Annotated in this window: 783 protein-coding genes, 13 tRNA genes, 1 other RNA gene and 2 pseudogenes (2 of these 799 only partly in view); 434 read left to right on the top strand and 365 right to left on the bottom strand. The window is 68.0% G+C overall.

From position 1 onward, the window contains the following. Both H8S61_RS04520 and H8S61_RS04515 read right to left on the bottom strand, forming a co-directional pair. Window positions 1-594: the 5' portion of a glycosyltransferase gene (locus H8S61_RS04520; protein ID WP_255466419.1), read on the bottom strand. The gene continues 642 nt to the left of window position 1, outside the view; the window shows 594 of its 1,236 coding nt (coding positions 1-594); the start codon lies at window positions 592-594; the stop codon falls past the left edge of the window. Between the two features lie 146 nt (window positions 595-740). Then, window positions 741-1,238, bottom strand: a complete 498-nt coding sequence (locus H8S61_RS04515) for a universal stress protein (protein WP_186938079.1) — start codon at window positions 1,236-1,238, stop codon at window positions 741-743. Between the two features lie 201 nt (window positions 1,239-1,439). Here H8S61_RS04515 and H8S61_RS04510 point away from each other — a divergent pair, with 201 nt between their 5' ends. The 16 genes from H8S61_RS04510 (at window position 1,440) to H8S61_RS04435 (ending at window position 18,654) form a co-directional block, all read left to right on the top strand. Next, window positions 1,440-3,074, top strand: a complete 1,635-nt coding sequence (locus tag H8S61_RS04510) for a cell wall-binding repeat-containing protein (protein ID WP_366457815.1) — start codon at window positions 1,440-1,442, stop codon at window positions 3,072-3,074. A gap of 31 nt (window positions 3,075-3,105) precedes the next feature. Further along, the gene (locus H8S61_RS04505) at window positions 3,106-4,626 is read left to right on the top strand and encodes a cell wall-binding repeat-containing protein (protein ID WP_255466464.1); all 1,521 of its coding nucleotides are present in this window, start codon (window positions 3,106-3,108) and stop codon (window positions 4,624-4,626) included. After that, window positions 4,623-6,167, top strand: coding sequence for a cell wall-binding repeat-containing protein (locus H8S61_RS04500; RefSeq protein WP_186938076.1), 1,545 nt, complete (start codon window positions 4,623-4,625; stop codon window positions 6,165-6,167). Before H8S61_RS04505 ends, H8S61_RS04500 begins: the two co-directional genes overlap by 4 nt. Before the next feature lie 82 nt (window positions 6,168-6,249). Further along, window positions 6,250-7,593: a glutamine synthetase family protein gene (locus H8S61_RS04495; RefSeq protein WP_015760888.1), complete on the top strand. Its 1,344-nt coding sequence runs from the start codon at window positions 6,250-6,252 to the stop codon at window positions 7,591-7,593. Between the two features lie 18 nt (window positions 7,594-7,611). Next, window positions 7,612-8,286, top strand: a complete 675-nt coding sequence (locus H8S61_RS04490) for a winged helix-turn-helix transcriptional regulator (protein WP_186938075.1) — start codon at window positions 7,612-7,614, stop codon at window positions 8,284-8,286. Between the two features lie 128 nt (window positions 8,287-8,414). Next, entirely contained in the window at window positions 8,415-11,042 is a 2,628-nt protein-coding gene (gene polA, locus H8S61_RS04485; protein WP_186938074.1) for a DNA polymerase I, read from the top strand. 268 nt (window positions 11,043-11,310) lie between these two features. Then, a complete protein-coding gene (gene rplU / locus H8S61_RS04480) occupies window positions 11,311-11,727 on the top strand; it encodes a 50S ribosomal protein L21 (protein ID WP_186938073.1) in 417 nt (138 codons plus the stop codon). A gap of 19 nt (window positions 11,728-11,746) precedes the next feature. Beyond that, window positions 11,747-11,998 carry a 50S ribosomal protein L27 gene (gene rpmA / locus H8S61_RS04475; protein WP_154334439.1) on the top strand — a complete coding sequence of 84 codons (252 nt, stop codon included), beginning with the start codon at window positions 11,747-11,749 and terminating at the stop codon, window positions 11,996-11,998. 151 nt (window positions 11,999-12,149) lie between these two features. Next, window positions 12,150-13,544, top strand: a complete 1,395-nt coding sequence (gene obgE / locus H8S61_RS04470; protein WP_186938072.1) for a GTPase ObgE — start codon at window positions 12,150-12,152, stop codon at window positions 13,542-13,544. Continuing rightward, window positions 13,544-14,698 (top strand): glutamate 5-kinase, encoded by a 1,155-nt coding sequence (proB, locus tag H8S61_RS04465; RefSeq protein ID WP_154334438.1) that lies wholly within the window; start codon window positions 13,544-13,546, stop codon window positions 14,696-14,698. The genes obgE and proB overlap by 1 nt, the downstream gene beginning before the upstream one ends. Window positions 14,699-14,707: 9 nt before the next feature. After that, on the top strand, window positions 14,708-15,985 hold the full coding sequence (locus tag H8S61_RS04460) for a glutamate-5-semialdehyde dehydrogenase (RefSeq protein ID WP_186938071.1): 1,278 nt from the start codon (window positions 14,708-14,710) through the stop codon (window positions 15,983-15,985). Further along, window positions 15,985-16,665, top strand: a complete 681-nt coding sequence (gene nadD, locus H8S61_RS04455; RefSeq protein WP_186938070.1) for a nicotinate-nucleotide adenylyltransferase — start codon at window positions 15,985-15,987, stop codon at window positions 16,663-16,665. The genes H8S61_RS04460 and nadD overlap by 1 nt, the downstream gene beginning before the upstream one ends. Further along, window positions 16,662-17,285 carry a bis(5'-nucleosyl)-tetraphosphatase (symmetrical) YqeK gene (yqeK, locus tag H8S61_RS04450; protein ID WP_186938069.1) on the top strand — a complete coding sequence of 208 codons (624 nt, stop codon included), beginning with the start codon at window positions 16,662-16,664 and terminating at the stop codon, window positions 17,283-17,285. Before nadD ends, yqeK begins: the two co-directional genes overlap by 4 nt. Continuing rightward, complete coding sequence (gene rsfS, locus H8S61_RS04445) at window positions 17,282-17,710, top strand: ribosome silencing factor (protein WP_160943328.1); 429 nt, start codon at window positions 17,282-17,284, stop codon at window positions 17,708-17,710. The genes yqeK and rsfS overlap by 4 nt, the downstream gene beginning before the upstream one ends. A gap of 319 nt (window positions 17,711-18,029) precedes the next feature. Further along, window positions 18,030-18,365, top strand: a complete 336-nt coding sequence (locus H8S61_RS04440; RefSeq protein ID WP_186938068.1) for a type II toxin-antitoxin system RelE/ParE family toxin — start codon at window positions 18,030-18,032, stop codon at window positions 18,363-18,365. Continuing rightward, window positions 18,349-18,654 (top strand): addiction module antidote protein, encoded by a 306-nt coding sequence (locus H8S61_RS04435; RefSeq protein WP_186938067.1) that lies wholly within the window; start codon window positions 18,349-18,351, stop codon window positions 18,652-18,654. Before H8S61_RS04440 ends, H8S61_RS04435 begins: the two co-directional genes overlap by 17 nt. On the opposite strand, the gene H8S61_RS04430 is transcribed toward H8S61_RS04435, so the two are convergent. Continuing rightward, window positions 18,638-19,906, bottom strand: a complete 1,269-nt coding sequence (locus tag H8S61_RS04430) for a chloride channel protein (protein WP_186938066.1) — start codon at window positions 19,904-19,906, stop codon at window positions 18,638-18,640. The two genes, H8S61_RS04435 and H8S61_RS04430, sit on opposite strands and share 17 nt — an antisense overlap. Window positions 19,907-19,915: 9 nt before the next feature. After that, a complete protein-coding gene (locus H8S61_RS04425; protein WP_186938065.1) occupies window positions 19,916-20,923 on the bottom strand; it encodes a P1 family peptidase in 1,008 nt (335 codons plus the stop codon). Between the two features lie 161 nt (window positions 20,924-21,084). Between H8S61_RS04425 and H8S61_RS04420 the strand changes: the two genes are divergently transcribed. The 22 genes from H8S61_RS04420 to H8S61_RS04315 all read left to right on the top strand — a co-directional run bounded on the left by H8S61_RS04420 (window position 21,085) and on the right by H8S61_RS04315 (window position 45,867). Further along, complete coding sequence (locus H8S61_RS04420; RefSeq protein ID WP_186938064.1) at window positions 21,085-23,688, top strand: AfsR/SARP family transcriptional regulator; 2,604 nt, start codon at window positions 21,085-21,087, stop codon at window positions 23,686-23,688. A gap of 89 nt (window positions 23,689-23,777) precedes the next feature. Beyond that, window positions 23,778-24,050: a BrnT family toxin gene (locus tag H8S61_RS04415; protein ID WP_255466417.1), complete on the top strand. Its 273-nt coding sequence runs from the start codon at window positions 23,778-23,780 to the stop codon at window positions 24,048-24,050. Further along, entirely contained in the window at window positions 24,025-24,282 is a 258-nt protein-coding gene (gene brnA / locus H8S61_RS04410) for a type II toxin-antitoxin system BrnA family antitoxin (protein ID WP_160943334.1), read from the top strand. The genes H8S61_RS04415 and brnA overlap by 26 nt, the downstream gene beginning before the upstream one ends. 186 nt (window positions 24,283-24,468) lie before the next feature. Beyond that, window positions 24,469-27,282, top strand: coding sequence for a preprotein translocase subunit SecA (gene secA / locus H8S61_RS04405; RefSeq protein ID WP_186938062.1), 2,814 nt, complete (start codon window positions 24,469-24,471; stop codon window positions 27,280-27,282). 6 nt (window positions 27,283-27,288) lie between these two features. Then, on the top strand, window positions 27,289-28,383 hold the full coding sequence (gene prfB / locus H8S61_RS04400) for a peptide chain release factor 2 (RefSeq protein WP_186938061.1): 1,095 nt from the start codon (window positions 27,289-27,291) through the stop codon (window positions 28,381-28,383). 158 nt (window positions 28,384-28,541) lie between these two features. Further along, a complete protein-coding gene (locus H8S61_RS04395) occupies window positions 28,542-29,381 on the top strand; it encodes a transketolase (protein WP_160943337.1) in 840 nt (279 codons plus the stop codon). Next, window positions 29,374-30,339, top strand: coding sequence for a transketolase family protein (locus H8S61_RS04390; RefSeq protein ID WP_160943338.1), 966 nt, complete (start codon window positions 29,374-29,376; stop codon window positions 30,337-30,339). Before H8S61_RS04395 ends, H8S61_RS04390 begins: the two co-directional genes overlap by 8 nt. 55 nt (window positions 30,340-30,394) lie before the next feature. After that, window positions 30,395-31,237: a cell division ATP-binding protein FtsE gene (ftsE, locus tag H8S61_RS04385; RefSeq protein ID WP_160943339.1), complete on the top strand. Its 843-nt coding sequence runs from the start codon at window positions 30,395-30,397 to the stop codon at window positions 31,235-31,237. Continuing rightward, on the top strand, window positions 31,230-32,135 hold the full coding sequence (gene ftsX, locus H8S61_RS04380; protein ID WP_160943340.1) for a permease-like cell division protein FtsX: 906 nt from the start codon (window positions 31,230-31,232) through the stop codon (window positions 32,133-32,135). The genes ftsE and ftsX overlap by 8 nt, the downstream gene beginning before the upstream one ends. A gap of 14 nt (window positions 32,136-32,149) precedes the next feature. Continuing rightward, a complete protein-coding gene (locus H8S61_RS04375) occupies window positions 32,150-33,427 on the top strand; it encodes a S41 family peptidase (protein WP_160943341.1) in 1,278 nt (425 codons plus the stop codon). Between the two features lie 2 nt (window positions 33,428-33,429). Continuing rightward, window positions 33,430-35,493, top strand: coding sequence for a ribonuclease R (gene rnr / locus H8S61_RS04370; protein WP_186938060.1), 2,064 nt, complete (start codon window positions 33,430-33,432; stop codon window positions 35,491-35,493). Window positions 35,494-35,504: 11 nt separating this feature from the next. Then, window positions 35,505-36,353 carry a DUF2238 domain-containing protein gene (locus H8S61_RS04365; RefSeq protein WP_186938059.1) on the top strand — a complete coding sequence of 283 codons (849 nt, stop codon included), beginning with the start codon at window positions 35,505-35,507 and terminating at the stop codon, window positions 36,351-36,353. Between the two features lie 64 nt (window positions 36,354-36,417). After that, entirely contained in the window at window positions 36,418-36,888 is a 471-nt protein-coding gene (locus tag H8S61_RS04360) for a MarR family winged helix-turn-helix transcriptional regulator (protein ID WP_154334422.1), read from the top strand. 210 nt (window positions 36,889-37,098) lie between these two features. Beyond that, window positions 37,099-37,317, top strand: coding sequence for an acyl carrier protein (locus H8S61_RS04355; RefSeq protein ID WP_154334421.1), 219 nt, complete (start codon window positions 37,099-37,101; stop codon window positions 37,315-37,317). Between the two features lie 85 nt (window positions 37,318-37,402). Continuing rightward, the gene (locus H8S61_RS04350; protein ID WP_186938058.1) at window positions 37,403-38,374 is read left to right on the top strand and encodes a nitronate monooxygenase; all 972 of its coding nucleotides are present in this window, start codon (window positions 37,403-37,405) and stop codon (window positions 38,372-38,374) included. A 12-nt stretch (window positions 38,375-38,386) separates the two neighbouring features. Continuing rightward, window positions 38,387-39,343 (top strand): ACP S-malonyltransferase, encoded by a 957-nt coding sequence (fabD, locus tag H8S61_RS04345; protein ID WP_186938057.1) that lies wholly within the window; start codon window positions 38,387-38,389, stop codon window positions 39,341-39,343. A 14-nt stretch (window positions 39,344-39,357) separates the two neighbouring features. Next, window positions 39,358-40,122 carry a 3-oxoacyl-[acyl-carrier-protein] reductase gene (fabG, locus tag H8S61_RS04340; RefSeq protein WP_154334419.1) on the top strand — a complete coding sequence of 255 codons (765 nt, stop codon included), beginning with the start codon at window positions 39,358-39,360 and terminating at the stop codon, window positions 40,120-40,122. After that, a complete protein-coding gene (gene fabF, locus H8S61_RS04335) occupies window positions 40,119-41,417 on the top strand; it encodes a beta-ketoacyl-ACP synthase II (protein WP_186938056.1) in 1,299 nt (432 codons plus the stop codon). Before fabG ends, fabF begins: the two co-directional genes overlap by 4 nt. A gap of 214 nt (window positions 41,418-41,631) precedes the next feature. Further along, complete coding sequence (fabZ, locus tag H8S61_RS04330; protein WP_186938055.1) at window positions 41,632-42,081, top strand: 3-hydroxyacyl-ACP dehydratase FabZ; 450 nt, start codon at window positions 41,632-41,634, stop codon at window positions 42,079-42,081. A 24-nt stretch (window positions 42,082-42,105) separates the two neighbouring features. Continuing rightward, complete coding sequence (locus tag H8S61_RS04325; protein ID WP_186938054.1) at window positions 42,106-44,640, top strand: acetyl-CoA carboxylase carboxyltransferase subunit alpha; 2,535 nt, start codon at window positions 42,106-42,108, stop codon at window positions 44,638-44,640. Window positions 44,641-44,791: 151 nt separating this feature from the next. Then, window positions 44,792-45,217 (top strand): hypothetical protein, encoded by a 426-nt coding sequence (locus H8S61_RS04320; RefSeq protein ID WP_186938053.1) that lies wholly within the window; start codon window positions 44,792-44,794, stop codon window positions 45,215-45,217. Beyond that, window positions 45,214-45,867, top strand: coding sequence for a TetR/AcrR family transcriptional regulator (locus tag H8S61_RS04315; RefSeq protein WP_160943349.1), 654 nt, complete (start codon window positions 45,214-45,216; stop codon window positions 45,865-45,867). The genes H8S61_RS04320 and H8S61_RS04315 overlap by 4 nt, the downstream gene beginning before the upstream one ends. Here H8S61_RS04315 and H8S61_RS04310 read toward each other — a convergent pair. Both H8S61_RS04310 and H8S61_RS04305 read right to left on the bottom strand, forming a co-directional pair. Next, window positions 45,864-47,054, bottom strand: a complete 1,191-nt coding sequence (locus tag H8S61_RS04310; RefSeq protein WP_186938052.1) for an aldo/keto reductase — start codon at window positions 47,052-47,054, stop codon at window positions 45,864-45,866. The two genes, H8S61_RS04315 and H8S61_RS04310, sit on opposite strands and share 4 nt — an antisense overlap. A gap of 9 nt (window positions 47,055-47,063) precedes the next feature. Beyond that, entirely contained in the window at window positions 47,064-50,336 is a 3,273-nt protein-coding gene (locus H8S61_RS04305) for a DEAD/DEAH box helicase (protein ID WP_186938051.1), read from the bottom strand. Window positions 50,337-50,526: 190 nt separating this feature from the next. On the opposite strand from H8S61_RS04305, the gene H8S61_RS04300 reads away from it, so the two are divergent. Together H8S61_RS04300 and H8S61_RS04295 are read left to right on the top strand one after the other, a co-directional pair. Next, on the top strand, window positions 50,527-51,756 hold the full coding sequence (locus H8S61_RS04300; protein ID WP_186938050.1) for an MFS transporter: 1,230 nt from the start codon (window positions 50,527-50,529) through the stop codon (window positions 51,754-51,756). A 70-nt stretch (window positions 51,757-51,826) separates the two neighbouring features. Beyond that, window positions 51,827-52,924: a GNAT family N-acetyltransferase gene (locus tag H8S61_RS04295; protein ID WP_186938049.1), complete on the top strand. Its 1,098-nt coding sequence runs from the start codon at window positions 51,827-51,829 to the stop codon at window positions 52,922-52,924. Here the strand turns inward: H8S61_RS04295 and H8S61_RS04290 are convergent. From H8S61_RS04290 to ade, 4 genes are all read right to left on the bottom strand, one after another. Beyond that, the gene (locus tag H8S61_RS04290; protein ID WP_366457799.1) at window positions 52,858-53,355 is read right to left on the bottom strand and encodes an NUDIX hydrolase; all 498 of its coding nucleotides are present in this window, start codon (window positions 53,353-53,355) and stop codon (window positions 52,858-52,860) included. The genes H8S61_RS04295 and H8S61_RS04290 overlap by 67 nt on opposite strands. Before the next feature lie 103 nt (window positions 53,356-53,458). Further along, the gene (locus H8S61_RS04285) at window positions 53,459-54,286 is read right to left on the bottom strand and encodes a DNA adenine methylase (RefSeq protein ID WP_186938048.1); all 828 of its coding nucleotides are present in this window, start codon (window positions 54,284-54,286) and stop codon (window positions 53,459-53,461) included. 3 nt (window positions 54,287-54,289) lie between these two features. Further along, window positions 54,290-56,596 carry a DGQHR domain-containing protein gene (locus tag H8S61_RS04280; protein WP_186938047.1) on the bottom strand — a complete coding sequence of 769 codons (2,307 nt, stop codon included), beginning with the start codon at window positions 56,594-56,596 and terminating at the stop codon, window positions 54,290-54,292. 115 nt (window positions 56,597-56,711) lie between these two features. Then, window positions 56,712-58,520 (bottom strand): adenine deaminase, encoded by a 1,809-nt coding sequence (gene ade, locus H8S61_RS04275; protein ID WP_186938046.1) that lies wholly within the window; start codon window positions 58,518-58,520, stop codon window positions 56,712-56,714. 206 nt (window positions 58,521-58,726) lie between these two features. Between ade and H8S61_RS04270 the strand changes: the two genes are divergently transcribed. Genes H8S61_RS04270 through H8S61_RS04255 form a run of 4 tightly spaced genes read left to right on the top strand, consistent with a single transcriptional unit; the run spans window position 58,727 to window position 60,675 of the window. After that, the gene (locus H8S61_RS04270) at window positions 58,727-59,182 is read left to right on the top strand and encodes a NanQ anomerase/TabA/YiaL family protein (protein WP_186938045.1); all 456 of its coding nucleotides are present in this window, start codon (window positions 58,727-58,729) and stop codon (window positions 59,180-59,182) included. Window positions 59,183-59,186: 4 nt separating this feature from the next. Next, window positions 59,187-59,561: a GIY-YIG nuclease family protein gene (locus H8S61_RS04265; RefSeq protein ID WP_186938044.1), complete on the top strand. Its 375-nt coding sequence runs from the start codon at window positions 59,187-59,189 to the stop codon at window positions 59,559-59,561. Next, on the top strand, window positions 59,558-60,079 hold the full coding sequence (locus H8S61_RS04260) for a P-loop NTPase family protein (protein ID WP_186938043.1): 522 nt from the start codon (window positions 59,558-59,560) through the stop codon (window positions 60,077-60,079). Before H8S61_RS04265 ends, H8S61_RS04260 begins: the two co-directional genes overlap by 4 nt. After that, window positions 60,076-60,675, top strand: a complete 600-nt coding sequence (locus H8S61_RS04255) for a hypothetical protein (RefSeq protein WP_255466416.1) — start codon at window positions 60,076-60,078, stop codon at window positions 60,673-60,675. The genes H8S61_RS04260 and H8S61_RS04255 overlap by 4 nt, the downstream gene beginning before the upstream one ends. Here H8S61_RS04255 and H8S61_RS04250 read toward each other — a convergent pair. Then, on the bottom strand, window positions 60,672-63,014 hold the full coding sequence (locus tag H8S61_RS04250; RefSeq protein ID WP_186938042.1) for a bifunctional alpha,alpha-trehalose-phosphate synthase (UDP-forming)/trehalose-phosphatase: 2,343 nt from the start codon (window positions 63,012-63,014) through the stop codon (window positions 60,672-60,674). The genes H8S61_RS04255 and H8S61_RS04250 overlap by 4 nt on opposite strands. A gap of 193 nt (window positions 63,015-63,207) precedes the next feature. Here H8S61_RS04250 and H8S61_RS04245 point away from each other — a divergent pair, with 193 nt between their 5' ends. From H8S61_RS04245 to H8S61_RS04230, 4 genes are all read left to right on the top strand, one after another. Continuing rightward, window positions 63,208-63,489 (top strand): hypothetical protein, encoded by a 282-nt coding sequence (locus H8S61_RS04245; protein WP_101722853.1) that lies wholly within the window; start codon window positions 63,208-63,210, stop codon window positions 63,487-63,489. Window positions 63,490-63,667: 178 nt separating this feature from the next. Then, on the top strand, window positions 63,668-64,816 hold the full coding sequence (locus H8S61_RS04240; protein WP_186938041.1) for a M42 family metallopeptidase: 1,149 nt from the start codon (window positions 63,668-63,670) through the stop codon (window positions 64,814-64,816). A 9-nt stretch (window positions 64,817-64,825) separates the two neighbouring features. Next, the gene (gene smpB / locus H8S61_RS04235) at window positions 64,826-65,293 is read left to right on the top strand and encodes an SsrA-binding protein SmpB (protein WP_186938040.1); all 468 of its coding nucleotides are present in this window, start codon (window positions 64,826-64,828) and stop codon (window positions 65,291-65,293) included. Between the two features lie 34 nt (window positions 65,294-65,327). Next, window positions 65,328-66,137, top strand: coding sequence for a hypothetical protein (locus H8S61_RS04230; protein ID WP_160943363.1), 810 nt, complete (start codon window positions 65,328-65,330; stop codon window positions 66,135-66,137). A gap of 75 nt (window positions 66,138-66,212) precedes the next feature. On the opposite strand, the gene H8S61_RS04225 is transcribed toward H8S61_RS04230, so the two are convergent. The 3 genes from H8S61_RS04225 to ssrA all read right to left on the bottom strand — a co-directional run bounded on the left by H8S61_RS04225 (window position 66,213) and on the right by ssrA (window position 70,006). After that, window positions 66,213-67,253: a sugar ABC transporter substrate-binding protein gene (locus tag H8S61_RS04225; RefSeq protein WP_186938039.1), complete on the bottom strand. Its 1,041-nt coding sequence runs from the start codon at window positions 67,251-67,253 to the stop codon at window positions 66,213-66,215. Next, complete coding sequence (locus tag H8S61_RS04220; protein WP_222617546.1) at window positions 67,250-69,469, bottom strand: bifunctional diguanylate cyclase/phosphodiesterase; 2,220 nt, start codon at window positions 69,467-69,469, stop codon at window positions 67,250-67,252. Before H8S61_RS04220 ends, H8S61_RS04225 begins: the two co-directional genes overlap by 4 nt. A 168-nt stretch (window positions 69,470-69,637) precedes the next feature. Continuing rightward, window positions 69,638-70,006, bottom strand: a transfer-messenger RNA (tmRNA) gene (ssrA, locus tag H8S61_RS04215). 280 nt (window positions 70,007-70,286) lie between these two features. Between ssrA and H8S61_RS04210 the strand changes: the two genes are divergently transcribed. Further along, on the top strand, window positions 70,287-71,945 hold the full coding sequence (locus H8S61_RS04210; protein ID WP_255466415.1) for a L,D-transpeptidase family protein: 1,659 nt from the start codon (window positions 70,287-70,289) through the stop codon (window positions 71,943-71,945). Window positions 71,946-72,050: 105 nt separating this feature from the next. Here H8S61_RS04210 and H8S61_RS04205 read toward each other — a convergent pair whose 3' ends face one another. Together H8S61_RS04205 and H8S61_RS04200 are read right to left on the bottom strand one after the other, a co-directional pair. Then, window positions 72,051-72,536 (bottom strand): aminoacyl-tRNA deacylase, encoded by a 486-nt coding sequence (locus H8S61_RS04205; protein WP_186938038.1) that lies wholly within the window; start codon window positions 72,534-72,536, stop codon window positions 72,051-72,053. 17 nt (window positions 72,537-72,553) lie between these two features. Further along, window positions 72,554-73,168 carry a flavodoxin family protein gene (locus H8S61_RS04200; RefSeq protein ID WP_186938037.1) on the bottom strand — a complete coding sequence of 205 codons (615 nt, stop codon included), beginning with the start codon at window positions 73,166-73,168 and terminating at the stop codon, window positions 72,554-72,556. Between the two features lie 110 nt (window positions 73,169-73,278). On the opposite strand from H8S61_RS04200, the gene murI reads away from it, so the two are divergent. The 3 genes from murI (at window position 73,279) to H8S61_RS04185 (ending at window position 74,960) form a co-directional block, all read left to right on the top strand. Then, a complete protein-coding gene (gene murI, locus H8S61_RS04195; RefSeq protein ID WP_160943368.1) occupies window positions 73,279-74,190 on the top strand; it encodes a glutamate racemase in 912 nt (303 codons plus the stop codon). A gap of 33 nt (window positions 74,191-74,223) precedes the next feature. Then, the gene (gene rdgB / locus H8S61_RS04190; RefSeq protein ID WP_186938036.1) at window positions 74,224-74,820 is read left to right on the top strand and encodes an RdgB/HAM1 family non-canonical purine NTP pyrophosphatase; all 597 of its coding nucleotides are present in this window, start codon (window positions 74,224-74,226) and stop codon (window positions 74,818-74,820) included. A gap of 63 nt (window positions 74,821-74,883) precedes the next feature. Continuing rightward, window positions 74,884-74,960: transfer RNA gene (locus H8S61_RS04185), tRNA-Pro, on the top strand. Window positions 74,961-75,110: 150 nt separating this feature from the next. On the opposite strand, the gene H8S61_RS04180 is transcribed toward H8S61_RS04185, so the two are convergent. Beyond that, entirely contained in the window at window positions 75,111-76,664 is a 1,554-nt protein-coding gene (locus H8S61_RS04180; RefSeq protein ID WP_186938035.1) for an FAD-dependent oxidoreductase, read from the bottom strand. Between the two features lie 243 nt (window positions 76,665-76,907). Further along, window positions 76,908-77,603, bottom strand: a complete 696-nt coding sequence (locus H8S61_RS04175) for a Crp/Fnr family transcriptional regulator (protein ID WP_255466414.1) — start codon at window positions 77,601-77,603, stop codon at window positions 76,908-76,910. A gap of 176 nt (window positions 77,604-77,779) precedes the next feature. Here H8S61_RS04175 and H8S61_RS04170 point away from each other — a divergent pair, with 176 nt between their 5' ends. From H8S61_RS04170 to H8S61_RS04155, 4 genes are all read left to right on the top strand, one after another. Next, entirely contained in the window at window positions 77,780-78,280 is a 501-nt protein-coding gene (locus H8S61_RS04170; protein ID WP_186938033.1) for a GNAT family N-acetyltransferase, read from the top strand. A 4-nt stretch (window positions 78,281-78,284) separates the two neighbouring features. Continuing rightward, complete coding sequence (locus H8S61_RS04165; protein WP_186938032.1) at window positions 78,285-79,013, top strand: MBL fold metallo-hydrolase; 729 nt, start codon at window positions 78,285-78,287, stop codon at window positions 79,011-79,013. Beyond that, window positions 79,006-79,566, top strand: coding sequence for a YdeI/OmpD-associated family protein (locus tag H8S61_RS04160; protein WP_186938031.1), 561 nt, complete (start codon window positions 79,006-79,008; stop codon window positions 79,564-79,566). Before H8S61_RS04165 ends, H8S61_RS04160 begins: the two co-directional genes overlap by 8 nt. A 120-nt stretch (window positions 79,567-79,686) precedes the next feature. Further along, window positions 79,687-80,250 (top strand): DUF4256 domain-containing protein, encoded by a 564-nt coding sequence (locus H8S61_RS04155; protein ID WP_186938030.1) that lies wholly within the window; start codon window positions 79,687-79,689, stop codon window positions 80,248-80,250. 7 nt (window positions 80,251-80,257) lie between these two features. On the opposite strand, the gene ligD is transcribed toward H8S61_RS04155, so the two are convergent. Continuing rightward, complete coding sequence (gene ligD / locus H8S61_RS04150) at window positions 80,258-82,717, bottom strand: DNA ligase D (RefSeq protein ID WP_186938029.1); 2,460 nt, start codon at window positions 82,715-82,717, stop codon at window positions 80,258-80,260. A gap of 76 nt (window positions 82,718-82,793) precedes the next feature. Here ligD and H8S61_RS04145 point away from each other — a divergent pair. Next, window positions 82,794-82,867: transfer RNA gene (locus H8S61_RS04145), tRNA-Gly, on the top strand. A 275-nt stretch (window positions 82,868-83,142) separates the two neighbouring features. Here H8S61_RS04145 and H8S61_RS04140 read toward each other — a convergent pair. Continuing rightward, the gene (locus tag H8S61_RS04140) at window positions 83,143-84,858 is read right to left on the bottom strand and encodes an FAD-binding protein (RefSeq protein WP_186938028.1); all 1,716 of its coding nucleotides are present in this window, start codon (window positions 84,856-84,858) and stop codon (window positions 83,143-83,145) included. A 247-nt stretch (window positions 84,859-85,105) separates the two neighbouring features. Here H8S61_RS04140 and H8S61_RS04135 point away from each other — a divergent pair, with 247 nt between their 5' ends. Continuing rightward, the gene (locus H8S61_RS04135) at window positions 85,106-86,005 is read left to right on the top strand and encodes a LysR family transcriptional regulator (RefSeq protein ID WP_160943377.1); all 900 of its coding nucleotides are present in this window, start codon (window positions 85,106-85,108) and stop codon (window positions 86,003-86,005) included. Window positions 86,006-86,072: 67 nt separating this feature from the next. Here the strand turns inward: H8S61_RS04135 and H8S61_RS04130 are convergent, their stop codons facing one another. Both H8S61_RS04130 and H8S61_RS04125 read right to left on the bottom strand, forming a co-directional pair. After that, window positions 86,073-86,315, bottom strand: coding sequence for a glutaredoxin family protein (locus H8S61_RS04130; RefSeq protein ID WP_160943378.1), 243 nt, complete (start codon window positions 86,313-86,315; stop codon window positions 86,073-86,075). Between the two features lie 286 nt (window positions 86,316-86,601). Next, window positions 86,602-86,677: transfer RNA gene (locus H8S61_RS04125), tRNA-Arg, on the bottom strand. A 540-nt stretch (window positions 86,678-87,217) separates the two neighbouring features. On the opposite strand from H8S61_RS04125, the gene arcA reads away from it, so the two are divergent. From arcA to H8S61_RS04100, 5 genes are all read left to right on the top strand, one after another. Further along, window positions 87,218-88,435 carry an arginine deiminase gene (gene arcA, locus H8S61_RS04120; RefSeq protein ID WP_154334385.1) on the top strand — a complete coding sequence of 406 codons (1,218 nt, stop codon included), beginning with the start codon at window positions 87,218-87,220 and terminating at the stop codon, window positions 88,433-88,435. 178 nt (window positions 88,436-88,613) lie between these two features. Next, window positions 88,614-89,609 carry an ornithine carbamoyltransferase gene (gene argF / locus H8S61_RS04115; RefSeq protein ID WP_160943379.1) on the top strand — a complete coding sequence of 332 codons (996 nt, stop codon included), beginning with the start codon at window positions 88,614-88,616 and terminating at the stop codon, window positions 89,607-89,609. 21 nt (window positions 89,610-89,630) lie between these two features. Beyond that, entirely contained in the window at window positions 89,631-90,584 is a 954-nt protein-coding gene (arcC, locus tag H8S61_RS04110) for a carbamate kinase (RefSeq protein WP_160943380.1), read from the top strand. Window positions 90,585-90,765: 181 nt separating this feature from the next. Then, the gene (locus tag H8S61_RS04105) at window positions 90,766-92,373 is read left to right on the top strand and encodes a YfcC family protein (RefSeq protein WP_160943381.1); all 1,608 of its coding nucleotides are present in this window, start codon (window positions 90,766-90,768) and stop codon (window positions 92,371-92,373) included. A gap of 196 nt (window positions 92,374-92,569) precedes the next feature. Then, window positions 92,570-104,101, top strand: a complete 11,532-nt coding sequence (locus H8S61_RS04100; protein ID WP_186938027.1) for a SpaA isopeptide-forming pilin-related protein — start codon at window positions 92,570-92,572, stop codon at window positions 104,099-104,101. A gap of 33 nt (window positions 104,102-104,134) precedes the next feature. Here H8S61_RS04100 and H8S61_RS04095 read toward each other — a convergent pair whose 3' ends face one another. Beyond that, complete coding sequence (locus H8S61_RS04095) at window positions 104,135-104,569, bottom strand: GNAT family N-acetyltransferase (protein ID WP_186938026.1); 435 nt, start codon at window positions 104,567-104,569, stop codon at window positions 104,135-104,137. 206 nt (window positions 104,570-104,775) lie between these two features. On the opposite strand from H8S61_RS04095, the gene argS reads away from it, so the two are divergent. Then, window positions 104,776-106,503: an arginine--tRNA ligase gene (gene argS, locus H8S61_RS04090; RefSeq protein ID WP_186938025.1), complete on the top strand. Its 1,728-nt coding sequence runs from the start codon at window positions 104,776-104,778 to the stop codon at window positions 106,501-106,503. 97 nt (window positions 106,504-106,600) lie between these two features. Here the strand turns inward: argS and H8S61_RS04085 are convergent, their stop codons facing one another. Together H8S61_RS04085 and H8S61_RS04080 are read right to left on the bottom strand one after the other, a co-directional pair. Next, window positions 106,601-108,613 (bottom strand): cation:proton antiporter, encoded by a 2,013-nt coding sequence (locus tag H8S61_RS04085; protein ID WP_186938024.1) that lies wholly within the window; start codon window positions 108,611-108,613, stop codon window positions 106,601-106,603. Between the two features lie 100 nt (window positions 108,614-108,713). After that, complete coding sequence (locus H8S61_RS04080; RefSeq protein ID WP_186938023.1) at window positions 108,714-109,250, bottom strand: DUF1836 domain-containing protein; 537 nt, start codon at window positions 109,248-109,250, stop codon at window positions 108,714-108,716. A gap of 167 nt (window positions 109,251-109,417) precedes the next feature. Here H8S61_RS04080 and H8S61_RS04075 point away from each other — a divergent pair, with 167 nt between their 5' ends. Beyond that, window positions 109,418-110,272, top strand: a complete 855-nt coding sequence (locus H8S61_RS04075; RefSeq protein ID WP_160943647.1) for a DegV family protein — start codon at window positions 109,418-109,420, stop codon at window positions 110,270-110,272. Between the two features lie 19 nt (window positions 110,273-110,291). On the opposite strand, the gene H8S61_RS04070 is transcribed toward H8S61_RS04075, so the two are convergent. Next, window positions 110,292-111,731 carry a sensor histidine kinase gene (locus H8S61_RS04070; protein ID WP_186938022.1) on the bottom strand — a complete coding sequence of 480 codons (1,440 nt, stop codon included), beginning with the start codon at window positions 111,729-111,731 and terminating at the stop codon, window positions 110,292-110,294. 3 nt (window positions 111,732-111,734) lie between these two features. Continuing rightward, complete coding sequence (locus H8S61_RS04065) at window positions 111,735-112,481, bottom strand: response regulator transcription factor (protein WP_186938021.1); 747 nt, start codon at window positions 112,479-112,481, stop codon at window positions 111,735-111,737. A 183-nt stretch (window positions 112,482-112,664) separates the two neighbouring features. Here H8S61_RS04065 and H8S61_RS04060 point away from each other — a divergent pair, with 183 nt between their 5' ends. Further along, window positions 112,665-113,495, top strand: a complete 831-nt coding sequence (locus tag H8S61_RS04060; protein ID WP_186938020.1) for an ABC transporter ATP-binding protein — start codon at window positions 112,665-112,667, stop codon at window positions 113,493-113,495. Further along, window positions 113,485-115,587, top strand: coding sequence for an ABC transporter permease (locus H8S61_RS04055; protein ID WP_186938019.1), 2,103 nt, complete (start codon window positions 113,485-113,487; stop codon window positions 115,585-115,587). The genes H8S61_RS04060 and H8S61_RS04055 overlap by 11 nt, the downstream gene beginning before the upstream one ends. A gap of 56 nt (window positions 115,588-115,643) precedes the next feature. Here the strand turns inward: H8S61_RS04055 and H8S61_RS04050 are convergent, their stop codons facing one another. From H8S61_RS04050 to H8S61_RS04035, 4 genes are all read right to left on the bottom strand, one after another. Beyond that, on the bottom strand, window positions 115,644-117,449 hold the full coding sequence (locus H8S61_RS04050; protein WP_186938018.1) for a hypothetical protein: 1,806 nt from the start codon (window positions 117,447-117,449) through the stop codon (window positions 115,644-115,646). Next, the gene (locus H8S61_RS04045; protein WP_186938017.1) at window positions 117,446-118,087 is read right to left on the bottom strand and encodes an RNA polymerase sigma factor; all 642 of its coding nucleotides are present in this window, start codon (window positions 118,085-118,087) and stop codon (window positions 117,446-117,448) included. The genes H8S61_RS04050 and H8S61_RS04045 overlap by 4 nt, the downstream gene beginning before the upstream one ends. A gap of 201 nt (window positions 118,088-118,288) precedes the next feature. After that, window positions 118,289-118,364: transfer RNA gene (locus H8S61_RS04040), tRNA-Lys, on the bottom strand. Window positions 118,365-118,470: 106 nt separating this feature from the next. Further along, window positions 118,471-118,547, bottom strand: a tRNA-His gene (locus H8S61_RS04035). A gap of 221 nt (window positions 118,548-118,768) precedes the next feature. Here H8S61_RS04035 and H8S61_RS04030 point away from each other — a divergent pair. Both H8S61_RS04030 and H8S61_RS04025 read left to right on the top strand, forming a co-directional pair. Next, window positions 118,769-120,382, top strand: a complete 1,614-nt coding sequence (locus tag H8S61_RS04030; protein ID WP_186938016.1) for an NYN domain-containing protein — start codon at window positions 118,769-118,771, stop codon at window positions 120,380-120,382. Window positions 120,383-120,536: 154 nt separating this feature from the next. Further along, on the top strand, window positions 120,537-121,112 hold the full coding sequence (locus H8S61_RS04025; protein ID WP_154332285.1) for a DUF4230 domain-containing protein: 576 nt from the start codon (window positions 120,537-120,539) through the stop codon (window positions 121,110-121,112). A gap of 101 nt (window positions 121,113-121,213) precedes the next feature. Here H8S61_RS04025 and sstT read toward each other — a convergent pair whose 3' ends face one another. The 4 genes from sstT to H8S61_RS04005 form a co-directional block, all read right to left on the bottom strand. After that, window positions 121,214-122,470 (bottom strand): serine/threonine transporter SstT, encoded by a 1,257-nt coding sequence (gene sstT, locus H8S61_RS04020; RefSeq protein WP_160943653.1) that lies wholly within the window; start codon window positions 122,468-122,470, stop codon window positions 121,214-121,216. Window positions 122,471-122,561: 91 nt separating this feature from the next. Next, window positions 122,562-122,646, bottom strand: a tRNA-Leu gene (locus H8S61_RS04015). A 115-nt stretch (window positions 122,647-122,761) separates the two neighbouring features. Then, window positions 122,762-123,124 (bottom strand): hypothetical protein, encoded by a 363-nt coding sequence (locus H8S61_RS04010; RefSeq protein ID WP_160943654.1) that lies wholly within the window; start codon window positions 123,122-123,124, stop codon window positions 122,762-122,764. A 164-nt stretch (window positions 123,125-123,288) separates the two neighbouring features. Continuing rightward, window positions 123,289-123,876, bottom strand: coding sequence for a DUF308 domain-containing protein (locus H8S61_RS04005; protein WP_186938015.1), 588 nt, complete (start codon window positions 123,874-123,876; stop codon window positions 123,289-123,291). Between the two features lie 281 nt (window positions 123,877-124,157). On the opposite strand from H8S61_RS04005, the gene tig reads away from it, so the two are divergent. The 8 genes from tig (at window position 124,158) to H8S61_RS03965 (ending at window position 133,484) form a co-directional block, all read left to right on the top strand. Then, entirely contained in the window at window positions 124,158-125,645 is a 1,488-nt protein-coding gene (gene tig, locus H8S61_RS04000; RefSeq protein ID WP_244977519.1) for a trigger factor, read from the top strand. Between the two features lie 163 nt (window positions 125,646-125,808). Continuing rightward, window positions 125,809-126,432 (top strand): ATP-dependent Clp protease proteolytic subunit, encoded by a 624-nt coding sequence (locus H8S61_RS03995; protein ID WP_009304212.1) that lies wholly within the window; start codon window positions 125,809-125,811, stop codon window positions 126,430-126,432. Window positions 126,433-126,449: 17 nt separating this feature from the next. Next, on the top strand, window positions 126,450-127,865 hold the full coding sequence (gene clpX, locus H8S61_RS03990; protein ID WP_186938014.1) for an ATP-dependent Clp protease ATP-binding subunit ClpX: 1,416 nt from the start codon (window positions 126,450-126,452) through the stop codon (window positions 127,863-127,865). Window positions 127,866-127,961: 96 nt separating this feature from the next. Continuing rightward, entirely contained in the window at window positions 127,962-130,643 is a 2,682-nt protein-coding gene (locus tag H8S61_RS03985; protein WP_186938013.1) for a valine--tRNA ligase, read from the top strand. A 2-nt stretch (window positions 130,644-130,645) separates the two neighbouring features. Next, window positions 130,646-131,545, top strand: coding sequence for a GGDEF domain-containing protein (locus H8S61_RS03980; RefSeq protein WP_186938012.1), 900 nt, complete (start codon window positions 130,646-130,648; stop codon window positions 131,543-131,545). Window positions 131,546-131,651: 106 nt separating this feature from the next. Then, complete coding sequence (locus H8S61_RS03975) at window positions 131,652-132,326, top strand: hypothetical protein (RefSeq protein WP_186938011.1); 675 nt, start codon at window positions 131,652-131,654, stop codon at window positions 132,324-132,326. Window positions 132,327-132,756: 430 nt separating this feature from the next. Beyond that, complete coding sequence (locus tag H8S61_RS03970; RefSeq protein ID WP_366457779.1) at window positions 132,757-133,143, top strand: type II toxin-antitoxin system RelE/ParE family toxin; 387 nt, start codon at window positions 132,757-132,759, stop codon at window positions 133,141-133,143. Then, entirely contained in the window at window positions 133,140-133,484 is a 345-nt protein-coding gene (locus H8S61_RS03965; protein ID WP_186938010.1) for a helix-turn-helix domain-containing protein, read from the top strand. The genes H8S61_RS03970 and H8S61_RS03965 overlap by 4 nt, the downstream gene beginning before the upstream one ends. Before the next feature lie 159 nt (window positions 133,485-133,643). Here the strand turns inward: H8S61_RS03965 and H8S61_RS03960 are convergent, their stop codons facing one another. Next, window positions 133,644-133,880 carry a helix-turn-helix domain-containing protein gene (locus H8S61_RS03960; RefSeq protein WP_154332275.1) on the bottom strand — a complete coding sequence of 79 codons (237 nt, stop codon included), beginning with the start codon at window positions 133,878-133,880 and terminating at the stop codon, window positions 133,644-133,646. Window positions 133,881-134,214: 334 nt separating this feature from the next. On the opposite strand from H8S61_RS03960, the gene loaP reads away from it, so the two are divergent. The 5 genes from loaP to H8S61_RS03935 all read left to right on the top strand — a co-directional run bounded on the left by loaP (window position 134,215) and on the right by H8S61_RS03935 (window position 138,905). After that, window positions 134,215-134,727 (top strand): antiterminator LoaP, encoded by a 513-nt coding sequence (loaP, locus tag H8S61_RS03955; protein ID WP_160942196.1) that lies wholly within the window; start codon window positions 134,215-134,217, stop codon window positions 134,725-134,727. A gap of 228 nt (window positions 134,728-134,955) precedes the next feature. Next, a complete protein-coding gene (locus H8S61_RS03950; RefSeq protein WP_186938009.1) occupies window positions 134,956-135,510 on the top strand; it encodes a zinc ribbon domain-containing protein in 555 nt (184 codons plus the stop codon). 141 nt (window positions 135,511-135,651) lie between these two features. Continuing rightward, window positions 135,652-137,565 carry a threonine--tRNA ligase gene (thrS, locus tag H8S61_RS03945; RefSeq protein ID WP_186938008.1) on the top strand — a complete coding sequence of 638 codons (1,914 nt, stop codon included), beginning with the start codon at window positions 135,652-135,654 and terminating at the stop codon, window positions 137,563-137,565. 489 nt (window positions 137,566-138,054) lie between these two features. Beyond that, window positions 138,055-138,372 (top strand): PadR family transcriptional regulator, encoded by a 318-nt coding sequence (locus tag H8S61_RS03940; protein WP_186938007.1) that lies wholly within the window; start codon window positions 138,055-138,057, stop codon window positions 138,370-138,372. Beyond that, the gene (locus tag H8S61_RS03935; protein ID WP_160942211.1) at window positions 138,369-138,905 is read left to right on the top strand and encodes a DUF2812 domain-containing protein; all 537 of its coding nucleotides are present in this window, start codon (window positions 138,369-138,371) and stop codon (window positions 138,903-138,905) included. Before H8S61_RS03940 ends, H8S61_RS03935 begins: the two co-directional genes overlap by 4 nt. 2 nt (window positions 138,906-138,907) lie before the next feature. On the opposite strand, the gene H8S61_RS03930 is transcribed toward H8S61_RS03935, so the two are convergent. Beyond that, the gene (locus H8S61_RS03930; protein WP_255466413.1) at window positions 138,908-139,714 is read right to left on the bottom strand and encodes a hypothetical protein; all 807 of its coding nucleotides are present in this window, start codon (window positions 139,712-139,714) and stop codon (window positions 138,908-138,910) included. Between the two features lie 168 nt (window positions 139,715-139,882). Between H8S61_RS03930 and H8S61_RS03925 the strand changes: the two genes are divergently transcribed. The 6 genes from H8S61_RS03925 (at window position 139,883) to panF (ending at window position 146,321) form a co-directional block, all read left to right on the top strand. Further along, window positions 139,883-140,467, top strand: a complete 585-nt coding sequence (locus tag H8S61_RS03925; RefSeq protein WP_186938006.1) for a response regulator transcription factor — start codon at window positions 139,883-139,885, stop codon at window positions 140,465-140,467. Between the two features lie 73 nt (window positions 140,468-140,540). Then, entirely contained in the window at window positions 140,541-141,959 is a 1,419-nt protein-coding gene (locus H8S61_RS03920) for a helix-turn-helix transcriptional regulator (protein ID WP_186938005.1), read from the top strand. Window positions 141,960-142,132: 173 nt separating this feature from the next. Next, window positions 142,133-144,127 carry an FAD-dependent oxidoreductase gene (locus tag H8S61_RS03915; protein ID WP_186938004.1) on the top strand — a complete coding sequence of 665 codons (1,995 nt, stop codon included), beginning with the start codon at window positions 142,133-142,135 and terminating at the stop codon, window positions 144,125-144,127. Between the two features lie 21 nt (window positions 144,128-144,148). Continuing rightward, a complete protein-coding gene (locus H8S61_RS03910; protein WP_160942216.1) occupies window positions 144,149-144,370 on the top strand; it encodes a 4Fe-4S binding protein in 222 nt (73 codons plus the stop codon). A gap of 144 nt (window positions 144,371-144,514) precedes the next feature. After that, window positions 144,515-144,790 (top strand): YhdT family protein, encoded by a 276-nt coding sequence (locus tag H8S61_RS03905; RefSeq protein WP_160942217.1) that lies wholly within the window; start codon window positions 144,515-144,517, stop codon window positions 144,788-144,790. After that, complete coding sequence (gene panF, locus H8S61_RS03900) at window positions 144,783-146,321, top strand: sodium/pantothenate symporter (RefSeq protein ID WP_186938003.1); 1,539 nt, start codon at window positions 144,783-144,785, stop codon at window positions 146,319-146,321. Before H8S61_RS03905 ends, panF begins: the two co-directional genes overlap by 8 nt. On the opposite strand, the gene H8S61_RS03895 is transcribed toward panF, so the two are convergent. Next, window positions 146,318-147,991, bottom strand: coding sequence for a cation:proton antiporter (locus H8S61_RS03895; protein ID WP_186938002.1), 1,674 nt, complete (start codon window positions 147,989-147,991; stop codon window positions 146,318-146,320). The two genes, panF and H8S61_RS03895, sit on opposite strands and share 4 nt — an antisense overlap. Window positions 147,992-148,126: 135 nt before the next feature. Between H8S61_RS03895 and H8S61_RS03890 the strand changes: the two genes are divergently transcribed. Together H8S61_RS03890 and H8S61_RS03885 are read left to right on the top strand one after the other, a co-directional pair. Continuing rightward, window positions 148,127-148,450, top strand: coding sequence for a heavy metal-binding domain-containing protein (locus H8S61_RS03890; RefSeq protein ID WP_154332258.1), 324 nt, complete (start codon window positions 148,127-148,129; stop codon window positions 148,448-148,450). Window positions 148,451-148,463: 13 nt separating this feature from the next. Further along, window positions 148,464-149,357 (top strand): ion transporter, encoded by an 894-nt coding sequence (locus H8S61_RS03885; protein ID WP_186938001.1) that lies wholly within the window; start codon window positions 148,464-148,466, stop codon window positions 149,355-149,357. Here the strand turns inward: H8S61_RS03885 and H8S61_RS03880 are convergent. Beyond that, window positions 149,303-151,246, bottom strand: coding sequence for a sensor domain-containing diguanylate cyclase (locus H8S61_RS03880; RefSeq protein WP_186938000.1), 1,944 nt, complete (start codon window positions 151,244-151,246; stop codon window positions 149,303-149,305). The genes H8S61_RS03885 and H8S61_RS03880 overlap by 55 nt on opposite strands. Before the next feature lie 107 nt (window positions 151,247-151,353). Then, the gene (locus tag H8S61_RS03875) at window positions 151,354-152,304 is read right to left on the bottom strand and encodes a patatin-like phospholipase family protein (RefSeq protein WP_160942222.1); all 951 of its coding nucleotides are present in this window, start codon (window positions 152,302-152,304) and stop codon (window positions 151,354-151,356) included. Between the two features lie 284 nt (window positions 152,305-152,588). On the opposite strand from H8S61_RS03875, the gene trxA reads away from it, so the two are divergent. Then, a complete protein-coding gene (trxA, locus tag H8S61_RS03870; protein ID WP_101722793.1) occupies window positions 152,589-152,897 on the top strand; it encodes a thioredoxin in 309 nt (102 codons plus the stop codon). 90 nt (window positions 152,898-152,987) lie between these two features. Here trxA and H8S61_RS03865 read toward each other — a convergent pair whose 3' ends face one another. Then, window positions 152,988-153,746: a MerR family transcriptional regulator gene (locus tag H8S61_RS03865; RefSeq protein WP_186937999.1), complete on the bottom strand. Its 759-nt coding sequence runs from the start codon at window positions 153,744-153,746 to the stop codon at window positions 152,988-152,990. Between the two features lie 133 nt (window positions 153,747-153,879). Here H8S61_RS03865 and H8S61_RS03860 point away from each other — a divergent pair, with 133 nt between their 5' ends. After that, window positions 153,880-155,223, top strand: coding sequence for an MATE family efflux transporter (locus tag H8S61_RS03860; RefSeq protein ID WP_160942224.1), 1,344 nt, complete (start codon window positions 153,880-153,882; stop codon window positions 155,221-155,223). A 36-nt stretch (window positions 155,224-155,259) separates the two neighbouring features. On the opposite strand, the gene msrA is transcribed toward H8S61_RS03860, so the two are convergent. Then, a complete protein-coding gene (gene msrA / locus H8S61_RS03855) occupies window positions 155,260-156,501 on the bottom strand; it encodes a peptide-methionine (S)-S-oxide reductase MsrA (protein WP_186937998.1) in 1,242 nt (413 codons plus the stop codon). Window positions 156,502-156,710: 209 nt separating this feature from the next. Here msrA and trxB point away from each other — a divergent pair, with 209 nt between their 5' ends. From trxB to H8S61_RS03835, 4 genes are all read left to right on the top strand, one after another. Beyond that, window positions 156,711-157,685 (top strand): thioredoxin-disulfide reductase, encoded by a 975-nt coding sequence (gene trxB, locus H8S61_RS03850; protein WP_160942226.1) that lies wholly within the window; start codon window positions 156,711-156,713, stop codon window positions 157,683-157,685. Between the two features lie 135 nt (window positions 157,686-157,820). After that, a complete protein-coding gene (gene prfA, locus H8S61_RS03845; protein WP_218958853.1) occupies window positions 157,821-158,894 on the top strand; it encodes a peptide chain release factor 1 in 1,074 nt (357 codons plus the stop codon). A 14-nt stretch (window positions 158,895-158,908) separates the two neighbouring features. Further along, window positions 158,909-159,904 carry a N5-glutamine methyltransferase family protein gene (locus tag H8S61_RS03840; RefSeq protein ID WP_186937997.1) on the top strand — a complete coding sequence of 332 codons (996 nt, stop codon included), beginning with the start codon at window positions 158,909-158,911 and terminating at the stop codon, window positions 159,902-159,904. 742 nt (window positions 159,905-160,646) lie between these two features. After that, window positions 160,647-161,480: a purine-nucleoside phosphorylase gene (locus tag H8S61_RS03835; RefSeq protein WP_186937996.1), complete on the top strand. Its 834-nt coding sequence runs from the start codon at window positions 160,647-160,649 to the stop codon at window positions 161,478-161,480. A 30-nt stretch (window positions 161,481-161,510) separates the two neighbouring features. Here the strand turns inward: H8S61_RS03835 and H8S61_RS03830 are convergent, their stop codons facing one another. Further along, the gene (locus tag H8S61_RS03830) at window positions 161,511-162,572 is read right to left on the bottom strand and encodes a PTS sugar transporter subunit IIC (protein ID WP_186937995.1); all 1,062 of its coding nucleotides are present in this window, start codon (window positions 162,570-162,572) and stop codon (window positions 161,511-161,513) included. Between the two features lie 252 nt (window positions 162,573-162,824). On the opposite strand from H8S61_RS03830, the gene H8S61_RS03825 reads away from it, so the two are divergent. Beyond that, window positions 162,825-163,628: an MBL fold metallo-hydrolase gene (locus H8S61_RS03825; RefSeq protein ID WP_186937994.1), complete on the top strand. Its 804-nt coding sequence runs from the start codon at window positions 162,825-162,827 to the stop codon at window positions 163,626-163,628. Between the two features lie 13 nt (window positions 163,629-163,641). Here the strand turns inward: H8S61_RS03825 and H8S61_RS03820 are convergent, their stop codons facing one another. Both H8S61_RS03820 and H8S61_RS03815 read right to left on the bottom strand, forming a co-directional pair. Then, entirely contained in the window at window positions 163,642-164,058 is a 417-nt protein-coding gene (locus H8S61_RS03820) for a hypothetical protein (RefSeq protein WP_160942231.1), read from the bottom strand. Next, entirely contained in the window at window positions 164,051-164,257 is a 207-nt protein-coding gene (locus H8S61_RS03815) for a helix-turn-helix transcriptional regulator (RefSeq protein ID WP_154332243.1), read from the bottom strand. Before H8S61_RS03815 ends, H8S61_RS03820 begins: the two co-directional genes overlap by 8 nt. A gap of 209 nt (window positions 164,258-164,466) precedes the next feature. On the opposite strand from H8S61_RS03815, the gene H8S61_RS03810 reads away from it, so the two are divergent. Together H8S61_RS03810 and H8S61_RS03805 are read left to right on the top strand one after the other, a co-directional pair. Continuing rightward, window positions 164,467-164,754, top strand: coding sequence for a type II toxin-antitoxin system Phd/YefM family antitoxin (locus tag H8S61_RS03810; RefSeq protein ID WP_186937993.1), 288 nt, complete (start codon window positions 164,467-164,469; stop codon window positions 164,752-164,754). Further along, window positions 164,742-165,080 (top strand): type II toxin-antitoxin system RelE/ParE family toxin, encoded by a 339-nt coding sequence (locus H8S61_RS03805; protein ID WP_186937992.1) that lies wholly within the window; start codon window positions 164,742-164,744, stop codon window positions 165,078-165,080. Before H8S61_RS03810 ends, H8S61_RS03805 begins: the two co-directional genes overlap by 13 nt. An 11-nt stretch (window positions 165,081-165,091) precedes the next feature. Here H8S61_RS03805 and H8S61_RS03800 read toward each other — a convergent pair whose 3' ends face one another. Continuing rightward, entirely contained in the window at window positions 165,092-166,003 is a 912-nt protein-coding gene (locus tag H8S61_RS03800) for a cysteine peptidase family C39 domain-containing protein (RefSeq protein WP_186937991.1), read from the bottom strand. A gap of 249 nt (window positions 166,004-166,252) precedes the next feature. Then, a complete protein-coding gene (locus H8S61_RS03795) occupies window positions 166,253-167,326 on the bottom strand; it encodes an endonuclease/exonuclease/phosphatase family protein (protein WP_255466411.1) in 1,074 nt (357 codons plus the stop codon). Between the two features lie 568 nt (window positions 167,327-167,894). Here H8S61_RS03795 and ilvD point away from each other — a divergent pair. The 11 genes from ilvD (at window position 167,895) to nrfD (H8S61_RS03740) (ending at window position 182,201) form a co-directional block, all read left to right on the top strand. Then, window positions 167,895-169,568, top strand: coding sequence for a dihydroxy-acid dehydratase (ilvD, locus tag H8S61_RS03790; RefSeq protein WP_186937990.1), 1,674 nt, complete (start codon window positions 167,895-167,897; stop codon window positions 169,566-169,568). Further along, complete coding sequence (gene ilvB, locus H8S61_RS03785; RefSeq protein ID WP_186937989.1) at window positions 169,565-171,475, top strand: biosynthetic-type acetolactate synthase large subunit; 1,911 nt, start codon at window positions 169,565-169,567, stop codon at window positions 171,473-171,475. Before ilvD ends, ilvB begins: the two co-directional genes overlap by 4 nt. Continuing rightward, a complete protein-coding gene (gene ilvN / locus H8S61_RS03780) occupies window positions 171,472-171,957 on the top strand; it encodes an acetolactate synthase small subunit (RefSeq protein ID WP_009304310.1) in 486 nt (161 codons plus the stop codon). The genes ilvB and ilvN overlap by 4 nt, the downstream gene beginning before the upstream one ends. A gap of 56 nt (window positions 171,958-172,013) precedes the next feature. Then, window positions 172,014-173,009, top strand: a complete 996-nt coding sequence (gene ilvC, locus H8S61_RS03775) for a ketol-acid reductoisomerase (protein ID WP_186937988.1) — start codon at window positions 172,014-172,016, stop codon at window positions 173,007-173,009. 277 nt (window positions 173,010-173,286) lie between these two features. Then, a complete protein-coding gene (gene serA, locus H8S61_RS03770; protein ID WP_186937987.1) occupies window positions 173,287-174,867 on the top strand; it encodes a phosphoglycerate dehydrogenase in 1,581 nt (526 codons plus the stop codon). 10 nt (window positions 174,868-174,877) lie between these two features. Further along, window positions 174,878-175,741 (top strand): NrfD/PsrC family molybdoenzyme membrane anchor subunit, encoded by an 864-nt coding sequence (gene nrfD, locus H8S61_RS03765; RefSeq protein WP_186937986.1) that lies wholly within the window; start codon window positions 174,878-174,880, stop codon window positions 175,739-175,741. Window positions 175,742-175,896: 155 nt separating this feature from the next. Continuing rightward, window positions 175,897-176,277 (top strand): GntR family transcriptional regulator, encoded by a 381-nt coding sequence (locus H8S61_RS03760; RefSeq protein ID WP_154332236.1) that lies wholly within the window; start codon window positions 175,897-175,899, stop codon window positions 176,275-176,277. A 9-nt stretch (window positions 176,278-176,286) separates the two neighbouring features. Beyond that, a complete protein-coding gene (locus H8S61_RS03755) occupies window positions 176,287-177,219 on the top strand; it encodes a slipin family protein (RefSeq protein WP_154332235.1) in 933 nt (310 codons plus the stop codon). Between the two features lie 696 nt (window positions 177,220-177,915). Continuing rightward, the gene (locus H8S61_RS03750; RefSeq protein ID WP_186937985.1) at window positions 177,916-180,318 is read left to right on the top strand and encodes a molybdopterin-dependent oxidoreductase; all 2,403 of its coding nucleotides are present in this window, start codon (window positions 177,916-177,918) and stop codon (window positions 180,316-180,318) included. A 10-nt stretch (window positions 180,319-180,328) separates the two neighbouring features. After that, window positions 180,329-180,949 (top strand): 4Fe-4S dicluster domain-containing protein, encoded by a 621-nt coding sequence (locus H8S61_RS03745; protein WP_186937984.1) that lies wholly within the window; start codon window positions 180,329-180,331, stop codon window positions 180,947-180,949. Window positions 180,950-180,959: 10 nt separating this feature from the next. Continuing rightward, the gene (gene nrfD / locus H8S61_RS03740; protein WP_186937983.1) at window positions 180,960-182,201 is read left to right on the top strand and encodes an NrfD/PsrC family molybdoenzyme membrane anchor subunit; all 1,242 of its coding nucleotides are present in this window, start codon (window positions 180,960-180,962) and stop codon (window positions 182,199-182,201) included. Window positions 182,202-182,324: 123 nt separating this feature from the next. On the opposite strand, the gene H8S61_RS03735 is transcribed toward nrfD (H8S61_RS03740), so the two are convergent. Continuing rightward, window positions 182,325-183,053, bottom strand: a complete 729-nt coding sequence (locus H8S61_RS03735) for an AAA family ATPase (RefSeq protein WP_186937982.1) — start codon at window positions 183,051-183,053, stop codon at window positions 182,325-182,327. Between the two features lie 535 nt (window positions 183,054-183,588). On the opposite strand from H8S61_RS03735, the gene H8S61_RS03730 reads away from it, so the two are divergent. The 5 genes from H8S61_RS03730 to H8S61_RS03715 all read left to right on the top strand — a co-directional run bounded on the left by H8S61_RS03730 (window position 183,589) and on the right by H8S61_RS03715 (window position 189,092). Continuing rightward, on the top strand, window positions 183,589-185,121 hold the full coding sequence (locus H8S61_RS03730; RefSeq protein ID WP_186937981.1) for a 2-isopropylmalate synthase: 1,533 nt from the start codon (window positions 183,589-183,591) through the stop codon (window positions 185,119-185,121). A gap of 617 nt (window positions 185,122-185,738) precedes the next feature. After that, on the top strand, window positions 185,739-186,620 hold the full coding sequence (locus tag H8S61_RS03725) for an enoyl-CoA hydratase/isomerase family protein (protein WP_154332226.1): 882 nt from the start codon (window positions 185,739-185,741) through the stop codon (window positions 186,618-186,620). 91 nt (window positions 186,621-186,711) lie between these two features. Further along, a complete protein-coding gene (locus H8S61_RS17370; RefSeq protein WP_255466410.1) occupies window positions 186,712-186,897 on the top strand; it encodes a hypothetical protein in 186 nt (61 codons plus the stop codon). Then, window positions 186,888-187,973 carry an MFS transporter gene (locus H8S61_RS03720; RefSeq protein ID WP_255466409.1) on the top strand — a complete coding sequence of 362 codons (1,086 nt, stop codon included), beginning with the start codon at window positions 186,888-186,890 and terminating at the stop codon, window positions 187,971-187,973. The genes H8S61_RS17370 and H8S61_RS03720 overlap by 10 nt, the downstream gene beginning before the upstream one ends. Window positions 187,974-188,150: 177 nt before the next feature. After that, on the top strand, window positions 188,151-189,092 hold the full coding sequence (locus H8S61_RS03715; protein ID WP_160942245.1) for a LysR family transcriptional regulator: 942 nt from the start codon (window positions 188,151-188,153) through the stop codon (window positions 189,090-189,092). A gap of 74 nt (window positions 189,093-189,166) precedes the next feature. Here H8S61_RS03715 and H8S61_RS03710 read toward each other — a convergent pair whose 3' ends face one another. Then, a complete protein-coding gene (locus H8S61_RS03710) occupies window positions 189,167-189,697 on the bottom strand; it encodes a hypothetical protein (protein ID WP_186937980.1) in 531 nt (176 codons plus the stop codon). Between the two features lie 111 nt (window positions 189,698-189,808). Further along, on the bottom strand, window positions 189,809-190,996 hold the full coding sequence (locus H8S61_RS03705) for an acyl-CoA dehydrogenase family protein (RefSeq protein WP_154332222.1): 1,188 nt from the start codon (window positions 190,994-190,996) through the stop codon (window positions 189,809-189,811). Window positions 190,997-191,378: 382 nt separating this feature from the next. Between H8S61_RS03705 and H8S61_RS03700 the strand changes: the two genes are divergently transcribed. From H8S61_RS03700 to H8S61_RS03685, 4 genes are all read left to right on the top strand, one after another. Continuing rightward, entirely contained in the window at window positions 191,379-192,575 is a 1,197-nt protein-coding gene (locus tag H8S61_RS03700) for an acyl-CoA dehydrogenase family protein (protein ID WP_186937979.1), read from the top strand. Between the two features lie 169 nt (window positions 192,576-192,744). Beyond that, window positions 192,745-193,701, top strand: coding sequence for a LysR family transcriptional regulator (locus tag H8S61_RS03695; protein WP_255466408.1), 957 nt, complete (start codon window positions 192,745-192,747; stop codon window positions 193,699-193,701). Between the two features lie 124 nt (window positions 193,702-193,825). Then, window positions 193,826-194,983, top strand: coding sequence for a CaiB/BaiF CoA transferase family protein (locus tag H8S61_RS03690; protein WP_186937978.1), 1,158 nt, complete (start codon window positions 193,826-193,828; stop codon window positions 194,981-194,983). Between the two features lie 107 nt (window positions 194,984-195,090). Further along, window positions 195,091-195,576 (top strand): PaaI family thioesterase, encoded by a 486-nt coding sequence (locus H8S61_RS03685; protein WP_186937977.1) that lies wholly within the window; start codon window positions 195,091-195,093, stop codon window positions 195,574-195,576. A 19-nt stretch (window positions 195,577-195,595) separates the two neighbouring features. Here H8S61_RS03685 and H8S61_RS03680 read toward each other — a convergent pair whose 3' ends face one another. Next, entirely contained in the window at window positions 195,596-196,249 is a 654-nt protein-coding gene (locus tag H8S61_RS03680; RefSeq protein ID WP_154332219.1) for a TetR/AcrR family transcriptional regulator C-terminal domain-containing protein, read from the bottom strand. A gap of 367 nt (window positions 196,250-196,616) precedes the next feature. Between H8S61_RS03680 and H8S61_RS03675 the strand changes: the two genes are divergently transcribed. After that, window positions 196,617-198,692, top strand: coding sequence for an oxidoreductase (locus H8S61_RS03675; RefSeq protein WP_186937976.1), 2,076 nt, complete (start codon window positions 196,617-196,619; stop codon window positions 198,690-198,692). Between the two features lie 118 nt (window positions 198,693-198,810). Beyond that, on the top strand, window positions 198,811-199,995 hold the full coding sequence (locus H8S61_RS03670) for an acyl-CoA dehydrogenase family protein (RefSeq protein ID WP_160942251.1): 1,185 nt from the start codon (window positions 198,811-198,813) through the stop codon (window positions 199,993-199,995). A gap of 190 nt (window positions 199,996-200,185) precedes the next feature. Here H8S61_RS03670 and H8S61_RS03665 read toward each other — a convergent pair whose 3' ends face one another. Beyond that, a complete protein-coding gene (locus H8S61_RS03665) occupies window positions 200,186-200,968 on the bottom strand; it encodes a phage tail protein (protein ID WP_186937975.1) in 783 nt (260 codons plus the stop codon). 329 nt (window positions 200,969-201,297) lie between these two features. On the opposite strand from H8S61_RS03665, the gene H8S61_RS03660 reads away from it, so the two are divergent. The 6 genes from H8S61_RS03660 to H8S61_RS03635 all read left to right on the top strand — a co-directional run bounded on the left by H8S61_RS03660 (window position 201,298) and on the right by H8S61_RS03635 (window position 208,077). Continuing rightward, a complete protein-coding gene (locus H8S61_RS03660) occupies window positions 201,298-202,437 on the top strand; it encodes an acyl-CoA dehydrogenase family protein (protein WP_160942253.1) in 1,140 nt (379 codons plus the stop codon). A 48-nt stretch (window positions 202,438-202,485) separates the two neighbouring features. After that, entirely contained in the window at window positions 202,486-203,274 is a 789-nt protein-coding gene (locus H8S61_RS03655) for an electron transfer flavoprotein subunit beta/FixA family protein (RefSeq protein WP_186937974.1), read from the top strand. 18 nt (window positions 203,275-203,292) lie between these two features. Continuing rightward, window positions 203,293-204,285 (top strand): electron transfer flavoprotein subunit alpha/FixB family protein, encoded by a 993-nt coding sequence (locus H8S61_RS03650; RefSeq protein WP_186937973.1) that lies wholly within the window; start codon window positions 203,293-203,295, stop codon window positions 204,283-204,285. 1 nt (window position 204,286) lies between these two features. Beyond that, the gene (locus H8S61_RS03645) at window positions 204,287-206,347 is read left to right on the top strand and encodes a heterodisulfide reductase-related iron-sulfur binding cluster (RefSeq protein ID WP_186937972.1); all 2,061 of its coding nucleotides are present in this window, start codon (window positions 204,287-204,289) and stop codon (window positions 206,345-206,347) included. 81 nt (window positions 206,348-206,428) lie between these two features. Further along, window positions 206,429-207,265: an NUDIX hydrolase gene (locus H8S61_RS03640; RefSeq protein ID WP_186937971.1), complete on the top strand. Its 837-nt coding sequence runs from the start codon at window positions 206,429-206,431 to the stop codon at window positions 207,263-207,265. Beyond that, the gene (locus H8S61_RS03635) at window positions 207,250-208,077 is read left to right on the top strand and encodes an MBL fold metallo-hydrolase (RefSeq protein WP_186937970.1); all 828 of its coding nucleotides are present in this window, start codon (window positions 207,250-207,252) and stop codon (window positions 208,075-208,077) included. The genes H8S61_RS03640 and H8S61_RS03635 overlap by 16 nt, the downstream gene beginning before the upstream one ends. A gap of 325 nt (window positions 208,078-208,402) precedes the next feature. Here H8S61_RS03635 and fadK read toward each other — a convergent pair whose 3' ends face one another. Continuing rightward, window positions 208,403-210,028, bottom strand: coding sequence for a medium-chain fatty-acid--CoA ligase (gene fadK / locus H8S61_RS03630; protein ID WP_186937969.1), 1,626 nt, complete (start codon window positions 210,026-210,028; stop codon window positions 208,403-208,405). A gap of 566 nt (window positions 210,029-210,594) precedes the next feature. On the opposite strand from fadK, the gene H8S61_RS03625 reads away from it, so the two are divergent. Then, complete coding sequence (locus H8S61_RS03625; protein WP_154332210.1) at window positions 210,595-211,473, top strand: enoyl-CoA hydratase/isomerase family protein; 879 nt, start codon at window positions 210,595-210,597, stop codon at window positions 211,471-211,473. Between the two features lie 102 nt (window positions 211,474-211,575). Further along, complete coding sequence (locus H8S61_RS03620; RefSeq protein ID WP_186937968.1) at window positions 211,576-212,190, top strand: flavodoxin family protein; 615 nt, start codon at window positions 211,576-211,578, stop codon at window positions 212,188-212,190. Between the two features lie 186 nt (window positions 212,191-212,376). Here H8S61_RS03620 and H8S61_RS03615 read toward each other — a convergent pair whose 3' ends face one another. Next, window positions 212,377-213,687, bottom strand: coding sequence for a CaiB/BaiF CoA transferase family protein (locus H8S61_RS03615; protein ID WP_160942260.1), 1,311 nt, complete (start codon window positions 213,685-213,687; stop codon window positions 212,377-212,379). A gap of 349 nt (window positions 213,688-214,036) precedes the next feature. On the opposite strand from H8S61_RS03615, the gene H8S61_RS03610 reads away from it, so the two are divergent. The 3 genes from H8S61_RS03610 (at window position 214,037) to H8S61_RS03600 (ending at window position 217,833) form a co-directional block, all read left to right on the top strand. Beyond that, window positions 214,037-215,185: an acyl-CoA dehydrogenase family protein gene (locus H8S61_RS03610; RefSeq protein ID WP_160942261.1), complete on the top strand. Its 1,149-nt coding sequence runs from the start codon at window positions 214,037-214,039 to the stop codon at window positions 215,183-215,185. 323 nt (window positions 215,186-215,508) lie between these two features. Beyond that, entirely contained in the window at window positions 215,509-216,774 is a 1,266-nt protein-coding gene (locus tag H8S61_RS03605) for an MFS transporter (RefSeq protein WP_235904753.1), read from the top strand. Between the two features lie 111 nt (window positions 216,775-216,885). Further along, complete coding sequence (locus H8S61_RS03600; RefSeq protein ID WP_186937967.1) at window positions 216,886-217,833, top strand: LysR family transcriptional regulator; 948 nt, start codon at window positions 216,886-216,888, stop codon at window positions 217,831-217,833. Here the strand turns inward: H8S61_RS03600 and H8S61_RS03595 are convergent. The 7 genes from H8S61_RS03595 to H8S61_RS03565 all read right to left on the bottom strand — a co-directional run bounded on the left by H8S61_RS03595 (window position 217,823) and on the right by H8S61_RS03565 (window position 224,020). Further along, window positions 217,823-218,410 (bottom strand): hypothetical protein, encoded by a 588-nt coding sequence (locus H8S61_RS03595; protein ID WP_160942263.1) that lies wholly within the window; start codon window positions 218,408-218,410, stop codon window positions 217,823-217,825. The two genes, H8S61_RS03600 and H8S61_RS03595, sit on opposite strands and share 11 nt — an antisense overlap. A 23-nt stretch (window positions 218,411-218,433) precedes the next feature. Then, window positions 218,434-219,360, bottom strand: a complete 927-nt coding sequence (locus H8S61_RS03590) for a LysR family transcriptional regulator (RefSeq protein WP_186937966.1) — start codon at window positions 219,358-219,360, stop codon at window positions 218,434-218,436. 147 nt (window positions 219,361-219,507) lie between these two features. Continuing rightward, window positions 219,508-219,804, bottom strand: coding sequence for a ferredoxin family protein (locus tag H8S61_RS03585; RefSeq protein WP_154332204.1), 297 nt, complete (start codon window positions 219,802-219,804; stop codon window positions 219,508-219,510). After that, window positions 219,801-221,096: an FAD-dependent oxidoreductase gene (locus H8S61_RS03580; protein ID WP_160942265.1), complete on the bottom strand. Its 1,296-nt coding sequence runs from the start codon at window positions 221,094-221,096 to the stop codon at window positions 219,801-219,803. The genes H8S61_RS03585 and H8S61_RS03580 overlap by 4 nt, the downstream gene beginning before the upstream one ends. Before the next feature lie 27 nt (window positions 221,097-221,123). Further along, window positions 221,124-222,014 carry an electron transfer flavoprotein subunit alpha/FixB family protein gene (locus tag H8S61_RS03575; RefSeq protein WP_160942266.1) on the bottom strand — a complete coding sequence of 297 codons (891 nt, stop codon included), beginning with the start codon at window positions 222,012-222,014 and terminating at the stop codon, window positions 221,124-221,126. A 27-nt stretch (window positions 222,015-222,041) separates the two neighbouring features. Continuing rightward, window positions 222,042-222,812 (bottom strand): adenine nucleotide alpha hydrolase family protein, encoded by a 771-nt coding sequence (locus H8S61_RS03570; protein WP_160942267.1) that lies wholly within the window; start codon window positions 222,810-222,812, stop codon window positions 222,042-222,044. Between the two features lie 53 nt (window positions 222,813-222,865). After that, window positions 222,866-224,020, bottom strand: coding sequence for an acyl-CoA dehydrogenase family protein (locus H8S61_RS03565; RefSeq protein WP_154332200.1), 1,155 nt, complete (start codon window positions 224,018-224,020; stop codon window positions 222,866-222,868). Window positions 224,021-224,516: 496 nt separating this feature from the next. Here H8S61_RS03565 and H8S61_RS03560 point away from each other — a divergent pair, with 496 nt between their 5' ends. The 7 genes from H8S61_RS03560 to H8S61_RS03530 all read left to right on the top strand — a co-directional run bounded on the left by H8S61_RS03560 (window position 224,517) and on the right by H8S61_RS03530 (window position 237,877). After that, on the top strand, window positions 224,517-225,725 hold the full coding sequence (locus H8S61_RS03560) for an acyl-CoA dehydrogenase family protein (protein WP_154332199.1): 1,209 nt from the start codon (window positions 224,517-224,519) through the stop codon (window positions 225,723-225,725). A gap of 275 nt (window positions 225,726-226,000) precedes the next feature. Continuing rightward, on the top strand, window positions 226,001-227,485 hold the full coding sequence (locus tag H8S61_RS03555; protein ID WP_160942269.1) for an aldehyde dehydrogenase family protein: 1,485 nt from the start codon (window positions 226,001-226,003) through the stop codon (window positions 227,483-227,485). 701 nt (window positions 227,486-228,186) lie between these two features. After that, on the top strand, window positions 228,187-229,902 hold the full coding sequence (locus H8S61_RS03550; protein ID WP_186937965.1) for a SpaH/EbpB family LPXTG-anchored major pilin: 1,716 nt from the start codon (window positions 228,187-228,189) through the stop codon (window positions 229,900-229,902). Window positions 229,903-229,976: 74 nt separating this feature from the next. Then, on the top strand, window positions 229,977-231,557 hold the full coding sequence (locus H8S61_RS03545) for a SpaH/EbpB family LPXTG-anchored major pilin (protein ID WP_186937964.1): 1,581 nt from the start codon (window positions 229,977-229,979) through the stop codon (window positions 231,555-231,557). 13 nt (window positions 231,558-231,570) lie between these two features. Beyond that, window positions 231,571-236,217, top strand: coding sequence for a SpaA isopeptide-forming pilin-related protein (locus H8S61_RS03540; RefSeq protein WP_186937963.1), 4,647 nt, complete (start codon window positions 231,571-231,573; stop codon window positions 236,215-236,217). Next, entirely contained in the window at window positions 236,214-237,059 is an 846-nt protein-coding gene (locus H8S61_RS03535; protein WP_222617545.1) for a class C sortase, read from the top strand. Before H8S61_RS03540 ends, H8S61_RS03535 begins: the two co-directional genes overlap by 4 nt. Then, entirely contained in the window at window positions 237,056-237,877 is an 822-nt protein-coding gene (locus H8S61_RS03530; protein ID WP_186937962.1) for a class C sortase, read from the top strand. The genes H8S61_RS03535 and H8S61_RS03530 overlap by 4 nt, the downstream gene beginning before the upstream one ends. Window positions 237,878-237,918: 41 nt before the next feature. Here H8S61_RS03530 and H8S61_RS03525 read toward each other — a convergent pair whose 3' ends face one another. Beyond that, a complete protein-coding gene (locus H8S61_RS03525) occupies window positions 237,919-239,382 on the bottom strand; it encodes a helix-turn-helix transcriptional regulator (protein ID WP_186937961.1) in 1,464 nt (487 codons plus the stop codon). Window positions 239,383-239,683: 301 nt separating this feature from the next. Here H8S61_RS03525 and H8S61_RS03520 point away from each other — a divergent pair, with 301 nt between their 5' ends. The 7 genes from H8S61_RS03520 (at window position 239,684) to H8S61_RS03490 (ending at window position 248,916) form a co-directional block, all read left to right on the top strand. After that, window positions 239,684-240,997, top strand: a complete 1,314-nt coding sequence (locus H8S61_RS03520; RefSeq protein ID WP_160942276.1) for an MFS transporter — start codon at window positions 239,684-239,686, stop codon at window positions 240,995-240,997. A 96-nt stretch (window positions 240,998-241,093) separates the two neighbouring features. Further along, window positions 241,094-242,089: an acetyl esterase gene (aes, locus tag H8S61_RS03515; protein ID WP_160942277.1), complete on the top strand. Its 996-nt coding sequence runs from the start codon at window positions 241,094-241,096 to the stop codon at window positions 242,087-242,089. A gap of 81 nt (window positions 242,090-242,170) precedes the next feature. Beyond that, complete coding sequence (caiA, locus tag H8S61_RS03510) at window positions 242,171-243,319, top strand: crotonobetainyl-CoA dehydrogenase (RefSeq protein ID WP_160942278.1); 1,149 nt, start codon at window positions 242,171-242,173, stop codon at window positions 243,317-243,319. A 78-nt stretch (window positions 243,320-243,397) separates the two neighbouring features. Then, a complete protein-coding gene (caiB, locus tag H8S61_RS03505) occupies window positions 243,398-244,609 on the top strand; it encodes an L-carnitine CoA-transferase (RefSeq protein ID WP_154332189.1) in 1,212 nt (403 codons plus the stop codon). Window positions 244,610-244,769: 160 nt separating this feature from the next. Further along, window positions 244,770-246,374 carry a crotonobetaine/carnitine-CoA ligase gene (caiC, locus tag H8S61_RS03500; RefSeq protein ID WP_366457841.1) on the top strand — a complete coding sequence of 535 codons (1,605 nt, stop codon included), beginning with the start codon at window positions 244,770-244,772 and terminating at the stop codon, window positions 246,372-246,374. 96 nt (window positions 246,375-246,470) lie between these two features. Continuing rightward, on the top strand, window positions 246,471-247,343 hold the full coding sequence (locus tag H8S61_RS03495) for a MaoC/PaaZ C-terminal domain-containing protein (RefSeq protein WP_186937959.1): 873 nt from the start codon (window positions 246,471-246,473) through the stop codon (window positions 247,341-247,343). A gap of 130 nt (window positions 247,344-247,473) precedes the next feature. Further along, complete coding sequence (locus H8S61_RS03490) at window positions 247,474-248,916, top strand: MFS transporter (protein ID WP_186937958.1); 1,443 nt, start codon at window positions 247,474-247,476, stop codon at window positions 248,914-248,916. 240 nt (window positions 248,917-249,156) lie between these two features. Here H8S61_RS03490 and H8S61_RS03485 read toward each other — a convergent pair whose 3' ends face one another. Both H8S61_RS03485 and H8S61_RS03480 read right to left on the bottom strand, forming a co-directional pair. Continuing rightward, window positions 249,157-250,152, bottom strand: a complete 996-nt coding sequence (locus H8S61_RS03485; RefSeq protein WP_186937957.1) for a putative endonuclease domain-containing protein — start codon at window positions 250,150-250,152, stop codon at window positions 249,157-249,159. Window positions 250,153-250,318: 166 nt separating this feature from the next. After that, window positions 250,319-250,777 carry a GNAT family N-acetyltransferase gene (locus H8S61_RS03480; protein ID WP_186937956.1) on the bottom strand — a complete coding sequence of 153 codons (459 nt, stop codon included), beginning with the start codon at window positions 250,775-250,777 and terminating at the stop codon, window positions 250,319-250,321. A 113-nt stretch (window positions 250,778-250,890) separates the two neighbouring features. Between H8S61_RS03480 and H8S61_RS03475 the strand changes: the two genes are divergently transcribed. Continuing rightward, entirely contained in the window at window positions 250,891-252,177 is a 1,287-nt protein-coding gene (locus tag H8S61_RS03475) for a hypothetical protein (RefSeq protein WP_186937955.1), read from the top strand. 122 nt (window positions 252,178-252,299) lie between these two features. On the opposite strand, the gene H8S61_RS03470 is transcribed toward H8S61_RS03475, so the two are convergent. Beyond that, window positions 252,300-253,085: an enoyl-CoA hydratase/isomerase family protein gene (locus H8S61_RS03470; RefSeq protein WP_154332180.1), complete on the bottom strand. Its 786-nt coding sequence runs from the start codon at window positions 253,083-253,085 to the stop codon at window positions 252,300-252,302. A 504-nt stretch (window positions 253,086-253,589) separates the two neighbouring features. On the opposite strand from H8S61_RS03470, the gene fixA reads away from it, so the two are divergent. The 6 genes from fixA (at window position 253,590) to H8S61_RS03440 (ending at window position 260,036) form a co-directional block, all read left to right on the top strand. Continuing rightward, window positions 253,590-254,348: a putative electron transfer flavoprotein FixA gene (gene fixA, locus H8S61_RS03465; protein WP_154332179.1), complete on the top strand. Its 759-nt coding sequence runs from the start codon at window positions 253,590-253,592 to the stop codon at window positions 254,346-254,348. 46 nt (window positions 254,349-254,394) lie between these two features. Continuing rightward, entirely contained in the window at window positions 254,395-255,276 is an 882-nt protein-coding gene (locus tag H8S61_RS03460; RefSeq protein WP_154332178.1) for an electron transfer flavoprotein subunit alpha/FixB family protein, read from the top strand. Window positions 255,277-255,524: 248 nt separating this feature from the next. Beyond that, complete coding sequence (locus H8S61_RS03455; protein ID WP_186937954.1) at window positions 255,525-256,820, top strand: FAD-dependent oxidoreductase; 1,296 nt, start codon at window positions 255,525-255,527, stop codon at window positions 256,818-256,820. Further along, on the top strand, window positions 256,817-257,116 hold the full coding sequence (locus H8S61_RS03450) for a ferredoxin family protein (RefSeq protein ID WP_160942287.1): 300 nt from the start codon (window positions 256,817-256,819) through the stop codon (window positions 257,114-257,116). Before H8S61_RS03455 ends, H8S61_RS03450 begins: the two co-directional genes overlap by 4 nt. Window positions 257,117-257,534: 418 nt before the next feature. Next, entirely contained in the window at window positions 257,535-258,023 is a 489-nt protein-coding gene (locus H8S61_RS03445) for a DUF1269 domain-containing protein (protein ID WP_160942288.1), read from the top strand. A gap of 303 nt (window positions 258,024-258,326) precedes the next feature. Continuing rightward, a complete protein-coding gene (locus tag H8S61_RS03440; RefSeq protein WP_186937953.1) occupies window positions 258,327-260,036 on the top strand; it encodes an FAD-dependent oxidoreductase in 1,710 nt (569 codons plus the stop codon). A gap of 10 nt (window positions 260,037-260,046) precedes the next feature. Here the strand turns inward: H8S61_RS03440 and H8S61_RS03435 are convergent, their stop codons facing one another. Then, window positions 260,047-260,997 carry a LysR family transcriptional regulator gene (locus H8S61_RS03435; RefSeq protein WP_186937952.1) on the bottom strand — a complete coding sequence of 317 codons (951 nt, stop codon included), beginning with the start codon at window positions 260,995-260,997 and terminating at the stop codon, window positions 260,047-260,049. Between the two features lie 176 nt (window positions 260,998-261,173). Between H8S61_RS03435 and H8S61_RS03430 the strand changes: the two genes are divergently transcribed. Both H8S61_RS03430 and H8S61_RS03425 read left to right on the top strand, forming a co-directional pair. Beyond that, the gene (locus H8S61_RS03430) at window positions 261,174-261,752 is read left to right on the top strand and encodes a helix-turn-helix domain-containing protein (RefSeq protein ID WP_160942291.1); all 579 of its coding nucleotides are present in this window, start codon (window positions 261,174-261,176) and stop codon (window positions 261,750-261,752) included. A gap of 10 nt (window positions 261,753-261,762) precedes the next feature. Further along, window positions 261,763-263,454 (top strand): AMP-binding protein, encoded by a 1,692-nt coding sequence (locus tag H8S61_RS03425; protein ID WP_186937951.1) that lies wholly within the window; start codon window positions 261,763-261,765, stop codon window positions 263,452-263,454. 146 nt (window positions 263,455-263,600) lie between these two features. Here H8S61_RS03425 and H8S61_RS03420 read toward each other — a convergent pair whose 3' ends face one another. After that, window positions 263,601-264,695, bottom strand: a complete 1,095-nt coding sequence (locus H8S61_RS03420) for a hypothetical protein (RefSeq protein ID WP_186937950.1) — start codon at window positions 264,693-264,695, stop codon at window positions 263,601-263,603. A 31-nt stretch (window positions 264,696-264,726) separates the two neighbouring features. Here H8S61_RS03420 and H8S61_RS03415 point away from each other — a divergent pair, with 31 nt between their 5' ends. The 9 genes from H8S61_RS03415 (at window position 264,727) to ribF (ending at window position 275,095) form a co-directional block, all read left to right on the top strand. Beyond that, window positions 264,727-266,574 (top strand): GHKL domain-containing protein, encoded by a 1,848-nt coding sequence (locus H8S61_RS03415; protein ID WP_186937949.1) that lies wholly within the window; start codon window positions 264,727-264,729, stop codon window positions 266,572-266,574. Window positions 266,575-266,803: 229 nt separating this feature from the next. After that, a complete protein-coding gene (gene rimP, locus H8S61_RS03410) occupies window positions 266,804-267,283 on the top strand; it encodes a ribosome maturation factor RimP (protein ID WP_160942294.1) in 480 nt (159 codons plus the stop codon). Between the two features lie 17 nt (window positions 267,284-267,300). Then, a complete protein-coding gene (gene nusA / locus H8S61_RS03405) occupies window positions 267,301-268,518 on the top strand; it encodes a transcription termination factor NusA (protein WP_160942295.1) in 1,218 nt (405 codons plus the stop codon). Window positions 268,519-268,548: 30 nt separating this feature from the next. Beyond that, a complete protein-coding gene (gene rnpM, locus H8S61_RS03400; protein WP_101722710.1) occupies window positions 268,549-268,830 on the top strand; it encodes an RNase P modulator RnpM in 282 nt (93 codons plus the stop codon). A gap of 17 nt (window positions 268,831-268,847) precedes the next feature. Then, window positions 268,848-271,610 (top strand): translation initiation factor IF-2, encoded by a 2,763-nt coding sequence (gene infB / locus H8S61_RS03395; protein WP_160942296.1) that lies wholly within the window; start codon window positions 268,848-268,850, stop codon window positions 271,608-271,610. Window positions 271,611-271,718: 108 nt separating this feature from the next. Then, the gene (gene rbfA, locus H8S61_RS03390) at window positions 271,719-272,156 is read left to right on the top strand and encodes a 30S ribosome-binding factor RbfA (RefSeq protein ID WP_160942297.1); all 438 of its coding nucleotides are present in this window, start codon (window positions 271,719-271,721) and stop codon (window positions 272,154-272,156) included. A gap of 8 nt (window positions 272,157-272,164) precedes the next feature. After that, window positions 272,165-273,178: a DHH family phosphoesterase gene (locus tag H8S61_RS03385; protein WP_186937948.1), complete on the top strand. Its 1,014-nt coding sequence runs from the start codon at window positions 272,165-272,167 to the stop codon at window positions 273,176-273,178. After that, window positions 273,166-274,188 (top strand): tRNA pseudouridine(55) synthase TruB, encoded by a 1,023-nt coding sequence (gene truB, locus H8S61_RS03380; RefSeq protein ID WP_160942299.1) that lies wholly within the window; start codon window positions 273,166-273,168, stop codon window positions 274,186-274,188. Before H8S61_RS03385 ends, truB begins: the two co-directional genes overlap by 13 nt. Then, window positions 274,172-275,095: a riboflavin biosynthesis protein RibF gene (gene ribF, locus H8S61_RS03375; protein ID WP_186937947.1), complete on the top strand. Its 924-nt coding sequence runs from the start codon at window positions 274,172-274,174 to the stop codon at window positions 275,093-275,095. The genes truB and ribF overlap by 17 nt, the downstream gene beginning before the upstream one ends. 237 nt (window positions 275,096-275,332) lie before the next feature. Here ribF and H8S61_RS03370 read toward each other — a convergent pair whose 3' ends face one another. Beyond that, window positions 275,333-277,411 (bottom strand): LTA synthase family protein, encoded by a 2,079-nt coding sequence (locus H8S61_RS03370; RefSeq protein ID WP_186937946.1) that lies wholly within the window; start codon window positions 277,409-277,411, stop codon window positions 275,333-275,335. A 297-nt stretch (window positions 277,412-277,708) separates the two neighbouring features. On the opposite strand from H8S61_RS03370, the gene H8S61_RS03365 reads away from it, so the two are divergent. The 4 genes from H8S61_RS03365 to H8S61_RS03350 all read left to right on the top strand — a co-directional run bounded on the left by H8S61_RS03365 (window position 277,709) and on the right by H8S61_RS03350 (window position 283,546). Beyond that, window positions 277,709-279,808 carry a sodium-translocating pyrophosphatase gene (locus H8S61_RS03365; RefSeq protein WP_186938147.1) on the top strand — a complete coding sequence of 700 codons (2,100 nt, stop codon included), beginning with the start codon at window positions 277,709-277,711 and terminating at the stop codon, window positions 279,806-279,808. Between the two features lie 91 nt (window positions 279,809-279,899). Beyond that, entirely contained in the window at window positions 279,900-280,559 is a 660-nt protein-coding gene (locus H8S61_RS03360; protein ID WP_222617544.1) for a GNAT family N-acetyltransferase, read from the top strand. A gap of 120 nt (window positions 280,560-280,679) precedes the next feature. Then, entirely contained in the window at window positions 280,680-282,239 is a 1,560-nt protein-coding gene (locus tag H8S61_RS03355) for a GGDEF domain-containing protein (protein ID WP_186937945.1), read from the top strand. Continuing rightward, window positions 282,236-283,546 (top strand): GGDEF domain-containing protein, encoded by a 1,311-nt coding sequence (locus H8S61_RS03350; protein ID WP_186937944.1) that lies wholly within the window; start codon window positions 282,236-282,238, stop codon window positions 283,544-283,546. The genes H8S61_RS03355 and H8S61_RS03350 overlap by 4 nt, the downstream gene beginning before the upstream one ends. Before the next feature lie 86 nt (window positions 283,547-283,632). Here the strand turns inward: H8S61_RS03350 and gdhA are convergent, their stop codons facing one another. Then, the gene (gene gdhA, locus H8S61_RS03345; protein WP_186937943.1) at window positions 283,633-284,964 is read right to left on the bottom strand and encodes an NADP-specific glutamate dehydrogenase; all 1,332 of its coding nucleotides are present in this window, start codon (window positions 284,962-284,964) and stop codon (window positions 283,633-283,635) included. Between the two features lie 460 nt (window positions 284,965-285,424). Here gdhA and H8S61_RS03340 point away from each other — a divergent pair, with 460 nt between their 5' ends. From H8S61_RS03340 to H8S61_RS03330, 3 genes are read left to right on the top strand one after another with little or no spacing between them, the layout of a single operon-like run. Then, window positions 285,425-286,780, top strand: a complete 1,356-nt coding sequence (locus tag H8S61_RS03340) for a DUF2130 domain-containing protein (protein ID WP_186937942.1) — start codon at window positions 285,425-285,427, stop codon at window positions 286,778-286,780. Next, window positions 286,770-288,527, top strand: a complete 1,758-nt coding sequence (locus H8S61_RS03335) for a hypothetical protein (RefSeq protein ID WP_186937941.1) — start codon at window positions 286,770-286,772, stop codon at window positions 288,525-288,527. The genes H8S61_RS03340 and H8S61_RS03335 overlap by 11 nt, the downstream gene beginning before the upstream one ends. Window positions 288,528-288,555: 28 nt before the next feature. Then, complete coding sequence (locus tag H8S61_RS03330) at window positions 288,556-289,359, top strand: hypothetical protein (RefSeq protein WP_186937940.1); 804 nt, start codon at window positions 288,556-288,558, stop codon at window positions 289,357-289,359. Between the two features lie 12 nt (window positions 289,360-289,371). Here H8S61_RS03330 and H8S61_RS03325 read toward each other — a convergent pair whose 3' ends face one another. Continuing rightward, window positions 289,372-289,866 carry a YaiI/YqxD family protein gene (locus tag H8S61_RS03325; protein ID WP_160942311.1) on the bottom strand — a complete coding sequence of 165 codons (495 nt, stop codon included), beginning with the start codon at window positions 289,864-289,866 and terminating at the stop codon, window positions 289,372-289,374. 182 nt (window positions 289,867-290,048) lie between these two features. Here H8S61_RS03325 and dltA point away from each other — a divergent pair, with 182 nt between their 5' ends. The 13 genes from dltA to H8S61_RS03260 all read left to right on the top strand — a co-directional run bounded on the left by dltA (window position 290,049) and on the right by H8S61_RS03260 (window position 306,267). Continuing rightward, window positions 290,049-291,596 carry a D-alanine--poly(phosphoribitol) ligase subunit DltA gene (gene dltA, locus H8S61_RS03320; RefSeq protein ID WP_186937939.1) on the top strand — a complete coding sequence of 516 codons (1,548 nt, stop codon included), beginning with the start codon at window positions 290,049-290,051 and terminating at the stop codon, window positions 291,594-291,596. Between the two features lie 16 nt (window positions 291,597-291,612). Further along, a complete protein-coding gene (gene dltB / locus H8S61_RS03315; protein ID WP_186937938.1) occupies window positions 291,613-292,785 on the top strand; it encodes a D-alanyl-lipoteichoic acid biosynthesis protein DltB in 1,173 nt (390 codons plus the stop codon). Further along, on the top strand, window positions 292,778-293,032 hold the full coding sequence (gene dltC / locus H8S61_RS03310) for a D-alanine--poly(phosphoribitol) ligase subunit DltC (RefSeq protein ID WP_087191596.1): 255 nt from the start codon (window positions 292,778-292,780) through the stop codon (window positions 293,030-293,032). The genes dltB and dltC overlap by 8 nt, the downstream gene beginning before the upstream one ends. A 6-nt stretch (window positions 293,033-293,038) precedes the next feature. Beyond that, complete coding sequence (dltD, locus tag H8S61_RS03305; protein WP_186937937.1) at window positions 293,039-294,319, top strand: D-alanyl-lipoteichoic acid biosynthesis protein DltD; 1,281 nt, start codon at window positions 293,039-293,041, stop codon at window positions 294,317-294,319. After that, complete coding sequence (locus tag H8S61_RS03300; RefSeq protein ID WP_154332157.1) at window positions 294,319-294,492, top strand: hypothetical protein; 174 nt, start codon at window positions 294,319-294,321, stop codon at window positions 294,490-294,492. The genes dltD and H8S61_RS03300 overlap by 1 nt, the downstream gene beginning before the upstream one ends. After that, window positions 294,492-296,084, top strand: coding sequence for a serine hydrolase domain-containing protein (locus H8S61_RS03295; RefSeq protein ID WP_186937936.1), 1,593 nt, complete (start codon window positions 294,492-294,494; stop codon window positions 296,082-296,084). The genes H8S61_RS03300 and H8S61_RS03295 overlap by 1 nt, the downstream gene beginning before the upstream one ends. A 66-nt stretch (window positions 296,085-296,150) precedes the next feature. Beyond that, on the top strand, window positions 296,151-297,095 hold the full coding sequence (locus H8S61_RS03290) for a LysO family transporter (RefSeq protein WP_186937935.1): 945 nt from the start codon (window positions 296,151-296,153) through the stop codon (window positions 297,093-297,095). 42 nt (window positions 297,096-297,137) lie between these two features. Then, entirely contained in the window at window positions 297,138-299,330 is a 2,193-nt protein-coding gene (locus H8S61_RS03285; RefSeq protein WP_186937934.1) for an ATP-dependent helicase, read from the top strand. Between the two features lie 603 nt (window positions 299,331-299,933). Beyond that, the gene (gene uvrC / locus H8S61_RS03280) at window positions 299,934-302,213 is read left to right on the top strand and encodes an excinuclease ABC subunit UvrC (protein WP_244977512.1); all 2,280 of its coding nucleotides are present in this window, start codon (window positions 299,934-299,936) and stop codon (window positions 302,211-302,213) included. A gap of 4 nt (window positions 302,214-302,217) precedes the next feature. Then, window positions 302,218-303,186: an RNase adapter RapZ gene (gene rapZ, locus H8S61_RS03275; RefSeq protein ID WP_160942318.1), complete on the top strand. Its 969-nt coding sequence runs from the start codon at window positions 302,218-302,220 to the stop codon at window positions 303,184-303,186. Between the two features lie 10 nt (window positions 303,187-303,196). Further along, window positions 303,197-304,321 (top strand): gluconeogenesis factor YvcK family protein, encoded by a 1,125-nt coding sequence (locus H8S61_RS03270; RefSeq protein ID WP_186937933.1) that lies wholly within the window; start codon window positions 303,197-303,199, stop codon window positions 304,319-304,321. Next, on the top strand, window positions 304,300-305,232 hold the full coding sequence (gene whiA, locus H8S61_RS03265; RefSeq protein ID WP_154332150.1) for a DNA-binding protein WhiA: 933 nt from the start codon (window positions 304,300-304,302) through the stop codon (window positions 305,230-305,232). The genes H8S61_RS03270 and whiA overlap by 22 nt, the downstream gene beginning before the upstream one ends. A gap of 111 nt (window positions 305,233-305,343) precedes the next feature. Further along, on the top strand, window positions 305,344-306,267 hold the full coding sequence (locus H8S61_RS03260; protein WP_186937932.1) for a LysR family transcriptional regulator: 924 nt from the start codon (window positions 305,344-305,346) through the stop codon (window positions 306,265-306,267). Window positions 306,268-306,287: 20 nt separating this feature from the next. Here H8S61_RS03260 and H8S61_RS03255 read toward each other — a convergent pair whose 3' ends face one another. The 6 genes from H8S61_RS03255 to H8S61_RS03230 all read right to left on the bottom strand — a co-directional run bounded on the left by H8S61_RS03255 (window position 306,288) and on the right by H8S61_RS03230 (window position 313,197). Next, on the bottom strand, window positions 306,288-307,193 hold the full coding sequence (locus H8S61_RS03255) for a 4Fe-4S binding protein (protein WP_186937931.1): 906 nt from the start codon (window positions 307,191-307,193) through the stop codon (window positions 306,288-306,290). Between the two features lie 7 nt (window positions 307,194-307,200). Then, window positions 307,201-307,857, bottom strand: a complete 657-nt coding sequence (locus H8S61_RS03250; protein WP_186937930.1) for a 4Fe-4S dicluster domain-containing protein — start codon at window positions 307,855-307,857, stop codon at window positions 307,201-307,203. Continuing rightward, a complete protein-coding gene (locus H8S61_RS03245; protein ID WP_186937929.1) occupies window positions 307,854-308,546 on the bottom strand; it encodes a TorD/DmsD family molecular chaperone in 693 nt (230 codons plus the stop codon). Before H8S61_RS03245 ends, H8S61_RS03250 begins: the two co-directional genes overlap by 4 nt. 62 nt (window positions 308,547-308,608) lie before the next feature. Then, complete coding sequence (locus H8S61_RS03240; protein WP_186937928.1) at window positions 308,609-309,481, bottom strand: DmsC/YnfH family molybdoenzyme membrane anchor subunit; 873 nt, start codon at window positions 309,479-309,481, stop codon at window positions 308,609-308,611. 3 nt (window positions 309,482-309,484) lie between these two features. Continuing rightward, the gene (locus H8S61_RS03235; RefSeq protein ID WP_186937927.1) at window positions 309,485-310,063 is read right to left on the bottom strand and encodes a 4Fe-4S dicluster domain-containing protein; all 579 of its coding nucleotides are present in this window, start codon (window positions 310,061-310,063) and stop codon (window positions 309,485-309,487) included. Continuing rightward, window positions 310,063-313,197 carry a molybdopterin-containing oxidoreductase family protein gene (locus H8S61_RS03230; RefSeq protein WP_186937926.1) on the bottom strand — a complete coding sequence of 1,045 codons (3,135 nt, stop codon included), beginning with the start codon at window positions 313,195-313,197 and terminating at the stop codon, window positions 310,063-310,065. The genes H8S61_RS03235 and H8S61_RS03230 overlap by 1 nt, the downstream gene beginning before the upstream one ends. Window positions 313,198-313,571: 374 nt before the next feature. On the opposite strand from H8S61_RS03230, the gene gap reads away from it, so the two are divergent. From gap to gpmI, 4 genes are all read left to right on the top strand, one after another. Then, window positions 313,572-314,573 (top strand): type I glyceraldehyde-3-phosphate dehydrogenase, encoded by a 1,002-nt coding sequence (gene gap, locus H8S61_RS03225; protein WP_154332148.1) that lies wholly within the window; start codon window positions 313,572-313,574, stop codon window positions 314,571-314,573. Window positions 314,574-314,635: 62 nt separating this feature from the next. Then, the gene (locus tag H8S61_RS03220; protein ID WP_186937925.1) at window positions 314,636-315,820 is read left to right on the top strand and encodes a phosphoglycerate kinase; all 1,185 of its coding nucleotides are present in this window, start codon (window positions 314,636-314,638) and stop codon (window positions 315,818-315,820) included. Window positions 315,821-315,834: 14 nt separating this feature from the next. Beyond that, entirely contained in the window at window positions 315,835-316,602 is a 768-nt protein-coding gene (tpiA, locus tag H8S61_RS03215) for a triose-phosphate isomerase (RefSeq protein ID WP_154332146.1), read from the top strand. Beyond that, complete coding sequence (gene gpmI / locus H8S61_RS03210; RefSeq protein WP_186937924.1) at window positions 316,602-318,182, top strand: 2,3-bisphosphoglycerate-independent phosphoglycerate mutase; 1,581 nt, start codon at window positions 316,602-316,604, stop codon at window positions 318,180-318,182. Before tpiA ends, gpmI begins: the two co-directional genes overlap by 1 nt. A 50-nt stretch (window positions 318,183-318,232) precedes the next feature. Here the strand turns inward: gpmI and H8S61_RS03205 are convergent, their stop codons facing one another. Together H8S61_RS03205 and H8S61_RS03200 are read right to left on the bottom strand one after the other, a co-directional pair. Then, entirely contained in the window at window positions 318,233-318,562 is a 330-nt protein-coding gene (locus H8S61_RS03205) for a branched-chain amino acid transporter permease (RefSeq protein WP_186937923.1), read from the bottom strand. Then, window positions 318,559-319,356 (bottom strand): AzlC family ABC transporter permease, encoded by a 798-nt coding sequence (locus H8S61_RS03200; RefSeq protein WP_186937922.1) that lies wholly within the window; start codon window positions 319,354-319,356, stop codon window positions 318,559-318,561. The genes H8S61_RS03205 and H8S61_RS03200 overlap by 4 nt, the downstream gene beginning before the upstream one ends. A 115-nt stretch (window positions 319,357-319,471) precedes the next feature. Here H8S61_RS03200 and H8S61_RS03195 point away from each other — a divergent pair, with 115 nt between their 5' ends. The 5 genes from H8S61_RS03195 (at window position 319,472) to H8S61_RS03175 (ending at window position 323,095) form a co-directional block, all read left to right on the top strand. After that, a complete protein-coding gene (locus tag H8S61_RS03195; RefSeq protein WP_160942323.1) occupies window positions 319,472-320,917 on the top strand; it encodes an aminotransferase-like domain-containing protein in 1,446 nt (481 codons plus the stop codon). Between the two features lie 69 nt (window positions 320,918-320,986). Beyond that, window positions 320,987-321,241, top strand: a complete 255-nt coding sequence (gene secG / locus H8S61_RS03190; RefSeq protein ID WP_160942324.1) for a preprotein translocase subunit SecG — start codon at window positions 320,987-320,989, stop codon at window positions 321,239-321,241. A gap of 68 nt (window positions 321,242-321,309) precedes the next feature. Next, window positions 321,310-321,397: transfer RNA gene (locus tag H8S61_RS03185), tRNA-Leu, on the top strand. 90 nt (window positions 321,398-321,487) lie between these two features. Beyond that, window positions 321,488-322,393 (top strand): cation diffusion facilitator family transporter, encoded by a 906-nt coding sequence (locus tag H8S61_RS03180; RefSeq protein WP_160942325.1) that lies wholly within the window; start codon window positions 321,488-321,490, stop codon window positions 322,391-322,393. A 9-nt stretch (window positions 322,394-322,402) separates the two neighbouring features. Then, window positions 322,403-323,095: an HAD family hydrolase gene (locus tag H8S61_RS03175; protein ID WP_186937921.1), complete on the top strand. Its 693-nt coding sequence runs from the start codon at window positions 322,403-322,405 to the stop codon at window positions 323,093-323,095. Window positions 323,096-323,159: 64 nt separating this feature from the next. Here H8S61_RS03175 and H8S61_RS03170 read toward each other — a convergent pair. From H8S61_RS03170 to H8S61_RS03160, 3 genes are all read right to left on the bottom strand, one after another. Further along, window positions 323,160-323,235, bottom strand: a tRNA-Gly gene (locus H8S61_RS03170). Between the two features lie 49 nt (window positions 323,236-323,284). Then, window positions 323,285-323,358 (bottom strand) — tRNA-Cys (locus tag H8S61_RS03165). 67 nt (window positions 323,359-323,425) lie between these two features. Further along, window positions 323,426-323,501: transfer RNA gene (locus H8S61_RS03160), tRNA-Gly, on the bottom strand. 162 nt (window positions 323,502-323,663) lie between these two features. Between H8S61_RS03160 and H8S61_RS03155 the strand changes: the two genes are divergently transcribed. Next, window positions 323,664-323,738: transfer RNA gene (locus tag H8S61_RS03155), tRNA-Val, on the top strand. Window positions 323,739-323,876: 138 nt separating this feature from the next. On the opposite strand, the gene H8S61_RS03150 is transcribed toward H8S61_RS03155, so the two are convergent. Further along, entirely contained in the window at window positions 323,877-324,029 is a 153-nt protein-coding gene (locus H8S61_RS03150) for an FmdB family zinc ribbon protein (protein ID WP_154332139.1), read from the bottom strand. A gap of 229 nt (window positions 324,030-324,258) precedes the next feature. Here H8S61_RS03150 and H8S61_RS03145 point away from each other — a divergent pair, with 229 nt between their 5' ends. Further along, window positions 324,259-325,350 (top strand): hypothetical protein, encoded by a 1,092-nt coding sequence (locus H8S61_RS03145; RefSeq protein ID WP_186937920.1) that lies wholly within the window; start codon window positions 324,259-324,261, stop codon window positions 325,348-325,350. Between the two features lie 3 nt (window positions 325,351-325,353). Here the strand turns inward: H8S61_RS03145 and H8S61_RS03140 are convergent, their stop codons facing one another. Next, window positions 325,354-326,778 carry a response regulator transcription factor gene (locus H8S61_RS03140; protein ID WP_160942328.1) on the bottom strand — a complete coding sequence of 475 codons (1,425 nt, stop codon included), beginning with the start codon at window positions 326,776-326,778 and terminating at the stop codon, window positions 325,354-325,356. Between the two features lie 299 nt (window positions 326,779-327,077). On the opposite strand from H8S61_RS03140, the gene H8S61_RS03135 reads away from it, so the two are divergent. The 14 genes from H8S61_RS03135 to H8S61_RS03070 all read left to right on the top strand — a co-directional run bounded on the left by H8S61_RS03135 (window position 327,078) and on the right by H8S61_RS03070 (window position 340,609). Next, complete coding sequence (locus H8S61_RS03135; protein WP_186937919.1) at window positions 327,078-329,081, top strand: FAD-binding protein; 2,004 nt, start codon at window positions 327,078-327,080, stop codon at window positions 329,079-329,081. A gap of 423 nt (window positions 329,082-329,504) precedes the next feature. After that, a complete protein-coding gene (locus H8S61_RS03130) occupies window positions 329,505-330,650 on the top strand; it encodes a hypothetical protein (RefSeq protein WP_160942330.1) in 1,146 nt (381 codons plus the stop codon). Then, on the top strand, window positions 330,650-331,012 hold the full coding sequence (locus H8S61_RS03125; RefSeq protein ID WP_186937918.1) for a hypothetical protein: 363 nt from the start codon (window positions 330,650-330,652) through the stop codon (window positions 331,010-331,012). The genes H8S61_RS03130 and H8S61_RS03125 overlap by 1 nt, the downstream gene beginning before the upstream one ends. A gap of 77 nt (window positions 331,013-331,089) precedes the next feature. After that, window positions 331,090-332,457, top strand: coding sequence for a M73 family metallopeptidase (locus H8S61_RS03120; RefSeq protein WP_186937917.1), 1,368 nt, complete (start codon window positions 331,090-331,092; stop codon window positions 332,455-332,457). A gap of 31 nt (window positions 332,458-332,488) precedes the next feature. Then, a complete protein-coding gene (locus H8S61_RS03115) occupies window positions 332,489-333,943 on the top strand; it encodes a TasA family protein (RefSeq protein ID WP_186937916.1) in 1,455 nt (484 codons plus the stop codon). A 117-nt stretch (window positions 333,944-334,060) separates the two neighbouring features. Further along, the gene (locus H8S61_RS03110) at window positions 334,061-334,777 is read left to right on the top strand and encodes a signal peptidase I (RefSeq protein WP_186937915.1); all 717 of its coding nucleotides are present in this window, start codon (window positions 334,061-334,063) and stop codon (window positions 334,775-334,777) included. Then, a complete protein-coding gene (locus tag H8S61_RS03105; protein WP_186937914.1) occupies window positions 334,774-335,037 on the top strand; it encodes a helix-turn-helix domain-containing protein in 264 nt (87 codons plus the stop codon). Before H8S61_RS03110 ends, H8S61_RS03105 begins: the two co-directional genes overlap by 4 nt. A gap of 203 nt (window positions 335,038-335,240) precedes the next feature. After that, window positions 335,241-335,438 (top strand): sulfur carrier protein ThiS, encoded by a 198-nt coding sequence (gene thiS / locus H8S61_RS03100; protein WP_186937913.1) that lies wholly within the window; start codon window positions 335,241-335,243, stop codon window positions 335,436-335,438. Further along, window positions 335,438-336,046 carry a sulfur carrier protein ThiS adenylyltransferase ThiF gene (thiF, locus tag H8S61_RS03095; RefSeq protein WP_186937912.1) on the top strand — a complete coding sequence of 203 codons (609 nt, stop codon included), beginning with the start codon at window positions 335,438-335,440 and terminating at the stop codon, window positions 336,044-336,046. The genes thiS and thiF overlap by 1 nt, the downstream gene beginning before the upstream one ends. Before the next feature lie 46 nt (window positions 336,047-336,092). Then, entirely contained in the window at window positions 336,093-336,866 is a 774-nt protein-coding gene (locus H8S61_RS03090; RefSeq protein WP_160942338.1) for a thiazole synthase, read from the top strand. A gap of 9 nt (window positions 336,867-336,875) precedes the next feature. Further along, window positions 336,876-338,093, top strand: coding sequence for a 2-iminoacetate synthase ThiH (thiH, locus tag H8S61_RS03085; protein ID WP_186937911.1), 1,218 nt, complete (start codon window positions 336,876-336,878; stop codon window positions 338,091-338,093). Next, window positions 338,080-338,667: a thiamine phosphate synthase gene (locus tag H8S61_RS03080; protein WP_186937910.1), complete on the top strand. Its 588-nt coding sequence runs from the start codon at window positions 338,080-338,082 to the stop codon at window positions 338,665-338,667. The genes thiH and H8S61_RS03080 overlap by 14 nt, the downstream gene beginning before the upstream one ends. A 47-nt stretch (window positions 338,668-338,714) precedes the next feature. Next, window positions 338,715-339,968: a GAF domain-containing sensor histidine kinase gene (locus tag H8S61_RS03075; protein ID WP_222617540.1), complete on the top strand. Its 1,254-nt coding sequence runs from the start codon at window positions 338,715-338,717 to the stop codon at window positions 339,966-339,968. After that, a complete protein-coding gene (locus H8S61_RS03070) occupies window positions 339,965-340,609 on the top strand; it encodes a response regulator transcription factor (RefSeq protein ID WP_154332123.1) in 645 nt (214 codons plus the stop codon). Before H8S61_RS03075 ends, H8S61_RS03070 begins: the two co-directional genes overlap by 4 nt. A gap of 65 nt (window positions 340,610-340,674) precedes the next feature. Here the strand turns inward: H8S61_RS03070 and H8S61_RS03065 are convergent, their stop codons facing one another. From H8S61_RS03065 to H8S61_RS03035, 7 genes are all read right to left on the bottom strand, one after another. After that, a complete protein-coding gene (locus H8S61_RS03065; protein WP_186937909.1) occupies window positions 340,675-341,568 on the bottom strand; it encodes a 4Fe-4S binding protein in 894 nt (297 codons plus the stop codon). After that, a complete protein-coding gene (locus tag H8S61_RS03060; protein ID WP_186937908.1) occupies window positions 341,565-341,822 on the bottom strand; it encodes a chaperone NapD in 258 nt (85 codons plus the stop codon). The genes H8S61_RS03065 and H8S61_RS03060 overlap by 4 nt, the downstream gene beginning before the upstream one ends. 119 nt (window positions 341,823-341,941) lie before the next feature. Continuing rightward, window positions 341,942-342,274: a hypothetical protein gene (locus tag H8S61_RS03055; protein ID WP_160942343.1), complete on the bottom strand. Its 333-nt coding sequence runs from the start codon at window positions 342,272-342,274 to the stop codon at window positions 341,942-341,944. 10 nt (window positions 342,275-342,284) lie between these two features. Continuing rightward, window positions 342,285-344,849 carry a molybdopterin-dependent oxidoreductase gene (locus H8S61_RS03050; RefSeq protein ID WP_160942344.1) on the bottom strand — a complete coding sequence of 855 codons (2,565 nt, stop codon included), beginning with the start codon at window positions 344,847-344,849 and terminating at the stop codon, window positions 342,285-342,287. Window positions 344,850-344,952: 103 nt separating this feature from the next. Next, the gene (locus tag H8S61_RS03045; protein WP_186937907.1) at window positions 344,953-345,573 is read right to left on the bottom strand and encodes a 4Fe-4S dicluster domain-containing protein; all 621 of its coding nucleotides are present in this window, start codon (window positions 345,571-345,573) and stop codon (window positions 344,953-344,955) included. Window positions 345,574-345,796: 223 nt separating this feature from the next. Beyond that, complete coding sequence (locus H8S61_RS03040; protein ID WP_186937906.1) at window positions 345,797-346,579, bottom strand: teichoic acid transporter; 783 nt, start codon at window positions 346,577-346,579, stop codon at window positions 345,797-345,799. A 136-nt stretch (window positions 346,580-346,715) separates the two neighbouring features. Continuing rightward, the gene (locus tag H8S61_RS03035; RefSeq protein WP_186937905.1) at window positions 346,716-347,009 is read right to left on the bottom strand and encodes a hypothetical protein; all 294 of its coding nucleotides are present in this window, start codon (window positions 347,007-347,009) and stop codon (window positions 346,716-346,718) included. Window positions 347,010-347,478: 469 nt separating this feature from the next. On the opposite strand from H8S61_RS03035, the gene H8S61_RS03030 reads away from it, so the two are divergent. Next, window positions 347,479-348,588, top strand: coding sequence for a TerC family protein (locus tag H8S61_RS03030; protein WP_160942347.1), 1,110 nt, complete (start codon window positions 347,479-347,481; stop codon window positions 348,586-348,588). Between the two features lie 84 nt (window positions 348,589-348,672). On the opposite strand, the gene H8S61_RS03025 is transcribed toward H8S61_RS03030, so the two are convergent. After that, window positions 348,673-349,584, bottom strand: coding sequence for a diacylglycerol/lipid kinase family protein (locus H8S61_RS03025; protein WP_160942351.1), 912 nt, complete (start codon window positions 349,582-349,584; stop codon window positions 348,673-348,675). A 75-nt stretch (window positions 349,585-349,659) separates the two neighbouring features. On the opposite strand from H8S61_RS03025, the gene rnd reads away from it, so the two are divergent. From rnd to H8S61_RS03000, 5 genes are all read left to right on the top strand, one after another. After that, on the top strand, window positions 349,660-350,805 hold the full coding sequence (rnd, locus tag H8S61_RS03020) for a ribonuclease D (protein WP_160942352.1): 1,146 nt from the start codon (window positions 349,660-349,662) through the stop codon (window positions 350,803-350,805). A gap of 153 nt (window positions 350,806-350,958) precedes the next feature. After that, window positions 350,959-351,630: a zinc metallopeptidase gene (locus H8S61_RS03015; protein ID WP_154332114.1), complete on the top strand. Its 672-nt coding sequence runs from the start codon at window positions 350,959-350,961 to the stop codon at window positions 351,628-351,630. Between the two features lie 9 nt (window positions 351,631-351,639). Continuing rightward, window positions 351,640-353,010 (top strand): exodeoxyribonuclease VII large subunit, encoded by a 1,371-nt coding sequence (xseA, locus tag H8S61_RS03010; protein ID WP_186937904.1) that lies wholly within the window; start codon window positions 351,640-351,642, stop codon window positions 353,008-353,010. Further along, a complete protein-coding gene (gene xseB / locus H8S61_RS03005; protein WP_160942355.1) occupies window positions 353,007-353,264 on the top strand; it encodes an exodeoxyribonuclease VII small subunit in 258 nt (85 codons plus the stop codon). The genes xseA and xseB overlap by 4 nt, the downstream gene beginning before the upstream one ends. A 46-nt stretch (window positions 353,265-353,310) precedes the next feature. Next, window positions 353,311-353,664: a histidine triad nucleotide-binding protein gene (locus tag H8S61_RS03000; protein ID WP_160942356.1), complete on the top strand. Its 354-nt coding sequence runs from the start codon at window positions 353,311-353,313 to the stop codon at window positions 353,662-353,664. A 97-nt stretch (window positions 353,665-353,761) separates the two neighbouring features. Here H8S61_RS03000 and H8S61_RS02995 read toward each other — a convergent pair whose 3' ends face one another. Beyond that, a complete protein-coding gene (locus tag H8S61_RS02995; protein WP_160942357.1) occupies window positions 353,762-354,640 on the bottom strand; it encodes a LysR family transcriptional regulator in 879 nt (292 codons plus the stop codon). A gap of 215 nt (window positions 354,641-354,855) precedes the next feature. On the opposite strand from H8S61_RS02995, the gene H8S61_RS02990 reads away from it, so the two are divergent. The 10 genes and pseudogenes from H8S61_RS02990 to H8S61_RS02945 all read left to right on the top strand — a co-directional run bounded on the left by H8S61_RS02990 (window position 354,856) and on the right by H8S61_RS02945 (window position 373,247). After that, the gene (locus H8S61_RS02990) at window positions 354,856-356,448 is read left to right on the top strand and encodes an FAD-dependent oxidoreductase (RefSeq protein ID WP_186937903.1); all 1,593 of its coding nucleotides are present in this window, start codon (window positions 354,856-354,858) and stop codon (window positions 356,446-356,448) included. Between the two features lie 169 nt (window positions 356,449-356,617). Beyond that, entirely contained in the window at window positions 356,618-357,832 is a 1,215-nt protein-coding gene (locus tag H8S61_RS02985) for an acetate/propionate family kinase (protein WP_160942359.1), read from the top strand. A gap of 184 nt (window positions 357,833-358,016) precedes the next feature. Beyond that, window positions 358,017-360,470 (top strand): cell wall-binding repeat-containing protein, encoded by a 2,454-nt coding sequence (locus H8S61_RS02980; RefSeq protein WP_186937902.1) that lies wholly within the window; start codon window positions 358,017-358,019, stop codon window positions 360,468-360,470. Window positions 360,471-360,678: 208 nt separating this feature from the next. Next, the gene (locus tag H8S61_RS02975; RefSeq protein ID WP_186937901.1) at window positions 360,679-363,609 is read left to right on the top strand and encodes a leucine-rich repeat protein; all 2,931 of its coding nucleotides are present in this window, start codon (window positions 360,679-360,681) and stop codon (window positions 363,607-363,609) included. Window positions 363,610-363,835: 226 nt separating this feature from the next. After that, window positions 363,836-364,120: pseudogene (gene tnpA / locus H8S61_RS02970) on the top strand (IS200/IS605 family transposase); the annotation flags it as partial. A gap of 18 nt (window positions 364,121-364,138) precedes the next feature. Then, the gene (locus H8S61_RS02965) at window positions 364,139-364,369 is read left to right on the top strand and encodes a transposase (protein ID WP_436231600.1); all 231 of its coding nucleotides are present in this window, start codon (window positions 364,139-364,141) and stop codon (window positions 364,367-364,369) included. A gap of 230 nt (window positions 364,370-364,599) precedes the next feature. After that, entirely contained in the window at window positions 364,600-364,800 is a 201-nt protein-coding gene (locus H8S61_RS02960) for a hypothetical protein (protein ID WP_186937900.1), read from the top strand. Window positions 364,801-365,702: 902 nt separating this feature from the next. Further along, window positions 365,703-369,212, top strand: a complete 3,510-nt coding sequence (locus H8S61_RS02955) for a cell wall-binding repeat-containing protein (protein WP_186937899.1) — start codon at window positions 365,703-365,705, stop codon at window positions 369,210-369,212. A 246-nt stretch (window positions 369,213-369,458) separates the two neighbouring features. Beyond that, entirely contained in the window at window positions 369,459-371,984 is a 2,526-nt protein-coding gene (locus H8S61_RS02950) for a cell wall-binding repeat-containing protein (protein ID WP_186937898.1), read from the top strand. Window positions 371,985-372,974: 990 nt separating this feature from the next. After that, the gene (locus H8S61_RS02945; protein ID WP_186937897.1) at window positions 372,975-373,247 is read left to right on the top strand and encodes a hypothetical protein; all 273 of its coding nucleotides are present in this window, start codon (window positions 372,975-372,977) and stop codon (window positions 373,245-373,247) included. A gap of 133 nt (window positions 373,248-373,380) precedes the next feature. Here the strand turns inward: H8S61_RS02945 and pta are convergent, their stop codons facing one another. Beyond that, a complete protein-coding gene (gene pta, locus H8S61_RS02940; protein ID WP_186937896.1) occupies window positions 373,381-374,379 on the bottom strand; it encodes a phosphate acetyltransferase in 999 nt (332 codons plus the stop codon). A gap of 155 nt (window positions 374,380-374,534) precedes the next feature. Here pta and glf point away from each other — a divergent pair, with 155 nt between their 5' ends. Together glf and H8S61_RS02930 are read left to right on the top strand one after the other, a co-directional pair. After that, window positions 374,535-375,749 carry a UDP-galactopyranose mutase gene (gene glf, locus H8S61_RS02935; RefSeq protein ID WP_186937895.1) on the top strand — a complete coding sequence of 405 codons (1,215 nt, stop codon included), beginning with the start codon at window positions 374,535-374,537 and terminating at the stop codon, window positions 375,747-375,749. Window positions 375,750-375,753: 4 nt separating this feature from the next. Next, window positions 375,754-376,776 (top strand): glycosyltransferase family 2 protein, encoded by a 1,023-nt coding sequence (locus tag H8S61_RS02930; RefSeq protein WP_160942361.1) that lies wholly within the window; start codon window positions 375,754-375,756, stop codon window positions 376,774-376,776. 71 nt (window positions 376,777-376,847) lie between these two features. Here H8S61_RS02930 and H8S61_RS02925 read toward each other — a convergent pair whose 3' ends face one another. After that, window positions 376,848-378,575, bottom strand: coding sequence for an OPT/YSL family transporter (locus tag H8S61_RS02925; protein ID WP_186937894.1), 1,728 nt, complete (start codon window positions 378,573-378,575; stop codon window positions 376,848-376,850). Between the two features lie 145 nt (window positions 378,576-378,720). On the opposite strand from H8S61_RS02925, the gene H8S61_RS02920 reads away from it, so the two are divergent. From H8S61_RS02920 to cydC (H8S61_RS02910), 3 genes are all read left to right on the top strand, one after another. Then, window positions 378,721-379,521, top strand: a complete 801-nt coding sequence (locus tag H8S61_RS02920) for a type III pantothenate kinase (RefSeq protein ID WP_154332105.1) — start codon at window positions 378,721-378,723, stop codon at window positions 379,519-379,521. Between the two features lie 956 nt (window positions 379,522-380,477). Beyond that, the gene (locus tag H8S61_RS02915) at window positions 380,478-380,933 is read left to right on the top strand and encodes a YbaN family protein (protein ID WP_160942371.1); all 456 of its coding nucleotides are present in this window, start codon (window positions 380,478-380,480) and stop codon (window positions 380,931-380,933) included. A gap of 3 nt (window positions 380,934-380,936) precedes the next feature. Then, window positions 380,937-384,416, top strand: coding sequence for a thiol reductant ABC exporter subunit CydC (gene cydC / locus H8S61_RS02910; protein ID WP_186937893.1), 3,480 nt, complete (start codon window positions 380,937-380,939; stop codon window positions 384,414-384,416). Here cydC (H8S61_RS02910) and yfcE read toward each other — a convergent pair. The 4 genes from yfcE to H8S61_RS02890 all read right to left on the bottom strand — a co-directional run bounded on the left by yfcE (window position 384,413) and on the right by H8S61_RS02890 (window position 388,727). Continuing rightward, window positions 384,413-384,946 carry a phosphodiesterase gene (gene yfcE / locus H8S61_RS02905; protein ID WP_186937892.1) on the bottom strand — a complete coding sequence of 178 codons (534 nt, stop codon included), beginning with the start codon at window positions 384,944-384,946 and terminating at the stop codon, window positions 384,413-384,415. The genes cydC (H8S61_RS02910) and yfcE overlap by 4 nt on opposite strands. A gap of 71 nt (window positions 384,947-385,017) precedes the next feature. After that, window positions 385,018-385,665, bottom strand: coding sequence for a TorD/DmsD family molecular chaperone (locus H8S61_RS02900; protein WP_186937891.1), 648 nt, complete (start codon window positions 385,663-385,665; stop codon window positions 385,018-385,020). Between the two features lie 113 nt (window positions 385,666-385,778). Then, entirely contained in the window at window positions 385,779-386,318 is a 540-nt protein-coding gene (locus tag H8S61_RS02895; RefSeq protein WP_186937890.1) for a 4Fe-4S dicluster domain-containing protein, read from the bottom strand. 3 nt (window positions 386,319-386,321) lie between these two features. Beyond that, window positions 386,322-388,727, bottom strand: a complete 2,406-nt coding sequence (locus tag H8S61_RS02890) for a molybdopterin-containing oxidoreductase family protein (RefSeq protein ID WP_186937889.1) — start codon at window positions 388,725-388,727, stop codon at window positions 386,322-386,324. 288 nt (window positions 388,728-389,015) lie between these two features. Between H8S61_RS02890 and H8S61_RS02885 the strand changes: the two genes are divergently transcribed. Next, complete coding sequence (locus H8S61_RS02885) at window positions 389,016-390,476, top strand: helix-turn-helix transcriptional regulator (RefSeq protein ID WP_186937888.1); 1,461 nt, start codon at window positions 389,016-389,018, stop codon at window positions 390,474-390,476. Here H8S61_RS02885 and H8S61_RS02880 read toward each other — a convergent pair. After that, on the bottom strand, window positions 390,455-391,681 hold the full coding sequence (locus tag H8S61_RS02880; RefSeq protein WP_186937887.1) for a deoxyguanosinetriphosphate triphosphohydrolase family protein: 1,227 nt from the start codon (window positions 391,679-391,681) through the stop codon (window positions 390,455-390,457). The two genes, H8S61_RS02885 and H8S61_RS02880, sit on opposite strands and share 22 nt — an antisense overlap. 232 nt (window positions 391,682-391,913) lie before the next feature. Continuing rightward, the gene (locus tag H8S61_RS02875; RefSeq protein WP_186937886.1) at window positions 391,914-393,083 is read right to left on the bottom strand and encodes a baeRF8 domain-containing protein; all 1,170 of its coding nucleotides are present in this window, start codon (window positions 393,081-393,083) and stop codon (window positions 391,914-391,916) included. Between the two features lie 211 nt (window positions 393,084-393,294). Between H8S61_RS02875 and H8S61_RS02870 the strand changes: the two genes are divergently transcribed. The 29 genes from H8S61_RS02870 (at window position 393,295) to H8S61_RS02730 (ending at window position 421,662) form a co-directional block, all read left to right on the top strand. Then, on the top strand, window positions 393,295-393,486 hold the full coding sequence (locus H8S61_RS02870) for a hypothetical protein (RefSeq protein ID WP_160942380.1): 192 nt from the start codon (window positions 393,295-393,297) through the stop codon (window positions 393,484-393,486). Window positions 393,487-393,495: 9 nt separating this feature from the next. Next, window positions 393,496-395,364 carry a DNA primase gene (gene dnaG, locus H8S61_RS02865; RefSeq protein WP_186937885.1) on the top strand — a complete coding sequence of 623 codons (1,869 nt, stop codon included), beginning with the start codon at window positions 393,496-393,498 and terminating at the stop codon, window positions 395,362-395,364. 71 nt (window positions 395,365-395,435) lie between these two features. After that, window positions 395,436-395,864, top strand: coding sequence for an NfeD family protein (locus H8S61_RS02860; protein WP_160942382.1), 429 nt, complete (start codon window positions 395,436-395,438; stop codon window positions 395,862-395,864). A gap of 1 nt (window position 395,865) precedes the next feature. Further along, on the top strand, window positions 395,866-396,810 hold the full coding sequence (locus H8S61_RS02855) for an SPFH domain-containing protein (RefSeq protein WP_154332091.1): 945 nt from the start codon (window positions 395,866-395,868) through the stop codon (window positions 396,808-396,810). 135 nt (window positions 396,811-396,945) lie between these two features. After that, window positions 396,946-397,497, top strand: a complete 552-nt coding sequence (gene def / locus H8S61_RS02850; RefSeq protein WP_160942383.1) for a peptide deformylase — start codon at window positions 396,946-396,948, stop codon at window positions 397,495-397,497. A 1-nt stretch (window position 397,498) separates the two neighbouring features. Then, window positions 397,499-398,455 (top strand): methionyl-tRNA formyltransferase, encoded by a 957-nt coding sequence (fmt, locus tag H8S61_RS02845; protein ID WP_186937884.1) that lies wholly within the window; start codon window positions 397,499-397,501, stop codon window positions 398,453-398,455. Beyond that, window positions 398,448-399,869 carry a transcription antitermination factor NusB gene (locus H8S61_RS02840; protein WP_186937883.1) on the top strand — a complete coding sequence of 474 codons (1,422 nt, stop codon included), beginning with the start codon at window positions 398,448-398,450 and terminating at the stop codon, window positions 399,867-399,869. The genes fmt and H8S61_RS02840 overlap by 8 nt, the downstream gene beginning before the upstream one ends. Before the next feature lie 43 nt (window positions 399,870-399,912). After that, window positions 399,913-401,238, top strand: a complete 1,326-nt coding sequence (locus tag H8S61_RS02835; protein WP_186937882.1) for a coproporphyrinogen III oxidase family protein — start codon at window positions 399,913-399,915, stop codon at window positions 401,236-401,238. 172 nt (window positions 401,239-401,410) lie between these two features. Continuing rightward, window positions 401,411-401,992: a helix-turn-helix domain-containing protein gene (locus H8S61_RS02830; RefSeq protein WP_160942387.1), complete on the top strand. Its 582-nt coding sequence runs from the start codon at window positions 401,411-401,413 to the stop codon at window positions 401,990-401,992. A 128-nt stretch (window positions 401,993-402,120) separates the two neighbouring features. Next, window positions 402,121-403,899: an AMP-binding protein gene (locus H8S61_RS02825; protein WP_186937881.1), complete on the top strand. Its 1,779-nt coding sequence runs from the start codon at window positions 402,121-402,123 to the stop codon at window positions 403,897-403,899. Next, on the top strand, window positions 403,899-404,663 hold the full coding sequence (locus H8S61_RS02820; protein WP_186937880.1) for a nucleotide-binding protein: 765 nt from the start codon (window positions 403,899-403,901) through the stop codon (window positions 404,661-404,663). Before H8S61_RS02825 ends, H8S61_RS02820 begins: the two co-directional genes overlap by 1 nt. Before the next feature lie 72 nt (window positions 404,664-404,735). Then, on the top strand, window positions 404,736-404,942 hold the full coding sequence (locus tag H8S61_RS02815) for a 4Fe-4S binding protein (protein WP_160942390.1): 207 nt from the start codon (window positions 404,736-404,738) through the stop codon (window positions 404,940-404,942). A gap of 3 nt (window positions 404,943-404,945) precedes the next feature. Further along, window positions 404,946-406,028 (top strand): 3-methyl-2-oxobutanoate dehydrogenase subunit VorB, encoded by a 1,083-nt coding sequence (locus H8S61_RS02810; RefSeq protein ID WP_186937879.1) that lies wholly within the window; start codon window positions 404,946-404,948, stop codon window positions 406,026-406,028. A 3-nt stretch (window positions 406,029-406,031) separates the two neighbouring features. Then, on the top strand, window positions 406,032-406,880 hold the full coding sequence (locus H8S61_RS02805; RefSeq protein ID WP_154332083.1) for a thiamine pyrophosphate-dependent enzyme: 849 nt from the start codon (window positions 406,032-406,034) through the stop codon (window positions 406,878-406,880). After that, entirely contained in the window at window positions 406,877-407,413 is a 537-nt protein-coding gene (locus H8S61_RS02800; RefSeq protein ID WP_154332082.1) for a 2-oxoacid:ferredoxin oxidoreductase subunit gamma family protein, read from the top strand. Before H8S61_RS02805 ends, H8S61_RS02800 begins: the two co-directional genes overlap by 4 nt. A gap of 9 nt (window positions 407,414-407,422) precedes the next feature. Then, complete coding sequence (locus tag H8S61_RS02795; protein WP_154332081.1) at window positions 407,423-407,974, top strand: helix-turn-helix domain-containing protein; 552 nt, start codon at window positions 407,423-407,425, stop codon at window positions 407,972-407,974. A gap of 12 nt (window positions 407,975-407,986) precedes the next feature. Further along, the gene (locus tag H8S61_RS02790; RefSeq protein WP_186937878.1) at window positions 407,987-409,660 is read left to right on the top strand and encodes an AMP-binding protein; all 1,674 of its coding nucleotides are present in this window, start codon (window positions 407,987-407,989) and stop codon (window positions 409,658-409,660) included. 189 nt (window positions 409,661-409,849) lie between these two features. Then, on the top strand, window positions 409,850-410,701 hold the full coding sequence (locus tag H8S61_RS02785; protein WP_186937877.1) for an aminoglycoside 6-adenylyltransferase: 852 nt from the start codon (window positions 409,850-409,852) through the stop codon (window positions 410,699-410,701). 53 nt (window positions 410,702-410,754) lie between these two features. Next, window positions 410,755-411,129, top strand: a complete 375-nt coding sequence (locus H8S61_RS02780; RefSeq protein WP_186937876.1) for a peptide chain release factor-like protein — start codon at window positions 410,755-410,757, stop codon at window positions 411,127-411,129. Between the two features lie 458 nt (window positions 411,130-411,587). Further along, the gene (locus H8S61_RS02775) at window positions 411,588-412,448 is read left to right on the top strand and encodes an aldo/keto reductase (RefSeq protein WP_186937875.1); all 861 of its coding nucleotides are present in this window, start codon (window positions 411,588-411,590) and stop codon (window positions 412,446-412,448) included. A gap of 173 nt (window positions 412,449-412,621) precedes the next feature. After that, the gene (locus H8S61_RS02770; RefSeq protein WP_186937874.1) at window positions 412,622-413,389 is read left to right on the top strand and encodes a DUF4190 domain-containing protein; all 768 of its coding nucleotides are present in this window, start codon (window positions 412,622-412,624) and stop codon (window positions 413,387-413,389) included. A 147-nt stretch (window positions 413,390-413,536) separates the two neighbouring features. Next, window positions 413,537-413,956, top strand: coding sequence for an XRE family transcriptional regulator (locus H8S61_RS02765; RefSeq protein WP_186937873.1), 420 nt, complete (start codon window positions 413,537-413,539; stop codon window positions 413,954-413,956). A 68-nt stretch (window positions 413,957-414,024) separates the two neighbouring features. Continuing rightward, window positions 414,025-415,317: a serine/threonine protein kinase gene (locus tag H8S61_RS02760; RefSeq protein WP_186937872.1), complete on the top strand. Its 1,293-nt coding sequence runs from the start codon at window positions 414,025-414,027 to the stop codon at window positions 415,315-415,317. A gap of 151 nt (window positions 415,318-415,468) precedes the next feature. Further along, a complete protein-coding gene (locus tag H8S61_RS02755; protein WP_160942399.1) occupies window positions 415,469-416,872 on the top strand; it encodes an APC family permease in 1,404 nt (467 codons plus the stop codon). A gap of 151 nt (window positions 416,873-417,023) precedes the next feature. Then, on the top strand, window positions 417,024-417,746 hold the full coding sequence (locus H8S61_RS02750; RefSeq protein WP_186937871.1) for a LytR/AlgR family response regulator transcription factor: 723 nt from the start codon (window positions 417,024-417,026) through the stop codon (window positions 417,744-417,746). Between the two features lie 121 nt (window positions 417,747-417,867). Continuing rightward, entirely contained in the window at window positions 417,868-419,070 is a 1,203-nt protein-coding gene (locus H8S61_RS02745) for a putative ABC transporter permease (protein ID WP_186937870.1), read from the top strand. Window positions 419,071-419,221: 151 nt separating this feature from the next. Beyond that, window positions 419,222-420,646 (top strand): AmmeMemoRadiSam system protein A, encoded by a 1,425-nt coding sequence (amrA, locus tag H8S61_RS02740; RefSeq protein WP_186937869.1) that lies wholly within the window; start codon window positions 419,222-419,224, stop codon window positions 420,644-420,646. Continuing rightward, window positions 420,639-421,481: an AmmeMemoRadiSam system radical SAM enzyme gene (amrS, locus tag H8S61_RS02735; RefSeq protein ID WP_186937868.1), complete on the top strand. Its 843-nt coding sequence runs from the start codon at window positions 420,639-420,641 to the stop codon at window positions 421,479-421,481. The genes amrA and amrS overlap by 8 nt, the downstream gene beginning before the upstream one ends. A gap of 84 nt (window positions 421,482-421,565) precedes the next feature. Beyond that, window positions 421,566-421,662: transfer RNA gene (locus H8S61_RS02730), tRNA-Sec, on the top strand. Between the two features lie 96 nt (window positions 421,663-421,758). Here the strand turns inward: H8S61_RS02730 and H8S61_RS02725 are convergent. Further along, window positions 421,759-422,691, bottom strand: a complete 933-nt coding sequence (locus tag H8S61_RS02725) for a LysR family transcriptional regulator (RefSeq protein WP_160942404.1) — start codon at window positions 422,689-422,691, stop codon at window positions 421,759-421,761. 454 nt (window positions 422,692-423,145) lie between these two features. On the opposite strand from H8S61_RS02725, the gene H8S61_RS02720 reads away from it, so the two are divergent. From H8S61_RS02720 to H8S61_RS02655, 14 genes are all read left to right on the top strand, one after another. Next, window positions 423,146-424,009 (top strand): respiratory nitrate reductase subunit gamma, encoded by an 864-nt coding sequence (locus H8S61_RS02720; protein WP_160942405.1) that lies wholly within the window; start codon window positions 423,146-423,148, stop codon window positions 424,007-424,009. Window positions 424,010-424,013: 4 nt separating this feature from the next. After that, on the top strand, window positions 424,014-425,630 hold the full coding sequence (locus H8S61_RS02715) for a (Fe-S)-binding protein (protein WP_222617537.1): 1,617 nt from the start codon (window positions 424,014-424,016) through the stop codon (window positions 425,628-425,630). A gap of 67 nt (window positions 425,631-425,697) precedes the next feature. Next, window positions 425,698-427,017 (top strand): glutamyl-tRNA reductase, encoded by a 1,320-nt coding sequence (hemA, locus tag H8S61_RS02710; RefSeq protein ID WP_186937867.1) that lies wholly within the window; start codon window positions 425,698-425,700, stop codon window positions 427,015-427,017. Next, a complete protein-coding gene (gene hemC, locus H8S61_RS02705) occupies window positions 427,014-427,946 on the top strand; it encodes a hydroxymethylbilane synthase (protein WP_160942407.1) in 933 nt (310 codons plus the stop codon). Before hemA ends, hemC begins: the two co-directional genes overlap by 4 nt. 17 nt (window positions 427,947-427,963) lie before the next feature. Continuing rightward, window positions 427,964-429,520 carry a uroporphyrinogen-III C-methyltransferase gene (cobA, locus tag H8S61_RS02700; RefSeq protein WP_186937866.1) on the top strand — a complete coding sequence of 519 codons (1,557 nt, stop codon included), beginning with the start codon at window positions 427,964-427,966 and terminating at the stop codon, window positions 429,518-429,520. Continuing rightward, a complete protein-coding gene (hemB, locus tag H8S61_RS02695; RefSeq protein WP_186937865.1) occupies window positions 429,517-430,494 on the top strand; it encodes a porphobilinogen synthase in 978 nt (325 codons plus the stop codon). The genes cobA and hemB overlap by 4 nt, the downstream gene beginning before the upstream one ends. 12 nt (window positions 430,495-430,506) lie before the next feature. Then, complete coding sequence (gene hemL, locus H8S61_RS02690) at window positions 430,507-431,811, top strand: glutamate-1-semialdehyde 2,1-aminomutase (RefSeq protein ID WP_255466404.1); 1,305 nt, start codon at window positions 430,507-430,509, stop codon at window positions 431,809-431,811. A gap of 335 nt (window positions 431,812-432,146) precedes the next feature. Further along, window positions 432,147-432,335 (top strand): 4Fe-4S binding protein, encoded by a 189-nt coding sequence (locus H8S61_RS02685; RefSeq protein ID WP_114546733.1) that lies wholly within the window; start codon window positions 432,147-432,149, stop codon window positions 432,333-432,335. A 40-nt stretch (window positions 432,336-432,375) separates the two neighbouring features. Then, the gene (gene dsrA, locus H8S61_RS02680) at window positions 432,376-433,596 is read left to right on the top strand and encodes a dissimilatory-type sulfite reductase subunit alpha (protein ID WP_154332066.1); all 1,221 of its coding nucleotides are present in this window, start codon (window positions 432,376-432,378) and stop codon (window positions 433,594-433,596) included. Between the two features lie 72 nt (window positions 433,597-433,668). Then, window positions 433,669-434,718, top strand: a complete 1,050-nt coding sequence (gene dsrB / locus H8S61_RS02675; protein WP_222617582.1) for a dissimilatory-type sulfite reductase subunit beta — start codon at window positions 433,669-433,671, stop codon at window positions 434,716-434,718. A 150-nt stretch (window positions 434,719-434,868) separates the two neighbouring features. Continuing rightward, window positions 434,869-436,230: a YeiH family protein gene (locus tag H8S61_RS02670; RefSeq protein ID WP_186937864.1), complete on the top strand. Its 1,362-nt coding sequence runs from the start codon at window positions 434,869-434,871 to the stop codon at window positions 436,228-436,230. A gap of 177 nt (window positions 436,231-436,407) precedes the next feature. Further along, complete coding sequence (locus H8S61_RS02665) at window positions 436,408-436,608, top strand: hypothetical protein (protein ID WP_154332064.1); 201 nt, start codon at window positions 436,408-436,410, stop codon at window positions 436,606-436,608. Window positions 436,609-436,693: 85 nt separating this feature from the next. Next, window positions 436,694-437,167: a hypothetical protein gene (locus H8S61_RS02660; protein ID WP_186937863.1), complete on the top strand. Its 474-nt coding sequence runs from the start codon at window positions 436,694-436,696 to the stop codon at window positions 437,165-437,167. A 59-nt stretch (window positions 437,168-437,226) separates the two neighbouring features. After that, on the top strand, window positions 437,227-438,102 hold the full coding sequence (locus H8S61_RS02655; protein ID WP_186937862.1) for a hypothetical protein: 876 nt from the start codon (window positions 437,227-437,229) through the stop codon (window positions 438,100-438,102). Window positions 438,103-438,122: 20 nt separating this feature from the next. On the opposite strand, the gene H8S61_RS02650 is transcribed toward H8S61_RS02655, so the two are convergent. Continuing rightward, a complete protein-coding gene (locus tag H8S61_RS02650) occupies window positions 438,123-438,749 on the bottom strand; it encodes a precorrin-2 dehydrogenase/sirohydrochlorin ferrochelatase family protein (RefSeq protein WP_160942413.1) in 627 nt (208 codons plus the stop codon). A 289-nt stretch (window positions 438,750-439,038) separates the two neighbouring features. Here H8S61_RS02650 and H8S61_RS02645 point away from each other — a divergent pair, with 289 nt between their 5' ends. The 9 genes from H8S61_RS02645 (at window position 439,039) to H8S61_RS02605 (ending at window position 446,831) form a co-directional block, all read left to right on the top strand. Further along, a complete protein-coding gene (locus tag H8S61_RS02645; RefSeq protein WP_154332060.1) occupies window positions 439,039-439,260 on the top strand; it encodes a hypothetical protein in 222 nt (73 codons plus the stop codon). A 102-nt stretch (window positions 439,261-439,362) separates the two neighbouring features. Further along, entirely contained in the window at window positions 439,363-439,866 is a 504-nt protein-coding gene (locus tag H8S61_RS02640; protein WP_186937861.1) for an RsbRD N-terminal domain-containing protein, read from the top strand. Further along, window positions 439,863-440,852, top strand: coding sequence for a sulfate reduction electron transfer complex DsrMKJOP subunit DsrM (dsrM, locus tag H8S61_RS02635; RefSeq protein ID WP_160942415.1), 990 nt, complete (start codon window positions 439,863-439,865; stop codon window positions 440,850-440,852). The genes H8S61_RS02640 and dsrM overlap by 4 nt, the downstream gene beginning before the upstream one ends. 6 nt (window positions 440,853-440,858) lie before the next feature. Next, window positions 440,859-442,523 (top strand): sulfate reduction electron transfer complex DsrMKJOP subunit DsrK, encoded by a 1,665-nt coding sequence (gene dsrK / locus H8S61_RS02630; protein ID WP_186937860.1) that lies wholly within the window; start codon window positions 440,859-440,861, stop codon window positions 442,521-442,523. Then, a complete protein-coding gene (gene dsrJ / locus H8S61_RS02625; RefSeq protein WP_160942417.1) occupies window positions 442,516-442,917 on the top strand; it encodes a sulfate reduction electron transfer complex DsrMKJOP subunit DsrJ in 402 nt (133 codons plus the stop codon). The genes dsrK and dsrJ overlap by 8 nt, the downstream gene beginning before the upstream one ends. 1 nt (window position 442,918) lies before the next feature. Further along, window positions 442,919-443,791 (top strand): sulfate reduction electron transfer complex DsrMKJOP subunit DsrO, encoded by an 873-nt coding sequence (dsrO, locus tag H8S61_RS02620; RefSeq protein WP_244977510.1) that lies wholly within the window; start codon window positions 442,919-442,921, stop codon window positions 443,789-443,791. Beyond that, the gene (gene dsrP, locus H8S61_RS02615) at window positions 443,784-444,986 is read left to right on the top strand and encodes a sulfate reduction electron transfer complex DsrMKJOP subunit DsrP (protein WP_160942418.1); all 1,203 of its coding nucleotides are present in this window, start codon (window positions 443,784-443,786) and stop codon (window positions 444,984-444,986) included. The genes dsrO and dsrP overlap by 8 nt, the downstream gene beginning before the upstream one ends. Before the next feature lie 76 nt (window positions 444,987-445,062). Beyond that, entirely contained in the window at window positions 445,063-445,377 is a 315-nt protein-coding gene (locus H8S61_RS02610) for a TusE/DsrC/DsvC family sulfur relay protein (RefSeq protein WP_154332054.1), read from the top strand. A gap of 68 nt (window positions 445,378-445,445) precedes the next feature. Continuing rightward, complete coding sequence (locus H8S61_RS02605) at window positions 445,446-446,831, top strand: cobyrinic acid a,c-diamide synthase CobB (RefSeq protein ID WP_186937859.1); 1,386 nt, start codon at window positions 445,446-445,448, stop codon at window positions 446,829-446,831. 53 nt (window positions 446,832-446,884) lie between these two features. Here H8S61_RS02605 and selB read toward each other — a convergent pair whose 3' ends face one another. From selB to H8S61_RS02585, 4 genes are all read right to left on the bottom strand, one after another. After that, window positions 446,885-448,822 (bottom strand): selenocysteine-specific translation elongation factor, encoded by a 1,938-nt coding sequence (gene selB, locus H8S61_RS02600; protein ID WP_186937858.1) that lies wholly within the window; start codon window positions 448,820-448,822, stop codon window positions 446,885-446,887. Next, window positions 448,819-450,297: an L-seryl-tRNA(Sec) selenium transferase gene (gene selA, locus H8S61_RS02595; protein ID WP_186937857.1), complete on the bottom strand. Its 1,479-nt coding sequence runs from the start codon at window positions 450,295-450,297 to the stop codon at window positions 448,819-448,821. Before selA ends, selB begins: the two co-directional genes overlap by 4 nt. Window positions 450,298-450,364: 67 nt before the next feature. Further along, window positions 450,365-450,733 (bottom strand): type II toxin-antitoxin system VapC family toxin, encoded by a 369-nt coding sequence (locus H8S61_RS02590; protein WP_160942422.1) that lies wholly within the window; start codon window positions 450,731-450,733, stop codon window positions 450,365-450,367. Between the two features lie 15 nt (window positions 450,734-450,748). Continuing rightward, window positions 450,749-451,033, bottom strand: coding sequence for a type II toxin-antitoxin system RelB/DinJ family antitoxin (locus H8S61_RS02585; protein WP_160942423.1), 285 nt, complete (start codon window positions 451,031-451,033; stop codon window positions 450,749-450,751). A 420-nt stretch (window positions 451,034-451,453) separates the two neighbouring features. Here H8S61_RS02585 and H8S61_RS02580 point away from each other — a divergent pair, with 420 nt between their 5' ends. The 24 genes from H8S61_RS02580 (at window position 451,454) to H8S61_RS02465 (ending at window position 475,318) form a co-directional block, all read left to right on the top strand. Continuing rightward, window positions 451,454-452,008: a 4Fe-4S dicluster domain-containing protein gene (locus H8S61_RS02580; RefSeq protein ID WP_186937856.1), complete on the top strand. Its 555-nt coding sequence runs from the start codon at window positions 451,454-451,456 to the stop codon at window positions 452,006-452,008. Window positions 452,009-452,026: 18 nt separating this feature from the next. Continuing rightward, window positions 452,027-454,249, top strand: a complete 2,223-nt coding sequence (gene fdhF, locus H8S61_RS02575) for a formate dehydrogenase subunit alpha (RefSeq protein ID WP_160942425.1) — start codon at window positions 452,027-452,029, stop codon at window positions 454,247-454,249. Between the two features lie 66 nt (window positions 454,250-454,315). Further along, on the top strand, window positions 454,316-454,906 hold the full coding sequence (locus H8S61_RS02570) for a 4Fe-4S dicluster domain-containing protein (RefSeq protein WP_186937855.1): 591 nt from the start codon (window positions 454,316-454,318) through the stop codon (window positions 454,904-454,906). Then, window positions 454,903-456,921, top strand: coding sequence for a hydrogenase 4 subunit B (gene hyfB, locus H8S61_RS02565; RefSeq protein ID WP_186937854.1), 2,019 nt, complete (start codon window positions 454,903-454,905; stop codon window positions 456,919-456,921). The genes H8S61_RS02570 and hyfB overlap by 4 nt, the downstream gene beginning before the upstream one ends. A 10-nt stretch (window positions 456,922-456,931) precedes the next feature. Further along, window positions 456,932-457,861 (top strand): respiratory chain complex I subunit 1 family protein, encoded by a 930-nt coding sequence (locus H8S61_RS02560; RefSeq protein WP_186937853.1) that lies wholly within the window; start codon window positions 456,932-456,934, stop codon window positions 457,859-457,861. A gap of 20 nt (window positions 457,862-457,881) precedes the next feature. After that, window positions 457,882-459,336, top strand: coding sequence for a hydrogenase 4 subunit D (locus H8S61_RS02555; RefSeq protein WP_160942429.1), 1,455 nt, complete (start codon window positions 457,882-457,884; stop codon window positions 459,334-459,336). Between the two features lie 10 nt (window positions 459,337-459,346). Further along, window positions 459,347-460,000 (top strand): hydrogenase 4 membrane subunit, encoded by a 654-nt coding sequence (gene hyfE, locus H8S61_RS02550; RefSeq protein ID WP_160942430.1) that lies wholly within the window; start codon window positions 459,347-459,349, stop codon window positions 459,998-460,000. A 9-nt stretch (window positions 460,001-460,009) separates the two neighbouring features. After that, window positions 460,010-461,584 carry a hydrogenase 4 subunit F gene (locus tag H8S61_RS02545; protein WP_160942431.1) on the top strand — a complete coding sequence of 525 codons (1,575 nt, stop codon included), beginning with the start codon at window positions 460,010-460,012 and terminating at the stop codon, window positions 461,582-461,584. Between the two features lie 9 nt (window positions 461,585-461,593). Then, on the top strand, window positions 461,594-463,324 hold the full coding sequence (locus tag H8S61_RS02540; protein WP_160942432.1) for a hydrogenase large subunit: 1,731 nt from the start codon (window positions 461,594-461,596) through the stop codon (window positions 463,322-463,324). 9 nt (window positions 463,325-463,333) lie between these two features. Beyond that, window positions 463,334-463,873 (top strand): formate hydrogenlyase complex iron-sulfur subunit, encoded by a 540-nt coding sequence (locus H8S61_RS02535; RefSeq protein ID WP_160942527.1) that lies wholly within the window; start codon window positions 463,334-463,336, stop codon window positions 463,871-463,873. Further along, window positions 463,870-464,661, top strand: a complete 792-nt coding sequence (locus tag H8S61_RS02530) for an NADH-quinone oxidoreductase subunit B family protein (RefSeq protein ID WP_186937852.1) — start codon at window positions 463,870-463,872, stop codon at window positions 464,659-464,661. Before H8S61_RS02535 ends, H8S61_RS02530 begins: the two co-directional genes overlap by 4 nt. Further along, window positions 464,631-465,155 carry a formate hydrogenlyase maturation HycH family protein gene (locus H8S61_RS02525; protein WP_218958848.1) on the top strand — a complete coding sequence of 175 codons (525 nt, stop codon included), beginning with the start codon at window positions 464,631-464,633 and terminating at the stop codon, window positions 465,153-465,155. Before H8S61_RS02530 ends, H8S61_RS02525 begins: the two co-directional genes overlap by 31 nt. Further along, window positions 465,152-465,613, top strand: coding sequence for a hydrogenase 3 maturation endopeptidase HyCI (locus H8S61_RS02520; protein WP_160942434.1), 462 nt, complete (start codon window positions 465,152-465,154; stop codon window positions 465,611-465,613). The genes H8S61_RS02525 and H8S61_RS02520 overlap by 4 nt, the downstream gene beginning before the upstream one ends. Before the next feature lie 68 nt (window positions 465,614-465,681). Beyond that, entirely contained in the window at window positions 465,682-466,515 is an 834-nt protein-coding gene (locus H8S61_RS02515) for a formate/nitrite transporter family protein (RefSeq protein WP_244977509.1), read from the top strand. Window positions 466,516-466,533: 18 nt separating this feature from the next. Continuing rightward, window positions 466,534-467,430 (top strand): formate dehydrogenase accessory sulfurtransferase FdhD, encoded by an 897-nt coding sequence (gene fdhD / locus H8S61_RS02510; protein ID WP_186937851.1) that lies wholly within the window; start codon window positions 466,534-466,536, stop codon window positions 467,428-467,430. 75 nt (window positions 467,431-467,505) lie between these two features. Further along, window positions 467,506-468,120, top strand: a complete 615-nt coding sequence (locus H8S61_RS02505; protein WP_186937850.1) for a carbonic anhydrase — start codon at window positions 467,506-467,508, stop codon at window positions 468,118-468,120. After that, window positions 468,120-469,337, top strand: a complete 1,218-nt coding sequence (locus H8S61_RS02500) for a chloride channel protein (RefSeq protein WP_186937849.1) — start codon at window positions 468,120-468,122, stop codon at window positions 469,335-469,337. The genes H8S61_RS02505 and H8S61_RS02500 overlap by 1 nt, the downstream gene beginning before the upstream one ends. A 227-nt stretch (window positions 469,338-469,564) precedes the next feature. After that, window positions 469,565-470,839 (top strand): double-cubane-cluster-containing anaerobic reductase, encoded by a 1,275-nt coding sequence (locus H8S61_RS02495; RefSeq protein WP_160942438.1) that lies wholly within the window; start codon window positions 469,565-469,567, stop codon window positions 470,837-470,839. A gap of 10 nt (window positions 470,840-470,849) precedes the next feature. Continuing rightward, entirely contained in the window at window positions 470,850-471,146 is a 297-nt protein-coding gene (locus H8S61_RS02490) for a putative Se/S carrier protein (protein WP_160942439.1), read from the top strand. A gap of 56 nt (window positions 471,147-471,202) precedes the next feature. Next, window positions 471,203-471,829, top strand: a complete 627-nt coding sequence (gene yedF, locus H8S61_RS02485; protein ID WP_186937848.1) for a sulfurtransferase-like selenium metabolism protein YedF — start codon at window positions 471,203-471,205, stop codon at window positions 471,827-471,829. Between the two features lie 35 nt (window positions 471,830-471,864). Then, window positions 471,865-473,007 (top strand): aminotransferase class V-fold PLP-dependent enzyme, encoded by a 1,143-nt coding sequence (locus H8S61_RS02480; protein WP_186937847.1) that lies wholly within the window; start codon window positions 471,865-471,867, stop codon window positions 473,005-473,007. Window positions 473,008-473,010: 3 nt separating this feature from the next. After that, window positions 473,011-473,250, top strand: coding sequence for a putative Se/S carrier protein (locus H8S61_RS02475; protein ID WP_186937846.1), 240 nt, complete (start codon window positions 473,011-473,013; stop codon window positions 473,248-473,250). Between the two features lie 153 nt (window positions 473,251-473,403). After that, the gene (locus H8S61_RS02470; protein WP_154332045.1) at window positions 473,404-474,174 is read left to right on the top strand and encodes an acyl-CoA dehydratase activase; all 771 of its coding nucleotides are present in this window, start codon (window positions 473,404-473,406) and stop codon (window positions 474,172-474,174) included. After that, window positions 474,164-475,318: a double-cubane-cluster-containing anaerobic reductase gene (locus H8S61_RS02465; RefSeq protein WP_186937845.1), complete on the top strand. Its 1,155-nt coding sequence runs from the start codon at window positions 474,164-474,166 to the stop codon at window positions 475,316-475,318. The genes H8S61_RS02470 and H8S61_RS02465 overlap by 11 nt, the downstream gene beginning before the upstream one ends. A 62-nt stretch (window positions 475,319-475,380) precedes the next feature. On the opposite strand, the gene selD is transcribed toward H8S61_RS02465, so the two are convergent. After that, window positions 475,381-476,439 carry a selenide, water dikinase SelD gene (gene selD / locus H8S61_RS02460; RefSeq protein ID WP_186937844.1) on the bottom strand — a complete coding sequence of 353 codons (1,059 nt, stop codon included), beginning with the start codon at window positions 476,437-476,439 and terminating at the stop codon, window positions 475,381-475,383. Window positions 476,440-476,897: 458 nt separating this feature from the next. Here selD and H8S61_RS02455 point away from each other — a divergent pair, with 458 nt between their 5' ends. The 5 genes from H8S61_RS02455 to H8S61_RS02435 all read left to right on the top strand — a co-directional run bounded on the left by H8S61_RS02455 (window position 476,898) and on the right by H8S61_RS02435 (window position 483,550). Further along, window positions 476,898-480,035, top strand: coding sequence for a molybdopterin-dependent oxidoreductase (locus H8S61_RS02455; protein WP_186937843.1), 3,138 nt, complete (start codon window positions 476,898-476,900; stop codon window positions 480,033-480,035). A gap of 12 nt (window positions 480,036-480,047) precedes the next feature. Further along, window positions 480,048-480,974, top strand: a complete 927-nt coding sequence (locus tag H8S61_RS02450; protein ID WP_160942448.1) for a 4Fe-4S dicluster domain-containing protein — start codon at window positions 480,048-480,050, stop codon at window positions 480,972-480,974. Then, the gene (locus H8S61_RS02445) at window positions 480,967-481,731 is read left to right on the top strand and encodes a cytochrome b/b6 domain-containing protein (protein WP_160942449.1); all 765 of its coding nucleotides are present in this window, start codon (window positions 480,967-480,969) and stop codon (window positions 481,729-481,731) included. The genes H8S61_RS02450 and H8S61_RS02445 overlap by 8 nt, the downstream gene beginning before the upstream one ends. Window positions 481,732-481,845: 114 nt before the next feature. After that, a complete protein-coding gene (locus H8S61_RS02440) occupies window positions 481,846-482,793 on the top strand; it encodes a formate dehydrogenase accessory protein FdhE (protein WP_186937842.1) in 948 nt (315 codons plus the stop codon). 4 nt (window positions 482,794-482,797) lie between these two features. After that, complete coding sequence (locus tag H8S61_RS02435) at window positions 482,798-483,550, top strand: formate dehydrogenase accessory sulfurtransferase FdhD (protein WP_160942451.1); 753 nt, start codon at window positions 482,798-482,800, stop codon at window positions 483,548-483,550. 20 nt (window positions 483,551-483,570) lie between these two features. On the opposite strand, the gene H8S61_RS02430 is transcribed toward H8S61_RS02435, so the two are convergent. Further along, window positions 483,571-484,446: a LysR family transcriptional regulator gene (locus H8S61_RS02430; RefSeq protein ID WP_160942452.1), complete on the bottom strand. Its 876-nt coding sequence runs from the start codon at window positions 484,444-484,446 to the stop codon at window positions 483,571-483,573. 94 nt (window positions 484,447-484,540) lie between these two features. Here H8S61_RS02430 and H8S61_RS02425 point away from each other — a divergent pair, with 94 nt between their 5' ends. From H8S61_RS02425 to H8S61_RS02395, 7 genes are all read left to right on the top strand, one after another. After that, on the top strand, window positions 484,541-485,464 hold the full coding sequence (locus tag H8S61_RS02425) for a DMT family transporter (RefSeq protein WP_222617578.1): 924 nt from the start codon (window positions 484,541-484,543) through the stop codon (window positions 485,462-485,464). Between the two features lie 493 nt (window positions 485,465-485,957). Further along, entirely contained in the window at window positions 485,958-486,926 is a 969-nt protein-coding gene (locus H8S61_RS02420) for a LysR family transcriptional regulator (protein ID WP_186937840.1), read from the top strand. Continuing rightward, window positions 486,923-487,123: a ferredoxin family protein gene (locus H8S61_RS02415; RefSeq protein WP_186937839.1), complete on the top strand. Its 201-nt coding sequence runs from the start codon at window positions 486,923-486,925 to the stop codon at window positions 487,121-487,123. Before H8S61_RS02420 ends, H8S61_RS02415 begins: the two co-directional genes overlap by 4 nt. A gap of 172 nt (window positions 487,124-487,295) precedes the next feature. Further along, entirely contained in the window at window positions 487,296-489,632 is a 2,337-nt protein-coding gene (locus H8S61_RS02410) for a molybdopterin-containing oxidoreductase family protein (RefSeq protein WP_186937838.1), read from the top strand. Between the two features lie 2 nt (window positions 489,633-489,634). Continuing rightward, a complete protein-coding gene (locus H8S61_RS02405) occupies window positions 489,635-490,243 on the top strand; it encodes a 4Fe-4S dicluster domain-containing protein (protein ID WP_186937837.1) in 609 nt (202 codons plus the stop codon). After that, on the top strand, window positions 490,219-491,061 hold the full coding sequence (locus tag H8S61_RS02400) for a DmsC/YnfH family molybdoenzyme membrane anchor subunit (protein ID WP_186937836.1): 843 nt from the start codon (window positions 490,219-490,221) through the stop codon (window positions 491,059-491,061). Before H8S61_RS02405 ends, H8S61_RS02400 begins: the two co-directional genes overlap by 25 nt. Window positions 491,062-491,126: 65 nt before the next feature. Then, window positions 491,127-492,419: an MFS transporter gene (locus tag H8S61_RS02395; RefSeq protein WP_186937835.1), complete on the top strand. Its 1,293-nt coding sequence runs from the start codon at window positions 491,127-491,129 to the stop codon at window positions 492,417-492,419. A gap of 108 nt (window positions 492,420-492,527) precedes the next feature. Here H8S61_RS02395 and H8S61_RS02390 read toward each other — a convergent pair whose 3' ends face one another. Both H8S61_RS02390 and H8S61_RS17355 read right to left on the bottom strand, forming a co-directional pair. Next, on the bottom strand, window positions 492,528-492,719 hold the full coding sequence (locus H8S61_RS02390) for a helix-turn-helix domain-containing protein (protein ID WP_255466402.1): 192 nt from the start codon (window positions 492,717-492,719) through the stop codon (window positions 492,528-492,530). 78 nt (window positions 492,720-492,797) lie between these two features. Continuing rightward, a complete protein-coding gene (locus H8S61_RS17355) occupies window positions 492,798-492,929 on the bottom strand; it encodes a hypothetical protein (protein ID WP_255466401.1) in 132 nt (43 codons plus the stop codon). Between the two features lie 59 nt (window positions 492,930-492,988). On the opposite strand from H8S61_RS17355, the gene H8S61_RS17675 reads away from it, so the two are divergent. Further along, window positions 492,989-493,804 carry a helix-turn-helix transcriptional regulator gene (locus tag H8S61_RS17675; RefSeq protein ID WP_186937834.1) on the top strand — a complete coding sequence of 272 codons (816 nt, stop codon included), beginning with the start codon at window positions 492,989-492,991 and terminating at the stop codon, window positions 493,802-493,804. A gap of 126 nt (window positions 493,805-493,930) precedes the next feature. Here H8S61_RS17675 and H8S61_RS02380 read toward each other — a convergent pair whose 3' ends face one another. From H8S61_RS02380 to H8S61_RS02365, 4 genes are all read right to left on the bottom strand, one after another. Then, window positions 493,931-495,358, bottom strand: a complete 1,428-nt coding sequence (locus H8S61_RS02380) for a purine-cytosine permease family protein (RefSeq protein ID WP_186937833.1) — start codon at window positions 495,356-495,358, stop codon at window positions 493,931-493,933. 21 nt (window positions 495,359-495,379) lie between these two features. Then, window positions 495,380-495,601 carry a hypothetical protein gene (locus tag H8S61_RS02375; RefSeq protein ID WP_186937832.1) on the bottom strand — a complete coding sequence of 74 codons (222 nt, stop codon included), beginning with the start codon at window positions 495,599-495,601 and terminating at the stop codon, window positions 495,380-495,382. Between the two features lie 97 nt (window positions 495,602-495,698). Beyond that, window positions 495,699-496,895 (bottom strand): agmatine deiminase family protein, encoded by a 1,197-nt coding sequence (locus tag H8S61_RS02370; RefSeq protein ID WP_186937831.1) that lies wholly within the window; start codon window positions 496,893-496,895, stop codon window positions 495,699-495,701. Window positions 496,896-496,977: 82 nt separating this feature from the next. Beyond that, complete coding sequence (locus tag H8S61_RS02365; RefSeq protein WP_186937830.1) at window positions 496,978-498,069, bottom strand: ornithine carbamoyltransferase; 1,092 nt, start codon at window positions 498,067-498,069, stop codon at window positions 496,978-496,980. A 257-nt stretch (window positions 498,070-498,326) separates the two neighbouring features. On the opposite strand from H8S61_RS02365, the gene H8S61_RS02360 reads away from it, so the two are divergent. Together H8S61_RS02360 and H8S61_RS02355 are read left to right on the top strand one after the other, a co-directional pair. Then, window positions 498,327-499,664 (top strand): Y-family DNA polymerase, encoded by a 1,338-nt coding sequence (locus H8S61_RS02360; protein WP_186937829.1) that lies wholly within the window; start codon window positions 498,327-498,329, stop codon window positions 499,662-499,664. Further along, complete coding sequence (locus H8S61_RS02355; RefSeq protein WP_186937828.1) at window positions 499,657-499,983, top strand: hypothetical protein; 327 nt, start codon at window positions 499,657-499,659, stop codon at window positions 499,981-499,983. Before H8S61_RS02360 ends, H8S61_RS02355 begins: the two co-directional genes overlap by 8 nt. Before the next feature lie 70 nt (window positions 499,984-500,053). On the opposite strand, the gene H8S61_RS02350 is transcribed toward H8S61_RS02355, so the two are convergent. The 3 genes from H8S61_RS02350 to H8S61_RS02340 all read right to left on the bottom strand — a co-directional run bounded on the left by H8S61_RS02350 (window position 500,054) and on the right by H8S61_RS02340 (window position 504,344). Then, the gene (locus H8S61_RS02350) at window positions 500,054-500,671 is read right to left on the bottom strand and encodes a GNAT family N-acetyltransferase (RefSeq protein WP_186937827.1); all 618 of its coding nucleotides are present in this window, start codon (window positions 500,669-500,671) and stop codon (window positions 500,054-500,056) included. Then, complete coding sequence (locus H8S61_RS02345) at window positions 500,668-503,184, bottom strand: excinuclease ABC subunit UvrA (RefSeq protein WP_186937826.1); 2,517 nt, start codon at window positions 503,182-503,184, stop codon at window positions 500,668-500,670. Before H8S61_RS02345 ends, H8S61_RS02350 begins: the two co-directional genes overlap by 4 nt. Before the next feature lie 125 nt (window positions 503,185-503,309). Next, on the bottom strand, window positions 503,310-504,344 hold the full coding sequence (locus H8S61_RS02340; protein ID WP_186937825.1) for a DUF3089 domain-containing protein: 1,035 nt from the start codon (window positions 504,342-504,344) through the stop codon (window positions 503,310-503,312). A gap of 224 nt (window positions 504,345-504,568) precedes the next feature. On the opposite strand from H8S61_RS02340, the gene H8S61_RS02335 reads away from it, so the two are divergent. Continuing rightward, the gene (locus H8S61_RS02335; RefSeq protein WP_436231597.1) at window positions 504,569-506,107 is read left to right on the top strand and encodes an aminotransferase class I/II-fold pyridoxal phosphate-dependent enzyme; all 1,539 of its coding nucleotides are present in this window, start codon (window positions 504,569-504,571) and stop codon (window positions 506,105-506,107) included. Window positions 506,108-506,374: 267 nt separating this feature from the next. Here the strand turns inward: H8S61_RS02335 and H8S61_RS02330 are convergent, their stop codons facing one another. The 3 genes from H8S61_RS02330 to H8S61_RS02300 all read right to left on the bottom strand — a co-directional run bounded on the left by H8S61_RS02330 (window position 506,375) and on the right by H8S61_RS02300 (window position 515,417). After that, the gene (locus H8S61_RS02330) at window positions 506,375-507,118 is read right to left on the bottom strand and encodes a hypothetical protein (RefSeq protein ID WP_255466400.1); all 744 of its coding nucleotides are present in this window, start codon (window positions 507,116-507,118) and stop codon (window positions 506,375-506,377) included. Window positions 507,119-507,514: 396 nt separating this feature from the next. After that, window positions 507,515-513,070 carry an EAL domain-containing protein gene (locus H8S61_RS17260; protein ID WP_222617535.1) on the bottom strand — a complete coding sequence of 1,852 codons (5,556 nt, stop codon included), beginning with the start codon at window positions 513,068-513,070 and terminating at the stop codon, window positions 507,515-507,517. A gap of 190 nt (window positions 513,071-513,260) precedes the next feature. Next, window positions 513,261-515,417, bottom strand: coding sequence for a Tex family protein (locus H8S61_RS02300; RefSeq protein ID WP_186937822.1), 2,157 nt, complete (start codon window positions 515,415-515,417; stop codon window positions 513,261-513,263). A gap of 376 nt (window positions 515,418-515,793) precedes the next feature. Here H8S61_RS02300 and H8S61_RS02295 point away from each other — a divergent pair, with 376 nt between their 5' ends. From H8S61_RS02295 to H8S61_RS02285, 3 genes are all read left to right on the top strand, one after another. Continuing rightward, window positions 515,794-516,135, top strand: a complete 342-nt coding sequence (locus tag H8S61_RS02295) for an arsenate reductase family protein (RefSeq protein WP_186937821.1) — start codon at window positions 515,794-515,796, stop codon at window positions 516,133-516,135. Window positions 516,136-516,199: 64 nt separating this feature from the next. After that, complete coding sequence (locus H8S61_RS02290; RefSeq protein ID WP_186937820.1) at window positions 516,200-517,876, top strand: SPM autocatalytic domain-containing protein; 1,677 nt, start codon at window positions 516,200-516,202, stop codon at window positions 517,874-517,876. Window positions 517,877-517,911: 35 nt separating this feature from the next. Then, on the top strand, window positions 517,912-519,867 hold the full coding sequence (locus H8S61_RS02285) for a fructose-1,6-bisphosphatase (RefSeq protein ID WP_186937819.1): 1,956 nt from the start codon (window positions 517,912-517,914) through the stop codon (window positions 519,865-519,867). Window positions 519,868-519,932: 65 nt separating this feature from the next. On the opposite strand, the gene H8S61_RS02280 is transcribed toward H8S61_RS02285, so the two are convergent. Together H8S61_RS02280 and H8S61_RS02275 are read right to left on the bottom strand one after the other, a co-directional pair. Then, complete coding sequence (locus H8S61_RS02280) at window positions 519,933-520,919, bottom strand: ArsR/SmtB family transcription factor (RefSeq protein WP_186937818.1); 987 nt, start codon at window positions 520,917-520,919, stop codon at window positions 519,933-519,935. Further along, window positions 520,891-522,642 (bottom strand): ABC transporter ATP-binding protein, encoded by a 1,752-nt coding sequence (locus H8S61_RS02275; protein WP_186937817.1) that lies wholly within the window; start codon window positions 522,640-522,642, stop codon window positions 520,891-520,893. The genes H8S61_RS02280 and H8S61_RS02275 overlap by 29 nt, the downstream gene beginning before the upstream one ends. A gap of 175 nt (window positions 522,643-522,817) precedes the next feature. On the opposite strand from H8S61_RS02275, the gene H8S61_RS02270 reads away from it, so the two are divergent. Together H8S61_RS02270 and H8S61_RS02265 are read left to right on the top strand one after the other, a co-directional pair. Beyond that, complete coding sequence (locus tag H8S61_RS02270; protein WP_186937816.1) at window positions 522,818-523,705, top strand: aldose 1-epimerase family protein; 888 nt, start codon at window positions 522,818-522,820, stop codon at window positions 523,703-523,705. 8 nt (window positions 523,706-523,713) lie between these two features. After that, window positions 523,714-524,295 carry a DNA-3-methyladenine glycosylase I gene (locus H8S61_RS02265; protein ID WP_186937815.1) on the top strand — a complete coding sequence of 194 codons (582 nt, stop codon included), beginning with the start codon at window positions 523,714-523,716 and terminating at the stop codon, window positions 524,293-524,295. 124 nt (window positions 524,296-524,419) lie between these two features. Here the strand turns inward: H8S61_RS02265 and H8S61_RS02260 are convergent, their stop codons facing one another. After that, entirely contained in the window at window positions 524,420-525,967 is a 1,548-nt protein-coding gene (locus H8S61_RS02260) for a flavocytochrome c (RefSeq protein ID WP_186937814.1), read from the bottom strand. 139 nt (window positions 525,968-526,106) lie between these two features. Continuing rightward, the gene (locus H8S61_RS17670; protein WP_186937813.1) at window positions 526,107-527,570 is read right to left on the bottom strand and encodes a helix-turn-helix transcriptional regulator; all 1,464 of its coding nucleotides are present in this window, start codon (window positions 527,568-527,570) and stop codon (window positions 526,107-526,109) included. Window positions 527,571-527,969: 399 nt separating this feature from the next. On the opposite strand from H8S61_RS17670, the gene H8S61_RS02250 reads away from it, so the two are divergent. From H8S61_RS02250 to H8S61_RS02240, 3 genes are all read left to right on the top strand, one after another. Then, on the top strand, window positions 527,970-529,091 hold the full coding sequence (locus H8S61_RS02250) for an ammonia-forming cytochrome c nitrite reductase subunit c552 (RefSeq protein ID WP_186937812.1): 1,122 nt from the start codon (window positions 527,970-527,972) through the stop codon (window positions 529,089-529,091). Between the two features lie 193 nt (window positions 529,092-529,284). Further along, the gene (locus tag H8S61_RS02245; RefSeq protein ID WP_186937811.1) at window positions 529,285-530,016 is read left to right on the top strand and encodes a response regulator transcription factor; all 732 of its coding nucleotides are present in this window, start codon (window positions 529,285-529,287) and stop codon (window positions 530,014-530,016) included. Between the two features lie 49 nt (window positions 530,017-530,065). Next, the gene (locus tag H8S61_RS02240; protein WP_186937810.1) at window positions 530,066-531,370 is read left to right on the top strand and encodes a sensor histidine kinase; all 1,305 of its coding nucleotides are present in this window, start codon (window positions 530,066-530,068) and stop codon (window positions 531,368-531,370) included. 135 nt (window positions 531,371-531,505) lie between these two features. On the opposite strand, the gene guaA is transcribed toward H8S61_RS02240, so the two are convergent. Both guaA and H8S61_RS02230 read right to left on the bottom strand, forming a co-directional pair. After that, entirely contained in the window at window positions 531,506-532,489 is a 984-nt protein-coding gene (gene guaA, locus H8S61_RS02235; RefSeq protein ID WP_186937809.1) for a glutamine-hydrolyzing GMP synthase, read from the bottom strand. Between the two features lie 96 nt (window positions 532,490-532,585). After that, window positions 532,586-532,981 carry a metallopeptidase family protein gene (locus H8S61_RS02230; RefSeq protein ID WP_186937808.1) on the bottom strand — a complete coding sequence of 132 codons (396 nt, stop codon included), beginning with the start codon at window positions 532,979-532,981 and terminating at the stop codon, window positions 532,586-532,588. Window positions 532,982-533,177: 196 nt separating this feature from the next. On the opposite strand from H8S61_RS02230, the gene H8S61_RS02225 reads away from it, so the two are divergent. Both H8S61_RS02225 and H8S61_RS02220 read left to right on the top strand, forming a co-directional pair. After that, entirely contained in the window at window positions 533,178-533,540 is a 363-nt protein-coding gene (locus H8S61_RS02225) for a PadR family transcriptional regulator (protein ID WP_160942493.1), read from the top strand. Then, window positions 533,527-534,516, top strand: coding sequence for a hypothetical protein (locus H8S61_RS02220; protein ID WP_186937807.1), 990 nt, complete (start codon window positions 533,527-533,529; stop codon window positions 534,514-534,516). Before H8S61_RS02225 ends, H8S61_RS02220 begins: the two co-directional genes overlap by 14 nt. A gap of 49 nt (window positions 534,517-534,565) precedes the next feature. Here the strand turns inward: H8S61_RS02220 and H8S61_RS02215 are convergent, their stop codons facing one another. Next, window positions 534,566-536,530: an FAD-dependent oxidoreductase gene (locus H8S61_RS02215; RefSeq protein WP_186937806.1), complete on the bottom strand. Its 1,965-nt coding sequence runs from the start codon at window positions 536,528-536,530 to the stop codon at window positions 534,566-534,568. Between the two features lie 246 nt (window positions 536,531-536,776). Here H8S61_RS02215 and H8S61_RS02210 point away from each other — a divergent pair, with 246 nt between their 5' ends. Continuing rightward, window positions 536,777-538,210 (top strand): helix-turn-helix transcriptional regulator, encoded by a 1,434-nt coding sequence (locus tag H8S61_RS02210; RefSeq protein ID WP_186937805.1) that lies wholly within the window; start codon window positions 536,777-536,779, stop codon window positions 538,208-538,210. Here H8S61_RS02210 and H8S61_RS02205 read toward each other — a convergent pair. From H8S61_RS02205 to H8S61_RS02150, 12 genes are all read right to left on the bottom strand, one after another. Next, window positions 538,207-541,110 carry an FtsX-like permease family protein gene (locus H8S61_RS02205; RefSeq protein WP_186937804.1) on the bottom strand — a complete coding sequence of 968 codons (2,904 nt, stop codon included), beginning with the start codon at window positions 541,108-541,110 and terminating at the stop codon, window positions 538,207-538,209. The two genes, H8S61_RS02210 and H8S61_RS02205, sit on opposite strands and share 4 nt — an antisense overlap. After that, a complete protein-coding gene (locus H8S61_RS02200) occupies window positions 541,110-541,790 on the bottom strand; it encodes an ABC transporter ATP-binding protein (RefSeq protein ID WP_186937803.1) in 681 nt (226 codons plus the stop codon). The genes H8S61_RS02205 and H8S61_RS02200 overlap by 1 nt, the downstream gene beginning before the upstream one ends. Window positions 541,791-541,943: 153 nt before the next feature. Continuing rightward, the gene (locus H8S61_RS02195; RefSeq protein ID WP_160942497.1) at window positions 541,944-542,948 is read right to left on the bottom strand and encodes a sensor histidine kinase; all 1,005 of its coding nucleotides are present in this window, start codon (window positions 542,946-542,948) and stop codon (window positions 541,944-541,946) included. Window position 542,949: 1 nt separating this feature from the next. Next, on the bottom strand, window positions 542,950-543,621 hold the full coding sequence (locus H8S61_RS02190; protein ID WP_186937802.1) for a response regulator transcription factor: 672 nt from the start codon (window positions 543,619-543,621) through the stop codon (window positions 542,950-542,952). Between the two features lie 67 nt (window positions 543,622-543,688). Continuing rightward, complete coding sequence (locus tag H8S61_RS02185) at window positions 543,689-543,904, bottom strand: helix-turn-helix domain-containing protein (RefSeq protein WP_186937801.1); 216 nt, start codon at window positions 543,902-543,904, stop codon at window positions 543,689-543,691. A 9-nt stretch (window positions 543,905-543,913) separates the two neighbouring features. Next, a complete protein-coding gene (locus tag H8S61_RS02180; protein ID WP_186937800.1) occupies window positions 543,914-544,396 on the bottom strand; it encodes a hypothetical protein in 483 nt (160 codons plus the stop codon). A 99-nt stretch (window positions 544,397-544,495) separates the two neighbouring features. Then, complete coding sequence (locus H8S61_RS02175; RefSeq protein ID WP_154331987.1) at window positions 544,496-544,741, bottom strand: VF530 family protein; 246 nt, start codon at window positions 544,739-544,741, stop codon at window positions 544,496-544,498. Between the two features lie 121 nt (window positions 544,742-544,862). Continuing rightward, the gene (locus H8S61_RS02170) at window positions 544,863-545,204 is read right to left on the bottom strand and encodes a hypothetical protein (protein ID WP_186937799.1); all 342 of its coding nucleotides are present in this window, start codon (window positions 545,202-545,204) and stop codon (window positions 544,863-544,865) included. 149 nt (window positions 545,205-545,353) lie between these two features. Then, the gene (locus tag H8S61_RS02165; protein ID WP_186937798.1) at window positions 545,354-545,764 is read right to left on the bottom strand and encodes a Tat pathway signal protein; all 411 of its coding nucleotides are present in this window, start codon (window positions 545,762-545,764) and stop codon (window positions 545,354-545,356) included. A gap of 506 nt (window positions 545,765-546,270) precedes the next feature. Next, window positions 546,271-548,193, bottom strand: coding sequence for a heavy metal translocating P-type ATPase (locus H8S61_RS02160; protein ID WP_186937797.1), 1,923 nt, complete (start codon window positions 548,191-548,193; stop codon window positions 546,271-546,273). A gap of 102 nt (window positions 548,194-548,295) precedes the next feature. Next, window positions 548,296-548,514 carry a cation transporter gene (locus H8S61_RS02155; RefSeq protein WP_160942504.1) on the bottom strand — a complete coding sequence of 73 codons (219 nt, stop codon included), beginning with the start codon at window positions 548,512-548,514 and terminating at the stop codon, window positions 548,296-548,298. A 60-nt stretch (window positions 548,515-548,574) separates the two neighbouring features. Beyond that, complete coding sequence (locus H8S61_RS02150; protein ID WP_160942505.1) at window positions 548,575-548,991, bottom strand: ArsR/SmtB family transcription factor; 417 nt, start codon at window positions 548,989-548,991, stop codon at window positions 548,575-548,577. Between the two features lie 181 nt (window positions 548,992-549,172). On the opposite strand from H8S61_RS02150, the gene H8S61_RS02145 reads away from it, so the two are divergent. The 3 genes from H8S61_RS02145 to H8S61_RS02135 all read left to right on the top strand — a co-directional run bounded on the left by H8S61_RS02145 (window position 549,173) and on the right by H8S61_RS02135 (window position 551,888). Then, on the top strand, window positions 549,173-549,826 hold the full coding sequence (locus H8S61_RS02145; protein ID WP_186937796.1) for an ATP-binding protein: 654 nt from the start codon (window positions 549,173-549,175) through the stop codon (window positions 549,824-549,826). 204 nt (window positions 549,827-550,030) lie between these two features. Continuing rightward, entirely contained in the window at window positions 550,031-550,945 is a 915-nt protein-coding gene (locus tag H8S61_RS02140; protein WP_186937795.1) for a helix-turn-helix transcriptional regulator, read from the top strand. Between the two features lies 1 nt (window position 550,946). Next, window positions 550,947-551,888, top strand: a complete 942-nt coding sequence (locus H8S61_RS02135) for a DMT family transporter (protein ID WP_186937794.1) — start codon at window positions 550,947-550,949, stop codon at window positions 551,886-551,888. 201 nt (window positions 551,889-552,089) lie between these two features. Here the strand turns inward: H8S61_RS02135 and H8S61_RS02130 are convergent, their stop codons facing one another. Next, a complete protein-coding gene (locus H8S61_RS02130; protein ID WP_186937793.1) occupies window positions 552,090-552,854 on the bottom strand; it encodes an SOS response-associated peptidase family protein in 765 nt (254 codons plus the stop codon). A 212-nt stretch (window positions 552,855-553,066) separates the two neighbouring features. On the opposite strand from H8S61_RS02130, the gene H8S61_RS02125 reads away from it, so the two are divergent. Together H8S61_RS02125 and H8S61_RS02120 are read left to right on the top strand one after the other, a co-directional pair. Next, on the top strand, window positions 553,067-553,393 hold the full coding sequence (locus H8S61_RS02125; RefSeq protein ID WP_160942510.1) for a metal-sensing transcriptional repressor: 327 nt from the start codon (window positions 553,067-553,069) through the stop codon (window positions 553,391-553,393). A 45-nt stretch (window positions 553,394-553,438) separates the two neighbouring features. Further along, window positions 553,439-556,012: a heavy metal translocating P-type ATPase gene (locus H8S61_RS02120; protein ID WP_186937792.1), complete on the top strand. Its 2,574-nt coding sequence runs from the start codon at window positions 553,439-553,441 to the stop codon at window positions 556,010-556,012. A gap of 41 nt (window positions 556,013-556,053) precedes the next feature. Here the strand turns inward: H8S61_RS02120 and H8S61_RS02115 are convergent, their stop codons facing one another. Beyond that, window positions 556,054-557,190, bottom strand: a complete 1,137-nt coding sequence (locus H8S61_RS02115; RefSeq protein WP_154331974.1) for a pyridoxal phosphate-dependent aminotransferase — start codon at window positions 557,188-557,190, stop codon at window positions 556,054-556,056. A gap of 103 nt (window positions 557,191-557,293) precedes the next feature. Between H8S61_RS02115 and dinB the strand changes: the two genes are divergently transcribed. After that, entirely contained in the window at window positions 557,294-558,622 is a 1,329-nt protein-coding gene (dinB, locus tag H8S61_RS02110) for a DNA polymerase IV (RefSeq protein WP_186937791.1), read from the top strand. 23 nt (window positions 558,623-558,645) lie between these two features. Continuing rightward, the gene (locus tag H8S61_RS02105) at window positions 558,646-559,401 is read left to right on the top strand and encodes a class I SAM-dependent methyltransferase (RefSeq protein ID WP_186937790.1); all 756 of its coding nucleotides are present in this window, start codon (window positions 558,646-558,648) and stop codon (window positions 559,399-559,401) included. 52 nt (window positions 559,402-559,453) lie between these two features. Here H8S61_RS02105 and H8S61_RS02100 read toward each other — a convergent pair whose 3' ends face one another. Next, on the bottom strand, window positions 559,454-560,386 hold the full coding sequence (locus H8S61_RS02100) for an amidohydrolase family protein (protein ID WP_186937789.1): 933 nt from the start codon (window positions 560,384-560,386) through the stop codon (window positions 559,454-559,456). A 48-nt stretch (window positions 560,387-560,434) separates the two neighbouring features. Beyond that, a complete protein-coding gene (locus tag H8S61_RS02095; protein ID WP_186937788.1) occupies window positions 560,435-561,688 on the bottom strand; it encodes an MFS transporter in 1,254 nt (417 codons plus the stop codon). Window positions 561,689-562,029: 341 nt separating this feature from the next. Here H8S61_RS02095 and H8S61_RS17615 point away from each other — a divergent pair, with 341 nt between their 5' ends. Then, window positions 562,030-563,451, top strand: coding sequence for a response regulator transcription factor (locus H8S61_RS17615; RefSeq protein WP_186937787.1), 1,422 nt, complete (start codon window positions 562,030-562,032; stop codon window positions 563,449-563,451). A 42-nt stretch (window positions 563,452-563,493) separates the two neighbouring features. On the opposite strand, the gene H8S61_RS02085 is transcribed toward H8S61_RS17615, so the two are convergent. Then, the gene (locus H8S61_RS02085) at window positions 563,494-564,372 is read right to left on the bottom strand and encodes a DegV family protein (RefSeq protein ID WP_186937786.1); all 879 of its coding nucleotides are present in this window, start codon (window positions 564,370-564,372) and stop codon (window positions 563,494-563,496) included. A 214-nt stretch (window positions 564,373-564,586) separates the two neighbouring features. On the opposite strand from H8S61_RS02085, the gene ileS reads away from it, so the two are divergent. Genes ileS through H8S61_RS02070 form a run of 3 tightly spaced genes read left to right on the top strand, consistent with a single transcriptional unit; the run spans window position 564,587 to window position 569,026 of the window. Next, a complete protein-coding gene (gene ileS / locus H8S61_RS02080) occupies window positions 564,587-567,436 on the top strand; it encodes an isoleucine--tRNA ligase (protein ID WP_186937785.1) in 2,850 nt (949 codons plus the stop codon). Between the two features lie 4 nt (window positions 567,437-567,440). Next, window positions 567,441-567,995 carry a signal peptidase II gene (lspA, locus tag H8S61_RS02075; RefSeq protein ID WP_244977505.1) on the top strand — a complete coding sequence of 185 codons (555 nt, stop codon included), beginning with the start codon at window positions 567,441-567,443 and terminating at the stop codon, window positions 567,993-567,995. Then, entirely contained in the window at window positions 567,992-569,026 is a 1,035-nt protein-coding gene (locus tag H8S61_RS02070) for an RluA family pseudouridine synthase (RefSeq protein ID WP_186937784.1), read from the top strand. The genes lspA and H8S61_RS02070 overlap by 4 nt, the downstream gene beginning before the upstream one ends. Before the next feature lie 210 nt (window positions 569,027-569,236). Here the strand turns inward: H8S61_RS02070 and H8S61_RS02065 are convergent, their stop codons facing one another. Then, a complete protein-coding gene (locus H8S61_RS02065; protein ID WP_186937783.1) occupies window positions 569,237-570,052 on the bottom strand; it encodes a putative ABC transporter permease in 816 nt (271 codons plus the stop codon). A gap of 127 nt (window positions 570,053-570,179) precedes the next feature. Here H8S61_RS02065 and hemH point away from each other — a divergent pair, with 127 nt between their 5' ends. After that, a complete protein-coding gene (hemH, locus tag H8S61_RS02060; protein WP_366457674.1) occupies window positions 570,180-571,178 on the top strand; it encodes a ferrochelatase in 999 nt (332 codons plus the stop codon). After that, on the top strand, window positions 571,171-572,391 hold the full coding sequence (gene coaBC, locus H8S61_RS02055) for a bifunctional phosphopantothenoylcysteine decarboxylase/phosphopantothenate--cysteine ligase CoaBC (RefSeq protein ID WP_186937781.1): 1,221 nt from the start codon (window positions 571,171-571,173) through the stop codon (window positions 572,389-572,391). The genes hemH and coaBC overlap by 8 nt, the downstream gene beginning before the upstream one ends. A 10-nt stretch (window positions 572,392-572,401) precedes the next feature. Here the strand turns inward: coaBC and H8S61_RS02050 are convergent, their stop codons facing one another. Beyond that, entirely contained in the window at window positions 572,402-572,971 is a 570-nt protein-coding gene (locus H8S61_RS02050) for a putative ABC transporter permease (protein WP_366457672.1), read from the bottom strand. 9 nt (window positions 572,972-572,980) lie between these two features. Further along, entirely contained in the window at window positions 572,981-574,075 is a 1,095-nt protein-coding gene (locus H8S61_RS02045) for a putative ABC transporter permease (protein ID WP_160942522.1), read from the bottom strand. A gap of 225 nt (window positions 574,076-574,300) precedes the next feature. Between H8S61_RS02045 and H8S61_RS02040 the strand changes: the two genes are divergently transcribed. Continuing rightward, window positions 574,301-574,377: transfer RNA gene (locus H8S61_RS02040), tRNA-Pro, on the top strand. 68 nt (window positions 574,378-574,445) lie between these two features. On the opposite strand, the gene H8S61_RS02035 is transcribed toward H8S61_RS02040, so the two are convergent. Next, the gene (locus H8S61_RS02035) at window positions 574,446-576,215 is read right to left on the bottom strand and encodes an FAD-dependent oxidoreductase (RefSeq protein WP_186937780.1); all 1,770 of its coding nucleotides are present in this window, start codon (window positions 576,213-576,215) and stop codon (window positions 574,446-574,448) included. Between the two features lie 248 nt (window positions 576,216-576,463). Between H8S61_RS02035 and H8S61_RS02030 the strand changes: the two genes are divergently transcribed. The 3 genes from H8S61_RS02030 to H8S61_RS02020 all read left to right on the top strand — a co-directional run bounded on the left by H8S61_RS02030 (window position 576,464) and on the right by H8S61_RS02020 (window position 579,903). Next, complete coding sequence (locus tag H8S61_RS02030) at window positions 576,464-577,882, top strand: helix-turn-helix transcriptional regulator (RefSeq protein ID WP_186937779.1); 1,419 nt, start codon at window positions 576,464-576,466, stop codon at window positions 577,880-577,882. A 304-nt stretch (window positions 577,883-578,186) separates the two neighbouring features. Beyond that, window positions 578,187-579,452, top strand: a complete 1,266-nt coding sequence (locus tag H8S61_RS02025; protein ID WP_186937778.1) for a RidA family protein — start codon at window positions 578,187-578,189, stop codon at window positions 579,450-579,452. Window positions 579,453-579,651: 199 nt separating this feature from the next. Continuing rightward, window positions 579,652-579,903, top strand: a complete 252-nt coding sequence (locus tag H8S61_RS02020; protein ID WP_154331965.1) for a GlsB/YeaQ/YmgE family stress response membrane protein — start codon at window positions 579,652-579,654, stop codon at window positions 579,901-579,903. Window positions 579,904-579,952: 49 nt separating this feature from the next. On the opposite strand, the gene H8S61_RS02015 is transcribed toward H8S61_RS02020, so the two are convergent. From H8S61_RS02015 to H8S61_RS02005, 3 genes are all read right to left on the bottom strand, one after another. Next, window positions 579,953-580,987, bottom strand: a complete 1,035-nt coding sequence (locus tag H8S61_RS02015) for a DUF4179 domain-containing protein (RefSeq protein ID WP_186937777.1) — start codon at window positions 580,985-580,987, stop codon at window positions 579,953-579,955. Beyond that, a complete protein-coding gene (locus H8S61_RS02010; protein ID WP_160941499.1) occupies window positions 580,977-581,468 on the bottom strand; it encodes an RNA polymerase sigma factor in 492 nt (163 codons plus the stop codon). The genes H8S61_RS02015 and H8S61_RS02010 overlap by 11 nt, the downstream gene beginning before the upstream one ends. 90 nt (window positions 581,469-581,558) lie before the next feature. Then, window positions 581,559-582,530, bottom strand: a complete 972-nt coding sequence (locus H8S61_RS02005; RefSeq protein WP_186937776.1) for a helix-turn-helix transcriptional regulator — start codon at window positions 582,528-582,530, stop codon at window positions 581,559-581,561. A 226-nt stretch (window positions 582,531-582,756) separates the two neighbouring features. Between H8S61_RS02005 and H8S61_RS02000 the strand changes: the two genes are divergently transcribed. Continuing rightward, window positions 582,757-584,343 carry a YfcC family protein gene (locus H8S61_RS02000; RefSeq protein ID WP_186937775.1) on the top strand — a complete coding sequence of 529 codons (1,587 nt, stop codon included), beginning with the start codon at window positions 582,757-582,759 and terminating at the stop codon, window positions 584,341-584,343. A 54-nt stretch (window positions 584,344-584,397) separates the two neighbouring features. Here the strand turns inward: H8S61_RS02000 and H8S61_RS01995 are convergent, their stop codons facing one another. Then, entirely contained in the window at window positions 584,398-587,007 is a 2,610-nt protein-coding gene (locus H8S61_RS01995) for an ABC transporter ATP-binding protein/permease (RefSeq protein ID WP_186937774.1), read from the bottom strand. A gap of 156 nt (window positions 587,008-587,163) precedes the next feature. Here H8S61_RS01995 and H8S61_RS01990 point away from each other — a divergent pair, with 156 nt between their 5' ends. The 23 genes from H8S61_RS01990 to H8S61_RS01885 all read left to right on the top strand — a co-directional run bounded on the left by H8S61_RS01990 (window position 587,164) and on the right by H8S61_RS01885 (window position 613,972). Then, the gene (locus H8S61_RS01990) at window positions 587,164-587,853 is read left to right on the top strand and encodes a response regulator transcription factor (RefSeq protein ID WP_160941502.1); all 690 of its coding nucleotides are present in this window, start codon (window positions 587,164-587,166) and stop codon (window positions 587,851-587,853) included. Beyond that, window positions 587,850-588,878, top strand: coding sequence for a HAMP domain-containing sensor histidine kinase (locus H8S61_RS01985; protein WP_186937773.1), 1,029 nt, complete (start codon window positions 587,850-587,852; stop codon window positions 588,876-588,878). The genes H8S61_RS01990 and H8S61_RS01985 overlap by 4 nt, the downstream gene beginning before the upstream one ends. A gap of 122 nt (window positions 588,879-589,000) precedes the next feature. Further along, window positions 589,001-590,008 (top strand): LysR family transcriptional regulator, encoded by a 1,008-nt coding sequence (locus H8S61_RS01980; RefSeq protein ID WP_186937772.1) that lies wholly within the window; start codon window positions 589,001-589,003, stop codon window positions 590,006-590,008. A 120-nt stretch (window positions 590,009-590,128) separates the two neighbouring features. Further along, window positions 590,129-591,730 (top strand): FAD-dependent oxidoreductase, encoded by a 1,602-nt coding sequence (locus H8S61_RS01975; protein ID WP_186937771.1) that lies wholly within the window; start codon window positions 590,129-590,131, stop codon window positions 591,728-591,730. 241 nt (window positions 591,731-591,971) lie between these two features. Continuing rightward, window positions 591,972-593,432, top strand: coding sequence for an MATE family efflux transporter (locus H8S61_RS01970; protein WP_186937770.1), 1,461 nt, complete (start codon window positions 591,972-591,974; stop codon window positions 593,430-593,432). Window positions 593,433-593,798: 366 nt separating this feature from the next. Next, window positions 593,799-595,628 (top strand): NADH-quinone oxidoreductase subunit 5 family protein, encoded by a 1,830-nt coding sequence (locus tag H8S61_RS01965; protein ID WP_366457667.1) that lies wholly within the window; start codon window positions 593,799-593,801, stop codon window positions 595,626-595,628. An 18-nt stretch (window positions 595,629-595,646) separates the two neighbouring features. Continuing rightward, window positions 595,647-596,516 (top strand): complex I subunit 1 family protein, encoded by an 870-nt coding sequence (locus H8S61_RS17330; RefSeq protein WP_160941508.1) that lies wholly within the window; start codon window positions 595,647-595,649, stop codon window positions 596,514-596,516. A 13-nt stretch (window positions 596,517-596,529) separates the two neighbouring features. Continuing rightward, entirely contained in the window at window positions 596,530-596,973 is a 444-nt protein-coding gene (locus H8S61_RS01960; protein WP_114546267.1) for an NADH-quinone oxidoreductase subunit B family protein, read from the top strand. 3 nt (window positions 596,974-596,976) lie between these two features. Next, window positions 596,977-597,705, top strand: coding sequence for an NADH-quinone oxidoreductase subunit C (locus H8S61_RS01955; RefSeq protein ID WP_154331959.1), 729 nt, complete (start codon window positions 596,977-596,979; stop codon window positions 597,703-597,705). Window position 597,706: 1 nt separating this feature from the next. Beyond that, window positions 597,707-598,795: a hydrogenase large subunit gene (locus tag H8S61_RS01950; RefSeq protein WP_186937769.1), complete on the top strand. Its 1,089-nt coding sequence runs from the start codon at window positions 597,707-597,709 to the stop codon at window positions 598,793-598,795. 7 nt (window positions 598,796-598,802) lie between these two features. Further along, window positions 598,803-599,159, top strand: coding sequence for a 4Fe-4S binding protein (locus H8S61_RS01945; RefSeq protein WP_154331957.1), 357 nt, complete (start codon window positions 598,803-598,805; stop codon window positions 599,157-599,159). A 513-nt stretch (window positions 599,160-599,672) separates the two neighbouring features. Next, the gene (locus H8S61_RS01940; RefSeq protein WP_186937768.1) at window positions 599,673-602,117 is read left to right on the top strand and encodes a molybdopterin-containing oxidoreductase family protein; all 2,445 of its coding nucleotides are present in this window, start codon (window positions 599,673-599,675) and stop codon (window positions 602,115-602,117) included. A 3-nt stretch (window positions 602,118-602,120) separates the two neighbouring features. Further along, entirely contained in the window at window positions 602,121-602,738 is a 618-nt protein-coding gene (locus tag H8S61_RS01935) for a 4Fe-4S dicluster domain-containing protein (protein ID WP_186937767.1), read from the top strand. Between the two features lie 72 nt (window positions 602,739-602,810). After that, window positions 602,811-603,476: a TorD/DmsD family molecular chaperone gene (locus H8S61_RS01930; protein WP_186937766.1), complete on the top strand. Its 666-nt coding sequence runs from the start codon at window positions 602,811-602,813 to the stop codon at window positions 603,474-603,476. 18 nt (window positions 603,477-603,494) lie between these two features. Beyond that, entirely contained in the window at window positions 603,495-605,219 is a 1,725-nt protein-coding gene (locus tag H8S61_RS01925) for an ATP-binding protein (protein WP_186937765.1), read from the top strand. Then, window positions 605,216-605,959 (top strand): response regulator transcription factor, encoded by a 744-nt coding sequence (locus H8S61_RS01920; protein WP_186937764.1) that lies wholly within the window; start codon window positions 605,216-605,218, stop codon window positions 605,957-605,959. The genes H8S61_RS01925 and H8S61_RS01920 overlap by 4 nt, the downstream gene beginning before the upstream one ends. Then, window positions 605,956-607,233: a radical SAM protein gene (locus tag H8S61_RS01915; RefSeq protein WP_186937763.1), complete on the top strand. Its 1,278-nt coding sequence runs from the start codon at window positions 605,956-605,958 to the stop codon at window positions 607,231-607,233. The genes H8S61_RS01920 and H8S61_RS01915 overlap by 4 nt, the downstream gene beginning before the upstream one ends. Before the next feature lie 168 nt (window positions 607,234-607,401). Next, a complete protein-coding gene (locus H8S61_RS01910) occupies window positions 607,402-608,055 on the top strand; it encodes a CDP-alcohol phosphatidyltransferase family protein (RefSeq protein ID WP_186937762.1) in 654 nt (217 codons plus the stop codon). A 3-nt stretch (window positions 608,056-608,058) separates the two neighbouring features. Beyond that, the gene (locus tag H8S61_RS01905; protein ID WP_186937761.1) at window positions 608,059-610,362 is read left to right on the top strand and encodes a VanW family protein; all 2,304 of its coding nucleotides are present in this window, start codon (window positions 608,059-608,061) and stop codon (window positions 610,360-610,362) included. A 15-nt stretch (window positions 610,363-610,377) separates the two neighbouring features. Beyond that, window positions 610,378-611,688, top strand: a complete 1,311-nt coding sequence (locus H8S61_RS01900; RefSeq protein WP_186938137.1) for a phenylacetate--CoA ligase family protein — start codon at window positions 610,378-610,380, stop codon at window positions 611,686-611,688. Continuing rightward, entirely contained in the window at window positions 611,685-612,113 is a 429-nt protein-coding gene (locus H8S61_RS01895; protein WP_154331954.1) for an ACT domain-containing protein, read from the top strand. The genes H8S61_RS01900 and H8S61_RS01895 overlap by 4 nt, the downstream gene beginning before the upstream one ends. Continuing rightward, window positions 612,106-613,509 carry a D-alanyl-D-alanine carboxypeptidase family protein gene (locus H8S61_RS01890; RefSeq protein WP_186937760.1) on the top strand — a complete coding sequence of 468 codons (1,404 nt, stop codon included), beginning with the start codon at window positions 612,106-612,108 and terminating at the stop codon, window positions 613,507-613,509. Before H8S61_RS01895 ends, H8S61_RS01890 begins: the two co-directional genes overlap by 8 nt. A gap of 25 nt (window positions 613,510-613,534) precedes the next feature. Continuing rightward, window positions 613,535-613,972: an FHA domain-containing protein gene (locus H8S61_RS01885; protein ID WP_154331952.1), complete on the top strand. Its 438-nt coding sequence runs from the start codon at window positions 613,535-613,537 to the stop codon at window positions 613,970-613,972. A 78-nt stretch (window positions 613,973-614,050) separates the two neighbouring features. Here the strand turns inward: H8S61_RS01885 and H8S61_RS01880 are convergent, their stop codons facing one another. Both H8S61_RS01880 and H8S61_RS01875 read right to left on the bottom strand, forming a co-directional pair. Further along, complete coding sequence (locus tag H8S61_RS01880) at window positions 614,051-615,952, bottom strand: extracellular solute-binding protein (RefSeq protein ID WP_186937759.1); 1,902 nt, start codon at window positions 615,950-615,952, stop codon at window positions 614,051-614,053. Further along, the gene (locus tag H8S61_RS01875) at window positions 615,949-618,234 is read right to left on the bottom strand and encodes a bifunctional diguanylate cyclase/phosphodiesterase (RefSeq protein WP_186937758.1); all 2,286 of its coding nucleotides are present in this window, start codon (window positions 618,232-618,234) and stop codon (window positions 615,949-615,951) included. The genes H8S61_RS01880 and H8S61_RS01875 overlap by 4 nt, the downstream gene beginning before the upstream one ends. Window positions 618,235-618,469: 235 nt before the next feature. On the opposite strand from H8S61_RS01875, the gene H8S61_RS01870 reads away from it, so the two are divergent. The 5 genes from H8S61_RS01870 to gluQRS are packed head-to-tail and all read left to right on the top strand — an operon-like array spanning window position 618,470 to window position 623,601. Beyond that, the gene (locus H8S61_RS01870) at window positions 618,470-620,233 is read left to right on the top strand and encodes a thiamine pyrophosphate-dependent enzyme (RefSeq protein ID WP_186937757.1); all 1,764 of its coding nucleotides are present in this window, start codon (window positions 618,470-618,472) and stop codon (window positions 620,231-620,233) included. Further along, window positions 620,230-620,841, top strand: coding sequence for an indolepyruvate oxidoreductase subunit beta (locus H8S61_RS01865; RefSeq protein WP_160941515.1), 612 nt, complete (start codon window positions 620,230-620,232; stop codon window positions 620,839-620,841). Before H8S61_RS01870 ends, H8S61_RS01865 begins: the two co-directional genes overlap by 4 nt. A 3-nt stretch (window positions 620,842-620,844) precedes the next feature. Further along, window positions 620,845-621,279 (top strand): ACT domain-containing protein, encoded by a 435-nt coding sequence (locus tag H8S61_RS01860; RefSeq protein WP_186937756.1) that lies wholly within the window; start codon window positions 620,845-620,847, stop codon window positions 621,277-621,279. A 14-nt stretch (window positions 621,280-621,293) separates the two neighbouring features. Beyond that, window positions 621,294-622,649: a phenylacetate--CoA ligase family protein gene (locus H8S61_RS01855; RefSeq protein ID WP_222617569.1), complete on the top strand. Its 1,356-nt coding sequence runs from the start codon at window positions 621,294-621,296 to the stop codon at window positions 622,647-622,649. A 10-nt stretch (window positions 622,650-622,659) separates the two neighbouring features. Further along, entirely contained in the window at window positions 622,660-623,601 is a 942-nt protein-coding gene (gene gluQRS / locus H8S61_RS01850; protein ID WP_186937754.1) for a tRNA glutamyl-Q(34) synthetase GluQRS, read from the top strand. A gap of 2 nt (window positions 623,602-623,603) precedes the next feature. On the opposite strand, the gene H8S61_RS01845 is transcribed toward gluQRS, so the two are convergent. After that, window positions 623,604-624,086: a hypothetical protein gene (locus tag H8S61_RS01845; RefSeq protein WP_186937753.1), complete on the bottom strand. Its 483-nt coding sequence runs from the start codon at window positions 624,084-624,086 to the stop codon at window positions 623,604-623,606. 455 nt (window positions 624,087-624,541) lie between these two features. Between H8S61_RS01845 and H8S61_RS01840 the strand changes: the two genes are divergently transcribed. The 6 genes from H8S61_RS01840 (at window position 624,542) to H8S61_RS01815 (ending at window position 631,798) form a co-directional block, all read left to right on the top strand. After that, a complete protein-coding gene (locus tag H8S61_RS01840; RefSeq protein ID WP_186937752.1) occupies window positions 624,542-625,219 on the top strand; it encodes a hypothetical protein in 678 nt (225 codons plus the stop codon). A 31-nt stretch (window positions 625,220-625,250) separates the two neighbouring features. Then, window positions 625,251-628,079: a molybdopterin-containing oxidoreductase family protein gene (locus tag H8S61_RS01835; RefSeq protein ID WP_186937751.1), complete on the top strand. Its 2,829-nt coding sequence runs from the start codon at window positions 625,251-625,253 to the stop codon at window positions 628,077-628,079. Beyond that, window positions 628,079-628,693, top strand: a complete 615-nt coding sequence (locus tag H8S61_RS01830; RefSeq protein WP_186937750.1) for a 4Fe-4S dicluster domain-containing protein — start codon at window positions 628,079-628,081, stop codon at window positions 628,691-628,693. Before H8S61_RS01835 ends, H8S61_RS01830 begins: the two co-directional genes overlap by 1 nt. 121 nt (window positions 628,694-628,814) lie before the next feature. Beyond that, window positions 628,815-629,510, top strand: coding sequence for a TorD/DmsD family molecular chaperone (locus H8S61_RS01825; protein ID WP_186937749.1), 696 nt, complete (start codon window positions 628,815-628,817; stop codon window positions 629,508-629,510). Beyond that, complete coding sequence (locus H8S61_RS01820; protein WP_186937748.1) at window positions 629,507-630,190, top strand: ferric reductase-like transmembrane domain-containing protein; 684 nt, start codon at window positions 629,507-629,509, stop codon at window positions 630,188-630,190. The genes H8S61_RS01825 and H8S61_RS01820 overlap by 4 nt, the downstream gene beginning before the upstream one ends. A 66-nt stretch (window positions 630,191-630,256) precedes the next feature. After that, window positions 630,257-631,798 carry a helix-turn-helix domain-containing protein gene (locus H8S61_RS01815; RefSeq protein ID WP_186937747.1) on the top strand — a complete coding sequence of 514 codons (1,542 nt, stop codon included), beginning with the start codon at window positions 630,257-630,259 and terminating at the stop codon, window positions 631,796-631,798. 15 nt (window positions 631,799-631,813) lie between these two features. Here H8S61_RS01815 and H8S61_RS01810 read toward each other — a convergent pair whose 3' ends face one another. The 4 genes from H8S61_RS01810 to H8S61_RS01795 form a co-directional block, all read right to left on the bottom strand. Then, a complete protein-coding gene (locus H8S61_RS01810; protein WP_186937746.1) occupies window positions 631,814-632,464 on the bottom strand; it encodes a VanZ family protein in 651 nt (216 codons plus the stop codon). Between the two features lie 140 nt (window positions 632,465-632,604). Beyond that, window positions 632,605-633,183 (bottom strand): TMEM175 family protein, encoded by a 579-nt coding sequence (locus H8S61_RS01805; RefSeq protein WP_186937745.1) that lies wholly within the window; start codon window positions 633,181-633,183, stop codon window positions 632,605-632,607. A gap of 122 nt (window positions 633,184-633,305) precedes the next feature. After that, window positions 633,306-633,743 carry a lipocalin gene (locus tag H8S61_RS01800; protein ID WP_160941527.1) on the bottom strand — a complete coding sequence of 146 codons (438 nt, stop codon included), beginning with the start codon at window positions 633,741-633,743 and terminating at the stop codon, window positions 633,306-633,308. An 11-nt stretch (window positions 633,744-633,754) separates the two neighbouring features. Beyond that, window positions 633,755-634,942 carry a MalY/PatB family protein gene (locus H8S61_RS01795; RefSeq protein ID WP_186937744.1) on the bottom strand — a complete coding sequence of 396 codons (1,188 nt, stop codon included), beginning with the start codon at window positions 634,940-634,942 and terminating at the stop codon, window positions 633,755-633,757. A gap of 397 nt (window positions 634,943-635,339) precedes the next feature. On the opposite strand from H8S61_RS01795, the gene H8S61_RS01790 reads away from it, so the two are divergent. From H8S61_RS01790 to H8S61_RS01775, 4 genes are all read left to right on the top strand, one after another. After that, window positions 635,340-635,846, top strand: a complete 507-nt coding sequence (locus tag H8S61_RS01790; RefSeq protein WP_186937743.1) for a MarR family winged helix-turn-helix transcriptional regulator — start codon at window positions 635,340-635,342, stop codon at window positions 635,844-635,846. Window positions 635,847-636,004: 158 nt separating this feature from the next. Further along, entirely contained in the window at window positions 636,005-637,183 is a 1,179-nt protein-coding gene (locus H8S61_RS01785; RefSeq protein ID WP_186937742.1) for an ArsA family ATPase, read from the top strand. Continuing rightward, the gene (locus tag H8S61_RS01780) at window positions 637,173-637,415 is read left to right on the top strand and encodes a hypothetical protein (RefSeq protein WP_186937741.1); all 243 of its coding nucleotides are present in this window, start codon (window positions 637,173-637,175) and stop codon (window positions 637,413-637,415) included. The genes H8S61_RS01785 and H8S61_RS01780 overlap by 11 nt, the downstream gene beginning before the upstream one ends. Before the next feature lie 17 nt (window positions 637,416-637,432). After that, entirely contained in the window at window positions 637,433-638,596 is a 1,164-nt protein-coding gene (locus tag H8S61_RS01775) for an ArsA family ATPase (protein ID WP_186937740.1), read from the top strand. Between the two features lie 18 nt (window positions 638,597-638,614). Here the strand turns inward: H8S61_RS01775 and H8S61_RS01770 are convergent, their stop codons facing one another. The 3 genes from H8S61_RS01770 to H8S61_RS01760 are packed head-to-tail and all read right to left on the bottom strand — an operon-like array spanning window position 638,615 to window position 641,214. Further along, on the bottom strand, window positions 638,615-639,091 hold the full coding sequence (locus tag H8S61_RS01770; RefSeq protein ID WP_186937739.1) for a hypothetical protein: 477 nt from the start codon (window positions 639,089-639,091) through the stop codon (window positions 638,615-638,617). 21 nt (window positions 639,092-639,112) lie between these two features. Then, window positions 639,113-640,045 (bottom strand): prenyltransferase, encoded by a 933-nt coding sequence (locus H8S61_RS01765; RefSeq protein WP_160941534.1) that lies wholly within the window; start codon window positions 640,043-640,045, stop codon window positions 639,113-639,115. Next, a complete protein-coding gene (locus H8S61_RS01760) occupies window positions 640,042-641,214 on the bottom strand; it encodes an Mbeg1-like protein (RefSeq protein WP_160941535.1) in 1,173 nt (390 codons plus the stop codon). Before H8S61_RS01760 ends, H8S61_RS01765 begins: the two co-directional genes overlap by 4 nt. Window positions 641,215-641,255: 41 nt before the next feature. On the opposite strand from H8S61_RS01760, the gene H8S61_RS01755 reads away from it, so the two are divergent. The 4 genes from H8S61_RS01755 (at window position 641,256) to H8S61_RS01740 (ending at window position 643,428) form a co-directional block, all read left to right on the top strand. Beyond that, a complete protein-coding gene (locus H8S61_RS01755) occupies window positions 641,256-641,705 on the top strand; it encodes an acyl-CoA thioesterase (protein WP_186937738.1) in 450 nt (149 codons plus the stop codon). Then, a complete protein-coding gene (locus H8S61_RS01750) occupies window positions 641,702-642,178 on the top strand; it encodes a low molecular weight protein-tyrosine-phosphatase (protein WP_160941537.1) in 477 nt (158 codons plus the stop codon). The genes H8S61_RS01755 and H8S61_RS01750 overlap by 4 nt, the downstream gene beginning before the upstream one ends. A 10-nt stretch (window positions 642,179-642,188) precedes the next feature. Then, window positions 642,189-642,740: a phosphatase PAP2 family protein gene (locus tag H8S61_RS01745; protein ID WP_186937737.1), complete on the top strand. Its 552-nt coding sequence runs from the start codon at window positions 642,189-642,191 to the stop codon at window positions 642,738-642,740. 67 nt (window positions 642,741-642,807) lie between these two features. Beyond that, the gene (locus tag H8S61_RS01740; RefSeq protein WP_186937736.1) at window positions 642,808-643,428 is read left to right on the top strand and encodes a hypothetical protein; all 621 of its coding nucleotides are present in this window, start codon (window positions 642,808-642,810) and stop codon (window positions 643,426-643,428) included. Here the strand turns inward: H8S61_RS01740 and ku are convergent. Continuing rightward, a complete protein-coding gene (gene ku, locus H8S61_RS01735) occupies window positions 643,425-644,252 on the bottom strand; it encodes a non-homologous end joining protein Ku (protein ID WP_186937735.1) in 828 nt (275 codons plus the stop codon). The two genes, H8S61_RS01740 and ku, sit on opposite strands and share 4 nt — an antisense overlap. A gap of 153 nt (window positions 644,253-644,405) precedes the next feature. On the opposite strand from ku, the gene H8S61_RS01730 reads away from it, so the two are divergent. Continuing rightward, window positions 644,406-646,493, top strand: coding sequence for a phage adsorption protein NrfB (locus H8S61_RS01730; protein WP_186937734.1), 2,088 nt, complete (start codon window positions 644,406-644,408; stop codon window positions 646,491-646,493). On the opposite strand, the gene wecB is transcribed toward H8S61_RS01730, so the two are convergent. From wecB to H8S61_RS01700, 6 genes are all read right to left on the bottom strand, one after another. Further along, window positions 646,490-647,611 (bottom strand): non-hydrolyzing UDP-N-acetylglucosamine 2-epimerase, encoded by a 1,122-nt coding sequence (gene wecB / locus H8S61_RS01725; protein WP_186937733.1) that lies wholly within the window; start codon window positions 647,609-647,611, stop codon window positions 646,490-646,492. The genes H8S61_RS01730 and wecB overlap by 4 nt on opposite strands. 425 nt (window positions 647,612-648,036) lie before the next feature. Beyond that, complete coding sequence (locus tag H8S61_RS01720) at window positions 648,037-648,603, bottom strand: hypothetical protein (protein ID WP_186937732.1); 567 nt, start codon at window positions 648,601-648,603, stop codon at window positions 648,037-648,039. Window positions 648,604-648,740: 137 nt separating this feature from the next. Further along, entirely contained in the window at window positions 648,741-649,637 is an 897-nt protein-coding gene (locus tag H8S61_RS01715; RefSeq protein WP_186937731.1) for a DUF5996 family protein, read from the bottom strand. Window positions 649,638-649,734: 97 nt separating this feature from the next. Beyond that, window positions 649,735-650,109: a DUF1048 domain-containing protein gene (locus tag H8S61_RS01710; RefSeq protein ID WP_186937730.1), complete on the bottom strand. Its 375-nt coding sequence runs from the start codon at window positions 650,107-650,109 to the stop codon at window positions 649,735-649,737. 1 nt (window position 650,110) lies between these two features. Then, entirely contained in the window at window positions 650,111-650,431 is a 321-nt protein-coding gene (locus tag H8S61_RS01705; protein ID WP_366457647.1) for a PadR family transcriptional regulator, read from the bottom strand. A 289-nt stretch (window positions 650,432-650,720) separates the two neighbouring features. Further along, window positions 650,721-651,227 (bottom strand): hypothetical protein, encoded by a 507-nt coding sequence (locus tag H8S61_RS01700; RefSeq protein WP_186937729.1) that lies wholly within the window; start codon window positions 651,225-651,227, stop codon window positions 650,721-650,723. Between the two features lie 43 nt (window positions 651,228-651,270). Here H8S61_RS01700 and H8S61_RS01695 point away from each other — a divergent pair, with 43 nt between their 5' ends. Then, on the top strand, window positions 651,271-651,885 hold the full coding sequence (locus H8S61_RS01695) for an acetate uptake transporter (protein ID WP_186937728.1): 615 nt from the start codon (window positions 651,271-651,273) through the stop codon (window positions 651,883-651,885). Window positions 651,886-652,041: 156 nt separating this feature from the next. Here the strand turns inward: H8S61_RS01695 and H8S61_RS01690 are convergent, their stop codons facing one another. The 6 genes from H8S61_RS01690 to H8S61_RS01665 all read right to left on the bottom strand — a co-directional run bounded on the left by H8S61_RS01690 (window position 652,042) and on the right by H8S61_RS01665 (window position 656,314). Then, complete coding sequence (locus H8S61_RS01690) at window positions 652,042-652,500, bottom strand: hypothetical protein (protein WP_235904739.1); 459 nt, start codon at window positions 652,498-652,500, stop codon at window positions 652,042-652,044. 160 nt (window positions 652,501-652,660) lie between these two features. Next, window positions 652,661-653,068: a MerR family transcriptional regulator gene (locus H8S61_RS01685; protein ID WP_186937727.1), complete on the bottom strand. Its 408-nt coding sequence runs from the start codon at window positions 653,066-653,068 to the stop codon at window positions 652,661-652,663. A 60-nt stretch (window positions 653,069-653,128) separates the two neighbouring features. After that, on the bottom strand, window positions 653,129-653,575 hold the full coding sequence (dut, locus tag H8S61_RS01680) for a dUTP diphosphatase (protein WP_186937726.1): 447 nt from the start codon (window positions 653,573-653,575) through the stop codon (window positions 653,129-653,131). A gap of 1 nt (window position 653,576) precedes the next feature. Further along, on the bottom strand, window positions 653,577-654,023 hold the full coding sequence (gene nrdR, locus H8S61_RS01675; RefSeq protein ID WP_009307018.1) for a transcriptional regulator NrdR: 447 nt from the start codon (window positions 654,021-654,023) through the stop codon (window positions 653,577-653,579). Between the two features lie 106 nt (window positions 654,024-654,129). Beyond that, window positions 654,130-655,644, bottom strand: coding sequence for an ATP-binding cassette domain-containing protein (locus H8S61_RS01670; RefSeq protein WP_186937725.1), 1,515 nt, complete (start codon window positions 655,642-655,644; stop codon window positions 654,130-654,132). A gap of 400 nt (window positions 655,645-656,044) precedes the next feature. After that, entirely contained in the window at window positions 656,045-656,314 is a 270-nt protein-coding gene (locus tag H8S61_RS01665; protein WP_244977711.1) for a hypothetical protein, read from the bottom strand. Window positions 656,315-656,456: 142 nt separating this feature from the next. On the opposite strand from H8S61_RS01665, the gene lexA reads away from it, so the two are divergent. Beyond that, a complete protein-coding gene (gene lexA, locus H8S61_RS01660) occupies window positions 656,457-657,095 on the top strand; it encodes a transcriptional repressor LexA (RefSeq protein WP_160941565.1) in 639 nt (212 codons plus the stop codon). Window positions 657,096-657,152: 57 nt separating this feature from the next. Here lexA and H8S61_RS01655 read toward each other — a convergent pair whose 3' ends face one another. The 22 genes from H8S61_RS01655 to H8S61_RS01550 all read right to left on the bottom strand — a co-directional run bounded on the left by H8S61_RS01655 (window position 657,153) and on the right by H8S61_RS01550 (window position 683,418). Then, window positions 657,153-657,704 carry a signal peptidase II gene (locus H8S61_RS01655; protein ID WP_186937724.1) on the bottom strand — a complete coding sequence of 184 codons (552 nt, stop codon included), beginning with the start codon at window positions 657,702-657,704 and terminating at the stop codon, window positions 657,153-657,155. Next, window positions 657,691-659,007, bottom strand: a complete 1,317-nt coding sequence (hflX, locus tag H8S61_RS01650; protein WP_186937723.1) for a GTPase HflX — start codon at window positions 659,005-659,007, stop codon at window positions 657,691-657,693. Before hflX ends, H8S61_RS01655 begins: the two co-directional genes overlap by 14 nt. A 198-nt stretch (window positions 659,008-659,205) precedes the next feature. Then, on the bottom strand, window positions 659,206-660,186 hold the full coding sequence (gene miaA / locus H8S61_RS01645; RefSeq protein WP_186937722.1) for a tRNA (adenosine(37)-N6)-dimethylallyltransferase MiaA: 981 nt from the start codon (window positions 660,184-660,186) through the stop codon (window positions 659,206-659,208). Further along, entirely contained in the window at window positions 660,167-661,546 is a 1,380-nt protein-coding gene (gene miaB, locus H8S61_RS01640; RefSeq protein ID WP_186937721.1) for a tRNA (N6-isopentenyl adenosine(37)-C2)-methylthiotransferase MiaB, read from the bottom strand. Before miaB ends, miaA begins: the two co-directional genes overlap by 20 nt. Window positions 661,547-661,556: 10 nt before the next feature. Beyond that, window positions 661,557-661,907: a stage V sporulation protein S gene (locus tag H8S61_RS01635; protein WP_160941569.1), complete on the bottom strand. Its 351-nt coding sequence runs from the start codon at window positions 661,905-661,907 to the stop codon at window positions 661,557-661,559. Between the two features lie 156 nt (window positions 661,908-662,063). Then, window positions 662,064-663,149: an ATP-binding protein gene (locus H8S61_RS01630; protein WP_154331910.1), complete on the bottom strand. Its 1,086-nt coding sequence runs from the start codon at window positions 663,147-663,149 to the stop codon at window positions 662,064-662,066. A 12-nt stretch (window positions 663,150-663,161) separates the two neighbouring features. Continuing rightward, a complete protein-coding gene (gene rny / locus H8S61_RS01625) occupies window positions 663,162-664,694 on the bottom strand; it encodes a ribonuclease Y (RefSeq protein ID WP_160941570.1) in 1,533 nt (510 codons plus the stop codon). A 255-nt stretch (window positions 664,695-664,949) separates the two neighbouring features. Further along, window positions 664,950-665,699, bottom strand: a complete 750-nt coding sequence (locus H8S61_RS01620) for a regulatory protein RecX (protein WP_186937720.1) — start codon at window positions 665,697-665,699, stop codon at window positions 664,950-664,952. Window position 665,700: 1 nt separating this feature from the next. After that, on the bottom strand, window positions 665,701-666,759 hold the full coding sequence (gene recA, locus H8S61_RS01615) for a recombinase RecA (RefSeq protein WP_160941572.1): 1,059 nt from the start codon (window positions 666,757-666,759) through the stop codon (window positions 665,701-665,703). Window positions 666,760-667,032: 273 nt separating this feature from the next. Beyond that, window positions 667,033-668,262 (bottom strand): CDP-diacylglycerol--glycerol-3-phosphate 3-phosphatidyltransferase, encoded by a 1,230-nt coding sequence (gene pgsA, locus H8S61_RS01610; RefSeq protein WP_186937719.1) that lies wholly within the window; start codon window positions 668,260-668,262, stop codon window positions 667,033-667,035. A gap of 5 nt (window positions 668,263-668,267) precedes the next feature. Beyond that, window positions 668,268-669,578 carry a 30S ribosomal protein S12 methylthiotransferase RimO gene (gene rimO, locus H8S61_RS01605; protein WP_186937718.1) on the bottom strand — a complete coding sequence of 437 codons (1,311 nt, stop codon included), beginning with the start codon at window positions 669,576-669,578 and terminating at the stop codon, window positions 668,268-668,270. A gap of 15 nt (window positions 669,579-669,593) precedes the next feature. Further along, the gene (locus H8S61_RS01600) at window positions 669,594-670,091 is read right to left on the bottom strand and encodes a YajQ family cyclic di-GMP-binding protein (RefSeq protein ID WP_154331904.1); all 498 of its coding nucleotides are present in this window, start codon (window positions 670,089-670,091) and stop codon (window positions 669,594-669,596) included. 143 nt (window positions 670,092-670,234) lie between these two features. After that, window positions 670,235-671,374: a helix-turn-helix domain-containing protein gene (locus H8S61_RS01595; protein ID WP_366457640.1), complete on the bottom strand. Its 1,140-nt coding sequence runs from the start codon at window positions 671,372-671,374 to the stop codon at window positions 670,235-670,237. 4 nt (window positions 671,375-671,378) lie between these two features. Then, window positions 671,379-673,910, bottom strand: coding sequence for an FtsK/SpoIIIE family DNA translocase (locus H8S61_RS01590; protein ID WP_186937717.1), 2,532 nt, complete (start codon window positions 673,908-673,910; stop codon window positions 671,379-671,381). Window positions 673,911-674,010: 100 nt separating this feature from the next. Beyond that, the gene (locus tag H8S61_RS01585; RefSeq protein ID WP_186937716.1) at window positions 674,011-675,966 is read right to left on the bottom strand and encodes a ribonuclease J; all 1,956 of its coding nucleotides are present in this window, start codon (window positions 675,964-675,966) and stop codon (window positions 674,011-674,013) included. A 213-nt stretch (window positions 675,967-676,179) separates the two neighbouring features. Next, window positions 676,180-677,076, bottom strand: a complete 897-nt coding sequence (gene dapA, locus H8S61_RS01580; RefSeq protein ID WP_154331902.1) for a 4-hydroxy-tetrahydrodipicolinate synthase — start codon at window positions 677,074-677,076, stop codon at window positions 676,180-676,182. A 101-nt stretch (window positions 677,077-677,177) separates the two neighbouring features. Beyond that, entirely contained in the window at window positions 677,178-677,945 is a 768-nt protein-coding gene (gene dapB, locus H8S61_RS01575; protein WP_186937715.1) for a 4-hydroxy-tetrahydrodipicolinate reductase, read from the bottom strand. 174 nt (window positions 677,946-678,119) lie between these two features. Further along, the gene (gene pnp / locus H8S61_RS01570) at window positions 678,120-680,357 is read right to left on the bottom strand and encodes a polyribonucleotide nucleotidyltransferase (RefSeq protein ID WP_114532759.1); all 2,238 of its coding nucleotides are present in this window, start codon (window positions 680,355-680,357) and stop codon (window positions 678,120-678,122) included. 154 nt (window positions 680,358-680,511) lie between these two features. Beyond that, window positions 680,512-680,799: a 30S ribosomal protein S15 gene (gene rpsO, locus H8S61_RS01565; protein ID WP_009307039.1), complete on the bottom strand. Its 288-nt coding sequence runs from the start codon at window positions 680,797-680,799 to the stop codon at window positions 680,512-680,514. A gap of 251 nt (window positions 680,800-681,050) precedes the next feature. After that, entirely contained in the window at window positions 681,051-681,503 is a 453-nt protein-coding gene (locus H8S61_RS01560) for a GNAT family N-acetyltransferase (RefSeq protein ID WP_160941577.1), read from the bottom strand. Window positions 681,504-681,552: 49 nt separating this feature from the next. Continuing rightward, a complete protein-coding gene (locus H8S61_RS01555) occupies window positions 681,553-682,707 on the bottom strand; it encodes a sensor histidine kinase (RefSeq protein ID WP_160941578.1) in 1,155 nt (384 codons plus the stop codon). A 12-nt stretch (window positions 682,708-682,719) separates the two neighbouring features. Continuing rightward, the gene (locus H8S61_RS01550; RefSeq protein ID WP_160941579.1) at window positions 682,720-683,418 is read right to left on the bottom strand and encodes a response regulator transcription factor; all 699 of its coding nucleotides are present in this window, start codon (window positions 683,416-683,418) and stop codon (window positions 682,720-682,722) included. 285 nt (window positions 683,419-683,703) lie between these two features. On the opposite strand from H8S61_RS01550, the gene H8S61_RS01545 reads away from it, so the two are divergent. After that, window positions 683,704-684,486 (top strand): C39 family peptidase, encoded by a 783-nt coding sequence (locus H8S61_RS01545; protein ID WP_186937714.1) that lies wholly within the window; start codon window positions 683,704-683,706, stop codon window positions 684,484-684,486. Here the strand turns inward: H8S61_RS01545 and H8S61_RS01540 are convergent. The 18 genes from H8S61_RS01540 to H8S61_RS01455 all read right to left on the bottom strand — a co-directional run bounded on the left by H8S61_RS01540 (window position 684,471) and on the right by H8S61_RS01455 (window position 701,613). Continuing rightward, window positions 684,471-684,722, bottom strand: a complete 252-nt coding sequence (locus tag H8S61_RS01540) for a TIGR03905 family TSCPD domain-containing protein (RefSeq protein ID WP_186937713.1) — start codon at window positions 684,720-684,722, stop codon at window positions 684,471-684,473. The genes H8S61_RS01545 and H8S61_RS01540 overlap by 16 nt on opposite strands. A gap of 50 nt (window positions 684,723-684,772) precedes the next feature. Next, complete coding sequence (gene recO, locus H8S61_RS01535) at window positions 684,773-685,549, bottom strand: DNA repair protein RecO (protein ID WP_186937712.1); 777 nt, start codon at window positions 685,547-685,549, stop codon at window positions 684,773-684,775. Between the two features lie 6 nt (window positions 685,550-685,555). Beyond that, window positions 685,556-687,109, bottom strand: coding sequence for a PASTA domain-containing protein (locus tag H8S61_RS01530; protein WP_186937711.1), 1,554 nt, complete (start codon window positions 687,107-687,109; stop codon window positions 685,556-685,558). A gap of 189 nt (window positions 687,110-687,298) precedes the next feature. Then, window positions 687,299-688,222, bottom strand: coding sequence for a GTPase Era (gene era, locus H8S61_RS01525; RefSeq protein WP_186937710.1), 924 nt, complete (start codon window positions 688,220-688,222; stop codon window positions 687,299-687,301). Between the two features lie 20 nt (window positions 688,223-688,242). After that, window positions 688,243-688,722: a diacylglycerol kinase family protein gene (locus H8S61_RS01520; RefSeq protein ID WP_186937709.1), complete on the bottom strand. Its 480-nt coding sequence runs from the start codon at window positions 688,720-688,722 to the stop codon at window positions 688,243-688,245. Window positions 688,723-688,745: 23 nt separating this feature from the next. Next, entirely contained in the window at window positions 688,746-689,207 is a 462-nt protein-coding gene (gene ybeY, locus H8S61_RS01515; RefSeq protein WP_154332305.1) for an rRNA maturation RNase YbeY, read from the bottom strand. 5 nt (window positions 689,208-689,212) lie between these two features. Continuing rightward, window positions 689,213-690,169, bottom strand: coding sequence for a PhoH family protein (locus H8S61_RS01510; protein WP_154331891.1), 957 nt, complete (start codon window positions 690,167-690,169; stop codon window positions 689,213-689,215). 101 nt (window positions 690,170-690,270) lie between these two features. Beyond that, window positions 690,271-691,398, bottom strand: coding sequence for a C39 family peptidase (locus H8S61_RS01505; protein WP_186937708.1), 1,128 nt, complete (start codon window positions 691,396-691,398; stop codon window positions 690,271-690,273). Between the two features lie 147 nt (window positions 691,399-691,545). Then, entirely contained in the window at window positions 691,546-692,877 is a 1,332-nt protein-coding gene (locus tag H8S61_RS01500; RefSeq protein WP_186937707.1) for a MiaB/RimO family radical SAM methylthiotransferase, read from the bottom strand. Next, window positions 692,874-693,671 carry an RsmE family RNA methyltransferase gene (locus tag H8S61_RS01495; RefSeq protein ID WP_186937706.1) on the bottom strand — a complete coding sequence of 266 codons (798 nt, stop codon included), beginning with the start codon at window positions 693,669-693,671 and terminating at the stop codon, window positions 692,874-692,876. Before H8S61_RS01495 ends, H8S61_RS01500 begins: the two co-directional genes overlap by 4 nt. Before the next feature lie 10 nt (window positions 693,672-693,681). Next, window positions 693,682-694,821, bottom strand: coding sequence for a molecular chaperone DnaJ (gene dnaJ, locus H8S61_RS01490; protein WP_154331887.1), 1,140 nt, complete (start codon window positions 694,819-694,821; stop codon window positions 693,682-693,684). Window positions 694,822-694,879: 58 nt separating this feature from the next. After that, window positions 694,880-695,944 carry a heat-inducible transcriptional repressor HrcA gene (gene hrcA / locus H8S61_RS01485; protein ID WP_222617533.1) on the bottom strand — a complete coding sequence of 355 codons (1,065 nt, stop codon included), beginning with the start codon at window positions 695,942-695,944 and terminating at the stop codon, window positions 694,880-694,882. A gap of 437 nt (window positions 695,945-696,381) precedes the next feature. Next, a complete protein-coding gene (hemW, locus tag H8S61_RS01480) occupies window positions 696,382-697,494 on the bottom strand; it encodes a radical SAM family heme chaperone HemW (protein WP_186937705.1) in 1,113 nt (370 codons plus the stop codon). A 14-nt stretch (window positions 697,495-697,508) separates the two neighbouring features. Next, window positions 697,509-698,498, bottom strand: a complete 990-nt coding sequence (dusB, locus tag H8S61_RS01475; RefSeq protein WP_186937704.1) for a tRNA dihydrouridine synthase DusB — start codon at window positions 698,496-698,498, stop codon at window positions 697,509-697,511. 9 nt (window positions 698,499-698,507) lie between these two features. After that, window positions 698,508-699,029, bottom strand: coding sequence for a nitroreductase family protein (locus tag H8S61_RS01470; protein WP_186937703.1), 522 nt, complete (start codon window positions 699,027-699,029; stop codon window positions 698,508-698,510). A 21-nt stretch (window positions 699,030-699,050) separates the two neighbouring features. Further along, entirely contained in the window at window positions 699,051-699,236 is a 186-nt protein-coding gene (locus tag H8S61_RS01465) for a hypothetical protein (RefSeq protein WP_186937702.1), read from the bottom strand. 18 nt (window positions 699,237-699,254) lie between these two features. Further along, window positions 699,255-701,060, bottom strand: coding sequence for a translation elongation factor 4 (gene lepA, locus H8S61_RS01460; RefSeq protein WP_160941596.1), 1,806 nt, complete (start codon window positions 701,058-701,060; stop codon window positions 699,255-699,257). 100 nt (window positions 701,061-701,160) lie between these two features. Beyond that, window positions 701,161-701,613, bottom strand: coding sequence for a hypothetical protein (locus tag H8S61_RS01455; RefSeq protein ID WP_186937701.1), 453 nt, complete (start codon window positions 701,611-701,613; stop codon window positions 701,161-701,163). A 376-nt stretch (window positions 701,614-701,989) separates the two neighbouring features. Here H8S61_RS01455 and rpsT point away from each other — a divergent pair, with 376 nt between their 5' ends. Further along, window positions 701,990-702,493: a 30S ribosomal protein S20 gene (gene rpsT, locus H8S61_RS01450; RefSeq protein WP_160941598.1), complete on the top strand. Its 504-nt coding sequence runs from the start codon at window positions 701,990-701,992 to the stop codon at window positions 702,491-702,493. Window positions 702,494-702,603: 110 nt separating this feature from the next. Here rpsT and H8S61_RS01445 read toward each other — a convergent pair whose 3' ends face one another. The 15 genes from H8S61_RS01445 to H8S61_RS01375 form a co-directional block, all read right to left on the bottom strand. Then, entirely contained in the window at window positions 702,604-704,142 is a 1,539-nt protein-coding gene (locus H8S61_RS01445; RefSeq protein WP_186937700.1) for an SAM-dependent methyltransferase, read from the bottom strand. Further along, entirely contained in the window at window positions 704,135-704,839 is a 705-nt protein-coding gene (locus H8S61_RS01440; RefSeq protein WP_222617532.1) for a hypothetical protein, read from the bottom strand. The genes H8S61_RS01445 and H8S61_RS01440 overlap by 8 nt, the downstream gene beginning before the upstream one ends. 19 nt (window positions 704,840-704,858) lie before the next feature. Further along, window positions 704,859-705,857, bottom strand: a complete 999-nt coding sequence (gene holA / locus H8S61_RS01435) for a DNA polymerase III subunit delta (RefSeq protein ID WP_186937699.1) — start codon at window positions 705,855-705,857, stop codon at window positions 704,859-704,861. 10 nt (window positions 705,858-705,867) lie between these two features. After that, on the bottom strand, window positions 705,868-708,225 hold the full coding sequence (locus H8S61_RS01430) for a DNA internalization-related competence protein ComEC/Rec2 (protein WP_186937698.1): 2,358 nt from the start codon (window positions 708,223-708,225) through the stop codon (window positions 705,868-705,870). Continuing rightward, a complete protein-coding gene (locus tag H8S61_RS01425; RefSeq protein ID WP_186937697.1) occupies window positions 708,213-708,890 on the bottom strand; it encodes a ComEA family DNA-binding protein in 678 nt (225 codons plus the stop codon). Before H8S61_RS01425 ends, H8S61_RS01430 begins: the two co-directional genes overlap by 13 nt. A gap of 697 nt (window positions 708,891-709,587) precedes the next feature. Then, window positions 709,588-710,805 carry a tRNA uracil 4-sulfurtransferase ThiI gene (gene thiI, locus H8S61_RS01420; RefSeq protein WP_186937696.1) on the bottom strand — a complete coding sequence of 406 codons (1,218 nt, stop codon included), beginning with the start codon at window positions 710,803-710,805 and terminating at the stop codon, window positions 709,588-709,590. A 99-nt stretch (window positions 710,806-710,904) separates the two neighbouring features. After that, window positions 710,905-711,165 (bottom strand): DNA-directed RNA polymerase subunit omega, encoded by a 261-nt coding sequence (locus tag H8S61_RS01415; RefSeq protein ID WP_101722567.1) that lies wholly within the window; start codon window positions 711,163-711,165, stop codon window positions 710,905-710,907. Between the two features lie 7 nt (window positions 711,166-711,172). After that, a complete protein-coding gene (gene gmk, locus H8S61_RS01410; protein ID WP_160941612.1) occupies window positions 711,173-711,745 on the bottom strand; it encodes a guanylate kinase in 573 nt (190 codons plus the stop codon). A gap of 8 nt (window positions 711,746-711,753) precedes the next feature. Next, complete coding sequence (mihF, locus tag H8S61_RS01405; protein ID WP_009307076.1) at window positions 711,754-712,062, bottom strand: integration host factor, actinobacterial type; 309 nt, start codon at window positions 712,060-712,062, stop codon at window positions 711,754-711,756. Window positions 712,063-712,256: 194 nt separating this feature from the next. Further along, window positions 712,257-712,982 carry an orotidine-5'-phosphate decarboxylase gene (pyrF, locus tag H8S61_RS01400; RefSeq protein ID WP_154331874.1) on the bottom strand — a complete coding sequence of 242 codons (726 nt, stop codon included), beginning with the start codon at window positions 712,980-712,982 and terminating at the stop codon, window positions 712,257-712,259. After that, window positions 712,976-713,929, bottom strand: a complete 954-nt coding sequence (locus tag H8S61_RS01395) for a dihydroorotate dehydrogenase (protein ID WP_186937695.1) — start codon at window positions 713,927-713,929, stop codon at window positions 712,976-712,978. Before H8S61_RS01395 ends, pyrF begins: the two co-directional genes overlap by 7 nt. Then, the gene (locus H8S61_RS01390) at window positions 713,930-714,736 is read right to left on the bottom strand and encodes a dihydroorotate dehydrogenase electron transfer subunit (RefSeq protein WP_186937694.1); all 807 of its coding nucleotides are present in this window, start codon (window positions 714,734-714,736) and stop codon (window positions 713,930-713,932) included. Window positions 714,737-714,917: 181 nt separating this feature from the next. After that, complete coding sequence (locus H8S61_RS01385; RefSeq protein ID WP_186937693.1) at window positions 714,918-715,565, bottom strand: phosphatase PAP2 family protein; 648 nt, start codon at window positions 715,563-715,565, stop codon at window positions 714,918-714,920. A gap of 144 nt (window positions 715,566-715,709) precedes the next feature. Further along, on the bottom strand, window positions 715,710-716,327 hold the full coding sequence (locus H8S61_RS01380; protein WP_186937692.1) for a helix-turn-helix domain-containing protein: 618 nt from the start codon (window positions 716,325-716,327) through the stop codon (window positions 715,710-715,712). Window positions 716,328-716,394: 67 nt separating this feature from the next. After that, window positions 716,395-717,255 carry a class I SAM-dependent methyltransferase gene (locus tag H8S61_RS01375; RefSeq protein WP_222617531.1) on the bottom strand — a complete coding sequence of 287 codons (861 nt, stop codon included), beginning with the start codon at window positions 717,253-717,255 and terminating at the stop codon, window positions 716,395-716,397. 104 nt (window positions 717,256-717,359) lie between these two features. Between H8S61_RS01375 and H8S61_RS01370 the strand changes: the two genes are divergently transcribed. The 4 genes from H8S61_RS01370 to H8S61_RS01355 all read left to right on the top strand — a co-directional run bounded on the left by H8S61_RS01370 (window position 717,360) and on the right by H8S61_RS01355 (window position 719,588). Beyond that, window positions 717,360-717,845 (top strand): UCP014422 family protein, encoded by a 486-nt coding sequence (locus H8S61_RS01370; RefSeq protein WP_186937691.1) that lies wholly within the window; start codon window positions 717,360-717,362, stop codon window positions 717,843-717,845. A gap of 9 nt (window positions 717,846-717,854) precedes the next feature. Next, window positions 717,855-718,496 (top strand): DUF3267 domain-containing protein, encoded by a 642-nt coding sequence (locus H8S61_RS01365; RefSeq protein ID WP_186937690.1) that lies wholly within the window; start codon window positions 717,855-717,857, stop codon window positions 718,494-718,496. A 243-nt stretch (window positions 718,497-718,739) separates the two neighbouring features. Further along, window positions 718,740-719,150, top strand: coding sequence for a VOC family protein (locus H8S61_RS01360; protein ID WP_186937689.1), 411 nt, complete (start codon window positions 718,740-718,742; stop codon window positions 719,148-719,150). Window positions 719,151-719,174: 24 nt separating this feature from the next. After that, window positions 719,175-719,588 (top strand): VOC family protein, encoded by a 414-nt coding sequence (locus H8S61_RS01355; RefSeq protein WP_186937688.1) that lies wholly within the window; start codon window positions 719,175-719,177, stop codon window positions 719,586-719,588. On the opposite strand, the gene H8S61_RS01350 is transcribed toward H8S61_RS01355, so the two are convergent. Further along, a complete protein-coding gene (locus tag H8S61_RS01350) occupies window positions 719,572-720,405 on the bottom strand; it encodes a GNAT family N-acetyltransferase (RefSeq protein WP_160941621.1) in 834 nt (277 codons plus the stop codon). The genes H8S61_RS01355 and H8S61_RS01350 overlap by 17 nt on opposite strands. Window positions 720,406-720,524: 119 nt before the next feature. On the opposite strand from H8S61_RS01350, the gene H8S61_RS01345 reads away from it, so the two are divergent. Beyond that, window positions 720,525-721,277 carry a flavodoxin family protein gene (locus H8S61_RS01345; RefSeq protein ID WP_186937687.1) on the top strand — a complete coding sequence of 251 codons (753 nt, stop codon included), beginning with the start codon at window positions 720,525-720,527 and terminating at the stop codon, window positions 721,275-721,277. Here H8S61_RS01345 and carB read toward each other — a convergent pair. The 7 genes from carB to H8S61_RS01310 all read right to left on the bottom strand — a co-directional run bounded on the left by carB (window position 721,228) and on the right by H8S61_RS01310 (window position 731,300). Continuing rightward, window positions 721,228-724,464 carry a carbamoyl-phosphate synthase large subunit gene (gene carB / locus H8S61_RS01340; protein ID WP_186937686.1) on the bottom strand — a complete coding sequence of 1,079 codons (3,237 nt, stop codon included), beginning with the start codon at window positions 724,462-724,464 and terminating at the stop codon, window positions 721,228-721,230. The two genes, H8S61_RS01345 and carB, sit on opposite strands and share 50 nt — an antisense overlap. Further along, the gene (carA, locus tag H8S61_RS01335; RefSeq protein ID WP_186937685.1) at window positions 724,457-725,809 is read right to left on the bottom strand and encodes a glutamine-hydrolyzing carbamoyl-phosphate synthase small subunit; all 1,353 of its coding nucleotides are present in this window, start codon (window positions 725,807-725,809) and stop codon (window positions 724,457-724,459) included. Before carA ends, carB begins: the two co-directional genes overlap by 8 nt. 245 nt (window positions 725,810-726,054) lie before the next feature. Beyond that, window positions 726,055-726,684 carry a molecular chaperone TorD family protein gene (locus H8S61_RS01330; RefSeq protein WP_186937684.1) on the bottom strand — a complete coding sequence of 210 codons (630 nt, stop codon included), beginning with the start codon at window positions 726,682-726,684 and terminating at the stop codon, window positions 726,055-726,057. An 18-nt stretch (window positions 726,685-726,702) separates the two neighbouring features. Further along, entirely contained in the window at window positions 726,703-727,563 is an 861-nt protein-coding gene (gene nrfD / locus H8S61_RS01325; protein ID WP_186937683.1) for an NrfD/PsrC family molybdoenzyme membrane anchor subunit, read from the bottom strand. After that, window positions 727,563-728,192, bottom strand: coding sequence for a 4Fe-4S dicluster domain-containing protein (locus H8S61_RS01320; protein ID WP_186937682.1), 630 nt, complete (start codon window positions 728,190-728,192; stop codon window positions 727,563-727,565). The genes nrfD (H8S61_RS01325) and H8S61_RS01320 overlap by 1 nt, the downstream gene beginning before the upstream one ends. A 15-nt stretch (window positions 728,193-728,207) precedes the next feature. Next, on the bottom strand, window positions 728,208-730,493 hold the full coding sequence (locus tag H8S61_RS01315; RefSeq protein WP_186937681.1) for a molybdopterin dinucleotide binding domain-containing protein: 2,286 nt from the start codon (window positions 730,491-730,493) through the stop codon (window positions 728,208-728,210). 30 nt (window positions 730,494-730,523) lie between these two features. After that, window positions 730,524-731,300, bottom strand: a complete 777-nt coding sequence (locus tag H8S61_RS01310; RefSeq protein WP_186937680.1) for a molybdopterin-binding domain-containing protein — start codon at window positions 731,298-731,300, stop codon at window positions 730,524-730,526. A gap of 236 nt (window positions 731,301-731,536) precedes the next feature. Here H8S61_RS01310 and H8S61_RS01305 point away from each other — a divergent pair, with 236 nt between their 5' ends. Continuing rightward, on the top strand, window positions 731,537-733,057 hold the full coding sequence (locus tag H8S61_RS01305) for a response regulator transcription factor (RefSeq protein WP_186937679.1): 1,521 nt from the start codon (window positions 731,537-731,539) through the stop codon (window positions 733,055-733,057). 22 nt (window positions 733,058-733,079) lie between these two features. On the opposite strand, the gene H8S61_RS01300 is transcribed toward H8S61_RS01305, so the two are convergent. Beyond that, complete coding sequence (locus H8S61_RS01300) at window positions 733,080-734,513, bottom strand: helix-turn-helix transcriptional regulator (protein WP_186937678.1); 1,434 nt, start codon at window positions 734,511-734,513, stop codon at window positions 733,080-733,082. 242 nt (window positions 734,514-734,755) lie between these two features. Between H8S61_RS01300 and H8S61_RS01295 the strand changes: the two genes are divergently transcribed. After that, complete coding sequence (locus tag H8S61_RS01295; RefSeq protein ID WP_186937677.1) at window positions 734,756-736,681, top strand: FAD-dependent oxidoreductase; 1,926 nt, start codon at window positions 734,756-734,758, stop codon at window positions 736,679-736,681. Window positions 736,682-736,744: 63 nt separating this feature from the next. Here the strand turns inward: H8S61_RS01295 and H8S61_RS17665 are convergent, their stop codons facing one another. Further along, window positions 736,745-738,217: a response regulator transcription factor gene (locus H8S61_RS17665; RefSeq protein WP_186937676.1), complete on the bottom strand. Its 1,473-nt coding sequence runs from the start codon at window positions 738,215-738,217 to the stop codon at window positions 736,745-736,747. Window positions 738,218-738,516: 299 nt separating this feature from the next. On the opposite strand from H8S61_RS17665, the gene H8S61_RS01285 reads away from it, so the two are divergent. Then, window positions 738,517-740,745: an oxidoreductase gene (locus H8S61_RS01285; protein ID WP_186937675.1), complete on the top strand. Its 2,229-nt coding sequence runs from the start codon at window positions 738,517-738,519 to the stop codon at window positions 740,743-740,745. Window positions 740,746-740,803: 58 nt separating this feature from the next. Here H8S61_RS01285 and H8S61_RS01280 read toward each other — a convergent pair whose 3' ends face one another. The 4 genes from H8S61_RS01280 to H8S61_RS01265 are packed head-to-tail and all read right to left on the bottom strand — an operon-like array spanning window position 740,804 to window position 746,057. Further along, on the bottom strand, window positions 740,804-741,430 hold the full coding sequence (locus tag H8S61_RS01280) for a molecular chaperone TorD family protein (protein WP_186937674.1): 627 nt from the start codon (window positions 741,428-741,430) through the stop codon (window positions 740,804-740,806). Between the two features lie 17 nt (window positions 741,431-741,447). Next, a complete protein-coding gene (gene nrfD / locus H8S61_RS01275; RefSeq protein ID WP_186937673.1) occupies window positions 741,448-742,308 on the bottom strand; it encodes an NrfD/PsrC family molybdoenzyme membrane anchor subunit in 861 nt (286 codons plus the stop codon). Beyond that, window positions 742,308-742,937: a 4Fe-4S dicluster domain-containing protein gene (locus H8S61_RS01270; protein ID WP_160941635.1), complete on the bottom strand. Its 630-nt coding sequence runs from the start codon at window positions 742,935-742,937 to the stop codon at window positions 742,308-742,310. Before H8S61_RS01270 ends, nrfD (H8S61_RS01275) begins: the two co-directional genes overlap by 1 nt. 12 nt (window positions 742,938-742,949) lie before the next feature. Then, window positions 742,950-746,057 carry a molybdopterin dinucleotide binding domain-containing protein gene (locus H8S61_RS01265; protein WP_186937672.1) on the bottom strand — a complete coding sequence of 1,036 codons (3,108 nt, stop codon included), beginning with the start codon at window positions 746,055-746,057 and terminating at the stop codon, window positions 742,950-742,952. Between the two features lie 235 nt (window positions 746,058-746,292). On the opposite strand from H8S61_RS01265, the gene H8S61_RS01260 reads away from it, so the two are divergent. Beyond that, a complete protein-coding gene (locus H8S61_RS01260) occupies window positions 746,293-747,834 on the top strand; it encodes a helix-turn-helix transcriptional regulator (protein WP_186937671.1) in 1,542 nt (513 codons plus the stop codon). Between the two features lie 258 nt (window positions 747,835-748,092). Continuing rightward, on the top strand, window positions 748,093-748,515 hold the full coding sequence (locus H8S61_RS01255; protein ID WP_160941642.1) for a C-GCAxxG-C-C family protein: 423 nt from the start codon (window positions 748,093-748,095) through the stop codon (window positions 748,513-748,515). Between the two features lie 60 nt (window positions 748,516-748,575). On the opposite strand, the gene H8S61_RS01250 is transcribed toward H8S61_RS01255, so the two are convergent. From H8S61_RS01250 to H8S61_RS01175, 16 genes are all read right to left on the bottom strand, one after another. Continuing rightward, window positions 748,576-749,868: a dihydroorotase gene (locus tag H8S61_RS01250; protein ID WP_154331852.1), complete on the bottom strand. Its 1,293-nt coding sequence runs from the start codon at window positions 749,866-749,868 to the stop codon at window positions 748,576-748,578. Beyond that, on the bottom strand, window positions 749,852-750,796 hold the full coding sequence (locus H8S61_RS01245; protein ID WP_087189704.1) for an aspartate carbamoyltransferase catalytic subunit: 945 nt from the start codon (window positions 750,794-750,796) through the stop codon (window positions 749,852-749,854). The genes H8S61_RS01250 and H8S61_RS01245 overlap by 17 nt, the downstream gene beginning before the upstream one ends. A gap of 3 nt (window positions 750,797-750,799) precedes the next feature. Next, window positions 750,800-751,387: a bifunctional pyr operon transcriptional regulator/uracil phosphoribosyltransferase PyrR gene (pyrR, locus tag H8S61_RS01240; RefSeq protein ID WP_154331851.1), complete on the bottom strand. Its 588-nt coding sequence runs from the start codon at window positions 751,385-751,387 to the stop codon at window positions 750,800-750,802. A gap of 487 nt (window positions 751,388-751,874) precedes the next feature. Beyond that, window positions 751,875-753,662 (bottom strand): ABC transporter ATP-binding protein, encoded by a 1,788-nt coding sequence (locus H8S61_RS01235; protein ID WP_186937670.1) that lies wholly within the window; start codon window positions 753,660-753,662, stop codon window positions 751,875-751,877. Between the two features lie 31 nt (window positions 753,663-753,693). Then, window positions 753,694-755,880 (bottom strand): YhgE/Pip domain-containing protein, encoded by a 2,187-nt coding sequence (locus H8S61_RS01230; RefSeq protein WP_186937669.1) that lies wholly within the window; start codon window positions 755,878-755,880, stop codon window positions 753,694-753,696. Continuing rightward, entirely contained in the window at window positions 755,873-758,506 is a 2,634-nt protein-coding gene (locus H8S61_RS01225; RefSeq protein ID WP_186937668.1) for a YhgE/Pip domain-containing protein, read from the bottom strand. Before H8S61_RS01225 ends, H8S61_RS01230 begins: the two co-directional genes overlap by 8 nt. A gap of 230 nt (window positions 758,507-758,736) precedes the next feature. Next, the gene (locus H8S61_RS01220) at window positions 758,737-759,939 is read right to left on the bottom strand and encodes an NADP-dependent isocitrate dehydrogenase (protein WP_186937667.1); all 1,203 of its coding nucleotides are present in this window, start codon (window positions 759,937-759,939) and stop codon (window positions 758,737-758,739) included. A 186-nt stretch (window positions 759,940-760,125) separates the two neighbouring features. Continuing rightward, a complete protein-coding gene (locus H8S61_RS01215) occupies window positions 760,126-761,073 on the bottom strand; it encodes an NAD-dependent epimerase/dehydratase family protein (protein ID WP_186937666.1) in 948 nt (315 codons plus the stop codon). A 275-nt stretch (window positions 761,074-761,348) separates the two neighbouring features. Next, window positions 761,349-762,206 (bottom strand): ATP-binding cassette domain-containing protein, encoded by an 858-nt coding sequence (locus tag H8S61_RS01210; RefSeq protein WP_154331845.1) that lies wholly within the window; start codon window positions 762,204-762,206, stop codon window positions 761,349-761,351. Between the two features lie 36 nt (window positions 762,207-762,242). Further along, complete coding sequence (locus tag H8S61_RS01205) at window positions 762,243-763,016, bottom strand: hypothetical protein (RefSeq protein ID WP_186937665.1); 774 nt, start codon at window positions 763,014-763,016, stop codon at window positions 762,243-762,245. Further along, a complete protein-coding gene (locus H8S61_RS01200; RefSeq protein ID WP_186937664.1) occupies window positions 763,013-763,687 on the bottom strand; it encodes a hypothetical protein in 675 nt (224 codons plus the stop codon). Before H8S61_RS01200 ends, H8S61_RS01205 begins: the two co-directional genes overlap by 4 nt. A gap of 17 nt (window positions 763,688-763,704) precedes the next feature. Next, window positions 763,705-764,508 (bottom strand): hypothetical protein, encoded by an 804-nt coding sequence (locus tag H8S61_RS01195; RefSeq protein WP_186937663.1) that lies wholly within the window; start codon window positions 764,506-764,508, stop codon window positions 763,705-763,707. After that, window positions 764,505-765,065, bottom strand: a complete 561-nt coding sequence (locus tag H8S61_RS01190) for an RNA polymerase sigma factor (protein WP_160941652.1) — start codon at window positions 765,063-765,065, stop codon at window positions 764,505-764,507. The genes H8S61_RS01195 and H8S61_RS01190 overlap by 4 nt, the downstream gene beginning before the upstream one ends. A 219-nt stretch (window positions 765,066-765,284) precedes the next feature. Further along, window positions 765,285-768,359 (bottom strand): mechanosensitive ion channel domain-containing protein, encoded by a 3,075-nt coding sequence (locus H8S61_RS01185; protein ID WP_160941653.1) that lies wholly within the window; start codon window positions 768,357-768,359, stop codon window positions 765,285-765,287. 10 nt (window positions 768,360-768,369) lie between these two features. Continuing rightward, entirely contained in the window at window positions 768,370-769,212 is an 843-nt protein-coding gene (locus H8S61_RS01180; protein WP_186937662.1) for a transporter substrate-binding domain-containing protein, read from the bottom strand. A 215-nt stretch (window positions 769,213-769,427) separates the two neighbouring features. Next, the gene (locus H8S61_RS01175) at window positions 769,428-772,049 is read right to left on the bottom strand and encodes a DEAD/DEAH box helicase (RefSeq protein ID WP_186937661.1); all 2,622 of its coding nucleotides are present in this window, start codon (window positions 772,047-772,049) and stop codon (window positions 769,428-769,430) included. A 461-nt stretch (window positions 772,050-772,510) separates the two neighbouring features. Here H8S61_RS01175 and H8S61_RS01170 point away from each other — a divergent pair, with 461 nt between their 5' ends. Next, window positions 772,511-773,629 carry a putative NPN-dependent ornithine cyclodeaminase gene (locus H8S61_RS01170; protein WP_186937660.1) on the top strand — a complete coding sequence of 373 codons (1,119 nt, stop codon included), beginning with the start codon at window positions 772,511-772,513 and terminating at the stop codon, window positions 773,627-773,629. 130 nt (window positions 773,630-773,759) lie between these two features. Then, the gene (locus H8S61_RS01165) at window positions 773,760-774,590 is read left to right on the top strand and encodes an SDR family oxidoreductase (RefSeq protein ID WP_186937659.1); all 831 of its coding nucleotides are present in this window, start codon (window positions 773,760-773,762) and stop codon (window positions 774,588-774,590) included. A 107-nt stretch (window positions 774,591-774,697) separates the two neighbouring features. Here the strand turns inward: H8S61_RS01165 and H8S61_RS01160 are convergent, their stop codons facing one another. From H8S61_RS01160 to H8S61_RS01150, 3 genes are all read right to left on the bottom strand, one after another. After that, on the bottom strand, window positions 774,698-776,260 hold the full coding sequence (locus H8S61_RS01160; RefSeq protein WP_186937658.1) for an FAD-dependent oxidoreductase: 1,563 nt from the start codon (window positions 776,258-776,260) through the stop codon (window positions 774,698-774,700). Between the two features lie 179 nt (window positions 776,261-776,439). Next, on the bottom strand, window positions 776,440-777,882 hold the full coding sequence (locus tag H8S61_RS01155) for a helix-turn-helix transcriptional regulator (protein ID WP_186937657.1): 1,443 nt from the start codon (window positions 777,880-777,882) through the stop codon (window positions 776,440-776,442). A gap of 88 nt (window positions 777,883-777,970) precedes the next feature. Continuing rightward, a complete protein-coding gene (locus tag H8S61_RS01150; protein ID WP_186937656.1) occupies window positions 777,971-779,425 on the bottom strand; it encodes a helix-turn-helix transcriptional regulator in 1,455 nt (484 codons plus the stop codon). Between the two features lie 259 nt (window positions 779,426-779,684). Between H8S61_RS01150 and H8S61_RS01145 the strand changes: the two genes are divergently transcribed. Next, window positions 779,685-781,193, top strand: a complete 1,509-nt coding sequence (locus H8S61_RS01145) for an FAD-dependent oxidoreductase (RefSeq protein WP_186937655.1) — start codon at window positions 779,685-779,687, stop codon at window positions 781,191-781,193. A 3-nt stretch (window positions 781,194-781,196) separates the two neighbouring features. Here the strand turns inward: H8S61_RS01145 and brnQ are convergent, their stop codons facing one another. From brnQ to H8S61_RS01130, 3 genes are all read right to left on the bottom strand, one after another. Beyond that, complete coding sequence (gene brnQ / locus H8S61_RS01140; protein ID WP_186937654.1) at window positions 781,197-782,552, bottom strand: branched-chain amino acid transport system II carrier protein; 1,356 nt, start codon at window positions 782,550-782,552, stop codon at window positions 781,197-781,199. Then, the gene (locus tag H8S61_RS01135; RefSeq protein ID WP_186937653.1) at window positions 782,545-783,333 is read right to left on the bottom strand and encodes a rhomboid family intramembrane serine protease; all 789 of its coding nucleotides are present in this window, start codon (window positions 783,331-783,333) and stop codon (window positions 782,545-782,547) included. The genes brnQ and H8S61_RS01135 overlap by 8 nt, the downstream gene beginning before the upstream one ends. A gap of 175 nt (window positions 783,334-783,508) precedes the next feature. Then, window positions 783,509-784,777: an ABC transporter permease gene (locus H8S61_RS01130; RefSeq protein ID WP_186937652.1), complete on the bottom strand. Its 1,269-nt coding sequence runs from the start codon at window positions 784,775-784,777 to the stop codon at window positions 783,509-783,511. A 140-nt stretch (window positions 784,778-784,917) separates the two neighbouring features. On the opposite strand from H8S61_RS01130, the gene H8S61_RS01125 reads away from it, so the two are divergent. Further along, the gene (locus tag H8S61_RS01125; protein WP_186937651.1) at window positions 784,918-785,559 is read left to right on the top strand and encodes a TetR/AcrR family transcriptional regulator; all 642 of its coding nucleotides are present in this window, start codon (window positions 784,918-784,920) and stop codon (window positions 785,557-785,559) included. 75 nt (window positions 785,560-785,634) lie between these two features. Here the strand turns inward: H8S61_RS01125 and thrH are convergent, their stop codons facing one another. Next, window positions 785,635-786,237: a bifunctional phosphoserine phosphatase/homoserine phosphotransferase ThrH gene (thrH, locus tag H8S61_RS01120; protein WP_186937650.1), complete on the bottom strand. Its 603-nt coding sequence runs from the start codon at window positions 786,235-786,237 to the stop codon at window positions 785,635-785,637. Between the two features lie 170 nt (window positions 786,238-786,407). Here thrH and H8S61_RS01115 point away from each other — a divergent pair, with 170 nt between their 5' ends. Then, window positions 786,408-786,851 (top strand): zinc ribbon domain-containing protein, encoded by a 444-nt coding sequence (locus tag H8S61_RS01115; protein WP_160941667.1) that lies wholly within the window; start codon window positions 786,408-786,410, stop codon window positions 786,849-786,851. A 59-nt stretch (window positions 786,852-786,910) separates the two neighbouring features. Here H8S61_RS01115 and ettA read toward each other — a convergent pair whose 3' ends face one another. The 13 genes from ettA to H8S61_RS01050 all read right to left on the bottom strand — a co-directional run bounded on the left by ettA (window position 786,911) and on the right by H8S61_RS01050 (window position 805,678). Next, on the bottom strand, window positions 786,911-788,590 hold the full coding sequence (gene ettA, locus H8S61_RS01110; RefSeq protein ID WP_160941668.1) for an energy-dependent translational throttle protein EttA: 1,680 nt from the start codon (window positions 788,588-788,590) through the stop codon (window positions 786,911-786,913). Between the two features lie 33 nt (window positions 788,591-788,623). Continuing rightward, on the bottom strand, window positions 788,624-789,682 hold the full coding sequence (locus H8S61_RS01105; protein ID WP_186937649.1) for a nucleoid-associated protein: 1,059 nt from the start codon (window positions 789,680-789,682) through the stop codon (window positions 788,624-788,626). 114 nt (window positions 789,683-789,796) lie between these two features. After that, a complete protein-coding gene (locus H8S61_RS01100; protein WP_186937648.1) occupies window positions 789,797-790,597 on the bottom strand; it encodes a ferric reductase-like transmembrane domain-containing protein in 801 nt (266 codons plus the stop codon). 21 nt (window positions 790,598-790,618) lie between these two features. Continuing rightward, window positions 790,619-791,095, bottom strand: coding sequence for a hypothetical protein (locus H8S61_RS01095; protein WP_186937647.1), 477 nt, complete (start codon window positions 791,093-791,095; stop codon window positions 790,619-790,621). Window positions 791,096-791,589: 494 nt separating this feature from the next. Further along, on the bottom strand, window positions 791,590-793,344 hold the full coding sequence (gene cydC / locus H8S61_RS01090; RefSeq protein WP_186937646.1) for a thiol reductant ABC exporter subunit CydC: 1,755 nt from the start codon (window positions 793,342-793,344) through the stop codon (window positions 791,590-791,592). Further along, window positions 793,341-795,068 (bottom strand): thiol reductant ABC exporter subunit CydD, encoded by a 1,728-nt coding sequence (cydD, locus tag H8S61_RS01085; protein ID WP_186937645.1) that lies wholly within the window; start codon window positions 795,066-795,068, stop codon window positions 793,341-793,343. Before cydD ends, cydC (H8S61_RS01090) begins: the two co-directional genes overlap by 4 nt. Before the next feature lie 575 nt (window positions 795,069-795,643). Continuing rightward, on the bottom strand, window positions 795,644-796,561 hold the full coding sequence (gene murB / locus H8S61_RS01080) for a UDP-N-acetylmuramate dehydrogenase (RefSeq protein WP_186937644.1): 918 nt from the start codon (window positions 796,559-796,561) through the stop codon (window positions 795,644-795,646). Window positions 796,562-796,649: 88 nt separating this feature from the next. Beyond that, window positions 796,650-798,653: a Na+/H+ antiporter gene (locus tag H8S61_RS01075; RefSeq protein ID WP_186937643.1), complete on the bottom strand. Its 2,004-nt coding sequence runs from the start codon at window positions 798,651-798,653 to the stop codon at window positions 796,650-796,652. A gap of 240 nt (window positions 798,654-798,893) precedes the next feature. Then, window positions 798,894-800,633, bottom strand: coding sequence for an ABC transporter ATP-binding protein (locus H8S61_RS01070; protein WP_186937642.1), 1,740 nt, complete (start codon window positions 800,631-800,633; stop codon window positions 798,894-798,896). After that, on the bottom strand, window positions 800,623-802,452 hold the full coding sequence (locus H8S61_RS01065) for an ABC transporter ATP-binding protein (protein ID WP_186937641.1): 1,830 nt from the start codon (window positions 802,450-802,452) through the stop codon (window positions 800,623-800,625). The genes H8S61_RS01070 and H8S61_RS01065 overlap by 11 nt, the downstream gene beginning before the upstream one ends. A gap of 176 nt (window positions 802,453-802,628) precedes the next feature. Beyond that, window positions 802,629-803,258 carry an MptD family putative ECF transporter S component gene (locus H8S61_RS01060; RefSeq protein ID WP_009304421.1) on the bottom strand — a complete coding sequence of 210 codons (630 nt, stop codon included), beginning with the start codon at window positions 803,256-803,258 and terminating at the stop codon, window positions 802,629-802,631. 39 nt (window positions 803,259-803,297) lie between these two features. After that, entirely contained in the window at window positions 803,298-804,848 is a 1,551-nt protein-coding gene (locus H8S61_RS17660; protein ID WP_186937640.1) for an ABC transporter ATP-binding protein, read from the bottom strand. Further along, window positions 804,845-805,678: an energy-coupling factor transporter transmembrane component T family protein gene (locus tag H8S61_RS01050; RefSeq protein WP_186937639.1), complete on the bottom strand. Its 834-nt coding sequence runs from the start codon at window positions 805,676-805,678 to the stop codon at window positions 804,845-804,847. Before H8S61_RS01050 ends, H8S61_RS17660 begins: the two co-directional genes overlap by 4 nt. A gap of 41 nt (window positions 805,679-805,719) precedes the next feature. Here H8S61_RS01050 and H8S61_RS01045 point away from each other — a divergent pair, with 41 nt between their 5' ends. Continuing rightward, a complete protein-coding gene (locus H8S61_RS01045; RefSeq protein WP_009304423.1) occupies window positions 805,720-806,883 on the top strand; it encodes a helix-turn-helix domain-containing protein in 1,164 nt (387 codons plus the stop codon). Here H8S61_RS01045 and H8S61_RS01040 read toward each other — a convergent pair. The 4 genes from H8S61_RS01040 to H8S61_RS01025 form a co-directional block, all read right to left on the bottom strand. Next, window positions 806,880-808,028, bottom strand: a complete 1,149-nt coding sequence (locus H8S61_RS01040) for a GGDEF domain-containing protein (protein WP_186937638.1) — start codon at window positions 808,026-808,028, stop codon at window positions 806,880-806,882. The genes H8S61_RS01045 and H8S61_RS01040 overlap by 4 nt on opposite strands. A 13-nt stretch (window positions 808,029-808,041) precedes the next feature. Next, entirely contained in the window at window positions 808,042-809,550 is a 1,509-nt protein-coding gene (locus H8S61_RS01035; RefSeq protein WP_186937637.1) for a helix-turn-helix transcriptional regulator, read from the bottom strand. Between the two features lie 175 nt (window positions 809,551-809,725). Beyond that, on the bottom strand, window positions 809,726-809,992 hold the full coding sequence (locus H8S61_RS01030) for a twin-arginine translocase TatA/TatE family subunit (RefSeq protein ID WP_186937636.1): 267 nt from the start codon (window positions 809,990-809,992) through the stop codon (window positions 809,726-809,728). A gap of 178 nt (window positions 809,993-810,170) precedes the next feature. Beyond that, on the bottom strand, window positions 810,171-811,574 hold the full coding sequence (locus H8S61_RS01025; protein WP_186937635.1) for an NAD(P)/FAD-dependent oxidoreductase: 1,404 nt from the start codon (window positions 811,572-811,574) through the stop codon (window positions 810,171-810,173). A gap of 594 nt (window positions 811,575-812,168) precedes the next feature. On the opposite strand from H8S61_RS01025, the gene H8S61_RS01020 reads away from it, so the two are divergent. After that, on the top strand, window positions 812,169-812,885 hold the full coding sequence (locus tag H8S61_RS01020; RefSeq protein ID WP_186937634.1) for a cysteine peptidase family C39 domain-containing protein: 717 nt from the start codon (window positions 812,169-812,171) through the stop codon (window positions 812,883-812,885). A 15-nt stretch (window positions 812,886-812,900) separates the two neighbouring features. Here the strand turns inward: H8S61_RS01020 and H8S61_RS01015 are convergent, their stop codons facing one another. The 7 genes from H8S61_RS01015 to H8S61_RS00985 form a co-directional block, all read right to left on the bottom strand. After that, entirely contained in the window at window positions 812,901-813,857 is a 957-nt protein-coding gene (locus tag H8S61_RS01015; protein WP_186937633.1) for a DUF1848 domain-containing protein, read from the bottom strand. Further along, window positions 813,854-814,771 (bottom strand): alcohol dehydrogenase, encoded by a 918-nt coding sequence (locus H8S61_RS01010; protein ID WP_186937632.1) that lies wholly within the window; start codon window positions 814,769-814,771, stop codon window positions 813,854-813,856. Before H8S61_RS01010 ends, H8S61_RS01015 begins: the two co-directional genes overlap by 4 nt. A 99-nt stretch (window positions 814,772-814,870) precedes the next feature. Beyond that, entirely contained in the window at window positions 814,871-815,401 is a 531-nt protein-coding gene (locus H8S61_RS01005) for a GNAT family N-acetyltransferase (protein ID WP_160941686.1), read from the bottom strand. An 80-nt stretch (window positions 815,402-815,481) separates the two neighbouring features. Further along, window positions 815,482-817,074: a GNAT family N-acetyltransferase gene (locus H8S61_RS01000; RefSeq protein ID WP_186937631.1), complete on the bottom strand. Its 1,593-nt coding sequence runs from the start codon at window positions 817,072-817,074 to the stop codon at window positions 815,482-815,484. A gap of 184 nt (window positions 817,075-817,258) precedes the next feature. Next, complete coding sequence (locus H8S61_RS00995) at window positions 817,259-818,797, bottom strand: GNAT family N-acetyltransferase (RefSeq protein WP_186937630.1); 1,539 nt, start codon at window positions 818,795-818,797, stop codon at window positions 817,259-817,261. 633 nt (window positions 818,798-819,430) lie between these two features. Continuing rightward, complete coding sequence (uvrA, locus tag H8S61_RS00990) at window positions 819,431-822,322, bottom strand: excinuclease ABC subunit UvrA (RefSeq protein WP_186937629.1); 2,892 nt, start codon at window positions 822,320-822,322, stop codon at window positions 819,431-819,433. Between the two features lie 174 nt (window positions 822,323-822,496). Next, entirely contained in the window at window positions 822,497-824,656 is a 2,160-nt protein-coding gene (locus H8S61_RS00985; RefSeq protein ID WP_186937628.1) for a PTS sugar transporter subunit IIC/EAL domain-containing protein, read from the bottom strand. A 215-nt stretch (window positions 824,657-824,871) separates the two neighbouring features. Between H8S61_RS00985 and H8S61_RS00980 the strand changes: the two genes are divergently transcribed. After that, complete coding sequence (locus tag H8S61_RS00980; protein ID WP_154333930.1) at window positions 824,872-825,222, top strand: nitrous oxide-stimulated promoter family protein; 351 nt, start codon at window positions 824,872-824,874, stop codon at window positions 825,220-825,222. Window positions 825,223-825,245: 23 nt separating this feature from the next. Here H8S61_RS00980 and H8S61_RS00975 read toward each other — a convergent pair whose 3' ends face one another. Then, window positions 825,246-825,935 carry a CpsD/CapB family tyrosine-protein kinase gene (locus tag H8S61_RS00975; RefSeq protein ID WP_186937627.1) on the bottom strand — a complete coding sequence of 230 codons (690 nt, stop codon included), beginning with the start codon at window positions 825,933-825,935 and terminating at the stop codon, window positions 825,246-825,248. A 173-nt stretch (window positions 825,936-826,108) separates the two neighbouring features. Here H8S61_RS00975 and H8S61_RS00970 point away from each other — a divergent pair, with 173 nt between their 5' ends. After that, entirely contained in the window at window positions 826,109-826,297 is a 189-nt protein-coding gene (locus H8S61_RS00970) for a helix-turn-helix domain-containing protein (RefSeq protein WP_412842367.1), read from the top strand. Window positions 826,298-826,541: 244 nt separating this feature from the next. On the opposite strand, the gene H8S61_RS00965 is transcribed toward H8S61_RS00970, so the two are convergent. The 20 genes from H8S61_RS00965 to mtnA all read right to left on the bottom strand — a co-directional run bounded on the left by H8S61_RS00965 (window position 826,542) and on the right by mtnA (window position 844,205). Beyond that, a complete protein-coding gene (locus H8S61_RS00965; RefSeq protein WP_186937626.1) occupies window positions 826,542-826,724 on the bottom strand; it encodes a hypothetical protein in 183 nt (60 codons plus the stop codon). Between the two features lie 53 nt (window positions 826,725-826,777). Continuing rightward, complete coding sequence (locus tag H8S61_RS00960) at window positions 826,778-828,970, bottom strand: FtsX-like permease family protein (protein WP_186937625.1); 2,193 nt, start codon at window positions 828,968-828,970, stop codon at window positions 826,778-826,780. Next, a complete protein-coding gene (locus H8S61_RS00955; protein ID WP_154333934.1) occupies window positions 828,960-829,799 on the bottom strand; it encodes an ABC transporter ATP-binding protein in 840 nt (279 codons plus the stop codon). The genes H8S61_RS00960 and H8S61_RS00955 overlap by 11 nt, the downstream gene beginning before the upstream one ends. A gap of 104 nt (window positions 829,800-829,903) precedes the next feature. After that, window positions 829,904-830,932 (bottom strand): sensor histidine kinase, encoded by a 1,029-nt coding sequence (locus H8S61_RS00950; RefSeq protein WP_186937624.1) that lies wholly within the window; start codon window positions 830,930-830,932, stop codon window positions 829,904-829,906. 37 nt (window positions 830,933-830,969) lie between these two features. Beyond that, the gene (locus tag H8S61_RS17655) at window positions 830,970-831,638 is read right to left on the bottom strand and encodes a response regulator transcription factor (RefSeq protein ID WP_160941695.1); all 669 of its coding nucleotides are present in this window, start codon (window positions 831,636-831,638) and stop codon (window positions 830,970-830,972) included. A gap of 120 nt (window positions 831,639-831,758) precedes the next feature. After that, entirely contained in the window at window positions 831,759-832,235 is a 477-nt protein-coding gene (locus tag H8S61_RS00940; RefSeq protein ID WP_160941696.1) for a hypothetical protein, read from the bottom strand. A 147-nt stretch (window positions 832,236-832,382) separates the two neighbouring features. Beyond that, the gene (locus H8S61_RS00935) at window positions 832,383-832,877 is read right to left on the bottom strand and encodes a hypothetical protein (protein WP_160941697.1); all 495 of its coding nucleotides are present in this window, start codon (window positions 832,875-832,877) and stop codon (window positions 832,383-832,385) included. Window positions 832,878-833,187: 310 nt separating this feature from the next. Next, window positions 833,188-834,159: a tyrosine recombinase XerC gene (locus H8S61_RS00930; RefSeq protein ID WP_160941698.1), complete on the bottom strand. Its 972-nt coding sequence runs from the start codon at window positions 834,157-834,159 to the stop codon at window positions 833,188-833,190. After that, window positions 834,156-835,553, bottom strand: coding sequence for a methylenetetrahydrofolate--tRNA-(uracil(54)-C(5))-methyltransferase (FADH(2)-oxidizing) TrmFO (gene trmFO, locus H8S61_RS00925; protein ID WP_186937623.1), 1,398 nt, complete (start codon window positions 835,551-835,553; stop codon window positions 834,156-834,158). Before trmFO ends, H8S61_RS00930 begins: the two co-directional genes overlap by 4 nt. A gap of 65 nt (window positions 835,554-835,618) precedes the next feature. Continuing rightward, window positions 835,619-835,912, bottom strand: a complete 294-nt coding sequence (locus tag H8S61_RS00920) for a DUF2442 domain-containing protein (protein ID WP_186937622.1) — start codon at window positions 835,910-835,912, stop codon at window positions 835,619-835,621. A 14-nt stretch (window positions 835,913-835,926) separates the two neighbouring features. Further along, the gene (locus H8S61_RS00915; RefSeq protein ID WP_186937621.1) at window positions 835,927-836,193 is read right to left on the bottom strand and encodes a DUF4160 domain-containing protein; all 267 of its coding nucleotides are present in this window, start codon (window positions 836,191-836,193) and stop codon (window positions 835,927-835,929) included. Window positions 836,194-836,209: 16 nt separating this feature from the next. Then, a complete protein-coding gene (gene dprA, locus H8S61_RS00910) occupies window positions 836,210-837,124 on the bottom strand; it encodes a DNA-processing protein DprA (protein ID WP_186937620.1) in 915 nt (304 codons plus the stop codon). Beyond that, the gene (locus H8S61_RS00905; RefSeq protein WP_186937619.1) at window positions 837,121-838,620 is read right to left on the bottom strand and encodes a YifB family Mg chelatase-like AAA ATPase; all 1,500 of its coding nucleotides are present in this window, start codon (window positions 838,618-838,620) and stop codon (window positions 837,121-837,123) included. The genes dprA and H8S61_RS00905 overlap by 4 nt, the downstream gene beginning before the upstream one ends. Next, window positions 838,620-839,165 carry a YraN family protein gene (locus H8S61_RS00900; protein ID WP_255466398.1) on the bottom strand — a complete coding sequence of 182 codons (546 nt, stop codon included), beginning with the start codon at window positions 839,163-839,165 and terminating at the stop codon, window positions 838,620-838,622. The genes H8S61_RS00905 and H8S61_RS00900 overlap by 1 nt, the downstream gene beginning before the upstream one ends. 306 nt (window positions 839,166-839,471) lie before the next feature. Continuing rightward, window positions 839,472-840,260, bottom strand: a complete 789-nt coding sequence (gene rnhB, locus H8S61_RS00895; protein ID WP_186937618.1) for a ribonuclease HII — start codon at window positions 840,258-840,260, stop codon at window positions 839,472-839,474. Window positions 840,261-840,399: 139 nt separating this feature from the next. After that, window positions 840,400-840,747 (bottom strand): 50S ribosomal protein L19, encoded by a 348-nt coding sequence (gene rplS, locus H8S61_RS00890; RefSeq protein ID WP_154333945.1) that lies wholly within the window; start codon window positions 840,745-840,747, stop codon window positions 840,400-840,402. 163 nt (window positions 840,748-840,910) lie between these two features. Then, window positions 840,911-841,243: an AzlD domain-containing protein gene (locus H8S61_RS00885; RefSeq protein ID WP_160941704.1), complete on the bottom strand. Its 333-nt coding sequence runs from the start codon at window positions 841,241-841,243 to the stop codon at window positions 840,911-840,913. After that, a complete protein-coding gene (locus tag H8S61_RS00880; protein WP_160941705.1) occupies window positions 841,243-841,929 on the bottom strand; it encodes an AzlC family ABC transporter permease in 687 nt (228 codons plus the stop codon). The genes H8S61_RS00885 and H8S61_RS00880 overlap by 1 nt, the downstream gene beginning before the upstream one ends. Before the next feature lie 115 nt (window positions 841,930-842,044). After that, window positions 842,045-843,088 (bottom strand): deoxyguanosinetriphosphate triphosphohydrolase, encoded by a 1,044-nt coding sequence (locus H8S61_RS00875; protein ID WP_154333951.1) that lies wholly within the window; start codon window positions 843,086-843,088, stop codon window positions 842,045-842,047. 52 nt (window positions 843,089-843,140) lie between these two features. Continuing rightward, window positions 843,141-844,205, bottom strand: coding sequence for an S-methyl-5-thioribose-1-phosphate isomerase (gene mtnA, locus H8S61_RS00870; protein WP_186937617.1), 1,065 nt, complete (start codon window positions 844,203-844,205; stop codon window positions 843,141-843,143). 484 nt (window positions 844,206-844,689) lie between these two features. Here mtnA and H8S61_RS00865 point away from each other — a divergent pair, with 484 nt between their 5' ends. From H8S61_RS00865 to H8S61_RS00855, 3 genes are all read left to right on the top strand, one after another. Next, window positions 844,690-847,380 (top strand): cation-translocating P-type ATPase, encoded by a 2,691-nt coding sequence (locus H8S61_RS00865; protein ID WP_186937616.1) that lies wholly within the window; start codon window positions 844,690-844,692, stop codon window positions 847,378-847,380. 148 nt (window positions 847,381-847,528) lie between these two features. After that, a complete protein-coding gene (locus tag H8S61_RS00860) occupies window positions 847,529-848,482 on the top strand; it encodes a MarR family winged helix-turn-helix transcriptional regulator (protein ID WP_244977708.1) in 954 nt (317 codons plus the stop codon). A gap of 138 nt (window positions 848,483-848,620) precedes the next feature. Continuing rightward, the gene (locus tag H8S61_RS00855; protein ID WP_186937615.1) at window positions 848,621-849,574 is read left to right on the top strand and encodes a Fic family protein; all 954 of its coding nucleotides are present in this window, start codon (window positions 848,621-848,623) and stop codon (window positions 849,572-849,574) included. A 47-nt stretch (window positions 849,575-849,621) separates the two neighbouring features. Here the strand turns inward: H8S61_RS00855 and H8S61_RS00850 are convergent, their stop codons facing one another. The 5 genes from H8S61_RS00850 to H8S61_RS00830 all read right to left on the bottom strand — a co-directional run bounded on the left by H8S61_RS00850 (window position 849,622) and on the right by H8S61_RS00830 (window position 854,687). Then, window positions 849,622-850,341 carry a hypothetical protein gene (locus H8S61_RS00850; RefSeq protein ID WP_186937614.1) on the bottom strand — a complete coding sequence of 240 codons (720 nt, stop codon included), beginning with the start codon at window positions 850,339-850,341 and terminating at the stop codon, window positions 849,622-849,624. 1 nt (window position 850,342) lies between these two features. Continuing rightward, the gene (locus tag H8S61_RS00845; RefSeq protein ID WP_186937613.1) at window positions 850,343-852,202 is read right to left on the bottom strand and encodes an FAD-dependent oxidoreductase; all 1,860 of its coding nucleotides are present in this window, start codon (window positions 852,200-852,202) and stop codon (window positions 850,343-850,345) included. Beyond that, window positions 852,199-852,696 (bottom strand): FMN-binding protein, encoded by a 498-nt coding sequence (locus H8S61_RS00840; protein ID WP_186937612.1) that lies wholly within the window; start codon window positions 852,694-852,696, stop codon window positions 852,199-852,201. Before H8S61_RS00840 ends, H8S61_RS00845 begins: the two co-directional genes overlap by 4 nt. Window positions 852,697-852,716: 20 nt before the next feature. After that, on the bottom strand, window positions 852,717-853,328 hold the full coding sequence (locus H8S61_RS00835; RefSeq protein WP_186937611.1) for a cytochrome c3 family protein: 612 nt from the start codon (window positions 853,326-853,328) through the stop codon (window positions 852,717-852,719). Window positions 853,329-853,724: 396 nt separating this feature from the next. Then, a complete protein-coding gene (locus tag H8S61_RS00830; RefSeq protein ID WP_186937610.1) occupies window positions 853,725-854,687 on the bottom strand; it encodes a hypothetical protein in 963 nt (320 codons plus the stop codon). Between the two features lie 575 nt (window positions 854,688-855,262). On the opposite strand from H8S61_RS00830, the gene H8S61_RS00825 reads away from it, so the two are divergent. From H8S61_RS00825 to H8S61_RS00815, 3 genes are all read left to right on the top strand, one after another. Further along, window positions 855,263-855,886, top strand: coding sequence for a TetR/AcrR family transcriptional regulator (locus H8S61_RS00825; RefSeq protein ID WP_186937609.1), 624 nt, complete (start codon window positions 855,263-855,265; stop codon window positions 855,884-855,886). Between the two features lie 109 nt (window positions 855,887-855,995). Further along, window positions 855,996-856,994 carry a DUF5692 family protein gene (locus H8S61_RS00820; RefSeq protein WP_160941715.1) on the top strand — a complete coding sequence of 333 codons (999 nt, stop codon included), beginning with the start codon at window positions 855,996-855,998 and terminating at the stop codon, window positions 856,992-856,994. A gap of 181 nt (window positions 856,995-857,175) precedes the next feature. Then, window positions 857,176-859,590, top strand: a complete 2,415-nt coding sequence (locus H8S61_RS00815) for a cation:proton antiporter domain-containing protein (RefSeq protein WP_255466397.1) — start codon at window positions 857,176-857,178, stop codon at window positions 859,588-859,590. Window positions 859,591-859,612: 22 nt separating this feature from the next. Here H8S61_RS00815 and H8S61_RS00810 read toward each other — a convergent pair whose 3' ends face one another. The 11 genes from H8S61_RS00810 to H8S61_RS00760 form a co-directional block, all read right to left on the bottom strand. Beyond that, entirely contained in the window at window positions 859,613-860,131 is a 519-nt protein-coding gene (locus H8S61_RS00810; RefSeq protein WP_186937608.1) for a rhodanese-like domain-containing protein, read from the bottom strand. Continuing rightward, complete coding sequence (locus tag H8S61_RS00805) at window positions 860,124-861,326, bottom strand: XdhC family protein (protein ID WP_186937607.1); 1,203 nt, start codon at window positions 861,324-861,326, stop codon at window positions 860,124-860,126. The genes H8S61_RS00810 and H8S61_RS00805 overlap by 8 nt, the downstream gene beginning before the upstream one ends. A 73-nt stretch (window positions 861,327-861,399) precedes the next feature. Beyond that, a complete protein-coding gene (locus H8S61_RS00800) occupies window positions 861,400-861,900 on the bottom strand; it encodes a hypothetical protein (protein WP_186937606.1) in 501 nt (166 codons plus the stop codon). Then, complete coding sequence (locus tag H8S61_RS00795; protein WP_186937605.1) at window positions 861,897-863,009, bottom strand: hypothetical protein; 1,113 nt, start codon at window positions 863,007-863,009, stop codon at window positions 861,897-861,899. Before H8S61_RS00795 ends, H8S61_RS00800 begins: the two co-directional genes overlap by 4 nt. A gap of 24 nt (window positions 863,010-863,033) precedes the next feature. Beyond that, window positions 863,034-863,972 carry an FAD binding domain-containing protein gene (locus tag H8S61_RS00790; RefSeq protein ID WP_186937604.1) on the bottom strand — a complete coding sequence of 313 codons (939 nt, stop codon included), beginning with the start codon at window positions 863,970-863,972 and terminating at the stop codon, window positions 863,034-863,036. Window positions 863,973-863,985: 13 nt separating this feature from the next. After that, entirely contained in the window at window positions 863,986-866,283 is a 2,298-nt protein-coding gene (locus H8S61_RS00785; protein WP_186937603.1) for a xanthine dehydrogenase family protein molybdopterin-binding subunit, read from the bottom strand. Next, a complete protein-coding gene (locus H8S61_RS00780; RefSeq protein WP_186937602.1) occupies window positions 866,283-867,020 on the bottom strand; it encodes a (2Fe-2S)-binding protein in 738 nt (245 codons plus the stop codon). Before H8S61_RS00780 ends, H8S61_RS00785 begins: the two co-directional genes overlap by 1 nt. A 218-nt stretch (window positions 867,021-867,238) precedes the next feature. Then, the gene (locus H8S61_RS00775) at window positions 867,239-869,848 is read right to left on the bottom strand and encodes a helix-turn-helix transcriptional regulator (protein WP_186937601.1); all 2,610 of its coding nucleotides are present in this window, start codon (window positions 869,846-869,848) and stop codon (window positions 867,239-867,241) included. A gap of 55 nt (window positions 869,849-869,903) precedes the next feature. After that, window positions 869,904-870,320: an iron-sulfur cluster assembly scaffold protein gene (locus H8S61_RS00770; protein WP_160941723.1), complete on the bottom strand. Its 417-nt coding sequence runs from the start codon at window positions 870,318-870,320 to the stop codon at window positions 869,904-869,906. Continuing rightward, a complete protein-coding gene (locus H8S61_RS00765) occupies window positions 870,317-871,567 on the bottom strand; it encodes an aminotransferase class V-fold PLP-dependent enzyme (protein ID WP_186937600.1) in 1,251 nt (416 codons plus the stop codon). The genes H8S61_RS00770 and H8S61_RS00765 overlap by 4 nt, the downstream gene beginning before the upstream one ends. Then, window positions 871,557-872,183 carry a nucleotidyltransferase family protein gene (locus H8S61_RS00760; RefSeq protein ID WP_186937599.1) on the bottom strand — a complete coding sequence of 209 codons (627 nt, stop codon included), beginning with the start codon at window positions 872,181-872,183 and terminating at the stop codon, window positions 871,557-871,559. Before H8S61_RS00760 ends, H8S61_RS00765 begins: the two co-directional genes overlap by 11 nt. Window positions 872,184-872,399: 216 nt before the next feature. Here H8S61_RS00760 and H8S61_RS17250 point away from each other — a divergent pair, with 216 nt between their 5' ends. Beyond that, window positions 872,400-873,149 carry a class I SAM-dependent methyltransferase gene (locus H8S61_RS17250; RefSeq protein ID WP_222617525.1) on the top strand — a complete coding sequence of 250 codons (750 nt, stop codon included), beginning with the start codon at window positions 872,400-872,402 and terminating at the stop codon, window positions 873,147-873,149. A gap of 24 nt (window positions 873,150-873,173) precedes the next feature. On the opposite strand, the gene H8S61_RS00750 is transcribed toward H8S61_RS17250, so the two are convergent. Both H8S61_RS00750 and H8S61_RS00745 read right to left on the bottom strand, forming a co-directional pair. Beyond that, entirely contained in the window at window positions 873,174-873,566 is a 393-nt protein-coding gene (locus tag H8S61_RS00750; protein ID WP_186937598.1) for a hypothetical protein, read from the bottom strand. A 457-nt stretch (window positions 873,567-874,023) separates the two neighbouring features. Then, complete coding sequence (locus H8S61_RS00745) at window positions 874,024-874,590, bottom strand: hypothetical protein (protein WP_186937597.1); 567 nt, start codon at window positions 874,588-874,590, stop codon at window positions 874,024-874,026. Between the two features lie 208 nt (window positions 874,591-874,798). On the opposite strand from H8S61_RS00745, the gene H8S61_RS00740 reads away from it, so the two are divergent. After that, the gene (locus H8S61_RS00740; protein WP_186937596.1) at window positions 874,799-876,637 is read left to right on the top strand and encodes an FAD-binding protein; all 1,839 of its coding nucleotides are present in this window, start codon (window positions 874,799-874,801) and stop codon (window positions 876,635-876,637) included. A 72-nt stretch (window positions 876,638-876,709) separates the two neighbouring features. Here the strand turns inward: H8S61_RS00740 and H8S61_RS00735 are convergent, their stop codons facing one another. The 19 genes from H8S61_RS00735 to rpsP all read right to left on the bottom strand — a co-directional run bounded on the left by H8S61_RS00735 (window position 876,710) and on the right by rpsP (window position 898,594). Further along, the gene (locus H8S61_RS00735; protein WP_186937595.1) at window positions 876,710-878,422 is read right to left on the bottom strand and encodes a hypothetical protein; all 1,713 of its coding nucleotides are present in this window, start codon (window positions 878,420-878,422) and stop codon (window positions 876,710-876,712) included. Between the two features lie 359 nt (window positions 878,423-878,781). Next, window positions 878,782-881,520 carry a pyruvate, phosphate dikinase gene (gene ppdK, locus H8S61_RS00730; protein ID WP_160941731.1) on the bottom strand — a complete coding sequence of 913 codons (2,739 nt, stop codon included), beginning with the start codon at window positions 881,518-881,520 and terminating at the stop codon, window positions 878,782-878,784. A gap of 53 nt (window positions 881,521-881,573) precedes the next feature. After that, on the bottom strand, window positions 881,574-882,464 hold the full coding sequence (locus H8S61_RS00725; RefSeq protein ID WP_154333974.1) for a pyruvate, water dikinase regulatory protein: 891 nt from the start codon (window positions 882,462-882,464) through the stop codon (window positions 881,574-881,576). A gap of 2 nt (window positions 882,465-882,466) precedes the next feature. Then, entirely contained in the window at window positions 882,467-884,557 is a 2,091-nt protein-coding gene (gene glyS, locus H8S61_RS00720) for a glycine--tRNA ligase subunit beta (RefSeq protein WP_186937594.1), read from the bottom strand. Then, on the bottom strand, window positions 884,550-885,551 hold the full coding sequence (locus tag H8S61_RS00715; RefSeq protein WP_160941733.1) for a glycine--tRNA ligase subunit alpha: 1,002 nt from the start codon (window positions 885,549-885,551) through the stop codon (window positions 884,550-884,552). The genes glyS and H8S61_RS00715 overlap by 8 nt, the downstream gene beginning before the upstream one ends. A 45-nt stretch (window positions 885,552-885,596) precedes the next feature. Next, the gene (gene lepB / locus H8S61_RS00710; RefSeq protein ID WP_154333976.1) at window positions 885,597-886,163 is read right to left on the bottom strand and encodes a signal peptidase I; all 567 of its coding nucleotides are present in this window, start codon (window positions 886,161-886,163) and stop codon (window positions 885,597-885,599) included. Between the two features lie 220 nt (window positions 886,164-886,383). Further along, entirely contained in the window at window positions 886,384-887,406 is a 1,023-nt protein-coding gene (locus tag H8S61_RS00705) for a 4Fe-4S binding protein (RefSeq protein WP_186937593.1), read from the bottom strand. 23 nt (window positions 887,407-887,429) lie between these two features. Further along, window positions 887,430-888,203, bottom strand: a complete 774-nt coding sequence (locus tag H8S61_RS00700) for a 4Fe-4S dicluster domain-containing protein (protein WP_186937592.1) — start codon at window positions 888,201-888,203, stop codon at window positions 887,430-887,432. Window positions 888,204-888,205: 2 nt separating this feature from the next. Beyond that, on the bottom strand, window positions 888,206-888,904 hold the full coding sequence (locus H8S61_RS00695) for a TorD/DmsD family molecular chaperone (RefSeq protein ID WP_186937591.1): 699 nt from the start codon (window positions 888,902-888,904) through the stop codon (window positions 888,206-888,208). A gap of 15 nt (window positions 888,905-888,919) precedes the next feature. Continuing rightward, window positions 888,920-889,633: a hypothetical protein gene (locus H8S61_RS00690; RefSeq protein ID WP_186937590.1), complete on the bottom strand. Its 714-nt coding sequence runs from the start codon at window positions 889,631-889,633 to the stop codon at window positions 888,920-888,922. An 18-nt stretch (window positions 889,634-889,651) separates the two neighbouring features. Beyond that, window positions 889,652-890,503, bottom strand: coding sequence for a DmsC/YnfH family molybdoenzyme membrane anchor subunit (locus H8S61_RS00685; RefSeq protein ID WP_186937589.1), 852 nt, complete (start codon window positions 890,501-890,503; stop codon window positions 889,652-889,654). Window positions 890,504-890,509: 6 nt separating this feature from the next. Further along, window positions 890,510-891,145, bottom strand: coding sequence for a 4Fe-4S dicluster domain-containing protein (locus H8S61_RS00680; protein WP_186937588.1), 636 nt, complete (start codon window positions 891,143-891,145; stop codon window positions 890,510-890,512). Between the two features lie 10 nt (window positions 891,146-891,155). Further along, window positions 891,156-894,494, bottom strand: coding sequence for a molybdopterin-containing oxidoreductase family protein (locus H8S61_RS00675; RefSeq protein ID WP_186937587.1), 3,339 nt, complete (start codon window positions 894,492-894,494; stop codon window positions 891,156-891,158). A gap of 205 nt (window positions 894,495-894,699) precedes the next feature. After that, on the bottom strand, window positions 894,700-896,142 hold the full coding sequence (locus tag H8S61_RS00670) for a helix-turn-helix domain-containing protein (protein WP_186937586.1): 1,443 nt from the start codon (window positions 896,140-896,142) through the stop codon (window positions 894,700-894,702). Between the two features lie 95 nt (window positions 896,143-896,237). Next, window positions 896,238-896,804 carry a signal peptidase I gene (gene lepB, locus H8S61_RS00665; RefSeq protein ID WP_186937585.1) on the bottom strand — a complete coding sequence of 189 codons (567 nt, stop codon included), beginning with the start codon at window positions 896,802-896,804 and terminating at the stop codon, window positions 896,238-896,240. Continuing rightward, entirely contained in the window at window positions 896,801-897,523 is a 723-nt protein-coding gene (gene trmD / locus H8S61_RS00660) for a tRNA (guanosine(37)-N1)-methyltransferase TrmD (RefSeq protein ID WP_160941743.1), read from the bottom strand. The genes lepB (H8S61_RS00665) and trmD overlap by 4 nt, the downstream gene beginning before the upstream one ends. Window positions 897,524-897,566: 43 nt before the next feature. Further along, on the bottom strand, window positions 897,567-897,983 hold the full coding sequence (locus H8S61_RS00655) for a ribosome maturation factor RimM (RefSeq protein ID WP_255466396.1): 417 nt from the start codon (window positions 897,981-897,983) through the stop codon (window positions 897,567-897,569). 105 nt (window positions 897,984-898,088) lie between these two features. Further along, window positions 898,089-898,343: a KH domain-containing protein gene (locus H8S61_RS00650; RefSeq protein ID WP_101722295.1), complete on the bottom strand. Its 255-nt coding sequence runs from the start codon at window positions 898,341-898,343 to the stop codon at window positions 898,089-898,091. A 5-nt stretch (window positions 898,344-898,348) separates the two neighbouring features. Next, window positions 898,349-898,594: a 30S ribosomal protein S16 gene (gene rpsP, locus H8S61_RS00645; RefSeq protein ID WP_009304490.1), complete on the bottom strand. Its 246-nt coding sequence runs from the start codon at window positions 898,592-898,594 to the stop codon at window positions 898,349-898,351. A 385-nt stretch (window positions 898,595-898,979) separates the two neighbouring features. Between rpsP and H8S61_RS00640 the strand changes: the two genes are divergently transcribed. Both H8S61_RS00640 and H8S61_RS00635 read left to right on the top strand, forming a co-directional pair. Further along, complete coding sequence (locus H8S61_RS00640; RefSeq protein ID WP_154333979.1) at window positions 898,980-899,303, top strand: DMT family transporter; 324 nt, start codon at window positions 898,980-898,982, stop codon at window positions 899,301-899,303. Between the two features lie 25 nt (window positions 899,304-899,328). Then, window positions 899,329-900,054, top strand: coding sequence for a B3/B4 domain-containing protein (locus H8S61_RS00635; RefSeq protein WP_186937582.1), 726 nt, complete (start codon window positions 899,329-899,331; stop codon window positions 900,052-900,054). Between the two features lie 26 nt (window positions 900,055-900,080). On the opposite strand, the gene H8S61_RS00630 is transcribed toward H8S61_RS00635, so the two are convergent. The 5 genes from H8S61_RS00630 to H8S61_RS00610 form a co-directional block, all read right to left on the bottom strand. After that, window positions 900,081-900,572, bottom strand: coding sequence for a GNAT family N-acetyltransferase (locus H8S61_RS00630; protein WP_186937581.1), 492 nt, complete (start codon window positions 900,570-900,572; stop codon window positions 900,081-900,083). Between the two features lie 58 nt (window positions 900,573-900,630). Next, the gene (locus H8S61_RS00625; RefSeq protein WP_186937579.1) at window positions 900,631-903,069 is read right to left on the bottom strand and encodes an ABC transporter permease; all 2,439 of its coding nucleotides are present in this window, start codon (window positions 903,067-903,069) and stop codon (window positions 900,631-900,633) included. Window positions 903,070-903,079: 10 nt separating this feature from the next. Continuing rightward, window positions 903,080-903,853: an ABC transporter ATP-binding protein gene (locus tag H8S61_RS00620; protein ID WP_186937577.1), complete on the bottom strand. Its 774-nt coding sequence runs from the start codon at window positions 903,851-903,853 to the stop codon at window positions 903,080-903,082. 63 nt (window positions 903,854-903,916) lie between these two features. After that, entirely contained in the window at window positions 903,917-905,089 is a 1,173-nt protein-coding gene (locus H8S61_RS00615; RefSeq protein ID WP_255466426.1) for a sensor histidine kinase, read from the bottom strand. Further along, window positions 905,089-905,784, bottom strand: a complete 696-nt coding sequence (locus H8S61_RS00610) for a response regulator transcription factor (RefSeq protein WP_160941751.1) — start codon at window positions 905,782-905,784, stop codon at window positions 905,089-905,091. Before H8S61_RS00610 ends, H8S61_RS00615 begins: the two co-directional genes overlap by 1 nt. 166 nt (window positions 905,785-905,950) lie before the next feature. Here H8S61_RS00610 and H8S61_RS00605 point away from each other — a divergent pair, with 166 nt between their 5' ends. The 5 genes from H8S61_RS00605 (at window position 905,951) to H8S61_RS00585 (ending at window position 910,570) form a co-directional block, all read left to right on the top strand. After that, a complete protein-coding gene (locus H8S61_RS00605; RefSeq protein WP_186937573.1) occupies window positions 905,951-906,622 on the top strand; it encodes a response regulator transcription factor in 672 nt (223 codons plus the stop codon). Further along, window positions 906,609-907,832 carry a sensor histidine kinase gene (locus H8S61_RS00600; RefSeq protein WP_186937571.1) on the top strand — a complete coding sequence of 408 codons (1,224 nt, stop codon included), beginning with the start codon at window positions 906,609-906,611 and terminating at the stop codon, window positions 907,830-907,832. The genes H8S61_RS00605 and H8S61_RS00600 overlap by 14 nt, the downstream gene beginning before the upstream one ends. A gap of 81 nt (window positions 907,833-907,913) precedes the next feature. After that, the gene (locus tag H8S61_RS00595; RefSeq protein ID WP_186937570.1) at window positions 907,914-909,389 is read left to right on the top strand and encodes an ABC transporter permease; all 1,476 of its coding nucleotides are present in this window, start codon (window positions 907,914-907,916) and stop codon (window positions 909,387-909,389) included. A gap of 12 nt (window positions 909,390-909,401) precedes the next feature. Then, window positions 909,402-910,094: an ABC transporter ATP-binding protein gene (locus tag H8S61_RS00590; RefSeq protein WP_186937568.1), complete on the top strand. Its 693-nt coding sequence runs from the start codon at window positions 909,402-909,404 to the stop codon at window positions 910,092-910,094. Continuing rightward, window positions 910,091-910,570 carry a hypothetical protein gene (locus H8S61_RS00585; protein WP_186937566.1) on the top strand — a complete coding sequence of 160 codons (480 nt, stop codon included), beginning with the start codon at window positions 910,091-910,093 and terminating at the stop codon, window positions 910,568-910,570. The genes H8S61_RS00590 and H8S61_RS00585 overlap by 4 nt, the downstream gene beginning before the upstream one ends. Before the next feature lie 50 nt (window positions 910,571-910,620). Here the strand turns inward: H8S61_RS00585 and H8S61_RS00580 are convergent. The 6 genes and pseudogenes from H8S61_RS00580 to H8S61_RS00555 all read right to left on the bottom strand — a co-directional run. Next, window positions 910,621-910,725: pseudogene (locus H8S61_RS00580) on the bottom strand (ClbS/DfsB family four-helix bundle protein); the annotation flags it as partial. A gap of 143 nt (window positions 910,726-910,868) precedes the next feature. Further along, complete coding sequence (gene ffh / locus H8S61_RS00575) at window positions 910,869-912,287, bottom strand: signal recognition particle protein (RefSeq protein WP_154333993.1); 1,419 nt, start codon at window positions 912,285-912,287, stop codon at window positions 910,869-910,871. 116 nt (window positions 912,288-912,403) lie between these two features. Then, window positions 912,404-913,390 (bottom strand): MBL fold metallo-hydrolase, encoded by a 987-nt coding sequence (locus tag H8S61_RS00570; RefSeq protein WP_186937564.1) that lies wholly within the window; start codon window positions 913,388-913,390, stop codon window positions 912,404-912,406. 1 nt (window position 913,391) lies between these two features. After that, complete coding sequence (gene ftsY, locus H8S61_RS00565; RefSeq protein WP_154334000.1) at window positions 913,392-914,312, bottom strand: signal recognition particle-docking protein FtsY; 921 nt, start codon at window positions 914,310-914,312, stop codon at window positions 913,392-913,394. A gap of 53 nt (window positions 914,313-914,365) precedes the next feature. After that, the gene (locus H8S61_RS00560; RefSeq protein WP_186937562.1) at window positions 914,366-914,917 is read right to left on the bottom strand and encodes a DUF2812 domain-containing protein; all 552 of its coding nucleotides are present in this window, start codon (window positions 914,915-914,917) and stop codon (window positions 914,366-914,368) included. Beyond that, window positions 914,910-915,260 (bottom strand): PadR family transcriptional regulator, encoded by a 351-nt coding sequence (locus H8S61_RS00555; protein WP_160941764.1) that lies wholly within the window; start codon window positions 915,258-915,260, stop codon window positions 914,910-914,912. The genes H8S61_RS00560 and H8S61_RS00555 overlap by 8 nt, the downstream gene beginning before the upstream one ends. 110 nt (window positions 915,261-915,370) lie before the next feature. Here H8S61_RS00555 and H8S61_RS00550 point away from each other — a divergent pair, with 110 nt between their 5' ends. Next, the gene (locus tag H8S61_RS00550; RefSeq protein ID WP_160941765.1) at window positions 915,371-915,721 is read left to right on the top strand and encodes a hypothetical protein; all 351 of its coding nucleotides are present in this window, start codon (window positions 915,371-915,373) and stop codon (window positions 915,719-915,721) included. Window positions 915,722-915,751: 30 nt separating this feature from the next. Here H8S61_RS00550 and smc read toward each other — a convergent pair whose 3' ends face one another. From smc to H8S61_RS00525, 5 genes are all read right to left on the bottom strand, one after another. Continuing rightward, entirely contained in the window at window positions 915,752-919,312 is a 3,561-nt protein-coding gene (smc, locus tag H8S61_RS00545) for a chromosome segregation protein SMC (protein WP_186937560.1), read from the bottom strand. A gap of 6 nt (window positions 919,313-919,318) precedes the next feature. Continuing rightward, entirely contained in the window at window positions 919,319-920,164 is an 846-nt protein-coding gene (gene rnc, locus H8S61_RS00540; RefSeq protein WP_154334005.1) for a ribonuclease III, read from the bottom strand. 73 nt (window positions 920,165-920,237) lie between these two features. Then, the gene (plsX, locus tag H8S61_RS00535) at window positions 920,238-921,257 is read right to left on the bottom strand and encodes a phosphate acyltransferase PlsX (protein ID WP_222617524.1); all 1,020 of its coding nucleotides are present in this window, start codon (window positions 921,255-921,257) and stop codon (window positions 920,238-920,240) included. Between the two features lie 185 nt (window positions 921,258-921,442). Beyond that, window positions 921,443-921,622 (bottom strand): 50S ribosomal protein L32, encoded by a 180-nt coding sequence (rpmF, locus tag H8S61_RS00530; protein WP_101722275.1) that lies wholly within the window; start codon window positions 921,620-921,622, stop codon window positions 921,443-921,445. Window positions 921,623-922,363: 741 nt separating this feature from the next. Next, window positions 922,364-922,746, bottom strand: partial view of an ABC transporter ATP-binding protein gene (locus H8S61_RS00525; RefSeq protein WP_244977705.1) — the 3' portion only. It continues 1,513 nt past the right edge of the window; the window shows 383 of its 1,896 coding nt (coding positions 1,514-1,896); its start codon lies beyond the right edge, outside the window — the gene reads right to left on this strand; it ends in the stop codon at window positions 922,364-922,366.

Genomic DNA, 922,746 nt, shown 5'->3' with positions numbered 1-922,746 from the left:
GGCGGCCAGGTCGTTGCCCACGTACACCGTGGCCTGGGGGTAGGGCTTCGCGCGGTCCTTCGCCGGGCGCGCCGCGTACTCGTCGGAGGTGCCGACGGCGCCCGCCAGCAGCTGGTAGACGCGCTTCGCGTCGCGCGAGAACGGGTAGAAGGCGACGTCGCTGACCACGGGCACGTCGACGACCATGCGCATGGCCTCGGGCCACAGGTCGTTGATGTCCGCCACGAAAGGGATGCCCTGCGCGTCGGCCGCTTCGGCGCACACGCGCGCGACGTCATTCGGCGGGATCTCCGCGTAGATGAGGTCGTACGCGCCGGCCGTTCGCTCGAAGTGCGCGCGCAGGTTCTTCGCCGCGACGCGATGGCTGCGGATGCGCGCGAGGTCGAGGTTCTTCGTGTAGCCGGGCTCGTCGATGAACACGACGCGGTAGGGAAGGCCCTGGTAGCAGGCCTTCGACGTGTCGCGATGCGCCTTGTCCCAATGCTGGAACGACGACGTGATGAGGTCGACTTCGAAGCCCTCGCGCGCGAGCAGCTCCGACAGGAAGCGGAAGCGCGTGTAACCCCGCGTCTCGTCGCCCAGTTTCACCCCCATCGTGACGACAGCCAGATGTTTGCGCGGGCGGGTATGATGTCGATTGGTTTCCATAGCCAGGTAGTATACCAACTTATCGGGTCGGCATGCGCGACGGCCCGCGCGAAAACGGACGCGGGCCGTCGGGATGCGGTTCGTATCCTTCGCTACTTCCCGTCCTCGTCCTTCTTCGCCACGAGGACGGGGATCTCCGCGGAGCGCAGGACGCCGTGGCTGACGCTGCCCAGCATGCCGCGCAGCACGCCGAGGCCGCGCGAGCCCATGACGATGAGGTCGCAGCCGTGCTCCTTCGCGAAGTCGTTGATCCCGTCGACGGGCGACGGCGCGTTGGCGGCCACGATGTCCACGTCGTTGGGCAGGCTGTCGAGCAGTCCGCCGATGGCCTGCTTCATGTCGTTCTCCTCGCGGTCGAGCGCCGCTTCGACGAGCTTCTTGTACAGGTCGGGCTGGATGACCAGCGGGGGAGCGCTCTCGTAGGGGTTGGCGTCGAGCCCGAGCGCGGGCGGGATGTCCGAGACGAATACCACGCTGACGACATGCAGCTTGATGGCGGGGTCCTCTTCCGCCAAGCCCTTGGCCAGCGTGAGCGCGTGCAGTGCGTGGTCGGACTTGTCGAACGGCACGAGGATGTTGGTGAACTTCATGGGATTCCTCCTGATCGTCGCTGATCAAACAGCTAAAGTATAGCACGCGCCACGCGGCGCGGCAGAGGGTCGGGGTTCTGGCGACGGACTGTCACCGTGGCTCGTTGCGCCGTTGATTCCGGTGGCGAATCACCCTGCTTTTCTTCGCTTGGAGTAGCCTGGAAGCCTTCGAGGCTATGCTACTATTGAACGAAGGAATTAATGGGGCGCGACGAGCGGGGGTGCTGTTTCATGCGCGTTGATCCAAGGCGCAGAAGAGGTGAGGCGCATGCGAAACCAAGGGATCGGTCTGCGGCGTTTGCGCTCGTGGCTGCCTGCTTGCGCAGTGTTGGGTTCGCGCTTTGCCTGACGGCTGCAGTGGCTCTCGTTTGCGTCGCGGCGCCCCCTCGGGCCCTCGCCCTCGGCACGTCCGAGTACGCGGGCGCCGACATGTTCGAGACCGCGGCCGCCGAGGCCCGCGCCGCCTACCCGGGCGGCTCGGCCAGCGCCATCCTCGTGGGGCCGGGCGACGCCTGGGTGGACGCGCTGTCCGCCGCGGGCCTCGCGGCCTCGAAGGGCCCCATCCTGTTCACCGAGCGCGGCCGCCTCTCCCCGGCGACCGCCCGGGCCCTCGCCGACCTCAAGGTGAGGAGCGTCGTGGTGGTGGGAGGCTCCGCCGCCGTGTCCGACGCGGTGGTCTCCCAGCTCTCGTCCAAGGGGGTCGCCCTCGAGGCGCGCCTGGGCGGCGCCGACTGCTACGGCACCCAGATGGAGGTGTACGGCTACGGGCTGGAGCGCGGGCTCTGGGACGCCTCGACGGCCATCGTCGCCACCGGCGGCCACTTCGGAGACGCCCTGTCCGCCTCCCCCGTGGCCTTCGCGAGGAAGGCCCCCATCTTCCTCGTGGAGCCGGGCGCCGGCCTGCGCGAGCCCCAGAAGCGGGCGCTGCTGGAGGGCGCCGAGCAGGGCCGGTTCTCCCGCGTGCTCGCCGTAGGGGGCCCCGCCGCCGTGTCCGACTTCGCCTACGGGTTCCTCGAGCTCGTCGCCGCGGCGTCCTCGCCGATGGGCGTCTGCGAGCGCGTCGCGGGCGCGGACCAGTACGCCACCTCGGCGGCCGTGGCGCGCTGGGCCGTCGACAACGGGGTGCTCTCCTGGGACGGCGCCGCGTTCGCGTCGGGCGCGCTGCCCTACGACGCGCTGGCCGGGTCGGTGCTGCAGGGGGCGTCGAGGTCGGTGATGCTGCTCGTGGGCGACGCTCCGTCGACTACCGTTGACGCTGTCGCCCGGCAAGCCGGTTCCGTTTCAGCCATACGGTACTTCGGAGGGGAGCGTGCGATCTCGAGTAGCATGCGTTCTTACGTGAGCTACTCAATGCGGCTCGGGTATGGTTTGCCTCTCGGCGGGTCCAGGCTGTCGAACGGTTCTTTCGTGTGGTGTAACGCGTCAGGGGTCGACAGGCAAGATGCCATCAATCGCGTGATGCGAACGGCGCACTCGTGTTTGGGCATACCGTACGTTTGGGACGGAATGTGGCCTGAAGATGGCGGGATGGATTGCTCGTCGTTCACGTGGTACGTCTACAAGCAACAGGGTATTGTTCTGGGCGAGGATACCTATCATCAAATCAGCAATGGGTATCGCGTTCCGTCTCTTTCCCAAGCGAAGCCGGGCGATCTCATTTTGATGTACTTCGATTCTCATCCGAATTTCAACCCGCTTCTTCCCGAGCACGTGGTGCTCTACGCGGGCAACGGCATGATCTACGAGGAGCCGGACTTCGGCATGAGCTGCCAGTACGTTCCTCTGTATTCGAAGCATGCGGGCAAGATTGAGATTCGTAGGATAATCAGCGATTAGGGAGCGTTGGAAGGAAGGCGCGGTGAGTGAAATGTTGGAAAGAAAGGGCTTCGTGCGCACGCTTGCGTTGAGGCTGTTCGCTGGGGGTGTTGCGGTCGCTTTGGCGGGGTGCTTGGTGCCGCTTCCTCGTGTGTATGCCGACGATCGGCCCGAGCAGCCCGGGGGTTCGACCGACGCTTCCGAACTTCCCAACGACCAAGACGGTGCCATGTCGCCTGACGGCACGGTCGATGGGGTGGAGAGTCCTTCCGTCGACCTCGACGAAAAGAAGGAATCCGAAGAGACTGGCGAGGAGCCGCCCGATGTTGCCCCGGATGATGCGATCGACTCGAATGAAGAGGATCGGGGAGATTCCGATGCGTGCCTAGACGAAGAAGCCTCCCCTGAAGATGCTCTGACGCTCGGCGAGGAATCGGATTCGGAGGTGGCCGAGGCCGACCCCGTTCAAAGCTACAGCGGCGCAACCATGTACGAAACGGCTGCGGCGGAAGCCAAGGCTGCGTATCCGAAAGGCTGCGACTCCGCTATCATCGTAGGGCCTGGTCAAGCGTGGATCGATGCGCTATCCGCAACGGGTCTTGCAGCTTCTAAAGGTCCTATCCTGTTCACCGAAAAAGATTCGTTCAATTCGGCAACCAAGAAAGCGCTCAAAGAACTCGGCGTGAAAAGCGTCGTCATCGTCGGAGGTGAGGCAGCTGTATCGGCGAAGGCGGCAAATGCTATCAAGAATTCCGGCATTGCGGTTGAAACCCGGCTTGGTGGCACCGATTGCTACGACACCCAAATGAAGATATACGAATACGGTCAATCTCGGGGACTTTGGGATCCTTCGATGGCCATCGTGGCCACTGCTAGCCATTTCGGCGATGCCTTGTCTGCTTCGCCGGTGGCGTTTGCCAAAAAAGCGCCCATTTTCCTGGTGGCGTCGGGTGAAGGGTTGGGCCGTAGCCAGCAGCAGGCGCTGGTGAAGGGCGCTCGAAGCGGAGGGTTCACTTCGGTCGCCATCGTAGGCGGGACGAGCGCCGTGTCGAGGCAGGCTGAAGGATTCATTTCGGGGATCTGCTATTGGAATGGAGGCTCGTATACGCGTCTCGCCGGAGCCACGCAGTACGAAACGAGTGCAGAGGTGGCGACGTGGGCGGCGACGAGCCAGGGCCTTTCTTGGGATAGTCTTGCATTCGCCACGGGCGCAGCGCCCTACGATGCCCTTGCGGGTTCGGTTCTGCAGGGTGGAAGCGGGTCGGTTCTGCTTCTGATCGACGGATCGAATACGGCGACATTGAACGCGGCAGCGCTACATAAAGGCTCTATCGGCCATGTGAGGTTTCTTGGGGGTACGGCGGCGTTGCCTCAGAATTTGAGAAACACGATCGTGTCGAAGTTGGGCATATCTACCGCACCTCGTCCAAAAGTCGCTTCTGAACTTGATGCCGAAGTGGATGAGGGGGCCGCTCAGCAAGAAGAGATGCCAGACGGTGCCGAAGAACCGAGCGACGAGGTTTCGGCCCAGGAGGACGAGGCGACGGGGATTGAGGGAGGCTTGACGGAATGATGCACGCGAATCGCCGTTTCCTCGACGGCTCAATTGTTCTGATCTCGCTCGTCGCAGTTTTGCTCTTGACCTGTTTCGCGGCGCCCCCTCGGGCCCTCGCCCTCGGCACGTCCGAGTACGCGGGCGCCGACATGTTCGAGACCGCGGCCGCCGAGGCCCGCGCCGCCTACCCGGGCGGCTCGGCCAGCGCCATCCTCGTGGGGCCGGGCGACGCCTGGGTGGACGCGCTGTCCGCCGCGGGCCTCGCGGCCTCGAAGGGCCCCATCCTGTTCACCGAGCGCGGCCGCCTCTCCCCGGCGACCGCCCGGGCCCTCGCCGACCTCAAGGTGAGGAGCGTCGTGGTGGTGGGAGGCTCCGCCGCCGTGTCCGACGCGGTGGTCTCCCAGCTCTCGTCCAAGGGGGTCGCCCTCGAGGCGCGCCTGGGCGGCGCCGACTGCTACGGCACCCAGATGGAGGTGTACGGCTACGGGCTGGAGCGCGGGCTCTGGGACGCCTCGACGGCCATCGTCGCCACCGGCGGCCACTTCGGAGACGCCCTGTCCGCCTCCCCCGTGGCCTTCGCGAGGAAGGCCCCCATCTTCCTCGTGGAGCCGGGCGCCGGCCTGCGCGAGCCCCAGAAGCGGGCGCTGCTGGAGGGCGCCGAGCAGGGCCGGTTCTCCCGCGTGCTCGCCGTAGGGGGCCCCGCCGCCGTGTCCGACTTCGCCTACGGGTTCCTCGAGCTCGTCGCCGCGGCGTCCTCGCCGATGGGCGTCTGCGAGCGCGTCGCGGGCGCGGACCAGTACGCCACCTCGGCGGCCGTGGCGCGCTGGGCCGTCGACAACGGGGTGCTCTCCTGGGACGGCGCCGCGTTCGCGTCGGGCGCGCTGCCCTACGACGCGCTGGCCGGGTCGGTGCTGCAGGGGGCGTCGAGGTCGGTGATGCTGCTCGTGGGCGACGCCTCCTCGCCGACGATCAAGCTTGTCGTAGACAAAAGAAACTCACTTTCGACCATCCGCTATTTCGGGGGGAAGAGCGCTTTACCGAGCAGCTTGCGCTCCTATATCGAACGTTCCGTGGAATTCGGGCGTATGCTGCCCATGGGGGCTACGCGCCTGTCCGACGGCAGCTATCTTTGGTGCAACTCGAGTGGCGTCGATCGGCAGGATGCGATCAACCGTGCAATGCGCATAGCTCGGTCGTGCCTTGGCATCCCTTATGTCTGGTTGGGCAAGTATCCCGAAGACGGCGGCATGGATTGCGCTTCGTTCACCTGGCATATCTATACGCGTAATCTTGGCATGGATATCGGGTTCGAGACGTACGATCAGATCAACGCAGGTTATCGGGTGGCATCGATCAACGATGCGAAACCAGGTGATCTTATACTGATGTATTTTGGCGGTTGGCCCAACTACAACCCGCTTCTTCCCGAGCACGTGGTGCTCTACGCGGGCAACGGCATGATCTACGAGGAGCCGGACTTCGGCATGAGCTGCCAGTACGTTCCTCTGTCTTCGAAGGGCTTTGGGAGGATGGAGGTTCGGCGCATTGTGAGCGACTAGATGCATGCGGTCGCGTCCCTCGCGAAACGCAACCGAAACACCGGCGAGTATAATGGTGGTTCGAGAGAGAAAGGACTGCCCGATGACCGTGACCCCCGAGCAAGACTTCGTGCTGAAAACCATCAAGAGCCGCGACGTCCATTTCGTCCGCTTCTGGTTCACCGACGTGCTGGGACGCATGAAGTCGTTCGCGGTCATCCCGAGCGAGCTCGAGGACGCGTTCGCCGATGGCATGGGCTTCGACGGCAGCTGCATCGAGGGGTTCTGCCGCACGCAGGAATCCGACATGCTGGCGTATCCGGACGCGTCCACGTTCCAGGTGCTGCCGTGGCGGCCCGAGTCCAACGCGGTCGCCCGCATGTTCTGCAACCTGCGCACGCCCGACGGGTCGCCCTTCGAGGGCGACCCGCGCCAGGTGCTCGCGCGCACGGCGGCGAAGGCCCAGGCGATGGGCTACGTGTTCAACATCGGCCCGGAGCTGGAGTTCTACTACTTCAAGGACGCCGAGGGCACCGAGGTGCTCGACCGCGGCGGCTACTTCGACCTCACGAGCCTCGACTACGCCTCCGACCTGCGCCGCGACACCGTGCTCACGCTGGAGAAGATGGGCATCCCCGTGGAGTACTCGCATCACGAGAACGGCCCGTCCCAGCACGAGATCGACCTGCGCTTCACCGACGCGCTGTCCATGGCCGACGCGGTGATGACGTACAAGCTGGTCGTCAAGGAGATCGCGATGAAGCACGGCGTGCACGCGTCGTTCATGCCCAAGCCCATGGCGGGCGAGCCGGGCAGCGGCATGCACGTGCACCAGAGCCTCTACGACCTCGACGGCAACAACGCCTTCTACGACCCGAACGACCCCCAGGGCTACCACCTGTCGAAGGTGGCCAAGCACTACCTGGCGGGCCTGCTCAAGTACGCGCCCGAGTTCTGCGCCATCACGAACCAGCACGTGAACTCGTACAAGCGCCTCATCGCCGGCGGCGAAGCGCCCATCTACCTGTCGTGGGCGCGCTCGAATCGCTCCACGCTCGTGCGCGTGCCGGGCTACCGCCCCACGAGCGAGGGCGCGTGCCGCCTCGAGCTGCGCAGCCCCGACCCCAGCGCGAACCCCTACCTCGCCTTCGCCGCCATGCTGGCCGCCGGCTTGGCGGGCATCGAGGAGGAGCTGGAGCTGCAGGAGCCCAACGAGGACCAGGACCTGTTCATGCTGTCGCGCCAGGACCTGCGCCAGCAGGGCATCGCCACGCTGCCCGAGAGCCTCGGCGAGGCGGTGGAGCTGTTCGCGGAGTCCGAGCTGATGCGCGCGACGCTCGGCGACCACATCCACTCCTACCTCGTGGCCGCGAAGCGCGCCGAATGGAACGACTACCAGGGGTACGTGTCGCAGTGGGAGCGCGACCGCTACCTCGCGGTGCTGTGACGTGCGAGAGGAGGGGCCATGCAGCGCAAGCAGGTGATATTCGTCGCGGACAGCCTCGACAACGCGCATAAGTTCCAGCAGGTGCTGTCGGGTTTGGACGTGGACGTGGCGGCGGGGTCGTCCGCCCAGTTCAAGAAGCTGCTTGGGCAGCATCCCGCCTGCGACCTCGTCGTGTACGAGGCGCGCGGCGGCGCGTCGGAGGACGTGGCCGGCATCGAGGCGCTGCTGCTCGAGGACAACGCGGCGTCGCTGCTCGTCATCGTGGGGGAGGACCAGCTCGTCCGCTTTCGGCTGCCCGTGCAGGTGAAGAGCGACTTCGTGATGCGCGGCGCATCGCCTGGGGAGTGCGCGGCCCGCATCCGCCAGCTGCTGTGGCCTGGCAACGAGGCCGCCACCTCGGACTGCCTCGCCGTGGAGAACATGACCGTGAACCTGGCCACCTACCAGGTGACGGTGGGCGGCGAGCCGCTCGACCTCACGTACCTCGAGTACGCGCTGCTGGCCTTCCTCGTCACGCACCCCTCGCGCACCTACTCGCGCGACGCGCTGCTGCGCCGGGTGTGGGGTTTCGACTACTACGGCGGCTCGCGCACGGTGGACGTGCACGTGCGGCGCATCCGGGCGAAGCTGGGCCCCGAGCTCGCCCAGCACCTGGAAACGGTGCGAGGCGTCGGCTACCTGTGGAGCGCGTAGCCGCGCGCGACGCGAAACCCTGGCGGGGCGGTAGGTGATTCTTTGTTTCTCCGACGGCGTCCGGCAGGGGCGCGACGGGTTGCTCTATACTGGTCGCTCGACACCCAAACCGACGGAGGACTCGCCCTATGCCGAAGAAGATCGCCGTCATCGACGGCAACTCGCTTATGCACCGCGCCTACCATGCGGTGCCCCAGACGATGAACGCTCCCGACGGGCGGCCCACCAACGCCGTGTTCGGCTTCGTGGCCATGCTGCTCAAGTTCATCGACATCGCGAATCCCGACGCGCTCATCTGCGCGTTCGATGCGGGTCGTCCGGCGTTCCGCATGGAGGCGCTCGAGCAGTACAAGGCGCAGCGCCCTCCCATGGACGACGACCTCAAGGTGCAGTTCCCCATCGTCGAGGAGCTGCTGGAGGCCATGAACGTGCCCGTGGTGCGCATCAAGGGCTGGGAGGGCGACGACGTGCTGGGCACCATCGCCGCGCGCGACGAGGAGCTGGGCTACGAGACGCTACTCGTGACGGGCGATAAGGACGCCTACCAGCTGGCAACCGACAAGACGCGCATCGTCACCACGAAGAAGGGCATCACCGACGTGGCCATCTACGGCCCGGCCGAGGTGCTCGAGCGCTACGGCGTGCGGCCCGACCAGTTCATCGACTTCCTCGGCCTCAAGGGCGACTCGTCCGACAACATCCCCGGCGTGCCCGGCATCGGCGACAAGACCGCCGCGAAGCTGCTGCAGACCTACGGCAACCTCGAGGGCATCTACGAGCACGTGGACGATCTCAAGGGCAAGCAGAAAGAGAAGATCGTCGACAACAAGGACATGGCGTATCTGAGCCGCGAGGTGGCCACCATCGTGCGCGACCTCGACTTCCCGCTCGACCTCGAAGCGTGCTCGTTCCCGTCGTTCGATTCCGACAAGGTGACCGAGGCGTTCAAGAGCGTGCAGTTCAACGCGCACCTCAGCCGCGTGCTCAAGCTCGTGGGCAAGGAGCTTGAGAAGAAGGCGGCCCCGCTCGTAGTGGAGCCGGTGGTTTCGGGGCCCGAGGCGCAGGCGCTCGTCGACGCGGCCATCGCGCGCGGCGAGACGGTGGGCGTGGCGTTCATCGAGCCCGAGCAGGTGTCGCTGTTCAACGCCGGCCTGCACGGCGCGGTGAACACGAGCGAAGGCACGGCGGTGTTCGAGGACGACGAGGGCCGCGAGGCGTTCGCGCGCATCGTGCGCGCCGGCTCGTTCGCCGCGCTCGACGTCAAGCGCGAGGTGCATCGCATCTATCCCGCCGATACGGCCGAGGCCGCGCTTGTGGAGGACGCCGAGCTCATGGGCATGCGCGCGTTCGACCTGGGGCTGGCCGGCTACGTGCTGAACTCGTCGGTGTCCGAGTACTCCTTCGACGCGCTGCTCGACGCCTACTACGGCGGCGTGCTGCCCGAGACGAAGGACGAGGCCGGCGCCGTGGCGGCCCAGGCCGCGGCGGCGCGCATGCTGGTGGGCCCGCTCACCGACGCGCTCGGGCGCGACGAGAGCAAGCGCGCCTACTTCGACATCGACCTGCCGCTCGTGGCGGTGCTCGCCATCGTCGAGCGCACGGGCGCCGCGGTGGATTGCGACCGCCTGGCCGAGCTGGGGGCCACGACGCAGGCCGAGCTCGACGAGCTGCGCGCGCGCATCATCGAGATCGCGGGGGAGGAGTTCAACCTCGACAGCCCCAAGCAGCTCGCGCACATCCTGTTCGAGGTGCTGGGCCTGCGCACGCTCAGGAAGAACCAGCGCGGCTACTCCACCGACGCCGCCGTGCTCAAGGAGCTGTCGAACGACCACGAGCTGCCGGCGCTCGTCCTGCGCTACCGCGAGCTGGCGAAGATCAAGTCCACCTACATCGACGCGCTGCCCCGCATGCGCGCCGACGACGGGCGCGTGCACACGAGCTTCAACGAGACGGTGACCACCACGGGGCGCCTGTCGTCGTCCGAGCCGAACCTGCAGAACATCCCCGTGCGCACCGAGTTCGGCCGCCAGATCCGCGAATGCTTCGTGCCGCTCGAGGAGGGCCATGCGTTCCTCTCGGCCGACTACTCGCAGATCGAGCTGCGCCTGCTCGCGCACCTGTCGAACGACGAGCACCTCGTGGCCGCGTTCTGCTCCGGTGCCGACTTCCACGCCGCCACGGCCAGCCGCGTGTTCGGCCTGCCGGTGGAAGAGGTGGGGCCCGGGCTGCGCAGCCGCGCGAAGGCCGTGAACTTCGGCATCGTGTACGGGCAGCAGGCGTTCGGCCTGTCGCAGAGCCTCGGCATCCCGTTCAGCGAGGCCAAGGAGATGATCGAGCGCTACTTCGAGGCGTATCCCGGCGTGCGATCCTACCTCGACGACGCGGTCGCGCAGGCGAAGGAGCAGGGCTTCGCCGAGACGATGTTCGGCCGCAAGCGCCACATCCCCGAGCTCAAGGCCGCGAACGCCACGCAGCGCGGCTTCGGCGAGCGCACGGCCATGAACCACCCCATGCAGGGCAGCGCCGCCGACATCATCAAGCTGGCCATGACCGAGGTGCAGCGTCGCATCATGGAGCGCGGCTTCGAGGCGAAGCTGCTGCTGCAGGTGCACGACGAGCTGGACTTCAGCGTGCCGGAAGGCGAGATCGAGGAGCTGTCGGCCATCGTGAAGGACGTCATGGAGCACATCGTGGAGCTCCGCGTCCCCCTCGACGTCGACGTCTCCTACGCCGCCAACTGGGCGGAGGCGCACTAAGGGCCCCGTCGGCCCCGTTCCCCCTCGGGGGGGGGTCGGCGCCGCAGCCGCCGCGCCGATTTTGTCGGACCTGTGATGTTCGAAAAAATCATACCACGCCGCCGCGTGTGGCTAAAGTATCTGCTATCATATAAACGTTGTGCTCTGTGGAGGCACAGCGTAGGAAGAGTGCGATGATACGCGTGGATCGTGCATAAGATCACATTGACTTGCTACGGTCACGCTGGTAAGCTATCGCCTTGCGTTTATTCATATCAAGGAGACACTCATGTACGCAATCGTAAAAACGGGCGGCAAGCAGTACAAGGTCGCACCCGGCGACAAGCTGAACATCGAAAAGCTTGACGCCGCCGTGGGCGACAAGGTCGAGCTCGAAGCCATCTGCGTCGTCGACGGCGCCAAGGTGGAGGCCGACCCCGCGAAGGCAGCCGCGACGAAGGTCACCGCCATCATCCTCGAGCAGTTCAAGGGTGAGAAGCAGCTGGTCTTCAAGTTCAAGAAGCGCAAGAACTACAAGAAGCTGCGCGGCCATCGCCAGCAGCTCACGCGCGTCCAGATCGAGTCCGTCGGCTCGGCCAAGGCTGACAAGCCGGCCGCCAAGAAGGCTGCGAAGAAGGACGAAGCTGAGAAGAAGCCGGTCGCCAAGAAGGCTGCCGAAAAGCCCGCGTCTGAAGACGCCGAGTAAAGCGTAAGGAGGGAACACCATGGCTCACAAGAAAGGTCTCGGTTCCAGCCGTAACGGCCGCGACTCCCACGCACAGCGTCTCGGCGTGAAGATGTTCGGCGGTCAGGCGGTCAAGACGGGCAACGTCATCGTCCGCCAGCGCGGTACGCACATCCATCCGGGCGAGAACGTCGGCCGCGGCAAGGACGACACGCTGTTCGCTCTGTGCGACGGCACGCTCGAGTTCACGAAGGGCGCCAAGCACAAGGTGCACGTGCGTCCCGAGGCGTAGGTTCCGCCTACCCACGACTGCGTAACGTTATCTGTTTTCGCATGCCCCCTGCTCGTCAGGGGGCATTTTTCATATACAATCCGGGTTGTCGTGTTTAAGCGAGCAACCCGTGCGCCCTCTCCGGGCGCGGATCGAAATAGAGGTACCACCCGTGTTCATCGACAAAGTACGCATCCATGTCAAAGGCGGCAACGGCGGAGCCGGCTGCATGTCGTTTCGCCGCGAGGCCCACGTGCCGAAGGGCGGTCCCGACGGCGGCGACGGCGGCCATGGCGGCAACGTCGTGGTCGAGGCCGACGCCAGCCTGTCGTCGCTCATCGAGTACCGCTTCAAGCACCATTTCAAGGCCGATCGCGGCACGCACGGCAAGGGCTCGCGCATGCACGGCGCCACCGGCGAGGACCTCGTGCTCAAGGTGCCGATGGGCACCGTCGTCCACGAGTACTTCGAGGACGACAAAGAAGTGGGCGAGCTCATCGCCGATCTCACGCACGACGGCGAGCGCGTCACCGTGGCCGAGGGCGGCATGGGCGGACGCGGCAACATCCACTTCGTGACGCCGACCCGGCGCGCGCCCGCGTTCGCCGAGCTGGGCGAGCCGTCGCAGGAGCGCTGGATCGAGCTGGAGATGAAGCTCATGGCCGACGCGGCCCTCGTGGGCATGCCGTCGGCGGGCAAGTCGTCGCTCATCGCGAAGATGAGCGCCGCGCGCCCGAAGATCGCCGACTACCCGTTCACCACGCTCGTGCCGAACCTCGGCGTGGCGCGCTCGGGCGACTACAGCTTCGTCGTGGCCGACATCCCCGGCCTCATCGAAGGCGCGCACGAGGGGCGCGGCCTGGGCCACGAGTTCCTGCGCCATATCGAGCGCACCGCGCTCATCGTGCATGTGGTCGACCTGACGGGCGACTACGAGGGCCGCGACCCGCTCGAGGACTACGACATCATCAACCGCGAGCTGGCGCTGTACGCCGACGACCTGGCGGCGCGCCCGCGCATCGTGGTGGCGAACAAGATGGACGTGCCGGGCGTGGAAGAGGTGGCCGACCGGCTGGCGGAGCGCGTGCGCGCGGACTCCGTCGCGGCTGCGGGCGGCGACGAGTTCGCCCCGAGCCCCGTCGACCCGAAGCTCTACCGCATCAGCGCGCTCACGGGCGAGGGCGTCGACGGCCTCAAGGCCGCCATCGCCGCGAAGGTGCACGAGCTGCGCGAGGCGCTGCGCGAGCAGGCGCAGGCCGACGTGCAGTACGAGCACGTGTGGGAGCACAAGCGCGAGGAGCGCGACAAGAAGTTCAAGGTCGTGCCGCTCGGCGGCGGGGTGTTCCGCGTGGAGGGCCCGCAGGTGGAGCGCATGGTGGTGCAAACCGACTGGGAGAACGAGGAGGCCATCGCGTTTTTGCAGCACCGCCTCAAGCGCCTCGGCGTGGAGAAGGCGCTCGAGAAGGCGGGCGCGGTGGACGGCGACGAGATCCGCATCGTCGGGCGCGCGTTCGAGTTCGAGTCGGCCCGCACGGCCGAGGACCTGTTCAAGGAGCTCGATCTGTAATGAAGCCGGCCGGTTGCGCGCACGTCGCCCCGCAGACGCTGGGCAAGCGCCTCGTCATCAAAATCGGGTCGTCCACGCTCACCACGTCGGAGAGCAAGATCGACTACGCCTACCTCGCGGAGGTGACCGACCAGATCGCGCGCGTGCGCGCCGCGGGGTGGCGCCCCGTCGTCGTCACCTCGGCCGCCATCGCCTGCGGCCTCGAGCAGCTGGGCATCGAGAAGCGCCCGCACGACATGCCCAGCTTGCAGGCGGCCGCCTCGGTGGGGCAGAGCGCGCTCTCGACGGCGTACGCCGAGGCGTTCGCGCGCCACGGCATCGTGACGTCCACGGTGCTGCTGACGCGCCGCGACACGGCCGACCGTCGCGCGTACCTGCACGCGCGCGACACGTTCGACCGCTTGCTCGAGCTGGGCGTGGTGCCCATCGTGAACGAGAACGACACCATCTCGGTCGAGCAGATCCGCTTCGGCGACAACGACACGCTGGCGGCGCTCGTGGCGTGCCTCGTGGAGGCCGACCTCATGGTGATCCTGTCGGACATCGACGGGCTCTACGACGCCAACCCCCATCACCATCCGGATGCCAAGCTCATCGGCCGCGTCGAGGCCATCGGCCCCGAGATCATGGCCGTGGCGGGCGAGGCGGGCACCACGGTGGGCTCGGGCGGCATGATCACGAAGATCAAGGCCGCGCGCGTGCTCATGGTGGCGGGCATCCCGCTCGTGGTGTGCGACGGCCATCGCGCCGAGGCCATCGTGGACGCGGCGGCGGGCGAGGACGTGGGCACGCTGTTCGTGGCCGCGAAGAAGCCCCACGAGATCACGCCGAAGAAGCTGTGGATCGCGCTGGGCGACGCGGCGCGCGGTGCGCTCGTGGTGGACGACGGCGCGAAGGCCGCCCTCATCGAGCGCGGCAGCTCGCTTCTGTCGGTGGGCGTGCGCGCGGTGGAAGGGCGCTTCGAGGCGAACGACATCGTCGACATCAAGGATGCGACGGGGCATCTGTTCGCGCGCGGGAAGGTGGCCTTCGCCAGCGACGAGGCCGCGCTGGCGATCGGGCGCACGCGCGCGGAGCTGCAGGCGAACCGCCTGCTGGCAAGCTTGGCCGACAAACCGCTCGTCCATCGCGACGAGCTCGTGGTATTCGAGTAAGGGGGAGCCATGGTTGAGGAAACGGTGCGGGAGCACGTGCGGCGCGTCGCCGAGGAGGCGCGCGCGGCGAGCGGGGCGCTCGCGCAGACGAGCGCCGAGGAACGCAACGGCGCGCTGGCCGCCATGGCCTCGGCGCTGCGCGCGCATGCGGGCGCCATCGTCGAGGCGAACGGCCTCGACATGGACGCGGCGCGCGCGGCGGGCACCAAGGAGAGCTTGCTCGACCGCCTCATGCTCGACGAGGGCCGCGTCGAGGGCATCGCGGCGGCGCTCGAGGACCTCGTCGCGCTGCCCGACCCGCTGGGCGCGGTGCAGCAGCGGCGCACGCTGCACAACGGCATCGAGCTCACGCGCGTGAGCGTGCCGCTCGGCGTGGTGGCCGTCGTGTACGAGGCGCGCCCGAACGTGACGGCCGACGCGGCCGGCATCTGCCTGAAGTCGGGCAACGCGGCGGTGCTGCGCGGAGGCAGCATGGCGGCGGCCTCGAACGAGATCATGGCGAAGGTGCTGCACGACGCGGCGGTGGAGGCGGGCATGCCCCGCGGCTGCATCGGCGCCGTCACGGTACCCGATCGCGCGGCGGCCGACGAGCTCATGCAGCTGCACGGGGTGGTGGACGTGCTCATCCCGCGCGGCGGCGCGGGGCTCATCCGCCACTGCGTGGAGGCGTCGAAGGTGCCGGTCATCGAGACGGGCACGGGCAACTGCCACGTGTACGTGCACGCGTCGGCCGACTTCGAGAAGGCGCGCGCCATCATCGTGAACGCGAAGTGCCGTCGTCTGGGCGTGTGCAACGCGGCCGAGACGCTGCTCGTGGACGAGGCGGCGGCCGAAGCCTTCCTGCCCGCGGCGCTCGCCGAGCTGGCGGAGCGCGGCGTGACGCTGCATGCCGACGAGCGCGCGGCGGCCGTCGCCGCGAAGCACGGCACGCCCACGGTGCCCGCCGACGAATCCGATTGGGAGACCGAGTACCTCGCGGCCGACCTGGCCGTGCGCGTGGTCGACGGCGTGGACGAGGCCATCGACCACGTGAACCGTTACTCCACGAAGCACTCCGAGGCCATCGTGGCCGAGGACGAGGGCGCCGTCGAGGCGTTCCTCGCGCGCGTCGACGCGGCCGCCGTGTACGCGAACGCGTCGACGGCGTTCACCGACGGGGCAGAGTTCGGCCTGGGTGCCGAGATCGGCATCTCCACCCAGAAGCTGCACGCGCGCGGCCCGTTCGCGCTCGACGCGCTCACGTCGTACAAGTACGTGCTGCGCGGCTCCGGGCAGGTGCGCGCGTAGTGGGACGGATCTGCGATCACTTCGACGACCTGGGGCGGGACGGGAGGCCGGCGCGTCTCGGCATCATGGGCGGCACGTTCGACCCCATCCATATCGGGCACCTCGCGTGCGCCGAGCAGGCGCGCGAGGCCTACGACCTCGACGGCGTGGTGTTCGTCCCCGCGGGCAACCCCGTGTTCAAGAAGGACCGCGTCGTCACGCCGGCGGCCGAGCGCCTGGAGATGTGCCGCATCGCCACGCGCAGCAATCCGGCGTTCGACGTGAGCGCCATCGAGATCGAGCGCGGCGGCGACACCTACACGGTGGACACGCTGCGCCAGCTGCGCGCGCACTACCCCGACAACGTGGAGCTGCGCTTCATCACGGGCGCCGACGCGGTGTACCACATCGTGCAGTGGCGCGAGAGCGCGGCCATCGCCGACCTCGCGCGCCTCATCGCGGTCACGCGCCCCGGCTACGTGCTGTCGGAGGAGCGGCGGGCGTTCATCGCCGAGCACGGCAACTTCGCCATCGATTACCTCGTGGTGACGGCCCTCGCCATATCGTCGAGCGACCTGCGCGAGCGGTTGGCGAGGGGGAAGTCGATCCGTTATTTGACGATGCAGGGCGTGCTCGACTATATTCAGGAGCGGGGCCTGTACGAGACGGGCCCGAGCGACGACGAAGGAGGCGTGCGATGAGCGAGGACGTGCTGTCGGAGGCGTTCTTCGACGCGCGCGAGCGCGATTTGGAGCAACGGCTCAAGCGCAAGCGTTTCGAGCACGCGCGCAGCGTGTCGGAGATGGCCGCGCTGCTGGCCGAGACGTACGGCGCCGACGTGCGCAAGGCGCGCTTGGCGGGCCTGCTGCACGATTGGGACAAGGAATACGACGACGACGCGATCCGGGCGCACGCCCGCGCGCTCGACGTGGACGTGGACCCGTACGTGCTGGAAACCATGCCGCGCCTGCTGCATGGGCCCACTGCGGCGGCCGAGCTCAAGCGCGCGCATCCCGACCTGCCCGACGACGTGATACAGTCCATCGCGCGGCACACCGCGGCGGCGGTGGGCATGAGCGACCTCGACATGATCATCTACATCGCCGACGCCATCGAGCCCGGCCGCGATTTCGACGGGCTCGACGAGCTGCGCTCCGCCATCAGCGAGGTGCCGCTCGAAGAGCTTTTCATGATGACGTTCAACCACATCCTGCTGACGCTCGTGGAGCGCCGGCGACGCCTGCACCCGGCAACGGTCGAGGTGTGGAACCATTACGTGGCCCGATCGCGCGAAGCGAAGGCCGAGAAAGGAACAGCGTGAGCACAACGACGAACGAGAAGACTTCCAGGGAATGCGCCCTCATCGCGGCCCGCGCGGCCGACGACAAGAAGGCCACCGACATCATGGTGCAGGAGGTGGGCGAGCTCATCGGCGTGACGGATTACTTCGTCATCGCCACGGCCTCCAACAACCGTCAGGTCGAGGCCATCATCGACGAGATCGAGGATGCGGTGCGCGTCCAGGCTCAGATGAAGCCGTTGCATCGCGAAGGCACGCAGGACGGCACGTGGTCGCTGCTCGACTACGGCAGCTTCGTCGTGCACGTCTTCCAGCCCGAGACCCGCGAGTACTACCGCCTCGAGGCGCTGTGGAACGACGCGCCCGTCATCGACCTGGCCGCCGAAGCCGGCCTCACCGACATCGAGTACTCCGACCGCATCGCCAAGCTCCTCGGCAAGGAGTAGCGCGTCGAGCATCCGGTTCAGCCCGCTCGCACGTCCTGCCATGCGCCGCCACCTACGTGGCGGCGTTTTTTTTTGGTCGCCGTCCCGCGTCGGGCCGACGCGAGATTCGCGTGAGAAGGGCGTCGGATCCACGTGGAATCGGCGCGAGAACGACGTTCGCTGCACGTGGAAACGACGTTGGAACCGCGCAAGACCCCGTGGAATCCGCGTCAGACTCCCATGATCGGGGCGTGAGCGCTTCGCTGCTATGCTTCGCCCTGCAGGACCCGCCGTGCCTTGACCGAGGCGCGAGTATCCTGTAAGATACAAAGGAGTGAGGATGGATGCGACGAACGTGACGGTGCTTGCCTTGCCGGTATTCACCCGTTGGCTGCGCAAGCTGGACGATCGCGCGGCTGCAACGCGTATCGCCATGCGCGTGCGGCGACTGCAGATGGGACGGTTCGGGGAGGTTCGCGATATCGGCGAAGGCGTCTTCGAATTGAAGGTGGATTGCGGTCCGGGATACCGCGTGTATGCGATGCGAAAGCGCGATGCTGTCGTGTTGCTGCTTTGCGGCGGCGACAAAGGCTCCCAAAAGCGGGATGTGAAAAAGGCGAAAAGCCTCGCAAAGCAGGCAAGAGATGGAGGATGGTCGTATGAAGAACCCCTTTAAAAGACCGCTCAAGTTGTCGGAGTTCTGCATTTCGGATTATCTGGACTCGGAGGAGGCCATCGCGGAATATCTGACGGCCGCTCTCGAAGAAAACGATCCCGAGTTCTTCAAGGTTGCGTTAGGGGACGTTTCTCGCGCTCGCGGCATGGCGCAGGTTGCCGAGCGTGCGGGGGTGGGGCGCGAGAGCCTGTACAAGTCGCTCTCGGCCGAAGGCAACCCCCGGTTCAGCACCGTCGTCGACGTCCTCGACGCGCTCGGGTTCAAGCTCGTCGTCACGCCGGGGTCGTAGGAGCCGGGCCCTTCTCGGCGCGCAGGGCCTTCGGCAGCGGGATGGCGGCGCCGAGGGCCGCGGCCGCCAACATGACCACGATGCCCTTCACGGGGAAGCACAGGAACAGCAGCAGCACGGTCATGAGCGGCTGGCGCATGACGCCGCCCACGAGCGCGGCCGTGCAGGCGCACAGGCAGAACACGGGGTCGGCTCCGGTGAGCAGGGCCATGCCGTAGCCGATGGAGATGCCGGCGAAGATGACGGGGAAGAAGTGGCCGCCCCGCCAGCCGAAGCGGATGCACAAAGGCGTGATGAGCACCTTGCCGAAACCCGTGGCCAACAGCGCGAACGCGGTCATCGTGGTCCAGACCTCGCCGAGTTGCTCGGCCTGCGTCTCGCCGGCGAACATCGTGAACGGCAGCGCGATGCCCAGCAGCGCCAACGCGAGCCCGGCGATGAGCGCCTTGGTCACGGGGCGCTCGCCCATGCGGTCGGACAGGCGCCCGAACAGGCCGTCGAACGCGCAGAACAGCCAGCCGCCCGCCGCGCCCACGAGCGCGAGCGGCACGAGCCACAGCAGCTCGGTCGTCCCCACGTGGATGTCGGTGAAGCGGGGCAGCGACAGGCCGCCGCCGAACAGCGCGCCCAAGCCGAGGAACGCGCCGAGCGCGCCCGCGATGGCGCACAGGTACACGACGATCTTCGACGACTTCGGCAGCGTGATGGTGGTTTGCGCGCCCTCGCTCTCGTCGCCGTCGTCGTACAGCGGCGCGGCGAACCCGAACAGGGGAGCGGTGAAGATGGCCGACAGCGCCGCCATCGTGCCGACCGACGTGAGCTGCTGGAAGTCCGACCCGAAGCGCTTCATGCGGTCGCCCACCCACGTGCAGATGCCCGCGACCGCGCCGGTGAGCCCCGCCTCGGGGCCGACGGATCCGCCGAAGAACAGGGGCAGCAGCGCGGCGACGGACATGACCCCCAGCTTGTCGTAGTCGTAGCGGCCGTCGCGCTTCACCTTCGCCATCACCTGGTTCAAATCCTCGGGATAGGAGCCGAACCGCTTGGCGAACAGCCCGATCACCAGGCCGCCTGCCAGACAGGCGATCAGCGGGAAGAAGGGGCCGAAGTGCGTGGGCAGCTTCTCCCAGATGAACGTGATGCCGAGGTTCATGGCGAACAGCAGCAGCCACACGAACGCGCCGGCGATGGCGCCCGTGACGATTACCGACACGACGAACAGCGCGCGGTTCGCGAGCTTCGCTCCCTCCATGCGGCGCCCCTAGCGCGCGACGACGTCGCGGGCGGCGGGCAGCCCGTAGGCGCCCTCGGCCTGCTCGACCGCGCGAACGATGGCGCCCTGCATCGCCTCGGTGGCCAGGATGGCGAACACGTCGTAGTCGGCGTCGACCTCGCCCGATGCGAACGTGAACACGGTGTCGCCGTCACCCGAGGTGTGAACGGGCTTGATGGCGCGCGCGTAGGCGTCGTGGACGGTCGAGGAGGCTTTCGTGGCCTGGGCCTTCGTCAGGCGCGCGTTCGTCAGCACGACGCCGATGGTCGTGTTGGCGCACGGGCCGGCGGCCGGATCGACCTCCCGGGCCGCAGCTGCGGCGGCCGCCTGCTGCGCGAGGACGCCGAACGCCTCGAGGGGGTCCATGACGCGCCCTTCGTCGTCGCGGCAGCCGGCGATCCAGGCGCCGTCCGCGTCGCGCACGTTGCCGAGAGCGTTCACCGCCACGATGGCGCAGGCCGCGAGCTCGCCCAGGCGCAGCCCGCAGACCCCGAGCCCCGCCTTCATGGCGCGCTCACCGCCCAGCAGCTTGCCCACCGAGGCGCCGCAGCCGGCTCCCACGTTGCCTTCGGCAAGCGGCTCCGCCGCATCGCGCTCGAAGGCCGCCTGCGCCGCCGCGCGCCCCATGGCGGCGTCGGGATGCGCGTTCTGCCCCACGAGCAGGTCGAACAGGCACGCGCCCACAACGATGGGCACGCGGGCGCTCTCTACGGGGAAGCCGATGCCGCGGGCGGCCAGCTCCTCCATCGCGCCGGTTGCGGCGGCCAGCCCGAAGGCGCTGCCGCCCGACAGCACCACGCCGTGCACGGCCTCGATCATGTTCTCGGGCTTGAGCAGGTCGGTCTCGCGCGTCGCGGGGCCGCCGCCGCGCACGTCGACGCCGCAGACGGCCCCTTCGGGCGCGATGACGACGGTGCAGCCGGTGCCCGCGCGGGCGTCCTCGGCGTGCGCGCAGCGAAACGCCGGCAGGTCGGCGAGCGAGGCGGGTTGCAGCATGATGGTCTCCCTTGCGTCGGATGGGGTCGTTCGTCCGGCCTATTGTACACCGCGCATCGCGCTGTGGGCGAACCGATGTCGGCTTGCAGGAGGAGGGTTACGGTGGTAGGGTGACTATCCCGCTCTCGCTACGCGCTCCCTCGAAGAAGGGAGTGAATCGCATGCCGGAATTCCTCAAGAAAGCGTCGTGCCGCGGACGTCGCCCGCTCCATCTCGCCTCGCGCCGCCAGATCCCCCGCCCCGACCTCATCGCGAAGCTGCTGCGCGAGCGGCACGTCGCGCGGTTCATCGTCGCGCCCGACGGGTTCGGCAAGACGGGCCTGGCGATGGAGTACGCCGACACCGTGTTCTCGTTCGAGCACGTGGTCTGGCTCGACGGCCGCAGCCCGTGCTTCCTGCGCGACCTCGACCGCGGCGTCATCGCCCGCACGCTGCTGGACGACGACGCGCAGCCGTTCCTCGTCGTCATCGACGACGTGCCCCCGCTCGACCCGGAGCGCGCGGAGCTGCTGTCGGACGAGCTCGACCTGCTGCTCGACCGCGACTGCGAGGTGATGGTCACCTGCATGCCGTCGCGCGACGCCTTCGCGCGCCATCGCGACCGCATCAAGCTCGCAGCTGCCGACCTGCTGCTCGCCGATGCGGAGCTCGACCTGCTCCGCACGCCGGGGGAGCGCTCGGCCGATCCGGCGCAGGCGATTCCGCGCGCCTGCCGCGTCGCGGGCCTCGTGTGGGGCTCGGAGGAGGAGCGCGCGGGGTTCCTGGTCAGCGCGCTGCGCGAGGAGCTTCCCGCCGACCTGCTGCTGCCGCTGTTCGTGATGGCGGCGCTCGAGCGGGGGACGCTCGAGGACGTCGCGGCGTTCGGCCCGTTCGGCGCCGATCAGGAGGGGCTGCTCGCCGAGCAGTACCCCTACCTCGGCATCGAGTCCCGGCGCGGGCGGTTCGAGGCCGCGCCGTTCGAGGCGGATGCGCTCGCGGACGCCTTCGCGCGCAAGCTGGGCGCGCTGGCCGATCGGTCGCTGTTCCCCGATGCGAGCACGCTCGTCGTGCGCCTGGGCGATGCGCTCGTGGCGCGCGGCGCGCACGAGCGCGCCTGCGACCTCGTGCGGCTGCTGGCGGCGCGCGGCCCACGCGCGACCTGGCTTGCGACGCACGGCCGCGCGCTGTTCGACGCCGCGTGCCTCGTGCCGGCCTGCGAGGTTCATCGGTCCCTGTCGGGGGAGACGGCGGGGAAGGGCGCGGTGCTCAGCGCCCACGAGGCGGTTCGCCGCGCGTTCTTGGGGGATCGCGCGGCGGCCTGCGCGGCCGCGCGCAAGGCGGTGCGCGACAAGGGGGCCGCCCCCGCCGCGCGGATGGCGGGCGCGCTCGTGCTCGCGCAGTGCGCGGAATCCGACGAGCGGCGGCGGGCCGACAAGCTCGCGACGGCGCTGCTGGCGGCGGCGGGCGTCACGCACGTCGCCGACGCGCATCGCGCGGCCGGATGCGCGAAGGCGGTGGAAGAGCAGGGGTGGCTGGCCTCGGGGTGCGTGCACGCGCAGCTCAGGCGGGCGAGCTGTCCCGAAGCCGCGCACGTGTGGCTCGACTGGTACGACCGCGGCGCGCGCGGCGGCTTCCTCAAGCAGTCCGCCGCCGAGGTGCTGCGCCAGGCGACGGTCGCGGGGCCCGAGGACGCCCGGTCGTCCGAACTCGACCGCCTCGGCGCCCTCGTGCGCAAGCGGGTGTCCCAGGCGAGCCGCGGCGCGCTCGGTCTCGGCGACGCCCTGGCCGGCATCGCCTACGAACGCGCCTGCGAGCAGGGCGTGCTCACCATCCCGGCCCTCGACGCCCAGGCGTCGCTCGCCGTGCGGCGGATGGAGATGACCTTGTTCTCCCAGCGCGCCGCCTGCGAGCGTCTCGAGCGGGAGCGCTTCGAGCGCGAGCGCGTCTTCGTCGCCACCCATCCCGACGCGTACCGCGACGAGGGCCGCGGGAAGCGCCTGTCGAAGCTGCCGAGCGCCGCGCCCGTGCTCACCGTCAACCTGTTCGGCGGCCTCGACGTGCTCATGGGCGACGAGCGCGTGGACCCCTCGCGCTTCAGCCGCCAGAAGGTGAAGACGCTGCTCGCCCTGCTCGTGCTTCACAACGGCCGCGAGTTCTCGCGCGACAAGCTGGTGGGACTCTTGTGGCCCGACGGCGAGCTCATGCCCGGGCGCAAGAACTTCTACGGCATCTGGGCCATGCTGCGCCGCGCCCTGTCCACGCCCTCGGGCGACTGCCCCTACCTCATCCGCCAGCAGCAGGGGCTGCGCCTCGACGCGAGCCTGCTGGCCAGCGACGTGGCCCAGCTTGAGGACGTGTGCCGCACGCTGTTGTTCGAGCGCCCGGGCTACGGCGGTTGGGCTCAAGTGTACTCGCAGGTGAACGACCGGTTCTCCGACGATCTGCTGCCCAGCGAGAACGGCAACGACGCCATCGCCTCCCTGCGCGTGGACTACCGCAACCGCCTCGTGGACGCGCTCGTGGCGGCCTCGACGCGCCTCGTGGCGGCGGGCGAGGTGCAGGAGGGGCTCTGGTTCGCCCGCGCCGCGCTCCAGCGCGACCGCTCGCGCGAGGATGCCTACACCTGCCTCATGCACGCCCAGCTGGCGTCGGGCCAACGCACGGCCGCCCTCGACACCTACTTCTCCTGCCGCCGCTTCCTGGCCGACGAGCTCGGCATCGACCCCTCGGTCGAAACGGTGCGCCTCTACCGCGGCATCATCGAAACCGAAACGGACTTCGAGTGACGAGCGGTGAACGGAATCGAGACGGTAGGGCGATAACGTTGCAGAAAGGGTATAGTATGGATATAATAACTATATCATTAGGTACTATATTGACGTTCGAGTATGATCCGGTGAAAAGCGCGGCGAACCTGGAAAAGCACGGCATCGACTTCGATGAGGCGCAGCGGCTTTGGGAAGGCGTCTATCTCAAAGCTCCCGCTCGCAAGAAAGGCGAGCGACGGTACGCGGTGGTCGGCGTGCTGCGCGGCGTGCATTGGACGGCGATCGCGACCGATCGGGGCGGCCGCATCCGCATCATCTCGGTCAGGCGCGCGACGGAGCAGGAGAGGATTCGCTATGAACAACGAAAAAATAACCTCTGAGAATCTCGAGGAGCTGTTCGACGAGGGTCGGGACGTTACCGAGTTCTTCGATTTCGACTCCGGTGCCGTCGTCGAAGGGAGAACGGAGACGAAGCGCGTCAACGTCGACATGCCGCTGTGGATGGTGGAGGCGCTCGACAAGGAGGCGAAGCGGGTGGGCATCGGGCGGCAGGCGGTCATCAAGATGTGGCTCGCCGAGCGCCTCGACGAGGAGGCGCGCCGCACCGCCTGAGCGCGCCGCGCGACGGGCCGGCGGCGCGCGGGCGCGTTTCCGGCCCGTCGCCTCGTGCACAAACCCCTTGCGTGCCCTGTGAATTTCCTTTGAGGTCAGGCACGATATGCTAGAGTAGCAAGTGCTGTATTCGAGTGAATAAGCGCGCATCGCCGCGCTGCAAGCCACGAAAAGGATGGCGCATACATGGCAGGATTTCTTTCCAAGCTCCTCACGCTTGGCGAGGGCAAGCAGCTCAAGACCTACGAAGCCACCGCAAGCAAGATCAACAGCCTCGAACCCGAGATGCAGGCACGCTCCGACGAGGAGCTGCGCGCTCTCACCGCCGCGTTCCGCGAGCGGGCCGCGGGCGGCGAGGACCTCAAGAGCCTCTTGCCCGAAGCCTTCGCCGCCGTGCGCGAGGCCTCGGTGCGCACGCTGGGCTTGCGTCACTTCGACGTCCAGCTCATCGGCGGCATGGCCTTGAACGACGGGCAGATCGCCGAGATGAAGACCGGCGAGGGCAAGACGCTCGTCTCCACGCTGGCCGGCTACCTGAACGCGCTGCCCGGGCACAACGTGCACGTGGTCACCGTCAACGACTACCTGGCGAAGCGCGACAGCGAGTGGATGGGCCAGGTGTACCGCTTCCTCGGCATGGACGTGGGCCTCATCCAGAACGGCATGCGCCCCGACAAGAAGATCCCCGCGTACAAAGCCGACGTCACGTACGGCACGAACTCGGAGTTCGGCTTCGACTACCTGCGCGACAACATGGTGACGCGCGCCGAGTCCCGCGTGCAGCGCGGCCATCACTTCGCCATCGTCGACGAGGTGGACTCCATCCTCATCGACGAGGCCCGCACGCCGCTCATCATCTCGGGCGCGGGCACGCAGGCGGCCGAGACGTACAACAAGTTCGCCCGCGTCATGGTGGGCCTCACGCCCGAGCTCGACTTCGACATGGACGAGGCGAAGAAGACCATCAACGCCACCGAGAGCGGCCTGGAGAAGATCGAGGCCATGCTCGGCATCGACGACATCTACGCCGACCCGTCCGGCCAGCTGCCGAACCACCTGCAGCAGGCTTTGAAGGCGCAGTTCCTGTTCCACCGCGACGTGGACTACGTCGTGGTGAACGGCGAGGTGAAGATCGTCGACGAGTTCACCGGCCGCATCATGGAAGGCCGCCGCTACTCCGAGGGCCTGCACCAGGCGCTCGAGGCGAAAGAGCGCGTGCTCGTGCGCGAGGAGAACCAGACGCTGGCCACCATCACGCTGCAGAACTACTTCCGCCTGTACGAGAAGCTCTCCGGCATGACCGGCACGGCCATGACCGAGGACGCCGAGTTCCGCGAGATCTACAAGCTGCCGGTCGTGGCCATCCCGCCGAACCGCCCGGTGGCGCGTAAGGACGAGGACGACCTCATCTACCGCACGGTGGAGGCGAAGTTCAACGCCGTGGCCGACGACGTGGCCGAGCGCAACAGGGCCGGCCAGCCCTGCCTCATCGGCACGGTGTCCATCGAGAGCTCCGAGAAGCTGTCGCGTTTGCTCGACAAGCGCGGCATCAAGCACGAGACCCTCAACGCGAAGAACCACGAGCGCGAGGCGCACATCATCGCGCAGGCCGGCCGCGTGGGCGCCGTCACCATCGCCACGAACATGGCAGGCCGCGGCACCGACATCCTCTTGGGCGGCAACCCCGACGTGCTGGCCGACGACGTGCTGCGCGAGCGCGGGTTCGACCCCGAGCTGCAGGAGGGCGACGAGGTGGAGGAGGGCCATGCGCCCGCTCCCTCCGCGGCCGATCGCGCCTCGGCGCTCGCCGAGGCGAAGCGCGTGTGCGGCGAGGAGCACGACCAGGTCATCGACGCCGGCGGCCTCACGGTCATCGGCACCGAGCGCCACGAGTCGCGCCGTATCGACAACCAGCTGCGCGGCCGCGCCGGCCGCCAGGGCGACCCCGGCGTGACGCAGTTCTACCTGTCGCTCGAAGACGACCTCATGCGCCTGTTCGGCGGCAACCGCATGGACTCCATCGCCCGCATGATGGAGAAGACCGACATGCCCGAGGACATGCCCATCCAGGCCGGCATGGTGTCGAAGGCCATCGAAGGCGCCCAGCGCCAGGTGGAGAGCATGCACTTCGCCGCCCGTAAGAACGTCCTCGAGTACGACGACGTCATGAACCTGCAGCGCGTCGCCATCTACAGCGAGCGCAACGCCATCCTCGACGGCAAGGACATGGACGAGCGCATCCCCGAGATCGTCAACGACGCGGTGGAGGCCGTCGTCGAGGAGAACTGCCCGGCCAAGGTGCCGAGCGACGACTGGGACGCCAAGGCCGTGGAGCTGTGGGCCGCGAACATGACGGGCCGCGACGACTTCAGCGTGGCCGAGGTCGATCACGACGACGACCCCGCGGTGCTGTCCGAAGCGCTGGAGGAGTATCTGGAGAACGTGTTCGCCGAAAAGTCCGAACAGCTGGGCGAGCCGGTGATGAAGATGCTGGAAGGCCAGGTCATGCTGCGCATGATCGACACGCGCTGGATGGCCCACCTCCAGGAGATGGACTACCTCAAGGCCGGCATCGGCCTGCGCGCGTTCGGCCAGCGCGACCCGCTCGTCGAGTACAAGAACGAGGCCTACAACGCGTTCCAGAGCCTGACCGCGGGCATGTACGAGGACTACCTGCGCACGCTCTTGCGCCTGCAGGTGGCCGTGAAGCAGGAGCAGCCGGCGCTGGTCGAGGAGAAGAGCCCGCTCGACGGCAAGGTGAGCTACTCGTCTCCCGAGCAGGCGCTCGAGCAGACGGGCGTCGGCGCCGCGCGCAAGCAGGCGGCCGCGTCGGCGGCGTCGCCGAGCGGCGCCCCGGCGACCCCGCCCAAGCCGGCGGCGGCGAAGCCCCAGACGTACACGAAGGACAAGGACGATCCCTTCGCCAACGTGGGACGCAACGACCCGTGCCCCTGCGGCTCGGGCCTCAAGTACAAGAAGTGCCACGGACGAGATCAATAAGGAATCATGGCTGACAGAGACGAAAAAGACTTGGAGCAGGTAGCGCAGCGCGTCGAGGCGGCGCACGGCTACCTGCACATCGAAGAGCGCGCGGTCGAGCTGGCGAAGCTCGACGAGGAGATCGCGCGTCCCGGCTTCTGGGACGACGCGACGCACGCGCAGAGCGTGTCGAAGCAGGCCAGCGTGCTGCGCGACACCATCGCCGAGTACCAGGACGCGGCCGCGCTGCTCGAGGACGCGCGCGCCGCGTTCGACCTCGCGTCCGAGGACGAGCTGTTCGCCGAGGAGGCCTCCGCGGCCCTCGACAAGCTCGACGGGCTGCTCGACGCGCTCGAGATCAACTCGTGGTTCTCGGAGCGCTTCGACGGCGGCGACGCCATCCTCACGGTGCATCCCGGCTCCGGCGGCCTCGAGGCCCAGGACTGGACCGACATGCTCTACCGCATGTACGTGCGCTACGCCGAGAAGAAGGACTGGAAGGTCACCGTGCTCGACGTGGTGCCCGGCGAGGGCATCGGGCTGGACAAGGCCACCATCCAGATCGAGGGCCGCAACGCCTTCGGCATGCTCAAGAGCGAGAACGGCGTGCACCGCCTCGTGCGCATCAGCCCCACCGACGACAAGAAGCGCCGCCACACCACGTTCGCGGGCGTGGAGGTGCTGCCGGTGCTGCCCGACGACATCGAGGTGGACCTCAACCCCGCCGACGTGCGCGTGGACGTGTACCGCTCGAGCGGCCCCGGCGGCCAGTGCGTCAACACCACCGACTCGGCCGTGCGCCTCACGCACATCCCCACGAACATCGTGGTGACGTGCCAGAACGAGAAATCCCAGCTGCAGAACAAGGAAGCGGCGTTCCGCGTGCTCAAGGCGAAGCTCTACGAGCGCGAGGAGCAGAAGCGCCAGGAAGAGCTGGCCGAGCTGCGCGGCGACCGCATGGACAACACGTTCGGCAGCCAGATCCGCAACTACGTGCTGTACCCCTACCAGATGGTGAAGGACGTACGCAGCGGCATCGAGACCGGCAACGTCGACGCCGTGCTGGGCGGGGAGTTGGACGAGTTCGTGATCGGCTACCACCGTTGGCGAGTTTCGCAATGACGGCCGCTTGAGGCGGCGCATCTTGCCTTTCAGAACCCGAGGGCTTTCGCACGCGGCCCACCAGGCCGCTTAGCTCAAACCCTCGGAACCTTCAAGGCAATCTGCACCACCTCAAGCGGCCTGCGGTTCACTTTATTGAAAGGGCGAAAGGAAACAGCATGACCGAACTTGAACGGCGGGCGAACGAGATGCGCTCCGACATCGTGCGCATGATCGCGGAAGCGGGCAGCGGGCATCCGGGCGGATCGCTGTCGAGCGCCGACATCCTCGCGGCGCTCTACTTCGGCGGCGTGCTTGAGCACGATCCCGCGCGTCCCGACTGGGACGAGCGCGACCGCTTCATCCTGGCGAAGGGCCATGCGGCTCCGGCGCTGTACGCGGTGCTCGCGAGCGCGGGGTACTTCCCGCGCGAGGAGCTGCTCACGCTGCGCAAGCTGGGCACGCGCCTGCAGGGCCACCCCGACTCGAGCCTCGTGCCCGGCGTCGAGGTGTCCACGGGCTCGCTCGGCCAGGGGCTGTCCGTCGCGGCGGGCGCCGCGGCCGGCCTCAAGCTTGACGGCAAGGAGCAGACCGTGTTCGCCCTGCTCGGCGACGGCGAATGCCAGGAGGGCCAGGTGTGGGAGGCCGCCATGTTCGCGGCGCACCGGGGCCTCGACAACCTCGTGGCCGTCGTGGACCGCAACTGCCTGCAGATCGACGGCAACACGGCCGACGTGTGCGACCCGGGCGACCTCGTGGCGAAGTTCCAGGCCTTCGGCTGGGAGGCGGGCGAGGTGGACGGCCACGACATCCCCGCGCTCGTGGAGGCGCTCGCGGCGGCGAAAGCGGCCCGCGACGGCAGGCCCCACGTGCTGATCGCGCGCACGGTGAAGGGCAAGGGCGTGTCGTTCATGGAGAATCAGGCGGGTTGGCACGGCAAGGCGCCGAACGCCGAGCAGACGAAGACCGCGCTGGCCGAGCTGGCGGCGCTGAGCGGAGAGGAGCCCAGCCGTGGTTAAGCTGGCAAACGAAACGGAGTCCCAGGTCAAGCGCGCCACGCGCGCCGCGTACGGCGTCACGCTGGCCGAGCTGGCGAACGAGGGCCTGCCCGTGGTGGCCGTGGACGCCGATCTGACGGGCTCCACCACCACGAAGAAGCTCGCCGACGCGGGCTTCGCCGACCGCCTGTTCAACTGCGGCATCGCCGAGCAGAACATGGTGGACGTGGCCGCCGGCCTCGCCGCGACCGGCCACATCGCCTACACCGGCTCGTTCGCCGTGTTCGGCACGGGCCGCGCCTACGACCAGATCCGCAACACCGTGTGCTACAGCAACCTCGACGTGAAGGTGGCTCCCACGCACGCCGGCATCTCCGTCGGCCCCGACGGCGGCAGCCACCAGATGCTCGAGGACGTCTCGCTCATGCGCGGGCTCCCGAACATGCGCGTGCTCGTGCCGGCCGACTACGCCGCCGCCCGCGCCGCCATCCGCCTCGCGGCGAGCACGCCGGGCCCCGTGTACGTGCGCATGGGCCGCGCGTCGGTGCCGGCCGTCTACGCCGACGGCGTGGAGCTCGAGCTCGGGCGCGCCTACGTGCTGCGCGAGGGCGCGGACGCCACCATCGTCGCCTGCGGCGTCGAGGTGGAGCAGGCGCTCAAGGCCGCCGAGGCGCTGGCCGCCGAGGGCATCGAGGCGGAGGTCATCGACGCGTTCAGCGTGAAGCCGCTCGACGAGGACACCGTCCTCGCGTCGGTGGGGAAGACGGGCCGCGCGGTGGTCGCCGAGGAGCACAGCGTGTACGGCGGCCTCGGGTCGGCCGTGGCCGAGGCGCTCGCGCGCACGAATCCGGCCCCGGTCGAGTTCGTGGGCATGCGCGATCAGTTCGGCAAATCGGGCGAGTTCGAGGAGCTGCTGGACTACTTCAACCTGGGGTCGAGGGCGATTGTCGAAGCTGTGAAGAAGGTTATGGCCCGATAGTGCTTCTGTTAGAATCTACCCGTCTCAGTACCCTACTATTCGAACGGAGCACTCTGTGACGAACGACATCAGCCAAGGGGTTCCTGCGCGTCCCGTGCGACGCAGCGGCGCCCACGCGGCGCCCGCGCGGCAGACCGCGTCGCAGCTTTCTGCGTCGCTGCCGGTGCTGGAAGTCGATGACATTCCCCAGCAAACAGGCACGCCGGTCATCACGTTCGACCACGTGACCAAGGTATATCCCGCCCAGCCCAACAAGCCGGCGCTCAACGACATATCGCTGCAGATCTACGCGGGCGAGTTCATCTTCCTCGTGGGCCATTCCGGTTCCGGCAAGTCCACGTTCATCCGCATGCTCATCCGCGAGGTGAAGCCCTCGCAGGGCCACATCTACGTCGCCGACGAGGATCTGACCACCATGCGCAACTGGCGCGTGCCCTACCTGCGCCGCAACATCGGCTGCGTGTTCCAGGACTTCAAGCTCCTGCCGAACAAGACCGTGTTCGAGAACGTCGCGTTCGCGCTCGAGGTCATCGGCAAGAGCCGCCACGTCATCAAGACGCAGGTGCCCGAGGTGCTGCGCCTCGTCGGCCTGCAGGACAAGCTCAACAAGCGCCCTGACCAGCTGTCCGGCGGCGAGCAGCAGCGCGTGTCCATCGCGCGCGCCATCGTGAACCGCCCGCCGCTGCTCGTGTGCGACGAGCCCACCGGCAACCTCGACCCGCAGACGTCCCGCGGCATCATGGACCTGCTCGAGCGCATCAACCGCACGGGCACCACGGTGCTCGTCGCGACGCACGACCGCGAGATGGTGGACAACATGCGCCGGCGCGTCATCGCGCTCGACCGCGGACACCTCACCCGCGACCAGGATCGGGGGGTGTACGGTTTCGATGTCTAGTTTCTTCTACTTTATCAAGGAGTCCGCCAAGGGCTTCACGCGCAACCTGTCGACGGCGTTGGGGTCCATCGTGACCATCTTCCTGTCGCTGCTCATCATCGGCGTGTTCCTCGTCGGCGGCTTCGTCATCGAGAAGCTCGTGTCGTCGGTGGAGAACGAGGTGTCCATCACGGCCTACGTGGCCGACGACGCCTCCGACGCCGACATCCAGACGGTTGAGAACTTCATCGAGGGGCTCGACGGCGTGGCGTCGGTGGGCTTCACGAGCAAGGAGCAGGCGCTCGAGAAGTTCCGCGAGACGTCGACGTCCGACATCATCGACACGCTCGACGGCCAGAACCCGTTGCCGCGCTCGATCGACGTGGAGCTGTCCGACCCGCAGCTGGTGGAGCAGGTGGCGTCCGCGATCCGCGGCAACACCACGTACCAGCAGATCATCGGGTACGATACGGTCGAGCAGTCGCTCAAGTACGGCCAGCAGACGGTCGATCGCCTGTTCACGCTCACGAACTACGTGCGCTACATCGGCATCGCGCTCGTGGCGCTGCTCATCTTCATCGCGATGGTGTTCATCAACAACACCATCCGCCTGGCCATCCTGGCGCGCCGCAAGGAGATCGCCATCATGCGCCTCGTGGGCGCGTCGAACGGCTTCATCCGCGGGCCCTTCCTCATGGAAGGCGCGCTGCACGCCATCATCGGCTCGCTTTTGGCGGTGGGCTGCCTGGAGCTTGTGCGCACGCTCGCGCTGCCGAAGCTGCAGAGCGCGCTCATGTTCCTCAACTTCGACCTGAGCCTGAACACTTTCCTGTTCATCTATGCCGTGCTCATCGGCGCGGGCCTGTTCATCGGCCTGCTCGGCTCGGCGTTCGCCATGCGCCGCTACCTCAAGGTCTAACGTGTTGAACGGTCATGGCCAAGCATACTGACACTTCGCAACTTGCGGCGTCCGCGCGTCGAGCGCGGGCCCGCAGCATGCGCCTCATCAAGGCGTGCATCGTCATCATCGTCGTGGGCGTCGCCTTCGTCGCGGGTTTCACCGCGCGAGGCGACGCTTCGCTGCTTGAATCGCTCGGCTTCACGTCGCTCGTGGTGGACGTCGACCGCAACCCGGGCTCCACGACGTCGGGCGACACCTACGACTCCCTCGGCGCGCGCGTGGAGGAGGTCGAGGGCATCATCGAGAACGACAGCCTCGACTCCTACGATCTGGGCATGGCCACGACCAACGTGCTGAACGCCCTGTCCGACACCACCGAGGACGATTACCTGCGCTACTACGACCCCGCGCGCTACGCGGCGCTGTTGCAGGACAGCGCCGAGCAATCGGCGGGCATCGGCGTGCTGTTCTCCGAGTACAAGGGCCGTGCCTACGCGGCCGACGTGTTCGAAGGCTCGGCCGCCCAGATGGCCGACGTGCGCAGCGGCGACTTCGTGGTGGCCATCGACGGCGATCGCGGGCACGAGTGGACCACGAACGAGGTGACCTCCGCGCTCAAGCGAGAGGAGGGCGACAGCGTCGTCATCACGTGGCGGCGCGCCGAGACCCTCGACGACGAGGGCGGCGAGGAGTTCACCACGACGCTCGTGTGCTCGAACTACGCGGTGAAGAACGTGGAGACCGAGCTTTCCGACACGGTGGGCTACATCAAGCTCAAGCAGATCACGCAGAACGCGGCCGACCTCGTGAAGAGCGCCGTGACCGATCTCGAGGCGCAGGGCGCCACGTCGTTCGTGCTCGACATCCGCGACAACCCCGGCGGCTTCCTCACGCAGTCGGTGGACACCGCCAGCCTGTTCGTGAAGAGCGGCACCATCGTGAAGATCCAGACGAAGGCGGAGGAGACGTCCAAGACCTCCTCGCGCCCCTACGTGACCGAGAAGCCCCTCGTCGTGCTCGTGAACGGCAAGACGGCCGCCTCGGCCGAGGTGCTGGCGGCGGCGCTGCAGGACAACCAGCGCGCCACGCTCGTGGGCTCGACGACGCTCGGCAAGGGGTCGGTGCAGGTGACGCGCGACCTGAGCTTCGGCGGCGCGCTGCGCTACACGGCGGCGTACTACAAGAGCCCGCTCGGCCACGACATCGACGGCGTGGGCGTCACGCCCGACGTGATGGTGGGCCTGGCCGACGGCGAGGACAACCAGAAGGCGCTCGCGATCGAAACCGCCCAGTCCCTCGTGAAGAGCTAGCCGTGGCGCGGACGCGTTCCCATACGCGCCGGCACCCTCGAAGCAATCCACGGGGCGTGCTCAGCGTGCGCGGAGGCGGTTTCGGCTTCGTGCAGACGGCCGAAGGGGAGTTCTTCGTACCGGAATCCAAGATGGCGGGCGCCTTCGACGGCGACCTCGTGGAGGTGGCGCCGCTGCCCGTCCAGGGCGGGCGCGCTAAGCAGCCGCACGAGCGCAAGGGCGACCTGCGCGCGGGCGAGAAGCCGGCGGCTCGCGTGCTGCGCGTCGTCGACCGCGCCCACGACACGCTCGTGGGACGCTACGAGGTGGCCGAGCCGTTCGGCGTGGTCGTGCCCGAGGACGTGCGCATCCCCTACGACATCTTCACGATGCGCGCCGACAATCCCGACATCGAAGACGGGTCGCTCGTGCGCGTGCGCATCACGACGTTCCCCTCGCGCTCCACGGCGGCCACGGGCGTGATCGAGGACGTGCTCGGGCGCGCCGACGACGAGCGCGCCGCGGTGGACGTGGTGATCGCCCGGCACAAGCTGGAAACCGCGTTCTCGGAGGGGGCGCTCGCCGAAGCGCGCGACGCCGTGCTCGACGAGGCCGGCGCGCTGGCGTCCGGGTACCGCGACCTGCGGGATCGCTTCACGTTCACCATCGACCCGGCCGACGCCCGCGATTTCGACGACGCGGTCAGCCTGGAGCCCGTGGAGGCCGATGCGGCCCCGGAGCAGGCGGCGCGGGAGCGGGGCACCGGCATCCGCATCGTGGACGAGCGCGGGTTCGGGGCGGCGACGTGGCGTCTCGGCGTGCACATCGCCGACGTGTCGCACTACGTGGGGTGGAACTCCTCGCTCGACCTCGACGCGCGCAGGCGCGCCACGAGCGTGTACCTCGTGGACCGCGTGATCCCCATGCTGCCCGACGAGCTGTCGGGCGATCTGTGCTCGCTCAAGCCCGACGAGGCGCGACGCACGATGACCGCCGATATGTACCTCGACGACCAGGCGCGTCTCGTGGCGTACGAGCTGTACCCGGCGATCATTCGCTCTCATGCGCGCCTGGCCTACGAAGAGGCGCAGGCGCTGCTCGACGAGCCCGCCGACGACGGGCTGTCGCGGCGGCTCGCGACGCTCTCGCGCCTGGCGAAGCGGCGGTTCGCCGCGCGCGAGAAGGCGGGCGGGCTCGACTTCGACTCGGTCGAGGCGCGCGTGCGCCTCGACGACGAAGGCCGCCCGACGGGCATCGACCTGCGCACGAAGACCGACGCCACCTCGCTCATCGAGGAGGCCATGATCCTCGCGAACGAGACGGTGGCCCTGCACCTGCGCGACGCGAAGTTCCCCAGCCTGTACCGCATCCACGAGCAGCCTTCGGCCGACAGTCTGGCGGCGCTCGTGCCGGTGTTCCAGGAGTTCGCGTGGTTCGGCGACATCGACCAGGCGGACTTCGTCGCGGGTGAGGCGCACGTCGTCCAGCGCGTGCTCGAGGCGAGCGCCGGCCGGCCCGAGGGCGAGCTCGTCTCGTCGCTCGTGCTGCGCTCGATGAAGCGCGCCGTGTACCGCCCCGCCTGCGCGCCGCACTACGGCCTGGCGAGCGATGCCTATACGCATTTCACGTCGCCCATCAGGCGCTATCCCGACCTCGTGGTGCACCGTATGCTCAAGGCCCTCATCGGCGGCCGTCCGGAGAAGTTCGACCAGGAGACATCGGCGCTCGCGTGGATCGCCGAGCACTCCTCCGACATGGAGCGGGTCGCGGAGAAGGCCGCGCGCGAGTCGCAGGAGCTCAAGATGATCGAGTACCTCGAGCAGTTCATAGGTCGTTCGTTCTCCGCGGTGGTGTCGGGCGTGGCGACGTACGGCGTGTACGTGCGCCTCGACAACACGGCCGAGGGGCTCGTCCCGTGCAAGAACCTCGGGAGCGAGTACTTCGCGCTCGACCCGGTGCAGCATCGCTTGACCGGGCAGGACACGGGCACGACGTACCGGCTGGGACAGCGGCTGCCCGTCGTGCTGACGGCGGCCGACCCGCGCGCGCGGCGCCTGGACTTCCGTCCCGCCCGCCCCGAGCGATAGCGGGCCGTGCGATGGGACGCGTGCGCGACGTCTTCGAGGCCATGGGCCGCGAGGTGCGCAAGAACAAGGGGTCGTTCGCCGTGTACGTGGTGCTGCGCCTTATCGTGATCGCCTGCGCCGCGGGGGCGCTCGCGTTCGGCAACTACGAGGCGTTCTTCCTGTGCCTGCTCACGCTCGTGCTGCTCTTCGTGCCGACGTTCGTCGAGGTGAACTTCAGCATCTCCATCCCCGAGACGCTCGAGGTGGTCATCGCCCTGTTCATCTTCGCCGCCGAGATACTGGGCGAGCTGTTCCACTTCTACACCATCTTCCCGTTCTGGGACACGCTGCTGCACACGTTCAACGGCTTTCTGGCGGCGGCCATCGGCCTCGCCCTCGTGTCCATCCTCAACCGCTCCGAGCGCATCGCGTTCTCGCTGTCGCCGTTCTTCTGCGTGGTGGTGGCGTTCTGCTTCTCCATGACCATCGGGGTGCTGTGGGAGTTCTTCGAGTTCGGCATGGACCAGGTGTTCGGGCTCGACATGCAGAAGGACAGCGTGGTGACGAGCATCTCGAGCACGCTGCTCGACCCGTCCGGCTCGCAGCGCCCGCAGCGCATCGACGGCATCGCGTCGGTGGAGGTGAACGGCCAGGAGCTGGGCGTGGGCGGGTACCTGGACATCGGCTTGGCCGACACGATGAGCGACCTGTTCGTGAACTTCGTCGGCGCGCTCGCGTTCTCCGTCATCGGGTACCGCTACCTCAAGAGCAAGGGGCAGGGCCGGTTCGTGCGGCGCTTCGTGCCCACGCCCGCCCCGCACGGCGACGCCGACGACGCCGAAGTCGCCGCTGCCGTTGCTGCCGACGGCAAGATACTTTGATTATCTAACTAATTGCGGTATGATGCGGGTGACGTGAAACGACGAGCGAGAAGGAGGGGAGAGGATGGACGGTTCCGCCACGGGCGCCGGCGCGGCGCGCAAGCGGCGCGAGGAGATCGACGACTTGCTGTCCGGCACGTTCAACTCCATCCTGCGCATCGAGGAGCAGTCGCTCGACAACCGCCTGACGCACGGCCTCACCATCACCGAGGTGCACACCATCGTGGCCATCGGCCTGCACGAGCGCAACCCCATGAACGTGGTGGCCGCGCGCCTGAACGTGACGCTGGCCACGCTGACCACGGCGGTGAGCAAGCTGGCGAACAAGGGGTTCGTGGAGCGCACGCGCGCCGAGGACGACCGGCGCAAGGTGCTCGTGTCGCTCACCAAGAAGGGCAAGCAGGTGCTGCGCGCGCACAACCTGTTCCACCACCAGATGATCGACGAGGCGCTGGCCGACCTCACCGAGGAGGAGGAGCGCGTGTTCGCCGGCGCGCTGTCCAAGGTGAAGGCGTTCTTCGACGCGCAGGCGTGAGGGGTGCGATGTTTCACGTGAAACATCGGTTCGCGCGAACGAATGTTTCACGTGAAACATTCGTGCCGGACCGCGGGCGTTGTGCTGGCGCGCAGAAATCGTGGAGGGCGCTTGGGAGCCCTTGCAATCGAAGGCCCGCCACCATACCATTACTCCCGTAGAAATACTTTGATTATCAAACTAAATTGCACGACGCGAAAGGAACTGGCCATGGCTACCATCGACACCGTGAAGGACGTCCTCGTGGAGAACCTCGATCTCGAGGCCGACAAGATCACCGAGGAGGCCACGCTCGAGTCGCTCGGCATCGACTCCCTCGACATGGTCGAGCTCATCTGCGACCTCGAGGAGAAGTGCGACATCGAGTTCGGCGAGCCCGAGGGCATCGAGACGGTGGGCCAGCTGGTCGCGCACATCGACTCGCTGTAACACGCGTTGACCGGGCCCCGTACGGGGCCCGTTTTGCCGAAGCCCGCGCGGCGGGCGCATGGGATACGTTTTGAGGAGCTGAGCCGTGAAAACGAGGATTACGGAACTGCTGGGCATCGAGGTGCCCGTCGTGCAGGGCGCGATGGCGCGCATCGCCGACGCGAGCCTGGCCGGCGCGGTGAGCGAGGCCGGCGGCCTCGGCATCATCGCGTGCGGCGGCGCACCGCTGGCGTGGGTGGAGGAGCAGGTGCGCATCGCCCGCTCGATGACCGACAAGCCCATCGGCGCGAACGTCATGCTCATGGATCCGAACGCGGGCGAGACGGCCGAGCTTCTGGCGAAGCTGCGCGTCGACGTCATCACGACGGGCGCGGGATCCCCTGCGAACTACATGCAGCTCTGGAAGGACGCCGGCATCAAGGTGGTGCCCGTGGTGGCGTCGAGCGCGCTGGCCGCGCGCATGGAGCGCCTCGGCGCCGACGCCGTGGTGGCCGAGGGTACCGAGGCCGGCGGCCACATCGGCGAGCTCACCACGATGGCGCTCATCCCCGCGGTATGCGACGCCGTGTCCATCCCCGTGATTGCCGCCGGCGGCATCGCCGACGGGCGCGGCATGGCCGCCGCCTTCGCGCTGGGCGCCGAGGGCGTGCAGGTGGGTACCCGCTTCCTCACGGTTGACGAGTGCACCATCGCCGACGCGTACAAGGACAAGGTCATCGCCGCCAAGGACGCCGACACCATCGTCACGGGCCGCGGCAGCGGGCATCCCGTGCGCTGCCTCAAGAACAAGTTCGCCCGCACCGTGCGCAAGCTCGAGGGCGACATGGCGGCCAACGGCGACGAGCTGGAGGCCCTGTACGCGGGCTCGCTCAAGCGCGCCGTCGACGGCGACGTGGACAACGGCACGATGATGGCGGGCCAGTCGGCGGCGCTCGTGCACGAGCGCGCGACGGCGGCCGAGGCGCTCGCCGCCCTGGTGGCCGAAGCCGAGGCGCTCGGATGCCGCGACTTGGCCGCGATGGCCGACGCGAACGCCCGCCGCGAGCGCGCGCAGTAGAGGGGACCGCCGATGATCGAGACGATCCCCGCGGGCGCGCCCGTCTTCCTGTTCTCGGGCCAGGGCTCGCAGAAGCCCGGCATGGGAGCCGACCTCATGGACGTGCCCGAGGTGCGCGCGACGTTCGCCTGCGCCTCCGAGGTGCTGGGCTTCGACGTGGCCGACCTCGTGCTCAACGCCGATGCCGCCGAGCTCAACGACACGCGCAACGCCCAGCCGGCGCTGTGCGTGCTGTCGGTGGCCGTCGCCCGCGCGCTCATGGCGCGCGGCGTGCAGCCTGCGGCGGTGCTGGGCTTCTCGCTCGGCCAGGTGAGCGCGCTCGCCGTGTCGGGCATGCTGACCGATGAGGCCGTGTTCGCGCTCGTGAAGGTGCGCTCCCAGCTCATGGCCGAGGCCGCCGCCGCGCATCCCGGCGCGATGAGCGCGCTGCTGAAGGCCGACGAGGACGGCGTGCGGGCGCTCTGCGAGCAGTGCGCCGAAGGCGACGTGCTCGTGCCGGCGAACTTCAACTGCCCGGGGCAGATCGTCATCGCGGGCACGCCGGCGGCCGTCGAGCGCGCCGAGGCGGTGTGGGCCGAGGCGGGGAAGCGCTCGTCGCGCCTGGCCACCTCGGGCGCGTTCCACAGCCCGCTCATGGCCTCGGCTGCCGAGGGGATGGCCGCCTACCTGGAGAGCGTCGAGTTCTCGGAGGCGCGCGTGCCGCTCGTCTGCAACGTCACGGCCCGCCCGCTGTCCGCCGCCGATGCGCGCGAGAACCTCGTGCGCCATCTCACGAGCCCCGTGCGCTTCGACGCGAGCGTGGCCGCGCTCGCGGCCGCCGGCGCCGACACGTTCGTCGAAGTGGGCTTCGGAGGCGTGCTGGCCAACCTCGTGAAGCGCATCGACAAGACCGCGACGCGCGCCTGCGTCCAGGACCGCGCGAGCTTCGACGCGCTCCTCGCCGCGCAGGCCGCGTCCGATTCCGAATAGGAGCCCTTTCTCCCATGACCAACGAAACCGAAAGCCCGCGCCGAAGCGCGGTCGTCACCGGCTCGAACCGCGGCATCGGCCGCGCCGTGGCCGAGGAGCTCGCGCGCGCGGGCTTCGACGTGTGCGTGAACTGCTCGAGCGAGCGCGGCCTCGACGAGGCCCGCGCATTCGCCGCCGCCCTCGAGGCCGACTGCGGCGTGCGCGCCATCGCGGTGGCCGCCAACGTGGCCGACGCCGCGGAAGCCGCCGCGCTCGTCGACGCCGCCCACGAGGCGTTCGGCCGCGTCGACGTGCTCGTGAACAACGCGGGCATCACGCGCGACGGCCTCGTGGCCCGCATGAAGGAAGAGGACTTCGACGCGGTGATCGACGTGAACCTCAAGGGCACGTTCAACTGCTGCAAGGCCGCAGCGCAGCGCATGATGAAGCAGCGCTACGGGCGCATCGTGAACCTGTCGAGCGTCGTGGGCGTGGCCGGCAACGCGGGCCAGGCGAACTACGCCGCCTCGAAGGCCGGCGTCATCGGCCTTACGAAGTCCCTCGCCCGCGAGCTTGCCGCGCGCAACATCACGGCGAACGCGGTGGCCCCGGGCTTCATCGCCACGGACATGACCGACGCGCTGTCGGAGAAGCAGCGCGAGGCCATCGTGGGCCGCATCGCCTCGAAGCGCCTCGGCGATCCCGAGGACGTGGCGAAGCTCGTGCGCTTCCTGGCGAGCGAGGAGGCCGGCTACATCACCGGACAGGTTATCTGCATCGACGGAGGTATGTCGCTATGAGCGAGAACAGCATGAGCACGGGCGCCACGCGCCGTGCGGACGGCACGCATCGCGTGGTCATCACCGGCATGGGCGCGGTGTCTCCGGCCGGCGTGGGCGTGGAGGCGCTGTGGGACGCGGTCATGGGCCGCGCGTGCTGCATCCGCCCCATCGAGCGCTTCGACACGACCGACTTCGACGTGCACATCGCCGCGGAAGTGCGCGATTTCGACGCCGCCGAGCACGGCATCTCGAAGAAGGAGGCGCGCCGGTTCGAGCGCTTCGTGCAGTACGCCATCGTCGCGTCCGACGAGGCGCTGGCGCAGTCGGGCCTCGACCTCGAGGCCGAGGACACCACGCGCATCGCGTGCGTGTTCGGCACGGGCATCGGCGGCATCGACGAGCTGCAGAGCGGCTTCTTCACGCTGGCCGAGAAGGGGCCGAAGCGCGTGAGCCCGCTGTTCATCCCCACGATGATCGGCAACATCGCGGCCGGCAACCTCTCCATCCGCTACGGCTTGCGCGGCGAGTGCCTGAACGTCGTGACCGCCTGCGCAACCGGCGCGCACTCCATCGGCGCGGCCGTGCGCGACATCCGCCACGGCTACATCGACGCGGCGCTGGCCGGCGGCTCGGAGGAGTCCGTGTCGCCCATCTGCCTGGCCGGGTTCTCGAACCTCGGCGCGCTGTCGAAGGCCGACGACCCCTCCCAGGCCTCGCTGCCGTTCGACGCGCGCCGCGCCGGCTTCGTGGCGGGCGAGGGCGCGGGCGCCGTGGTCGTCGAGTCGCTCGAGCACGCGCTCGGCCGCGGCGCGACGGTGCTCGCCGAGATCACGGGCTTCGGCTCCACCGGTGACGCCTACCATATGACGGCTCCCGAGCCCAGCGGCGAGGGCGTGGTGCGCGCCATGCGCCAGGCGCTCGAGGAGGGCGGCTTCTCGCCGGAGGACCTGGGGCATCTGAACGCCCACGGCACCGGCACGCCCGCCAACGACGCCACCGAGTCCAAGGCGCTGCTGGCGCTGTGCGGCGAGGAGGCCGGGCGCGCCGTGCCGGTCACGTCCGTGAAGGGCACGACGGGCCACACGCTGGGCGCCGCGGGCGCCATCGAGGCCATCGTTACGGCGCTGTCCGTGATGAACGACTGCGTGCCGCCCACGGCCGGCTTCTCCGAGGCCGACCCGGAGTGCCCGGTGAGCGTCGTCACGGAGGCGAAGACGGGGTACCCGCAGAAGGTGGCGCTGTCGAACTCGCTGGGCTTCGGCGGGCACAACGCGAGCTTGGCTCTGTCGCCGTTCAAGGTTCCGACGGCCTAACGGCCATCGGAGCGAACCGACGCTGCGGGCGGTCGCAGCACCCGATCTCGCGGCGAGGCCGAGAGCTCGCGTACCGCAGTACGCTTCGCCCTCGCCCTCCCCACGATCTCGGGCACCGCACCCGCCCTCGCTGACGTACTACGCCAACCTGCGCGGCCGTTATGCGCCCTGCGGGCGCATGGCGCGCGAAGCGCGCACCGTTGAAAGGAGAACCATGGACATCGAGTACCCCTGCGGCAAGGACGTCGTCGAAGCGGTGCTGCCGCATCGCGACCCGTTCTGCTGGGTGAGCCGCGTCGTGTCGTGCGAGCCGGGCGTCGAGGTGACCGCCGAGCTCGACGTCGATCCCGAGCTGGCGCTGTTCGCGGGCCATTTCCCCGGCCATCCTGTGCTACCGGGCGTCATCATCATGGAAGCGCTCGCGCAGGCGGCCTCGTTCTGCATCCTCGTGGAGCGCGGCGCCGAGGGGTCCATCGGCTTCCTCACCGGCATCGACGGCGCGAAGTTCCGCCGCCAGGTGGAGCCGGGCGAGACGCTTGTCCTCAAGGGGCGCATCGTGAAGTCCTCGTCGCGCCTGTGTGTGGCCGAGGTGGAGGCGAGCGTCGACGGGACGGTGTGCGCGTCGGCTACGCAGAAGTACGTGCTGGCGAAAGCGGAAGCGTAAGAGCAAGAGGCGAGAGGTCGTTCGATGAAGAGTGCCAAGCAGAACTACATCACCATCGGCTCCGACGGCACCGTGCTGCCGCAGGGCGCGCCGCGCCCCGCGGCGCCGGCGCCGGAGTCGGCCGACGTGGCCTACCGCCTCACGCGCATGGCCGAGGAGGCCGCCGCCGGGCTGTCCGTCGCGCCGAACGCGCACGATGCGGCCGATGCGGCCGACTACACCGCCGTGCCGCGCGGCCTGGCGACCGCCGCCCCGCGCTCGCAGGGCGTGGCCGACGACGCGGGCGGCTTGCCCGTCGCGCTCGTGATGGCGCGTCCGAAGACGGCGAAGCGCCTGCTGCAGGCCGTGTCCGACGCCGGGTTCGCCTCGTGCGCCGTGTACACGCAGGACCACCGCAACGACAGTCACCTCAAGCTGGCCCAGCGCACGGTCAGCCTGGGCGAGAAGTACTCCGACGCGCTGTTCTGCAACGGCCACGCCGTGCTGACGGCCGTCGACGCCTGCGGCGCTTCGGTGGTGCTGCTGTGCGACGAGGCGCTGCCGCTGGCCGAGGTGGACAGCTTCCTCGCGCGCACGGCGGCGCACGGTGTGCGGGTGTTCCGCCCGCTCAGCAACGATGCGCCGCTGCTGGGCTGGGTGCTGTGCACCACCGACAAGCCCGCCATCGACGGCGACTCGTGGCGCGCGTGCCCGCACTGCGGCCTCAAGTTCGACGGCCCCAGCCTGGCGGCCGGCCACTACGTGTGCCCCACCTGCGGCGGGTATCTGCGCATGTCCTCGAGCGAGCGCATCGACGACTTGCTGGATGCCGACAGCTTCGTGGAGTGGAACCGCTCCGTCCCCGAGACCGACCCGCTCGGGTTCCCCGGCTACGTGGGCAAGCTGGAGGCGCAGCGCGCGAAGACGGGCCTCGAAGAGGGCGTGCGCACCGGCGTCGGCCGCATCGCCGGCCTGCGCGTGGCCATCGGCATCATGGAGTCGCAGTTCTTCATGGGCTCGATGGGCTCGGTGGTGGGCGAGAAGGTGGCACGGCTCGTGGAGCGCGCGACCGACGAGCGCCTGCCCGTGGTGGTGTTCACCGCGTCGGGCGGCGCGCGCATGCAGGAGGGCCTCGTGTCGCTCATGCAGATGGCGAAGGTGTCGTGCGCGATCGAGCGCCACGCCGAGGCGAAGCTGCCCTACATCTCGGTGCTCACCGACCCCACGACGGGCGGCGTGACCGCGTCGTTCGCCATGCAGGGCGACGTGATCCTGGCCGAGCCGCGCGCGCTCATCGGCTTCGCGGGCCAGCGCGTCATCAAGGACACCATCAAGCAGGAGCTTCCCGAGGGCTTCCAGACGGCCGAGTTTGCGCTCGAGCACGGCCTGATCGACGCCATCGTGGAGCGCGACGAGCTGCGCAGCACGCTGGCGCACCTGCTGGCGCTGCACCTGGCCACGGCCGTGGCGTCGCGCGACTTGCACGAGCCGGGCGACCGCGACATCCTCGTCAGCTACGAGGCGGTGCGCGAGAACCTGGCCAGCGGCACCGACACGTACAACACGGTGACGTACGGCGATTTGACCGTGGGCGGCCTGCCGTTCGCCGGGGCCGCCGGATCGGCCTCGCGCAAACTGCGCGGGCGCATCGCCGCCGTCACCGAGCGCTTCGACCGTCGCGGATCCTCCATGCGCAAGCGCCTCGAGAAGGTGCTCAGCACGGGCGGCTTCGACGCGGAGGCCGGCGTGTCGCTGGAGGATGCGTCCGCCGCGGCGCGCGAGGCGAGCGCCCCCGCGTCGAACCGCGCGTGGGAGAGCGTGCAGCTGGCGCGCAACGTGCATCGCCCGACGGCGCTCGCCTACATCGACGCGTTCGTGGACGGCTTCATCGAGCTGCACGGCGACCGCATGTTCGGCGACGATGGCGCCATCGTGTGCGGCCTCGGCTGGATCGGCGGGCGCGCGGTGACGGTGATCGCCCAGGAGAAGGGCCGCGACCTGCGCGAGCGCATCGCCCGCAACTTCGGCTGCCCGCAGCCGGAGGGCTACCGCAAGTCCCTGCGCCTCATGCGCCAGGCCGAGAAGTTCGGCCGCCCCGTCGTGTGCCTCGTGGACACGCAGGGCGCGTTCTGCGGCATGGAAGCCGAGGAGCGCGGGCAGGGCAACGCCATCGCCGACAACCTGCTGGCGCTCGCCGGCCTGCGCGTGCCCGTGGTGAGCGTGCTGTTGGGCGAGGGCGGCTCGGGCGGCGCGCTGGCGCTGGCGCTGGCCGACCGCGTGGCCATGCAGGAGCACGCGGTGTACTCGGTGCTGTCGCCGGAGGGCTTCGCGTCCATTCTCTGGAAGGACCGCACGCGCGCTCCCGAGGCCGCCGCCGTCATGAAGATGAGCGCCGCGGAAGCGTGCGAGATGGGCATCGTGGACGCCGTGCTGTCCGAGGGCGCGGCCCCGGCGCACGAGAACCCCGAGCAGGCGGCCGAGGGCGTGCGCGCGTACGTGTGCGCCACCCTCGACGAGCTGTGCGGCGTGCCCGCGCACGAGCTGCTGCGCGCCCGCTACGAGCGCTTCGGCAAGTTCTAGGCCCGAGCCCTCGTCCCGCAGAAGCGCCCCGCCCTCCGGCGGGGCGCTTGTCGTTTGCGCGCCGCCGTCTCCCTCCCTTGCAAGGCTAACGATCATTAGCTATACTGGCTCCCATAAAGCTAACGATCGTTAACCGATAGGAGGGACCCTCATGCTCGATCGGCTTGCGCGCGGGTTCGCGCTGTTCGTGAACTGGTTCGATGGGGCGTGCGCGGTCGTGTGCGGCGGCCTCATGATGGTTCTGGGGCTGACGGGCGCCGACAACGCGTTCATGCCGCTGTCGGTGTACGACGGCTTCCCGCTGCACGACGTGTTCTTCACGAGCCATTTCTGGCCGGGGCTCGCGCTCGTCCTCGTGAACGGCGTGCCCAATCTCGTCGCGCTCGCGTTGCGGTTCCGCGGCAAGCGGGCGGCGTCGTACGCGGTGGGCATGGCGGCGGGCGGGCTGCTCGTCGCCTGGACGCTCGTCGAGACGGCGTTCATGCCCAATCCTGTTACGACCGTCTACCTGGTCATCGGCGCTCTGCAGCTGGCGGCGAGCTGGCGCGCCCGCCGCGCGGAAGGCGCGCGCCCGTGACGGCGCGGCGCAACACGAAGGAGGCGGTGGCGAAAGCGGCTCTGCGGCTGTTCGCCGAGCACGGGTACGACGGCGTGAGCATGCGCGACATCGCGGCGGCGGTGGACGTCAAGCCCGCCTCGCTGTACAAGCACTTCTCCGGCAAGCAGGCGCTGTTCGACGCCGTGGTCGAGCGCATGGACGCCGCCTACGAGCGCTTCGCGGCCTCGCTCGGCACGCCGTCGGGCGAGGCCCCTCAGCTGGCGGGCGCGTACGCCGCCCTGCCGATCGGGGCGATCGCGGACATGGCCGAGGCGCAGTTCCGCTATTGGACGCAGGACGAGGAGGCCGTGCTGTACCGGCGCTTGCTCACGCGGGAGCAGTACCGCGATGCCGCCATGGGCGCGCTCTACCGCGGCCGTTTCGCCGACGGCCCCATCGCGTACCAGGCCGCGCTGTTCGATGGCATGGTGCAGGCCGGGGCGTTCGCACCGGGCGACGGGCGGCTCATGGCGCTGGAGTTCTTCGCGCCGCTCATGACGCTCATGCAGATGCACGACGGCTGCGAGGACGACGCCGCCCGCGCCCGGGTGGCGTCCCTCGTGCGGGCGCACGTGGAGCGGTTCGGCCGCGCGCACGCCCCGGCCGCCTCCGGCGGGGCCCTGCGCTAGCGCCGCAAGACGCGCCCGGCGACTTTGAGCGCGACGGGCAGCAGCGGAGGCTGCACGCGCTTGCGCGCCGTCTCCAGCTCGTCGGGGATGGCGATGTGCTGCGGGCAGTGCTTCGCGCAGGCGCCGCAGCGGACGCAGTCGCTGACGAGGCGGGGGCTGTCGCCGAACGCGCCCACGCCCGTCACGTAGAGCTTCACGCCCTCGAACCAGCTGTGGGCGAACGAGGCGTTGTAGGCGGCGAAGCACGCGGGGATGTTCACGCCTTTCGGGCAGGGCATGCAGTAGTTGCACCCGGTGCACGGCACCCGGTAGCTTTCGGCGAAGATGTCGCGCGCCCGCGCGATGGCCGCGTGCTCGTCCGCGCTCATGGAGCGGGGGAGCGCCCGGTCGGCGAGGGCCGCGTTCTCGATGAGCTGCTCCGAGGAGTTCATGCCCGAGAGCACGACGGTGACCTCGGGGCGGTCCCACACCCAGCGCAGCGCCCAGGCTGCGGGGCTCAACTGCGGACCGGCCGCAGCGAGCGCCTCGGTCGCCGCGCGCGGCAGGTTGGCGGCCAGCCGCCCGCCCAGCAGCGGCTCCATGACGATGACCGGCAGGCCCTTTTCCGCCGCCAGCTCGAGCCCGGCGGTTCCCGCCTGGTAGTGCTCGTTCAGGTAGTTGTACTGGATTTGGCAGAAGTCCCAATCGTAGGCGTCCAGCAGCCGCCCGAAGTCGGCCGCGGGGCCGTGGAACGAGAACCCGATGCGCCGCACGACGCCCGCCTTTTTCTGCGCCGCGACCCACTCCTCGATGCCGAGCGCGACAAGCCGCTCCCATTGCTCGAAGGCGGTCACGTTGTGCACGAGGTAGTAGTCCACGCGGTCGGTGCGCAGCCGTTCGAGCTGGATGCCGAGGTAGCGGTCGAAGTCGTCGCGCGACGAACACGCCAGGTGGGGCAGCTTCGTCGCCAGGTTGATGCGCTCGCGCAGGTCGGGATGCTTCGCGAAGACGGTGCCGAGCGCTTCCTCGTTGCCCCGGTACAGGTAGGCGGTGTCGAAGTAGTTCACGCCGGCGTCGACCGCCTCCAGCACGAGCCGCTCGGCCGCGTCCTGGTCGATGCGGCCCACGGCGTTCGCGGGGAAGCGCATGCAGCCGAAGCCGAGCGCCGACAGCTCGGCGCCGCTTCGGGGATCGATGCGGTAGCGCATGGGAGGCTCCTAACTCTCCAGCAGGTCGAGCAGCTCTTCTTGGCTGAGCGTCGCGAGCGACACGCCGCCTGCGCCGATCACCTGGTCGGCGAGGTCGGTCTTCGCGTCCTGCAGATGCAGGATGCGCTCCTCGATGGTGTCCTTCGCGATGACCTTGTGGACGCTCACCACCTGCGTCTGGCCGATGCGATGCGCGCGATCGGTGGCCTGGTTCTGCGCGGCCGCGTTCCACCAGGGATCGGCGTGCACCACCACCGACGCGCCCGTGAGGTTGAGTCCGGTGCCGCCCGCCTTGAGCGACACGAGGAACACGGGCGTGTCGTCGTCGTTGAACAGGTTCACCAGCTCGAGCCGGCGCTTCTTGGGCGTGGCGCCCGTGATGGTGAAGTAGGGCACGTCGTGCGCGTCCAGCACGTCGGCGATCAGCTGGAGGAAGCTTGTGAACTGCGAGAACACGAGCGTCTTCTCGCCGGCGTCCATGGCCGACTCCACGAGCTCGGCGATGGCGTCCAGCTTCGCGGCGTGGCCGGCGTAGTTCTCGTACAAAAGGCGCGGGTCGCAGCACAGCTGGCGCAGCTTCGTCAGCTCGGCGAGGATCTCCACCTTGCGCTCGCGGAACTGCCGGTTGTTGCGGTTGTTCTTCTGCAGCGTCAGCGCGTCGCGCAGCTGCTGCTCGTGGGCGGCGTACAGGCGCTGCTGCTCGCCTTCCATGGGGACGTACACCACCGATTCCAGCTTGTCGGGCAGGTCCTTCAGCACGTCGGCTTTCAGCCGGCGCAGCATGAAGGGGGCCACGAGCGAGCGCAGCCGGCGCGCGGCGTCCTCGTCGCCGCCGGTGATGTCCAGCTCGAAGTGCTCGCGGAAGCGCATGTAGGAGCCCAGCAGGCCCGGCATGAGGAAATCGAAGATGCTCCACAGCTCGCTCAGGCGGTTCTCCATCGGCGTGCCGGTGAGGGCGAAGCGATGGCGCGCCTGCACGCGCTTCGCGGCGCGCGCCGTCTTGGTGGCGTGGTTCTTGACGTACTGCGCCTCGTCGAGCGCGCAGCAGTAGAACGTGCGCTCGGCGACGTCGTCCGCATCGATGCGCAGCAGGTCGTACGAGGTGATCAGCACGTCGCAGCAGCGCCCGTCGCGCGCGAGCCCGCTTTCGCGCGTGCGCCGGTCGCAGGCCTCGGCGCGGATGCGCATCCGCTCGCGCTTGGTGCCCACCGCGGCGCGCACGTCGAGGTCGGGGGCGAAGCGCTCGAATTCGGCCACCCAGTTGTACACGAGCGACGCGGGGCAGACGATGAGGCTGGGGCCCACGGCCCGCGCCTCGCTTCGGCGCGCCAGCAGGAACGCGATGAGCTGCACCGACTTGCCGAGGCCCATCTCGTCGGCCAGGATGCCGCCGAGATCGCGGTCGGCGAGCGCGCTCATCCAGCGCAGGCCCTCGGCCTGGTAGGGGCGCAGCGTGGCGGCCAGCTGCTCCGGCACCGCGCACGGCGCGCCCTCGATGGCGCGGAAGCTTTCGAGGTAGCGCGTGAAGGAGCGGTTGCGCTGCGCGTCGTCGAACTGCTCGTCCAGGTAGAACGCGTGGTAGGCGGGCAGCTCCACCTGGCCCGCGGCCAGCTGCTTGGGCGTGAAGCCGAAGTCGTCCACGAGGTGGTCCAGCTGCGCCAGGTCGTACTCGGCCAGGTTGAGGTACGCGCCGCTCTTCAGGCGGTGGTAGCGCTTGCGCCGCCGGTAGCTCGCCAGCAGCGCGGCCACCTCGGCCGGGGGCAGGTCGTCGGCCGACACGGTGAGGTTGATGAGGTTGCCGGCCAGCGAGATGCCCACCGACAGGCGCGGCTTCTTGTCGGCGAGCAGGCGGTCGAACGCGGGCGTGGTGAACGCCTCCCCGAGCGCCTGGAACTCCACGAGCCCGCCGAACACGAGGTCGGCCACGGCCGACTCGTCGCCCAGCTTGATGGCCGGAGGCGCCTCGAACGTGTCGAAGTATTGCTTGACCAGGTTCTTCGCCCGCCCTTCCAGCCGCTCGTCGCGCAGGGGCCCTGCCTCGTCGTCGGGCGCGGCGTCGAACAGCGGGTAGCGGCGGGCGCCGTACACGGCGTGCGCGGCGCACGTGACGTCGTGGTCGGTCTTGTCGAAGTAGAATTCCAGCTTGCACGGCACGGGGCGGAACAGCTCGATCTCGGGCGGCGTTTCCACGTGGAGGCGCTGCTCGATGGCGGGCAGCACGGTGGCGCAGAACAGCGGCATGTCGGCGAGGCTGACGAACAGGCGCGCGTCGTCGCTGTCGTAGGCGGTGCGCAGGAAGCCCGCCGTGCGCGCGAAGTCGGCCGAGCAGCGGTAGAACGCGTCGCCCTGCCACAGGTACATGCGATCGCCTTGGGCGACGAACGGCAGCTCGTCGGGCTGGACGATGGCGTAACCGTCCTCGTCGGTGCGCTCCACGCGGACGTCGATGTCGGGGTCGGCGCTGACGACGTGGGCGTGCGTGAGGGAGCGCGTCCCGCAGTCGGTGCCCTCGACGGTGAACGGCCGGCCGTCCAGGAGGTCCAGCAGCTCGATGAGCTCGTAGTCCGACAGGTCGAGGTCGCGCCCGATCTCGTCGCGCCCGCGATAGCGCCAGAACGCGCTGCCGGTCGCCTGCTCGCGCAGGGCGACCGCGCGGTCGAGGAAGCGCTCGATTGGGCGCGCCCGCTCGGCGAGCAGGGCCGGGACGTGGGTGAACGCGAGCTTCTTGCCGTAGGAGAACCGCTCGCCGCGGCGCATGCGCCCCACGAAGTCCGAGATGCTCTTCATGACGTAGCCGCCCTGCGGCCCGACGATCCTGAAATGCGCCGACCACGATCGGTAGCCGTACACGATGGTGGGCTCCAGGTCGATGCCGCCGGCTTCCTCCGCCTCGGCGGCGGCCCTGCTGCGCTCCATGAACTCGAGCAGGCTCGTGGACGTCGTGGGCGCGCGATGGGCGCGGTAGCCCATGAACTTCTCGGGCGCGGACAGGTACGACAGCGCCAGCGCCGCGCAGTGCTTGCACATGCCGTCGTGCTCGCGGTAGGCGGGGCAGGTGCACGCGTAGTCGACGACGGCGCCCTCGGCCTCGTCGAACGTGACGGAGGTGCGGTAGCGGTCGTTCCATCCGCTGCTGCTGGCCACGAACGCCGACAACGTGGTCTCGGGCGGGTTGTAGCGCACCTGCTTCGTGAGGATGTTCCTATCCGAGGCGGCGATGGACTGCGCCCGCGCCAGGGTGCGCGCCGGGCACTGCCGGCTGATGTCGTCTTCGGATAGCATGCGCTGGGGTGTCCTCCTCGGGGTACGTTTCAGAACATTTGTACCATGGTATCAGACTTTTCGCGCCGCGGGTCCCGCATTCGCGGAAGGCGGGTGTTCCCTCCATGATTTCGAGGTGCTATGCTGGGCGCAATCGCTCCTCGCAGGGAGGAATGCGGGCGGAATTCGCGGGTGACGGACGGGTGGTGCCATGCGCGCGCATGCGGTGGAAGCGGTGGAACCTGCGCTCTCTCGGCAGGGGCGGGAGCAGGGGCAGGACCAGGGACGGGACCAGGGGGTGCGCGGGCTGGCCATCGCCACGTTCGCCTTCATCGCCGTGTTCGCGGCCTCGGCCGTGCCCATCCCCCTGTACTCGGAATACAAGGGCGCGATCGGCCTCACCGACGCCGACATCTCCGCCACCATGCTCATGTACCTGTTCGGCGTGATCCTGACGCTGTTCCTCTCGGGGTCGCTGTCCGATGCGGCCGGCCGCCGCCCGCTGGCCGCCGCGTCGCTGCTGCTGGCCATGCTGGGATGCTTCATGTTCCTGCGCGCCGACGACCCGCTCATCGTGCTGGCGGCGCGCGCCGTGCAGGGGGTGTCGTGCGGCTTGGCCATGAGCGCCATCTCGGCCCTCGTCGTGGATTCGGCGGTGGGGCGCTACGAGGGCTTCGGCCTTGCGGTGGCCGGTTGCGGCGCGCTGCTGGGCGTGATGGCGGGCTCGCTTGCCGTGGGCTTCCTGTCGCTTGCCACGACGCGGCACGAGCTGATCTACTGGATCATGATCGCCCTGCTCGCGCTCGGTGTGATTCTTGTTCCCGCCGCTCCCGAGACGGTGCTGCGGCGCACGCCGCTGCGCACCGCGTGCAAGCCGGTGATCGGGGTGGACGCGAAGCTGCGCGGCGTGCTGCCCATCGCCGCGTGCGCCTACGTCGCCTCGTGGGGCGTGGGCACGTTCTTCCAGTCGTTCAGCTCGCCGGTGGCGGTGGAATGCTTCGACTCGAGCGACCCGTTCGTGGCGTCGGCCATCCTCGCGCTGTCGATGGCCCCCAGCGCGCTGGGGGCGCCGCTCGAAGCGCGCATGCCGTCGGGCGTGTCGCTGCGCGTGTCGATGGCGGCGCTCCTCGCGTTCACCTGCGCGATGTGCGCGGCCATGGCGGCCGGGGCGCTGGGGCCGTTCCTCGTGCTGGTGGCGCTGTTCGGCCTGTCCACGGGCATGTGCCTGTCGGGCAGCCTGCGCCTCTTGTTCGCCCGGGCAGACATGCGCAGCACGGCGACGGTGGTGTCCACCATCAACCTGCTGGGCTACACGGGGTCGGCCCTGTTGAGCGGCATGATGGGCGCGCTCGTGGGCGTGACGACGCTCGTGGGCGTGCTCGGGGCGCTGGCCGGGTTCGCGGCCCTCGCCGCCGCGGTGGTGTTCGTGCGCACGCGCTAGCGCGGCGGGTGCGCGGGTTTTGCTATACTGGCGCTCTCAGAGTGATTCCGTGACGAAACGAGGATGAGCCATGCCGATAGCCGTGAGCGCGTGCCTGCTGGGCGAACCGTGCCGCTACGACGGGGAATCGCGTCCCTGCGAGGCCGTGCTGCAGCTGCGCGCGACGCACGAGCTCGTGAGCGTGTGCCCCGAGACGCTCGGAGGACTGCCCGTTCCGCGCACGCCCTGCGAGATCGTCGCCGCCGAGCGCGCGCTGCGCGTGGTGGACGCGGACGGGGGCGACGCCACGGACGCGTTTCTGGCCGGGGCCGCCAAAACGGTGGAGCTGGTGCAGGAGCGGGGCTGCACGCTGGCCGTTCTCAAGGCGAAGAGCCCCTCGTGCGGATGCGGCCTCGTGTACGACGGCACGTTCACGGGCGCGCTCGTGCCCGGGTACGGCGTGGCGGCGCGGGCGCTGCGCGAGGCGGGGGTGCGCACGCTCGACGAGGTGCAGCTCGCGGCTTGCCTTGAGGCTGGCGAGGCGCGGCGCCCGGGCCAGGCGCCGGCCGTGCTGGCGGCGACGTCGGCGGAGTGCCCGGTTCTTGAAACGGAGCGTCTCGTGCTGCGCCCGCTGACGTCCGACGACATCGACGACGTGTTCGCCTACTGCAGCGATCCCGCCGTCGGCCCCGACGCCGGGTGGGCGCCGCACCGCACGCGCGAGGACGCGCGCGTGTTCGTGGAGGTGATCGCGCGCGAGCCGCACGTGTTCGGCGTCTTCGAGAAGGGTTCAGCGGGGGAGTGCGCCGGTGCCGGCGCCGTGGGGCCGTGCATCGGGTCGATCGGGCTCATCCGCGACCCGCAGCGACGCAACGTCGACTGCCTCATGCTGGGCTACGCGCTCGCACGGGGCGCATGGGGTCGCGGCTACATGACCGAGGCGTCGGACGAGGTGCTGCGCTACGGCTTCGAAGAACTGGGGCTCGGCCTGATCACGTGCACGCACTACCCGTTCAACGAGCGCTCCGGCCGCGTGATCGAGAAGTCGGGGTTCGTCCACGAGGGCACCCTCCACGGCGCTGAGGCCGCGCCGGACGGCCTCGCGCAGGACTTCGAGCTGTACTACCTGTCCCGCGAGCGCTGGGCGTCGATGTCGACCGCTGCCAGCTTGTCGACGAGCTTGCGGTAGACGCGCTCGGCCATCCACGGCTCGCTGGACAGCGCGCACGCCTCGTCGAGGCTTACCCAGCGCACGCCGCTGTTCTCGTCCGGCTTGACGCGCAGCGGCTCGTCCGGCGAGGCCACGGCCAGGTACGTCACGTTGAGATGCAGGTGCGAGCTCACGTACCGCCCGCGCTTCTCGTGCCCGTCCACGGTGAGCACCTCGAGCGAGAAGATGTTCCCCGGCCCGCACGGCACGATCCGCGCTTCGGCGACGCCCGTCTCCTCCTCGAGTTCCCTGAGCGCGACGTGCGCCAGGTCGCGCTCGCCGTCGGCGTGCCCGCCGATCCAGCTCCACGAGCCGTAGGTGTTGTGGAACACCATGAGCGTCCTGGTCGCGGTCGGGTCGACCGTCCAGATCGAGCACGTCATATGCGCGAGCGAGTCGCGGTCGAACACGTGCGGATCGGTTTCGAGCCGCTGGAGGATGATCGCGCGATCAGAAGCCTCCTGCTGGTTGAAGGGTAGGTACGCGCGTATGTCGCTACGCAGAACAAATAAGCTATTCGTCGGTGTTCACACCCTCGTCCAATTCATAATTCCTGATTAAGATTTCTGTTATCCCTTTTCTGTTGTTTGATGCTGCAGCTATTCCGCTGAATCTTTTGACCTTATCAATGATCCAGCCATCATTTTCGTACAGAGAGCGTATAGATTCATGATCTGCGTTTGAAACCAATATCCTGACGCCTTTCTCATTGGCTTCGTTTAGTATGTGTGCCAGTCTTTCTTGGTCGCTCCATGAAAAAATATGCTCGTTGTATTTCAAGAAACCATTGTTGTTGTGGCGTACCGTATAAGGTGGATCGGCATAAATGAAATCTCCTTTTTTTGCCATTAGGATCGTTTGCTCGAAATCCTGAACGTAAAGGCAGGTATTTTTAAGTGCATCTGACCATAATCGAAAATCATCATCGTATTGGATAACGCTTTTTTTCGTACCGATGGGCACATTAAAGATTCCATTCTGATTGACCCTGTACAAGCCGTTGAAGCATGTTCTATTTAGGTATATGAATTGAGCGGCTCGCGTGTATGGTTTCGTGCAGTTGCGTTTCCTTAACGAGTAGTAGTACTCTTTGCAATGGTTTGCGTCATGTATTTTGAGATGACGCAGAACGTTTGCATAATCATCGCGAATAGCTTTATATGTTTCAATTAGACGTTCATTTGAGTCTGAGAGTATCGCGTTTTGGGGTTTGTGAGCGAAAAAAATAGCACCACTTCCTACAAAGGGCTCAATAAACCGCTCATCTATTTTGTAAAAATACTCAGCATAGTTTCCGGCAAGCCAACGCTTGCCTCCGGCCCAGTTCAAAAAAGGCTTCATGGGCTATGCCTCATTCAAGGAAATGCTAACCCGTTTGACGAAAGTGTCATGGATGTAATCAAGATAATCGTAGTCTTCCATTTTGTAACTTCGGTTTTCGGTCGGGTGAGCTTGTATTCTCCTTAGTTCGTTGATTTTCTCCATCCATTTCAGGTTTTTGGCTCGTCCCTTTTCGTGTGGTTCCGGAATGTCAAAAATGTTTTTGAAAACTGGCCAGTTGTCTTTTTGCTCGACTATTTTTTTGTACTCTATGAACTCGAGATAATTTTCAAGGGGGAGATGTTGATCTTCTTCTTCGAGCGATTTCGTGTAAGCGTTCTTCTTGATTCCTTTATCCTGAACCCCTTTCCGCCAGTAGGCGTTGTTTTCGGTACCATATATTTCCTTAAGTTGATCAAAGATAGTTTTCTGCACGGCGATATTCAATTCTTTTATTTGTCTATCAGCCTTCTCGACTCTCTCTATGGACCTTTCATTGATCCATTTTTGATATTCCTCTGGATTGAAATTCGGATGTGTCTTATTGACAATTTGACAAAGCCTAAAATAGTACTCTTTAGGTCCACCAGATCCATATTGAACTTTGAAAGTCCCGTTCATCGTTTCGATGGAGGCGTTTGATAGCCAGTTTCTCACGGGGTAAAGGTACTCGGTAATTCCCAATACGATATTCAACGGGTCTAACTCAAGCGGATCTGTTTGAGTTAGTAGAGATGTATGTTGTATTAGGGAATTCAGGAGCAATAGGTATCCTTGAAGGCTTATATTGGTGCAGAGAATTCCTTTGCGGCCCGCATCCCATAGCGCAGGATTGGAACTCCTGATGATGTCAAAGAAGCTATTTAATGCTTCTCTTGCTCGTTGAAGAGTTTCAGAGTCGGTTTCACCGGATAAGGCCCCTTTGATGTACTCCTTAGTGCTGCCATCGACGCTTCCAATGAGTCCGGATCTCTTTAGCCCATTTTTTAACTCGGGAATCGTTAGACACGTCTCGTCCGATGGCGGAATGCCCTGCTGGGTTACTTTACGGTAAAAGGGTTCACCCATATCTTCATTCAATAGCGAAATCAATCTCGAACAAATTGCCCCAATCCGCTCATTTGGTTTATCAGAACCCCATTTAAGCTCCCCTTCAAGCTCATCTAGCAGAGTTTTTGAAACGGATTTTTGCTCATGGTTGATCGTGACGAAGAGATTTGCCTCCTCGGTCTTATCGAGCTCCTCGAAAGCGATCACCATGATGTTTTGTTTCAAAAAGCTTTTATCGAGAGGGGCGTAACCGTACAATCTGTGTTGGCCATCAATGATCCATGCTGATCGATATTGGCTTGGCAAATACAAATTGCCAAAAGTTATTCCAGCGTCTTCGTTTTGGCTAATCCGGTCAAATCGGCATTTTTTGGTGAAATTGATCAAAATGTTGGTAGGAAAATATCCTCCACTTTGGATAAATTTCGAAACGTCTCTTAATCTTGTTTTACTGATTAGCCTTTGATAGGAGGGTGCGCCTTCTGGATCGTTGAGCGAACGATGATTGACGAAGGAAATTTTTAACAATTGTTCCGGCGTCGACACGAATGAGTAGTACAGGTGGCCGCCGAGTTTTCCACGAATTGCAGGAACAGTAACGTTTTCTAATGCGGGAATCTTCTGATCCTTCAAAAACTCGGCAAGAATCTGGTAACGAGCGGCAGACTTCAAGTGTTCTGCAACCTGTAAATAGTAACGCAGTTCTTTCTCTGTGATTACGTGTAGATTATTTTTTCTGGCATACTGTCTATCTAGTTCGGACCATATTATATTATGAGTTACGATCAACCAAATAATTTTCGGTTTGCATGCGTTTTGATATTGTTTGTTTATGCAATGAGAGATGATACTTTTCGCGTTTGAATAGTCGTCGATGTCTTTTGTCAGACTTTCCTTAATAGGGATTTCGGATGATTTGCATACTGTCACTACAGCAGTCTCGTCGTCTTTCGCTAATACGTCTATATCGCGGTAAATCGATCTTCCGTCTTTTGTTTCATCTACTACTTCGAAATCGTATCCTGTGCTCAACTCTGAATATCCAAGTTTGTAAAAAAGTAACCATACTCGGTTGGCTAACTGCTTTTTATGCGGCCATTCGCGTTTTACTATGCTTTTTCGAGTCATTTCGCGCGCAATAACATAACCCTTCTTTAAGTATTGCTCTAAATCTCGTTTGTATACAGAAATCTCTTCGGTGGTCTTCTTTCTCCATCGAGATTCTTTCGCTAACGCGTTCGGATCCGACTCCATACTCAAAAGGTATTTCTGGTCGTCCATTTCGATATCCAATCTGGAAACAATACGACATGATAAAAATCATTATCGATTATTAATATAATAATCGCGAATATATATCGAAAATCGGCAGCGAAGCGCTCCTGTTCCAGTATGTTTACTCCACCACCAAATCCGCGAACTCGAACGTCGTGCAGTCCACCAGCCCTCGGTTCGTCAGCCTCAACTCGGGGAGGCAGGCAAGCGGTATCAGGGCCATCGTCATGAACGGCGACGGCATGGTGCAGCCGATCTCGGCCCACGTCTTCTCAAGACGGTGCACCTTCTCGCTCATCGTCACGGCGTCGAGCGCGTCCATGAGGCCGGCGATGGGCAGCTCCACGAGCCCCAGCACCTCGCCGTCGGCGACTACGGCCATGCCGCCGCCGCACGCGGCCAGCGTGTTCGCGGCCAGGGCCATGTCCTCGTCGTTCGTGCCCACCACCAGCAGGTTGTGCGCGTCGTGCGCCACGGTGGACGCCATCGCGCCGCGCTTGATGCCGAAGCCCTTCACGAAGCCGTAACCGCACGTGCCCGTCTCGTGATGGCGCTCGAACACGAACGTCTTGAGCACGTCCTGCTCGGGGTCGGATTCCAGCCGGCCGTCGACTGCCGGCAGGTCGACGTGCGCCTCGAACGTGCCCACCTTCCCGGGGATGACCTCGATCGCGCGCACGCGCACGCGCTCGCCGTCGACGACGCCCTCGGGCGCGGGCACCGCGAACGACGCGGGCGTCAGCTCCTTGCCGAGGTGCATCGAGTGCGTCACCCAGTCGGGGAACTGGAACGGCGGCAGGTCGAACAGGGCGCGCCCGTTCTCGGCCACCATGTCGCCGTCGATGAGCACGCGGGTGACCTGCAGGCTTTCCAGGTCGTCTAGGAACACGATGTCTGCGCACTTGCCGGGGGTGATGGAGCCCAGGTCGTGGTCCATCTGGAAGCACTGGGCGCAGTTGATGGTGACCATCTGGATGGCGGTCACGGCGTCGATCCCCAGACCGACGGCAACCCGCACGATATGGTCGAGGTGCCCGTCGGCCACCAGCGTGTGCGGATGCGTGTCGTCGCTGACGAGGTTGGCGAAGCGCGTGTCGATGTCGTGCGCGACGACGGCCTCGGCCAGCACCGGCAGATCCTTCCAGGCCGAGCCGAAGCGCAGCTGCGCGTACATGCCGAGGCGCATCTTCGCCAGCGCATCCTGCGCGCGCGTGGACTCGTGGCAGCAGCGCACGCCCGAGGCGATGTAGGCGTTCAGGCCGCGGTCGGTTTCGGGCATGGAGTAATGGCCGGTCGCGATTTTGCCGGCGCGCAGCGTCGCTCCCACCTCGCCGTGCGCGTGGTCGGTGCTGCCCAGGATGCCGGGGAAGTTCATCATCTCGCCGAGGCCCACGACGTTCGGCCACGCCATCGTCTCGGCGACGTCGTCGGGTCCGATGAACGAGCCGGTGTCCTCGAAGCCGGGCACGGCGGGCACGCACGAGGGGGTGGTGATCATGGCCTTGAGCGGTGTGCGCTGCGCGTCCTCGGCCATCACCTGCACGCCTTCGAGCCCCAGCACATTGCAGATCTCGTGCGGATCCCAGTAGATGCCGACGGTGCCGTGCGGCACGACGGCGCGCGCGTATTCGCCTACGCCCATCATCGACGACTCCACGTGGATGTGCCCGTCGAGGAACCCGGGCGCGATGTACTGCCCCTCCGCGTCGATGACCTGCGTGTTCTCGCCGATGCAGTGGTCGGCCTGCCCGAGGTAGGCGATGCGGCCCTCGGCGATGGCCACGTCCACGTCCTCCTGGATCTCGGCCGTGCACACGTTCACGAGCTTCGCCCCCCTGATCACCGTGTCGGCGGGCGCGAGCCCCTGGGCCACGGCGGAAAGGGTTTTCGAGCATTCCCACAGCGGTTTCTTGCAGAACTGGTTGATCATGCCTTGCTCCTTCGGTGGACGGCGCCGCAATGCCGGCGCGGGGCTGATACGGCCATTATCGACCTCCCCGCCGCCCTCGTCCACGAGGCGTCGGGAGACTTCAAGCGGAATGCGCAATCGCGCCCCGTCAGCGCGCCGGGCGGCCTCGGGTGTATACTGCGATGCGCACCGAACCGCACCGCACCCACGCCTCGAAAGGACCGTCCATGCTGGCTTCAACGCTTCGCCACGCCGCCGACCACGACTACCGCTCCGCGCGCTTCCGGGCCGCCTACGCCTTCCTGGCGCAGGAGGATCTGGCCGCCCTGCCGCTCGGCCGCGTCGACATCGACGGGGACGCCGTGTTCGCCAACGTGCAGGAATACGACACCGTCCCGGCCGCGGAGAAGGACATGGAGGCGCATCGCCGCTACTTCGACGTGCAGTTCGTGGTGGCGGGCGAGGAGGTCATGGAGTACGCGCCGCTCGAGGGGCTCGCGGAAGCCCAGCCCTTCGACGAGGACGCCGACTTCGGGCTGTACGTCGCGCCGGAGCGCCCCAGCTCCGTCGTGCTGCGCGCGGGCGACGTGGCCGTGCTCGCGCCCGAGGACGCCCACAAGCCGGGATGCGCGCTCGACGCGCCGGGCCGCGTGCGCAAGATCGTCGTCAAGGTGCTCGCATAGCCGCATGGAACCCCAGGTCGCAGACGCCCCGTCGTTCTACCTGTACGTGCTCGAGTGCGCCGACGGCACGTGGTACACGGGCTACACCGTGGACGTCGCCGAGCGCGTGCGCGCGCACAACGCCGGCGCGGGCGCGAAGTACACGCGCAGCCGCCTGCCCGTGCGCCTGCTCGTGCAGGCGGCGTACGCGACGAAGCACGAGGCCATGAGCGCCGAGTACCGCTTCAAGCGCCTCACGCGCCGCCAGAAGGAGCGCCTCGTGCGCCGCGCCGCGCGCGAGCCGTTCGAGCAGGTCCTACGCGCCCTCATGCCCGCCGCCGACGAAGGCGCGGCCGCGCCCTCCGACCCGGCCGCCGACGCGGGGGAGGCCTCCGCGTGAAGGTGGCGGTGATCGGCTACAGCGGCGCGGGGAAGTCCACGCTGTCGCGGCGCCTCGGCGAGCTGTACGGGGCCGCCGTGCTCCACCTCGACGCGGTGGGCTGGCAGGAAGGGTGGGTGCATCGCGACCACGACGAGATGCGCGCCATCGTGCGGGCGTTCTTGGACGAGCACGAGTCGTGGGTCGTCGACGGGAACTGGAAGCGCGCCGACTGCGGCCGGCGCTACGAGGAAGCCGACCTCATCGTGATCCTCGACTTCCCCCGACGGCGCTGCTTCGTCCGCGCGCTCAAGCGGTATCGCTCCCATCGCGGGCGAGCGCGCGACGACATGGCCGCGGGCTGCCCCGAGAAGTTCGACCGCGCATTCTTCTGGTGGCTCATGCGCGACGGGCGCACGCCCGCGATCAGGGAGGGCTACCGCGCCGTCCTCGACGCCCACGGCGACAAAACCGTGGTGGCGCGCACGCCGCGCGACGTGGACGCCCTGCTCGAACGGTTGACGGAGGAAGCGCGATGAGCCCCGACCGTCGCGACGGCTCCGACGGCAACGTCGTCGCGCGCATCGCGCGGCTGCTGGAGCTCGAGCGCGACCGGTGGCAGCCGCATCGCGCGCTCGAGCTGCTGTCGTTCGTGCTGGGCGACCGCGCGCAAGTGGGCGACGCGTCCCGCTATGTTTTCGCGTACGCGCGCCATCGGGGCTACGACCTGCCGCCGTATCCGCTGGCAGGGTGCGGGGAGATCCGCGCGTTCTTCGCCGACGAGGGCGTGCGCAACGTGCCCGAATGGTACGAGCGGAAGCTCGGCGTGGGCGGGCGCGCCTACGCCGAGCTGCCGTCGCAGACCGTCGTCGTGGTGCGCGATCGCGCCAACCGGCGCAAGGCGTTCTTCCTCGACGGCATCCGCTACCGCAACGCCGCCGCGTTCGAGAACCTCGCCGACAGCGGCTTCGCCCGCACGCTCGACGAGCCCGAGCTGGACGCCCTGCTCGGCCGGATGCTCGCGTTCCTCGCCCCCGACGCCGCGCCCGACGCCGCCCGCGCTCCCGACGTCCCTGACGCTCCCGAAGCGCCCGACGCCAGCGGCCCCTTCCGCGGCTCCTCGCGGGCGTTCTAGGCCTCGGCCAGGGCTTCCAGCAGCTGGCGCATCTCGGCGCTGTCCTTGAGCGCGAAGCGGGCGCGGGTGGGCCCGCCGCCTATCTTGATGGTCCACGCGTCGGCCGGCGCGGCCTCGAACACGTCCTCGTCGGTGCGGTCGTCGCCGGCGGCCAGCAGGAAGCCGTACGCGGGATCGCGGAACCAGCGATGGGCGGCGTGGCCCTTGTCCACGCCGCGCGGCTTCACCTCGATCACCTTGTTGCCGTCCATGAGCGCGATGCCGCGGTCGGCCAGGCCGTCGGCCAGCGCATTCTTGATCTCGATGACGCGCCGTTCGGCCAGCTCCTGGCTGCACATGCGGTAGTGCCACACGAGCGAGTAGTCCTTCTCCTCCAGCAGCGAGCCGGGCGTGCGGTCGACGAAGTCGGCCAGCACGGGGCGGATGGCGTCCTTCCAGCTGTTGTCGAGCGGCTCCTGCAGCGTCCAGGCGCGCCCGGCTCCGGAGGCGCGGGCGGCGAACCACACGCCGTGCTCGGCCACGAGGTCGATGGGCAGCGCTCCCAGCCACGCCTCGAGCGTGGCGTGGTCGCGTCCCGACACCACCACCACGTCGTTGTCCGCGCGCCCGCCCAGGCGCGCCAGCACGTCGAGCAGCCGCTCGTCGGGCGCGACGCGCGCGGGGTCGTCGGAGAACGGCATGAGCGTGCCGTCGTAGTCGAGCAGGAGCGCGCGCCGTCCCGCCCCGCGAAACGCGTCGAGCAGCTTGCCGGCGGACGTGGGGCCCAGGAGGTGCGCGCTCATGCCGGCCTGGCGGCGCTTGACGTCGGCCACGGCGTCGAGGAACTCGCGCGCCCACTTCTTCGACGTGTAGCGCGCGAGGCGCTGCTGCATGGGCGCGTTGCGCTTCCGCTGCTCGTCGGCGGGCATGGTGAGCGCCCGCTGCATGGCCCGGACGATGCCCGCGCGGTCGAACGGGTTCACGCACAGCGCCTCGTGCAGCTCGTAGGACGCGCCGGCCATCTCCGACAGCACCAGCACGCCGCCGTTGCCGTCGTGGCAGGCCAGGTACTCCTTGCACACGAGGTTCATGCCGTCGCGCAGCGGCGTGACCAGCATGACGTCGCTCGCGGCGTACAGGCTGACCAGCTGCTCGAACGGCAGGGCGCGGTAGTAGTAGTCCACGGGCGTCCAGTCCATCGTGGAGTGCTTGCCGTTCACAAGGCCCACCAGCTCGTCGATGCGCTTCTTGAGCGCGCGGTACGACGCCACGTTCTCGCGCGACGGCACGGTGACCAGCATGAGCACGACGCGCCCCTTCCATTCGGGGTATCGGTCGAGGAAGGCGTCGAACGCCTCGATGCGCTCGGGGATGCCCTTCGAGTAGTCGAGCCGCTCCACCGACAGCATCACCTTGCAGCCCTCGTGGCCCTTCTCGGCCGCGAGCGTCTCCATGGACGCGCGCACCTCGGGCGTGCGCGCGGCGTCGCGGTAGCGCGCGTAGTCGATGCCGAGGGGGAACGCGTCCACCTGCACGACGCGCCCGTCCACCGTGAGGGTGCCGCTCGTGTTCTCGATGCCCGCCACGCGCCGGCAGCTCGACAGGAAGTGGCGCACGTAGTCGTAGGCGTGGAAGCCGATGAGGTCGGCCCCCAGCACGCCGCGCACGATTTCGTCGCGCCACGGCAGCGTGCGGAACGTCTCGTAGTCGGGGAAGGGGATGTGCAGGAAGAACCCGATGGACGCCTCGGGCAGCGCCTCGCGCAGCATCGACGGCAGCAGCATGAGGTGGTAGTCCTGGATCCACAGCGTGTCGCCGGGCCGCGCTTCGGCCAGCACCGCTTCGCAGAACCGCTCGTTCACGCGCCGGTAGGTTTCCCATTCCTCCTCGTCGAAGCGGGTGAACTGGGGAAAGCCGTGGAACAGCGGCCAGATGGCCGAGTTGGAGAAGCCCTCGTAGTACGCCTCGGCGTCGTGGTCGTCGAGGAAGACGGGGCGGCAGGCGCGCTCTTCGAACGCCGCGGCCAGCCGCGCGCGCTCCTCGTCGCCCAGGCACGCGTCGGCGTCGGCCCAGCCGATCCAGAGGTTGCCGTCCTGCTCGTGCAGCGGTCCCAGGCCCGTCGCCAGGCCGCCCACGCTGCGCTCGAGCTCGAAGCCTCCCTCGCCGTCGTCCTCGAAGCGGTAGGGCAGGCGGTTCGACACGATGATGAGCCGCCCGGCGCCGGGCGCGGCGTCGCGGCGCCCGGTCGGTTGCGGGCGGGCGGGGGCGTTCGCCTCCCAAGGGTCGTCGATGCGCATGAGGGGCAAGGGAAGCGGCGTGTCGCGACGGAGCGTCGCCGCGGTGCGGTGAGTGTTTGGCATGGAGGTCCACCTTTGCTGTCTTTCCTGCCATTGTAGGGAAGCGACGGGCCCGCTCCCGAAGCGGTTGCATCCTTGTTTCGCGCCCGTCAGGTCGTCGTGAACGCGCCCTTTTCTCGCACGATCGCGCAGCGCGCGCGGCCGCCTTGGGGTATCATGCGAACAGTGAGAAAACCACGACCCCCGAAGGAAGGATATGCAGACCTACATCGCCCACTACGTCTCTCCCGCGGCCGCCGACGTGCGCGGCACGGGGCTTTTCGAGTTCGAGAGCGACTCGCGCGCCAACACGAAGGGCAACCTGCGCGACGCGCGCCTCAAGATGCTGGAGCTGTACGGCAAGGACGCCGTGTCGTGGACCATCGACAGCGTGGAGCGGAAGAAGGCGTCCGTCGCCTCGCAGGACGGCCAGCTGGCCCTGGACTTCCGCCCGCCGAAGCCCGAGCGCAAGCGCGCGAAGAAGAAGGAGTACTGGTAGGCCCCTCCCTCCGGACGCCGGCGCGCCTCCGGCCCCGGGCCCTCGTGGTGCTCCGGTGACGGCCTCGCGTCAACGCTGCGATGAGGTGGCCGCTCAGGCGTGCAGGGGCTATACTGTCACCCATACCAAACAACGCGCCGCGCGCCCACGCGCGGCCTCGCCCAGAACAGGGAGCGCTATGAAGAACAAGCAGGTGAAATTCCTCAAGCAACTGCTCGAGACCCCGTCGGCCACCGGCACCGAGATCGCCGTGGCCGAGCTCGTGCGCGAGCGTCTGGCCGGCACGGCCGACGAGATCCAAACCGACGTCATGGGCTCGGTCCATGCGCGGCTGTCGGGCACGGGCGTGGCCCCGTCGCTCATGCTGTCCGCGCACATGGACGAGATCGGCCTCATGGTCACCTACATCTCCGACGAGGGCTTCCTGTCCGTGTCGTCCGTCGGCGGCGTGGACGCGGCCATCCTGCCGGGCATGCGCGTGGACGTGCACGCGTCGAACTCCTACGAGCCGCTGCGCGGCGTGGTGGGCCGCAAGCCCATCCACCTCATCGAGCCCGACGAGCGCAAGAGCGTCACGCCCATCGACAAGCTGGTCATCGACCTGGGCCTGCCGGCCAAGCGCGTGAAGAAGCTCGTCATGGTGGGCGACGTCATCACGTTCGGCGTGGGCTTCGAGCGCTTCGGCAAGAACATGGCCGTCTCGCGCGCCTTCGACGACAAGGCGGGCGTGTGGATCGCTGCGCGCGTGCTCGAGACGCTCGCGAAGGAGGGCCGCGCGCCCGGCGACTTCATCGTGGCCGCCACCGTGCAGGAGGAGATCGGCACGCGCGGCGCCATCACGTCCACGTACGGCCTGAACCCCGACGTGGCCATCGCGTTCGACGTGACGCACGCCACCGACTACCCCGGCATCGACAAGACGAAGTACGGCAAGATCGTCTGCGGCGAGGGCCCCGTCATCGCGCGCGGCCCCAACATCAACCCGGCCGTGTTCGAGCGCCTCGTGGCGGCGGCCGAGGCCGAGGGCCTGCCGTACCAGATCGAGGCCGAGCCCGGCGTCACCGGCACCGACGCCCGCTCCATCCAGATCACCCGCGGCGGCATCCCCACCGGCCTCGTGTCGGTGGCCCTGCGCTACATGCACACGCCCACCGAGGTGGTGTGCCTCGACGACCTGGACGCCACGGTGAAGCTGCTCGCCCGCTTCGCGCGCGACCTGGGCGAGGACGCCTGCTTCGTGCCGGGCATGGGCGACGCGGTGACCGAGGACGAAGACGAAGGCGAGACCGCGGCGCAGGAGCGGTTCGACGAGACGGGCGTGGAGTAGAGGTACGGCGTGAAGCGCGAAGAGAAAACCATCGCCAAGAACAAGAAGGCGTTCCACGAATACGAGATCCTCGAGACGCTCGAGGCGGGCATCGAGCTGACGGGCACCGAGGTGCGCTCGCTGCGCGACAACCACTGCCAGCTCACCGACTGCTTCGCGCTCATCCGCGACGGCGAGGCGTGGCTGCACAACGTGCACATCCCGCCGTACCTGAACGGCAACATCGCCAACCCCGACCCCGACCGCAAGCGCAAGCTGCTGCTGCACAAGAAGCAGATCCGCCAGCTGCAGGAGCAGGTCAAGGAAAAGGGCATGGCGCTCGTGCCCGTGAAGATGTACTTCAAGGACAACTCGCTCGTGAAGGTGGAGCTGGCCGTGGCGCGCGGCAAGAAGCTCTACGACAAGCGCGCGACCATGGCGGCGCGCGATTCCCGCCGCGAGGTGGAGCGCGCGCTCAAGGAACGCAGCCGTTACTAGGCTGCGGCAACGATTAGACGCGAAGGAGGCCATCATGGGCTTGGACGAGGAACTGGAAACCATCGAGGACGGCGCCGAGACGGAAGCCGAGCAGATCGACGAGGAAACCGAGCTCGAGGACGTCGAGGAGTTCCAGGACGACGAGGAGTTCGATCCGACCGACGACGAGACCGACCTCGAGGACGCCTACGAGGGCTTCTTCGCCGAGGAAGGCCCCGACGGCGAGGGCGAGACGTCGCTTTCCGGCGACGACGGGGGCCTCGCGGCCGTCGCGTCGCAGGCGGCGGGCATCGACCTGTCCGAGGAGGGCTTCCATATCGTCGACGGCGACGCGGCCGACGAGGAGGCGCAGCTCTATGAGGAGGGCTCCCTCGACTCCTACGACGCCGACGCGCTGCGCGAGGACGGCGACGCGACCGCCGGCGCGGTGTCCGAGATCACGGAGGCCAACGCCCTCGAAGAGCTCGAGGACGGCCAGGACGACGACGTGCAGGACGTCGCCATCATCGAGCCGAGCGCCGAGGACGACGGCTACGAGCTGGTGGAGCTCGAGCTCGACGATGACGACATCGTGCGCTACATCGAGGACGAGGACGGCGACGTCATCGGGTTCGTGCTCATGGAGGACGGCGAAGAGGCGGAGTACTACTACGTCGAGGACGACGAGGAAGAGGCCGAGGAGGACAACCCCTACGACCTCGGCATCACGAAGGAGGGCGTGGCCGAGGCCACGAGCGACATGAACGCCATCTACAAGGACGGCATCGCCGTGGCCGCCGAGCTCAAGGGCGCCTTCGACGACATCAAGAGCGCGCTCGACTTCACGTCCTTCCTGAAGAAGTAGCCCAAGCGCATCCCGAGAACGCGAAAGGGCCCCGCCGGCGCGCAGCCGACGGGGCCCTTCCCATGTCGGGCCCGCTTACGCGGCCGAGCCGTACACCTCTTCGCGGGTGAAGTAGCCGCTGTCGATGAGCGTCTTGTCGAGGTTCTCCTTCGTCACCACGTTGCCGGTGATGAGGCTGGAATCCACGCCCTCGGTCGTTCCGTTGTCGAATTTGGCGTTCGCGTTCGGGGCCTGCCCCTCCGCCATGCGGCACGCCTCGTCGACGGCGGTGGTGGCGAGCTCCTTCAAATCCATGTACACGGTCATGGCCTGCGTGCCGTTCACGATGCGCTGGGCGGCGTCGAGCTCGGCGTCCATTCCCGTGATGACCACGGGGTCGGTCACGCCCAGATCGGACAGCGCCTCGGCGCACGCGCTGGCGATCTTGTCGTTGGGGGCGAGGATGGCGTCGACGTGGTTCCCGTTGGCGCTGACGGCCTCCATCACCATCTGCTTGGCCGCATCGGCCGACCAGCCCTCCACGGCCTCGTCGAGAAGGACGTCGATGGAGCCCTTGAGGGGGTCGATGTAGCGCATGGAGCCTTCGTAGAGCAGCGTCGCGTTGTTGTCCTGCGGGTCGCCGCGCAGGATGATGTAATCGCCCTCGTACACCATCTCGGACAGGAACTTGCCCATGAGCTGGCCGATCCGACCGCTGTCGTAGCCCACGAACAGGTCCACGTGGCTGCCGAGCGCCGCGCGCGCGTAGCTGATCACCTTGACGCCCTTCTCCTGGGCGTAAGCGCTTACCTCTTCCATGTCGTTCACGTTGCGTGGGGTGATGATGAGCACGTCTACGCCGCCGTCGACGAGGTCCTTGCAATCCTGCTGCCAGGTGGTGGGCTCGTCGGTCTTGTTGAGGCGCGTCTCGATGTCGGCGCCCAGCTCGGCGGCGCGCTCTTCCATGTAGGACAGCTCCTGCGGCCATCGTGCGGCATCGCCGACGCCGAACACGACGCCGATCTTCACCGGGCCGTCGCCGCCTCCGGACGACGAAGAGCCTTCGGGCGCCGTGCACGCCGCGAGGAGAGCGACGAGCATGAGCGCGCATGCGCACGCGGCCAACTGCTTTTTCATAGGGTTCCTTTCCGATACTGCGGTTCGAAGGTCTCTTCGTCCTGGGGTTTCGCGAAGTAATAGCCCTGCGCAACGGAGCACCCGAAGCGCTTCATGAGCGCCACGTGCTCGGCGGTTTCCACGCCCTCGACCACGACGCTGATGCGCAGGCGGGCCGCCATGCGCGCGACGGAGTCGAAGATGATGGCCTGGCGCTTGCTGTCGGAGGTTTCCTGCAGGAAGCCCTGGTCGATTTTCAGCACGTCGATGGGGATGTCCTTGAGCATGTTGAGCGACGAGTACCCCGATCCGAAGTCGTCCATGGCGATGGCAAGCCCCATCTCGTGCAGCTGCGCGGCGAACGCGGCGATGACGTCGTTGTTGTCGAAGATGACGCTTTCGGTGATCTCCACCTCCAGGTAGCGCGCGGGCACGCCCTGTTCCTGCAGCTTGGCGTCCACCTTGCTCAGGAAATCGCGATCGAGCAGGTGGAGACGCGAGAAGTTCACCGATATGGGCGCGCAGTCGACGCCCTCGTCGAGGTTGCCCCTGATGAAGCGCAGCACCTTGTCGAGCACGGTCATGTCCACTTCCACGATGAGGCCCGATTGCTCGCAGAGGGGGATGAAGGCTCCCGGCGCGACGAGCGTGCCGTCCTCCTTCTTCCAGCGGACGAGCGCCTCGGCTCCGACGATCCTCCCCGTGTTCACGTCGATCTTCGGCTGGTAGTAGGGGACCAGCTCGTCGCGTTCGAGCGCCTGCTCGACGGAGCGCTTCATCTGCTCGTTGCGCGCCACCAGCTCGTCGTGCTCGCTCGAGTACACGCCCACCTTCGTGCGCAGCGAGCCCTTCGAGGCCCGTGCCGCGGTGTTCGCCTTGTCCACCATGAGGTTCGCGCTCTCGGCGGCGTCCGTGATGGGGTAGAGGCCGGCCGACAGGTAGATGGCCACGTCGGAACGGGCGCGCACCGCGTCCATGAGCGTGTTGATGCGCGTCTCGGCAGGGTCTTCCAGCAGCGCGACGAAGTGGTCGCTCGACACGCGCGCGAGGTGCTCGTGCTGCGTCAGCAGCTCGCCGACGGTCCGGTCGATGGTGCGCAGCACGCGATCGCCGAACGCGAAGCCGTAGAAGGAGTTCAGGTACTTGAAGTTGTCGATGTCGAACGCCAGCAGCCCGAAGCGTTTCTCGGGGTGGGCGCGCAGCGTGTCCTCGAGGTCGACGACGAACTTGTTGTAGGTGTCGCCGCCGGTCACCGGATCGACGAAGGCGATCGTCTCGAGCGCATCCTGCTGCCGTTTCTTGTAGGAGAGGAACAGGAACATGCTGGCGGCGAAGATGAGCACCACCACGAACAGCACGACGTAGAAGATGCTGATCACGTTGCCCGCGTTGGGGGACGCCGTGCTCGTGGGCACCGTCGAAACGAGGAACCAGTCGTGCACGTTCTCGATGGGCGTGTACGCCGAGAAGTACCGCACGCCGTCGATCTCGGTTTCCATGAATCCCGAGGTGTTGTTCTGCAGGTCGGCCTGCAGCTGCTGCGAGGCCTCCTGGTTGCCCTGCGAGTACAGGGTGCGGAAATAGTTCTCCGACTCCTGATTGTACGTGCTCTGGGTCGAGCTGACCAAGATATAACCCTCGCCGTTGACGATGTAGAGCGATCCCTGATCCGAGAACAGCGACACGGAGCACAGCTCGTACATCTGGTCGGGCGTGAAGATGCGCTGCACCGTGCCCACCACCTCGCCGCCGAGGCGCAGCGGCACGCTGATCACGAACATCTCGTCGCCGCTGATGCGCGAGATGGTGCGATCCGAGATGTTCTGCTCGCCCTGCATCGCGAGCTGGAAGTACGAGCGTCCGGCGACGTCGACGGTGGAGCCGTCGGGGAAGAGGGCCGTGCCGTCGCGCGTGGCCATGAACAGGGTGTCGTCGGGGTTGGAGCCCAGGTACGAGGCGAACGCCTGCGCGAGGCGCTCCTCGTCGGTGCCGGTTTGGACGGCCAGCCGCTCCGCCATCTGATTGGCGACGAGGTCGAGGTTGTTCACTTCGACCTGCAGCTTGCTGACGATGACGTCCTTGTTCTGCGTGACGATCTCGGTCAGATTGATCTTGACGTCGGAGTTCAGGAGGTTCTGAACGTAGCCCATGAGCGCCACGACCGCTGCAAGCAGCAGGGCTATGACGAGCAGCGCCGCCAAGCGCGGCATGCTTTTGAAAATACCCGCACGCTTCATGTGCTTGCCTTCGACAACGGGTGGATCGGAGCGCTCCGACAAGCATGCTCGGCGTACGCTGTAGCAATTCTCGCCGATAGCGTCAAGGAAAGCAAGATCGTTTTTCGCGCAGGCTCGCAGCGCAAAAGGGCCCCGTCGGCGCGCTGCCGACGGGGCCCTGTCATTGAGTGGTGGAGGCGCGGAGAATCGAACTCCGGTCCATACTACCTTCTCCATGAGGCTCTACAAGCTTAGTCCGTGGTCGGGATTCGGATGCGGCCGGCCCGCGGACAAGCGAGACGCATCCTAGCCGGTTCGATCTTTGCCTGAGCCATACCGGCTACGTGCTCAAGCGCATTCCCCTGAGTTGATGCCGGACCGAGGGGCGGGGAAGTCCCAAGGCCGACAGCCGGGCGCTATTAAGCAGCCATGGCGAGCGCCGGAGCGCTCTGAGTGTTGTTCTTGCCAATTAAATTGACGGTACCCCTGTTTAACGTGGCGAGGAGACCACGACCTGCTCCTCATTTCAAACGTACCATGTCGAAACCAGTCGCCCCCAGAAGAAGTGCGGGGTCGAAGGCCCACCTTGTCAATGTTCCCACGGCTTCGCCGCGAACATCCATTCTATCGGCGCATGCGCGTTTGTCAAGGACGATCGCGCCGTTGCGGCCAAAGCGACGCTCAACCGCCGGTTGAGCGAACTTGCGAACGTCTCATGCGCGCGCCGTGTCGAAATTGTGACAATCGCAGCCCAGCCGGAAAGCGAACCGTTTTGTTACAGGAGAATTACCCTCGGCTTGCTACAATAAAAGGACGACCCAGACCTATGAGAGTGATTATGAGCGAAAACAAGTCTGACAAGCCGTCGCGCGGCCGTCATGCCGCCGGCGCTCCCCATAGCGGCGACAGCGCGCCGCACCAGCAGGTTCCTCCCGTGCAGCCCACGGCCGCCATGCCGCCGGTTGCGCAGCCGCCGCGCGCGACGGGGCAGCAGCCCCCGATGCGCTACGCGTCCGACCAGGTGTTCCAACCGCTCGGCTCCATGCGGCCGGTCGATATGGGCCAGGGTCCCGTGCGCGAGCGCAGGCACAAGCCCCTCAAGATCCTCGGCATCACGCTCGGCGCGATCGTCGCGCTGCTGCTGATCGCGTACGCGGGCGTGGCGCTGTACTTCACCGACCGCTTCATGCCGAACTCCAGCATCGGCGACATCAACGTGTCGCTCATGAGCGCGGGCGATGCCGAGAAGGTGCTGGCCGACTCCATCAAGGATTACGAGCTGTCCATCGACGGGCAGGGCTTCTCGCTGAAGCTGAACGCCACCGACGCGGGGCTCTCCATCGACGAGGGCAAGGTCGTGAAGGACATGCTGTCCGACATGAACCCGTGGGCGTGGCCGTTCGAGCTGCAGAAGGATCACGACGAGACGGCGAAGCTCGTGGCCACGTACAACGGCACCGGCCTCGAGGACGCCATCCGCACCGCGGTGGCGACGTTCAACGAGAGCGCCACGCAGCCCACGAACGCCGCCATCGACTTCGACGAGGTGCAGGCGGCCTTCGTCGTGCAGCCCGAGGCCGTGGGCACGGCGCTCGACGCCGACGCGGTGATCAAGGCGGCCGACGACGCGGTGGCCGGCCTCGACCCGCAGGTGAAGCTCACCTCCGAGCAGCTGCTCAAGCCGACGGTGCTCTCCACCGACCCCAAGCTCACCGCGGCGGCCGACTCGGCCAACACCATGGTCAAGGCCGACCTCGAGCTGTTGATGGCCGGCACGGTGGCGGGCACGGTGGACGCGAGCCTCATCTCCCAATGGGTGACGCTTGCCGACGACCTCACGGTGACGCTCGACGAAGGCGCGCTCACGGCGTGGGTCGACGAGCTCGCGGCCGCCTGCAACACCATCGGCACGCAGCGCACCTACACGCGCCCCGACGGCAAGGTGGTCACGGTCGCCGGCGGCACGTACGGCTGGGAAGTGGACAAGGACGCCCTGCTCGCGCTCGTGAAGGACGGCGTGGCGAACGGCACGGCGAACACCGTGGACATCCCGTGCACGCAGACGGGCGACGCGTACAACGGCGCGGGCAGCCAGGACTGGGGCAGCCGCTACATGGACGTGGACCTGTCCGAGCAGCACGCGCGCCTCTACGACGCGTCGGGCGCCGTCATCTGGGAGTCCGACATCATCACGGGCAAGCCCGACGGCGAGCACGATACCCCCACGGGCGTCTACATGGTGAACAACAAGGAAAGCCCGTCGAAGCTCATCGGCTACAACGGCAACGAGAAGATCTACGAGACCGAGGTGCAGTACTGGATGCCGTTCGTGGGCAACTACATCGGCTTCCACGACGCCGACTGGCAGGCGGCGTTCGGCGGCACCCTGTACGCCGACGGCGCGGGCAGCCACGGCTGCGTGAACCTGCCGCCGTCGAAGGCGGCCGAGCTGTACGGCCTGCTCTCGTCCGGCGACACGGTGGTGTCGCACTGGTAGGATCGCCGCTCCAACCTCATGCAACGGGCCCGCATCGCGCGGGCCCGTTTCGTTCTGCGTCCCTCGCGGGCGTCCCCGACGGGGCCGTACCCGTCGGGGACGGCCTCACACCACGGTGAGGTCGGCCACGACGAGGGGCATGGCGCGCGCCAGGTCGTCGGGCGCCATCTCGATCTGGCAGCCGATGCGCCCGCCCGAGAATGCGATGCGCTCGTGGAGCTGGCACGTCTCGTCGATGGCGGTGGGGAAGGCCTTGAGCATGGCCAGCGGCGAGCAGCCGCCGTGCACGTAGCCGGTCAGGCCCAGCAGCTCGCGCGAGCGGATCATGGCCACGGCCTTCTCGCCCACGGCCGCAGCGGCCTTCTTGAGATCGAGCTCGCAGGCCACGGGGATCATGAACACGTAGTGCTCGCCCGACTTCCCCTGGGTGACGAGGGTCTTGAACACGGTGTCGGGATCCAGCTCGAGGATGCGCGCCACCTCCACGCCCGAAAGCGCCTCGGGGCAGTCGAAGAAGCGCGCCCGATAGGGCGTTCCCGCCGCGTCGAGCACGCGCATCGCGTTCGTCTTGCGATCGTGTTCCTTGGCCATGGTTCCCTCGCGCGCGGTTAGCGGATGAAGTTCGTCATGATCTTGCGCTCCACCTCGGGCGCGGGCACGGAGGCGGTCGCCTGCAGCATCCAGGCCATGTTCGTGCCGAGGCCGCGCATGATCTGCATGCCCTCGGCGTCCTCGCGCACCTGCTCGGCGCTCTGGCCGTGCACCATGGGCCAGTAGGTGGACGTCACCACGGGCATGCAGCAGATCTGGAAGTACTTGTTGACCTGGTCGATGGCCGGGGTGGTGCCGGCGCGGCGCGCGGAGGCCACGGCGGCCGCCGGCTTGAAGCGCAGCGCCTTCGAGGCGGCGTAGAACATGCGGTCGAGCACGGCCAGCAGCGCGCCGTTCGCTCCCGCGTAGAACACCGGCGTGCCCACGACGAGGCCGTCGGCCGCCACGGCCTTCTCGATGAGGCCGTTCACCACGTCGTCGTCGAAGATGCAGCGGTTCTCGCCGCGCTTGGAGCAGCCGCCGCACCCCAGGCAGCCACGCACCGGGTTGCGCCCGATCCAGGCGATCTCGGTTTCGACGCCCTGCGCCTCCAGCGCGCCGGCCACCTCGCTGAGCGCGGTGTACGTGCAGCGCTTCTCGTTCGGGCTTCCGTTGATCAGCAGAACCTTCATAAGCCTCTCCTCTCGTCTGGCTTCTTTCGCTCGTGCATCAGGTTAGCAGAAACTATGACCGGCGGGTGTCGAATGCAAACAACGAACGAACCCTGCGGTATACTGGGACGATGGAAAGCAACGAGACAACGATCGCGCCGCCCGATGCCGGCGGCGCCGCAACCTTCGACAACGCGCCCATCGGCGTGTTCGACTCCGGTTTCGGCGGTCTCACCGTGGCGCGCGAGATCGCCAAGGAGCTGCCGCGCGAGTCCATCGTGTACCTGGGCGATTCGGCGCGCTGCCCCTATGGGCCGCGCAGCCTCGACGAGGTGGACGGCTTCGTGCAGCAGATCGGCGCATGGCTCGTCGAGCGCGGCGTGAAGCTCGTCGTCATCGCGTGCAACACGGCCACCGCAGCCGGGTTGTCCCATGCGCAGCAGACGTTTCCCGTGCCGGTCATCGGCGTGGTGGAGCCCGGCGCCCGCGCCGCGGCCCACGCCACGAAGAACCGTCGCGTGGGCGTGATCGCCACGAAGGCCACGGTGGAGTCGGACGCTTACACGAAGGCCATCCGCAACCTTGACGCCGGCATCACCGTGTTCTCCACGGCCACGCCGCGCTTCGTGGAAATCGCCGAGCAGGGCCTGCGCATGGCCGAGGGCCCCATCGAGGACTTCACGTCGCTCGTGTCCACCGTGTACATCCGCCCGGCGTTCCAGGAGATCGCCCAGGAGTATCTCGAGCCGCTGCGCCGCTGCGACATCGACACGCTCGTGCTGGGGTGCACGCACTTCCCGCTGCTCAAGGCGCTCATCGGCGGCGTGGTAGGACGCGATGTGACGCTGATCTCCTCGGCGCAGGAGGCGGCGCACGACGTGGCGCACATCCTTTCGCGGCGCGGCGCGCTGGCCTCGGACGACCACGAGCCGTGCTACGACTTCTACACGACGGGGGAGGACGTGGAGGAATTCCGCAGCTTCGGCGCGCGCGTGTTCCGCACGGACATCGACCGGGTCGGCCGCGTCTCGTTCCCGTCGTAGCGCATACCATCCAAGGAGAAGGAGCCCCATCGCATGAAGACCATCGTCATCGCCAGCAACAACGCGCACAAGGCCGAGGAGATCGCCACGGCGCTCGCGTTTCCCGGTTGGGAGTTCCGCACGCTGCGCGAGCTGGGGCTCGATTCCGACCCGGCCGAGGACGCCGACTCGTTCGAGGGTAACGCGCGCATCAAGGCGCAGGCGGCCCGCGCGGCGAGCGGCGGCAAGGCCGTGCTCGCGGACGATTCCGGGCTGGCCGTGGACGCGCTCGACGGCGCGCCCGGCGTGTACTCGGCGCGCTACGCCGGCGAGGATGCTGCGGACGCCGACAACAACGCCAAGCTGCTCGAGGCGCTGGCCGACGTGCCCGACGAGGAGCGCACGGGGCGCTTCGTGTGCACGCTCGTGTTCATCGACGAGGACGGCGCCGAGACGGTCGCGCACGGCACCGTCGAGGGGCGCATCGGGCGCGAGGAGCGCGGCGCGCACGGCTTCGGCTACGACCCGCTGTTCCTGCCCGACGTGTTCGACGACGGCCGCACCCTGGCCGAGGCGCTGCCCGAGGAGAAGAACGCCGTGTCCCATCGCGGCAACGCCCTGCGCGAGCTGCGCGCGAAATTGGAGAAGTAGCCCGGTTCGGTTCGTCTCGCGCGGGTAAGACTTCTGGTATACTGGCTTCTGCTGTTTCGGCGTCGGGATGTGGCGCAGTTTGGTAGCGCGCCTGCTTTGGGAGCAGGATGTCGCAGGTTCGAATCCTGTCATCCCGACCACTTTTTCCTCGATCATCATCCTGGGAAGCCCGCATGCGCTCGGCCTTGCCGAGCCGAAGGGCGGCGCGACAGGTTCTCGGCCCCAAGCTTTGCACGGCACCCTCCCTCGGCGCGCAGGGCGCCGAGGGAGGGTCCGAAAGCGCGTCTCGCCTAAAGCCCCTTGGCGGCGTTGATCCCCGCGCAACGGCCGGACGTGTAGGCGAAGGACGTGCCGGTCGACGGCTTATGCGCGTCCCGTCCCTGGATGCTGCACAGCATCTGCCCCGCGGCGTACAATCCGGGAATGGGGGTTCCCGTCCAATCCAGCGCTTGCAGTTCCCCGTTGGCGACCAGGCCCCCGTAGCTGTGGGCGTACCTGAGGTTCAGCTTGACGATGCAGTAAGGGCCCTCGCCTATGGCGGCGGCGATGGAGCGTCCGAACGCGGAATCGGTGCCCGTCGGGGCGTCCGCGTTGAAGGAGTCGATGGTCGCCTTCAGGTTCGCTCCGTCGATCTTCGCCTTGGAGGCCACGTCTTCCACCGTGTCCGCAGTGACGACGAAAGGCAGCCCCTCCCCGTCCTTCGCAAGCCATTTCTCCCACGTCTCGGAAGAGAACACGCCGCCGACCTCCCTGGTCGCCGCGGTGTAGAAGACGTCGTACGACGCCTTGTCCATGAAAAGGTACGCGGTGGCGTCGGGGAGGGTTTGGTACGCTTTGATCTGCGCGCCGCTCGGCCCCGTTTCGTCCATCACCCGTTCCCCGTCGGGCCCGACGACGATTCCCGCGCCGTTCTGGAAGGTGCTCAGCATCACGGAGAACAGCTGCGTCCCGATGCCCGGCGACGTCTCGAGGCCGCCGCTGTCGATGGGCACGTTGTCGAGGTCTTTCAGCATCGTCCCCGCATGGAGGGCCATGTCGAGGCCTTTTCCGTCGGAGGATTCCGCTCCGTAGTAGATGACGTTCTTCAGCGGTTCGTAGGGGAGCATGTCGCGATCGGCCCCGAAGCCTCCCGCGGCGAGGATCACCGCTTTCGCGTTGATGCGGTATTCCGTCCCCTTCGCGTCCTTGGCGACGACGCCCACGACCGCGCCTTCTTCCTTGACGAGCTCCGTGGCGGTGGTTTCGAGCATCAGCTCGATCGCGGTGCCGCCGAGCTTGTCCGTCAAGGTTTGGACGGTGCCCGGTCCGCCGCCGATGGGGTACATGATCCTCGCGACGGGGTAAGGCGGGAAGAACAGCACGTCTTCCGCGAACTTCACCCCCATGTCGGATGCCAGCCAGTCGTAGGTGGCCCCGTTGTTCTCCGCGTACGTCTCGGCCATGGCGATGATGTTGGGATCCTCGAGGTCTTTCGTGTAGCTGGCGAGAATCTGCTCGGGGCTATCGTCGACGCCCGCGTCCTTCTGCATCTGGGAGCCGGCGATGTTGGTGGCGGTGGAGCCCAGGGTGGCGCCGCCGGTCATGGGCGTCGCCTCGAGCAAGATCACGCTCGCCCCGGCTTCGTCGGCCGAGAGGGCCGCGCACAACCCGGCGCCACCGGCTCCGACGACCACGATGTCGGCCGACTTTTCTTGGCCGGCCTGCGCCTGCTCGTTTGCGCTGCCGTCCGGTGCGGTCGAGCTTGCGGGCTCGGAGCTCGGGCTGCATCCTGCGATTCCCGCCAAGGCTGCGACTCCGCCGGCGATCGCGGCGGTCGACAAGAACTTCCTTCGATCCATTTCCATGATGATCCCCTCTGTCTTTCCCTCGTGGTGCTTTCGGCTTCGATTCCGTCTGCGCCGTCGTCTCGCGTGCGATGGAGATGGAGCGACGTTCGCCCCTCGCGTTCATGTCCGATCGTTCTCCAGAAAAAGCACGGCGCCATCCTCCCTTCCCTCTGGGCAAGGAGAATACGAAGTGCGGGGGAATTGGTCTAGAAAGCGAGGCTACCGTTGTGATCTTGGCTACAACGGTAGCCTCGGCTCGACCTAGAGGGTGTTTCGATAGCTGCTGGCCTGGGTTTTCGTGTACGCTTCCAAACGGGGAACGTCGGGGACGCCGTAGACGTTGTTGATCCTCCGAACGAGCCCCTTCTTCGTGAGGGACTGCATGCACTTCGTTACCGTGACCCGATTCGCGTTGGCGAAATCCGCTATCAGCTGATGGCTGAGAGGGAAGGCGATGAGCGTTCCCCCTTCGAAGTCCTTCCCGTACCGGTGCGAGAATTCCAGGATGATGTTGCAGACCCGCCACACGACGGGTTCCTTTCCCAGATTGCTGTAGAAGCCTTTCACGGCGAACATTTTTCGCGCGACGAGGAGGGCCACGTATTGCGACAGCTCTTTGTCCCGATGGAAGAGGTCGAGGAAGTCCGCCTTCGGTATGAAGAGCGCGCGGGTTTTGATCTGCGCTTGGAAGCCCATGGGGAAGGGCATGTCGAGCAGCAGGGACGTTTCGCCCACGAGCGCGTCCCGGTCTATGACGAGCCCCAGCACCTTCTCGCCGTTCCTCGTGAAATCGACGGCGAAGACCAGTCCTTCGACGATGTAGTAGCAGCCTTCGATCGGGGCGTTGTTCTCGACCAGCATGCTGCCCGGAGGGAACTCCTTTTCCTCTCCGATGGCGCGAATGCTTCGAGGTACTGGTGGCGAATCGAAAAACAGGCTGGAAAAGTGAGTCCCCATAATTCCCCGCTCCCCTTGGGCTTGTCCGAATCCCATTCTAGCTTATTGCCGAAAAAGTATCGACCCGGCGCGTGTCAGGCTGCGGCATGCAACGGCGGGTTATAATGGAAGCGCGAAACCGATTCGGCCGTAGAGGGCCGATCGTGCCGGTGTCCCCGACCGACGGAGAGCCCCCTATGAGCCACGGCATCGCGCTGAGAGCGTTCGAAGACGACGACCTTTCCCTGTTCGAAAGCTGGCTGGCCCGTCCCCATGTTGCCGCCTGGTACGACGATCCACCTGCCTGGATCAACGAGGTGAAGGGGCGCCGCGGCGATTTCGCGTTCATCCACCACTTCATCGTCGAGGCGGATGGCGAGCCTATCGGGTTCTGCCAGTTCTACGAATACGCCCGCAGCGGCGAAGAGTGGCACGGCGACTTGGACGTGGCAGGAGTCTACAGCATCGACTACCTCATCGGAGAAACCTCCTATCTGGGCAGGGGGTACGGAGCTGCCATCGTCGGCGCGCTCGTCGACCGCATCGCGGCGCGCGCCGACGCGCGCCGCATCATCGTGCAGCCCGAACCCGAGAACAGGGCCTCGTGCGGCGCGCTCCTGTCCAACGGGTTCTCCTTCGACCCGGCACGCAAGCTGTACGCGTTGGATATCGCCGCAGCCGACCGTTCGGAGACGTAGGCCCATGAGCATTCGCCTGCACGAGATCGGAACGTACGCGCTGCGTAACTACGTTCTGGAAACGCCCGCGGGGCTGATCGCGATCGATACGGGGTATCCCGGGGGCTTCGAGCGGTTCGCATCCCGTTTGCAGCGCATCGCCCCGCTCTCCGATTTGAAGTTCGTCTTTCTCACCCATGCGCACGACGACCATGCGGGGTTCTTGCAAGACGTGCTCGACCGATGCGATGCGCAGGTCGTCTTGAGTCCTCTGGCCGTGCCGGTACTCGAACGGGGCGAGAACGCGGTGGTCGAAGGGGCGGGGTACTCCAGCAGGATCGCCTCGCTGTTCGGGGTGTTCAAGAAGGACTTCTCGTTTCCGCCGGTGCAGGTAGGCGATCGCGCGCTGTTCGTTCGCGACGAGCGCGACCAGGTGTTCGAGCAGCGGGGATTGCCGCTCAGGATCGTGCTGCTTCCCGGCCATACGCCCTGTTCCATCGGGCTGTACCTCACCGACTCGAACGAGCTTCTGTGCGGCGATGCGGCTATGAACGCCGTCATCAGCGTGGCGAAGCACACCATTTGGATCGACGACAAAAAGGCGTTCCAGGCATCGTGGGACAAGATCATCGGCATGGACGTCGAGCGCATCTACCCCGCGCATGGCAACCCGTTCCCTGCGAAAGAGCTGGCAAGGCACCGCCGCTTTTTAGATAACCGCACGTTGATACCGATGGAGGCGCACCATGGATGAACCGTTGATCTTCGCCGATCGGGCGGCGTTTCGGGCGTGGCTGGACCAGTTCGGCGAGACGAGCGCCGGGGTGTGGCTTCTGTTCGGCAAGAAGGACGGCCCCGTCACGCTCAAAGCGGCCGAGGCGCTGGAGGAGGCGCTGTGCTTCGGGTGGATCGACGGGCAGATGCAGAGCATCGACGCCGCCGCGTACCGCAAGTACTTCGCGCGCCGCACGCCGCAAAGCGCGTGGTCGGACAAGAACAAGGCGCTGGCCGAGCGGCTCGAGGCGCAGGGCCTCATGACCGAGCGCGGGCGCGAGAGGATCGCGGCCGCCAAGCGCGACGGCCGATGGGATGCGCGCAAGGCGCCAGGGATCACCGAGGAACAGCTGGCGGAGCTCGTGGGCCTGCTGGAAGGCCACGAGCCGGCATGCTCGAACTTCAAGGCCATGTCGCCGTCGGTTCGCACCACCTACGCGAAGGCGTACTTCGGCGCCAAGACGGACGCCGGCCGCGCCAGCCGCCTCGCGTGGATGCTCGACCGTCTCGAGCGGAACCTCAAGCCCATGTAGGCGGGGTGGCCGTCCGGTAACGGCTTGCCGCGCGTTGCGCGCGCCGCGTTCCCAACGGTCGCCCGGCGCTTTACCATGGCGGAGACGAACGACCGCCCGCCCGCGACCGAAGGACCCGCCATGGAAACCGCGAACCCCCTCACCGACGACCAGCGCGCCGCGCTGCTGGACGCGCTGCAAGCGCGCTTCGAGCGCAACGAGCACCTCCATCCCGGCATCGCCTGGGAGGGCGTGCGGGCGAAGCTGGAGGCGGACGAGGGCAAGCTGCGCGCGCTGTTCGCCATGGAAGAAACGGGCGGCGAGCCCGACGTCGTCACGTACGACCAGCTCGCGGACGTCTACGTGTTCTACGACTGCGCGCCCGAGAGCCCGGTCGGACGCAGGAACCTGTGCTACGACCGGGCGGCCTGGGAGGCGCGCAAGCGCAACAAGCCCGAGGGCAACGCCGTGGATGCGGCCGCCGCGATGGGCATCGAGCTGTTGACCGAGGCGCAGTACCGCGCGCTGCAGGAGCTGGGGGAGTTCGACACCAAGACGTCGAGCTGGATCGAAACGCCCGAGCCCGTGCGCGCGCTGGGCGGCGCGCTGTTCTGCGACCGCCGCTACGACCGCGTGTTCACCTTCCACAACGGCGCCGAGTCCTACTACGCCTCGCGCGGCTTCCGCGGCTCGCTGCGGGTGTAGCCCGGCGCTACTCGAGCGCCTGGTCGACGTCGAAGTAGCCGTCCCAGGGGTCGGCGCCCTCGATGCGCGCGAGCGCGTCGGCCATCGTGACGGCGTTCGGGGCCACCTCGTCCAGCTCGTCCCAGGCCAGCGGCATGGACACGCGCGCGCCGCTGCGGGCGCGCAGCGAGTACGGGGCGATGCTCGTGGCACCGCGCCCGTTGCGCATCCAGTCGATGAACACCTTGCCGGTGCGCTTCGCCAGGCGCACGTTGCTCGTGTAGCGGTCGGGCCACTTCTCGGCCATCACCTGGGCGATGCGCCGCGCGAAGTCGTGGAACGCGTCCCACGACGCGGTGGGCTCGAAGGGCACCACCACGTGGTAGCCCTTGCCGCCGCTCGTCTTGAGGAACGTCTTCAGCCCCAGGTCGTCGAGGATGCCCTTGAGGTCGCGCACGCCCTGGCGCACCTGCTCGAGCGCGAGGCCCTTGTCGGGGTCGAGGTCGAACACCATGGTGTCGGGCTGCTCGAGCGTGGCCACCCGGCTGCCCCACACGTGGAACTCGATCGTGTCCATCTGCGCCTCGGACACGATCCCGACGGCGTCCTCCACGTAGAAGTACAGCTCGTCCCCGCCGTCGCTCGCAGGCGTCGACACGGTGCGCACGCCCGGGGTGGAGGGGCCGGGATGCTTCTTGAAGAAGCAGGCCGATCCCGCGCCGCGCGGGCACCGCACGATGCTGAGGATGCGGCCGCCCGCGTAGGGGAGCATGCGGTCGGCAACCCGGGCGTAGTAGCGCACGACGTCTTCCTTCGTGATGGGCGGTTCCTCGAACAGCAGCTTGCCGGGGTTCGTGATGCGCACGCCGTCGATATGCAGCTCGTCGCTCTTCTCGTTCGAGTCGTTCATGGGAAGCTCCAATCGCTCGGTCGGATGCGGGGACGGCTCCTCGACGGATTCGCGCCGTACGTCGCGCGGGTCCTTGTCGGTGCGCAGGCCGAGGTAGCTGGGGTGGCGCAGGAGGCCGTCCTCGGTCCATTCCGAGAACCGCACCTGCACGACCACTTGGGGGTCCAGCCACGTGAGGCGCTCGTTCGCGCGCGGTTTCGGGGCGTCGGCGAAGGGCGCGTCGGGCCGCTCGAGGCCGGCGAACGCCTCCAGCAGCTCGTTCGACGCCTCCTCGCTCAGGCCCGAGCCGACGCGCCCCGCGTACACGAGGCGCCCCTCCTCGTACAGGCCCAGCAGCAGCGAGCTGATGCCGCGCACGCGCTTGGCCGTGCGCGTGTACCCGCCGACGACGAACTCCTGCTCGTCGCCGCACTTCAACTTGATCCAGTCGCCGTTGCGCGCGCCGCGGTACGGCGCGTCGGCGCGCTTGCCCACCACGCCTTCGAGGCCCTGCTCGCAGGCCGCGCGGAAGCTGTCGGCGCCGTCGCCGCGCACGTCCACGCTGTAGCGCACGTCGTCGGGCGCGCCCTGCAGCAGCTTCTCGAGCAGCTGCTTGCGCTCGACGAGCGGCCGGTCGCGCAGGTCCTCGCCGTCGAGCGCCAGCAGGTCGAACGCCAGGTAGGCGGGGTGCTTGCCCTGCGGCTCGCGCAGGAAGCCCTGCAGCGCCTGGAAGTCGGTCCTGCCGGTTTCGTCGGCTACTGCGAGCTCGCCGTCGAGCACCATCGCGCGCCGGCCCGCCCAATCCTCCAGCGAGCGCGCGACGGCGTCGAAGCGCTCGGTGTAGTCGTTGCCGTTGCGCGTGACGAGGCGCGCCGTGCCGCCTTCGAGAAAGGCGACGATGCGGTAGCCGTCGTACTTGACCTCGAACAGCCAGTCGTCGCCGGGCGGGGCCGCGCTCACGAGCTTGGCGAGCTCCACGTCGACGCGCTCGAACGGGTTGCGGACGACGCGCTCGTCCTCGCCGCGGGCGATCTCGTCCATCGTGCGACCCGTCTGGACGGACGTGTCGAACCCCGCGATGCCGGCCTCGTCCTGCACGTAATCGTCCTTCTCCTTGATGAGCAGCCAGTTGTCGTCGCGCTCGCGGCCCTTCGGCTTCATGTGCACGAGCACCCACGCGCCCTTCAGGCGGTGCCCGTCGAGGACGAACTTGAGATCGCCGTCGCGCAGCCCCTCCTCCACGTCCACGAGCGGCTCCCAGTACCCTTCGTCCCACAGCATCACGGTGCCTCCGCCGTACTCGCCCTTCGGAATGGTGCCCTCGAAGGTGCGGTAGTCCAGCGGGTGGTCCTCCACGCGCACGGCCAGCCGCTTGTCACGCGGGTTGTAGGACGGCCCCTTCGGAACGGCCCAGCTCAGCAGCGTGCCGTCCCATTCGAGACGCAGGTCGTAGTGGTCCCGCGACGCGCAATGGTGCTGCACGGCGAAGCGGAGCCGCCCGTCGCCGCCCTCGTCCGAGCGCGGCTCCGCCGTGCCGGGCGGTTCCGTCGTCCGGTCGAAGTCGCGTTTGCGGTTGTAGTCGCTCAAAGGGGAGGTCATGGGCACCTCGTGGTTCTTCTCGGATAATTTCGCTCGCAGCGGGCGAACTTGCGGTACAATAGTCGCCGCGCAAAACGCGGGTGTGGTTCAATGGTAGAACCTGAGCCTTCCAAGCTCATGACGCGGGTTCGATTCCCGTCACCCGCTCCACGAATTCGCAGGCCGTGCACGTATTGTGCGCGGCTTTTTCTTTGCCGGAGCCCCGCACGAGCACCTGATTGCGCATCGTTACCGTGCGTACGGCCCGCCGAAACCCCGCCCGTCTCGGCGCGGCTGCCTCCCGTGGGCACGCATCGCGCTCGCGAACCGGGGCTCGCGCCGCGCTCGAAAAGCCCCGGCGCGCGATGCGGGCCGGGGCTTCTGCTTGCGCTCCAGGGAGGGGGCGGACGCGCAAGCCGGGGAGGCGAGGGAAGGGGGAGGGCCGCTTACGCCAGCAGCTCCTGGGCGTCCTTCATGGCCAGGCGGCCGGAGTTGACCGCCCACGCCGCCTGGGAGCCGGGGGCGAACTTCACGTCGTAGGAGTCGCCGTACAGGCCGCCCGCGTCCGAGCCGCCCGCGTACAGGCCCACGATGACCTGGCCGTCCTGGTCGAGCACCTGGGTCTTCTCGTTCACCTTGATGCCGCCGCACGTGGTGTAGAAGCCGTCGGCCGTCTCGCACAGCCAGTAGGGGCCGGCATCCATCTTGTGCAGGTACTTCGCGCGCTTGCCGAACTCCTCGTCGGCGCTCGTGTCGTCGCCGTCCAGGCCGGCGGCCGCGTCGCAGTAGCCGTTGTACTGCTCGACGGTGGCCTTCACCGCGGCGGGGTCGAGCCCCACCTCCTTGCACACGGCCTCGAGGGAGTCGCCCACGTGGCAGCCCTCGGCCTTCTCCAGCACCTCGCGCGCCTTGGCCAGCGGCGTGCCCGGCGTGCCGAACGAGAACACCTGCCCGTCGGGGCCCTCCGCTTCCCAGCGCAGCATGTCGGCCTCGGTGAACAGCGCGAACGTCTTCTCCTGGTTGCGCACGCAGATGCCCGCGCCCGCGAAGTCGTCGATCCACAGGTCTTCCTTGCAGAAGCGCGCGCCCTTCTCGTTGAGCCACAGCGTGGGCTGCACGCCGGCCGAGTAGGCGTCGGTCGTCCACGTGGCCGTCACGGCGCCGATGGTCACCGGGCCGCACCACATGACGGTGCCCAGCCCCTCGGCGAACTCGGCCCCGGCGTCCTTCGCCATCTTCAGCCCGTCGCCGGCGCGGCAGTCCATGCCGAGGGCCTGGATGTTGGCGTTCTTCGTCTCGGAGACGCTGTACAGCATGTCCGAGTTGTTCGCGTAGCCGCCCGTGGCGATCATCACGACGGGCGCCTCCACCTTCAGCACGTCGCCGTTCTCCTTCTCGGCCAGCACGCCGGCAACCTTGCCGTCCTCGACGAGGAGCTTGCGGCCGAACGTGTTGAAATGGGCTTCCACGCCCAGCTTCTCGGCCTCCGCGCCGAAGCACTGCATGAAGTAGCCGCCGGGGCTCGCGTTGTCGCCCTTGTCGTACACGTGCCATACCTTCGGGCCGGAGCCGATGGAGATGTTGCCCTCGAACACGATGCCGTGTCCCTCGAGCCAGTCGATGGTCTCGGACGTCTGGCCGAAGAAGTTCTCGTACAGCTTGTGCTGGGGGATCCAATGGTGGTAGTTCAGGCAGGTGTTCGTGGCGTTCTTCACGCCGTAGGGGGCGTCGGGGCTGTAGGCGCCGGCGAACTGCACGCCGCCGTCGGCTTCGGTGAAGTGCGTCTCGAGGCCGGTCATGCCCTCGGTGCCGATGAACGATCCGCCGTAGCCGCTCAAGCGCTCGATGACGACGGGCTTGAGCCCGAGGTCGATGGCCTGGATGGCCGCCGCCGTGCCCGTGCCGCCCGCGCCCACGATGCACACGTCGGCCTGCACGGTCTCCTTCGGCTCGCCCAGCTCGGGGATGCTCCAGATGGCGTCGTCGGCGGCGATGTCGGCCGTGGCTCCCGCATCGGCGCCGGCGGTCGGGGCTTCGGCCTCGGTTTCCTTGGCCTGCTGCGGCCCGCAGCCCGTCAGCGCCGCGCCGGCGAAGCCCGCGGTCAGGATGCCGGCTCCTGCGAGAAAGGAACGCCTGCTCAAGTTGTTGGTAGCTGCACTCATGGTGGATCCTCCTTACCTGCCTCTGTTGCGAGGAAGTGGATTGCGGCCGCCCTCCTGCGGCCTGTCCTTACTGTAGATTCTCGTGGATATTTCGTGCAAGAGCTTGACGTGTAGCTCCTCGTTTGCTGTTGAATCTCTTAGTTTCAAGCGCAGCGTATCGCGCGCCCGCCGCGCGCCGCCGTAGTACAATGGGCCGTGCGGAGCGGGGAGGGAGCCCCTTTCGCACGGCAGGCGGGAGGGACATGCGATGATGCAGGACAGGTTCGACTACTTCGTGCTGGCGTACGATTCGCCCAGCTTCAGCGCCGCGGCGAGCAAGGTGCCCATGTCGCCGCAGGGGTTCGCGAAGGCCGTCCGCAACCTCGAGCGCGAGCTGGGCGTGCCGCTGTTCGCCGTGGACGAGGACGGCACGCGCCGCGCGACGCCCTACGCCGACGAGCTGTACGAGTACGCCAAGCGCATGCGCGCCGAGCGCAACCTCCTGGCCAGCGCCTTCGAGCGCATCTCGTCGAGCGGCTACGTGGAGCTGCGCATCGCCTGCTCGCTGGGCGTGCCGGGGCTCCTGGGCTCGGGCTTCCTCGGCGGCTTCCTCGAGCAGCATCCGGACGTGTCCATCACGCTCAACGAGATGCCGGACGCGATGTGCGAGTCGGTGCTGCGCGACGGCCTGTACGACCTGGCGCTCACCGTGACGTCCCCCGTCGACGACTTCGACTCCCACGAGCTGTACTCGTCGCCCGTGAGCTACTGGGTGCGCAGCGACGACCCCCTCAGCGCGCGCGACGCGCTCGAGCTGGACGACCTGGCCCAGCGCCGCCTCGCCATACCCGGCGACGACTTCAAGTGCTACCGCGACCTCGTGGGCCGCTTCGAGCGCGAAGGCGTCGACCCGCCCGAGATCGTCAAGTACTCCGAGATATTCTGGATCTACGAGTTCGTCCTGCGCGGCGAGGGCATCGGGTTCACGCTGCCGCACCTCTCGTCGCTCGAGGTGTTCAAGGGCAGCGAAGCGGTGGTGGCCGTGCCGGCGCGCGGATTCACCTGGGGGTTCGGCGTGTCGCATCTCAAGGCGCACGCGCTGGGGCCGCGCGAGGAGGACCTGATCGCGTACTTGGACGAGCGCGCGGCGCGCCTGCGCCGCAGCTGACCGGCGGCGCAAAAAACCGCCCGCGGCAAGGCGGGCGGTCGGGCAGTCGAAGCGGTGGGGAAGGGCGCTACGCGATGGTGGTGCGCAGGTAGGCGATGATGTCGTCCGACTCGTACAGGGGCTTTCCGTTGATGACGAGGCACGGCACCTGCTTCTTGCCGCCGATGCGGACGAGGTCGTTCTGGTTGCCGGGCTGCAGGGTGTCTCTCGTGTCCATCGTGATCTTGTTGTCGTCCATGAAGCGCAGGACCTTCTGGCAGAACGGGCACTGCTTCTTGTAGTACAACGTGTGGTTTTCCATGTACGGCATGCGCAGCTCCTCTCGATGTACGATCGAACGTTATTCATAAGCTCGGGGATGATAGAGCTTCTTATATTACGCCAACGAGTATAAAGGGCGAACCGATTCGGAGGGCTGTTGCCAATCGGTTGACAACTCTCCGCACCGTGTCGGAAAAGACGGGCGTTTGTCATCGTACGGTAACTACCTAAGAACTTTCTATTGTGATATGTAAAGAACTGTGCAATAATATTTAGTTTTTCGTTCAACGGGGTAAAAGAGGGGCGATGCTCGAAGCGAGCGGATGAGCGAAAGATGGCGCGCCCGGCAGGACTCGAACCTGCAACCGACGGATTAGAAGTCCGTTGCTCTATCCATTGAGCCACGGGCGCGTTTCAGCGAGCATCGGTATTATACCGTAAAACTTCCCCGTGCGAAGGACGGATACGCCGAGTGTTCCAGCGGGGCAGCGTCAGGTCAAAATCTGCCCGGTATCTGGTATTTTACGCGCGAGAACCCCCGTCTGAGCCGTGCGGCGCACCCCCGGTGAGCGCCGTCCGATCGACGTGGGCCGCGGCGGTTGCATCCGAAATGCATCTTTCTGCATGTTTATGCATTCGGGTTAATCAAATATGCAATCCAAAAGGTCGGCGCACCTGCGGTTCGGGGCCGAAACGGGGCGAAACAAGCCGCTTCATCGCTATAGCGCGAAAAAGTGAATGTGTCGAAAATATGAAAACACGCCGGCTAACGAGTGACCATTCGCCGAAAAAACACGAGGTATTGCGAGGGGTACCGTTTTGTTTCGTTTTTGTGGTTGCAATTTGATCCGAACCATGAGATTTTGGCGAAGTGAACGGACACCCGGTGCGCAACGGGTGCTTCCGCAAGCCAAAAATCTGGAAAATGCATAAAGGAAAAGGAGGGTTGCTATGGCTGGTGTGAACGTCAAAAGCGAGATCAAGCCTTTGAAAAAAGTCTTGCTCCACCGACCGGGTAAAGAGCTTCTGAACCTGACACCAAACACGCTCGAAGAACTCCTGTTCGACGACATTCCGTTCTTGAAGGTCGCCCAGGAGGAGCACGACGCCTTCGCGCAGGCTCTGCGCGACAACGGCGTCGAAGTCGTGTACCTCGAGAAGCTCATGGCCGAGGTGCTCGATCAGAACCCCGAGCTGCGCGAGCAGTTCCTTAAGCAGTTCATCGAGGAAGCCGGCATCCGCACGGATCGCTACCAGAAGATCATCTTCGACTACCTCAACGAAAACTATCCCGACAACCTCGACTTGGTCATGAAGACGGTGGAGGGCATCAACCTCACCGAGCTGCACACCGACAAGTCGAACTCCCTGGTCGACCTCGTCAGCGAGGCGTCCAAGATGGTCGTCGCCCCCATGCCGAACCTGTACTTCACCCGCGACCCGTTCGCGATGATCGGCAACGGCGTGTCCATCAACCGCATGTACTCCGTCACGCGCAACCGCGAGACCATCTACGCCGAGTACATCTTCACGCATCATCCCGACTTCAAGGATGTGCCCCAGTACTACAGCCGCTACAACACGTTCCACATCGAGGGCGGCGACATCCTCAACATCAACGACAAGGTGCTGGCCATCGGCATTTCCCAGCGCACCGAGCCCGATGCCATCGATGCCATCGCGAAGAACATCTTCGAGGACGAGACCAGCCCGGTCGAGACCATCCTGGCCTTCAACATCCCGAACAACCGCGCGATGATGCACCTCGACACGGTGTTCACCCAGATCGACACGGACAAGTTCACCGTGCATCCGGGCATCCTCGGCCCGCTGACCGTCTTCGAGATCACCCCCGAGGGCGACGGCATCAAGGTCAAGGAGATGAACGGCACGCTCGAGAGCATCCTCGAGAAGTACGTTGGCCATCCGGTCGAGCTCATCCCCTGCGGCGGCGGCGATCGCATCGCGGCCGAGCGCGAGCAGTGGAACGACGGCTCGAACACGCTGTGCATCGCCCCGGGCACCATCGTGGTGTACGAGCGCAACGACGTCACCAACAAGCTGCTCAAGGAGAAGGGCCTCAACGTCATCGAGGTTCCCTCTGCCGAGCTGTCCCGCGGCCGTGGCGGCCCGCGCTGCATGAGCATGCCCATCTGGCGCGAGGACTAAGGTTCCAAGCTCGCGCGCAGCTGCATGTGCGCGAGTGTTATTTGAGCTACCCTTGCCTTTTCCGGATTGCCGGGGCCGTGCAACGCGGCCCTGGCGTTCGAAGAGGGGGCGGGCGGAAATACTTGGCACTGCCTGCCGGTATCATTGTCTTGGTAAGCAACGTTGAAAGGAATGATCTATGCCTACTAGCCTGAGCGGTCGCGACTTCCTGCGCCTCCTCGACTTCACCACCGAGGAAATCGAGTACCTGCTGAAGTTGTCCCGCGAATTCAAGAACCTGAAATTGACGGGTACCCCCCATCGTTACCTCGAGGGCAAGAACATCGTCCTGCTGTTCCAGAAGACGTCCACCCGTACGCGTTGCGCGTTCGAGGTTGGCGCCATGGACCTCGGCATGGGCGTGACCTACCTCGATCCGGGCAGCTCCCAGATGGGCAAGAAGGAGTCCATCGAGGACACCGCCCGCGTGCTCGACCGCTTCTACGACGGCATCGAGTTCCGCGGCTACGCCCAGTCCGACGTGGAAGAGCTGGCTGCCGGCGCCTCCGTGCCGGTGTGGAACGGCCTGACCACCGAGTGGCACCCCACCCAGATGCTCGCTGACATCCTGACGGTTCAGGAGAACTTCAACTACGACATCAAGGGCAAGACGCTGGTGTTCATGGGCGACGCCGCCAACAACGTGGCCCGTTCGCTCATGGTCGTGTGCGCCAAGCTGGGTCTGAACTTCGTCGCCTGCGGCCCCAAGGAGAACATGCCTGCCGCCGACCTCGTGGAGACCTGCGAGGCCATCGCCGCCGAGAACGGCTGCACCATCAAGCTGACCGAAGACGTGAAGGACGCCTGCACGGGCGCCGATGTCATCTACACCGACGTGTGGGTGTCCATGGGCGAGCCCGACGAGGTGTGGGCCGAGCGCATCAAGCTCCTCGAGCCCTACCGCGTGACGGAGGAAGTCATGGCCATGGCCAACAAGGATGCCATCTTCCTGCACTGCCTGCCGTCGTTCCACGACACGAACACCACCACCGGCGCGGACATCGCCGAGCGCTTCGGCGTCACGGAGATGGAAGTCACCGACGGCGTGTTCGAGTCCAAGCAGTCCAAGGTGTTCGACGAGGCCGAGAACCGCATGCACACCATCAAGGCCGTCATGTACGCGACGCTCTCCTAAAGAAAGAAACGGTGATTCAGTATGCCTTACGCTAAAGGAGAAGGCCCCAGCGTCGTCATCGCGCTCGGCGGCAATGCCCTGGGCAACACGCCCCAGGAGCAGCTCGCGCTCGTGAAGAACACCGCCAAGCACATCGTGGACATGGTGGGCGAGGGCACGAACGTCGTGGTCAGCCACGGCAACGGCCCGCAGGTCGGCATGATCAACAACGCCTTCGCGTATGCGTCCCAGCACGACGGCAAGACCCCCGAGATGCCGTTCCCCGAGGCCGGCGCCATGAGCCAGGGCTACATCGGCTACCAGCTGTCCCAGGCCATCCTCAACGACATGAAGGAACGCGGCATCATGCGCTCCACGGCATGCGTCGTGACCCAGACGGTCGTCGATCCCGAGGACCCGGCGTTCCAGAACCCCACGAAGCCCGTCGGCGCCTTCCTCACCGAGGAAGAGGCCAAGGCCAAGGCCGAGGAAACCGGCTGGACCTTCAAGGAGGACGCCGGCCGCGGCTGGCGCCAGGTGGTTGCCTCGCCGAAGCCCGTGCGCATCGTCGAGTTCGACGCGGTGAAGGACCTCATGGACGACGGCTACATCGTGGTGTCCACGGGCGGCGGCGGCGTGCCGGTGTTCGAGACGGAGGACGGCTACGTCGGCGTCCCCGCCGTCATCGACAAGGACCGCTCCTCGGCCAAGCTCGCGGCCGACTTCGGCGCCGACATGCTCGTCATCCTCACGGCCGTCGAGAAGGTGTGCATCAACTTCGGCAAGCCCGACCAGGCCGAGATCAGCACCATGACGATCGCCGAGGCCGAGGAGTACATCGCCCAGGGCCAGTTCGCCCCCGGCTCCATGCTTCCGAAGGTGGAGGCCTGCATCGAGTACGTGCGTGCGTTCCCCGAGGGCAAGGCGCTCATCACCTCCCTCGAATGCGCCGCTGCGGGCCTCGAGGGCAAGACGGGAACGGTCATCACGGCGTAAAGCGTTTTGCGTGTGCGCGGAAGGCTTCGTGAGCTTCCGCACGATGGAACGGTGGCATGCGTTTCGGCGCATGCCACCGCAACAGGGGTACGGCGGTCTGCGGTTACGCTTCCACAGGACCGCTTGAAAATTTCTCGTTCGCCAAAATATCCGACTCGATCCTCAAATAGGAGGGGTTGTTATGACCGAGAAAGCAAAAGAAAAGAGCAAGAAAAAGCGATCTATTTCATCGTTTACCATCCTGCTGATCATCTTGATCGTGCTGGCGCTGGTCACGGTAGTGATGTCGCTGGCAGGTGTGCAGGGAGTCGAAGGCGCCACGATTGCCAATGTGGCAACGGCTCCCGTGAAGGGCTTTACCGACGCTCTACCCGTTTGCCTGTTCGTGCTGATCCTGGGTGGTTTCCTGGGCATCGTCACGGAGACGGGCGCGCTGGACGCCGGTATCGCAGCGCTGGTGAAGAAGCTGAAGGGCAATGAGCTCATCCTCATCCCCATTCTGATGTTCATCTTCTCCATCGGCGGTACGACGTACGGTATGTGCGAGGAAACGGTTCCGTTCTACCTGCTGCTCGCGGCCACCATGGTCGCCGCAGGCTTCGACAGCGTTGTCGGTGCTGCGGTCGTGCTGTTGGGCGCCGGCTGCGGCGTGCTCGGTTCGACGGTCAACCCGTTCGCCGTTGGCGCTGCCGTTGACTCCCTGAGCACGTCGGGCATCGTGATCAACCAGGGCACCATCATCATGCTCGGCGTGGTGCTGTGGCTCGTGACGCTGGCGATCTCCATCGTCTTCGTCATGCGGTATGCGAAGAAGGTCAAGGCCAACAAGGGTTCCACCATCCTGTCGCTGCAGGAGCAGGAGACCATGAAGGCCGAGTTCGGCGAGGCCCAGCAAGAAGCTGAAATCGCTGAGGCGAACCCGAGCGAGAAGCTGATGACGGGCCGCCAGAAGTGGACGCTCATCGTGTTCGCCCTGACGTTCGTGGTCATGATCGTCGGCTTCATCCCCTGGGGCGACTTCGGCGTCGAGCTGTTCGATGCCGGCGCGGCCACGGAGGAAGTCACCACGCCGGTTTCCGGCGAGGACATCTCGGCCGTCTACGCCGATGGAGACATGGGCGAGCTGACCTTCACGGGCGATGTGTCCGGTACGGTCACGACGGAAGACCAGATCTCCGAGGGTTGGTCCGCGTTCCTGACGGGTCTGCCGCTGGGTCAGTGGTACTTCGATGAGGCTTCCACTTGGTTCCTCATCATGGCCATCATCATCGGCGTCGTCGGCGGCGTGTCCGAGAGCCGCTTCGTCAAAGCGTTCATCAACGGCACCGCCGACATGATGAGCGTCGTGCTGATTATCGCCATGGCCCGTTCCATCACGGTGCTCATGGGCGAGACCGGTCTCGACATGTGGATTCTTGAGAACGCGGCGAACGCGTTGAACGGCTTGTCGGCGGTCATCTTCGCCCCCCTGTCGTTCCTGCTGTACATCGTGCTGTCGTTCCTCATCCCGTCGTCGTCCGGCATGGCAACGGTGTCCATGCCCATCATGGGGCCGCTGGCGAACTCGCTGGGCTTCTCGACCGACGTCATGATCATGATCTTCAGCGCCGGCAACGGCCTGGTGAACCTGTTCACCCCGACGAGCGGTGCGATCATGGGCGGTTTGGCGCTGGCCAAGGTGGAGTACTCCACGTGGCTCAAGTTCGGCGGCAAGCTGTTCGTGATGCTGGGCGTGGCGTGCGTGATCATCTTGACGGTTGCGATGATGATCATCCCGGGCGCTGCGTAAGCGTTCTGCGTCAGCAGAGCACTCTGGTGCACGGCTGCATCTAAAATCCCCCCGCTTCGGCGGGGGGATTTTTTTTACGTGTGACGCGCTGACCAGGGCTTGAACTCTTGTTTGAATCACTATTAATTGGAACCCCCCTCTCATTACAATGGGCAACTGGCGCGGAGCGACCGCGCGCAGGGGAGGGGAGTTTACTATGCGATATCCGCTTGCTCACAAGGCCGCTTCGGTGCTGATGGCGTTCGTGCTGGTATGCACGTGCAACAGCGCCGCCCTGCAGCCGCTCGCGGCGTTCGCCGCGCAAGGGGACGGCGCGGCAGCCGCGGAGCAGGAGGCGCTGACCGAGGCGTCCGAGGCGGAGAGCGCAGGGGAGCCTGAGGCCGCGCCTGCGGGCGAAGAGGGGCCTGCGGGCGCGGCCGAGTCCGAGGAGGGCGCGGAGGCGCCGCGCGCGGTGAGCGGGCTGACCGTTTCCGGGACGTGGGACGCCGACGCGCACATCGTCACCTGGACCGTGCGCATGGGGGAGGAGTCGGCCGCCGCGGTCGATCTGTCGCGCTACGAGCTGACGCTCTCCTTCGACGATCGGCTTGCCGTCGAGCGGGCCCGCCTCGGCGATGCCCCGACGGGCTTCGACGTGAGCGGCGCCCTGTCGCCCGGAGCGGCCACGTACCGCTTCGAGGCCGTCGGGGCCGATCTGCCGCTCGCGCCGCAGACGCTGACGGTGTCGATGCGGGCGTCCGACGCCCTGCTCGACGCCTTGGCCGCTGCCGAGGAGGCCGGCGACCGCTTGGCGGTGGCGCTGGACGCGCGCCTCGAGGTCGCCGAGGACGCCGCGCCGCTCTTCGACGCCCCTGCGGTGGAGGGGCGTGCCGACGTCGTGCTGCGGGAGGCCTCCGTCGGCGAGCCTTCGGCGGAATCGCGCAAGACCGTCGAGGACGGCGGGGTCGCCGAGGCGACGCCGAGCGCGGTGCCGGGGGACGCGCCTCGCGAAGGCGCCGAAGGCAGCGACGTGACGAACGAGGTCGAGCAGCTTTCGCTCGGGGTCGTGGACTTCTCCTACGTCGATGCGGCGGGCGCCACCCACGTCACCCCCGCCGTGCAAACCGGGGACAAGCGCGTCGCGTACGATTTCTCGAGCGTCCCCCTCGCCTCCATCGACCGGATGAACATGGGGGTCGATTTCAAGATCAACAAGGACGACGCGTCGCGCACGATCAACGCCGGCGACGTGTTCAGATACAGCGTGCCCAGCATCTTCACCGTTGCCGACAGCCCCTTCGCGCAGGACATCGTGTCCCCCACGGGCGAGGTGCTGGCAACCTACACCATCGAGAACAACCAGGTGGTGGTCGCGTTCACGCAGACCGTGGACATCGAAGAGGGCAACGTGGGCATCGTGGGCGGCATCATGTGCTCGTTCAAGCTGAACGACGACAAGCTGCAGTCCGACGCCCCGACGGATGCCGACATGACGCTGCAGACCGACGGCACCGTCTACACGTTCACGGCCCCGAAGAAATCGACGGATCTCGTGGGCATCGAGAAGACGGGTTCGTACAACAAGAACGACGCGACGGTCACCTGGACCGTCACGGTGGGCTCGGCGGCCGAGTCGGCCGGGGTTCCCCTCAAGAACATCGTGATCGTCGACGAGTACGACAGGGCGACGCAGGGGGAGGCGACGGTGACCGGCCCGGACGGCGACGCGCTCGCGATCGAGCAAACCGACGCGGGCTTCACCTACGCGTTCCCCGCCGATTCCACCGCGGTGGCGCCGTACAAGCTGAGCGTGACCGTTCCCGTCGAAAACGAGGTGCTCGATGCGGCCGTGAACGGCGATCAGCTCCTTTCGAACACGGCGACGATGTCGTCCCCGGCGGGCTCGTCGATACACGTGACGGGCGAGCCGGGCGCCACCGGCACCGCGACGGTGCCGAAGTACTCGTTCAGCAAGCGGGGGACGCCGCTGAACAGCAGCACGATAGCTTGGGAGCTGACCGTCAACCAGGGCGGCTTGGGCGCGGCGAACGACGTCGTGGTGTACGACCGCCTGGACGCGCGTGCGGCGTACAAGGACAAAACGCTCAGGTTGGACGGAATGCCCGTGACCGTGCATGCTTCCGCGCCCGATCCGGCGCCTTCGTCGACGTACGCGGTACTTGTCGCCGAGGAGGGCGGAACGCACCTGCTCGAAGTCCATATCGCCGGAACGGTGGACACCGAGCGGCGCATCACGTTCGAGACCGAGATCGACGCGCCCGGGCAGGAGAACGAGAGCATCGACTTCCCGAACACGGCGTGGATCGCCTACCAGTGGCCCAACGGCTACGGTCCCGGCGAAGGGGCGTTCAAGCCCATCGACGTCAACACGGATTTCCAGGTGGCGCATCTCGACAAGGAGACTCCCTCCTACGATTCCTCCACCGGCGAGATCACGTGGCGCATCGTCCCGTCGGTGCGCACCGACGACTACGAATCCGGGGCCATCGCCGACGTGATCGACGACGATCAGGCCTACATCGCCGGCTCGGTGAAGGTCGTCTACCGGGACGCCGAGCTGACGCCGGACCAGCTGGCCGGCGTGTTCTCGTACGACGAGGCGCTCAAGCTGCTGACCTTCTCCTTCGAACGCGCCGAGTACGCGCTCAACGACGTGGTCATCGAGTACCGCACCCAGGCGCTCAACTTCAAGGACGAGAACAGGGTGCTGCATCGCTACGAGAACGCGGCGAACCTGGTGGTGAGGTCGGAGCACGGGACGTTCGAGGCGCAGGCCACCGCCTCCCGCACGTTCGAGAACAAGTTCCTCGCCAAGACGAGCTCCTACGAGGTGGTGGACGACGAGCACGGCTCCACCGGTTACCTGCATTACCGGATCGTCGTGAACGGGAGCCATATGCCCAGCGCGAACCTGCAGGTGAGCGATGATTTGAGCGCGCTCGTCACGGACGTGCGCGCCGCCGACGGAGCGTCGCTCGGCTCCGTCACCGCGGACGAGTGGGCGATCGCCGAGGGCGACCGGGCCATCAAGGTGACGGAGCTCGGCAAGGACGGCGCCGAACAGGACGTCACGACATCGTACGACACGGCCGCCTGGAAGGATTCCCGGAAGATCGAAGCGATCTTCTCCGACGACGCGCCGACGACGAACAGCTACCGGATCGACCTGTACCTCACGCTGGAAAACTCCGTGCTGCAAAAGCTGCACCAGGACCATCCGGGCGATTTCGTGATCAGCGCGACGAACTCCGCCACCGCCGGCTCCGACGATTTCGCCGGCGGCACGCCGACGAACGTGAAGTGCCAGGGAGCCGCGGGCGCGGGCAACATCGACAACCGATTGGTCGCCAAGACCGTCGACGGCTCCCAGCAAGGCAACGGGGTGCTCGCGTACCGCATCAACATCAACCCCAACGGCGCCGATATGCGCAACGTGACGCTGACCGACGTGCCCGACGACGTGCTCAGCATCGACGTGGGCAGCGTCGAGCTGCATCGCGCAACGCACGACGCCGGCGGCGCGATAGCCGACGCGCTGGGCGAGGCGGTGGATTCGGATACGTGGTCGAAGAAGCTGACGTACGACGCGGGCTCCGGCGGCACGGCCTTGAGCGTGACGGTGCCGGACGGCACGGCGTCGTACGTGCTGACGTATAGCGCCAAGGTGGTGGGAGCTGCCAAGGGCGGCAAGATCGCGAACAACGTGACGCTGACGGCCGATCAGGGCCAGACCGGTTCCGACACCTGCGTGGCCGAGGTCGATGCGGGTTCGTGGGGATGGCTCACGAAGAAGGCCATCTACAAGCTGGTGAAGGCCGACGAGTTCGGCGGGAAGGCGTCGCCCATCGCGGGCGTGACGTTCAACCTGTACAGCGATCCCGAGAAGAAGGATCTCGTGGCGACGTCCGTCTCGAACGCGAAGGGTTTGGTGGCGTTCTACGGGCTCGACGTGGACGCAACCTATTACTACGACGAGCTGGAAGCGTCGAGCGGCTATAAGACGCTGGCGTACGACGCCGATGCGAACCAGTTCACGACCGGTGCCGGAGGCAGCAACACCGTAGCCGGCGCTGCGACGCTGAACGAGCGTCTCACGAGCGAGGCGCCGGTGCTTCTCGAGAAAACCTTCGAGCTCGAGGCGGGCGACGCGCTGAGCGGCCCGCGCTCCTCGTTCAGGCTGTACCTGTACCCCAACGGGTTCGACGGCGGCAAGAAGGTGGCGGTGAGCGTGACGGGTTCCGACGGCTCGTACGCCTACGCCCCGTCGGGCGACAACTTCGAGCTCGTCAACGGAGATGCCGGCGGCAAGCTCTCTCTTGCCGGGCTCCCGTGGGGCGACTACGGCCTGGAGGAGGTCGACCCGCAGGCCGGTTACGCCGCCTACGAGGGCATGAAGCACTTCTCGGTGGTGAGGCCTGCCGATGACGCCTCGTGGTTGGTTGATTACGCGCCGGGGACGGGCAACGACGTGGGCGAGGCCGCCGCCGTCGTGAACGAGAAGACCTCGATCACGGTGAAGAAGACGACGGACGAGGACAAGAGCCTCGAAGGGGCGGTGCTGGCGATCCATGAAGACGACGCCGGAGCGGTGGGCAACGTGCTCGTGAATTCCTTCACGAACGAGAAGTACAGCGTGACCGTCGGCGACGCGTCGACGTACGAATGGGAGCTGCGCGGCATCCCCGTCGGCACGTATTGGCTGTGCGAAGATAAGACGCCCCACGACCCGACGGTCGGCAAGTTCGAGGATGTGCGGTTCAGCATCGACGTCCACGGGAAGCTGGCCGTGCTGAACGGCAAGGGCACCGTGACGGGGTCGACGCTGGCGGTGGCGGACGACCCCAACAAGGTGAGCGTGAAGAAGATCGACCAGTGGGGCAAGACCGTCGCGGGCGCGACGCTGCAGCTGCAGGTGCAGAACGGCGATGCGTGGGATAAGGTTGGCGACGCGCAGGAGTCGCCGGCTGCGGGCGAGCTCTCGTTCGACGGCCTCGAGCGCGGCAAGAGGTACTGCATCGTCGAGACGGCGGTGCCGGAGGGCTACGCGGCCGCAAGCCACGCGGACCAGAGGGTCGAGTTCACCATCGACGAGTACGGCGTCATCGCCGACGACGCCGTCGATCTGCACAACGGCGACGCGCCGGACGGCGTCGCCGGCAACGGCACCTTCCTGAACGCGCACCACGGCAACAACGGCTTCACCCTGCGCAACGAGCGTATCGTGGGGCATGCGGAATTCACGAAGCAGACGGATGACGGCGCGCCGCTTGCGGGCGTGAAGTTCAACCTGTACCGGAAGGCGGCGGTGCCGGGCGCGGCCGACACCCTCGTGAATTCGACGTCCTTCGTCAGCGGACGCGACGGCAAGGTGACCACGGTCGGCCAAGCCTCGATGTGGAATAGCGTCACGGGCGATTGGATGAGCCGCGGGCTTACGCCGGGCACCTACTATTTCAAGGAAACGGCCACGCACGGCGACTTCGTGTTCGACGACGCCGATCCGCTCGTCACCGACGAGTTCACCATCAGCGCGACCGACGGTCGCTTCACGTGGTCGACGGATGCGGAGGGGAAGGTCTCGTTCGGGGACGTCGTCGTCGTGACGAAGGGCAACGGCGCAGTGGCCAACGCGCCGCTCGACGCGAGCGTGCGCGTGCTGAAGGCGACGGCTGGGGGCCGGGCGCTCAACGGCGCCGTGTTCACCCTCACGGGAGCGGACGTCAACGGCAAGAGCGTGAGCATGACGGCCACGTCTGCTGACGCGGGCACCGTGGTGGAGGCGACGGACTCCGCAGGAACGGAACACGTGTATACGACGACCGGCGACGGCGAGGCCCTGTTCGGCAACGTGCCCGCGGGCACGTACATCGTGAAGGAGACCGTCCCGCCTCCCGGCTACAAGCTGAGCGCGGCGGAGCTGACGGTGACCGTCAAGCAGGGAACGGCGAGCGAAACCTACACCCTCAACAAGGGTGATGCCGTCGTGAACGAGCAGAACGAGTTCACGGTGTCCAAAAAAGACGCGGCGACGGGGGAGGCCCTGGGCGGCGCGGAGTTCACGCTGAGCGGCGAGTTCGCCGACGGCACCGATCCGCTCGTGTGGACGTCGGGCGACCATGCCGAGGCCGTCGCGGGGAAGCTGATAGCCTCGACGGCTGGCGACGAGCGCGTCTACACCCTTGAGGAGACGGGCGTTCCGCAGCACTACCTGGCCGCGCCGTCCCTCGAGCTCAAGATGGACGCGGAGGGCGCCCTCTACCAGCGCGCCCCGGGCGCGACGGCATGGAGCAGGGTGGAGGCGAACGCGCTCACGGTGCTGAACAGCCCGGTGCGCGGGCACGTGACGCTGACGAAGACCGTCGCCGACGACGGCGTCGGGACGGTTGCGGGCGTGGAGTTCTCGCTGTACAAGGCGGGCGCGGACGGCGCCGACCTGCTCGTCGCCGCGGGGCTTGCGACCGATGCGGACGGCGCGTGGACCTCGGTGGGGAAGGACTCGACGGCCAACCCGGACACCGGGCAAATGCTGGACCAGGGCCTCGCGGTGGGTTCCTACTACTTCGTGGAGACGGCGGCCACACCCGACACGGTGCTCGATGGCGACGCGCGCCACGAGTTCGAGATCGCCGACGGGAACCATTACGCTACGACGAACGCAGCCGTGGCCTGCGGCGCGAAGAACAAGGCGTTCTCGGCCTCGCTCAAGTTAGACAAGCTGGACGGTACGTCCGGCGAGGCGCTCGCCGGTGCCGAGTTCGAGCTCATGTATACGCCTGAGGGCGGCGGCGCGGCGCAGACCGTACCGCTGACGGTCGAGGGCGGCACCTTCAAGGCAACCGACCTCAAGAAGGGCTCCTACGCCCTGGAGGAGACGAGGGTCCCGACCGGCTACGAGGGCGCGGGCGCGTTCAAGGCGACCTTCGAGCTGGCCGACGCCGACGACGGTCTGGAGCTGGCGATCGGGGAGGGCGCGGCCACGTCGGCGGGGCCGGTGGATAAGGCGTCCGGCGCGTGGACGTCGGCGGGCGTCTTGAACGAGCGCATCCTCGGCTCGATGAGCCTGGACAAGGTGGCGGCGGGCACGGAAGCGGGCCTCGAGGGCGCCTTGTTTCGGCTGACCGGCCCCGACGGCTACGTCGCCGACCTCGCGACCGATGCCGGCGGCGAGCTGAGCGCAACCCATCTCGCCTGGGGCGACTACACCCTTACCGAGGCGAAGGCCCCCGCCGGCTACCGGCTGGGAGCGGAGCCCTACTCCGCGGCGTTCGCGATCGGCGCGCAGAGCCTGGCCGTCGACCTCGGCTCCGTCGAGAACACCCCTACCGAGATCAGCGTGGCGAAGGTCGACAACCTCGATGCTCCCAACCCGGTTTCCGGCGCGCGCCTGAAGCTCTCCGGAACCTTCGCCGACGGCAAGAAGGAAAAGGAATGGGTAGCGGACGGCACGCTGAAGAACTTTAAGACGCTGCTCGTCGTGGGCGAGGAGTACGCGTTGACCGAGGACGGCGCGGTGGCCGGCTACGAGCCGCTGCCCGGGAGCGTCGTCTTCAAGCTCATGGAAGACGGCAAGATCGAGCTCTTGTCCAACCCGGTCTACGCCGACGGCACGCCCGCCGCCGTGCTCGACGACGGCAACGTCGTGCTTTCCGTCCGCAACATGCGCCTGCCCGGCACGGTGGAGCTTGTCAAAGTGGACGCCGATGACGCGAACGCGCCCTTGGATGGCGCGGTGTTCGGCCTGTTCGACGCCGATGGCGATGCGAAGCTGGGCGAGTTCGCCACCGGCAGGGCCTACACGGGCGCCGACGACGCGGAAGGCGCGTCCGCCGAGCCCGGCTCGCTCTCCATCGCGGGGCTGGAGTGGGGAGGCTACTATTTGCAGGAGCTCTCCTCCGACGGCTACGTGATCCCCGACACGCGGTATCCGTTCTCCATCGGCGCCGGCACCCCGGGCATGACGGCGGACCTCGGACAGGTGGCCAACGAGCGCACCAAGGCGTCCTTCTCCAAGGTGGACGCCGCCGAGGGCGGCTTCGTCGCGGGCGCGACGCTGACGCTCTCCGGCAGGTTCGCGAACCCCGAGGCCGACGAGGTGTCCTGGACCTCGGGCACCGGAGCCTTCAACCTCGCCGGTCGCCTGGTCGCGGGGGAGGCCTACGAGCTGGCCGAGACCGCGCGGCCGGACGGCTACCTGGCGCTGCCAGGCCCCGTCGAGCTCGCGGTGGGAAGCGACGGCAAGCTGTCCGTCATGCAGAATCCGGAGCTCGCCGACGGCCGCCCGGCCGTCTCGGTGGCCGCCGACGGCACGTCGCTGTCGCTGCGCAACGTGGAAGTCTCCGGAAGCGTCGAGCTCGTGAAGAGCGACGCCGCCGGAAGCCTGCTGGAGGGGATATCCTTCGAGCTGCATAAGGGCCTCGACGGCCGGGGCGGCCTGGTGCAAGGGGGCCTCGTCACGGGCGTCGACGGCAAGGTGTCCGTCGCCGGCCTGCCCGAGGGCGGCTATGCCTTCGTGGAGACGGCGACGCGCGACGACCTAATTCTCGATCCGAACCCCGTGCCGGTGAGCATCGGCACGGGCGACCACGGGACGACCGTGTCGGTGGCGATGGAGAACAAGGCGTTCTCGGCCTCGCTCGTGCTGCACAAGCTGGACGGCGCGACGGGCGACGCGCTCGAGGGCGCGGAGTTCGAGCTTGCGTACGTGCCTGAGGGCGGCGGCGACAAGCGGGTCGTGCCGATGACGGTCGAGGGCGGCGCCTTCAAGGCAACCGACCTCAAGAAGGGCTCCTACGCCCTCGCGGAGACGAAGGTCCCGACCGGCTACGAGGGTGCGGGCGCGTTCAAGGCGACCTTCGAGCTGGCCGACGCCGACGACGGCCTGGAGCTGGCGATCGGGAAGGGCGCGGCCACGTCGGCGGGGCCGGTGGATAAGGCGGCCGGCGCGTGGACGTCGGCGGGCGTCTTGAACGAGCGCATCCTCGGCTCGATGAGCCTGGCCAAGGTGGCGGCGGGGACGGAAACGGGCCTCGAGGGCGCGGAGTTCCGGCTGGCCGGCCCCGACGGCTACGTCGCCGACCTCGCGACCGATGCCGACGGCAAGCTGAGCGTCGGGGACCTCGCCTGGGGCGAGTACTCTCTCGTCGAGGCGAAGGCCCCCGCCGGCTACCGGCTGGGAGCGGAGCCCTACTCCGCGGCGTTCGCGATCGGCGCGCAGAGCCTGGCCGTCGACCTCGGCTCCGTCGAGAACGCGAAGACGAGCATCTCCATCGCGAAGACCGATGACGACGGCGGCCCCCTGGCCGGCGCGCGCCTGAAGCTCTCCGGAACCTTCGCCGACGGCACGACAGAAACGGAATGGACGTCCGAGGCCGACGCGCGGGTCTTCGAGGGCGCGCTCGTCGCGGGCGAGGAGTACACGCTGACGGAAACCGGCCGGCTGAGCGGATACCGTACCTGGTCGGGGCACGTGTCCTTCAAGCTGGACGACGCGGGCAAGGTCGTCCTCGACGATCCGGCCGATCCTGCGGCCACCGTCTCCGCCGACGGTCTGCGCCTCTCGCTGAGCAACACGCGGATCGTGGCGAACGTCGAGTTGACGAAGACCCGCGACGGCGTGGGCCCGCTCGAGGGCGTCACGTTCGACCTGTACGCCGAAGGCGCGGACGAGCCGCTTGAGCGGGGGCTGGTCACCGACGCGGCGGGTAAGGTGAGGGTGTCGGGGCTGCCCGAGGGAAGCTACTACTTCGTCGAAACCGCCGCGCCCGACGACGCGGTGGCGGACGGCGCGCATCAGGCGTTCTCCATCGGCGAGCAAGACCATGGGAAGACGGTTGCCGTGGTCATGGACAACAGCAGCTTCACCACCGTGGTTTCCCTGCTCAAGGTGGACCAGACCAGCGCCGAGGCGCTGGCCGGAGCGCAGTTCGCGCTGTCCAAGCAGGCGGCGGACGGGTCGTTCGTCCCCGTCGGCTCGCCGCTCGCCACGAACGAGCACGGCGCGGCGGCGTTCGTGCTGACGGAGAAGGGCACGTACCGCATCCAGGAGACGCAGGCCGCGCCCGGCTACGTCCTGGACGCCGACAAGCCGTACACGGCCACGTTCACGGTGGAGAACACGGCCGCCTTCCAAGACGCCGAACTCAAGCTGGCCGAGGTCGTCGACCCGGCCACGGCGGGCGCTTACGGGCTGGTCGTGGAGAACGCGCGCTACGAAGGCGGCAAGGTGGCCAACGAGCGCAAGCTCGGGTCCGTGGCGCTGACCAAGGTCGCGGCGGGGACGGATGAGGGCCTCGCGGGCGCCGAGTTCGAGCTGACCGGCCCCGACGGCTCCGTCGCGACCGTCACGACCGGCGCCGACGGCTCCTTGTCCGTCGCCCCCCTCGCCTGGGGCGCCTACACCGTCACGGAAACGAAGGCCCCCGACGGCTACCGCCTGGGCGCGCAGCCCTACTCCAAGACGTTCGAGATAGGGGCGGGCAACGCGGATTCGACCCCTTCGGTCGATCTGGGCACGGTGGGCAACGAGCCCATCGAAGTCTCGTTCGCGAAGCTCGAGCGGTATGTCGAAAGCTGCTCGGACGCCAGCCTGGGAGCCGCCGAGGCGGATGCCACGCGGCCGCTCGAAGGCGCGGAGTTCACGGCGTACGACGACGAGGCGTGCACGCGGGTCTCGCGGACGGCCGGCGGCGAGGACCTGAGGGCGCGAAGCGGTGCGGATGGCGCGGTGTCGTTCTCCCCGGTCACGGCCGGCACCTACTATCTCAAGGAGACGGTGGTGCCCGCGGGCCACGTGCCGAGCGACGCGGTGCACCGGCTCGACGTCGCCGTCGACGGCACCGTCGAGCGGTTCGCCCCGCTGGGGGAGGACGGCGTGCTCGACGCCGTCGTGAACGACGTGCACCGCACGGACATCCGCATCAAGAAGGTGTCGGAGAACGACGAGGGCAAGGTGCTGCCGAACTCCACGTACGGGCTGTTCAAGCGCGTGGCCGCGCCGGAAGCGCGGGCGGCTTCGGCCTTCCCGGGCGAAAGCGGCCTGCAGCTCGTCGCGAAGGCGACCACGGGTGCGGACGGCTACCTCGTGTTCGAGGGCGTGCTCATGGATCGGGAGTACGTGATCCAGGAGCTCGAGGCGCCCGACGGCAGCCTCGTGTCGAAGCACCCCATCGCGCTGACGTTCGCCGTCGGAGACGACGGCGCCCCGAGGCTCGTTTCGTTCGACGACGGGTCCGGCACGGCCGAGGTGGACGAGAGCGGCGACATCGTGTGGAAAGAGCCGCAGGTGATCGTCGAGTTCAGCAAGAGGGATCCCGACGGCGCGCTGCTGGCCGGCGCCACGCTGCAGGTGGTGGACGAGGCCGGCGCGACGGTCGGCGAGCCGTGGGTTTCCGAGGCGGATGCGGGCCGGCGGATCGAGGGCGTGCTCGTGGCGGGGGAGACCTACCGCTTGGTGGAGCTCGCCGCGCCCGACGGCTACGCCGTGGCCGAGGACGTGGCGTTCACGGTGGAGAATCCCAAGCTGGGGCCGCAGGAGGGCTACGTGCAGCACGTCGAGATGGTGGACGAGCGCGTGCCGGAGGCACCGGCGAAGCCCTCGGCGTCGAGGGGGCCGTTCGGGTTCCTCGCGAAGACGGGCGACGCGCCGCTCGGCCTGCTGGCGGTTGGCGCGACGCTGGCCGCTGCCGGCATCGCGGCCAGCGTGGGCGTGCGCCGCCGCAGGCGATCCTAGAGCGCGAAGGGGGCCGATGCGGCCCCCTTCTCGTTACAGCGCTTTCTTCATCCAAATGTGCTCGACGTGCTCGTCCAGCTCGACGGGACCGTACTGCTCGTAGCCCGTGCGCTCGTAGAACGATGCGACGCGGCATTGCGCGTGCAGGTGCATCTCGGTGGCGCCGGCTTCGCGCGCCAGGCGCTCGGACTCGGCCAGCAGCTTGCCGCCGAAGCCGCCGTGGCGCGCCTCGGGCAGCACGGCCAGGCGGCCGAACACCCAGCGGCCGGGCTGGTCGGGATGGTCGGGGTCGGGGAACGTGCGCGCGCAGCCGACGAGGGCGTCGTCAACGTAGAGCGTCACGTGGATGGTGCGCGGGTCGTCGTCCACGGCGTCGAACTCGTCCTGGAAGCCCTGTTCCTCCATGAAGACGCGCGTGCGCACGAGGCGCGCGTCGTCGAAGTTCCCTTGCTCGAATCGCAAATCCATGCGGGCCCTTTCTCTCTTCGGTCGCCGACCACCTTACCATACGTGCGCAATGAAATCAGGCTTTTGCGAGGTCGTGTGGATGTTTTCTGCATAAGAGCTCCGAAGTGCAAAGCGGCGCTCGCGTGTGCTTCATTTGCGGTGGAAAAATGGTAGAATCGACGGATGTATAAAAAGAAGGACCCATCCGCTAAGGAAAGATGCGTACCATGCAAATTCGCGAACAACTTGAACAGCTGATCGACGCGGCCGTCGCGGCCGCGTGCGAGGACGGAACGCTGACGCTCGAGCAGGCTCCCGAGGCGGCACTCGAGCGCCCGCGCGACGAGAGCAACGGCGATTGGGCGTCCACCGTCGCCATGCGTTCGGCAAAGCTCGCCAAGAAGAATCCCCGCGAGATCGCCCAGATCATCGTCGATCACCTTCCGGAGAACGACATGATCGCCTCCGTCGACATCGCCGGCCCCGGCTTCATCAACATCCGCTTGGCGAACGCGGTCCTGCAGAGCGTCGTCGCCACGGCGCGCGCCGAGAAGGGCGACTTCGGCAAGGGCGAGATCCCCGAGGGCGAGCGCAAGATCAACCTCGAGTACATCTCGGCGAACCCGACCGGCCCCCTGCACGTGGGCCACGGCCGCTGGGCTGCGCTCGGCGACGCCACGGCGCGCGTCATGCGCCACGCGGGCTACGACGTGTTCGAGGAGTTCTACATCAACGACGCCGGTACGCAGATGGACAACTTCGGCGAGTCGGTGGCCGTGCGCTACCAGCAGCTGCTGGGCCGCGACGTCGAGATGCCGGAAGCGTGCTACGCCGGCTCCTACGTGAAGGACATCGCGCAGGCCATCATCGACGAGGACGGCGACACGTGGCTCGACGCCGACCCGAAGGAGCGCATGGAGAACTTCCGCGAGCGCGCCTACGCCTACGAGCTGGCCGAGCAGCATCGCGTCACCGAGCGCTTCGGCACCACGTTCGAGTGCTGGTTCAGCGAGCGCAGCCTGTACGTGCCCGACGAGACGGGCGAGAGCGCGGTCGACCGCAGCCTCAAGGCCATGGACGAGAAGGGCTACATCTACGTCGAGGACGGCGCCACCTGGTTCAAGTCGAGCGCGTTCGGTGACGAGAAGGACCGCGTGCTCATCAAGGCCAACGGCGAGATGACATACTTCATGAGCGACGTGGCGTACCACTACAACAAGATGGAGCGCGGCTTCGACCACCTCATCAACATCTGGGGCGCCGACCACCACGGCTACATCGCCCGCTGCGAGGCCATGCTGGCCGCGTGGGGCTGGCCCGGCGCGCTCGAGATCATGCTCGGCCAGCTGGTGAACCTGTTCCGCGACGGCGAGGCCGTCCGCATGTCGAAGCGCACGGGCGAGATGATCACGTTCGAGGAGCTCATCGACGAGGTGGGCGTGGACGCGACCCGCTACCTCATGCTGGCGAAGTCCTCCGACCAGCCCATCGACTTCGACATCGAGGTGGCGAAGAAGAAGGACGCGTCGAACCCGGTGTACTACGTGCAGTACGCGCACGCCCGCATCTGCTCCATCCTGCGCAAGGCCGCCGACCCGGCCGATGCCGAGGCCGCCGCGAACGGCGACATCACGATGGACGAGCTGGCCGCGAAGGTGATCCCGGCGAACGTGGACCTGAGCCCGCTCTCCCACGAGTCCGAGCTGGCGCTCATGCGCAAGATGGACGACTTCGGCCCGCTCGTGGCCCAGGCCGCCCGCGACCGCGCCGCGTTCCGCCTGACGCACTACGCGCAGGATCTGGCGGCGCTGTTCCACTCGTTCTACACGAACTGCCACGTCATCGGCGAGGAGGACGACGTGAAGAACGCGCGTCTGGCCCTCGTGGACGCCACCCGCATCGTGCTCGCCACGACGCTCGACCTCCTGGGCGTCACGGCTCCGGCCAAGATGTAACGCGATTCCAAGCGAAGGGGCCGTCCGATGGGCGGCCTTTTTGCGTGGTGCCCTCGAAAACGCCTCTCGACGCGGAGCGCGCCAAGGGGGAGCGGGCCTACACGTTGTCTTCCAGGTCCACCTGCATGAGGTAGACGTTCTCGCGGAGGCGCTTGTACGAGGCGCGGCACAGCTCGCCGTCCTCGTAGCGCGCCTGGATCTGCTCCAGCTCGAGGCGCAGCCCGTGGCGCTCGATGTCCACCGCCTTGCTGGCGGTGTTCGCGAGCGCGGTGATGGACGGGTTCGCACTGCGCAGCGCCGTGATGGAGCGCTGGTACTCCAGCAACAGCGTGCTCACGTCCTCGGTGGGCTCGTTCGACTCGGGCGAGGCCAGCTTCTGCTGCAGGCGTTCCACCACGTGCTCGGCGCAGAGCATCTGGAGATCGCGGACGGCCTGCACCCGCTCGGTGACGTTGATGCCGGGCAGCCCGGCGACGATGCGGTGCCAGCCCGAGCGCACGATGGCGCGCAGGCGCAGCATGAAGTTCTGCACCGACCAGCGGCCGCGATGATGCTGCAGCATGTTCTCGATGCGCGCGAGGCGGCTGAGGTACTGGTAGCCGATGATGGGGTAGATCTCCTCGTCGTCGATGAGCTTGAGCACGAGCTCCTGCTCCCATGCCACCGCCTGCAGGCGCAGGGCGGTGTTCGGCTTGTCCTCGATGTCGTTGCGGCTCTTGATGCGCGCGATGCGGTCGTTGTAGGAGCGGATGACCATCTGCGTGGCGGCGCGGTTCTCGGTGGTCTGGCGCGCGGCCAGGTCCTCGATGACGGTGCGCAGGATCTCGATGCTCACCTCGGTCTCGTCGCAGCGCAGGTCCTCGTCGGTCGGGGGCTTCTTCGGCGCCAGCAGCGGCACCACGAACGTGGCCAGCAGCAGCGTGACCACGATGACGCCGCAGGCCATGAATATCATGAGGTCGCGCTGCGGCACCGTGTAGGGGATGGTGAACGCCACGGCCAGCGTGATGGTGCCCTTCGGCCCGCCCAGCGTCATGACGGCGGCCGAGCGCACGTTCTCCAGCCCGAACGAGCCGGTGTCGGGGTCTTTGCGGTTGTGCGCCCACTCCATGAGCAGTATCCACACGAAGCGCACGGCGATGATGAGCAGCGCGAGCCCCAGCACGTAGGCGATCAGCTTGTCGTTGGCGATGGCGGTGCTCTCCCACGTGCCCAAAAACGCGAGCGGCAGCTGCGTGCCCAGCAGCACGAACACCACGCCGTTGAGCGTGAACGACAGCACGCGCCACACGCTCGTCGAGACGATGTTCATGCGCGAGATGGACGGCCCGATGATGCGCGGCGAGATGACGTTCACGAGGCCGGCCGCCACCACGGCCAGGATGCCGCTCGTGTGCAGCGCGTTCGCCACGAGGTACACGATGAATGGCGTGAACACCTCGAACAGCACGTGGAACGTCGTGTTCTCGAGCCCCCAGGAGCGCACCTTGCGCACGAGGAAGTTGCCCAGGTAGCTCATCGCGATGCCCATGAGGATGCCGCCGAAGAAGCTGAACAGGAAGTCGGCCGTGGCGTCCACGAGCGAGAACGTGCCCGTGACGGCGGCGGCGATGGCGAACTGGAACGACACGATGCCCGACGCGTCGTTGATGAGCGATTCGCCCTCGAGGATGCTCTTGGAGCGCGACGAGATGTTGGTCTCCTTCGACAGCGAGGCCACGGCCACGGCGTCGGTGGGGCCGAGCGCCGCGCCCAGGGCGAACGCCGCGAACAGGCCGATGGACGGCACGAGCCAGTTCACGGCGAAGCTCACGACGAGCGCCGTGGCCACCACGAGCCCGATGGCCAGCGACAGCACGGGCCGCCGGTTCCTCCACAGCGACGCCTTGTCGATGTTCTTGGCCTCGTCGTAGAGCAGCGGCGCGATGAACAGCACGAGGAACAGCTTGTCGTCGAGCTCGATCTTGATTTGCGAGGAAGCGAGAAGCGCGATGCCCAGTCCCAGCAGGATTTGGATGAGAGGCGAGGAGATCTTGGGGACCAGCTGGTCGATGACCGACGAGACGAGGACTGCTGCCAGCAAGAGCAGGGCGAGCATGAGCGCTTCCAAGGGCTCCTCCTATCGTGGACGGGATCGACCCTTCTATTGTAACCGAGCGCGTCGTGCTTGCCCGAACCTGCGCATGAAATGAGCGGAAGACGTAACGTCGCTACGCTCGGGACACCGCGATGCTCGCCTTGATGTAGAGCGTGTAGGCGACCGCCGCGGTGGAGGCCAGCACGAGGTCGCGTTCGAAGTCGCCCTCGTTCGCGCCGCTCATCAGGCCGTTCGGGCTGGCCGGATCGGGGGCGAACAGCGCGTGCAGCGCGGCCTCGAACGCGTCGCAGTAGTAGTCGTAGGCCACGTGCGTGTCGAAGCTGGCGATCTGCATGCGGATGAGCCGGTCGATCTCGGCGATGGAGAACGTCTGCTTGAGCGTGCAGATGACGATGAGGTAGGCGATGTGGGAGCGCGTGTACTTCTTGCCCGCGGCCGACGCCAGCACGCCCTGCTTCACGTAGTTGTTCACCATGGAGCGCGTGATGATCTTCTCGTCCGGCTGGTACAGGGGGCCGAGCATCTCCTCGAGGTAGCCGATGAGCTGGTCCATGTACAGATCGATCGAGGGTATCTCGTCGTAGCGCGGCAGATGGAGCGCCACGAGCCGTTCGGCGTACGATGATGCGCTGACGGATGCGTCGTTCATGGAGGGGCCTTTCGTGTGCGGTGCGGGGGAGGCGAACACGAGGATAGCAAGAAGGACGTTTGGAGTCAATCTTCCGAACTTCTTGACATGGTGTGCTTCAACCAATAATCTAGTTATTGAAACTAGATAGCACGGGGGCGATCCCCGACCCGACGAAAGCAGGCCGCATGGACACCAACCGCATCGCCCTCGTCATCGACTCGTGCACGGACGTGCCGCCCGCCGACATCGAGCGCTACGGCATGTACGTCGTGCCGCTCCAGGTGAACTACCGGGACGAGAGCTTCCTCGACAAGGTCACCATCACGCCGCAAGAGGTGTACGACCGGTTCAGCGAGGAGATCCCCACCACGTCGACGCCCACGCCGGCCATCGCGCGCGAGGTGCTGCAGCGCGTCGCGGACGACGGCTACGAGCAGGCCGTCGTGGTCACCATCTCGAGCGGGCTGTCGGCCACCTACGAGCTCATGCGCTCGATCGCCGTGGGCCTGCCCCAGCTCGACTGCCATATCGTGGACACGAAGAACATCGGCATGGGCGCGGGCCTCGTCGCGCTCGCGGTGGCGCGCAGGCTGGCGGCCGGCGCGACGCTCGACGAGCTGCGGCGCGACAGCGACCGCATCGTGGACAGCACCAAGGTGTTCTTCTGCGTGGACACCCTCGAGTACCTCCACGCGGGCGGGCGCATCGGAAACGTGACGTACGCCGTGGGCAGCCTGCTGGACATGCGGCCGGTGATCAGCTGCAACGAGAAGGGCGTCTACTACACGGTGGCGAAGGCGAAGGGTCGCCGCCAGTCGCTCAAGAAGGCCATCCGGTGCGCCGAGGAGGTGGCGGCGCGCTACCCGCGCTGCACGATGGCCGTGGTGAACGGCGACGCCGCCGAGGAGGCGGTCGAGGTGAAGCGCGAGCTGGAGGAAAGCGTGCGCAACGTCGATGCCTGGTACGAGGGGCAGATCAGCCCCGTGCTCGTGGTGCACACCGGCCCCGGCCTCATCGGCATCGGGGTGAGCGGGGCGTAAGCCCCTGCGTCCCGCGCCGTTAGGCTAGCGGCAGCGTGATGGCCACGGTGAAGCCCTTGCCGTCCGCGCCGTCGAGGGCGAGCGAGCCGCCGTGCGCGCGGGCGATGCGGTCGATGAGCACGAGCCCCAGGCCGTGGTCCTCGTTGAACGACCCGGCCGCGCTGCGCGCCGTGCGCGAGCGCGCGAGGCGCGCTTCGAGCGCGGCGAGCTCGGCGGGCGCGAGCCCCGAGCCGTCGTCGCTCACGCTGATCGTGCAGCGCGCGCCGTCGGGCGCCGTCAGCGCCACGCGGATCGCGCAGCCGTGCTCGTTGTGCAGCCGCGCGTTCGCCAGGGCGTTCTCCACCGCGCGCGTCAGCAGCCGCTCGTCGCCGAGCACCACCGCATCGAGCGCGCCCTCCTCGATGTCGAGCTCGATGGGATGCTGCTCGTTCAGGCCGCTGTTCGCGTGCGCGGCCGCCACGGTGCGCAGCAGGCGCCCCACGAGCACGCGCTCGAGATGCAGCGGCTGCATGTCGTAGTCGAGCTGCGAGGCGGTGTTGAGATCGGTGACGAGGTCCTTGATCTTGAGCCCCTGCGCGCGGATGACCCGCGCGCGCTCGCGCGCCTCCTCGTCGGCGCCCGCGTCCTGCGCGAGCGCGTCGGCGTAGCCGAGGATCATCGACAGCGGCGTGCGGATATCGTGCGAGATGCCCCGGATCCAGCTCGCGCGGGCGGCGTCCTTCTGCTCGATGATGGCGCTCGTCTCGGTGATCTGATCCCCGATGTCGCGCAGGTCGCCCTTGAGGTGCAGCTCGGCCGCCCGCCCGTCCGACAGCGCGTCGAGCGCGGCCGCAATGGGGGCCACGGCGTTTTGCGTCCGGCGGCGCGACACCGCGTAGATGGAATAGAGGATGCCCAGGTCGACCGCGAATATCAGCAGCACGTACAGCGGGAAGTTGCGCACGGTGGACGCGGGGTAGGTCAGCGTCATCGTCCAGAACTCGTGCTTCGGAAAGCCGATGACCAGCAGGCCGTCGTCGCGGTCCCAGAAGAACGTCGGATAGTCGGCGATGTCCGCGTAGTGCGCCGCCATCGCCACGTCGTTGACGCTGAACCGGTCGGGCACGTCGTCGGGCTTGCCGCGCGACCACGTCACCGCGCCGTCCGCGCCGACGACGAGCGCCCATGCGTCCTGCTGGTCGAGCGCTTCCGCGCCGTCTTCCCCCAGCGTCCATGTGCCGTCGGCCTCCTGCGCGAGCGCCTGGTCGACGGCCCGCGTCGTGGACGCGGGCGTGCCGTCGTTGAAGTTCGAGTTCGACTCCTGGTAGGCGATGACGGCGTACAGGAAGAAGTCCACGACGACGATGAGCAACGCCAGCGCCACGAACAGCAGCAGCTGCTTGGTGAAGAAGCGCGCGAAGCCCACCGACTGGGCGCCGCGGCGGTCGCGTCCGAAGGATGTGCGGGGAGGGCGGCCCATGCGCTAGCCGCGTTTCACCAGTTTGTAGCCGAGGCCCTTCACCGTGACGAGCGACGCCGGGGCCGACGGGTTGGCCTCGATCTTCTCGCGCAGGCGTCGGATGTGCGCCATGAGCGAGTTCTCGTAGCCGAACGACGTGCCCCAGCACGCCTCGCACAGCGCGTCGATGGTGACGATGCGCCCGGCGTTGCGCGCGAGCACGCTCAGGATCTCGTGCTCCTTGGCAGTGAGCAGCACCGTGCTCCCGTCGGCGCGCTCCACCTCGGCCGTGGCGAAGTTCACGCGGCTCGCGGCCAGCTCGAGCAGCGGGTTCTCGGCGACGTAGCAGCGGCGCAGCACGGCGGCGATGCGCAGCACCAGCTCCTGCGGCAGGAACGGCTTCGCGATGTAGTCGTCGGCGCCCAGCGTGAGCCCCGACACGCGGTCGAAGGGCTCGTCCTTCGCCGTGAGGAACAGCGCGGGCGTGGAGGCGTGCGCGGGCAGCTGGCGGATGCGGCCGAGCAGGTCGAAGCCGTCCATGCCCGGCATCATCACGTCGAGCACGAACAGTTGGTAGGCCGCCTCGGGCGTCGCGCTGCGCGCCGTGATGGACGCGAGCGCCTCGGTGCTGGAGTTCGCGATGTCGACGGAGGCGAACCCCGCGCCGTGCAGGATGGTGGCCACCATGTCGGCCAGCTCGCGCTCGTCGTCCACCAGCAAGATGCGCTTGTCGCGCAGATGCGCCTCCACTATGCCGAATGCGCCGGTCATCTTCGATGCCCCTTTCTCTCTTGCTTGCCAGTATGCCACAGCCGGGCGGTCGCGGGCACCCGGTTGCGCACAACGTAAGGCAGCCGCAAGGTACGGCAAGGTTGGCGCAAGGAACGCTGCAAGGCGCCGTAAGGAGCGGTTCGTATCCTGGGGGAAGGAGCAAGCGAGAAGAAGGAGACGATCATGGAAACGAAGGACGCAAGCGGCTCGACGGTGGTGGAGGTGCGCGCGCTCAGCAAGCGCTACGGCGCCGGGGGGCGCAAGCACGATTCATGCGTGACGCAGGCACTCGACCGCGTGAGCTTCGCGGTGTCCGCCGGCGAGTTCACCGGCATCATGGGCCCCAGCGGCTCGGGCAAGTCGACGCTGCTCAACTGCCTGGCCACCATCGATGTGCCCACGAGCGGCAGCATCCACGTCGGCGGGCGCGACGTGACGAAGCTCGCGGGCAGGGAGCTGGCGCGGTTCCGCCGCGAGGACCTGGGCTTTATCTTCCAGGACTCGAACCTGCTGGACACGCTCACGGCCTACGAGAACATCGCGCTGGCGCTGACCATCCAAAAGGTGCCCGCGCGCGAGATCGACCCGCGCGTGCAGGAGGCGGCGCGCTCGCTCGGCATCGCGGACGTGCTGCAGAAGTACCCCTACCAGCTGTCCGGCGGCCAGCAGCAGCGCGTGGCCGCGGCGCGCGCCACGGTGACCCGCCCGCACCTCGTGCTGGCCGACGAGCCCACCGGCGCGCTCGACTCGAAGTCGGCGGCCGCGCTGCTGGAGTCGCTCGCGTACCTCAACGGGCGGGGGTCCACCATCCTCATGGTCACGCACGACTCGTTCTCGGCCAGCTACTGCAACCGCATCGTGTTCATCAAGGACGGCGGCCTCTACGGCGAGCTGCGCCGCAACGGCGCGGAGCGTTCGGCGTTCTACCGGCGCATCGTCGAGGTGGTCACGAGCATGGGCGGCGCGGTCGAGGACGATGCCGCGGCGGGCGAGGTGACGCGCCATGCTTGCTAGGCTCGCGCTCGGCAACGTGCGCAAGTCCCTCGCGGACTTCGGCATCTACTTCCTCACGGTCATGCTGGGCGTGGCCGTGTTCTACGCGTTCAACTCCATGACGGCCCAGCAGGGCGTGCTCGCGTTCTCGCAGACGCAGGACAAGATGTTCGAGCTGCTGGGCATGGTCATCGACGGCGTGTCGGTGTTCATCGCGTTCGTGCTCGTGTTCCTCGTGGTGTACGCGAACAGCTTCCTCGTCAAGCGGCGCAAGCGGGAGTTCGGGCTGTACCTCACGCTGGGCATGAGCACGGGCGACGTGGTGAAGATCGTGGCGCTCGAGTCGCTCATCGTGGGCGCGGCGTCGCTGGCGGTGGGCCTCGTGGCGGGCGTCGGGCTGTCGCAGCTGCTGCTGCAGCTCACGAGCGCGCTGTTCCAGGCCGACGTGGCCGAGGCGGGCGGGTTCGCGTTCGTGTTCTCGGCCGACGCGATGGCGAAGACCGCCTGGGTGTTCGCGGCCATCTTCCTGGTCGCCGCGCTGCTGAACGCGCGCACGGTGGCGCGGGCGAAGCTCATCGACCTCTTGCGCGCGCAGCGCAAGAACGAGGAGATGAAGCTGACGAGCCTGCCGCTGTCGCTCGCGCTGTTCGCGGCGTCGCTCGTGCTTATCGGCGTATCGTACAAGCTGCTCATCGACAACGGCCTGATGGAGCCCTCGCCGGAATTCGCGGCGGCTGCGCTGCTCGTGTGCCTGGGCACGGTGCTGTTCTTCTACGCGCTGTCGGGCTTCCTGCTGAAGCTCGTGCAGCTCATCCGGCCGCTGTACCTGCGCGGGCTCAACATGTTCACGCTGCGGCAGCTGAACGCCAAGGTGAACACCACGTTCGCGTCGCTGTCGGTGGTGTGCCTCGTGCTGTTCCTGGCCATCACCAGCGTGTGCGGCGGCATCGGCATCCGCAACGCCATCGACGGCTCGCTGGACAAGAGCACCGGCTACAGCGCCAGCGTGTCCACGTCGTTCGGCTCGTACAACGCCGAGGCGGGCTATCAGTCTGCCGAGCTGGGTGAATTCGGGGCCTTCGCCGAGCGGCAGGGCTACGATATGGCTGCGGGGCTGCGCGCGAGCGTGGCGGCCGTGGGCGCGGGCGACTTCGATGCGGCGGCGTCCCGCACGGCGCAGATCGACTTTTTGGTCGATCCGGCCGACGGCCTCGTGATGGACGACGTGGAGCGCGCGAGCGGCCTCAAGCTGTCCGACTACGCGGGCGCGTCCGTCAACAGCGGTTACGGCGCGTACCCCGTGTACCTGGTGAAGCTGTCGCAGGTGAACGCCGCGCTCGAGCTGGCGGGTCGGCCGGCGCTCGAGCTGGGCGCGGGGGAGTGCGCGGTTTTCAGCGACTCCGACATCACGAGCGGGTTCTACCGCGACGCGGTGGATCGCGGCACCGTGCTGTCCGTGGGCGGGCGCGACCTGCGCGTGGCCGAATTCCGGGGCGAGAGCCTGCAGACCACGCCGTTTCCGATGAACACGGGCACGCTCGTGGTGCCCGACGAGGCGGTGCCGGCAGGATCGGCGATCCTCCAGTCCGTCCTCGACGTGCAGTGCGCAAGCGACGAGGACGAGGCCGCGTTCGGCGAGATGATGGACGCCGTGGCGGACACCGACAACCCCGACACCTGGCCGGTCACGCTGTCCATGACGCGCGCCGAGGTGATCGACCAGAGCATCAGCCTGTCCACCATCGTGGCGTACCTGGCCATTTACCTGGGTTTCGTGCTGGTCATCGCATGCGCGGCCATCCTGGCCATCCAACAGCTGTCCGACGCGTCCGACAACGCGCAGCGCTACGGGCTGTGCGCCAAGCTGGGCGCGCCCGAGGGCATGATCAGCGGCGCGCTGTTCACCCAGGTGCTCGTGTACTTCCTGTTCCCGCTGCTGCTGGCCGTGGCGCACTCCGCGTGCGCGCTCGTGGTGGTCACCGACGTCGTGGCCGTGTTCGGGCACCTCGACATCACCTCGATGGCGCTGGTGTGCGCCGGCGCGTTCCTCGCGGTGTACGGCGTGTACTTCGCCGTGACGTACGTCGGCGCCCGGAAGCTCGCGCGCGGGTAAAGGGCATGAAGAAGGGCCCGCAGGTTCGACCTGCGGGCCCCTGCGTGGCGGAGCAGCTAGATCTGCCCGCCGACGGAGAACGCTTGGGTGACGGCGCTCGTGCCGTCGTCGGCGATGTTCACCGGGACGAACAGGAGGCTGTCGTCGTCGGCCAGGCGGTTCGACAGCACGCGCAGGATGGTGATCTGCACGGTGTCGCCGGCCGCGATGCCGACGTGCTGCGGCTCGTCGCACGGCAGCGCGTTGTCGCTGGTGGAGAAGTCGAGGCTGTAGCCCGTGCTCGCCGTGGCCACGACGCCGTCGCCGTTGACGATGGCGAACTCGCCGATCCAGGCGGGCCATACCTCGATGGCCTCGTCGCCCGTGTTCGTCACGTCGAACGTTGCCGTGACGTAGGTGAAGTCGTCGCTCGTGAGGGTGCCGTCGTCGTTGAAGCCGTAGCCCCACACCTCGTTCGAGCACTTGTTCACGTACGCGGTGTCGCCGAACCAGCCGTAGATGACGCCGTTGAAGTCGCCGAGCGTCTTGCCGTCGGGCGGCGCGCTGAGGCGCTCCACGGTCGGGTATCCGTAGGAGAGGGGGACGAAGGATGCTTCCCCGGCGACCTCGCTGCGGTAGGTCGTTTCGATCGTGGTGCCCTCGCCGAGCAACGCATCTTCACCGAGCTTCGTGTCGGTGGGACGGGTCTCGTCTTGGCGGTCGAGCGTGTAGGCCGGCAGCACTTCGTCAGCGCGGTCGTTCGCGTTGTCGAGCGGCAGCGGGAAGGCTTCCTTGTTCGCCTCGATCACGGTGCCGTACAGCGAGCGGAGGGAGTGCTCGCCCTCGCCCAGCTGCGCGGGGTCGACGATCTCGGGGATGAGCTCGGTTTCGGTGCTGCTGGTGTATTCGACGCGGAAGTCGGCGGCGTGCAGCTCGATGACCTGGGTGGAGCTGTGTCCGTCTTCGAACGTCACCGTGACGGTGAGCGTTTGGCCGTCGAACTGGTCGATGACGCCGGCGTAGGGGTCGAACGCGGCGTCTGCGGACGGGTTGCCCTCGTTCGTCCACAGGCCGAAGCTCGTCTCGCCGGTGGCGATGCCGGGGTCGTCCTGCGCTGATACGTCGATGGTGGAGCCCAGCAGCTTGTTCAGCTCGGCGCCCACGATGGCGTCGGGGTTGTCCTTCGCGCCGTCGTTCGCGATCATGAGCGGGTACGCTTCATCGTACGCCCCGTAGTATTCGCCCATGCCGCGGTTCGTCGGCTTCGTGCTGATCAGCTCCTGCCATTTCTCCGGCTCGTCGCCGCGGCGGAACTGCTCGATGGCGGAGCGGTACAGCACGCCCTTCGAGACGTTCATCTGCACCCGGGCGATGCCGTCGCCTTCCACGCGGAACGTGCAGCCGGTGAACGCGCCTTCGACGTCGTACTGGTCGCTGAGGCCGGTCGTCGGCGCGCGCCTCCCGAACACCACGGTGCCGTCGCTGCCGAGTTCCAGCATCGAAGAGCCGTCGGCCGCGTAGGCGCGCACCGAGAACCCGCTGGTCAGCTGTGCATCGTTCATGGAGATGGCCGAGTGGCCGCCCACATCCATCGCGCCCATGACGACGGGCACGCCGCCGGCGACGATGGCGACTGCCACGAGGCAGGCCGCGGCGGGAAGTCCCCAGCGACGCGCGACGGCGATGCCGCCGGCCTGCGCGCCGCGCGATCCGGTGCGCCGATGCGGGCGCTTGGCGGACGCGGGCACGGCCGCTTGCGGGGTGGGGGCGCTGCGATGGGCCTCGCGGTTCGCGGCGGCCAGCGTTCGCTGCTTGAGATCGGACGATGCGGTCACGTCGTGCTGCATCGCCTCGTATGCTTGGCGGAAATCACGTTCGTTCATGAGTGCGCTCCTAGATTGATCTTGAGGGCCTTGCGCGCGCGGTGGAGGTGGGATCGGACGGTGCCGGGGCGCTCGCCGGTGATCTGCGCTATCTCGTCGGTCGCGTAGCCTTCGAAGTAGAACAGGTGCACCACGGTGCGCTGCTGGGGCGTGAGGCGGGCGAGGGCCGCGGTCAGGTCGCCGCGCTCGAGATCGCGGCTGCCGAAGGCGTCGTCGGGCGGCTCCTGCCCCGGCTCGTCGAGCTCCGAGGCGCGCAGCGTGGCCGCCGTGGCATCGTCGAGCTCGGCGCGCCGCTTGTTCCAAGGGCTGCGGTGCGCATCGTTGCAGCAGTTGACCGTCACGCGCAACAGCCACGCCTTCAGATGCTCGTCGTCGACGAACCGGTCCCTCGATTGCAGCAGGCGCATGAACACGGTTTGGAACACGTCCTCGGCGTCGGCGACGCTGCCCATGCGGCTCGTCGCCAAGCGCAGCACGGTGTCGCCCCAACGCTCCATGGCGCCCTCGAGCGCGACGGTGTCGAGGGGGTGCGCGCCATCGCGTTCTCCGTCGATGCGCGGTCTTCGCCCGGTCGCTGCAGCAACCGGGCGATCGCTCAGGGGCACTCCCGCCCCCAGAGCCTCGCAACCTGTATCCATATCCCATCTCCTTTCCGCTACCAACACGGACGAAGGAGCGTTTTGTTGCAGATGCTACCGCCATCATACACAAGGTGCCCACAATTCAGGGGAGAAGGGGGACCGGAGGGCTTCGAGGATCGGGCGGCGATACGCAACGGAGCTCGCAGCTTGAGGGCAACAAAAAAGGCCAGACGCAATGTCTGACCTCTCGAATTCAAATGGTGGACTGTCGGGGACTCGAACCCCGGACCTTGGGATTAAGAGTCCCCTGCTCTACCAACTAAGCTAACAGTCCGAAAATAACGCCTATGTCAAAGTTCTCAAAACTCGAAGTGCGCAAAGCGCTGGATTATTTTAAAGCACGTTTCCAGCAATTGCAAGCACTTTTTTCAAACTCGCGCTGGGGTGGATGATGGGACTTGAACCCACGACCTCCAGAGCCACAATCTGGCGTTCTATCCAACTGAACTACACCCACCAAGGCGCAAGGTGGAAGTATACGGATTATCGGCCTCGAGCGCAAGAGGAATATGAACAAAATGTATCAGGCATTTTGCAATTGCCCGCTCAACGCTCACTTTCAAGTAGTATAGAATCAGTCGAGACGCCGAAAACGTCCCGTCAACCAAGGCGCGGCGCGATGCGGCGCCCGAGGGGCAGGGCATCCGGCTCGCCCGCAATCGGAATGAGGAGCACCACGTGGATACCAAGCAATCGTCTGAAAAGCGGTTCGCACTCTTGATCGATGCCGACAACGTGTCGGCGAAGTATATAAAGCCCATCACCGACGAGCTGTCGAAGTACGGCACCGTCACCTACAAGCGCATCTACGGCGACTGGACGCTCACGCTCCACGCCAAATGGAAGGACGCGCTGCTGGAGAATTCCATCACGCCCATCCAGCAGTTCGGCTACACGCAGGGCAAGAACGCCACCGACTCGGCCATGATCATCGACGCGATGGACATCCTGTACACGCGCTCGGTGGAAGGGTTCTGCATCGTGTCGAGCGACAGCGACTTCACGCGCCTGGCCAGCCGCATCCGCGAGAGCGGCCTCACGGTCATCGGCATGGGCGAGAAGAAGACGCCCACGCCGTTCCGCAAGGCGTGCGACATCTTCACCACGCTCGAGCTGCTGCTGGGCGACACGGGCTCCAAGAGCTCCGGCGGCCGCGGCAAGAGCCGCCACGACCAGCCCGGCTCGTCGAGCAGCCAGAGCGCCGGCACCACCACGATGAGCAAGGACGAGATCGAGCAGGCCGTGGTGAACATCATCACGGACAACCAGAACAACGGCAAGTCGACGGGGCTCGGCGAGGTGGGCAGCCGCCTGCTCAAGCGCTATCCCGACTTCGACGTGCGCAGCTACGGTACGAACCTGCTGTCGAAGCTGCTCGACGAGTTCGCCAGCGTGCAGATCATCAAGGACGGCAGCTCGGTGGCCGTGGTGCTGACCGAGGGCAAGGACGCGAAGGACGCGCCGGTCGAGGTGGAGCAGGCTCCCGAGGGCACGCAGGGCGACGGCTCGGAAGACGCGCCGGGTGCGGAGCCGACGGACGCGCAGGGCGCGGCCGAGGCGAAGCCCGCTGAAAAGAAGCCGGCGCCGCGCCGTCAGCCGCGCCGCCGCAAGGAGCAGGCTTCCGAAGCCGTCGAGCAGGAGCCTGCCGAGGCGGCCGACCCCGCGGTCGAGTCCGTCGAGGGGCAAGCCGTCGTCCCCGTCGAGGCCGAGCCCGTCGAGCGGCCCTCTTTGGACAACCGACCCGGACGAGCGGCCCGCAAGCGCGTCGCGGCGACGCGCGCAAAGGGATCGGGAAGCAAGAAGCCGGCAGCTGGCAACCAGGTTGAGAAGGCCGATCGCGTCGGCGAAGCCGATGCCCAGGCCCTGGCGCCTTCCGAAGAGCAGAAGCCCGCGGCGAAGCCGAAGCGCAAGCCTGCAAGGGCCAAGGCTCCCAAGACCGAACGGCCGGTTGTCGACGCCGAGGCCGCAAAGGAGGCGTCCGTCGACGAGGCGGCCCCGGCTTCCGCTTCCGCGAAGCGTCCTGCGAAGCGCCCGGTCAAGGCGACGTCGAAGGCTCCTGCCTCGAACCCCGCCGCCCCGTCCGATGCCGAGGCGTTTATCCGCCAAACGGTGGCCGATGCCGAGCCTGAAGGAATCGCGCTCTCGGTGCTCGGCAAGCGCGTGCGCGGCAAGTTCCGTTCGTTCAAGCTGCGCGATTTGGGATATGCTCAGTTCAGACCCTATCTCGCCGATCTCGCAGGCATCAAGGTGGAGCAGCGGGACGGTCAATCGTACGCTCGCCTCGATCGATAGGTTGCCGGTTTCGAGCCGTCGCCGCCCATGCCGGCGGCGGCTCGCGTCTCGTGACGATCGGGCAACAACCGATCATTGAAGCTGCGCGTCGACGTTTTCGCGGCTCGGCCTCATGGTATCCTTGCAGGGTGAAAGCTGACAGGGTAGGAGAGGCATGAAGAAAATCCTCATGGTTGTCGTCGCCGTCGCGCTCGTCGCGGCCGGCGTGTTCGGAACGCTCGCCGTGCAGCGCACGCTCGAGCCGAGCGTGTCGCTGTCGTCCACGTCCATCCAGGAGCAGCTGTCCGACTGCAGCGAGCTGGCCACGGCCAAGCTCGATTACCGCGGCCTCGTGCGCTACGAGAACGGCGACATCGACTTCATCACGAAGAAGGCGTTCACCATGGTCTACGATGCCGAGGTGCGCGCGGGCGTCGATCTGGCGCAAGCGAGCGTCGAGGTGAGCGGCAACGCCATCACGGTGAGCCTGCCGGCGCCCAAGCTGCTGGGCATCGAGATCGACCCGAACTCCATCGAGTTCTACGATTCTTCGTTCGCGCTGTTCAACTGGGAGAACAAGCAGGATACGGCCGAGGCGCTCAAGGTGGCCCAGCAGGATGCCGAGGGCAAGGTGAACCAGGCCAACATGCTGGAGCAGGCCAAGACCCAGGCCCACACGCTGGTGGAGAACCTCCTCAAGCCCTTCACCGTGGGCGACAACGCCTACACGGTGGCGGTGGTGGACCAGTAGGCCGCCCCGCTTCGCGGCGGCGCCCGGATACCCGGAGCCTCGCCGCGCCGAAGAAGAACGAAGCGGCCCCCCGGGGGCCGCTTCGTTTGCAAGGGGTGTGTTTACGCCAGCTCGTCTTCGCTGAACGCGTCCTTGCCGAACGTGATCTCCTTGCCGGCCTTGCGCCACTGGCGGTACTCGGACGTGGCGGTGAACAGCACGTCGGACGACGAGTTGAGCGCCGTCTCGCACGAGTCCTGGATCACGCCGATGATGAAGCCGATGGCCACCACCTGCATGGCCACGTCGTTGCCGATGCCGAACAGCGAGCACGCCAGCGGGATGAGCAGCAGCGACCCGCCCGCCACGCCCGACGCGCCGCAGGCGGACACGGCGGACAGCGCGCTCAGGATGACGGCGGTGGGCAGGTCGATACCTACGCCCATCGTGTGCGCGGCCGCCATGGCCATGACCGAGATGGTCACCGCGGCGCCCGCCATGTTGATGGTGGCGCCCAGCGGGATGGACACCGAGTAGTTGTCCTTGTCGAGGCCCAGCTTGCGGCACAGCTCCATGTTGACCGGGATGTTCGCCGCCGAGCTGCGCGTGAAGAACGCCGTGATGCCGCTGTCCTTCAGGCAGCGCAGCACGAGCGGGTAGGGGTTCTTGCGGATGCCCCAGAACACGAGCAGCGGGTTCGTGACGAACGCGATGAACAGCATGCAGCCCACGAGGACGAGCAGCAGCTGGCCGTACTCGGTGAATATCTCCAGGCCGTTCTCGCTCACCGTGGAGTACACGAGGCCCAGGATGCCGAACGGCGCCAGCGCGATCACCCAGCGCACCACCTGCGACACGGCGTCGGACACGCTGGTGAACACGTCCTTCGTGCCCTGCGACGCGGCGCGCAGCGCGATGCCCAGCACCACGGCCCAGGCGAGGATGCCGATGTAGTTCGCGTTCATGAGCGCGTCCACCGGGTTCGACACCACGTTCATCACGAGCGTGCCCAGCACCTCGCCGATGCCCGACGGCGAGCTCTGATCGGTCGCCGGCGCGGACAGCGTGAGCTCGATGGGGAACAGGAAGCTGGCCACCACGGCCACGAGCGCCGCGACGAACGTGCTGACCACGTAGAGGAGCACGACGGTCCTCATGGAGCCGGCGGCCTTCGCGTTGGCCAGCGCGCTGATGACCAGGAAGAACACGAGGATGGGGGCGACGCCTTTCAGCGCCGACACGAACAGCGTGCCCAAAAGCTCGATGATCTCGATGTTCGGCGCCGCCACGCCCAACACGCCGCCGATCACCAGCCCGATGACGATGCGCTTCACCAGGCTGACGGAGTTCCACGCCTGCGCGACCTTCTTGATTCCCATGATGCGGTTCCCGTTCCTTTCTCGACGTCGGCCGTGCGGCGGCCGTTGAAACCAGCTGGGGGGAGGATGCCGATGGCACCCTCCCCCCAGCTGGTGCGGGCGAAAGGACTTGAACCTTCACGAGTTTCCCCACCAGAACCTAAATCTGGCGCGTCTGCCAATTCCGCCACGCCCGCACGTGTGAGCGCACGCTTGGAAGCGTGCAGCGATCATGATACCAAAAAAGGCGGGAAAGCCAACCGCAATCGTCGGCTTGCGCGAAAATGGGCGCGACGAGGACGCGTTGCGGCGCTACGCGAAGAAGTGTCCCAGCAGGAAGCCGATGAGCATGCTGATGACGGCGAACAGGGCGGCGGTGCCCACGAGGCGCACCTCGCGCCGCTCGCGGCGCTTGCGCTCGTCCTCCTCCTGCTGCAGCATGGGGAAGTAGGAGTAGCCGTCCGAGGTGATGGTGACCACGGTGCCGCGCCGATCGTCGATCTTCTGCATGAGCGCGCCTCGCTCGACGAGCTCGCGCTGCAGATCGTCGTCGGGCCGGTAGGGGAAGGCGCACCGGTACACGAGGTCGCCGTCGACCGTGCATGTGGCGCGCTCGTAGTCGAGCAGACGCCCCAGTTCGCGTTCCTGCATGATGTTGAGATCGATGGTGGGCATGAAAGCCTCCGCTGCTGCGTTTCGTGTACGTTTTCGGTTCGCTCCCATGATACCGTGACCGGCCATTCCGCGGGAGGGGGAAATCGATTTGTAACCTTATTCCATGAGGTGGACGGCGGCTGCGCAGGCGCGCGCCGAACCCCGCCCGCGCACGAGGCGCGGCCCTACGCCTCCGTCTCGATGGTGAGCTTGCCGGAGTCGCCCGACTCGATGCGGAAGGGGTAGGCGATCAGCTCGAGGCCCAGCAGCAGCACGTGGTGCTCGATGTTGGCGAACGGGCTGACGATGAGCAGCACGGCCAGCACCATCTCGAACACGGTGAACGCGAGCTTCAGCACGAAGCGGCGGCGGGCCCTGAGCGCGTGCACCACCTCGTCGATCTCGTCGGCGGCCTTGTACAGGCCGAGCAGGCCCCACATCACGCCGACGAAGCTGATGGACGCGTGCCCCTGCACGAGGATCACGATGCCGAGCACGCTCATCACGATGGCCTTGCCGAGGATCGCGTGCTCGGCAGCGCGCTCGTCTCCGTCCCCTTCGTCCCTCTTCGCGCCGGCCGCCGCGTGCACGATGCCGCCGATGCCGGAAACCGCCATGATCCCGCCCAGAACGAACGGCAGCGCCATCGTGGACGCCTCGGGAAGCAGCAGGCAGCACAGCCCCAGCAACGGCAGGAACAGCAGCGAGATCACCGATACCTGCTCGCTGCGGCTGCGGGTCTTGATGGCTTTGAGGGTGCGGTCCTGCGGCATGGGGGCTCCTTGGGGGCGGGGACGAAACAGGCCTATACTAGCACGACGGGCGGACCGGGCGAACGGCGCGCGCGGCGCGAACGGCGCGCAACCCGCCCCGTTTCGTCGGTTCTTCGTGAACCTGCCTCATCTTTACTTCCCGGGCGGCCTCATATGTGCGATAATTCCGTCTCGGTGTGCTTGGCGCAGTGCAGGTCATCGCGCATCGCCGCATGAAGGCAGCCAAGGCAATCGCACCGAACGATGCCGCAAGGCGACATAGAATGATGGAGGATAGCTACGTGGAAACAAAAGTTGAGGCATTGGAAGATAACCGCACGAAAGTGACCGTTACCGTCGATGCTGCGGACATCGATGCCCGCATCAAGAAGACCTACAAGGACTTCGCCAACAAGTACAACTTCCCCGGGTTTCGCAAGGGCAAGGCCCCGCGCCCGATCATCGACAACGCCCTTGGTGCCGAAGCCGTCCGCGCGACGGTGACCGACGATGTCGTCAACGGAACCTATCCTCTCGCCATCGACGATTGCGACCTGTACCCCATCGCCAAGCCCGAGTTCGACGAGACCGACCTCGTCGAGGCTGGCAAGCCGTACACGTTCGCGTTCACCGTCGCGGTGAAGCCGGAGATCGAGATCTCCAGCTACGAGCCGGTTGAGATCGAGCTGCCTGCCGAGGGCGCGAGCGACGCCGAGGTCGACGAGCAGATCGACGCCCTGCGCGAGCACTACTACTCGTTCGAGGACGCGTCGGCCGCCACGAAGGTGAAGGACGACAGCTACATCGACCTGTCCATGAAGGCTACCGACGACAAGGGCGAGGAGATCCCGTCCCTGACGACGGAGAACCGTCCCTACGGCCTGGGCGCCAACCTGTTCCCGGCCGAGTTCGACGAGCAGCTCGTGGGCCTGAAGAAGGGCCAGACCGCCACGTTCACGCTCGACATGCCGGCCGACCCGCCGATCATGCTGTCGGCGCTGGCGGGCAAGACCGAGAAGATCAACTTCGAGGTCGAGGTCAAGGTCGTCAAGAAGAAGATCGTCCCCGAGGTCACCGACGAGTGGGCCAAGGAGCAGATGGGCTTCGAGAGCGTGGAGGACCTGCGCACCCGCATCGCCGAGTCCATCGCCAGCCAGAAGGCCGACATGATGCCGCGCCTCAAGGAGAACGCCTGCCTGTACGCGCTCGCCGAGCGCGTCGAGGCCGAGGTCCCCGAGGCCCTGCGCGAGGATGCGGAAGCCAGCCTGATCCAGGACTTCTTCCAGCAGCTCCAGAGCCAGGGCATGACGTTCGACGTGTACCTCGCCCAGCAGGGCATCACGCCTGACCAGTTCAAGGAAGACGTCAAGCAGCAGGCGCTCGACATGTCCAAGCAGGACCTCGCGCTCGACGCGTGGGCCCGCCACTTCGGCATGGAGGCCACCGGCAAGGACGTCACCGAGGAGTTCGTGAAGAGCGGCGTGGAGGACCCCGAGGCCCTGCAGGCCGAATGGCGCGCGAACGGCCAGCTGCACATGGTGCGCCAGGGCGTGCTGCGCACGAAGGCCGTGAAGGACCTCATGGACAAGGCCGTCGTGACCGAGCTCGACCCCTCGAAGAAGAAGGACGAGGAGAAGAAGCCGGCCAAGAAGGCTGCCGCCAAGAAGACCGCCAAGAAGGACGACGCCGAGGGCGACGAGCCCGCGAAGAAGCCGGCCAAGAAGGCCGCTCCGAAGAAGGCTGCGAAGAAGGACGAGGGTGCCGAGGCCAAGGCCGACGACGCCGAATAGCACCGCGAACTGCTCGGGCCGTCCGGCTGCGCACCTGCGCGGTTGGACGGCCCGAGGTAACGAAACGGTACCCGGGCCTTGCACAGCGCAGCGATACATCGCACTATGGCATGAACGCAAGCAGAGCCGCCCAGCGGCCTCAAGAGACAAGCGAGGCATACCTATGAGTTTTGATCCCAAATCAGCATTGATCCCCTACGTTATCGAGCAGTCCCCCCGCGGCGAGCGCAGCTACGACATCTACTCCCGCCTGCTCAACGATCGCGTCATCTTCCTGGGCGAGCAGATCGACGACAACGTGGCCAACTCCGTCGTGGCGCAGCTGCTCCACCTCGAGAGCGCCGATCCCGACAAGGACATCTCCCTGTACATCAACTCGCCGGGTGGCTCGGTGACCGCCGGTCTCGCCATCCTCGACACGATGGACTTCATCAAGTGCGACGTGTCCACCATCTGCCTGGGCGAGTGCGCGTCCATGGCCGCCGTGCTGCTTTCCAACGGCGCCAAGGGCAAGCGCCTGTGCCTGCCGAACTCCATGGTGCTCATCCACCAGCCGTCCGGCGGCGCGCAGGGCCAGCAGACCGAGATCGCCATCGTGGCCGACTTCATGCTGAAGACCCGCAACCGCCTGAACAAGATCCTCGCGGACAACACGGGCCAGACGCTCGAGACCATCCAGAACGACACCGAGCGCGACAACTACATGACCGCCGAAGAGGCCGTTGCCTACGGCCTGGTCGACCGCATCACCACCTCGCGCGCGGTTGCGCCGAGCACCGACGAGTAGAAGAGCGAACAGGATACATGAACGACAGACGCGACGACGAATTCGAAGGCCGGAACTCCGACATCGCCTGCGCCTTCTGCGGCAAGCAGCCGCATCAGGTGGCGGCGATGATCTCGGGGCCGAACGGCATCTACATCTGCGACGAGTGCATCTCCGTGTGCGCCGACGCGATGATGCGCGACCTGGGGCTGAGCGTTCCCGGCCACGACGCGGACGCGTCGGCCGAGGGCTTCTCCCATGCTGAAGAGGGCCGCCACGCGCGGGTGGGCGACGGCGCCGTGATGGCGTCGGTCGCCGATCCGGCGCCGGAGGACGTGCTGGCCGACCTGCCCACGCCCCACGAGCTGTACGCGGACCTCTCCGAGCACGTGGTGGGCCAGGAACAGGCGAAGCGCGCGCTGTCGGTGGCGGTGTACAACCACTACAAGCGCATCAGCCTGGGCGCGGACGCCGAGGACGGCGACGTGGAGCTGGCGAAGAGCAACATCATGCTGCTGGGCCCCACGGGTTCGGGCAAGACGCTGCTGGCCCAGACGCTGGCCCGCACGCTGCGCGTGCCGTTCGCCATCGCGGACGCCACGACCCTCACCGAGGCCGGCTACGTGGGCGAGGATGTGGAGAACATCCTGCTCAAGCTCATGACGGCGGCGGATTTCGACATCCCGCGCGCCGAGATCGGCATCATCTACATCGACGAGATCGACAAGGTGGCCCGCAAGGCCGAGAACCTGTCCATCACCCGCGACGTGTCGGGCGAGGGCGTGCAGCAGGCGCTGTTGAAGATCGTCGAGGGCACGGAGGCCAGCGTGCCGCCGCAGGGCGGCCGCAAGCATCCGCAGCAGGAGCTCATCCACATCGACACCACGAACATCCTGTTCATCCTGGGCGGCGCGTTCGTGGGCCTGGCCGACATCATCGCCGAGCGCGTGGGCAAGAGCGGCCTGGGCTTCAACGCCGAGATGCCCGAGAGCAAGAAGCACGCCGAGGCCGAGCTTCTGGCCCAGGTGCTGCCGGAGGACCTCAACAAGTACGGCATGATCCCCGAGTTCGTGGGCCGCATCCCCGTGGTGACGTCCCTCAACGAGCTGTCGGAGGACGACCTCGTGCGCATCCTCACCGAGCCGAAGAACGCGCTGGTGAAGCAGTACACGAAGATGTTCGAGTTCGAGGACTCCGCGCTCACGTTCGAGCCCGAGGCCCTGCGCGCCATCGCGCACGAGGCCGTCGAGCACGGCACGGGCGCCCGCGGCCTGCGTTCCATCTGCGAACGCGTGCTGCAAGACGTGATGTACGACCTGCCCGAGCAGAACGGCCCGTCGTCGGTGACCATCCGCGCGACGGACATCACGGGGGAGACGAAGCCCGACATCGAGTCGGCGGACGAGATCGAGGCCCTTCCGGCGGGCGACGAGGCGAGCCTGCAAAGCGCGTAGCGCGGGCGCAGGATACGGTAAACGAGCGGGCGGATCGCGGACGAGCGGCGCGCCCGCTTTTCGGTTTGAGAGACTTTGAGGACGAAAGAGCAGATCATGGCCGATAACACGAACGACAAGAGCGGCAAGAAGATCGATTACGACTTCGCCGCCCACGAGCGCCCGCTTTTCGACGCGTGGATGGACGCGGGCTACTTCCAGCGCACGCCCGAGCTGGGCGCGGGCACGGGGCAGCCCTACACCATCGTCATCCCGCCGCCGAACATCACGGGCGTGCTGCACATGGGCCACGCCCTCAACGACACCATCCAGGACACGTGCATCCGCCGCGCCCGCATGCAGGGCCGTCCCACGCGCTGGATCCTCGGCACCGACCACGCCGGCATCTCCACGCAGACCAAGGTGGACAAGAAGTTGGCCGACCAGGGCATCAGCCGTTTGGAAATCGGCCGCGAGGCGTTCATCGAGGCGTGCTACGACTGGTACAAGGAGTACGGCACCACCATCGTGAACCAGATCAAGGGCATGGGCTGCTCGTGCGACTACGCCGACGAGCACTTCACGCTGGAGCCGGCCTACGTGAAGGCCGTGCGCAAGCTGTTCGTGGACTGGTACCACGACGACCTCATCTACAAGGGCAAGCGCATCGTGAACTGGTGCCCCCACTGCACGACGTCCATCTCCGACGACGAGGCCGAGTACGTGGACGAGGCGGGGCACCTGTGGTACCTGCGCTACCCGCTGACCGAGCCCGAGGACGGCCTGGAGTACCTCGTGGTGGCCACGACGCGCCCCGAGACGATGCTCGGCGACACGGGCGTGGCGGTGAACCCGAAGGACGAGCGCTTCAAGCACCTCGTGGGCAAGACGGTGAAGCTGCCGCTCGTCGACCGCGAGATCCCCATCTTCGCCGACTGGCACGTGGACAGGGAGTTCGGCACCGGCTGCGTGAAGACCACGCCCGCGCACGACCCGAACGACTGGGCGATGGGCGAGCGCAACGGCCTCGAGCGCATCAACATCTTCGACGAGCGGGCGCACGTGGTGGACGGCTTCGGCGCGTTCAGCGGCATGGACCGCGACGAGGCCCGCGAAGCCGTCGTGGCCGCGTTCGACGAGCTGGGCTTGCTGGAGAAGGTGGAGGACCACGACCACTCCGTCATGACGTGCTACCGCTGCCACACGAAGCTCGAGCCCTGGGAGTCCGAGCAGTGGTTCGTGGCCGTGGACGGCCTCAAGCAGGACGCGGCGCGCGTGGTGGAGGACGGCTCCATCCAGTTCCACCCCGAGCGCTGGAAGCAGGTGTACCTCGACTGGCTGGACAACCTCAAGGACTGGTGCATCTCGCGCCAGCTGTGGTGGGGCCACCGCATCCCCATGTTCTACTGCGACGAGTGCGGCTGGGAAGACGCGTCGGTGGAGGACGTCGAGGTGTGCCCCGTGTGCGGCAAGCCCGCACGCCAGGACGAGGACGTGCTCGACACGTGGTTCTCGTCGCAGCTGTGGCCGTTCGCCACGATGGGCTGGACCGAGGAGGGCATGGACGCGCCGCAGATGAAGCAGGCGTATCCCACGCAGGTGCTGTCCACGGCGCGCGACATCATGGGCCTGTGGGTGGCGCGCATGGTGATGGCGTCCATGTACTGCACCGATCGCATCCCGTTCGAGCACGTCATCATCCACCCGACGGTGATGGCCGCCGACGGCAAGCCCATGTCCAAGAGCCGCGGCAACGGCGTGGACCCGCTGCGCCTCATGGAGGACTACGGTGCCGACGGCATGCGCTTCGGCCTGCTCATGCAGGTGACGGGCGCGCAGGACCTCAAGTTCAACGAGGCGAAGCTGGAAAGCTCGCGCAACTTCGCGAACAAGATCCGCAACGCCGCGCGCTTCGTGACGATGAACCTCGACGACTACGAGCCGGGCGCGCCCGAGCCCGTGACGCCCGCCGACCGCTGGATCTTCTCGCGCTTGGCGGGGCTCGTCGCCCGCGTGGACGAGGCGTTCGCGAACTTCGAGTTCGGCGAGATCACGCGCGAGCTGTACTCGTTCGTGTGGAACGAGTTCTGCGACTGGTACATCGAGTTCTCGAAGGCCCGCCTGAACGGCTCGCCGGAGGATCGCCGGTCCTGCCAGCGCAACCTCGTGTTCGTGCTCGACCAGGCGCTGCGCCTGCTGCATCCCATCATGCCGTTCGTGACGGAGGATATCTACCAGCAGCTGCCCATCGACCGCACGGACGCGCCGTACCTCATCGTGGCCGCGTGGCCCGACGCCGAGGCGCTGGCGCGCTACGCCGACGCGGACGCCGAGCGCGCCATCGACATGGTGTGCGAGACGGTGTCGGCCATCCGCTCGACGCGCGCCCGCTACGGCATCTCGCCGAAGACCGAGCTCAACGTGGTCGTGAAGGCGGGGGAGGCCGACGCGGCGCTGCTCGAGGCGCAGCGCGGGCTGATCGAGGGCATGGGCGCCACGGCGTCGCTCGCGATCGCCGCTGACGCCGAGAAGCCGGCCGAGTCCAGCGTGTCGTTGGCGCCGGGCCTCGAGGTGTACATCGTGCTGTCGGGCCTCGTGGACTTCGACGCCGAGCGCGCCCGCTTGGAGAAGGAGCGTGCGAAGCTGGCCGCCGACGCCGGCAAGCTGGAGAAGAAGCTGGGGAATCCGGGCTTCTTGGCGAAGGCCGCGCCCGAGATCGTGGAGAAGGATCGTGCCAAGCATGCCGAAATGGCCGATAAGCTGGCTCGCGTGGAGGCGCAGTTAGCGGAATTGGGGTAGCCATGTTCCCGTACGCGAGCATCCATCCCGCTGTTGCGAATGCCGCATTCGACCAGCTGAAGTACGACTTCTACCGCCTGGTCGATCCGAGCGACCACCGGGTGTTCGCGTACGGTTGCGATACGGCGGAGCTTCGCGCGTCCGACGAGCTCTGCTATCGCGTCTGGAAGCAGGGCGCGCCGTGCCTCAACTGCACGTCGCGCTCCTGCTTGGCGCTGCAGGCGCCCATGTTCAAGATCGAGTACCTCGACGGGCGCGTGCTGCTCGTCACGAGCCTGCCGTCCGAGGTGGAAGGACGCGTTTTCGCCCTCGAGCTGATCAAGGACGTGACCGACAGCCTGCTCGTGGCCGATATCGAGGTGCACGACAACATCGAGATCACGCACATGGTGACGAAGTTCAACGATCTCGCCGTGCGCGACGGGTTCACGAAGCTGTTCAACAAGACCTACATCAACAACGAGCTCGAAGGGCTCATCCAGGCCGCGAAGGACGATCCTGCCGCCGAGGCCGCCGCGGTCGTGGTGCTCGACATCGACGACTTCAAGCTGATCAACGACACGTACGGTCACGTGGCCGGCGACGACACGCTGCAGTACTTCGCCAACCGCCTGCGCAACCTCGCGCGCGAGTTCGACGCGTGGGTCGGCCGCTTCGGCGGCGACGAGTTCGTGCTGTGCGCGCCGCAAGGGCTTGCCGACGAGGATCTCGAGCGCCTGTTCACTGAGGTCGACGTCATCGAGCAGCACGTGTTCGAGACCGAGGCGGGCTCCTTCTCGCTCACGGCAAGCTGCGGCGCCTGCTTCGTGCGCCCCGACGACACCGCCCGCACGCTGCTCGACCGGGCCGACGAGGCCATGTACCGCGCCAAGCCCCTCGGCCGCAGGCTGGCCGTGCGCTAGGGAGCGGCGCCTTCCCGCGGATTCTCTCCTCGTGCGGCCGCGCTGCGCAGGGTACGGGTGATACGATGATCCCGTAGGTGCGATATGGCGCGAGAGAGGATGTCCCATGACAAAGATCGGCAAGTTGATCGACGACCTCACCGGCAAGACCGAGGAGGAGATCCGCCTGAAGGAGCAGTATTGTTTCCTTCGGAGGATGGCCAGCGCGAAGTCGGAGACGCTCGAGAACCAACTCAAGCTCATGCTGGGCGACAAGGAGGCGGTGGGCGAGCTTGCGATCGTGGGCGACAAGGCGTTCGACTACCGTAGCGGGCAGCACGTCAACATCTCGCCGCACTGCGACGATGCCATCGCCGGGGCGATCGACGAGTATTTCGAGGGAAGCGAAGGCGTCAAAGCGGGCTTTCGGGTTCTCGTCAAGCAAGGCCTTTCCAGGTTGATCGAGAACACGTCCATCGGCGAGATCGAGGATACGCTGGTATTCGTGTACCCCGAGAACTGCGCCATCGTGCGCGTGGACGTGATGGCCTACCAGTACACGTTCTCGTCCAAGGGAATCCTCGCGAACGACGTCGAGAACGTGTTCGTCTACACCATGGCGAAGTCCATCGTCGACCACGAGAAGGTGAGTATCGACTACCTCTTGTACACCGTGGTGGAGATGCTGCGCGGCGATTCCGATGAGGAACCAAGCCTCGACCAGGTGATGCCGTTCATCGAGGAGCTGCGGACGTGCTGGAAGCAGCTCGACGAGGGCATGGCGACCGGGGCGCCGTCGTAAGGACGGGCCGTATTCCGACAACGGGGGACTGCGGAGCGGTTTCGGCCTCGTGTTTCGCCGAACAGAGCGCGCCGGGCGCTGGGCCGGGTTCTTCGGAGCGCTTCAACCGGGACACCTGGGTATCGCGCGCGACCAACGTCGACGGGCTTGACGGCCCGTTCGTAGAGCCGAACCGCGTCATCGCCGTAGTTGGCTGGGCCGGCAGCGACGGGGGACAGGCTTCCGGTCGGCATCGCCATGAGCGCGGTGATTGGCTGGCAACGTGCGTGCGATCCACGCTGGGTCGGCTGGCAACGCGCGTGCGATCCGCGCTGGAACCGCGTTGGATTCGCGTAAGATCGAGGAGAATTCCCGCTAGATCCCCGCCATCGCCGCGTAAGACGGCGTTGTTACCATTGAAGGAGGAGAATCGCTCGACAAGAAATAACGTGTGAGGTATATTATGGGGACTTGGGAAGTTGATCTGAGCTTGATAGAGCCATGGCTTGACGCACTGGATGGCGAGACGGCTGTTCGGATCTGGGATGCTTTGGAGGTGCTTCAAGATCATGGGCCGCATGCCGGAAGGCCGCTCGTCGATTCGGTGAAGGGCTCGGCATTCAAGAACATGAAGGAGCTCAGGCCGCCTTCTCCTGGCAGAAGCGAGGTCCGGATACTGTTCGCGTTCGATCCATCGCGAAAAGCGGTGATGCTTCTGGCTGGCGACAAATCGGTCGGCGGGACGCGCGAGCGATGGAGCCGTTGGTACGCACGGGCCATCCCGAGGGCCGACCGGCTTTTTAAGCGTTACCTGAAAGAGTTGGAGGAAGCGCAATGAGAAAAGGCCTTACCATCGAGGAATATTTTGCGACGCGCACTGATATCACTCCTGAAATGAAAGAGAAAGCCCATCTCGCTACCGAGGCGAAGATCAAGGGATACGAGCTGCAACAGGCGCGCAAGGCGTGCCATATGACGCAGAAGGAGGTCGCGGCCAAGATGGGCGTCAGCCAGAAGCGCATCTCCGACTTGGAGAACGGCAGCATCGACGTCATGCAGGTGGATACGTTGCGCCGCTACATCACCAGCCTGGGCGGTACCCTCGAGATCAAGGCCATACTCCCCGAAGTCTCCCTTGATCTTCAAGGCCTGGGTACCGATCACCCGCTTTTCTCGTAAACGCGATCTTGTAACGAGCGACGCCTCTTGGGTTGCCGGAAGGCTTCCCGAGAGCTCCCGCTCGTTCCAATTTTCATGGCTTTCGTTACGGCATTGTTGCTTTTATACAACATATAGGTATAATCGAATGCGCGACGGGCAAACCGTTGGATGGAAGGGTCAGGCGCTCGGGTCGATGCGGGGGATTCCCTCGAAGAACTCGGACAGCGTCATGTCGAATCCGTTCGCGATTTTCGCAAGGTTCTGCAAGGTGACGTTGCGCTGCCCGACCTCGATGGATGCGAGGTAGGTGCGGTCCATGCCGATTTTGTTGGCAAACCGCTCCTGGCTGACATCGTTGATGGCGCGCAGGTCCTTGATACGCAGACCGACTTTTGTTTGAAGTGTGTTTCGCATCGTCGCAGCGTATCGTGTGTGTTGTGTATATAACAACGGACTATATACAACATTGCACAATCGTTGAGGGAGGGAAAGGCGCTCGTCGCCTTTTTCTTTCGGCGGGTATGTTGTATGTATGCAACATACCCGTGAGCCGTCGGGCTCGGTACATATCTTGAGAAGACGAAATCGTCGCGAAGCGCGTTCCGTCGATCGACAAGAGGATGAATAGATGCGTTGGCTCGATACGAGCGGCTGTCGCCGGAGAGCGACGGCACGGCGCAGCTATTCGTCCTCTTTTCTTTTGACGGAACGGATCGGCGTGCGCGAGAGGCGAGAGGAAGGAGCAGGCATGTGGTATGTGGCGCAAGTGCAAGCGGGTCGTGAGTCCTCGACGCTCGAGATGTGCCGCCGCTTGGTACCCCCTTCCGTCATGGAGGACTGCTTTATGCCCGAATACGAGGTCATGTGGAAGATCCGCGGCGAATGGCGTCTGGTGAAGCGGCTGTTGTTCCCGGGGTACTTGTTCTTCGTGGCCGACGATCCCGAGGCGCTCCATCGGGAGCTGTCGAAGGTGCCCCTGCCCATCCGTCTGCTGGGCAACGAGGAGAACTCGTTCTTCCCGCTCACGGGCAAGGAGCGCGACTGGTTCCTGTCGTTCATGGACGGCAGCCATACCGTGCGCATGAGCGAGGGCGTGATCACCGGCGACAAGATCACCGTCACGAGGGGCCCGCTCATGGGCTTCGAGGGCGACATCCGCAAGATCGACCGGCACAAGCGCCGTGCCTACCTCGACGTCAGCCTGTTCGGGCGCACCGTCCCTGCCAGCGTCGGCCTGGAAATCGTCAGGAAATCCGCATGAAGCCGTTTCGCTCGACGGGGGTCGTTCGCCGTGTTGCGGATGCGATCACACGCATTCGCGAGCGTTCCTCCTGTCCCTTCATCAACCTGTAACTCAACTGCTTGCGGAAATTACCTGCACGTCTGCTCGTTCTTCGCCATCTTTGCTATAATGACTGATCGTGTGCAGGTATCAGGTGTTTCGATGCGTGTGCGCCAGTCGCTGAATATACAAGAAAACGAGGTTGAAATGAGCGAACTGCTGTCCCAGCTGTGGACTCCTGAACTGCAAGCCGCGTTCACCGTGGTTGTGGTGCTGCTGGTCATCCTGTACGTGCTGTCCATCATCTGGGTGGTTCGCGACGCGTACTTGCGCGGCTCCTACTGGTACGTATGGGCCATCGTGGCGCTCATTCCGCTGCTCGGCATCATCGCGTACTGCTTGCTGCGCCCGCCGCTGCTGCAGATCGATCGCGACGAGCAGGAGCTGGAGATCGCGCTCAAGCAGCGCGAGCTCATGAAGTACGGCGAGTGCGCGAACTGCGGCTATCCCGTGGAATCCGATTTCGTGCTGTGCCCGAACTGCCACCAGCGCCTCAAGAACCTTTGCGGCACCTGCAACCACGCCCTCGACCCCACCTGGACCGTGTGCCCGTACTGCGCCACGCCCGTGGCCGGCGGCCCCCGCACGCGCCGCGCCCCGCAGCAGCAGCGCGCTGCGCGAACGCAGCAGCCGCAGCAGGCGGCATCCCAGCAGCAGACGAGGCAGGCGCGCCCCGCTCAATCCGAGCACGGCGCCCAGTAACCACTTCGCTTTTCATCGAAGCCGCCTCGCGAACAACGGGGCGGCTTCGTTGTTTTGTCGCATCGGCGGGCGCCGGACGCACCCGCTGCGAACCGATCGTGCAGGTGCTTTGTGCGCACCCGGCACAGGAAAGGAACTGATATGAACATCGTACTTCCCGACGGCTCGACCAAGGAACTCGCGGAAGGCGCCACCGTCGCCGACGTGGCCGCCTCCATCGGCGCGGGCCTGGCGAAGGCCGCGCTCGCCGGCATCGTGAACGACCAGCCGGTCGACCTCTCCGCACCCGTGCAGGAGGGCGACGCCGTCGCCGTCGTCACGGCCAAGAGCGACGAGGGCCTCGAGCTTTTGCGCCACTCCACGGCGCACGTCATGGCCGCCGCGCTCGTCGACCTCTACGGCGACGTGCAGTTCGGCGTGGGACCGGCCATCGAAGACGGCTTCTACTACGACGTCAAGCTCGACCGCGCGCTGTCGCCCGACGACTTCGCCGCCATCGAGGCCCGCATGGCCGAGATCGTGAAGGCCGACGAGCCCTTCGAGCGCCGTGTGGTCACGCGCGCCGAGGCCGAGGAGATCTTCGCGAGCCAGCCGTTCAAGCTGGAGCTCATCGCCGAGCTTCCCGAGGACGCCGTCATCACCACCTATCGCATCGGCAAGTTCACCGACCTGTGCCGCGGGCCGCACCTGCCCTCGACCGGCAAGATCGGGGCGTACAAGCTGACGAAGCTGGCCGGCGCGTACTGGCGCGGCGACGCCGAGCGCGAGATGCTCACCCGCATCTACGGCACCGCGTTCTTCAAGCAGAAGGAGCTTGACGAGCACCTGCACAACATGGAGGAGGCCGAGAAGCGCGACCACCGCAAGCTGGGCCGCGAGCTGGGCATCTACACCATGGACCCGCTGGCCGGCGTGGGCCTGCCGCTGTACCTCCCCAAGGGCGCGCGCGTCATCCGTACCATGCAGGAGTGGCTGCGCCGCGACCTGTACGAGCGCGGCTACGAGGAGGTCATCACGCCGCACGTGTACAACGCCGACGTGTGGAAGACCTCGGGCCACTACGGCTTCTACAAAGAGAACATGTACTTCTTCAACATCAACGAAGGCACCGACGAGGACCCGCGCCTGACCGAGTACGCCGTGAAGCCCATGAACTGCCCGGGCCACGTGATGCTGTACAAGAGCGAGCTGCATTCGTATCGCGACCTGCCGCTGCGCTACTTCGAGTTCGGCACCGTGTACCGCCACGAGATGAGCGGCGTCGTGCACGGCCTGCTGCGCGCCCGTGGCTTCACCCAGGACGACGCGCACGTGTTCTGCACGCGCGACCAGGTGGTGGACGAGGTGGTGGCCATCCTCGACCTCGTGGACCACATCATGAACACGTTCGGGTTCGCCTACGAGGCCGAGATCTCCACGCGCCCCGAGAAGAGCATCGGCACCGACGACATGTGGGAGCACGCGACCAACGCGCTCAAGGAGGCCTGCGCGCGCCACGACCTGGCCTACGAGATCAACGAGGGCGACGGCGCGTTCTACGGCCCGAAGATCGACATCAAGGTGAAGGACGCCATCGGCCGCACCTGGCAGTGCTCCACCGTGCAGGTCGACTTCAACATGCCCGAGCGCTTCGAGCTGACCTACCGCACCGAGGACAACACCGAGGAGCGTCCCTGGATGCTCCACCGCGCCATCTTCGGCTCCATCGAGCGCTTCCTGGGCATCCTCATCGAGCACTACGCCGGCGCGCTGCCGCTGTGGCTGGCTCCCGTGCAGGTGGCCGTGCTGCCGCTGGCTGATCGCCACAACGACGCGGCGGCCGAGCTGGCGAAGCAGCTCAAGGCGGCGGGCGGCCGCATCGAGGTGTACGACCAGAACGAGCCCATGCGCGTGAAGATCGCGAAGGCCCAGAGCCAGAAGATCCCGTACATGGTGGTGCTCGGCGACAAGGAGATCGAGAACGGCACGGTCAGCGTGCGCGAGCGCCACGAAGGCGACCTCGGCGCGTGGCCGGTCGAGCAGCTGCTGGAGAAGATCCGCGAGGCGGCGCTGTAAGCCTCTCGATCCGTTTCGCGTTCGACGACGACCCCGGCCAACGGCGCCGGGGTCGTTTTTTTTGCTCGGGATAAGTTCCGGCTGCGTGCAGGAGGCGGGGGCATGGCATGCAGCAGGGGCCGTCCGCAAGCCCTTTCCCCAAGGGTCGGACACGCGAATCCGCTCATGCTAACCAATTTTTTCGTTTTGCGTGCGATTCGGCGCTTCGAAACGCCCTTGGACGTCGATTTCCGAAAGCGATTTTTACGTTTCCGCAGGTCGCGTGATGCACGTTCGACCGCTGCGGGGCAGCAAGCCCCCTTGAGCGTACGCAAAACGAAAAAATTGGTTAGAACTCGGCGATTCGCGTGCCGCTGTTAAACCGTCAGGTGTCGAGCGCTTCCGGTCCGAGACGGATTCCTCCTTGCATACTATATCGGCTTCCGATATACTGACTATATCGGAAGCCGATATAGTTGCGATGGCGAGGGCGAAGAGGGAGGGGGAGGCGTGGAATCGATAGCGCTGACCGAGGCGGTGTTCTACATCCTGTTGTCGCTCGATGAGCCGCTGCACGGCTACGGCATCATGCAGAATGCCGAGCGCCTGAGCCGGGGCCGCGTGCGCCTGGCGGCGGGCACCCTGTACGGCGCGCTCGACACGCTGCAGAAACGGCGCTGGATCGAGCCGGCGCCCGGCGGAGGGTCGGGGCGGAAGAAGGAGTACCGGTTGACGGACGCCGGCCGCGACGCGGTGAAAGGCGAGCTCGAGCGGCTGCGCGAGCTGGTGGGAAACGGCGAGGAGATCGTGGGGAGGTGGCCGTCGTGAAGCGGGTGATGCACCGGCTGTTTTGGGCGTGGGATTTCGACCGCGAGGAGGAATGGCTGAACACGTGGGCCGCGCGCGGATGGGCGCTCGTCGACGTGTGCGGGTTCCGCTACGTGTTCGAGGAGAGCGCGCCGGGGGAGTACGCGTACCGCCTCGAGCTGCTGGAATACACGGCGAACCACGCCGAAAGCCGCTGCTACCTGGACTTCTTGCGCGACATGGGCATCGAGTGCATCGGGTCGTACGGCCGCTGGGTGTACCTGCGGCGCAGAAGCGACGGCGCGCCCTTCGACCTGTTCTCCGACGTCGATTCCAAGATCGCGCACCTGCGGCGCATCAACGTGCTCGTGCTGGCGGTGCTCGTCATCTGCCTGGCGGGCGGCGCGAACCTGCTGCATATGCGCGACTACCCGCTGGATGCGCTGCCGTTCGCCGTGCTGTGGGCGGCGGTTTCGATCCTCGTGGCGTGCGGGTTCGTGCGGGTCGCGCGCAAGCTGCGCCGCTTGAAGCGCGAACGCGCCGTGCGCGAGTAGGCTCAGCCCAGCCAGAGCCGGTAGACGGTGGGCGGGTCGTAGTCGGACAGCGCGAGGCAGAAGCGGGACGGGTCGATGTCGTCGTAGGCCGCCGGGTCGTGGAACGTCTTCTCGTACACGAGGAACGGCACGGTAAACGTGCGCGTCTCGCCGGGTTGGATGACGTTCCAATCGTCGGGGATGCTGTAAGTGGCGAACGTATCCTGCGGTTCGCCGTACAACTCGTCGAGCAGGTACTTGTCGGTATGTAGGCCGTTGCCGAGGTTGTCCGACGCGCCGTTGAAATCCTCGCTCCAGAGCATCGGCGTGTACATGCGCGCCGGCTCGTCGTTCGGGTTCGTCACGGTGAGCTCGACGAGGAATACCTTTGCCTCGGCGTCGCTGGACTCGATGCGCGCGTCGCCGTAGTGCGGGTACCATTCGATGAACGCGTCGTCGGTCATCGCCTTGAAGCCGGTGACGGTCAGGTCGAGTGCGGGCTGGTCGTAGCGCCAGCTGTCGGAGTTCGCGGTGCGCTCGCGTTCCTCGTCCGGCCACGCTGCGATCTCCTCCTCGCTGTATGAGAAGCCCTTGCCTTGCGTCAGGCCTTCGACGCGCAAGGTTTCGCCCTGTGCCACGTCCGCGATGCTTTCGGCCGCGTAGCGGCTGCCGCCGCTGGCCTGCGACCTGCCAACTTCGGTATCCGCCGTCCGCGCTCGCGGCTCGCCGGGGGTGAATTGGAAGGCGAACCAGACGAGCGCGGCGGTGGCCGCCGCGATGCAGACGGCGCCGAGGGCCGTCCGTGCGATCCTGCTGCGTGCTGCGCTCATGGGACGCTCCTTCTCCGTGGTCCGCGATCCGACGCATCCAACCTAGCACGACCCGGCGCGAAACGGCAATGATGAAGTTTTTCATCACCCGTTCTGCCCGGGCGCGCCGGGAGCTTGCGCTATGCTGGGGAAATCCAAACGGCAAACCGGCAAGAAGGAGGGCGGCGCATGGTCTCGTGGTCGACGGTGGCGGTGCTCGCGCTGGCGTGCGTCGTGTACGGCGCGTTCTGCACGGCGGCGGCGCGGGCGTTCTTCCGCGCGCGGGCCGACCGGGCGGCGTACCGGACGGCGGGCGCGTGGGCGGCCTGCTTCGGCGTGACCGTCGTCGGGTCGCTCATGGCGCTCGACGCGCAGGGCGTCGACGCGGCCGCGGCGTTCGCGGCCTGCGCGTGCCTCGCATCGTTCCCGCTGTGCCTGCTGCTCGAACGCCGCTGGCGCAACCGCGACATGGCCGCGGCCGTGGCCTACCTGCAGCTGCATCGGCCGGCTCCCCGGCCCGCGGAGCCGGCCGCCGCGCCGGGGTCGGAATGGGGCACCGGCCTCGACGCCACCTGCGCGCGCCTCGCGCGCTCCTACGACCTGACGCGCCGCGAGGAGGACGTGCTGCGCCTGCTCATGGAGGGCCGCACGTTCGCGGAGGCCGCCGACGAGCTGGTGGTGTCCCTCAACACGGTGAAGAGCCACGTACGCCGCATCTACGCCAAGATGGGCGTCAGCGGCAAAGCCGACCTGTTGGAGAAGGTGTCGTGCTGAACCTGCCGCATCCCCGAAAGGTGCGCTACACTGCAAAGGGTAGCAAGGTGATGGGGCAAAGGGGAGTGCTGAGATGGGCATGAGGGTGCTGACGGTCGTCGGCTTGTCGTTTCTGTGGTCGGTCCTGTATTCGGACATCTACTTTCCCCTGTCGTTCGTGTTCGACGGCGGCGGGACGTTCTCGCAGGCCGACCTCTCGTATTTCCACACGCTGTTCTGCGTCGTGCTGCTGTGCCTGCTGGCCATCTGCTTCTTCGCCCGACGGCTGATCCAGGATCTCGTGCGGTTCCATGCGAGGGCGCTGGCGGTCGCGGGCGTCGTCACGGGCGTGACGGGCGCCTTCGTGCTGGCGCTCGGCTCGTCGGTGCGGGGCGTCGAGGAGGTCGAGATCGGCGCCGCCACGACGTTGCTGGCCCTGTGGCTCGTGCTCGTGTTCCTGGGATGGACGAACGTGCTGATGCGCGGCAGCGAGAGCGAGATGGCGCAGAACGTGTGCCTGTCGTTCGTCGTGCACCTCGTCGTCGTGTCCTTGGTGCTGCTGACGGGCGTCCCCTTGGTCGCCTATCAGCTCGCGTGCCCCCTGTTCGCCTCGCTCGCCCTGGCGTTCTTCCCGGAGCGGTCGGAGCGATCGACGTTCGTGGGCGCGCAGGCGTTCAGGGAGCTGCCGTACCGGATCATCGTGCCGCTGTGGTTCTTCATCTTCCTGGGAATCGTGAGCACCCGCTTGATGGTGGGTTCGACGAACGGCATCCTCACCACCGACTCGCGGTTCATGACGATCGTGCCCTCGCTGGTCATCGCGGGGATCATGACGGTCTGGTGCTTCGCCGCCACCTGGTCTTCGGACACGGAGTTCTCGATGTTCTCGTTCTTGGCGGTCGCGGCGGTCTTCGGTTTCGTCGTGGTGATCCTGCTGAACCAGCACGACCTTCCCTTTTCGACGAAGCGCATCGCGGTGGCTTCCGAGCATTGCCAGGAGCTGCTCTGCTTCATGGTGCTGGTGTCGACCTGCATCAGGAAACGCCTGTCGCCGCTCGTGGCGGTCATCGCGTTTCTGGCCGCGTGCTTCCTCGTGCCCCGGTTCGCGGCGAACGACCTCGTGTATTTCGCGGGAGCCGGGATCACCCTCGACGCGAGCGGCTCCATGGCAACCGTCTCGGCGGCGGTCATCTTCGTGTTCACGGTGCTGATCGTGGTGCTGCTCATGCGCTACGGCAAGCAGTATCGCGAGCAGGGGCGCGGCCAGGAAAGCGACCGGTTGGCCGAGCGCTGCGAGCGCCTTGCCCGGACGGGCGGTCTTTCCAAGCGCGAGACGGAGACGCTGGTGTGCCTGTGCGAGGGGATGAGCGTGCGGGACGTGGCCGAAACCATGTGCATCGCCGAATCCACCGTGAAGACCCACGTGAAGCATATCTGCGAGAAGCTTGACGTGCACTCCCGACGCGACCTGTCCCAGCTGGTGGACGGGTACGCCTCGGACTCCTCCGCGTGATGCGTTTCCCCTGATGGAACCTCCCCTATGAGAGGGGATTCCGCCCTCGGGACGTAAATCCCCTCCTGCGCCTGAATACAGCGCGCTCCCTTCCTCCTATGATCTCGAGCGTCGTACACGCTGTCCCGTCAAAGTGGCCGGGCGGCGCGAAGGATGCAACGATAGGAGGAGTTATGGGAAACGAACCCAAGGGCGCCAAGGCCGCGGGGGTGTCGCGTCGAACGTTCATCGGCGGAGCCGTGACGTTGGGGGCGACGATGGCCGCGACCGCGCTCGGAGGATGCGCGCCGCAGGCGAGCGCCGAGTCCAAGGCGCAATCGAGCGCATCGGCCGCGTCGAGCGCGCCCGACGTGCGCACGACGGACACGGCGGGCGATCCGAGCTACCTGCCGCTCAACACGGAGCTCCCCACGCCGAAGATGCCGGCGCCCGACACGACCGAGTACGCATGCGACGTGCTGGTGGTGGGCGGCGGGCTCACGGGGCTCAACGCGGCGTGGGCCGCGGCCGAGGCGGGCAAGAGCGTCGTGCTGGTGGACAAGGGCACGCCCGGGTACTCGGGGCTTTCCGCTTGGCCGAGCTGCACGGCGTACTACGACCCCGACCTCGACGCCGATCTGGACACGTGGGACGAGTACATGCGGCGCAGCTGCGACTGCTTCGCGAACCTCACGTGGGAGGACGTGTGGGTGCAGGAGTCGAAGAGCGCGACGCAGCGCCTGATCGACTGGGGCTGGATATCGTCCTACGACCGCGCGGCCGATACCGCGTACTGGGTCGACGGGCTGTGCTGGCATGACGACGTGCGCGGGTACTACCGGGAATTCGCCGACAAGGACCGCCGCAAGGTGTTCGGCGCGGTGCTCGAAAAGAGCGGCGTGACGGTGGTGGACCACGTCATGATCGTCGACGTGGTCGAGCGGGACGGCGCGTGCGTCGGTGCCGTGGGGCTGCACTTCAAGAGCGGCACGATGCTGTCGTTCGCGGCGAAGGCGGTGGTGCTGGCCACGGGCAACGGCGTGACGAAGTCGAGCGGGTACCCGCTGGGAGCCGACACGTTCGACGGCATCTGGATGGGCTACCAGCACGGGCTGCCCATCACGGGCGTCGAGTTCGAGGACTTCCATATGACCACGCGTTTCGCCGCGGGAAACATCCAGATGGACAACAGCTGGCCCTATTTGGAGAACATCTGGCTGACGGGCGGCACCGTCGATGCCGAGCACATGATGAAGAAGCCGGGCGTCCAGGAGCGCACGAGCAGCTTCCTCGAGGGGTTCAAGCGCAGCGACACGACCGAGCTCGAGGACATCGCCGGGGCCGCGTGCTCGTCCGCGGTGACCAAGGGCAACGCCGACGACCCCCGCAAGGGCAAATGGACGAGCCCCATCCCCAAGGGGAACACCTACGGCGCCGCGCCGGGCATGTGCGTGCACACGGCCGCGGGCATCTGGTGCGGCGTCGACAACACCGACTGCTCCACGGGCATCCCCGGGCTGTACGCCGCGGGCGACGGCACGAACGGGTGCTACGTGGGCGGGCCGAACTACGGCGCCCAGCGCGGCAGCACCTCGTCGTTCATGACCGTGCAGGGCGAGCACGCCGGCGCGGCCGCGGCGGCGTACGCCGACACGGTGGGCGATGTCGCCCTCCCCGCCGACAAGGTCGCGGAGATCTCCGACGAGGTGCTGGCCCCCTTGTCGCGCGAGACGGGCTACGACCCGACGTGGGTGCGCGACACGCTGCACGGCATCATGGCGCCGGGATGGGTGACCATCGCGAAGAACGAGGCGAGCCTGCAGGCCGCCAAGACGCAGATCGTGCAGCTCAGAGAGCTGACGAGCGGGAAGATGATGGCCCAGAACCCCCATGACCTGCGCCTCGTGCAGGAAGTCGAGCACCAGCTGCTCGCCTGCGAGCTCAAGATCAACGCGGGCCTCGAGCGCAAGGAGAGCCGCGGCTACCACTACCGCACCGACTACCCCTTCAAAGACGATGCCAACTACCTGCACTACCTCGTGCAGACCAAGGGCGACGACGGCGAGCCGGTGTTCGGCACGGTGGAGCTGCCCAGCCGCTGGGTGGGCGACGTGTCGGCAAGCTATGTCGAGCGCTATCCCAGCTTGTCCACGCCCGAAGAAGTGGCGAAGTACGGCGAGAAGAACTGACGAGAGGACAGGAGCAACGATATGGCTGTGACGCGCAAGGATTTGGATGCGTGCATCGGGTGCCGCACCTGCGAGACCGTGTGCCCGATGGACGTGATGTACTACGACGGCGAGCGGAACAAGTCGGTGATCGCCTACGTGCAGCAATGCATCAGCTGCGGCCAGTGCTGGCTGCGGTGCCCGAGCGGTTCGCTGGGGCTGTCGAGCGAGCTGGCCGATTTCGCCGTGAACGCAGGTCGGTAAGCCGGGAGCTCCCTCCGCTTTCGGCATCGCGCCCGCTCCGTTCGCTCGACGGGGCGGGCGCTCGCGCGCACCCGTCTCCCTCGGTTGGTGTACCATGCTATGAGCAAAACGACGCGGCGCGACGGCCGCAGCAGGGGAGGGCGTATGGCGCAGAAGGCGCTGACGGGCTATCGGGAGAAGCTCGCTCAGACGAACAGGGAGGCGAAGGCCACGGTGGTGGCGCTCGCCGTCGTCGTGGCGGTGTGGCTCGTCGGCGGGTTCGGGCTCGCGGGGCTCGACGTGCAGGTGCTCAGCACGCCGCTGTGGATCGTCGTGGGATGCGTGGGCACGTGGATCGCCGCAGTGGTCGCGGCCATCGTGCTGACGCGCTGCGTGTTCGCCGACTTCAGCCTCGACGACGAGGAGGGCCTCGATGGGTGACCTCGCCGCGCTCGTTCCCGTCGCGCTGTTCCTCGCGTTCGCCGTGGGTATGAGCATGGTCGTGCGCCGTCGCGCACGGGCCGCGTCGACCGGCGGCGGGTTCGTGAAGGAGTACTTCATCGGCAACCGCGGCCTCGGCGGCTTCGTGCTGGCCATGACCACCATCGCCACGTACGGCTCGGTGAGCTCGTTCGTGGGCGGCCCGGGTCAGGCGTGGAGCATCGGCTTCGGCTGGGTGTACATGGCCGTGGTGCAGGTGACGGCGCTCGTGCTTTTGTACGGCATCGTGGGCAAGAAGATGGCGCTCATCGCGCGCAAGCTGGACGCCATCACGGTGGTCGACGTCATCCGCGCCCGCTACGGCTCGGACGCGCTGGCGAACCTGTCGGCCGTCATCATCGTCGTGTTCTTCGGCGCCACCATGATCGCGCAGTTCGTGGGCGGCGCGAAGCTGTTCGAGGCGGTGACCGGCTACTCCTACGTGTTCGGCCTCGCGCTGTTCGGCGTGGCGGTGGTGCTGTTCACCACCATCGGCGGCTTCCGCGGCGTGGCGCTCACCGATGCGCTGTGCGGCATCGCCATGCTCGTGGGCATCGTCGTCCTGGCCGCGGGCATCCTGGACGCCGGTGGCGGCTACGAGGCCATCATGGGCTCGATCGCGCAGAACCATCCCGAGATGCTCGAGCCCACGTCGGGCGGCAATATGCCGCCGTCGCTGTACTTCACCCAGTGGCTGCTCGTGGGCATCTTCACGTTCGTGCTGCCGCAGTCGGTGGTGCGCACGATGGGATACAAGGACGTGAAGTCGCTCCACCGCGCCATGATCGTGGGCACCGTCATCATCGGCGCGATGATGATCGGCGTCACGGCGCTCGGCGTGCTGGCCGCGGGCGTGCTCACCGAGGACCTCGCGGCCTACGGCGGCAGCGTGGACAACATCATCCCGCTGGCCATCGTGCGCACGCTGCCGCCGGTGCTGGCCGGCATCGCCATCATCGGGCCGGTGGCCGCCTCCATCTCCACCGTGTCGTCGCTGCTCATCTCGTCGTCCTCGGCGCTCGTCAAGGACGTGTGGATGCACTACGCCGAGGCGCGCGGCAGGCGCGTGGGCGAGCGCACGCTGTCCGTGTCGAGCCAGGCGATCACGCTCGGCCTGGGCGCGGCGGTGTTCGTGCTGGCCATCGTGCCGCCCGACGTCATCTGGAAGATCAACATGTTCGCGTTCGGCGGCCTCGAGACGGCGTTTCTCTGGGTGCTCGTGTGCGGCCTGTTCTGGAAGCGGGCGAACCGCACGGGCGCGCTGTGGTCGATGGCGGGCGGGACGCTGGCCTACTGCGCAACGATGGCGCTCGGCTTCAAGGTGGCCGACCTGCACCAGATCGTCATCGGCGTCGTCGTGGCCGGCGCGTGCATGGTCGTCGGCTCGCTGGTCGGCTCGCACGCGTCGAAGGCCCGGCTCGACGTGTTCTTCCCGGACGGTGCGGACGGTGCGGGCGACCGGGGCGACGCGGAGGCTCGCCGCGCGAGCTAGCGCCGCCGCCCCCCGCGCTCGTGGCCGCGCTCGTCGCGGCGCTGCCGCGCGTCGTCGAACATCTGCTTGACGTCGTCCTCGCTCAAGCCCATGCGCTCGGCCGCGCGGCCCATCTCGCCCATGCGGCGGCGGTACTCGCGCACGACGCGCTCGGCCATGCGGCGGCACCGTTCCTCGCGGCGCTGCTGGGCCTGCGGAAGCAGGGGGCCGTCGCCGTCGGGATCGGCGTCGGGCGCCAGCTCGCGGCGGGCCATCTCCTGCGCGGCGTAGTCGAGCGCCTCGTCGATGGCGCGCTTGCGCGCCGATCTCCGCTGCAGCAGCGCGGCCCGTTCCTGCCAGTCCCTGTCGTCCGCCTCGCGCCCCTCGCGCCGCGTCGCCAGCCGCTCGAGCGCCTCCTTGCGCGCCAGCATGCGCTCCAGCTCCCAGTGCTCGCGCAGGATGTCGCCGATGTCGCGCGGGTTGCGCGTGATCTCCTTCACGGCCTCGAGGGGCTTCGCGTCGGCCACGCGGTAGGTGAGCATGCCCAGAAGCGGCATGAGGAACACGGTGATGGCGCCGGCGGCCACCAGCACGCTGGCCGTCTCCTGCGACATGGCGTTCGCGCTGACGGCCACCGAGGTCACCGCCACGATGATGGGCAGCGCCGTGGTGCAGTACAGCGCGATGGTCAGGCGGTTGTGCGTGGATATGTCGCGCGTGTCCTTGCCGGTGGACAGCGCGACGAAGATAGGCACCGCGCGGATGAGCAGCAGCATGAGGATGAACCCGACGAGCAGCGCCGGCTGCTGGAACACGGCCATGAGGTCGATCTTCGCGCCCGACACCACGAAGAAGATGGGGATGAGGAAGCCGTAGGCCACGCCGTCGAGCTTCTTCTCCAGCCCGTGGTCGCCCTCGGGGATGATGTAGCGCAGCACGAAGCCCGCGGCGAACGCGCCCAGCACGATGTCGAGGTCGAACGCGGCCGACAGCGCCACGAGGCCCACGAGCAGCACCACCACCATGCGCATCATGGTCTGCGACGTGCCCTCGGCGTTCGCGGTGAGGAAGTGGAACAGCCGGTGGCCGGCCTTCTTCGCCTTCGCCGGCACCACGGCCACGATGACGGCGATGGCCACGAACGCCAGCAGGATGAGGACGGTCTTCCACTCGGCGCGCGACGACAGCAGCACGGCCATGGCCAGGACGGGGCACAGCTCGCCCCAGGTGCCGTACGCCAGGATGGACTCGCCCACGCGCGTGCCGGTGAGCTCGCGCTCCTTGAGGATGGGCATGAGCGTGCCGAGCGCCGTGGTGGTCAGCGCGATGGCCACGGCGATGCCGTCGATGTGGCTGACCGAGAAGAACGGCGTGGCGCGCACCACGGCGAAGGCGAGCAGGATGGAGATGCCCCAGGTGAGCAAACCTCGTTTTCCCTGGGAGCCCGTCAGGCTCTTGGGGTTGATCTCGTAGCCGGCCAGCAGGAACAGGAAGGCCAGGCCGAGGTCGGACAGCAGGCCCACCGAATCGGTGAGCACGATGGCGCCCGCCAGGTGGGGCCCCAGCAGCGCGCCGGCGATGAGCAGGAACACCGTCTCGGGGACGAGCTTGTTGGGGATGAGCTTGGCGACGATCGGGCACGCCGCCGCGACGAGCGCGATGATTGCGAGCGAAATAAGGTCGACGGTCATGGAGCGCCTTTCGTGCATATTTGGCATAGGTGCAGGTAAACGTTACTATTGTACACCTTTGGCCTTGCGCGGATCGTGGTATGCTAAGCGACACGCAATGCGCATCGGTTCAACCGTTCGTTGAAAGGAACGACCATGATCGTGACCACCACCCCGTCTGTCGAGGGCTACCGCATCACCGGCTACTACGGCGTCGTGTTCGGCGAAGTCATCACCGGCATCAACTTCCTGCGCGACTTCGGCGCGGGCATCCGCAACATCGTCGGCGGCCGCAGCGAAGGCTACGAGCACGAGCTTCTGCAGGCGCGCACCGAGGCGCTGCAGGAGCTCGAGCAGCGCGCGGCCTCCATGGGCGCGCACGCCGTGGTGGGCGTGGACATGGACTACGAGGTGCTCGGCCAGGGCAACATGCTCATGGTGACCGCCTCCGGCACCGCCGTCACGCTCGAGCAGGCGTAAGGGAACCGGTGCGATGAGCGCGACGAAGCGGGACGCCGGGAGCGCGTCGGGCGAGGGGAGGGCACCCCGGCGGGAGCCCTCGGCTTTCAAACGGCAGGCGTACTTCGCGCTCGAGGACGTGCGGCGCGGCAACGCCGTCGCGCGCTTCGTCGGCATCGCGCTGTTCGCGCTCATCGTGGCGAACGCGGTGCTCGTGTTCGCCGAGACGCGCCCCGGCATCCCCGCCGGGGTGTCGGCGGCCTTCCTCGTGTTCGGCCTCGCCTCCAGCGTGTGCTTCGCCCTGGAGTACGCGGCGCGCCTGTGGACGGCCGACCTCGTGCATCCCGACCTCGGCCCGGCGCGCGCCCGCGCGCGCTACGCGCTGTCGCCGATGGGGATCATCGACCTTCTGGCCTTCGCCCCCGGCCTGTTCGTGCTGTTCGTGCCCGTGTCGGCGTCCATGCTGAACGCGGCGCGCATCATCAGGCTCGTGCGCCTCATCAAGCTGTCGCGCTACATGCGCGGCCTGCACTCCATCGCGCGCGTGTTCCACAAGCGCCGCCAGGAGATCATCGCGGCGTTCATGGTGCTGGCCCTGCTCACCGTCACGGCCAGCGTGCTGATGTACGAGATCGAGCACCCGGTGCAGCCCGACAAGTTCGACAGCGTGTTCACGGGCATGTACTGGGCCATGACCACCATCACCTCGACGGGCTACGGCGACCTCGTGCCCCTCACGGCGGCGGGGCGCTTCGTCGGCTTCTGCACGATGCTGCTGTCCATCGGCGTGGTGGGCATCCCCGCGGGCATCTTCTCGGCCGGCTTCGTGTCGGAGTTCCGCGCGCAGGACGCGCACGACCGTCGGCGCGCGCGTCACGAGGACGCCGGCGCCTCCTCGGACGACGCTCCCGACGATCCCTCCTCGTAGAGGGCGAAGCGGTTCTTGCCGTCGGCCTTCGCGCGGTAGAGCGCCTGGTCGGCATGGCGGTAGAGCGTCTCGAAGTCGGTGCGCGCGCCCTGGCCGAACGCGACGCCCGCCGATGTCGACACCGTGCAGGGGCCCGCGTCGGTGAGGACGGTCATGCTCAGCGCCTTCACGAGCTCGCCGGCCTTCGCCGCCGCGGCCGCCTCGTCGGGCAAGGGAGCGAACGCCACGAACTCGTCGCCGCCGATCCGACCCACCACGTCGTAGGGCCTGAACTGCGCGCGCATCGCGGAGGCGAACCGTGCGAGCACCGCGTCGCCCGCGCCATGCCCGAGCCGGTCGTTCGCCCCCTTGAAATCGTCGATGTCGAGGATGAAGAACGCGAAGGACATGTCGGGCGCGTCGCTCAGGAGGTCGCTGATGTGGCTTTGCGTGGCCGCCTTGTTGAACAGGCCCGTGAGCGAGTCGCGCTGCATCTGCTCGAACATCGTCCGCTCGCGGCGCTTCTCGTCGTCGATGTTCTGGCGGTACACGAGCATGCGCACCGAGCCGTCCTCGTCCCACACGAACAGGTGGGCGTAGATGCGTATCCAGTGGTACGACGCGCCGTCTTCGGTCATCTTGAACTCGAAGGTGAGGTTCTCGACGCCGCGACGGTACGACTCGAGCACGGCTTCGGGCTTGAACGTATCGAGGTAGGCCTGGCGGTGCTCGAGCGCGATCTGCCGCTCGGCGACGACGGCGATCGCCTCGTCGAAGGGTACGTTCCTCGGCGCGCCGAGGCTTTCGAAGTACGCCTCGGTGGATTCGCTCGCCGCGCGGTTGTGCGTGACGTCGATCTCGTAGATGTCGTCGTAGAGCTGCTCGGCCGCTTCCTGGAAGATGGACCGGTGCTTCTGCTCGGTTGCGGCGGTCTGCTCGATGATCATCGTGTTGTAGCGGCGGAACACGCTCGTCGTGGCCGCGAGCACGAGCGCGATCACCGCGGCGATGACCAGCAGGGCCAGCGCGAACTGGCGGGCGATCTGGGCGTCGAGGGCCGAGGTGTCGTGGTCGACGACGAGGAACCAGTCGAGGTAGGGGACGTACTGCGCCACGAGGTAGCCCGACGACCCGGCCTCGTTGTACCACGTGCGGAACAGGTCGTCGTCGCGCACGAGCGACTCGTCCCGGAGCGCCTCGAGGCCGTCGGCTTCGAACAGGTCGACGGCGCCCTCGTCGCGCCCGTCGGTGGATACCTCGATCGTCCCCGCGCCGTCGACGAGGTAGGCCCTCGTCTCCGTCTGCTGCTCGTAGGAGGCGAACAGCGCGCGCAGATCGTCGATGCGGAAGCCCACGCCCACGATGCCGAGCGTGCCGCCGTCCTCGTCGAGGATGCGGCAGTTCACGAACACGGTGATCGCGTTGTCGGTGGCCTCGTCGTTGTCGACGTTGAGCGCGTACTCGTCCTCGCCGTCGAGGAACGCGTAGAACCAGTCGTTCTCGGGGTCGCCGGTCTCGAGGGTGCGGTTGACGCCGTTGTAATGGTAGTAGCGCGTGGTGGCGGCCGACGCGAGGAACACCGAGTCGTAGCCGTACTTGGCGCGATAGGCCTCGAGATAGCCGGTGAGCGACGCCTCGTAGGAGGGGTCGTCGAGGCGCTCGAGCTCGCCGTCGAGGTACTCCTTGAGCAGGCTGTCGTTCGCCATGGTGAGCGACACGTTGACCGGGCGGGTGAACTGGGCGTCGATCTCGCGCGCGATGCTCTCGGAGGTGAGCACCGACACCTGCTGGGCGTCCCGCTCGAAGGTCTCGCGGTTCGAGTGGTAGCTGATGTAGGACGTCAGCACGAAGCCAAGGACGATGATGAGGCAGATGAGGACGTTGGCGCGCCAAGTGATCCGCTTGCCCATGCCCGCACCTCCTCTCCGCTCCGTCGTACCCCTGAGAGAGTCAATTGTACGATGAGGCACGACCCGCCGCCCCCGTCGCGCGGGCGTTCAACCGACGGTTGAACCTGCTACGCTTCCAGGTACGCCTGGAGGCCGGGCCAGGTGCGGGCGGCCTCGGCGTAGCCCTGCTCGTAGAGCGCGAACAGCTTGTCGGCGTCCTTCTCCATGCTGCCCACGCACACCGGCTCGGGCGGCCTGATGAGGAACAGCTCGCCGGCGTCGTGCAGGCGCGGCAGCGCGCGGTAGGTGCGGTTGTAGTCGTAGTGGCGGTGCTGCAAACGCTCGATGTAGTGGGGGTACAGGGCGTAGCGCTGGCGCAGGATGGCCATGAGCTTGTTCGGCCCCTTCACGTAGTCGGCCGCCTGGGTGAGCACGACGATGTGCTTCTTGGCGCCCGTCAGCATCGAGTACACGATGGGCACGCTGTCGCAGGTGCCGCCGTCGAGCAGCAGCTTGCCGTCCACGTCCACGATCTGGCTGACGAGCGGCATGGACGACGAGGCGATGAGGTAGGGCAGGTCGGCCAGCGAGTCGGCGAAGGGATGGTAGTCGGCCTCGCCCGTGACGAGGTCGCTCGACACGGCGATCAGCTGCATGGGCGACTCGTCGAACCCGGCGTAGTCGAACGGCTCCAGGCGGTTGGGCACCTCGTCGAAGGCGAACTCGCGCCCGCACGCGTTGCCCGTGCGCACGAAGCTCTTCATGGACAGGTAGCGCCAGTCGTCGCAGTACTTCGTGTTGAGGTAGCACGTGCGCCCGTCCTCGCCGGCCACGTAGTTGTAGCCGCACAGCGCGCCCGCCGACACGCCGATGACGCGCTCGCAGAACAGCTTCTGATCCATGAAGAAGTCCAGCACGCCGGCCGTGAACTGGCCGCGCATGGCGCCGCCTTCCAGCACGAGGTTCGCTTGCACCGTGCCGTGGCCGCGCCAGGCGGGCGTGTGGGTGGGCCGCGCGGAGGAGGCGGCGGGCGCGGCGGAGGGGGCGGGGGAGGATGCGTGCTCGGTCGATGCGCTCATGCGGGGTTCCTTTCTATGCGTCGCCTCCGATTATATCGCAGCGGGCCCGCGCTTCGCGCGCTCGCGGGTGACCGTCGCGTAACGGGCTGCCCGTCTGTGGAGCAACGGTGGAGGAAACCGTCCCCGCCTGCCGTTTGCCGAGCGATTTTGTCGGGAATATCAAGATTTATGGTCTGAACCGTAACAATTTGATGCACAGTTGAGCAAACGCGTTTACAATACGAGGCGAACAAGAACTGCCGCGGGCACGTGAAGTGCGCGGCGCTTAAAAAGGAGGCTTTAACATGAGCGAGGTCGTTTCTTCTTCTGAATTCCAGTCCAAGGTGCTCGACGCCCAGGGACCCGTGCTCGTGGACTTCTTCGCCACGTGGTGCGGACCGTGCAAGATGCTCGCGCCCACGCTCGACGAGGTCGCAACCGAGACGGCCGGCAAGGCCGCCGTGTACAAGCTCGACATCGACCAGAGCCCCGACATCGCCCAGCGCTACGGCGTGATGAGCGTGCCGACGCTCATGGTGTTCGAGAACGGCCAGGTGAAGAACCAGGCCGTGGGCGTGCAGCCGAAGCAGAACATCCTGTCGATGATCGGCTAGCATCCGGGACCGGACCGCAGCGCCGCACCGAACGAACGGAACGCCCCGACCGCACGCGGCCGGGGCGTTCTTGCGTGCGGCCGGCACCGTTCAGCGCGTTCCCACGACCCACGCGCGGTGGTAGTCCCAGCGCCCCTCTTCGTCCGATGCCGTCAGCAGGTAGCTGCCTGCCACCGCGTACGGCTCGATGCCCTGGCGGGCCGCCTCGGCGAACAGCGCGCGGGCGTTGCTGCCCTCGGCCGTGGGCGACACCTTGAGCAGGCACTCCCGGCACGTCGCCTCGTCGTGCGCGCCCGTGCGCCGCCATAGCACGGCGCCGTCGCCCGCCTGCGCGTCCACCACCGACTCGCGCACCTCGTCCGGGTCGCTCGCGAAGACGAGCACGCCGTAGCGCCAGGGCTCCTCCACGAGCAGCTTCCAGGGCGCGGCGGCATCGTAGTCGATGGCGCTCAGGCTGGCGATGGCGGGGGCGCCGGGGCGCATGCCGGCGCGCTCGAGCTCGTCGGCGGCCGCGCCCAGCGCGCGCTGGCGGGCGAGGCGTTCGCGCGTGGCCTCGAGCTCGGCGATGCGGCGCTCCACGTCGTCCTCGGTGCGGGCGAGCGCCTCGTCGAGGCCGCGGGCCGACAGCGCCCGGTAGCCCCGCAGCTCCTTCACGGGCACGCCGAGCTCGCGGTAGAACGCGATCTCGCTCGCCTCGATGAGGTCGTGCAGCGAGTACTGGCGGTAACCGTTGGCCGCGCTGCGCCCCGCCTGCACGAGCCCCTCGCTTTCCCAGTAGCGCAGCGTGGAGGCGGCGATGCCCAGGTAGCGGGCCGCGTCCTTGATGTCGTAGAGGCGTGGCGTTCCCATGGGCGCGCTCCTTCGCGTTCGTCTGAAGATTCGGAGAATCCTGTGAAATGCGGGCTTTACCTTCAAGTAGCTTTAAGGTTTAGAGTACCATGCGGAAAAAATCTCAGCAAATCGCATAGCGGAGCGGCGCACCATGATTACCAAAGGCATGTTCAAAGAATATCTGAAGTACATCGTCCCGACGATGATCACGTTCACGCTGAGCGGCGTGTACAGCATCATCGACGGCGTGTTCGTGGGCCACGCGGTGGGCGACGCGGGCCTGGCCGGCATCAACGTGGCCTTCCCGCTCGTGGCGTTCATCATGGCCGTGGGCACGGGCATCGGCATGGGCGGCGGCGTGATCTCGTCCATCGCGCGCGGTGCGGGCAACGCCCCGAAAGCCCGGCGCGCCATGGGCACGACGCTCACGATGCTCGCGATCGCCGCCGTGCCCATCATGGCGCTGCTGCTCGCCTTCGCCGAGCCCATCTGCAGGTTGCTGGGCGGCCAGGGCGAGACGCTCGCGCAGGCCGTGGCGTACACGAGCGTCATCGCCTGGGGCGTGCCGTTCCAGATCCTCGTGACCGGCTGCACGCCGCTCATCCGCAACCAGGGGAACGTGGCCTACGCGATGGCCGTGCAGGTGTTCGCGGGCCTCATGAACGTGGCGCTCGACTACGTGTTCGTCATCCTGCTGGGCATGGGCACGGCGGGCGCGGCCGGCGCCACCGTCATCTCGCAGGCGTCGTCGTTCGTGCTGGTGCTGGGCTTCTTCCTCGCGAAGAGGAACCGCATCGCCTGGTCGGACCTGCGTCCCGACCGTCGCATCGCGCTCCATGCGCTGCGGCTGGGGCTCGCCCCGTTCGGCCTGACCATCCTGCCGGAGGCCACGGTGGTGGCCATCAACGTGAACCTGTCGATGTACGGCGGCGAGCAGGCGCTGGCGGCCTACGCGGTGGTGTCCTACACCGCCTGCGTCATCCAGATGCTCATCCAGGGCGTCGGCGACGGCTCGCAGCCGCTCATCAGCAAGCACTACGGGGCGGGCGACGCCGACGGCGTGCGCCGCTTCCGCAACACGAACTACCTGATCACCATCAGCCTGGGCGTGCTGGGGCTCGCGGCCATGTACCTGCTGCGCAACCAGGTGCCGCTGCTGTTCGGCGCGTCGGCCGAGACGGCGGGCCTCATCGCCTACGCGCTGCCCATCTTCTCCACGGCGTACGTGTTCTACGGGTTCACCCACGCGTCAACCTCGTACTTCTACGCGGTGGACGACGCGAAGGCGTCGAGCGCCATCGTGTACGGCGAGGCGCTGCTCGTCGTCCTCATCGTGTTCGGCGCGGCGCGCCTGTTCGGCCTCGACGGCATCTGGCTGTCGGTGACCGCCGTGCAGATGGTGCTGTCGGTGGCGGCCGGCACGCTGCTGCGCTACCGGCACCGGACGCGCCGGGCCGAGCCCGCGCTGGAGCCGGCGGCGGGCGAGGCGTGCTAGCGCGCACGCCGGGTTCCGCCGCGCCCCGCGTCGCGCTCAGCGCGCGTCGGCGAACTCCTGCTCGACGAGCGGTTTGAGGTAGCCGTAGCCCTCGGCGTCCATGCGGGAGTAGGGCACGAAGCGCAGGGCCGCGCTGTTGATGCAGTAGCGCAGGCCGCCCGCCTCGGCGGGGCCGTCGGTGAACACGTGGCCGAGGTGCGCGTCGCCCGCGCGGCTGCGGACCTCGGTGCGGTAGGTGCCGAGCGTGCGGTCGAGGTGCTCGGTGACCACCTCGCGCGCGATGGGGCGCGAGAACGCGGGCCAGCCGCATCCGGCGTCGAACTTGTCCGACGAGGCGAACAGCGGCTCGCCGCTGGTCACGTCCACGTAGATGCCCGGGTCGAACGTGCGGTCGTACGCGTTGCGGAACGGCGGCTCGGTGGCGTTCATACGCGTCACGCGGTACTGGTCGGCCGTCAGCGTGCGGCGCAGCTCGTCGTCGGAGGGGGCGGCGTAGCCGGCCTCGCGGATGCGGGCGTCCACGGCGGCGTCGCCGCCGGCCGGGGTGTCCGCGCCATCGCTTCCGCGGTGCGGGCGAACCGCGCGCTTCGACACCGACGGCGTGGGGATGTCCTCGCGCTCCACGGCGCGCGCGGTTGCGCCCTCGCCCGGCGCGAGCGGCTCGCACAGCCCGTCCACCTGGACGCACGGCCTCCCCTCGGCGAGGCCCATGCGCTCGGCGAACGCGTCGGCGTCGCGCAGGTTGATGTGGCAGTAGCCGTCCGGGTTCTTGTCGAGGTAGTTCTGGTGGTACTCCTCGGCGGGGTAGAATCCGTCGAGCGGCTCCACCTCGGTGACGATGGGGCTCGCGTAGCGCGCCTGCTGGCGCAGCAGCGACGCCTCGATGGCGGGCAGGTCGGCCTCGTCGGTCCAGTAGATGCCCGTGCGGTACTGCGTGCCGCGGTCGTTGCCCTGGCGGTCGAGCGTCGTGGGGTCGACGGCCTCGAAGAACGCGTCCAGCAGCACGTCGGTGGGCAGGACGCGCGGGTCGTAGGTCACGGCCACGGTCTCGGCGTGGCCCGTGTTCCAGCGGCACACGTCGTGGTAGCTGGGGTTCTCGGTCGAGCCGTTCGCGTACCCTGCCACGGTGCCGCGCACGCCCGGCAGGCGCTTCAAGTAGGCTTCGAGCCCCCAGAAGCAGCCTCCGGCCAGATACAGGGTGCGCATGGGCGCGGGATCGAGGGCTCCCTCGTCGGTCGAGGCGGCCTCGTCGGTGTGAGCGGTGTTCGCGTGATGCATTGCCCGGTCCTTTCGCTAGCGATCGCGTCCATGGTAGTGCGTGGGGCGCGGGCGCGGGGGCAGCTGCGCGAATCCGTCACGCACGCGTTGCCGGCCCCCGGCCATTCCTGCTCTTTTAGCGCATATTGGTGCCAAGTTTGTGACATTTAAGCGACGTACCTTATACTGGCCCTCAGAAAACGCGAACATCGGCAAACCAGGAGGCATGCATGACCGAGGAAACCGTGAGCAACGAAACGTCCGCCGCGTGCAAGACGGCGACGACCGACGACGTCATCGACGTCGCCGTCATCGGGGCCGGCCCGGCCGGACTCACGGCGGGGCTGTACGCCGCGCGCGCCGGCCTGCACGCGGTGCTGTTCGAGCGCATCGCGCCGGGCGGCCAGCTGGCCCAGACCGAGCACATGGAGAACTACCCGGGCTTTCCCGAGGGCGCCAACGGCTTCGAGCTGGCCTTCGCCATGAAGCAGCAGGCCGACCGCTTCGGCGTGAGCAACGTGGGCGAAGAGGTGGTGTCGGTGGACTTCACCCAGAACCCGAAGGTGCTGAGGACGGCGTTCAACGAGTACCGCGCCAAGAGCGTGATCATCGCCACGGGCGCGCGCCCGCGCAAGCTGGGGCTCGAGCTCGAGGAGGACCTGCAGGGCCGCGGCGTGTCGTACTGCGCCACGTGCGACGGCAACTTCTTCCGCGACAAGGAGGTCATGGTGGTGGGCGGCGGCAACACGGCCGCGGGCGACGCCATCTACCTGTCGCGCATCTGCAAGAAGGTGTACCTCGTGCACCGCCGCGACAAGCTGCGCGCCACCGCCATCTACCACAAGCGCCTCGAGGACCTGCCGAACGTCGAGTTCGTCTGGAACGCGGTGCCCCGCAAGCTCGTGGCCGACGAGGGCAAGCTGGCCGGCGTGCGCCTCGAGATGCTCGAGACGGGCGAGGAGCGCGACCTGCCCGTGGACGGCCTGTTCGTGGCCGTGGGCACCGAGCCGAACACCGAGTTTCTGGGCGGCGCGCTGCAGCTCGACGAGACGGGCTACATCGTGGCCGACGAGTCGTGCACGACCGAGGTGCCCGGCGTGTTCGCGGCCGGCGACGTGCGCACGAAGTTCCTGCACCAGGTGGTGACCGCCGTGTCCGACGGCGCCGTCTGCTCCGAGGAGGCCGCCGAGTTCCTGGCGATCTAGCAAGGGGTGCGCAACGCCTGACGATCTGCTATCATAAACCGGTTACAGCACGAGCGCCCGCTCCGCATGCTTGGGGCGGGCGCTCTCCGCGCGCGGGGGCGCGCTCGGGAACCACGTCACGAAGGACAGCACAGGATGCAAGATACCGATATGCGCGAGAAGCTGCTCAAGATCATCGAAGCCTACGAGGACGTGCAGGCGAAGATGGGCGATCCGGCCGTTCTCGCCGATCAGAAGGAATACAACCGCCTGGCCAAGGAATACGCCAACCAGGGCCCGCTCGCCAAGAAGGCGCGCGAGTACGTGCAGGCGGCCGACGACCTGGCCGCGGCGCGCGAGATGCTGGCCGACTCCGACATGCGCGAGTTCGCCCAGGAGGAGATCGCCGAGATCGAGGGGCAGCTGCCGGCGCTCGAAGAGGACATCAAGTTCATGCTCATCCCGGCCGACCCGGCCGACGACAAGGACATCATCGTGGAGATCCGCGCGGCCGCCGGCGGCGACGAGGCGGCCCTCTTCGCGGGCGACCTGTACAAGATGTACGAGCGGTTCGCGGCGGCGCAGGGTTGGAAGACCGAGACGATGGACATGTCGGCATCCGAGGCCGGCGGCTTCAAGGAAGTCCAGTTCAAGGTCAAGGGCGATCACGTGTACTCGGTCATGAAGTTCGAGAGCGGCGTGCATCGCGTGCAGCGCGTCCCGAAGACCGAGAGCCAGGGCCGCATCCACACGTCCACGGCGACGGTGGCCGTGCTGCCCGAAGCCGACGAGGTGGAGATCGACATCAACGACAACGACCTGCGCATCGACGTGTACCGCGCCGGCGGCCCGGGCGGCCAGTGCGTGAACACCACCGACTCGGCCGTGCGCATCACGCACCTGCCGAGCGGGCTAGTGGTGCAGTCGCAGGACCAGAAGTCGCAGCTGCAGAACAAGATCGCGGCCATGGCCGTGCTGCGCGCGCGCCTGTACGAGAAGATGCTGGCCGAACAGCAGGCCGCCGAGGGCGCCAAGCGCCTCGCGCAGATCGGCTCGGGCGACCGCAGCGAGAAGATCCGCACGTACAACGGCCCGCAGGACCGCGTGACCGACCACCGCATCGGCTTCAACGGCACGTACAACGGCGTGCTGCTGGGCGACGGCCTGGGCGACGTGATCACCGCGTTGCAGGCCGCCGACCGCGCGCAGAAGCTCGAGCAGGCCGTCTAGCCGGCGAACCGCACGTGGCGAACGACATCTGGACCATTCAGGCCGCCCTCGATTGGACGGTGGGCTACCTCGAGCGCAAGGGCGACGAGAACCCGCGGCTGTCCGCGCAGTGGCTGCTGTCCGAGGCCACCGGCCTGCGGCGCATCGAGCTGTACGCGAACTTCGAGCAGCCTTTGTCGATGGAGGAGCGCGACGTGCTGCGCGCCTACGTCACGCGCCGCGGCAAGGGCGAGCCGCTGCAGTACATCACCGGCGAGGTGGGCTTCCGGCACATCACCGTGCAGGTGCGCCCCGGCGTGCTCATTCCGCGCCCCGAGACCGAGGTCCTCGTCAGCGAGGCGTTGGCCCTGCTGCCCGCCGCGCCGAAGCGGGTGGCCGCCGACTCCCTGCGTCCGGACGGCGACTTTGGGGAGCAGGGCGCCGCGCAGACGGCCGACGGGGACGCTTTCCCGGGCGAACCCGGGCCCGAGCCCGCCGAGCCCCCCGAGCTCCTCGTGGCCGACCTCTGCACCGGGTCCGGCTGCATCGCCTGCTCCGTGGCCTACGAGCACCCGCTCGCGCGTGTGGTGGCCACCGACATCGCCCCCGAAGCCGTCGCGCTCGCGCGCGACAACGTCGCGGCGCTCGAGCTGTCCGGGCGCGTCGACGTGTTCGCGTGCGATCTGGGGGAGGGCATCGACGACGCGCTCCTGGGCGCGTTCGACCTCGTCGTGTCCAACCCGCCGTACGTGCCCACGGCCGTCATGGACGGCATCCCGCGCGAGGTGGCCGCGTTCGAGCCTGCGCTCGCGCTCGACGGTGGCGCCGACGGCCTCGACGTGCTGCGCCGTCTGCTGCCGTTCTGCCGACGCGCCCTCAAGGAGGGCGGCGGCTTCGCCTTCGAGCTGCACGAGACGTGCCTGGACGAGGCCGCCCGCCTCGCCGGGGACGCCGGCTTCGCCGACGTGCGCATCGTCTCCGACCTCGCCCAACGCCCCCGCGTCCTCACGGGGCGCAAGCCGCTCGCGTAGCCGGCGGGCCGCTCGCGGCTTCGTTGGCCGGCCGTGCGCGCGTTTCGGAACGGGAACGACGATTCGCGCCAACGGCGGCGCGGCGCGCGAATCGCCGAGTTCTAGCCAATTTTTTCGTTTTGCGTGCGCTCGAGGGGGCTTGTCGCCCCGCAGCGCCCGAACGCGCATCGCGCGACCTGCGGAAACGCAAAAACCGCTCTCGGGGATCGGCGTCCAAGGGCGCTTCGAAGCGCCGAATCGCACACAAAACGAAAAAATCGGTTAGCATGCGCGAATTCCGCTGTCAAACCGCCGTTGACATCCCGCAGACCAACCCGCCGTCATCCTGAGCGGAGCGACCGCAGGGAGCGCGCTCCGCTCGCTCAGGACGACAACCTGCCCGCCCATAGGATGGCGGCTTGCCCAGGTGCACGTCAACGGCGGTTTAACAGCGAAATCTCCGAGTTCCATGCAATTTTTTCGTTTTGCGACCGCCGAGGAGCTCCGTTGGGCGGCACGCCATGCAAGCGGTTCTTGCAACCCCAGATCATGACGCTGCCCGGCGCGCGATCGAGCCCCGAACGTTCGCAAAACGAAATAATTGCTTGCTGCGAGCTGATTCGCGTGCCGCAGGAGCGCTCCCTACGAGTCCCAGCCCCCGGCGGGCCTTCGACGCGCCCCGCCGCGTTTCCGATGCGCCTTCGGCGGAAGCGGCGCGGCGCAGTCGGCTATAATGGGGCGAAAACGCGAACGAGGAGGCGCCATGCTGGAGCGGAACGTTCTTGACGATAACCTGACCCTGTCGGCCTACGTGCTGCGGCAGCGGCTGGAAGGCCGCGAGCCGAAGATCGGCCTCGTGCTGGGATCGGGCCTCAACCCCCTGGCGAACGAGATCGCCGACGCGGCGAGCATCCCCTACGTGGAGGTGCCGCGCATGAAGACGAGCACGGCCGAAGGCCACGTGGGCCGCTTCGTCTGCGGCACGCTGGGCGGGAAGTGCGTGCTGGCCATGCAGGGCCGCCTGCACGCCTACGAGGGCAACAGCGCGCAGGAGGTGGCGTACCCCGTGTGGCTCATGGAACGTCTCGGCGTGCGCACGCTCATCACCACGAACGCGGCGGGCGCGCTCAACCCGAACTACGAGGTGGGCGACTTCTGCATCATGGCCGACCAGATCAACTTCACGGGGCGCAACCCCATCGCGGCGCCCGACCCGGCGAACCTGTCCGACCGCTTCTTCTCCATGCTCAACGCGTTCGACCCCGAGCTGCGCGCCATCGCGCACGACGTGGCCGCCGAGCGCGGCGTGCGCGTGCGGGAGGGCGTGTATCTCGGGGCGCTCGGACCCAGCTTCGAGACGCCGGCCGAGATCCGCATGTTCCGCTCATGGGGCGCCGACACGGTGGCCATGAGCGTGTGCGAGGAGGTCATCGCCGCGCGGCACGTCGGCATGCGCGTGCTGGGCATCTCGCTCGTGTCGAACATGGGCTGCGGCATCGAGGGCGCGAGCCCCACCGGCCTCGAGGTGCTCGACGTGGCGAAGACGCGCGAGACGGACTTCGCCCGCCTCGTCACCGGCATCGTCGAGCAGCTGTAACGGCGTCGGGGGCTGCGGCGCCCGCGCGGCCTACGCCTCCAGCTTCAGGTCGCCTTCGACGATGAGGCCGGCCTTGCGCATGAGCGCGCCCACGGCCCCGGCGATGAGCGCGGGCAGCACGAAGCAGACCAGCACGAGGCCGACCCAGTCGAAGACGCCCGGGGCGGCCGCTCCGGCCTCCATGCCCGCGATCCAGCCGGTGTACACGCCGATGGGGCCCACGAGCCCGCACGTGCCCATGCCCGAGGCCACGGCGGGGCCGTTCTGGCTGATCTGGAACACGCAGGTGGCAAGCGGGCCGGTGATGGCCGAGGCTACGATGGTCGGCACCCAGACGAGCGGCTTCTTCACGATGTTGCCCATCTGCAGCATGGAGGTTCCCAGCCCCTGGGACAGCAGGCCGCCCCAGCGGTTCTCGCGGAAGCTCAGCACGGCGAAGCCGACCATCTGTGCGCAGCAGCCGGCCAGCGCCGCGCCGCCTGCGAGCCCCGTCAGCCCGAGCGCCGCGCAGATGGCCGCCGACGAGATGGGCAGCGTGAGCGCGATGCCGATGACCACCGACACGATGACGCCCATGAAGAACGGCTGCAGCTCGGTGGCCCACATGATGAACCCGCCCACCGACGAGGCCAGCGCGCCGATCCACGGCGCCGCGGCCAGCGCGAGCCCGCATCCGACGAGGATGGTGACCGCGGGCGTGACGATGATGTCCACCTTCGTCTCCTTGGACACGGCCTTGCCCGCCTCGGCCGCCACCACGGCGATGATGAGCACGGCCAAGGGCCCGCCGGCGCCGCCCACGTCGTTGGCGGCGTAGCCCACGGCGGCCAGCGAGAACAGCACGAGGGGAGGGGTGCGCAGCGCGTATCCGATGGCGATGGCCATGGCCGGCCCCGCCACGCTCTTGGCGAACGTGCCCACCTGGTTGAAGAACCCCCATCCCGACAGGTCGCCGACGGTGCTCAGGATGGTGCCGATCAGAAGCGACGCGAACAGCCCCTGCGCCATCGCCGACAGCGCGTCGATGGCGTAGCGCTGGAAGGTGATCTCGATGTCCTTGCGTTCGAAGAATGCTGCAACCGATGATGCCATGGTACCCCGTCCCCTTGGTTCGACCTGCCTGTTCGTGTGGGGAACCATAGTAGGCGAACCGTGCGGCGCGGCGAGCCGCCGATTCCCGATCGGCGGCAATTCCGCCCGTGCGCGGCAGCGCGTCCCCGCGGGGGACCGTTTCTCGGGGGCGTCGGTTCGGGACATTTGCGGACGCGAGGCGCGTTCGGGGCGCGTTCGGGTACAATCGGAGGTTGACCGAGAGACCGAGAAGAGATACGGGAAGCGAACCACATGAACCATCGACTTGCACTGCACGTGCTGGCAAGCGGCAGCCGCGGCAACGCGGCCGTCATCGAGGACGCCGTCACGGGCAAGGGCGTGCTCGTGGACTGCGGTATCTGCAAGCGCGACTTCTTCGCGCGCTGCGACGAGGCCGGGTTCGACCCGGCGAACCTCGAGGCCGTCCTCGTCACGCACGACCACACCGATCACACGAAGGGGCTCGGCGTGGTGCTGCGGGGGCTGGCGAAGCTGGGCATCGAGCCCCCGGTGTTCGCAGACGACGCCGTGCGCGCGGCCAGCAAGGAGATCGGCGCGCTCGAGGGCGCGTGCGACCTGCGCGCGTTCTCCGCGGGCGACGCGCTGTCGCTGGCGGGCATGCAGGTGCACGCGTTCCGCACGTCGCACGACGCGGCGGCGTCGTGCGGGTTCCGGCTCGAGGGCGGCGGCGACGCGGTGGGCTTCATGACCGACACGGGCATCGTCACCGGCGAGGCCGACGAGGCGCTGCGCGGCGTGCGCATCCTCGCGCTGGAGAGCAACCACGACGTGCAGATGCTCAAGGACGGGCCGTATCCCTACCCGGTGAAGCGGCGCGTGGGATCCGACTTCGGCCACCTGTCGAACGCGCAGGCCGCCGACGAGCTGGAGAGGCTGCTGAGCGACGCGCTCGAGCAGGTGGTGGCCATGCACATCTCGCAGAACAACAACACGTACCGGCTGCCGGACGAGGCGCTGCGCGCGGTGGTCGAGCAGGCCGGGCACCCCGCCGTCGTGCAGGTGGCGTACCAGGCCATGCTCGTGAGCGTCCGCTAGCCCCGCACGTCTCCTACATGGTCTTCTGCATGCGCGCGATCTGCGCGAAGTAGACGACCGTGGCGACGATCTCCACGCCGATGAGCGCGAGCAGCCCGGCGACGCTCACCTCCCCGACGACGTACAGCACGAGCCCCGCGATGGGCACGAGCACGCTGAACGTCTCGAACGCGAGCAGGGCGGCCTTGCCGTTGATGGCGGCGTTGCGCTCGTCTCCCTGCTCGATGAGCTCGACGCGCGTGGGCTTGTGGGCCAGCGCGAACGCGCCGCACACGATGAGCGCCGCCGCGCACCCGCCGAAGCCCCACACGGCCTTGCCCGCGAGGGGCAGGAGGGCGGACGCGCCGCCGAGGTCGAGGGCGAACACGACGGCGGCGAGCGCGCAGGCGATGCCGAGGGACAGCGTGAGGACAGCGGGCTTCTTATTCATGGTCTTCCTCCTGGTAGATGAACACGTCTTCGATCCGCAGGTCGAAGCGGCGGGCGATTTTGAACGCGAGCAGGATGGAGGGGTTGTAGCGCCCCTTCTCGAGCGAGCTGATGGTCTGGCGCGACACGCCCAGCTCGAGCGCGAGGTCCTCCTGCTTGATGCCGCGCGCTTTGCGGATCTCCTCCAAGCGGTTCTCCATGCGCGCCCCTTTCTCCCGATACGACTATGTAAAGCTAGCTTTCCATACAGTATACGAGGCGAACGCAAAAATGTAAAGCATGCTTTCCATTCGATGTCATTGGATGCGATGCGTCGTATAGGCATGCATGTCGCTTGCATTTTGAAAGAGCAAAATTCATGCAAAACGTGATACAATCTTTGCATAAGATATGAACAAAGGAGGTTCTCATGGTGATGCCGCTCCCTGCGATCAGGCCCATTAGCGATCTTCGTACCGATTTGAACGGTATTTGCGACGAGGCTCGCGATACGAGGCAGCCTATCTTCATGACGAAGAATGGAAAGGCGAGCCTCGTGGTGATGGATTGTGAGGCGTACGAGCAGCAGCGACAGCGTGACCGCTACGTCATGAAACTGCGCGAGGCCGAGATAGAGGCTCGCTATCGTCCGGAAACCGTTTCCCAAGCCCAGCTTGACGAGCGTTTGGACAAGGTGTTCGCGATGTGGGATCGCTGATGGCGCGCTTGGTGCCAGCGTATCGGCCCCGCGCCAGCTACGACATCGAGTCGATCGTCGTCTATATCGGGCAGGTGCTCGATTCGCCTAAAGCGGCGCGAACTTGGTACGAAAGCCTGAAAGAGACGGTATCGCTGCTGTGCGACATGCCCGATCTTGGAAGGCCGTTCGATGACGACCGTCTGGTATTCAAGGATCGCCGCAGTTATCGGGTGGGCTCGTACCGGTTGTTCTACTCGTATTCCGCGGATACGCTCACCCTATGGCGCGTCGTCCATTCCACGCAGGACATGGACGACTACGCCTTGGTCGATTTGGTCGATTAAAACGGCGCGGCTTACGCGGCCGGCGTGTAGGACCAGAGGCCGGTCGCCTGCGACGTGATCTCGTCGAAGGTCCAGTGGCGGCTCGTGTGGTCGCGGCTGAGCGGGTCCACCACGGCGAGCGCGCCGTGCTCGTCGATGCCGGTGATCACGATGTAGGTGGCCGACGAGCCGAACGAGCCGGCCTTCATGGCGGCGATGATGGGTCGGTCGCCCACGAGCTCGCGGCGCATGGCCAGCTCGTTCGCCTCGATCTCGCGCGAGGCCAGCCCCAGCTGGGCCGCGCCCTCGGTGAGGAGCTCGGTGGCGTCGACGGAGTTCGCGTAGCCGCTGCTCTGCGAGAACGAGGCGACCTCGACGGGCCCGGTGCCCGTGTCGCCGGTGGCCTCGATATGCACCATGGCCAGGCACAGGGGCGCCGCGCCCGCGTCCCCGACCGTGCTGGCGCCGTAGGGGCGGTCGGCCCATTGCGGGTCGTCCTGGTACAGCGCGGGCACCGTGCCCTGCTCCCACGACGACTGCGGCGCGCTGAGGCTCGCGGTGCCCGTGGAGGCGGCGGCGCTCGCCGATCCGATGAGGGGGAAGGCCCCTTCGTCGATGGCGCCGGTCAAGGCGCGCGCGGCGAAGATGCCGAGGAACGCCGACAGGATGGCGACGAGCACCATGGCGAACACCGCCTTGAGCACGCGTTGCGGCTCGAAGCTTTGGCGCGCCTGGCGCGAGGCGGTCGAGCTGCGGGCGCATACGGGGCGCACCGCCTCGGAGGGCGCGTAGGTTCTGATGCAGGTGGAGCGTTTCGGCGCGGATGCGTAGCGGATGCCGTGCGTGCGGTTGGGGAGGCAGCGGCGTTCCGTCGCGTACGGGTCGGTGCGGTAATCGGAGCCGGCGCTTTGGGAAACGAAGTAGAGTAAGCCTCGATACGGCATGAACGCCTCCTTTCATGGTGGTGTGCGGAGATAGACCAAGCCCCTCGTCGCACGGGGCGCTCGCGGGGCTTTCGTGGTAGGTGAGTGTACCGCCCGCGTGATCGTGCGCATGCGAGCTGGGACAACCGTTTCCCCGGTATGAGCGATCGGTCAGCAATCCGACATGTTTTCGGCGCGTTGACGGCGTATTCGAAGCGAGGGGGAGGTGCGAGGCTGGAAGGCCGCGCGCCGGCGAAGCGCCCGTCCCGGCTACTCGATCACCCAGGTGCCCAGCAGCGCGAAGTGGTCCGTGCCCTGCACGTCGACCGTCTGGAGGTCGCCCACGGACATGCCGCTGTTCTTGGAGTACACGATGTGGTCGATCTCGATCATGGGCGGCACCGGCACCATGGCGTAGTGCGGCTCGGAGGGGTAGGTCATGTGGAAGCCCTCGCCCGCCTGCTGCGACGCGTCCACGAGGGTGTCGCCGAGCATCTTGCGGTAGCGCGAGTGGTCCCACGTCGAGTTGAAGTCGCCCATGATGAGGTACTCGTCGTCGTAGCGGCGCAGCGTGCCCAGGTTGGCGAGGCTCTCGTTCCAGAAACCGCGCGCACCCGTCTTGGGCGAGGCGGGATGCGCGCTGACGAGGCGCACCGGGCGTCCGCCGGCGACGATCGTGCAGGCGGGCACGGCGGACCCGGTGACGGGCAGGATGCTGTCGGACGCGTCGCTGACGGGCGCGAGCGCGTAGATGGCGTTGATGCCGCCGTTGTCGCCGGCCCCCGCCGCGCCGAGGACGCGCGAGGGCAGCAGCTCGTCGAGGCCGGCCGCCGACAGCCGCTCGACGAGCGAGTCGCTGACCTCCTGGAGGGCGAGCACCTCGACGCGCTGGTCGCGGACGATCGAGACGATCTGCTCGGCGTCGGCGTTGCCGTTCTTCGTGTTGAGGGTCATGACGCGCATGACGGCGTCGTCCGCGGTTCGGGCGGGCGCGGGCTGCGTCGCCTCCTCGGCGATGCGGGGCGCGGGCACGAAGAAGCCCGCATGCCAGACGACTTGGCAGGCAAGGCACAGCACCGTGACTGCAACGAGCGCCTTTCTCCTGGTCAGCGCTGCGATGACGAGCATGATGGCGCTCGGTGCCGCCAGCCAGGGCACGAACGCAGCGGCCTCGGGGACGAGCCGGCCGTTGCTCAGGGCGGAGGGCGCGAAGCGCGCGGCCATGATCACGACCACGCATGCGGTGACGGCCCACAGAACGACCGAGAGCGCCGTGCGAACGGGGGAGCGGCGGCTCTGAGCCGCCCGTGCCGCCGTCCTGCCGCCTGTCGTTGCTTCGTCCATGCCCGTTCCTGCCTTACCGTCGAGAATCCCCACGGCCCCCAATCTATCATTCGAACCGTCAGCGGGCACGGCGGATCGCCGTTCGATCCCCAAACGTCAGCGAATGCCCATGCGGCCCGAAGCCCGCCGGGCGTCCTGCGGCGGAACCCCCAGCCGTTCCATGTGAATTTCCCGCGCAAACGCTTCGACCGTCAAAGTTTTTCTTGCATCCGCGGAGCGCGGGGGTATACTTTCCTCCAACAAGTTCATAGATGAAATGCGATGACGAGGACAGTAGGGACGAATCCATCTCAAGAGAGCCGGCGGATGCTGCGAGCCGGCGGTGGACGGTCCGAATGCCCCCTCCGAGCAGTTCAGCTGAACGTCTTGGCCCGCGACGGACGATCTCCGGGTGCAGCCGAGGCAAGTAACCTGAACCGGCGACTCCGTTATCAGTCCGAAACGAGCCCCGCTCGACCGCCGTGCACCGGCGGCGCGACGCGGCAGCTCACTTCTCTCTGAGGTCCTGGTGCAGGTTGCTTGCAGCAGGATTTTTTTACGGGCGGAACCCAGAGAGAAGGGATCGGACATGCAGCTACGCAGCGACGCCGTACGATGCGGCACAGCGCGCGCCCCTCACCGCAGCCTGCTCAAGGCTGACGGCATCACCGACGAGGAGATGGAACGGCCGCTCGTCGCCGTTTTCAACTCCCGCAACGACATCATCCCGGGGCACAACAACCTCGACAAGATCGCCGAGGCCGTGAAGGCCGGCATCTACATGGCCGGCGGCGTGCCGTTCGAGATCTCCACCATCGGCGTGTGCGACGGCATCGCCATGAACCACGACGGCATGCACTACTCGCTCGTGTCGCGCGAGGCCATCGCCGACTCGCTGGAGTGCGCGGTGCAGGGCCACGCCTTCGACGCGCTCGTGTGCATCCCGAACTGCGACAAGATCGTGCCGGGCATGCTGCTGGGCGCGCTGCGCGTGAACATCCCCACGGTGTTCGTGTCGGGCGGCCCGATGCTGGCCGGCAAGCAGCCGGGCGGCTGCGGCCCCACCACCGACCTCAACACGCTGTTCGACGGCGCGGCGCGCGTGCACAACGGCACGATGACCGCCGACGAACTCAAGTTCTACGAGGACACGGCGTGCCCCACCTGCGGCAGCTGCTCGGGCATGTTCACGGCGAACTCGATGAACTGCCTGTGCGAGGCCCTCGGCATCGCGCTTCCCGGCAACGGCACCGTCCCCGCGGTGTACTCCGAGCGCATCCGCCTGGCGAAGCACGCGGGCATGAAGGTGATGGAGCTGCTGGAGCAGGGGATCTGCGCGCGCGACATCGTGAGCGAGGCCGCCATCCACAACGCCATGGAATGCGACATGGCCTTCGGCGGCTCCACGAACACGGTGCTGCACCTCACGGCCGTCGCCCGCGAGGCGGGCCATCCCATCACGATGGACGACTGGGACGCCGCGAGCGCGCGCACGCCGCACCTCGTGAAGCTGCAGCCCTCGGGCCCGCGCCCGCTGTCCGACCTGTACGAGGTGGGCGGCGTGCCCGTGGTCATGCACGAGCTGGCCGAGCTCGACCTGCTCGACCGGCGCGCGATCACCTGCATGGGCCCGCTCGACGAGTACCTGCGGACGTGCACGAAGCCGGCCGACGGCGAGGTGTGCCGCACGCACGACAACCCGTTCTCCCCGGTGGGCGCGCTCAAGGTGCTGCACGGCAACATCGCGCCCGACGGCGCCATCGTGAAGAAGTCGGCCGTCGACCCCTCGATGCTCACCCACACGGGCCCTGCGCGCTGCTTCGACAGCGAGGAGGAGGCCTGCGCCGCCATCAACGGCGGGCGGGTCGAGGCGGGCGACGTGGTGGTCATCCGCTACGAGGGCCCCAAGGGCGGCCCGGGCATGCGCGAGATGCTCACGCCCACGTCGTCCATCGTGGGGATGGGCCTGTCCACGAGCGTCGCGCTCATCACCGACGGACGCTTCTCGGGCGCCACGAAGGGCCCGGCCGTGGGACACGTGAGCCCCGAGGCGGCCGCAGGCGGCCCCATCGCGCTCATCGAGGAAGGCGACACGGTGACGGTGGACATCGAGGGCGGCGCGCTCACGCTGGGCGTGGACGACGCCGAGCTCGAACGCCGTCGCGCGGCATGGACGCCGCCGGCGCCGAAGCACGACCACGGCGTGCTCGCGAAGTACGCGAAGCTCGTTTCATCCGCAGACAAGGGGGCGTATGTGTCATGACCAACGCACGCAGCACCTCAACCGACGACGCCGCGCCGCGTCCGACGCAGGCCAACGCCACGGCCGCCGGCGCGTCGCGCGGCCTGGGCAGCAGGACGCCCAAGCAAGGCACTGCCATGATCGGCGCCGAGGCCGTCGTGGCCTCGCTCGAGGCCGAGGGCGTCGACCTCGTGTTCGGCTACCCGGGCGGCCAAGCCATCAAGATATACGACGCGCTGTACGACTCCGCCCAGATCAAGCACGTGCTGGCGCGCCACGAGCAGGGCGCCGTGCACGAGGCCGACGGCTATGCGCGCGCCACGGGCAACGTGGGCGTGGCCATCGTCACGAGCGGCCCGGGTGCCACGAACACGGTGACGGGCATCGCGACGGCCTACATGGACAGCGTGCCGCTCGTGGTGATCACGGGCCAGGTGCCGCGCGGCGTCATCGGCACCGACTCGTTCCAGGAGTCCGACATCGTGGGCATCACCATGCCGGTGGTCAAGCACAGCTACCTGCTGCAATCGACCGACGAGCTCACGCGGACGTTCCGCGAGGCGTTCCACATCGCCAAGACCGGGCGCCCCGGCCCCGTGCTCATCGACATCCCGTCCGACCTGGCCAGCGAACGCATGGTGTTCGACTACCCCGACGACGTGAACCTGCCGTCGTACAAGCCCACCTACCGCGGCAACGCCAAGCAGATCAAGCAGGCCGTCGCGCGCATCGCCCGGGCCGAGCGCCCCGTGCTGTACGTGGGCGGCGGCACCGTGTCGTCGGGTGCGTCCGAGGAGCTGAGGGAGCTCGCCGAGCTCATGCAGATCCCCGTGGTCACCACGCTCATGGGCAAGGGCGCGTTCCCCGCGTCGCACCAGCTGAACCTGGGGCCCGTGGGCATGCACGGCTCGAAGTACGCGAACCTCGCCATGACCGAGAGCGACCTCCTCATCGCGGCGGGCGCGCGCTTCTCCGACCGCGTGACGGGCAAGCTCGACGAGTTCGCGCCGCACGCCGACGTCATCCACATCGACATCGACCCGGCCGAGATCGGCAAGGTGCGCGAGGTGCAGGTGCCCATCGTCGGCGACCTCAAGGGCGTGCTCGGCGGCATCGTGGCGAGCCTCCGGAAGGAGGGCGCCCGTCCGAACACGGGCGACTGGGTGGCGCAGATATCCGCATGGCGCACGCGCTACCCGTTCTACCATCCCGGCGTGGGCGACGATCCGGACGAGATCGTGCCCGAAGTGGTGCTGAAGAAGCTCTCCGAGCTGCTCGACCCGCAGAAGAGCGTCGTCGTGACCGAGGTGGGGCAGCACCAGATGTGGGCCGCCCAGAGCGTGGACCGCGAGGCGCCGCGCAGCTTCATCTCCTCGGGCGGACTCGGCACGATGGGCTTCGGCTTCCCGGCCGCCATCGGCGCCGCCATCGGGTGCCCCGACAAGCAGGTGGTGTGCGTGGCGGGCGACGGGTCGTTCCAGATGAACAGCCAGGAGATGGCCACGGCGGGCATCCACCGCGTGCCGGTGAAGGTGCTCATCCTGGACAACCGCTGCCTCGGCATGGTGCATCAGTGGCAGAAGCTGTTCTACGACGAGCGCTACTCCTCGACGCTGCTCGACGCGAACCCCGACTTCGTGAAGCTGGCCGACGCGTACGGCTGGCAGGCCGAGCGCGTGGAGAAGCCCGCCGACGTGGAGGCGGCGCTCGAGCGCATGCTGGCCAGCGACGGGCCGTACCTGCTGGACGTGGCCATCTCGCGCGATCAGAACGTGTATCCCATGGTGGCGCCGGGCCGCGCGCTCGACGAGGTGATCGGCGCCATCGACGTGGCCGTGGGCGCCGTGCGCACCGACGTGCCCGAAGGCGACGAGGTCGATGCGGCCGACGAGGTCGACGAGAACGACGAGAAGGGGGGCGCGCGATGAAGCACATCCTGTCCGTCCTGGTGGAGAACAAGCCCGGCGTGCTGTCGCGCGTGACCGGCCTCATCTCGCGGCGCGGCTTCAACATCGAGTCGCTGTCGGTGGGCCCCACCGAAGACCCCACCATGTCGCGCGTCACGGCCATCGTGAAGGCCGACGACGTGGCCTACGAGCAGATCACGAAGCAGCTGCACAAGCTGATCAGCGTGCACAAGATCACCGACCTCACCAACGACGCCGCCATCGAGCGCGAGCTCGTGCTGTTCAAGGTGAACGCCCAGCCCGACCGCCGCAACGAGATCATCGAGATCGCCAACGTGTTCCGCGCGAAGATCGTGGACGTGGGCAGAAGCTCGCTGACCATCGAGGCCACGGGCGACGAGAGCAAGCTCAAGGGCATGGAGGACCTCTTCCGCGCCTACGGCATCAAGGAGATCACCCGCACCGGCAAGATCGCCATGTCCCGCAACAGCAAGGACGTGTAAGGCGCGCGGACGCACGCCGCATCAGGTACAACCAGCCTCAAGAAAGGAAACCAACCATGGCTGTTACGATCTATCATGAGAACGACGCGAACCCCCAGCTCATCCAGGACAAGAAAGTGGCCATCATCGGGTACGGCAGCCAGGGCCACGCCCATGCGCTCAACCTGAAAGACTCGGGGGTCGACGTGCGCGTGGGCCTGCGCGAGGACTCGAAGTCGCGGGTCAAGGCCGAGGAGGCGGGCCTCAAGGTGATGAGCGTCGCCGACGCCGCCGAGGAAGCCGACCTCATCATGATCCTCACGCCCGACGAGACGCAGGCCGCAACCTACGAGGCCGAGATCGCCCCGCATCTCAAGCCCGGCGACACCCTCGCGTTCGCGCACGGCTTCAACATCCACTTCGGCTACATCACGCCGCCCGAGGACGTGGACGTCGTCATGATCGCGCCGAAGGGCCCGGGCCACATGGTGCGCCGCGTGTTCACCGAGGGCGCGGGCGTGCCGTGCCTCATCTGCGTGCAGCAGGACGCGTCGGGCCAGGCCAAGGACGTGGCGCTGTCCTACGCGTGGGGCATCGGCGGCGCGCGCGCCGGCGTCATCGAGACCACGTTCAAGAACGAGACGGAAACCGACCTGTTCGGCGAGCAGGCCGTGCTGTGCGGCGGCGTGACGGCCCTCATCAACGCCGGGTTCGAGACGCTCGTCGAGGCGGGCTACCCGCCCGAGATGGCCTACTTCGAGTGCTTCCACGAGATGAAGCTCATCGTGGACCTCATGTACGAGGGCGGCATGTCGAACATGCGCTACTCCATCTCGAACACGGCCGAGTACGGCGACTACTACGCCGGCCCCCAGGTGATCACCGACGACGCGAAGGCCGCGATGAAGACCATCCTCGAGCGCATCCAGGACGGCAGCTTCGCCCACGAGTTCATGGAGGACTCCAAGAACGGCCAGGCGTGGCTGAAGGAGCAGCGCATGGAGCACGGCAACGCCCAGATCGAGGAAGTGGGCGCCAACATCCGCTCGATGTTCAGCTTCGTGCGGAGGTAGGCCGCGCCTCGGCGCCAGAGCCTCGGGGACCCCTCGCCACGCGCCGGGGGTCCCTTTTTTCGTCCCGGCGCGCGCGATGCCGCGGGCTCCCGGGCGCCGCGGCCGCCTCAAAGGTGGGTTTCTGGGAATTTCGCCGGCTGAGCCTTCGGTTCGCGGCGTTTCGCACTATCATGGACTCGTCGCGCTCGTCAAGCGCGGCGCGCCGCCCCGTTCGGGACGCGGCAACGATTCGGATCAATGAAACGCATAGGACGCAAGACGCAAGGTGGTTACCATTATGACGAAGAAGGTGCTGGTTACCGAGAAGCTGGCCGACGCCGGCCTCGCGGTGCTTCGCGACAAGGGCTACGAGGTGGACGTGCGGCTGGAGCTGGGGCCCGAGGAGCTGGTCGCGGCCATCCCCGCCTACGACGCGCTCATCGTGCGCTCGGCGACGAAGGTCGACCGCGCGGTCATCGAGGCCGCGGAGAACCTGCGCATCATCGGCCGCGCTGGCGTGGGCGTGGACAACGTGGACGTGGAGGCCGCCACCGAGCGCGGGATCATCGTGTGCAACGCCCCCACGTCGAACATCGTCTCGGCCGCCGAGCACACGCTGGGCCTCATGCTGGCCTGCGCGCGCAAGGTGCCGCAGGCGAACGCGTCCATGCACGCGGGGAAATGGGAGCGCAGCCGCTTCACCGGCGTGGAGCTGTACGAGAAGACGCTCGCCATCTTCGGCCTCGGCCGCATCGGCGGCCTCGTGGCCGAGCGCGCCCGCTCCTTCGGCATGAAGCTCGTCGGCTACGATCCCTACTGCAGCCCCGAGCGCGCCGAGCAGCTGGGCGTCACCCTGTACGACGACGTGGACGCGCTCGTGCCGCTGGCCGACTTCATCACCGTGCACCTTCCCAAGACGAAGGAAACCATCGGCATGTTCGGCCCCGACCAGTACGCGCGCATGAAGGACGGCGTGGTGCTCGTGAACGCGGCACGCGGCGGCATCTACAACGTGGACTCGCTCGCCGACTTCCTGGCCGCGGGCAAGATCGGCGCCGTCGGCATCGACGTGTACGAGAGCGAGCCCTGCCTGACGAGCCCGCTGCACGAGTTCGACAACGCCGTGCTCACGCCGCACATCGCGGCGAGCACGCGCGAGGCGCAGCTGCGCGCCGGCGTGCAGACGGCCGAGTACGTGGCCGCGGGCCTCGAGGGGTCCATCGTGCCGACGGCGCTCAACATGGCGCCCGTGCCGCCCGAGGTGATGGACGCGGTGGGCCCGTACGTGCCCGCGTGCCAGATGATGGGCAGCATGCTCGCGCAGATCGACGGCGAGATCCCGCAGTTCCTCAAGCTGACGACCGCCGGGACGCTGGCGAACGCCGACGTGTCCATCCTCGTGGCTGGCACGCTCAAGGGCATCCTGTCCTACAAGAGCTCCACCACGGTGACGCCGGTGAACGCCGACTCCATCGCGAAGCGCCACGGCATCAAGGTGGAGACGCTCTCGGTGGCCGACGCCGACGGCTACGCCTCCACCGTGTCGGTGGTGGCTGACGGCACCGAGGTGGCCTGCACGCTGGCCGGCGAGGCCCAGGCCGCGCGCCTCGTGTCGCTGCTGGGCTACAAGCTGGACATCGCGCCGGCGGGCCAGTCGCTCGTGTTCGAGTACGTGGACGCGCCGGGCCGCGTGGGCACCATCGGCACCATCCTGGGCGAGGCGGGCATTAACATCACCACGATGCAGATCGGCACCAAGCCGGCCGAGCAGTGCGCGCTCGTGTACATGAACGTGGAGGGCGACGTCGACGACGCCGTGCTGGCCTCGCTGCGCGCCGGGCTGGGCGACCTCAAAAACCTCTGGTACGTGAAGCTGTAGCGGCCGCGCGATGTTCAGCCCGCTCATCGTCATCTACCTGTTCTTGGCGGGCGCGGGCTGCGGCACGTTCGTCGCGGCCGTGTTCCTATCGTGGCGGGCGCGCTCGTCCGCGGCGCTGAAGCGCTCGCTCGGGCGCGTCGCGCTGCCGGCGCTCGTGGCCTCGTGCGGCATGGTGGCGGTGGGCGCGGCGTGCCTCATGCTCGACCTGGGGCGGCCCGAGCTGGCCCTCGACGTGCTGGCGAACCCGCTGGGCAGCGTGCTGTCGGCGGGCGCGTGGGCGCTCGTGGCGTTCGTGGCCGCCGCTGCGGCGCTCGTCGCGTGCAACCTGGGCGCGCTCAGGCTCGGCCGGGGCGCCGCGACCGCCGTGAAGGCGTTCGGGTGCGCGGCCGCCGTCGTGGTGATGGTGTACTCGGGGCTGTTCCTGTCCACCATCTGGACGCTGCCGTTCTTGGCGTCGCCGCTCGTCCCCGCGCTGTTCGTGTGCTCGTCGCTGTCGTGCGGGGGAGGGGCGCTGCTCGCGCTGCCGGTGCTGTGCGACGCCGACCCCCGGCCGCTGTTCGCGGAGATCGCCCGCGTCGATGCGGTGCTGCTGTCGCTCGAGGCCCTCGCGCTGGCGGCCCTCGTGGCGCTTGCGGCGAACGACCCGCTGTCGAGCGCGGCCGCCGCGCGGCTGCTGGCCGGCGACTTGGCGCCCGCGTTCTGGGGCGGGCTCGCGCTGGCGGGCATCGCGGCGCCGTTCGCGCTCGAGGCGGCGCTGCGCGCGCCCGATGCGCGTGTCTGCGCTTGCATCGGCGTTCTGCTGCTCGCAGGCGGCTTCTTCCTGCGGTACTGCCTCTGCATGGCGCCGTTCGTGGGCATCGCCTCCTATCTGTGAGACGGGGGCGGAAATGGGGTTCCCTCTCGTTCCCGTTCAATCTGCGATTCTCGTCGGCAACGCGGACGAAGCGCGTTAGAATATATACGGTTGTATTTGGCTAGGGATGTAGGAAAAGCAGCGCTCGCCTCCGGCGGCGCGAGGAAGCTCGGCTCATGGAGAATTTCAGCATAGACGAACGCAGCGGCGTGCCCATCTGGGTGCAGCTGCGCAACAGGCTCGTCTACCTCATCCAGACGGGGCAGTACCAGCCGGGCGACCAGCTGCCCACCGTGCACGAGATGGCCGTCAACCTCAACATCAACTACAACACCGTGAACAAGGTGTACCGCAGCATGGAGACCTCGGGCCTCATCATGTCGAAGCGGGGCCGCGGCACCTTCGTCGCCGAGAACCCCGCCTCCGCCGACGAGGATTCCGTCGAGTCGACGATCGACGCCATGATGGGCGATTTCATCCGCCAGTGCGAGGAGCTGGGCATGACGCGCGGCGAGATCGTGGTACGCCTTCAGGACAAGATCTCCCGGTTGGGATAGGAGCGAGCTATGATCAAGTTCGTCAAACGCGGCAACGAGCGATCGAACGACGTGCTGTCGGGCGGGGAAGAGCCCGCCTCCGGCAGGCGGAAGGCGTCGCGTCGCGGCGCGGTCGTGCTGGCCGTGGCGCTGTTCCTCGTGGCGTTCGCCGTGGTGGTGGGCGCGACGTACCCCTTCCGCTCGGCGTTCACCGTAGGTGCGGGCGTGCTCGTGGGCCTGGGGCTGGCCGGCAGCGTGCACATCGCCTACGAGTGGGAGCGCGCCGTGGTGCTGCGCTTCGGGCGGTTCCATCGCCTCGCCGGGCCGGGTCTGTACGTCACCATCCCCGTGGTGGACTCGGTGACCATCGTCATCGACCAGCGCATCTCGTCCATCTCGTGCTCGGCCGAGCAGGTGCTGACGGCCGACCTCGTGCCGGTGGACCTCGACGCCGTCGTGTTCTGGATGGTGTGGGACCCGAAGAAGGCGTGCTTGGCCGTGGAGGACTACGAGCACTCCGCGTCGCTCGTGGCGCAGACCGCGCTGCGCGACGCCATCGGCCAGGTGGAGATCGCCGAGCTGTCCATGCAGCGCGCGCACATCGACCACCAGCTGAAGAAGAACATCGAGGAGAAGACCGAGCAGTGGGGCGTCACGATCATCGACGTGGAGATCCGCGACATCCGCATGCCCCAGGAGCTGCAGAACGCCATGAGCGCCGAGGCCCAGGCGCAGCAGGAGCGCAACGCCCGCGTGGTGCTGGCCGAGGTGGAGAAGGACATCTCCGACATGTTCATCGAGGCCGCGCACGCCTATCGCGAGGACGACCTGGCCCTCCAGCTGCGCATGATGAGCCTCGTGAACGAGAGCGTGAAGGAGGGCGGCAACATGGTGGTGGTGCCGAGCCCCTACGCCCAGGGCTTCACCGGCGACATCGCCTCCGCGCTGAAGGGCAAGAAGTAGGGCCCTCCCCCGATCGCGCGGGGCCCCGCAGAAAGCGTGCGAATGTTTCACGTGAAACATCTGTACGTGCGGCGACCCATCGCGGGGGGGGGGGGGGGGTCGCCGTCTTGCACGAAAATCACCGCTGTGAAGCTCGTCGAGCCGATGTTCCGCGCCGTCGTCGATTGCGAGCTGGTAAAACGCTCGTGAAAGGCGTGCCGGTCGTACGCGTATGGGGCCTGAAACCGGTCGGAGGTCCCGAAATCGCTTCACGGCGGTGATTTTCGTGCAGCGGCGGACGCTTCCTACGCGTCGGGCACCGTCGTTTCGCCGCTTTGCGCCGCAGGGGCATCGAGGCGTGCGAATGTTTCACGTGAAACATCTGTACGCTTTGGGCGTGCGCCCGGGAGCGGACGAATCGGCTTGCGCGCGCTGTGCGGAACCCTTCGTTGGGGGAGGGGAGTAAAACATTTGTCAACAGGTCATATATGATGGCTGACAAGGGTATACGATGCCGACGAGGCGTTGTTCCCGCAGCGGCGAAGGCCGCAGGAGCGGCATGCTCCTGCGGCCTTCGCCGTGTTTTCAGCGCCGTTCGCGGACAGGCAAATTATTCTTGAAATATACATATTCAATTTCCTATTTAACTATATTACTATGAAAACAGTTAATTAGTGGTCGAGGAAACGGTCATGAGTCACTGAGAAAGGGGATGCAATGGCCACAGACGAGACGAACGTGACGCGTCGGGGTTTCATCAAGGGAACCGCCGCCGCGGGAGCCGGCCTGGCGCTGCTGGGCGCGGCAGGCGCGATGACCACCGCCGATGGATGGTTGTCGCCGGCCCATGCCGATTCGGGCGAGGAGTACACGGCGTACACGTACCACCAGTCGCATTGCGGTGGCATGTGCCCGCTGGCGTGCACGGTGCGCGACGGCCGCATGGTGTCGGTGCAGCCGAACAACTGCTGCGACGACCGGTACGAGACGATCTGCGTGAAGGGCATTTCCGAGGTCCAGCACATCTACGGCGACCATCGCGTGCAGACCCCGCTGCGCCGCACGGGCGAGCGCGGCGCGGGCGAGTTCGAGCCCATCTCGTGGGACGAGGCGCTCGACGAGGTGTGTGACACCCTCAAAGACCTCCAGAGCAAGCACGGCAACGACTGCGTGGTCATCTCCACGGGCGCCGAGGCGAACTTCCCGTGGCTGGCCGCCGTGCTGGGCGCGCAGGTCGACGGCAGCTCGGGCATCGACGTGGGCATCGGCAACGGCCTCGACCCGGCCATCGGCTTCGGCGGCGGCTACGCGATGGCCACCTGCGAAGCGCGCGACTGGGTGAACTCCAAGCTCGTGCTCAACGTGGGCAGCAACTTCCTCGAGTCGAGCCTGCCCAACGTGCGCCTGTTCTTCGAGGCGAAGGAAGCCGGCACCCGCATGGTGACGGTGGACCCGCACTTCTCCACGACGGCCGGCAAGTCCGACCAGTGGGTGCCCATCACGCCGGGCACCGACGCGGCGTTCTTCCTCGGCATGGCCAGCGTCATCCTGGACGAGAAGCTCTACGACGAGGACTTCGTGCTGAACCACACCTCGCTGCCGTTCCTCGTCGACGTCTCCACCGGCAAGCTCCTGCGCGACCACGCGGAGGACGCGGACGCCGAAGAGCCCGAGACGGGCGAGCAGAACCCCTTCTTCGTGTGGGATACGGCGGCCGACGCGAAGGCCGCCCATACCGACGCGGCTGCGAAGCCGGCGCTCGAAGGCACCTTCACCGTCGATGGCGCGTCCTGCACCACCGTGTTCTCGCTCCTCAAGAAGAAGCAGGCCGAATACACTCCCGAGTGGGCCGAAGGCGTGAGCGGCGTGCCTGCCGACGTCATCCGCAACCTCGCCCGCGAGTACGCCGAGGGCCCTGCGTGCCTCGCGCTCGGCTGGGGCGGCAACGACAAGATGGGCAACGCCGACATCGCGGGACACGCCGCCGCCACGCTCGTGGCCCTCACGGGCAACGTGGGCAAGGTGGGCGCCGGCGTGGGCGTGTTCGTGGGCGGCAGCTACAACGGCCATGCGGGCACGCTGGGCGCCTGGGAGCTGCCTGAGGACCTCGCGGCCGGCACCCTCGAGATGCCGCTGTACGACGCCCGCGACGGCCAGGCCAAGGTGCGCGCCTGCATCTTCTGCGGCGACGTGCTGCAGCAGCACATCGGCAACATGAACAAGACGGCCGAGTTCGCCCGCGGCCTCGACTTCATCGTCACCATCGACCCGTACTTCACCGAGGGCGCCAAGTGGGCCGACATCGTCCTGCCCGCCACGACGCGCTTCGAGAACGACGCGGAGGTGGGCAACGTGAAGGTGGGCTACAGCAACATCGTGCTGCAGAACAAGATCATCGAGCCCCTGTTCGAGGCCCGCACCGACTTCTGGATCGGCAAGGAGATCGCCAAGCGCTTCGGCAAGGACCAGTACCTGCCCGCCACGTCCGAGGAGTGGGTGGCGAAGGTGCTGTCCTCCTCCGAGGACCCCTACGTCTCGACGCTCACCGTCGACAAGATCAACGAGAAGCAGGGCGTGTACCCCCTCGAGGGCATCGAGGAGCCGCGCCGCGAGTTCATGGACCGCGTGTTCGCCACCACGTCCACCCGCATGGACGTGTACTACGACGCGCTGGCCTCCTACGACCAGGCGCTGCCCACCTACGAGCCCCCGCTGGAGGCGCATGCCGACAGCAAGCTGGCCTCCACCTACCCGCTGCAGCTGGCCAACGTGCGCACGCGCTACCGCATCCACAACCAGTTCAACGACGCCAAGTGGATCCAGCAGTTCGCCGAGCCGCGCATCGAGCTCAACCCCTCCGAGATGGAGGCGCGCGGGCTGGCCACGGGCGACGCGGTGGAGGTGTTCAACGACCGCGGCTCCTTCAAGTGCCGCGTGAAGGCGAACGAGTCCATCCGTCCCGGCAGCGCCCGCATGTTCGAGGGGCAGACGGCCGACTTCCTCATCGAAGGCAACGTCCAGAACGTCACGAACGACGGCTACGTCGAGCGCGGCGCCGAGCTCATGTGCGGCCCGGTCATCCCGTTCTCCGACACCCTCGTCGAGATCAAGAAAGCGTAGGTGACCGATCATGACCAAGCTTGGCATCGCCATCAACCTTGAGCGCTGCGTCGGGTGCAACACCTGCGCCAACGCCTGCAAGATGCAGAACAACATCCCTATGAACATGCTGTACATCCGCGTGGAGACCGACGGCGTGGACACCGCCGACGGCGCGCAGGGGACCTACCCCAACCTCAGCCGCACCTACATCCCCGTGGCGTGCCAGCACTGCGAGAACCCCGCGTGCCTCAAGGTGTGCCCCGTGGGCGCCACGTACAAGGATGACTTGGGCCGCGTGGAGATCCACTACGACAAGTGCATCGGCTGCCGCATCTGCATGGCCGCGTGCCCGTACAACGCCCGCGTGTTCAACTGGAACGAGCCCGAGCGCGACCCCAACTGGAACTACGGCGACAAGGACGTGCCGGTGCGCCCGAAGGGCGTGGCCGAGAAGTGCACGCTGTGCAAGGAGCGCACCGACCGCGGCGACATCCCCATGTGCGTGCGCGTGTGCCCGGGCCGCGCCCGCGTGTACGGCGACCTGGACGATCCCGACTCCGAGATCTCGAAGGTCGTGCGCGAGAACAAGGCCTATCAGCTTCTCGAGGAGTTCGGCACCCGCCCGCAGCTCCGTTACTACAACGCTTAGGGGGCTTGAGATGCAAACGAAACGAATCTCCCGTCCGGTCATGATCGTCCTGGCCGTGATCGCCGCCGTCGGCGCAGCCGCCTGGATCTACCAGACCATGTTCGGCCTCGGCGTGACCGGCATGAACAACGGCACCTCCTGGGGCCTGTACATCGCCGCGTTCATGTTCTTCGTCGGCCTGTCTGCCGGCGGCCTCATCGTGGCCTCCTCGGCGTCGATCTTCCACGTCACCGAGTTCAAGAAGGTGGCGTTGCCGGCCGTGTGCGTGTCCACGGTGTGCATCTGCTGCGCGGGCCTGCTGGTCATCCTCGACCTCGGCGGCGTGGCGCGCCTGTTCAACCTGATCCTCTCCCCGAACTTCATCTCGCCGCTGTTCTGGGACATCTGCGTCATCACGTGCTACCTGATCATCAACCTGGTCTACCTGTACTTCATGACGTCGAAGAAGGCCGACAAGTCCAAGATCGCCATCGTGTCGCGCTTCGCCCTGCCCATCGCCATCCTCGTGCACACGGTGACGGCGTGGATCTTCGGCCTGCAGATCGCTCGCGAGGGCTGGCACTCGGCCATCATGGGCCCGCTGTTCGTGGCCTCGGCCATGGACTCCGGCCTGGCGCTGCTGCTCATCTCGCTCGCGTGGATGAACCGCCGCGGCATCTGGGAGACGTCGAAGAAGCTCATGGGGATGCTGGCGGGGCTGTTGGCCACCTGCATCGCGGTTGACGGCTACATGGTGGGCTGCGAGCTTTTGACCACGGCGTATCCCGGCTCCGAGGGCGGCTGGCACGTGCTGTCGCAGATGTTCTTCGGCGCCACGGCCCCGTACTTCTGGATCGAGATCATCGTGGGCGTGCTCATCCCGTTCACCATCCTCGTGTTCGCGAAGAACCGCCAGAAGACCGGCCTCATCGTGTTCTCGTCGGCCTGCGTGGTGGTGGGCGTGTTCTGCAAGCGCATCTGGCTGCTGTTCTCGTCGTTCATCACGCCGAACACCTTCGGCGGCCCGGGCCTCATCGACGGCACGTCGGCCGCTACCTCGGGGATGGACGTGTGGGCGGCGACCAGCTGGTACGCTCCCACCTGGGTCGAGTTCGCGGTGCTCCTCGGCGTGATCGCGCTGGGCGCGCTGGCCTTCCTCATCCTCGTCGAGCGCTTCATCATGAAGGCGAAGCCGACCGACCTCATCGACGCCGACGCGGCCCATGCCGATGCGGCCGGCGCCGACGCGAAAGCGAGCTCACCCTCCTGCTAGCGCGTGCGACCTCCTCTTCAGCACGCCGTTGGCATCGGACCCGGCAAGCGCTCCCTGCGCTTGCCGGGCCTTTTTTGCGCTCGAGTGTTTCCCGTGGGACGGTTCCCGTCCGGGACGCTCGGATCAGGGCTCGAGGAAGGCCCTCACGGCGGCGTCCGGGTCGTCCATGAAGCGCTGCATCATGATCCATTCGAGCGAGTCCTTCGCGTCGATCTCGCGGACGTCGTCGTCGAACTGGTAGACGGTGGCGCCGTCGAGCGCCAGTAGGATGGGGGAATGCGTGGCGATGATGAGCTGGCAGCCCGCGTCCCGCAGCCGGGCCAGCTCGCAGAGCAGCGCGATCTGCCCGCTTTGCGACAGCCCCGTCTCGGGCTCGTCGAGGATGTAGAAGCCCTCGGGCCGGAAGCGGCGCGTGATGAGCGCCATGATGCTCTCGCCGTGCGAGCGGGCGTGCAGCGACACACCGCCGTAGTAGCGTTGGTCGTCCTCGAGCTCGTCGGTGGCGCTGATGAGGTTGAACAGCGTGTCGGAGCGGACGAAGTAGCCGTCGAGCGGGCGGTAGATGGACCGGTCGAGCCGGATGAAGTCGTGCAGCTCGGAGTGCGTGGGCCTCGTCGAGAACGTGTAGTTGCGCGAGCCGCCCTCGGGGTTGAAGCCGAAGGCGATGCCGACGGCTTCGAGCAGGGTGGACTTGCCCGTGCCGTTCTCGCCGCAGAAGAACGTGACCCCCTTGTCGAACCGGATCGCATCGAGCGAGGCGATCGCGGGGATGTTGAACGGGTAGGCGTCGGCGGCGGGGACCTCGCTCCAGAGGATCTCGGCCGAGCGCACGAACGCATCGTTTTCGAACATGGCAGCCCCTTCGTCTCGTCGAGCGCCGCAAGCGCGCCTCCGAGTATACGGAATCGGGGGCGCGCTTGCCAGCCGGAAGCAACGTGAGGCGCGGCCCACCGCGCCGCCGAGCGGGGCGGGGGGGCGACCTCGGTTCCAGCGGCGGGAGCGAAGAGGCGTGGACAAAAACGCGAGTATTCTTTATCTTTTGTTGGGTATAATCGCGAGAGCGACCTTTCTACCAGGTGTTATGCGAACCGCCATGTTCGGAGGGCCTCGAACGCGGGCAAAATCTAGCGAATACTCGCACTTTTGTCCATTACCTTGCCAATCATATATAACCTGCGGAACGGGTGGATGCCTGCCGGCGACGGCGGAGCGATGCGCTCGTTTCGCCATGCGCGCGAAAATGACCGGGGAGAACCCGGGGCCGCCGCCGAATTCCCACGGCTTCGGTCGGCATATTTGCTATGATTGTCAAATCAATTTGAGTCGCGGTCAACGCCTGCGCTGTTCGATGCGGCGGGACTGGACACGAGAAGGAAGGAACACGCACATGACTCGCAAGATCAACATCTTCGACACGACGCTTCGCGACGGCGAGCAGTCGCCGGGCGCCTCCATGAACACCGAGGAGAAGCTGGTCGTGGCGCGTCAACTTCTGCGACTCAACGTCGACGTCATCGAGGCGGGCTTCCCCATCTCCAGCCCGGGCGACTTCGAGTCGGTCCGCCGCATCGCCGAGCTGGCGGGCGACCAGGCCACGGTATGCGGCCTCACGCGCGCGGTGGAGAAGGACATCGACGCGGCGGCCGACGCGCTCAAGTACGCCAAGCGCCCCCGCATCCACACGGGCATCGGCGTGAGCCCGAGCCACCTGCACGACAAGCTGCGCATCACCGAGGACGAGTGCGTCGAGCGCGCGGTGAAGTGCGTGAAGTACGCCAAGACGTTCGTGGAGGACGTGCAGTTCTACGCCGAGGACGCGGGCCGCTCCGACTACGACTTCCTCGTGCGGGTCATCGAGGCCGTCATCAAGGCCGGCGCCACGGTGGTGAACATCCCCGACACCACGGGCTACTCGCTGCCCGAGGAGTTCGGCGCGCGCATCAAGTACCTCATGGACAACGTGGACGGCATCGAGAAGGCCACGGTGTCGGTGCACTGCCACAACGACTTGGGGATGGCCACGGCGCTGTCGCTGGCCGGCGTGAAGAACGGCGCCACGCAGGTGGAGTGCACCATCAACGGCCTGGGCGAGCGCGCGGGCAACACGGCCATGGAGGAAGTGGTCATGGGCATCAAGATGCACGGCGACGAGCTGGACGCCTTCACCGAGATCAACACGCGCGAGTTCATCAAGGCGAGCCGCCTCGTGTCGTCCATCACGGGCATGAACGTGCAGGCCAACAAGGCCATCGTGGGCGCGAACGCCTTCGCGCACTCCTCCGGCATCCACCAGGACGGCGTGCTCAAGAAGCGCGACACCTACGAGATCATCGACCCCGCCGACGTGGGCGCGGGCACCAGCCAGATCGTGCTGACGGCGCGCTCGGGCCACGCGGCCCTCAAGCACCGCCTCGAGGAGCTGGGCTACGAGCTGGAGGGCGAGGCGCTCGACCAGGTGTACGAGGCGTTCCTCAACCTGGCCGACAAGAAGAAGGAAGTGTACGACGAGGACCTCGAGAGCCTCGTGAACGAGCGCGACCGCAACGAGAGCGCGCTGTACTCGCTCGAGGGCGTGCAGATCAGCACCGGCTTCCCGCTGACGCCGACGGCCACGGTCACCCTGCGCAACGCGGCCGACCAGGTGGTCACGGCGTGCGAGTACGGCACGGGCCCCATCGACGCCATGTGCAAGGCCGTGAACAAGATCGTGCAGGTGGACAACGACCTCACCGAGTTCTCGGTGCAGTCCGTCACGCGCGGCATCGACGCCCTCGGCGAGGTGACCATCCGCGTGACCGATCCGAGTGGCGCCGTGTACACGGGCCGCGGCGCCGACGGCGACATCGTCGTCTCGTCGACGAAGGCCTACCTCAACGCGCTCAACCGCCTGCTCAACGACAAGCAGGAGCAGCGCCGCTAACGCTTGCGGCTTCCGTGCGTCATCGACGGCCCGTCTTCGGACGGGCCGTCGGCGTTTCGGGTTGCATGCGCTCTCGGAACCCGCTTGCCCGTTTCGCCGTCGTTCGCGAGGCGCGGCGGCACGCGAATCGGCTCGAAGCAAGCAATTTTTGCGTTTTGCGAACGCACGGGGCGCGCACGACGCCTGTTTCAGGAGCCGCATTGTAGGCGACCTGGGGAAACGGTTCACGTCTTCCTCCGCGTCGATGGCGGAAACGGGCTCGTCGGGCCTCCAACGTACGCAAAACGAAAAAATTGCTTGGAATTCGGCGAATCGCGTGTCCGATGCAAGCTGTCGACGGGCGACGTTTTCGCGCGCGGGATCGAACCGATTTTCCTATCCCGACCGCAGCGGCGGGCGGTGGACTCATTGGCATTTCGAGGGGTCGTTGCGGCGTTTTACTCGGGAAACGTCGGTGCAGGGCCGTCCCATCCATTGAAACTTTCAATGGAAGAAAAACGAGGGGACAAAACCGGCGATCCTGTCCGTGTTCGAGGGGGCGCGCGGCCGGTAGGCTGCAACTCATGCGATCCCGGATGCTCAGGGTCACCGGGACGATCCGTTCATGAGGAGGAATCATGGGTCTGTATCAGGAGAAGTACCACGTTCCCACGTTCACGTACGACGAGTACGAGAAGATCACCGTCAAGAAGGACGGCCCCGTCTACATCGTCTCGTTCAACGATCCGGGCAACCTCAACGCCATGTCGTACGCCCAGATGGCCGAGTTCAACGAGTTCCTCATCAAGGTGCGCATGGACCACGAGTGCCGCGTCATCGTGCTGACGGGCGAGGGCCGCGCGTTCTGCGCCGGCTTCAACCTCAACGACCTGGCCATGGAGCATCCCGACGACATGGGCGACGTGCAGACGATGTACTACCTCATGCAGCGCATCTGCTCCGACCAGGTGGTGTACATGCACCGCTGCGAGCAGCCCATCATCGGCGCGCTCAAGGGCTACGCGGTGGGCGGCGGCATGTCGCTGTCCTGCGCCTGCGACATGCGCATCCTGGGCGAGAGCTTCAAGATGAACGCCGGCTACCTGGCCATCGGCTACACCGGCACCGACATGTCCGGCTCGTTCTACCTGCCGAAGATCGTCGGCTACGAGCGCGCGTTCCGCATCATGTCCTCGCCCGACCGTTGGGATGCCGAGACGCTGCACAGCTGGGGCTTCGGCCTGGAAGTGGTGCCCGACGACGAGGTGGTCGACAAGGCCGTGGCGCTGGCGCACCACATGTGCGACACCACCGCCCCCATGGCGCTGCGCCTCACGAAGGAATCCATCCACGCGGCCGTCGACGGTACGAGCTTCGAGACGCAGGTGAAGATGGAGAACCGCAACCAGGTGCTGGGCGCGGTGTCGCAGGACGGCGTGGTCGGCCGTGCGAAGATGAACCCGCACAACAAGCAGGACGTGAAGGACAACCCCGAGAAGTACCAGTTCAAGAACCTCTGATCTCCGCCGCGCCTCGGCGCTGGCACCCCACCCTGCGAACCCGGGCGCTGCTCACGCCCGGGTTCGTTCCACACCGTCTAGAGGAGGTTGTATGGCTGCGCAAACGCGTGAAAAACTCTCGTCTCGTCATCTGCTCGTCGTGCTCACCGGCATCATGATCACGTTCGGATGCTCGGCGCTGTGCTTCTCGACCTGGGGGCTGTTCCAACCGGTCGTGTCGGAGGCGCTCGGCATCCCCACGACCTCGTTCGCCTTGTACGTGACCTCATGTACCTGACCATGACCGTGGCTTCGCCCTTCGCGGGCAAGCTGCTGCAGAAGGTGGACGTGCGCATCATCTTGAGCGCATCGGCATGCAGCGTGGCCGCTGCGTTCGCGTTGATGGGCTTCTCGACCAACATCTTCATGTTCTACGTGGCCGGCGTGCTGCTGGGCCTCGGCGAGATATCCATTCTCTGGCTGGCCATCCCCGTGCTGGTCAACAACTGGTTCTACGAGCGGGCCGGGTTCTTCATCGGCCTGTGCATGGCGTTCACCGGCATCGGCGGGGCGCTGTGGTCCATGGTGTTCACCGCGCTCAAGTCGAGCGGCATGGACTTCCATCAGATCTACCTCATCTGGGCCGTTATCGCGCTGGTCACCTCGCTGCCGTTCACGCTGTTCTGCGTGCGCACGCGCCCGTCCGACTGCGGGCTGGCGCCCTACGGCGCCACCGTGGCCGAGGGCAAGGAGGCCGCGCGTCCGCAGGGCCTGTCGGCGAAGCTCGCCATGAAGTCGTCGGCGTTCTACCTCGTGTGCGTCTGCGCGGGCATCATCAACATCGCGAACCTCATCGCCATGCAGTTCCCCACGTACACGAAGTCGCTCACCGGCGTGGCCTTCGACGTGCTCGTGGTGGGCGGCATCATGTCCACCGTCATGATGGTGGGCCAGGCGCTGTTCAAGATCGTGTTGGGCGCCGCCGTGGACAAGAGCGTGAAAGGCGCGCTGTGGTTCGCGTTCGCGGCCGGCGTGGTGGGCATCTTCCTGTGTTGGTTCGGCTTCGCGTCCGAACTCATGCTGTACGCCGGCGCGTTCATCTTCGGCGCGTTCTACGCCACGGCGGTGGTGCTGGTCCCGGCGCTCACGCGCGCCATCTTCGGCACGCGGGAATACCCCGTCATCTACTCGCGCATCTCCACCGTGTTCAACCTCATCGGGGCGTTCGCGTCCATGATCTGGGCGTGGGTGGGGTCGTCCTACGGGTTCGACGCCGTGTTCGCGGTGGGGCTCGTCATGCTGGCGGTGGTGCTGGTCACCGGGCTGGCGGCGCTGTCGGTGGGGAAGCGGCGCCTGCGCGCGCTGTGGGAGTGACCGGCCGGGGGCGCGCCGCGCGGCGCGCCCCTCGCGCCGCTGCGGGGGAGGGCCGACCGCGCGGCGCGCAAACGGAACAGAACGGCCAGGCTGGCCGTGGCGCGGCGGCGCCGCAGCGCCTAGGATAGGGGCAAGGGCCGAGTGCCGGTTGCATCCACGGCAGGTGAGGAGATACCCGTGAACAACTCTTCTTCGCTTTCCCTCTCGCAGCTGTACAACTTCAAGAAGCTGGCGGAGACGCAGCACATGACCCGCGCGGCGAAAGAGCTCTACATCACCCAGCCCACGTTGAGCCTGTCCATCAAGGCGCTCGAGCACGAGCTGGGCGTGCCCCTCTTCTTCCGCGACGGGCGCCAGATCAAGCTCACGAAGCACGGGCGCGACTTCTACGCCGACGTCGCCGGCGTGCTGAGCGACCTCGACCGCAGCATCGCGGCGGTGCGCGCCCAGGGCACGGTGGGATGCGGCTCGCTCAGCATCGGCACCATCCCCACGATCCAGCACGACTTCCTTCCCGAGCTGCTGCAGCAGTTCTGGCAGGAGTACGGCTACGACGTGAAGATGGGCTTCACCGTGGAGTTCTCGCTGCCGCTCATCCGCTCGCTCAAGGCCCAGGAGTTCGACCTGATCTTCGCCTCGAAGGCCGACAACGAGCCGAACCTGTGCTTCGTGCCCATGCTGACGAAGCGCCTCATCCTCGTCGTGCACGAGGAAAGCCCCTTCGCCGACCGCGACAGCGTGTCGCTGTCGGAGCTGCGCGGCGTGCCGTTCGCCAGCTACGCGCCCGACACGCCGCTGGGGATGGAGGCGAAGCGGCTGTTCGAGGGGGTCGGCATCCAGCCCGCCATCGTCTACGACGACGAGTTCATGCTGACGAGCGTCGTCGTGGCGAACCACGCCATGCCCGGCGTCATGCTGGACACGTTCGCCATCGAGCGCTTCGACGGCGTGCGCAAGATCGCGCTGGCCGACGTGCCCGATGCCTTCCACTACATCTACCTGGCGTACGACAAGCGCATCTACCGCAGCCAGGTGGTGGAGAGCTTCATCGAGACGGCGCGCCGCTTCTCCTCGATCGCGCAGGACGAGGCTCCGGGCACGTTCGCCGTCCCCGCCTGAGCGGCTGCGCCTCGCCCGAGACTTCCGAAGCGCCCGAAGCGCCCGAAGCGCCCGCCGCGGACGGCGCCTGGCGCTCAGGGGACGGCGGGCGCGTCGGGCGGGTTCTCGCAGGCGAACCGCAGGCCCTCCCCGTCGGCGCGCACCACGTACAGCTTGAAGCCGCGCTTGCAGCGCGCGACGCACTGCTCGCAGGGGTCGAGGTCGCAGTAGCAGTAGGCGTCCTCGTCGGCGAGAGGGAACACGGCCGCCCCGCCGCGCGGGCGCGGCCGCGCCTGCAGGCCGGTGAACGTCTTGAGCACGACGAGCGCGGGGTCGCCCGCGCCGTCCTCCCAGGCGAGCGTCAGGCGGTTCGCGTCCATCCCGCCCGTGAACGCGAAGGAGAACCCCTCGTCGGCGGCGCAAGCGCTGCGAAACGCCACGGGCTGCACGGGCCCGTCGCCGCATCGCGCGCACGTCGCATGCGCGTCGCCGTCCTCGCCGTAGGGCGCGCGCACGATCACCGAGCGCCACAGGTCCACGTCGACCCGCGCCGCGGCGCTGCCGAGCCCCATGAGGAGGCTCCCGCAGCGCGGGCAGCGGTACAGGGCGATGTCCGCCTCGTCCACCCGGGGCTTCCAGGTGGCGCGCGTGCGCGTCGGCGAGAGCCTTGGCGGCGCGCACGCGCGCGAGGAGGATGTCGGGCGTTCGGTCATCGGGCCGTCGGATCGCGCGGGGCGCTAGTCGAGGTAGGCCATCGTGCCGCCGTGCTTGATGCAGTCGCGCGCGATGGTGATGCGCTGTACCGTGGGCGCGCCCTCTTCCAGCCACATGGCGCGGCAGTCGCGGTACAGGCGCTCCACCGGGCCGAACGGGTTGTCCTCGAAGTAGCCGTCGCCGCCGAAGATCTCGAGCATCTCGTCGGACACGAGGCGCGTCGTGTCGATGGAGAACAGCTTGCAGCAGGCCGCCTTCTCGGCGATGTAGGCGCCGTTCGGCTCGTGCATGTAATCCTTGCAGAAGTCGTACACCATGGTGCGCAGCGCGTGGATGTACATCTGCATGTTCGCGATCTTCATCTTGATGGCCTGGCGCGACAGGATGGGCTTGCCGAACGTGATGCGGTCGGCGGCGCGGGCGAGCGAGATCTCCAGCATGCGCTGCGCCATGCCGAGGTTCGACGCGGCGATGTGCACGCGCGACACGGCCAGCGAGTGCATGGCGATCTCCATGCCCTGGCCCTCCTCGCCCAGGAGGTACTTCTTGTCCACCTTCATGTTCGTGAACTTGAGGCCCGTGTGGCCGGCGCCGCGGCAGCCCATCATGTGCGGCATGGGCGTGACCTCGTAGCCGGGGGTGTCCACCGGCACGTAGAACGTGGACAGGCGATGGTCGGGGTCGGCGTCGGGGTCGGTGACCGCGTGGATGTAGGAGTGCGTGTTCATGTCGGTGAACGAGATGAGCCACTTCTCGCCGTTCAGCACGTAGTCGCCGTTCTCGTCCTTGACGGCCGTCGTGTGCAGGTCGGCGCCCGTGCCGCCCGTGGCCTCGGTGAGGCACCAGGCCGAGAAGATGGACTTGTCCTGGAACTTCGGCATGAGCTCGGCCTTGAGCTCCTCGGAGCCGTAGTCGTACAGCGGGCGCCAGTTCAGGTCCTGGGCGAAGTGCATGTGCATGCGCATGCCGCCGGGGCCGCGCGAGAACTCCTCCTGGCACTTGAGCGTCTCGAGCTCGCTGAGGCCCCAGCCGCCGTACTCCTCGGGCAGCGACATGCGGTAGATGTTGTGCTCGTTGCACTGGTCGTAGAATTCCTGGGGGAACTTGTTCGTGACCTCGATGTCGGCCTGCATCTCTTCGCACGGCCCCTCGACGAAGGCGCGCAGCTCCTTGAGATACGATTCGAATTCCTGCGGCGTAAGCTTGCCCATGGTTCCTCCTCCGGTCTGGCGCCGCTGCCGCGCGGCGCGTGGTATGCCCGTATTGTCCGCTCGCGCGCGGCCGCCCGTCCAATTAGAAAACCGGGAGGAATCGATAGGTTGGATTTATGGATGCACGTCGGCGGCGCGCGACGGGAGGGCGCGCGACGGGGTCGCGGCTTGGGAGGAGGGGCGCGCTGCGGGGCTCGGGCGCGCGGCTTGGGGCTCGGGCGCGCTGCGGGGTTGGGCGCGCGGCGCGGGGCTCGGCCGCCCTGCGGGCGCGGTGTTCGCGGAATCGATCGATCGGGCGCGAACCGAGGGGCGTTCTGAATTGGAACGGACGGCGCGGACGGCGGATAATGGGGGCGATGGAGCGCGAGAGAAGGAGAGGACCATGAATCCCCAGGCAACGATCACCGACGAAGCATTCCAAGCCTACCTGCTGCAGATCAGGGCGCTCGCGGAGGGCCCCTTCGAGGAGATGCAGCCCGAGATCGAGGTGTCGAACCGGTTTCCGCAGCGGTTCTACGACCTCGCCCGCGACAACGACCTGTACCGCTTCTACCTGCCGGCGGAGTACGGCGGCTGGGGCCTCAGCGAGCTGGAGATCCTCCGCGTGCAGGAGGAGTTCTCGCGCGGCCCGGGCGGCATGCGCATGCACCTGCACCACGCGGCCGACATGAACTGGCGCATCCTCGACGACTACGGCTGCCCCGCGCTCAAGGCCCGCTATATGGACAAGTTCCAGGACAAGTCGATCTACTGCAACTTCGCCATCACCGAGCAGACGGGCGGCACGGGCGCGGACATCCATACCACCGCCGTGAAGGACGCCGACGGCAACTACGTGCTGAACGGCGAGAAGTGGCTCATCTCCCACACGGATTGCAGCGACTTCACGTACGTCATTGCCGCCACCGATCCCGATTCGGACAAGGACTCCCGCCTCTCGGCGTTCTTCGTGCCCACCGACGCCCCCGGCTTCGAGCTGGTGCCCATGCCGCACATGATGGGCTGCCGCGGGGCGGGGCACGCGGGCCTCAGATTCGACAACGTGGTGCTGTCCCCCGAGCACCTGCTGGGCGAGGAGGGGCAGGGCATGGAGATCGCCATGCACTCGCTGTCGGTGTCGCGCGTGCACATCGCCGCGTCGAACCTCGGCATGGCGCAGCGCATGCTGGAGATCTCGCTCGCCCGCGCCGAGGACCGCGTCACGTTCGGCAAGCCCATCGCCTCGCGCCAGATGATCAAGCGCGAGATCGCCGAGATGCAGACCTACGTGCACGCGCTGCGCACCCTCGTGCACGATTTCGCGCGCGATTTCGACGACGATCCGCACGGGGCCGACATCGAGGAGAAGGCCGCCATCGCCAAGCTGTTCTCCATCTACACCACCCGCATCGTCTCCGACGCGATGCTCGAGATCTTCGGCGGCGACGGCTACTTCGAGGATAACCCCTACGGCCCGGTGGAGCGCCTGTACCGCGACGCGCGCGCCATGTGGCTGGAGGAAGGCGCGCCGAACGTGCAGCGCATCACCATCGCCCGCGCCTGCCAGCAGCGCAAAGGCGAGCTCTCCTACCGGTACTAGGGTCGCGGCGCGCCGCGGAGCCCCGCGGCGCGCGCTCGTCGGGCCGCAAGCCCCCCCCCTCCGCGCCAGAGGGGGCGGCGCGCCCCGCGAGACGGGCCGCGCCAGGGCGCCCGCCGGTTCTGCCCGCTTGGGGCGTTTTGGCCGTTGCCGTGCGCGGGGCGCGCGCCGTATGATGACGGCATCGACCCCGCCGGGAAAGGCCGCCATGAACCTCGCCCACCTCTACTACTTCCGCACGCTCGCCGAGCTCGAGCATTTCACGAAGGCCGCCGAGCAGCTGTACGTGGCGCAGTCCACGCTGTCGAACGCCATGGCCCGGCTGGAGGAGGAGCTCGGCGTGACGCTGTTCGAGCGGCGGGGGCGCACGGTCGAGCTCACGAAGTACGGGCGCGAGTTCCAGGCGTCGGTCGTCGAGGCCCTGAACGTGCTGGACAAGGGCGTGGCGCGCGCCCGCGAGCACGCCGACCGGATGACGGGCACCATCGACGTGGGCACGGTGTACACGATCCAGGGCGACTACCTGCCGGCCCTCGTGCGCGCCTACCGCGACGCGTACGGCGCGGGCCTCACGGTGAACCTGTTCCAGGGCCTCACGCTGCCGCTGCTCGAGGATCTGGAGCGGGGCCGCTACGAGCTGGCCTTCACCGCGCGGGCGGAGCATCGCCCGGGCCTCACGTTCGTCCCCGTGCTGCGCCAGTCCCTCGGCGCGCTCGTGCACCGGACGCACCCGCTTGCGGCGCGCGCGGCCGTCCGGCTTTCCGACGTGGCGGCCCTCGGCGCGCCCGTGGTCACCTACCGCGACGCGACGCCGCTCGGCGCGAAGGTGGCGCGCCTCGCCGCGGACGTCGGCATCGCGGTGTCGGACGGGGCCGACGACGAGATCACCATCGGCAGCCTCGTGGACGCCTCGCCCGACGCCGTGGGCCTCGTGCTCGACACGCTCGGCGTGGCGCCGTTCGGCGACCTGACCGTCGTGCCCCTCGCGGACGTGGGCGAGGGCTTCCACGAGGTGTGCCTCGTCTACCGCACGTGCTCCTACAAGTCGCGCGCCGCCGAGGCCTTCATCGAACTGGCGCGCTCGTTCTCCTGGCCGCCGGAGGATGCGGCGCGCGACCTGCGTCGATAGGCTCGATGCGCAGGTGTCATTGAGAACGCCAATGCAAACGCGCCCCGTTTCGCCCGGCGGTTGAGCTATCGTTGGGGGAAGCGGCGAGGCGCGCGGGCGCGCGCCGAGGGAAAGGAGCGGACCTATGGGCAACCCATCGTTTGCGCGGCTGCGCGTGCTCGACCTGTCGAGGTACCTTCCCGGCGGGTACGCCACGCAGGTGCTGGCGGACCTCGGGGCCGACGTCGTGAAGGTGGAGGACGTCGGGCTCGGCGATTTCTGCCGCCACGAGCAGCCCCGGCGAAACGCGATGAGCTACTACCTCGAGGCGCTCGGGCGCAACAAGCGCTCCGTCGCGCTCGATCTCAAGGACGAGGAGGCGCACGCGGCGTTCCTCAAGCTGGCGGAAGGCGCCGACGTGGTGGTGGAAAGCTTCCGCCCGGGCGTGACGAAGAAGCTCGGCATCGACTACGGCACGCTGGCCGCCGCGAACCCGCGGCTCGTGTACTGCTCGTTCTCGGGCTACGGCCAGGACGACCCGCGCAGCCAGCTGCCGCTGCACGACCTGAACATGCAGGCGCAGAGCGGCTACCTCTCGCTCAACGGCGGCGTGAAGGCGCCGCTGCACCTGTGCGACCTCGCCAGCTCGATGGTGGCGGCGCAGAGCGTGCTCGCGGCGCTGTACGACCGCGAGATCACGGGGGAGGGGCGCTTCATCGACGTGTCGATGTTCGACTCCTTCGTGTGGTGGAACTCGCTCATCGACGAGCGCTGGTGCTTCCAGGGCGGCATCGACGAGGGCTCGGTCATCTACCCGGCCGACTGCTGCTTCTACAACATCTACGAGACGCGCGACGGCGGCAAGCTGGCGTTCGGCCTCATCGAGGACAAGTTCTGGACGGCGTTCTGCGAGGCTGCGGGCGTGCCGGAGCTGGCGTGCAAGCCGGCCGGCGCCTACGAGCGCATGCGCGAGCTCGTGGCGTCGCGCACGCGCGCCGAGTGGGAGGAATGGCTGGTCGGCAAGGACCTGTGCATCGCCTCGGTCATCGACAAGGACGAGGCCATCGCCCAGCTGCTCGAGCGCGAGCCGGACATGATGGCCTACCGCGACTTCCCGCGCGCGGGGCGCGTGCTGCAGACGAACCTGCCGCACAACATCGCGGGGATGCGGCCGTCCATCGACGCGTTCACCGAGGCCCCGGCCCACGGCGAGCACACGGCCGCGGTGCTGGCCGAGGCGGGGCTCTCCGCCGCCGACGTCGCGCGCCTCGAGCGGCGCGGCGCCGTGCGCAGCGCGTCGTAGGCGGCGGGCGCGACGTCCCGAAGCGCGCGGTTTGCCCGTGTCGCGGCGCGGTGCGGGACGCTACCATGAAAGGAGGAGAAGACGAAGAGGGAAGGACGGCACGCGCGATGGGCACCATGAATCCGGATCATGCGAACGCGGTGATGGAGCTGATCAACCGCTCGCCGTACTTCGAGCTGCTCGGCATCGAGCTCGTGGAGCTGGCCGAGGGATCGTGCCGGGTGGCGTGCACGTTCGAGCGCAGGCATATGAACGCGTTCGGCGGCGCCCACGGCGGCGCGTACGCCTCGCTGCTCGACTGCGCCGCGTACTGGGCGCTGTACGGCTCGCTCGCCGAGGACGAGGGGTTCACCACGATGGACCTGGCCACGACCTGCCTGAAGGCGACCGGCACGGGGCCCGTCACGGCGACGGGGCGCGTCATCAAGCGCGGGCGCACCGTGTGTTTGTGCGAAGCCGAGGCGCACGACGAGCGCGGCGCGCTCTTGGCGCACGCGACGTCGAAGATGCTCGTGGGAGCGCACCTGCAGCCGATGAGCGCGGCCGTGCGCGAGCTGGGCTCCGCCGAGCTGCCGCCGAAGTTCCTCCCCTGAGCGCGCTCGGCAGGCCGCTCTACAGGTTGCGGCGCAGCTGCGCTTCCTTGATCTGGGCCTCGAGCGAGCTGTGGATGATGTTCGCGAAGGGGCCGGCTTGGCCGGTCAGGCGCTCGGCGCCCGGCTGGTCGCACTTGCGGATGAAGTAGTACAGGAACGCGCACGTGTAGAACTCGGCCAGGAACTGGATGTTCTCCTGGGGCAGGTAGCGGTTCGCCAGGATGAGGTCGATGTCGTTGCGCAGCGCGGGCAGGTACAGGTGGTACAGGTAGTTGCGCAGCGAGTACGGGTTCGTGTCGGCCAGCGCCTGGGTGTAGAAGTGCCGTTTGGCCTCGAGCACGCGCGCGAAGCAGTCGAAGAACTCGGCATGGTCGAGGGAGCGCACGCCCGATTTCTGCAGGATGTAGAACGGGAACTGCGCCGAGGAGTCGTTCGTGCCGGTCTCGTACACGAGCGCGCTTTCGGGGAAGCGGCGCTTGAGCTCCTGGCCGAGGTCGTAGCGGAAGATCCACGTGATGAGACAGTCCTTGTTCTCGAAGTGGTAGTAGAACGTCTTGCGGTTCTTCCCCGTGCGCTCGATGATGTCGCTGATGGACACCTTCTTGAGCGGCATCTCGTCGCATAGCGCGACGAACGTGTCGGCGATGAGGAGCATCGTGCTGAGCGCGTTCATAGGATCGGGCCTCGCTCTCGATAATGATGATAGTGCCAGGGCTATTATACGTCGCGTTTTCGCACATTTCTAGGACAAAGATTAAAATATGTGCAGTAATTGTTCGGAGTGATTCCGGTCGAGTCTCCGTGTTTTGGGGATATTCCCCGTAAAAACAGGCCCATCCTAGGCAATATTGGGAGACTTTTTTCACGATGACTAACCAATCTTGGAATTCTGTCCATCGTATCGTCCTTTTCGGGAGCCTACAATGTTGGCAACGAGGAAGCCGCGCGCATCGAGAGGGATAGTTCGCACGGATCGACCTCGCACCAATCGCGCAGAGAGAGACGCTTAGCACTGTTCAAAGCGGAAAGGGGTTTGCATCGTGGCAAAGTATCAGAAGCTGCTGGAACCGTTCAGCATCGGCGGGGTCGAGATCAGGAACCGGTTCGTCATGCTGCCCATGACCACCGAGATGGTCGACAACTACTACATCACCGACGCCATCGTCGACTTCTACGAGGAGCGCGCCAAGGGCGGCACGGGCCTCTTGGAGCTGGGTAGCGCCTACATCAGCGACTGCTTCAACGCGACGCCGAAGTACCACACCACCACGGGTGCCGCCGGCATCTGGGACGACGCGTTCGTGCCCGGCCTCACGCGCATCAACGAGGCGTGCCACAAGCACGGCGCCAAGACGGCCGTCCAGCTGCAGCTGTGCTACGAGTGGCGCGCGTCGGGCGACGACGAGCTGAAGAGCTACGCCCCGTCCAAGGACGTGCCGAGCGGCCCGTTCGTGGGCATGCCCGAGTGCGAGTACACCACCGAAGAGATCGCCATCGTGGTGAAGCAGTACGGCGAGGCCGCGCGCCGCGCCGTGGAGGCCGGTTTCGACATCATCGAGATCCACGCGGGCATCGGCTACATGGTCATGCGCTTCCTGTCCAAGTACTCCAACCACCGCACCGACGAGTACGGCGGCAGCCCGGAGAACCGTGCGCGCCTGCTGACCGAGATCCTCGACGAGGTGCACCGCGTGTGCCCGGACACCCCGGTGCTCGTGCGCATCTCGGCCGACGACCTCATGCCGAACGGCAACCGCATCGAGGACACCCTCGAGCTCATCCCGATCATCGAGAAGCACGGCGTGGACGCGTGGAGCGTGCAGGCGGGCTTCCATGAGGCCCCGCGCCCCGTGGCCAACCAGATCGTGCCGGAAGGCGAGTTCATCGACCTCGCCAAGCAGGTGAAGACCGTCACGGACAAGCCCGTGTTCCCCGGCACCCGCATCAACTCGCTCGACATGTGCGACAAGGTGGTCACGCAGGGCTACGGCGACGCCGTGGGCATGGCGCGCCAGTTCATCGCCGACCCGGAGACGGCGGGCAAGGTTGCCGCCGGCCATCCCGAGCAGGTGCGCCCCTGCATCGTGTGCAGCCGCTGCCTCGACCACACGTTCCTCGGCCAGCCCATCTGGTGCTCGGTCAACGGCAACATCGACAACATCGCCATCGGGCATCCCGAGGACCAGCCCGCCGACGAGAAGAAGCACATCGTCGTGGTGGGCGCCGGCCCCGGCGGCCTCGAGACGGCGCGCGTCGCGGCCGTGCGCGGCCACAAGGTGACCGTGCTCGACAAGTCCGACCGCGTGGGCGGCCTGCTGAACATGGCGCAGGTGCTGAACGCCAAGATCGAGCCCCTCGTGACGTACTGGAACGAGGAGCTGAAGCTGCATCCCAACATCGAGCTCAAGCTGGGCACGAAGGTGACCGCCGACACCATCAAGGCGCTCGACCCCGACGAGGTCGTGGTCGCGCCGGGCGGCGAGGTCATCGGCGTGGACGTGCCGGGCATCGACGGCAAGAACGTCGTCAGCTCGCAGGACATCAAGGACATGGTCGCGGGCATCGTGCCCGAGGGCAAGGGCCTTATCTGGAAGGCGGCCGTTGCGGCCATCAAGGCGCAGGGCGGCACCGTGGGCTTCATGCGCATGGGCCTCAACATGGCGAGCGGCCCCACCGCCATCGTGGGCAAGCGCGTCGTGGTCGTGGGCGGCGGGTTCGCCGGCCTCGAGGTCGCCGAATCCATGAGCGACGGCCGCGAGATCACGGTCATCGACGAGGCCAAGAAGATGGGCAACGGCATCGGCATCATCGACAAGAACCCCACCATCAACCTCGTGAAGCAGAAGGGCGTGAAGCTCATGCCGCTGACGAAGCTGGTCGAGGTCACGAAGAAGGGCGCGAAGGTCCAGAACGTGGAGACGGGCGAGGAGCAGCTGCTCGAGTGCGACACCGTGCTGCTGTCGCTGGGCGTCGAGGCCAACACCAAGCTGTACGACGAGGTGGTCAAGATCTTCCCGAACGCCAAGCTCATCGGCGACGCCACCACGCCCGCGGGCAAGGTGTACCGCACGCTCGAGGCCGTGAACGCCGGCTACAAGGAGGCCATGGCCTTCTAAGCGCTGCCTGGCACGACCGGCGCCCGCCTCGTCCGCTGCACGAGGGGGCGGGCGCCGCAGAACTTCGATTCAAACACGCAGGTGTTTTGAATATAGGGAAAACGGTTAAGGAGGAAGCATGGATTTCGCATACACCGAGGAACAGCTCCGCATCAAGAAGGGCATCCGCGAGTGGGCCAACGAGAACCTGACGGAAGAGGTTATCGCGGCCGGTTACAAGAACCGCGGTATCGCCCCCGAAGTGGCGAAGGCGTGGGTCGATTCGGGTTGGGGCATGTACGGCCTGCCCGAGGAGTACGGTGGAAAGCCCGTCGACCATCAGACGATGGCCATGATCATCGAAGAGCTCAACCATGCCGGCGGCAACATCCCCATGGCTCCCAACCTGCTCATCATGTTCGACGTGTGCGAGTTCGGCACGCCGGAGCAGATCAAGTACGCGATGGACTACTACGTGGAGAACGGCTACCCGCCGTACTGCCTGGCCATCTCCGAGCCTGAGGCGGGCTCCGACAACCAGGGCATGGAATGCCTGGCCACCCGCACGGGCGACGGCAAGGTGCACATCACCGGCGTGAAGACCTGGGTGACCCAGGGCGAGCACGTGGACGGCTTCATCGTGGTGTGCAAGGACGAGGATCCGTCCCGCGAGAACAAGAACATGTCCATGTACCTCGTGCCGGCCAACGCCAAGGGCGTCACCATCGAGCCGCTCAACAAGATCGGCATGCAGATCATGCCGTTCGCGATGATCCACTTCGACGACGTGGTCATCGACGAGAGCGACCTCCTGGGCATCCAGGGCAAGGGCTTCTACCAGCTCATGAAGAACTTCGAGTGGGAGCGCTGCGTGCTTCTGGCCGAGCTGCTCGGCGAGGCGCAGGCCGCCATGGAGGACGCGTGCGCCTGGACCAACGAGCGCATGCAGTTCGGCAAGGGCATCAAGACCTACCAGCTCGTGCAGGAGCACATCGTCGAGATGCAGATCGAGCTCTCGAACACGCGCAACTTCCTGTACCGCACCTGCTGGAAGATGGACAACGGCATCCCGGTGAACAACGACGCCGCCATGCTCAAGCGCTACGGCGCCCCGGCGCTTACCGACTGCTGCTCGCGCGCGCTGCAGCTCATGGGCGGCCTCGGCTTCACCGACGAGACCCGCGTGTCCCGCCTCATGCTCGACTGCCGCGGCTTCCAGATCGGCGGCGGCACGGTGGAGATCATGGTGCACATCTCCGGCCGCGGCATCCTCAAGGAGTACGCCAAGGTCGCCGAGGATCCCGATTACCTGTACACGATCTAACCCGACGCTTCAGCACGCGGGGCGATTCGCCCGCCCCGCACGGAAACGCCCCGGCTCCGGCCGGGGCGTTTGCCGTTGCGCGAAAGGCGGACGGGCGCCGGGAAGGGGAGGCCCGCTCCCTCAGAATGAAACGAACGGATGTTTCACATGAAACATCCGGCGCGTGGGGGAGGGGGGGAAGGGGGCCGCCTTACTTGGCGAAGGTTCCCTTGGCGCCGTGGCAGGTCATGCCGATAGCGCGGATGGAGCAGTACGAGCGGTACTTGCAGCGCCCGCAGGCGCGCTTGCGGTTCTTCTGGGAGGGGTCGTAGAGCCCGATGACGCCCACCGTGCTGTAGCGCGGCTCGAAGACGCCGTCCTTGCCCAGCTTGAGCCCCAAGCGCTTCTCGGACTGCGTGTAGAACACGAACTGCGAGCGCGTGTCGAGCGGGAAGTCGCCCATGCCGGGGCTCAGGCGATCGTCGGTGTAGAGGCCGTCGTCCAGCGCGGCGGCCACGATGGCGGCGTTCACGCGGTCGGCCGCGCTCTCCACGAGCGCCTTCGCGCAGGCGTCGGCCAGCACGCGGTCGAGCTCGTCGGCGTGCGCGGGCAGCGCGGCGGGGTTGTCGGGCCCGATGGTCACCGCCATGAGCGCGCAGTGCGCGGCGCGGCGCAGGCGCTCGTACACGCTTTGGCCGTGGAACATCATCATGGTGCCCACGAGCTTGATGGCCGGCTCCACGTACTCGGGCGGCAGCGTGCAGATGGCGGGGTTGAACAGCTTGTACACGCCGCGCGGACGGTAGGCCGCCAGGCACGCCGCGACGGCGGCGTCGATGCGCGCGCCCGCCTCGGCGTCGAGGGCGCCCCCGTCGGCCGCGTCCGCGCCGAGCGCGCGGGCCGCCTCGGGCGGCAGCTGCGCGAGCACCTCGGAGCGCTCGAGCTCGCCTACGGTGCAGGGGACTTCGATGATCTGCCGTACGGCTCCGGTCATGATGGACGCTCCTTTTCGTGCACGATTCTTCCTGTATAGATCATAGAGCACCGTCTGCACGGATTGACCGGCTAGTTTGGCTCGACTGTGCGGTTTTCGCCCTCGGCCCCCTGTCAAGGCGCATGGTTTCCACGGAATCGCGGGATTGGGTGGAGCGAAAGCCAACAAACGCATTCGATTGACCAGTTCGTATGCTCAGGGTTTCGGTTTTGACCGTAGGCAAACCATAGACGCAGCCTATCATTTGAAGAGTAATCAATAGGAAATGGAAATGGATTGCCGTCGGGCCCCGCGGGTGCGGCGGCGCCGTCGCGCGGGGAAGGGGTTCCATGTACGAACTGACGCAAGAGGAGCGCATGATCCTCTCGATGGTGGACGACCTGTGCGTCGACGTGGTGGCGCCGCGTGCGGCCGAGATCGACGAGGAGGACGAGTTCCCGCAGGATATCTACGAGCTGTTCGTGGAGCAGGGGCTGTTCGCGCTCGCCTACGGCGAGGAGCACGGCGGCGTGGAGGTGAGCATGCACTGCTGGGTGCAGGTGATCGAGCGCATCGCGCGCGAGTCGCCGGCCGTGGCGCTCATGATCCTCATCTCGGCCATCGGCTCCGACGCGCTCGTGTTCTCGGGGACCGACGAGCAGAAGCGCACCATCCTGCCCGCGCTGGCGGCCGGCGAGGCGAAGATCTGCTTCGCGCTGACCGAGCCGAACGCCGGCTCCGACATCTCGGCCATCGCCACCACGGCGCTGCCCGACGGCGAGGGCTACACCGTGAATGGCAGCAAGATATTCATCACGAACGGCGCGGTCGGCGACTGGTTCACCGTGTTCGCGCGCGTGGTGGAGGACGGGCAGTCGAAGCCCTCCTGCTTCGTCGTGCACCGCGACACGCCCGGCCTCGTGATCGGCCGCAAGGAGGACAAGATGGGGCTGCGCGGCTCGGTGACCTCGCAGCTGTTCTTCGAGAACATGCACGTGGGCCCCGACGCCGTGGTGGGCGCGGTGGGCGACGGGTTCGCCATCGCGCACCACACGCTCAACCGCGGCCGGCTGGCCGTGGCGGCGCTGGCTGCCGGCGTGACGGCGGCGTCGCTCGGGGCGGCGGCCGCCTATGCGAAGGAGCGTATCCAGTTCGGCAAGCACATCGCCGACCTGCAGGCCATCCGCTTCATGCTGGCCGACATGGAGATCGCGCTCGAGGCGTCGCGCCTGCTGCTCGACCAGGCGGCCACGGCGTTCGGCGGCGACATCCAGACGATGATGAAGACGGCGTCGGTGGCGAAGGTGTACTGCTCGGAGGCCGCGGTGAAGGCGGCCGAGACGGCCGTGCAGATATTCGGCGGCTACGGCCTGTGCAAGGACTACCCGGTGGAGCGCTACTACCGCGATGCGAAGTCGTTCACCATCGTGGAGGGCACGAGCCAGGTGCAGCGCTCGCTCATCGCGAAGTCGGTGCTGAAGGAATACTAGGAGCGCGCCGCCGGGCGCGGCGCGCAGGGGGCGAGGAGGATCGCAGCCATGAACATCGTAGTGTGCATCAAGCAAACCGTCGACACCGAGGCCGAGGTGGGCGTCGACGCCGAGGGGCGGGTGCTCACCGAGGGGCAGACGCTCGTCATCGACCCGTACGGCGAGTTCGCCGTCGAGCGCGCCGTGCAGCTCGTCGAGGAGCACGGCGGCGAGGTGGCCGTCGTGTGCATCGGCGGCGACGAGGCGCTGCCGGCCGTGCGCCACGCGCTGTCGATGGGCGCGGCCGCGGGCTACCTGATCGACGATCGCGCGCTCGACGCGGCGGACGCGGCGGCGCGGGCGCGCGTGCTGGCCGCCGCGCTCGAGCGCGTGCCGGCCGACCTGGTCATGGGCGGCTGCAAGTCGGCCGACACGGCGGGCGCGCAGACCATGCCGCGCGTGGCCGAGCTCCTGGGCCTGCCGTGCGTGCAGGTGGTCACCGCGCTCGAGGTGGACCCCGCGGCGGGCACCGCGCGCGCCACGCGCGAGATCGACGACGGCGTGGCCGTGGTGGACGTGGCGCTGCCGGCCGTCGTCACGGCGCAGCAAGGGCTGGCCGAGCCGCGCTACCCCAACGTGCGCGCCATCATGCAGTCGAAGAAGAAGCCCGTCACCGTGTGGACGCTGGCCGACCTCGGCAGGGAGGACGCCGCGGCGCCCGAGGCGGCGCGCACGCGCGTGGTGCGCTACCGCGCCAAGGCCGCGCGCCAGGGCGGCCGCATCGTGGAGGGCGAGACGACGGCCGAGGCGGTCGCCGCCACGGTGGGGCTGCTGGAAACCGAAGCCAAGGTCTGGTAGGACGGGAAGGGAGCATCCATGGCAGGAATCTGGGTATACGCGGAGCCGCGGAACGGGTCGTTTCCGCGCGCGACGTTCGAGATGCTGGCGCTCGCGCGCCGCATGGCCGACGCGGAGGGGACGGACGTGGCCGCCGTCGTGCTGGGCAGCGGGCTGGGGGGCGTCGATTGCGCCCCGCTCGGCGCGGCGGGCGCCGACGCCGTGCTCGCGCTGGACGATCCGGCGCTGGCCCCGTACACCACCGACGCCTACGCGGCGGCCCTCGCGGCCCTCGCGGCGCAGCAGCGTCCCGACGCGGTGCTGTTCGCCGACGACGCCACCGGGCTCGACGTGGGGCCCGTGCTCGCGCAGCGCCTGGACACCGGCTTCGTCGCCGACGTGGTGGCCGTCGAGGCCGACGCGCAGGAGGGCTTCCTGTTCACGCGCGAGCCGTACTCGGGCAAGGTGCGTGCCGACGTGGCCTTCGCCGCCGACGCGCGCCCGATGGTCGTCACCGTGCGCCCGAAGGCGTTCGACCCGGCCGCGCCCGACGAGGGCCGCACGGCGCCGGTGCTCATGCAGCACGTCGACGGCTTCGGCGACGTGCGCCAGACGGTGGCCGACGTGGTGCGCCGCGCGTCGGGCCGCGTGGAGCTGACCGAGGCCGACGCGGTGGTGTCGGGCGGGCGCGGCACGAAGGGCGCGGCGGGCTTCGCGCTCGTCGAGGAGCTGGCCGACGTGCTGGGCGCCGCCGTCGGGGCCTCGCGCCCCGCGGTGGACGAGGGCTGGACCGACATCCAGTTCCAGGTGGGGCAGACGGGCAAGACCGTCGCCCCGTCGCTCTACATCGCCTGCGGCATCTCGGGCTCCATCCAGCACATGGCCGGCGCCGCGGCGTCGAAGTGCATCGTGGCCGTGAACACCGACCCGCAGGCCGAGATCTTCAAGGTGGCCGACTACGGCATCGTGGCCGACCTGTTCGAGGCGGTGCCGCTGTTGACCGAGGCCTTCCGCGCGAGCAAGGCGTCCTAGCGTGGAGGCGGCGACGCCCGCGCGCGAGGCGCTGTGGAACATCGAGGGGTCGTGGATCATGTACCCCTGCTTCCTGGTGGTGCTGGCCGTGGCCGCGTACTTCTTCGTGCGGCGCTACCGGCTGTGGAGGATCGGCCGTCCCCTCGAGCGCGCCGACCGCCCGCGCGAGCGCCTGAAGGGCGCGTTCTTCGACGCGCTTTTGCAGGCCACCGTGGTGCGCGAGCGCGGCATCGGCATCGCGCACCTCGGGATGTACGTGGGGATGGCCGTCATGGTGGTGGCCACCGTGAGCTACGCGGCGCAGGTGGACCTCGGGGTGGACATCGCGAAGGGGGACTACTACCTCTACGTGCTGGCGCTCGGCACCGACATCGCCGGCCTGGCGTTCTGCATCGCGATGGTGGCGTGCATCGTGCGGCGCGTCGCGGGCCGCAACCCCGCGCTCGACACGAAGCCGGCCGACATCGTCGTGCTCGTCTGGCTGCTCGTCATCGGCGTCACGGGCTTCGTCGTGGAGGGGCTGCGCATCGTCGGGACGAACGACCCCTGGGCCGCGTGGTCGCCCATCGGCAACCTGTTCGCGCAGGCGCTGTCGGGCCTCGATGCCGCCCAGGTGACGCTCGCGCACCAGGCGCTGTGGTGGTTCCACATGGCCATCGCCTTCGGCATCCTGGCGTACTGGGTGTACTCCAAGCTCGTGCACGTGCTGCTCGTCCCCGCCACGGTGTACTGCCGCCCGCTCGAGCCGAAGGGCACGCTGCCGTTCGTCGATCTGGAGGACGAGGAGCTCGAGGAGTTCGGCGTGGGCAAGCTGGAGGACTTCACGTGGAAGGACCTGCTCGACGCCGAGGCGTGCGTGCGCTGCGGGCGCTGCGAGACCGTGTGCCCCGCGCACGGAAGCGGCAAGCCGCTGTCGCCGAAGGACCTGATCCAGGCCCTCGACGCGCATCTGGAGGAGCGCGGGCCGCTCGTGCGCGCCGAGCGCAGGACCGAGGCGGCGGGCGGCGCGTTCGAGCCGACCGAGCAGCAGCGGGTCGTGCTCGACAAGGCGCTCGTGGGCGACGTGGTGGCGCCCGAGGCGCTGTGGTCGTGCACCACGTGCGGCGCGTGCATGGAGGCGTGCCCGGCGCTGCTCGAGCATGTGCCGAAAGTGGTGGGCATGCGCACCTACCAGGTGTCGATGGAGAGCGCGTTTCCCGCGGAGGCGAAGGCGGCCTTCCGCAACCTCGAGACGAACGGCAACCCGTGGGGCCTGGGGTGGCAGAGCCGCCTGGCGTGGGCGGAGGGGCTCGACGTGCCCACGCTGGCCGACCGGCCGGACGCGGAGTACGTGTACTGGCCCGGCTGCTCCGGCGCCTACGACGCGCGCAACCGCAAGGTGTCGCGCGCCCTCGTGGCGCTGCTGAGGCGCGCCGGCGTGGACTTCGCCGTCATCGGCGCGCAGGAGAAGTGCTGCGGCGACGCGGCGCGCCGCATGGGCAACGAGTTCGTGTACTACCAGCTGGCAACCGAGAACATCGAGACGCTGCAGCGCTTCGGCGCGAAGAAGATCATCGTGCAGTGCCCCCACTGCGCCCAGGTGCTCGAACGCGACTACCCGCAGCTGGGCGGCACGTTCGAGGTGGTGCGCCACGCGCAGCTGCTCGAACGGCTCGTGGCCGAGGGGAGGCTGCCGGGCGCGGCCGAGGCGGGCGCGCATGCGGCGTTCGAGCGCGTCGCCTGCCACGACTCGTGCTACCTGGGGCGCTACGCCGACGTGTACGACGAGCCGCGCGCCGTCGTGGCCGCGAGCGGCGCGCAGGTGGTGGAGATGGAGCGCGCCCGCGAGAAGAGCTTCTGCTGCGGCGCGGGCGGCGGGCGCATGTGGCTCGAGGAGCGCGAGGGGCAGCGCATGAACGTCCTGCGCGCCGAGCAGGCCCGCGCGACCGGCGCCGACGCCGTGGCCACCGCCTGCCCCTTCTGCCTGTCGATGCTCGAAGACGGCCTCGCATCGCACGACGACGCGCCGCCCGTACGGGACATCGCCGAACTGTTGTCCGACGCACTTGCCCTCGAGCGGTGATACCATGAGGTGAACCCCCTTGCGCGCGGTGCGCGAAGGGGGCAAACCGAGATGGATGATAGGTGCGCACGGAGGTGGCCTATGAACGCGTGGAGGTCGGGCGAGACGCTCGAGGTGCCGATGAGCGAGCAGCTGGCCCGCACGTACGAGGAGTTCCGCGCCGCGGGGGCCGCTCCCGTCGCGCCGAGGCTCGCGGCCACCGTGATGCTCGTGCGCAGCCCGCGCGAGGTGTTCATGCTGCGCCGCGCGGCGACGATGGCGTTCGTGCCGGAGGCCGTCGTGTTCCCGGGCGGGGGCGTGGACCCGCGCGACGCCGACGCGCCTTGCTCGTGGATCGGCCCGGACGAGGAGGAGTGGGCCCGTCGCATGGGCACGAGCGCCGACGTGGCGCGGCGCGTGGTGACGGCGGCCGCGCGCGAGGTGTTCGAGGAGTGCGGCGTGCTGCTGGCCGGCGACGAGCGCGGCGTCTGCGCCGTGGACGCCGCCGAGCCCGCGTGGGCCGAGGAGCGCCGTCGGCTCGTGCGCCACGAGGCCTCGTTCGCCGACGTACTGAGCCGCCACGGCCTCGCGCTGCGCACCGACCTTCTGGGCCTGCGCTCGCATTGGCTGACGCCCGCGTTCGAGCCGCGCCGCTACGACACCTACTTCTTCGCCGCGCTCGCGCCCGCCGAGCAGGAACCCGACAGCCGCACCACCGAAGCCGACGGGGCGGGCTGGGCCGACCCGCGGCTCATGCTCGAGCGCGGCGCGGCCGGCGCGCTGCGCCTCGTGCCGCCCACGGCCTACAACCTGGCCCACCTCGCGCACGCTCCCAGCGTGGAGGCGTTCGCGGCGGGCGTGGAGCGCGCGGGCCGCGTGATGCTCGAGCCCGCCGTGCGCGACGGGGGAGAGGCGGTGCTCTCATGCCGGCTGCCGTAGCGCGACGCGCCGCCGTCGCGGCGGGCGCGCCCGCCTGGGGAAGCGGCCGCGTGTCGGCGCACGCGCGCGTGATCCTCGCCGACAACCCGTCGCCGCTCACGTACCTCGGCACGAACACCTGGGTGCTGGCCGATCCCGGCTCGCCGGCGTGCGTCGTGGTGGATCCCGGGCCCGACAGCGCGTCCCACCTGCGCGCCGTGCAGCGCGCCTGCGCCGAGGACGGGCGCGAGGTGGCGGCCGTCCTCGTGACGCACGACCATGCCGATCACGCGGAGGGCGCCGAGCGCTTCGCCGCGATGACGGGCGCGCCGGTGCTCTCGCGCAAGGGCGGCACGCTGCCCGACGGGCCGCTCGACCTCGGCGCGGACGCGCCGCGCCTCGAGGTGATCCCGCTTCCCGGGCACGCGAGCGACCTCGTGGGGTTCCTCGTCCCCGCCGACGCGTCCATCGTGACGGGCGACATGCTGTTCCGGCAGAGCTCCACGCTCATCTGCTGGCCCGACGGCAGCCTCGCGGAGTACCTGGACAGCCTCGAGCGCCTGCGCGCCGCGGTGGAGGCGCACGACGTCGCGCGGCTGCTGACGGCCCACGGCCCGCTCATCGACGACCCGCTCGACGCCATCGATCGCGCGCGCCGCCATCGCCTCGACCGCCTCGAGCGCGTGCGCGCCGCGGCGGAGGCCGGCGCCGGCTCGGACGTCGAGCGCATCATCGAGGCCGTGTACCAGGACGTCGACGTCCGCCTCGACCCCGCCGCCCGCATCAACATCCAAGCCCAGCTGGAGTACCTCGAGCAGCAGGGGCTTCGGTAAAGCACGGGCGCGCCGTCCGCGCTGCGCGGCTGGCCCGTTGCGGTCCCGCCGCGCGGGCGTTTCGCCGCTCGTGGCAGGTTTTGCGAGTTTTTCGTCGCGTTTCGCCCGGATGCGGCCACGGCTGCGCGCTCGGCTGCCGAGTCGTTTTCGTCGTTCCAGGTTGGAAGCGAGCAGGGAAGCGCGCTCCATCGAGCGGGGTCGAGAGACGACGAATTTCTCGCAAAACCTGCCACGAACGCCACGAACCGGCGATGCGTGCGCCGCGTTGCCGGCAAGTCTCGCGAAAAGCGAAGGATCGGGGGCTCCCCCGATCCTTCGCTCGCGACTACTTCATGCGCTCGGCCAGCTCGGCGGCCAGCAGATGGCGCTTCACCTTGCCGGTGGCCGTCTTCGGTATCTCGTCGATGTACTCGATGCGCTCGGGCCACAAACGCTTCGCCACGTGGTGCTCGGCCAGGAAGCCCGTGATGTCGGCCAGGGCGGGGCGCTCGTCGCCCGTCGCCACCGCGAAGGTGCAGATGCGCTCGCCCAGGCGCTCGTCGGGCATGCCGATGGTGGCGTGGTCGCCGATGCCGGGGCACTCCATGAGGTTCTCGTCGATCTCGTTCGCGCAGATGTTCTCGCCTCCGCGGATGATGATCTCCTTCTTGCGCCCGTTGATGCGGATGCGGCCCGCTTCGTCCATATAGCACAGATCGCCGCTGTAGAACCAGCCGTCGTCGTCGAGCGCGCGGTCGGTGCGCTCGCGATCGTTGAGGTAGCCGACGAACTGGTGCGGCCCGCGCGAGATCTCCTCGCCCTGCGTTCCCGGCGCCACGTCGCGATGGTCCGCGTCCACCACGCGCACCTCGATGCCGGGGAAGGGGATGCCCGACCAGGCGCCGTTCCACTCCAGGCAGTGCTCGGGCGGCACGAACGCGTGCGGGCAGCTCTCGGTGGAGCCGTAGCATTCGCACAGCAGGATGCCGTGGGCGTGGGCGCACTGCACGAGCGTGCTCGGCACCGGGGCGCCGCCGCAGATGAACAGGCGCAGCGTGTCGAACGAGCCGAGGTTCTCGGCCGTGAGGTACTTGAGGATGTCGTAGATGAACGGCGTGGCGCCCATCGACCAGGTGACGCCCTCGCGGTTGCACAGCTCGAAGGCCCCCGCGGCGTCGAAGTGCTCCTGCAGCACCGTGCGCCCGCCCAGGATCATGGGGGAGATGAGGCCGTGGTAGAAGCCCGTCGCGTGGTTGAGCGGCGAGGGCATGTACATGACGTCGTCCGCGGTGCGCCCGAGCCCCTTCACGTAGGAGCGCTCGGAGAACAGGATGTTGTTGTGGGTGAACAGCACCGCCTTCTGGCGGCCGGTGGTGCCCGACGTGGACAGGATGCACGCCACGTCGTCGGACGACGCGGCGGCGCGCTCCCGCACGGGCTCGAACGAGGCGCAGATGCCGCTCAGGCACGGCGCGCCGTCGGGCGCGGGGGCCTGCTTGTCGATGAACGCGATGGACGTCAGCGTGGGGATGCGGTCCTTCACGGCGTAGGCCTGCGCGACGAAGTCGCAGCGATGGAACTCGGTCGGGCAGATGAACGCGCGCGACCCCACCTTGTTCATGTTGTAGACGAGGTCCTCGTCGTTGAAGTTCGGGGGCACGGGGTGCATCACGGCGCCGCACTTGAGGCACGCCACGTACACGATGCAGAACTCGGCCCAGATGGGCACCTGGAACGTCACGACGTCGCCGGGCCGCACCCCTTCGGCGATGAGCCACGACGCCAGGCGCGCAGCCCGGTCGTCCACCTCGCCGTAGGTGTACGACGACCCGCGGTCGTCGGTGACGTACGTGCGCTCCGGATGGGAGGCCGCGCGGTCGGCCCACACGTCGCCGATGGTCTTGTCGGTCCAGTACCCCTTCTCGTGGTAGAATCGCTTCCGCTCGGCATTGATTTTGAGATCGGTGATCATCGCCCCTGAGTCCTCTCTTGATGACGGCTCGCTTCTCTCACCCGGCGCTCCTGCCGGATGCTCCGCTTGACTCGATCTGCCTGCCCGCTCCTCCGGATCCCCTCCGGCCCGTCCCGCACGATGCGGCGAGTGCCAGGCGCTGCGCATGGAATCCCATGCCTTGCTCAGTGTCCTCCATTGTAGACCCCTCGGTGATGGTCGATGATCCACATTTGTGGGTATACTCATAGGAAGTTCCTATGTGTTGATAGCCAGAACCTATTAATATATAAAATACCTGTTCAAGCTATGGTTTAGGGGTACGGGCAGCAGGGGATTTCGCGGGAGACGCTTTTTGGAAATCGAGGCAAACCTGAAACGATATGAGTACTCGTTTCAGGAAAATGATGGACAAAATATAAAGAATGAGAAGTTTCGATTTGGTATGTTAGACAGTATCAGCCGATTGTCCGTAGATTAATCGCGCGTATCCGTAGATCATAGAGAAGGGCCGATGAGCACGGCCCGTATCGCGTCCCAGGACGCAAGCGAACGATATGAAGACTACAGGGAAAGGGGTAGTGCCAATGAGCGTGTACCAGGAGGATTACCATCTGCCGGAGTTCGAGTACGACTACGAGAAGCTGATCATCGACCGTCGCGGTCCGGTGTACGTGTGCAGCTTCAACGACGCCGCGAACCTCAACGCCATGTCGTACGCCCAGATGGCCGAGTTCAACGACTTCCTCATCAAGGTGCGCATGGACAAGGATTGCCGCGCCATCGTGCTGACGGGCGAGGGCAAGTCGTTCTGCGCCGGCTTCAACCTGAACGACCTGGCGCTCGAGCCGCCCGAGGACATGGGCCGCATCCAGCGCGACTTCTACATCATGCAGCGCATGTGCTCCGACCAGATCATCAACATGCGCCGCTGCGAACAGCCCATCATCGGCGCCCTCAAGGGCTACGCCGTGGGCGGCGGCCTGTCCATCTCCTGCGCGTGCGACATGCGCGTGCTGGGCGAGTCGTTCAAGATGAACGCCGGCTACCTGTCCATCGGCTACACCGGCACCGACATGGGCGGCGCGTTCTTCCTCCCGAAGATCGTCGGCTACGCCCGTGCCTGCGAGATCCTCATGAACCCCAACCGCTTCGGCGCCGAGAAGCTGCTGGAGTGGGGCTTCGCCAACAAGGTGGTCGCCGACGACGACGTGGTTGAAGAGGCCGTGGCCTTCGCCCAGCAGATGTGCGACGCCACCGCCCCGTTCGGCCTGCGCCTCACGAAGGAGTGCCTGCAGGCCTCCCTCGACGGCACGAGCTTCGAGAACGTCGTGAAGATGGAGAACCGCAACCAGGTGCTGGCCTCCAACACCACCGACGGCCGCATGGGGACGCTGAAGATGAACCCGAAGAACAAGCAGGACGTGAAGGACAACCCGGAGAAGTACCAGTTCCACAACCTGTAAGGCGCACGGCGCACAAGCGCGCTCGCCTCGGTCGCCCCCGGCCCGCACTGCGGTCGGGGGCGCTTCGCATTTCGGCGCGTTTCGACGAGAGAGGATGAGGACATGCGGATACTCGCCATCAACGGGAGCCATCGGCCGGGCAAGGGGACGGCGGCGCTGCTGCAGGCGGCGCTCGACGCGGCGCGCGACGCGGGGGCGGAGACCGAGCTCGTGGAGCTCGCGCGGCTCGACATCGGCTACTGCATCGGGTGCAACGCGTGCCTGGCGAAGCCGTCCTGCACGCTGTCCGACGACATGGACGGCCTCGTGGAGAAGATGAAGGCGGCCGACGGCATCGTCTTGGGCTCGCCCGATTACTTCGCGAACGTCACGGCGCGCATGAAGACGTTCATCGACCGCACCCGCCCGCTGCACATGACGGCCAACGCGCTCAAGGGCAAGGTGGGCGGCATGGTGACCACGTCGGGGCTCGTCGACTGCGGCGCCGAGGAGACGCTCGGCGCGCTCGACCGCTTCTTCGCCACCCATGAGATGCTCGTCGTGCACCCGCGCCCCGCGGGGCCGGTGCAGGCGAACGGCACGGCGGCGTCCCAGTTCGCCGGCTTGGATGACGAGGGCCGCATCCGCTGGCGCCGCGTCCAGGACGACCGCACCGCCTTCGCCTTCGCGCGCCAGCTCGGCGCCGACATGGTCGAGCTCGTCGAACGGTTGGGGTAGGCTACAACCAGAACGGATGTTTCACGTGAAACATCGAGCCGCGTGCGCTCCGCACCGCATCGCGCCGGGGGGCTTTCGGCTGGCGCCGCCCCCGCCCCGGCCCTCTGCTGCGCCGAGGCGGCGGTGGGGCGCAAAAAAGAGCCGCAGCATCGCGCTGCGGCTCGTTCGATCGGTGCGGGGGCTTGCCTACCAGTTGCAGGGGGCCTCGCCGGCGATCTGACGCTCGGACTTGAAGATGACGTCCGGCACCTCTTCGCCGTGGTAGCACTTGATGGCTTCCTTCTCCTCCATCTCGGCGATCTCGGCGTCGCTGTAGCCCAGGTCCTGCAGGAACTCGGCCGTGTGGTAGCCGATGGGCTTCGACAGGATGATCGGCGGGTCGCCGTAGTCGTCGAAGCGCAGCGGCGACATGGGGATGGCCTTCTTGCCGAACGCCTCGTACTCCACCCAGCGCAGCGAGTCGTTGTCGTAGGCCTCTTCGTCCTTGATGATGTCGGTGTAGCGGAAGCACTTCTGGTGGGGCACCTCGTGCTCGCGCAGGATCTCGTCCCACTCCTCGAACGTCTTCGTGGCGAAGGAGTTCTCGAGCCAGCCGATGACCTCATGCTGCTTGCCGGAAGCCTTGAGGGACGGCAGGTTGCAGGTGTCGGGCTGGTCCTTGTGCTCGTCGTTGCCCGTGATCTCCATCATCATGTTGTAGTACTTGTCGTACTGCGGCATGCAGATGAGCATCCACTTGTCGTCGGACGTCTTGTAGGTGTTGTTGAAGGGGTTCGGAACCGCTTTGCGGGACTTGGGGTAGGGCGCGCCGAACTGCGTGGCCATGACGCCGATGTTGCCGCCCCAGATGGCCGCGCCGTACAGGTTGCAGGTGACCTTGTCGCCCTTGCCCGTGCGGGTGCGGTTGAACAGCGCGGCGAGGATGCCGCCGGAAAGGATGGACGCCGCGTTGTAGTCGCCGAACGCCTGAGGCGGGATGGCGGGGGACTGGCCGTCCTCGCGGAACACGTTCGCCACGCCGCCGCGCGCCGCCCAGCACACCGCGTCGAAGCCGGGGGTGTCGCGCTCGGGGCCGAACTCGCCGTAGCCGCGCATCTGCGCCCAGATGAGGGTCGGGTACTTCTCCTTGAGGGAGGCGTAGTCCAGGCCCAGCTTCACGAGCGCCTTGTCGCGCAGGTTGTTCACGAACACGTCGGCGGTGGCCAGCAGCTGGTGCATGACCTTGGAGCCCTCTTCGGTCTTCAGGTTGAGCGACAGCCAGTTCTTGTTCGTGTTGTTAAGGTCGATGGTGGGATCCTCGCGCTCGGTCTGCTCGCATCCGAACCCGGGGCCCTGCGTGCGCTGTGCATCGCCGTGCAGGGGCTCGACCTTGATGATCTCGGCTCCCATTTCGGACAGAACGCGCACCGTCGCAGGTGCCGCCACCCATTCGCACAGCTCGACGACCTTGACGCCGTTCAGAGGACCATACCCGTTCAGTTTCTCTGTCACTGACATACGACGGTTCTCCTTTCTTCGATGACTTGTTGTTTTCCTCCTGCAGATATACTCACATGTCATCCGTTTTGTTGCTATGGACAATTATTTATACTTGATGGTCGCTTGTTCGTTTTGGTGGGTTGGGAGGGTTTCACTCACAGGTTCACCGATTTGTTGGCCATTTGCCGGGGAGAGGGGGTCTCAATCGGCGAATTCGTCCGTCCTTTTGGTTAATTCGGCAGATTTGGGGGTGATGCGGCGGGGCAGTCTCAGTATACTGGTAACAAGTAATCCCTGCTTGCAGCGTTGCGGGGGCCCGCGGGAAGAGCGCGGGCGCCGCGGCGTTCTGAAGGAAAGAAGGCACCCTGTGGATTTCGAATTGACCGATAAGCAGCGCAAGCTCGTGGAGGCGTTCCGCGCGTTCGGCGAGGAAACGTTCACGCCCGAGCACGTGCACCAATGGCGCCGCGACCAGGGCCTGCCCGACGAGGTGGTGAAGGGGTTCGTCGACCTGTACTTCGGCCTCGAGGATCTCGAGGACGGCGAGGGCACGTTCAGCCTGTGCTCGCAGGCGCTCATCATCGAGGAGCTGTCGCGGTGCGCCGGCGCCACGCTGCCGTTCCAGAACGACCTGTTCAACCTCTCCATCGTGCGCCAGTTCGCCGGCGCGGGCGAGTTCGCCGACGTGCTGAAGGACTACCGCGAGACGGGCCGCCTGCTGTTCGCCCTGGCCATCTCGGAGCCGGAGGCCGGCTCGGACGCCATGAACATGCAGACGTACACGCGCACCGTCGACGAGCACCTCATCCTGAACGGGCGCAAGACCTACGTGAACAACGGCGAGTACGCGCCCTACATCATGGTGGCGGCCATCGATCGCGACAAGGAGGCGCCGGGGAAGTACCCGCCCATGACGTTCTGGCTGCTGCCGCGCGACCTCAAGGGCGTGAGCGCCTACCCCATCAACAAGATCGGCCAGTCGATGCTGCCGTTTGCCACCCTCGTGTTCGACAACGTGGAGCTGTCGCCGGCCTACCGCCTCAACGGGCGGCAGGAGGGCTTCCGCCAGCTGTTCCGCCTGCTCGAGTTCGGCCGCGTGACCACGTGCGCCTCGTCGCTGGGCATGGCGCGCGCCGCCATGGAGGACGCCGTGGCCCACGCGCGCAGCCGCAAGGCGTTCGGCGTGCAGATCGGCCGCTTCCAGCAGATCGAGCAGATGCTGACGGACATGGAGGTGAACATCTCCAACATGCGCTCCATGCTGTACCGCGCGGCCCTGGCGGTGGACAACGGCGGCCCCGACGAGCGCCTGTCGGTGGCGCTCATGAAGCGCTACGTGCCCAACGCCGCCACCGAGGTGGCCTCGGGCGCCATGCAGATCCTCGGCGGCATGGGCTACACGGAGGGCGCGCGCGTGAGCCAGCTGTGGCAGGACTGCCGCGGCAACCAGATCGCGGAGGGTACCGACCAGATCATGGTGTACATCGCCTCGCCGCTCATCATGGAGAAGTACTGAGACCGCCGAACCCGGCGCTCGAAGGCGACGAACGGGGCGCCCGCCGCGCGATGCGGCGGGCGCCCCTTTTTCATGCTTTGGTACAAGCAAGGCGGATAGTCCTGCGCAAGTGCTCAAAACTATTACTCAATTGTTCAATATTATCCATTGTACAGCTCATTTCTGGGTCAGTTCCGATGTTATGACCATTCTCGTGTGTCGGACAGCACGGAATAATGACTGCTAGAGAGCCTGCTCTAAGCAGATAGTGTCAGGGGTGCCGTTCCCCTTCGCGAGCGCTCAATCCCGCGGAGAGGGACGACGGAGAAATTTAGGAGGACAAATTGAGTACCGCAGCTAAGAAAGAGAAGATGAGCGTGCGCCACATGCTCGTCGTTCTCACGGGCATCATGATCACCTTCGGGTGCTCGGCCCTGTGCTTTTCCACGTGGGGCCTGTTCCAGCCGGTCGTCGCCGAGGGCCTGGGCGTGCCCACCACGGCGTTCGCCCTGTACGTCACGGTCATGTACCTCACGATGACCGTCGCCTCGCCGTTCGCCGGCAAGCTCATCCAGACGATGGACATCCGCATCATCCTGAGCGTCTCCGCCTGTCTCGTGGGCGGCGCGTTCATCCTCATGAGCTTCTCGAACGACATCATCATGTTCTACATCGCCGCCGTCCTGCTGGGCCTCGGCGAGATCTCCATCCTGTGGCTGACCATCCCGCAGCTCATCAACCGCTGGTTCCACGAGCGCGCCGGCTTCTTCATCGGCCTGTGCATGGCGTTCACCGGCATCGGCGGCGCGCTGTGGTCCGCGCTGTTCACCGCGCTGCGCTCCGGTGGCATGGACTACCACACGATCTACCTGATCTGGGGCGTCATCGCGCTCGTCACGTCGCTTCCCTTCACGCTGTTCTGCATCCGCAACCGTCCCGAGGACGTGGGCCTGTCCCCGTACGGCGCCAAGGTCGCCGCTGACGGCGGCGCCGTCAAGCCGACCGGCATCTCGGCCAAGCCGGCCATGAAGATGCCCGTGTTCTACGCGCTGTGCCTGTTCGCCGGCATCATCAACGTCGCCGTGCTCATCGCCCAGCAGTTCCCCACCTACACGAAGACCCTCACCGACGCCACGTTCGACGTGCTCGTCGTGGGCGGCCTCATGGCCACCGTCATGATGGTGGGCCAGGCCATCTTCAAGATCGTGCTGGGCGCCGCGGCCGACAAGAACGCCAAGGGCGCGCTGTGGTTCGCGTTCGTGGCCGGCGTGGGCGGCGTGCTGCTGTGCTGGCTCGGCTCCGCGTCCGAGTACATGATGTACGTGGGCTCCTTCATCTTCGGCGCCTTCTACGCCACGGCCGTCGTGCTCGTGCCGATCGTGGTGAAGCAGGTGTTCGGCCTGCGCGACAACGCCATCATCTACTCCCGCATCTCCACCGTGTTCAACTTCATCGCCGCGTTCGGTTCGATGATCTGGGCTTGGATCGGCTCCTCGTTCGGCTTCAACGCCGTGTTCGTCGTGGGCCTCGTCATGATCGTCGCGGTGCTGCTGCTCGGCCTGTACTCCTTCGCCCAGGCGAAGAAGCTCCGCAGCCAGTGGACCGACTAAACACGGGTATACTCTGCTAGATCAGCTCTGCACTTCGGTCGGGGGCCCGCTTCGGCGGGCCCCCGCCGAGCGTCTTCTTCAAACCGGTCGAGATCGTGGGGGAGCATCGCAATGAACCTGTCCCAGCTCTACTACTTCAAGAAGCTCGCCGAACTGCAGCACTACACGCGAGCGGCCAAAGAGCTCTACATCGCCCAACCCACGCTCTCCGACGCGATCAGCTCGCTGGAGAAGGAGTTGGGCGTTGCGCTGTTCTGCCGCGACGGCCGCAGCGTCAGGCTGACGTCGAACGGCAGCGAGTTCTACCGCTACGTGAGCGACAGCCTGCGCTCCCTCGACGACGGCATCGACGCGATGAACCGGCGCAAGGAGCAGCTGGGCGGCACCATCAACCTGGGGGCGACGTTCACCGTGCAGGACGACTACCTGCCGACGCTGCTCAAGGCGTACCGCGAGCGCTTCGGCGACGAGGTGCGCATCGAGACGTACCAGGCCTTCACGAACTACCTTACGCAGAGCCTGCACAACGAGACGCTCGACGTGACGTTCTGCGGGCGGCGCGACCACGAGCCCGACATCGAGTACTTCCCCGTGCTGAACCGCAGCCTGGAGCTGGGCGTGCGCGTGGACCATCCGATGGCCGACCGCGCGTCGGTGTCGTTCGACGAGCTGCGCGACCAGCGCCTCATCACGTACCGCCGCGGGACGCCCATCGGCGAGGAGGTGCAGCGCCTGCTCGCCCGGAGCTCGCTCGAGGGCGTCGAGGCGCTCTACGACGACGACATCACCATGGCCTCGGCGCTGTCGGTGGACGGCGGCCTGGGCGCGCTCATGCTGAACTCCATCGGGCTCAAGGTGTTCTCGAACATCACGACGGTGCCCCTCGAGGGCGTGCGCCCCGACTTCTACTGGGTGTACCTGGCCAGCAGCGCGAAGCACGCCAAGACGGCGGCCGTGCAGTCGTTCATCGAGTTCGTGAAGGGGTTCGACGCCGAAGGCGCGGGGATCGACCTCGGCTACCGTCCCGAGCGGCCCGAGGGCGCGCCTCCTAGCGCGTGACGGCCTCGCGGTGCACGCTTTGCGCGACGAGCCCCACGCGCTCGACGTAGGCGTACAGCTCGAAGCCGCGCTTGCAGTGGAACGTGCAGCTGACGCAGGGGTCCTCGTCGCAGTAGGCGTAGGCGTCCTCGTCGCCCAGCGCGAACACGAGCGGCGGCCGCTTGCCCGGCAGCACGTACTTGAGCTGCATCCCCGTGAACGTCTTGAGCGCGATCCAGCGCGGCTCGCAGCCGTCCTCGCGCACCTTCCAGGACACGCGCAGCGCGTTCTGGTCGAACCCGCCCACCACGTCGTAGGAGAGCTCGATCGCGTCGGCGCAGGAGGCGGCGTCCGCGGCCGCGAGGCGCGCCAGGGAGCCGTCGCACGCGGCGGGGTCGGGGGCGGGGGCGTAGGGCAGCTCGATCGTGGGGCGCCGCCCGCCGCCCGTGAGCTGCGGGCCCTCGCCGCCGTCGACGCCCACGAACACCGCCGCGCACCCGTCGCAGCCGTAGAAGGGGATCGGCTCGTCGAACACGCCGGGCTTCCAGGTGGCGCGGGTGCGCGTGGGGCTCAACGCGGTGCTGTCGGTGTCTGCCATGGCAATCCTCCGGGAAAATCGAATCAGTCGATGTAGCGGGCGTTCGGGTCGGTGGCGAGCGCCTTCGTGTCGGTGACGTACTGGATGAAGTGGTCCACGCAGTACGGGTGGTAGTTCTTCGTGCTGTAGGCCATGTACACGCGGTGGTAGCAGCTGCGGCGTTCGAGCGGGCTCAGGTAGAAGGGCCTGACCACCACGTTGTCGACGCTGCGCAGCAGGAAGGTGTCCAGCATGATGGCCGCCTCCACGCCGTTGGCCGCGAAGCCGGCGAGGATGGACTCGTCGAGGTAGCTGTACTCGACGTTCTTGATGTCGCGCTCGTCGAGCATCCGCCTGATGGCCCGTCCCAGCGGGATGGTGTCGACGTAGGTGATGAGGTGCTGCTCGTACAGGTCGGCCGGCGTGATGAACGCCTTGTCGACCAGCGGGCAGTCGGCGCTCATGGCCACGACCACCTTCTGGGTGAGCACGGGCACGTACGTGAGGTCGGGGTCGTCGTCGCCGCGCGCGCAGAACACCACGTCGTAGCAGCCGCTCAACAGGTCCTTCACGAGAGGCTGCGAGGTGTCCTCGCGCACGCTGAACGCGACGCCGCCGGTGGAGGCCTTGTAGCCGTTGAGGAGCTTGGGGATGAAGTCGGTCTGCACGGTGATGATGCAGCCGAGGTCGATCTTGCCGCCGTCGCTCGTGCCGGCGTAGTTCTTCATGATGGCGATGCCCTTGTCGATCTGCTCGAGGCCCTTGTTCACGTAGACGAGGAACTCGCTGCCGTACTTCGTGAGGTGGATGTTGCGGCCCGTCTTCTGGAACAGCGACACGCCCAGCTCCTGCTCGAGCGAGCTGATGGCGTTCGAAAGCGAAGGCTGCGTGATGTAGAGCTCCTTGGCCGCCTTGGCGTAGTGCTGCAGGTCTGCGAGCTTGCGGAAGTAGTACAGCTGCGAAAGGTTCATTGGTCGCCCCCTGGGGTCTCACGCCGCATCGAACACCACCTCCATTATACGGGTGAATGACGAGGAGATTGCCACACAAAATGGCTGATCTAGGGGTTTTCGCCCCGCTCCCTTGTGCGCGCGAGGGAGCGGGGCGCCGGGAGGGGCCTATCCGTAGCGGTACTCGACGCCCATGGTGGGCTGGGGGTACTCCCAGCGCTCGAGGATGGTGGCGCCGCACAGGATGCGGCACGTGCCGCACTCGAGGCACCCGGCGTAGTCGAACGACAGGCCGCCGTCCTCGTCGAACTTGTACAGCGCGGCGGGGCAGGCCAGCACGAGCTTGCGGAACTCGGCGCGGTCCGCGTCGCCGACGAGCTCGATGTGCGCGTGGCCCTCGTCCACGTTGTACTTGTTGAGCGCCAGCTTGGCGTCGACGTTGACGCTGATGACGGGATCGCTCATAGGGCCTTCATCCCCTTTCTGCCGTCCTGGGCCAGCTGCCACAGGCCCACGCGCTTGAGCGGGCCCAGCAGCTTGTCCTTGACGCGCTGCTGCGGATGCCCGTCCACCTTGAACAGGTTGAGCATGACGTCGCGGGCCATGGCCGGGTACTCGTTGAAGATGCGCGTCGTCTCCTCCATGTAGTGCGGGAAGCGGCGGAAGCGCTTGAGGTCCTGCAGCACGTAGCAGCCGTCGAGCAGCTGCTCGTAGGCGGCCAGACGCGGTGCCGACACGTCGTCGGCCTCGAGCGCGCGCATGACGGCGTCGGCCGCGAGGTCGCCCGAGCTGACGGCGAAGTCCATGCCGCGCACCGAGTAGCCCAGGTTCATGCAGAGCATCGCGGCGTCGCCGCACACGAGCACGCCGTCGCCGTAGAGGCGCGGCACCATGGCGAGGCCGCCCTCGGGCACGAGGTGCCCCGAGTACTCCACGAGCTCGCCGCCCTTGACGAGCGGGGCGATGTCGGCGCGCTGCTTGAAGTCCTCGAGCATCTGATAGATGGGCACGTCGCCCGCCGCGAGGTCGGACAGCGTGGCCACGAGGCCGAGCGAGATCGAGTCGTCGTTCGTGTACAGGAACCCGCCGCCCACGCGGCCCTTCGTGCAGTCGCCGGCGAACATCCACGCCGCGCCCTCGCCGGGCGCGCACAGGAAGCGGTCCTCGATGACCGACGGCGGAAGCGCGATGGTCTCCTTCACGCCCACGGCCATCTGGTGGGGCAGGGGCGTTCCGTCGGCGAGGCCCGCCTTCTGGGTGAGCAGCGAGTTCACGCCGTCGGCCAGCACGGTGACGCGCGCCTCCACCTCGTCGCCGCCGGCGACGACGCCGCATACCTTGCCGTCGCGCACGATGAGGTCCTCCACGGCGATGCCGTAGATGAAGTCGGCGCCCGCCTCCTCGGCCTGCTCGGCGAGCCATTGGTCGAAGGGCCCGCGCAGCACCGCGTAGGAGTCCTTGCCCGACTCGCGCAGCTCGTCGGCCGTGAAGTCCATCGTGAACAGCGCATCGGGCGCGGCCAGCGAGATCTTCTCGTGCGTGATGCGCCGCTGCAGGGGAGCGCGCTCCTCGAAGTCGGGGAACACGCGGGCGAGCGCATGCGTGTAGATGCGCCCGCCGGTCATGTTCTTCGCGCCGGCGTAGTTGCCGCGCTCCACCACGAGCACGGCGAGGCCCGCGGAGGCCAGCCGGTAGGCCGCGACCGCGCCGGCGCACCCGGCGCCGACGACGATCGCGTCGAATTGATCATCGGACATGGGGATACCTTTCCTCAGCCCGGTCCGCTAGGACAGCTTCTCGACGAGGGCCGGCAGCGCCTCGTGCAGGTCGCCCACGAGGCCGAAGTCGGCCTGGGCGAACACGGGCGCGTTCTGATCCTTGTTCACGGCCACGATGATGTCGGCGTTGTGCACGCCGATCATGTGCTGCATCTGGCCGGAGATCCCGACGGCGAAGTACACCTTCGGCGACACCATGCGGCCCGACACGCCCAGGTAGAGGTTCTTGGGCAGCCACTTCTCGTTCTCGGCGAGCGGGCGGGAGCAGGCGATCTCGCCGTGCACGGCCGAGGCCAGGCTACGCGCCAGCTCGAGGTCCTCCTCGTGCGCGAAGCCGCGCCCGGCGCCCACGATGACCGACGCGCGGCCCAGGTCGGCGCCCACGTGCGGCACCTCGTGCGTGCCGCGCAGCTTGAGGGGCTTCTCCGGCGCGACGAACGCGCGCGCCTCCACGACGTCGGTGCCCGACGCCTCGGCCCCGTCGAAGGCGGCGCCGTTGCAGGAGTAGAAGGCCACGGGCCCCACGGCATGCTGCTTCTTCGTGGCGAGGCCGCCGAAGTACAGGCTCTCGGCCTCGGCGCCGTCGAGTGCGGTGATGTCGCTCATCACGCTCGTGTTCGCGTGGGCCGCGAGGCGCCCGCCCACGATCTTGAGGCGCGGCGTGGGCTCGAACAGCACCACGTCGGGCGCGGTTTCGTCGAACAGCGCGGCCACGGCGCCGTAGGCGTTCTCCACGAGCTCGCCCTGCGGCAGCTCCACGGCGAAGGCCTTGTCGGCCACGCCCGTCGCGGGGTCGGTGCCGATGGTGACGAGCAGGACCTCGTCGGCGAGCGTGCGGGCTCCGGCGCAGAGCTCCTTCTGCGCATCGGCCGATTCAGCGATAACGAATGCTTTCATGATGGATGCCTCTCTCTCGTCTACCGGCTACGCGCGGACGGCCGCGGCCACGGCCGACGCGAACGCGTCGAAGTCGCCGTCGTTTTTCATGTCGAACACCTGGCGCTTGCGCTCGGCCAGCTCGGGTGCCGTGATGCTGGCGGTCTCCACCGCGGGGCTCGTGTCCACGCCCGCGTCCGCGGCCGAGGTCACCGTCGCGGGCTTCTTGCCGGCCGCGAGGATCTCGCGCATGCCCGCGATGCGGGGGAACGCGCATTCGGGCGTCACGGCCACCACGGCGGGCAGCGGCACCTCGATCTCCTCCACCACGTCGCTCAGCGTGCGCTCCACCACCACGGCCCCGTCTTCCAGCTTGATGGACGAGACGGCGTTGATCACCGGCAGGTCCAGCTCGGCGGCCAGCTGCACGTCCACCTGGCCGGCGTACATGTCGGCCGAGCCGTCGCCGCACACCACGAGGTCCACCTCTCCGATGCCCCTCACGAGCGAGGCGAGGGCGCGCGCCGTGGTGCGGGCGTCCGCGAAGGCGAACGCGTCGTCGGCGATCATGCGCAGCTCGGCGGGGCCGCGCGACAGGATGCTCTTCTTCACCTTGAGGTCGTCGGCCTTCGCGTTGCTGGCGCTCACGGCGTACAGCGTGGCGCCCGCCTCCTCGGCCAGCAGCGTGGCCGCCTCGATGGCGTTGAGGTCGTACTCGCTCACGATCTGGTGGGCTTTGGAGTAGTCGAGGGTGCGGTCGGATGCGACGGCGATGTCCTGGTCGTCGGGCACCACTTTCACCGCTACGGCAATGTTCATTCGGGTTCCTTTCGCTCGATGGGTACGATTGCTCTCGTTCGTGCCTGGTCGTCTTACTTCGCGTAGCGCTTGAGGATCTGGCGCCCGGCGATGTAGCTCATGATCTCCACGGTGCCGCCGGCAAGCTGGTTGCCGCGCAGGTCGGTCCAGATGCGGCCGACGCGGGAGGCCGTGGTGTAGCCGAGGGCGGCGAAGATCTCCAGCGCCATGTCGGCCACCTTCGTGCAGCCCACCGTGGCGTAGCGCTTGAGCAGCGCCGCCTCGGTGCGCACCGATTCTCCCTGGTCGAGCTGCCACAGCGTCTTGTACAGCATGTTGCGGGAGTTCTCGAGGATGGTCTCCATCTCGGCCAGCATGTCCTGGATCATGGGGTTCCAGCCGATGGGCTTGCCGAAGGCGTAGCGCTCGTTGGCGTAGGCGGCCGCGTCGTCCATGCACGCCTGGGCGAGCCCGAGCGACTGGGCCACCACGAGGCAGCGCTCGATCTCGAAGTTCTTCATGAGCAGCAGGAAGCCCTCGCCCTCCTTGCCGAGGCGCATGTCCTCGGTGAGCACGACCTCGTCGAAGAACACGTCGACGAACGGGATGATCTGCTGGCCGATCTTCTCGAGCGGGGCGGTGGACAGGCCCGGGGTGTCGGTGGGGATGAGCCACAGCGACATGCTCTCGTTGGCGTGGGCCGGATGCTCGTCCTTGGACACCACGAGCATGTAGGGGGTGTTGCCGCCGTTCGTGACCCAGGTCTTCTGGCCGTTCATGATGTACGTGCCGTCGGCCTGGCGCTTCGTGTACGTGCTCATGGCCTTGTTGTCCGAGCCGGCGCCCGGCTCCGACAGCGCCAGCGAGGCGATGGGCTTGCCCGACTTGTTATATTGGTCGACGACGAGCGACACCTGCTCGGGCGTGCCGAACTCCGCGACGTCGGCCGTGGCCAGCATGGCGGTCATGAACGGGGTCATGCAGCCGGTGGCGTGGTACAGCGTCTCGGTCATGAGGCCCAGCGTGAGCTTGTCGCAGGGGATGCCGCCGCACTCCTCGGGCAGCCCCATGAAGGCGAACCCCGCGTCGCGGTACGCCTCGCCGATCTCGTCGGGAATGCCGTGGTTCTCGTACATGGCGCTGACGGTCTCCTCGTCGAAGTACCGGTCAGCGAATTCCTGGATGCTCTCGACCAGCAGTTCCTGATCGACGGTCAGGCTGAAATCCATAGTCAACGCTCCTTTTCTGTCCAGTGTCTTACCCCGCATGCGTGCGGTTCGTCCCCGTTCGCCCCCGGGTTGGCGGGGGCCGTGCTGCCGCACTTGTCTCGTTCTAACGGTTGCTTCGTACAGTTTGCACCCAGAATCACGTCAATGTCCAATAGGTTCTTTTCAGTGATTCATAGGTTAATCCATAGGTTTCTTCTATCGATGAAGGGGGACAACCGGACAAGGACGTTGGTATGATGGTGGCATGAAACGCTTATGATCAGGTAAAATATAGAACGTCGAAACGGGAATCCGGAGCGCTCCACCCGGGGAAAAGCGGAAATCGGCGGCGAATCATAGCCAAAACCTATCTTTGGCACATGATTCATCAATGATTACCTATTGGACAAAATAATCGTTTAGGGTGCAAACTGTGATCAACGCGGTTGCCACTCACCGATACCGGAGACGAAGCAACCCGAAACCCGCCGTCTGGCACTACGTTGAAGGAGGATGTATGAGCAAGCTAACCCCCGAGGAGTTCCGCGAGTACCTCAAGACCGTGCGCGCGCTCGCCGAAGGCCCGTTCGAGGAGATGCAGAAGGAGGTCGAGGTCACCAACAAGTTCCCGCAGGAATTCTACGACCTGGCCATCGAGAACAACCTGTACCGCTACGCGCTGCCCGAGGAGTACGGCGGATGGGGCCTGTCCGAGAAGGAGATCCTGCAGGTGCAGGAGGAGTTCTCCCGCGGCCCGGGCGGCATGCGCATGCACCTGCACTACGCGGCCGACCTGAACTGGCGCATCCTCGACGACTACGGCAAGCCGGAGCTCAAGGCCGAGTTCATGGACAAGTTCCAGGACAAGACCATCTTCACGAACTTCGCGCTGACCGAGCAGACGGGCGGCACCGGCGCCGACCTGCACACCACCGCGCTCAAGGACGAGAACGGCAACTACGTGCTCAACGGCGAGAAGTGGCTCATCTCCCACACCGACTGCTCGCAGTACGCCTACGTCATCGCGGTGACCGACCCTGACAAGAAGGGCGACGAGCGCCTGTCCGCCTTCTTCGTGCCCATGGACACGCCGGGCTTCGAGCTCGTTCCCATGCCGCACATGATGGGCTGCCGCGGCGCGGGCCATGCGGGTTTCAAGATGACCAACGTCGTGCTCGACCCGAAGTACCTGCTGGGCGAGGAGGGCCAGGGCATGGAAGTGGCCATGCACTCGCTCGCCATCTCCCGCGTGCACATCGCCGACTCCAACCTGGGCATGTCCCAGCGCATGCTCGAGATGTCCATCGCCCGTGCCCGCGACCGCGTGACCTTCGGCAAGCCGATCATCCAGCGCCAGGCCATCAAGATGAAGCTGGCGAACATGGCCACGAACATCCACGCGCTGCGCTGCATGATCATGGACTTCGCCGACGAGTACGACGTGGACCCGCACAACGAGTTCGTCGACGAGAAGGCCGCCATGTGCAAGCTGTTCTCCATCGACACCGTGAAGATGGTGTCCGACGAGATGCTCGAGATCTTCGGCGGCGACGGCTACTTCGAGGATTCGCCGTACGGCCCGACCGAGCGCCTGTACCGCGACTGCCGCGCCATGTGGCTTGAGGAAGGCGCTCCCACCGTCCAGCGCATCACCATCGCGCGCGGCGTGGACAAGCACGACGGCCACGTGGAGTACGCCGACTGGATCGCCGGCACCGCCCTGTAAGCTCTTCCGAAACCACCTGCACCGTTTTCCCTTATCAAGCGAAGGGCCCCGGCAACCGCCGGGGCCCTTCGCCATTGCGGGGACGGGAGGGGGCGTTTGCGCAGATGCTGCACATAAACGTTCCTTTATTGTTACCTGTGTGGCATCAATCGAGAAAACGGTACCGCTCGTGTAAACGTTCGGCAACGGGGGCGGGGGCGCGGGACGCGGGGGTGTATCGTGGCCGCAACGGCCTTGAAGGCCGGGCAGCGACTCTCGTGCGAAAGGAAGCGCCCATGAACAACCCTGCTCAGAAATCCTACCAGCTCTACATCGACGGCCAGTGGGTCGACGCGTCGGACGGCGGTACGCTCGACGTGTACTGCCCCGCCAACGGTGAGCAGCTTTCAACCATCGCCGACGCCACGAAGGAAGATGTCGACCGCGCGGTCGACGCCGCGTGGGAGGCGTTCAAAACCTGGGGCAAGACGACGAAGGCCGAACGCGCCATCATCTTGAACAAGGTGGCCGACCTCATCGAGGAGAACGCCGAGAAGTTCGCGCTCCTCGAGTCGCTCGACAACGGCAAGCCCATTCGCGAGACGCGCGCCATCGACGTGGCGCTGTCCGTGGACCATTTCCGCTACTTCGCCGGCGTGCTGCTGGCCGACACGGGCGAGGCCGACAAGCTGCCCGGCAACCTGCTGTCCATCGTGCTGCACGAGCCCATCGGCGTCGTCGGCCAGATCGTGCCGTGGAACTTCCCGTTCCTCATGGCCGCCTGGAAGCTGGCCCCCGTGCTGGCCGCCGGCGACTGCACGGTGTTCAAGCCCTCGTCCACCACGTCGCTCACGGTGCTCGAGCTGGCGAAGCTGACGCAGGACATCATCCCGGCCGGCGTGTTCAACGTCGTCACGGGCCGCGGCTCGAAGTCGGGCCAGTACATCCTCGACAACCCGAAGATCAGCAAGCTCGCGTTCACCGGCTCCACCGAAGTGGGCCGCGACGTGGCCCGCGCGGCGGCCGAGCGCCTCATCCCGGCCACGCTGGAGCTGGGCGGCAAGTCGGCGAACATCGTCTTCGACGACGCCAAGTGGGACATGGTCATGGACGGCATCCAGCTGGGCATCCTGTTCAACCAGGGCCAGGTGTGCTGCGCCGGCAGCCGCATCTTCGTGCAGGAGGACATCTACGACAAGTTCGTGAAGGACGCCTGCGAGGCCTTCAGCAAGGTGAAGGTGGGCATGCCCTGGGAGGACGACACCCAGATGGGCAGCCAGATCGACGAGAACCAGCTCAACAAGATCCTCGAGTACGTGGAGATCGCGAAGCAGGAGGGCGGCAAGGTCCTCTGCGGCGGCGAGCGCAACACCGAGGGCGACCTCGCGAAGGGCGCGTTCATGAAGCCGACGCTGCTCGAGGTGCCGAACAACTCGTGCCGCGTGGCGCAGGAGGAGATCTTCGGGCCCGTGGCCGTCGTCATCAAGTTCAAGGACGAGCAGGAAGTCATCGACATGGCGAACGACTCGGTGTACGGCCTGGGCGGCGCCGTGTGGACGCGCGACATCAACCGCGCCTTCCGCGTGGCCGAAGGCATCCAGACGGGCCGCATGTGGGTGAACACCTACAACCAGATCCCGTCCGGCGCGCCGTTCGGCGGCTACAAGGAGTCGGGCATCGGCCGCGAGACGCACAAGGTGATGCTCGAGCACTACACGCAGACGAAGAACATCATGATCAACCTGGGCGAGGAGCCGAGCGGCTTCTACCCGGCGAAGTAGGGTCCGCGTCCAACATGTTCGTGAGCGCCCCCGGGTTCCCCCGGGGGCGCTTTTTTGCGCGCCGCCGCATGCTGGCGATCGCCGCGCTTTCACATGCGGGCGGTGAGGTGGCGCTTGCCCCCCTGCTCGACCCTTCAGGGATCCCTCCCCGAGGACGAAATTCGGGCGAATCGAACGATTCTGCTGAAAATTTCGACTTGTGAACGATCTTTTGCGAGGATAAAAGGAGCTCCACGCGGTCCACCTGGGATTTTAGGTGGTGCAAAACGCGCCACGGCGAAATCGGGTTCTGAAACCGTTCATAAGTCGATATTTTTAGCAGATCCGGCGGAATCCTCGCCTCGCATGCGCCCGTCCGCCGCGCGCCTCGCACGCCAGCTGCGGGTCCGCTGGGAAGATCGGAGCCGTGCGCGGGTCTTTCTTTTCTTGACGCCTGCGTGAACGGTCGGCCACGCCTTCGTGGCGGTATCGGCACGCCACGGTGCCAGAACGGGCCCCGTCATCGTTCACCGGGCAGGTAGGGCTTATGCTGCGGTCACGAGCCCAGCCGTCCTCCTATCAGGCTGCGAGCTCATACCCTCTTGCAGCGCAATCGCTTCCGGCACGGAACGCGGGATCGCGAGCCTCGCGGCGCAATCGTCGGCGCGGAGCGGAATACGAGACGGGATCGACCCGTCCCCACCGGTATGAAAGGAAGACAGATGGAACAGAGGTTATCTGGGCTGTCGGGAAGGGTGATGGCCGCAGCCGTGGCCCTCGCGCTCGCCGCGTCGATGGCGCTGGGCGCCACGCCGGCGTTCGCGCTGAACAACGGCGGCCTGACCGACGACGGCACCGCATCGATCACGGTGCACAAGTACAAGACCCCCGCGGCTTCGTCCGAGCCCGGCACCGGGTCGACGGCCGACGCGGGCAACGTGCCCACCGGCGCCGAGCCGATGTCGGGCGTGGACTTCACGCTGTACAAGCTCGACTCCGCCAAGGTAGAGGGCTCGGTCGCCGGCACGGCGGCCGCAAGCGCAGCCCCGTCGGCCGACGGCGTGGCGGCGTTCCTCACGCTGTACAAGTCCGCGAGCTCCACGCCGGTCGTCAAGACCACCGGCGCCGATGGCACGGCCGTGTTCGGCAGCCTGTCGTTCGGCTACTACCTGCTCGTCGAGACGAACGCGGGCGGCGCGAACGTCGAGACGAGCGTGCCCTCCATCATCACGCTGCCCTACGCGCAGCAGGCGAGCGGCGGGTCCACCACGTACCTCAAGGACGTGCACGTGTATCCCAAGAACGTGAGCAAGGAAGAGGTCGAGAAGACCGTCATCGACGAGCCCGACCTCGTGAAGCCCGGCGACACGCTGAGCTACCAGATCGCGTTCATGATCCCCGAGGCCTCCAAGATCTTCACCGATCCCGCGAACTGCCTCAAGGGCACCATCGTGGACACGCTTCCCAAGAACGCCGCAGGCCAGCCCACCATCACCATCAAGAACGACTACTCGGTGGTGGCGCTCGCCCAGGACGGCACCGAGAACGTGCTGACCCCCGGCGACATCGGCTTCTCCGACACCTCGGCCACGAACGGGCAGGCCACCTGGACCATCACGCCGGCCATCGCCCAGGCCATCAACGTCATCAACGTGGCGAACACCGCCACGCCGGCGAAGCAGATCGGCAAGATTCTCATCCGCGTGAACGCCACGGTGAACGACAACGCCTTCAACGCGGGCGTCGACGCCAACGGGCTGCCGATCATCCAGAACACCGCGGCGGTCACCGTCATCGACGCGCTCGGCACCACGACCATCGACACCAAGGCGAGCACGACCGTCGCCATCCCGCTCATCGGCTTCCAGTTCCTCAAGGTCGACGCCGAGGGCAACGCCATCCTCTCCGACACGGCCACGTTCAAGCTGGCCACGTCCTACGACAACGCGGTCGCGGGCACGTTCCTCAAGAACGCCACCGCCACCGCCGATCTGCAGGCCACGACGAACCTCGCCGACGGCAAGGCCGTGTTCTCGGGCCTGAGCTTCGACAACCTCACCTCGGGCGGCACGGCCTACACGGCCATCGAGCAGGCCGTGACGGCCGCGCGCGCCAACCTGGGCACCGTGCAGAACGTGGAGCTGTGGATGTGCGAGACGAAGGCGCCGAACGGCTACCGCATCCTGCAGGCCCCCCAGAAGGTGACGCTGCAGATCGTGAAGGCCACGGCCGACGCCAAGGTGACCACCACGGTGGTGGGCGGCCCGCTGTCCCTCGTCAACACGCGCGACGGCCAGGAGGGCGGCGGCAACTTCGCGCTGCCGAACACGGGCGGCACGGGCGCGCTGATCTTCGGCATCGTGGGCGCCGTGCTCATCGGCGCCGCGGTGACGTACTTCGTGCGCTCGCGCAGGCGCGACCAGCACGACCAATCGTAAAGGCAACGGATGCGGCGGGGCCTCGAGCGGAGGCCCCGCCGCACGGCGAGCAGGGAAGAGCGAGGTGTGATCGGGTGAAACGAACGAGCGAACGCGCGATGCGCGCGAACCTGCGCGCCGCAGCCGCCGCGACGGCGCTCGCCGCCGCGCTCGCCCTCTGCGCCGCGGCGCTCGCGGGCGCGGGCGGCCCGGCGTTCGCCGACGCCGGCGCCGACGCGGCGCGCACCGGCTCCATCGTCGTGCACGAGTACCGCTCGCAGCTGGGCGGCACGAACCCGGGAAACGGCGACGAGGACCCCGTGCTGCCGAAGGACGCCCTGCCGTTGGCCGACGTGCCCCTCACGCTGTACCAGCTCTCGACCGACCCCGAGGCGGCGAACGGCTTCGAGCCTGCGGTGGACGTCGACTCGCCGCCGCTGGCGTCGTTCGACCCGCGCACGGGCACGACCGACGCGCAGGGCGTGCTCGCGTTCCGCGATCTGCCGCGCGGCGTGTACCTGCTCGTGCAGGGCGACGTCGCCGGCGTGCAGCCCGCGCAGAAGAAGCTGCTCGTGGCCGTGCCCATGCAGGGCGCGGTTGGCGGCGACGCGCGCTGGGACGTGCACGTCTACCCGAAATCGTACGTGGCGGCGTCCATCGCCAAGGCGGCGGACGACCCTGACGCCGTGTACGGCGTGGGCGACGAGGCGCGCTGGCGCATTACGGTGCCCGTCCCCGCCGAGCTCAAGCTCGTCGCGGCCGACGGCTCGGTGCGCTACGGGCGCGGCTTGCAGGTGCGCGATATCCTGGACGCCCGGCTCGACGACGTGCCCGGCGCGCAGGTGTCGCTCGTCGACGCGACGGGCCAGCCGAGCGCGACGGCGCTCGTGCCCGGCGTGGACTACGAGGAGGCGTACGACGAGCAGGGGCGCACGGTATCGTGGACCTTCACCGACGAGGCGCTGCGGCGCATCGCCGACGCCGGCGCGGCCAACCTCGTCATCGCGGTGACCACGCGGGTGAACGAGGCCGCCTACGACGAGCCGGGCGCCATCTACAACAACGCCGCGGTGTCGTTCACGGCCGCCTCGGGCGCGCCGACCGGGGCCGAGGTCATCCCCGGAGGCGTGCCCGACCCCGCGAACCCGGCGCACCCGCGCATCAGCACGGGAGGCGTGCGCATCGACAAGCACCTCGAGGAAACGGGGGAGAAGCTCTCCGGCGCGACGTTCAAGGTGGCGCGCTCGCGCGCCGACGCGCTGGCCGGACGCTTCATCGCCCGGACGGTGGACGGTGCGCTGCAGGACGTGCAGCTCGTCACCGACGTGGACGGCGCGGCGTCCCTCGGCGGCCTCGGCGCGGGCACCTGCTGGCTCGTGGAGACGCAGGCGCCCTCCTACGAGGACGCCGAGGGCCGGCAGCGGGCCTGCGTGCGCCTTGCCGAGCCCGCGGCCGTCGACATCCCCGCCGACCCGGCGGCGGCCGAGGTGCGCGTGGCGGTGGCGAACCGCCTCGAAACGCCCCTCGATCGGGCGGGGAGCGCCGTGGGCGGCGCGCTGGCGAAGACGGGCGATGCGGGCTGGCTGCTCGCCGCCGCCCTCGCCGCCGTCGCGCTCGCGGGCGCGGGGATGGTGCGCCGCCTGCGGCGGCGCGGCGAACGTACGGACGATCGATAGGAGGAACGGCCCCATGAAGAAGCTCGACGACCGGCGACGTCCGGCCCGCCCGCTGCGCGCGGCATGGCGCGTGCTGCTGTGCGCCCTGCTGGCGCTCACGCTGTTCCCCTCCATCGGCGCCGGCTCCGCGTCCGTCGGCGCCGCCGACGGCCGCGCGGAGGCGCCCGCCGCGTCCGCCCCCGATGCCGATCGGCCCGATCCTGCGCCCGCGCCCGAGACGGACGCCTCCGCCGACGGGCGGCCCTCCGACGAGCTCCCGCCGACGGACGAGCCCGCCGACGGAGCGCAGCCCTCCGCGCCCTCCGCGTCCGCCGACGATGCCGCCGACGAACCTGCGGTCGCGCCGGATGCGGACGAGCCCGCCGACGACGCCGCCGACGCGGCCGCCGCCTCGCAGGCCGAGCCGCGCGCAACCGGCGACACCTTGTACGTGTCCGCGTCGGGCAGCGACCTGACGGGCGACGGCACGCACGCGAAGCCGTTCGCCACCTTGCAGGCCGCGGTGCAGAAGGCCTCCGCGTCGGCCGCGACCACGGTGGCCGTCATCGGCAATCTCGCCGCCGCCACGACGGCTGCGGTGGGCGCCAAGAACGTCGTCGTGACCACCGATCCGGCGCAGAGCGCGCCCGCCGTGGTCACCGGCTCGACCGCCGCCACGCTGTTCACCGTGAACACCGGGTCCATCACGTTCTCGAACATCGTGTTCGACGGCGCATCCACGTCGGTCGACCATCGGGTGGTCGAGGCGACGGGCACGAACTCCCAGGTCACGCTTTCGTCAGGCACGACCGTGCGCAACTGGTACAGCTCGGGCACGGCGGGCGCGTTCCGCGTGAACGCCAACGGCGCGGCCCTCACCATGCAGGCGGGCAGCACCATCCAGGGCTGTCGCCTCGTCACCTCGGGCGCCCATGCGGGCGGCGCGGCCGTCAGCGTCCTCGCGAACCGCACGCCCGGCACGGGCACGACGCCCTCCTCGTCGAACCGCGCCTCGTTCACCATGCAGAGCGGCTCGTCCATCGTCGACTGCGACACGCAGCTCACCGCGAACGCCTCGCTGTCGGGCGGCGGCGCCATCCATGCCGCCGACGCCGTGGTCAGCATCCAGGCGGGCGCCGCCGTGCGCTCGTCGGACCTCACGTACCGAAGCACGCTCGGCCTGCTGTTCGACCCGACGGGCACGCGCCAGGGCGGCGGCGGGCTGTTCGCCAACAACTGCAAGGTGGACATCGCCGGCACCATCGACGCGTGCAACGTGGTGAGCAGCGTGAACATCACCGCGGCCAACTTCTACGCCGGAGGCGGCGGCGCGTACCTCTACGACTACGGGTGCACGACGGCCGCGGCCGTGGACTGCCGCACCTCCATCAGCGGCACCATCTCGAACTGCTCGGCCATCGCGGGAGGCGGCGTGTTCTACTGGAGCGAGGCGGACGGCTACGGCGAGGGCGACAACCTGTGGGTGGGCGCGGGCAACGCGCCGCTGACCTCGGCCGCCCAGGTGGTGGACAAGGTGTACGACACCGTCACGCTGTCCGGCACCATCCAGAACTGCTCGACCACGGACGTGGGCACGCTGCGCGCCATCACGCTGGGCTCCTACGGCGATTTCGAGCGCTACGGCGTGGGCGGCGGCGCCATCTGCGGCGCGTTCAACGGCCTCGTCGTGCTGGCCGACGGCTCGCGCATCGCGGGGTGCTCCACGTACAGCGAGGGCGGCGCCGTGTCGAACTACGGCACGTCGGTGTTCTGCCTCGACGGCTCGGCCGACCTGAGCGGCGGCCCGTCCATCTCGAACTGCACCTCGGGCAAGATCGCGGGCGGCTTGAGCATCGGCGCCGGGTCGAGCATCGAGAGCGTGCGCATCGACGGCTGCACGGCCGGCGCGTTCGGCGGCGGCATGTACCTGTACAGCGGGTCCACCACGATGTACAACTGCTCCGTCACGAACTGCACGGCGGATATGTACGGCGGCGGCATCATGCAGGACATGTACAACGACCTGTTCTGGTACGGCGGCACGGTGACGGGCAACCACGCGGGGCTCGGGGGCGGCGGCGTGGCCCTGTACGGGTTCGCGGGTGGAACGGCGAGCGCCCCGCGCGGCCTCGTGTTCAACTACCCCGCGTCCGGCAACGGCGGCTTCACGAACCCCACCTATTACAAGACGAGCATCCTCACCGGCAAGATCGTCGCGCCGAGCATCGTGCGCGCGAACACGCAGGGCGTGGCGAGCATCGCGTCCAACGTGTGGACGAACGCGTTCTACCCTTCCGCGCGCATCTCCGTGAGCGGCGCGTTCGTGAACGGGTCGAAGGTGGGCGTCCTCGTGTCCGACGGGCTGGCGACGCTCAACGTGAGCGGCGCCACGTTCGGCTCCGTGTTCCAAGCCTCGGCGAACCTGGGCCCCTTCGCGAACGACGTGGACCCCACGCTCGTCGCGGCGGCCAGCGGCACGCAGCTCGTGTGGGCGAGCGGCTTCGTGGTGGACTACCGCGCCAACGCGCCTGCGGGCACCACGCTCGCGGGAACGGCGCCCTTCGACGGCGTGGGCGGCATGGCGAACGCGTACCCCCGCACGGGCGGCGCGGCCACGCTGCTCGACCAGGGCACCATGGCGGTGAGCGGCTACACGTTCAAGGGGTGGGCCTCGTCGCCCACGGCGACGACGGCGCAGTACCAGCCCGGGGCGACGCTGTCCTACGATGCGTCGCTCGACCCGCTGAAGAACGGGCATATGGTGCTGTACGCCGTGTGGCAGACGCCGCCGCGCGTGTGCCAGATCATCCGCGACACGAACGGCGACGGCGTGCCCGACGCGTTCTTCCAATCGTACACGACGCTCAACGACGCGTTCCGCGCGGCGCAGTCGAACGACCGCATCGAGATGCTGCGCGACGCGCCCATCGTCGACTTCGCGGCCTCCAGCAAGCCCGCCGACGGCGGCGTGGCGCTGGCGGCGGGCGCCAGCGGCGTCGCGCTGACCACGGCGCCGCTCGTGCAGACCGTCCCGGGCGCGAGCGGGTGGCTGGGCTCCGTCCCATCCACCGGGTCGCTCGCGGCCACGCTCACGCGCACGGCGTCGGGCTCCGTCTCCTCGTGGTTCTCGGTGGCCGGGGGCCTGAGCGTGACGAACCTCGTCGTGGACGGCGGCTGCACGGTGCGCCAGGCCCAGGACGGCACGGGCATCGCGGCCGACCACGCGCTGTTCGAGGTGTCGGGCGCCTCCTCGTCCCTGACGGTGGGGGCCGGCGCCGCGCTGCGCAACGCCTACAACGCCTCCGGCCCGGGCGGCGCGGTGCTCGCCGCCGGCGGAGCAACCCTGCGCATGACCGTCGGCGCGAGCATCGCCGGCTGCACGGCCGCCGACGGCGGCGGCGTGACGGTGGAGGCGGCGACCTTCGCGCAGAGCGGCGGCTCGATCGCCTCGAACGCGTCCGGGCGCTTCGGCGGCGGCGTGTACGCGGGCCCGCAGGCGACGGTGACGCTGTCGGGCCTCGCGGAGGTGCGCGCCAACACGGCGAAGCGCACGGGCGGCGGCGTGTACGTCGATCCTGCGGCGCGGCTCGTCATGACGGGCGGCTCCGTCGTGAACAACGCGGCTTCGGCCGAGAACGACGACGGGGGAGCCTATGCGGGCGCCTACGTCGGCGGCGTGGCGCTCGGCGCCTACGCGGGCACGTCCCCGCTCGTCACGCTCAGCGGCGCCGCGCTCGTCTCCGGCAACGTGGGGCGTCCCGTCAAGGGCTCGTCGACCGACGCGCCGAAGGCGTCCGACCTGGAAGCGGCCCGCTCGGGCACCTCCTACGCCATCGCGGTGGACACGTCGGGCCTGGCCCCCACGGCGGCCGTCGGCATCACGTCGGCCGACCCGACGCTGCTCGCGGCCGGCGCGCAGTTCGCCTCGCGCACGGGCTCGACGCCCGTCGTGGGCCTCCAGCTGTTCTTCAACAACGCGAACGCGGGCCTCGCGGCCGTGGCGGGCACGGGCAGCGCCGTGGTGTGGCGCGGCCTGCACGCGGACGTGACGTTCACGAAGGTGGGGGCCGACCAGCGCACCGGCGCCACGGTGAAGCTGGGCGGCGCGCAGTTCAACCTGTACCGCTACGTGGGCTCGGTCGCCCTCGGCCCGCTCACCATCAACGGCGGCTCCATCGACCTGGCCACCACGGCCTCGGCCCAGTGGGCGCCCGTCATCGCGGCCGACGGCACCGTGGGCGCGCCGGGCGACGCGTCGAACGTGCCCTACGTGTTCGAATCGTCCTCGAGCGCCGACACGCTCGGCCAGGTCAAGCTCACGCAGCTGGCGCCGGCGTCCTGGTACATGCTCGTGGAGGTGAGCGCGCCCGACGGCTACCAGAAGCCCACGGGGCAATGGGCGTTCCAGGCCATCGAGCTGTCCGGCGCGGGCGGCTACGGCATCGACGTGAGCACGCTGCTGGCCCGCAAGGGCGACGGCGGCCTGCTGCCCACCGCGTTCTCCACCTCCATCACCGTGGGCGGCGCCGTCGAGCGCGGCGTGTACCTCGTGAACGTGGCGCGCTACGACCTGCCCTTCGCCGGCGCGCCGGCGATCGCGCCGTACGCGGGCGCGCTGCTGGGCCTCGTGCTCATCGCGATCGCGATCGCGCTGCATCGCGCGAGGCGCGCCTCCTCATGAGGGCGCGCGAGGGCGTGCGCCGCGCCCTCATGCTGGCGTGCCTTTTGGCGGGCATCGCCCTCGTGCTGTACCCGGTGGTGGGCACGTACCTCAACGAGCGCTCGTTCAACGACGCGGTGAGCCACTACGAGGAGGCGGTGCAGACGCTGCCCGACGACGTGCGCCGGCAGATGCTCGCCGAGGCGCGCGCCTACAACGACAGCCTGCGCGGCGATCCCGTGCACGACCCGTTCGTGGCGAACAGCGGCTACGCGGTTCCCGACAACTACGACGACGTGCTCGACGTGGACGGCACCGGCCTCATGGGCACGGTGAGCATCCCGTCCATCGGCCTCACGCTGCCCATCTACCACGGCACGTCCGACGACGTGCTCGCGCACGGCGCGGGCCACATCCCGCAGACGTCGCTGCCCGTGGGCGGCGCGGGCACGCACGCCGTCCTCACGGGCCACACGGGCCTGCCCACGGCGCGCCTGTTCACCGACCTCGAACGGCTGAAGGAGGGCGACGTGTTCGTCATCGAGGTGCTGGGGGAGCGCCGCGCCTACGCGGTGGACGACGTGAGCGTGGTGGAGCCCGACGACGTGTCGTCCATCCGGGTCGACGGCGAGCACGACTACGTGACGCTGCTCACCTGCACGCCCTACGGCGTGAACTCGCACCGCCTGCTCGTGCGCGGCGCGCCCTGCGACCTGCCCGACGATGCGGCGCTCGCGGCCGCGACGCCCGTGCCCTGGCCGCTCGTCGGCGCCTTGGCCGCCGCCGCGGCGCTGGCCGTCGCCCTCGCCGTGCGCGCGGCGCGCAGGCGGCGGCGCAGGCGCGCGGCAGGGGAGCGCTCGTGAGCGCCCGCCGCCGCCTCGCGCGCTGGTTCTTCGGGGCCGTGCTCGTCCTCGGCATCGGCTGCATCCTGTACCCGATCGTGACGAACATCGCCTACCAGCTGGGCGCGTACAGCGCCGTGTCGTCCTACGACGATGCCGTGGCCCGCCGCAGCCCCGAGGAGCTGACGCAGCTGTGGGCGCAGGCCTACGCCTACAACGAGGAGCTCGCGGCCTCGGAGGTGCGCGACCCCTTCGCCGTGGAGGAGGTCACCGCCCCGCTCGACCGCTACTTCGAGGTGCTCGACCCCGACGGCACCGGCATGATGGGCTACGTGGAGGTGCCCTCCATCGGCCTCGAGCTGCCGCTGTACCACGGCACGGGCGACGAGGTGCTGCAGAAGGGCGCGGGCCATATCGCCACGACGGCGCTGCCCATCGACGGCGACTCCATCCACCCGGTGCTCACGGGGCACACGGGGCTTCCGGACAAGCTGCTGTTCACGAACCTGTCGTTCGTGAAGGTGGGGGACGTCTTCCGCGTCAAGGTGCTCGACCGCACGTTCTCCTACGAGGTGGCGTCCGTGGACGTGGTGGAGCCCGACGACACGGCGCTGCTGCAGCCGACGGCGGGGGAGGACAAGCTCACGCTGCTCACCTGCACGCCCTACGGCATCAATTCCCACCGCCTGCTCGTCACGGGCGTGCCCACGGCGGGCGACGGCGAGCAGGGCCTCAAGCCCGAGCTGCTGGCGCCCTTTGCGGTCGGGGCGGCGCTCCTGCTCGGCCTCGCGGCCGTGCTGGCGGCGTGCCGCATCGCGAGTCGTCGCGATCGCGGCTAGAGGCCAGCGGTTGGCCGCGGCGGGGAGCGCCGCGGACGCCTCTAGAAATCGCTGCGCTGCATGTTGAGGTAGTTCAGCAGCTCGCTGCGCTTGTGGATCTGCATCTTCTCGTAGATGTGCCGCACGTGGGTGTTCACCGTGTACGGCGAGATCACCAGCTTCTCGGCCATGTTGTTCGTGGTGTAGCCGCGCGCGATGAGCACGAGGATCTCGGCCTCGCGCCCCGACAGGCTGAACTCCTTGGCCACCTCGGAGCAGATCTCGTCGATCTCGGCCTTCGTGGGCGGGGCCGCCGTCAGCGCCACGATGTTGAACTCCTGGCGCACGAGCGGGACCAGCAGCACGGCCAGCAGGCACATGAAGGCCAGGCACGTCTCGGGCGTGATGGCCAGAGCCAGGTCGGGCGCGTGCTCGTAGCCCACGGCCCAGGTGTTGCCCACGGCGATGCCCGCGCGCACGAACGCGCCGGAGAAGGCGAACGCCACGGCCGGCGTCACGTAGCCCTTCGACGTGAGGATGCCGAAGTACATGATGAGGAGGATCTCCAGCAGCGACGAGATGCCGGTCGCCATGATGAAGGCGGGGAAGAAGGCGACTTCATCGGCCAGGAACAGCGCGAACGCGGCGATCAGCAGCACGATGAGCCAGGGGAACATCTTGAATATGCTGGCCTTGTCCTTCGAGAGCATGCTGATGCCCGCGATGCCCAGCATGATGACGGCGCCGCCGAGGATGCCCAGCGTGAAGCTGAGGTCTTCGGTGGGCAGCACCTCCCAGGGGATGATGGCCACGAGGAAGTAGCACGCCGTGCTGGCCAGGAACGTGATGGCGCTCACCACCACCATGTTCTTGAGGCCGCCCTGCGCGGTGCTCTTCGGCAGCAGCACGGGGAAGCAGTGCGCCCCGTCGCGGCGGGCGGCCACCAGCAGCGCGCCGGAGGCGATGGGCAGCAGCGAGACGAACACCGTCGTCACGTAGGTGGGCAGCACCCAGGCCAGCGCGATGGTGACGAGCAGCGCCAAGCCGAACGTGGTGCCGATGTGGCGCAGCGAGAAGTTCGCCTTCACGCAGGCGTAGCGCTCGCCCCAGAGTATCCACATGACGGATTCGGTGGCCCCGAGGAAGAAGGCCAGCGCGTAGGCGAGGCCCGGCACGGTGAACGCCTGCGGCAGCAGGCACAGCGCCAGCGTCGCGACGCACGTGAGCCCGGGCGCGGCGACGAACAGCCAGCGGAACGACGAGAGGTGGCGCTTGCGCCCCAGCAGGAAGGCGATCAGGAGCAGGAACACGACGGTGGCGCCCAGGTTCACGAGCCAGGAGGTGGTCACGCGCTCGTCGAGCAGCGCGGTCTGCGTGAACATGTGCGGGACGAACCACAGCGCGTAATGCCACGCCAGGAGCAGCGCGAAACCGACGTACTTCAGCGCGGGGCGGTCCGCGAATTCCGTGAGCGCCCCCGCTTTCCCCGTCTTGAGCTCTGACGATGCTTCCGCTTGGAGTGTCATGAAGCAGACCACCCTTCCTATCTCCCGTTAGCGATGGATGATGATGTCGTTGAACTGCTCTAACGCATGGTAACCCGCAGCGCCCATGCCGTACTCATCACGGCGAAAATCTATCACTAATTCTACGGTAACGCCTCGCAAGAAAGTAAGTATTAGGGTAATTAGTGGCGATTTTGCGATGGCAAAACCACAGTCTGAGAACAGAATGCTCCCAACGGCTCGGTTCACCGCCGGTCGCCGCCATGAACGTGCCGGCGACCGACTGAGAGACCGGGCGAAGACAAGGAGAAAGGAAGACAAGATGTCACTGCTTGCCAAGAGCAAGGGCGAGGTCACCTACAAGGAGCTCACCACGCTCCACAAGTGGGCCCTCGTCGTACTCATCTCGATGGGGTCGTCGATCATCTACGCGCCGATGTATCTGAAGAACGTGTTCTACGATCCGCTGATGCAGGCGCTCGGCGCCACGAACGCCGACCTCGGCCTCATGGTGTCGGCCTACGGCATCGCCGCCATGATCTGCTACCTGCCCTCCGGCATCGTGGCTGACAAGTTCCGCATGCGCTCGCTGGCCGGCTTCGGCTTCCTCGCCACCGCCGTGCTCGTGTTCGTGTACGCGATGCTGCCTTCCGTGCAGATCTGCCTGATCCTGTTCGTCCTCATGGGCGTCACCTCCATCCTCGTGTGGTGGGGCACGCGCTTCAAGGTCATCCGCCTGTGCTGCGAGGAGAACGAGTACGCCTCCAAGATCGGCATCAGCTACTCCATCTACGGCGTCACCGGCCTCGTCATCGGCCTCATCAACGCCGGCATCATCGCCGCCATCTCCGGCTCGGCGGGCGTGCAGGCCATGCTCATCTTCCTGGGCGTCGTCATCGCCATCCTCGGCGTGGTCTCCTTCTTCCTCATCCCCGACTTCAAGGGCGAGATCAACAAGGACGCCAAGCTGTTCAGCATCAAGGAGGCCGTCCAGGCCATCAAGCACCCCGGCGTCATCTGGGCCTGCGTCGCGTACTTCGCCTGCTACGCCGTGTACCAGGGCGCTACCTACACCACCCCGTACCTCACGCAGTGCTTCAACGCCGACGGCAACCTCGTGAACATCGTCGGCCTCATCCGCACCTACGGCATCGGCCTCATCGCCGGCCCGATCGTCGGCTTCATCGCCACGAAGATCAAGAGCCCCTCGAAGACCATCCTGGGCGGCTTCATCCTGTCCATCGCGGTGCTCGTCGGCTTCATCCTCTTCCCGCAGGATCCCTCCGGCGCGATGGTGGCCTCCATCCTCGTGGTCGTGTTCGGCTTCACCACCTACGGCGCCTTCTCCATCGGCTCCTCGCCGCTGTCCGAGGTCAAGATCCCCATGGCCATCTTCGGCACCGCCTCCGGCCTGCTGTCCGTCATCGGCTTCCTGCCTGACGTGTTCATCCACACCTGGTACGGCGGCATGATCGACGCCCAGGGCACGGCCGCCTTCTCGAGCATCTTCGGCTTCGAGATCATGTTCGGCGTCATCGGCTGCGTGGCCCTCGTCATGCTGCTCCGCAGCATCAAGAAGCACTTCGGTGCCACGGATGCCGTCGCCGAGGTCGAAGAAGAGGCCGCCAAGGCGTAAGGCTCCACTCGAACGAATGCGGGGACGTGCCGCTGCAAGCCGCGTCCCCTCATCTCGAACCTCTCACCAACGAACGCGAACCGGGAAGGAAGCATCATGAACAAGCTCGACGTCCTGTCCAAGATCAACCCGCAGATGAAGGCGGTCCTCGCCAAAGAGGACGAGCTGGCGGGCGACGCGAACGACACGAGCGTGGGTTTCGAGCTGATGCGCGAGAACTACGTGGCGGGCCGCGCGTACTGGACCGAAGGCGGCCCGGTCATGGCCGAGCAGCTCGACGCCGAAGTCGACGGCCCCCACGGCCCCATCCCGGTTCGCTACTACTATCCCACCGCCGCGGCCGCCGCGGGCCGTGCGGCGGGCGAGCCCGCCACGCCGGCCATCGTGTACGTGCACGGCGGCGGGTTCGTGCTGGGCAACCTCGACACGCACGATCGCGTCTGCCGCATCCTGGCGCAGAACGCCGGCGTCGCGGTGGTGGCCGTGGACTACCGGCTGTCGCCCGAGGCGAAGTTCCCGAGCGCGGTGGAGGAAGTGGCCGCCGTGGCCGCGTACCTGCACGAGCAGGGCGCCCGGCACGGCATCGACGGCGAGCGCCTGTCCTTCGCCGGCGACTCCGGCGGCGCGCACCTGGGCCTCGCGGCCACGCTGTACCTGCGCGAGGAGTTGGGCGGCAGCGGGTTCGTGAAGTGCTGCCTGCTGTTCTACGGTTGGTTCGGCCTGACCGACTCGTCCTCGATGCGCCTTCTGGGCGGCCCGTGGGACGGTCTCACCGAGGCCGACTGGCAGTTCTACATGCAGATGTACGCGAACGACCCCGCCGAGCTGGAAACCAACCCGTACGCGAACCTGTTCCTGAACGACCTGGAGCGCGACCTGCCGGCCTGCTACATCGCGGCGGCGGAGTTCGACCCGCTGCGCGACGACAGCGCCACGCTGGCGGCCATCTGCGAGCAGTACGGCACCCCCGTCCGCTACGAGGTGTTCGAAGGCGTCATCCACGCGTTTCTGCACTACACCAAGATGCTCGATGCGGCCAACGACGCCCTCGAGCACGGCGCGACCTTCTACCGCGAGCAGCTGGGGCTGTAGGCCCGGCACGCGGCCGGAAGACCAATCAAGGCTACAGCGGGGGAAAGCCCCCGTTGCACAAACACCAAAAGGAGGATCGTCATGGATTTCAAGTTGACGGACGAGCAGGAGCTGATCGTCGATAGCTACCGCGAGTACATGGAGAGCGAGAACTGGGAGACCTACTTCCACGAGTGCGACGAGAAGCACGAGTACCCGCTGCGCTGGGTGAAGGGCCTCTGCGAGCTGGGCTTCGACCAGATCATGCTCCCCGAGAGCCACGGCGGCCTCGGCCTCGAGCAGCCCTGCGTGACGCTCATGGCCGTCTACGAGGTGCTCGGCCGCTTCGGCGCCCCCACCTACGTGCTCTACCAGCTCCCGGGCTTCGAGACCATCATCCGCGAGGGCACCGAGGAGCAGATCGAGGCCGTCATGTCCACGCTGGGCTCCGGCGAGCAGATCTGGAACTCCGCCTGCACCGAGCCGGGCGCCGGCTCCGACGTGGGCGCACTGGCCACCACGTACAAGCGCGAGAACGGCAAGATCTACCTCAACGGCACCAAGACCTTCATCACCTCCTCGCTGGGCGTGAAGTACCTCGTCATCATGGCGAAGAGCGCCGAGGACCCCAGCGTGTTCACCGAGTTCTTCCTCGACATGTCCAAGCCGGGCGTCAAGCTGTCCCCGCTGACCAAGCTGGGCCTGCGCATGGACAGCTGCTGCGAGGTCTACATGGACAACGTGGAGCTTGAGGAGAAGGACATCTTCGGCAAGGAGGGCAACGGCTTCATGCGCGGCGTGTCCGACTTCAACTTCGAGCGCTGGCTCGTGGGCGCCTGCGACTACGGCACCGCCATCAGCGCGTTCGAGGACGCCATGGCGCACGCGAACACCCGCATCGCCTTCGGCAAGCCGATCAGCCGCTTCCAGCTCAACCAGATCAAGATCACCGACATGTGCATCAAGCTGACGAACATGAAGAACATGCTGTACGAAGCCGCCTGGAACGCCGACAACAACGACGGCAACTTCGACCCGGCCGCGGCCGCCATGTGCAAGTACTACTGCGCCAACGCCTCCTTCGAGGTCGTCGACGACGCCATGCAGATCATGGGCGGCATCGCCGTGGCCAGCGAGCATCGCATCAACCGCATCTGGCGCGACCTGCGCGTCGACCGCGTCTCGGGCGGCACCGACGAGATGATGATCCTCGCCACGTCCAAGGGCGCCTCCATCAAGTACAAGCAGTAAGCACGAGCCCCCGTACCTCCGCGGGGGCGCGGCCTGCGCCCCCGCTTCATGAAACTCATGCGAGCAAGGAGAAACAACATGGCAATTCCTACCGAAAAGCCCTCGTACGGCCCCCTCGACGGCGTCAAGGTCGTCTACGCAGCGGTGGAGCTGGCGTGCCCGAAGGCCGCCGACCTCATGGCCGACTGGGGTGCCGACGTCGTCTGGCTCGAGAACACGGGCGCGGGCGACACCATCCGCGACACCCCGTACGTGAAGCAGGCCGAGCGCCGCAACCAGCGCTCCGTCGCCCTGAACTACTTCTCCGAAGAGGGCAAGAAGGTCTTCTTCGACCTCGTGAAGGACGCTGACATCTTCATGGAGGCCTCCAAGGGCGGCACGTGGGCTCGCAAGGGCATCACCGACGACGTGCTGTGGGAGCTCAACCCCAAGATGGTCATCGTGCACGTCTCCGGCTTCGGCCAGGAGGGCGACCCCAAGATGGTCAAGCGCGCCGCGTACGACCTGACGGTCATGGCCTACTCCGGCATCATCATGCAGAACGGCACGGAGGAGCAGCCCATGCTCCCCGGACCCTACGCCGGCGACTACTTCAACACGCTCATGATCGCCTCCTCGGCGCTCGCGGCCCTCTACAAGGCAGAGAAGTCCGGCAAGGGCGAGAGCATCGATCTGGCCATGTACGAGACGCTGCTGGCCATCGGCCAGTACTACCTCGTCGACTACCTCAACGAGGGCATCAAGTGGCCCCGTCCCGGCGCCCGCAACCAGAACCTCTGCGGCATCGGCGAGTTCAAGTGCAAGGACGGCTTCCTGGGCGTGTGCCTGTACGGCGTCGACCAGAACAAGTACTTCCTCGAGACGATCGGCCTCGGCCATCTGTGGGGCACCGAGGACATCCCCGAGGACACCTCGGGACTGTGGCTGTCCAACCCGCACGCCGACGAGATCCAGAAGGCGTTCGAGGACTACTGCCTGGCGAACTCCAAGTACGACATCGAAGCCGACTTCGCCGCGCACCGCATCGCCGCTCAGGTGGTCAACGACATGGAGGACCTCGTCGAGGAGGAGCACCTGAAGCTCCGCAACACCTGGGTCGACTGGGAGACGGTCGACGGCGAGACGTTCCACGGCCTCGGCGTGTTCCCGAAGTTCAAGAACAACCCGGGCCAGATCTGGCGCCCGATGCCGAACCAGGGCGGCGACACCGTCGACGTCATGACGAAGCTGGGCTACACGCAGGAGCAGATCGACGAGCTGGCCGCGGCCGGCGTCGTGAAGATCGGCTAGCCTGCTTCGGCCGCCGGTTCGGAAGCTGCATTCCGAGCCGCCGGCTCGGCGGATGCGCGGCCCGCCGCTTGCCGCGCATCCGCACGATGCCGCCCTCGCCGGGCACGCCCTCGCGACGACGGCATCGTGCGGATAACCAGGGGATCGATGGATGGAAAAGGTGAGACGATTGACCGACATCGTGGGAAACGAAACGGTGCGCAGCCTGTGGGACGGCCTCGTGGCCGCCTGCGGGAACCGCGAGTTCCTCATCTTCCGCGATCGCACGGGCTCGACGAGCACGTACACGTACCGCGCGTTCGACGAGGAGATCAACCGCACGGCCAACGTGTTCTTGTCGTTGGGCGTGCGTGCCGGCGAGCGCGTGGCCGTGCAGCTGTGCACGTGCCCCGAGTTCATGATGTGCCTGTTCGGGCTCGCGAAGATCGGCGCCGTCATGGTGCCCATGAACGAGCAGTACCTCGTGGAGGAGGCCGCGTTCGTGCTCGAGCGCACCGAAGCCTCCTGCGCGCTCGTGGAGCCGAAGTTCCTCGACCTGTACCGCGACGTGCGCGCGAGCGGCCCGTACCTGCCCAAGGGCGTGCTCGTGGCCCGCACCGAGGACGACTGCGTGGAGGGCGTCGAGGCCGCCCGCAGCGCGCTTAGGCGCGAGGGGGATCTGCACGACTTCTCGCGGATGCGCGCCGCCGCCGCGGTCGGGCTCGACGAGGTGCGCCCGCTCTGCGCGGACGACCCGGCCGAGATCATCTTCACGAGCGGCACCACGTCGCGCCCGAAGGGCGTCGTGCTCACCCATGCGAACATCCTGTTCAGCGGCTTGTACGGCGACTGGGAGGTGGCGCTCACGCGCGACGACCGCCTGCTCACCACCATGCCGGCCTGCCATTCCAACTTCCAGCTGGCCGCGCTCATGCCGGTGCTCACCGTGGGCGCCACGCTCATCGTGGTGGAGAAGTACAGCGCCAGCCGCTTCTGGTCGCAGATCCGCGAGTTCAAGGCCACCGTCACGCAGTGCGTGGCCATGATGCTGCGCACGCTCATGCTGCAGCCCGCCCATCCCGACGACCGCAACCACACCCTGCGCGAGATCCTCTACTTCCTGCCGGTGTCCGACGCCGAGAAGGAGGCCTTCGAGGAGCGCTTCGGCGTGTCGCTCATGAACACGTACGGCTCCACCGAGTCCATCGGCTGGGTGCTCACCGACCCGCCCACCGGCGCGCGCCGGTGGCCCTCAGTGGGACGCGCGGGCATGGGCTACGAGGTGCGCATCATGCGCGAGGACGGCACGGAGGCCGAGCCGCACGAGGTGGGCGAGATCCAGGTGCACGGCGTGCGCGGACGCACTATCATGAAGGAGTACTTCAACGACGAGGAGGCCACGGCGCGCACGTTCACCGCCGACGGCTGGCTCAAGACCGGCGACAAGGGCTACGTGGACGAGGACGGCTGGTTCTTCTTCGTGGACCGCAAGGTGAACATGATCAAGCGGGCGGGGGAGAACATCTCCACCACCGAGCTCGAGAACGTGCTGGTGGACCATCCGCTCGTCGCCGAAGCCGCCGTCATCGGCGTGCCCGATCCCATCCGCGACCAGGCGGTCAAGGCGTTCGTGCTGCCGGTTTCGGGCGCCGAGCTCACCGAGGAGGACGTGCTGGCCTTTTGCGAGGAGCACATGGCCGGGTTCAAGGTGCCCTCCTTCGTGGAGATCGTGGACAGCTTCCCGCGCACCTGCTCCATGAAGATCGAGAAGAAGCTGTTGCGGTGATCTGGCGATCGGCGCAAGGGATCGGGCATCACGGAAACCCTCGCTGACCTTGCTGGACCGGCGTGCAAAACGAAGACCGAACAAAGGAGAACGACCATGGCAATCAGCACTGAAATCGTGGGCAAGGAGTTCGGCCCGTTCGTGCGGGAGTACACGTTCAAGGACCTCGAGATCTGCGCGCTCGGCTGCAACGCCGGCTACGACGGCCGGACCGACCTCGAGTACGTGAACGAGGGCGATGCGGCCCATCCCGAGCTCAAGGTGCTGCCCATCTTCGGCGTGCCGCTGACCGTGCACGAGGAGATGACGCGCACGCTGGACTACGGCTACGACTACGACGGCTCGCTGCACTACGGCTTCGAGATCAAGCTGCATGCGCCCTTCAAGATGAACGACCGCATCGAGACGTTCGTCACCCAGGACGCGCTGTACGACCGCGGCGAGGGCCGCGGCTGCCTGTCGAAGCAGACGGGCCGTTCCTACTCCTCCGACGGCACGCTCTTGTGCGAGACCGAGACGTGGGACGTGTGCATCTACGACGGCGGTTGGGGAGGCCCCAAGCCCCCGAAGGACATCGTCGAGATGCCCGAGGGCGCACCCGACGCCGTAGTGGAGGAGACCATGCCGCTCAACATGCCGCTCATCTACCGCCTCATGGGCGACTGGCACCAGCAGCACATCGACTTCGCCTACACCGAGCAGACGGGCCTCGCGCGCCCCATCGCGCACGGCGTGAGCCTCGGCGGCTTCACGATGCGCCACATCATCAGCTCGTTCTTCCCGGGCGAGCCCGAGCGCATGACGCGCTTCAAGACCCGCATCACCTCGCCGGTGCTGCCGGGCACCACGCTGCAGACCCGCATGTGGAAGGTGGGCGACAACGAGATCCGCTTCCAGCTCGTCGACGCCGACGCCGACGAGACCGGCGCCAAGCCGCATCTGAACTTCGGCATCTGCGAGTGGTCGTAACCGCAGGTCCGCGAGCACGGGGGAGCGTGCGCCTGTCGCCGCTCCCGCCGCGCTCCGTCCAGGCGTCGCGGGGAACCTCGCGCGCCGACGCCGCAGGCGTCCAGCATCCGGCACAGAAGGAGACGAGAGCATGAACAACGTAAAGCAGATGACCCAGGTGACCAGCCCCCCGATGGGCGAGGTCGCCGACAGCGCCAAGCAGATCGGCGAGGACGTGGTCGACAAGGTGAAGAAGTCGGCCAAGAAGACCATGGACGACGTCTCCATGACGCCCTTCCTCCGCAAGATCACGTTCTTCTCGAGCGGCGGCTCGTTCCTCGACGGCTACGTGCTCTCGCTCATCGGCGTCGCCCTCACACAGATCACGCCGCTGTTCAACCTCGACGAGGCCTGGAGCGCGGCCATCGGCGCGTCGGTTCTGCTGGGCATCTTCGTGGGCACGATCGCGGGCGGCTACCTCACCGACCGCATCGGGCGCAAGAAGATGTTCATCGTCGACATCGTGGCCATCGGAGTGTTCTCCATCCTGAGCGTGTTCTGCTCCGACCCGCTCCAGCTCGTGCTGGCGCGCTTCTTCATCGGCGTGTTCGTGGGCGCCGACTATCCCATCGCCACCTCGCTCATCGCCGAGTTCACGCCCAAGCAGCACCGCTCCATCTCGATGGGCATGGTGTCGGCCGCCTGGTACCTCGGCGCCACCGTGGCGGCGTTCGTGGGGTACTTCCTCTACAGCGTGCCCAACGGCTGGCAATGGATGCTCGGCTCGGCCGTCATTCCCTGCATCATCCTGCTGGTCGGGCGCCACGACATCCCCGAGTCGCCCATGTGGCTGGCCCAGAAGGGCCGCACCGAGGAGGCGGACGCCGTCATGAAGCGCGTCTTCGGCGAGGGCGTCGAGCTCGAGCTGGAGGAGCCGGGCGAGAAGACCAGCCTGCGCAAGGTGTTCGCCGGCGGCTACGCCAAGCGCATCGTGTTCCTGGGCATCCTGACGCTGTGCCAGGTGGTGCCCATGTACGCCATCTACACGTTCGGTCCCGAGATCATGACGGCCTTCGGGCTGGGGCAGGGCCACGAGGCCATCCTGGGCGAGAGCGTGGTCAGCCTGTTCTTCCTCATCGGCTCCATCCCGGCCATGTTCTGGCTGAACTCGATGGGGCGGCGCCCGCTGCTCATCCGCTCGCTCGCGCTCATGGCCGTGGGCCTCGTCATCCTCGGCGTGTTCCCCAACGCGCCCGTCGTCGTGATCATCCTCGGGTTCGGCCTGTACGCGTTCTTCAGCGGCGGCCCGGGCATCCTGCAGTGGCTCTATCCCAACGAGCTGTTCCCGACCGAGGTGCGCGCCTCGGCGGTGGGCATCGCCATCGCGTTCTCGCGCATCGGCACCATCGTCGCCACGTACGGCACGCCGCTGTTCCTGGCCGCGTACGGCGTGGGCCCCACCATGCTGGTCGCCGCGGGCCTCGTGATCCTCGGCCTCGTGCTGTCGGTGTTCATGGCGCCCGAGACGAAGGGCAAGTCGCTTCTGGAGACGAGCTCGCTCGACGAGGGGGATGCGAGCCCGCGCAGAGCGTAGGGGGAAGCGCCGCCCGACCGCCGTGCACGTTCGGTCGCATCGATGTGCGGGAAAATCGGGTTTTTGGCAATCGCCGCCGGGCGTTCCGTGCGGACAGCGGCTCTCTCCAGGGCGCCGCGCGGGCAAAACCCCAGGTGGAGAATTCCCCTCTTCGCGGGGCGCGCTGACGAGATTGCCAAAAACCCGATTTTCCCGCACAAAGCCGACGGAAATCGCGCGGAGGAGCCGCGGGGGCGGGGCTCAGCGCTCGCTGAAGAACGAGCCCGTCAGCATCCCGTGCAGCTCGTGCTGGGCCTTTCGCCAGCCGCTTCCGCCCACGTCGAGCCTCTTGCCCAGGCGCTTTGCCAGCAGGCGTGCGATCCGATCGAGCTCGATGAGGTTCCAGACCGTTCTGCCCGTTATCGACACCACCGTGACGTTCCTGGCGAGCAGGTCGTTTCTCCTCCTCGCGTCGTTGGCGAGCTCCGTGCGGCTGCTGTGATGCAGGAAGCTGTCGTACTCGACGGCGATGCCCGCGTCGGTCCACAGCAGGTCGCAGCGGTAGCGCTTGTCGGAGGGCTTGAGGCCGGCCTGCTTTTTCAGGTTCGCCCTGCCGTTCATCGCGGGGAGGGGCAGGCCGTACCCGCCGAGCCGGGGCGGTAGGCAGAACAGCAGGATGACGGCCGTCTCCATGGGCGAGGCCGATCCGGGCGCGATGCGGCGTGCGGCCCTGCGGGCTTTTTCCAGCCCCGGCATGCGCTCCGCCTTGAGCAAGAAACGCTCCAGGCGCTCGACGGTCGTGAAGGGGGACTCCCGGTCGAAGTCCACGATGCCGACGGTTTCGATGCCGTAGGTGCCGCACAGCTCGTCTCCCAGCTTGACGAGGCGGGGGGAGTCGAGCGTTTCCGCCATCTGGACGAAGGCGAGCTCGGGGGAGGACGAGAACGTATCCGCGGCTGCGGGGATGAACGAGTGCGCGGGAAATCCGCCGGATCGCACATGGCAGCGCGCGGCGGCGCATCTCGTGCGGCATCGGTCGCTCGGCACGAGGACGTGCACGGGGACGGCGAGGCATCCGACCCCGGAGGCGGCGAGCCCGTCGATGACGGCGCGGGACGCCTTGCCGGCGCAGGGAATGCCGGCTCCGTTGCGACGGGGGAGCCGTCGCCGATGGTCCGACGCGGCGAGGGCGAGCGCCTTCTCGGGCGTCCGGGCGAGCCACTCGAGGGCCGAAGTATGACTGAGATACGTGTTCATGGCGCGAGCGTACCACGCGCGCCCCGCGGCAACGATGATAGCAACCGTCTGTTTACCAGGCGTTATGCAACGTTGGAACCGCGCTGGAACCGCGTCGGAATCACGTCGGAACCGCGCTGGAACGGCGCTGGAAACGCGTTCTGAAAGCCGCTTCGAGCGTGATCGCCTACCGCGTCGCGTCAGCGCCGTAGAGGCGCACCTGCGCGCCCTCGTCGTCGACGGCCATGCAGACGAATTCCCAACCGCAGCGCTCGTACAGCCCCACGTGGTCGGTGATCAGGTACAGGCGCTCGCAGCCGCGCGCGCCCAGGTCGGCCCGCGCGAAGTCGAGCAGTCGGCGGGCGAGCCCGCGGCCGCGGTGCGCGGGCTCCACGTACAGCGCGCAGAGGTTGGGGGAGAGGTCGGTGCGGTCGTGGAAGTCGTTGTCGATGACGCCTGCGCCGGCGACGATGACGCCCTCGCCGTCGCGCACGGCGTACCACTGCACCGTGCCGTCGGGGCGGCCGAGGCACTCCTCCATGCTGGCGCGGTAGGCCGCGCACGGCACGTCCCAACGTTCCGAGAACCAACGCGCGGCCTCGTCGAGCAGTTCGGGATGGTCGCGCAGGCAGATGACGGCGCTCATGGGGCCTCCTCGTCGGTCGATCGCTTCGGCACGGTCAGTGTAGCATGTCCTTTTGAGCGGCGGTTGGGGAGCCGTTGCTTGTCCGCCGCGCCGTCGCGCCATACACTGGATACATGATGAACCCGCTTCCCGATATCGCCCGCGGCGCGCGCGCCGCCTTCGCGCGCTTGCGCGCCTGGACCCGGCGCCCGTTCGCGACGGGCTACCGCTGGGGCCTGCCGCTCGCGCTGTGCGCGGGCCTCTGCTTGGCGCTGCCGGCGGGCGCGGGGCTCGCGCTGTTCCTGCCGCTCGCGCTCGCCTTCGGCGCGAAGGCCGTGCGCGTGTCGCAGCGCATCCACCGGCTCGACTTCGTGCGGCTCGTCGACGAGGACGGCACCGCGCACCTCGGCACCGAGGCCGACCGGCTGCAGCGCGCCTGGGTGCTCGGCTGCATCGCGCTCGTGGGCCTCGCGGTCGCGCTGCTGGCGGCGAAGCTCGCGCTCGCGTTCGCGGGGCAGGCGGAGCTGTCGGGCTCGATCGCCCTGTACCTCGGCTTCGCCGCCGTGCTGCTGGGAGGCTTCCTGCTGTTCTACTTCCTGGCGCTGCGCTTCGACAGCGGCCTCGCCCGGGGCCTGGCCAGCGTCGCGGTCACCCTGCCGGCGTTCTTCGTCATCGTGGCCGTGGCGGCCATGCTGCTGTCGTGGCTCACGGCGCTCGTGGGCACCCTCGGCATCTCGGCCGAAGGGGCCATCGCAGACGGCTTCTCGTGGGTGTACGACGTCCAGCGCGTCCTCAGCTCGGCCACGGACTACTTCGTGCGGCAGGACGCCGTGATCATCGGCGGCTCCATCGTGTTCGCCGCGGTGCTCCTGCTGCTGTACGCCTACACGGTGCCGTACTACTGGATGGCCAGCGTGGCGCGCTGGTTCAAGGGGCTCGGCATCGCGGCCGTGGCGTTCTCGGGCGCGGCCATCGTGTTCGCGGGGGCCTGGCTCGTCGACGTGCAGCGCTGGGCGGCTGCGGGCGGGGACGGCCAGCTCGCGCACGTCCTCGATCCCGACCTCGTGGGCGACAAGGCCCAGGCGTTGGCCGACTACCGCGCCGACGACCTCGTGGCGCTCGTGAAGGCGTTCGTGCTGCCCTACACCGTGGGCGTGTTCGTGGCGAACGCCGTGGTGGCCTACCGCAAGGCGAAGGCGAAGCGCGAGAGCGACGCGATCCTCGACGGGTTCGCCCGCGCCGGCTCCGTGGACGAGGCGGCCCTGCCCGAGCTCGAGAAGCGCTACCTGTTCTTCGGCGGCCGCCGCACGCTGTGGGACATCGCCCTGCGCTCCATCGGCGCCGACGTGCCCCTGCCGAGCCCCTTCGCGCCGCGCAAGCTCACCTGGAAGGAGCGCCTGACCGGCGAGCTGGAGGAATGAGGAGGCGTCCCATCCCCGCGCTTCCCTGCACCGCAAAAAAGCCCCCGGACGCGTCCGGGGGCTTCGGGGCGGGCTTGCCGGATGCGTCCGGCAAGCCCGCGTTAGGGTAAGACCAGGAGGAGTTACTTGCCCTGCCAGTTCGGGGTGCGCTTCTCGACGAAGGCGGCCGGGCCCTCGATGCCGTCGGCGGTCTTCTCGAGGAAGCGGTACGCGGCGTCGCTGTAGCGCATGGCGTCCTCTTCGGACATCTGGTCGGCGGCGTGCACGATGTACTTCGTCCACTTCAGGGCCAGAGGCGCGTTCTTCAGGCACTGCTCGGCCAGCTCGATGGCCTTGTCCATGACTTCCTCGGCCGGCACGACGTAGTTGATCAGGCCGAGCGCCTTCGCCTCGGGGGCCTTGATCTTCTTGCCGGTGAGCAGCAGCTCCATGCAGTCCTTGCGGTTGACGTCGCGGGCGAGGCGCACGAGGCCGCCCGTGGAGGCGATGATGCCGAGGCCCACTTCGGTGCAGCCGAACTTGGCGTTCTCGTTGGCAACGACCATGTCGCAGGACAGGGCGATCTCCATGCCGCCGCCGGCCGCGGAGCCGTTGCAGGCCGCGATGACCGGCTTGGAGCACAGGCGCGCGGTCAGGCCGCCGAAGCCGTGCTCGGTCACGGTCTGGCACTCGCCGCCTTCGCTGAGCTCGGAGAGGTCCTCGCCGGCGCAGAACACCTTGCCGGTGCCGGTGACGATGATCGCGCGCACCGCGGGATCAAGCTCGGCGTTGTTCATGATGTTCTCCATGGCCTTGGAGGTTTCGCCGTTGAGGGCGTTCGCCACGTCGGGTCGGTTGATGCGGATGATCAGCAGGCCGTCCTCGCGAAGTTCGGATACGACGGTGTCGGTGCCATAGTAATCTGCCATTGCTCCTCCTTGGATCGTTGCGATTTCACGCTGGTCTCCCAAGCGGCATCCTCTCCCTCTGCGGCATGTGCAGCACGGCGCAGAGGGAGGTTCAACGCGCCTGAAATCTGATTCCATCATAGGGATCGTCAGGTATCCGCCGCATCGCAAGCAGCGCAGTAATTCGACGATACTGCGCAAGTGGGGCATCGCAAAAAAAGCAGTAGCCGCGCGTAAACCCGGGTAGTGAGCGCGGGCGAGGGCCCCTTCGCGCCGCCCTCGCCGCCCGGTCGTCGGACGGCCCCCGCACCCCCGCGCGCCCCGCTCGGAAAAGCATAGTCAAAAGTTGAGTAATGAGGGTTTCACAGCGATTTTGCGATGACGGGACGATGACGGGGCCGCAAACTGTCATCAACGCGCTGGGAGGCAGCCCGGACGGCTTCCGAGAAGATGGGAAGGCCCGCGACGCTCCCGGCCAAGGACCTGCATACCAAGGTACGTCAATCGAGAAGGGAAAGGTACAGGATGAACATCGTTGCTGCTTTCAAGGTGGTTCCCGACGATCAGGATATCCAGGTGTCGGCTGACGGCTCGCTGGACTACTCCAAGGCGAAGAACACCGTGTCCGCCTACGACCTGAACGCCATCGAGGCCGCCGCTCAGCTGGCCGCCGCCAACGAGGGCTCGAAGGTGGTCGCCGTTACCGTGGGAGGCGCCGACATCGACGACTCCAAGCTCAAGAAGAACGTGCTCGCCCGCGGCGTGGACGAGCTGTACATGACGGCCGACGCCGCGTGCGCCGACCTCGACGCCAACGCCGCCGCGGCCGCCCTGGCCGAGCTCGTCGGAACCGTGGGGGGCTTCGACGTCATCCTCTGCGGCGACGGCTCCGCCGACAACTACGCGCAGCAGGTGGACGTGCAGCTGGCCGCGAAGCTGGGCCTGCCCGTGGTGAACGCCGCCACGAAGATCACCGCGAAGGGCGACGTGCTCGAGGTCGAGCGCACGCTCGAGGACGTGGTCGAGGTCGTCGAGGTGCCGCTGCCGGCCGTCGTGTCGGTCGCTCCCGACATCGCGCTGCCCCGCATCCCCGGCATGAAGGACATCCTCGCCGCCGGCAAGAAGCCGATGAACGTGGCGGGCGCCGCCGGCGCGTACGAGAACGCCATCGACGTCGTGTCCTGCCTCGCGCCGAAGCAGGCCGACCGCAAGCAGGAGATCCTCGAGGCCTCGGCCGACGGCGCCATCGCGCAGTTCGCCGCCGCCCTCAAGGCCGCGCTGTAAGTTCCCCCGACCATCCGTTGCATACAGAAAGGCAGAGTTGATATCCATGAAAGCACTCGTTATCGCTGAACGCGCGGACGCCGCCCGGGAGCTCGCTGCTGGCGCTCGCACCATGGCCGACGAGGTCGTCCTCGTCTCCTTCGGCGAGGCCCCCGAGGCCGTCGCCGACAAGATCGCCCGCATCTCCGTGCCCGAGGGCTCCGTCGTCGACGACGCCGCCGACACCGTGATCTCCGTGTTCGACGCCGAGCAGCCGGGCGTCGTGATCGTCGAGCCGACCCGTCATATGAAGGTGATCGCCGGCAAGCTGGCCGCCCATGCGAACACCTCCGTCATCACCGACGTCATGTCCTTCGAGGACGGCGCCAAGAGCCTGTACTTCGGCGGCGTGGCCGAGCGCGTGCAGAAGGCCGCGGGCGACGTGGCCGTCTACACGGTGGGCGCGGGCGCCTTCGAGGGCGCCGAGGCCTCCGGCGCGAACGCCGTGGAGGACGTCGCCTGGGTCGCCCCGGCGAACCCCGTGAAGCTCGTCTCGTCCAGCCCCATCCAGAAGAGCGGCGTGGACCTGAACAAGGCCGACATCGTCGTGGCCGCCGGCCGCGGCTTCGCCGAGGAGTCCGAGCTCGACCTGGCGCGCGCCCTGTGCGACAAGCTGGGCGGCGGCCTGGCCTGCTCGCGCCCCCTCACCGAGGGCGTGGACTGGCTCCCCACCGAGCTGTACGTGGGCGTCTCCGGCCTCATGCTGTCGCCGAAGGTGTACGTGGCCTGCGGCATCTCCGGCCAGATGCAGCACATGGTGGGCTGCAACCGCGCCGGCGCGCTCTTCGCCATCAACAAGGACAAGAACGCCCCCGTGTTCAAGCAGTGCGACTACGGCCTGGTGGGCGACATCAAGGACGTCCTGCCGGCTCTGGCCGCCGCCCTGTAAGCCAAGCTTGCTCCCCGGGCCCTCGCGGGTCCGGGGAAGCCGGTCAGGCTGTCATCCCGAGCGCTGCGGGCGGACGCGGGACGCCGCATCCTCCCTCCTCTCCTCGACGAGACCTTCGCCAGCTCGTCGGTAGCACGAACCGCGCCCCGCGCCCGCCTCGCGCGCTCGGGATGACAGCCTCAACGGTTTGCGGCGAACGTCGCGGCACGATACTATAGTGGAAACGCACACACAAGAAAGGACAGGACATGGCTGATTTCGACGCGATCGTCGTCGGCTCCGGATGCGCGGGCGCCGTGGCGGCCTACGAGCTCGCCCAGGCCGGCAAGAGCGTCCTCGTGGTCGAGCGCGGCAACTTCGCCGGCGCGAAGAACATGACCGGCGGGCGCATCTACTCCCACTCGCTCAAGAAGGTCTTCCCGGATTTCGAGCAGGAAGCCCCCCTCGAGCGCAAGATCACTCACGAGCGCATGGCGTTCATGGATCCCACCTCGCAGATGGCCATCGACTTCACGAGCCCCGAGCTCGCCGAGGAGGCCAAGGACTCCTACAGCGTGCTGCGCGCCCCGTTCGACCAGTGGCTCGCGAGCAAGGCCGAGGACGCCGGCGCCGAGTACATCTGCGGCATCGCCGTCGAGGAGCTGCTAAAGGACGAGTCCGGCAAGGTCGTCGGCGTGCGCGCCGGCGAGGACGAGATCACCGCCGAGGTGACGATCGTCGCCGAGGGCGTGAACTCGCTTTTGTGCGAGCGCAGCCTCGGCAACCCCCGCCCGAAGGCGAGCCAGATGGCCGTGGGCATCAAGCAGGTGTTCGAGCTTCCCGCGGGCCAGATCGAGGACCGCTTCCTCGTGCCCGAGGGCGAAGGCGCGGCCATGCTGTTCGTGGGCGACTGCACGCACGGCAACGTGGGCGGCGGCTTCCTGTACACGAACAAGGACTCCATCTCGCTCGGCCTCGTGGCCACCATCTCGCTGGCCGCCGACGGCTCCAACGAGGTCCCGGTCTACCAGATGCTCGAGGACTTCAAGAACCACCCGGCCGTGGTCCCCATCATCCGCGGCGCGAAGCTCGTGGAGCACTCCGGCCACATGGTGCCCGAGGGCGGCTACGACATGGTGCCGCAGTACGTCTTCGACGGCGCGCTCGTGGCGGGCGAGTCGGCGGGCCTGTGCATGAACATGGGCTACCAGGTGCGCGGCATGGACTTCGCCGTGGCGTCCGGCCAGATGGCGGGGCTTGCGGCCGTGAAGGCGCTCGACGCGGGCGACACGTCGGCCGCGGGCCTGTCCTCCTACAAGACCGCGATGGAGAACTCCTTCGTCATCCAGGACCTGGCGACGTTCCGCAAGTGGCCCCACACCATGGAGGGCTGGTCGAGCATGTTCACCGACTACCCGGTCATGGTGAAGGAGATCTTCAACGCCATGTTCAGCGTGGACGGCGAGCCGCAGAAGCCGCTGATGAAGCGTATGATGCCCATTGTGAAGAAGCGCGGCCTGTTCAAGCTGGCCGGCGAGGTGAGGAAGGCGGTGAAGTCGCTGTGAGCAAGGTCAAGGAGATCACGGTCAACGTCGACGAGTTCCTGGCTATCGACAAGTACGAGGTGGACGAGGAGAACGCTCACATCGAGCTGGTCGAGGACCCCGACACGGAGGAGTTCCTGAAGCTCGTCCGCGTGTGCCCGGCGGCCCTGTACAAGATCGACGAGAACGGCGCCAAGTCCTTCGACTACGCCGGCTGCCTCGAGTGCGGCACCTGCCGCATCGCCTGCGAGGGCACCATCGTCAAGAAGTGGGAGAACCCCCAGCCCACCATGGGCGTGGAATACCGCTTCGGGTAGGCCGTCCCCACCATATGCAACGTCGAAGCGATGCGAGGCTCTGGCCTCGCATCGCTTTTTCTCGCGCGCTTCACGCGAAACGGGGTCGAGCAGCACAAAAATCACCGCTGTGAAGCGATCTGGATGCTGCGGAGCGCCATCGCGAGCCCTTGATGGATCGTGCGGAACATGCGACCGGGGGATTCCTCGTTGGCTGATGCTTCCGCTTCGTCGCTCGGCCTTCTCGGAGCTTCACAGCGGTGATTTTCGTGACTTCGGGGCATGGTTTCCCGTCTGCGCGCGCCGCTCCCGCCCCGAGTCGGCGCGTCTTACGCGACGGTTTCAAACGGGTGGCGGCCGGCAACGCTTCCCGCCGCTCGCGCCCGCGAGGCCTTAGAGTGGAGGCTCCAACGAACGCATCGAAAGGAGCCCCATCATCATGAGTACGCTCATCGTGCTCGGTTACCCGAGCGAGGCGGAGGCAAAGTCCGCTTACCAGAAGATCCTCGATCTCGACAACAACCTCATCGTCAGCCTGCAGTCCGTCGCCGTCGTGGCGCGTCGCGCCGACGGCAAGTACGACGTGGTCACGCCCGGCTCCAAAGTGGGCACCTCCACGGTGTGGGGCCTGTTCTGGGGCGTGCTGTTCGGCCTGCTGTTCTTCGTGCCGTTCTTCGGCGCGGCCCTGGGCGCCGGCATCGGCGCGCTGACGGGCGCCATCGTCAAGCACGGCGTGGACAAGGACTTCCAGGATCGCGTGCGCAACCTGCTGTCCACCGACGACAGCGCCGCCGTGTTCATGGTGGTCGACGAGATGACCACCGACAAGTTCATCGACGCCATCCGCCCCTTCGGCGGCGACGTGCTGCAGACCTCGCTGTCCATCAAGGACGAGGACGAGCTCAAGCACGCCCTCTTCAAGGGCTAGGCCCCGGCACCCCGGCGTCCCCGCGCACATCCCCGCACTCCGCGAAGCCGCCCTCCCGGGGCGGCTTCGTTCGTCTCGGCGGTCATCGGCTGCGGGGGGAGCGGGCTCGACGCGAGGGCCGCGCCCGCAACGAAAGGCGCGCCGCGCCGGCCGTCGGGCGATGCCCCCGTTTTCACCTATCGGCTTTCGCTATGGCACCATGCCGTTCCCTTATGCCGGCCTGGGATTATCCGATTTCCGGTATAGGCGCCGCGCCCCGTATACTCCAGATCGTAGGCACGTCCGATCGAAGGAGGGACTGGCATGAACACGGGGAAAGAATCGATGGGGATTGCAAGCAGCATACAGCTGAGCAGGCGCGATGCGATCAAGGGAGCCGCCGTCATGGGCATGGGGCTGCTGGGCGCAACGTCGCTCGCCGCCTGCGCTCCCGGCAAGGGCGGCGACGACGCCGCGGGCGGCGCCGGGGCGGGCGCGGCATCGTGGGACAAGGAGGTGCAGGTGCTCGTCGCGGGGACGGGGACGGTCGTGCATGCGGCCATCGCGTGCGCCGAGCGCGGGGCGGAATCGGTGCTCGTCGTCGAGAAGGACTCGGCGATGTTCGGCGGTACCTCCGCGACGTCCGGCGGCGGGTACGCGCTGGCGATGCTCGACTTCAACGCCGACGAGGGCATCGAGGATACGCGCGAGAAGGTGCTCGAGTACATGAAGCTCGTGGGCGACGGCCGCATGGACGAGAACGTGCAGGCCGCGTTCGTCGACAACGCGAACGAGTTCTGCCGCTTCGTCCTGGAGACGCACGGTTGGTCGAAATGGGGCCACACGAGCAAGGCGTTCGGGGATTACTACGAGCTGTACCAGGGCTCGCTCGACGACGCGTACGGGCGCGGAAGCTGGTATCCGTTCGACGGCGGCGGCCAGCCGTTGATGGCCCCTGCGCAGTGGGAGGCGTACCGGGCGTACGTCGATGCGAGCGATCGCATCGAGCTTGCGATGGGGACCTCGGTCGAGTCCCTCGTCACCGACGGTGAGGGCGCGGTCGTGGGCGCCGTGCTGTCCGACGGCACGAGGGTGAAGGCGTCTGCCGTCATCCTGGGCACCGGCGGTTTCGAGCATGACGAGGACATGCGCAGGTTCCACCTGCCGTTCCCGTACTATCGCTCGAACGGCAGCGCGAACAACACCGGCGACGCGCATCGCATGGGCGCCCGCATCGGCGCGCAGCTGGCCTACATGGACACGACGTTCGGCAACCCGTACTTCGACACGCAGAAGGAGTGGGAGCCGGGCGCGTTCCGATACGACAAGGTCGGCAGCGACGCCTTCGCGCCGCGCGGATTCCCGCACAGCATCATGGTCAACCGCAAGGGCAGGCGCTTCTGCGACGAATCGACGATGTACGACACGATGAACCGTGCGTTCGGCACCTACGACACCGGCACGCTGGAGTACGTCAACATTCCCGGCTATTGGATATGCGACAGCGCGTACACCTCCACGTTCCTGCTGCCCGGCTACGCCACGCCCGACGAGCTTCCGGAATTCGTGTTCAAGTTCGATTCGCTCGAAGAGCTGGCCGAGGGCATGGGCATCGACGAGGGAGCGCTCCTCGCCGAGGTGTCCTCCTTCAACGAGCATGCCGCGCAGGGCGCCGACCCCGCGTGGCATCGCGGCGAGAAGGCGGCGAGCGCGAACACGCTGGCCATGATGAGCGCGCTCATGTCGCTGCCCGGCGCGGAGATCCCGCAGAGCGTGCTGGGCACGGTGAGCGAGCCGCCGTTCTACTGCTGCCGCTACGTGCCGGGCATGATGGGCGGCACGCGCGGCGGGCTTCACATCAACGAGAACGCCCAGGTCCTTGACGTGGAGGGGCAGCCGATCGAGGGGCTGTACGCCACGGGCAACTGCTCGTCGGGCGTCGCGGGGTACTGGGCGGGCGGCGCCACGCTCGGGCAGGGCGGCGTGATGGGCTACGTGGCCGCGAAGCACTGCGTCGAGGCGGCGCAGCGGTAGCCGGTCTCCGTCACCGTCCCTGCTCCGAGAGCGCGTGCCGGCGAGGCTCCGTCGCCGGCACGCGTCGCAGGCACTCGTCGACGAAGCGCCGCACGGGGCTCTCGTCGTCTTGCAGATCGCCGGTTCGGCACACGAGGGCGACGGGGTGCGTCAGCTTCCTGCCGTCCACCTCGTCGAAGACCCGCACGTCCTCTCGCTGCCTCAGCAGCTCCTGGGAGGCTTTGTCCCCGCAGATGTAGATCGAGGATCCCAGGTCGACGAAGGAGAGGTTGCTGATGCTGTCCAGCGCGTTGATGCGAAACCCCAGCTTCACGTCCTCGCCCAGCAGGGATTGCACCATCTTGCTCCAGCGGTCGAAGTGGAACCCGCTGTTGATGATCACGGTCTGGCCGTTGAGGTCGCGGCGCGCGAGCCGTTCCTTGCGCGCGAGCGGGTTGCCCGCCATCATCGCGAGGAAACAGGCGTCCTCGCCGATGCGGCGGTAGGTTATGCCGATGGCGTCCCCTTCCTCGCGCAGGGCGTCCACGATCGAATAGTCCGACTCCACGGCGACGTCGATGAGGCCTTGCCGCAGGGCGTCGATGGCCGCGGTGTTCAGATCGAGGTCGACGAAGGAGAACGGCATGGATTCGTGTTCCGGGAGCATGCGGTAATGGGGAGACGACGGCGCGATGGTCGCCACCTTGACGGTGGGGGAGAGCCGGGCGGCGCGCTGGCTCTTCTCGAGCGCCTCGTCGTGGAGCTCGATGATGCGCTGGGCGTAATCGAGCAGCACGGCCCCGGCGGAGGTGAGGGCGATCCGGTTTCTCGAGCGATCCAGCAGCGGGTAGCCCAACTCCTTTTCCAGTGCGCTCATGCGGCTGCTCAGCGACGGTTGCGATAGGTACAGTTCCTGGGCGGCCTTCGTGATGTTCAGGTGCTTGGCGACCATCACGAACTCGCGCAGCGTTTCCAATCTCATAACCCCTCCTTATCCCCTCGTTCCAGTATATACGGTTCCCCCGCGCCGGTCATCGTTTGAACCCCGTTGGGCGAATCGCGCCATTTGCGCGATTCACGCTGCATTTCGGTGCAAACAAGCGATAATGGCTCCTATGCGATGAAGGAGCACATTGACTTGAGGAGGGGGAGCGCGGTATGGCAGATGAGAACAAACTCGGGGAGAAGATCGTCACCCTTCGGACGGCGCACCACCTGTCGAGCCAGGACCTGGCGGATCGCTGCGGATGCGACGTCTCGGTCATCGAGGAGCTCGAGGCCGGCGAGCTGCCGCCCTCGCTCGCGCCGCTCATCAAGATCACGCGCGCGCTGGGCGTGCGCCTCGGCACGCTCATGGACGACGACGAGAACCTGGGCCCCGCCTACATCGACCGCGCGCAGATGGAGGAGGTCGCGAAGGTCAAGACGCTCGAGACGGCCAGCGACGCCGGCGATCTGAGCTACTTCAGCCTGGCCGCGGGGCGTCCCTCGCGCCACATGGACCCGTTCGTCATCACGGTCGACCCCTCGGGCGCGACCGACCACGAGCTGGTGGGGCACGAGGGCGAGGAATGGCTCTTCGGCATGGAGGGCTCCATCGAGATCGAGTACGGCAAGGACGTCTACGTGCTGCATCCGGGCGAGAGCATCTACTACGACTGCATCGTGCCGCATCAGGTGCGCGCCCACGACGGCCAGAAGGCAAAGTTCCTGGCCGTCGTGTACACGCCGATCTAGAGGGGGCGACATGACGACCGACGAGAAGAACGAGCCCGTCCCGGGCGATCCCGACTACCCGCTGCATTCCGAGAAGACTATCGGGCGCTACTTCCGCGACCAGGCGGCAATCGACCCCGACCACGAGTTCGTCGTGTACCCCGACCGCGCGCTGCGCTGGACGTACGGGGAGTTCGACGAGCGCACCGACAACCTGGCGCGCGGCCTGCTGGCCATCGGCATGCGCCCGGGTGACCACCTGGGCGTGTGGGCGCGCAACATCCCCGACTGGTTGACGTTCATGTACGCCACGGCCAAGATCGGCGTGGTCATGGTGACGGTGAACCCCGTGTACAAGAGCCACGAGCTGGATTACGTGCTGAAGCAGTCCGACATGAAGGCGCTCTGCGTCATCGACGCCTACCGCGACGTGGACTACCTGCAGACCATCCGCGAGCTCGTGCCCGAGACGCTCACGCAGCAGCGCGGCTACCTGGAGTCCGAGACGTACCCGTTCCTCAAGAACGTCATCTACATGGGCCCCGAGAAGCACCGCGGCTGCTACAGCGTGCCCGAGCTCGTGCTGCTGGGCCAGCACGTGCCGGCCGACGCGCTCGCGGAGGCGGAAACCCATTTCGACAACAACGACGTGGTGATGATGCAGTACACGTCCGGCACGACGGGCTTCCCGAAGGGCGTCATGCTCACGCACCGCAACATCCTCAACAACGGCTTCTACATCGGCGAGGGGCAGAAGCTGGGCCCGGACGACCGCGTGACGCTGCCGGTGCCGTTCTTCCACTGCTTCGGCTGCGTGCTGGGCGTCATGGCGAACCTCACGCACCGCTCCACCATGATCATCGTGGAGGAGTTCGACGCGAGCCTCGTGCTGCAGGCCATCCACAAGGAGCGCGCGACCAGCGTGTACGGCGTGCCCACCATGTTCATCGCCGAGCTCAACCACCCCGATTTCGACACGTTCGACCTGTCGAGCCTGCGCACGGGCATCATGGCCGGAAGCCCCTGTCCGCCCGAGACGATGCGCGAGGTCATGGACAAGATGTTCATGAAGGAGATCACCATCTGCTACGGCCTCACCGAGACGAGCCCCGTGTTCACGCAGACGAGCGCCGACGACGACATCGAGCACAAATGCGAGACGGTGGGCCGCAAGCACCCGCCCGTGGACGTGCGCGTGATCGACCCCGCCGACGGCCGTATCTGCGCGCCGGGAGAGCCGGGCGAGCTGTGCTGCAAGGGCTACAACGTGATGAAGGGCTACTACAAGATGCCCGAGGAGACGGCGCGCGCCATCGACGCCGACGGCTACCTGCACTCGGGCGACCTCGGCACGGTGGACGAGGACGGCTACTACCGCGTCACCGGGCGCATCAAGGACATGATCATCCGCGGCGGCGAGAACGTCTACCCGCTCGAGGTGGAGAACTTCCTGCTGACCATGCCCGGCGTGCTGGACGCCCAGGTGGTGGGCATCCCCGACGCGAAGCTCGGCGAGCTCGTGGGCGCGTTCGTCCGCGTGCGTCCCGGACATGAGGGCATGACCGAGGACGACGTGCGCGCGTTCGCCATCCCGCGCATCGCGCGCTACAAGGTGCCCAAGCGCGTGTTCTTCGTGGACGATTTCCCCATGACCCCGTCCATGAAGGTCCAGAAGTTCAAGCTGCGCGAAATGGCCGAAGAGCTGGTGAAGTCCGGGAAGTAGGCGAGGCGCCGCGCGCTCGTGGAGCGGGCGGCGCCCCCGTTTCCGCCGAAGCGCGGCTCGTCGCGGCGAGTGGGCGTGCGCGAGGATTCTGCTCGCGCGGAAGACGACCGCACGGCGACGTCAGCGCGGCCGCAAGCGGCGCGCGTTCAGGGACGCGTTTTGCGCGGGCGCTCCGAACGCGCTCGCCGTGCGGCGAGGGCGCCTCCGGCGAGGGCCACGGCGCCGGCGGTGACGCCGACGGCCCACGCGAAGCCGGGGATGCGCCCCTCGCCGTCGGCCTCGGCCGCGCCTGCGCCTGCGCCTGCGGGCGCGGCGCTCGAAGCCGCGGCGCCGCCCTGCGCGGCGGGCGCGGGCGCGCCCTCGTCCGCGGACGCGCCGCCCTCGACATCCGCCCCGCCTTCGCCGCCGTTTCCGCTCCCCGTCGCGTCCTGGCCGGCCGACGGCGCGCCGCGCCGCCGGGCCGCCTCGGCCTCCTGCGCCGCGGGCGCGACGTCCTCGGGGGCGCCCGCGGGGTCCACGCGCTCGCTCTCGCCCTGGCCCACGCCGCCGCGGTTGCCGCCGCTGTCGCCGCCGTCCGCCTTCGGCGGGTTCACGACGCTCGGAGGCTCCGCTCCGGGCCCGTCAGGATCGTCGGGATCGTCGGGATCGGGCTGCGGGTCGGGGAGCCATTCCTCCTCGTAGGCGAACAGCGCCGGCGCGAACGCGGTGGTCGTCCGCACGCCGTCCTCCCGCGTCACCGCGGTCGCGCGCAGGTAGAAGTCGCGGTAGTCGACGGCGTCCGATTCGACGTGCACCGTGCAGTAGCTCACGATCGTCCATTGGTCGTCGGCGTACACGGGGACGAGGGAGAGGCTGCCGTCGGGCGTGTTGTACTCGCCCCAGCCGTCGTCCCAGGCGAGCGTGCCGAGGGGCTCCCACGCATCGGGCTCGTCGGCGTACGCGCGCTCGATGGCGAGCGTTTCGAGCGATCCGGGGAGGCGCCCTTCCTCGTCGAGGATGGGCAGCGCGGGCAGGAACAGGATCGACAGCGTCCCGACGTCGGGGATGATGCGGACGATCTGCCCGAACGGCTCGTCCACGCGGTCGATGCCGTCACCGCCGTCCCCGCCGACGCCCCCGACGCTCCCGACCCCTGCGAGGGCGAGCGCGCTTCCGCCCGGCAAGGCCAGCGCGGCCGCGAGCCCGAAGGCCAGCGCGCACGCGAGCGCGCGGCTGGGGCGTTTTCTGGTACCATGCTGCACGGAGGCTCCTCGTCGTTGCGGAAGGTGGCATATGCCGGTTCGTGCGCTCTGTCGCGCGGCAGCTCCCGCAGCAGCGATCTTCCTGCTGGCGGGATGCCTGTTCGCGTTGACGTACTACCATGATAACAAATACCTCGCGCCGCCCCCGTACGGTTCGGACGGCGTCGTCGAGATCTCCGACGCCGACCTCGCGCGCCCCCTCGCGCTCGTGGACGGATGGCTGCTCTCCGTCGACGGCGGGCCGCGGACCGAGACGTTCATCGGCCAGTACTCCAACTTCTCCTACGCGCCGGGCGGCACCTCCGCCTTCGGCAGCGCCTCCTACGAGCTCGCCCTGCGCTACGTCGGCGCCCAGGACGAGCGCGCGCTCGTCCTGCTGGTCCCCGAGGTGTACGGCGACTACGCGCTGTACGTGGACGGCGTCGTCGCGGCGTCGAGCGGCGACGGCGCGGACGTGGGCATCGTGGTGGACGGCGACACGCGCCTGCGGCTCGAGGTGGTCAACGACGCGCACTACTACAGCGGGCTGTACTACCCGCCCGTGCTGGGCACGGCGCAGGAGGTGGCGAACGTCGTGTTCGCGAACGCGCTGGGAACCTGCGTGCTCGTGCTGGGGCCGCTCGCCGCGGCGCTGTTCGCGCTGGCCGTGCGCCGCAGGCGCGACGGCGACGCGCTCGTGCGCGACTTCGGCGTGCTGTGCGCCGCCTTCGCCGTGGCGGGGGCGCACGGGGCGGCGTGGCGCCTGGGCATCGCCGGGGCCTGGTGGTACGCTGTGGAGGACGCGGCGTGGGCCTGCGTGCTCGTGGCCGCCGTGGCGCTGGCCGCGCGCGCCGCGGGCCTGCCGTGGACGCAGGCGCGGCGCCCGGCCGCGCGCTGGGCCGCCCGCGCGCTGTGGGCGCTGCCGGCCGTCACGCTGGCCTGGGCGCTGGCCATCCCCGCGCTGCCGACGTCCATCGAGGCGTACGGCCTGTTCCAGACCGTCGCGCGCGCCGGCTGCTGGGCCCTGTTCGTGGGCTGCGCCGTCGCGGGCGCGCTCAACCGCAGCGCCGAGGCGCGCTTCGTGCTGTACGGCTGCGCGGTGCTGGGGGCGGCGCTCGTGGCGAACCTGCTGGACAACAACGCCTACGAGCCGCTGTACGGCCTGTGGCAGAGCGAGTACGCGGGGCTCTTCCTCGTGGGCATCTTCGCCTGGATGCTCGTGGGGCGCGTGCGCCGTCTGCGCGCCGCCGGCGAGCAGGTGCGCGACCTCGAGGTGCAGGTGCGCGCGGCCGAAACGAGCGTCAGGCACCTGCGCAGCGGCGAGGAGGCCACGCGTGCCGCGCGCCACGACCTGCGCCACCACGTGGGGACGCTGCGCCGGCTCGCCGACGCGGGGGAGTGGGAGCGCTGCCGCGACTACCTCGACGAGCTGGGCGAGCTGCAGGACTCCGAAGCGCCGCTGCGCTACGCCGACAACCTCGTGGTGAACGCGGTCATGGCCGCCTACCTGTCGCCGGCGCAGGCGGCCGGCGTGCGCGTGAGCTGGGACGTGCAGGTGCCGCCGACGCTCGGCATGAAGAGCACCGAGCTCGTCGTGCTGCTGTCGAACCTGCTGTCGAACGCCGTGGAGGCGTGCGAGCGCGCCCGCGCCGCCGGGGCGCCCGCGCCGTGGCTGGCGTTCTCCATGCACGAGCGCGACGGCCGCCTGGCCGTGCGCTGCGAGAACGCGGCGCCGCCCGGCGCGGCGTTCGGCGCCACGAGCAAGCCCGACGCGCGCAACCACGGCCTGGGCCTGCCCGCCATGCGCCAGATCGTCGAGCGCCACCGCGGCGCGCTGCTCGCCGACGTCGAGGACGGCACCGCCGTCGTCCGCATCGCCCTGTGCTTGGACGACGCGTGAAAAATGTGGTGAACTTGCGGGCTGCCTGATGAGCGCACTAGGCAAAGCGCAGTTGATATGGTATAAATGCAGGGCACGACAAAGAAGCAAGCGCGTTTTCGCGCACCATACTTTCGACACATTGAGAAAGTGGGCTTGTTCCCGCTTTCTTTGTTTGTAAGGGCTCGCCGCCCCGCGCGGCGGCGGTCATGGGGCGGCGAAGCGGAACCGAACGGGAAGGAGGAGGCGCGTGCTCAGCAAGAAGGAACAGCAGCTGCTCGACGCGTTGGCCCCCCGGGCGGAGCGGGAGGGCGTCGAGGTCGTCACGGTCGAGGTCGCGGGCGCGAAGAAGGCCCCGACGATTCGCGTGTTTATAGACACGCCCGACGGCGTGAGCTTCGACGAGCTGTCCTCCGCGCAGGCGTGGATCAACGATCTCATGGACGAGCTCGACCCGTTCCCCGGGGCGTATACGCTCGAGGTGTCGTCGCCCGGCATCGACCGGCCGCTGCGCACCGTGGAGCACTTCGCACGGTTCGCGGGCGACACGGCGGTGCTCAAAACGCAGCCCGTGGACGGTCGCAGCAGCTGGACCGGCACCATCGTGGGCGCCGAAGGCGACGCGGTCACGCTCGACGTGGACGGCGCCGAGGTGCAGATCCCGATGAACACCATCAAGCGCGCCCATCTCAAGGGCACGATCGATTTCAGCTCGCAGACGAGCATCTGAGGAAAGGAAGCGAAGACGTGGCAAGTTCAGAACTGATTGAGGCGTTGCAGGCGCTGGCCCATGAGCGCAAGATCGACGAGTTCTATCTCATCGAGCGCCTCGAGGCATCGCTCGCCAAGAGCTACCAGCATATCCTTGATCTCGAGTGGGATGCCCGCGTGACCATCGACCGTCAGTCGGGCCATATCTACGTGTACGAGCTCGTGCCCGTGGGCGAGCCCGACGAGGAGACCGGCGAGTACGAGGAGTTCGAGGAGCGCGACGTCACCCCCGACGACGTGAGCCGCATCGCCGCCCAGAACGCCAAGGGCGTCATCGCCTCCATCGTGCGCGAAGCCGGCCGCCAGTCCATCTACGAGGAGTTCTCGGACCGCGTGGGCGACCTCGTGACGGGCACGGTGCTGCAGGGCACGCCCGACTTCACCATCATCAAGATCCGCGACGGCGTGGAGGCCGAGCTGCCCCACTACGACGTGAAGCGCAACCCCAACGAGCGCAACGAGCGCCCGGCCAACGAGCACTACCGCCACAACCAGCGCCTCAAGGTGCTCATCATCGAGGTGCGCGACCCGAACTCCGACGCGCCGAAGATGCGCGGCGAGCAGGCGCGCCCGGCCATCGTGGTGTCGCGCACGCATCCGGACCTCATCCGCCGCCTGTTCGAGATCGAGGTGCCGGAGATCTACGACGGCATGGTGGAGATCAAGTCCATCGCCCGCGAGCCCGGCGCCCGCTCCAAGATCGCCGTGGCGTCGCGCGAGGCGAACCTCGATCCCGTGGGCGCCTGCGTCGGCCCGAAGGGCAGCCGCGTGCGCATGGTGGTCGAGGAGCTGCGCAACGAGCGCGTCGACGTCATCCAGTGGGCCGAGGATCCGGCGGTGTACGTGGCCAACGCGCTGTCGCCGGCGAAGGTGACCCGCGTGGTGGTCGACGACGAGAACAACTACGCCACCGTCGTGGTGCCCGACGACCAGCTGTCGCTGGCCATCGGCAAGGAGGGCCAGAACGCCCGCCTCGCCGCCCGCCTGACGGGGTGGCACATCGACATCAAGAGCGCCAGCTTCACGGGCGAGTCGCTGGCCCCGATGGACAACATGCTGATCGACGAGGAAGAGGCCGGCGACGACGAGGCCGGGCTGTGCGCCTACGTGGGCGAGGACGGGGTCCGCTGCCGCAACCATGCCCGCCCGGGCAGCCGGTACTGCGGCGTGCACGCCGACCTCGACGAGGCGTAGGCGAGGGTTACCGAGAGAGGGCGGCCTGGGATGACGACGACGGCGACGAAGCGGCAGCGCAGCTGCATCGCATGCGGGAAGCTGGCCGGCAAGGCCGAGCTCATGCGCATCGTGCGCGATCCGTCCGGCGCCGTGTCGTTCGACAAGACCGGCCGTGCGCCGGGCAGGGGGGCGTACGTCTGCTCCGAGGAGTGCTTCGCCGCCGCATGCAAGAAGAAAAAGCTCGACCGGGCGCTCAAGGCGACGCTCGGCAGCGATGAGTACGACAGGATCGCCGCCGACGTCGCTTCGGCTGCGCGCGAAGCGAGATAGAAGTAGAGGAGTGGTATATGGCCAGCATGCGAGTACATGAGTTGGCGAAGGAATTCGATATGTCGAGCAAAGAGCTGCTCGACAAGCTGCAACAGATGAAGATCCCCGCGAAGAGCCACGCGAGCATGCTCGCGGACGCCTACGTCGACAAGATCCGCAAGAACCTCGAGCCCGAGATCAAGCAGCGCGCCGGCCAGCTGGAGGACGAGGAAGCCGCCAAGCTCGCCCAGGAGCGCGCCGAAGCCGAGGCCAGGAAGGCCGAGGAGGAGCGCGCCCGCCGCGAGGCCGTGGAGCAGGAGCGCGCCGCCCGCGAGGCCGAGCGCGCGCAGCGCGCCGAGGGCTCGCCCGACGACGAGCACGCGCTGGGCGCCGACGGCTCCGACAAGCCGAAGAAGGCCCCGGGCTCCTCGCCGTTCGAGAGCCTGGCGAGCCAGATCGAGAGCGAGAAGGAGCGCGTCGCCCGCGAGGCCGCCGAGGCCCGCGCCCGTGCGCGCCAGGCCAAGATGGCCGCCGAGGTGGCCAAGAAGCAGGCCGTGGAGGAGGCGCTGCGCAACCGCAACGCCAAGGGCGCCAAGAGCGCCTCGCCCGCGGCCGCTCCCAAGAAGCCCGCGCCGGTGCTGGGCGCCAAGAAGCCCGCGTTCGACTCGCTGCTGTCGCAGATCGAGGCCGAGAAGCAGCGCATCGAGGCCCAGAAGCAGGCGGCCCCGGCCGCCCGCGACGCCGCGCGCAAGGGCTCCAAGCCCGAGCGCCCGGCCAAGAAGGGCAAGAAGGGCGGCCATGTCGAGCAGATCGTTCCCGAGCTCGAGCAGCAGGCCTCCCAGCCCGAGGACCGCTACGCGCAGATGGCCGTGCAGGCCGAGAAGCTGCAGCGCGACAAGGTGCTGGCCGAGGCCCGCGCCGCCGTCGCCGCCGCCTCCACCCACGAGGGCGAAGGCCGCCGCAAGAAGCGCAAGGAGAAGCGCGAGGCCGAGAACCGCGAGCGCATGGAGCTCGAGGCCATCGAGAAGGGCCTCGATCCCACGCTCGTGCTCGACGACTCCGTCGTGGAGATCCCCCAGGGCGCCACGGTGGCGAAGTTCGCCGAGATCCTCGGCGTGCAGCCCAACGACATCATCAAGCGCCTGTTCATGCTGGGCCAGGTGCTGACGCTCACGCAGTCCATGGGCGACGACCTCGTGGAGCTCATCGCCGACGACATGGGCCGCAAGGTGCGCGTCGTGTCGCCTGAGGAGGAGTACGCGGTGGTGTACCACGACAAGGACGAGGACCTCAAGCCCCGCCCGCCCGTGGTCACCGTCATGGGCCACGTCGACCACGGCAAGACGTCGCTGCTCGACGCCATCCGCGACACGGGCGTCGTGGCCAGCGAGGCCGGCGGCATCACCCAGCACATCGGCGCGTCGGTCGTCGAGATCGACGGCAAGCAGATCACGTTCATCGACACGCCGGGCCACGAGGCGTTCACGGCCATGCGCGCCCGCGGCGCCCAGGTCACCGACGTCATCGTTCTCGTGGTGGCCGCCGACGACGGCGTCATGCCGCAGACCGTCGAGGCCATCAACCACGCGAAGGCGGCCGAAGTGCCCATCGTGGTGGCCGTCAACAAGATCGACAAGCCGGGCGCGAACCCCGACCGCGTGCGCCAGGAGCTCGTCGAGTACGGCGTCATCCCCGAGGAGTGGGGCGGCTCGAACATGTTCGTGGAGGTGTCGGCCAAGCAGCGCCTGCACATCGACGACGTGCTGGAGACCATCATCCTCCAGGCCGACGTGCTCGAGCTCAAGGCGAACCCCGACGCCGAGGCCTCCGGCTTCGTCATCGAGGCGAACCTCGACAAGGGCCGCGGCCCCGTGGCCACCGTGCTCGTGCAGCGCGGCACGCTCCATCCGGGCGACGTCGTGGTCGCCGGCACGTCGTACGGCCGCGTCCGCGCGCTCGTCGATCCGCACGGCAAGCACGTCGACGAGGCGCTGCCCGCAGACCCGGTGGAGATCCTGGGCCTCAACAGCGTGCCCGTCGCCGGCGACGAGTTCCGCGTGTTCGAGGACGAGCGCGACGCCCGCAAGCTGGCCGAGGAGCGCGCGCTGCGCGCCCGCCTGGCCGAGCAGGAATCCAAGAGCCACATGAGCCTGGACGACCTGTTCAACCGCATCGAGGAGGGCAAGCAGACCGACCTGAACCTCATCGTGAAGGCCGACGTGCAGGGCTCCATCGAGGCGCTGCGCGACGCGTTCGAGAAGATGGACCAGTCCGAGGTGCGCATCAACATCGTGCACTCGGCCGTCGGCGGCATCACCGAGACCGACGTCACGCTGGCCTCCGCCTCCGACGCCATCATCATCGGCTTCAACGTGCGCCCCACGGGCAAGTCGAAGCAGCAGGCCGAGAAGGAGAAGGTGGACATCCGCCTGTACAGGATCATCTACCAGGCCATCGAGGAGATCAACGCCGCGCGCGTGGGCCTGCTTTCCCCCGATATCGTGGAAGAGGACACCGGCGTGGCCGAGGTGCGCGAGACGTTCAAGGTGCCGAAGGTGGGCACGATCGCCGGCTGCTACATCATCGACGGCGAGATCCACCGCGACGACAAGGTGCGCATCGTCCGCGACGGCACCATCATCTTCGAGGGCGTCATGGAGTCGCTGCGCCGCTTCAAGGACGACGTGAAGTCCGTGAAGCAGGGCTACGAATGCGGCATCGGCATCCACGGCTACCAGGACCTCAAGATCGGCGACCATATCGAGGGCTACACCGTCAAGGAAGTCGAGCGCACGGAGTAACCGTTCGTCGCCACTGCGTACACCAGCGCGCTCGCCGGTTCATCCACGCTACACTGGATGCGGCGGGCGCGTTTCGCGCAGACCCCGATAACGGTAAGGAGACGCATCATGAAACAGAGTTCATCGAATCGCAAGGTCAACGAGCAGGCACGCGAGATCATCGCCGGAATCCTGCTGTTCGAGATATCCGACCCGCGCTTGGAGCTGGTCACCATCACCGGCTGCGAGGTCAGCTACGACCGCAGCGTGTGCAACGTGTTCTACACCACCGAGCCCGAGCGCTACGAGGACGTGGCCGCGGCCTTCCAGAAGGCGTCCGGCCGCATCCGCTCGCTCATGGCGAAGCAGCTGTCGTGGCGCATCGCGCCGGAGCTGCGCTTCCTGCTGGACAAGAGCGTGGACGAGGCCGAGCGCATCGCGTCGGCCCTCGAACGCGACGCCGCACGCAACAAGGTGACGGCGCCCACGGACAGCGACGTGCCGGCCGACGCCGACATCATGGCCGACCGCGAGGCCGAGGCCCAGTCGGCGGCCGACGACGAGTAGGAGACCCCATGACGGTCACGCCCCAGACGAACACCGACCTCGGCTCCATCGCCGAGGCGTTGCAGGCCCATGACGACTTCATCATCTGCGGGCACGTGAGCCCCGACGGCGACTGCCTGGGCTCGCAGCTCGGCCTGGCCGCGGCCCTCAAGGGGCTCGGCAAGCGCGTGACCTGCCTGCTGGCGTCGGACGAGCCCATCGACGAGCGGCTCGGCTTCCTGCCGGGCGCGTCCGAGCTGGTGCCGGCGGCGTCCTTCGACGGGCGCGCCCGCACGTTCGTCGGGGTGGACGTCCCCACCCGCGAGCGCGTCGGCGAGGCGGCCGCCGCCCTGCGCGACGGCTGCGAGCTGGCGATAACCGTCGACCACCACGCGGTGGACACCACCATGTCCGACCTCGTGTACGTCGACCCCGCCGCCGCGTCCACCACGATGCTCGTGTGGGAGCTCGCCGACCTCCTGGGCGCGGATCGCGCCGGCGACGTGGCGCTGTGCTGCTACACGGGCCTCGTCACCGACACGGGCCGCTTCCAGTACCAGAACACCGACGCGGCCGCGATGCGCGCCGCTTCCGAGATGGTGGAGGCGGGGGCCGACCCGGCGTCGGTGTCGCGCGCCATCTTCCAGAACCGCACGCTGCCGTCCGTGCGTCTCGAGGGCGTCGCCGTAGAGCGCATGGCGTTCGGCGCAGGTGGGGCCTACGCGATGAGCTGGCTCGTCGCCGAGGACTTCGCGGCTGCCGGCGCGGTGAAGGCCGACGCCGAGCCCATCATCGACGCGCTGCGCTCGGTGGCGGGCGTGCGCGTGGCCTGCATGCTGCGCGAGCAGGGCGACGTGGTGCGCGGCAGCCTGCGCGCCAAGGACGACACCGACGTGGCGGCCATCGCGCGCTCGTTCGGCGGGGGAGGCCACGTCGCCGCGGCCGGGTTCACGCTGTCCTGCACCATGGACGAGGCGCGCCGCCTGGTCGACGAGACGCTTGGGGCGACCTTCGCCGCAGACGAGGGGGCGTGCCGCGCGTGAAACGGGGGTTATCGGGGCTGTCGCTGGTCGTCGGGGTGAACAAACCCGCCGGCATGAGTTCTCATGACGTGGTGAACCGCTGCCGGTCCATCTTCGGCGAGCGGCGCGTGGGGCACACGGGCACGCTCGACCCGATGGCCACCGGCGTGCTTCCCATCTGCGTCGGGCCGGCCACGCGCCTGGGGTCGTATCTGACCGGGCACGACAAGCGCTATCGCGTGTCCATCGCGTTCGGCGCCGGCACCGACACCGACGACGCCGCCGGCCAGGTGGTGCGCACGGGCGAGGTGCCCGACCGCGTGCTCGACCCCGAGTTCGCGGCCGCGTTCGTGGCCGGCCTCGTGGGCAAGCGCAAGCAGATGCCGCCGGCGTACTCGGCCATCAAGGTGAACGGGAAGAAGTCCTACGAAGCCGCGCGCGCCGGCAACATCATCGACCTCGCGCCGCGCGACATCGAGGTGTACGATGCGCGGCTGCTGGGCGTGCGCGAGGGCGACGGCGAGGAGCTGCCCTCGTGGGACGTGTCGTTCGAGGTGTCGAAGGGCACCTACATCCGCGCGCTCGCCCGCGACGCGGGCGTGGCGCTGGGCTGCCCGGCGCACGTGGGCGCGCTCGAGCGCACCGAGCTGGGGCTGCTCGCGCTCGACGAGTGCGTGAGCCTGGAGACGTTGGCCGAGCTCAAGGACCGCGCCGCGCTCGACCCGGTGCGCCTGCTGGGCGTGCGGTTCTCCTACGCCCAGGACGAGCTGGCGAAGAAGGTGGCGAACGGCGCGCAGCTGCCCGCTGCCGAGCTGGGGCTGTTCGAACGGAGAAGGACGACGTCGGCAGCCGAGATGTGCGCCTGCACCGCAGGCGTGCGCGAAAGCTGCGAGCCGCCGCGCGACGGCGAGCTCGTGGCCGTGTTGACGGACAACAAGCTCGTCGCGCTGTACGCGTTCGACGAGGGGCGCGCTCGGTTCGAGACGCGCTGCGTGTTTCAAACGGGGGTGTCTCGTGGCAGAGATATATAGGGTCGACGCATCGTTCGACCACGGGTTCTTCAAAGGCACGTCGTGCGCGTTCGGCGTGTTCGACGGCGTGCATCGGGGGCATCGCTTCCTGCTCGACTGCGCCCGCGCCACCGCGGCCGAGAGCGGCGGCGCCAGCGTGGCGCTGACGTTCGACATCGATCCCGACGAGGTGTTCCATCCGGCGCGCCTCAAGAAGCTCATGACGAACGAGGAGCGCGTGCTCATGCTGGCGGACAGCGGCGTCGACGCCGTCGCGGTGCTGCCGTTCACGCGCGACTTCGCCGCGTCGTCGCCGGAGGAGTTCCTCGTGCAGACGTTCGACGGCACCGTGCCGTCGTGCTTGCACGTGGGCTACGACTTCAAGTTCGGCGCGCGGGCGGCGGGCACGGTGCGCGACCTCGACGCATGGGCTGCCGAGGGCGGCACGGACGTGCAGGCGCACGACCTGAAGAGCGACGACGGCGCGCCCATCACGGCCACGCGCATCCGCCTGCTGCTGGCCGACGGCGACATCGAAGAGGCGAACCACCTGCTGGGACGCCCGTACTTCATGACCGGCGTCGTGGAGCCGGGCCGCGGGGAAGGGGCCGACCTGGGCTTCCGCACCGCGAACCTCACCGTGCCCGACCAGATGAGGCCGCTCGGCGACGGCGTGTACGCCGCCTACGCGCACGTGGACGGCGCGCGCTACAAGGCCGCCGTGAACGTGGGCGTGGCCGCCACCTTCGCCGACCGCGCCACCGCCACCTGCGAGGTGCACCTCCTCGACTTCTCCGGCGACCTCTACGGCAAGCCGGTCAAGGTGGAGTTCCTACACTGGCTGCGCGAGATGCGGAAGTTCGACGACTTGGACGAGCTCGTGTCCACGGTGAAAGGCAACATAGCCTGGGTCAGGGAGAACCTGTAGCCTTCTTCTTCGGGTGACCCGGCTTTCGGGGCGGCTGCCGCTTCTTTGGCGCGGCCCCATCTCGTTTTTGGCGCGACGACGGGGCGGGATGCGTGCGGCTCGCGTCGCGTCGATCGCACGCCGCGCCCCGGTCGAATCGGCGCGGATGCCCGTGCCGAACCGCACACCTCTCCCCGCGCCAGAGGGGGAGGGTCCCGCACCGAGGAGAGGGGCCGAGCGCCAAAAGGGGGAGCCCCCTCACTCCCGGTCGCCGAACGACAGAAGCCACTCCGAATCCTTGTTGAACAGGTTGTCGTACTGCACCGTCGCGTAGGCGCGCAGCGCCTCGAGCACGCCGGCCTCCTCTTCGTCGCCGAAGCCGTGCCAGGCGCCGTCGGCGGTCAGGAAGCCGTTGAGGTTGATGGCGGGGATCGCCTCGCGCACGGCCAGCAGGAAGCGCTGGTAGCTCGTCGTGGGCAGGCCCGCGGCCTCCACCAGCTTCGATCCCAGGTAGTTGAGGCTCGTGCGCCCGTCGGCGCCGCCGTCCAGCTCGTGGACGCCCTGCGCCCGGGCGGCGTCGTTCGCCCAGATGAGGTACGGCACCGTGTAGCGCTCCTGCACGGCCTCGAGCCCCAGGTCGTCGGCCGTCGCGCCGTCGTGGGTGGCCTCGAACAGCCAATCGCTGAAACCGGGCTGGTGGTCGCCGAAGAAGCACAGCACCACGGGCCGGTCGAGCGCATCGAGGCGATCCACGAGGTAAGCGAGGTCGCGGTCGGCCTGGCGGATGACGCTCGCGTACTCGTCGAGCTCCGAGGACGTGCTGCCGTCGCCCAGCGGCACGCTCACCGCGAGGTCGTCGGACAGGCCGCCCACGTCGTAGCCGCCGTGGTTCTGCAGCGTCACGTCGAAGATGAACTGCGGGTCCTCGTCGGCTTCCAGCAGGTCGAGCACGTAGTCGTACGTCGCGCGGTCGGTGGTGAGCCCGCGCAGCGTGTCGGCGTCGGCGAAGGCGTCCTGGTCGGCGAACTCGTCGAAGCCCAGCTGGTCGTACACGCGGTCGCGCCGCCAGTTCGTGCTCTCGGCGGGATGGATGGCGTGGGTGCCGTAACCGAGCGAGTCGAAGTACGACACGAGGCTCTCGGCGCCGTCGAGGTCGTACAGCACGTACGGGTACACGCCGCCGCCGAGGTGCCCCATGCTCGAGCCGGTGAGGAACTCGAACTCGCTGTTGCACGTGCCGCCCCCGAGCGCCGACACGTACGCGTCGCCCGCCTCGAGCGCCTCGGCGGCGATCTCGTAGTAGTGCGCGGGGCGCGCGTCGGTGCCCGCGAGGCCGGGGTAGCGCGAGAGGTCCGAGAACGTCTCGTTCATGATGGCGATGACCGTGGGCGCCTCGGCTCCTTCGTCCGCGTCGGGCGCGTCGCCGCCGAGCGAGCCGAGCAGGGTCGCGACGTCGTCGGCGTCGTAGCCCTCCGGACGCTCGGGGCTCAGGTCCTGCACGCGCTTGAGGAAGCACAGCGCCGACCCCTGCTCGGCGTACGACTCCTTCACGCCCCACACGTCCACGGTGCACGCGTAGGCCTCCTCGATGTCGGACGACGCCACCCACCAGCCGAAGCAGCCGGCCAGCGCCAGCGCGCACGCGCCGTTCGCCATGGCGCGCCGCGGCGTGGCGGCCACCTTCGGCAGGTAGGCGACGGCCGTCGAGGCGGCGGCGAACGCGACGATTGTCTCGAGCAGGCGCGCGTCGAGCGCGAACGTGTAGCCGGCGCCCACGGAGGCGGCCGTCGACAGCGCGAACAGGTCGGCGGGCACGATGGGCTGGCCCTTGAACAGGATGACGAAGTGGTTCGCCACGCCCGCGACGAGGCAGGCCGCCAGGAACAGGACGACGGCGCCGCGCGTGCGCTGGCCGGCCGCGTACACGATGGAGAACAGCGCGCCGAGCACGCACAGGTTCACCGCCGCGTAGTAGGGGCTCATGGCGAGCAGCTGGTCGTTCCAGGGACGTTCCAGCAGGTAGAAGCCCACGGGGATCGCGAGCAGCACGACGAGGGGCCGCGCGAGGCGCCAGGCCTCCCGCGCCCGCTCCGAGCGCCCGGTGCGGGCCAGGAACGCGGCGGCGCAGCCCAGAAGCGCGCAGACGGCCAGCGCCGCGGCGAACCAGGGCGCGTCGGTCAGGCCGCATGCGGCGTAGACGGCGAGACCCGCGGCGGCGAGGGCGCACAGGGCGGCGCCGACGAGGTCGCCGCGCGTGGGGGATAAGCGAACGCGCAGGTCGGAACAGAACGCAGCGGCCGCGGAGAGCGCCGGTTCAAGGCGCTGACGAACGGTCATACAGAACTCCTCTATATATATGCAGGCAGTGATCGTCTCAAGTATAAGGGGTGCATGATACCGGTTCCCGCGCGATCACGCAGGGGGGCCTGCGAGCGGTCGTCGGGCTTTCGGGCGCTGACCGGGCGATTCGACCCAAGCGACAAAAAACTGTGATTCCGGCTTCACATTATCTGCAAATATCCTACAATAGTGCAGTTGCATGCGACTTTCCCGCTTAGAATGCCCGGCGAAAAGGTCGCATAGTTGTATTCGTACGGGAAAAGGAGGATTCAAGTGACGCTCCAAGTCGCATGGATGGCCCCCATCTGCGCCTTAATCGGCATCTGCGTGGCGGGCTACCTCGGATCATGGGTTCTGAAGCAGGACCCGGGTCCGGAGAAGATGAACAACATTTCGCTGAAGATCCAGCAGGGCGCCAAGGCGTTCCTCATGAGCGAGTACAAGCTGCTCGTCATCTTCATGGTCGTCGTGGCCGTGGTCATGGCCGTCGCGCTGTCGCCGATCACGGCCATCGCGTTCGTGACGGGCGGCGTGCTGTCCGCCCTGGCCGGCTACATCGGCATGCACGTGGCCACGCGCGCCAACACGCGCACGGCCTACGCCGCCGAGAAGTCCGTGGCGGCCGCGCTCAACGTGAGCTTCAAGTCGGGCCTCACCATGGGCCTGTCCGTGGCCTCGTTCGCGCTGCTGGGCCTGAGCCTGTGGCTCATCCTGCTCGTGTTCGGCGTTGACTCCTTCGACCTCATGCACGAGCACGTGGGCATGGTCGAGGGCTTCGCCACCGGTGCATCGGCCGTGGCGCTGTTCGCCCGTGTGGGCGGCGGCATCTACACGAAGGCGGCCGACGTGGGCGCCGACCTCGTGGGCAAGGTCGAAGCGGGCATTCCGGAGGACGATCCGCGCAACCCGGCCACCATCGCCGACAACGTGGGCGACAACGTGGGCGACGTCGCGGGCATGGGCGCCGACCTGTTCGAGTCGTACACCGGCTCCATCCTGGCGCCGACCATCCTGGCCACGACGTTCGCCGCGCTCGGCTACTTCGGCGCGTTCGGCAGCATCGACGCCACGTGGGCCATCGTCGTGCCGGTGCTCATCGCCGGATGCGGCATCATCACGTCCATCATCGGCCTGCTCGCCGTGCGCACGAAGGAAGGCGCCGAGCTGCACAAGGCGCTCAACCGCGGCACGTACCTCGCGGCCCTCATCGAGGTCGTCGCCATCCTCGCGATCTTCTTCGTGTGGAACGGCCAGACCGTCGACTCACAGCCCATCTGGCTGTTCGGCTCCGTGCTGTGCGGCCTCGTGGCCGGCCTGCTCATCGGCAAGACCACCGAGTACTTCTGCTCCGACGCCTACAAGCCGGTGCACCAGATCGCCGAGGCCTCTGAAACCGGCCCGGGCACGAACGTGATCCAGGGCCTGTCCACGGGCATGCTGTCCACGATCATCCCCATCCTGCTCGTGGCGTTCGCCATCATCGGCGCGTACACCTTCGGCAACATGGCGTTCCCGAACGCCGACGACATGGGCGGCATCGCCGTCGGCCTGTTCGGCGTGGCGTTGGCGGCGACGGGCATGCTGTCCAACACGGCCATCACCATCGGCGTCGACGCGTACGGCCCCGTGGCCGACAACGCGGGCGGCATCGCCGAGATGGCGGGCCTGCCCGAAGAGGTGCGCGAGCGCACCGACGAGCTGGACTCCGTGGGCAACACCACGGCCGCCATCGCGAAGGGCTTCGCCATCGCGTCCGCGGGCCTGTCGGCCATCTCGCTGTTCGTGTCCTACCAGGCCACGATGCACCATGCCATCCCCGAGTTCGAGCTGACGCTCACCGACCCGCTCATCATCGCCGGCATCTTCATCGGCGCCATGATCCCGTTCATGTTCGCGGCCCTCACCATGGGCGCCGTGTCCCGCGCGGCCCACGCGATGGTGGAGGAAGTGCGCCGTCAGTTCCGCGAGATCAAGGGCATCATGGAGTACGAGGCCGAGCCCGAGTACGACAAGTGCATCGCCATCTCCACGTCGTCCGCGCTGCGCGAGATGATGCTGCCGGGCATCCTGGCCGTCGTCATCCCCGTGGTCATCGGCTGCTTCAACCCGGCCATGCTGGGCGGCTTCCTCGCGGGCGCCGTGTCCACCGGCATGCTGCTGGCCATCTTCATGTCGAACGCCGGCGGCGCGTGGGACAACGCGAAGAAGTACATCGAGAAGGGCGCGCACGGCGGCAAGGGCTCCGAAGCCCACAAGGCTGCCGTCGTGGGCGACACGGTGGGCGACCCGTTCAAGGACACCTCCGGTCCGTCCATGAACATCCTCATCAACCTCATGACCATCGTCTCGCTGACGTTCTCGCCGCTGTTCATCTTCGTGCAGAGCATGTTCTAAGCGCGATCTGAACGCCGCGCCGACCGTTGCGCGACATCGGAGGCCCCGGCATCGCCGGGGCCTCCGCGCTGTTTGGGAAAGGATCGAACCTATGGAGCTGGAACTCGAGGTGCGGCGAGCCCGGACCGACGACCGTCCCGCCACGGAGCGCGTGATGCGCGAGGCGTTCTGGAACCGCTACGGCCCCGGCTGCTGCGAGCACTACCTGCTGCACGTCATGCGCGCGTGCCCGGCCTACGTTCCCGAGCTCGACCTCGTGGCGACGGTCGGCGGCGACGTGGTGGGCAGCTCCGCGTGCCTGCGGTCGGTCGTGGAGGGCGACGACGGCGTGGCGCGCGCGGTGCTGAGCCTCGGCCCCATCGCGGTGCTGCCGCAGCATCAGGGAGCGGGCGCAGGCGCGGCCCTCATCGAGCGCTCGAAGGACGAGGCGCGCTCGCTGGGCTTCGGCGCGCTGCTGCTGTGCGGCGACCCGGCCTACTACGGGCGCCGCGGCTTCGTGCCTGCGGAAAGCCGGGGCATCCGCACGGCCGACGACGCGTACGCGGCGGCGCTGCAAGCCTGCGAGCTGTTCGAGGGCGCGCTGGCCGGCGCGGCGGGGCGCTACGTGGAGGATGCGGCGTACGAGGTGGACGAGGCCGCCGCCGCGGCCTACGACGCGCGGTTCCCGGCTCGGGAGCGCGTCGTCGGCACGCCCTCGCAGCTGCGCTTCCAGGAGATGGCGGCCCGGCGCAGGGACGCGTTCGGGCGCTGAGGCAGGGGACGTGCCGCCTCTGAATCTTTCCGTGAAGCGGAGGAAGTTCCTCGATGCGCATACCCGCGGGGGGGGGGGTGCTACACTGGCTTAATCAGTGCGCATGAGAAGGATGACGTAATGGCACGCAAGACGGACATAGCCCGCGGGGCTTCGCGGTTCTCGTTTCGGCGCATGGCCGTCTACGGCGTCGCGCTCGCGGCGGCGTTCCTGGCGGCGGTGTGCGCGGTGGGCGCGGTGTTCGCGGTGCAGAGCATGCGCCACGAGGCCGACGTGTCCCTCGCCGGCGCCAAGCCGCGCATCGAGGCGAGCGTCGAGGAGTCGTTCAAGCTGCTCGAGTCGCTGGCCGACCAGCCCACGCTGTACGACGCCTCGGTCCCCGTCATGGACAAGGTGGCCATGCTCGATCAGGTGAACGAGCATTTCGGCTACTTCCTGCTGTGCTACGTCGACGATGAGATGAACGTGTGGGACGCCACCGGTCCGGCGAGCCTCGCCAGCCGCGACTTCATGCAGAAGTGCTACTCCACCGGCCAGAGCCTCGTCACCGACAGCTTCGCGGCCGGCGCCGACGGCGTCACCCTCAACTACGTCGTGCTCGTGCCCCTCTTCGACGGCGGCGAGATGACGGGCTCGCTGTTCGTGTCGCTGTACTTCGACGACATGGTGAAGGTGCTCGACGAGAGCGCGACCAGCGGCGCCGTCGACTCGGTGCTCGTCGGCAGCCGCGGGCAGGTCATGTCGGCCACGTCCGGCTTCGTCTACGACGATCTGTTCCTCGACCCCCTGCGCGACTCGATCGCCTTCGGCGCGACGGCCGACGAGATCGAGGCCGAGCTGCTCGACCTCAACCCGGTGACCTTCTGGGCCGTCGACGGCCTCGACGTGCGCTACTACGCGGCCGCGCCCATCGCGAACACCAGCTGGGACGCCGTGTGCGTCACGAGCTTCTGGAGCGCCTACGCGGGGGTCATGGGCTCGCTGCTGCCGCTCGTCGTCATCGTGCTCGCCCTCATCGCGGGCACGTTCGCGCTGCTGCGCGCCAACTTCGCGCGCCAGACCGAGAACGCGCGCATGCTGGAGAAGTCCGTCGAGGAGCTGCAGCGGAAGGTGTACAGCGAGGAGCGCCCCGCCGACGCCGACATCGCCGACATCCTCGAGCTCACCTCGTCGGGCCTGTCCGACGGCCTGACCGGCGTCGTCACGCGCTCCGTGTTCGCGAGCAAGCTGGCGGGCGCGCTCGAGAACGCCGAGGACGACGGGTCGCTGTACGCGCTGTGCTTCGTGGACCTCGACGACTTCAAGACGGTCAACGACACGTTCGGCCACGCGACCGGCGACATCGCGCTCAAGACCATCGGCTACGCGCTGCGCGGCTACGAGCGTCGCTACGACGGGCTCGTCGGGCGCTACGGCGGCGACGAGTTCGTGCTGCTCATGACCGACATCGACGACGAGGCCGAGCTGCGCGGCGTGCTCGACGAGATGGTGGGCGAGCTGCACGTGGGCATCCAGTCGGGCGACGCCGTGTTCTCGGTGCACTGCAGCGTCGGCGTGGCCGTGTGGGATCGCTCGATCGACGCCGACGCGCTCATGGAGCAGGCCGACCAGGCCCTCTACCGCGTCAAGCAGCACGGCAAGGAAGGATACGTCGTATTCGGCGACGAGGGGGAGCGGTGAGGCGGCGCGATGCGCTGGCCGCGCTCGGCTTCGCAGCGTACGTCCTGATCGTGTGCACGCTCACGGGCTTGCTCGGCGTGTTCGTCCACACCGAGGCGGGCGCCATCCGCCAGCGCGACGCCGAGCATGTGCTGACCTACTTCCAGCAGACCATGCAGCTGAAGCTGCACAACGAGGCGAGCCCGGTAAGCCGGCTCTCGTCGGCGCTCGAGGTCGACCCGGACGACGAGTCCTGGCTTCCCCGCGTCGCGAACGACCTGCTCGAACGCGAGGAGATCGCCTACGTGGCGTACGTCCGCGACGAGACGATGGCCTACGCCTACCCCGAGGACGCGTTCGGCGACTCCGTGGGCGCCGACCTGGCCACGTTCTCCTACGTCTACACCCTGGCGAAGGTGACCGACGGCTTCGTGGTGGAGGGGCCGGTGGAGCTCTCGAACGGCGCGTCGGCGTTCCTGTTCATCGAGCCGGTCGACGTCGACGGCGCCTACCGCGGCGAGATGGTGGTGGGGGTGCGGGCGTCGTACGTCGTCGAGCAGCTGAACCTCGCGTCGCTCGAGGAGGCAGGGTACCGCTACGAGCTGTGGGCGGTCAGCCCGCAGGACGGCAGCAAGGACGTGATCGCGGCGTCCGAGGGAGGCCATGACTTCTCGCATGCGGTGAAAGCGTCCTTCAACATGCCGACGCAGTGGACCCTGTCCATCATGCCCGAGCAGGGCTGGGTGCCGCAGGGCTGGCTGTGGTTCATCGCCGCGGGCGTGATCGCGACGCAGGCGCTGGCCGTCGGGCTCGGAGGCACCGTGGTGGCCGCCCGGCGCTCCCGCCGGCTGCACGCCGAGGCCGTGCGCAGCGACGACGAGACGGGGCTGCTCACCTACCGCGCCTTCATCGACGTGCTCGATCAGGCGGCCCGCTGCAGCGACGGCTGCGCGCCGTTCACCATCGTCTGCCTGACGGTGGACGGCTTCGAGCATACGGCGCTCTCGCTGGGCTGGGACGCGCGCCGCGCCTACCTGGGAAGCGTGAAGGGGGAGATCGACGCGGTGGTGCACGGCGACTACGAGGCCGCGCGCGTGAGCGCCGGCTGCTTCGCCATCGCCATCCGCGAGTACGTGGACCGCCGCGCGCTCGGCGACCTCATGCGCGCGCTCGAGCTGGCGCTGCTGTGGAAGGTGCGCATCGACGGCAAGAAGGCGTTCTGCATGGCGCGCTCGGCCGCCGTGCGCTTCCCCGAGGACGGCGACGACCCCGCGGCGCTCGTGGAGCGCACGGTGTCGCTGCTGGAGCGCGACCGCCCCGACCGGTAGCGCCTCGCCCCTCGCTCCCGAGAAAACGAACGGCCCCGTCCGAGGACGAGGCCGTTTCGCTGCGCGCGGTCGGTGCTGCGCCGCGCCTACACGATGCCCTGGGCCATCATGGCGTCGGCGAGCTTCTTGAAGCCCGCGATGTTGGCGCCCATGACGTAGTTGCCCTCGTGGCCGTACTCCTTGGCGGCGTCGTCGGCCGCATGGTAGATGTTCTTCATGATCTCCTGCAGCTTGCCGTCCACTTCCTCGAACGTCCAGGACAGGCGCTCGGAGTTCTGCGACATCTCGAGGCCGGAGGTGGCCACGCCGCCGGCGTTCGCCGCCTTGCCCGGGCAGAACACCACGCCGTTCTCCATGAGGTAGTCGGTGGCGTCCATCGTCGTGGGCATGTTCGCGCCCTCGGCGACGATCTTGCAGCCGTTGGCCACGAGCTGCTTGGCGTCGTCGATGAGCAGCTCGTTCTGCGTGGCGCAGGGCAGCGCGATGTCCACGGGCACGCTCCACACGCCGCGGCCCTCGTGGTACTCGACGCCCTCCTTGCGTTCGGCGTACGTGGAGATGCGCGCGCGCTCCACTTCCTTGATCTGCTTCACGAGGTCGAGGTCGATGCCCGCCGGGTCGTGGATCCAACCGGTGGAGTCGGAGAGGGTGACCACTTTCGCGCCGAGCTGCTGCGCCTTCTCGGTGGCGTAGATGGCCACGTTGCCCGAGCCGGACACCGACACGGTCTTGCCCTCGAAGGAGTCGTCATGGCAGTTCAGGTACTCCTGCACGAAGTAGACGAGGCCGTAGCCGGTGGCCTGCGTGCGCGCCAGCGATCCGCCGTAGGACAGGCCCTTGCCCGTGAGCACGCCCTCCCACACGTTCTTGATGCGCTTGTACTGGCCGAACATGAAGCCCACCTCGCGGGCGCCCGTGCCGATGTCGCCGGCCGGCACGTCGGTGTCGGCGCCGATGTGGCGGTACAGCTCGGTCATGAAGCTCTGGCAGAAGCGCATGACCTCCATGTCGGACTTGCCCTTGGGGTCGAAGTCGCAGCCGCCCTTGCCGCCGCCCATGGGCAGGGTGGTCAGGCTGTTCTTGAAGATCTGCTCGAAGCCGAGGAACTTGATGATGCCGAGGTTCACCGACGGGTGCAGGCGCAGGCCGCCCTTGTAGGGCCCGATGCAGCTGTTGAACTGCACGCGGTAGCCGCGGTTGACGTGCACGTTGCCGGCGTCGTCGACCCAGGGGACGCGGAACATGATGACGCGCTCCGGCTCCACGAGGCGCTCGAGCAGACCGGCCTTCTCGTAGGCGGGATCGGACTCGATGACCGGCTTGAGGGACGACAGCACCTCCGTGACGGCCTGGATGAACTCAGGCTCGTTCGGATTCTTTTCCTTGACCTGCTCGATGACGTTATCGACGTAACCCATCTTGGCGGACCTCCATTCATGCGGTTGCTCATACTGCGTTCATTATAGGGAGCCGGACGCGCCTCCCGCGCTTTATTAAACGAATCGAAACAAAACAGCACGTTGAAAGGTCGGGGAAAGCGGGCAAAACGGCTTCCGAGTCACGAAAATCACCGCTTTGAAGCTCGCTCTCGCCTTCGCTGCTTCGTTTGCGCTTTGCGACCTGCGGTGATGCTTGCAGAGGGCGGAGAGTAGGCGGCGGAAAGGCTCCCGTAAACGACTTTCGGTCTCCGAATCGCTTCACGCTGGTGATTTTTGTGACTCGATGCCGGATATACGCGCATGCCGCGGTCGCGGCCAACGCCCAAAGCCGTGCTGCGCGGCTCCGAAAAGCCCGTGTTGCGGCGCCTGTCCCGAAAGGAGGGCGGGCTCGCGGGGCCGATGGGGTAGAATCGGAGGGATACGGGAGAAGGAGAGCAGCATGAACGAGATCAAGTGCCCCCACTGCGGCGAGATGTTCACCATCGACGAAGCCGGGTTCGCGGCTATCGTGAAGCAGGTGCGCGACGCCGAGTTCGACAAGGAGGTGCGCCGCCACGCCGACTTGCTGGAAACCGAGAAGCGCCAGGCGGTGGAGCTCGCCGTGGCCCAGGCGCTCGGCGACGCGCAGGGGGCGGCGGCGCAGAAGGAGGCGCGCATCGCGGAGTTGGAGGCCCGCCTGGAGGCGGCCGCGCGCGAGCGCGAGAACGAGGCGCGCCTCGCCCAGGTCGAGCGCGAGCGGGCGCTGGCCGACGCCGTCGCGGCGAAGGACGCCCGCATCGCCGAGCTCGAGCAGCGCACGACCGCGCAGCAGCGCGCCTTCGAGGCGGAGAAGCAGCTGGCGGTGGAGCAGGCGCGCTCGGCCCTCGAGCGCGAGCGCGACGCGCTGGCCGCGCAGGTGGCGCTCAAGGACGCCGAGAAATGCCAGGCCACGAGCGCCCTCAGGGAGCAGCTGGCCATCGAGCTCAAGGCGAAGGACGACATCATCGCCTACAAGGACGGCGAGATCGAGCGCTACAAGGACATGAAGGCGCGCCTGTCCACCAAGATGGTGGGCGAGTCGCTCGAGCAGCACTGCGAGACGGAGTTCAACAAGATCCGCGCCACCGCGTTCCCGCGCGCGTACTTCGAGAAGGACAACGACGCGTCGGAAGGCTCGAAGGGCGACTTCATCTTCCGCGAGTGCGACGAGGAGGGCAACGAGATCGTCTCCATCATGTTCGAGATGAAGAACGAGTCGGACGATTCGTCGCACCGGCACCGAAACGAGGACTTCTTCAAGAAGCTCGACGCCGATCGCGCGAAGAAGGGCTGCGAGTACGCCGTGCTCGTCACGCTGCTCGAGCCGGAGAGCGAGCTGTACAACCAGGGCATCGTGGACGTGTCGTACCGCTACGAGAAGATGTACGCCATCCGCCCGCAGTTCTTCGTGCCGATGATCTCCATCCTGCGCAACGCGGCGCTGGGCTCGCTGGCGTACAAGGCTGAGCTCGCCGTCGTGCGCAACCAGAACATCGACATCACGAACTTCGAGGAGTCGATGGAGACGTTCAAGAGCGGCTTCGCGCGCAACTACGACCTGGCCAGCCGCAAGTTCCAGACGGCCATCGCCGAGATCGACAAGACGATCCTGCACCTGCAGAAGACCAAGGACGCGCTCGTGTCGTCCGAGAACAACCTGCGCCTGGCGAACAACAAGGCCCAAGACCTCACCATCAAGCGCCTGACGAGGAACAACCCCACCATGAAAGCCGCCTTCGAGGAGCTGGCGTCCCGCAAGGCCGGCGATGAGTCGTAGCGCTGCAACGCCGGTTGCGACGACGCTCGCGCGGGTCGGGTATGCGCTGGCGGGCGCGCTCGTCGCGGTGCTCGTGTCGGCGACGGCGTCGCTCGTGCCATGGCCGATGGAGGCCTCGACCCTCTCCCTGTTCGCCACCGCGGCGGCGATGGGGGCGACGCTCATGCTGTGGGCGTCGTTCAAGCCCTCGCACGTTGCGGGCGGCTCGGTTGCCGTCGAGGCGCTCGTGGTGGTGGTCACGGTGATGGCGCTGCTGATGGTCGGCAGCTCCCTGCAATCGCCGAGCTTGATAGGCCACTACTCCAACCCGCTTTCGTGGGTGTGGGACCATGTGGTCTTCATGCTGTACAGCAGCCTCGGCTTCGTCTTGCCTGCAGCGTGGGCGCTCGGCAGCAGCGAGCGGTGGGTGCGGCGTTCGTGGGGGCGCGTCGGCGGCGAGGCGGCGTTCGTCGCGGCGGCGGGCGTGCTGGTCGCAAGCGGCGTGCTCAACCTGGCGTATTCCTTGGCGGGGTTCATCGTGAAGGGCCTTCTGTTCGTGGCGGCCGCGTTAGCTGCTGCGGCGGTGGTGCAGCGGTTGGTCTGCGAGCTCGTGCGGCGCTCGCGCGAGGGGCGCGATCCCGCGCCCCGCCCCGCCGCACCCCCGGCAGAGCGCCCGCGCCCCGCGTCCCGGTGGAACCTGCGCGCGGCGTGCATCGCCGTGCTGGTCGTGTCGACGGGCATCAGCGTGGCCGCCCTCGCGTTCTTCTTCGCGTGTCGCGGACAGGCGGCGGCGCAGGGCCTCGAGCTGCGCCGCGTCGTCTACGACGTGCCGACCATCTGCGTGTTCCTCACGTGCTTCGTCGCGATTCCGTTCGCCGCGATAGGCGCGGTAGCGGGACCGAGCAAGGATTATCGCGTTGCGGGGTGCGCCGCGCTCTGCGCGCTCGTTCTGCTGCCGACCGCGCTGTTCTCCACGGTGCGCCTGGCGCCTCCCGAGGAAACCGTGCTCGACGACGGCAGGATCGAAGTGACGAAGAAGCCGTTCCTGTTCGGCGCGTCCACCTTTGAGTACGCGACGCCCGAAGGCCCCCTGTTCATGAGGATACTGCCCGACGCGCGCGAGGCGGCGGTTCCCGAGGACGACGCGGCGAGCGATCTCGGGCGAATGAGAAGCTCCTACCTCGTCTCGGGCGCGATCGTGTCCCTCGACGCCGAAGCGCGCACGCTCGTGCTCGCGGTGACCAGCTCGACCGAGTATCTGGAACCGGGCACGGAGGTGGACGTCGAGTGCGCGTCGGCCGAGCACTTCGACGTTCCGTTCGAGGAGCTGGCCGTGGGAGAAAGCGTGCAGATCGTTTCGGAGCAGGGCTTTTCGCGCGGAACGTTCGTCGCGCAGGACGTATACGTCGAAATCAGCGAATACTATCGGCAGGAGGACGGTCCTGCGAGGACCCTCGACGACATCCTCGCGTCGTACGATTGCCCCTACGCGATCACCGGCACGGTGACCTCGGCCGTCGGGGAGGGCAGGTTCTCGTTCCGCGTGGACGACGGGGGCGGCTTCATCGAGAACGGCACCGAGCTGCGTGTGTCCGAGGCGTTCGTGGAGCGGCGCCTCTACGGCATGAAGGGTTTGCAGTGGGGGATGGACGGCGTGGTCATCGGGTTCTCCGACCTGCCGGCCGAGGGCGTGCTGCGCGCGAAGGTGATCGTCGGCAACGACGACACCTCATCGGACTACTGGGAGAACATGGAGATCGTGAACTAGGAGGAAAGCCATGCATGGGGGAAGCCGCGTGTCGATTGCACTGGCGCTGTGCGCCGTGCTGATGGGAAGCGCCCTGATCGCAGGCTGCTCGGCGCCTGCAGTGACGCCCGTGGTCTCGCCCGACGTGATGCCGGCGCGGCAGATCGTCATGCCCGGCTACAAGGTGACGATTCCCGCATCGTTCGCGCAGGACTTCCGGTTCGTCGTGGCGGGCAGCGCCGACCCGGTGCCGACGCAGTGGATCGGCAACGGCGTGAGCGTCGAGCATGCCGATGGGGCGTACGCCGCGTTCTTCGTCGTGTGCTGCTCGGACGACTGGGGCCCGCAAGGGGCGCTCTACCAGCGGAAGCTGGGACCGTTGGCAACCGCCGAGGGAACGAGCGTGTACGTGTGCCAGTCGCGGCTCGGCGAAGACGGCGAACCGGTGGAGGACGCTCTCGACGAATACGCCCCGTACGTGCGGTTGACCGCGGGCGACGAGCTCGCGGAAGCGTACGAGACGCCGTACTACGCGCTGCAGCTGCCCGCCGACCTCGCGTCGTCCTGCGTGATCGAGTACGACGATTACGCGCGCACGGAAGAAGACGGGTCCGGCGAGATCGGGCATACGACGAGCGTGCTCGATCGGGAAACGGGCAATCCGTTGTTCTTCGTCCTCTGCGGCACGGATTCGTTCGCGCCCGAAGAGGGCGATACGCGCGGCGCGAAGCTCGGAGAACCCTCTCAGCTGCCGGGGACGAACGTCTACGTGGGCCAGCTTGCGTTCGAGCTCGGCGGGGGGATCACCGACCCGAACGCGGAGGAGTACGCCTCGTTCGTCACGGTGCGCTAGGAGCCCCTCGCGTCACTCTTCGTCGCGCAGAGCTTCGTCGACGAGGCGCTGCAGGTTCGCGCTGAACCGCTCGCGGTCGTCGTCCTCGAAGGCTGCGGGGCCCTTCGTCCGGCCGCCCTGGCGGCGCACCTTCTTCTCCTCGTGGCGGATGTGCATGTCGAGGTCGATGGTGGCCAGCGTGTACACGCGCCCGCGCACGCCGATGGCCCGCGCGCGCCGCCCCAGCACCATGGCGGCCAGCCCGATGTCCTGCGTCACCACGATGTCGCCGGGCTCGAGCTCCTGCACGATGGCGAAGTCGGCCGCGTCGGCACCGACGCCCACGGCCAGCGTGTCCACCCAGAACCCGCCGGTGGGCTCGCGCGGGTCGCCGCGCCGGATGTGCCGGGCGAGGTTCTGCGTCGCGTTGCCGGCGATGACCACGGCCAGCTTGTTCCTGCGCGCGACGGCGAGCGCCTCGGAGGTGACGGGGCAGGCGTCCGCGTCGATGTAGATCGTGGGCTTCATGGGCTCGCTTTCTCTCGGAGGCCTCCAGTATACGGCGTGCGGGCGCGCCGGAGCGCGCCAATGCGACGGTACGGTGACCGAAATGTGCGCAGACGGTGATCGGCCCGCGCCGTAGATATTTTGTTGAGAACTTCGTCATAGATTCTTGCCCGTACGGTAGTCGAAGCTGCGGGAGGATCACCATGACGAGGGAGAACGAGTTCGTATGCGCCGTTGAGCGGCAGGTTCGCGCGCACCCGGAGGCGCCCGCGCATCGGGCGTCGAACGGGCGGACGACGACGTACGGCGAGCTGTGGGAAGCCTCCGACCGCATCGCCGCCGCCTTGGCGGCGCGCACGGACGGGAGGCAGCCGGTGGTGGTACTCGGCCACAAATCGGCGCTCATGGCCGCCGGGTTCCTCGGCTGCCTCAAAAGCGGCCACGCCTTCGTGCCCGTCGACGTGGAGATGCCTCCCGCGCGCCTCGCCGACATCCTGGCGCAGCTCGGCGACGCTCCCGTGGTGACCACCGTGCCCGTGCCCGCCGCGCTTGCCGCATCCCTCCCGGCAGGCGCGGCGCTCGACGCGCGCGCGGCGGTCGCGGCCGCCGACCTCGGCCTCGCGCCCGATCGCAGCCGGTGGGTGACGGGCGAGCAGACGCAGTACCTCATCTTCACGTCCGGATCCACGGGCCGCCCGAAGGGCATCGAGGTGAGCGCGCGCAACGTCGCGCGCTTCATGGACTGGGTGCGCACCTTCCCGGTGATCGGCGAGGGCGGGCGCGTGTTCCTCGACCAACCGCCGTACTCGTTCGACCTGTCCGAGTACGAGGTGGTGGGCGCGCTGTCCACGGGCGGCTGCCTGCACGCCGTCGAGCGCGAGGAGACGGAGGATATGCGGGCGCTGTTCGCCGACCTGCGCGCCTCGGGCGTGGAGGTGTGGACGTCCACGCCGTCGTTCGCCGACCTGTGCCTGGTCGACCGCAGCTTCGACGAGCGGCTGCTGCCCGACGTGCGCCTGTTCCTGTTCTGCGGCGAGGCCCTGCGCCGCTCCACGGCCGCCGCCCTGCGCGAGCGCTTCCCCCGCGCCCGCATCGCGAACACGTACGGCCCCACCGAGTCCACGGTGGCGGTCACCTACGTCGAGATCGGGGACGCCGAGCTCGCCGGCGAGCGCCCGCTGCCGGTGGGCGCGGCGCGCCCCGGCACCGAGCTGCGCATCGTCGACCCCGAGACGGGCGCCCCGTGCGAGGCCGGGCGGACCGGCGAGATCGTCATCGTGGGCGACACGGTGGCCAAGGGCTACTTCCGCAACCCCGAGAAGACGGCCGCGGCCTTCTTCGACGCGACGCTCGCCGACGGCTCGCCCGCGCGCGCCTACCGCACGGGCGACGCGGGGCACCTCGACGAGAGCGGCATGCTGTACTGCGACGGCCGCTTCGACTCGCTCGTGAAGGTGAACGGGTTCCGCATCGAGCTGGAGGACGTGGAGGAGAACCTCGGCGCGCTGCCGCTCGTGAAGCAGGCGGCCGTGGTGCCCGTGCGCCGCCGCGAGCGCGTGGCGTACCTGAAGGCGTGCGTCGTGCTGCGCGACCGCCCGGCCGGCACCGACTTCGAGATCGCGCGGCTCATCAAGGCGCGGCTCGCCGAGCGCGTGCCCGGCTACATGGTGCCGCGCGCGGTGACGCTCGTGGGCGAGCTGCCGCTCACCTGCAACGGCAAGGTGGACCGCAAGGCGCTGGCCGAGGCATGAGGCATGGCGAGCATCGATGACGTTCTACGCCGATCCGAGCTTCTTCGCGCTGCTGGCGCTGGCCGTGGCGGGCGCCGCCTTCCTCGGCCTGCGCGAGAAGCCGCTCGCGCGCTACGGCATGGCCGCTTCGGTGGCGTTCCTCGCGTGCCTGTTCTGCAAGGACCTGCCCGGGCTGGCCGTGGCGCTGTGCTTCGTGGCGGTGGCCGTGCTCTCGACGCGCTGGGTGCTGGCGAGCCCGCGCTCGAACAAGCGCTTCGCCGTCGCGTTCGCGCTCATCCTCGCGCCGCTTCTCTCGGCGAAGGTCGGCGCGGTGTTCGACCAGAACCTGCTGGGCTTCATGGGCGTGTCCTACATCACGTTCAAGGCGCTGCAGGTGCTGTTCGAGGTGCGCGACGGCATCATCGAGGAGCTCGGCCTGTTCGACTACCTGTACTTCCTCCTGTTCTTCCCGGTGTTCACCTCGGGCCCCATCGACCGGTCGCGCCGGTTCGCCGAGGATGCGCGGACGGTGCGCTCGCGCGACGAGTACGCGGGCCTCTTGGCGCGCGGCATCCTGCTTTTGCTGGTCGGGCTCGTGTACACCTTCGTCGTGGCCGCGTGGCTGCATCGGTTCTACGCGCCGGCGGCCTGGGGTTCGGGCCCGTTTCTGGTCGAGCTGGGCGCGCAGGTGCAGACGGCGTACGTGTACGGGCTGTACCTGTTCTTCGACTTCGCGGGCTACAGCCTCATGGCCATGGGAGCCAGCTACTGCTTCGGCATCCGGACGCCGCGCAACTTCCGCGCCCCGTTCGCCTCCGTCGACATCAAGGACTTCTGGAACCGGTGGAACATCACCCTGTCGTTCTGGCTGCGCGACTTCGTGTTCATGCGCTTCTCGCGCCTGGCGCTGAAGCGCCGCTGGTTCGACAGCCGGCTGGCTGTCGCGTGCTGGGGCTTCGTGTTCGACATGGCCCTCATGGGCGCCTGGCACGGCCTCACGGCGGACTACCTGCTGTACGGCCTGTTCCACGGCCTGCTGCTGGCCGGCACCGAGGCGTTCCAGAAGAAGTCGAAGTTCTACAAGGCGCATAGGAAAGACCCCGCGTTCAAGGCGCTGTCCTGGTTCGTCACGCTGCAGCTGGTGATGTTCGGGTTCGCGCTGTTCTCGGGGCAGATCACGATGCTCGTGAAAGGAGCGTTCCATGGCTGATACGACGCACGAGGAGCTCGAGGGGAAGATGCTCGACATCCTCGAGGAGGTGTGCGGCGACGACGAGGTGCGCGTGCGCCGCGACGAGGACCTGTTCGCGCTCGGGCTGCTCGACTCGATGGGCGCCATCGAGCTGCTCGTGGACATCGAGGACGAGTTCGGCGTGTTCATCGCCCCCACCGAGGTGGAGCGCGCCGAGATGAACACGGTGAACCTCATCATCCACCAGGTGGAGATCAGGCTGTAGGCGACCATGGCGAACCGGTCGGACACCCCGGGCGCGGCTCCGTCGGGCATGCGCCTTCTGCGCGCGGTGCTGGCGGGGCTGCTGGCGGCGGCGCTCGTGCTGGCGGGCGCGAACGCCCTGCTGCCCGCGCAGACCGCGCACGACCCCGCGCGCCTGTACGACTACGTGTACTCGGGCACGAAGTCCGAGAGCACGGCGTTCACGCTGGCCACCATGAGCGACGACGGCTACCTGGCGTTCGGGTCGTCGGAATTCTACATCTCGAAGGACAAGGTGGCGCAGTGCCCGCAGCAGGTGCTCGGCGAGAACGTGACGGGCGTCGACCTCACCTACGTCGGCGAGGCGTACGACCAGAGCCTGTGGCAGGCCATCGCCGCGGGCGCGTACGGCAGCCAGGTGAAGAACAAAAAGGCGATGATCGTCGTGTCGCCCCAGTGGTTCTTCAGGGGCAACGGCGACCAGGGCAAGTTCGCCTCGAAGTTCTCCTACGCGCTGTACCGCCAGTTCGCGGACAACCCGAGCATCTCGGACGAGACGAAGGCCTACGTGCGCTCGCGCGTGGAGCAGCTGGGCGTAGACACGAAGACCACGGCGTCGGCGCATCGCGACACGCCGCTCGACGCGGTGAACGACGCGGTGCGCGCGGCGGCCGACGACCTGCGGTTGCGCTCCGAGCTGCCGAGCGTGGTGAGCCAGGCGCCGCTCAAGAGCGCCGTGCGCGCCGCGGGCGAGCCCACCGGCGAGCCCGACTGGGACGCGCTGCTCGAGGAAGCCGACGCGTCGGGCGACGCCGCCTGCACCACGAACGACTACGGCGTCTACGACGCGTACTGGCAGAAGAACTCCGGCTACGACGCCGAGCGCGGCCAGACCTTCTCGCAGGCCGACGAGGAGTACGCCGACCTCGCGTGCTTCCTCCAGGTGTGCCGCGAGACGGGGATCGAGCCGCTCGTGGTCATCCTGCCGGTGCACGGCGCCTGGTACGATCGCGAGGGCGTCTCCGCCGACGAGCGGCAAGCGTACTACGAGCGCGTGCGCGGCATCGCCGACGCGGCGGGCGCGGCCTACGCCGACTTCTCCACCTGCGAGTACGAGAAGTACTTCCTCTGCGACACCGTGCATCCCGGGTGGCGCGGCTGGGTGCGCATCGAGCAGGCGTTCTACGACTTCGTGCACGATCGCGACGACGCCTTCCTCGGCGGCGGCTCGTTCGGCGCGGCCGAGGGCCTCGACGCGGCGGGCAACGCGGGCGCGTCGCTGGCGGGCGCGGGGGAGGCGGCCTCGTGATGGCGCGGGCGATGCGGGCGGCGGCCGCGGTGCGCGCCGCGGTGGAGGCGCGGCCCCGGGTGCTCGGCGCGCTCGCGGCGCTGGCGACGGCGGCGATGGTCGTGCTGCTCGCGTGGTTCCTCGTGTTCTCGGGGCTGAACGGGCCGGTGCAGTTCGTGTACAGCAGCTTCTGATGGCGCGCGACGACGACAGGCGGGCGCGCGCGTCGCGCGCGGGACGGGTTGCGCGGGCGCTTGCCGCGGCGGCGCTCGCGCTGGCGTGCGCACTGCCGCTGGCATCGTGCGGGGCCGAGGCGGATACGGCGGATGACGAGGGCTTCGCCGCCGAAACGGCGGCGACGGCGGACGAAGGCCCCGCCGACGACGAGGAGGGGCCCGAGGACGCGGACGGCGCCGCGCCCGCAGGGCTCGAGCCGACGGGGGAGGACCTCGCCGCGCGCCTGGACGCCTACCTGTCCGCGAACTTCCCGCAGGTGGGCATGCCCGGGGCGGCGGTCGCCGTGGTCGACGCCGACGGCGTGCGCTACCTCGCCACGCTCGGCGACTGCCCCGGCGCCGACGCGCCGTTCGTCGTGGGCTCGCTCAGCAAGTCGTTCACGGCCGTGGCCGTCATGCAGCTGGTCGAGCAGGGGGCGGTGGACCTCGACGCCCCCGCCGTCCGCTACGCGCAGGGCTACGACGTGCCCGACGAGGTGACGGTGCGCAGCCTGCTCAACCAGACGAGCGGGTTCGGCTCCCACGATTCGCTCTCGGAGGCCGCCGACGGGCAGCTGGGCGACACGTTCGGCTCGTTCTCGTACGCGAACGCGAACTACGACCTGCTCGGGCGCGTCGTCGAGGGCGCGTCGGGCGAGCCGTACGCGCGCTACCTCGACGAGCACGTGCTGGGCCCGCTCGGGATGACCGCTTCGACGGCCGACCCCGTTCGCGCCGAGGCGCTCGGCATGGCGCCGGGGCACCGCGACTGGTTCGGCCTCCATCTGGCCGACGGGTTCCGGCACGCGCAGGGCGACGACGCATGGGGCGGCCCCGCGTCGGGCTACGTGGCGTCCAGCGTGCAGGACATGGCCGACTACCTGCGCATGTACCTGAACGGCGGCGCGGCCGACGGCGGCGGGCGCGTGCTGTCGTCCGACAGCGTGCGGCGCATGTTCCTCGACCGCGTGCCCGATCCCGAGGGCGACACGTACTACGGCATGGGGTGGACGTCGTTCTACTGGGACGACGGCGAGCTCGTGCTGTCCCATGACGGCCAGGTGGAGAACTACGTGGCCAGCATGTGCCTGCTGCCCGAGCGCGGCATCGGCGTGGTGGTGCTGGCGGACGCCAACGACAACGCCGGCGGCAACAGCCGATTCTTCGACCTGGTCAGCGGCGTGGTGACCGCGGCGGTGGGCGGCGTGCCCGCGCCGGTGGACGCGCAGTGGACCGCGCTGTGGCGCCAGCGCACCGACGTGCTGTACGCGTGCGCGGTGCTGGCCTGCGCCGCCCCGCTGCTGCTGATGGGCCGCTGGCCGCGGCGGCTGGCCGCGGTGCCGCACCGCCGCCTGCTCGCGCAGGGGCTCGCGCTGCACGCGGCGCTGCCCGCCGCCCTCCTCGCGCTGCCCTCGTCGTGGGGCACGCCCTGGCGCGACCTGCTCGCGTTCGCCCCCGACGCGGCGTTCGTGCTCGTCCTGTGCGCCGCGCTGCTCGTCGTCGCGGGGGCGGCGAAGCTCGCGTGGGCCGCGCTGGCGCGAAACGCTGCGCCGCCCGCGAACTTGCGGTAAGATAGCTCCTTCACCGATGGGATCGCAGCGCAGGCTCTCGCCATGCGCACGGCGGGAAGGGATGTCGTGGAGATACTGGTCGTCATGGTTGCAGGGGTGCTCGTGGGGGCGACGGTGTTCCCTGCGCGGCTCAAGGGGCTGAACGAGAAGCTGACGCTCGCGGCCACCGGGCTGCTCATCTTCTCGATGGGCGTGCTGCTGGCCGGGCGCGACTCGTTTCTGGAGGAGCTCGGCACCGTGGGGTGGGCCAGCGTCCTGTTCTGCCTCGTGCCGGTGGCGTTCTCGACGATCGCCGTGTACGCGCTGACGAGCCTGTTCATGTCCGACATCGCCCGCCGCCCGGCCGGCCCGCGCGTGGCCGCCGCCCGGGGCGGCGCCGAGGGCGGGGCGGGCGCGCGCGGCGAGGCCGCGATGATCGGCGTGGCGGTGGGCGCGCTCGTGCTCGGCGCGGCGTACGGGCTGGCGGGCGTGCCGATCGCGCCGATCGACTTCGTGGCCGGCCATTCCGAGGCCGTCCTCTACGCGCTCATGTTCTTCGTGGGCATCAGCGTGGGCGGCAGCCGCGGCCTGCTGGGCAAGCTGCGCCAGTACCACGTGCGCGTGCTCATCGTCCCGGCGGGCATCGTGATCGGCTCGGTGCTGGGCGGCCTCGCGTGCGCGCCCCTTGCGGGCATGTCGCTGCCCACGGGCGCGGCCGTGGCGTCGGGCCTGGGGTGGTACAGCCTCGCGGGCGTCATGATGACCGACATCGCCGGCGCCCAGGTGGGCAGCATCACGTTTCTGGCGAACCTGCTGCGCGAGCTCGTGTCGTTCTTCAGCATCCCCTGGATCGCGAAGCACCTCAACTACCCCACGTGCATCGCCCCCGCCGGCGCCACGAGCGAGGACACCACGCTGCCCATGCTCATCCGCTGCACGAACGGCGAGACCGTGGTGCTCTCGGTGCTCAACGGCGTCATCTGCTCCGCGCTGGTCCCCGTGCTGATCGAGGCGTTCCATCAATTTATGTAGGAACATCTGTGCGTTTTCTGGTACACTGATCGTATGGAACAAATGATCGAAAAACCAGGGGACTTCCCAGCGGGCGACGGGGGAGGCGGCAGGCCGCCTTTGAACGCGGCCCAGCGCGAGGCCGTCGAGGCGACCGAGGGGTACGTGCGCGTGATCGCCGGCGCCGGCACGGGCAAGACGCGGGCGCTCGCCGAGCGCTTCGCCTACCTGGTGAACGACCTGGGCATCATGCCGGGCACCATCCTGTGCGCCACGTTCACGAACAAGGCGGCGAACGAGATGCGCCGCCGCATCCGCCGGCTGACGGGCGACAGCGACACCGGCTACATCAACACGTTCCACGGCTTCTGCGTGTCGGTGCTGCAGGAGGACTGCCACGCCGTCCAGTACCCGAAGAGCTTCCTCGTGCTGGACAACGCCGACGTGGACGCCATGTTGCAGGTCGTCTACGAGGAGCGCGGGCTCACGCTGCGCGACATGACGTTCTCGAAGGCGCGCGACATGATCGAGATCATGAAGCTGAAGGAGCGCCCGGACTACTACCGCGACATGCTGGCTATGCCGCTCGAGGGCCTGCGGCAGAAGTACCTCGATGCGACGGACGCGTCGGACATCGTCTTCTACGGCTACCTCTACCAGGAGAAGAAGTGCTTCGGGTTGGACTACAACGACCTCATCGTGTTCGTGCTGTACCTCTTCGAGCAGAACCCCGACATCCGGTCGAAGTGGCAGAAGCGGCTCGAGTACATCATGGTCGACGAGTTCCAGGACATCGACGGCCTGCAGCACGAGCTCATGGAGGTGCTGGCCGGCTACCATAAGAACCTGTTCGTGGTGGGCGACCCCGACCAGACCATCTACACCTGGCGCGGCGCGGACGTGCGCTACCTGCTGGACTTCGACCGCACGTTCCCGGGCACGCGCACCGTCATGATGCTGGAGAACTACCGCTCGGCGCCGCGCGTGGTGGCCGTCGCGAACTCGCTGATCGAGAAGAACCGCGAGCGCATGCCGAAGAGGCTCGTCGCCGCGCGCACGGCCCACGGGCCCACGGTGTGGCACCATGCCAAGAGCTCGTCCGACGAGGCCGCGTGGATCGCCCAGGGCGTTCTCGCGCTGCACGGCGAAGGCGTGGCGTACCGCGACATGGCGGTGCTCTACCGCGCCCATTACGCGTCGCGGCCGGTGGAGGAGGCGCTGCTGCGCGCCGAGGTGCCCCATGCGGTGTACAGCGGCGTGCCGTTCTTCGGCCGGCGCGAGATCAAGGACGCGCTGTCGTACCTGCGGCTCGTCGCCTACCAGGACGACCTGGACTTCGCGCGCGTGGCGAACGTCCCCAAGCGCAACCTGGGGCAGCGGCGCATGGCCTTCCTGCGCGAGAAGGCCGACGAGTGGGGATGCAGCCTGCTCGAGGCGCTCGCGCGCTCGGCGGACGACGAGCTGTTCAAGCGCACGAAGGCGCGGCAGCTCCTGCAGCTGGTCGACCGCTTCCGCTCGTCGTACGAGGGGCGCCCCGTGTCCGAGGTGCTGGCGGCCGTGCTGTCGGAAAGCGGCTACGAGCGCGCGCTGCGCACCGAGGGCAGCCAGGAGCGTCTCGACAACCTGGCCGAGCTGAAGCAGTCGATCTACGAGTTCGAATCGACGTGCGGGGAGGAGGTGACCCTCGAGCACTACCTGGCGCACGTGGCCCTGCTCACGAACGCCGACGCGATGGACGACGCGCAGGACAAGGTGCGGCTCATGACCGTCCACGCGGCGAAGGGCCTCGAGTTCGCGCACGTGTTCCTCTGCTCGATGAGCGAGGGCGTGCTCCCGTCGCGCAAGACGAGCACGCCGCAGGGCATGGAGGAGGAGCGCCGGCTGGCGTTCGTGGCCATGACGCGGGCGCGCGACGGGCTGTACCTCACCGAGGCGGAGGGGCGCTCGCACGAGGGCGCGCCGCGCTACCCCTCCCGCTTCCTGCTGGACATCGACCCGGCGGCGCTCGAGTTCTCGAACAAGCCCGACGAGCGGCGGATCGAGGATGCGCGCGCCGCCTACGCGCTGACCGACCGTTGGATCGCCGACCTCGTCCGCGACGCGCGCTTTTCCGCGGGCGACCGCGTGGCCCACGCGGTGTTCGGCGTCGGGCGCGTGGCTGCCGTCGACACCGAGAAGCGCGCCTACGAGGTGGAGTTCGACGGGGTGGACACGCCCCGGACCATCTCGTTCAAAGCCAAGCTGGAAGAAGCCTGACGAGGCGCGCCCGGTCGCGTCCCGCGTCCTGTGCGCAGCCGTCCGCCCGTCGCCCGCCCGCCGAGTGCCCGCCCACCCGGCGATTGCCGGTCTGCCCGCCGCGCGGTCATTCGTCGCACAGCTGTTGCGAGGTGTTTCACGTGAAACATTTGTACGCGTATCAAGTGTGCGACGTGCGGGGGCGCTCCGCATCGACGGCCGGAAGCGCCTTGGCGAACTCCTTTTCACCTCCGGCACCTATTACGCGCTTTTTTGCACAAAAACAGGCGACGTGCGAACCCGGAGGCTCTTGGTGCTCCCTACGAAGTTGGGTTTCAGGGCGTCGCGCATGTTTCGAAAATTCTCACTTCTCTGACCTGGGGGTTTCCACGAGGCGAATCGGCGGGCGCGCATCGTGGCCCCGGGAGGTTTCGCACGTCGCCTGTTTTTGTGCAGAAACCGGTCGATTCCGTGTCCGGTCGACTGTTCTCCTCGGCATGCAAGGCAGCCGAGGTGCGTATCGGATGCGACAGCTGTCCCGTGCACGACCCGCTTCCTTTTGCAAACCGCGTGGAGCGGGGGCGCGCTCAGGGGAACGCTTGTGCGGTTTGCTATACTGACGGCATGGACGATCTCAACGACAACATCAACGACCTCGACGGCGCTGGCCCGTTCGGCTCCGACGACGGCCTCGGCACGCCCGACGCGGGCGGCGTGGAGCGCCTGACGGGCGACGCCTCGCTCGACGCGGGGCGCCTGCGCGACGACGAGCGCCTCGAGCGCGAGGGCCGCCGCCGTCCCGCGCTCAACCGCGCCGCGCGCGAGCACGACGCCGACGCCGCGCGCGCCGAAACCGGCCAGCGCGCCAAGCTCGAACGCATCAAGCGCGAGCTCGACAGCGTGCCCGCGCTGCCGGGCGTGTACCTGTGGAAGGATAAGTCCGGCCAGGTCATCTACGTGGGCAAGGCCAAGCAGCTGCGCGCCCGCATGCGCCAGTACGTGAACTTCCAGGACGAGCGCGCCAAGATTCCCCTGCTGGTGGACCAGATCGACAGCTTCGACTACCTCGTGGTGGAGAACGAGCACGAGTCGCTCGTGCTGGAGAAGAACCTCATCAACCAGCACGCCCCGTTCTTCAACGCCGACTTCAAGGACGACAAGTCCTACCCCTTCATCGCGCTCACGAAGGGCGACGTGTTCCCCGCCATCAAGTACACGCGCGAGAAGCACCGCCCCGACACGAAGTACTTCGGCCCCTACACCGACAGCCGCGCCGCCCGCGACATGGTGGACATCGCCCGCCGCGTCGTGCCGCTGTGCGCCACGTCGTGCGCCGACTGGCGCCAGCTCAAGCGCCGCCTGGAGAAGGACCCGCTCGCATCGGCGGCGCACGACGCGCGCCCGTGCTTCGACGCGCACGTGGGCCTCGGCCCCGGCGCGTGCTGCGGCGGCATCACGCCCGAGGAGTACCAGGTCAACGTCAAGCGCATCGAGCGCTTCCTGTCGGGCCAGCACCGCGAGTTCATCGACGAGCTGACCGAGGAGATGCAGGCCGCCGCCGCCGAGCTCGACTTCGAGCGCGCCGCGCGCATCAAGGCGCGCATCGACACCATCAACAGCCTCACCGACAAGCAGCACGCGGTGTCCACGCGCAACCTCGACGCCGACGTCGTGGGCCTGTTCCGCGAGGAGACGGTGGCGGGCGTGCACGTGTTCATGGTGCGCGAGGGCCGCATCATCAACTCCAACGAGTTCGTGCTCGACCGCGGCAAGGACGTCCCCGACGACGACCTCTTGCACATGTTCCTGCTGCGCTACTACGACGCCACCACGTCCATCCCGCACGAGGTCATCCTGCGCGACGAGCCCGAGGACAAAGCCGCCATGGAGGAATGGCTCACCGAGAAGCTGGCCAGCCCCCACGGCGCGAAGGTGCGCATCACCGCGCCGCAGAAGGGCGAGAAGGCCGAGCTCGTGGGCATGGCCGAGACGAACGCGAAGCACACGCTCATGCGCTACAAGGTGCGCACGAACTACGACGACAAGCGCATCAACAACGCGCTTTTGCAGCTGGAGAGCGCGCTCGCCCTCGACGAGGCGCCCATGCGCATCGAGTGCTTCGACATCTCCACCATCCACGGCTCCTACACGGTGGCCTCGATGGTGGTGTTCACGAACGGCAAGCCCGACAAGAACCAGTACCGCCGCTTCAAGATCAAGACACCGCTCGACGAGGCGAACGACTTCCTGTCCATGCAGGAGGTCATGAGCCGCCGCTACGCGCCCGAGCGCATGGCCGACGAGCGCTTCGGCAGCAAGCCCGACCTCATCATCCTCGACGGCGGCAAGCCGCAGCTGTCGGCGGCGCTCGAGATGTTCGATCGGATGGGCATCGACGACATCGCGATGTGCGGCCTGGCCAAGCGCGACGAGGAGCTGTTCGTGCCGTGGCAGGACACGGGCCCCGTCGTGCTGCCCAGCGGCTCGGCGTCGCTCTACCTCGTGAAGCAGGTCCGCGACGAGGCGCACCGCTTCGCCATCACGTTCCACCGCGAGCTGCGCGGCAAGGGCATGACGGCCTCCATCCTCGACGACGTGACGGGCATGGGCCCCGTGCGCAAGAAGGCGCTGCTCAAGCACTTCAAGTCGTTCAGGAACCTCAAGGCGGCCACGCTCGAGGAGATCAAGGAGGCGCGCGTCGTGCCCGAAGAGGTGGCCGAGGAGCTGTATCGCGTGGTGCAGCAGTATAATAGGGATCGGAAAGACGAGCGCGTCGTGGGAGGCGAGGCCGACGAGGCCGCCTGCCCGCCCGCAGGCGAGGGCCCGGCGGCCGTCGCGTCCGCCGTGGTGGACGCCGCCGTCGAGGCGGCCGTGCAGGGTGCGCGTACGGATACGGAAGGATAGCGCTATGAGCGAAGAAACCGCAGGCAAGACGGCAGACCAGGCCACCGACCTGAGGCACATGCCCGAGCTCGTCATCGTCACCGGCATGAGCGGCGCGGGCCGCACCGAGGCCATGCACTCGTTCGAGGACCTCGGCTACTTCTGCGTGGACAACCTCCCGTCCAGCCTGATCGGGAACCTGCTGGAGCTCACCGGCATGCCCGGCCAGCCTGACGAGAAACGCCGCCTCGCCGTGGTGTGCGACGCGCGCAACCGCGATTTCTTCGCGAGCCTGGACGGCGAGCTCAAGAAGCTCAAGGAGCTGGGCATCGACTACCGCATCCTGTTCCTCGACGCGGCCGACGAGAAGCTCGTCGCGCGCTACAAGTCCAGCCGCCGCCGCCATCCGCTGTGCGCCGACGGCGCGTCCATCGCCCAGGGCATCGAGCGCGAGCGCGATCTTCTGTTCGAGGTGCGCGAGAACGCCCACCACGTCATCGACACCACGTCCATGCTGCCGCCGCAGCTGCGCTCGACCATCCGCGCGCTGTTCGCGCCGGGCGAGGAGCGCGCGGGCCTGTCCGTCACCGTGTACTCGTTCGGCTTCAAGCACGGCGCGCCGCTCGACGCCGACCTCGTCATGGACGTGCGCTTCCTGCCGAACCCCTACTACGAGCCCCAGCTGCGCGCCCTCACGGGCCTCGACAAGCCGGTGCGCGATTTCGTGCTGTACCGCCCCGAAACCGAGGAGTTCCAGGAAAGGTGGCGCGCGCTGCTCGACTGCGTCATGCCCGGCTACGTGGCCGAGGGCAAGCAGCAGCTGGCCATCGCCGTGGGGTGCACGGGCGGCCAGCACCGCAGCGTCGCGCTGGCCGAGTCCACCGCCGACTACCTCAAGGCGAAGGGCTACCGCGTGAGCATCGCGCACCGCGACCTCTCCCTCGCCGAGGGCGGCGAGGCCTCGGCGCGTCCGAGCGCCGCCGCCGGCCGGTAGGGGAGGACCCATGGCTGCCCGCCCGTTCACCCACGATCCGTCGGCCACGGCCGCGTTCGCCGCGCTGCGCGATTCGCAGCCCGTCGTCGCCCGCGACGAGCGCCTGCGCGTCGTCGTCATCGGCGGCGGCACCGGCGCGCCCGTGTCCATCCGCACGCTTCTGTCCATGGGGCTCGAGACGAGCGCCGTCGTGGCCATGGCCGACGACGGCGGCTCCACCGGCATCCTGCGCGAGGAGGCCGACGTCACGCCCCCCGGCGACGTGCGCAAGTGCATCGCCGCCATGGCGGCGAATCCGAACGACCCGCTGACCAAGGCGTTCAAGTACCGCTTCTCGTTCGCGCGCAACCATACGCTGGGCAACCTCATGCTGTCGGCGCTCGAGGACGCGGCGGGGTCGTTTCCCGAGGCCATCTCCATCTGCGAGCGGCTGCTCGACGCGCGGGGGCACGTGTACCCCTCCACGCTCGACCGCGTGACGCTCGTGGCCCGCACGCGCGACGGCCGCTCCATCGAGGGCCAGGCCGTGGCCTGCCACTCGCGCACGGCGCTCGAGTGCGTGGGGCTGCGCTCCGCCCACGAGGTGGTGCCCTACCAGCCGGCGCTCGACGCCATCCGCGACGCCGACCTCATCGTGCTGGGCCCGGGGTCGCTGTTCACGTCCATCATCCCGAACCTGCTCGTGCCCGGCGTGGTGGACGCCATCCGCGCGTCGAAGGGCTCCACGCTGTTCGTGTGCTCGCTCGCCGACATGCAGGGCGAGACGTGGGGCCTCGCCGCGCGCGAGCACGTGGAGGCGCTCATGGACCACGGCATGCGCGGGCTGCTGGACTACGTGCTCGTGCACACCCCGGTCACGCTGCGCCCCGACAGCCCGGCCACGGGCGTGTTCACCGCCGTGACCGGCGCCGATTCCGAGCACGCCTCCACCGCCGACCTCGACGACCTCGTGCTGTCGGGCCGCATCCGCCCCGTGCGCATCTGCTACCAGGACGTCAAGGCCATCCAGGCGCAGGGCCCCGTGGTCATCGCGCGCGACCTCGTCGATCCCATCCATCCTACCTGGCACGATCCCACGTCGCTGCGCGACGCGTTTGCGGGGGTGTTGAAGCTATGTCGTTCACGGCGGAGGTAAAGGACGAGCTCGCGCGCGTCCCCCCGGTGTGCTCGCACTGCGAGAAGGCCACGCTGGCGGCGCTCGTGCGCATCGAGGGCACGCTGTTCTTCAGCGGCCAGGGCAAGTACCGCATCGAGATCGCCACCGACGTGCCGTCCGTGGCGCGCCTCATCATCAAGCTGCTGCACGAGCTGTACCACCTCGAGACGAACCTCACGGTGCGCCGCAGCGTGCTGCACAAGACGCCGAACTACCTCATCGAGGTGCCCTCGCAGCCCCGCCTCGCGCCGGCGCTCGCGGACATGGGCGTGCTGTCGGCGGACGGCGGCCTGGAGCTGGGTCTCAAGCCCGACCTCGTGGAGAAGCAGTGCTGCTGCGCGGCCTACCTGCGCGGCGCGTTCCTCGGCAGCGGCTTCGTGTCCGACCCGCGCGGCGACTTCCATTTCGAGATCACCGTGGAGAACGAGGACCTGGCCGAGGGCCTCGTCGACCTGCTCGACCGCAAGGGCATCCGCGCGCGCGTCATGCAGCGGCGCAGCTCCTACATGGTGTACCTCAAAAGCGGCAGCGCCATCCTCGAGTTCCTCGCGTTCGCCGGCGCGCACCAGAGCGCGCTGGCCATGGAGAACGCGCGCGTCATCAAGAGCGTGCGCAACGACGTGAACCGCATGACGAACGCCGAGATCGCGAACCAGGCCAAGGCCGCGAACGCCTCGGTCGACCAGCTGTACGCCATCCGCGTGGTGCTCGAGGCCCACGGCATGGAGAACCTGCCGCCCGCGCTGCAGGACTTCATCAAGCTGCGCGTCACGTATCCCGACGCCACGCTCAAGGAGCTGGGCGAGCGCGCGAACCCGCCCCTGTCGAAGTCGGCGGTCTACCACCGCGTCCGCCGCATCGAGCAGATGGCGAAAGAGGTCCAAGGCTAGGGGAGGGCAGGGGGTGCCGACCGGCGCGAAGGGGCGCGTTCGGGACGGGTCGGGCATGCGCGCCGCGGCGCGGATGCGGTATCGTATCGGGGAGACGACGAAGGGGAACGCATGACTATCGAATACCTGCGCGAGTACTTGACGCTCGTCGAGCACATGAGCTTCACCGCGGCGTCGCGCCAGCTCAACATGACGCAATCGGCGCTCAGCAAGCACATCGCCTCGCTGGAGCGCGAATTCGGCGCCGTGTTCTTCAGCCGCAGCGCCCAGCAGATCGCGCTCACGTTGCAGGGCCGCGCGTTCTGCGAGGAGGCTTCGCGCATCCTCGAGTCCTACGAGGCGGCGAAGCGGCGCATGACCGAGACGCTGCCGCCTATCCGCATCGGCGGCAGCGTGAACGACTCGGCCGTCATGTCCGTGCTCACGGCGGCGTGCCGGGAGATCCGCGCGTCGAACCCGGCCATCGAGATCACCACGGCCCGCATGCCGTACCCCTCGCTCCCGTCGGCGCTTGCCGACAACGCGCTGGACCTGTACGTCGCCATCGAGCTGGACGACGACCCGCCGGCCGCCGGGCTGCGCCACTGCGTCCTGACGCGCGTTCCGCTCGTGGCCGTGGTGAACGCCGATCATCCTTTGGCGGACGCACCCAGCGTCAGCATCGAGGAGCTCGGCCGCTACGGCATCATGCACCCGACCGGCAACGTCGACAGCAGCCGTGGAGCGCGGGCCGTCGAGGACGTGTTCGCGCGCCACGGCGTGTCCCTTCGGAAGCACGTTTTCTTCGCGAACGATTACGCCGATTTCCCCTTCGCCAGCATGGACGGCAGCGTGTTCGTGATGCCGAAGTCCATCTTCAACAAGCAGCTGTTCGGATCGCATATGGACGAGCTGCGCCCCATCGCCATCACGGATGACGACGCGCTGTTCCCGTACCGCGTCATCTGGCGCGACGGCGAGGCGAGCGAGACGATCCTGCGCTTCGTGAGCGTGCTGGCCGGCATGTCCGACCGGCTGCATCCCGTCGCCCCGTAAAGGCGGGGGCGGCGGTTCGGTCATTCGGGGCGGTGCCCGTCCGGGGCGTTGCGCGGGCCGGCGCCTTCGAGGAACCGGATGGCGTGCGCGGGGCACGCCGAGGCGCACTCGCCGCATTTCGTGCAGTCCGCCATGGGGGCGGAATCGGTGCGGTCGTGCAGGTTGATCATCTCGGTGCAGGCGTCCTTGCAGCGGGTGCAGGCTACGCCCTTCGTCGTGCGCAGGCACGCGCCGGCGTCCACGCGCGGCCGCAAACGCCGGTTCAGCGTGCTCGCGAGCGACATCAGGGCGCCGAGCGGGCAGAACTTGCCGCACCACGAGCGGAGCACGGTGAGCTCCAGCATGAGGAACGCCGCGCTGAAGACGAGCAGCCAGGAGGGCTCGTTGTATCCTACCAGGCGCCATACCCCTATCACCAGGCCGAACGTCAGCCCTACCGGGCATATGAGGCAGAATACGGGGAACCCGAACACGGCGCTCGACGCGAGGGCGCCCAACAGGACGGCGAAGCGCGAGTCGAAGCGCGGCGCGCCGATCCCGTCGGAGTGGAAGCGCGAAGGGGCGATCGCGGTATCGGCGCCGGGAAGCTCCTCGGCGGTGCGTGTCCCGGGCGCATCTTCCCGCTTCTCCTTCGCGCGAAGCGAGCGTGTCAGCGAGATCGGGCAAATCCAGCCGCAGAACACGCGGCCGAGCAGCATCGACGCGATAGCGACGCAGATGAGGGAGGTGAAGGCGAGCGGCACGAACGTCCGCGACGCCAGCAGCACCTCCAGCGATCCGAGCGGGCAGATCAGCGCGAGGTCGCCCACGCCGAAAGACGAGAGCGTTCCGAACGCTGCGTTCGTCGCGAGCCCGACGACTACGAGCGCGATGAACAGGCACGCCGTCGCCGCGCGCAGGCGCCGGACGTTCACGGGTCTTCTCATGGCCTCATCACTCCTTCGGGCGTTCGCCGTGCACGGGCGCGATCTCGATGCCGCGGGCGCTGCCTCCGTCGTAGCTGAGCAGCCTCGAGGACGGGCAGCTGTGCTCGCACACGCCGCAGCCGTTGCACCGGCGTTCGTCCACCGTCGGGCGACCTGCCTCGTCGAGCAGGATCGCCTCGTAGGGACATGCTTGGGAGCATGCCGTGCAGGTGCTCTGCCCGCGCCATATGATGCAGCGGTCCCTATTGACCGCTGCGCGGCCGATCACGGCGTCCGTCTCGTGAAACGTGCGGCCGGGCAGGCCCTCGAACTCGAAGGCCCGTCCGGCCTCGTCCGAGAGCGCGCCGGTCGGGCACGCCCGCGCGCAGGCGCCGCAGAAATCGCACCATCCGAGCGTGAAGTCCAGCTTCGGCGTGCGGATCGAGACCAGCCCGTCCTCCAGCACGGCCGGTGCGATGACGTCGGTGGGGCAGGCGCTCCTGCACCGGTCGCAGCGCGTGCAGAGCGACAGGAGGCGGGCCTCGTCCTGGGCGCCGGGCGGACGCACCGCATCGGAGCGGCCGGCGATCGCGGCCGCTCCTCCGAGGGCGAACAGCCCCGCAACCGCACCGGTGCAGCGCACGAACGCGCGCCGGTCCAGAGCGCGCGGCGTTCGCTCGCTCATGCGATCGCGGCCGCGTCGTCGGCTATCGCTTCCCGCACGGCTCCCAGCTCGCGTCGGTCGTTCGCCACGTAGGCGCGCGTGAAGCGTCCCAGGCCGCGATAGAACCCGGTGCGGGCGCGCAGGTCCACGTGGCGCGCGAACTCGGGGACCCAGTTCGCGAGGTGCTCTTCCAGGAAGCCGTGCTGCGCCGTCAAGAGGGAGCAGGCCGCCCGGGTGTCTCCCTCGACCAGGGCGTCTCGACAGCTCCCGATCAAGAACGCCATGAACTCCAGCTCGAGGGCGAGGTGGTCCTCGCAGTCGTGCCAGCTCTCGCTCTTCGCGATGCCGAAACGGCGGTACCATCGCATTGCGTCGTCGCGCGCATCCTGCATGAGCATGCCGCTCTCGCTCGTGTACACCGATTCGAAGGGGTACGCGGCCGTTTTGTTCGTCGAAGCCGCGCCGCAGAACGTCTTGGCGTAGTCCCTTGCGAGGTCGAGCACGCTCGCCTCCGGCGAAGCGAGGTAGGTGCGCATCATGCGCAGGCCGTCGTCCAGCTCGGGGTCCGCGCAGTCGAGGACCCCGTCTTGTCTCAGCGCTTCCAGCGACCTTTCGGTCACCTCGGTGCGGTACAGCGCGGCGAGGAACGTGTACGTGCTCAGCCGGTCGGACAGGCTTTCCGCCAGCCGGGCCGTGTTCGATGCATCCATGCGTGATCCTTTCAAGGGCGGTTCGGTTCGCAGGGGGGCGAACCGAACCGCGGGACGGGTGTCTAGTACGTCATGAAGGTGCCGCCCGCGCAGTAGAGCAGCATGCGGAACGCCACGCTCCCGACGAGCAGCAGGCCGAGCGCGACCGCGAGCGGCGCGACCGCGAGCCGCTCGCGGCGAAGCGCGAGGACCGCGAGCGGCAGCGCCAGCCCAACCGCCACGACGGCGCCCCAGAACAGCAGGGCGAGGTCGCCGCCGAGCATGCGCGCGCCGATGGCCGCGGGGTCGGTGGGGGGAACCGTGGTGACGTCCGTGTGCAGCACCTCGGTGAACGAGCCGCCTCCGAGCGCGCATATGAAGACGGCGTACGCGACGGCGACGAGCGCGAGCGCGCAGACCGCGGCGAGCGCGTAGAGGCCGAGCCGTTTCAGCGAGCCTTCGTCGAGGTGCAGGGCGGTGCCGACGAGGACGACCGTCACGCCACCCAAGGCAGCGGCGTTCGCCAGATAGTACGCGGGAAGCAGGAGGGTGTTCCAGACGGGGATCGCGGCCATGAGGTACGAGTGTGCCATGACGATCACGAGGACGGCTGAGACGACGATCGACGCGACCTTCAAAACCGTGCCCGCCTCGCCTTTCTTCTTCAGCTGCACGAAGTACGCGATCATCGCAATCGCCGCCAAGGCGACGCAGACGAGCTCCTGGTTGATGCCGGAGGAGGGGTTGCCGAACTGCCCGAAGTAGTTCATCGGGGTCTGCAGGTGCAACGCAGAGGCGATGCCGCCGATCACGATCGCGGCGAACGCCACGACGATGCCCGGCATTTGGATGCGCGCGCAGTCGCGGCGCATGCCCGCGAGCGCGGTGAAGGAAAGCGTTCCGGCCGAAAGGCACACGAAGACGGTGAACGCGATCAGAGGCCATTGCAGCTCCATGGTCTAGAGCCTCCATTTCATGTTGTCGAGGATGTAGACGCTTGCCGGCTCGTTGCCGAGATCGGGCAGGTGGTACGCGCGCTCTCCCGCGTTCGCGACCATCTTGGAGACGTCGCTTTCGGGATCGTCGAGGTCTCCGAAGTGGAGCGCCTGCCCTGTGCAGGCGCTCACGCACTCAGGCTGGCCCCCTGCGGCGATGAGCTGCTCGCACATGGTGCACTTCTCGACGACCTTGGTCTCCTTGTTGAGGGAGCGCACGCCGTAAGGGCACGACATGACGCAGAACTGGCAGCCGATGCACTTGTCCTTGTCGATCTGGATCGTGCCGTCGTCCATCTTCATCGAGGCGCCGGTCGGGCACACCTCGACGCATTTCGGCTCGCGGCAATGCTGGCATTTGACGGGCAGGTAGTACATCTCCATGTCGGGGAAGACGTCGCCCTCGTTGATGGGGTTGGGCCCCACGCGCAGGATCCTGGTCCAATGGCTGCCCAGCGGCGGGTTATTCTCGATCTTGCACGCGGTCGTGCAGGCGAGGCACCGCACGCACCGGTTGCATTCGGTCACGATGGCGTACTGCATTACAGCGCGCTCCTTTCCTCGTCCGTCAGGGGCAACCATTCCTTCAGCCGCGGATCGTCGCCAGACGTGATGATCTCGATGCCGGTGTCGGGGTCGCACGGGACGATGCGCCCGTCGGGGCAGTTCTCCTCGGTGCACTTGTAGACCTTCACCAGGTACGAGCGCAGCGTCGAGGAGCCGAGGTGCGGGTCTTGCGCGTACTGGTCGACCAGCACGTTGATGTTCGAAAGGTCCCAGCCGTGCTTGGGCGCGGGAAGCTCGGGGTACCACCAGCCGTGGTCGGCTTCGATGATGCGCGGGTCGATGCCGGCGAAGAGGTCGGCCGTTTCGCGGATCCTGCCGCGACGCGATTCGATCCAGCACCAGTCGCCCTGCTCGATTCCCAGCTCCGCAGCCGTGTCGGGGTGTATCTGGAAATGCGGCACGGGGTACTGCTCGCGCAGGTAGGGCTGCTGGCGCCCCTCGGAATGGAAGTACAGCGGGTTGCGTCGCCCCGTGGTCATGATGAGCGGGTACTCCTCGTACACCTCCGGTGTCTGGTACGGGCTCTCGTAGGGCTCGCGCACGGTGGGCAGCGCGGCCAGGTAGCCGTCCTCGCGCCCCCGCTCGCGCTCGATGCCGCGCGTGTCGGCCGGATAGGACTCGAGGATGGTGGACCATAGCTCGAACTTGCCGGTGGGGGTGGGGAACCCGATGGGGCCGGGCTTGCCCGTGGTGTTGAAATCCTCGCTCTCGGGGTCGAAGTAGCCCTGCGGCGCGCGCAGCCAACCCCACAGGTAGCGCTTGTAGTATCCGAACGGCGATATCTTCTTGAGCGACCACTGCCCGTGCTCCTGGTACTTCTCGCAGAAGTCGTCGTAGCCGTCGAACTCGAGCGCGGCGCCGTTCAGTCCCAGCTCGGTGGGGCCGCCCACCTGCATGGCGCGGCCGCCCATGAAGTCCATGGGCTTCATGGTGACGACCGACATGTCGAGCGCCTGCTGCTCGGTGGGCCATTGGGTGTCGCCGAACTCGGCGAGGAACGGCGAATGGGACTTGTCGGCCGGCCACCACGGAGCCTTCAGACGCGGTGCCAGCTCGTTGATGAGCGTCATGCTGTCCCAGCGGCTCTCGCCCAACGGCTCGTCGACGATCTTGACCATGGGGCCGAACCCTCCCTCGGCGTTCTGGGATGCGCGGACGCACGAATTCTCGAGGAAGTGCCGTGCGGGCAGGACGACGTCGGCGAGCTCGACCGTCGGGGTCCACCACAGCTCCCATCCCAGGTAGAAGTCGAGCGTCTTGAACGCCTCCCAGTTCTCGACCGCGTTTCCGCAGTGGAAGTGGCTGCCCGTGCACGAGATCATGCCGCGGATGGGGTAGGGCTTGCCGGTCAGGATCATGTCGGTGGCCGTGGCCTGGTCGTGGTAGATGGCCGCGTTGCCCACCTGGTTCGACCAGGGGATCAGCGGGAACCGTCCGCCGCCGGGGGTCAGGTCGTCGCCCACCGCGCCGGCGCACATGGCCGCCACCTCGGGCGTGCACTTGTTGTCGACGAAGGGCGTGTGGTACTGGAAGTAGGTGTTGTACAGGTAGTACAGCACGTCGGAGCCCCGGTTGCCGCCGAACGTGTCGACGTTGTTCGTGATGCCCGACAGGCAGAGGATGGTACGGCAGGTCTCGGCCGCGTTGCCCGTGTGCTCGATGGGGAGGTTGTACTGGATGCCTCCCATGCTCGGTTCCTTGGCGTAGGCGAGCGCCGTTTCGCGGATGAGGTCGGCGTCGACCCAGCAGTGCTCGGCCGTGCGCTCCGGGGTCCAATAGGCGATACGCTCGCAGAAGCGCTGCCATGCGGGCACCGCCTTGACCGTGCGCCCGTCCTTCAACGTCACCTGGTATTCGCCTTCCAGCGCGGGGTCGAGGTTCAGGAACTCCGGGAAACCGGGGTCGACGGTGTCCAGCGCCCCGCTGGCGTCGTAGCGCGGGTCGTCGGGCGTCATGTAGCTGGGGTGGCGAACCGTGCAGTCTTTCGCGGGGTCGGGGTATGCGGGCTCGGTCTCGCCCTCCCAGAGCCCTGACGGCGCGTCGAAGTAGGTGAGCTTGCCCTGCGCCGTGTTCCATACCATGAATTTTCGGGGATCGCCTCCCTCCTCGACGTCGCTCTGCTTGAGCAGGCGCGTCTTGATATCGAGCGGGTAGGCGCCGGGCATCTCGTACTTGTTCGTCCACTCGAAGGGCTCGGGTTCCAGATCGTCCACCACGAGCATGACGCCGTTGGTCCAGCGCTTGAGGAACTGCTCGTCGTACTTCTTGTTCTCGATGATGACGTTCATGAGCCCCTGCGCCAGCGCATCGTCGGTGCCGGGGCGCAGGTGCAGCTGGTAGGTGCATTCCTTGCCGAGGTTCTGCAGGCGCGGTCCCACCACGATGGAGACGTCGGAGTTGAACTTCATCTCGACGGCCACCTTGCCCGCCGTGTCGTAGTTCGACACCTCCTGGTTGGTCCCCCATTGGAAGAAGCACTTCGCGCCGTCGTTCACGGCCACCCAGTGCGGGGAGGGGTAGGCGATCATGGCGCCGGTGGCGATGCGCGGCCCCTTGCATATCTGCCCGGCCGTCGACCCGACGTTCGACATGCCCACGACAGAGGGGAAGCTCTCGATTCCGTACGTCGTGGTGCGTCCCGTGCCATGCAGGATCTTGATCGAGTGCCAACCCAGGTAATCAGGGTTCTCGAGGATCTTGGTGATCTCCTCCACGGCCGTGTCCATGGCCTCGTCCCAGCTGATGCGCACCCAGCCGGGATCCTCGCCTTTGGGGTTCGTGCGCTTCATGGGGTACTTGACGCGGTCGGGGTGGTACAGCGCCTGCATCGCGTCGCGCCCCTTCGAGCAGCAGTTGCCGTGCGAGCTGATGGCGGTGTTGTCTCCTTCCACCTTGATGACGCGGCCGTTTCGGACGCTCACCCAGATGGGGCACTCCATCTTTCCGCAGGCGCGGCAATGGCTCCTGATCCTCTCGACCCCCGTCGCATCGGCATCGCTTTCGGCAGCGCTCGCCTTCTCGAGGCCCACCAGCGTTCCCGGCGCCAGCGACGCGGCGAGGGCGGCGCCGAGCCCGACCTTCGTGAACGTGCGGCGGCTTATCGTGTCCATCGACAAATCTCTCTCCTCCTTCGACGATCGGGAACCCCTCCTCTTCGGATCCCCCGATGCGGCGCCCGAGCGGGGCGCCGTCTCCCGTGAAGTCTAGGCGGCGGCGCGGGAATGGCGTCCATGACGCTTTTGCGTGAAGCCTTCCGATATGGAATGGGCGCGAGGAGCCGCGCGGCCGCACGCGGCCCTTTCGGAATGGGCGTCATTCCGAATTGGAAAGAGACCCTCGGCGAGCGGTGGGAAACTTCTGCGAATGGGCTGCTCGGTTGCTTTTTTTATACGCTGGCGAGATAGGGCTTGCCGCGAGGCAGCGATACCGGCTATGATCGGGACGTTCCTGCAATTCTAATGCGAGTATCTGAAAGGGGATACGCATGGCAATCAAAGTAGGCATTAACGGATTCGGTCGCATCGGCCGCCTGGCGTTCCGCGCGATGGTGAACGATCCCGAGATCGAGGTCGTGGCTGTGAACGACCTCGGCGACATTCCGACGATGGCCCACCTGCTCAAGTACGATTCCATCCACGGGCGCGCCTTCGACACGGTCGAGGTCACCGAGGACGGCTTCGTGGCCGACGGCCATGCGGTCAAGGTGCTCTCCGAGCGCGAGCCGGCCAACCTGCCCTGGGGCGAGCTGGGCGTCGACGTCGTCGTCGAGTCCACGGGCTTCTTCACCGACGGCACGAAGGCCAAGGCGCACCTCGACGCGGGCGCCAAGAAGGTCGTCATCTCCGCGCCGGCCAAGAACGAGGACATCACCATCGTCATGGGCGTGAACGACGACCAGTACAACAAGGACGAGCACAACATCATCTCGAACGCTTCCTGCACGACGAACTGCCTGGCCCCCTTCGCGAAGGTGCTCATGGACAACTTCGGCATCAAGCGCGGCTACATGAACACGATCCACTCCTACACGAACGACCAGAAGATCCTCGACCTTCCCCACAAGGACCTGCGTCGCGCCCGCGCGGCCGCCATGTCGATGATCCCCACCACCACGGGCGCCGCCCGCGCGGTGTCGCTCGTGCTGCCCGAGCTGAAGGGCAAGCTCGACGGCTTCGCCACCCGCGTTCCCACGCCGGACGGCTCGATGGTCGACCTCACGGTGGAGCTCGAGAAGGACGCCACCGTCGAGGAGATCAACGCCGCGATGAAGGCCGCTGCCGAGGGCCCGCTCAAGGGCATCCTGGAGTACACCGAGGACCCGATCGTCTCCATCGACATCGTGGACAACCCGCACTCCTCCATCTTCGACAGCGGGCTCACCATGGTGCTGGGCGGCGAGGGCAACTTCGTCAAGTGCATCTCCTGGTACGACAACGAGTGGGGTTACTCGAACCGCGTGAAGGACCTCGTCAAGATTCTTCTCTAGCAGCATTCTCTGGAACGAGCCTGCCTTGGCAGGCTCGTTTCGCGTTTAGACAGGAGGGCCCCATGGCCGACATCAAAACCATCGACGAGCTGGACGCGCACGGCAAGCGCGCGCTCGTGCGCGTCGACTTCAACGTGCCGGTGAAGGACGGCGTCGTCACCGACGACACGCGCATCCGCGCGGCGCTGCCCACCATCGAGAAGCTCGTCGCGCAGGGCGCGCGCGTCGTGCTCATGAGCCACCTCGGCCGCCCGGCCGGCGAGGGCTACGAAGAGGCGTTCTCGCTGCGCCCCGCCGCCCAGAAGCTCTCGGAGCTGCTGGGCAAGCCCGTCGTGTTCGCCGCCGACACGGTGGGCGACGACGCCCGCGCGAAGGCCGCGTCGCTGCGCGACGGCGACGTGCTCGTGCTGGAGAACCTGCGCTTCGACAAGCGCGAGAAGAAGAACGACCCCGCGTTCTGCGAGGAGCTGGCAGCGCTCGGCGAGCTGTACGTGAACGACGCGTTCGGCACCGCGCACCGCGCCCACGCCTCCACGGCCGGCGTCGCGGCGCTGCTGCCGGCGTACGCGGGCTACCTCATGCAGCGCGAGGTAGGCACGCTCTCGGGCATGCTCGAGGAGCCGCGCCGCCCCTTCGCCGCCATCCTCGGCGGCTCGAAGGTGTCCGACAAGATCAAGGTCATCGACGCGCTCATGGACACGTGCGACACGCTCATCATCGGCGGCGGGATGTGCTTCACGTTCCTGCTGGCGCAGGGCAAGGCCGTGGGCACGTCGCTCAAGGAGGAGGAGTGGGTGGAGCGCGCGGCGGCCATGATCGCCAAGGCCGCCGACAGAGGCGTGCAGCTGCTGCTTCCGGTGGACGTCGTGTGCGCCGACCGCTTCGCCGAAGATGCCGAAACGCTCACGGTTTCGGTCGATGACATCCCCGGTGATATGATGGGCCTCGATATCGGGCCCGAGACGGCGAAGCTCTACGCGGACGCCGTGGCCGAGGCCAAGACCGTGTTCTGGAACGGCCCCATGGGCGTGTTCGAGATGGCCGCGTTCGAAGCCGGCACGAAGGCCGTGGCCGAGGCCGTGGCCGCCAACGCCGACGCGGACACCATCATCGGCGGCGGCGACAGCGTGGCCGCCGTCAACAAGTTCGACCTGGCCGACCGTATGACGTTCATCTCGACCGGCGGCGGCGCCTCCATGGAGCTGGTGCAGGGCGAGGCGCTCCCGGGCGTGGAAGCTCTTCGATAGAAAGGATGCAACCGATGCGCAAACCCATGATGGCGGGCAACTGGAAGATGAACAACACCATCGCCGAGGCGGTGGTGCTCACGCAGGAGATCTCGAACAACTACGAGAAGGAGTGGGTCGAGGACGTGGACATCGTCATCTGCCCGCCCTACGTCGACCTCAAGCCGGCCAAGACCGTGCTCGACTTCGACAAGACCAAGATCGCCGTGAACGCCCAGAACGTGTACTGGGAGCCCTCGGGCGCCTACACCGGCGAGATCTCGGTGCCCATGATCAAGGAGATCGGCTGCGCGGGCAGCATCGTGGGCCACTCCGAGCGCCGCGAGCTGTTCGGCGAGACGAACGAGGACGTCAACCGCAAGGTGAAGGCGCTCGTCGAGGGCGGCCTGTACGCCATCGTGTGCGTGGGCGAGTCGCTGGCCGTGCGCGACGAGGGCACCACCGAGGAGTACGTCACGGCGCAGGTGCGCGCGGCGTTCGCCGGCGTGGACGCCCTGGACGCGCAGCGCTGCGTGGTGGCCTACGAGCCCATCTGGGCCATCGGCACGGGCCGCACGGCCACGCCCGAGCAGGCCGAGGCCGTGTGCGCCGCCATCCGCGCCACGCTCGCCGAGCTGTACGGCCCGGCCGTCTCCGAGGAGATGCGCGTGCTGTACGGCGGCTCCATGAACCCGGGCAACGTCGAGGGCCTCATGGCGCAGCCGAACATCGACGGCGGCCTCATCGGCGGCGCCAGCCTCAAGGCCGACTCGTTCGTCCAGCTGATCAAGGCGTGCCTGTAATGTCGCAGGAGCCGAACGCGGGGGCGCAGGCCCCCGCGCCCGCGGGCGGCCTCGTGCTTCCCGCGTGCCTCGTCATCATGGACGGCTTCGGCCTGGCCGAGCCGGGCCCGGGCAACGCCATCTCCCAGGCGCGCACGCCGTGCCTCGACGAGGTGTTCGCCACCCGCCCGTGGACGAAGCTCGAAGCGTCGGGCGAGGCCGTGGGCCTGCCCGAGGGGCAGATGGGCAACTCCGAGGTGGGGCACCTCAACATCGGCGCGGGGCGCGTGGTGTTCCAGGAGCTCACCCGCATCAACCGCGCCTGCGCCGACGGCTCGCTGGCCGCGAACCCCGTGCTGAACGACGCGTTCGCGGCGGCCGCGCGGCCGGGCGCGGCGCTGCACCTCATGGGGCTCGTGTCCGACGGCGGCGTCCATTCGTCCAACGAGCACCTCTACGCGCTCGCGCGCGCCGCGAAGGCGGCCGGCGTGGGGCGCATCGTGGTGCACTGCTTCATGGACGGGCGCGACGTGCCGCCGAAGAGCGGCGCGGGCTACCTCGAGGAGCTCGAGGCCGTGCTGGCCGAGCTGGCCGACGACGCGTGCGTCGCCGAAGTCGGCAGCATCTCGGGGCGCTACTACGCCATGGATCGCGACAACCGCTGGGAGCGCGTCGAGCAGGCGTGGCGCGCTATCGTGGCCGCCGAGCCGTGCACGGACGCGACGCCCGCCGAGGTGATGGCGGCCTCCTACGCCGCCGACGTCACCGACGAGTTCGTCGTGCCCACGGCGCTCTCCGGCCGCGGGGTGCGCGAGGGCGACGCGGTCGTGTTCTTCAACTTCCGCCCCGACCGCGCCCGCGAGATCACGCGCGCGCTGGTGGACCCGGCGTTCGCCGGCTTCGATCGCGGCGCGTACCCGCAGGTGAGCTTCGTGTGCCTGACCGAGTACGATCCCGAGATCCCCGCTCCGGTGGCGTATCCCAAGGAGTTCCCCGACGACGTGCTGGCCGACGTGCTGGCCGAAGCGGGCCTTCGCCAGTACCACATCGCGGAGACGGAGAAGTACGCCCACGTGACGTTCTTCCTGAACGGCGGCCGCGAGGAGCCCAAGGCGGCCGAGGTGCGCGCGCTCATCCCCAGCCCCAAGGTGGCCACCTACGACCTGCAGCCCGAGATGAGCGAGCCCGACGTGGCCGCCACGTTGGCCGCGGCCATCGACGCCGACGAGGCCGACGTCTACATCGTGAACTTCGCGAACCCCGACATGGTGGGCCACACCGGCGTCATCCCGGCCGCCGTGGCCGCCGTGGAAGCGGTGGACTCCGGCGTGTCCCAGGTGCTCTCGGCGCTCGAGCGCAAGGGCGGCGTGGCGCTGATCACGGCCGACCACGGCAACGCCGACAAGATGCTCGCCGAGGACGGCTCGCCGTTCACGGCCCACACCACGGCGCTCGTGCCGTTCGCGCTCGTGGACTTCGCGGGCACCGGGCGGGTGCTCGACGGCCGGCAGGGCGCGCTCTGCGACATCGCGCCCACGCTGCTCGAGCTCGTGGGCCTCGAAGCCCCCGCCGCCATGACGGGCAAGAGCCTGCTGGCGTAACCGTCTTGCATGCGAGGCGCCCGCAGCCCAGGTTGTGGGCGCCTCGCTCCCTACGCGAACACCGTGCGGATCAGCAGCAGGTAGATCAGCGTGCCGCCGATCATCGACAGCGACATGCTCCTCTTCCACGCGTGCAGCCCCACCACCACCGCGGCCGCGATCAGCTCGGGCGCCATATGGTAGCCGCCCAGCGGGTCGCTCGTGCGGAAGCAGTACACGATCAGCAGACCCCACATGGCGGCGGGCAGCACCGTTCCCAGGTACGTGACGGTCTTCGGCGTCTTCTCGGCGGTGGGGAAGGCCAGAAACGACGCCCAGCGCGTGATCTGCGTGGCCAGCGCGCCGGCGGCGATCATGACCAGCATCTCGACCGCGCTCATCGCGCCTCCTCCTCTTCCGCGTTCGCCCCCGCGCCTTCGAGCCGCGTGCGCAGCAACAGCAGCAGCGCCACGATGGACACGAGCGCCGGCACGAGGAACCCCTCGCTTCCGAACGTGACGAGGCACGCGAGCGCCACGCCCAGCCCGACGAGCGACGCCCGGTGGTCGTCCTCGGCCATCCAGCAATCCAGGAAGATGACGATGAACAGCGCCTTCATGATGAAGTCGATGCCGGTGAGGTCCACCGGCAGCCCCGAGGCCACGTACGATCCCACGGCGGCGAACCCGGCCCAGTACACGAGGTTGAGCCCGGTGATCCAGGCGTACGTCCAGAAGCGGTCGACGCCGCGCGGCACCTCGAGCGGCTGGCACAGCGCGAACGTCTCGTCGATGAGGCCGTAGCGCAGAAACGCGCGCAGGCGCCCCGCGCCGCGGTACTTCTCCAGCATGCTGATGCCGTAGAACAGGTGGCGCGCGTTGATCATGAGCACGACGAGGAACACCGCGAGCGGCGCGAACGACGCGGCGAGCATGTCGGCCACCACGAACTCGGCCGACCCGGCGAAGATGGACACGGCCATGAGGGGCGCGGCCCAGGCGGGAAGCCCGATGGACGTGGCGTACACGCCGTAGGACAGCCCGCAGAACGCGAAACCCGCCATGAGGGGCAGCGTCTGCTTGAAGGCGAAGGGGAAGGCGGCCGCCGCCCGCGCGCGGCGGGAGGCGGTGCGCGCCGCGTCGGCGGCGGGGGCGGGTGCGCCGTCGAGGGCGGCGCCGTCCGGGTTCTCGTCCATGATGCTCCTCGTCATGCTCGTTCGGTGGTGGCTATGCTATGCTAGCCGCGAAAACCATGCAATATCGAAATTGCATGCAATGCAATTGCGCCCGCGCACGGCAAAGGAGGCTCGCGTGCCGTTCAACTCGTTCGACGACTACCCCATGAGCTGGAGGCCCGATCGCGCGCAGCTGCGCAAGCCGTACTACGCGTGCCTCGCCGACATGCTGGAGGAGGCCGTCCGCACGGGCGAGCTGCCCGTGGGCGTGAGCCTGCCGCCGCAGCGCGAGCTGGCCGACTTCCTCGATCTCAACCCCTCCACCGTCATGCGCGCCTACGCGCTGGCGCGCGAGCGCGGGCTCGTGTACGGCGTCACCGGCAAGGGCACGTTCGTCGCGCCGCACGCCAAGGGCGACCTCACGCTCACGGCCGACGGCTTCGACGAGGGCTGCATCGAGCTGGGCATGGTCACGGGCTTCAACCAGTGCGACGGCATGGTGGCCGAGGCCGTGCGCGCGGTGGCGCAGCGGGGCTACCTGTCGAAGCTCATGGACTACTCCAACCCCTGCGGCTACCCGCACCACATCGAGGCGGGCCGGCGCTGGCTGTCCTGGAAGGGCGTGCGCAGCGAGCCCGCCTGCGTCATGGTGACGTCGGGCGTGCAGAACGGGCTCGTCGTCACGCTGTGCGCGCTGTTCCGCGCCGGGGACCGCATCGCGGTGGACGCCTACACCTTCCCGAACTTCATCGAGCTGGCGAAGCTCTTGGGCATCGAGCTGATCCCCGTGGCGGGCGACGCGGCCGGCATGCGCGCCGACGCGTTGGACGCGCTGTGCCGCTCGGTGGACGTGCGGGGCGTCTACCTGATGCCCACCTGCGCGAACCCCACCACCGTCCACATGCCCGCCGAGCGGCGCGAGGACATCGCCCGCGTGGCGGAGCGGCGCGACCTCGTGGTCATCGAGGACGACCTGGGCGGCACGGTGGAGGGCCTCGACGGCGAGCTGGGACGGCCCGTCACGCCGCGCTTCATCGACCTGCTGCCCGATCGCACCGTCCACATCGCCGAGACCACCAAGACCCTGGCCAACAGCCTGCGCATCGCGTTTCTGGCCTGCTCCGAGCGCTTCAAGGACCGCATCGCGCACGCCGTGTTCAACGTGAACGTCAAGACGTCCTCGCTCGACGCCGAGGTGGTGGCCGAGCTCATCCTCAGCGGGGGAGCGGCCGGCATCGTGGCCCGCAAGCGCCAGCTCATGGTGGAGATGAACGAGCTGTACGACCGCATCTTCCCCGAGGCGCCGGCCCCGTCGTTTCCCTACCCGCTGTTCCGCTGGATGCCCATCGACCTGGAAGGGTCGTCGGCCCAGATCGAGGAGCGGCTGCGCGCGGCGGGCGTGCGCGTCTACCACGGCGACCGGTTCCGCGTCTCGGGCGAGGCGCCGGGCTCGTTTTTGCGCGTGTCGCTGTCCACCTGGGACGCGCCCGCCCGCCTCGGGCACGGCCTGCGGGTGCTCAGGCGCGAGCTGGACGCGGCCGGCGAGGACTCCTGTGTTTGTGCTGCGCCGCGCTTGCCCTGACGGGCGCGTTTCGCTATACTTAGCAACTTGCGTACCGATATACCTTGAATGAAAGAAGAGAGACGAACCTTGAACCCGCTCCTCATCATCATGCTCATCCTGCTCGTCGTTTCGGGCTTGGGCCTCATCGTATTCATCCTGTTGCATTCCGGCAAGGGCACGGGCATCTCCGACATGATCGCCAGCTCGGTGTACTCCACCCAGACCGGCACGAGCATCGTCGAGAAGAACCTCGACCGTATCACCATCGCCTTCGCGATCGTCTTCATGCTGTCGCTCATCGTGCTCATGATCATCTACCCGCACGGCACGATCTCAAAATAGCGGAAATTGCCCCTTCACAACGCAGAGGGGTTCGGGTAGAATAACCTGCGTTGCGTTTCAGGCAACACGTCGGAGTGGTGGAACGGCAGACACGCTAGCTTGAGGTGCTAGTGCCCGTTTAAGGGTGTGCGGGTTCAAATCCCGCCTCCGACACCAGAGAGAAACGAGAGAGCCTTCGGGCTCTCTTTTCGTATATGGCCGCCTCCTCGCGCGCGGCCGCGACCGCCGTCGGCGAAAGGAGCGAGCGTGGCGAAGGCGCTTGCAACGAAGAACGCGGTATCGGAGCGCATGCGCTCGATACGGCGCGTGCTGTGGATCATCCTCGTGCTCAACCTGGCCGTGGCCGCCGCCAAGTACGCCTACGGCGCGATAAGCGGCTCGGCGTCCATGCAGGCCGACGGCATCCACTCGGTGTTCGACTCGGCCGGCAACGTGGTGGGCCTCGTCGGCATCGCGCTGGCGGCGCGGCCGGCCGACGACAGCCACCCCTACGGCCATGCGAAGTTCGAGACGTACGCGAGCCTCGTCATCGGCGTGCTGCTGCTTTTGGCGGCCTTCGAGGTGGGGTCGAGCGCGGTGGGCAAGCTGGCGTCGGGCGTGTACACGGCTGAGGTCACCCCGCTGTCGTTCGTGGTCATGGTGGGCACGCTGGCCGTCAACCTGGGCGTGACCACCTACGAGCGCCGGTGCGCGAAGCGGCTCAAGAGCGAGGTGCTGGCGGCGGACGCGAACCACACGCTGTCCGACGCGCTCGTGTCCATCGGCGTCATCATCGGCCTGGCGGCCGTCGCGCTCGGCTTCCCCATGGCCGACCCCATCATGGCCCTCGTGGTGACCGTGGCCATCCTGGCCACCGCCTACGACGTGTTCAAGCACGCGCTGGCCACCCTGTCCGACCACGCGCGCATCCCCGAGACGGACGTGCGCGCCGCGGCCATGGAGGTCCCGGGGGTGCAGGACGCCCACCACATCCGCACGCGCGGCACCGAGGGCGAGGTGTACGCCGACCTGCACGTGCTCGTGGCGCCCGAGATGACCGTGGGGGAGGCCCACGAGCTGTCCGAGCGGGTGGAGCGGGCCGTGATGCGGCGGTTCCCCAACGTGATCGAGGTGCTCGTGCACATCGAGCCGAACGACGGCCACGAGGACTAGGGGGCGCGCATGACCGAGGCGGTGTTCTTCGACGTGGGCAGCACGCTCATCCGGCCGTGCCCTTCGGTGGCCGAGACGCTCGCGCGCGTGGCGGCCGAGCGCGGCCACGGGTGCACGGTGCGCGACATCGAGCCGCACATGCCGGCCATGGACGCGTACTACGAGGCCGAGTACCTGCGCGACGGCGATTTCTGGTGCTCGCACGAGGGCTCGACGGCCATCTGGCTCGACCAGTACCGCTACGTGTGCCATCTCGCCGGCATCGGCCACGATGCGGAGGGCGTGGCGCAGACCGTGCACGAGGCGTACCGGAGCGCGGGTTCCTGGGAGCTGTACGCCGACGTCGTGGAGTGCCTGAGAGCGCTCAAGGAGAGCGGGTACGCGTTGGGCGTGGTGTCGAACTGGGATGCGGGCTTGGAGGGGCTCCTGCGCGACCTCAGGCTGCTGCCGTACTTCGACACGGTGGTGTCCTCGGCGGTGGTGGGCTACCGCAAGCCGAACCCGGTGATCTTCGATCTCGCCTGCGAGCGGATGGGCGTGCGCGCCGAGGCGTGCGTGCACGTGGGCGACCGGCCCGACGCCGACGGCGACGGGGCCCGCGCGGCGGGCGTCCGACCCGTCATCATCGACCGCCACGACGCCGAGGCCGGCTGCGGCTACGAGCGCATGGCGGCGCTCACCGATCTCTTGGAGTTGCTCTAAGCGGCACCGCCCGGAGCGGGGCATGAAAAAAGCCCGTCGGCGAACCGACGGGCTTGTACGATCATGGAGCGGACGACGGGGTTCGAACCCGCGACCCCGACCTTGGCAAGGTCGTGCTCTACCAGCTGAGCCACGTCCGCATGGGTAACGCTCTTCAGTTCTCAAACCAACCGTCCCGCAAGGGAAGGATGGAGGCGACGCCCGGATTCGAACCGGGGGTGAAGGCTTTGCAGGCCTCTGCCTTACCACTTGGCCACGTCGCCATCTCGTCGATGTCGTCATGAAAAGGCCGGTCAAAACTGTTGCGTATGACCGGCCTTGTAGTGACGATGGAGCGGACGACGGGGTTCGAACCCGCGACCCCGACCTTGGCAAGGTCGTGCTCTACCAGCTGAGCCACGTCCGCATCGGCGAGGAAATATGATACTTGAAGTGATTCGACCGCGCAACCCCTGATTTCGGAAAAGTTCACGAAAATATTTCCGAAATTTGTCTTTGACGCTCAGCGATCTTCTGGTAGACTATCTGCTTGCTGACGCGGAAAACTTCCAACGCAGCGCACGTTCATGGGCGATTAGCTCAGGGGGAGAGCACTACCTTGACACGGTAGGGGTCACAAGTTCAAATCTTGTATCGCCCACCATGAATTCTGAAAGAGCCTTCGTAGTCGAAGGCTCTTTTTTGTCGTCCGGCAGCGTCTCGCGGCTCCGGGGCCGCGTCGGGAGGTAGGAGGGCGCCGGGGCGCGCGGGGCAGGGGCCGGCGCAGCGGCCCCCGTGCGCGCTAGTCCTCGTCCTCGAGCTTCTTGAACTCGTGGTGCCCGCAGTTGGGGCAGGCGGGCAGCGCCTCGGCATCGCTCGTGATGCGCACGACGTAGCCGCAGTGCTCGCAACGGTAGCGGCCTGCGCCGGGCTTGTCGCCGGTTTGGTATTCCATGGTCGTCTCCTTCCGGTCGGGTGCCTTCGAGCCCCCAGCCTACCGCAGCCGCCCCCGCGTGCGGTGGCGGCGCCGTAACGGTTCCCCGTCCGCTCGCTTGCGCGGCCCGGCGCGCGAATTCGCGCCAATTCACCCGGATAGGGTATGGTGCGCCGCGCCCGCAACCGGGAAGATGAGGGGCGAAACGAAAGCGGTCGAGCGCCCGGGTGCGGGCGGAAAGCGAGGAGCCATGGACGTCGGTTCGCGCGATGCGGTCATCTCCATCAACATCCCCTTCGTCAGCGACGAGCGGCCCTTCCAGACGGGCCACTGCCTCGTGGGCGACCGGGAGGCGCGCATGCGCTACCTCGACGCGCTCGCGGCCGAGGCGCGCGCGGTGGCGCCCGAGGCGGCGGGCTGCACGGTGCGCGCGGTGAAGGTGGTCGGGCCGAGCCCCTCCATCATGAGCCCTGACGCCCTGGGCGCGCTGCTGCGCGAGGTGCGGCAGCTGTTCGACGTGGCCGACGGCTGCGAGGTGGGCATCGAGGCCGCGCCCCACACCGTGGGCGTGCCCTCGCTCACGGGCTGGGGCCAGGGCAAGGTGAACCGCGTCGTCCTGCGGGCCGACAGCGTGCAGCCCGAGGAGCTCGCGGCCCTCCAGCGCCCCTTCGACAGCGTGCAGGTGCAGAACGCGCTGCTGTTCCTCGAGCGCTTCCACCTGGGCAACGTCGACGTGGCGCTGCGCTACGGCATCCCGGGCCAGACGGAGGCGTCGCTCATGCGCACCCTCCGCTCGGTCGCGGGCATCGAGCCGGTGCACCTCACGCTCGAGCCGCTGCTGGCGGCGGAGGAGGGCGTCGCCGACGAGGAGGCCCAGCGGCGCCTCTACGAAGCGGCGTGCGAGCGCCTGTCCTCGTACGGCTTCGAGCAGTACGCCGTGGGCCGCTTCGCCCGGGACGCGACGCATCGCGAGGCGTTCGCGACGGCGCTCGGGCGCGGCGCCCAGCTCGTCGGCCTCGGCATCGACGCCCGCAGCGTCTACGGCTCCGTCGCCTACGTCAACACGTCCGACTACGCCGCGTACGTCGCGCACAGCGCCGATGCGCGCGAGACGGTGGCCGAGGCGGCCACCCTCGACGCCGCGGCCCGCGCCCGCCTGTTCGTGCGCACGCGCCTGGCCTGCGGCGGCGGTTTCACCGCCGACGAGCTCGCCGCGGCGTGCGGGCCGCTCGACGCGGCGCTCGCCCGCGAGCTCGACGAGCTGGAGCAGGCGGGCCTCCTCGAGCGCGCCGGGGGCGCGTCGCGCCTCACGCGGCGCGGCATGTTCGCCTGGGCGCGCTGAGCGCTACAGCCGCGCGGGGGCGTCGGCCGCCTCGCGCCCCTTCTCCTGCACGAGGTCGATGAGCTCCTGCTGGGTATGCACGCCCAGCTTGCTGTACACGTTCGAGATGTACGTCTTGATGGTGTTCTCGGACAGCACCAGCTTCTCGGCGATCACCTTGCGGCTGCGGCCCTGGGCCAGGTAGGGGAGGATCTCGGTCTCGCGCGCGGTCAGCAGGTTCTCCAGCGCGAGGGTGGCGCACGCCGTGTCGATGTCGGTCTCGGCGGCGTGCTCGGCCGGGCGCACCATGCCCCAGCTCTCGTAGGGCGACGCGCTCGTGGACATGAACAGGCACGCCAGCAGCAGCGACGTGGACATGAGCACCGACGCCTCGTGGTCGAGCCCGTACAGGAACGTGTCGATGGAGATGAGCCCCACCCCCTGGCCGAGCGCCATCATGCACCCCATGAGCGCGAACAGCCACCGCACCATGCCGCGCGACTGCGTGGCCAGGTACACGCACAGCACCCACAGCACCACCTGCGTCATGTAGTAGCCGGCCACGCACAGGATGAACCCGACGAACGCGTTGCCGTTGAGCGCCACGAGCGTGAACCCGAGGGCCAGAAGCGGGATGCCCGTGTGGTAGATGAGGCGGTTGAAGTCGAACCGGCCCCGGAACACCACGACGGCCGCCGCGCCCGCCGCCAGCAAGAAGCCGATGGACGACAGCGGGTTGAGCGCGCTGTGCCCCTCGCCGGCGGTGATCTGCGTGAAGATGCCCTGCAGCATGCCCAGGGCGAGCCCCGCCAGCAGCAGTGTCAGCACGAACTTCACGGGGATGCGCGCCCGCTCCACCTTCCGCGACTCCTTGAGGCCGTAGTGGCGGCGCAGCCGGTCGAGCACGGGCGGCGCGAGCACGAGGAACGCCACCATGAGCCCCTCGCGGGCGTTGCCGCCGATCCAGTACAGCGACATCTGCACGGGCACGCAGATGACGAGCGCGGCGATGGCCGCGGTGGAGATGAAGCGCAGGCGCGTGGCTCCCATCGACCCGAACAGCTCGCCGATCTCGGCGTACAGAAACGCGCTGGCCGCGCCCATGGCGACCGACTGCACGGCGAAGGGCGCGCCCGCGAGTTCGCCGTCGAAGCTGCCGTCGGCGAGGTCGGACGCCAGGATGACGGCCCCCAGCGCGAAGGCGAGCGCGTAGCGCCGCGCCCGCCGCTGCGAGCGTGTGCCGCCATCGCCCAGGTAGCGCATGAGGAACAGGGCGAACCCCGTGACCGCGAAGGCCAGCAGCAGCGCGAAGCGCGACGGCAGCGCGACGGGCCCGAGCTCGATGACGAGGCTCGTCGGGCTCTGGTAGATGATCCAGTTCCACGACCAGAACAGCCCCAACACGATGCAGAACACGATATCGAGCGCCGAAGCGCGCCGCTTCGCCATGATGAACCACCGTCTCCCTCGCGGCCCCAAACGGGCCGCCGAACCCCTCTTGCCGACATCGATCCCATGGTACGCAACCGCGGTTGCCCGCACAAGCGAAACGTTGACGCCGACGCTCCCTTTTCCCTTCCATGGTCGCATGAAATCGCAGATCACCGTTCACCCGAGACGGGTGAATTGCGGGCGATTTCCGGGTTTGGGCCCCCGTCGGGTGAGTACAAGCGCCCGCGCAGCGGCGATGATGCGGTGCAGCGGGCCGAGCGGCCCGGCATCATGCACGAACGGGAAAGGGGAAAGACATGGGAGAAGATCTGACGCGCCGCGATTTCCTGATGGGCGCCGCCGCGATGGGAAGCATCGCCGCGCTCGGCTTGGCGGGGTGCGCGCCCCAGACGACGAACGCGGGCGCCGCCGACAAGACCGAGACGGCCAAGGCGGACGCGGGCGGCGAAGGCGGCGGGGAGGGCGGTGGCCCGGGCGGCGGATCGTCCGAGCCCACGGCGTTCTCGGGCCTCACCGACGACGGCCGCGTGCGCGGCTACTGCGGCCCCGGCGACTGGCTGGGCGCGCCGCCGACGGTCGACGACGCCGACATCGTGGACGAGAAGACGTTCGACGTGGTGGTGTTCGGCGGCGGCCACGCGGGCCTCATGGCCGCGTGCGGCGCGGTCGACGAGGGCGCCACGGTGGCGGTCATCGAGATGCAGCCGTGGTCGAGCTACGTGGACGAGGAGAACACGAGCGGCACGAACCTGGCGGGCTGGTACGGCGAGGACATCGGGCACGTGAACTCGCAGTTCCTCATCGAGCGCGGGTTCGGCCCCTACAACACCGGCGAGATCACGGCCGAGTTCTGCAAGCGCGCGGGCGGGCGCGTGAACCCGGGCCTGCTGCGCAACTACGTGCAGAGCTCCGGCCCCATGTTCGACCGCTACAAGGAGATCTACGACGGCTACGAGGCCGAGCGCAAGGCCAACGACAGCGCCGTGTTCATGAAGGACACCCAGGTGGTCATCCCCGGCGTGGACGTGCCCGACGAGGGCACCTTCGATATGTCGAACATGTTCGAGTACCCGCTGTGCAACACGCAGGCGGCCTGGAGCGGCGCGAACGTGGAGTATCCCATCGAGTGCGGCGGCTACAAGACCTGGCCGTGCAACGCGCAGTTCTACGGCTACCAGGGCAACAACATCGAGTTCGTGCACAAGTACATCGTCAAGCACACGCAGGAGAACGGCGCGGAGTGGTTCTTCCAGCACACGGGCACCGTGCTCGTGCAGAACGACGCGGGCGACGTGACCGGCCTCATCGCCGAGGGCCCCGACGGCTACGTGAAGTTCAACGCGAACAAGGGCGTGGTGCTGGCCGCGGGCGACTTCATCGGCGACCCCGCCATGTGCTGGGCGCTGCTCAACGAGGGCATGGAATGGGGCGAGCGCAGCGGCGCGACGAAGGACGACTGGACGCAGACCGGCTTCCGCACCGGCGCGGCCCACAAGATGGGCTGCTGGGCGGGCGGCATGATCGAGCCCAGCCCGCGCGGCTGGATGGGCCTCGGCGGCGCCGCGAGCGGCCCGTGGGGCACCGCGCCCCTGCTCATGCTCAACTCCGAGGGCAAGCGCTTCTGCAACGAGGGCGCCATCCCGCAGCTCTCGGCGGTGTCGCTGCGCCAGCCGCACGGCCTGTGCACCTGGGTGTCGGACGCGAACTGGAAGGACATCGTGGGCAAGGCCCCGCTCGACCACGGCGCGCCGAACTTCGGCATGGACGACTACATGGACGCGCTCGAGGCCGACATGGCGAAGGTGCCCGTGGGCGACGCCGAAGGCTACGAGGTGGTGGGCGCGAACCTGGCCGAGCGCAAGATGATGAAGGGCACGGTGTTCGCCGCGAACACGCTGGAGGAGCTGGCGACCATCCTGGGCTACGAGGGCGACGCGGCGACGGAGTTCGTCAAGAGCATCGAGCATTACAACGAGCTGTGCCACAGCGCCGACGGCGACACCGACTTCGGCAAGGACGCCGCCTACCTGGCGCCCATCGAGACCCCGCCCTTCTACGGCGGCAAGGGCCAGCTGTCCCACAGCTCCACGCCCATGATGGTGACGATGTCGGGCCTCGTGTCCGACGAGTCGCAGAACGTGCTGAAGACCGACTGGACGCCCATCAAGGGCCTGTACGCGGCCGGCAACTGCCTGGGCGGCCGCTACGGCTTCGGCTACAGCACGCCGTTCGCGGGCAACTCCGTGGGCATGGCGATGACGCACGGCTGGCTGGCCGGCAAGACGGTGGCGAACCTGTAGGCGCCGCCGCGCAATGCGGATCCCGAGGAACCCCCTCCCTCCCGTTCCTCTCTCCGAGAAAGGGCCGTTTACGGCCCTTTCTTCATGTTCCGGCCCGTACGGGGCCGTCTTCGGCAGGGCGCATCGCCCGGGGAGGCGTCGGCGCGCCCCGCCCGCCGTTCGCCGGCGGGGCGGTGCGTACGAGGCGCTTCGCGCTGCGAATTCGGGCTCCGGGCGCTTCCTGATCGAAAAAATCAAGATTACCCCGGGGTAAGAAACGCCGATGCCGATTGTTTGCGGGGGGGGGGCTCTATCATTACCCTTGACGGTACTACATCAAGCGCAAATCGCATAGGCAAGACGGAATCCTCCGAGAGGGGGCTTGGCTTGTCGGTGCCTGCGCCGGGGTAAAGGATCGAGCTGGAACCGACACGGCGACATAGCATGCTCAGAACCGCGAGGAGGGCCGCTGCAACGGCGCTCCTCGCGGCGCTCGCGGCCTGCTGCCTGGCGCTGGCCTGCCCGGCGGCGCCGGCGCGCGCCGAGGGCGGGGGCGCGTCGGTCGAGCTGTACGAGGGCGCCCCCTCGGCGAACGAGCGGTTCTCGGTGGCGGGGATGCTTCCCGGCGACGCGGAGTCGCGCGACTTCGCCGTGAAGGTGGCGCACGCGGAACCCCTCGACGTCCGTTTCGCCGTCGAGGTCGTTTCGGACGAGCGGGGCTTGGCGGACGTCCTGAACGTGCGCCTGGAGGACGCTGCGGGCGCGGTCGTGTACGACGGGCCGGCGAGCGCGCTGTCGCGGGAGCCCGCCGCGCTCCGGGTGGACGACGGCGCGGGGGAGACCGTCCTCGCCTGCCGGGTCACCGTGTCGTTGAGCGCGTCGGCGGGCAACGAGTTCCAGGGGGCGCACGCGCAGGTCGACCTGCATTGGTCGGTGGACGCGTCCGACGAGGGGAAACTGGCACCTCTGGCGAAGACGGGCGATGCGCTCGGGGCCGCGCTCGGGGCGCTCGCGCTGCTGTGCGTCGCCGCGGCGGCGGCCCTCGCCGCGAGGAGGCTGCGGGGCCGGCGCAGGCAGGCGCTCCGCCTGGTAGCGGCCGCCGCGCTGGCTTCGCTGGTCGTCGCGCTCGCCTGGGCGCTGCTCTCGCCGCGCGCCAGCGTGCGCGGGAACGTCTTCGACACGGGCACCGTCTCCATCGACCTGAACGGCGGCGCGCCGGCGTTCTCCGAGCGATCGGCGCGGCTGGAGCCGGGCCGGGCCGTCACGGAGGAGCTCGTCGTCGCCAATACGGGGACGGCCGCCGCCCGCTACTGCCTGTACCTCGAAAACCTCCAAGGCGACGCGGCCGATGCGGTGGAGTTCACCGTGCTCCTCGGCGATGCGGTGCTGTTCTCGGGCGACGCGGCGCAGCTGGAGCGCCGCGGCTCCTGCGCGTCCCCGACGATCCTCGAACCCGGCCAGGCCGAGACGCTCGCCGTCTCGGTGCGCCTGCGGGAGGGGGCCGGCGACGACCGTCAGGGCGGCGGCGTCGGGTTCGACCTCTGCGCCGACGCGGTGCAGGTCGCGAACGTCGGGGGAGGGGGATTCTGATGGCCTCGGCGAGCCCTTCGACGGCCGCCGCGCCGCGCGGCCTTCGCCTCGCGCTTGCGGCGAGCGCTCTGTTGCTGGCGGCGTCGGCGCTGGTCGCGACCGGGACGACGCGCGCCTGGCTCACCGACGCCGTGGTGAACGAGGGCAACGTCGTCAGGTACGTCGAGCCGGCTGTCGCGCCGCTTGAGGAGGCTCCCGAGCCGGCGGAGGGGGCCGGCGCGCGCGACGATCCCGCCGACGCCGCCCCGCTCCCTGCGGACGATGCGGCGCAAGGCGAGGCGTCGGATGCGGGGGAATCGCCGCCCGCCCCTGCGGGGCAGAGCGCCGATCCCGTCCCGGAGGACGTCGAGGGAGAGGGGTGAGGCGCTCATACGCGATTGCGCATTGAGGGCGGGCGACGCCCTTCATCCGAAACGAAGCGACAAGGAAGAGAGTATCTATGGAAACGACCAACAACAGAAAGCTCATCGCCAGCGCGGCGCTCATCGTGGCGTCGGTGGCGCTGCTGCTGGGCCTCACGTTCGCCTGGTTCACCGACACCGCGGCGAACAGGGGCAACAAGATCCAGGCCGGCACGCTGCAGGTGGCGCTGCTGGAGAACGGGGCGGACATCGGCGGGTCGTCCGATCCCGTGTTCGACCACAACCTATGGGAGCCCGGCTATTCGACCGGCACCGCTTTGGCCGTGAGGAACGACGGCACGCTCGCCGTGAAGTACAAGCTGGGCTTCCAGTTCGGCGACATGGGCCAGAGCAAGGGCATCGAGCGCGTCATCGACGTGTACGTGCTCGACCACGACGGCGCCGTGACCGACGCCGACGTGCCCGCGGGCACCCTGGCCGAGTTCGCGGACGGCTCGAAGGCGCTGGCCGAGGGAGACCTAGCCCCGGGCGCCACGAGCGACGCCGTGAACGTCGTGCTCAAGATGAGCGCCGGAGCGGGCAACGAGTACCAGGGCGCCGTCGCGAACTTCGACATCCTGTTGACGGCCACGCAAGCCCCCTCCGAAGCCGACGGTTTCGGCAACAGCGACTACGACAAGGATGCCGCCGTGGACTTCGCTCCGGTCTCCGACGGCGAGGGGCTGAAGAAAGCGCTGGAGAGCGGGAAAAGCGTCTCTTTGGAGCAGGACGTCGTTCTGGGCGAAGTGCTGAAGCTCGAAGGCGACGTGGTGATACAGGGCAACGGCAACGCGCTCGTCGTTCCCGACGGGGCGGACCGGGTCATCGACGTCTCGAACGCAAGCGAACCCGTCAACATCACGCTTTCGGGGGTTGACGTCAAGGGGCCGGATTCAGGTTCCTACACGCGCGGCATGTCGTTCTACGGCAATGCCGAGGTCCGCTTGACGATGGACGACTGCTCGGTCTCCGCAAGCTCGTACGCGCTCAACGTGGCGAGCGAGAACAAGAACGTCGACCTGACCGTGAAGAACACGGTCCTCGACGGGTGGTGCGCGTTCCAGACATGGTCGCCGAATACGCGCGCAACGTTCGAGAACTGCACGCTCATCGGGACGAACGACAAATCCGAAGGGCCTTCGAACGGCTTTTCCACGGTCGTCATCAACGAGGATGCCGGCGGCAGCGCGATCGAGTTCCTGAATTGCCGCATCGAGGCGGTCGAGACCAACTCGAACGCGCAGACGCTGTTGAGCATCCGAAGCAACGACAACACCGTCACCTGCACGGGCTGCACGTTCGTGTACAACGGCGAAACGGTCGGCAGCGAGAACGCCCCGATACACCGGTACGACAATCTGTCGGGGAACAAGCTGATCATCGACGGCGTCGACGTCCTGGCGTAGGTTCGCTCGGGAGAAACGGGGAAGAGTATCTATGGAAACGACCAACAACAGAAAGCTCATCGCCAGCGTGGCGCTCATCGTGGCGTCGGCGGCGCTGCTGCTGGGCCTCACGTTCGCCTGGTTCACCGACACCGCGGCGAACAAGGGCAACAAGATCCAGGCCGGCACGCTGGAAATCGAGCTGAACGACGGCAGCGCCGCGCCGCTTATCAGCGGCGACGGCGTGCTGTGGGAGCCGGGCTCGTCGCAGAAGGCCGCGGTGACGGTGAGGAACGTCGGCAGCCTGTGGCTCAAGTACCGTTTCTCGGTTTCCGACCTCTCGGTTGCGGAAGCGGGCAACGGCGGCGACATCGCCGATGTCCTCGACGTGTACAAGGTCGACAAGGCGGCTGAAAGCGTCACGGCCGACGACCTGACCGCCGACAACAAGATCGGCACCCTGGCCGGCCTTGCCGCCGATGAGGAGGGGACGGGCGACGCCGTCCTCGCGCCTGCGGGGAATGCGAGCGATCCCGCGTACGCCGATGCTGACGCATTCACCCTCGTGGTGAAGATGCGCGAGGAGGCGGGCAACGCCTACCAGAACGCGGGCATCGACTTCACGATCAACGTGGTCGCCGCTCAATTCGCCCACGAGACGGACGGTTTCGGCAACAAGGACTACGACGCTGCGGCGACGTACCCCGCGCTGGTGTCGTCGGAAGCGGAGCTCAGGGTAGCTGCAGCGAAGGGCGGCGTCGTGGAGTTGGCCGCCGACGTGGCGTTGACGGAATCGGTGACGTTCGCCGAGGACGCCGCGCTCGACCTGCAGGGCAGGACCTTGACCGTCGCGGGCGGCTCGCAGCCGATCAACGTCGCGTCGGGCAAGACGCTCGTCATCGAGGGCGACGGCCATATCGCAGGCGGCGTCTACGCGAACAGCAACGGCAACGTCGTGATCAACGCCGGGACCGGGTTCTCCCTAGCGTCGAGCGTAGACGCCGGCTGGGCCGTATGCGGAAATGCGAACGCGAACCTCACGGTGAACGGGGGGACGTACACCGCCACCGAAAAGGGCGCAGCGGTCATCCAGCGCACGGGGACGGGCGGCACGCTGAGCGTCTCCGATGCGACGGTGAACGTCGGGGTTTCGTCCGTGATGCAAAGCTGCGGCATCAGCTCGGGCGCGAGCGAAACCGTTCTGCGCAACGTGACGGTGAACGCGGGCCACAGCACAGCCGTGAAGCTCACGAGCGATTACAGCTCCGACACGATACGGGGAGGCTCGTTCGTCACCGACAAGACCGCCGAAGGCCTTGCGGCCAACCCCACCATCCGCTACAGCGGCAAGCTCGATATCTCCGACGCCTCCATCACGCGGGTGGGCACGGGCATCGGGTACTACAAAACATATCCGCCGGCCACCGAGGTCAAGGATCTGACGATCTCGAACGTGAGCTTCGACGCGGCCCCCGGCGCGGCAGGCGTCGACGTCGGCGTGCAGTGAGCGCGGGCCGTCGTTGAGGGGGCCGCATCCGCCGACCAGGGGCGGTTCGGCGAACAGCAAGCTAATCGAGCAGGGGGCGCGCCGCCGGCCCCCGCTCTCCATCGTCTGAGGAGATCCGTGTCTGCACGCAAAACCTTCACCATGCTGTCAAACATCGTCACCAGCGTCGTCTTCGCGCTCGCGCTGTGCTTCACGGCGGTCGTCGTGGCGACGACGCTCACGTCGGGACGGGGAGAGGCCAGCCTGCTGGGGTGGAAGCCCTACGTCGTGCTGTCTGATTCCATGCGGTCCGAGTTCCAGGTGGGCGACATCGCGGTGTCGCATGCGGTCGATCCCGCCACGCTGGGGCCGGGCGATATCGTGACGTTCGAATCCGTCGACCCCGACAGCTACGGCGAGGTGTTCACGCACAAGATCCGCGAGATCACGGAGTACGAGGGCGAGCGGGCGTTCGTCACCTACGGCACCACCACCGGCGACGACGACGCGTATCCCGCGCCGTTCAGCCGGGTGGTGGGGCAGTACGCGTTCCGCATCCCCCAGGCGGGCTACGTGTTCCAGTTCTTCAAGTCGCCGCTGGGCTACGTGGTGCTCGTGCTGGCGCCGTTCTCCGTCCTCATCGGGCTGCAGGTGAAGCGGTTCGTCGGCTTGCTCGCCCAGCGCAGGAAGGAGAGCGCCCGCGCGCTGGCCCAGGAGCAGGCGCGGTCGCGCGCGCTGGAGGCCGAGCTCGCCGCGCTGCGCGGGCGCCACGTCGCCCCGTCCGCCGCGCCCCGCCCGCCGCTGCCGCCCGACGGCGCGGACGCGCGCCGCATGCGGGGAGGGGGTTTCCGATGAGGGTCGAAGCGGCCGACCCCCGGGAGCACCTGTCGCCCGCGCAGATGTGCGTGATGGGCATGATCGCCGCGCATTCCGCGGAGGGCGGCGGCGCGATCCTGTCGAAGCGCCAGATGAGCATGCTGTCCGGTTACAGCGACGACGCGATCAAGCTGGCCGTTCGGGAGCTGAAGCGCAAGGGCTACCTGACGGTGGAGTCGCGCTTCGCCGAAGACGGCTCGCGCCTTTCGAACCGCTACCGCATCGTGGCGCCCGGTTAGTCCTCGCGCCCTCGCGGCGGCGCGCCCCGCCCGCCGTTCGCCGGCGGGGCGTTGCGGGGGCGGGCGAAGTCCGGTATCCTAGCCGTCGTGAGAGTACGCAAGCGCGTACGAAGGGGCGCACCACCTCGGGTGCGATCTGCTTCGTGCGCGCTTTTTTCATGCCCGGAGGGCGGCTATGCGCCGGCGGGCGGAGAGGAGGGGCGGTGGCGAAGGTGAACGGGGTCGAGCGGCCCGACGCGGACGGCGGGACGCTCGCCGAGCTGCTGGCGCTCGACGGCGTGGACGCCGCGCGCGTGGCATGCGAGCTGAACGGTCGGATCGTGCCGCGCGACGCGTACGCGGCCACGGTGCTGCGGGCGGACGACGCGCTCGAGGTGGTCCGCTTCGTGGGAGGCGGCTGATGGACGCGCTCGACCGTCGCATCGGCGCGGACGCGCGCGCGAGGCTGGCGGCGGCGCGCGTGGGCGTGGCGGGGCTCGGCGGCCTGGGGTCGCACATCGCCGTCATGCTGGCGCGCTCGGGGGTGGGCGCGCTGCACCTCGTGGACTTCGACCGCGTGGACGAGGGCAACCTGAACCGCCAGCACTACTTCCGCGAGCACCTCGGCCGACCGAAGACCGAGGCGCTCGCCGAGCAGCTGCGGCGCATCGAGCCGGGCATCGAGCTGGCGCTCGACCGCGTGCGCGTGGACGCCGGCAACGCGGCGGCGCTGTTCGCGGGCGAGCGCATCGTGTGCGAGGCCTTCGACGACCCCGCGTGCAAGGCCGACCTCGTGAACGCGCTGCTGGCGGAAACGCCGGACACCGTGGTGATCGCGGGGAGCGGCATGGCGGGCGCGGGCCCGGCCGACGCCGTGGTCACGCGCCGGGCGGGACGGCGGCTGTACGTGTGCGGCGACGGCGCGACCGACGTGGCGGACGCCGCGCTGTTCGCGCCGCGGGTCGCCCTGTGCGCCGCGCAGCAGGCGCTCGTCGCGGTGCGCCTCGTGCTGGGACTCGAAGAAACGTGACGACATACGCGAAACGGGCCGCGGAGGCGGCCGGGAAGGGATAGCCATGGCATACGAACCGGACACCTGGTCGCTCGGCGGCCGCACGTTCACCTCGCGCTTCATCCTGGGGTCGGGGAAGTTCAACCTCGACCTCGTGGAGGCGGCGGTGCGCGACGCGGGCGCGCAGATCGTCACGCTGGCCGTGCGCCGCGCGAACACGGGGCAGGACGAGAGCATCCTCGACGCCATCCCCGAAAGCGTGACGCTGCTGCCGAACACGTCGGGGGCGCGCACGGCCGAGGAGGCGGTGCGCATCGCGCGGCTGGCCCGGGCGATGGGCTGCGGCGACTTCGTGAAGGTGGAGGTCATCCGCGATGCGGCCTACCTCATGCCCGACAACGCCGAAACCGTGCGGGCCACGGCGCTGCTGGCCGAGGAGGGCTTCGTCGTGCTGCCCTACATGTTCCCCGACCTCGTCTGCGCGCGCGACCTCGTGCGGGCGGGCGCGGCGGCCGTCATGCCGCTGGCGGCGCCCATCGGCTCGAACAAGGGCCTGGCGGCGCGCGACTTCATCAAGATCATCGTCGAGGAGGTGGACGTGCCCGTCATCGTGGACGCGGGCATCGGCCGGCCGTCGCAGGCGTGCGAGGCCATGGAGCTGGGCGCGGCCGCGGTCATGGCGAACACCGCGGTGGCCACGGCGGGTGACGTGCCCCTCATGGCGGCCGCGTTCAAGCGCGCCGTGGAGGCGGGCCGCGCGGGCTACCTCGCCGGCATGGGGCGCGTGCTCGACCGCGCCGAGGCCTCCTCGCCCCTCACCGGGTTCCTCGCGGACTAGGGGGCGCGCATGGACATCGCAAGCGCCCCGCGCTTCCCGCGCCTCGACGCCGTGGACCCGGCGGACGTGGCGCGCGACCGCGGCATCGATCCCTTGGCCTACCTTCCCGACATGGACGTCACCGACTCGCCCGTGCTCGGCGAGCTGCTCGACCGCGCGGCGGCGTTCGACTTCGACGCCGTGGGGCAGGCCGACGTGCGCGCCGCGCTCGCGGCCGACCGCCTTTCGCCCGAGGGCTTCGGCGCGCTGCTGTCGCCGGCCGCCGAGCCGATGCTGGAGGAGCTGGCCGCCGCCGCCCGCGCCGCGCGCCGGCGCTGGTTCGGCAGCACCGCGTACCTGTTCACGCCGCTGTACCTGGCGAACTACTGCGACAACCACTGCGTGTACTGCGGGTTCAACCGCGACAACGACATCTGCCGCGCGCGCCTCGACGCTCCCGGCATCGTCGCCGAGCTCGACGCGATCGCGGCGACCGGCCTCGAGGAGATCCTGCTGCTCACGGGCGAGGATCGCGCGCGCACCGACGTCGCCTACATCGGCGAGGCGTGCAAGCTGGCCGCCGAGCGCTTCCGCATGGTGGGCGTGGAGGTGTACCCGATGAACGAGGACGAATACGCCTACCTGCACGCATGCGGCGTCGACTACGTCACGGTGTTCCAGGAGACGTACGACCCCGCGCTCTACGGCAAGCTCCACCTGGCGGGGCGCAAGCGCGTGTTCCCGTACCGCGCGAACGCCCAGGAGCGCGCGCTGAGGGGCGGCATGCGGGGCGCGGCGTTCGGCGCCCTGTTGGGCCTGGGCGACTTCCGGCGCGACGCGCTCGCCTGCGGCCTGCACGCGTGGCTGCTGCAGCGCGCCTACCCGCACGCCGAGCTGTCGCTGTCGTGCCCGCGCCTGCGCCCCATCGTCGGGAACGGATCGCTGGGGCCGCGCGACGTGGGCGAGCGCCAGCTTCTGCAGGTGATGTGCGCCTACCGCCTGCTGCTGCCGCAGGCGGGCATCACCATCTCGTCGCGCGAGCGCGCGGGCTTCCGCGACGAGGTCATGGGCATCGCCGCCACGAAGATATCGGCCGGGGTGTCCACGGGCGTCGGCGAGCACGCGAGCGAGGAGGAGGCGGGCGACGACCAGTTCGAGATCGCCGACGGCCGCGACGTGTCCCAGGTGCGCGCCGCCCTGCGCGCGGCCGGCCTCGAGCCGGTGATGAACGACTATGTGCGCCTGTGAGCCCGGTCTCCGGACCCCGTCGTTCGCGCGCATCTTCGTCACCGACCGCCTGAGCTGCGCGCGCCCGCTGCCGCAACAGGTGGAGCTCCTCGCCGCAGCGGGCGCCGTCGACGCGGTCATCCTGCGCGAGAAGGACCTCGACGCCGATGCGTACGCGCGCCTCGCGGCCGAGGTGGCCGCCGCCTGCGCCCGCTGCGGCGTTGCGTTCGCCGCGCATACGCAGGTGGACGCGGCGCGCCGCATCGGGTGCGCGGCCGTGCACCTGCCGCTGCCGCTGCTGCGCGCGCAGGGGCGCCCGGACGGGTTCGCCTGGGTGGGCACGAACGTCCACGAGGCCGAGGAGGCGGACGAGGCCGAGGCGCTCGGGGCCGACGCGCTCGTCGCGAGCCCCGTGTTCGCCCCCTCGTGCAAGCCGGCGACGGCGGCGCGGGGGCTGCCCTTCCTGCGCGCGACGGTGCGGCGCGCGCACGTGCCGGTGTTCGCGCTGGGCGGCATCACCGACGAGAACGAGCCTCTGATCAGGGAGGTCGGTGCGGCAGGCGCCTGCCGCATGGCGGATTACGCGCGTCGGTGAGGCGCACGGCAAGGCGTCCCGTGCAAATCGGGGCGAAGTAGGGGATAATGGGACGTCGACAAGCGAACGAGCGGTTCGGCGACGGAAACGGGGGAGACGCGGTGGGAGCGTCCAATTTCAGCGAGCGGGAACTGGCGGGCGGGTGCGAGACGTACGCGCGGACGGTGAACGACATCAAGGATCGGTACGGGTTCGATTTCGTGTCCATCGGCCTGACGGCCTTCATCGGCGCGCCGCTCAAGTGGGTCTACAGCGCGGGCGCCACCGGCGAGCGCCACCGCCGCATCGTGCTCGCGCCCGGGCACGGCATCGGCGGCATCACCATCAAGGCGGGCAAGCCCATGATGTTCACCAACATCGACGAGGAGATCGACCCGCGCGAGTACTCGTCGTACCCCATCGTGTTCGCCGAGGACCTGCACAGCTTCTGCGCGCTGCCCCTCACGCGCGACGGGCGCGTGGTGGCCGTGCTGCTGTGCGCCTTCCGCACCGCCAGCGACCAGCACGAGGCGGCGTTCCACCGGCTCATCGAGGGATTGGGCGACACGCTGTGCGGCCTGAGGGTGGTGACGAGCGACTTCATGGACTTCGAGAGCATCGCGGCCGAGAAGCGCTCCGACAACCAGAAGAACCCCATCTTCATCCGCTCGGAGCTCTCGCGCGTCATCGCCGCGCAGGAGGACGAGCGCAAGCGCATCTCGCGCGAGCTGCACGACGGCATCGCCCAGGAGCTGCTCACGCTGTCGTTCGTGTTCAAGCGCCTCTGCGCGCACGTGGACGCCGAGGGCGCCGACCTGCTCGCGGAGGCCAACAACGACCTGGACCGCGTGCTCGACGAGCTGCACAACATCTCGGTGGAGCTGCGCCCGTCGGCCCTCGACCACCTGGGGTTCGTGGCGGCCCTGCGCTCGCAGGCGGCCGTGTTCGAGCGCACGTACGGCAGCGAGATCGTGTTCGAGGGCAGCCTGTCGCGCGACCGCTTCGACCAGGCGCTCGAGACGCAGGCGTACCGCATCTGCCAGGAGGCCATCCTGAACGCCTGCAAGTACTCGGGCTCGGAGAAGGTGGTCGTGAAGCTCGAGGACTCGGCCGGATGGCTGCACGTGGGCGTCGTCGACTACGGCTGCGGCTTCGACACCGAGCAGCCCGAGATCAAGGGGAGCGGCTGCGGCCTCGTGGGCATGCAGGAGCGCGCGAGCGTCATCGGCGCCACCCTCACGATGGAATCCGACGAGCACGGCACGAGGGTGACGCTGGTCGCGCCGATGCACGTGGTGGAAGGCAAGGAGGTGGACGCATGATCCGCGTAATGCTGGCAGACGACCACGAGGTGGTGCGCGCGGGCTTCAGGATGATCTTGGAGCAGGATCCCGACGTGCGCGTGGTGGCCGAGGCGGCCGACGGCGCGCAGGCCTACGCCATCGTGGCGCGCGAGAAGCCCGACATCCTGCTCATGGACATCTCCATGCCGCCGGGGCAAAGCGGCCTGGTGGCCTGCGAGAAGATCGCGAAGGACTTCCCCGGCACGAAGGTGGTCATCCTCACGATGTTCGCCGAGCCGGAGTACCTGTTCTACACGCTGCGCGGGGGAGCTGCGGGCTACGTGCTGAAGAACTCGTCGTCCGAGGAGCTGATCGCGGCCGTCCATGCGGTGGCCGAGGGCGGCAGCTACATCCACCCGAAGATGACGGCGCTGCTCACCAAGCAGCTCGTGACGGGAGGCGAGGAGGAGGACCGCTCCTACCAGCAGCTGTCGAACCGCGAGCTGGAGATCCTGCAGCTTCTGGCGAAGGGCTTCACGAACAAGGAGATCTCCGAGCAGATATTCCTCTCGGTGAAGACCGTGGAGGCCCACCGCTCGAAGATATACCAGAAGCTCGGCCTCAAGACCCGTGCCGACCTCGTGGACTACGCCCTCCGGCACAAGCTGCTGAACGTGTAGCCGCCCTTCCCGGTGCCGTCTTCGGTAAGCCGCGAAGCCGCGCGGCCCACCGAAGACGGCACCGGCTACTTCTCGGCGCTCGCCTTCGGCTTCGCGGCGCGTCCCAGGGTGAACGACAGGGCGCGCGTGGGGCAGGCGTCGATGCACGATCCGCAGGCCATGCAGTCGCCCGCGCGCACGATCACGTCGCGCTCGGTGAGCACCGGGTCGAGGATGGCGGGGTCGGACAGGCACGAGCGCTTGCACGCGTCGCAGCGGATGCACGCGCTGCGGTCGAACTTGACGTTCACCTGGCCCACGTGCCCGAGCGCTTCGTAGAAGCCGCCGAGCGGGCACAGCGCGCGGCACCACACGCGGTGGCCCCAGAACAGCTCCGCCAGCACGATGGCCAGCAGCACCCACACGCCCGTCACGGCGCCGAACAGGATGCCCTTGTTGATGGCGCTGATGGGCGAGAACGCTTCGAACACCGGCACGCTGGTCAGCGCCGACAGCGCGAGCACCGCCAGCGCAATCCACAGCTTCGCGTGGCGCGGCACCGGCATCTCCCGCACCTCGATGCGCAGCTTGCGCCGCACGGCGTCCACGATCTCCAGCAGCAGGTTGACCGGGCACACCCATCCGCAGAACGCCCGACCCCTGATCAGCCCGTACACGACGAGCACCGGCAGCGCGGCCAGCAGCCAATCGAGCTCGAACGTCTTGGAGGCGGCGGCCACCTGCAGGGTCCCGAAGGGGTCGAGAATCTCGAAGCCTCCGATGGAAGAGGAGGACAGGCTGCCGAAGAAGGGGAGGTCGGCAGGGGCGGCCACGGCGTCGTCGCCGCCGACGGACGTCCCGAACAGGCCCCAGCCGACCGCGATCACCGGCGCGGCGAACAGCACCAACGCCGCCGCCTGCACCGTGTGGCGCAGCCAGGACCAACGCAACGTGCGCGGAGCGTTCGGAGCGTCGCTCATCGCGTACCGGCCTTGGCGAGCGTGGGGTCGTCCTCGAAATTCGCGTAGACGAGGTTGATGCCGATGACGCCCTCGATGCCGATGAAGCCGCTCGCGATCTCGTGCGAATCGTCCACGGTCTCGGCTTCGATGGTGACGACGACCTTGTATCCGTTCGTCTCGTGCACTTCGACGCCCTCGCGCCGCGCGAGCTCCTGCGCCACGTCGTCGGTGCGCTCGGGGATCGTTTCCACGACCAAACTCGAAATGACCATGATGGGTTCCTCACCTTCGTTCATCGATTCCTCGGAGGGCCCGCCCCCTCCGAGGAAGGGGCGGGCGAGGAGGGAGGGCGGACGCGCGGTGCTCCGTCCGCCGGGTAGGCCTCGTTCTCTTACGCCTGCGCGTGGCAGGTGATGCACTGCTCGTGCGTCGGGTCCATTTCCAGGGAGCCCGCGTCGCCGCCGGCGTAGTGGTCGTCAGGCAGGGCGACCGCGTCGGCCAGCATGGGGTTGGCCTGCTCGTTCGCGCCGTGGCAGCCGTAGCAGCCCGCCGCGCCGAGGCTCTCGAAGCGGCCGTCGTGGCTCGTCGGCATCAGCGGCGGGGCGCCGGCCGGCACGTCCGCGTTGACGTTCTCCTTCGGCGCCTCCTGGCTGCAGCCGGCCACCGTGCCCAAACCCATCGCCATCACGGCTACGAGGGCAGCGGTTATCATGTGCTTCTTCATCGTCTTCCCCCTAGAGCTTCGTGATGGATACGCAGGTTTTCTTGTAGTCCGGTTCCTTGGACAGCGGGCAGTACACGTCTTGCACCGCCAGGTTCACCAGGGTCTCCTCGGCGAAGAACGGGGCGAACGTCACGCCGGTGGGAGGCTCGGTGCGGCCCGCCGTGGACACCTTGATGTCGAACTCGCCGTACGTCGACTTGACCTTCACCATGTCGCCGTCTTTGATGTCCATCTTCTTGCAGTCGTCGGGGTTCATGTTGAGCAGCGCTTCGGGCAGCGCGCGGTCGAGCTCGGGCACGCGGCGGGTCATCGTGCCGGTGTGCCAGTGCTCCAGCAAGCGGCCCGTGACGAAGTAGAACGGGTACTCGTCGCTCGGGGTCTGCGCGGGCGGCTCGTAGGGGCGGAACACCACGGAGGGCTTCAGGTTGGCGGACTTGTAGAAGCTCACGCCGCCGGCCTGGCCGGCCTTGCCGTACTGCTCCACGCCGATCTCGTCGAAGCCCTCGTCCTGCGAGCCCTCGGCGAAGCGCCACTTCGTGGACTTCCAGGTGCCGCCCACGTTGCGCACCGGCCACGTCATGCCGTGGTGCGCGAGGTACTCCTCGTAGGGCGCCAGCTGCTTGGCTTCCATCTTGAGCTTCGCGTTGAACGTCCCGTCGGCATCGTCGTTGATGGCCTTGGCCTTGTCGTTCATGTCGGGGTTCGAGAAGATGCGGTACTCTTCCCACAGCAGGCGGTTCGTCTCGCGGTCGTCGTTCTTGAAGTCGTGGGCGTTCTTGTCGTAGATGAAGCCGAACAGGTGGTCGAAGGAGTCCTTGCCGTCGATCTTCTCGCCGTCGAGCACGCGGTGCGCCACTTCCATGAACGCCCAGAGGTCCCATTTGGCCTCGCCCGGGGCGTCCACGGCCTTCTCGAAGACGGCGGTGCGGCGCTCGGCGTTGCCGAACTGGCCCTCGCGCTCCACCCACAGCGCCACGGGGAACACGACGTCGGCGTACTGCGTGGACAGGGTCGGGTACACTTCGTTGACCACGATGAACGCGTCGAAGATGCCCTTGTTCTCCGCGCCCTGGCCCAGGAAGCGGGTGAGGTTCGGCATGGACTGCGCCCAGTTGTTGTGCGCGGACCACATGAAGTCGATGTTGCCCTTCGACAGCTCGCGGAACATCTTCACCGTGTGCATGCCGGGCGCCTTGATCTCGTCGAGGTAGCCCTCGGGCAGGTCCCAGATGGCCTCGGTGTAGCGGCGGTGCTGCTCGTTGGCCACGAGGAGGTCGGCGGGCAGGCGGTGGCTGAACGTGCCCACCTCGCGGGCGGTGCCGCAGGCGGTGGGCTGGCCGGTCAGCGAGAAGGGGCCGCAGCCGGGCTGGGCGATCTTGCCGGACAGCAGGTGGATGTTGTAGATGAGGTGGTTCATCCACGTGCCGCGGTTGTGCTGGTTCACGCCCATGGTCCACAGCGACATGACCTTCTTGCTCGGGTCGGCGAAGACCGCGGCCAGCTCCTTGAGGTCCTCGACGGCCACGCCGGAGAGCTGGGAGGTGTACTCGAAGGTGTAGGGCTCCAGGCGGGCGGCGTACTCCTCGAACGTGATGGGGCTCACGGCGTCCACGGTCGAGCCGATGTCGCTCTTGTCGTAGCCGTCCTCGAAGGAGTTGCCGATGTCCTCGGTGCCCTGCTTGAACTGCAGGTGGTCGTTCACGAAGGCCTCGTCGTACTTCTTCTCCTGCACGAGGTAGTTGGCGATGCAGTTCGCGATGGCGAGGTCGGTGTTCGGATGGAAGATCATCGTCTTGTCGGCGCTCGCGCTCGTGCGCGTCCTGATGGTGCCGAGGTCGTAGTGCTTGACGTTCGGGTCGGAGAGCTTGTGGGCGGTCAGGCGCGAGTACAGCATGGGGTGCGCCTCGGCCATGTTGGCGCCCCAGGTGATGAACACGTCGGCCTGGTCGAGGTCGCTGTACGACCCGGCGGGCTCGTCGGTCTGGAACACGTTCATGAACGCGACCACGGCGCTGGCCATGCAGAGGCGCGCGTTCGGGTCGACGTTGTTCGAGAGCAGGCCGGCCTTGATGAGCTTGGCGCAGGCGTAGCCCTCGGTGATGGGCTGCTGGCCGCTCAGCCAGAACGCCATGCGGCTCTTGTCGGCCTTCCACGTCTCCTTGAGCTTGGAGGCCACGAGCTCAAGCGCCTCGTCCCAGGTCGCCTCGCGCAGGCCCTCGCCGGTGCCCTTCGTGGACTTGTCCTCGCGGATCAGGGGCTTCGTCAGGCGGTCGTCCCCGTAGAGGATCTTGCCCAGGTAGTAGCCCTTGACGCAGTTGAGGCCCTTGTTGGACTCGTTGTCCGGGTCGCCCGTGACGCTGATCAGCTTGCCGTCCTTGACCTCGCAGATGACGCCGCAGCCGCAGCCGCAGAAGCGGCACACGGCCGTGTACTTCTGGCCTTCGCCCGCCGCGGCGGTGGTCGACTGACCCTCGCCGCTCGCGCATCCAACGAGCGACGACATGGTGCCCGCCGCCGCGGCGCTTGCCAGCGCTACCGCCGTGGCCTTGACGAATCCTCGCCTTGAGATGTCCATGACATCCCTCCTTTTCCTCCCGTTGCTCACTCTTATGTCCTACCGTCCTCCAACGGTTTGGCAGTACTTTTCGGGGACGCGGGGCGCTGCTGCGCCGCGCCCGCTACGCCTGTTCGGGCGCGGCGATGCCCCGGGCGCGCTCCTGGTCGCTCGCGATGCGGATGGCCACGCGCGGCTCGCTGACCACGCAGCGCTCGACGCACAGCCCGCATCCCACGCATTTGTCCTCGTCGATGACGGGGGCGAACACGGAGTGGATGGCGTCGCCCTCGCGCAGGCGGTAGTCGATGACGATGGCCTCGTCGATGAGGGGGCAGGTGCGGTAGCACACTTCGCAGCGCATGCCCTGGAACGCGATGCAGAGGTCCTCGTCGATGACGGCGACGCCCATCTTCACGTCGGAGCGGGCTTCGACGTCGCGCAGCGCGCCCGTGGGGCAGGCCTCGACGCAGGGGAAGTCCTCGCACAGGCGGCAGGCCTGGGCGCGCGCGTCGATCATCGGCGTTCCCACGGCGGCTCCCGCGCTGTCGCGCGCGGGCTTGAGGGCGAGATAGGGGCAGGCCTCGACGCACTTGCCGCACTTGATGCAGCGCGCCACGAAGTCCTTCTCGCCGTGCGCCCCGGGGGGCCGCAGCAAGTCGGCCTCGCCGCGGGTGGCGTAGAACACGGCCTGGAATGCCACCAGGGCAGCCGACGCACCCGCTATGACGCTCGATACTTTCATGAAATCTCCTCTTCCTCGTCTCGTATCATCCGCTTGAGCTGGTCATGTGCCTATCGGGGTATATCCGGGGGCGCACGAGGAAAACCCCGTTGCGGGGCTAGGGTTTTATACTGTTTTTAGGAAAGAATAATGCTGACGAGGAGAAACGAAGCGCCCCGCATCGACGGACACGATGCGGGGCGCGGTTTTGCAGCGATGCGATACGGCGCGCGGGGCGCGAGGGCTAGGCGCTCAGGCGCACGCCCACGTAGGTGGCGGTTTCGGGCAGGCCCGAGATGTCGTACATGTCGGACAGCGGGATGGCCGACACCTTCCAGGTGTAGGTGGTGCCGTTCGCGTCCACCGTGCCCTGCTTGAACGTGTTGCCCACTTCGTCCACGCCCATGCCGTCCTCGGCGATGGTGGCAGGGTCGAAGCCCTCCGCGGCGATGGCGCTGTCGATGGCGGCGTCGAGGCCGCCCGACGAGAAGTCGGCGTAGTGCAGGCTCATGGACAGCCCGTCGGTGCGGTCGGCGTCGAGCGTCCACGACCCGTTGAGCAGCAGCGCGGCCTCGCTCGCGGTGAGCTTGGAGACGCCCTTGCTGTACAGCAGGCCCGCGTCGAGCTCGCTCACGTCGGAGGGGAGTTTGATCAGCTCGAGGTCGGCGTCCGGATCGTCGGACATACCCCCTTTGTCGATGACCGTGAGGCCCGCGTCGGCCACGGCCTGCTTGATCTCCTCGTCGCTCAGCGCGATGTAGGACGTGAGCGCCGGCAGGTCGTAGGACACCTCGCGCGACAGGTTCTCCTCCACGCTGGCCTGGGCGCGCGCCGCGCCGCCCTTCACGGTGTCCAGGATGTTGAACAGCAGGTAGCCGCCGATGAGGGCTGCGACCACGACGAAGGCGATCATGACGGCGATCTGGGGCTTCGGGATGTCGAGCGGCCGCTCGAGGCCGCTGCCGTCCAGATAGCGCACGGGGCCTTCCGTGTCCACGTACTCGTTTCTGCGTGACTTGAATAGCATTGCGTCTCCTGCGGTGATGTGCGTGATCGGTGCGAAACTGATGTTGCGCTTTGCGCATTATAGCATTGCCCGCTGCGACCTGCGCGCAAGCTGACGCGTCAACGTTATTTGCAGAGTTCCCGGAGGTTTTCGGGCGTCACCCCAGCTCGTATTCTCCGACGGCCGTCCTGCCGTCCTGCTCGTACGCGGTCAGGACGGTCTTGCCCTGCGCCTTCCTCTCCTTCGTCGTCGCGACGGCCTCTTCGGGGCTCGCCGGCGGAGGGGGGTCGAGCTCGTCCTTCCACACGTACCCGGTCGCCCCGTTGGTCGCCTCGACGAGGACGAGGTCGGGGAACAGCGCGTGCATGTCCTCGTACGAGCCCCAGACGTCGTCCGGCATGCCGGCGAGGGACCCGTAGGTGTTTCCGTGCTCGTTGACCGGGTACGGCACCGCGACGTCCTTTGCGTCGCGCAGCGGGGAGTCCGCGCGGTCCGGGGAGGGTTCCGCCGGTTCTGGGTTGCTCGCAGGGGCTGCGCAGGATGGCAGCAGCAGGGCGGGGAAGGCGGTGCAGGCGAGCGCGAGGGCGATCGCGGGGGCGCTCGGGGCAACGTCGAGCCGCCGAGCAACAGTGAAAACGCCGATGTCCGGCGGGTTTGTACGGGTTGCGTAAAATAATGTTTTGGCAATTGCCGAGCTGGGGGCGTCGTGTTAGGATACCAGGACACCCGTGGGGGAGTAGTTGGCTCGCATGCTGGGACATGCGAGCGGCACGTTCAACATCATGGCTGAGAAGCCTGGCGTGTCTTAAATAACGAGACTCATGGCGCAGCCGGCATCGAGCGGCGCGCCATGAGTCTTTTTTTATGGACGAGGCCCGCGCGCGGAACAGACGAGCAACCGAAGAAGGAGCTAACAACCCGTGGACCTATCAATCTTCGCGTCACCTGAGGCATGGATCAGCCTGGTCAGCCTCATCTTCCTGGAAATCGTGCTCGGCGTGGACAACCTGGTGTTCATCTCGATCACGACGAACCGGCTGCCCGAGGACAAGCAGCACATCGGCCGCAAGCTCGGCTTGGCCGGCGCGCTCGTCATGCGCATCGTGTTCCTGAGCTTCGCATCGTACCTCGTGCACATGACGGCGCCGCTGTTCACCATCGACCTCGGCCCCTACGCGCACGGGTTCTCGGTGCGCGACCTCGTGCTGCTCGTCGGCGGCGGCTACCTTATCTACAAGGGCATCGCCGAGCTGCGCGAGACGCTCAAGCTCACCGAGATCAAGGCCGAGCACTGCGAGGAGCACAAGGCGCTGCACCTGATCACGCTGCCGCAGGCCGTGGGCACCATCATGATCATGGACGTCGTGTTCTCCATCGACTCGGTCATCACGGCCGTGGGCATGGCCGACCACCTCATCATCATGATCATCGCCGTCATGCTGGCCGTGTTCCTCATGATGATCTTCATCGACCCCATCTCGAACTTCATCAACGGCCATCCCGAGATGAAGATGCTCGCGCTCACGTTCATCGTGGCCATCGGCGCGCTGCTCGTCATCGACAGCGCGGGCTTCCACACCGGCATCGAGCTTCTGCACATGCCGCTTGAGAAGCTGATCGTGTACTTCGCCATGGTGTTCTGCATCGTGCTCGAGGTCATCCAGATGCGCTACAACGCGAACTTCCTCGCATGGCGCAAGGACCGTTGGAAGAACGAGACGGCCGCCCAGATCGAGAACGTGCGCGCCGAGATGATGGAGCAGATGAAGCGCGAGAGCGCCCAGCCGCAGGCCGCGGGCGCGCCGAGCGCCGACGCCGAGCGCATCCGGCCCGTCATCATCGGCAACAACGTGTACGTCATGATGCCGATGACCGGCGAGGACGCCGCGTCGTTCAAGGAGCTCATGGCCACGTCCGACACGGCGAGCGCCGCATTCGGCCAGCCGCTCGAGATCGGCGCCGAGAACGTGACGGTGGAGGATGCCGCCGACGCGTCCGACCCCGCCTACGAGGTGCCGGAAGGCAAGTAGCGCTCACGAAGTAGCGCACACGAGAAGGAGCCCCGCAGGGCTCCTTCTTTTCGTTCCGCTCCCGTGCGGCCGCCGGGCGGCTCCCTACTCGGCGGCGAACAGCTCGTAGCCTTCCTCGCTGACGAAGAAGCGCGCCGCGCGCGGGATCACGCGGGCCGAGAACGGCGTCATGAGGCGCGTCGCCTCGCCGTCGTACTGCACCTCCATCGGCGGATCGGCCTCGACCCGCACCTCGCGGGCGCGGTGGATCTCCAGGGCGCCCGTGCGGTCGGGGAAGTCGCCGCCGCGGTCGAGCAGGCCGGCCAGCACGGCGGGTATCAGCTCGAAGGCGGTCTTCGCCTTGAGCACCACCACGTTGAACTCGCCGTCGCGCGGCTCGTTGTCGTGCGTCACCGTGATGTCGAACTGGATCTTCGAGAAGTTCACGAGCAGGATGCCCAGGCCGTCGCTCTCCACGCGCTCGCCGTCGAGGTCGATGGTGAAGTGCGATTTCTGCGGCATCGGGTTCGCGATGGCCGCCGACAGGTAGGCCATGGGGCCGAACAGGCGCTTGCCGGCCTCCGCCCCGTGCATGATGGCGGCGTCGTAGCCCGCGCCCGCCATGATGCCGAAGCCGAACTTGCGGTCGGCCACTTCGATCTCGCCGAGGTCGAAGTCGAGCGTGCGGCCCTCGCGCACCATCTTCGCCAGCGCGTGGGGCTCCATGGGCGAGGCCAGGTTGAGCGCGAGCAGGTTCGCGGTGCCGGCGGGGAAGGGCAGGACGGGGATGCCCGTGTTGGCCAGCAGGTAGCTGACCGTGGCCACCGTGCCGTCGCCCCCGCTGGCGATGACGGCGTCGAACGACGCGGCGTCGGTCAGCAGGGCGCTCACGCCGGTGGTCCCGTCCGTCGAGCGCAAGCACACCTCGTCGCCGTCTTGGACGAACGAGCGCACGAAGTCGTACACGGCTCCTTCCCCGAAGCCGGACGAGAGGTTGTTGATGACGAGCAGTTTCACCGGTTCCCTTTCCAATCGTTTGCTATGATGGCATGGTACAACATGAACTGGGAAACACAAGGTAAGGAACACCGGGTGTACATAGCAAACCAAGAAAACCTCGCGGCGTTCGTCGACCGCGCCATGCATTCGAGCGTGCTGGCCATCGATACGGAGTTTCTGCGCGAGAAGACCTACTATGCCAAGCTGTGCCTGATCCAGCTTGCGACCGACGACGAGACGGCCATCGTCGACCCCTTCGCGGTGGACGACCTGCGCGTGCTCGCGCCCGTGCTGCGCAACGAGGGCGTCATGAAGCTGTTCCACGCGGGCAACCAGGACCTCGAGATCCTGCTGCGCGAGGTGGGCGTGCTGCCGCACCCCCTGTTCGACACGCAGGTGGCCGCCGCGCTCCTGGGCCATACGCAGCAGATCGGCTACGCGGCGCTCGTGCACGCCGAGTGCGGCGTGACGCTCAAGAAGATCGACTCGTTCACCGACTGGTCGCGCCGCCCCCTGTCCGAATCGCAGCTGGAGTACGCGGCCGACGACGTGGTGTACCTGCCGCGCATGTACGAGCGCATGCGGGCGCAGCTCGTGGAGCTCGGCCGCCTCGCGTGGCTCGACCGCGACTTCGAGGACATGGCCGACCCGGCGCGCTACGCCACGAACGAGCGCGAGCGCTACAAGCGCCTCAAGCGCGTCTCCCAGCTGTCGCGCCGCCAGCTGTCGGCCGCGCGCGAGGTGGCGGCGTGGCGCGAGCTGGAGGCTCAGCGCCGCGACGTGCCCCGCAAGTGGGTGGTCACCGACGAGCAGATCGTGGAGGCCTGCAAGCGCGAGGCGCGCTCCATCGACGACCTGTTCATGGTGCGCGGGCTGTCCGATAGGCTGTCCACGAAGGACGCGCGCACGGTGGTGGCCCTCATCGCGGCGGCGGTGGACGCGTCGCCCGACACCTGGCCCGAGCCCGACCGCTGCGGCAAGAACGAGCCCAACGTGGATGCGGAGCTCGACCTCATGTGCGCGCTCGTGCGCCTGCGCGCCAAGCAGAACGGCGTGGCGTTCCCCACGCTGGCCAGCCACGACGACCTGTCGCGCGTGGCGCGCGGCTACCGCGAGGGCATCGACCTTCTGCGCGGGTGGCGCCGCGCGCTCGTGGGCGAGGAGCTGCTGGAGCTGCTGGAGGGCCGGCTCGCCCTCAGCATCGACGGCTCCGAGCTGCGCGTGGAGCGCCGCGACTGAGGCGCGCGGACGTTTTCGTGCGGGAAGTTACGAATCTTTCACGCTGAATCGATGACGGTTTCGAGGCGATCATCTGTTTCATTATAAAATATCAGGGAACGAAAACGATGCGGGCGCTAGCGCCCGCAACCCCTTGAAGGAGTGTTATAACCTATGTTCGGATTGAGCAACGGATACCTGCTGCTGATCGTGGTCACGCTCGCCATCGGCGGCTTGGCAACCTGGTATGTGAACTCCCAGCTGAAGAAGTACACCCACGTGCCCATCTCCACGGGCCTCACCGGCGCCGAGGCCGCGCGCCGCATGCTCATGTACTACGGCATCGGCGACGTGGAGGTGCACCGCGGCGGTCCGGGCCAGGATTTCTTCGACCCGCGGACGAACTCCGTCACGCTGTCGCCCGACGCGTTCTCCGGCCGTTCCATCACGGCCACGGCCACGGCGTGCCACGAGGTGGGCCACGCCTGCCAGTACGCCCAGGGCTACGCGCCCATGAAGATCCGCGGGGCGCTCGTGCCCGTGGTGAACCTCGCGTCGAACGCGTGGATCTTCCTGCTGATGATGGGCATCTTCCTGAACATCGCCGGCCTCACCACGGCCGCCATCGTCATGTACGCGGCCGTCGTCATCTTCCAGCTGGTCACGCTGCCGGTGGAGTTCAACGCCTCGCAGCGCGCGATGGCCTACATGAACACGACGGGCCTGCCGCAGGCCGAGCAGACCGGCTCGTTCAACGTGCTGCGCGCCTGCGCGCTCACCTACGTGGCCGCGGCCCTCACCTCCATCCTGCAGCTGCTGTGGCTGCTCGGGCAGCGCCGGGACTAGCGCCCGCCCATGGAGGAGCAGGAGAAGAGCCAGGCGCTGTCGGTATCGGGCGCGATGGCGCTGGCGAAGGGCGCGCTCGAGGGCGTGACGGTGCGCCTCGTGGGCGAGGTGTCCGAGGTGTCGAACAAGCCCGGCTACAAGGCCGTGTATTTCACCGTGAAGGACCAAAGCGCCTCGCTTCCGTGCATGATGTGGAACAACCGGTTCCAGGCGACGGGCGTGGCGCTGACCGTGGGCCAGCTCGTGGAGCTGACCGGCCGCTTCACGCTGTACGCGCCGAAGGGCCGCATGAACTTCGACGTGTTCTCGCTGGCGCTGGCCGGCGAGGGCAACCTGCGCCTGCAGGTGGCGAACCTCGCGCGCAAGCTCGAGGCCGAGGGCCTCATGGCCGCCTCGCGCAAGCAGCCGGTGCCGGCGTACCCCGCGCTCATCGGTCTGGTCACGTCGCCGCGCGGCGCGGCCGTCCACGACGTGCTGCGCACGCTGCGCCGTCGCTTCCCGCTGGCCCGCGTGCTCGTGGCCGGCGTGGCGGTGGAAGGCTCGAACGCGCCCGCCGGCATCGTGGAGGGCATGCGGGCCGTCGTGCGCGCCGGGGCCGAGGTGGTGCTCGTGGTGCGCGGCGGCGGGTCGTTCGAAGACCTCATGCCCTTCAACGACGAGGGGCTGGCGCGCATGATAGCGAAGTGCCCCGTGCCCGTGGTGACCGGCATCGGGCACGAGCCCGACACGTCCATCGCCGACATGGTGGCCGACCTGCGCGCCTCCACGCCCACGGCCGCCGCGGAGGCGGTGAGCCCTGCGCGCGAGAGCCTCGAGCGCCTGTTCGAGGCCCGGGGCGCGTCGCTGCGCGCCAGCGCGGGGCGCGCGCTCGACCGCGCCGCCGCCGAGGTGCGCCGCTGCGCCACGCGCCCGCTGTTCTGCGACGCGCAGCTGCTGTACGCCACCGAGGCGCAGATGCTCGACCTGGCGGCCGACCGCCTGTTCCGCGCGCTGCCCGCCAGCCTCGCGCGCGACGAGGCCCGCGTCGAGCGCCAGCGCGAGCGCCTCGCCCGCGCGCTGCCCGCCAGCCTCGACCGCGACCGCACGCGCCTCGGCCACGAGCGCGAGCGCCTCGCCTCGTGCGGCGGCGCGCTCGTTCCGCGCTTCGGGCAGCAGGCGGCGCTGGCGGCCGCGCGCCTGCACGACCTGTCGCCGCTCGCCGTGCTCGGGCGCGGCTACGCCATCGCGCGCTCGTCTGACGGCGCCGTGGTCAAAAGCGTGGAGGCCGCGCCGCCCGGCACGGCCGTGGACGTCACCGTCGCCGACGGCGTGCTGGCCTGCCGGGTTGAGCAGGCGCGCCGCGTGGACACCGAAATCATCGACTGGGAGGATGCATCATGACCGAGAACCCCGAACGCAAGCCCATCGAGGAGCTCACGTTCCGCGAAGCCATGGCCGAGCTCGACGGCATCGTCGGCGTGCTGGAGAGCAACTCGCTCGAGCTGGAGGACAGCCTGAAGAGCTACGAGCGCGGCGTGGCCCTGCTCGCGGCGCTGCAGGGCCGCCTCGTGGAGGCGCAGCAGAAGGTGGACGTGCTCATGGGCGAGCTCGTGGCCGACGCCGACGACGGCGCGCGCGACACGAGCCTGTCCTAGGCGGGAACCCGGCTCGCAGCCGGGCCGTTTCGAGAAGGAGAAGGATATGCGCAAGGAAGACTGCCTGTTCTGCAAGATCGTGGCGGGGGAGATCCCCTCGACGAAGGTGTACGAGGACGACCGCGTGCTCGCGTTCGAGGACGTGAACCCGCAGATGCCCGTGCACACCCTCATCGTGCCGAAGAACCACTACGACAACATCGGCGACGCCATCCCCGACGAGGAGATGGGCTACCTGTTCAACACCGTGAAGAAGGTCGCCGAGATCAAGGGCGTCGCCGAGAGCGGCTACCGCGTGATCGTCAACACGAACGACGACGCGCAGCAGTCCGTGCACCACATCCACGTGCACGTGCTGGGCGGCGCCCCCATGAACTCGGGCGACCCCTCGGCGCGATAGCGCCCGGCCTGCGGAAGCGGCGCGGCTCGGGGCGTTTCCGGAGCGGACGGGCCGGCCGGCGCGCCCGCTCGCCCCGGTCGGCCTCGCCGTCGCCCGCTCAGGATCGCCGCAGCTTGGAGAAAACGCTTTCCAGGTGCTCCAAGAACGGCTCCAGGCGCTCCTTCTGATCGGGGTGGAAGGCCAGGTAGGCGTCGGCGTCGAACGGCGCGGATGCCAGCGGCTTTGCCACGAGGGCCTCGGACTCCATGGACTGCGCCGAATAGCCGGGCGTGATGAACACGCTGTCGCTGCGAATCAGCGTTTCCTTGAGGACCGCGCTGTGCGGCCCGACCAGTTTGACGTGCGCTCCGGCCGCCCGGCTATGCTGGGCGTACCGGTTCAGCGAGCTTTCCGACGTGCATGCTATCGTCTGGCCTTCGAGGTCTTCGAAGAAATCCACCGCGTCCCGGGAGGCAAGCCGGTTCTCCCGTCCCATCAGGCAATACAAATCGGACGGCGCGACGAGCACCTTCTCGAGGTCGTCCACTATCGGCGCGGCCGTGAGGACGGCCACGTCGAGCTCCCTTCTCAGCAGCCTGCCGAACAGGCGCTCGTGATCCGCGTCCCTGACCACGCGGATCTCCGCTTCGGGATGAACCGATTCGTACTCCGCTATCGAGGCGATCACCGAATCGGGGGTGTGGATGAGGCTCACTCCTAGGGCCATCCGCTCGGGCGCGGCGCATGCGCCGATGTCGCTGAGCGCCGCGTTCCACAGGAGGGTGGCGCTCTCCGCGTACCTCAGCAGTATCTCGCCGGCCTCGGTCAGGGCGACGCCGCTCTTGCTCCGGAGGAAAAGCGGGGCGCCGACCGCGCTTTCCAGCTGCTTGACGCTTTCCGACAGCGCCTGGCGCGACAGGTACAGCTCTTCGGCGGCCTTCGATATGCTTTTCGAGCGGCATACCTGCATGAAGTATTCGATGTTCTTCGAGAGCATGGTCTTCCTTTGCGGCGTCGTATCGGTATCCGTCAAGTTCCTCTTTACCTGAAAGTGAGATTACTCCTGCTTTTTCTCGCGTCGCCCCCTGGGTACGATGGTTCTTGCAGGAGCTAGGTCCAGAGTAAGAGATAGGGGAGAAAATGTCTGCCGAATCAAGCGATAATGGGAAGAAAAAGAACGTTTCGAGGCGAGGATTCCTTGCCGGCGCGTCCGTGTTCGCAACGGGTCTTGCGGCCGCCGGATTGACCGCGTGCTCTCCGAAGGAGTCGGGGGCGCAGGCCGCCGACCCGAGCCCGTCGGCGCCCGAGGAAGGCGCGGGCGGCGCCACCAGGCCCGAGTGGGGCCTTCCGGAGTTCGTCGAAACCGCCGACGAGACGATGGAGGCCGACATCGTGGTCGTCGGCACCGGGATGGCCGGCTTCTCCGCCGCGCTCACCGCCACCGAGCAGGGGGCGTCCGTCATCATGCTGGAGAAGAATCCCGGGCTCGGGGGAGGCACCAGCTTCGCGGAGGGGCTGTTCGCCATCGGCTCCCCGCTGCAGGAGGAACTGGGCATCCCCGCAGATGCGAGCAAGATGCTGCAGGCCGAGTTCTCGTTCCAGCGCTACGTCGTGGACTCCACGCTTTGGAACGTGGTTGCGGGCAATTCCCCCGAAGACGTGCGTTGGCTGATGGACCAGGGGGTCGAGTTCGCCGAGCTGGGCGCCGGCGGCCCCGCCGTGGAGATCAGGACCCAGCATCTGTTCCTCGAGCATCGGGGGCGCACGGCGATCGCGGCGCTCGAGAAGAAGGCCGAGGAGCTCGGGGTGACCATACGGAAGTCTGCGCGCGCGGTCCATCTCTTGAAAGAGGGCGACAAGGTGGTGGGCGTGCAGGTGGACGCCGGGAAAAGCACGCTGAACGTGAACGCTCGGGCGGTCGTCCTGGCAACGGGAGGCGTCGGGGACAACCAAGACCTGATCAACACCTACACGAACCGCAACGCGGACAACATGTACTGGTGCGGCGGGCCCAATATCACGGGGGACGGCATCATGATGGCGGCGGAGGCGGGAATGGGGAAGCCCTATCGCATCGGCGGCCCCGGTCTCGGCGTCACGGTCGAGCCTTTCGGGATAACGTCGCATATCGGAGCCGCTGCGGGGATGCAGCCGACCAACCTGTGGGTCAACCAGAACGGCCTGCGCTTCTTCAACGAGGATCAGGTCCGCATGTACACCTACCCGCTCAACGCCATCGACTCCCAGCTCAAAACCTTCTCGGTGTTCGACCAGGATATGTACGACCTGTACGTGAACGAGGGCGCGGTCAGCGCTTTCGGCTATTACGTGCTGGCCGGAGAGAAGCTCACCGACCTCGAAAGCCAGATGGAGCAGGCGCTGTCCTCCGACAACCCGTACGTCTTCGTAGCCGACACGCTCGAAGAGCTGGCGGGGAAGATGGGCGTGCCGACCGACGCCTTCCTCAGCACCGTCGAGGCTTACAACGGCTCTGTCGAGGAGGGGGTCGATCCCCAGTTCTCGAAGGACCCGCAGTTCTTGAAGCCCGTCAAGACGGGCCCGTTCTACGGCTTCCGGGTCAAGTCGAATCTTCTGCAGTGGCTCGGCGGCATTCACGTCAACTCGAACGCCGAGGTGATCCAGGGGGACGGCACGGTGATCCCCGGGCTCTACGCCGCGGGAAACGATTGCGGGGGCTTCCAGGGCGAGACCTACGGGCTCAACATACCCGGTTCGTGCCAGGGCATAGCCCTCGGCATGGGAAGGCAGAGCGGGAGGAACGCCGCCGCGTACGTCGGGAAGTAAGGCTGCCGACCCGCTGCCCGAGGCCGTCCGGTCGCGTTGCGACGGGGCGGCCTCGGCCGTGTTTTCGGTGAGCGGCGCGCCGTTGGCCGATACTGAGGGCCGTTTGCGCTCGGAGGTTCTCGCACCCGCCTAAAATAAGCGTTTTAGGAATACTGAAGGAGGCAGGTCGTTGAACGTACTAGTCATCAATGCGGGATCATCTTCCTTGAAGTACCAGTTGGTCAACGTGGAGCAGCAGGAGCTGCTCGCGAAGGGCATCTGCGAGCGCGTGGGCTCGGCCGAAGCGTTCCACAAGCACGGCCTCGACAAGAACGAGGAGGTCATCGACGCCAAGATGGCCGACCATGACGACGCCATGGCGCTCGTGCTGGCCTCGCTCACCGGGGGCCCGACGAAGGCCATCGACTCGCTCGACGAGATCGACGCGGTGGGTCACCGCATCGTGCAGGGCGGCAAGTACTTCGACCGCTCGGTGCTCATCGACGCGGACGTCATCGAGAAGATCGACGAGCTGGCGGAGCTGGCGCCCCTGCACAACAAGGCGGCGCTCATGGGCATCAACGCGTGCCTCAAGCACATGCCCGACACGCCCATGGTGGCCGTGTTCGACACGTCGTTCTTCCAGACGCTGCCCCCGAAGGCCTACATGTATCCGCTGCCCTACGAGCTGTACGAGAAGTACGCCATCCGCAAGTACGGCGCGCACGGCACGTCGCACCGCTACATCTCCGAGCGCGCCGCCGTCGTGCTCGACGAGCCGCTCGAGGACCTCAAGCTCATCACGTGCCACCTCGGCAACGGCTGCTCGATGTCGGCCATCGACCACGGCGTGGCGGTGGACACGTCCATGGGCCTCACGCCGCTCGACGGCCTCATGATGGGCACGCGCTGCGGCGCCATCGACCCGGCCATCGTGCCGTTCGTCATGGACCACGAGGGCCTGACGTCCGGCGAGATGAACGACCTCATGAACAAGAAGTCGGGCCTGCTGGGCATCTCGGGCATCTCGAACGACCTGCGCAGCGTGCGCGATGCGTCCGAGCAGGGCCACGAGCGCGCCATGCTGGCCTACGACATGTACTCGAACTCGGTGAAGAAGTACATCGGCCAGTACATGGCCGTCATGGGCGGCGTGGACGCCATCGTGCTCACGGCCGGCGTCGGCGAGAACTGCGAGAAGATGCGCCGCATGATCTTCACGGGCCTGCAGCCCCTCGGCATGATCCTCGACGAGGAGAAGAACCGCCAACGCGGCTTCGAGCGCGAGATCTCCACCGAGAGCTCGCCGGTCAAGATCATCATCATCCCCACGAACGAGGAGTACATGATCGCCCGCGACACCTACGAGATCCTCCACGAGAAAGTGGACGTCCCGCTGGTGTAGTCTCGTTAATCCTTCTGCGCTTAACAGCGTTTCGAGTATTTGATGCCAAGCGCCGGGCGCAACCAAGAAGCTTTTGGTTGCGCCCGGCTCGCTTCGCGTTCTTCGAATGCGGAAATGGGACATTCGCATGTGCGTTTTCGTTCGCACATGCTACCATTCTCGTATCGACTTGGAAGGGGTTGTCATGACACGACGCTTGCTTGCTTTGATCATATTGGTCTTTGTGTCATGCGTAATAGTCCCGAGCTCTGCCTATGCGAAAGCCGGTGACGCTCTTGTTGAAATCGAGATCGGAAGCACCTCTAGGCCAACGGCTGAGGCCGGTCCTGGTTGGAAGTACGACCCCGACGAAGGGGATTGGGGCACTGTTTATCTTGAAGAAGGCTACGCCTTTTCTTTCTCTAGCGGTGTTTTTTACCTCGGGGATATTAAGAACAATGGTGGAACGATTCTAGAAGGGGCTTTTGGGGGAACGGTGACCAACACCGGTGGCATTGTCAAGGGAGGCGGGTTCAGTACCGGAAGCATTGTGCTCAATGATGGGAGCATCGAGGGAGGGAGCTTCCAGAGCGAAGTGTATAACGGTACTCAAGGTGTTATCTTCGGGGGAGTTTTCAAGGGTGGATTGAATAACGAAGGTGTGGTTCGTGATGGCTCGTTCGAGGGATGGGTGGAGAACGAGGGAACCATTCACGGAGGCGAGTTTCATAGCGACGGTTACGATGGGGAAGTTGCCAGGGTAGTTAATCGCGGTACCTTCGCGGGCGGTGCGGTCTACACGTACTTGCTGAACGAATCGGGTGGCTTGGTTGAGGGCGGCTCGTTTCTCTGCCTTGTAGCGAATCACGGCACCATCAACAACGGTCTTTTTGAGTACGGTTTAACTAACGAAGGTAAAGGCGCTGTCGTAAATGACGGAACGTTCAAGGGTAAAACAAGCAATTATTCAGGGAGCGTTATCAATGGTGGTGTATTTGCTTCGGATGTGTACAATTATGGCCTTTCCCCCGATTTGCCCGATGGCACTATCTTGAACGGTACGTTCAAGCAAACAGTGTACAACATAGGAGGAGGTTCTATCGAAGGGGGTATTTTTGAAAACCTCGTTCACAATGATCAAGATAGCAGTGTGAAAGGTGGACGGTTTTTTAGGGCTATCCGCAATAAAGGCGGTGACGTATCCGCTTGCGAATATTTGGTTACCTTAAAACTGGCTAATATGTTGCATACACTCGAAGAGGCTGCCGATGGTCGGCATTATGTTAAATACGCTCCTTCTGGAGAAAACGGAATAGAGTTTTCACTTCAGGCGAACAAAGGATACGTTCTGCCAAGTTCTATTTCCGTATCATGCGAAGTGCCTGGAGGTGAAATCGCCCCAGTGGAAGACTTCATGTACAATGCGAAAACAGGCAAGGTGCGCATCGGCAAGAACTCTGTTTCCGGCCCGCTGACAATTACAGCTGAAGCTGACAAGTCGATTGACATTGCCGATGCTTCGGTCGATCCTATTGAGGATCAGACGTTTACCGGTGGACCTCTTATGCCCAAACCCACGGTAATATACGACAACGATCTTCTGAAAGAAGGGGTTGACTATACGCTGGCTTTTGAGGCCAATGTGAATATAGGAGAAGCGAGTATCGTTATCGTTGGTAAAGGGGATTATGGCGGCACAAAGATAGTGGCTTTCAAGATAGTCGGAGCACTTCCGCCAGGATTATCCCGTCTTGAGGGTACTATAGCACTCGATACGATGACTGCTATTGTGCAGCGAGGCTTCGAGAACGAATCTTGCAGTAGGGTCGTCGTAGCTACGATGGGTGGATACTGGGACGCGTTGACCGCGGCGTCGCTTGCGGGTCTTGAGAGTTGTCCTATTCTGCTAACCGATAAAGACGAGCTTTCTTCGCAGACGCTATCAGAGATCAAGCGATTGGGCGCATCGAAGGTGTATATAGTGGGAGGGGAAGCCGCCGTTTCGGACGATGTCGAGAAGTCTATCTTGAGTATTCATAACGTCAAAACGGTTAGAAGATTGGCTGGCGATGTGGCGGTGGATACGGCGCTCGAGATATACAAAGAGGGCAACGGTTCGTGGGGCAAGACGGCCGTTGTTGCAACGTCTGAGACCTTCCAGGATGCCCTCTCCATCTCTCCTTATGCCTACGCGAAAAAAGCTCCCATCTTTCTTGCTAATGCTTCTACGCATGCGCTCGATTCTCATGTGCTAACGACCATTCAGCAAGGTGGGTTCAGCCGTGTGATCATAGTAGGCGGGACTGCCGCGCTTTCTCCTGAAATCGAGAAGCAGCTCAAAGGCATCGCATGCAAACGTTTGGCAGGCGCTACCGCTTACGAGACGTCGGGGGCTATTGCCTCATGGTGCCTGACTCAGGGTATGACTGCGAGTAGTGTTGGCATCGCTACGGGAGAATCCTATTATGATGCACTTGCGGGAGCGTCACTATGTGGCAGAAACAATGCGGCGCTCGTGCTCATCTCGGACTCTTATCGCTCTTCTTTAAACTCGTTCGTTAAGCCAAATAGGGGGTTGATCAACGAAGTTTATGTTTTCGGTGGCCCTGCTGCGGTGTCGGAGAGCACCTTTGATGCGATCGCTCTGTCTTTGAGATAGGTCGCTGCCGTCACGAAGTGTTCGTGGTTGCTCGAGGCCTTGCATGGTGCTTTCGCGATTTCGGAGTGGCGCTTTGTCCCAACGGATGATATATTTTGCTGCAAGTATATATGTGCGGATCCGTTTGAGAAGGGAGTTGGTATGAGAGGGAGGAAGTTGCTGACAAGACCGGGGGGGGGGCAGCTGTTTTAAGCTTCTGCTAGCAGCTTTGCTTACGTTTTCTTTCGTTCCGGCCTCTGCATTCGCGAAAACGCCGATCAAGCCGAGCGTTCGCGAAAGCGCTGAATCGTCGGATGAAGTATCTGGCTCGGCAGCGACTGCGGGGGAATCGCATGCCTCCTCTTCAGATGCGGGAACGAACGAAGCATTAGATTCAGATGCCGAGATGAGCTCTTTGGTTGGGGAGGATGACTCGAGAGCCGCATTCGAAACCAATAGCTTGAAAGAATTCCGATCTTCGGGCGTTTCGGAAGATATAAGTGGAATCGCCGAACCAGGCGATGACGACCTAGTACCGGAAGAAGCTGAAACGTTGGCTTCGGTCGAGACGTTCGTCGACGGGAATTTCGTATATGAAATCAACGCTGATCTCACATCGGCCACTCTCGTCGAATGCGTCAATCCTCCGTCAGGAAATGTGGTGATTCCCGAAGCCGCACGAGCGAATGGCCGGTCTTACTCGGTTACTGGAATAGATGGAGCATTTCAATTTTCCACTGGCATTCGATCGGTTTTCATTCCTGATCCAGTCGAGGTCATCAAGGGTTATTCTTTTAATGGTTGCGAGAGCCTCTCGAGCGTGAGGTTCCCCTCGGGGAGCTTCAAGATCGGATCCGGCTGCTTCAAGGACTGCACGTCGCTGACCTCGATCACCATCCCGAAGGGGCTGTACACGGGCAACCGGGACGACCTCAACTCCGTCCCGTCCGTCGGCCCGTTCGAGGGCTCCGGCCTGTCCTCGGTGACCTTCGAGCAGGGGATCGAGAACATCCAGCCGGCCCTGTTCGAGAACTGCCCGAAGCTGCAGAGCGTCTCCATCCCCGACACGGTCAAGGTCATAGGGCCGAGCTCCTTCGTCGACTGCAAGGCGCTCGCGAGCGTCTCCATCCCGTCGTCAGTCGAGACGATCATGGCCAGCGCGTTCTTCGGCTGCTCGGCGCTTGCCTCCGTCTCGATCCCGGACTCGGTGAAGACGATCGACGGCGCAACGTTCTATGGATGCGAAAAGCTCTCTAAGGTGATGCTCGGTAAAGGAATGACGAACGTACCTGATTCCATGTTTTCGTATTGCAGATCTTTGTCCGAGGTGACGCTTCCGGAGAGCATATGCGAGATCGAAGAAGATGCGTTCTCGTTCTGCACGGGCCTGAGCAAAGTGTACATACCGGCAAAGACGACGAAGATCGATCAGTCTGCTTTCCGCAAAGCGGCCAATTTCACTATAGCTGGATTAACGTATTCGTATGCGCAGCAATTTGCTGAGAGCCAGTCGATTCCGTTTGAGTCGGTAGGGATATTGAAGTACGATCTCAAAAACGCAACGGTAACATCAGTGGGCGATCAGTTGTATGCGGGGTCGCCAATACGTCCCACCATAACTGTAATCTACGACGGAAAAACCTTGGTGGAGGATGTTGACTACTCTCTTTCGTATGCGAACAACATTAACGTCGGTACTGCGACGATATCGATCGGGGGAAAAGGAGCCTTTACAGGAACGAAAACGGTTTCGTTCAAGATTGTGAAACTCAGCATTGGTGACGTTGTTGTATCTGCGATCCCTTACCAAACTTATACAGGGTCTGCAATCAAACCCGATGTTCATGTGAGCTACAAAGGAAAAACGCTCAAAGATGGTGTCGATTATTCGATTACTTACAAGAACAACGTCAGTGTTGGAACCGCTACGGTGATCATTACAGGTAAAGGAACTTACACGGGTTCGAAAACGGCATCGTTCAAGATTGCCCCAAAACCCATTTCTAAAGTCGATATGAAATCGGTTACTGTTTTGCCGATCGTCGATCAGGTTTATACCGGAAAATTGATCTTGCCTGTTGTCATTGTTTCGTACAACGGCGTGAAGCTTGAAAAGGACATCGACTATACGATTTCGTATGAGAGCAACAAGAATGTTGGAACTGGTCGCATCGTGATAGCTGGTAAGGGTAAGTACGAGGGGAGTAAGACGGTGCTTTTCAACATCGTCAAACCCTCGGCTCCCCGTCTTGCTGGCGATACTGCACTTGATACGATGACTTCCATCACCAAACAGGGATTCAAAAAGGGTACTTGCGATACGGTCATCGTTGCTACTATGAACGGGTATTGGGATGCTCTGACGGCATCGGCGCTTGCCGGCATCAATGGTTGTCCAATCTTGTTGACTGACGGGGGTTATCTTTCGGCTCAAACATCTTCTGAGATTACGCGTTTGGGAGCGACAAAGGTGTATGTGACAGGAGGAACTGCTGCCATCTCGAAGAGTGTCGAAACGTCGCTCTCCAAAATAAGCGGAGTCAAATCGGTTAAGCGCCTTGCAGGAGATATAGCGGTTAACACGGCTCTTGAAGTCTATAAAGAAGGGAAAGGGTCGTGGAGCAAGACCGCTATAGTTGCTACTTCCGAGACATTCCAAGACGCCCTCTCTGCGTCTCCTTACTCGTATGCGAAAAAAGCACCGATTTTTCTTGCGAACGCTTCAACCCATAAGCTCGATCCGCAAGTTTTATCTGCTGTAAAGCAAGGCGGATTCAACCGCGTCGTTATTGTAGGCGGGACGGCCGCACTCTCTTCCGAGATAGAAAACGAGCAGTTGAAAGGCATCACATGCAAACGTTTAGCGGGCTCGACCGCATATGAAACTTCGGGGGCTATAGCTTCGTGGTGCCTCACGCAAGGTATGGAAGCGTCCGAAGTGGGCATTGCAACGGGGGCGAGTTATTACGATGCCCTTGCTGGGGCTGCTCTGTGCGGTAAAAGCAATGCTGCATTGATTCTGGTCGCTGATGAGAATCGCTCCACTATCGATGGTTTTATGTCGAAGCATAGCGCTACGATTACGAAAGCGTATGTGTTTGGAGGCCCTGCGGCGATTTCAGCAGGTACATATAAAGCTATACAGTCAAAGCTTGCATAGGATGCATCAGGACCTCGGCAATTCGTGCCGAGGTCCTGATATTGTTAAGGCTCATGAGCTCGCCGGACGCGCGTAGCGCGTTCGGTAATAAACCACCCGCTATGCGGGTGCGCATCGAAGGCTGCACTCTTGCAGAGCAAACGACCGCCATTCAAGGATAAGATGCAAGCGTTCAAGTCGTGTCGGCCTTGGAAAAGCGGTCATTTCGGCAAGCAAGTCGCAGAGCCTGTCGCTACGTGTTGTGGATGTGCAAGTTCCATATCGTGCTCGCACCGAAGTATAGGCGCATGATCATCTACAGCCAATATGGGGATTCGTTAGGCGAGATATTTCGACCTCCTTGCAGGTGCAAGGGGGTCGAAATAATCGAAGGGCATCTGATGTCGGATTACGTGCACATTCTGGTCAACATCCCGCCCGAGTTCGACGTATCGAGCTTCATGGGTACCTCAAGGGCAACGGTGCGCTTATGATGTTCGACAAGCATGCGAACTGCGGATATGCGAACGGCATCTATTCCTCGCGCAAGATGGAGCGTGCTACGCGCGAGAACACCCACTTCATGTGGCTTGCCGGCATGGCGCCTCTTGACCATATGACCGTCAACCGCTTCAGGAACAAGCGCATAGCGCCGGTATTTGAAAGCATCTTCACCTCAGTCATCGAGCTTTTAGCAACATGGGGACCTATTGCTTTGGATACCTACTTTCTCGATGGCACCAAGATCGAAGCCAATGCCAACAAGTGCAAGTTTGTCTAGAAGAAGTCGACAGGGAGGTATCGCGAGAAGCACCAGGCGAAGGTGCGAGCATCTCGAAGAGATCGCTCGCATCAATGAGGAAGATGATGCTCTTGCCAAGGATATGCCAAAACCTGAAGACGCGACCGCCGAAGATATAGCCGAAGTCGTTCGGCGCATTAATGAGCGTCTTGAGGCACGCCCAAAGGACAAAGACCTAAAGCGCGCCAAAAGCCTTCGAGAGCGACTGTATGTCCCGCATGCAGCGCTATGAGGAGCAGCTCGAGATATTCCAGGAAGGCGCGTCTTTCTCTAAAACCGCCACTGATGCACCTTCAATGCACATGAAGGAAGATCATATGCAAAACGATCAGCTCAAAGCTGGTTGCAACGTCCAGATCGGAACCGAGAACCAGTTCGTCATCGACTACGCTCTACACCGTCGCGCTTGAATCTTGTCCACCTGAAGCCCCTCTTCGGCGCGCTTCCTCATGTTCTCGTCGCCGATGCGGGATATGGAAGCGAGGAGAACTACTCGCTTCTAGAAGCGCACGACGTGCGCGCGTTCGTGAAGTGCAACGTGTTCCGCAAAGAGCAGAATCGGGCCTTCGCCAAAGATCCGACCCAACCAAAGAACTGGGCTTTCGATAAGGAGGACGATAGCTGGACGTGTGCGCAAGGCAAGAAGCCCGCCTTCCTCAAAGAGAAGCAGGCGACGAGCGATCAAGGATTCAAGTCGACAACGAGACTCTGCAAGTGTGAGGACTGCGCGGGCTGCCCCTATTAAGCCAAATACACCAAAAGCGATGACGAGTCCAAGAATCGTCTTGTAAACGTAAACCCCTCCCTCGAGCGCTATAGGACCAGAGCCTCTAAAAGGCTTGCAAGCGACGAGGGGGGGGGGTGGTTCCTAGACGCCGCAGGGGAACCGATGCTGAGACCGTTTCGCAGACATCAAGAGCGATTGGGGCTTTAAGAGATTCGCGCTGCGAGGGCTCGCGAAGGCATCGCTTGGATGGATGACTAGTGGCGCTCGGGCGCAATATGAGGAAGCTCCGCCAGGCGTTAAGTGGAGCAAATCCTGTTCTATCCGCTGCGTTTTCAGCATAAAGCCACGGGATCTTCCTGTCTAAATAAAAAGAGTCGAAACCCGCAATGGATTTCGACTCTTTTTGTCAGGTACTTTTGATACAGCCTTTTCATGATTACCCGCATTGCGCTAAAGAGCGCGAAATCATTGCTCGGAATGGAACGAACTACGCAGATAGTGTAAATACTCACGCTTAAAACCTTTTGCCGCTTGTTCTAAACTGAAAACGGGGTATGTGCTTTGTTTTTAAGGGGATGATCGCGTATGGGCAAACCGAATGCAAGGTTTGGTGCATGTGTGGAAGAAGTCGTTAGATTTGCCATGATTCATGGACGCCTTTCTTTGAAGATAGTATCGATGCTGATGGCGTGCATTCTTGTCATTGGGTTGTTTCCATCAGCTGTTTTCGCGGATCAGGCGGCCAGTGATGGAGGCGCCATCGATCCAAATGCGCTCAACGAGGATCAAGAGCAAAAGACATCAACGTCGAGTATCGTCGAAGAGGGAATCGGTGAATCGGCGTCCTCTTCTTTTGTGTCGACTGATGGAGTAATACGGGAAGTGGGCGGGAATCTATTGGTTCCTGATTTCGAACTGAAAAGCATTGCTGGGGCGACGAAATCATTCAATGGAGATTTCGGTGAGAAGCTGCGTGTGGTTGTTATGGGACGATCGACCTGCGAGAACACTGTTAAGGTTAGCGAGGCTCTTGAACAAGTTCTGTCCCAGCCGACACGTGCGAGCGTGCAAGGTTTTATCCTTGGCATTGACAATACCGACCAGGAAGCCTTCTCTGAGAAATACAAGGACGCGAATTCGGACAACCTGCTTTATGCGGTCAATGGCAACATGTACTATGAGTTGTTCTGGGAGGTTTATAAGCAGGCGGGCTTCGACTGTCGTTCGGTTACTGAGCTTCCGTACTTTTTCCTGATCGATCGAGACGGTGCTGTTCGGTCTGTTGCTACTGGGCTTCTTTCGAAGCAAGATATCTCTTCGTGTTTAGACGACCTAATCGCTTCGAATGAGGATCTTCGGATATCGGAAAATGGAGAGAAGATTTCCGAAACCCTTGATGCGATGGGAGGGGTAGAAGTCCCGACACTCTCAGAATCAGGAGGTTATGAAGAGCCTGCACATGAAAATAATGTGGAGGTGTCAGATCAAACCCCGGATACTTCATTCTATTCTCCGGATTTCGCTCAATCTTACGGTTTGATGGAGGGGTCTGATGAGGGCGTTGTGGCGGAGACGGCCAATGAACAGCTATCTAATGGGTTCGCATACACGGTCAACGGTGGTGAGGCGACAATCACCGGATACGAGGGGACGGTTGCTAATTTGGTTATACCCTCGAGTATCGCGGGCTATCCGGTGACAAAGATAGGTGATTTCGCATTTTGGACGAATGGGGTAATCGAGACAGCTCAGATTGCGGGTTCTGTGAAGCGCATAGGAAATTACGCTTTTTCCGAGTGCCCTAAACTCAAGACTGCAATTCTGGAAGAAGGATGCGAGGGGGCCTATTCTGGTTTGTTCGCTGACAGCAAAGCTCTTGAGTCTGTCTATTTGCCTTCAACTTTTACTAAGTTTTTGGGATGCATGTTCGATGGATGTGAAAGCCTTACTAATATTCAAGTTTCTCCAAATCATCCAGATTATTATTCGTTGGATGGTGATATGTATGGAAGATGGGGGTCGCTCACATTTTACGCAGGAGGCAAGCCTGATAAAGAAGTTACTGTTAGAGCGGGTATAAGTGATATTTGGATGGGCTTTGCGAACGCTTATCATGCTGAAACAGTGAATTTGGTTAATGATGTCGTCTCTGTTGATCCTGCTGCTATCTCCGGGTCATCAATCAAAAAGGTACGAATCGGTTCTAAAGCTACTGGCATTGATTTTCTTTTCAGCGGCTCGTCTCTAAATCGACTCGAGGTTGATTCACGTAATCCTTCGTTTTGCGATAGCGATGGAGTGTTGCTCAACAAGAATGGCTCCAAGCTTGTGACCTATCCGAGCGGGCGGAAAGACGTGTCATGGAAGATGCCTTCTACGGTTGCATCTATCGGGTCGGATGCGTTCTACTCGATCGATGCTTCGACGGAAATTGTCATCACAAACAAGATTGAATCGATTGACTCAGTTGCTTTCAACAATGTTGTAGGCGCGGCTTTGGTATTCGAGAAAGGACTCAGCCCTGAAGGCGTATCTGATGAACCTTTTTATAAATGTGACATGACGCTGGTAGGTGACGACTCTGTCAAGGAAATAGCAGAAGCTAATGGACAGAACTACATGACGTTCAGCCAGTATGAAAAAATGGGAGTATTTGCACTGGCTTCTGTCGATCTCGATACGGCATCTGCAAGCTATACCGGAAAGCCGATAACGCCCGAAGTGTCTGTGAAGCTGAATGGAAAAGAGCTTCGGCAAGGAAAAGATTATACCGTAGCTTATGCACGAAATGTTGATGCGGGAGCCGCTTCTGTTACTCTGATGGGGATCGGCGCTTATTCAGGAACGAAAAAAGAGTCTTTTGAAATCTTGCCGATCAAGGGACTCGAAGTCAAGATGGATCGAGAACTCTTTTTTTATTATACGGGAAAACCTATCGAGCCGTCGATCTCATGTACTTACAATGGTATGACTTTGGAAAAGGGTAAGGACTACGAGTGCACGTATTCGAGCAACATCGATATAGGAGAGGGCTGGATGAAGGTCGCCTTCAAAGGCAACTACGCGGGTGATATGAATCTCGTGTTCTTTATCGAGCCGTCTTCGGGCTCGCCGGAGCCTGAAGAGCCCGATAAACCCAACGTGCCAGACAAGCCTGTCGCGGGCGTTCCCGAGCTTTCTCGTCTCTCGGGCAGCATTGCGCTCGACACGATGGCCTCCATCACGAAGCAGGGTTTTGCTGTGGGCTCTTGCGATTCGGTCGTTGTTGCAACGACGGATGGCTACTGGGATGCGCTTACAGCTTCGGCTTTGGCAGGTTTGAAGCAGTGTCCCATTCTGCTAACCGACAAAGGAGCGCTGTCACAGCAAACCGCATCAGAGATCAAGAGACTCAAGCCGACGACCGTTTTTATAGCTGGTGGTCCGGCAGCTGTCGGAAGAAGCGTTGAATCGTCTTTGTCCAAGCTCTCGGGCGTGAAAGCGGTTAAACGTCTTGCGGGATCCACGGCCATCGATACTGCGTTGAAAATATACGAGCAAGGCAAGGGATCTTGGGGCAAGACCGCGATCGTGGCAACCTCTGGAACGTTTCAGGATGCTTTATCGGTATCGCCCTATGCTTACGCGAAGAAGTCTCCTATCTTTCTCTCAAACGCCTCCACACACAAGCTTGACAGCCAAGTACTTTCGGCTATCAAGAAAGGCGGTTTCAGCCGAGTGGTTATCGTAGGTGGGACGGCGGCGGTATCCAGTCAGGTGGAGAAGCAGCTCGCCGGCATCTCCACGAATCGTCTTGCAGGTGCCACGGCTTACGAAACGTCTTCGGTTGTAGCCAATTGGTGTGTTTCGCAGGGCATGAAAGCCGAAAAGCTTGGGGTGGCAACCGGAGAGAGCTATTACGATGCGCTTGCGGGTGCATCCCTTTGCGGCAAGAACAATGCAGCGCTCGTGCTCGTTTCCGACGGGAACCTCTCTACTGTGAACTCGTTCATCGCTCCTCGGAAAAAGTCGATTAGCCATGTATATGTCTTCGGTGGTCCCGCTGCGGTGTCCGAGGAAACGTGCAATGCGGTGAAGGCCGCCTTGAAACGCTAGCGCATTTCGCTGAGTGGGTGTCGATGTCGCTTCGGCATCCACTCTTTTGCTTCCGAGGGGCGTGGCGCTGGAAGCATGGAGATAATGTTTTCAGAAAGAACAGGTTTCTACAAGGTATGACCGATGGCTTCGTTAAAGATTGCCGCATTTGCATTCTGTTTCCTAAATTCGTCCGCGTGTCTTGGCAGAAGGCGCAGATTGCTTGCTTTGAGGTATGATGAACACCATGCTTAGAAAGGGGTTTTTATGGGGAAAGTATGCGGTAAGGCCCTCGGAAGAAGCACGACGGCGGGGCGGATTCTTGCATGCTTGCTTGCGACGGCGCTCTCTTGCTCGTTCGTGCCGTTGACTGTTTGGGCCGACGAATCTCCGATCGGGACTGTCGAAGCGACTGTCGTCGAGTTTGACGAGGGGTCTGCCCCTGAAGCGTCATCGAGCATCGCGGCTGATTTTTCCGACTCGTGCATCGAGGATCCGTCAGCAGACGAGAACGGGTCGTTGGAGGTTCTTTCGGTCGACGAAGGTCCGATGAAGCAGGTGGAAAGCGGCATTCAATCGAGCGATTACGATATCGTGAGCGTCGACGGTGCCACCACGAAGTTCAACAGCGGCTATGCTGGCACGGTTCGCGTTATGGTGTTCGGGCGTTCGACGTGCTTCAACACGGCGACTACGTCCGAGCGGCTTAAGTCTCTCTTGTCTGAAGATTCGTATTCGAACGTACGCGGATTCGTTTTGTGTGCAGACTCGGGTGACGTCTCTGCGTTCTCTCAAAAGTACAAAGGCGCCGACGATAATAACATGACATACGCTGCTGACGACTATGGCTACAATTCGCTCATGTGGAGTCTTTGTTACCAGGTTGGTCTTATCGGCGCTTCGCTGTCCCTTCCTGTCACGGTCATCGTCGATCAGGACAATGCAATCCGCTATGCTTCAACGGGCCTATTGTCAGAAAACGTCCTTCGCGCATATCTGGATGTCGTATTGGGAACCCGTACGATCGAGGATGCGCTTGGGACGGTTGATTTCAAGATTCCTGGAAAAGACAACGCCCGTTCAGCCAGGAGCGTTCTTGCCATGGTGAACGAGGAACGGTCTAAGAAGGGCGTTAGCGCCTTGTCTTGGGACGAGGATCTCGAGAAAGCTGCTCAGCAGCGCGCAGCGGAGATAGTTATTAGTTTTAGCCACGATCGACCGAACGGTGCCTCGTGCTTCACTGCGATTCCTCCAGCTAAGAGAGGTTACGCTGGAGAGAACATCTATATCGGGTCGAGCAACGCCGAGACGGCTCATAACGCTTGGACAAACTCCTCAGGCCATTATGGGAACATGGTTAACAGCGGTTATGCAAGTTTAGGCGCTGCTTCGTTCGCCTGCAGCACTCCTTATGGTCGTTCGTACACTGGCTGGGTCGAGATGTTCAGCTCGGCAGAGGGCACGGGCATGGTTGCGCAGGTTAATGACGACGTGGCAGTCGTGCGCTCTATCAGTGCGATGAAGATAAATCTCGATTTGAAGCTCAAAGGATCCGAGACGCTCGAAGCGGACGAAACGGGAGAATTCGCTTTGTACAATGTCAATAAGGAGTGGACGTATGCTACTCAAGCTATCGATCCTTCTTCGGCAACATGGCATTCTTCGGACGCTTCGGTCGTTTCGGTGGACAGAACGGGCTTGGTTTCGGCTAAAAAAGCCGGTTCTGCTACGGTGACGGCGTCGGTGGGAGGCGTGCCCGCTTCGATGGGCGTAAAGGTGTCTGCTGCACCCACGACTCCCGACGAGCCCACGACTCCCGACGAGCCCAACATCCCATCGCTGCCCGATTCTCCTATCGACGTGAAAACGTCTCGTCTGGCCGGTGATACCGCCCTCGACACCATGACCTCCATTACGAAGCAAGGCTTCAAAGCGGGGTCATGCTCCGCGGTGGTCGTGGCCACCATGGGCGGGTACTGGGACGCGTTGAGCGCTTCGGCTCTTGCCGGTCAAGAGGGCTGTCCAATTCTGCTCACCGACGGTTCGTCGCTTTCGTCTCAGACGGCATCTGAGATCAAGCGTTTAGGGGCTTCGAAGGTCTACGTCGTGGGCGGGACCGCAGCGGTGTCGAGCAAGGTTGCTTCCTCGCTGAAAGCGGTACCGGGGGTCAAGTCTGTCAAGCGTCTCGCGGGCGACGTGGCCGTGAACACGGCTTTGGAGATATACAAGGAGGGTAAAGGGAGATGGGGTAAGACCGCGGTAGTTGCCACTTCCGAAACCTTCCAAGATGCGCTGTCTGTCTCTCCCTATGCCTATGCTAAGAAAGCCCCCATCTTCTTGGCCAACGCTTCGACGCACAAACTCGACCCGCAGGTGCTCTCGGCGATTAAGAATGGAGGTTTCAGCCGCGTCGTCATCGTTGGTGGCACTGCGGCGCTCTCCTCCCAGCTGGAGAATCAACAGCTCAAAGGTATAGTCTGCAAACGTCTGGCTGGCCCGACCGCCTATGAGACATCGGGCGTTATTGCGAAATGGTGTCTAACGCAAGGCATGAGCTCGGCTACAGCCGGTGTTGCCACCGGCGCGTCCTACTACGACGCGCTCGCCGGTGCGGCGCTTTGCGGCAAGAGCAATGCGGCGCTTGTTTTGGTGGCCGACGGTTGGACTTCAAATGTGAGCGGATTCCTCAAGTTAAATAAGAGTGATATCGAGCGCGTTTTCGTTTTCGGAGGCCCAGCGGCGGTTTCCGCTTCAACTTATAATTTGATACTCGCGACATTGAAGAATGCGTAAAGAGGCGTATTTCTAAAATGGGCTGGTGTGGGTTCTGGGCGACGATAGAAGGAACGCATGTGAAAGACGACGAAGCAGTATTGGGAAGCTCGGAGGCTGGAGAGTGTCGGAGTTCTCTTTGATGTCGGAGCGAAGAGGATTGTTCGGCATGGGTGAGGTCGGTGCCGCATTGGCGTATATCGTAGATACGGGTATTCCTTAGGAGTCCGCAGTGGATGTTCCCCGACAAATTGATAGAGTTGATGTGATGTCGTTCAGGGTGAGCGGTCACTCTGAATATGTACGGAATGACAGGAATTCGCTCTATGATTTCGATGCGTCGAAAGCCACGGCGTTGAAATATCTGAATATTGACAACGTTGCAAGATCCGTCGATGTTTCCAAGAGCACAGCTCTGGAATTTTTTGACGTCAGTGTTGCTATTGGGGCTCTCGAGTTCGTTGACGTTAGCGCGTGCACGTTGATCACACGACGACGACTAACAAGATCTCTCCTCGATCGACGTGTCCCGCAACGTCAAGTTGACATATCTTGACGTTGCGGGTAACGACTTGAAATGATCGATCGTAAAAACATTGCGTTGAAGACCCTACATACCGACCATAATCCAATGACGGCGCTCGATGTGAGCAAAAATGTTTAACTTTGATCCCTGTCATGCGGATATAGTGATCTCTTTTTCTGGATGCGTCTAATAATCCTTCTCCCGAGAGACTCCCAGTGTTCTTACGGCTGGCAAGAACACCTTGTCCGAGGATGCTACGTATGAGGTGGCACGACTCGACGCGAAGACGGTTTACATTTCCAACGGATAATCTGCCATTTCCTAAAACGTCGAGAATCGACTGAAAAGACAGCTAGCGTGAAATACACTAAACGTTTGGCCGGTGATATTGCTATCGACACTGCACTTGAAGTGTGCAGGGCGGGAAAGGGCTCATGGGGAAAGACGGCAGTTGTCGCTTTTGTGGTAGGAACAACTCAGCGCTTATGCTGGTAGCAGATGATTACCGTTCGAATATCAACGATGTCATTGCAAAGAAGAGTTCATCCATTGATCGCCTGTATGTTTTTGGTGGTCCTGCTGCCGTGTCCGACGATGTCTATCGTTCTATAGTAAATGCTTTGGCTTATTGGCTATGTAATGAAGTGGAGTTCGAAGAATCTCTTCTGGTGAAGGATCATGGAAAAATGAAGCATGACGAAACCTCCGCTTTTGATATCGCAAGAGCGGAGGTTTCGGATAGGATGCAGAGCGTATAACAGCTCTCCTGCGTTTACATAAATAATGGCATCGACAAGGAGGGGCGAAAGGCAGACATGAAGCACTTCTGATAGCGCTCAGCGAATGGTTATCGTGTCACGTTCGTTGTCTTCCGAGCAGAATGCGCGATTTTTATTCCATCTTCTTCGCCTGCGCCTGCACGCAGGTGATGGCGATGACGCCGACGATGTCGTCGGCGGTGCAGCCGCGGGACAGGTCGTTCACCGGGGCGGCGATGCCCTGGGTGATCGGGCCGTACGCCTCGGCCTTCGCCAGGCGCTGCACCAGCTTGTAGCCGATGTTGCCGGCGTCGAGGTCGGGGAAGATCAGCACGTTGGCGCGTCCGGCCACGGGGGAGTCGGGGGCCTTCGAGGCGCCGACGGAGCCCACGATGGCCGCGTCGAGCTGCAGCTCGCCGTCGAGCGCGAGCTCGGGCGCCAGCTCCTTCGCGATGGCCGTGGCCTCCACCACCTTGGTCGAGTCGTCGTTCTTGGCCGAGCCGTAGGACGAGTGCGACAGCAGCGCCACAGCGGGCTCGGTGCCGATGAGGGTCTTCCACGACTTCGCCGAGTTCACGGCGATGTGCGCGAGCTTCTCGGCGTCGGGCTGCACTTCCAGGCCGCAGTCCGAGAACAGGAACGTTCCCTGCTCGCCCAGGTCGCAGTCGGGCACCACCATGACGAAGAACGAGCTGACCAGCTTCACGCCGGGGGCCGTCTTGAGGATCTGCAGGCAGGGGCGCAGCACGTCGCCGGTGGCGTGGCACGCGCCGGCCACCATGCCGTCGGCGCCGCCGGTCTTCACCATCATCACGCCGAAGTACAGCACGTCGTCCATGAGGGCCGTCGCCTGCTCGGGCGTCATTCCCTTGGCCTTGCGCAGCTCGTAGAGGGCGTCGGCGAACCCGGCGCGCAGCTCCGACGTGCGCGGGTCGACGATGCGCGCGCCCTCGAGCGCGTAGGGGCTGGCCGCGATGGCGTCGGCGTCGCCCAGGATGACGAGGTCCGCGACGTCGTCGGCAAGGATGCGCTCGGCCGCCGCCAGCGTGCGTTCGTCGTCGCCTTCGGGCAGCACGATCGTCTGTCGATCCGCTTTGGCGCGGGCGAGCATCGTTTCCAGGAATGAACTCATAGGCGATCCCTTTCCGGTATTGTCCGTTTTCCGATGTAACTATGATACTACCCGCCGCGTCGGAAAAACCGGGCTATAATACGTCCTCAGTGCAAACGCGCATATTTCGGGCCGGAAAGGCCTCGTGATTCTCTTAATGCAAAGGAAGGTTACCCATGGGTGTGCGGTTCTGCGATTTTCGCGACATTGATCGAGGCGATTTCGACGCCGTGGTGGTGGGCAGCGGGTTCGCCGGCAGCGTGATGGCGCGCGAGCTGGCCGAGCGCGGCGGCAAGCGCGTGCTCGTCGTCGAGAAGAAGCCCCACATCGGCGGAAACATGTACGACGAGGCCGACGAGGCGGGCATCCTCGTGCACCGCTACGGGCCGCACATCTTCCACACGAACGACGAGCGCGCCTTCAACTACGTGCGCCGCTTCACCGAGTGGCGCGACTACCAGCACGAGGTGCTGGCCGACTGGTACGGCACGTACATGCCGGTGCCGTTCAACAAGAACTCCATGGAGATCGCGTTCGGCGAGGAGCGCGCCGCCGAGCTCATCGAGAAGCTCATCGCCACGTTCGGCGACGAGCGCAAGGTGACCATCACCGAGCTGCGGAGCCAGGACGACCCCGACCTCACCGAGGTGGCGGACTTCATCTACAAGAACGTCTTCCTCTACTACACGCAGAAGCAGTGGGGCCTCACGCCCGAGGAGGTGGACCCGTCGGTGACGGCGCGCGTGCCCGTGTTCCTGTCGCGCGACAACCGCTACTTCCAGGACGCCTTCCAGGGCATGCCGCTGCACGGCTACACGCCGCTGTTCGAGCGCATGCTCGACCACGAGAACATCATGGTGTGCCTGGACACCGAGGCCGAGAACGTGTTCGAGCTCGAGTTCGAGAGCGGCGAGGAGAACGCCCCGCTGTCCGCGATCCTCATCAAGGACGCGCCGTTCGAGGGGCCGATCGTCTACACGGGCCCGCTCGACGAGCTGTTCCTGTCGCGTTTCGGCCGCCTGCCGTACCGCAGCCTCGACTTCGTGTACGAGACGCACGACGCCGAGCACGTGCTGCCCTGCGGCACGGTGAACTTCACGGTGACCGAGGACTACACGCGCATCACCGAGTTCAAGTACCTCACGGGCCAGGTGAGCGACAAGACCACCATCATGAAGGAGTACAGCCACTCCTACGACGATCCGAAGAAGCAGATCCCGTACTACGCCATCATCAACGACGAGAACGCCGCGCACTACGAGCGCTACCGCGCGCTCACCACGTCGCTTGACAACTTCCACCCGCTGGGGCGCTTGGCCGAGTACCGCTACTACAACATGGACGTCATCATCGGCCGCGCGCTGGCCCTCGCCGACGAGTTGGTGGGGTAGCGCCATGAAGACCATCTCTTTCGCCGTGCCGTGCTACAACTCGGCCGCCTACATGGACGCCTGCATCGAGTCCATCCTGAAGTGCGGGGACGATATCGAGATCATCATCGTCGACGACGGCTCCACGAAGGACGACACGGCCGCCAAGGCCGACGCCTGGCAGGAGCGCCACCCCGACCTCATCCGCGCCATCCACAAGGAGAACGGCGGCCACGGCTCGGCGGTGAACACGGGCCTGAGCCATGCGACGGGACGCTACTTCAAGGTGGTCGACTCCGACGACTGGCTCGACGAGCACGCCATGTCCGAGATCATGGCGTACCTGCGCCGCCAGGCCGAGCTGCCGAACCCCACCGATCTCGTCATCGGCAACTACGTGTACGAGAAGGTGCACGAGGGCGCGCGCACGGTCATGCACTACCGCAACGTGTTCCCCGAGGGCCGCGAGTTCGGCTGGGCCGACGTGGGGCACTTCGGGCAGAGCCAGTACCTGCTCATGCACTCGGTGATCTACCGCACCGAGCTGCTGCGCGACATGGGCCTCGAGCTGCCGGAGCACTGCTTCTACGTGGACAACATCTTCGTGTACGTGCCCCTGCCGCACGTGAAGACCATCTACTACCGCGACGTGGACATGTACCGCTACTTCATCGGCCGCGAGGACCAGAGCGTGAACGAGAGCGTGATGATGGGCCGCATCGACCAGCAGCTGCGCGTGACGCGCCAGATGATCGACGCGGTGAAGCTGCCCGACGACGTGCCCGAGCGGCGTCTCGAGCGCTACATGGAGAACTACCTGTCCATGATGATGTGCATCTGCTCCATCTTCCTGCGCATGATCGATTCCGACGAGGCCGAGGACAAGCGCGAGGCCATCTGGGCGTACCTCAAGGAGCACAACCCCGACGCCTACCGCCCCATCCGGCGCAGCACGCTCAACATGGGCACGAACCTGCCCACGTCGTTCGGCCGCCGCATCGGCATCACCGGCTACCGCGTGGCCCAGAAGATCTTCAAGTTCAACTAACGGAAGCGCCGCCGGGAATCCGGCGGCGCTTCTCGGTTCGGCCTTCTTCCGACGCGGGCGCCGGAGAGCGCCTACGCCCCCAGCCCCGTCGCCACGGCGGCGAGGGCCACGAGGACGCCGACGATGGACTCGCCGCCCAGCAGGCCGGACGACACGACGAGACCCGTCTCGCCCTGCGCCTTCTCCTTTTCGGCGGCCTCTTCGGGCGCGAGCTTCGCGCGGCGCCGCTTGCAGACGAAGTCGTACGCCATCTTCGCCATCGCGCCGAGAAACGCGGTGAACGACATGTAGAAGGGCAGGTAGATGCCCAGGCCCAGCATCATGGTGGGGAAGTTCAGCAGGTAGAGGCCGAAGCCGACCGCCAGCCCCAGGGCGAACGCCGGGACGGACGGGATGCCGGCCACCATCGTGGCCACAACGGACGCCTGCGCCGACACGAACGAGGCGGTGGGGCCGAACGACTCGGGGCCGTAGGCGCTCACGAGCACGGCCATTACGGCCACGGCCACCACCGCGCCGATGACGGCGCCGATGGCCTGGCCGATCCACTGGGCCTTCGGCGAGGTGCCCAGCACGTGCCCGGCGTGGAAGTCGTTCATCACGTCGCCGGCCAGCCCGCACGCCACGGCCACGATGCCCGCGACGAAGAACAGCTGCACCTGCGGCACGTTGGACACGGCGGCCACGGCCAGCAGCACGATGAGGCCGAAGATCTCCATAGGGTCGACGCCCGTCTGGCCGACGCTCTGCGCGCTCATGGCCGTGGCCACCCAGGCGAGCGCCACCACGATGAGGGCGGGCACGGGGCCCAGCTGCAGCCCGAAGCAGATGACGAGCGCCACGGCCGCCACGGCGAACGCGACGATGCCGGCGGACAGGCGCAAGCGGGCGCGCTTGGCGCCCTTGCCCTCGGGGGCGGCGGGCGCGGCTCCGTCGGCGTCGGCTGCGGCGACGCCGAGCGTCACCGCGCCGCGCGTGTCCTTGAGCATGCGGAAGGCCTTGGGCAGGATGTTCTTGAAGATGACGCCGAGGCCCGCGCCCATCATGACGCCCATGCCGAGGCTCGACACGATGCCCTGGCCGCTTGCCACGTCCCAGAGCCCGGCGGCCGAGCCGCCCACGATGATGCCGAAGTTGCCGATGAGCGCGCCGGCGAACCACACGACGACGGCGCCGGTTCCCACGAGGAAGCCCACGGCCAGCAGCATGGGGGAGTTGTAGATGCCGAACGCCACGCCGGGGATGGCGACGTTGCCGAACAGCATGGCGGGGATCATGCCCAGCCCGTCGCGCAGCGCCGTGTAGATGCCGGCGACGCCCATCGACCCGAACAGCTTCCAGCCGGTCTTGCCGCCCTTGTCGCCCGCGATGAGCGTCTGCGCGGCCGCTTCGCCGATGGGGTACTCCAGCTCGGCGTCCTCGATGAAGTGGCGGCGCAGCAGCACGGTGCAGACGAGCCCGAGCACGACGCCCGAAAGCGCCACGAGCAGCATCTCGTAGACGCCCACCTCGTCGGCGAAGCCGAGCATCCAGATGCCGGGGATGGTGAAGGCCAGACCGCCCGCCACCATGGCGCCCGCGCTCATCACGGTGTGCGTGACGTTCGCCTCGTTGAGGCTGGCCTTGCCATGCCCGAGCGCTTTGAGGAAGAACAGCGAGATGATGGCCGCGAACACGATGGGCCAGGGAAGCGCCCCCATCTTGAGGGCCGTGTACACCGATGCCGCGGTGATGATGGTGCAACCGACGCAGCCTATGAGGATGCCGCGCAGCGTCAGCTGCCCTTTGACAGAATCCATTCTCTTCTCCTTTTCGTATATCCGCTTCCCCTCTCGATCGGGAAGTCGGGTTACTGAACGGACGGGTACAGTATACTGTACGGAAACGACGGGCGACATCGCTAAAATCGCATGATTGTGGGAGAACGCGGGAAGGCAGGCGGATATGGGCAACGGGCAGGGTGCGGCGCGCACGGTGCTGTGCGTGGACGTGGGGAACTCGGACACGAACCTGGGGCTCTTCGTCGACGGCGAGCTCGATGCGACCTGGACGGTGACCACGACGGAGCGCATGACGGCCGACGAGGCGCGCATGCGGATGGCCGGGCTCTTCGACATGCGGGCGCGCGACGGCAAGGACGCGGCCTGCGACGACGCGGTGATCGCCTCGGTGGTGCCCGGCCTGACGGACGCCTGGGTGACGGCGACGCGCGCGCTGTGCGGCCGACGCCCCCTCGTGGTGGGGCCGGGCGTGAAGACGGGCGTGAGGATGCGCTACAACGACCCCGGCGAGCTGGGCGCCGACCGCGTGGCCGATCTCGTGGCCGCGCGCGCGGCCTACGAGCCGCCGTTCGTCGTGGTGGACCTCGGCACGACGACGAACTTCGAGGTGGTGGACGAGGACGGGGCGTTCGTGGGCGGCATCATCGCGCCCGGCGTGAAGCTGTCGGCGAAAGCGCTGGCCGACGCCGCCGCGCAGCTGGCCATGGTCGATCTCAAGGCCCCCGCCTCGGTGGTGGGAAAGAACACGCGCGAGGCCATGCAGGCCGGCGTTGTGATGGGGGAGGTCGCGCTCATCGACGGCCTCGTCGACATGGTGCAGCGCGAGCTGGGCTACGACGTGGACGTCATCGCCACGGGCTCGGACGCCGCCGCCATCGCCGCGCTCTCGCAGCGCATCGCCCGCACCGACGAGCACCTCACCCTCCGCGGCCTCAGCATGCTGCACGCGCTGAACAGGAAGTAAAGGCGCCCCGTCCGAGCACGCCGCTCGCGGCCGTGCGTGCCGTTCGCCTTCCGTGCTCGCTCTTTCTGAGTTGCGAACAAATGTTTCACGTGAAACATCTTGATCGGGCGGGTTGCGATTCCGAGGGCTGCCTGTCGGGTGCGGTTTTTACCGAAATGTGACGCAAGCGGGCTCTCCGGGCTCCCCTGCTTTTTCGATCGCGGACGTTTCCCCTGGTCGTCGTGCGCCGCGCGGCCTCGAACGCGTCTTGGATGCCGCCGAACTGCAACATCTCGGTGAAAACTGCACGGATCCGCGGCGGGAGGGGCGCATTGGCGCGCAATGCCCGACGAGCCGCATCCGCTCCTCGCGCTCTGCCCCGCAAGAAATCACCCGACTCGGATGTTTTCGGTCGGGCCGCAAGCGCGCCGGGAAACCCTTTCTCGCATCATGCCTGTTCGAGGCAGCGTTCCCGAGACGGCCGAATCCGGCGGTTTCTCGCCTGTTCGGCGGTGGGAGGATGCCTGGGGCGTCCGCGAGGCGTCGCGCCCGTCGGGGCGGGGCTGCGCCAAAGAGGGGCAAGAACAAATGTTTCACGTGAAACATCTTGATCGGGCGGGGTGGGGTCGGCGGTGCGCGGCTCGGAGTGCGGACGCGGCGGGTGGGCCTCCGGCGCGGCGGGTGCGCGGACGCAGTGGGCAGGCCCGTTGCGCGGCGGACGCGGCTGGCGGCCCCCCCCCTCTCTCTCCGTGTGTGTGTCTGCGGCGGACGCGCGGGCGGCTCCTCCTGCGCGGAGGACGGGCCGGCTCATGCGGCGGGCGAGGGGTCGGGCCCGCGCGCTTCCGCCGGATGCGTGGCGATGCGATGGAAAATTAGCCGTGGTTTACAAATTCGGCTGAATCGCGTACAATTCCCATTTTGTTAGATTGAGCAAACTAATCGTCGGCGCACGCGCCGGCGCGGGGAAGGACGCACGTATGACGAACAAGAAGGACGAGCGCGCCGGCGGCGGCCTCCGCGCGCTGTGGGCGGTCGGGGGCTTCGTGTGCTTCGGGCTGGGCGCGCTGGGGGCCGTGCTGCCCATCCTGCCGACGGTGCCGTTTCTGCTGGGCGCGGCGTTCTGCTTCGCGCGCAGCTCGGCGCGCCTCGATGCGTGGTTCCACGGGACGAAGCTGTACCGCAACGTGCTCGAGGGCTTCACGAAGAAGCGCGCCATGACCGTGAAGGCGAAGCTGTTGCTGCTGGGCCCCATCACGCTCGTGCTGGGCGTCTCGTTTCTGCTGATGGCGAACGTGCCGGTGGGGCGCGCCGTCGTGGCGGCCGTGTGGGTGGCGCATATCGTGTACTTCGGCTTCGTGGTGAAGACCGATCGCGGGGCCGCGACCGCGGCCGAGCTCGTTTCCGAGCGCGCTCCCGAGCGAACGGAGGGCTAGGGCATGTTCAGCAAACGGCTGGCGGAGATGGTGCCCGCGGCGCGCAAGTACGTGGTGGCCAGCGTGGCGCTGCAGTGGGTCGCGCTCGTGGCGAACGTCGCCCTCATGCTGCTCATCGGCCTGTTCGTGCAGACGCTCATCGAGGGCGGGGACGTCGCGGCGTCGCAGGCGAGCCTCGTGCAGGCCGCCGTGGCGGCCATCGTCGTGCGCGTGGGGTGCCTCACGCTCGCGCAGCGCATGGGCCAGGCGGCCGCCGCCGCCGCGAAACGCACCGTGCGCAAGCAGGTGTACGACAAGCTCGTGCGCCTCGGGCCGTCGTACTCCGAGCGCGTGGCCACGAGCGAGGCCGTGCAGGTGAGCGTCGAGGGCACCGAGCAGCTCGAGAGCTACTTCGGCTCGTACATGCCCCAGCTGTTCTACTCGGTCGTGGCGCCGGTCACGCTGTTCGCCTGCCTCGCGCCGCTGTGCCTGCCGGCCGCCGTCGCGCTTCTGGCCTGCGTGCCGCTCATCCCCGCGTCCATCGTGGCCGTGCAGAAGATCGCGAAGCGCGCGATGGGCACGTACTGGGGCGCCTACACCGACCTGGGCGCCACGTTCCTCGAGAACCTGCAGGGCCTCACCACGCTCAAGATATACCGCGCCGACGCGGAGCGCCACGAGGCGATGAACCGCGACGCCGAGACGTTCCGCCAGGCCACGATGCGCCTGCTGCGCATGCAGCTGAACTCCGTGACGGTGATGGACGTGTTCGCCTACGGCGGCGCGGCGGTGGGCATCATCATGGCGCTGTGGCAGTTCTCGCTCGGGCAGGTGCCGTTCTTCGCGGCGTTCGCCGTCGTGTTCCTGGCGTCCGAGTTCTTCATCCCGCTGCGCACGCTGGGCTCGTTCTTCCATACGGCCATGAACGGCATGGCCGCGGCCGACAAGATGTTCGCCATCCTCGACACGCCCGAGCCCGAGCGCGGGTCGCGCGTCATCGAGCCCGACCGCGCGTCCTTCGCGTGCCGGGGCGTGGGCTATTCCTACGACGGCGAGCGCACCGTGCTGGAAGCCGTGGACTTCAACGCGCCCGCCGGGTCGTTCACGGGCATCGTGGGCGAGAGCGGCTCGGGCAAGTCGACGCTGGCCGGCATCCTGTCCGGGCGCAACGCCGGGTTCACGGGTTCGGTGGAGGTGGGCGGCGTGCCGCTCGCGCAGGCGTCGCGCGCCGCGCTGGCCAGCACCGTCACGGTCGTGCCGTTCTCGAGCTACCTGTTCAAGGGCACCGTGCGCTCGAACCTGCTGCTGGCCGACCCGCAGGCGAGCGACGACGAGCTGTGGGACGCGCTTTCGCGCTGCCGCGTGGACGGGTTCGTGCGCTCGGCCGGCGGCCTCGACGCCGCCATTGCCGAGGAGGGCGGGAACCTCTCGGGCGGCCAACGGCAGCGCCTCGCGCTGGCCCGCGCGCTTCTGCACGACACGCCGGTGTACGTGTTCGACGAGGCCACGTCGAACGTCGACGCGGAGAGCGAGCACGCCATCATCGAGGTCGTCCACGAGCTGGCGCGCACCAAGACCGTCATCATGATCTCGCACCGCCTGGCCGCCGTGGCCGACGCCGACCGCATCTACGTGCTGGAGGACGGCCGCGTCGCCGAGGCGGGCCCCCACGACGAGCTGCTGGCGCAGGACGGCGCCTACGCGCGGCTGTGGAACCAGCAGGCCGCGCTCGAGCGGTTCTCGAGCGCCGCCCGGATGGGCGAGCCCGAGGACGAGCTTGCCGACGCCTTCGACGATGCGCCCGACCGGCGCCCCGAAGCCGCGCCCGCGCGCGGCGCCGCGCCGGCGAGCAGGTCGCACCTGTTGGTCATGCTGCAGCTCGTCAAGCTGGTGCGCCCCCTGCTGCCCTGGATGCTGCTGGCCGTCGCGCTGGGCGTGCTCGGATTTGCGGCCGCCATCTTCCTCACCGTGTTCGGCACGTACGCGCTCGTCGACCTCGCCGGGTTCCCGCAGGCCGTGAGCTACGGCGCGGCCGTGGTGCTCGTGGCCGTCTGCGGCGTCGCGCGCGGGCCCCTGCGCTACGGCGAGCAGTTGTGCAACCACTACCTGGCCTTCAAGCTGCTGGCGCTCGTACGCGACCGCGTGTACGCCGCGCTGCGCCGGCTCGCGCCCGCGAAGCTCGAGGGGCGCGACAAGGGCGATCTCGTCTCCCTCGTCACGAGCGACATCGAGCTTCTGGAGGTGTTCTACGCGCACACGCTGTCGCCGGCGATCATCGCGCTCGTGGTGTCGCTGGGCATGGGGGCGTTCATCGCCGCGGTGTCGCCCGTGCTGGGCGCGCTGGCGCTGGCGTCCTACGTGCTCGTGGGCGTCGTGGTGCCCGTCGTGGCCTCGAAGGCCAGCGGCTCGGGCGGCCGCGCGCTGCGCGAGGGCATCGGCGACATGAACGCGTTCGTGCTGGACAGCCTGCGCGGCCTGCGCGAGACGCTGCAGTTCGGCCGCGCCGCCGACCGCTCCCGCGAGCTCGACGAGCGCATGGGCGCGCTCGCGCGGGTGGAGGAGCGCCTCAAGGGCCGCGGCGCGCTGGCGATGTCGCTGACGAACGGGTTGGTGCTGGCGCTCGACGTGGCCATGGTGCTGGCGTCCGGAGCGCTGTGCGTGTCCGGCGCCATCGGGCCGGACGCCGCGCTCGTGGCGACGGCCGCCCTCATGTCGTCGTTCGGCCCGGTGATCGCCGTGGCGAACCTGGGCTCCACCCTGCAGCAGACGCTGGCTTCGGGCGCGCGCGTGCTCGAGCTCATCGAGGAGCGCCCGCAGACCGAGGAGGTCGACGACGGCGTGGACCTGGAGGCGTTTTCGGGCGCCGCGGTGCGCCGCGTGGACTTCTCCTACGGCGATCGCCCCGTGCTCGACGGCGTGAGCCTGCGCATCGAGCCGGGCAGCGTGGTGCACCTGGCCGGGCGCAGCGGGTCGGGCAAGTCCACGCTGTGCAAGCTGCTCATGCGGTTCTGGGACGCCACGCGCGGCGTGGTGGAGGTGTCGGGCACCGACGTGCGCCGCGTGAACACGGCCAGCCTGCGCGACACGGAGGGCTACATGACGCAGGAGACGCACCTGTTCGCGGGCACCATCGGCGAGAACATTCTCATCGCGAAGCCGGACGCCTCGCCCGAGGAGCTGGCCGAGGCGTGCCGCAAGGCGGCGCTGAGCACGCTGGTGGAGCGCCTGCCCCAGGGACTCGACACGCCGGTGGGCGAGCTGGGCGAGACGCTGTCGGGCGGCGAGCGCCAGCGCATCGGCCTCGCGCGCGTGTTTTTGCACGACGCGCCGTTCGTGCTGCTGGACGAGCCCACCTCGAACCTCGACAGCCTGAACGAGGCCGCCGTGCTGAGCGCGCTGGCCGAGGGCCGCGAGGGAAAGACCATCGTGCTGGTGAGCCACCGGGCCTCCACCGCCGCGATCGCGGACACGACGTACACGGTGGACCGAGGACGCCTGAGCTAACGAAGCGCTGCCGTTCCCAGCACGGTCCCGTCGAGGTCCTTCAGCGTGAACGTGCCGTGCTCGTACACGGCGTAGCTGGCGCTGCCGTCCTTCGGGATGGAGGTGCTTCCCGGGTTCACGAACAGCACGCCGTCGCGCTCGTCGAGCGTCTTCACGTGGGTGTGGCCCGACAGGAGGGCGCTTCCGGGGCGCAGCTGGGGCGCGAGGTCGAGGTGGCCGTGGGTGAGGTAGAGCTCGTGGCCGTCGGCCTCGACGAGGGCGTAGTCGGCCATGCAGGGGAAGTCGAGCACCATCTGGTCCACTTCGGCATCGCAGTTGCCGCGCACGGCGACGATGCTCGCGGCCAGGCCGTTGAGCATCCCGATGACCTCCTTCGGGGCATAGCCCTCCGGCAGGTCGTTGCGCGGGCCGTGGTACAGGAGGTCGCCCAGCAGGACGACGCGGTCGGGCGCCTCGGCCTCGACGCGCGCGACGAGCGCGCGCACGGCCGGGGCGGCGCCGTGCAGGTCGGATGCGATGAGCAGCTTCACAGGCGCTCCTTTCGATCGGTCGTGACGATCGTGCCAGTGTAGCGCAAACGCCCCGGACGCGCGACCCGGCCCTACAGCTCGGCCAGCACCGCGCGGTCGGCCTCCACCTGCTCGCGCGCGAGCACGGCCAGGCCGCGGTAGAAGGTCGTGCGGGCGCGCTTCTTCGCGTCGTCGGCGAACGCGGGCACCCAAGCGCCCAGGTGCTCCTCGACGAAGGCGCGCTGGCACGTGACGAGACCGTCGACGGCCTCCCGGTCGCCGCGCTCGCAGGCGGCCGCCGTGCGCTCGGCCAGCTCGGCCGCGAACGCGCACTCGAGCGCCAGATGGTCCTCGGGCAGGTCGAAGTCGTCGGGCGCGTCGAGCCCCTGCGAGCGGTACGCGGCCAGCACCTCGTCGCGCGCGTCCTGCATGAGCAGCCCCTCGGGGCTCGTGTACACCGACTCGTACGGCGGCACGGGGTGCGGTCCCATTCCCAGGTACAGTCGGTTGTAGTCGGCGGCGAGGTCGATGCGCAGCGCCTCGTCGTCGGACGCGTCGGCGGACGCCAGCTCCGCGAAGAAGGGCGCGAGCGGGTCCTCGGCGGGCCGGTCCGCGGATGCGGCGCGCAGCGCGGCGACGAACGCCGCGTCGGGGGCCGTGCGGTAGGCGCGCGAGAGGAAGCGGTAGGCGAGCGCGCGGTCGCCCATGAGCTCGATGAGGTTGAGGTCGTCGGTTTCCATGGAGTGCTCCTCGGGGTCGGCGGTGAACGCGGTGCCGAAGGGCGCCGAAGCGCCCTTCGAGCGAGGGAGGGGAGGGGGCCGCGGGGAGGTGCGGCCCCCGGATGGTCGAAACGCTAGGACACGTACACGCTGGGGTTCGTCTCGCCCTCCATGCGCGCGCCGCCGCGTTCGGCGGCCTGCGTCTCCATCTCGGAGAGCGGGCCGAAGTGCAGGGCCTGCATGGGGCACGCCGCCACGCAGTGCGGGTTGCCCTCCTCGGTGCGCCCGATGGACAGGCAGGTGTCGCACTTGTCCATCTTGAGGCCGCCGCCCTCCACCTCGCGGTACTGCGGCACGTCGAACGGGCAGACCAGCGAGCAGGTCTTGCACCCGATGCACTTCTCGTCGTCCACCACCACGACGCCGTCCTCCTCGCGCTTGCTGATGGCGCCTTGCGGGCACTTCGCGAAGCACGCGGGCTCCTCGCAGTGCATGCACGACAGCGATTCGAAGGAGCGCTTCACGGTGGGGAACGTGCCGTCCACCGTCTCCTGCACGTTGCGCCGCGACACGGTGCCGGCCTCGATGCCGTGCCACTGCTTGCACGCTACCTGGCAGGCCCAGCATTTGATGCAGCGGCTCGTGTCAACGTAGAATCCGTACTGCTCAGCCATGATCTACCCCTCACTCTTCGAGATCTTCACGAGCGTCTGCTTGGCCATGGCCGAGGTGAACCCGTCGTAGTTCGCGATGTCGTCGTCGTACAGCACGTTGACCTCGCTGCCGCCGTCGAGGCTGCCGTAGCCGGGCAGGCCCAGCTCGTCGCAGGGTTCCCACCAGCCGCGCTTCGTCATGAGCACGTCGGGCGCGATGGCCTCGAAGTAGCGCGCCACCATCTTGATGGAGCCGTGGGGCGATTCCACCTTCATCCAGTCGCCGTCGGCGATGCCGTACTGCGCGCCCGTTGCCGGGTTGATCTTCACCCAGGGCTCGGGCTGCAGCTCGCGCAGGTAGGGCACGTCGTGGTAGTAGCTGTGGTTGCACAGGCGGTAGGCGTGCACGTCGGAGATGACGAGCGGGTACTCCGCGGCCACGTCGGGCGTGCCGACGATGCTCTCGGGCGCGCCCTTGTACACGGGCAGGCGCTCGATGGTGCCGGTGTCCGTGGCGTTGGGCTTGTCGCCGATCCACTCGTTGACGCACTGCACCTTGCCGCCGGGCAGGTTCGCGAACATCTTCTCGTAGTCCTGGTACGCGGGCTCGGTGGGCTTGGCGCCGTCGGTGCGCTCCTTGAACACGTAGCCCTTCTCGCGCAGCTCCTCGAGCGTCACGCCCGAGCCGTCCAGCTGCTCGTTCAGCATCTTGTCGATGTCGCCGTCCCAGAAGTCCGCGCCGTAGCCCATCTTCACGGCCAGGTCGAGGTAGTACTGCCAGTCGGAGCGCGTCTCTCCCGGAGGCTCGGAGATCACCTGGTTGATGCCGATGAACGTGCCGGCGGGGGAGTTCTTCGTGGCGAACTGGTCGGCCGACTCGTACTGCGTGGTGGCCGGCAGCACGATGTCGGCGTAGTCGCACGACGAGTTCCACGCCGTGTCCATGACCACGTAGTAGTCGAGCTTCTTGAGCGCCTCGGCGATGGTCTTGGGCTGGCGGGTGGCCGACATCGGGTTCGAGGACTGGCCGAACACGAAGCGCAGCGGGTAGGGGTCCTCGGTCAGGATGGACTGCAGGCCCTTGTTGTAGGCGCTCGTCGGGCCGGATTCCTGGGTCACCATGTCCTGGAACCAGCGCGGCGTCTCGGGCGCCACGAGCTTGGACACGCCGGCCATCCAGCCGTTCGCCTTGTCCTCGTCGCTTTCCGGCAGGCGGTCGGTCAGCAGGTCGATGCCCTTCGTCTTGATGAGGGGCTCCGGCATGACCATGCCGGCCCCGCCGCCGCCCGCGATGCCGAGGTTGCCGGTGATGGCCTCGATGAGGCAGGCGCACGCCACGGTCCAGTGGCCGTCGTTGGCCTGGTCGCCGATGCCGTTGCCGCAGTTGATGCCCATGGGCTTCACGGTGCCCATGAGGCGGGCGACCTCCGTGATCTGCTCCTCGGGCAGCCCGGTGATCTCCGCGGCCCACGCGGGCGTGAACTGCGTGACGTGTTCGGCCAGCTCGTCGAAGCCGGTCGTCCAGTTCTCGACGAAGTCGTGGTCGTACAGGTCCTCGCCGATGATGACGTTGAGGAACGCGAGCGCGAGCGCCGTGTCGGTGCCGGGGCGCACGGGCAGCCAGTAATCGGCGTGCGCGCCGAGGCCCTCCTGCATCGGGCGGATGTCGACGATCTGCATGCCGCCTTCCTTGGCGTTCATGCGCGCGTTCGGGTTGCCCTGGTTCACGGCTGAGTTCTCGGAGTTGAAGCCCCATACCACCAAGAGCTTCGTCTTGCCCAGCTGGCCGGGCGCCGTGTCGGTGGCCTTCGCGTGCTCGGGGCCGCCGATAGTCACGAGGCGCGAGAACATGCGCTGCGAGTTGCAGATGGCGGAGTGCAGGTAGTTCGGCGAGCCGTGCACGTTGAGGAAGCGGCGCCCGAGGCTGCCGAGCACGGCGTAGAACTGCGGGCTGAGCACCGCGTAGGACTCGGCTCCGTACTGCTCCTTCTGCTCCTTGAGCTTGGCGGCGATGGTGTCGAGCGCCTCGTCCCACGTGATCTGCTCGAACTTGCCCTCGCCCTTCTCGCCGGTGCGCTTCATGGGGTACAGCAGGCGCGTGGGCGAGTACACCGTGTGCATGGCGGCGTTGCCCTTGGCGCACAGCGTGCGCGAGCCGCGGCCGTAGTTGTTGCCGGCCTCGGGGTTGCCCTCGACGTTCGTCCAGCGGCCGTCGCGCACGGTGCACAGGGTGGAGCAGTGCGTGCGGGCGGGCCCGCACATCTTGCACCAGGCGTGCTTGACCTCGACGACGGCGTCCGCGCCGCCCGCGCCGGCAGCGTCCGCGCCGTCGGTCTCCTTCATCTCCTGCGGGGCGCATCCGCCCAGCATGGCCGCTGCGCCGAGCGCGGCGGCGCCCTTGAAGAACGTTCTCCTCGTCAGTTCTGACATGATCCCTCCTCTTGGATCGGTTCCCCCTTGCATCCTGCGCCCGTCGGCCCGTGCGATGCGTCCCCCTCCTCCGTGCACGCATCCGACGTTTCCCCGCGCGTCGTGCCAGGATCGCTTATGCGATGGGTTCACTTTAGGCAGGCGGCCGGCCGTTTGGAATCGTAGGTTTCATAGCGGGAGAAAATCGTTTTCCCACCTGGGTGAACATAGGTTTTATATGAGGTTGGTTTGCGGTACAATAGCCGCTTACGTGGCAGCCGCGCGCGCGGCACGGGGGAGAGGAACGCCATGGAGACGGGGATCGTGGAGCGTATGGCGGCGGTCAAGGCCCACCTGAAGGCCGTGACGCTGGCCGACGTGTTCGACGTGCGGGCGCTGGGCTTCGCGCTGACGCTCGCTTGGGCGTCCATCGTGTTCTTCAGCACCACCGTGCACTTCTCGACGCGCAACGACGTGAGCCATTTCAACAGCGTCGTGGGCTTCTCGAGCGTGGGCATGCTGGCCGTGCTGCTGCTGGGTGCGCTCGGGCCGAAGCGCTTCGCCCGCGTCATGCGGGTGCCCGCGATGCGCGCGCTCGCGCCGGCGGTCATGGCGGTGTCCACCGTCGTGCTCGTGATCATCGACCTCAACTTCTTCACGCAGCCGTGGTGCTCCCTCTTCTCGACGGCGGCGGGGGCGGGGCTCGGCGTGCTGTACCTGGCCTGGGGCGAGGAGTTCCGCCGCCTCGCGCCGGCGCAGGCCGTGGTGAAGACGGCGTCGTCGTTTCTGCTGGCCGCCATCCTGTTCGCCCTCGTGGTGGCGCTGCCGCGCCCGGTGAGCGTCGCGGCGACGGTGCTGCTGCCCGTGGCGGTGGGCTTCGTCCTGTTCGCGAAGGTGGGCGTGTGGAAGGGCGACGACGAGGCCGCGCCCGCGACGCTGCGGCGCGGGGCCTTCTCGCTGCGCGCGCTGCTGTCGCTCGGCGTGCTGTCGTTCGCCGAGTCGTTCATCCGGGCGCTGTTCTTCAACGCGTCGCCCATCATCAGCGAGGGCAGCTACCCGTGGCTGTTCCTCGTGGCCACGATGGCGTCCATCGCGCTCGTGTGCGTGCCGCTGTTCTCGTCCGACGGCCTCGACGTGGCGGCCGCGTACCGCGCGGCGGTGCTCGCGCTCGGGTTCATGTTCCTGCTGCTGCCCATCCTCGACCTCGGCTCGATGGCCGCCGACATCGTGGCGCTCACGATGTACGCCACGGTGACGCTGCTCGTGTGGATCGTGCTCGTGCGTATCACGGGCCTGTACGGCCTCGTGGCGCTGTTCTCGATCGGCGTGGGCTGGGGCGCGCACGTGGCCGGCTCGCTGGCCGGCACGTTCGGCGGGGCCGTGCTGGGCTCGTTCATGGAGCTGGCGCCGCGCGTGCTGAGCATCGTCGAGCTCGGGTGCGTGTGCCTGCTGTTCCTGGCGTACCTGTTCCTGTTCACCGACGGCTCGATGACGAGCCTGCTGGGCATGCGCCCCGGCGGCGACGGCCGCCGGCCGTTCCGCGAGCGCTGCGAGCGCGTGGCGGCCGACTACGACCTCACGCCGCGCGAGCAGGAGATCATGGCCCTCGTGGCGAAGGGCCGCTCGACGCCGCGCATCCAGGACGCGCTCGGGCTGACAGCGGGCACGGTGAACACGCACCTCGCGCACCTGTACCGCAAGCTCGACGTGCACGACAAGCAGGAGCTCATCGACCTGCTCGAGCGGCCTCAGCCCAAGTCGGCGCAGTAGCCGCGCGCGATGATGCGGCGGTCGCTCTCCGGGAACAGGTGGGCGTACAGCGCCATGAAGTAGCTGTCGGTCATCGAGGCCATGTAGTCGACCACCACCTGGTTCGGCTCGGACGCGAGGTAGTCGTCGAGCTCCACCGTGCGCGACTTGGCCGCGAGCGAGGCCGCGTGGTGCTTGAACACCGGCGAGCTCTCGTCGCCCGCGCGCAGGTCGTCCAGCAGGCGGGCGTACAGCTCCTCGAACATCTCCCCGACGACGTTGCCCGCGCCGCTCACCGCGCCCTCGCGCTCGTAGATGAGCTCGTAGTTCTGGCGCTTGGCGCGCTTGAGGTCGGCGAACACCTCCTCGCTGAGCGCGATGCGGTCGGTGCCGTAGCTCGTGTTGACGAGGTCCACCGTGAGGTTGTTGATGATGCGGGCGTTGTCGCGGCCGATGACCGTGCTGTCGAAGACGTCGAGCGCGCCGATCACGCCCATGTCGAGCGCGTCGGCGCGGTCCTTGCCCACGTAGGCGATCATGTCGCTGACGCGCACGACGCAGCCTTCCAGCGTGGAGGGGCGCAGCGTCTTGATGGTGCGCTCGTCGGCGTTGCAGGCTTCCACGAGCCCGTCGAGCGCGGCGAAGTCGCGGGTGTCGCCCGTGCGCAGCACCTGCTGGGCGAACTCGCCGTTGTGGCACAGCACGCCGTCGAGGGTCTGCAGGCTGACGTTGCGGCGGTACAGCTGGTCGAGCACGCGCACCGAGTGCACGTTGTGGTTGAAGTAGCGCCCGGTGCGCGCGTGGTAGCACGCGCTGAGGTAGCGCTCGCCGGCGTGGCCGAAGGGCGTGTGCCCCACGTCGTGGCCGAGCGCGATGGCCTCGATGAGCTCGCAGTTCAGCCCCAGCAGGCTGCCGATGCCGCGCGCCACGCGGCTGACCAGCTGCACGTGCAGCCCGCGGCGGCAGATGTCGTCGTTCTCCACGAACGAGAACACCTGCGTCTTGTCGGCGTAGCGGTTGTACGCCGGCACGTTGAGTATCTTCTCGATGTCGCGCGCGAACGCGGGGCGCGTGAGCGTGGCGTCGTCGTGCGGGTTCCGCTCGCGGCGCACGACGTCCGCGTCGTCGAAGCGGCGGGGGTGCAGCCGGCCCGCGGCGCGGTCGGCGCGGATGGCCTCCTCGACGGCGGGGTCGAGCGTGAGGTAGGGGATGTTCGCGTTGTCCATATGCGTCCTCTGCTGTGCGGCGCGCCGCCCGGGCGGCGCGCATCGTATTGTTCGAGGACATTGTAACGCATAGAACAACACCGTACAAATGTTTCACGTGAAACATTCGGGACCGAGGGGCGATGCGGCGCTCCGTGCGCGGCCGACGCGGCGCGCTTCCGTCGGGCGCGCCGCGCCGCGGCGGAAGGTGGCGGAGGCCGGGCCGCCGGCCGCCCTCGCTCTCCGCCGCCTTCTAGTACCTATATAACGCGGCCATGCCGGAGTCGCCGGGGATCCGGGCGGGGTCGAGCTCGAACACCTCGGCGTCCTGGGCCAGCGCCGCGCGGGCGAAGTCGTCGGCCAGCTCGGGTCCTTGGAAGCGGCCGTGCGGCTCGCGCTCGAACAGGTAGACCTCGCCCGTCTCGTCGTTGAAACCGCCGGGGATGTAGGCGCCCTCGGCCACGAACAGCGCGCGCACCTTGCGCTCGACGAGCGCCAGCCCGATGGCCTCGAGGTCGGTCGAGCCGCCGCCGTGGGCCTCGGCGTCGCCGAGCTTCTCCAGCAGCTCGGCCGCGCGCGCCTCGCGCACGTGCTCGATGACGGCCTTGGCGCTGTCCAGCAGCTCGGGCGCCTCGATGCCGCCGATGTCCTTCTCGATGCCCTCGTTCAGCAGGTGGGGGACGGTGGAGATGCGGCGGAACATCGTTTGGTGCTCGGGCAGGCTCACGAGGATGACCGGCAGCTCGGTGCCCTGCACGAGGTGGTCGGTCACCGCCCGGTTCACGTACTGGAAGAACTTCTCGGCCTCTTCCTTCTTCACGTCGTTGCGCGACTTCCAGCCGTGGTAGGGCGGCAGGTGGTTCTCGAGCGACGCGTAGTCGAGCGCCCCTTCGTGCCCGTCGTAGACGAGGGGGAACTCCTCGCTGAACTCGTCGAGCACCTCCTGCGGCATCTCGACGCGGTCGAGCGAGCCGAAGTCGCCGTGGACGAACGCGAAGCGGTCGGCCGACAGCCCCAGCAGGAAGTAGTGCGATCCGAACTGGAAGTTCCTCAGCAGCGGGCGCACGTAGAACCGCTCGCCCACGAACGCGAGCGGCCCCACCTCGTAGCTCAGCTGGTAGACGTAGGTGCGGTCGTTGCCCACGAGCACGGCGAGGCTGCCGCCGGGCGCGGGGCTCGCGAGGTCGTCGAGGTGCGCGGCCACCTGGTCGAGGCGCTCGTCGACGCCCTTGTACTCGCGGCGCTCGCGCTCTTGGGCGAGCTTGCCCCGCGCCTGGTCCACCAGGTTCTTGAACTCGATGCGGTCCTGGTCGTCGCCGGGGACGCGCCCGTGCGTGGGCAGGTAGAGCGATACGAGGGGCGGCTCGACCTGCTCGTAGAGCGCAGAATCGAAGTCCGCCAAAATCGTGATGTCGTCGTTCATGGCAAACCTCTCTTGTCGATGATCGTGCGGTGCGCCGACCGGAAGCGGCCGGCCGATCCAGCATAGCAGCGGCCCCGGGCGCCGCCGATTCTGCTGCGGTTTTGTCAGGATTCGGTTGGCGTTCTGCTGATTACCCCGCGCGCCCCCGCCGCGCTGCCGCGCAGGCGAGCTTGCGCTATACTGGACGGCGACGAACACGGAAAGGGAGCGCATGCAAAACAGGCAGTGGATATTCGCGGCGATCGGCGTGCTGAGCTTCGTCCTCATGACGGGCAGCCTCGTGCTCACGTACATGAACGCGGGCGAGGAGGGCGTCGGGCTGGCCGAGCTGGGCCCGTCGCTGGCGCTCGCCTTCGTGTTCCTCGTGAACGTCGTGCTGGCAAAGCAGAACAGGCGAAGGTAGGGGCGCACCGTGGCGGGCGGCATCAGCGAAGAGGACATTCAGAAGGTACGCGAGGCCAGCGATCTCGTCGCGGTCATCGGCGAGCGCACGCCGGTGAAGCAGCGCGGGCGCGATTTCTGGTGCTGCTGCCCCTTGCACAACGAGAAGACGCCGTCGTTCAAGATCGATCCTTCCCTGCAGCTGTGGCACTGCTTCGGCTGCGGCGAGGGCGGCGACGTGTTCGGCTTCATCATGAAGACCGAGGACCTGTCGTTTCCCGAGGCCGTGCGCCGGCTGGCCGAGCGCGCGCACATCGACATCGCCGAGAGCGGCGGCCGCAAGAGCATCGGCAGCAGCCGCAAGGCGCGCCTCAAGGCCGTTTGCGACGAGACCGCGCAGTTCTACCACTCCCAGCTCATGCGCAACCCCGGCCCCGACGCGTCGGCGGCGCGCAGCTACCTGGGCGCGCGCGGCCTGGGCGGCGAGGTGCCGAAGACGTGGCAGCTCGGCTTCGCGCCGGGACGCGGTCAGCTCGTGCGCCACCTGTCGGCGAAGGGATTCAAGCCCGACGAGATGGTGCAGGCCAACGTGGCGCTGTCGGGCGACGGCGGCAAGCTTCGCGACCGCTTCTACAACCGCATCATGTTCCCCATCAACGACCCGCAGGGCGAGTGCATCGCCTTCGGCGGGCGCGTGGTGGGCAAGGGCGAGCCGAAGTACCTGAACTCCCAGGAGACGCCGCTGTTCCACAAGTCGCAGGTGCTGTACGGCATGGACAAGGCGAAGGCCGCCATGGCGTCGACGGGCGTGGCCGTGGTGGTGGAGGGCTACACCGACGTCATCGCGCTGCACGAGGCGGGCGTGAAAAACGCCGTGGCCACGCTGGGCACCGCGCTCACCATGCGCCACATCCGCCTGCTGTCGCGCCACGCGCAGCACGCCATCGTGTACCTGTTCGATGGCGACGAGGCGGGGCAGCGCGCCGCCGACCGCGCGCTCGCGTTCATCGACGACTCCATGACGCCCGAGGCGGGCAAGAGCCGCATCGAGCTGGCCGCCGTCACGCTGCCGGACAACCTCGACCCGGCCGACTTCGTGGCGCAGCGCGGCGCCGACGAGCTGCAGAAGCTCATCGCCCACGCCCAGCCGCTGCTGAAGTACGGCATCGAGCGCCGCCTGGCCCGCCACGACCTCGGCCGCGCCGAAGGGCGCGCCGCGGCGCTGGCCGACGCGCTGCAGGTGCTGGCCCCCATCAAGGACTCCATGCTCGCGCGCGACTACGCCGTGCAGATCGCCACGAGCGTGCGCGCCCGCGAGCAGGACGTGATCGACCAGCTGGAGCATCTGAAGGCCCCGAAGGCCGAGGGCGAGCAGGACGGGCCGGACGCGCCCGACGGCGCGCCCGAGCCCGCCGCGCCGCGCCCGAGCCGCAGCCTGCCGCGCGCCGAGATCAACCGCCGCCGCTTCGAGCGTCAGCTGCTCACGTTGGCCGCGCGCCGCCCCGACCTCGCGCTCCTGCACGCCGACGCGCTCGCGCAGACGCAGTGGCACGAGCAGGCGCACGCCGTGATCGCGCAGAGCATGCTCGACACGCTGGCCGAGGACCCCGGCGCCACCTCGGCGCGCCTCGTAACCGAGGCGTCGCGCGCGCTGCCGGCCGCGGCCAGCGTGCTGACGTCGGGCACCGTGTCCGAGACGACGACGCCCGAGAACCTGGCCGCCTTCCTCGTGGAGGAGCTGGCCATCGGCGACGCCGAGGACGCGGTGGGGGCCCTGCGCGCCCAGATCGCCGACCCCTCGCGCCTCGATCCCGACGAGCTGGAGATGCTGTACGAGACGGTGGCCGCCATGCAGCAGGACCTCAAGCGCCGCCGCGCCGCACACAAGCCGCTTTCCTGATCGGGTTCGCGCCCCTCGCCTGCCAGGCGCGCATGGAATGGTATACTCGATGCAGGAGAAAGGAGGAGCCCGTGAGCCCCTTCATCTGGTTGGCCGTCGCCGCCGTCATGGCAGTCGTCGAAGTGGCGTCGTTCGGCCTCATCACCATGTGGTTCGTCGTGGGCGCCCTCGTGGCGTTCGGCGCGAACCTGCTCGGCGCCGACCTGCTCGTGCAGATCGTCGTGTTCCTGATCGTTTCCGTCGTGTGCCTCGTCGCCCTGCGCCCCGTGTTCGTGAAGTACCGCGACCGCGGAAAGCAGGAGGAGCCCACCCATATCGGGCAGACCGCCATCGTGGTGGAGGACGTCGACAACGAGGGCCTCACCGGCCGCGTGGAAACGGACAACCGCATGACCTGGGCCGCGCGTTCCGCGGACGGCTCGCTCATACCCAAGGGCGCCGTCGTGCGCATCGTGGGGCAGGAAAGCGTGAAGCTCATCGTCGAAAGGAAGGTGTCCTGACATGTTCACCCTCGATCCGCTCCTGATCGCCATCATCGTGATCGTCGTGCTCGTGGTGCTGTTCTCGGTCACGTGCATCAAGATCGTCCCGCAGGCCGAGGCGGCCATCGTCGAGCGCCTCGGCTCGTATCTGGCCACGTGGAACAACGGCCTGCACGTCAAGGTGCCCTTCATCGACCGCGTGCGCCCCTACATCTCGCTCAAGGAGCAGGTGTTCGACTTCCCGCCGCAGCCCGTCATCACGAAGGACAACGTCACCATGTCCATCGACACGGTGGTGTTCTTCAGGATCATGGACCCGAAGCTGTACTGCTACGGCGTGGAGAACCCCATCATCGCCATCGAGAACCTGTCGGCCACCACGCTGCGCAACATCATCGGCGACCTCGACCTCGACACGACGCTCACCTCGCGCGACACCATCAATGCGAAGATGCGCGCCATCCTCGACGAGGCCACCGACGCGTGGGGCATCAAGGTGAACCGCGTCGAGGTGAAGAACATCACGCCGCCCGCCGCCATCCAGCAGGCCATGGAGAAGCAGATGAAGGCCGAGCGCGAGAAGCGCGAGGCCGTGCTCCTGGCCGAGGGCGAGAAGCAGGCCGCCATCACCATCGCCGAGGGCAACAAGCAGGCGCAGATCCTGTCTGCCGAGGCCGCGAAGCAGCAGGTGATCCTCGCCGCCGAGGCCGAGAAGGAGAAACAGATGCGCGAGGCCGAGGGCGAGGCGGCGGCCATCCTGAACGTGCAGCAGGCCACGGCCGACGGCATCCGCATGGTGCGCGAGGCCGGCGCCGACAGCGCCGTGCTCACGCTGCAGGCGTTCGAGGCGCTCAAGAAGGTGGCCGACGGCCAGGCCACGAAGCTCATCATCCCCTCCGAGATCCAGGGCATGGCGGGCCTCGCCGCCTCGCTCAAGGAGATCGTCGTGGACAAGCGGGAATAGCGCTTCCCACCTCGCGCTTTGTGGAGCTTTCGGAAGATCGCTAGACAAGGCGCGCCCGAAACCGGACAATACGAATCCGACGATAATCCGCGCCGCCCCGAACTCGGGCGGCGCGTCCCATAGAAGCAGAAGGACGTGTTGACCGTGATTTCCATCGTGCAGTCCCCCAACCCCATCCTGAACCAGATGTGCGAGCCGTGCGATCTGGACGACAAGAGCCTGAAGAAGCTGGCCAAGCAGATGGCGAAGGCCATGTACAAGAACGACGGCTGCGGCCTCGCCGCGCCGCAGCTGGGCGTGACGAAGCGCCTCGTGGTGATCGACTGCGACCAGGACGAGGGCGAGCAGAACCCCATCGTGCTCGTGAACCCCGTGCTCGTGGACACGCAGGGAGATCCCATCGTGGCGGGCGAGGGGTGCCTGTCGTGCCCCGGCATCTCGGTGCCCATCGCGCGCCCGCCGTTCGCGCGCGTGCGCTACTTCGACCTCGACGGCGAGGAGTGGGAGATCGAGGGCGACGACCTTCTGGGCCGCTGCCTGCAGCACGAGCTCGACCACCTCGACGGCATCACCATGTTCGAGCGCTGCGACCCGCTTGTGCGCATCCAGGCGCTGCGCGACTACGAGGTGGCGGTGGCCTCCGGCGCGAAGCCGGGGGAGACCTCGCTCGAAGCGCGGGTGCGCTGATATGCGCGTCGTGTTCATGGGAACGCCGGAGTTCGCGGCGACCATCCTCGACGACCTGGTGGAACAGCACGACGTGGTAGCCGTGTACACGCGCCCCGACGCGGTGCGCGGCCGCGGCAAGCGCCTCGAGCCCTCGCCGGTGAAGGCCGTGGCCGAGCGCCACGGCCTGCGCGTGCTGACGCCGCGCACGCTGCGCGACGAGGAGGCCCAGCGCGAGCTGGCCGCCTTCGAGCCCGACGTCGTCTGCGTGGCGGCCTACGGCGCCATCCTGCCGAAGGCCGTGCTCGACATCCCGCGCTTCGGCTGCCTCAACGTGCACGCCTCGCTGCTGCCGCGCTGGCGCGGCGCCGCTCCCATCGAGCGCGCCATCCTGGCGGGCGACGCCGAGGCGGGCGTGTGCATCATGCGCATGGAGGAGGGCCTCGACACGGGCGCGTACTGCGTGTGCCGCACGGCCGACGTCGGGGGCAAGAGCGCCGCCGAGCTCACCGACGAGCTGGCCGACCTGGGCTCGCACGCCCTGCTCACCGCCCTCGTGCACGTCGAGCGCGGCGCCGCCGAGTGGACGGAGCAGGACGAGGCCCTCGTGACCTACGCGTCGAAGATCGAGAAGCGCGAGCTGGACCTGTCGCCCGCCGACGACGCCGCCGCGGCGGCGCGCAAGGTGCAGGCGTCGGGCTCGGCGCACCCCTCGCGCGCGACGGTCGCCGGGCGCGGCGTCACCGTGCTCGAGGCGCGCGCGCCCGAGGACGCGGTGGGCCGCGAGCTGGCGGCGGGGCTCGCCCCGGGGGCGGTGCGCTTCGCCGGCAAGCGCCTGTTCCTCGGCATGGCCGACGGTGCGCTCGAGGTGGGCGCGCTCAAGCCGGACGGCAAGCAGGCCATGGACGCGCGTTCGTTCGCCGCGGGCGTCCAGGGAATCAAAGACGGCGGCCTGACGTGGGAGGAAACGCATGCCTGATACACCTGAGAAGCGCGAGCCGAAAGGCTACGCGGGACCCAAGAACCCGCCGAAGAAACCGCGCTCCAAGGCGAGCCCCGCGCGCCTCGCCGCGCTCGACGTGGTGCGCGCCGTGCGCGAGCGCGACGCGTTCGCGCAGGACGTCATCGGCACGCGCATCGACCGCTCGGACCTCTCCTCGGAGGACCGCGCCTTCGCCACGAAGCTGGCGCTCGGCGTGGTCAGCGCCAGCGGCACGCTCGACGAGGTCATCGACCGCGCGCTCAACGCGCCCGACGACGTCAAGCCCGACGTGCGCGACGCCCTGCGCGTGAGCACCTACGAGATCATCTTCCTGGGCAAGACCCCGCACGCGGCCGTCGACCAGGGCGTCGAGCTCGTGCGCTCGTTCGCGGTGAGCGCGTCGGGCCTGGCGAACGCGGTGCTGCGCAAGATCGTGGCCCTGCGCGCGGCGTTCCCCTTCGGCGACCCGATGCGCGACCCCGAGGCGCTCGCGCGGCTGCACGCGTTCCCGCTGTGGCTGACGCGCAGGCTCATCGCCGACCTGGGGCCGCAGGCGGCCCTCGACTTCATGCGCGCCTCGAACGAGCAGGCGCCGCTGTTCATCGCCGTCAACGCCGCGAAGACGACCGACGAGGCCCTCGTGGCCGCGTTCGAGAAGCTCGACGAGGGGCTCGACCCGGTGGCCGTCGACAACGTGCGCGTCCCCGGCTGCTACCGCGTGCTCGACACGCGCGCGCTGCTGCTGCCCGAGGTGAAGCGCCTGTTTGGACAGGGCAAGATCCTCGTGTCGGACGCCGCCTCGCAGCTCGTGGCCGCCTCGGTGCTGCCCGAGCGGAAGCCGGGATCGCTCTTGGAGGTGGGCGCCGGGCGCGCCACGAAGACCATCCTGCTGCAAAGCGACGCCGAACGCGCCTACGGCTCGCAGCTGGAGCTCACGACGCTCGACAACCACGACTTCAAGACGCGGCTCCTCAAGGAGCGCGCCGACCGCTACAACGCGCAGGTGGCCGAGGCGCTCACGGGCGACGCGCTGGAACTGGACGCCGTGGTGGGGGAGCGGCTGTTCGACGAGATATTCATCGACGCGCCCTGCTCCGGCCTGGGCACGCTGCGCCGCCACCCCGAGATCCGCTGGCGCATCAGGCCGGCCGACATCGCGGAGTTCGCGCGCGTGCAGCTGGGCATGCTCCAGTCCGCCGCCCCCCACGTGGCCGTCGGGGGCACGCTGGCCTACGCCACGTGCACGGTGACGCGCGAGGAGAACAACGGCGTGGTGAAGGCGTTCCTCGAGAGCGCCGCCGGCGCGGGCTTCGAGCTCGCCCCCATCAACGGCCGCTCCTGCGTCGCCACGCGCCTGTACCCCGGATCGTCGGACGCGCACTTCGCCGTCCGGTTCCTTCGCACCGCCTGACGCGCGCCGCCCATCCTGTAGACCGAAACGAAAAGGAGACTCCATGCTTTCTGAGCGCATGCTTTCGCGCCTGATCCATACCATGACCAAACGCGAGCTGACCCTGCGGCCGACCGACGAGACCATGATGCCGCCCGCGAACCCCGGGCAGAAGTACATGCTGTACATGCACGTGCCCTTCTGCGAGCGCCTCTGCCCCTACTGCAGCTTCAACCGCTACCCGTTCCGCGCCGAGGTGGCCGCGCCCTACTTCGCGAACATGCGCAAGGAAATGATGATGCTCAAGGATTTGGGCTACGACTTCGAGAGCATCTACGTGGGCGGCGGCACGCCCACCGTCATGATCGACGAGCTGTGCGAGACCCTCGACATGGCCCGCGACAACTTCGACATCAAGGAAGTGGCTTCCGAGACGAACCCGAACCACCTGACGCAGCCCTGGCTCGACAAGCTGCACGGCCGCGTGCAGCGCCTGTCCGTGGGCGTGCAGAGCTTCGACGACGACCTGCTCAAGCAGATGGACCGCTACGAGAAGTACGGCAGCGGTGACGAGATCCTCGAGCGCATCGCCGAGGCCGAGCCGTACTTCGACTCGCTCAACGTGGACATGATCTTCAACTTCCCCTCGCAGACCGAGGACGTGCTGCTGTCCGACCTCGAGAAGATCGCGCTGTCCGGCTGCCGCCAGACCACGTTCTCGCCGCTGTACGTGTCGTCGGCCACCACGCGCAAGATGGTGTCGGTGCTGGGCAAGATGGACTACGAGCGCGAGTACCGCTACTACCAGATCATCGACGGGGTGTTGGCCGGCGGCGACGACCCGCTGTTCGACCGCACCACGCTGTGGACGTTCACGCGCGACGGCGAGGGCGAGAAGCCGGCCGACGCGCCGCAGATCGACGAGTACCAGGTGAACTACGACGAGTACCCGGCCATCGGCAGCGGCTCCATCACGCACCTGAACGGCTGCCTGTACGTCAACAACTTCAGCATCAAGGACTACAACGCGGCCATCGAGAGCGGGCGCATGTCCATCATGGGCAAGACGGTGATGAGCAAGACCGACCTCATGCGCTACCGGTTCCTGCTCGACCTGTACAAGCTGCGCCTCGACAAGCGCGCTTTCGCGCGCGATTTCGGCTGCACCATCGAGCGCGGCCTTCCCATGGAGATGGCGTTCATGCGCCTGAACGGGGCGTTCGCGACGGACAACGCCGACGAGCTGACGCTCACGCCCATCGGCCGCTACCTGACCGTGGTCATGTACCGCCAGTTCCTCAGCGGCATGAACAACCTGCGCGACCAGGCGCGCGCCGCGCTGACGGGCCCGGAGCGCGAGCTGCTGTTCGGCGAGGGCGTCCCCGCGTAGGGAGCCCGTGCGCGCCGGCGTTGCGCGACCCGACGCCCGCAGCAGGCGGCCCGGTACCACCGGGCCGCTTTTTTGTTTCCAAATGATTTCGTCATCGTATGAACCGAAGCGGTTTGCTATACAATAGGTAGACTTTTATTCCGACGACACACAAGAAGGAGGTCAAGCGAGCATGGAGCCGAACATCGAAGAGGTGGCTGGACGCATTCGGGCGCTGCGCGAAGACCTCGACATCACCATGCAGGAGATGGCCGACGCGACGGGCCGCTCGGTGGCCGAGTACGCCGCGCAGGAATCGGGGCGGCAGGATTTGTCCTTCACGTTCCTGTACAAGTGCGCGCAGCGCTTGGGCGTGGACGTCATCGAGCTTCTGACCGGCGAGGACCCGCACCTTTCGGGCTACTCGCTCACGCGCGCCGCCGAGGGGCTGTCCATCAAGCGCCGCGCGGGCTTCGAGTACCTGCACAAGGCACCGCACTTCAAGAACAAGCTGGCCGAGCCCTTCCTGGTGACGGCGCCGTACCTGGAGGAGGAGCAGGGCGAGCCCATCCACCTGTCCTACCACAAGGGCCAGGAGCTCGACTTCATCATCTCGGGCCGCATGCGCTTCGCCTACGAGGACCACATCGAGGAGCTCGAGGCGGGCGACCTGCTCATGTACGATTCCAGCCGCGGCCACGGCATGATCGCCACCGGCGGCGAGCCGTGCACGTTCCTCGCGGTCGTCATGAAGCCGGAGACGGAGATTATCTAGGCGCAGCCGGCCGGGCGCGCGGCATCGCGCCGCGCGGAACCCCGGGCGCACGCGCCTCGCATCCGATGATCCCATCCGTCTCGCGGCGGATAGCTCCCGCCGCATCACTTCCGCAGAAAGACACCATCATGAGAAACATCAACCTCCGCTACGTGAACGAAGCTTACGACGAGGACGGCGTGCTCACCTCGTTCGAGGTGAACTGCCCGGCCGACTTCAACTTCGGCTACGACGTGGTCGACGACATCGCCGTGAACGACCCCGACCGCCGTGCCATGGTGTGGTGCAACCCCGAGGGCGAGGAGCACGTGTTCACATTCGCCGACATGAAGCGCTGGTCGGACAAGACGGCGAACTTCCTGGCCGAGCAGGGCATCGGCCGCGGCGACATGGTCATGGTCATCCTGCGCCGCCACTACCAGTTCTGGTTCGTGGCCCCGGCGCTGGCCAAGCTGGGCGCCGTCATGGTGCCCGCCACGTTCATGCTCAAGGAGCACGACCTGGAGTACCGCCTGAACGGCGCCTCCATCAAAGCCGTCATCGCCACGTCGCTCGGCGACATCGCCGACGTGGTGGACAACGTGGCCGGCGCGTGCCCCACGCTGGAATGCCGCATCCTCGTGAACGGCGCGGGCGGCGGGCTGTCGCCCGAGGACGAGCACGGCGCCATCGTGCTGCCCGAGGGCGAGCTCATCGGGCCCGCGCTGTCCGGCCCGGAGGGCGTGTGCGCGGCTCCGGCCGAGCGGGACGGCTGGCTCGACTTCAATGCGGGCGTGCGCGCCGCCTCCGAGGACTTCGTGCGCCGCGAGACGGCTGCCGCCGACCCCATGCTCATGTACTTCTCGTCCGGCACGTCGGGCAATCCCAAGATGGTGCTGCACGATTCCGAGTACGCCATCGCGCACCTCGTGACGGCGAAGCACTGGCACAACGTGGAGCCCGACGGCCTGCACTTCACCATCGCCGACACGGGATGGGGCAAGGCCGTGTGGGGCAAGTACTACGGCCAGTGGCTCATGGAGGCGTGCGTGTTCACGTACGACTACGACCGCTTCCACCCCTCCGACATCCTGTCGCTCATCGGGCGCTACGGCATCACCACGCTGTGCTGCCCGCCCACGATGTACCGCATGATGATGACCGAGAACATCGACGCCTACGACCTGAGCACGCTCGTGTACTCCACGACGGCGGGCGAGGCGCTCAACCCCGACCTGTTCGACTTCTGGAAGGAGCACACGGGGCTCACCATCTTCGAGGGCTTCGGGCAGACCGAGACGCCGCTCACCATCGCGAACCTCACGAACTCCGTGCCGCGCCCCGGCTCCATGGGCAAGCCGGTGCCGCTGTACAACGTGGAGATCCAGCGCGACGACGGCACCCGCTGCACCACGGGCGAGACGGGCGAGGTGTGCATCGACATCCGCGAGAAGGCCGCCGGCATCATGCTGGAGTACTACCGCGACCCCGAGAAGACCGCGGCCGCCATGCACGACGGCTGGTACCACACCGGCGACACGGCCTGGTGCGACGAGGACGGCTACTTCTGGTACGTCGGCCGCAACGACGACGTCATCAAGTCGAGCGGCTACCGCATCGGCCCCTTCGAGATCGAGAGCGTGCTGCTCGAGCACGAGGCGGTGCGCGAGTGCGCCGTCACCGGCGTGCCCGACCCCACGCGCGGCAAGGCCGTGAAGGCCACCATCGTGCTGGCCGACGGCTTCGCGGGCTCTTCCGAGCTCACGCGCGAGCTGCAGACCTGGGTGAAGCACAAGACCGCGCCGTACAAGTACCCGCGCATCGTGGAGTACGTCGAGGCGCTGCCCAAGACCGTCAACGGCAAGATCCGCCGCGCGGCCATCCGCGAGGTGGACGAGGCGGCCACGGCGCCGGAAGGGCTCGTGTGATGGCGGCCGACGACCCGGAGCGTTCCGCGCGCGGCCCGCTCGCCCTCGACGTGCCCGTGGCTGTGGTGTGCGGCCACTACGGGGTGGGCAAGACGAACCTGTCGCTCAACATCGCGCTCGACGCGGCCCAGGCGGGGCGCGCGGTCACGGTGATCGACCTCGACGTGGTGAACCCCTTCTTCCGCTCGAGCGACTACCGCGCGCTGCTCGACGAGCGCGGCATCCGTCTCGTCGCGCCCGTGTTCGCGGGCACGAACCTCGACGGGCCCAGCCTGTCGGGCACCATCGAGCCGGCCATCGACGGCGCGCAGCGCGCCTGGCGCGCGGGCGACGAGCGCCCGCTCGTCGTCATCGACGCGGGCGGCGACGACGTGGGCGCCACGGCGCTCGGGCGCTTCGCGCGCACGGTGGAGCAGGCTCCCTACGCCCTGCTGTACGTGGTGAACCGCAGCCGCAACCTCACGCAGGAGCCGGCCGAGGCGGTCGAGGTGCTGCGCGAGATCGAGCGGAAATCGCACCTGAGGGCCACGTGCGTCGTGAACAACACGCACCTCCAGCACGACACCGACGCGACGGTGGTGGAGCAGGGCGTGCCCTTCGCGCGCGCCGCCGCGCAGGCGGCCGGGCTGCCCCTGGCGTGCACGACGGTGCCCGCCGCGCTGGCTCGGCAGGTCGCCGACCGGGAAACTACCCACCGCGCGCCGAATGGGGATCGGCAAACGTACTATCCTGTGCAAGTATATGTACGAACTCCCTGGGAATAGACGAGAGAGCTGCGTGCCGGACGGATTCCGTCCGGCCGTTCATGCATTCAGACGAGACGAGGAAGGCGAATCATGGCGAGAATCAGCGTAGACGACTCCTTCTGCAAGGGGTGCGGCCTGTGCGTCGACGCGTGCCCCGAGCGGATCATGGCGCTCGACCACGACAAGATCACCGCGAAGGGCTACCACCCCGCGTACTGCACCGACATGGATGCGTGCACGGGCTGCATGTCTTGCGCGACGATGTGCCCTGACGTTGCGATCACGGTAGAGAGGTAGACCATGGCAGAGAAAGTGCTCATGAAGGGTAACGAGGCTCTGGCGGAGAGCGCCCTGCGCGCCGGCTGCCGCTTCTTCTTCGGGTACCCCATCACGCCGCAGACCGAGCTCGCGGCGTACATGTCCAAGCGCATGCCGAAGGTGGGAGGCACCTTCCTGCAGGCCGAGAGCGAGATCGCGGCCATCAACATGGTGTACGGCGCCGCCGCCGCCGGCGCGCGCGTCATGACGTCGTCCTCGTCGCCGGGCATCTCGCTGAAGGGCGAGGGCATCTCCTACATGGCCGGCGCCGATCTGCCGGGCGTCATCATCAACGTGCAGCGCGGCGGCCCGGGCCTCGGCGGCATCCAGCCGTCCCAGGCCGACTACTGGCAGGCCACCCGCGCGCTCGGCCACGGCGACTTCCGCGTGGTCGTGTACGCGCCGTCCACCGTGCAGGAGATGGCCGACTACGTGTTCTCCGCGTTCGACGTGGCCGACCGGTACCGCACGCCCGTCATGATCCTGGCCGACGGCATGCTCGGCCAGATGATGGAGCCCGTGGTCATGCCCGAGCCCGTCGACGCGCTTCCCGACAAGCCCTGGGCCACCGTCGGCCACAAGCACGAGCGCGCGCACAACGTGGTGAACTCGCTGTACCTGACGGCCGAGGCCCTCGAGGACCTCAACGTGGAGCGCTACGAGCGCTACGCCGCCATCGAGCGCGACGAGCAGCGCGCCGAGTCGTTCATGACCGACGACGCCGACATCGTGGTGGTCGCGTTCGGCGCGAGCGCCCGCGTGGCGCGCAGCGCGGTGGTCGCGGCCCGCGAGCAGGGCATCAAGGCCGGCCTCATCCGTCCCATCACCCTGTGGCCGTTCCCCGTGGACGCCATCGAGGCCACGGTTCCCACCGCGAAGGCGTACCTGTCGGTGGAGATGAACATGGGCCAGATGGTGGACGACGTGCGCCTCGCGCTCGCCGGCCGCCGTCCGGTGGAGTTCTACGGCCGCACCGGCGGCGTCATCCCGACGCCCGTGGAGGTGCTGGCCAAGCTGGAATCCATGAACGAAGACATCGCAACGTCCGCGAAAGGAGGGGAGTAGGCCATGGCCGAGAAGGAAATGAACGTCGTGTTCGAACGACCCCATGCTCTCTTGCCCGTCGTGACGAACTACTGCCCCGGGTGCTCCCACGGCATCGTCAACCGCCTCGTGGCCGAGTGCCTCGACGAGCTGGACGTGGAAGGCTCCACGGTGGGCGTGGCCCCCGTCGGCTGCACGGTCACGTCCTACGACTTCTACGGCTGCGACATGATCGAGGCCGCCCACGGCCGCGCCCCGGCGGTGGCCACCGCGGTCAAGCGCGTGCTGCCCGACGGCGTCGTGTTCGCCTACCAGGGCGACGGCGACCTCGCGTCCATCGGCATGGCCGAGACGGTGCACGCGGCCACGCGCGGCGAGAACATCACCATCATCTTCGTCAACAACGCCATCTACGGCATGACGGGCGGCCAAATGGCCCCCACGAGCCTGCCGAACCAGGTGACGCAGACGAGCCCCTACGGTCGCGACACCGAGACGGCCGGCTTCCCCATCCGCGTGTGCGAGCTTCTGAGCTCGCTCGACGGCGTGGCGTACCTCGAGCGCGTCACCGTCGACTGCCCGAAGAACGTGCGCAAGGCGAAGAAGGCCATCAAGAAGGCCTTCCAGACCCAGATCGACAAGCGCGGCTACTCGCTCGTCGAGATCGTGGGCACGTGCCCGACGAACTGGGGCATGACGCCGCAGGACGCGTTCGCCTGGATGAACGAGAACATGCTGCCGTACTACCCGCTGGGCGTGTACAAGGACGTGGTGGCGGACGGCTACGCGAACGCGGCCGAGGCCGCCGCCGCGCGCAACGCCGACTGCCCCATCGCGAACCCTGCCCCGCAGGCGGAAGGAGGCGCGCGATGAGCCGCTCCGTCAATATGGTGCTGGCCGGCTTCGGCGGCCAGGGCGTGCTGTTCGCCGGCAAGCTGATCGCCTACGCCGGCCTGCTGGAGGACCGCGAGGTGTCGTGGCTGCCGTCCTACGGCCCCGAGATGCGCGGCGGCACCGCGAACTGCAGCGTGTGCCTGTCCGACGACCCTATCGGAAGCCCGCTCGTGCTGGCGCCCGACGTGCTCGTGGCCATGAACCAGCCGTCGCTCGACAAGTTCGAGCACAGCGTGGCGAAGGGCGGCGTCGTGGTGGCCGACTCCACGCTCATCCAGAGCATCCCCGAGATCGACGGCGTGCGCATGTGCGCCGTCCCCGCGACGGCCATGGCCGAGGAGGCGGGCTTCAAGAAGCTCGCGAACATCATCCTGGCCGGCAAGCTGTTCGCCGAGACGGGCTTCTGCGAGGAAGCCACGCTGTGGAAGGCCATCGAGAAGTGCGTGCCCGCCAAGAAGGCGGAGATGCTCGACATGAACAAGCGAGCGCTGCAACTGGGAATCGACGCGTAAGGAGCGACCATGGTAGCTGAACTGGCCGAGATCGGCCTGCGCATCAAGGGCCTGCGCGAGGCGTGCGACGTCTCGCGCGAGGACATGGCGGCCGAGCTCGAGGTGCCGCTGGAGACGTACGTGCGCTGGGAGGAGACCGGCGACGACGTGCCCATCTCGGCCATCTACCACATGGCCCACCACTTCGGCGTCGAGTTCACCGAGATACTCACCGGCACCGCGGCGAAGCTCGACACGTACCAGGTGGTGCGCTGGGGCGAGGGCCGCGAGGTGGACCGCTACCCGGGCTACCACTTCGAGGACCTCGCGTGGCGCTACACCGGCAAGATCATGCAGCCGCTGCTCGTGGTGCTCGACCCGTCCGACGAGCCGGCGAAGCTCGTCACGCACACGGGCCAGGAGTTCAACCTCGTCATCGAGGGCACCGTCGTGGTCACCTGGGCCGACAAGGAGTTCGAGCTCAACGCCGGCGACAGCATCTACTTCAACCCGGAGTACCCGCACGGCCAGCGCTGCAGCGGCGACATCCCTGCAAAATTCGTGACGATCATCGCAGAATAGGAAGCACCGCCCGTGAACCATATCCTGAAAAAATACTGCCCCCGCATCGAGTTCGACTCCTACGAGGACTTCTTCGAGAACTTCCGCATCGACGTGCCCGAGGCGTTCAACTTCGGCTTCGACGTCGTGGACGAATGGGCCCGCGTCGAGCCCGAGAAGCGCGCGCTCGTGTGGTGCGACGACCGCGACGAGGAGCGCACGTTCACGTTCACCGACCTGTCGAGGCTGTCGAACCGGGCGGCGAACGCGTTCCGCAAGCTCGGCATCGGCAAGGGCGACGTGGTCATGATGATCCTGCGCCGCCGCTGGGAGTACTGGGTGTGCGCCGTGGCGCTGTGCAAGCTGGGCGCCACCATCATCCCCGCGTCGCTGCAGCTGACGAAGAAGGACATCGTCTACCGCGCCGAGAGCGCGCGCGTGAAGGCCGTCGTCTGCGTCGACGACGACTACGTGTGCGGCCAGATGGAGGAGGCGCTGCCCGAATCGCCGTCCATCGAGAACCGCATCATCGTGGCGGGCGAGCGCCCGGGCTGGACGCCGTTCGACGAGCTGATCGAGGGCGAATCGGACGAGTTCGAGCGCCCGACGGGCGAGGCCGGCGTCACGAGCGCGGACACCATGCTCATCTACTTCACGTCCGGCACCACCGGCATGGCGAAGGCCGTGTGCCACAACTTCGCGCACCCGCTGGGCCACATCATCACGGCGAAGTACTGGCAGCAGGTGGAGGAGGACACGCTGCACATGAGCGTGACCGACAGCGGCTGGGCGAAGTTCGGCTGGGGCAAGATCTACGGCCAGTGGATCGCCGGCGCCACCATCTTCGCCTACGACATGGACAAGTTCGTGCCCACGAAGCTGCTGCAGAAGATCCAGGACTACCGGCTGACCACGTTCTGCGCGCCGCCCACGATGTACCGTTTCATGCTGCAGGAGGACGTGAGCGCCTACGACCTGTCGAGCGTGCACAACTTCGCCACGGCGGGCGAGCCGCTGAACGCCGAGGTCACCATCGCGTGGAAGCGTTTGACCGGCAAGAACATCCGCGAAGGCTTCGGGCAGACCGAGGGCCCCGTGCTGCTGGCCACGTTCCCGTGGGTCGATCCGCGCCCGGGCTCCATGGGCAAGCCGTCGCCGCTGCTGAACATCAAGCTGCTCGACGACGAGGGCGTGGAGGTGCCCGACGGCGAGGAGGGCGCCATCTGCGTCACGGGACTCAAGGAGGCGTACCCGCCGGGCCTGTTCACGGGCTACTACCGCGAGCCGGAGCGCACGCGCGAGGCCGTGGGCGGGGAGTACTACAACCTGCATGACATGGCGTGGCGCGACTCGGACGGCTACTGCTTCTTCGTGGGCCGCAACGACGACGTCATCAAGTGCTCGGGCTACCGCATCGGCCCCTTCGAGGTGGAGAGCGCGCTCATCGAGCACGACGCCGTGGTGGAATGCGCCGTCACGGCCGCGCCCGACCCCATCCGCGGCAAGGTGGTGAAGGCCACCGTCGTGCTGGCGAAGGGCTGGGAGCCGACCGACGAGCTGGTGCGCGAGCTGCAGAACCACGTGAAGAAGACGACCGCGCCGTACAAGTACCCCCGCATCGTCGAGTTCGTGGACGAGCTGCCGAAGACCATCGGCGGCAAGATCAAGCGCAAGCTCATCCGCAACCAAGACGGCATCGAGGACTAGAGCCCCCGCCCCCGGCGGGCTCCCCCCCCCACCACCTGTGGCGCGACGACGAGCCGCAGGTGGGGGACGCGAGACCTCGCCGATTCGGATGTCTCTCAGGTTCAACCGGGGAGCCTCCCGGATCGGCGCGGCCATACGTTTCCTCACCTGCTGTCCGTTGCCGCGCCCAAAGAACCGTAAGGAGCACGTATGAGATCGCCGGCCGAGATGCTCGCGCTGTTCGAGGAGATCGCCTCCTCCGACGAGCGGATACGCGTCGTGACGCTCGAGGGCAGCCGCGTCAACCCGAACGCGGCGGCGGATGCGTGGCAGGACTACGACGTGACCTTCCTCGTCACGGACGTGGCCGGCTTCACCCGATCCGACGAATGGCTCGAACGCTTCGGCGCCCTCGTGTTCATGCAGAAGCCCGAGGCGATGGAGCTGTTCCCGCCCGATTTCCCCGCAGGGTGGTTCTCCTACCTGATGCTGTTCTCGGACGGCGCGAAGATCGACCTCACCCTGGTTCCCTGCGAGGATCGGGACGCGTACTTCGCGCAAGACCCGCTCATCCGCGTGCTGCTCGACAAAGACGGCGTCTGCCCGGAAGCGCAGGAGCCCTCCGACGAGCGCTTCTGGGTGCAGCAGCCCCCGCCGGGGCATGTCCGCGATTGCGCGAACGAATTCCACCTCTCCTGCACGTACGTGGCGCGCGGGCTGCTGCGCGACGAGCTGCTGTGCGCGAACTGGACGTTCGAGCAGATCGTGCGCGTCGAGTTGCTCCGCATGCTCGGGTACGTCGCCGGCGTGCGCGCCGGCTTCCCGCTGAACACGGGCAAGCATGACAGGCTGCTGCCCCGCTTCTTGAAGCCGGGCGAGCGCGAAGCCCTGCTCGGCACGTACCGGCTCGATACCGTCGAGGCGGCGTGGAAGGCCCTGCGCGCCGCGATGGACCTGTTCGAAGCGTCGATGACCGAGGTCTGCGCGGCCCTCTCGTACGACCGCCCGAACGACCGCCCGACGATCGACGCCTACCTGGAAACCCTCAAAGGCCTGCGATAGCCCCGCGCCCGCCGCGCCGCGGGATGCCGGCCGGGTCGTGCTATCATGGCCCCATGGACTCCCGTGAGCCGACATACCGCGACTACGCCTTCTGGGCGCGCCAGCCGCTCGAGGACATCGCGCGCGACTGCGACGTGCAGGCGTTCCGCGCGAGCGGGCCGGGCGGGCAGTGCGTGAACACCACCGACTCGGCGGTGCGCATGACGCACGTGCCCAGCGGCATGACGGCGACGTCCCGCGAGTCGCGCAGCCAGTTCCGCAACCGCCAGCTGTGCCTGCAGAAGCTGCGCGAGCAGTTCGCGCGCAAGGCCGTGCCGCCGAAGGTGCGCCGGGCCACGAAGGCCACGCGCGGCTCCAAGGAGCGCCGCCTCGCCGAGAAGCGCCACCGCTCCCAGACGAAGGCGCAGCGCGGCCGCGTCGACGAGTAGCGCGGCCGGCCGGCGCGTTCCCTCCGTAGTTGGGCGTCCTCCTGCGCGGCCGGGTCGTCGCAGCGGCGATTCGTGGCAGAAAATGCGAGATATTCGTCGTCGAGCATCGCCGCATACGGCGATCCGCTCAAGGCGGTTTCGAAGCACCCTCTTTGAACAGGCGAAACGAAAAGGTGCCTGATACCCCTTCGCCATCCTGGCCGAAACGGCGGCGCAGGATGACGAATTTCTCGCATTTTCTGCCAAAATCTTCGATTTCTTCGGCGTGCGCCGCCGTCGTGGGCGCGGGCTGGTCGAGCGCTCGCCGGAGCGCCCCGCGCCGGCGGGGTAACGCTTGCGTATCCCTCCTTCTACGAACGTTCTACGGTTCGGTGACCGCGCACCGCGCGGGCGTATCGTTATCGCGTTATGACGGTTTGCGACGCCTGCGGGCGGCGTATAAGTGATAAGGAGCACGCATGGCGGATTTGCAAAGCCCGAAGGACCGGATCACCCTGCGAAACGGCTACGGCATTCCCTGCCTGGGGTTCGGCACGTGGAAGATGCCCGACGGGGAAGTGGGGGTCGAGGCCGTCCACCAGGCGCTTCATGACGGGTATCGCCACATCGACACGGCAGCTGCCTACGACAACGAGGGCACGGTGGGCAAGGCGCTCGCCGCGGGCGGCGTGTCGCGCGAGGACCTGTTCGTCACCACGAAGGTATGGAACACCGACCGCGGCTACGATGCCGCGCTCAAGGCGTTCGAGGAGTCGCGCAAGAAGCTGCACCTCGATTACGTCGACCTCTACCTCATCCACTGGCCCGACGCGAAGGGCGCCGAGGCGCAGTGGCAGCGCACGAACCAGGAGACCTGGCGCGCGCTCGAGACGCTCTACCTCGACGGGAAGGTGCGCGCCATCGGCGTGAGCAACTTCAAGCCCCATCATCTCGAGCCGCTCATGGACGCGGCCGACATCCTGCCGATGGTCGACCAGATCGAGCTGCACCCCGGCTGCAACCAGGAGGTCACGCGCGAGTTCTGCAACCGCCACGACATCGTGGTGGAGGCGTGGTCGCCGCTCGGCTCGGGCCGCGTGCTGGAGAACCAGCTGCTCATCGACATCGCGGCCAGCTACGGCTGCACGGTGGCGCAGCTGTGCCTGCGCTGGTGCCTCCAGCGCCGCGCCATCCCGCTGCCGAAGTCCACGGACCCGGCGCGCATCGCCGAGAACGCGCGCATCTTCTGGTTCAACATCACCGAAGAGGACCTGCAGCGCATCGACGAGCTCGACCCGCTCGGCCAAAGCGGCCTCGACCCCGACACCGTCGACTTCTAAGCGTCGACGCCCGTTTCCTCCCGTTCATGCAAAGGGCCCGCCAAGCGGGCCCTTTTCCGTGCGCGCCGTCTGCAAGTTCTTAGCTGGCAGCTAATGTTTTTGATCGGGGCTTTCCTTAGCATGGTCACTGCTAATGAAGGAGGGCCGCGCAGGCCCGCAATGGAAGGATGCATATGAGCGAGTACCAGCAATACCGGCCGAACGACGAGTATCGGCCAGCCGCTCGGTTTCAAGAGACGGCACCTCTTTCGGCGATGGCGGTGACGGCTTTGGTCCTCGGCATCATCGCGCTGCTCACGTCGTTCCTGCCTATCATCAACAACGTATCGTTCCTCCTGGCTCTGCTGGGCGCCGTTTTCGGCATCGTCGGCGTGGTCGCCACGGTGCGCGGCACGCGGAGGGGAAAGCCCCTCGCCGTGTCGGCCCTCGTGCTCAACATCGTCGCCTTCGCGGTGGTCCTTGCCACGCAAGCGATGTTCAGCGCGGTCATCGACGAGGCGACGTCGGGCCCGAGCGCCGTCGGTGCGTCCGCCGAGCAGCCTTCGTCGGAGCCGCAGTCCTCGGAGCCCCAAGCCGACTACAGCAACCTGGCGGTCGGAACGACGGCCGAATTGGACAACGGGCTGTCGGTCTGCGTGCAGTCGGTCGAGACCGGTCTGTCGAACTACGACGGGTCGGCGATCACCGGCGTGACGGTTTCGTATGCGAACAACGGGAGCAGCGAAGCGTCGTTCAACCTGTTCGACTGGAAGGCGCAGGATTCCCAGGGAGCCCAGCGGAACACCGCGTACTATTCCGAAGCGACCGACGATCTGAGCTCGGGGTCGCTTGCCCCGGGAGGCACGGTTACGGGCAACCTGTATTTCGAGGGGGACGTGAGCAAGGTCCTGTACTATTCGAGCCTGTTCTACGACAGCTCGGTTGCATGGACCGTAGCGTAACGTGGCACGCGCTCTGATGCCCGGTTCGCCCGATCAAGCGCGAACCGGGCGGCGGGTGCCCGAAGACGCGGTGCGCGGAACCGGGTCGTTTGGAATACAATGATGAACGCGTTAAACAGGAAGAAGCCGAGAAGAAGGAAGCGTCGCGTGAAAGAACCCCTTACCGACGAACTGCTCGACGAGCTGCTGAGCGCTCCCGATCCTCATTCGTTCGCGAAGGAGCATCACATCGGCACGCGAACCTTGCCCGATTACCTGCAGCAGCTGCTCGACGAGCACGATCTCGTGCGAGCCGACGTCATACGCGAGGCGGGGTTGAACGAGACGTTCGGGTACCAGATATTCATGGGGCAGCGCGGGGCGTCGCGCAACAAGGTGCTGCAGCTCGCGTTCGCCATGGGCTGCACGCTGCGGGAGGCGAACCGGCTTTTGCAGGCGGCGGGCGCCAACGAGCTGTACTGCAAGAACCGGCGCGACGCCATCATCATCTTCTGCCTCGATCACGGCTACGGCCTCCAGAAAACCGACGAGGAGCTGTACCGGTTCAACGAAGACACGATCTGCTGATGCCGCTGCAAGCGAATCGGCTTCGCGCGGCAGCGCGCGCAACCTCTTCTGGTACCATGGACTCCACTATGCCAGACGAACTTGCCGAACAGCTCGATGCCCTTGCGCGCGACGATTGCTATCGCGTCGATGCCGTGTTGAAGGAGGGCGCGTTCGAGACGACCCAGCGGGTGTTCTTCGTGGGCGCGAACGGCGCCGAGCAGGGCCCGTACGTGCGCAAGTACCTCGACGGCGACGCGGGGCTGGGCGCGGCGTACGAGCGCATCTGGAAGGCGCAGCGCGCCGGCAGCCGCTTCCTGCACCTGCCACGCATCGTGGACTGCTATGCGGCGGGCGAGCAGCGCGCCGTGGTCATGGAGCACGTGCAGGGCGAGACGCTGGCCGACGTGGTGTACCGCTGCGACCCGTCGTTGGCGCTCGCGTGCGACGTGTTCCCGAAGCTGTGCGAGGCCGTGAGCGAGCTGCACGACGGGTTCGACCCGCCCCTCATCCATCGCGACCTCAAGCCGTCGAACATCATGCTGACGAGCAGCAACCTCACCATCATCGACTTCGGCATCTCGCGCACGTTCGACGACGGCGCCGACGAGGACACGCGGCACTTCGGCACGCGCGCCTACGCGCCTCCCGAGCAGTTCGGCTACGGGCAGACCGACGTGCGCAGCGACGTGTACGCGCTGGGGATGCTGTTGTACTTCTGCCTGACGGAGAAGACCCCCGACGCCAAGGCCCGCAAGGACGGCTTTCGCGACGCCCGCATACCCGAAGCGCTGCGCCAGGTCATCGCGCGAGCGACCGCGTTCGACCCCCTGCAGCGCTACGCGAGCGTGACCGAGCTGCGCCGCGCGTTCGGCGCGGCGACGGGCGCCGAGGGGCTTGCGGCGGGGTCGGGGAGCGCGGCCGCAGCCGAGCCCCCGCGGTTCCAAGCGCCGACCCGGCCGGCGGCCGCGCGTCCTTCCGAGCACCCGGCGCCCTCCGCGACTCCCGCGATCCCCGCAAGCCCGCGCGAGCCTCTGCGCATCGGCCCGAAGCTCGGCGTCGCGTGGGACGTGGTGCTCCTCGCCGTGTTCGCGCTCTTCGTGGCCGTGGCCACGTCGATGGTGTTCGATCCGAAGCCGACCGACCAGGCTGCGACGGCGCCGCTTATCGTCCGCGCATGCGAGTACTATCCCGTCGCCCTACTCATGATCGGCCCCGTGCTCTACTTCGTGAGCGACCGCCGCCCGCTCAGGCGCCTGGTCCCGCGGCTTGCGAACGTCTCCTGGAAGCGCGAGCTGCTCGTGTGCTCGATCGCGTTCGTCGTGGGGGTGCTCATGGTGGGCATCGCGGGCCAGTTCGTCCCCTCTCCTCCGGGTTTTTAGCGAGAACGCCTGGTCGACGGGCTGGCAACGCGTTGGCAAGGGCGGCGCGGCCCCGCGCGCGACGCCGCGGTTCTCCCGTAGGGTGTATCGGGTACGCCTCGACGCTTGCGCGTCGGGCGCTTCGGAGCGACCCTCGATAAGGAGCATCAGCATGGTCGATAACGCTCAAGGCGGCGCGAAGCGCGCCCCGTCCGACGCGAGCGCCGACGGGAAATCGGGCGAGCAGCCGGGCACCCAGAAGCTCAAGCGCGTGCTCACCGTGCCGGACATGATCGTGTACGGGCTCATCTTCATGGTGCCGATCGCCCCGATGGGCATCTACGGCGGCGTGTTCGGCGACTCGGGCGGCATGCCCGCGCTCGTGTACCTCGTGGGCACGCTGGCCATGGTGTTCACGGCGCTGTCCTACGCCATGCTCATCCGCGAGTGGCCCGTGGCGGGGTCGGTGTACGCCTACACCTCGCGCGGCCTCGGCAAGGGCATCGGCTTCGTGACGGGCTGGACGCTCTTGCTCGACTACCTGCTGATCCCCGTGCTCATGTACGTGGTGGCCTCGACGGCGCTGGCGGGCCTCGTGCCCGAGGTGCCCGCCTGGGCGTTCGCCGTGGTGTTCGTGGTGGCGAACACGTTCGTGAACGTGCGCGGCATCGGCCTCACCGACATCGTGAACCGCGTCGCGCTCGTGCTGGAGATCCTCGTGCTGCTCGTCTTCGTCGTGCTTGGCGTCCGCTGGCTGCTCACCGACCCCGCGTCGCACGGCTTCTCGCTCGACCCGTTCTTCAACCCGTCCACGTTCGACCCGAACCTCGTCATGAGCGCCGTGTCGTTGGGCGTGCTGTCGTTTTTGGGCTTCGACGGCATCGCGACGCTGTCGGAGGAGGCGAAGGACGGCCGCCGCGGCCCGGGCCGCGCCATGATGGCGTCGCTGGCCATCGTGGGCAGCCTGTTCGTGCTGCAAACCTACATCGCCGGCTGCATCAGCCCCGACGGCGCCGTGTTCGCGGGCGACTCGGGCAACGCCTTCTACCTCGTGGCGCAGCTCGTGGGCGGGCGGTGGCTGTACGTCGTGTGCGCCGTGGCCACGGCGCTGGCCTGGGGCATTTTCACGGCGCTGGCCGCGCAGACGGCCGTGTCGCGCATACTGTTCGCCATGGGCCGCGCGGGCGGGCTGCCCAAGCCGCTGGCGAGGATCCACCCGAAGTACCATACGCCCTACGTCGCGTCGCTGTTCGTGGGCACGCTCACGCTCGTGCTCGTGCTGACGTTCGGGCGGCTGGGCACCGACACCATCTCGCTGTTCGTGAACTTCGGCGCGCTCACGGCGTTCCTCATGCTGCACGTCACCGTCATCGGGTACTTCTTCGTCAAGAAGCGCGACGGGCGCTGGGTGGCGCACCTGCTGTCGCCGCTGTGCGGCATCGCGGTGATCGGGTACACGTGGTGGAGCCTCGACGTGCCGGCGAAGGTGCTCGGCCTCATCTGGATGGCCGCGGGTATTGCGTACTACCTCGTTCTGCACTATGGTTTGAAGCGCGACGTGAAGCTGGACGGCTAGGCCGTTTGCCGTGCGTCGCGGGGACGACCCCATGCTCAACTGCGAAAACGGCGCTCTATGCGTCGTAACCGGTTCTGGACAACACCACCCTCTTCGTCAGAAAATAGATCAACATGGTCAAAAACGGAAGAGAATACGAGGAGGTTCCGGTTTGAGGATAGCGATCTGCGATGACGACGGAGCGCTGCGAAGCGATCTGCGCAGCGCGCTGGACCGGTCGCTGGCCGGGCGAAACGTTCGGGCCCGGTACCAGGAGTACACCGCCGGCGAGCACCTGGTGGCCGATGCGGCGGGAGACGGGCCCTTCGATCTGGTGTTCCTCGACGTCTACCTCGAGGGCGAGGACGGCGTGTCGGCGGCCCGCGCGCTGCGCGCCGTGGACGCGGCGGTGCCCATCGTGTTCCTCACGGTATCGCGCGAGCACGCGGTGGAGAGCTACGAGGTGCGCGCCACCGACTACCTGATGAAGCCCCTCGACCCGGCCGACCTCGAGCGCGTCCTCGATCGGGTTCTGCCCGCCCACAAGCCGCGCCTGGCGTTCCGGGTGGGCGCGTCGCGCCGCTACTTCGCGTTCGGCGACATCGTGTACCTCGAGAGCCGCGACCACGCGGTGCTGCTGCACACCGCCGACGGCTCCTGCCACCGCGGCCTGGCGAAGCTCGACGACGTGCAGCAGGACCTGAACGACCCCCGCTTCCTGCGCTGCCATCGCAGCTGCCTGGTGAACATGGATTACATCGCCGACGTGCGCGACGACTTCGTCCTGCGCGACGGGACGTGCGTGCCGGTGCGCGTGAAGGAGCGCCGCAAGATGCACGAGGCCTACCATCGGTACTTCGTCGACGCCCTGTGCGAAGGGCGCGGCGACGCGTAGGGAGCAGGGGATTTCGGCGCAGGTCGCGTTACGGTAGCGTTGCGGCTGCCGCGCGCCGGCTCTGCGGATCGTATGATGTGCGCACGACGTCATCGTCAACGACCGAAGAAAGGACGCGACCATGAACCATCCGGTGAACGAGGAGGGCCGCACGCCGGACGCGGGCCCCGAGCAGCGTCCCGAGCAGCGCCTGCCGCTGCCGCTCAAGCTGTTCGGCGCGCTGTGCATCCTCGGCGGGCTCACGTCGCTCGGCGATCTCGTGCCCGTGATCGTCTCGTTCGTGCAGGGGATCGCCGGCGGGGGCTACCGCACGGCTTCCGTGGTCATCTTCGCCGCCCTCGTGGCGGTGCTCGCGGCGTCGGCCGTGCTGTTCGCGGTGTTGGGCGTGCGGCTGCTGCGCAACCGCCGCGCGCACGCGGCGCAGGCCGCCAACACCCTCGTGGCGCTCACCGTGCTGGCCGTCATCGGCACGCTGATGCTGTTCGGCCTGTCGGCGCACCATATCGGCTACCTCGTCCAGATCGTCATCCTCATCGCGGTGACCAGCTACCTCGACCCGCAGCTGCGCGAGGAACGTCGCCTGCAGCGCAAGCTGAAGAAGATGGACAAGGGGCAGCGCAGCGAGGAACGGAGGTTGGCGCGCGAGCGCACGCCCAAAAAGGGGTTCATCACGCTGAACTTCTTCAACCTGTTCTGGATCTTCGTGGTGTGCTGCGTGCTAGGGCTCGTCATCGAGACGGTCTACCACTTCATCATGTTCGGCGGCTACGAGGATCGCGCCGGCATGCTGTTCGGGCCGTTCTCGCCCATCTACGGGTTCGGCGCGCTGCTCATGACCATCGCCCTCAACCGCTTCCATGACAAGCCCGTGTGGGTGGTATTCCTCGTGAGCGCCGTCATCGGCGGGGCGTTCGAGTACTTCACGAGCTGGATCATGGAGTTCGCGTTCGGCATCCGCGCGTGGGACTACTCAGGCACGTTTTTGTCCATCGACGGGCGCACGAACTTCGCGTTCATGGTGATGTGGGGTGTGCTGGGCGTGGCGTGGATCAAGCTGCTGCTGCCGCAGCTGCTGAAGCTCATCAACCTCATCCCGTGGAACTGGCGCTACACGGTGACGGCCGTGTGCACGGTGCTCATGCTGGTGGACGGCGTGATGTCCGTCCAGTCCATCGACTGCTGGTACCAGCGCATGGCGGGCAAGGCGCCCGACACGCCCATCGAGGAGTTCTACGCCAAGCATTTCGACAACTCCTACATGGAGCATCGCTTCCAGACCATGACGATGAACCCCGAGGACGCCACCCGCACCGACGTGCGCTAGGCGCGCACGTCCGTCAACGCTTGCGTGCCGGATGGGCGGCGGCGGGCGCGGGGCGTCGCGGGGACGGGGCCCAGCGGTGTACAATGGCCGAAACGATAGGCGCGCCCGCGCTTTCGGGCGCGCCCGGTCAACGCTGTGGAAGGGAGCCTTCATGGGAATCGTCGCCGCGTACGCCGTGCCGCATCCGCCGCTCATCGTGCCCGAGGTGGGCCGCGGGCAGGAGCGCGCCATCCAAGATACCATCGACGCCTACCGCGAGGTGGCGCGCCGCATCGCCGCGCACGCGCCCGACACCATCGTGGTGGTCTCGCCGCACGCGCCGCTGTTCCGCGACTGCTTCCACGTGTCCACCGGCGAGGCGGGCCACGGCGACATGGGGCGGTTCGGGGCGTGGGACGCGTCCGTCACCGTGCCCTACGACGGCGCGATGGGAGCCGCCATCGCCGCCTGCGCGCGCAAGCACACCGTGCCGCTGTGCGGCAGCGGCATGCGCGACGGCGAGCTCGACCACGCCACCTTCGTGCCGCTCCATTTCGTGAACGAGGCGTACGCCGGCTACCGGCTCGTGCGCGTCGGCCTGGCGGGCCTGTCGCCCGAGACGCACCTCGCCCTGGGGCGCTGCATCGCCGAAGCCGCCGCCGACCTGGGCCGTCGCTGCGTGCTGATTGCCAGCGGCGATTTGTCCCACAAGCTCACGCCCGAGGGGCCGTACGGCTACGCGCCGCAGGGCCCGGTGTTCGACCGCACGGTGACGGCGCTGTTCGACGCGGGCGACCTGGACGGGCTGCTCGACATCGACGAGGAGTTCGCCGACGAGGCCGCCGAGTGCGGCCTGCGCTCGTTCTGGATCATGGCGGGCGCGCTGGAGGGCCTCCCGATCTCGCATGAGCTGCTCAGCTACGAGGGGCCGTTCGGCGTGGGCTACGCCGTGGCGGCGTTCGAGGTGCAGGGCTCATCCGGCGACGGCGCGGTGCGGACGGGCATCGACGAGCGCGAGGACGCGGCGGGCGCCGAGAACGGCGCGGCTGACGAGGCGGCCGACGACCCGTACGTGGCGCTGGCCCGCGCGAGCGTCGAGGGCTTCGTGCGCACGGGAAGCCCCATCGCGCTGCCGGACGGCCTGCCGCCCGAGCTGGCCGACGAGCGCGCCGCCGTGTTCGTGTCGCTGCACGAGCACGGCGATTTGCGCGGCTGCATCGGCACCATCGCGCCGGTCACCGGCAGCGTGGCGGCCGAGATCGTGCGCAACGGCGTGGCGGCGGCCTCCGAGGACCCGCGGTTCCCGCCCGTGCGCCCCGACGAGTTGGACGCGCTGTCGTACTCGGTGGACGTGCTGCTCACCCCCATGCCCATCGACTCGATCGACGAGCTCGACCCTGCGCGCTACGGCGTGATCGTGACGAAGGGGTGGAAGCGCGGCCTGCTGCTGCCGAACCTCGAGGGCGTGGACTCGGCGCAGCAGCAGGTGGACATCGCGAAGCGCAAGGCCGGCATCGACCCGTTCGACGACGACGTGGAGCTCGAGCGGTTCGAGGTGGTGCGCCACGTGCGCGGGGGAGAGGCCCGTCGTGGTTGACGGGCGCGCCGTCTGCGGCGTGTGCCCCCACGCCTGCGCGCTCGCCGAGGGTCGGCGCGGCATCTGCCGGGCGCGCGCTGCGCGCGGCGGGCGGGTGGTGGACGAGAACTACGGCCGCGTCACCTCGATCGCGCTCGACCCGGTGGAGAAGAAGCCGCTCGCGCGGTTCCTCCCGGGATCGACGGTGCTGTCGCTGGGGAGCTACGGCTGCAACCTGCGCTGCCCGTTCTGCCAGAACGCGGACATCGCCTGCGCGGGGCCGGACGACGCGGCGTGGCGCGAGCTCGCCCCCGAGGACGCCGTGAGGCTGGCGGCGGGCGCACGCGGCGAGGGGTGCGTCGGCATCGCCTACACGTACAACGAGCCGCTCGTGGGCTACGAGTACGTGCGCGACGTCGGGCGGCTCGCGCACGAGGCGGGGCTTGCGAACGTGCTGGTGAGCAACGGCATGGTGAACGAGGGGCCGCTGGCCGAGCTCCTCGGCGTCGTGGACGCGGCCAACATCGACCTCAAGGGGTTCACGCAGGGGTTCTACGACCTGGCGGGTGGCGACCTGGCCGCCGTCAAGCGCACCATCGAGACGCTGGCGGCCGACCCGGCGTGCCATCTCGAGGTGACGACCCTCGTGATCCCCGGCCTCAACGACGACCCCGGCGAGATCGACGCGGCGGCGGCCTGGCTGGCTTCGCTCGACCCGCGCATCCCGTACCACCTCACGCGGTTCTTCCCCTGCCATCGCATGCTCGACCGGCCCCCGACGCCCGTGCCCGCGCTCCGCGCGCTCGCCGACGTGGCGCGCCGCCACCTGGACGACGTGCTCGTGGGGAATTGCTGAATGCTGCGCAACATTTCGGAACGTGCGGGCGCAACGCCGACAAATACGGTACTATATCGATGGTGCCTTCGGCACCTTCTTATTGGAGATGGATGGGTCCTGGTGGGCCCCACGGCCTTCAAAGCCGCTGTGAGGCGTGCAGAACGTCTCGGGTGTGTTCGATTCGCACACATCTCCGCCAGAAAAGCAAAGCGCCCCGCGGGGCGCTTTTTTTCGTTCTCGAGCGAGGGGCCCGCGTCCGAAGCGTCCGGGGCGTCGCCTCGGCGCCGGAGCGGCGCTACGGCAGCAGCGGGGGCGGCAGGATCTCCTTGAGCCGGTTGCGGTTGCGGATCAAGGAGAGGAACGTCTGCTCGTCCGAGGTGAGGAAGCCCCGCTTGTGCGTGAGGATGTTGAGCGGGCGCTGCAGCTGGCAGCCTTCCAGCCGAAGCATGGACAGCTGCTTTTGCCGGCATTCGCGCTGCACGGTGAGCGCCGAGATGATGGTGACGCCAAGGCCCGACATCACGCTCTGCTTGATGGCGCGCGTGCTGTTCAACTCCATGGTGATGTTGAGCTCCGAGGCGTCAACCCCGCCTTCCTGCAGCGCGTTCTCCATCACCTTGCGCGTGCCCGAACCTTGCTCGCGGATGATGAAGCGCTCGTCTTTGAGCTCGTTGAGCGACACGCTCAGAAGCTTGCTCCAGGGATGGTCGATGCCCACGACGATGACCAGCTCGTCGTGCCAGAAGTTCTCGATGATGAGGTCGGGGTTCGTGGGCACGGGCCCTTCGATGAGGGCGAGGTGCAGCTGCTTGTCGAGCACCTCCTCGGCCATGTTGGCGGTGTTCGCCACCTTCACGTTGAGGTTGATCTGGGGATGTTCGTGATACATCGCATCGGCTATGAAGGGCACCACGTACTCCCCGATGGTGAGCGTGGCCCCCACGTGCACGTTGCGGTGCTGCTTCGCCTCGTGCTCGAGCATGACCTCCTGCGCTTCGCGCATGGCCTGAATCACCTGGCTGATGTACTGGTAGAAGATCTCGCCGCACTCGGTGAGCAGCACGCCGCGGTTGGTGCGCTCGAGGAGCGTGACGTTGTACTCCTGCTCGAGATTCTGGATTTGGATGCTTACGCTCGGTTGGCTGATATGCAGGTGTTTGGCTGCCTGAGTGACGTTGCCGGTATCGGCTACCTCTTTGAACACGACGAATTGCCCCAAAGAACTCAAGACGGCTCACCTCCTCCTGTGTTCCGGCAGGACGATATGAGCAAAACATCGGAAAACTTCCTATGCCGCATATCGCATGTGCGCATCCGGACCGTGCCGAACTAAAGGCTTTCCCCGCACGACGGCCCCCTACGCCTTAACGAACGAACGTGAAAAGCAATTATCCGAAGCGGCGATGATCGCTTTCCACCTTGTTCAGCTGTATACTAAAGTACTCTACTAAGATTATTCTGTAAAATATGCATTTACAATCGCGATATAAAGAATTTCTATCATGCGGTGATCGAGAACATCGCGTTTATCCCGTTGAGCACGCCTGTTCGTGCACAAAAACCATGCCATAGGATTTGTTCATCGCCCCATCCAAAATAGGTATTTTACACTCGAACCCGCGTCCCTTAGTTTGTATCTAGGCCCATGCGCGGCCAAGACGAGGTTGGGGAGGGGTGGTACGATGAATGCTGCTTTGCTGGGATTCGTCTTTGTCATCATCGGATTGGCGGGGTTCGTCGTTCTCACCGCCGTCAAGGCGTGGAAGTACGCCCACTTGCCCGTTCATTCGCGGGTCGAGCTCTACCCGGTGCCCAAGGAGGGCGATGGCCGCGGCAAGTACGGCGGCTCCTATTTCGAGGAAGAGGACTGGTGGGAGAAGCCCCGCCGCCTCGATCCCGTCTACGAAGTCGTCGACATCATGCAGGAGATGCTGCTCATCAGCAAGCTGTTCAAGCACCAGCGCAGCCTGTGGTGGGCGTCGTACGCGTTCCACCTGGGCATCTACGTGATGTTCGGCTGGAGCCTGCTGCTGCTCCTCACCGTGTTCTGGAACCCCGAGTTCCTCGTGGTGGGAACGGCCGTCGTGGGCGCGGTGGGCTTCGCGCTGTCCACGATCGGCGCCGTGCTGCTGCTCGTGCGCCGCGCCGTCGACGAGAGCCTGCGCGCGTACACGCCGCCTCAGGAGTACTTCAACATCCTGCTCATCCTGGCCACGCTCGTCACCGGCATCGTGGCGTGGACGCTGTTCGCCTCGCCCTTCGACGTGGCGCGCAGCGTGTTCGCGTTCGACGCGGCGCCCCTGCCGCCCGTCGTGGTCGCGCACCTCGTGCTGCTCGGCATCATGCTCCTGTACATCCCGCTCAGCAAGATGAGCCATTACGTGGGCAAGTTCTTCGCCTTCCACAAGGTGCTGTGGGACAACGATCCCAACGTCGCGGGCAGCAAGGTTGCCGCGATGGCCGAGCGCGAGGCCGGCGGCCCCGCGCCCGCCGCCTGGTCGGCTCCGCACACCCGTCCCAGCTCGTCCGATACGTTGGAGGGATAGCGCCATGACCCAGAACACCAAGCAGCTGCGCCCGCGCGACATGGCGAACGACGCGGCCGTCCTGTCTCCGCTCGACGACCTCGCGCCGCTTCCCGCGCCGTACGACCGAAACGGCCTCGAGCCGCCTTTCAAGGAGCCGAAGCCCGCATGGGCCGAGGAGCACTGCGCCTCGCTCGACGGCTTCGTCGCCCTCGACACGCTCAAGCGCCCCGAAACGCAGGAGGAAGAGGAGGCGTTCGTCCTCTCGTTCCTGAACGGGCTCGAGAAGCTGTTCGCGGACAGCAACAAGCGCTCGCTGCAGCCGCTCATGCTGACGATGGAGTACTGCGCCAAGTGCAACACGTGCTCCGAAGCGTGCCACGTGTTCCAGGGCAGCAACGGCGACGAGATCTACCGCCCGAGCTTCCGCGTGGACGTGCTGCGCCGCATGTACAAGAAGCACTTCACGCCCGGCGGCAAGCTCATGCCCGGGTTCGTAGGCGCCGACGTGGACGTCACCTGGGAGAGCATCGCGCGTCTGGGCGAGCTCGCCTACCGGTGCAACCTGTGCCGCCGCTGCGCGCAGACGTGCCCCCTCGGGCTGGACAACGGCCTGGCAGCCAAGGAGATCCGCAAGCTGTTCAGCCAGGAGATGGGCATCGCCCCCACGCCGGTGCACGCGAAAGGCACCCAGCTGCAGCTCAAGACGGGCTCGACGACGGGCCTCACGAAGCCGGCGCTCATCGACACCATCGAGTTCATCGAGGAGGACATCGAAGAGCGCACGGGCCGCAAGATCAAGTTCCCCATCGACAAGAAGGGCGCCGACGTGCTGCTCATGCACAACGCCGGCGAGTTCATCGCGTGGCCGGAGAACCCGGCGGCCTTCGCCATCCTGCTCGACGAGGCGGGCATCGACTGGACCCTCAGCTCGGACCTGCTGGGCTACGACAGCGTGAACTACGGCATCTGGTACGACGACTTCCAGGCCAAGAAGGTGGCGCTCGGGCAGTTCGAGGCCGCGAAGAAGCTGGGCGTTCGGCGTATCGTGGTGGGCGAGTGCGGGCACGCCCACAAGGCCATCGCCATCAGCGCCGACCGCATGGCCTCGGAGGAGGAGCGCGTGCCGGTGGAGAGCTTCCTGCCCCTCATGGCGGATCTCGTGAAGACGGGCAAGCTCAAGTTCGATCCGTCCAAGAACGATTTCCCGGTCACCCTGCACGACCCCTGCAACGTCGTGCGCCAGATGGGCATCGTGAAGCCGCAGCGCGACATCTTGAAGGCCATCGCGCCGGGATTCCGCGAGATGACGCCGCACGGCGTGGACAACTACTGCTGCGGAGGCGGCAGCGGGTTCGCCATCATGAGCTCGTACAACTTCGGCGACTTCCGCGACAAGGTGAGCGCCCGCACGAAGTGGGCCCAGATCGTGAACGCGTTCCCCGACGAGTTCGAGAACCCGGACATCGTGAAGTACGTCTGCGCCCCCTGCTCGAACTGCAAGGGCACCATCCGCGAGCTGCTGAAGGCCTACAAGGGCACGGCGACGTACAACGTGCAGTACGGCGGCCTCGTGGAGCTCATGGTGAACGGCCTTGCCAGCATGGACAAGCCGTACTTGGAGTTCTTGGAGGAAGCGTAAGGCGCCCGCCCGCGAACGGCGAACGGGCGCAAGGGGACCGGCGGGAGCGTCAGACGAGGGGTAGTCCATGGACAGCGTGGTTGTGGGATTGAACATCAAGAGCGCTCCGATCGAGCTGCTGGAGAAGCTGAGCATCCACCATTCGCTCAACGCTTCGTGCGCGCGCGACTTGAAGTCGGCGGCGCGCCTGAGCGCGGCCGTCGTGCTCAGCACGTGCAACCGGTTGGAGTTCTACGTGACGGCCGACGACCCCGAGCGCGGGGCCGAGGAGGTGTGGGGCTATTTCACCTCGCAGGGCCAAACCATCACCGAGCACGAGCGCACGCTGCTGCGCGAGCACATGTACGCCTACTCGGGCGACATGGCCGTGCGCCATCTGTTCGAAGTGGTGACCGGGCTGGACTCGCTCATCGTGGGCGAGGCCGAGATCCTCGGGCAGGTGTCGCGCGCCTACGACGCCGCCTGCAAGGCGGGCACCACGGACAAGTTCGTCAACGTGTGGTTCCAGCGGGCGCTCCATCTGGGAAAGAAGGTGCGCCACGAAACGTGCATCGGGCGCTACTCGATGTCGGTGGGGCGCATCGCGGTGGAGCTGGCCGCGCGCGAGCTCGGCGAGGTGAAGGACAAGCGCGTGCTCATCCTGGGCGCCGGCGAGATGAGCGAGCTCACCATGAAGTACCTCGTGGCCCACGAGGCCTCGGTGGTCATGGTGTCGAACCGCTCGCTCGACAAGGCGCGCACGCTGGCCGACCGCTACGGGTTCGAAGCGCACCGTCTGGAGGGCCTGGCGGCCTGCCTCGAGAAGGCGGACGTCGTGTTCTCGGCGACCTCGTCGAAGACGTACATGATCGATCGGGCCCTCGTGCAGCGCACCATGGAGGCGCGCCCCGACCGCCCGCTGCTGTTCGTGGACATGGCGGTGCCGCGCGACGTGGACCCGGCGGCCGCGAGCGTTCCCGGCGTGAGCATCTACAACATCAACGAGCTGCGCGACGAGGCCGACGCGAACCGCTTGAAGCGGGCGACGGCCGAGAAGAGCGTGCGGCGGTTCATCGAGGAGGAGGTGGCGGACTTCCGGCGGTGGGTGCAGTCGCTCGAGCTCGTGCCCGTCATCGCCGCCTTCCGCCGGCACGCCGAGGAGATCAAGCGCGCACGGCTGGACGTGGCCCTCGAGCGGCTCTCGGGGCTCACCCCCTCGCAGAAGAAGCAGGTGCGCGTGCTGGCCACCACCATCACCGACGAGTTCGTCCACGAGCCCGTCGAGTCCCTCAACGCGCAGGCCGGCTCCGCGAAGAGCAGGGAGTACGCGCGCATGCTCCAGGAGCTGTTCGCGCTCGAGGTGGCGCGCACGGCGGGCGACGCGGCGGAGCGGGGGTGCGCGCGATGAGGAGCTTTCGCATCGGCACGCGCAAGAGCGACCTGGCCCTGTGGCAGGCCCGCTTCGTGCAGCGCTTGCTGGAGGAGGCCCACCCCGGCATGGAGGTCGAGCTGGTCACCATGGACACCGAGGGGGACAAGCGCCTCGAGGTGCCGCTGTCGTCGGTCGCCGGCAAGGGCTTCTTCACGGCCGAGATCGAGGAGCGGCTGTACGGCGGCGAGATCGACATCGCCGTGCACAGCTTGAAGGACCTGCCCACCGTGCTGCCCGAGGGCCTGGGCATCGGCGCGTACTGCGAGCGCGGCGACGCGCGCGACGCGTTTCTGGGCAAGGACGGCCGCACGTTCGACGAGCTGCCCGCGCAGGCGCGCGTGGGCACCTCATCCCTGCGCCGCACGGCGCAGCTGCGCCGCCTGCGCCCCGACGTGGAGTGCGTGGAGATACGCGGCAACCTGGGCACGCGCTGGCGCAAGCTGCAGGAGGCCGACGACATGGACGGCATCGTGCTGGCCGCCGCCGGCGTCGTCCGCCTGGGATGGCAGGAGCGCATCACGCAGTTCTTCGACCCGCTGACAGTGCTCTCGGCGCCCGGGCAGGGGGTCGTCGCGGTGGAGAGCCTCACCGAGCGCGCGGACGTGCGGGAGGCGCTTGCCGCCGTCAACCACCGGCCCACCGAGCTCGCGGCGCGGGCCGAGCGCTGCTTCCTCGCGCTGCTCGGCGGCGGCTGCCAGACGCCCATCGCGTCCTTCGCCACGGTGGAGGACGGCGCGATACGCCTTGCGGGCAGCGTCATCAGCCTCGACGGCACCGAGCTCGTGCACGTGACGGAAACGGGCGACGATCCCGGGCAGGTGGGCGAGCGCGCCGCGCGCCGCGCCCTCGATGCAGGGGCGGATGCCATCCTGCGCGCCACATGCGGCGCGCCGACGGACCACTAGAGAGGCGGCGACACCTTATGGAGCAGAACGCGCAGGCGTACCTCGTAGGAGCGGGCCCGGGCGACCCGGGCCTCATGACCGTGCGGGCCTTGGAGCTCGTGCAGCGCGCCGACGTGCTCGTGTACGACCGGCTCGTGTCGCCGGACGTCGTCGCGCAGGCGCCCGCGACGTGCGAGCTCGTGTACGTGGGCAAGTCGCCCGACCGCCACACCCTCGCGCAGCACGAGATCAACGCGCTGCTTGTGGAGAAGGCCGCGCCGGGACGCACGCTCGTGCGCCTCAAAGGCGGCGACCCGTTCGTGTTCGGCCGCGGCGGCGAGGAGGCCGAGGAGCTGCGATCCCACGGCATCCCGTTCGCCGTGGTGCCGGGCGTCACGTCCTGCATCGCCGCGCCGGCGTATGCGGGCATTCCCGTGACGCACCGCGGTATGGCCTCGTCGTTCACGGTGATCACCGGCCACGAGGACCCCTCGAAGCTGGCCTCGTCCGTGGACTGGGAGCAGGTGGCGCACCTGAAGGGCACCCTCGTGTTCCTCATGGGCATGAAGAACCTGCCCGTCATCGCCGAGAGCCTCATGGCGTACGGCATGCCCGGCGAGACGCCGGCGGCCGTCGTCGAGCGCGGCACCTGGCCCGCCCAGCGCGTCGCCGTCGGGTGCTTGGACACCATCGCGGCCGATGCGGCCGAGCGCGGCCTGGCGAACCCCGCCGTCATCGTCGTGGGTCAGGTTGCGGCCCTGCACGACGAGCTGGCGTGGTTCGACCCCCGCCCGCTCGCAGGCAAGACGGTGGGCATCACCCGCGCCCGCCATCAGGCCTCCGAGCTGCGCACCGAGCTGGAAGCGCTCGGCGCCGCCGTGGCGGAGTTCCCGGTGAGCCGCCTGGCGCCGCCCACCGACCCGGCGCCGCTCGCCGCGGCCGCAGCTTCGCGCGAGACGTACGACTTCGCCGTGTTCACCAGCGCGAACGGCGTCAAGACCTTCTTCCGCGCCTGCGAGGCGGCCTGTCCCGCGCCGGCCGACGCCGCCCCTTCCGCATCTTCCGCTGCAGCCGTCCTCGCGGGCGCCGCCGTCATCGCCGTAGGCCCCGCCACGGCCAAGGCGCTCGCGACGCGCGGCGTGCGCAGCGCGATCACGCCCGACTCCTTCTGCGCAGAGGGAGTCGCGGACCTCCTCAGTGGGCGCCTCGGCCCGAGCGAGCGCGTGCTGCTCGTCAGGGCCGAGGATGCCCGAACCGTCGTGGCCGACGCCGTGCGCACGGCGGGCGCCGAGCTCGTGGACGTGCCCGCGTACCGCACCGTGCTGCGCGAGGACGGCAAGGACGACCTTCTGGCCGCCCTGCGCGCCGGCAGCCTGGACGCGCTCACGTTCGCCAGCTCGTCGGCCGCGCGCAACACCGTCGCCCTGCTCGACGGCGACGCGTCGCTGCTGGCGGGGGTATCGCTGTTTTCAATCGGACCGCTCACCACCGCCACGATGGAGGGGCTGGGGCTCGCCGTGCGCGCCGAAGCCGGCTCGTCCACCGTCGGAGGGCTCGTGGGCGCGGTCCTCGGATCGCTAGGAGAGCCATCGTGAACCTTCCCCAACGCCCGCGGCGCCTGCGCCAGAACGAAGCCGTCCGCGCCATGGTGCGCGAGCACGAGCTGCGGGCCGCCGACTTCGTCTACCCGCTGTTCGTCTGCCACGGCGCCCGCATCGCGGACCCGGTCGGCTCCATGCCCGGCGTGTGCCGCTACTCGCTCGACCGGCTTCCCGCCGTGCTCGACGACGTGGTCGGCCTCGGCATTCCCGCCGTCATCCTGTTCGGCATCCCCGAGCGCAAGGACGCCGTGGGCTCCGAGGCGTACGCGGACGACGGCATCGTGCAGCGGGCCGTGCGCGCCATCAGGGAGCAGTACCCGCAGCTCGTGGTGATCACCGACGTGTGCCTGTGCGAGTACACCGACCACGGCCACTGCGGCCTCGTGGAGGACGGCTACGTGCTGAACGACGAGACCGTGGAGCTGCTCGCGCAAACGGCCGTATCGCACGCGCGCGCCGGCGCCCACATCGTGGCGCCGTCCGACATGATGGACGGGCGCGTGGCCGCCATCAGGCAGGCGCTCGACGCCGCGGGGCTGGAACGCACGGCCATCATGTCGTACGCCGCGAAGTTCGCGTCGGGCTACTACGGCCCGTTTCGCGAAGCTGCCGGCTCCACGCCGGGCTTCGGCGACCGCAAGGGCTACCAGATGGATCCTGCGAACGGCGACGAAGCCGTCCGCGAGGCCCTGCTGGACGTGGAGCAGGGCGCCGACATGATCATCGTGAAGCCGGCGCTTGCGTTCGGCGACATCGTCTGGCGCACGAAGCAGGAGACGCATCTGCCCGTCGTGGCCTACAACGTGAGCGGCGAGTACGCCATGGTGAAGGCCGCCGCCGCGAACGGCTGGCTCGACGAGCGCAAGGTGGTGCTGGAGTCGCTCTGCGGCATGAAGCGCGCCGGCGCCGACATCATCATCACCTACCATGCGCTCGATGCGGCGCGCTGGCTCGCCGAGCGCGCCTAGGAAGGAGGGCCCATGCAGGAAACGGAGAACGCCCGCACGATGCGGGCGAGCGAGGAGGCCTTCCGCCAGGCCGCCGAAGCCATCCCCGGCGGCGTGAACTCGCCCGTGCGGGCCGCGCTCGCCGTGGGCGCCGAACCGGCGTTCATCGCGCGCGGAGAGGGCGCGTACCTGTGGGACGTCGACGGCAACCGCTACCTCGACTACGTGGGCTCGTGGGGCCCGCTCATCATGGGCCACGCGCATCCCGCCGTCGTGGAGGCCGTGTGCGCGGCGGCCCGCGACGGCCTGAGCTTCGGGGCGCCCACTCCGGGCGAGACGAGGCTCGCCCGCGTCGTCCGGGACGCGTTTCCCTCCATGGAGATGGTGCGCCTGGTGAGCTCGGGCACGGAGGCGACGATGAGCGCCATCCGCCTCGCGCGCGGCGTCACCGGCCGCGACTGCATCGTGAAGTTCGAGGGCTGCTACCACGGCCACGCCGACGCCCTGCTCGTCAAGGCCGGCAGCGGCGCGCTCACCATGGGCGTGCCGAGCTCGGCCGGCGTGCCGGCCGGCTGCACGGCCTCCACGCTCGTGGCGCGCTACAACGACCTCGACAGCGTCCGCGCGCTGTTCGCCGAGCGCGGCGAGGAGATCGCCGCCGTCATCGTGGAGCCGGTGGCGGGCAACATGGGCGTCGTGCCGCCGCGGGACGGCTTTCTGCCCGGGCTGCGGGAGATCACCGAAGCGTACGGCAGCTTGCTCGTCTTCGACGAGGTCATGACGGGCTTCCGCGTGTCGTTCGGCGGGGTGCAGGCCCTCTGCGGCGTCGACCCCGACCTCACCTGCCTCGGCAAGGTCATCGGCGGGGGCATGCCCCTCGCCGCGTTCGGCGGCAAGCGCCGCTACCTGGAGCAGCTGGCCCCGCTCGGGCCGGTGTACCAGGCGGGCACGCTCGCCGGCAACCCGGTGGCCGTGGCCGCGGGCCTCGCCACGGTGGAGCTTCTGCGGGAGCCGGGCGTGCACGAGGGCATCGTCGAGAGGACCGAGGAGCTCGCGCGCGGCATCGAGCGGCTCGGCATCGCGCGCGGCGTGCCCCTGCGCGTCAACCGGGCCGGGGCCATGTTCTCGGTGTTCTTCACCGAAGACGAGGTCTACGACTACCGCAGCGCCCTGTCCTCCAACACCGAGCTGTACGCGTGCTTCTACCGCTTCCTGCGCGCCTCGGGGGTGTACATCGCCCCGAGCCAGTTCGAGGCGCTGTTCGTGTCGGCCGCGCACACCGACGCGCATATCGCCGACACCCTCGAGCGCATCGAGGCGGCCTTGGCTCGGATGTAGAACATCGGCGCCAGCCTTCTTCGCTTCGCCCGCCCATCCCGCAGGGGAGAGGCGGGCGAAGCGCTGTCAGAAGTCGGAAAATTCCGCATTTGATCAGGGGACATGATGATGCATGGCAAACGTTCCAGCTATCGGAATCTTTTATACCAGGAATCTGCGGCGAAGCCGCGACGGGCGTTTGACCAAGCGAAACGACGGGCGATAGCCAATGGTGATCACGCCATGAATTCAATGTATTTTACAGGCCAAATAGGGGGTGATTAAATCAAAAGCAGCTGATCATCGGCTTTTGAAGGACAAGACGAGGTGAGGGAAGGAAAGGAGGGTGGAACGACATGTACATGGTGGTGTTGGACGAGGAGAAGTGCACCGGATGCGATTCGTGCGCCGAAGGTTGCCCGGCTCAGATTCTCGGATTCGATGGCACGCACGCTTTGATCAAGGGAGATTCATGCGACTGCATGGGATGCGAAGCCTGCGTCATGGTATGTCCCGCCGGGGCGTTCACCGTCACGGAATTGTAGCGCCAACAGGTTCCCGGTAGGAACCACAGGAGGAGCGATCATGGATGAAAACAGCAAGACCCCCCAGTTGGACGAGCTGGAAACCGGGCCGTGGCCGAGCTTCGTCACGGAGATAAAGAAGGCGGCCGACAAGAGCGCGATGAGCGCCGACCTGCTCGGCGTGCTCGAGCGGTCCTACGAGGACAAGGTGGGCCACTGGAAGCACGGCGGCATCGTGGGCGTCAAGGGGTACGGCGGCGGCGTCGTCGGGCGCTACACCGACCTGCCCGAGGAGTTCCCGAACGTCGCTGAGTTCCACACGATGCGCGTCAACGCGCCGAGCGGCTGGTTCTACACCACCGACGCCCTGCGCACCGTCTGCGACATCTGGGAGCGCCACGGTTCGGGCATCACGAACATGCACGGCTCCACGGGCGACCTCATTTTGCTGGGCATGAAGACCGAAGAGCTGCAACCCACGTTCAACGAGCTGGCCGAGAACGGGTTCGACCTGGGAGGCTCCGGTTCCGACCTGCGCTCCCCGAGCTGCTGCTGCGGCCCCGGCCGGTGCGAGTACGCCTGCTACGACACCTTGGACATGTGCTACGACATCACCAACGAGTTCCAGGACGAGCTGCATCGTCCGATGTGGCCGTATAAGTCCAAGATCAAGATGTCCGGATGCGCGAACGACTGCGTGGCCGCCGCCGCCCGCGCCGACATCTCGGTCATCGGCACCTGGCGCGACACCATCGTCATCGACCAGGAGGCGGTGAAGCAGTACGCCGCCGACGGGCTCGACATCCGCGAGGCCGTGGTGGAGAAGTGCCCCACCCGCTGCCTGACCTACGACCAGGGCACGGGCGAGCTCGCGGTGAACGGCGCGGAGTGCACGCGCTGCATGCACTGCGTCAACGTCATGTGCAAGGCCATCAAGCAGGGCGAGGAGAAGGGCGCGACCATTCTCCTGGGCGCCAAGTCCACCATCGTGAAATCCGCCTTCATGTCGTGGGTGCTCGTGCCCTTCATGAAGATGGAGGCCCCCTACACCGAGTTCAAGGATCTGGTGAACCGCATCTGGGACTGGTGGGACGAGAACGGCAAGACCCGCGAGCGCATCGGCGAGACCGTGTACCGCATCGGCATGGGCAAGTTCCTGCGCGAGGTGGGCATGGAAGCGGTGCCCCAGATGGTGTACCGCCCGCGCGCGAACCCCTACGTGTTCTGGCCCCAGGAGGAGATCTTCAAGGAAGCGGCCGGTCAGGCGGAGGGCGACAACTAGACGTACGGCCTTTCTCTCAGAGAGGCTTCGCTACGGCATCCAATTCAGATAGACGAGGTGATTGAAGTGGCAATGATCGACAACGGCCCTCCGGATTTTCACGAGTACCTTCCCACCATCATCAAAGAGAACTACGGCAAATGGCTCTACCACGAGCATCCGCGACCGGGCGTGTTGAAGCACGTCGGGCCCGCAGGCGCGCTGTACAGCGTGCGCGTGGGCGAGCCGCGCCTCATGAGCGTCGACTCCATCCGCGACGTCTGCGACATCGCCGACGAGTTCTGCGACGGGCACCTGCGTTTCACGAGCCGCAACAACATCGAGTTCCTCACGCCTGACGAGAGCAAGGTCCTGCCCATCATCGAGCGCTGCGAGGAGATGGGCTACCCGGTGGGCGGCACCGGCAACTCGCTCAGCAACATCGTGCACACGCAGGGCTGGGTGCATTGCCATACGCCCGCAAGCGACGCGTCCGGCATCGTGAAGGCCATCATGGACGACCTGTTCGAGTACTTCGGCACGCAGGTCCTGCCCAACAAGCTGCACATCGCCATGGCGTGCTGCCTCAACATGTGCGGCGCGGCCCACTGCAGCGACATCTCCATCGTCGGCATCCACCGCACCGTCCCGCGCATGGACCACGAGGCCATCCGCAAGAACACCGAGATCCCGAGCCTCGTGGCCTGCTGCCCGACGGCGGCCATCCGCCCCGATCCGAAGAACAAGAGCGTGAGCGTGGTGGAGGAGCGCTGCATGTACTGCGGCAACTGCTACACCATGTCGCCCGGCATGCACATCATGGATGCCGAGAACGACGGTTTGGCCATCATGGTGGGCGGCAAGGTTTCCACGGCCCGCACGGATCCCAGCTTCTCGCGCATGGTCATCCCGTTCCTGCCGAACAACCCGCCGCGCTGGCCCGAGACGGTCGAGGCGGTGCGCCACATCGTGGAGGTGTGGGTCGAGAACGCGCACCAGGGGGAGCGTTTGGGCGAGTGGATCGAGCGCATCGGATGGGAGCGGTTCTTCTCCATCTCGGGAATCCCGTTCTCCGACAAGCTCATCGACGACTACATCTTCTCGCGCGAGACCTTCAGGACGTCGTCGGCGTTCAAGTTCTAGCGTTTCAGGCTCTCAATCCGCGTCGGCGGGACTGACGGAACCCGTCGGCGCGGATTGATCAACGATGGCTGATGGCATCACCTATCGCTGATCGAATACACGAGGGACGAGCAGCCATGCGGCTGTTCGAACAGAGAAAAGGGGATATTTATGTCAACAAACAATACCAAGACCAACGGCGGGGGCCTCAAGAGCCTCTACCTGAAGGAAGATTGGTGGGCCGTTTGGATCGGTCTGGGCCTCGTCGTCGTCTGCCTGATCCTCTGGGCAGCCGGGCAGTCCGATATCCTGAGCGTGCTCAACGTGAAGTTCGCCGGCTACAGCGACTTCGCGGGCCTGCTGCCGTGCGTGACCGGCATCTTCCCGAACGCGATCATCCTGTACGTCGTGCTGGCCATCATCTTCTCGATCGTCATGGGCATCATGGGCAAGAACGTCCCGAAGTTCTTCGCGGGCTTCACGCTGCTGTACGTGATGGCCATCTTGGTCCAGATCCTCTCCGCGTGGGACCTCGCCAAGCAGTTCAGCCTCGAGGCGCCGGTCATGGCCCTGATCGTGGGCATCATCCTCGGCAACTTCGTCAAGATCCCGGATTGGTTCGAAGCCGGCATGCGCACCGAGTTCTACGTGAAGACCGGTATCGTCCTCATGGGCGCCACGCTTCCCTTCACGCTGATCCTCCAGTCCGGCCCGGTCGCTCTCTTGCAGGCCACGATCATCGCCGTGTCCACCTTCCTGGTGATCTACTTCTGCGCCACCCGTCTGTTCAAGCTTGAGAAGCCGTTCGCGGCCACCCTCGCCACCGGCGGTTCCATCTGCGGCGTGTCGGCCTCCATCGCCATCGGCAGCGCCGTGAACGCCAAGAAGGAGCACGTGTCCGTCTCGATCTCCATGGTTGTCATCTGGGCCACCATCATGGTGTTCCTGCTTCCCGTCATCTGCCGTGCCCTCGGCCTGTCCGACGGCGCCTCCGGCGCGTGGATCGGCACGTCCGAGTTCGCGGATGCCGCCGGCATGGCCGCAGCCGCCCAGTTCGGCGACGGTGCCATCACCACGTTCACCCTCATGAAGGTCGTCGGCCGCGATATCTTCGTCGGCGTGTGGGCCTTCATCCTGGCCATCATCTCCGTCACCATGTGGGAGAAGAGCGACAGTGCCGACGGCACGCGCCAGAAGCCGTCCGCGGGCGTCATCTGGGAGCGCTTCCCGAAGTTCGTCCTGGGCTTTTTCATCGCCTCCATCCTCATCACCGTCGTGACGCTGTCCGTTGCTCCCGACATCGCGGCCACCATGGACAAGCAGGTTCTCAGCCCGATCAAGGGCCTGCGCGGCTGGGCGTTCATCCTGTGCTTCCTCTGCATCGGCCTGACCACGCGCTTCAAGGCCCTCGCCGCTACCGGCTGGAAGCCCTTCGCGGCCTTCACCTGCGGCGTCGTGGTTAACGTACTGCTCGGCTTCCTCTTCTCCACGATGATCCTGAACAACTACTGGACGACCGTCGGACTTGGGTAAGCAATGGAAGAGCCAACCGTAGTCAAGCATACCTGCATCCAAAGCGCCTGCTTCTTCCTTCCGTTCTTCGAAGCGGGGGAGTGGCGCCGAAGGGGAAAATCGCCTTGGAAGTCCGTCAAGAAGATCGAGGCGACCCCGGATGCGATTCGAGAGCTCGCGGCGTACACCGAGCGATGCATGGTGCATAGCGCAGCGGTCATGGAGTTCTTGCTGAGCATTCATGACGACTGGGAGATCACCGTCAAGAAGGACGGCGTGTGGATGGAAACGGAAACCATGATCTACGAGGACATCCTTCCCAAGCTCGAAGAAGCGGGCATCAGCGAGAACGACTACGCGCTCTACAGCGAGTACACGCGCAAATGGGGCATGATCTAGTCCCGTAGGCGCATGGTCGGAAACGCAGGCGGTCTCGTGCGAGCGAGGCTGCCTGCGGCCGTTTCAACGCGGAGGAAGGATCGTCGTGGGCAGTATCACCAAAGCGGGCGTGCGCGCCATCGCCGAAGCGGGGGACGCAGGCGCGCTTCTGAGGGCGTTCGACGAGGATCCGAGCCGGGTGCGGAGGTTCCTCGCGCGGCTCACCTTCGCGCCCGACGATGCCGGTCACGATCGCGCCGTCGCATGCTTCGAGACGCTCGCGCGCGAGCGGTGCGCGGCCATGCCCTCGTTCTTCTTGGAGATCATCCGCCGCAGCCTCTGGGAGATGAACGACGAAGGAGGCAACAACTCCTGGTCGGCCCCCGAGGTGGCCGGCGCCGTCATCGCGGGGGCGACCCCGCGCTTCGACGGCTACTTTTCCTACGTGTTTTACGCCGCGCGCGACGAGCCGCTGTTCCATGAGAGCTTGCGCGCCGCCTTTGCGCTGGTGGCCGCCGCGAATCCGCTGTTGGGCGACGAGTATCGCGCGGGCATCGACGCCCTCTGCGGCACGTATTGAGATGCGCCGTCCCGCACGCCGTGCGGGATCGCGCCGGTTTGTTGGGGAGAGGAAGCACTATGAGAGCTTACGAGCGTATCGTCGACGTCCTGGGCGACGAGGCCGACGAGGAGTCCCGCGCATGGGTGCACCGCAGCTACACGATCAAGGTGCGCGTCGCCGGGGTTGCCGCCTTCGCGTTCTTCATGATGGCCATGGGCATGTCGGGCACTCCCTGGTTCGCCATAAGCACCCTCATCCTGCTGCCGCTCATGATCGTCGCGGTGTTCTTCGGGGTGCTCATGCGCGGCACGGTCAACAAGGGCCTCACGCGCCTCATCGACCGCGACTGCGATCCGGTGCTGTGCGGCCGCCGGACGCTCGCCCTGCTCGAGAAGGACAAGAAGAACGCCGACCCGCGCAGCGGCCTGTTCAGCTACGCCTACGCCCTGCGGTGGCAGGGGAAGTGGAACGAGGCGGCCAAGCTCATGCGGATCCTCGAGGACGACGACGATCCTCAGAGCAGGTTCCTCTACCACAACCTCATGGCGTACTGCGCGTTCGACAAGCGCGACCTCAAGGGCCTGACGGCCGAGGTCAAGGCGTTGAAGGAGCTTTCCGGCGAGGGGCTGTCGAAGGACGCGCCCGCGCACATCGCCGAGCACGTCGCCCTGCGCGACCTGCTGGCCAAGGAGCTCAACGGAAAGCCGTCCAAGGCGGCGGCCGACTACCTCCAGGTGGCCGACGGGCCCAAGGCGCTTCCCGCGCATGCCGTGCTGTTCTCGCTGAAGGCGGCGGAGTGCCTGGCCGACCCTGCCGAGCGCCGCGCGCGCCTCGTCTACGCGGCGGAGAACGGCGGTACCACCTGGTGCGCCGCGGAAGCGAAAACGCGGCTCGACAAGGAGGCCCAGAAGAAGCTCGCCCGCGCAGCGGCGGATGCGGCGGCGCTCGCCTGATCAGGCGAGCGGGCCCCTCCTCACTTGAGGAGGGATTCCAGGATCGCCTCGGCTCCGGCCGCGTCGCCGGCCTCCAGGGCGGCCAAGACGCGCCCGTCGGAAGCCTGCTCCCAGAACGCGAAGTGGCGCTCGGGGGGGAGGGCGTCGCTCACCCGGGGGCGCCATGAGGCCATGAGCTCGAGGTACGGCGCGTACGCTTCGCCGAACCGCTCCTCCAAGCCCTCGCGGATGCGGCGGGCCGACAGGGGGCTCGCGCCCTCGGTGGACACGGAGACGGACAGCTTGCCGCGGCGCAGCACCGACGGCAGGAAGAACGTGCACACCTCGGGACGGTCGGCCACGTTCACCATGAGGCGCGCGGCCGTGGCATCGTCGTACACGCGCCGGTTGACGCCCTCGTCGTCGGTTGCCGCGAACACGATGTCGGCCTCGTCGAGGTCGGAGGTTTCGTAGGGCCGCACGCGCCATGTGCAGCGCTCGCCGTCGACGAGCTTCTGCAGATCGGGCGTCGCCTCGGGCGCCACCACGTCCACGAGCGCCTCGCACTCCAAGAGGCCCTGCACCTTGCGCGCGGCCACCGGGCCGCCGCCCACCACCACGGCGCGCTTGTCTTTCAGGACCAGGGAAACAGGGTAGGTTCTCGCCATGGGAGCCCTCGCATCTTCGCTTGAACGGATTGCGGACGAACGCCGGAAACCGGCTTGGGCACGATTGTAGCACCGGTGGGAAAACGAGGGCGCAACAATTTGCCCGCCGCGGTGCCATACAGGCAGGAAAACGGCACGTGAACAGGTAAAACACCCTGTCATTGTCTTTTGTAATGGGGTGATGAATTCATAGTATTTTACACGTGGCGAACCCCGTGATTAAATGAGATGCATGGGATTCGTGTATCGCTGACAGGCCCGTTCGACGGGTCGAAGGAGGACGTTCGTCATGGAAAAAGGTCCGGCAGATCCTCAGGTCAAGCAAAAGGTTCTCGATTATCTCGACACGGTGGAGAAGGCCAAGAGCAAGGAGATCGCCGCCGCTATCGGCGAGCCGAAATCGGCCGTCGACCTCGCGGTGAAGGAGCTCGCCTTCGAGGACAAGGTGGAGTACCTCTACATCACCACGACGTTCGTCGCCCTCAAGGGCAAAGTCGCCCCGCCCGAATAGGCGCGCGTTCGCGCTTCGGGGTGCGCCCGCGTCGGGAGGGTGCGGGCGCACAGGGGGCATGCGCTGCAGGCCGCAGGACACACGAGAGGCATGGGGAATGCAATGACCGCTCTATCCGAAGAGCTTATCGAGGGGAAGGATTCCATCCTGGAGGCGTGGCGCAAAGCCGTCGGGCCCTCGCGGGATGCGGGATTCGCGTCCTCGCACCGGAAGGGCCGGTTCGCCGATCCTGCCGGCTACCACGCAGCCCGGGGTATGGACGACGTGCTGGTCTGGCTTCTGTCGGACGAGGGCGACGGGATGCCCGCCGCGGTGGAAGAGCTTTGCCGCGTCGAGGCCGTGCGGGACGAGCCCCCTTCCGCGGCGCTCGCGTTCCTGTTCGACCTGAAGCCCGTCATACGCTCCGCCGCGGGCAAGGCGGCGGACGAGGAAGACCTGCGTGCGCTCGACGCGCGCATCGACGCGCTTTCGCTGCACGCGTTCGACTGCTACGTCGCCTGCCGCAACCGCATCGCGCAGCTGCGCGTCGACGAGGTGCAGCGCGGCGAGAAGATGCTGCGCAGACAGCTTGAAGGCATCCGGAGGAATGGGGAAGAGCTGGCATGAAACTAGGGATTCCGCTGCTCGTCGTCGCCGCGTTGGCGGCCTTCGCCTGGATAGGCACCGCGTACCTGCATTGGTACGCCCTGTTCGGGATCGTCATCCCGTACGCGGCGTTCACCCTGTTCGTCGTGGGGTTCGTCATCAGGCTCGTCAAATGGGGCACCTCCGCGGTGCCGTTCCGCATTCCCACGACGTGCGGCCAGCAGAAGTCGTTGCCGTGGATCAAGCAGAACAAGCTGGAGAACCCCTCGTCGTTCGGCGGGGTGGTGGGCCGCATGCTGCTCGAGGTGCTGTGCTTCCGCTCGCTGTTCCGCAACGCCAAGACCGAGAAGGCGGACGGCAAGCTGGCGTTCGGCTCGGCGAAGTGGCTGTGGTTCGGCGCGCTCGTGTTCCACTGGTCCATGCTCGTCATCGTGCTCCGTCACCTGCGCCTGTTCCTGGATCCCGTGCCCGCGTTCGTCACGGGCATCGAGGGCCTCGACAGCATCCTGCAGGTGGGGCTGCCGCTGCTCTACATCACCGACGTGCTCGTCGTCGGCGCGCTCACGTTCCTGTTCGTGCGCCGCGTGGTCGTCCCGCAGGTGCGCTTCGTCTCGCTGCCGGCCGATTTCCTGCCGCTGTTCCTGCTGCTGGGCGTGGCGGTTTCGGGCATCGTGATGCGCTACGGGTTCCGCATCGACGTCGTGGACGTGAAGGAGCTCGCCATGGGCCTGGTCACGCTGCACCCGGTGGCGCCCGAGGGCATCGCCCCCATCCTGTTCGTGCACCTGTTCTTGGTGAGCGCGCTTCTGGTGTACTTCCCTTGGAGCAAACTCATGCATGCGGGCGGCATCGTGCTGAGCCCCACGCGCAACCTGGCGAACAACAACCGCGCGAAGCGCCACGTGAACCCCTGGAACTACCCGGTTGACGTGCACACGTACGCCGAGTACGAGGCTGAGTTCGGGGAAAAGATGAAAAAAGTCGGCCTGCCCCTGGATGCGGAGTAACACGACATGGCGAAACTACCGAACAAAGAAGACCTGCTCGACTTCGACCTCGGCGTGTCCGAGAAGCCGTGGATGGACACGCCCGCGGAGTTCAAGGAGGGCATGTACTGCCACGGCGCGAAGCCGAAGACGCTCAACGTCGTGGGCATGCCGAACGCGCACGAGTGGTCGTCGTCCGACGAGGATTGGAACCTTCCCGAGAACTGGAAGGAGATCATCCTCGACGGCATGGCCGACCGCGTGAAGAAGTACCGCTCGTTCCGGCTGTTCATGGACGTGTGCGTGCGCTGCGGCGCCTGCGCCGACAAGTGCCACTTCTACCTGGGCTCGGGCGACCCGAAGAACATGCCGGTGCTGCGCGCCGAGCTTCTGCGCTCGGTGTACCGCCGCTACTTCACCACGTCGGGCAAGCTGTTCGGCCGCCTGGCCGGCGCGCGCGACCTCACCGAGGACGTGCTCAAGGAGTGGTGGTACTACTTCTACCAGTGCACGGAGTGCCGCCGCTGCTCGGCGTTCTGCCCCTACGGCATCGACCAGGCCGAGATCACCATCATGGGCCGCGAGCTTTTGAACCTCGTCGGCCTCAACACCGAGTGGATCGCCGGCCCCGTGTCGAACTGCTACATGAAGGGCAACCACGTGGGCCTCGAGCCCCAGACCATCATGGGCAACGTGGAGTTCCTCATGGAGGACCTCGAAACCATCACGGGCAAGCACATCGAGCCCTCGTTCAACCGCAAGGGCGCCGAGATCCTGTTCGTCGTGCCCTCGGGCGATCTGTACGCCGAGCCCGGCACGTTCACGTTCATGGGCTACATCCTGCTGTTCGAGCAGCTGGGACTGGACTACACGCTGAGCACGTACGCCTCCGAGGGCGGCAACTTCGGCTTCTTCACGTCGAACGAGATGGCGAAGCGCCTGAACGCGAAGATGTACGCCGAGGCCGAGCGTTTGGGCGTGAAGTGGATACTGGGCGGCGAGTGCGGCCATATGTGGCGCCTCGTGAACCAGTACATGGACACGTGGAACGGTCCGGCCGACTTCCTGGAGCAGCCGGTGTCGCCCGTCACGGGCACGGTGTTCCAGAACGCCGCGTCCACGAAGATGGTGCACATCACCGAGTTCACGGCCGACCTTCTGTACCACGACAAGGTGAAGCTCGACCCGAGCCGCAACGACCATCTCGTGGTGACGTACCACGACTCGTGCAACACCTCGCGCGCCATGGGGCTGCTGGAGGAGCCGCGCTTCATCCTCAGCAAGGTGTGCAACAACTTCCACGAGATGCCCGACGAGACCATCCGCGAGAAGACGCTGTGCTGCGGCAGCGGCGCCGGCCTGAACGCGGGCGAGAACATGGAGCTGCGCCTGCGCGGCGGCTACCCGCGCGCCGACGCGGTGCGCTCGGTGAAGGAGCGCTACGGCGTGAACACGCTGGCCAACATCTGCGCGCTCGACCGCGCGTCGTTCCCCTCGCTCATGGACTACTGGGTGCCGGGCACGCGCGTCATGGGCGTCCACGAGCTGGTGGGCAACGCGCTCGTGCTGGACAACGAGATAGAGCGCACGCTCGACCTGCGCCTGGAGGAGCTCCCGAACCGCACGAAGGACGCCGAGCCCGCGCCGGGCGCAGGCGAACCGAGCGCCGACGAAGGGGGGAGCCATGTATAAGGGTGGAAGGATCATCCTGTTCGCGGGGCTGTTCGTCCTGCTCATGGCCGTGCCGCTCATCGTGAACCTGGGCAACGCCACGGCGGCCCCCACGCCGAGCACGGACACGCCGGCTATCGACGCGCTGTCCGAGAAGCGCTGCGTGGAGTCGACGGAGTACATGCGCAGCTCCCACATGCAGCTGCTCGACGAGTGGCGCAACGACGTCGTGCGCGACGGCGCCACGGAGTACCGGGGCGCCGGCGGCCAGGTGTACGAGATCAGCCTGGACGACACGTGCCTGGAGTGCCACACGAACCGCGAGGAGTTCTGCGACAGCTGCCACGAGTACTCGTCGGTGGAGCTGTACTGCTGGGACTGCCACGACCTGGCCGACGCAGGGCAGGGGAACTGACATGGCCGCGAACGCACGCGCGCACGACGACGCGCGCGACCATGCGCTGGCGGGAGGCGAGGACCGCGAGAGGAGCCGGGACCGGTCTATGGAGAGACGTACGTTTTTGAAGGCCGGCGCGCTGGCGGCCGCGGCCGCCGTGGCGCCCCTGTCCGGCTGCAGCTCTGCGGGGGCGGCGGGGGCCGAGGGCGAGACCGTGCGCCAAGCCATGGAGGCGCGGCAGTGGGGCTTCGTCATCGACGTGGAGAAGCTCAACGCCTCCGGCGTCATGGACCGCATCGTGCAGGCGTGCCACCACGCCCACAACGTGCCCGACACGGGCGACCCGAAAACCGAGATCAAGTGGATATGGGAGGACGATTTCGAGCACTCGTTCTCCGAGATCGACAGCGAGTACGCCAGCGAGCGCGTGGTGCAGCTGGGCTTCCCGCTGCTGTGCAACCACTGCGAGGAGCCGCCGTGCGTGCGCCTGTGCCCCACCGAGGCCACGTTCAAGCGCGCCGACGGCGTCGTGGTTATGGACTACCATCGCTGCATCGGCTGCCGGTTCTGCATGGCGGGCTGCCCCTACGGCGCCCGCAGCCTGAACTTCTTCGATCCGCGGCCCTATATCGACGAGCCGAACCCCGACTATCCCACGCGCTCGAAGGGCGTCGTGGAGAAGTGCATGCTGTGCTCCGAGCGCATCGACCAGGGGCTGGAGCCTTTGTGCGCCGAGCTGTCGGAGGGCGCCATCGTCTTCGGCGACCTGACCGATCCGGAGTCTGCCGCGCGCAAGGCGCTGGCCGAGCACTTCACCATCCGCCGGCGCGTGGAGCTGGGCACGGGCCCGAGCGTCTACTACATCGTGAACGGAGGCGAGGCGCATGCTTGAGAAGGCGTTGCACGGATCCAGGCTCTACTGGGCGTGGGTTGCCCTGCTCTTGGTCTGCATCGGCGTGGGCGTGGCCGCCTACGTGAACCAGTTCAACTACGGCCTGGGACTTACCGGCATGAGCCGCGACGTGAGCTGGGGCCTGTACATCTCCCAGTTCGTGTTCCTCGTGGGCGTGGCGGCCTCGGGCGTCATGGTGGCCATCCCGCTGTACCTGCACAACTTCAAGGAGTTCGGCAAGATCATCATCTTCGGCGAGTTCATGGCCGTGGCGGCCGTGCTCATGGCCGTGCTGTTCGTGCTCGTCGACCTGGGGTACCCCACGCGCGTGCTCAACGTGCTGCTGTACCCCTCGCCCCATTCCATGCTGTTCTGGGACATGTGCGTGCTGTCGGCGTACCTGCTGGTGAACATCCTCATCGGCTGGACGGTGCTCGGCGCCGAGCGCAAGGGCGTCAAGCCGCCGAAGTGGACGCGCATCCTGAGCTTCATCGCCATTCCGCTGGCCATCAGCATCCACACGGTCACGGCGTTTTTGATCGCCGGCCTGCCCGGGCGCGCGTACTGGCTCACGGCCATCATGGCGGCGCGCTTCCTGGCGTCGGCCTTCGCCGCCGGCCCGGCGCTGCTCATCGTCATCTGCTTCATCATGCGCAGGTTCACGACGTTCAAGGCGTCCGACAAGGCCATCGACACGCTCGCGAAGATCGTGTGCTACGCCATGATCGCCAACGTGTTCTTCTTCGTGCTGGAAATCTTCACGGCGTTCTACAGCAACATCCCCTCGCACATGGCCTCGCTCGAGTACCTGTTCTTCGGGCTCGACGGCTCGGGACAGCTCGTGCCGTTCATGTGGACGGCGGTGGTGCTGGCGTTTTTGGGCCTGTTCCTGCTGCTCGTGCCCAAGCTGCGACGCAACCACAAGACGCTTGTCGTGGCGCTTTTGGCCGTGTTCTTCGCGTGCTGGATCGACAAGGGCCTCGGCCTCGTCCTGGCCGGCTTCGTGCCCAACTCGTTCGAGCAGGTGGTGGACTACATCCCCAAGCTCAACGAGATCCTCGTCATCGTGGGCGTGTACGGCATCGGGTTCCTGGTGCTCACGGTGCTGTACAAGGTGGCCGTCGACGTGCACGAGCACGCCCTGGCGCCGGCGCACGGCGAGGACGGGGAGACCGCGGCGACGCCTGCGGAGTGAGAGTGGCTAGGTCTGCTGCGCCGCAGCGACTACCCATAGAAGGAAAGACGGATACGATCTGTAGGAGGTAGGTACCATGGCAGAGTTGCAAGTGGGGGACCGCGTTCTTCTTCTCGACGAGGACGGGTTCTTGGAGGACGCCACCCAGTGGGACGAGGAAGTTGCCGAGAAGCTGGCCGAAACCGAGGAGGTGGAGCTCACGCCCGAGCATTGGGCCGTCATCAACTACCTGCGCGGCTACTACGCCGAGTTCGGCGTGGCGCCGATGGTGCGCAAGATGCTGAAGGACACGGGCAAATCGAACGCCGAGATCTACGAGCTGTTCCCGAGCGGCCCGGGCAAGGGAGCGTGCAAGATCGCCGGCCTGCTCAAGCCGACCGGTTGCGTGTAGGCCCGCCCGGCGCCGCGCGCATGCAGGAAAACCGAACAGAGCAGGATGCCGGGGCATCGCCGCATGCGATGCCCCGGCTCATGATCGCCGCGCCCCATGGCCGCAGCGGGAAGACCGTGCTGACCCTGGGGCTGCTGCGCGCCTTGAGCGATCGCGGCCTCGCCGTGCAGCCGTTCAAGAAGGGTCCCGACTTCATCGACGCCGGGTGGCACGGCGCCGCGGCGCGCCGGGACGCGCGCAACCTCGACTGCTTCTTCATGGACGATCCCACGCTGCGCGCCGTGCTGAGCACGGCGGGGCGCGGGGCGGACCTGTGCGTGGTCGAGGGCGCCATGGGGCTGTTCGACGGCCTGGACGTGGAGGGCAGCAGCTCTTCGGCCGAGGTGGCGAAGCGCTTGGGGCTGCCCGTCGTGCTCGTGGTGGACGTGACGCGCATGACGCGGACGACGGCCGCCGTGGTGCAGGGCCTCGCGGGGTTCGACGACGGGCTGACCGTGGCCGGCGTCCTGCTCAACCGGGTGCAGGGTGCCCGGCAGGAGAAGCTCGTGCGGGCGGCGGTGGAGCGGTATTGCGGCATCCCCGTCGTGGGCGCGCTGCCGAAGGACGCGCGGATGGACATCCCCGATCGGCACCTCGGGTTGACGTCGAGCGCCGAGGCCCGCGACAAGGACGCGTTCCTCGACGACATCGCCGCGGTGGTCCGGCAGCACGTCGACCTCGACGCATTGCTGCGCATCGCGGCCACGGCGCCTCCCGTGCCGGACGAAGGGCCGCCTCGGCGCCCGGCCGCCCTCGCCGGCGGGGCCCGCGTGAAGATAGCGGTCGTCCGCGACCGCGCGTTCTCGTTCTACTATCCCGAGAACCTGCAGGCGCTCGAGGACGCGGGCGCCCAGCTCGTGTTCGCCGACAGCCTGGAGGACGCCTCCCTGCCCGAGGACGCGTGCGGGCTGTACGTGGGCGGCGGGTTCCCCGAGGTGTTCGCCGAGCAGCTGCACGGAAACGCCGCGTTCCGGGCGAGCGTGCGACGCTTCGCCGAGCGGGGCCTTCCCGTGTGCGCCGAGTGCGGCGGCCTCATGTACCTCGCGCGCCGGCTCACGTGCGCGCAGGGAACCTACGACATGGCCGGCGTGCTCGACCTCGACGTGGCGATGGAGGAGAAACGGCAGGGGCACGGCTACGCGGTGGCGGTGGCGGGCGAGGACCATCCGTGGCTGCCCGCCGGCACCGTGCTCACGGGGCACGAGCACCATCATTCGCGCGTGGCGCGCTGCGGCTCGCCGGTGCGCTTCGCCTACGAGAACGTGCGCGGCCGCGGCATCGCCGGACGATGCGACGGCGCGGTCCGCGACAACGTGGTCGCCAGCTACCTGCACGTGAACGCGCTCGCGTCGCCTTCCTGGGCCGCGGGCTTCGTGGGGGCCGCCCGGGCGAAGCGCGACGCGCGCGACGCGTGAGGCGCGCGCGCCGTCGGGTGCGCCCGCAGGGGGCCGAGGGGCTCCCGCGCCCCCTACCGTGCGCCCAGCACCCGCGTGTCTCCCTCGCGGCGGGTGATGCCCTGGGCGTCGAAGTACTCGAGCAGGGGGATGGCGTACTTCCTGCTCGTGCCCATCGCGTCCTTGAGCTCGGCCGCGGTGGCGGGGCCGGCGGACAGGCGGGCGCGCACGGCCTGCTCGAAGGCGGCCAGCGCGGCCGCGTCGAAGTAGAAGTCCGCGCCGACGCGCCGCACGAGTCCCTGCTTCTCGAGGCCGCCCAGCACGCGGTGGACGAGCGAGGCGTCCAGGCCGCTCGCCGCGACGAGCTCGCCCACGGCGGGCGGCGCGCCGGCCGCGGCGGCCAGCGTCTCGCGCAGCCGCGCGGCCGCCTGCTCCTCCAGCTTGCGCGCGCCGGCGCCGGCCTTCGGGTGGCTCACCTCGCCGCCGTCCGCCACCGCCATGCCGCGCGCGACGGCGTCGTCCATCAGCGCGTCGAAGCAGCTCGCGTCCAGGCGCGGCAGGCAGCGCCGACGCAGGGCGTCCTTCGCGATGCCGGCGGCCGACGGGCTCTCGGCGTGGAACTTCAGCAGCGCGTTCTCGATGGCGGCGCGCTGCTTCTGCAGCACGGAGGCCGTCGCGTAGCGCACCGCGCGCCCGCTGCCGCCTCCGAGGCGCACCGCGGCGTTGCCCGCGGCCAGCGCCTCGAGCTCGCGCGCGGCTGCGTCCTCCTCGAGCCCCGACAGCGCGGCCAACTCGGCGGCCGTGACGGGCGCGGTTGCCAGCGCGAACGCGGCGCGCGCCACGGCGGCCTCGTCGCCGCCGCGCAGCGCGTCGAGCAGCGCCGTCGCGCCGGGCGCGAGCGTGGTGGTGCGGCGCGGGCGCGCGCGCAGCACCTCGCCGCCGCCGACGACGTGCACGGGGGAGTACGAGCGCACGACGAAGCGGTCGCGCCAGGCCACGGGCAGCGGCTCGTCGAGGCGGATCTGCGCGTAGGCGCGCTCGCCCGCGGCGAGCGATTCCCGGCCGCCCATGAGCAGCACGCGGCCCGTGACCTCGCGCGTGCCGTGCGCCACGTGCACGCGCGCGCCGCTGGCGAGCGGCTTGCCCTTGCCGGGGACGCCCAGGTAGGCCAGCGACGCGTCGAAGCGATCGGTGGCGCTCGCGGCGCCCGGCGCGGCGAGGAAGTCGCCGGGGCGCACCTCGTCGACGGACACCGCGTTCAGGTTGAGGGCCACGCGGTGCCCGGCCTCGGCGCGCTCGACGGGCGCGCCGTGCACCTGCACGCTGCGCACGCGCGTGCGCAGGCCGGAGGGGAGCACCTCCACCTCGTCGCCCACCTGCGCCGTCCCGCTCCACAGGGTGCCCGTGACCACGGTGCCGGCGCCCTTGATGCTGAACACGCGGTCGACGGGCAGGCGCAGGCGCGTGCCGGCCTTCGCGCGGCGCGTCGTGCGCGCGGCGCGCGAGAGCGCCGCCTGCAGCTCGGGCAAACCGGCGCCCGTGCGGCTGGACACGGGCACGATCTCGGCTTCGGCGTAGGGGGTGCCGGACAGGCGCCCCCGCACCTCCTCGGCCATGAACAGCGCCCATTCCTCGTCCACGAGGTCGGTCTTCGTGAGCGCCACCACGCAGGTGCGGATGCCCAGCAGCTCGAGCACGGCGAGGTGCTCCACCGTCTGCGGCATGACGCCGTCGTCGGCGGCGATGCACAAAAGCGCCAGGTCGATGCCCGTCGATCCCGCGATCATCTGGCGCACGAACCGCTCGTGGCCCGGCACGTCCACCACGCCGAGCTTCGTGCCGTCCGGCAGGTCGAGGCGGGCGAAGCCCAGCTCGATGGTGATGCCGCGCTGCTTCTCCTCGGCCAGGCGGTCGGGGTCGGTGCCGGTCAGCGCCAGCACGAGCGACGACTTGCCGTGGTCGATGTGGCCGGCCGTGCCCAGCACGAGGTCGGTCTGCTTCGCCTCGCTCATGCCCGGCCCCTCTCGGCCTCGGCGTCGAGCGCGTCGAAGTAGGCGCGCACCGCCTCGGCTGCCTCGGCCAGCTCGTCCTCGGCCACGGTGCGCGCGTCCAGCAGCACGGCGTCGTGCTTGATGCGGCCCACCACGGGCACGTCGCGCCGCGCGATGAGGAGCGTCTCGCACCCCTGCGCGTCCCCGCGCAAAAACTCGATGCGCACCGCGTGCGAGTCGATGTCGCACAGCGGCAGCGCGCCGCCGCCCGCCCGCGCGGTCTCCGGCACGACGCCGACGCGCGCCGCGCCCGCGGGAAGCGCCGCCTCGACGGCCGCGGCCAGCCGCTCGGCGCGCTCGCGCACGGCCTCGCCCGACTCGGACAGCATGCGCAGCGTGGGGATGCGCACGAGCGCCGCAGCGGGGTCGAGGTACAGGCGCAGCGTGGCCTCGAGCGCGGCCAGCGTCATCTTGTCGAGGCGCATGGCGCGGGCGTAGGGGTTCTTCTTCAGGCGGTCGATGAACCGCTTCGCGCCCACGATGATGCCCGCCTGCGGCCCGCCCAGCAGCTTGTCGCCCGAGAACGACACGAGGTCGCAGCCCGCCTGCAGCGACTCGGCCACGGTGGGCTCGGCGAACGCCCCGAACGCCTCGAGGTTCAGAAACGCGCCCGACCCCTGGTCCTCGTACACGAGCAGCTCGCCCGCGCCCGGCTCGCCGGCCGCGGCGCGGCGCGCGTTCTCGGCGTCGGCCAGCGCGCGCAGGTCGCCTGCGGCCACGCCCTCGGTGAAGCCCACCACGCGGTAGTTGGAGGGATGCACCTTGAGCACCATCGAGGTATCGGCGCCGATGGCGCGCTCGTAGTCCGCCGCGTGCGTCTTGTTCGTGGTGCCCACCTCCACCATGCGGGCCTGCGACAGCTCCATGATGTCGGGGATGCGGAACGACCCGCCGATCTCCACGAGCTCGCCGCGCGACACCACGGCCTCGTGGCCGCGCGCGAACTCGTGGAGCACCATCATGACGGCCGCCGCGTTGTTGTTCACGGCCAGCGCCGCCTCGGCGCCGGTGAGGGTGCACACGAGGTCCTCGACGTGGTCGTGGCGGCTGCCGCGCGCCATCGCGTCGGTGTCGTACTCCAGCGTGGAGTAGCCGCGCGCCACGTCCTCCACGGCGCGGACGGCCTCGTCGGCCAGGGGGCTGCGCCCGAGGTTCGTGTGCACGACGATGCCGGTGGCGTTGACGACGCGGCGCAGCGAGGGCCGCGCCTTGGCCAGCGCGCGGGCGCGCACGGCGTCGGCCAGCGCGCGCTCGTCGATTCGGGCGCAGGCACCGGCGAGCACCGCCTGGCGCAGCTCGTCGACGGCCTCGCGCACGCAGTCGGCGAGCACGTTGCGGGGAACGAGCGACAGAAGCGCGCTCACCTCGGGCAGCTGGAGCATTTCCTCCACCTGCGGGAGCGCGCGGAGCAGGTCGGTGCGTGACGGATTCGCCATAAGAGCGCCTTTCTCGAACACGGGTGCGGGAGCGCGCGAGCCGAAGGGCGGCGCGCCCCAAAGTATACTACAGCGGCAGCATGCGCTTGAGCACGGCCTTGTCGAAGCTCAGCACGCGGTAGCCGCGCAGCACGTTGCGCGCGATGAGCATGCAGTCGGTGAAGTCGAGCGGCGTGGTGCCGAAGTAGCGGCACGCCAGCCGGATGACGTCCTCCTCGTTCACGCAGATGTCGTCGAGCAGCATGGTGAGCGCCTCGCCGATCATCGTGCGGGGCACGTTGTACACGTCGCGCAGCGTGACGGCCACGCGTGCGATGATCTCGGGATAGGTGTAGGCGCGCCCCGTGGCGATGACGGAGGCGGCCTCCTCGGCCTGCTTCTTGTTGTCGTTCAGCACGTAGCGCAGGATGACGGTCTCGTCGATGATGGTGAACATGCGGTCCCCTTACCTTTATATGTCGGTGTCCGCGCCGATGCGCAGCGAGGCGATCCAGGCGTCCCGCTCGCGCTCGCGTTTGGTGGGGCTTGCGAAGATGTTGAGGATGCCGAACGCCTTCCCCTGGCCTTTTTTCCGATGGCTGATGGGCGTGAAGGGCATCTGCTGCTCCAAAACGCTCTGGTTCGCGAATATTCTGATGGCTTCCGACAGGCTCGTCCCCATCGAGGCGTACAGCTCCTCGGCCTGTTTTTTCAACGCGGGGTCGATACGGGCCTGCACCACGCTCTCTTTCGCCATTTTTTGAACCTCCCGCTTTGTAAAAGTTCACAACTTGTACTTCGATTGTAGTACGCAAATCTCAATCGTCAAGGGGATTGCGGCAAGCGCGCGCACGAAAATCACCAGGGTCACTAAGGTGCCGAAATCGGGTGCCGAATCGGGTAGGATCATGCAAAACTATGCATACGAACAGGGGAAAAGCGAATAATCTCAACCGGGGGCGAGCACGAAGAATCATCCTTGACAGCTCGATTTCGCTTCCCTATGCTCGCGAAGAGTTCTGATTTTGGAGAAAATGTGCAGCGAGGAAACGGGGGAGGGGGGATCGAGCGCTGGCGGCTGCACGGAGTTCCATCCAGACGAGGAGGCGGACGCGGCACTGCGACGACGGCGGGAACCGTCGGCGCCCGTCTTCGAGATGAGACGAGAGAAGAGAACATGGGCAACAAATTCGTCATAGCGGACCCGGGGGTCTGCATAGGTTGCAAAACCTGCATGGCGGCCTGCCTCGCCAAGCACGACGTGTGCGAAGACGTGGCGCAAGCCCGCCTCAACCTGGTGACCACGCTGAGCGTCTCGGCCCCGATCGTATGCCACCACTGCGCGGACGCGCCGTGCGCGGCGGCCTGCCCGACCGGCGCGCTGTTCCTCGACCCCGAGCACGACCGCGTGGGCGTGCGCGCCGAGCGCTGCATCGGCTGCAGCAGCTGCGTCATGGCGTGCCCGTACGGCGCGGTGACGCTGGCTGCGAAGCACGTGACGTCGAGGATAGGCAACCTCGTCGTCGGCGAGAGCGACAAGCCGGTCGTCGTCAAGTGCGACCTGTGCGTCGATCGGGTGCAAGGCCCCGCCTGCGTGCAGGCCTGCCCCACGAAGGGGCTCGTGCTCGTGGACGAGAGCGCGCTCGAAGCGGGCGTCAAGCAGAAGAACATCGAAGCGGCGCGGGCGGCGGAGACGCTGTCGAGCCTGCCGCTCAATCCGGTGCTGGCATAGAGGAGGTTGGAGGTACGCATGGAGAAGCACATGGCCGTATGTCCCTACTGCGGAGCGGGCTGCAAGCTCGACCTGCTGGTGGAGGACGGCAAGGTCGTCGGAGCCGAAGGGCTCGACGGCATCACGAACCAAGGAGAGCTGTGCCTGAAGGGCCTGCACGGCTACGACTTCATCAACGACACGAAGATCCTCACCCCGCGCATCTACCATCCCATGATCCGTCGCGAGAAGGGCGCTCCGCTCGAGCGCGTCACGTGGGACGAGGCGCTCGACTTCACGGCGCGGAAGCTGACGGAGATCAAGGAGAAGTACGGCCCCGACTCCATCATGCTCACGGGCTCGTCCCGCGGGCCGGGCAACGAGGCCAACTACGTCATGCAGAAGTTCACGCGCGCCTGCATCGGGACAAACAACATAGACAACTGCGCCCGAACTTGACACGGCCCCACAGTCATCGGTCTGATGGACACAGTCGGTTCTGGTTGCATGAGCTGCTCGATCCCCGGTATGGAGGACGCGGGCTGCATTTTCCTGTTCGGGTACAACCCGAGCGCCTCGCACCCCATCGTGTCGCGCCGCATCGTGCGCGCCAAGGAGAAGGGTGCCAAGATCATCGTCGCCGACCCGCGCGTCATCGAAACCGCGCGCATCGCCGACATCTACCTGCAGATCAACAACGGGTGCAACGTCGCGTTCCTCAACGCGTTCATGAACGCGATCGTCACCGAGAACCTGCATGACAAGCGCTTCATCGAAGAGCATACGAACGGCTTCGCCGAGTGGTGGGAGACCGTCAAGGACTACACCCCCGAATCCGTAGCCCACATCACGGGCGTCGATCCCGAGGACATGCGCCGCGCGGCGCGCATGTACGCCACCGCCGAGCCCTCGTCCATCGTGGGCTGGGGCATGGGCGTGGCCCAGCAGAAGCAGAACGTGCTGACGGTGCACTCGCTGGCGGCGCTCGCCTGCATCACCGGGCAGATCGGCAAGCCGAACGCGGGCCTGGCGCCCGTGCGCGGCCAGAACAACGTGCAGGGCAGCTGCGACATGGGCATGCTGCCGAACTTCTACCCGGGCTACCAGAAGGTCACCGACCCCGCCGTGCGCGAGAAGTTCGCGAAGGGGTGGGGCGTGCCGCTCGAGCGCCTGTCCGACCACGAGGGCTACAAGCTCACCGACGTGGGCCACAACGTGGACGAGGGCAAGGTGCACGCGTTCTACAACTTCGGCGAGGACCCGCTGCAAACCGAGCCCGACGCCATCGAGCTCAAGCGCCAGCTGGGCGACCTCGACCTCTTCATCTGCCAGGACATCTTCATGACGCAGACCACCATGCTGGCCGACGTCATCTTCCCGGGCACGTCCTGGGGCGAGCACGAGGGCGTGTTCACCGCGTCCGACCGCACGTTCCAGCGCTTCACGGCCGCGGTGCCGCCGAAGGGCGAGTGCAAGCACGACTGGCAGATCTTCTCCGAGCTGTCCAGCCGCATGGGCTATCCCATGCACTACGAGGACACCCAGGAGATATGGGACGAGATGCGCGGGCTGTGCCCGTCGTTCTACGGCGCCACCTACGAGAAGATGGAGGGCACGGGGCACGCCCAGTGGCCCATCCCGACCGTCGAGCATCCCGGCACGCCCGACATGTACCTGGGCGGAAAGTTCACCACGCCCGACAACCGCGCGAACCTCATGGCACATACGTGGGAGCCTCCCACCGAGCTGCCCGACGAGGAGTACCCGCTCATCCTGTGCACGGTGCGCGAGGTGGGGCACTACTCCTGCCGCTCGATGACCGGCAACTGCCGCGCCCTGTCGCTTCTGGCCGAAGAGCCCGGCGAGCTGCACATCCACCCGTCCGACGCGCAGGCGCGCGGCATCCGCGACGGCGAGCTCGTGCGCGCGTTCTCGCGCCGCGGCGAGGCCATGAGCCGCGCGGTGGTGGACGAGCGCATCAACGAGGGCACGGTGTACATGACGTACCAGTGGTGGATCGGCAAGTGCAACAACCTCACGCTCCATGCCGTCGACCCGCGCTCGCACACGCCCGAGGACAAGTTCAGCGCCTGCCAGGTGGTGGCGATCGAGGACCAGGTGTGGGCCGAGCAGCACCTCCAGGAGCTCTACGAGGCGCTGAAGCAGGACCTGTCCGACCTCGCTTCCGTCCAGGATGTCGATCCGGTCGAGGCGGCGCGCCTGCGCGCGGCCGAAGCCGCGGGCGAGCCGGTGCTGGCTTAGTCGTTTTGAGGCCGACGCGGCCCGGGAGCGCGCTTGTCCCGGGCCGCTCCAAGATGAGGAGCGGATGTGAATCGATTTATTGCCATCAACCCCGACGCGTGCATCGGTTGCGGCACGTGCCGGGCGGCGTGTAGCGAGGGGCACCGGGAGGCGGGCCTGCAGGCCGAGCCCCGGTTGTCCCTCGTCATGACGCGCGACGTGTCCGCCGCGGTCACCTGCCACCACTGCGAGGGGGCGCCCTGCCTGCAGGTGTGCCCCGTCAACGCCATCGAGAAGGAGGACGGCGCGGTGCACGTGAGCGAGCAACGCTGCATCGGATGCAAGCTGTGCGCCATCGTGTGCCCGTTCGGGGCCATCCATCCCTCCGGCACGTCCATCGCGGGCGTGGCCGGCGTGAAGGTGAGCACCCCGACGTACCCCGCCAGCTTGGACCCGCTGCTGCGGTGGGAGATCGGCGTGTACACGCGCGCCGTCAAGTGCGATCTGTGCAGCTACGACGAGGCCGGCCCGCACTGCGTGCCCGCGTGCCCCACCGATGCGCTCGTCTACGTCGAGCCGCGCGACGTCGTCGAGGCCGGCAAGGGCAAGCGCCTCGCGGCCGCCGCCGGCAACGACGCCATGCAGCCCGAGATCGCAGCGATAAGGAGGACGCGATGAGTGCGGTGAACCTGTTAGTGATCTCGCTGGCGCTGTCGTGCGTCGGAGGCGTGGCCGCGCTCGTGCTCAAGCGGGCCGAGAACGCCTCCAAGACGGTCGCCTGCGTGCTCGGCGCCCTCGCGGCGCTGTTCGGCTTCGGCTCGGCGCTCGCGGCCGTGTTCGGCCCGGCCGAGCTGGTCAGCGTGGCGACGCCGTTCTCGTTCGCGTCGTTCACGCTGCTGCTCAACCCGCTTGCGGGCCTGCTGGTAGGCGTGATCTCGCTGCTCGCGTTCGCGGCGTGGATCTACGGCCTCGCGTACATGGACGAGTATCGGGGCAAGGGCATCGGCGTCATGGGGTTCTTCATGAGCTTCTTCATCGCCTCCATGAACCTGGTCATCTGCTCCGACAACGCGTTCTGGTTCCTCGTGTTCTTCGAGCTGATGTCGCTGACCTCGTACTTCCTGGTCATCATCGAGCAGGACGAGAAGTCCATCCGCGGCGGCTTCCTGTACCTGATCATGGCGCACGTGGGCTTCCTGCTCATCATGATCGCCTTCTTCACCATGGCGGGCATCACGGGCTCCTTCGAGTTCAGCTCGTTCAGGGAGACGGCGTTCGCGCCGGCGGTGGCCTCGCTCGTGTTCCTGCTGGCCTTCATCGGCTTCGGCTGCAAGGCGGGCATGGTGCCGTTCCATTCCTGGCTGCCCCAGGCGCACCCGGCGGCGCCCTCGAACGTGTCGGCGCTCATGTCGGGCGGCATGATCAAGATCGGCGTGTTCGGCATCGTGAAGGTGGGCCTCGATCTGCTGGCGGCCTCGGGCTGCGAGCTGTGGTGGGGCGTGACGGTGCTCGTGTTCGGCGCGGTGTCGTCGGTGCTCGGCGTGGTGTACGCGCTGGCGGAGCACGACATCAAGCGCCTGCTCGCCTATCACTCGGTGGAGAACGTCGGCATCATCCTCTTGGGCGTGGGCGCCGGCTTCATCGGCGTGGCCCTGGGCCAGCCGGTGTTGGCGGCCGTCGGGCTCATGGCCGGCTTCTATCACCTGCTGAACCATGCGGTGTTCAAGGGGCTGCTGTTCTTCGGCGCCGGCTCGGTGCTGTTCAGCACCGGCACGCGCAACATGGAGAAGATGGGCGGCCTCGCCCGCGCCATGCCGGTCACCGCGATGTGCTTCCTCATCGGGTCGCTGGCCATCTCGGCCATCCCGCCGCTCAACGGCTTCGTGTCCGAGTGGTTCACGTACCAGTCGCTGTTCAACGCGGCGTTCGCCGGCGATTCCATCGTGAAGATATTCGCGGCGTTCGGCGCGGTGGCGCTCGCCCTCACCGGCGCGCTGGCCGTCACGTGCTTCGTGAAGGCCTACGGCGTGACGTTCCTGTCGGCGCCGCGCTCCGAGGCGGCCGCCCGGGCGCGCGAGGTGGGCGCTCCCATGAAGGCGGGCATGATCCTGTTGGCCGCCGTCTGCGTGGTCCTCGGCATCGGCGCGCCGTGGGTGGCGCCCGCCATGGAGCATATCGCCTCGGCGACGCTGGCGGCCCCGTCCGCCACCGTGGCGCTGGGCGCGATGCTCGTGAACCCGGAGCTGGGCTCGCTCGTGTCGCCGCCGCTTCTGGCCGTGCTGCTGGTCGCGTTCGTCGCGGTTCCCATCGTGCTGCGCGCCGTGCTGGGCAAGGGCGGCCAGGGCGTGCGCAAGGACCCGTGGGCGTGCGGCTACGCCCCCGATGCGCAGATGCCCGTCGTCGCGACGAGCTTCGCCTCCGAGGTGGAGATGTTCCTCGAGCCGCTCTACCGCATCCGCGCCATCGTGTCGCGGCAGAGCGGGAAGTTCGTGGCCCTGTTCCAAGGCACGGTGAGGGGCGCCGAGGTTGCCCAGGACGTGGGCGACAAGTACCTCGTCGATTCGGTGGCCGCGTTCGTCACCTGGCTTTCCCGTAAGGTGCAGAAGGTCGAAGGGGGAGACTTCCGCGTGTACATCGTGTACATCGTGGTGGCGCTCGTCTTCTTCCTCTGCCTGTCCGTCCTGGTGAAGTAGGAGGTGCGCCATGACTGAAATCATCATCGCAATCGTGCAGTCCCTCCTGCTCGTGCTTGCGGCGCCGCTCGTGTCGGGCACCGCGCGCTGGATGCGCGCCAAGATGCACACGCGCCGCGGCCCCTCGGTGCTGCAGGACTACTACGATATCTTCAAGCTGCTGAAGCGGCAGGACCTACATACGGCGAACTCGAGCTTCGTGTCGCGCCTCATGCCCCCGCTGTTCTTCGGCACGATGCTCGTGCTGGCGTGCGGCATGCCCATGATCACGCGGCTGTGTCCCATCCCGGTGCTCGGCGACATCATCACCATCATCTACCTCATGGCCCTGCCGCGCTTCTTCTTCGCGCTGGCGGCCGTGGACAGCTCCAACGCCTACGCGGGCGTCGGCGGCATCCGCGAGCTGCTCGTGGGCGTGCTCGTGGAGCCGTCCATGATGCTGGCGCTGTTCGTGGCCGCCCTTGCCACGGGCACCACCAACATCGGCGAGATGGGCCTCATGGTGGGCTCGCTTGCCGCCGGCTCGCCCGTGGCCGTCGTGGTGGCCGCCGCGGCCTTCGCCATCGCCTGCTACGTCGAGCTGGGCAAGCTGCCCTACGACATGGCCGAGGCCGAGCAGGAGATCCAAGAGGGCCCGCTGGCCGAGTACTCCGGCCCGTCGCTCGCGCTCGTGAAAATGTCCATGTCCATGAAGCAGGTGCTCGTGGTCAGCTGGTTCGTCGCGGTGTTCCTGCCGTTCGGCAGCGCCGTGGAGCTCACGCTGCCGGCGCTGGCCGTGGGCGCGCTCGTCTACCTCGTGAAGGTGGCGGCCATCTTCTTCGTCTGCACATTCGTCGAGAACCTCGTGGCGCGCGTGCGCTACAAGCTCATGGGGCGCCAGACGTGGACGGTCGTGGGCGTGTCGGTGCTGGCGTTCGTGTTCTGCGTCCTGGGCGTATAGGGGAGAGGAGGAACTGAATCATGATTGGAATGGATATGTCCCTTCTCGCCATCGCCGCCATCGTCGTGCCCTTCGCGGCGGCGCTCGCCATCGTGGTGAGCCCGCAGCGCGCCGCCAAGTGGTGGTGCGTGGGCGCGGCCGCCGTGTCGACGGCGCTCACGCTGGCCGTGTGGGCCGCGTTCGCGGGAAGCGGCGAGGAATCCGTCACGGTGACGCTCGCCATGCTGGGAGATGCCGAGGTGATCGGCCTCGTGTTCGACAAGGTGAGCGTGCTGTTGGCTCCCTGCTTCGTGGGCATCGGCCTGCTGATCGGCATCTACTCGATCGGCTACATGAACGCGGGCAACCGCGAGCACGCCGACGCGCCGAGGCGCAGGTTCTACGCGTTCTTCACGGTGTTCATCGGCGCCATGGCCGGCGTCGTGTTCAGCTCGACCGTGGTCGGCCAGCTCATGTTCTTCGAGATCACGGGCGCGTGCTCGTGGGCGCTCATCGGCTACTACGACACGCCCACGGCGCGCAAGTCGGCCATGAAGGCGCTCATCCTCACGCACATCGCCTCCATCGGGCTGTACGTGGCCGCCGGCGCGCTGTTCGTGCAGACCGGCACGTTCGAGGTGTCGGCTATCGCGCAGCTCGACGGCTGGTGGAAGGCGTTCGTGCTGCTGTGCGTGCTGTTCGCGGCCTGGGGCAAGTCGGCCCAGCTGCCGCTGTACATGTGGCTGCCCTCCGCCATGGAGGCCCCCACGCCGGTGTCGGCGTACCTGCACGGCGCGTCCATGGTGAAGGTGGGCGTGGCGGTGTTCGCCCGCGAGCTCATCGGCGCGGGGCAGGTGCCCGAGGTGGTGGGCTGGGTCGTGGTGATCGGCGCCATCGCCACCATGCTGTTCAGCTTCTTCATGTACCTGCCGCAAAAGGACATGAAGCGTCTGCTGGCGTTCTCCACCATCTCGCAGCTGTCCTACATCTTCCTGGGCTTCGGGTTCTACATCTTCGGCAGCGACCTCGCCTTCGAGGGCGGCGTCATGCACATGTTCAACCACGCCTTCGCGAAGACCTTGTTCTTCCTGGTGGCAGGCGCGTTCAGCTACACGCTGGGCACGCGCATGCTGCCCAAGATCAAAGGCGTGCTCAAGAAGCAGCCGCTGCTGGGCGTGGCGTTCGCGTTCGCGGCGCTCGCCATCGCGGGCGTGCCGCCCATGAACGGCTTCTTCAGCAAGTTCGCCATCTTCTCGGGCAGCTTCGCGGTGGCCGAGGGCAACTGGATCCTCATGCTCATCGTGGTGGTGGCGCTGCTCGAGACGGTGGGCTGCTTCGCCTGGTTCCTCAAGTGGATGGGAAGCGTGCTGCCCGGCGAGCCGTCCCCGACGGTCGCCGACGCGGCGCCCCTGCCCAAGCCCATGATCGGCGTGTTCGTCGTACTGATGGTCATGACGGTGTGCTCGAGCTTCATCGCCGCCGCGTGGTTGGGGTGAGGAGATCGAAATGACTGGATATACCTTGGTTAACATACTGGGCGGCCTGCTGATCGTGACCTCGATGCTGGTCGTGCTGTCCAAGACGCCGACGCGCGCGGCCTACGTGTACGCGGCCCAATCGGTCGTGCTCGTGACGCTGTTCGTGGCGCTGGGCAGCGTGACGGGATCGGTGGAGCTGTTCACCTGGGCCGGCACCGCCTTCGTCACGAAGGTGCTCGTCGTGCCCGGCATCATCCTGTACGCGTGCAAGAAGATGGGCGACGCGGGCGCGGGGCTGTCGCCGAAGATCACGCCGGTCAAGAGCATCGCCATCATCGCGGTGGAGGTGTTCCTGTGCTTCGTCGTGGTGCAGGGGATCGACCTGCCGACGGCCGCGGAGGTGAAGCCGGCGCTGGCCATCTCGCTCGCGCACTTCTTCATCGGCCTCACCTGCATCGTCACGCAGCGCAACATCGTGAAGCAGATCTTCGGGTACTGCCTCATGGAGAACGGCTCGCACGTGACGCTGGCGCTGCTGGCGCCCGAGGCCCCCGAGCTCGTGGAGGTGGGCATCGCCACCGACGCGTTCTTCGCGGTGATCATCATGGCCGTGGTGGCCGTGCGCATCTACCGCACCGCGCACACGCTGGATGCCGACGACCTCATGGAATTGAAAGGGTAGGGGTGAGCCATGGATTACTCAATGCTGGTCATCGTGCTCATGGCGTTGCCGCTCGCCGCGTCGCTCGTCATGGCCGCGCTGCCGTCGAAGAGCGTGCCGCGCGGCCTGTACGAGGCCGTGCACCTCGCGTCGCTCGCCGGCGTGCTCGTGCTCGCGCTCTTCCTGACGTCGCAGGTGGTGATCTCGGGCGAGGCGGTGAACGCCGTCGGCCTGTGGTTCCACCTCGACGCGCTCGGCAGCGTGTTCGTGGCGCTCATCGGCACGATCGGGTTCCTCACCGGCTTCTACTCGCTGGGCTACATCCGCCACGACGTTGAGATCGGGCACATGACCCCGTCGCAGGTGAAGCAGTACTACGTGTTCTTCAGCCTGTTCGTGTTCACCATGCTCGTGGTGGCGCTGTCCAACAACATCATCATGATGTGGGTGGCCATCGAGGCCACGACGCTGTCCACGGTGTTCCTCGTGGGCGCCTACTCCACGAAGCTCTCGCTCGAGGCTGCGTGGAAGTACGTCATCGTGTGCACCGCCGGCGTGGCGTTCGGCCTGTACGGCACCGTGCTCGTGTACGCCAACGCGGCCGACGTGATGGCCGACGCGCATCAGGCCGTGTTCTGGACGTCGCTTCTGCCGTACGCCTCGCAGTTCGACGTCGTGCTCATGCAGATCGCGTTCGTGTTCGCCGCCATCGGCTTCGGCACGAAGGCCGGCCTGTTCCCCATGCACACGTGGCTGCCCGACGCGCACTCCGAGGCGCCGAGCCCCGTGTCCGGCCTGCTGTCGGGCGTGCTGCTGAAATGCGCCATGCTCATCATCATCCGGTTCTACATCCTGGCCGTGCAGGCCATCGGCCCGGACTTCCCGCAGACGCTCATGCTGGTGCTGGGCATCCTGTCGGTGGCGTTCGCCGCGTTCGCCGTGTTCTCGCAGGACGACCTCAAGCGCAAGCTGGCCTACAGCTCGTGCGAGAACGTGGGCGTCGTGGCCCTGTGCCTGGGCTTCGGCGGCCCGCTCGGCGTGGCGGCGGCGCTCCTGCACTGCATCTTCCACGGCTTCACGAAGGCGCTGCTGTTCTGCCTGTCGGGCAACGTGTTGATGAAGTACGGCACCCGCGACCTCAACAAGATCAGCGGCATCCTGAAGGTGGCCCCGGCCACGGGCGTGCTGCTGGCCGTCGGCCTGTTCGCGCTGTCGGGCTTCCCGCCGTTCGCCATGTTCCTGTCCGAGGTCATGGCCTTCGTGGCCGGCATCGTGGCGGGCCAGATCGTGCTTGTGGTGGTGTTCGCCCTCGCGCTGACCGTGGTCATCGCGGCGCTGACGCACGTGGTGACGCACGCGGTGATGGGCAAGGAGCCCGAGGGCATGAAGAAGGGCGACGTGGGCGTGCTGGCGCTGCTGCCCGAGTTCGTGCTGGCAGCCGTGGTGCTGTGGTTCGGCGTGGCGCTTCCCCAGCCGGTGCTGTCCGGCGTCGAGGAGGCCACGGCCGTCGTGCTGCAGCAGGATACCGACGTGCTGCACGAGGCGCCGCTGTTCAAGGATCTGTTCGCTGCGACCGAAGGCGCGCGCAACGCCCCGTCCGAGTAGGAGAGTGTCATGAAGAGGAAACTGCAAGCGATGCGGGCGGGCGCGAGCCATGTCGAGGCGGTGCGCGAACGCTTCCCCGGCGTGCTGAAGGACGCCGCCTGGCAGGCCGAGGAGCAGGTGACCATCACGGTGGCCACCGACTCGCTGCCCGACGTCGTCGAATTCTTGTACTTCGGCCGCGGCGGCTGGCTGCCCATGATGGTGGGCAACGACGAGCGGCCCCTCAACGGGAAGTACGCGCTGTACTACGTGCTATCCATGGAAGAGGAGGACCCGTGCTTCTGCGTCGTGCGCGCCGAGGTGCCGGCCGACACGTGCGAGTTCCCGTCCGTCACGCCCCGCGTGCCGGCCTGCGTGTGGAGCGAGCGCGAGGTGCGCGACATGTTCGGCCTGCGCCCCGTGGGGCTGCCCGACGAGCGCCGGCTCGTGCTGCCGGACGATTGGCCCGACAACCTGTATCCGCTGCGCAAGGACTCGATGGACTACCGCAAGCGCCCCGCGCCGGTGTCGGACATGGAGAACTACTCGTTTTTGGCCGAGACCGACGGGCGCGAGACCACCGAGATGCCCATGGGGCCCCTGCACATCACCTCCGACGAGCCGGGCCACTTCCGCCTGTTCGTGGAGGGCGAGGAGATCGTCGACGCCGACTACCGCCTGTTCTACGTCCACCGCGGCATGGAGAAGGTGGCCGAGGCGCGCCTCGACTACGACGCCGTCACGTTTCTGGCCGACCGCATCTGCGGCATCTGCGGCTGCGCCCACTCGGTGGCCTACGCGGAGGCCGTGGAGAACGCGCAGGGCATCGCGGTGCCCGAGCGCGCCCAGTTCATCCGCGCCATCGTGCTGGAGGTGGAGCGGTTGCACTCGCACCTGCTGAACCTGGGCCTCGTGTGCCACTTCTGCGGCTTCGACACGGGCTTCCAGCACTTCTTCCGCGTGCGCGAGAAGTCCATGGACCTGGCCGAGCTGCTGACCGGCCACCGCAAGACCTACGGCCTCAACCTCATCGGCGGCGTGCGCCGCGACATCCTGGCCGAGCAGCACCTGGCCACGGTGAAGCTGGTGGGCGAGCTGCGCGCCGAGGTGCAGGGGCTCGTGGAGGAGCTCATGAGCACGCCGAACTTCCTGGCGCGCACCGAGGGCGTGGGCATGCTCGACCCGCGCGTCGCCCGCGCGTTCAGCCCCGTGGGGCCGTGCGTGCGCGGCAGCGGCTTCACGCGCGACGCCCGCTTCGACCACCCCTTCGACGGCTACAAGAGCCTGCAGGGAACGTTCAAGGCGCGCAGCCACGACGGCTGCGACGTGAAGAGCCGCACGCTCGTGCGCATCGAGGAGTTCCTCGACTCGCTCGACATGATCGAGACGCTCATGACGAACGCGCCGGCCGGCCCCATCCTCACCGAGGATTGGACGTACACGCCGCACAAGTTCGGCATCGGCGTGACCGAGGCGCCGCGCGGCGAGGACGTGCACTGGGCCATGACGGGCGACAACCAGAAGTGCTACCGCTGGAGGGCGAAGGCGGCCACGTACAGCAACTGGCCCGTGCTGCGCTACATGTTCCGCGGCAACACCATCTCGGACGCCGCGCTCATCGTGGGCAGCATCGACCCGTGCTACTCGTGCACCGACCGCGTGACCATCGTCGATGTGAACAAGAAGACGAGCCAGGTGCTGACGAAGAACCAGCTGGAGTCGTACTGCCGCCGCCGCACCCACTCTCCGCTGAAGGATTAGGGGGACGTGATGCTGAAGACGCTCAGGAACATCATCAAAACCGGCGACGCGACGGTCAAGTACCCCTTCGCGCCGCTCGAGACGACGCCCGACATGCGCGGCAAGCCCGAGCACGACCTGGAACGCTGCATCGCGTGCGCGGCGTGCGCCGTGGCCTGCCCGCCCAACGCCATCCAGATGGAGTCGGACACGCGTGCGGGTACGATCACCTGGTCCATCGACTACGGGCGCTGCATCTTCTGCGGCCGTTGCGAGGAGGTGTGCCCGCTCGAGGCCATCCGCCTGGGATCGGAGTTCGAGCTGGCGGTCATGCGCAAGGACGACCTCGTGGAAACGTGCACCTACCAGCTGCAGGCGTGCGCGGAGTGCGGCGCGTACTTCGCGCCGCGCAAGGAAGTGGATTACGCGGCCCGGCTGCTGGCCAGCATGGAGGGCTCGCCCGAGGCGGAGGAGGCGCTGAGCCTGGCGGGCACGTGCCCCGCCTGCAAGCGCCGCGCCGACGGCCTCGCGGCGAAACGTACGATCGATGCGCAGGGAGGACGGTCATGACGAACACGCATCTGGTGCCGGAGAGCCTGCAGCACCGTTTGGACAAGGTGGAGCTCGACGACACGATCGCGGCCGCGAAGGTGGCGCTCCTCAACGACATCAAGCGCTCGGTGTACATCTACCGCGTGGACTGCGGCGGCTGCAACGCCTGCGAGATCGAGATATTCGCCACGATCACGCCGGTGTTCGACGCCGAGCGCTTCGGCATCAAGAACATGGCCAGCCCGCGCCACGCCGACATCCTCGTGTACACGGGCGCGGTGACGCGCGCCATGCGCATGCCGGCCCTGCGCGCCTACGAGGCCGCGCCCGACCCGAAGCTCGTGGTGAGCTACGGCGCGTGCGGCTGCACGGGCGGCATCTTCCACGACAACTACTGCGTGTGGGGCGGCACCGACAAGCTGCTGCCGGTGGACGTGTACATCCCCGGCTGCCCGCCGTCGCCGGCGCAGACCATCTACGGGTTCGCCATCGCGCTGGGCCTGCTGGGCCAGAAGCTGCACGAGACGCACCTCGTGGAGGGCGCGGGCGAGCAGGCGCCGCTTCTGCACGCGAGCATCCCCTACAAGCTGCGCGCCGAGCTGGAGCGCGAGGCGCGGCGCATGGCGGGCTACCGCTACGGGCGCGACCTCGCAGACCGCTTCATGGAGGCGCTCGACGGGCAAGGCGGCGACGTGCTGGGCTCGCTCGACGCGCTCGTGGCCGGCGAGGCCGACCCGCGCAAGGCCGAGATATACGGCGACCTCAAGGACGTCGTGTGCGCGAAGGTGCTGGGGGTGCGACCGTGAGCGGGCCGTTCGCCGACCTGTTCGCCGACGCGCCGAACGCGGTGAGCGCCACGGGCTCGACGGTGGAGTTCCGCAAGCTCACCCGCAAGTTCGTGGACAGCGCCTCGTCCATTCCCGAGGAGTCGACCGACGTGCTGTACTACACGCTGGCCGTGGGGCACCACACGGGCGTCATCGACTGCTTCGAGCGGGCGCTGGCCATGCCGGTGGGCGCGTACGAGAAGATGGTGGCGCTCATGGACGACGAGGAGGCGCGCTTCAAGCTGGCCGGCGTGCTGCGCTTCGGCGAGATCGAGATCGACAAGTCGCACGTGGGCCTGCTGCTGCCGGCCGCGCGCGCGGCCTTGGCGGGCCTCGACGTGTTCAACGAGCCGGGCAAGACGAGCATCGCGCTCGACCCGTCCGAGGTGGGGCAGCTCATGGGGTTCGTCGACCTGCTGCTGGCGGTGCGCGACGAGCCCTCGGTGTACGCGATGGTGAGGAGGGTGGCATGAGCGGCGTGGTGCTGACCGCCGGCAGCGTGCTGCGCGGCGACGACGCGGCGGGGCCGATGCTGGCCAAGCTGCTGGAGGAGAATCCCGTCGAGGGTTGGGAGGTGGTGGACGGCGGCCAGACGCCCGAGGACGACCTCGCGGTGGTGCGCCGCTGCGCGCCCGAGCGCATCCTGTTCGTGGACGCCGCCCAGATGCGGCTGGCGCCCGGATCGATACGGCGGCTCGGGGCGGAGGACGTGGCCACGCAGTTCCTCATCACCACGCATTCCCTGCCCATCACCTTTCTGCTTGGCGAACTCGACCGCATCTGCGACAATGTGACGTTTCTCGGCATTCAGCTGCGATCGACCGAATTCTTCGATCCGCTGTCGTCGGAGGTGCGCGACGCCCTCGACGACGTGATGGGCTGCTTGCGGGACGGAGGCGATTTCACGCGGTACGCGGCCATGGGGAACTGAGACCCGGCGGCGCATCGCCGTCCGGACAACGCGCTTCAAAACATACGGCTGGAGGAAGGGACGAGATCATGGCAATGACGCAAGACGAGTTGAAGGCGCTCAAGCCCGACGCGCTGTCGCCGGCGGAGACCGAGGCGAAGGCCGAGGGGATCGGCTGCACGAAGGCGGAGATGGCGGGCGGCAAGTGCTTCGTGTCGGCCATCCTGGCCGGCGCGTTCATCGGGTTCGGCGCGACGTTCTTCTGCCTATTCCTGGGCGACACGACCATGCCGTTCGGCGTGCAGCGCCTCGTGGGCGGCATCTGCTTCTGCCTGGGCCTGTCGCTCGTGCTGTGCTGCGGCGCCGAGCTGTTCACCGGCAACGCGCTCATGCTGTGCGCGAAGGCGTCGGGGAGGATCTGCTGGGCGAAGCTGTTCAAGAACTGGGGCGTCGTGTGGGTGGGCAACCTCGTGGGCTCGCTGATCGCCGTGGCGCTCGTGTACCTCGCGAACACACAGGGCATGAACGGCGGCGCCGTGGGCGCGACGTTCGTCAGCGTGGCCGCCGGCAAGGTGGCGCTCGACGTGGTGCCGATGTTCTTCAAGGCCATCCTCTGCAACATCTTCGTGTGCCTGGCGGTGTGGATCGGGTTCTCGGCCCGCACGGTCACCGACAAGGTCATCGGCATCCTGCTGCCCATCTCGGCCTTCGTGGCCATCGGCTTCGAGCACAGCGTGGCCAACATGTTCTTCCTGCCCATGGGCCTGCTCATGAACGTGATGGGCGTGGGCGCGGCCGGCGCGGTCACCGTGGGCGGCGTGGCCTTCAACCTCGTGATCGTCACCCTCGGCAACATCGTGGGCGGCGGCCTGGTGGGGCTCGCGTACTGGTACATCTACCACAAGAAGCCCGAGACGAAGTAGGCTGCCGTGGACGCATGCATGACGGCGACGCGGCGGGATGCGGGGGAGGCGCGCGCGCTCGCGGGCGGGCGCGCCTCCGCGGAGGGATGCGGCCCCGGGCCCGGCGGCGAGTTCCGCGCCGAGCCCGACGCGGAGGGTGCGGCCTCGATGCGCGAGGTGGAGGCGCTGCTGGTGCGCGAGGACGGCTGCGTCCGGCGCACCGAGGTGGTGGCCGTGGAGATGCGGGTCGACCTCGCGGTGGACGGCGTCCCCTGGACGGCGGCGGCGTGCTCGCCGGGCGACCTCGAGGACTACGCCTACGGCGCGGCGTTCGCGGCGGGCCTCGTCGAAGAGGCGGGCGACGTGGCGGGCGTGGACGTGCGCTTCGCCGGAGGCACCGCCGCGATCGACGTGCGCCTGCGCGCGCCGCGGACGGCGCTTCCGCAGGCGGGAGGCCCGGCGCTGCCGGGATGCCTGCTGGACGCCGGCGCGGCGGCGCGCACGGCCGCCGGCGCGGCGCGCGCGTGCGCCCCGCTCGAGCCCGCGGCCGTGTGGCGCATGAGCCGCGCGCTGCTGCCCGCCCAGGGCATGCACCTGGCCACGGGCGCCACCCATGCGGCCGTGTTCGCCGACCGCTCGGGCGCGCCCGTGCTCATGCGCGAGGACGTGGGGCGCCACAACGCGGTGGACAAGCTCGTCGGCGCGCTCCTGCGCGCGGGGATCGACCCGCAGGACGGCTTCGCCTACCTGTCGAGCCGCTGCGCGCTCGAGCTGGTGGCGAAGCTGGCCCGGGCGGGCGTGCGCATCGTGGCCACCGTGTCGGCCCCGACGTCGGCCGTGCTCGACTTCGCCGAGCGGGAGGGCATCGCGCTGGCCGCCTTCGCGCGCGACGGACGCTTCACCGTGTACGCTCACCCCGAGCTCATCGCGCTGTAGGCGCGCGGGCGCGGGGCGCAGGGCGCGGCGCAACCGCTCGCCGCGGACGCTCCGCGGCGTGGAAAGGGAGGCATCATGGACAAGAAGGCCGAACGAGGGGAGTCCCTGCGGGCGCTGGACCGCCTGATGGAGGGCAACCGGCGCTACGTGGACGCCGTGCGCAACGACGCGGACATCTCGCGGCTCGTCCGCAAGCGCACGATGGTGGACGGGCAGCGCCCCTTCGCCATCGTGGTCACCTGCTCTGACTCGCGCGTGGTTCCCGAGCACATCTTCATGGCGGGCGTCGGCGACCTGTTCACCGTGCGGGTGGCGGGCAACGTGGTGGCCGACACGCAGCTGGCGAGCGTGGTGTACGCCGCGTCCCACGCGGGCGCGCGCCTCGTGCTGGTGCTGGGGCACACCTGCTGCGGCGCGGTGGGCGCGGCCATCGCGGGCGGCGCCGAGGGCTGCGTGGGCGCGGTCACCGACCTGGTGCGCTCCGCCATCGGCGACGAGCGGGACGATTACGCCGCCTGCGCCTTGAACGTGCGCGCGTCGGTGGACCGGCTGCTGCGGGACGCCGAGGTCCGCGCCCTCGTGGAGGGCGCGGGCGTGGAGGTGCTGGGCGGCGTGTACCGCCTCGACAGCGGGCGCGTGGAGCTTCTCGCGCCCGCCGCGCGGGAGGCGCGCCGCCCGGGGGAGGACTGATGCCCGCACGCGCGGCGTGCGCCATCGGCGCCGCGGCCGGCGGCGCCACCGTGGCGCTCGGCTGGGCGGTGGATCTGGCGGTGGCGACGTTCTACGCGCACGAGCGGCTCGTGTGGCTGCTGCCGGCGGCGGGACTCGCCACCTACGGGCTGTACCGCGCGCTGCGCCTGCCGTTCTCGCTGGGCACCTCCGACGTCATCGAGGCGGCCCGCGCCTCGCGGCCCGTTCCCCGGGCGCTCGCGCCGGCCATCTTCCTGGGCACGTGCTGCACGCTTCTGTGCGGCGGGTCGGTGGGCAAGGAGGCCGCGGCGCTGCAGCTGGGCGGCAGCGTCTCGTCGTGGCTGGGCCCTCTGCTGGGGCTGCGCGACGAGGGGCTCCAGGAAACCTGCATCATGTGCGGCATGGCGGCGGCGCTGTCCGCGGTGCTGCTGGCGCCGGTCGCCGCGGCCGTGTTCACCGTGGAGGTCATGCACCGCCGCCTCGCGTATCCCGCGCGCCTGACCGCGCCCGCGCTGTCGGCGCTCGTCGCGTTCGCGGTGGCGCGCGCGGCCGGCGCGCGCCTCGTGTCGCCGGCCGTCGCGGCGCTCGACGTGGCGGGCGCCTCGCCGCTCGCCGTCGTGGCGCTCGGCGTTGCCGCCGCGGTCGTCGCGGGCGCGTTCTGCGTGGCGCTGCGCGTGCTGCGCCGCTCCGTCGCGCGCCTCGACTCCGTGCCGCTCGTCATCGTGGTGGGCGGCGCGGCCGTGTCCATGCTGCTGGGCTTCACCGACCTGGCGCCCTACGGCGGCACGGGGGCGGTGCAGATCGACGCGGCGCTGGCCGGGGCCGCGCTGCCGCCCGAGGCCTTCCTCGCGAAGGCCGCGCTCACCCTGCTCGTGCTCGCCGCCGGGTTCAAGGGCGGCGAGATCATGCCGGTGCTGTGCGTCGGGGCGTGCCTCGGCTCGACGTTCGCCGCCACGAGCGGGCTCGACGGCGCGAGCTTCGCCGCGCTCGGCATGGTGGCCCTGTTCGCGGGCTGCTCGAACTGCCCGCTGGCCTCCGTCGCGCTGGGCGCCGAGCTGTTCGGCCTCGCGGCCGCGCCGGCCTGCGCGCTGGCGGCGGCGTGCGCGTTCGCGTGCTCGTACCGGTGCAGCCTGTACCAGTCGGCCGTGATCGCCTGGACTCCGCGCGGGCTGCTGCACGACCTCGTGACGAAAACCGCTCGCCGATCATGGAATTGACGATTGCGACGGGCGGCCGACATACGGTATCATTACTGCGTTGCTTCGCATTGGCACGACTTCTGCGCGGGTGCCATTTCTGCATGCGGGGCTGCGTTTCACCACCGCGCACCCCATTGCGTCCCGCATGCGCTTCTGCGCGCGTCCGGCGGCGCTGCTCCATCCATTCTGCATCGCAATCGAATATCGCGCAAGCTTACTATCGACTGGTATCGAAGGGGGCCACTATGACTGACTATCAGGCAATGTGGGAAGACTTGGGTATGGATCTGGAAACGCACGACCAGCTGTGCGCCGTGCTGCCGATGGCGTTCGGCGACACGTACCTCACGCAGGAGAACCGACCGGAAGGCATGGCGTTCTACGACTTCGTGGTGTCCGAGATCCACGGCGTGCGCCCGGCCGAGCTCATCGAGCTGCAGAAGCAGGGCGGCAAGGTGTTCGGCACGTTCTGCGTGTTCGTGCCCGACGAGGTGGTCGTCGCCTGCGGCGGCGCCGTCACCGGCCTGTGCGGCGGCTCGCAGTTCTGGGTGCCCGAAGGCGAGAAGGTGCTGCCGAGCGGCATCTGCCCGCTGATCAAGGCGTCGCTGGGCGCGCACTTCGGCAAGACCTGCCCGTACTTCAGCGTGGCGGATATGTACGTGGGCGAGACCACGTGCGACGGCAAGAAGAAGGCCTACGAGATCCTCGGGGCCGACAAGAAGACCTACGTCATGGACGTGCCGCAGATGAAGCGCGCCAAGGACATCGCGGCGTGGAAAGACGAGATCGCGCTGTTCGCCGACGAGGTGGAGGCCGAGACGGGCAAGGAGCTGACGGCCGAGAACCTGGCCGCCGCCATCCGCACCATCAACGAGAAGCGCCGCGCTCTGGCGCGCGTGTTCGAGGCCCGCAAGGCCGACCCGGTGCCCATCAGCGGCAAGGACGCCCTGCTCATGATGCAGATCGCGTTCTTCGACGACCCGGTGCGCTGCGCCGAGATGGCCAACAAGCTGGCCGACGAGCTGGAGGAGCGCATCGAGCGCGGCGAGGGCGTGGTGCCGGCCGGCACGAAGCGCATCCTGATCACGGGCACGCCGCTGGCCATCCCGAACTGGAAGCTGCACCACCTCATCGAGACGAGCGGCGCCGTGGTGGTGTGCGAGGAGATGTGCACGGGCACGCGCTACTTCGAGAACGAGGTGGACGAGGGCGCCGACACGCTCGACGGCATGTTCCAGGCGCTGTCCGAGCGCTACATGAAGAACAACTGCGCGTGCTTCACGCCGAACCCGGGCCGCATCGAGGACGTGGTGCGCATGGCGAAGGAGTACCAGGTGGACGGCGTGATCGACGCGAACCTCAAGTTCTGCACGCTCTACGACGTGGAGAAGGGCTCGCTGGCCGACGCGCTGGCCGAGGAGGGCATCCCGTGCCTGGGCCTCGAGACGGACTACGCCGACAACGACGCCGAGCAGCTGCGCACGCGCATCGGCGCGTTCGTCGAGATGCTGGACGCGTAGGGCCGAAGCCGTGCAACGAGACGCTGCCGATACGGTGAACGAGGACGCGCGGCCCGTGGATTGCTATATCCTGTTCTCGAGTCACACCGACGGCTGGCGTCTGTACGAAGCGGCGCGCGACGCGGGGTGCACGGTGCGCATATCGCCCACGCCCCGCGCAGCGCGCGCATCCTGCGGGGTGTCGCTGCTCGCGTCGTGCGACGACGTGGAGCGGATCGAGCGCCTCGCGCAGGAGGAGGGCATCCCGCTCGAAGGGGTCGCCCGGCTGCCGCGCCAGCTCAACGCGCGGCGCGATACGTTTTGCTGACGAGCGCGCCCCGCCTTCGCGCGGGGCGCGCGACGACGAAGGAAGAAGGGATCGCGATGGAGCAGATCGACGCACGGGGCCAGGCGTGCCCGCTGCCCGTGGTGCGCGCCAAGAAGGCGCTCGCGGCCATGGAAGAGGGCGTGCTCGAGGTGCTCGTGGACAACAGGATCGCGGTGCACAACCTCGAGGCGCTGGCCAAGACGCTCAAGGTGGAAGCGGTCAGCGACGAGCGCGGCGAGGCCGCGTTCGCGGTGACGTTCGCGAAGGGCGCGACGGCAGGCGACGGGACCGCCGCCGGAGCGGATGCGGCCGCCGCCGTGTGCCCGGCCGTCCAGGCGGCGCCGACGGGCGGCGTCGTGGCGGTCATCCCGTCCGAGTTCATGGGCTCGGGCGACGACGAGCTGGGCGCGGTGCTCATGAAGGGCTTCGTGTTCGCCCTCACGCAGCTCGACGAGCTGCCGGCGACGGTGCTCATGTACAACGGCGGCGTGAAGCTGGCGTGCGCCGGCTCCTCGTCGCTCGACGACCTGCGCGCGCTGGCCGAGGCCGGCGTGGAGATCATGAGCTGCGGCACGTGCCTGAACCATTACGGCCTGGCCGATCGGCTGGAAGTGGGCGAGGCCACGAACATGTACGTGATCGTGGACAAGCAGGCGAACGCGCGCGGGATCATCCGCCCGTAGGGCGGGCGGCGCGCGAGACTAAGGACCGTACAGCTATGATCTACTTCGACAACGCGGCCACCACCGCCGCCAAGCCGCCTGCGGTGGCCGAGGCGGTGGCGCGCGCCATCAACGGGTTCGGCGGCGTGGGCCGCGGCGTGCACGAGGCGTCCCTCGACGCGGGCTACGCCGTGTTCCGGGCGCGCCAGCAGCTCGCGCGCCTGCTGGGCGCCGGCGACCCCTCGCGGGTGGCCTTCGCCAGCAATGCCACCGAGGCGCTGAACACGGCCGTGAACGGGCTCGTGCGGCCGGGCGACAAGCTGGTGACCACGGCCGCGTCGCACAACTCGGTGCTGCGCCCGCTGTACCGCGCGGTGGACGAGCGCGGCTGCGAGCTGGCCGTGGTGCCGCACGATGCGCGCGGCGCGCTCGACTACGAGGCGCTCGACGCGGCGCTCGAGCCGGACGTGCGCCTCGCGGTCGTCACCCACGCGTCGAACCTGACGGGCGACGTGTACGACGTCGCGCGCATCGCCCGCATGTGCCGCGAGCGCGGCGTGCTGCTGCTGGTGGACGCCGCCCAGACGGCCGGCGTCGTGCCCATCGACATGGGGCGCGACGGGCTCGACCTCGTGGCGTTCACGGGGCACAAGAGCCTGTACGGCCCGCAGGGCACGGGCGGCCTCGCGGTTGCCGAGGGCGTGGACGTGGAGCCGCTCAAGGTGGGCGGCTCAGGGACGCACAGCTACGACCGACGCCATCCCGCGCGCATGCCCGAGCGCCTGGAAGCGGGCACGCTCAACGCCCACGGCATCGCCGGCTTGGGCGCGGGGCTCGCCTACCTCGAGGAGCGCGGCGTCGAGCAGACGGGAGCGCGGGTGCGGGCCCTGGCCGAGCGCTTCGAGCGCGGCGTGGCCGGCATCGAGGGCGTGCGGGTGCTGGGAGGCGGCGGCGACGCCGGACGCTGCGGCATCGTGGCGCTCAACGTGGGCGAGCTGGACTCCGCGGCGGTGGGCGACGCGCTCAACGCCGAGTTCGGCATCTGCACGCGCGCCGGCGCCCACTGCGCGCCGCTCATGCACGAGGCGCTGGGCACGCAGGACCAGGGCGCCGTGCGGTTCAGCTTCAGCAGCTTCAACGACGAGGACGAGGTGGACGCCGGCATCGCCGCGGTGGCCGCCATCGCCGAGGAGGCCTGAGCCGTGCGGGAGAAGACGCCGAAGGCCGTGGTGACGTTCGCGTCCACGAGCGACGCGATGGCCGTGGAGGCCGCCGCCCGCGAGACGGGCTTCCCGGGCAGGATGATCCCCATCCCGTCCGAGATATCCGCCGGCTGCGGCCTCGCCTGGTGCGTCCCGGCCGAGGAGCGGCGCGCGCTGCTGGACGCCCTCGAGAGCGGCGGCCTGGCATACGAGGCCGTGCACGAGGTGGGGCTGTACTAGGCGCCCCGCCACGTGGCGCGGAGGGGGATGGGCGTGCCGTGCGACTCGCCCGCGCCGATGGGACGACCTGCGGGTTCTCTCATCGGCGCGGATACGCCGCACGACAGGCACGCTCTCCTCCGCGCCAAGAGAAAAGACGAAAGGACCTCACCCATGCCTTCTATCGGCATCGACATAGGAAGCACGGCGGCGAAGGCTGCGGTGCTCGAGGGCGGCGAGCTCGTCGCGACGTTCGTGTGCCCGACGGGGTTCAGCAGCGTGGACGCGGCCGAGCGCCTGGCTGAGCAGCTGCGCGCCCGGGGCTTCGACGCGCTCGACGCGCCCTGCACAGCCACCGGCTACGGGCGCGTGGCCGTGCCCTACGCGAACCGCGTGGTCACCGAGATCACCTGCCACGGCAAGGGCGCCGGTTTCCTGTTCGGCGGCGAGGGCACCGTGGTGGACGTGGGCGGCCAGGACACGAAGGTCATCGTGCTGCGCGGCGGCAAGGTGGTGAAGTTCGCGATGAACGACAAGTGCTCGGCCGGCACGGGCAAGTTCCTCGAGGTCATGGCGAACCGCCTCGGCGTCAGCCAGGAGGAGCTCGCGCGCCTCGCGCGCGCCGGCGCGCCCACGTCCATCTCGTCCATGTGCACGGTGTTCGCGGAGTCCGAGGTCATCAGCCTCATCGGCACGGGCACGCCCCGCGAGGACATCGCGTACGGCGTGATCGAGTCGGTGGTGGAGCGGGTGTCGGTGCTCGTGGCGCAGGGCAAGGGCGCGCCCTTCTACCTGACGGGCGGCCTGTGCGAGAACGAGTACTTCATCGAGCGCTTGGGAGCGCGCCTCGGCTCGCCCGTGGCCACCGACGCGCGGGCGCGCTTCGCCGGCGCGGTGGGCGCGGCGCTGCTGGCGGCGGAGGGGGAGGATCGCCGTGACGGATAGCGGGCTGCCGCGCACGTTCGAGGACTTCAACGAGGCGCGCAAGCGCGGCTTTTTGGCCGCGAAGGAGTACAAGGAGCAGGGCGGCAAGCTGGCGGGGTGTTTGTGCTCGTACACGCCGCTCGAGGTGATCGACGCCGCCGGCATGGCGGCCATCGGCCTGTGCGGCATGAGCGACGAGGCCATCCCCGACGCCGAGACCGTTCTGCCGAAGAACCTGTGCCCGCTCATCAAGGGCACCTACGGCTTCGCGCTGACCGAGAAGTGCCCGTACACCTACTTCTCCGACATCATCGTGGGCGAGACCACCTGCGACGGCAAGAAGAAGATGTACGAGCTGCTGGCCGACCTCAAGGACGTGCACGTGCTGCACCTGCCCCAGAGCCAGGCGCGCTCCTACGCCGCCGACATTTGGCACGAGGAGGTGAAGCTGCTCGCGGAAGAGCTCGAGCGCCGCTTCGGCGCGCGCATCACCGACGAGAAGCTGCGGGCCGCGGCGCGCCTGCGCAACCGCTACCGACGCGCGCTCGTGCGGCTCTACGAGCTGCAGCTGAACGACCCGCCCGCCGTGCATGGCGTGGAGCTCATGAGCACGCTGCTGGCCAGCACGTTCAGCTTCGACGTGGAGGCCTTCGTCGAGCGGCTCGAGGCGCTGGCGGACGAGCGCGAGCGCGCCTACGCGGCGGGCGAGCGCCCCGTGAGCGCCTCGGCCAAGCGCATCCTGCTCACGGGCTGCCCGTCGGGCGGCGTCATCAACAAGGTGGGCAAGGTGATCGAAGAGCACGGCGGCGTCATCGTGTGCCTCGACGACTGCTCGGGCGAGAGGGCGAACCGCCTGCTCGTCGACGAGGACGCCGACGACATCCTGCGCGCCATCGCCGATCGCTACCTCGCCATCAACTGCTCGGTCATGACGCCGAACGGGGCCCGCATCGACAACGCGGTGGACCTGGCCCGCGCCTACCGCGCCGACGGCGTGGTGGAGGTGGTGCTGCAGGCGTGCCACACGTTCAACGTGGAGTCCGCCCGCGTGCAGCGTCGCATGGAGGACGAGGGCATCCCGTACCTCAAGCTGGAGACCGACTACTCCCCGGGGGACAGCGGCCAGGTGGGAACCAGGCTGGCCGCGTTCATCGAGATGCTGTAGCGCTTTTTCTTGGCGAATCCGCCTAACGTCCCAAAAGGGGCCAGGCCCCTTTTGGGACGTTTTCACGCGCGCATCGCGATGGTGCCGCTCGTTCCCTCCCGCACGCTGCCGATTCTCGCGGGCTTCCTGCCGGCCGCCTTCTCGAACGCCGCCGCGAACGCAGCGGCCTCCTCGGGCGCCACGGCCACCAGCAGGCCGCCCGACGTCTGCGGGTCGCAGAGCACGCCCATGCGGTTCTCGAACTCCTCGTCGTCGAGCGCGCCCTGCTCCACGAAGGCGCGCGCCCAGTCCACGATGCCGAACGTCTTGGCGGGGCGGCAGAAGTCGCAGGAGTACCGGTAGGCGCCCTCGAACAGGGGCAGGTCCTCCCAGACGAGCTCGGCCGAGGCGCCGGAGGCGTCGAGCATCTCGTGGAGGTGGCCCGCCAGCCCGAAGCCCGTCACGTCGGTGGCGGCGTGCACGTGCACGCACGCCATGGCCTCGGCGCCCGCCTTGTTGAGCTCCATCATGGAGTCGATGACGGGGCGCATGCCCTCGTCGTCCTCGAACCCGGCGCGGAACGCCGAGTTCATGAGCCCCGAGCCGATGGCCTTCGTGTAGAACAGCGCGTCGCCCGGCAGCGCGCCGCCGTTGCGGACGATGCGGTCGGGGTGCACGGTGCCGAACACCGACAGCCCGTACTTGGGCTCGTCGTCCTCGATGGAATGGCCGCCCACCACGAACGCGCCGGCCTCGGCCACCTTGTCGGCGCCGCCGCGCAGCACGGCACCCACCACGTCGGTTCCCAGGCTGCACGGGAAGGCGAGGATGTTGAGCGCGGTCAGCGGCTTCGCGCCCATGGCGAACACGTCGGACAGCGCGTTGGCCGCGGCGATGGCGCCGAACTCGTAGGGATCGTCCACCACCGGCGTGAAGAAGTCGAGCGTCAGCACGGCTGCCGTCTCGTCGTCCAAGCGGTACACGGCGGCGTCGTCGGACGTGTCGAAGCCCAGCAGCAGGTCGGCGTCGGGAGGCGGCGCGATGTCCTTCAGTATCTCTTCGAGGTCGCCCGGACCCCACTTCGCCGCTCAACCGCCCTTCTCGGTGAGGTGGGTGAGGCGTATGCGCTCGGTCTCGCTCATGGACGTTCCTTCCGCACGGAACACGATTGGTTGCTGCCAGCCAGTATAGCAGTCCCGCGCTCCCTCCGAGCGCCCTGCCGCCGACGCGTTATCCAGGCCGTTCGTCGATACCGCACCGCGGTGGCAAACGCACCGTCTACCGGAGACGGGTCGCCGTCCGCCACGGGAAAGCGACCGCTCGCTCGGGCGCTTTTCCCGTCGAGTGACGCTTACCGAATATTCCACGAGGGAATCAAGGGAGTTTGCGCATAAAACGACCCATATCATCAGAAACTAATTACGTCGGATCTGGGCGCGCTTGCTAAGATCGCGATGGTCGGGCGGTGGAGGGCTGCCGTCCCGGCACAGCATGCAATCGGGCACCACGAGCAGGACGACGTCTCCCATGCCCTCGGCGACGTTCTCCCGCTGGTCTCGGGCATGATTCTCAACGGACGAGAAGGAAGGAGAACGAGGACATGAACCTGTCACGCAGGGGCTTCTTCAAAGCCACCGGCGCAGCGTTCGCCGCCACCATGGCGTTCGAGCTGTCCTCACAGTCGGAGGCGCTGGCCGTCGAGCCTGCCGCCGACTGGAAGCTTGTCAACACGGAGGAGTACACGAACATCTGCTGCTACTGCTCGGGCGGATGCGGCGTGATATGCTCCACCCGCGACGGCGAGCTGGTGAACATCGAAGGCGATCCTGACCACCCCATCAACCAGGGCGGCCTGTGCCCGAAGGGCGCCACGATGTTCCAGCTGCGCAACGTGGTGGATCCCGCCACGCGCGAGGTGATCAAGAACCCGAACCGCCGGACCAAGCCGATGGTGCGCCGTCCCGGCGCCTCCGAGTGGGAGGACATCACCTGGGACGACGCCGTCGCCGAGATCGCGAAGTGGGTCAAGAAGACCCGCGACGAGACGTTCGAGACGGTGGCCAACGGCATCACGGTGAACCGGTGCCACGGCATCGCCAGCTTGGGCGGCAGCCAGCAGAACTCCGAGGAAGAGTACCTCATCAACAAGATGATGCGCTCGTTAGGGGTGATAGCCATCGACAACCAGGCTCGTGTTTGACACAGCCCCACGGTTGCCGGTCTGGCAGCAACGTTCGGTCGCGGTTCCATGACGAACCACTATTGCGACATGCAGAACGCCGACGTCATCATGACGATCGGCTCCAACAACGTCGAGAACCATCCCGTGTCCTCCAAGTGGGTGCAGAAGGCGCTCGACAACGGCGCGACGTGGATCGTCGTCGACCCGCGCTACACGCGCTCGGCCGAGATGGCGGACATCTACTGCCCCATCCGCTCGGGCACCGACATCGCCTTCTACGGCGGCCTGTTCAACTACATCATCGAGCACGACCTGTGGCAGCACGAGTACGTGCTGAACTACACGAACGCGTCCTACCTGCTCAACGAGGAGTACTCCTTCGACGTCGAGACGGGCATCTTCTCGGGCTTCGACAAAGACAGCGCCACCTATGACGCGAAGACCTGGCACTACCAGGTGGAGTCCACGAAGGAATGGGACACCTCCGAGGGCGGCGCCTACGCCTGGGCCGCGGCCGAGGGCGTTCCCGCGTTCACGCCTCCCACCGTCGAGGTGCCGAAGCGCGACATGACCCTGCAGGACCCGATGTGCGTGTTCCAGCAGATGAAGAAGCACTACTCCCGCTACGACCTGGACGCCGTGTCCAGCGTGTGCGGCATGGACAAGGACCTGCTGGAGAAGGTGTACGCCACCTACGCGTCCACGGGCGCTCCCGACAAGTCCGGCACCATCCTGTACGCCCTCGGCCAGACGCAGCACACCTACGGCGCGCAGAACTGCCGCTCCATGGGCATCCTGCAGCTCTTGCTGGGCAACGTCGGCGTGGCCGGCGGCGGCGTGAACGCGCTGCGCGGCGAGCCGAACGTGCAGGGCGCCACCGACATGGGCATGCTCGTGGCGAACCAGCCCGGGTACCTGAACTGGCCCACCGAGTACGGCACCCCGTCTCTGCGCAAATGGTGCGAGAAGGAGACGTATGCGGACGGCTACTACACCAACAAGCCGAAGTTCATCGTCTCCGCGCTCAAGGAGTGGTTCGGCGACGCGGCCACGGTGGACAACGACTACGGCTACGACTGGTGGCCGAAGGTGCCGAAGAGCCCCGACTACTCCATCATCGGCTCGTTCGAGCTCATGAGCCAGGGCGTCATCAAAGGCTACTTCAACTGGGGCATGAACCCTTGCCACTCGGCGCCGAACGCGAGCAACGTGCGCCGCGCCATGGCGAACCTCGACTGGCTCGTGGTGGCCGACTGGGTGGAGACGGAATCCGCCACCTTCTGGAAAGCCCCCGACATGAACGCCGCCGACGTCGACACCACGGTGTACTTCCTGCCCGCGGCGCTCATCTACGAGAAGCCCGGCACCATCCTGAACTCCGGCCGTTGGCTGCAGTGGCGCTACCAGGCCGTCGAGCCCTGGGATGAGGCCAAGCCCGACTACGAGATCTGCGACGTGCTGTGGAAGGCCATCGTGGATCTGTACGAGAAGGAGAAGGGCGTGGCGCCCGAGCCCATCGTGAACACGAAGTGGGACTACTACGTGGACGGCAAGATCGACCCCCGCCCCGTGGCCTGGGCCCTCAACGGCTACAACTATGCCGAGGGCGGCTTCGAGAACGGCGCCCCCGACCTGCTGAGTACGTTCGCGAACCTCAAGGCCGACGGCTCCACGGCCTGCGGCATGTGGATCTACACCGGCTTCTGGGCCAACAACGACGCGCCGCTCGACCCGGCCGAGCAGGCCATCGGCAGCCGCGTCACCGACGACCCGTCGGGGCTCGGCCTGCATCCCAAGTGGTCGTACGCCTGGCCGCTCAACCGCCGCATCATCTACAACCGCGCCTCGGCCGACCTCGAGGGCAAGCCCTGGAACCCGAACCGGGTGCTCGTGGAGTGGACGGGCGAGAAGTGGGTGCAGAACGACGTCGGCGACTTCGTGGCCGTGTCCAACGGCACGCCGGTGCCCCCGAACAACAAGGCGTTCATGATGCTGTGGGAGCAGAACGCGCGCCTCGAGAGCTACGGCATGGGCGACGGGCCGCTGCCCGAGCACTACGAGCCCTTCGAGAGCCCGGCCGACAACCAGATGAACGGCAGGCAGAACTCGCCGTGCGTCCGCTTCGCCGAGTTCGAGTCGGTCAAGCGCGGCGACCGCAGCCAGTACCCCATCGCGGTGACCACCTACTCGGTCACCGAGCACTGGCAGACCGGCGGCCAGACCCGCACGTGCCCCGCGCTCAACGAGGCCATGCCCGAGCAGTTCGTCGAGGTGTCGCTCGAGCTGGCTGCCGAGAAGGGCATCGAGAACGGCGAGCGCGTCCGCGTGTTCAACAACCGCGGCTCGGTGGAGGTCATGGCGCTGGTGACGCCGCGCTTCAAGCCGTTCAAGGTGAACGGCGAGACGGTGCACCAGGTGGGCATGACGCACCACTTCGGCTGGGCCGGCGATTTCGCCACGGGCGACATCGTCAACGACCTTCCGCCGAACGTGGGCGACCCGAACTGCTGGGTGCCCGAGTACAAGGCGTTCCTGGTCGACATCGAGAAGGCATAGGAGGGGTGAGCCATGAGTGAGAAAGCCATATTGTTCGACTCCTCCCGCTGCACCGCATGCCGCGGCTGCCAGGTGGCCTGCAAGTGCTGGAACGGCTTGCCGTCCACCCTCGAGAAGAACGGGAACCCCTCGACGGGCTCGTACCAGAGCCCGATGGACCTGAACGGCACCACGCGCATCCTGGTCAGCTTCCACGAGGAGGCCGGCGGGGACAAGGGCGTGAAGTGGGCCTTCGGGCGCCGCAGCTGCCAGCACTGCACCGACGCCCCCTGCGCCGTCATCTGCCCGGCGGGCGCGGTGTTCAAGGACGAGGCCACGGGGCTCGTGAGCGTGGACGACTCCAAGTGCATCGGCTGCAAGTACTGCTCCACGGCCTGCCCGTTCGACGTGCCGCAGTACCGCGAGGACAACGGCCGCATGAACAAGTGCACGGGCTGCCTCGACCGCATCGAGCAGGGCCTGGCCCCGGCGTGCGTCACGACGTGCCAGCCCGGCGCGCTCGTGTTCGGCGACCGCGACGAGCTGCTGGCCCAGGCCAAGGAGCGCGTGGGCTACCTGCAGGGCAAGGGCTACGCCGACGCCGCCGTGTACGGCGAGGACCAGGTGGGCGGCCTGCACGTCGTCCAGGTGCTCAAGCACGGCGTGGCCGCGCACGGCCAGGTGGAGGATCCGCAGGTGAACCCGATGGTCGGCCTGACGCAGATCATGAAGCCGGTCACGGCGGTGGCCACGGGCGTGACGGTGGCCGGCCTGGCCGCCATGTTCGCCCTCGGCATCGGCTACAAGCGCGACAAGCTGGCGTACAATGCCGACACGGAGGACACCATCGACGTGGACACCGGCCAGGTGGTCAAGCACGGCGACGGCCAGGACACCGAGTCGGTGAAGGAGCATATCATGGAGAACCTGGGCGGCAAGAAGGGAGGCAACGATGAATAAGGGACCTGTCTCGGTCTCCGCCGAGGAGGCCGCCAAGAACCAGGCGTTCCTGGCAAGCATGGCGGCGAGCGGCAAGGAGCGCTACATCAAGCGCCACTCGCTGCAGGCGCGCGTCACGCATGACGTCACCATCATCGCGTGCATCCTGCTGTGCATCTCGGGGCTGTTCGTGTTCGTTCCCGCGCTCGCGGCGATGGCGGGCCCGGACGCCGTGTGGCTCATCCGCATGTCGCACCGCGTCATCGGCGTCATCTTCGTCGCCGTGCCCCTCGTCAGCGCCATCATGGCGCCGAAGGGCGTGGTCCACATCTTCAAGAACCTGTTCGCGAAGTGGGACTCCGACGACAAGAAGTGGATGATCCTGTTCTTCCCGTACCTGTTCATGGCCAAGTGGATCCACATGCCCGACCAGGGCGAGGTCAAGAGCGGCCAGCGTTTCGCCGACGGCATGCTGTGGTTCGCCGGCGCGCTCATGGGCATCACGGGCGTGCTGCTGTTGCTGGGCTCGACGGTGGTCGACTTCGGCGGGGCGCAGGGCATCTTCCTGTTCCTGCACGACGTGGGCTTCCTGCTGATCGCGGTGTTCGCGCTCGCGCACATCTTCCTGGGCGCCGGCATCTTCCAGCCGTACCGCGGCACGGCCAAGCTCATGTTCGGCGACGGCACCGTGTCCGAGTCCGACGCCCTGTACCACTGGGGCCACTGGGCTCGCGAGGAGATCGCCACCGGCCAGAACGTGGTGGAGAAGACGAAGTAAGCGTATCGGCAAGACGGCCTGTTCGTGCCACCGCCCCGCGCGGTGGCACGAACGTCCTGCCCGCGCGGCATGCGCGGCGCGGGCAGGGACACCGAATCGATAGGATGCAAGCATATGAACCTCAAAGCCATCGACGCGGCCATCGCCGCGTACCGTACGAACCTCGACGACGCCGACAACGCGCGGCTCGCGTTCTTCCGCGAGCTGTGGGGCGCGGCCGACGAGGCCGCCGCGCGCGCCGACGCGGCCGCGGCGTACCCGCTGCCCGACGCGGACAGCCTGCGGGCGTGGGCGCGGGCCGGCGAGCCCGCGCTCGCGCAGGCGCCGGCCGCGCTCGAGGCCGACGCGCTGGCGGGCGCGATGGAGCGGGTGGCCGCGCTCATGGCCGAGCGCGGCGGCTTCGCGGCGTCGACGAGCGAGGCGCTCGCGCGCACGAGCTGGGAGCGCATGGCGGCGGCGAGCGACCTCGCGCTGGCCGGCAGCGACCCGGCGGCCTACGTGGAGTCGTTCGCCGGGCTGCTCGAGGACGACGGCATGGACGAGGACGCGGCCCGCATCGGCGCCGCCGCGGCGGCGCTCGCGCTACGCGCGCTGCTGGAGGGCCCGGCGACGGCCATCGAGCAGGCGCGCCGCGCGGCGAGCGCCGACGAGCCGCACGGCGTGCGCTGCCCCGTGTGCGGCGGCGAGGCCGCCGTGGCGCAGGTGAGCGGCGCGCCGGCGGCGCAGGGGCGCGGCAAGCGCCTGTGGTGCGGCTGCTGCGGCTGCGTGTGGGATTTCGAGCGCGTGCGCTGCGCGCGCTGCGGCACGCAGAACCAAGGGCACCTGCACTACTTCAACCTCGAGGGCGACGAGGCGCATCGCCTGGCCACCTGTGACGAGTGCGGCGGCTACACGCGCACCGTGTACGAGGAGGAGGCGCTCGCGCCGTTCTCGTTCGAGGTGGAGGACGTGCTCATGGCCAAGCTCGACCTCGTGGCCTACCAGCGCGCCGCCGCCGATGCGGCGACGGCCGGCGAGGGCACCGAGGCCGGCACGGCCGCCGAAGCGCCGGCGCGAGGGTAGCGCCATGGCCATCGTCGAGTACCCCGCTCCCGCGCGCAGCGAATCGGCCGAGCGGCCCATCCGCATCTACCTGAACGACGTGCCCGTGGCGGTGAGCCAGGGCAGCCCCTTCGGGCTGCCGGAGCTGGCGGTGGGCTACCTGCTGTCCGAAGGCCTCATCGCCGACCGCGACTGCTTCGTGGAGGTGACCGCCGTGCCCGAGGAGGCGGCGGTGTACGTGGCCAGCGGCGAGTGCGCCGCGGAGGGCTACGTGCCCCTGCACCGCGTCACGTCGGCCGGCTGTGCGAGCTCGGCGCTGCTGCGCGACGCGCGGCGCGTGGATGCGCCGGCGGCGCTCGAGACGGCGGCGCGCTTCGACGCCGACGACCTGCTGGCGTGCATGGACGAGCTGTGCGAGCGCAGCCCGCGCCGCAACACCGGCGCGTGCGTGCACGGCTGCGGGCTGGGCGCGGCGGGCGAGGGCGCGCTGCTGTTCGTGCGCGAGGACATCGGGCGCCACAACGCCATGGACAAGCTCGTGGGCCAGGCGTGGCTCGACCGCGTGGACGTGCGCGACAAGGCTCTGTTCATCACCGGGCGCATCAGCTGCGAGATGGCGCTCAAGGCCTACCGGGCCGGCTGCCCCGTGCTGGTGAGCCGCAAGTCGGCCACCGACGAGGCCGTCGCCCGCGCCGAGGAGCTCGGCGTCACCCTCGTGTCGCACTGCCGCGACGGCCGCGTCCGCGTCCTGTCGCGCCCCGAGCGCGTGACGGGGTAGGGCCGGCTCCCGCCGCCCGCTCAGCCGTTCTCGCGGTAGCCGAGGTACTCCGTGAACCGGCGCACGGCGCGCGGGGCGCGCTCGCGGTCGCGCAGCGCGAGGCCGATCTCGCGGTAGACGGGCACGTCGAGCGGCAGCGCCGCGATGCGGTAGGGGGTGCGCCTCAGGATGAGGCGCGGCAGCAGGCTGATGCCCAGCCCGCTTTCCACCATCGACATGATGGCGTAGTCGTCCCAGGTGGTGAACCTGATGTCCGGCTCTACGCCCAGGCGCTTGAGCGCCAGGGCGACCTCCGCGTTCTTGTCCTTCGCCAGCAGCATGAACGGCTCGGCCTCGAGGGCGGCGACGGGGAAGCGCTCGCCGGACGCCAGCGGGTGGCCCTCCGGCAGCACCGCCAGCAGCTCGTCGCGCTCGAGCGGCAGCACGTCGAACTCGGGGCGCGTGGGCAGGCGCACGAAGCCGCAGTCGACGCGGCCCTCGGCTATCCAGCCCTCGATCTCCGCGTAGTCGCCCAGCACGAGCTCGTAGTCGATGCCGGGGTGGTCCTTCTGCAGCTCCTTCACGATGTTGGGCAGCCAGTGGGCGGCCACGCTGGAGAACGTCCCGATGCGGATGAGGCCCGATTGCAGCCCGTTCAAGTCGTCTACCTGCGCTTGCAGGCGCGCGTGGGCCGCGCACACCTCCTCGGCGAACGGCAGCAGCGCGCGGCCCTCCGACGTGAGGCTCACGCCCGCGCGGCCGCGCTCGAGCAGCGACACGTTCCAGTCGCGCTCGAGGTCGGCGATCATGCGGCTCACGCCCGATTGGGTGTAGTGCAGCGCCCGCGCCGCGCTCGTGAAGCTGCCCAGCTCCACCGTCTTCGAGAAGGCGAGGTACTTCTGCACGTTCGTGTCCATCCGGCGATCCCCTTTGCATTCCAAAACATCATGCGAACTATGATAAACATTCGCTTTTGCGATGCAAGCGGGAAGCGTATCCTGATTCGCCGTGATGAAACCGCATCTGAAATACCTCGCAGCCCTGCTGCTGTTCGGCTCCAACGGAGCCGTGGCGGGCATGATCGCGCTCGGCAGCGGGCAGATCGTGCTTCTGCGCACGCTCGTCGGCAGCCTGTTCCTCGTCGTGCCGTTCGTGCTGGCGCGCGGGAGGCTCGCGTGCCTGCGCAGCCCGAGGTGCCTCGCGCTGCTGGTCGCGTCCGGCGCGGCGATGGGCGCGAGCTGGATGTTCCTGTACGAGGCGTACCAGCAGGTGGGCGTCGGCATGGCCACGCTCGCGTACTACTGCGGCCCGGTGCTCGTGATCGCCGTGTCGCCCCTCATGTTCGGCGAGCGCCTGAGCCGCGCGAAGGTGGGCGGCATCGCCGTGGTGCTGGCGGGCATGGTGCTGGTGAACGGCGGCTCGCTGCAGCGGGGCGGCCTGTCGTGGGGGCTCGCGTTCGGGTTGGCCGCGGCGGCGCTGTTCGCGCTCATGGTGGTGCTCAGCAAGAAGGCGCAGGGCGCCGACGGCCTCGAGCGCTCGCTCGTGCAGCTCGTGGCCAGCTTCGTCACCGTGGCGGCGATCCTCGCGGCGCAGCACGGCTTCGACGTGGCGGCCGTGGTGCGCAGCGCGCTGCCCGCGCCGGGCGATCTCGCGCCCGCGCTGTTCCTGGGCGTGGTGAACACGGGCCTCGGGTGCTACCTGTACTTCTCGTCCATCCCGCAGCTGCCGGCCGGCACGGTGGCCGTGTGCGGCTACCTGGAGCCGCTGTCGGCGCTCGCGTTCGCCACGCTGCTGCTGCACGAGCAGATGGCGCTCGTGCAGCTGGCCGGGGCCCTGCTCGTGGTGGGCGGCGCCGCGGCGGCCGAGCTGTCGGGCAAGCGCCGCTCGAGAGCCGCCCGCCCGCTGCGGCCCGCGTCCGGGGCAGCCGCTCGCTAGGGAGCTCTGGGAAGTGTGGCCAGGCGCTCGCACCCGGCTCGAGCCCGTCGCCCTGCGCCCGAAGCGCGGATCGGGCGCTTTCTGCACAAAAACCGGCGACGTGCGAAACCTTCCGCTGCCGTGCGGTCGCGCGCTGCGATCAGCTTTACGGAAAACCCCAGATGAAAAGGACGATCCTGTTCGGAGTGGATGCCGTAGCGGGCAGGATCGGGCACGGCGACGGCTTTGGACGGCCCCGAAGGCTCGCACGTCGACGGTTTTCGTGCATAGTGGGGCGAATCGCATGCAGACGATGTCCTCCCGGTCGCTACCGGATGGCGTGCTGTGCGCAAAGCGGCCCCGATGACCGGTATGCTCGCTCGTTCGCGTTGCGCATCGCCCGAAGTCGCGAACGGGGTGCCAGTCGAATCGCCTGCTCCGTTTGTGCTACCATGCGGCCATGGGGCTGCGCGCCGCCGCCGAGGCGTCGCGCGTGGAAGCGAGGGGGCAAGCTGTGCGAATCGAATCCATCGTGCTGTTCCTTTCCGTCGTCGAGAAAGGGTCCATCTCGTGCGCGGCGCGCTCGTCTTACATCTCCCAGCAGGGCGCGAGCTCCGTCATCAAGTCGCTCGAGCACGATTTGGGCGTCGAGCTGTTCGAGCGCACCGGCACGGCGTTGCAGCTGACCGCGGCGGGGGAGCGCATAGCGAAGGAAGCCTCGTCCGTCGTCTCCTCCTACCGCCGCATGCAGACGGTCGCCGCTTTGGGGCGCGCTGCGAGCGACGGCGGGGCGGGGCCGGTCCGCGTGGTCACCACGCCGCACGCCATGAACGTGCTTTCCCCCATCTTCGAGGCGTATCGCGAGGCCGTCGCCGTCGACGAGCCGTTCGTGTTCGTCGAGCAGGGCATCTTCGACATCGTGCGCGCCTACCCCGACCTCGATCCGGAGGCGTTGTACCTGGTGAACGTCCCCACGTTCATGAACGCCATCATCGGGCGGATCGGCCCGGCGTTCGACCCGCTGGTCGTCTCCGAGCTCATGCTGTACTGCGGGCCCGGCTCCCCGTTCTCGGAGCGCCGGCAGATCGCCCGATCGGAGCTCGCGGGCGTGCGCATCGCCTGCTACAACGAAGCGCTGCTGATCCGCCTCGTGCGCCACCTGCTCAAGGGCGTCGAAGGGGCCGACATCTCGACGAGCACCTCGAACCTCGAGCTGCTGGGCCGGTTGATCGACGACCCCCGCACGGTCAGCTTCACCGATTCGCTGTCCCTGTTCCTCAACGGGCTGCCGGAAGGCCATGCGTGCGTCTCCATCGAGGACGGCGTGCGCTTCGTGACGGGCGTGCTCGGGCCGGTGCGCGATCCGGCGGCCGAGCGGTTCGTGTCGTTCTTCCGGCGGTACCTCGAAACCGTGTGCGCCGACTACGGCAAGCGCTTCCCGCTTGCCTGGCCCCCCGCGCCCGAGGCGGTCGATGCGGGATGAGGCCCGTCCGCTACGAGATAGACCGGCGCATCTGCCGCCGATGCGGCTCCTGCCAGCACGTCTGCCCGCGGGGAGCCGTGCTCGAGACCGCCGATCGGCGGCTGGCCATCGACCGGAAGCTGTGCGACGGATGCGGCGCGTGCCGCGACGCGTGCAAGCTGCGCGCCATCGTGAGGCGCAAAGGCCTGTTCTCTTAGCGGCCCGTTCGACCCGCGTCCTCCGGAGCCCCCACAAGGTTTTCTTGTGGGGGCTCCTCGCTTTCCTGTTTGCCAACCGGCCGCGCGCTTCTCACAATCAGGGGTATCGGAAGGTGGCGAGGGGAAGGGGGATGGTTCGCGGATCCGAAACCGAGGAAAGGAGAGGCAACCTATGTCATCGGTCGTAGCGCTTCCCGACGGAGGGAAGATAGTCAAGACGAACTGCTTCGAGTGCCATGCGAAGTGCGGCGTCCTGTGCGAGGTGGACAAGGACGGCGTGCTCGTGGGCGTGAAGGGCAACCCCGACGATCCGCGCAGCGAGGGGCGCATGTGCGGCAAGGGGCTGTCGGCCCCCAAGATCCTCTACGATCCCGACCGGCTGCGCTACCCGCTGCGCCGCTTGGGAGCGCGCGGCGCGGGCGAGTGGGAGCAGATCACGTGGGACGAGGCCATCGAGTGGCTCGCGCAGCGGGTGGAGGCGCTCACGGCCGAGTACGGCGCGGAGACGATCGCCTACGGGCAGGGCACGGGCCGCGGCACGAACCAGTGGACCGGGCGCGCCGGCAACGCGGGCGGGCGCGTGCACCACAGCCTGTCGCCGGGCAACATCTGCCTCGTCCCCATGATGGTGCAGGCCTTTCTGCAGTTCGGGATGTTCCCGACTTTCGACGGCTGCGATTTCGATCACGCCGACTGCATCGTGTTCTGGGGCGCGAACTCGGTGTGGACCGAGCCGACCTACACGTCGGGCCAGGTGGGGCGCAGCCGCGACCGCGGCGCGAAGCTCATCGTGATCGACCCGTTCTTCGAGCACCCGCTTGCGGCGCGCGCCGACCACTTCCTGGGCGTACGCCCCGGGGCCGACGTGTACGTCGCCTACGCGTGGCTCAACGTGATCATGAACGAGGGCCTGTACGACCGGGCGTTCACCCAGAAGCACACGAACGCCCCCATGCTCGTCATCGAAGGCGCCGAGGTCCCCTTGAACGAGGCGATCGTGAAGGAGGGCGGGAACCCCCAGGCGATGCTCGTGTGGGACAAGGCCACGCAATCCCTGGCGGAGATCCATGCCAAGGGCGTCGACGAGGACATCGAGTTCCGCGGCATGATCGAGACGGCCGACGGCCAGAGCGTGCCCGTCAAGACGGTGTGGCTCGGGCTCAAGGAGCGCGCCGACCGCTGGACGCCGGAAGAGGCGGCGAAGATGAGCTGGGTCGATGCCGATACCATCCGCGCGTCGGCCCGAACCTACGCCACGGCCCCCGCGGCCACGATCAACGTGTTCCAAGGGCTCGAGGAGCAGACGAACTGCAAGGACATCCTGCAGCTGGTCAACTGCATCATCGCCATCTGCGGCAACCTCGAGAAGCGCGGCGGCAACCTGAGCATGCCGTTCTGGAACCAGATGGGCCCGCTGACCGGCGCAGAGCCCGAAACCCAGAAGGAGCTGCGCATCGTCGACGAGCGCGCGGCGGGAACCGTGTACGGCATCTCGAACCCCACGTGCCTGTTCAAGGCCATGCGCACGGGCGAGCCGTATCCCGTCAAGGGCTACATCATGGTGCAGGGCAATCCGCTGTCGTGGGCCGAGAACACCGCGCTCGTGAAGGAATCGCTCATGCAGCTCGACCTGCTCGTGTGCATGGACTACTACCTGTCGCCCACGTGCGAGCTGGCCGACCTCGTGCTGCCCTCCACCCACTGGACCGAGCGCGACTACCTGGCCGACGAGGTGTGCAGCGAGTGGGTGTTCGGCCAGCAGAAGGCGGTCGAGCCGCTGTACGAGCGCAAGAGCGACGTGTGGTTCTGGCGCACGTTCGGCCACCGGCTCAGCCCCGAATGGTGGCCCTGGGAGAGCGACGAGGAGCTGTTCGACTGGCAGCTCGAACAGACCCATGCGGGCGTCACCTGGGACGAGCTGAAGGAGAAATGGATCCATCACGTGCCCATGATGCCGTCGCGCGACTTCGAGGAGAACGGCTTCGGCACGCCGACCGGCCGTGCGGAGCTGTACTCGGTCATCGAGCTCGTCTCGGGCTCGAAGCCGTTCCCCGAGGCCGCCGAGCCGAAGGAGAGCGTGTACGCCACGCCCGACATCGCGAAGGAGTACCCGCTGACCGGCGTGACGGGCCGCCGCTATCCCATCTACTACCATTCGGCGTTCCGCGGCATCCCGCACCTGCGCGAGATCGTGCCCGAGCCGCAGGTGGTCTTCCACACGTCGCTTGCCGAGGAGCTGGGCATCGAGCGCGACGAGTGGGTGTGGATCGAATCGCCCACCGGCCGCATCACGATGAAGGCGCGCCCGAGCGACGGCATCGACCCGCGCGTGTGCGTCATCCCGCACGGCTGGTGGCAGGCGTGCCCGGCGCTGGGATTGCCCGGGTACCCCGATGGCAGCTCGAACGCGAACACGCTGACGAGCGATCGGGCGTACAACGACGAGTTCCTCACGCCGGGGCTGCGCAGCACCCTGTGCCGCATCGTCAAGAAGAAGGAAGGTGAGTAGCCATGGCGGAAGCGAAGCGCCATTGGGGCATGGTCATCGACCTCGATAAATGCACGGGCTGCCAGGCGTGCGCGGTGGCGTGCAAGATGGAGAACGACGTCGACCTCGGCGTGTTCTGGAACCGGGTGTACCGCATGGGGCCGATTGGGAAATACCCCGACCAGCTCGAGATGTTCTACTTCCCCAACCAGTGCATGCACTGCGAGAACCCCAGCTGCATCGCCGTGTGCCCCACGAAGGCGACCTACCAGACCGACGACGGCATCGTGCTGGTCGATGCGGGCAAATGCTTCGGATGCCAGTACTGCATCTGGGCGTGCCCGTACGAGGCCCGCACGCTCAACCCGAGAACCAAGACGGTGGAGAAGTGCATCCTGTGCGTCCACAAGCTGGAGCGGGGCGAGCAGCCGGCGTGCGCCTACACCTGCACCACCGGATGCCGCACGGTCGGCGACCTGAACGATCCCGACAGCCCCGTGTCGCGGGTGCTCTCGGCGAACGGGGAGCGCGTCTACCGCGTGCATCCCGAGTTCGGGAACAAGCCCTCCGTCGTCTACCTCGTGCCCCGGAAAGGAGCTGAGACGCTATGCAAATCCATTGGCCGCTCGTAATATCCACCGTCTGCCAGCGCGTCGGCCTGGGCATGTTCCTCTGCGCGTTCTTGGCCGACCTCTGCTTCGGGCTGGGGCTGCCGCTCAACTTGGTGGCGCTGGCGACGCTCGCGTTGCTCGGCGTCGGCGGCATCGCCTCCATCTTCCACCTGCAGACGCCGTCGCGCTTCTTCAACGCGTTCTCGAATTTCAAGTCGCATCTGACGCAGGAGGCGCTGCTCACGCCGTTTCTCGGCATCGCGCTTCTGGCCTGCGGGTTGAACGGCATCCTCTACGACCTGGGCGGGGCGGGAATCGTGCTCGCCGCCGTCGCCGCCGCGCTCTCGCTGGCGTTCCTGGCGTGCACGGGGCTGGCCTACCAGATGGGCTCGCGCCCCGCATGGAACACCGGCTTCGTGCTGGGGCTGTTCTTGCTGACGGCCGCCGAGGCGGGAGGGATCGCCACGCTTGCGATCTGCCTGCTCGCCGGCGGCGGAGCTCCCGTGGCACCCTCGGCTGCGGCCGCGCTGCTGACGGCCGCGTGCATCGCCGTCCAGTTCGCCTACGTGGCGCGCATGCGGCATGTGGGCTACGGCGTGGACGTGCGGGCGAGCGAGGAGCCGTACCGCGCGCCGTACCGCGCCTGGATCGCGTGCGGGGTCGTGCTGACGGCCGTCGCCCTCGCGGCGGCCGTCGCGCTTTCGTCCGCGGTCGCCGCCTTCGCGGCGCTCGCCGCGTCGGCGTGCGGCATCGTGGCGTGGACGGTGCTGTTCTTCAAGGGGGCCCTCAAAGTGAAGATGTTCCCTATGTACCCGGTCGACCTCAATCTCGATATGTAGGCGGGAAAACCCATCGCGGGCGGGCCTGCGCTGCGGGACGCCCGCGCTTACCGAAGGGGAGTCGTATGGAGAAGAAGTTCATCGGCTGGCGCGTCGTCGTGGCGACCGGCCTGCTCTACGCGTTGCTGGGCAACTTCGGCTTGGCCGCCGCCCAGCTGGCCATTCCGGCGATGGCCGTCGATCCGACCGTCGCCATGAACCGCAGCATGATCGGGCTCGGCTTCACCGTGTTCATCCTCATGCAGGGCTTGCCGGGGCCGCTCATCGGCAAGTTCATCGCGCAGTACGGCGCGCGGAAGGCCTTCATCGCCAGCTCGGTGCTCATCGTCGCGACCGGCGTGCTCATGGGGCTGTTCGCCGGCGCGAGCACGGTTGCCTACGTGGTGCTGTTCGGCGTGCTCTTGAGCTTCTCGTGCACGCTCGGCGGCCAGATCGCCACGCAGACGACGGTCGGCAGCTGGTTCGTGCAGAAACGCGGCTTGGCCATGGCCGTGACGATGGGTCTGGGCGGCCTCGTGGCCTTCGCGTTCCCGCTCGTCACGACCGCGGCGATGGGGGAGGCCGGCAACTGGCGCAACGGGTTCTACCTCATCTCGGCGATGGCGGTCGTCGCGCTCGTCATCGCGTTCGCCCTCATGAAGGACAAGCCCGAGGACGTGGGACAGGTTCCCGACGGCGCGCTTCCCGTCGACGCCGCAGCCGATACGGGCGCGCAGCGGACCGAGGCGGCGCGGGCGGCGTCGAGGGCCTCGAAGGTGTACAAGACCGCGCGGCCCAAGACGAGCAAGGAGGCCATGCGCAGCCTTCCGTTCTGGCTGATCTGGCTCGGGTCGTTCAGCGTGTTCGTGGCGCTCAACCTGGCGGTGTCCTCCGGCGTGCTCTACTTCTCGGGCCTGGGGCTGGACGTCGGCGTCATCGCGGGCGCGGTCGCGGTGCAGGGCGTCGCCGCCGTTGCGGTAAACCTGGTCATCGCCCCGCTCGCCGACCGCATCGAGCCCGCGCGCATCCTGGGCGTTTGCGCCCTGCTCGCGGCGGTCGGCGCGTTCCTGGCGTTCATGTGCGCGCCGGGCGGCGCGGTCGTCCTGTACGCGTACTACATCCTGTTGGGCATCGGATTCGGCGGCAACACGAGCGTCATGCCCACCGCCTTCGCGAACTACTTCGGCATCGAGGACTTCCCGAAGATCATGGGCATGGTGCTCCTCCTCCTGTCGGTGTTCTCCGCGCTGGTGCCCCTCATCGCCGGTGCCGTGTTCGACGCGATCGGGACGTACGCGCCCATGTTCTTGGCGGTCGCCGCCGTCGCCGTCGTCGGCGGCGTCGCGTCGTTGCTGGTCCCGTTTCCCAAGAAGCGCTAGGGACGGGTAGGTTTGCATAGACGGTGCTACGACCTGCTCGTTCCCGGTCATGAGGAAAAATCGAAATGCGTTTTCATGATTGCAGCATGCGACTTGAAGGGCTGTTGTCTACAAGCCTTCGACCAATTCGATGAGGTTGATGTCGAGCCCGTCAGCTATTTTGCATAGATTTTCGAAACCGATATTGCACTGGCCGCTTTCCACATCGCTCAAATAAGCCTGTCCAAGACCGACCATCAAGGCAAAACGTCGCTGCGAAAGTCCTTGGGCTACCCGTGCTTGCCGTATTTTCAGGCCCAATTTTACCTTGCGTTCATTTATATCCATAATGGGTAAAGGCTATGTGGTAATATTGTTCTGTTGATATTGAATTCAATATCAACAGAACAGAAGAACGTTCTTCGAGAAGAGGGGCACGGCTGCGAAGAGGAAAGCCGTCAGCGGTGGATAGAGGCGCGCGGCGATCTGCTGTTCGAGGCAGGCAAGCGCGCGGAAGCCTTCGAAGGCCATGCGGGGTGGACGTCGTTCGATTTCGGCTCAGGAAGTAATCTCCGTTCGGAGGAGGAAAAGTGGACGAGCAGATGGGGATCGATCCGGAGTTCGACGACGTCCGAGCGAAGACGAACGGCCTCATCCTCAAGATTTACAGCCAGCCGATAGACAACCTTCTCCTCGCCTGCTGCGATGACCTGAGGAAAATCATCCCGTTCGATCATTCCTTCACGAGTTTCAACGATGAGAGGGATTTGGTCGGAAGCACCTTCAACTACCTGAGCAACGACACGGACGAGGAGCTGCTGTCGCTCTACGCGAACCGCTATTGCAAAATCGATTTTCTTTCCTGGTTCTACAACCAGCGGCAGCCCGCAACGCTTCGCGCCACAGACCTGGTGTACCCCGAGGTTATCGAGCGTTCCCGGATCCACACGGAGTGGGAAAGCCGGATGGGGGTCTTCTACACGGCGATCGCCTGCATCGCCGCCAACGACATTATCTACGGCACCATATCGCTCATGCGCTCGAAGGAGCGCGGCGATTTCACCGACAAGGAGGTGCGCGCGCTCGACGAGGTCAACCAGCATCTGTGCAACCGGTTCGCGCTGACGTACCCCCACGGGATCAGCCGTTCCATGGTGGACGCCAGCATCGACCCCATCGCATCCGCCTTTTCCTTCACGCATCGAGAGTGGGAAATCGTATGTCTTCTGATACGAGGGTTCTCGCGGGCGAGCATCGCAGACGAGCTCTGCATCAGCGGGAACACCCTCAAGCACCACATGGCCAACATTTACCGAAAGATGGACGTCTCCAACGCGCAGCAGTTCTTTGCCACGCTGGGGCAGGCCGGCGCGGCTTTGCACAGCCTCGGAAGCCCCACGGCGTAGGTTTCGGGCGCGGGCTGCGGGTTGCCATCGGCCCATGCGATTCTCGGCAAAAAGCGGATGCCAACAACGCGTGTTGGCATCCGCTGCACCTATAAGGCGCTGGGCATATCAGGTCAAAGCTCCCGCCTAGTCGATGTTCTCGTCCTCTTCCTTGGGATCGGGAAAACCGCCGACGCCTTTATTCACCAACAACAGCTTTCCCAACACGTAGTACGCCACGAAGGTGAAGACGCATACGGCGATGGTGGCGGTGCAGTATGGGAAGAGCGGATGCGGTACGCACATGAAGGGGTCGAATATCTGCAGATACAGAACAATCGACGCAATGAAAACCCCGATCGCAACCCAGTTGAAACCGCCCCAGAAGTAATACTTCGAACCGCGGGCGTTGTTGTACGCGTCGCGGATCGATATATGCTTCTTCCTGAAAAGGTAGTAGTCGACCAGCTGCATAATCGAGATGGGCGCGCACGTCATGCTGGAAATGCCCAAAATGATATAGAAGTTCGCGTACAGGTCTTCTGCCCAAATCATGCCGATGAAGGCAACGATGATGATGAGCCCCGTCACCTTGCCCCAGGAGAGCTTCAGGAAGCCCTTCACCTGTTTCAAGCCGATACCCAGGTTGTAGAGCATGACGGAGCATGCGGTGATATCGGCGCTTATCACCAGCAGCAACGCGATCGTGCCGAGCGCCAGGCCGCCCATGGGAATCATCCATGCGGTCGGGTCGGTGGCTCCGATGAGCAGCGCCGCAGCAACGCCCATGACGGTGCCCAAAGTCGCCGCGAACACCAGGCCGATAATGTTGGGCCAAAACGCCGCCCTCGTGGTCTTGCACAGCTTAGCCAGACCGCCCATGTTCGGCCACCACGAGAATCCGGCGCCAAGGCTCAGCTCGAACGCGATGAGGAAATTGAGCCACTCGCTATCGAACGGCGCGAGGGGCTGAGCGGCCAGGACGGTGTCCCAACCATAGTTCGCGCTGATAACCACCGCAAGAAACAGCAGGATGATAATGAAAATGGGAGCCACGATGGTGTTCATCTTCTTCAAGAGCACCGGGCCCTTCCAAGCAACCATCCAGCAGACTGCGCCAGCCACCATCGACAGGATAACCACCGGCAATCCCGTTCCGATGTCTATCCCGCTGAATCCCAATACGATGTTCGCCACCGCTTTGGCGACCATCATGCACAAGATGATGAGCCACGCGATAACGAAGACGGACATCAGCACCAGGAACACCTTCGTGCCCTTCCCGCCGAGCACGCCTCGGACCGAGGTAAAGGCGTCCACGCCGTATTTCGAAGAGATCACCTGCGTTGCCAGAGACATGAGCAGCACCGCCACGATGTTGCCCGCAATGGAGGCAACGAGTGCCGTTTGCACCCCCACGTACGTGGCGAGCGTACCGCCCGTGATGAAGCACCACGCTGCACAGGCAAAGCCGGTGATGACGACCGTTTGATCTTTGAAACCGTAAATGCGCTCGCTCTTGAGAACGGGCATCGACTCGCTTTGAGCCTCGTTATTGACATCTGTTCCAGCCATACTGCACCTCCTTAAAACCCCTTAAAAATACAGGACCGCATACCAGAGCACTGGCAACACCCCGAGTACGACGAACATCGCGGCGATAAGCACGTTGTCGGTCTTGTTCAGCCCTGCAACAAGCGTTCCTTCGCGTTCCGCTCGCTCTATTTTCGCGATGCGTTCGAACAGTTCGCCTTCGTGCTCTTCGTCGAAGTTCGTATGACCCCCGATTTCGGATCTGATTTCCTCTACATCGCTCATGACAGCTCCTCCTAGGACGTTTCAAAAAGGATGCACGGGCCCCAGCCCCTGCGCCCGGAGCCCGCGCTCTCCAATTTTTCGATTGCTGACCAGGTCGTTACGCCGAAGGCTCCTGCTGCGTGATGCAATGAATGTTGCCTCCGCCGTAGACGACTTGGCGGGAGTCCACGCCGACGCACTCGAATACGCCCGCGCCCCACGTCTCGTCGTAGATGCTCTGGAGCGTCTCTACGGCGCGCGCGTCGTTGGCGTCGCCGTACTGCGGCACGATGCAGCCGTGGTTGGTCACCAGGTAGTTCATGTACGAGGCGATCTGAGGCTCGTCCTGCGCGGTTCGCGGGTTGACGAGGTCGATGGAGGCAGCCTCCGCTTCGGACATATAGCAGGGCTTCTCGGGCATGGGCAGCTTGTAGACCTTGAGCTTGCGTCCTTTTGCGTCGGTGGCGTTGGAAAGCGTCTCGTAGATCTCGTGGCATTGCCGGTAGAAGGGGTAGTCGGGATCGTCCGTCCAGATGCAGGCCATCACACCGGGCGCGATGAACGTCGCGCAGTCGTCGATATGCCCATTGGTCACGTCCGGGTCGATGCCCTCCTTGACCCAGATCACCTTGTCGATCCCGAGATACTTCTCGAGCTCGGCGGTCATGTAGTCGCGCAGCTCGTCGCTGAACGGCGCGTACGTGCGCGCGTACTGCGGCCAGTCGCCCGCATCGGGCTCGTCGGCGACCAGGGCGCAGGCGGTCCTGCCGGCGGACAGCAAGCAGGATTCGGTGACGACGAGCGTGCCCTCGCCGTCAACGGTGATCGAGCCGCCTTCGAGGATCACATGGTCGGGCCGATAGGTGCGCACGCCAACGTAGTCGGCCATCTTCCGGGCGATCTCAGCGTCCTTGTCCCAGGGGAAGTACAGGCCGTCCACCAGGCCGCCGTAGGCGTTGAAGTGCCAGTCGGTCGCGGCCTTGCCGCCCTTGCCGTCGACGAGGAAGGTGGCGCCGGTGTCGCGGAACCAGGCGTCGTTGATGCTCATCTCCAGCACCTTCACGCGCTCGTTGTCCTTGAACACCGCCGTGCAGTTGGCGTAGTCGGCCTCGTTGCAGCACATCACGACGGGCGTGAACCGGGAGATCGCATGCGCAATGCCTGCGTAGGTGCGCTGGGCGGGGACGGCGCCGAAGGCGAACGTGTCGGGACGGTTGGGCCAGCCCATCCAGACGCGATCCTGCGGGGCGAACTCGGCGGGCATGAAAAAGCCGTCGGCTTTGGGATGAGACATGGATTCGGTGATCTGATTCATTCGATCTACCTCCTAATCGCATTGCATGATTGCGGAAAACGAGCCGCAGCTCGCTTGCGGGGCTGCGGCTCGTTGGCGGGTTCTAGAAGTCGTAGTTGTGAATACGGGGGGTGAGCAGGTCTTCGACCTTGCCCTGATAGTGGTTCTCGAGAGCCTCGCTCGTGTTGCGACGCAGAGGCCACAGGATGTAGACCAGGATGCCGCGCTGCGCGTAGAGTCGGTTCTCGCCCAGCGGAAGCAGAGCGGACTGGGGCCCGTCCCAAACCGCGTCGGTCATCTCCCAGTTGCGGTTTCCGGGCAGGTAATGCATGACCCACGCGCTCTTCGGAGCATGGGACAGGAGCTCTTCGTTGATCTGGTACTTCGGATAGAAGACGTCGAAGGCTTCTTCCTCGCTCACGCCTTCCTTGTGGTAGTTCACGACGCCGGTGTAGAAGAAGTCCGTTTCCGGGGCGTACTCGATCGGGTCCTCGATGCAGATGATTTCTCCGTTGCCGTCCTCGGCGGCCTGCTTGCGGCACTGCTCGAGAAGATCCTCGCTCGGCCAGAATTTCTTGGGACCCGCGCAGATGACGCGGATGCCCAGACGGGGGAAGAGCGAGAGATGGTCCATGAAGACGCAGTCGAAACCGTCGGCACCGTCGCCGAGCCACATGAAGGTGCAGTCGGAGAGCTTCTTTCCTTGAGGCTTGCGCTCGATCATCGTGATGAGGTCGGCGATGACCTGCGTCGGATGGTGCTGCTCCTGGCTACCAAAGCCGTCGGCGCGGAAATCGTTGCAGCTCATGCCGGAAATGACGGGGACGGTGGAGTTTGCCACGACCTCGTCGATGACGCGCTGGCTCTTGCTGCGGATCATGATGGCGTCTGCCATGCTCGAGATGATGGCCGCGGTCTCGGCGATGTCCTCCTGACCGGAGCCTGAGTGCAGAGAGCTGCCACCGAGGAACATGGCATGCCCGCCGAACTGGGTCATCGCGGTCTCGAAGCTCACGCGAGTGCGGGTAGACTGCTGGTCGAACATCATCGCAAGGGAGACGTCCTTGAGAAGGGGGAGGCGCACGCCTTTCTCTTCCATTTCCTTGAGCAGCAGACAGGTGTCGAGCAACTCGTTGATCTGCTCGACGCTCCAGTCGCTCAAACGATTCATGTCCATGTAGTGTTCGTGCTTCACTTCCATCACTCCTTAGACTTCGCGGAACACCGCCTCTCGGGCTCCATTGGGTAAGAAGTGTATGGACGAGCGGGAGTAACCCTCAATGACCCCTCGGAGCCATTTCGAAGGTGAGGGCATCGGTACGATGGGGTGTTACCGCGCGTTCGGCGTGCGCGACGGCGGGCGAACCGCGTGAGATCCGCGTCGGATCGGCGTGGAAAAGCGCTATACTGTACGAACAAGTGTTTTGGTTGTCGTGAAACGAGGAGGCGACGGTGGCGAAGGAGCGCACGTACGTGTGCATCGACTTGAAGAGCTTCTACGCGAGCGTCGAGTGCGTCGACCGCGGGCTCGACCCGCTCGCCGCGAACCTCGTCGTGGCCGATCCCGAGCGTACGGAGAAGACCATCTGCCTGGCCATCACGCCGTCGATGAAGGCGCTCGGCCTCTCGAGCCGCTGCCGCGTGTTCGAGATCCCCGCGGGCGTGGACTACGTCATGGCGAAGCCGCGCATGCAGCGCTACATGGAGGTGTCGGCCGACATCTACTCGATCTACCTGCGCTACGTGTCGCCCGAGGACGTCCACGCGTACTCCATCGACGAGTGCTTCATCGACGCGACGCCGTACCTCGCGCTGTACCGGATGAGCGCCCGGCAGTTCGCCGTCATGCTCATGGACGCGGTGCTGGCCGAGACGGGCGTGTGCGCCACGGCGGGCGTGGGGTCGAACCTGTTCCTCGCCAAGGTGGCGCTCGACATCACGGCGAAGCACGCCGAGGACCGCATCGGCTACCTCGACCAGGCCGAATTCGAGCGCTCGATCCAAACCCACCGGCCCATCACCGACATTTGGAACATCGGCCCCGGCATCGCTAAGCGGCTGGCGAAGTACGCCGTGTACGACCTGCGCGGGGTGTGCGAGATGAGCGAGAGCACGCTCTACCGCGAGTTCGGCGTGAACGCGGAGTACCTGATCGACCACGCCCACGGCGTGGAGCCCTGCACCATCGCCGACATCCACGCCTACGAGCCCGGCGGGCATTCTCTGGGAAACGGCCAGGTGCTGCCGTGCGACTATTCCTACGACGAGGCGAAGGACGTGCTCAAGGAGATGGTGGACCAGCTCGTGCTCGACCTCGTGGACAAGCGCCTCGTGGCGGCGTCCATCTCCCTGTACGTGGGCTACGCGAAGGATCCGGGGGAGCGCGCGGGCGAAGCGGACGGCGCGTTCTTCGACGGCGGGCACGGCAGGCGGCCCGCGAGCGGCCGGCGCGGGGGCGCGCATACCGGCGGCACGCGCAAGCAGGCGGATCGCACGAACCTCTACTCGAAGCTCATGCCGCGGTTCCTCGAGCTGTTCGAGGAGACGACGCGCGCCGACGCGCCCATCCGCCGCATCAACGTGGGCTTCGGCGGCGTGCTTCCCGAGGAGTTCGCCACCATGGACCTGTTCGCGGACGTGGAGGCGGAAGCCGAGGAGCGCCGGCTGCAGCGGGCCGTGCTGGCCGTGAAGGACCGCTTCGGCAAGAACGCGCTTCTGCGCGGGACCAGCTTGAAGGAGAAGGCCACGGCGCGCGAGCGCAACGAGCAGATCGGAGGCCATCATGCCTGAGCGCCGCCCCCGCGCCGACCGCGCGCAGCAGTTCATGCCCTTCGCCGCGCTCAAGGGCTACTACGACCTCATTCGCGAGCGCGAGCGCGTGGTGGAGCCGAAGCGCGAGCTGACCGAAGAGGAGGCGCTCGAGCTGTCGCAGCGCCTCGCGCAGGTGGAACGCCGGACGATGGCGAGCGTCGTCTACCACGACGGCGAGGCGTACGTGACCGCGCGCGGCCTCGTCAGCGACATCGACCTCGCCGGCCGCACCATCACCGTCGTCCGCACCCGCATCCCCTTCGACGATATCGCGGAGATCGACGGGGATGCGCTCTAGGCCGAACCGCCGCCGACGCGCAAGAGGTCCGAGCGTCTGAGCGGAGGCGCCCGCAGGGCGCCGTAGTCTCTCAGACGCTCGGCTCCACGAAGCGAGCGAGGGCGTCGTTCCAGTAGCGCAGATACGTGCGGGCGTCGTTGCCGTCGAGGTCGAGCTGGTAGAGCCTGAACACCACCGTGCGGTTCTTCGGCTGCCATTGCTCTTCGTAGGTGTAGCGGTAGCTCATGCCGAGGCGCTTCATCACTTCGCCGCTGCGCGGGTTTCGCACGTCATGCGTGGCGGTGACGAAGGGCACGCCGTCGGCTCGCAGCCGCTCGAGGACGACGGCGCACGCTTCGGTGGCGATGCCCTGGTGCCAGAATGAGGAGCGCAGGCCGTAGCCGAGGTCGTGGCTTTCGCCCAAGCTGGCATGCACGTAACCGATGGGCGCGCCGCCGTCTTTCAGGCAGACGGCATAGGCATAGCCGCGGGGCTGCCGATAGACGCTCGCGTAGCGTTCCTCGAACACCGCGCGCGCCTCCTCCAGCGACTTCACGGGGAACCAGGGGAGGAAGGTGTTCGTCGTCTCGTCGGCGTAGATGGCGAAGAGGTCGTCGAGATCCTCCTCGTCAAAGCGCCTCAGGCGAAGCCGCTCCGTTTCCAGGTCGGGCGTGTTGAGCGGGTTCGAGGATGCGGTTTCGGGCCTCATGCCAGGTACCTCCCGGTGATGCTTTCGGGGTTCTCGGCTATCTCGGCGGGGGTGCCGACGGCGACGATGCGGCCGCCGGACTCGCCGCCGCCGGGGCCGAGGTCCACCACGTAGTCGGCGTTCGCGATGACGTCGAGGTCGTGCTCGATGACCACCACGGTGGCGCCGTGGGCGACGAGGTTCTCGAACACGCGCAGCAGGGTGCGCACGTCGAGCGGATGCAAGCCGATGGTGGGCTCGTCGAACACGAACACGGCGTTGTCCTGCGTGCGCCCCATCTCGCTGGCCAGCTTGAGGCGCTGCGCCTCGCCGCCCGACAGCGCCGGCGTGGCCTCGCCGAGGGTGAGATAGCCCAGCCCCAGGTCGTGCAGCGTGTCCAGGCGGGCGCGCACCTTCTTCAGGTCGGAGGCGGGCGTGCGCGCCTCGTCCACCGTCATGGACATGAGCTGGGGCAGCGTGCAGCCGGGGTCGTCGCAACCGGCGCCCGGCCGATGGACGAGATCGGCCTCGGGCGCGTAACGCGAGCCGCCGCACGCGGGGCAGACGATGTCCACGTCGGGCAGGAACTGCACGTCCAGGCTGATGGAGCCCGTGCCGTCGCAGACGGGGCAGCGCAGCTTGCCGGTGTTGTAGGAGAAATCGCCCGCCTTCAACCCGGCCGCCTTCGCCTCGAGCGTGCGCGCGAAGGCGCGGCGCAGCTCGTCGTGCACGCCGGCGTAGGTGGCCACGGTGGAGCGCACGTTCGAGCCGATGGGCGTGGCGTCGATGAGGTTCGCCCGCTCGATGCCCGCGGCCTCGACGCGCTTCACGTGGGAGGGGAGCGCGCTGCCGCTCGCGTTCGCCGCCAGCGCCGGGATGAGGCTCTCCAGCACGAGCGTCGTCTTGCCCGAGCCGGACACGCCGGTGACGGCGGTCAGGCGGCCGCGCGGGATGGCCGTCTCGAGCGGCTTCACGGTGTGCAGCGCGTCGGTGGCCAGCTCGATGCGGCCGCGGGCGAACACCTCGTCTGCGGGGATGCGCTCGCGCACGCGCACGGTTTCCGCGCCCGACAGGAAGCCGCCGATGAGCGAGGCAGGGTTCGCCTCCACCTCGGCCAGCGACCCCTGCGCGACGACGCGCCCGCCGTCGGCGCCCGCGCCCGGGCCCATCTCCACCAGCCAGTCCGCCGCGCGCAGGATGTGCGCGTCGTGGTCCACCATGACCACGGAGTTGCCGTCGGCGATGAGGTCGCGCATGACCTCGATGAGCCCGTCGATGTTGGACGGGTGCAGGCCGATGGACGGCTCGTCCAGCACGTACAGCACGCCGGTGGTGCGGTTGCGCACGGCGCGGGCCAGCTGCACGCGCTGGCGCTCGCCGGTGGACAGCGTCGAGCCCGCGCGGTCGAGCGCGAGGTAGCCCAGCCCCAGGTCGACGAGGCGGCGCGCCGTGTGCTGGAACGACTCGACGATGCTCGCCGCCATGCGCCGCATCTCGGGCGGGAGGCCGCCGGGCACGGCGTCTGCCCATGCGACCAGCTCCTCGAGGGTCATCTCCGACGCTTGCGCCAGGTTGATGCCCGCCACCTGCGGTTTGCGCGCCTGCTCGGACAGGCGCGTGCCGTGGCAGACGGGGCAGGTGCCCTGCTTGAGGAAGCGGGCCACGCGGCGCAAGCCCTTCTCGTCCTTCACCTTCGCCAGCGCGTTCTCCACGGTGTAGACGGCGTTGAAGTAGGTGAAGTCCAGCTCGGCGAAGGCGTCGGTCTTCTTCGCCTTGTACAGGATGTGCTTCTTCTCGGCGGGGCCGTGGAACACGATGTCGCGCTCCTCGGGCGTGAGCTGGTTGAACGGGACGTCGGTGCGCACGCCCATCTCAGCCGCAACCTGCTTCATGAGGTCCCACATGAGCGTGCTCCACGGCACGACGGCGCCCTCGTCGATGGTGAGGCTCTCGTCGGGCACGAGCGACGCCTCGTCCACGGTGCGCACGATGCCCGTGCCGTCGCACTCGGGGCAGGCCCCGTCGCTGTTGAAGGCCAGCTCCTCGGCGCCGGGGCCGTAGAACTCCACGCCGCAGACGGGGCACGTGATGGGCCGCTCGGCGGCCACGTTGAGCGTAGGCGGCACGCGGTGGCCGTTGGGGCACACGTGGCTGCCCGTGCGCGAGAACAGCAGGCGGAGGCTGTTCAGCAGCTCGGTGGAGGTGCCGAAGGTGCTGCGCACGCCGGGGACGCTCGGGCGCTGGTGCAGCGCGAGGGCGGCGGGCACGTAGAGCACCTCGTCCACCGAGGCGTGTTCCGCCTGCGTGAGGCGCCGGCGCGTGTAGGTGGACAGCGCCTCGAGGTAGCGGCGCGACCCCTCGGCGTACAGCACGCCGAGGGCGAGCGACGACTTGCCCGACCCCGACACGCCCGCGATGCCCACGAGGCGGCCGAGCGGGATGTCCACGTCGACGTTCTTCAGATTGTGCACGCGCGCGCCGCGCACCTGGATGCGATCGGGCGCGGGCGCATGGGTGTGCGCGATGGGTTCCATGTCGGTCGGTTCGCCTGCTTTCCTCGACGGTTTCCTTGACATGGTACTGCACCGTGCGCCGCCGCCGTTCTCAGATGCCGGCTTTTACGCGTTTCGTTCACGTCCGGACACGTTGCCGGGCGCGTTTATCCGAGATAGCTCTGCGCGCGCAGAACCGCGTTGTCCCGCAGGTTGTGGTAATAGAAGGGGTAGTCGCTCGCGTGGAACACGCCCTTGGGGAATAGGGCGGCCATCTCCTCGGGGAAGCTGAACTCGTCGACGTCGACCGTGGTGCACATGACGGTGCCTCGCTCGAGGTTGACCGTCGCGTCGGCGAGGCCCTCCACGTCCTCGTAGCCTCCCGCTTCGTCGTAGAAGCGCGACCCGAGGTTCAGGCTGGCGGCAGCGGGCTCGTCGGTGCGCGTCCACGACAAGGGGTTGATGGCCACCGATCCGGGCAGGGCGACCGGGCTCGCGCCCCCGATTTCCGGCGCCTCCGTGTTGTAGGAGACGATAACCCCTGTGTCGTCCGGTCCCTCGGCGAACTTCAAGTGGGGGTTGTCGTCGAGGTCTTGCTGGGTGACCGAGTAGCCGACGACGTAGGCAGCCACCATGCGCCCGTAGACGTCAGGGTGCTCCTGCATGTACTCGATGAGCAGGCATTTGATCATCTCGGAGCCCTGCGAATGCCCGGCCAGTATGAAGGGGCGCCCATCGTTGAAGTGCTCGAGGTAGTAGTCGAAGGCTGCAACCACGTCGGTGTAGGGCACGCCGTACACGTAGGACTTCTGCTCGTCTTGCGGCAGGGGGAGCAGGTACGTCGCGTCGAGCTGGCGGTAGTAGGGTGCGAACACGTTGCCGGCGTCCTCGTAGGCCGAAGCCTGGGAGACGAGGTTGCGAGGCGCCCCCTCGCGCATGCTTCGGTTGTCGATCGCGGCCACGTACGGCTCGCCTTCTTGGCGGGTCCACGCAGTGGGGTAGAGGTAGAAGATGTCCACCGGCTTGTCGGGTTGCGCGGCGACGTGCAGCCAGTTGCCTTCGTTGGCGTAGTCGGAGGGCTCGATGGAGTCGCCCTGCTGCGGCGGCGCGGAGAGGTCGGCGTCGCTTGGCGGTGTCGCGCATCCTGCGGCGACGATCAGCGTGAGGGCGAGCAATGCGATGACGGGCGCGATCTTCTTCATAACGGTCCTCCTCGGGCTCTTATGAAGCTGCTGATGCTTGATTACAGTATACCTTGAAACGCCGGATGAACGCGCGAGGTTGAACGGTGGCGCAGGGAAACGACCGCTTGCCCTCGCGAAGATGCCGGAAAAATGAACTTTTCGATTCCCGGCTAGTTCAAGTTCAATATCGTGGTGTAATGAGTTCAATTTAGTTGGTGCAGAAATTGAACCTCGGAGGGCTTATGAGCCAACAGGAAACGTTTGCGGAACGCCTCGCCCGGTCGATGGAGGCCAAGGGCTTCAAGCAGGCCGATCTTATCAGGTTGGCCGCCGAACAGGGAATGAGGCTGGGGAAAAGCCAGGTCAGCCAATATGCGAACGGCAAAACGCTTCCTCGTGCCCCGGTGGTGCGCGTCTTGGCGGGTATCTTGGAAGTCGAACCTGCCTGGCTGTTGACGGGCGCAGAAATTGAACCCGGTGCGTGCGACGATGTGCCTGTCGCCGAAACCCCCTGCGCCGAAGCCGGAACCGAACCCGAAACCACCGAACCGAGGAGCGAGCCCATGCGCGAGATCAAGAAGTCGACGAAGCTGGACAACGTGCTGTACGACGTGCGCGGGCCCGTGGTGGAGGAGGCCGAGCGCATGGAGGAGGCCGGCGCGCGCATCCTGAAGCTCAACATCGGCAACCCGGCGCCGTTCGATTTCCGCGCGCCCGAGGAGATGGTGTTCGACATGAGCCGCCAGCTGGCCGAGTGCGAGGGCTACTCGTCGGCGAAGGGCCTGTTCTCGGCGCGCAAGGCCATCATGCAGTACGCGCAGCTCAAGCACATCGAGGGCGTCGACATCGACGACGTGTACACCGGCAACGGCGTGAGCGAGCTCATCAACCTCAGCATGCTCGCGCTGCTCGACAACGGCGACGAGGTGCTCGTGCCCTCGCCCGACTACCCGCTGTGGACGGCCTGCGTGACGCTGGCCGGCGGCACGCCCGTGCACTACGTGTGCGACGAGCAGGCGGAATGGTACCCCGACATGGACGACATCCGAGCCAAGGTGACGAGCCGCACGAAAGCCCTCGTCATCATCAACCCGAACAACCCCACCGGCTCGCTCTACCCGCGCGAGGTGCTCCAAGAGCTCGTCGACATCGCGCGCGAGCACAACCTCATCATCTTCTCCGACGAGATCTACGACCGCATCGTCATGGACGGCCTCGAGCACGTCTCCATCGCCTCGATGGCGCCCGACGTGTTCTGCGTCACGTTCAGCGGCCTGTCGAAGTCGCACATGGTGGCGGGCTACCGCATCGGCTGGATGGTGCTGTCGGGCGACAAGGCGCGGGCGCGCGACTACATCCTCGGCGTCAACATGCTGTGCAACATGCGCATGTGCTCGAACGTGCCGGCGCAGTCCATCGTGCAGACGGCGCTCGGCGGTCACCAGAGCGTGCAGAGCTATATCGTGCCGGGCGGTCGCGTGTACGAGCAGCGCGAGTACGTGTACAACGCGCTCAACGACATCCCCGGCGTCACCGCGGTCAAGCCCAAGGCGGGCTTCTACATCTTCCCGAAGCTCGACGTGAAGAAGTTCAACATCGTGGACGACGAGAAGTTCGCGCTCGACCTGCTGCACGAGAAGCGCCTGCTCGTGGTGCACGGCGGCGGCTTCAACTGGAAGAAGCCCGACCACTTCCGCGTGGTGTACCTGCCGCGCATCGAGGTGCTCGGCGACGCCATGCGCGACCTCGGCGACTTCCTGAGCCGCTACCGCCAGGCGTAGCGCGCGAGAGGCGCCGCCGTGGCCGCGACGGCGGTCATGGCGTCAGTTTGCGGCATCGGTTCGTGGCGGAAAACGGGAGTTTTTCGTCGTGAAGCGGGGTGTGTCGCGGACGCCCCCGAATGCGGAATACGGCGACCTGGGGAAACGTCGGCGCGCGCAAGCGCCCTTGTCCGCGAGGCCTCGTTTTCGGCTCGAAAGCGACGAATATCTCCCAAAACCTGCCACGAGTCGGACGATCGGGCCGCGCGCCGGGAGCGGCGCGCGGCCTCAGCGCAGCAGCTCCGCTCGCAGGGCGAACTGCTTGCGCGCGTAGTCTTGGCAGCTCGGCCTGATCCTGGCCCCCAGATGACCGGCGAGGATGCGCGCGAACCGCTCGTACTCCTGGCGGTTCGCCACCTGCCGCCACGTGGCCGTCATCACGGTCAGCCCGAGGGATTCGAGCGCGTTGCGCCGGGCGGCGTCGGCGGCGATGCGCGTCGGGCCCGTGTGGCAGAGCGTGCTGTCGTACTCGACGGCGACGTTTTGCTCGGGCCACAGCAGGTCGCAGCGGAAATGGGATCGGTCGGCGGCCCACCGGTTGCGCTTGCCGAGGGGGATGACGGCGTTCATCCGCGGATGGGCGATGTTGCTGCCGCCGCGCGCGTAGGGCAGCGTCAAGAGCATGGACAAGGTCGATTCCCGGGGCGATGCCGACAGGGCCAGCACGTGGGGGAGCGCGACGCGTGCGGGCCCCGCGCCTCGGACGGCCCCCGCTTGGTCGAGGTAGGCGGCTATGCTGTCCGGGGTGGCGAGCGGGCTCCGGTTTCTCACGCCGAACGGGCGGCTGTCGTCGGGAGCGTAGGTTCCGCAGAGCTCGTAGCCGAGGTGCACGGCGCGCGCGAAGCTCAGCGAAGCGGCCAGGTGCGCGAACGCGAGCTCGGGGCAGGCGACGAACAGGGGCTCTTCGGCGCCCTCGAGGGCGATGGCTCGAAACGAGCCGCTCGGGAGGGAGCGCGCTTGATGCACGACCACGTGCGGCGTGCTTTTGCGGCGCCCGTCGAGCGCGAGGACGTGCAAGGGCGCGGAGAACGTTCCGCAGCTCAGAAGCGCGCGCTCGGAGGAGGAAGCGGGCGCCGGCGCGCATGCCGGCGCGTCCCGAAGGGCGCAGTCCGCGCGGGGAGGGCCCGCGTCGCTTGCGGCGGAGCGCCAGAATTCGAGTGCGGATATGTGGGACAGCACGATGCTCATGCCGCGAGCGTACCACGAAATAAGGCCAGTTGAGCCCACGATTTTCGCGCGTGGGATCCGCGTAAGAACCGCGCGAGAACCGCATGCGAACCGTGCAAGAACCGTGCGAGAACCGCGTGTGTTCCGCGCAAGGTTCCGACGCTGGCGGCCGCGTCCTCCTCGGGAATCGGCGGGGCGCGGCTACCCCTCGTCCCGCTTGCCGCGCTGCTTGTCGGCGTACATGGCGCGGTCGGCGCGGCGGATGAGGTCGTTGAGGGTGAACGGCGCCTCGCTCCAGGCGCTGCCCACGGCGGCGGTGGCGGTCACCTGGCGCTCGTCGGCCAGCTCGCGCATGCGCGCCGTCCAGCGCTCCACCAGCCCTGCCAGCTCGCCTTCCGCGCCGTCGCAGGCCACCACGAGGAACTCGTCGCCGCCGTAGCGGTAGCCGTGCACGCGCTCGTCGGCGATCGAGGCGATGCCGTCGGCCACGAGACGCAGCAGCACGTCGCCCTGGTCGTGGCCCTCGCTGTCGTTCACCGTCTTGAGGTGGTTCACGTCGAAGAACAGCACGCCGCACGACGCGAGGTCGCGGTACGCGTCGGTTTTCATGTGCGCCAGCTTCGTGCGGTTGAACAGCCCGGTCAGCTCGTCGTGCTCGGCCATCGCGCGCTCCTCCACGGCCAGCTGGTCGGTCAGGTCGGTGTAGTAGCCGCTCAGCAGCAGGTTGCCATCGCGGTCGTCGGTCACCCGGTAGAACACCTGCATGGGCACGTAGCTGCCGTCGCCGCGGAACAGGCGCAGGCGCAGCGTGATGGTCTCGCGGGAGGCGATGAGCTTCTCCAGCTCGCGCTTCGCCATATCGTTGTCGTCGGGATGGACCCCGGTGAAGCCGTCCGTGCCGTAGTACGCGAAACACTCGTCGTGGCTCATGCCGCTCATGCGGCAGAACTCCTCGTTCATGAACAGCGGCACGGTCCTGCCGTCGGGGCTCACCCTCTGCTGCACGAAGCCGCCGGGCATGTCGTTCATGAGGTCGCGCATGACGCGGTTGTCGCGCAGGATCTGCTCCTCGCTGTCGCGGCGCTGCAGGATGGCGGCCACGGAGTCACCGAGACCGCCGAGGTGGTCGATGTGCGCGACGTTGCGCCGCGGGTTGTCCACGCCCAAGAACCCGCTCAGCTTCCCGCCGCTGTGCAGCGGGACGAGGACGAGGCTGCGCACGCCGCGATCCCGGATGCCGAAGTCGGGCACGTCGCCCGTGTCGTCGAGGTACAGGCTCGCGCCGCCCTCCAGCAGGCCCAGCGTGCGCGCTTGCCGCTCGAAGGGGACGCCTTGCAGGCGCTCCTGCTCCGACGTCGCCCCCGGCGCGCAGAACTCGTAGGTGTTGCTCGACAGCCGACGCCTTTCGTCCAGCTCGAAGACGTAGGCGCGGTCCCCGTCGAAGTACGCCGCCGTCTCGCCGAGCGCCGAGCGGATGGCCTCGTCGGGATCGTCGCCCATCAGCAGGTAGCGGGACACGTCGCTCAGCAGACGCAGCTGCTCGTTCGTCTCCTGCGCCAGCTGCTCGGCCCGGCGCTGGTCGGCCAAGGCGACGCTGAGCGAGCGCGTCTCCTCGCTGATGGGCGTGTAGGTGGTGTACATGACGGTTTTGCGCGCTTCCTTCGCCACGATGCGCCCCACGAGGTGGAACGCCAGGTAGCTGCCGTCGCCCTTGAGCGTGCGGATGTCGCATTCCGTGTCGCGCCCGTGTTCGACGGCCTCGCCGATGGCGCGCATCATGCGGTCGCGGTCGTCGGGGTGGATCGCCTGGATGGCGTCGTGGGTGCGCAGCTCGTCGCCGCTGCGCTGCACGAACTCGGCGTAGCGCTTGTTGATGTGGGACGCGTGGATGGCGCCGTCGGCGTCGATCTCGAAGATGATGGCGCCGCACGGCAGGTTGTCCAGCAGCTCCTTGCGACGCTCCTCCAGCTCGGTCTCGGGGGTCATGTCCACGTAGTAGGCGTTCATGCACTGGGAGCCGTCGGGCTCGTCGGTGACGCGGTAGAACGCCTGGAACGGCAGGTACCCCCGCTCCTTGTGCCGGAAGCGGGCGCGCGCCGAGAACATCGCGGACTCCTCCATGGCCTTCGCGGCCGCCCGCGTGAGCTCGGCGACGTCGTCGGGGTGCACGCCGGCGTACGCGTCCTCGGTGTACAGCTCCATGGCCTCGTCGTGGGTCATGCCCATGATCTGGCAGAACCCGTCGTTGATGAACGCGGGCACGGCGCTGCCGTCGGGCCGCATCCTCATCCGCACGAAGCCGCCCGGCGTGTCGTTCATGAGGCGCTGCATCAGCTCGTTGTCCTGCTCCATGCGCGCGACGTGGTCGCGGCGGATGAGCATCGCCGCGATGCAGTCGCCGAGGGCCGCCAGCTGGCCGATGTGGCGCGCGCTCTGCCGCGGGTCGTCGACGCCCGCGTAGCCGATGAGCGCGCCGTCGCTCCACAGGGGCACGAGCAGCACGCTGCCGATGCCCTGGAGCTTGAGGATGTCGCGCTCCTCCTTGGCCTCGGCCGACGGCGCGCTCACGTCCTCGATGAACACGGCGCGCCCCTGGCGGAACTCGTCCATGATGTAGCTTTGCCGCCAGAAGGGGATGCCCTGCAGGTTCGCCTGCTCCGAGACCACGTCGCGGGCGCACACCTCGTAGGTGTTGGACGACTCGCGCTTGTCGCGGTCGAACTCGAAGATGTACGACCGCTTCCCGTCGAAGTGCTCGCGGATCTTCTCGAGCGCCTGCTGGATGGCCTCGTCCGGGTTCTTGCTGACCAGCAGGAACCGCGATATGTCGTTGAGGAACACGAGCTGCTCGTTGATGTCCTCGGCCCGTCGCTCGGCCTTGAGCTGGTCGGCGTGGGCGACGCCCACGGAAAGCTCGTCGTCGCTGATGGGCGTGCACGTGGCGTAGATGAGGCTGGAGCCGTCGTCCTGCGGCTCGGTCTTGCCCACGACGTGCATGGCGAGATAGCCGCCGTCACCGTGCAGCACGCGGTAGTCGCACATCATCCGCTCGTCGTCGGCGCCGTCGCGGATGGCTTCCATGATGCGCGCGCGGTCGTCCGGGTGCACGGCCTCGAGGGCGTTCTGCGCGTAGATCTGGCTCTCGCTGCGCGCGACCAGGTTCTGGAACTGCTTGTTCACGTGGAGGACGCTGATGCCGCCGTCGCCGATCCGGTAGATGGCCGCGCCGCACGGCAGGTTGTCCAGCAGCTCCTTGCGGCGCTCCTCCAGCTCGGTCGCGGCCGTGGCGTCGGTGTAGTAGCTGTTGATGTGCTTGACGCCCTCGCTGCCGGTGCTTACGCGGAACGAGGCCTGGATGGGTATGTAGCCGCGCGTCTTGTGGCGAAGGCGTATGCGGGTGGACAGCACGTCGTCCTCGTCCGTCATGCGCCCGACCGTCCCGCCGAGCTCGGACAGGTCGTCGGGGTGCACGAGCGCGAACGCGGAGGAGGCGAAGGCCTCGGCCACCTCGTCGCGCGTCATGCCCAGCAGCTGGCAGAACCGATCGTTCGTGAAGGTGGGCACGAGCGAGCCGTCCGCCTCGACGGCCGCCCGGCCGAAGCCGCCCGGCGTGTCGTTCATCAGGCGCTCCATGGACTCGTTCAGGTCCTCGAGCTGCTTCAGCGCCCGCTTCTGCTCGGAGATGTTCTCGACGAGGAAGTACACTTCGTTCCTGAAGCGGCCCTGGGCGATGGTGCGGCCGCGGTAGCGCAGGTGCTCCCGGTGCGAGGGATTCGTCTTGACCAACGAGAACGCCAGCTCGCCGGACACTTCCCGGCCGCGCCGCGCCGCTTCGTCCACCTCGTCGCGCAAGCGCGCCGCATCCTCGCCGGACAGGCAGGTGAGCGGGTCGATCTTGAGGAGCTCCCCGAGGGTGAGCGGGGTGTTCAGCGTCTCGCGGAACTTCTCGTTGGCGCGGATGATCTCGCAGCCGTCCTCGGTGAACTCCGCGACGCACGCGCCGCCGACGTAGCTGTTGAAGATGAGCGACTCGAGCGATGCGGGGCTCCAGAACGTGCTGCTGTCCAGCACGTCGATCGTCTCGAACGTGTTGGCGTCGCTGGCCTTCTGGCAGGCGTCGAACTTCTCCTCGAACGCCGCGGGGGGCAGGGGACGGTCGTAGAGGTAGCCTTGCACGATCGAGCAGCCGATGGAGCTGAGGAAGTCGGCCTGCTCCCTCGTCTCCACCCCTTCGGCGATGATCTGCACGCCGATCCACTTCGCCATGCGGACGACCGACTCGATGATGTTGCCGCTGCGCCCGGTGCGGTCCTCGCCGGATAGGAACATCATGTCGAGCTTCAGCACGTCGGCGGGCACGTCCTTGAGCACGTTGAAGGAGGAGTAGCCGCTGCCGAAATCGTCGATCTCGATGGTGAACCCGCGCTCCTGCAGCCGCTTCACCATCGAGATGATGAGCGCGGTGTCGAACGAGAACGCCGACTCCGTGATCTCGAGGCGCAGCAGCTCGGTGGGTACGGCGTAGGCTTCTACGAGGCCGGTGATGCGCTCGTAGAAATCGTCCTGCAGCACGTCGATGCGCGAGACGTTCACCGAGATGGGCAGCGGCTCCTTCCCTTCGTCGAGCCAGCGGCGCAGCAGCTTGCACACCTGCTCCCAGACGTACTTGTCCAGCTCGTAGATGAACCCGTTGCGCTCGAACACGGGCACGAACGCGTTCGGCGGGATCATGGCGTCCTGCTCGGGGCTGCGCCAGCGCACGAGGGCCTCGGCGCCCGTCATGGCGCCGGTCTCGTGGTTGTACTGGGGCTGCAGCCACACCTCGAACTGCCCTTCGGCCAGCGCGTAGTCCATGTGGCCGATGATGCGCTGCTCCTCGATGGACCGGCGGCGCATCTCGTCGTCGAAGTAGGCGACCGACACGTTGTAACGGCCCTTCACCGTGCGCTTCGCGAGCAGCGCGTTGTTCGTCATCTCGCTGATCGAGATGCCCTTGTCGTCGATGAGGTAGCGCCCGATGCTCAGCTGGAGCTTGAGGTGGATGTTCCGTCCCTTGAACACGCCTTCCAGCGACGAGACGAGGTCGGGCAGCAGCGCGGGCGTGTCGGCGGGCAGCAGCAGCTCGAAGTTGTCGGCCGCCACGCGGCAGGCGATGCCGTCGTAGGCGTCGACGAAGTCGGTGACGATGCGGCCGATCTGCTGCAGCACGAAGTCGCCGGTCGCGCGCCCGTACTGGGAGTTCACGGCCTTGAAGTTGTCCACGTCGCAGCATGCCAGCAGGTAGGTGCCCGCCGGCTGCGCCGCGATGCGCGCCGCGGCCTCGGACTCGAACGTATCCTCGCGGTACAGGCCGGTGAGCGGGTCGAAGCGGTGCCGGCGGTTCTCGAGCGCGTTCTTCATGCGGGCGCGTGCGAGCTTCGGCTTCACGGGCATGAGGACGACGTCGTCCGCGCCCGTCTGGAGGGCGTGCACCTGCAGCTCGTCGTCCTCTTCGGCCGCCACCGCGAACAGCGGCAGGCGATGCCCGCCGTTCAGCTGGGCGAGGCAGTCGTCGCATCCGGGCAGGGAGGGGTCGTAGACGATCGCGGCCACCGCGTTGCCGCTCAGGGCGGCGCGCGCCTCGGCGGCGGTGCGCGCGGAGACGATGGGGCGCTCCGGTTCGAAGACGCCTCGCAGCGCCGCGTCCTCGGCCTCGTCGAGGCCGAGGAAGAGCAACGAGCCCTCGGGTTCTTCCCCTGCTGCGTGTGCGCCGGCCATGTACACCTTCTTCTCGCGTGCGTCGAATCGTCGGCGCGTCAATCCTCGATACGTCGTTCGCGCACCAGTATACCAAGGAAACGGGCGCGGTAGCGCGCGTTTGGCGCGAAGGAATCATCGCGTCGAGGCCTGGTCGAGGCGGCCCGGCGCGCCCTCGGCGAGGCGGCGGGCGCCCGGGCGTCCTCGGCTCTTAGAGCTTCCCCTTGACCATGGTCAGCGAGATCTTGCCGCGGTCCTTGTCGACGCCGGACACCCAGACGGTGACGGTGTCGCCCACGGCCACGACCTCGCTCGGGTGGCGCACGAAGCGGTCGGCCAGCTTGGAGACGTGCACGAGGCCGTCCTGCTTCACGCCGACGTCCACGAACGCGCCGAAGTCCACGACGTTGCGCACGGTGCCGGCCAGCTCCATGCCGACGGCGAGGTCGTCGAAGTCGCGCACGGTGCGGTTGAACACGACGGGCGGCGCGTCGTCGCGGGGGTCGCGGCCCGGCTTCTCCAGCTCGGCGACGATGTCGCGCAGGGTGGGCAGGCCCACTCCCAGCTCGGCGGCCAGCGCGGGGAGGTCGCCGAGGCGGCTCACGATGTCGGGGACGCCGCCGCGGGCGAGCGCCTCCGGCTTCACCTTCGCGCGCTTGAGCAGCTCGCGCGCCGCCGGGTAGCTCTCGGGGTGGACGCTCGTCGCGTCCAGCGGGTTGGCGCCGCCCGCGATGCGCAGGAAGCCGGCGCAGTTCTGGAAGGCCTTGGCACCCAGCTTCGGCACCTTCTTGAGCTCGCGGCGGTCGGCGAAGGCGCCGTGCTCCTCGCGGTAGGCCACGATGTTCTTCGCCACGGCGGCGCTGATGCCCGACACGTAGCCCAGCAGGCTCGCGCTGGCCGTGTTGAGGTCGACGCCCACGCGGTTGACGACGCTTTCCACGACGCCGGTCAGCGCGCGCTCGAGCGCGGCCTGGTTGAGGTCGTGCTGGTACTGTCCGACGCCGATGGCCTGGGGCGGTATCTTCACGAGCTCGGCCAGCGGGTCCTGCAGGCGGCGGCCCAGGCTCATGGCGCCGCGCGTGGTGACGTCGAGGTCGGGGTACTCCTCGCTCGCCAGCTGGGAGGCCGAGTAGACCGAGGCGCCGGCCTCGTTCACGATGGTGTACTGCACGGGCTCCTCGATGCGCTCGAGGAGGTCGGCCACGACGTCCTCCGTCTCGCGGCTGCCCGTGCCGTTGCCGATGGCGATCACGTTGACGCGGTGCTTGCGGATGAGGGCGTGGAGCGCGGCCTGCGTCTCCTTGACCTGGGAGCGCGGCGGGGTGGGGTAGACGGTGGAGAAGTCGAGCAGCTTGCCGTACTCGTCGAGTACGGCCACCTTGCAGCCCGTGCGGTAGCCCGGGTCGAGCGCGATGACGCGCGCGCCGCGGACGGGGCGCTGCTGCAGGAGGCTCTCGGTGTTCTTGGCGAACACGCGGATGGCCTGCGTCTCGGCGCGCTCGGTGAGCTCGGCGCGCATCTCGCGGTCGATCGACGGGGCGATCAGGCGCTTGTAGCCGTCGGCGACGGCTTCCCGAAGGACGCCGGCGCAGGGGCTCTGCGGGCGCTTGACCACGCGTCGTTCCAGCTGGGAGACGGCGCCGTCCGCGTCGGCGCGCACCTTCACCCGCAGCTTCTTCTCCTTCTCGCCGCGGTTGATGGCGAGGATGCGGTGGTTGGGCACCTTGAGCAGGGGCTCGGAGAAGTCGTAGTACGCCTCGTACACGCTCTTCTCGCCCGCGTCGACGGCCTCCGCCGCGAGCGCGCCGCAGTTTTTGGTGTAGGCGCGCAGGGCCGCGACGTGCTCGGCGTCGTCCGCGATGGTCTCGGCCACGATGTCGCGGGCGCCCTGCAGCGCCTCTTCGGGCGTCGGGTAGCCGGCGGCCGGGTTCACGAGCCTCGCGGCGGCGCGCAGCGGGTCCTCCCCGTGCGGCTGCTGCGCGAGGATGAGCAGGGCGAGCGGCTCGAGCCCCGCCTCGCGCGCCTTCGACGCCCGGGTGGCGCGCTTCTTCTTGTACGGCTTGTACAGGTCCTCCACGCGCTGCATGACCGCGGCGTCCTCGATCTTCGCGCGCAGGTCGGCCGTGAGTTTGCCCTGCTCCTCGATGGCGTGCAGCACCTCGGCCTTGCGCGCCTCGAGGTTGCGCAGGTAGGAGAGCCGCTCGTCGAAGGCGCGCAGCGTGGCGTCGTCCATGCCGCCGGTGGCCTCCTTGCGGTAGCGGGCGATGAAGGGGATGGTGTTGCCCTCGTCGACGAGCGCGATGACGGCGGCCACCTGCGCCGCGGTCAGGCCGAGCTCGTCGGCGATGGTGCTTTGGATGGATGGCATGGATTGCTCCTGGACTTGGGTTCCGAATCGGGTAGCCATTATAGGCAACGGACGGCGGGCGACGGACGCGCGACCGCGCCCGCTGCGGCGAAAAGCTCTCGTTCTGCACAAAAATCACCGAGGTGAAGCGATTTCGCGGTTTTCATGACGCCGCGCTTGGCGACCGCTCCTCTCGCACGCCCGTTTGCCCAGGTCGTGAGAAACTCGAGGTTCCCTTGCGTGCGCGTCGAGCTTCACGGCGGTGATTTTTGTGCAGAACGGGCCGTCGAAGCGGATGCGGCCGTTGACTTCGCTTGGACGGGCCGGTACGCTCTCGTCGCGGATGCTTGCGCAGCATCGGGGTCGTTTTGCAGGAGCGCGAAAAAAGGGAGGCAGCGTGAACATCCAGGTGTTCGGCACCAAGAAGAGCTTCGACACGAAGAAGGCGCAGCGCTTCTTCAAGGAGCGGCGCGTGAAGTTCCAGTTCATCGACCTGAAGGAGAGGGGGATGAGCAAGGGCGAGCTCGAGTCGGCGTGCCGCGCGGTCGGCGGCATCGAGGCGCTGATCGACCCGAAGGCGAAGGACCAGGACCTCGTGGCCCTGCTCGCGTACCTCTCGCCTGACCAGAAGTTCGACAAGGTGCTGGAGAGCCAGCACGTCCTCGCCGAGCCCGTGGTGCGCAACGGCAAGCAGGCCACGGTGGGCTACGCCCCCGAGATATGGAAGATGTGGGAGTAGGGCCCGCTCGCGCGCTCGTCGTCTTCGCGCAACACGCTTCGCAAACCATCGAGGGAGGGCGCTCATGACGATTCGCCGGCAATGCAAGGTGCGGAAGGGCTTCCTCGCGGGTGCCCTGATCGTGTTCGCGTTGGCCTTGGCCGCTCTTTCGGCGTATGCGGCGACCCATCCGAATCGGGGCGCGGATACGGCGGCGACCGACGTGTTCGGGGGAGGAAATAGCCTGGTCGGCGCAAACGAAGCGCTCGTCGTCGATCTTGAGGGCGACGGGTTTGCCCCGCTGCCGTTCGATCAGGGGATCTCCTTCGATTTCGCGGATGCGGGTGACGGCGTTCGGACCGAGTGGGTTTCGGGCACGTGCGGCATCCTGGTTCGCGACCTCGACCACGATGGGGCGATTGCGAGCGGGAGGGAGCTGTTCGGCAACAATACGATGCTCGAGAACGGCGAGCTCGCCCGCGGCGCCCGCGAGGCGCTGCGCGATCTGGACGGCAACGGGGACGGGGTCGTCGATTCCGCGGATCCCGCATTCTCCGAACTCATGCTCTGGATCGACGCGGACTCCGATGCGGTTTCCCGTCCCGACGAGCTGCATGCTCTCGAGGAGAAGGGCATGGTTTCGATCGAGATATTGGACGGCGATGCCGACGGTTCGGAGGATCAGGCCAGTCCCGACCTCTCGTTTTTCCGAGTGTCGAGCAGCGGCATGCGGGTATACCGCGCGTGCGGCGTGGTTCTGTGCGACCATGCCAGCGCTTCGGCGACGTTCGAGGAGCTGCCCGTTCCCGACGACGTAGCGCTGCTTCCCGACTTTTCGGGCATGGGCGCCCTGCCGAGCCTGCATCAGAGCATGGCTCGCGACGGAACCGGTCGCCTGAAAGCATTGCTGGAGCGGTTCGTCGCGGAGTCCGATCGCGGCACGCGGTTGGAATTGACCGAGCAGGTGCTGCAGGTTTGGACGGGAGAGACCGACCGGCTCAAAGTGCTCGAGGTGCTGGCGGGCGCTTCCTACGATGGACCTACGAGCGAGCAGGCCATGGACAAGATATCGTCGGGCTACGATTGGTTGGTGACCGAGCTGTATTGCTCGCTCATGGTCGACAGCCACCTCAAGGGCTATTGCGATCGCATTCGCTTCGAGGTCATGGGCGCGGCGAACATGGGGGCTGCGGCAGATATGCTGCTTGAAACGCTGGAACGCGATCAGGCGCAGGGCGAGGAGGTTCTGATCGATTTCGTTTGCAGCATGGGCATGCTCGATCCCTATTCGACGTCGGGCAGGGAGGATCTTCGAGAAGCCTTGGACGCCGTCAACCGGCGCTACGGCGCCCTGGTCGATTCCGCGACGAACGACCTTTGGTTTTCCCAGCCGGAAGCGCGCGAGATGGAAGGGTCGTCCGATCGTGCGAATCTCTTCATCGTCGCCGAGGGCGATCATGTTTTGCTCGGAGGCGCCTCGGACGACGCGTACGTCTTCTCGGCGGGGGCCGGCGCGTGCGTCGTCAGCGATCCCGAGGGGGCGATCGCGATCGTGCTCTGGGACGGCGTCGATGCCGGGGACGTGGTCGTCGAGAAGCGCGCGCAAGGGGCGTCGCCGGATCTGTCGGATGTTCTGATAACGGTGCAGGGGCAGGAGCCTTCGATACGCGTCGAGGGGCTCGAGCGTTCGCGTGCCTGTTCGATCATCTTGTCGAAAGGGGATCCCGTAGACGCATGGGGCAGAGCGGTTGAGGTAGAATGAACGCGCAATGCAACGTCCCAACGAGGAGGATGGACATGGATGTGACGAACAAGCGGTACCTGGAGCTGCTCTCCCGGTCGTTTCCCACGGCCGACAAGGCGTCGGCGGAGATCATCAACCTCAGCGCCATCCTGAACCTCCCCAAGGGCACCGAGTTCTTCGCGTCCGACATCCACGGCGAGTACGAGGCGTTCTCCCACACCCTGAGGAACGGCTCCGGCTCCATCCGCCTCAAGATCGACGACGTGTTCGGCGACGCGCTGAGCGCCGAGGAGAAACGCTCGCTGGCCACGCTCATCTACTACCCGCGCGAGAAGACCGAGCTCGTGCTGTCGCAGGTGGACGACGCCGAGGCGTGGTACGCCGTCACGCTGCCGCGCCTCGTGGCCGTGTGCAAGCGCGCCGCCCAGAAGTACACGCGCTCCCGCGTGCGCAAGGCGCTGCCCCGCGACTTCGCGTACATCATCGAGGAGCTCATGACCGAGAACCGCCACGGGGTTGACAAGCAGGCCTACTACGCCGCCATCATCGACGCCGTCATCCGCACCGACCGCGCCGCCGCCCTCGTCGAGGCGCTGTGCCTGCTCATCCAGCGCCTGGCCATCGAGCGGCTGCACATCGTGGGCGACATCTACGACCGCGGGCCCTACCCGCACGTCATCATGGACGCGCTCATGGAGCACCATTCCCTCGACATCCAGTGGGGCAACCACGACATCGTGTGGATGGGCGCCTCGCTCGGCCAGCGCGGCTGCATCGCGCACGTCGTGCGCAACTGCGCGCGCTACGGCAACCTCTCCATCCTGGAGGACGCCTACGGCATCAACATCCTGCCGCTCGCCTCGTTCGCGCTCGACGCGTACCGCGACGACCCGTGCGTCGCGTTCGCCCTCAAGGGCAACCCGGACCTCCCGCCGCAGGAGCTGGAGATGAACGTCAAGATCCAGAAGGCCATGGCCATCATCCAGTTCAAGGTGGAGGGGAAGCTCATCGACGAGAACCCCGGCTTCGGCCTGGACGACCGCAAGCTGCTCGACAAGATCGACTACGAGCGCGGCACGGTGATGCTCGACGGCGTGGAGTACGAGCTGACCGACACGGTGTTCCCTACGGTGGACCCGGCCGACCCCTACCGCCTCACCCCCGAGGAGGAGGACGTCATGCAGCGCCTCGAGCAGGCCTTCACGGGCTGCGAGAAGCTGCAGCGCCACATGCGCTTCTTCCTGGACGCGGGCAGCCTGTACAAGATCCACAACGGCAACCTGCTGTTCCACGCGTGCGTGCCGCTGAACGCCGACGGCTCCCTCATGGAGACCGACGTGTTCGGCGAGGCGTACAAGGGCCGCGCGCTGTACGACGTCATGGAGCGCTACGTGCGCGCGGCGTTCGACGACGCCGACCCCGAGCTGGCCAAGCGCGGGCGCGACCTCCTGTGGTACCTGTGGCTGGGGGAGGGGTCGCCCCTGTTCGCGAAGAGCAAGATGGCAACCTTCGAGCTGTACCTGATCGCCGAGAAGGAGGCGCGCAAGGAGGTCAAGAACCCGTTCTATACCTACCTCAACGACGAGCGCGTGATGGCCGGCATCTTCGAGGACTTCGGGATGGATCCCGAGACGTCGCGCATCGTGTGCGGCCACGTGCCGGTGAAGGTGAAGGACGGCGAGGATCCGGTGAAGTGCCAGGGTCGCGTGCTCACCATCGACGGCGGCTTCTCGAAGGCCTACCAGCCCACCACCGGCATCGCCGGCTACACGCTGATCTCGAACTCCTACGGCTTCGTCCTGGCCGCTCACGAGCCCCTCGAGTCGATGCGCGCCGCCGTGGTGAACGAGCTGGACATCCACTCGTCGCGCAAGGTGGTCGAGCGCGTCGAGAAGCGCACGCTCGTGGCCGACACCGACACCGGCGCCGAACTCAAGCAGCAGGTGGCCGACCTGGAGCAGCTGCTAGAAGCCTACCGCAAAGGCGAGATCCCCGAGGGCGGGAAGTAGGCGGGTGTCCTTGCGGGGAGCGGGTTTGCCGTTCCCCGCCGAGGGTGGTTTGCCCCTCGGCGTCTCTACAAGAAGCGGTCGTGCAGCCAGGCGCGATAGCGCTCGACGGTGTCGCGGCACACGCTGTAGTACGCCTTCGCGCCTTCTTTCGACACTTCCACCAAGCCGGCGGAGAGCAGCATGTTCATATGATGGGAAGTGGTTGCCGGGGTAAGCTCCAGCTTCTGGGCGATTTCCAGGCTGTACAGCTTGCCCTGCTTCAGCTCGCCGAGAATCTTCACCTTACTGGGATCGCTCAGCGCTTTCGCCACCAGGGCGGCCTCGGTTTCGGTGAGGCCTTCGTTCCGTCCTCCCATCATCCTGTTCAGCAGAAGGCCGACGAAGTTGTAGTCTCCCAAGACCAGGATGATCAGGGGGTTGGCGAGCGAGGGGATGACGGGGGCTTGGGGGTTCAGCGCCACGATGCGTGACATGTTCGAGGACAGCTCGTCTTTTTCAAGCTGATCCTCAAGCTGCTCAAGCAAAGGCTCTATTTCGGATGCCAGCCTTGCGTAGGCGTGCTCGTACGTCGCGAGGTTGGCGTTGATGGCGTCGATGACAAGCGCAAGTTTTTTCCGCGGTTGTTGCAGAAGGGCGGTCATCTGCCATTTTGCCTGGTCCGACAGCTCGCTCGCCTCCAGGGCCTCGATGGGCCCTTCGTCGCTTTCCAGGAGGTCGGTTATTCCCTCGCTGATGGCGGCGGTCGCCTCTTCGTCGGAAACGGCGTCGAAGTCATCGAGCCACTGGGGGTGAAGGAGGAGGTTGATGATGAGCAGGAGTCCGAGCTCGGTCGACATGTCCTCGAACAAAGCGCTTCCCTCGGTTTGAACCGCCCTGCTCGCAAAAGCGTCATAGTAACGCTCGACCAGCGGAAAGTTCGCCGCGTACACGGCGGCGCCGTTGACCCCTAACGCGTCGAGTTTCTTTACGATCTCCTTTTTCGCCGTGTCTCCCAAATTGGGATACCCGAGCAAGCAAAAGGTTTCAAAGACTGGATTGAGTTGCAGTTTCATGTACGTGGACCTCGTTCTGTTGCGTACCTGGTTCGATTATACGCTCCAAGCGCTGGAATGAGGCAAAACCGCCCCCTTGCTCGACGAGCGCATCGTAGGTGCCTGCTTCGCCTATGCGACCTTGCTTCATGAACAGCAGGGCGTCGTAGCGTCGCAGCAGTTCTGGCCTGAGATTGTGGGTGATGGTGATCAGGGTCAGGTCTTCGATCCCGAGCAAGGCGGATTCGATGTCGTAGGCTGTCTGGATATCCACGGCATTCGTGCCTTCGTCGAGGATGAGCAGGGGCTTCTCCTCGATCAGCGCCCTCGCAACGGCGATCCGCTGACGCTGGCCCCCGGAGAGGTTGGCACCCATCTCTCCCGCCTGCGTATCGAGCCCCTGCTCGGTTTGGGCAAGGAACCTGTCAACGCCGCTTATCCTCAGGGCCCGGTTCCATTTCTCTTCCGAATAGGGCCGCCCCAGGCCGATGTTGTATCGGATGGTCTCGTCGAACAGGTACACGTCTTGGTGGATCGTGGATATGCTGGTGAGAAGCTTATCGATGTCAAGGGTGCGGAGCTCGTTCCCGTCGATGCGGATCTCGCCGGCGTACGCGCTGTGCTCGGCTGCGAGGAGGCTCATCAGCGTGCTCTTCCCGCAGCCGCTCTCGCCGATGAGAACGTACTTCCCACCCTTTTCCAGCGTCGCATCAAGCCCGGCAAGCACGGGTCGGCCTTCCGCATAACCGAAGCTCAGATTCTCGAACCGGATATCCCTCTCGAACGCCGGCTCGACCGTTCCGGTAAAACCGGATGGAGCGGGGGAGCTCAGCTCCTCGAGTCGGGCAAGCACGGGGCCGGCCCCTTGAATCTTGGGAATGCTTTGCAGGATGATCGCCACCGGTTGCACGAACATGCCCGAGAGTTGCAGAATGGCCAAGAGCGTGCCGGCAGCCATCTGCCCGTTGAGCACGAGAAACCCTGCGACCAACATGGTGCCTATCTGGAGGCCCGCGCCCATCACGCCGGCGATGACCTCGCTCAGGGCCAACAGCTTGTCGACGCCGTACTTGCGTTCCGAAAGCTCCTCGTTTTGGCGCGTGAACGCGGCTTTTGCCTGATCGACAAGCCGGTACGAGCGTATGACCTCGTAGCCTGAGAATTGGTCCTTCAGTCTCGTCGTGAAGAGGGATAGGCTCCCCGAATAGGCTTCCTGCCGCTTGCCGATGGGCTTGCCCAGGCTGGCCGGCAGAAGGTACATAAGAAGCAGGCCGACCAGCATGATCCCGCCGATGAGCGGGCTGTACACGAACAGCGCGACAGCGGCCATGACGAATACGAGAGCGTATTGGATCGTGTTGAGGAACGCCACGATGACGTTCTCTTCGATGATCTTCACGTCGTTGGTGAGCGCCGAAAGGTAATCGGCCGTGTTGGTTGTCTTGTAGCGCTCGGTATCGCGGGAGAGGATGCCCTGCTGGACATCGTTCCTGAGATCCTGCACCGTGCGCACGATGAGCTTCTTCTCGGCGATGGTGCCGCAGGCGGACATCGCGACAAGGACCACGATGTAGCCCAGCACCACCCACAGCATGATGGAGAATAGCCCCCAGTTCCCATCGACTACCGAGTTGAGAATGTTCTCCAGGATAACGGCCGCGCCGATGCCGAGCGCGGAGTTGATGACGCTGAACAGCAGAACCAGGGCAAAGAGGCCTTTGTGGTTTCGAAACAGCTTGAGCATGGTCGCTCCTTTTCCCAGGCGTGCGTACAGGATATTGCTACATATTAGATGATTATCTAATATGTAGCAATATCAAATCCATCACATAGAGACAAAGTGAAGCAGGAACTCACGCGGGGTCAAGGCGATGCGGTACTATAGTCCAGAACGATCCTCCCCGACGAAAGGAAGGCCCATGCAGGATGCGGTTGTGCTCGCGCTGGAGAACGACGAGCTTTCGGTGCGCGTTTCGAGCAAAGGAGCGGAGCTGCAGAGCGTTGTGCGCGACGGCGTCGAGCGGATGTGGTCGGGCGATCCTGCGGTGTGGGGCCGTCGAGCGCCGTTGCTGTTCCCGCTGATCGGACGCTTGCGCGACGGTTGGTACGCGGACGGAGGACAGCGCGTGGACGCGCCGATGCACGGCTTTAGCCGCGACCGCGCGTTCGCGGCCGAGCAGGTGTCGGGCACGCAGGCGCGCTTCGAGACGTCCTCCGACGAGGGCACGCGGGCCGTCTACCCCTTCGACTTCCGCTTGCGCGTCGATTTCTCGCTCGACGGCGACGCGATCGTCAAGACGCACACCGTGGAGAATACGGGCGCCCGGCCGATGCCGTTCGAGCTGGGCGGCCACGAGGCGTATGCGACGCGCCTGTTGCCGGGGGAGCGCATGGCCGACTATTTCGTGCGCTTCGAAGGCGTCGATGCGCTCGAGATGTTCGGGATGGACGAGGCGGGCATCCTCACGCTGCCGAAGGTCGAGGTGCCGCTCGAGGACGGGCGCCTGACGAAGACGCCCGAGCAGCTGGGCATCGACACCATCGTGCTGGAGAACGTCCCCGGCAGCGTCGCGACGCTGGCGAGCAGCGCGAACGGCTACGAGGTCACGGTGGAGTTCCCGGACTTCCCCTACTTCGGGATTTGGACGGCCGCCGGCCAAGCCGATGCCCGCTACCTGTGCCTCGAGCCCTGGTCGGCGCTGCCCGATGCCTGCTTCTCCCCGCGCGAGCTGGCCGAGAAGCCCGGCGTGCGCACCCTCGGGCCGGGCGAGCGCGCGACGCTGACGTACCGGATGACGTTTCGCTAGGAGGCGCTATGGAGGAGAAACGCAGGTGCTCGTGGGCGGGCGACGACCCGACGTACGTGGACTACCACGACAACGAGTGGGGAAGGCCCACCCACGACGACCGCATGCTGTTCGAGCTGCTGGTTCTGGAGGGCGCGCAGGCGGGCCTCTCGTGGATAACCGTCCTCAGGAAGCGCGAGGCGTACCGGGAGGCCTTCGACGGGTTTGACCCGGGCGCGGTGGCGCGCCACGGCGAGGCGAAGGTCGAGGAGCTCATGGCGAACGAGGGGATCGTCCGCAACCGCCTCAAGATCAACGCGGCCATCGCCAACGCGAAGCTGTTCCTGGACGTGGTCGATGAGTTCGGGAGCTTCGACGCGTTCATATGGGGATACGTGGACGGCGAACCCATCGTGAACCGGTGGGAAGCCCAGGAGGACGTTCCGGCGACCACGCCGCTTTCCGATCGCATCAGCAAGGACCTCAAGAAGCGCGGCTTCAAGTTCGTCGGCCCCACCATCGTCTACGCCTACCTGCAATCCATCGGCATGGTGAACGACCACGTGACGGATTGCTTCGTGCGGCAGGAGCTGGAGGGCGGCGCCGCGTAAGGTGCATGGGCGATCTGAACGGACCAGGGTTTGCGCGCTGATCGAAAAACGACCCTGCCGAGCGGGCGGTGGCAGGGTCGTTTTCGGAGCGAAGGGCGTTTCTTGGTCTTGCTTCGACGCCCGTTCAGCACCAGCTTTCCGCTTGCGCTGCGTTCTGGCCGGCAAGGGAGCCGTTGACGAGGCAGTCCGCGATGGAGCACGAGCCGAGCCTGCACGCTCCGTGCACGCCGCCGGTTGCTTCCCCCGCCGCGAACAGGCCTTCGATCGGTTGGAGGGAGACGTCGATGACGCGGCAATCCGCATCGGTTTTCACGCCGCCCATGCAGTGGTGGACCCGGGGCCAAACGCGCGTCACGCAATAGGGAGGCTCTTCGACCGGGAGGGCGTCTTCGGGAATCGCCTTGCCGAAATCCTCGTCAAGCTTGTTGGCGACGAACGTGTTGTAGCGGGCTATCTCGGTCTGCAGGGCTTCGAGCGGGATGTCGAACCTTTCGGCGATCTCCTCGATCGAATCCATCCGCCACGTGCATCCGGCATCGATGCATTTCTCCAGGTACTCCAGCGACCATTCCGGCAGATTGCGTTCGTCGACGATCTGGATCAGCGGCTCCTCGTTCGCGAGGATCGCATCGCAGTAGCGCTTTCGGTCGGTCAGCTCGTTCACGATGCGCTTACCGGTTTGAGGGGCCACGACGGGCCCGTAGGGAAATCCCGCGTCGATGTAGGTGCCGTCGGGGCCGTAGGTCTCAAGGTCGGGGCTGCACCAGGGCCCCAGCTGGATCCAATCCATGTGGACGGCCAGGGCGTCGGCATGCAGGGCCGGCTCCAAAGCCTCCCTGTTCGCGCCGGAGCGGTTGGTGTCCCCAACCGTCTCGTCGAGCCTCGGATCGTGCTGCATCCGCCACGCGACATCTCCTCCAAAGCCGCCGGTTGCCAGCACGACCCCTTTCCTCGCTTTGATGTTGATGCATTGCCCGTGGGGGCTGTCGGAGCGTTCCTGGGTCTCGTTGTTCTTCACGACCTTGGCTCCGATGACGCGGCCTTCGTCGTTTTTGACGAGCTCGGTAAGCAGAAGGTGGCATTCGGCCGCCAGGCCCTTCGCGTTCGCCTCGTTTCTGAGAGCCCCGACGATCGCGGCGCCCGCACCCTCCGCTTTGAGCGTGCGGCGGATGGTATGCCCGCCGTAGGGCAGCACCTCGGTTTTGCCCTCGCCGTCTTGCACCCACGTAACGCCAAGATCGTTCAACCATTCGTAGATGCCGTTCGTGCTCTCCGCGATCGTGCGGCACTTCTCAACGTCGTTGAGGTACAGGCCCGCCACGAGCATGTCGTTGACGTAGGCGTCGACGGAGTCTTCTATCCCGTGCTCTTTTTGCGCCGACGAGCCGCACACGCCGAAATCGCCGTCGCATTTGAGGGAGTTCCCCCCGTCGCTCCCGCGTTTGTCGATGAGCACCACCTCGGCGCCGGCATCATGCGCATACAAGGCTGCGGAGTACCCGGCGAAGCCGCTTCCGACGACGAGGACGTCGGTTTCCCTATCCCACGCGACCGAGTCGGCATATGCTTTGGATGCACATGCGGTAATGCTCGCAGAGCCGACGATGCCGGCGCCCAGAAGGGCGCTCCCCTTGAGAAAGCTCCTGCGCGACAAACTCTTCAATCCAGACATTGATCTGCCCCTCTCTCTTTTCGTGCAACCTGTCTTGGCTTCCAATCTCCATCGAGTATTGCAAGTTCTGCCGAAAACAAGGTGCAGAAAGTGAGGGATCTTCGTACCCCATAATGAGGGATTTAGGCATAATGCCTGATCAATTGCTGTGAGAGTTCACGAACTTGATGATGTCCTGCCTGTTGTGGATCCCGAGCTTGCGGTAGATCCGCTTCGTGTGCGTGCGCACGGTCTCCGGCGATACGTACAGCATCTCGGCTATCGTTTTCGAGGTGTAGCCCTGGGATATCAGCAAGACGATTTCCGTTTCGCGTGCGGTGAGCTCCTTTTCGTCCGCCACGTGCGACAGTATCTCGTAGTTCGAGGTGCTTTTGGCCGATTCGAGGATCGCCTCGCTGAGCGCGGGGGCGTAGCGCACGAAAAACACGAAGGCCACGACGATCAACGCGAAGGCGAGCATCAGGAGCACCTCTTCGCGGTAGGTGGAGACGGCCGCTTCCTCAAGCTGGAGAAGCATGGGAAGCACCGTGCCCACAACGGCCACCATGAACACGTTGATCGGCAGATACAGCACGCTGAACGCGGTGGCGCTCGACACTTGGGAGTTGCGGGCGACGCTCGCCGTGAATATCCAGAGAAGCAGCTTGAAGCACATGAAGCACCCCGCCAAGACGGCTGCCGCCCGCTCTCCGCTGGGAAACATCCCCAAGGCGGTGGCGAACAGGCATCCGAAAAACGCTACGGCGATCGTCGACCAGGCGACGATGAACGTATGGTCGTGGTTCTTGCTTCGCGAGCCTATGATAAGTGCTGCGGTCAGCAAAACCAAGCACGTGATTGAAGTGGGGATCGCCACCCCCTGCGTGAAGGGAGCCGTGATCGCACGGCTACTGCTGTAGTTGACGAAGACGTTGGCGAACGCCGCCGTGCAGAAAAAGATGCCGCACACGATGAAGGTGGGGATTTGGGCATTCTCCAAATCGGCCAATCGGCTCGAGGTCGGCGGGTCGCTGTCGTTCTTGTTCGCCGAAAGCTGCCAGAGTATGCTCGTGATGGGCGGCGTGGCGATTATGATCGCGGTGCCGATGGGCTCGGGCAGCAGGCTGCACAGGGTTACGACAATCCCCACGGCGAACGAGAGGACAGGGATCAGCATGCCGAACCGAGCGGTCTCCTGGATTATCGTACGTCCCCATGCGAAGGTGATGACGATGAACCAGAGTATGGGGGCTATGCTCGCGCAGAGCCGTGCTATCCAAAATACCGGGCCATCGCTTCTGAAGGGGATCAGGAAGAGCGCGACGCTGAGGCTGACGACAAGCGAAAGAGCCGACACAAGCCAGCTCTTTTCTTTGAAGAGGGATTCGACGCGCTTTCGCTTGGCGAACAAGAAGACGATGACCGCGATGGCAACGGCGCAATAGGCGGAGAATGCGGCAAATTCGCCGTTGCTCGATCCGGCTTGCAGGGCGATGAAGTAGTCGACGCGCGCGATGTCAACCGTCGACCAGTAAAACGCCATCCCGAAGACGATGGTCAGGCAACGCGCGGTATTCGACCGAGTGGTCGAGGTGGTTGCATGCTGGTCGATTTCCCTTACCACGCTTTGACCGTCCTTCTTGAAAACCTACATCGCAGTTTTCCAGGTTCTGTAGGCCCTCTCGCACTACTGCGAGGGGGCCTGCTCCCGCTCGGTTAATCCAATCATATACTAAGAAACGAAATGCGTGTAGCTTGGTTCATCGATAGCTTCTCGCCGTTCTGGTCGTGCCTAGATGCAATCCATGCCGAGCATGTCTTTGACGGCAAGGCACGCTAAGCATTGGCTGGGCGGGCCGCATCCTGGAGTTCTTTCCGCGCGATATTCGACGGTGTCAATAATTGGGAAATATAAAAGCAACTTATACCCAATAAATCAGGTATCGGTATTACCCTCTTCGCTTCCTAGAATATCCTCAGATGCAAAACGTAATGCACTATCGAGTACGAAGGAGGGGTTTGCATGGCTAAGCGGAAAGGGAAGGTTCTGATCGCCTCTACCGTCGCTGCGTCCTTGCTCGCGCTTGCATGTGTCAGCGCGTGCGCGCCAAACGGCACGGGGAAAGCCGCCGACAGCGACACCGCCGAAGCTGCTAGCAGCGAGAGGGCGACCATCGAGGAATGGAGGAAGATGTACCCTGACCAGTACGCTTCGTTCGCCACCACAGGGTGGAACGTCGACAAAGGCGTCAAGGCCGGTCATTACTACATGTTCCAGAACATGCAGCAGCAGGATCATGCCAACCTCGACTGCATGTCCTGCAAGACCACGCAATGGGACGAGCTGTCTCAGGTATACGATGGCTCGACGCCGCTGGCCGATCTCGTGCCCGAGATCAATTCTTTCTTCGATTGCTATGTCTGCCACACCGATCCCGAGACCCTTGAGATCAATCCCGGCATCCGCTCGTTCGACACCAAGCGCGAGACCTACATTCCCGATGCTCCCGAAGGTACGATTCTGTGCGGCCAGTGTCATACCGGCTACACCCCCGGCTTCGATATCGACACCATCTACGCCGAGCGGGGCGCCGAGAGCGCGGAAAAGGGTCCCGACGAGGCCACGGGTGCCCTGAAGGTCAGCGCAGGTCATCCCGATGTTGAGATCTTCTACGACAGTACGCATGCCGATATGGGCCTCACCTGCATCGACTGTCACATGCCCACTATCGAGAACGCCAACGGCCAGCCGATGACCAACCACAACGCCTCCGGACGTCTGACCGACAACCTCGAAGCGCTTGAGACCTGCCTCGACTGCCATTCTTCTAAGGGTATCGAAGACGCCGCTCAGATGCGTGACTTCGTACGCAACGCCCAGGCCGAGCTCAACGCCAAGGGCGAAGAGGCGCGTGCTCTGATCAGCCAGCTGAGCGACATGCTCAAGGAGGCTACGGCCGCCGGTGAGGAGTCCGAGGCCCTGGATCAGGCGCGCGAAGACTACTCTCGCGCCAGCTACAACCTGACCTACGTCGAGGGCAAGCACAAGCTCGGCAACAAGGTCGCCCATGACCCCGAAGAGCAGCACGGGATCGTCGCTCAGGCCGCCGAGCTCGCTCAGCATGGCATCGACCTGCTATCCTAGGCTCTGCGGACAGGCGCGGTAGCGCGTGCAGTTCCGGTGGTTCGCGTCAGGGCGAGCCACCGGGCTTCGTTCGGACACCTCGTCAATCGGGACCCCTGGATTTGGTATACTCCCGAATACGCCGTGGCGTGACGGGAGAGCGTCGTAAGCGGTGCGGCGCGGTGCCGATGTTTGGACGGGGGGGGGTCGCATCATGAAGGTCATGTTCGCAGACGACGATGGGGACCTGCGCAAAGTTGTCGAGCGCGTCATGCTGGAAGACGGGTACGAGTTTTGCGGCGTAGGGGACGGTCTCGAGGTTCTCGATCGTATCGATGCGGAGCGCCCCGACGCTATCATCCTGGACATCTCCATGCCCTATATGGACGGTTTCGAGACCTGTTTGCGTTTGCGAGAGCGCGGCGTGCGCACTCCCATCATCTTCTTGTCGGCGAGAAGCGATATCGTCGACAAGAGCGTGGGCTTCAGAGCGGGCTGCGACGACTACCTCACCAAGCCGTTTAGCCCTTTGGAGCTTTCCTTGCGCGTAAAAGCCCTTATCAGGCGTTGCGTTTCCGATGCTGATGCGCCTGTTCCAAGTGATGTCGAAACCGATCATGCCGCTGACGCGAAGGGATCCCAAGGAGTTATCCGCATCGGCGATCTCGAAATCGATCGGGGTGGATACGAGGTCAGGCTCAAGGGCCAGCCCGTCAAGCTCACATCCAAAGAGTTCGAGATCGTCGTGTTGCTCGCTTCCTCGTCCGGCAAGGTTTTTACGCGCGAGCAGATCCTCGATCATATCTGGGGAGAGAGCGTCGGCATGGATCTGCGCAACGTCACGGTGCTCGTTCGCAAGATACGTGAGAAGATGGAACCCGTACCTTCCAAGCCCCGCTATCTCTTGACGGTGTGGCGCGTGGGCTACAAGTTTGCGAGCGCTTAGCGGCATCGAGAGTTGCAGGATGCGAGGACATGGGGGAAGGTGCTGTTCGATGGGCGCGACGTTCGCTTCTAGCGTGCAGGTAAGGCTGACTGAAGCGCTTGCCCGCAGAACAGCGCGTAAGCTGACGATTTCCAACTGCCTCGTTATGGCTGTGGTCTTGTTCGCGGTTCTTCTCATCCTCAACGTGCTGTTCTACGTGTTCGGATTCACCCCCATCGACTCGCGTTCCGCCTATCAGACGCAAGTCTTCATCGACGAGCATCAGTCGTCGAACGACCATACCTATGGCCTGTCGACGTCGTTTATTCCCGTGCTGTATATCAAAACGGCCGACGGCGAGCTTCTGAACCTGCACCCCACCGACGAGATACCGCAGGACGATGTCGATACGCTGCTGGCTCGCGATATGCCGTTCGGCGACTCGACCTTCGAGATCGACGGTCGGTTCTACCGCGTGCACCATACGCTCTGCGATGCCCCTATCACCGAAGGGGACCAAACCTATCACGTAGAGGAAATACTGCTGTTTCGCGATATCACCAAGGAGATAGTGCCACGCCATCGCTTGATCGTCGCCAGCATCGTGACGTATCTGCTAAGCCTCGTTGCGATGATTCCCGCGGGATACTTCATGGCAAAGCGCGCCGTGACGCCCATTCGCGATGCCTGGGAACGCCAGCGGCAGTTCTCTGCCGACGCTTCCCATAAGCTCAAAACCCCTCTTGCCGTGATGCTCGCCAACATAGAGATGGTGCTTCGCCATCCTGAGCACCGCGTGGCTGACGAAACTCCCGCGCTCCAAACGAGCCTGGATCATGCGTACAGGATGTGCAACACACTTTCGGATTTGCTCACGCTCACGCAGGTGGAGGATGGCGTGGTGGACCATATGTACGCGGTTGTGGATATGGGCGATATGGTGGAGCAGATGTACGAGGATTTCGAGCAGCTCGCCGTCCAGCAAAAGGTCGAGCTCAAGGTCAACACAGAGAAGGGCGCGTTGGTCCTCGGCGACCGCGATCGGCTCGAGGAGTTGGCAACCGTCTTCGTCGAGAATGCCATCCATTACACCCAACCAGGGGGCACGATCTCGATTGAGTGCGCTCCCGAGGGCACGTGTGCCGTGCTGGTCGTTGCGGACACGGGTATCGGCATGGACTCGGAAACGATCGCCCATGTTTTCGACCGTTTCTACCGTTCCGAACGGGCACGGCAAGTCAACCCGCAGGGCACAGGGCTTGGCCTTCCCATTGCCCAGTGGATTGCCGAACGCCATGGAGGCCGCATCGATATCGAAAGCGGGAAGGACGAGGGGACCACCGTCCGCGTTTGGCTGCCTCTCAAGAACGATTAGGGGCCGTCTCCCCAACCCCCCAACGATACCTTGGTTCATGCACAAAGCAAAGCAGCCATCCCGAAAAGAATGGCTGCTTTGCTCTGTGCATCGCCGCGCGTTACTTCATAAACAAGAAATTGTGAACCCTTACGCCTATTCCCACTCGATGGTGCCGATGGGCTTCGGGGTGAGGTCGTACACGACGCGGCAGATGCCGGGGACCTCGGCCAGGATGCGGGCCGTGATCTTCTTGAGCAGCGCCCAATCGAGCTCGGGGACCTCGGCGGTCATGGCGTCGACGGTGTTGACCGCGCGGATGATGGCGGGCCACTCGAAGGCGCGCACGCCGTCGCGGACGCCGGTGGCGCGGAAGTCGGGGACGCTCACGAAGTACTGCCACACCTTGCCTTCGAGGCCGGCCGCGGCGAACTCGTCGCGCAGGATGGCGTCGGCCTCGCGCAGCGCCTCGAGGCGGTCGCGCGTGATGGCGCCGAGGCAGCGCACGCCCAGGCCCGGGCCCGGGAACGGCTGGCGCTCGACCATGCCCTCGGGCAGGCCCAGCTCGCGGCCGATGACGCGCACCTCGTCCTTGTACAGCAGCTTCACGGGCTCGCACAGCTCGAACTGCAGGTCGTCGGGCAGGCCGCCCACGTTGTGGTGCGCCTTCACGCCGTCGGACTCGAGGATATCGGGGTAGATGGTGCCCTGCGCGAGGAAGCTCACCTCGTCGCCCACCTTGCGGGCCTCTTCCTCGAACACGCGGATGAACTCGGCGCCGATGATCTTGCGCTTCGCCTCGGGCTCGGCCACGCCGTCGAGCAGATCGAGGAAGCGCTCGGAGGCGTCGACGTACACGAGGTTCGCGTCGAGCTGGTTGCGGAACACGTCCACCACCTGCTCGCTCTCGCCTTTGCGCATGAGGCCGTGGTTCACGTGCACGCAGATGAGCTGCTTGCCGATGGCCTTGATCAGCAGCGCCGCCACCACGGACGAGTCCACGCCGCCGGACAGGGCCAGCAGCACCTTCTGATCGCCTACCTGGGCGCGCACGGCCTCCACCTGCTCGTCGATGAACGCGTTTGCCAGCTCGGGCGTGGTGATTCGCTCCATGTCTTCGGGGCGCTTGTTGGGGTCCATTCGGGTGTCCTCCTCGTGTTCGGCAATGATCTGAGGGAATTATACGTGAAACGGGGCGGGTGTATATGCAGGTCGTTTGTTCTTTCGGGAAGACGCTCAGTATCCCATCTCGTGGAGCCGCGCGTCGTCGATGCCGAAGTAGTGGCCGATCTCGTGCACGACCGTCTTCCCGATCTCCTCGACGATCTCGGCGCGTGAGCCGAAGCAGCGCTCGTGGGGGCCTTTGAACACGGTGATGACGTCGGGGACGTCGCCGTCGTAGCCGTCGGCGCGATCGGGCAGCGACACGCCGTCGTACAGCCCCAGCAGCTCGTCGTTGTGCGTGGAGGCGCCCAGACAGTCGGGATCCTCTAGGGCGTCGAGGTGGTAGTCGTTCGGCTCGTCCTCCACGACGACGGCCACGTTCTCGAGCGCATCGAGGAACCGCTCGGGAATGCGCTCGAGCGCCTCCTCGACGGCCGATTCGAACTCGCTGTCGGTCATGCGGTGCATGGCGTCCTCCTTCGCCGGCGGGTGCACGGGCCCGCGGCCCGCCCGGTTCGCTGAACCGGCAGGCATGAGTATACCCCATACGATTTATAGTGTGCGTCGCACATTACCGTGCGATCTATGTTATAGTGTGCAACACACACTATCCGACGCGCCCGCGATGCGGCGGCGCGCCGGGGCGAAACCGGAAGGGGGAGGGGTGGCGCACGACGACATCGTATCGAGCATGGTCCTCGAGCTGCGTCGCGGCACGCTGGTCATGCTCGTGCTGAGCCAGCTGCGCGAGCCGGCCTACGGCTACGCGCTGGTGAAATCGCTGGCCGACCACGGCATTCCCATCGAGGCGAACACGCTGTACCCGCTCATGCGGCGCCTCGAGTCGCAGGGGCTGCTGGCAAGCGTTTGGGACAACGGCGGCTCGAAGCCGCGCAAGTACTACCGCACCACCGACGAGGGCCTGCGCGTGCTGCGCGAGGTCGAAGCCCAATGGCGCGTGCTGTGCGGCGGGGTGGACAAGCTGTTGGGATCCGAAGGAGAGGACCGGGGTCATGCCGAACGATAACGACCTGATCGAGCGCTACCTGTACGCCATCACGCGGCGCTTGCCCGTCGCGCAGCGCGCCGACGTGGCCGAGGAGCTGCGCACACTCATCTCCGACATGCTGGACGAGCGCTGCGGCGGCCTGCCGCCCACGGCCAAGGACGTGCGCGTCGTGCTCACCGAGCTGGGCACCCCGGGCGAGATGGTGCGCAAGTACACCGGCGGCGACGGCGCGTGCCTCATCGGCCAGCCGTACTACGCGCAGTACCTCTACGTGCTGAAGATCGTGCTCGCCTGCGTGGCCGGCGGCATGCTCGTCGCCGGGGCGCTGTCGCTCGCGACGGGCGCGGAAGGAGGCGTCCTCGGCGGCGTGCTCGAGGGCATCGCCTCCCTGATGGCGGCGCTCGCCTTCGCGTTCACGCTCGTCACCGTGTTGTTCGCCTTCTTCTCGCACCGCGGCATCGAGGTGGAGGTGATGGGGTCGCTCGACGACCTGCCGCCCGTGCCGCGCGACGCGAAGGCCTCCACGCGCGGCGACGCGGTGGCCGGCATCGTGTTCTCCATCGTGGGCGCCGTCGTGTTCCTGCTGTTCCCCGACGTGCTGAACGCGCTCAGCCACCGCGGAGACGGCGTGCCGTTCGACCCCTTCAACATCGATGCCATCCGCGCGTCGGCATGGGTCGTCGTCGTGTGGACGTTCGTGTGCATCGCGGGCGAGAGCTTCAAGCTGGTGGAGGGCCGCTACACGAAGCGCTTGCTGGCGGTGACGCTCGCGTGCGACCTGTTCGCGCTCGCGCTGGCCGTCTTCTGGCTGACGAACTACCAGCTGGTGGACTCCCAGGCGATCGTCCAGGCGCTGCAGTCGTCGCGCGACACGCTGGACGGGCCGCTGCTGTGGGCGGTGTCGAACGCGCAGACGGCGTTCTGCGGCCTCGTGGCGGTTGCGCTCGTCATCGACGCCGTCGACTCCATCGTGAAAACGGTGCGCGCGCAGTAGGGGGACCCGTGGCGCGCGCGGCGGAAGGGGGCCGCGCGCGCCGAGCACGTTAGATGCCGGCGGCCGCGTTGGCGCCGGCGATCTGGCCGAAGATGACCGTGGAGGCCACGGCGTTGCCGCCGAGGCGGTTGCCGCCGTGGATGCCGCCCGCGCACTCGCCGGCGGCGTAGAGGCCTTTGATCGCCCGACCCTGCGCGTCGAGCGCGTGGCAGCCGGTGTCGATCTGGATGCCGCCCATGGTGAAGTGGGCGGCGGGCGCGCGCTTCATCGCGTACCAGGGCGCCTTCTCCAGCTTCGTGCTGAGCAGGGCGCGACCGAACGGGTCCTCGCCGGAATCGACGGCGGCGTTGTACGCGTCGATGGTGCCCTGCAGCGTCGAGGTCGGCATCGAGAGCTGGTTCGCGAGATCCTCGACCGTCTCTCCGACGAACACGTCCCCGGTGGCGATGGACTCGGCGATGGGCACGCCGTCGTTCATGACGAGCTCGTCGGCGTTGGGATAGGCGTCGCCGCTCTGCACGATGTACATGAACTTCTCGGGCTGCTCGAAGATGGCCAGGCACAGTTCGTCGCGGCGGCCGTCCTCCTTGACGAAGCGCTCGCCGTCCTTGTTCACGAAGATGCTCGTGTTGACCGAGTACTTGAGGCCCCAGTCGGCGTCGCCGTTGCGCGCGCAGCAGGAGTGCAGCAGCTGGATCTGGTCCATGTTCACGAGGTTCGCGCCCGCCGCCTCGGCCATGAGCGTGCCCGACCCGTCGTCGCGCGACATGTTGGTGGTGTGCAGCGACGAACCCAGATCGGGCCATTTCTCGCTCTCGCAGTACTTCTGGCGCATCTCCACGTTGGAGGCGAACCCGCCCGTGGCGACGACCACGCCCTTCGTCGCGTGGAGGAGGTAGCTCGTTCCCTTGCCGTCCCGGGCCTTCACCCCGGCGACGCGTGCGCCGTCCTTGACGAGCTCCTGCGCCGCGGTGTTCCAGATCACTTCGATGGCGTCGCCGTACTGCGCGATGAGCCGTTCGTAGACGGTGATGTAGCCCGAACCCAGCGGCTTGGCGGTGTAATGCGTGCGCTGCCACAGCGCGCCGCCGCCCTGCTTCACCTCGTCCTTGTACTCGATGCCCAGCTCCTTGATGTCGTGCAGCGATCCCAGCGCGTTCGTCGTGAGCGCAAGGATGAGGTCGACGTTGCCGATCCTGTCGCCGCCATTGTAGGTTTGCAGCGCGTGCCAGTTCGGCGAATCGAACAGCCCGATGCCCCCGGCGGCGAGATACGCGTCGTAATCGTCCTTGACGGCCGCCTGCAGGCGGCCGTGCTCCGCGTCGGCCGTCTCCTCGTTCAGGGCGTCCTCGACGACGCTGCGCAGGGAGTCCGTCATCTCGAGGGCCTGCTGCGCCTCGGGGTCCGCCGCGTTGTAGATGCCGCCCGACACGCAGGTGTTGCCGCCGAAGTAATCGGCCTTCTCCACGATGACGACGGTCGCGCCCGCCTCGGCCGCGGCGATGGCGGCGCGGCAGCCGGTTCCGCCGCCGCCCACCACCACGACGTCGACCGTCTTCTCGACCGTCTCGCCGCCGCCGGCCTCCGGGGGGACGCGCAGCTGCTTGGGATCGCCGCCGGCCTGCTTGACGCAGTCCTCGACGGCGGTCGCGATGGCCTGGCTCGTGAGCGTGGCGCCGCTCACCGCGTCGACCGCCGTGCTCTGCGCCTCCACGATGGCGGACGGAACGGCGTCGAGGGCGCGCTGGCCCACGCCGATCGTCTCGTAGTTCTCGCCGACCTCCACCCCGACGATGGCCGATTCCGATAGGGTGACCTTCACCTCGACGGCGCCGTTGCGGCCCATTGCGGAAGCCGTGTACGTGCCCGCCTCGTAGGTCGCGCCCGCTCCTGCAGCCTCCGTCGCCTTCGGGCCGCAGCCCGCGAGGCCGACGGTCAGCGCGCTCATCGCCAGCACGCCGGCGCCCCCGACGAACGAGCGGCGCGTGAGCTTCCGTGCTTTCTGTTCCGACATGATGCTTCCTCTCCCTTGCTGATGATCCGACGCTTCCGGAGCGCCGACGGCCTTACGACTTCGATCCGCGAACCGGAACGGTGAAACCGTATCCCGCCCGTGCCGTGCCGGGGCGCTTAAAAGCGCTTAAACTGGGCGCGCAGTGTTTATTAAGCGCGCGAAAACGCTTAAACTTGCCCTGACCCGCACGGCGCGAGGGACGCCCGGCGACGGGTTCGGGGGATCGAGCGAGGGGAATCGAGGAACATGCCGAAACAGCGGTCGTCGCGCGCGAGAGCGTATCTTCCCGTCGTGGGGACGGGCGTGGGCATCGGCATCTACCGGTGCGCCCACGAATGGCCCGTCTGGCTCAGCGGGATGTTCGACGGCGCGACGCTGCCGCCCCCGTTTTCGGCGGGCGACTTCTACCTCGTCATCGATGCGGGCAAGATCGTCGGCGTGCTTTTGTATCTGGCCCTGTGCTACCTGTTCGACCGATCCCGCACGAGCGCGGCGCTGCGCGTCCTGCCGAGCGCCGTCATGGTGCTGGGCGGCGTCTGCCCGCTTCTCGGCCTGCTCGGCGCTCCCGTGGGCGAAGGGTACGCGGTGGGCGGCCTCGTCCTCGTCGGGCTGGGGGCCGGCATGCTGTTCTGCCAGTGGATCGAGGTGTGCGGCATGCTGGCGCCCGTCAGGATCGTGCAGGTGCTGGCCATCTCCTACATCGCGCGCCTCGTCATCTTCGCCGGCGTGACGAGCCTGGGCCCCGTCGCGGGCACGCTCATGGCCATGGTGCTGGCTGGCACGTCGTTTCTCCAGGTGGCGGCGTGCACGCCCGTGCAGGCGCGCGGGGGCGGCTGGCCGCGCGCGGTGCCTGCGGGCGCGGACGTGGCGGGGTTCAAGGGCCTGTTCCTCTGGGTGCCGGTGTTCGCGTTCGCCTACGGGCTGGGGGTGGGCTCCACGTCCATGGCCCACGCCACGTTCGAGACGGGGCTGGGAACCGCGCTGCCCATGCTGCTCATCCTCGCGGCGTCGCTCGGGCTGGGCGACCGCTTCGACAGCAAGGTGCTGTACGCCATCGCGTTGCCGCTCATGACGGCCGGCCTCGTGGGCATCGAGTTCCTGAACGCGGCACCCTCGGTCTCGCAGGTGCTGCTGAGCGCCGCGTTCGACAGCTTCCGGCTGCTCGCATTCTGGGAGGTGTGCTCGTTCGCGTACCGGCGCCGGACCTCGGCGATGCTGCTGGGCAGCTGCGTGCGCGTGCTGTCGCTCGTCGTGGACGATGCGGCCGTGTGCCTCATGCGCCTCAACCCGTCGTTCTGGGACAACGGCGTGGCCACGCTGCTCGTCATCATGGTCGCCATCTTCCTGGGGACGCTCGTCTACCTGCCGCGCATCGCGAACCCGGGCGGCGTGCACCGGGCGCCCTTCGAGGGGGAGCCCGACGACCGTGCGCGCTTCGAGGGCCTCGTGGCGTCGGCCGGCCTGTCGCAGCGCGAGACGACCGTGTTCCAGCTGCTGCTGGCGGGAAAGACGGCGGGGGAGGTCAGCGAGGAGCTGTTCATATCCAAGGGGGCCGTGCGCTCCCATATGAGCAGGATATACGATAAGTTCGGCGTGCACTCGCGCCAGGACTTCGACGCGCTGTTCGCCGATCCCGCGGGCGCGTCCTCTGCGGAGGAGGGGCGCGCCCGCGGGGCCTAGATCGCGTCGGAGCGCAGGGAGTCCACGATGCTCGCGGCGTGAGAGCGGTGAAGGGCGTAGGCCACGCTGAGCGCCAGCACCGCGCCCACGATGGCCACGGCGGCGGCCACGTAGTCCCACGGCAGCGAGAACGCGAGGCCGGCGAAGGCCAGGGACGTGGCGCGGTACAGCCCGTAGGTGGCGAGCGCGGCCGCGGCCAGGCCGATGGCCAGCCCGCGCAGCGCGTAGCTCGCGCACTCGTAGGCCAGCATGCGGGCGAAGGCGCGGTTGCCCATGCCGATCGAGCGCAGCGTGGCGAACTCGCGCGTGCGCAGGATGATCCCGTTCGCCAGCGTGTTGAACACGTTGGCCACGGCGATGAGCGTCGTGATGACGGAGAAGCACAGCACGAACAGCTGGACGGCTTGCATGATCAGGCGGTTCTGGCGCGCCCGCTCCGCGATGTCGGTCACGTTGACGGTGATGGCGTCGGTGTAGTCGCGGGCGATCTCCTCGAGCTCGGCCGCGGCCTTCTCGTGGTCGGACGCCGTGAACGAGAGGCCGGCGAACGAGTATGTGAAGGGGTTCTCGTGGTAGTCTCCCCGCCCGGCCGCGTTCGCGGCCACGCTCTCCGGCAGGATGATGGAGGGGAACTGGTTGTTGCCCGAGATGGCGTTCACCGCGGCGGGCTCCTCGGAGACGAGGGCGCCGATCTCGAGGGAGACGGCCGTGGCGGCCTCGTCCAGCGCGGCGACGGTCAGGCCGGCGCCGTCTGCGGGCTCCTGCGCCTGGTCGAGGTAGCCGACGACGGGTTGGCCGTCCGCGCCCTCTTGAACGCCCATGATGCTGAACCCTTCGCGCGCTTCGATGGCGTACAGGTCGATGCCGCCCGTCGCCGCGAACGGGGCCGCGGACACGTAGGTGCCGTCGGGCATGGTGTCCTGGTAGGTGTTCAGGCCGATGGCGCGCGGGTTTTCCGGATCGGCGTAGGCGTCCGCGTCGAGGCCCAGGTCGGCCACGAGCGCGTTCCAGGACGCCTCGTCGACGTAGAAGACGGTGACGCTGCCGTAGTAGGTTCCGTCGGCGCCGAACGAGGACGGCACCCAGGCGGCGCTCACCTGCTCGTCGTAGGCCGCGCGGGCGCGGCGCGCCTCGTCGGAGATCATGCTCGCGTCGATGACGCCCTCGGCCTGCCCCTGACGGCACGAGCCGATGAGCTCGAGGCCGTCGATCCTGCTCACGCGCGCGAGCATCTCGTCGAAGGCGGCGGCGTTCTCCGACAGGTCGCCGACTTCGCGCATGCCGGCGTTGTTCGCATGGGCGGACACCACGATGTCCGCCCCGCTCGCGGCCCCGTTCGTGCTGGCGGCCCGGTCGGACAGCGGGGCGAGGTACAGCGCCACGCTGCCGGTGACCACCACGAGCGCCACGCTCACGGCGAGCGAGGCCACCACGGTGCGCCCGCGCGAGGCGGCGCGCGAGAGGTTGCGGTGGGCGACGAACCCGGGGACGCCGAAGATCCTGCCCGCCGCCCCGGGCCGCACGGGCGAGCCGCCCGCGCGCCGCTTCGAGGCCGCGGCCCGTTCGGCGCGCTTCGACAGGCGCACGTCCCGCGTCTGCCGGATGGCGTCCACGGCCGAGACGCGCGCGGCGCGGGCCGCGGGCACCCAGGCGCTCACCAGCAGCGTCGCGAACGACAGCGCCGCCGCCGCGGCCAGCGCGCCCGCGTCCACGTGCACCGGGAGCCCCGTCGCGCCCGAGCCCAGCATCGCGGCGAACGCCTCCTGCGACGCCGCGAACACGCCCGCCGTGCCCGCCACGCCGGCCAGCAGGCCGAGGGGCACCCCGAGCGCGCCCAGCAGCAGCGCCTCCGCCAGCACGGTGCGCCGCAGCTGGCGCTTCGAGGCGCCGAGCGAGGCCAGCAGGCCGAACTGCCGCGTGCGCTCGGCCACCGAGATGGCGAACGCGTTGTAGATGAGCGACACGGACGCCACCACGATGACCGCGGCCAGCACGGCGGCCACCATCCACAGCGTCCCCCAGATGGGGCGGTTGTCGGCGATGCCGAGGTACGCGAACAGGTTCGTGTGGTACAGCGTGGTGTCGGCGCTATCGAGCCCCGTCGTCTCCTCGAAGAACGCCTGCATCTCGTCGCGGCTGCCGATGCCCTGCGTCACGACGTAGGCGCCCATCATCGGCTCGCCGTCGGCGTCGACGACGGTCGCGGGCGCGTCGGCGGCGTTCAGCGCGACCGACGACGAGCTGGCGGCGGTGTAGTTGTTCGCGAGGTAGGGCGGCTGGTGCTCGTAGAAGCCCGTCACCTTGAGGGTGCGGGGTCGGGCGTCGACGACGACCTCCTCCTCGCCGTCGGCCGTGCGCGCGCCCAGGTCGGCCGTCACGACGCTGCCCACCTCCACGGGGCCGTCCGACGCCACGCCGCCCTCGCCGTCCGCGCCGAGCGTCTCGCCCTTGAAGTAGTCGGGCAGCACGATCTCGTCGGCCGTCCGGGGCATGTCGCCCTCCACGAGCTCGGGCATGAGCGCGAACGGCGCGCCGCCGGGCTCGTCGGAGCCCTTGACCGTGGTCGGCAGGCTCTTGAGCGTGAGGAAGGTGCCCAGGTAGCGGGCGTCTTCCTCCGACAGCGCCGCCGTGCCGCCCTTCGCGAACGACGCGAGGTCGCTCACCCGGTCGCTTTCCGCGAGCGCGTCGACGGCGGATGCGGGAACCTCGGAGGAGAACACGTGCCACGACCCCTCCGTGGCGCTGGTGCGCTCGAGCATCCCCGCCTGCACGCTGGCCACGCTGGTCAGCACGGCGGCCAAGAGCGCCGCGGACAGCGCGATGCCGACCACCGTCACGGCGGTGCGCACGCGGTTCGCGCTGAGCGTGCGCAGGGTGAACCGCGTGAATATGCCCGCCATCACCGCCGCCTCTCGTCGGAGGAGACGCGCCCGTCCTCGATGGCGATGACGCGGTCGGCCATGCAGGCGATGTCCTCGTCGTGCGTGATCACCACGAGGGTCTGGTCGAACCGCTTGTTCGACTCGCGCAGGAGGGCCATGATCTCGCGCGAGTTGCGCGAATCGAGGTTGCCGGTGGGCTCGTCGGCCAGCACCACGGCCGGGGCGTTCATGAGCGCGCGCCCTATGGCCACGCGCTGCTGCTGGCCGCCGGACAGCTGGTTGGGCAGGAAGCGCTCGTGGCCGCGCAGACTTAAGGCCCCCAGCAGCATGTCGAGGCGCTCCTCGTTCACGGCGCGCCCGTCCATGAGCACGGGCAGCGTCATGTTCTCCACCACGTTGAGCACGGGGATGAGGTTGTAGAACTGGTAGACCAGCCCCACGTCGCGGCGGCGCAGCACGGCCAGCTCCTCGTCGGAGCGCGCGTACACGTCCGCGCCGTTCAGCAGCACCGTGCCCGAGGTGGGGCGGTCGACGCCGCCCATGAGGTGCAGAAGCGTCGACTTGCCCGACCCCGACGAGCCGACGATGGCGACGAACTCGCCGGCCGCCACGCTGAACGACACGTCGTCGAGCGCCGTGAGCGCCGTGGGGCCGCTTCCGTACACCTTGGTGAGATGGTCGATGGTCAGGATGTCCATGATGAGCCTTTCTCGCTGACAGTCTACGGAACAGTGTGGCAGCCCGCGCTTGCGCGGGCGTGAACGCTCGGTGACGGAATTGTCATATTGGCCGCCGCGGGGCGGGCTGCGAGCCGCGGCGCGGCTGCTCGGAGCGGTGCCGCCCGCCGCGCGCTACACGATGACCTTGGGGAACGTGAAGTCGAAGCGCGCGCCGCCCGCCTCGCGGTCGTTGCCCGCGCGCAGCGTGCCGCCCTGGGCAACCGTGAGCGCCTGGGCGAGGGCCAGGCCGATGCCGAACCCCTCGGAGCCTTCTCCGCGGTAGAAGCGCTCGAACAGGCGGGGGAGGTCCTCGTCGGCGATGCCCGGCCCCGTGTCGGTGACGCGCAGACGGCAGGCGACGGCGTCCTCGACGGCGCGCACGCGCACGGTGCCGCCGGCGGGGGTGTGCTCCATGCAGTTCTTGAGGACGTTGCCCAGCGCCTCGGCCGACCAGGCGGCGTCCCCCGTGAACGACGCGCCGTCCGCGACGTCCACCTCGCAGGCCACGTCGCGCAGGTCGAAGGCGCCGGCGAGCGGGGCCAGCGCGTCGCGCACGAGCTTCGCCGCGTCCACGGGGTGCGCCTGCACGCGGATGGCGCCGGCGTCGGCCTTCGCCAGCTTCAGCAGCGCGGTCACGAGCCAGCCCACGCGGTGGACGAGCGCCTCCAGCTCGTGGAGCGCCCGCGTGCGTTCGGCCTCGTCGGCGGCGCGCTCGACGGCGCCGATGAGCAGCCCCATGGCCGTGAGCGGCGTGCGTATCTGGTGCGACACGTCGGCCAGCGCGTCGGCCAGGGCGTTCTTCTCGGCGTCGAGGCGCTCGGTGGCGGTGCGCAGGGCGGCCACCATCTTCGCCAGCTCGTTCTTGAGCACCGCGAGGTCGCCCTCGCGGTAGTCGGAGAAGTCGATGCGCCGCCCGTCGTGCAGCACCTCGTCGACCTCGGCGGCAAGCCGCGCGATCTGGCGGTAGCGGCGCGCGGAGAACGTCGCGAACAGCGCGCAGGCCACGATGCCGGACGCGAGCGCCCACAGCCCCGCGCGCGGCCCCTCGATCGCGGCGGCCGCCGCGGCGACGGCCGCCAGCGCGCCGGCGAGCAGCGCCAGCTGGCAGGAGAACGAGCGGTTCCTCAGAAGCCCCATGTCAGGCCCCCGTCCGGTAGCCCAACCCGCGCACGGTGAGGATGAGCCGCGGGTTTCCGGGGTCGTCCTCCACCTTGTCGCGCAGCCGCTTGATGTAGACGCTCAGCGTGTTGTCGCTCACGTACTCGCCGGCGCTGTCCCAGATGGCGTTGCGCACGTGCTCGCGCGTGACGAGCTTGCCCTGGCTCTGCGCGAACAGCAGCAGCAGCCGGTACTCGAGCGCCGTGAGCGCCACGTCGCGTCCGGCCTTGCGCACGCACGCCGCGCCCGCGTCGACCTCCACGTCGCCCAGGTGCAAAAGCGACGCGGCGGCGTTCGTGCGGCGCAGCACCGAGCGAATGCGCGAGAGCAGCTCGCGGGCGCGGAAGGGCTTGGCGATGTAGTCGTCGGCGCCCATGTCGAGGCCGGCCACGGTGCTGTACTCGTCGTCGGAGGCCGTGAGGAAGATGACGGCGGGCGCGGGGTCGCACGCCTTGGCGGCGGCGCACACGGCGAACCCGTTGCCCTGCGCCAGCGCGACGTCCACGAGCGCCAGGTCGAAGCGCTCCGCGTCCAACAGGGCGACGGCCGCGTCCTGGCCGGCGGCCGATGCCGTCTCATAGCCTTCCGATCGCAGCAGGTCCGTCAAGCTGGCGACGATGGCCGCATCGTCTTCGACGAGCAACATGCGCATGGTGCGTCCTTCCCTTCGAGTGCTTCGCGTCCACGGTAGCAGAAAACCGGGGAAAGGGGAGGGGCGATCAGCCTTCTTCGTCGTCGACGAACTCCAGAAGGTCGCCGGGTTGGCAGTCCAGCTCCTTGCAGATGGCGTTGAGCGTTTTGAAGCGCAGGCCGCTGACCTTGCCGTTCTTGAGCTTCGACAGGTTGCCGTCGGCGATGCCCACCCGTTCGGCCAGCTCGCCCAGGGAAACCTTGCGATCGGCCATCATCCGATCGAGGCGCAGCACGATAGCCATGCCGCCCTCCTAGATGATCTCGAAGTTCTCGTCCTGGACGAGATACCCGTACTCGAGTATCTGCCCGAGGCAGAACACGATGGCGGCCAGCATGAAGGCGAACATGACCGACTCGTCCACGAGCGCGCCGGACGGCGTTCCGGTTTGGATGCTGAAGATCGTCCAGTACAGCCATTTCGGCACGGTGAGCGCCGCGAACAGGAGCACCGCCGCCGCCTTGATCCTGCGCGGCAGCGCGGCGAAGAACGGCGTCTCCTCCCGGTTGATGCGCAGGAAGACGAAGGCGACGTACACGGCCAGCGCGATGAGCAGGGCGTCCCTGAACAGGCTCATGCCGCGGCGCGCGGAGTCGGGGTTCGACAGCGCCCCGCCGGTCGTCAACCAGTCGACGATGAGGATCGACGTCTGAATGCCGAACATGAGCGCGATGAAGAGGATCGCGACGAACGCGGTCATGCTGGTTGCCTTGATCTTGGCGCGCGTCTTGTCCATATGGGCCTCCCTGCTCTCGGATGGCCCCAGTATACGCCGGAATATGCCGTATTACGATATGAATATGACGTTTTACGTCAAACCAGGCGGTTTGTCGATCTACAGGTCGACCCAGAACTTCGAATTCTTGTACAGCTCCTCCACCTTGTTGCGCGCCCAGGGCGTCTTGCGCAGGAACGACAGCGAGCTCTTGAAGTTCGGATCCTTCTTGAAGCAGTTGATCCTGATGCGCTTGGCCAGGCCGTCCCAGCCGTACTTGTTCACCAGCTGCTTGAGCATCGTCTCCAGCGTGATGCCGTGCAGCGGGTCGTTGGGGTGCTGGCGGTCTGCGGGGTTGTCGGGCATGGGCTCTCCGTGTTCCTCTCGTGGCGTACGCGTTCCATCATGACGCATTTCGGCCCGAACCGCCGCGTGAAAACGGGAAACGCCGCCCGAACGGACGGCGTTTCCGCATGCGGGGCCCGCCTTAGCGGCGGCCCATCGCCCATACCGCGCGCACGCCGAGGAGCGTGAACGCCGCGACGGCGACGGCGCCCGCCGCGCCGCTGGCGATGAGCCCGCCGACGAGGCATGCGCCGTGCCCGTGGCGATGCCCGTGCCCGTGGCGATGCCCGTGCCCTCGGCAGGGCCGGGCGTCGGATGCCTCCGGCGCGTTCGGCATCCCGGGCGTCTCGGATGCATCGGGCGCTTCGGGCACCGCCGTCGCGTCCGATGCGCAGGGCGCGTCGCGTTCCTCCTCGTTTCCCATGAGGGTGTCGAGCCCCCGGCCGAGCGCGGCGGGACGGCCGCTTCCTTCTTTCGCGTTCATGGCTGCCTCCTTCTGCTTGGGCTTGTCCTTCCACGCAGCACCCTACGCCCGGCCGTCGGCGGCGCAGCGGGAGGACGCGCGGCGTGAGCGTCGCGCGACGCAGCTGTAACGTTCGGTTGGGAAACGGGGCCGCGCAAGGCGGGCGGGAGCTAGAGGTCGGAGGAGACGAAGCTGTCGATGACGCGCAGCGCGGGATGGGCCGCGATGCCGCCCACGAGCGCGCCGCCCGCCCCGACGACCCAGTCGAAGAGGCTGAAGGGGTGGTCGGGCACCATGAGCGACACCGCGCCGTCGGCAATGCCGAGCACGCACGTGACCAGCACGGCCACCGCGCAGGCGGTGAGCAGCCCCATGTGCTGCCACAGCGCGTTGGCCAGCAGGAAGCTGAGCACGGCGAACTCGATGAAGTACGCGACGGGCGAGGGCGCGCTCACGGCGGGCCCGAAGTACACGACGGCCGCCCACGCGACGACGAGCGCCCAGCGCCCGAAGACGATGAAGCGCCGCCGCCCCGACATGCGCGGACGTTCGTTCTCGGTATCTTGTCGCCGGTCATCCATGAGCGCACCATACCACGCAGCCCGCCCCGTCCTCGACACGGGTACCGTACCGTTGCCTGCGCCGAGGACGAAAGGGAACAAATGTTTCACGTGAAACATTCGAAGTGGCAGCGGCTTGCGGAGCGCGCGAGGCATTGTACCCTGACTCTCCTCGCTGAGGAACGCCAGGGTGGCGCGCGAGACGACGCAAGGAGGGCGGGGACGCCGATGAGCTCGAGGCCGATGCGCCGTCGCGGGGGGGGGGCGGGGCCGATTCCCCGGAGGCGTTCTGCCCCACCCCGCGGCGGAGTCCGCAGGGCCGCGGACTTGTCGGGGACGGGCTCGCGCCGGGCATCGCGCCCCGAACAGGGAACCCGTACAAATGTTTCACGTGAAACATCGGGCACGGATTCCGTCTCGACCGCGCGTGCCGGGCGGCGATGCGCAGCTGCGGGCCCCGTAAACGCGCCGTGCCGCCCCCCCCGGGGCGGCACGGTCGGCGACTCGCTTGGCGGATGCGCGGCTTGCTACTTCCTCACGTTCATGGCGCGCATGGCGTTGAGGATGGCGATCACGGCCACGCCCACGTCGGCGAACACGGCCAGCCACATGTTGGCGATGCCCACCGCCGCCAGGATCAGCACGAGGAACTTCACGCCGAGGGCGAACACGATGTTCTGCCACACGATGCCCATGGTCTTGCGGGCGATGTGGACGGCCTTCGCGATGTTCGAGGGCTTGTCGTCCATGAGCACGACGTCGGCCGCCTCGATGGCCGCGTCCGACCCCATCGCGCCCATGGCGATGCCGATGTCGGCGCGGGTGAGCACGGGCGCGTCGTTGATGCCGTCGCCCACGAACGCCAGCTTGCCCTTGCCGGCGCCGTGCGCGTGCGTCTCCTCCAGCAGCCTCTCCACTTCCGCCACCTTGTCCTGGGGCAGCAGCTGCGCGCGGAACTCGTCGATGCCGAGCTCGCTGGCCACGGCGGCGGCCACGTCGGCGCGGTCGCCCGTCAGCATGACGGTCTTCTTCACGCCGGCCGCGCGCAAGGCGGCGATGGCCTCGGCCGCGTCGGGCTTGATGACGTCGGCGATGACGATGTGGCCGATGTAGTCGCCGTCGAGCGACACGTGCAGGATGGTGCCGGTCAGCTCGCAGTCGTGGCAGCCCACGCCGCATTCGCTCATGAGCTTGTCGTTGCCCACGAGCACCACGTGCTCGTCGATGCGCGCCCGCACGCCGTGGCCGCTCTGCTCCTGCACATCGTCGATGCGCTGCTGGTCGATGGGCCCCGAGTAGGCCTGCTTGACCGACAGGGCGATCGGGTGGTTCGAGTACGCCTCGGCGTGCGCCGCGATGGACAGCAGCCGGTCGGGGTCGATGTCGGCCTCGGGATGCACGGCCACCACGTTGAACGAGCCGTCGGTGAGCGTGCCGGTCTTGTCGAACACGACCGTCTCGGTGCCGGCGAGCGTCTCCAGGTAGTTGCTGCCCTTCACGAGGATGCCCAGGCGCGAGGCGCCGCCGATGCCGCCGAAGAACGACAGGGGCACGCTGATGACGAGCGCGCAGGGGCACGACACCACGAGGAAGATCAGCCCGCGCTGCACCCAGTCGGACCAGTTCTGGCCCAGCAGCAGCGGCGGCACGACGGCCAGCAGCACCGCGATGCCCACGACCGCCGGGGTGTAGTAGCGCGCGAAGCGGGTGATGAAGTTCTCGGTCTTGGCCTTCTTCTCGGCCGCGTTCTCCACGAGCTCGAGGATGCGGCTCACGGTGGACTCGCCGAAGGGCTTGGTCACGCGGACGGTGATGAGGCCGGTCATGTTGACGCAGCCCGAGATGATCTCGTCGCCCGCGCGCACCTCGCGCGGCACCGACTCGCCGGTGAGGGCCGCGGTGTCGAGCTGCGAGGTGCCGCTCGCCACGACGCCGTCGAGCGGCACGCGCTCGCCGGCTTTCACGACGATCTCATCGCCCACAGCCACCTCGTAGGGATCCACCTGCACGAGCTGCCCGTCGCGCTCCACGTTGGCGAAGTCGGGCGCGATGTCCATCATGTCGGCGATGGACTTGCGGCTCTTGCCCACGGCGTAGCTTTGGAACAGCTCGCCCACCTGGTAGAACAGCATGACGGCCGCGCCTTCGGCCATGTGCGGGTCGCTGTCGGGGAACAGCACGAGCGCGAAGGCGCCGATGGTGGCCACGCTCATGAGGAAGTTCTCGTCGAACACCTGGCCGTGGCCGATGTTCTTCGCCGCGCGCAGCAGCACGTCGTAGCCGGCGATGAGGTAGGGGACGAGGAAGAGCGCGAACTCCACCCACAGCGCCGCCGTCTCGCTGCCGAGCCACGTCGACAGCGGAAGCAGCTCCGCCACGACGTACACGACGACGAACAGCGCGATGGCGAGGATGATGCGGTTCCTCGTGCGTTTCTGTTTCTTGTTCATGGTCTCCAACCTTGTGGTCCGGGGAAGAGCGCAACGCACCGCCGGAATGTTTCACGTGAAACATCCGTTCGTGCAATTGGCTCTTCGATTGTCAGCGGGCGGTTAGCGCAGGATGACGCAATCCGGCTCGATCTTCTGGCACACGCGCTCGGCTTCGTCGAGCACCGCGTCGAAGCGGTCGTCGTCGGCTTCCAGCACGAGCTTCTGCGTCATGAAGCTGACCGTGGCGCTTTTCACACCGTCGATGTTCTTGATGCCGTTCTCCATCTTGGCGGCGCAGTTCGCGCAGTCGAGGTCCTGGAGTTTGAAGGCTTTGCGCATGGGTGTTCCTTTCGGTAGGGACGTTCGTCGGGTCGTTCGCTGCCTGTCGTTCGTCGTTCGCTATTCGCAGATGTGGGTCATGCCCTGGGCGAGCATGGTGTACACATGATCGTCGGACAGCGAGTAGATGACGTTCTTGCCGTCGCGCTGGAACTTGACGAGGCGGGCCTGCTTGAGCGTGCGCAGCTGGTGCGACACGGCGCTTTGCGTGGCGCCGATGAGCTCGGCGAGGTCGGCGACGCACAGTTCCTGGCCCATGAGCGCGTACAGCATCTTGATGCGCGTCGTGTCGCCGAACACCTTGAACAGGTCGGCCAGGTCGTACAGCAGCTCCTCGTCGGGCATGCTCTCGGGCCCCGGCCCGGACGCGCCCGCGTGCTCGGCGCAGCCGCACGAGCAGCCGTTGTCGTGCGCGCTCTCCGCGAGGGCGGCGCCGTCGTCGGGGGCCGGCGCGGTCTTGCTCTGGTTTTGCTTCATCCTGTTAACCTCTCAACATATGATCAACTGTTCATAAGTATACGGAGGAGACGCGGCCTGTCAAGGGGGAAGGGGGAGAATTTCCCGCTTGTTGCATTTACAACGAAGGGCGTCGCCGCCGCGTGCTATGCTCGCGAGCATACCGACGAGAGCGCGCGGGAGCGCATGCAGGAGGAACCTTATGATACGGAAGATCATCGAGATCGACGAGGCGGCGTGCGCCGGCTGCGGCCTGTGCGTGACGGCGTGCCATGAAGGCGCGATAGGCCTGGTGGGCGGCAAGGCGCGCCTGCTGCGCGACGACTACTGCGACGGGCTGGGCGATTGCCTGCCGGCGTGCCCGACCGGCGCCATCGCCTTCGTCGAGCGCGAGGCCGAGGCCTACGACGAGGCGGCCGTGCTGGCGGCGCAGGGCCGGGCGGAAGCGAATGATGCGGAAGCGGTCGCGCCGGTCGCGCCGCGCCCCTCCGAGCTGGCATCGTGGCCGGTGGAGATCAAGCTCGTCCCCGTGCAGGCGCCGTACTTCCAGGGCGCGCACGTGCTGATCGCCGCCGACTGCACGGCGTTCGCCTACGCCGATTTCCATCGCGACTTCATGCGCGGCCGCACCACCCTCATCGGCTGCCCGAAGCTGGACGCCGTCGACTACAGCCAGAAGCTCGAGGCCGTCTTCGCGGGCAACGACATCGCCTCGGTCACCGTGGCGCGCATGGAGGTGCCCTGCTGCGGCGGCCTCGAGCACGCGGCGCGCACGGCCCTCGAGCGCAGCGGCAAGGACGTGCCGTTCGAGGTGGCGGTGATCTCCACGCGCGGAGACCTGCTCGAGCGGCGGTAGCGCCCCGCGGCGACCATGGCACCGCAGCATCGCCGCCGCGCCATCGTCGCGAGAATGTTTCACGTGAAACATTTGTACGGGTTTGGCGCTCGCGGGTTCGGGGCAGGCGGGGCGCGCGGGGCCTGCGGCGTTCCGCCTGCAATTTCGTTCAAGCGGGGCGCGCTCGTTCATGGTATCGTTTCCTGCTTGGACGAAAGGGTTCGCATGGAAACGATCGAAGCATGGAACGAGCGCCCCGATGTGGCGGGCGCGCGCTTGGCCGACCCCGACATGGGGGCCGAGAATCGGCGCATCGCGCCGTTCGGGCCGTGCCCGGGCGTGGAGTTCGTCACCCTCGAGGGCATCGTGCAGCCCTTCCCGCTGCACTTCCACGACTTCTGGACCATCGGGCAGATGGTGGGCGGCGGCCGTCGCATGCGCTGCCGGGCCGAGGAGCACGTGCTGGGCCCCGACGACTTCGTGCTGTTCGAGCCGGGCGAGGTGCACGGCTGCGAGCCCGTGGGGAAGGCGCCGCTGGCGTATCGCAGCATCGTCGTCCCCGACGAGCTGTTCTCCCAGGTGGTGGGCGAGGCCCTCGGTGTGCCGGGCCCGCATCGCTTCAAGGCGGTGGTCACGCGCGACGTGTCGCTGTCGGCCTGCATGGCGCGGCTGTACGCGTTCGCGTGGAGCGAGGGCGCCGACCAGCTCGAGGAAGAGGAGGCCCTGCTCGCCCTGCTGGCGCGCGTGGCGCGCTGCTGCGAGGGCGGCCGGCCGCCCTCGCCTTCCCCCGTCTCGGCGACCGCTTCCGAAGCGGCGGTCGCCCGGGCCCGGGCGCTCGTCGACGAGGCCTACGCCGCGGAGCTGACGCTCGCCGACCTGGCGCAGGCCGCCGGGCTGTCGCGGTTCGCCCTCATCCGCGCGTTCTCCGACGAGACGGGCCTCACGCCCCATCGCTACCTGCAGGCCGTGCGGGCGAACCGCGCCCGCGACCTGCTGGCCGCGGGCGACGCCCCGGCTGAGGCGGCTGCGCGCGCCGGGTTCTCCGACCAGGCGCACATGACCCGGGTGTTCAAGTCGTTCTACGGCGTCACGCCGGGCCGCTACCGCAGCGCCGCGCGCGCTTCGCGCGAGGGGCGCTAGCATGGCCGCCGCAGACGTCCGGACGGCGGACGACGCGCAGGCGCAGCAGCGGCCCGCCGTGCGCGGGCACGCGCTGGCGCTCGTCACCGTGCTCGTGTGGGCCGTGACGTTCGTGTCCACGAAGGTGCTGCTCGTGCACCTCGCGCCCATCGAGATCCTGTTCTTCCGCTTCGTGATCGGCTTCGGCGCGCTCGCGCTGCTGCGCCCGCGCATCCTGCGCGTGCAGGGCTTCAAGGAGGAGCGCTGGTTCATGCTGGCGGGCGCCACCGGCGTCACGCTGTACTACCTGCTGGAGAACATCGCGCTCACGTTCACCACGGCCTCCATCGTGGGCGTGGTCGTGGCGGCGGCGCCGCTGTTCACCGGCATCGCCTCGGCCGTAGCGCTCAAGGAGCGCCTGCGCGCGCCGTTCTTCGCGGGCTTCGCGGTGGCCATGGCGGGCGTGTGCCTGGTCAGCTTCGCGGGCGGCGCGGCGGGGCTGGCGGGGGAGGACGGCCTCGGCCAGGCGGGCCTCGCGGGCGTGGCGCTGGCGCTGGCGGCCGCGGGCACGTGGGCCGTGTACTCCATCGTGACGAAGAAGCTCTCGACGTTCGGCTACGACAGCATCCTCGTCACGCGCCGCACGTTCGCCTGGGGACTCGCGTTCATGCTCCCGACGCTGCCCGTCCTGGGCTTCTCGCCCGACTGGGCCTCGCTCGCCGCGCCCGAGATGTGGGGCAACCTCGTGTTCCTGGGGCTGGGTGCCAGCGCGCTGTGCTTCGTGACGTGGAACATGGCGGTGAAAGAGCTGGGGCCCGTGAAGACGAGCCTGTACATTTACCTCGTGCCGGCGCTCACCGTGCTGGCCTCGGCGGCCGTGCTGGGCGACCCGCTCACGCCGCCCGTCATCGCCGGCGTGGCTCTGACCATCGTCGGGCTGTTCCTGTCCGAGCGCGGCAAGTAGCTTCGCGCCTTGCGGGGCCGCGTCGCCCGGGGATGATGCTCCAAGCAGGGAACCAGAACGGATGTTTCACGTGAAACATCCGTTCTTGGCGAGCCCCCCCGCTCCGTTTGCGTGCGGTTTTCACCCCGATGCCCGATGTCGCAGCGGCGCAAGGCGACGTGGCGAATGGCGCGCAGGGGAGGCCGTGGCCGCCGCCGTCCGCTAGCGCTCGGGCGCGACGCTCAGCTCGATGGCGCCGCGGTCGAGCAGCGGCCCGTAGACGCCGCGCAGCCACAGCGCCGGCTCGCCGGGGCCCAGCACGAGCGGCATGCGGTTGTGCACGGCGGCCACCGTCTCGTTCGGCTCGGTGGTGACGAGCGAGAACCGGCCGCGGTCGTGGATGCCCGCCAGCAAAAGCGGCGCGCCGTCGCGGGGCTCGAAGGCGTACTGGCGCTTCACGGGCCGCCCGGTGCGCGCGCTCGGCACCGTCTCGGACGCGTGCGACTCGTAGAAGCCCCAGGCGGGTATCAGGCAGCGGCGCCGCGCGAAGGACGACGACCACATGCTGCCGTCGTCGCGCAGCGCCGTCTCGATGCGCGTGTTGAACACGGGCCCGTTCTTCCACGGAACCTCGTATCCCCAGGCCATATGCGCCACCGCAAGGCCGCACCCGTCGCCCGTGGCCACGATGAGCGGCACCACCGACGAGGGGAACGCTTCCGCGCGCGGCGGGGCCGCGGGAGCTTCGGGGGCCGCGGGCCCGTCGTCGAACAGCGACAGCTGCGCCGCCGCGCCGCAGCGCGCCTCCTGCGCCTCCCGCGTCCGCGCGGCTCCGGGAGCGTCGGCGGGCGCGAACAGGTGCGCCTCGTAGTCGGCCAGGGGATCGAGCGAGGCCAGCTCGCCGGCATGGTCGGCCAGGTCGCGCTCGATCTCCGCGGCGATGCGCGCGACTTCGTCGCGGTCGACGGGTATGAAACGGCGGCACATCGGCGGCTCCTTCCTCGCGTTCCTGCACGCCTCCAGTGTAGCGGTTCGCGGGCCGCTGCGGGGTTGCCGCGCGGTGTCCTTCGCGTGACGGCCGCCTTCCGCCGCTCGCCGCGCCGACCGCCGGCCGATCCTGGAACGGGGGTTGACAATACCCGTGAGGGGTATATACTCACGCCCAGATACCCACACGGGGTATAGAGGAAAGGAGCGTCATGGCCGAGAAGAACCCGCAGCCGGAGGAAGCCGGCTGCTGCTGCCGCCGCAAGGAGACGCCGCGCTCGGAGGAGCTGCAGGCCGACCTGCAGAAGCGGCTCAACCGCGTCATCGGGCAGCTGGGCGGCATCAAGACCATGATCGATGACAACCGGTACTGCGGCGACGTGCTCACGCAGCTCGCCGCCGCCGAAAGCGCCGTGCACAGCATCTCGTCCGTCATGCTGCAGAACCACCTGGAAACCTGCGTAGTGGAGCAGATCAGGCGCGGCAACGTGGAGGTCGTCGACGAAGTGATGCAGCTCATGAAGAAGTTCTCGCGATAGGCGGATGTTTCACGTGAAACATCCGTTCGTTTGAAGGAGTGCAAGGTGAAACAAGCATTCGATGTGACCGGCATGACGTGCGCGGCATGCTCCGCGCGCGTGGAGAAGGCGACCCGGGCCGTGCCCGGCGTCGACGACGTCGCCGTGAACCTGCTGAAGAACAGCATGGAGGTGACGTATCGCGACGGCGCGGAGCCGGCGGCCGTCGCGAGCGCCGTCGAGGCCGCCGTGGACAAGGCGGGCTACGGCGCCTCCGCACGCGTCCCGGCGGGCCAGCAGGCGCCGGGCGCGGGAAGCCGCGCGGCCAAGGCGCGCCCCGTGGCCGACGCGGCCGCCGAGGCGAGGCACGTGCGCATGCGCCTCATCGTGTCCGCGGTGTTCACGATCCCGTTGTTCTACCTGTCCATGGGGCACATGTTCGGCTGGCCGCTGCCCGGGTTCTTCCTGGGCGACGAGAACGTGCTCACGTTCGCGTTCACGCAGTTCCTGCTGTTGCTGCCCGTCGTGTTCGTCAACTTCAAGTTCTTCCGCGTGGGCTTCAAGACGCTGTTCCACGGCGCGCCGAACATGGACTCGCTCATCGCGCTCGGCTCGACGGCGGCCACGGTGTACGGCATCTACGCCATCTACAAGATCGGCATCGCGCTGGGCGCGGGCGACCTGCACGCCGCGCACCTGGCAGCCATGGACCTGTACTTCGAGTCGGCGGCCATGATCCTCACGCTCATCACGCTGGGCAAGTACTTCGAGGCGCGCGCGAAGGGCAAGACCACCGACGCCATCGCCAAGCTCGTGGACCTCGCGCCGAAGGAGGCCACGCGGCTCGTGGACGGCCGCGAGGAGCGCGTCGCGGTGGAGGCGGTGCGCGCGGGCGACGTGCTGGCGGTGCGCGCGGGCGAGGGCATCCCCGTGGACGGCACCCTGCTCGAGGGCTCGGGGACGGTGGACGAGTCGGTGATCACGGGCGAGAGCGTGCCCGTGGACAAGCGCCCCGGCGACGCGGTGACCGGCGCCACCGTGAACCGCACCGGATGGTTCACCATGCGCGCCGACCGCGTGGGCGACGACACCACGCTGGCCGGCATCATCCGGCTCGTGGACGAGGCCACATCGACGAAGGCGCCCATCGAGAAGATCGCCGACAAGATATCGGGCGTGTTCGTGCCCGTGGTCATCGTCATCGCCGTCGTCACGTTCGCCGTGTGGATGCTCGGCGGCTCGACGCTCGAGACGGCCATGTCGCACGCCATCAGCGTGCTCGTCATCTCGTGCCCGTGCGCGCTCGGCCTGGCCACGCCCACGGCCATCATGGTGGGCACCGGGCGCGGCGCGCAGAACGGCATCCTCATCAAGTCGGCCGAGGCGCTGGAAACCGCCCACGACGTGAAGACCGTCGTGTTCGACAAGACGGGCACGGTGACCGAGGGCGCGCCGAGCGTCACCGACGTGGTCCCGGCCCCGGGCGTGGGCGAGGAGCGCCTGCTGGAGCTGGCGGTGTCCATCGAAGGCCGCTCCGAGCACCCGCTCGCCCGCGCCGTGTGCGACTACGCGCGCGGCCGTCATGCCTACCCGCTGCTCGTGGAGGACTTCAAGCAGGTGCCCGGCGAAGGGGTGGCGGCGCTCGTCGACGACCGCCCGTCATGCGCCGGCAACCTGCGCATGATGGAGGCCCGCAACGTCGCGGTGGGCGCGTTCGCCGAGGAGGCGCAGCGGCAGGCCGACATGGGCAAGACGCCGCTCTTCTTCGCGCAGGACGGCGAGCTCCTGGGCGTGATCGCCGTGGCCGACACGGTGAAGCCCTCGAGCGCCGCCGCCCTGGCCACGCTTTCGGCCATGGGCATCCGCACGGTGATGCTGACTGGCGACAACGAGCGCACCGCCGCCGCCATCCAACGCGAGGTGGGCGCCGACGAGGTCATCGCCGGCGTGCTGCCTGACGGCAAGGAACGCGAGATCCGCCGCCTGTCCGAGCAGGGCCGCGTGGCCATGGTGGGCGACGGCATCAACGACGCCCCGGCGCTCGCGCGCGCCGACGTCGGCATCGCCATCGGGGCCGGCACCGACGTGGCCATCGAGAGCGCCGACATCGTGCTCATGAAAAGCGACCTGCTCGACGTGCCCGCCTCCATCCAGCTGTCGCGCGCGACGCTGCGCAACATCAAGCAGAACCTGTTCTGGGCGCTCGTCTACAACGCGGTGTGCATCCCCGTGGCCGCCGGCGCCCTGTCGTTCATGGGCCTGAACCTCAACCCCATGATCGCCGCGGCCGCCATGAGCCTGAGCTCGGTGTGCGTCGTGTCGAACGCTCTGCGCCTGCGCGGCTGGAAGCCCAACCTCCCCTCGGCAGCGACGGACGCGCCCGCGTCCGCGCCCATCGATAGCACCGTACCCAGCGAACCCAACGAAAAGGAGACCACCATGGAGAAGACCCTGAACGTCGAAGGCATGATGTGCCAGCACTGCGTCGCCCACGTGAAGAAGGCCCTCGAAGGCGTAGAGGGCGTCGAGGAGGCCGTCGTCGACCTTGACGCCGGCACCGCCACCGCGAAGCTGGCCCGGGACGTGCCGGAGGAGACGCTGGCCGCCGCCGTGGTGGAGGCGGGCTACGAGGTGAAGTAGAAACGAGGAGGGCTGCCGCGGGCGGCCCTCCGTCGAAAGCCCTAGCAGCCGGCGATGATCTCCCGCAGGGCGGCCACGAGCTTCTCGTTGTCCTCGCGCGTGCGGACGGCCACGCAGAAGTAGCGGCTGTCCTCCAGCGCGGGGGTGCCCTCGAGCTTGCGGATCAGGAACCCGGCCAGCTGCAGGCGCTGCGCCAGCTCGTCGGTGTTCGCCACGCCGAGCGCCAGGTCGGGCCCGCCGTCGAACGTGCACATGACGTAGTTCGCCTCGGCGGGGAAGATGTCGATGCCGGGGATGAGGTTCAGCATGCACTGCAGCCAGGGAATCTCCGAATCGAGGAAGTCGCGCGTGCGCTCGAGGTGCTCCGTCTCCGAAAGCGCCAGCTCGCCGATGACCTCGGCGAACATCGGCACGCACGAGCTGTCGTAGAAGCGCGTGATCTGCGCGATGGTGTCGGGGTGCGCGATGCAGTAGCTGATGGGGATGCCCGGCATGGCGAAGGGCTCGCACAGCGAGCGCACCACCACGAGGTTGCGGTGCTCGTTCACGAGCGCCACCATGCTCTCGCCGCCCAGCGTGAGCTCGATGGAGCGCTCGTCCACGACCACCCAGGTGCAGGCGTCGAGGTAGGCGAGCAGCGTCGGCCTCGGCAGCAGGCGGCTCGTGGGGTAGCCCGGGTTCGCCAGCACGGCGGCGTCGAACACGATGCCGTGGCGCTCGGCCGCGGCCGGGTCGGGCACGGTGAAGCCGGCCGGGCTCGCGATCTCCACCACGCGATGGCCCGCGTTGCCGGCGGCCAGCGCGTACTCCACGGGGCCGGGGACGGCCACGCCCACGGTGCAGGGCTGGTAGGTCTGGGCCACGGCGCGCACCATGTCGCCGACGGTGGAGCCCACGAGGAACGACTCCACGGGCAGCCCGAACTTGCGGGCCAGCACGCTGCGCAGCGTGTGCGCCTCGCGGTCGGGCGGGTAGTTCAGCTCGCCGGCGGCCAGCGCCGTCTCCATCGCGCGGATGAAGGAGGGGGGCGTGCCCAGGGGGTTCGCCGTGCCGGAGAAGTCGATCCAGTTCATCTCGGAGCGCATTTCGTAGGGGGGCGACAGCAGCTGCTCGGGCAGCGCGGTCACGCAGGCGCGTACGCCGGGACGCGCGTCGGTGTCTCGCTGCGTCATCGTCATGTCTCTCCCTCCCTGCGTTTCGCCTCGTGATTCGAGGCAAGGAATGAATATCCTAGCACAAGTTCATTACGCCCGGGCGCGGCGTGGTAGACTTATTCGCGCAATGCGATCCGATTCCCCACAGACCGATCCCGAAGCGGCTGCCGATGGCGGCGGCTTCGCCATGCCGTTGGAGGAGTGGCGCGGGCCGGCCATCCTGCTCGTGGACCTCGACGCGTTCTTCGCCTCGGTCGAGCAGCTCGACCATCCCGCCTGGCGCGGCAAGCCGGTCATCGTGGGCGGCGACGCCGACAAGCACGGCGTGGTGTCCACGGCGTCGTACGAGGCGCGCCCGTACGGGGTGCACAGCGCCATGCCCTCGTCCACGGCGAAGCGCCTGTGCCCGCACGCCATCTGGACGCACGGCCACTTCGACCGCTACCGCGAGATGTCGAACGCCATCATGGACATCCTGCGCGCCGAGACGCCGCACGTGCAGCAGGTCAGCATCGACGAGGCGTTCATGGACGTGTCGCCCACGTCGGTGAACCGCGAGCACCCCGTGCGCGTCGCGCAGCGCATCCAGCAGCGCGTCGAGAAGCTGGGCGTCACGTGCTCCATCGGCGTGGGCACGTCGAAGACCATCGCGAAGATCGCCTCGGACATGGACAAGCCGCGCGGGCTGACCGTGGTGTACCCGGGCGGCGAGCGGGACTTCCTCGCCCCCCTTCCCGTCCGCACGATGAGCGGCATCGGAGCCGCGGCCGAGGAGAAGCTGCACTCCCGCGGCATCCGCACGCTCGGCCAGCTGGCCGATGCCGACGAGGGCATGCTGCTGCGCGTGTTCGGCAAGAACGGCCACGTCATGCACGTGCGGGCGAACGGCGGCGACGACGCGCCCGTGGAGCAGGACGACTCGGTGAAGTCGGTGTCCAACGAGATGACGTTCGCGTCGGACCTCACCGCGCGCGACGAGGTTGAGGGCGCCATCGCCACCATCGCCGCGAAGGTGGGGCGCCGCCTGCGGCGCAAGGGCCTGCGCGGCCGCACGATCAGCCTGCGGGTGCGCTACGACGACCGCAGCGTGCGCTCGGTGCAGCGCCAGCTGGCGGCGCCCAGCGACGACGAGTTCGCCTACACGCCGCTTCTGTACCGCATGATGGACGAGCTGTGGCGGCCCGGCATGCCCGTGCGCCTCATCGGCGTGGGGATGACGGGGTTCGAGGAGGGCGACGGCGTGCAGGAGAGCCTGTTCGACGTCGCGGAGGCCGCGCCGAACGAGGACGACGTGCGGCCGTCCATCCCGGACGAGGGGAAGCGCCGCGGCCTCATCGAGGCCACCGACCTCGTGAAGGACCGGTTCGGCGAGTCCGCCGTCCGCTTCGGGCGCGAGCTGCTCGGCGAGGAGAACACCACCGGCTCCGCCAGCAAGAACCCGGCCGACTACAAGTGAGGCGCCGCGACGAAGGAGGACCCATGGGAAACGAGAGCCGCTTCGACGGGAAGGCGGCCGTCTACGACGCGGCGCGCCCCGGCTACGCCCCCGCGCTTATGGCGCACCTCGCCTGCGAGGAGGGGTTCGCGGCGGGCACCCGGGTGGCCGACGTGGGATCGGGCACAGGAAGGTTCTCCGAGCAGCTGCTGGAGCTCGGCTGCATCGTGGAGGCCGTCGAACCGAACGACCAGATGAGGGCCGTGGCGGAAGCGCGCCTCGGCGAGCGCGCCGAGTTCTCCTCGACGGCGGGGTCGGCCGAGCGCACCGGGCTCGCGGACGCCTCGGTCGACCGCGTGTGCGCCGCCCAGGCCTTCCATTGGATGGACCCGCAGGCGTTCCGGCGCGAGTGCCGGCGGATCCTGCGACCGGGCGGGGCGGTCGCGCTCGTGTGGAACTTCCGCGACCCGGCGTCCCCGCTCGTGCGGGCGAGCGCGGCCGTGTGCGCGCGGCACTGCCCCGGGTTCACGGGCTTCAGCGGGGGCATGGACTTCGACGGCACCGCCGTCGCGCGCTTCTTCGAGGGCGCGTACCGCACGGTCACGTTCCCGCACGACCTGGCCTACGACCGCAAAGGGTTCGTCGACCGGATGCTGTCGGCCTCCTACGCGCCCGATCGCGACGACCCGGCGCATGCCGCCTACGCCGCCGACTTCGAGCGGCTGTTCGACGAGCACGCCCAAGCGGGCGTGCTCGTGCTCCCCAACAGCACCGCAGCCTACATCGGCGAGGTGGCGTAGGGGAGCGCGGCCCCCGCAACCGCCGGGGGCCGCGCGCACGCGCTTCGCCGCGCTAGGCCATGCCGATGAGCTTCGCCATGTTCGCGTACATGACCTTCTCGGACAGTTCCGTGCCCTTCCCGAAGGCCTCGAAGGCGGCCTCGACGGAAGCCTGGGTGCCTCCGAAGGGGCGGTCGACGCCGAAGAGCACGCGGTCCTCGCCGAACAGCTCGACGAGCATGCGCATCTCCTCGGCCGAGCGGAAGGTCGTGTCCACCCAGAGGTTCTCGGCGCCACCGAGGTGGGCGGCAAGCGTTTCCGCCTCGCCGCCGGTCAGACCGCCCGCATGCGCGGCGATGAACTTGACCTGGGGCAAGCGTTCCACGAGGTACATGAAGTCCTCGAGGTTGCCGTAGGCGGGGTTCTGGGTGGCCGCTTCCGGGGAGTCGTCGGGGTAGTAGGAGTTCACGCCGCAGTGGCTCACCACGGGCAGGCCCGTCTCGGCCCACAGGGCAACCGCCTCCTCCACGCGCGGGTCGCGCAGCGAGACGTTCTGGAGGATGGGGTGGATCTTGAGGCCGCGCGCTCCCCGGGCGGCGTCGGCGAGCAGCTGCGACCCGATGGCGCGCCCGTCCTCGATGCGCCAGTCGGCCGAGGTGAAGGGGATGATGCGCGGCTCGACGAGCGCGGCCACCCGGTAGTCTTCGAACGTGATGAAGGGCGCCACCGGATACAGGCAGACGTAGTCGACGTGCGATTCGTCGAGGTCGCGCGACAGCTTGCTCAGCGTGTTGGCGTAGCTGACGGCGGCCGTCATGTCGATGACGTTCTTCACCTGCTCGGGGTTGTCGGGGTCGAGGAACGCGCCCTTGAAGCCGCCCTCGGAATAGGAGGCGAACGGGTCGTGCTGGGAGGGGTCGATGGGGACGTCGCCCTTGTACACGACGTTCTTCTCGGATGCGAAGATGTCGCCGAGGTGGGAATGGCAGTCGATGATCTTGTGCATGGTGCTCCTCGTTTCTCTCATGGTTTTCGATAGGGCTCAACGACGGTCTTACGACGGGTTCGCGGCGCCGGCCGCGCACGCGGGCGCGTCGTCGGGCGTTTCGGGCGACGACGCCGCGGAGCTCAGCTTGGTGGCCGCCATGGCGGCCGCTCCGAAGAGGGCGACGACCAGGAAGCACGCGCCGGCGGCGGGCCACCCGAACGATTCGACGAGCGCTCCGGACACGGGCGCGCTCAAGAGGGTGCCCGTGTTCAAGCCGATGTTCAACACGCCGAGCGCGATGCCCGCGTACATCGGCTTGGAGGCGGTCTCGGGACCGATCGTCCAGCAGATGCAGGGGATGAGCGCGTCGAAGATCGGGAACACGAACACGAACGCGACGACGAGCGGCTCGCCGGTGATGAGGAAGGCGGCCAGGCCGATGAGGCCGTACGCGAAGAAGCTCGCGACGCCGAGGCGCTTGCGGTTCTTCACGCGGTTCAAGATGCCGCCGATGATCCAGGCGTATACCATCTCGACGAGGTACAGGATGGCCACCCAGCGGCCGATCTCCTCGGACGACCAGGACGTCGCCACGCCCCAGTACGCCGACACCCAGCTGACGAACGTGAACGAGCAGAACGTGAAGCAGGCTGCGGCGATGGCGAGCGTGAACGACGCGCGCGATTTCAGCCCTTCGCGGATGGACACCTCGCTGCTCTCGACGTCCGCGAAGCTCTCGCCGGGCGCGGGGCTGTCGACGAACACGAGGAACAATACGGCGGTCAGCACGCATGCGACCAGGCCGAGCATCCACATCCCCTGCCATCCGAACGCTCCCGACAGAGGGGCGGCGCAGAAGAAGAGGATCGTTTGCGAAACCATCATCCACGAGCCCCAGAGCCCCATGGGCAGGCCGCGCTTCTCGGGCGGGAACCACATGGAGATGAGCGTCGGCGCCAGCACCGCGATGATGCCGATTCCCGTTCCCTCGATCACGCGGCTGACGATGAGCACGCCGACGTTGTCGGTGGCGAGGCCTATCAGCGAGCCGACGACGGCGAAGGCGAGGGCGGTCACACCCGCCTTCTTCGGCCCGAACCGCTTGATGATCATCGCGGCGGGCAGCGCCATGATGATGCCGACGAAGGTGAAGATGGTGCTGAGCAATCCCGCCGTGCCCATGCTGATGCCGAATACGTCCATGAGGACGGTGATGATGGGCGAGACCTTGTTCTGCACGAGGGCGAGCGATATGCCGCCTAATATGGCGACGAGGCATACCGCCCAGCCCTTTGCGCTCGTGGTTCTTGTCACGCTCATGGTGAACCCCCTTACGTTTCGTGTACGTTGCCGCGCGGTCCCGATGCCGATGCGGTACCTCCTCTCGACGTCGTGCGGCATGACCCGGAAGACCCGCGCGGCACGCACCTTACGGAGCGGCCTCGCCTGCGGGAACATCTCGGGGGGATGGTTGTCGCGATCCGGCGACGTCATCACGAAATGATGGGGGAGGGGCCTCTCATCATTTCGTGATGAGAGGCCCGGGACGAGCATTTCAACCCCCGATGACCACTGACGAGTTCGGGGGCGTGGCTATAATTGCACCCGGCACGTGGCGGGGCAGGCGAAGGCGGGGAGGTCTTATGCGCTCGGGTCCGATCATGCATACACTACGCATCATGTTCTCGTCGACGCCGGGCAGCGTCGCGCTGCTCTGCTCGTTCTCGTTCTACAAGGCGCTCGCCATCATCGTGTGCACCGAGTCGTTCCTGTTCCCCTCGGCGCGGCAGATCGCGCCGGCCGTCGTCGAGCCGCAGATCGTGTTCTTCCTGGCGTGCGCGACGGTGTGCATCGTCGTCGCGGTGTTCCTGCGGAAGAGCAGCGCCCTGTTCGCCCAGGACTGGTACGCGTGGCTCATGCTGCTGTCGATGCTCGTGGGGATGCTGCTTCTGTTCCTGCGCGCGAACGCCGATGCCCAGGACGCCTTTTCCCAGGATATGTGCCTGTATTTGGGAATCGGGTGCCTGGCGCTCGGCTTCATGGGGATCCATATCGAGTTCGGGCGGGTGTTCGGGCATCTCGGCATGGCGAGGACGCTCGCGTTCGGGGTCGCCTGCTCGTGCATCGGCGGGGCGCTCTACTTCGCGGCCGGCATCCTCGAGGGACCGTCTGCCTGGGTCGCGGTCGCCGCGTACGCCGTCGTCATCGTGGGCTCGTTCTCACGGGCGCGGCGCGCGATGGACAAGGCCGTCATCTACGGCCGGAAGTTCGAGGAGGACCTGCAGGTGCCGTACCGGTTCATGTCGACGTCGCTGCTCCAGGGCCTGTCGTTCGGCTTCCTGTACGGGGCCTTCGCGTTCTCGGACGGGGAGGCGTGGCAAGGCGTCGAGCTGGCGGGCCTGCTCGGCTCGGCGCTGCTGACGGCGCTCGTCTTCCTGGTCGCCCATGTGGACTTCAACCGCGCCATCTACCAGGTCGGGTTCCCGCTCATCGCCGTCAGCATGCTCTGCTCGAGCCTGGGGGTCGCGTTTCCGACGATGTGGGTCGCCTGCCAGGTGACGGGGTTCCTCTATCTCGATTTGGCGCTGTGGGCCCTGGGATCGTACCTGATCAAGGACTGCGACCAGCCTTCGACGTGGGTGGCTTCCTGTCCGACGGCCATGCTCATGGTCGGCAGGGCCGTCGGCATCGCGGCGGGAGGGGCGGTGGGCGGCCCCGACGGGCAGACGGCCTGGTGCGTCGGGGCGTTCGCGATCGTCCTGGCCTCGCTGCTGCTGTCGAACGAGCGCAACATCAGGACGGGCTGGGGCTTCATCTGTCCCGGGGATTCCCGGTCGCAGGTCGATTTGAGCGCCACGTGCGAAGTCGTGGCGAAGGAGTACCTGCTCACCCCGCGCGAGCTGGAGGTGCTCAAGCCGCTCGTCCAAGGCGACGACGCGCAGGACATCGCGAAGCGCCTGTACATCTCGCCCAACACGGTGAAGTCGCATATCCAGAACATCTACAACAAGCTGGGCGTCCATTCGCGCAAGGAGCTGCTGCGCGTGGTCGAGAGCCGCCTCAAGCTCCTGGAATCCCGCTGAAAAGCCCCCGACCCGCGGATCGCAGGCCGGGGGCGCGCGTGCCTAGCGCTTGTCGGCCAGGAAGAACAGCGCCATGGTGCCCGGGCCGGAGTGGGCACCGATGACGGGGTCGACGTAGTTGACGACGACCTGCTTGCACCCGAAGCGCTCCTTCACCTGCTCGGCCACGTACTCGGCCTCCTCGATGCAGTCGCCGTGCGTGATGAACACCATCTGCTCGTCGATGGGCGCGAGCGCCGTCTTCTCCATGTGGTCGACCAGCGCGTTCAGGGACTTCTTGCGCCCGCGCACCTTCTCCAAGGGGACGAGGTGCCCCTCGTCGTCCACGTGCATGACGGGCTTGATGTTGAGCATGGTGCCCGCCCAGGCCGCCGTCTTCGACACGCGGCCGCCGCGGAACAGGAACATGAGGTCGTCCACGGTGAACCAGTGGGCCAGGTGCAGCTTGTTCTCCTCCACCCAGTCGCGCACCTCCTCGATGGAGGCGCCGGCGCGGGCGCGCTGCACCGCGTGCCAGATCAGCAGGCCCTCGCCGCCCGAGGCCGCCAGCGTGTCCACGGCGTACATCGTGCGGTCGGGGAACTCCTTCGCCAGGTCGCGGATGAGCAGCTCGGTGGCCTCGTACGTGCCCGACAAGCCGCTGGAGAAGCCCAGGTACAGCACGTCGCGACCCTGTTCCAGCAGGCCGCGCATGAGCGCCTCGGAGTCGGCCAGGTTCGGCAGCGACGTCGTGATCACCTTGCCGTCGCGCATCATCGTGTAGAACTGCGCCAGGTCGGTGTGCTGGCCCTTGAGGTAGCTCTGGTACTGCTCGCCGTCCACCATGAAGGTGAGGGGGAGGATGTGCAGCCCGAAGTCGTCGATCATGTCCTCGACGAGGTTGCAGCTGGAATCGGTGACGATCTCGAAGTTCATCGGCATACGACGCGTCCTTCCTGAAAACTGCAGCGGTCGGCAAACCCGAGTCTTCCGCTGTGAATATGCAAACGATGAAAAGTATACCGTGAAGCGCTGTGCTCCTGTGTCGCAATTTTGAAAAGTGCGGTCAGGCTCGCTGGAAACGGCGCTCGTTCCACTATACTATAGCGGTTTATAGCGAACAGAAGCGCATGCTTTGAGGAAAGGTACGGCACCCGTGGCGAACACGTACAAAGAAACGATGAACCTGCCGAAGACCGACTTCGCGATGCGGGCGAACCTGCCCGAGAACGAGCCGAAGCGGTTGGCCAAGTGGGAGGAAGAGCGCGTCTACGAGCAGGTGCTCGAGAAGAACAAGGACGGCAAGCCGTTCATCCTGCACGACGGCCCCCCGTACGCCAACGGCCCCATCCACATCGGCCACGCCTTCAACAAGATCCTCAAGGACTTCGTGAACAAGTCCCACGCGCAGCGCGGCTTCTTCACGCCGTACGTGCCCGGCTGGGATTGCCACGGCCAGCCCATCGAGCACATGGTGGAGAAGACGCTCGGACCCGACAAGATGGCGAAGATCGACCAGCCCACGCTGCGCCGCCTCTGCCGCGAATGGGCCGAGAAGTACGTCGACGTGCAGCGCGAGGGCTTCAAGCGCCTCGGCGTGAACGCCGACTGGGAGCATCCGTACCTCACGTTCACGCCGAACTACGAGGCGGGCAACGTCGAGGTGTTCAAGAAGATGTACCTGGACGGCTCGGTGTACCGCGGCCGCAAGCCCATCCACTGGTGCAAGCGCTGCCACACCGCGCTGGCCGAGGCCGAGATCGAGTACTCCGACGAGACGTCGCCGTCCATCTTCGTGAAGTTCAAGATGGACCTCATGCCCGGCGTGTACGAGGCCGCCGGCGCGGCGGGCGACGCCTACGTGCTCATCTGGACCACCACGCCCTGGACGCTGCCGGCGAACACCGCCGTGTCGCTGGCCCCCGACGCCGACTACGTGATGGTGCAGGCGGACGGCTCGAACATGATCATGGCGCGCGAGCTGGTCGAGCAGGTGGCCGACATCGCGGGCTGGGACGACTACGCACTCGTCACCGGCGCGGACGGCGAGCCCGTCGCGCTCAAGGGCCGCGAGCTCACCGGCCTCACCTACACGTGCCCCATCCGCCAGGACCTCAAGGGCACCATCATCTACGGCGACCACGTCACGCTCGATTCGGGCACGGGCGCGGTGCACACCGCCCCCGGCCACGGCCAGGACGACTACCTCGTGGCGCTCGAGTTCGACGTGCCGCTGCTCATGCCCGTGGACGACAACGGCGTGCTCACCGACGAGGCGGGCCCCTTCGCGGGCCTCGACGTGGACGAGGCGAACCCGGCCATCATCGCGTGGCTGCGCGAGCGCGGCACGCTCGTGGCCCAGAAGGAGATCCTGCACAGCTACCCGCACTGCTGGCGCTGCCACGAGCCGGTCATCTTCCGCGCCACCGACCAGTGGTTCGTGTCGATGGACAAGAACAGCCTGCGCGAGGACTCGCTCGACGCCATCGAGAACAAGGTGGAGTGGATCCCCTCGTGGGCGAAGAACCGCATCGGCTCCATGGTGGCCGACCGTCCCGACTGGTGCATCTCGCGCCAGCGCTCGTGGGGCGTGCCCATCCCCGTGTTCAAATGTGCGAAGTGCGGCAACACGGTGGCCACGGCCGAGACGTTCGACGCGGTGATCGACCTGTTCTACCGCGAGGGCGCCGACGCGTGGTTCACGCACGACCCGTCCGACTACCTGCCGCGCGGCATCAAGTGCGAGACCTGCGGCTGCACCGAGCTGCTACCCGAGAAGGACATCCTCGACGTGTGGTGGGAGAGCGGCGTGTCGCACACCTCCGTGCTGAAGCACCGCGAGGCCGAGGGCCTGCGCTTCCCGGCCGACATGTACCTCGAGGGCTCCGACCAGCATCGCGGCTGGTTCCAGTCGTCGCTGCTCACCAGCATGGGCGCCTACGGCGTGCCGCCGTACAAGAGCGTCATGCACTGCGGCTTCACGGTGGACGGCGAGGGCCGCAAGATGTCGAAGTCCCTCGGCAACGGCGTGGACCCGGCCGAGGTCATGGAGAAGAGCGGCGCCGACGTGCTGCGCCTGTGGGTGGCCAGCGTCGACTACTCGCAGGACGTGAGCATCTCCGACGAGATCCTCCAGCGCACGAGCGAGGCCTACCGCCGCATCCGCAACACGTTCCGCTTCCTCCTGGGAAGCCTTGACGACTTCGACGACACGAAGCACGCCGTCAAGGACTGGGAAGCGCTCGAGCCCATCGACCGGTGGGCGATGGTGCGCACGCAGCACCTGCTCGCCGACGTGGAGGCCGCCTACGACGCCTACCGGTTCCACTACGTGTACCGCGCCGTGTACGACTACATCGTGAACGATCTTTCGGCCGTGTACATGGACGCCACGAAGGATCGCGTGTACTCCGAGGCGCCCGACTCGCCGCGCCGCCGCGCCGCGCAGACCGTGCTCATGAACATCCTCGAGGTGCTCGTGCGCGTGCTGGCGCCGGTGCTGTCGTTCACGACCGACGAGGTGTGGGAGCACTACCCGCTGGCCATGCGCGAGCGCGAAGGCCGCCCCTCGAACGTGCAGCTGGCCGGTTGGCCGGAGCCGTCCGACTTCCTGCCGGCCGTTCCCGCCGCGGAAGGCGAGCGCGCGGCCGAGGACTTCGGCGTCATCCTCGGGGTGCGCGAGATCGTGACGAAGGCGCTCGAGGACGCGCGCGGCGAGAAGACGGTGAACAAGAGCCAGGAGGCGGCCGTGACGGTGACGGCGCCGCGCGGCGTGCTCGACGTGCTGGAGCGCTACGACGAGGCCGTGTTCGAGGAGCTGTTCATCGTGGCCTCGGTGGCCTTCGAGGAGGGCGAGGAGCTGGCGGCGACGGTGGCGAAGACCGAGGCCGAGAAGTGCCCGCGCTGCTGGAACTACCGCACGCTCGGCGGCAACCCGAACCATCCTGACATATGCGAACGCTGCGGCGACGTGCTCGACGCCCTCGGCTTCGCAGAGGGGGAGTAGCCTCTTGGATACGAAGCGCTCGCGCAACACGCTGGTGTTCGGCATCGTCGCGCTCGCGTGGCTCGCCCTCGACACGCTCACGAAGAGCTACTTCAACGGCTCGTACGCCGTGGGCGAGGTCGTCACGGGGCCGCTGCTCGGCCTCGTGCGGTTCCACCTCGTGCACAACACGGGGGCCGCATGGGGCATGTTCGGAGACTCGACGTTCCTGCTGGGCGTCATGTCGCTCATCGTGTGCGTGCTGCTCACGGTGTACCTGTTCTTTTTGGCGCATCGGCCGAGCACCCTGCAGGTGGTGGGCGTGGCGCTCGTGGTGGCGGGCGGCCTCGGCAACGCGTTCGACCGCTTCACGCTGGGCTACGTCGTGGACTTCATCGAGCCCGTGTTCATCGACTTCCCCGTGTTCAACGTGGCCGACATCGGCGTGACGTGCGGGTTCGTGCTGTTCCTCGTCGGCGTGATCCTCAGCTGGCGCCACGAGGACCGCATCGCCGCCGCGTCTGCCGAAGCGTCCGAAGCGTCGGACGACGCGCGCGACGAGGGAACCGACGCCCGATGAGCCGCATGCTGAGCTACGCCGCCGCCGCCGAGGACGCGGGGCAGCGCCTCGACGCCCTGATGGCCGCGCGCGGGCTGTACCCCAGCCGCAGCGTCGCGGCGCGCGCGGCGGACGAGGGGCTCGTCTTCGTGAACGGCACGGCCGTGGCGAAGAAGCACCTCGTGGCCGCGGGCGACACGATCGTGTACCAGGTGGAGGAGGCCGTCGAGGCCGGGCCTTTGAGCGGCCAGCCCATCGACCTCGACATCCGCTACGAGGACGACGCCCTCATCGTGCTGTCCAAGCAGGTGGGGCTCGTGTGCCACCCGTCGGTGGACCACGACGACGGCACCCTCGTGAACGCCCTCATCTACCACTGCGGCGCCGAGCACCTGTGCAACGTGCAGGGGGAGGACGACCGCCTGGGCATCGTGCACCGCCTCGACCGCGACACGAGCGGCCTCATGCTGGCCGCGAAGACCGACGAGGCGGGCTACGCGCTCATGTCCGACATCCGCGACCGCGCGGTGGATCGCCGCTACCTGGCGCTCGTGCACGGCGTGATCGCCCACGACACGGGCATGATCGACGCCCCCATCGCGCGCGCCGAGAAGGAGCGCACGCGCATGGCCGTCCGCGACACGCAATCGGCCCGCGAGTCGATCACCACGTTCCGCGTGCTCGAGCGCTTCGAGCACGGTCCGCGCGACGACGGCTACACGCTCATCGACTGCAAGCTGTTCACGGGCAGGACGCACCAGATCCGCGTGCACCTGGAGTACGCGAAGCACCCCCTGGTGGGCGACCCGGTGTACACCTCGGGAGCGCCGAGCGCGCCCGCCGCCGACCTCGGCCTCGACCGCCAGTTCCTGCACTCGTTCCAGCTGGCCTTCGAGCATCCCGTCACCGGCGAGAGCCTCCGCTTCGCCGACAACCTCCCCGGCGACCTGCAGGACGCGCTGGACGACCTCGCCCCCCGCAGCATGGGCCGCACGGCAGCCGGCGAGGACGTGCGCGGATTGCTCGAAGAGGCCCCGAGGCCGAGGTTGTAGACGGCTTTCCGCCAGTGCTTGGCGCGGCGGTGGATCAGAGCCCCCGTCCTCCTATGGCGCGGCGGGGGCTTCGGGATGCGAGCGTCTTTCTCCGCGCTTATCGCACGCCGCGCCCGTCGCGAATCGGCGCGGACGAGCTTGCCGAACCACATGCCCTTTCCCGCGCCACAGGAGAATGGGAGCGCGCGCCCCTTCCATGATGCGCAGGCGTCATCCCTTGCCGTACACGCTCATGTTCTGCATGCGCGCCTGGAGGTAGCTGTCGGGGAAGTGCTCGTCGAGGAAGCGCTGCTCCCAGGTGGTGGCGGGCACGCCGGCGGCGCGCTGGCCCTCGCGGTCGAGCGCGAGCACGGTGACGGCGATGTTCGCCGCCATGAACAGGCTGAGCGCCACGGTGACGATGCGCGCGAGCGCGCTCTTCGCATCGACGTGCGAGAACACCCGCTTGATGAACGGCAGGATCGTGCGCACCCACACGAGGCCCAGCAGGCCCCACATCACGCCGAACGCGAAGTTCGTGCGCCCGTTGATGCTGCCGAACGTGCCGCTGTAGTCCCAGGCGATCGCGCCCCACAGCACCTCCATGAGCCAGCTCGTGGTGTACTCCATCACCGAGCCCAGCAGCATGGCGATGAGGAAGATGATGAGGTTGTGCGAGTGGTAGAAGCGGTTGAGCGATGCCGTGAGCACCACCGCGCCCACGCCGTAGATGGGCGAGAACGGGCCCCATACGAGGCCTGCGCGGCTCTCGTAGCCGCCGTACACGATGGCATGGAACGCCGTCTCCACCACGAGCCCGAACACGCATCCGGCCATGAACAGCCAGAACAGCGTGAAGTAGTCGATCTTGAGGTAGCCGAGGTTCGGGCGGACCTGCTCGCGGGCCTCCTTGCCGATCTCGCGGAGGATGCCCGGGCGCGGTGCGGCGCTTTCGCAGGAGGAAGGTCCGGCATCGGGCTCGCGATCGGGTGTTACGGCCTGTCGCGACGGTAATTCCGCAGCCGATTTTTTCGGTTCTTTCTCCATTCACCTGCCCTATCAATAGTCAATGGGCTAAACTATAGCAGATTTTCAAGGGCGGAATTCAACCGTTTCGTCATGTCTACGCCGCAGGAAGGTGATGAACATCGTGCCACAGGGGAAGCGCTCAGGGGTGCTCTTAGTGAACACCGGCACGCCCGCCGTGCCCAAGCCCCGTGCCGTGCGGAAGTACCTTGCCAGGTTCTTGATGGACAAGCGCATCGCGCCGATGAACCGCGTGGGCTGGTGGTTCGTCCTTCACCTGTTCATCCTTCCGAAACGCGGGCGCGCGTCGGCCGAGAAGTACGAGAAGATCTGGACGGACGAGGGCTCGCCGTTCACGATCGCCCACGAGAAGCTGGCCGCCGGCCTGGGCGCCGCGTTCGACGAGGAGGGCCTCGACGTCGCGGTGCGCTGCGCCATGAGCTACAGCGACCCGTCGGTGCTCGACTGCGTGCGCGAGCTCAAGGACGCGGGCTGCACGCGCCTCGTCGTGCTGCCGCTGTACCCGCAGAGCGCCTATTCCACCACCGGCTCGGTGTCCGACAGCGTGGAGCACGCGCTCAAGAAGGCGCGCTGGGACGTGCCGTGCGACTTCGTGGACAACTACCACAACGATCCCACCTACATCCGCGCCATCGCCGCGTCCATCGAGCACGCCGGCTTCGAGGTGGATTCCGACGACAAGGTGCTGTTCTCGTTCCACTCCATCCCGCTCGTGGACATCGAGGCGGGGGACACCTACGAGCTGCAGACGGGCGCCACCAGCCTGCAGGTGGCCAGCGAGCTGGGCATCGACCGCAACCGCTGGACCATCGGCTACCAGTGCCGCTTCGACAAGGGCCGCGAGTGGCTCACGCCCTTCACGCGCGACGTGCTCACCCGCTGGGCCGAGGCAGGCGTGGGGCGCGTGTTCTTCATCTGCCCGAACTTCGCCGTCGATTGCCTGGAGACGCTCTACGACATCGACTACGAGCTCAAGCCGTTCTACTTCGACCAGATCGAGCAGGCGGGCCGCACGCCGGACGAGGCGTGCTTCACCTACGTGCCCTGCCTCGACCGCAGCCGCGCGCACCTCCGGGTGCTCGCCGACGTGCTGCGCCCGCATATTGAGGAGGTCCCCCGTGACTAACGCAAACGACGCCGCGGCCAACGCCGCGCAGAAGACCGTGCTGCTGGGCGTGACCGGGTGCATCGCCGCCTACAAGTCGTGCGAGATCGTGCGCGGCCTGCAGAAGGCCGGCGTGCGCGTGAAGGTGGTCATGACCGAGCACGCCGCCGAGTTCGTGGGTCCCACGACGTTCCGCGCGCTCACGCACGAGACGGTGGCCGTCGGCCTGTTCGACGACCCGTCCGACCCCATCCACCACGTGTCGCTCGCGCAGGAGGCCGACGTGTTCCTCATCGCGCCGTGCACCGCGAACGTCATCGCCAAGATCGCCAACGGCATCGCCGACGATTTGCTGACCACCACCGCGCTGGCCACCACCGCGCCGCTCGTCATCGCGCCGGCCATGAACGTGAACATGTACGAGAACGGCGCCACGCGCTACAACATCGGCAAGCTGCACATCCGCGGCGCGCGCTTCATCGACGCCGGCGACGGCTACCTGGCGTGCGGCGACGTGGGCAAGGGCCGCCTGGCCGAGGTGGACGACATCGTGTCGGCCACGCTCGACGAGCTGGGCGTGAAGCGCGACCTGGCCGGCCGCCGCGTCATGATCACCGCAGGCCCCACGGTGGAGCCCATCGACCCGGTGCGCTACATCTCCAACCACTCCTCGGGCAAGACCGGCTACGCCATCGCCCGCGCGGCGGCGCTGCGCGGCGCCGACGTGACGCTCGTGTCGGGCCCCGTCTCGCTGAGCGCGCCGCAGGGCGTGCACATGGTGCACGTGAGGACGGCGCGCGACATGTTCACCGCGGCCGAGGAGGCCTTCGAGGACGCCGACATCGCCATCTTCGCGGCGGCGGTGGCCGACATGCGCCCGCGCGAGGCGGCCGCGCACAAGCTGAAGAAGGGCGTCGCCGACGCCGAGCTGGGCACCATCGACCTCGTGGAGAACCCCGACATCCTGGCCACGCTGGGCGCGCGCAAGCGGCATCAGGTGGTGGTGGGCTTCGCCGCCGAGACGAACGACGTGGTGGCGAACGCCGAGAAGAAGCTCGTGTCCAAGCACGCCGACCTCGTGGTGGCCAACGAAGTGGGCGGCGGCCGCGCGTTCGGCGCGGACGACAACGTGGTGTGGTTCGTGGACGACGAGGACATCGAGGAGCTTCCCCGCATGTCGAAGACCCGCCTCGCCGACGAGATCCTCGACAAGGCCATCCAGTTCCTGGCGTGACGCAGGCTCGCTACGCGAACTTCACGATGCAGAGCACGACGAACGCGGCGACCGTGAGAGCGGCCGCCGCGTTCATGATGCGGGGCGGCACCTTCGCCAGCAGCTTCTCGCTGGCCGGGTAGATCGCCCAGGCGTACAGCATGGCCACCGCGCCCAGCGCGAGGTCGTTGACGAGCCACGCCTGTCCCAGCACGTTGAAGGGCAGGGCGGAATTGTCCCAGAGCGGGTACTCGCCCGCAAGGTTCGGCTGGTTGAGCATGAGGCCCATCGCCAGCTCCATGACGAGGCATACCCCTACCGTGATCAGGAAGAACTGCGCCGCCGCGCACGCGGTCGAGCGACGGCGCGCCAGGAGGCGCTCCTTGAGCGGCACGAGCGCGATCGCGCACACCGCGACGCCCACGCCGTAGACGAGGAAGGGGTAGAAGGGGTCGCCCCACACGAGCGAGTCGTCGTCCACGATGCCGAACAGGTCCATGAAAGAGCAGTACGCGATCTCCATCCAGTGCCCCGCCACGCTGAACGCGCAGAAGTACACCGCGAGGTTGCGCCAGAAGGCGGGGGAGCGCAGGCGGTCCACGTCCGCCGCCTAGGCGCCCGAAGGCGCGCTTCCGCCCACGTTCATCGACTGGATCAGCTGCTCGGTGGCGGCGATGACGTCCTCGTCGGAGACCGCCACGTTCACGCAGTACAGGAAGAACAGGATGCAGAACCCGATGACCACCACGATGAAGGCCATGTTCATGGCGTAGGAGGGCACGCGGGCGAGCAGCTTCTCCAAGCCGGGGTAGATCACCCAGGTCATAAGCGTGGCCACGAACCCGAACGCCACGGCGTTCTGGAGGCACACCTGGCCCATGAAGTTGCAGAACATGTTCCGGTAGTCCCACAGCGGAAGCGTGCCGTCAGGCAGCGGCTGGTTCAGCATGAGGCCCATCGCCAGCTCGATGCCCGTGCACACGAGCGCGTTCGCGACGAAGCTGAGCGCGAGCGGCGCCGCGATGCCCCGGAAACGGCGCTGCAGGAGGTTCTTGACGGGGAACAGCAGCAGCACGCAGGCGACCGCGCCGAAGCCGTACACGCAGAAGGGGTAGAGCCAGTCGCTCCAGATCTGGGAGCTCGGGTCGTAGACGCCGGGGATCAGCCCGAAGCGGATGAGCGTGCAGTATCCCGCCTCCATCCAGTGGCCCACCACGCTGAACACGCAGAAGTAGATGACGAGGTTGCGCCAGAACCCCCAGGTGGTCGGTCGGAAGTAGCCCGCGTGCTCGTCGAGCTGCGCCCGCGCCCTCTCGTCGGAGAAGGGGTGGACGAGCACGGCCTTCGCCCGGCGCGACGTGAGGAAGTAGGCGAGCAGGACGATGTCCGACGACGAGGAGATCAGCTGGCTGACGGGGTCGAACGTGCCGGTCGCCAAGCTGTATGCGCTGCCGACCACGATGTTGAACAGGCTGAACGCGATGACGAAGGCGCGGGTCGCCCGATAGCGGTGCCAGATGAGCCAGAAGCAGATGCCGTCGAAGATGAGGTTGGCGTAGTCGATCGCGTCGGCGAACCCCAGGGTGTAGCTGCCCTTGATCATGAACACGAGCAGCGAGATGGTGATGACGACGTTGATGGCGAAGAACACCTGGATGACGCGCATGAAGCCGAGCTTCTTCGGGTTGCTGAAATCACGGGCCATTCGTCGGCGCTCCTGTCTCTTCCGTTACGAACGACCATTGTAATGACGGTTTCGGGGCTGTTGTACATGAAATACTGATGCAACCGGCGGTTGAGGGGCGCCCGCGGCCGCGCGGTTCGGAAGAAGGTTCGGAAGATGCAAATTTCTTCTTGCAAAGCACCGAGGTTACCGTTAATATAGTCAACGCTGTTTGGGAAGCTCGCTTGAGCGACCGGGCATGCACAACGGGTTGTGGCGCAGTTTGGTAGCGCACTTGACTGGGGGTCAAGGGGTCGCAGGTTCAAATCCTGTCAACCCGACCAGCAACGTAAAACAGGCCATCGGGCAGCTGCCCGATGGCCTGTTTCTTTTCGCGGCGGTTCCCCCGCGCCTACGACGCGAGGGCCGTGTCGGCGGCGAGGTAGCCGCTCACCCACGAGAGCAGGTTGCCGCCGAGGAAGCTTCCCGACGGCATGTGCGGCGAGCCGCCGAAGCTCGACTCCCCGCAGAGGCCGCCCGCGGTGTGGAAGTTCGCGAACAGCCCGGCGATGACCTCCCCTTCGGGATTCAGGACGCGAAGGCTCTCGTCCGTGCGCAGGCCGGCGTGGGTCTTCCCGATGCAGCCGCCGATGACGCCGCCGTAGAACGGGGGCGTTTTGACCGGGGTGAGCCATTCCGGGAGGTAGGGCACGTCGAGCTCCGTGTCCTCGCCCTTCTCGCACAGCTCGTTCCAGTTGTCCACGGCGGCGGTCACCACCTCGGGCTTGAGCCCCAGCTGCTCGGCCAGCTCCTCGAGGGTGTCGGCCTTCTTGATGAGGCCCGCGTCCACGCCCTTCTGGAATTCGACCGAGAAGTCCTTATCGAACATCGCGTCCTCGACGATGGGGTCGTCCTTGGTCCAGGGCCGGCGTTCGGCGCCGGGCGCGACGTTCATCTTGAACATGTACTGCTCGTAATCGGCGTCGAAGATGGCGTACCCGCGGCCCCCGATGCGCGACATCTGCGTCGCGGCCACCGCCACGTCGCCTCGACCCACCTCGAACGTGACCTCGGGCTGCTGCGGCATCGCGTAGAAGTTGTAGCGCTCGCCGCGCTTGTCGATGTTGAGCCACGGAACCTGGAAGATGGTGCGCGCGCCCCAGAACGGCTGCCACTCGCGCGTGCCGTTGTCGGGGGCGGATTCCCAGCAGTTCCAGGAATCCCATCCCGCGATGTCGGCGCCCGCGCCCACGGCCATGCGGATGCACTCGCCCGTGTGGCTGGGCGTGGGGCCGCCGTACGCGGCGTGCCTGTAGGCGGTGGGGATGTACTCCTTGAGCATGTCCCAGTTCATGCCCATGCCGCCCGCGCACAGCACGACGCCCTTGCGCGCCTTGAAGTAGAGCTCCTCGTCGGTCTTGCCGTCCTTGGCCTTGATGCCCACGACGCGCCCGCCGTCCACGACGAGGTTCTCGCATCTCGTGCCCATGCGGAAGTCGGCCCCGGCCTCCTGGCCCTGCTGGTAGAAGTAGTCGGTGACCTCCTTCACGGCCATGTACGACGTCACCTTGCCCTCGGCCAGCGTTTTGGGGAAGAAGGCGCTGCCTCCGGCCACGGCCACCATCGGAGCCTCGTGCTCGAGCACCGCCCAGTCGAGGAAGATGCCCGAGTAGTCGGCGATGGTGCCGACCAGGCGGTCGTCGTTGGAGGATTGGTACTGCTCGCGCAGGCGGTTGACCAGCTCCTTCCTGCTGTAGGGGTACACGGGCCACGCGTATCCCATCTCGTCTTGGATCGTGGAGCCGCCCGGCAGCGACGCGAACCCGCCGGCGCACTTCGTCGCGCCGCCGGGGGTCTGGTCCTTCTCGATCGTGATGACGGTGGCGCCCCTGTCGCGCGCGAGCAGCGTCGCGGCCAAACCGCCGCCGCCCGTGCCCACCACCACGATGTCGGCCTCGGCGCTCCACTCCGCCGGCGGGTCGACCGGCGCGATGGGGGCCGCCTCGCCCAGGTCGGAGCCCTCCGTCGCGCCTGCCGTGGAATCGGAACCGCCGGCGCTCGGTGCGCATGCGGCGAGCGCCGACCCGCCCAGCACGGTCGCGCTCAGCAGGGCGCTCCCCTTGAAGAAGCTCCTCCGCGACAGGCCTCCGCGCGGCTCTCCCTGCATGTCCTTCTCGCTCATATCGTTCCTCCTTGCTTCGCTTGTTCGCATGCGGGGCCTTCGCGGCCCGCATCGCCGAGGCACAGCATGCGCGCGGAGGGGGAGCGTTCCCATCGCGTGAAACGGGCAAAAGGGAATCTCCCCTGTTTCGGGGGAACCCGTTTCCCGGAGGGGGAGATTCGAAAATAACCGGGAAGACCGTGGAAGCGGAGCGTGCGGAACGCTTAGAATAGCCGTATGCTGCGAACCCGATTCCCGGAGATGCCCCTATGCGATTGCCCCGATTCTCCTTGATCATCCTGATATGCGCCTACGTTTCCGAGTACACGGCCTCCTACTACCTGCAGCTGCAGGCGGTCGGCGGCAACGTGTGCTCGCTGACCCTCGTCGCGCTGTTCAAGGGGCTGTTCATGCTGGTCCCCGGAATCGTCTCGTACTACCGGAGCCTGAGCCTCGCCACGGTGTACCACGCCCTTGTGCTCGTGTTCTTCGTGTATTCGGGCATCCTGGCCCTCTCCCCGTTCGCGGACGTCCCCCTCGTGCTGATCGACATCGTGCAAGGCGGGATGTCGGGCCTGATGGCCCTGCTGGCCATCTCGTCGTTCACGGCGTTCCGGCTGGACCGCGCCCGACGGGGGCTGCTGATCTCCCTCGCCGCGGCCACGGCCCTGCTGCCCGCGGTCCACCTCCTCGTCGACATGCCGCAGGAGCGGTTCAGGGAGATCATGCTGTGGGCCTACATGGTGGCGACGGCGCTGTTCTTCCTCGTCCAGGAAAAGCCCCTCGAGCCCTTTCCCTCGGTGCGGAACGCGACCGCGGGCTACGAGGGCACGGGCAGGATCCTCTACGCGCTCTTCCCGACCAGGAGCGTCAGCGTGATCACCGAGCTGCTCGCGCTCATGGTGTTCAATTTCTTCTTCGGGGTGCTCGAGCCGTTCTTCTACTCGCTCGACTACACCTATTACACGGCCGATTCCTCGATGCTCGTCATCGTCGGGATCATCGTCCTCATCCTCGTCCTCAGCTCCATGCCGGCGATCAGGAAGCAGCTCGACGCGATCTTCTTCCTGATCGTGGTCGGCAGCCTGGTCGTCCTGTTCGTGTCCCTGGCGTTCGTCAGCGACCCCGCGGTCGCCTTCGGTGTGATGATCGTCGGCAAGTCCGTCCTGCACGTCCAGATCCTCCTCTTCCTGATCGAGACGTCCATCGAGCGGAGCCTGCCGCCGTTCTTCCGCTACGCGGTGATCATCAGCGTCTTCCTCGCGCTCCCCAACATCCTGGGCAGGCTCCTTTCCGAGCCCATCCTCGGCGCCAGCCTCTCGTGGGACAGCTTCGCGATGTCGCGCATCGCGATAGCGGCCCTGGCCTTCGTCACGCTCGTCGCGGTGGTCGCCCTGGCGCTGGTCGTTTGGCGCAAGGAGCGGCGCGGCCCCTCGGAGGCCGGCGCGCCGGCCGGCAACGCCGACTCCGAAGAGCGCGCGCTGTCCGCGCTGCAGGACGAGTTCGGCCTCACCCAGCGGGAGCTCGAGGTGGCCGCCCTGTACTCGCAGGGCCGCAGCGTCCCCGTCATCAGCTCGATGCAGTTCGTGTCCGAATCGACCGTCAAGACCCATATCAAGAGCATCTACGCGAAGCTGGGCATCCACAGCAAGCAGGAATTGATCGCCCTGATCGCCGACCGGGGGTAAACGCCCGCTCATGGCGAAATCGTGGGCATCGTGTGATCGGAAGGTGACGGGGCGGGATAGCAATCGGTGAACGGTAGGCGCGATAATCCTGCATGAAACGCGCCTTTCGACCCCGTTTTCTGCATGGCGGGGGAGGGGTTTCCACTATTCGCGGCGAACGGTCGGGCGGGCGCCTTCCCGGCGGGAGGAAATCTTCCCAGAAATGAATTGTGCACCTGCACAAAACGTTATACTACGGTCTTCCGGACATTCGGAGCGCTCCTACGGAGCGGCAAGCGAAGCACTCAAAAGGAGGATACGATCTATGAGCGGTGATAACGTAGTTTTGGCTCGTAACACGGAAGAGGCCCCGCAGAGCGACCGTCATGCGCAGACCGTGGCGTTCTCGCACTACAACAACATCTCGGCCCAGCTTCCCATCGACCCCGAGACCGGCGAGCTCGTCGAGGGCGGCATCTTCGAGCAGGCCGAGCAGTGCTTCGAGAACCTCGAGGCCATCGTCGAGAGCATCGACCACTCCTTGAACGACGTCGCCAGGATCACCGTCTTCGTGCGCGACATCCGCGACCTGGTGGCCGTCGACGAGGTGTACCGCGCCTTCTTCACCACCTACGTTCCCGCCCGCACGGTCATGGCCGTCGCGGCCCTGCCGATGGACGCGCTCGTGCAGGTGGAGGCGCTCCTGACCAACGGCGAGGGCACCATCCCCAACGAGCCGCAGGCCGGCGACCTCGTGAAGTACGTGAACAACACGCACAACGCCCCCTACGACGCCCTGTCCTCCCAGACCGTGGCCTTCTCGCACTACAACAACGTCACCGCGCAGCTGCCCATCGACCCCGTGTCGAACCAGATCGTGGTCGGCGGCGTGGCCGAGCAGGCCGCGCAGTGCCTGAAGAACATCAAGGCGATCCTCACGAGCATCGACGTCCCGTTCGACGACATCGTCAAGGTCACCGTCTTCCTGAAGAACCTCTCCGACCTCGACGCCGTGAACGACGTGTACACGCGCTTCTTCCCGGATTCGGGCATCGCCCGCGCCGTGGCCTACGTGCCCGCCCGCACGGTGGTCGAGGTCGCCGAGCTGCCGATGCACGCGCTCGTGCAGATCGAGGCCGTGGTGTCGCACGGCGACGGCACGCCGCCGCAGGAAGTGGAAGCCCGTCACGGCCTCATCATCGAGGCGAACGACACCGACGCGGCCCCCACGAGCCCGCTCTCCACGCAGAGCGTCGCCTTCTCGCACTACAACAACATCTCGGCGCAGCTGGGCGTCGACGCCGCGTCGGGCAAGCTCGTCGCCGGCGGCGTTGCCGAGCAGGCCGAGCAGGCGTGCAAGAACATCAAGGCCATCATCGAGAACGTCGACCACACGATGGACGACGCCGTCAAGTTGAACGTCTACCTGAAGAACATCGACGACCTCGCCGCCGTCGAGGACGTGTGCGCCCGCTACTTCACCGGCGCTCCCGCGTTCCGCGCGGTGGGCACCGCGGCGCTCCCGATGGACGCGCTCGTGCAGATCGACGCGATCTTCGGCAACGCCGAGGGCACCCCGCCGGTCAAGTAACCTGCCGCACCGCCAGCTGAACGGAAGGGCCGGAGAGCGATCTCCGGCCCTTTTTGCATGACGGCGCGGATCACGGAGTCACGGAGCGGCATCCAACCGCCAACGGGCCGCATACGGCTTTCTGGTCAGGCTGTTCTCATCGAGCTGCTCGTCTATCCTTTCCTTCATCATCTACGAGCATCCGAGAAAGGATACGGATATGAGCATCATCGTATGGATCATCATCGGCGGCTTGGCCGGCTGGATCGCGAACATGATCATGAAGACGGACGGCAGCCTCATCAAGAACATCGTGACGGGCATCGTCGGCGCCCTTATCGGCGGTTTCGTCATGAGCTTCTTCGGCGCCGCAGGGTTCACCGGGTTCAACCTCTGGTCGTTCCTCGTCGCGCTGATCGGCTCGGTGATCCTGATCGCCATCATCAACGTGCTGACCGGCAAGCGCGCCTAGCGCCGCCGCCTCAAAGGCCGGGAGCGGACGCTCCCGGCCTTTTCGCGCTTCACGGCATTGGGATATCCACGCCCCCGACCGTGATCGACGCCACCTCGTCGAGGTCGAGGAACCGGTCGAACATCAGGGACTTGTCGGTGACCGTCGTATGCTCCCCCACCTCGACCGCGCCGCCGCTTTTCTGCGTCGCGTCGACGACGGTGCCGTCCTTCATGTTCACCGTCAGGGGCAGGCCTTGCAAGCGCTTCGATTGCGGCGTGTCGAAGCCGATCGGGTTCACCTCGATCGGGAAGTCGATCATCAGGTCGACCGACAGGCTCAACGGCGAGATCGTGATCGCGTTGATCGTGGCGGTGCCCTCGTCGAACGCGAACGTCTGACCAGCCGGCACGTTTCTCGACAGGTCGGCGCAGTTGGCGAGGAAGCTCATCCTCCAAGCGCCTTCCACGAGGGTTCGCGCCTCGCCGTCCTCGTCGAGCGCCATGAGGTCGAGCAGCTTCACGCGCACGGGCTTGCCGAGGAAGCTGCCGCCGCCGTGCGTGTCGATGGTGCTCGCCTTCACGAACTGGATGGCGTTGTCGTCGGGGTCGGCGTCGAAGAAGTACGAGGTGGTGCCGCGCGACGGAGCCCCGTCGATCGTGACGGTTGCCAGGTTCCCGAACGTGAGCGCCAGCGTGCCGTCCTCGTTCTCCCGGATACCCTCGAACGCCGTGCCGTCGTCCTTCGCGACGGTCAGCACGACGAGGTAGTTGGACCGGTCGCCCACGATAGCCTCGGCGGTGACGGTGACGCCGTTCGAGGACGCCTGCGCGACGGGCCGACCGACGCCGTCGACCACCTCGGTCGCCGGAGGCGTTTCCGCCTTCGCGGGCTTCTGGCGATCCAGCATCCCGGAGGCGTACGCCGTGCAGCCGACCACGAGGGCGAGGACGGCGGCGGCGGCTATCGCGAGGGTGCGGGTTCGGCGGGACGTGCGGCGGGGCCGCTCGGGCGCGGCCGCGGCCTCGACGGCCTGCGCCAGGCGCCGCGTGGCCTCGGGGGAGAACCGCAGCTCGTTGAGGGCTTTCCGGTACTCATCGATCATCGTCTGCTCCTTCCAGCGCGGCGCGCAGCTTGGCGCGCCCGCGGCTCAGATGCGCTGCGACGGCGTCTTCGGTGCGGCCGGTCATCTGCGCGATCTCGCGCGCCGTGTACCCTTCGTAGTAGTGCAGGTACAGGGCCTCCCGGTACGCTTGCGGCAACGCCATCACCGCGTCCAGCACGTCGTCGTCCGGCGCTTCGGGCGCGGCGGCCTCGGCCGCGGCGTCGAGCGCCACCGACGTGCGCCGCCGCCCGCTGCGCAGCACGTCCTTGCAGGCGTTCGCCGTCGTGCGCACCACCCAGGCGCGCTCGTGCTCGGCGCTCTCGAACGCGCGCCCGCCCTGCAGCAGCTTGATCAGCACGTTCTGGCAGATGTCCTCCGCGTCGTGCGTGGACTTGAGGTACGTGTAGCTCAGGCGCAGGATGAGGTCGGCGTACGTGCGCACGAGCCGCTCCGCTTCGCTATCGGGTTGTCGCTTGCGCATAAGGGTCCGTTTCCTGTCGTCCTTCGGGCAACGTCGCTTCACCTGCGATACGATCCAGAGGCCCGAATCCTGACAGCGCGGGCGAGATTCCTAGGAGAATTCCCAAAAATCCTGGATGAGCTCCTTGCGGTTCGAGCGCTCGGCCTTCTGGAGGATGTGGTGCATGTGCACCTTGACGGTGCTCGGCGCGAGGTGCATGGAGGTGGCGATGTTCTGGTTGTCCTTGCCCAGCAGCACGAGCCTGAGCACCTCGGCCTCGCGCTTCGACAGCTGGCGCGCCGCCGCGTAGGCCACGAGGTTCTGGTCGATGAACGTCTCGAGCGACGCGCCGCCCTGCGTGGGCGGCTCGGTGCGCCGCAGCGACAGGTTCCTCCACGCGCCCGTGCAGGCCGCGAACGCGCAGCACAGCACGAGCGCGTTCTCGGCGAAGTTGCGCTCGGGGAAGAAGGGCAGCGCCTGGCCCCCGGCCACGTGCGGGTCGATGATCAGCAGGAACACGACGTTCTCCAGCAGCACGCACGTGACGAGCGCCCAAAGCGCGCCGTACAGCGCGCGGTGGCGGCGCATGCGCAGCCGCAGCACGTCGTCGCGCGTGCCGATGTAGCGGGCGGCGAGGTAGACGAGCATCGCGTACAGCAGGGCCTCGCGCATGCTGTAGAACAGGAACTCCTGGCCGTTGCCCGCGGGCACGAGCAGCAGCACGGCGGCGCTCGCCAGCGCGAACACGGCGCCCGGGACGTAGCGCACCGCGGGCCTGCGCTCCTCCAGGTACTCGCACAGCACGAGCCAGAACGACACGAGCGCGCCGCCGCCGATGAGGATGGAGGCCACGGGGCTGCCGATGAAGAAGGGGGAGGCGGACGATTCGGCCGCGCGCTGCATGAGGAAGTCGTCCTGGAACACGAGCGCCACGTCGAAGAAGTAGAACAGGAAGCCGGCGAACGCGTAGCGGTACGCCTTGTTGCGTGTCACCAAGTACGAGGCGAGGCACGTCGCCGCCGTCAGGATGACGGCCAGCAGCACGATGAGCGTGTAGTAGAAAAGCCCGAGCCCCAGATCCATGCGCGTCCTCGTTCGTCGTCGGCACCACGCGCCCCGAGGGGCGCACGTCTCGAACAGTATAGACGATTCGCCGCAACGCGCCAGCTCAAACGCCCCTACAACCGAAATACACCCGCTCCTACCACCAGGTTAGGACTGCCCGCGCACCCGCTCGCGCGACACGATGGGGCCAACGTCCGAAGCGTATCGAACGAAACGACGAAGGTAGACGAAAGGGGACCAGCGCATGTCGACGGAAGCCGCACTGCCCACCAGCACCGCCTCGCCCAAGGAGGACCCGCCCAAGAAGAAGAGGAAGCTCAGCTTCCCCACCGCGTTCACCATCCTGTTCGCGCTCACCATCGTCGCGGTGGCCGCCACCTGGTTCGTGCCGGCGGGCCAGTACGCGAAGCTGGCGTACAACCCCGACGCGGGCACGCTGCAGATCACGAGCCCGCAAGGCGAGGTCAGCGAGATCCCGGCCACCCAGGAGGAGCTCGACGCCATCGGCGTGAACATCGGCATCGACCAGTTCACGTCCGGCGCGCTGTCCAAGCCCATCTCGGTGCCCAACACCTACGAGCGCCTGGAGCAGCAGCCCAAGGGCATCGCCGACATCACGGTGAGCATGGTGTCGGGCACGGTGGAGGCCGCCGACATCATGGTGTTCATCCTCGTGCTGGGCGGCCTCATCGGCGTCGTGAACGCGAGCGGCGCGTTCGAGTCGGGCCTCATGGCCCTCACGAAGAAGACGAAGGGCCACGAGTTCCTGCTCGTGTTCCTCGTGAGCGCCCTCATGGTCCTTGGCGGCACCACCTGCGGCCTCGAGGAGGAGGCCGTGGCCTTCTATCCCATCCTCGTGCCCATATTCCTGGCGCTCGGCTACGACTCCATCATCTGCGTGGGCGCCATCTTCCTGGCCGGCTCGATGGGCACGACGTTCTCCACCATCAACCCGTTCTCCGTGGTCATCGCCTCGAACGCGGCGGGCGTGAACTTCACGCAGGGCATCGAATGGCGTATCGCCGGCTGCATCGTGGGCGCCGTCGTGGTCATCGCCTACCTCTACTGGTACAGCCGCAAGATCAAGGCCGACCCGACGTTCTCCTACACCTACGAGGATCGCGAGAAGTTCGCGAAGCTGTACAACGTGGAGACGGGGGAGACGAAAGAGGCCAGGAAGAGCGGCTTCACGCTGAAGAAGAAGGCCATCCTCGTGCTGTTCGTGGCGGCGTTCCCCATCATGGTGTGGGGCGTCGTGAGCCAGGGCTGGTGGTTCCCTCAGATGGCGGCATCGTTTCTGGCCATCGCGATCATCATCATGTTCCTGTCGGGCATCGCCGAGAAGAAGGTGGTGGACGCGTTCATCCACGGCGCGTCGAGCCTCGTGGGCGTGTCGCTCATCATCGGGCTCGCGCGCGGCATCAACCTCATCATGGAGCAGGGGCTCATCTCCGACACGCTGCTGTTCTGGTCGTCGGGGCTCGTGCAGGGCATGACCGGCCCCATCTTCATCATCGTCATGATGTTCATCTTCTTCCTGCTGGGCTTCGTGGTGCCCTCGTCGTCGGGTCTGGCCGTGCTGTCCATGCCCATCATGGCGCCCCTGGCCGACACCGTGGGCATCCCGCGCTCGGTGGTGGTGTGCGCCTACCAGTGGGGCCAGTACGCCATGCTCTACCTCGCGCCCACCGGCCTCGTGCTGGCCACGCTCACCATGCTGGACATGAAGTACTCCAAGTGGCTCAAGTTCGTGTGGCCCATGGTGCTGTTCGTGCTCATCTTCGGCGGCATCCTGCTGGTGGCCCAAGTGCTGGTGTACGGAGCCGCGTAAGGACGCCGCGGGCGAAGGCGGGAGCGTTTCCCGCCTTCGCCGGGCGTGCCGCCGCTAGCTCCTCAAGGCGACGACGGGGTCCTTTTTCGCGGCCATGCGGGCGGGCACGTAGCCGGCCGCCAGGGTGAGCGCGACGCTGACGGCGATCAGCAGCAGCGCGTAGGCGGCGGGGAGCGAGGCGATGCCGTCCACGCCCAGCAGCGAGCTGACGACGGCGTTGATGGGAATGCAGATCAGCAGCGTGGCGCCCACCCCGATGATGCCGGAAGCGAGGCCCTCGATGAACGTCTCGGCGTTGAAGATGCTCGTGACGTCGCGCTTCGAAGCGCCGATGGCGCGCAGGACGCCGATCTCCTTCGTGCGTTCGAGCACCGAGATGTAGGTGATGATGGCGATCATGATGGACGACACGACGAGGGAGATCGCGGTGAAGGCGATGAGCACGTAGCTGACCGTGTCGACGATGGTCGTGAGCGAGGACGTGAGGGTTCCCACCATGTCGGTGTAGGTCACCTTCTCCGCATCGCTGCCCGCCTGGTCGTTGTAGGAGGAGATGAAACCCTCGATCGTCTCCTTGCCCTCGAAGTCCGCCGGGTACAGGGCGATGCCCGAAGGCTGGTCGATCGTGCAGTACCCCAGGGCTTCGAGGACGTCCTCGTAGGTGGACGGCGTGTCGTCCGACATCCGCGCGGCGAACGCCGCCAGCTGGTCGTCGGACAGGGAGGCCGCCGCCTCGCCCGCGTCCGGCGTTCCCGCGTCCGCGGGGGAGAGGGTCGCCGCGCCTTCCGCGGCCGGGTCCGCTTCGCCGCCGTCGAACGCTTCGCCGGTCAGCACGTTCGTGTCGGGATCGGCGAGCTGCTGGCGCACCACGGCGCTCGACGCGGTCTCGTCCATGAGGCGCTCGACGAGGTCGCCCGTGTACGCGACGCCGCTGCTCCCCTGCGAATCGTCGGTGAGCCTGAGCACGCCGGAGATGCGCACGGGGACGCCCGCCTCCTCCATCTTGGAGGCGAGGAACCCGCCGTCGCCGCCCTTGTCCACCCAGGCGCCGCCCTCGGTTCTCGCATAGCGGTCGCACGGCGCGAGCGCGGTGAACTCCAGCCCCAGCACGTCGTCGTAGGAGAAGCTCTCCTGGGGGTCGTCGTAGTCCTCGCCGTTCTCCACCGCGGCGACGAGCTCGTCCATGCGATCCGCGTCCATGAGGCCGAGCGTGTACAGCGTGTAGTCGGAAACCTGCCCGTTCCGGTCGATCACCAGGGCCGCCTCGCCGGCGGAGGCGGGCCACGAGCCCGCTTCGAGCGTGTAGCTCGCCTCGCGGAGCGCCTCGTCGTCGGGCAGCTGCGCCCAAGCCGAGCTGGCGGAGCCGCCCAAGGACGCCACGGCGCCGACGGGCGAGGCGGAGGCCATGGCGGAGGGGAGGCCCGCGGACTCCGAATCGCCCGTGAGGGACGAGGGGCTCGCCTGCACCGCGTCGCCGTTCTCGTCCAGGCGCATGATCTGGGGCGTCAGGCCGTAGCGGTACTCGACGGCGGAAAGCGACCCCTCCACCTCGCCGTAGTTCGCCTTCAGGTACGCGTCGAAGGCGCCCAGGTCGTTGACGGCGCTCATCTGCTCGCTGCGCTCCACGCTGTCGGCCACGATGTTGTTGGAGACGATGTCTCCCGCGGGCGCCTCCCCGTCGTCGCGGCCGGCCGGCGCGCCTCCGGACGCCATCATGCTCGACAGGTCGAACGTCTCCTTCTCGAGCTCGATGGGATACGATCCCATGGTGTCGGTTTCCAGCTGGGAGATGTAGTCGTTCATGCCGGTCGACAGCGACAGGATGAGCGCGATGCCGATGATGCCGATCGCCCCGGCGAACGCGGTGAGCAGCGTGCGCCCCTTCTTGGTGACGAGGTTGTTCAGCGACAGGCCCAGCGCGGTGCCGAACCCGAGCTTGGTGCGCCGCGGCTTCGCCGTCGGCTTCCCCGCCCGCGACGAGGCGATGGCGGGAGGGTTCGTGTCGGAGACGACGCGGCCGTCCTTGAGCCGTATGATGCGCGACGCGTAGCGCTCGGCCAGGTCCGGGTTGTGGGTGACCATGATGACCAGGCGGTCCGAGGCCACCTCCGCCAGCAGGTCCATGATCTGGACGCTCGTCTCGGAGTCGAGGGCGCCCGTGGGCTCGTCGGCCAGGATGATGGAAGGGTCGTTCACCAGCGCCCGGGCGATGGCCACGCGCTGCATCTGCCCGCCCGACAGCATGGCGGGCTTCTTGTCCAGCTGGTCGCCCAGCCCCACCTTCTCGAGCGCCGCCGTGGCGCGGGCGCGCCGGTCGGAGCCGCCCTCGCCCGATATCTTCAGCGCCATCTCCACGTTGGCGAGCACGCTCTGGTGCATGATGAGGTTGTAGCTTTGGAACACGAACCCCACGCTGTGGTTGCGGTAGGCGTCCCAGTCGGCGTCCTCGTAGCCGGCGGTCGAGCGGCCGTCGACGAGGAGGTCGCCCGACGTGTAGCCGTCGAGGCCCCCCAGTATGTTGAGCAGCGTGGTCTTCCCGCATCCCGACGGGCCCAGCACCGCCACGAACTCGTTGCTGCGGAAGTCGACGGTCACCTCCTTCAGGGCATGGACGGCCCCCGAGGCTACCGGGTAGTCTTTGGCGATGTTCCTGAGCTGAAGCATTGCTTCACGTCCTTCGAACGGTATCGAGCGGATGTTGTCCCCGCCAGGTTATCGGCGCTTCTTTAACTGTCGTTGAACCGCGCCTTCACAACGGCTTCACCGCCGCGTGCGACAATGGCGGCCGACGGGGCGGAGACGACGAGAGGCGGCAAGCCCATGGTGCGGATACTGGTCGTGGAGGACGACGACAGCCAGCGCAGGCTCATGTGCTCCGTGCTCGAGCGCTCGGGATACGCCGCGCTGCCCGCGAGCGACGTCTCGCGCGCCCTGGAGGCGTTCGACCACGTCGTCGTCGACCTGATCGTCCTCGACGTCATGCTGCCCGGGAAGGACGGGCTCTCGTTCGCGCGCGACCTGCGCGCTTCGGGAATCGACCTGCCCATCCTCATGGTCACCTCCAAGCGGCTGCCGGCGGACAAGCGGGCGGGCTTCCTCGCCGGAACCGACGACTACCTGACGAAGCCGGTCGACTTCGACGAGATGCTGCTGCGCATCCGGGCGCTGCTGCGGCGCTCGAAGATCGCGAGCGAGCGCAGGCTGACGGTGGGCGCGGTGACGCTGAACGCCGACACGCTCACCGTGACGCGCGGCGAGGATCGCCAGACGCTGCCGCAGAAGGAGTTCCAGCTCCTGCACAAGCTGCTGTCGTACCCCAACCATGTGTTCACGCGCCGCCAGCTCATGGACGAGATGTGGGGCGTGGACTCGGAAAGCCAGGAGGGCACGGTGAGCGTGCACGTCACGCGCCTGCGCCGCCGCTTCGAAGGCTACCCCGAGTTCGAGCTGGCGTCGGTTCGGGGCCTGGGGTACAAGGCGGTCGTGCACGCGGACGGCGGCCGGCCGTGAGGCTGCTGCGGCGCGTCGGCCTGTCGCTGATCCTGTCGCTGGCCTTCATGGCGGCGTTCCTGCTGTCCGTCGCCATCGTGTTCGCGATCACGGTGCTCGTCGTCGGCGCGCCCTCGCCGGACGATCCCGATTTCCGCATCATGATGGAAGTGCTCGTGGCCTGCACCCTCCTGGGCACGCTGCTGTCGCTCGTGCTCACCCGCTTCCCGCTCAAGCCGGTGCACGCCATCTCGAAGGGGATCGACCGGCTCTCGCACGGGCACTTCGACGTGCGGCTCGACATCAGGCGGCCGGCGGAGTTCAAGGAGCTTTCCGACGGGTTCAACCGCATGGCCGAGGAGCTGCAGAGCGTCGAGCTGCTGCGGTCCGACTTCGCGAACGACTTCTCCCACGAGTTCAAGACGCCCATCGCCTCCATCAAGGGGTTCGCCGAGGAGCTCCTCTACAACGACGGCCTGACGGAGGGGGAGCGCCGCGAGTACCTGCGCGTGATCGCCAAGGAGTCGGGCCGGCTCGCCAAGCTGTCGAACGACGTGCTGGACCTGTCGCGCCTCGAGCGGCAGAAGATCGTCGCGGACCGTTCGCGGTTCGACCTCGCCGAGCAGGTGCGCCTGAGCGTGCTCGTGTTCGAGCGGCGGGTGGAGGAGAAGTCGCTCGACCTCCGCATCGACCTCGACGAGACGGAGGTCGAAGGCGACGCGGGCCTGCTGGAGCAGGCGTGGATCAACATCATCGACAACGCGGTGAAGTTCACGCCGCGGGGCGGCTCGATAGCCGTGTCGCTCGGACGGGAGGACGGCTGCGTGGCGTTCGCCTGCTCGGACGAGGGGTGCGGCATGGACGAGCGCACCGTGCGCCATGCGGCCGACCGGTTCTTCCAGGGCGACGAATCGCGCGCGACGCAGGGCAACGGCATCGGGCTGAGCCTCGTGCGCCGCATCGTCGAGATCCACGAGGGATCGCTGAGCATCGAGAGCAGGCCGGGGGAGGGCACCGAGGTGAAGGTCCGCCTCCCGCTCCCCTGAGGTTGCGCGGCGGGGTCGGCGGGCAAACCGAACGGCGCGCGTCATCCTTTATGATCGGCGCGGCGTATGCTACCGTGTCGATCAGCCGTTCTTTTGCCGTCCCGACCGCATCGAGGTGCAGCATGCAGATGGAGTCGCTCTCGCTGTTTCTTGCCGTCGCCGAATCGAAGTCCATAGCCAAGGCCGCCCAGCGGCTCTACATCACGCCGCAGGGGGCGAGCGCCGCCATCATCGCGCTGGAGAAGCAGCTCGACGTGCGGCTGTTCGACCGGTCGGGCGCCGCGCTCGAGCTCACGAAGGAGGGCGAGGCCGTCGCGGCGGAAGCCGAGCGCGTGGTCGGCTCCTATCGCAGGCTGCAATCGGTGGCCGCCCTGCAGGGGGGCTCGCCCGCTTCGCGCGAGCGCTTCCGCGTGGTGGTGTCGCCCTTCGCGAAGCGAACCCTCGCCCCGGTCATCGAGGAGTTCGGGAGGATCGGGGACGACGACCGGGTCGTCGACCTCGTCGAGGCGAGCGTGTACGACATGGCGCGCCGCTACGACCGCCTCGACGCGGGCACCCTGTACGTGCTCGACCTCCCCATGGACCTCGGCATCGTGGCGGGCGACCTTCCGCCGGGCTTCCTCGACGCCGTGCTGAACGACCCCGGATTCTTCGAGCCGTTCCTCCTGTCGAGCTTCATGCTGCGCTGCGCCGACGGCAGCGCCTACTCCAAGAAGCCGTGGGTGCGGTGGTCCGACCTCGACATGGACAAGATAGCGTGCCACAACGACGCGTTCCTCGAGCAGATGATCCGCCATTACCTGGGGCGCGCGGGCGACGGGGAGCCCGGGATGAAGGTGACCAACCCCGACCTCTTGGACGCCGCGGTGCGCGAGCAGGGGATGGTGAGCCTGTTCGGCTCGTTCCCCGTTATCTTCCGGGAGCGCAACCGGCAGCCCACCGGCGGCGTCGCGGTGGAGCTGAGGCCGGAGGCCTCGTTCGTGACCGGCGTCGTGGGCGGGGCGGGCAACGCCCAGGCCTCCGCGTTCCTGCGCTTCATGCAACGGCTGCTCAGACAGTCCTTCTCCTCGTACATGCGGCGCAACGACCCGGACCGCTTCTTCGAGGAGAACGGCGCCGCGCGCCCTTGACGCCTCCCACCTGCGGCCGCAAGACTTCGATGGGGCGGCCGCAAGAACTCCTTGCTGTTCGACGGTGCCCGGCGCGCGTAGGCTGGGATCGTTGGAAGGAACGACGACAAGGAGGATGGAATGGGCGAGGAGAGAATGGTCCTGTCGAGGCGGCACCTGCTCATGGGGATGGGCGTCGGCGCGGCGACGATGATGGCCGGCCTGGCCGGATGCTCGGCCGCCGAGCCGAAGGGTTCCGCCGCGGGCGGGCAGGAAGGCGCGCCGAGCGTCCTCAAGGAGGCGACCGAGACCGTCGAGGCCGACGTCGTGGTGGTGGGCTCGGGCATCGCGGGCATGTCGGCGGCCATCACGGCGGCCGAGGAGGGCGCCAGGGTGGTGCAGCTGGAGAAGCAGAGCATCCTCGGCGGCGGCTCGAACTTCGCCGAAGGCGTATTCGGCATGGGGTCGGACCTGCAGAAGGAGGCCGGCGTCACGGGGGACTTGGCCGACCTGCTGGCCATCGAGATGGAGTTCCAAAAGTACAAGGTGGACTACACCCTGTGGAAGGGCGTGCTCGACGGCGCGGAGGAGAACCTTCTGTGGCTCATCGACCAGGGGGTCGAGTTCGTCGGCCTCAACGAGGCCGTTTACGGGAACCTGCGGACCCAGCACCTGTACAAGGATCACCGCGGCGCGAACATGATCGCCAAGCTCGAGGAGTCCGCGCGGGCCGCCGGCGTCGAGACGCGGCTGAGCACGCCCGCGAAGCACCTGATCGTGGAGAACGGCGCGGTGGTCGGCGTGCAGGCGGAAAGCGGCAAGGACGTGGTCGACGTCATGGCGAAGGCCGTGATCCTCGCCACGGGCAGCTCCGGATCGAACTGGGAGATGTTCGACGAGCACACCTCGCGCAGCTCGAAGCACTACATGTGGTGCGGCGCGCAGGGCATCGAGGGCGACGGCATCAAGATGGCGATGGAGGCGGGCATGGGGGCGTGCTACCGGCTCATGGCCCCCATCGTGGGCACCACCGTCGAGCCGCTGGGCTTGACGTCGCAGCTGGCGGCGCTGGGCGCGTGCAACCCCATCGCGCTCTGGGTGAACCAGGACGGCGTCCGCTACATGGACGAGGGCCAGGTGCGCAAGGTCATCACCGCCCCGAACGCGCTCGACACCCAGATCGTGTCGTACTCCATCGTCGACCAGGACCTGTTCGACACGCTGGTGGAGCACGGCGACCCCAACGTGGGCTGGGGCTTCTACGTCCCGCGCGGCACGGCTTTGAGCGAGGCGCCCGCCGAGCTCGAGAGGGAGCTCGAACGCGGCACGGACACCATATTCAAAGCCGATTCCCTCGCGCAGCTCGCCGAGCAGCTGTCCATCGACCCCGCGGTGCTGCAATCCACCGTCGACGAATACAACGGCGTCGTGGACGCCCAGGTCGATGCGATCCACCGCAAAGACCCCAAGTACCTCACGCACAAGGTGTCGACGCCGCCCTTCTACGCCTTCCACGTGGTCGGCTCGAACGTCAACATGTTCGGCGGCATCCACGTCAACTCGGAATGCGAGGTGATCCGCGAGGACGGCTCGACCATCGAGGGGCTCTACGCCGCCGGGCTCGAGTGCGGAGGGTTCCAGGGCGAGACGTACGGCATCTCCATCCCCTCGTCCTGCCAGGGCATCGGGCTGTCCACCGGCCGGCGCAGCGCGAAGAACGCGGCGCGGCGGGCGCGCTCGTAGGCTGCGTCCGCAGGCGGGCTTCCGGGTTGTGATCAGCGGCTTGGTCACGTATACTGGTGCTCGCTCGGGATGACCCGAGCCTTGCCGAGCGTCGAGCCCCTCGCGGGTTGCTCCGCCGGCGAGCCCGTCTGCCGGGACAACCCGGGAAACCATCGAGCATGCGGCCCGCCCGACGATCCGCCCGTTGCGGCCCGCCGCGCGGCGGGCCGCATGCTCGCGCACGTATGGAGCGAAGCGAAACATGCACGGAACCGAAGAGAGCACGGACGGCGCCCTCGCGCCGAAGAGCGACCAGAAGATCGACCGCCTGGGCACGGAGAGCACGTTCAAGCTGCTGCTGGAGTTCTCCATCCCGGCCGTGGTGGGCGTGCTCGTGCAGATGCTGTACAACGTCATCGACGCGGTGTACGTGGGGCACGCGGTGGGGGCCGACGGCCTGGCGGCCACGACGGTGGCGAACCCCATGATGACGGCCATGATCGCGGTGGCCATGCTCGTGGGCGTGGGCGGCAACGCGTTGGCGGCCATCAAGCTGGGGGAGCGCAGGAAGGACGTGGCCGAGCGCGTGGTGGGGAACAGCTTCGTCTTGCTGCTCGTCGCCACCGTGGTGCTGTGGGTCGTCGCGTTCTTCGCGCTCGAGCCCATCCTGCGCTACTCGGGCGCCGACGATTCCGTCCTGCCGCTCGCGCTCGACTTCATGACGATGATCGTCGCGGGCTGCCCGCTGCAGTTCATCGCGTTCGGCATGAACAACTTCATCCGCACGGCCGGCCACCCCAACCGCGCGCTGGGCTCCATGCTCATCGGCACGGGCGCGAACGTGGTGCTGGGCTACCTGTTCATCATCGTGCTCGACGGCGGCATGCGCGGCGCGGGCCTGGCAACCGTGTGCTCGTGGGCGCTGTCGGCCCTGTTCGTGATGCAGTTCTTCCTCAAGAAGGACTCGCCCATGCCCCTGCGGCGCCCCTCGATCGCCCTCGACCCCCGCATCGCGCTGCGCATCTGCGCGCTCGGCATCGCACCCTGCGTCATGGAGCTGGGCTTCGCCGTGTCGTCGATGATCGAGAACAACCTGCTCGTGCTGTACGGCGCCTCCGATGCGCTCGGCGTGGACGGCGCGCTGGCGGTGATGCGCGTGCTGTCGGCCGTGGGCCTGTTCACGTTCATGCCGGCCATGGGCATCTCGATGGGCGCGCAGCCCATCATCGGCTACAACTACGGCGCGCGGACGTTCGGCCGCATGAAGCGCGTGCTCGTGCAGGCCATCGTGCTGGGCATCGCCATCACGACGCCCCTGTGGGCCACGGTCATCCTCGCGCCCGACATGTACGCGCACCTCTTCGGGCTGCCCGAGCAATACATGGGCGAGACGGCGTGGGCGCTCGTGCTGTACCTCCTGTTCATCCCCATCCTGCCCATCCAGACCATCGGCTCGAACTACTTCGACGCCACGGGCCAGGCGGTGAAGGCCACGGTGCTCACGCTCACGCGCCAGATCCTGTTCCTCATCCCGCTGCTCGTGTTCTGCCCGATCTTCCTGCCGGAGGTGCTGCCCATCACGGCCCTCGAGAGCGTGTGGCTGGCCCCTTCGATATCCGACATCACCTCCACGCTGCTCGTGTCGGGCTTCCTCGCGCTCGAGTGGCGCCGCTTGCGCAAGCTGGAGGCGGGGGAGCGGCGGAAAGCCTCGCAACGGCCATAGCGCACGGCTATCGCGCCATTGATGTTGTGCACGTGCACAATTGAAGAAGCCGAGGTGACAGGCGGAAAACGAACGGGCGACGGGATGCCGTTCGCCAAGGGCATTTCGCCGTTGGGCGCGTCCGTATTCACCGTTGACGCCCTTTTACCGAGCAATCGCCTCCGGAAAGGCCCTGTCATCCGACCGTGCGCTTTTCTCTGGTAGAGTGGCGAAGCGGGCGATATCGCTCGCTTCTATTGTTCAAGTGCAATCGGTAAAGGTAAAGGGGGAAGCTACGTGGCTATGCTCGGGTTTTTAATCCTTTTCCCGCTGGTCGTTGCTGGCGTTCTGCTAGTCGTGCGCAACAACCGGGCGAGAAACGTGATTGTGGGCGCCTCCGCGCTCGTCATCGGACTGGCGTCGGTGTGGCTCGTCGTATCCTATCTGGGAGCTCCGTGGATAACGTATGATTTCTACTCCCCGGTGGTCGATTACATCTGCATGGCCGTCAGCGTGCTCATCGCCGTCGCCATCCTGTTCTTCGGCATCAAGTACAAGAACGTGTGGGCCTGCGTGCTCGCCCTCGTCCAGGTGGTGGGCTCGCTCGTGTTCGAGTTCGGCTTCGCCCACGACATCCTCGTGACCGAGGGGCTCTACCTCGACTCGCTGTCGCTGCTCATGGCGTTCATCATCGGCGTCATCGGCTCCGGCATCTGCGTGTACGCCCTCGGCTACATGGAGGACTTCCAGGCGCACGAGCCCGAGGGCGCGAAGGACCGTCGCCCGACGTTCTTCGCCCTCATGTTCGTCTTCTTGGCCGCGATGTTCCTCATCGTGTTCTCGAACAACATGCTGTGGCTGTTCACCGGCTGGGAGATCACCACGGTGTGCTCGTTCCTCCTCATCGGCTTCACGCGCACCGAGGAGGCCATCAGGAACGCCTTCCGCCAGATCATCATGAACATCCTCGGCGGCATCGCCTTCCTCGTGGCCCTGTACGTCATGGCCATCCAGTTCAACACGCTGTCGTTCCTCGAGTTCCTGCAGATCGGCATCGCCAACCCCGGCCTCGTCGTGCTGCCGGTGACGGCGCTCGCGTTCGCCGGCCTCACGAAGGCCGCGCAGATGCCGTTCCACACGTGGCTGCTCGGCGCCATGGTGGCGCCCACGCCCACCTCGGCGCTGCTGCACTCCTCCACGATGGTGAAGGCCGGCGTGTTCATGCTCATCAAGCTGGCCCCCATCATGATGGCGTGCCCCGTGCCGTCGGTCATGGTCATCCTCGTGGGCGGTCTCACGTTCCTGTTCTGCTCGTTCATGGCCATCTCGCAGTCCAACGCCAAGCGCGTGCTGGCGTACTCGACCATCGCCAACCTCGGCCTGATCGTGGCCTGCGCCGGCGTCGGCACGCCTGAGGCCGTGTGGGCCGCGACCTTCCTCGTGCTGTTCCATGCCATCGCGAAGTCGCTGCTGTTCCTGTGCGTCGGCACCGCCGAGCACCACATCGGCAGCCGCGACATCGAGGACATGGACCTCCTGTTCGAGCGCATGCCGCGCCTCGCGCGCTTCATGATGCTCGGCATCCTGTGCATGTTCATCGCCCCGTTCGGCATGCTGCTGGCCAAGTGGGCCACGCTCGTCTCCTTCGCCGACACCGGCCAGGTGGCGCTCATCGTGATCCTGGCGTTCGGCTCCGCGGCCACGTTCATGTTCTGGGCGAAGTGGCTGGGCAAGCTCTCCGGCATCGCCGCCCGCCCCGAGAACGTCGAGGTCAAGGTGCACACGAGCGAGTGGGTGGCCATCATGGTCATGGCCGTGCTCGTCATCCTGTGCTGCGTGGGCCTTCCCATCATCTCGTGGACCGTGGTGGAGCCCTACATCTACAGCGTGTTCGGCACCGTCGGGCAGGACATCTCCTCGTCCAACCTGTGGATCGCCTCCATCCTGTCGGCGTTCATCGCCGTGGTGCTGTTCGCCGGCCTCGGCCGCTCGAAGGCCAAGAAGGTCGACATCTACCTGGCGGGCGTGAGCTGCGACAACGCCGAGCGCACGTTCTCGAACTCGCTGTCGGGCGAATCCACCGCCTCGGCGCGCAACTGGTACCTCGAGGGCATCTTCGGCGAGAAGCGCATCTCGCCCTTCGGCACCGCGTGCTGCACCATCATCATCGTGATCGCATTCGCGGCGGCGGCCGTGGGCGTTCCGGGACTGTTCTAGGAAAGGGTGTGATCTGACATGACCATGCTGTTCGCTCTCATCGGCACCCTCGTCTTCGCCATCGTCGCGCCGGTCCTGGGATGTTTGCTCGCAGGGCTCGACCGCAAGATCTCGGCCCGCATGCAGGGCCGCGTAGGGCCCCCGCTGCTGCAGCCGTACTACGACGTGCGCAAGCTCATCGAGAAGGACAACGTGTCGGTGAACTCCACCGAGGGCACCTACATCACGTGCGCCCTCGTGTTCACCCTCATCGCCGGCGGCATCTTCTTCTCCGGCGGCAACCTGCTGATGAGCGTCTTCGTCATCACGCTGTCGGGCCTGTTCTTCATCGTGGCCGCGTACTCCACGCGCTCGCCTTACGCCGAGATCGGCGCGAACCGCGAGACGCTGCAGGTCATGGCGTACGAGCCCATGGTGCTGTTCATGGCCGTGGCGTTCTACATGGCGGCCGGCACGTTCAACTCGGCCGGCGTGTTCTTCCTCGACATGCCCGTCGTCACCAACATCTGGCTCGTGTTCCTGGGCTTCCTGTTCGTGCTCACCATCAAGCTGCGCAAGTCGCCGTTCGACCTGTCGTACTCGCACCACGCGCACCAGGAGATCGTCAAGGGCATCACCACCGAGATGAGCGGCAAGACGCTCGCGAAGGTGGAGATCATGCACTGGTGCGAGAACATCCTGTTCCTCGGCTGGACCGCGCTGTTCTTCCTCTGGGGCAACCCGCTGTCCATCGTGCTGGCGCTCGTGGTGGTGGCGCTCGTGTACTTCCTCGAGATCTGGATCGACAACAACTTCGCTCGCGTGAAGTGGCAGGCCCTGCTGGCATCGGCGTGGGGCGTGGCCCTCGTCGCGGGCGGCGTGAACATCGCGTTCCTGGCCTACCTGTAAAGGAGCTGCACCTATGACGTATGCAACCAAATCACCGTGGGTCATCCACTACGACGGTTCCAGCTGCAACGGCTGCGACATCGAAGTGCTGGCCGCGCTGTGCCCCGGCTTCGATGTCGAGCGCTTCGGCATCATCAACACGGGCAACCCCAAGCACGCCGACATCTTCCTCGTCACGGGCAGCGTGAACGAGCAGAACATCAGCGTGGTCCAGGAGATCTACAACCAGATGGTCGAGCCGAAGGTGGTCATCGCGTGCGGCATCTGCGCATGCTCGGCCGGCATCTTCCACGACTGCTACAACGTGATCGGCGGCGTCGACCAGGCCATCCCCGTGGACGTGTACGCGCCCGGCTGCGCCGTGCGTCCCGAGGCCATCATCGACGCGGTCGTGCAGGGCCTCGGCATCCTGGAAGAGAAGTCGAAAGCCCTGCAGGCACAGAAGAAAGGGGCCTAGATCATGACCCTGCAATCCGAGTTCATCCCCCTGACCGTCGAGGGCCTGCCGGCGCTCGCGGCCGAGAAGAAGGCCGAGGGCGCGCGCTTCGTGCAGATGCTGTGCGTGAACACCGAGGACGGCATCGACCTCGTCTACTCGTTCATGAAGGACGGCGTGCTGGCGAACCACGAGATCAAAGGCGTGAAGAAGGGCACCGTCGTGCCCAGCGTCACCGATCAGTTCCTGGCCGCGTTCGTGTTCGAGAACGAGGCGCACGACCTGTTCGGCGTGGACATCAAGGGCATCGCCATCGACTTCGGCGGCAACTTCTACGCGCTCGCGCAGAAAGAGCCCATGACCATCGTCTCGCCCGAGCAGCACGCCGCCCGCGAGAAGGCCAAGAAGCTCGCCGCCGCCAAGGCGGAGAAGGCCGCGAAGGCCAACGCGTCGTTCGTCGCCGACCATCCCGACGCGAAGCCGAAACGCGAGGGCGTCATCGAGCCGTCCGGCGACGACGATCTGGAGACGCGCCTGGCCGGCATGGATCCCGAGAAGGTGGCCCGCGTGCGGGCCGGCATCGCCGCGAAGGCCAAGAAGGCCGCGGCCGAGGCGGAAGCAGCCAAGAAGGCGGCCGCCGACGAGAAGATCGCGGGCCTCGACCCGGAGAAGGCCGCCAAGGTGAAGGCGGCGCTCGAGGCCAAGGCCGCGCGCGAAGCGGCGAAAGCAGCCGCTGAGAAGGAAGGAGAGTAGCATGGGAAAGGCGACCGTCATCCCGTTCGGCCCCCAGCACCCGGTGCTGCCCGAGCCTTTGCACCTCGACCTCGTGGTCGAGGACGAGACCGTCATCGAGGCGGTTCCCCAGATCGGATTCATCCACCGCGGCCTCGAGAAGCTCGTCGAGACGCGCGACTACAACCAGTTCATCTACGTGGCCGAGCGCATCTGCGGCATCTGCGCGTTCGGGCACTCCATGGGCTACGCCGAGACCGTCGAGAAGCTCATGGGCGTCGAGATCCCCACGCGCGCCGAGTACCTGCGCGTCATCTGGCACGAGCTTTCGCGTGTCCACTCCCACGTCCTGTGGATGGGCCTCGCGGCCGACGCGTTCGGCTTCGAGAGCCTGTTCATGCACTGCTGGCGCCTGCGCGAGCGCGTGCTCGACATCTTCGAGAAGACCACGGGCGGCCGCGTCATCTTCTCGGTCGTCAAGGTGGGCGGCGTGGTCCGCGACATCGACGACGCCCAGTTCGCCGAGATGAAGCGCGTGCTCGAGGGCATCAAGGACGACTACCGCCAGCTGTGCAACGCCTTCCTCAAGGACACGTCGGTGAAGAACCGCACCGTGGGCGTGGGCTACATCAGCCACGAGGACGCGCTCGCCCAGAGCATGGTGGGCCCGTTCGCCCGCGCCTCCAACGTGAACTACGACGTGCGCATGCTGGGCAACGGCGGCTACGGCTTCCTGAACGACTTCCAGCCCATCCTCGACGGCCAGGGCGACTGCTACGCCCGCGTGAAGGTGCGCGCCCTCGAGGTGCTGCAGTCCATCGACATCATCGAGGAGATGATCGTCAAGATCCCCGCCGGCGACATCGCCGTCGACGTGAAGGGCTCGCCCGCGGCCGGCGCCGAGGCGGCCAACGTGGTGGAGCAGCCCCGCGGCGAGTGCTACTACTACGCGCGCGGCAACGGCTCGAAGAACCTGGAGCGCATGCGCATGCGCACGCCCACGTCGCAGAACCTCGCCGGCATGGCCACGGCGCTGGCCGGCTGCGATCTGGCCGACGTCAACATGATCGTGCTCACCATCGACCCCTGCATCAGCTGCACGGAAAGGTAGGAGGACCATGGGAAGCTTCAAGCTGGGAAAGATGACCCTCGGGGGCCTGTTCAAGAAGCCCGAGACGCTTCTGTATCCCGTTCAGACGAAAACGCCTCCTCCGGGCCTCAAGGGCCACGTGGTGAACGACGTCGACCGCTGCATCCTGTGCGGCATCTGCCAGAAGCGCTGCCCCTGCGCCGCCATCACGGTGGACAAGCCGGCGCGCACCTGGACGATCGACCGCTTCCGCTGCGTGCAGTGCGGCAGCTGCGTGCGCGAGTGCCCGAAGGACTGCCTGACCATGGAGCCCACGTACACCCCGCCCGCGACGAGCAAGCACGTCGACGCCTTCGAGGTCCCGGAAACCAAGAAGACGGCCTAAGCGCCGCCTGGCGATCGCCCTCGAGCAGCCCCGTCCGAGTCGATTCGGACGGGGCTGCTTTGCTTTTGCGTTTGCATGCGCGCTCGCCCGCCGCGGACACGCGAATCGGCCCGAAGCATGCAATTTTTTCGTTTTGCGAACAAATGGCGCGCAGGGCTGAGAGATTCGGAAAATGCGTTTCGCGTTTCCCCAGGTGAGAGGATCGGGAGTTTTCTCGGCAACGCAGACCTCCCTTCACCTCCGTCGAAAACGTTCGCAAAACGAAAAAATTGCTTAGAATCCGACGGTTCGCGTGTCGCCCTGGCGGGACTCGGTCGGGATGCGGGGTAGCCGCTTCCTCGCATCGCTTCTAATTGTATTCGCGTCGGTCCACGATTAACGCACGACAAGACTTCTTTCGGAATCTCAACTTCATCTTACTCGCTCAGAATGGAACGGATCGGCAGCTCTGTCCTATCCTGATTGTGCGATGATCTGAAAGGGGAAATCATGAATGAAAGCAAGGAGACTCGCATGGTGAAGGAGCAGGGGCCCGCGGTGACGCGGCGCGGGTTCGTCAAGGGCGCCGCGTTCGCCGGCGCGCTCGTCGCCGCCGGCACGGCCGCAGGATGCTCGCCGAAGGCATCGGAGGAAGCGGGAGAGGGAGGGCAGAAGAAGGCTCCCGAAGAGCAGGTCTACCTCAACAGCTGCCACGGCAACTGCGGCAGGAGCTGCGCCTGGGACGTGACGGTGCGCGACGGCTACATCGTCAACGCCGAACCGCACTGCTACGATGACGATCCCGAAAACGTTCACCGGGGCGGTTGCAACCGCGGCCTGCTCAACATCCAGCGCATCTACGATGCCGACCGCCTCAAGTACCCCATGAAGCGCGTCAACTCCAAGGAGGAGGACGAGCCGGAATGGGAGCAGATCTCCTGGGACGAGGCGATCGACCTGATCGCAACCAAGTGGCAGGCGATCATCGACGAAGTAGGGCCCGAGGGCATGGCGTTTTGGAAAACGTACGGCTCGACCGGTTATCTGAGTGGACACAGTTTCGGCACGTGGGGTCGACTGCTGCGCTCGCTCGGCGCTTGCCAGGTCTTGACCGGTGGCGATATGGCCACTATCAAGGTCATGCAGCTTGACAGCGGCGGCTCGAGCAGCTGTACGCCGGTTTCGTTGCGCGAGTGCGAAACGTTCGTGTTCTGGGGCGCCAACGTCGCCGAAACAAGATGGAATGTGTGGCGCTTTGCAAACGACGCAAAGGAGGACCACGGTGCCCAATTCTACTATATTGGGCCTCAGGCTACCATTACAGCTTTGCGGAGCGATAAATACATCCCGATCAAGCCTGCAACTGATGCGGTGTTTGCGCTTTCTCTTATGCAGGTGATCTTCGCTAACGGATGGGAGGACGTGGAGTTCCTCCGCTCGAGTAGCTGCGCACCCTATCTGGTCAAAGAGGATGGAACATGCTTGCGCGAAAGTGATCTCGGGATCGCTGCTAAAGAAGGAGGTTCCGATCGTATATACGTTTGGGATTCTTCGAGCAATTCGGGAAAGCCTATCGACGAAGTATCCGATCCCCTCAATTTAACGTTGTCGGGTACGTTCGAGATCGAAGGAATAACCGTCAGAACCGCCCTCGACCTCCTCAAGGAAAGAGCCAATGCCTATCCTCCGGAGGTTTGCGAGCAGATAACCTCGATCCCCGTTGCTACAACTGAGGAGCTGGCAAGGGTCATCACGTCGACAAAGACGATGATTCAGAAAGCCAATGGCCATGCTCACTACAAGAACTCTCCGCAAACGCATCTTGCCATGGACGCGCTCGTAATGGTCACGGGCAATATGGGGAAGAACGGATGCGCTATCTCGAACTGGTTCGGTACAGGTCCGACGAACAGCGAATGGCTGAAGACGGGGAATCCTGGTCCGTCGATTCCCGACAATAAAATCCTCGATGTTGTAGAAACGGGAAAGCTGGGAGAGAAGAGCATCCCGCTCAAAGGCCTCATTACCTATGCCGGCAATATCATCGGCAGCGCTGCCGATCGAGCAGCGTTCGAGCAGGTGTTCAAGAAGCTCGACTTCGTGGCCGTTGCGGAGATCCGTATGACCGACTCGTGCAAATACGCCGATCTCTTGCTGCCCGTCTGCCATTGGTGGGAACGCGACGACGTGATCAACGCCGGTTTGGCGTGCCCTTACACGAGAATAGCCGAAAAGGCCGTCGAACCTCCTTACGAATGCCTCTCCGATTACGAGGTCACGCGCAGGATCGCCGAGAAGATGGGGGTTGAGAAGTACTTCCAAGGAACCGATCGGGATCAGCTCTCCCAGGCCTTCGATAGCGACAGCAACAGAGATGCGGGTTGCACGTACGAGGATCTGGTGGAAAAGAAGACGATCAAGATTTTTGAAGACGTCTCCTTCTCTCCGGCGGACGGCAAGTACGCAACCGAGAACGGCCGAGTCAACTTCCTGCTCGACCGGCCAACTCCCTATGTTGATTACGGCCAAAAGATCGATCCGCTCGTTTACGGCCTCCCCGATTTTGCCGAAACGGCCGAAGTGCTTGAAAGCAGTCCGCTCGCCGAGAAGTTTCCCTTGGTGTTTCTCACGCCGCATACGAAGTACGGCACGCAGACGACGTTTCACCATGCGCCATGGCTGCACGAGATTATCTCCGAGCCGGAGATTCATATCAACCCGATCGACGCGAAAGAGCGAGGAGTGGTCGATGGTGACTACCTGCGGGTGTTCAACGATCGCGGGGAAATCGTCGTTCGTGCGAAATACGATAGCGCCATGATGCCGGGCGTGACGAGCCTGTTCCACGGATGGTCGGAAGACTACTTTAAAAAGGGACACTACCAGTACCTCAGTTCTCTGACCAACAGCGACGACTTTACCAACAACTCGAGCTATTTCGACGTTCGCGTGCAAATCGAAGCGTACGAGGAGGCGTAAGCGATGCAATACGGAATGGTTATCGACACGCAGCGATGCTATGGGTGCAACGCGTGCGCGATCGCGTGCAAGCTCAACAACAACCTCCCGAACAACGTCTGGTGGAACACGGTGCTGACCGAAGGGGGAGCGACGCGCGACACCGCGTCGGGCGAATGGCCCGACAACGCCATGCGCTTCTTCCCGAAGGCGTGCCAGCATTGCCGCAAGCCGTTGTGCGTGGCGTCGTGCCCGACGGGAGCGAGCCAGAAGGGCGAGGACGGCATCGTGTTCATCGACCAGGAGCTCTGCATAGGGTGCGGCACGTGCCTGACGGCTTGTCCCTACGAGGTGCGCACCATCATGCAGGACGAACCGGAGTACTACCAGGAGGTGGCGCTCGGCCAGTGGGACGCGCCCGAGCACAAGGCCGGCAAGGCCGAGAAGTGCACCCTCTGCTCCAACCTCCTGGGACGCGGCAAGGAACCCGCGTGCGTGCGCGCATGCAGCATGCATGCCCGCGTCTTCGGCGACTTGGACGATCCCGACAGCGATGCGAGCAAGGCGCTGGCGAAGGGCCGCGACTGCGTGCGCCTTGGCGAGGAAAGCGGCGCGGAGCCTTCCGTCTACTACCTGCAGTAGCACGCCGCTTCGCAACGACCGAGTTCGGGCGCTTGGCGATTCGATCCAAGCGCCCGCTTTAAGGAGTGATCTATGATCGACGAAAAGAACGAGCCCTCGGCCGGCAGCGCGACCCTCTTCCAGATGCTCGCAAGAGGGCTCACCTGCCCCGATGCGGCCATGGTCGAGGCGATCGAAGACGGTTCCTTCGCGGCGGAGGTCGGCGAGCTGCTTGCCTGCATGCCGTTTTCGGAAAGCCTCGCCGAACGGGTCGAGCGATCGCTGGAAGACCTCTCGTGCACGATCGGCGACCCCGACTTCCTCGGCGGCTTGCGGCGCGAGTACACCCGCCTGTTCTCCGCTCCGCGCGGAGCGCTGGTGCCTCCATGGGAGACGCTCTTCCTGAACGCGGATGAGGACGCGCCCGAGTTCGGCTCCGTCCTCATCCGCTCGAAAGAGGCGGCCGATGCCCGAAACCGCTACGAGGCGGCGGGGGTCTCCCTGGCGCTGCAGGAATCGGCCGACCACATGCGCCTCGAGTGTGAGTTCGCCGGATACCTCTGCTCCCGGCTTGCCCAGGCGATGCAGCCGGAAAGCCGGCAGGTATGGGCCCGGCATCTCGACGGATTCGTCCATGCGCACTTGGACCGCTGGTTCGCGGCGTTTTTTGATACACTTGCAGCGAACGCGCGGCATCCTTTTTACCGGACGATAGCCGCGCTGGGGGAATCGGTAAAGCTTGATGCCTGCAGGTGCTAGCGCATCGAAAGGACGCACATGGCCAGGGGAGGAACGATGGGGAACCGGCTGAGGAGGCTTCGCATCGGCACGTTCTTCGTGTTCGTGCTCCTGAGCGTCGTGCTCGTCGCCCTCCTCTGCTACATCGCGTTCTCGTCCGAACAGCATTCCGAGCAGGCGGAGAGCCAGCTTCTGTCCCAGGCCCGGGCCTTCACCGAGGAGATGGACGCGGTTTGGCAGTTTTTCGACGTGAACCAGGACACCATCAATTACGACAGCGACGGAAACTACGATTTCAAGGGCCTCTATTGCTCGATCGTGGGCAAAGGCGTCGGGGCGATCTTCTCCGCGGGCAGCGATTACACGGTGAGGTACACCAACGTCGAGGTGAGGAACAAGTTCGATCGACCCGACGACTTCGAATCGGCCGCCTTGGCCCTTTTCCGCGACGGGTCGGGCGAGACCGAGTACTACTCGATGACCACGTACGAGGACAAGCCGGTGTTCCGGTACGTTTCCGCGATCCCCCTCAAGCAGAGCTGCCTGCAATGCCACGGAGAGCCGAAAGGGGAGATCGACGTGACCGGCTACCCCAAAGAGGGGCTCCAGGAAGGCGATCTCGCGGGCGCGATCAGCATCATCATCCCGGCGACGTCCTACATCGAGGACCAGGAGCAAACGCTGATCGTCACCATCTGCTTTTTCGCCATACTGATCGTGCTGATCGCCGTCACGCTGTTCGCCGTCATCCGCACCGTGATCACGAAGCCCCTCGCCAAGCTCGCCGTCGCCGCCACCGACATGAGCGACGGGAAGCTCGACGTGTCCCTCGATTCCACGCGCGCGCAGGGGGAACTCGGCGATCTGGTCGATCGCTTCACGACGATGGCGCGCCAGCTTGAGGAGGCGTACGCGGGCCTCGAGGAGAAGGTCGCCGACAAAACCGAGGAAATACGCCAGGCAAACGAGATACTGGAGCGGCAGCGCAAGCAGCTCGAGGTGAGCAACGACCTGCTCCAGCAGGCCAACAAGCAGCTCGTGATCGACAACCGGTACAAGGACGACTTCCTCGCCGTCATGAGCCATGAGCTGAGGACGCCGCTCACCGCCATCCTCACCTTCGTTTCGGTTCTCGAGCATTCCGGCATGGAATCGGCGAAGGAGCGAAACGCCCTCAAGGAGCTGAAGAGCAACACCGTCGCGCTGCTGAACATGATCAACGACACCCTCGAGATGGCGGCGATCCAGGCGGGCCACGGCAATCTCATTGTCGAAGAGGTCGATCTCGTGGACATCGTGAACTTCGTGGAGTCCTCCGTCTCGTCCATGGCGAACCTGAAGCGCATCGCGCTGCGAAGCGTCGTCGATCGAAACGTGCCCATCATCCGCGGCGACTGGGAGCGCCTCCGCCATGCGCTGGAGAACCTCCTCACCAACGCGATCAAGTTCACCGGTGAAGGGGGAAGCGTCGACATCGGCGTTTCGGTCGACGAAGGGAGCGATGCCGTGATCGTGCGGGTTCGCGATACCGGCATCGGCATACAGAGCGAGGATTTGGGACGCGTCTTCGACAAGTTCACGCAAATCGAGAATTCCACCACGCGAGGGTACAACGGAAGCGGTCTCGGGCTGTGCGTGGTCAAGGAGATCGTCGAGCTGCACGGCGGGAGCGTGTTCGTCGAAAGCGAGCCCGGCGTCGGCTCCGAATTCGGGTTCTCGTTGCCGACCACCGTCGGGCAACCAGGGGAAGGAGAGCGTCGATGAACGAATTGGTGCTGGTCGTCGACGACGAGAAATCGATCGTCAACGGGATAGCGAGCTTGCTCGAGGAAGAGGGGTACCGGTTCTGCTCGGCGAAGGACGGAGTCGAAGCCCTCGAGGTGTTCGGGGCGCAACATCCCCATATCGTCATACTCGACATCATGATGCCGCGCAAGAACGGATTCCAGACGTGCACGGAGATACGGGACATCGACAAGGACGTCCCTATCCTCATGCTGTCGGCGAAGGGCGATATCGTGGACAAGAGCGTCGGGTTCAAAGCGGGGGCCGACGATTACCTCACGAAGCCCTTCGCGAAAGAAGAGCTGATGCTTCGCATAGAGGCGCTTCTTCGCCGGAGCTGCCGAAGCGCGGACGCCCGCCCAAAGGGCGGGAAGGCGGTCGTCCGCATAGGGGATATCGAGATCCAGCTCAAGCGTCAACGGGTGACGCTTCGCGGCGAGGCGGTCGACCTCACGCCCAAGGAGTTCCTCATCCTCTCCATCATGGCGAACCGGATCGGCCAGGTGTTCACCACGCAGGAGATCATCGAGCAGGTGTGGGGCGAAGACTACGTCGGCGAGATAACCAGCGTCGCCGTGTTCGTTCGCAGGATCAGGGAGAAGATCGAGGACGACCCTTCGAAGCCGCGCTACCTCACGACGGTCTGGCGCGTGGGATACCGCCTCGACGATCCTGCCGGAGACGACGTCGACGCACCCGTGCGAGAAGGCGAGCGATGAGCGCGGCAGCGAAGGACGCCGATGCCGAAACCGCGCCGCTTGAGCTTGCGGAGGCCCGCGCGCGCTACGACGAAGCCTACGCCGAGTTCGTGCAGCGGCTCGAAGCGCGGGGGATTCGCTTCGCCCGTCGAAACGAGGGCGCTCGGGAGGCCGACGGCTTGCGGGAGAGCGTGGCCGCAAAGGGCGTGGAGCGATGGTATCGCGGCGCGAGCCTGAGAAGGGGGCGCGTGTCGCCCGCCTGCCGGGATTGCGTGACGGCTCGCCGCAGCAAAACGTTCGAGCTGACCGCTCGGTGCCACCGGCGGTGCTTCTTCTGCCTCAACTCCGAATCCGCAGGCGCACCCGAACCTGAGCGCCCTTGGCGCGAGGAGATGCAAGACGTGTTCGACCGGGGCGTTCGGTTGGAGCACATCGCCCTTTCGGGCGGTGAGCCGCTCTTGCTCAAAGAAGAGGCCTTCTCGTTTTTCGAGCGGGCGAAAACGTTGTTCCCGTCATCGTGGACGCGGCTGTACACCAGCGGGGACCTGCTTGCAGACGGGGATGTCGAACGCCTCCGCTCGTGCGGGCTGGACGAGATCCGCTTCAGCTTCAAGCAAGACGATCCGCCCGAGGCCCAGGCGCACCTGCTCGATCGCGTGGAGGAAGCGAAGAGGCTCCTCGCATTCGTCGCGGTCGAGATGCCCGTGTTCCCCGACAGTTTCGAGTACATGAGGGACCTCATGGTCGAACTCGATCGTCGAGGAGTCGATTCGATCAACCTCCTCGAGTTCTGCTTCCCCTTCACTGCTTGGGAGGCGTTCGAGAGGCGAGGGTACCTGATCGCCAACCCTCCGCTCGAGGTGCTCTACCCCTACGGCTACGCCGGGGGACTCCCCGTTGCGGGAAGCGAGCTGGAATGCTTGCGGCTCCTCGATTTCGCGTGCGAGGCGCGTCTCGGCATGGGAGTGCACTACTGCTCGCTCGCGAACAAGCATCGCGCCGAGATGTTCGCGGCCCACGCCCTTGAAGCTCAGAGAAAGGACGGGTACGTCCTCGACGCCGACGATTTCTTCTTGAAGGCCTGCAAGGTGTTCGGACGCGAGGCGGTCGAGGCGCAGCGGCTGCTCCGCGAGATGGGCGCGCGTTTCTCGGTTGACGAGAACGCCCGGTCCCTGCAATGCGAGCCCCGCCTCAAGGCGGTGCTGGACGGGGCGGGGCTCCATACCGCCCTGTCGTTCTGCGTCAAAGAGAACCGCTCGGGGCAAGAGGTTTTGCGCGAGGTGGCGCTGCGGTAGCGAGCCGGCATGCTCCGGCGAATGGAAAAGCTGTTGAAGCGTGAAACAAGGGCGGGGGATGGGGGAAACCTGCTAGAATGGTGGACTATCGGATCACGTTCGACCGGGCCTGAGCGCTGGGCCCGGTTTTTGCGTCGAGGGACGCGTATGGAAGGGAAGGATGCCTGTATGGGACGTAAGGATGAGGGCTGCGCAGCCGACCAGGTGAGCGACCGCATCTTCACCGTGCCGAACGTCATATCGTTCGTTCGGCTATGCCTCGTGCCCATCTTCCTCGTGCTGCTGTTCAACGGCTACAACATCGTCGCCACGCTCCTGTACGCGCTGGCCGCGGGCACCGACTGGATCGACGGGCAGATCGCGCGCCGTACGAACACCGTGTCGCGCCTGGGCCAGCTGCTCGACCCGGCGGTCGACCGTATCCTCATGATCGCGGGCGTGTGCGGGCTGTTCCTCGTGGGGCGCCTGCCGCTGTGGATCATCCTCGTCGTGCTCGTGCGCGACCTGCTGCTGCTCGTGGGCGGCGCGGTGCTGCTCAAGCGCTTCCACGTGCGCGTGGCCGTCATCTTCCCGGGCAAGGTGGCCACGACGTTCCTGTTCGTGGGCTTCGCCGGCCTGCTGCTGAACTGGCCGCTCGTCCCGGGGCTCGGCCTCGTCGACGCGGCGTGGCTGCCGGGCTTGAACGCGCTGCCCTGCTCGTGGGGCATCTGGTTCGTGTACGCCGGCCTCGCGCTGGCGCTGGCCACCACGGCGTACTACATCGCCGCTGCGCTGCGGAACGTGCGCGCCGCCCGGGCCGTGCAGGCGGAAAGCGTCCGGTAGCCCATGGCCGACCGGACGCCGAGACGAACGGGCGCGGATCGCACCGGACGCCCTGACTCCGCCCGTCGCGCGCCGTCGACGCAGCGCGACTCGTACGGTCGCGCCTCCCAGCGCGGCTCGGCCCCCGCACGGCGGTCGAGCGCGCCCGCGTCCGCGCGCCGCCCGAACGCGGGCAAGGCCGCGGCCCCGTCGCGCGCCTCCGCGCGGCGCCCGAGCGATTCCCGCTCCTACAACACCCCCGCCGTCTGGACGAAGGACGCCCCGCGTTCCGCGTCCGCGGGCGGGCGCGGCCCCGTGCTCCGCGTGCTCGGCGCCGTCGGGAGCGCGCTGCTGGCGCTTCTCGCGCTCGTCGGTACGGGGCTGGCGGCGCTGCTGCGCGCGCTCGCGCGCCTCGTGGCGCGCAGCCGCGTCGCACTCGCCGTCGTCGTGGTGGCGGCGGTGGTGCTCGTCGGCGGCCTCGTGGACTTCGGCGTGAACGCGGGCAAGGCCTATCCCGGCGTGCGGGTGGGCGAGATCGACGCCGCCGGCAAGACGGCCGACGAGCTGGCCGCCCTCATCGAGGAGATCTACGGGTCCCGCCTGGCCCAGGGCGGCGTGACCGTCTACGCGAACGACGAGGCCGCCTCGCGCATCGCCGACGAGCTGGCCGCGGCCCAGGACGCCGCGCTGGCCGAGCAGCTGGCGGTGGAGGAGGCCCGCGCGAACAAGCAGGCCTGGACGGCCGACGCCGCGTCGCTCGAGGCGCGCGTGCCCGCCGACGAGCTGGCCGCCGAGGCGCTCGCGGTGGGCCGCGAGGACGGCGGCGTCCTCGCGCGCCTCGGCGCGCTCGTCTCGGGCCGCGAGCTCGAGCCGCGCGCCGCCTACGCGGACGCCGCCGTCGAGGAGCTCGCCTCCGACATCGACGCCGCCATCGGCGACCCGCGCGTCGACTACGGCATCGCCGTGGAGGACGGCACGGCGGCGGTCACCGCGGGCCACGACGGCTCCATGGTGAACCGCGACGCGCTCAAGCGGACGCTCGACGGCATCTTCCTCGGGCAGGAGGACGGCCGCGGGTCGTTCGTCGCCCAGACGGAGTACGCGCCCCTGCGCGTGGACGAAGCGGCCGCCCAGGCCGCGTGCGACGCCGTGAACGCCGCCATCGCCGACGGCGCCCGCTTCACCTTCGACGGCGCCGCCTGGAGCGCCTCGGCCGCCGACATCGGCGCCTGGGTGGGCACGCGCGTCGAGGGCTCCTCGCTCGTGGCGTTCGTGGACGCGGCGGAGGCTAAGCCGGCGCTGCTGGCGCACGTGGCCGAGGTGAGCAAAGGCGACAAGCTGCGCGCGACCTTCGAGGTCGACGGCGACCAGGTGAGCGTGCGCACCGAGGGCACGGGCACCATCCCGCTCGTGGCCGAGGCCGTCTCGCAGCTCGACGCGGCGCTGTTCGGCGAGGGCGGCAAGGCGCGCGCGGGGACGGGCGCGGGCGAGCCGGTCGACGTGGGCATCGGGTCGGGCCCGGCGCCCGAGACGATGTCGTTCGACGAGGCGATGGACCTCGGCGTGATCGGCACGATCGCCTCCTACACCACCGAGTACACCACCGGGCCCGGCACCGAGGCGCGCAACCACAACATCGCCCTCGTGTCGCAGTTCCTCAGCAACTCCGTGGTGGAGCCGGGCGGCAGCTGGTCGTTCAACGGGACGGCGGGGGACTGCAGCACCGAGGAGCGCGGCTTCCAGGGCGCCGGCGCCATCGTGGACGGCGAGTACGACGACGCCATCGGCGGCGGCATCTGCCAGGTGGCCACCACCATGTTCAACGCCGTGTACGACGCGGGATTCCCCGTGCTCACGCGGCACAACCATTCGCTGTACATCGCCAGCTATCCCACGGGGCGCGACGCGGCGGTCAGCTGGCCCGATTTGGACCTCGTATGGGAAAACGATTCCGCCAGCGATGTTTTGGTGCGTCTTTCTTGTGTGGACGGGTCCGTAACCGCTACACTGTACGGAGTCGATCCCGGATACCTCGTGTCCACGACGACCGGCGATTGGGGCGAGGGCGAGAAGTACGCGACCAGGACGAAGGTCGACGAGACGCTCGCGCCGAACACGAGCTACGTCAAGACGCGCGGCACCGACGGGCGCACCATCACGGTCATCCGCACGGTGAAGGACGCCGACGGCGCCGTTTTGCACGAGGACGCGTTCGGCTCCGTGTACGATCCGGTGACGGAGGTCGTCGTCGAAGGGCCGAAATCCGTGAACGAAGACAAGGGCGACGCTGCGACGGAGGGCTCTTCATCCAACGTCACGAGCAATTGAGAGGTGATCTTCAAGGTGTACTACCAGCCAGACATCGAGACCATGCCCGCAGAGCAGCTGCGCGACCTGCAGCTCGCGCGCATGAAGAAAACCGTGAGCCACGCCTACGACAACGTGGCGTTCTACCAGCAGTCGTTCAAGGACGCCGGCGCTGAGCCAGGCGACCTCAAGACCCTCGAGGACCTCGCGAAGTTCCCGTTCGTCGTCAAGCAGGACATGCGCGACGCCTACCCGTTCGGGCTGTTCGCCGTGCCGCAGAAGGACGTCGCGCGCATCCACGCGTCCTCCGGCACGACGGGCCAGGCCACCGTGGTGGGCCACACCGCGAACGACCTCAAGAACTGGGGCGACTGCTTCGCGCGCGGCATCTACATGGTGAACGGCAACGCCGACTCCACCATCCAGGTGTCCTACGGCTACGGCCTGTTCACGGGCGGCCTGGGCGCGCACGCCGGCGGCGAGGCCGTGGGCTGCTCGGTGATCCCCACCTCCTCGGGCAACACGAAGCGCCAGATCCAGATGATGAAGGACCTGGGCACCGACATCCTCGCGTGCACGCCGTCCTACGCGCTGCTCATCGCCGACACGGCCATCGAGATGGGCTACGACCCGGCTGCCGAGTTCAAGATCTCGGCCGGCATCTTCGGCGCCGAGCCCGCCTCCGAGAGCATGCGCGACGACATCCGCAAGAAGCTCGGCATCCAGTACTGCGACGTGTACGGCCTGTCCGAGGTCATGGGGCCGGGCGTCGCCATGGAGTGCGCCGAGTCGAGGGGCCTGCACGTGGCCGAGGACCACTTCTACGCCGAGATCGTCGATCCCGACACGCTGCAGCCCGTGCCCGACGGCACCTACGGCGAGCTCGTGTTCACCACGCTCACCCGCGAGTGCTGCCCGCTCGTGCGCTACCGCACCCGCGACGTCACGCGCATCATCCCCGAGGCGTGCGGCTGCGGGCGCACCCACCGCAAGATCGACCGCATCGTGGGCCGCACCGACGACATGCTCATCCTGCGCGGCGTGAACGTGTTCCCGTCCCAGATCGAGCAGGTCATCGTCAGCTTCCCCGAGATCGCGGCGCAGTACCAGATCATCCTCACCTCGAAGGGCCCGCTCGACCACGTCGAGCTCGACGTGGAAACCGTTCCCGAGTTCCCGTTCGACGAGATCCGCAAGCTCGAGGACCTCAAGCGCCGCCTGGCGTCCGAGCTCAAGAGCAACCTGCAGATCGCCGTGGACATCAAGATCGTGGAGCCGAAGACCATCGAGCGCAGCGAGGGCAAGGCGAAGCGCATCATCGACCTGAGAGAAGGGAAGAAGGCATGATTTCGCAGCTGACCGTTTTCCTCGAGAACGAGAAGGGCCGCCTCGCGGCCGCCTGCCGCGCCGTTTCCGATGCCGGCATCAACATGCACGCGCTCAACCTGGCCGACACCGCGGATTTCGGCGTGGCGCGCATGCTGACCGACACGCCCGAGGCCGCGGCCGAGGCGCTGCGCGGCCAGGGCTACCGCGCCACCGTCACGCCGGTGCTCGGCGTGCGCGTGCCCAACGTGCCGGGCGGCCTGGCCTCGCTCCTCGAGTTCATGGACGAGCAGGACGCGAACATCGAGTACGGGTACTGCTTCTCGGTGAACGCGGACACGGCCGTCGACGTGCTCAAGGTGGACGCCACGGACGACCTGGAGCAGAAGCTGACCGAAGCCGGTTTCGAGCCGGTCCGACCGGAGGATATCTACCGCATTGACTAACATCTTCAAGCATCTCGCATCCGTCGAGCATGCGCGCCTTTTGGCGTGCATGCTCGCGTGCGCGCTCGCGTTCTCGGGCGCGGCGCTGCCGACGCTCGCCTTCGCCGACGTGCGCAAGGCCGACGTCGTCTACGGCCAGACCGTCGACGCGCGCGGCCTGGCCGTGGCGCAGTGCCCGAACATCGACGCCGAGTACGCCATCGTGATGGGCGCCGACGGCACCGTGTACTTCGAGCGCAACGCCCAGAGCCCCACGCAGATCGCATCCATCACGAAGATCATGACCGGCGTGGTGGCCCTCGACGCCGTGGCCAGCGGCCTCGTGTCGCTCGATTCGCCCATCACCGTGTCCGCGGCGGCCGCCGCCGTGGGCGAGTCGTCGGCGGGCCTGCAGGAGGGCGACGTCATGGACCTCGACGCGGCGCTCAAGGCGCTGCTCGTGCCCTCGGGCAACGACGCCGCCGTGGCCATCGCCGAGACCATCGGGGCCCTCATGGAGCCGGGCGCGGCCGACCCCGAGGCCGTGTTCGTGGACGCCATGAACGCCAAGGCCCAGGAGCTGGGCTGCACCGATACGGTGTACGAGAACCCCCACGGCCTCGACTTCGACGCCTACGAGGGCAACCTGCACAGCACGGCCGCCGACGTGGCCAAGGTGGTGCAGTACGCCATGACCAACGACACGTTCCGCGCCGCCGTGGGCGGCGGCAGCACCACCATCCAGGTGACGCGCGCCGACGGCACGAAAGCCGACATCTACCTCGAGACCACCGACGGCTTCTTCGACATCTACGAGTACGCCGTCGGCGTGAAGACCGGCGTCACGCTGCTGGCGGGCCCGTCGTTCGCAGGCGCCGCCAACAAGGACGGCCGCGAGCTGTACGCCATCGTCATCAACTCGTCCTCCGAGGCCCAGCGCTTCCAGGACGCCGAGAACCTGTGCGAGTGGGTGTACGAGCACGAGATATCCTACCAGCTGGCGAACAGCCCCGAAACCACCACGATGAACGGCACCGAGGTGCCGGTGGTGGCCGAGGTGGCGCACGCCGGGTGGATCGACGCCACGGTGAAGGCGACGCTGCGCGATCCCGCCGCAGCCGTCACCATCTTCGACCTGAACGGCAACGTGAGCCAGTCGCTCGAGTTCGACGAGCTGACGGGCAACGTGAAGGAAGGCGACAAGGTGGGCACGATCACCTTCAAGCAGCGCAACGCCGTCATCGCCACGATGGACCTCGTGGCATGCGAGGACCTGGACGCGCCCGACTTCTTCGAGGGAGTCGGCGTGTGGTGGGACCGCCTGTTCCGCAGCTTCTCGGGCGGCCAGCAGGTGGCGCAGTCCGTCACCCTGAACGAGACGCCGCTCGTCATCGACAAAACCGCGTCCGCCGCCTAGCGCCGGAACGAAGAGAGGATACGCCATGAGCATGTGCCCCGTATGCAACAACCCCATCGATTCGCAGGCCGCGGCCTGCCCGCACTGCGGGTTCAAGCTGCTCGGGTCGACGCAGCGCTTCGAGCCCGTGTCGTTCGGCGACGACGCGCTGCCCGTCGCGGCCGCGCCCCAGGCGGCCGCCGCCCTCCACGTGGTGCGCGGCCCGCAGACCGGCGTCGCCTACCAGCTGGGCGACCAGGCGCTCACCATCGGCCGCAGCCCCCAGTGCGACGTGTTCCTCAACGACATGACCGTGTCGCGCGAGCACGCTGCGGTGGAGCCCTCCGACGGCGGCTACGTCATCCGCGACGCCAACTCGTTCAACGGCGTGTGGGTGAACAACGACAGCGTGGAGACGCGCCGCCTCGCCTCGGGCGACGTCATCCAGATCGGCGCCTTCTGCCTCGTCTACAAGGAGGAGTAGCCGCCGCGAGCCCGCATCGCGCGGCGTTCGGCATCCGACGTTCTACGACGGGCGGCCTGAGGGCCGCCCGTCGCGTTATCAGGGCTCGACGATCTTCAGGCGCCCGTCCTGCGCGGGCGAGATCGTGCCGGCGCCGCGCACCGCCTCCTCGAGGACGTCCTCGATGCTCCTGCCGGTCTCCTCGCACGACGAGACGGCCTCGTCCGGCACCGTCTCGTCCATGACGGCGACGGTGTACGCCCGCTCGGGATCCACGGCGCCGCCGTCGGCCAGCTCGATGGAGCGGATGCGCTGCCCCGGCTCGGCGGCGGGCGCGTACTCCATGCGCAGGCCCGAGAAGTAGTAGAACCACCCGCCCTGGTCGCTGTCCACCGTGATGGAGCGCTCGAGCGTCTCCAGCAGGTCGGCGCCCGTCATGGAAACCACCCAGAGCGTGCCCGTCTCGCCGTGCTTGAGGTCGGGGAGCACGCGCCCGACGTCCGTCTCGGTGATCGCGCCCTCGTAGAAGCGGGCGCTGATCCCCTTGCCGTTGTAGCGCCCGTCCTTGCCGTTGTCGAGGAAGAGCGCCACGTCGCTGCCGGCCGCCTCCCGCAGCGCGTCCGCCACGAACCCGCCGGTGTCCGTCAGCGAGAAGTCCTGCGCCGCCCGCCCGATGGCCGCGGGCTCCTCCGCGACCGGGGGAGCGGCGTTCTGCTCGTCCACCATGCGCGCGACGTCCTCGGCGTCCAGATCGCCCCGCACCATGCCCGCCAGCCCCTCGCGCAGGGCGCCCTGCGCGTTCTCGAGCGTGGGGAAGGTGCCGTAGCGGCTGTGCTGCAGCGCGGGCTGCAGGGCCTCGATCTCGGGCGTGTCGGGCGCGCCCATCCCGACGAGGCTCGAGTACATGGCCCCGGTGTCGGCCATGAGCGCCTCCTGGCCCTCGGGGGTGCTGATGTAGTCCATCAGCTTCATGACGAGGTCGTACTTCTCGGCGTTCCCCTCCTCGGCGAGGTGCTTGGAGAGGCCGATGTAGCACACCATGTACAGGCGCGCCCAGTCCCCGCCGTCGCCGGGGTTGAAGAAGGGCATGAGCGCGAACTCGTCCGAGCTGCCCCACAGGGTGGAGCCGAGGTGGGCCATCAGGGCCGAATCCTCGATCATGGCGCATTCGCGGCCGAAGAACATCGTCTCGCGGTCGGCGTAGGTGACGTCGAGGTCCCCCGGCTTGAGGATGCCTTCGTCGACGAGGTCCTGGAACGTGTCGAGCGCCGGGCCGAAATGGTCGCCGAAGCTGCCCTCGCCGTCGTCGTAGGAGCCGATCCACAGCTTGTCCAGCGGCTTGCTGTAGCAGTCGGCGAAGCCGAACCCGGTGAAGGCGGTGTCGAGCACCTCGGCGTTGCCGAGCCCCAGCTGCAGCGAGCGCATGCCGCTCGCCTCGATGGTGCGGCACAGGGCCTTGAACTCGTCGTAGCTCGTCGGGACCTCCCAGCCGCGCTCTTCGAACAGGGTCTTGTTGTACACGAGGCCGCGCACCTGCGCGGGGCCCGGCAGGTAGTACAGCTTGCCGTCGCGGGAGAGGTCGTCCAGCATGGAGAGGTTGTAGCGGTCCGTGAACCCCATGCCCGCCAGATCGAGCAGCTCGTCCTCCCAGTACTGCTCGCCGATCTCGTAGGGCCAGGTCATGACCATGTCGGGAATGTCGTCGTGCGCGAGGCGCGCCTCGTACTCGGCCGTGCCCATGTCGCGGGTGTAGTTGCCCACCTGCACGATGTCGATATCGGGGAACCGCTCCTCCACGGCCCGCTCGAAGCCGTCGATGGTGAAGGCGTACTTCACGAGCACCGACACCCGCTGCCGCCCGTCCTCCGTCGCCTTCTGGGTCAGCACGTCCTCCTGCGCCCGCTCGCCGTCCGCCGCGCACGACGCCAGCGGCAGCGCGAGCGCGCCCGCCAGCGCGGCGGACAGGAGGCAGCGCAGCCCGCGGCCCGCGCGCCCGCTCATGGCCGCACCTCCTTCCCGAACGCCAGGCGCTCGAAGTCGGCGACGGGCATCGGCTTGGCGAACACGTAGCCCTGCACGTAGTCGCAGCCGAACCGCTCGAGCATGTCCACCTGCTCCGGATGCTCCACGCCCTCGGCGACCGTCTCCATGGACAGCGACTTCGCCAAGCCGACGATGCTCTCCACGACCGACGCCATGCGCCGCCCGTCGCCGCCCTCCTCGTCCCGGAAGAATATTTTGTCGAGCTTCATGGTGTCAACGGGAAGCGCCTGGATCATGTTAAGCGAGGAGTAGCCGCTGCCGAAATCGTCCACCGAGCAGCAGAACCCGGCCGCGTGGATCGCGTCGATGATGCTGACGAAGCGCTGGGAGTCCTCCATGACGACGCTCTCGGTCAGCTCGATCTCCACCAGCCCGCGCGGTATGCCGTAGCGCTCGGCGCGGACGCAGTAGGCATCGAGGAAGTTCGGGTTGTGCAGGTGCACGCGCGAGCAGTTCACCGACACCTTCAGGGGCTCGAGCCCCGCGTCGATCCACGCGCGCAGGCGGCGGCAGACGACCTCGAATACCCAGAGGTCCAGCTGCACGATGAAGCCGTTCCTCTCGAACAGCGGGATGAACTCGTCGGGGTAGATCATACCCTCCGGCGCGTTCGCCCACCTCGTGAGTGCCTCGGCGCCGCCGACCGCGCGCTCGGGCAGGCGGTACTTCGGCTGCAGGTACACCTCGAACTCGCCGGATTCAAGCGCGGCTTCCATCCGATCCTCCAGCTCCTTGTCGCGCAGGAGCCGGCGCCTCACCTCGTCGTCGTAGATGGCGTAGCGCACCCGCCCGTTGATCGCGTTGCGGTTCTCGCGCAGGGCGAGCTTCGCCCGGTCGATCATCGTGGAGAACGGCAGGCCCGCATCGTCGATGACGAACACGCCGAACTCGACCACGGGCAGCATCCAGACCGGGTGCTCCACGGCGGCGAACGCCTCGGCGGAGGCGTACCACGTGGCGATGCGCTCGCGCAGCGCGTCCTCGCCCCCGTAGTCGACGAGGAGGACGAAGTTGTCGGCCGACTGCCGCCCGATGGCCTCGCCGGAGCGCAGGTCCTTCGAGATGACGCTATGGAGCATGCGCAGCATGTCGTCGCACTCCGCTTCGCCGTACTGCTCGTTGAGCACCTTGAACTTCTCGATGTTGGAGAACAGGAGCGCCTGGCGGGGCGCCGACGGCGAGGAGAGGGACGCGTTCGCCAGCTCGAAGAACCGCTCGACGGTGCTGCCGCCCGTGACGTCGTCGACGTAGGCGATGTGCTCGAGGCGGCGCTTGTTGCGCGACGTGGTGAACAGCACGAAGGCGATGAGCCCGGCCGACGCCAGCGTGACGAGGCCGCACAGCATGATCGTCGTTTCCAGCAGCATGTCCGAGCGGGCGTTCACGGCGCTCGAGGGCACGAACGTGAGCAGGTACCAGCTCTGCGGGTCCACCGGCGTGTACACGGCGTAGTACCGCGTGCCGTTCGCGGAGAAGGCCACCTGGCCGGCCCGGTCGTCCTGCATGGCGCTCTTCATGGCGTCGATGCTGCCGCCCTCTTCGATGGTCGCGTCGGAGATGGTCGTGAGCACGTTGTAGCCCGTGTCGATGCCCGCCGAGTTGGACGGCCGCACCACCACGGTGCCGTCCTTGTCGATGATGCACGAGGACGCCTCGCCGTCGAACGAGTCCATGGCGAGCGTCTGGTCGAAGGAGGCGGGGTCGAAGCTCGCGGCGACGGCGGCCATGCGCTCGCCCGCGAGGAGGAGCCCGTCGAGCGGCACCGACAGCAGGATGCGCTCGTTGCCGTCGACCATCTGCGTGTTCGAGACGCTGGCCCGCCGCTCGACGATGGCGGTGGTGAACGTGTCGTCGTTGTTGAGCGCGATGGGGTCGCCGGAGGAGTTGTAGGCCTTGCCGTCCTCGTTGATGAAGATCAGGTCCTCGAAGCTCCAGTACCGCCTTTGGCTCGCCGCTATGGCCGCCACGCTGTCGTAGGTGCCCGTGTCGGACTTCTCGACCAGGGCCGCGACGGTGTAGAGGTTCGCGTAGTTGTCGGAGATGATGCGGTCGACGTTGTCGCCGACGCGCTGCGCGATCTCGTGCAGGTAGCCGCTGCTCTCGTCGCGGATCGTGTTCTGCAGCTGATGGTAGTACTGGAAGCACGCGATGCCTATGATCACGCACGCCGCCGCGAACGCCGCAAGGGCAAGTCCGAACGAGTTCGCCGCTATGGAGGTACGCCTACGCTCGTTTCGCATCCGATTCCTTTGAACCGTATCAGGACGACGCCTGCCCTTGGAAACACCTGCGTTCATAATAGTACAAAAGCACCGGTTTACCTATCGTCGGTTTCATCAACCTCCGTTCGGGCCCGGCGCGCCGACGGGGACGCGGGATGCACCCGTTCGACCCGGTTTCGATCGTTTGACCGGGGCGGGCGGCGCGCGTTGCCGTATAATCCCAACGTGGGTCATTACACGGAAGGGTTCGCTCATGGAATTGATGTCAGGCAACGAGGCAATAGCCCAGGGGGCATGGGAGGCGGGCGCGCGTATCGGCGTGGCCTATCCCGGCACGCCGTCGACGGAGACGCTCGAGGCGTTCGCGAAGAAGGACGGCGTGTACGCCGAATGGTGCGTCAACGAGAAGGTGGCCGTGGAGGTGGGCATCGGGGCGTCGGCCGCCGGCGCGCGCGTGCTGACCACGATGAAGCACGTCGGCGTGAACGTGGCCGCCGACCCGCTGTTCACCGCCGCGTACGCGGGCGTCGGGGGAGGCCTCGTGGTGCTCGCCGCCGACGACCCGAGCATGTACTCGTCGCAGAACGAGCAGGACTCCCACTGGTACGCCCGCGCGGCGCACATCCCCATGCTCGATCCCGCCGATTCGGCCGAGGCGCTGCGCTTCACGCGCGAGGCGTACGAGCTGTCCGAGCGCTTCGACGTGCCGGTGTTCATCCGCTCCACGGTGCGCGTGTCGCACACGAAGACGCCGGTCGAGCCGGGCGCGCGCGCCGAGACGGCCCTCAAGCCCTACGAGAGCGACCCCGCGAAGTGGGTCATGATGCCCGCGTTCGCCAAGCCGCGCCGCAAGGTGCAGCTCGAGCGCATCGACGCACTGCGCGCCTGGGCCGAGGAGTGCCCGTACAACGAGGTGCTGCGCCGCGGGAGCGCGGCGGGCGTGGTGTGCTCCGGCGCCGTCTACCAGCACGTGCGCGAGGCGCTGCCCGAGGCGTCCGTGTTCAAGCTGGGCCTCACCTGGCCGCTGCCCGAGCGCGCGCTGCGCGACTTCGCCGACGGCGTGGAGGCGCTCTACGTGGTGGAGGAGGCCTCCGAGTACCTCGCCGAGAGCGTGCGCGCGCTGGGCATCGAGGTATCGGCGTTCGCCCGGCCGCTGCCGCGCGACGGCGAGCTGACGCCCGGCCTCATCCGCACCGCGTTCGGCTACGACGAGCCCGCGCACGAGCCGCTGCCCGCCGGCCTTCCCGGCCGCCCGCCGGCGCTGTGCGCCGGGTGCCCGCACCGCCTCGTGTTCAAGGAGCTGTCGCGCATGAAGGCCGTCGTCACGGGCGACATCGGCTGCTACACGCTCGGCGCGCTGCCGCCGCTGTCGGCCATGGACACCACCATCGACATGGGCGCCTCGGTGTCGATGTCGCACGGCTTCGAGCTGGCCTGGGCCGGCACCGACCACCGTCCCGTCGTGGGCGTCATCGGCGACTCGACGTTCGCGCACTCGGGCCTGTCGGCGCTGATCTCCACCGTGTACAACCAGGGCGGCGGCACCATCTGCGTGCTCGACAACCGCACGACGGCCATGACGGGCCGCCAGGGCAACCCCTTCAACGGCGAGACGCTGCAGAAGCGCCCCTCGCGCGAGCTCGACCTCGAGGGCGTCGTGCGCGCCATCGGCGTCGAAGACGTGCGCACCATCGATCCGAACGACGCGAAAGCCGTGCGCCGCGCGCTCAAGGAGGCCGTGGCCACGGACGAGCTGTCCGTGCTTGTGTTCCGCAGCCCGTGCGTGCTCATCGACCGGCATCGGGAGCCCGCGTACGCGGTGGGCGAGGCCTGCACGGCCTGCGGCGTATGCTCGACGCTGGGCTGCCCGGCCATCGCGAAGGACCCGGCGAACGGCCACGCGCTCATCGACGCCGCCCAGTGCATCGGGTGCGGCCAGTGCGCGCAGTACTGCGCCTACCAGGCCATCGCGCAACCCGAACCCGCTATCTCGGCAAACGAAGGGAGCCTGGCATGATGACCTCGAACGATACCGTCACCGTCCTTTTGTGCGGCGTGGGCGGCCAGGGCACCATCCTGGCGGCCGACCTCCTGGCGCACGCGGCGCTCGAGTCGGGCTACGACGCGAAGGTGTCCGAGATCCACGGCATGTCGCAGCGCGGCGGCGCGGTGACCACCGTCGTGCGCTTCGGGCGCGAGGGCGTGCTGTCCATGGTGTCCGACGAGGGCTGCGCCGACTGCGTCGTCTCGTTCGAGACGACCGAGGCGCTGCGCAACCTCCCCAACGTGCGCGAGGGGGGCTACCTCCTCGTGGCCGACGAGTCCATCCAGCCGCTGCCCGTGCTCATCGGGCGCGCGTCCATGCCCGAGCATGCGCACGAGACGCTCGCCGCGGCGGGCGCCACGCTCATCCCGGCGAGCGACATCGCCGTGGGCGTGGGCGCGCCGAAGTCGGTGAACGTGGTGCTGCTGGGCGCGCTTGCCACGCGCCTCGACTTCACGGAGGAGGCGTGGGAGCGGGTCGTCGCGCGCCGCGTGCCGCCCAAGACCGTCGACGCCAACCTGGCCGCGTTCCGTGCGGGCCTCGCGTTCGCGCGCGCCGCCGCCGACGGGGAAGGGGAGTAGGGCATGAGCGTGCAGCAGATCAGCGTGTTCTTGGAAAGCCGCCCCGGGCATTTGCGCCGCGTGCTCGACGCGTTCGAGGAGGCGCACGTCAGCGTGCGCGGCTACAGCGCCTCGGACACGGGCGACTACGGCATCGTGCGCTTCATCGTGGACGCGCCCGACAAGGCGCTCGCCGTGCTGCGGGACATGGGCGCGGCGGCCACGCAGAGCGACGTGCTGTGCGTGCGCCTCGACGACGAGCCGGGCGAGCTCGCCCGCGTCATGGGCGTCATGGCCGACTGCGGCATCAACGTGACGTACAGCTACTCGCTCATCTCCACCTACATCGCGCTGTCCGTGAAGGACCTCGCGCGCGCCGAGGAGCTGCTGGCGGGCGAGCCCGTCGAGCTCATCGGGCAGGACGACCTCGCGCGCCCCTTCGCGGCAGAGGGCCGGTGAGCGCCGTGGCCGACATGACCGTGAAGGGGGCGGCGCTGGCCGCCGCCGCGGCGGGCGACTTCTCCGACCTGCCCATCCACAACCCCGCCATCGAGTGCGCCTCGCGCGAGCGCATCCGCGCCGTGCAGCTGGAGAAGCTCATCGCGCAGGTGGCCTGGACCTACGAGCGCGTGGGGTGGTACCGCGCGCGCATGGACGAGCTGGGCGTGGCCCCGGCCGACATCAAGACGCTCGACGACGTGCGCAAGCTGCCGTTCACGGACAAGTCCGTGCTGCGCGACACCTTCCCGTACGGCCTGTTCGCCGTGCCGCTCGACGAGGTGGTGGAGCTGCACGCCTCCTCGGGCACCACGGGCAAGCCCATCGTGGTGGGCTACAACGACAGCGACATGTCCATGTGGGCCGACTGCATCATGCGCCTCGTGCAGATGGCCGGCGTCGTGCCGGGCGACCGCGCGCAGATGGCCTTCGGCTACGGCATGTTCACGGGCGGCTTCGGCCTGCACTACGGGCTGCAGAAGCTCGGCTGCATGATGATCCCCGCCGGCTCGGGCAACACCGAGCGCCACATCGCCATGATCGAGGACTACGGCACCACCGTGCTCGTGGCCACGCCGTCCTACGCGCTGCACGTGTGCGAGGTGGGCGAGCGCATGGGCTACGACTGGGCGAAGTCGTCGCTGCGCGTGGGGCTGTTCGGCGGCGAGCCGTGCCCCCCGGGCCTCAAGGCCGAGATCGAGAGCCGCATGCACATCGTGTGCACCGACAACTACGGCCTGACCGAGGTCATGGGCCCGGGCGTGTCGGGGGAGTGCCTCGCCTCGCGCGACATGCAGCACCTGGCCGAGGACCACTTCCTGTGGGAGGTCGTCGACCCCGAGACGGGCGAGCCGGTGCCCGACGGGGAGATGGGCGAGCTCGTGCTCACGCCGCTCGGCAAGCAGGCCATCCCCGTGCTGCGCTACCGCACGCACGACCTGACCCGCGTGGTCGTCGAGCCCTGCGCCTGCGGGCGCACCACGGCGCGCATGCAGAAGGTGCGCGCACGCTCCGACGACATGCTCATCATCCGCGGCACGAACGTGTTCCCCTCCCAGGTGGAAGACGTGCTGGCCGGCATCGACGGCGTCACGCCGCACTACCGCATCGTCGTGGAGAACGTCGGCGGCCTCGACCGCATGACCGTGCACGTGGAGCTCAAGCCCGAGGCGTTCTCCGACTCGTTCGAGGACATGGAGAACCTGCGCCGCTCCATCGAGGAGAAGCTCAAGGGCGTGCTGCTCGTGGGCGTGAAGGCGAAGCTCGTCGAGCCCGGCGGCATCGAGCGCACCACCGGCAAAGCCAAGCACGTGGAAGACCTGAGGAAGTAGAGGGCCCCGCATGACCGCCGCCTCCCCATCCGTCCCCGTCGTCGGGCGGTTCGCCCCGTCGCCGACGGGGCGGATGCATGCGGGCAACGTGTTCGCGGCGCTTGTCGCATGGCTCGTGGCGAAGTCGCAGGGCGGACGCGTCGTGCTGCGCATCGAGGACCTCGACGCCGAGCGCTCGAAGCCCGTCCACATCGACGCGGTGCAGCGCGACTTCGAGGCGCTCGGGCTGACGTGGGACGAGGGACCGTACTTCCAGCACGACCGCACGGAGGCCTACCGCGCCGCTTATCACGAGCTTCGCGCCCGCGGCCTCGTGTACCCCTGCTTCTGCACGCGCGCCGACCTGCACGCGGCCTCGGCGCCGCACCGCGGCGAGAAGCCGGTGTACCCGGGCACGTGCCGCGGCCTGAGCGCCGCCGAGCGCGCCGCCCGCGCGCAGCAGCGCACGCCCGCGCAGCGCCTGGCGGTGCCCGACGAGCGCATCGCCTTCGTCGACCAGGTGCAGGGGCCCTACGAGCAGGATCTCGCGCGCGACTGCGGCGACTTCCTCGTGCGGCGCTCGGACGGCGCCTTCGCCTACCAGCTGGCCGTCGTCGTGGACGACGCGGCCCAGGGCGTCACCTCGGTGGTGCGCGGCGTGGACCTGCTGTGCTCGACGCCGCAGCAGCTCTACCTGCAGCAGCTCCTCGGCCTGCCGCATCCCGCCTACGCCCACGTCCCGCTGCTCGTCGCCGAGCGCGACCGGCGGCTGTCGAAGCGCGACCGCGACGCCGCGCTCGACGAGCTGCTCGCGCGCTTCAAGACGCCCGCGGCCGTCATCGGCCACATCGCCGGCATCGTCGGGCTCGCGCCCACATGCGACCCCGCCACGCCCGAGGAGCTGCTGGCGACGTTCGACCTCGCCGCGCTGCCGACGACCTTCGACGACCTCGTGCAGGTGCGCTGGAGGTAAGCCTACCAGGGAGCGATAAGGGAGCTTCCGATCTCGACGGCCAGAACCGCCAGCATCGCAAGGACCAGGAAGACGACCTTGCGCGTATCGAGCGCGTATTCCCCGACAAGCTCCGCGCCGTTTTCAACCGCCTTGCGGTCGCGCCGCGAGCCTGCGCCGGTCCAGGAGCATCCGGCTGCGATCGCAAGCGGAAGCGCGATGCCCGATACCGATTCGAGGTTCGCGGGAAAGCCGCTCGCCGCGCTGAAGGCCGAGATGCCGAGGATGCCGGCGCACGCGACCGCCCACACCAGGCCGACGAGAGCGGAGCGCCTCCCTCGACGCCTTTGCAGCAAACTCGCAGGACGGCCTTCGTAGGAATTGAAGGTGAAGTCCGAAAAGCCCAGCCACTTCCCGCGCCATTGCTTCCACGAGGCAGCCAGAAACAACACGATCACGGGGATGAAGACGACGCATCCGACGATCAGCTTCACGCGCGCGTCCACGACGCCCTCCCTTCGACCGGCCTTTCCTGCAGTATACCCCCGCAACGCCGGGCAGGGGAAGGGCGAACGGGGCGGGGGGCCACCTGCTGCGATGGGCGCAAAAGGGCCGCCATGACAATTTTGGGCGGCGTTTGGGTCGCCTGCGCCAGGTTTTCGGAAGGGCGTCCGACATATGCCCAGGTCGCGAGATGCTCTGACCCGCTGCGTCCCGAGTGCGCCAAGGGCAACATTGTCATGGGTGCCCTTTTGCGCCCACCCGGGTTCGCGCTCCCCGTCGAACCGCCGCGTTCGCCGGCCGAATCGCCGCTTTCCCGGCCGAAATCCCCTCGTTCACGCAAAATGCGTGAGGCTTTCCGCCTCGTTTCCCGCCCTTTTCATCCAGAGTGCGGATAGTTTTGCCGCCCCGCGCTGCCTACAGTGAAGCCATCGGAGGAATGCAGCGAAGGGGGAGGTGCATGACTGCCATGCAAGACGAAACCGGAATCGACGAAGGCGCCGTCGAAGAGCGGCTGGCCGCGCTCGAGGACACGGTGTGCCGCCATCCGCTCAACCGCGAGGTGCTCTACCGCATGCTCGCGTACTGCGCCGAAGAGCGCACGCTGGCCGACCTCGAACGGGAGGTCGCTTCCTGGCCCGCCTTCAAAACCGCCACCCAGAACCAGTACCGCCTGGCCGAGCACCTCGTGCGCGCCCGCGGCTTGGAGAGGGTCGAGCGCGACGCGCACGGCGCGATCGTGACGTCGCAGGATAAAGAAGGCCTCGACGAGGACGCGGCCGACGACCTGGTGGCCGTCACGTCCTATCGCGCCACCGAGACGGGCCGGCGCTTCGTCGAGCGGCATCGGCCGCGCGCCCGGCTCGTTGAGCTGCTGCACCTGGCCCCCGAGCGCACCGGCGCGTACGTCGAGCTGCTCGAATTCGCGCGCGCCCAACCGCGCTCCTACGGCGACATCGCCGAGCTGCTGCGCGGGCGCCCCGTGCTGGAGACCGTCGTCGACGGCGCGCGGCGCACGATGCAGCCGAGCGTGTTCGTGGACAAGCTGGAGCGCTCGGGCGCCCTGGTCTGGAACGACGGATGGTGCTTGACGGAGGAAGGGGAGGCGTTTTTGCAGGATCTGAAGGCAAGCGAGTAGAAGCGTTACCAGGAGGAGAAAGGGAGAGAACATGGCTGAAACCACGTTGACGCGCCGAAGCTTCGTCAAAGCGTCCGCCCTCGTAGGCGCGACGGCGGCGTTCGGCGCCTCGATGGCCGGCTGCATGCAGGAGGCCTCGAAGGAGGACGGCGCCGCTGCGGGCGGCGCGCAGGAGGAGCTCGTGAGGATGAAGACGTCCTGCCACGGCTGCATCCAGATGTGCCCCGCCATCGCGTATCTGAAGGACGGCGTCGTCGTGAAGCTGGAAGGCGACCCCGACGCGCCGGTGAGCCGCGGCAGCCTCTGCATCAAGGGGCTCAACCAGCTGCACACCATGTACAGCCCGCGGCGCGTGCTGCACCCGCTCAGGCGGGCAGGCGAGCGCGGCGAGAACAAATGGGAGGTCATCAGCTGGGACGAGGCCGTCGAGGAGGCGGCCACGCACATCTGCGACGCCATCGACAAGTACGGCCCCTACGCCTTCTTCGCCAGCGTCGGAGGCGGCGGCGCCTATTCGTTCATGGAGGCCATGACGCTGCCGATGGCGTTCGGGTCGCCCACGGTGTTCGAGCCGGGCTGCGCCCAATGCTACCTGCCGCGTTGGAGCATGTCGAAGCTGTTCTACGGCGGCAACGACCAGTCCATCGCCGACAACGCCGTGCAGGAGATATTCCGCACGGGCAGCGACAACAAGGCGGAGGTCGTGGTGCTGTGGGGCGCCCAGCCCTCCGTCAGCCAGACGGCCGAATCGGGCCGCGGCATGGCCGAGCTGCGCGCCCAGGGCGTGAAGACCATCGTCGTCGACCCCAACTTCTCGCCCGACGCGCAGAAGGCCGACGTATGGCTGCCCGTACGCCCCGCCACCGACACGGGCCTGCTGCTGTGCTGGTTCCGCTACATCTTCGAGAACGGGCTCTACGACGAGGAGTTCACCAAGTACTGGACGAACCTGCCCTTCCTCATCGACCCGGAGACGAAGCTGCCGGTGAAGGCGCAGGAGCTGTTCGGCGACTTCGAGCAGACCACGCCCGAGAACACCCCGGCCTACGTCTGCTACGACCTCAAGACGAACGCGGTGGCGCCCTTCGAGTTCTCCGCGCCCGCCGACGCGGCGGTCGACCCCGAGATCTTCTGGACGGGCGAATTCAACGGCGTCGCGTACAAGACGGCCGGCCAGATCTATCGCGAAGAGGCCGAGCCTTGGACCCTCGAGCGCACCGCCGAGAACTGCTGGCTCGACGCCGCCAAGATCGAGGAGGCCATCAAGATCTACACCGAAGCCTCCGTGGCGGGCATCGCCAACGGCGTGGCCTCCGACATGACCGAGTCGGCCTCGCAGGTGCCGCTCGGCTGCATGGGCCTCGATTCCATCATGGGCTACGTGAACAAGCCCGGCTGCACGATGACGCAGTACGGCGCGGCGGGCGCGCAGCCCACGAAGCGCCCGGTCACGTACAACAACGGCTTCGACGGCATGTTCTCCGACATGTACGGCATCGGCGCGGTCGTGGGCATGAGCGACGCCGAGAACGAGGCGCGCGCTAAGAAGCTGGGGGAGGAGAACCCGCAGCAGCAGCTGGCGAACCAGCTGCTCGTCGACCGTCTGGGCATGAAGGACCACAAGGGCCTCTACGCGTGGTGCCACAGCCACATCCCCACGGTGCGCGAGGCCATCGCCACGGGCGAGCCCTACAAGCCGCGCGTGTGGTTCGACATGTCGGGCAACAAGCTGGCCATGCTGGGCAACGCGAAGTCGTGGTACGACGTGTTCCCCGAGGTGGACTACATCATCGGGCAGTACCCCATGCTCACCTCGTTCCACGTGGAAGCCGCCGACCTCGTGTTCCCCGTGCGCGAGTGGCTGGAGGAGCCCATGGTGAACATGACCCAGCTCAACACCCAGTGGCTGCAGAACGAGTGCGTGCACATCGGCGAGACGGTGTCGCATTCCATCCCCGCCGCGCAGGTGGTGGCGAAGTGCGCCGAGAAGATGGGCGGCGAGCTGCCCGGCCTCAAGCCCGGCTACCTGGGCAGCGCGACCGAGGAGGAGGTCAAGGCCTCCGTCGCCGAGACGCTGCACGCCCCCAGCTGGGACGAGCTGGTCAAGGACGCCGACACGTACGTGCCCTACGTCACGCCGGCCGAGGAGTACTTCCAGTACAAGCAGCACGAGACGGTGGTGGACGACGGGCTGCCGGCGGGCTTCGGCACCGAGAGCCGCAAGATCGAGGTGTACTGCCAGATCCTGCTCAAGCTGGCGCGCACGGGCTACCCGTTCTGCTATCCGGAGCCGCAGGAGCCCTGCGAGGACTACAGCCCCATCTGCTCCTACATCGAGCCGGCGGAAAGCCCGCTTTCCGACGAGGAGTACCCCTTCGTGCTCACCTCGGGCCGCGTGCCGTACTTCCATCACGGCACCATGCGCCACGCCGCGCTCTCGCGCGAGCTGTTCCCCACGGCGGAGATCCGCATCAACCCGGCCAGCGCCGCCGAGCTGGGCATCGAGCACCTGGACTGGGTGAAGGTGTCGAGCCGCCGCGGCGAGGTGCACGCGCGCGCCTACCTCACCGAAGGCGTGCATCCCAAGACCGTGTGGATGGAGCGCTTCTGGAATCCCGAGTGCTACGACGAGTCCCAAGCCAACCCGACGGCCGGATGGCGCGAGTGCAACGTCAACGTGCTGACGAAGAACGACGCGCCGTTCAACGAGGTGTACGGCTCCTACACCAACCGCGGCTTCACGGTGAGCATCGAGAAGTCCCAGAAGCCCGCGAACGTGTGGGTGGAGCCCGAGGAGTTCGCGCCGTTCCTGCCGACTGAGGAGATGCTGTCCGAAGCTCAGACGAAGGATGTGTTCTGATGAGAAACTGCCTGGTTATCGACCTGGACCGCTGCAGCGGGTGCGACGGCTGCATCGCGGCCTGCAAGCTTGAGAACGACGTGGACCTGGGCGTGTACTACAACCGCGTGCACGCCGTGGGTCCCACGGGGACCTTCCCGGACATCGAGCAGTACTGGCTGCCCCTGCAATGCCAGCAATGCGAGAACCCCGGGTGCATCGAGGTGTGCCCGACGGGGGCGTCGTACCGCGACGAGGCCACGGGCGTGGTGCTCGTGAACGCCGAGGAGTGCATCGGCTGCGAGTCGTGCCTGAAGGGCTGCCCGTACAACGTGCGCACGCTCAACCCGAGCACGAACGTGGTGGAGAAGTGCACGCTGTGCTTCCAGCGCCATGAGGACGAGACCTGGGAGCCGGCCTGCGTGCACAACTGCTGCTGCGGCGCGCGCTCCTTCGGCGACCTCGACGATCCGAGCAGCCCGGCCGCGAAGGCCGTCGCCGCGGCAGCCGAGGAGAACCGGCACCAGCTCGACGACAGCCACGGCTTGAAGCCCGCCACGGTGTACCTCCTGTCCGCGTCCACCGCGGCATGGCAGGACGATCCCGTGACGACGGACCGCGTGGCCGCTTCCTAGGCCGCGCGCGTCGCGCGCGCCATCCCGGCAGGCCGAACCTCCCTCCCAAGGCCTGCCGGGAGCCCGTCGCGCGCATCCGGAGCAGGGGAACGCGAGAAGCGCACGAGAAAGGGGAACCACGATGACGACGACGGAAACGCACGGCGCCTCGAGCATCGCGACGGCGCTCGCCGGCCGCGCGGCCTTCTACGACGCGGTGGCGGCGCTCTACTACAAGCCGCTGACGCAGGAGCAGATCGACCGCATAGCGCAAGGCGGCCTCGCCGCGTTCGCCGGCACGAACGAGCTGGTCGCCGAGGGCCTGCACGACATGGAGCGCGCGCTGTCCAAGCGCCATTCCGGCACGCGCCAGGAGCTGGCGGTGGACTTCACCGGGGCGTTCGCCGGCACCTCGTCGTGGAAGGGGCGCTACGCCACGCCCTACGAGTCGGTGTTCACGAGCGAGGAGGGGCTGCTGTTCCAGGAGTCCTACCACGAGGTGCACCGCCTGTACCGCGACAACGGCGTGCGGAAGAGCGAGGGCTACGATTTTCCCGACGATCACCTGTCGTTCATCTGCGAATTCCAAGCCGTCTTGGCCAGGCGCGCGATCGAGGCGCTCGAGGCGGGCGACGCCGCGTCGGCGCTCGGGCAGGTGCGATGCTCGCAGGCCGTGCTGCGCGACCACGTGCTCTCGTGGTTCGACGGCTTCGAGGAGCTGGCGCTGCACCTCGTGAAGACGCGCTTCTACCGCGGCGTCCTGAAGATGAGCAGGGGCTTCTTCCTGTTCGACGCCGGCGTGCTCGACGATATGGCGGAGGAGTTGGAAAGGCTATGACGTTCGCCCTCGTGCTCGCGTGCACGGTCGTCGCCTGCTTCGCGCTGCGCAACCCCCTCAAGGCCTGCCCGATGGCGTTCTACGCGGCCGCCGTGCTCGTGGACGTCGCGTTTCTGGCCGGCATGTTCTGGGGCATGCCGCGCGACGTGTGGAGCGCGTTCTTCGTCCTCGTCCAGAAATGCCTGCTGCCGCTCGCCCTGTTCGTCGTCGTGATGTACGTCGGCGTGCTGCCGCAGGATTCGCGGCCGTGCCGATGGCTCAAGGCGGTGCGCGCCGAGCTGTCCATCGTGGCGTGGGTGCTCTCGCTCGGCCACGTGGCCGTGTACGGCGCCACCTACCTGCCGCGCCTTCTGACGGGCGGGCGGATGGACGCGAACGTCGTCGCCTCGTTCGTCGTGGCCGTCGTGCTGCTGGCGCTGCTCGTCGTGCTGGGCGTCACGTCGTTCAACGCGGTGAAACGGCGCATGCGCACCGAGTCCTGGAAGAAGGTGCAGAAGCTGGCGTACCCGTTCTTCCTGCTCGTGTACGTGCACCTGCTGCTGATGCTGGCGCCTTCGGCGCTGCACGGCGGCATTGCCGCGACGGCGAGCGTTGCGGTATACTCGGCAGTGTTCGCGGCGTACGTCGTCCTGCGGCTCGTCCGCGCGGCGCGGGACCGCCGCGGGCGCACTGCCGCCTGACGCTCGCAGGGGGAGCGCGCGGTTCGAGCTGTCGTCCGTTTGGGGGAGGGGGAGTCGGCGGCTTTCATGAAGGCGTTTCTGGAAAAGCTCGTCAAGGCCTGCCCGTCGGTGCCGTTCCTCGCGCTCGGCATCTGGATGGCGTGGGTCTACATCGCCTACAGCGGCACCGCCTGGCTCTCGGACACCGAGACGAACGGCGCGAACATCTCCACGATGTACATCGTCTCGACGCTTGCGTTCGGCATCGCCATGCTGGCCGCAGCCTGCGCCGCGCCGCGCGCGCGGCGGTTGATCGACCGTCCCCAGGCGGTGCTCGCCGGCGGGGCCGTGGCGTCCCTCGGCTGCCTCGTCATCATCGTCATCGGGCCGTACTACCTCACGCCGGTGCTGCCGGACTGGGCCATCAACGCCCTCTTCTACGTCGCGAACGCGTGCACGGGCCTCGGAACGGCCGTCGTCGGCCTCAAGTGCGGGCAGCTCTACGGCGGCATCGCGCCGCGCAAGGCCATCCTGTACGCGGCGCTGTCGCACGTGGTGATCGCGCTCATCTACTTCACCGTCATCGGCTCGCCCGCCTGGCAGCCCGTCGCCGGCGGGCCGTCCCTCACCGGCATCCTCGCCTTCGTGAGCATGCCCCTCGTCGCCGCCGGTGCCGCCGCGCTGTCGTTCATCGCGCCTCCGGGCGAGCAGGCGCTGCGCGAGGAGCGGCGCTCCTGCTTCCCACGGTCGTTCTGGAAGCTCATCGCCGTCACGTTCGTGTTCTCGTTCGTCGTCGTGGCGCTGCGCTCGATGCTCGTGGAGGTGTCGCCGGTCGACGTCACGCTCGACAACACGCGCCTCGTCATGCTGCTGCGCATGGTGATGGCGCTCGTGTTCGCGGCGGCGGCCATCGGCGTGGAGGGGGAGCGCTTCGACTTCGGCAAGATCTACTCCGTCATCATGGCCGCCGTCGTGGCGCTCATCGCGTTCTGCCCCATCGTGGGCGTCACGCACCTCGGGTGGAGCGCGCTCGTCACCTTCCTCTCGGCCATCTTCGAGTTCGTGCTGTGGTGCATCCTCGCGTTCGTGGTCTACCAGCGCCATATCTCGTCCGTGCTCGTGTTCGGCTTCGGGTACGGGATGTTCATGGTGGGCTCGGGCGCCGGATGGCTGGCGGGCGTGCACCTGTTCCCGCAGATCGCGGTCACGTCGAACTCGATCGTGCTGTACCTCGTGCTGGCGTTCGCCGTGCTGGCGTGCGCGTTCGTGCTGTTCTCGGAGAAGGAGTTCGACCGGCTGTTCAAGCCCGAGGGGGAGGCCTCGCTCGACGACCTGCTGGGCGACGGGCTTCCCGGGCCGCGCGCCGACGACGACGCGCACGCGGGCAAGAAGGGGCGCTTCGGGCTGGCCATCGACGCCCTGGCCGAGCAGGCGGGGCTCTCGCGCCGCGAGAAGGACGTGCTGCGCTGCCTGGCCATGGGCTACGACACCGGGGCCACCGCCAAGCGCCTGCAGGTGTCGTGGAACACCGTGCGCACCCACACGCGCAACGTGTACGCCAAGCTCGACATCCACGCGCGCCAGGAGCTGATCACCCTCGTGGACCAGGCCACCGACCAGCTGCCGTGACCTGCGCGCGGCGGCTCACCACCCGTACAGCAGCTCCGAGACGCCGTAGTCGTTGAACAGCAGGAAGCGGCCCACGCACGCCACCGTCAGGTAGAGCGCCGGCTCGGCGAGGCCGGGCAGCGCCGGCATGCGCGCGAAAGCGGGGCGGCGGGGCGCCGACGGGCCGTGGCGCAGGCGGCTCCCTGCCTTGAACAGCGCGAACCCCGCAAGGGCACCCAGCGTGTTCATGATGAGGTCGTCCACGTCGGTGGCGCGGTTGTTCAGCAGCTGGCTCAGCTCGACGGCCAGCGAGAACGCGAACCCGAACGCGAGGGCCTCCGCCGCCCGCATGCGCGGGCGGAACGCGAGCGGCAGCAGGAAGCCGAGCGGGACGAACAGCACGGCGTTCAGCGCGCAGCCCATGACGGCGGCGTCGGCGAAGGGGACGAGGCTCACGCTGCTCACGACCGGCCCGCGCCCGTCGAGGATGCGCAGCAGGTCGTAGAGCGTGCCCGCGCCCGTGACGTACAGCACCGCGGCCAGGTACAGCGCGAACGCGAGCGCCGGCAGCAACGCGCTCGCCTGGGTACCGGTGCGGCGCGCGTGCTCGCGCACGGCCGCGTACGCGACGAAGAACGGGACGAGCACCGTCGCCACCTCGTACGCCGTCAGAACCGCCTGCTCCATCGAAGCCCCCTTCGTCCCAAGCTGAAAGAAGGCCCCATGCTACCAGGGAGGCGCGCGCGATCCCGCCGCGCCCGGCATACTTAAGGCGCGCTTAAGGAATTCGTTGCCGCATGTTCCGATTCCGGCCGGCCGGGGCGGCCCTACGAGCGCACGGCGCGCTCGATGCGCCGCTCGGGCACCACCCACAGCACGAGCATGAGCGCATTCACCACGAACACGAGCTCGGGGCGCACGAGGACGCCGAGCGCGATGGCCACGAGGTTCGCCCCCACCGACGCCCACGATTTCCAGTACCGGTTGAAGTAGACGCCCACCGCGTCGTTGCCGTCCTCCACCTGCTGCAGGTTGCGCGCCACGACGAAGAACATCACGTCGGCGGCCATCACCATGAAGCCGAACGTCACCTGGGGCGCGAAGTCGGAGAAGTAGTCGCCCATCCACGACGTGACAAAGGGGAACAGCGACAGGCTGAGGATGAAGAAGTTGTTCGCCCAGAGCACCTTGCCGTTCACGCTGCGCGCGGCTTGGAACAGGTGATGGTGGTTGTTCCAGTAGATGGCCAGCATGAGGAAGCTGACCAGGTAGATGAGCAGCCGGTGCCACTCGGCGAACAGGGCGGCGAAGTCGCCGCCGGTCGGCTCGTGCAGCTCCAGCACGAGCACCGTCATGATGATGGCGATGATCGCGTCGGTGAACGCTTCCAATCTTCCCTTCGGCATGCCCGTACCTTCTCTCCGCGCCGTCCGCCTGCGCGGACCAGCATAGCGACGGGGGAGGCGCGCCTCCGACGGCGCGCCCCGATCGGCGGGCGCGCGTCGTCGACCCGTTACGGCTCCGTCGCTCAGGCGAACAGGAGCGACACGGCCGTCATGGCCGCGCAGGCTCCCAGCAGCAGGACGAGCAGGCGCACGCCGTCCTTCTTGAAGCGGTCCTGGTAGTTCTGCTCCTTGCGCCCGGCGAACAGCGTCCACACGAGGCTCAGGCAGAACGCCACGAGCGCAACGTTGCTGAGCACGGTGGCGGCCTGCACGAACACCGGCACGCCGGTCATCTTGCCCATCTCGAAGGCCATAAGCGTGGCCACGACGGCGAAGCAGGCGACCATGACCCACGAGGCCCGCTTGCCCGTGCTGGCGGTGCCCTCGGGGAAGAACGTGCCCTTCTTCGTGCGCTCGGGCTTGGCGATCAGGAACAGCCAGCGCCCGTTGTACAGCTGCACCGCTAGCAGCGCCGCAACCGCCAGCAGCAGCGCGCCCAGCACCAAACGTGCGATCTCCATGGGGGTCTCCCTTACTTCTCGTCGTCGACGGCGGCCGCGTGCACGGCCGCTTCCAGCTGCTCGAGCGCCCGCGCGAGCGTCGAGCGCGGGCAGGCGATGTTCACGCGCTCGAACTGCCCGCATCCCGGGCCGAACATGCTGCCCGCATCGAGCCACAGGCGCGCCCGGTCCACGATCAGCTCCTCGAGCGCCTCGTCCGCGAGGCCGAGCCCTGCGCAGTCGAGCCACGCGAGGTAGGTGCCCTCGGGCTCCACGAGCTTGACGGCCGGGATGCGCTCGCGCAGGAAGTCGCGCAGGTAGGCGAGGTTGCTCTCGAGGTAGTCCTTGAGCTCCGCGAGCCAGGGGCCGCCGTGCTCGTAGGCGGAGCGGCACGCCTCCATCGCCAGCACGTTCGTGCCCAGGTAACCCAGCCTGCCCAGCACGTCGCGGTAGCGGCGGCGCAGCCCCTCGCTCGGGATGACGATGTTCGCCACCTGCAGCCCCGCGATGTTGAACGTCTTGCTGGGGGCGGTGCACACGATGCAACGATCCTCGAAAGCAGGATCGACCAGGGGGAACATATGATGGCGGTGCCCGGGGCGCGTGAAGTCGGCATGGATCTCGTCGGCGATGACCACCACGTCGTGCTCCATGCAGATGCGCCCGACCCGTTCGAGTTCCTCAGGCCTCCACACGCGCCCGACGGGCGGGCTGCACAGGATGAACGCGCGCACGCCGCGCTCGCGCACCTGCCTCTCGAAGTCGTCGAAGTCGATGCGGTAGCGCCCGTCCTCGTAGACCAGCTGGCTGTTGGCCAGCTCGCGCCCGTTCGCCTCGACGAGCTGGGCGAAGGGGTAGTACACGGGCTGCTGGACGAGCACGGCGTCGCCCGGCTCGGTGAACGCCTGCAGGGCCGCGCCGATGGCGAACACCACGCCCGGCGTCTGCACGAACCAGGAGCGCTCGGTCTTCCAGCCGAAGCGGTTTTCGAACCAGCCCTGCACGGCGTCGTAGTAGCGCGTCCCCGCAAACCCGTAGCCGAAGATGCCGCGGTCCACGGCGGCGCGCAGGTCGTCGAGCACCTCGTCGGGGAGCGCGAAGTCCATGTCAGCCACCCAGAGGGGCAGCAGGTCGTCGCGGCCTTTCAGCTGCATGCCGGCGTCGTACTTCTCGCAGTCCGTGCCGCGGCGGTCGTGCACCGCGTCGAAATCGTAGCCCATGGGCCCCTTCCTTCGCCTCGTCGTTTCCCTATCCTGAAAGTATACGGTATCGCACGCCGTTCCGGCCACTGCATGCGGCTGCGAAAGCCGATCCGGCCGCCCCGCGAACCGAGGGACGGGGTTCATGGCAGGTTTTGCGAGATATTCGTCGCGATTCCCGGCCGTGGCGCGCGGTTTCTTTCGACGCAGCCCTGTGATCAGGGGATAGGCGATTCGCTCCGGCGCTTCGCCCTCGCGCACCCTTCGTCGACAAGCGGAAACGACGAATATCTCGCAAAACCTGCCACGATTCGCGGCTTCGCCGGCTCGTCGGGCTCGTCGGCTCATCGGGCTCGCGAGCTTGACAACGGAATAATTCGGTGGCAGAATCAATTTACTTCGAGAAAGGAAGCAATCCATGGCGAACGAGCGCGCGACGAACCTCCCGACCGAGGAGTTCTATTGGGAGTTCCTCGACGCGGGCAAGGACGCCTTCTCCTCCGATCGGTGGCAGGGGATGCTCATGGACTGCTCCAAGAACGAGCTGCTGGCGCTCGTGCACGTCTACCGCGCCGGCGAGACCACCATGTCGCGCATCGCCGAGTACGTGGGCGTGCCGCTGAACACGGCCACGGGCATCGCGAACCGGCTGGAGAAGCGCGGCCTCGTGCAGCGCTGGCGCAGCGTCCAGGACAAGCGCGTGATGGTGGTGCGCATCACCGACGAGGGCGCGCGGCAGATGGCCGAGGTCATGGGCACGATCGGCTCGCTCGTCGGAGCGCTGTTCGAGGGCCTGTCGGACGAGGAGCGGCTCGTGCTGCTCAAGGTGGTCAAGCGGCTGCCCGCGCTGCTCGAGCGCGGGGCCGGGGAAGGGGAGCGGCGCGGAAGCGCGAAGGCGGGCATGAAGCGCATCGCGATCGAGTAGGCGCACGCGCCCTCCGGGCGCGGAGGAGCGCGGGGCGCACGGGACAACGTCGATCCCGCCGACGCGGGACGCACGGGGCACGGCGGCGGCAACGCCGCGTTTTTTCGCACCAATAGTTCGAGCATGGAATAATTCGATTGAAGAAGATAGGACGCACGATGACGCAGATTCGGATATTCACGGGGAAGGGCGGGGTCGGCAAGACGAGCGTCGCGGCCGCGAGCGCCTGGAAGGCGGCCGCGCGCGGCGAGCGCACGCTGCTGGCCAGCACGGACGCGGCGCACAGCGTGAGCGACGTGCTGGCGCGGCGCGTGGGGCCCGAGGAGGTGCGCGTGGCCGACAACCTCGACGCGGTGGAGCTCGACGCCGACCTCATCATGGAGGGGGAGTACGGCGACCTCGTGCGATCCGTCACCTCGATGGCCACCAGCATGCAGCGCGGTGGCGACGGCGGCGAGTTGCCCGCCATGCCGGGCTTCGACGGCCTGTTCGCCCTGCTCAAGCTGCTCGACTACGCCGAGAGCGGCCGCTGGGACACCATCGTCGTGGACTGCGCGCCCACGGGCGAGACGCTGGCCCTGCTCAAGTTCCCCGAGCTTCTGGGCTGGTACGTCGAGAAGTGGCTGCCGCTCGGCAAGGTGGCGCTGCGCGTGCTGTCGCCGCTGTCCAAGAAGGTGCTCAAGGTGGAGCTTCCCGACAAGCACGCCATGTCGGACATCGAGCGGCTCTACGCGCGGCTCATCGACCTGCAGACGCTCTTGAAGGACGGCGAGCGCACCGCCGTGCGCATCGTGACGCTGCCCGAGAAGATGGTCGTCGAGGAGACGAAGCGCAACTACCTCTACCTCAACCTGTTCGGCTACCGCGTGGACGGCCTCGTGGTGAACCGGGTGCTGCCCGCCGAGGCGGCGCGGGGCTTCTTCGCCGAATGGGCCGACGTCCAGGCGCGCTGCATGGACGAGCTCTCCCGGGTGTTCGCCGACGTGCCGACCGCGCGCGTCCCCTGGCACGGCATCGACATCTGCGGGATGGACGGGGTGGCGCAGCTGGCCGGCGAGCTGCCCGACGAGGGCGTGTTCGCCGCCGCGCCGCCCCTCGAGCACGAGCGTTACGAGAAGGCGGGCGACGGCTGGACGCTCGAGCTGGCGCTGCCGCTGGCGGACAAGGGCGCGCTCGAGCTGTACCAGGCCGGAAGCGACCTCGTCGTGCGCGTCGGCGCCATGACCCGCTGCATCCCGCTGCCGAACGCGCTGGCGGGCTTCGAGGTGGCGGGCGCGCGGCTGGAGGACGGCGCGCTGCGCGTCGCCTTCGAGGAAGGAGAACGATATGAACGCTGAGTTCGCGGCCAAGATGCTGGAAGCCAAGCGGCTCGAGGCGGAAGCCCTCGCCCTGCTCGTGCCGCCGGAGGCGCGCCAGGCGGCGGCGTGCGCCGTGCGGGCCTGCGCCGCGGCGGCCCTCGGCATGCTGGAGGGTGCGAGCGCGCCGCATGCGCCGTCGCGGGAAGAGCGCACGGCGCAACCGGAACCGAAGCAGCGGGAGCGCGGCCTGCGCTCCATCGTCATCGAGTAGAAGCGGAGACGCGCATCATGAGGATCATCCTGTACACCGGCAAGGGCGGCGTGGGCAAGACCTGCGTGGCCGCCGCCACGGCCCTTCATCTGGCCGAGCGCGGGCAGCGCGTGCTCGTCGCCAGCACCGACGTCGCGCACAGCCTGGGCGACGCGTTCGACCTGCCCATCGGCAGCGCGGCGACGCCCGTGGCCGAGAACCTATGGGCGCTCGAGATCGACCCGGTGATAGCCGGCCGCGCCGTGTGGGGCGGCTTGCAGGGCTACCTGCGCACGCTCATGACGAGCCATGCCGACGCCGGCATCGAGGCCGACGAGCTGCTCGTGTTCCCGGGGCTCGAGGAGCTGTTCGCGCTGCTGGCCCTGCTCGACATCGAGCGCGCGGGCGCCTACGACGTGCTCGTCGTGGACTGCGCGCCCACGGGCGAGACGCTGTCGCTGCTCAAGTACCCCGAGCACCTCGGCTCGTTCATCGAGGACGCGCTGCCCCTCAAGCGCAAGGCGCTCAAGCTGGGGCGTCCCGTCCTGGAGGGCTTCATGAAGATGCCGATGCCCGACGACGCGCTGTTCGACGAGGCGTCGGCGCTCGTGGACAAGCTGGAGGGCCTGCGCGCGCTGCTCGTGGACGCCGACCGCGTCAGCCTGCGCGTGGTCACCACGGCCGAGCGCATCGTGGTGCAGGAGGCGAAGCGCGCCTTCGCATGGCTGCACCTGTACGGCTACAACGTGGACGCGGTCGTGGCGAACCGGCTGTACCCAGACGAGGCGTTGGCCGGCTACTTCGAGCGCTGGACCGAGCTGCAGCGCGCCTCGATGCAGGAGATCGAGGAGGGCTTCGCGGGCGTGCCCGTGCTGCGCCTCATGCTCCGCCACGGCGAGCTGCGCGGCCTCGACGGCCTGCGCGCGGCGGCCGACGAGCTCTACGACGGCCTGGATCCCGCGCTCGTGCTCGCACGCGCCGAGACGGCGAGCCTGGCGCAGGTCGACGGCGCGCTCGAGCTGTCCCTCGCGGTGCCGTTCTTCGACAAGCGCGACCTCGACCTGCGCCAGGACGGCGACGCGCTCGTCGTCGCCCTCAAGAACCAGCGCCGCCGCATCCCGCTGCCGGAAGAGGCCCGCGGCCGCGCCGTGGCAGGGGCCCGCTACGAAGACGGACGCCTCGTCGTGAGGTTCGAGGGGTAGGGCCGCGCGGCTTCGGCGCTACAACCCCGCCGCCACCGCTCCCACCGCGCCCACCACGGCCAGCACGGCCACGACGAAGACGATGGTGGCGGCGTGCAGGTGGTCGAGGCTCGACCGGCGCGGGGCGGCGCCGCCCTTCGGCGAGCCGTGCTCGTCGTTCGGGCGCTGCACGATGAAGAACCAGATCAAGACCACGACGAGCGCCACGAACGCCACGTTGTTCGCCATCGACGCGGCCGAGACGACGCCGGCGCTGCGGGCGAGCTCGCCGGCCAGGAACACGACGAGCGTGGCCATGAGCGTGCCCGCCGCCATGAGCACTGCGGCCATGCGCCTGCCGAGCGCGCGGCAGGCCTCGTCGCGCTCGGGGTCCGCGGCGGCGGAACCCGCCAGCAGCACGAGCCAGCGCCCCCGCCAGAACATGGTTGCGAGCAGCGCGAACGCGACGAGCGAGACGCCGGAGGCCGCGATGGCGGCGATGACGGTTCCTTCCACGGAAATCAGCCCCCCTTTCGCCTACACCGTCAGCGTGACGGCGCTCGCCAGGATGGCCGCCGCGTAGAACGCGCCGAGCGCGATGTTCACGCTGCACACCTGCGCCATGGCGCCGATGCGGGCCGCCGGAGCCAGCGGGTTGCCCAGCAGCGCCTTGAGCAGGGGATAGGAGGCCAGCAGCATGAACGGCATCACCACGAGCCCGTTCGTGAAGAACACGGCCACGAGCGCGACGATGGCGACCACCCACGCGTACACGACGCCGTGGTAGAGCGCCCGCGCCCGCTCGCGCCCCAGCAGCACCGACAGCGTGCGGCGGCCCGACTCAGCGTCCTTCTCCACGTCGCACGTGTTGTTCGTGAACATGATGAGGCCCACGCCGAGGATGGTGGGCACGGCCCACAAGAGCGCGCGGAGGTCGAAGACGCCCGTGAGCGCCTGATAGCTTGCCAGCGGGATGAGGCCGCCCATCACGAACCCGCTGACGAGCTCGCCGATGGGCAGGTACGAGATGGGCGTCTTGCCCGCCGAGTACAGCACCACGATGACGGCCCCCGCCACGCCGAGCGCGAGCGGGATCCATCCGGCGACCCAGATCACGTACGCGCCCAGGAGGAACGCCGCCGCGAGGAACCCGATCGCCAGCGCGAGCGCCGCGCGCGGGTTCACGTTGTTGTACACGAGCACGGCGTCGGTGGGATCGACGTTGTCGTCGGCCGAGTCGGCGCCCTTCACGTAGTCGTAGTAGTCGTTGAACGTGTTGACGGCCGCCTGCATGAGCACGCAGATGACCAGCAGCACGCACGCCATGGTCACCGACACCGCCGGCGCGGTGACGGCCGCGGCCGCGACGGCCGCGAGCACGGGCAGGATGGCGGCCGGCCAGGTGTGCGGCGCCGCCAGCTGCATGGCCAGGCGGGGGGTCAGTCTTCCGTACGCAACGGGTGCGCTCATGCTTCGGTTCCTTTCTCGGGGTCGTACGTCTCGCGGCGGCGCGGCAGCCAGGTGGGCGGGGCGGGCTTGAACCGCTTGACCGTCTCGGCCTTCAGGATGCCGCCCAGCGAGCCGAGCGTCTGCCAGATGAAGCTCTTCGTCTCGGCGTCCAGCTTCGAGCGCGCGCCCAGCATGCGCCGCGTGTTCGCGAACAGCTTCTCCTGGAACTCGCTCCACGTGCCCGCCTCGGTGGCGGCGAACAGGTCGTATATGGTGTCGATGAACCGCTCGCGCTCGTCGGGAGCCTTGCTGCGCAGCCACGCGTCGAGCGCTTCGTCGAAGAACACGGCCGAGGGGTTGAGGGCCTCCTGGTACACGAAGTCGTCGCCTTCGGTCTGCCAGGTGAACGGCTCGTGCTGGAACACCGACATGGCCGAGGACCGCACCACGCGGTAGTCGGCGCGGCGCTCGAGGATCATGCCGAACGCCGACGACTCGGGCACGGTCTTGTGCAGCAGGCGGCAGAACCGCTCGTCGTCGATGCGCGGCGACGGGTCGTCGAGAAACGAGGGGCCGTCGTGGTTGAACACGCCGCGCAGGCGCTCGAAGGAGCGGTCGTCGGCCACGAGCGCCGCGTATTCGGCCAGGTTGCCGCCCTTGGAGTGGCCGCCCACGACGAGCGGGCAGGACAGGGCCGACGCCACGCCCGACAGGTAGGCCGCAGCCGTGCACTGGGAGGGGATCACTTCCTTGAAGCAGAGGTTGAAGTCCTCCTTCCAGCCGGCGAAGCTGCCGTCGGTGCCGCGGAACGCGAGGTAGGCCGTCCGGCCGTCGGCGTCGGGGAAGGTGAGCGTGACCGCGGAGAACTGCTTCTCCACCGCGTCGGAGCGCTCGTTGGCGTAGAACGAGGCGCGCACGTCGCGCATGCGGCGGCTTGCCGACAGGACGTGCAGGAACGCCTCGGTGTCCTTCGCGTCCTCCATCCAGCTGTGCGCGGTGAGCGCCTCCCAGTCGGACAGCATCACCACGTCGTGCAGCAGGGCGCCCGCGCTCGACGCGAGGTCGATGCCGGGCGCCACCTCGTAGTTGAAGTACGCGAGCGTCGCGAACACGAGGGAGTCCACGGGGTTAAACGGTGATTCCGCGAAGGTGCGCTGCTCTTCGGCCATATACGTTACGATATTCCTCATACGACCATTGTAGCCGATTGCAAAGGACGGACAGCCGAACCATGCGGGTTTGCACGCCAATCACCATACGCTATGCCGAGACGGACATGATGGGCGTCGTCTATCATGCCAACTACCTGCTGTACTTCGAGGACGCGCGCACGCGGTTCCTCGAGGCCATCGGGTTGCCCTACGACCACATCGAGCAGGCGGGCTATATGTCGCCCGTCACGCACTTCGAATGCGACTACGGCGCGCCGCTGCGCTACGGCGACACGGCCATCGTGCGCACGCGCATCGTGGAGTCGCGCCCGGTGAAGACCGTGTACGCCTACGAGGTGTTCCGCGAGGGCCAGGACCTCGACAAGGAGAAGCCGTGCTGCACGGGCCGCAGCACCCACTGCCTCGTGGACGCCGCCACCTTCAAGCCCGTCAGCCTGAAGCGCGCGATGCCCGAGCTGTACGAGCGCTACCTCGAGGTGCTCGAGCCGGAAGAAGGGAAGGGCCGATGAGCGCGCCGTACCGCATCCTGTTCGTGTGCCACGGCAACATCTGCCGCTCCACGATGGCCGAGTTCGTCATGAAGGACCTCGTGGCGCGCCGGGGCCTGGCCGACGGCTTCGCCATCGCGTCGGCCGCCACGCACGACGACGAGATCGGCAGCCCCGTGCACCCCGGCACGCGCGCCGTGCTGGAAGCGCAGGGCATCGACTGCTCGGGCAAGACCGCCCGGCGCCTGCGCCGCGCCGACGCCGAGGAGTGGGACCTGTTCGTGGGCATGGACGAGGCGAACATGCGCGACATGCGCCGCCAGCTGGGGCGCGAGGCCGAGAGCCGCTGCTTCAAGCTGCTGGAGTTCGCCGACTCCGACCGCGACGTGGCCGATCCGTGGTACACGGGCGACTTCGACGCCACGTACGACGACGTGATCGCCGGCTGCACGGGGCTGCTCGCGCGGCTGGCGCCGGGCGCGAAGCGGCCGTAGAGGCGGCTGCGTGGACATCGCCATCCTCGACGCCATCCAGGAGCACCTGCGCACGCCGTTGCTCGACCAGGTCATGCTGCTGGCCACGCACCTGGGCGACCTCGCCCTCGTGTGGCTGATCGCGGCCGCCGTGCTCATCGCGCAGCCGCGGCACCGCCGCTACGGCATCGCCGTGCTCGCGGCCGTCGTCGTCACGGCCGCCCTCGGCATGTTCGTGCTGAAGCCCCTGTTCGGCCGCGCGCGGCCGTTCGTCGCCTACGAGTTCGCAGGGCTGCTCATCCCGCCGCCGTCGGGCGACTCGTTCCCCTCGAACCACTCGATGGTGTCGTTCGCCGCCGCGGCGGCGCTGTGCTGCCTGCCCGGCAAGGGCAGGGCGGTGCTGGCGCTCAAGGTGTCGGCCGTCGCCGTGGCGTGCCTCATCGCGCTCTCGCGCATCTACCTGTACGTGCACTACCCCTCCGACATCCTCGTGGGAGCCGTCATCGGCATCGCGGTGGGCGTGGCCTCGGTCCAGGTCGTGAAGAAGGCGTGGCCCGAGCCGCCGCCGTCCGGTTCGGAGTAGCCCTCGCCGCGGCTCCGCATGCTATACTGGCGCCATGCGGAGCCGATCCTTCGAGGAGGCGGTTGACATGGGCGGAGCATATGCTGTGGAATGGATTGCCGTGGCGATCGTCGCGCTCGTCCTGGTCGGCGGGAGCGCGCTCTCCCGCTGGGTGGAAAGATGGGGCGTGCGCGCCGGCGGTCCCTACGGCCGCCTCGTCGGGGTGCGCGTGGTGGCGGGCAAGCCCGCGCCGCGGCGCGGCATGCTGCTCTTGCGCTGCCTTCTCGTGTCCGAAGCGATCGCCGGCGCCCTCGTGGCTGCCGAAGTGGTGATGGCGTCCGCTCCCGCTCCCACCCCCGCCGTATCCGGCATCGCCCTCGTCGGCATGCTCGCGGCCATGGTCGCCGCGCTTCCCGCCGTGGGGCTGCGCCAGGGGATCCTCTACGGGTTCGCCGGCTACGTGCTGTTCGGCGCCGTGGCGCTGCTTCCCGTGGCCGCCTTCGACTACGCCTACGGTCTGGACGGCCCGCCGCTGTTCGCCCTCGTGAACCTCCTGCCCGTCGCCGCGACGGCCCTCGGGCTGGCGCTCTCGCCGCGTCGGCTGCGCTTCGAGCGCACGTTCGAGGACGGCCACGTCGACCGCATCTGGGTGTCCGCCCGCTCGCGCTCGTTCGAGCCGCTGAGCGAGCTGGCGCAAGCGGGCGCCTAGGCCGACGCCCGCTTGCGCGCGGGCTTCTTCGCCGGCGGCTCCTTCGGCTCCTCGCCCGCGCCCGCGCCCTCGCGGGCCTTGAGGCTGGCCGACAGGGCGTCCATGAGGTTGATGATGTTCGCGGGCTGCGCCTCGTGGCTCTCGGCCACGACCTCCTTGCCCGCGATCTTGTCCTGGATGAGCTGCATGAGCTTCTCCTGGTACGTGTTGCGGAAGCGGCCCGGGTCGAACGGCGCGGTCATGCTCTCCACCAGCTGCTTCGCCATGGCCAGCTCCTCGTCGGCAACGTCGGGGTGGGCGAGCGTCTTCGGGATGTCCTTGACCTCGCTTTGGTAGTGCAGCGTCATCATGACGAGGTCGTCGTCGTGGGGGATGAGCGCGATGGGCGTCTCGGAGTTCCCCAGCACCGTCGTGCCGATGGCGATCTTCCCCTCGTCCACCATGGCGCGGCGCAGCAGCTCGAGCGCCTTCTCGCCGCCGGGCTGGGCCACCACCTGGTAGGGCTTCTCGAAGTAGAGGGGCGGCACCTCGTCGATGTCGGAGAACTGCACGATCTTCATCGCGCGGTCGGCGTCGGTCTTGATGGCGTCGAGCTCGGCATCGTCCACCACCACGTACTTGCCCTTCTCGTACTGGTAGCCTTTCACGATGTCGGCAGGTTCAAGTTCTCGTTTACAGTCGGGGCACGTCTTCACGTAGCGCACCCGCTTCATGCTATCTTTTGCAAGTTGGTTGAACCGCACGGCGTCGTCCTGCGTCGCCGTGAACAGCTCCACCGGAATATACACGAGACCGAACGCGATTGCGCCTTTCCTACCGGCCATGACCTGCTCCTTCCTCGAGGATACCTCACGGCATCGTAGCGCGCGCCCGCCTGCGGGCGGATGCGCGGGCGACGATCGGGGACGAACTGCAACGGCGGCGTTTTCGGGCGGGCAATCCAGCGGGAAACGCAGGGAACGAAGAGAGGAGCGGGCATGGATGCGCAGGTCGTCTACTGGATCGGCTTCTTCGTGGCGCTCGCGTTCATCGTGTTCGGCGCCGACGACCTGCTGTGGGACGTCTTCGCGCTGTTTCGCGGCATCGGCAAGAAGCGCGTGAAACTGTCGCTCATCAACGAGAAGCCGCCGAAGATGCTGGCCGTCGTCATCGCCGCCTGGCACGAGGACGCCGTGATCGGGGAGGTGGTGGACAACCTCGTGGCCTCCGCGCAGTACCCGCGCTCGCTCTACCGGGTGTTCCTGGGCGTGTACCCCAACGACGCCGCCACGGTGGCCGTGGCCCGCGCGCTCGAGGCGCGCCACGGCGGCACCGTCGTGGCGGTGGTGGGCGACGAGCCGGGCCCCACGTCGAAGGCCGACAACATCAACGCCACGCTGCGCGCCATCCGCGCCTACGAGCGCGAGCACGACGTGCGCTTCGCGAGCGTCACCATCCACGACGCCGAGGACGTGGTGCACCCCAACGAGTTCAAGATGACGAACTACCTGATCGACGAGTACGACGCCCTGCAGTTCCCCGTGTTCCCCCTGCAGCGCATGCCCCGGCTGCGGCAGTTCTTCAAGACGCTCACCTCGTCCACGTACGCCGACGAGTTCGCCGAGCACCACTTCCGCACCATGGTCATGCGCGACGAGCTGGGCTTCGTGCCGTCGGCCGGCACGGGCTTCGCCATCGGGCGCCGCGTCATCGACGAGTTCGACGGCAAGGACCTGCTGCCGCGCAACAGCCTGACCGAGGACTACAAGCTGTCGCTCACCCTGCGCATGCGGGGCTTCCGCGTCCACTACGTGCTGGAGAAGGTGCCGCGCGTCGACGCGCGAGGGCGCACCGTGTGGGACTACATCGCCACGCGCTCGCTGTTCCCGTCCACGTTTAAGGCGGCCGTGCGCCAGAAGGCGCGCTGGGTGTACGGCATCACCATGCAGAGCGCGAACATGGGCGACGTGTTCGGCAAAAGCGCGCTCACGTTCGCCGAGCGCACCTTCCTGTACAAGGACCTCAAGGCCAAGTTCGCGAACTTCGTGCTGCTGCCCGGCTACGCCGTGCTCGCGTACTTCCTCGTGCAGACGCTCGCGCCCGGCCTCGGGCTGCCCGTCATGTACCCGCTGTTCAGCTTCTCGTGGTGGATGTGCGTGTTCCTGCTGTTCATGATGGTGGAGCGCCAGGTGCTGCGCGGGCGCGCGCTCGTGAACGTGTACGGGTGGAAGACGATGGCGTTCTCCATCCTGCTCCCGCCGCTGTTCCCGCTCAGGCTCCTGTGGGGCAACCTCATCAACCTGTGCGCGACGTTTCGCGCGTGGCGCCAGAAGATCGCCTACGTCCTGCTGCGCGGGCGCGAGGCCAAGGCGGCCGCCGCGCCCGTCGTCGAGCACCGGGGCGACGCGGAGGAGGCGGGCGAGGAGGACGCGCAGGGCGGCCCCGCGTGGAACAAGACCGATCACGAGTTCCTTCCCGCCTCGGTGCTCGAACGCTACCGGCGGCTCCTCGGCGACGCGCTGCTCGAGCAGGGCTTCGTCGAGCCGGGGCATCTCGAGGACGCCGTGGGCTCCGCGCGCGACCGCGGCGTGCGGCTGGGCGAGGAGCTGCTCGCGCAGGGGCTCGTGGAGGAACGGCACCTCACGCAGGCGTACGCGCTGCAGCAGCAGTCGATGTTCGTCCACGCCTCGCCCTTCCTCGTGCTGCCCGCGCTCATGGAAAGGCTCCCGCTCGGCGCGGCCGAGCGGTTCGCGGCGCTGCCCCTCGTGGACGCCGGCAAGGGGTGGATCGTCGCAGTGGACGACGACCTGCCGGTCGGCGAGCGCGCCGAGCTGGCGCTCGTGCTGGGAGGCCCCGTGTTCTTCCTGTACTCCAGCACGGCCGACCTGGTCGAAGGGTTCGACGGCGCGCTGCGCGGCGAAGGGTCGCCGCACGCGCCGCAGCCGGGCGAGGCGTCGGCGCTCCTGGACGCGACCCAGGTGGAGCTGCCCCAGGCGGGCATGGCGCTGGCCTACGCGCTGCATCTGGACCGGTCGGTGGACGACGTCGCCCGCGAGATGGGCCTGGCGGTCTCGCGCTTCGCCTAGCCGAGCGCTTCGGCGAGGGCTGCGCGGATGCGTGCGGCGGCGCGCCCGTCGCCGTAGGGATCGGGCGCGGCCGCCATGCGCGCGTGGAGCGCCGGATCGTCCAGCAATGCCTCGCACGAGCCGCGCACGCCGGCGTAGGTCGTGCCCGCCAGGGCGGCGCAGCCCGCCTCGAGCGCCTCGGGGCGCTCGGTGTCGTCGCGCAGTACGAGCACGGGCACGTCGAGGGCCGGCGCCTCCTCCTGCACGCCGCCCGAGTCCGTCAGCATGAACGAGCAGCGCGCCATGAAGTTGCCGAAGTCGGCGTAGTCGAGCGGGTCGACGAGGCGGATGCGGGGATGCCCGCCCAGCACGCGCGACGCGACGGCCTGCACGGCGGGATTGCGGTGCACGGGGTACACCGCCTCCACGTCGGGATGCGCGTCCACCGTGTCGCGCACGGCCGCGAACATGCGCTCCATCGGCGCTCCGAGGTTCTCGCGGCGATGGCAGGTGAGGCCGATGACGCGCCTGCCCTCGAAGTCCACGGCAGCCAGCTCCTCGTTCGCGAACCGGTACGCCGGATCCACCGTGTCGAGCAGCGCGTCGATCACCGTGTTGCCGGTGACCCAGACGTCAGCCGGGTCGACGCCTTCCACCAGGAGGTTCGCGCGGTTTCCCGCGGTGGGCGCGTAATGCCAGGTGGCGAGCTGCGAGATTAGGCGACGGTTCATCTCCTCGGGAAAAGGGGAGTAGCGGTTCCCCGAGCGCAGGCCCGCCTCCACGTGGCCCACGGGGATCTGCCGGTAGAACGACGCGAGCGCCAGCGCGAAGGCGGTGGTCGTGTCGCCGTGCACGAGCACCGCGTCGGGCGCCGAGCGTTCCAACACGGGGGTCGCCGCGGTCAGGATGCGCGCCGTGAGCCCGTCGAGGGTCTGGCGGTCGCGCATGAGGTCCAGGTCGTGGTCGATGCGCAGGCCGAACACGTCTGCTGCCTGGTCGAGCATCTCGCGATGCTGGGCCGTCGCGAGCACGTCCGTCTCGAACGCCCCGTCCGCTTCCAGCGCCCGCAGCACCGGCGCCATCTTCACCGCCTCCGGCCGCGTGCCGAACGCGACGAGCACCTTCTTCTTCCGCTCCATGCGAGCCTCCTTTTCCGGGCATCGTAGCGCGTCGGGCGCAGCGCATGCGGACCGCGCGGCCCGACGCTTCCGGCCCGTTGGGAAACAGTAGGCGAAGCATGACCGAAAAAGCGCCGCGCGCGGCGTGTCAAGCAAATATTGAAGGGAGGAAGGGTCCCTCACGGACCCGGACACGACGAAGGGCCGACGGAAGCCGGCCCTTCTCATGAACATCCCGTTATGCGAGGCGTCTGACGAGCGAAACGCACCCGAGCACGCCGATGAAGCATAGCAGGGAGACCACATACCCCATGTTTCCTCCTTGCAACGAGTCTGCGGTATCGTCCTGTGATGCGTACGATACCAGTTCCCCCGGTTGAGCGTCGTGCAACGCCGGATCGGTTACCGATCGGTATCCCGTTCGTAACCGATCCGGCCGTCCGCCGTCACCCGGCGAACAGGGCGGTGGACAACGCCTGCTCCGCGCCGGGCGCGGGGCTCCACACGTTGTCGGTGCGCGTGAACGGCAGCTTCACCGGGTTCGACTCGGTCGGCTCCACCCCGGCCAGCACCTCGAGCACCACCTGGCCGATCTTCGCGTTGAGCTCGTCGCCGTCGAGCGCGGCCGTCTCCTCGTCCTCGGCGAGGGCCGTCGTGGCCTCCGTGAGCGCCTGCGTGAACGCGTCGAACTTCTTGCAGGTGAGCACGACCGTGGCCGTGGCGTCGTCGCCCTCGACCGTCACCTCGTCGATGCGGTAGTCGAAACCGTCGAGATAGGCGGCGATGAACGTCTGCGCGTCGATGCCGTACGCGGCCAGCTGGTCGGCGCCGCTGTCGGCAGCCAGCTCGTCGAGCAGCGCCGCATCGTGCGTTTTCAGGCGCTCCAGCTCGTCGGCGACCCCCTGGCGCACCACCTCTTCCGCGCTCGGGCCGCAGCCGACGAGCGACAGCGCGCCGAAGCTCAGCACGGCCGCGGCGAGGCAGGCCGCCATGATCGTCTTGATGGATCTCATCGTTTCCCCTTCCTGGTTTGCATCGTACCAGCATACTGCCTCGGACGCCTATCGTCCATCCTCAACCGCCCGCTTAGAGTAACTCTAAGCGGGCGGCAGGTGCGCGACTCGTGCGCGGAAGGGGCGGTGGGGAAGGGCTAGGCGTTCAGCAGCGGTTCGGTGAACCAGTCGCGACGCTCCCAGCCTTGGCGCCGCATGATGCTGTCGAACGCGGAGGAGCAGAAGCGCCGGACTGCGGCCTCGGGGTCGTCGTAGCGCAGCGCGTCCTCGAGCCGCAGGAAGTACTCCGCGTTCTGGGCATCGTAGAAGGCCTCCCGCACGTCCGCGTCGTCCGACGAGCCTTCCTCGAGGAAGGGGTAGGCCAGCACGAAGAACGACGGGTCGTTCACCGCGTCGTCGCCCGGCCAGAACCCGCACTCCACGAACTGCTCGTCGAAGGCGACCCGCTCCACGAGGGAGGCGGTGCGCTCGAAGGGGCACGGCTTGCCCGAGAACAGCACCGTCGTCAGGTCGAACGTGCCCCAGAACAGCGACGGCGGGATCTTCTTGCCGCGGAAGGGCGCCGCGAACCCGCTCAGGGCGCCGCGCGCGAACAGGAACTGGCGGAAGGAGCGCTGGGCCGCCTTCTCGTCGAATTCGTGCGCGCTGTCCTGCCGGTCGAACGGCACGTCGGTGTACATCTCCTGCGGAATGGGGTTGATGGCCACGGGATGGCCGACGTTCTCGAGCATCGCCGTGAAACGACCGTACAGCTCGCTCACCGAAGCGCGTCCCCTGATGGGGAAGCGCGCGCGATCGCCCGCCGTGGTCTCGGCCCTCATTTCCGCATCCGCGATGCTCAGCCTGATCTCGAACCCGTCGGCGCCCGCCGGTATGAGCCCGGTCGTGAACCCGTCCGCGTCCGCGTCGAGCACCACCTGCTTCCACTCGGGCTGCGGGTCCATCGACTCCAGCTTCACTTTGCCCATCATCTGCAACAACATGTGCTCGGTGTTGCAAGTATCGCGCCAATCTTGATACGTCAGTATGCTCATATAATCACCTCGCGACCATCCTAACGGCGCGGGGGTCCCCGACGCAGCGCGGGCCCCGACCGTCAGGGGCTCGTTGGCAAACGGATAACCGAGCGTGTCAGTTTTCCGAATCGCGCCGCTTCGATCCCAGCTTCTTCCTGATGTCCTCGTTGAGGTCGGTGCGCCATTTCGAGGTGTACGTGGTCGCGTTCGCCAGCAGCTCGTCGCTGAACGCCGCGACGTCCTCGCCGGTGATGTCGAGCACGCCCTTGCCCGCGTACGCGCCCTCCTCGAACAGCTCGAGGAGGTCCGCCTGCAGCGCTACCATGTCCAGGCCGCCGCCGGCTGCGAACTTCCACATGTACTGCTGGATCTTGTTGTAAGCGTAGCGGTAGTCCTCGGGCAGCGCGTTCACGCGCGCCACCATCGCCCGGTACTCGCGCTTGTCCTTGACGATCTGCGCGGGGTTGATATAGTGCGACAGGTTTCCCATGTCAGAGCTCCTTCAATTCGTTGATCTTCGACGCGACGAACTCCCACTTGGTCCAGAAGCGCGCCAGCTCGTCGCGCCCGGCATCGTTCAGCGTGTAGAACTTGCGCGGCGGCCCCATCGTGGACGGCTTCTTCTCGCTGTCCACCAGCCCGTTCTTCTCGAGCCGCACGAGGATGGTGTACACGGTGCCCTCCACCACGTCGGAGAAGCCCAGCTCGTTCAGCCGGCGCGTGATCTCGTAGCCGTACGTCTCCTGCCGGCCGACGATCTCCAGCACGCACCCTTCCAGCACGCCCTTCAGCATCTCCGTCAAGTGCTCCACGCCGCCCACCGCCTTGCTAGTAAGTATCACCAACTACCAGTACATAGTACTGCGCAGTAGTGTTGGAGTCAAGCATTAGAGTTACTCTAAGATCGATGCGCGCGCAGGGAGCGGCGGCGCATCGATCGCCGAGGGGAGGGCTTCCCTGCCTCCTCGACGAGAAGTCTCGACAGATCGTCGATGAACAAGCGAAGCTGGCTCGCCGGCAAGGGCCCCCAATGCTCGCCAGCGAGCCAGACCAGATGCACCGCCAGCACGAGGGCGACCGACAGCGTTGCCGCGGCTCCGGCTATGATGCCAACGGATTCAAGCGGCACATCGTACTCGATTCTTCTTTGACGAGACGTACCTGCTCGACATTCGCAAGTCCCACGTCTTTAACCACGTCTTTGAATTCTTTCCTCATACGTTCGATGAGTTCGGCTTTTACCTGCATGGTCCACACGGGAATCCTTCGATCCCGAAGCACCATGATCCTGTTCGCACCTGCATGCAAAACAAGAAAAACGGCGATGCAAACACCGTACACGGCACGGGAAACAGGACGAGATTGAACGATACGATGATGCCGAAACCCACCAGCACGGCATCGAAAACCACGAACATCGCGAACACGGCCTTCTCTTCGATCACTAACGCGCTCCTGATCCTCGTCGAAGCAAGCCGAGCTGCATATGATTATTATCGCACTCATCGTCGAAGCGCAGCGAGGGCGATCACCGACAATACCGATACGTTCGGTGGTCGAGGAACCATCGGCGCGCTTTGTTGCTTGCGAGCCGGTATCATTGCTCAAAATTTACTGTTTTAATAGGAATTAATCGAAAGGAGCTGCAAGCATGGGGGAGATGAAGATGGAACAACGAAGCTCGTGGGCCGACCCGAGTGCTTTAGGGCTGTTCGGACTCGCAATCGTCACGCTTGTCGCCTGCTCCCAGAAGCTCGGCTTTACCGACGGGACGGCAGCCCTTATGGGATGGGCCATCCTGCTCGGAGGGTGCGCCCAGCTCGTCGCCGGCCTGATCGATCTGAGGAAGAACAACGCGTTCGGCGGCACGGCATTCATCGCTTACGGGCTGTTCTGGCTTGCTATGGCGTTCGGATGGGCGACGACGAACGGCATGTTCGGCTCCTATGCCGCCGAGACGTTCGATCCGCATCAGACTGGGGTCGCCTTCGTCGCATACCTGCTCTTGACCGCGTTTATGACCGTAGGGGCGCTGCGTACCACCAAGGTGCTGTTCTTCATCTTCCTCGCCATCGATTTCCTGTTCGCCGGCTTGGCCCTGAGTGCTTTTGGGGTAGCCCACGAGACGACGCATACGCTTGCTGCGATCAGCGAGCTGGTCATCTCGCTCCTCAGCTTCTACGGGGCAGGCGCCAATATCTTGAACAATCACTTCGACGAACAGTTCCTACCGCTCGGCAAGCCCTTCTGGTCAAGCAAATCCTGAATTCCTACTTAGGTTTACATAAGACATATTATCAATAAATAGGAGATTTGGGAGGGAGCTGGGGGCGTTTGGGCTGATCGTGGGATATGCGGTACAAGAAAACGCCGCGGGATCGGTGCGTATCCTGCGGCGTTGTATGCGGTTTGGCGGCGGTTGCTATCCCCAGGTGGACGTTCCGGCGGCACCGGAGCCGACATCCGTCATGGCACCCGTGTAGTCGCCGCTTTCCATCATCTCGAGCACGACGGGCATCATCAGGTAGAACGAGATCGCGTTGAGCGCGAACGCCACGCCGCAGACGGCCATGCCGACGATCGCCGAACGCTTGAGGCGCTGCGCGAGCACCGAGACGTCCGTGTGCTTCGCGATGAGCTTCTTGAGCTTGCGAAACGCGACGATGGCGCAGACGAGCCCGACGCCGCTGAGCAAAACGCCGCCGATGAACAGCGACACGGGCCCGGCGATGCTGGCCACCATGACCATCGTCTGGGACTTCTTCAGCTCGCGTAGGTCGTTCATGTTCGAAGACGGCACCGGAGCGCCGTTGAGCTCCGTTTGACGCTCGGGATCGTGCCCGGGAGGCGGCTCAGGCGGCCTATGTTCGCTATCAGTCATGCATCTTCCTTGTTTCTCGAAATTTCATGGCCTCTGACCTGGGGTTTTATAAACGAGGCTCTGAGAGCCGTTCTAAGGCCCTATCTTGCCTTCGGACGAGTCCTAGGTCATGGAAATCGCGCTTTTTCAACCGGATCTGGCGAGTACTATACCATGAAGGTCATCGAGGACCCCGATCCGTCGACAATTCCACACCTGCGGCGCTCAGTCGCTTCAAACTTTCGTCGAGTTCCGCGCGCTGGTACTCGAGCACCGTCTCCTGGGCCCGTACGATGGCCAGCCGCTCGTCGCGCGTCGACGTGCCGCGCCGCTGCAGCTTCACGTAGTATTGGATGCCTTCGATGGACAAGCCGCTTTTCCGCAGCGCGTCGACGAAGTACAGCTGTGCCACGTCGGATTGCGAGAACGTGCGCACGCCGCGCGCATCGCGTGCCAGCTCGGGAAAGAACCCGCACTTGTCGTAGTAGCGGATGGTGAACGCGGAAATGCCCGTCATGTCGGCGACCTCGCTGATGCCGAAGCACGGCAACGTGCTCCGGGCGCTTTCACCGTGCTCGCTCGCATCCATCGGCGTCCCCTTTCGTCCTTGCTTAGAGTTACTCTAAGTGAGCGGAAACGGCGCGACGACCTACAGGCTCACGCCGCTGCTGCCGAAGCCGCCCGCGCCGCGCTCCGTCTCCGGCAGCTCCGCGCATACGTCGAACGAGGCGTCGGGCACGCGCATGATGACGAGCTGCGCGATGCGGTCGCCCCGCTTGATCTCGAACGAGTTCTGCGGATCGAGGTTGACCAGGATGGCCTGGATCTCGCCGCGGTAGTTGCTGTCGATCAGACCGGGTGCGTTGACCAGCGACACGCCGTGCTTGATGGCCAGCCCGCTGCGCGGCAGCACGAAGCCGGCGTAGCCGCGCGGGATGGCCACGGCGATGCCGCACGGGACGAGCTTGCGCTCGAAGGGCTTCAACGTGTCGTCGCAGGTGGCGCGCAAATCCACGCCGGCGTCGCCCTCGTAGGCGTACGCGGGAACGGGCAGCTCGGCATCGAGCTGCTGCAAAGGTACCGATACGTGCTCCATGTTAGCGCAATCCCTCCAATGCGGCGGCGAACTCCTCGACGTTGCGGAAGTCCTTGTACACGCTCGCGAAGCGCACGTAGGCGACGTCGTCGAGCTTGGCGAGGCGCACGAGCACCATGTCGCCCAGATCCTTCGATCCGATCTCGTTGCGCGAGGCGTTGCGCAGCTCGGCCTCGATGCTGTCGATGAGCGAGGCGATCTGCTCGGGCCCGATGGGTCGCTTCGCGGCGGCGTTGAGCAGGCCGCGCATGAGCTTTTGGCGATCGTAGGCCTCCGACGAGCCGTCGGCTTTGATGACGATGAGCGGATTGTCGCCCAGGCGCTCGTACGTGGTGAAACGACGCCCGCATTCGAGGCATTCGCGGCGCCGGCGAATGGCCGTGCCGTCTTCGGAAGGCCTCGAGTCGACCACTTTCGACTCTGGATTGCCACAGGAAGGACAACGCATACTTGCTCCTTTGCCGATTTTGGTTCAGCCTAACATACAATATATAGTGGTTCAATCGGCATACCGGATTCGCGCAAAAAACCTGCACGAACCGTGCGCGCCGCCCCTACCGAACTGCGCGCACATACGTATCCCCCAGCCCAACCTCCCCTTTCGCCCGTTCGACCTCGAATACCCAGCGCTCGTTCACGAGCGCGTCGAGGAACTGCTCGTCATGCGACACGAGCACAAGCGCGCAGGCGCATTCGCCGAGCACGTCCTGCAGGGCCTCGATCGAGCGGATATCCAGATGGTTCGTCGGCTCGTCCATGACGATGAGATGCGGCGACGAGAGCAGGCTGCGCGCGATCAGGAGCTTGCGCACCTCTCCCGGGCTCAGATCCTCCCCGTCGAGCACGCGCGACGGCGGCGATTCGAGCCGCGCCACGATGGAAAGCACGCGCCCGCGCTCAACCGGCGAGAGCCCGTGCAGCTCGTCGAGCAGCGCGCGCACCTCGCCGTCGTCCGCCTCCTGCGGAAGGTACGCGACGCCCTCCGACAGCGTAACCCGGCGCAGGAGGGCTCTGAGCAGGGTGGACTTCCCTGCTCCGTTCCTGCCCACGAGCCCGATGCGGTCCTCGTTTCCCAGGTACAGCTCGGGATGGTGCAGCGCGCGTCCCGCGCCGAGCGGCATGCTGCCGGCGGGAAGGCGGGCGAGCACCTTGCGGGCGGCGGGCGCGGCATCCGTTTCCAGGGAGCCTCGGGCCTCCTTTTTGGCATCGAGGCCTTCGATGCGCTTCTCGACGGCCTCGATGCGCTTGTCCATCTGCGACGAGAGCTTGCCCGCCTTGCCGTCCTGCCCGGAATAGACGGCGAGCTTGATCTTCGCCCGCCCGTCGCGATCGTGCCGGGCGAGGTGCCGCGCCGAACGGCGGGCCGACGCGCGGGCGGCGACCCCGTCGCGCCGCGCGCTCTCGTTCCTGATGCGGGCAAGCTCCTCGCGGGCTTGGCGGCGCTCCGTGCGCACGGTCTCCTGGCGCAGGTCGAGCTCCCGGCGCGCCTGCGTGTAGGTGCCCGGGATGGCGACAGCCCGTCCCGCCTCGACGAACACGCACGATTGCACGAGACCGTCGAGCAGCGTGCGATCGTGCGACACGAGCAGCCCGACGCCCTTGAACGAGGCGAGCGCCTGCGCGACGAGGGCGCGCGTGGGCGCGTCGAGGTGGTTCGTCGGCTCGTCGAGGGCGAGCACCTGCGGCTCCGCGGCCAGCGCGCAGGCGATCTGGATGCGCTTGCGCTCGCCATGGGACAGCGAATCGTAGCGCCACAGCCATTCGTCCTCGATTTCCAACAGCGCGCGCAGTTTCACGACCGTCGAGCCGTAGTCGCAGGCGAACTCCTCGAGCGTCGCAGGGGGCAGCGCGGTGGACTGCTCGCATATCGTGCCGCGCGTCCGGGGCGACACCGACCCCCGATCGGGCGGGAGCGCGCCGCACACGCAGCGCGCGAGCGTGCTCTTGCCGGCGCCGTTCGGCCCGACGATGCCCGTCCAGCCGTTCGAGAACGTGAGCGAGACGTCGTCGAGCGCGGGCTCGTCGGCACCTTCGTAGGTATGGGAAAGATGATGGGCGGTAACGAACATGGCGACCTCCGTCTGAGAGGCGCACGGGCGGCTCGGTGCAGCGTTCAGCGATGCCGATGAAGGGAATGCCAAGCGGCTTGGGAAAGCGGATGAAGCGCGAGGCGGAGTCGAGAACGATGGCGAAAGCGCACCCGATGCGGCTGATGGATACCTGCAAGGGGTGAAAAGAGGGCTTTCGTTATCGCTTCATGTTCCTTGTCTCCTTCGCGAGGCGCGCGCTCGCCTGCGGATGCGGCGGCACGGCACGGTTGCTGCTCGGCCGAGTCTACCACGGCGGGCGGAATGCGTAAACCCCCGAATGGACGCGCCTCCGGGGTGGCGGAGGCGCTACGCAGCCACAGAAACGCAGCATCTGTGGGTTATGGAACGGCCGCTGCGGGCCGTGGGAGAACGACGGGCGCTACAGCCCCATGAACAAGCTGGCGAACGCGAGCGCCGCGAACACGCACCCGCCGACGACCGCCTGCCAACGCTGCACGCGGCCGAACGACACGCCTTGCGCCGTGCCCGCGCGCACGGCGGACGCGAACGACGCATCGCCGCGCCCCGCATGCGCGCCGCGCCCGGTTTGGGCCGCGCGCTCGGGAAACGCGATAATGCGCGCCTGCCGAGCAGGTGCCGAATCGAGCTTCGGTTGAAGGGCCGAGGTTCCCTCGACGGGGTATTTCATCTCAAAATTCTTCATTTTATGCCCTCCTGCTCTTGCGTAGAACCTTTGTTCGCGTATATAATAGGTCGAACAAAGGTTCATGTCAATAGAAATTTCATACATTTGTTCGGTAGAAGATAGAGCGGCGACGAAAGGACGATCCATGGCCGAGAAAGTGACGAAGCGCCAGCAAGCGGTGCTCGACTGCATCGAGGAGTGCATTCGGGAGAAAGGGTACGGCCCGACCGTGCGCGAGGTATGCCAGAGCCTCGGCCTCTCCTCCCCCTCCACCGTGCACGTGCACTTGAAGGCGCTCGAGGAAAAGGGCCTCATCAAGCGCGACCCGCTCAAGTCGCGCTCCATCGCGCTCACCTATCCGCTCGAGGACGCTGCGCTGGCCACCAACGTCGTCGCGCCCAGCTTCAGCAACATCGTGAGCGTGCCCCTCGTGGGCAACGTGGCGGCCGGCTCGCCCATCCTCGCCGAGGAGAACATCACCGACACCCTGTCGCTTCCCACCGAGATCGTGGGCGACGCCCCGTCGTTCTTGCTGTCGGTGCGCGGCGAGAGCATGATCGAAGCGGGCATCAACGACGGCGACTACGTCGTGGTCAAGGAGCAGCCCGTCGCGAACAACGGCGACATCGTCGTGGCCATCATCGACGACGGCGCCACGGTGAAGCGCTTCTTCAAGGAAAGCGACCACATCCGCCTGCAGCCGGAGAACTCCACGATGGACCCCATCATCACCACCGATTGCGCCATCGCCGGCAAGGTGGTCGCGGTCTTCCGCCGCCTGTAACGTCGCACGCCGAACGAACGAAACGCCCCGCCGCTCGATGGAAGCGACGGGGCGTTTCTATTTGGCGTCGCGCCTCAACCGGGATGCCAGGTACGAGCCGTACGCCCGGAGGTCGAACGCGTCGCCGTGCGCAAGCGCCAGCGCGACGAAGACGGCGAGCGAGACGCTGAGGTAGCAGTCCTTCACGTCGAACACGAACGCTCCGGGAACCTGCAGGAAATCGAGGCTGCCGCCCCAGAACACGCGGTCGACGAGTCCGCAGACGCAGCCGGCCAGGCCCACGGCGAACACGAAGGCCGCCGCCTTGCCCGGCTTCTCCACCGACGCGCGGTAGAACGCGTACGCGCTGAGCGCCAGCGCGATGGCCAGCACGTTGAGGGCGATGGCCACCGCCGGCACGCTGAGCACCTCGATGAAGTTGCCGCCCCAGGTCATCTTCTCGTTGACCGTCGGATAGTACTGCAGGACGTCGCCGACGAGGGGGAAGCTGTACCCCATCCCCCACCGCGCGATGACGAGCTTGACGCCCTGGTCGACCGCCACGAGGAGCGCGATCGACCCGATGAGCGCCAGCCGCCCTCCCGAGGGGGACGGCCTACTCGCCGCCATGCACGAACGGCCTGAACAGCCCGGCGTACGAAGGGCCCGCAAGCATGACGATGCGCGTGCCCGCCTCCTCGTGCGTCTCCGAGAGGATGTGGCAGCGCTCGTGCGCGATGGAGACGAGGTCTCCCCGGCTGTAGGGGATCAGCACGTCGAGGTGCTCGTCCTGCGCCGAGGCGACGCGGGCGATGTGGTCGACGAGCGCGCCCACGCCCTCCCCCGTCGCCGCCGACGCGAACTGCGCCTGCGGATGGCGCGCCTTGAGGGCCGCGAAATGCTCCTCGTCGAGCAGGTCGCACTTGTTGAACACGAGCACGCGCAGCAGATCCTGCGCCTGGATCTGGCCGAGCACGTCCTCCACGGCGGCGATCTGCGCCTCGTACTCGTCCGACGACGCGTCCACCACGTGCAGCACGAGGTCGGCGCCCGTGATCTCGTCGAGCGTCGACTTGAACGCCTCGATGAGCGTCGTCGGCAGCTTCTGGATGAATCCGACCGTGTCGGTGATGGTGATCTCACGGCCCTCGGGCAGCTCGAACTTGCGCGTGGTCGAGTCGAGCGTGGCGAACAGCTTGTCGTACGCCAGCACGTCCGCATTCGTCAGCCGGTTGAGCAGGCTCGACTTACCGGCGTTCGTGTAGCCGGCCAGCGCCACCTTGAACATGCCGCTCTCGTAGCGGCTCTCGCGCTGGACGGCGCGCACCTCGGCCAGGTGCTTGAGCTCGCGCTTGATGGACGTGATGCGCTTGCGCACCATGCGGCGGTCGACCTCGAGTTGGCTCTCGCCTTCGCCGAAGCGCGACCCCACGCCGCCGCCCATGCGGTTGGAGGCCAGGTGGGCCCACATGCCGCGCAGGCGCGGCAGCAGGTACTCGTTCTGGGCGAGCCGCACCTGCAGCCGCCCCTCCTTGCTGGTGGCGTGCAGGGCGAAGATGTCGAGGATGAGCGCCGTGCGGTCGATGACCTTCACGTCGCGGCCCATCGCCTTCTCGAGGTTCGCCTGCTGCGAGGGCGTCAGCTCGTCGTCGAACACCACGAGATCGGCCGCGTGGGCGCGCGCGAGCTCGGCCACCTCGTCGGCCTTGCCCGTGCCCACGAACGTGCGCGGGTTGGGAGCGTCGAGCTTCTGCGTGGTGGAGGCCACCACGTCGGCGCCCGCCGTGTCCACGAGGCGCTCGAGCTCGGCGAGCGACGACGCCAAGGGCCAGGTGGAGCCGGGGCGGTCCACGCCGACGAGCACGGCGCGCTCGCGGCGTTCTTCGGCGACGGGGGTCATGCCCCGCGTGATAACAGATTCGTATTCCGTCATGGATGCAACCTTTCGATGCGAAGACGAGCACGCCGGCATCGGCGTCGGCGCGCGGAGACAGTCGGAAGCGGCGGCGGCCGCTAGAGGAACGCGTGTGCTGTCTGCATGATAGGTGCTCCGATCTTGAACGGTTCGACGGCAGAACCCTGCCTGTGGCTCCGTATCATACCACATGCGCCCTTCCGTCTGGAGAAACCGTCAGGCAACGCCGCCGTCCAGCAGCCCGAGCGCCTCGTCGACGAGCGACGGCAGCTCGCGCCCGGTCGCGTCGAGCCATCGGATGCGCGCGTCCTTGCGAAACCACGTGCGCTGGCGCTTCGCGTAGCGCCGCGTGGCCAGCTTGATCCGCTCGACGGCCTCGTCGAGGGAGACGAGCCCGTCGAGCGCGTCGACGATCTCCTTGTACCCGATGGCCTGGGGCGCTGTGACCCCTTCGCGGAACCCGCTTCTCAGCAGCCCCTCCACCTCGGCCACGAGGCCCGCCTCCACCATGGCGTCCACCCGCGCGTCGATGCGCGCGCGCAGCGCGTCGGGATCCACGGCAAGGCCGAGGAAGACGGCCGGCACGAGCTGCGGGAGCTGCGCGAGCCGGGCGCGCTGCTCGGCGTAGGTCGTGCCCTCCTCGAGCAGCTCGAAGGCGCGCACGACGCGCTTGACGTCGGCTGCCGGGATAAGATCCGCGCTCGCCGCATCGCGCGCGGCCAGCAGCTTCCACAGCGCCTCGGCGCCCTGCTCGCGCGCCACGGCCTGGTAGCGGTCGCGCACGGGGTTGCCCACCTGCTCGCCTGCGGGGAAGTCGTACGCGTCGACGGCCGCGCGCACGTAGAAGCCCGTGCCGCCCGCCAGCACGATGCGCTTGCCGCGGGCGTCGAGGGCGCGGAAGCAGCCGCGCGCGTACTCCTGGTACAGCGCCGCGGAGAAGGGCTCGCCGGGGTCGACGAGGTCGAACCCGTGATGCGGGACGAGGCGCTCGGACGCGGGCAGCTTGCCCGTGCCGATGTCCATGCCGCGGTAGATCTGCATGGAGTCGGCGCTGACCACTTCCCCGCCCAGCTCGAAGGCGAGCGCCTGCGCGAGATCGGTCTTGCCGGACGCGGTGGGCCCGACGACGCAGGCCGCCGGGGCGCTCAACGGGAACGGCGCACCCGCTGCGGCCGGATCAGCGTTCCGGGGCCGCATCGCGCCCGTCCACGACCTCGCCCGCGAGGTACCACGTCTTCGCCTCGTCCACCCGCACGCGCACGATGCTGCCCGCGAGATCCTCCGCACGCACGTCCGCGGGCGCCGGGGCGTGCACGGTCTGGTTCTTCGGGCTCTTGCCCGCCAGCAGGCCCCCGTCGCGCTTCGAAGCGCCCTCCACCAGCACGTCGATCGTGCTTCCCAGGTCGCGCTGGTTCGCCTCGAACGCGCGCTCCTGCACGAGGTCCACGAGGCGGTCGAAGCGCTGCTGGATCACCTCGCGCGGCGTGTCGTCGTCCATGGACGCGGCCGGCGTGCCCTCGCGCTTCGAGTAGATGAACGTGAACACCTGATGGTAGCCCACCTCGTCCACGAGGCGGTACGTGTCCTCGAAGTCCTTGGCCGTCTCGCCGGGGAACCCGACGATGATGTCGGTGGACAGCGCGATGTCGCCCACCGCGTCGCGCAGCTTCGCGATGAGGCCGCGGTAGTGGTCGCGCGTGTAGCGGCGGTTCATCGCGGCGAGCACGGCGTCCGAGCCCGACTGCACCGGCAGGTGCAGCGCCGGCATGAGCGAGCGCAGGGTGGCGAACTTGCCGATGACCTCGTCGTTGAGGTCCTTCGGGTGGCTCGTGGCGAACCGCAGCCGCTCGATGCCCGTCTGGTCGAGCGCGTCGAGCACCGCGGCGAAGCGGGGCGAGCCGTACAGGTCGCGCCCGTAGGAGTTCACGTTCTGGCCGAGCAGGGTGATCTCCTTCACCCCGGCGGCCACGTAGCGCTCGGCCTCGGCCACGATGTCCTCGAGGGGCCGCGACTTCTCGCGCCCGCGCACGTACGGCACGATGCAATACGAGCAGAAGTTGTTGCAGCCGATGGTGATGGGCAGCCACGCCGCCCATTCGTGCTCGCGGGCCGTGGGCAGCTCCGTGGGGAACGACGACGCGGCGTCGAGCACCTCCACCTGGTGGCCGCCTTCGGCGAGCGCCGCCTCCAAGAGGCGCGGCAGCGACCCGAGGTTGTGGGTGCCGAACACCACGTCGAGGTGCTTCAGCTCGTCGACGAGCTTCTCGCCGTCGCGCTGGCCGATGCAGCCGCCCACGGCGACGACGCGCTTCGACAGCGGCGTGCCCGCGCGCAGCGGGATGTTCTTGAGCGAGGCCACCTGGCCGTACAGCCGCGTGTCGGCGGCTTCGCGCACGCAGCAGGTCATGAACGCCACGATGTCGGCGTCCTCGATGGTCTCGACCGGCAGCGCGCCCAGGCCCTCGAGCATGCCGGCGATGCGCTCGGAGTCGTGCTTGTTCATCTGGCATCCGAACGTGCGGATGCAGAACGTCAAGTTCGTGAATGGAGTATGCATGCGATTCGTTTCAGCGGGTCTCGGGGGCGGAACGATGGGGATCGTCGCCCAGGGGCTGCGCGACGCCGCGCGTGTAGCGCGGGTCCACCGTGAAGCGGATGGCGGTGCGGTACTCGCCGTCGATGACGATGTCGGCGAACGACGGCACGCAGGCGATCTCGATGCCGATGGGCGACAGGAAGCCGCGGGAGATGGCGATGGCCTTCACCGCCTGGTTGACCGCGCCGGCGCCGACCGCCTGGATCTCGACGCTCACGCCGTCCTTCACCATGCCGGCGATCGCGCCGGCCACGGAGGCGGGCGACGACTTCGATGATACCTTTAAGCAGCCAACGTCTGGCTTGTGTTCGGAAGTGGACATGCCTATCCTTTGTCGTTGGGTAGTCCGTATGGTATGGCTTGTATGCTGCGATAGGATTCCGTTGTGCGATAGATAGGTTATTCTTATGCTCTTGCTATTCTACTCATTAACGCTATGGCACGCAACCTGCGGCTATGCTGTTGTCAAGCGGGTTCGTCATCGTAGCTTCTCGATGGGGATGTGGATGCGCACGCCGTCCTTGCCCACGCGCACATCCGGCTTCACCGCGGGTTCCAGATAGTAGTCGCGCGCGAGGTCGGAGAAGGCGCGCGCGATGCGCTGCGAGAAAGCGTCCAGGTCGTCGGGCGCGATCTTGAGGCCGCGGGCATCCCCCGCCGGCGCCTTCGCCGGACGCGCGACCGGGCGCGGCTCGGCGTCCCCCTCGATGCGCACGCGGTTGACCAGCGCATCCACCGGCGCGATCTCCCCGTCCAGGATGCGGCGCGCCGAGCGCTCGGAAATGAGCAGCCCGAGCGCTTCGGCCTCGTCGGCGAAGCCGGCGGGGTCGACGGCCACGGACAGGCGCTTGGCCACCGGCAGCTCGGAGGCGTCGGTGCAGAACGCGCGCATGGCGGAGGTGAGCGAGGACAGCCCGAAGGCGTAGAGCGTCGCCGCGATGTCGGTGAGCGAGCCGAGGTACACGGTGCAGTCGTGGCGGCATTCGATGGCGAACTCGCAGGCGGTGCGCAGGATGTTCTTCGGGCCGCGCACGGCGATGCTGCCCGATTCGGTGCGCTCGAACACGGGGAAGCTCGACTGGTCGGTCTTCTCGCCGAGGCGGTCGAGGTCGGTCTCCACGACGAGCGCGGCGCCCTTGCCCGCATCCGAGGCCGCGACGCACGCCGTCTCGGCGTTGACCGCGATGGAGTACAGCGCCATGCCGCGACCGTGGACGCCCCACTTGTCCATGTGCATGCTGTCGAGCTTCGAGGTGACGCGCGGCTCGAAGATGCGCTCGTGCATGGGCGCGGGCACGCCGTCGCCGTCGTCGATCATGACGAGCCGGCGGCGCTGGCCCTCGCGGGACACGGCGAGGAAGATGCTCTTCGCGTGCGCGTCGCGCGCGTTGCGCAGCATCTCGATGACGATGTCCTCGGTGGAGCGGATGTCGTGCGCCGCCTGCCGGCGCTCGGCCTCGGCGCTCCTCAAACGGACGAAGCCATCCCCGAGGTCGGCCTCGACCCGGAGATGGCTATCGCCGCATACGTTCTCTATGAAGGCTTCGAGCGCTTCGTCGGCCATGCCGCGCGCGTCCTACTTCGCGACGCCGACCGCGCGGCTCTCGCGGATGACCACGACCTTCACCTGGCCGGGGTACTGCATCTCGTTCTCGATGCGCTGCGCGATGTCGTGCGCGAGCACCGTGGTGGCGGCCTCGTCCACCGTGTCGGGCTCCACCATCACGCGCACCTCGCGGCCCGCCTGGATGGCGTACGTGCGCTCCACGCCCTTGTACGAGCTGGCGATCTCCTCCAACTTCTCGAGGCGCTTCACGTAGGCGTCGAGCGTCTCCTTGCGGGCGCCGGGGCGCGCCGCGGACACGGCGTCGGCCGCCTGGACGAGCACGGCCAGCACGCTGGACGGCTCCACGTCGTTGTGGTGCGCCTCGATGGCGTGGACGATCTCGGCGCGCTCGCCGAAACGGCGGGCCAGATCGGCGCCGATGACGGCGTGGCTACCCTCCACCTCGTGGTCGACCGCCTTGCCGAGGTCGTGCAGCAGGCCGGCGCGCTTGGCCGGGATGGGGTCGAGCCCCAGCTCGGAGGCCATGACGCCGGAGAGGTAGGCCACCTCGAGCGAGTGGTTCAGCACGTTCTGGCCGTACGAGGTGCGGTAGCGCAGGCGTCCGAGCGTGCGCACGAGCTCGGGGTGCAGGTCGTGGATGCCGGTGTCGAACGTGGCCTGCTCGCCCGCTTCCTGGACGCGCTGGTTCACGAACGCCTCGGCCTTGCCGAACATCTCCTCGATGCGCGCCGGATGGATGCGGCCGTCGGCCACGAGGTTCTCCATCGTCACGCGGCCGATCTCGCGGCGAACCGGGTCGAAGCACGAGATGGTCACGCACTCCGGGGTGTCGTCGATGATGAGGTTCGTGCCGGTCAGCTGCTCGAACGAGCGGATGTTGCGGCCCTCGCGGCCGATGATGCGGCCCTTGAGGTCGTCGGAGGGGATGTGGATGGTGGACACGGTGGTCTCGGCCGAGTGGTCCGCCGCCACGCGCTGGATGGCCAGGCTGAGGATCGAGCGGGCCTTCTTGTCGGCTTCGGCCTTCGCGCGGGCTTCGGCGTCGCGGATGATGGCCGCGGACTCGTGCGTCACCTCGTCCTTGAGCGTGTCGAGCAGCTCCGCCTTCGCCTCGTCCGGCGTCATGCCGGCGGCGCGCTCGAGGCGGTAGTTCACTTCGCGCGTGGCTTCCTCGAGGTCGCGCTCGCGACGCTCGAGCTGGCCCTGCATGGACGAGATCTGGTGCTCGCGCGCGTCGAGCGACTCCACGCGGCGGTCGAGCGATTCCTCGCGCTGCGAGATGCGGTTCTCGGCGGAACGCACTTCGCGCAGGCGCTCCTTGCTCTCGGCTTGCGCATCCTGCTTCAGTTTGAGCGCTTCGTCCTTCGCTTCGATGATGGCCTCTCGGCGCAGCGTTTCGGCTTGTCGTTTCGCATCGTTCACCACGGACTCGGCCTCCTGCGCCGCACGCTTCGTGGACGCGTTGACCAGGTAGCGGGTGACGACGAAGCCGAGGGCGATGCCGATGACGGCTCCGATGATCAGCCAGATGAATTCGGGCATACGCTCCCCCTTTCGTTTCAGTTTCCGATAGAGCGTTACATTCAAGGGACATAGGCATAAAAAATCCCGGAAAACCGGGCATGAACGAACGCACGCGATACGGGTGGCATCGTATGAATTTGTCTATAAGAAGTACCCTCATCAGGTACGATCATTCAAGCTATACCATATGATAAAGGTTGTGCCCGAATTGTAAAAGCCCTGAGAGGAAATAATCTGAAAAGCGGGCGCAGAATACCGGGGAAACGAGGGCCTCTACCCCTCGGCGGGGTTCGCTTCGCACCACAGCCGAGCCGCCGTGGACGACACCGAGGCGCTGAAGCCCTTCTGGGCGAGGCGGCGATAGGCGGCGTCGCGCCGGTTCTTCGCACGCGGCGGCTTGCGCTCGAGCAGCGCGAGGGCGCGCTCGACCTCGCCCGCGTCGTCGCCGTCGCCCGCGGCGAGCGCGTCGACGCTGTCGGCGTCGATGCCGAGCCCCTCGAGCTCCGCCGCGATGCCGCGCCGACCGCGCCCCTGGGCGAGGCGGCTGCGCACGAGCACGTCGGCGAACCGGGCGTCGTCGACGAGGCCGCAGGCCAGCGCGCGCGACAGCGCCGCCTCGACGGCCTCGGGCTCGAAACCGTCGCGCGCGAGACGCTGGCGCAGCTGCTCGCAGGCCTGCTCGCGCACGAGGCAGAGGCGCTCGATCTTGCGGAAGGCGGCCTCAGGGTCGGCGAGGCGGGCGTCCTCGGCGGCATCGGAGCGAGGGGTCTTTTTGCGAGCACCGGAGGCACCAGAGAGGTTGCCTGATGCGGCGCGAAAAGCAGCGTGAACCCGCGGGTCGTCGGGCGCCTCAGGGAAACGGGCGGATTCCTCAGGGGAACGGGAGGGCGTCTCGCGGAAGCGGGCGGGTGCCTCATGGGGGCGGGACGACTCCGCGACGTCGGCAGCGGGCGCGGCGCCTTGCTCGATGGCGGCGATCTCCGCGCGCAGGCGGGCGCGGAGATCGCTCGGGGACTCGGGCATGCTACTTCTTCTTCGTGGGCTTGGCGACCGGGGTGAGGGCGTCGGCCTCCTCGGTCGAGCGCGTGATGATGGGGATGTCGAAGGCCTCGCGCACCTTCGTCTCCAGCTCGTCGCGCAAATCGGGGTTCTCCTTGAGCGTCTGCTTCGCCGCCTCGCGGCCCTGGCCCAGGCGCTCCTCGCCGTAGGTGTACCACGCGCCGCTCTTCTTGGCGACGCCGGCCTCCACGGCCATGTCGACGATGCAGCCCTCGCGCGAGATGCCCTCGCCGTACATGAGGTCGAACTCGGCCTGGCGGAACGGCGGGGCCACCTTGTTCTTGACCACCTTGGCGCGCACGCGGTTGCCCACGATCTCGCCGTCTTTCTTGATGGAGTCGATGCGGCGGATGTCGATGCGCACGCTCGAGAAGAACTTGAGGGCGCGGCCGCCCGTCGTGGTCTCGGGGTTGCCGAACATCACGCCGATCTTCTCGCGCAGCTGGTTGATGAAGATGCACGTGGTGTTCGACTTCGAAAGCGACCCCGCCAGCTTGCGCAGCGCCTGCGACATGAGGCGCGCCTGCAGGCCCACCGTGGTGTCGCCGATCTCGCCCTCGATCTCGGCGCGGGGCACGAGCGCGGCCACCGAGTCGACCACGACCGCGTCGATGGCGCCAGAGCGCACGAGCATGTCGCAGATCTCGAGCGCCTGCTCGCCGGTGTCGGGCTGCGAGATGAGCACCTCGTCGATATCGACGCCCAAGCGCGCGGCGTACACGGGATCGAGCGCGTGCTCGGCGTCGATGAAGGCCACGATGCCGCCCATGGCCTGGGCTTCGGCGATGATCTGGAGCGCGAGCGTCGTCTTGCCGCTCGACTCGGGGCCGTACACCTCGATGACGCGGCCGCGCGGAACGCCGCCGATGCCAAGCGCCGCGTCGAGCGGCAGCGCACCGGTCGGAATCGCCCCGATGTTGAGGTCGTGGCCGCCCTCGCCGAACTTCATGATGGAGCCCTTGCCGAACTTGGTCTCGATCTGGTCGGTGGTCAGCTTGAGCATCTTCGATTTTTCTTCGTTCATGCGGTTCCTTCTCTTCCTGCCGCGAGCGCCAAGGACGCGGAGCGTTTGCTGCTTACCATTATACGAACATATGTTTGTCGGTCAAGCATTTTCGCGAAAGAAGCTTGCAACCCCAGTATAACGCCGCCGCATCACGTCCCGATGGCGCGCGTCCGACGCGCAGCACCCTTCGATCCAGCGCGTTTCCCATGCCGAAGGCACGCGGTTTCCACGTTTCCTGCCAGCCGATCCAACGCGGTTTCCACGCGGCTCTCGCGCGGTCCCCGCGCGGTTCTAGCGTGCTTCCAGCGCCTCGAGCGCGAACTCGAGCGCCGCGCGCACGGTGAGCAGGCGCACCTCGTCGCGGGTTCCGGGGAAATGGCAGCAGCGCGCGCAGGTGAGGGCCGCGTCGGCGCGGCCGATCCACACGGTGCCCACCGGCTTGCCCGGCTCGGCCCCGCCCGGCCCGGCGATGCCCGTCACCGACACCGCCACGTCGCACGCGAGTGCGCGCCGGGCGCCCTCGGCCATGGCGCACGCCGTCTCCTCGCTGACCGCCCCGCACAGGGCGAGCGTCTCGCGGCCCACGCCCAGCACGTCGCGCTTCACGTCGGAGGAGTAGCTGACGATGCCGCCGCGCACGACGTCCGAGCTGCCCGGCACGTCGGTGAGCGTCGCGGCGATGAGGCCGCCCGTGAGGCTCTCGGCCGTGCCGACGGTCTTGCCCGCCGCGCGCGCCGCCTCCAGCACGCGCCCGGCCAGCTCGTCGAGCGCCTCGGGCGCGATGCCCGCGGCCTCCTCGGCGCCGAGCGCGCGCTCCCCCGCCCCGTCGGCCGCATCCGCTTCCGGTGCCGCCTCTCCGGCGGCCGCGGCCGCGCGCTTCGCGCGCTTGCCCGACGGCGTGAACCCGAGGATCTCCTTCGCCTTCACGAAGTAGTCGAGCATCGAGATGATGGTGAGCGCCACCGCGATGAGCATGGCCAGCCACGACACGAGGTACAGCGGGTTGTGCAGCACGCCCTCGGGGTCGGCGATGACCACGCTGTCCTTGATGATGAACAGCACGATGGCGACGATCTGCGTGACCGTCTTCGCCTTGCCGTACCAGCTGGCCGCGATGACCACGCCCTGGCTGGCCGCCACCATGCGGATGCCCGAGACGATGAACTCGCGCGTGAGGATGACGAGCGCCACCCACGAGGGCAGCACGCCCAGCTCGATGAGCGCGAGCAGCGCCGCCGCCACGAGGATCTTGTCGGCCAAAGGATCGATGAACTTGCCGAAGTTCGTCACCTCGCCGCGGCTGCGGGCCAGGTACCCGTCGAGGCCGTCGGTGGCGGCCAGCAGGATGAAGATGCCGGCGGCGATCCACGACTTCGACGCCTCGGCGTCGGGCCAGAACGGGAAGTACTCCGGCCAGGGGCTGATGATGGCCACCACGAACACCGGCACGAGGCAGATGCGCAGCAGCGTCACCACGTTCGCCGGCGTCCACAGCTTCTCGTGGACGGGACCTTGCGTCATCGCGCTCACTCCCCTTCCATCTCGTAGAGCAGCGTGTCGGCGATGCGCACGCGGCGCACCTCGCCCGGCTCGCCCGCGGCGAGGTAGGTGACGCCGTCCACCTCGGGCGCCTGGCACATGGCGCGCCCGAACAGCTGGCCGTCCTCCTCGAAGCCCTCCACGAGCACGTCCATCTCGCGCCCGACGCGCGCGGCGATGCGCGGACAGCACACGGCGTCGGCCAGGTCGCGCAGGCGCTGAGCGCGGTCGGCCTTCTCGTCCTCGTCCACCTGGTCGGGCAGGTCGTAGGCGCGCGTGCCCTCCTCGCGCGAGTACGGGAACACGCCCACGTAGTCGAACAGCCCCTCCTCGACGAAGGAGCACAGGTCCTCGAACTGCTCGTCGGTCTCGCCCGGGAAGCCCGCGATGAGCGTCGTGCGCAGCGTGGCGTCCGGCACGTGCGCGAGCACGCGCTCGATGAGCGCCAGGAACTCCTCGCGCGAGCCCGTGCGGTTCATGGCGCGCAGGATGCCCGCGTCGACGTGCTGCAGCGGGATGTCGAAGTAGTCGCACACGTTCGCATGCCCGGCCACGGCGTCGAGCAGCTCGTCGGTGAGGCCCTCCGGCTGGATGTACATGACGCGGAACCACGTCTGCGGGAACTCCTCGGCCAGCGCGGACACGAGCGCCGCCAAAGACGACGGCTCCTCGAAGTCGGCGCCCCAGCGCCCCGTGTCCTGAGCGATGAGCACGATCTCGCGCGCACCGGCCGCCACCTGGGCGGCAACGTCGGCGCGCACGTCGTCGAGCGGGAAGCTGCGGTAGCGGCCGCGGATGTACGGGATGGTGCAGTACGTGCAGAACCGGTCGCACCCGTCGGAGATCTTCACGTAGGCCGACACGGCGCCCGGCAGGGCTGCGGGCGCCTCGGCGCCCTCCGCAAGCCCGTCGAGCCCCAGCGCGTCGGCCACGACGGCGGCGATGTCGTCCTCGCGGCTGCACGGCACGAACGCGCGCGCCTCGGTCAGCTCGCCGGCCAGGTCGTCGCCGTAGCGCGCGGGCATGCACCCGGCCACGATGAGCGCGGCGCCGGCTGCCACGTTGGGCAGCCCCGCCACGTCGAAGATGGCCTCGAGGCTCTCCTCCGTGGCGCTCTGGATGAACGAGCAGGTGTTGACCACCACGGCGTCGGCGCAGGCCGGATCGTCCTCGATCGAGAATCCCGCCTGCACGAGCCGCGCGCGCATGTGCGCCGTGTCCGCTTCGTTCTTCGCGCATCCCAGCGTGACGAAGGCGACGCGGGACGCGACGGGCGCCGCGTCAGATGAGCGTGTCATAATGGCGCGACCGCCCTAGCGGTAGTTGACGAACTGGAGCGGCTGGCCGTAATCGTTGCCCTTGAGGAACGCGATGACCTCCTGCAGCGCATCGCGCGACGGCGAGCTGACGCGCAGCTTGTCGCCTTCGATCTGCACCTTCACCTTGAACTTCTCGGCCTTGATGTCCTTGTTGATCTTGCCGGCCACGTCCTTCTCGATGCCTTCGACGATGGTGGCCTTCTGGCGCACGCTCTGGCCGGCGGCCGCCTCGGGCTCGGCCCACTGCACGGCGGCCAGGTCGATGCCGCGGCGGATGAGCTTCGAGCCGATGACGTCGATGACCTGCTTGGCCACGAAGTCGGCCGGGGCCGCCACCGTCATGGTCTTGTTCGCCTTGTCGAGCGAGATCTCGGCGCCCGAGTCCTTCAGGTCGTAGCGTTGGGCGAGCTCCTTCTTCGCTTGCTGGAAGGCGTTGTCCACTTCCTGCATGTCGACCGTGGACACGACGTCGAAGCTGGATTCCTTGGCCATGAGCGTTCCTTTCCGTGCGACGCGGCCCGCGCTTGCGGGCCGCCCGAATTTTCGTTTGCTCACAGCATAGCGCATTTTCGCGCTCAGACCGGCAATTTCAGAGGCGCTCCACGACGAGCGGGCGCCCTCGACCGGCGGGTTTCCTACGCCCCGGTCGAGCCGTCGTCCGTTCCCGTGCCCGCATCCGCGTCTCCCGCGTCGGCGCTGCCCGCGTCCTTCTTCTTCGCGTCCGGATGGTCTTCGTACCACTGATCCAAGTAGGCGTCGAAGTCCACCGTGGCCATCGGCATGCCGCTCGCGTCGGAGCCGTCGAAAGCGACCGCCTCGCCGTCCGCGGTGATGGTCACGCCGTCGCTCGCCCAGGCCGCGAACGTCCACACGTCGCCCTCGGCGAGCTCGACCGTCTCCTCCTCGCCGCCCGAGAACATGCTCTCCGTCGCCACGCCGTCCTGCGTGATGACCGCGTACACGGGGGTGTTCTTCGCGATCGAGTACGTCACCTTCAGGGTCGTCGGCGCGGTTTCCGCGGGCGCGGCCTGCGGCTGGGAGTTCTCGCCGTCGCCGTCCGTGCCGCTGCCGTCCTTCGTCGGATCGGTGACGCCCGTCACCGGCAGCTTCGTCAGATCGTCGTTCGAAGCGCCGCCGGCGTTGCCGAACACCAGCACGAGCACCACGATGAGCAGCACGAGGATCACGCCGCCGGCGATGATGAACGGCAGCTTCGACTGCACGACGCTCGAGGCCTTCGGCCCGGCGTAGAAGTTCGTGTACTCGGCGTTCGGCAGCGCCGCATGGCGGCTGGGGTGCGTGCGGTCCTCGGAGTAGAGGCGCCCTGCCCCGCCGCCGCGCGTGCCGTAGTCGCGGCCGTAGTCGCGCCGATCGTCGTACATGGTGCGCCCGAGCGCGTTCTGCCGCGGGGGGCGCTCGTCGGCCTGCTGCGCGGGGCGGGCGCCCTGGCGCGCGGACGAGCGCGCGGTGCGCGACGTGCCGCCCATGTCGAAGCCCGAGGGCTGCGCGTCGTTGCGGGCGCGTCCCACCTGGTAGGCGTAGGCCTCGTCCAGGTACATGCGCGTCATCTCGGTGGGGTTGAGGCCCACGAGGCGCGCGTAGGCGTTCACCATGTTGCGCGCGTAGCCGCGCGGGGGCATGCGCGAGAAGTCGTCCTCCTCGATGGCGCGGAGGATGTCGGGCCGGATGCGGAGCCGCCGCGCGGCCGTCGCGAGGTCGTAGCCCTTGCGCTCGCGGGCCTCTCTCAAAATGGTTCCGAATGTCACCTGCGCCACCTCGTCACTCCTCCGGGCTCGCCGCGTCGTGCGCCTCGAAGGCCTTCAACGTCTCGAGCTCCATGGCGTCCACGAGCACTTCGCGGGGCTTGCTGCCGTTCGGCGGTCCCACGACGCCCTTTTCCTCCAGCATGTCCATTATACGCCCAGCGCGCGAATAGCCCACCTTGAGGCGGCGCTGGATGTTCGAGGTTGATCCGAGGCCGCTCGACACCACGATGTCGGCCGCCTCCCAGATGAGCGGGTCGTCGTCGGAGACGCCGCCGCCCGAGCCGTCGGGCTGCGACGCGCCCAGCGTGATGAGGTTCGTCTGCAGGATCTCGGAGTGGTACTCGGGCTCGCCCTGGTCCTTGAGCATGGCCACCACGGCGTTGATCTCGTCCTCCGACACGTAGCAGCCCTGGATGCGCTGCGGCCGGGCGAACTCGGGCTTCGACAGCAGCAGGTCGCCCAGGCCGATGAGGTTCTCGGCGCCCGGCGTGTCGAGGATGACGCGGCTGTCGATGCCGCTGGCCACGTTGAACGAGATGCGGTTCGTGATGTTGGCCTTGATGAGGCCCGTCACGACGTTCGTGGACGGGCGCTGCGTGGCCACGATGAGGTGGATGCCGGCCGCGCGCGCGAGCTGCGCGATGCGGCTGATGGAGAACTCGACTTCCTTGCCCACGTTCATCATGAGGTCGGCCAGCTCGTCGATGATGATGACGAGATAGGGCAGCTCGGCGCCCATCTCGCCGGCGGGCGGCTCCTCGCCGGCCTCGACAGCCCTCTGCTGGGCGGCGATCTCGGCCTGCACCTTCGCGTTGTACTGGCCGATGTTGCGGGCGCCCACCTTCGAGAACACCTTGAGGCGGCGCTCCATCTCGGCCACGCCCCACGACAGCGCGCTGGCCGCCTCGCGCGGCTCGGTGACCACGGGGACGTACAGGTGCGGGATGCCGTTGTAGGGCGTGAACTCCACGCGCTTCGGGTCGATCATGATGAAGCGCACCTCGGAGGGCGTGGCGCGCATGAGGATGGACATGATCATGGCGTTGATGGCCACCGACTTGCCCGAGCCCGTGGTGCCGCCGATGAGCAGGTGGGGCATCTTCGCGAGGTCGGAGATGATGGAGCGGCCCTCGACGTCCTTGCCGATGACGATCTGCAGCGGGCCCTCGGTGGCGTCCTTGATGACGTCGCCGAGCAGCACGCTTTGGCGCGAGCGGTTCGGCACTTCGATGCCGACGTAGTTCGTGCCGGGGATGGGCGCGAAGATGCGCACGCCCGGCGCGGCCAGCGCGAGCGCGATGTCCTGCTCGAGCGCCGTGATGCGGCTCACGCGCACGCCGGCGGGCAGGTCCACCTTGAACAGCGTCACGGTGGGGCCCGCGACCCAGCCCACGACCTCGGCCATGATGGCGAAGCTCTCGAGCGTCTCCTGGAGGCACGCGGCGGTGTCGGCCAGCTCGGCGTCGGAGGCCTTGTCCTTCTTGGAGTTCTTCGACACGGCCAGCAGGTCGGCGGGCGGCAGCACGAAGCCGTCCGCCGGGCTCGGCGCGGCCAGGGGCGTGGAGCTGGCCGACGACTTGGGGGCCGACGAAGGGCCGACGTCCTTGTCGTGCTTGCGGCCGAGCTTGCGCGTGAGCGCCTGCGGGGCCTCGCCCACCGCCTCCTCCGCGGCGGATGCGCGGCCGCCGATGACCTGCGTGGCCAGCGACTGCGACGCGCGGCGGGGCTTGCTCGGACGGGCCTTCGCGGCGTCCTTGGCGCGCGGCAGGACGTTCGTCGCGCCCGCCTCCACCACCTCGCCGGTCGTGGGCACCACGGGCACCTTCGCGCCTCCTTCGCGCCTCACGCGGGCGTAGGGCGGCGCGGCCAGCACGCCGCCGTCGCCCTCCTCGCCGACGAGCGCCCGGCGCGCGTCCTGCACGCGCTCGACGAGCTTCGACACCGAGAACCCGATGATCACGAGCCCGGCCAGGATGACGCCGACCATGACGATGCACGACACCACCTGCCCGAACAGGCTGAGGCCCACCCACGCGATGCCGGCGCCCACGTAGCCGCCGCGCGCGACGAGCTCGTCGGCCAGGAACAGCCGGTCGGTGGCGTCGGGCGCGGACTCGGGCGTGAACAGGGCCAGCATGGTGAGCACGGCCACGAAGATCATCACGAGGCCCACGGCCACGCGCAGCGGCACGCGCTCGCGGTCGAAGCGCGCGAGGAAGCTGGCGCCGATGACCAGCAGGAAGAACGGCAGCAGATAGGCGCCCAGGCCCAGCGTGAGGTGGAGCGCCGACGAGACGAACGAGGTGACCACGGCGTTCGTGGGCAGCACCGCCGCCACGAACAGCACGACGGCGAGCACGGCGAACGCCACGCCCGTGATGTCGCGGCGCGTGCGCTCGTCGAACAGGCGGGGCTCCTCCGCCGCCTGCGCGCGGGAGCCCTTGGCCTGCTTCGCCCGCTTTTCGGCGGGAGAGGCCGCCTTGCCCTTCGATTTCGCCGCGGAAGACGGTTTCGGCTTCGCGGTGCTGGATGACTGTCGGGCCACGCCCTACTCCTTTATGCTGCGTTTGATCTGCGTTTCATGAGTTCGTTTCGGCCGATGGCACGGCCGCATGCGCCCATAAGGTGCATGCGGCCATTATAGCTTAAACCTCGAGCAAGTTCACAATCACCATGGGGCGGGTTTTCGTGCGCTCCCACAGCAGCGACAGCAGGGCGTCGCGCCCGGCCTTCTTCCACTCCTTCTGGCCGCCGCCCTTGCCCATGGCGCGCCCGAGGGCGCTCTTCACGGTGTTCTGCGCGTCGCGCACGAGGAAGTCGTCGTCGCCGCCCGTGATGCCGTGCATCTCGATCTGCACGCTGCCCACCACGTTCTTGCCCTTCGGCGACACCGCGGCGGCGATGGCCGCGAAGCCCTGCGAGCCCAGCGCGTTGCGCTCGTCCAGCACGCCCTGCGACGTGTCGCCCACCGACAGGCCGTCCACGAACACGATGCCGCTCTGCACGGTCTCGCCGCGGACGACGCCGTTCGACGTCAGCTCGAGGCTCTCGCCGTTCTCGCAGATGAACACGTTGTCGGCCGGCACTCCCGTGGCCTCGGCCAGGCGGGCGTGGGCGCGCAAGTGCGTCGCCTCGCCGTGCACCGGCATGAACGCCTTGGGCTTCACGATGCTCAGCACCAGCTTGAGCTCCTCGGCGCCGGCATGGCCCGACACGTGCACGCGGGCGCGGTTCTTGTCGTACACGTCCGCGCCGATCTTCGCCAGGCCGTTGATGACGCGTGTGACCGCCTTCTCGTTGCCCGGCACCGGCGTGGCCGACACGATGACCGTGTCGCCCTCGTCCATGGTGATGGTGCGGTGCTCGCCGTTGGCGATGCGGGCCAGCGCCGAGAGCGGCTCGCCCTGGCTGCCCGTGCACATGATGACCACCTGCTCGGGCGGGATGCCCTTGAGGTCGTAGGCGTCGATGAGGTCGGTGTCGCTGATGCTGAGGTAGCCCAGGCGGCGCGCGATGTCGGTGTTCTGGATCATCGAGCGGCCCGTGACCACCACCTTGCGGCCGTTGGCCACCGCCGCGTCGCAGATCTGCTGCATGCGGTGGATGTGGCTGGCGAACGACGCGATGATGACGCGCCCCTTCGCCTGCGCGATGATCTTCGCCAGCTCCTTGCCCACCTCGGCCTCCGACGGCGTGAAGTTGGGGTTCTGCGCGTTCGTGGAGTCGCTCATCATGAGGTCGACGCCGATCTCGCTGAACTTCGACAGCGCGCCGAAGTCGGTGTTCACGCCGTCGATGGGCGTCTGGTCCAGCTTGAAGTCGCCCGTGTGCAGGACGTTTCCGGCCGGGCTCTGGAAGAACACGCCCACGGCGCCCGGGATGGAGTGGTTCACGGCGAAGAACTCGGCCGTGAAGCAGCCCAGCTTGATCTGGTCGCCGGGCTTGATCTCCACGAGCTTGGCGTTCTTGATCTTGTGCTCGGCGAACTTGCCCTCGATGAGGCCGAGCGTCATCTTCGTGCCGTAGATGGGCACGTTGCGATCGAGGTCCTTCATGAGGTACGGCAGCGTGCCGGTGTGGTCCTCGTGGCCGTGCGTGATGATGATGCCGCGCAGCTTGTCGGCGTTCTCGAGCACGTAAGTGTAGTCGGGCAGGATGAGGTCGACGCCCGGATGGTTGTCGTCGGGGAACATGAGGCCGGCGTCGTCGAGGATCATGTCGCCCTTGCACTCGAAGGCCGTCATGTTCTTGCCGATGGCGTCGAGGCCTCCGAGCGGGATGATCTTGAGCGTGGCGTTCGGATCCTTCTTCGGCGAGGCGAAGCTGCGCCGCGCGCTCTGGTCGTTGCGGTCCGCCGGGCGCTGGCCCCCCTGGGAGGTCTGCTCGCCCTTCGTCAGCTGCGGGCGCTTGTGCTCGAGCTGCACGTGCTTGTACGTGCGCGTCTTCTTGTTGTTCTGGCCGTTTTGGCCGGCGTTCTGGCCGCTTTCGCCGCCACCGTTCGCGCGGGGCGCTTTCTCACCCTTGCGCGGGGTCCCGCCGGTGCGGTTCTCCGTGCGTGCGCGATCGCTTCCGCGCTGAGCGCGCGGGTTCTTCTCTTCCATGTCGTTCCTTTTTCTCGGGCGACGGGGGGCGCATATGCGAGGAGCCGGGGTATCCCGGCTGGTCTCGCCGCAGGTGGAAATCCGTTCGCACCTGCAAGCCCGCACATCGCGGTTATGTCATGCACCGCTTCACGCGATGCTTCGGTCCTTGCTTGCGAAACCGCTTGGGCGCAGCGCTCGCGCGCGGCGTCCAAGCGGTTTCGGCGGTCGCGCTCACGCGTCGAGCACGCCCACTTCGCGCATGGTGGCGGCCAGGCGCTCGGACTGCTCGGGCGTGGCGTCCACGAGCGGCAGGCGCACGCCGCCCACGGGGAAGCCCAGCAGCTTGAGCGCTTCCTTGACGAGGATGGGGTTCGAGGTTTCGAACAGCCCCGTCATGAGCGGCATCAGGCGCTCGTTGGCCGCCGCGGCGGCCTCCCAGTCGCCGGCCGCGCACAGATCCACGATCTCCTTCATGCGCGCCGGAGACACGTTGCCGATGGTGGAGATGACGCCGGTGCCGCCGAGCTTCATGATGTCGAACGTGGCGGCGTCGTCGCCGGAGTACACGGCGAAGCCCTCGGGAGCGCCGTCGACGATGGCCTTGATCTGGTCCATCTTGCCCGACGCCTCCTTCACGGCCACGACGTTGGCGCAGTCGTGCGCGAGGCGCAGCGTGGTGTCGGCTTCCATGTTCACCACGCAGCGGCCCGGGATGTTGTACAGGATGATGGGCAGCTCGACCGCGTCGGCGATGGTGCGGAAGTGCTGGTACATGCCCTCTTGCGGGGGCTTGTTGTAGTAGGGCACCACGCACATGAAGCCGTCGACGCCGAGCTCTTGCACATCGCGGGCGAAGTTCACCGTGTCGGCCGTGCAGTTGTCGCCGACGTTCGCGATGACGGGCACGCGGTCGCCCACGGCCTCCACCACGGCGCGGAACAGCTCCATCTTCTGCGGGTAGAACACGGTCGGGCTCTCCCCCGTCGTGCCGTTGATGATGAGGGAGTCGCTGCCGCCGTCGACGAGGCGCGCGGCGAGCGCCTGAGCCTTGTCGAGATCGAGCTCGCGATTCCCATCGAAGGGCGTGACCATGGCCGGGATCATTCGGCCGAACCGGGGCTGCGACATGCTCTGACTCCTCACCTTCCACGCGCGCCGCCGAGTGCCGAGCGCGCATCCATCGTACACGAACAAGTGCCTGAACGGCTATTATGACACGAGACGGGCCGTCAGGCCATGAAGTTCTCCAAACCTACAACGAGTCCCTCGCACGAGCCCACGCTGCGGATGCCCAGCAGCACGCCCGGCATGTACGACGTGCGCTCCCACGAGTCGTGGCGGATGGAAAGCGTCTGGCCCAGCGAGCCGAAGATCACTTCCTGGCTGGCCACGTAGCCCATCGAGCGCACCGAGTGCACGGGGACGCCGTCCACGAGCGCGCCGCGCGCGCCCTCGGCGCCCTCGATCTCGGTCTCCTTGCCCGGCGCCTCGCTCGCGCGGCCGTCGCGCGCCTCGGCGATGATCTGCGCCGTGCGCACCGCGGTGCCCGAGGGGGCGTCCTTCTTGTTGCAGTGGTGGAACTCGATGACCTCGGCCTCCGGGAAGTACGGCGCCGCCGCCTTCGCGAACTCCATCATGAGCACCGCGCCCGTCGTGAAGTTCGGCGCGTAGAACAGGCACGTGCCCGCCGGTGCGAGCGCGGCCAGCTCCTCGAGCGTCTCGTTCGACAGGCCCGTCGTGCCCACCACGCAGTCGATGCCGGCGGGAAGGGCCTCGCGCAGGTTGTCGGCGACCACGGAGGGCTGGGTGAAGTCCACGAGCACGTCGAACGCCCACGACTCGAGCGCCGCCGCCACCGTCGGGTACACGGGGAAGTCGACCTCGGGCCTATGCGGGTCGATGCCGCATGCGAGCTCCATGTCGTCCGCCGCGCGCACCGTGTCGCACACGGTCCTGCCCATGCGGCCCGCGCATCCCGCAACTGCCACCTTGATCATCGCTACCTGCCTTTCGCTTCGTTACCGTGCGTATCCTACCACGTCGAAGGCGGGGTTTGCGCGCCCGTTACCCGGTCGGCACGATTTGTCCGGGCAACGTCGCCCCCGCAACGACGAAGGGGCCGCGCGCGGCCCCTTCGCAATCAACCTTGCAGCGCGTGCGCGCCGGAATCGCTACGCGTCGTGGCGACGGCGCGGCGTGCGGCCGCCGTTGCCCTCGCGCCCGCTGCGGCCCGGACGGTTGTCGCGGCCGCCGTTGCGGTCGCCGCGATCCCCGCGGTCGCTGCGCTCGCGACGCTCGCCGCTGGGGGCGGAGCCTTCGGGAGCGTCGGGCTTGTCGAGGCGGTCGAGCGAGATCTTGCCCGTCTTCGGGTCCACCTCGAGCACTTCCACCTTGATGACGTCGCCGAGGTTCAGCACGTCCTCCACCTTGCCGACGCGGCCGTTGGCCACGCGGGAGATGTGCAGCAGGCCGTCCTTGCCGGGGGTCAGCTTGACGAACGCGCCGAAGTCCTTGATGCCCACGACCTCGCCATCGAACTGCTCGCCCACCTCGGGCTCCTTCACGATGCCGAGGATCATGGCCTTCGCGGCCTCGCCGGCCGGGCCCTCGATGGCGGCGATGTGGATGGTGCCGTCTTCCTCGATGTTGATGCTGGCGCCCGTCTCCTCCTGGATGCCGCGGACGACCTTGCCGCCCGAGCCGATGACGTCGCGGATCTTGTCCACCGGGATGTGGATGGTCTCGATGCGCGGCGCGAACTCGGAGAGCTCCTCGCGCGGCGCGGAGATGGTCTCCAGCATGGCGCCGAGGATGTGGGCGCGGCCTTCGCTGGCCTGCTTGAGCGCGCGGGCGAGGATCTCGACGGACAGGCCGCGGGCCTTGTTGTCCATCTGCAGGGCGGTGATGCCCTTCTCCGTGCCGCACACCTTGAAGTCCATGTCGCCGAGGAAGTCCTCGATGCCCTGGATGTCGGAGAGGATGACCACGTCGTCGCCCTCCTTGATGAGGCCCATGGCGATGCCCGACACGGGCGCCTTGATGGGCACGCCGGCGTCCATGAGGGCCAGCGTGGAGCCGCAGGTGGAGGCCATGGACGACGAGCCGTTCGACTCGAGGACCTCGGACACCACGCGGATGGCGTAGGGGAACTCGTCCTCGCTCGGCAGCACCGGGAGCAGCGCGCGCTCGGCGAGGGCGCCGTGGCCGATCTCGCGGCGCTTCGGGGCGCCCATGCGGCCGGTCTCGCCCGTGCAGTACGGCGGGAAGTTGTACTGGTGCATGTAGCGCTTGCCCTCGGCGGGGTCGATGGTGTCGAGGCGCTGCCATTCGTTCAGCATGCCGAGCGTGCAGACGGAGAGCGCCTGCGTCTGGCCGCGCTGGAACAGGCCCGAGCCGTGCACGCGGGGCAGGTAGCCCGGCACGATGTACAGCGGGCGGATGTCCTCCGGACGGCGGCCGTCGGCGCGCTCGCCCGTCTCGATGACCATGGCGCGCATGGCCTTCTTCTCGAGCTTCTTGAGCTCGGCGGCGATGTCGCCCTTCCAGGCGGCGCGCTCCTCGTCGGAGAACTGCTCCTCCTTGATGCGGGCCTTGAGCTCCTCCACCTTGCCCATGCGCGACAGCTTGTCGGCGTCGTGCAGCGCGGCGGACATCTCGGCCATGAACGGCGCGACGCGCTCGGCGATGGCCGGGTCGGCGACGTGGATGGGCCACTCGCGGGGCTCGATGTTCGCGCGCTCGAGGAAGCGCTGCTGGACCTCGCAGAACGCGGCGATGGCCTCCTGGCCGAACGTCATGGCGGCCAGCATGTCCTCTTCGGATATCTCGTCGGCGCCCGCCTCCACCATGGAGATGTAGTCGGCCGTGCCGGCGATGGTCAGCTCGAGGTCCGAGTTCTCGGACTCCTCGAACGTGGGGTTCACGATGAACTCGCCCGTCTCGACGTCGCGGCCGATGCGCACGCAGGCGGCGGGACCGTCGAAGGGAGCCGCGCCCAGCATGAGGGCCGCGCTGGCGCCCATGACGCAGACGGTGTCGGGCGGGTTGATGCTGTCGACGACGAGCGTCGTGCACACGACGTGCACCTCGCGCTTGAAGCCGTCGGCGAAGCCGGGGCGGATGGGACGGTCCACCATGCGGGCCGTCAGCGTGCCCTTGTCGGAGGGACGCGCCTCGCGCTTGAGGTAGCCGCCCGGGATGCGGCCGACCGCGTACATCTTCTCGATGAAGTCGACCGTGAGGGGGAAGAAGTCGTAGTCCTTCTCCTCCTTCGAGATGACGGCCGTGACGAGCACGGTCGTGTCGCCCTGCGTGACGACGACCGCGCCGGTCGCCTGCTTGGCGAGCTCGCCAGTCTCCAAACGGTACTGCTTTCCGTACAGTTCGAAGGATTCGACGATTTTTTCCATATGTTGCTTTCTTTCTCTTCACCTGAACGGCCCTAGTGCCGCTCAGCTTCTTCGGCGCCGGGGTACTTACCGTTCCCCCGCCGCCGCGAGCGGATGCGCCCTTGCGTCCCGCCCGCCGTCTATGTAAAAGCCCGCCAAGGCGGGCTTTCATACGCTAGATGGTGTCGCGAATGCCGAGCTGCTTGATGAGCGTACGGTACTCCTCGATGTTGCGGTTCTTGATGTACTTCAGAAGACCGCGACGCTTGCCGAGGAGCATCATGAGGCCTCGGCGGGTGTGGTTGTCCTTCTTGTGCACCTTGAGGTGCTCGGTGAGGTTGCGGATGCGCTCGGTGAGGATCGCCACCTGAACCTCGGGACTGCCGGAATCGCCTTCGCCCTTGCCGAATTCCTTGACGAGCTCGGCGGTGCGCTCCTTGCTGATGCTGAGTTTGCTGGCCATGTGCTATTCCACCTTTCGTGCGCAGCGCCTCGTTCGGGGCGCCGCTCCCTGCACGCCTGCCCGGCCCGGGCCCGCGTGCGTCGTATGCGCGTCCCTCTGAGTGGGCATGCGGTGAACATGCGGACCAAGCGGAACGTGCCTGCGTTTTCGCAGCCCGCCTATTGTAGCGGCAAGCGGCGCGCGCGGCAAGCGGGCGACGGGGCGCCCACAGGTTCCGCACAAAGCGCCGACGATCCGTTGCCGCCCCGCCATCAGGACAGACGCAGCTCCATGAACACGTCGGCCATCGGGTTGCCGCCGTAGCGGTCGATGTCGCGGAAGCCCAGGCGCCGGTAGAGCGCGATGGCGTTCGCGCTCGTGGAGACGGTGTCGAGGCGCACGGCGTCGTACCCCCGCTCGCGCGCGAAGGCGACGGCGCGCTCGGCGAGGCGCCGGCCCCAGCCCCGGCCCTGCAGGCGCTCGAACACGAACAGCGTCTTCAGCTCGCAGGTCCGCGCGTCGAGCGCGCGCACGCCCGCGCATCCCACGACCTCGCCGCCGTCCTCGACGAGGCACCAGAGCGCCTCGTACGCCTCCTCGATGCGCATCAGGTGCGCATGGCGCCCCTCCGGGTCGAACGAGCGCCCCGACTCGGGCAGGCAGCGGCCGAGGAAGGCGAACAGCGCCTCGTTGAGCGGCGGCTCGTAGGCGACGAGCTCGATCATAGTACAGCTCCTTCTTTCCGGCACCGGTGCGGGGTTGCGCGGGGCCGCGTCACGAGCGCGCCACGCTGGGGCCTTGGGGGATCCAGATGGTGAACGAGGTGAGGCCGGCGTCGCTCGAAGCGTAGATGTCGCCGCCGTGGGCGCGGGCGATCTCGCGGGAGATGGCGAGGCCGAGGCCCGCGCCGCCCGCCTGCGACCCGCGCGACTCGTCGGCGCGGTAGAACTTCTCGAACACGCGCTCGAGGTGCTGCGGCGACAGCTCGCGGCCCTGGTCGCTCACCGTGAGCTCCCACCACACGAAGCCGTCGGCCGCCGTCACGAGGCCCGTGCGCACCTTCACGTCCGTCTCGGGGTCGGCGTAGGCCACCGCGTTCTTGATGACGTTGTTGAGCACGCGCGCCACGCGACCCGCGTCGGCGAACACCGACAGCTCGGCCGGCCCCTCGTAGACCAGCTCGAGGCGGCGCCCCTCGGCCAGCGGGAAGAACTCGTCCATCACCTGGTTCACGAACAGCGCGCCGTCGAAGCGCGAGCGCTCGATGGGGATGGCCTGCAGGTTGTAGCGCGTGATCTCGAAGAACTCGTCGAGCAGCTCCTCGAGCCGGTAGGCCTTGTCCAGCGTGATGTTCGTGTAGCGGGCGCGCACGTCGAGCGGCAGGTCGGGCGACTCCTCGAGCAGCGTGAGGTAGCCGATGATGGAGGTGAGCGGCGTCTTGATGTCGTGCGCCAGGTACACCACCAGCTCGTTCTTGCGCTCCTCGGCCGCCTTCGCGGCGCGCTCGTTCTGCTCGGAGGCGGCCTTGATGGTGTTGAGCGCCATGGCGGTGGGCGCCAGCTCGCTCGGCAGCATGACGGGGCCGTCGCTCTTCGCCAGGATGTCGGACATCGAGTCGAGCAGCAGGTCGAAGTAGCGCAGGCCCCGGTTGATGCCCGAGCGCACCACGAGCACGATGCCCAGCACGAAGCCGATGGCCGAGCATATCATGAACGTGCTGGCGAGCATCGTGTGCAGCGTGTAGTTGTAGTCGAGCAGCTCGTAGACGGCGTTCGACACGGTCGAGCCGAACACGGTCATGAAGCCGCCGTACAGCACGAGGTATATGACCATGAACAGGATGACGTTCACCACCGTCCGGCGCAGGATGGCGTTCGAGAGCCGCTTCGTCTGGTCGATCCGCGCCTGGGAGCGCGCAGGTGCCTCCATAGCTTCCTCCTCCTAGCCCAGCTTGTAGCCGACGCCCCACACCGTTTCGACGAACTCCTGGGACGAGTCGACGGCGGCCAGCTTCTTGCGCAGATGGCGGATGTGCACCATCACCGTGTTGTTGCTCTGGGCGTTGGCCTCCTCGCCCCACACCGCCTCGAACAGGTCGCGCGAGGCCACGGGATGGCCGCTGTCGCGCATGAGGCAGGCGAGGATGGCGAACTCCTTCGGCGTGAGGCAGAGCGGCTCGCCGTGCAGCGTGGCCGCGTAGGCGCTCTCGTCGAGCGCGATGCCGCCGCACTCGAGCACGCCCTGGTCGGCCGCCTTCCCCGCGTCGGCCGCCGCGCTGCGGCGCAGGCGCGCGCGGACGCGGGCGACGAGCTCGCGGGGCTTGAACGGCTTCACCACGTAGTCGTCGGCCCCCAGCTCGAAACCCACCACCTTGTCGATCTCCTCGTCCTTCGCCGTGAGGAAGATGATGGGCGCCGAGCTCGTGCGCCTGAGCTCGCGGCAGCAGGCGAACCCGTCCATGCCGGGCATCATGATGTCGAGGATGACGAGGTCGAAGGGCTCGCCCGCCTGCTCGGCCAGCAGGTCGGCCGCCGCGTAGAACACCGAGGGGGAGAACCCCGCCTCCACGAGCAGCTGCCCCACCAAGTCGGCGATGGCCTGCTCGTCGTCGCACACGGCGATGCGCATCTTCGATTCCACGCGTTCCTCCTCGCTCGTCTTCGCGCCCGGCCGGGCGCGCCGGGCGCCCTGCGCCCTCCGTCTCGTGCCATTGTATAAGCCTCCGCGCGCGCCCGAGCCCCTGACAAGGCAAGATTAAGGAAAACTTAAGCAATCGGTTGACGTTTCTTCTGGGACGGGGCGGGCGCGTCCGAGGGATACTTGACGGCGAGGACGGCGCGCTGCGAGCGGGCCGGAGGTCGTCCGGGGCAGCGCCTCGGACGACGCCTCGCCATCCCTGTATCCGACGCTTTCGAGGAGGCTCCCATGCCGTACACGAATTCCTTCGACGCGAGATCGCATCCGAGCCGCCAGGCCTACCGCGCGCAGCCGACCCGCCGCATGGTCGCTCCCCCGAACCGCGCCTACGCCGCACCCGGCGCGCACCGCATCCGCGCGCGCACGCCGGGGCAGCTCGCCGTCGTGCTCGTGCTGCTGGCGGCCCTCGGCGGCGCCTGCTGGTACGCCGTGAGCACCCTGACGGGCGTCGTCGTCGGCGCGCAGGCGGGCGGGACCTCCTCCTCCGAGCCGCAGTCCACGCCGCAGAGCGCCTGGAAGGCCGGCGAGGTGCCGGCGCTGTACCAGCGCGACCCCGCCTGGGCGAGCGCCGCCTACGCCGGGGACTCGTTCGGCACGACGGGCTGCGGGCCCACGTGCCTGACGATGGTGTACGTCGCACTGACCGGCCGCACCGACATGACCCCGGCCGACATGGGCGCGTTCTCCGAGCGCCTCGGCTGCGCCACGCCCGACGGCACCGCCTGGGCGTTCATGACCGACGGCGCGGCCGAGCTGGGGCTCGTCGCCGAGGAAGTGCCCGCCGACGAGGCGAGCGTGCGCCGCGCCCTCCTGGCCGGCTCCCCCGTCGTATGCAGCGTGGGGCCGGGCGACTTCACCAGCACGGGCCACTTCATCGTGCTCACCGGCATCGACGAGCAGGGCCGCCTGCTCATCCGCGACCCCAACAGCCCCGAGCGCACGGGCAAGGCCTGGGACTTCGACACCGTGCTCGGCCAGTGCCGCGCGATCTGGGCCTACACGGCCGCCTGACGCGCTTCGCGCAGCCCCTTCACCAGCTGGTCAGCGCACGAGGTGCTGCGCCGGCCGCAGGTGTTGCCTTCGAGCACGGCGGCGACCTCCTCCACCGTCATGCCCTCGATGAGCTTGGACACGGCCTTGAGGTTGCCGTTGCAGCCGCCGACGAACTCGACGCGCGCCACCTTGTCGCCGTCCAGGTCGATGTGGATCGCGCGCGAGCAGACGCCGCGCGGGGTGTACTGGTACATGGCCCTCTCCTTCGATGTGCAATCTCCACGCGGGCCCCGCCCGCGCCTTCTCAGAACAATCCGCAGGTGAACAGGAAGTTCAGCGACTTGAGGTTCGACCCCACGTGCTCGTGCACCCACTGCTGGCAGAAGCGCAGCACGGCGAACGAGGCGGAAAGGTCCACCTCGAGAGCCTCGATCTCGGCGAACGTGGAGCCCAGCAGCGCCCGGCACCACGCCAGCGTGGAGGCCGGCACGAGGACCGTCTCGACGTTCGGCCGGCACGCGGCGCACACCACCCCGCCCTCCTGGTACGAGAGCGGCACGAGGGCGTCCGACGAACCCGCCGGCGCCGGCACGTCGCGCCCGCAGCCCACGCACACGTCGAGGCTGGGGCGCAGCCCCGCGAACGCGAGCGTCTTGAGCAGGTGGGCGGCGCACACGGCCGGCACCTGCGCGGCCTCCACCCGCCCCAAGCTGGCGAGCGCCGCGCGCGTGAGCGCGAACAGGCGGGGGTTCTCCAGCCCCATCTGCGTGACGCGGTCGAGCAGCTCGGCCATGGGCGCGGCGCCGGAGGCGTGCTCGATGTCGCGGCGCAGGCGCTCGTTGCTCTCGACGAGCCGCACTTCCTTCACGATGTCGAGGCTGCGCCCGCGCGCGAGGAGCGCGTCGGCCACCGAGTACAGCTCGAGGCGCGCCGCGAACGAGCTGGCGGGCTTGCGCGCGCCTTTCGCCACGGCCCGCATCTGCGAGCCGTCCTCGGCGAGCATCGTCACGATGAGGTCGCTCTCGCCGAGCTTCGTCTTGCGCAGCACGATGGCGCGCGCGCCGTAGGTGGGCTGGGACACGCGCGCCTACGAGATGCTGGCGATGGCGTTGTCGCTCGTCCAGACGATGGCGCCGCTCTTCTGTTTCGAGGAGCCGTACACGGTCTCGCCGTCGAGCGAGGTCACCGCCCTGCCCGTGATGGTGAACGACGTGGTCTCGTTGCCCTCGTACTTCACCGCGTCCACGGAATCCACCAGGTACGCCGTGCCGCCGATGGTGATGGGCTCGCCGGAGCCCTGCACGCCGCCGAGGTACGACAGCGCGGCCTGCTCCAGCTCGGAAGCGCGCGACAGCGCGATGGACACGGTGACCGTGGAGCCGGAATCGGCCTTCGCGCCGGCCGCGGGGTCGGTGCCCAGCACGGTGCCGGGCGCGACGCTCTCGTCGTACACGTAGCTCGCCACGGGCTCGTACCCCTCGTCCTGCAGCAGCTTGGACGCCTCGTCCCACGTCTTGTTCGCCACGTCGGGCACGGTGTAGGGCACGGCCACGGTGACGGTGATCTCGGTGTTCGCCTTCGCCTTCGAGCCCGCCTCGGGGATGATGCCCAGCACGAGGCCCTCGTGCTCGTCGGACTTCTCGGTGACGAACGTGACGTTGTCGAAGCCGTCCTTCTCGAGCTGGGCGGCCACCTCGTCGCGCTGCTTGCCCACGGCCTCGGGGATCGTGCGCGCCTCGGAGACGTGGATGGTGACCTCGGAGCCCGTTTCCTCGCGCGCGCCTGCGGTAGGATCCATGAGCAGCACGACGCCCTCGGTGTCGTCGGACTTGATCTTCTCCTCGTGCACGGCGAATCCCTTGGACTCCAGCACGTAGACGGCGTCGGACTGCGTCATGCCCACGACGTCGGGCAGCATCTTGCCGCCCCACAGCTCCAGGTAGTACGTGACGCCGGCCGCGGCGCCGCCGACGGCCAGCAGGCAGATCAGCACGATGGCCACGATCTTGCCCTTGCCGCCCTTCTTCTGGTTGGCGTCGGGCGCGCGGAACTCCTTCTGCTTCGGGGCGGCCTGGCCCTCGATGCGCGGCATCTCCATGGTGTCGCCCGGGCCCCACGACTTCTTCGGCGGCACGTAGCCCGCGTCGACGAGGCACTCGTCGAAGCCCGAGAAGTCGGAGCGGCCGGAAACGGGCTCCTCGTCGGGGCGGCGAGGCACGAACGGCGTGAGATCATCGGCAGCGCGCGCGGCCTCGTCGTCTCCGACGGAGCTGAAGTCGAACGCGTTGCCGTTCTCGTCGACGTTCACGCCCGCCACGTCGATGGCGGGAAGGCTGGAACGGTCGAGCGGGCCCGACGTGCCGGGCTCGTCGGCGGGCGCGGGCTCGTCGGCGGACACGACGCCCTCGAAGTCGGGGTCGAGTCCGTCGGTTGCGGCGTCGGCCGCCTCGGCCGCCTCGACCGCGTCGTCCTCGGGGGCCTCGGGGGCCTCGGGAACCTCGTCGGCCGCGATCGAGCGCAGCGTCGCATCGCTCGTGGACGCGGCGGCGACGGCCGCCATGCGGCCGGTCAGCGGAAACCCGCACTCGTTGCAGAATTTCGCGCCTTCTTTGTTATCGGATTGGCAGTTCGGACAGATCATGCTGGCTTACTCCCTCGCGCAAACGGCACCTTCTGAGATTGTAGCCGAAAACGGGCCGCGCGCAGGCGGACAACGCGCCGATTGCGCGCTTCGTGACAATACCTGCAAAAAATCCCGCCCTCTCGGCCGCGGCGAAGGCCTCCGGGCCCTCGCCGTCCTTCGCCGCGGCGACCGGGCAGACGGGGCCTCCTACGCGCCCTCGCCGTAGCCGAAGCGGCGGATCTGGCTGGCGTCGCGGCGCCAGTTCTTCTTCACCTTCACCGACAGGTCGAGGAACACCCGGCAGCCGAGCAGCTGCTCGAGGTCGGCGCGCGCCTCGGTGCCGATCTGCTTGATGGCCGCGCCCTTCTTGCCGATGATGATGCCCTTCTGGCTGTCGCGCTCCACGTACACGATGGCGTAGATGCGGTAGAGGTCCTTCTTGCGGTCGTACTCCATCTCCTCCACGTGCACGCCGATGGCGTGGGGCACCTCGTCGTGGAACGAGCGCAGGATCTTCTCGCGGATGAACTCGGCCACCACCACCTCGATGGGCTGGTCGGTCTCCATGTCGGCCGGGAACCACGCCGGTCCCGGCGGCAGCAGCGCCACCACCTCGTCGACGAAGTCCTGCACGTGCTCGCCCGTGGCGCTCGACAGCTCCACGACGGCGTCCCAATCGCCCAGCTGGGCGGCCGCGAAGCGCTGGCGGTCCAGCTGCTCGCCGTCCACAAGGTCGATCTTCGACAGCACGAGGATCTTCTTCGAGCGCGTGCGCTCGAGCTGCGCGGCCACCCATTCGTCGCCCGTGCCCACGGGCTTCGACGCATCCACGAGGAAGGCGACCACGTCCACGTCCTCGAGCGCCTTGAGCGCGGACGTGTTCAGCTCCTCGCCGAGGGCATCCTGGGGCTTGTGCAAGCCGGGCGTGTCCACGAGGATGAGCTGGAACTCGTCGCGGGTCAGCACGGCGCGGAAACGGTGGCGCGTGGTCTGCGCCGTGTTCGACGTGATGGCTATCTTCTTGCCCATGATGGCGTTGATCAGCGTCGACTTGCCTGCGTTCGGGCGTCCGACCAGCGTGACGAACCCGGATTTGAAGGATTCGTCCTTCGGGGGAAACATATCGGTCATCGATGGAACCTTTCTCGGTATCAGCTCAGAAGCGCCAGAAGGCGCGGGAGGAACACGGCCGCGGCGACCGCCACGGCGCCGAGCGCGCATACGAGCACCGCGCCGGCGGCGCAGTCCTTCGCGTGCTTGGCGAGCTCGGCGTAGTCGGGCGACACGAGGTCGACCACCGACTCGAGCGCCGTGTTCAGGCACTCGGCGGCCAGCACGAGCACGATGCAGATGGCGATGGCGGCCCACGACAGCGCGTCGATGCCGAGCGCGATGCCGAGCGCGACCGCCGCGGCGCCCACCGCGAAGTGGATCTTCATGTTGCGCTGCGTCCGCGTGGTGTAGGCGATGCCCTCCCAGGCGCACGAAAACGCGCGCCCGAGCGAGAACCGAGCGCGCGAGCCTTTGTCCGCGTGGTTGCGGACGAACCGACCGTCGTCGCGCGCGCCGCCCTCCGGCGACGGCGACCCCTCGGTGCGATCGTCTTCATCCATGGCGTTGGTCGCGTCCATGCAATCCCGCCCCTCCCCCGAGCCTAGCGCTTGGACCAAGCTTCGAGGATCTCCGCCTCGCGCTTCTCCATGACCTCGGCCTCGTCGTCCTCGATGTGGTCATAGCCGCACAGGTGCAGCAGGCCGTGCACGAGCAGCAGGCTGATCTCCTCCTCGAACGTGGTGCCGAACTCGCGCATCTGGCGCGAGGCCACGTCGGGGGCGATGATGACGTCGCCCAGCTCGAAGACGGGGTCCTCGGCCAGCGTCATGGCCGACAGGTCGTCGTCCACGCCGTCGCACTCGAAGGACAGCACGTCGGTGGGGCCTTCCTTGTGGCGGTAGCGCTCGTTGAGCTCGGCGATGGCCTCGTCGGTGACGAAGCTGATGGACACCTCGGTGTTGAAGGGCTTGTCCTCGCGCGCGAGCACGAACTGGGTGAGCTCGTGCAGCGGCAGCTTCTCGAGGTCCTCTTTGCGATAGTCGTAGTTGATCTGGATATCCATGGTTCTCAAGCCTTTCTGCTTGCCTGATCGTAGGCCGAGACGATGGCCGCCACCAGCGAGTGGCGCACCACGTCCTTGCCCGTGAAATCGCAGAACGCGATGTCGTCGACGTCCTCGAGGATGGCGCGCACGCCCTTGAGGCCCGAGATGCCGCGCGGCAGGTCGAGCTGGGTCACGTCGCCCGTCACCACCATCTTCGAGCCGAAGCCGAGGCGCGTGAGGAACATCTTCATCTGCTCGGGCGTGGTGTTCTGCGCCTCGTCGAGGATGATGAAGCTGTCGTTCAGGGTGCGCCCGCGCATGAACGCGAGCGGGGCGATCTCGATGACGCCGCTCTCGATGAGCTGCGTGGCGCGCTCCATGTCGGTCATGTCGAACAGCGCGTCGTAGAGCGGGCGGATGTAGGGGTCCACCTTCTCGGTGAGGGTGCCCGGCAGAAAGCCCAGGCTCTCCCCCGCCTCCACCACGGGGCGCGTGAGGATGATGCGGCCGACCTCCTTGCGCTTGAGCGCGGCCACGGCCATGGCCATGGCGAGGTAGGTCTTGCCGGTGCCCGCGGGCCCGATGCCGAAGGTGATGGTGTGCTCGCGGATGGCGTCCACGTAGCGCTTCTGGCCCGCCGTCTTCGGGCGGATGGCCCGGCCGCGGTACGTGAGCAGGATGTCCTCGCGCAGCGCCTGCGGGCTGAACTCGGCCGTGCGCAGCAGGTCGATGGCGTGGCGCACGTACTCGAGCGTGGGCTCGTCGCCGCCTTCCACGAGCTTGATGAGGTCGGAGAACAGCGCCGTGAGGGACTGCACCTCGAGCGGGTCGCCGACGAGCTCGATGGTGTCGCCGCGCACCGTGATGCGCGAGGCGAAGGCGTCTTGCACGACGTGGAGGATCTCGTCCGCGGGCCCGACGATGAGCGCCATGTTCACGCTTTGCGGGGCCGTGAGGGTGATTTGCGTTTGGTCTGTCATGGGAGCATTGTAGCACGTACGGCTGCGACCGGCCGCGATGTCATCGAACCGACAAGGGAATATAGTGCAGGTGCTCAATTTCGGGCGGGAACGGCGGCGCGTCACGCGAGCCGGTAGGCCCACAGCCCGATCGTTTGGCCGAGCACCGTGTCCACGTCCCAGGCCCTGTTCGAGCGCTCCGCCGAGTACGGGTCGTTGATGACGAGGTTCCCCTCGTCGTCGATGCCCGTGATGACGAAGAAATGGCCGTTGTCGGTGAAGTCGCCGGGGCCGACGTTGCAGATGAGCACCGCGCCGCCTTCGAGCGCGGAGCGGACGCTGTCGGCGTCGGCGGCGAGCGCCTCGCAGGAGAGCCCGAGCGAGGCCGCCTCGTTGACGAGGAACGTCGCGTCGGTGCCGTCGAAGGCCGTCTCGTAGCCGCCGTCGCTCGCGCGCTTGCCCATGTCGTAGGGCGAGAGGTCGCCCTTGCCCGTGAGGCCCTGGTACACCATGGAAAGCGACGTGGGGCAGCAGCCCGTCAGCGCGAACGCCGTGGAGCTGTAGACGGTGGACCCCCAGCGGGAATCCCACTGGTAGAGGCGCGGCACCTCGCCGGAGGCGGGGTCGTCCGTGCCCAGGGCGCTCTCGGCGGGATAGGCGTCGGGGAACGTGCGGACGAAGGGCACGGCCTCGGGCTCGACGGCGGCCAGCTTGAGCAGCTTGTGCTGTACGGCCTCGCCGTCGCCGGCGTAGGCGTCCGGATGAGCGGCGATCCACGCGACGTCGTCGCTCGTCTCGGCCGCCTGGACGAGCTGGGCGGCCAGCTCGTCGCCGAGCACGGCCTTGAGCTCGTCCTCGTCGATGGGGTCGCGCTGCGCCTGCTGCTGGACGGGGGTCTGGTCCGTCTCGTCCGGCGCCGGCGCGGCCGCGCCGGCGGCCATGCAGCCGCGGACGCCCGCGACGAGCGCGACGACGAGCGCGATCGCGGCGACCGCGATCGCGAAGCGCTTGAGCCCGACGGCGCGCACGAGGTTCGTCGCAGCCTCGGAGAGGGCGAACAGGGGCTCCGGGCCGCGCGCCTCCCACGAGTGCCGGTTGCCCGTTCCGGGACGGCTCGAACGGAGACGGCCCGAGCTGATCGGCTCGTGCGATTCGTGCGCGTCGCGGCCGGCGGGCGCTTCCCCGCGCATGCGGGCCTGACGCTCTTCGAGCCTTCTCCGCGCTCGCTCGCGCGCTTCGTCATCGGCCATCGGCGCCTCCCGTCCGCTCCAGCTATCCTGAAAACCATAGCACACCTGATCCTATGGAGGAATCCTACGGGGGAAGCTCCCCATACGCACACCATGTTCCCCCCAGGGGCGCACGGCGGGCGGCGGCGCGGGGCCGGGACGGCGAGGCTACATCGTCACCTTCACGAGCGCGCCCTGCGGGGCCCCGGCGGGGGCGGGCAGCTCGAAGTAGCTTTCCGACATGGCGACGCCTCCCTCCTCGACCAGGGCGAGCTCGACGGTTCCGGCGCGGCGCGCGCGCTCGGCCGCGCGCAGCTCGTCGCCGAGGGCGCGCAGCGCGGCGGCGCGGGCCGCCTTGACCTCGGGGGGCACCTGGTCGGCGCGCGCGGCGGCGGGCGTGCCGGCGCGCCGCGAGTACGGGAACGCGTGGATCTTGGCGAAGCGGCAGGCGCGCGCCAGGGCGAGCGTCTCCTGGAACTCGGCGTCGGTCTCACCGGGGAAGCCCGCGATGACGTCGGTGGACAGCGCGAGCGCGGGCACGGCGGCGTACAGGCGCTCCACGAGCGCGAGGAACCGCTCGGCGTCGTAGGGGCGCGCCATCTCGCGCAGCACCTTCGAGCTTCCCGCCTGCAGCGGCAGGTGCAGGTGGCGGCAGACGCGGCCGTCGGTCGCGGCGAGGAGGTCGACGAGCGCGTTGTCCACGTCGCGCGGCTCGACGCTCGAGATGCGGAAGCGCACGGGGAACGCGCCGGGACGGTGCGCATCGGCCGTCTCGTCGAGGAGGCGGCGCAGCAGGTCGGCGAGGCGCGTGGCGGACGGGTCGCGCTTCGGCCCGTCGCAGTACGAGCCCAGGTTGATGCCCGTGAGCACGATCTCGCCCGCGCCCGCCCGCGCGTACGCGACGCACTCGCGCACGACGTCGTCGGCAGGGCGGCTCGTCGCGCGCCCGCGCGCCACGTGCACGATGCAGTACGTGCACGCGTTGTCGCACCCGTCCTGCACCTTCACCCCCACGCGCGTGCGGAAACCGGACCCGATATGGAGCAGGGGCGCAACGTTCGACGAGAACGCCTCGCGCGACGCGCCGTGGGAAGAACCTGCAGGCCCCTCGGCTTGCGCGGCGGGGACGTTGGCAGGACCGGCGAGCTCGCCAGCGGAGCCCTGGGAGGAACAGGCTTCGCACCAGTCCCGTATCGCATCGGGCAGCTGGGCCTTCCCCACCACGGCGACGCGGTCGTCGAGGGCCTCGTAGAACGCCGCATCGATGGCGGCGGCGCAGCCGGTGACCAGGACGCGGGCACGGTCGTTCGCGCGCAGGGCGCGGCGCACGGCCTTGCGCGTCTTCTTCTCGGCCTCGCCGGTGACCGTGCACGTGTTGACCACGATGAGGTCGGCGTCCGCCTCAGCCGTCTCGACGCCGCAGGCGGCAAGCTGCGCCGCCGCGTCGTCCGACTCGACGCGGTTCACCTTGCATCCCAGGTTGACGACGGCGAAGTTCATCGCGCGCCCGCCCTCGCGCGCCGCTCCAGCTCGTACAGCACGAGCGCGGGCGCCACGATGCCGGCGGTCTCCGTGCGCAGGATGGACGGGCCGAGCGACACGAGCGAGGCGCGGGGATTGCAGGCCATGAGCGCTTCCACCTCGCGCTCGGTCAGGCCTCCCTCGGGGCCCACCACCACGGCCACGCGGGCGCCCTCGGGCACCGGGCCGTCGCCGAGCGCGCGGTCGAGCGCGGCGTCGAGCCGCGAGGTACCGGGAGCCTCCTCCCAGCACACGAGCACCGCCGCGGCCGTCTCCAGCAGCGCGCACGTCTCTCCCAGCCCCGCCGGCTCGCGCACGTCGGGCACGGCCGGCTGCCCCGACTGCATGGCGGCGCTCTTCGCGACGGCGCGCCAGCGCTCGGCCTTCGCCGCGCCCTTGCGCGCGTCGAGCCGCACGATGGAGCGCTCGCACGCCAGCGGCGCGAACGCGGCCACGCCCAGCTCGGTGGCGTGGCGGATCACCGTCTCCATCTTGTCGCCCTTGGCCAGCCCCTGCACGAGCTCCACCGCCGGGCCCCCGCCGGCGCGCTCGAAGCGCTGGGCGATGCGCACGACCGGGAGCGCGTCGTCGAAGGCCACGATCTCGCAGGCGAAGTAGTCCTGCGCGGCGTCCACCACCGCGATGCGCTCGCCCGGCGCCAGCCTGAGCACCCGGGCGTGCTTCGCGTCGTCGGCTTCGAGGCGCAGCGGGAACGCCGCGGCCTCCTCGTCGGCCAGGACCTGGTCGCGCAGGTAGAAATGCTGAAGGGACATCGCGGATCCGCTAGTTGAACGCGTCGCGGAGCTTCTGGAGCGGGGTGCGTTCGTCGGCCACGTTCTCGCCCAGCTCCTCGGCCAGCTGCTCCAGCAGCTCGCGCTGCTTCTTCGTCACCTTCTTGGGCACCACCACGTTCACGTGCACGAACATGTCGCCGCGCGACTCGCTGCGGAACTTCGGCATGCCGAAGCCCTTCACGCGCACCACCTGCTCGTTCTGGCAGCCCTCGGGGATGCGCACCTGCACCTTCTCGCCCTCGAAGATGCCGTCGATCTCGATCTCGGCGCCCAGGGTGGCCTGCACGATGGACACGTTCGCCCGGGCGTGCAGGTTGTCGCCGTCGCGCTCGAAGAACTCGTGCGGCTGGATGCGGCACGTGACGATGAGGTCGCCCGGACGGGCGCCGTGCATGCCGGCCTCACCGAAGCCGGACAGGCGCAGCTGCTGCGCGTCGCGGATGCCCACGGGCACCTCCACGGTGACGCGCTGGCGGTCGGGCACGCGGCCCTGGCCCTCGCACTCGGGACACGGGTTCTCGATGGTGTGGCCCGTGCCGCCGCAGGTCTTGCACGTGGTGGCCGTCTGCATGTCGCCGAGGAACGTGTGCTGGATGGTGACCACGCGGCCCTGCCCGTGGCAGTCGGGGCACGTGATCTCGCGCCCGTCGGGGCCGAGGCCCGAGCCCTCGCAGTCGGGACACGGCGCCAGGCGGTCGTACACGATCTCCTTCTTCGCGCCGGCGGCCACTTCCTCGAGCGTCAGGCGCAGGCCCACGCCCATGTCGCGGCCCTCCTTGCGCATCGGGGCGCGACCGGCGGCCTGGCCGCCGAAGAAGGAGCTGAAGATGTCGCCCATGCCGAAGCCGCCGCCGAACAGGTCCTCGAAGTCGACGTAGCCGCCGCCCCCGTAGGGGCTGCCGCCGCCGGCCGCGCCGGGAACGGTGCCGAAGCGGTCGTACTGGGCGCGCTTCTGCGCGTCGGACAGCACGTCGTAGGCCTCGTTCAGCTCTTTGAACTGGTCCTCGGCGTCGGGCGCCTTGTTCACGTCCGGATGAAGCTCGCGCGCGCGCCGACGGAACGCCTTCTTGATCTCGTCTTCGGTTGCTTCGCGGGACACGCCCAGAACTTCGTACAGATCCTTCGCCATCTTGCTTTCGAAACCTTTCCTCACGGACGGCGCGGGACGCGCCGCCTCCACGTGTCGTTTATACGTCCTCCAGCGCCGCGCTTGCCATGCGCACCGCCTGTATCACCTTGGAATAGTCCATGCGCGTGGGGCCCACCACGGCCACGACGCCCGCCGACGCGCCCCGCCCGTAACGGCTGGCCACCACCGACACGCCGGCCAGCGCGGCCGCGTCGTTCTCGCGCCCGATGCGCACGCTGGGAACGCCCGCGCTCCGCCGGGCGGCGTCGTCGAGGATCTGGAGCAGCACGGTGTCGTCCTCGAGCACCTGCATGACGGGCAGCAGCGCCTGGGACTGGCTGAACTCGGGCTTCGTCAGAAGCGAGCTGACGCCCAGCCGGTGCGTGCGCGACGCGTCGCCCTCCTGCAGGCACGACAGCACCTCGTCGAGCGCCATGCGCACGAGCGGGTCGCGGAACGCCTCCACCATGCCCTCGCCCAGGCCGTCCTCGATCTCCTGCAGCGATTTGCCGCCCATGACCTCGCTCAGGAAGCGCTGCACGCGCGCCAGGTCGTCGGGGGCCACCTCTTCGGCGAACTCCATCTGGCGGTTGAACACCTGGCCGTCCTCGGTGACGAGCACCACGAGGGCGCGCAGCGGCGACAGCGAGATGAGCGAGAGCTGCTTGATGTGCAGGTTCAGCACCGACGGCGCCAGCACGATGGACAGGCAGTCGGTGAGGCGCGTGAGCGCCGACGACGTCTGCTCGAGCAGCGCGTCGAGCTCGCTCGCGCTGCGGCGCAGCTGGTCGACGACGGGCCGGTAGCGGTCGTCGCCGGCGGCGAGGTCGGACTGCAGCAGGTTGTCGACGAACGCGCGGTAGCCGAAATCGGTCGGGATGCGCCCGGCGGACGTGTGCGGCTGCGTGATGTAGCCGCCGTCCTCGAGGACGGACAGCTCGTTGCGCACCGTGGCCGGGCTCACGCCCAGCTGGTAGCGCTCCGTCAGCGTGCGCGACCCCACGGGCAGGGCGCGCGCGACGTATTCTTCAATGAGGGCGCTCAGCACCCGTTGCCTTCGATCCGAAAGCACGCTCCTCCACCTGCCTCTCTCACCAGTCGGTATTCCCCGAACCCGAACCATAGTAACGCATCATATTAGCAGCCGAAAGCCGAGAGTGCTAACAACAGCTTGAAATTGTGAAGAAACTCGACGGTTACTGCACATGGGACGCACGTACGCAGATCGCGACCTTCCAAGGCGCGCCGACCGGAAGACCCGCGGGCTCCTCGGCCAGCCACGGCACGCGAATCAGCGGGTTCCAGCCATTTTTTTCGTTTTGCGCGCCTCGGAAGCTCGTTTTTCCAGAGCATATGCCATATACGGCATATGCGATCTGGGCTTATGCGCAGAGCACGACCGAACCGCGAGCAAAACCCGCCTCTACGCACGCTCGAATCGCCGCAAAACGAAAAAATTGGTTGCTTCGAGGCGATCCTCGCGCCGCCGCGAGTCCCACCATCCCTGCAAGGGGACGAACTCGCCGAGGAGGGAAAGCGGAAGCGCGAAACGCCCAACGCTCAGGGCGCCAGGTCGAACAGGTCGCCGTACAGCTCGTTGCCGCAGAGCCAGCCGCGCTCGGTGGGGCGCCAGCGGCCGCCCGCGTGCTCGACGAGGCCCCGCTCCTCGAGGGCGGCCAGGGTCGCGGGCGCTTCGGGCAGCAGCTCGGCGGCGCGGGCGGCGCGCTCGTCGGACACGCCGTCGGTCATGCGCATGCCCAACATGAGGTCCTCGGCGGCCATCTGGCGCGGGTCGAGGTCGTCGGTGACCGCGCCGTCCTTGCACCGCATGCGGCGCTGCGCGTTCTGCGTCATCGTGGCGGCGGAGCGGCCGAGCCCCAGGTAGGGCACGCCCGTCCAGTACGCGATGTTGTGGCGGCACCGGTAGCCGGGGCGGGCGTAGCTGGCCACCTCGTAGCGCTCGAAGCCCTCCTCGGCCAGCACGCGCGCGGCGATCTCCATGTGCGCGGCCTCCACGTCGTCGTCGGGCTCCTCGAGCTCGCCCGCCAGCACCGCGGCGTCGAAGGGCGTGTGCGGCTCGATGGTCAGCGGGTACACGCTCACGTGCGTCGCGCCGAGGCGCGCCGCCTCGCGCACGCCGGCCTCGAAGCTGGCCTCGCTCTGCCCCGGGATGCCGCACATGAGGTCGAGGCTCACGTTGTCGAAGCGCGTGCGCGCCGCCTCGACGGCGCGGCGGGCGTCGTCGGAGGAATGCGCGCGGCCGAGCGTGCGCAGCACCTCGTCGTCGAAGCTCTGCACGCCGATGGACAGGCGGTTCACGCCGAGCGCCCAGATGTCGCGCACCATGCGCTCGGTGAGGCTCTCGGGGTTCGCCTCCATCGTGCACTCCACCTCGGGCGTGAGGTGCATCGACAGCGACAGCGTGTACAGCAGCATCGACAGGCCCGACAGGCCCACGTGGCTCGGGGTGCCGCCGCCGAGGTACACCGTCTCGAGCGCGCCCAGCTCGCCCTCCTTCGCCTTGCGGCGGATCTGCAGGCTGAGGTCCTCCACGTACGCGTCGATCTCAGGGCTTCCGGCGGGCACGGCCGCCGTGGCGAAGTCGCAGTAGGCGCAGCGCTTCACGCAGAACGGAAGATGCAGGTAGAGCGCCTTGTACGGATCGTGCGGCATGTGCTCCTCGCTTCTCACTCGTGAGCCGCGGCGTGCTCGCGCGCGCACGCCAGCAGCTCGTCGAACACCTCGTCGAAATCCTCCACCGACACGCAGCCGTTGATCTTGCCGCGCGCCGCGGCGGCGCCCGGCAGGCCCGACAGGTACCAGGCGGCGTGCTTGCGCATGCGCACGATGTTCTTGCCCTCGCGCGCGCCGAGCAGCCGCGCATGGCGCCGCGCGAGCGCGATGCGCTCCTCCACGCCGGGCGCGTCGGGTTCGGGCTCTCCCGCAAGCGCGGCCTTGGCCTGCGCGAACAGCCACGGGTTGCCCTCGGCGCCGCGGGCGATCATCACGGCGTCGCAGCCCGTGCGGGCGACGAGGGCCGCGGCGTCGGCGCCGCGTTTCACGTCGCCGTTGCCGATGACGGGCACGGCCACGGCCTCCTTCACCCGCGCGACGGCGTCCCATTCGGCGCTGCCGCGGTACAGCTGCTCGGCGTAGCGCCCGTGCACGGCCACGGCCATCGCCCCCGCGTCCTCCATGCGGCGCGCGAACTCGGGCGCCGTCTCGACGCCCTCGGACCAGCCGCGGCGGAACTTCACCGTGACCGGGCAGTCCACGGCCCGCGCCACGGCGCGCACGATGGAGGCGGCCAGCGCGGGGTCCTTCATGAGCGCCGAGCCGTCGCCCTTCGACACGATCTTGCGCGCGGGGCAGCCCATGTTGACGTCGAGGTAGGCCAGCGACGCGCCCATCTCGCGCTCGATCCACGCGGCCTGGGCGGCCATCGTGTCGGGCTCGTGGCCGAACAGCTGCACGGCCACCCGGTCCTCCCCCGGCGCGAGGCGCAGCAGGTGCCGCGTCTTCTCGTTCGCGTAGGAAAGGCCCTTGGCCGACACCATCTCGGTATACGTGAGGTCGGCGCCCTGCTCGCGGCAGAGCGCGCGGAAGGCCTCGTCGCTCACGCCCGCCATCGGGGCCAGCAGCAGGCGGTGTGTTTGGAAGAACGCGTGCAGGTCCAAGCGGGCGCCCTACCCGACCCAGACGACGTCGCTCGTGCGCTCGTGGGAGCGCCCCGCGGCGGCCGCGTAGCCCAGCGCGCAGACGCCGTGCACGACGCTGTCGGCGGGAACGCCCAGCTCGTCGAGCTCGGCGCGCACGGCGGGCTCGTCGCAGACGTCCTGCAGCTGGTTGATCCACACGCTGCCGATGCCCAGCGAGTGCGCGGCCAGCATCATGTTCTCCATCGCGCAGCCGTCGTCCTCGCGGCCGAACGGCGCGCCCTTCGCGTGCGCGACGATCACGATGCTCCGGGGCGCGTACATATCGTACGCTGCGCGGCCGAGCGTCAAGCGCACGGTCTCGGCCAGCCGGGCGATGCGGGCGCGGTCGTCCACGACGACGAACGTCTGCTCCTGGCGGTTGTTCGCCGACGGGGCCCACTGGCCGCAGGCCACGATGGCCTCGAGGTCCTCGCGCGCGATCGGCTCGTCCGAGAAGGCGCGAATGGAGCGGCGGGACAGGATGGCGTCGATGACGGCGTTGGTTTTCATGGCAGGTCCTTTCCCCGGCGCCTATGCGGCCAGGATGTCGATCATGTTGACGGCGGCGAACAGGAACAGCACGACGATGCCCACGATCGCCAGCAGGCAACCGCAGCCCAGCGCGGCCTTCGCACCGCCGCCCATGCCTCCTTGGCGGCTCGTCTTCTTGTCGTCGAACGGGTCGTCCAACCAGTCGTAGTCGTCTTTACGTGCCATGCTCCAACCTATCCTATGCTAGTCGTCCACCTTCAGGATGGCCATGAACGCTTCCTGCGGGACCTCGACGTTGCCGATGTTCTTCATGCGCTTCTTGCCGGCCTTCTGCTTCTCCAGCAGCTTGCGCTTGCGGCTGATGTCGCCGCCGTAGCACTTCGCCAGCACGTCCTTGCGCTTCGCCTTCACCGTCTCGCGGGCCAGCACGCGCCCGCCGATGGCGGCCTGGATGGGCACCTCGAACATCTGGCGCGGGATGATGCTGCGCAGCTTCTCCGTGAGGACGCGGCCGCGATCGTAGGCCTTGTCCTTGTGGATGATGAACGACAGCGCGTCCACCGGCTTGCCCGACAGCAGGATGTCCAGCTTCACCAGCTTCGAGGGCTTGTAGTCGTCGAAGTCGTAGTCGAGCGAGGCGTAGCCCTTCGTGTTGGACTTAAGCTTATCGAAATAGTCCATGATGAGCTCCGACAACGGGATCTCCCACAGCATCTCCACCGTCGTCGGCGACAGGTAGTTCATGGTGACGAACGTGCCGCGGCGCGCCGTGGTCAGCTCCATGACCGCGCCCACGTAGTCGGGCGGGATGAGGATCTTCGCCTTGAGGAAGGGCTCCTCGATGCGCTCGATCTCGCCGGGATCGGGCATCTCCTGGGGCGAGTGCAGCGAGATCATCTCGCCGCCCTGGCGGTACACGTGGTACTCCACGCTGGGCGCCGTGGCCAGCAGGTCGAGGCCGAACTCGCGCTCAAGGCGCTCCTTGATGACCTCCATGTGCAGCAGGCCGAGGAAGCCCACGCGGAAGCCGAAGCCCAGCGCGTGCGACTTCTCCGGCTCCCAGGCCAGCGCCGGATCGTTGAGCGACAGCTTCTCGAGCGCCTCCTTGAGCGGCTCGTACTGGTCGCCCTCGATGGGGAACAGGCCCGTGAACACCATGGGCTTGGCCTCGCGGTAGCCCGGAAGCGGCTGCGACACGCCGCCCTTGACGGCGGTGATGGTGTCGCCCACCTTCACCTGGCGCACGTCTTTCAAGCCCGTGACCAGGTAGCCCACCTCTCCCACCGACAGCGTCGGCAGCGGGATCTCGGCCGGGCGGCGGGCGCCCACCTCCTCCACGAGCACCTCGGTGCCCGTGGCCATCATGAGCACGCGATCACCCTTCTTCATGGAGCCGTCCACCACGCGCACGAGCGCCACCACGCCGCGGTACGGATCGAAGTACGAGTCGAAGATGAGCGCGCGCAGGGGCGCGTCCGCGTCGCCCTCGGGGGCGGGGATGTTGTAGACCACGGCCTCCAGCAGGTCGTGCACGCCGACGCCCGTCTTGCCCGAGGCGAGCACGGCGTCGTCGGCGGGGATGGCGAGGCCCTCCTCGATCTCCTCGCGCACGCGATCGGGCTCGGCTGCGGGAAGGTCGATCTTGTTGATGAGCGGGACGATCTCGAGGTTCGCGTTCATGGCCATCATGGCGTTCGCCACGGTCTGCGCCTCGACGCCCTGGGTGGCGTCCACCACGAGCACGGCGCCCTCGCACGCGGCCAGCGAGCGGCTCACCTCGTAGGTGAAGTCCACGTGGCCCGGCGTGTCGATGAGGTTGAACTGGTAGGTCTGGCCGTCGTCGGCCGTGTAGTCCACGCGCACCGCCTGGCTTTTGATGGTGATGCCGCGCTCGCGCTCGATGTCCATGCTGTCGAGCAGCTGCGCCTGCATGTCGCGGCTGGCCACGGTGCCCGTGAGCTCGAGGATGCGGTCGGACAGCGTCGACTTGCCATGATCGATGTGCGCGATGATGGAGAAGTTGCGGATGAAGTTCGGATCGGTGGTCATAGCCTGTCTTTCACGTCGTGCGCGCTCGCTGACGTGCGGGCGCTTCGGGGAAACGGAGCCTATTCTACCTCATTCGCGCACGGCGCAGGGGGTTTTCGCACTACAGTTCCACGACGGCGACCGCGTCGCTCGCCGAATCGACCCGCACGAGCTGCGCCCGGGCCGCGTCGCCGTCGTCCACGCAGAGCGCCCAAAGGCCGTCGTCGAGCTCGAGGGCGGCCTCTCCCCCGCTCAGGGAGGCCGTCCTCACCTGGACGGGCACGAACCGCGCGCCGTCCTCGGACGTGAACAGGGGCTCGGCCACCACGACGGCCGCGGCGTCGGGGGCCTTGACGCGCACCTGGGTCCCGCTCTGCGCGGTCCCCGCGGGATCCTCCGCGCGCTCGTAGGAGGGCTTCTCCTCGGAATGGCACGTCGCGCAGGCCTCGTTCGCGTCGATCACCTGGTGCTGGGACGCGCCGGAGCATCCGGCGAGCGCCGTTGCGGCGGCGAGGGACAGCGCGAGGGCCGGGGCGAGGGGGCGGATCGGCGAGCTGAGGGCGGCACGGGGCATGGCAGGCTCCTTTTCCCAGGTTGATGGAGAATCGCGCACGATTTTCCATTTGTGCGTGAAAAAGCGGTCAACGTTTGCTATTCTATCGCATTGTGTATCCGGCACGTACGTTCGCGCGATGGTTTCATCGCCGATCTGCAGACGTGGCTGCGCTTAGAGAATCGTAGTGTCGGTGACCGATTGGTCCGCGAAACAGAGAAATCCCGCCTGTTTCACCATGCATCGAAGGCTGCCCGCCTGCGCGGGCGCGCCATGCCCCTCGGGGCCCGCATGCGAGGCTGTCGTCACCGTGCCGCCGTATCTCGAACCGCAGAGCGCTTGCGCCGCCGGAAACGCACGGTATTCGATAGGTTTTCATATTGGAGGAACATCACCTATGGCGAACATCAAAAGCCAGAAGAAGCGCATCATCACCAACGAGAAGTCCCGCATGCGCAACCGCGCGGTCAAGAGCGAGCTCAAGACCGCGACCCGTCGCGTGAAGGACGCCGTCGCCGCCGGCAACGGTGCCGAGGCCTACGCCGCCGCGTGCGCCGCGTGCCGCCTCATGGACAAGGCCGCCTCGAAGGGCGTCATCCACAAGAACCAGGCCGCGAACCGCAAGAGCGGCATCATGGTCCTGGCCAACACGGTTGCCACCGACGCCGACCGCGCCGCGTACGTGGCGCCGGCCAAGAAGGAGCAGAAGACCGGCTCCAAGAAGGCCGAGCGCAAGGCTGCGCGCGTCGCCGAGATGGAAGCCGCTTCCAAGGAGAAGGCCAAGCGCCGCGAGAAGCAGCTCAAGGAAGAGGCCGCCGCTCAGAAGCGCAAGGCCAAGGAAGCCGAAGAGGCCGCCAAGGCCGAGGCTGCCGAAGGCGCCGAGGAAGCTGCCGCCGAATAACAACGATTGCGCATACGGCACTCGCCCCTGCGATCCGTCCGCATATCAAGAGCGAGAAGGCCCCGGAAATCCGGGGCCTTCTCGCGTTCCGGGGAGGAAAAGCAGAAGCGTCAAAGTAAACGCGCGGTCGCTCGTTCCTCCGCCGAGCCGCGGATCTTGTCATACGCACGATCCAAGAACCACGCATCGCAATGCACGCCAATTTCTTCGGACAATCGTGCCGCTTCTTCAAGAACCTCTTCTTTGGGAGCAGGAATCTTGCTGACGTCTATCCTCGAAAGCAGCTTCTTTGAAATGGGTCTTTTTGAATCCCAGAACACCAGGCTCTCGATCAAGGCACGACTCGCCTCCGAATTGAGCAACGCACACACGACCGCCGCTTCGCACGGTTCGTCGAACGGTAGCAAATAGCAGGTGTCGTCCACCACGACCGGCTTGCCGCCGATATCCCCGATGAGACGGAAATCCACCGTTTTATGCAATCCCGAGACGGCTACCTTATATTTCGCCCAGGTGTAATCTCCCAGCCCGAAAACGGAGAACCGAGGTCGTTTCCGATAAATGGACGATCGCCTGCCATCGAGGACGTCGCCATGCGAATCAAGATAATTCCATAGCTTGGGGGCGACAGATCGTAGCCTGTCGGTGTCCTCGCCGAATTCTGTTTGGGGCACGATCACCATGAACCTGCTCTTCGTGACCGCTCCCTTGTGAACGTCGGTAGCCTTCAGGTAAGGAAATACGTATTCCTGTTCAACGTCAACCGGTTCGCTCAACCGGTTGACCGTCGGCTCGGAGGGAGTCAACTCTAATACGTTCACCGCATCGTGCTTCAAGCCAGAACGCCATACGTACGGGCACGTGCCATCGGCTTGGCTGCTGGATTCGTATAGCGCGATGTTTGAAACCCAGCTTCCGTTGACGATCCCAAAGTTTCTTTCGCTATGCGTTTCGCTCAGCGATTCGTAGATTCTCGTTCGGTAGCAACAAGCGGTCGTCGGCGCGCATTCCATCACGAACCAGCACGCGTCGACGTTGGCTTTGAACCACTTCAATGCATCGATCTTGAAAATCGCCGACGATACGACGGGGATGCGCTCCTTCCAGGAGTATTCCATCACGTTTCTCGCTACTTGGGTTTTACATAGCATGCCGAGCGTGAACGATTGGTTCAGGTTCTTGCTTACGCATTGCAGGATCACGTATTCGGCAATATCGAAGTTCGATCCGCCGAGCAAGGCGTCAAGGCCGGCCTTGCCCTTGAAATTGCTCTTCTTCGGCAAATTCGCAGACCCCAAACGACCGAGCTCGGTAGCGGTCACCCATGGAGGGTTTCCGATGACGATCAAAGGGCCGGAATTTTTCCAAGAGAGTTCTGCCCTGAAATCCACGTCAAAAATGCTCTTTCTGATAACGCTACCATATCGAGCGGCGCTTGTCGCGTAACGGCCCTGGATCTCTACGCCAATCACTTCCGAACGAGGGAAAATCCCAGCTGAAGCACGCATGAAGGAACCTGTCCCACACGTCGGCTCCAGTACTCTATACGGCTCGTCCCTGCGCAAACCGAGCACTCTCGCCATCGCCCCAAGACAGGCATCTGCCAACTCGAACGGGGTTTGGAAGTCGCCGAATTCATCATTAGCCATAAAGCGCCTCTATCCCATGCAAAACTTGCCTGCTAGCAAAATCAATAGCACGAGCGTATTGAAGCCTCCATTGAAGGGCGTTCGAGATCGTGAGACATCCCAGTTCCGGCTTATCGTCGTAAATACGTTGAGCCAGTTCAAATCGAGCTATTTCCTCAAGAGGCAGTTGCTTATCCTGTAAAAGCCCGTCGATGTCCGCAATAGCGGCTTCCCTAGACGAAAGCGGGTCGTCGATAATGTTCCGGATCGCATTGGTGAGGACGTAATCCGACGTTCTCTCCTTTTCGATAAATATCACATGCTCGAAATCAAGGCGCGACGTTTTCTTCTTATCGTCGTCCTTTTTGCAATACACCATAACCAGAAGATGGAAGCCAAGTCCGTATATTTTCTGCTCTGCGTTCCTGAAGGGGCAAGAAGACTGGGGCTGCCTGCAAGATGTGACCTTCAGATCCACGTTCAGGTTTGGGAAATCTATTCCCTTTGCCGCATTGCCGACACCTACGACTTCCGCGCCCTTCTCGGTGATGAGAAATTCTTTAAATCCGGCTTCCACGTAGGTTCCCACCGCTTTGCCGTCCGTCACCCTGTAGAGATCGGGTATGTCGCATCCCGACAATCCGGCAGCATACTGCATAGCCAGTTCCTTAAACTCGCGTACGCTCAGATTATTCGTCTCGATAACACCATCAAGCATGCCCTCTCCTATTCTGTCTTCACGCGTTTCCGTACGTATCCATGCGCCGCGCGGTGACGTGCAGCACCCAGTCGAGGAAGGCGCTTCGGGGGTCGGTGCCGCTCTTCATGGCGCGCTCCGTGTCGCGGGACGCGACGATGGCGCGGCGCAGCTCGGCGGCGGTGAAGCCGCGGGCCCAGTTCACGTGGTTCTTCACGCGCCAGTCGGGCGCCTTGAGGGCGGCCGCCACGCCGCGGGGGTTGCCGCGATCGGCCATCGAGCGCGCGCAGACGAGCTCGCGCAGGCGCGTGGTGCACATGGCGAGCAGCGCGTGGGGCGACACCGAGTCCATGCGGCCCAGGTACAGCAGGCACTTGCGCACGTCGCGCGCCGCGAAGGCGTCGACGAACTCCCAGGGCTTCACCTCGGCGGTGCGGCTGACCATCTCGACGATCTCGTGCTCGTTCACCGCGTCGGTGCCGCGATGCGCGAGCGCGATCTTCTTGATCTCGCTGTCGAGGTGCACCGTGTCCTCGCCCACGAGGTCCACGAGCTTGGCGGCCGCGCCTTCGGTGAGCGTGACGCCGTGGCCCACGGCCATCGAGCGCACCGTCTTGGGCAGCTCGTAGCGCTTGAGCGGCGCGCAGTCGATGACGGCCGTCTTGCCGCAGGCGACCACCGCCTTGTACAGGCGCGTGTTCTTCGCCAGCTTCTCGGCGACGAGCGCCAGCACGGTGGTCTCGTTCGGGGACCCCAGGTAGCCCACGAGCTCCTCGGCGTCGGCCTTCTTCAGCTTGTCGGCCGCCCGCACCTCCACGAGGCGCACGGGGCTCGCGAACGGCACGGTGTTGCAGGCCGTGACGATGTCGCCGCCGAGCGCGGTCTCGCCGTTGAACTCGTCGGCGTTGAACGACAGGTCGCCCATCGCGGACAGGCGCGCGCGGAGGCGCTTCATGACGGTATCGCGCTTGAGCGCATCCTCGCCCACGATGAGGTAGACGGGCAGCAGCGGCGCTTCTTGTTTCTTCTGGGTAGCCATGCCGTCCATTCTAGCGCAGCGTCCGGACGTCGATCCGGTCGTCGGCCAATTTGCATGAAACATCCCCCTGCTCGTCGGTGCGGCAGATGCGCGCGCCCGCCGCGTCGAGGCGCGCGAGGGTTTCGTCGGTCGGATGGCCGTAGCGGTTGTTCGCGCCCGCGCTGACCAGCGCGACGCGCGGCGCGAGGACGGCCGCCTCCTCGTCGTCGAGGGCGTTCTTCGACCCATGGTGCCCCACCTTGTAGACGTCGACGGCCCCCACGAGCCCCGCGTCGATGAGCGCGCGCAGCTGCTCGCGCTCGGCGTCCCCGGTGAACAGCGCGCGCCAGTCGGGCACGCCGTCGTCGTCGAGGTCGGCGTCGGCGACGAGGCACACGCTGTCGGCGTTGCCGCCCTCGTCGACGAACCGTTCGGGCCATACCACCCGAAGGTCGAACGCGCCCACCTCGAGCACGTCGCCCTGCCGCAGGCCGGCCACGCCCCCCTCGCCCGCGAGCGCACGGGCGTCGGCGACCAGCCCTTCGCACGCCGCGCAGCCGCAGGCGAGCGCATCCTGAGCCACGAGCACGCGCCGCACGTCCACGATGCCCGCAAGCGAGGCGAGCGCGCCCATGTGGTCGTCGTCGCCGTGGGTGATCACCACCGCGTCGAGGCGGTACACGCCGTGGCGGGCCAGCGCCTCGCGCAGCAGGCGCTCCTGGTTGCCCGTGTCGATGAGCACGGCCGCCCCGCGGCTGCGCACGACGAACGCGTCGCCCTGGCCCACGTCGAGCATGACGATCTCGTCGCCCGCGAGGCGCGGCGCCACGGCGACGGCGGCCGCCAGGGCGCAGGCCGTCGCAGCGACGGCGACCAGCGCGAGGCGGCGGCTCGGACGCGGCCAGGCGAGCCACAGCCCCGCCGCGCACGCCGCCGACGTCGCGAGCGCGGCGGCCAGCGGCACGGCCGCGGGAACGCTGGCGTGGGGAACGCTCGCGAGCGCCCGCACGACGGCGGTGAGCGCGGCGGCGGCGAGAGACGCGAGCCCGATCAGCGCCGGGGCCGCCGCGGGAACGGCGACGCCGCCCAGCACCGCCACGAGGCCGCCCGCGCACACGAGCGGGAACAGCGGGGCGGCCGCCACGTTGGCGAGCGGCGCCACGAGGGGCAGCTGCGAGAACAGCGACGCGGCGAGCGGCGTGGCCGCGAGGCTCGAGGCGGCCGTGAGCGCGAGCGCCTCCCGCGCGAGGCGCGGCGCGCGCGGGAGGCAGCGCGCGATCCACGCCTGGCAGAGCCCGGCGAACAGCACGATGCCGAGCGTCGAGAGCGCCGACAGCGCGAACGACACCGACAGCGCCGTGCGCGGGTCCAGGGCGATGCAGCCGATCATGCACACGGCGAGCGCGCTGAGCGCCGCCGGCCGGCGGCGCGCCGTGAACGCGAACATGCCGGCGAAGGCCATGACGGCCGCGCGCACGGCCGAGGGAGGGGCCGCCGCCAGCACGAGGAAGCACAGCAGGAGCGCCGCCTGCACCGCGATCCCCGCGCGCCGGGGGACGCGCAGCACGCGCAACAGCGCCGCCGCGCACCCGGCGACGATGGACAGGTGCGCGCCCGACACCGCCACGAGGTGCGCGAGCCCGCTCGCCTGGTACGCGACGTACGCGTCTCCCTCGTCGAGCGCGCCGCGCCACCCGCACACGAGCGCCGCCAGCACGGCGCCGCCGTCGCCGCGCCCCTCCTCGGCGAGCAGGTCGATCGCCCGGTTCCGCAGCCCTGCGAGCGCGCCGAGCGCATCGGCTCGCTCGCAGGGCTGCGCCTGGCGCACGGTGCCCTCGAGCACCGCTCCCTGCCGCCAGCAGTACGACGCCGACGCGCCCGCGGGCGCGGAGAACGCGACGTCGGCTTCGAACACGTCGCCGTAGCGCGGCGCCTCCGCGTCCGCGTCGAAGCGCAGCCGCACGAGCGTCGCGCCGATGCCGGGCACATCGACGTTCGCGAAGCACGTCGCGCCGTAGAGGCCCGCCGAGCCGTCCGCCGCGGCCTCGAACCGCCATCGGCCCGAAACGCCGTCCCCCTGCAGCTGCGCCTCGTGCTGCACCGCCGCGCATCCGCTCGCGCAGGCGACGCCGAGCGCCGCGCCCAGCAGCGTCGCCCAGGCAAGCGGCGCCGGCAACCGCCACAGCACGAGCGCGCATGCGACGCTCGCGAGCGCGCCCGCCGCCCCTGCGGCGACGCACGCGGGCGCGTCCCAGGATTCGGACGCGGCCAGCACCGCCGCGCACGACGCCCACAGCGCGAGCGCGCAACCCAGGACGGGGGGAAGGGCCGGGCGCGGGGGAAACGCGGCCGGCCCTTCCCCCGCGGCGCGCCGGCTCACCCCACGCATACGAGATCGGCCAGGTCGGCGAACTTCTTGTCCCCGATGCCCGAGACGCGCTTGAGGTCCTCCACCGTGCGGAAGGGCCCGTTCGCCTCGCGGTCGGCCACGATCTTCTCGGCCGTCGACGGGCCCACGCCCGGCAGCGCGTCGAGCTCGGCGGCCGTCGCCCTGTTGAGGTTCACCTTGCCGCCGGCCGAGGACGCGCCGGTCGCGCCGCCTCCCCCGTCCGGCGCCGCGCCTGCGGCGGCGTCCGCCTCCTCCAGCGACGGCACGACGATCTGCTCGCCGTCCACGAGCACGCGCGCCAGGTTGAGCTCGTCGCGCGCCGCCCCCTCGGCGAACCCGCCGGCCGCGTCCACCGCGTCCTGCACGCGCGCGCCCTCCTCCAGCTCGCGCACGCCCGGCTCGGCTACGGCGCCGCCCACGTGCACGACGATCGTCGGCGCGGGCTCGGATGCGCCCTCCCCCGCGCCGGCGTCGCCGTCGGCCGCCAGCACGCCCTCGTCGCGCGACAGCGAGAACCCGTCCGCCGTCCCCACCTTGACCAGCGCGGTGCCCGCCGCGATCAGCACGATCGCCGCGAGCGCCGTCACGCCCACGAGCACCGGGAGGCGCACGCCGCTCAGGTGCGCCTTCGCCCGCCACGATTCCGCCTGTTCCACGAACCCCATGCCGCCTCCCGCGCCGCCGCCGTCTCCTCCCTTCCATGATAGCGACCCGGTCTTACGCGCCGATGGCGCAGATCTAGCGAAACGCGCCGGGTTTTCGCACGCGCTTCCCACGCGCGTCCAACGCCGATCCCACGCGCCTCCGACGCCGATCCAACGCGGTTTCCACGTCCCGCACCGGCGGATCCCACGCGGATACCACGCGAACGGATCGCCCCGGTCGGGCTCCCTGCGCGTCTCAAGGCATAAGAACAGATGTTTCACGTGAAACATCGCATCCCGCCATGTGGAATCCCACCGCGCAAACAAGGTGGAGGGAGAGAGGGAGAGGACTTCCTCGATCGCGTTGCGAAGATGCGCGACGGGACGTCAGCGCACGTCCGAGCGCCGTTTCCCAGAAGCTGCACGCCGAACGGACGTCGATGGGCGCTGATCGTCATTGCGAACAGATGTTTCACGTGAAACATTCCGCGCCGGCGGCGCGGCAGGTCTTGCGCCGGCCGCGCGGCGCGTGTTGGCGAGCGCAAGATGACGCACGCGAGATGCAGAACGCGGGAGCGCGGGGCACGAGGCGCGGAAGCACGAGATCGCGAGATCGCGAGATCGCGAGAAGCGAAGCGCGGGAGCTCTCCGGGCGCAACGCAAGCGGCGCCTCGGGGATTCCCGGGGCGCCGCTTGCGAGCCTCTGCGGTCCGCGCGCTTAGGAGGCGCGCTTCTTCTTCGGCTTGTAGGCGGGGCACGCGTAGTCGCGCACCTCGGCCGCATCGGCGATCTCGGCCACCCATCGCTCGATGGGCAGCGGCGCCTCGGCCTCGAGCACTGCCGAAAGCTTGGCGTGCGTCTCGGGGCTGCGCGGCATGAACAGCGTGCAGCAGTCGGGCGCATCCTGCGACGAGATCTCGAAGGTGCCCAGGCGCTCGGCCTCCGCGATGATCTCCAGCTTGTCGGTGCCGATCAGCGGGCGGAAGACGGGCATGTCCACCGCCGCGTCGGTGCAGCGGATGCTGTCGAGCGTCTGCGAGGCCACCTGGCCCAGGCTCTCGCCGGTCACGAGCGCGCCGGCGCGCTCGCGGCGTCCCAGCTCCTCGGCCACCTTGAACATAAGGCGACGGTACATGATGACGCGCAGCTCGGGCGGCACGGTCAGCGCGATCTCGCGCTGGTAGTCGCCGAACGGCACCGTGTACACGCGCGCGATGCAGCCCGTGCGCTCCAGCACCTGCGCGATGTCGTCCACGAGGTACTCGCTGGCGTCGGACGTTTGCGGGCGCCCCGAGAAGTGCACGCCGATGCAAACCGCGCCGCGGCGCGCGAGCTTCCAGGTGGCCACCGGCGAGTCGATGCCCGACGACAGCAGGCTCATCACCAGCCCCGAGCTGCCCACCGGCAGGCCGCCCACGCCCGGCAGCGAGCGCGCGTACGCGTACGCCGCGTTCTGCACCACTTCCACGCCCACGGTCAGGTCGGGCTTCTTCATCTTCACGGCCTTGTCGGGGTACGCCGCGCACAGCGCCGAGCCGATGATCTGGTTCATATCCATCGAGCCCGTGGCGAAATCGGTGTGGTTGCGCCGCGCCGCCACCTTGAACGTGTCGAACGGTCCCGCCTCGGCCATGGCGGCGAGCGCCGCCTCCGTCATGACATCGAGGTCGCGCTCGCACTTGAACCCGCACGACACGCGCGCCACGCCTGGCACCTTGCCGATGACGTCGGCCGCCTCCTTGGCCGTCTCCCAATCGGTGCCCTCGCGCAGGAACACGCACAGGCGCCCCGCGATGCGGTGGATCGTGACCACGGGAAACGGCTTCAACAGCGCCTCGAGGTTCTTGAGCAGCCTCATCTCGAACGTGGAGCGGTTGTGGCCCTTGAGCCCGATCTCATGGTAATGGACCAGGCAGATGCGTTGGAATTCAGTCATGGACGGACCTTGTCTTTCCGGATGCGGACACAGCAAAGCCGCGCCGGGGTTCCCGGCGCGGCTGAATGACGCGATTCAGGCCGATCGGCGAGCGAGGGCCTAGTGGTAGTTGACGTCGATGGAGTTCGGATCGTACGACACCTCGCCGCGGGCGACCTCGTTGAAGGCGAGCGACAGCGGCTTCTTGTCGGCCGCGCGGGCGATCTCGACCGCCGTCTGCAGCTGGATGGCGCGGTCGCGCTGGCCGCGCATCATGTCGTTGATGTCGTGCGCGCGCTTCGAAGCGAGAGCGCACAGCAGGAAACGATCGTTGTCGGTCTCGTTCAACAAGACGTCGATCTTCGGTTCGATAATGCTCATATGCGTGTTAACCTCGTATTTTCTCGGCTTGTTCGTTGACGTAGCCCACCAATGCGCGGACGGCTTCGTCCAAATCGTCGTTTACCAGCCGTATATCATACTCCATTTTGCGGGAAAGCTCCACCCGCGCCGTTTCCATGCGGGTCGCGATAGCCTCGTCGCTCTCGGTCCCGCGTCCGCGCAGGCGCGCTTCGAGCACGTCGAGCGAAGGCGGTTCGATGAAGACGAGGTGCGCTGCCGGAAACTTCTCGCGCACCTGGAACCCTCCCTGGACGTCGATTTCCAGGATGACCTGATCGCCGCGTGCGATGTGCTCCTCGACGGTGGCGCGGGGCGTGCCGTAGCAGTTGCCCCCGTACGTCGCCCATTCCAGCAGGCCGTCGCATGCGACGAGCTGCTGGAACTCCTCCGAGGACGCGAAGCGGTAATGGACGCCGTCCACCTCGCCCTCGCGCGGCGCGCGCGTGGTCACCGACATGGACACCCATGCATCGGGGACCTCGCGCACAAGTCGGGCCACCAAGGTGCCTTTACCGGCACCCGATGGCCCTGAAATGACGAACAGATTGCCGTGGCGCATGGACGCGATTAGCCCAAGCGCTCCAGCAGGGCGGTCTGCTGACGCTCGCCCAGACCGCGCAGGCGGCGGCTCTCGGCGATCTGAAGCTCTTTCATGATCTTCTCAGCCTTGGCCTTGCCGTAGCCGGGAAGCGTCTCGATGAGGGTGGAGACCTTCATGCGGCCCACAACCGGATCGTTCTTCATTTCAAGAACCTTCTCGAGCGTGAGCTTGCCGGACTTCAGGTCGTCGCGAACCTCGGCGCGCTTGATGCGAGCCGCCTTCGCCTTCTCCAAAGCCGCCTGACGCTCTTCAGGGCTGAGTTGAGGAATAGCCATCGTTTTCTCTCCTTCTGTTCCAAAAGCGATGTCGTGATACTATCACGCATTCGCCCACTTCACCTTGTCTTTTACCACAAATCCCAAAAATTTCAGCGCGCGGTCACACATTCTAGAAGCAGTTGGGCCCTTTGTCGATAGTTCGTCGCCTAACCGTCATTTTACCTGACCGGACGGGCAACGCCGACGAAAGCCTACAATTCCGCCACGATGGCCGCGAACGCGGCCGCCGGATCGGCCGCCTGCGTGATGGGACGTCCGATGACGATGTGCGACGCGCCGTTCTCGAACGCCTGGGCCGGCGTGGCCACGCGGCTCTGGTCGCCCTTGTCGCTGCCCGCGGGGCGCACGCCCGGCGTGACGATGTAGGCGTCGGGGCCCAGGATGTCGCGCAGGCGCGCGGCCTCCTGCGGCGAGGCGACCACGCCCGAGATGCCGGCGCGCTTCGCCTGCTCGGCCAGCACGACCACCTGGTCGGCCATGGCGCGGCTCACGCCCGTCTCGGCCAGCGCCGCGTCGTTCATGCTGGTGAGCACCGTGATGCCCAGCGTCGCCGGCACGTCGTGGCCGTACTCGGCCGCCGCGCGCTCCGCGCCCTTCTGGGCCGCCGCCATCATGTCGACGCCGCCCACCGTGTGCATGGTCAGCATGTCGGCCCCGCTGCCGGCGGCGGCGTACGCGGCGCCCTCCACCTGGTGCGGGATGTCGTGGAACTTGAGGTCGAGGAACACCTTGAAGCCGCGCTCCTTGAGCGCGTACACGATGGCCGGGCCGTTCGCGTAGAACAGCGTCATGCCCACCTTCATCCACGTCGCCTTGCCCTGCAGCTGGTCCGCGAGATCGAAGGCCTCCTCGATGCCGCAGTCGAGCGCCACGATCACGCGGTCGCGCGCGGGCACCTCTTCGAACGAACTCACCATTCCAAAGCTCCTATCAGTTGCCGCACGTCGTCGATGCCGTGCCTTTCGCAATACTGCGCTATTCCGTCGATGATTTCAACCGTGGCGTGCGGATTCACGAAATTCGCGGTGCCGACGGCAACCGCCGTGGCCCCGGCCAGCATGAACTCCACCGCGTCGGTTGCGCACGAGATGCCGCCCATGCCCAGGATGGGCACGTCGACGGCCTGATGGACCTCCCACACCATGCGCAGCGCCACGGGCTTGACGGCGGGGCCGGACAGCCCGCCCACGCCGCGCGCGAGCTGCGGGCGGCGGCGCTCCGCGTCGATGGCCATGCCCAGAAGCGTGTTGATGAGCGACAGCGCGTCGGCACCGGCGCCCACGGCGGCGCGCGCGATCTCGGAGACGTCGGTGACGTTCGGCGTGAGCTTCACGATGAGCGGGCGCTTCGTGGCGGCGCGGCAGCGCGCCACCACGGCCTCCACGCTGTCCGTGCACGTGCCGATGGTCATGCCGCCCGCGTCCACGTTCGGGCACGAGATGTTCACCTCGTAGGCGTCCACCGGCGCGTCCTCGAGCGCCTCGATCACCTGGACGTACTCGTCGAAGCTGTGGCCCGACACGTTCACGACGACCGTCGCGCCGCGCTCGGCCAGCCACGGCAGGTCGCACTCCTTCAGGTGCGCGACGCCGGGGTTCTGCAGCCCGATGGAGTTGAGCATGCCCGAGGGCGTCTCGGCGATGCGGGGGCTGGCGTTGCCCTCCCAGCCCCTCAGCGACACGCCCTTCGTCGTGACGGCGCCCAGGCTGGCCACGTCCACGAAGTCGCCGTACTCGCGCCCGGCGGCGAACGTGCCCGACGCCACGGTCACGGGGTTCTTCATCTTGAGGCCGCCCAGGTTCACGGCGAGCGCCACGTTCGTCGGCGCCGTCGTGAGCGGCAGCGCGTTCTCGATCCCGGCCATCTACCACACCACCTTCCGCGCATCGAACACGGGGCCGTCGACGCACGCCCGCTGCTTGCCGTCCACCGTGTCCACCACGCACGAAAGGCAGGCTCCGACGCCGCATGCCATGCGCTTCTCGAGGGAGACCTCGCAGGGCACGCCCGCCTCGGCCGCCATGCCGGCCACGATCTTCATGAGGGGTTCGGGACCGCATACGGCCAGGTAGCCGTAGGGCTCGCCCGCCTCGGCGGCCTCGGCCAGCGCCTCGGCGACGAGCGAGGTGCAGAAGCCCTCGCGGCCGAAGCTGCCGTCGTCGGTGGCGCAGCGCGGCGGCGCGTCGAGCAGCGCCTCGTAGCGCGCGCGGCACGTGAGCGCGGTCTCGGTCTGCGCGCCCAACACGACGTCCGTGCGCACGCCTGCGCTCACGAGCGATTCGGCCAGCATGAACAGCGGGGCCGCGCCCACGCCGCCGCCCACGAGCAGGGCGCGCCGCGCGTCGGGCGCCGGCTGCCACGTGCGGCCCACCGGGCCGACGAGCTCGACATCGCCTGCCAGCGGGCCGTCGGCCGCGAGGCCCGTCATGTGCGCGCTGCCGAAGCCCACCGCCTGGTAGAGGATCTCGAGCGTGCCGGCGTGCGCGTCGCGCGCGTACACCGAGAACGGGCGGCGCAGGATGTGCGCCTCCATGCCCGGCACCAGCATGTGCACGAACTGCCCCGGCTCGATGGAAGCCGCGATGTCGGGCGCGTCGAGCGTCATGAGGTAGAGGTTCGGGCCCACGCACGCGTTCCCCCGCATGCGCGCCCGTTCGTTGACGAGTGCCACGTTCCTGCCTTTCACTCCTCGCCGCCGCCCTCGCGAGCGGCGCCGCGCGTTTTCGTCTCTCGGCCGTCGATTGTATCATCTGCGCGCGCGACGCACGGCTGACAAGCCAAAATGCAAGGAATGTGCACGCCGGGGGCGCGGATGCGCCCGCCGGCGCGACGGACGGCGCGAACGGCAGCCCCTACCGCCTGCGGCGCACGGGAGCGCAGGCGTGGCGAGGGCGCGCGGCTCGGCGCTCCTCGTGCCAGCGGAACGCGAGCGATACGAGCAGCCACGCCGCGACGGCCGCGAGCGCGCCCACGAGGAAACCGGCCAGCACGTCGGAGGGATAGTGCGCCACGAGGTAGCAGCGGGCCGCGCCCATGACCAGCATGACGAGCGAGCCGCCCAGCACCGTCTTCCAGGTTCGGCACACCAGCATGAGCGCCACCATCGCCGCCGAGGCCGCGGTCATGTGCCCGGAGGGGAACGAGAACCCGTCCTCGGGCGCGGCACCGGCGAAGCGCCACCAGTCGAGGAGGAGCGCGGACGACTCGAACGGCCGCGGCCGCGCGACGAGGTCCTTGAGCACGATGTTGGTGGCGAGCGCGCCCAGGCAGATGGCGACGAACATGACCGCCCCTGCACGTCGCGTGCGCCTGAACGCCATGAGCACGAGGGCCAGCGCGAAGAAGCACGCGCCCTTCTCGCCCACAAAGCTCACCGCCTCGAACAGCGGCGTGAGCGCGAAGCCCCCGCATTCTGCGAGCGCGTGCAGCGCCCCCAAGATCGTCGTATCGAACGCGGCGAACGCATCGTTCAGCCACGCGGCCATCAGGGTCGTTTCCATCGAGCCGTCCTTTCGTCTCACGGATGTCGCGGGGATCCTTGCGAGCCCCGCCGAGCCTCCATGAAACGATGCGCGTCGGCCGGCGGCAAGCCACGATGCGTCGCACGGGCGACACGGTCCGTGGCCTCCGCCGCCGACCAGGGGCTACGAGCGCAGGATACGGTAGCCGACGACGGCCTTCGCCAGGAATAGCGCGAACGCGAGCGTGGTTGCGTAGGGCTGCATGGTGGAAACGAACAGATCGACGGCGACCGCCTGCACCGCGAACCCGACGAGGGCGACGACGCGCGCCGCGCGGCGCGGCCCCGCGACGGCCAGCGCGACCTCCACCGCGCCCACGAGCACGAGCGAGACGATGGCCGCCGCCATGACGGCGAACGACACGCCGAAATCCACGGACGCGCCGTAGTCGGCCAAGCTCGCCATGCGCACGAACGAGCCGTCGTCCACGCCGTACAGCGGCAGGAACGCGAACACGACGGCCAGCATGTCGAGCAGGCCGAACGACAGCATGCCGCCGCTGCGCGCCGACGAGCGGCGCTCGTCGCGGGCGAGCACGATGAGGTCGTCGGTGGACAGGAGGTCGTCCACCGACACGTCGAACAGGCGCGCGACGGCCTGCAGCGAGTCGAGGTTGGGCGAGCCGCCGCCCGTCTCCCACTTCGACACGGCCGTGCGCGACACGTACAGCTTGGCGGCAAGCTGCTCTTGGGTCAGGCCGCGCTCGATGCGCAGCGCTTTCAGCTTCTCTCCGAAATCCACAAGACGCGCCCCCTTTCAGGCTCCCAAGATGGCGGAGCCGCGGCGCTCCGGCAAGACACGATTCGTGTCATCGCCCGTCCTCGCCGGTCGCAGGCTTGCGCGCGACCGCGCAGATCGTCGGGCTCGCGTCGTCGAAGGGCGCGCCCGCCGCGTCGCCGACCAGCTCCGCAACCTCGAAACCGGCCGCCTCGAGCTCCGCCGAGAGCGTCGCGGGCGCGAAGTACGTGTTCCACAGATGATAGGCCGTCGCGCCTTCGGGCGCGATCACCGCGACCTGCTCGAGCGACACGACGTCGGAGAAGCGGACGCATCGCTGCACCTCGAGGTGCGGGCCCGGGTTCCAGAACCCGCCTGCGGGATGCTCCTCCCACGTCGTGCGCTCCTCGAAGACCTCGAGTTTGCGCTGCGAGAACACGTCGAGCACGAGTGCGCCGCCCGGCCGCAAACGCTCGCGGGCACGGCGCAGCGCGACGCGGCGCTCGTCGGCCGACAGCGCGCCGTAGTCGCAGTAGATCATGACGGCGATGTCGAAGGTCCCGTCCAGATCGAGCTCAAGGTAATTCCGGCATCGGTAGTCGATGGCGAGGCCCTGCTCGTCCGCGGAGCCTCGCGCATGGCCGAGCGAGCGCGGCGAGAGGTCGACGCCCGTCACCGCATAGCCCGCGCGCGCGAAGCGCTCGGCGTACAGCCCGGGCCCGCAGCCCAGGTCGAGCAGGCGCGGATGCGTCGCCGGAGGCGCCGTGGCGCGTATCCAGTCGACGGAGCGGTCCATGAACGCGAAGCTGCGACTGGCACCCTCGAACGCGGAATCGAGATGCGCCGCCAGCATGCCGCGCGAGATATGCTCGTCGTCCCAGAACGCCGCGCCGGTACGTTCGTACAGCTCGGGCGTTCTCATCAGCTCGTGCAGGTCGTCGTACAGCGTCACGGGCGCTCCTTCTTCGGCGGTTGCATCGACGTTCGTCGTGCCATTCTATCATCTGGTATCATGCTGCCCCTGAGAGCATGACGCACCGCGACCGAAGGAGTTCCGTGGAGAAGCTGCCGCCCATCGAGAAAGTGTACGAGGCCCTGAGCGCCGTCGCCGACGGCCGCGTGACGCTGCACCCCGACGAGCGGCAGGCGACCGTCGTCTCGTCGAACGGCGCGAAGGCCTACACGGTCGCCTGGAGCGAGGACGGCTCGACCTACTCCTCGAACGACAACGCCACGTACTGGCAGGGCTACGCGGGCTACCCCGTCATCGCCGTGCTCATGGAGCAGGGCCGCCTGCCGCTCGACCGCGCCGTGGCCGACGGGTTCGCGCACGTGAACTGGACCGAGCTCAACGAGCGCTGCCGGCGCGACTACGCGCGCGCCGTGCGCGCCGTCGTCGACGAGCGCGGCCTCGACGCCGCCCGGGCAGAGGCCGCAGCCCGCTCGGTCCACGACGCCCTCGCGGGGCTCGGCCTCTCCGTCAAGCGCGGATCGGCCAAGCCGCCGAAGTCCCCTCGGTCTCCTAAGTCCCCGAAGGCGTAAGGAAGCGGCATGGCCGACCAGGAGCGCAAGCTGACGAAAGCCGAGCTGGCCCGCAAGGAAGCGTTCGAGCGGGCGAAGGCCGATTTCGAGGCGCAGGGGTTCCGCACGCAGCCGCTGACCCTCGGCGTGGTGTCGGCCAACGTCCAGGCCCTCGTGCTGGGGCTCCCCCTCGCCGTCGTGCTGGGCGCGGGGTTCTTCCTGCTGCATCCGACCCTCAGCTTCTCGTTCGACCTCGTCGGCACGCTGCTCGTGCTGGCCGCGTTCTTCGCGCTCGTCGTGTTCCACGAGCTCGTCCACGGCATCGCGTGGAGCGCATGCGCGAAGGGCGGCTGGAAATCGGTCTCGTTCGGCGTGATATGGCAGTACCTGACGCCGTACTGCACGTGCGACGAACCCCTGTCGAAGCGCGCCTACGTCGTGGGCGCGCTCGCTCCCACCGTGGTGCTGGGCCCGCTCCCCGTGATCGCGGCGTACGCGAGCGGATCGGCGGGATTGCTGGCCGTCGGGCTGCTCATGACCCTGAGCGGAGGCGGCGACCTCGCCATCGTGCTCAAGATGCTGCGCTTCAAGCCCGACGGCGAGGTGCGCTTCCTCGACCACCCCTACGAATGCGGCCTCGTGGCGTTCGTACGCGACGAGGCGACCGGCTGAGCAACGGCTCGGCGATGAAGACATGAGCTCGTCCGCCGTCGCCTCCGTGGACACGTAGTTCGGATCGCCGTCGAGCTGGCCAGGCCGGCGTTTCCGGTTTATGGCGGCCCGGCGCTCGTTCGCTGACGGGCAGCCAACAACGCCTCGATCGTCGGGGCGCGGCGATCGAGGCGCACGATCATGGAGGCAGACCGGTTCGCGCGCGGCCGCAACCGCGCGCCCGAACGAGAAAGGCGGTGCGCCATGCACCTTCCCACCCAGCGTCTCAGCACGTTCCTCACGTTCAACGGCAACGCCCGGGAGGCGATGGAGTTCTACGCGGCCGCCGTTCCCGGAGCGCGCATCGAATCGCTTGCGCTGTTCGGCGAAGGCGCGCCGAACGGGGACGAGGGCACCGTCTTGAACGGCTCCCTTTCGATCGGCGATGCGAACCTGCTGTTCATGGACATGCAGGCCGCGAGCCCCGCGCCTGCGTTCAGCTGGGCGACGTCGCTGTTCCTCGCATGCGCCGACGAAGACGAGTTCGACCGCGCGTTCGCCGGGCTGTCGCAGGACGGAGCCGTGATGATGGGTCCCGAGCCGGTGATGGATCTGCGCAAGGTCGCTTGGGTGACCGATCGGTTCGGCGTGACCTGGCAGATGGTATGGGATTAGAAGGAACGGGAAAGGAGCTTCATCATGGGATTCTCATTGTTCATCAACTTCGACGGGAACTGCAGGCAAGCCGTCGACTTCTACGCGCACGTGTTCGATTCGGAAGTGCAAGGGCTCATGACGTTCAGCGAGATGCCGCCCGACCCTTCCTACGTCGTCTCCGAGGAGGATCGCGACAAGATCATGTACTGTAGCATGATGATCGGCGGCACGAACGTCATGTTCAGCGACGTGCCGAGCGGCATGCCGTTCGCGCAGGGAAACAACATCAGCCCCGTGGTGAGTCTGAAGAAGGACGCCGACGTGAGCCGCGCCTTCGACCGACTCAAGGCGGGCGGAACGGTGGACATGAAACTGCAGACGACGTTCTGGAGCCCGCTGTACGGCATGGTGACCGACCGCTTCGGCGTGTCCTGGCAGCTCATGATCGACGAGTGAGGCCGCGCACGTACCTGACCTCGCGCAAGGGGCTTCCGCCTACCTCGACCTCCATGACGTCGCCGTTCGGCGCGAACCCGCGGCGCTCGTAGAAGGCGCGGGCGCCGCGGTTGTCCTCGAGCACCCAGAGGTAGGCGCGCTCGAACCCCTCGGCCGCCAGCGCGTCGAGCGCGGCATCCAGCAAGCGCGATCCGATGCCGCGCCCTCCGCGTTCGGGCAGCACGTACAGCGACACGACCTCGCCCCAGCCGGCGAGCGCCTCGTCGCGCGCCGGCCCGTACGTGCACACGCCCGCCACGCCGCCGTCCGCGTACGCCGCCCACGTCCGACCCGCGCGCTCCTCGAGCGACGCCGCCCACGCGCCCGGCTCCAGCGCGTCGAGGAATGCCTGCTCGACGATGCCCGCGTACGCCGCCCGCCACGTGCGCACGTACACCTGCGCCACCGCCGTCCGGTCGTCGTCGGGCGCGAGCCTCCGCACCTCGACGCCGCCCCTCGCGCGGCTCCCGGCCCACGAGACGAGCGCCTCCAGCGAGGGCTCGAGGGCGCGGCCGGCCGGCGAGAGGGCGTACTCCACCCGCGGCGGCACCTCGGGATATTCAGTGCGCTCGACGAGGCCGTCGGCTTCCAGCTCGCGCAGCGCCCGCGTGAGCGCCGTGTTCGTCACGCCGCGCACGAGGCGCTTCAGCTCGTTGTAGCGCACGGGGCCCGCGGCGAGCCGCCACAGGATGGGGAGCTTCCAGCGTCCGGCGATCGCGTCGAGCGCCGCCACGACCTCGCACGACCCGTCGTACAGGCTTCCCGCTTCCGACTCCATGGCCTCCCCTTTCGACGCGCGCTCCCAGGGCACGGAATTGTGCGTACTTGCCGCGACGCCCGCGCCCGGCGACAATCATAGCATCCGCGCAGGGGTCGGCACAGGGAGGGATGACGGGGATGAAAGCGCTCGCGATCAACGGGAGCCCGCGACGAGGCGCGAACACGGCAACCATGCTTCGCCACGCGCTCGCGGGCGCGGCGTCGCGCGGGGCGGAGACGAAGCTCGTGCACCTGCGGGACCTCTCCTTCTCGGGATGCGCGAGTTGCTTCGCCTGCAAGCGGAAGGGCGCGCGCACCGAGGGGCGCTGCGCCCTGCGTGACGACGCGACGCCGCTGCTCGACGAGGCGCTGGGAAGCGACGTGGTGGTGCTGGGGTCGCCGATGTACCTGGGCGGCGTGACCGGGGCGATGAAGTCGCTGCTCGAGCGGCTCGTGTTCCCGAGCCTCTCCTACGACGTCGCCGACCGCCGCTGCTTCAAGGGGCGCATCGCCACGGGCTTCGCCTACACGATGGGGATGCCGCACGACCTGGTGGAACGGGCCGGCTACCCCGCCCTGTTCGAGGCGAACCGCTCGTACCTGGAGCTGCTGGGCGGCCCGTCCGCGTACGTCGTCGCGGCGGACGCGTACCAGTTCGACGACTACGCGCGCTACGCGGCCTCGAACTTCGACGAGCGCGAGAAGGCGCGCGTGCGCGCCGAGCGCTTCCCCCGGGAATGCGAGGAAGCGTACGCCATGGCCGTGGCGCTGTGCGAGAGCTCGGAGGTTCGACCGCTCGGGCCGGTTCGACGCGCGAACCGGCCCGGGATGCAACGCCCCTCTACCCCACGGGCTCCCATTGGGGGAGGTCCTGGAGGGCCACGGCCGTGAGGCCGTTCGCGCGGGCCACCTCCATGCCGGCCACCATGGCCTGGGCGCCGGCGAGGTTCGTGACGTGGGTCACCCCGTGCTTCACGGCCTCGAGGCGCAGCTCGTAGCCGTCGGCGCGCGTGGCATGGCCGAAGGGCGTGTTGATCATGAGCGAGACGTCGCCCGCGGCGATCATGTCGCGCACGTTGTCCTCGCCCTCGTGGATCTTCTTGACCTGCTCGCACGCCACGCCGGCCGCCCGCAGCGCGCGGGCCGTGCCGCCCGTGGCCACGATGCGGAAGCCCAGGCGCGCGATGTCGCGGGCGATGGACACGATGGCGCGCTTGTCGCGGTCGCACACGCTGATGAACACCGTGCCGCCCTCGGGCAACGCGTAGCTGATGGCCAGCTGGGTCTTCGCGAACGCCGCTGGGAAGGTGCGGGCGATGCCCATGACCTCGCCGGTGGACTTCATCTCGGGGCCGAGCACCGTGTCGGCGCCGGGGAAGCGGCCGAAGGGCATGACGGCCTCCTTCACGCTGAAGTGCTCGAGCCGGCGGTCGTCCTCGGGCAGCCCCAAGTCGGCCAGCTTCTCCCCCGCCATGATGCGGGCGGCCGCCTTCGCCAGCGGCACGCCCGTGGCCTTCGAGGTGAAGGGCACCGTGCGGCTGGCGCGCGGGTTCGCCTCGATGATGTAGATGACCTGGTCTTTGATGGCGAACTGGATGTTGATGAGCCCCACCACGCCCAGGCGCAGCGCCAAGCGGCGCGCGATGGCGCGCAGCTGCGCCTGCACGGCCTCGGACAGCGCGAACGGCGGGGTGCAGCAGGCCGAGTCGCCCGAGTGGATGCCCGCCATCTCGATGTGCTCGAGCACGCCGCCCACGTACACCCGGTCGCCGTCGCAGAGCGCGTCGAGGTCCACTTCGACCGCCCCTTCGAGGAAGCGGTCGAGGTACACCGGGTGGTCGGGCGAGATCTTCGCGGCCTCGGCCATGTACTTCTCCAGCTGGGCGCCGTCGTAAACGATGCCCATGCCGCGCCCGCCCAGCACGTAGCTGGGACGCACGAGCAGCGGGAAGCCGATCTGGTCGGCCACGACGCAGGCCTCTTGATAGGTGGAGGCCATGCCGGCGGCCGGGTACGTGATGTTCAGCTCGTCGAGGACGGCGGCGAAGCGGTCGCGGTCCTCGGCCAGGTCGATGGCCTCCGGCGAGGTGCCCATGATGGGCACGCCGGCCGCCGCCAGCGCGTTCGCCAGCTTGAGCGGCGTCTGCCCGCCGAGCGTGACCACCACGCCGTCGGGCTGCTCGACGTCCACGATGTCCATGACGTCCTCGAACGTGAGCGGCTCGAAGTACAGCTTGTCGGACGTGTCGTAGTCGGTGGACACGGTCTCGGGGTTGCAGTTCACCATGACGGTCTCGAAGCCGGCCTCGGCAAGCGCGTAGCTCGCGTGCACGCAGCAGTAGTCGAACTCGATGCCCTGGCCGATGCGGTTCGGCCCGGCGCCCAGGATCATGGCGCGCCGGCGCGTCTTCGGCGCCACCTCCGTCTCGTCGGCGTCGTAGGTCTTGTAGTGGTAGGCCGTCGCGCTGGGGAACTCGGCCGCGCAGGTGTCCACGGTCTTGAACGCCGGCACCACGTGGAGCATCTTGCGGCACGTGCGCACGGTGAGCTCGTCGGAGCCCGTGAGGTGCGCGATTTGCGCGTCGGCCATCCCCATGCGCTTGAGCAGGCGGAACGCGTCGGCATCGAGCTCGTCGAGCGGCGTGCCGCGCAGGTTCTCCTGCACGCGCACGATGTCGGCCATGCGCGCGACGAAGAAGGGGTCCACGCGGCTCACCGCGCTCGCGCGCTCCACCGTCCAGCCGCGGCGCAGCGCCTCGGCGAGGTAGAAGATGCGCTCGGCCGTGGGGCGCGCCACGAGGTCCTCGAGCGCCTCGTCGCCCGCGGAGGCCTCGTCGCCCTTGCCGTCGCCGCCGAGGCCCGCGCGCCCGTTCTCGAGCGAGCGCATGGCCTTGCCGAGCGCCTCCTCGAACGTGCGGCCGATGGCCATGATCTCGCCGACGGCCTTCATGCGCGTGGACAGCGTGTCGTCGGTGCCCTGGAACTTCTCGAACGCGAAGCGCGGCACCTTCACCACGCAGTAGTCGATGGACGGCTCGAAGCAGGCCGGCGTGGCCTTCGTGATGTCGTTCACGATCTCGTCGAGCGTGTAGCCCACGGCCAGCTTCGCCGCCGCCTTCGCGATGGGGAAGCCGGTGGCCTTCGACGCGAGCGCCGAGGAGCGCGACACGCGCGGGTTCATCTCGATGACGATCATGCGGCCGTTGTCGGGGTTGATGGAGAACTGCACGTTGGAGCCGCCCGTCTCCACGCCGATCTTCTCGAGGATGGCCAGCGACGCCGCGCGCATGCGCTGGTACTCCACGTCGGTGAGCGTCTGCGCAGGCGCCACCGTGATGGAGTCGCCCGTGTGCACGCCCATGGCGTCGAAGTTCTCGATGGAGCACACGATGATGCCGTTGCCGGCATGGTCGCGCATGACCTCCATCTCGTACTCCTTCCAGCCCTCGATGCTCTCCTCCACGAGCACCTCGGCCGCCGGCGACAGCTCCAGGCCCTGGCCCACGATCTCGCGCAGCTCGGCCGCGTCGTGCGCGATGCCGCCGCCCGCGCCGCCCAGCGTGAACGAGGGGCGCAGCACCACGGGGTAGCCGAGCTCGGCCACGATGGCCTCGGCGTCGGCCAGCGAGTAGGCGTAGCCCGAGCGCGCCGTCTCGATGCCCAGCTCGGCCATGCAGTCGTTGAACAGCTTGCGGTCCTCGCCGCGCTCGATGGCCTCGAGGTCGCAGCCGATCATCTCCACGCCGTACTTGTCCAGGATGCCGGCGCGCGCGAGCTCGACGGCCGTGTTGAGGCCGGTCTGGCCGCCCAGCGTGGGCAGCAGCGCGTCGGGGCGCTCCTTCGCGATGACCTGCTCGACGAACTCGACGGTGATGGGCTCGACGTAGGTGCGGTCGGCCAGCCCCGGGTCGGTCATGATGGTGGCGGGGTTGCTGTTCACGAGCACCACGCGGTAGCCGTCGGCCTTCAGCACCTTGCACGCCTGCGCGCCCGAGTAGTCGAACTCGCACGCCTGCCCGATGACGATGGGGCCGCTGCCGATGACGAGGATGGTGTCTATGTCGGTGCGCTTAGGCATGGGAGGCCTCCTTCCGCCCCGCGAACGACCAGCCGGCCAGGCGATCCTCGGCGATGTCGATATCGAGGTAGTCGGCGCGTCCCTCCATGAGCCGCGCGAACGCCGTGAACAGGTAGTGGGCGTCGGTGGGCCCGGGCGAGGCCTCGGGATGGTACTGCACGGAGAACGCGGGGATGTCGAGGAACGCGACGCCCTCGGCCGTGCCGTCGTTGAGGTTCACGTGCGTGAGCTGGATGCGTCCGAAGCGCTCGTTCGCGACGACGGGGGCGACGCCGCGCTCCACCCAGCAGCGCAGGTCGCCCTCGTGCGCGGCGACGCCGCCCGACAGCTCCGGCACGAGCGCGCCCAGGCTGGGGAACACGAGCCCGAAGCCGTGGTTCTGCGCGGTAATCTCCACGCGGCGCGTGCGCAGGTTCATGACGGGGTGGTTGCCGCCGCGGTGGCCGAACTTGAGCTTCTCGATGGCCGCGCCCGCCGCCTTGGCGATCATCTGGTGCCCCAGGCAGATGCCGAACACGGGCACCTTGCCCAGCAGCTGCTCCACCTGGGTGAACGTGCCCTCGACGGCCTCGGGGTCGCCCGGGCCGTTCGACAGGAACACGCCGTCGGGGGCCAGCGCCAGCACGTCGGCGGCCGGGGTGTCCCACGGCACGCAGGTCACGTCACACCCGGCGCGCACGAGGTTCTCGAGGATGGAGCGCTTCGCGCCGCAGTCGTAGGCCGCCACCTTGAACCGGGGCGCGGGAGGCGCGGCGAGCGCGAACGCCTGCGAGGCCGGCAGCCGGTCGGCCGCGAAGCGGTACGGGCGCGCGCACGACACCGTGGCCGCGAGGTTCTGCCCGACGAGCGAGGCGCTCTCGCGCACCTTGCGCAGGAGGCTGGCCTCGTCGACGTCGACGGTGGACAGCACGGCGCGCTGCGCGCCGCGGTCGCGCACGTGGCGCACGAGCGCACGGGTGTCCACGCCCTCGACGGCCACCACGCCGTGCGCGCGCAGGTAGTCGGGCAGGCTCTGCGCGCTGCGCCAGTTCGACGGCGTCGTGCACAGGTCGCGCACGACGAGGCCGCGCAGGGCGGGCTCGTCGGACTGCGCGTCGTCCTCGTTCACGCCGTAGTTGCCGATCTGGGGGTACGTCATCGCGATGATCTGGCCCGCGTACGACGGGTCGGTGATCACCTCGAGGTAGCCCTCGAGCGACGTGTTGAAGCAGATCTCGCCGAACACCTCCCCCGCTGCCGCGCACGACGTGCCGCGGAACACGGCGCCGTCCTCGAGCACGAGGGCCGCCGGCGCGCCCACGGGCTTCGACGCCCCCTTCATCAGCCGCTTCGATATCTCGCTCAAGCTTCCATCCTTCCGTGTGTGCAGCGCACGCGTACAAAAAAGCACCCCGTCCCTCGACGGAGTGCTGGAAATGCGGAAAGGTGCGCTACCTGCCTTGTCGGTCTCTCCGTACCGCCTTAAAGGTTGTTCGGTAGTATACGCCTATTGCGAGTTTTCAGAACAAGAAATGCAGTATTTTCGACATTTGGAATATAAATATGCAGTTTTAGCGATTCACATCGCCCGCGTGCGGCCGCGCGGGAGCCTCACTGCGCCCAGATGTCCGCCGCCTCGGCGGCGAGGGCGCACACGCCGGCGTAGAAATCGTCGTCGGCGCGGCGCAGGGCCTCGGCGGCCGCCCCGAACCAGCCCGCGGCGTGCTCGCGCGCGAACCGGCGCAGCAGCTCGACGCTGCGTGCAGCCGCAGCGTCGTCGCCGCCCTCGCAGGCGCATCGCGCGAGCGAGGCCATGAACGCCAGCTCGCACGCCATCGAGTCGGGCCGCAGCTGCGCCACGGCGGGCGCGAAGCCCTCGAGCGCCCGGTAGTCGAACCCGACCGCCCGGTAGCAGCGCAGCGCGTGGTCGGCCGCCGGGCCGCCCGCGACGCCGAACGAGCGGCGCCCGTCCTGCACCTGCGCCCCGCGCACGCAGCTTTCCACGAGGGGCGCGAACAGCGGGCCGGCCGACACGAAGAACCGGTCGTAGTAGCGCTGTCGGAGGGCGGCGCCGGGCTCCACGCGGTCGAACCGCGTCATGCCCAGCGCCTGCGCCACGCGGCGCACGTCGCGCACAACGTCGGAGGACGGCTCGTTCACCAGGGCCCGGGCGCACGCCTCGGCCACGGCGGCGAACCCGCGCAGCTCATCCTCCAAGCAAGGGAACCCCGTATCGCCCATGGCAATCCCTCCGCTTCCCTAGCCGAATATCGGCGCCGCGGCCACCACGACCGCGTAGCGGAACGCGAACCCGCCGACGAGGATGCACGCCCACTCGACGACGCCCATCCACGCGGGGGCCGCCGCGCCCCGGCGGCCGCGCACGACCGCCAGCGCGAGCGGCGCGACGAGGCCGACGGCCACCGTCCCGCCCCAGAACGCCAACGCGCACGAACCGCCGAGCAGGTTCGCCACCGACGCCGCCGCAGCCTCGGCGCCGCTGCCCTGCGTGCCCGACACCACCGCGACGAGCGCCGCGAGCGCAACCGCCTCGAGCACCGGCAGCACGACGGCCGCCCGGCCGAACCAGGCCGGCAGCGCGTCGCCCTTCGGCGCGGCGAAGCGCGCGATGAGCGCGTAGGCCGCATAGCCCGTGTAGGCCGCCGACACCACGAACGCGGCCGGCAGCACCGCGATGTTCCACAGCGGGAAGGCCGGCGAGGTGCTGAGCAGCACGCCCGTGTACAACGACACGCCCACCGCCAGCACCGCCGTCGCCGCCTCGAGCGCCCGGGGAGCGGAGCGCTTCATCAGCAGCAACAAGCCGCACGCGAAGGAGCCCACCAGAAACAGGCTGATGAGAATCACGCCCCAGGTCATCACCGACCCGAGGTTGCCCAGCAGGTTGAGGTAGCGCAGCGGGTTCAACAGGCCTCCCCGCGCGTCCACCGCCAGGATGAGCGCGCCGAGCGCCACGAGCGCGAACGCCGCGACGACGCCGACGAGCTTCGCCGTGCGGTGCGCCTCGTCCCTGCCCGCCGACAGCACGGTGAAGATGAACGTCCAGGCGCCCAGGCCCGCGCAGAACAGGTCGCAGGCGACGATTCCGTCCCAAACCATTACTGCCTCCCCTCGTACGGCGTGAGCACGTTGCCGCCCTTGTGCACGGCGGACACGCGCTTGAGCGCCATCGTCTCTTCCAAATCGACGTAGCGCACCGAGGGCTCCATGCCCATGTCGGCCAGCAGCACCTCGCCGCCGCCCGCCTCGGCCAACAGCTTCGACACGTCGCTGTCGGGGTCGTTCAGATCGCCGAACACGCGGGCCTTCGTCACGCACGTCCCCACGCACGCGGGCAGCAGCCCGTTGCTGGAGCGATGGTGGCAGAACGTGCACTTGTGCACGTCGCCCGTCTCCTCGACGAGGTAGCGCACGCCGTAAGGGCACGCGGCCATGCAGTACTTGCAGCCGATGCACTTGCCGGTGTCGATCTGCACCGAGCCGTCCGCGTCCACGTAGCTGGCGCCCGTGGGGCACACGCTCACGCACGCCGGGTTCGCGCAGTGGTTGCACAGCTTGGGAACGCTTGCGCGGCGCACGTCGCCGTCCCTGTCCACGTCCCAGCTTTCCACCCACGTGTTGAAGTGGCCCAGCACCACGCTGTTCTCCATCTTGCAGGCTACGGCGCAGGCGTTGCATCCAATGCAGAGGGCCAGGTCAATCGCCATGCCCAATCGTTGTTCGCTCATAATCCCACACCTCCCTTATGCCTTCTCGATTTTGAACATGCCGCCGCAGCGCCCGGGGCTCGACGCGTCGTGGTCGGCCAGGATGCTGTACACGCCGTCCTTCGAGACGAGCGGGTCGAGCATCATCTTCGTGCGCACGCCCGCCGCGATGGCCGGGTTGCCTTCGACGCGCTGGCCGTCCACCTCGACGTCCTGCGCGCCGTAGTTGTCGTGGCCGTAGCCGAACGACAGGCTGAACGCGCCCTTCACCTGGCCGCCGCGCACCATGGCCACGCCTTCGGTCACCTCGCCGGTGGGCGTGGTCGCCCGCACGGCGTCGCCGTCGGCGATGCCGAGGGCCGCCGCGTCCTCGTCGTTGATCTCCATGTAGTTGTGCGCGCACAGATCCCGCATGATGGGGCTGTTCGACAGCATGGAGACGGAGCGGAAGCGCGGCTTGTGCTCGGACACCGTGAACGGGAACTCCTCGGCCGAGTAGTGGTCGGTCATGGGCGACAGGTCGCCGAACGCCTGCGGGTTGTAGCCCAGCGTGGCGGGGAGGCGCTTGCCGGAGTAGCAGTTCGTGGCCAGCGCGCGCTTCTCGTTGTAGATGTACGTCTCGAACGGCTTGAGGAACGCGTAGCGCCCGTCCTCGCCGCGGATCTTCTCGGACGTCCAGTAGCGGCCGCCGCGCGACAGCACATGCTGCACCTTCGGCCACTCCTCGGCGCTCACCGCGGCCTCGAAGTCGGCGGGCAGCTCGTCGAGCCCCTGCAGCCTCGCCTCCTCGGCCGAGATGTCGTCCACCGGCGTCTCGGCGTAGGCGAGGTTCGCGACCGCCTTCAGGTAGAAGTCGGCCGACGTGTCGAACGGGTGCAGGTTGCCCTCGGCGTCGGGGATGGCGTCCGCGCCCCAGCCGGGCAGGTCGCACGCCTTGGCGACGTCGATGAGGAACGTCTCCCAGCACGCGTAGCGCCCGTCGTCCGTCTGCACGGTCTCGGGCGTCTTCGCCTGCCAGCGCACCGTGGTGCCCCAGGCGCCGCTCGACGGCAGGCCGAAGCTCTCGTACTGCGTCACGTCGGGCACGATGTAGTCGGCCACCTGCGCCATCTCGCCGATCACGACGTCGCACACGATGTGCAGCGGCAGCACCGACGGGTCCTTCAGGCGCTCGACCACCTCGTCGCGCATGGCGCCGGGCGTTCCCTGGATGACGTTGCACATCCAGGTGAGCATGATCTTGCACTGGTAGGGGTACTGGTTGACCGCGGACATGAGCGCCTGGCTGTCCGACTGCGGGGCGTTCGTGAACCAGGGCATCTTCGGCTTGGGGTCCTTCTCGCCCGCCGCCACGCGGTTGGCGTACTCCTTGGTCTTCTCCCAAGCCCGGCTGCCGCGCGAGATCATCGCGGCGTTCTTCGTGGTGACGTCGGGGGCGCCCTTGACCGTGGCCAGGTCGTAGCGCACGCCCTTGCCGTCGGTCACCGGGGAGCCGGTGGGGAACGATCCGCCCCGCATCTGGTTCGAGCCGATGAGCGCGCGCAGCACCTCGCGGCCGTTCGGCGTGTCGAAGCCGTTGACGCCGGCCGTGGAGGCGGCGGCCGCGTTCACCGTGGCCTTCACGCCGTGGGAGGCGTACTCCTTCGCCATGCGCTCGATCTCGGATGCGGGGATGCCGGTGATCTCGGCGTACTCCTCGACGGTGCGGCTGCCGACGGTGTCCTTCATGCACGAGAACCCCGAGCGCACCTTGACGCCGTTCACCTCGCCTTCGAAGTCGAACACGCCGCGCTCGCACGCGTCGTGCGCCGCGGGCTCGTTGGTGGCGGCGTCGATGACCACGTAATGCTGCGTCGGCATCGCACCCTCGGCGACTTCTTCCTCGGGCACCTCGATGCCGGCGTCGGCCGCGCGCATGAGCTTGCGGTGGTTCGGATGGCCCTCGTCGACGATCACGAGGTAGCTCGCGTTCGTGAACGCGCCGTAGCCCGCCGCCTCCGCCGCCTTCTGCGTGGTGAACGACAGCACGTCGGCATCGTAGGTTTCGTCGCGCATCATGATCTGCGCGATGGCGGCGTACAGGGCGCCGTTGGTGGTGGGTTTGATGGGCACCCAGGTGATGCCCGGCATCGTCGGGGTGACGGCTCCGCTGGAAAGCGTGGGATCGACCACGTCGATCTTGAGCTTGCCCGTGCGCAGCCTCTCCGTGACGTGCTTGCTGATGTACTGGAAGTTCGACCCGTTCCCGCCCGGGAACGCACCGCTCCAGAGGATGTACTCCGCCTCGTCGATGTCGACGCTGCAGCCGTTCTTAGCGTTCATGTAGAGCGAACTCGCTCCGCCGGCAGCGCCTCAACTGGAGTTGTGGCTGAATATGTTCACGCTCCCGAAGCTCTGGCCGAAACGAGTGTTCAGCAGGCGCCGCCCATCGGCGCGCGTGTTCCACACGATGATCTGGTTCGACTTGGGTCCCAAGTCGGGCTGCTCGGGGTTCATCGGCGTCTCGGGATCGTGCACCGCTTTGAAGCCCTCGATGACGGTGTCCTCGCCGACGTCGGCGAACAGCTTGCCGCCCTCGGTCACCTCCCGCATCAGCTGGTCCCAGCCGATGGGCTTCCACTTGCCCTCGCCGCGCTTGCCGGCTCGCTTGAGCGGCACCGTGATGCGCTCGGGCTGGCTGACGGCGTCGAGCGTGCCGTTGCCGCGCCCGCACACCGTGCCGCGCGTGACGTTGCCGCCGCCGTTCGCGTAGCTCATCGAGCGGTACGCGTCCTCGAGCGGCGCGCCGAACTCGAGCGGCGAGCTCGCGCACGCGGGGTTGTACGGGTTGCCGCCCACGCCCAGCACGCTGCCCGTCTCGCGGTCGAGCTTGATGCGGTTGCCGCAGGCGCTGTAGCAGCCCACGCAGCCCGAGTACCGCACGATCACGTCCTCGTTGACGGACACCGCGCCCGTCTTGGGATCGACCGCGGCCTCGATGGGCTTGCCCGTCCGGGGCGCCGGGAACTCCGACTCCGCGGCCACCGCCACGGACGGCAGGGCCCCTGCGCCCGCGCCGGCGACCGACAGGGCGCCCAGGGCGCCGAGCGCCCCGACGAACGTCCGTCGATCCATGTTCGCTTGTCCCATATCCTCCTCCTTGCTTTCCTCTCGTCTGGAAACGCGACGGGGAAAGCGTACGGGCCGGAGGCGCTGCGATCATCACCTGATCAAGGCGTTTTCCCGTCCCGCAACCGGGAAAAGCGTCTCACCTTAATCCGGTGAAATTTGCGTATTCCCAGGTCAACGATCAGGTGAGACGTAACTATGACCGGCGCGCCCCACCGGTCGCACGCTATACTGGTTACCCGTACGAGGGAGGGCGTATGATCGATCATTTCCGGCAGAACCTGTCGACCCATTGGCGCGAGACCGTCGGCTTCGCCCTGTTCTTGGCGTGGGTGTACTGCGCGCTGTTCGGGTGCGGCCTGGCCACCGTCGACGAGACGCTCATGTGCGCACCTTCGTCGTACGGCCTGGAGTACATCTGGATGATGTGCGGGCTGTTCGAGGCCGTCGGCGCCATCGCGGGCATCGTCGTCGCGCGCAAGCTGCCCCAGGCCGACGAGCTGCTGCAACGGCGCCACGTCGCGCTCGCGGCCGCCGTCCTCGCGGCGGCGGGCGCCTTCTTCATCTGGCTCGCCTGGTACGACCGCGTCGTGCTGTTCGACCGCGTGTTCGTGGTGGGCAGCGCGCTCACCGGCTTCGCCATCGTGCTGTTCACCGTCATCTGGAGCGCGCGCCTGCGCCGCCTCAACGAGGCGCGGCTCGAGTTCGTCATCCCCTGCTCGTTCACCATCTCGTTCCTGCTGTATTTCGTCATCCTCCTGACCAAGGAGAGCGGGCTCGTGGTGCTGGCGCTCGTCATCGTCATGAACTTCGCCTCGATGCGGCTCGCCCGCACGGACGCGCCCGCGCCGTCCGCCGAGGCCGCCGAGCCCTGCGCCGGGAAGGCGCCCTGCGGCAACCCGGGGATGCGCTCGTTCGTCATCCTCGCGTTCGCCTCGTGGGTGCAGATCGCGTTCTTCCGCGTGATCTCGACGCCGGCGCTGTCGGGCAACCGGTTCACCCACTACCTCATCCCGTTCTCGTTCGCGTGCGTGCTGTCGCTGGCCATGCTGCTGCTGTGCATCCGCATGTCGCGCTACCTGAACGTGTCGCTGGCCTACCGGTGGAGCCTGCCGCTGTTCATGCTGAGCTACGTGCCCATCATCGTCGACTACGGCAACCCCGGCCTGCGCATCCTGGCCTACGCCATCAACTTCCTCGGGATGTTCGGGGTGCAGTTCGGCTGCTGGATCGGGGCGTGCAAGTACCTGCGCCGCATGGGGTGCAAAACGACGGGCCTGTTCAGCCGCTACGCGCTGGGCGAGGGCGCGGGCATCTTCGTCGGCAGCCTCATCGGCCTCGTCGCCGTGAAGGCGCTCGACGGGCAGGGCATCATGACCCTGTCGTTCGTGCTCATGTCGCTCGTGGTGTTCGTGGCCATGGCCACCGGCTTCAACCCCAGCTGGGTGTTCTACCGCAGCCCCTCGGCGCGCCGCCGACGGGCCGAGGGGCCGGAGGAGGGCGCGAACCCGTGCGCCGACCTCGAGGCCATCTTCCAAGGGGAGGCCGCCGACCTCCAGAGCCGCTTCGGGCTGACCGAGCGCGAGACCGACGTGGCGGCGCTGCTGCTGGCGGGCCGCAGCCGCCCGTTCATCCGCGACGAGCTGACGGTGTCCATCAACACGGTGAGCTCGCACGTACGCAGCATCTTCTCGAAGTGCGACGTCCACTCCCAGCAAGAGCTCATCGACCTCGCCCGCGGCGGCGCCGCCCCCAAGCCCGCCCCCGCGGCAGAGTGAAGCGCCTCCGCCGGCCGGCCGCTCAGGCGCGGGAGGGCGGTTCGCCTGCGCCTTCCTCAACGGGCGCAACCATCGCGAGGAGCTCCTCGCGGCTGTGCACGTCGAGTTTCTGGTAGATGCGCCGCGTGTGCGACTTGAGCGTGCCGTTGGCGATGCACAGCTCGCGCTCGATGTAGGCCGACCCCTTCCCCGCCGCGAGCAGCTGCAGCACCTCGCGCTCGCGCGGACTGAGGCCGCGCTTGCGGCCAACCTCGTCGCAGCGCTCCGCCAGCGAGTCGTCGTGCGGTTTCTCGTGCAGGCCGAAGAACGTGGCGCCCCATTCGCGCGAGCGGCGCTCCCCCGACAGCAACGCGACCGTCGCCAGCACCACCAGGATGGCCAGCACGCCCGTCACCAGCGGGTCGTTCAGCGAAACGGGCAGCAAGCCCTCGTTCATCGCCTCCGCCGTCGCATGCCCTCCGACGATGCTGAGCGTGGTGAGCTCCTGGACGCCGCACAGCACGAGCACCGACGTGCCGTAGCGGTGCGAGAGGTCGCACAGCAATATGGTGAGCACGAGGAACATGAGCGCGTACCCGGCCGAGATGCAGAAGCCCGCCACGGCGCTGCCCACCGAGAACGCGAGCAACTCCATGAGCAGCCCGCAGGTGACCAGCACGAACGGCGTGCGGAACAGTGCGGTGAAGTCGAAGCGGTGCGAAAGGAAGTACACTGCCGCGAACAGCGCCGCCGACACCGCCATGGTGCCCGCGATCAGCATGCCGCCCTCGAACGACGCCGAACCCCCGCGCAGCCCGAACACGAACTGGTAGATGCCGAGCACGACGATCAGCCCCCAGGGAAAGCGCACCGTGCTCCACGAGCGTTTGGGCAGGTCGATGACCGGGATCTTGCGGAACCCCGCCTTCATGCAGGCGAGCGAGAGCAGGGGCAGGAGCAGCAGAACCGCTGCGGAGCGGACGGGATCGAGGCCGATGCAGAGCCATCCGAGAACCGACCCCAGGAAAAAGGACCCCGACACGTACAGCACCATATGGAACGGGTCGAAGCAGCTTTGCAGCTCGGCCCACAACAGGATGGACAGCGCCGCGCCGACGCCGCCCGCAACGACGGCCGCGACGGCGAGCGCCTCGTGCGCGCCGGGAACCGCCGTCGCGGCGAACGACGCCGCGGTGGACGCCGTCAAAGCGCCTACGGAGAGGTTCACGAGCGCGCGTCGACGGTACAGCGGCGCGATCCTGCGCGCCAACACCACGCCCGGCAGGAACACGGCCAGCACCATCACGAGGATGAACAAGTCCTTGCCCACGAGCGCGCTGGCGGGGAACAGCTGGGCGAACCGGAAGAACGCGACGTCGTCCCACGCCCGGATGAACGCGAACCCGAAGAAGCACAGCGAGAGATAGCGCAGCTCGGCGACGCGACGGCGGCCCTTGAACGCGCCCTCGTCGTCCATCCCCTGCCTGCTCTGTCCCCGATCGCCGTAGCCCATGCGGCCATGGTAGCAGACCGAGCGCGCGGCGCGGCGCGGGAGCGAGGGTGAAATCGCCCGCGATCCGACGGGTTACAGGGCAGGTTACAACAATACCCTCGAAATCGAGGCGAGGTGGATGCGGAGGGATCGGCGGGATGCGCATACTGGGCGCGGCATCGAACGCCGGGCACGACGCCGTGCCCCAAGGAAAGGGAGGAACCATCATGAACCAAGCACCGATCTCGCGCCGCGCCTTCGTCAGGACGGCCACGATCGCCGGCATCACCGTCGCCGCCTTCGGCATCGCGGGCTGCGCGCCCAAGGCCGAGGGGGCCGAAGGGGCGTACCGGGCCGGCACCTACTCGGCCAGCGGGCAAGGGAAGTTCGGGCCCGTCGAAGTCGAGGTCGCGTTCTCGGACAAGGCGATCGAGAAGGTCGACGTGGTGAAGCTCGAGGAGACGAAGTACATCTGCGACCGCGCCGTCGCCGACGTGCCGGCGCGCATCGTGGAGCACCAGTCGCTCGGCGTGGACACCGTCACGGGCGCGACGCTCACGAGCACGGCGATCCTCGCCGCCGTCGAGGACTGCGTGAAGCAGGCGGGGGGCAACGCCGGCAAGCTCAAGGGGAACTACACCCCGACGCCGCGCTCCACCGAGACCAGGGAGCTGGAAGCGGATCTCGTGGTGGTGGGCGCAGGCGCGGCCGGCATGGTGGCGGCCGTAGGCGCGGCCCAGCGCGGGGCGAACGTCGTCGTGCTCGAGAAGAGCTGCAACATCGGCGGAAACGGGTTGGTGTGCGGCGGCTACCTCGAGTACGCAGGCTCGCCCGCAGACCTGCGGCCCGACATGACCGACATGCAGATCCAGGAACTCGAGGAGAAGCTGGCCGCCGGGGACGGATCGGCCGTGGACCCGTCGTATCTGGCCGCGCTCAAGCAGGAATGGGCCGACTGGCAGGCAAGCGGCACGAAGAAGGTGTTCGATTCGAAGTACCTCCAACCGCTCGAGTACACGCTGCCGTCCGGCGAGGGCTACGAGGGCTCGCTGCGCGTCTGCCAGCGCGAGGTCGACTTCGGCGACTGGCTGATCGCCGAGGGCTTCTCGTTCAAGGAAGTGGTCGGCATCGTAGGGTTCCCGTGGCCGCGCTGGGCCGTGCCGGCCGAGGGCGTGTGCGGGCAGAGCTACTTCGAGCTGTACAACGACATGATCGACCGGAACGGCTATCCCGTGGAGGTCCTGCTGAACACCCCGGCGACCGAGCTCATCGTCGAAGACGGCCGAGTGACGGGCGTCGTGGCGCAGGCCGAGGACGGCACCGTGTACCGGGTGAGGGGAACGCAGGGCGTCGCGTTGGCGACCGGCGGGTTTTCCGGCAACCCCGACATGCTGCGCGCGTACAACAAGATATGGAGCTGGCCCGAGAACAGCGCCATCCCCACCACGAACGCCTACGGTCACCACGGCGACGGCATCACGATGGGCCTTGCGGTGGGAGCCGCCGTGGGGAACATGCACCTGCAGATGCCCTTCCCCTTCGCCGACTGCAAGAACGCGACCGACGAGACCACCGTGGGAGACGACATCGACTGCGTCATCGTGAACAAGGAAGGCAAGCGCTTCATGAACGAGGTGCTCGACCGCTACACCATGACCGAGAACATCATGGCGCAGACCGACCAGATGATGTTCATGATCAGCGACCAGGACACGAGCCGCGTGAACGGCGACGTCAACCGCTACGGCCACAACCTGCAAAGCCTCATCGACCAGGGGCAGCTCTACCGCGCCGACACCATCGAGGAGCTGGGCGAGCAGATCGGCTGCGGCGGCGCGGCGCTCAAGGAGACGGTCGAGCGCTACAACGAGATCGCGCGGGCCGGCGAGGATCCCGACTTCGGCCGCACGAACTTCTCGGAGCTGAGCCCCATCGAGAACCCGCCGTTCTACGCGAGCCCCCGCACCTGGGCCATGCACATCACCTCGGGCGGCCTCGTGAACGACCCGGCCGACAACTACGCCGTGCTGCGCGAGGACGGCACGCCCATCGAGGGCCTCTACGCCATCGGCGAGACGGCGAAGGGGCCGGCCGGCGTGGCCGTCATGTCGCAGGGCCTCGCCCTGGCCCAAGGGCTGTTCCCGGAAGCGTAACGACAGCGGGCGACCGCGCCCTCCCCTGCGCTGCCGACCGCGCCCTTCCCGGTCGGCAGCGCCCTACCCGCGGTCGACCGGGACGGTCTCGAGGAGGTCGAGCAGCTCCTGCTTCGAGTGGATCTTCAGCTTCCGGTAGATGCTCTTGCTGTGCGAGCGGACGGTGTTCTCGGAGATGTACAGCTGCTTGGCGATGCTGGGGACGTCCCTGCCTCGCGCCAGCACCAGGAGGATGTCGCGCTCGCGCTTCGTGAGCCCCGCCTCCTGCGCCAGGAAGGCGCATCGCTGCGCGACCTCGTCGACGACGGTGGGGACGGCGGCGGGCCCCTGCGGCTCGTCGCCCGCCGCAGCCGCGACCCCCGCGCGCTCGTCGAGGCCCCTCCTGCGCGCCTGGATCGCCGCGTAGGACATCGCCAGGATGTAGAACACCACGAGCACGATCACCGGGAGCGTGGCCGCGCCGAAGCTTCGCGGGTAGTACACCCACGCGCCCAGCGCCGTCGCGCCCGCGAACGCGAAGTAGGTCGCGCCCGCGAACGCCCCGTACACGTAGGGCGACCACAGCCCGTAGCGCCGCGCGATGGTGACGCTGGTCGACATCATGAACACCGCGACGAACGAGAACAGCACGTACGCCAGGGTGGCCACGGGAAGGGCGAGCACGTCCCCCGCTATCGAAAGCGCGAGGAGCGCGGTCACGACGACGGGGAAGAACATGCGGTACATCCCCAGTATGCTCAGCTTCCTGAAGACGGACCGCTTCCCGCCGGGCACGTACCAGGCCGCGTACAGGATCAGCGAGGCGGCGATGATGCACCCGCTGGCGACGAGGTTGATCGCATCGGAGTTCTCGATCCCGTCGAGCGTGATGGTCCTCGTCAGAGCGACCGCGAACGCGATGGCGCACACGCAGATCAGCGGGCTGCCGACCTCCTTCGCCAAATCCCGCAGCCCGGCTCCCCGCCAGCCCCGCCGCGCGCCGTCGTCGGCGGGGGCGGCCGGAGCGCGCAACGCGAGCAGGCACAGGACGACCGCCGCAACGACGAGCGCGGGAAACGCGGTCCAGAGGCGCCCGCCGAAGATCGCGAACAGGAGCAGGTACTCGGCCGACCCCATGGCCAAGGAGAGCAGCAGGGTCTTGGTCATGTCGTCGAACGAGAGCCGCGAGAGCACGTGCTGCCACAGCAGCGAGAACAGGCCGTAGCCGATTCCCGCGAGGACGGAGGAGGCCACCGCGGCGATCGTCCGATCGAGCGCTCCCGGCCCGAGGAGAAGCAGCGCGTAGCCGCCGCCCACGAAGGCGCCCGCCGCCACCGCGGCCGCGGCGAGGAAGCGCGCCGTGGGGCGGTCCCGCTTCAGCAGAGCCGCGCTCAACGCGAGCCCGAGCGCGATGGACAGGGGGATGGACCAGCACTTCAGTATCTCCGACAGCCCCAGCTGCGTCAGCGCGCCCAGCGGCAGCCCGCCCCAGATGGTCAGCACCCCGATCAGCAGAACCGAGGACAGGCCGAGGCATCTGATCACACGATCCTTCACGCTACCCCCTCCGCCCCTGCCGCACGGCCTTGACAGGCATCCGGCACCGTGCACGCACCAAGCGATCCTCCCCTTCTCCTTCGTTCGCCCCATTGTAGCGCCTCTTCCCAAAATCGCCCGCGCCATGTGGCAAATCGGAGGCCCGTTTCCCGCATTTCACATGGCGTATGTGAGGCGTTTCCCCCTCCCGTTCCGTAGCCTTTCCCTATCGCCATCGGGCGAGGGAGCGCCGCCGGCGGCCATCGGCACGACGCGAGGGCGATCGGGGCGCTCGAGGGACCACGACAAGAGGAGGACGTATGGGAATCGAAGTATCGAGAAGGGGCTTTCTCGCAGGTCTCGGCGCGGCGGGCATCGCCGCCGCAGGCGCCGGGCTGGTCGGCTGCGCGCCGAACGCGGGTTCCGGGGCGAAGGCCTCCGGCGACGCGGCGACGGCCGGCTCGGGCGCCGGGGCGGACGGCGCGGAGCTCATCGCGGCCGCGTACCTCAACCCGCAGGATTACGACTACCGGCAGAGCACGACCGACTTCTCGACGCTCTTCTCGCCCGTGAAGATCGGCGCCATGGAATCGAGCCATCGCATGATCAAGTCGGCGGCCGGCTCGGCGACGTACCTGGGCGGGCTCACCGACGAGTTCTTCCAGTACTACGTGAACCTCGCGAAGGGCGGCGTCGAGATCATCTGGGTCGAAGGCGAGCTCGTGTCGCTGATCACCGGGGACGCCGCCGCGCCCGACGCCGAGGAGTTCTGCAAGCGCCTCGTCGACGAATGCGCCCGGTACGGCGCCTCGCTCGGCCTGCAATGGGCCCAGTTCGCGCCCGACGTGGCCGAGCTCACCGTCGACGAGATCCTCGCCTTCGAGGACGTCGCCGCGGACCTCGCCCGAACCATCCAGGCCATGGGCTTCAAGGCGCTCGAGATCAACGCGGCGGGCTTCAACATCGGCGAGCACTTCCTCTCGCGCTTCCACAACACGCGCACGGACCAGTACGGCATCGGCAGCCTGGAGGACCGCGCCCGCTTCGCGACCGAGTGCATCGAGAAGATCAAGCAGGCGTGCGGCGACGACTTCGCCGTGCAGATGCTCATCGACTGCGTCGAGGAGAACGACAACCTCACCAACAACGCGACGCTCATGGACCTCGACAACACCCTGACCGCGCCGAGCAACCTCGTGATCACCATCGAGGAGGGCATCGAGTTCGCCAAGCTCTTCGAGGCCGCCGGATGCGACTCGCTGCACCTGCGCCTCGGGCCGCTCGGCAACCATCCCTGCCAGTTCGCGAGCGACCTGTACTTCATCCTGTACGGCATCGAGGGCGCGACGGGCTACGGGACGCAATGGGACTTCAGCCGCCACTTCCAGGGATCGCTCATCGCCGACCACAGCGGCGCGGGCATGCTGCTCGACGTCGTCGCGCGCTACAAGGAGGCCGTCGACATCCCCTGCGGCGCCGTCACCTACATGGACCCGGCGCACGCGCCCGACTTCTTCGAGCAGGCGCTCGCCGACGGCAAGGTCGACTTCTTCATGATGACCCGCCCTTTGACCGTGGACAACGAGTACGTCGCCAAGCTCCGCGACGGGCGGGCCGACGAGATCGCCCCCTGCACGCGCTGCCTGCACTGCCACATCGGGAGCAACGAGCTGAACCGCATGATGGGCTACTGCCGGGTGAACGCCCTCACGCAGCGCGTGATGACCGACAACGGGCCGGCCGCCTACGAGCTCGAGCCCGCGTCCTCGCCCAAGAAGGTCATGGTCGTCGGCGGCGGGCCGGCCGGCATGGAGGCGGCGCGCATCGCCGCGGCGCGCGGGCACGAGGTGTCGCTGTACGAGAAGAGCGGCACGCTCGGCGGCCTCTTGTCGTTCGCGAGCATGGTGAAGGGGCCCCACGAGAACCTCGACGACCTCGCCGCCTACCTCGAGCGCCAGCTCGAGCTCGCCAACGTGAACGTCACCACCGGCAAGGAGGTGGACCGGGCGTTCATCGAGTCCGAGGCTCCCGACGCCGTCATCTTGGCGGTAGGCGGAACGCGCGACAAAGCCGACATCGCCGGCGACGTGCCCGTCGTGGACTTCGACTCGTTCATGACGGCCGACCTGGGCGACGACGTCGTAGTGTACGGCTCGAACGCCCAAGCCTTCGACTGCGCCCTGTGGCTGACCGTGCGCAAGAAGCGCGTCACCATCGTCACGCCCCACGCCAACGCGGACCTCGACATGCAGCAATCCCAGCACGCGATGCGCTTCATGACCACGGCGCTGTACTCCCTGGGCGTGAAGGTGTGGCCGGAAGCCTCGATCAAGGAGGCCACGGGCGGCAAGGCGGTCATCGCGACCGAGGTGGGGACCGAGGTGACCGTCGACTGCGACGCGATCGTCGACGGCGCCGAGATGGTGCCGAACACGTCTTTGCTCGACGGGCTGTCGGTTGCGGAAACCTACGCGATCGGCGACTGCGACGCCCCGTTCAACATCGCGCTCGCCATCCGCGCCGGCAACGACGTCGGCCGCGCTGTCTAAGCGCCGCGCGCACGAAAAGGGAGGGGCGCATCGCGCGCCCCTCCCGCATCCCGCTCGCTCAGGCGACGGCTTCCGCGGCCCGCGCCGCCAAGGCGCATACGCCGGCGTAGAAATCGTCGTCGGCGCGCGCGGCGCAGCGCGCCGCCGCGGCGAACCAGCCGACGGCGTGCTCGCGCGCGAACTGCCGCAGCAGGCAGGCCGACCGGCGCGCCGCGGCGGGGCCTTCGGCGTCGTTCGCGGCGGCCTCGGCGAGCGAGGCCATGAACGCCAGCTCGGCGACCATCGAGTCGGGCTTCAGCGTCCTGACGGCCAAATCGAAGCCGCCGACGCCGCGGTGCTCGAAGCCCGCGGCCCGATAGCACGCCAGCACGTGATCGGCCCGCGCGCCGCCGGCGGGCGCGTACCTCAGGCGCCCGCCCTCCTCCGCCGCGCCCCGCACGCTGCTCTCGCACAGCGGCAGGAAGAAGGGGCTCGCCGACACGAAGAACCGGTCGTAGTAGCGCTGCCGAAGAACCGCATCGGCCCTCGTCCCATCGAACCGCGCGTCGCCCACCGCCCGCGCCGCCCGGCGCACGCTGTCGACAACCTCCTCGTCAGGCTCGCTCGCCAGGGCCGCGGCGCACGCGCGGGCGATGACGGCGAACCCCCGGCACGCATCCGCCGCCAACGGCTTCTCCTCGTTCATCTTCGAACCCCCTTCCCTTAGGCGAACAGCGGCACGGCCGCCATCACGACGACGTAGCGGAACGCGAGGCCTCCGACGAGGATGCAGGCCCATTCGACCGGGCCCATCCAGCCGGGCGCCCCAACGCCCCGCCTGCCGCGCACGACGGCGAGCGCGCACGGCGCCGCCAATCCCACGGCTACGACGCCGCCCCAGAACGCCGCCGCGTACGCGCCCGTCAGCAGCTGGGCCACGGAAGCCGCCGCGGACGGGGCGGCGCTGCCCTGCGTCGCCGCCACCACGGCCAGGAGCGCGGCGACCAGCAGCGCCTCCGCCGCGGGGAGCACGATGCCCGCCTTGCCCATCCACGCGGGCGCAGCCTGGCCTTCCGCGCCCGCGAAGCGCGCAGCCAGGCCGTATGCCGCGTAGCCCGTGTAAGCGGCCGACACCACGAACGCGGCCGGCAGCACGGTGATGTTCCACAGGGGGAACGCCGGGGCGGTGCTCAGCAGCACGCCCGTGTACAGCGACACGCCCACGCCCAGCGCCGACCCGACGAGCTCGAGGGCGCGCGGCGGATCCTCGCGCCGCGCCAGCAGCACGAGGCAGGCGAACGCCGTCGCCAGGAACAGGCTGATCAGCACCACGCCCCACGTCATCACCGACCCGAAGTTGCCCAGCAGGTTGAGGTAGCGCAGCGGGTTCAAAAGCCCGCCCCGCGCGTCCACCGCCAGGATGAGCGCGCCGAGCGCCACGGCGACGAACGCCGTCCCCATGCCGATCAGCTTCACCTTGCGCGCCGCCGCGCCCCTGCCGCCGGCCAGCACCGTGAACACGAACGCCCACGCGCCCAACCCGGCGAAGAACAGGTCGCAGGCGACGATACCGTCCCACACCATTACAGCCTCCCCTCGTACGGCGTTTTCACGTTGCCGCCCTTGTGCACGGCGGATACGCGCTCCATCGCCATCGTCTTGTCCAAGCCCAGGTAGTGCACCGACGGGCTCATGCCCATGTCGGCCAGTAGCACGCCCGCGTCGTCCGCCGCGGCCAGCCGCTTCGAGACGTCGCTGTCGGGGTCGTTCAGATCGCCGAACACGCGCGCATGGGTCACGCACGTCCCGGCGCAAGCCGGCAGCAGCCCGTTGGCCGTGCGGTGGTGGCAGAACGTGCACTTGTGCACGTCGCCCGTCTCCTCGTTGGCGTAGCGCACGCCGAAGGGGCAGGCGGCCATGCAGTACTTGCAGCCGATGCACTTGCCGGCATCGACCTGCACCGAACCGTCCGCGTCCACGTAGCTGGCGCCCGTCGGGCATACGTGCACGCACGCGGGGTTCGCGCAGTGGTTGCACAGCTTCGGCAGGTTGGCGCGGCGAATGCGCCCTCCGTCGTCCACGTCCCAGCTTTCCACCCACGTGTTGAATTTCGTCAGCGGCACGTCGTTCTCCTGCTTGCAGGCCACCGCGCACGCGTTGCAGCCGATGCAGAGCGCGAGGTCGACGACCATCCCCAATCTCCGTTCGCTCATGGGAGCTCCTCCTTACGCTTTCTCGATGTTGAACATGCCGCCGGAGCGCCCGGGGCATGAGGCGTCGTTGTCCGCGATGATGCCGAGCACGCCGTCGGCCGTGACGGTGGGATCGAGCATCGTCGTCACGTAGACGCCCGCGGCGATGGCGGGGTTGCCCTTCGCCAGCTTTCCGTCCACCTCGACGTCCTGCGCGCCGTAAGCGCGGTGCCCGTAGCCGAACGACGAGCTGAACGCGCCCTTCACCTGCCCGGCGCGCACCATGGCCTCGCCCGTGCTCACGTCGCCGATCGGGTTCGTGATCTTGACCTCGTCGCCGTCGGCGATGCCGAGGGCGGCGGCGTCCTCCTCGTTGATCTCGATGTAGTTGTGATCGCACAGGTCGCGCATGATAGGGCTGTTCGCCAGCATCGACACCGAGCGGAAGCGCGGCTTGTGCTCGGAAGCCGTGAACGGGAACTCGTCGATCGAGAACCGTTCGGTCATGGGCGACAGGTCGCTGAACGTCTGGGGCCGGTAGTGCAGCGTGCCGGGCAGCCGCTCGCCCGAGTAGCAGTTCTTCGCGAGCGCGCGCTTCTCGCTGTACACGAAGGCGCAGTAGTTGTCCTTGTACCACTTGCTGCGGCCGTCGTCCCCGAAGATGAACGACATGGGCCAGTAGCGCCCGCCGCGCGAGAGCACGCTCTGCACCTTCGGCCACTCCTCAGCCGACACCGCGTCGGCGAACGCGGGCGGAAGCTCGTCGAGGCCTTGCAGGCGCGCCTCCTCGGGCGCGATGTCCTCGACCGGCGTCTCGCCGTACGCGAGGTTCGCCACCGCCTTCAGGTAGTAATCGACCGCGTCGTCGAGCGGCCACGCCTTGCCGTCCACGTCCTTGATGGCGCCCTCGCCCCAACCGGGCAGCTCGCACGCCTTTGCCACGTCCGCCAGGAACGCCTCCCAGCTCGCATGGCGGCCGTCGTCGAGCCGGATGCTCTCGGGCTCCTTCACCTGCCAGCGCACCGTGCTGCCGTAGCCCGTGAACGCGGTCCCCACCTGGGGGATGCCGAAGCTCTCGTACTGGCTGACGTCGGGCACGACGTAGTCGGCGTACTGGGTGCCCTCGCCGATGACGAGGTCGCAGGCGATATGCAGGGGCACGTACGCCGGATCCTTGAACCGGTCGATCACCTCGTCGCGCATCGCGCCCGGCGTGGCCTGCAGCACGTTGTTCATCCACGTGGTGAGGATCTTGGCCTGGTAGGGGTAGCGGTTGACGATGGACATGAGCGTCTGGGCGTCCGAAAGCGGCGCGTTGGGGTACCAGGGCAGCGCCGGCTTGGGATCCTTCTCGCCGGCCGCGACGCGGTTGGCGTACTCGGCCGTGCCCTCCCATGCCTTGCCCGTGCGCGCGATGGCCGTGGCGTTCTTGGCCGACACGTCCGGCTTGCCCTCGATGTCGTTCAGCTTGTAGCGCGCGCCGTTGCCCATGGCCACGGGGGTCATGCTGTACGGCACGTTGCCGCCGGTCATCTGGTTCGACCCGATGAGGGCGCGCAGCACGACCGTGCCCATGGAGGCGTCCAGCCCGTTGACCGCGATGCAGGAACCGCCGTTGGCCCAGATGCACGCCTTGACGCCGTGGGAGGCGTACTCCTTCGCGATGCGCTCGAGCTCGTCGACGGAAACGCCCGTGATTTCGGCGTACTCGTCCATCGTGTAAGCGCTCACCGTCTCCTTGAGCAGGAGGAAGCCCGTGCGCACCTTGACGCCGTTCACCTCGCCCTCGTACTCGAGCGCGCCCTGGGAGCACTGGGAGTGCAAGGCCGGCTCCCCGGTGGCCGCGTCGACGACGACGTACTGCTCCACCGGCTTGCCGGCCTTGTCCTTGGCCTCGGGAGCGTCGATGCCGGCATCGACCGCGCGCATGAGCTTGCGGTGGTTCGGATGCCCCTCGTCGACGATGACGAGGTAGGAGGCGTTGGTGTGCGAGGCGTACCCGCCCGCGACGGCGGCCTCCTGGTTGGGGAACGCCAGGAACCGGGCGTTGTGGCGCTTGCCGTCGATGATGCTGCGCGTCAGGGCCGAAGCGAACGCGCCGTTCGTGGCCGGCTTGATGGGGACCCAGTTGATGCCCGGCATCGTGGGCGTCACGGCGCCGTTCGCCAACGTGGGGTCGATGACGTCGATCTTGAGCTTGCCGGCGGCGAGGTTCTTCGTGGTGCGCTTGGCGGAGCTTTGGAAGTTGATCCCGCTCGCTCCGGGGAACCCGCCGAACCACAGCGCGTACTCCGCCTCCTCAGGGTCGGGCATCATGGTGTTGACCGATTCCTGCAGAAGCGAGCCCGCGCCGTTGGCGCCGGCGCAGCTGGACACGTGCCCGTACTGGTTGAGCGTTCCGAACGAAGCGGCGAAGCGGCTGCTGAACGCGCCGCGCCCGTCGGCTCGGCCGCCCAGCATGACCAGCTGGTTCGACACGGGGCCCAGATCGGGCTGCTCGGCGTTCATCGGCGTCGACGCGTCGCAGAGCGCCTTGAACCCCTCGACGTCGCGATCCTCCCCGATGTCGGCGAACAGCTTGCCGCCCTCGGTCACCTCCTTGATAAGCTGGTCCCAGCCGATGGGCTTCCACTTCCCCTCGCCGCGCTTGCCGGCGCGCTTGAGCGGCACGGTGATGCGATCGGGCTGGCTGACGGCGTCGAGCGTGCCGTTGCCGCGCCCGCACACCGTGCCGTGCAGCAGGTTGCCCTTGCCGTTGGCGTAGCTCATCGAGCGGTACGCCTCCTCGAGCGGCTCCTCGTGGTTCAGGTACGGGTACGCGCACGCGGGGTTGTACGGGTTGCCGCCCACGCCCAGCACGCGCCCGGTTGCCCGGTCGAGCTTCACGCGGTTGCCGCACGAGCTGTAGCACCCCACGCAGCCCGAGTACCGCACGATCACGTCCTCGTTGACGGCGACGTCCCCTGTTTCGGGATCGATGCGCGCCTCGATGGGCTTGCCCGTCCCGGGTTCCGGGAAAGCGGTTTCGGCGGCGACGGCGACCGCCGGCTGCGCTCCCAGGCTCGCGCCTGCGAGCGACAGCGCGCCGAGCGCCCCCATCGCCTCGACGAACGTGCGTCGATCCATGTTCATGTCCCCCATTCGTTCTCCTCCTTCGACATTCGGGGTTCTCCGAGTGCGGAGTCTAGCGCCCCCGCAGCGGGCGCTTCATCACCTAGTCGAGGGATTTTTGGCGGGAAAATCGGGCGATCGAGCCTCACCTGATCAAGTGAGTTTTGCATCGTGCCTGGTCAGAGAATTACAACCGAGGTGGTGAGCTTTCCATCCCCGGGAGGCGCGGCCGCCCGATGCCCTATAATCGTGCGCGGGAGGAACCATGAGAGAATACTGCGCTCGCTACAAATCGCCATACCTGCGCGAAACCCTAGGATTCGCGCTCTTCCTCGCGTGGGTGTACTGCAGCCTGTTCGGCTGCGGCTTGGCCAGTTACGAGAACTCGCCGGTCGGCGTGACGACGGTGTACAACCTCGAGCACGTCTGGATGGTGAGCGGGCTCTTCGAAGCCCTGGGAGGCATCGCCGGCATCGTGGCCGCCCGCTTCGTCCCGATGCCCGACCGCCTGCTGAAAGGGCGCGTCCTGGGCGCGCTCGCGCTCGCGTGCGCGGTCGTGGGAAACTACGTCACCATGACCGCCTGGGCGGACTTCCCCGGCCTGTTCTGGCAGCTCTACCCGCTCGGCGGGGCGCTGACCGGCGCAGCCATCGCGCTGTTCATCATGCTGTGGGGCGCGCGCCTCGGCTCCTACGACGAGGCGTACGCGGAATTCGCCATCCCGCTGTCGTTCACGCTGGCCTTCGCCCTGTACTTCGTGCTGCTGCTGACGAAGCAGGGTCACGTGCCCATGTTCGTCGCGCTCGCCCTCATGATCGCCGCTTCGACGTTCTTTGCCGTGCGCAGCAACGTCGCCGAGCGCGCGGAAACCCCGAGGGCCGGGCGAGGCCGCCCGGAACGCGACGAGGGCGGCCGGCAGGGCCTGCTCTCGTTCGCCACGCTCATAGCGGTATCGTGGGTGCAGGTGGCGTTCTTCCGCATCATATCGACGCCGAGCCTCACCGGGGATCGCTTCACCCACTACCTGCTGCCGTTCTCGTGCGCCTGCGTGCTGTCGCTCGCCATGTTCCTGCTGTGCCTGCGCATGTCGCGCTACCTGAACATCTCGCTCGCCTACCGGTGGAGCCTGCCGCTGTTCATGCTCAGCTACCTGCCCATCTTCGCCGACTACGACAACGCCGAGCTGCGCATGCTGGCCTACGCCATCAACTTCCTCGGGATGTTCGGCGTGCAGTTCGGCAGCTGGGTGGGCATGTGCAAGCGCCTGCATCGCTCGCACGGCAACGCCCTGCGGCTGCTCGGCGCCTACGCGTTCGGCGAGGGGCTCGGCATCTTCGCCGGATGCGTCGTCGGCCTGTACGTGGTGGAGTCGATGGACGCGCACGGCATGATGGAGGTGTCCATCGCGCTCATGGCGGCCGTGATCTTCGCCGCCATGGTCACCGGGTTCAACCCCGCCTGGCTGTTCGACCGGCCGAGCGCCGCGCGCGACGGCGACCGCGACGGGATGCGCGCCGACGCAGCCGACGGCGGCGGCGAGGGCGGCATCGCCCTGCTGCACCGGCAGGAAGCGCAGGCCCTTCAGACGGCCTACGGCCTCACGAGCCGCGAAACCGACGTGGCCGCCCTCCTGCTGGCCGGTCGCAGCCGGCCCTTCATCCGCGACGAGCTCGTGGTGTCCATCAACACGGTGAGCACGCACGTGCGCAGCATCTTCTCGAAATGCAGCGTGCACTCGCAGCAGGAGCTCATGCTCCTCGCCCGCAACGGCTCGCCGGCGGCGAGCGAGGGCGACCGGCGCGCGTAAGGGGCCGCCCGCGCCGCCCAAGCGCCGTCGCGCCAGCGCGAACCCGCAGGTGGTGCGTCGCCATGGCGGAACCGCTTTCCGCCGACGGCAAGGCCGACACCTACCTGCTGCTCGACGGCCGGTCCTCGCCGCACCGTGCGCTCGTCGCGTGCGCACGGTGCGCGCAGCTGATCCTTCTGCCAGGTTTCTGTTGCGGTTTTCCGCCGCGATTCCTATCATGGGAGGCACAGACGGCAACGAGCCAAGCGAGGTGTTCCCGTGGGAGACAAGGCGAAGGAAGCGGTCAGGCTGTATGCGAAAGGATGCACGTGCGCCCAATCGGTGCTGGTGCCCTTCGCCGACGAGCTCGGCCTGGACGAGGATGCGGCCTTGAAGCTGGCCGAGGGGTACGGCGGCGGGTTCGCCGCCACCCAGGAAATGTGCGGGGCGATGGTTTCCGCCACCGCCATCGTCAGCCACCGGTACAGCACCGGCGTGCCCGGCGACCTGGAGGGTCGCGCGGTGGTGTTCGGCAAGGTGCGCGCGGCTTTGGGGGAGTTCGAGCAGAAGTACCACGGCGTCACGTGCTTCGACGTGCTCAAGGGCGAGCGCCCCGTGCCGTTCAAATGCGCCGAGAAGGTGAAGGACGCCGCCCTCATCGTGGAGAAGATGCAGAAGGAAAGCGACGCCGCAACAGCGTAACAGCCTGCGCTGGACGGTTCCGGCGCAGGCTGTCGTATCCGCGATGAGGCGCTTTTCGCGCTATTCGACGATCGCGCCGTCCTCGAGGGTGGCGTAGCCGCCCACGTAGACGTCGGTGGCGCGACCCGTGAGCTCGGCGCCGATGAAGCCCGAGTTCACGGCCTTCGAGAGGAAGTCGGCCGCGTCCACCGTCCAGGCGGCGTCCGGGTCGATGACCGTGAGGTCGGCCGTCGCGCCCGGCTCGAGGGCCACGCGCTCGACGCGCAGGATCTCGCGGGGCTTCGCGGCCATGAGCTCGATGGCGCGCTCCCAGCTGATGATGCCGGGCGCGACCAGGTTCGTGATGACGAGCGCGAGCGACGTCTCCAGGCCGATCATGCCGAAGGGCGCCAGCTCGAACTCGGCGTTCTTCTCGAAGTCGTTGTGCGGCGCGTGGTCGGTGACGATGGCGTCCACCGTGCCGTCCTTCACGCCCTCGACGAGCGCGGCGGCGTCGTCGGCCGTGCGCAGCGGCGGGTTCACCTTGAGGAAGGTGTTGTAGTCGTCGCCGATGGCGTCCTCGGTGAGGAACAGGTGGTGCGGCGTGACCTCGCAGGTGACGGGCAGGCCCTCGGCTTTCGCGGCGCGCACGAGCTCGAGCCCGCGGGCGGTGGTGAGGTGCTGCACGTGCAGCGGGCAGCCCGTGAGGCGGCAGATGGCGATGTCGCGGGCGATCTGGATCTCCTCGCCCTCCGCCGGCCAGCCCAGCATCCCGAGGCGCGTGGACACGACGCCTTCGTTCACCTGGCCGGCGCCGACGAGGTCCTCGTCCTGGCAGTGGCTCATCACCACGCGGTCGAACTGCGCGGCGTAGTCCATGACGCGGCGCATCATGCCCGCGCCCTGCACGCCGCGGCCGTCGTCGGTGAAGGCGACGGCGCCGTGGGCCACCATGTCGCCCATCTCGGACAGCGTGTCGCCCGCAAGGCCCTGCGAGCAGGAGCCGGCCACGTGCACGCGGCACTTGCCGACGGCCGCGGCGCGGGCCTTGACGTACTCGACGCCCACCGCGTTGTCGATGACGGGCTTCGTGTTCGGCATGCAGCACACCGCCGTGAAGCCGCCGTGGGCCGCGGCGCGCGTGCCGGAGGCGATGTCTTCCTTCGTCTCGTAGCCGGGCTCGCGCAGGTGCACGTGGATGTCCACGAGGCCGGGGACGACGATCTTGCCGCCCAGGTCGCGCTCGACGCCCTTCTCCATCGCGAGGTTCTGGCCGATCTCGACGATCTTGCCGTCGCGCACGAGGATGTCGGCCGTTTCGTTCAGACCGACCTGCGGGTCGATCACATGGGCGTTCTTAAGCAGTAAGGCCATCTTCGCTCCCTCCCAGAAGAAGATACATTTCCGCCATGCGCGTGAGGATGCCGGCGTAGACTTGATCGAGAATGACCGAGCGCTTCGGATGGTCGGCCATGTAGCTGTCCAGCTCGACGCCGCGGTTGATGGGGCCGGGATGGCAGATGAGGGCGTCGGGCTTCATGAGGGGCTCGCGCTCCTTCGTGAGACCGTACAGCATGTTGTACTCGCGCAGCGACGGGTACGGCGCGCCTTCGAGGCGCTCGCGCTGGATGCGCAGCATGTACACCACGTCAAGGTCGGGCAGCACCTCGTCGAGCTTCGTGGTGACGTGGTCGGCGCCGAGGATGTCGGGACGCGCCGGCAGCAGCGTCGGCGGGGCAACCACCGTCACCTCGCAACCCATGATCTTGAGCGCGGGGATGAGCGAGCCGCACACGCGGGAGTGGCCGATGTCGCCCACGACGCCCACCTTGAGGCCGGCCAAGTCGCCCTTGACCTCCCAGATGGAGTACAGGTCCAACAGCGCCTGCGTCGGGTGCTGGTGCTTGCCGTCGCCCGCGTCGATGACGTGCGCGCCGGAGACGTCGGCGATCTTGCGGGGCACGCCCGCGTGCTTGTCGCGGACGATGATCATGTCGATCTTGTAGGCGCACAGCGTCTCCACCGTGTCCACGAGGCTCTCGCCCTTCACCGTGGAGGTGGAGCTGCCGCCGAAGTTCAGGCTGTTGGCGCTCAGGCGCTTCTCGGCGATCTCGAACGAGGAGCGCGTGCGGGTGGACGGCTCGTTGAACATGTTCACGACCGTGACGCCCTTGAGCGTGGGGACCTGCTTGATGCGGCGCTCGTTGACTTCCTTGAAGCGCGTGGCCGTCTCGAGGACGGTCATGATATCCTCGGCAGAGTACTCCGTGATATCGATCAGATGCTTGTGATTGAAGGCCATGCCCTATTCACCTCCCAGCGGTGCCGAACCCGCGCGGGAGCCCGGTGCGATTTCCAGAATCTCGACCTCGGACTTGCCGTCCGTCTCCTCCAGGAAGAGGCGCACGTTCTCGTCCGCCGAGGACGGCACGTTCTTGCCCACGAAGTCGGCGCGGATGGGCAGTTGACGGTGCCCGCGATCCACCAGCACGGCCAGCTGCACCGTGGCCGGGCGGCCGATGTCCATGAGCGCGTCGAGCGCGGCGCGGATGGTGCGGCCCGTGTACAGCACGTCGTCCACGAGGACGATGTCCTTGCCGTCGAGATCGAAGAAGATGTCGGTGGAGTGCACCTCGGGAGCGAGATGCGTCGCGAAGTCGTCGCGGTAGAAGCTGATGTCGAGCTTGCCGAGCGGCACCTTCGTACCCTCGATCTGCTCGATCTTCTCGGCCAGGCGCTTGGCGAGCAGGTCGCCGCGCGTCACGATGCCGACGAGCGCGATGTTGTCCGCGCCCTTGTTCGCCTCGAGGATCTGATGCGCAATGCGCGTCAACGACCGCTCGATCTCGTCCGCGTCCATGCAGACGGTCTTGACTGTTGCTGCGTCGTTCATACACACCCTTTCTGTTCGAGTGCGTACAGACGGACCTGCGTACCGCCGGGTTCCGCGCCCGCTCCGGCAAGGCCGGGCGTCCGCGTCGCCCCCGAGTTGGCGGCGTCCGCGCGAGGGCATGAAAAAAGCCTCCGCGACAGACAAAGGCTTCGACTCGTTCGCGTTCTTGTTCAGCTGAACGCTTGGGGTGTTACCTTGTCGGTCTCTCTGTACCGCTTTTAAAGGACTGCTCGCAGTATATGCGGTTCGAACCGGATATGTAACCCCTTTTATGCAGAAACTTGTAAGAATTTGCATAGGAGGCGCGCCCGGAGCGCGGCGGAGGGCGCGGAGCGACGAGCGGCGCAGGGGGGCGCGGGACGCGGGTCGGCCGCGGGTCGGGCACGGGGCGGCGGGCGGCCGGGGACCCGAGGCGGCCGAGGCGCGGGGGCGCGCAGGACGGGCGGGCGCGACGCCCCCCGGCGCCCGAGCGCGCCCCGGGCGGCCCCTACTCCAGGTACGCGCCCGTCTGGCGGCTCCACAGGTTCGCGTAGGCCCCGCCGGCCTCGATGAGCTCGGCGTGCGGGCCGTCCTCCACCACGCGGCCGCCGTCGAGCACCACGATGCGGTCGAGGCTGGCCACCGTCGACAGGCGGTGCGCCACCACGATGGCCGTGCGCCCGCGCATGAGCGTGGCCAGCGCGTCCTGCACCAGCTGCTCGCTCTCAGAGTCGAGCGCGCTCGTGGCCTCGTCCAGCACGAGCACCGGGCAGTCGGCCAGAAGCGCCCGCGCGATGGCGATGCGCTGGCGCTGCCCGCCCGACAGCTTCACGCCGCGCTCGCCCGTGACGGTGTCGAAGCCCTGCGGCAGCCGCTCGATGAACTCCAAGGCGTTCGCCTGGCGCGCCGCCTCGCGGATCTGCTCCATCGTGGCGTCGGGCCGCCCGTAGGCGATGTTCTCCGCGATGGAGCGGTGGAACAGCAGCGCCTCCTGCGGCACGTAGGCGATCTGGCGGCGCAGCGATTGCTGGGTGGTGTCGGCGATGTTCTGGCCGTCCACGAGGATGCGCCCCTCCTGGATGTCGGACAGGCGCAGCAGCAGCTTCGTGAGCGTGGTCTTCCCCGCCCCGCTCGATCCCACGAGGCCCACGCGCTGACCGGCGGGGATGTGCAGGTCGAGGTCGTCGAACACCCGCGTGCGGGTGTCGCCGTCGGTGTACCAGAAGCCGATGTCCTCGAAGTCGATGGCGCCCTCGCGCACCTCGAGCTCGGGCGCGCCCGGCCTGTCGGCCACGAGCCGCGGCTCGTCGAGGATGACGGTCATGCCGCTGGCGTCCCCGAAGGCGCGGTTGAAGCGCTGCAGGCCGTTGTTGATGAAGTTGAACTGGTTCGTCACCGTGTAGGTGTACGTGAACATCACCACGAGCGTGCCCGGCGTGATGCCGTACCACGCGTTGCCGCCCGCGATGAACACGGCCACCACGCTCATGATGGCGATGGTGATGCACGCCGTGACGATGCCGCGCGTGAGCGACGCCCACATGCGCTTCGAGTCGCGCGCCACCACCTCGCGGTTCGCCTGGTCGAACAGCCCGCGCTCGTAGTCCTCGCGCCCGTAGGTCTTCACCGCCAGGATGTTGGCCACCGAGTCGGACAGCTCGCCCGACAGCTGGTTCTGCGCGCTGGCCGCCTGCTCGTTGAGGTGCAGGATGCGCTTGTACATGAAGTAGGACACGCCCGCGTACACCGCCAGCAGCACCATGAGGATGGCCACGTACACCGGCACCCGCGGCGCCAGGATGGCGCAGGTGAACACCACCGAGCAGACGACCGGCAGAAACGGGAACGTGAGAGTTTCCAGCAGCAGCTGGTAGGCGCTCATGAACTTGGTGGTCTGGCTGACCAGCGTGCCGCCGAAGCGGTTGGAATGGAACGACATCGACTGGTTGGACAGCGCGTCGAACGACATGGTGGCCAGGTCGTAGGAGGCGGCGATCTCCAGCCGGTACATCGTGTAGTCCTGCACCTTGCTGGCCGCCTGACCGGCCACGTTGATGAGGACGAGCGCCGCGATGTACGGCCCGAACACGGCGAACACCTCGTCGGGAGCCACCGAGCCCGCGCTCACGCGGTCCACCACGAGGCTCATGACGTAGGGGTTGCCGTACGACAGCAGCGCCACGAACAGAAACGTCGCGGTCATGAGCGCGGCGAACAGCCCGAGGTGCTTTCGGGTGACCAACCAGAAGTAGTGGAGCGTGCGACGCGTCGTCGACGGTACGCCGGTTCGTGCCATGCGGAATTCCTCTCTCATCTCTTCCGCACGATTATCCCACAAGTTTGGAGGACTCCACCTGCTCGACGTACCACGTCATGAACTTGGCAAGCGGGCCTCGCAGCACGAGGCCGACGAGCGCGGCGGGGATCAGGAACAGCAGGAGCAGCCCGATCTCCGTCCAGAAGTCGCCCCCGTACGTGCCGAACATGGCCGCGCGCATGGCGTTCACCACGTGCGTCGCGGGCAGCCAGGGGCTCAGGGCTTGCACGAACGGCGGCAGCAGCTGCAGCGGGAACGAGCCGCCGCACCCCGTCACCTGGATGATGAGCAGCAGCACCGCCACGGCCTTGCCGAGGTTCGCGAACGCCGCCACCAGCGCGTAGATCAGGAACGTGAACACGAGCCCGGCGATCCAGAAGCACAGCATGAACAGCAGCGGCTCGGCCACCTGCACCTGCAGGAACAGCAGGTTCCCGAGGCCCATCACCGTCGTCTGCGCGAGCGACAGGAAGGCCAGCACGCCGAAGCGCCCCATGAACAGCTGGCGGGGCTGCGGGTCGTCCAGCTGCTCGCGCGTGCGCTCGGACACCGTGGGCTTCACCACCACGAGGATCAAGAGCGACCCGATGAACAGGGCAAGCGTCGTGTAGAGCGGGGCCATGGCCGAGCCGAAGTTCTCGGCCGGGAACACGGCCTCGCGCTCGATGCCCACCGGCGCCGCGAGCGCCCGCGACAGCAGCTGCGCGTCGGCGCCGAGCACCGCGCGCAGCGCGCCCGCGTCGCCGGCCGCCAGAGCCTCGTCCACCGCGGAGCCCAGCGCGTCCAGCTCGCGCGCCGTCTCGCGCAGCTTCTGCGCCGCCGCGTCCACCTCGGTCCTCGCGCCGCCCAGCACGTCGGCGGCCGAGCCGGCCGACGCGGACAGGTCGGCCCCTGCCGCGCGCAGGCTGTCCAGGCCGTCGCCCAGGGCGGCCGCGAGGACGCCCGCGCTGTCCGCGAGCTGCTGCAAGCTCGGCTTCAGCCCGCTGTCGAACGAGGTTGCGAGCGCCTCCGAGCCCTGCCGCGCCTCGTCCGCCAGGCGCTCGACCTCCGCGCGCTCGGCCTGCACGTCGGCGTTGCCCGCCTCCAGCTTGCCGGCGGCGGCCGCCAGGTTGTCGCGCATGCCCTCCATGAGCCCGACGACGGCGTTCAGCCGCGCGACGACGGCGTCGAGCGCCGGCTGGCTTTCGGACGGCAGCGAGCCGCGCAGCTCCTCGAGCTGGGCGACGAGGTCGCGGTACCGCGCGATCTGCGCGTCGAGCGCCTCGGCCTGCCCGCGCAGGCCCGCCGCGCCCTGCTCGGCGCCCGCCGAGGCGGCGTCGAACAGCGCGCCGGACGCCGCCGACACCTCCGCGAACGCCTCGTCGCTCGCGCCGAGCGCCGCCGACAGGTCGTCGACCGACCCCTTCACGGCCGCCACCATGGCGGAGGCGGACGACGTTCCCTGCGATGCCGCGGCCCCGGCGTCGTCGGCCGCGCCCTGCGCGGACGCGACGAGCTTTCCCGAGTCGCTCACGAGCGCCTGCGACGCCCCGGCCAGCGACGAGTACAGCTCCAGCACCGACGCCATGCGGTCCGCCTGCGCGCCCATGTCGCGCACCTGCCCGGACACGGCGGCGATGCGGCCGTCCGCGTCGGCCTCGTCGGCAAAGCTCGACACCGACTCGGCGATGCCGAGCGCCACCTCGGACAGCGTTTGGGCGAACACTTCGTTCACCTGGTACGACACCGAGTCGGCACCCTTGTCGGTGATCTTCGGCGCGATGGCGCTCTTCTTCTCGTTGGCGTAGTAGACGATCTTCGCGTGCTGGACGTCGTCGGAGTAGAACGTCAGCATGTCCTTGCTGAAGCCCTCCGGGATGACCACGGCCGCGTAGTACCGGCCCGAGCGCGCGCCGTCCACCGCGTCCTCCTCGGTGGTGAACGTCCAGTCGATCTCGTCGTTGGCGCGCAGCGCCGACACCACGCGCTCGCCGACGTTCACGCGCAGGGGCACGAGCTCGCTCTCGTAGCCGTCGTCCACGTTCGCCACCGCCACGGTGAGGTTGCCCGTGTTGTCGAACACGTTCCAGCACGCGATGACGTTGTACCACGCGAAGATCGACGGCATCACCACGAGGCCGACGACGATGATCGTGCTCATGACGTTCGCGAACAGGCTCTTGAAGTCGCTGCGCACGATGCGCGCCGCGTTACCCATGCGCCACGCCCCCTTCCGCGTCCCGGGCGTCGGGCGCGCCGGGCGCATCCGGCGCCCCGCCGTCGGCGCCGTCGTCGGACGAGCGCGCCATCCGGTTGCGCGCGCTGCCCAGCTGCAGCAGCCCCTCGTCGCTCATGCCGTCGAGCCTCATCTGGCGCGCGAGGCCCGCGCGCAGGCTCTCCACCACCACGAGGAACACGAACACCGCCACGAGCCACCCGAGCCACGCCGTGAGCAGCCACACCTTCTCGGCGGGCGTGAGGGCGAACACCACCGTGAGCGCGACGGGCACCGCGAGCCCGAGGGCAACCGCCCCGCGGATGAGGCGCGGGTACCAGCGCGTGAAGCGCATCGTGCGCGCCCGCAGCTCCTCGCGGTACTCCTCCTTGTCCGACAGCGCCCTGAACAGCTGCGACGCGCGGTACGGGCGCGCGGGTATCTCCACGTCCTCGCCGTTGAAGAGGCCGCTCTCCCGCACCTGGCAGGCCACCATCCGGTTGACGTTCGCCATGAGCGGCCGCACGAGGATGCCGAAGGCCATGGACAGCGCGAAGAACAGCGCCAGCATGCCCAGCGCGTCCGCGTACTGCGAGCCGTAGAAGCCGAAGATGGCCTCGCGCAGGGCGGAGATGCCGTAGGTGAAGGGGAAGAACGGGTAGACGGCCTGGAAGAACCCCGAGGTCATCTCGATGGGGTACAGCCCCGTGGCGCCGGGGATCTGCGCGAACACGAGCACGATGCAGATGCCCTTGCCGATGTGCTGCAGCGTCACCGACAGCGCGTAGATGATGCTGAGGTAGGAAAGCGAGGCCACGGCGGCCGCGAAGAACAGGGCGGGCGCGTCGGCGGCCTGCACCCCGATGGCCAGCACGCCGGCGCAGCAGATCGCCGCCTGCAGCACGGCCATCACGGCCAGCAGCAGGAAGCGCCCGAGGTAGCGCTGCGTCACGGTGAGGTGGCGCACGCCCTCGCCGTCCACCTCCTGCTTCATGATGACCAGCAGCATGAACGCCCCGATCCAGAACGTCAGGTTCATGAACAGCGGGGCCATGGCCGAGCCGTACGCGTTCAACTCGTAGAGCTGCTCGGTGACCAGCTCGGTGGGCGACCCCATGAAGTCGGCGATCTTGGCCGCGTCGAGGCCGCCCCCGCCGAACGCCTGCGCGAGCGCGCCCGATTCGCCGAGCGCCAGCACGTCGGTCTGCACGGTGCCGAGGCCCTGCTCGAGGTCGGCCAGGACGGCGTCCGTCTGGCCGAGCGCCTCGCGGGCGGTGGTCAGCGTGGAGGCCAGCTGATCGAGCACGAGCCCGGTCTGGTCGACCAGCAGGCGCTGGTTCGACACGGCGGCCGACAGCGACGCCGACGCGGCGCTCAGCTGCGCGAGGCTGCCGTTGACCGTGGGCACCGTCGTGGAGAACAGGCCGTCCGCGTACGCGCCTGCGGCGCCGGCCGCCCCCTGCGTCGCGGCGTCGAAGGATGCTCCCGCCCGCGAAACCTCCTGCGCGAGGTCGCCCGCCTGGGCGTTCGCCTCGGCGAGGCCGTCGAGCGTCGCCTGCGCGTCGTCCGCGCGCTGCTCGAGCGCGTCGGCGACGGCGACGAGCGGCTCCTTGGCCGGGTCGCCGTCGGGCAGCGCTTGCGCCATCTGACGCACCTGGGCGGCCAGCGCCCTGCTCTCGTCCACGGCGGCCTGCCCCTGCACGATGGTCGCGCCGATGCCCGCCTGGGTCTCGCCCACCGCCGCAGCCATGCTGCCGACGGCCCCGTTCGCCTTCGCCGACGCCTCCGACACGGCGCGGACGGTCCGGTTCACGGCGGGCATCGCCGCCGACGAGAGCTCCGCCGCGTCGCTTTGCAGCTGGGCGGCGATGCTCGCGATGGAGCCGAGGGCGTCGCTCGCGGCGGCGATCTCGGTGCGCGCGCGGCCGAGCGCCTCCTTCGAGCCGCCCACCTTGGCCTGGGCCTCGTCGGTGGCCGCGACGATGCCCCCGAGCGAGGCGCGCGCGTCGGACACCACCTGCACGGCGCCCGCCACCTTCGCAGCGGCCCTGCTCCTCGACGCCTCCACGGCGTCGCCCGACGCGCCGATCGCCTGGTCGACGGCGTCGGCGGCGACGTCGCTCACCGTGGAGACGAACGTGGAGTTGATGGTCTCGTCGAGCGTGCTCGCGCCCGTGTCGGTGATCTTCGGGGCCACGGGCCCCGTCTTCTCGTTCACGTAGTAGGAGAGCTCGGGCTGCTCGAAGCTTCCGGTGGTCAGCGACAGCAGCCGCTCGGTGAAGTCCTCGGGGATGACGAACGCGGCGTAGCTCGTGCCCGCGTCGAGCTCGTCCATGGCGGCGGCGCGGTCGACGAACGCCCAGTCGAGCTGGGTGTTCCCGTGCAGCTCCTCCACGATCATGTCGCCCACGCGCAGCTCGCCGGTCAGCTCGCTCGACCCGCCCGCGTCCTCGTTCACCACGCACACGCGCAGGTTGCCCGTGTTGTCGTAGGGATTCCAGAATCCGACGACGTTGTACCAGGTGTACACCGACGGCAGCACGAGCAGCGCGACCACCACCACGAGCGCCGGCGGCACCTTGAGCAGCCGCAGCACATCGCGCTTGAACACGCGCAGTACGTTTCCCATGCCCGCCGGCTCCTCTCATCGCTCGCCCGAAACAACCCGAGCAATGATACCCCCTCCGTTGACGCTCCGTCAGCCTCGATTGACGCTCGCGCAGGTTTCGTCAATCGAACGCGCGCAGCAGGCGCGGCGGGCGCGGTCGGGCTTCGCCGGTGCGCCGCGAAAACGCCGCTGGGGAAGCGCCTCCGCGCTTCCCCAGCTAGCGTGCCGTATTTTGTTTGCCCGCAGGCGCGCTACGCCGCCAGGCGCTTGGCGATGGCGAGGATGAAGTCGCGGGTGCTGAGCTTCGTCGGGTTCGGCAGCGTGGTGATGAGCGCGAGGTCGCCCGTCATCTCGCCGGCCTCGATGGTGTCGAGCGTGGCGCGCTCCAGCTTGTCGGCGAACGCCACGAGGTCGTCGAGGCCGTCCAGCTCGCCGCGCTTGCGCAGGGCGCCCGACCACGCGAAGATGGTGGCCACCGAGTTCGTGGACGTCTCCTCGCCCTTGAGGTGCTTGTAGTAGTGGCGCTGCACGGTGCCGTGCGCGGCCTCGTACTCGTAATAACCCTGCGGCGACACGAGCACCGACGTCATCATGGCCAGCGATCCGAACGCGCTGGACACCATATCGCTCATCACGTCGCCGTCGTAGTTCTTGCAGGCCCAGATGAAGCCGCCGTCGGCCTTCATCACGCGCGCCACGGCGTCGTCGATGAGCGTGTAGAAGTACTCGATGCCGGCTTCCTCGAAGCGCGCGGCGTACTCGGCGTCGTAGACCTCCTGGAAGATGTCCTTGAAGCGGTGGTCGTACTTCTTCGAGATGGTGTCCTTCGTGGCGAACCAGATGTCCTGCTTGATGTCGAGGGCGTACTCGAAGCAGCTGCGCGCGAAGCTCTCGATGGACGCGTCGAGGTTGTGCATGCCCTGGGCGATGCCGGGGCCGTCGAACTTCTGCACGAGCTCGCGCGTCTCGGCGCCGTCGGCCGCGGTGTACACGAGCTCCACCGTGCCGGGGCCGGGCACGACCAGCTCGGCGTTCTTGTACACGTCGCCATAGGCGTGGCGCGCGATGGTGATGGGCTTCACCCAGTTGCGCACGCAGGGCTCGATGCCCTTCACCGTGATGGGCGTGCGAAACACGGTGCCGTCGAGCATGGCGCGGATGGTGCCGTTGGGGCTCTTCCACATGCTCTTGAGGTCGTACTCGTCCATGCGCGCGGCGTTCGGCGTGATGGTGGCGCACTTCACGGCCACGCCCAGGCGCTTGGTGGCCTCGGCGGAGTCCACGGTCACCTGGTCGTCGGTGGCGTTGCGGTGCTCGAGGCCCAGGTCGTAGTACTCGGTCTTCAGATCGATGTGCGGGAGCAGCAGCTCGTCCTTGATCATCTGCCAGATGATGCGCGTCATCTCGTCGCCGTCCATCTCCACGAGCGGCGTGGTCATCGCTAGTTTCGCCATAGTCAACCTTTCCGTGTCCAAAGAGCCTCACGCTCCCCCGTTTTCTCGTACGGGGATATGATACCGTTGCCGTGGCGCGGATGCCGCGCAACCCGCCGATTTCGCCCCGAAAACACGCCTCGGGAAACGCGGCGGGCGCAAGCGCGGCGACGACGCGGCGCGCAGGGACGCTTGGGAGGAAGCCCCTCACCGCTCCGAAAGGCGCAGGGCTTCCTCGATGCGGGCCATCTTGGGGTCGAAAAGGGCCGGGCGACGCTCGCGATACCAGGCGTACGTCCGCCCCATGCCCTCCTCGAGGGCGGTCTGGGGAGACGGCAGCCCGAACCGCGCGGCCTTGCGCACGTCGAGCAGATACGTGCAGTCGCGAAACGGGAAGAACGAACGCGCCTCGAGCGCGTCGGAGCAGCCGACGTGCGCAATGCACGGCTCGACGCCCGCCGCGCGGGCGGCCGCGCGAACGAGGGCGTCCCAACCGATCGCCTCGGGATGCGCGCAGTTGAACGCCTCGGCGCTCCAGCGGACGGGCTCGGCAAGCGCAGCCAGCATGCGCGCCGCGTCGTCGACGAGCGCGAACTGCGTTCGCGCGCCGCCGCTCGGCACCGGCACGGGCAACCCCCTTTCGAGCCGGTCGAACAGGTAGGCCTCGCGGAACAGGTTGTTGCCGGGCCCGTACAGATACGCAGGCCGCACGATGGAGAGCGCGTAGCCGCAGCGCGGCTGGCGATCGACGAGCAGGCGCTCCGCTTCGAGCTTCCCCAGCCCGTACGGGCCCCAGCGCTCGTTCTCGCCCGTCGGCGCGTTCTCGGCGAGCGGTCGATCGCTCGGCCGGTACACCGCTCCCGAGCTGACGAGCACGTAGCGCGCGCCGTCGTCGAAGCGCAGCGCGTCGAGCACCGGCTCCACGTCCGCCGCCGCGTAGGCGGACACGTCGACGACCGCGTCGAAGCGCTCGCCCGCGAGCGCGCCCCAACCCGACGCGTCGCGCCGATCGGCGCGGTACCAGCGGTTGATGCCCGCAGGCGCCGAAGGACGGATGCCGCGCGTGAGGATGGACACGTCCCAGCCGCGCGCGACGAGCTCCTCGGTCACCGCCCTCCCGACGAACTGCGTCCCGCCCAACACGAGCACGCGCATGGCAGCTCCCTTCCCGACAGCGCTCACGCCCCCATGGTAGCGCATCGCGAACGCGAACGGTGCGCGCCGGACGCGTCCTTCGTGGCGGAAATTCGGAGAAATTCGTCGTCGGAGCTCCTTTGCGAGCGCGAAAACGGGAATCCGGCTTCAAGCCGACGGCATACGGCCTGGTCGGCAACGTGCATTCGCACGCCTGTCGGCCCGAAACGCGAAAACGCGGCGAATTTCTCCCAAAACCTGCCACGAACCGCGATCCCGGCGAGGCGCTCGAAACCTCATCGGGTGCTCAGGGCCATGTAGCCGTCTTCGAGGGTGGGCTCGACGGGCTCCGACCCTGCCGGCGGCGCGGCGGACACGATGCGGTAGCGCGTCCCCTGCGCCGTGGTGGCGGCGTTCACCACGACCGCCCCCTCCGGGGGCGCCATGAGCGGCGGCGTGAGCCACGTGCGGCCGTGCGCGCCGTCGATGAGGCCCGCGGTGGCGCCGTCGTAGCGCAGCCGCCCCGCGCGCAGCACGCATACGTAGGGACAGGTCTGCGCCACGTCGTCGAGGATGTGCGTGGACAGCACCACCGTGCGCTCGCCGCCGAGCGTGGCCAGCAGCGTGCGGAAGCGCATGCGCTCCTCGGGGTCGAGGCCGGCCGTGGGCTCGTCCACCACGAGCAGGCGCGGGTCGCCCATGAGCGCCTGGGCGATGCCCACGCGCCGCCGCATGCCGCCCGAGAAGCCGCCGATGCGCCGCCGGCGCACATCGCCGAGCCCCACGCGCTCGATGAGCTCGTCGGCTTGGCGGCGCCGCGCGCGCCGGTCGTCCATGCCCTTGAGGACGCCCACGTAGTCGAGGAACTCGGGCGGCGTGAGGTTGGGATAGGGCTCGATGTCCTGCGGCAGGTAGCCGAGGGACTTCTTGAGCGCGCGGCGGTTGCGCGGCTCGGACAGGTCGCGCCCGTCCACGAGCACGCGCCCCGTCGTGGGCCCCACGATGCCGCAGAGGATGCGCATGAGCGTGGTCTTGCCGGCGCCGTTGGGGCCGATGAGCCCGATCATGCCGGAAGGCAGGTCGAGCGTGAGGTCGTCGAGGGCGCGCGGCTTCTTCGGGAAGTCCTTGCCCAGGTGGTCGAGGGAGATGAACATGGAGATATCCTTTCTATGCGTCCGCCGGCGACGCGCTCAGCGGCGCCGGTAGGTGCGCCTGCGGGCGATGGCGCCGGCCACGGCCAGCAGCGCGACGGCGACGGCGAGCTTGAGCGCGAGCAGCGCGACGGCCTCGACGGGCGTGGCGGCGACGGCCGGGCCCTGGTAGTCGAGGAACGGGCTCGATCCGAAGAACGCCTGGCAGATCGGGTCGGCGACGATATGGACTTGGAAACCGCCGCCCCCGTCCACCGGCACCCCGCGGAACGAGAACGCGAACAGCGCCGCGAACCACGCGACCACCGCCGCGATGCGCGCCAGCGCCCGCGGCAGCAGCGCGCCCGCCAGCGCCGACAGCGCCGCGGCGAGGGCGGCCGCCGGCAGCACCACGCCCGCGAGCAGCACGATCGCCTGGGGCAGCGCCCACGCGTTGCCGTGCAGCATCTGGCCGCCCGCGCACACCAGCAGCACGGCGGCCGAGGGCAGCGCCATCACGGACAGCGCGCCCGCCACGCGCGCGGCGCTCAGCGCGACGGGCCGCACGGGCGCCGAGGCCTCGACCTCCGAGACGCCGAGCCGCTCGGGCTCGGCGGCGAGGTCGGTGAAGGCCGCGGCGTACACGACGAGCGGCAGCATGGCCAGCACCTGCGCCAGGAACACGAGGTCGGCGACGTCGCCCGTCTCGAAGGGAAGCCCGTCGTTCACGGTGACCCCCAACGAGAGCAGCGCGAGCGCGAGCGACACGACCCACAGCGCCCGCTGCCGCGCCGCCATGCGGAAATGGGCGCGTGCCAGCGACAAGAACCTCATCGCGCGCCTCCCAACTTCCTCCATGCGTACTCGGGCGCGCCCAGCGCGCGCCAGACGCACGCGGCCGCCGCGAGCAGCGCCAGCAGCGGCAGCCCGCGCTGCAACGCGAGCAGCGGCACGTTCGGGTCCCATACGAGCGCGAAGAACAGCCAAACCGCCACGACCGCGAGCGAGGCGTTCCGGGAAGAGCCCGCGAGCGCCGCGGCGACGTACGCCGTCAGCACCATGAGCGCCGCGCCGCCCACCGGCGTGACGAGGCCCATCCACCCGACATCGCGGTACACAATGCCCAACGCTTGCAGTGGAACGAACATAACAAGGGCGCCTACGGCACCCGCCGCCAGCAAAATAACCGCGCGCAGCGTCTGCACCGCGCGGAACTCCACCGGCGAGGCCGCCTGCACCTCCACGAGCGGGTCGCCCGCGAGCACCGCGACGGTGCAGACGCCCACCGTCAGGGGGTAGACCTGCGTGAGCGCGAGCATCGCCATCGTCGCAGACGACGCTCCCGCCGCATGCGCCCAGCACGCGCCGGCGGCCGCGATGCACGCGCCGGCGGCCACCGGCACGACGACGCCCACGGCGCGCACCCGCCGCGCCTGCGCGGCGACGAGCGCGCGCACCGCCGGCCCCGTCAAGCGGCCGGAGCCGCTGCCACATCCTGCAATCATGCGAAACCTCCTCAGGTTCAAGCTGCCTGCATATGCGCGACCAGCGCCCGGCGCGCCGTGACCACCGCAGCCGCGAGCAGGATGCATCCCGCCGCCGCCACTGCCTCGGGCGCGACGGCGCCCTGCAGCCGGGCGATCGCCGCGAACGCGCCGCCGTCCGCAGCCGCCTGCCCGGCCGGCACCACGAGCGGGACGAGGAGCGCCCCGGCCGCCGCGCCCGTCCACGACGCGTTCGACCACACGGCCACGAACGCCGAGGCGCCCGCGACGGCGGCGAGGGGGACGAGCCACGACGACACGAGCGCGCCCAGCTCCAGCGGCGCGCCCCACCAGGCGAAGGCCGCCGAGGCGGCGAGGCCCGCGAGCGCGTCGACGCCCAGCACCACCGCCAAGCGCGCGAGCAGCACCGTCTGCGGCCCCAGCGGCATGGCCAGCGCCAGCGCGTCGGCCGCGTCGGCGGAGAGCGCCGCCGTCACGGTGAGCGCCGCGCCCAGCAGCAGGAGCGCCGAGAACCACCAGGCGGCATCGGACGCTCCCCCGCCCGCGGCGACGAAGCATGCCGCGCCCGCCGCGAGCGCGGCCGTGACGAGCGCCGCCGGCAGCACCGCCCGCGGCATCGCGCGCACCTGCGCGGCCGCCAGGCTCGCCGCGAGCCGCGCGCTCTTGCGCGCCGGCCAGGCGGGCGCCTCGAAAACCGACGGCTCCTCCTCGATGCGCGCCGCGATGCGCGCGAACGGGGGCACGTCGGCCGCGCACGCACGCTCCTGCCGTTCCATCGCCGCGCGCAACGCCGCGCGCGGCTCGGTTCCGTTCGTGCTCATATCCGCCTCCCCAAGGTCTTCTGCAACAGGGTTCGCGCGCGGGACACGCGCGACTTCACCGTGCCCACGGGCACGTCGGTCACCTGGGCGATCTCCGCGTAAGGAAGCTCGTGGAGCCAGGCGAGCCGCACCGTCTCGGCCAACGCGGGCTCGAGCGCGTCCAGCGCGGCCACGATCTCGTCCGCGCCCGCCTCGGCCAGGAGCGCGCCCGCGGGGTCGCCCGCCTCGTCGGCCAGCTGCCCTTCCACCTCGTCGAGCGCGCACTCGACGGGCCGGACGCGGCGCATGCGCACGTACACCTGGCGCTTGGCGATGCCCAGCAGCCACGTGAGCACGCGGCTGTCGCCGCGGAACGCGGGGGCGGCGCGCCAGCAGCCCAGCCACACATCGGCCGCCACCTCCTCGGCGAGCTGGCGATCGGGCAGGCGCGCCGCGGCGAACGCGAGCACGGCCGGCGCGTAGCGGCGGTACAGCTCCTCGAGCGCGCCTTCGTCGCCGCGCGCCATGCGCGCGATGGCGGCGCGCGCCCGCTCCTCGTCCGCTTCGCGCTCTCCCATGCCACCGCCTCTCGTTCCCGTCGTCCCGTTCAACCCCTTAGTAGCGCCGGCGAGGGCCGAGGTTCGCCGAAATCCATGGTTTCGCGCGAACCGCCCTGTTTCGCCGCAGCGGGGGCGTCGAGACCAGCGTACCGCAAGCCGCAGGCCCGCGGCGGCCGCCGCAACGAAAAGGGCCCGGAACGATCGTTCCGGGCCCCGATTCCGTGCGTTCGAGCGAGCTTAGCGCGACGCGTTCTCGTCGTCGTTGCCGAGATCCTTCGCCACTTCCTTCTGCTCCTCGTTGAAGCGGTCGGCGCGGAAGCGCTCGGCCGCCGTCGCCTTCTTGTACTCGCTCGCCTGGTTGATGACCACCTGCGGGTACGGGATGCTGATGTCGTACTTGTCGAACAGCATCTTCATCTCGCGGTTCAGGTCGCGCTCGAGCTGCGCGCGGTCCGACTCGTCGCATTGCACCACGATGCGGATGTTCACGCTGTTGTCGCCCAGCTCCACCACGCCCTTGTAGAAGGGACCGTCGATGGCCTTCGGCAGGCGCTTGCGGATGGCCGGCAGCTCCTTGGACAGGATGTTCTCCACGCGCTCGAGCGATTCGCCGTACTCGATGCCAACGTCGCACGAGGCGTAGGACACTTCCTTGGTCATGTTCACGACGTTGCTGATGTCGCTGTTGCGGATGACCTTGATGTTGCGCGAGCCGTCCTCCACCTTCGTGGTGCGCACGCCGATCTCCACCACGGTGCCGCGCCAGTCGCCCACCTTGATGATGTCGCCCACGCGGAACTCGCCTTCGAAGATGATGAACAGGCCGCTCAGGATATCGGAGACGAGCTCCTTCGCGCCGAAGCTGATGGCGATCGACAGGATGCCGGCGGAGGCCAGCAGCGTGGTGGTGTCGACGCCGACGAGCATGAGGCTGTAGTACAGCATGCCGATGATGGTGGCGTACTTGATGAAGCTGCTCAGCAGGCGGCACACCGTCTCGCCGCGCGCTCCCAGCACCGTGGACAGCAGGTTCAGCAGCTTCTGCACCACGGTGACCACGGTCATCGCCACGCAGATGAACATGATGCACGCCGTGAGCGCGAAGATGTTCAGGCCGCGCTCCCACTCGCCGCCCAGGATGTAGGAGAAGATGGACGCGCTGCCGAAGAAGCGGTCCTGGAACACCACGGCCACGCAGACCACGATCACCGAGGCGCCCAGGAGCCATTTGACCACGGCGGCCGTCTTCTGCTCCGCCGTGCGCTCGCTCCACTTGAACGACCGGTCGAGCCAGCGGCTGGCGGCGGATTCGGTCTTGATCTTGCGGCCGCTCGGCATGGTCACGTCGAACATGCGCGACTCGGCCTCCTCCTCGGGCCGCTTCGGCACGGAGAAGCCCCGCTTCGGCTCGAAGGCCAGCAGCAGGAAGATCACCGCGAGGCACACGAGCGCGATGCCGCCCGTCGTCAGCGTCAACGGCACCCGCTCGGCCATGAGCTCGCCTTCGGTGCCCGCGATGTAGAGGTAGTAGTCGTCGGTCTCGGCGGACGAGGCGTAGTACGTGACGCCCTCGATGGTGACGTAGTCGCAGTAGCCGCCCTTCAGCTGGTTCTCCGCCATGCCGTGCTCGAGCGCGGGCTTGCCCACGAGGCGCTGGTCGGGGAAGTACGCGAACGTGCCGTCGCCCTTGTTCACCGCGAAGGCGAACCCGTCGGCGCCCGACTTCATGCCGTCGAGCACGCTGTCGATCTGCACGCTGGACAGCAGGTTCTCCAGGCGGGTGGCGCGGATGCCGAGCTGCACGAGGCCGTTGGCGGTGCCGTCCGCATCGTGCAGCGCCACGCCGATGTACTGGCGCAGCTGGCCGGAGATCTCGTCGGCCTGCGGGTCCTGCACCACCGAGTCGGCGCCCTGGAGCAGCTTCCTGAACTCGGAGGACTGGTCGTCCGGGTTCTCGCTCAGCACGAAGTTCGCGTACGAGGAGTTCGTGGCCACCATGGTGCCGGTCTCGTCGTAGGTGAACACGTACTGGATCTGCAGCACGTCGGCCAGCTTCTGCAGGTCGGCCCTGTTCTCGAGCGCGGGGTTCTGGTCGATGATGTAGCCGGCCACGCGCGCCTTGCCGAGGTAGCGCTCGCTGTACTGGTCGTTGAGGTCCTCCATGCGGTCAGTGGAGCGCTGGATGGTCTCGACCACCTCGTCGACGCGCTCGTTGTTGGCCACCGATTCCGACGACAGCGCGAACAGCGTCTGCATGTAGAACGTCACCAGCAGGATGGCGAGGAAGCCCACGAACGACAGCACGGCCGCCTTCCGGCCGATGGCCTTGTTGTACAGCAGCGGCCCCACCGTGCGGAAATGCCCCTCGTCGTAGCCCTGGCGCTCGTCCTCGCGCATGACGAAGATGCCGTACATGATGACCACGGTCATCACCGCGAAGAAGATGAAGAGGATGACGCCCACCGTGATGTTGCGGGTGGCGGCCATGTCGCTCTCGGGCACGGCGGCGATGTAGTACAGGTCGCCGATCTTGCTCACGTTGCAGTACAGCGACTCGCCGTTCAGCTCCATCCAGCCGACGTTGCCGTCCTCCAGCTCGGTCACGTCGATGCCGCCGTCGATGGCGTCGGTGCCGACGAGGTTCGAGTTCGGGTGGTACTCCACGAGGTAGTCCTGGGCGGACACCGCGAACATGTAGCCGTGCTGGCCGATGGCGACGTTCTCGAGCACGCTCTTCGTCGAGCCCGTCACCTCCACGAGGTCGCGCAGCTCGGCCGGGTTCTGCTCGACGACCACCATGGTGTCGGCGTCGATGGCGGCGGCGTAGTAGCGCTGCAGCCAGTTCTGCTCGGGCAGCTCGACCTCCACCGCCTGGGAGGGCTTGCCGTCGTCGAACACCGTGCGCAGCTGGTTGAAGCGCGGGTACGCGAAGTTGGCGAGGGTGTCCTGCGCCTTCGCGATGAGGCTGCCGTCGCGGCCGACCACCATGACGTTGTCCACGCCGAGGAGGTCCTTGTACTCGGCCATCTTCGCATCGGTGGCCTCGAAGCCCGCGTTGTTGTTCGCCATGAAGGCGACGCTCTCGGCCTTCGACTGGAATATCTCGTCGTAGGTGACCGTGTTCTGGTCGACGCTCTCCTGCGCCGATTCCAGCAGCTCGGGAAGCGCGTCGGCCTCGAGCTTCATCTCGCTCGTGTAGCCGTCGAGCGACAGGTCGTTCTGCATTGTGGACAGCACCACGCCCATGACGGCCATGCTGACGGCCGCCACCGCGATGAGGACGACGATCTTCACCTTGAGTTTCGTAGACATGCGGCCTCCCCTAGTCCCATTTATCCGTCAGCTGGGCGATGGTGCCATCGTCGAGCATGCCCTGGATAGCGGCGGAAACCGGCTGGCTGAGCGCGGAGTCCTTCTGCGTGGCGACGCCGTACTCCTGCGTGTCGATCGTGAAGTCGAGGATGCTGCGGTCGGCGTCCAGGTAGGTCTTGGCGATGCTGCCGTCCATGCAGGCGGCGTCGATCGCGCCCTCTTCGAGCGCCTTGCTGAGCTCCTGGTACGACGCCATCTGCACGAGATGGAACGTGTCGAACACGACGTCGGAGTTGTCCTCGTTGGCCGACAGGGCCTCGCCGGACGTGAAGCCCGCCTCCGTCAGCTTGATCACGAGCTGCGGGGCGGTGTTCGAGCCCGACATGGTGCCGAGGGTCTTGCCCTCGAGCGCGTCGACGCCGTCGATGAGCGCGCTGTTCTCGACCATGACGATGGAGTCGTCGGAATAGTACGCCGGCGAGAAGTCGAAGTTCTTCTGCCGCGATTCGGCGATGGAGTAGCACGCCACGAGGCAGTCGACCTCGCCGTTCTGCAGCATGTCCTTGCGGTTCTCGGGCAGCACGCTCACGAACTCCACCGCGCCGTAGCCCATGCGCTCGGCCATCTCGTTGGCGATGTCGATCTCGAGGCCGTAGTACTTGCCCGTGTCGTCGTTGAGGTAGCCGAAGCCCACCACGTCGCTTCGCACGCCCACGCGCAGCGTCTCGCCGTTCGACGCGGTCCCCTTATCGTCGTTCGCGCTCGCGCACCCCGCAAGGCCCGCCAACGCGCACGAAAGCAGCAGGACAGCGAGCAGCAACGTGGCGCGCGCTCCCCCTCTGATCTTCCTCATCCGTCTCCTCCTATCGCACAAAAAACCTCCGGTCGCCTCGCCCCGAGGCGAAGAGACACCGAAGTGTTAAGTATGGCAAAAAGTCAACGGAGCAAAGACCTGATCAATCGGTTCAAAATATAGTTGAGGACGGGGAGGAAGGGGCGCATGCGCCCGGGGAGACGCGCGCACCGGAAGACGCCCGGGGCGCGCACGAGGCGAGGCGGAGCCGCGCGTCAGGCGAGCCGCTCCTCCCCCAGGTCCTCCACGAAGCCCACGCGGAGGTTCTTGAACACGGCCTCCCCCTCCTCCTGGCTGGCGTCGAGGTCGACGTCGGCGACGAGGGCGAAATCGTGGTCGCCTTCGGGGTCGCTGAATATCTGGCGCACGTGCCACACGCGGTCGGTCGCCTCGTCCGCCTCGTCGATGGCGAGGTAGGCCGTCGAGCGGGCGTCGGCGTCGATCTGGACGGCCTCGTGCACCTCGAAGTAGGCGTCGAGCGCGCGCTGCCAGCGCGGCTCGCCGCAGCCCCATTCCTGGTCGAGCTTGCCCAGCTCGGCCGCGCGCCCCTGCGAGGCCAGCCGCACGCGCTGGAACAGCGCGTTGCGCACGAGCACGGTGAGGCCGCGGCGGTCGGCCACCACGACGTCGCCCGCCGTCGGCGGCGCGGCGTCGGCCGCGGAGCCGGCGCTCTCCCACTCGTCCACGAGGCTCGAGTCCACCGAGCGCACGACGAAGCCGAGCCACGCGATGACGTCCACGAGCCGCTCGTCGCGCTTGTCCGCGGGCACCGTGCGGTCGAGCACGCGGTAGGCGTCGGACAGGTAGCGCAAGAGCGTGCCCTCCGAGCGCGCGATGCCGTAGCGCTGCACGTAGCCCTTGAAGTCGGACGCGCCCTCCAGCATGTCGCGCAGCACCGACTTCGGCTCCAGCTGGAAGTCGCGCGCCCAGGGCACGTCGGCGCAGTAGCGCTCGAACGCGGCGTCCAGCAGCTCCTCGAGCGGGCGCGGGTACGTGATCTCGGCGAGGCGCTCGAGGCGCTCCTCGTACTCGACGCCGTCGGCCTTCATGTCCTGCATGGCGCGGTCGCGCGCGGCGCGCTCCTGGGCGCGCAGCACCTGGCGCGGGTTCTCCAGCGTGGCCTCGGCCATGGAGATGACGTCGAGCGCGTACGTGTCGCTTTCCGGGTCGAGCAGCTCGAGCGCCGCCAGCAAAAACGGCGACAGCGGCTGGTCGAGCGCGAAGTCCTCGGGCAGGTCGACCGTGGTCACGTACGCGGTGCCCCCGTCCTCGCCCTCGACGCTCTCGATGACGTCGGCGTTCACGAGCGTCTCGAATATCTCGTCGGCGCGCACGACGAGCGCGGCCTTCTCCTCGGCGGTCTGCGCCGAGTCCTCGATGAGCCGACGCACGCGGCTGTACGCGTCGCCGCCCTGCACCACCTCGGACAGCACCATGGAATGGGTGATCTTCATGCGCGGCTTCAACGTCTCGGGCACCGCCGCGATGAGGCGCTCGAAGGTCTGCTTGTTCCAGGTGACGAAGCCCTCGGGCGGCTGCTTCTTCTTGACCTTGCGGATCTTCTTCGGGTCGTCGCCCGCCTTCGCCATGAGCTTCGCGTTCTCGATGTCGTGCTCGGGGGCCTCGGCGATCACCATGCCCTCGGTGTCGAAGCCCGAGCGCCCCGCGCGGCCCACGATCTGATGGAACTCGCGGGCGCGCAGGCGGCGCATCTTGTAGCCGTCGAACTTCGTGAGCTGCGTGAGCACCACGGTATGGATGGGCACGTTGATGCCCACGCCCAGCGTGTCGGTGCCGCAGATGACGGGCAGGAGGCCCTGCTGGGCCAGCTTCTCCACGAGCAGCCGGTAGCGCGGCAGCATGCCCGCGTGGTGCACGCCCACGCCGCTCGCCAGCAGGCGCTTGAGCGTCTTGCCGAACGCCGTGGTGAAGCGCGTGCCCTTCACGGCGTCCTTGACGAGCTCGCGCTGCTCCTTGGAGGCCACGCCGTAGCTCGACAGCGCCTGCGCGGTGGCCAGCGCCGCGTCCTGCGAGAAGTGCACGAGGTACAGCGGCGCCTCGCCCTTGCGCAGGGCCAGCTCCACCGTGCCCTCGAGCGGCATCTCCACGTACTCGTACGACAGCGGCACCGGGCGCGGCGCGTCGGCGACGACGTCCACGTCCGTGCCCGTGCGCTCCTTGAGCGACGCCGCGATGGCGCTGACGTCGCCCAGCGTGGCGCTCATGAGGAGGAACTGCGTCTTCGGCAGCGTGAGCAGCGGCACCTGCCACGCCCAGCCGCGATCGGCGTCGCCGTAGAAGTGGAACTCGTCCATGGCCACGCAGCCCACGTCGGCGGCCTCGCCCTCGCGCAGCGCCTGGTTGGCCAGGATCTCGGCCGTGCAGCAGATGACGGGCGCCTCGGCGTTGATGTGCGCGTCGCCCGTGATCATGCCCACGTTCTCGCGGCCGAGCACCTCCACGAGGTTGAAGAACTTCTCGCTGACGAGCGCCTTGATGGGCGCCGTGTAGTACGAGCGCTTCCCCGTGGCCAGCGCCATGAACTGCATCCCCAGCGCCACGAGCGACTTGCCCGAGCCCGTGGGCGTGCCGAGGATCACGTGGTCGCCCACCATGAGGTCCATGAGCGCCTCCTCCTGGTGGGACCACAGCTCGATGCCGCGCGCGGTCGTCCAGTCGAGGAAGCGGTCGAGCGCCGCATCGGGCGAAAGCCACGGCTCCGGCGCCGGCTCGCCCTCGGCCGGCTCCCACCACGTCGGCGCGAGCCGGCCCAGCGAACCGGGAAGGTACGCCTCGTCGTCGGGCTCTGTCGTTGCATCCTGCGCGCGTTCAACCATGGGGGAAGGCCTCCGGGGATCTCGATCGATGTTCGAATGCGTATTCTACCCGCATGCGCCGCCTTGCGAGGTCCGGACGAGCAAAGTCCGTGAGTTTTGCACCCCTTTGGCACGCCTCTGAAAGCATACGACCAGAAAAATCGGAACCGTCCCACGCATCGCGCCTGATGGCGGTTGTTTCGAGCCATGCATTTCGAAGCGAACCCGTCTTTCGAGGGTGCATTTCTCGGGAACCTTGCCTTTTCGAGGCGTATTCCGTGCCACGAGGGTGCATTTCTCGAGGACTATGCAAGACGGGGCGCAAAACGGCATGACCGCAAAACGCCGCTTCTCCAGGGATAAGAACGCGGCTCGCATCCGGAGGGGCGCGGCACGCCGCGCGAGCGCCTGCGCGGCGCGAGCGCCCCGTCTCCTGCTATAATCGCCCTCCGAGAGAGACGTACCCCGAAAGAAGGCCGCCCATGAGCTTCGCACTGAACCCCTACACCGCGCCCGACTTCGACCGCGAGCCGCTGGCCGGCGCGCCCGACGCCGTGCTGCTCCCCGCGCCGAAGGACGGCGTGGCGCCCGAGGGCTACCACGCCATGAGCATCTACCCCGAGTACTTCAAGATCGACGGCACGTGGCTGTTCGCGGAGGACAGCCGCATGGACTGCGTGCCCGTCTTCGAGGGCGGGCGCATCTTCGTGCGCGAGTTCCGCCACATCCGCGCGGGCGACGCCATCGTGTGCGGGCGCACCGAGTCGGGCGCGCAGGGCATCTACGTCCACACGAACGGGTTCGACGCCGCGCCGGACGACGAGGGCGAGCTGGCCGACGCCGGCAGGCACGCCGACAACTTCGCCTTTCGCCTGGGACGCTCGCGCGAGACCGCGTTCTCCCGCGAGTACGACGAGCTGTACGAGCTGCTGAAGCACGAGCGCGAGCACGGCTACATCGTGTGGGTCATGGGGCCGGCGTTCTCGTTCAACGGCTTCTCGCGCACGGCGTTCTCGAAGATCGTCGAGGCCGGCTACGCCGACGCGGTGTTCGCCGGCAACGCGCTGGCCACGCACGATTTGGAGGGATCCTACTTCCACACGGCGCTCGGCCAGGACATCGAGACGCAGGAGAACCGCCCGCTCGGCCACTACAACCACCTCGACACCATCAACCGCGTGCGGCTGTACGGCTCCATCGGCCGGTTCATCGAGGAGGAGCAGGTGACGGGCGGCATCATGCACGCGCTCGAGAAGAAGGGCGTGCCCTACGTGCTGGCGGGCTCCATCCGCGACGACGGCCCGCTGCCGTGCGTGCTGGGCAACGCCTACGAGGCGCAGGACGCCATGCGCGCCCACCTGCGCAAAGCCACCACCGTCGTGTGCATGGCCACCATGCTGCACACCATCGCCACGGGCAACATGACGCCGTCGTACCGCGTGCTGGAGGACGGCACCGTGCGCCAGGTGTACTTCTACTGCGTCGACATCGCCGAGTTCGCCGTGAACAAGCTCATCGACCGCGGCTCGCTGGCCTCCCGCGGCATCGTGACGAACGTCCAGGACTTCATCGCCAACGTGGCGAAGGGCCTGGGGCTGTAGCGGGGCGCAGGAGCCCGTGCGCCCGTGCGCCCGCATGCGCGCGGGCTCCGAAAACGCCTCTTGACTTGGAGTCGGCTCCAAGCCGTATGCTCCTCGGCGACATCGAAGGACGAAACCTAAGGAGCACGGCATGAACGACGTGATGATACTCACCGGCGCCGGCCAGATCGGCTTGGCCATCGCGCGGCGCATGGGGTACGGCATGACCATCGTGGTCGGCGACAAGCGGCTGGAGAACGCCCAGGCGGCGGCCCGCACCCTGAACGAGGCGGGGTTCGCCGCCGAAGCGTTCGAAACGGACATCTCCTCGCGCGATTCCGTGCGGGACCTCGTCGGCGAGGCGCTCGAGCGCGGCGAGGTGTCCATGCTCGTGAACGCGGCGGGCGTCTCGCCCAGCCAGGCGCCCGTCGAGGCCATCCTCGCGGTCGACCTCTACGGCACCGCCGTGCTGCTGGAAGAGGTGGGCAAGGTCGTCAAGCGGGGCGGCGCCGGCGTCACCATCTCGAGCCAGTCGGGACACCGCATGCCCGCGCTCGGCGCCGAGGTCGACGAGCTGCTGGCCACCACGCCCGCCGAAGAGCTGCTGGACCTGGACATCCTCCAACCGGAGAACATCGTCGACACGCTGCACGCCTACCAGCTGGCGAAGCGCTGCAACGAGAAGCGCGTGATGGCCGAGGCGGTGAAGTGGGGCATGCGCGGCGCGCGGCTCAACTCCATCTCGCCGGGCATCATCGTCACCCCGCTCGCCCTCGACGAGCTGGCCGGGCCGCGCGGCGACTTCTACCGCACCATGTTCGCCCAGTGCCCCGCAGGCCGCGCCGGCACGGCCGACGAGGTGGCGAACGTGGCCGAGCTGCTCATGCGCCCGCAGGGCGCCTTCATCACCGGGACGGACGTCCTCATAGACGGCGGCGCCACCGCCTCGTACTTCTACGGCCCCCTGAAGCCGCAGAGCTAGCGGCCGCCGCGCCCGCGGGGCGGGCCGACGCCCGAGGGAGTCGGCGCCGGCCCGCGTCCGGGAGGGGCCCTCGCAGGCGCGGATGCGCCCGGAGGATCGGGAGCCGATCAGCTCTTGCCCAGCGCGTGCCTCACCGCGGTGCGCGCGGAGTTGAGGTTGTGGCCGCCGATGGAGGCGGGCACCTCGATGGTGTACGTGCCGTCGTAGAGCATGCAGCTGTCGGTGCCGACGGCGTAGAGCCCGGGTATGGCTTCGCGCGCCGCGGTCACGGCCTGGTAATCGCGGTTGACCAGGATGCCGCCCATCGTGGTTCCCAGCATGATGACGTGCTTGAGCGCGTAGAACGGCCCGGTCTCGATGGCCGCGAGCAGCTCCGGCTCCTTGCCGAACGACCGGTCCTCGCCCAGCTCGCAGTAGCCGTTGTACTGCTCGACCGTCGCGGCGAACGCGGCCTTGTCGATGCCCATCGCGCCGGCAAGCCCCTCGACGGTGTCCGCCGAGTACAGCCCGTCGGCCCCCTGGGCCAGCGATTCCTCGAGCTCGGCCTTCAGATCGAACATGCTCTCGAACTTCTCGGCCAGCCGGTCGATGCCCGCCTGGTCGTACACCATGTACGATCCCGTCTGCGTCAGCACCGTGTTCGACGCGCAGATCATGGCCTTCGCGCCGCAGTTCTCGTTCGTGTAGCGCACGCCCTCGGAATTCACCCACAGGCCCGACCCGTCGATGGCCACTTGGAACGCGCTCATCGTGGGGATGCCGTTCAGGCACGCGTTGCTGAGGTAGGCGGTATGGTTGCGGTTGTCGAAGGCGCCCGCCTCGAGGGCCATCTCCAAACCGTCGCCGATGTTGGTGGGGTTGCCGGTCAGCGACACCGTGTCCAGCACGATGCCCTGCTTCTCCACCAGGTCACGGTTGCTGCCGAATCCGCCCGATGCCAGGATGACGGCCCGGGCGTTCACCTGCAGGATCGACCCGTCGCCCTGCTCGGCGTAGAAACCGGTGACCGCCCCGTCGCCGTCCACGATGAGCTGGCGGGCGCGCGTCTGCGTGCGGATCTGTGCGCCGTACTCCTCGGCTTTCGCCTTCATCGGCGGGATGTAGCTCTCGGACGCCAGGCCCTTGTACCAGTGGAACGTGGGCACCTGGCCGACCCCGCCGTAGTCGTCGACGACGCCGGAGAACTCCACGCCCTTCTCGACGAGCCAGTTGAGGTTGTCGCCCGAGCGCTCCACCTGATCGCTCCAGAACGTCGCGTTGATCCGGTAGTTGAAGAAGTCTATCTCGTGAGCCACGATCTCCGCGAGCGTGATCTCGATGCCCTGCTCTTTCTGCATGTCGCTGTTCACGCCGAACATGCCTTCCGTGCCCGTGCCGTTGCCGCCCACGTCGCCGCCGACCTCCACCAGAACCGTGGACGCGCCGTACTCGGCCGCCTGCACCGTGGCCGCGAGACCCGAGATGCCGCCGCCGATGACGGCCACGTCGGCATCGATGGTTTCGGCAACCTGGTCGGCGTAGCCCGCCCCGTCGGCGGCGTCGGCCCCGTCGGCCTTCCGGCCGCCCGTGGACGAGCAGCCCGCCATCAGCCCCGCGAACGCCGTGGCGGCGCCCGCCGCGAGGGCTCCCGTGCAGAACCCTCGACGCGTCAATCCCTTCGTTTCGTTCATGGCAATTCCCTCCTGGGTAGCGCTGACTCCTGCCCGCGACGATCCGCGGGCGCCGTTCGCCTCCATGCGAACGACAAGGCGCAGCGTAGGCGACGCCCGTGCGGCCGCCTATCCCAGTTTTGGATGGAACCGGTGGATTCCGCCATCCCCCGATTGGATGGAGTGGGTTCTACCAGGCGTTACGCGTTCGGATTCTCGTCCGAAACATCCGCGCCGTCCACGACGTCGAGCAATTCCTGCCGCGTTGCCACGCCCACCTTGCGGTAGATGTTGTGGGTGTGGGTCTTCACCGTGCTCTCGGCGATGACGAGCTGCTTGGCGATTACGGGGCCGCTGCGCCCCTGCGCGATGAGCTCGAGCACGTCCATCTCGCGCGGGGACAGGCCGTAGCGCTGCCGCATGGACGTGCAGCGCGCACGGGCGTCGGCTTTGAGCGCGCCCCGGGAAAGGCCGCCTTTGCGCACGCGGAAGAACGAGCCGTCGAACGCGAAGCTGCTGGCCAGGATCAGCACGTACACCACGACGAGCGCGACGGCCGCGAGGAACATGCCGTCGACGGAGAACGCGGCCGCGATGGTGGACACGAGCACGAACCCGACCGCCCTGCCGGCCTGGACGATCAGGCGCCCCCAGCTGAACACGGCGGCGGCCGAGTAGCGCGTCGACGCGGCGGCGATGTCGAGCATCACGATCCAGAGGACCATGTCGAACATCGTCTCGCCCGCCTTCATGAGCCCGTACGCGAGCGAGTCGTTTCCCACGGGCAGCAGGATGAAACCGGCCGCCAGCAGGGGCAGGACCATCTTGGCAAGCGTTTCGAAGCGGAGGTGCTTGGGGAAGGCGAAGCTGCCGAGCGCGAAGGCGAGCGCCGTGGCGCCGGTGAACGCGAGCCCCACCCCGCTCGTGTCCAAGAACCCGTCGGCGTCGGAGAAGAAGAGTCCGGACATCAGGCCGAACACGGCGCCGTAGATGACGAGGCCCGCCATGAACGTCAGGGGGAGCGGGCAGCCGCGCTTGCCGATGGTCGGCGGCGCGTCCGCCGGGGAGCCGGCCGTCGTCGGCGCGCCCGCTTCAGGTCCCTCCCCTTCCGCGCGCTTTCTCGGGAGCGCGGCCAGCGACAGGCACGGCAGCGCCGCGGCGACGGCCAGGGCGGCGACGTGGGGAAGAGGGAGCGCGCCGAGCGCCATCGCGAGGCCCACGCCCAGCGCGATGGACAGCGACACGTAGCGCATCGCCTCCTGGGTGGGGTACTCGCTGTAGCGCTCGCTCCACATGATGAAGACGATGGAGTTCGCCACCGTCGAAAGGGCGACCCCCGCCAGGAACAGGGCGAGCCCCGCAGCCGAGCCGACGGTCGATCCCGCGAACACCGCGACCGTCCCCAGCGCGCCGCCAGCCGCCGCGATGCCGCAGGCGACCCTGCTCTCGCCGATGCGCCCGCGTCTGAACAGCAGGGCGAGCGCCAGCAAGCTGACGACGGAGACGCACGGCTGCGCGAACGAGGCGAGGCCCACGTCCTGCAAGGGGTCGGAGGCGTTCGCGTACAGCACCGAGCTGTGCAGCGACAGGCATATCCACGCCCACTGCAAGCCGAACCCGAAATCGCGCCAAGAAATCCGCATGGTCTCCTCTCCCGTCGATCCTCCCATCGCCCTCTATTGTAAACGAGAACGCGCCGCCCCGGCCGCCGCGCCCGCGGGGCGGGCGCTCCTAATCGAGGAACAGGTCGATGAGCTCCTGCTTGCTGTGGATGTCCAGCTTCACGTATATCTTCTTGATATGGCCGCGCACGGTGTTCGGGGACAGCCAGAGCTGCTCCCCGATGTAGGTGGACGTGCGCCCGCGTGCGAGATGCGAGAGGATTCCCTGCTCGCGCTCGGTCAGGCCGTACCGCTTCCCCAGCTCGGCGGCTTTTCGGCGGAACGCCTCGTCGTCGGTCGGCTCCGGCCGGGAACGCCGGCCCTTCCGCCCGTCGCGCTCCGCCTTCCTGCCCCGCGACAGGTACAGCAGCACGAACGCCAGCGCGTACATGGCTATGGCGACGATCAGCATGGCCTTCGAGATCCAGTCGTAGGAGCGCGATGCCACGTCTCCGCCTATCAGCACGCCCGCCAGCACCGACAGCCTGATCATCACCGCCGAAGCGCCCATGAACACGTACGGGTTCAGCGAGCGGTCGTGCGACTCGCGCACGATCAGGTACATGACCCCCACCGACGCGAACTGGTAGCCCATGATGAACAGCACGCTGAACAGATAGCCGAACCGGAATCCCAAAAAGGGCCACGCGAGCAGAAGCGTGGCCAGCACGGGGAACAGGATGCGGTACGCGCGCTCCATGCCCAGCCGCCTCGGCATCGCATAGGCCACCACGAAGAACGCGCAGTAGCCCAGAACGACGCCGAGGCCGCCCGCCTTGTCCGAGCCCTCGAACGCGTACCCGTCGATCAGCATGAAGCTGTTCAGGATGCCCACCACGCACCCGAGCGCGAGCAGCACCGCCAGGCCGTTGCTGATGGACGCGAGCCCTTTCGCGTAGCGTCCCGCCGCCACCGGCGAAAACGAAGGCCGTCCCTCGCTCGCGAGCACGATCCGCTTCGCTTTCAGGTACAGCGCGACGCCCGCCAGGGACAGCGCGGCGACGCACACCATGACGGCCGACGGCGGCAAGCGCATGACGGCGTTGGAGAGCAGAGCGGAGAGCAGCGTGGCCGAAGCGAGCATCTGCATGCTCCTCACCACGTCCACCGACGCGAACACCTCCACCCAAGCCAAGGTGAGCAAGGCGGTGCCCACGCCGTACATCACGCACACGACGACGAGGTGGACGAACGGCTCGAGCGCATCGAAGACGCCGAACAGCGACAGCACGCCTCCCGACGCCAGGAGGAGGGCCGGCACGACGACCGGCAGCTTGAACGACGGCATCCACCCCTTGTAGGCGAGGACGACCGCGACGCAGTAGGCGACCACGATGGGAAACGAGGTCACGACGGCGAACGAAAGGTTCGACAGCATGATGAACGGGGTTCCGCCCGGAGACATGGCCGTCGCGTACGCCACGGATTGCGCGGACTTGAACGAGGCGAACCCCGCCACGACGCACGCCAAAAAGACCCACGACCCGGTGGAGCACGCAGATCCGTGCGCGCGTTGCGCTTTCATAGGCCCCCTCTCCCTCATCTGTCCACTTTCTCCTAAGGGAAGGCCGAAAGCAATCCTCATTTTGCCCCGAAACCCAAACAACCCATTTTGGGTCGCGCCGCATTCAACCCATTTTGGAAGAAGACGCCGCGAATCGGCGCCTCTATGCTGGTCGACGACGACCGGGGGCGGGTGCGCGAGCACCGGCAGCCCGACCGGCCGAAGGGGACGAAGCGGCACGCCGGCGAGGCGGCGCCGCACGCAAGGAAAGGGAGGGAACATGCACGAGCTATCACGACGCACTTTCTTGGGAGGCCTCGCTTTGGGAGGAGGGGCCCTCGCGCTCGCGGGGATCGCCGGCTGCTCGCCCCAATCGGGGCAGGAAGCGGCCACCTCGACGGCGGCAGGGACATGGGACGAGGAGGTCGATCTGCTCGTTTGCGGGTGCGGCGGCTCCGGCATGGCGTGCGCCATCGAAGCGAAGGACAGCGGCATCGAGAACGTCATGATCATCGAAAAGCGTTCGAACGTAGGCGGAACCACCACCACGTCGCAAGGCATGATCGCCGGGTTCGACACCGCCATCCAGAAGAAGCAGGGCATCGAGCTCACCTACGACGAGATGTACGCCAACCTCATGAACAACGCCTCGTACCGCCTCGATCCCGCCCTGACGAAGATCACGGTGGAGAACTGCGGCAAGACCATCGACTGGCTCGCCGAGCGCGTGCACGTCCCGTTCATCGACGACGTGGCCGTCTACTACGGGCCGCTGCAGATGATGCACACGGTCGACGGCGGAGGAGCCGGCTTCGCCGATGCTTTCACGGCGCGCCTCGACGAGCTGGAGGTCGAGATCAAGAAGGACACGAAGCTGACGGACGTTCTCCTGGACGGCGAGGGAAAGGTCGAGGGCGTCGTCGCCGAAAGCGGGTCGAAGACGCTGCGCATCAAGGCGAAGGCCGTCATGATCGCCACCGGCGGCTATGCGCAGAACCCCGAGCTCACCGCCCGGCTCGATCCGGAGAAGGCGGGAACCTTCGGAATAGGCTACCTGGGCTGCGAAGGCGACGGGCTGATAGCGGCTTCGAATGCCGGGGCGGGGCTCACGCACACCAACGACATGATGTGCGTGCTGAAGGACCACACCATCATGAGCGAGCACGACGGCACCTCCGCCTCGGCGAACGTCAAGGGCTTCACCAACCTCGCCAACATGATCCTCGTCGGCGCGGCGGGCACGCGCTTCTGCAACGAGGACGACAAGGGCTACATGTCGCAGAACCTCAACGGCCCCGTATTCGACCAGATGCACCGCGACGGGAAGGGCTTCGTCTGGATGGTGTCCGACCAGGCGACCATCGACGCGACCGACGGCAAGACCGCGCGCGGCGAAAACCTCGCCTACGCGACGGGAGCCGACGTTTCCGAATTCGCGCGGAGCCTCGGGGTGGACGAGGTCGGCTTGCAAGCAACCCTCGACGCCTACAACGCGGCGGTCGATTCAGGCGTCGACCAGGAGTTCGGGCGCTTCCCCACGGCGAAGATCAACCCGCCCTACGCGGCCCTGCCCGTCGTGCCCTGCGAGATCATCACGTACGGCGGCATCGCGCGAAACGAGGCGGGCGAGGTCGTGAAAGCGGACGGCACGCCCATCCCCGGCCTTTTCGTAGGCGGCGAGGCCGGCGGCAACTCCGCCTACATGGGCTTCACGCTGTCGAACTGCTTCACCTGGGGACGCATCGGCGGCAAGAGCGCGGCCCAGTACATCCAAAGCGCCACGTCGTAGACGCTACCCCGCATCCCCTCCCCGTGCGGGCCCGGCGTTTCGCCGGGCCCGCATCGACTGCGCCGCGCCGATCGCGGCGCCAGCGAGCGCGGGCAGCAGCCAGCCGAGGCCGGCGTCGGCGAGCGGGAGCGCGTCGAGGGGCAGCCAGAGCCCCGGGGCGAACGCGTCGCGCAGCGCCACGGCAACGCTGCAGGCGGCAGTGACCAGCACGGCCCAGGGCCACATGCGCGGCAGCCTATCGCAGCGCTTGTGCGCGAGGCCCATCGCCACGAGCACGATGGCCGGCGGGTACAGCGCGCCGAGCAGCGGCGCCGAGAACGCGAGGATGGCGTCGAGGCCCACGAGCGACACCGCGCAGCTGAACGCGGCGAACGCCGCCGCCCACGCCGCGAGCGGGATGCGCGGGAAGGCCTCGGAGAAGTACTCGGAGCAGCACGAGATGAGCCCCGTGCACACGTTGAGGCACGCCAGCAGGAAGATAGCCGCCACGATGACGGTGCCCGCGGCGCCGAAGTGCGCGCTCGCCGACGCCGTGAGGATGGACGCGCCGTTGGCCGCGTCGGGCATCGAGGACGCCATCGCCGCGCCCACGAACGCCAGCCCGCAGTAGATCGCCATCATGAGCGCGCCGGCGATGAGGCCCGCGCCCGAGATGGAGCCCGCCACGCGCTTCGGGTCGCTCACGCCCAGCTCGCGCACGTTCGCGGCCACCACGATGCCGAAGCACAGCGCCGCCAGCAGGTCCATGGTCTGGTACCCCGTGAGGAAGCCGTGCGACACGGGGCTCGCGTCGTAGGGGGCGTGCGGCTGCGTCGGGGAGCCCGCGCCGCCCAGCAGCGAGGCGCCCACCACGAGCACGATGAGCGCGATGAGGGCCGGCGCGGAGAAGCGCCCGAGCACGCGCGACAGCAAACCGGGCCGCAGCGCCAGCGCGAACGCCACGCCGAAGAACGCCACGGAGAACACGGCCGCCGCGACGCCGAGGCCGGCCGCGTCCGTTGCGGGCAGCAGGGGCTTCAGCATCTCGAAGGCGGTCGAGGAAGTGCGCGGGATGGCGAGGAACGGCCCGATGGTGAGGTACATGAGCCCGATGAACACCGAGGCGAACAGCGGGCTCACGCGCCCGGCAAGCTCGCGCACGCCGCCGCACACGGCCACCGCCACGATGCCGAGCACCGGCAGCCCGATGCCCGCCGCGAGGAAGCCCGCCATCGCGGGGATCGCCGCGCCGCCCGCCTGCAGGCCCAGCAGCGGCGGCAGGATGAGGTTGCCCGCGCCGAAGAACATCGAGAACAGCATGCCGCCCACCGCCAGCAGCTGAGCCGGCCGCAGGCCGGCGGCGCGGCGTTCGCTAGACACCGAGCACTCCCTGCGAGACGAGCAGGTAGACGAGCGCCGCCACCCACAGCACGGCCACGACGATGCGCACGGGCGTCGGCACGCGCAGGTTCTTCGCGGGGATCATGAACATGGCGATGAGGCCGCCCAGCGCGCCGCCGAGGTGCCCGCTCACGGAGATGCTGGGCACGAGCAGCGTGTAGGCCACGTTGACGCCGATCACGGCGAGCATGCTCTTGCTGTACTGCGCGAAGAACGAGCGGTTCCCCTTGTGCAGCAACCCCAGCAGCGCCACGGCCACGAACAGGCCGAACACGCTGGTCGAAGCGCCGGCGCTCACGGTGGGCCCGCCGCCCAGCAGCACGTCGGCGGCGTAGGACACCGCGTTGCCCGTGATGCCGGCGATGAAGTACAGCGCGAGGTAGTTCCCCTTGCCCAGCACGCGCTCGAGCACTTCGCCGACGCTGAACAGCGCCACCATGTTGAAGCCGAGGTGCATGAGGTCCATGTGCAGGAACATGGGCGTGACGAAGCGGTACAGGTCGACGGGCGATTGGATGAGCGGCGCGTACATCGCGCCCATGTCGACGAGGGTGCGCGTGGATACGTCGACGCGCATGCCCGACAGCAGCACCTCGACCGCGAACACGAGCACGTTGATCGCGATGAGCGCGAGCGTGACGAGGCGGTAGCGGTTGCGCTCGAAGAAGCTCGGCTGGTTGTTCGCCATCATCCGCTTCAGCTGCTCGTCGTCGATGACCCGCCTCGGCTCTCCCACCGGCTCGTTCACCTTGTATGGCACGTCTGTCTCCTCGATCGTGTGTTTGGTCAGTTTGAACCGGAACATACTACCACGAGGAGCCGGGCGGTCACCGTTTTGAAGCATTCCGCCCCGCCGGTCGTTCGCCGAATCGACACACACGAGGAAGGGGGCGCGCCGAAGCCCGCCCCCTTCCTCGCGGCCCCGAAGCGCGCGCCTAGGCGGCGGCACCCTCCTTCGCGGCCTTCCCGCCCGGCACGAGGGCGGCGATGCAGGCCAACACGGCACCTACCGCGCCTATGACCAGCAGCGGCAGGCTGCCCGCATTCCAAGCCCCCTCCTCGAGGAACAGGACGGCGCGCACGCCCTCGCCTATGAAGCGCTGCGGGGCCCACGGGTACACCCAGTCCTGCCAGAACGCCGGCAGGGCCTCGAAGGGCAGCGTCCCCGTCATCATGCCGAAGGCGAATCCCGCGATCACCACCAGCCCGCCGAGCGCCGTGGAGACGTTGAACGCTCCGATGAACAGCAGCATCACGCAGAAGCTGGCGAGCCACAGGAACAGCACGAAGTCCATCATGGGAGCCTCGATTCCCGCGATCCACAGCAGGATGCAGTACACGCACAGGCTCGCGACGAGCGATGCCGCGACAGCGTAGGCCGCCTGCAGCCCGACGGACTTCCACCGCTCGGAGCGCGGCGCGCCGGGCCGCTTCTTGAACACGCGGCTCAGGACGAGGGCCGTCAGCACCGAGACCATGAACAGGGGCATGATGGAAAGCTGGAGCGACATCATGCCGGCCATGGGGTTGGCCGCGGCGGCACCGTCGCCTGCGGAAGCCGTGGCTCCCGTATGAATCGTCTCGGTTTCAACCTCGACGCCCAGCTGTTGGAACATCGAGGAGATGCTCGTCCCCATCTGATCTGCCACGAGCGGGCTCTTCGCCTTGTCGAGGATCACCTTGAGCGCGGGGGCCTCGACCCCTTCGGCCTCGGCGGCGGCACCCTGGGCGGCGGCCGGGGACGCGACCGACGCCGCGGCCTCGCCCGGGACGGCGGCGACCCCTCCCTGCGCCTGCGCGGCCATGAGCGCCTGGGCCTGGGCCATCAGCTCCTGCGTCTCGGCCTGCTTCGCCGCGGCCTGACGGGCGCTGAAATCGGCCGGCACGACGAGCGCTCCGTAGAACTCCCCGTTCTCGAGCGCCTCGTCCAGCTCCTCCTGGCTGCCCACCCGCGTCCAGGCGATGGGCGAATCCTCCCCGTCACCCGCCGCCGTCGCGGACACGATGCTCTCGACGATCGCGTCGCCGGCGCTCACCGTGCCCTGCGGCGTCTCCACGCCCTCGTCGAGCGAGAGCACGGCGAACGGCAGCTCCTTCATCTCCATGTTTGCCATGGGAAAGAACATGATCGACATGACGCACGACACCACGATGCCGATCGCCAACGGCACCGCGTACTTCTTGTTCCCGAGCTTCTCGAGCATCGGAAGCCTCCTTTCGAATGCGCTGCGGACGCTTGACCGGGCCCGCAGCATCGCTTATCCTCAGGATGCTATTTTATTGGTTGCTGTGTCTAATAAAAATGGTTGATATTGTACTCATTGGCTAGTTTTGAGGTGAAGGAATGCCGCGTCCGCGCAAAGACCAGGAGGGGCCCAGCGCCGTCGAGCGCATGGAAGAGGCGTTTTGGGACGCCCTCGCCGAAAAACCGTACGATCAGATCACCGTCGGGGACATCGCGAAGCGCGCGCAGGTCAACAAGAACGCGTTCTACTACCACTTCGAGGGATTGCACGCTCTGGCAGCCCAGGCCATCGACCACACGCTCCTGCGCGAGATGGCCCGCATGCTCCTGCTGAGCGGCGAGATGGAGAACGGGCCGAGCAGCGCCCAGCTGGCCGCCCTGGCAAGCAGGCCGGACTTTTCGAAACGAACGTACCGAATCGGGCTCGTAGCCGGAAAGCACGGCTCGCGAAAGCTCACGGTCGTCCTCAAGCACCTGATCCTGGACGCCTGGTTCGATCTGTTCGACATCGAGGCATCGGACTTGAGCGCCGAGACGATGGCGACGGTCCGCTTCGCCTTGGGCGGCATGCTGGAACTCATGGGCGACGACGGTTACCTTCCCGACAACGCCAATCTCGTCCAGACCCTCCTCGCCTCCGGCATAGCGGAAACCGTCGCGGCGAGCGTCGTCGCCGCGCTGCGCTCGGCCGCCCGCGAGCGCCCGCACGGCGCGGAGCTCCCCCGGCAACCGGAGCGCTAGCCTGTAGCCGACATCATTCCAGGGCCCCACCTGGGGCCCATAGATTCCCTCGGCCGAAGATCGTCGGCCCGTTCGCTACGCCAGGGCCCCCGCGATGGCGGCCATGAGCTCGCCGTACTCCTCGTAGGCCGGCAGGTCGGGGTTGTCCTGCTTGATGGAGTCGGGGCTCTTGAACAGGAAGCCCGCCTTGCTGGCGCGGATCATCCCCAGGTCGTTGTGGCTGTCGCCCGCCGCCACGGTGTCGAAGCCGCACGACTGCAGCGCGCGCACCGTGGTGAGCTTCGACTCCGGGCAGCGCATGCGGAACCCCGCGATGGACCCGTCGTCGGCCACCTCCAGCTCGTTGCAGAAGATGGTCGGCCAGCCCAGCTTCTCCATGAGGGGCTGGGCGAACTGGGTGAACGTGTCGCTGATGATGATGGCCTGCGTCGTGGCGCGCAGCTCGTCGAGGAACTCCTTCGCGCCCGGCAGCGGGTCGATGCGCGCGATGGTCTGCTGGATCTCCTCGAGGCCCAGGCCGTGCTGCCTGAGGATGTCCAGGCGGTAGTTCATGAGCTTGCCGTAATCGGGCTCGTCGCGCGTCGTGCGCTTGAGCTCGGGGATGCCGGCCTCCTCCGCGAACGCGATCCAGATCTCCGGCACCAGCACGCCTTCCAAATCCAGGCAGACTACGTACATCTCTCATCTCCTTCTCGGCCGCGCGGCCGTCCGACAGGCTCCACCGTCTCGTCGTGACATCATACCTGCAAACGCCCGCGAGCGGGCGACGCAACGCTTTGTTTCTTTACGGCAGGCGCGCTCGCATGGTTCAATGGTCGCACCGCATCAGCCCGACGAAAGGAGCCCCCGTGGCCATCGGAGACGCCCTCATCCGCATCCGCAAGGAGCGGAACCTCACCCAAGAGGAGCTTGCGCGCAAGCTCTTCGTCACCCGCCAGGCCGTCTCGCGCTGGGAGAACGGCGAGACCTCGCCCGGCATCGACATGTGCAAGCTCATCGCCGCCACCTGCGACGTGCCCGTCACCCTGCTGCTGGAGATGCCCGACGGCGACTTCTGCCAAAGCTGCGGCATGCCGTTCTTCCAGGAGAAGGACCACGGTACCGAGGCGGACGGCTCGCCGTCGGGCGAGTTCTGCTCATGGTGCTACGCGGACGGCTCGTTCATCCGGGACGAGACGCTCGAGGAGCTCATCGAGCGCTGCGCCCCGGGCATGGCCGAGACGTGCCACATCACGCGCGACGAGGCCGTGTCGTTCATGGGCGCGCTGCTGCCCACGCTCAAGCGCTGGTAGCGCGCCCGCCCCGAAACGCAGCGAGGCCCGGGGATCCCGGGGCCTCGCTGCGCGATGCGCTAGTTGCGGGTGAGCTTGCGGTGGACGCGGTGGGGCTTGGCGGCCTCCTCGCCGAGGCGCTCGATGCGGTTCTTCTGGTAGGACTCGAAGTTGCCCTCGAACCAGTGCCAGGTGCCCGGGTTCTCGTCGGTGCCCTCCCACGCCAGGATGTGCGTGGCGATGCGGTCGAGGAACCAGCGGTCGTGGCTGACCACCACGGCGCAGCCCGAGAACGCCAGCAGCGCCTCCTCCAGGCTCTCGAGCGTCTCCACGTCGAGGTCGTTCGTGGGCTCGTCGAGCAGCAGGAGGTTGCCGCCCTGCTTGAGCGTGAGCGCCAGGTTCAGGCGGTTGCGCTCGCCGCCCGACAGCACGCCGGCCGGCTTCTGCTGGTCGGGGCCCTTGAAGCCGAAGCTGGCCACGTAGGCGCGGCTGGGGATCTCCTGGTCGCCCACCTTCATGAAGTCGAGGCCGTCGGACACGACCTCCCACAGCTTCTTGTTCGGGTCGATGCCCTCGCGGTTCTGGTCGACGTAGGAGATGCTCACCGACTCGCCGATCTCCAGCTCGCCGCCCGAGAGGGGCTCGAGCCCCACGATGGTTTTGAACAGCGTGGTCTTGCCCACGCCGTTCGGGCCGATCACGCCCACGATGCCGCCCTGCGGCAGCGTGAAGGACAGGTCGTCGATGAGCACGCGGTCGCCGAACGCCTTGTGCAGGTGCTTCGCCTCGATCACCTTCGCGCCCAAACGCGGGGGCACGGGGATGGTGATGTCGGACACGCTCGTCTTCTCGAACGAGCGCGCCTCGGCCGCCATCTGCTCGTAGCGCTCGATGCGGGCCTTGCTCTTGGCCTGGCGCGCCTTGGGGCTCGAGCGCACCCACTCCAGCTCGGAGCGCAGGCGCTTCGCCAGCTTGTCCTCGCGCTGGCCCTGGCCCTCCAGGCGGGCGGCCTTCGTCTCGAGGTACGTGGAGTAGTTGCCCTTGTAGGGGAAGAGCTGGCCGCGGTCCACCTCGCAGATCCACTCGGCCACGTTGTCGAGGAAGTAGCGGTCGTGCGTGACGGCCAGCACCGCGCCGGGGTACGTGCGCAGGAACTGCTCGAGCCACAGCACCGACTCGGCGTCGAGATGGTTGGTGGGCTCGTCGAGCAGCAGCAGGTCGGGGGCCTGCAGCAGCAGCTTGCACAGCGCCACACGGCGGCGCTCGCCGCCGGACAGCACGCTCACCTGCATGTCGGGGTCGGGGCACTGCAGCGCGTCCATGGCCTGCGACAGCTGGCTGTCGAGGTCCCACCCGTTCGCGGCGTCGATGGCGTCTTGCAGCTCGCCCATCTCGGCCATGAGCGCGTCGAAGTCGGCGTCGGGCTCGGCCATTTCCTCGCCGATCTTGTTGAAGCGGTCGATCTTGGCCTTGACCTCGCCGAACGCCTGCTCGATGTTCTCGATGACCGTCAAGTCGTCGTCGAGCGGCGGCTCCTGCTGCAGGATGCCCACCGTGTAGCCGGGCGAGAGGCGCGCGTCGCCGTTCGACACCTCTTCGATGCCCGCCATGATCTTGAGCAGCGTCGACTTGCCCATGCCGTTCGGGCCCACCACGCCGATCTTCGCGCCGGGGTAGAACGACAGCGACACGTCGTCGAGGATGACCTTGTCGCCGTGCGCCTTGCGCGCCTGGTACATCTGGTAGATGAATTCTGCCATGGGTATGCTCCTGTTCTCGTCGCGCTCGCTGCGCTAACGGTTCTCGATGCGGCCGATGTTCTTGAGCTCGATGTTGATGAGGCCGTTCGGGCCGCTCACGAACTCGATGAAGTCGGGGTTCTCGCCGTACTCGGCCGGGAACGTGATGTCGATGCCCGTGTCGGTGCGGATCTTGTGGTTCTTCGCCACGCGCTTGGCCACGTTCTTCTCCACCACCACGCGCTCGGGCAGCGCCTCCTCGGCCAGCGCCTCCTCGAAGCGCCTCTGCAGCGGCTCGTCGTCGAACACCTCTTCGCCGAGGTCCCACGGGGCCAGCTCGTCGGACTCCGCAGCGTTCTCGGCCACGTAGCTCTTCGCCTTCGACACCGCCACGGCCGTGTTGGCGCCGTACTCCTCGGCCACCTCCTCCACGAGGCGCGTCACCGTGTCGAACACCTCCTTGCTCGACGCCTCCATCGAGCATTGCAGCAGGCCGTCCGGGATGAGCCAGCGGTTCTCGCCGGCGATGGTGCGCTCCTTGTCGCAGAACGACACCGACAGCGTCTTCGACTCGATGACCGCGAACGACGGCACCTTCTGCGAGGGGTTCGGCAGGATGGCGTGGTGGCGCGCGATGTCGTTTCTCTGCGCGCCGCTCTCGCCGTAGCCCACCTCGTGCATGTAGGCCTGCTTGGCCTCCAGCAGCATGAACGCGAAGTAGCGCTTGCCGCGCGCCTCGTAGGCGGCCTCGGCCTCCTCGTCGGTCATCTCCCGCACCGTGTTGTCGGGGTCGTCCTCGAAGTCGAGCACCAGCAGGTCGGCGGACTCGGTCTTCTCCATGCGCCCCAGCTCGCCGACGATGTACTCGGCCACCTGGACGGACAGGTCGATGAACTCCCGCTGGCCGCGGAAGTAGCTGCGCAGCTCCTCGGCGAACATGCTGTTCTCGGCGAACTCGCCGCGCTTGCTGTCCATGTTGCCGAGCGCCTTCTTCGCGTGGCTCGTCACGTAGCGCTTGGCGTTCTTGCTCGAAAGGTCGAGCTCCTCCTGGGAATACACGTTGACGCACGACACGAAGTCGAAAACGTGCAGGATCGCATGGTTGATCTTCATGAAGCCTCTTTATCGCTCTGCTTGTCCGGAATTATCGCGAACGTTCAGGATAGCGGAAGCTCGGCCCGAGCGGCGCGAAGATCGAAGAATCATCAGATGCGAAGGCCGCGGCGCCTATCCGGCGAGCGCGGCCGCTCGGCGCGCCCTGTCCCGCGCGCGCTTGCGCAGGCGCAGCACGACGTAGCCCACGCCGAGCGCCAGGTACAGCCACGCGGTGGCCACCTGCCCGGCGAAGGACGCGAGCCAGCCCGCGGGGTCGGTCGCGAACGCCGCCGTCAGAGCGAGCCCGTCGTAGGGGTAGCCGTACAGCGCGTGCCCCACCGCCAGCAGGAACCCCTGCGCCGCCATGAGGATGACGAACGGGTACGCCAGCAGCTGCGTGCGCTTCCACGCCTTCGCCGACAGGCGCTTGCGCACGACCTTGAACGAGGTGATCCACGGCACGAGGAACGTCAGCGTCAGCGGCACGCCCACGATCACCGCCGCCGCGAACATGACGGAGGCCGCCGGCTGGCCCCACACGCGCTCCCACATCGGCGTCAGCGACAGCGCGAGGAACCCGACGACGCGCACGAGGTGCGCCGCGATGACGATGCCGCCGATGACGGACAGCTCCGAGCGGACGGACAGCAGGCGCTTGACCCACGGCGTGCGGTCGAGCGCGCCTGCGAACATCACGATGAAGTAGAGGCAGACGCCCGTGTAGGCCGACGTGACCAGCTGCACGGCCGCGTCGAGCACGGGCGACGCGAAGACGGGGTCGAACCAGGCGACCAGCGCGCACGCGACCGCCCACGCCAGGTAGAACGGCCCGGGATGGAGCCGCAGCGGCTTCGCGCACAGCAGGGCGAAGGCCAGCGCGAACGGAGCGGCCTGCAGCAGGTTGGGGACGAACGCGGGGACGAACGGAAGCATGAGGGGCCTCTTCTCTCGGGGTCAGGCGTTGTCGAGGCGCGCGAGCCGGGCCTCGAACCAGGCGGGCTTCTCGATGGAGCACGCCACGAGGGGGAACGAGCCGGCGTCGGCGGCCGGGCTCGCCACCACCACGGCGTGGCCGTCGGGGATGCCGGCCGGGAACAGCACGAGCTGCGCGCACGACACGGTGCCGGTCTCCCCCGCCGCGATGCCGCTCTTCGCGAACGCGCCGTCGAGGTCCCAGGGCAGCGCGCGGACCTCCAGGCTGCCCGCAGCGGCGTCCTTCGACACCACTTCCACGAGCGTGTAGGCGAACGCGCCGTCGAGCTCCGGAAGCGCCTCGTCGCCGGCCTGGCGCGCGGCGCTCGCGGTCGCGCCCGCCGCGGCGGGCGCGCCGTCGCTCGGCGCGGCGGCGCAGGCCGCCAGGCCGAGCGCGCACGCGAGCGCGAGGACGGCGCAGCTCGCAAGGACGCGCCCAAGCCTCACCGTTTTCCTCATGGATGCCCCGTTTCCTCGCCTCCGCCTTTTCATGTCAGGGGAACCATACCGCACAGGCGCGACGACATCCGTTGTAAATACAACAGCGCGCCGAGCGGCGCCGACACGCGGGAAAACCCCGCGGCACCTGGTCGCATCGCCCTGCGACAAATGTTTCACGTGAAACATTTGTTCTGCATCCCGTTCGGCGAACGATCCCCGACGGGTCGCCTCCTCCGAACGGGGCTGCGGGCCCTTGCAGCCCCACGCCTTCCCGATCGGAAGCGTTTCCCCAGGTCGCCTTCAACCGCGCTGCCCTGCGTCGCGCCCCGGAGCGCAAAACCGCACCATTTGGATGAGAACCGCACGGAAACGGGGAGGGATTCGCGCAGGAACAGGAGGCGCCCCGACCATCGCACGTCGTGCGAGTTCTTCGACGAAGCGCTCGACCGTGCGCGCTCGCGCCCGAGGACGCAACCGCCCTGCTGCGCGTTCGCCGAACGGCCCGCGTGCCGCTACCGCGCCGCCTCGCCGCGGTCGAAGGCGAGCAGGCGGCGGTAGCGCGCGCTCGTGCGCGCGAGCTCGTCCGGGGAGCCGTCGAGCGCGATGCGGCCGTCCTCCACGAACACGACGCGATCCAGGGCGCCCACGCCGGCCAGGTGGTGGGTGATCATGATCACCGTCTTGCCCGTCAGCGCCTCGAACAGGGTGTCCAGCAGCGCGCGCTCGGTGAGGGGGTCGAGGCCCACCGTGGGCTCGTCGAGGAGGACCACGGGGACGTCCTGCAGCAGCACGCGCGCGAGCGCGATGCGGTGGCGCTCGCCGCCCGAGAAGCGCAGGCCCGCCTCGTCCACCATCGTGTCGAGGCCCCGGTCAAGCCGCTCGACCAGCGGGCGCAGCCCCACCTTGTCGAGCGCGTCCCACACCTCCTCGTCGGTGGCGTCCTCGCGCCCGAGGCGCAGGTTGTCAGCGAGCGTCATGTTGAACAGGTACGTGCGCTGCTGGATCACGCCGATCCACCGCGCCGCCTCGTCTCCGAGTTCGGCCGACGGCGCGCCGCCCAGCGTCACGCTGCCCGCGCTCGGCCGCACGTCGCCGCGCACGAGCGAGGCCAGCGTGGACTTGCCCGCGCCGCTGCGGCCCAGCACGGCGACGCGCTGGCCCTGCGGCACCGTCAGGCTCACGTCGCTCAGCACGTCGCGCTCGGCGCCGGGATAGCGGTACGCCGCATGCTCGACGCGCACGTCGAAGGGCGCGCGCGGCTCGCGCGCGGGCGCGGCGTCCTCGCGGGGTTCGGGCAGGTCGTTCAGGCGCGCGATGGAGTCGCGGTAGGCGCCGGCCTCCACGGCCGCCGACGACAGCGGCGCGAACGCGTCGATGAGCGGGAAGAAGCCCAGCACGAACGCGGCGATCCAGTTGGCGGCGTCGCCGCCCTCCGGCCCGAAGCGGCCGCCCGCCCACACCAGCAGCAGCACGGCGCACAGGCCGAACAGGGCCTGCAGCACGAGGTCGCGGCGGCGCCCGAAGCGCTCCATGCGCTCCTGGACGGCGCGCATCCGTCGTTCGCGCTCCTTGTGGCGCGTGAGGTACTCGTCGCCCCGACCGGCGAACACCCAGTCCGACACGCCCAGCACGTTGTCGGCCAGCTCGGCGTACAGCTCGTTCTTCATCTGCTTGTGGCGGGCCTGGCGCGCCGCGTTGGCCAGCACCGACACGAGCGGCACGAGGAACACCGCCACGCCCAGCACCAGCAGCATGGCCAGCGCGAGCCAGAGCGAGAACCAGCCCAGGCACGCGATGAGGACGACGTAGAGCAGCCACGCCACCACCGTGGGGAACACGGTGCGCAGGTACAGGTTCTGGATGTGCCCGATGTCCTCGGCCAGCAGGCCCAGCACGTCGCCCGTGCGGTGCGTGGCGCGGAAGAACACCGCGTCGCGCTCGAGGGCGCCGTACAGCTTGAGCCTGAGGCCGCTCGTCATGCGAAGCACCCAGTCGTGGCTGGTCAGGCGCTCGAGGTATTGCAGGATGGGCTTGCCCACGCCGAAGATGCGCACGAAGATGAGCGGCAGGTGCAGAAACAGGATGGTCTCGGCCACGGCCGACGCGCTCACGAGGTAGCCCGAGGTCACCATCAGCGCCGAGGCGAACCCGAACGTCAGCACGCCCAGCAGCAGCGCCAGCGCAAGCGCCTTGCGGTAGCGGAAGAAGAACGGCTTCACCCAGGCGTCGCGGCGCAGCGCGCCCGCCAGGCTCTCCTCGCGGCTCATCGCGGGCCCCCTTCCGCCTGCGCCGCCAGGCGCGCGTAGGCGCCGCCGCGGGCGGCGAGCTCCGAGGGCGCGCCGAACTCGACCGCGCGCCCGTCCTCCATGACCAGCACCGCGTCCATGTCGTGCACCCAGTGCAGCCGGTGCGTGGCGAAGAACACGAGGCGGCCCTCCATGAGCGGCAGCATGCGCTCCTTCAGCTCCAGCTCCGTCTCGATGTCGAGATGGGCCGTGGGCTCGTCGAACAGCAGGATGCGCCGCGAGCGGTCGAGCAGCGCGCGGGCGAGCGCGATGCGCTGCGCCTGGCCGCCCGACAGCGCGCGGGCGCCTTCGCCCACGAGCGTTTCCAGGCCCTCGGGCAGCTCGGCCACGAGTTCCTCCAGCCCCACGACGCGCACGGCCCGCTCGATGTCCTCGTCGCCGGCGTCGGGGCGGTAGAACGCGATGTTCTCGCGCAGCGTGGCGTGGAACAGGTAGGGATCCTGCGGGATGTAGAGCACCTGGCGCTGCCACGAGGGATCGCGCAGGTCGGCCAGCGTCTGCCCCGCCGCGCGCACCGTGCCCGCGCTCGGCGCGGAGAAGCCGCCCAGCAGGTTCACGAGCGTGCTCTTCCCCGAGCCGCTCGCGCCGATCACGCCGATGCGCGCGAAGCCGCGCGCCGTGAAGGTGACGCCCGCGAGCGCCTCGTGCTCGGGGTACGAGAAGCCCACGCCGTCGAGCTCGAGGACGGCCTCCTCGCTCCACGCGGGGACGTCGCCCGCCGCCCGCTCGCCCTCCCCGACCGCCGCCGACGCGATGATCGCCTGGATGGAGGCCAGCGCGTTCTTGCCGTCGAGCGAGGCGTGGTAGTCGCTCGCGAACTCGCGAATGGGCTTGAAGTACTCGGGCACCAGCACGAGCACGAACAGCGCCGGGAAGAAGGCGATCGAGCCGTCCACCAGGCGGAACCCCAGCATGATGGCCACGGCCGCCAGCGACAGCGTGGAGATGAGGTCGAGCACCGAGCCGGACAGCGTGGCGATGCGCAGCGTCTTCACCGTGGCCTCGCGGAAGCGCTCGCTCACTTCGAAGATGCGCGCGCCGTGGCTCTTGCCCCGGCCGAGCAGCTTGAGCGTGTCGATGCCGCGCATCGAGTCGATGAAGTGGTTGGACAGGCGCTGGTACTCCTCGTGCTGCAGCGACGCGGCCGCCTTCGCCGTGGCGCCGATGAGCCCCATGTAGAACACGATGACCGGGTACATCACGAGCATGATGAGGCCCGACACCCAGTCGACCGGGAACACGCACGCGAGCACGACGAACGGCACGACCACCACGCACACGATCTTCGGCAGGATGAGGCGCAGGTACGTCTCCACCTGGTCGACGCCTTCGAGCACGAGCGCGGTGACGCTGCCGGTGCCCGTCTCCTGCACGATGCGCGCGCCCTGGCCGAACACCGCCTGCAACAGCTTGCGGCGCAGGTCGTCGATGCGCGCGTAGGCGTAGCGGTCAAGGTAGGCGTCCTGGACGTAGCGCACGCCTTGGCCGCCCACGAAGCAGGCGAAGAACAGGGCGACGAGCAGCCCTTGGTCGGCGAGCGGCGCGCCCTCCCACAGATGCACGACGGCGCTGGCCAGCGCCCACGCCTGCCCGACCGCGAGCAGCGCGCGAGCCGTCGCGAGCGCCACCAGCGCCGCAAGCGCCCCGCGGATGCCCTCCAGCGCGAACAACGCCCGATCGATCATGCAGAAGCCCCCTCGTCACTAAATGTTATACCAATAGTAACATTTCAGGAGGGCGCCGCGCAAGCGGATATTCCCGCGCAGCGCCCCCGCGGCCCGGCGCACCGTCCGGCACCAGCGCGCCTCCTGCCGAGCCGGTCGGAACCAGCGCGCCTCCTGCAACGCCGATCGCACGCCGTGCCCGCCGCAGATCGGCGCGCCGCGCGCCGGCCCGTCCGCAAGCAACGCCCCGCGCCAAGACGGCGGCCGAACCCCATCCCGCACACAGCGTCGATGCACGGCAGCACGGCACCCCGCACCCGCGAGGCCAATCCCGCGCCGCTCCCGGCGCCCGCACCCGCGAGCCTCCGCCCCCCCCGGAGCACCCGTGAGCCGCCGCACCCCGGCGCCCCAGAGCGCCCGCGCCCGCAAAGCCGCCGCGCCTGCACCCGCGAGCCGCGGCGCCCGCGCCCCAGCACCCCCGCACCCAACTCCGCGCCGAATCACCAGCGAACAAGTGTTTCACGTGAAACACTTGTTCGCTTATCGTGGGACATTGCGACAGGCGGCGCCGCGGCCGACGGCCGGCGGCCGGCGGCCTACTCCTCGAAGCCCCACATGCGCACTTCGGGCTCGAGGCGCACGCCGGCGCTCGCGTGCACGCGCTCCTGCACGTCGGCGATGAGCCGGCGCACGTCGGCGGCCGTGGCGCCGCCCGCGTTCACCACGAAGCCCGTGTGCTTCTCCGACACCTGCGCGCCGCCCACCCGGTAGCCGCGCAGGCCCGCCTCCTGGACGAGCTGCCCGACGAAGAACCCCTCGGGGCGCTTGAAGGTGCTGCCGGCGCTCGGCAGCTCGAGCGGCTGCTTGTCGGCGCGGCGCCGCGCGAGGTCGTCCATGCGCTCCCGGATGGCGCGCGGGTCGTCGGGGGTCAGGCGCAGCGTGGCGCCCAGCACCACGTAGCCGGCGGCGTCCATCATGGAGTGGCGGTACGACCACTGGGCGCGCTCGGCGTCCACGTCCACCAGCTCGCCCTCGGGCGTGAGGCAGCGCACCTCCTCGGCCACGTCCTTGAACTCGCCGCCGTAGGCGCCCGCGTTCATGATGGCCGCGCCGCCCACGGTGCCCGGGATGCCGCAGGCGAACTCATAGCCCGCGAGCCCCTCGGCGCACGCGCGCCGCGCCACGTCCTCGTTCGACGCGCCCGCCTCCACGCGCATCCGCGCGCCGTCGACCTCGATCCGCGACAGGTTCTCCGCGATGCGCACCACGGCGCAGCGCAGCCCCTCGTCGGCCACCAGCACGTCCGAGCCGAGGCCCATCACGCGCACCGGCGCGCCCGCGCGGCGGCACGCGGCCAGCGCCGCGCGCACCTCGTCGACGGTCCGGGGCTCCACGACGCAGTCGGCCGGGCCGCCGATGCGAAACGTGGTGCGCTCGGCCATCGGCGCGTCGAACCGCGCGCACCCGTCCTCGAACAGGCCCGCCAGCGCGTCCCTCAGCGTTTCCCGATCCACAGCGTCCGTCCTTCCCCGTCGAGCGGCCCAAGGCCGCGTTTCGCGCATCGCACCATGGTAGCGCATATCGGGCGATCGAGCACGGCGCTCAAGCGGCGTTGCAATCCAATTGCATCAGATACACCTCTTCGCGGAGGTCGCGCGCCACCTCGCGGCTGATCGAGCCGCGCTCGCGCATCGCCTGGATCTGCTCGAGCTCCAGGCGCAGCCCCTCGGCCTCCACTTCGGGCACGCGCCGCAGGACCTCCTCGCGGTCCTCGCGCTCGACCGGGGCGGTCGCGGGGCCGGCGGCCGCGCGGCGAAGCTCGTGCTCGCCCAGCAGAAGCTCCGCCAGCTTGGCGTCGGGATCGCCGTCGGCCATGCGCGAGCGCAGGTACTCCGTCGCGCACTCGTCGAGGTTGCGGGAGACGAGCAGCGCGTCGGCGCTGGGAGCGCCGCCCGCCGGGGGCCGCCCGAGCGCGCGGTGCCCGAGCAGCCCCGCCAGGCGATGCCGGCGGCGCGTCCTGCCGGGCCCCTTCCCCGCGCCCCGCCGCTCCAGCAGGCGCTGGGACCGCTCGAGCCGGTCGAGCGTCTCGTCGCCGACCAGACGGTCGACCTGGCCGTCCTCGATCATCCACGCGACGCGCGCCCGCTGCCGCTCCAGCACCTCGACGCGCAGGCCGGAAACGCGGTCGAGCTGCGCGTCGCCGTCGCGCAGGCGGGCGATGCGCTCCGCGTACTGCGCCGTCACGATGCGCGTCGCCGCCGCGCCGTACTCGTCCTTGCGCCCCTCGAGCTCGGCCGCCACGTTCTGCAGGACGGCCACCGAGGCCGCGCGCTGCGCCTCCTGCTCGGCGTCGTCGCGCGCCGGCGCCAGCAGGGGCACGACGAAGTTCGCCAGCAGCAGCGTGCACAGGATGACGCCCGAGGCCAGGAAGATGAGCAGGTCGCGCTCGGGGAAGGGGCCGTCCGCGACGGCGAGGGGGATGGTGAAGGCGATGGACAGCGTCACCGCGCCCTTCGGGCCGGCGAGCGTGGTGACGAGCGCGTCGCGCACGCCCTCCTTCCCGACGCGGAGGCCGCCCCCGGACGAGCGGCGCGCGAGCGCCTCCATGGCCAGGAGCCACGCGAAGCGCACGCCCTCCACCAGCACGGTGAGCGCCAGCACGCAGCCCACGAGCTGCGGAAGGCCCAGCGAACCGCCGTTCCACGTGGGCAGCACGGACGGGAGCAGCTGCATGCCCAAAAGCACGAACACCACGCCGTTCAGCACGAAGGCCAGCACGTCCCACACGTTGGACGAGGCGATGTCCAACCGCGCCGCCGACGGCGACGTCTTCGGCGGGAACAGCGTGGTCAGCAGCCCGGCGGCCACCACCGCGAGGATGCCGCTCACGCCGACGGCCTCGGCGGCGAGGTACACGACGAACGGGGTGAGCACCTCGAACACCACGTGCACCGTCGTGCTCTCCAGCCCGCGGCCGCGGATGGTCTGGACGAGGAACCGCGCCGCCAGGCCCAGCACCACGCCCAGCGCGAGGCCGCCCGCGAACGACACGGCGAACGTCGACGTCGCCTCGCTCAGCGAGAACGCCCCGGTGACGGCCGCGGCGATGGCGAACTGGAACGACACCACGCCCGAGGCGTCGTTCAGCAGCGCCTCGCCGGACAGCAGCGCCTCCTGGCGGCTGCTCAGGCGGATGTCGCGCGACAGCGCCGACACCGCGACGGCGTCGGTCGGCCCGAGCGCGGCGCCCAGCGCGAACGCGGCGGCCAGCGGCACCGAGGGCACGAGCCAGTGCAGCGCGAAGCCCACCGCCAGCACGGTGGCCAGCACCAGCCCCACGGCCAGGGACACGATGCCGCCCTTGCTCGCCCACAGATCCCGCTTGCTCGCCCGCCGCGACTCGTCGAACAGCAGCGGCGCTATGAACAGCACGAGGAACAGCTCGGGGTCGATATGCACCTCCAAAGGGCCCGCCCACAGCGCCGCGATGGCCGCGCCGAGCGCGATCTGCACGAGGGGCAGCGACACGCGGGGCATCATCTGGTCGAGCACGGACGACGCGAGCACCGCGCCCAGCAACAGCAGGATGATCTCGAGCAATTCCATCGGAGCATAGTCCTTTCCCAGCGGCCGGCCCGTTCCCTGCCATGTACAACAGGTACCGGTCATTCTTTCCGGACACGAGGATAAACCGGTACCTGTTAGATTTCAAGGGGTTTTCAACAGGTACCGTTTGTTTCTCCACAACTCCCTCAGGGAAACGGCCCCGGCAGGAATCCCGCCGGGGCCGCCGAACCTGCCCGAACCTGCCCGAACGCGCTCGGGCGGACGTGCGCGAGGCGCCGGTCAGGAAGCGATCGACCAGCCCGCCGACGCGGTCTGCAGCTCCACCATGCGCCGGTACAGCCCTCCCTCGCGCGCCATGAGCTCGGCGGGCGCGCCCTGCTCGGCGACGCTCCCCTCCTTGAGCACCACCACCTTGTCGGCGTTCGCCACGGTGCGCATGCGGTGCGCGATGACCAGCACGGTCTTGCCGGCCAGCAGCCTGGACAGCGCCTGCTGCACCTGCGTCTCGTTCTCCACGTCGAGCGAGGCCGTGGCCTCGTCGAGCAGCACCACCGGCGCGTCCTTCAGGATGGCGCGCGCGATGGAGATGCGCTGCCGCTCCCCTCCCGACAGCCGCCCGCCGTTCTCGCCGATCATCGTGTCGTAGCCCTGCGGCATGCGGCTCACGAACTCGTCGCACATCGCCGCGCGCGCCGCCGCCAGCACCTCCTCGTCGGTTGCGCCGACCCGCCCCAGGCGGATGTTGCCCATCACCGTGTCGTCGAACAGCACCACGTCCTGGAACACCTCGGCGTAGTCGGCCAGCAGCGTCTCGGGGTCCACGTCGGCCACGTTCACGCCGCCCACGCGCACCGACCCCGCGTCGGCGTCCCAGAAGCGCGCCGCCAGCTTCGCCACCGTGGACTTGCCCGACCCGGACGGGCCCACGAGCGCCGTCACCTCGCCCTCGCGGGCGGTGAACGACACGTCCCTCAGCACCTGCTCGCCGTCGCCGTACGAGAACGACACGTCCTCGAACACCACGTCGTGGCCTCGCGGCGCGAAGTCGGTGGAGCCCTCCATGGGCTTCTCGGCGGCCAGCTCCTGCGTGCGCCTGATGGACAGCCGCATGCTCAGCAGCTCGCCGATGGACTGCAGGATGAGGTTCACCGGGTCGTACACGCGCGTGACCACGAGCAGGAAGGCGAAGTAGGTCATGAAGTCCGTCTGCCCGGACACGAGCAGCGTCGCGCCCACGAAGACGGTGGTGCCGATGCCCAGCTTGAGGAACGCCTGCGCCGAGGTGACGAACACGCCGGTGGTCAGCTCGGACGCCACCTGCCTGCGCTCGAACGCGTCGAGCTTGGCCGCGAGCGCGTCCAGATGCGCCGCCGAGCGGTTCGTGGCGCGGATCTCCTGCGCGCACTCCAGGAACTCCTGCACGCCGTCGGCCACCTCGAGGCGCGCGTCCTCCATCGCCTGCGCCTTGCGCTGCTGGCGCTTCCCGGTGAGCGCCATCACGAGCAGCGCCGCGGGCACCACCCAGAACGCCGCGAGCGCCAGACGCCAGTCGTAGAAGAAGATGCCGACGATGACGATGGCCGTGGACAGGCCCGTGCCGAACAGCTGCGGCATGACGTGCATGAACATGCGCTCCTGGTCGGAGCAGTCCTTCATGATGGCGTTCGTGAGGTCGGACAGGTCGCGCCGCCCGAAGAACGACAGCGGCAGCCGGCGCAGGTGCTCGGCCAGGTCGGTGCGCTTGCGGGCGCTCTCCTCGTACACCTTGTGGTACGTGTTCGCGTACTCGGCCCACTGGGTGAGGACCATGAGCGCGAGGATGCCGACGCACCCCGCGAGGTACGGCGCCAGCGCGGGCAGCGGGGCCCCCGCCACGAGGTGGTCCATGAAGTCGCTCACCAGCAGGAACAGGATGCCGATCGGGGCCATGAGCACGAGGTTCGCCAGCGTGCAGAAGAACACGCCGCGCCTGAAGTTCTTCGCGCCCACGTCGGTGAGGCCCAGGGAATCACGCAGCATAGCCGCCCTCCTTTCCGATGCGCCATTGCGCCGAGGTTCGATAGTCGGCCCACATGCGCGCGTACAAGCCGCCCGCCTCCACCAGCTCGGCGTGGGTCCCCTGCTCCACGAGGCGGCCGCCGTCCAGCACGTAGATGGCGTCGGCGCCGGCCACGGTGGACAGCCGGTGCGCGATCATGAGCACGGTCTTGCCCGCGCACAGCACCCCCAGCGCCCGCTGGATGAGCGCCTCGTTCTCGGGGTCGGCGAAGGCCGTGGCCTCGTCGAGCACCACGATGGGCGCGTCCTTCAGGATGGCGCGCGCAAGCGCGATGCGCTGGCACTCGCCGCCCGAGAGGTACACGCCGCGGGCGCCCACCACGGTGTCGAGCCCCTGCGGCAGCTTCGCCACGATGTCGTCGCACTGCGCCGCGTGCGCGGCCGCCTCCACCTCCTCGCGCGTCGCCTCCGGCCGCGCGGCGCGGATGTTGTCCAGCAGGCTCTGCTTGAACAGCTTGTCGTTCTGGAACACGAAGGCCACGCGCTCCATGAGCTCGGCCTGCGGGATGGACCGCACGTCGACGCCGCCCACGAGCACCCGCCCCGCGCTCGCGTCCCAGAAGCGCGGCACGAGCGAGGCCGCGGTGGTCTTGCCGCCGCCCGACGGCCCCACGAGCGCCACCGTGGCGCCCGAGGGTACGTGCAGCACGACGTCCTCGAGCGCGGGCGCGTCGGCGCCCGGATAGGAGAACGTGACGTGGTCGAAGTCGATGGCGTCGTCGGCGGGCGCCTCGGCCCGGGCCGGGTCCACCTCGGCCATGAGCGGCGCCGACAGGATGCCGTCGATGCGGCTCACCGCGTCCTGCGCCTCGGTCACCGCCTGCGACGAGTACATGATCTTGCTCATCATCATGGTGGTGAGCGCCGAGAAGATGACGTAGAACAGGAAGTTCGTGAGGAACGCGCCGAAGTCGCCCGCCGCGCCCGCCAGCAGGATGCCCGCCGGTACGAGCACGAAGAACGTCGCGTTGATGGCGACGAGCTGCGCCACCTGCGGGCCCTCGCACAGCTTCACGTAGGCGGTGGCGAAGTCGCAGTAGGCCACGATGGACTCCCGGAACGCCCTGAACGAGTGGACGGTCTGCTGGAACACCTTCACCACGGGGATGCCGCGCACGTACTCCACGGCGGCCTTGTTCATCTTGTCGAGCGCGTTCTGGTAGTTCACCATGAACTGCATGGCGTTGGAGTTGCCCTCGCCGTCCTTGCCGCCCAGCCCGCCGCCCATCATGAGGAACATGCAGAAGGCGGAGGCGAGCACGGGGATGAGGCACACGAGGCCCATGACCCAGTCGAACACGAACATGACGACGAGGTAGGCCACGGGCGTGACCAGCGCGCCCACGAAATCGGGGATGCGGTGCGCCAGCACGCCCTCGGTGAGCCCCGTGGACCCTTCGATGACGCGGCGCAGCTCGCCGGTGGAGCGGACGGAGAAGTAGCCGAGCGGCACCTTCGCGAGGTGCTCGAGCGCCGCCTTGCGCATGTTCGTCGCCGTGCGGAACGCGGCGAGGTGCGTGCACATGAGCGCGGCGAAGTACACGACGAGGCCCGCGAGCGCGAAGGCCAGCGCCCAGGCGCCGTATACCGGGGCCTGCCGCGCCTCGCCCCACGCCGGGGCGACGGCCACGAGGTCGCGCACGACGAACCACACGCACACGAGCATCGCGATGGCCAGCACGGCGTTGAGCGCCGAGAGCGCGCAGCCCGCGATGGTCAAGCGCTTGTGGGGCCCGGCGAACTCCAGCAGCCGCACGATGGGATTCTGCGGTCTTGACACGATTCGTTCCTTTCCTTGCCGTAACGTGCTTATTGTTAGCCTAAGAGAACATAATAGCGATCCCGCCGAAATCCGCTGCACGTCGATGCCGATTGGACGATGCCGCCGAAAAAGAGAACGGCTCCCCCGAAAGGGAGCCGTTCGTTCGGCGCCTCGTCGGCCGAAGGGCGCGGCGCTCAGGCCGAGATCTTGGCGAAGTGCTTCTTGAACAGCTTCGAGCCGATCCAGCCGCCCACGAAGGGGCACACCGCGGTCGCGGCCAGCGCCACCAGTGCGAGCGGGCCGTGGATGAAGTCGACGAGCCCCTGGCCGTACTCGGCGCTCATGCCGGAATCGACCACGATCTGCACGTAGGCGTCGCCCGCTAGGAAGATCATCGACTCCTGGCCCACCCAGAAGCACAGCGTCCACACCGCGAACGCCGCCAGGCAGCGAAGCGTGGTGCGCTTGCTGCCGGCCCCCGCCACGAGCTCGGCCAGCAGGCCGCCCGCCACGATGCCCACCGGTCCGGTCCACAGCATGCCCAGCAGCAGCGCCACCACCGCGACGATCGCGGACATGATGGCGAACGCGCCGCGCTTGGGCACCTTCGCGGCCACGTACATCCACACGATGCCGCCGATGAGCGAGCCGCACGCGTGCGTGAACCAGAACAGGTTCGCGTTCATGCCCAGCACCATCGCGAACACCATGAACACGAGGAACAGGAGCACCCCGAAGATGGCCAGCGTGATGTAGTCCTTCCCCACCAGCTTGCCCTTCGCGTTCGCGCCGCCCGAAGAGGCGGCAACCGTCGTCGTTGCCATATGCGTATCTCCTTCTCTTGAAATGGTCGATGCCTTCGGTCAGAGCGGGCGCGCCCGCCCGTCGATGCCGATCGCGCGCCGGATGCGCCCGAGGGCCTCGCCGCGCACGGGCAGCACGTCGGACACGACGCCGTCCTCGAGCACGGCCACCTGGTCGCAGGCGGCGCAGACGAACTCGTAGTCGTGGGTGACCACGACGATGCACGCTCCCGCGTCGCGCGCCCGGCGCACCTCGTCGGCCACGCGCCCCATGGTGCCGAAGTCGAGCCCGCTCGTGGGCTCGTCGAGCACGAGCACGCGGGCGCCCTGCAGGATGCCGACGGCGATGGCCAGCCGCTGGCGCTGCCCTCCCGAGAGCGAGAGCGGGTGGCGCTCGGCGATGTCCTCGAGGCCGAAGCGCGCGAGCGCGCGGTCCGCCCGCCCGTCCGCCCCGTCGGGCGCGGGCCGCAGCCCGCCGTGCGTGAGCGCGCCCAGCAGCTCGCCGCGAACGGTGTCGCTGAACAGCTGGTAGCCGGTCTCCTGCATCACGAGGTAGGCGTGCTCGGGCCGGTCGCGGCGGCGCGGCTCCTCGCCGCAGAAGCGGACGCTGCCCGCGCGCTCCCGGTGCAGCCCCACCAGGCAGCGCGACAGCGTGGTCTTGCCCGCGCCGTTCCTGCCCACGAGCGCCGTCACCGTCCCGGCGTCCAGCCGCAGGCCCGCCCCGCGCAGCACGGGCGCGTCGCGGCCGTAGCCCGCCTCGAGGCCGGCCGCGTCGAGCGCGGGGGCCTCGTCGGCGGCGCGCGCGCCCGACGCGGCGGAGCCGTCTCCGCGGCGCGCCGGCGACACGCGCGCCAGGTCCCAGGCGCGCAGGCCCAGCCGCGCGCGCTCGTCCTCGCCGATCCGCGCGAAGGCGGCGGCGTCCGCGTCGCGCACGACGCGCCCGCCCCGCATCACCACCACCCGGTCGGCGATGCCCGCGAGCCACCACAGCCGGTGCTCGGCCACGAGCACGGTCTTGCCCGCGGCCTTGAGCCGCGCGACCGCCTCGGCCAGCTGGAGCATGGCGCCCACGTCGAGCGACGCCGTGGGCTCGTCCAGCACGAAGACGTCGGGGCCCATCGCGCACACCGAGGCGATGGCCACCATCTGGCGCTGGCCACCCGAGAGCGCGCGGATGTCGCGGTCGCGCAGGTGCTCGATGCCCAGCAGGGCGAAGGCGCCGTCCACGCGCCGGTGCATCTCGGCGCGCGAGAGCCCGAGGTTCTCGCAGCCGAACGCCACCTCCGAGGTGGTGTCCAGGTTGAAGAACTGGCTGCGGGGGTTCTGGAACACCGAGCCCACGCGCCGGCACAGCGCGTCCATCTCCCACGACCCCGCGTCCTTGCCGGCGATGCGCACCGACCCGGTCAGCTCCCCGTCGTAGGAGACGGGAATCAGCCCGTTCGCCAGGCGCGTGAGCGTGGTCTTGCCGCAGCCGGAGCCGCCGGTGAGCACCACGCACTGCCCCGCAGGCACGCTCAGGGACACGTCGGCGAGGGCGGGCTCGCGCGCGCCGGCGTAGGTGAAGCCCGCCCGGTCGAACGAAAGCGCCGCGTCGGCCTGCGCGCTCACGCGATCATCCCCAGCTTGATGAGCGCCACGCACGCGACCACGGCGCCGAACAGGGCGGCGAACAGGGCGTCCGCCGGCCCGAAGCGCAGCTCGTAGTAGGACGTGCGCGCCGCCGCGGAGTCGATGCCGCGCACGATGGCCGCGTTCGACAGCTCGTCGGCCACGATGGCCAGCCGGCTCATCACGGGCACCATGAGGTTCTCCGCCGTCAGCGCCGGGTGCCGCAGCACCGTCGCGGGCGACAGCGCCATGCCGCGCACCTTCATGGCCTCGGCCACCGACGAGAACTCCTTGCCCATCGTGGGGAAGAACCTGAGCGCCACGCACAGCGCCACCACGCCGCCGCGCGGCACGTGCGCGCGCTGCAGCGCCGAGGCCATCTCGCCCACGCGCGTGGTGGCGATCATGTTCGACGCGAACATCCCCACGCAGAACACGCGGCGGAACACGACGATCATCGCGGCGAACGACGCGGTCACCTCGTTCGGGAAGGCGGCGACGGCCATGCTGGCCCCGAAGACGGCCGCGTAGGCCGCCAGCCAGCGCAGCGCCGCCGACGCGCGGCCGCACCAGATCATCGTCGCGGCGCACAGCGCCACGGCCGCCACCTCGGTCCACGGCTTCGTCGGCGCGAACGCGATGAGGTTCAGCATGAGCAGGACGGCGAGCGACGTGCGCGGGTCGAGCCGGCGGCGAGCGCCCGCCCGCCGCGCGCTCGCCGCCGCGCAGACCGGGGCTGCCGGGGCTGCCGGGGCGCCCGTAGCGGCGCCCTCGGCGGACCAAAGGGTTGCGGAGGGCGCGAAGTCTGGTATATCCTTGAAGTTAGCCATGACTAATAATCTAGCGATGCAACGAAAAGGAGCGGCGTGCAATGAGCGATCGCGATGATTCAGCCGAAATTCTAGACGATGACGCCGAAATGAGGTGCGCGGCGGCGGGATCGGGCTCGCGCGCCCTCGTCGAGTCGAACCTGATCGGCGTCGGGGGCGACCCTGCGGCGCGCTCGCGGGCGGCCTACCTGGCGCAACGCACCTCGCTGGCGGACGGCTTGGGGTCGAACGGCCCGTTCACCGTCCACGACATCTACGAGACGCAGATCGCCTCCATGCACGGCGTGCGCGTGGAGGCCGCCGAGCGCGGGCGCGTGGGCATGCTCTGGGAGATCGACGAGCGCTACGGCCAGGGAACCTACTGGTACTACCCGCTGGGCGACGACCTGTCCGTGGCGATCTTCGACCTGCAGTTCAACCGGGAGGTGGGCTTCACCTGCCAGACGCCCGACCTGTTCTGCTTCGGGTCGTACGGCCGCAACATGGTGCCCTACTTCGGCATCACCGACGACCCCGCCGACCGGACGCTGCTGGGCTACGCGTGGAAGTCGCAGCCCTACGGGCAGGTGACGAAGGCCGACGAGCGCCTCGACGTGACGAGCATCTGCATGCTGCCGAAGGGCCTGCAGCGCCTGAGCCTGGCGTGCCACTGCGACCCGCTCGTGCTCTCCCGCGCCATCGCCTCGCTCGACGGCATGCAGGACGTGCCCGGCCTCAACATGGTGTTCGACGAGATGAAGCGGGCGCGGCCCTCGTCCATCACCGCGCCGGCCTACTACGAGGCGAAGGTCACCGAGGCCGCGGCGATGCTGCTGGACTGGTCGCTGGCCAACGCGCGCGGGGCGGCGAGCGCCATCCGCGCAGCCGACCGCAGCGCGCTCAACCTGACGCGGGCCCACATCCGCGAGCACCTGGACCGCGCCGTGCCCTCAAGCGAGCTGTGCCGCATCGCCTGCATGAGCGCGAGCAAGCTGACGAGGCTGTTCAAGCAGGCCGAGGGCATGACGCCGCAGGAGTACGCGCGCACCCTGCGCATGGAGCGCGCCTGCGAGCTCCTGGGCGACACCGACCTCAGCATGGCCGAGATCGCCGCCCGGCTGGGCTTCGCGCGCCAGGGCAGCTTCTCGGAGGCCTTCAAGGAGCGCTTCGGCGCCACCCCGCAGGAGTTCCGCGCGCTGCGGGCCGCCCGCAGGAGCGCCCGCTAGCGCCCGGCCCTCGCGCGCTGCTTCTCCTCGTACATGCGCCGATCGGCGCGCAGCAGCAGGTCCTCAACGCGCTCCCCCGGCAGCCGCAGCGCCCACCCGACGGACATCGACAGCGGCAACCCCTGCGCGCGGTGCCGCGCGCAGGCTGCGCGGATGCGCTCGGCGACGGCTGCCGCGCGCTCCTCGTCGAGGTCGAAGTAGCAGGCCGCGAACTCGTCGCCGCCCACGCGGTACACCGCCCCCGCGTCCGCGCACGCCTCGGCCAGGACGGCCGCCGCGCGCTTGATGAGCTCGTCGCCCGCGGCGTGGCCGCGCGTGTCGTTCATGCCCTTCAGGCCGTCGAGGTCGGCCGAGACGATGCCGGCGCACGCGCGCCCCTCGCTGCGCTCCCAGTTCGCGACGTCCACCTCGAAGGCGTTGCGGTTTTTGAGCCCGGTGAGGTAGTCGGTGTTCGCCATGTCGCGGTACCACGGGTTCGACACGCGCCTGAAGGCGAAGAACGCGATCGCGATGGCCAGCATGCAGAACGCCACGGCGATCGCCGGCGTGCCGAGGCGCACGATGCGGAAGGTCTCGTACTGGCGCTGGGCGTCGAACTCGATGCCGAGGACGCCGATCACCTCGTCGTCCTCGTGGATGGGGTAGTACGCCACGAAGACGTATCCCCAGCCGGTGTCCTTGATGTCGGCGGGGTACACCACCTCGTCGCCGAGGGCGCGCTCCATGTCGGGGACGATCTCCTCCTCGATCGGGTCGCCCGGCTCGCGGAAGTCGTCGCTTTTCGACGACAGGCCGTCCACCACGTACACGAAGGAGCCGTCGTCGGTGCGCTTGGCCGTGTACAGGTAGCGCACCCCGGTGGCCTCCTTCACGGCCTCGAGCGCCTTCTTCATCGAGCGGTACGACTCGTCGCCCATGTCCTCGGCCGAGTCGATGCCCGAGAACGTGGCCTTGTCGAGCGCGTCCTCCACGTAGTGCTCGATGCTGTCGGAGCGCTCTTTCAGGGTGTCGATCATCTCGTGGTAGGTCACGCTGTAGTTGAACGCGTACACGCACAGGAACGACAGCGCCACCACCACCGCGACGATGATGCACACCTGGACGTCCACCCTGTTCAACCCGCGCTTCGCGCGTTTTCCCTCCATGTCGGCGCCCTCCTCAGCCGCGCTGCGACAGATCGCGCGCCGTGCGCTCGCCCAGGTCGATGAGCTCCTGGCGGCCGTGCATGCCGGTCTTCACGTAGATGCGCCGCAGGTGCGTGTCCACCGTGCTCTTCGAGATGAAGAACTCGGCGGCGATGCGCTCGCCCGTGCGCCCCTTGAGCGCGAGCGGCAGGATCTCGGCCTCGCGCTTCGACAGGCCGTAGGTGGAGGCGATGAGGCGGCACGCGTCGTCGAAGCGGTCGGCGTCGCGCACGATGACCGACAGGGCGCGGAAGTCGCGCTCGGTGAACAGGAACAGGTACGCGTACAGCGCGGCGAGGCCGGCGAACGCGGCCACGGCGTAGGGCACCTGCCCGGCCGGCTCCAAGAGCTCGATGCCGTTGCCGCAGGCGATGCCCGCCATCTCGCCCGCGTACAGCGCGGCGAACCCGCGCGCGAACGACACGGCGGCGTCCTGCCCCGTGATCTTCGCCATGACGAGGAACAGCGACACGAGCACGAAGGTGAGCCCCAGATAGCCCGCCAGCACGATGGCCTCGCCCGGCACGCCGAACGACCCCAGGACGGGCACGAACAGGAAGCCGGCCATCATCACGAGCACGGCCAGCCGGTACACGCCGTCGAGCGGGCCGTCCACGGCGGCGCCCGCCTTGCGCTCGCCCCCGGGCGCCGCGCCCCCCTTGCCCAGACCTCCGGCCGCCAACAGCTGCAGCGCCGCGACGCAGAACAGGATGAGCAGCAGCAGGCTGGCGATCACCGTGGGCGTCGAGGCCATGCCGGGGTCGGAGCCGAACGTCTCCATGAAGCCGGCGCCCAGGCCGAACAGCGCGGTGCCGGCGATGATCTTCTTCGAGAGCCGCGCCGTCTCGTCGCGCTGCTCCTTCGTGGCCAGCAGGTCGCCGAACGACAGCGACCCGCCCTCGGAGCCGGCGTCGCTCGAGGCGGCGCGCGCGGGCAGCAGGCCGCGCAGGGCCAGCGCGCTGCCGAGGGGCAGCAGCTTGAGCGCGAACAGCGCTTGGGGGACGGGGATCGCGGCCATGACCAGGCAGACGCCCGCCGCCGCGGCCGCGGCGACGAACACCTCGGGCACCGAGTCGCCCACCGGCCGGCGGCCGAGCGCGCGGCCCCACGCGGCCAGCATGAGGCCCGCCGGCACGCCCACGAGCAGGCTTTCCAGCACGATGCCGTGATTGCCGTCGCCCGCGATGACCGGCATGAGCGAGCCCAGCACGAGCAGCCCGGCGTAGCACCACACGAGCGGCCGCGACAGCAGCGCGTCGCGCGCCCGCGGCGAGGCGAGGCGCAGCAGGGCGAACGCGAGCAGCATGCACAGCAGCGTGCCGAGGAGGTCGGCGCGCTCGAAGGCGAACGGCCCGTCGCCGAAGGCGCGGTTCTCGCCCATGTAGAACAGCGAGAACACGAACCCCTCGTTGCAGACGAAGCCGCCGATCACCCAAAGGGACCGCGAATCGCCCTTCCTGTCGGCGCGCAAGCCGAATCGCACGTGCTCCCCCTTCGCGTTGTGATTGATGCCCCCATCATAGCGGAGTTGCGCGCCCGCTTCCCGCCTTTCGCCGCACCCTCCTCAAAATGCGCAACCGCCCGCGGCACGGATGCCGCGGGCGGTTGCGGGCGCGGGGAGGGAGGGTTCGCGCCCGTATAAGGGAAGGGTAGGTAGGTTATGCGACCTTCTCGGCCTTCTTGGCCACTTTGACGGTCTTCTTGGGAGCGGCGGCGGGAGCTGCCTCCTCCACGGCTTCTTCGACGAGCTCTTCCTCGTCGTCGGCTTCGACGAGCTTCTCGCCGCCGCCGAGGCCCTCGCGCAGGCTCTTCACGGTCTTGCCCACCGACGCGCCGAGCTTCGGAAGGTTCTTGGGGCCGAAGATGAGCAGAATGACGGCGAGGATGATGAGGAGCTCGGGAACCCCCATGCCTAAGATTTTCATGTGCGCCTCCTACAGCGTGTCGGTGGCGCGCGCCTCGCTGGGGAGTCGCCGCCGGTTTCAACGAGGCCCAGCATGCCCCAAAACCGGCGGCGCGCCTATCGTGCAGACGCATGATTTTGTGCGCATCGCCGCATCCGCCCGTGTCATGCAAACGGGGTACGATATGCGTCGTTCCTGGTCACAGCTCTTCGGCCAACGCGCCGCCCGCAAGGTGCCCCATGACGCTCGCCATCATGAGCCCGCGCGTCCATCCGCTGGAATCGCCGAGGCAGCGCAGGTTGCGCACGCTCGTGAGGAGCCGCTCGTCCATCTTCACGCGGTTGCTGTAGAACTTGAGCTCGGGCGAGTACAGCAGCGTCTCGGGCGCGGCGAACCCCGGCACCACCTCGTCCACGGCCAGCATGAAGTTGAGGATGTTCGTCATGGCGCGGTACGGCATGGCGGCCGTGATGTCGCCCGCCACCGCGTCGGCCAGCGTGGGAACCACGTTCGAGCGCGCGAGCTCCTTCTCCCACGTGCGCTTGCCGTCGAGGATGTCGCCGAAGCGCTGCACGAGGATGCGGCCGTCGCCCAGCATGTTCGTCAGCTCGCCCACCTTCTGGGCGTAGGCGATGGGCTGGTCGAAGGGGTGCGAGAAGTTCTGCGAGCACAGGATGGCCAGGTTCGTGTTCGGCGACTTGCGTTCCTTGTAGGAATGGCCGTTCACCACGGCGAGGCCGCCGTCGTAGTTCTCTTGGCTCACGAAGCCGCCGGGGTTCTGGCAGAACGTGCGCACCTTGTTCTTGAAGGGCTGGGGGTAGCCGATGAGCTTGCTCTCGTACAGCACGTCGTTCACCGTCTCCATGATCTCGTTGCGCACTTCCACGCGCACGCCGATGTCGACGGGGCCGGGCGCGTGCGCTATCCGATGCTCGCGGCACATGCGCTCGAGCCAGTCGGCGCCGCGTCGCCCCGTGGCCACCACGGTGCGCCGCGCGCGGATCTCGCCCGGGCCGTCGGGGCCGGCGACGCGCACGCCGCGGCACTCCTCGCCCTCGATGAGCACCTGGGTGCATTCGGTGCGGAAGACCAGGTCCACGCCCGCGTCGCGCAGATGGCGCTCGATGCGCGCGTACAGGTCGTGCGCGCGCTCCGTGCCGAGGTGGCGCAGCGGGCAGTCGACCAGCTTGAGGCCGGCCTTGATGGCGCGCCGGCGGATCTCGTCCACCTCCGGCTTGCGCTCGGCGCCCTCCACGCGCCCGTCGGCGCCGAAGCCCAGGTACACGGCGTCCACCTCGCCGATGGCGGCCTGCGCCGCGTCGCGCCCGACGAGGTCGGGCAGGTCGCCGCCCACATCGGGCGACAGCGACAGCTTCCCGTCCGAGAACGCCCCCGCGCCCGAGAAGCCCGTCGTGATGCGGCAGGGCTCGCAGTTCGCGCACGGCGCGCCCGCCTGCTTCGGGCAGACGCGGTCCTCCACGGCGAGGCCCTTGTCCACCATGACGATGCGCCCCGCGAAACCGCGCTCGAGCAGCGCGAGCGCGCAGAAGATGCCGGCCGGCCCCGCCCCTACGATGACCACGTCGGCGTCGATGGTTCGCATGTTCAAGCTCCTCTCCCCGCGCCGCCTCCTCGCGGCGCCGCATGCAGCGTCGCGCCCATTGTACCCCTCTTGGCGAGACGGCGCCCGCGGGCGGGCCGCCTTCGCGCAAACGCAGATGCGCATGCGCCCTCCTTTCGATCGGGCGCGTTGCGCCGCCGCCTCCGCTCCTGCCCGGTTCCCGAGTTATGCACCCTCGTGGCAGGACCGAACGCTCCCCCGTCGAGCGCCTTGCGCGCGAAGCGCAGAACGACCCAGGTCGGAGACGGCCAGCGCGAGCAAGATGGCGCGCACGGGGCTTTGCGAGGGTGCATAACTCGGGAACCGAGCGTTTTTCGGAGTCTTTCGATGTCACGGGGGTGCATAACTCGAGAACTCCTCTCGAAAGCGGCTGCGAGCTCCCGAGCTCATCTCGCCCGCGTCGCGCGCGGCGCGGGCCGCGGGAATGGAAGATGGAGGTTTCTTGAACCTGCTATGGCGGTTCGCAGGGCATTGGCGCAAGGGCGATCTGCGACGTTGCCGTTTTGTTACCATACCGCTTCGCGGCCGCACTCACCCCGTAAACGAACCCGACGCGGACGCAGGAAGGATGCTCCCATGGCATCGCGCTTCCCCTCCCGCGCGCTCGCGCTCGGCGCGGCGATCTCCCTCGGCATCGCATGCGGCGCTCCCGCGCAGGCCGCCTTCGCGAGCGAGAGCGCCCTCGCGCTCCCCCTCGACCCTCCCGCCATCGTCGCCCCGGCGCTCTCCGACCGAGCGACCGCCGCCGACGAGGCCGTCGCGAACCTCGAGCAGGTGCGCGCCCTCGCGGCCGCGCGCGACGCGGAGCGCGCGGCGGAGCAGGCGGCCGAGCAGCGCGACAAGCGCCTCGACTACGACCCCGCCCTCATCGCCGCCATCGGCAACCAGTCGGCCGGCGGCCACACCATCTGCTGCCCCGCCTACGCGTGCGCCTACGGCGACGCGATCCTCACCGGCCAGGCGAACGGCCACGGCGCGTACGGCTGCGGCTGCTGCACGTGGCCCGGCTGGGGCGGCGGCAACTCGTCGTTCCGCTCGCTCGGCTCCGACGAGGCGCTGCTGCGCGAGGCCTACGACGAGATCGCCGCCGGCCGCCCCACGGTGATCCACGTGGCGGGCCCCTACGGCGAGCATTGGATCTGCCTCATGGGCTACCAGGACGTCGAGGATCCCGACGCCCTCACGCTCGACAACTTCCTCGCGCTCGACCCGTCGAACGGCCAGGAGGTCACGGCGTCCTACCGCTACGTGCCCTACGGCGACGCCTGCGAGCACGTGAGCGACCTGCGCTAGCCGCGCCGCCCCAGCTCAGAACAGCCGCGGCGGCGCATCGGGCAGCTTGGCCGCGGCACGCTCCACCACCGTGTCGTCGGGCCCCGGCTCGTCGCAGAGCATCGGCGACGCCGGGTCGTAGCGCCGCAAGCGCCAAGGATCGGCCGCCCCGTGCGCCGCGGCCGCCGTGCCGGGGTTCGCGTAGCAGTACACGCACCCGTTCGCGCACGTGTCGTACGTGCCGATGTCCACGCTCGGCGCGCAGCGGCAGGCTCCCCGCCGCCCGGCGCCCGAAGCGCGCCCCGCCCGCACGCCCGCGATGCGCTCCACGAGCGCCGCGTCGATGCAGCCCGCCCGCGCCAGCCCCGCGTCGTCGAGCGCCCCGTCCCCGCATCCGCCCACGTCGATGCCGTGCGCGGCCCCCAGCTCGGCCAGCCGCAGCGCCAGCGCGGCCTTCTCCCCGTCCGGCACGCCCGCGAGCCCGAGCGCCGCCATGCGCCCGGCGATCTTCGGGTACGTGTCGAGGAAGCCGATGCGGCAGGCCCGCGTGCTGCCCTCGAGGCGCGCGGCGAACGCGTCGAACCAATGCAGGTGGTGCGCGATGTCGTAGGGCCCGCCCACGAGGATGGGGCTGTAGCGCCACACGACGCGCTCCGGGCCGAGCGCGTCCGCGAGCGCGCGGAACGTGTCGAGCAGCTGCGCCTTGCGCGGCAGGCCCGCCTCCACGTCGGATCCGTAGGCGTTGAGCGTGAACTGCACGAAGTAGGGCGCCGGCGCCGCGCGGTCCAGCTCGTCCTTGCGCGCGAGCAAGACGGCGGGGTTCTTCGTCCAGAACGCGATGCAGTCCACCGCGTCGGGAGCCAGGCTCACGCGGCTCACCTGCGTGCGCACCATCGGGTTGCGCACGAGCGCGAAGCCCTCCTCGAAGCGCCTGAGCAGCCAATCGAAATGGAACCGCGGGATGTCGGTCCTCCTCGACGCGCCGACGATCACAGCTCTTCGATGACCTTCGCCGACACGACGTTGCTGGGAGAGATGAGGATGGTGCCCACCTTGCCCACCTCGGGGGCGTCCACGTAGAACGTGCCGTCGATGGTCTCGCCCATCACGAACAGGTCCTCGTCCTGGGTGGATACGACGATGTCGATGCCCGAGGCGCCCTCGACGTAGGCCTTGTCGGGCGTGATGGCCACGATGAAGTCCACCTTGTGCGCGGCGAAGTACGCCACCTGCTTCTCGAGGGCGCGCACCGTGGTGGGCTCGGTCACGCTGAACACGCCGAAGCGGTGGTCGCCCTTCTTGAGGATAGTGCCCTCGCCGTACTGATCGAGGTCGACGGTGTCGAGGGAGAACACGGTGGCCTTCTTGTCCTCGTAGCTCCTCTGGGCCTCGGCCACGGTCACGCCCGGCTTGGCCTTCGCGGACGTCCCGTTCGCAAGCGTGCCCGTGCCCGTGCCCGCGCTCGAGCTTGCGCCGGCATCGGCATCGGCATCGGCGGCGCCGTCGGTGCCGTCGGCGGCGTCCCGTTCGGGAAGCCCTTCCTCGGCGGCGCTGCGCTCCTTCGACGCGGACTCCTCCGCCTCGTGCTCGTTGCGCTCGGGATCCTTCGACTCGCCGGCCTCGGGGGAGGCGGCGTCGGCCACGTCGGCGGCCTTCGCGCCCGAGCTTGCGCCCGCATCCGCGCCCGCGCCGCTCGCGCCCTTCTCGTCGACCGCCTTCGGCACGGCGGTGCCCTCGTACACGATGGCCGTGTAGCCGTCCATGCTTCCGAAGGTGTCGTCGATGTTCGACGCGGCCACGTTCCAGGAATGCCCGGCAATCAGGTACCATCCCAAGCCGAAAAGGCTCAGCACGATAAGGGCGGCGAACACCGCCAATGCTATTTTCTCGCGTGATTGGACCGACATAGTGACCTGTATTATACCCCTCGTCGCGGATACGTCGCCCACGCTGCGCGAGCGACAGAATTTCGACAGGAAGCGGGGAGGGAACGCCCGGGCGATCGGCTACACGAGCCGCTCGTACGCGATGCGCTCGGGCGTTCCCTCCTCGGCGTGGGCGATGTAGATGACGCCGCACTGCGCGTACCCGGCCTTCTCCAGCAGCCCGCGCATGGGCGCGTTGCCGGGATGCGTGTCGATGCGCACGCTCGCGCTCCCGTTCGCGCGCGCGAGGTCCTCGGCCCGGGCCAGTAGGAAGGTCGCCGCGCCCCGGTTCTTGCCGTCCGACGCCACGGCCACGCGGTGCACCACGCCGTAGGTCGGGCGGTCGGACGAGCACGAGGTGAGCCAGGCCCCCTCGTCGATGCGATCGTAGTCGCGCTCGCCCGCGAAGCCGACCATGGCGGTGGCGATGATGCGCCCGCCGTCCTCCACCACGTACGACTCGCCGCGCGCCACGTCGGCCTCGATGACGGCGCGGTGCGGGTAGCCGCCCTGCCACTGGTCGATGCCGAGCGCGGCCAGCGAGGCCCGCCCGTCGGCGAGGATGGTCATGATGCGATCGATATCGCATGCGCAGGTTCTGCGAAATTGCACAGGAGGTTCTCTTTCTTCTCAGTTTTCTTCTCAGATCGTTCGGTGCGGAGGGGTGCGCGGCGCGCGGAAGGCCCGAGGGGCTACCACACGCGCTCGAACACGGCGCGGCGTTTGACGCGGCCGAGGCGGGAATGGATCTCGACGTTGCCGCAGAACTCGTAGCCGTACGAGAGGAGCAGCTCGTGCATGGGGAGGTTGTCCTCGTAGATGTCGCAGCAGATGCTGACCTTCCCCGCGTCCTTGGCGATGCGCTCCGCGGTCCCCAGGATGTAGCCGCCCACGCCGCGTCTTCGCGCGTCGGCCGCCACGGTCACCCAATGGAGCGCCGCGTACGCGGGATCGTCGGGCGAGGAGGGCTCCGTGGCCCACTTCGCGCCCGTCATGTGCGCGTAGGCGGGATCGCCCTGCGGGTTGAGCGCGAACATGCCGATGATGCGGCCCTCGTCGGCCGGGGCGCCCGCGCCCTCGGCGTCGCTCGACGAGGCCACCACGACGTAGGTCTTCCCTTCGTCGATCGAGCGCATGAGGCGGCGCGCGGAGGGGTACTTCTTGAGGCCCTCCTTGATGCCGAGCTTCGCCATCGCCCGATGGCCGTCCTCCAGCAGCGCCTTCGCGCGCTCGAAGTCGTCGCGCGTGGCGCGGCGCGCCTTGTAGTAGCCCAGCTCGGTGGCGCGTCCCTGGAACGGGGGCAGGTCGTAGGCGGCGCCCTCGTAGGCCGCCGCGCCGCCCGAGCCCTCCTCGCGCTCGGTGACGAGGAACACCATGCCGATGATCATGGCGCAGCCGACGACGTCGACGACGCCCACCGGCGTGCCCAGCCACACGGCCGAGATCACCGTGGCCGACACGGGCTCGACGCAGCCGACGAGGCCCGCGCGCACGGGGCCCGCGTCGGTGATGCCCTGCAGGTAGAACAGGTAGGCGGCGAACGTGCCCACGATGACCATGGCGAACATGACCCCGGCGAGCGCGGGCGACACGTCGACGGGGATGGTCCAGGGCTGCACCGCCACGGTGGCCACGCAGCCGCCGATGAGCATGGCGAGGCCCGTCACGATGAAGCTGCCCCACTTCTCCAGCACCTTGCCGGGAAGCAGCGTGTAGAACGCGAGCGCGAAGGCCGAGACGATGCCCCAGAACAAGCCTTCGGCCGGAATGGCGAGCGACCCGAGGTTGCCCTTCGTGGCGATGAGCACGGTGCCGCCGATGGCGAGCACGAGCCCGACGGCCTCGCGGGCGCGCGGCAGACGCTTCATGCGCAGGCACACGTAGGCCATGATGACGATGAGGCCGAGGCGCTCGAGCACGGTGCCGGTGCCCGCGTTCGTGTAGGAGATGGCCGACAGGTAGCTCACCTGGGTCAGCAGCACGCCCAGCAGCGAGAACGCCGCGATGCGCCCGAGCGAGCGCGCGTCGCGCAGGGCGGCCAGCAGGTTCCGCGGCTCGCGCACGGCGCACACCACGAGGAAGATGAGCGCGGCCAGCAGCAGGCGCACGCAGGTGATCCAGGCGACGGGGACGCCGAAGCCGCTCGTCATGAGCTGGGCGCAGGTGCCCGAGAAGCCCCAGCATATGCCGCCGAGCGCCGCGAAGACGATACCGCGAACCACGTGGTTTCCCTGCGCGACGGCGCCGCCGTACTGCTTGGGGGTAGATGCGACCGTCTGACCCACGCTTCCTCCTCCCGTCGACCCTGCGCAGCGGGGCGCCCGGCGGCCCGCTCGCGAGCTGCCCGCCACGTTGCATCAGCGCATTGTCGCATGTCTGGGCGGCGCGGTAAAGATGTTTTGCAAGAGTTTTGCCCACGATTTGGGCAGGCGATCAAAACGCCACGTCAAGAGGTGAATACTCCCCTTCTCAGCGCAGCAATCGCTCGTAGCCCACGCGGCGTTTCTCGCGGCCAAACACGTCCTTGATCACGATGGTGCCGCAGCGCTCGTAGCCGTGCTTCTCGAGGAGGTTCTGCATGGGCTCGTTCAGCTCGTACACGTCGGCGCGGATGCTCGCCCGGCCGCCGGCGCGGGCGATCTGGTCGGCCTTGTCGAGGATGAACATGCCCACGCCGCGGCGGCGCGCCGGGTAGTCCACGGCCACCCAGTGCAGCTCGGCGTAGGGCTGCGGCTGCGCGGACGTGTCGGTGAGCCATGCGCCGTCGATGGGGCGCTCATAGTTCTTGTCGGGCGAGAACGACACGGCGAACAGGGCGATCATGTGGCCGTGGGCGTCCTCGATGACGTGCGTCGTGGAGTTCTTGATGCTGTGCATGAGGCGGCGCGCCGACGGGTACTTCTTGCTGCGGCCCTCGTCGATGCCGAGCTCCGCGAACGTTTGGTGCCCCACGTCCAAGAGCGCGGCAGCGCGCTCGAAGTCCTCGCGCTCGGCGGGGCGGCTCGTGTAGTAGCCCAGCACCGACGCGCGGCCGGCGAACAGCGGTGGATCGTCGTCGTAGGCGTCCGCGAGCGCGGTCTCGCCCGCCGCGGCCGGCTCCGCCTTCGGCTCGCGCTCGGTGACGAGGAGGATCATGACCACGATGAGCGCGCATCCCGCGAGGTCCCAGGCGCTCACCGGCGTGTGGAGCCACGCGAGCGCGAGGATCATGGCCGAGACGGGCTCGACGCAGCACAGGAGGCTCGCCTTGACGGGGCCGGCGTCGTTCACGCCCTGCAGGTACAGCATGTAGGCGCCCAGCGTGCCCACGATGACGATGGCCACGAGCGCGGCGATGCCGCCGAGCGGCAGGTTCACCGGCATGGTCCACGGCTGCACCACCACCGAGGCGGCCGAGCCGCCGAACAGCATGGCGAGGCCCGTCACCAGCATGGAGCCCCACTTCTTCAGCACGCGCACCGGCATGAGGGTGTAGAAGGTCAGCGCGACGGCCGACACGAGACCCCAGGCCAGGCCCTCGGCGGGGATGGCAAGCTGGTCGATCTCGCCCTGCGTGGCGATGATCAGCATGCCGCCCAGCGCGAGCACGAGGCCGGCCGCCTCGCGCAGGCGCGGCAGGCGCTTGGCGCGCACGCACACGTACAGCATGATGAGCACGAGGCCCACCTGCTCGATGGTGGTGCCCACGCCCGCGCTCGTGTACGAGATGGCGTTCAAGTAGCTGAGCTGGGTGAGCAGCACGCCGAAGATGGCGAAGGCCGCGATCTGCACGAGCGAGCGCCAGTCGCGGAACACCGCCACGAGGTCGCGCCAGTTGCGCACCGCGGTGAGGAACAGGAAGAACACGGCGGCGATCACCATGCGCACGCAGGTGATCCACGTGGCGGGAGCGCCGTAGTCGTTCATGAGCAGCTGGGCGCACGTGCCCGAGAAGCCCCAGCAGATGCCGCCCGCAAGAGCGCACACGACACCGCGCGCAACATGGCGGTTCCCCGCCGCCGCTGCCATTTCCGCCACCTTGATCGAACCCACTTCCCGCACGCGATCGCCCACCCGATATCAACAAAGCCGGGGCATTGTCGCACGTCCCGAGCGCGCGGTAAAGGGGTTTCAGGTAAGATTCGGGCAAAGACCAGCGGGCGGCCCGGCAAACGCGCGGCGCCGCGGGGCCGCCGGGCGCGCCTCCCGTGCGCAGTTCTCGCCCACCTGTTGCGGATCCGGGCCCATGCCTTCCCGATTGCGAACGTTTCCCCAGGTCGCCTTTCGCCGTCGCGTTCCCACCTCCCCATGTGCGGAAAAATCCGACTTTTGGCAATCCTCTTCCTCGTTTCGCCGTCGCAGGACGCCGCCGTCGCGATCTCGGGCGGCGAAGCCCCAGGTCGGAGTTTTCCGCTTGCGGGAAACCGGGGGGGTCGATTGCCAAAAGTCGGATTTTTCCGCATGCAGGGGAGCCCGAAACGGACAGTATGCGCCAAACAGAGGACCAGAACAGATGTTTCACGTGAAACATCCGGGAGGAGGGGGCCGCGCCTGCGAACCAGCGGTTCCCAGCCCGCCGCGCCATGGGCGCGGCTGGAGCGCCCGGGTCCCGGGCGCTCCAGCCGCGACGTTTCCGGCCCGCCGCCCGGGACGCCGCAACCTCTACAGCCGGCCGTCCTCCAGCATCTTCTTCACGAAGGCGCCGGTGTAGCTGCCCTCCACCTCGGCGACTTCCTCCGGGGTGCCCTGGGCCACCACGGTGCCGCCGCGCTCGCCGCCCTCGGGGCCGAGGTCGATGATGCGGTCGGCGCACTTGATGACGTCGAGGTTGTGCTCGATGACCAGCACCGTGTTGCCCGCGTCAACGAGGCGCTGCAGCACGATGAGCAGCTGGCGCACGTCCTCGAAGTGCAGGCCCGTGGTGGGCTCGTCGAGGATGTAGAACGTCTTGCCCGTCTGGCGGCGCTGCAGCTCGCTCGACAGCTTCACGCGCTGCGCCTCGCCGCCCGACAGCGTCGTGGCCGGCTGCCCGAGACGGATGTAGCCCAGGCCCACGTCGAACAGCGTCTGCAGCTTGCGCTTGATGCCGGGGATGTTCTCGAAGAACACGAGCGCGTCCTCCACGGTCATGTCCAGCACTTCGGCGATGTTCTTGCCGCGGTACGTCACCTGCAGCGTCTCGCGGTTGTAGCGCGCGCCGCCGCACACCTCGCACGGCACGTAGATGTCGGGCAGGAAGTGCATCTCGATCTTGATCTGGCCGTCGCCCTTGCACGCCTCGCAGCGGCCGCCGTTCACGTTGAACGAGAAGCGGCCCGGCGAGTAGCCGCGGGCCTTCGACTCCTGCGTGGAGGCGAACAGCGCGCGGATGTCGTCCCACAGCCCGATGTAGGTGGCCGGGTTCGAGCGCGGCGTGCGGCCGATGGGGCTCTGGTCGATGTTGATGACCTTGTCGATCTTGTCGAGGCCGGTGATCTTCTTGTACGCGCCCGTGCGGCGGTGCGCATGGTTCACGCGGTTCGCCAGCGCCGGGGCCAGCGTGTCGGTGACCAGCGAGCTCTTGCCCGAGCCGGACACGCCCGTCACCACGGTGAGCGTGCCGAAGGGCACCTCGAGCGTGACGTTGTGCAGGTTGTTCTCGGTGGCGCCCGTCAGCTTGAGCGACCCGCGGCGCGGCTTGCGGCGCTTCTCGGGCACCTCGATGCGGCGGCGGCCCGACAGGTAGTCGGCCGTCAGCGAGCCCGGGGCCTTCATGATCTCGTCGGGCGTGCCGATGGCCACGATCTCGCCGCCGTGCTCGCCCGCGCCCGGGCCCATGTCCACCACGAAGTCGGCGCTGCGGATGGTGTCCTCGTCGTGCTCGACCACGATGACGGTGTTGCCGAGGTCGCGCAGGCGCTCGAGCGTGGCGATGAGCCGCTCGTTGTCGCGCTGGTGCAGGCCGATGGAGGGTTCGTCGAGGATGTAGAGCACGCCCATGAGGCCCGCGCCGATCTGCGTGGCCAGGCGGATGCGCTGCGCCTCGCCGCCCGACAGCGTCGCCGTGGCGCGCTCGAGCGTGAGGTAGTCGAGCCCCACGTCCACGAGGAACTTGAGGCGCGCCTTGATCTCCTTCACGATGGGCCCGGCGATGTGCTCCTCCGCGCCGTGGAACGACAGGCCGTCGAAGAACGACAGCGAGTCGGCCGCGCTCATCTCGGTGACGTCGTGGATGGAGCGCTCGTTCACCGTGACGGCGAGGATCTCGGGCTTCAGGCGCTTGCCGCCGCAGGTCTGGCACGGCACGACGGCGAAGTAGCTGGCCAGCTTCTCGCGCTGCGCGTCCGACTGCGCCTCCTGGTAGCGGCGCTGCACCGCGGCCAGCGCGCCCTCCCACTCGATGTACCAGTACGTCTCGCGCCCGTCCACCGTGACGTAGTCGACGCGCACCTTGTCCTTGCCCAGGCCCTCCAGCAGGCCCCGCTGCGCCTTCGCCGGCATGTCCTCCCACGGGGTGTCGGCGTCGGTGCCGAGGTGCGCGGCCACGGCGCGCAGCACCTGCGGGTAGTAGTTGCCGGTCTTGAACGGCGCGATGGCGCCCTCGTTGAGCGACAGCGACGGGTCGGGCACCACGAGCGAGGCGTCCACCTCCTCGCGGCTGCCGATGCCGAGGCAGTCGGGGCAGGCGCCGTAGGGCGCGTTGAAGGAGAAGTCGCGCGGCTGCAGCTCGTCCATGGAATGGCCGTGCTCGGGGCACGCCAGCGCGAGCGAGAAGATGTGCTCGCCCTCGCCCAGGCCGCCCTTCGCGCCGCTCGACTGGCCGCCGGCCTCGCCGAGCGGCTGGCCGTCATCGCCGAGCACCTGCACGAGCACGCGCCCGTCGGCCAGCTTCGTGGCCAGCTCCACCGCCTCGGCGATGCGGCTCGTCGCGCTCGCTTTCAGCTGCACGCGGTCCACCACCACGTCGATGAAGTGCTTGATCTTCTTGTTGAGCGTGCGCGGCTCGCCGTCGAGCTTCACGATCTCGCCGTCGATACGCACGCGCGAGAAGCCCTCCTTCTGCAGGTCGGCGAACAGCTTCGTGAACTCGCCCTTGCGGCCCGTCACCACGGGCGCCATGATGATGGCCTTCGCGTCGGGCGCGAGCGCGAGGATCTCGTCGGTCACCTGGTCGGTGGTCTGCTTCTTGATGACGCGGCCGCACTCGGGGCAGTGCGGCACGCCCACGCGCGCGAACAGCAGGCGCAGGTAGTCGTAGATCTCGGTGGTGGTGCCCACCGTGGAGCGCGGGTTCTTGCTCGTGGTCTTCTGGTCGATGGACACCGCCGGCGACAGGCCGTCGATGCTGTCGAGGTCGGGCTTGGACATCTGCCCGAGGAACATGCGCGCGTAGCTCGACAGGCTCTCCACGTAGCGGCGCTGGCCCTCGGCGTACATCGTGTCGAACGCCAGCGACGACTTGCCGCTGCCCGACAGGCCCGTGATGACGACGAGCTCGTCGCGCGGAATGGTGAGGTCGATGTCCTTGAGGTTGTGCTCGCGGGCACCCTTGATGACGATGGCGTTCTGTCCCATGTGGCTTATCGCTCTTTCTATCGTTTGCAACCCGGCGCGACGCCGGAGGTGAATATGGCTACCGGGGAACTATCATTTCCGTGCAATCGCTCATTTTAGCGCAGTCCGACCACGGAAGCGGCAAAAACATCCGTTCGTCTGAATCGTTCAAATTCTGAGCACAAACTGTTCGATTCAGCGCGCGGAACGGGCCTGCCCGCAGTCCGCGCGCTCCCCCTCCGGCGCGAGCCGCACGCGTTCGACCATCTCGTCGAACGGCAGCGCGGGCGCGTACAGGTAGCCCTGGAAGAACGAGCACCCCAGCCGCTCCAGCAGGTCGCGCTGCTCGGCGGTTTCCACGTACTCGGCCAGCACGGTGAAGCCCAGCTGGCTCGACAGGCGCGTGATGGACGCCACGATGTCGGCGTAGCGCTCGTTCTCCAGTACGCCCTTCGCGATGGTGCCGTCCAGCTTCACCACGCTGAACACGCTCGTCTCGAGGTACTGGAACGACGTGCGCCCCATGGAGAAGTCGTCGATGGCCAGCGGGATGCCCGCGTCGACGAGCTGCTCGAGCAGCGCCGAGGCGCCGTCGTCCCAGCGCAGGGCCTCGCGCTCGGTGGCCTCCACCACCACGCGCCCGCCGTCGAGGCCGTGCGCGCGCACGCCGTCGATGATGAACCGCACGCCGCCGTCGCTTTGCAGCAGGCGCGCCGTGGCGTTGATGCTGACGCTGAACCGTTCGTGCACGGCGCCCGCATGGGCGAGCTGCTCGATGCGCGCCGCGTCGTCGAGCCCGCGCGCGAACACGGCCCGCTCGAGGTCGTCGAGCACGCCCATCTCCTGCGCCAGCTCGATGACGAGCGGCGGGTACACCATGCCGTACGCGGGATGCTCGAAGCGCAGGAGCGCCTCGGCGCCCACGGCGCGGCCCGCCGTGTCGAACTGGGGCTGGTAGCGCAGCGCGAACGCCCGCCGCTCGACGGCCGTGCGCACGTCCTCGGCGAGCGACGTCGCGAAGGCGCCCACGGCGCCCGGCAGCTCCGTCAGCTCGATGCCGACCCCCGCGCGCTCCGCGTCCATGAGCGCGTCCAGCAGCGCGCGGTACTCCTCGCGCTCGCGCTCGTCGGCCACGCGCTCGTAGCGCCGCAGGAACGGCAGGTAGATCGCCGCGCCCAGCACGATGCACGCCAGCTGCAGCACGCCGCCCGCCATCGACCCGGTGGCCAGGTAGCCGCCCACCACGGGCGGCGTGGTCCACGACACGTCCACGATCGTGGGCGGCACGATCCCCGCCGCCATGGCCGCGTAGGCGACCACCATGTTCACGAGCGGCACCGCGATGAACGGCACGAACAGCATGGGGTTCCACACCACGGGCAGGCCGAACAGCATGATCTCGCTCACATTGAACGCCATGGGCAGCGCCGCGAACGCCGACAGCCGCCGCACGTTGCGCCGCCGGCTGAACAGCAGGATGGCCACGAGCAGCGACAGCAGCGCGCCGGCCCCGCCGATGGAGGCGAACACGTCGAGGAACGTCTTCGTGACGATCTGCACCGGCTCGCCGCCCGCCGCGAGCGCCGCCGCGTTGGCCGCGGTGCCGGGCACGAAGATGCTTTGGGCCACGCCGTCCAGCATGTTGCCGCCGTGGATGCCGAAGAACCACATGACGTTGTTCATGAGCAGGTACAGAAGCCCGCTGCCCAGCGTCGCCGACGCCAGGGGGAACAGCGCGCTCACGCCGGCGAAGAACAGCTCCTCCACGCTGTCGACGTCGAACAGCATGGACACGGCGACGTTGGCGAAGGCGAACAGCGCCACGATGACGCCGATGGGCACGAGCGCGGTGAGGGCCTGGTTGAACACGCCGTCGATGCTGTCGCCGTAGCGGCGCTTGCGGCGCATGCGCACGAGGCGGCAGTAGATCACCGACGAGACGAGGCCGCACACGATGGCGATGAACAGCGAGCGGGTGCTGAGCACCACCTTGTCGAACCCGTCGGAGCCGAAGCCCACGAACATGAGGTACGACGCGAGCGCGGCGAACGGCGCGCCCTGCGTGAAGAAGTCGCCGTAGCGGCCGGCGTAGGCGTGCGCATAGCGCAGCGCGATGGCCACCGACACGTACAGCGAGAAGATGCCGAGCGTGGCCGCGTACGACACGTCGAAGAGGTTGCGGAACAGGGGCGTGGCGGCGAGGAAGTCCTGGTAGCCCGGCACTGGCAGGTTGAGGAAGATGAGGCTGAACGACCCGATGAGCACGACGGGGATCGTGAGGATGAGGCCTTGGCGGATCGCCTTGAACGCCATGACGTCCTCGACGCGCGCGAACCACGCGAGCACTGCGTTCACCTCGACCCCCTTCGATCCTGCGCGTTTGCAGGCGCCGCCCTTCCGAATGCGCTTTCGTAATTCTACGGTGCAAGGCACGCGAGGACAAGCAACGATTTCCCAAAAAACGGCGCGCCGCGCGCGTTCGCGGCCGCGGCGGCCGATTCGCGGGAAAATCACGCGTGCGCGCGCCCGCGGGTTCTGGTATCCTCGCGCTGAGACCACGGAGGAAGCATATGACCCAGCAGGACAGCCCAAAGACCGCCCAGCGCCGCGTTCGCGAGAAGCGCACCATCTCGCAGATGGTGGCGCTGTACTGCGCCGACAACCACGATGCGGCCGCCCGCACGGAAACCGCCCACTGCGGCGAGGCCGTGTGCCCCGACTGCGCGCGCATCGACGCCTACGCCGTGCTGCGCACCGAGCGCTGCCGCAAGATGGACGTGAAGACCTCGTGCGACGAGTGCGAGAACCACTGCTACAAGCCCGAGGAGCGCGAGCGCATCCGCGCCGTCATGCGCTACGCCGGCCCCCGCATGCTCAAGAAGCACCCCGTGGCCGCCATCCGCCACCTGCTGGGAAAGTAAGCGCCGCGCACCCTCGACGACCTCTACCCCTCGCGGTCCTCGTAGGCGGCGTAGTAGGACGACACGGCGGCGTCGCAGCAGTTCATGACCGTTCCCACCACGTTCGCGCCCGCCTTGCGCAGCTGGTCGGAGGCGCTCTCGACGCTCGCGCGCTCGGTGAACCCCTCGCGCACCACGAGCAGCGTCGCGTCGGCCGCCTGGGCGATGACGGCCGCGTCCACGAACGTGCCCACCGGCGGCGTGTCGATCACCACGTGGTCGTAGCGCGCGGCCAGGCAGCTGAGCAGCCGCCTGAAGCGCTCGGAGTCGAGGATGTCGACGGGGCTGGCCACGCCCGCCTCGGCGTCGAGGAAGTGCAGGCGGGGCTGGCGGGTGCCCACGATGGCCTGCCGCGGCTCCGCCTCGCCCATCACGACGGCGCAGAGCCCGACGGGCGCATGCGCCTCGAGCCTGCCCGCCAGCGAACGGCGGCGCAGGTCGCACTCCACGAGCAGCGTCCGCTTCCCCGAGGCGGCCATCACCTGCGCCAGCCCCACGGCCACCGTCGTCTTGCCCTCGTTCGGCACCGAGCTCGTCACCACGATCGTGCGCAGCGGCCTATCGACGCTCATGAACCCCAGGTTCGCGTACAGCGTGCTCATCGCGTTGCGCTGCTCCGGGCGCGTCGCGCCTTCCCGCGGGGACTTCAGCTTTTTCTTGAACATCTTCATCATCGATTCTCCGGGTCGCGCGGTCGGAAGCGCGGGCCGCGCGCCGGGCGGCGCGCCGCCTCTTACGTCCCGACAAACTTCACTCCACATCCTCCATACGGCTTCATATATGAAGCCGTATGGAGGATTATACCGAATAATCTGAACGAATGGATGCTGACAAGAAAAGAGCGCTCTTGGGAAGCGCGATACGCGAGCGACGGGAAGGCCAGAGCCTGTCGCAGCAGAAGCTCGCCCTCATGATCGGCAGCAGCAAATCGCACATCTGGCGCATCGAATCCGGGCGCGTGAGCGTGGGCCTCGACGACCTCGGCCGCATCGCCGACGCGCTCGACGTGCAGGTCCGCGACCTGTTCTCGTTCTAGCCGAGCGCCGTTCCGCGGCACGGCGTACGCGAAACGGCCCCGCCGGCCGAAGCCGACGGGGCCGTTCGTGCAAGGAGGGTCCCGCGACGCGCGAGAAAGCTCCCGCTCCTCACGGCGCACGGGCGCGCGGCGGGACCGGGCTTCTCCCGCCGCGCCCATCGCACGCCGCGTTCTGCGCGGATCGGCGCGGAGCGCGCCCGCCGGACCGCAAGCGAAGCCCCGCGCCCAGGGGCGCTCCGCCCCCTCAGCCTCCTTGCGTCAGCAGGAAGCCTCCGAAGCTCAGCGCGTACACGCCGAGGGCCGCGTACGTCCCGGGGCCCATCCTCCGCAGCCCGCGCACGCCGTGCTCGAGGACGGCGTGCGCCCCGGAGAGCAGCGCGACGCCCAACGCCGCAACCGACACCACCAGCAACGCGTTCGACACCATGGCTCCTCCCCTCTCGCGGCCGCGGCCCTCGTTCGGGCCGCGGGCCTCCTTCCCTAGCCCAGCAGCTTCTTGCCGAGCGAGGCGCGGATGATGCCTCGGCTGGCGTAGTACGTGACCAGGAGGTACGCGCCGTACACGACGCCCACCAGCACACCGGTCATCAGCGCGGGCTCGAGCACCGACACGCCCAGCTGCACGAGCACCGCGTCGCTGATGATGCCGACGGCGCACACGGTGTGGCACAAGGCCAGCGCGAGCGGCACGAGGAAGTACACGAGCACCTGCGCCCGCAGCGACCGGAAGATCATGCGGCGGTCGCAGCCGATCTCGGCGAGCACCTGGTAGCGCCCGAGCGAGTCGCTCGTCTCGGACAGCTGCTGGATGGCCAGGATGGCCGCCGTGGCGATGAGGAACACGAAGCCGATGTACAGCGCCAGGTACGAGATCATCAGGTTCATGCCGCTCGACTGGACGATCACCTCCTCGGCCGTGAACGACAGCGTCACGGGCCAGGGCTTCGGCGAGAACGCCCATCCGGACGCGGCGACCTCGGGGTTGGCGGGCGACGCCTCGCCGAGCATCTGCTGAAGCAGCTTGTCGCCCTCGGTGCGGCTCGTCTTGTACATGAGGTTGAGCAGGCTCTGGTCGGGCACGGCGCCCTGGGCGCGCAGGTCGGCGATCACCGAATCGGGCACGATGAACTCGGCCCCGCTCGCGGAGAACGCGGCGTCCTCGAGCGGCTGGCTGCGCAGCTCGCCCGTGGCCGTCAGGGTGCGCCCGCCTGCCTCGAGCGTCTCGCCCTCGCGCGAGACGGCTTCCGACAGCGCCTTCATGGCATCGAGCGTGTTGTTCACGGCGAAGCCGTCCTCGCCCAGGTCCACCGTGGGCCGTCCCGTCAGCTCGGCCAGCGCGTTGAACTGCGACTCGGCGATCAGCGTGACGCCCTGGCCGTGCAGCGCCTCGTTCTGCTTCTCGTTGCCCGTGTCGTGCCCGTAGCGGTCCATGAGCTCGCCGTACGACGCGTCGGCGCTCACGAAGGCGTCGATCTGGACGGAACGCTCGACCAGCTGGTCCCACGTCGGCGAGGAGTCCGCCAGCTTGGCGGCGATGTCCCAGCCGTAGGCCTCGGCGTCGGCGGTCACGGCGGCCGCCTTCTCGTCGGCGACCTGCTGGTACTCGCGATCCTCCTCGCTCATGCTCGCGAGCGCCTCCTCGTCGTGGACGCCGCCCGCGTTGAGGTACACGTTCGCCGTGAGCGTGGCGTCGTAGAGCGTGCCGTCCTCGACGTTGCCGCTGAAGGCGCGCGCCAGGCCCATCCCGGTGGAGAACACGGTGAGCGAGAAGAACAGCATGATGCACACCACCGACAGCGACACGAACGCGGTGTTCACCTTGCTGGCGATCTGGCGCATCGTGAACATGGCCAGGCCCTTGAAGTAGACGCCGCGCGTGCGCTCGATCACCGCGAGCGCGAAGCCCGCGAGCGACCAGAAGAACAGGAACGTGCCTACCACCATGAGCGCCGTGGCCCTCCAGAACCCCTCGTCGAACTGCAGGAGGCCGTTGTCGATAAGCGTGAGATACGCCCACGCGACCACGCCCACGGCCGCGACGAACGCGACGAGGCTGATCCACGGGTTGCGCACGCGGAAGCGCGCGTTCCTCGAGCGGGCCGACAGCAGGTCGATGAGCTTGTAGCGCCGGATGGACAGCGTGTTGAACAGCCCCGTCACGGCGAAGATGAGCACGAAGCAGCCGAGCGTCAGCAGGAAGGCGTCCGTGGAGAAGACGAAGCGGTACTGCGTCATCTGGATGTTGAACAGCCCCGCCGTCACGAACGACAGCCCCTGCGACAGCGCGAAGCCCAGCAGCAGCCCCACGACGAGCGACACGAGGCCCACCGCCACCGTCTCCATGAGCACGATGGCCGACACGCTGCGGGGGTTCATGCCCAGCATGAGGTACGTGCCGAACTCCTGCTTGCGCCGCCTGATGAGGAACCCGTTCGCGTACAGCACGAGGAATCCCAGCACGCAGGCGATGACCACGCTGAACATCCCCAGCATCTGCCCGGTCATGTCGAACACGCTGGCCGTGGCGGTGTCCTCGAGGTCGAACAGGATGGACTGGCTCGTCACCGAGTTGAACGCGTAGAACACCGCGACGCCGAACACGAGCGTGACGAAGTACACGCCGTAGTCCTTGACGGAGCGGCGTATGTTGCGGAAGGCGAGTTTAGCCAGCATCGCGCACGTCACCGCCCAAGAACGTCACCACTTCCATGATGCGGTTGAAGAAGTCCGTGCGGCTCGTGGCGCCGCGGCGGATCTCGTTGAACACCATGCCGTCCTTGATGAACAGGATGCGGCTGGCGAACGAGGCCGCGAACGAGTCGTGCGTGACCATCATGATGGTGGCGTGCAGGTCGGCGTTCATCATGGACAGGGTCTCGAGCATCACCGTCGCGCTGCGCGAGTCGAGCGCGCCGGTGGGCTCGTCGGCCAGCACGAGCTTCGGGTCGGCCACCATGGCGCGCGAGGCGGCGATGCGCTGCCGCTGCCCGCCCGACATCTGGTAGGGGTACTTGCCCAGCACCTCCTCCACGCCCAGCGTGCGCGCGATGGCCTGCACGCGCGGCTTGATGGTGGCGGTGGGCTCGCCCTTCACCGTCAGCGCGAGCGCGATGTTCTCGAAGCCGGTGAGGGTGTCCAGCAGGTTGGAGTCCTGGAAGATGAAGCCCAGGTCGTCGCGACGGAACTTCGCGAGCGCGCGGGAGCGCAGGCCCGTGATGTCGCGGCCGTCGACGAGGATGTGGCCGCTCGTCACGGTGTCGATGGTGGCCACGCAGTTGAGCAGCGTCGTCTTGCCGGAGCCCGACGGCCCCATGATACCCACGAACTCGCCGGGTGCCACGTCGAAGCTGATGTCGTTGATGGCGTGGGTGACGGAGTCGCGGTTGCCGTACACCTTCTCGATCTGGCGCACCGACAGGATGGGGCGGTTCCCCAGAGACGGGGCCGCGGCGCCCGAGCGCGCCGCCGGGTCGGTTTGCGGAGTCGCGTAGACTTCGGTCATGGTCGTGTCCTTCCTCGCTTGTTGGTCTGCGACCATGCTACGGCCCGGCGCGCCCGGGCGCCATCGAAGTGGGTGACGCGTACCTTACGAAAATGCAAGGCTCGTCATCGGTGCAGGTCGAGCCTGCGGCGGTCGTGCGGGAACGCCAGCAGCACGCGCGTGCCCGAACCCTCCTCCGAGGCCAGCGCCACGGCCAGCCCCATCTTCGCGCACAGCTCGGCCACGAGGTACAGCCCCATGCCCGTCGACGACCCGCCGCGCCGCCCGTTCTCGCCGGTGAAGGCGCGCTCGAACACGCGCGGCACGTCGCCGGCCGGCACGCCCCAGCCGTCGTCGGCCACCTCGAGCACCGTGCGCTCGTCGCTCGTGCCCGCGCCCTCCTCCCGCACGGAGAAGCGCAGCGTCGTCGCGCCGTACTTCGCCGCGTTCGCCACGAGCTGCCCGATGACGAACGCCAGCCACTTCGCGTCGGCGAACACGCGGGCGTCCTCCGGCACGTCCACCACCGGCGACACGCCGCGGTCGATCAGGTAGCGCGCGTGCTTCCTCACCGCCTCGCGCACGGCCTCGGCGAGGCCCGTCTCGCGGATGGCGTAGTCCTGCGCGAGCGAGGTGGAGCGCGCGTAGTACAGCGCCTGCTCAACGTAGCCTTCGATGCGGTCGAGCTCGCCCTTGAGCCGCGAGGCCTGCGGCCCGTGCAGGTCGGAGGCCATGAGGGTCGCGGCGGCGATGGGCGTCTTGATCTCGTGGATCCACAGCTCGATGTAGTCGCGGTAGGCCTCGGCCTGCTGCTTGTGCGCGGCCACGTCGTCGGCGGCGGCCTTCCCCGCCGCCTGCAGGGCCTCGTAGGCCAGCCGCCCTTCGAGGAAGTCGGGCGGCTCGATGAGCGACGTGGCGTAGTAGGTGCGGTCGAGGTCGCCCACCACCTGCTCGAGGTCGCGGTAGAACGCGCGGCGCCGCACGAAGCCCACGGCGAGCGCGAGCGCGGCGCACGCCAGCACGATGCACGCCGCCAGCACCGACGCGTCGGCGCCGGCGCCCAGCACGGCCACCATGCAGCCCAGCGCGAGCGCGCATGCGACGGCGATGGCGATGGAGGCCGCGCGGTCCTTGAGGTAGGCGGACAGGGTCATCGAGCACGGCCCTCCCGCAGGCGTTGCGCCGCGCGCATCACACCACGTATCCCTGCCCGCGGCGCGTGATGAGGAAGTCGTCCGGCACGCCGATGCTGCCCAGGCTCTTGCGCAGGCGGTTGATGTTCACGGTCAGCGTGTTGTCGTCGATGAACGCGTCGGACTGCCACAGCTCGACCATGAGCTCCTGGCGCGAGATGATGGCGTCGTGGTTCGCCATGAGCATGTGGAGGATCTTGAGCTCGTTGCGCGTGAGGTCGACGGTACGCCCGTCGTGCTCCACCCGCCCGCGCGCCACGTCGAGCACCACGCCGCGATGCGCGATGCGCGCCGGCGGCTCCGCGCTCTGCGAGCGGCGCAGCACCGATTGGATGCGCGCGAGCAGCACGGCGGGGTTGTAGGGCTTGGTGACGTAGTCGTCCGCGCCCAGGTTCATGCTCATGACCTCGTCGAACTCGCTGTCGGACGAGGTGAGCATGATGATGGGGACCTGGCTCGCGCGCCGCAGGTCGCGGCAGACGGTGTGGCCGCCCGTGCCGGGCAGCTTGAGGTCGAGGATCACGCAGTCGGGCGCCTCGGCCAGGACGTCGTCGGCCACCCGATCGAACGCGGTGCTGGTCAGCGGCGTATGGCCTTGCAGTTCCAGCAGGCGCATGAGCTCGTCGCGCAGCGATGCGTCGTCCTCCACGACGAAGATACGTGCCACGGGGCCCTCCTCACGGCCGTCCGTCCCCGGACGGCTCCCTCGACTTCGATACCGTCTTCATGGTACGGCAGCGGGACGTTTCCGGCAGCGAGGCGTAACCGTTTCGTTGCCGCCCCGAACCTAACCCTTATGATGTTTGGAGTACGTGCTCGGCATCGCCGGGCAGGCGGCCTTGCTGCTTTTGAAGTAGCGCAGCACGAAGCTGACGCCCGCCACCGCCAACGCGGCGCCGAGACCCGTGTAGAAGAACGCGATGAACCACTCGGGGGCGATGCCCGACGCGCGCAGCGCGATGCCGCCGCCCATCATGACGGCCATCATGATGTAGCCCTTCTTGTCGAAGAACTTGAACACGTGGGTCTTGTCCTCCTCGTACCCCCTGATGCGGCTCGCGTGCTTGCCCACCATCTTCGTGAACACGAAGATGTGGAACAGCACGAAAATGACGAGGGTCCCGATGATCAGAACCCACAACAGCCACCCGGTCTCGTCCAGGAAGGCCGTCAGACCGATGTTCACGATGTTCGCCCCGGCGACGAACCACACGATGCCGGCGACGAGCAGAAGCTTGTCGGTCGAAACCTTCAGCAGCTGCATGCCATGCTCCTTCGATGCGCCCGGTACTCGAATGCCCGCGTCGCGGCGGCCGCGCGCGGGCATCTGATCATTATAGGCCGGAAGCCCGCCGTGACAAGGCGCGGGCCGGCGTTCTCCACAGGGAGGCGCCGGCCCGCGCCGGGTTCGCTACAGGACGTCCTGGGGAACGCGCGCGTCGTCGGCGTTCGTGCCCGCGCCCGCCACGTCGAGGATCTCGATGGTCGTGGGCGTAAAGCCGGAGCCCGTGCCCGTGCCGCGCATGACGATAACGTCGTCGGCGGAGAGGGTGCGTCCCTCGATCGCCGCGCCCGACTCGTCGACGATGGACACGCTGTCCGCGTCGAACGTGATCTCGTCCTGGCCCGCGTTGAACGCCTGGGAGCCGCTGGCGTCGTTGGCGTTGGCGAGGGTGCCCACCACGACGGTCACCTCGTTGCCGTTCAATGCCATGACCTGGCCGTACTGGACGTTCTCGCCGATGGAGCCCTCGGCTTCGTTACGCGATTGCTCGTCGGCGTTCAGCTCTTGCTGAGCCTGCGGGTTGTCCTCGGCCGCGTTGGTGGTGCAGCCGCTCAAGAACGGGATGAAAGCGAGCACGACGGCCATCGCGCCGGCGAACGCCCGCATCTTCTTCTTGCTCATGAAGCCTCCTTATGGGTCGGTGCGCGACGCGCACGTCGTGAGCGTTTACTTCGAACGCCCCCGATTGTGGAGGATCGAGCGGGCGGGAATCGCGGCGCGCGCCAACCGTCAGGCAGCGGTCACGCATCCGCAACCAGGTGGGAACCGGAACGCATGCCCGCGAGGGGCCTGCGTTCTCCCGCTACCCGCGGGGTGCCGTCGAGAGCAGGAGCGTCCTTTGCCGCGCCCGTCGCGAATCGGCACGGCACGCGCGCAATCGCCCGCAAGCCCTGCCCCGCGCCATGGGAGGGCGCAAGCCCTTCGCGCCCCACTACCCGCGGGGGTGGGTGCGGGCGTGCACCTGCTTGAGGCGGCCCGGGGAGAGATGGGTGTAGATCTGCGTGGTGGACAGGCTGGCGTGGCCGAGCATCTCCTGGACGCTGCGCAGGTCGGCGCCGCCGTCCAGCAGGTCGGTGGCGAAGGTGTGGCGCATGTCGTGCGGCGAGAGCGTCTCGTCGAGGCCCGCCTGGCGCAGCGCCTCCTTGAACATCTTGCGGATGGCGTCGGTGCCCATGCGGTTGCCGCGCGTGGACACGAAGAAGTAGTCGCACGTGCGGTCGCGCAGGATGAGCGGTCGGGCCCACGTGGCGTAGGCGCGCATGGACGACACGGCCATGTCGTGCAGCGGCACGATGCGCTCCTTCGACCCCTTGCCGAACACCTTCACCTGCCCGCTGCCGAAATCCACGTTGGCGGCCAGCAGGCCCGACGCCTCGGACACGCGGGCGCCGCACGCGTACAGGAACTCGAGCAGGGCCTGGTTGCGCGCATCGACCGACGACTGCTCGCGCTCGCGCCCGGCGATGTCGCGCTTGCCGTACACCGTCAGCAGCTTCACCATGTCCGACGCGCGGATGACGTGCGGCAGGCTCTTCGGCTGCTTGGGCCCTTGCAGGATGCCCGCGGGGTCCTCGTCGGTGATGCCGGTGACGTTGAGCCAGCGGAAGAAGCTGCGCAGCGCCGACAGGCGGCGGTTCACCGTGGTGCGCGAGTACTGCGCGCGGTCGAGCTCTCCCAGGTAGCGGCGCAGCTGGCGGTGCGTGGCCGCGAGGAGGTCGATGCGCTCGCGGAAGGCCCAGCGCGCGAAGTCCATGAGGTCGATGCGGTAGGCGCGCAGCGTGTGCACCGAGGCGTTGCGTTCCACGCGCATGGCGTGGCAGAACGCGTCGATCAGCTCGACCATGCGCGGATCGCAGTCGAGGGGGTCGACGCGCAAGGACGACGAGCCGTCGCCTACGGTCATGAGGCCGCCTCCGGCTGGCCGTCCGCGTCGGGCGCGAGGCCGCGCGCGGCCAGCGCCTCGCGGTACGCCGCGAGCGCTTCGGCACCGCGCGCGGCGTAGGCGGCGTAGCGGTCGCGCTTGTTGCGGATGCGCTGCTCGAACGGGGGCAGGATGCCGAAGTTCACGTGCATGGGCTGGTAGTCGGCCGTGGCCGGATCGGTGGCGTAGGCCATGAGCGCGCCGAACGCCGTCTCGCGCGGCAGCGCGGGCGCCTGCGCGCCGGCGAGCTCCGCGGCCACGGCGATGGCGGCATGGAGCCCCGAGCGGATGGCCTCGCAGTACCCCTCGGTGCCGGCGATCTGGCCCGCGAGGTGCACCGGCACGCCGAGCCGCTCGGCTTCGGGCGTGCGCAGGCGCAGGTTCGCGTCCAGCAGGCGCGGCGCGTCGACGAACGTGTTGCGGTGCATCACGCCGTAGCGCGCGAACTCGGCGCGCTCGAGCCCCGGGATGAGGCGGAACACGCGGCGCTGCTCGGGGAACGTGAGGTTCGTCTGGAACCCGACGAGGTTGTAGCTGGAGCCGTGGGCGTCCTCGGCGCGCAGCTGCAGCGCGGCCCAGGGCCGGCGGCCCGTGCGCGGGTCGGTGAGCCCCACCGGCTTGAGCGTGCCGAAGCGCGGCGCGTCGTGGCCCTTGCGGGCGATCTCCTCGATGGGCTGGCAGGCCTGGAACAGGTCGCGGGTCTCGAAGTCGCGGCGGATGACGCGCTCGGCGCTCACCAGCTCGTCGATGAAGGCGTCGTACTCCTCGCGCGAGAACGGCGCGTTGAGGTAGTCGCCAATGTCGGCGCCGGCCTCCTCGTAGCGGCTCTGGCGGAACAGCTTGCCGTAGTCGAGCGAGTCGGCCATGACGATGGGCGCCGCGGCGTCGTAGAACGCCAGCGACTCCTCGCCCGCGAAACGGGCGAGCGACGCGGCCAGCGCGTCGGACGTGAGCGGGCCCGAGGCCACCACGAGCGCGTCGGCGCCTTCGGCGGCCTGCGCGAGGTCGACGGCCTCCTCGTGCACGAGTTGGATGAGCGGATGGGCCTCCACGAGCGCGGTCACCGCGGCGGCGAACGCCGCGCGGTCGACGGCCAGCGCGCCGCCTGCGGGCACGGCATGGGCCTTCGCCTGGGCGTACAGCCGCGATCCCAGCTCGGCGAGCTCGCGCTTGAGCATGCCGGCGGCGCTGTCGGGCTTCTCGCTTTTGAGGGAGTTCGAGCACACGAGTTCGGCGCAGCATCCCGTGACGTGCACGGGCGTGGGCACCGCCGGGCGCATTTCGACCAGGCGCACCCGCACGCCGCGGTCGGCGAGCTGCAACGCCGCCTCGCTCCCCGCGAGGCCGGCACCCAGTATGGTTACGGAATGAGACATGCCGTCAAGGATAGCAAACCCCGGCCCCATTGCGTCCGGAAACCCCCGAAAACTACGCGCGTTTCTTATTGGACGCGCTCGCTGAGCTCGTAGAGGTCTTCCGGACCGATATCCTGCCCTTCGGGCCATCCAATGGCCATACCACCGTCGATAACGCGAACGTGCTGAAAATACTCAGCGTCGCCAAGCCGACTGAAGAACTCCCCTTTGAACCAGGGAGAGGCGTCGAAGCGCTTCAGCTCTCCCGTTTCGTATTCCAAGAGCAAGTGATGCGAGCCTTCGGCGGAAACCGCCACAACATGCGGCTCACACGGCTTCGGCCCGACAACCAGGCAATCCTCAAGCAGCTCTCTTCGCATACAGCCCCCTCGCCTCAGCGCAACGGTTCGATCTTGAACGCCTCCCGACCTTCTCCCAGCAAAGCCCAATCAGCTTCGAGCTCTTCGCGATGCAGCACGATCCACGCGCGAACAAGCGTGAGCTTCTTGAGCGGCAGCTTTCCGGATAGAAGCCGGCCGTCGAATCCTACCGAAGCACGGAACCCCGAATACTCCGCATGGATATGCCCCAGATGATGCCGCTCGCTCGCTTCATTATACATCACGATAACGATGCCGTAGAACATGGACAACGTCGTCATTGCCCCACCTCCTTCCTCACCGCGCCGCCGGGCCCCAGCGGCCGTCGGGGTGGCGGGCTATGGTGCCGGCGAGCTCGGCTTCCACGAGGCGCTCCATGAGCCACGAGCGCGCGTCGGCCCCGCCGCACGACGCGGCCGCGATCGCGTAGAGCCGCTCCATGCCGAGCGGCTCGGCGCGCAGGGCGTCCACCACCGGGTTCGAAGGCGCGCCCTCGGCCCCGCGCGCACGCCCGCCGCCGTTCGCCTCCTCCTGCTTCAGGCAGCCGAACAGCGAGAACAGCGCGTCCTCGAACGTCTCGTCGTCCACGACGGGCGTCGCCCCCTGGTACAGCAGGCGGTTCGCGCCGCGCGATGAGGCGGCCGTGATGGCGCCGGGAACCACGAGCACGTCGCGGTTCGCCGCGAGCGCCTCGTCGGCCGTGGAGAAGGTGCCCGAGGGCAGCCCCGCCTCCACGATGAGCGTCGCGCGCGCGAGCCCCGCGATGAGGCGGTTGCGCAGGCGGAAGCGGTAGGGCTTGGGGTCCTCGTCCCACGCGTGCTCGGACGCCACCGCCCCGCCCCCGTCCACGATGCGCTGGAACAGCCCCGCGTGCTCGGCGGGGTACAGCCGGTCGCACCCGCCGCCCAAAAACGCCACCGTGCGCCCGCCGGCGTCGAGCGCGGCCGCGTGCGCCGCCGCGTCGCAGCCCCGCGCGCCGCCCGACACCACCGCGACGCCCCGTCGCGCGGCCAAGGCCGCGAAGCGCTGCGCGCACCCCCGCCCGTACGGCGTCGCCTTGCGCGCGCCCACGATGGCGATGCCCTCCTCGAGCGCGGCGGGGTCGCCCACCACGTAGAGCCGCTCGGGCGGCTGCGCCACGCGCGCGAGCGCCGGCGGGTACCCCGCGCCCCCGCGCTCGAGCACCGTCCGCTCGCCCGCGAGCGCGCTCACGACTCCCCCTCCCGCAGCCGGAACCCGATGGCCTCGCACAGGTGGCCGCGCTCCACGCGCGCGCATTCCTCCATGTCGGCGATCGTGCGCGCCAGCGCGAGCGTGCGCATGATGGCGCGCCCGCTCAGGCGGCTCGCGCGCGCGGCGCCCTCGAGGAACCCCTCGTCCTGCGCCGTGAGCGCGCACGCCCGCACGAGCGCCTCGGACGTGCGGGAGCCCTCCTCCTCGCCCGAGCGCGCCCGCCGCCACGAGGCGTACTCCCGCGCGCGCAGCACGTCGCGGCGCAGCTCCTCCGAGCTCGTGCCGTGCCCGGTGGCCAGCACCTCGCCGGGCGGGATGCGGCGCACGGCGATGTGCACGTCGATGCGGTCCATGATGGGGCCGCCGATGCGGTTGCGGTACAGCTGCATCTGGCGATGCGTGCACGTGCAGGGCTCCTCCTCGTCGCCGTAGTAGCCGCACGGGCACGGGTTGGTGGCCGCCACCAGCATGAACCGCGCCGGGAAGTCGACGTTGCCGTCGGCCCGCGTGATGGTGACCCGCCCCGACTCGAGCGGCTGGCGGATGCCCTGCAGCACCGAGGGGCTGAACTCGGCAAGCTCGTCCAGGAACAGCACGCCGTTGTTCGCGAGCGAGATCTCGCCGGGGCGCAGCGGCGTGCCGCCCCCGACGAGGCCCGCCAGGCTCGCCGAATGATGGGGCTTGCGAAACGGCCTCACGCCGCCGAGGATGGGCTCCGCCTCCTCGCCGGCCACCGAGTGCACGACCGCCGTCTCGATGGCCTCGGCCTCGGCGAGCGGCGGCAGGATGGACGGCAGCCTCGACGCGAGCATCGTCTTGCCCGAGCCGGGCGGCCCCGTCATGAGCACCCCGTGGCCGCCCGCCGCCGCGATCTGCAGCGCGCGCTTCGCCATGTCGTGCCCGGCGATGTCGCGGAAGTCCAACGCCGGGGCGACGCCGGGGGACGCGTCGGCGGAGGCCTCCGGGAACGGCCCCGACCGGAACCCCGCAAGCGACTTCGCCGCGCGGCGCACGAGGCCCTCAAGCTTGACGAACCCCCGCTCCACGGGGGCGCACACGAGGTCGACCCCCAGCCGGCGCGCGCACAGCGCGTAGGCGAGCAGGCCCGCCACCGGGCGCACGGCGCCCTCCAGCGACAGCTCGCCCACGAACAGCTGGCCGCGCACCGCGTGCGGGTCGAGCTGCCCCGAGGCGCACAGGATGCCCGCCGCGATGGGCAGGTCGTAGCCCGACCCCGTCTTGCGCAGCGCACCGGGCGCGAGGTTCACCACCACCTTGCTGGCCGGCATGGTGAAGCCGCACGAGCGCAGCGCGGCCTTCACGCGCTCGCGCGACTCCTGCACCGACGCGTCGGCCATGCCCACGATGGAGAACCCCGGTATTCCGTTCGCCACGACCACCTCCACGTCCACGGGGACGGCGTCGACCCCGCGCAGCGTCGCCGCCTGCACGACGCACTGGCCCTGCACGTTCATTACGCACCGAACGCGTTGATGTGATGGCGGATCATCGCGCGGTCGGGCGCGATCGTCACGATGGACACGATGTCGAAGCGCACCGGCACGTCCACCACGTCGTAGTCCTGCAGGAACAGCGCGGCGATGCGCTCGTAGCGGTCGCGCTTGGCCTCGTCCACCGCCTCGGCCGGCAGGCCGCGCTCGCAGTTCGACCGGGTCTTCACCTCGACGAATACCACCGTCTCCTCGTCGCGCGCGATGATGTCGGCTTCGCCGGCCGCGCACGTCCAGTTGCGCTCGACGATCTCGTAGCCGCGCCGGTCGAGGAAGCGCGCGGCGGCGTCCTCGCCCCGACGGCCCAGCTCGGCGTTGTGCTCCCCCGCCGTCTTCTCGCGCGCTCGCCGCTTCGCGCCCTCCTTCGACCGCCGCTTCGCGCCGGAGCCCACCCCGCGGCGCTCGTCCGCACCGGCCCGTTCGCTCCGCGCCGCCCCGCCGCCGCGCTTCGGCTCCTCGCCCGCGCAGGCCTCCTGCTCCATCGTCGCCGCCGCCGTTTCCCGATCCATGGCACCACGCCCCTTTCGTCTCTGGTTCCATGATAAGGACGCCGTCTTACGCGGCGATGGCGCGTTTCCAGCGGAACGCGCCGCGGAATCCTTCCGAAAAGCCACGCGGCTCCCACGCGAAACGCACGCGGCGCGCCACCGTTTCCAACGCCGTTCGAACGCGCAGCCCGCGCCGTTCTCGCGCGCATCCGACGCCGCGCCGTACCCGCAGATGAAAAAGCCGCCCGGCGCCGCCCGAAGGCGCGCCGAGCGGCGTGGAGAGACGATGGGAGGGCGCGGTGGAAACGCGCCGTGCGCGCAGAAGCGCTAGAACAGCGCAGGCTGCGTGAAGGCGGTGCAGAACGACGCGCGGTGGATGGGCGTCAGCCCGTAGCGCTTGATGGCCTCGATGTGGGCGGCGCTCGCGTACCCTTTGCAGGCGTCGAAGCCGTATTCGGGGTACTCCTCGGCGTAGCGGCACATGAGCGCGTCGCGCTCCACCTTCGCCACGATGGAGGCCGCGGCGATGGAGGCGCACTTCCCGTCGCCCTTCACCACGTTCACTTCGCGCTCGTCGAGGCGCATCGGGTTGCCGTCGAGCAGCACCACGTCGGGGCGCACGCCGGCCTCCTCGATGTGCCTGACCGCGCGCCGGAACGCCAGCACGAGCGACGCCGTCATGCCGCAGGCGTCGATGTCGGCCGGCTCCACGTACTCGACCGTCCAGGCCACGGCCACGGCCTTCACCTGCACGGCGATGCGCTCGCGCGCCTCGGGCTTCACCTGCTTGGAGTCGTTGAGCCCCTCGATGAACGGCTCGGCAGGCAGCACCACCGCGCCCACCGCCAAGGGCCCGGCCAACGGGCCGCGCCCCACCTCGTCGAGGCCCACGATCACGCCGTCGCCGCGCCCTTCGGCCAGCGCGCGCTCGAACGCGTACAGGGAGGCCAGGCGCTGCCGCTCGGCCGCGTCGGCCGCCAGGCGCTGCCGCGCGCGCTCGACGGCGTCGCGCACGCCCTTGCGCGTGTCGGCCACGAGCGAGCGCTCGAGCACCGCGAACTCGCGCTCGTCGGCCTCGTGCAGGCGTTGCTTGATATCGGCGACGGTCAGTCCCATAAATCCCCTTCGACATGCTCGTCTTCGAGCGCCTATGATACCAGAAGGCCGCGCGCGCCCGGGCGCGCCGCGACGAAAAGAACCCCTCGCCATCCGAGGACAACGAGGGGTTCTTGCAGATCCGAATCGGATTGCAGGCCTAGCGGTAGGCCTTCTCCTTGATCTTCGCGGCCTTGCCCACCTTCTTGCGGAGGTAGTACAGCTTGGCGCGGCGCACGTCGCCCTGGCGCATGACCTCGATACGGTCGATCTTCGGGGAGTGCACGGGGAAGGTGCGCTCCACGCCGATGGAGAAGCTGATCTTGCGAACGGTGAACGTCTCACGGTTCGAGGCGCCCTGACGACGGATGACGTCGCCCTGGAACACCTGGATACGCTCGCGGTTGCCCTCGGTGATGCGGTAGTGAACCTTCACGTTGTCACCGACGTTGAACTCGGGGACGTCCTGCTTGATCTGCTGCTGCTCAATGGCGCGAATGATATCCATGACCCGTTCCTTCTTATATGTTCAATGAAACCTAATTGCATGTCGTCTAGTAAAGACACGATTGGATAGTATACCGTCAACGGAATGGTACTGCAAGGAAAAACCTGGGTACTTCCGCAAAAACTTGGGCCCTTCACGCATACTACGGAATCCCGGGCCCGTTTTACACCAGCGTGAGCAGCGCGTACGCGGCCACGCCCGACACGGCGCACCACAGAAGCGACTTCGTCCTCCACGCGACGAGCGCCACCACGAGCGCCGCGGCCAGCGGCGCGGCGGCCGGCCAGAGCCCCGCGTCGAACATCCCGGGCGTCAAGAGGTCGTTCGCCACGAGCGCGGCGAAGGCGGCCGGCGGGATGAAGCCGAGCGCCTGCTCGACGCCCTGCGGCAGCTGCTTGCCCTTCAGCACGAACAGCGGCACCACGCGGCAGATCAGCATGGTGACCGCGCAGCACCCCAGCACGACGAAGTAATCGCCCCAGCCCATCGTCGCCATCAGCTGCGCTCCTTCGCCCAGGTGAACAGCAGCGCCGCCATGACGCCCACGAGCGCGCCCACGAGGATGGCGGGGCCCGCAAGCCCGATGGTCTTGCACGTGTACACGCCGACGACGGCGAACGCCGCGGCGATCACGTTGGCGGGCGTCACCTTCTGCGTGACCAGCAGGCAGATGAAGATGGACGTCATGGCGAACGACGCGATGGCCAGCGGGATGCCGATGGCGTTGCCCACGAGCACGCCCACCACGTTCGACAGCGCCCACGAGCTCTGCGACAGCAGGTTCACGAGCGTCGCGCGGCCCACCGACCAGCCGCCTTCCTCGAACTTCGCCGTGTTCACGCCGTAGCTCTCGTCGGTCACCGTGGCCGCGAACAGGAACGCGAGGCGCTTCCGCACGCGCTCGCAGCGCGGCGCGAACGACGCCGAGTACAGCATCTGGCGCGTGTTCACGAGCGACACGCTGGCGATGATGGACGCGAGCGGCGAGCCGGCCAGCCACATGTTCGGGATCATGAACTGCCCCGCGCCCGAGTAGAACACGGCGGACAGGAGGAACACCTGCAGCTCGTTCATGCCGATCGAGGCGCTCAGGATGCCGCAGGGTATGCCGATGGCGACGTAGCCCAGCATGATGGGCAGCGCCGCCGAAAACGATTGCCTGATGTGATCCCCGGTAAGCATAGTCAAACGATTATACAATCATTGTGCACGTGCGCAAGGACGGAAAAGCCGGCGCGGGCAGAACCGCGAGGGCCCGCCCGCGCCGCGCAAGGCGCCGCACCTAAAGGCGCCGTCCCTAATAATGCAGCGCGTTGGGGATGAAGAGGCGCTGGTAGAGGTTCTTCGCGTAGCGGTCGGTCATGCCGGCGATGAAGTCGGTGACGGCGCGCAGGTCGTCGCCCTCGGCGATGGCGCGGTACTCCTCGGGCACCTCGTCCGTGTGCGTCACGTAGTGGTCGAACAGGTCGTCCACGAGATGCGTCGCCTTCGCCACCTCGTCGACGACGGCGGGCGCGTTGTACACGCGCTCGAACAGGAACGCCCGCAGCTCCATCATGGCGTTCCACACCGCGTCGCTCATGCGGATGTCGTCGACCGCCGCCGACGTCTCCACCATGTCGAGCACGAGCGTCTCGATGCGCGACGAGTGGTCGGGGCCCAGCATGGCGTGCGTCGACGCCGGCAGGTCCGCCTCGCGCAGGATGCCCGCGCGGATGGCGTCGTCGATGTCGTGGTTCACGTACGCGATGCGGTCGGCCGTGCCCACGATGCGCCCCTCGAGCGTCTCGGCGCGCAGGTCGCCCGTGTGGTTGACGATGCCGTCGCGCACCTCGGGCGTGAGGTTGAGGCCCTTGCCGCCGTTCTCGATGCGCTCGACCACGCGCAGGCTCTGCTCGTTGTGGCGGTAGAGCGCCTCGGCCTCGGGAGACGCCGGATCGATGCCCTTGTGGCGCGCCAGGCAGCGCGCGAGCGCCTCCTCGCCGGTGTGGCCGAAGGGCGTGTGCCCCAAGTCGTGGCCGAGCGAGATGGCCTCGGCGAGGTCTTCGTTCAGCCCGAGCGCGCGGGCGATGGTGCGCGCGATCTGCGCCACCTCCAGCGTGTGCGTGAGGCGCGTGCGGAAGTGGTCGCCTTCGGCGGCGAGGAACACCTGCGTCTTGTGCGAAAGGCGGCGGAACGACTTCGTGTGGAGGATCTTGTCGCGGTCGCGCTGGAAGTCGGTGCGCAGGATGTCGGGCTCGGTGGAGCGGTCGCGGCCGTCGCTCTCGTCGGCGAACGCCGCGTCGTGCGCCAGCTCCACGTGCTCGCGCTGCTCTTGGTCCTCGCGATGGATGATGCGCATAAGGCCCTCCTTGTCCGTCGCCCGCTTGTCGGCGACCCGCAGGATCAGTATATCAGTACACCAGGCTTCCCGGCTCGAACGCGCCGCGCTCCGTGACGATGCGCGTGACGAGCGCGGCGGGCGTCACGTCGAACGCCGGGTTCCACACCTCGACGCCCGCGAGGGGCCGCGGCAGCACCTCGGCGGGGTCGCGCTCCTCGATGGGGATGCCCGCGCCGTCGGCGACGGACGCGTCGATCGTGGACGTGGGCGCGGCCACGTAGAACGGGACGCCGTGGTGGCGCGCGAGCACGGCCACGCCGTACGTGCCGATCTTGTTCGCGACGTCGCCGTTGGCCGCGATGCGGTCGGCGCCCACCACCACGGCGTCGACCTCGCCCCGGGCCATGAGGCTGGCGGCCATGTTGTCGCAGACGAGGGTGCAGGGAACGCCCGCGCGCGCCAGCTCCCACGCCGTGAGCCGCGCGCCCTGCCCCACCGGGCGCGTCTCGTCGGCGTACACGCGCTCGATCTTGCCCTGCGCGGCCGCCGCGTACACCACGCCGAGCGCCGTGCCGAAGAACGCCGTGGCCAGGCTGCCGGCGTTGCAGTGCGTGAGCACGCGGCTGCTCGGGCGCAGGAGCGCGGCGCCGTGGGCGCCGATGGCGCGGTTCGCGGCCTCGTCCTCGGCCTCCATGCGTTTCACCTGGTCGAACAGCGCCTCGGCGACCTCGCTGGGCGCCGCGCCCCCGTCGATCGCGCGAAGCGCCCCGTCGCGTGCGCGCTCCGCGGCCCAGCGCAGGTTGACGGCGGTCGGGCGCGCGCTCGCCACCGTCTCGGCCGCCCGCCCGAGGGCGTCCCGGTACGCGGCGCCCTCCCCCGCGCCCGCTGCGCCCGCCGCGGCCTCCTGCGCCCACAGCGCCACGGCCGCGGCCCCCGCCACGCCGATGGCGGGCGCCCCGCGCACCGCGAGCGCCTTGATCGCGTCCACCACGGCCCGCCAGTCGCGCGTCCGCGCGAACGAGAGCTCGGCGGGCAGCAGGCGCTGGTCGACGTAGGCGAGCGTCGCGCCGCCGTCGGCGTCGCGCGCGAGTTCCACGGTGCGCGGGAGGCGGTCGAGCTGGAGGTTCGCGGTCACGGGGCTTCCTTTCCTTCGGTGCGCCTATTCTACCGGAAAGCGCCCGCCTGCGGGAGCGCGCCACCGCGCGCCGCGGCTTGCATCCGCCCGATGGCGCCTGCGTCTCGCCGGCTGCGCGGCAGCGACTTCTTGTGATGAGAAATCGGCTTTTTGGCAATCTTCAACCGCCCGGAGCGCCAGCTTCGAGGTTGCGGGAAATCGCGACCTGGGGTTTTGATCGAGAATCCTTCGAAGATGCGCGTGGAACCTGCCAAAAACCCGATTTCGCAACATGATGGGCCGGGAAACCGCGCACGCCGGCGGCGAGAAAGCGAAGCCGGTCGGTCAAGGGCCGGCCTTCATCGCCGCGCGCGGCCCCTCCTGCGGGAAACGCGCCGCCCGAGCGTCCGATCGGTTACCGGCTCGTGACGATTCGCCCCGAGCGGGCCGCAAGCGCGTATCGTGGGCGCAGACAACGCTGCAGCAATCGCGCAAAGGACGTTTCATGCCGAACCCTCAAACACCCAGCAACCAGCCCGCGCCCCGACCCTGGCACGCGGAGCCCCTTCCCGAAGTCCTCATCGAGCTCGACTCGTCGCTCGAAGGGCTGAGCGACCTCGAGGCCGCGCGCCGCCTCGCCGCGCACGGCCCGAACGAGCTGAACGCGAAGCCGCCGCGCACGCTGGCGCAGATGACGCGCGAGCAGCTGACCGATCCCATGATCCTCATCCTCCTCGTGGCGGCCGTGCTGTCGGCGCTGTTGCAGGAGTGGGCGGAAGCCGGCATCATCTTCGCCATCGTGGTGGTGAACGCGGTGATCGGCATCGTGCAGGAGCGCAAGGCGCAGTCCTCGCTCGAGGCGCTGAAATCGATGAGCGCGCCCGAGGCGCGCGTCGTGCGCGACGGCGTGGAGATGGTGGTGCCCGCGCGCGACCTCGTGCCGGGCGACCTCGTGCAGCTCGGCGACGGCAGCATGGCGCCCGCCGACCTGCGCCTCGTCGAGGCGGCCGGACTGCGCATGCAGGAGGCCGCGCTCACGGGCGAGTCGGTCCCCGTCGAGAAGGACGCCTCCGCCGTCGTGCTGCCCGGCGCGCCGCTGGGCGACCGGACGAACATGGCGTTCGCCACGGCCATCGTCACGGCGGGCCGCGGCGCGGGCATCGTGGTGGCCACGGGTATGGGCACCGAGGTCGGGCACATCGCCGGCATGCTGGAAGGCGACGACGAGCTGGACACGCCCATCAAGCGCAAGCTGGCCTCGTTCGGCAAGATCCTCACCATCGTGGGCGTGGCGGCGGCGCTGGCCGTGCTGGCCATCGGCCTCGCCTACGGTCGCCCCTTCGCCCCCTTGCTGCTGCTGGCCGTGTCGCTGGCCATCTCGGTGATCCCCGAGAGCCTGCCGGCCACGGCCACCATCACCATGGCGCTGGGCGTGCAGCGCATGGCGCGCCACGAGGCGCTCGTGCGCCGCCTGCCGGCCGTCGAGACGCTGGGAGGCGCCACCGTCATCTGCACGGACAAGACGGGCACCCTCACCGAGAACCGCATGAGCGTCGTGCGCGTGGCGCTGGGCCCCGACCTCGACCGCGACGAGGCGCTCGAGCCCGCAGCCGCCCTCGAGGAGCACCCCGACCTGTTCGGGTACCTCGCGTTCACCGCCGTGCTCTGCAACGACGCCGCGTTCGCCGCCGACGACGCCGACGCGCCGGGCGCGCCCGCCTTCATCGGCGACCCCACCGAGGGCGCGCTGCTCGTGCTGGCGCGCGACAACGGCATCGACCCCCTCGCGCTGCGCGCCTCCTACCCGCGCCTGGCCGAGCGCCCCTTCGACTCCGACCGCAAGCGCATGTCCACCGTGCACGAGCGCGACGGCGAGACCGTGGTCGCCGTGAAGGGCGCGCTCGACTCCCTGCTGCCCCGCTGCGCCTTCATCATGGACGGCAGCGGCGCGCGGCCGATGACCGACGAGGACCGCGCCCGCGCGCTGGCCGTGGCCCAGCAGCTCTCCGACGAGGCGCTGCGCGTGCTCGCCTTCGCCACCCGCGCCCTGCCCGGCGTGCCGGACGAGGGCGTCGACATCGAGCGCGACCTCGTGCTCATCGGCCTCGTGGGCATGATGGACCCGCCGCGCCCCGACGTGCGCCAGGCCGTGGAAACCTGCCGCACCGCCGGCATCCGCACCGTCATGATCACGGGCGACCACGCGTCCACCGCGCGGGCCATCGGCCGCGAGCTGGACATCTACCGCCCCGGCGACCTCGTGGTCACCGGCGAGGAGCTCGACGAGATGGACGACGCGGCGCTCGACGACGCGGCCCGCACCACCTCGGTGTTCGCGCGCGTGTCGCCGCTGCACAAGCTGCGCATCGTCCGCGCGCTGCAGCACGCCGGCGAGGTGACGGCCATGACGGGCGACGGCGTGAACGACGCGCCCGCGCTCAAGGCCGCCGACATCGGCGTGGCCATGGGCATCACGGGCACCGACGTGGCGAAGGACGCCTCCGACATGATCCTCATGGACGACCGTTTCACCACCATCGTCTACGCCGTGCGCGAGGGCCGCCGCGTGTTCCGCAACATCCAGAAGGTGGTGGCCTTCCTCGTGGCCGACAACGTGGCGCAGATCGTGGTGCTGCTCACCGCCGTGCTGCTGAACTGGAACGCGCCGCTCACCGCCGTCATGATCCTGTGGGTGAACCTCGCCACCGCGTCGCTGCCCGCGCTGGCGCTGGGCGTGGAGCCCGCCAGCCGCCACATCATGGAGCATGCGCCCATGCGCGTGAACAACCTGCTGGACGGCCGGCTCGCCCGGCGCGTGATCTTCCAGGGCGTGTTCATCGCGGCGCTCGCGCTCGTCGCCTTCGTGGTGGGCCAGAACGCCGGAAGCTACGCGCTGGGCTGCACGATGGCGTTCGGCGTGCTGGGATTCTCCCAGGTGCTGCGCTCGCTCAACCAGCGCTCCACCACCGACCCCATCTGGGACCGCGAGGGCGCGCGCAACCCGCAGCTGGGGCTCGCCGTGGCGGCCAGCTTCGCGCTCATGCTGATCGTGCTGCTGGTGCCGCCCTTCGTGGACGCGTTCGGCGGCACGGTGATGAACCTGTGGCAGTGGGCGCTCGTGCTCGGGTTCGCCCTGCTGTCCGTCGTGCAGACCGAGACGGCGAAGGCCATCGGCCGCTTCCGCGCGCGGCGCTAGGCGCGCGGGTCGCGCCGCGCCGGCGGACGGGCCCGGCGCGGCGTGGAGAGTTTGCGCGGCTGCAAAGCGCGCCGGCCCCGTCCGTCCCCGGAAGGGCTACTATCGTTTCATCGCTGAAACGTTTTCCGAGGGACGGACGAGGAGGAGCATGGACGCCGCCGCAGGCATGCACGATGCGCACGACGAAGGGGATCTGAGGCTCGACTCGACGTTCTTCGTCGCCTTCGACCTCACCCACCGCGCGCTCAAGAGCGGGCTGGCCCAGGCGAGCGACCTCAACGTGACCCAGTACCGCATGCTCGTGAAGCTGCTGGCCGCGCGCCCCGACGGGGTGGCGCAGTCGAGCCTCGGCAAGCTGCTCGACCTCAAGCCCAACGTGGTGACGCAGGCGATGAACGCGCTGGTCGCCGCCGGGTTCGCCACGCGCAGCGGCGACGGCGCGGACGGGCGCGTGCGCACCGCGCGCATCACCGAGGCGGGCGTGGGCCACGTGGCCGAGGCGAACGCCTCCATCGTCGAGCGCCTGTACGCGCTGTTCCCCACCGAGGACGCGGTCTACCGCGGCATCCTCGAAGCGTCCATCGCCGCCGGCGCCAGCATCGACCCGCCGCTGTCCGGCGACGCGTCGTCGCGCTACGCCGCCTCGCGCGCGCTCGTGTCGCTCGAGCTGGTGAAGCGCGGGATGGAGGACGCCCTGCGCGCCACGTGCGGCGCGTCGCTCAACGAGTGCCGCGTGCTCCAGCGCCTCGGCGAGGTGGACGAGCCGCTGCGCATCGGCGACCTCGCCACCCAGCTGCAGATGACGGCCGTCACCGTGGCGCGCGCGGTGGACCGCCTCGTGGAGCAGGGCTGGGCGGTGCGGTTGGCCAGCCCGCGCGACCGCAAGGCCGTGTTCGCGGCCGCCACGCCCCAGGGCGAGCGGCAGCAGAGGGTCGTCGCGCGCACCGTCGACCTGCTCGCCCGCACCCAGCTGTGGAGCCGCCTGGACGGCGAGCAGCGCCGCGCGCTCGCGCGCACCTGGCGCGTCGTCATCGCCGACGTCCAAGCCCGCAAGGAGGCCGACCGCAAAGCCGCCCTCGGCCAGCTGCACCCCATAGAGTAAGGAAGCGGGCCCGGCACGGCACGGCCCGCGGCGCGGGGAGAGGCACGCGGCTCGGCAGGCCCGCCCCTCTCGCCTCCTCCTTCATTTTTACCGCCAATGGCGGTAAAATATTGGCGGTAAAACTAAAGGAGGAATCCCATGCCGTACGAACCGCCCTTCGAGTCCACCGATGAGATCACCGCAATCGCCTTGGATATCGCCGAGATGGTGGGGCGGCTCGCTCCCGATTCCGCCCTATCGTCTTCGCCTGTCCTGCACCGCAAGCTGCGTATCCAAACCATTCATTCCTCCCTGGCAATCGAGCAGAACACGCTCACGATGGATCAGGTGACCGATATCATCGACGGCCAGCGCGTCCTCGGTTCGCCCGACGAAATCCGGGAGGTTCAGAATGCCAAGCGAGCGTATGATCTGCTTCCTGCCTGGGATCCGCGCAGCATGGACGACCTCCTCAAGGCCCACGGCATCATGATGGAAGGCCTGCGCAAGGACGCAGGAACGCTCCGGACGAAAAACGCAGGCGTGTACGACGGAGATCGTCTGATCCATGCAGGAACCCCCGCATCCTACGTGCCCGAAGTCATGGCCGACCTGTTCGGATGGATAGGCTCGACGGAGCTCCATCCGCTTTTGGCCTTGTGCGTGTTTCATTACGAATTCGAATTCATCCACCCGTTCTCCGACGGAAACGGTCGCGTCGGAAGGCTTTGGCACACGCTATTGCTAGCACGCTGGCGCACCGTACTCGCCTGGCTACCGGTCGAAAGCATGATCCGCGAACGTCAAAGCGAGTACTACGCCGCATTGAACGAATCGAACGCAACCGGATCTTCGACGGCTTTCGTCACCTTCATGCTCTCGGTTATCCATGATGCGATGAAACCTTTCTGCACGCAGGAGAGCAGGGAGGAGGCGCTAGAACGCAGCATCTTGAGCCTCATAGCCGCTCATCCCTCGGCCACCGTCGCCGAAATCGCCGAAGCCGCAGGGATGGCGAGACGCACGACGGAACGCACGATCGCCTCGCTCAAAGAAGGCGGACGCGTCCGGCGCGTCGGTAGCCCGCGCGCCGGACGCTGGGAGATCCTTTAAGAGAAGCAGGAGCGAGAAGCACCCGCCCCGCAAAGGGCGATTCCCGATCAGGCCTTCTTCGCCAGCGCGGCCATCCCGAACATGATGGCCAGGTTCGCGACGACGTCGGCGGCGAACCAGCCGCCCACGGCCGCCAGGTCGATCGACGCCGCGTTGACGGCCGAGAACGTGCCCACGGTGAGCACCATGACCACGAGGCCGCACACGAGGGCCGCCAGCACGAGGTTCCAGCCCGCGCGCTTCTCGTCGCGCGCCCGCGCGAGGCACGCGCACACCGTCATGGACGCCGCGCCCAAAAGCGTGCCGAGGAACGCCGCGAACCCCACGAGCGCAAGCGCGAGCACCGGCGCGGACGGCAGCTTCGAGCTCATGGAGCCCACCTGCACGGCCGACAGGATCCCGCTCACGGTGACCAGCAGGCACACGATGGCCACGAGCGCCGTCGCCCAGCCCCACAGAAACGCCGTCGCGGGCCTGCCGGCGCCGTCGCTTCGGCGCGCGAACAGCAGGCCGTACAGCGCGACGCCCGCCGTGGACACGACCATCGCCAGCGACGCCGCGTACATGAACGCCACGAGCGCCGACCCGGTGAGGATGGAGCACACGACGTCCAGGATGGGCACGTCGGCCGCCGAGATGTAGTCGTAGGAAAGCGTGCCGGTCAGATCCATCACGGCCAGCCCGATGCGCCCCACGACCGTCACCGCGAGCGCGATCAGGAACAGCATCGCATAGGGGCGGGCCATGCCCTTCAAACGCTGCATCATGCTACTCCCCTCCCTTCATCTCGTTGGCGACCGCGTACGTGCCGCACAGGTACCCGCCGCAGAACGCCAGGCTCACGTCGCCCAGCAGCGATCCCAGGATGGGGTCGCCGATATAGCTGTTCTCGCCGCACGCGCCGCCGGCCGTGTGCCACCCGGCGTACAGGCCGGGGATCACGGTGCCCTTCGTGGATACCACCTGCATCTCGTCGTTGATCAGGAGGCCCGCCTTCGTGCCGTACAGGTTGCCGCCGATGCGGCAGCCGTAGAACGGCGGGTCCTTGATGGCGTGCAGCCACTCGGGCGGCATGGGGTACAGGTAGTCGTCCTCGCCGCGCTCACACGCCTCGTTCCACCTCTCCACGGCCTCGACCAGCACGCCGGGGGCGAACCCCAGGTCGCGCTCCAGCTCCTCCAACGTGTCGCGCTTCTTCAGCACGTCGGCGTCGATGGCGTCCTGCACGCCGTGGTGCCAGTCGCGGTAGTGCTCGGGCACCTTGTCGATCTGCTCGAGGTCGGGCGTGATGAGCTTGCGGCAATGCTCCTGCGCGAAGCCCGCCAGATGGTCCTCGTAGTGCGCGTCGAAGATGATGTAGGAGCGGTGCCCCGGCGGGGTCATCTGGATGGTGGCCAGGTCGCCCAGCGCGTAGATGGCGTTCGCGCCGTCCTCGCCCACGCGGCTGTCCATGTAGCGCAGGCGGTTGCCGCAGCGGTCGACGGTGAACCACGGCTGGCGCGACAGCTGCGTCATGCCGTCGTACAGAAAGCGCGCCCACTGGCCGCCCTCGGCCTCCCAGTCCACGCCGCCGTCGAAGCTCGCCGAGCTGTTGAAGCCCGACACGTCGGCGTTCACGCCCAGGCCCATGCGGAAGCACTCGCCCGTCTCGCCCGCCGTGAGGTAGCTGCTGGCGCAGCCCATGGCCGCCGTGGGGATGTAGCGCTGCAAGAGCGCCTTGTTGTTGCAGAAGCCGCCCGCCGTGAGGATGACGGCGCGCTCGGCATGGATGTACTTCTCCTCGCCGTAGCCCTCGCGCACTGCCACGCCCACGATCCGTCCGTCGCCGTCCTGCACGAGCGCCTCGGCCGGGCTTTGGAAGAGGTACTGCACGCCGTGCTTCTGGCCGAAGCTGAACATGGCGTCGGTGGCGTCCTTCATTTTCAGCACGTGGTGGTCGAGCGTCGAGTTCTTCGGCGCCACGTACACCGGCACCTCGCCCAAGCGCCAGCGCACGCCGCAGTCGCCCATCCAGTCGATGCACGTGCCGCCCGCCTCGGCGATGCGGTAGATGAGGTGCGGGTCGGCCGCGTAGTGGTACTCGTCGATGGCCCAGTCGGCCAGCTTGCGCGCGTCGAACGGGTAGGACGGGAACGCGAAGCGCTTGGACTCCTGCAGCTTCGAGCCGCCGAGGATGGCGCACATGCCGGCCTCCTGGGCGTTGCCGCCGTGCAGGCCCATGGCCTCGACGCAGATGGTCCGCGCGCCCTGCTCGGCCGCGCGCGCCGCCGCGTTCAGCCCGCCGCCGCCCGCGCCCACCACGCAGATGTCGCACTCGTAGTCCCAGGCCGCGGGCACGGCCCGCGGAGGTATGGGGCTTGCGTCGTCGGCCGGGAAGGCCGCGCCGTTGTGCTCGCGGTACGTGCCGTCCGACCACGAGGCGTTCGTGGCGGCGCTGTCGGGCACGGCCACGTCCTTCGAGCCGTCGGCCGCCCAATCGCCGATCGCGCCCTCCTGCACGGCGTACGCGGCTCCCGGCATCGCCGCCGCAGCCGCCGCGGCGCCCATCGCCGCGCCCGCCTTCGTCAAGAAGTCGCGCCGGGACAGCGCCGCGTGCGCGCGTCCCCGCTCAGGTGCCTGCTCCGTCATCGGGACCCCTCCTCATCCTGCGTTGCGCCCGCGGCTTCCGCCTGCGAAAGCGCGTCCTCCACCGCCTGCTTGACGCCCGCCGTCGTGATGGTGGCGCCGCTCACCGCGTCGATGTCGGCGCCCTGCGCGGCCTCGATCATGGCCGCGAACCTGCCGTCGCGAACGGCCTCGTAGCCGCCGCGGCTCTGGCTCTCGCCCTCCTGGGTGGTTTCCAGGCAGGCGATGCGGTTGTCCTGCACGAGCAGCGTGACGGTGATGGAGCCTTCCATCCCCTTGCCCGTGCCCGTGTACACGCCGTCGGCGAGGGTGCCCTCGGCCTTCGCGGCCGGGTCCGCCTGCACCTCCTGCGCCCACGGGTCGTCCAGGCGCATGGCCAGCTGCTCGGCGCTCGCCGCATCCTTCGAGCCCGATCCCTCGAACCCCGCGCCGCAGCCCGACATGCCCGCCGCGAGCACGGCGGCCCCGCATACGGCCGCTGCCGTCTTCTTCATCATCGTTCCCTCCTTCTCGCGCCCTACCGGGGGCTTTCCCAGCCGTCGGGCACCGCGTAGTCGTGGCAGGCGTTGCAGTACATATACGACGACCCGTGCGCCCCGTGGCAGTTGCTGCAGTCGATGGCCTCGCCCTGGTGCGACGCGTGCGGGTTCACGCCCGCCTCGCTGCCCCAGTCCTCGGTGGCCGCCTTCACGTCCTCCCACTCGTGGCAACCGGCCGTGGCGCACATCGTCTTGTCGGCCGTCACGCCCTGCACGGTCAAGCGCCCCGTCTCGTCGGTGGCGAAGTCGCCGCGCACCCAGGCCAGCCCCTCGGCCACCTGCTCCTCGACCTTCGCCTCGTGGCACTCCAGGCACGTGACGTCGGCGCGCTCGTGCGCGTTCGCCATGAGCGTCGCGTCGTCGAAATAGCCGTCCACGTAGGCGTCCATCGGGTCGTGGCAGATGGCGCTGCAGAAGCTCGGCTGCTCGTGCCACGTCCAGAACCCGACGCCCGCCGCCAGCACCACCACGGCCGCGACGCCGACGACGATCGGCCAGCGCCTCCGCTTCCCGCTCCGCTTCGGCTCCCCGGCGGCGCGCTCTGCGTTCGCGTCGGCCCCGTGCGCCTCCGTTCCCGTCTTCTCCTCCATGCGTCCCTCCTCCGTTCCGCGTCTTTTACTTCACTTGTGTTTCTTTTTTATTTCATTGTTGAACTTCTTGTGCATGCTAGCATCTTTCGCCGAAGGGCGAAACCCGCCGTTGACACCGGCTGACGTTCCGTCAACGAAAGCCCGCCTGCCTATCCCCTCGCCGGGGGGCGTCCTCTGCCAAGTCCTTGAGTTATGCACCCTTGCGGCAGCAGAAACCCCCATTAAACCCTCGGTTCCTGAGTTATGCACCCTTTCGGAAGCGTCCGCAGAGCCAACGACGCATTTCGTCGGATTCCCACCAGGGGATTTGCATGTCCAGCACCTTCATCGGTTCAACGAGCAGCTTCTTCGCCTGCCACGAGGGTGCAAAACTCGAGAACCCGGAAAGGAGGGCGCTCAACGGCGCACAAGCAGGCGATGCAGCGCTATGCGTCGCTCGGCCCATCTATCCCATTCCGAACCGAACTTCTTGCCAAGGGCGTCCGCCACCAACAGGGCCACGCGTTCGAATTCGTAATAATTCCTCGCCTGTCCCCACGTCAGGCTCACGACGCGTGTTCCCAGATGCTCTATCCCGTTGCGGCGGACGGCGTCTTCCGCCATCTTCCGCTCGCCTCGGTGATGCTTGTCGCTTTCATACTCGACGGAGATATTCGCCTGCGGCCAATACAGATCAGGAAGATACGCCGATTGCGGCAATGCGCGCCGGTCCTTTCGCGCGACCTCGAACCGACGGTTCAACTGGGGCCTCGCAAGCCCGAAGCCTCCCATGCGCGGATCGAGGACCATCGTCTCGGCCGCGTCGGTTTCCATCGGGGACAGGGAATCGTCGCACACGTAGCGCACGGCGCGCTTCAAGGCGGCCGCACCGCGCAGCCCTTGAGCCCGATCCGCGAACGAAGCGAGGGACACGACGCTCGCGGCAGGCGGCATCGCCACCATTTCGCCGGCTCGCCCCCGGGGCAGCCGGTAGTGGCCGCACAGTTCGTACAAGAGCTCGACGAACAAGGGAAAGCTGGTCGAGCTAGCCGCTTGGACGCAAGCGAGCTCGGGCGAGGACACCATGACGTCGCGCGACGCGCGCACGAACGACCCTTCCGGCAGTGCGCGCGAACACACGTGGAAGGCCGCCCGAGGACACCGCCTCCTCGACAGCGCACGAGGCACGAGAAGGTGGACGGGCAGCGAAAGCCAACCCAACCCCGCATCCGCGAGCGCGGCGAGATCGGCGACGCGAAACCCGGCGTCCCCAACGTCCGGCGAGCCGAAGGGCAAAACCGCCCGCGCACGGCGCGCACGGGTGGGAGGACAGGTTCTCCAGTATTCCAAAGCAGACGCTCCGGCAAGGTAAAGGGTCACGGCGCCATCCTTCCGCGAGATGTTTTCGCTCGTGGTATTTTACCTGTTCATACGTCATTTTTCTACCATATCACGCGCTGGATCCGCGCTGGAACCGCGTCGAAAACGCGCTGGATCGACGTCGGAGCCGCGCGGGGAAATCGTCAGACCCGCGCTGGATCCGCACCAGATGCGCCGCGCATGGCGCTTGCAGCCGCTCCACGCACGTCGGTTCCCGAGTTATGCACCCTTGCGGCAAGCGTAGAATCTACCTGAGACACTGCACGAGCTGCAACGCTGGCCAAACTCGCAGGTCGAGCATGCGCCAATCTTCAGCAACGCTCGCAACCCTGATGAAAAAGGGTGCATAACTCGGGAACTTGTCGTCAACCGGGAACGATGCGCAAGAAGCCGCACTCGAGAGACACCGTTCGAGAGACGCCGCGCAAGGAACGCCCTCCTCCGCGGCGGCCGAGCGCGGCGCCGACACGTTCTCCCTGTTGACGGATTGTCGAAAGTGTCTATTGACGCTCTGTCAACGAGGGGCGTATGCTGCGCTCATCAGGGGATCGAAGGAAAGCGGCAAGGAGGGCAGCATGGAAACCGCAAGCGACCGAGCGCGCAACGCGGCGTCGGCCGAACGGCGCGCCGACATCGTGGCCGCCGCCCGCGAGCTGTACGAGGAGCAGGGGCTCTCGAAGACCTCCGTGCAGGACATCACCAACCGCGTAGGCGTGACGCGCTCGCTGTTCTACCATTACTTCCCCGACAAGGACGCCGTCACCTCGGCCGTGCTCGACGACTACGTGGCCGACTTCCTCGAGGCCACGCATTACTGGAACGCGCAACGCCATCCGGGCGACATCGAGAGCGCCCTCACGAGCGTCGTGAAGCTCATGCGCCTCGGCGTGTTCGAGCACGACGCGTTCCGACGCTCGCTCGCCTCGCGCGAGAACGCGGCGCTCTACATCGACTTCGTGAACCGCGTGGCCGACCGCATCGCCACCTACATCGTGGAAACCACCGTGCGCGACTACGGCGCGCTGCACGAGATCCGCATCGAGCACGTCTACGAGACGTTCTACGTGCTCATCCTGGGGATCGTGGGATACCTGCGCATGCACCCGGACGCCGACGACGAGGTTCTCAAGGACATCATCGCCCAGACGCTGCACATGGACCGCGGCGCGGGCCGGAGGGGCGCGACCGAAGGCGGCTAGAACCCGCGCGGACGCGATCCGCGCACGGCGGCACCAACCATCTCATCTGCGGAAAGAGCAGGCCGGAAGGCGGCCTGTGCGAAGCATACTCTACATAAGGAGGGTTTCCATGTTGTTCCAAGTCTACGGGGAGAACGCCCTGTACCAGTGGCTCGGATGGGCCATCGTCTTCATCGGGTTGATCCTGGTGAACGAGATCGCGCGCCGCACGAAGGCAGGCGGCGTGTTCTGCTTCATCGTGCTGCCCATCGTGCTGACCGTCTACTTCGTGGCCATTTCCATCGGCGCCGGCGTCGGCCAGGAGTGGGCGCTCAACAACCCCACGCACGTGCACATGAACAGCTGGTTCCACTACGCGAAGCTCTACGCGGCCACCATCGGCTGCATCGGCTTCATGGCCATCAAGTACTCGTGGGGGAAGATCGGCAAGGCGCACTGGTTCAAGTGCTTCCCGTTCGTCATCGTGGCCATCAACATCCTCATCGCCGTGGTCAGCGACTTCGAGAGCGCCATCCGCGCCTGGGGCACCACCTGGGTGTCCACCGAGGGCATCACGCTGTACGGCGGCTGGCACAACGTGTTCAACGGCCTGGCCGGCATCATCAACATCGCGTGCATGACCGGCTGGTTCGGCATCTACATCTCCAAGAAGCGCCAGGACATGCTGTGGCCCGACATGACGTGGGTGTTCATCATCGCCTACGACCTGTGGAACTTCTGCTACACGTACAACTGCCTGCCCACCCACGCCTGGTACTGCGGCCTGGCCCTGCTGCTGGCCCCCACCGTGGCGGCGTTCTTCTGGAACAAGGGCGGCTGGATCCAGAACCGCGCGTTCACCCTGGCCTTCTGGTGCATGTTCGCGCAGGTGTTCCCCGCGTTCCAGGACTACAGCGTGTTCAGCGTGCAGTCGGTGAACAACCCGAACGTGAACCTGGCCGTGTCGGTCATCGCGCTGCTGGCCAACATCGCCGCGTTCGCCTACATCATGTACCGCGCCAGGAAGCTCAAGGTGAACCCGTACATGAACGAGGTGTTCGTGGGGACGAAGGACTACGACAAGGCCATGGCGCGCCGCGCCACCCCCGCGGAGCTGGCCGAGAGCTAGGGGCTCGTCCGCAACCCGCACGCACCGCGCTTCCTCGAACGGCCCGCCTCGGCGGGCCGTTTTCGGCTCCGGCACGAAATCGCCGCCTCCTCTGCGACCCGCGATCCGCCGTGCCAAGGGGAGGGGCTCCTGCTACAATGGAACGTCGTGCAACCGTACGCCGTTCCGCGAGAAGGAAGCCATGCAGTCCATACCCCAGCTCGTCACCGACCTCGCCCTGCTGCTCGCCGTGGCGGCCGTCGCCACCATCGTCTGCAGGCGCTTCAAGCAGCCGCTCGTGCTGGGCTACGTGGTGGCCGGCTTCCTCGTGAGCCCCGCCATCGGCTGGATCCCCAACATCGTGGAGACGGCCGACGTGTCCACCTGGTCGCAGATCGGCGTGATCTTCCTCATGTTCGGCCTGGGGCTGCAGTTCAGCGTGGTGAAGCTGACCACCGTGGGGCGCTCGGCGCTCGTCACGGCGGCCGTGGAGATGTCGCTCATGATCGTCGCGGGGTTCGCCTGCGGCACGCTGCTGGGCTGGTCGGCGTCCACGAGCCTGTTCCTCGGCGGCATGCTGGCCATCTCGTCGTCGAGCATCATCGTGAAGACGTTCGGCGAGCTGGGGCTGCGCACCAAGGCCTTCGCCCAGCTGGTGTTCGGCGTGCTCGTCATCGAGGACATCGCGGGCGTGTTCCTGCTCGTCGTGCTGTCCACGGTGGCGGTGAGCGCGGCGGTGGACGGCGGCGCGGTGGCGGTGCACATCGGGCGCATGGCGCTGTACCTCGTGGTGTGGTTCGCGCTCAGCGTCATCCTCGTGCCGAGCGCCCTCAAGCGCCTGCGCTCCGAGCTCAACGACGAGATCCTGCTCATCGCGTCCATCGCGCTGTGCCTCGGCATGGTGGTGCTGGCCGACGCCATCGGGTTCTCCTCGGCGCTCGGCGCGTTCCTGGCCGGGTCCATCCTGGCCGGCACCGTGCAGGCAAAGCGCGTCGAGGCGCTGTTCAAGCCCATCAAGGACCTGTTCGGCGCCGTGTTCTTCGTGTCGGTGGGCATGCTGGTCACCCCGTCGGCCGTCGTGGGCAACCTCGGCGCCATCGCGGCCATCTCGGCGGTGGCCCTCGTCGGGCGCTCGCTGTTCTGCGGGCTGGGCGCCCTGCTGTCGGGCGCCACGCTGAAGACCTCGGTCATGAGCGGCCTCAGCCTGGCGCAGATCGGCGAGTTCTCGTTCATCATCGCCTCGCTGGGGTCGGCGATGGGCGTGACGCCGAGCTTCCTCTACCCCGTCATCGTCACCGTGTCGGTGGTGACGACGCTGGCCTCCCCCTTCCTCGTGAAGAACTCCGAGCGCGTCTACCTCCTGCTGGTCCGCATCCTGCCCGACCGGCTGTTCGCGCTGCGCCGCAAGCATCTGGGACGCGCGCAGGAGGACGAGGGCGAGCCGAACCTATGGGTGGACTACCTCAAACGGTGGGCGCTCAAGCTGGGGCTCATGGTGCTGGCCGGCGTCGCCTCGGTGGAGGTGCTCATGAAGGTGGCCCTGCCGCTGCTGTCGGGCTTCGTGCCCGCGGCCGTGCTGAACCCGCTGCTGGCCGCCGCGGGCATCTTCGCGACGGGGCTGTTCCTGTCGAACCTCTTCTACACGGGGCGCAAGAACGAGTTCGGCGTGCTGTGGATGAAGAGCCGGCGCAACCACGCGCCGCTGGCCGCGCTCATGCTGGCGGGCGCGGCGGCCTCCTGCGGCGTGGTGGCCTACATCGTGCATGCGGCCGGCGCGCGCCAGTCGGTGTGGATGTTCGCGCTGGCGGCGATGTGCTCGCTTTTGCTGGCGCGCTCGCGCACGCTGCACTCGTGGTTCCTCAAGCTGGAGACGAGCTTCGTGGGCAACCTCAACGAGTCCATCCTGGCCGAGCGCCTGGCGAACGTCGACGACGAGGAGCGCGCCCATTGGGTGGAGGAGCGCCTGTACGTGGTGGAGGTGGAGGCGTCGCGCACGCTGCGCCGCCTGGGAGCCGAGCGCTCGAGCGACTTCCTGTTCGGCATCGCGCACAACCTGGACCTCATGGCCATCGAGCGCGACGGCGCGCGCATCGGCGCGCAGGCCCTCGCGCGGCTCACCAAGGAGGAGCTGACGCGGCGCATCAACGACCCGGCCGACCCGCTGGGCATCCGCGAGGGCGACGTGCTGACGTTCCTCGGCACCGAGGACGAGGTGGACGCCTACCTGCAGACGCTGCTCAAGGAGGACTCCATCGACGAGGACGACGCCGTGAGCGCCCCGTTCGAGGAGTACGCCGCCGCGCACCCCGGCAAGCTCGACCTCGCGTGCGTGTCGCTCGACGTGGAGGCCGGCTCGCCCTTCGCCGGCAAGACCATCGCCGCCGTGGACTTCAAGGGCGCGTTCGGCTGCCTCGTGGTGGCGCACGAGCACGAGAAGCTGCTCAAGATGAAGCCGAGCCGCAACACGCGCCTGTTCCCCGACGACCGCATCTGGCTCGTGGGCGAGACGGCGGCCGCGCGCGCCCTGGCGGAGCCGGCACAGGCCGCGAAGGACGCCGAGCCCGCGCGCCCGGCGTCGGAAGCCGTCGCCGAAGAGGCCGCCGCCCTGACATCCTGAGCGCCGTGGGCGCCCACAGCGCTCAGGCATCCGGCACCGGCTTCGTCTTGCCGCACACCACCTTCACGCCCACGGGGAGCCCGTCGTTGTCCACAGTGCCCGCGCCGTCGCCGTCCTCGGCGTCGACGGTGGCGTACGGCCACGACTCGATGCCGCCGAAGTCGCGCACCTGGGCGTAGCCGAGCGCGGCCAGCTTCGCGCTCGCCTCGGCCGAGCGCACGCCGGTGCGGCAGTACACGAGCACGAGCGCGTCCTTGTCGGGAGCCGCGACGGCGGCCGACTCGGCATCGATGGCGTCGTGGGGCAGCAGGCGCGCGTTCACGATGTGCGACGCGTCGTACTCCTGCTGCGTGCGCACGTCGAGGACGACCACGCGGTCCGACGTCATGAGGTCGTGCGCCTCGGCCGCCGTGACGGCCTGCACGGCCGACGGCGCCTCGCCCTCGCCCGCGTCCACATCCGCAGCGCAGCCGGCCAGCGCGAGCGCTCCCGTCAGCGCGAGCGCCGCCGCGCACGACGCGGCCGCCGCCCGGCTACGCACCGGCGCGCTCCGCCTCGGCGCGGCGCGCGGACGCGAGCATCGTGGACATCGGGAACGTCGCGCCGCGGCGCACGGCCGTGATCTCGGCCATCACCGACAGCGCGATCTCGGCCGGCTCGCGGCCCCTGAGGTCGAGCCCGATGGGCCCGTACACGCGGCCGACGGCCTCGTCGTCGTAGCCCTCGCACACGAGCTGGCGGTAGCGCGCGAGCTGCGTGGTGTAGCGCCCGAGCGAGCCGATGTAGAACGCCGGCGAGTCGAGCGCGGCCGCCAGCGCGGGCACGTCGATCTTCGGGTCGTGCGTGAGCGCGCACAGCGCCGTTGACGCGGTGAGGCGCAGCGTTTTGAACGCCTCCTGCGGCCAGGCGTGCACGAGCTCGTCGACGAAGGGGAACCGCTCCTCGGTGGCGAACGCGCCGCGCGGGTCCACCACCACCGTGCGGTAGCCCAGCATCTTGGCCATGCGCGTCAGGTGGATGGAGATGTGCACGCTGCCCACGCACACGAGCTGGGGCTGCGGGTTCGTGCGCGCGAAGAAGAACGTGCCGGTGCCCGTCCGCACGAGCCCCGCGCCCTCCGTCGGCGCGCAGGCGCACGCGCCCCGAGCCGCCTCCGCGAGCGCGGCGCGCCCGAGGCGCTCCTCCGTCTCGCGCGGCGCGACCACGCGCCATCCCTCGCAGCCCGACGCCGCGAAGGCGCGCAGGCCCACGCGCCCTTCGGCCGCGGCCGCGTCGGGCGACACGAGCAGGAAGCTCGCGCCCACGCCCCGCGAGGCGGGGCCGCCCGCGCCCGCGCCGTCCTCGTCCGCCGGCTCGACGAGGCTCACGCGCACGTACGGGCGCTCCGCGTCGAGTTCGGCGCACTCCGCCTCGAACAGCGCCCGGTTCAAGCGCGACACGAGCACCTCGATGTTGCCGCCGCACGACAGCCCCGCTTCCTGGGCGCGCGCCGTGGAGGCGTGGAAGCGCTCGAGGCCAGCGTCCTGCGCGCCCTCGAGGCAGTCGAGCGCCGCCTGGACGACGCTGCCCTCGATGCAGCCGCCCGACACCGACCCCGCGATGCCGCCGGCCGCGCTCACCGCCATCACCGATCCCGGCGCGCGCGGCGAGGACCCCCAGGTCTTCGTCACCTGGGCCAGGGCCACGTCGCACCCCGCCTCGAACCACCGTGCCACGTCGGAGCGTATCTCGCGCATGGCGACTCCTTTCTTCTCGTCCGACGCCGCCGCGAGAGGCATCGCCCCTCGCGGCGGCGCGAAGCCGACCGCCCTACCGCTCGGCGTGGCAGGCGGCGCATTCCTCGTTCGCCAGGTTCTGGCCCGCATGGCTCGACGGCTGCTGCGCCGCGGAGTTCGAGCCGTCGTGGCAGCTCAGGCAGTCCGACCCGTTGTTGCCGTGGCCCATGGCGGGCGGCTCGCCCACCATGCCGAAGTTCGGCACGTAGTCGCCGTCGCTCGCATCCACGATGCCCTCGAGCGGCTCGAGGTTCTGCGAGGTCACCGCGCCCACGCTGCCGCCGGCAATGCGCTCCTGCTGCAGCTCTTCCTCCTCCGAGCCCTCGATGGCCTTGCCGTTCGTGTGCTCGGCCTCCACCGCGGGGTCGAACGCCTGGTACGCGCCCTCCACCGCCGTGTCGTTCGTGGCCGGCGCGTTGTTCGCGGCCTCCTCGCCCGCGCCCTGCGGGGCGCAGCCGGCCGCCGCGAGCACCAACACGAGCGCGCAGGCAAGCGCCCCGAGGCGCGCGGCCCGGTACTCTCTCGTTGCTTTCATGGTTCCTCCGTTTCTAGCGGGTTCTCATCGATGTCCCGATCGTCCAATGTTTTCGCGATGTCCGCGAGCTTCTCCTCGTCGAACCCCACCGTGCGCCGCCGCACGGGCGCCACGGCCTCGTCGTCCAGCAGCCCGGGCGCGAACTCCCCGGACGCGTCGAACGTGATCACCTGCACGGGCCGCCGCGAGCGCGCGGCGTTGATGCGCTCGACGAACGCGCTCACGTACGCGGGATAGCTCATGTCGTGCGGCTCGAGCACCTCGCACATGAGGTCGATGGGCGTCTGCACGCGCTTCTGCCTGTCGACCGTCACCGCCACGTCGTCCACGCTGCCCAGACGGTACAGCAGCAGCACGCGGTGGCCCATGAGGCCGGCGGTGTTGCCCCCGGCCGAGCTGTCGCGGCGCCGCTCGATGCGCACGCCGTAGTAGTCCAGCTCGCGCGCCGCCTCGCTCTTCATGGCGAACACGCGGCCGTCGGCCGTCTCGAACACCGCCTCGGGGATCCGCCGCTCCGGCGACGTCACCTGGGAGGCGGCCCGCACCTCGTCCGTGCGCACGGCGCGCACCTCCTCGGTGTCCGACGACAGCGTCGCGTAGAACCTCGTCGGCTCGAGCGCCGCCACCACGCCGAGATAGGCCCACGCCTCGTAGGCGTTGCGGAACAGCGACGAGCAGAACGGCGGCAGCGCGCGACGCGCGGCCGCCTCCAGCTCCTCGGGCGACGACCCCTGCCCTACCGCGTCCAGCACGAGCGCGAACGCCGGCTTGGCGAGGGTCTTGTCCGCATCGCTCATGAGGCTCTCCAACGTGGGCGCGAGGTGGAACGCGGCGAGGCCGCTTCGGTCGAGCACCCGCCCGCGCATCGCGGCGCAGCGCCGCGCGGCCTCGCGCACGCGCTCGGCCTCCGGCCCCAGCACCGCCTCCGCCAAGCCGCCCTGCACCTGCTCCACCAGCTCGTAGAACCCGGGGCGCGCCTCGGGGGGCACCGTCAGGCTCCTCGGAGCCAGCCGGATGCCCTCGTGCGCCGCCGCGTAGTCCCGCAGCCGCCCGTAGGCGTCGCGCCACCCGCGCTCCGACGCGCGGGCGCCGCCGTTGCCTTCGTCCATGTCGCACCTCCCGTCGCGCGCCGCTTAGGCGATGTCCATGAGCGTGCGCTTCACCAGCGTGCGCGCGATCTCCACCTTGTAGGCGTTCTTGCCGAGCGGCTTGCACGCCGCCACCGCGGCGTCGCCCGCCTGCGCGGCCGCCTGCTCGCTCACGCCGCCGGCCACCGCGGCCTCGGCCTCGGCCGAGCGCACGGGAGCCGGGTACACGCCGCCCAGCACCACGCGCACCGCGCCGTCGCCGCCCTGCGCCACCGCGCAGTTCACCACGGGGAAGTCGATGGACTTGCGCAGCGCGAACTTCTGGAACGCGCTCTTGGCCGCTTTCGGCACCTTGAACTCGGTTACCACCTCGCCGTCCTCCAGCACGTTCGAGCGCGCGCCGTTGGCCTTGAAGAACTCCTCGGCAGGCACCTCGCGCTTCGTGGTGACCACGATGGCCCCCAGCGCCACGAGCGCGGGCGCCGTGTCGTGCGAGCTGGCCGCGTAGCAGCCGTCCTGGTCGCCGAAGATGGAGTGGTAGCGGTTGTCGCCCACGCGCGCCGGGCACCAGTCGCCGCCCTTGCGCTTGCAGTGGAAGCGGTCGTCGGGCGTGCGGAAGTACCAGCAGCGGTGCATCTGGCACGCATTGCCGCCGATGGTGCCCATGTGGCGGATGGTGGGCGACGCGGCGCGGGCGCAGGCCTCGGCCAAGGCCGCGCAGCCGTTCTTCACCGCGTCGCTGTCGGCCACGTCGGCCAGCTTCGCCAGCGCGCCGATGCGCACCGCGTCGCCGTCCTCGGCGATGCCGTCCATGTCGGGGATCGTCTTGAGGTCGATCACCGTGTCGGGGTACGTCGGCAGGATCTCGTCCTTCAACGTGCCCAAGAGGTCGGTGCCGCCCGCGATGAGCGCGGCCGTGCCCGACGCGGCGCTCGACGCCGCTTCCTTGGCCGAGGCGGCCTGCTGATGCTTGTAGTGTTTCATAGGTGCTCCTCCTCTACTGCTCGATCTTCCCGAGCACGGCCAGCACCTTGTCGGGCGTGTAGGGAACCATGTCGATGAAGTCTCCGCCGGTGGCGTTCTGGATGGCCTGGCCCACGAGGCCCGGGTTCGCGTGCGCGTGCGCCACGCCGGTGGAGCCGTACGCGCCGCCGCCGCAGCGGGTTTCCACGGGCACGGGCTCGATCTTGGGCTGGTCGAGGATGGTGGGCACCTTGTAGTCGTACATGTTGCCGTTCAGCAGCACGCCGGTGGCCTCGTCCCAGATCAGCTCCTCGCGCAGCGCGCGGCCCGAGTTCATGGTGATGGCGTTCTCGATCTGGCCGAGCGCCGACGAGGGCCGGATGACCTTGCCGAAGTCGTGCGCCACCACGTAGTCGAGGATCTCCACGAGGCCCGTCTCGGGATCGACGGCCACCTCGCACATGTCCACGTTCATCGTGCGGATGACGTCGTTCTGGAACGGCACCTTGGGCTTGCCGCAGTACCCCACGGCCAGCTGGCCCATGCCCACGATGGGCATCTGCTTGGTCGGGTCGGCTTTGAGGGTGATGAGCGAGTCGACGAGGTCCACCTCGTCGGCCGTCACGCCCATGGCCGCCGCGCCCGTGGCCAGGATCTGCTGCTTCAGCAGCACGGCCGCCTCCTTCGCCGCCCACGTGCACGTGGAGCCGCGATCGGCCGCGTCGCCCTCCTGCCAGTTGTTGTAGTTCGGGGAGTAGTAGACGATGACGTCTTCCAGCTTGCATCCCAGCTCCTCGGCGATGACCAGCTGCACCGCGTCGGGCCAGTACGTGCCGATGAGAGCTTCGGCATAGGGCATGTAGATCTTGCCGTCCACGCCCATGCGCAGGTTGATGTTGTACGAGATCATGCCCCAGGTCTGCGAGGCGGCGTAGCGGCACGACACGCCGTGCAGGCGGCCGTCCTCAAGCGTGCGCTCGCCGGCGAGATGCCACTTGCCGGCCCAGTCGAAGGCCTCGCGCGCCGCGTCCATGCAGGCGGTGAGCGACGGGTCGGTCACGCGCACGTTCTTCATGATGACGTCGCTCACGTCCATGCCCAGCACGTCGGCCATCTTGGCGAACGCCAGGTTCACCGGCTCGTACTGCGGCTGGCCGGGGTCGGCCGTGGTGCAGGCGCCGTTCGTCACGTAGTAGGCCATCTCCGAGTACACGTTGGGGCTGACCGTCTGCTTGAAGCCCTGCGCGTTCGGCGGCAGCACGAGGTGCCCGTGCGTCTTGTCGCCGTAGCCGCCGCGCGCGCCCGTCTGGTGCACGTTCTCCGACTGCACCGCCACGAGCGTGCCGTCGTCCTTGAAGCCGATGCGCACGGTGAGGTAGGTCTGGGGCACCGCCGCGTCGAACGACTCGCGCCGCGACTGCACGTAGCGCACGGGCGTGCCGCCCAGGCGCTTGGACAGCACCGGCGCGAACTGCGCGCCGCGCTTCTCCACGAAGTCGCAGTAGCGGGCCGCCATGTAGGGCGACAGGGCGCGGTACTTGTCGGCGTGCGAGCCGGCGCCCATGAACGCCGACACGATGGGGCCGTTCGAGGGGAAGTGCGCGTGGTTCGTCACGTAGCACATCTTCTCGCCGTCGGGGTTGCCCCACGGGTCGTCCGCCCAGTAGGAGAAGTACGCCGGCGGCATGGGGCGAAACTGGCTCCACATGGGGCGGCCGTAGTCGACAACCTCGATGTGGTCGGCCTCCTTGAAGCCGTCTTCCACGCAGCCCTGCTCCCACTCCACGGCGGCGCCGAACGTGTTGCCGGTCATGTTGGAGTCGGGGTTCATCTCGGGGCGCAGGATGGGCGCGCCGGGCTTGGCCGCCTCGCGCGCGTCGAGGATGAACGGCAGCACCTCCCACTCCACCTTGATGGCGGCAAGCGCCTGCTTGCACACCTCCTCGTTCACGGCCACCACGACGGCGCCCACTTCGTCGCCCTCGAACTCGGCCTCGTCGCCCAGAAGCGGGCTGCCGCCGAACTCGAAGTACGCCGGACGGTATTTCGGCATGCCGGCCAGCTCCTCGTCCTCGTAGGTCAGCACGAGCTTGACGCCCTCGATCTTCTCGGCGTCGGCGATGTCGAGGCTCTTCACCTTGGCATGGCCGTAAGGGCAGCGCAATGCCATCGCGGTCAGCGTGCCCTCCATCCACAGGTCGGTGGGGTACTTCGCCGCGCCCGACACCATGTCCCACGACTGGCGTCCCGGATGGTCCCAGGTGCCCACCACCTTGAAGTCGGTGCGGTCCTGGTTGGTGCCCTCGGGCTCCCACACGCTCGTCTCGCCCATCAGTTGCCTCCTTCGATCGCGGCGGCCGCTTCCTGGATCGCCTGCACGTGGCGCGAATACGTGCCGCAGCGGCAGATGTTGCCCGCCAGCTCGGCGCGGATCTGCTCGTCGGTGGGCGCGCCGTACTTCTCGATGATGTACTTCGCCACGGTGAACTGGCCGGGCGTGCAGTAGCCGCACTGCGCGGCGTCGTGCTTCGCGTACGCCTCCACGAGCGGGCGCCACTTCGCGTCGGCGGCGATGCCTTCCGACGTCTCGATGCGCTTGCCCTCGCACTCCACCGCGAGCGTCGTGCAGGACAGCGCGGGCACGCCGTCGACGAGCACCGTGCACGACCCGCAGGCCCCGCGGTCGCACATCTGCTTGGCGTTGCCGGTCAGGCCCACGGCCTTCAGCAGCGTCTCGCGCAGCGTCCAGTGGGGCTCCACCTGCACCTTGACGTCCGCCCCGTTGATGGACAGCGCCGCGCACGTCGGCACGGCCGCCTGCGGGTGGGTCTCCTCGAAATGCTTCACGAGGGCGTCGTAGTCGGTGGTCTTCTGCCCGCACAGCGGGCAGGTGTACACGAAATCGGTGACGGTGATCGCCTCGGCATGAGCCTCGGCCGGAGCCCCCAGGATCGAGCCGATCCCGAGTCCCGCCGCCCCCGCCGCGAAGCCGGCGAACCCGCCGACCTTGAGAAAGTCACGGCGCGACACGTCGTTGCCCATGAGCCTCTCCTCCTTCTGTCGTTTCATACGTCCCTTGCAACCGGGCGCGCGAGCGCATACCCCCCTCCTGCGCGCCTGGCCTTCCAACGATGACAAGGCTACCGGGCGGCAGGAGGAGGCGCCATTACGCGAAGGGGTAAGGAGCGGGGGTATATCGGGGGAAATCGAGGCCGAGGGGGCGCGGGAGGCGCCGCCGAGCCGAGGGGGCGGGCAGGCGCCCCGGCGGCGCGCGGCGGCGGGGTGGGCTAGACGACGCCGGCGTCGCGCAGGAGGGCGACCGCCTGCATCTTGGAGTGCACGCCCAGCTTGCCGTAGATGTTCGCCAGGTGCTTCTTCACCGTCTCGCGCGAGACGAACAGCTTGTCGGCCGCCTGGGCGATGGTCAGCCCCGCGGCGATGCAGCGCATCACGTCCGCCTCGCGCTCGGTGAGACGCGAGGCCTCGCCCGCGTCGACGTCGGAATCCAGCAGGCCGCGCACGTAGCCCGCCAGCGCCGGGTCCTCGGCGCGCGCGAGGAAGCGCTGCGCGGCGGGGCGCAGGAACGCGAGGTTCTCGGCCAGCGCGCTGTCGAGCCGCGAGGCCCGGGCATGGCGCGCAGCGCGCTCGAAGTAGGCGTCCGCGCGGCCGAGGCGCGCCACCTTCTCGGAGAACGCGCAGGCCACGGCCGAGGCGCGCACGTACACCGAGCGGTCTTCCTCGTCCGCCGCATCGGCGAACGAGCACGCGTCCTCGTAGCGGGCCACCATGTCGAGGCAGTACGCCAGCATGCCGCGGAACACGCCCGTGGTGCGGTTCTCGAACGGCAGCGCCGCCTCCTCGAGGGCGCGCGTGCGGAACGCCCGGCACCAGTCGAGCGCCATGGGATACGAGGGACCCGCCAGAACCGCGCCTTCCTCGTCCATCGCCATCGCCGCGAAGAACTCCTCGCGCGCGCCCGGCGCGCCCGTGCGGTAGCGGATCTTCGCCAGCAGCAGCGCCTCCTCGGCGGCGCTGCCCGGCACGACGCCCTCCGACGACACCACCAGGTACGTCTCGTGCTCGCGCAGGGCCCGCTCGAGGTCGCCTTCCTCGTAGGAGCACAGCATGATGGACAGGTAGGCGTAGCCCAGCATGGGCTTGAAGCGGCGCTCCTGCTCGGGGTACAGCGCGAACGCGCGCTCGGCGTAATGGCGCGACTCCTGCACGTGGCCGAGGTTCGCGCAGATGCGCGACAGGTTGCAGAAGGCCGAGCTCGACAGGCACTTGTTGCCGTAGTCCAGCTGCATGGCCAGCGATTTCGCGAACGCCGCCTTCGCGCCCAGCAGGTCGAACGCCGCGCTGGACGACGCCTCCACCTGCAACATCATGCTGCGCAGGTAGAACTCCTCCTGCGGCAGGTACTTCAGCGCCTGCGTCGCGAACTGGCGCATGCGGCCCCAATCGTTCTTGAACGACGCCATGAACGCCTTCTGCACGAGGCACAGCGCGAACAGGAAGTCCTCGTCGTCGTGCAGGCGCGCGATGGCGTTCTCCAGGTAGGCGTTGGCGCGCTCGGACTCGCCCTTCAGCGCGAACGGCATGGCCAGCACCGCGCACAGGAGCGGGCTCGCCATGATCTCGGCCTCGGGGAGGAACGACGCCCAGCGCAGCACGGTGTAGTGGCTGTCGCTCATGTACAGCCGCTTCCAGTTGTCCACGATGATCTGGCGCACGCGCGCGTGATCGCCCCGATCGGCCGCCACCTCCACCGCCGAGTCGAAGTAGCCGTGCTCCTCGAGCCACGCGCACGCGGCGGCTCCCAGCGCCCCGGCGTCGAGGTCGTCCATGCGGTCGAGGCGCTGATGGAGCAGGTCGGCCAGCAGCGGGTGGTAGCGGTACCAGTCCTCGCCTTCCTTGCGCTCGAACCGCTCGATGAACAGGCCGTTGCGCACGAGGTAGTCCACCTGCCCGGCCGCCTCCTCGCGCGACAGGCCCGTGATGCGCTCGGCCAGGGGCAGGCAGAACGACCCCACCACCGACGTGGCCGCGAGGAACCGCCGCCGCTCGGCGGGCAGCACGCTGAACACCTCCTCGAACAGGTAGTCGTTGATACTGACGCGGGCGCAGGCCAGGGCCTCGTCCACCTGCGTCCGCGACCCGTCGCCGCACAGCAGCGCCACGAGCCGGATGCCCGTTGCCCAGCCGGCCGTCGCCTCGTGCACGGCGCTCGCCTGCTCGGCCCCCAGGCGCATGCCCATGCCCGCGAGCAGCGCGCCCGTCTCGTCGGCGGATAGGCGCAGGTCGGCCTCGCCCACCTCGTTGAGCGCGCCCTCCACGCGCATCTTGGCGGTCGGGAACCTGAGCGCCTGGCGCGAGGTCACCACGAAGTGCGCGTTCGGCGGCAGATGCTTCAGCAGGTAGTGCACGCTCTCGTGGATCCCCGCGTCCTCGTGCACCTCGTGGAAGTCCTCGAGCACGCACACGAAGTCGCGCCCGTACTCGGCCATCTGGATGATGAGCGCGTCCAGCGCGGGGCGCAGCTTCGAGAACTCGTCGGGCAGACGCACGTCGTCGAACGACTGGCAGATGCGCTCGTCGGCGCGGCGCAGCGCGGTGACGAGGTAGAGCCAGAAGCGGTCGAGCGCGGCATCCTCGGCGTCGAGCAGGTACCAGGCGCACGGCACGCCGTCCAGCGTGCGCAGCCACGACACCACCGCCGTGGTCTTGCCGAACCCCGCGGGCGACACCACCGCGGTCAGCGGGCACGAGATCGCCGCCGCGAGCTTCTCGGTGACCGCCGGGCGCTCCACCACGTGCGCGGCCCGCGACGGGACGATGATCTTCGACGGCAGCAGTACGATGTCGCGCATGCCGTCGGCCGGCTCGCTCTCGCCCATGTTCTCCCCCTTTTGCCCCGCCGCCTGCCGGCGGCGCCGTGCATCCCCTGGCAGCCTATTGTAGCAAACTCGCCCGCGGGCGTTCGAGCGCGGTCTCGAGCGCCCGCTTGAACACCGAGACCGGCAGGTCGACGCAGCCCCTGCGCGTGCGGCCCACCTCGAGGCCGCCCCACCAGCGCAGCACGTCGTCGCCCGTCAAGGCGGCGGCCTCGTCCGCCGACATGCCCGCCGCGCGCTCCATGAGCACGTCGGCGCTCGCCGTGCACAGCGAGCACGCGTAGCCGTCGAACGCCGCGCGGGCGACCGCCATGCCGCCGTCGCGGCGCTCGAGGGCCACGCGCACCTCGAGGGCGTCGCCGCAGAACGGGTTGTCGCCCGATGCCGCGCCGTCGTAGGCGCCCTCGAACCCCTTGCAGCGCGGGCGGCGGTACCGTTCCACGATGCGCTCGTCGTCGATGCGCACGGCCCTCACGCCCCCCGCTCGACGAGGCGCGCCGCGGCGCGCAGCAGCGCGTCCACGTCCTCGTCGCTCGAGTAGCCCGCGAAGCTGGCGCGCACGCTGGCCCGCGCGCCGAGGGCCGCATGGAGCGGCTTGGCGCAGTGATGGCCGGCGCGCACGAGCACGCCCTCGGCGTCGAGGGCCGCGCTCGCGTCGTGGGGGTGCACGCCGTCCACCGTGAAGCTCACGAGCGAGGCGCTGGCGGGCGACGTCCCGCCCAGCACGCGCACGCCCGGCAGCGCCGCGAGCCCGCGCTGCGCGCGGGAGGCCAGCGCGGCCACGTGGCGCCGGACCGCCTCCATGCCCGCTTCCTCCAGCATGCGCAGCGCCTCGTCCCAGGCGACGGCGGCGGCGATGGCGGGCGTGCCCGCCTCGAAGCCCTGCGGGCCCGGCGCGACCGCGTAGCCGCGGGCGTCCACCTGCGCCACCATGCCGCCGCCCCCGAGCGCGGGCCGCATGCCCTCAAGGGCGCGCGGCGAGCACGCGAGCGCGCCGATGCCGGTGAGCCCCAGCATCTTGTGCGCCGACAGCGCGTAGAAGTCGACGGGCAGGGCGGCGAGGTCCACCGCCTCGTGGCCGACGGCCTGCGCGCCGTCGAGCGCCGTGAAGGCCCCCGCCAGGCGCGCGTCCTCCAGGATGCGGGGCAGGTCGGGCTGCTCCCAGCCGACGACGTTCGACTGCTGCGCCAGCGCCACCAGCTTGGGGCCGCGCTCGGCGATGCGCTCCCACGCGGCGCGGTCGAGCCTGCCGTCCGTCCCGACGGGTATCCAGGCCACTTCCACGCCGCGGCGCTCGGCCAGCATCTGCCAGCACACGATGTTGGCGTGGTGGTTGTCCTCGGCCACGGCCACGACGTCGCCCGGCCCGAGCGCATGCTCCGCCCAGCACAGCGCCGCGAGGTTGAGCGACTCGGTGGCCCCGTGCGTGAACACGACGCGCGCCGCGTCGTCCACGCCCAGGTGGGCCGCGAGGTGCTCGCGCGCGCACTCGTAGGCGTCGGTGGCCTCCTCGGCCAGCGTGTGCGCGCCGCGGTGGATGTTGGCGCAGCTCGTGTGCAAAAAGCGCGTCACGGCGTCGGTCACGCGCAGCGGCACGAGGGAGGTGGCCGCGCTGTCGAGGTACGCGAGCGGGCGCGCGCCGTCGCGCCCGATGCGGCGCTCGAGCACGGGGAACTGCGCGCGGTCGAGCGGCGGCGCGCCCGCCGGGCGCCTAGCGTCCACGGAGGATCGCCTCCTCGATGCGGGCGAGCTCGTCGGGCGTGTCCACGTCGTCGAGCACGCGCGCGTCCGCCGCCGGCACGGCGTGCACGGCAAGCTCCGGATGCGCGCGCAGCATCGAGCGCGCGCCCTCGTCGCCCTCCAGCTCCTCGAGCAAGGGGAAGCACGTCCGGTCGAACAGGCACGGGTTGCCGCGGCGCTGCGCGCCCTGCGTGACGCAGGCATGGGCGCCGCCCGTCGCGTACGCGCGCAGCAGCGCGTCGAGGTGCGCCGCCTCCACGTAGGGCTGGTCGGCCACCATGACCAGCAGCAGGTCGTAGCCGCGGGCCGCGGCGAAGCGCGCCGCCGTGCGCACCGAGGTCGACTGCCCGCGCTCCCACGAGGGGTTGAACTCCTCGCGCGTGCCCAGCTCCTGCGCCGAGCGCGCGACGGCGTCGCGATGGGCGCCCGTCACCACGACCGTCTCCGCCGCGGCGCACCCGCGCGCGGCCCGCAGCGCCCGCTCGAGCAGCGTCGACCCCGCGAACGGCCGCGTCAGCTTGCACGTCCCCATGCGCGTCGACGCGCCCGCGGCCAGCACGGCCGCGCACGCGTTCGGAACCCGCTCCATCCGCTTCATACGCCCTCCTTCGTCTCACCTCCACTCTAGCGCGAGGAGGCGGGCGGGCGCATTCCCCGAACGGGGTATTCCGCGGCGCGCGGGACGCTTCCCCTTCCCCCTCCCCCAAGGGGGTATGGTCGGGCGCGCCCGCGGGGAGTAGCGTTGCAGGCGTCGCCGGGAGCGACCGCGGAAGGGGTTGCCGAGAGCCCGGGATCGTCGAGAGAGAGGCCGCGCATGCGCATGAGCAGCTGGACGCCGGACGTCATCCGGTTCATGGAGGACGCATCCTCCCACACCCCGTACTTCGACGAGATCGCCGCCGCCGTGCTGCGCCATGCCGGGTCGACCGCGCGCGTCTGCGACGCCGGGTGCGGCATGGGCCAGCTCGCGTTCGCGCTGGCCCCGCACGCGGGCCGCGTCGACGCCGTCGACCGCTCGCCCCGCGCGATCGCCTACGTGCGGGCGCAGGCGGAGGCGCGGGGGCTGCGCACCGTGCGCCCGCGGAGGGCGGACGTCGCCTCGCTGCGCCCCGCCGAGCCCTACGACCTCATGGTGTTCAGCCTGTCCGCCTCGCTCGAGGACGCCTGGGCGGCCGCGCGCGGCCGCTGCCGCGGCACGCTCGTCGTCATCAACAAGATGCACGGCGCGCCGCCCGACCCCGACGCGCGGCGCCCGCGCGTGCACGGCCTCGAGCGCAGCCTGCGCGGCCTGCGCGCGCTCGGCATCCCCTGCGCCGGCGAAGCGCTCGACCTCGAGTTCGGCCAGCCCTTCCGCTCGCTCGAAGACGCGGCCGCCTACTGCGCCCTCTTCCGCACGCGCGACTTCCCCGCCGGCCCCGCGCCCGCCGACCTCGCCCGGCTGCTCGACGAGACGGGCGACGAGCGCTTCCCGTACTACCTGCCCGTGCGCCGCCGCCTCGCCCTCGTCGCCCTCGACCTGGGCGCCGAGCGCGTCGAGCCCTCCCGCGCCGCGCTCACGGCGTGAGGCGGGCGCTCCGCCAGGCGAGCGTCATCGGCGCAGCTGGACGGCGAAGGCCGTTTGCAGCAGGCCGATGACGAGGTAGCCCGCCGCCAGGGCGTTGCGGAAGAGCAGCAGCTCGGCCGCGCACCATACGACGAGGAACGCCCCGGCAACGAACCCGGCAGCCGCCACTGCGCGGGGCGGGCGGCCCAAGCACGCGAGCGCTGCCGCCGCCGCGTTCGCAACGCCGTTCGCCAGCATCGGAGCCAGCCTCGACCAGGACATCCCGTCCGTGGGCCCGAGCAGCATGAGCACGCTGGCCGCGAGCGCGCACGCCGCGCCCACGGCGCAGATGGCCACGAGGACGCGGTACGTCCCCCTGTCGCACACGCACTCCGACGCCCCGCGCGCCCTCGCTCCCGTTCCCGCTTCCATCCGCATAGCCGCCGCCTTCCTCGCATCGTTTTCCCGCAGGATACCGATGCCGGGGCGGTTGCGCCAGAAGCCAGGGGTTGCGTTTCCCCCGCAACCGGAACGCGCGCCCGCAACCGGGCCGCGCGGCGGGGCGCATAGGCCGAGCGATTCCCGAGCCCCGGCCGCGGAGCCCCATCGCTCGACCGGGACGCGATCCTGCGAGGGCACGCGAATCGCCGAGTTCCAAGCAATTTTGTCGTTTTGCGAACGTTCACGGTGCAAAATGCGGGAACGCCCGAACAGGCAGCTGCAAAACCGCAGGTCGGACGATCGCCGTCCGAACATGCAGGTCGATCGGACACGTTTTCCCACTCCAAACGTTCGCAAAACGACAAAATTGCTTGGGAACGACGGTTTCCCGCGCCGCGTCCTCGGCAACGACGACGCGCGCCCGCAACCGGGCCGCGCGGCGGGGCGCCCGGCCCTAGCGGCCCGGAAGGTCGAGCGCCCCGTAGAGCCCGCGCGGGACGCAGTCGAGCCAGAAGGCGACGTACTCGTCCACGCCGCCGAAGTCGTTGGGCTTGATCCAGTAGCGGATGAGCTCGGGAACGAGGTTGGAGTACACGGCGGCCTCGAGGCGCAGCGCCGGCGTGAGCCCCCTCCCGTCGCGCCGCTCGAGCGTCTCCTCGATCGCCGCGACCCTGCGCGCGTTCAGCGGCCAGTAGTAGCTTCCCCGCTTCTGCACGAGGTCCTCGTAGTCGGCCAGGAAGAACGCACGCTCCTGCTCCACCAGCTCGAGGCAGGCCTTGACGCCCTCCCGCCAGCCGAGGTCCCGCCCGATCCGATACAGAGACACCGAGAAGCAGAAGTCGAGGTACCAGTACATGATGTCGTACTTCGAGTCGAACAGCGTGTAGAACTTCTTGCGGGAGATACCGCACGCCGCGCAGACGGCGCTCACCGTCATGCTGTCGAGCGGCCGGTCAACCGCGTGCAAAACCGCGATCTTGTCCTGGAAATCGGCCGGCACGTCGGCCAACGGTATCTGCATGGGCGTCCCCTCCCCGATCTCGGCCGCACCCCTCGGCCTTCGCCGCCCATTTTGCAGAACGGGGCGGCCCCGTGTCAAGGCGTCAAGGGAACAAACGGCCCGATCTGTTTCCGCGGCGACCCCTCCTCCGCGTCCCCGTTCCTTGGCGGGCCCCGCCGCCCACCCTACCATGGAGCCGTCGACATTCGCCAACGCAAGGAGGGAAAACATGAGCACGACGAACCGAGAAGACCGCACGCCAACCGGCCGCGCCCTGTCGAGGCGCAGCTTCCTGAAGGGGCTGGGCATCGTCGGGGCCGCCGGCGCGGCGAGCGCCGCGCTGCCCGGATGCGCCGCCAGCCCGTCGTCCAAGGCGGACGCGGAGAAGGCGGCCGCCCCGACGGACGCCGCGACCCAGCGCCTGCTCGAGCGCGGCGTGGCCGGGGCGTCGCTGCCCGACGCGGCCCCCATCGCGCCGGTCGAGCCACCCGAGACGTGGGACGAGGAGGCCGACGTCATCGTCGTGGGCATGAGCGGCGGCGGGCTCGTGGCGGCCGGGTACCTCGCCGAGCAGGGGCTCAAGGTCATCGGCATCGAGAAGCAGTCGTCCGTGGGCGGGTCGTGCCGCCACGCCTGCTCGTTCGTCAACCCGTTCGGCGGCGCGAAATCGCAGCTGGAAGCCGGGTTCGAGGGCATCTGCAAGGGGGACAAGAAGGCCGGGATGCGCCGCTACCAGTCCGATTGCGGCTACTCGGTGGACGACTCCCTCATGAGCACGATGTTCGATTACGGCGGGGAGGCGTGCGACTGGGTGGTGGAGCAGCCGGGCATGAACCTCGTGTGCCTGGGGAACCGCTGGCACGACAAGGACGTCGTCGAGGGCAAGCAGAACCGCGTCCTCGGCTTCACCAACCCCATCGACACGCTGGAGAAGAACGCGCGGGCCGCGGGAGCCGTCATCGAGCTGAACACCGCCGCCGAGACGCTCGTGCTCGACGACGGCCGCGTCGTGGGGCTGCGCGTGTCGGGCCAGGAGGGCACGAAGCACCTGAAGGCCTCGAAGGGCGTGATCTTCTTGGCCGGCGGCATCGGCATGAACAAGGACCTCATCAAGGCGTACCTGCCGAGCGCCGCCGAGGGCGCGGTGCAGGGCGGCCCCATGCCCTACCACACCGGCGAGACGTTCCGCATGGGCCTCGGCGCGGGCGCCGACTTCTCCGGCTACGACTCCTGGTGCTGCTGGGAGTCAGGCATCGACGAGAGCATCGCGGGCGGCGACGGCCAGTTCTGGCACTACTTCTGGCACGGCGAGCGCCAGCTGTTCCACAACCCGTGGCTCATCATCGACCGAACCGGCACGCGCCAGCCCTACTACGCGCTCACCCGCGAGGAGTACGCGCCGCTCAACCCCGGCGGCGGCATGGGCGACCTCACCAACTCCACCCGATGGATGTCCGCCGTGGGGCACCACGTGTACAACATCTGCGATTCGAAGTTCCCCGAGGAGATCTTCAAGAAGAACACCACGCCGGAGGCGACGCACGACAAGTGCCGCATCCCCCTCACCGACCCGAGCGTGCTCGTGGACAACGCCGGCCTCGTCTCGGCCGACTGGCTCTCCGAGGTGGACGACGCCGTCGCGCGCGGCGCCGTGAAGAAGGCCGACACCCTCGACGAGCTCGCCGAGATGCTGCTGCTCGACCCCGACGTCGTCAAGGGCGCCGTGGAACGCTACAACGAGCTGTGCGCGAAGGGCGAGGACGACGAGTTGGCGTTCCCCTACGACCCGTCGTGGCTGAGCCCCCTCGACACGCCGCCGTACTACGCCGCCATCATCGGCGGGCAGATCGGCAAGACGCTCTGCGGCCTGCGCGTCAACGGCGACTTCCAGGTGATCGACGAGAAGGGCGCGGCCATCCCGGGGCTGTACGCCGGGTACTCCACGGCGGGCGGCTTCATCGGCGACGGCACCGCCGGCGGATTCTGGAACGGCACCATGTACGGCGGCGTGGGCAGCTCGCTGGTCACCGGCTACATCGCCGCCAAGAAGCTCGCCGAGCTGGAGTAGCGCCGCGGGCGATCGGGGCGGGCGCGACGCGCGCCCCGATCGCCGCGCCCGCCCCTCGCGGCGAGGCGGCGCTTACGCGTTGCGCCGCCTCGCCGCCGCGAGGGCCGCCGCTCCCGCGGCGAGGCCGAGCAGGGCCGCCGGCGCCGCGGGAACCCCGTCGCCGGTGGCGGCGAGCGCGGCAGGGGCCGCGGGCTTCGCGGGCAGCGGCGCGGGCTGCTGCGGCTCGGGATCGGGCTGCGGCAGCGGCGCGGGCTTCTCGGCTTCCGCGACGGCCTTTTCGAAGTCCGCGAGTGTGGCGACGCTGACCGGAGACACGAACGCATCGCTGCGATACGCGTCCGGCACGGCCGCGTAGAGCGCCTGCGCCGCATCGAGCGCCGTGCGGGCGCCCGCATCGGTGGCCTTCGGCAGCGCGGCCACGGCGGCCTCGAACGCGTCGATGGCGGCCAGGGCGGCGGTCCGCTCCTCGAGCGTCGCCCGCTCCCCCTCGCTCAGCAGGTGCAGCTGGTTCGCCAGCCGGGGGTCGACCGCGAGGCGGGCGCGCAGCTCGTCGGCGGCGCGCAGGTCGACGGCGTCCTGCGGCGCTGCGCCCAGCGCCGCGCGCAGGTCGGCCAGCAGCGCGACCGCCGGGTCGTCGGCCGACGCCAGCTTGAGGGCGGAGCCGTCGAACACGGCCCCGGCGGCGTCCTCGCGCCCGACGAGCGGAAAGAGGTTCGCGTTGGAGGCGTCGAGCCCCGAGACGAAGGCCTCGCCGACGGCCATCGACTCAGACGTCTGCGTCGCGATCGGCTCGCCGCGATAAGGCGCAGGGGCCGACGCGCCGTCGTTGGCCGTCACCGAGGCGCCCGAAGCGCAGAGCAGCCCGCACGAACCGCTTCCATCCGCAAGCTTTCCGGAAAGCGTCGGAGAACCTGAGAGGTTGAGACGCGCCCCCGACTCGACACGCACGGCTTGCGCCGCCTGAGCAGTCAGCGTGCCGCCGCTGATCGACGCACGCAGGTTGCCTTGTCGCCCATCGAGGTACAATGCACCGGCCGATCCGGCCGACGCCGTGACGGAGCCGCCGGACATGCTCACCGTGCCGTCCCATGCACCAATCGTCAAATCACCCGACGACGTAACGGAGCCGCCCGTCATCGTCAACGAACACGAGTAATCCACCTGCACCGCCCAGCTTGCGCCCGAGTCTATCGCGCCGCCCTCGATCGACAGCGCAGCCGCATCGCTGCCGTCGGGCGTATACCCCAGCATGAAGAGCGCGTACCCCTTTCCCGGCCCGTTCACCAGCGCGCCCCCGGAACCGGAATCCTTCACGGTCATACGAGCCGTATCGCTCAATATGAAGGTGACCGGCCGCTCCGCCGTGGCCGTATGCCCGTTCAAGTCCAACGTGACCGATGCGGCCTCGTCGAATATGAATGCGCCGACGTTGCTGCCGAAACGATCCATGCCTTTGAAACGCGTGTCTTCGAGCAAGGTGATCGTGCACGCGTCCTCCTGCCATGTCTCCGCCTCCCGCAGGCAGTAGTCGAGCGTGCCGACGACAGACGTTCCGTTGCCGAAATCAGCTCTCGCCGCCGGCTCATCGGACAAGGTAGCGATGCCGTAATCGGCCGCGGCCTCCCGAGACGCGTCCCCCGGCGCCACCCGCTCCGCAGCGAGCGCGCCGTCTCCCGCATCCGCCCACGCCGCCTGCGCGCCCGCCAGGGTCAGCGCAGCCGCCATGGCCGCCGCCAGCGCCAACCGGCGCGCGCGGCGCCCCTCCACCGTTCCGACCGTCACCATACGCGTTCGCTCCTCGTCTCGTCCGAACTCCCACCCCCGCCCGAAAAGGAAAGCACCTGCGCAGGCCCGACGGCCCCTCGTGCAGATGCTTCGTTTCGGTGGCGGGGATATTCGATTCAGCCCAGTGTAGCGAAGCGGCCTTTCCCCGTCTCCCGTTTCGCGGAACCGGGCGGCTGCGCGTCGAAACCGGCACCGCGACGAGGCCCGCCGGAGCGCAGGCCGCCTCGGACGGCGCTCCCTCGGACGGCGCTCCTTCGGACGATGCGCCCTCGAACGGCACGCCTTCCGCCTCCCCGCACGCAGAAGGGCCCGCAGCGCGTGCTGCGGGCCCTTCGATCATGCACGTGAGAAGCAGGCGGCTACTTGTCGCGACCGGCGTCCATCTTCTCGGCCAGGGCGGCCTGGCCGGCGGCCAGACGGGCCAGCGGCACGCGGTACGGGGAGCAGCTGACGTAATCGAGGCCGATCGTGTGGAACATCTTCACGGAGTCGGGGTCGCCGCCGTGCTCGCCGCAGACGCCGCAGACGAGGTCGGGGTTGCCCTTGTGGCCCAGCTCGACGCCCATCTCCACGAGCTTCGCCACGCCGGGATCGATGGTGGCGAAGGGGTTGTAGGGCAGCAGGCGCTCGGCCAGGTACTGCGGGACGAACTCGGCCTCCACGTCGTCGCGGCTGAAGCCGAACGTCGTCTGGGTCAGGTCGTTCGTGCCGAAGCTGAAGAAGTCGGCCACCGAGCCGATCTCGTCGGCCGTGACGGCCGCGCGCGGCAGCTCGATCATCGTGCCCACGGGGATGTCGAGCTCGACGCCCTGCTCGGCGGCGACCTCGGCGATGGTGTCCTCGGCAACCTTGCGCAGCTTCTCGAGCTCGGCCACCACGGACACGAGCGGGATCATGACCTCGGGCTTCGGATCGAGGCCCTCCTTCTTGAGCTCGGCGCAGGCCGTCGCGATGGCGCGCACCTGCATCACCGGCAGGATGGGGTACACGATGCCGAGGCGGCAGCCGCGCAGGCCCAGCATCGGGTTCGACTCGCTCATGCCGTCGATCTGCTCCATGAGCATGCGCTTCTCGGCGATGAGGGCCTTGTCGCCGCCCGTGGCCTCCAGCTTGGCGATCTCCACGTCGAGGGCGCGGGGGCTCTCGAGGAACTCGTGCAGCGGCGGGTCGAGCAGGCGCACGATGACCGGCAGGCCGTCCATGGCGCGGAACATGCCGAGGAAGTCGCCCGTCTGGGCCTCAAGCAGCTCGTTCACGGCCTTCTCGCGCACGGCCGGGTCCTCGTTGAGGATGAAGGTCTGGATGATCTGCTTGCGGTCGCCCAGGAACATGTGCTCAGTGCGGCACAGGCCGATGCCCTCGGCGCCGAAGCCGCGGGACAGCTCGGCGTCCTCGGGGTTGTCGGCGTTGGCGCGCACGCCCAGCTTGCGGAACTCGTCGGCCCACTCGAGGATGGTGTCGAGGTCGCCCGTCATCTCGGGCAGCACGAGCTCGACCGCGCCCAGCACCACGGAGCCGGTGGTGCCGTCGATGGAGATCATGTCCCCTTCCTTGATGACGATGTCGGTGCCCACGACGCTGGCCTGCTTCTTCTCAGCGTCGATGCGCAGCGCCTCGACGCCGCAGACGCACGGGGCGCCCATGCCGCGGGCGATGACGGCCGCGTGCGACGTCTTGCCGCCGTGCGAGGTGAGGATGCCCTCGGCGGCGATCATGCCGGCGAGGTCGTCGGGGTTCGTCTCCCAGCGCACGAGCACGCACTTGCGGCCCGCTTCGGCCACATCGACGGCGTCGGCGGCGGAGAACACGGCCTCGCCCACGGCGGCGCCGGGGGACGCGTTCAGGCCCTTGGCCACCACGTCGTAGGAGGCGTTCTTGTCGAACTGCGGGTGCAGCAGCTGGTCGAGCTGCTCGGGGTCGACGCGCATGACGGCCTCCTCCTTCGAGATGAGGCCCTCCTTCTCCATCTCGATGGCGATGTGCAGCGCGGCGGCCGCGGTGCGCTTGCCCACGCGGGTCTGCAGCATCCACAGCTTGCCCTGCTCGATGGTGAACTCGATGTCGCACATGTCGCGGAAGTGGTTCTCGAGGGTGACGAACACCTCTTCGAGCTCGCGACCGGCCTCCTCGAGGCCCTCGACGTTCTTGAGGTCGGCGATGGGGCTCGTGTTGCGGATGCCGGCCACGACGTCCTCGCCCTGGGCGTTCACCAGGTAGTCGCCGTAGAACTCCTTCTCGCCGTTGGCGGGGTTGCGCGTGAACGCGACGCCGGTGGCCGACGTGTTGCCCTTGTTGCCGAACACCATGGACTGCACGTTGACGGCGGTGCCCAGGTCGTCGGCGATCTTGTTCTGCTTGCGGTACAGCGTGGCGCGCGGGTTGTTCCAGCTGCCGAACACGGCTTCGATGGCCAGCTGCAGCTGCACGCTCGGGTCCTGCGGGAACTGCACGGTGCCGTCCACCACGAGGCTCGGGTACGCCTCGGCGTCGACGTTCTCGGCGAAGATCTGCTTGAACTCGCTCACGAGCTCCTGCAGGTCCTCGGCGGTGAGGTCGGTGTCGGACGCGACGCCGCGAGCGTGCTTCATGGCCGTGATGGCGTTCTCGAACAGGTCGCCGTCGAGGTTCATCACCACGTTGGAGAACATCTGGATGAAGCGGCGGTAGGAGTCCCAGGCGAAGCGCGGGTTCTCGGTCTGCTTGATGAGGCCGTTGATGGACTGGTCGTTGAGGCCGAGGTTCAGCACGGTGTCCATCATGCCCGGCATGGACATGGGGGCGCCGGAGCGGACGGACACGAGCAGTGGGTCCTCCGCGTCGCCGATCTTCTTGCCGATGCGGGCCTCGAGATCGTCGCGGTACTCCTGGATGGTGTCGAGCGCGCCCTCGGGCCACGTGTTGTCCGCATTGGCGTACTCCATGCAGGTCTGGCACGTGATGGTGAATCCGGGAGGCACCGGCAGCCCGATGTTGGCCATCTCGGCGAGGTTCGCGCCCTTGCCGCCGAGGATCGCCTTCATGTTCGTGTTGCCCTCAGTTACGTTGTTGCCCTGCGCGTCTTTGCCGAACGCATACACTCGCTTGACTTCTTCAGTCACCTTTTTCTCCTTAACCCGACGTACCGACTTTACAAAACTTGGGAACCTTGGTCTCAGGCTGAGCCTATCATATCAGCTGATGGAGGATGAGCCCGCTCATAGTAGCGCAAAATTTCCTGCGCCGTTTCCTCAACGGCACGATTTTCGGTGTGAATGACAATACAGCCCAGTTTGCGCATGAGCGCGCGGGCGTCCTCGAGATCCTGGTACACGTACTCGGGGTCGGCGTAGCGCGACGCGACGGCGCTCGCCCGCCCCAGGCGGCGCTGGCGGATGCCGATGAGCACCTCGGGCGTCGTCATCAACCCGAACAGCCGCGTGCGGTCGATCTGGGCGAGCTCGGCGGGCGGCTCGGTGGTGGGATCGAGCGGGATGTTCGCCACCTTGTAGCCCTGCTGCGACAGGTAGATGGACGTGGGCGTCTTCGACGAGCGCGACACGCCCAGCAGCACGATGTCGGCCTGGTGCAGCTCCTGCGGGTTGCGGCCGTCGTCGTGGGCGATGGTGAACTCGATGGCCTCGATGCGGCGGAAGTAGTACTGGTCGGCCACGTGGAGGCCGCCCGGCTTCGTGGAGGGCTCGCGGCCCGTCATGCGCGCGATGGCGCCGATGGCGTCGGTGACGAGGTCGACGGCCACGATGTCGGCGCGGCCGGCGGCGTAGTCGGCGAACTGCTGCGACAGGGCGCGGTCCACGAGCGTGTAGAACACGAGCATGCGCCCGTCGCCGGTGTTGCGCTTGTGCACGGCGCTGTGCTCGTCGATGAACTCTTTGATCTCCTCGAAGGTGCGCACCTTCGGCAGCACCTCGATGACGGGGTTCGTGACGCCGAACTGGGCGGCGGCCGCGCGGGCCACCGCCTGGGCCGTCAGGCCCACCGAGTCGCTGATCACGTGGATCGTGGGCAACTCGGTGGAGCTTCCGTAGGCGATGAATTCGTCCATGGCTACTTGGCGCCCTTGGCCATCTTGCCGAAGTCCGCCACGTGGGCGAACACGGCGACGAAACGGTTGAGCAGGCGCAGGCGGTTCTCGCGCAGGGCCCGGTCCTCGTCCATGATGAGCACGTCCTCGAAGAACGCGTCGATGGGCGCGCGCAGGGCGGCGAGCGCCGCGAGGGCGGCCGCGTAGTCGTCGGAGGCGAGGGCGCCCTCCACGCGCGCCGCCGCCTCGTCGGTGGCGGCGAGCAGCGCGCGCTCGGCGTCGGCCGCCAGCGCCTCGTCCACCTCGACGCCCAGGGCGGCGTCGCGCAGGTTGTTCGCGCGGGCGTAGGCCGTGGCCAGGTCGGCGAACGTGTCGGGGTCGTCCACGCGGGCGGCCTCGAGGGCGCGGGTGCGGGCGATGATCTGCGCCGGCTCCTCCACGCCCGTGGCCAGCACGGCCTCCACGGCGTCGGGGGCGCAGCCGCCGTCGCGCAGCATGACCTTCGTGCGCGTCACGAAGAAGTCGGCCACCTCGGCGCGGATCGCGTCGCGGTCGTAATCGATTCGCACGTTCTCGTAGGTGCCGAGCGCCGCGTCGATCGCCGCGGCCAGCGACACGGGCAGGCCCGCTTCCAGCATGGCCACGATGCCGATGGCGCTGCGGCGCAGGGCGAACGGGTCGGACGAGCCGGTGGGGCCCTGGCCCGCGGCGAACAGGCCGCAGATGGTGTCCAGCTTGTCGGCCATGGCCACGATCCGGCCCACGTCGGACGCGGGCGGCTCGTCGCCGGAGAAGCGCGGGCGGTAGTGGTCGGCGATAGCGCGCGCCACCTGGTCGTTCTCGCCGCAGGCGGCAGCGTAGTAGGAACCCATGACGCCCTGGACGCTCGTGAACTCCACGACGGCGTTCGTCACGAGGTCGGCCTTCGCCAGGTACGCGGCGCGCTCGGCGTCGGCGGCGTCGGCGGCGTCCAGCCGCGCGTCGGCGGCCAGGTGCTTCGCCAGCGCCACGATGCGGTCGGCCTTCGCCCTCATCGTGCCGAGGGCCTCCTGGAACACCACCTCGTCCAAGCGCTCGACGTACGTCTCCAGCGGGTGCTTGAGGTCCTCCTCGTAGAAGAACTTCGCGTCGGACAGGCGGGCGCGCACCACGCGCTCGTTGCCGTCGATGATGGTGTCGGCGTGCGCCGGGTCGCCGTTGGTCACGACGATGAAGTTGTTGGTGAGCGCGCCCGCCTCGTCGTACAGCGGGAAGTAGCGCTGGTGCATGAGCATGGCGTCGACGATGATCTCCTCGGGGACGCGCAGGAACTCCTCGTCGAAGGCGCCCACGAGCACGGTGGGCTGCTCGCAGAGGTTCGTGACCTCCAGCAGCGTCTTCTCGGGCAGCTCGGCGCGCGCGCCCGTCCGCCGCTCGGCCTCGGCCACGCCGGCGCGGATGACGGCCTCGCGGGCCCGCTCGCTCGTCACCACGTGCGCGGCCTCCACGACGCCCAGCAGATCGGCGGCCGTAGGCACCTCGTGGGGGCCGGGGGCCAGGAAGCGGTGGCCGCGCGTGAGGTTGCCGGCCTCGAGGCCCGCGAACCGCACGGGGATCACGCGCTCGTCCAGCAGCGCCACGAGCCAGCGCACCGGGCGCGAGAAGTACTCGCTCGTGGTGCCCCAGCGGCACGACTTCGGCCACGAGATGCCGGTGATCACGCCTTCCAGCACGCCGGGCAGCAGCTCGGCCACGTCGCGCGCGGCGATGCTGCGGGTGGCGAACACGTACTCCACGCCACCTTCCTCGCGGCGCTCGAGCGCGTCGACCTCGACGCCCTTGCCGCGCGCGAAGCCGAGGGCGGCCTTCGTCGGGTTGCCGTCCGCGTCGAACGCGATCTTGGCGGAGGGGCCGCGGAACACCTCTTCGAGGGCCGCGGTCTCGTCGGCCACGTCGGCCACGAGCGCGATGAGGCGCCGCGGCGTGGTGTAGACCTCCACGGCGCCGTGCGGGATGCGCACCTGGTCGAGCGCCTCGCACACGAGCTTCTCCAGCTGCTGGGTTGCGCGGTGCAGGTCGAACGCCGGGATCTCCTCGGTGCCGATCTCGAACGCGAGCGTATGCAGGCTACTCACGGCCGGCCTCCTTCCCCGCTTCGGACTTCGGCGCTTGCGCGCCGTCCTCCGCCGCGGCGTTCTCCTCGGCGGGCTTGATGCCCACCACGTGCTCCATGTACGAGGCGCACACCGCCTTGGCGATGGTGCGCACGCGCAGGATGTAGGCCATGCGCTCGGTGGCGGAGATCACGCCGCGCGCGTCGAGCAGGTTGAAGGCGTGGCAGCACTTGAGCACGCTGTCGTAGGCCGGTAGCGGCAGGTTGGCCTCCAGCGTGCGCAGGCACTCGGCTTCGCGGTCGTTGAACTCCTGGAACAGGAAGTCGGTGTCGGCCACCTCGAAGTTGTAGCGCGAGTACTGGCGCTCGTTCTCGAGGTACACGTCGCCGTAGGTGAAGTTCACGCCGTCGGCGCCGCGGCTCCACACGATGTCGAACATGCTGTCGACGCCCTGGATGTACATCGTCAGGCGCTCGAGGCCGTAGGCGATCTCCACGGGCACGGGGTTGCACTCGAAGCCGCCCACCTGCTGGAAGTAGGTGAACTGCGTCACCTCCATGCCGTCGATCCACACCTCCCAGCCGAGGCCCCACGCGCCGAGCGTCGGGCTCTCCCAGTCGTCCTCGACGAAGCGCACGTCGTGCGCGTCCACGTCGATGCCGATGGCGCGCAGGGATCCCAGGTACAGCTCCTGGATGTTGTCGGGCGAGGGCTTCATGAGCACCTGGAACTGGAAGTAGTGCTGGGTGCGGTTCGGGTTCTCGCCGTAGCGGCCGTCCGTCGGGCGGCGGCTGCCCTGCACGTAGCAGGTGCGCCACGTGTCGGGGCCCAGCGAGCGCAGCGTGGTGGCCGGGGCGTTCGTGCCGGCGCCCACCTCGTTGTCGTAGGGCTGCAGCACGACGCACCCCTGGTCCCCCCAGTAGCGCTGGAGGTTCATGATGACGTCCTGGAACGTCGGCGGGAGCTGGCTTGCGGCCCCCTGCTCCGCGGCGGCGGATGCATGTTCGGTTGACATGGTTCTCCTTGTCTCGATCAAACCCGTACCCCTCGACCGAATGAGCTAGTCGAGCAGGCTGAAATCGTTGAGCGGCCAGTACACGAGCGCCCCCCTGCCCGTCACCGAGGAGACGGGTATGGCGCCGAAGAATCGAGAGTCTTGGGAGTTCGTGCGGTTGTCGCCCATCATCCACAGGTACCCCTCGGGCACCGTGTAGGGGTAGGTGACGTCGCTGGCCAGCGTGTAGCTGGGCTTCCCGTCGGTGTAGGGCTCGGACAGCGCCACGCCGTCCACGTACACGAGGCCGTCCTCGTCGTTGATGTCCACCGTCTGCCCGCCCACGGCGATGCAGCGCTTGATGAGCACGCGGCCGGGGATCTCGGGGTCCTGGAACGTGACGATGTCGCCCGGCTCGGGGTCGCGGAAGTAGTAGCTCACCTTCTCGGAGAACACCATGTCCCCCACCATGATGGTCTCCTCCATGGAGCCCGAGGGTATCTCGTAGGCCTGGAACACGTACGTGCGCAGCACCCACGACAGCCCGAATACGAAGGCCACCATGACCAGCAGGCTGACGAAGGTTCTGAGTATGCCCGGGCTCTGGCGGTCGGCGTGCTGTCCGGAATCCATGAAGTCTGTCTATCCTTTCGAAGCGGGCGCGCGGCGCCCGAATGAGATCACGAGCGTATATGATAGCGCGTCTGCACAACGCGTTCGGCGCGTTCGACAAAGTTTGCAGAAATTCCCGATCATCGGGCGAAAGACGAAAACCGCCGGCGCATCGCAGGCGTCGGCGGTTTCCAGCATCGGCTCGGGAGGGCTCGGGCGGCGCCGCGCGGCGCTCGCCCGCTCAGCGTCGCGCGGGGAAGCTGATCGCGCGGGCCGGGCAGTTGACCGCGCAGTCGCGGCACTTCGAGCAATCGTGCAGGCCCTCCTCGAAATGGGGGTCCAGGCCCTCAGGGCACAGATCGGCGCAGACCGTGCAGTCGACGCCCTTGCCGCGCAGGCACTTCCCCCCGTCCACCTTCGGGCGGAACAGGCGGTTGGGCCTGCTGAGCAGCGAGACCAAGGCCCCCAAGGGGCAGAACCGGGAGCACCACTTCCGCAGCACGGTCAGCTCGAGGACGAGGAGCAAGGGGAACGCCACGACGCCCCACGACAGCGTTTGGATGCCGAACAGCTGCACGAGCGCGATGATGCTGGCGAACGTCAGGCCGATGGGGCACACGAGGCAGAACACCGGGAACCCGAACACGGCGGCGCTCAGCAGCGTGCCGCCCAGCACGATATGACGCGAGTCGAGCGCGGCGCGGGGCTCCTTCGAGCAGCTTGCGCACGCGCCGCAGCTCCGGGCGCGGCGCGGGGCGGGCCGCACCACCCCGAGCCCCACCGCCTCGCTGCCGTCCTCCCGCCTCGTCTTCGTCGACGCGATGCGCGGGACGTTGCGCACGACGGCGTCGAAGCAGGAGCGGATGCTCGGCACCGGGCACACCCACGAGCAGAAGAACTTGCCCAGCACGATCGCCGCCACGACGACGATGAGCAGGAACGCGAGCGCCTGCGGGATGAGCAGCTTCGCCGCCACCATCGATTCCAACGCCCCGAGCGGGCAGATCGAGGCGATGGACTCCCAGCCGAACGACGAGAGCGCGCCCGTGCCGCCCACGTTGAGCACGATGGCCGCGCAGGCGGCCAGGAAGACGGCCCCCACCGCCACGCGGCGCGCGAGGGGCTTCTTCACCGGGCGCTCGTGCAGCGCGTCGTCCGCCGGCGCGGCCTCGGGCGCCGCGGCCGGCACGGCGGCATCCGGCGCCCGCTCCAAGCCGAACGCCGCCTCTTCCGGATCGGCCGCGATGCCGTTCGCATCGACCATGATCGACCCCCTTCCTCGCGGCGTCACGCCTCTGCGTCCGCCGCGCGTCGTACGATATTGATGCCGCGCGGAAGCGCGCCGGTCTGCCGGTAGTAGGCCAGCGAGCTCGCATAGGACGCCTCGCCCGCCTCGGCCCGCTCCTGCAGCGTGGCCACGCCCACGAGCTGGCGGTACGACGCGCTCGGGCACACGGCCTCGCACTTGCCGCAGCCGTTGCACTTCTCGGCCAGCACCTCGGGACGCTGCTCGTCGTTCATGACGACGGCCTCGTAGGGACAGGCGTCCACGCACAGGCGGCATCCCGTGGGCGTCTGTCCCAGCTGCGGGAAGTTGATGCAGTACACCGGGTCGATCACCGCCTCGCCGATGCGCTCCCGCCTCTCGTCGAAGGCCTGCAGCGCGCCGGTCGGACAGTTCGCGATGCACCGCTTGGTCTGCCCGCCCACGTGCTCCGGGTCGCAGAAGTTGCAGTACCCGACGTCCGCCTCGTGGTACTCCGTCGTTCCCAGCGTGCGCTCGAGGGCGTGGTTGCGGAAGTTGAGCCGGGGCGTGCGCACGTTCAGCAGCCCGTCCTCCACGCCCGTGCTCTCGATGGCGCGCATCGGACAGGCCTGCCGGCAGCGGTCGCAGCGGATGCAGGCGCTCAGCAGGCGGTCTTCGTCCTGCCCGCCGGGAGGCCGCAGGAACCGCCGCTCGGTGGCCCACGCGTAGCGCCCCGCGCCGCCCAGCCCCAGCAGCGCCGCCGCGGCCACGCCGCCCGCGATGAGCGAGCGGCGCGAGATCACCGGGCCGTTCATGCTCACCGCACCTCGGCCTCGAGGTCCTGCAACGTGCGCAGGTCGAGCTCGAGGTAGCCCTGCGTGATCTTCAGCACCCCGCGGTAGAACCTCGTCTGCAGCATGGCCAGGGCCAGCTCCATGAACTGCGGGAACCACGTGAGGATGTGCTCCTCGATGAAGCGCCGGGAACGGTCGAGCTTCCGCAGGGCCTCGTCGGGCTCGCCCGCCCGCAGATGGCGCGCCGCCTCCTCGGAGAGCACCGCCAGAAACTCCAGCTCGAAGGACAGATGGCTCTCCGGCATGCCGCTGTTGTCGGCGAGGCGCAGGCACTGCTCCCCGTAGACGCGGCTCACCTCGTTGCGCGGCGCGCCGTAGGTGAGCCCCGCATCGTCCAGGAACACCGAGGCGTTCGGCACGCAGTAGCGCCCCTTGTAGGCTTCGGCGCCGCCGAACGTGCCCGTCCATTCGGTGGCCAGGATGCGCCGCGTGCCCGTGTGCCGCTTGCGCAGGACGCGGCGGATGTCGTCGAACCCCTCGTCGAGCAGGGTCTCCCCCACCGCGTAGCGGCCGTAGTCCTCCTCGGCCATGCGGTCGATCTGCTCCTGCGCGAGCGGCTTGAAGTACAAGCCCGCCAGCATCAGGTAGAACCCGGATCGGCTTTCCAGCACGTCGCACATCTCTTCGAGCAGCTCGCTTTCGAGCGTTTTCTCAGCTTGCATACCGCATCGTCCTTCCTATGCCCGAGCCGCGCTCGTCGCGTCGGCTGCCACCTTGAGGCCGGCTTCGGTCGCCTGCCAGCCGCCGTCGTAGAACAGCGCCCCGGCGCGCTCCAGCTTGTCCACGAACACCGAGGGCTGCACGCCCCCGTCTCCCGCCTCGCGGCTGAGCCCGGCCACGGCTTGCCCGCGCAAGAACGCATCGACGTCCGCGAACGAGTGCTTGTCCCGCAAAAAGCCCACGATGGAAAGGTAGGCGTCGCGACGCGCGGGCGCGTCGTCGAGCAGCGCGCGGAAGCGCCGCTCGGGGTCGAGCCGCTCGGCGGCCTCCTTGCCCACCGCGGTGATCCGATAGGCGAAGCCCTCCACCAGATCGTCCACCTCGTTCTCGGTGAGGCCCGCCTTGTCCGCTTCGAGCACGGGGTTGCCGGCCTCGTCGAGCTCGAAGAGCTCGAGGCCGTGATGGTTCGCCAGCTCGGTGATCAGCGCGAACTGATCGCGCGTAGCCGCCTTGAACGCCGGCCACGAGGCGATGCGCTCCTCCAGCTCGGACAAGCCCACGCGCTCGGCGCAGCTGACGAGGATCTGGTAGTCGAGCTCGCGGATGAGCGGTTCGAACTGCATGAACCTCACCAGCCGCTCCACCTTCTCCTCGAAGGTCAAGTCCGGCTCGGCCTTCTTCTCGGCGATGTCTTTGTTCGCGGGTTCGTCCGCGTGGGTCTTGTCCGACATGGGATTGCCTTTCTCGAATCAGAACAGGTACAGGCCGCGGTTGACCGTCGCTTCCCAGATGAAGTTGAGCTGGTAGGCGGCAACCGCCCACATGAGCAAGCGCACGCACAGCGCGCCGCCGACCCCCGCGAGCACGCCGGCGACGGCGAGCGGCAGGGTGGGCGCCTTGAAGGCGAACCATGCGGCCGCGCCTGCCGTGGCCAGCGCGAACGCCAGCGACAGCACGGCGAACAGCACGGCGTCGCCCTCGAGCAGCCCCGCGCCGCCCAGGCCGGCCGCGTAGGCGGCGTCCGCCACGACGGCCAGCACGGCCAGGCCGCACGCCGCCTTGCCGACCAGGCGCAAGCCCGCCTCGTTCTCGGCCTTGCCCGAGGCGATCGCCGCGTAGGCGAGCGCGCCGAGGGCGAGCGAGGTGAACAGGTAGCAGAACGCGAGCGCGATCTGATGCCAGCCCGGCTGCGCGGCCACCTCGAAGTACGCGTAGCCCTGCAAGAACGAGGCCACGACGCCGATGAGGATGGAGCACGCCGCCAGCACCTTCTCGGCCGCCTTGTTCTCCATCGACGCGACCAGCAAGAACACGAGGGCGGCCACGCCGCCGAACGCCAGGCCCAGAAGCTCCAGGGCGATGCCCGAGAACGAGAGCAGGTTCGCGATGGCGCCCATGAAGCGCTCGGGGTGCGCGAGGTGGAAGACGCTCATCAGGCCGCCCACGCCCAGCAGCGCGATCGCGCCGATCAGGGCGATCTGCTTGGTCTTCTTGCCCGGCTCTGCGGCCAGCTGCGCGAGGCCGGCGGTGGCCAGCAGGCCGAATCCCGCGCCGGCGATCAACGTGAACAGCACCAAGGGCCATTGGATTCCGATTTCCATGATGGTCTACAGCTCCTTCCATTGCGCGACGGACGGGGACAGGATGTAGCGGCACGTGGGATGCGCGCCCGACGGGTCCGCTAGGGCGTGGACGTTCTCCGAGCCCTCGCCGCCGGCCGCTGCGAGCGCCTTCGACGCCGCGGAATCCGGGTCGTCCAAGTCGCCGTAGTAGCGCGCCCCGCAGCAGCAGTTGTGCACGCAGGGCGGCACGGCGTGCTCCTCGTCGAAGCTGTCGTTGATGTTCTCCACGCCGTCGGACGCGGCCGTGAGGTGGTTGCACAGCGTGCACTTCTCCACGACGCCCTCGTCCTCGTTGAACTGGCGCACGCCGAACGGGCAGGCGTACATGCAGTACTGGCACCCGATGCACAGCTCCTTGTTGATCATCACCACGTTGTTGTTCGGATCGCGGTACGATGCGCCCGTGGGGCACACGCTCACGCAGGGCGAGCTCTCGCACTGCTGGCATTGCATGGGCATCCAGTACATCTCGATGTCGGGGTACGCGCCCGTGGGCCCGATGGCCATCACGCGGTTCCAGAACGATCCGAGCTTGATGTTGTTCTCGTACTTGCACGCCACCGTGCACGAATCGCAGCCCGAGCAGCGGTTCAGATCGATCACCAAAGTTCGTCTTGCCATGGTGCGCCCCCTAGTTCTTGAAAGTCTCGTTGGTAAACGTGTGCGCTTCGTCGAACGTGACCACCGGCGTCCAGCTGGCCGCGGGGTCGCTCATCGTCTCTGCGAACGGATGCGCGTCGACGTACTGGTTCTTGTTCGTGTACATGAGCGGCTGGAACTCCTCCGGCTCCACCCACACGCGCGCCGGCTTCTCGGCCTTCTCCACCTTCACGCAGAAGCCGCGGTTGGTGTAGGAGCCGTAGCACTCGTTGAACGGCGCGGTGTTCTTGGTCAGGATGTTCACATTGCACTCCTGCCAGCCGCCGCTCTTCGTCTCCTGCGACGAGTCGAAGCACTCGGGATTCCAGAAGCGCTCCATCCACACCACGTTCTCGTGCATGCCGTCGGTGATGTACACGCGCGCGTGCGTCGAGCCGCGGCGCGAGGTGACCTTCGCCCAGTCCATGTGCGCGAGTCCGTACCGCTCGGCCGTCTTGCTGTTCATGCGCAGGTCGGGCGCGGGCCATATCTCGCGCATGTAGGGCGCCTGGCGCTGCGTGCCGTGGTGCGTGTAGTACACGCGGCCGCTCGTCAGCGTGAGGGGGTACTCGGCGTCGTAGCCCTCCGTGCCCTCGAGCGGGCTTTCGGCCGGCTCGATGTGCTGGCAGATGGGCGCGTAGGTGCCCTCGTAGTCGCCCTGCCCGATGGACGGGTCGACGTCCACTTGCGCGCGCGGATAGCAGCAGGGGAAGCCCGTCTTCGCCAGCTGCACGAGCATCTGCGCGTACACCTCGAACTTGCGGCTCTCGGTGCCGAAGCCGGCCTTCAGGCCGTCGACGGCCACCTTCTCGTGCTGCCCGTACGTCCAGAAATCGTCCGGCGAGCTCCACCAGCGATGCGTCCCGTCCGCCTGCAGCTTGCCGCCGCCCTCGCCCGCCACCGGCGTCTGGTACCGCTCGGGGTCGGCATGCAGGGCCTCCATGTCCGGCGCGCCGAAGCGCTCGGCGAACGACTGCTGGATGCGCTCGTCCGACTCCTCGCCGAACATGATGCCGGGAGGCAGGGGGAAGCGCAGGTTGAACTTGCTGCGGTCGATCTCGTGCAGGTACGAGGCGCCCTTCGACGTGGTCAGGAAGCCGTCGACGGCAACCGTCGGGTTGTCCTGGTACGTCTTGTTGGTGGCCTGGCCCACCGCTCCCAGCACGATGTCCTCGCCGGCTTCCAGCTTGGCGTTCAGCAGCTCGGCCACCTTGCCCGTCACCTTCTTGGGCGCCACGAAGTTCGACACCGTCTCGCCCAGGTGCAGGATGGGGAACATGCCGAACTTGAAGTTGAGCTGGCCCGTGTCCGTCGTGTCGGGCGAGGGGTCCTTGATCTCGCCCTCGGTGGTGATGTCGCGCCCGTCGTGGCTCGTGACCTCGAGCCACTCCTCGATGGGGAAGATGAGGTCGGCCACCTCGGCCTGGAACGAGGTGATCATCGGATGCTGGCAGATGCAGAAGTCGATCTCGGGGAACACGTCGTACCACGACTTCGCGTTGCCCAGCATGGCCAGCTTGTTGCCCGACATGTCGAACCACACGCGCGGCTTGTAGGGCTCGCCGGTCTTGATGGCCTCGAGCACCGAGGGGATATGGCTGTGCTCCCAGTGGTACAGGCCCTTGTGGTTCTTCATGCCCAAGCGGTCGAGGCGCAGCTGGTTCGTGACGTACAGCAGCTCCGCGGAATGCGGCGTGGGGAATCCGTCGGGGTCGGGCGCGAACGCTTCGAGGCGCGCGGCGTTCTCCTCGGGCGAGTTGCCCACGATGTAGCCCACGCCGCAGTCGTGCACGATGTCCACGTTGCGGTACTGGAAGATGGTGGTCGGGCGCAGCACCTCGCCCGCGTCGTTCGTTTTCGCCGGCGCGTTCTGCGTGAGCGTGCAGCCCGGCTTGTTCACGTAGCCCATGATGGCGTCGAGGCCGCACAGGCCCACGGGCAGCTGGTGGGCGATCTGCTCCATGTCGGAGGACACGCCGTGGCAGATGCCGCCGCACTTCCCCTCCTTGAGGGGCTCGGCGTACAGCAGGATGGCCTTCTCGTTGACGTCAGCCGGCACCCAGGCAACCTTCTCGGTCTGCTCGAGCGTCCATACCGCGGCGGCCTCTTTGTAGATCTGCCCGGCGCTGCGGGCCTTCACGCCCAGCTCGTCGATGGTGCCGCTCCAGAAGATCTCGGGATCCACGCTCTCGTCCTGGTACTCGAAGGGAACGAGCGCGCCGCTCTTGGCGTCGAAGCACACGTAGGCCGGGGTATCGACAGGCGTGCTCTGCACGTAGTCGGGCCAGATGTCGGTGGCGCGGTACGGCAGCTTCGTGTCCTCGTCGATGATGAAGGGCAGGTTCGTCCACTGCTTGGTGAACTCCTCGTCGAACAGCTCGTGCTCGATGATGTAGTTCCACCACGACAGCGCGAGCGCGCCGTCGGCGCCGGGCCGCACGCGCAGCCACACGTCCGCCTTCACGGCGTCGGGGCTCATGTTCGGGTCCACCACCACCGTCTTGCAGCCGGCGTCGCGCAGCTCGGCCATGCCGCGTCCCGACTGGGCCGTCTGCGACACCGAGGGCTGCGCGCCCCACAGCACGAGCATCTTCGTGTCGATCTCGTCGGCGTAGCCCTTCTTGTTCTCGTCGTCGATCTGGTCCCACACGCCCATCTTCTCGTACCAGCGCTTCGCGATGCCCTTGAACGGCTCCTGAGCCGCCGCGTCGGCGATGGACTGGTCGGCGCCGCCGTACATGAAGAGCGCCACGGAATAGCGCGGCAGGTAGCACTGCGCGCAGCCCGGCTCGAACACCGTGGGAGAGCCCAGCGAATGGCTCATGGTGATGGCCTGGCGCATCGCGTAGGATCCGCCGCCGCCCACCGAGGTGAAGAACGAGTACGTGCCGTACTTCTCGATGGATTCGGCGATCTTGGAGGCCGCGAGGTCGATGGCCTCGTCCCACGAGATGCGCTCCCACGCCATCTCCTCGGCGCCGCGCGGGCCCGAGCGCTTGAGCGGGTACAGCACGCGACGCGGGCTGTAGCAGTTGTTGATCTGGTTCATGCCCTTCATGCAGAAGGCCCCCAGCGACGTGGGCGCGTAGGGATGGCCCTCGATCTTCACCACGATCCCGTTCTCCACGTACACGCGGCAGGGGCAGGCCTGGATGCAGCCGCGGCACGTCGAGACGTACGTCTTGCGCTGGCCGGCGGCCGCGGCGTCGGCGGCCCACGCCTTGTCGGTTTTCTGAAGCTTCCCCCCGTACTGCGTGCCCAGTGCCGCAGCGGCGCCCGTCAGGGATGCCGCCTTGATGAAGGAGCGTCTGGTCAATCCCTCACTCGTCATAGAACTTCCTTTCTTTGGCAGATGGCATAACGCTACGAGCGGCATTATTGCCACTGCCGAAGATCGGAACAATGATCCCGAAGGATGATGTTTCGAAGGCGAGGGGGCCTCACCCGCTGGGTGATGCGGGGCGTTCGGGCCTCATCCGCGCAGGTGATGGGCTCGGAGTCGAGAGAAGGCGGGCGGCGGGCCCGATGCGGCCGCTTTACGGGCCCTGAATGACGTCGATGAACTCCTGGCGCTTGTGCACGCCGAACTTCGCGTAGATGTTCCTGATGTGGGTCTTGGCGGTGTTGCGCGACATGCACAAGCTGCCCGCGATGTACTCGGAATCGCGGCCCGCCTTCATCAGGGCGAACACTTCCAGCTCCCTCGGCGACAGATGCACGTCGCCGAAGCCCTCATCCTCCGCGGGCGCGCGGTCGCTCGCGGCGCCCGCATCGCCGTCTTCGCGAGGAGCGTCGCCCTGCACGAGGATGGAGGAGATGTCGACTTGGCGGATGGCCACCGCGCACAGCAGCAGGATCGCCACCATGACGATCACGATGGCCGGCAGGGTTTGTGCCAGGTCCACGTCGGGCAGCACGTACACCCCGATCAGGCAGCCGAGCAGCGATCCGGCGGAGTACGCGCTGCGCCCGTACCCGAACACCTGGATCGGGGAGAAGTAGCGGCTGTGCCCGAGGTAGGACATGAACACCCAGATGTACGACGAGAACAGGCAGTACACCAAGAACGTCCCGCCGATGGCGATCGGGTTGCCGAAGTCGAACAGGTAGGCCGCCACCACGAACGCGATCAGGCAGAAGGTGATCGGGCGGTACAGCCGCTCGAACTGCACCCGCTGGACGAACCCGAAGAAGAGGGCCAGCACGAACGACACCATCACGAGCAGGCTCACGCCCAAGGTCAGGCCGCTGTTGAGGCTCTCCTGCGGGAACCAGGAGTTGCCCAGCCCGTTCTGCAGGAAGGCGACGGCCGCGATCAGGAAAACCGCCACGAGGAAGCGCGTGAACGAGCGCAGGGGCAGCTTCCCCGATTCGACGGTCGCCGCGCTCACGGCCACGTCGTCGCCCGAAGGCGCGGTCATGACGATCATGAGCGCCGACAGCAACGGCAGGATCACGGCGACGAGCAGGCACACGATGGGCCAGGTGCCGATGCAGAAGAAGAACACGAGGCCGGCCGCCACGTCGCTGAGCAGCGTGCCGATCACGGCGGTGTTGACCCGTACGGCCGAGTATATCTGACCGGCCCTGATGGCGATGGGAGCGGTTCCGATCCCCGTCAGCGCGCCGCCCAGGAAGAAGAGCCAGCTTCCCGGATCGCCCCACAGCACGAGGGAGGCGAATTCCATCAGCACCCCGACGCTGGCCGCCGCGCCGAACGCCACCATCATCCCCTTCAGGGAGAGGATCTTGACGGATCTGACGTGGAACACCGAGAGCGCGACGGAAGCCGCAATGAAGCACACGGTGGAGACGTAGTACATGCTCAGCCCCGGGTTGGCGCCGTCCGGCAGCACGAACGTCAGCCAAAGCGGCGAAGAGTACATGACCAGGAACCATGCGCGCCAAAAGGCGTAGGACAGGTATTTCGCAGCCGACCAGCTGGTGATGTATGGCGCTTCGCTCGAGTGGTTATGCATGTCCCGCCACTCCCCCCTTGACCGTATCCCGTCGCCATGAACGCGCCGATCCCCCTGGGCCGTTCGGCAGGATCATTCTAGCATGGCCCCCGACGCTACTCCAGGAAGCCGAGGTCATTCAAGGGCCAGAGGACGGCCACGCTGCGGGCCTCGGCCGACGAGGCGGGCACGGCGCCGAAGAAGCGCGAATCCTGGGAGTTCGTGCGGTTGTCGCCCATCATCCACATCATGCCCTCGGGCACCGCGTAGGGATAGGAGACGCCGTTGGCCAGCGAATACGTGGGGAGGCCGTTCGTGTAGGGCTCGGACAGCGCCACGCCGTCCACGTACACGAGGCCGTCCTCGTCGTTGATGTCCACCGTCTGCCCGCCCACGGCGATGCAGCGCTTGAGGAGGAGCCGGCCGGGAACCTCCGGGTCCTGGAACATCACGATGTCACCCGGCTCGGGGTCGCGGAACCGGTAGCTCACCTTCTCGGCCAGCACGTGGTCGCCCGTCATGATGGTCTCCTCCATGGAGCCGGTGGGCACCGCGTAGGCGTGCCCCACGTAGGCGAACGTCAGGTACGACATCAGCGCGACGAAGCCCAGCCACACGAGCAGGTTGAGGAAGCGGCGCAGCAGGCCGGGCTCCTGGACGGCGGCGTGCTCTCCGGAGTTCACAGGCCCAGCTCCTCGAGGCGGGCGCGGTCGGCGGCGCTCAGCTCGACGGCGTCGAGCAGGTCGGGGCGCAAACGGGCGGTGCGCTCGAGGCTCATGGCCCGGCGCCAGGCGGCCACGGCCGCGTGGTTGCCCGACAGCAGCACCGGCGGCACGTCCATGCCGCGGAACGTCGCCGGGCGCGTGTACTGGGGGTACTCCAGCAGGCCATCGGCGAAGCTCTCGCCGAGGGCGCCCGTCTCGGCGCCCAGCACGCCGGGCAGCTTGCGCACGGCGGCGTCGATGACCACCATGGAGGCCAGCTCGCCGCTGGTCAGCACGTAGTCGCCCAGCGAGATCACGCGGTCGGCCAGCGCGTAGGCGCGCTCGTCGATGCCCTCGTAGTGGCCGCACACGAACAGCAGGCGCTCCTCGCGCGACAGCTCGCACGCCACGGCGTCGGTGAAGGGCTCGCCGCACGGCGAGAGGAACACGGTGGTCGGGCGCGGGCCCTCGCTCGCGATGGCGTCGTGCGCCTCGAAGATGGGCTCGCACTTCATGACGAGGCCGTCGCCGCCGCCGTAGGGGTCGTCGTCGGTGGTGCGATGGCGGTCGTGGGTCCAATCGCGCAGGTCGTGCGCCTTGAACGTCAGGATGCCCTTCTCCTGGGCGATGCGCATCATGGAGGAGCCCATGACGGATGCGTACATGTCGGGGAAGGTCGACAGCGTTTCGATGATCACGGGCGGGTCCTTTCGGGTGCTTGCACGGCGGCGGCGCGGCCCGCTACAGCTCCAGCAGACCGTCCGGCAGGTCGACGTCGATGCGGCGCGCGTCCTCGTCGAGATCGACGACGAGCGCGTCCACGAGCGGCACGAGCACGGGCTGGCCCCCGTCCGCGCGCGCGACGCTGAGCAGGAACTGCCCCGGGTTCTCCACCACCGACTCGACGGCGCCCACGAGGCCCGCGCGCGCATCGTGCACCTCGAAGCCCACGAGCGTGTCGGCCTCGGCGGCCAGCGCGTCCTCGGGCAGGTCGGCGCGGCGCGCGAGGCAGCTGCAGCCCACCAGCAGCTCGGCGACGCCGATGGAGTCGACGCCCTCGAACGCCACGAGGTAGGAGCCCTTCCCCGCGTCCTGCACCGACTGCACGCGCGCGCGGCGCGGCGCGTCGTGCTGGGGCGGCACGAAGGCGACCTCCATGCCCTCCTCCAGCAAAAAAGGAAGACCCGGCGCGCAGCGCGCGACGAGCCCTCCTGTCAAGGTCTTCGTTTTAGATAGCTCGGCTACGTTCGCCCACGTGCGCATCTAGTCGAGAAGCTCCACTTCGACATGGGTGTTCGTACGCGATGCAGCGGCGCGGGCCAGCGTGCGGATGGCCTTGATGACCCGCCCCTGGCGACCGATGACCTTGCCGGCATCTTCTTCGTTCACGCGAACTTCGACGAGAATAGAACCGTCCTCGGCGTCGCTCGACGTGATCTCCAGCTCGTCGGGAAACTCGACGAGCGGGCGCACGACGGACTCGACGAGACCGACGATGTCTTCCGTCTGCTCGGCCATGCTGCTTACGCGTTCTCGCGAGCGCGCTTCAGCAGGCTGGCGACCGTGTCGGTCGGCTGCGCGCCGTTCTTGATCCACTGGTCGACCTTCTCCAGATCGAACTGCACCATGGCAGGCTCGGTGCAGGGGTTGTAGCGGCCGACTTCCTCGATGAACTTGCCGTCGCGCGGGCAGCGGGAATCGGCAACGACGATGCGGTAGTACGGGCGCTTCTTGGCACCGTGGCGGGCCAGGCGAATTTTAACTGCCATGAAGATGAACTCCTTTTGCTTCTTACCTTCGATTCGATGCGTGCAGCGCGTATGCGGTGCAGCGAAAACAGCAATTGCTTATGATACGGCGTAATCGATCGTTTGACAAGCGATTACCAAGCAGAATTGTAGCCCGAGGAGCCCCCGAGCGCATCCCCGACCTCCCGCATCCTCGAAAATCCCACGTTTGGCGGCGGAAGGCGAGCCTCCCGCGCACCGCGCCGCAGCGAACGCAAGCTTGACGTTCAACCTGCGATGTAGTACCCTGCCGAACCAACCGAATAGGATATCTGCCGCCGGGTAGATCAAGACGCGAGCATGCGCACTTCCATCAGTAGGCCTGAGAAGATGGAGGAGGCGGCATGCTTTTTTGTTGGGAGGAACCATGAATTGGGTTATCTTGGTCATCGCCGGTTTGTTCGAGACGTTCTGGGCGTACGAGCTCAAGCTTTCGGAGGGCTTCACGAAGCTCGTCCCCAGCCTGCTCACCGTCGGCGGCATGATCGTCAGCTTCGGGCTTTTGTCGCACGCGCTCAAGACGCTGCCGCTCAGCGTCGGGTACGCGGTGTGGACGGGCATCGGCATCGTCGGCGCGGCCATCCTCGGCATGGTCGTGCTGAAGGAGCCGGCGAGCGCGCCCAAGATCATCTGCATCGCGCTGATCGCCGCGGGCATCATCGGCCTCAACCTCACGACGCACGAAGGATAGCAACGACACGATGAAGGAGAAGGACATGCAGAAGTTCGTCGCAGAAGAATCGTTTTGGGAGCTGTTCCCCGAGGCCGCCATCGGCATCATCGTCGTGCGCGGCATGAAGGGCGCCCGCGACGTGCCCGAGGCCGACGTCGCCGAGATCGCGGCGCTCCTGCGCGACGCCAACGAGCGCGCGAACGCCTACCTCACGAGCAACGTCATCTCGGAGAACGAGCCCGTGAAGGTCTGGCGCGCGGCCTATCAGAAGTTCAAGACGAAGAAGGGCGCGCGCTGCTCCATCGAGAACCTGCTCAAGCGCGTGCTGAAGGGCAATCCCGTGGGCTCCATCACGCCCTCGGTGGACATCTACAACGCCATCTCGCTGAAATACGCGCTGCCGGTGGGCGGCGAGGACCTCGACGCCTTCGTCGGGGACTTCCGCCTGGGGCTGACCGCGGGCGGCGACGCGTTTTTGCCCATCGGCGAGGAGGAGGACGACCCCACCCTCCCCGGCGAGCTGTGCTACCGCGACGACGCCGGGGCCGTCTGCCGCTGCTTCAACTGGCGCGACGGCCAGCGCACGGCGCTCACGGACGATTCCGGCAACGCGATCCTCGTCGTCGAAAGCCTCGATCCGGCGCGCCGCGATGATCTTGAATCCGCGCTCGACGAGTTCGCGCAGCTCATGGAACGCTACCTGGGCGCCGAGGTGGTCGCGCGCACCGTCGTGGACCGCGCGCACCCCGAGACGGTCATCGCGGAATAGCGGGCGAGGCGAGGAACCCGGGCGGGCTACCCCACGCAGTCCTTGTAGTAGATGTGCATATCCTCGTAGGCGCCCATGTTGTCGCAGAAGCCGCGGGGCACGGTGCCCACGCGCGTGAAGCCGAGGTCCTCGTACAGGTGGATGGCGCCCTCGTTCGAGGCGACCACCGCGTTGAACTGCAGGCCGCGGAAGCCCTTGCGCGCGGCCTGCTCGAGCGAGTCCTTCACGAGCTCGCGGCCGAGGCCCAGGCCGCGAGCGCTCGACACCACGGCGTAGCTGGCGTTCGCCACGTGCGCGCAGCGCCCCACGTTGTTCGGATGCAGGATGTACAGGCCGAACAGTTTGGCGTCCACCGCCGCCACCGTCGTCAGCGTCTGCTCGGCGAAGAACGCGCGAGCCTCCTCAAGCGACAAAGGCATGACTTGGGGAAACGCATTGCCCGCCTCCACCACTTCGTTCCACACCTTGCACATGCCCGCGAGGTCCTCCTCGCGGTACGGCCGTATCTCCAGCGCCATGCGCGCCCCCTTCCGTTGCGATCGTCGTGCGCAGTATAGCATCCCGAGGCGCCGGGCCCTACTCCTCCACCAGCTCGCGCACGTCCACGCGCTTCACCTTGCGGGCCGAGACGTACGCGGCCACGAGGAACACGAGCGCGAGGCCCACGGCGAGGGCCGCCACCGCGAGCGGGCTCGCGTCGAGGGCGAACCGCGTCAGCCCGAACAGGCCGAACAGCCGGCTGATCAGCCACCCGCCGCCGAGCATGGACGCCACGGCGCCCAGCGCGCACCCCGCGAGCGCCACGCAGAAGAACCGCAGCGCGAACTGCACGCGCAGCGCATGGCAGGTGAACCCGAGCGCGCGGTACGTTCCCAGGTCGCGGCGCTCGGCCGAGAACAGGCGGCCGATGATCAGCGACACGGCCAGGAACACGAGCGCGCCCGCGACGAGCGCCATGCCGTAGGCCAAGGTGACGAACAGGCCCTGGATGAGCACCACCATGTCGCCCGTGTCGGCGAACAGCCCGCTCGGCCGCGCGTCGATGCCGTCGCCGAAGCGCTCCTCGAGCGCGGCACGCACCTCGTCGGCCTTGCCCGGGTCGGCGAGCTCGTACTGGCGCGGCGCGTCGTCGGCGGAGGAGGGATCGCTTCCCGCCAGGTCGCGCACGCCGTCGAACGTCAGCACGCAGCCGTACCCCGCGTTCAGCATGCTCGACAGCTTCCCGCACACGAGGTAGACGCGCTCGCGGCCGTCGTTGCCGTCCACGGCGAACTCGTCGCCCACCTCGATGCCCATGAGCGCGGCCAGGTTCGACCCCACGAGGACCTCGTTGTCGTGCAGCGGCGCGCGGCCCTCCGAGACGTTCGTCACGAGCGAGGTGTCCGAGAGGCCCACGAACGAGCGGCTCTCGCCGTCGAGGTTGACCATCGTGAACGATTCCCTCCACGACCGCTCGATGGGGCTCACGCCCTCGATCACGCGCTCCACCTCGTCGAAATCGACGTCGGGCGAGAGCGCGGCAGCGGTCGCGTCGCTCCTCCACATGCCGAACGTCTCGTAGGCGGCGTCCGGCTTGTTGAGCGTGCCGCAGATGCCGAACACGAGCACCACGAACGCGCTGAGCAGGAAGGCGCAGGCCGCCAGGCCCACGTAGTGCCGCTTCGCCGAGACGACGGCGCGCAGCGCGAGCTGCAGGTTGAGCCGCGCGCCGGTGATGGGCCGCGACGCGCGGCTGGCGAAGCTGACGTCCGCCGCGCCGCCGCGCAGGGCCACGAGCGGCGAGATGCCCCCGAGCTTGCGGGCGCGCCAGAACACGACCGCCGCCACGAACGCGAGGAGGGCGCCCAGGACCGCGAGGGCCGCCGCGGGCACGGCGTCGTTGCTCGCGAGGACGCCGGTGAGCTGGGCGAAGAACGGCAGGGCGAGCGGCACCGCCGCCATGGCCGCGGCGAATCCCAGCACGAAGCCCGCAAGGCTCACGCCGGCGTACTCGACGACGAGCACCCGCGCCAGCGTGCGCCGGTCGATGCCGACGGCCTTGAGCGTGCCGTAGTCGGCGTAGTGCTCCTCGATGGACGACGAGATGGTGTGCGTGCAGATGACGAGCGCCACCACGAACAGCAGGCAGGCGAACACGCCCATGACCGCGGCCCCGATGATCACCACCATCATGGCGTAGCCCGCCAGCGTCGTCGAGCTGAACATGCCCGGCGTCGTGGCGCCCCACGCCGTGTTCTCGGAGAGCGCCCGCGTCAAATCGGACGGCTGGGCCCCGCGCGAGCGCTCCTCGTCCGACAGGAACGCGTTGATCTCGACCAGGCGGTACGTGAACGACCCGGTGGAGTAGATGTCGATCGGCTCGCCCTGCACGGCGGCGGCCTCGTCCACGTCGCGCGCGAGCTCCTCGTAGGTGCCCGGCGCCACCTGGTAGCGCTTGAGCTCCATGAACGACGTGCCCATCTGGGGGTCCTCGATGAATCCGGCGATGGTGAGCGTCCTGGACCCCGCGCCCAGGTCGAGCTCCACCGTGTCGCCGACGTCCATGCCGGGCGACACCCTCAACGGGAGCGGAACGTACACCTCGTCGGCCGCCGGAGGCTGCGGGTCCTCCGCGAACCTGGTGCCGTCGGGCGTGAGCAGCTTGCAGGACACGCCCTCGCCCCACGCCTTGTAGAGCACCGTCGAGGACGGGTTCTTGTCGACGCTCTCCCCGTTCTCGTCGTAGAACTTCGTGGGGATGCTGAGCGCGCCGTTCGCGCGCACCTCCCCCACCTCGTCGAGCGCCTCGATGTCCGCCAGCGTCTCGTCGGTGAGGTTCGACGCCAGGTCGTAGGCGTACACGTCGCCGGCGCCCGCCTCGACGAGCGCCTCGGCCTCGCGGGCGTTCAAGTCGACGTACATGCAGACGGTGAACGTGAGCGCGGCGGCGGTGAGGGCCATGAGGAACAGCAGGCCCAGAAACGAGCCCTTCCCGCGCCTGAGACCGGCCGCGACCAGCGTGCGCATGAGTGCCATGCCAGCCCCCTTACCAGGAAAGCGACGACAGCCAGGCGTTCACCTGGGCCTCGCGCGCTCTGAGGCAGGCGGCGTCGCCGTCCGCCCGCCAACGGGGCAGGTCGAGCTCGCCGCACACGGCGCCGTCCTCCAGGTAGAGGATGCGGTTCGCGCGCACGGCGCACTGCACGTCGTGGGTGACCATGCAGATGGACTGGCCGTTCGCGTTCAGCTCGCACAGGAGCGCGAGCACCTCGAGGGTGTTCGCGCGGTTGAGGGCGCCGGTGGGCTCGTCGGCGAACACGATGTCGGGATCGTTCACCACGCTGCGCGCCACGGCGCAGCGCTGCTGCTGGCCGCCCGAGGTCTGGCTCGGCAGGTGGTGCGCGTCGGGCGCGAGGCCCATGCGCTCGATGAGCGCCCCCGCCGCCGCGCGCGTGTCGGCCGTCGAGCGGCCCTCCTTGAGGTAGCCGGGCACGGCCACGTTCTCGAACAGCGTGAGGTTCGACACGAGGTGCGCCTGCTGGAACACGAACCCGAAGCGCTGGGCGCGCAGCTCGGCCATGTCGCGCTCGCGCAGCTTCGCGATGCTGCCGCCGCGATAGCGCACGTCGCCCGCCGTGGGGGCGTCCATGCCCGACAGGCAGTAGAGCAGCGTCGACTTGCCGGAGCCCGACGGCCCCATGACGGCGGTGAAGTCGCCTTCGTACAGCGCCAGGTCGATGGCGCTCAGCACGTGCGCCTGCACGCCGTCGGCCGCGTAGCTCTTCGAGAGCTTCTCGGCCTCGATGATGGATGGTTTCATGACAGCCTCTCGGATCGGTTCGTCTCTGGAAGCCATCGTAGCCGCGCCGACATTAAGGAGTCCTTAAGGCTCGAGGGGGAATTCTATCCCGACGCGCAATCCCGGCTCGGCGTTCTCGAGGCGCACGGAGCCGCCCATCTGCTCGACGAGGTAGCGGACGATGAACAGGCCGAGGCCCGCGCCCGGCGTGCCCTGCGCGTTGGCGCCGCGGTAGAAGCGGTCGAACGCGAACGGCAGGTCCTCGGGCGCGACGCCGTCCCCGAAGTCGCGCACCTCGATGCGGTAGGCGCCGCCCTCCGCGCGACCGCTCACCTCGACGGTCGACCCGGGCGCGTACTTGCGCGCGTTCGCCACGAGGTTCTCGAGCGCCTCGACGAGGCGCTTGGGATCGTGCGCGACGACCGCGCGATCGAGGCGTCCCAGCACCACGGTGCCGTCGACGCCGAAGTCGGCGGCCGCCCGGGCGACGGCGCGGTCGATGGGCGCGTCCTCGCACGACACCGCGATGCGGTCGAGCTCGGCAAGGGCGTGCAGGAACAGGTCGTCGGTGAGCGCCGTCACCTCGTCGCACTTGCGCGCGATGGTGCGCGCGTAGCCGGCGCGCTCCGTCTCGTCGCGCGCGAGGCCCAGCTCGAGCGCCTCGGAGTAGGCGCGGATGGACGCGATGGGCGTCTTGATGTCGTGCGACAGCGCGGCCACCGTGGTCTTGCTCTGCTCGAGCGCCTCGGCCTCCGCGGCGCGGGCGCGCTTGATCTCCTTGCGCATGTTGTCGAACGCCCAGGTGAAACGTCCGAACGGGTTGCTGCGCTCGTAGGCGAGCGGCAGGTCGAGGTTGCCGCGGGCCACCTCGTCGGCGAACGCCTCGAGCCGCGAGAACGGGCGCACGACGCTCAGGTACAGGTAGGCCGTCACGCTCCAGACGAGGGCGACGCCCGCCGCGCACACGGCCCACGCGAGCGCGAGCGGGAGGGAGCTCTTCGCGTCGGCCGCCCGGCGCAGCGTCTCCTGCGCCTCGGCCAGCGCCCGGTCGGCGACCGCAGGCTCCGCCTCGGCGGCCAGCGCGGCGCGCGCCTCGTTGAGCGCCACGACGCTTTCGCGCACCTGCGCCGCCGCGTCGTCCTGCGCGAGCGCCGCCGTCGCGACGAGCGCGACGACGACGAGCGCGAGCGAGGCGGCCAGCGCGCAGGCCAGCAGGCGCCGCCGGATGGCGCGCGCCTCGCGCGCAGCCGGGCGCATCACGACGCGCCGCCCGCCGCGTCGAAGCGGTAGCCCCGCCCCCGCACGGTCTTGAAGTGAACCGGGCGGGAGGGGTCGTCCTCCACCTTCGCGCGCAGCCAGCTCATGTGCACCGACACCGTCTGCGGCTCCACCTCCGAGAACGCGCCCCACACCTCGGCCAGCAGGCGCTCCTTCGACACGGTCTCGCCCTCGTGCGCGATCAGGAAGCGGGCGAGCGCGAACTCCTTGGGCGACAGGGCCACGGCCTCGCCGTCCTTCGCGAGCGTCCCAGCGTCCTCGTCGAGGGCGAACGGCCCCGCGACGCGCGGCCTCCCCGCGCATCCCGCGCGCCCCTGCGAGCGCCTGAGCAGCGCGTTCACGTGGGCGAGCAGCTCGCGCAGCGAGTAGGGCTTCGGCAGGTAGTCGTCGCCGCCCGTGTCGAGCCCGACGATGCGGTCCGTCTCGCTCGTGCGCGCCGACGCGAACACGATGGGCACGTCGCTCGCGCGCCTGAGCGCCGCGCACGCCGCGAACCCGTCGTCGCCCGGCAGGTTGATGTCGAGCAGCACGAGGTCGAACGGGCGCGCGCCCAGCACGTCGTAGGCCTCCTCGGCGCTCGCGGCGCGCACGACGGCGAACCCCTCGCTTTCGAGGTAGCGCGCCACGATGGCGGACAGGTCCGCATCGTCGTCGACTATGAGTATGCTCGGCATCGCGCTCCCCTTCTCGCGTCGGCCCCGCCCGCATCGGCCGGGGACGGCTCCATTGTAGCAAGGACCGCGCCGCCCGCCCGCGCGAACCGCGGCGCCGTTCGCAGAACCTGTGTCGTTCGGGCGCCGCCGCGAGAGGCTGTGCTACCATGCGCGCAGGAGGTGCCCCATGGCCCACATGCTGATCATCGAAGACGAACCCGCCATCCGCACCGTGCTCGCGGAGGTGTTCAAGAGCGCGGGCCACGACGCGACGCTCGCCGCCGACGGGATGGAGGGCGTCGCGGCGTTCCGCGCCCAGCCCTGCGACCTCGTCGTGCTCGACCTCATGCTGCCGAAGATCGACGGCTTCGCCGTGTGCGAGCTCATCCGCCAGGAATCCGACGTCCCCATCATGATGCTCACGGCGCTCGGCGCCGAGGCCGACGAGCTGCGCGGCTTCGAGCTTCTGGCCGACGACTACGTGACGAAGCCGTTCTCCGTGAAGGTGGTGCTGCGACGCGCCGAGGCCCTGCTGCGCCGGGCGGCGCACGCCCCGGCCGACGGCGCCGACGGCCTGCTGCGCTGCGGCGACGTGACGCTCGACCCCGCCGGGCGCACGGTGAGCCGCGGCGGGAGGCCCGTGGAGCTCACCCGCACCGAGTTCGACGTGCTCGAGCTGCTGCTCGCCCACCCCGGCCGCGCGTACACGCGCGACGAGCTGCTGGCCCTCGTGTGGCACTACGAGTTCGCCAGCGATCCGAAGATCGTCAACATCCACGTCATGAACATCCGCAAGAAGCTCGGCGCCGGCCTCGTGGCCACCGTCCGGGGGATCGGGTACAAGCTTGGAACGGCGTAGGGGGCGCCTCGACGACAAGGCCCGCCGGCACCGGCTCGGCCTCAGGGTGTTCCTGGCCGTGGCCGCCGCCCTCGCGCTGACGAGCGCGCTCATCTACGCGCTCGTGGCCGTGGCGCTGCCCGCCAGCTACGAGAGCGTGGCCACATCGCGCGTGCACGAGCGCCTCGACGCGCTCGGCGCGCAGCTCGCCGAAACGCCCTACGCCGATGCGGCCCAACCCATCTACGACTTCTGCATCGAGAACAGCGCCACCGCCGTGCTCGTGGTGGGCAACGACACGTCCCGTTTCGGCACCGAGCCGGACGCGGCAAGCGAATCGGCCGTCGCCCTGTCGACCAACGTGCGGTTCGCCGACCAGGACAGCGGCTACCTCACCATCGTGGCCGACCTGTCCGCCGCCGGCGAGCTGCCCTCAGCGTTCTGGAGCATGCTGCCCGCCGTCGTCGCGGCCATCCTCGCCGCGGCCGTGCTCGTGGCCTGGGGCGTGAGCCGCATCATCAACCGGCTCGTCGCCGACGTGGCCGATGCCAAGCGCGCCGAGCGGCAGCGCCGCGACTTCTTCGCCGCCGTGTCCCACGAGCTGAAGACGCCCCTGTGCGCCCTCAAGGCCCAGATCGAGTGCATGCTGTACGGCATCGGCGACTTCGCCGACCGCGACAAGCACCTGCCGGAGGCGCTCGAGACCGCCGAGCGCCTCGAAGGGCTCGTCGGCGAGATCGTGCTCGTCGCCGGCATGGAGGCCGACGACATCGACCGCGCCTGCGAGGACGTCTCGGCGGCCGCGCTCGTGCAGGAGGCCGTCGACGCGTGGGCGCCGCGGGCGGCCGAGCGGGGGCTCGCGTTCGACGCCGACGTGCAGGGCGACGCCATCGTGCGGGCGAACCGCACGCTCGTGGCCAGGGCGCTGGCGAACGTCGTCGGCAACGCCGTGACGTACTCGCCGCCCGGCGCGCAGGTGTCCGTCCGCCTCGCCGACGGGACGCTCGTCGTGGAGAACACGGGCGTCGAGCTCTCCGACGACGAGCTGGCCCGCGCCTTCGAGCCGTTCTACCGCGCCGAGACGTCGCGCAGCCGGGCGACGGGCGGCAGCGGCCTCGGGCTCTACATCGCGAAGGCGGCGTTCGACCGCTACGGCATCCGCTTCGCGCTCGACAGCGCGGACGACCGCGTCACGTTCCGGGCGCGCTTCCCCAAGGGCCGCGGCATCTAAACCGAATCTATACCGACGCTCAATCGGAGCCGAGCCTTCCTGGTCGATAGTGGAATTCCACCGATCAGAAAGGAGTCTGCCATGGGACTTGGCAAACGCGCCCTGCTGTACCTGACGCGCAAGCGGGGCAAGACGCTCATCCTGTTCCTGCTGCTGCTCGTCATCGCCACGATGGCGTTGTCGGGGCTGGCCATCAAGCAGGCGGCGCAAACCGCGCAGCTCAACGTGCGCGAGGCGCTGGGCGGTTCGTTCGCCCTCAAGCAGAACACGAGCGACGCGAGCAAATGGGAGTCGGTCCAGCAGGGATCGAACGGCTCGAAGGGGTTCTATCGCGGCGAGCCCATCACGAAGGAGCTGGCCGACCGCATCATGGGCAGCGTGGACGGCATCAAGGGCTACAACGCCTCCTACCAGTCCACCCTGCTCATGAAGAAGCAAGGGGCCTACCTCGACCTCGTCGAATCGGACACGGAGGACGGCGGCGGGCTGGGCGCGATGCTGGCCTCGTCGGGCGACATGAACAAGACCTCCACCGCCTTCGGCGCCACCGACACCGCGTTCGACGCCTACTTCGCCCAGGGCTTCCTCAAGCTCGTGGACGGACGGCACCTCGAGCACGGCGAGACCGGCAAGGCGCTCATCAGCAAGGAACTGGCCGAGAAGAACGGCCTCGCGGTGGGCGACACGATCACCCTGCAGCAGAGCGAGACGAAGGCGCAGATGAACGGCATCGATCCCGAGGACACGAAGATCGACGTCGAGATCGTGGGGCTCTACGAGGCCACCGCCAAGGCGAGCGCCGTCATGAGCAACTGGTCCATCGACAACGCGGTGTTCACCTCGCTCGAGGTCATCCAGCACGTGCGCCCCGAGACGGGCGGCGAAAGCTACGAGCGCGTGGACTTCCACGTGGACGACCCCGCGGAGGTGAACCGCATCGTCGAGGAGGTGAAGAACCTCGACGGCCTCGATCCCACCGACTTCGCCGTGGACGTGGACACGGGCAGCGTCGATTCCGTCATCGAGCCGCTCGAGAACATGGACAGCCTCATGACCGGGCTCATCGCGGTCATGGTGGTCATCGGCGCCATCATCCTCTACCTCGTGCTGGCCGGCCGGGTGCGCGAGCGCATCCACGAAAGCGGCGTGCTGCTGTCGCTCGGCGTGACCAAGCGGGCCATCGTGGCGCAGTACCTCGTCGAGATCGCCCTCGTGGCCGTGCTCGCGTTCGGCGCCTCGTACTTCACGAGCGGGCTCGTGGCCCAGACGGCGGCCGCGCAGCTGCTCGACTACGCCACCGAGCAGGCGGGCGACCTGGGCGGATCGGAACCTGCGGGCCCCAAGAACCTCGACGGCACGAGCGTGGCCGACTCCTCCTCGATGGCGCCGAGGTTCGAGCAGAACCGCGACATGACGAGGATCGAGGTCGTCATCGACCCCGCGGCGCTCGCGGGCGTCTACCTGGCAGGCGGCGTGCTCATCGTCGGCTCGGTGGCCGCGGCCGCGCTGCCGGTGCTGCGCCTCAAGCCCAAAGAGATACTCACGAAGATGAGCTAGAAAGGACCAGTCATGCACCTCATGGAACTCGAGAACGTACGCTACTCCTACGGCTCCGCACAGCCCGTGCTGCGCGACGTGTCGCTGGCGCTCGAGCCGGGCAAGCTCTACGCGATACTCGGCCCGTCCGGCTGCGGCAAGACCACGCTGCTGTCCCTCATGGGCGGGCTCGACGAGCCCGACGGCGGCACCGTCCGCTTCGGCGGCGAGGACATCGCCGGCACGGGGCTCGCCGAGCACCGCAAGCATCACGTGGCGTTCGTCTTCCAAAGCTTCAACCTCATCGACTACCTCACCCCGGCCGAGAACGTGGCGCTCATCACGCGCTCGTCGCCCTACCCGCTGCTGGAGGAGCTGGGGCTGACCGACGAGGAGGCGCGCCGCAACGTGCTGAAGCTGTCGGGCGGCCAGCAGCAGCGCGTGGCCATCGCCCGCGCGCTGGCCTCGGAGGCGCCCGTCATCCTGGCCGACGAGCCCACGGGCAACCTCGACGAGGACACCGCCGCCGAGATCACCGGCATCCTGCGCAGCTGCGCCCACAAGATGGAGAAGTGCGTGGTGGTGGTCACCCACTCGCGCGAGCTGGCCCGCAAGGCCGACTGCGTGCTGCGGTTGAAGAAGGGCGTCGTCAGCCAGGAGGACGTCGTCCCCGCCGGCGGGTCGGCCTCCCGCCGAAACCCCTCGAGCAGAAGGAGCCGTCCATGAAAGCCCGCAAGCGCCCCGCCGTTCCCGCGTTCGCCGTCGCCTCGTACGCGGCCGGCGGCATCCTGACCGCCTGCTTCGTTCTCGCCGCTGTCGCCACCTGGGCGAACGTATCGGCGCAGCTGGCGAAGGGCGTGCCCGTGCAGGGCAACGAGCTGGCCATCGCGAACGCCGTCCTGTCGGGCTGCGCGTCGTACGCGGCGTTCGCCTTCCTCGCCTTCGCGGCCGGGACGCTGTACCGCGGCCTCGACCGCCGGGCGGCGATCGCGCCCGACGACAGCGACGGCGACGCACCGGCCGAGCCGGAAGCCGACGAGGACGCGTTCTGGGACGAGGACGCCCGGGACGCCGGGACGCCCGACGACGAGCGCGCCGAGGACGTCGAGGCCTTCGTGCGCAGCGCCGACCTCAACCGCGTGTTCGGCGCGCGCCAGACCGTAACCCTCGACCAGGCCCTCAAAGGCGTGTACGTCCGCTGACGCGCCCGCGCATGGAAGCACCCGCCCTTCGGGGCGGGCGCTCGGCGCCGCTAGGATCGCGCCTTCTTCCACGTGCGGATCTTGCTGCGGAACGATTTGAACGGCGCGACGGTGTTCGTGTGGACCCACTTCCACACCGGCCAGCTCGTCGGCGTCGGCCTCGGCCACGTCGTCGAACTCCGCGACGAACAGCGCGGCCGTCCTCCGGATCTCGGCGATCAGCGCTTCCTTGCTCTCGCACCCCCGCATCGAAACCCCTCTCGGACGAAAGCGGCGGCCCGAAGCCGCCGCATCATGCCTATTCGCCCATCATGTCCTGGAGCCGTTTGATGTCGGCCATGCTCATGCCGCCCATGCCGCCGGGCAGTCCCATGCGACGGCGGCGGCCCTTCTTGCCCTTCTTGCCTTTTTTGCCGCCCTGCATCTCCTCCACGGCGGGCATCATCTTCTTCATCATCTTCTTCGTCTCGTTGAACTTCTTCATCAGCTGGTTCACGTCCGAGACGGTCACGCCCGCGCCCGCGGCGATGCGCGCGCGGCGCGAGCCGTTCAGCAGGTCGGGCTTCTCGCGCTCGGCCTTCGTCATGGAGTTGATGATGACCTCCATGTGGTCGAACGCGCCCTCGTCCACCTGGCCGGCCGCCATGGCCTTGTCGCCGCCCGGCAGCGCGGACAGCAGCTTCGACACGCCGCCCATCTTGCGGATCTGGCGGTTCATGTCGATGAAGTCGTTGAGCGTGAGGTTCGCGCGCATCATGCGCTCGGTCTGCTCCTGCTCGATCTCCTCCTGCTGCACCTTGACGGCGCTTTCGATGAGGCTGACCACGTCGCCCATGCCGAGGATGCGCTTCGCCATGCGGTCGGGATGGAATTCCTCGAGCGAGTCGGGCTTCTCGCCCGAGCTGATGAACTTGATGGGCTTGCCGGTGACCTGCTTGATGGACAGCGCGCCGCCGCCGCGGGCGTCGCCGTCCATCTTCGACATGATGACGCCGTCGAAGTCGACGCGCTCGGAGAACGCGCTGGCCACGTTCACCACGTCCTGGCCGGTCATCGCGTCCACCACCATGAGGATCTGGTCGGGCTTCACGGCGCGCTTGATGTTCTCGGCCTCGTCCATCATCTCGTCGTCCACGTGCAGGCGGCCCGCCGTGTCGACGATCACCACGTCGCGCAGGTTGTCGATGGCGTCCTGGATGCCCTCCTGCGCGATCTTCACCGGGTCCTGGCCGTCGCCGCGGTACACGCGCACGCCGATCTCGGCGCCGAGCGTCTCCAGCTGGTCGGCCGCGGCGGGGCGGTACACGTCGCAGGCCACGAGCAGCGGGGAGTGGTTCTCCTGCTTCAGGCGGTAGGCCAGCTTCGCGGCGGCCGTCGTCTTGCCGGAGCCCTGCAGGCCCACGAGCATGACGACGTTGGGGATGCGGCTGCTCAGGACGAGCTTGGAATCCGTGCGGCCCAGAAGCTCGGTGAGCTCGTCGAGCACGATCTTGATGACGTTCTGCGCCGGCGTGAGCGAGTCGAGCACCTCGGCGTCGAGGCAGCGCTCCTTCGTGCGCGCGACGAACGTCTTCACCACCTTGAAGTTGACGTCCGCCTCGAGCAGCGCCATGCGGATCTCGCGCATGGCGTCGTTGATATCGTCCTCGGTCAGGCGGCCCTTGCCGCGCAGCCCGCTGAATATGCCCTGAAGGCGCGTCGAAAGGTTCTCGAGCATGGTGTGTTGCTCCCATCACGTTGCGAATGAGCTTGTTTGAGGGAATTATACCGCAGCGGTGCACCGCGCAGCGAACTTCACCGTTTCAACTGCATGCGGGAAGGCGGGATTCCCGCCTAGAAGTACCGGTTGACGCCCGCTTCGTCGGGTTCGCGGCGGACGAGGCCGCGGTCGACGAGATGGTTGAGGATCACGACGCCCTCGGTGACGATGCACCAGCGCTGCACGAAGGATATCTCCTCCCACGTGTCGAACGGGACGTTCCAGCGGATGGCCCGGATGACCCCTTCGCCCGTCAGGCCCGGCTGCGCGCTCACGATGCCCCGCGTCTCCTCGAGCCGCTCGAGGTGGTGGGCGGCCAGCCAGTCGATGCGCGCGTCGAAATCGTCGCGTTCGTCGCCATGCGAGACGAACAGCCGCTTGACGCCGAGCCTGCGCACCTTCGCGAGGCTGTCGAGGTAGGCTTGCAACCCGTCGGCGCCGCCCGGGAACAGCGCGATGCTCGGCGAGATGACGAACAGCACGTGGTCGCCGCCGAACAGGATGCGCGATTCGGGCTCGTAGAGCGCGAGGTGCCCCGGCGTGTGGCCGGGCGTCTCCACCACGCGCAAGCGCCAGCGCCCCACCTCGACGACGTCGCCCTCGCACGAGGGCACGAGCGTGAGGCGCGAGGCGTCGAACAGGCGCGGCTCCACGGCGTAGCGGGCGTAGCCGGACGCGTCGGACGGCGACACGCCCTCGGCCACGAACGCGCGGCGCGCGGCATCGTAGGACGAGGCCGCGCGCGAGGCGCGCACCGCCTCGAAGTCCACGGGGCTCACGTAGAGCTTCGCGCCCGGCAGGGCGACGCGGTCCACGAGCCCCGCATGGTCGAGGTGCAGGTGCGTCAGGAAGAAGCGCAGCCGCGCGCGGTCGACGCCGAGCTCGTCGAGGGCCGCATCGAGGATGGCGCACCCCTCGTCGGACGGCGCGCCCGTGTCGATGACCAGCGCGTCGTCGCCGTCCTGCACGATGAAGCAGTTCGTGTCGCTCGTGGAGATGTTCTCGAACGGCACGCGCACCTCGAACACGTCGGGGTCGCTGTGGACCTGGACGAACGCCATGCTATCCCCGCTCGTCGAACTCGCCGACGAGCGCGTGGGCGAAGTCGTGCGCGTCGAAGTCCTTGAGGTCGTCGAGCCCCTCGCCCACGCCGATCTTGAGCACGGGAAGCCCCAGCTCGTGCGATACGGCCAACGCGATGCCGCCCTTGGCGGTGCCGTCGAGCTTCGTGATGATCACGCCGTCCAGATCGAGCGCGCGGTCGAACTCGCGCGCCTGCGACAGGCCGTTCTGGCCGGTGGTCGCGTCGGTGACGAGCACGGTGTACACGGGCAGCTGCGAGCGCTTGCGCACGACGCTCACCACCTTCTCGAGCTCGCGCATGAGGTCGGCCGACGTGTGGAGGCGGCCCGCCGTGTCGACGAGCACGAGGTCGGCCCCGCGGCTCTCGGCGCGCTCGATGGTGTCGTAGCACACGCTGGCCGGGTCGCTGCCGCGCTCGCGCGTGACCACCTCGACGTCGGCGCGCTTCGCCCACACCTCGAGCTGCTCGATGGCCGCGGCGCGGAACGTGTCGGCGCTGCCGAGGATCACCGTGCGGCCCGCGTCGTTCGCCTCCTTGGCCAGCTTGCCCACCGTGGTGGTCTTGCCGGTGCCGTTGATGCCCACGAACAGCACGAGCGCGGGCCCGCCGCCCAGCACGTCCTCGCCGCCCGGCGTGAACGTGGAGGCGATCTGGTCGTTCAGCAGGTCGAGCACCGCGTACGCGTCGGGAAGCGCCTTGCGCGTGGCTTGGTCGCGCAGGCCCTCCACGATCTCGGTGGCCGCAGCCCCGCCGACGTCGGCCAGGATGAGCGTCTCCTCGAGGCCGTCCCAAAACTCCTCGTCGAGGTCGGGGCCGCGGTCGAGCAGCACGTTCATCTGCTCTTTGAACTTGTCGCGCGAGCGGGAGAGCCCCTCGCTTATTCGGTCGAAGAATCCCATGGCGGACTCCTTTCTTGGTCGCCTGAACAGTGTATCCCAAATGGGGCCGCACGTCAGCGGCGAGGATCCTCCTCGCGCTCGGCGCGGATCGCGCGCAAGGAGCGCGTGTAGCCGACGAAGGGGAAGAACGAGAAGACGAACCCGGCGGCGAACGCCGCGCACAGCGCGAGGCACGCCCACGACCCCGGCTCGTTGCCCTGCGCGGAGAGCCGGGCTTGAAGCGCGAAGAGCGCCGCAGACGCAAGCGCGCAGACGAGCGCCGTCCAGCCCAAGCCCGTCCGGCTCGCGCCGAGCGTCTCCTCCTCGGCGTCGTCGTCGGTGTACAGCGGGACGGTGCCGGCCTCGGCCCGCACGATCTGCCACGAGGGGCCCAGCGCCACGGGCTGCCAGCCCCCGATGCGGTACAGCTCCTCGGCCTCCGCCGAGAAGTCGCGCTGGAAGTCCACCGCGTAGTCGTACGCATGCGGCTCGCCCTCCTCGAAGCGGTACAGGATCCCGCACGAGAATCCGCTCAGGTGCCACCCCCGCGCGCTCATGTCGGCGAGCATCGCCGTGTCGTGATCGGGCATGATCGCCAACCCGCCGCACAACCGGTACCTAGCCATGGTTCTCCTCCCCCGTCTCGCCCAGCCGGGCCTCCGCGAAGGCGACCAGCCGCTTGCGTCGAACGAAATCGCGCTGCAGCACCGCGCGGCCCTCGTCGGTGGCCGCGTACAGGATGCGGCTCTCGCCCTCCGCCGTCTCCGCGATCTCGGCGATCCAGCCCGCCGCCTTGAGCTTCTTGAGCGTCGTGTACATGGTGGCGGGCCCGACCTTCACCGCGCCCTGCGTGGACTCCTCGATGCCCTGCATGATGCGGTAGCCGTGCGCCGGCTCGAGCGTAGCCAGCAGGATCAGGAAGATGCTGTCGGACAGCTCCCCCGTCTCGTACGGGCTCTTCTTCGCCATTTCGTTCCTCTCATATATCCATGATGGATACTATGCTACAATGGGCCTGCTTGCAAGCGAACAACCTTTGGTTTCCCACTATACTCTATCTGGAAATGGAGCGTTTCATCATGGTTGAAGAGCATTTGGAAGCACCTGCAAGCGGGCAGGCGGCAAGCTGGTTCGAGCAGAGGAAAGACCCTGAGCTGAGGAAGCGGCAGGATGCGAACCTGTTCCAGACGATCACGCTGGTCTTGCTGCCGTTCGTGTGGGCGGGTTTCATCTACTCGCTGCTCACGGGCAATGAGGGCAACATGAACAGCTACTCGCTCATGATACTCTTCTTCTCGATGCTGAACGCCGACGTGCTGATCAAGGGCGAGAAGCTGTCGAACAAGGTGCTCAACGTGCTGGCGAAGGCCAACTGCGTGCTGTTCTTCGTCTGGGCGCTCGCCAACATCGTCTACCTGCTCGTGAAGTAGCGCACAGCCGCGCGCTGCGCCGACCAGGGCTCACTCCGCGTGGCGCAGCGCGTTCTCCAGCTTCTGGCTGACCACCTTCGTCACGCCGTCGGCCTGCATGGACACGCCGAACAGCACGTCGGCCATCTCCATCGTGCGCCGCTGGTGCGTGATCATGATGAGCTGCGTGGTGTCGCGCAGCGATTCCAGGTACGACGTGAGGCGGCGCAGGTTCGAGTCGTCGAGCGCGGCCTCCACCTCGTCGAGGATGTAGAACGGCGTCGTGCGGATGCGGTACACCGCGAACAGCAGCGCGAGCGCCGTGAGCGACTTCTCGCCGCCGGACATGAGCATCATCTTCGTGATGCGCTTGCCGCGCGGCTGCGCCGTCACCTCCACGCCCGTCGCCTCCAGGTCGTCGGGATCCACGAGCGTGAGCTCGGCCGAGCCACCCGGGAACAGCACGGCGAATATCTCGCTGAAGTTCTTGTTCACCGCCTCGTACGTGCGGATGAAGTCGTCCTTCATGCGCGCGTCGATGACGCGGACGATCTTCGTGAGCGAGCGGCGCGCACCGTCGAGGTCGGCCAGCTGCGCGGCCAGGTAGTCGTAGCGCGTCTTCAGCTGCTCGTACTCCTCGGCGGCGTCGGGGTTGATGGTGCCCATGTTGGCGATGCGGCGGCGCAGCTTGAAGGCCGCGTCCTCCGTCGCGCCGCGATCCTCCAGCTCGGGAAGCTCGAGGGCGCGCTCGAGCGGCACCTTGCAGTCGTGCACGATGGCGTTCACCGCGGCGTCCACCTGCACCTCGAGGCGGCCCTTGTCCACGCGCGCCGTGGACAGGCGGGCGTTGGCGTCGTCGAACGCGTCGTGGGCGGCGCGCGCACGGGCGCGGGCCTCGTTGACGGCGTTGTGCAGCCCCGCGGAGGAATCCTGCGCGGCCGTGGCAGCCTCCTCGAGGTCGCGCGTCCAGCGCCGCGCGCTGGCCACGAGCTCCTCGAACAGCGCGAGCAAGGGCTCGATGCGCTCCTGCGCCACCCGCTTCTTCACGAGGGCCTCGCGCGCGTCGGCGTCGCTCGCCGCCACGGCGTCGAGGTCGCGCGTGCGCGCGTCCACCACGCGGCTCTCGTACGTCTGGCGCTCGGCGAGCGTGGCCGCCTTGAGCTTGGCCTCCGACAGCGCGTCGCGCAGGCGCGCCGCCTCCTTGCGCAGCGGCACCACCGCGTCCTGCGCCTCCTCGAGGCGCGCGGCGCCCGCTTCGAGCTGCTGCTTGAGCGTGGCGAGCTGCTGCTCGAGCGCCTCCACCGACGGGCGCGCCTCGGCCACGGTGCGCTCGGCCTCGCCGCGCTGGCGCTCGATGTCCTCGAACTCGCGGCGGACGGCCGCCAGCTTCTCCTCGGCGCGGCGCGCCTCGGCGCGGGCCGAGTCCGTCTTGCCGCGCAGCTCGGCCAGCTCCTGCGACAGGCGCAGGCTCTCGCCCTGCGCGGCGCGCAGGGCCTCCTCCGCTGCTGCCGCACGCTCCTCCGCGCCCGCGCGCTCGCTCTCCGCGGCGCGCAGCTGCGCGCGCAGCTCCTCCAGGCGGCGGGCGCGCGCGAGCACGCCTTCCTCGCTGTCGGCCGCCGCGGCGCCCACGGTCACCTTGCCGTTCGGCCACACGATGCAGCCGCCGCGCGTCACGAAGCGCACCTCGTGCGCCCCGCGCGCATGCGCGGCGAACGCCGCGTCGACGTCGTCGCACACGACGACGTCGCCCAGCAGCGCCTCCACCGCGGCGGCGTCGGCCTCCGCGTACGCCAGCTCGTCCACGAGCGCGCGCCCCAGGCCGGCAGCGGCCGCGTCGCGCGCGGGGCATGCGCGGCGCGCCTCGCCCGAACGCGGCACGAGCACCACCTCGCCTCGCTCGTCGCGCGCCGCCAGGGCGGCGGCCACGGCGTTCGCGCGGGACGCGTCGTCCACGAGCAGCGCCGACACGTCCGCGCCCAGCAGGTGCTCCACGAGCGCCTCGAAGCCCTCCGAGGCGCGCACGGCGTGCGCGATGGGCGCGAGGCGCACGTCGAGGTCGGCGGCGTTGTCGAGCACCCACGCGCGGGCCGGGCCCGCTGCGGCGCTCGCGCGCTCCACCTCTTCGAGGCCCTTGATCTCGGACGCCACGAGCGAGGCCGCGTCGCGCGCCTCGTCGAGCGCCCCGCGGGCCGCCTCGCGCGCCCCTAGCGCCTCGCCCACGCGGGCGCGCGCCGCGCCTTCGGCCTCCACGAGCGCCGCGAGCGCCTGCCCGGCCTGCGTCGCGGCCTCCGCGAGCGCCACGGCCTCGGCCTGGGCGCGTTCCAGCTGCAGCTCCAGCTCCTTGCCGTGGCCCTCGATGAGCTTCACGTGCGCCAGGCCGCTCGTCAGCGCCTCCTGGGTGCTGGCCAGCTCGCGGCGCGCCTGCTCCTGCGCGCGCTCGCCGTCGCGCTTCGCGCGCTCCAGCTCCTCCACCTCGCGTTCGAGGGCGCGGCGCTGCTGGGCGTTCTCGGACTGCTCGCCCGCCAGGCGCGCCACGGCGGCGTCGGCCTGCTCGCGGTCGCGCTGCACCTCGGCCAGCTGCGCGGCGGCCTGCGCGCGGTCGGCCTCGGCCTGCGCCCGCTTCGCCTTGTTGGCCTCCAGCGTCACGCGCAGCTCGGCCTCGTAGCTCTGGGCCGCGCGGCGCTTCTCGTGCAGCAGCAGCGTGGCGCCGTCGAAGCGCTCCACGGCCGACGAGGCCCGGCGGTGCCGGCGCGCCAGCTCGCCCGCGTCCACGCTCTCGCGGCGGATCTTCTCCTGCAGCTCCTCGGCCGCCGCCTCGGCCTGCCCGATGGCGGCGCGCTTCTCCTCGAGCTCGGCTTCCAGCGCCTGCTCGCGCTGGGCGGCCTCGTCCCAGCCGCGGCGCAGCGTGCGCAGGTCGTCCACGGCGAGAGCCAGGCTCAGATCGGCCAGCTCGTCGGCCAGCCCCTGGTAGGTGCGGGCGCGCTTCGCCTTGCGCTCGAGCGGCCCCAGCTGGCGCTCCACCTCGGCGGCCACGTCCTTCACGCGGGCCAGGTGCGCGTCCATGGCGGCCAGCTTGCGCTCGCTCTTCGCCTTGCGCTGCTTGTGCTTCAGCACGCCGGCGGCCTCCTCGATGAGGGCGCGGCGGTCCTCCGGCTTCGACTGCAGGATGGAGTCGAGGCTGCCCTGCGAGATGATGGAGTGCGTGCCCGTGCCCAAGCCCGAGTCGTGCAGGATGTCGAGCACGTCCATGCGGCGCGCCACCACGCCGTTGATCAGGTACTCGCTCTCGCCCGAGCGGTACATGCGGCGCGTGATGGCCACCTCGTCGAAGTCCACCGGCAGCGTGGAGTCGGAGTTGTCCAGCACGAGGTCGACCTCCGCGATGCCCACGCTCTTGCGCGCGGACGACCCCGCGAAGATGACGTCCTCCATCGCCTGGCCGCGCAGGTTCTTCGCGTTGCGCTCGCCGAGCACCCACAGCACGGCGTCGGATATGTTCGACTTGCCCGAGCCGTTCGGCCCCACCACGGCGGTGATGCCCGGCTCGAGCGCCAGCACGCTGCGGTCGGCGAACGACTTGAAGCCTTTGAGGACCAGTGATTTCAGGTACATGCGCGGCTACCCCTGCTTGCGCTGCTTGGCGCGCTCGCGTTCGGACTTCTTGCGGGCCTTCTCCTCGGCGCGCGCGGCGGCCTTCTCGGCCTTCGCCAGCTTCGCGGCCTCGGCCTTCTCGGCGCGCGCCTCGCCGTCCACGCCCAGGCCGAAGAACTCGCCGAGGCGCGCGAGCGTGCTCTTGGCGGCCTGGCTCTCGGCCTCCTTCTTCGTGCGGCCGGTGCCGCGCGCAAGCCCCTGGCTGCCGGCGAACACCTGCGCGACGAACGTGCGGTCGTGCGGCGGCCCCTGCGTCTCCACCAGCTTGTACGTGGGCGTGATGCCGTCTTCCTGCAGCTTCTCCTGCAAGGCGCTCTTGGGGTTCTCGGGCTCGCGGGCCATGTCCACCGACATGCGCGGGATGAGCGTGGAGCGCACGAACGACACCGCGGCGTCGATGCCGCCGTCGAGGAACAGCGCGGCCACCACGGCCTCGTACACGTTCTCCAGCGCGGAGTGCAGCCCGCGCCGGCCCGTGCCCGTCTCGGAGGAGCCGAACACGATGATGTCGGTGAAGCCCAGGCGCTCGGCGACGTCGGACAGGCTCGCGCCCGACACGAGCGCCACCTTGATGCGCGTGAGGCCGCCTTCGTCCAGGTCGTGGAAACGATCGAACGCGATGGTGGCCACGATGGCGCCGAGGATGCTGTCGCCGAGGAACTCGAGGCGCTCGTAGGAGTACTTGACCGACTTGCCCTCGGTGGCCGAGGGATGCGTGATGGCGGACAGCAGCAGCTGCTCGTCCGCGAAGCGGTAGCCCAGGATCTCCTGGGCGCGCGCCAGTTTTCTCTGCTGTTCGTCGGTGAAGGTCATGGCGTGCTCGGGCTTTCGTTCAGGCTGCGGATGAGCGGCGTGGGCGGGATTCCATGATTGACCGGGCATGGCGTCACTCGCCCTCCGTCGTTCGGGCGGCGCGCGGCGCGGTCACGGTTTGAGCGATTATATCAGAAACGCCCGTGCGCACGATGCTCGCGGTGGTCAACACGCCGTTGCGCACCGCCAGCGCGTTGGACGACCCGTGCCCTACCAAGAGCGCGCCCTTCACGCCCAGAAGCGGGGCGCCGCCGTACGTGTCGGGGCTCACCTGCGCCATGAGCCGCTTGAGGCCGCCCTTGATGGCCAGCGCGCCCAGCTTCGTGAGCGGCGTGGACATCATGATGCCCTTGAGCGTCTTGAACAGGGTCTTCGAGGTGCCCTCGATGGTCTTCAGGCACACGTTGCCCGTGAAGCCGTCGGTGATGATGACGTCGAACTTCGCGGGCAGGATGTCCGAGCCCTCCGCGTTGCCCGCGAAGTTCGGCAGCTGCTCCCTCAACAGGTTATGCGCCTCCTGGGCGAACTGCGAGCCCTTCGTGTCCTCCTCGCCGATGTTGAGCAGCGCGGCGCGCGGGCGCTCGATGCCGATGACCTTCTCGGCGTAGATGGACGCCATCTGGCCGAACTGCACGAGGTACTCGGGCTTGCAATCGGCGTTCGCGCCGATGTCGCACATGACGACGGGGCGCACGGGCGACGGGATGACCGTGGCCAGCGCGGGCCGGGCGACGCCCTTGATGCGGCCCATGACCAGCGTGCCCGCCGCCAGGCAGGCACCGGTGGAGCCGGCCGAGAAGAAGCCTTGCGCGGCCCCTTCCTTCACGAGGCGGCAGCCCACCACGATGGACGAGTCCTTCTTCTTGCGCACGGCGTTGGCGGGATGTTCCGCCATGGCGATGACCTCGGCAGCCGCCTGCGGCGTGCAGCGGTCGTGCTCGGCCGCGAACGGCTCGACCACGTCGGCCGGGCCGCACAGGATGACCTCGAGGGCAGCGTCGGCGGCGAGCGCCTGGGCGACGCCGTCGAGCACCACGCCGGGAGCGTTGTCGCCTCCCATGGCGTCGACGGTGATGGTGACCTTATCGGGCATGATGTCCTCGCATTCCTCTTCGGATCGCGTGGACGCATGCGTCTGGCCGCCGGTGCGAGCAGGCGCATGCGCGCAGCGCGGGTTACGAACATGCAAAAAGCCTCCCGGCGCATCACACGCGAAGCGCGATGTGCGGGGAGGCTTGTCAATGCGCGTCAGCAGAACGCACGCGCATGGGCGCTGCGCTAGTCCGTCTCGATGACTTCGCGGTTCTTGTAGAAGCCGCAGTTCGGGCACACGCGATGCGGAAGCTTGACCTCGCCGCACTGCGGGCACACGGAACGCGAGGGCGCCGCGATCTTATCGTTGCTGCTGCGACGGGCGTGGGTGCGGGCACGGCCCATTTTGCGCTTAGGTACTGCCATGATTCTCTATCTCCTTCTTTAAGCCGAGCGATCACGATCGCTCGTTCTCGCTTAAGTAAACACGCGAAACGGTATAGTATCAAACGCGGAGCCGCGCCGCAAGCCCCGACCACCCGCAAAATCCAATCCGCATCCAGGTTTCATAATTGAAACGGATGCGCATCCAGCCAGACAGGCGCGGTGGAAAACGCAGAGCGGAACGCCTTTCGGGCCAAAAGCATCGCCGTCTCTATCGAGCCGGAACGCGCGACGTTGGATCAGAGCGAGATCGGGATGCGTTCCACGTTCGAAGCGCGTCGGATCGGCTGGCAAGAAACGTGGAAAGCGCGTTGGAACGACGTTGGAAATGCGCGAGATCCAGGCGGCTTTCCGTGGTGACGCACGCCATCGAAACGTGAGACCGGCTCGTTATACTCATAGGTACGGATACGCCAGGCGGCTTGGTGCCTCTCCCTCTCATTATTCTAGATGAAAAGAGGTGAAGACCATGACCGTTTTTGGGTTTGTCGAATTGGCAGCACTGCTCTTGGAGTTTGCGTCCCGCGTCATCGAGCTTGTTCTCATGATAAGGAGCGCGCTCCTAACCCGTAGGGGAAAGGAGCGCCAAGACTAAACCCAAACCGCCGAAGCGATCCGAGAGCCGTTGGGAGTCTAACCCCTCCCTGCGGCTCGTCCTATTCTACACCGAACTCCTTGCCTCCCGCAATACGCACCCGCCATCGAGCCCACACCGTCGCCCCCCTACTCCGCCGGGCCGAACTGCATCTCGTAGTAGTGGGCGTAGGTGCCGCCGAGGGCGAGCAGCTGGTCGTGCGTGCCGCGCTCGGCCACCTTGCCGTCCTCCACCACCGCGATGAGGTCGGCGTTGCGGATGGTGGACAGGCGGTGCGCGATGACGAGCGTCGTGCGCCCGGCCGACAGCTCCTCGAGCGACTTCTGGATGGCCCGCTCGCTCTCGTTGTCGAGCGCGCTCGTGGCCTCGTCGAGGATGAGGATGCGCGGATCCTTCAGGAACACGCGCGCGATGGCGATGCGCTGCTTCTGCCCGCCGGACAGGCGCGCGCCGCGCTCCCCCACGTAGGTGTCGTAGCCGTCGGGCAGCCCCATCACGAACGCGTGGATGT

It is taken from the genome of Eggerthella hominis (assembly GCF_014287365.1).
Classification (GTDB): Bacteria; Actinomycetota; Coriobacteriia; order Coriobacteriales; family Eggerthellaceae; genus Eggerthella; species Eggerthella guodeyinii.
Note: the sequence above shows the minus strand (reverse complement) of the source record. Positions and strands in the feature narration are given on the sequence as shown.

Bases quoted from the DNA above. Each gene is read 5' to 3' on its own strand.
- H8S61_RS04515 (WP_186938079.1), bottom strand. From the start codon at position 1,238: ATGAAGTTCACCAACATCCTCGTGCCGTTCGACAAGTCCGACCACGCA.
- H8S61_RS04510 (WP_366457815.1), top strand. From the start codon at position 1,440: ATGGGGCGCGACGAGCGGGGGTGCTGTTTCATGCGCGTTGATCCAAGG.
- H8S61_RS04505 (WP_255466464.1), top strand. From the start codon at position 3,106: ATGTTGGAAAGAAAGGGCTTCGTGCGCACGCTTGCGTTGAGGCTGTTC.
- H8S61_RS04500 (WP_186938076.1), top strand. From the start codon at position 4,623: ATGATGCACGCGAATCGCCGTTTCCTCGACGGCTCAATTGTTCTGATC.
- H8S61_RS04495 (WP_015760888.1), top strand. From the start codon at position 6,250: ATGACCGTGACCCCCGAGCAAGACTTCGTGCTGAAAACCATCAAGAGC.
- H8S61_RS04490 (WP_186938075.1), top strand. From the start codon at position 7,612: ATGCAGCGCAAGCAGGTGATATTCGTCGCGGACAGCCTCGACAACGCG.
- polA (WP_186938074.1), top strand. From the start codon at position 8,415: ATGCCGAAGAAGATCGCCGTCATCGACGGCAACTCGCTTATGCACCGC.
- rplU (WP_186938073.1), top strand. From the start codon at position 11,311: ATGTACGCAATCGTAAAAACGGGCGGCAAGCAGTACAAGGTCGCACCC.
- rpmA (WP_154334439.1), top strand. From the start codon at position 11,747: ATGGCTCACAAGAAAGGTCTCGGTTCCAGCCGTAACGGCCGCGACTCC.
- proB (WP_154334438.1), top strand. From the start codon at position 13,544: ATGAAGCCGGCCGGTTGCGCGCACGTCGCCCCGCAGACGCTGGGCAAG.
- H8S61_RS04460 (WP_186938071.1), top strand. From the start codon at position 14,708: ATGGTTGAGGAAACGGTGCGGGAGCACGTGCGGCGCGTCGCCGAGGAG.
- yqeK (WP_186938069.1), top strand. From the start codon at position 16,662: ATGAGCGAGGACGTGCTGTCGGAGGCGTTCTTCGACGCGCGCGAGCGC.
- H8S61_RS04440 (WP_186938068.1), top strand. From the start codon at position 18,030: ATGGATGCGACGAACGTGACGGTGCTTGCCTTGCCGGTATTCACCCGT.
- H8S61_RS04435 (WP_186938067.1), top strand. From the start codon at position 18,349: ATGAAGAACCCCTTTAAAAGACCGCTCAAGTTGTCGGAGTTCTGCATT.
- H8S61_RS04430 (WP_186938066.1), bottom strand. From the start codon at position 19,906: ATGGAGGGAGCGAAGCTCGCGAACCGCGCGCTGTTCGTCGTGTCGGTA.
- H8S61_RS04425 (WP_186938065.1), bottom strand. From the start codon at position 20,923: ATGCTGCAACCCGCCTCGCTCGCCGACCTGCCGGCGTTTCGCTGCGCG.
- H8S61_RS04420 (WP_186938064.1), top strand. From the start codon at position 21,085: ATGCCGGAATTCCTCAAGAAAGCGTCGTGCCGCGGACGTCGCCCGCTC.
- brnA (WP_160943334.1), top strand. From the start codon at position 24,025: ATGAACAACGAAAAAATAACCTCTGAGAATCTCGAGGAGCTGTTCGAC.
- secA (WP_186938062.1), top strand. From the start codon at position 24,469: ATGGCAGGATTTCTTTCCAAGCTCCTCACGCTTGGCGAGGGCAAGCAG.
- prfB (WP_186938061.1), top strand. From the start codon at position 27,289: ATGGCTGACAGAGACGAAAAAGACTTGGAGCAGGTAGCGCAGCGCGTC.
- H8S61_RS04395 (WP_160943337.1), top strand. From the start codon at position 28,542: ATGACCGAACTTGAACGGCGGGCGAACGAGATGCGCTCCGACATCGTG.
- ftsX (WP_160943340.1), top strand. From the start codon at position 31,230: ATGTCTAGTTTCTTCTACTTTATCAAGGAGTCCGCCAAGGGCTTCACG.
- H8S61_RS04375 (WP_160943341.1), top strand. From the start codon at position 32,150: ATGGCCAAGCATACTGACACTTCGCAACTTGCGGCGTCCGCGCGTCGA.
- H8S61_RS04365 (WP_186938059.1), top strand. From the start codon at position 35,505: ATGGGACGCGTGCGCGACGTCTTCGAGGCCATGGGCCGCGAGGTGCGC.
- H8S61_RS04360 (WP_154334422.1), top strand. From the start codon at position 36,418: ATGGACGGTTCCGCCACGGGCGCCGGCGCGGCGCGCAAGCGGCGCGAG.
- H8S61_RS04355 (WP_154334421.1), top strand. From the start codon at position 37,099: ATGGCTACCATCGACACCGTGAAGGACGTCCTCGTGGAGAACCTCGAT.
- fabD (WP_186938057.1), top strand. From the start codon at position 38,387: ATGATCGAGACGATCCCCGCGGGCGCGCCCGTCTTCCTGTTCTCGGGC.
- fabG (WP_154334419.1), top strand. From the start codon at position 39,358: ATGACCAACGAAACCGAAAGCCCGCGCCGAAGCGCGGTCGTCACCGGC.
- fabF (WP_186938056.1), top strand. From the start codon at position 40,119: ATGAGCGAGAACAGCATGAGCACGGGCGCCACGCGCCGTGCGGACGGC.
- fabZ (WP_186938055.1), top strand. From the start codon at position 41,632: ATGGACATCGAGTACCCCTGCGGCAAGGACGTCGTCGAAGCGGTGCTG.
- H8S61_RS04325 (WP_186938054.1), top strand. From the start codon at position 42,106: ATGAAGAGTGCCAAGCAGAACTACATCACCATCGGCTCCGACGGCACC.
- H8S61_RS04320 (WP_186938053.1), top strand. From the start codon at position 44,792: ATGCTCGATCGGCTTGCGCGCGGGTTCGCGCTGTTCGTGAACTGGTTC.
- H8S61_RS04310 (WP_186938052.1), bottom strand. From the start codon at position 47,054: ATGCGCTACCGCATCGATCCCCGAAGCGGCGCCGAGCTGTCGGCGCTC.
- H8S61_RS04305 (WP_186938051.1), bottom strand. From the start codon at position 50,336: ATGCTATCCGAAGACGACATCAGCCGGCAGTGCCCGGCGCGCACCCTG.
- H8S61_RS04300 (WP_186938050.1), top strand. From the start codon at position 50,527: ATGCGCGCGCATGCGGTGGAAGCGGTGGAACCTGCGCTCTCTCGGCAG.
- H8S61_RS04295 (WP_186938049.1), top strand. From the start codon at position 51,827: ATGCCGATAGCCGTGAGCGCGTGCCTGCTGGGCGAACCGTGCCGCTAC.
- H8S61_RS04285 (WP_186938048.1), bottom strand. From the start codon at position 54,286: ATGAAGCCTTTTTTGAACTGGGCCGGAGGCAAGCGTTGGCTTGCCGGA.
- H8S61_RS04280 (WP_186938047.1), bottom strand. From the start codon at position 56,596: ATGGACGACCAGAAATACCTTTTGAGTATGGAGTCGGATCCGAACGCG.
- ade (WP_186938046.1), bottom strand. From the start codon at position 58,520: ATGATCAACCAGTTCTGCAAGAAACCGCTGTGGGAATGCTCGAAAACC.
- H8S61_RS04270 (WP_186938045.1), top strand. From the start codon at position 58,727: ATGCTGGCTTCAACGCTTCGCCACGCCGCCGACCACGACTACCGCTCC.
- H8S61_RS04265 (WP_186938044.1), top strand. From the start codon at position 59,187: ATGGAACCCCAGGTCGCAGACGCCCCGTCGTTCTACCTGTACGTGCTC.
- H8S61_RS04255 (WP_255466416.1), top strand. From the start codon at position 60,076: ATGAGCCCCGACCGTCGCGACGGCTCCGACGGCAACGTCGTCGCGCGC.
- H8S61_RS04250 (WP_186938042.1), bottom strand. From the start codon at position 63,014: ATGCCAAACACTCACCGCACCGCGGCGACGCTCCGTCGCGACACGCCG.
- H8S61_RS04245 (WP_101722853.1), top strand. From the start codon at position 63,208: ATGCAGACCTACATCGCCCACTACGTCTCTCCCGCGGCCGCCGACGTG.
- H8S61_RS04240 (WP_186938041.1), top strand. From the start codon at position 63,668: ATGAAGAACAAGCAGGTGAAATTCCTCAAGCAACTGCTCGAGACCCCG.
- H8S61_RS04230 (WP_160943363.1), top strand. From the start codon at position 65,328: ATGGGCTTGGACGAGGAACTGGAAACCATCGAGGACGGCGCCGAGACG.
- H8S61_RS04225 (WP_186938039.1), bottom strand. From the start codon at position 67,253: ATGAAAAAGCAGTTGGCCGCGTGCGCATGCGCGCTCATGCTCGTCGCT.
- H8S61_RS04220 (WP_222617546.1), bottom strand. From the start codon at position 69,469: ATGAAGCGTGCGGGTATTTTCAAAAGCATGCCGCGCTTGGCGGCGCTG.
- H8S61_RS04210 (WP_255466415.1), top strand. From the start codon at position 70,287: ATGAGCGAAAACAAGTCTGACAAGCCGTCGCGCGGCCGTCATGCCGCC.
- H8S61_RS04205 (WP_186938038.1), bottom strand. From the start codon at position 72,536: ATGGCCAAGGAACACGATCGCAAGACGAACGCGATGCGCGTGCTCGAC.
- H8S61_RS04200 (WP_186938037.1), bottom strand. From the start codon at position 73,168: ATGAAGGTTCTGCTGATCAACGGAAGCCCGAACGAGAAGCGCTGCACG.
- murI (WP_160943368.1), top strand. From the start codon at position 73,279: ATGGAAAGCAACGAGACAACGATCGCGCCGCCCGATGCCGGCGGCGCC.
- rdgB (WP_186938036.1), top strand. From the start codon at position 74,224: ATGAAGACCATCGTCATCGCCAGCAACAACGCGCACAAGGCCGAGGAG.
- H8S61_RS04180 (WP_186938035.1), bottom strand. From the start codon at position 76,664: ATGGAAATGGATCGAAGGAAGTTCTTGTCGACCGCCGCGATCGCCGGC.
- H8S61_RS04175 (WP_255466414.1), bottom strand. From the start codon at position 77,603: ATGGGGACTCACTTTTCCAGCCTGTTTTTCGATTCGCCACCAGTACCT.
- H8S61_RS04170 (WP_186938033.1), top strand. From the start codon at position 77,780: ATGAGCCACGGCATCGCGCTGAGAGCGTTCGAAGACGACGACCTTTCC.
- H8S61_RS04165 (WP_186938032.1), top strand. From the start codon at position 78,285: ATGAGCATTCGCCTGCACGAGATCGGAACGTACGCGCTGCGTAACTAC.
- H8S61_RS04160 (WP_186938031.1), top strand. From the start codon at position 79,006: ATGGATGAACCGTTGATCTTCGCCGATCGGGCGGCGTTTCGGGCGTGG.
- H8S61_RS04155 (WP_186938030.1), top strand. From the start codon at position 79,687: ATGGAAACCGCGAACCCCCTCACCGACGACCAGCGCGCCGCGCTGCTG.
- ligD (WP_186938029.1), bottom strand. From the start codon at position 82,717: ATGACCTCCCCTTTGAGCGACTACAACCGCAAACGCGACTTCGACCGG.
- H8S61_RS04140 (WP_186938028.1), bottom strand. From the start codon at position 84,858: ATGAGTGCAGCTACCAACAACTTGAGCAGGCGTTCCTTTCTCGCAGGA.
- H8S61_RS04135 (WP_160943377.1), top strand. From the start codon at position 85,106: ATGATGCAGGACAGGTTCGACTACTTCGTGCTGGCGTACGATTCGCCC.
- H8S61_RS04130 (WP_160943378.1), bottom strand. From the start codon at position 86,315: ATGCCGTACATGGAAAACCACACGTTGTACTACAAGAAGCAGTGCCCG.
- arcA (WP_154334385.1), top strand. From the start codon at position 87,218: ATGGCTGGTGTGAACGTCAAAAGCGAGATCAAGCCTTTGAAAAAAGTC.
- argF (WP_160943379.1), top strand. From the start codon at position 88,614: ATGCCTACTAGCCTGAGCGGTCGCGACTTCCTGCGCCTCCTCGACTTC.
- arcC (WP_160943380.1), top strand. From the start codon at position 89,631: ATGCCTTACGCTAAAGGAGAAGGCCCCAGCGTCGTCATCGCGCTCGGC.
- H8S61_RS04105 (WP_160943381.1), top strand. From the start codon at position 90,766: ATGACCGAGAAAGCAAAAGAAAAGAGCAAGAAAAAGCGATCTATTTCA.
- H8S61_RS04100 (WP_186938027.1), top strand. From the start codon at position 92,570: ATGCGATATCCGCTTGCTCACAAGGCCGCTTCGGTGCTGATGGCGTTC.
- H8S61_RS04095 (WP_186938026.1), bottom strand. From the start codon at position 104,569: ATGGATTTGCGATTCGAGCAAGGGAACTTCGACGACGCGCGCCTCGTG.
- argS (WP_186938025.1), top strand. From the start codon at position 104,776: ATGCAAATTCGCGAACAACTTGAACAGCTGATCGACGCGGCCGTCGCG.
- H8S61_RS04080 (WP_186938023.1), bottom strand. From the start codon at position 109,250: ATGAACGACGCATCCGTCAGCGCATCATCGTACGCCGAACGGCTCGTG.
- H8S61_RS04075 (WP_160943647.1), top strand. From the start codon at position 109,418: ATGGACACCAACCGCATCGCCCTCGTCATCGACTCGTGCACGGACGTG.
- H8S61_RS04070 (WP_186938022.1), bottom strand. From the start codon at position 111,731: ATGGGCCGCCCTCCCCGCACATCCTTCGGACGCGACCGCCGCGGCGCC.
- H8S61_RS04065 (WP_186938021.1), bottom strand. From the start codon at position 112,481: ATGACCGGCGCATTCGGCATAGTGGAGGCGCATCTGCGCGACAAGCGC.
- H8S61_RS04060 (WP_186938020.1), top strand. From the start codon at position 112,665: ATGGAAACGAAGGACGCAAGCGGCTCGACGGTGGTGGAGGTGCGCGCG.
- H8S61_RS04055 (WP_186938019.1), top strand. From the start codon at position 113,485: ATGCTTGCTAGGCTCGCGCTCGGCAACGTGCGCAAGTCCCTCGCGGAC.
- H8S61_RS04050 (WP_186938018.1), bottom strand. From the start codon at position 117,449: ATGAACGAACGTGATTTCCGCCAAGCATACGAGGCGATGCAGCACGAC.
- H8S61_RS04045 (WP_186938017.1), bottom strand. From the start codon at position 118,087: ATGGATACAGGTTGCGAGGCTCTGGGGGCGGGAGTGCCCCTGAGCGAT.
- H8S61_RS04025 (WP_154332285.1), top strand. From the start codon at position 120,537: ATGAAGAAAATCCTCATGGTTGTCGTCGCCGTCGCGCTCGTCGCGGCC.
- sstT (WP_160943653.1), bottom strand. From the start codon at position 122,470: ATGGGAATCAAGAAGGTCGCGCAGGCGTGGAACTCCGTCAGCCTGGTG.
- H8S61_RS04010 (WP_160943654.1), bottom strand. From the start codon at position 123,124: ATGCCCACCATCGATCTCAACATCATGCAGGAACGCGAACTGGGGCGT.
- H8S61_RS04005 (WP_186938015.1), bottom strand. From the start codon at position 123,876: ATGCCGCAGGACCGCACCCTCAAAGCCATCAAGACCCGCAGCCGCAGC.
- H8S61_RS03995 (WP_009304212.1), top strand. From the start codon at position 125,809: ATGAGTTTTGATCCCAAATCAGCATTGATCCCCTACGTTATCGAGCAG.
- clpX (WP_186938014.1), top strand. From the start codon at position 126,450: ATGAACGACAGACGCGACGACGAATTCGAAGGCCGGAACTCCGACATC.
- H8S61_RS03985 (WP_186938013.1), top strand. From the start codon at position 127,962: ATGGCCGATAACACGAACGACAAGAGCGGCAAGAAGATCGATTACGAC.
- H8S61_RS03980 (WP_186938012.1), top strand. From the start codon at position 130,646: ATGTTCCCGTACGCGAGCATCCATCCCGCTGTTGCGAATGCCGCATTC.
- H8S61_RS03975 (WP_186938011.1), top strand. From the start codon at position 131,652: ATGACAAAGATCGGCAAGTTGATCGACGACCTCACCGGCAAGACCGAG.
- H8S61_RS03965 (WP_186938010.1), top strand. From the start codon at position 133,140: ATGAGAAAAGGCCTTACCATCGAGGAATATTTTGCGACGCGCACTGAT.
- H8S61_RS03960 (WP_154332275.1), bottom strand. From the start codon at position 133,880: ATGCGAAACACACTTCAAACAAAAGTCGGTCTGCGTATCAAGGACCTG.
- loaP (WP_160942196.1), top strand. From the start codon at position 134,215: ATGTGGTATGTGGCGCAAGTGCAAGCGGGTCGTGAGTCCTCGACGCTC.
- H8S61_RS03950 (WP_186938009.1), top strand. From the start codon at position 134,956: ATGAGCGAACTGCTGTCCCAGCTGTGGACTCCTGAACTGCAAGCCGCG.
- thrS (WP_186938008.1), top strand. From the start codon at position 135,652: ATGAACATCGTACTTCCCGACGGCTCGACCAAGGAACTCGCGGAAGGC.
- H8S61_RS03930 (WP_255466413.1), bottom strand. From the start codon at position 139,714: ATGAGCGCAGCACGCAGCAGGATCGCACGGACGGCCCTCGGCGCCGTC.
- H8S61_RS03925 (WP_186938006.1), top strand. From the start codon at position 139,883: ATGGTCTCGTGGTCGACGGTGGCGGTGCTCGCGCTGGCGTGCGTCGTG.
- H8S61_RS03920 (WP_186938005.1), top strand. From the start codon at position 140,541: ATGGGCATGAGGGTGCTGACGGTCGTCGGCTTGTCGTTTCTGTGGTCG.
- H8S61_RS03915 (WP_186938004.1), top strand. From the start codon at position 142,133: ATGGGAAACGAACCCAAGGGCGCCAAGGCCGCGGGGGTGTCGCGTCGA.
- H8S61_RS03910 (WP_160942216.1), top strand. From the start codon at position 144,149: ATGGCTGTGACGCGCAAGGATTTGGATGCGTGCATCGGGTGCCGCACC.
- H8S61_RS03905 (WP_160942217.1), top strand. From the start codon at position 144,515: ATGGCGCAGAAGGCGCTGACGGGCTATCGGGAGAAGCTCGCTCAGACG.
- panF (WP_186938003.1), top strand. From the start codon at position 144,783: ATGGGTGACCTCGCCGCGCTCGTTCCCGTCGCGCTGTTCCTCGCGTTC.
- H8S61_RS03895 (WP_186938002.1), bottom strand. From the start codon at position 147,991: ATGACCGTCGACCTTATTTCGCTCGCAATCATCGCGCTCGTCGCGGCG.
- H8S61_RS03890 (WP_154332258.1), top strand. From the start codon at position 148,127: ATGATCGTGACCACCACCCCGTCTGTCGAGGGCTACCGCATCACCGGC.
- H8S61_RS03885 (WP_186938001.1), top strand. From the start codon at position 148,464: ATGAGCGCGACGAAGCGGGACGCCGGGAGCGCGTCGGGCGAGGGGAGG.
- H8S61_RS03880 (WP_186938000.1), bottom strand. From the start codon at position 151,246: ATGGGCAAGCGGATCACTTGGCGCGCCAACGTCCTCATCTGCCTCATC.
- H8S61_RS03875 (WP_160942222.1), bottom strand. From the start codon at position 152,304: ATGAGCGCATCGACCGAGCACGCATCCTCCCCCGCCCCCTCCGCCGCG.
- trxA (WP_101722793.1), top strand. From the start codon at position 152,589: ATGAGCGAGGTCGTTTCTTCTTCTGAATTCCAGTCCAAGGTGCTCGAC.
- H8S61_RS03865 (WP_186937999.1), bottom strand. From the start codon at position 153,746: ATGGGAACGCCACGCCTCTACGACATCAAGGACGCGGCCCGCTACCTG.
- H8S61_RS03860 (WP_160942224.1), top strand. From the start codon at position 153,880: ATGATTACCAAAGGCATGTTCAAAGAATATCTGAAGTACATCGTCCCG.
- msrA (WP_186937998.1), bottom strand. From the start codon at position 156,501: ATGCATCACGCGAACACCGCTCACACCGACGAGGCCGCCTCGACCGAC.
- trxB (WP_160942226.1), top strand. From the start codon at position 156,711: ATGACCGAGGAAACCGTGAGCAACGAAACGTCCGCCGCGTGCAAGACG.
- prfA (WP_218958853.1), top strand. From the start codon at position 157,821: ATGCAAGATACCGATATGCGCGAGAAGCTGCTCAAGATCATCGAAGCC.
- H8S61_RS03835 (WP_186937996.1), top strand. From the start codon at position 160,647: ATGCTGGAGCGGAACGTTCTTGACGATAACCTGACCCTGTCGGCCTAC.
- H8S61_RS03830 (WP_186937995.1), bottom strand. From the start codon at position 162,572: ATGGCATCATCGGTTGCAGCATTCTTCGAACGCAAGGACATCGAGATC.
- H8S61_RS03825 (WP_186937994.1), top strand. From the start codon at position 162,825: ATGAACCATCGACTTGCACTGCACGTGCTGGCAAGCGGCAGCCGCGGC.
- H8S61_RS03820 (WP_160942231.1), bottom strand. From the start codon at position 164,058: ATGAATAAGAAGCCCGCTGTCCTCACGCTGTCCCTCGGCATCGCCTGC.
- H8S61_RS03815 (WP_154332243.1), bottom strand. From the start codon at position 164,257: ATGGAGAACCGCTTGGAGGAGATCCGCAAAGCGCGCGGCATCAAGCAG.
- H8S61_RS03810 (WP_186937993.1), top strand. From the start codon at position 164,467: ATGGTGATGCCGCTCCCTGCGATCAGGCCCATTAGCGATCTTCGTACC.
- H8S61_RS03800 (WP_186937991.1), bottom strand. From the start codon at position 166,003: ATGCCGTATCGAGGCTTACTCTACTTCGTTTCCCAAAGCGCCGGCTCC.
- H8S61_RS03795 (WP_255466411.1), bottom strand. From the start codon at position 167,326: ATGGACGAAGCAACGACAGGCGGCAGGACGGCGGCACGGGCGGCTCAG.
- ilvD (WP_186937990.1), top strand. From the start codon at position 167,895: ATGCAGCTACGCAGCGACGCCGTACGATGCGGCACAGCGCGCGCCCCT.
- ilvB (WP_186937989.1), top strand. From the start codon at position 169,565: ATGACCAACGCACGCAGCACCTCAACCGACGACGCCGCGCCGCGTCCG.
- ilvN (WP_009304310.1), top strand. From the start codon at position 171,472: ATGAAGCACATCCTGTCCGTCCTGGTGGAGAACAAGCCCGGCGTGCTG.
- ilvC (WP_186937988.1), top strand. From the start codon at position 172,014: ATGGCTGTTACGATCTATCATGAGAACGACGCGAACCCCCAGCTCATC.
- serA (WP_186937987.1), top strand. From the start codon at position 173,287: ATGACGAAGAAGGTGCTGGTTACCGAGAAGCTGGCCGACGCCGGCCTC.
- nrfD (WP_186937986.1), top strand. From the start codon at position 174,878: ATGTTCAGCCCGCTCATCGTCATCTACCTGTTCTTGGCGGGCGCGGGC.
- H8S61_RS03760 (WP_154332236.1), top strand. From the start codon at position 175,897: ATGGAGAATTTCAGCATAGACGAACGCAGCGGCGTGCCCATCTGGGTG.
- H8S61_RS03755 (WP_154332235.1), top strand. From the start codon at position 176,287: ATGATCAAGTTCGTCAAACGCGGCAACGAGCGATCGAACGACGTGCTG.
- H8S61_RS03750 (WP_186937985.1), top strand. From the start codon at position 177,916: ATGGCCACAGACGAGACGAACGTGACGCGTCGGGGTTTCATCAAGGGA.
- H8S61_RS03745 (WP_186937984.1), top strand. From the start codon at position 180,329: ATGACCAAGCTTGGCATCGCCATCAACCTTGAGCGCTGCGTCGGGTGC.
- nrfD (WP_186937983.1), top strand. From the start codon at position 180,960: ATGCAAACGAAACGAATCTCCCGTCCGGTCATGATCGTCCTGGCCGTG.
- H8S61_RS03735 (WP_186937982.1), bottom strand. From the start codon at position 183,053: ATGTTCGAAAACGATGCGTTCGTGCGCTCGGCCGAGATCCTCTGGAGC.
- H8S61_RS03730 (WP_186937981.1), top strand. From the start codon at position 183,589: ATGACTCGCAAGATCAACATCTTCGACACGACGCTTCGCGACGGCGAG.
- H8S61_RS03725 (WP_154332226.1), top strand. From the start codon at position 185,739: ATGGGTCTGTATCAGGAGAAGTACCACGTTCCCACGTTCACGTACGAC.
- H8S61_RS17370 (WP_255466410.1), top strand. From the start codon at position 186,712: ATGGCTGCGCAAACGCGTGAAAAACTCTCGTCTCGTCATCTGCTCGTC.
- H8S61_RS03720 (WP_255466409.1), top strand. From the start codon at position 186,888: ATGTACCTGACCATGACCGTGGCTTCGCCCTTCGCGGGCAAGCTGCTG.
- H8S61_RS03705 (WP_154332222.1), bottom strand. From the start codon at position 190,996: ATGGGCAAGCTTACGCCGCAGGAATTCGAATCGTATCTCAAGGAGCTG.
- H8S61_RS03700 (WP_186937979.1), top strand. From the start codon at position 191,379: ATGAATCCCCAGGCAACGATCACCGACGAAGCATTCCAAGCCTACCTG.
- H8S61_RS03695 (WP_255466408.1), top strand. From the start codon at position 192,745: ATGATGACGGCATCGACCCCGCCGGGAAAGGCCGCCATGAACCTCGCC.
- H8S61_RS03690 (WP_186937978.1), top strand. From the start codon at position 193,826: ATGGGCAACCCATCGTTTGCGCGGCTGCGCGTGCTCGACCTGTCGAGG.
- H8S61_RS03685 (WP_186937977.1), top strand. From the start codon at position 195,091: ATGGGCACCATGAATCCGGATCATGCGAACGCGGTGATGGAGCTGATC.
- H8S61_RS03680 (WP_154332219.1), bottom strand. From the start codon at position 196,249: ATGAACGCGCTCAGCACGATGCTCCTCATCGCCGACACGTTCGTCGCG.
- H8S61_RS03670 (WP_160942251.1), top strand. From the start codon at position 198,811: ATGGATTTCGCATACACCGAGGAACAGCTCCGCATCAAGAAGGGCATC.
- H8S61_RS03665 (WP_186937975.1), bottom strand. From the start codon at position 200,968: ATGACCGGAGCCGTACGGCAGATCATCGAAGTCCCCTGCACCGTAGGC.
- H8S61_RS03660 (WP_160942253.1), top strand. From the start codon at position 201,298: ATGTACGAACTGACGCAAGAGGAGCGCATGATCCTCTCGATGGTGGAC.
- H8S61_RS03655 (WP_186937974.1), top strand. From the start codon at position 202,486: ATGAACATCGTAGTGTGCATCAAGCAAACCGTCGACACCGAGGCCGAG.
- H8S61_RS03650 (WP_186937973.1), top strand. From the start codon at position 203,293: ATGGCAGGAATCTGGGTATACGCGGAGCCGCGGAACGGGTCGTTTCCG.
- H8S61_RS03640 (WP_186937971.1), top strand. From the start codon at position 206,429: ATGAACGCGTGGAGGTCGGGCGAGACGCTCGAGGTGCCGATGAGCGAG.
- H8S61_RS03635 (WP_186937970.1), top strand. From the start codon at position 207,250: ATGCCGGCTGCCGTAGCGCGACGCGCCGCCGTCGCGGCGGGCGCGCCC.
- fadK (WP_186937969.1), bottom strand. From the start codon at position 210,028: ATGATCACCGATCTCAAAATCAATGCCGAGCGGAAGCGATTCTACCAC.
- H8S61_RS03625 (WP_154332210.1), top strand. From the start codon at position 210,595: ATGAGCGTGTACCAGGAGGATTACCATCTGCCGGAGTTCGAGTACGAC.
- H8S61_RS03620 (WP_186937968.1), top strand. From the start codon at position 211,576: ATGCGGATACTCGCCATCAACGGGAGCCATCGGCCGGGCAAGGGGACG.
- H8S61_RS03615 (WP_160942260.1), bottom strand. From the start codon at position 213,687: ATGTCAGTGACAGAGAAACTGAACGGGTATGGTCCTCTGAACGGCGTC.
- H8S61_RS03600 (WP_186937967.1), top strand. From the start codon at position 216,886: ATGAACCTGTCCCAGCTCTACTACTTCAAGAAGCTCGCCGAACTGCAG.
- H8S61_RS03595 (WP_160942263.1), bottom strand. From the start codon at position 218,410: ATGGCAGACACCGACAGCACCGCGTTGAGCCCCACGCGCACCCGCGCC.
- H8S61_RS03590 (WP_186937966.1), bottom strand. From the start codon at position 219,360: ATGAACCTTTCGCAGCTGTACTACTTCCGCAAGCTCGCAGACCTGCAG.
- H8S61_RS03585 (WP_154332204.1), bottom strand. From the start codon at position 219,804: ATGAGCGATCCCGTCATCAGCGTCAACGTCGACGCCAAGCTGGCGCTC.
- H8S61_RS03580 (WP_160942265.1), bottom strand. From the start codon at position 221,096: ATGTCCGATGATCAATTCGACGCGATCGTCGTCGGCGCCGGGTGCGCC.
- H8S61_RS03575 (WP_160942266.1), bottom strand. From the start codon at position 222,014: ATGAAAGCATTCGTTATCGCTGAATCGGCCGATGCGCAGAAGGAGCTC.
- H8S61_RS03570 (WP_160942267.1), bottom strand. From the start codon at position 222,812: ATGAACATTGCCGTAGCGGTGAAAGTGGTGCCCGACGACCAGGACATC.
- H8S61_RS03565 (WP_154332200.1), bottom strand. From the start codon at position 224,020: ATGGATTTCAGCCTGACCGTCGATCAGGAACTGCTGGTCGAGAGCATC.
- H8S61_RS03560 (WP_154332199.1), top strand. From the start codon at position 224,517: ATGAGCAAGCTAACCCCCGAGGAGTTCCGCGAGTACCTCAAGACCGTG.
- H8S61_RS03555 (WP_160942269.1), top strand. From the start codon at position 226,001: ATGAACAACCCTGCTCAGAAATCCTACCAGCTCTACATCGACGGCCAG.
- H8S61_RS03550 (WP_186937965.1), top strand. From the start codon at position 228,187: ATGGAACAGAGGTTATCTGGGCTGTCGGGAAGGGTGATGGCCGCAGCC.
- H8S61_RS03540 (WP_186937963.1), top strand. From the start codon at position 231,571: ATGAAGAAGCTCGACGACCGGCGACGTCCGGCCCGCCCGCTGCGCGCG.
- H8S61_RS03535 (WP_222617545.1), top strand. From the start codon at position 236,214: ATGAGGGCGCGCGAGGGCGTGCGCCGCGCCCTCATGCTGGCGTGCCTT.
- H8S61_RS03525 (WP_186937961.1), bottom strand. From the start codon at position 239,382: ATGACACTCCAAGCGGAAGCATCGTCAGAGCTCAAGACGGGGAAAGCG.
- H8S61_RS03520 (WP_160942276.1), top strand. From the start codon at position 239,684: ATGTCACTGCTTGCCAAGAGCAAGGGCGAGGTCACCTACAAGGAGCTC.
- aes (WP_160942277.1), top strand. From the start codon at position 241,094: ATGAACAAGCTCGACGTCCTGTCCAAGATCAACCCGCAGATGAAGGCG.
- caiA (WP_160942278.1), top strand. From the start codon at position 242,171: ATGGATTTCAAGTTGACGGACGAGCAGGAGCTGATCGTCGATAGCTAC.
- caiB (WP_154332189.1), top strand. From the start codon at position 243,398: ATGGCAATTCCTACCGAAAAGCCCTCGTACGGCCCCCTCGACGGCGTC.
- H8S61_RS03495 (WP_186937959.1), top strand. From the start codon at position 246,471: ATGGCAATCAGCACTGAAATCGTGGGCAAGGAGTTCGGCCCGTTCGTG.
- H8S61_RS03490 (WP_186937958.1), top strand. From the start codon at position 247,474: ATGAACAACGTAAAGCAGATGACCCAGGTGACCAGCCCCCCGATGGGC.
- H8S61_RS03485 (WP_186937957.1), bottom strand. From the start codon at position 250,152: ATGAACACGTATCTCAGTCATACTTCGGCCCTCGAGTGGCTCGCCCGG.
- H8S61_RS03480 (WP_186937956.1), bottom strand. From the start codon at position 250,777: ATGAGCGCCGTCATCTGCCTGCGCGACCATCCCGAACTGCTCGACGAG.
- H8S61_RS03475 (WP_186937955.1), top strand. From the start codon at position 250,891: ATGATGAACCCGCTTCCCGATATCGCCCGCGGCGCGCGCGCCGCCTTC.
- H8S61_RS03470 (WP_154332180.1), bottom strand. From the start codon at position 253,085: ATGGCAGATTACTATGGCACCGACACCGTCGTATCCGAACTTCGCGAG.
- fixA (WP_154332179.1), top strand. From the start codon at position 253,590: ATGAACATCGTTGCTGCTTTCAAGGTGGTTCCCGACGATCAGGATATC.
- H8S61_RS03460 (WP_154332178.1), top strand. From the start codon at position 254,395: ATGAAAGCACTCGTTATCGCTGAACGCGCGGACGCCGCCCGGGAGCTC.
- H8S61_RS03455 (WP_186937954.1), top strand. From the start codon at position 255,525: ATGGCTGATTTCGACGCGATCGTCGTCGGCTCCGGATGCGCGGGCGCC.
- H8S61_RS03445 (WP_160942288.1), top strand. From the start codon at position 257,535: ATGAGTACGCTCATCGTGCTCGGTTACCCGAGCGAGGCGGAGGCAAAG.
- H8S61_RS03440 (WP_186937953.1), top strand. From the start codon at position 258,327: ATGAACACGGGGAAAGAATCGATGGGGATTGCAAGCAGCATACAGCTG.
- H8S61_RS03435 (WP_186937952.1), bottom strand. From the start codon at position 260,997: ATGAGATTGGAAACGCTGCGCGAGTTCGTGATGGTCGCCAAGCACCTG.
- H8S61_RS03430 (WP_160942291.1), top strand. From the start codon at position 261,174: ATGGCAGATGAGAACAAACTCGGGGAGAAGATCGTCACCCTTCGGACG.
- H8S61_RS03425 (WP_186937951.1), top strand. From the start codon at position 261,763: ATGACGACCGACGAGAAGAACGAGCCCGTCCCGGGCGATCCCGACTAC.
- H8S61_RS03415 (WP_186937949.1), top strand. From the start codon at position 264,727: ATGCCGGTTCGTGCGCTCTGTCGCGCGGCAGCTCCCGCAGCAGCGATC.
- rnpM (WP_101722710.1), top strand. From the start codon at position 268,549: ATGACGACGACGGCGACGAAGCGGCAGCGCAGCTGCATCGCATGCGGG.
- infB (WP_160942296.1), top strand. From the start codon at position 268,848: ATGGCCAGCATGCGAGTACATGAGTTGGCGAAGGAATTCGATATGTCG.
- rbfA (WP_160942297.1), top strand. From the start codon at position 271,719: ATGAAACAGAGTTCATCGAATCGCAAGGTCAACGAGCAGGCACGCGAG.
- H8S61_RS03385 (WP_186937948.1), top strand. From the start codon at position 272,165: ATGACGGTCACGCCCCAGACGAACACCGACCTCGGCTCCATCGCCGAG.
- H8S61_RS03370 (WP_186937946.1), bottom strand. From the start codon at position 277,411: ATGACCGTTCGTCAGCGCCTTGAACCGGCGCTCTCCGCGGCCGCTGCG.
- H8S61_RS03365 (WP_186938147.1), top strand. From the start codon at position 277,709: ATGGCCCCCATCTGCGCCTTAATCGGCATCTGCGTGGCGGGCTACCTC.
- H8S61_RS03360 (WP_222617544.1), top strand. From the start codon at position 279,900: ATGGAGCTGGAACTCGAGGTGCGGCGAGCCCGGACCGACGACCGTCCC.
- H8S61_RS03355 (WP_186937945.1), top strand. From the start codon at position 280,680: ATGGCACGCAAGACGGACATAGCCCGCGGGGCTTCGCGGTTCTCGTTT.
- gdhA (WP_186937943.1), bottom strand. From the start codon at position 284,964: ATGGGTTACGTCGATAACGTCATCGAGCAGGTCAAGGAAAAGAATCCG.
- H8S61_RS03340 (WP_186937942.1), top strand. From the start codon at position 285,425: ATGAACGAGATCAAGTGCCCCCACTGCGGCGAGATGTTCACCATCGAC.
- H8S61_RS03335 (WP_186937941.1), top strand. From the start codon at position 286,770: ATGAGTCGTAGCGCTGCAACGCCGGTTGCGACGACGCTCGCGCGGGTC.
- H8S61_RS03325 (WP_160942311.1), bottom strand. From the start codon at position 289,866: ATGAAGCCCACGATCTACATCGACGCGGACGCCTGCCCCGTCACCTCC.
- dltA (WP_186937939.1), top strand. From the start codon at position 290,049: ATGACGAGGGAGAACGAGTTCGTATGCGCCGTTGAGCGGCAGGTTCGC.
- dltB (WP_186937938.1), top strand. From the start codon at position 291,613: ATGACGTTCTACGCCGATCCGAGCTTCTTCGCGCTGCTGGCGCTGGCC.
- dltC (WP_087191596.1), top strand. From the start codon at position 292,778: ATGGCTGATACGACGCACGAGGAGCTCGAGGGGAAGATGCTCGACATC.
- dltD (WP_186937937.1), top strand. From the start codon at position 293,039: ATGGCGAACCGGTCGGACACCCCGGGCGCGGCTCCGTCGGGCATGCGC.
- H8S61_RS03300 (WP_154332157.1), top strand. From the start codon at position 294,319: ATGGCGCGGGCGATGCGGGCGGCGGCCGCGGTGCGCGCCGCGGTGGAG.
- H8S61_RS03295 (WP_186937936.1), top strand. From the start codon at position 294,492: ATGGCGCGCGACGACGACAGGCGGGCGCGCGCGTCGCGCGCGGGACGG.
- H8S61_RS03285 (WP_186937934.1), top strand. From the start codon at position 297,138: ATGATCGAAAAACCAGGGGACTTCCCAGCGGGCGACGGGGGAGGCGGC.
- uvrC (WP_244977512.1), top strand. From the start codon at position 299,934: ATGGACGATCTCAACGACAACATCAACGACCTCGACGGCGCTGGCCCG.
- rapZ (WP_160942318.1), top strand. From the start codon at position 302,218: ATGAGCGAAGAAACCGCAGGCAAGACGGCAGACCAGGCCACCGACCTG.
- H8S61_RS03270 (WP_186937933.1), top strand. From the start codon at position 303,197: ATGGCTGCCCGCCCGTTCACCCACGATCCGTCGGCCACGGCCGCGTTC.
- whiA (WP_154332150.1), top strand. From the start codon at position 304,300: ATGTCGTTCACGGCGGAGGTAAAGGACGAGCTCGCGCGCGTCCCCCCG.
- H8S61_RS03260 (WP_186937932.1), top strand. From the start codon at position 305,344: ATGACTATCGAATACCTGCGCGAGTACTTGACGCTCGTCGAGCACATG.
- H8S61_RS03255 (WP_186937931.1), bottom strand. From the start codon at position 307,193: ATGAGAAGACCCGTGAACGTCCGGCGCCTGCGCGCGGCGACGGCGTGC.
- H8S61_RS03250 (WP_186937930.1), bottom strand. From the start codon at position 307,857: ATGAGCGAGCGAACGCCGCGCGCTCTGGACCGGCGCGCGTTCGTGCGC.
- H8S61_RS03245 (WP_186937929.1), bottom strand. From the start codon at position 308,546: ATGGATGCATCGAACACGGCCCGGCTGGCGGAAAGCCTGTCCGACCGG.
- H8S61_RS03240 (WP_186937928.1), bottom strand. From the start codon at position 309,481: ATGGAGCTGCAATGGCCTCTGATCGCGTTCACCGTCTTCGTGTGCCTT.
- H8S61_RS03235 (WP_186937927.1), bottom strand. From the start codon at position 310,063: ATGCAGTACGCCATCGTGACCGAATGCAACCGGTGCGTGCGGTGCCTC.
- H8S61_RS03230 (WP_186937926.1), bottom strand. From the start codon at position 313,197: ATGGACACGATAAGCCGCCGCACGTTCACGAAGGTCGGGCTCGGCGCC.
- gap (WP_154332148.1), top strand. From the start codon at position 313,572: ATGGCAATCAAAGTAGGCATTAACGGATTCGGTCGCATCGGCCGCCTG.
- H8S61_RS03220 (WP_186937925.1), top strand. From the start codon at position 314,636: ATGGCCGACATCAAAACCATCGACGAGCTGGACGCGCACGGCAAGCGC.
- tpiA (WP_154332146.1), top strand. From the start codon at position 315,835: ATGCGCAAACCCATGATGGCGGGCAACTGGAAGATGAACAACACCATC.
- gpmI (WP_186937924.1), top strand. From the start codon at position 316,602: ATGTCGCAGGAGCCGAACGCGGGGGCGCAGGCCCCCGCGCCCGCGGGC.
- H8S61_RS03205 (WP_186937923.1), bottom strand. From the start codon at position 318,562: ATGAGCGCGGTCGAGATGCTGGTCATGATCGCCGCCGGCGCGCTGGCC.
- H8S61_RS03200 (WP_186937922.1), bottom strand. From the start codon at position 319,356: ATGGACGAGAACCCGGACGGCGCCGCCCTCGACGGCGCACCCGCCCCC.
- H8S61_RS03175 (WP_186937921.1), top strand. From the start codon at position 322,403: ATGACCGAGGCGGTGTTCTTCGACGTGGGCAGCACGCTCATCCGGCCG.
- H8S61_RS03150 (WP_154332139.1), bottom strand. From the start codon at position 324,029: ATGGAATACCAAACCGGCGACAAGCCCGGCGCAGGCCGCTACCGTTGC.
- H8S61_RS03145 (WP_186937920.1), top strand. From the start codon at position 324,259: ATGGACGTCGGTTCGCGCGATGCGGTCATCTCCATCAACATCCCCTTC.
- H8S61_RS03140 (WP_160942328.1), bottom strand. From the start codon at position 326,778: ATGGCGAAGCGGCGCGCTTCGGCGCTCGATATCGTGTTCTGCATCGTG.
- H8S61_RS03135 (WP_186937919.1), top strand. From the start codon at position 327,078: ATGGGAGAAGATCTGACGCGCCGCGATTTCCTGATGGGCGCCGCCGCG.
- H8S61_RS03130 (WP_160942330.1), top strand. From the start codon at position 329,505: ATGCTCAGAACCGCGAGGAGGGCCGCTGCAACGGCGCTCCTCGCGGCG.
- H8S61_RS03125 (WP_186937918.1), top strand. From the start codon at position 330,650: ATGGCCTCGGCGAGCCCTTCGACGGCCGCCGCGCCGCGCGGCCTTCGC.
- H8S61_RS03120 (WP_186937917.1), top strand. From the start codon at position 331,090: ATGGAAACGACCAACAACAGAAAGCTCATCGCCAGCGCGGCGCTCATC.
- H8S61_RS03115 (WP_186937916.1), top strand. From the start codon at position 332,489: ATGGAAACGACCAACAACAGAAAGCTCATCGCCAGCGTGGCGCTCATC.
- H8S61_RS03105 (WP_186937914.1), top strand. From the start codon at position 334,774: ATGAGGGTCGAAGCGGCCGACCCCCGGGAGCACCTGTCGCCCGCGCAG.
- thiF (WP_186937912.1), top strand. From the start codon at position 335,438: ATGGACGCGCTCGACCGTCGCATCGGCGCGGACGCGCGCGCGAGGCTG.
- H8S61_RS03090 (WP_160942338.1), top strand. From the start codon at position 336,093: ATGGCATACGAACCGGACACCTGGTCGCTCGGCGGCCGCACGTTCACC.
- thiH (WP_186937911.1), top strand. From the start codon at position 336,876: ATGGACATCGCAAGCGCCCCGCGCTTCCCGCGCCTCGACGCCGTGGAC.
- H8S61_RS03080 (WP_186937910.1), top strand. From the start codon at position 338,080: ATGTGCGCCTGTGAGCCCGGTCTCCGGACCCCGTCGTTCGCGCGCATC.
- H8S61_RS03075 (WP_222617540.1), top strand. From the start codon at position 338,715: ATGGGACGTCGACAAGCGAACGAGCGGTTCGGCGACGGAAACGGGGGA.
- H8S61_RS03070 (WP_154332123.1), top strand. From the start codon at position 339,965: ATGATCCGCGTAATGCTGGCAGACGACCACGAGGTGGTGCGCGCGGGC.
- H8S61_RS03065 (WP_186937909.1), bottom strand. From the start codon at position 341,568: ATGAGCGACGCTCCGAACGCTCCGCGCACGTTGCGTTGGTCCTGGCTG.
- H8S61_RS03060 (WP_186937908.1), bottom strand. From the start codon at position 341,822: ATGGTCATTTCGAGTTTGGTCGTGGAAACGATCCCCGAGCGCACCGAC.
- H8S61_RS03055 (WP_160942343.1), bottom strand. From the start codon at position 342,274: ATGAAGAAGCACATGATAACCGCTGCCCTCGTAGCCGTGATGGCGATG.
- H8S61_RS03050 (WP_160942344.1), bottom strand. From the start codon at position 344,849: ATGGACATCTCAAGGCGAGGATTCGTCAAGGCCACGGCGGTAGCGCTG.
- H8S61_RS03045 (WP_186937907.1), bottom strand. From the start codon at position 345,573: ATGAAAGTATCGAGCGTCATAGCGGGTGCGTCGGCTGCCCTGGTGGCA.
- H8S61_RS03040 (WP_186937906.1), bottom strand. From the start codon at position 346,579: ATGCTATTCAAGTCACGCAGAAACGAGTACGTGGACACGGAAGGCCCC.
- H8S61_RS03015 (WP_154332114.1), top strand. From the start codon at position 350,959: ATGTTCGGATTGAGCAACGGATACCTGCTGCTGATCGTGGTCACGCTC.
- xseA (WP_186937904.1), top strand. From the start codon at position 351,640: ATGGAGGAGCAGGAGAAGAGCCAGGCGCTGTCGGTATCGGGCGCGATG.
- xseB (WP_160942355.1), top strand. From the start codon at position 353,007: ATGACCGAGAACCCCGAACGCAAGCCCATCGAGGAGCTCACGTTCCGC.
- H8S61_RS03000 (WP_160942356.1), top strand. From the start codon at position 353,311: ATGCGCAAGGAAGACTGCCTGTTCTGCAAGATCGTGGCGGGGGAGATC.
- H8S61_RS02995 (WP_160942357.1), bottom strand. From the start codon at position 354,640: ATGCTCTCGAAGAACATCGAATACTTCATGCAGGTATGCCGCTCGAAA.
- H8S61_RS02980 (WP_186937902.1), top strand. From the start codon at position 358,017: ATGACACGACGCTTGCTTGCTTTGATCATATTGGTCTTTGTGTCATGC.
- H8S61_RS02965 (WP_436231600.1), top strand. From the start codon at position 364,139: ATGGAGCGTGCTACGCGCGAGAACACCCACTTCATGTGGCTTGCCGGC.
- H8S61_RS02960 (WP_186937900.1), top strand. From the start codon at position 364,600: ATGTCCCGCATGCAGCGCTATGAGGAGCAGCTCGAGATATTCCAGGAA.
- H8S61_RS02955 (WP_186937899.1), top strand. From the start codon at position 365,703: ATGGGCAAACCGAATGCAAGGTTTGGTGCATGTGTGGAAGAAGTCGTT.
- H8S61_RS02950 (WP_186937898.1), top strand. From the start codon at position 369,459: ATGGGGAAAGTATGCGGTAAGGCCCTCGGAAGAAGCACGACGGCGGGG.
- H8S61_RS02945 (WP_186937897.1), top strand. From the start codon at position 372,975: ATGCTGGTAGCAGATGATTACCGTTCGAATATCAACGATGTCATTGCA.
- pta (WP_186937896.1), bottom strand. From the start codon at position 374,379: ATGAGTTCATTCCTGGAAACGATGCTCGCCCGCGCCAAAGCGGATCGA.
- glf (WP_186937895.1), top strand. From the start codon at position 374,535: ATGGGTGTGCGGTTCTGCGATTTTCGCGACATTGATCGAGGCGATTTC.
- H8S61_RS02930 (WP_160942361.1), top strand. From the start codon at position 375,754: ATGAAGACCATCTCTTTCGCCGTGCCGTGCTACAACTCGGCCGCCTAC.
- H8S61_RS02925 (WP_186937894.1), bottom strand. From the start codon at position 378,575: ATGGATTCTGTCAAAGGGCAGCTGACGCTGCGCGGCATCCTCATAGGC.
- H8S61_RS02920 (WP_154332105.1), top strand. From the start codon at position 378,721: ATGGGCAACGGGCAGGGTGCGGCGCGCACGGTGCTGTGCGTGGACGTG.
- H8S61_RS02915 (WP_160942371.1), top strand. From the start codon at position 380,478: ATGACGAACAAGAAGGACGAGCGCGCCGGCGGCGGCCTCCGCGCGCTG.
- cydC (WP_186937893.1), top strand. From the start codon at position 380,937: ATGTTCAGCAAACGGCTGGCGGAGATGGTGCCCGCGGCGCGCAAGTAC.
- H8S61_RS02900 (WP_186937891.1), bottom strand. From the start codon at position 385,665: ATGGAAACCGACGACCTCAACCTCATCGAGCTCATGGGCGACCGCGCG.
- H8S61_RS02895 (WP_186937890.1), bottom strand. From the start codon at position 386,318: ATGGCTGAGCAGTACGGATTCTACGTTGACACGAGCCGCTGCATCAAA.
- H8S61_RS02890 (WP_186937889.1), bottom strand. From the start codon at position 388,727: ATGTCAGAACTGACGAGGAGAACGTTCTTCAAGGGCGCCGCCGCGCTC.
- H8S61_RS02885 (WP_186937888.1), top strand. From the start codon at position 389,016: ATGGAGACGGGGATCGTGGAGCGTATGGCGGCGGTCAAGGCCCACCTG.
- H8S61_RS02880 (WP_186937887.1), bottom strand. From the start codon at position 391,681: ATGGACAACGCGAACATCCCCTACCTCACGCTCGACCCCGCCGTCGAG.
- H8S61_RS02875 (WP_186937886.1), bottom strand. From the start codon at position 393,083: ATGAACGACGACATCACGATTTTGGCGGACTTCGATTCTGCGCTCTAC.
- H8S61_RS02870 (WP_160942380.1), top strand. From the start codon at position 393,295: ATGCAAAACAGGCAGTGGATATTCGCGGCGATCGGCGTGCTGAGCTTC.
- H8S61_RS02855 (WP_154332091.1), top strand. From the start codon at position 395,866: ATGTTCACCCTCGATCCGCTCCTGATCGCCATCATCGTGATCGTCGTG.
- fmt (WP_186937884.1), top strand. From the start codon at position 397,499: ATGCGCGTCGTGTTCATGGGAACGCCGGAGTTCGCGGCGACCATCCTC.
- H8S61_RS02840 (WP_186937883.1), top strand. From the start codon at position 398,448: ATGCCTGATACACCTGAGAAGCGCGAGCCGAAAGGCTACGCGGGACCC.
- H8S61_RS02835 (WP_186937882.1), top strand. From the start codon at position 399,913: ATGCTTTCTGAGCGCATGCTTTCGCGCCTGATCCATACCATGACCAAA.
- H8S61_RS02830 (WP_160942387.1), top strand. From the start codon at position 401,411: ATGGAGCCGAACATCGAAGAGGTGGCTGGACGCATTCGGGCGCTGCGC.
- H8S61_RS02825 (WP_186937881.1), top strand. From the start codon at position 402,121: ATGAGAAACATCAACCTCCGCTACGTGAACGAAGCTTACGACGAGGAC.
- H8S61_RS02820 (WP_186937880.1), top strand. From the start codon at position 403,899: ATGGCGGCCGACGACCCGGAGCGTTCCGCGCGCGGCCCGCTCGCCCTC.
- H8S61_RS02815 (WP_160942390.1), top strand. From the start codon at position 404,736: ATGGCGAGAATCAGCGTAGACGACTCCTTCTGCAAGGGGTGCGGCCTG.
- H8S61_RS02810 (WP_186937879.1), top strand. From the start codon at position 404,946: ATGGCAGAGAAAGTGCTCATGAAGGGTAACGAGGCTCTGGCGGAGAGC.
- H8S61_RS02805 (WP_154332083.1), top strand. From the start codon at position 406,032: ATGGCCGAGAAGGAAATGAACGTCGTGTTCGAACGACCCCATGCTCTC.
- H8S61_RS02800 (WP_154332082.1), top strand. From the start codon at position 406,877: ATGAGCCGCTCCGTCAATATGGTGCTGGCCGGCTTCGGCGGCCAGGGC.
- H8S61_RS02795 (WP_154332081.1), top strand. From the start codon at position 407,423: ATGGTAGCTGAACTGGCCGAGATCGGCCTGCGCATCAAGGGCCTGCGC.
- H8S61_RS02785 (WP_186937877.1), top strand. From the start codon at position 409,850: ATGAGATCGCCGGCCGAGATGCTCGCGCTGTTCGAGGAGATCGCCTCC.
- H8S61_RS02780 (WP_186937876.1), top strand. From the start codon at position 410,755: ATGGACTCCCGTGAGCCGACATACCGCGACTACGCCTTCTGGGCGCGC.
- H8S61_RS02775 (WP_186937875.1), top strand. From the start codon at position 411,588: ATGGCGGATTTGCAAAGCCCGAAGGACCGGATCACCCTGCGAAACGGC.
- H8S61_RS02770 (WP_186937874.1), top strand. From the start codon at position 412,622: ATGAGCGAGTACCAGCAATACCGGCCGAACGACGAGTATCGGCCAGCC.
- H8S61_RS02760 (WP_186937872.1), top strand. From the start codon at position 414,025: ATGCCAGACGAACTTGCCGAACAGCTCGATGCCCTTGCGCGCGACGAT.
- H8S61_RS02755 (WP_160942399.1), top strand. From the start codon at position 415,469: ATGGTCGATAACGCTCAAGGCGGCGCGAAGCGCGCCCCGTCCGACGCG.
- H8S61_RS02745 (WP_186937870.1), top strand. From the start codon at position 417,868: ATGAACCATCCGGTGAACGAGGAGGGCCGCACGCCGGACGCGGGCCCC.
- amrA (WP_186937869.1), top strand. From the start codon at position 419,222: ATGGGAATCGTCGCCGCGTACGCCGTGCCGCATCCGCCGCTCATCGTG.
- H8S61_RS02720 (WP_160942405.1), top strand. From the start codon at position 423,146: ATGAATGCTGCTTTGCTGGGATTCGTCTTTGTCATCATCGGATTGGCG.
- H8S61_RS02715 (WP_222617537.1), top strand. From the start codon at position 424,014: ATGACCCAGAACACCAAGCAGCTGCGCCCGCGCGACATGGCGAACGAC.
- hemA (WP_186937867.1), top strand. From the start codon at position 425,698: ATGGACAGCGTGGTTGTGGGATTGAACATCAAGAGCGCTCCGATCGAG.
- hemC (WP_160942407.1), top strand. From the start codon at position 427,014: ATGAGGAGCTTTCGCATCGGCACGCGCAAGAGCGACCTGGCCCTGTGG.
- cobA (WP_186937866.1), top strand. From the start codon at position 427,964: ATGGAGCAGAACGCGCAGGCGTACCTCGTAGGAGCGGGCCCGGGCGAC.
- hemL (WP_255466404.1), top strand. From the start codon at position 430,507: ATGCAGGAAACGGAGAACGCCCGCACGATGCGGGCGAGCGAGGAGGCC.
- H8S61_RS02685 (WP_114546733.1), top strand. From the start codon at position 432,147: ATGTACATGGTGGTGTTGGACGAGGAGAAGTGCACCGGATGCGATTCG.
- dsrA (WP_154332066.1), top strand. From the start codon at position 432,376: ATGGATGAAAACAGCAAGACCCCCCAGTTGGACGAGCTGGAAACCGGG.
- dsrB (WP_222617582.1), top strand. From the start codon at position 433,669: ATGATCGACAACGGCCCTCCGGATTTTCACGAGTACCTTCCCACCATC.
- H8S61_RS02670 (WP_186937864.1), top strand. From the start codon at position 434,869: ATGTCAACAAACAATACCAAGACCAACGGCGGGGGCCTCAAGAGCCTC.
- H8S61_RS02665 (WP_154332064.1), top strand. From the start codon at position 436,408: ATGGTGCATAGCGCAGCGGTCATGGAGTTCTTGCTGAGCATTCATGAC.
- H8S61_RS02655 (WP_186937862.1), top strand. From the start codon at position 437,227: ATGAGAGCTTACGAGCGTATCGTCGACGTCCTGGGCGACGAGGCCGAC.
- H8S61_RS02650 (WP_160942413.1), bottom strand. From the start codon at position 438,749: ATGGCGAGAACCTACCCTGTTTCCCTGGTCCTGAAAGACAAGCGCGCC.
- H8S61_RS02645 (WP_154332060.1), top strand. From the start codon at position 439,039: ATGGAAAAAGGTCCGGCAGATCCTCAGGTCAAGCAAAAGGTTCTCGAT.
- H8S61_RS02640 (WP_186937861.1), top strand. From the start codon at position 439,363: ATGACCGCTCTATCCGAAGAGCTTATCGAGGGGAAGGATTCCATCCTG.
- dsrM (WP_160942415.1), top strand. From the start codon at position 439,863: ATGAAACTAGGGATTCCGCTGCTCGTCGTCGCCGCGTTGGCGGCCTTC.
- dsrK (WP_186937860.1), top strand. From the start codon at position 440,859: ATGGCGAAACTACCGAACAAAGAAGACCTGCTCGACTTCGACCTCGGC.
- dsrJ (WP_160942417.1), top strand. From the start codon at position 442,516: ATGTATAAGGGTGGAAGGATCATCCTGTTCGCGGGGCTGTTCGTCCTG.
- dsrO (WP_244977510.1), top strand. From the start codon at position 442,919: ATGGCCGCGAACGCACGCGCGCACGACGACGCGCGCGACCATGCGCTG.
- dsrP (WP_160942418.1), top strand. From the start codon at position 443,784: ATGCTTGAGAAGGCGTTGCACGGATCCAGGCTCTACTGGGCGTGGGTT.
- H8S61_RS02610 (WP_154332054.1), top strand. From the start codon at position 445,063: ATGGCAGAGTTGCAAGTGGGGGACCGCGTTCTTCTTCTCGACGAGGAC.
- H8S61_RS02605 (WP_186937859.1), top strand. From the start codon at position 445,446: ATGCCCCGGCTCATGATCGCCGCGCCCCATGGCCGCAGCGGGAAGACC.
- selB (WP_186937858.1), bottom strand. From the start codon at position 448,822: ATGAGCGAGGCGAAGCAGACCGACCTCGTGCTGGGCACGGCCGGCCAC.
- selA (WP_186937857.1), bottom strand. From the start codon at position 450,297: ATGGCGAATCCGTCACGCACCGACCTGCTCCGCGCGCTCCCGCAGGTG.
- H8S61_RS02590 (WP_160942422.1), bottom strand. From the start codon at position 450,733: ATGTTCACCATCATCGACGAGACCGTCATCCTGCGCTACGTGCTGAAC.
- H8S61_RS02585 (WP_160942423.1), bottom strand. From the start codon at position 451,033: ATGGCGAAAGAGAGCGTGGTGCAGGCCCGTATCGACCCCGCGTTGAAA.
- H8S61_RS02580 (WP_186937856.1), top strand. From the start codon at position 451,454: ATGGGCAACAAATTCGTCATAGCGGACCCGGGGGTCTGCATAGGTTGC.
- hyfB (WP_186937854.1), top strand. From the start codon at position 454,903: ATGAGTGCGGTGAACCTGTTAGTGATCTCGCTGGCGCTGTCGTGCGTC.
- H8S61_RS02560 (WP_186937853.1), top strand. From the start codon at position 456,932: ATGACTGAAATCATCATCGCAATCGTGCAGTCCCTCCTGCTCGTGCTT.
- H8S61_RS02555 (WP_160942429.1), top strand. From the start codon at position 457,882: ATGATTGGAATGGATATGTCCCTTCTCGCCATCGCCGCCATCGTCGTG.
- hyfE (WP_160942430.1), top strand. From the start codon at position 459,347: ATGACTGGATATACCTTGGTTAACATACTGGGCGGCCTGCTGATCGTG.
- H8S61_RS02545 (WP_160942431.1), top strand. From the start codon at position 460,010: ATGGATTACTCAATGCTGGTCATCGTGCTCATGGCGTTGCCGCTCGCC.
- H8S61_RS02540 (WP_160942432.1), top strand. From the start codon at position 461,594: ATGAAGAGGAAACTGCAAGCGATGCGGGCGGGCGCGAGCCATGTCGAG.
- H8S61_RS02535 (WP_160942527.1), top strand. From the start codon at position 463,334: ATGCTGAAGACGCTCAGGAACATCATCAAAACCGGCGACGCGACGGTC.
- H8S61_RS02530 (WP_186937852.1), top strand. From the start codon at position 463,870: ATGACGAACACGCATCTGGTGCCGGAGAGCCTGCAGCACCGTTTGGAC.
- H8S61_RS02520 (WP_160942434.1), top strand. From the start codon at position 465,152: ATGAGCGGCGTGGTGCTGACCGCCGGCAGCGTGCTGCGCGGCGACGAC.
- H8S61_RS02515 (WP_244977509.1), top strand. From the start codon at position 465,682: ATGGCAATGACGCAAGACGAGTTGAAGGCGCTCAAGCCCGACGCGCTG.
- fdhD (WP_186937851.1), top strand. From the start codon at position 466,534: ATGACGGCGACGCGGCGGGATGCGGGGGAGGCGCGCGCGCTCGCGGGC.
- H8S61_RS02505 (WP_186937850.1), top strand. From the start codon at position 467,506: ATGGACAAGAAGGCCGAACGAGGGGAGTCCCTGCGGGCGCTGGACCGC.
- H8S61_RS02500 (WP_186937849.1), top strand. From the start codon at position 468,120: ATGCCCGCACGCGCGGCGTGCGCCATCGGCGCCGCGGCCGGCGGCGCC.
- H8S61_RS02495 (WP_160942438.1), top strand. From the start codon at position 469,565: ATGACTGACTATCAGGCAATGTGGGAAGACTTGGGTATGGATCTGGAA.
- yedF (WP_186937848.1), top strand. From the start codon at position 471,203: ATGGAGCAGATCGACGCACGGGGCCAGGCGTGCCCGCTGCCCGTGGTG.
- H8S61_RS02480 (WP_186937847.1), top strand. From the start codon at position 471,865: ATGATCTACTTCGACAACGCGGCCACCACCGCCGCCAAGCCGCCTGCG.
- H8S61_RS02470 (WP_154332045.1), top strand. From the start codon at position 473,404: ATGCCTTCTATCGGCATCGACATAGGAAGCACGGCGGCGAAGGCTGCG.
- H8S61_RS02450 (WP_160942448.1), top strand. From the start codon at position 480,048: ATGAGTGAGAAAGCCATATTGTTCGACTCCTCCCGCTGCACCGCATGC.
- H8S61_RS02445 (WP_160942449.1), top strand. From the start codon at position 480,967: ATGAATAAGGGACCTGTCTCGGTCTCCGCCGAGGAGGCCGCCAAGAAC.
- H8S61_RS02440 (WP_186937842.1), top strand. From the start codon at position 481,846: ATGAACCTCAAAGCCATCGACGCGGCCATCGCCGCGTACCGTACGAAC.
- H8S61_RS02435 (WP_160942451.1), top strand. From the start codon at position 482,798: ATGGCCATCGTCGAGTACCCCGCTCCCGCGCGCAGCGAATCGGCCGAG.
- H8S61_RS02430 (WP_160942452.1), bottom strand. From the start codon at position 484,446: ATGGACACGAACGTGCAGAAGTACCTCGCCTTCTCGAAGACGGTGGAG.
- H8S61_RS02425 (WP_222617578.1), top strand. From the start codon at position 484,541: ATGAAACCGCATCTGAAATACCTCGCAGCCCTGCTGCTGTTCGGCTCC.
- H8S61_RS02415 (WP_186937839.1), top strand. From the start codon at position 486,923: ATGAGGCCCGTCCGCTACGAGATAGACCGGCGCATCTGCCGCCGATGC.
- H8S61_RS02410 (WP_186937838.1), top strand. From the start codon at position 487,296: ATGTCATCGGTCGTAGCGCTTCCCGACGGAGGGAAGATAGTCAAGACG.
- H8S61_RS02405 (WP_186937837.1), top strand. From the start codon at position 489,635: ATGGCGGAAGCGAAGCGCCATTGGGGCATGGTCATCGACCTCGATAAA.
- H8S61_RS02400 (WP_186937836.1), top strand. From the start codon at position 490,219: ATGCAAATCCATTGGCCGCTCGTAATATCCACCGTCTGCCAGCGCGTC.
- H8S61_RS02395 (WP_186937835.1), top strand. From the start codon at position 491,127: ATGGAGAAGAAGTTCATCGGCTGGCGCGTCGTCGTGGCGACCGGCCTG.
- H8S61_RS17355 (WP_255466401.1), bottom strand. From the start codon at position 492,929: ATGGCCTTCGAAGGCTTCCGCGCGCTTGCCTGCCTCGAACAGCAGATC.
- H8S61_RS02380 (WP_186937833.1), bottom strand. From the start codon at position 495,358: ATGGCTGGAACAGATGTCAATAACGAGGCTCAAAGCGAGTCGATGCCC.
- H8S61_RS02375 (WP_186937832.1), bottom strand. From the start codon at position 495,601: ATGAGCGATGTAGAGGAAATCAGATCCGAAATCGGGGGTCATACGAAC.
- H8S61_RS02370 (WP_186937831.1), bottom strand. From the start codon at position 496,895: ATGAATCAGATCACCGAATCCATGTCTCATCCCAAAGCCGACGGCTTT.
- H8S61_RS02355 (WP_186937828.1), top strand. From the start codon at position 499,657: ATGCCTGAGCGCCGCCCCCGCGCCGACCGCGCGCAGCAGTTCATGCCC.
- H8S61_RS02350 (WP_186937827.1), bottom strand. From the start codon at position 500,671: ATGAGGCCCGAAACCGCATCCTCGAACCCGCTCAACACGCCCGACCTG.
- H8S61_RS02345 (WP_186937826.1), bottom strand. From the start codon at position 503,184: ATGGAACCCATCGCGCACACCCATGCGCCCGCGCCCGATCGCATCCAG.
- H8S61_RS02340 (WP_186937825.1), bottom strand. From the start codon at position 504,344: ATGAAGAAGATCGCGCCCGTCATCGCATTGCTCGCCCTCACGCTGATC.
- H8S61_RS02335 (WP_436231597.1), top strand. From the start codon at position 504,569: ATGAGCCAACAGGAAACGTTTGCGGAACGCCTCGCCCGGTCGATGGAG.
- H8S61_RS17260 (WP_222617535.1), bottom strand. From the start codon at position 513,070: ATGGCCGGCGCACACGCAGCAGGGGAAGAACCCGAGGGCTCGTTGCTC.
- H8S61_RS02300 (WP_186937822.1), bottom strand. From the start codon at position 515,417: ATGCCATCCATCCAAAGCACCATCGCCGACGAGCTCGGCCTGACCGCG.
- H8S61_RS02290 (WP_186937820.1), top strand. From the start codon at position 516,200: ATGACGATTCGCCGGCAATGCAAGGTGCGGAAGGGCTTCCTCGCGGGT.
- H8S61_RS02285 (WP_186937819.1), top strand. From the start codon at position 517,912: ATGGATGTGACGAACAAGCGGTACCTGGAGCTGCTCTCCCGGTCGTTT.
- H8S61_RS02280 (WP_186937818.1), bottom strand. From the start codon at position 520,919: ATGAAACTGCAACTCAATCCAGTCTTTGAAACCTTTTGCTTGCTCGGG.
- H8S61_RS02275 (WP_186937817.1), bottom strand. From the start codon at position 522,642: ATGCTCAAGCTGTTTCGAAACCACAAAGGCCTCTTTGCCCTGGTTCTG.
- H8S61_RS02270 (WP_186937816.1), top strand. From the start codon at position 522,818: ATGCAGGATGCGGTTGTGCTCGCGCTGGAGAACGACGAGCTTTCGGTG.
- H8S61_RS02265 (WP_186937815.1), top strand. From the start codon at position 523,714: ATGGAGGAGAAACGCAGGTGCTCGTGGGCGGGCGACGACCCGACGTAC.
- H8S61_RS02260 (WP_186937814.1), bottom strand. From the start codon at position 525,967: ATGTCTGGATTGAAGAGTTTGTCGCGCAGGAGCTTTCTCAAGGGGAGC.
- H8S61_RS02250 (WP_186937812.1), top strand. From the start codon at position 527,970: ATGGCTAAGCGGAAAGGGAAGGTTCTGATCGCCTCTACCGTCGCTGCG.
- H8S61_RS02245 (WP_186937811.1), top strand. From the start codon at position 529,285: ATGAAGGTCATGTTCGCAGACGACGATGGGGACCTGCGCAAAGTTGTC.
- H8S61_RS02240 (WP_186937810.1), top strand. From the start codon at position 530,066: ATGGGCGCGACGTTCGCTTCTAGCGTGCAGGTAAGGCTGACTGAAGCG.
- guaA (WP_186937809.1), bottom strand. From the start codon at position 532,489: ATGGACCCCAACAAGCGCCCCGAAGACATGGAGCGAATCACCACGCCC.
- H8S61_RS02230 (WP_186937808.1), bottom strand. From the start codon at position 532,981: ATGCACCGCATGACCGACAGCGAGTTCGAATCGGCCGTCGAGGAGGCG.
- H8S61_RS02220 (WP_186937807.1), top strand. From the start codon at position 533,527: ATGCCGAACGATAACGACCTGATCGAGCGCTACCTGTACGCCATCACG.
- H8S61_RS02215 (WP_186937806.1), bottom strand. From the start codon at position 536,530: ATGTCGGAACAGAAAGCACGGAAGCTCACGCGCCGCTCGTTCGTCGGG.
- H8S61_RS02210 (WP_186937805.1), top strand. From the start codon at position 536,777: ATGCCGAAACAGCGGTCGTCGCGCGCGAGAGCGTATCTTCCCGTCGTG.
- H8S61_RS02205 (WP_186937804.1), bottom strand. From the start codon at position 541,110: ATGGCGGGCATATTCACGCGGTTCACCCTGCGCACGCTCAGCGCGAAC.
- H8S61_RS02200 (WP_186937803.1), bottom strand. From the start codon at position 541,790: ATGGACATCCTGACCATCGACCATCTCACCAAGGTGTACGGAAGCGGC.
- H8S61_RS02195 (WP_160942497.1), bottom strand. From the start codon at position 542,948: ATGGGGCTTCTGAGGAACCGCTCGTTCTCCTGCCAGCTGGCGCTGCTC.
- H8S61_RS02190 (WP_186937802.1), bottom strand. From the start codon at position 543,621: ATGCGCATGTTGCTCGTCGAAGACGATGCGGCCATCGTCGCCAGCTTG.
- H8S61_RS02185 (WP_186937801.1), bottom strand. From the start codon at position 543,904: ATGGCTATCGTGCTGCGCCTCGATCGGATGATGGCCGATCGCAAGGTT.
- H8S61_RS02180 (WP_186937800.1), bottom strand. From the start codon at position 544,396: ATGGACAAGACGCGCGCCAAGATCAAGGCAACCAGCATGACCGCGTTC.
- H8S61_RS02175 (WP_154331987.1), bottom strand. From the start codon at position 544,741: ATGCCCGACAACCCCGCAGACCGCCAGCACCCCAACGACCCGCTGCAC.
- H8S61_RS02170 (WP_186937799.1), bottom strand. From the start codon at position 545,204: ATGAACGCGAAAGAAGGAAGCGGCCGTCCCGCCGCGCTCGGCCGGGGG.
- H8S61_RS02165 (WP_186937798.1), bottom strand. From the start codon at position 545,764: ATGGATGACCGGCGACAAGATACCGAGAACGAACGTCCGCGCATGTCG.
- H8S61_RS02160 (WP_186937797.1), bottom strand. From the start codon at position 548,193: ATGAACAAGAAACAGAAACGCACGAGGAACCGCATCATCCTCGCCATC.
- H8S61_RS02155 (WP_160942504.1), bottom strand. From the start codon at position 548,514: ATGCGCAAAGCCTTCAAACTCCAGGACCTCGACTGCGCGAACTGCGCC.
- H8S61_RS02150 (WP_160942505.1), bottom strand. From the start codon at position 548,991: ATGAAGCAAAACCAGAGCAAGACCGCGCCGGCCCCCGACGACGGCGCC.
- H8S61_RS02145 (WP_186937796.1), top strand. From the start codon at position 549,173: ATGATACGGAAGATCATCGAGATCGACGAGGCGGCGTGCGCCGGCTGC.
- H8S61_RS02140 (WP_186937795.1), top strand. From the start codon at position 550,031: ATGGAAACGATCGAAGCATGGAACGAGCGCCCCGATGTGGCGGGCGCG.
- H8S61_RS02135 (WP_186937794.1), top strand. From the start codon at position 550,947: ATGGCCGCCGCAGACGTCCGGACGGCGGACGACGCGCAGGCGCAGCAG.
- H8S61_RS02130 (WP_186937793.1), bottom strand. From the start codon at position 552,854: ATGTGCCGCCGTTTCATACCCGTCGACCGCGACGAAGTCGCGCGCATC.
- H8S61_RS02125 (WP_160942510.1), top strand. From the start codon at position 553,067: ATGGCCGAGAAGAACCCGCAGCCGGAGGAAGCCGGCTGCTGCTGCCGC.
- H8S61_RS02115 (WP_154331974.1), bottom strand. From the start codon at position 557,190: ATGACGATGACGCAGCGAGACACCGACGCGCGTCCCGGCGTACGCGCC.
- dinB (WP_186937791.1), top strand. From the start codon at position 557,294: ATGCGATCCGATTCCCCACAGACCGATCCCGAAGCGGCTGCCGATGGC.
- H8S61_RS02105 (WP_186937790.1), top strand. From the start codon at position 558,646: ATGGGAAACGAGAGCCGCTTCGACGGGAAGGCGGCCGTCTACGACGCG.
- H8S61_RS02100 (WP_186937789.1), bottom strand. From the start codon at position 560,386: ATGCACAAGATCATCGACTGCCATTCCCACCTCGGCGACATCTTCGCA.
- H8S61_RS02095 (WP_186937788.1), bottom strand. From the start codon at position 561,688: ATGAGCGTGACAAGAACCACGAGCGCAAAGGGCTGGGCGGTATGCCTC.
- H8S61_RS17615 (WP_186937787.1), top strand. From the start codon at position 562,030: ATGCATACACTACGCATCATGTTCTCGTCGACGCCGGGCAGCGTCGCG.
- H8S61_RS02085 (WP_186937786.1), bottom strand. From the start codon at position 564,372: ATGCCGATGAACTTCGAGATCGTCACCGATTCCAGCTGCAACCTCGTC.
- H8S61_RS02070 (WP_186937784.1), top strand. From the start codon at position 567,992: ATGAGCCGCATGCTGAGCTACGCCGCCGCCGCCGAGGACGCGGGGCAG.
- H8S61_RS02065 (WP_186937783.1), bottom strand. From the start codon at position 570,052: ATGGAGAAAGAACCGAAAAAATCGGCTGCGGAATTACCGTCGCGACAG.
- H8S61_RS02045 (WP_160942522.1), bottom strand. From the start codon at position 574,075: ATGGCCCGTGATTTCAGCAACCCGAAGAAGCTCGGCTTCATGCGCGTC.
- H8S61_RS02035 (WP_186937780.1), bottom strand. From the start codon at position 576,215: ATGAGCGAGAAGGACATGCAGGGAGAGCCGCGCGGAGGCCTGTCGCGG.
- H8S61_RS02030 (WP_186937779.1), top strand. From the start codon at position 576,464: ATGCGATTGCCCCGATTCTCCTTGATCATCCTGATATGCGCCTACGTT.
- H8S61_RS02025 (WP_186937778.1), top strand. From the start codon at position 578,187: ATGAGCGGTGATAACGTAGTTTTGGCTCGTAACACGGAAGAGGCCCCG.
- H8S61_RS02020 (WP_154331965.1), top strand. From the start codon at position 579,652: ATGAGCATCATCGTATGGATCATCATCGGCGGCTTGGCCGGCTGGATC.
- H8S61_RS02015 (WP_186937777.1), bottom strand. From the start codon at position 580,987: ATGATCGATGAGTACCGGAAAGCCCTCAACGAGCTGCGGTTCTCCCCC.
- H8S61_RS02010 (WP_160941499.1), bottom strand. From the start codon at position 581,468: ATGCGCAAGCGACAACCCGATAGCGAAGCGGAGCGGCTCGTGCGCACG.
- H8S61_RS02005 (WP_186937776.1), bottom strand. From the start codon at position 582,530: ATGGATCTGGGGCTCGGGCTTTTCTACTACACGCTCATCGTGCTGCTG.
- H8S61_RS02000 (WP_186937775.1), top strand. From the start codon at position 582,757: ATGTCGACGGAAGCCGCACTGCCCACCAGCACCGCCTCGCCCAAGGAG.
- H8S61_RS01995 (WP_186937774.1), bottom strand. From the start codon at position 587,007: ATGCTTCAGCTCAGGAACATCGCCAAAGACTACCCGGTAGCCTCGGGG.
- H8S61_RS01990 (WP_160941502.1), top strand. From the start codon at position 587,164: ATGGTGCGGATACTGGTCGTGGAGGACGACGACAGCCAGCGCAGGCTC.
- H8S61_RS01980 (WP_186937772.1), top strand. From the start codon at position 589,001: ATGCAGATGGAGTCGCTCTCGCTGTTTCTTGCCGTCGCCGAATCGAAG.
- H8S61_RS01975 (WP_186937771.1), top strand. From the start codon at position 590,129: ATGGGCGAGGAGAGAATGGTCCTGTCGAGGCGGCACCTGCTCATGGGG.
- H8S61_RS01970 (WP_186937770.1), top strand. From the start codon at position 591,972: ATGCACGGAACCGAAGAGAGCACGGACGGCGCCCTCGCGCCGAAGAGC.
- H8S61_RS17330 (WP_160941508.1), top strand. From the start codon at position 595,647: ATGACCATGCTGTTCGCTCTCATCGGCACCCTCGTCTTCGCCATCGTC.
- H8S61_RS01960 (WP_114546267.1), top strand. From the start codon at position 596,530: ATGACGTATGCAACCAAATCACCGTGGGTCATCCACTACGACGGTTCC.
- H8S61_RS01955 (WP_154331959.1), top strand. From the start codon at position 596,977: ATGACCCTGCAATCCGAGTTCATCCCCCTGACCGTCGAGGGCCTGCCG.
- H8S61_RS01950 (WP_186937769.1), top strand. From the start codon at position 597,707: ATGGGAAAGGCGACCGTCATCCCGTTCGGCCCCCAGCACCCGGTGCTG.
- H8S61_RS01945 (WP_154331957.1), top strand. From the start codon at position 598,803: ATGGGAAGCTTCAAGCTGGGAAAGATGACCCTCGGGGGCCTGTTCAAG.
- H8S61_RS01940 (WP_186937768.1), top strand. From the start codon at position 599,673: ATGGTGAAGGAGCAGGGGCCCGCGGTGACGCGGCGCGGGTTCGTCAAG.
- H8S61_RS01935 (WP_186937767.1), top strand. From the start codon at position 602,121: ATGCAATACGGAATGGTTATCGACACGCAGCGATGCTATGGGTGCAAC.
- H8S61_RS01930 (WP_186937766.1), top strand. From the start codon at position 602,811: ATGATCGACGAAAAGAACGAGCCCTCGGCCGGCAGCGCGACCCTCTTC.
- H8S61_RS01925 (WP_186937765.1), top strand. From the start codon at position 603,495: ATGGCCAGGGGAGGAACGATGGGGAACCGGCTGAGGAGGCTTCGCATC.
- H8S61_RS01920 (WP_186937764.1), top strand. From the start codon at position 605,216: ATGAACGAATTGGTGCTGGTCGTCGACGACGAGAAATCGATCGTCAAC.
- H8S61_RS01915 (WP_186937763.1), top strand. From the start codon at position 605,956: ATGAGCGCGGCAGCGAAGGACGCCGATGCCGAAACCGCGCCGCTTGAG.
- H8S61_RS01910 (WP_186937762.1), top strand. From the start codon at position 607,402: ATGGGACGTAAGGATGAGGGCTGCGCAGCCGACCAGGTGAGCGACCGC.
- H8S61_RS01905 (WP_186937761.1), top strand. From the start codon at position 608,059: ATGGCCGACCGGACGCCGAGACGAACGGGCGCGGATCGCACCGGACGC.
- H8S61_RS01895 (WP_154331954.1), top strand. From the start codon at position 611,685: ATGATTTCGCAGCTGACCGTTTTCCTCGAGAACGAGAAGGGCCGCCTC.
- H8S61_RS01885 (WP_154331952.1), top strand. From the start codon at position 613,535: ATGAGCATGTGCCCCGTATGCAACAACCCCATCGATTCGCAGGCCGCG.
- H8S61_RS01880 (WP_186937759.1), bottom strand. From the start codon at position 615,952: ATGAGCGGGCGCGCGGGCCGCGGGCTGCGCTGCCTCCTGTCCGCCGCG.
- H8S61_RS01875 (WP_186937758.1), bottom strand. From the start codon at position 618,234: ATGCGAAACGAGCGTAGGCGTACCTCCATAGCGGCGAACTCGTTCGGA.
- H8S61_RS01870 (WP_186937757.1), top strand. From the start codon at position 618,470: ATGGAATTGATGTCAGGCAACGAGGCAATAGCCCAGGGGGCATGGGAG.
- H8S61_RS01865 (WP_160941515.1), top strand. From the start codon at position 620,230: ATGATGACCTCGAACGATACCGTCACCGTCCTTTTGTGCGGCGTGGGC.
- H8S61_RS01860 (WP_186937756.1), top strand. From the start codon at position 620,845: ATGAGCGTGCAGCAGATCAGCGTGTTCTTGGAAAGCCGCCCCGGGCAT.
- H8S61_RS01855 (WP_222617569.1), top strand. From the start codon at position 621,294: ATGACCGTGAAGGGGGCGGCGCTGGCCGCCGCCGCGGCGGGCGACTTC.
- gluQRS (WP_186937754.1), top strand. From the start codon at position 622,660: ATGACCGCCGCCTCCCCATCCGTCCCCGTCGTCGGGCGGTTCGCCCCG.
- H8S61_RS01840 (WP_186937752.1), top strand. From the start codon at position 624,542: ATGACTGCCATGCAAGACGAAACCGGAATCGACGAAGGCGCCGTCGAA.
- H8S61_RS01835 (WP_186937751.1), top strand. From the start codon at position 625,251: ATGGCTGAAACCACGTTGACGCGCCGAAGCTTCGTCAAAGCGTCCGCC.
- H8S61_RS01830 (WP_186937750.1), top strand. From the start codon at position 628,079: ATGAGAAACTGCCTGGTTATCGACCTGGACCGCTGCAGCGGGTGCGAC.
- H8S61_RS01825 (WP_186937749.1), top strand. From the start codon at position 628,815: ATGACGACGACGGAAACGCACGGCGCCTCGAGCATCGCGACGGCGCTC.
- H8S61_RS01820 (WP_186937748.1), top strand. From the start codon at position 629,507: ATGACGTTCGCCCTCGTGCTCGCGTGCACGGTCGTCGCCTGCTTCGCG.
- H8S61_RS01815 (WP_186937747.1), top strand. From the start codon at position 630,257: ATGAAGGCGTTTCTGGAAAAGCTCGTCAAGGCCTGCCCGTCGGTGCCG.
- H8S61_RS01810 (WP_186937746.1), bottom strand. From the start codon at position 632,464: ATGGAGCAGGCGGTTCTGACGGCGTACGAGGTGGCGACGGTGCTCGTC.
- H8S61_RS01805 (WP_186937745.1), bottom strand. From the start codon at position 633,183: ATGCCGAAGGGAAGATTGGAAGCGTTCACCGACGCGATCATCGCCATC.
- H8S61_RS01800 (WP_160941527.1), bottom strand. From the start codon at position 633,743: ATGGAGATCGCACGTTTGGTGCTGGGCGCGCTGCTGCTGGCGGTTGCG.
- H8S61_RS01795 (WP_186937744.1), bottom strand. From the start codon at position 634,942: ATGGGCTACGATTTCGACGCGGTGCACGACCGCCGCGGCACGGACTGC.
- H8S61_RS01790 (WP_186937743.1), top strand. From the start codon at position 635,340: ATGGCGAACGAGCGCGCGACGAACCTCCCGACCGAGGAGTTCTATTGG.
- H8S61_RS01785 (WP_186937742.1), top strand. From the start codon at position 636,005: ATGACGCAGATTCGGATATTCACGGGGAAGGGCGGGGTCGGCAAGACG.
- H8S61_RS01780 (WP_186937741.1), top strand. From the start codon at position 637,173: ATGAACGCTGAGTTCGCGGCCAAGATGCTGGAAGCCAAGCGGCTCGAG.
- H8S61_RS01775 (WP_186937740.1), top strand. From the start codon at position 637,433: ATGAGGATCATCCTGTACACCGGCAAGGGCGGCGTGGGCAAGACCTGC.
- H8S61_RS01765 (WP_160941534.1), bottom strand. From the start codon at position 640,045: ATGAGCGCACCCGTTGCGTACGGAAGACTGACCCCCCGCCTGGCCATG.
- H8S61_RS01760 (WP_160941535.1), bottom strand. From the start codon at position 641,214: ATGAGGAATATCGTAACGTATATGGCCGAAGAGCAGCGCACCTTCGCG.
- H8S61_RS01755 (WP_186937738.1), top strand. From the start codon at position 641,256: ATGCGGGTTTGCACGCCAATCACCATACGCTATGCCGAGACGGACATG.
- H8S61_RS01750 (WP_160941537.1), top strand. From the start codon at position 641,702: ATGAGCGCGCCGTACCGCATCCTGTTCGTGTGCCACGGCAACATCTGC.
- H8S61_RS01740 (WP_186937736.1), top strand. From the start codon at position 642,808: ATGGGCGGAGCATATGCTGTGGAATGGATTGCCGTGGCGATCGTCGCG.
- ku (WP_186937735.1), bottom strand. From the start codon at position 644,252: ATGGCCGGTAGGAAAGGCGCAATCGCGTTCGGTCTCGTGTATATTCCG.
- H8S61_RS01730 (WP_186937734.1), top strand. From the start codon at position 644,406: ATGGATGCGCAGGTCGTCTACTGGATCGGCTTCTTCGTGGCGCTCGCG.
- wecB (WP_186937733.1), bottom strand. From the start codon at position 647,611: ATGGAGCGGAAGAAGAAGGTGCTCGTCGCGTTCGGCACGCGGCCGGAG.
- H8S61_RS01720 (WP_186937732.1), bottom strand. From the start codon at position 648,603: ATGAGATCCATCAAGACGATCATGGCGGCCTGCCTCGCCGCGGCCGTG.
- H8S61_RS01715 (WP_186937731.1), bottom strand. From the start codon at position 649,637: ATGAGCATACTGACGTATCAAGATTGGCGCGATACTTGCAACACCGAG.
- H8S61_RS01710 (WP_186937730.1), bottom strand. From the start codon at position 650,109: ATGGGAAACCTGTCGCACTATATCAACCCCGCGCAGATCGTCAAGGAC.
- H8S61_RS01695 (WP_186937728.1), top strand. From the start codon at position 651,271: ATGGGGGAGATGAAGATGGAACAACGAAGCTCGTGGGCCGACCCGAGT.
- H8S61_RS01690 (WP_235904739.1), bottom strand. From the start codon at position 652,500: ATGACTGATAGCGAACATAGGCCGCCTGAGCCGCCTCCCGGGCACGAT.
- H8S61_RS01685 (WP_186937727.1), bottom strand. From the start codon at position 653,068: ATGGATGCGAGCGAGCACGGTGAAAGCGCCCGGAGCACGTTGCCGTGC.
- dut (WP_186937726.1), bottom strand. From the start codon at position 653,575: ATGGAGCACGTATCGGTACCTTTGCAGCAGCTCGATGCCGAGCTGCCC.
- nrdR (WP_009307018.1), bottom strand. From the start codon at position 654,023: ATGCGTTGTCCTTCCTGTGGCAATCCAGAGTCGAAAGTGGTCGACTCG.
- H8S61_RS01670 (WP_186937725.1), bottom strand. From the start codon at position 655,644: ATGTTCGTTACCGCCCATCATCTTTCCCATACCTACGAAGGTGCCGAC.
- H8S61_RS01665 (WP_244977711.1), bottom strand. From the start codon at position 656,314: ATGAAATACCCCGTCGAGGGAACCTCGGCCCTTCAACCGAAGCTCGAT.
- lexA (WP_160941565.1), top strand. From the start codon at position 656,457: ATGGCCGAGAAAGTGACGAAGCGCCAGCAAGCGGTGCTCGACTGCATC.
- H8S61_RS01655 (WP_186937724.1), bottom strand. From the start codon at position 657,704: ATGGCGGCGAGTAGGCCGTCCCCCTCGGGAGGGCGGCTGGCGCTCATC.
- hflX (WP_186937723.1), bottom strand. From the start codon at position 659,007: ATGACGGAATACGAATCTGTTATCACGCGGGGCATGACCCCCGTCGCC.
- miaA (WP_186937722.1), bottom strand. From the start codon at position 660,186: ATGCGGCCCCGGAACGCTGATCCGGCCGCAGCGGGTGCGCCGTTCCCG.
- miaB (WP_186937721.1), bottom strand. From the start codon at position 661,546: ATGCATACTCCATTCACGAACTTGACGTTCTGCATCCGCACGTTCGGA.
- H8S61_RS01635 (WP_160941569.1), bottom strand. From the start codon at position 661,907: ATGTCCACTTCCGAACACAAGCCAGACGTTGGCTGCTTAAAGGTATCA.
- H8S61_RS01630 (WP_154331910.1), bottom strand. From the start codon at position 663,149: ATGGCCGACGAAGCGCTCGAAGCCTTCATAGAGAACGTATGCGGCGAT.
- rny (WP_160941570.1), bottom strand. From the start codon at position 664,694: ATGCCCGAATTCATCTGGCTGATCATCGGAGCCGTCATCGGCATCGCC.
- H8S61_RS01620 (WP_186937720.1), bottom strand. From the start codon at position 665,699: ATGCCCGAGTCCCCGAGCGATCTCCGCGCCCGCCTGCGCGCGGAGATC.
- recA (WP_160941572.1), bottom strand. From the start codon at position 666,759: ATGAACGAAGAAAAATCGAAGATGCTCAAGCTGACCACCGACCAGATC.
- pgsA (WP_186937719.1), bottom strand. From the start codon at position 668,262: ATGACGCAAGGTCCCGTCCACGAGAAGCTGTGGACGCCGGCGAACGTG.
- rimO (WP_186937718.1), bottom strand. From the start codon at position 669,578: ATGACACGCTCATCTGACGCGGCGCCCGTCGCGTCCCGCGTCGCCTTC.
- H8S61_RS01600 (WP_154331904.1), bottom strand. From the start codon at position 670,091: ATGGCCAAGGAATCCAGCTTCGACGTCGTGTCCACGGTCGACATGCAG.
- H8S61_RS01585 (WP_186937716.1), bottom strand. From the start codon at position 675,966: ATGGAAGAGAAGAACCCGCGCGCTCAGCGCGGAAGCGATCGCGCACGC.
- dapA (WP_154331902.1), bottom strand. From the start codon at position 677,076: ATGTCGCAGCCCCGGTTCGGCCGAATGATCCCGGCCATGGTCACGCCC.
- dapB (WP_186937715.1), bottom strand. From the start codon at position 677,945: ATGATCAAGGTGGCAGTTGCGGGATGCGCGGGCCGCATGGGCAGGACC.
- pnp (WP_114532759.1), bottom strand. From the start codon at position 680,357: ATGGAAAAAATCGTCGAATCCTTCGAACTGTACGGAAAGCAGTACCGT.
- rpsO (WP_009307039.1), bottom strand. From the start codon at position 680,799: ATGGCCAGCAAACTCAGCATCAGCAAGGAGCGCACCGCCGAGCTCGTC.
- H8S61_RS01560 (WP_160941577.1), bottom strand. From the start codon at position 681,503: ATGATCGAGCTCGTCGCCTACGAGCCGCCGCTCAACGAGGCGCTGTTC.
- H8S61_RS01555 (WP_160941578.1), bottom strand. From the start codon at position 682,707: ATGGAGGCACCTGCGCGCTCCCAGGCGCGGATCGACCAGACGAAGCGG.
- H8S61_RS01545 (WP_186937714.1), top strand. From the start codon at position 683,704: ATGCCGTACACGAATTCCTTCGACGCGAGATCGCATCCGAGCCGCCAG.
- H8S61_RS01540 (WP_186937713.1), bottom strand. From the start codon at position 684,722: ATGTACCAGTACACCCCGCGCGGCGTCTGCTCGCGCGCGATCCACATC.
- H8S61_RS01530 (WP_186937711.1), bottom strand. From the start codon at position 687,109: ATGATCTGTCCGAACTGCCAATCCGATAACAAAGAAGGCGCGAAATTC.
- era (WP_186937710.1), bottom strand. From the start codon at position 688,222: ATGACCGATATGTTTCCCCCGAAGGACGAATCCTTCAAATCCGGGTTC.
- H8S61_RS01520 (WP_186937709.1), bottom strand. From the start codon at position 688,722: ATGGACGCGACCAACGCCATGGATGAAGACGATCGCACCGAGGGGTCG.
- ybeY (WP_154332305.1), bottom strand. From the start codon at position 689,207: ATGGATATCCAGATCAACTACGACTATCGCAAAGAGGACCTCGAGAAG.
- H8S61_RS01510 (WP_154331891.1), bottom strand. From the start codon at position 690,169: ATGACAGACCAAACGCAAATCACCCTCACGGCCCCGCAAAGCGTGAAC.
- H8S61_RS01505 (WP_186937708.1), bottom strand. From the start codon at position 691,398: ATGGCCGATGACGAAGCGCGCGAGCGAGCGCGGAGAAGGCTCGAAGAG.
- H8S61_RS01500 (WP_186937707.1), bottom strand. From the start codon at position 692,877: ATGAACTTCGCCGTCGTCAACCTGGGATGCAAGGTGAACCGCGTCGAG.
- H8S61_RS01495 (WP_186937706.1), bottom strand. From the start codon at position 693,671: ATGTCCCTTCAGCATTTCTACCTGCGCGACCAGGTCCTGGCCGACGAG.
- dnaJ (WP_154331887.1), bottom strand. From the start codon at position 694,821: ATGGCGAAGGATCTGTACGAAGTTCTGGGCGTGTCCCGCGAAGCAACC.
- hrcA (WP_222617533.1), bottom strand. From the start codon at position 695,944: ATGGTTCGGGTTCGGGGAATACCGACTGGTGAGAGAGGCAGGTGGAGG.
- hemW (WP_186937705.1), bottom strand. From the start codon at position 697,494: ATGCCGCACGATCCGTACAAGGCGCTCTACCTGCATCTTCCGTTCTGC.
- H8S61_RS01470 (WP_186937703.1), bottom strand. From the start codon at position 699,029: ATGAAAACCAACGCCGTCATCGACGCCATCCTGTCCCGCCGCTCCATT.
- H8S61_RS01465 (WP_186937702.1), bottom strand. From the start codon at position 699,236: ATGGCACGTAAAGACGACTACGACTGGTTGGACGACCCGTTCGACGAC.
- lepA (WP_160941596.1), bottom strand. From the start codon at position 701,060: ATGACCACCGATCCGAACTTCATCCGCAACTTCTCCATCATCGCGCAC.
- H8S61_RS01455 (WP_186937701.1), bottom strand. From the start codon at position 701,613: ATGCCCCGTGCCGCCCTCAGCTCGCCGATCCGCCCCCTCGCCCCGGCC.
- rpsT (WP_160941598.1), top strand. From the start codon at position 701,990: ATGGCGAACATCAAAAGCCAGAAGAAGCGCATCATCACCAACGAGAAG.
- H8S61_RS01445 (WP_186937700.1), bottom strand. From the start codon at position 704,142: ATGGCTAATGATGAATTCGGCGACTTCCAAACCCCGTTCGAGTTGGCA.
- H8S61_RS01440 (WP_222617532.1), bottom strand. From the start codon at position 704,839: ATGCTTGATGGTGTTATCGAGACGAATAATCTGAGCGTACGCGAGTTT.
- holA (WP_186937699.1), bottom strand. From the start codon at position 705,857: ATGGCTACCCAGAAGAAACAAGAAGCGCCGCTGCTGCCCGTCTACCTC.
- H8S61_RS01430 (WP_186937698.1), bottom strand. From the start codon at position 708,225: ATGCGTGGGGTGAGCCGGCGCGCCGCGGGGGAAGGGCCGGCCGCGTTT.
- H8S61_RS01425 (WP_186937697.1), bottom strand. From the start codon at position 708,890: ATGGGGTTCGTGGAACAGGCGGAATCGTGGCGGGCGAAGGCGCACCTG.
- thiI (WP_186937696.1), bottom strand. From the start codon at position 710,805: ATGACTGAATTCCAACGCATCTGCCTGGTCCATTACCATGAGATCGGG.
- H8S61_RS01415 (WP_101722567.1), bottom strand. From the start codon at position 711,165: ATGAGCATTATCGAACCGAAGATCGACGTCTTGTTGAACGAGACCGAC.
- gmk (WP_160941612.1), bottom strand. From the start codon at position 711,745: ATGCGCCACGGCAATCTGTTCGTCATTTCAGGGCCATCGGGTGCCGGT.
- mihF (WP_009307076.1), bottom strand. From the start codon at position 712,062: ATGGCTATTCCTCAACTCAGCCCTGAAGAGCGTCAGGCGGCTTTGGAG.
- pyrF (WP_154331874.1), bottom strand. From the start codon at position 712,982: ATGGTGAGTTCGTTCGAAGAGGTGCCCGCGCGCGACCGCGTGATCGTG.
- H8S61_RS01395 (WP_186937695.1), bottom strand. From the start codon at position 713,929: ATGGCCGGGATCGAGAACGCGCTGCCGCTCACGACGGCGCCGACGAAC.
- H8S61_RS01385 (WP_186937693.1), bottom strand. From the start codon at position 715,565: ATGGAAACGACCCTGATGGCCGCGTGGCTGAACGATGCGTTCGCCGCG.
- H8S61_RS01365 (WP_186937690.1), top strand. From the start codon at position 717,855: ATGGCCGACCAGGAGCGCAAGCTGACGAAAGCCGAGCTGGCCCGCAAG.
- H8S61_RS01360 (WP_186937689.1), top strand. From the start codon at position 718,740: ATGCACCTTCCCACCCAGCGTCTCAGCACGTTCCTCACGTTCAACGGC.
- H8S61_RS01355 (WP_186937688.1), top strand. From the start codon at position 719,175: ATGGGATTCTCATTGTTCATCAACTTCGACGGGAACTGCAGGCAAGCC.
- H8S61_RS01350 (WP_160941621.1), bottom strand. From the start codon at position 720,405: ATGGAGTCGGAAGCGGGAAGCCTGTACGACGGGTCGTGCGAGGTCGTG.
- H8S61_RS01345 (WP_186937687.1), top strand. From the start codon at position 720,525: ATGAAAGCGCTCGCGATCAACGGGAGCCCGCGACGAGGCGCGAACACG.
- carB (WP_186937686.1), bottom strand. From the start codon at position 724,464: ATGCCTAAGCGCACCGACATAGACACCATCCTCGTCATCGGCAGCGGC.
- H8S61_RS01330 (WP_186937684.1), bottom strand. From the start codon at position 726,684: ATGGGCGATACGGGGTTCCCTTGCTTGGAGGATGAGCTGCGCGGGTTC.
- nrfD (WP_186937683.1), bottom strand. From the start codon at position 727,563: ATGGTTTGGGACGGAATCGTCGCCTGCGACCTGTTCTGCGCGGGCCTG.
- H8S61_RS01320 (WP_186937682.1), bottom strand. From the start codon at position 728,192: ATGAGCGAACAACGATTGGGCATGGCGATTGACCTGGCCCTCTGCATT.
- H8S61_RS01315 (WP_186937681.1), bottom strand. From the start codon at position 730,493: ATGAACGCTAAGAACGGCTGCAGCGTCGACATCGACGAGGCGGAGTAC.
- H8S61_RS01310 (WP_186937680.1), bottom strand. From the start codon at position 731,300: ATGGGACAAGCGAACATGGATCGACGGACGTTCGTCGGGGCGCTCGGC.
- H8S61_RS01305 (WP_186937679.1), top strand. From the start codon at position 731,537: ATGATCGATCATTTCCGGCAGAACCTGTCGACCCATTGGCGCGAGACC.
- H8S61_RS01300 (WP_186937678.1), bottom strand. From the start codon at position 734,513: ATGGACGACGAGGGCGCGTTCAAGGGCCGCCGTCGCGTCGCCGAGCTG.
- H8S61_RS01295 (WP_186937677.1), top strand. From the start codon at position 734,756: ATGAACCAAGCACCGATCTCGCGCCGCGCCTTCGTCAGGACGGCCACG.
- H8S61_RS01285 (WP_186937675.1), top strand. From the start codon at position 738,517: ATGGGAATCGAAGTATCGAGAAGGGGCTTTCTCGCAGGTCTCGGCGCG.
- H8S61_RS01280 (WP_186937674.1), bottom strand. From the start codon at position 741,430: ATGAACGAGGAGAAGCCGTTGGCGGCGGATGCGTGCCGGGGGTTCGCC.
- nrfD (WP_186937673.1), bottom strand. From the start codon at position 742,308: ATGGTGTGGGACGGTATCGTCGCCTGCGACCTGTTCTTCGCCGGGTTG.
- H8S61_RS01270 (WP_160941635.1), bottom strand. From the start codon at position 742,937: ATGAGCGAACGGAGATTGGGGATGGTCGTCGACCTCGCGCTCTGCATC.
- H8S61_RS01265 (WP_186937672.1), bottom strand. From the start codon at position 746,057: ATGGGGGACATGAACATGGATCGACGCACGTTCGTCGAGGCGATGGGG.
- H8S61_RS01260 (WP_186937671.1), top strand. From the start codon at position 746,293: ATGAGAGAATACTGCGCTCGCTACAAATCGCCATACCTGCGCGAAACC.
- H8S61_RS01250 (WP_154331852.1), bottom strand. From the start codon at position 749,868: ATGGCCTTACTGCTTAAGAACGCCCATGTGATCGACCCGCAGGTCGGT.
- H8S61_RS01245 (WP_087189704.1), bottom strand. From the start codon at position 750,796: ATGGCCTTCAATCACAAGCATCTGATCGATATCACGGAGTACTCTGCC.
- pyrR (WP_154331851.1), bottom strand. From the start codon at position 751,387: ATGAACGACGCAGCAACAGTCAAGACCGTCTGCATGGACGCGGACGAG.
- H8S61_RS01235 (WP_186937670.1), bottom strand. From the start codon at position 753,662: ATGGCACGAACCGGCGTACCGTCGACGACGCGTCGCACGCTCCACTAC.
- H8S61_RS01230 (WP_186937669.1), bottom strand. From the start codon at position 755,880: ATGGGTAACGCGGCGCGCATCGTGCGCAGCGACTTCAAGAGCCTGTTC.
- H8S61_RS01225 (WP_186937668.1), bottom strand. From the start codon at position 758,506: ATGGGAAACGTACTGCGCGTGTTCAAGCGCGATGTGCTGCGGCTGCTC.
- H8S61_RS01220 (WP_186937667.1), bottom strand. From the start codon at position 759,939: ATGGCGAAACTAGCGATGACCACGCCGCTCGTGGAGATGGACGGCGAC.
- H8S61_RS01215 (WP_186937666.1), bottom strand. From the start codon at position 761,073: ATGCGCGTGCTCGTGTTGGGCGGGACGCAGTTCGTCGGGAGGGCGGTG.
- H8S61_RS01210 (WP_154331845.1), bottom strand. From the start codon at position 762,206: ATGTTCATCTCCCTCGACCACCTGGGCAAGGACTTCCCGAAGAAGCCG.
- H8S61_RS01205 (WP_186937665.1), bottom strand. From the start codon at position 763,016: ATGAGGTTCTTGTCGCTGGCACGCGCCCATTTCCGCATGGCGGCGCGG.
- H8S61_RS01200 (WP_186937664.1), bottom strand. From the start codon at position 763,687: ATGATTGCAGGATGTGGCAGCGGCTCCGGCCGCTTGACGGGGCCGGCG.
- H8S61_RS01195 (WP_186937663.1), bottom strand. From the start codon at position 764,508: ATGAGCACGAACGGAACCGAGCCGCGCGCGGCGTTGCGCGCGGCGATG.
- H8S61_RS01190 (WP_160941652.1), bottom strand. From the start codon at position 765,065: ATGGGAGAGCGCGAAGCGGACGAGGAGCGGGCGCGCGCCGCCATCGCG.
- H8S61_RS01185 (WP_160941653.1), bottom strand. From the start codon at position 768,359: ATGTCTACGAAACTCAAGGTGAAGATCGTCGTCCTCATCGCGGTGGCG.
- H8S61_RS01180 (WP_186937662.1), bottom strand. From the start codon at position 769,212: ATGAGGAAGATCAGAGGGGGAGCGCGCGCCACGTTGCTGCTCGCTGTC.
- H8S61_RS01175 (WP_186937661.1), bottom strand. From the start codon at position 772,049: ATGGTTGAACGCGCGCAGGATGCAACGACAGAGCCCGACGACGAGGCG.
- H8S61_RS01170 (WP_186937660.1), top strand. From the start codon at position 772,511: ATGAGCTTCGCACTGAACCCCTACACCGCGCCCGACTTCGACCGCGAG.
- H8S61_RS01165 (WP_186937659.1), top strand. From the start codon at position 773,760: ATGAACGACGTGATGATACTCACCGGCGCCGGCCAGATCGGCTTGGCC.
- H8S61_RS01160 (WP_186937658.1), bottom strand. From the start codon at position 776,260: ATGAACGAAACGAAGGGATTGACGCGTCGAGGGTTCTGCACGGGAGCC.
- H8S61_RS01155 (WP_186937657.1), bottom strand. From the start codon at position 777,882: ATGCGGATTTCTTGGCGCGATTTCGGGTTCGGCTTGCAGTGGGCGTGG.
- H8S61_RS01150 (WP_186937656.1), bottom strand. From the start codon at position 779,425: ATGAAAGCGCAACGCGCGCACGGATCTGCGTGCTCCACCGGGTCGTGG.
- H8S61_RS01145 (WP_186937655.1), top strand. From the start codon at position 779,685: ATGCACGAGCTATCACGACGCACTTTCTTGGGAGGCCTCGCTTTGGGA.
- H8S61_RS01130 (WP_186937652.1), bottom strand. From the start codon at position 784,777: ATGCTCGAGAAGCTCGGGAACAAGAAGTACGCGGTGCCGTTGGCGATC.
- H8S61_RS01125 (WP_186937651.1), top strand. From the start codon at position 784,918: ATGCCGCGTCCGCGCAAAGACCAGGAGGGGCCCAGCGCCGTCGAGCGC.
- thrH (WP_186937650.1), bottom strand. From the start codon at position 786,237: ATGTACGTAGTCTGCCTGGATTTGGAAGGCGTGCTGGTGCCGGAGATC.
- ettA (WP_160941668.1), bottom strand. From the start codon at position 788,590: ATGGCAGAATTCATCTACCAGATGTACCAGGCGCGCAAGGCGCACGGC.
- H8S61_RS01105 (WP_186937649.1), bottom strand. From the start codon at position 789,682: ATGAAGATCAACCATGCGATCCTGCACGTTTTCGACTTCGTGTCGTGC.
- H8S61_RS01100 (WP_186937648.1), bottom strand. From the start codon at position 790,597: ATGCTTCCGTTCGTCCCCGCGTTCGTCCCCAACCTGCTGCAGGCCGCT.
- H8S61_RS01095 (WP_186937647.1), bottom strand. From the start codon at position 791,095: ATGAGGAAAACGGTGAGGCTTGGGCGCGTCCTTGCGAGCTGCGCCGTC.
- cydC (WP_186937646.1), bottom strand. From the start codon at position 793,344: ATGAGCCGCGAGGAGAGCCTGGCGGGCGCGCTGCGCCGCGACGCCTGG.
- cydD (WP_186937645.1), bottom strand. From the start codon at position 795,068: ATGATCGATCGGGCGTTGTTCGCGCTGGAGGGCATCCGCGGGGCGCTT.
- H8S61_RS01075 (WP_186937643.1), bottom strand. From the start codon at position 798,653: ATGGAATTGCTCGAGATCATCCTGCTGTTGCTGGGCGCGGTGCTCGCG.
- H8S61_RS01070 (WP_186937642.1), bottom strand. From the start codon at position 800,633: ATGCTGCGTGATTCCCTGGGCCTCACCGACGTGGGCGCGAAGAACTTC.
- H8S61_RS01060 (WP_009304421.1), bottom strand. From the start codon at position 803,258: ATGGCAACGACGACGGTTGCCGCCTCTTCGGGCGGCGCGAACGCGAAG.
- H8S61_RS01050 (WP_186937639.1), bottom strand. From the start codon at position 805,678: ATGGCTAACTTCAAGGATATACCAGACTTCGCGCCCTCCGCAACCCTT.
- H8S61_RS01045 (WP_009304423.1), top strand. From the start codon at position 805,720: ATGAGCGATCGCGATGATTCAGCCGAAATTCTAGACGATGACGCCGAA.
- H8S61_RS01040 (WP_186937638.1), bottom strand. From the start codon at position 808,028: ATGGAGGGAAAACGCGCGAAGCGCGGGTTGAACAGGGTGGACGTCCAG.
- H8S61_RS01030 (WP_186937636.1), bottom strand. From the start codon at position 809,992: ATGAAAATCTTAGGCATGGGGGTTCCCGAGCTCCTCATCATCCTCGCC.
- H8S61_RS01025 (WP_186937635.1), bottom strand. From the start codon at position 811,574: ATGCGAACCATCGACGCCGACGTGGTCATCGTAGGGGCGGGGCCGGCC.
- H8S61_RS01020 (WP_186937634.1), top strand. From the start codon at position 812,169: ATGGCATCGCGCTTCCCCTCCCGCGCGCTCGCGCTCGGCGCGGCGATC.
- H8S61_RS01010 (WP_186937632.1), bottom strand. From the start codon at position 814,771: ATGTCGGTCCAATCACGCGAGAAAATAGCATTGGCGGTGTTCGCCGCC.
- H8S61_RS00995 (WP_186937630.1), bottom strand. From the start codon at position 818,797: ATGGCAGCGGCGGCGGGGAACCGCCATGTTGCGCGCGGTGTCGTGTGC.
- uvrA (WP_186937629.1), bottom strand. From the start codon at position 822,322: ATGGGACAGAACGCCATCGTCATCAAGGGTGCCCGCGAGCACAACCTC.
- H8S61_RS00980 (WP_154333930.1), top strand. From the start codon at position 824,872: ATGACCCAGCAGGACAGCCCAAAGACCGCCCAGCGCCGCGTTCGCGAG.
- H8S61_RS00975 (WP_186937627.1), bottom strand. From the start codon at position 825,935: ATGATGAAGATGTTCAAGAAAAAGCTGAAGTCCCCGCGGGAAGGCGCG.
- H8S61_RS00965 (WP_186937626.1), bottom strand. From the start codon at position 826,724: ATGGTGTCGAACGCGTTGCTGGTGGTGTCGGTTGCGGCGTTGGGCGTC.
- H8S61_RS00960 (WP_186937625.1), bottom strand. From the start codon at position 828,970: ATGCTGGCTAAACTCGCCTTCCGCAACATACGCCGCTCCGTCAAGGAC.
- H8S61_RS00955 (WP_154333934.1), bottom strand. From the start codon at position 829,799: ATGACCGAAGTCTACGCGACTCCGCAAACCGACCCGGCGGCGCGCTCG.
- H8S61_RS00950 (WP_186937624.1), bottom strand. From the start codon at position 830,932: ATGACCCTGTCCGCCTACCTCAAGGACCGCGCGGCCTCCATCGCCATC.
- H8S61_RS00940 (WP_160941696.1), bottom strand. From the start codon at position 832,235: ATGCAGCTGCTGAAGGTTTCGACCGACAAGCTTCTGCTCGTCGCCGGC.
- H8S61_RS00935 (WP_160941697.1), bottom strand. From the start codon at position 832,877: ATGAGCAAGAAGAAGATGCGGGCGTTCGCCGGCGCGATGGCCGTCGTG.
- H8S61_RS00930 (WP_160941698.1), bottom strand. From the start codon at position 834,159: ATGACCGTAGGCGACGGCTCGTCGTCCTTGCGCGTCGACCCCCTCGAC.
- trmFO (WP_186937623.1), bottom strand. From the start codon at position 835,553: ATGTCTCATTCCGTAACCATACTGGGTGCCGGCCTCGCGGGGAGCGAG.
- H8S61_RS00920 (WP_186937622.1), bottom strand. From the start codon at position 835,912: ATGCGAAGAGAGCTGCTTGAGGATTGCCTGGTTGTCGGGCCGAAGCCG.
- H8S61_RS00915 (WP_186937621.1), bottom strand. From the start codon at position 836,193: ATGACGACGTTGTCCATGTTCTACGGCATCGTTATCGTGATGTATAAT.
- H8S61_RS00905 (WP_186937619.1), bottom strand. From the start codon at position 838,620: ATGAACGTGCAGGGCCAGTGCGTCGTGCAGGCGGCGACGCTGCGCGGG.
- H8S61_RS00900 (WP_255466398.1), bottom strand. From the start codon at position 839,165: ATGGATCGGGAAACGGCGGCGGCGACGATGGAGCAGGAGGCCTGCGCG.
- rnhB (WP_186937618.1), bottom strand. From the start codon at position 840,260: ATGGGACTGACCGTCGCCGATATCAAGCAACGCCTGCACGAGGCCGAC.
- rplS (WP_154333945.1), bottom strand. From the start codon at position 840,747: ATGGATATCATTCGCGCCATTGAGCAGCAGCAGATCAAGCAGGACGTC.
- H8S61_RS00885 (WP_160941704.1), bottom strand. From the start codon at position 841,243: ATGGCGACGATGGGCTGGGGCGATTACTTCGTCGTGCTGGGGTGCTGC.
- H8S61_RS00880 (WP_160941705.1), bottom strand. From the start codon at position 841,929: ATGCTTACCGGGGATCACATCAGGCAATCGTTTTCGGCGGCGCTGCCC.
- H8S61_RS00875 (WP_154333951.1), bottom strand. From the start codon at position 843,088: ATGCGCATCATCCATCGCGAGGACCAAGAGCAGCGCGAGCACGTGGAG.
- H8S61_RS00865 (WP_186937616.1), top strand. From the start codon at position 844,690: ATGCCGAACCCTCAAACACCCAGCAACCAGCCCGCGCCCCGACCCTGG.
- H8S61_RS00860 (WP_244977708.1), top strand. From the start codon at position 847,529: ATGGACGCCGCCGCAGGCATGCACGATGCGCACGACGAAGGGGATCTG.
- H8S61_RS00855 (WP_186937615.1), top strand. From the start codon at position 848,621: ATGCCGTACGAACCGCCCTTCGAGTCCACCGATGAGATCACCGCAATC.
- H8S61_RS00850 (WP_186937614.1), bottom strand. From the start codon at position 850,341: ATGATGCAGCGTTTGAAGGGCATGGCCCGCCCCTATGCGATGCTGTTC.
- H8S61_RS00845 (WP_186937613.1), bottom strand. From the start codon at position 852,202: ATGACGGAGCAGGCACCTGAGCGGGGACGCGCGCACGCGGCGCTGTCC.
- H8S61_RS00840 (WP_186937612.1), bottom strand. From the start codon at position 852,696: ATGATGAAGAAGACGGCAGCGGCCGTATGCGGGGCCGCCGTGCTCGCG.
- H8S61_RS00835 (WP_186937611.1), bottom strand. From the start codon at position 853,328: ATGGAGGAGAAGACGGGAACGGAGGCGCACGGGGCCGACGCGAACGCA.
- H8S61_RS00825 (WP_186937609.1), top strand. From the start codon at position 855,263: ATGGAAACCGCAAGCGACCGAGCGCGCAACGCGGCGTCGGCCGAACGG.
- H8S61_RS00820 (WP_160941715.1), top strand. From the start codon at position 855,996: ATGTTGTTCCAAGTCTACGGGGAGAACGCCCTGTACCAGTGGCTCGGA.
- H8S61_RS00815 (WP_255466397.1), top strand. From the start codon at position 857,176: ATGCAGTCCATACCCCAGCTCGTCACCGACCTCGCCCTGCTGCTCGCC.
- H8S61_RS00805 (WP_186937607.1), bottom strand. From the start codon at position 861,326: ATGCGCGAGATACGCTCCGACGTGGCACGGTGGTTCGAGGCGGGGTGC.
- H8S61_RS00800 (WP_186937606.1), bottom strand. From the start codon at position 861,900: ATGAAAGCAACGAGAGAGTACCGGGCCGCGCGCCTCGGGGCGCTTGCC.
- H8S61_RS00795 (WP_186937605.1), bottom strand. From the start codon at position 863,009: ATGGACGAAGGCAACGGCGGCGCCCGCGCGTCGGAGCGCGGGTGGCGC.
- H8S61_RS00790 (WP_186937604.1), bottom strand. From the start codon at position 863,972: ATGAAACACTACAAGCATCAGCAGGCCGCCTCGGCCAAGGAAGCGGCG.
- H8S61_RS00785 (WP_186937603.1), bottom strand. From the start codon at position 866,283: ATGGGCGAGACGAGCGTGTGGGAGCCCGAGGGCACCAACCAGGACCGC.
- H8S61_RS00780 (WP_186937602.1), bottom strand. From the start codon at position 867,020: ATGAAACGACAGAAGGAGGAGAGGCTCATGGGCAACGACGTGTCGCGC.
- H8S61_RS00775 (WP_186937601.1), bottom strand. From the start codon at position 869,848: ATGGGCGAGAGCGAGCCGGCCGACGGCATGCGCGACATCGTACTGCTG.
- H8S61_RS00760 (WP_186937599.1), bottom strand. From the start codon at position 872,183: ATGAAGCGGATGGAGCGGGTTCCGAACGCGTGCGCGGCCGTGCTGGCC.
- H8S61_RS17250 (WP_222617525.1), top strand. From the start codon at position 872,400: ATGCGCATGAGCAGCTGGACGCCGGACGTCATCCGGTTCATGGAGGAC.
- H8S61_RS00750 (WP_186937598.1), bottom strand. From the start codon at position 873,566: ATGCGGATGGAAGCGGGAACGGGAGCGAGGGCGCGCGGGGCGTCGGAG.
- H8S61_RS00745 (WP_186937597.1), bottom strand. From the start codon at position 874,590: ATGCAGATACCGTTGGCCGACGTGCCGGCCGATTTCCAGGACAAGATC.
- H8S61_RS00740 (WP_186937596.1), top strand. From the start codon at position 874,799: ATGAGCACGACGAACCGAGAAGACCGCACGCCAACCGGCCGCGCCCTG.
- H8S61_RS00735 (WP_186937595.1), bottom strand. From the start codon at position 878,422: ATGGTGACGGTCGGAACGGTGGAGGGGCGCCGCGCGCGCCGGTTGGCG.
- H8S61_RS00725 (WP_154333974.1), bottom strand. From the start codon at position 882,464: ATGGACGAATTCATCGCCTACGGAAGCTCCACCGAGTTGCCCACGATC.
- H8S61_RS00715 (WP_160941733.1), bottom strand. From the start codon at position 885,551: ATGTCAACCGAACATGCATCCGCCGCCGCGGAGCAGGGGGCCGCAAGC.
- lepB (WP_154333976.1), bottom strand. From the start codon at position 886,163: ATGGATTCCGGACAGCACGCCGACCGCCAGAGCCCGGGCATACTCAGA.
- H8S61_RS00705 (WP_186937593.1), bottom strand. From the start codon at position 887,406: ATGGTCGATGCGAACGGCATCGCGGCCGATCCGGAAGAGGCGGCGTTC.
- H8S61_RS00700 (WP_186937592.1), bottom strand. From the start codon at position 888,203: ATGAACGGCCCGGTGATCTCGCGCCGCTCGCTCATCGCGGGCGGCGTG.
- H8S61_RS00695 (WP_186937591.1), bottom strand. From the start codon at position 888,904: ATGCAAGCTGAGAAAACGCTCGAAAGCGAGCTGCTCGAAGAGATGTGC.
- H8S61_RS00690 (WP_186937590.1), bottom strand. From the start codon at position 889,633: ATGTCGGACAAGACCCACGCGGACGAACCCGCGAACAAAGACATCGCC.
- H8S61_RS00685 (WP_186937589.1), bottom strand. From the start codon at position 890,503: ATGGAAATCGGAATCCAATGGCCCTTGGTGCTGTTCACGTTGATCGCC.
- H8S61_RS00680 (WP_186937588.1), bottom strand. From the start codon at position 891,145: ATGGCAAGACGAACTTTGGTGATCGATCTGAACCGCTGCTCGGGCTGC.
- H8S61_RS00675 (WP_186937587.1), bottom strand. From the start codon at position 894,494: ATGACGAGTGAGGGATTGACCAGACGCTCCTTCATCAAGGCGGCATCC.
- H8S61_RS00670 (WP_186937586.1), bottom strand. From the start codon at position 896,142: ATGCATAACCACTCGAGCGAAGCGCCATACATCACCAGCTGGTCGGCT.
- H8S61_RS00655 (WP_255466396.1), bottom strand. From the start codon at position 897,983: ATGGAGGTCGCCTTCGTGCCGCCCCAGCACGACGCGCCGCGCCGCGCG.
- H8S61_RS00650 (WP_101722295.1), bottom strand. From the start codon at position 898,343: ATGGCCGAGCAGACGGAAGACATCGTCGGTCTCGTCGAGTCCGTCGTG.
- rpsP (WP_009304490.1), bottom strand. From the start codon at position 898,594: ATGGCAGTTAAAATTCGCCTGGCCCGCCACGGTGCCAAGAAGCGCCCG.
- H8S61_RS00640 (WP_154333979.1), top strand. From the start codon at position 898,980: ATGAATTGGGTTATCTTGGTCATCGCCGGTTTGTTCGAGACGTTCTGG.
- H8S61_RS00635 (WP_186937582.1), top strand. From the start codon at position 899,329: ATGCAGAAGTTCGTCGCAGAAGAATCGTTTTGGGAGCTGTTCCCCGAG.
- H8S61_RS00630 (WP_186937581.1), bottom strand. From the start codon at position 900,572: ATGGCGCTGGAGATACGGCCGTACCGCGAGGAGGACCTCGCGGGCATG.
- H8S61_RS00625 (WP_186937579.1), bottom strand. From the start codon at position 903,069: ATGGCACTCATGCGCACGCTGGTCGCGGCCGGTCTCAGGCGCGGGAAG.
- H8S61_RS00620 (WP_186937577.1), bottom strand. From the start codon at position 903,853: ATGAAACCATCCATCATCGAGGCCGAGAAGCTCTCGAAGAGCTACGCG.
- H8S61_RS00615 (WP_255466426.1), bottom strand. From the start codon at position 905,089: ATGCGCCCGGCTGCGCGCGAGGCGCGCGCCATCCGGCGGCGCCTGCTG.
- H8S61_RS00610 (WP_160941751.1), bottom strand. From the start codon at position 905,784: ATGCCGAGCATACTCATAGTCGACGACGATGCGGACCTGTCCGCCATC.
- H8S61_RS00605 (WP_186937573.1), top strand. From the start codon at position 905,951: ATGGCCCACATGCTGATCATCGAAGACGAACCCGCCATCCGCACCGTG.
- H8S61_RS00595 (WP_186937570.1), top strand. From the start codon at position 907,914: ATGGGACTTGGCAAACGCGCCCTGCTGTACCTGACGCGCAAGCGGGGC.
- H8S61_RS00590 (WP_186937568.1), top strand. From the start codon at position 909,402: ATGCACCTCATGGAACTCGAGAACGTACGCTACTCCTACGGCTCCGCA.
- H8S61_RS00585 (WP_186937566.1), top strand. From the start codon at position 910,091: ATGAAAGCCCGCAAGCGCCCCGCCGTTCCCGCGTTCGCCGTCGCCTCG.
- ffh (WP_154333993.1), bottom strand. From the start codon at position 912,287: ATGCTCGAGAACCTTTCGACGCGCCTTCAGGGCATATTCAGCGGGCTG.
- H8S61_RS00570 (WP_186937564.1), bottom strand. From the start codon at position 913,390: ATGGCGTTCGTCCAGGTCCACAGCGACCCCGACGTGTTCGAGGTGCGC.
- ftsY (WP_154334000.1), bottom strand. From the start codon at position 914,312: ATGGGATTCTTCGACCGAATAAGCGAGGGGCTCTCCCGCTCGCGCGAC.
- H8S61_RS00560 (WP_186937562.1), bottom strand. From the start codon at position 914,917: ATGGCTAGGTACCGGTTGTGCGGCGGGTTGGCGATCATGCCCGATCAC.
- H8S61_RS00555 (WP_160941764.1), bottom strand. From the start codon at position 915,260: ATGGCGAAGAAGAGCCCGTACGAGACGGGGGAGCTGTCCGACAGCATC.
- H8S61_RS00550 (WP_160941765.1), top strand. From the start codon at position 915,371: ATGGTTGAAGAGCATTTGGAAGCACCTGCAAGCGGGCAGGCGGCAAGC.
- smc (WP_186937560.1), bottom strand. From the start codon at position 919,312: ATGTACCTGAAATCACTGGTCCTCAAAGGCTTCAAGTCGTTCGCCGAC.
- rnc (WP_154334005.1), bottom strand. From the start codon at position 920,164: ATGACCTTCACCGACGAACAGCAGAGAAAACTGGCGCGCGCCCAGGAG.
- plsX (WP_222617524.1), bottom strand. From the start codon at position 921,257: ATGCCCGATAAGGTCACCATCACCGTCGACGCCATGGGAGGCGACAAC.
- rpmF (WP_101722275.1), bottom strand. From the start codon at position 921,622: ATGGCAGTACCTAAGCGCAAAATGGGCCGTGCCCGCACCCACGCCCGT.